This is a genomic window from Phenylobacterium montanum, from assembly GCF_018135625.1.
Taxonomy (GTDB): domain Bacteria; phylum Pseudomonadota; class Alphaproteobacteria; order Caulobacterales; family Caulobacteraceae; genus Poindextera; species Poindextera montana.
On sequence record NZ_CP073078.1, the window covers coordinates 4,256,545 to 5,163,246 of the forward strand.

Genomic DNA, 906,702 nt, shown 5'->3' on the forward strand with positions numbered 1-906,702 from the left:
CCCACCACTGGATCGCCTGGCGTTCCGACAGCGGCAGACCGAAGGTCTTCCGCTGGGGCGCGTACTCGCAGATCATGTCCAGCGCCCGCTGGGCCATGCCGATCGACCAGCTGGCCATTTCGATGCGGCGTGTGCCCAGCCGCACCTGCATCGGCGCAAAGCCCTGGCCCTCGACGCCCAGCAGCTTCCAGCCGGGCACGCGGCAGTCCTCCAGCGCCACCTCATAGGTCACCGCGCCGCCGACCATCGGGATGGCGCGCAGCACGTTGAAGCCGGGCGTGCCCTTGTCGACCAGGAAGGCCGACATGCCGCCGCGGGCGCGCTTTTCCTTGTCAGTCACCGCCATGACGATGGTGAAGTCGGCGTCAGCGGCGCGACTGATCCAGATCTTGCGCCCGTTCAGCACCCAGTCGTCGGTCCCATCTGGGTTTTTGGCGCGCTCAGCCTTGGTCAGCATGCCGGCCGGGTCTGCGCCGGCGCCCGGCTCGGAGATGCCGATGGCCGAGATGGTTTCGCCGCGGACGTAAGGAGCCAGATAGGCCTCGCGCTGCCGCTCGGTCACCGTGGCCATCATCATGCGAAGGTTCGGGGAGTCCGGCGGGATGGTGTAGGGCGTGACGGTCCGGCCCAGCTCCTCATTGACCCCGACCATGGCCACGCTGGGCAGGTCCGAGCCGCCGACATCCTCCGGCGCGTCCAGTCCCCACAGCCCCAGCTCCTTGGTTATCCCGTCCAGGCGGATGCGGTCGGCCTCGGGAAGGCCAAGCCCATGCCCCTTGGCCTCGCGCTCCAGGACGCCCGCCTCCATCGGCATCAACTGGTCGCGCACGAAGCGGGCGACCAGGTCCTTGAGCATCTGGTGCTCTTCGCTGAGCTCGAAATTCATGGCGGCGTCCCTACCGTTCTCGTCTTGACGCCGATCTTAGACCGAACGCACAATTTGCCCATATGTGGACGCTAAATACACATATGTGAAATTGGAGCCGGAATGGCGGAGGATGCGGTCAAGTCGGCGCGGCGGGTGTTCGAGATTCTCGAACTCTTCGAACGCCAGCGCCGGCCCATGGCGCTGAAGGAGATTCTGGACGGCCTCGGCTATCCGGCCTCCAGCGGCTCGGCCCTGCTCAAGTCGCTGGTGGCCTTGGGCTATCTCGACTACGACCGCGAACGGCGCAGCTATTTCCCGACCATGCGCATCGCCGCCCTGGGCGGCTGGGTGCACGACAGCCTGTTCGGTGACGGCCAGGTCTCGCGGCTGATGAACCATCTCTACGAGGCCACCGGCGAGACGGTGATCCTGGCCGCCCAGAGCGATCTCAGAGCTCAGTACGTGCACCTGATCCGCTCGGCCGAGCCCTTGAGCGTCGCGGTGCCGCCGGGCGCGCGCCGGCCGCTGGGCAAGTCGGGCCTGGGCTGGCTGCTGCTCAGCGCCAAGAGCGACGCCGAGATCGAAAAGCTTCGCCGGCGGATCAACGCCGAGGACGGCGGGGACAAGCTTTCGCGCGACGATCTGATGGCCACCATCAACGAGGTGCGGCTGAAGGGCTACGCCTTCTCCAAGCACACGGTTTCGGACGGGGTGGGGGTGATCGGCGCCCTGCTGCCGCCCGCCGCCCACGGCCGCACCTACGCCATCGGCGTCGCCGGCCCGGTCGAACGGCTGGAGCGCAAGGAAGCCCTGATCCTGGCCGAACTGCGCGCCGGCGTCGGGCGAATGGCGGCGTGACGGCCGGCCGCCCATTTCAGCTGATGAATTGCAAAGGAACGCATTGATGCCCCCCCGCCCCCACGACCTCGCCGCCGAAGCAACCGGTCCCCTGAAGGGGGTCAGGATCATCGACCTGACCAGCGTGGTCCTGGGCGCCTACGCCACCCAGATGCTGGCCGACATGGGCGCGGACGTGATCAAGGTCGAGTTCCCGGCCTCGGGCCGCGGCGCTGGTGGAGACATCATGCGCTGGGCCGGCCATACGCCGAACCCCGATGTCCGCGACATGGGCCCGATCTTCATGACCATCAACCGCAACAAGCGTGGGGTGCTGTTCGACCTGCGCGAGCCGGAGGTGATGGAGAAATTCAAGGCCCTGATCGCCACTGCCGACGTGTTCGCCGCCTCGGTCCGCTACGACGGGCTGAAGCGCCTGGGCCTCTCCTACGAGGACGTCAATGCGATCAGGCCGGACATCGTCTATGTCCATGCCGCCGGCTACGGCTCGGACGGGCCCTATGCCGGCGAGCCGGCCTATGACGACCTGATCCAGGCGGCGTCTGGCTTCGCCGACCTCTTGGGCCGCACCGACGGCGAGCCCAAGCCGCGCATCCTGCCTAGCCTGGTGGCCGACAAGGTCTCGGGCCTGTTCATGGCCCAGGCGACGCTGGCGGCCCTGTTCCATCGCCAGCGCACCGGCGAGGGCCAGTTCGTCGAGGTGCCGATGCTGGAATGCGTGACCAGCTTCAACCTGGCCGAACACATGTACGGCCACGTCTATGATCCGCCGACGGGCCAGTGGTCCTATCCGCGGGTGACCAATCCCTTCCGCGTCCCCTACGAGACCAAGGACGGGCATATCGGGCTTCTGCCCTATACCGACAAGCAGTGGGACCAGTTCTTCGAGGTCGCCGGCTGGGGCGAGCGCATCGCAGCCGATGAGCGCTTCTCCGACTACATGACCCGCGGCAAGCATATCCGCGAGCTCTATGCCCTGGTCCACACCATCACCCCGGAGAAGACCACCGAGGAATGGCTGGGGCTCCTCAAGCCGCTGTCGATTCCGGCGGTGAAGATGAACCGGCTGGACGACCTGATCGAGGATCCGCACCTCGACGCGGTCGGGCTGTTCGAAGCCTATCAGCACCCGGAGGCGGGGCCATACGTCTCCATGCGCCCGCCGGTGAAGTTCTCGGCCACGCCCAGCAATATCCGCCGCCATCCGCCGCGGCTTGGTGAGCACACCGAGGAACTGCTGGCGGAGGCCGAGGCGCTGCTGGCGCGCGGCGTGGAGTGACGACCGGGGCTCGGTCGGAAAGTCGCGAAACGGCCTCAGCCGCCGACTCGGCAACCCTGCCCGATCGCGTCGACCCGCGGCCCTGAGACTAGCGCCATCTGGTAGCGGCTTTCATGGCTTCGGCCGCCGTCGCGCAGCGCAGGGCCGATAGGGCGCACAAACGTGAAGCAGGCCGACAGCGCGGCCGGCGAGACGCGCCGCTCCAGGTCGACCACCAGCCCGGGGCGCGCGAGGTCGGGCCGCGGCGCGTCATGGTCCATGGCGTAGCGGTCGCGCTCGATCAGTTCGACGACCGGGGCCTGGATGGCGCGCTGAGCCAGGAGCTGGCTGGTGACGCCATAGCTGAGGGTTCCGACCCAGGCGGCGCCGGCGGCCCTGCGGCTGGCCTCGATCCGCGCGGCGAAACCCGGCCAATCGCGAAGCTGCACGGCCGGATCGCCCTTCTTGAGGTCGGTTTGCGGCAGCGCGGCGTGGGCGAGGCCGAGGGCGGCGAGGCCCAGGCCGAAGGGGGCGGCCAGAGCGCGGACGACACGCCAGCCGCCGCCTTGCGGGCCTGAGGCCATGGCGGCCGCGGCCAGGGCCAGGGCTGGATAGACCGGAACCGGCCAGTGCGCCTGCACCCGGTCATGCAGGGCGTGCAGCAGCAGATAGGCGGCGAAGGGCGCTGTGGTCAGCAGCGGCAGGCTGAGGTCTCCGCCATCGCGAGAGCGCCAGCGGGGTAGGGCGCGCAGGGCGAAGACCGCGACGAACGGGTTGAGCAGCAGGAACTGGCCGGCCATGAGTTCAAGCTCGAACCGCGGATCGAAACGCCCCGGCGCCGCGCGGCCGAACTGCTTGGCGAAAGAGACCCAGTGGTGCTCGGCGTTCCAGGCGAGGTTGAGGCTGAAGATCGCTGCGGCGACCAGGGCCGCGAGCCAGGGCCAGGGCTTCTTCAGGCTCGCCAGGCCACCGGGCTGAAGCAGCAGCCACAGGACGGCGCCTGGGGCCAGGAACAGGGCCGAATATTTGGACAGGCAGGCCAGGCCCGCCGCCGCGCCCGCCGCCACCCACCAGCCTGGCGCACCCGGGCCGCGGGTCCTGGCGAGACAGCACAGGGTCAGGGTCCAGAACGGGGTCGAGGCTGCGTCGGGAATGGCCAGCAGGCCCCCGGCGCCGATCAGCAGGGTGGCGTTGCACCACACCGCAGCCCGGCCGGCCGTCGCTTCATCCCAGCTGAGTTGCGCTGCGAGATCGAAGGCCATCAGGCTGGTGGCGAGACAGGAGAGGCAGGGGATCAGCCGCACGCCTAGCGGCGTGTCGCCGGCCAGGGCCATGCCGGCATGGATCCACCAGGCCACCATGGGCGGGTGGTCGTAATAGCCGAAGGCCGGATGCAGGGCCCAGAGCCGGTAATAGGCCTCGTCTTCGGTCAGGGGGATGAAGGCTGCGGCCAGAAGTCGCAGGGCAGTGATGGCGCCCAGGATCAGGAGCAGGGAGAGCCCCGGCCTGAACCGGGCGGCGGGCGTGGCGGTTGCAGTCACTGGAGCAGGGTCGGCCAGGGGTAGTCGGCCGGGTCGATGTCGCCCAGGGCGACCTCCAGCACGTACTTGGCCACCCGCTGCTCATTGAAGAGCGCGTGGTAGCGGGCGCGTCCGGCGGCGGCCAGGGTCATACGGCGGCGCGGCTCGGCGATCAGGGCCGCGATCTTCTCGGCCAGGTCGTCCATGCCGTCGAAGAACACCATCTCCTCGTCCGAGAACAGGGTGTCGTAGCCGACCGTGCGGGCGATCAGGATCGCCTGGCCGTTGCCGCACATGTGGGCCAGCCGGTCGGAGGAATAGAGGAAATTGTCGTCCCGCCGGCTGATGTTCAATCCCAGGGCCGCCTGCTCCAGCCCGGCCTGGTAGGCCGCGCCGGCCAGGTGCGGCGCCCCGGCTATGCCGGGGGCCAGGACGCGCGCGTCGGGGAGCTTGGCCAGGAGCCGGGCCATGTATTCGTTCATGTCCCAGTCGATCCCAGCGACCTCGCGCAGAGGCTGCGACGGATTGCCGCAAGCATAGAACAGGTCATAGGGCAGGTGTTCGACTTCATGGCAGCGGCCGCGCTCGATCGAGAAGTCCACCGGATTGGGCAGGAAGCCCAGCAGCATGCCGGGCCGCTTCAGCAGCGCCAGGGCCTCGCCGGCGGTGGAGACCAGGGTCGCGTGCACCACTTCGGTCTTGCTCAGCAATCGCGCGACGTTGTTGGTCTCGAACATCGGGTCGACGTTCCACTGAAGGATCCGAATACTCGGACTGTCTTGGCGGATGGCGGCGATGGTCTCGGCGGCGATTACGTCGGCCTGGCCGAACAGCACCACGTCGGGGCCCATGTGCCGGCAGAGGGATCGAAGGGATTTGTTGGCGGCGCCGCGGCCGCCGAACTTGCTGCGGCCCAGGACCGAACCGGCGCGGGCGGCGTCGCGATCCGAGAAATTGACCACCTGGTGGCCGTTGCGGATCAAGCCGTTGGAGAGCTTGTGCTCCACGCTGTGCTGGAAAGCGCCCTTGGCCTTGAGGCTGAAGTTTCCAACGTGGAGAATTCGGGCCATTCGCTCCGCCGCGCTGACTGCTGGACCGGCGGTTTAGAAGAGCCCCGCCCCAAGCTCAAGCGCGCAAGGGCTCAAGGCTTGGGGCGACTGGCGTTTACGAGACGCTGTACGGAAGAGGGCCAGACCTTTCGGCCTGACCCCAACCGTCTATCAATTTGAGCGCGGCCATCTGATGGGCCGCTCCTCGTTCCCCGGCGAACCTTACGCCGGGGCCCTCAGGCTCAAGTCGCTGTTAGGCGCCTTGGAACTTGAGCGGGACGCGAATGGTGCCGGTCTTGGCGCCGATCGGCAGGAACGAGGCCACGCACAGGGCGGCCTTGTCGAAGCCCTTACCGGCCGCGCTGTTTTCGACCACCTTGCAGTCGGACAGCTTGCCGCCGGCGGCGGAGCATTCCAGCACGACGCTGGCGGTGTCCGAGGCCGACGCGAACTTGTCGACGCAGGCGCTCATGTGTTCTTGGAAGCCACCGTCGGCGAGCGACGCACCGGCGATGACGAAACTGGCGAGAATACCCCCGGCCAAGGCGACTGACTTCTTCATCCGCTTCTCCTTTGTACTAAGACGGTGAGCGGAAGTTCGCAGATGGAAGTTAAAAATGTCCTCAGGAACACTGATATTTAGATTAATTGTAGAGTAACCATGAGGTCTACATTCATGCTCGTGGCGCTCGCTTTATAGATTCACGCAAGGCCGGCGGCCCTTCCGCCTTTTTCGCTATAGTTAGGAAGCGTTAGCACTCTTTGTGGATGATAACCCTGCTGAGCTTTGCCGGCGGAATGATCTAGCGGGGATTGAAATGAAGGGCTTTCGGCTTTCGGACGTGCCGATGATCGTCAAGATCGGCTTCGCTCCGGCCATCGCGCTGCTGATGTTCGTAGCGATGGCGATGGGCAGCATCATGGTGCAACAAGGCTCGTCGCGCGAGCTGAAGCAGGTCGTGCAGGTCGACATGCCGGCTTCGCAGAAGCTGCAGGACATCTCGCGACGGATCGCCGCAGCCCACGGTCAGCTCTATCTGATCATGACCCACCAGGCGGGCGGCATCGACAAGGACAAGGTCGACGGCCAGATGAAGGCCCTGCTGACCGAGTTCGACTCGATCACCGCCGAGGTCAAGCAGGTGAAGGCCCAGGAGCCGGTCTCCCAGAAGGCCCTGTTCGACAAGCTGATCAAGCAGCTGGACGACACCAAGAGCGCGGTCGACGTGGTCGGCGGCATGGTCTCGGTCGACTTCGGCACCGCCGCAGGCTTCGTCGCGCCCTTCGAAGACAGCTACAACCAGATGACCGCGACCCTGGACCAGGCCGACAAGTTCGCCGAGGCCCAGACCAACCAGCGCGCCGAACAGACCGCCAAGAATTCGCAGACCGCCATCGTCGCAACCGTGGTGATCGGCGCCCTGACCCTACTGGTCGTCGGCTTCATCTCGCTGGTCACCGTGCTGACCACCCGGCGCTCGATCGACCAGATCGCCAAGGCCACCGAAACCCTGGCCGCCGGCAACAACAACGTCGATCTCGACCGCATGACCCGCGGTGATGAGCTGGGCGCCGTGGTCAAGTCGCTGATGGTGTTCCGCAACAACCAGCTGCACCTGGAAGAGCTGCGCGCCGAACAGGAAGCCGCCCGCGCCCTGACGGAAGACGAGCGCCGGGCCAAGGAAGAAGCCGCCGCCGCCGCCGCTCGCGAGCAGGCCCTGGTGGTTTCGAACCTGGCCCACGGCCTCGATCGCCTGGCTTCGGGCGACATGACTTACCGCATCGACGCCGAGTTCCCGGGCGAGTACCGCAAGCTGCGCGATGACTTCAACGGCGCGATCACCCAGCTGGAAGACGCCCTGCGCGTGATCCACGAAGGCACCACCGGCATCCAGACCGGCTCCAGCGAGATCAGCCAGGCTGCGGACGACCTGTCGCGCCGCACCGAGCAGCAGGCCGCCGCCTTGGAGCAGACCGCCGCCGCCCTCGACCAGATCACCGCCACCGTCAAGAAGACCGCCGAGGGCGCCACCCATGCCCGCGAAGTGGTCGGCAGCGCCAAGACCGATGCCGTCCGCTCCGGCGAGATCGTCAACGGCGCGGTCGCGGCGATGAACGAGATCGAGACCTCGTCCAAGCAGATCAGCCAGATCATCGGGGTGATCGACGAGATCGCCTTCCAGACCAACCTTCTGGCCCTGAACGCCGGCGTCGAAGCGGCGCGGGCGGGCGAGGCGGGCCGCGGCTTCGCCGTGGTCGCCCAGGAAGTGCGGGCCCTGGCCCAGCGTTCGGCGGAAGCGGCCAAGGAGATCAAGTCCCTGATCACCGCCTCGTCCAACCAGGTCGACCAGGGTGTCCAGCTGGTCGGCCAGACCGGCAAGGCGCTGGAGCGGATCGTCTCCCAGGTGGCCGAGATCAACACGGTCGTCGCCGAGATCGCCGCCTCCGCCCAGGAGCAGTCCACGGGCCTGGCTCAGGTCAACACGGCCATCAACCAGATGGACCAGGTCACCCAGCAGAACGCGGCCATGGTCGAGGAATCGACCGCCGCAAGCCACTCGCTGCAGCACGAGGCCAACGACCTCGCCCGGCTCCTGGGCCGGTTCCAGCTCAGCGGCACGGGCCAGGCGGTCTCCCGCGGTCGCCAGGCGGCTCCCGCCGCCCAGCCGGCTCGCCGCGGCGAACGCGTGCTGAAGGCGATGGGCGGCGGCCACGGCGGCGGCGCCGCCGCGGCCCAGCTGCAGCAGTCGATCGACTCGAGCTGGGAAGAGTTCTAGGGCCCGCCAGAAGGCCCACTATTGCGCCCCTTCGAAGGGCCCAGGCTTCGGCCTGGGCCCTTCTTCTATGGCGGCCGCGCTTTGCAAGCGGCCCGTTCGATCCTAGATACGGCCGCGCCCGAAATCCGGGCGATTTGGGAACTGCGTGTGAAGACCTTCGACCTGTCGACCCCTGCCGGCCGCTTCGCGACCTATGTCGACTACAATCTGAACGACCACGCCTTCCTGAGGCTCAGGTTCCAGAACGCCCACTGGCTGGGCGACAGGTTGGTGCGCACCAACCAACCCTGGCCCTTCCAGCTGAAGCGCTGGCGGGACAAGGGCGTGCGCACGGTGATCAACCTGCGCGGCGGCTTCGACGCGAGCTTTTATGCTCTCGAGCGCGACGCCTGCGCCCGCCTTGGGCTGAAGCTGATCGATTTCACCGTCCGCTCGCGCGCGGCCCCCAGCCGGGAGCAGATCCTGGGCGCCCGCGACATGTTCGCGCAGCTGGAATATCCGGCCCTGATGCACTGCAAGTCCGGCGCGGACCGGGCCAGCCTGATGAGCGTGCTCTACGCCCACTTCCAGCTCGGCTGGCCGATCAGCCAGGCGGTCGAGCAGCTCAGCTTCCGCTACCTGCACATGAAGACCAGCAAGACCGGGGTGCTGGACCACGTGTTCGCGACCTATCTCAGCGAAGCCGAGCCCAGGGGAATCAGTTTCCTGGACTGGGTGATGAGCGACGCCTACGACGCCGACGCCCTGACGCGAGAGTTCCACGCCGGCTGGTGGGGCAATCTCCTGGCCGACAAGATCCTGCGGCGGGAGTAGCCGCACCCTATTTCGGCGGTCCCTCCGCCCAGGCCCTCAGGCCCCGCCGCGCGTCCTGCACGAACCGCGAATGGCGTACCGCCGACAGGAACAGGCCGCCGATCAGCTTGCCGCGCAGGCCCACCGGCCGGCGGAACTGCACCAAAAGGATGATACGGGTCTCCGGCGTGTCGTTCAGCACCTCGTGCTGGTAGATGTCGTCGAAGACGAAGGCCTTGCCCTCAGCCCAGCCGGTAAATTGGTCGGCGACGCGCATCTGGCACTTGTCGGCGGCCTTCGGCACCTGGATGCCCAGGTGACAGGTCAGGATCGCTTTTGTCACGCCGGTGTGGGCGGGGATGTGGGTGCCGGGAACCAGCACCGAGAACAGGGCCGAGTTCAACCCCGGGACCTTGCCCACCAGGGCCGCCGTCTTCGGGCACTTGGCGCAGTTCTCATCGACCTTGTAGCCGTAGCCGTAGAGGAAGAACGAGCGCCACATGCCGGCCGGGGCGATGCGGCGATGGTCGGGCGAGATCTCGGCCAGGGGCGGGATGGCGTTGATGTCGCAGAGGGCGGCGGCGGCCTCGGCGCGGATATCCTCCCAGTGCGCTTCCAGCTCGGCGATCCAGGGGAATTCGGCGGTGTCGTGAAACGGCTTGTCGCCGACCCGCGAGGAGCGGGCGATCTGCCGGTTGGTCCAGGGTTGCAGCCGCCGGCCGATCCGCATCAGCAGCGGCCGCTTGGGAATCAGGGCCGAACTGGGCTTGGGATGCGCCTTGGGCCGCGGCGCGTCGGTGTCGATCTGCTCGGTCAAGCCCCGCTACTCCCCGAACGCTGTTTACGCCTTGGCCGGCGTCAGCTTCTTCACCGCCGCCGAGACCCGGTGGCGGAACTGCTGCCAGGCGGCGACCTTGTCCGAGGTCACCCAGTTCATCTGCACCACCCGCCGGGGGCCGGCGAAGGGCTTGTGGCCGTGCCAGGAGTTTTCCGAGCGGCGGAACACCAGCAGCGTGCCGAAGTCGGGCGGCACTTCGGCGGCCACCGCCTCGAGGTCGTCGCCGTTGCGCAGCACCCTCAGGCGCCCGCCGTCCGGCGCCCAGGCGTCGTTGAGATAGAGCAGGACGGTGATCACCTTGGTCTTGGAATCGGTATGGATCTGGCCGTCATGGGCGCCGCACATGCCGCGCACGGTGAACATGGTGGGCAGGGAGCCGAGCTCCAGCCCGAACTTGGCCTCGATCGCCGTGCGGAAGGGCTCAGCGTCCAGCTCCTCGATCAGCTCGGCCAGGGCGCCCGAGACCTTGACGTCGTCGAGGGTGAAGGAGCCGGGCTTGTCGATCTTCGGATAGTCGCGGGCGATGGCCTCCGCCGCTTCGGCTTTCACGAAACCCGGCAGGATCAGATAGTCGTAGGGGTCATGCTGGATCGGGGTCGCCGTCAGGGCGTCGATGTCGAGATAGGCCATTCGGTCCCTTCCGCGTGCAGGACAAAAGCTCTGCGCGCCTCCAATTGGCGATGCTGTCGCCGCCGCGCAAGCGCGTTGCCCTGGCTCGGCGGCGTTTCTATGGCGCCCCGACTCGGCGCATGGGGAAATTAGATCAGACGGCGGGATCACGCGAATGGGCGCCTTGAGCGCATGGTTCATGACCTCGGGCGAGGCGGGGTTTCGCACCCAGGCGCGTGGCTTGGCGATGGCCGTGGCCGGCGAGGCGCGCGAACTGGTGGTCGGGCTGAAACCGCCCTGGCGCGCCCTGCCGGGCGCCTGGGCCGCGCCCTTCGCCCTTGCAAACCTTTCCAGGGAAAGCGACCGGCCGACGCCGCCCTGGCCGGATCTGCTGATCAGTTGTGGACGCCGCACCACCGCGCTTTCGATCGCCATCCGGCGCGCCAGCCGCGGCAGGACGGTGACGGTCCATGTGCAGAACCCACTGACCGCGGTCTCGGCCTTCGACCTGGTCATCGCCATGGAACACGACCAGGTGTCCGGGCCCAACGTCATCTCCGCGCCCACCGCCCTGCACGACGTCACGCCGGACAGGCTGGCGGCGGCGGGCGAGGCCTGGCGCGCGCGGTTGGCGCGACCCGGCCGGCCGCTGATCGGGGTGATGCTGGGCGGGACCACTCGCCACCATCCCTTTGAAACCGCCGAGGCCCAGGTGCTGATTGATCGGCTGCAAGCCGTGCGCCGGGCCACAGGCGCGGCCCTGGCGGTGACGCCTTCCCGCCGCACGCCGGTCGCGGCGCGGGCCTTGTTCGAGGAGGCCCTGGCGGGCGATCCGGACGCCTATCTGTGGGACCTGCAGGGCGACAATCCCTATCGCGGCATCCTGGCCCTGTCGGATCGGCTGGTGGTGACCAGCGACAGCGTCTCGATGATCTCCGAGGCCCTGGCCACGCCGCATCCGGTAGAGGTGTTCGGCCCCGACGGCGGGCGTCGCCACGCCGCCTTCCTGCACGGTCTCCTGGCCAAAGGCCTGGTGCGGCGGTTTCTTGGCGATCCGGTTCCGCCGCCGGCCGGGGGGCCGATCGACGCCACTGAGGCCGCGGCGGCCGCGGTCCGCAGCCTGCTTCAGGCGCGGCGGACGGGCGTCGGATAGGCCAGCTGTTCGCGGGCGCGCCACTCGTCGGTGACGTAGTTGATGATCACGCTGCGGCGCACGCCCTTGATCGCCCGCGGCTCAAAGCCGTGCCAGGTGTTGTTCGAGGGCACGAACATCATCGCCGTGTTGGGCGAAAACGCTGAACGCTTGGTCCAGGTGTCGGCGTCCGCGTAGATGTCGGTGCCCAGCTCGTCCTGGCCCGGTTCGTCGGCCAGATAGTAGAGCAGGGTCAGCTTCTTCACGCCCAGGTCGGTGTGCGGCTTCAGCCAGAAGCCGTCGATGTCCTGGGCGTATTCGATGCGCAGGAAGCAGTCCTCGATCGCCGCGCCAGTGGCGTCCATGATCGCGCCCACGGTCACCGGGTCCTGGAAAGCCTCGGCCACGGCGCCGCAGACCGGATGCAGCGCGTTGTTCTCGGGGTCGAAATAGCAGCGGGTGTTGTTGTGCAGCTCGCGCGCGCCGGAAACCCCTTCCAGGTCCGGTACGGGAAATGGCAATTGCGACAGGGCCGCGACCACGTCGGCCGGGAACATGTCCGCCAGGGCCCAGTGCCGATAGGGCGCTTCTGTGACCTGGGCCGCCTTCAGGCTGTCGATGAAGCCGCCCCGGACGGCCCTAGAGTCCGACAAGAGGGAACCCGACACGCGCGCCGGCGAAAGCTGGTCCAAATCAAGATCCTCTATGGGTCACGGGCCTTCGGGGCCTGGATGTAAGATGGCCGTGTCCGGAATGAAGGCCGCAGCGCGCGACCAATGCCACAAAACCGCGGTCAAGGCGATGGCGGCCGTACGGACCAATCGCCGCTCTCGAAACGCTTTGAGGCTGTGGGGGGTGTCGACTGACCAGCGCCGCCGATCCAGGGGGGCTGGGGGGGCTGTTCAGGTACCGGGATCCGCTAAGCAATCCGGTCAGCCGACGGTGAGGTTTTCCCAGCCGGATGCGGCCCCGGCGCGACCAGAATAGGGCCATTTGGTGTTCTTTTCCGCGGCTCGCCTGATTGGTGACGTTGTGTTCAGCGAGCCACAGGGGGCGCACGAAAGTCGCCTGCGTCGCCGAGGGCGGTTGCCGGGACCCCGCCAGCCCCGCCAGAATGAGCGCGATATCTTGGCGAGGTCGGAACCACCGATCTCGTCGGGGTGAGGGGGAGCTCCGCGGGAGGCTTCCGCCGGAATTCGGGCATGGCGCCCCAATTCCGCGCCGCGGGCTCTTTAGAAGCCGAACGAAGGGCGATCCGGCGACGGATCGCCCTTTTGTTTTGCGCGCCGATCTGGTCAAGCAGGCGCATCAGGACGGGGTAGGAGAGGCTGATGCGAATGGCGATGCTGGTTCTCCTGGCGGTCGCCCTGACCCTGCAGGGCTCGGCGCCCGGCCCGGCGATGAACCAGACCGGCGGCGGCGATGGCCCAAAGCCCTTCGCTTGGACCGAACTGACCGGCGCCGGGCAGGAGCTGCGCGCCATCGCCCTGGACGGGCGCTGCCCGGAGGCGGTGATCGACGGCGTGCGGACCCCCATGCGTCTCCGTGCGCCGCCGGGCGAGGGCTTTCCCGTGGCCGCCTGCCAGGTCCTGGTTCCCTCCGGCGCCGTCAAGGCCGAGATCGCCGGCCGACCCCTGCCGCTGATGGCCCGGCCGCCGCAGCGCATACTGATCTTCGGCGACACCGGCTGCCGAATCCGCGGCGACCAGGTCCAGGACTGCAACAATACCTCGAGCTGGCCTTTCCCCCTGGTGGCGAAGCTGGCGGCGAAACATCGGCCGGACCTGATCATTCATGTGGGCGACTACTATTACCGGGAAAGCGCCTGTCCGCCCGGGCGGCAGGGTTGCGTCGGCAGCCCGCACGGCGACGCCTGGGACAGTTGGCGCGCCGACTTCTTCGATCCCGCCCAGCCCCTGTTCCAGGCCGCGCCCTTCGTCTTCGCCCGCGGCAATCACGAGGTCTGCTATCGCGGTGGCCAGGGCTGGACCCGTTTCCTGGATGCTGGCGACCAGGCCCTGGGCTGCGCCGACACCGAGGCGCCCTACAAGATCGATATCGGCGGGCTGAACCTCTACGTCATCGACAGCGCCGAGTCCGAAGACCGCGCGGCCCCGCCGCCGGACGTGGCGCGCATCGCCGGCCAACTCGACGCCCTGGCCCCGGATCTGGCTTCCAAGCCTGGCTGGATCGTCACCCACAGGCCGGTCTGGGCTGTGACCCCGTTCGCGCGCCTGGGTCCTGTGGGACCGGCCGAGATCAGCTTGGACAAGACCCTGCAGGCCGCCGTCCGCGGCCGCGACCTCTCGGCGGTCAGCCTGATCGTCTCCGGCCACGTGCATCACTTCGCAGCCTACGATTTCGGGGGGCGGAGGCCCTCGCAGCTGGTGGCCGGCACCGGCGGCGATGCGGCCGAGGAATCCGACCTGCGCCGGCCGCGCGCCGGGCCCAGGCGCATCGAGGGCATGACCGCCCAGCGGCTGACCTTCCAGCGCTTCGGATTCTTCATGATGGAGAGGGCTGGCGCGGCCTGGACCGGGACCTTCCGCGACCTGGACGACCAGGTTGTGGCGACCTGCCGCCTGGAGGGGCGCGATCTGACGTGCGCGGCTGTACAGCGCTGATCAGCGTCGCCTGTGTTCCAGAATTGTGGCGAAGCGGTGATCAGTTCGCCATAGTTGGCCGGCTTAAGGAGGGCCGATGAACGCTCCTGCCCTGGCGGCCGCCGGTCCGCATCTGCTGCTGGTCGACGACGACGCCGGCCTGCGCGCGGAAATCTCCGCCTATCTCACCCAGCACGGATTTGTCGTGCACCTGGCCAAGGACGCGGCCGGGATCGAGCCGGCCCTGCGCGCCGATCCGATCCGGCTGATCATCCTCGACGTGATGATGCCCGGCGAGGACGGCCTGGCGGCCTGCCGCCGCCTGCGCGAGGCGGGCGGCCCGCCGATCATCATCATGAGCGCCATGGGGGACGAGATCGACCGCATCGTCGGCCTGGAGCTGGGCGCCGACGACTACCTGCCGAAGCCCTGCAGTCCGCGGGAGCTGGTGGCGCGCATCCGCGCCGTGATGCGTCGCGCCGACGAGCGCCAGGAGCGGGGCCGCTCGGCCAGCCAGACCTATGAGTTCGCCGGCTATCGCCTCGACGTGCTGCGCCGGCAGCTGCTCTCGCCGGCCGGCGAGACCGTGCTGCTGACCGAGGGCGAGTTCTCGCTGCTGACCGCCTTCCTCGACAATCCGGGCCGCATCCTGGGCCGCGAAGAGCTGATCGAGCACGCCAAGGGCGCCGACGCCGACATTTTCGACCGCGCCATCGACGTGCAGGTCAGTCGCTTGCGCCGCAAGCTGAGCCAGGGCGACAACAGCGACATGATCCGCACTATCCGCGGCGCCGGCTACATGTTCACAGCCCGGGTGCGGCGGGGTTAGACCGCGAACCGCCTGTGACCTCCTCGCCTCGCTCCAAAGCCTCGGTCGCCACCACGCCCTTCGCCGTGCAGGTGGTGGCGCTGCTGATCGCCGGCCTGGTGGTGGCCCAGCTGGTGAACCTGGCCGTGGTCCTGCTGCTGCCGCCGCCCCGGCCGCCGATCTATACCCTGGGCGAGATCGCCGCGGCCCTGGAGGCGCGCCCGGTCCAGCCACGCCTTGGCCCGCCTCTGGTTCGCGCCGAGACGGCGAGCCCGCCCGCCGACAGCCGAATGGCCCCGCCCCGGGCCCGGCGCGAGCTGGCGGCGTTGCTGGGCGCCCAGCCGGACGCCGTGCGCCTCAGCTACAATACTGCGCCGATGTGGGCGGCCGCGCTTCAGCATCTGGTGATGCTGGGGCGCGATCCGCAGGACGACATGGCGGGGCTGCATCGCCGGCCCTTCCGCCGGATGGATGGGCCGGGATTCGGGCCGCCGACTCAGGACGGTCCGCCCCAAGGGGGGCCGGCTCCCGGTGGGCCTCCGCCGCGTGGGCCGCCGCCGATGGACGGGCGTTTCGGGCCTCGGCCGTTCGGTGACCCGGCGCAACGGCCACTCTATGGCGACTTCACCGCCGCCCTGCGTCTGCCGAACGGGAGCTGGGCCACCGTGACGCCTGCGCCCGGCTCGTTCCCGTCGAGCTGGCAATGGCGGATCATCCTGTGGTTCGTAGCCTGCATAGGGGTCTTCTCCCTGGTCGGCATATTGTTCGCCCGCCGCATGACCGCACCCTTCGGCGCCTTCGCCGCCGCCGCCGAGCGGCTGGGTCGCGATCCCCGCGGACCGCCCCTGGACCTGACCGGTCCCGCCGAACTGGGCGCTGTCGCCCGCGCCTTCAACGAGATGCAGGTGCGCATCAAGCGCTATGTCGAGGACCGCACCGCCATGGTCGGGGCCATCTCGCATGACCTGCGCACGCCCCTGACCCGCATCCGCTTCAAGCTGGAAGGCGCCGAGCCCGCCCTGCGCGCCAACGTCCTGGCCGATGTGGAGCAGATGGAGGACATGATCAGCGCCGTCCTCGTCTTCATCCGTGACGCCAACGCCCCGGCGCGCCGCGAGCGGCTGGACCTGCTGTCGCTGATCGAGTGCGAGGTCGACGGCGCCGCCCTTACCGGGGCGGCCGTGACCCTGGAGGAGTCCCAGCCGGTCGCCATCGGCGCCGACCCGGTGGGGCTAAAGCGCATGGTGGGCAACCTGATCGACAACGCCGTCAAATATGGCGGCGGGGCCAAGGTCAGCCTGCACGCCGAGGGTGGCGAGGCGGTGATCGAGGTCGCCGACGAGGGGCCCGGCCTGCCGCCGGAAGAGCTGGAGCGGGTGTTCGAGCCCTTCTACCGCGTCGAGGCCTCGCGCAACCGCGACACCGGCGGAGTGGGGCTGGGCCTGGCGGTGGCCCGCTCGATCGCCCGCGCCCATGGCGGCGAGCTGGTGCTGGCGCGCCGCACCAAGGGTTTGGTCGCGATAGCGCGCCTGCCGCTGCCGGCGGCGTGATCGCCCTTCCCCCGTTCTGGGGGAAGGGTGTCTCGAACGTCAGGCTGTCGCCGAAGCTATGCCCGACGCCCAGGGCGGCGGAGACTGCGTAGCCATGAAGCTCTGGATGGCCGAGGTCAGCTCGTCCGCGCTGAGCTGGCCGTCGCCATTGGTGTCGAGCTTGGAGAATTCGGCCGACAGGGTGGCGTCGCTCGAGCTGGACGCACTGGTGGTGCTCGACGTGCTGGAATCCGTGCTCGAACTGGACGATCCGTTCAGGGCGTTCTCGATCTGCGACAGGCTGATCCCGCCATTGCCGCCCAGCGCGCTGACCAACTGGTCGGCGATGTCGGAGGCCGAAGGCGGCTGGGGTGGGGACCATCTGGACGAGCCCGACGAGTTCGACCCGTTGGTCGAGCTGGTCGAGCCCGTCGAGGACGAACTCGAATCCGTCTCTTGCGCCGCCAGCAGCGAGGCCAGTGTGTCGGCGCTGAATTGGGATGAACTCGATCCGCCGCTCGGCGGCGGGCCCGGCGGCGGCCCGGGCGGCGGGCCGCCCTGGGCGCCATTGGCCTCGCTCGGCTGATTTTGCCCAGTGGATTGGGTGCTCGACGACGACTGCGACTGCAGAAGGCTCAGCAACTGCTGGGCGTAGTTGTCGGCGTAAGACCCGGACGAGCCGGAGATTTGCATGAGTTATGTCCTTTCCTTGCGATCGCGCCGGGAGCGGCGCTCGCCAGCCGTGAGAACCGATCTCGCCGCCAGCAAACCGAAAGGCCTGCAAGCCTCGGGCTAAGTAATTGTGGGAAATACTTTGAAACGCTCCGTAATATATTTGGGTTTGGCAGTAATAAATGAACTCTGCTGGGCGTGTGTCGGCGGGAGGTGATGTTCGGGGCAGCGGTGATCTGTCGCGGGCGGCCGGGACCGGAAACGTCCTGCAGCCCGGTCATGGTTAAGCGGGATTAACTGCGCCTCAAGGATTCCAGGCGAGGTTCGGGGCGGGAGACGACGCGGCGATTCCGCGGCCTCCGCGTACGAGGTGTCGACCCCGAATGAGCCTGAATATCCCGCCCCTGTTGCGCCAGGCCTATGCCGGCTCCAAGAGCGCGATCCTGGCCGCGGCGGGCTTTTCCTTCGCGCTCAACCTGCTCAGCCTGGCCATGCCGCTGTTCACCATGCAGCTCTACAATCGCGTGCTGCTCTCGGGCAGCGAGGCGACGCTGACGGTGATCTGCGTCGCGGCCCTGGCCGCGCTCGGCGCCTCAGCCCTGCTGGAAGACGTGCGATCGCGACTTCTGGTCTCGTTCGGTTGCCGCCTCGACGCCCAGTTCTCGGCGCCCCTGTTTGCGCGCCTGGTGGAGACTTCCGTGCGGACCGGCGGAATGGCCGGGGCTCAGGCCTTGCGCGACCTCGACACCCTGCGTCAGGTGATGACCGGCGGTGGGACCCTTGCGCTCTTGGACCTACCCTGGGCGCCCCTGTTCATCCTGGGCTGCGCCTTCCTGCACCCGCTGTTGGGGCTGGTGTCGCTGATCGGCGCGGCTTCGTTGCTGGCCCTGGCCGTGCTGAACCAGCAGGTCGTTGAAGAGCCCTTGGCCGAGTCAGGCCGTAGCGGCGAGGCCAGCTACGGCCTGACCGATTCGGTGATGCGCAACGCCGAGGTGGTGCAGGCCATGGGCATGCTGCCGGCCATCCTGGTCGACTGGCGCCGCCTGCGCCTGGTGATGATGCACCGCCAGGCCGAAGCCTCGATGCGCAACGCCAATATCGGCGCCATGGTCAAGTTCTTCCGCTATGCCCTGCAAGTGGCGATCTTCGCCACCGGCGCCTGGCTGGTGGTGAGCCAGAAGATGTCCTCCGGCGCCCTGTTCGCCGCCTCGATCATGACCACCCGCGCGCTGGCCCCAATCGATCAGACCGTCGGCGTTTGGCGCCAGTTGGTCGCCGGCAAGACCGCGCTGCAGCGCGTCGAGGCCGCCTTCACGGCTGCGCCGCGCCCCTCGGCCATGCCCCTGCCCAATCCGGTCGGCCGCCTGTCGGCCGAGGGTTTGGCCTATGTCGCGCCCGGTGGCCGCGCCCCGATCCTGAACAATGTCAGCTTCGCGCTGGAGCCCGGCGAATCGGTCGGCATCGTCGGCGCCAGCGCCGCCGGCAAGTCCACCCTGGCCCGCCTGATCGTCGGTGCGGTCAAGCCCACCGGCGGGGTGGTGCGGCTGGACAGCGGCGACGTCTACAGCTGGGACCGCGAGGCCTTCGGCCGCGCCGTCGGCTATCTGCCGCAGGACATCGAGCTGTTCGACGGGACCATCAAGGACAACATCGCCCGCTTCCGCGCCTGCGAACCCGATCAGGTCGTGCTGGCCGCGCGCATTGCCGGGGCGCACGAGATGATCCTGCGCCTGCCGAACGGCTACGACACGGTGATCGGCGCCACGGGCGCCACGCTCTCCGGCGGTCAGCGCCAGCGGATCGGCCTGGCTCGCGCCGTGTTCGGCGACCCGCGCCTGGTGGTGCTGGACGAGCCCAACGCCAGTCTGGACGGGGAGGGCGAGGCGGCTCTGGCCCAACTCCTGGGCCGGCTCAAGACCCGCGGCTGTTCGGTGGTGATGATCGCACACAAGCCCAGCGCCCTGGCGGGGCTCGACAAGGTGCTGGTGCTGATGAATGGCGGCGTCGCCGCCTTCGGCCTCACCGGCCAGATCCTGCCCATGATCGCGCCCGGCTTCAGGGCCGCCGCGCCCCAGCCCATGCAGGCCCGCGCATGACCGGCGCCGCCCTGCCCGACACCCGCGACGCTGCGGCCGAGTTCGCCGCCCTTACCGGAGATGGCGCGATCAAGCGCCAAATACGCACCGGTCTGGTGATTGTGGGCGTGCTGGCGGCCTTTCTGATCGCCGGCTCGACCTTCGCCCGGCTGGACAGCGCGGTGATGGCCTATGGCGTGGTCCAGGCCGAGGGTCAGGACAAGGTGGTCGAGCATCCCGACGGAGGGGTGGTTTCGGCTATCCTGGTCAGGGAAGGGGACCTGGTGAAGCAGGGTCAGGTGCTGATGCGCCTCGACCCCACCCAGGCCAACGCCAGCCTGGCCATCGAACAGACTGCGGTCGACACCCTGGCCGCCCAGCTGGCGCGGCTGGAGGCTGAGGCGGTCGGGGCGCCCACGATCGCCTTCCCCAAGTCGCTGACCGATCGCGCGTCCGATCCAGCGGTGGCCGCGATCATGGCGGGCCAGACCCAGCTGCTCGGCGCCCGCCGCCACGCCCTCCGCGGCCAGGCCGGCGCCATTTCCGAGGAGATCGGACAGGCGCACAGCATGGCCGACGGCTATCGCGGTCAGATCGCCGCCGTCGACCAGCAGGCCCAGACCATCAGCGAAGAACTGGCCGGCATGAAGAAGCTCTACGCCAAGGGTTTCGCCACCAAGTCCCAGGTGGACCAGCTGGAGCGCGCCGCCTCGGCGCTCGAGGGGCAGAAGCGCGAGTACCAGGCTAATCTCGACCGGCTGGGGCACTCGGTCGGTCAGTACCAGGAACAGGCTTCGCAGCTCGGCCGCGATCGGCTCTCCTCGGTCGCAGAGCAGCTCGACGACGCCCGCGCCAAGCTGGCCGAGGCGACCCAGCGCCTGGCCGCCATCCAGGCCGTGGTCGACCACACGACCATCCGTGCGCCTGTCACCGGCTATGTGTTCGGCCTCGCCGCCAACGGCGCCGGCGCCGTGGTCGCCAAGGGCGAGAAGCTTTTGGAAATCCTGCCCAAGGACGCCAGCCCGATCGTCGAAACCCGCGTGCGACCCGGCGACGGGGGCCGGCTGCAGAAGGGCATGAAGGTCCAGGTGCGGGTGACCGCGTCCCAGTGGCGGGGGCTTCCCGCCCTGCACGGGACGGTGCAATCTCGCTCGGCCGATCTGATTGCCGACCCCAAGACCGGCCAGCCGTTCTACAGTCTGGTGGTCGCGATCGACCGCGACGAGGTCGATCGGCCTGGCGGGCCGAGCCTCGACGTCGGCACGCCGGTCGAGGTGGTGGTGCCAACCGGCTCGCGCACCGCGCTGGCCTATATGTTCCAGCCCATGATGGAGTCCCTCGGCCATGGCCTCAAAGAGCAATAGAGCCGCTGGCCTCGACGCCCTGATCTTGTGCGGCGGGCTTGGCACGCGCCTGCGCGAGGAGACGGAGTTCAAGCCCAAGCCCATGGTCGAGATCGGCGGCCGGCCGATCCTGTGGCACATCATGAAGCACTATGGCGCCCACGGCGCCGACCGTTTCGTGCTGTGCCTGGGCTACAAGGGCGATGCGATCCGCGACTACTTCATCCACTACCACAACCGCTCGCACGACCTGGAGGTCGACGTCGGCTCCGGCGCCCTTGAGGTGATCCCCACCGCCCGGGAGGACAAGCTGGACTGCCGCGTGGTGCTGGCGGAGACCGGCCACGACAGCCTGACCGGCCGGCGGATACTGAAGGCCCTGAAGCACGTCCGCGGCGACATCTTCCTGGCCACCTATGGCGACGCCGTGGCCGACGTCGAGATCGACGAGCTGATCGAGACCCACCAGCGCATGGGCAAGCTGGCCACCGTCACGGCCGTCCACCCCTCCTCGCGTTTCGGCGAGCTGGCCATCGACGGCGGGGTGATCAGAAGCTTCGCCGAAAAGCCCCAGGTCACCGAGGGCTGGATCAACGGCGGCTATTTCGTGTTCCAGAAGAAGGCCTTCGAGCTGTTGCACGAGGACCAGAACGAGCCCTTGGAAACCGCGCTGCTGGAGCAGCTGGCGCGCATGGGCGAGCTGGCGGTGCACCATCACCGCGGCTTCTGGCAGTGCATGGACACCTTCCGCGAGATGCAGCTGTTGAACGATCTCTGGACTTCCGGCGCCGCGCCGTGGCGCGTCTGGGCCTGAGGGCGAGATGGATTTCTGGCGTGACCGGCGGGTGTTCGTCACCGGCCATACGGGCTTCAAGGGCGGCTGGCTGACCGCCCTGCTGCATCGGCTGGGCGCGGCCACCACCGGCTACGCCCTGGCGCCGGAGCCGGGTCCCAGCCTGTTCGAGGGCGCCCGGATCGGCGAACTCGGAACCTCGATCATCGCCGACATTCGCGATCGCGAGCGCCTGACCGCAGCCCTGGCCCACGCCCAGCCCGAAGTGGTGCTGCACCTGGCCGCCCAGCCCCTGGTGCGTCGGGCGCGCAAGGATCCGGACGAGACCTTCGAGACCAACGTCATGGGCACGGTGCGGCTCTTGGAGGCCATCCGGCGCACCCCCTCGGTGAAGGCCGCTGTCGTGGTCACCAGCGACAAGGTCTATGACAATGTCGAATGGCCCTGGGCCTATCGCGAGACCGATGCGCTCGGGGGCAAGGAGCCCTACGGCGCCAGCAAGGCCGCCTGCGAGATCGTGGTCCAGGCCTGGCGCCACGCCTATTTCGACGAGGGGCCGCGTATCGCCACCGCCCGCGCCGGCAATGTCATCGGCGGCGGCGACTGGTCCGAGGACCGGCTGATCCCCGACGCCATGCGCGCCTTCATCGCCGGCCAGCCGCTGGTGATCCGCAACCCCGCCGCTGTGCGGCCCTGGCAGCACGTGATCGAGCCCCTCACCGGCTACCTGAGCCTGGCCGAGGCCATGCTGGCTGAAGACACCCTGCCGGCGGACATGGCCTTCAACTTCGGTCCTTTGGGAAGCGAGGCTCGCCCGGTAGCCTGGATCGCCGACGCGGCCGCCGCGCGCTGGGGCGACGGCGCCGCCTGGACCCAGGACCCGGGCGTGCAGCCCTACGAGGCCCGCCTTTTGGAGGTCGACTCGGCGCGGGCTCGGGCAGTCTTGGACTGGTCGCCGCGCTGGGGGCTCGAGGAAGGACTGGACCGCACCGTCGCCTGGTATAGAGCGGTGGCGCGCGGCGTGGACGCCCGGGCCGTCACGATGGCCCAGATCGAGGACCACCTGAATGGCTGAGGCCGCCCAGCTCTCCTGCCGGTCCTGCGGCGCGCCGCTGGAACAGGTGTTCGTCGACCTTGGCCTCTCGCCGATCTCCAACGCCATGCGCCGGCCGGAACAGGCCGGCGAGGCCGAGCGCTTCTATCCGCTGAAGACCTTCGTATGTGGCCAGTGCAAGCTGGTGCAGATCCAGGACATCGAGAGCCGCGAGGCGCACTTCCACGGCGACTACACCTATTTCTCGTCCTTCTCGGCCTCCTGGCTGGCCCATGCCGAGGCCTATGTGGCGATGATGGTCGAGCGCTTCGGCGTCACGCCTTCTTCGCAAGTTGTCGAGGTGGCCAGCAACGACGGCTACCTGCTGCAATACTTCAAGCAGCGCGGGGTGCCCGTGCTTGGCGTCGACCCCGCCGCCAATTGCGCCGAGGCGGCCTGGAGCGAGCGCGGCGTGCCGACCCATGTGGGCTTCTTCGGCGCTGATCTCGCCGCTCAGCTGGTCGCCGAGGGCAAGGCCGCCGACATCACCGCCGCCAACAACGTCCTGGCCCACGTGCCGGACATCAACGACTTCGTGGCCGGCTTCAAGCTGCTCTTGAAGCCCAAGGGCGTGGCCACCTTCGAGTTCCCGCACCTCCTGCGGCTGATCGAGGCCAATTATTTCGACACCATCTATCACGAGCACTATTCCTACCTCTCGCTGCTGGCGGTCGAGCGGCTGTTCGAGCGGCACGGGCTGGAGGTGTTCGACGTCGAGGAGCTGAAGACCCACGGCGGATCCTTACGCATCTTCGCCGGCCATGCGGGCGCCCACGGGCCGGCCTCGGACCGGGTCGAGGCCTTCCGCGCCAAGGAGGAGCGGGCGGGGCTGGACGACCTGGCCGCCTATGCCGACTTCGCCGAGCGGGTAAAAGGCACCAAGCGCCGCTTCCTGGAACTGCTGATCGGACTGAAGGACCAAGGCCAAAGCATCGTCGCCTATGGCGCCCCGGCCAAGGGCAATACGCTATTGAACTATTGCGGGGTGCGCGGCGATTTCATCGACTATGCGGTCGACGCAAATCCGCACAAGCAGGGCCTGCTCTTGCCCGGGACCGGCATCCCGGTCCACGCGCCCGACCGGATCTACCAGACCCGCCCTGACTATGTGCTGATCCTGCCCTGGAACCTGAAGGACGAAATTATCGGCCAGATGGGGCGGATCCGCGAATGGGGCGGGCGCTTCATCCTGCCCCTGCCAGAGCCTATCATCCTGGAATGAGGATCGAAGAGACTCCGCTGGCCGGCGCCTTCCTGATCACGCCCGAGCCCGCCCGGGACGATCGCGGCGAGTTCGCCCGGCTGATCGACGCCGAGACCTTCGCCGCCCACGGCCTGGTCAACCGGTTCGAACAGACCAGCTATTCCTTCAATCGCCACGCCGGGACCCTGCGCGGCCTGCACCTGCAGCGCCCGCCCCACGCCGAGGTCAAGCTGATCCGCGTCACGGCCGGGGCGGTGTTCGATGTGATCGTCGACCTGCGCGCCGGCTCGCCCACCTACGGCCGCTGGCACGGGGTCGAGCTCAGCGCCGACAACCGCCGCCAGTTCTATGTCCCTGCCGGCTTCGCCCACGGCTTCCAGGCGCTGAAGGACGACAGCGAGCTGACCTATCACATCACCCCGCCGTATGCGCCGGGCTCGCAGGACGGCGTGGCCTTCGACGATCCCGGCCTCGCCATCGCCTGGCCCGATCCCTCCGGGGCGATCCTCTCCGACCGCGACCGCGCCCTGCCACGGCTCGCCGACTTCAAGCCGATCGAGCTCTGACATGCTGGTCGCCGATCCCGCCGCCAAGATCTCACCCCTGGCCGACATCGAGCCCTCGGTGCGCGGCTCCAGGGTGGTGGTGGCGGCCGGGGCGGTGATCGACGCCTTCGTAAAGGTCAAGCCGGCCGGCGGCGCGGGCGACGTCACCATCGGACCGGGCAGCGTGATCAATTCCGGCTGCGTGCTCTATACCGGCAACGGCATCGCCATCGGGGCCGACGTGCTGATCGCCGCCAACTGCACCCTGGCCCCTACCAATCACGAGTTCCGCGACCCCGGCCGGCCGATTCGCACCCAGGGGTTCATGGAGAGCCGGGGCGGCATCGTCATCGAGGATGACGTCTGGATCGGGGCCAACAGCGTGATCCTGGACGGGGCGATCATCCGCAAGGGCTCGATCATCGCCGCCGGCTCGGTGGTGCGCGACGAGCGGCCGGCCTATTCGATCAGCGCCGGGGCGCCGGCCAAGACCATCGGCTGGCGCAAGTGAGGGCGACCGTCTTCGGCGCCCAGGGCTTCGTCGGTCGGCATCTGACGCAACACCTGCGCCGCGAGGGCTGGGAGGTTGTCGCGCTCGGCCGGGGTGACGCTCCGCCGGCGGACGGATCGCTGGGCCACGTCTTCTATTGCATCGGCCTGACCGCGGACTTCCGCAGCCGCCCGTTCGAGACCATCGAGGCCCATGTCAGCCTCGCCGCCGAGCTGCTGCGCGAAGGCCGCTTCGACAGCTTCCTCTATTGCTCCTCGACCCGGGTCTATGCCGGCGCCGCGGAGGCGACCGAGACGGCGCGGATCGAGGTCGATCCCGGCGACCCCAGCGACCTCTACAATCTCTCCAAGTTGATGGGGGAGGCGGCCTGCCTGGCCGTAAGCCGGCCCGAGGCGCGCATCGCCCGGCTGTCCAACGTGTTCGGCGCCGACGACGCGTCGGAGAATTTCCTGACCTCGATCCTGACTGACGCGGTTAGGGATGCGCGGGTGGTGCTGCAGTCGTCGCCGGACAGCGCCAAGGACTATGTGGCGGTGGAGGACGTGGCTACAGCCCTGGCACGCATCGCCGTCCAGGGCCGCGAGCGGATCTACAATGTCGCGGCCGGGCGCAACACAAGCCACGCCGCCCTGCTGGCCGCGATTCGGGCGGCCACGGGATGCGAGGTCGCCGTCGCGCATGACAAAAGGCCGCAGGTGTTCCCGTTAATCGCCACCGAGCGGCTGCAAGCTCTGGGCGATTGGCGCCCTGTCCCGGTCGAGGCGTGCATCCCGGCCCTTGTCGAAGGCGCGCGCCGCCGGCTAAGCCTTGCCAGGCAATGAATGTAGGTTCGTGTTAACCATGTTTCGTAATACTCAATAAACCATACAATAGCTGAAGATCAGGGTAAATTTATTTGCCTGAAGTGATCTGTGTTATCTCTGAAGATCACCCAATTTTAAGGATCGTTACCTAGCGTCCCCCGTGGATGATGCTGTCCTTCGTGCGGCCAAAGGGAGAAGCCCGGCGGCGTATCGGGGGAGGCGCATTGAGAGGCCTCGGGGGTCCAGATGGCGATCGACATTACGCTTGGCAACAATGGCAACAACGTCACCCTCAGTGACGTCGACAGCCTGCTTGGCGGCACCGGCAACGACATTGTCACCTTCACCGGCGGCCTGACCAACGCCGTGATCGACCTGGGCGCGGGCGAGGACAAGATCGTCCTCGCCAATGCGACCAACACCGTGACGGTGTCGAACGTCGAGAGCATCGTCGGCGGTACCGGCGCGGACACCATCACCCTGGGCGCGGCGGCCTCCAACGCCTCGATCGACCTGGGCGTGGGCTCCGACACCCTGACCCTCGGCAACTTCGCCAACACCGCCACGGTCTCCAATGTCGAGACCCTGACCGGCGGCACGGGCGCGGACACCATCACCCTGGGCGCAGCCCTGACCACCGCCATGTCGCTGGACCTGGGCGCTGGCGCCGATAAGCTGATCCTGGCCGCTGGCGGCAACACCGGCACCATCTCCAATGTCGAGACTGTCGTCGGCGGTTCGGGCGCCGACGCCGTGACTCTCGGCACGGTCGCTTCCAACGCCTCGGTGGACCTGGGAGCCGGCAGCGACACCCTGACCCTGGCCAACGGCGCCAACACCGCGACGGTCTCCAACGTCGAGACCCTGACCGGCGGCACCGGCGCCGACACCATCACCCTGGGCGCGGCGGCCTCCAATGCGTCTATCGATCTGGGCGTCGGCGGCGACGCCCTGACCCTGGGCAATTTCGCCAACACCGCCACCATCGCCAATACTGAGACCATCACCGGCGGGACCGGCAACGACACGGTGACCCTGGCGGGCGCCTTGACGACGTCCATGTCGGTGGACCTGGGCGCGGGCTCTGACAAGCTGACCCTGGCCAATGTGGCCAACACCGGCACGGTGTCGAACGTCGAGACCCTGGCCGGCGGCACGGGCGCGGACACGGTCACCTACGCCACGGCCCTGTCCAACGGCTCGGTGGACCTGGGCGCGGGTTCGGACACCCTGACCCTGGCCAACGCGGCCAACACCGCCACGGTCTCCAATGTCGAGACCCTGACCGGCGGCACGGGCGCGGACACCATCACCCTGGGTTCGGCCCTGACCACCGCCATGTCGCTGGACCTGGGCGCGGGCAATGACAAGCTGACCCTGGCCAACGGGACCAACACCGGCACGGTCTCGGGCGTCGAGACCCTGGTCGGCGGCACCGGGGCGGACACCATCACCCTGGCTACCGCCGCCGCCTTTACCGGTTCGGTGGACCTTGGGGCCGGCAATGACAGCCTGACCCTGGGTAACTTCCCCAACACCGTCACGGTCTCCAACGTCGAGACCCTGCTGGGTGGGACGGGCGCGGACACCATCACCCTGGGCGCGGCGGCCTCCAACGCCTCGATCGACCTGGGCGTGGGCTCCGACACCCTGACCCTCGGCAACTTCGCCAACACCGCGACGGTCTCCAATGTCGAGACCCTGACCGGCGGGACCGGCAACGACACCGTCACCCTCGGCACGGCCCTGACCACCGCCATGTCGGTGAACCTGGGCGCGGGCGAGGACAAGCTGACCCTGGCCAATGCGGCCAACACCGGCACGGTGTCGGGCGTCGAGACCCTGGCCGGCGGCACGGGCGCGGACGCCATCACCCTCGGCGCGGCGGTCTCCAACGCCTCGATCGACCTGGGCGCGGGCTCCGACACCCTGACCCTGGCCAACGGCGCCAACACCGCCACGGTCTCCAATGTCGAGACCCTGACCGGCGGCACGGGCGCGGACACCATCACCTTGGGCACGGCCCTGACCAACGCCATGGCGGTGGACCTGGGCGCGGGCGCTGACAAGCTGACCCTGGCCAATGTCGCCAACACCGGCACGGTCTCCAACGTCGAGACCATCGTCGGCGGCACGGCGGCGGACGCGGTCACCCTGGGCACGGCCGTCACCGGCGGGTCGTTCGACCTCGGCGCCGGCGCCGACAGCCTGACCTTCGCCAACGGGACCAACACCGCCACCGTCTCCAACGTCGAGACCGTCACCGGCGGCACCGGCGCCGACACCATCACCCTCGGCGCCGCCGCGGTGAACGCCTCCATCGACCTCGGCGTCGGCGCCGACGTCCTGACCCTCGGCGGGTTCACCAACACCGCCACGGTGTCGAACGTCGAGACCCTGACCGGCGGATCGGGCGCCGACACCATCACCCTGGGCACGGCGCTCACCACCGGCATGTCGGTGGACCTGGGCGCGGGCTCTGACAAGCTGACCCTGGCCAATGTGGCCAACACCGGCACGGTGTCGAACGTCGAGACCCTGGCCGGCGGCACGGGCGCGGACACGGTCACCTACGCCACGGCCCTGTCCAACGGCTCGGTGGACCTGGGCGCGGGTTCGGACACCCTGACCCTGGCCAACGCGGCCAACACCGCCACGGTCTCCAATGTCGAGACCCTGACCGGCGGCACGGGCGCGGACACCATCACCCTGGGTTCGGCCCTGACCACCGCCATGTCGCTGGACCTGGGCGCGGGCAATGACAAGCTGACCCTGGCCAACGGGACCAACACCGGCACGGTCTCGGGCGTCGAGACCCTGGTCGGCGGCACCGGGGCGGACACCATCACCCTGGCTACCGCCGCCGCCTTTACCGGTTCGGTGGACCTTGGGGCCGGCAATGACAGCCTGACCCTGGGTAACTTCCCCAACACCGTCACGGTCTCCAACGTCGAGACCCTGCTGGGTGGGACGGGCGCGGACACCATCACCCTGGGCGCGGCGGCCTCCAACGCCTCGATCGACCTGGGCGTGGGCTCCGACACCCTGACCCTCGGCAACTTCGCCAACACCGCGACGGTCTCCAATGTCGAGACCCTGACCGGCGGGACCGGCAACGACACCGTCACCCTCGGCACGGCCCTGACCACCGCCATGTCGGTGAACCTGGGCGCGGGCGAGGACAAGCTGACCCTGGCCAATGCGGCCAACACCGGCACGGTGTCGGGCGTCGAGACCCTGGCCGGCGGCACGGGCGCGGACGCCATCACCCTCGGCGCGGCGGTCTCCAACGCCTCGATCGACCTGGGCGCGGGCTCCGACACCCTGACCCTGGCCAACGGCGCCAACACCGCCACGGTCTCCAATGTCGAGACCCTGACCGGCGGCACGGGCGCGGACACCATCACCTTGGGCACGGCCCTGACCAACGCCATGGCGGTGGACCTGGGCGCGGGCGCTGACAAGCTGACCCTGGCCAATGTCGCCAACACCGGCACGGTCTCCAACGTCGAGACCATCGTCGGCGGCACGGCGGCGGACGCGGTCACCCTGGGCACGGCCGTCACCGGCGGGTCGTTCGACCTCGGCGCCGGCGCCGACAGCCTGACCTTCGCCAACGGGACCAACACCGCCACCGTCTCCAACGTCGAGACCGTCACCGGCGGCACCGGCGCCGACACCATCACCCTCGGCGCCGCCGCGGTGAACGCCTCCATCGACCTCGGCGTCGGCGCCGACGTCCTGACCCTCGGCGGGTTCACCAACACCGCCACGGTGTCGAACGTCGAGACCCTGACCGGCGGATCGGGCGCCGACACCATCACCCTGGGCACGGCGCTCACCACCGGCATGTCGGTGGACCTGGGCGCGGGCTCTGACAAGCTGACCCTGGCCAATGTGGCCAACACCGGCACGGTGTCGAACGTCGAGACCCTGGCCGGCGGCACGGGCGCGGACACGGTCACCTACGCCACGGCCCTGTCCAACGGCTCGGTGGACCTGGGCGCGGGTTCGGACACCCTGACCCTGGCCAACGCGGCCAACACCGCCACGGTCTCCAATGTCGAGACCCTGACCGGCGGCACGGGCGCGGACACCATCACCCTGGGTTCGGCCCTGACCACCGCCATGTCGCTGGACCTGGGCGCGGGCAATGACAAGCTGACCCTGGCCAACGGGACCAACACCGGCACGGTCTCGGGCGTCGAGACCCTGGTCGGCGGCACCGGGGCGGACACCATCACCCTGGCTACCGCCGCCGCCTTTACCGGTTCGGTGGACCTTGGGGCCGGCAATGACAGCCTGACCCTGGGTAACTTCCCCAACACCGTCACGGTCTCCAACGTCGAGACCCTGCTGGGTGGGACGGGCGCGGACACCATCACCCTGGGCGCGGCGGCCTCCAACGCCTCGATCGACCTGGGCGTGGGCTCCGACACCCTGACCCTCGGCAACTTCGCCAACACCGCGACGGTCTCCAATGTCGAGACCCTGACCGGCGGGACCGGCAACGACACCGTCACCCTCGGCACGGCCCTGACCACCGCCATGTCGGTGAACCTGGGCGCGGGCGAGGACAAGCTGACCCTGGCCAATGCGGCCAACACCGGCACGGTGTCGGGCGTCGAGACCCTGGCCGGCGGCACGGGCGCGGACGCCATCACCCTCGGCGCGGCGGTCTCCAACGCCTCGATCGACCTGGGCGCGGGCTCCGACACCCTGACCCTGGCCAACGGCGCCAACACCGCCACGGTCTCCAATGTCGAGACCCTGACCGGCGGCACGGGCGCGGACACCATCACCTTGGGCACGGCCCTGACCAACGCCATGGCGGTGGACCTGGGCGCGGGCGCTGACAAGCTGACCCTGGCCAATGTCGCCAACACCGGCACGGTCTCCAACGTCGAGACCATCGTCGGCGGCACGGCGGCGGACGCGGTCACCCTGGGCACGGCCGTCACCGGCGGGTCGTTCGACCTCGGCGCCGGCGCCGACAGCCTGACCTTCGCCAACGGGACCAACACCGCCACCGTCTCCAACGTCGAGACCGTCACCGGCGGCACCGGCGCCGACACCATCACCCTCGGCGCCGCCGCGGTGAACGCCTCCATCGACCTCGGCGTCGGCGCCGACGTCCTGACCCTCGGCGGGTTCACCAACACCGCCACGGTCAACAACGTCGAGACCATCGTTGGCGGCTCGGGTTCGGACACCATCACCCTGGCCAACGCCTTGACCACCGGGATGTCGATCGATCTCGGGGCCGGGATCAACAAGCTGACCCTGGCCAACGTGGCCAACACCGGCACGGTCAGCAACGTGACCAGCCTGGTCGGCGGCTCGGGCGTGGACACCATCACGCTCGGAAGCGCGATCTCCAACGGCTCCATCGACCTCGCCGCCGGCAACGACGTCCTGACCTTCGGCAACTTCGCCAACACGGCGACGGTGGCCAATGTGGAGACCATCACCGGCGGCACGGGCAATGACTCGATCACCCTGGGCTCGGTCCTGACCACCGGCCTGTCGATCGACCTCGGGGCCGGCGCCGACAAGCTGACCCTGGGCGCCTTCACCAACACCGGTACGCTGTCCAATGTCGAGAGCGTGATCGGCGGCACCGGGGCGGACACCATCACCCTGGCGACGGCGGTGACGAACGGCTCCTTCGACCTGGGCCTAGGTAACGACACCCTGACCCTGGCCAACGGGACCAACTCGGCCACGGTCTCCAACGTCGAGACCCTGCTGGGCGGGACGGGCGCCGACACCATCACCCTGGGCGCGGCGACCTCGAACGCCTCCATCGACCTGGGCGTGGGCAACGACAGCCTGACCCTCGGCAATTTCGCCAACACCCTGACGGTCAACAACGTCGAGACCCTGACCGGCGGCACGGGCAACGACACGGTCACCCTGGGCAACGCCCTGACCACCTCGATGGCCATCGACCTGGGCGCGGGCGAGGACAAGCTGGTGCTCGGCAACTTCGCCAACACCGGCACGGTCAGTCACGTCGAGACCCTGATCGGCGGCTCGGCCAACGACACCATCACCTTCGGCTCGGGCGTCACCGGCGGCTCGATCGACCTGGGGGCCGGCACGAACGTGCTGAACTTCGGGGCCTTCAACAACACGGCCACGGTGTCGAACGTCGAGACCATCAACGCCGGGGCGGGCAACGACACCATTACGCTCGGATCGTCCATGGTGGGCGGCCAGGTCAACTTCACCGCCGGCGGCTCGGACAGCCTGATCCTGGCGGCGGGGACCAACCACGTCAGCGTGGCCAACGCCCAGACCATCCTGGGCGGGACCGGCAACGACACCATCACGGTGAGCGGGACCGGGCCGGTGGACATCGCCGCCGGTGGCGGGGTGAACCAGGTCTATGGCCACAGCGCCGCCGACGTGTTCGTGTTCGACCAGGACAGCTCGAACAACTTCACCACGGTGATGAACTTCGACCAGGCGCACGGCAACAAGATCGGCCTGGACACCTCCGGGGTCTGGACCGGCCACGCCCCGACCTACTCGATCTCCGGCGGCCTGGTGAACGGGACCAACATCACCTCGGTGGCCAACGCCACGGCCCTGCACGCCACCACCCTGGCGACCGGTGGCCACGGCGGCTTCGTCTACGAGCAGGACACCGGCGAGCTGTTCTACAGCGCCAACGGCGCCTTCTCGACCGGCGGCACCCTGATCGGGGTGATCACCACCGACGGGTCGACGCCCTGGACCTACAACTTCGGCAGCTTCCAGACCGTCTAAGCGACCATGAAGCAGCGGCCTCTCCCCAGCGGAGAGGCCGCCCATTTCGTCGCAGCGGCGCCATGGTTAATGGGCCGGTAACCGAAATCGGGGGTATTGAAGCCTGTCAGGCTGCAAGGACCCGCCCTTTCCATGATTACGATCGATGAAGCTCGCGGCCAGGTTACGGTCGAGGGGCCGAACGGGACTGTGACCCACCCCCTGGCCTCGCCCGAGGCGTTCAAGATCGTCTCCGACGCCTGGATCCGCTGCGGCTGGGACACCAAGTACGTCTACAGCTTTTCCTGGATGGGCCGGCCGATCATCCAGCTGCCGGACGACATGGTCCGCATCCAGGAGGTGATCTACGCCATCAAGCCGGACGTGATCATCGAGACCGGCGTCGCCCACGGCGGCTCGCTGATCTTCTACGCCAGCCTGTGCAAGGCCATGGGCAAGGGCCGCATCGTCGGCATCGACATCGAGATCCGCCCGCACAACCGCAAGGCCATCGAGGCGCACGAGATGTCGTCCCTGATCACCCTGATCGAGGGCAGCTCGGTGGACGCCGCCACCGTCGAACAGGTCGCCGCCCAGGTGAAGCCGGGCGAGACCACCCTGGTGCTGCTCGATTCCAACCACACCAAGGCCCACGTCCTGGCCGAGCTCGAGGCCTATGGCCCGATGGTGACCAAGGGCTCCTACATCGTCGCCACCGACGGGATCATGGCCCAGGTCGTGGGCGCCCCGCGCTCGGCCCCTGATTGGGCCTGGAACAACCCGATCGGCGCGGTCGAGGCCTTCCTGCCCGCCCATCCGGAGTTCGTGCTGGAGGAGCCGGCTTTCCCGTTCAACGAGGGGGTGGTGCAGGATCGCGTCACCTACTGGCCCAGCGCCTATCTGAAGCGGATCTGACCCGTTGAGCCGGGGCGATCGCGTGACCGCCGCCAGCCGACCGACCGTGCAGGACGCCCTGGCGGCCCTGCAGGGCGGCGATCTCGATCGCGCCCGCGCCCTGGCGCTGGCCGTGACCGAGCAGGCGCCCGATGACGCCTTCGCCCACGAGTTGCTCAGCCTCGCCTGCTACCAGCTGGGCGACGCCGCCGGCGGCCTGCCCGCGGCCGAGCGGGCGGTGATGCTGCAGGCCAGCGCCGGCCGCTTCGCCAACCTCGGCGTGCTGCTGAGGGCGGTCGGCCGCGACCATGACGCCGAGATGGCCTATCGCCACGCGATCGAGCTCGACCCTGGCTTCGTCGCCGCCCACCACAATCTCGGCAACCTCTTGTTCGACCGCGGCGACATGGCCTCGGCCGAGATCGCCCTGCGCCAGGCGCTGAACCACAACGCCGACCACGCCGAGGCCTGGCGCAGCCTGGGCCTGGTGCTGCAGCGGACCGGCCGGCTGGAGGAGGCGGTCAGCGCCTTCCAACAGCTGCTGGCGCGCATCCCCGGCCACGCCCGTGGGCTGAACGACCTCGGCTGCTGCCTGATGGCGCTGGAACGCTATGACGAGGGCCTGGCCGCCTTTCAGGAAGCCAACGTCCGACATCCGAACTACGCGGACACCTACGGCAACCTCGGCGCCCTGCTGCTCCGCGCCGGCTGCCCGTTCAACGCCATGCTCGCCAGCGAGCGGGCCCTGGAGCTCGATCCCGGCCAGCATCGCTGGATGAGCAACCTGGCCACGGCGCTGAAGGATCTCGGCGACTTCGACCGGGCCGAGGCCCTGTTCCGCCAGGCCCTGGCGGCGCAGCCTGACTATGTGGTCGGCCACGGCAACCTGTTGTTCTGCCTGAACTATCATCCGGACAAGCCGGCCGAGGAGATCGTCGCCGAGTACCATCGCTGGGATGAGGCGCACGCCAAGCCGCTGCTGCCCCAGCCGCTGCGCTTCGACAATGACCGCAACCCTGAGCGCCGCCTGCGTGTGGGCCTGGTCTCGCCGGACTTCCGCGAGCACTCGGCCCGCCACTTCATCCTGCCCATGCTGCAGGGCCTGGACCGCGAGCGGCTTGAGATCGTCTGCTACGCCGAGGTCGCACGGCCCGACGAAACCACCCGACAGTTCATGGCCCTGGCCGACCATTGGCGCTCGACCGTCGGCCTGACCGACGAGGACCTGGCCGAGCTGATCCGCAGCGACCAGACCGACATTCTGATCGACCTCGGCGGACACTCGGCCTCCAGCCGGCTGATGGTGTTCGCGCGCAAGCCGGCCCCGGTGCAGGTGGCCCACATGCTGGGCTGCGGCTACACCTCTGGCATGTCGGCCATGGACGCCTTCCTGGCCGACGAGGCACTGGCGCCGGAAGGCGCCGAGACCCTGTTCGTCGAGCCGTTGCTGCGGCTGGATCGAATCCCGATCGCCTATAGCCCGCCCGAGGATATGCCGGCGGTGGGCCCGACCCCGGCTCTGGCCCGGGGCCACATCACCTTCGGCTATTTCGGCCGGCCCGAGCGGATCAACGACAAGGTGCTGGCCGCCTGGAGCGCGATCCTGAACGGGGTTCCAGGCTCGCGCCTGGTGCTGAACTCCAAGGCCTTCCAGGAAGAGACCTTCCGCACCCTCTATCTGCAGCGCTTCGCCGCCTTCGGCGTCGCGCCCGAGCGGCTGGACCTGGTGTTCACCACGCCTCAGCCGAAGACCTGGTCGGCCTATGGCGAGATCGACATTGCGCTCGATCCCTTCCCGCACAACGCCGGCACCACGACCATCGAGGCCCTGTGGCTGGGCGTGCCGGTGCTGTCGATCAAGGACCGGCCCTCGGTCGGCCGTTTCGGCGCCTCGATCCTGGGCGCGGTCGGGCTGAGCGACTGGGTCGCCGACGACGCGGCCGGCTATGTGGCCAAGGGGATCGCCGCAGCTTTGGACGTTCCGGGCCTGCAAGCCTTGCGCGAAGGCATGCGCGAGCGGTTCCTGGCATCGCCCCTGGCCGATGGCGCGGGCCTTGGCCGGTCGCTGAGCGAGGCCCTGCGCGGGCTCTGGCGCGACTGGTGCGCCAATGACCAGGCGCAGAACTGGGCCGAGGCCGAGCGCCTGACCCGCCTCTCCGACCAGTTCCGCCTGCAGGGGCGCATGGCCGAGGCCGAGGCCGCCGCCCGCCAGGCCATGGCCCTCGATCCCACCCACGCCGGCGCGGCCATGCACCTGGGCAACGCCCTGGCCGGCCAGTCACGCCTGGCCGAGGCCGAGGCCGCCTTCGGCCGGGCCCTGGCGCTAAAGCCTGACCTCGCCGAGGCGCACAACAATCGTGGCCTCTCATACATGCGCCGCGGCCAGGTCACCGCAGCGGAGCACGACCTCAGGCGAGCGATGGAACTTCGCCCGGACAAGCCGGAGATCGGCTTCAACCTCGCCGTCGTGCTGCAGGACCAGGGGCGGCTGGAAGAGGCCATGGCGGTCTATCAGACGGCGATCGAGGCGCGGCCCGACATCTCCCAGGGCCACGGCGCCTTCCTGTTCTGCATCAACTACCAGCCGCAGGTTTCGGCCGAGGAAGCCTTCGCCGAGTTCCAGCGCTGGAACCGCCGCCACGCCCTGCCGCACCTGCCGGACAAGCCGGCCCACGCCAACGACCCGGACCCCGACCGGCGCTTAAGGATCGGCTATGTCTCGCCCGACTTCGCCGCCAAGTCCGGCCGCCACTTCATCGAGCCCATGCTTGCCGGCCATGACCGCCGCGCGGTCGAGGTGTTCGCCTATGCCGAGGTCGCCCACCCGGACGCGGTGACCGCCTATTTCAAGACCCTGGCCGACCACTGGCGCCCGACCGTGGGCCTGAGCGACGACGAACTGGCGGCGCTGATCCGCCATGACCGCATCGACGTCCTGATCGACCTCGGCGGCCACACGGCCAAGAACCGCCTGCTGGCCCTGGCGCGCAAGCCGGCGCCGGTGCAGATCGCCCACTTCCTGGGGCACGGCTACACCTCGGGCATGACGGCCATGGACGCCTTCCTGGCCGACGAGCGCCTGGCGCCTGCGGGCAGCGAGGGCCTGTTCGCCGAGCGGGTGGTGCGCCTGCCCCGCATTCCCATCGCCTACCAGGCCCCGCCCGAACTGCCGCCGGTCGCGCCCCTGCCGGCCCTGGCCAAGGGCCATGTCACCTTTGGCCACTTCGGCCGCACCGTGCGCATCAACGAGCGGGTGATCGAGGCTTGGGCGCGGATCCTGAACGGCGTCCCCGGCTCGCGCCTGATGCTGAACACTGGCCCGTTCGGCGACGAGGGGGTGCGCGAGCGCTATCGCCAGCGCTTCGCCGCTCATGGGATCGATCCCGAGCGGCTGGACCTGGTCTACACCACACCGCAGCCTAACACCTGGGCCGCCTATGGCGCGGTCGACATCGCCCTCGACCCGTTCCCGCATAACGCCGGCACCACCACCATCGAGGCCCTGTGGCTGGGCGTGCCGGTGGTGACCATGGCCGACCGGCCCTCGGTGGGGCGCTTCGGCCTCAGCATCCTGCACGCGGCCGAACTGGACGACTGGGTCGCGGAAGACATCGACGCCTATGTCGCCCGAGCCATCGCCGCGGCGGGCGACCTGCCAGCCCTGGCCGAGCTGCGCGCGGGCCTGAGGATGCGCATGCAGGCCTCGCCGCTGGGCGATGGGCCGGGCCTGGCGCACAATCTGGAGCGGGTCTATCGCGGCCTGTGGCGCGAATGGTGCGCCGAGCATGGCCTGGACCACGGGGCGCTGACCGCTAAGGCGGCCGGCCTGTTCCAGGCCGGCGACGCGGCCGGGGCGGCGGCGATCTTCGACAAGCTGGCGCGGGGGCTGGGCGACGCCGGCAGCTGGTCCAACCTCGGGGTGGCGCTGAAGGCGCTGGGCCGCACCGGCGAGGCTGAAGCCGCCTTCCGAGAGGCCCTGTCGCGCGATGCGGCCCTGGCCAGCGCCCATGGCAACCTGGCCAACCTCTTGACCGGTCGCGGCCTGCACGCCGAGGCGCTGGAGCGCTACCGCTCGGCGCTGGATATCGAGCCGGAAGCCGCCGAGACCTGGCGCGCCTACGCAGTCTGTCTCCTGGCCTCGGGCGATATCGACGCCGCCCAGGAGGCGGCCCGGCGCGCCCTGGCGCTCGATCCCAGCCGGCCCGCCGTTCACGAGACCCTGGCCTCGGCCCTGCGCGCCGGCGGCCAGCCGGTGGCGGCGGTGCGCGAATACGCCTTGGCCGTGGCCGGCGCGCCCGACGACGCTCGCACCCTCTGCAACATGGCCATCGCCGTGCAGGACCTGGGCCGCTTCGACGAGGCCGAGACCCTGTTCCGTCGCGGGCTGGCGGCGCGGCCGGACTACGCCGTAGGCCATTCCAACCTGTTGTTCTGCCTGAACTATCACCCGGATCGTTCGGCCGAGGCGGTGTTCGCCGAATACCAGCGCTGGGACGCCCGCCACGCGCGGCCGCTGGCCTCCGCCCATCCGGTGTTCGCCAACGCCAAGGACCCTGAGCGGCGGCTGAGGCTGGGCATCGTCTCGCCGGATTTCCGTGGCCACTCGGCCCGCCACTATATCGAGCCGATCCTGGCCGGCCTCGACCGTCATGAGCTGGAGGTGTTCTGCTACGCCGAGGTGGCGCAGCCGGACGAGGCGACCGAGCGCTTCAAGGCCATGGCCGACCACTGGCGCTCCAGCGTCGGCCTGTCGGACGCCGCTCTGGCCGAGCAGATCCGCGCCGACCGGATCGACATCCTGATGGACCTCGGCGGCCACACCGCCGCCAGCCGCCTGCGGGTCTTCGCCCGCAAGCCGGCGCCGATCCAGGTCGAGCATATGCTGGGCCATGGCTACAGCTCTGGCCTCTCGGCCATGGACGCCTTCCTGGCCGACGACCTGCTGGCGCCGCCGGGGGCGGAGGTGGTGTTCTCGGAAAAGCTGGTGCGTCTGCCGCGCATTCCGCTGGCCTATGTGGCGCCGGAGGGGATGCCCGAGCCCGGCCCGACCCCGGCCCTGGCCAAGGGCTATGTCACCTTCGGCTATTTTGGCCGGCCGGAGCGGATCAACGATAAGGTGATCGCCGCCTGGAGCCGAATCCTTCTGGGCGTTCCGGGTTCGCGGCTGATGCTGAACACCCGCGCCTTCGAGGAGGCCGAGTGCCGCCAGCTCTACCAGGCCCGCTTCGCCGCCCACGGCGTCGGGCCCGAGCAGCTGGAGCTGGTGTTCACCTCGCCCCAGCCCAGGACCTGGGCGGCCTATGGCGAGGTCGACATCGCCCTCGACCCGTTCCCGCACAATGCCGGGGCCACCACCATCGAGGCCCTGTGGCTGGGCGCGCCGGTGCTGTCGCTGAAGGACCGGCCCTCGGTCGGCCGCTTCGGCGCTTCGATCCTGGGCGCCATGGGCCTGGACGACTGGGTGGCCGATGACGCGGACGCCTATGTCGCCAAGGCGGTGGCGGCGGCCGGCGACCTGGACGCCCTGCAGGCCCTGCGCGCCGGAATGCGCGCGCGGTTCCTGGCCTCGCCCCTGGCCGACGCCGAGGGCCTGGGGCGAGCGCTGGGCAAGGCCTTCCGCGGGCTCTGGCGCGCCTGGTGCGGCGCCTCAGAAGCCGACCTGGTGCGCGAGGCCATAGCCGCCTTCGGTCGTGGCGATCACGCGGGCGCTGTGGTGCTGGCCGAGCGGGTCCTGGCCATCGATCCCGACCACTTCGACGCCCTCCAGCTGCGCGGTGCGGCGGCGTTCCGGCAAGGACGGCTGGCCGAGGCCGAAGCGGACCTGCGCGCGGCCATGCAGCTCGATCCCAGCCGGCCCGAGCCGGCCTGGAACCTGATTGCGGTGCTGCGCGCCCGGGGCGAACTCGAGGGGGCGGAGGCGGTCGGCCTCTCCGCCATCGAGGCCTCGCCCGAGGCGCCCGAACCGCACAACAACCTGGGCTCGGTCTATCTGGACCGCAACGAGGCCAGCCGAGCCGAGGCATGTTTCCGCATCGCCATCCAGCACCGGCCGGGCATGGCCGACGCCTGGACCAACCTCGCCTGGACCCTCAACCGACTGGGCCGCGCCGCCGAGGCGGAGGCCGCCGCGCGGCAGTCGCTGGCGCTGAACCCGAATGACGCCAACAGCTACAACAACCTCGCCACGGCCCTGATGCACCAGGACCGTCTGGTCGAGGCCGGCGACGCATTCCAGACCGCCCTGACCAAGCGCCCCGGCTTCGTCATGGCGCACTCGAACCTGCTCTTCTGCCTGAATTATCACCCCAGCCTGCCGGCCGAGGCGATCTTCGCCGAGTACCGCCGCTGGAACGAGGTCCACGCCGCACCCCTGGCGCCGTCCGAGCCACCGGCGTTCGCGTTCGGTGATCCGGGTCGGCGGCTGCGCATCGGCTATGTCTCGCCCGACTTCCGCCACCATGCGGTCAGCTTCTTTATCGAGCCGCTGCTGGCGGCCCACGACAAGAGCCAGGTCGAGGTGTTCTGCTACGCCGAGGTGGCCAATCCCGACGCGGTGACCGAGCGCTTCAAGGCCCATGCCGACCACTGGCGCTCGACTGTGGGGCTGAGCGACGCCGAGGTCGCCGACCTGGTCCGCCAGGACGGGATCGATGTGCTGGTCGATCTGGCCGGCCATACCGCGCACAATCGCCTGCTGGCCTTCGCCCGGCGCGCCGCGCCGGTGCAGCTGGCGCACATGGTGGGCTCGGGCTGCACCAGCGGCCTGACCGAGATGGACGGCTTCCTGGCCGACGAGGCCCTGGCGCCGGTGGGGGCGCAGGTGCTGTTCAGCGAGCCCCTGATCCGCCTGCCGCGCATCCCGCTGGTCTATGCCCCGCCCGAGGGCATGCCGCAGGTTTCGCCCCTGCCTGCGCTGAAGAAGGGCCATGTGACCTTCGGCTGCTTCAGCCGCACGGCGCGAATGAACGACGACGTGCTCGACCTCTGGACCGAGATCCTGAAGCAGGTCCCGGGCTCGCGCCTGATGCTGAACGCCAAGCCGTTCCAGGAAGAGGCGACGCGCGAGGCCTTCGAACGCCGGTTTGAGGCGCGGGGTATCGAGGCCGAGCGGCTGGACCTGGTGTTCACCTCGCCCCAACCGAACACCTGGGCGGCCTATGGCGCGGTCGACATCGCCCTGGATCCCTTCCCGCACAACGCCGGCACCACGACCATCGAAGCCCTGTGGCTGGGCGTGCCCGTGATCTCCCTCGCCGACCGGCCACCGATGGGGCGCTTCGGCAAGTCGATCCTGGGGGCGGTGGGACTGGACGACTGGGCCGTCGACACGCCGCAGGACTATGTGGCCAAGGCGGTCGCTGCGGCGGGCGACCTGAAGGCGCTGAAAGCCCTGCGCGCGGGCCTGCGCCAACGCGTGGAGGCCTCGCCCCTGCGCGACGCCGAAGGCCTGGCGCGGGCGATGGAGGCGGCCTATCGGTCAGCCTGGTTGGCCAGGGCAGGGCGGCCTTAAGGCTTCTCGCCGGTCCACTCCCAGTGCCAGGGCTCGAATACGTAGTTGACGAAGCCGTAGCGCCGCGCGTTGCGCACCAGCCAGCGATAGGCCGCGGTTTTCGACTGGAACAGGCGGTTGGGGTCGGCTGTGGAGTCCACGGTGTAGCCGGGCGCCGAGCCCAGGTTCAGGTCGAGGGCAAGACCGGTGCGGTGGGCCGAGCAGGCGGCGCGGACCAGGCCCTGGCAGTTGTTCTCGGTGAGACAGCGGGCGGCGTCCTCCTCGGGGCTGCGAAAGCCTGAGAACAGCTTCAGGGCGTCGGGATCGCCGGCCACGGCCCGGTCTCGGCGCGCGGCGGCGACCATGCGCCGCCAGGCCCGGAGCGCGCGCTTGCGCAGGCGAACCGCCTTGCCGCCCTCGAGCATCTCGCCTTCCCGGGCGGCGGCCAGGCGCTCGTCCGTCGGCGGGTCGGGGCAGACCTGCGCTTCGCGCAGTGCATAGAAGGGACGGCGCGATTGCCAATCGGCCTTCATGGCCTGGAGGGTGACGGCGTCCATCATGCCGGTGTCCGGCATGGCGTGACGGCCCTGCCACCGGGCCAGTGCGGCGGCGAAGGCAGGCCTTTCCGCGGCGCAGCGCGAACCGATCTCGCGCTGAGCGGCCGGGGCATAGATCGCCCAGCCTGTCTCGGGCCGCCCAAACAGGTTCACGCTCAGGTTTCCGAGATGTTCGGCGTTCACGCGCGCAGCCTCGCGCTGGCTTGTGGTCCCGCCGCAGGCGCCGCCCGGATGTGCATGTCGCGGCCGCGCCTCGGTCCTGGTCATGAGGGTCAGAACGATCAGGGGAACCAGGGCCAAGGCCAGGGGGCGCATCGCGCGGACCGATTCTCTCGTGAAGCCGGAAAGGGGTGATGAAAACCCGTTCCGGGGCGGTGCGGAAGGGCCGCTGAGCCGAGCCTTCCGCCGCCCATTGACCAGACTCGCGACGCATCCCCCAATAGGGCCATGACGCGACCGTTGCGGCTCGATCCGGATCGCTTCTTCCCTGCCGACGAGCGGGTGCGGGGCATCGCTCGTGAGCTGTTCGCCGCTGTCGAGAACGCGCCGATCATCAGCCCCCACGGCCACACCGACCCGGCCTGGTTCGCCTATGACGAGGCTTTCCGCGATCCGGTCAGCCTGTTGCTGTGGCCCGATCACTATCTGCTCAGGATGCTCTACAGCCAGGGCGTCCGGCTGGAGAGCCTGGGGATCAAGCCGCTGGACACCTCGGTCACCGAGACCGACCGGCGGCTGATCTGGCGTCGCTTCGCCGAGCACTACCGCCTGTTCCGCGGCACGCCCTCCAGGCTCTGGCTCGATCACGTGTTCGCCGAGGTGTTCGGCCTGGACATGCGGCTGAGCCCCGTTACCGCCGACATCTATTTCGACGCCATCAGCGCGGCCCTCGCCAAGCCCGAGTTCCGCCCCCGGGCCCTGTTCGACCGCTTCAACATCGAGGTCCTGGCCACCACCGAGCCGGCCCTGGACGGCCTGAACCACCATCGGGCGATCAGGAGTTCGGGCTGGATGGGGCGGGTGATCACCACCTTCCGGCCCGACGACGTCACCGATCCGGACCGCGCGGACTTCGTGGTCAACCTCCAACGCCTGGGGGCCATGACCAACGAGGACACCAGCCGCTGGGGCGGATACATCGCCGCTCTGGTCCAGCGGCGGGCTGCGTTCCGCAAGCTGGGGGCTACGGCGACCGACCACGGCCACCCCACCGCCCGCACCGCCGACCTATCGCCTGAGGCCTGCCAGGCCATGCTGGACCGTATCCTTCAGGGCCGAATGGAGCCACGCGACCCGGAGCTGTTCCGCGCCCAGATGCTGACCGAGATGGCGCAAATGGCCTGCGAGGACGGCATGGTCATGCAGTTGCACCCCGGCTCCTGGCGCAACCACAATTCCTGGCTTCTGAAGCGCTTCGGCCCCGACAAGGGCGCCGACATCCCCATGCGCACCGACTATGTTCAGGCGCTGAAGCCGCTCCTGGACAAGTGCGGGCGCAAGCCCGGCTTCTCCCTGATCGTCTTCACCCTGGACGAGGCCGCCTATTCGCGCGAGCTCGCGCCCATGGCCGGCCACTATCCGTGCCTGAAGCTGGGGCCGCCCTGGTGGTTCCACGACAGCCCCGAAGGCATGCTGCGCTTTCGCCGGGCCACCACCGAGACGGCCGGCTTCTACAACACTGTCGGCTTCAACGACGACACCCGCGCCTTCCTGTCGATCCCGGCCCGCCACGATCTGGCCCGGCGGATGGATTGCGGCTATCTGGCCGAACTGGTCGCCACCGGGCGGCTGGAAGACGATGAGGCGGCGGAGCTGGCGATGGACCTGGCCTACAACTTCGCCAAGGCGGCGTACCACCTGTGACCCGCGCCGTTTCGATCGGCGAGTGCATGGTCGAACTGCGCGAGGAGGGGCCGAGTCTATATCGCCGCGCCTTCGCTGGCGACGCCTACAACACAGCGGTCTATCTGAAGCGATCCGCGCGGGATCTCGACGTCCAGTTCCTGACCGCGACCGGCGACGGCCGCTTGAGCCGCGAGATGCGCCAGGCCTGGGCTGCGGAGGGGATCGGCGACGAGCTGGCCTTCCGGGTGCGCGGCGCCGAGCCGGGCCTCTACATGATCGAGCTCGACCCGCACGGCGACCGCAGCTTCCACTACTGGCGATCGGCCTCGGCGGCGCGGGGCTGGCTGCGCGAACTGGTCAAGGCCGGCGGCGCGGACAAGCTGGCCGGCGCGGCGTTGGTGCATCTGTCGGCCATATCCCTGGCCATCCTCTCCGACGACGACCGCGCCGAGGCCGTCGCCCTGATCGCCGCGCTGAAGGGGCGGGTGGGCCGGATATCTTTCGACACCAATATCCGTCCCGCCCTCTGGCGCGACATGTTCGCCGCCCGCATGGCGGTCGAACCGGTGCTGCGCGCCGCCGACGTGGTCCGGGCCAGCCGCGACGACGCCAAGGCCCTGTTCGGCGAGGACAATCCCAAGAGGCAGGTGGAAGCTCTGAGGGGCGCTGGCGCGCGCGAGCTGGTGCTGACCCTGGACGCCGCTGGCTGCATACTGGCGGCCGATAGGGCCGAGACCGTGCTGCCGGCGCCGGCGACCATGGTCAAGGACACGTCCGGAGCGGGGGACAGCTTCAACGGCGCCTACCTGGCCGCGCGCCTAGCCGGTCAATCGCCGCTTGACGCCGCCCATGCGGGGCTCAACCTCGCGGCCCGAGTGGTGACCTGGCCCGGCGCCGTGGTCCCCGTCGAGGTTTCGCATCCGGAGTAGAGCCCCATGGCCAGGATCAAGAGCGCGCGGGTCATCCTGACCTGCCCGGGGCGCAACTTCACCACGCTCAAGATCGAGACCGAGGACGGCCTGACGGGCCTGGGCGACGCCACGGTCAACGGCCGCGAACTGGCGGTGGCCAGCTACCTGACCGACCACATGATCCCGGCCCTGATCGGCCGCGAGGCGCACCAGATCGAGGATATCTGGCAATACTTCTACCGCGGCGCCTATTGGCGGCGGGGGCCGATCACCATGGCCGCCATCGCCGCGGTCGATACGGCGCTCTGGGACATCAAGGCCAAGGCGGCGGGTATGCCGCTCTACCAGCTTTTGGGCGGGGCCAGCCGCACCGGGGTGATGGTCTATGGCCACGCCAATGGCGGAACGCTCGACGAGACCATCGCCGAGGCCCGGCGCTATCGCGAGATGGGCTACAAGGCGATACGGCTGCAGACAGGCGTGCCGGGCCTGGCCTCCACCTACGGCGTCTCCGGCGACAAGCTGTTCTACGAGCCGGCCGACGCGGCCCTGCCGACCGAGAATGTCTGGTCGACGGTCAAGTACCTCCCGACAGTCCCCAGGCTGTTCGAGGCCGCGCGCGAAGCCCTGGGCTGGGACGTGCATCTGCTGCACGACGTGCACCATCGCCTCACCCCCATCGAGGCGGCGCGGCTGGGCAAGGACCTGGAACCCTATCGCCCGTTCTGGATCGAGGATCCGACCCCGGCCGAGAACCAGGAGAGCTTCAGGCTGATCCGCCAGCATACGACGACGCCCCTGGCGGTAGGCGAGGTGTTCAACACCGTCTGGGACTGCAAGGACCTGATCCAGAACCAGCTGATCGACTATATCCGCACGACGGTGGTCCACGCCGGCGGGATCAGCCATATGCGCCGTATCGCCCACCTGGCCGAGCTCTACGGCGTGCGCACCGGCAGCCACGGCGCCACCGACCTGTCGCCGGTCTGCATGGGCGCGGCCCTGCACTTCGACCTCTGGGTTCCCAATTTCGGGGTCCAGGAATACATGCGCCACACCGCCGAGACCGACGCGGTGTTCCCCCATGCCTACAGCTTCAAGGACGGCGATCTGCATCCCGGCGAAGCTGTGGGGCACGGCGTGGAGATCGACGAGGCCCTGGCCGCCCAATTCCCCTACCGCCCCGCCAGCCTGCCGGTGAACCGGCTGGAGGACGGGACGATGCACAATTGGTGAGAGGCGGAGGGCCGTGAGCTCCATCGCCCATCCCCCCATCTTCGCGTTAACCGACAGGGCGCCCGGCCGGCTGACCCTGCAGAGCGCCGACGGTCACATCGCCCATGTCTTCGTCCTCGAACACGACATCCTGCGCGTGCTCGCCTTGCCGGAAGGCCGGCTGGATCAGCCGCGGACCTGGGCGATTGCGCCGGGGCTGGACGATGTGCCCGCCGAGGGGCGCGATCGGTTCGACCTGTCGGGGTTTTCACTTCCCGCGTTCGAGGTCGCTGAGTCCGAGGGGCGGCTCACTCTCACCACCGCAAAGGTCCGCCTGACCGTCCGCATGACCGGCCTGCTCTGCGCCTGGGAAATCCGCCGGGGCGGCGACTGGGTCCTGGCCGCGCGGGACCGGCCGACCCAGGCCCATAACTGGGGCTGGTGGGACGAGAAGGTCTATCACTACCTGCGCCGGGAGCCGGGCGAGCGCTATTTCGGCCTGGGCGAACGGTCGGGCAAGATGGACCGCTCGGGCCGGCGCCTACGGCTCTGCAACGTCGACGCCATGGGCTATGACGCCCGCACGTCCGACCCGCTCTACAAGCACCTACCGGTCTACATCACCGCCCGGCCGGAGGAGCAGCTGGCCTTCGGGCTGCTCTACGACACCCTGTCGGACTGCACCTTCGATTTCGGGCAGGAGCGGGACAACTATCATGGGCTCTATCGGAGCTTCGTCGCCGACCGCGGGGACCTCGACTACTGGTTCGTCGCCGGGCCGGAGGTGGCGCAGGTGGTCCGCCACCTGACCTGGCTGACCGGACGGCCAGCCTTTCCGCCGCGCTGGAGCCTGGGCTATTCCGGATCGACCATGGCCTATACCGATGCGCCGGACGCTCAAGACCAGATGGCGCGGTTCCTGGAGAAGTGCGCCGAGCACGACATCCTCTGCGAAAGCTTCCACCTCTCGTCCGGCTACACCTCGATCGGCCATCGCAGGCACGTGTTCCACTGGAACCTGGACAAATTCCCCGACCCGGAGGGCTTTGCGAAGTCCTATACAGACAAGGGCGTGCGGCTGGTCCCCAACATCAAGCCGTGCCTCTTGGCCGACAACCCGCGCTTTGCCGAGGCGAAAGCGGCGGGCCTGTTGATCTCCGAAGCCGACGGGGAGCCGGCCTGGGTGCAGTTCTGGGACGGGCCGGGGGCCTATCTCGACTTCACCAATCCGGCGACGGCGGCCTGGTGGCGGGCGCGGGTGCGCGAGAGCCTGCTGGACAAGGGCCTCGGCTCGACCTGGAACGACAACAACGAGTTCGAGATCTGGTCGCCCAAGGCCCTGGCCCATGGCTTTGGCGAAGCGCGGCCGGCGCGTGAACTGAAGCCGTTGCAGACTCTGCTGATGATGCGCGCCTCGCGCGATGCGCAGGTCGAGCAATCGCCGGACAAGCGCCCCTATCTGGTCTCGCGCTCGGGCGGCCTCGGCATGCACCGCTATGTGCAGACCTGGTCCGGGGACAATCACACCAGCTGGGAGACGCTGAGGTACAACATCAAGATGGGACTGGGCCTGGCCCTGTCCGGCGTCTCCAACATCGGCCATGACGTGGGCGGCTTTTCCGGGCCGAAGCCGGACGCCGAGCTGTTCGTGCGCTGGGTCCAGTTCGGCATCTTCATGCCGCGGTTCTCGATCCACTCGTGGAACGACGATCAGACCGCCAACGAGCCCTGGATGCACCCGGAGGTGACGGAGACCATCGCCGGGCTGATCAAGCTCAGGGCCTGGCTGACGCCCTACCTCTACGATCTCGTCTGGCGCTATCGCCAGGATTTCCAGCCGATCGTGCGGCCGACTTTCCTCGATTTTCCCGAGGATCCGAACTGCTGGCGCGAGGGCGACGACTTCCTGCTGGGCGGCTCGCTGCTGGTCGCGCCGGTGGTTGAGCCCGGCGTGAGCGAGCGCGAGGTCTATCTGCCCGCCGGGACCTCTTGGTACGACCTCTGGACCGGCAAGGCTTTCGAGGGCGGCCAGGCCGTGCGCCGGCCGGCGGACTGGGCGCGGCCGATCGCCTTCGCCGCCGAGGGCGCTGTCATTCCGGTCAATATCGCCGAGCAGCATTTCGCCCGGCCTGCGGACGAGCGCGCCGTGCTGGTCTGCCCGACCCTCGGCGAGGGCGCCTTCTCAGGCTGCGTGTTCGAGGACGATGGCGAGACCGCGCCCGTCCGCGACCAGAGCTGGTCGATCGACGTCGCCTGCGGCGAGCGCCAGATTCGCGTCCGGCTGGAGGTTCTCGCGGGCAGCGATCCGCCCAAGGTGATCCTGCCCCAGGGCGAGCGCCGGCCCGTCCAGGTCGAAATCATCGAGAAATCCTAGAGCCGGAGCGGCCTCATGATGTACCGACACGACCCTGTGCTCGACCCGGTCAAGGTCGGCGACCTGCGTCCGACCCAGATGACGGTCGGCTATCGCGAGGTGAAGGAGAAGCGGCGGCGCTGGCGCGAGCGAGCGGAACGAGATGGACCGGAATTTCTCGGCCGCCATACCATCCCGGTGGTCAAGGGGCCGAAGGAAGCTCTCTATGTGGTCGATCACCACCACCTGGCGCGGGCGCTGCACGAGGAAGGGGTGGACGTGATCGCGGTCAATGTGATCGCCGACCTCAGGGCTCTGAAACGCGATGAGTTCTGGACCCTGTGCGATAACCGCGGCTGGTGCCACCCCTATGACGACGAGGGTGAGCGCCGCACCTTCGCCGATATTCCCAAGTCGATCGACAGGCTGGCCGACGATCCCTTCCGCAGCCTGGCCGGCGAACTGCGCCGCGCCGGCGGCTACGCCAAGGAGGACACCCCGTTCACCGAGTTCATGTGGGCCGATTTCCTGCGCCGGCGGGTCAAGCGCAAGCTGGTGCAGGAGGATTTCGGCTCGGCCCTTACCAAGGCCCTTGCCCTGGCCAAGTCGCCGGCTGCGGGACACCTGCCCGGCTGGTGCGGGCCGGCGAGCGACCTCTAGGTCAGGCGATCGGCCTTGCGCAGGGTCGGGAACAGCGCCGACCACAGGCCGGTGACCGCCAGCGCGCCGAGGCCGCCGAACAGGGCCGCGCCGATCGGGCCGAGGAGGCGCGCGGCGACCCCGCTTTCGAACTCGCCGAGTTCATTCGAGGCGCTGATGAACAGGGTCGAGACCGCCGCCACCCGGCCGCGCATGGGGTCGGGGGTGACGATCTGGACCAGGGTCTGGCGGACATAGACGCTGAGCATGTCCGCCCCGCCCAGCACCACCAGGGCCGCGATCGAGAGTGCGAACAGCTTGGAGAGGGCGAACACCACCGTCGCTGCGCCATAGACCGCAACGCCCGCGAACATGAAGGCGCCCGCATGGCGGCGGATCGGCCGCGCGGCCAGCACCAGGGCCACGGCCGCGGCGCCGATCGAAGGACCGGCGCGCAGGAGGCCGAAGCCTTGCGCACCCACCTGCAGCACATCGCGGGCGAAGACGGGTAGCAGGGCTGTGGCGCCGCCCAATAGAACGGCGAAAAGGTCCAGTGAGATGGCCCCGATCACCACCCGGCTGGTCCAGATATAGGTCAGGCCCTCCTTGACCAGGGCCCAGCGCGAGCCGGGCTGGGCCACGGGACGGGTTTCGCCGCGGATGGTCAGGGCGGCGAGGCAGCTCAGCCCATAGAGCGCCACCGCGACCACGAAGGCGGCGGTGGGCGAGACGGCGCAGATCAGCCCGCCGATCGCCGGGCCGGTGATCGAGGCGGCCTGCATCGACAGCGAGTTCCAGGCGATCGCCTTGGGCAAGAGCTCGCGCGGGACCAGCATGGGGGCCAGGGCCGTGGTGGCGGGGGCGAGGAAGGCGCGGGCGCAGCCGAACGCCGCCGCCAGGGCGTAGATCGGCCACAGGGCGCCGATGCGGGCGAAGGAGACGGCGGCGAAGGCCGCCGCGGTCAGGGCCTGGCCGGCGATACAGGCGGCGACGATCGCCTTGCGGTCCCGCCGGTCGGCCATCTCGCCGGCGGTGAGCGTCAGAAGCGACAGGGGCAGGAACTGGGCCAGGCCCACCATGCCGACAGCGAAGGAGGCGTGCTTGACGTCGGCATGGGCGCGGGCGAGGGCGTAGATCAGCCAGGCGATGGTCACCCCCTGGATCTGCCCTGCAAGCACCCCCATGAACCGCGCCGCCCACAGGCGCAGGAAGGCGGACTGGCGCACGAGGCTGGGCGCGCCCGCGGCGAGATCGGAAGCTGGGGAGGCCATCACCGGCAAAATGGAGCGCGCCGCCTTTTGCCGCAACGGCTTTGCGTTGACGCGCCGGCCGATAGGCCCTATTGCGCCAGCCTTCTTCGGTTTGGACCTCACCATCCCATGCGACGACTGCGACGATACCGGCCGATGCGGAGCGCGCTCCGCGCCTGACGCACCCGTTTCGCCGCCTCGCCTGGGCTTCACGATTCGGGATCCGACATGACCCGTTTCCCTGAGGCGCCAGACTTCATGACCGTTCAAAGCCGCATCGCCGATTCCGCCGCCGACACGCCGGTGATCGCCCCCGAGACCCCCGCCGACCTCGCCGCCGTCTCCGCCCTGATCGAGGCCGCGTTCGGCCCGGGCCGCTACGCCAAGGCGGCCGAGCGGTTGCGCGAGACCAACCATGTGCTGCACGACCTGTCCTTCACCGCCAAGGCGCGCGGGGCGGTTGTCGGCTGCGTGCGCCAGTGGCCGATCCGCATCGGTGGCCAGCCGGCGGTGTTCCTGGGGCCGATCGCGGTCGATCCGGCTTGGCGCCACCACGGCCTGGGCGGGATTCTGGTTGAGCAGGCCTGCGCGGCGGCCAAGGACGCCGGCCACGACCTTATCTTCCTGGTGGGCGATATGCCTTTCTTCGGTCCGCACGGCTTCGAGGTCGTCAAACCCGGGAGCGTGATCATGCCCGGACCGGTCGATCCGCGCCGCGAATTGGCCCGGGCGCTGAAGCCGGGGGCGCTGGATGGCCTGGCCGGGCCGGTCACGCCAGGCTGGTAGGCGGGCGATTTCGCACATCGCCGCTTTGCAGCGCTGAGAAGCGCACTAGATTTGGCGCATGAGCACCAAGAGCGAGACAGGCCTGGACGGCGTGATCGCCGCGGCCCGGCAGGCGCCGGAGCGCGGCCTGCCGCCCGTGCACCTGTGGAATCCGGCGCGCTCCGGCGAAATCGACATCGTCATCCGCCGCGACGGCCGCTGGTTCCACGAGGGCGCGGTGATCGGGCGCGAGGCGATGGTGCGCCTGTTCTCCACCGTGCTGCGCAAGGATCCGGACGGCTACTGGCTGGTGACGCCGGCGGAAAAGCTGCGCATCACCGTCGAGGATGCGCCCTTCATCGCCGTGCGGGTGGACCGCGAGGGTGACGCCTTGCGCTTCCTGACCAATGTTGGCGATGAGGTTATCGCCGGCCCTGATCATTCGATCCGCGTCGAGACCGACCCCTATACCGGCGAGCCGCAGCCCTATCTGCACGTGCGGCGGGGCCTTGAGGCCCGGATCGCGCGGCCGGTGTTCTACGAGCTGGTGGAGCTGGCCGAGGAGCGCGAGCTGCGGGAAGGCCTGTGCCTGGGCGTGACCTCGAACGGGGCCTGGTTCCCGCTGGGCGCCGCCGGATCGCACCTGCCATGAAGCCGGCGGACCTCAGGGCCTGGGTCCAGGGGCGGCTTGACCCTATCGAGGCCTACGGCGCCGCCGTCGGCAAGCGCGCCTCCGACTTCGATCTCAATCCCGGCCAGCTGAACCCGGCGCAAGACCGCCCCCTGTCGCCGGCGGCGGTGCTGGTGCCCCTGGTCGAGCACGAGGACGGGGTCACGGTGCTGCTGACTCGCCGAGCCGACACCCTGCGCAGCCATACCGGACAGGTCGCCTTGCCGGGCGGTCGCTGCGATCCCGGGGAATGGCCGTGGGACACGGCCTTGCGCGAGGCGGAGGAGGAGGTCGGCCTGGCGCGTGATTTCGTCACCTTGGCCGGGCTGTCGACGCCCTATCAGACCGGTTCCGGCTTCGACATCACCCCGGTGGTCGGCTTCGTGCGGCCGGGCTTCGCCCTGGTCCCCAATCCGGCCGAGGTGGCCGAGATCTTCGAGGCGCCCTTCGCCTTCCTGATGAATCCGGACAATCACGAGCGCCGTTCGATGAAGGCCTCGGACGGGATGTTGCGCCACTTCTACGCCATGCCCTACCAGGAGCAGCTGATCTGGGGCGCCACGGCGGGCATGCTGCGCGCCCTCTATGAGCGTCTGTTCGGGGCGGAGGCGGCGTGACCACGATTTCGAAACCCTGGCTGCAGGCCAAGGAAACCCGCGCGGTGATGGCCGCCCTGGAGGCGGCCGGCGGCGCCGGCTCGGCGCGTTTCGTCGGCGGTTGCGTGCGCAACGCCCTGCTGGGCAAGCCGGTGGACGATATCGACATTGCGACCACACTGACGCCGCCCGAAGTCATCTCGGCGGTCAAGGGTGCGGGATTGAAGGCCGTGCCGACGGGGATCGACCACGGCACGGTGACGGTGGTCTCCGGCGGCAAGCCGTTCGAGGTCACCACCCTGCGCCGGGACGTGGAGACCGACGGCCGCCGCGCTGTGGTCGCCTTCACCACCGACTGGGTCGAGGACGCCCAGCGGCGGGATTTCCGCCTGAACGCCCTTTATGCCGACGCGGCGGGGGTGGTGTTCGACCCGACCGGCGAGGGGGTGGCCGACGCTGCGGCCGGACGGATCGTGTTCGTCGGCGACGCCGAGCAGCGCATCCTGGAGGACGGCCTTCGCATCCTGCGCTTCTTCCGCTTCTGCGCCTGGTACGGCCGCGGCGAGCCGGACGCGGATGGCTTGGCGGCCTGTGCGCGGCTCAAGGACCGCCTGGGGCAGCTTTCGGCCGAGCGGGTGTCCAAGGAGCTTCTGAAACTGCTGGCGGCCGACGATCCGCGCCCGGTGGTGCGCGTGATGGCGGCGAGCGGCGTCCTGAGCGCGGTCCTGCCGCAAGCGCAAGGACTGGCGCGGTTCGACAGCCTGGTGGGGATCGAGACCGAGCAGCTGTTCCAGTGCGATCCGCTGCTCCGCCTGGCCGCCTTGCTGCCGGACGACTCGACCGTAGGGCTTGAAGTCGCCGAGGCCCTGCGCCTCTCCAACGCCCAGCGCGACCGGCTGGTCGCCGCCCTGGGCCGCGAGCCGCGGGTGGTCTCCTGGATGAGCCCCCGCGAGGCCCGCCGGGCGGTCTATCGCCTGGGCGCCCAGGCCTTCTGCGACCGCACCCTGCTCGCCTGGGCCGCCTCTGACCGGCCGGCCGCGACCATCCAGTGGCGCGCCCTTTTGCCCATGGCCCAGACCTGGCCCCGACCGGTGTTTCCGCTATCCGGCGAGGAGGTCATGGCCGCCGGCGTGCCCAAGGGCCCCATGATCGGCCTGATCATGCGCGAAGTCGAAGACTGGTGGATCGACCACGACTTCACCGACGACAAGCTGTCGATGGTCGAGCAGCTCAAGGCGGTGGCTCAGGGGATGGCGTACTGACGCTGCGCGGCAAGGTCTGGCACTGGGAGAAGCGCCAGGGACGGCTTCGACCCCGTTGCTGGCGCACAGCGTCGCGCTATGGAGGTAGCCGAGCATTGGGGCATGTCGAATGGCGCTCGTGATCGCAGACGTCGCGTTAGGAGCCTATTTTCTCAGCGGCTTTGCATTGCTGATCTGGAGTCTGGCGATCAGGCGGAAAACGCTAAACAAGAGCGCACTACCGCATCCCCTCGCGTTTATCGGCCCTTCCTCGTGGGCCTATGCCTTTAGCGGCCGACATCGTGGCGCGGACGATCGGGTCCTGTCGATCCTGGTCATCTTTTGGCGCTGGGCGATCTTGCTTCTTCCTCTTGGCATCGTGGCGTTCTTCAGATCCAGCTAACGGCGATCTTTCTCCCTCTTCAGCCCTTCACATCTCCCGGCTTCGGCCATGCTTCGTCGGGCCAATCTTGCGCCGCGTGGATCACGCGCAGGATCGTTATGGCCTCGCGTTCGCCTTCAAGGATGATGCCGTAGGCGATAATGTATGGCAGACCCCTGATCACCTTTTCGTAGGTCCGGCTGACTCGCCCCGGGCGGCCGGTGCTCATCTGGCCGAGGCTCGCTGCGGTCGCGCCGATTCGCTGAGCTACGCGCCGCGCTGCGCTCGGGTTTTCGGCGGCGATGTAGTCAATCTTGCCCTTCACGTCGTCCAGAGCGGCCCGAGCCCACCGAACGGGGCGCTTCATGCCTTGCGGCGCAGCTCTGCCGCCTTGATGACGGCTTCGATCTCGGCCATCGCCTCGTCATGCGAGACGACCCGCCCGGCCTCCACGTCAGCGAGGCCCCGCTTGATGCCTTCGATGATCTCGAGTTCGCGATCGACATAGTTCGACACGGCTTCACCGGCCAGGAAAGAGCGGCTTCGGCGCGTGTCCTGGGCAAGCCGATCGAGTTTCTCTTTGACGTCCGTGCTGACGCGGATGGTCATCGTGGTGCTGGAGGCCATGCGGGCGCCTTGTGTTCGGATGTGTACAATCTAGCACAATTCCTCCCGCAAACACATGTGCATCGGCGTGGATTTGGCGCGATTATCAATGCGTCTGCACCGGAGGTTTCCCATGCCATTCGTCGATGTCGGATCGCTGGCCCCGTTCGAGAAGGGCGTCGGCTGGCGGGCGCGGCTGTTCCACACCGGCTCGGTGACGATTTCGCATTGGGAGTTCGACGCCGGCGCCAGCGTCCACCCGCACCATCACCCGCAGGAAGAGGTGTGGGAGATTTTTGAAGGCGTGGTCGAGGTGACGATCGGCGAGGAGACGCGGGTCGCGCGACCCGGCGTGGTGGCGGTCGTCCCGCCGAACTCTGTTCATTCCGTGCGAGCCCTCGAAGCGGGGCGGGCCGTCGTGATCGACCAGCCGCTAAGGCTCGGCTTCGGCCCTGAGCCGGAATTTCACGCCGCCGGCTAGGGCCACCGCACCATCGGCGGCATCGAGCTCAGGATGGTCTCGATGTTGCCGCCCATCTTCAGGCCGAACATGGTGCCGCGGTCGTAGAGCAGGTTGAACTCGACATAACGGCCGCGGCGGACCAGCTGCTCCTCGCGCTCGGCCTCGGTCCAGGGTTCGGCCATGCGGCCCCGCACGATGTTCGGATAGATGTCCAGGAACGCCTCGCCGACCGCGCGGGTGAAGGCGAAGTCGGCGTCGAAATCGCCGGTGTTGTGGCGGTCGTAGAAGATGCCGCCGATGCCGCGAGGCTCGTTCCGGTGGGGCAGGAAGAAGTATTCGTCGCACCAGGCCTTGAATCGGTCGTAGAAGCCGGGATCGTGGTCGTCGCAGGCGCGACGCATCGCCGCATGGAAGGCGACGGCGTCAGGGGCGTCCGGGCGGCGCTGCTCGTCCAGCAGCGGGGTCAGGTCGGCGCCGCCGCCGAACCAGTATTCGCCCGTCGACAGGAACCGCGTGTTCATGTGCACGGTCGGTACGCGCGGCGAGCGGGGATGGATGATCAGGCTGATCGAGGAGGAGACATAGTCCGGGTCGGCCTCGGCCCCGGGCATGGTCTTGGCCATCTCGGACGAAAAGCGTCCGGTGGCGGAGGAGGTGTGCACGCCGGCCTTCTCGAACAGCCGGCCGGTCAGGTGGCCGCCCAGGCCGCCGCCGGCGGTTCCTTCGCGCGACCAGGGGCGATAGTCGAACCGGCCCGGCTGGCCCTCGTAGAGCGCAGGATCGGCCTCGTCCTCCAACTGCTCCAGGGCGGCGCAGATTCGGTCGCGCAGGGATTCGAACCAGGCCTTGGCCGCTTGGCGGCGCTGTTCGGTGACGGGGGCGATGGGCATGCGGAAGGGTCCTGCTCTGAGGCCTTGCCTCTAACCCTCAACCGCCCGCACTGGAAACCCCTGCGTCTGCCTCAGCGCCTCACCCAGGCCCATGGCGGCGGCGGTGACGATGTTCAGCGAGCGGGTCTCCGGTGCGATCGGCACGATCAGGCGCGCCTGGGCCGCCTCGTGCACGAAATCCGGCGCGCCGGCGCTCTCCTGGCCCATCAACAGGGTGTCGCCGGGCTGGAAAGAGAAGCCTGCATAGGGCTCGGCCGCCTTGGTGGTGAACAGGACCAGCCGGCCTTCTCCCCGTTCCGGGGCGGCCAGAAACTCCGCCCACGAACGGCGGCGGATCACAGCCGCCCGGCCGGCATAGTCCATGGCCGTGCGCTTCAAGGCCCGGTCGGTCAACGGAAAGGCGCAGGGCTCGATTATTTCCAGATCGACGTGCAAACAGGCGCAAAGTCTGAGGCTCGCGCCAACGTTTTGCGGAATGTCTGGTTGAAAAAGGGCGAGGCGCATTCTAAGCGAACCGTGCAAGATGCAGGGCGGGTCTGTCGACTCGCGTTGGGGGGAGCGATGGGCGTCGATCTTGCGAGCCCTTTTCGCTTGACACCAGCCCTGCGACTTGGTGCAGCCGGCCTGCAAAGGTCGACAACGTTTCTGCGTGCGCCTGATTGGCGCCGACATATCGAGGGGTGAGCTGAGGTGGCCGACACCGTCGCAACGAATCCGGACGGGCACGCCCATCCGGGCCAGGATCCCAACCGGCGTGACTTCATCCATATCGCCGCGGCCGCCGCGGCGGTGGGTGGGGTCGCCGCCGTGGCCTGGCCGCTGATCGATCAGATGAATCCGGCCGGCGACACGCTGGCCCTGGCCTCGATCGAGTTCGACCTGTCCAAGGTCCAGCTGGGCCAGCAGGTCGTGGTCAAGTGGCGCGGCAAGCCGGTGTTCGTCCGCTATCGCACGCCCAAGGAAATCGCCGAGGCTGTGCATGACGACCATGCCGACCTGCGCGACCCGCAGACCGACGCCCAGCGCACCAAGCCCGGCAAGTCGCAATGGCTGATCCTGGTCGGCGTATGCACCCACCTGGGCTGTGTGCCGAACTTCGGCCAGGGCGACTACGGCGGCTGGTTCTGCCCCTGCCACGGCTCGGTCTACGACACCTCGGGCCGCATTCGTAAGGGCCCGGCGCCCAAGAACCTGGCGGTGCCGGACTACGCCTTCCTTTCCGACACCAAGGTCAAGATCGGCTGATAAGACAAATGAGCGGACATTCGACCTACGAGCCGAAATCGGCCTTCGAGCGCTGGCTCGACACCCGGTTGCCTATCGTGCGCTTCGGCATGGACACGATGGTCAACTTCCCCACGCCGAAGAACCTGAACTACTGGTGGACCTTCGGCGGCATCCTGGCGGTGTGCCTGGTGACGCAGATCGTCACCGGCATCGTCCTGGCCATGCACTATGACCCGAGCGCGGCCAACGCCTTCAACAGCGTCGAGCACATCATGCGCGATGTGAACCACGGCTGGATGATCCGCTTCATCCACGCCAACGGCGCCTCGATGTTCTTCCTGGCGGTCTACATCCACATCTTCCGCGGCTTGTACTACGGCTCGTACAAGGCCCCCCGCGAGGTGCTGTGGATCCTGGGCCTCGTCATCTACCTCCTGATGATGGCCACGGCCTTCATGGGCTACGTGCTGCCCTGGGGCCAGATGAGCTTCTGGGGCGCCACCGTGATCACCAACATCGTCGGCGCGGTGTTCGGCGACAAGGTCACCACGCTCTTGTGGGGCGGTTTCGCGGTCGACAACCCGACCCTGAACCGCTTCTTCTCGCTGCACTATCTGTTGCCGTTCATGATCGCCGGCGTCGTCGCTCTGCACGTCTGGGCGCTGCACGTCCCGGGCAACAACAACCCGACCGGCGTCGAGGTGAAGAGCAAGGCCGACACCGTGCCCTTCCACCCGTACTATACGGTCAAGGACGGGTTCGCGATCATCGTCTTCTTCATCCTGTTCGCGTCCTTCGTGTTCTTCGCCCCGGACGCCCTGGGCCACGCCGACAACTACACCGTCGCCAATTCGCTGGTGACGCCGCAGCACATCGTGCCCGAATGGTACTTCCTGCCGTTCTACGCGATCCTGCGCGCCATCCCGAACAAGCTGATGGGCGCGCTCGCCATGTTCGGCGCCATCGGCGTCCTGTTCGTGCTGCCCTGGCTGGACACCTCCAAGGTCAAGTCGATGCGCTATCGCCCGACGGCGAAGCTCTACTTCTTCCTCTTCCTGCTGACTTGCCTGGTGCTCGGCTTCTGCGGCGCGCATGAGCCGGATGAGAAGGTGATCGGCGGCGTGGCCGGCTTCCAGCTGTTCGACGCCAACCTGAACAGCTTCGTGTGGCTGTCTCGCCTCGGCACCGCCTGCTACTTCGGCTATCTGGTGCTGGTGATGCCGATCCTGGGCCTGACCGAAAAACCCCTGCCGACGCCGGAGTCGATCTCGACCCCCGTCCTCACCGAAAAGAAGGGTTGAGACTGATGCTGCGCAAGGCGCTCATTCTCGCGGCCGCGCTCGGACTCGCCGCCGCTCACCAGGCCTCGGCCGAGGTCACTCAGGCTCCGCTCAAGGAAGCGACCTGGAGCTTCGAGGGGCCGTTCGGCCACTTCGACCAGGAGCAGCTGCAGCGGGGCTACAAGGTCTATCACGACGTCTGCTCCGCCTGTCACTCGATGAACCTGATGTCCTATCGGAACCTCGGGCAGTTGGGCGGTCCGTTCTACGATCCCAAGTGGCCGAACCCGAACGACAACCTGAAGGTCAAGGCGATCGCCAAGGACTTCAACGTCCCTGACATCGACGGCGACACGGGCGACGTGATCAAGCGACCGGCGACCCCGGCCGACACCTTCGTCAAACCTTTCCCGAACGAGGCGGCGGCCCGCGCTTCGAACGGCGGCGCCCTGCCGCCGGACCTGTCGCTGATCGCCAAGGCGCGCGAGGACGGCCCGCGCTACATCTACTCGCTGCTGACCGGCTACGTCCCGGCTCCGGCGGGCCTGCGGGTGCCGGCGGGCAAGTACTACAACCCCTACATGCCGGGCGACCTGGGCAGTTTCTGGTCCGGCAAGGGCGAGGCGCCCAAGGGCGGCTTCATCGCCATGCCGCTGCAGCTGACCGACGACCGCGTCACCTATGACGACGGGGTCAAGGCCACCGCCGACCAGGAAGCCAAGGACGTGGTGGCTTTCCTGATGTGGGCCTCCGAGCCGCATGCCGACGAGCGCAAGCAGACCGGTTATGCGGTGATGATCTTCCTGTTCCTGTTCGCCGGGCTGGTCTACGCCAGCTACCGCAAGCTCTGGAAGGACATCGACCACGGCTGATCCGCCGGGCGACCGCTGAAATGAAGAGCCCGCCGGGGGAGACCTCGGCGGGCTTTTTTGTGACAAGACGCCGAACGGCGACCTCAGACCTCCGCCCGCACCCCCGACGACCGCTGGAACAGCTGCAGGGTCCTCAACCGCGCCAGCCTGGCGGCGTCGGGCTGGTAGTCCCGGCTGCGGTCGGAGACGAAGCCGTGGCCGGCGTCGTAGAGGTGGATGGGCAGGTCCGGATGGGCCTCAGCGATCTGGTCGACCGTCTCCATGGGGATCGAGGCGTCGGTCTTGCCGAAATGCAGGATGGTCGGGCACTTGGGCGTCTCAGCCAGCAACTCGGGAATGCGCCGGCCGTAGAAGCTGGATACGGCCGCTACGCCCGGGCAGCGGCAGGCGGCGAGCCAGCTGGCCGTGCCGCCCCAGCAGAAACCGGTGACGAACACCGGCCCGTTCAGGGCGGCGATGGCGGCGTTGAGGTCGCCTTCGACCTGGTCCCAGGGGGTCTCCTGCGAATAGCGCACCGCCTTGGCCATGGCCTCGGGCGCATAGTCGGCTTCGAATCCCGGCTCCAGCCGGTCGTAGAGCGAGGGCGCGATCACCTCGTAGCCCTCCTCGGCGAAGCTGTCGCACAGCTCGCGGATGTGGGCGGTGACGCCGAAGATCTCCTGGATCAGCACCAGTCCGCCGTGGCGGGCGTCCTCAGGGAGAACGCGGTAGGCGCCGAACTCGAACCCGTCGGCGCCTTTCAGCCTCGCGGAGCCACCGCGCGCCATGACCCTAGAGGGCCCCGTTGGCTTCGAACAGGGCCAGGGTCCGCTCGCGGGCGGTCTTGGCGTCGTCCGGGTCGGAATCCGGGCGGCCGTCGTTGTTGAAGCCGTGGCCGGACTTCTCGTAGATGTAGACCGGCAGGTCCGGGTGGGCGGCCTTGATCTTGGCGGTGACCTCGTCGGCCGGGATGTGGCCGTCCTTGCGGCCGAAGTGGCAGATCACTGGGTTCTTGAGCTTGAGGTCGGCCGCCGCCGCGACCCCGCCGCCATAGTAGCTGGAGCCGGCCGCCAAGCCGTCCAGATTGGCCGAGGCGTGCCAGACCATGGTGCCGCCATAGCAGTAGCCGACGATGAACACCGGCCCGCGGTCCTTCAAAAAGGCGATGCAGGCGGCGATGTCGGCCAGGGCGTCGGCGGGCTTGGCCTTCTGCACGGTGGCGAAGGCCGCGGCCAGGCCCTGTTCGTCATGCCCGGCGGTGAAGCCCGGCTCGACCCGGTCGTACATGGAGGGCGCCACGGCCTCGAAGCCCAGGCCCGCCCAGCGCGCCACGTCGGCCTGGACGTACTGATCTAGGCCGAAGATCTCCTGAATCACGATCACCCCGCCGCGGCGCTTGCCGCTCGGCGTCGCATGCAGCGCTTCGAACTCGAACCCGTCGGCGCTCTTGATCTTGATCCGGTCGGCCATGCGTTTCCCTCGGCGGTCTTCAGGTGTTGAAACGGAAGTGCATCACGTCGCCGTCCTGGACGACGTAGTCCTTGCCTTCCAGGCGCATGCGGCCGGCTTCCCGCGCGCCCGCCTCGCCCTTCAATCGGACATAGTCATCGTAGGCGATGGTTTCAGCCCGGATGAAGCCTTTTTCGAAGTCGGTGTGGATCACCCCGGCGCTTTGCGGCGCAGTGTCGCCCACATGGATGGTCCAGGCGCGGGCTTCCTTAGGCCCCACGGTGAAATAGGTCTGCAGGCCGAGGAGCTTATAGGCCTCGTGGATCATCCGGTTCAGGCCAGGTTCTTCCAGGCCGATGGTCTCCAGGAACTCGGCGCGCTCGCCGGCGTCCAGGAGGGCGATCTCGCTCTCGATCTTGGCCGAGATGACCACGCTCTTGGCCCCGTCCTTGGCCGCGCGGGCGGCCACAGCGTCGGAGAGGCTGTTGCCCTTGTCGGCGGAGCCCTCGTCGACGTTGCAGACATAGAGGGCCGGCTTGGCGGTCAAAAGCTGCAGCATCCGCCAGGCCTTGTCGTCCTCCTTGGCCACCTCGGCGGTGAAGGCGGGGCGGCCCTCGTTGAGCTGGGCCAGGGCGAGCTTGACCAGGCGCAGGGTGGTGGCGCTTTCCTTGTCGCCGCCCTTGGCCCGCTTTTCCAGGTTGACCACCCGCTTTTCCAGGCTCTCGAGGTCGGCCAGCATCAGCTCGGTCTCGATGATGTCGAGATCGGAGATGGGGTCGATGCGGCCCTCGACGTGGGTGATGTCGTCATCCTCGAAGCAGCGGGCGACGAAGGCCACCGCATCGCAGTCGCGGATATTGGCCAGGAACTGGTTGCCCAGGCCCTCGCCCTTGGAGGCGCCGCGCACCAGGCCCGCCACATCGACGAAGTTGATCCGCGCCGGGATGATCTCCTTGGAGCCGGCGATGGCCGCCAGGGCGTCCAGGCGTGGCTCCGGCACGGCCACGTCGCCGACATTGGGCTCGATGGTGCAGAACGGATAGTTGGCGGCCTGGGCCGCGGCCGTCTGGGTCAGGGCGTTGAACAGGGTCGACTTGCCGACGTTCGGCAGGCCGACGATGGCGACTTTCAGGGCCATCGGGTCCTCGGTCTAGAGTGGATGCGGCGGGAAGGCCGGGTCAGGCGGTCTTATGACGAAGCAGGGCGGGGAAGGCCAGCCCCAGCTAGCCAATGGCCCGCGCGGCGAGCTCGCGCCAGGCCCTGGCTTCCTTGCGGAAGTAGGGATCGGCCCGCTTGATGCGGCGGTCGATCTCGGTGAGTTGGTCTGCGGCCTCGGCCTTCTTGCCCGAGCGCGCCAGGAAGGCGGCGTAGCGGGCGATGGCCTCCAGCCCGGGCAGGCGGCCGGCGGCGAATTCGTAGGCCTCCTGGGCGTCGGCATGGCGCCCCAGGGCCTCACAGGCCCGCCCGCGCGCCAGGGCCTCCTGCGGCGTCCTGACGCCCTTGTCCGACAGGGTCTGCAACTGATCCAGCAAAGGCAAGGCGTCGGCGGCCCGGCCAAGCTCGATCAGGGCGTTGGCGCGGCCCAGGAGCAGGGTCGGGTCCTCGGCGTGAATGCCCTGGGCGGCGTCGGCATAGAGCCGCTCGGCCTCGGCGTGGCGGCCGAGGTCAGCGGCGGCGCCCGCCAGGCGGATGGCGTTGGCCACGGTCGGGGTGTCGTCATGGGCCGCCTTGGCCTGGCGATAGGCGCGTTCGGGGGCCAGGGTGTCGAGCGCCGTCGCGCCCATGCGCCGGGCCGTCCTGCCGCCCGCCAGATCGGGCAGGATCACCGTGACGATGTAGATCAGCCCGCCGATCCCCGGGAAGGCCAGGATGATCCAGAGCCAGTACATGGGCTGGTTCGTGCGCACCACGTGCACGCACAAGACGATCGCAAACAGAAGACCAAGGCCGAATGGCGCGAGGGAAAGCATCCGATATTCCCTAAATGTTCTATTCGCCTATTCCATGACCCAAGCTTCGCCGTCAACCCTCGCGCGCGATCCGGCGCGGATCTACCTTTTCGGCGGGGGCCAGGCGCATCACCTCGGCCTGGTATTTCTCGTCCTCGCCCTGGGCCAGGATCGGCAGGGCGTCGGCGCAGGCGTTGCACAGGGCGTTAACCCAGGGCTGCTCGACCTTGTGGAAGTCACTCAGCACGTGGCCCATCACCCGGTCCTTGTGCCCCGGATGGCCGGTGCCCATGCGCGCACGGCGGAAATCGGCGCCGATATGGGCGGTGATCGAGCGGATGCCGTTGTTGCCGGCCGCCCCGCCGCCGGTCTTCATGCGAAACCGCCCTGGGGCCAGGTCGATCTCGTCGTAGAAGACGACCACGTCTGCGGGGGTCAGCTTGTAGAACTTCATCGCCGCGGCCACGGCGCTGCCGCTGTCGTTGTAGTAGGTCTGGGGCTTGAGCAGCAGGGCCTTGACGTCGCCGTCCGGGGTCTCGATTGAGCCCTCTGCGGCCAGGGCGTTGAAGCGCGACCGCTCGGGCCCGAAGCCCCATTTGCGGGCGATCGCGGTCAGGGCCAGAAAGCCGATATTGTGCCGATTGTGCGCGTATTTCGCGCCGGGATTGCCGAGGCCGGCCAGGATCAACATCCGCCGTCTCCGGACAGGCAGTCGCCCCTCCGCGAGGGAGGGGCTCTAGAGCGTCAGGCCTCGGCGGCGCCTTCTTCGGCTTCTTCGGCCTGCATGGCCGAGGAGGTGGCGATCGAGGCCACGGTCAGGTCGCGGTCATGGGCCGAGACCTTGGCGCCGGCCGGCAGGACCAGGTCCGCGCCGCGGATCGCCGCGCCGATGTCCAGGCCGGTCAGGTCGACCACCAGCTCTTCCGGAATGGCGTCGGCCGGAACCATCAGCTCCACTTCGTGGATGGCGATGTTCAGGGTGCCGCCGCGCTTCAGGCCCGGAGAGGCTTCCTGGTTCTTGAAGTGCACCGGGATGGCGATCTTGATCAGCTGGTGGCCATCGACGCGGAAGAGGTCGAAGTGCACCGGCTCGTCGGTCACCGGGTGGAACTGCACGTCCTTGGCGATGACCGGCTGGGTCTCGTCGCCGTACTTCAGCGTGACGCGGTGACCGAGCAGCTTGCCCGAGTGCAGCGCCTTGCGGAATTCGTTGGACTTCACGGCGATGGCCACCGGGTCGCGGTCGCCGCCGTAGAGGATGCCGGGCACCTTGCCGGCGCGGCGGGCTTCGCGGGAACCGCCGGTTCCGGTGCGGTCGCGAACTTCGACGTTGAGGACGATATCGGCCATGGCCCTGCTCTCGAAACGAAACGCCGCGCAAAACGTCCGCGCGGCGTGGGTCGGATGAATAGGGGGCGCGTAATACACACTTCCCGCCCGGGAGGCAACGGCGCCGTCAGTAATTTGGCGCCGCAGGGCGAGATGGGTGGCTCAGTCCCCTTTCTTGCGCCGTTTCTTGACGGGCTTGACGGGGGTCTTGGCGCTCTGGGTCGGGGGGATGAACTCCACCGCCGGCGGCGGCGCGCCCGCGGCCATGCGCAGGCACTGGCCGGTGTCCTTCATGGCGTGCTGGCCCAGGCAGAAGATGTCCTCGTAGTAGGGCTTGGCCACCGCCAGGCATTGGTACAGGTTCAGCTTGGCCATGTTCAGGCAGGTCTGGTCGGGCGGATCGGCGAACATCGGCTCGGTGATGGCCGCGTCCGCCTCGCCGGCATGGCCCAGCAAGGCCAGGGCGGCGATGGCCAGGCCCCGGACCACCGCCGGCGGATAGGGCGGGCTGGCGGCCGGCGCGTGGACGGGAAGCAGCAGGGGCGCATAGCCGATCGCAGCCTGGCGCTCGCGCTCGGCGTCCTCGGTCGAAGCCGTCGGGACGTTCGCCGAGGTGGTCTTGGCCAGGCTCAGCCGGCCTGCCAGGTCCGGCACGAACACCTTGGACCACTCCTGGCGCTGGACGCCATAGGCCGACAGGCGCACCGCTTCGCCCTCGTCCTGCAGGCCCTGGCCCTGGGTGGTCATGGCGGCGATGATCAGGCCGGCGGCGGCGTTCGCGCCGCGGAAGCCGGTGGCGTAGTTGGGATCGGCGGCGATGGTCCGGGCCAGCTCAGCCCGGGCCGACTCGTTCATGCTGTAGTTGCGGATCTCGGCGACGAAGGTTGGCTCCTGCAGAGCGACCACGGCGGCGAAGGCGATCTCGCCACGGGTCATGATCGCCGGATCGAAGCTTTCGCCGGTCTGAAGCCTGTGCTCGACGTCGTCGCCGTTGGCGAAGTCGGGCTTGATGGCCGTCGAGCGGGCGATGAAGGCCTGATAGGCGGCCGCGCTCTGGATGATCGCGGGCGAGAGGGTGAGGTCGGCCGGCGCGGGGGCTGGGGGCAAGGGCGCGGGCGGCGCCGGCGGCGGCGGGGGCGTGGCGCAGCCCGCCAGGACGGCGACTAGGGCGCCTACGGCTGCGCCGGACAGAATCGGCTTGAACTTGAGCGCGGCCACGTCGTTTCCCCCAAGCTGTTACATCGTCCGGACGCCTAGGCCGGTTCGGAGTCGAGAATGTGGCCAGGCGCGTTCCGACCGACTGGCAACTAATGCGGAGCCGGGAAAAAAGCTCCGCCGTCAGCTTCAGTCGAACAGCTTGGAGACCGACTCCTCGTTGGCGATCCGCCGGATGGCTTCGCCGATGAGCGGGGCGATGCTGACGATGCGGACCTTGGCGCAGGACTGCACCGGATTGGCCGCCTCGATCGAATCGGTGACCACCAGCTCCTTCAGCGCCGACTTCTGCACCCGCTCGGTGGCCGCTCCGGAGAGGACGCCATGGGTGACATAGGCCGCGACTTCCTCAGCCCCGTGGTCGATCAGAGCCTGGGCGGCGTTGCACAGGGTGCCGGCCGAATCGACGATATCGTCGAACATGATGCAGCGGCGGCCCTTCACGTCGCCGATGATGTTCATCACCTCGCTCTGGCCGGGGCCCGAGCGGCGCTTGTCGACGATGGCGAGGTCGGCGTTCAGCCGGTTGGCCAGGGCTCGGGCGCGCACCACCCCGCCCACGTCCGGCGAGACGATCATCAGCTCGTTGGACTTGGCGTAGTGGGCCTTGATGTCCTCGGCCAGAACCGGCGTGGCCACCAGGTTGTCGGTCGGGATGTCGAAGAAGCCCTGAATCTGGCCGGCGTGCAGGTCCATGGTCAGGACCCGGTCGGCGCCGGCTCTAGTGATCAAGTTGGCCACCAGCTTGGCCGAGATCGGCGTGCGGCCGCCGGTCTTCCGGTCCTGACGGGCATAGCCGAAATAGGGCATCACGGCGGTGATCCGCTTGGCCGAGGCCCGGGTCAGGGCGTCGATGCAGATCAGAAGCTCCATCAGGTTGTCGTTGGCCGGGAAGCTGGTGGACTGGACCACGAACACGTCCTCGCCGCGGACGTTCTCGTCGATGATGACGAACACCTCGTTGTCCGGGAACCGACGGACCTGGGCCTTGGTCAGCGGCAGGTCCAGATAGTCGGCGATCGCCTCGGACAGGTGCTGGTTGGAGTTGCCGGCAAGCAGCTTCATGGTCAGTCGGGTCCCCGTCCGCAGTCGTCCGGGCTTCTAGCAGGGTGACGCTTCGGAGCAAGCCCCACGGGCGGATTCCGCCGATTCAGCCCTCCAGCATGATCGCCGACAGTAGTCGGCCATAGTCGCCGTCCCCACGCAGCACCGCCCGGCGGTTGGAGAAAAACTGCGCCTCGTCGGCCAGGGTGTCGGCCCCGATCCACTCGGCCTTGGCCACGCCTGCGGCATTGAGCCGCGAGAGCACGTAGCCCGGCAGATCGAACAGACGCTTCTCGGCGCTGACGCCGGGGGCGAAGAAGCGCTCCGAGCCGGGCGATTCGGCCATGAACCGGTCCAGGAACTCCAAGCCCACCTCGTAGGACTTGGGCCCGATGCAGGGGCCGACGGCGGCGATCATCCGCTGGGGCTCGGCGCCGGCGGCCTTCATCGCCTCGACTGCCGCCTCGACCACCCCGGTAAGGGCGCCGCGCCAGCCGGCGTGGGCGGAGGCGACGACCCGGGCGCGGGCGTCGGCGATCAGGATCGGGGCGCAGTCGGCCGAAAGGGCGCCGCAGACCAGGCCTGCCTCGGTGGTGACCAGGGCGTCGACCTGCGGCGGCTGCTCCCAGATGCCGTCGACCCGGTGCGCCAGGCTGGAATGGACCTGGTAGGCGCAGAGCAGGGCCGGCTCGCCGACATTGAAGAAGCCGGCCGCACGGGCTCGGTTCTCGCGCACCGCGGCGGGATCGTCCTTCGAACCGCGGCCGACATTGAGGCCGGCGTAGATACCCTCCGATACCCCGCCCCTCCGGGTGAAGAAGCCGTGGCGCACGCCGGCGAGGCCGGCCAGGAGCGGGGACTGCAGGGGTTCGGGCGTCATGTGGCGGTCTCGAAGGCGGGCGGGGCCGGCTGGCCGGCGGGATAGAGGCACAGGGCCTTGAACAGGACCCCCATCTGGTCGTCCGCGGTCAGGCGCGCAAGCTGGCGGGCCAGGCTGTCGGCGCGATCTGGATGGCTGTGGGCCAGCCTGGCGGCGCGGGCTTCGATCCCGAGCCGGCGCAGGAATTCGCCTTGGGTCAGGAGGGCTGAGTTGGCGCCCGCGGCGCGCGCCGCTTCGGCGACGGCGGGAAAGTCGGCGTGCACGGTCAGGTCCGCTTCACCGGCGGTGGCCAGCGGATCGGCCTTCTGGTGCGCCTTCAGCGCCTGCAGGGTGTCGCCGGCCTCGAAGCGGTCCCGGCCGTAGTCGATCAGCAGGGCCGCGCCGCCGCCACGGGTGAGGCGTTCCCCGATCTCGGCGCCGAAGGCCGCTTGAGCCGCCGAGACCTCGACCACGGCGCCCACCGGCGCGTCGTGCGGCGGGGCGATCCCCGGCGGGCAGCGGACCAGGCCGAAGGCCAGGGCGCCGTCCGGGGCCAGCCCCACCACCTGCTCGCCCCAGCCGTCCGGCCGGCGTACGAACTGGCGCGCCGGCAGGCAGTCGAGCAGTTCGTTGGCCACCAGGATCATCGGCGCGCCGTCCGGTACCTCGGCCAGCGAGCCCGCCCAGCGCGGCGCGGGCCGGGCGCCAGCGAGCGCCGCAGCCTGACGCTCACGCAAGGGCGCACTGGTCTCGACCAGCCAGAGGTCGGTGGCGGCGACAAAGTCGGGCGCCGTCCTGGCCGCACGGAGCAGGTCGCTGATCAGGGTTCCGTCCCCCGGCCCGGCCTCGATCAGGCGAAAGCGGGTCGGGCTGCCGATCGCGCGCCAGGTCGCCACCGCCCAGACGCCGATCAGCTCGCCGAACATCTGCGAGACCAGAGGCGCGGTGATGAAGTCGCCCGCTGCGCCGAGGGCCGGCCGGGTCGCGTAGTAGCCGTCCTGCGGGTCGTGCAGGCAGGCGGTCATGAACTGGGCGACCGTCATGGGGCCGCTGGCCCGGATCTGGGCGGCGAGGCGGTCTTTCAGCGGCATGACCTCACGCCTGCGGCGCCTCCGCCGGCTGGGCCAGGGCCGCGGGGCGGCGCGAGCGCCAGATCAGCCAGGCGCCGGCCGCGACCATGGGGATCGACAGGATCATGCCCATGGTCAGGCCCAGCGGGAAGGCCGGCATGCCGATGTCGGGGTTGCGCACGTTCTCCAGGCTGATGCGGACGATGCCGTAGCCGACCAGGAACAGGCCGGTCAGGGCGCCCTGCCTGGGCAGCCACTGGGCCCGGTGCGTCGCCCAGCGCAGCAGCAGGAACAGGGCGAGGCCCTCCAGGCCCGCCTCGTAGAGCTGGCTTGGGTGTCGCGGCAAGGGTGGGTTGTCAGGCGCGCTGGGGAAGATGATCCCCCACGGCAGGCTGGTCGGCCGGCCCCAGAGCTCGCCATTGATGAAGTTGGCGATCCGGCCGAAGAAAAGCCCGATCGGGGCGCAGGGGGCAACGAGGTCGGCGAGGCGCAGCAAGTCCAATCTGTTGGCCCGGGCGAACAGGGTCACGGCCAGGGCTACGCCCAGGAAGCCGCCATGGAACGACATGCCGCCCTCCCACAGCTTGAAGATCTCCAGCGGGTGCTTCCAGTACTGCCCCTGGCCGTAGAACAGGACATAACCTGTGCGCCCGCCGACGATGATGCCGAGGGTGACCCAGAGAATCAGGTCGTCGATCTGGATCGTGTTGGCCGGCGGCCCGCCCGGCGCCCAGAGGCGCGCCTGGCCGATCAGCCTGAGCGCATAGCGCCAGCCCAGCAGGATCCCGGCGATATAGGCCAGGGCGTACCAGCGGATCGCCAGGGGGCCCAGGTGGATCAGGACCGGGTCGAAATGGGGAAACGGCACGGGGACCCTCTCTGGGAGCTTCGCCCTTCCTGTTAGCAGGGGCGCCGACGCCGCGGGAGCCCCTTCGCATTCAAGGCGCGTTTGCCCTATATGAACCCTATGCAGACCCAGAATCCCTTCCTCGACGAATTCTCCAAGCTGTCCCAGGCGGCCATGGGCCTGGCCCAGGCGGCCGGCGAAGAGGCCAAGACCGCGTTTCGCGCCCAGGCCGACCGGATCGCCGCCGAGATGGACCTGGTGCGGCGTGACGAATTCGATGCGCTCAAGGCCGAGCTCGAGGCCCTGCGTGATGAGGTCGCGGCCCTGAAGGCGGCGAAGGCGGAATCCCAAGCCTGAAACGGGAATTGGGTTCGCCGTTCGCAAGAAGGTCCTTGTGACGGATGGCGCGAAGCAGATTAGGCTGCAGGCCAGAGGGTGACTCGCCGGTTCTCCAGCCGGCCGAGGAAGCCTCGGAAGGGATAAGGTTCGATGGACGCTCCTCAGTCTGAAGAAGACGAAGTCGACCTGAGCTTCGACCCGCTGGACGTGGTCGAGCACGTGTTGACCGCCGAGAACCTCACCTTCGACCGCACCGAGGACGGCGACCTGGCTTTCGCCCTGACCGGCGACTGGAAGGACTACGAGCTGTGGTTCGCTTGGCGACCGGAGGCCGACTGCCTGCAGCTGTGCCTCTCGCTGGACATGAGGACGCCCAAGTCCAAGCGGGGCGCGGCCTTCGAGCTTCTTTCCCTGATCAACCAGCGCATCTGGCTCGGCCATTTCGAGGTCTGGAGCGACGGGGGCGAGGTGGTGTTCCGCCATTCGCTGTCGGTGCCCCAGGGCGAGCGGCCGACCCTGGCCCAGGCGGCCTCGATGATCGACGCGGCGGTCGAGGCGGCCGACCGCTTCTATCCGGCCTTCGACTTCCTGCTGAAGGGTTCGAAGTCGCCGGAGGACGCCATGGCCGCCTGCATGTTCGAGACCGTCGGCCAAGCCTGACGCTCGCCCGGAGGCGCTTGTGAGCACCCCGATCCTGATCCTGGGCGCCGGCCGCATGGGCGGGGCGCTGGTGGAAGGCTGGACCCGCACGGGCGCCTTCCAGCCCGCCGACCTGATCCTGTGCGACCCCAACCCGGGGCCTGCCGCGCTCGCCGCCGAGGCGGCTGGAGCCAGGCTCAACCCGCCCGACGCGGTGCTGCGCCAGGCGGCGACGGTGCTCCTATCGGTCAAGCCGCAGATCTGGCGCCAGGCCGCTGAGGCCGTCGCGCCGCTGCTGGAGCCCGGCGCGGTGGTCGTCTCCATCGCCGCGGGCGTCACCACCAAGGACCTCAGCCAAGCCTTCGAGGGCCGGCCGGTGGCGCGGGTCATGCCGACCACCGCCGTCGCCCTGGCCAAGGGCGTGGCTTCGGTGTTCGCGGACGAGCCATTGGCGCGCGAGCGGGCCCACGCCCTGTTCGCCCCGGTGGCCACGGTTGTCGATCTGGACAGCGAGGCCATGGTCGACGCGGCGACCGGCGTTTCCGGCTCGGGTCCAGCCTATTTCTACGCCTTCATAGAGGCGCTGGAGGCCGCGGCTCAAGGCCAGGGCTTCGAGGCCGAGGCCGCCGCCCGGATGGTGCGCGGAACCCTGGTCGGGGCTGCGGCTCTGCTCGACCAGTCGGCCGAGGAGCCCGCCGAACTGCGCCGCCAGGTCACCTCGCCGGGCGGCACCACCGAGGCCGCCCTGAAGATCCTGATGGGCGAGAAGGGCCTTTGGCCCCTGGTCGACGAAGCGGTGAAGGCTGCGGTCGAGCGGGCCCGAGAACTCGGCCGGTAGCGCGGCCGTTCCGCGACGCCTTTCCAAACCGGCCGCTGCGGCGAATGATCGCATGCTCGCGGTAAGGTTCGATTGAGCACCCGTAGATACTGACAATAGTCGATCACGTGCTCGCAAGCCGCGCGTGTGATTGTTGACCTGGCGGACTGGGCGGTATGTTTCGCGCGCGACTGTTCGAATACCTCAGCGCACGCCTGTCGGTCGGGGCGCGACTGGCCCTGGTCGCCGCCTGCATCGCGCCGGCCGTAGGCCTTCCGCTCTATCTTTACCTTGGACAGGCCGGCCTCGACGTGCGCTTCGCCCAGCGCGAAGAGGATGGCGCCGTGTGGCTGGCCGAGGTCTGGCCCAGCGTGATCTCTCCAGGCGACAGCCCGGCGCCGCGCCCGCCCAGCGACTTCAACGCCGGGGCGGAGCTGCGGCGCTTCGATGCGGCTCGCGGCGTGGAGCGCAGCGAGGCCGGGGCCGCCTTGATGCGGCGAGTGGCGGACAGCTCCAACCTGACCCTCGATACCGACCTGGACAGCTTCTACGCCATGGACGCGGCTACGGTGGAGCTGCCCCAGCTGCTCGTCGCCTCCCAGGCGGCGGGACTGGCGCGCACGCCGCAGGAGCAGGCCCTGGCGGATCGCGAGTTGCGGATCCGGGCCGCCGCGGCCGAGGCCGCGCTGCGGACGGCTATGGGCAGCGATCCCAGCGGCCATGCCCGCGCGGCGCTGGCCGGCCCGACCGATGGCCTGGCGAATGCCGCTGCGGCGGGTGCGGCCGGCGCCGCCGAGCTGCAACCGGCGATCGACCGCGCCTGGCGCGCGGACCAGGCTGAGCTGGCTCGCATGCTGCGGGCGCGAGTCCAGCGCCTGCAGCAGGGGATCGCGATCAGCCTGACCCTGATCGGGGCCGCCATCCTTGCCTCGGCCTTCTTCATGATCGGCGTAGCGCGCAATCTGGCCGGCCGCCTTCGAGGCCTGACGACGACGATCGATCGGCTGAACTCGGGCGACGTCACCGTGGACGTGCCGTTCCTCTCCGACCAGCAGGAGGTCGGGCGCATCGCCCGCGCCCTGGCCGAGCTGAAGCAGCGCCGGCTGGACGCGATCGCCGAGCATCTCCTGGTGGAGACCGCCAATGCGGCGGCCCGTGACAGCGAGGCGCGCTATCGCATGCTGGCCGAGGCGGCCACAGACATCATCCTGCGCTACGACGCCACGGGCGTGATCGAGTTCATCTCGCCCTCAGTGGCCCAGATCGGGTTTCGCCCCGAGGACCTGATCGGCCGCAGCGCGTTCGAGGTCTTCGAGTCCCGCACCGGCGTAACGTTGCAGCAGCGCCTGGACCTGATCCGGCAGGACGCGCTGCCGCCCGGCGCCGGCCAGAGCCTGGTCGAGGTGCGCCGGCCGGATGGCGAGCCGGTTTTGCTCGAGGGCAAGCCTTCGCGGCTCACGGACGAAGAGGGCCGTTTCATCGGCGCGGTGACCGTGCTGCGGGACGTCACGGCCCGCCTGGCGCTGGAGGCCGAGCTGGAGCGGCGGCGTGTCGAACTGGAGGAATCCTCGCTGCTGGTCAGCGAAGCTCATCGCCAGGCTGTGATGGCCGAGGAGCTGGCCGGCGTCGGCCATTGGCGGCGGGACCTGAAGACCGGGCAGGTGTACTGGTCGGACGGGGTGTTCCAGATCTTCGGCTTCGATCCCAAGGCGGGCCCGCCTCCGATCGGCTCGGCCTACGCGCTCTATGACGCCGAGGATCGGCCGATGATCGGCGAGGCGCTGCGCCGTACGGAGACCCTGGGCGAGCCCTACGCCTACGAGACCCGGGTGACACGGGCGGACGGCTCGGTCCGCAGCGTGCGGGCCCGGGGCGCGGCCGAATGCAACGCGGCCGGAGAGATCGTCGCAGTCTTCGGCGTGATCATCGACATCACCGAGGCGCGTATGCGGGAAGAGGCGCTGCGCGACAGCGAGGCGCGCTATCGCATGCTGGCCGAGCGGGCCACCGACATCATCGTCCGCTACGACCGGCAAGGCGTGATGGAGTACATATCGCCCTCGGTGCGCCAGCTCGGCTATCGGGCCGAGGACCTGGTCGGGCGCAGCATCGCCGACTTCACAGATCCCGACACCCGGGAAGCGGCGCTGGCCGCTATCGCCGAACTGGCCCACGGCCGCCTGCCGCGCGATGGGGTCTCCGGCGAATTCCGCGTCGAGCGCGCGGACGGCTCGTGGGTCTGGTTGGAGGGTAGCCCCGCGCTCTTGCGGGACGACGACGGAACCACGATCGGCGTGGTCACCGCCCTGCGCGACGTCACCGCCCGGCGCGAGGCCGAAGCGGAGCTGCGCCGCAAGCGGGCGGAGGCCGAGGCCGCCGCCCAGGCCAAGGCCGAGTTCCTGGCCAATATGAGCCACGAGATCCGGACCCCGCTGACCGGGGTGATCGGCTTCGCCGGCCTGATGGGCAAGATGCAGGACCTGCCCGAACGGGCGAGGACCTTTACGCGGCGTATCCTCACCGGCGGCCAGGCCCTGCTGTCCCTGGTCAATGACATCCTCGATTTTTCGCGGCTGGAGGCGGGGCAGGTCGAGCTGGCCCCGCAGCCGACGGCGCTGAGGCCGCTGTTCGAGGACAGCGTCGAACTGGTGCGGCCCGAGGCGGAGGCCAAGGGGCTGAACCTCGACCTGCGCCTTGCCGACGATCTTCCGGACGAGGCCTTCGTCGATGGCGAACGGGTGCGGCAGGTGCTGCTGAATCTGGTCGGCAACGCGATCAAGTTCACAGCGGCGGGGCAGGTGACGGTCGAGGCCGGCCCGGCGGAAGGCGAACGAGGGCGTTTGCGCATCACCGTGCGCGACACCGGGGTCGGTATCTCCGCCGAGCACGGCGACCGCCTGTTCCAGCGCTTCTCCCAGGTCGACGGCTCCAACACCCGCCGCTATGGCGGGGCCGGCCTGGGCTTGGCCATCTCCAAGGGCCTGGTCGAGCTGATGGGCGGGGAGATCGGGGTCGAGAGCGCAGAGGGTCGGGGATCGACCTTCTGGTTCACGCTGGCGGCGCCGGCTGGGAAGGCTGCGCCAACAGCCGGCGAACCGGACGGCGAGACGGCGCTGACCCCGCTGAGGATCCTGGTGGTGGACGATGTGGCGGTGAACCGCGAACTGGTCACCGCGCTGCTGTCGCCGTTCGACCTGGAGCTGACCGAGGCGGCCAATGGGGCCGAGGCGGTGGAGGCGGCTGGGCGCAATCCCTTCGACCTGATCCTGATGGACCTGCAGATGCCGGTGATGGACGGGCTGGCGGCGACGCGGGCGATCCGCGAGGGATCGTCCCCGAACGCCGCGACGCCGATCCTGGCGGTCAGCGCCAACGTCATGCCGCCCCAGGTCGAGGCCTGCATGGCGGCCGGCATGAACGACCACATCGCCAAGCCGATCGATCCGCAGTCCCTGCTGAACAAGATCGTGCAGTGGACCGCCTCGGCGGCCTGACCGCCGTTCAGCGCTGCGGCGCGGCTTCGTCGTAGAACCTGGCCAGGTCGGCCTTCATCGCCTTCAGGGCGTCGGGGTTCAGATAGACCATGTGCCCCGACGGATAGTAGGCGAAGCGCAGGTTGGCCCGCAGGCTTGGATCGATCTGCATGTGGCCAAGGTCGTACTCAGTGCCGAAGAAGGGCGTGGCCATGTCGTAGAGGCCGTTCAGCGAATAGACCAAAAGATGGGGGTTCTCGCGCATGGCCGCCGACAGGTCCTGGGCCACGTCGGCAGGATTGCCGCTCTGGAACGGCGTCGCCACCGGCGGCTTGTGGGTGAAGTTCCACTGCACGCCGCTGGAATAGAAGGTCGGCCGGTAGCTGAGGTCCGTTTGGTAGCCCAGCTCCCGGCTCAGATAGTCGTGGAAGCTGGAGACGAAGGCGCCAGAGATGCCGGTGTCGGAGGGGTCGTATTCCGGGCTCTCGCCGGCGGCGTCGACATCCATGCCGGTGAAGCGAGAATCGTATCGGCCAAGGGTGCGGCGCTGGTCGCGCAACTCCTCCTTGAGGAACCGGCGCAGGTCGACGCGCAGGTCTGAGTCGAGGATGAACTTGGCTGGCAGCCCGGTATAGCCGGCCATCTGGTCGGCGATCTGCTGACGCTCGGCGGGGCTGAGGTCCTGGCCCTTGGCCAGGGCCAGGGCGTAGGGGCCGCGGGCCCAGTCGCGCACCGCCTTCAGATAGGCGGCCAGATCGTTCGGCTGGGTCGCCGAGCGATGGTGATAGGCGGCGGTGGCGGCATAGCTGGGGATATAGTTGATCAGCTCCTGGTCGAAGCCGGGGTCGCGCCGGCCGTAGTTCAGGATCGATGAAAGCAGGATCACCCCGTTGAGCTGGGCGCCGTCTTTCTGCAGCCGATAGGCCAAGCCGGCTGAGCGGGTGGTGCCGTAGGATTCGCCGAAGATGAACTTGGGTGCGTTCCAGCGGTCGTTGACGGTCAGATAGCGCTCGATCCCCCGGGCGAAGGCGTCGATATCCGGGTCCGTGCCCCAGAAGGCGGCCAGCTTGGTGTCGCCCAGCGGCCGGGAGAAGCCGGCCCCGATCGCGTCGACAAAGACCAGGTCCGACTTGTCCAGCAGGCTGTCGGGATTGGGGCCGAGATCGAAGGGAGCGTTGTGCGTCGCCTGGGGGCTGTCGGTGCGCACCCGCACCGGAGCCAGCGAGCCCATATGCAGCCACACGCTCGAGGAGCCGGGACCGCCATTGTAGAAGAAGGTCACCGGCCGGTGCGGGTCGTGGTCGGCCCCGGCGGTATAGGCGACATAGAACATGCTGGCGGTGGGCTTGCCGTCGTCGTCGCGGATGGTCAGCGTCCCGGCCGTGGCGGTGTAGGCGATCTGCTTGCCGCCGATCGTCACGGTATGATGGCTGGTGCGCCGGATCTCGCGGATCGGGGCGGTGGCGATATCGCTGTCCTTGAGCTTGTCGGACTGGGCCGTCAGGGCGCGGAGGTCGAGTGCAGCGCCGGGCTTGGGTTGGCCTGCGCTCGCCTTGTCCGGCTTTTCGCCCGCCTGGGCGGCCATGCTGGCGTCGGGGCCCGGCTGGGCGCTGCTCTGGGCGCGGCCGGAGGCGGGCGCGGCCAGGAGGGCGAGGGCGGCGGCGGAAACGAGGAGATGACGCATGGGCTGACCTTGAAACGCTTGCTGACACGGCCGCTTCTTGCCGGGCTGCGGCGGCAAGGTCCTGGGCATGGCCATCCGGTGTCAAGGTCAACTTGCAGTGGCGTACCTGTCGCGCCATCAGGCCGCCGCGATCGTGGCCAGACCGACATTCCCGATCGGTGCGAAGTTACCCGCATTCATAAGCTCACGCCCGAGGAGATCGTGGCCCTCCCCAGGAAAGATGCGCCCTGAACGCCAGCAGGGCGGACCTTCCGGCTCGCTTCGGGGCGCGCTACTAAATTGCCGCAGGCGGGATGCTCGCCTGTGGGCGGGAAATCATTATAGTTAGCGGCTTATAACCGTCGGAAAGCCGCCGGCTGAGGTCGGGCGCGTGAAACCGCGTTCGGGAGCGGCCGATCTACTGGAGCCTCGCGCGACAAGACGCCCGGATGCTGCTGAAGAAGATCACCGCCACCAGCGTCGTTGTGCTGTCGATAGTGATCGTCGCGCTGGCGGTCAGCTATGTGGTCGATGTTTACCTGTTCCACACCCCGGAGCAGTTCGCTCCGGTGCATACCACGGTGGTCGCCCTGCTGGTCGGCTCGCCGGTCAGCTTCATCATCATCAGCCAGCGCTTCGACGCCACGCTGGCGCGCGAGAAGCTCGCCGAGAGCGTAGCGGCGAAGGACTGGGCGGCGGCCGAGGCGCAGGCTCGCCGCCACGAAGCGGAAGCGGCGCGTGTCGCGGCCGAGGCGGCGCTGAAGCAGGCCAGGGAGAGCGAGGCCCGCTATCGCATGCTGGCCGAGAAGGCCACCGACATCATCGTCCGCTATGACGCCGACGGTATGGTCGAGTACGTCTCGCCCTCCATCCGGCTGTTCGGCTTCCGGCCGGAGGAGATCGTCGGCCGTCACGCCAACGAATTCGTGCATCCCGAGGACGAGGCCGGGGTGCGCGAGCGGCGCCAGCAATTGGTCAGCGATCGCCCGGTGACCGCCCAGCGGCGGGCGCGCATCCGTACCGCCTCGGGCGGCTGGGCCTGGGTCGAGGGCAGCCCCTCGCCGATCCGTGACGAGGGAGGCAAGATCGTCGGCGCCGTCACCGTGCTGCGCGACGTCACGGCGGCCAAGGTGATGGAGGACGAGCTGGTGCGCCAGCGCATCGCCGCCGACGCCTCCAATGTCGCCAAGGCCGAATTCGTCGCCAATATGAGCCACGAGATCAGGACGCCCTTGACCGGGGTGATCGGCTTCGCCGGCCTGCTCGAGCGGATGGACGACTTGCCCGAGCGAGCCCGGCGCTATGTGGACCGCATCATCATGGGCGGCCAGGCCCTGCTGGCGATCGTCAACGACGTGCTGGACTTCTCGCGGCTGGACGCCGGCCAGATCGAGCTGGACCCCCAGCCTTTCCAACTGGACAGCTTCTTGAAGGACTCGGTCGATCTGGTCGCCGCCGACGCGCGGGCCAAAGGCCTCGAGCTGACCACCGAGCGCAAAAGCCCCTTGCCTGCCACCGTGTTCGCCGACAGCGGCCGGGTGCGCCAGGTGCTGTTGAACCTGCTCAGCAACGCCATCAAGTTCACCACCGAAGGCTCGGTGACCCTGACCGTGGCTTATGAGCCGGAGGAGGGCGGGCGGCTGCGGTTCACCGTCGCCGACACCGGCCCCGGCATATCGGCCGAGCACGCCAGCCGCCTTTTCCAGCGCTTCTCGCAGATCGACGCCTCCAACACCCGCGAGCACGGCGGCGCCGGGCTGGGCCTGGCCATCTCCAAGGGCCTGACCGAGATGATGGGCGGCGACATCGGCGTCGAGAGCGGCGAGGGCCGCGGCTCGACCTTCTGGTTCACCGTCGCCGCCCCGGCGGTGCAGCTGGAGACCGTGGCGGGCGAGGCGCCACAGGTTTTGGACATCCCGCCCATGCGGGTCCTGATCGTCGACGACGTGGCGGCCAACCGCGAGCTGGTCAGCCACATGCTGGCGCCCTACGACCTGCAGCTGACCGAGGCCGAGAACGGGCTGGAGGCGGTTGAGGCGGCGCTGAACACGCCCTTCGACGTGATCCTGATGGACCTGCAGATGCCGGGCATGGACGGCCTGGCCGCCACCCGGGCCATCCGCGCCAACTCCGAGATGAACAAGCAGACGCCGATCCTGGCGGTCAGCGCCAATGTGCTGCCCGCCCATGTGGAAGCCTGCCGCCAGGCGGGGATGAACGACCACATCGGCAAGCCGATCAATCCGCGCGAGCTGATCGGCAAGATCGACCGCTGGACCGCGGCGGCCGCCTGAGCCTCAGTGCCGCCAGCCGCGCGCCCTGGCGGCGGCCTCCTCGCCGGCGTCGAGCGGAGCGCCCTGGATCAGGTTGTCGACCGCGCTCGTCACCGGCGCGGGGATATCCGTGGCGGCCTGACGGAAGGCCGGGCCCTGGGCCGAGGCGGGATTGGCCACGGCCATGCGGATATGCCAGCCCGACGGCTCGCGACAGGCCAGGCCGGCGAAGCCGTCGCCTTCCTGCACCTGGAAGGTGCGGCAATAGCGGCCGTCGGTGCTGCGGAAACTGACGCCGATGCGCACCGCCTGTCCCGAGGCCGGCGCCGCCGACGCCAGTTGCTGCTCCAGCGCGCCGGCCAGCGGCCCTTGCGCCGTCAGGCTGCCCGCCGGTCCGCCGACCAGGGGGCCGCCACCGGCCAGCCCGGCTTGAGGGGCGAAGCGGATGGCGACGCCGGCCACCAGCACCACCGCCGCGGCGGCCGAGGCCCAGCCGGCCCAGGCCGGCAGGGCGCGCGGCTTGCGCGCCGCCGCCGCGCGTCTCGCCCGGGCCTGGCCCAGGTCGACCACGTCGGCGGGGGGCCTCTGCTGGGACTGGATCGCCTCGACCAGGCGGTCGGGCGGGGCTTCCTCCAGGGCGCCGCCGAAGGCCCCGGCCAGCTTTTCCCGCAGGCGTCGCTGGGCCTGGATGCGCCGGGCGAGGGCGGCGTCGGTGCGGGCGGCCTTGTCGATCCGCGCGCGCTCGATCTCGTCCAGCTCGCCGTCGACATAAGCCATCAGGGTTTCGTCTTTGATACGCATCACTCGCCGTCCACGCCTTCCAACTGTTCGACCAGGGCCATGCGACCGCGCACGAGCCGGCTGGTCAGGGTGCCCATGGGGATATCCAGGGCCTCGGCCGCCTCGCGGTATGATAAACCCTCGATCAGCACCAGGGCGACCGCCAGCCGCTGGTCCTCGGGCAGGGCTGCAAGGGCCCGCTCGGCCGCGGTGGCCGCCAGCCGCGTGTCCATGTCGGCGACGCCGGCGTCGGCCACCCGGTCCAGGGCGTCGTCCTCCGCCATCACCCGGCCTCGCCGGGCCCTCTGACGCGTCTCGTCGATCCAGGCGTTCTTCATGATGCGGAACATCCAACTGTCCAGGCGGGTCCCGGGGCTCCATTGGGCGCGGCTTACGAACGCGCGCTCGATCGCGGTCTGCACCAGGTCGTCGGCGTCGGCGTAGTGGCGGGTGATGACCCGAGCCATGCGCCTCAGCCGGGGCAAGAGTGCGACCAGATCCCTCTGGAAGCCGTCCAAGGTCCCTCCTTCAGGCCTCATGGATCAAACGAAAGCGGGCCATCGTTTCATCCCAACAGGAGAAAGCTTTCGAATCCGCCTCCGAAGGCCCTAGCCTGAAGCTTCGATCAAGGGACCCGCCCACGCAATGCCGCCGATGCGCAAACCATGGACGTGCCTGCTGGCGGCCCTGGCCGGCCTGGCGTTCGCTGGGGCCGCCGACGCGCAGCGGCTGCCGGTGGTCGGCCAGGGGCCGGTCGGGGCTGTGCTGGGCGACGTGCGGGGCGACCTCGGCGCGGCGACCCGGGACGTGGCCGGCGACCTGCGCACGGCCGAGGGCGACCTGGCCGACCTGTCGCAAGCGAGGCTGGACTCGCTGCGAGCCCTGGTGCGCGCCAATCCGCACGCGCTCGACCTCGACGCCCATGGCCAGGCGATCGTCCGCGGCGAGGTCATGGCCATCGATCCGGCGCCGGATGCGCTGGAACGCGCGCTTCGGGCGGGGTTCAGCGTGCTGCGCGAGAGCGCGCTCGAGCCGCTGGGCCTGAAGCTCGTGATCCTGGCCCCGCCGGACGGGGTGGCTGCGCGCGAGGGCCTGCGGCGGCTGCGCAAGCTCGACCCGGGCGGCCAATATGATGTGGATCACATCTACGCCCCGTCTGGCGGCGCGGCCGGTCCATCTGCGTCGGCCGGCGAACCTGCCGGGCCGAAGGCAGGCGGCGCGGTGGTCGGCATGCTGGATTCCGGGGTCGACGCTGGCCACGCGGCCCTGGCCGGCGAGATCGCCGTGCAGCAGGGTTTCGCGCCCGGAGGGGTTGTTCCTGCGGCGCACGGTACGGCGGTCGCCTCGCTGATCGCCGGGCGCGGGCCAAAACTGGCCGCAGCCGCCCCCGGGGCGCGGTTGGTCGTGGCCGATGTCTATGGATCGGGTCCTACCGGCGGCTCTGCGGAGGCCATAGCCCGCGCCCTGGCCTTCATGGCGCAGCAGAAGGTGCGGGTGATCAATATCAGCCTGGTGGGGCCAGCCAACCTGACCGTCCAGGCGGCGGTGCGCGCCTCGATCGCGCACGGGGAGATGATCGTGGCGCCGGTCGGCAACGACGGGCCGGCCGCGCCGCCGCTCTATCCGGCGTCCTACCCGGGCGTGATCGCCGTCACCGGGGTGGATGGGCGTGGGCGCCCCCTGCCCGAGGCGGGGCGCGCCCTGCATGTAGACTTTGCGGCCGCAGGGGCGGACGTCCTGGCCGCCCAGCCCGGCGGCGGTTACGGGCGGGTGCGCGGCACCTCCTTCGCCGCGCCGATCGTCGCCGGGCGGTTGGCGTTGCTGCTCAAGGGCGAGACGGCCCCGTCTCGCGCCTTGGCCGAGCTGGCTGGCGGCGCACGCTCCGCTCACGGCGACCGCTGGCTGGGCCGCGGCGTCGTGTCGGCGGGCGGGCTCCGCGCCGCCGACTGAAAATTTTTCAAGGCGTCGGGATGAAAGCCCGAAGCCACGTCGTTGGTCCTGGTGAGAGGCGCTGAGCCGCCCCACGCAGACAAGGAGAACGACGATGCGTAAGCTTTCCCTGATCCTGGCCCTGGCCGCCGGCGCGGCCATGGTCTCCGCCTCCGCCCAGGCGGGCCCCCTGGGGCTCGGTGGCGGCGGCGGCCTGATGGGCGGCGGTGGCCTGGCTGGAAGCCTGGGCGGCTTGGGCGGCCTCGGCGGCGCCGGCGGCATGCTGAACGGCGGCCTGACCGGCTCGGCCTCCGGCCAGTTCGGAACCGGCGATGTCCTGGGCTCGGCGCAGGATGAGGTGAGCAACACGGCGAGACGCGTCCGCTCGCGCGCTTCGGACGCCGCCCAGACTGCCGGCGCCGCCGCTTCCAGCGCCAAGTCCAAGGCTGCGAATGCGGTTTCCGCCGCCAAGACCCAGGCGGCCTCGACCGCCCAGGATGCGCAAGGGGCGGCCGGCGGCCTGACGAGCCAGGCCGACAATGCCGCCAACAGCCTTTCGGCGGCAGGTTCGGCGGCGGGCTCGGGCTCGGCCAGCGCCACGCGCTCGGCACTCAGCGCCAACGGTTCCGGCGCTGGAAAGGGTTCGGCCACGGCGTCGAAGAGCTCCGGCTCGAAGGCGTCGGGGTCGGGCTCCAGGTCGACCACGGCCTCGTCTGGCGGCGCCTCGGGGCATGGCTCAGGCTCCCTCGGCGGACAGACCGCCTCGGCCTCAGGCGGCTCCTCTTCGGCCAAGGCCTCGGGCTCAGGTTCGGCTTCGAGCCCTGGCGCCTCGGCCAATCTCGGCGCCTCGGCCTCGTTCAGCGACTGAACCAGCCGCCTCGTCCGATGGTCCAAGAGCCCTTCCCTTCGCGGGGAAGGGCTTTTTGGTCATCGCCAGCGCAGTTTCAAGCGCTTGCCTTCGAACGAATAGGAGTCCAGCCGCTTGAAGAAGGCCATGCCCAGCAGTGAAGTGCGCATGGCCTGCTGGTTGATCGAGACGGGGACCTTGTCCAGCCGCAGGCCGCCGAGCGACAGGGCGTGGACAGAGGCGCGCGCGCCCAAGCCCTCGCCGTTGGCGGTTTCGTAGGGCGTATCGAAGTGAAGCGCGGCCATGTCGACCCCGACCCGGCGGGCGTCGTCCGGGCTCAGCACGATATCGCTGGCGCCGGTGTCGAACATGAATGTGACCGGCTGGCCGTCGACCCGGGCGACCGCATAGTACTGGCCGTCAGTGTCCTGGGTCAGCATCATCTCGTGCGAGGCCAGCGCCACCGGATGGGAAGGATCGAGCTCGGAGCGGACCTGGCCGGCCCAGCTGGCGAACTGGTCGCGAAAGCTGTAGCCGGCGACGAGCACCGCCGCCAGGGCGCCCCAGATCAGGCTGTAGCGCAGCGCCTGCCCCAAGGGGATCCGCCGCGCCAGCAGGCTCGACCCGACCAGGGCCAACATGCCGCCGCTCCAGGCTAGGTTCTCCCAGTCCATGGGTCCGTTCAGCCGCCCGGGATAGGCGCGGTTGAGGGCGTAGGCGCCGAGGCCGCCCAGGACCAGCACGGCCAGCAGGACGAGACCCCTACGGCCGGAGCGTGGAGTGGGCGGGGGCGGCTGCGGCGCCGGCTCGACGACCGGAGGTGGCGGAAGCTGCTCCCAGGGGCCTCTGATGTCCGCCATGCGCTATGATGATCCTCGTTCGACTCTGGGTTTTGTGCGGGCGGCGGCCGCCCAAGGCAAGGCGGCTAGCCGGGCAGGCGAATTATGGCGCGCAGCCCGCCAAGGGGACTGCGGTCCAGGGTCAGGTCGCCGCCCAGGCCTCTGACGACGTCGCGGGCGATGGCCAGACCCAAACCGACGCCCTTTTCGTTCTGGTTGCGCGCCTCGTCCAGGCGGTTGAACGGCTTGAACGCCTCTTCATAGCGGTCGGGCGGGATGCCGGGGCCGTCGTCGTCGACGGTGATCTCGACCCCGCCGCCGGATCGGGCTCTGGCCGCCACCACCACCTCCTCGCCGTGCGCGGCCGCGTTCATGATCAGGTTGGACAGGGCCCGCTTGAATACGTTGGGGCGCAGCTTGGCGATCAGGTCCGGCTCGATCTCAAGGCTCAGGCTCGCCCCGCCGCGCTCGGCGCCGTCGGCCACCACCTCGATCAGCTCGCGCAAAGAAGTCTCCTCGACCGCCTCGCCGCCCTGGCCGCGGGCGAAGGCGAGGTACTCATCGATCATGTGCTCCATTTCCGACAGGTCGCGCTTGATGGCGTCGACCCGCTTGCTGGGCTCGGCCAGGGCCGCCTCCAGCTTGAGCCGGGTTAGCGGCGTGCGAAGGTCGTGGCTGACCGAGGCCAGGAGCGCAGTGCGCTGGTCTATATGCCGCTGGATGCGCTCCTTCATGGCGATGAAGGCCTGGGCGGCCTTCCTGACCTCGCGCGCGCCGTGGGGCTTGAACTGGGGCACGTCGCCGCCGCGGCCGAAGGCGTCGGCGGCGTCGGCCAGGCGCTCGATCGAGCGCACCTGGTTGCGGATGAACAGGATGGCGACCCCGGTCAGCAGCACGGTGGCGCCGGTCATCCACAGGATGAAGATGTTGCTCTTGGTGGTCATGGCCCGGTCGCGGGGGGCGATCACTCGCAGCACCCCGGCCGTGACCTGGACGCGGATGTCGAGGTCCGCGGGATAGCGCGTCGAATCGAACCAGAAGGGCTGGTCCAGGCGGTCGCTCAGCGCCGCCTTCAGCGCCCGGTCGCCGGGCGAGATCAGGGACGCGCGGTTGCCGGTCGGCAGGGTGCGGCCCTCATAGAGCTTGACCGACAGGCCCAGGGACCGCTCGGCCTCGTTGGTCAGCTTGGTCAGGGCCGGCGGCGAGGGATCGCTCTGATAGGTCTCGACCACCCAGGCAATGTCGCCGGCCAGGCCCTCGGACAGGCGGGTGTTCACCTCCTGCCATTGGGCGTTGAAGAAGGCCCAGGTGACGGCGACCTGCATCAGGGCCACCGGCAGGACGATGATCAGGAGCGAGCGGCCGAACAGCGAACTCGGCAACCAGCGCTTGATCAGGCGCGGCCAGAACAGGCGCAGGGCGGATCGGGGCGAGAGCGAGGCCAAGCCGGGGGCTCTAGTCAGGGGCAAGCATGTAGCCGACGCCCCGCACGGTCTGCAGGTAGCGCGGGGCCTTGGGGTCTGCCTCGATCTTGCGGCGCAGGCGGGTGACCTGGACGTCCACCGCCCGGCCGCTCACGTCGGCGGTCTCGCGGGCCAGGTCCAGCCGGTCAACCGGCAGGTTGGCGTTGGCGGCCAGGCGACGCAGCAGCTGGGCCTCGGCCTCGGTCAGGCGGATCGGGGTCTCGCCCTGGAGCAACTCGCCCCGATCGACGTCGAAGCTGCAGCGGCCGAGAGAGAGCATTTTTGAACCGGCCGGCCTGGCGGCGGTGCGGCGCAGGATCGCCTCGATGCGCAGCAGGAGCTCCTGGGGTTCGAACGGCTTGGCCAGATAGTCGTCGGCGCCCAGGGTCAGGCCCTCGATGCGGTCGCTGGCGGCGTCGCGGGCGGTGAGCATCAGGACCGGGGTCAGGCGGGCCGGGGCGTGGTTGCGGACCCAGTGGGTGAGGGAGAAGCCGTCCTCGCCCGGCATCATCACGTCGAACACCAGAAGGTCGAACTCCAGCGCCAGCAGCAGGCGTCGGGCCGCGGCGGCGTCGGCGGCCACGCTGACGCGAAATCCGGCGCGGGCGAGAAACTCGCGCAGCAGGTCGCGGATCCGATCGTCGTCATCGACCACCAGGAGGTGGCGGTCGCGGGCGTCGGCGCCATTGCGGGCGTTCATCGAGCCTCCTTGCTCATGCGGACAGACCGCGGATCATAGACCATAGCCCGGGCGTTCGCAGGCTCACCAGACCATTGCTGCGTCCGGCCTGCGCTAATCGGCGCGATGCCCAGTCGGGCCTTTAGTGCGGGCGGCGCGGACCGCACCGACCCGACTCCGCCCGGATCCCAATCAGGCCGAACTCATTCGATTCGTTCATGAATAATCTGTACGGGGCGGCGTATCGTCACGAGAAAATTCAATATTATTGAGTTTTTCTGGACGGACGCCCTCGATTGATGGTAGATGAACCATCGAATATCGCTTTGGTTCGGCCGCTCTCTCTGCCTGGTCTTCTGGATCAGAATTCCGAGCCTGCAACGATCCTCTCCGAAAATTTGATCAGGCGCGTCAATCCCGTCGCGCGAGCAATGACACCGGAAAGGTGATTCAAAATGAATATCGGCACTGTGAAGTGGTTCAACGCCACCAAGGGCTTCGGCTTCATCCAACCCGACAACGGCGGCCCGGACGTGTTCGTCCACATCTCCGCGGTCGAGCGTTCGAGCCTCGGCTCGATCCATGAAGGCCAGAAGATCTCCTATGAACTCGAGCGCGACCAGCGCAGCGGCAAGATGTCCGCCGGCCAACTGCAGGCCGCGTAAGACCTCCGAGATCGGCCGGCCCGGGTGAGCACACCTGGGCCGGCCGAGCTCTATCTGACGCCAGACCTCACCGCCCAAGGGGGCGACAACCCCATCCGGCCCGGTTCGCGCCGCCCAAAGACCGCTCAAGGACCTATGAACGCAGCTTTGAACACCGGCTTCGCCGACCGCCTGAAGACCGCAGCCGAGGCCAAGAAGGCCCTGCTGGCCAAGCTCCAGCCCAGGCCCACGGTCACAGACCCCAACTTTACGCCTCGCTCCGCCAGGCAAGCCGCTGAACTCGACCGGGTCCGCGAAGAGCGCGCCGTGGCGCGAGCCGCGGCCCGACAGGCTGCGCTCGAAGCTCAGGAAGCAGCCCGCAAGGCCCAGCTGGACCTCGAAGCCGCCGACCTTGACGCCAAGCGCGGCCAGCGCAAGGAACGCAAGGCCCTGACGAAGGCCGAAGCCAAGGCCAAACGCGACGCCCGCTATGCGGCTCGCAAGGCGCGCTGACCCTCGGAAGCCGATCGCATGGCCCGTAAGCCGAACTATGATTTCGAACGCCGCGAACGCGAACGCCTGAAGGCGATCAAGCTTGCGGAAAAGGCCAACGCCAAGCGCGAGGCCAAAGAGCGCGACGGCGAGGCGCCGGCCGCCCCGCCCGAAGAAAGTTGAAGGCTCACGTGCAGACTACGACCCTCTATAACCATGAAACCGTCATGCTCGATGGCGAGAGCTTCGAGGACTGCGAATTCCGCTCGTGCCGGCTGGTCTATGCGGGGGAGGCGCCGCCAAGCTTCGCCGGCTGCCGATTCACCGATTGCGAATGGAAGTTCGAGGGCGCCGCGGCCCGCACCCTGACCCACCTCAAGCGCGTCTGGGGCGCCGGCGGCAAGACCCAGATCCAGGCCCTGATCAAGGAGATCACGGGCGGCGGCGGGCGGTAGGGGACTGCGGGCGGATCGAGCCTCGCCTCAGACCAGCCAGCTCCTGGGCCGCGGATAGGCCAGGTCCTGGGCCAGGTGGATGGCGCCGGCGATGCACCGGGCGATCACCCAGACATAGATCAGGCTGAGGATCGCAAAACCCAGCTGCACGACCGGAATGCCGATCAGCACGATCGACAGCACGCCGCCGACAATCATCAGGACCGTGCCCAGAAGGCCCCAGGCCACCGCCATCCAGGCGGTGCGCACCTGGAACACGAAATGGGTGCGCATCTTTGGCCCCGCGGTCTGCAGGCCGACATAGGCGATCAGGAGGCCGATCAGGGCGGGCACGCCCCAGGCGACGGCCTGGAAGGCGTAGAGGGCGTAGACCACGGCCGGCAGGGTGCGATCCTCGTGGGCGGCGCCCACGGTCGGCGGAACGGCTCCTGTTGCGTTGGTCATGACGACGCCCCTGGCCTCCGGCGCCTTGCAGAACAAGGAATCAGCGACGCCCGAGGCCTTTATGAAAAGATGCGCACGGCCCCGCGGCCACGCAAGTGAAACCCACGTAACGCGCGGCATCAATTCGTCGCAGTGACCTATGTCACGAACGGGTAAGAATCATCTCCACCCCGGCCGCCGCGGCCTTGGGCGCCAGCGCCTCGGGCTTTTCCACCCGGACCCGCGCCTGCATCACCCGGACGTCCTCCAGGCATGCGCGGGCGAGGCGCTCGGCGAAGGTCTCGATCAGCATCACGTGGCCGGCGTCGGCTATGGCCTGGGCGCGGGCCACCACCTCTTCGTAGTTCAGGGTGTCGCTGATGTGCTCGATCGGGCCGGGCAGAATCTCGAGCTCGACGTCGATCAGCAACGGCTGCTTGCGCCCATATTCGTGGCCGTAGATGCCGACCTCGGCGTCGATGCGCAGTTCGCGCACGAACACGTGCAGCCGCGAGACCTGCGCCTGGGGCGCGTCGTCTGGCTGGACCTGTTTCGGCAGGGCGAAATTCATGGGCGCCGCAGGCTCCGGGTCACCGAGATCGCGGGACGTGGCCCGAGACCGTCATGGCGTCTTATGCAACGTTTTTGAGGCGGAAAATTGTGAAAGTCCGCCATCGGCCTTTCGATTTCCGCCACGTCAGGGGGCGATGATGTCGGGCGTGCGCCAGGAAAGATGCTGTCCTCCGTCGACGGCGATCATCTGGCCCGTCACGCTCCTGGCGTCAATCAGATAGGTCAATGCGCCGGCGATCTCCTCCGGGGTGGCGCGGCGCTTCAGGGGGATGTTGGCCGCCTCGGCGGCGAAGTCGGCGGCGCTCTGGTGCACCGAGGGCAGGGTGGGGCCGGGGCCGATGCCGTTGACGCGGATGCGGGGGGCGAGCTCCTGGGCCATCATCCGGGTGGCTTCCCAAAGGCCTGCCTTGCTGAGGGCGTAGCTGAAGAACTGTGGCGTGGGTTTGAGGACCCGCTGGTCCAGCAGGTTGACGATCAGCGAGCCGTCGGGCGCCTGGGCGGCGAAGGCCTGGGCCAGGAAGATCGGCGCGCGCAGGTTGGCGTCCAGGTGGGCGGCCCAGCCGTCCAGGGTCAGGCTCTCCAGCCGGTCGTCGTCGAACAGGGAGGCGTTGTTGACCAGGAGGGTCAGGGGGCCGAGGGCGTCGGTCGCCCAGTCGACCAGATCCTTGGGCGCCAGGGGGTCGCGCAGGTCCGCTTCCAAGAGCACCGTGCGGCGGCCCATGGCCTCGATGGCGTCGGACAGCGAGCGCGCGTCGCCGTCGAGCGCCCGGGCGTGCAAGGCAAGGTCGTAGCCGGCCTCGGCGGCCGCCAAGGCCAAGACCCGGCCGATGCGCCGGGGCGCGCCGGTGATCAGGCAGGCGCCTCTGGACATGCGGCCGGCCCGTCGAGGATCAGTCGCCGCGGCCGAACTCGTAGAAGTTCAGTCCCAGGATGACGAGAAGGAAGACGGCGATCATGCCGATGGCTTGCATGGCGGGTTCCTGGAGCTATGTCCAACACAAACGGTCCAAGTCCGCCTTTAGCGAGACGAGGCCCTGACCGCAAGGCCGCCCTCCTGTAGCTTCCCGACCATGCCGCTTCGACGCCTGCTCCAGCCCCTCATCCGTCCCACCTTCCATGCCTATGCCCGCGCAACACGCGGCGTGACCCTCGGCGTGCGCGGCCTTGTCACCGACGCGGCAGGCCAGGTGCTGCTGATCGAGCATACCTACGTCCCCGGCTGGTACATGCCGGGCGGCGGGGTCGAACACGGCGAAAGCGGCGAGGAGGCCCTGGCGCGGGAAATGGTCGAGGAGGCCGGGGTGGAGCTGATCGCACCGCCGCGGCTGGTTTCGATCCACTTCAACGGCGGGCGTTTCCGTGGCGACCACGTTCTTTTCTATCGCGTCGAGGCCTGGCGCGCCTGCCGGCCCACCTCGCGCGGCGAGGTCCGCAGGATCGCCTGGTTCGACCCGGCCGCCCTGCCGGACGAGACCACGCCTTCGACGCGGCGGAGGATCGCCGAGGCCCTGGACGGGACGCCGGTTGACCGCCGCTGGTGACCCACTGCAAGCGTCTTTAAACAGCACCCACCCGCTTTCGGGCTTCCCCCCTGATCATTGATCACCCATATTGCCGCGCGAATTGGCCCGACCGGAGTGATACGGGCCTCGCCGAAGGTTCGAGGAGGACGCGATGCGCGAATATCTGAAGTTCTACATCGATGGTCAGTGGGTGGACCCGGTCGCGCCCAAGCAGCTGGACGTGATCAATCCGGCCACTGAAGAGGTCTGCGGTCATATCTCGCTCGGGACCGCCGCCGACGTCGACAAGGCGGTCAAGGCCGCCCGCAAGGCCTTCGCCACCTGGTCGCTGACCAGCCGCGAGGAGCGGATCGACGTGCTGCAGCGGATCATCGCCGAGTACCAGAAGCGCTATGGCGACCTGGCCGCCGCCATCACCGAGGAGATGGGCGCCCCGGCCTCGCTGTCGCAGCGGGCCCAGGCGGCGATCGGCATCGGCCACCTGCAGACCGCCATCGAGGTTCTGAAGGCCTACAAGTTCGAAGAAGACCGCGGCCCGACCCGGATCGTCAAGGAGCCGATCGGCGTCTGCGGCTTCATCACCCCCTGGAACTGGCCGATCAACCAGATCGTCTGCAAGGTGGCCCCCGCGCTCGCCACCGGCTGCACCATGGTGCTGAAGCCGTCGGAAGTGGCGCCCTATTCCGGCTATATCTTCTCCGAGATCATGCACGCGGCGGGCGTCCCCGCTGGCGTCTACAACATGATCAACGGCGACGGCCCGGGCGTCGGCGCGGCGATCAGCGCGCACCCGGACATCGACATGGTCTCGTTCACCGGCTCGACCCGCGCCGGCATCGAGGTGGCCAAGGCCGCGGCGCCGACCGTCAAGCGCGTGGCCCAGGAGCTGGGCGGCAAGAGCCCGAACATCATCCTGGAAGACGCCGACATGAAGAAGGCGGTCGGCGGCGGGGTGATGCACGTGATGCAGAACTCCGGCCAGTCGTGCAATGCGCCGACCCGGATGCTGGTGCCCTCGAAGAAGATGGAAGAGGCGATCGCCATCGCGAAAGCGACGGCCGAGAGCGTCACCGTGGGCGATCCCAACGGCAACGTGCAGATGGGACCGGTGGTCTCGGAAGTGCAGTTCAAGAAGATCCAGGGCCTGATCCAGAAGGGCATCGACGAAGGCGCCACCCTGGTCACCGGCGGCGTCGGCCGTCCGGAGGGGATCGAGAAGGGCTATTTCGTGAAGCCCACCGTGTTCGCCAACGTCACCAACGACATGACCATCGCCAAGGAAGAGATCTTCGGGCCGGTGGTGTCGATCCTGGGCTATGACAGCGTCGACGAGGCGGTCCGGGTCGGCAACGACACCGAGTACGGCCTGGCCGCCTACATCTCCGGTTCCGACCAGGGCAAGATCCGCGAAGTGGCCGCGCAGCTGCGCGCTGGCCAGGTGGCCATCAACGGCGCCGGCGGCGACCTGATGGCGCCCTTCGGCGGTTACAAGATGAGCGGCAACGGCCGGGAATGGGGCGACCACGCCTTCGCCGAGTTCCTTGAGACCAAGGCGGTGCTCGGCTACACGCCCGCACAAGCGGCCGAATAGGTCAGGCGACCAAAGGGGCCGGCGGAGCGATCCGCCGGCCCTTTTTCTTTTCCGCGACAACAAGAAGACGAGGGGAGGGGCCAGATGCTCGACGCTCAGTTCAAGGCCATGCTCGATGCGGCCAAAGCCGCGGCCCAGCCGACGCTGGACACCCTGCCGCTGGACGTGGGCCGGGCGGCCTACCGTGCGATGCGCTTCGACGGCGAGGTGAAGTTCGGCGGCGAGGTCAGGGAGCTGAAGGTCGACGGCGCGGCCGGGCCGATCCCCGCACGCCTCTACACGCCCAAGGGCGCGCCGACGGTCGGGCCGGGGCTGATCTTCTATCACGGCGGCGGCTTCGTGATCGGCGACCTGGAGACCCATGACGGCCTCTGCCGGCGCCTCTGCGAGGTCTCGGGCGTGCGCATCATCGCCATCGACTATCGCCTGGCCCCTGAGGCCAAATTTCCGGCCGGGCACGACGATGCTGTGGCGGCGGCCAATTGGGTGTTCGCCCACGCCTACGAGATCGGCTTCGACCCGGCCCATATCGCGGTCGGCGGCGATTCCGCCGGCGGCAACCTGGCCGCCTCTGTCGCCATCAGCCTGCGCGACGCGGGCAAGAACCGCATCGCTTTCCAGATGCTGCTCTATCCGGTGGTCCAGTTCGGCGCAGACACGGAATCGATGAACGCCCTGGCCGACGGCTATTTCCTGACCAAGAAGGGCATGGACTGGTTTTCCGCCTGCCTGTTCGGGGACGGCGACAAGACCGATCCGCGCGCCAGCGTGCTGCACTGTCCCTCGCTGACCGGCCTGCCGCCGGCCCTGGTGGTCACCGCCGGGTTCGACCCCCTGAAGGACGAGGGCAAGGCCTATGCGGAGAAGCTGAAGGCTGCTGGCGTGCCGGTCGAGCACCGCGAATACGCCAACTTCATCCATGGCTTCTACAACATGGCGGGCGTCTCGCCGGCCGTGCCGCCGGTGATCGACGCTACGGCCCAGGCGCTGAAGGCGGCTTTGGCCTAAGCCGCTTCGTCGATCTCCGGGCGCAGTCGCCGCCGCTGGGCGGCAGAGGCCCCGAGCGCCAGGGCGCCGACGCCGGCCGAGACCGTTGCGGCGGCCATGACGGCGAGCGTGGAGCCGCTCGCGCCCGGATCGGGCGGCGGGAAGGCGAGGCCTGACAGGAACAGGCCGATGACCAGAGGCGAGCCGGCCAGGGCCGCCAAGCCCCAGAGCTCCAGCCAGCTGGCGCCGGTAGGTCGGCGGGCGAGGCCCATGCGGATGGCGATGAAGGTAGCGGCGATGACCCCGGCCGGCTTGCCGAGCACCAGCGCCGTGGTCAGGGCCAGGGGCGCTGCAGCCCAGAGCGGCGCGCCCGCGACCGGGATTCCCGCCGCCGTCAGGGCGAACAGGGGCAGGACGGCGAAGTCGACGTAGGGCTTCAGGGTCCTAAGATAGTTGCGCAGCGCCGCCTCGTGACCAGGGCGGCGGCCGGTGCCCGGCACGGTCAAGGCTGCGGCGAGGCCGGCCAAGGCGGTGTCGATCCCGGACTTGAGCACGAAGCCCCATAGCAGGAGATAGCCCAGGCTGCGGAACAGGAACGGCGCGTCCTTCCATTCCGACAGGGCGATGAGGCCCATCAGGGCCAGGGCCGCGCCGGCCAGCGGCCAGGTATGGATCTGGCCGGTGTAGAGCAAGGCGATCAGGACGGAGACGGCGAGCTGGCCGGCGACAGTCATGGCCTGCAGGAACACCTTCAGCGACTGGGGCAGGCCGCGGCCGACCAGGGACAGGACCGCCAGGGCGATGACCCCGTCATTGGCCGCAGCGACCGGCCAGGCGCCGTCCGATCCCCCGCCGCGCCAAGTCAGCGCAAGGCAGAGAAGGATGGGGACGACCATGCCGCCCAGGGCCGCCAGGGCCGGCAGGGCCAGGCGGCGGGGGCTGGAAAGTTCACCGCGCAGCACCTCCTGCTTCAGCTCAAGGCCGATGACGAAGAAGTAGAGCGCCATCAGTCCATGGCGGATCCAGGCGCCCCGGCTCATGGTCTCGGAAAAAGCCCCGATCCGGACGGTGAAATCCATCCCGATCAGGGTGAAATAGCGGTGGGCCTCGGGCGAGTTGGCCAGGGCGAAGCCAAGCAGCGCCGCGCCTGCGACCGCCGCCCCGGCGGCGGCCTCGGTCCTCTGCGCGTCCAGGCTGAAGCGAAGGGCCAAGGGGGTCCTTTCACGCGGTCGGCGGCGACACGCCTGCGGTTAGCATGCGTCGCGCCATAGGCGGAAGGGGCGCGCGGCTTGCCAGGGGCTGCGCGACGGCTCATCTGAAGGGCCATGCCCGTCTCGCCCGCCTACCGCCCCGACCCGCGCTTCATGCGCCTGGGTCCCGATTTCGCCGATCCCGTGGCGCCGGCCGATTTCCCGGCCCGCATCCTGAGGTTCCGCAACGACCGGGCGGCGGCGAGCGTCGGGCTGGAGGGGCTGAGCGACGAGGAATGGCTGGCCGCCTTCGCCGGCTTCGAGGCCCTGCCGGACAACCAGCCCGGCCCGCTGGCCATGCGCTATCACGGCCACCAGTTCCGGGTTTACAACCCCGACCTCGGCGACGGCCGCGGCTTCCTGTTCGCCCAGCTGCGGGAAGCGGAGACGGGGCGGCTCCTTGACCTGGCCACCAAGGGGTCGGGGCGGACGCCCTGGTCGCGCGGCGGCGACGGCCGGCTGACCCTGAAGGGCGGGGTGCGCGAGGTGCTGGCGGCGGAGATGCTGCAGGCCCTGGGCGTGCCCACCAGCCGCGCCTTTTCCCTCGTCGAGACCGGCGAGGCTCTGCAGCGCGGCGACGAGCCCAGCCCGACCCGCTCGGCGGTGCTGACCCGCCTCTCGCACAGCCACATCCGCTTCGGCAGCTTCCAGCGCCACGCCTCCGAGGGGCGGGCCGACAACATCCAGCGCCTGGTCGACCACGCGGCCGAGGACTACTACCCCGAACTGATGCCGCGAGAGGGCGGCGATCGGGGCGCGGGCCTGCTGGCCCTGGCGGTGCAGGCGTCGGCGCGGCTGGTGGCCCGCTGGATGGCGGCCGGCTTCGTGCACGGGGTGCTCAACACCGACAACCTGAACATCACCGGCGAGAGCTTCGACTACGGGCCGTGGCGCTTTTTACCGCGCAACGACCCCAACTTCACAGCGGCCTATTTCGACCAGACCGGCCTCTACAGCTTCGGCCGCCAGCCCGAGGCGGTGTTCTGGAACCTGCAGCAGCTGGCCGCGTGCCTGGCCCTGGTCGCAGAGGAGAACGCCCTGGTCGAGGCCCTGAACGGCTTTTCCGCCGCCTATCGGCGCGAACTGACCGCGGCCATGCTGAACCGGCTGGGGGTGAAGCCGCGCGGTGATGACGAGGATGTCGACCTGGTCAACGCCGCTTTCCGCGCCCTGGCTTCCGGCGGGGAGCCATTGCGCTGGGAGCCGTTCTTCTTCGACTGGTTCTGCGGCGAGACGGCCCGGGCGCTGAAGGGGCCCCGCGCGGAGATCTACGCCAACGAGACCTTCATGGCCTTCCGCGAGCGGCTGGCCGCTTTCGAGCCCGATCGGCCCGAACGGCTGGCGGACCCCTATTTCGCGCAAGGAGAGCCCGAGGAACTGCTCTACGAGGCGGTCGAGGGCCTGTGGGCGCCGATCGACCAGGCCGACGACTGGTCGGCCTTCGAGGCCAAGGTCGCCGCGATCCGGGCCGCGGGCGCCGCCTGGCGCCTCTGAATACCTGCGACGATCCGCCAATTGCCGGCCAAGGCGAACTTCAGCATAACGGCGTTCGTTTTTCCGGCCTCGGCGCTTTAAGCGACATGGGCCGCCTGTTGGGGAACAGGGCGAGGCGCTTCGGGACGGCCCCGGAGCGCCTCTGGCGTCTCAGCTCACTTCCAGACCTTGGGGCCTTCCGGGCCGGCGCACTGGTCGCGCCAGGCCTGGTTGAACTCGCCGGGGGTCATCATGGTCTCGACCTTGGCGTTTTCGGTCGAGCTGATGAAGTGCTGGTAGCCCACGCGGGCGCCGGCCGGGTTGAGGCTGTCGAACTCGCCGCAGAACACGGCCGGGTTGGTCGCCACCGGGCCTTTGATGAAGGTGCGAACGTCGCGATAGGTCAGGCCGCGGCTTTCCGGGAGGTTGGCCTTGAGCCTGTCCTCCGCGGTATCCTTCTGCACGGCGACGATCTGGTCCTGGGTCAGGGGCTGGTCGGACGCGGGCGCCGAGATCACCTGGGCGCCGCCGGGCGCCTGCTGAACCGGCGTAGAGTCAGGCTGGGGGGCGGGATTGGCGCCGGTATCGGCGGACTGCGACGCGGCGGTCGCCTGCGCCGGCTGGGCGGAAGACGCCTCGGCCTTCTGTCCCGGGCCCACCTGGCTGAGCACGGTCCAGGTAATCCAGCCACCCCCGGCGACAACGATCAGCAGAGCCGCGCCGATGGCGATGGCGACAGCCAGCGGCCAACTCCGCGGTTGCTTGGCGCGCGCCAGGATCTTGTTGGCGACCCAATCGACGTCGACCGCGGGTGCGGCGGACGGGGCCGATTTTCCAGGGCGTGCGGCTTTCGCCGGCATGGCCGATCATCCGTGTTCAGAGCCGATCCGAAGGCGGACGCGGTAGCCGCATATGGAGGGAAACTTCCTAAGCAGGGCTGAACGCGCCCGAAATGGGTTGTCAGACCACCCTGGCCCGCCGCGCCAGGCTCTCTTCCGGCCACAGCTCGATGGCCTGATAATAGATCTCGAAGGCCGGGCTGCCGGGAGGCAGCGCGACCCAGGGCAGGCGGCTTCTGGTGAAGATGTGCACGTCGGGCGTGATCGCCGAGGGATCGTCCAGCGTGCCGACCCTAACGAAGCGCAGCCCCGGTCGCTCGCCATAGTCGCTCCAAAGCGCCGTCTTGCAGATGGCGCAGCGATAGATGTCATGCGGCTGACCACTGTCGGTGGGAACCCTTGTCGGCGTGGGGATTTCGCCTTCCAGGGCGATGCGGTCGGTCTCGATCAGGGCGTTGATGACGAAGGCCGAGCCGGTCTGCCGCTGACAGTCGCGGCAGTGGCAGCAATGGGTGAACATCGGCGGAGACTTCAGGCTGTAGCGCACCGCGCCGCAGGCGCAGCCGCCAAACAGACGCTGTTGGGTCATGCGCGCCCCTCCGCCACGGCCTTGAAGGCGGCCAAGCCCTGGTCCATCAGCGGCCCGACCATCGCCGTGGCTTCCTGCGGCAGGAAGTCGCTGGTCCAGACCAGGCGGCATTTGCCCTCGCCGGCGGCTTCGACCTGCATGGCGGCGCTGTGATGGCTGAAGCGGCCCTCGATCACGCTGTAGGCGATGCGGCCGGCCTCGGGGTCCAGGGTGACGATGCGCTCGCGAGCCACCAGGCCACCCGCGAAGGTCACGGTGCGCACGTCGCCGTCGATATGGCTGTCGGTCAGGACGCCCGGAAAAGCGCGGGCGGCCTCGCCGGGGGCCTCGAGCAGGCGCCAGGCCGCGTCGGCGGGGGCGTCGAGGTCGATGGTGCGGATGATGGTCGCCATGGCTTGCTCCGTTTCTCGAAAGGCGTCGGCTGGCGAGGGTTTTCGCAAGGCCCACCCTTGGTGACTTGGGGAAAAGGGCTAAGTTTCCGGCGATGGACGAAACCCTGGCGAGCGCACAGCCGATCACCAGCCGCCTCCTGGCCGAGGGGGCCGGCTGGCGCGCTGAGGAGGTGATCTGCCGCTGCGGGCCTGACGATCCCGGTTTCGAAGAGGCGCACGATTGGACCGCGGTGGCGGCGGTGATGTCGGGGGTCTTCACCTATCGCACCTGGCAAGGCCGCGCGGTGCTGGCCCGCGGCGCCCTGATGCTGGGCGAGGCGGGCAAGTGCTTCGAATGCGGCCACGAGCACGGGATGGGCGATCGCTGCGTCTCGTTCCACTTCTCGCCGGCGTTCGCAGAGGATGTCGCTGGCGGCCTCGCCGGCGTGCGGCGCGCCGGGTTCGCGCGGCCGAGCCTGGCGCCGGTCGACAGCCTGGCGCCCCTGATGGTCGAGGCCCGGGCCCTGGCGGCCGCGCCGGACCCCCTGCGCGCAGAGCAGGCGGCCATCGCTATGGCCAGCGCGGCCCTGGCGGGCGACCAGGACGGGCGCCTCCAGCGGCCGAGCGCGCGGGAGGAGGCGCAGGCGGTGCAGGCGGCGCGGATCATCCAGCAGCGCTTCGCCGAGCCCCTGACCATAGCCGGCCTCGCCGCCGAGGTCGGGCTGAGCCGGCGCCGCTTCGCCACCGCCTTTCGCGCCACTCTGGGCGCGACGCCCTACCACTACATCCTGGGCCGCCGGCTGGAGGCCGCCGCCGAGCGGCTGGCCGCGGGCGAGGACGGCGTGCTTCAGGTGGCGCTGGACTGCGGCTTCGGCGACCTGTCGGAATTCACCCGCCGCTTCAGCGCCCGCTTCGGCCGCCCGCCGGCCCGCTGGCGGCGCGCCCGCGCCTAAGGCCGCACCCGGCTTACAGAGAGTTAAGTTGCCTTCGTCCCGCGCTCCGCCAAGTCTGGCGGCCGCAAGAGGAGGGGACTGTTCATGCTGGCGATCAAAGGCCTGACGCACGTCTATGCCAACGGCGTGCGCGCCCTGGACAATATCGACCTGGAGATTCCGCGGGGCATGTTCGGGCTCTTGGGTCCGAACGGGGCCGGCAAGTCGACCCTGATGCGCTCGATCGCCACCCTGCAGACCCCGACCTCGGGCAGTATCGTCTTCGACGGGATCGACGTGATCGCCGATCCAGAACGCCTGAGGCGCACCCTGGGCTACCTGCCGCAGGATTTCGGCGTCTATCCACGCGTCTCGGCCCTCGACATGCTGGACCACATGGCCGTGCTGAAAGGCGTGGCCGAGCCCAAGGCGCGCAAGGAGACGGTCGAGCGCCTCCTGGTCCAGACCAACCTGTGGGATGTGCGCAAGAAAGCCCTGGCCGGGTTTTCCGGCGGCATGCGTCAGCGCTTCGGCATCGCCCAGGCCCTGATCGGCGACCCCAAGCTTCTGATCGTCGACGAGCCCACGGCGGGTCTGGACCCCGAGGAGCGTAACCGCTTCCTCAACCTTTTGGCCGAGGTGGGCGAGAACGTGGTGGTGATTCTCTCGACGCACATCGTCGAGGACGTCTCGGACCTTTGCCCGCGCATGGCGGTGCTCGCCGACGGCAAGATCCGCCTGGAGGGCTCGCCGGGCGAGCTGATCGCCCGGCTGGACGGGCGGGTTTGGCGCAAGACCATCGCCAAACCCGAGCTGGACAGCCTCCGCGGCCGCCACGAGGTGATCGCCACCCGCCTGTTCGCCGGCGCCACCCTGGTGTTCATCACCGCCGACCACGATCCCGGCGAGGGCTTCGAGCCTGCCCAGCCGGGACTGGAGGCGGTCTATTTCACCACCCTGGCCGCCGCCCGGCGCCGCGCCGCCGTCGCTGCGTGAGGCCAGACTCATGTTCGGCAAGATCGCGGCCTTCGAATTCCGCTACCAGGTGCGCCAGCCCTTGTTCTGGGTGGCCGGGGTGCTGTTCTTCCTCCTGACCTTCGGCGCGGTGACCTCCGATGTGATCCAGATCGGCAACACCGCGAACATCCATGTGAACTCGCCGGCCAACATCGCCCAACTCGGCCTGTTCATGGCGTTGGTTTACTTGTTCGTCTGCGCCGCCTTTGTGGCCAATGTGCTGCTGCGCGACGACGAGACCGGCTTCGGCGCCATCGTGCGCGCCACGCCGATGGGCAAGTTCGATTACCTCTATGGCCGCTTCACCGGCGCGTTCCTGGCGGCGGCGCTGGGCTTTTTGGTCGTTCCCCTGGCGATCTTCGTCGGCTCGCTGGCGCCCTGGGTGGACTCCGAAAAGCTGGGTCCGAACCGACTGTCCGACTACGCCTATCTCTATGGCGTGCTCGGCGTGCCGACAGTGTTCGCCACCTCCGCCATATGCTTCGCTGCGACCAGCGCCGCCCGCTCGATGGCGGGGACTTTCCTGGTGGTGATCGCGGTCTTCGTCGCTTTCACCGTCAGCAACGCGGTCATCGCCGCCAAGCCTGAGCTGCGCCACGTGGTGGTGATCTGGGAGCCCACGGGACTGCGCGCCTATGGCGATGCGATCCGCTACTGGACGGCGGCCGAACGCAACGCGGGGCAGCCGCCGGTCGTGGGCGTGCTGCTGATGAACCGGGTGCTGTGGGGCGCCCTCGGACTTGCGGCCCTGGCCGCGACCTACCCGCTGTTCCAGACCACGCCGCGGGGAAGCAAGGCCGCCAAGGCGCAGGTCACCGCGCCGGACGGCCCCTCATCAGCGCCGGCGGGCACGGCGGCTACATTGCCCAAGCCGGTGTTCGATGGGCGCGCCGCCTGGGCGCAGTTCGTCGTCCGCACTCGGCTGGAGATGGGCCAGGTGTTCAAGAGCGTGGTCTTCCTTGCGCTGATGGCGCTGGGCCTGGCGTTCTCGGCCGGCAACATGCTGAACACCGAAACCGCCTATGGCGCGCCGCCCTATCTGCTGACGCGGCTGGCCATCAACGCTACGCTGGGCGCGTTCAACCTGTTCCCGATCCTGATCGCGATTTTCTATGCCGGCGAGCTGGTCTGGCGGGAGCGCGACCGCAAGACTCAGGAAATCATCGACGCCTCGGCCCTGCCGGACTGGGCCTTTGTCGCGCCCAAGGTGATCGCGATCAGCCTGGTGCTGATCTCGACATACCTGGTCAGCGTCGCGCTCGCCCTTTCGATCCAGGTCCTGACCGGCGTTCATGACTTCCACCTCGGCGAATACCTGGTCTGGTACGTGCTGCCCAACGCGGCGGATGCGATCCTGATCGCGTCGTTGGCGGTGTTCGTCCAGGCGATCGTCCCGCACAAGTTCTGGGGCTGGGGAGTGATGCTGATCTACATGATCGCGCTCATCTCCGTCGACGCCATGGGCTTTGAGGACAAGCTCTACCAGTACGGCCAGGGGCCGATCGTGCCCCTGTCGGACATGAACGGCCAGGGCCACTACTGGATCGCGGCGACCTGGTTCCGCGCCTACTGGTCCGGGTTCGCCCTGATGCTGCTGGTGCTTTCGCACGCCCTGTGGCGGCGGGGGACCGAGACCCGGCTCGGGCCGCGTCTGAGGCGTCTACCCGGACGGTTGCTGGGACCGGCCGGGATCATCGCGGGCTTGGGCGCGGCGGTATTCGTCGGGACCGGCGTGTTCATCTTCTTGAACACCCACGTCTGGAACGCCTTCGAGACCAAGATCGACATCGAGCGGCGGACCGCCGACCACGAAAAGGCGGTCAAGGGCCTGGAGCCCCTGCCAGTCCCGGCCGTGACCGACATCAAGATGGCGGTGCAGGTCTATCCGCACGAACACCGGCTGACGGCTGCCGGAACCTACCGGCTGGTCAACCGCAGCGGCCAGCCGATCTCGCTGGTGCACATCTACAACGACATCGACGCCGACACGACGATCGACATGCCCGGCGCGCACCTGGCCAAGGACTATCCGCGCTTCCACGACGCCGACTGGCGCTTCGACCGGCCGCTGCAGCCGGGCCAGACGGCGGTGCTGAACTTCACCACCCATGTGGGCCACCGGGGATTCCGCAACAACGACGTTCCCTCCAACGGGCCCGGGGCGGGCCAGGTGGTGGACAACGGGACCTTCATCACCAGCCAGGGCTTTGCGCCGCAGCTCGGCGTGGATCCCTCGACCTTCCTGCAGGACCGCGGCAAGCGGCGCAAATACGGCCTGACGCCAGAAGTGCGGATGGCCAAGCTGGAGGACCTGTCGGCCCGTCGCTTCAACCTGACGGCCAGCCCGACGGACTGGGTCAATTCCGACATCACCCTGACCACCGACGCCGACCAGACCCCGATCGCGCCGGGCGACAAGATCAGCGATGCGACGGCAGGCGGCCGGCGCACGGCCGAGTTCAAGAGCGCCGCCCCGCTCCTGGCCTTTTTCTCGATCCAGTCGGCGCGCTACGTCGAAAAGCATGAGCCCTACAAGGGCATCGACATCGGGGTCTATTACGACCCGCAGCACCCCTACAATGTCGACCGGATGATCGCGGCGGCCAAGGCCAGCTTCGACTACTACCAGGCCAATTTCAGCCCCTATCAGTTCCACCAGCTGCGCTTCATCGAGTTCCCCGACTATGCGCGCTTCGCCCAGTCCTTCGCCAATACGGTGCCGTGGTCCGAGAGCCTGGGCTTCATCACCGACCTGCGCGACCCGGACCATATCGACTACGTCACCTATGTCGGGGCGCACGAGATCGGCCACCAGTGGTGGGCGCACCAGCTGATCGGCTCCTATCAGCAGGGGGTGACGATGCTGGACGAGACCCTGGCCCAGTATTCGGCCCTGATGGTGATGGAGAAGCTGTACGGGCCAGACAAGATCCGCCGGTTCCTGAAGTACGAGCTGGACAACTACCTGAGGAACCGCGGCGGCGAGATCATCGAGGAGCTGCCGCTGAATCGCGTCGAGAACCAGCCCTACATCCACTACCGCAAGGGCTCGCTGGCCATGTACCTGTTGAAGGACCAGATCGGCGAGGACGCGGTCAACCGGGCCCTCAGGTCGATGCTCAAACAGTACGCCTTCCAGCACGCGCCCTATCCGCGCTCGACCGATCTGGTGGCAGCCTTCCGGGCCCAGGCGCCGGCGGGCAAGCAGGCCCTGATCACCGACCTGTTCGAGAAGATCACGATCTACGACGTCAAGGCGACGGCGGTGCAGGTGAAGAAGCGCCCCGACGGCCGCTACGACGTGCGCCTGACGGTCAGCGCCAAGAAGGCCTATGCCGACGGCAAGGGCAAGGAGACCGAGGTTCCGCTGAACGGCGAAAGCTTCGATGTCGGCCTGTTCACCGCCAAGCCGGGCGACGGCAAGTTCGGCCACGAGAACGTGGTGCTGTTCGACCGGCGGGTGTTGCACACTGGCGTGCAGAATTTCGACTTCGTGGTCGACAAGCGGCCGGCCTGGGCGGGGGTGGATCCCTACAACAAGTGGATCGACCGCAATTCCGACGACAACCTGATCCAGGCGGAGAAGGGGTGAGGGGTTTCGGCGGGCCGCCGTTTCCAAATTCCTCTTCCTGAGGTGCTCGGCGCGCAGCGTCGAGCCTCAAAGGACGCAATCACGGAGCCGTCAATGCGTCCTTCGAGGCCCGCTGCGCGGGCGCCTCAGGATGAGGACCTATGTTGGATCGCTGAGCTTGGCGCCGGAGACGTTCGCCAGCGCCCAAAAAACAAAACCCGGAAGCGCTGAAGCGTAGTCACCGCGGACCAACGCACAAACTGCTTATAGCCGCGATCCGCGAAGACTGCGGGACAAGTCGCATACCAGTTTTCGCGCCCTGCCTCACACAGGGTTTTGTCAGATCACCAGGTGACGTGGCCGGTTGCGGTCAGAAGCCCGATCATCATCACGGCGCCGAGACCGATCATGATGACCATGACGGCCATGTCCATCATTTGCTCGGCGTTTTCGAATTTGGTGAACTTAGGCAGTTTGTGCATGGTGAGACGCATAGCAACTTCCCCATTGCTCCTAGGAAGCGAATCTGCGCCCGTCCGGCTCTATCAACAAGCTTGGCCACACGGAATGGATACTGACTGAGGCGCGGCGAACACAGTCCGCACCAGGCAAAACCCAGGTCAGACGCTCGTCCCGCCGACCGTCAGCCCCGTGATCTTCAGGCTGGGCTGGCCGACGCCCACCGGAACCCCCTGGCCCGCCTTGCCGCAGACGCCGATGCCCGGATCGAAGTCGAAGTCGTCGCCGATCATGGCCACGCGGGTCAGGGCGCTGGGGCCGTCGCCGATCAGGGTGGCCCCCTTGACCGGGCTGGTGACCTTGCCGTCCTCGACCAGATAGGCCTCGGTGCACTGGAAGACGAACTTGCCGTTGGTGATATCCACCTGGCCGCCGCCGAAATTGGCGCAGTAGAGGCCGCGCTTCATCGAGGCGATCATCTCCTCGCGCGGGGTGGTCCCCTGCAGCATGCCGGTATTGGTCATGCGCGGCATGGGCATGTGGGCGTAGGACTGTCGCCGGCCATTGCCGGTGGCCTTCAGCCCCATCAGCCGCGCGCTCATGCGGTCGTGCATGTAGCCGACCAGGATGCCGTCCTCGATCAGGATAGTGCGCTCGGTGGGCGTGCCTTCGTCGTCGATGGTCAGCGAGCCGCGGCGGCCGGGAATCGAGCCGTCGTCAAATACGGTCACGCCCGGAGCGGCCACCCGCTCGCCGATGCGCCCGGAAAAGGCGCTGGTGCCCTTGCGATTGAAGTCGCCCTCCAGGCCGTGGCCGACCGCCTCATGCAGCAAGACCCCGTTCCAGCCCGGGCCCAGCACTACGTCCATCTCGCCGGCCGGGCAGGCGACGGAGTCCAGGTTGACCATGGCCTGGCGCAGGGCTTCCTCCACCTGGTCCTGCCACTTGTCGGGGGTGATCCAGGCCTCGAAGCCGGCGCGGCCGCCGGCGCCGGACGAGCCGCTCTCGCGCCGGCCGTCACGCTCGACGATCACCGAGACATTCAGTCGCACCAGGGGCCGCACGTCGCGCAGCAGGCCGCCGTCGGCGCGCAGGATCTCGACCACCCGCCGCTCGCCGGCCAGGGAGGCGGTGACCTGGACCACCCGCGGGTCCTTGGCCCGGGCGTAGGCGTCGATCTCCTGCAAGAGGGCGATCTTGTCGGAGAAGGCCGGCGAGGCCAGCGGGTCGTCGTCGCCATAGAGGCGGGTGTTGGTGGCGCGAGGGCCCTCGGCGGAGACGCCGCTGTAGCCGCGCTTGGCCAGGGCGGCCGAATCGGCGGCTCTGCGGATCGCGGCCTCGGAAATCTCCGAGGCGTGGGCGTAGCCGGCGGTCTCGTCCGCCACCACGCGCAGGCCGAACCCCTCATTGACGTCATAATTGGCCGACTTCAGCCGGCCGTCGTCGAACACGAAGGCCTCGCTCTCGGAGCGCTCGACGAACAGCTCGCCGTCGTCGGCCCCGGCCAGGGCCTCGCCCAGGATAGAGCGCGCGCGATTCGCATCGACGCCGGCGGCGTCCAGGATTGACGGAGCGGAAGTGTGGGCGGTCATGCGCGGCTCGCAAAATCAAGGCTCAAGGCCTTCAACATAGGCCCGAGCCGCAGCTTGCGAAACCTTCGTGGCCCCCAGTTCCCCGAAGGGCGCTCCAATCTCTTGGCAAGCCTGGACAGAGCGCGTATGCACGCCGCGAAGGCATGGGGGCTGGAATGCCTGGATCCTGAGCGAAGCGCGGGGTCGACAGGTCCGGCTTCCTGGGATTTATGTCTGCCGGTGGAGGGGGCAAGGCTCAAGCAGGGCCAGTCCTGGGACGTCGGCGAAGCGGATCGTGAGGACATGAGGGCTGAAGCTTTGTTGATGCGAAGGCTGCGAGGCGCCGCGGTGGCGCTCGGAACAGCCGCCCTGGCGGCGGGAACCAGCGTTTCGGCCTGGGCCGCGGATGCGGTCAACAACCCCGACATCGTCGGCCAGCCGGTCGATGGCGCCATGGGTCTCCAGCCGGCGCACTCGCCGCTGAAATTCCAGGCGATCGCTTTCCACGACCATCTGCTGCTGCCGATCATCACCGTCATCAGCCTGTTCGTGCTGGCGCTGCTGATGATCTGCGTCGTGCGCTTCAATAAGCGCGCCAATCCGGTTCCGGCCAAGTGGAGCCACAACACCCCGATCGAGATCCTCTGGACCACCGTTCCGGTGCTGATCCTGATGGTGATCGCGGTGTTCTCGTTCAAGCTGCTGTTCGCCTACCACGCCATGCCCAAGCCCGACCTGACGGTGAAGGCGACCGGCTACCAGTGGTACTGGGGCTATGAATATCCCGAGCAAAAGATCCCCGAGTTCACCTCCAACGTCCTGACCAAGGAGGATGCGGCGGCGCGCAACGAGCCGTACCTGCTGGCCGCCGACAAGGCGATGGTGGTGCCGGTGCACAAGACCGTGCATGTGCTGGTCACCGGCGCCGACGTGATCCACGACTTCGGCCTGCCGGCCTTCGGCATCAAGATCGACGCCGTGCCTGGGCGGATGAACGACGCCTGGTTCAACGCGGACAAGACCGGCATCTATTACGGCCAGTGCGACCAGCTCTGCGGCGTCAACCACGCCTTCATGCCGATCGAGATCAAGGTGGTGAGCCAGGCCGACTTCGACGCCTGGGTGGCCCAGCAGCACGCGCCGGCGCCCGCCGCGACCCCGGCCGCCGCCCCGGCGCCGGCCGCCAAGCCCGCCGCCGGCAAGTCCGCGTCCGCCGCCGCGCCGCAGCACCTGGCGCTCAACACTCAAGCTAGCGTCGCAGCGCGCTGATCCCCGTTCGAGAGAGTTAGACCATGGCGACCGCCGCTTCAGACCACGCTCACGGGCACGACGACCACGCCCACACCCCGCCCTTCCTGGTGCGTTGGCTGTTCTCGACCAACCACAAGGACATCGGCACCCTCTACATCCTGTTCGCCATCATGGCCGGGATCGTCGGCGGGGCCTTCTCGGGCTTCATGCGCTGGGAGCTGATGCACCCGGGCATCCAGGTGTTCACCGACAACGGGATCCTGGGCTCGGGCTTCTTCAAGGGGCACAACGGCTATAACGCCATGACCACGGCCCACGGCCTGATCATGATCTTCTTCATGGTCATGCCGGCCATGATCGGCGGCTTCGGCAACTGGTTCGTGCCGATCATGATCGGCGCGCCGGACATGGCCTTCCCGCGGATGAACAACATCTCGTTCTGGCTGCTGGTCTCGTCCTTCGCGCTCCTGGTGATGTCGCTGTTCACCGAAGGCGGCCAAGGCCCCGGCTTCGCCGGCGGCTGGACCATGTATCCGCCGCTGTCGACCGTCGGCCATCCGGGCCCGGCCTTCGATCTCGCCATCCTGTCGATCCACCTGGCCGGCGCCAGCTCGATCCTGGGGGCGATCAACTTCATCACCACCATCTTCAACATGCGCGCCCCGGGGATGACCATCCACCGCATGCCGCTGTTCGTGTGGTCGATCCTGGTGACCGTGTTCCTGCTGCTGCTCTCGCTGCCCGTGCTGGCCGGCGCGATCACCATGCTGCTGACCGACCGCAACTTCCACACCCACTTCTTCGACCCGGCCGGCGGCGGCGACCCGCTGATGTTCCAGCACCTGTTCTGGTTCTTCGGCCACCCGGAAGTGTACATCCTGATCCTGCCCGGCTTCGGCATCATCAGCCACGTTGTCTCGACCTTCTCCAAGAAGCCGGTGTTCGGCTACCTGGCCATGGCCTACGCCATGGTGGCGATCGGCTTCCTCGGCTTCATCGTGTGGGCCCACCACATGTACGAGACCGGCATCCCGCTCGACCTGCAGGCCTATTTCGTGGCCGCGACCATGGTCATCGCCGTGCCCACCGGCATCAAGATCTTCTCGTGGATCGCGACCATGTGGGGCGGGTCGATCGACTTCAAGACGCCGATGCTGTTCGCCGTCGGCTTCATCTTCCTGTTCACCATCGGCGGCGTGACCGGGGTGGTGCTGGCCAACGCCGGCATCGACTACTCGCTGCACGACACCTACTACGTGATCGCCCACTTCCACTACGTGCTCAGCCTGGGCGCCGTGTTCGCCATCTTCGCCGGCTTCTACTACTGGTTCGAGAAGATGTGGGGCGTGAAGTACAACGAGGTGCTGGGTAACATCCATTTCTGGTTCATGTTCGTCGGCGTGAACGTGATCTTCTTCCCGCAGCACTTCCTGGGCCTGCAGGGCATGCCGCGCCGCTACATCGACTACCCGGCGGCGTTCGAGAAGTGGAACACCATCTCGACCTACGGCTACATGATCACCGTCGTGGGTATGGGCTTCTTCTTCCTGCTCCTGCTGGAAGCCGCCGTCCGCCGCCGCAAGGCCGAGGCCAACCCCTGGGGCGAAGGCGCCACCACGCTCGAGTGGACCCTGTCCTCGCCCCCGCCGTTCCACCAGTTCAACGAGCTGCCGCACATCTCGGCCGACTCGTCGCACTGAGGAAACGGGACTGATGTCCGCCTTGGGGGCGGGGCTGAACAGGCCTCGCCCCTGGGTATTTTGAAAGCCTATCGCGTACCATGACCGACGCCGCCCTAGCCCCCAGCCGCTCGACGCCCGCCCGCTGGCAGGACTATGTCGCGCTGCTGAAGCCGCGGGTGATGTCGCTGGTGGTGTTCACCGGCCTGACCGGCCTGATCTGCGCCCGGACGCCGATGAGCCCGATCCTGGCGGGCGTCGCCATCCTCTGCATCGCCATCGGCGCCGGCGCCTCGGGCGCCCTGAACATGTGGTACGACGCCGACATCGACGCGCGCATGAAGCGCACTCGCGGCCGGCCGGTGCCCATGGGCCGGGTCCAGGGCGCCGACGCCCTGGCGCTGGGCATGACCCTGTCGCTGCTGTCGGTCGGCATGATGTACCTGGCGGTGAACCTCCTGGCCGCCGCGCTCCTGGCCTTCACCATCGTCTTCTACGCCGTGGTCTACACCATGTGGCTGAAGCGCTGGACGCCGCAGAACATCGTCATCGGCGGCCTCGCCGGAGCCCTGCCCCCGGTGATCGGCTGGGCCGCGGCCACCGGGACCGCACCGCTGAACGCCTGGCTGCTCTGCGCCATCATCTTCCTGTGGACCCCCCCGCATTTCTGGGCCCTGTCGCTCTACACCGCCGAGGACTATGCCGCGGTCGGCGTGCCGATGATGCCGGTGGTCAAGGGCGCGGCCTCCACCCGCCGCCAGATCCTGCTCTACAGCTTCATCTTCGTTCCGGTGGCCATCGCCCCCAGCTTCACTGGCCTGGCCGGTCCGCTCTACCTGGCCATTTCAGGCCTGGGCGGGCTGTTGTTCCTGGTCCTGGCCGTGCGCCTGGCGATGAGCCATGCGGGCGACAAGGCCGGCGAGCGGGAAGGGCGGCTCTATGACGTCAAGGCCGGGGCCACCGCGGCGCGCAACCTGTTCGCCTTCTCCATCGCCTATCTGTTTCTGCTGTTCGCCGGGCTCCTGGCCGAGCGGCTGATGGGGCTGGAGGCCCTGAAGCTATGAGCTTCAACCCGCCCGAAAGCGAAGAGGCGGCCAAGGCGCGCCGCCGGCGTAGCATCGCCATCGCGCTGGCGCTGGGCGTGTTCGTGATCCTGGTGTTTGTGATCACCATCACCAAAATGAAGGGGAACGTCTTTGTCGGCGCGCCCTCCTGAGACAAAGACGCCTGATCGCGCCCGTTTGGCCAACGGCCGGGTGGCGCTGATCTGCGTCGGCGTGTTCGCCGCCATGACCGGCGCGGCCTTCGCCTCGGTGCCGCTCTATCGCGCCTTCTGCCAGGCCACCGGCTTTTCCGGGAACGTGCCCAAGGCCAGCAAGGCCGCCGGCCAGGTGCTGGACCAGAAGCTGACGGTCAGCTTCGACACCAATGTCCGCGGCCTGCCCTGGAATTTCGCGCCCGAGCAGTTGCACCAGACGATCAAGATCGGCGAGACGGGCCTGGCCTTCTTCACCGTGACCAACACGTCCGAACAGCCGCTCACCGGCCACGCGGTCTACAATGTCACCCCGCTGCAGGCCGGGACCTATTTCCGCAAACTGCAGTGCTTCTGCTTCACCGACCAGACCATCCAGGCGCACCAGACCATCCGCTTCCCGGTGGTCTATTTCGTCGATCCCGGCTTCGCCAGGGACGGGGACACCAAGGCCTTCACCGACGTCACCCTGTCCTACACCTTCTATCCCGCCACGCCCAAGACCGCCGCATCCGCCCCAAAGCCCCAGCAGGGCCTTGGCGGACCGGCCGGAGCAGGGCTATAGCCTAGATTCTAAACCGCCGACGTTCGGGGGACCGGGCGGCGGCCTCATACTTCGAGGTTCAACAGCGACATGGCATCCGGCGCCGTCAAGCACGACTACCACCTGGTCAACCCCAGCCCCTGGCCGCTGATCGGCTCGATCGCCGCCTTCGTCATGGCCGTCGGCGGCGTGATCTGGATGAAGGGCATCCTGGGCTTCGAGAAGCACACCCTGGTGGTGTTCCTGGCGGGCCTGGCGGGCGTACTGTTCACCATGGGCGGCTGGTGGCGCGACGTGACCATCGAGGCCAACAGCGGCGACCATACGCCGGTGGTCGGCATCGGCCTGCGCTACGGCATGGTGATGTTCATCGCGTCGGAAGTCATGTTCTTCGTCGCCTGGTTCTGGATCTTCTTCGAGATGTCGCTGTTCCACGGCCACCGGGTGCTGACCCCGGACGCCAACGCGACGGTCGGCGTGGCCCAGGCCTGGGCGACCTGGCCGCCCAAGGGCGTCGAGCTGGTCCCGGCCTTCGAACTGCCGCTGGTCAACACCCTGACCCTGTTGCTCTCCGGCACCACCGTCACCTGGGCGCACCACGCGCTGCAGGTCGGCGATCGCAAGAGCGCCACGCTCGGCCTGTTCCTGACCATCTGCCTGGGCGTGCTGTTCACCTCGATCCAGGCGTTCGAGTATCACCACATCCTGGCCGACCACCTGTTCTTCTCGGAAGAAGCTTCCAACTCGGGCCTGTTCGGCAACGCCTTCTTCATGGCTACCGGCTTCCACGGCTTCCACGTGCTGATCGGCACCATCTTCCTGACCGTGTGCCTGTTCCGGCTGATTGGCGGCGGCTTCACCCCGCAGAAGCATTTCGGCTTCGAGGCGGCGGCCTGGTATTGGCACTTCGTCGACGTGGTCTGGCTGTTCCTGTTCTCCTTCGTCTACGTCATCCTGCCGGGCCTGAAATAGGCGATCATGGCGGGCGTGAACCCGATCCTCGCGGGTCTCGCCTGCCGCTGCCCAGCCTGTGGCGAGGGCGACCTGTTCGAAGGCTATCTGAAAGTCGGCGCGCGGTGCGAGGCCTGTGGGCTGGACCTGCGCGCCGCCGATTCCGGGGATGGCCCGGCGGTCTTCATCATCCTGATCGTGGGCATGTTGGCCTGTTTCGCCGCCCTGGTCACCGAGTTCACCGTCCATCCGCCGGTGTGGGTGCACCTCGTCCTGTGGCTGCCGCTGTCGGCGCTGCTGACCCTTTTCCTGCTGCGCCCGTTCAAGGGCGTGATGATCGCCCTGCAGTTTCACAACAAGGCATCGCAGGCGTGGAACGACCAGGCCTGATGGCCGAGGGCCTCCTATGACCGCCGCGCCGCACCGCCGCTTTCCCATCGGCCTGACCGTCTTCACCGTGATCGCCCTGGCCGTGCTCTGCGGCCTGGGGACCTGGCAGGTGCAGCGGCTGCACTGGAAGGAGGCGCTCCTGGCCCATATTGCGGCCCTGCGCACCGCGCCGGCCCGGCCGCTGGATGGCCCGTTGGCTGCGCTGGCGAGCGGGGGCGACGCCGACTTCACCCGGGTCAGCGCCGACTGCCCGGACCTGGAGCAGCGTCCTTATCTGAAGCTCTATGCGGTCTGGGACGGCCAGGCCGGTTCGCGCATCATCGCCGCCTGCCCGCTGAAGAGCGGCCCCTATGGCAGCCTGCTGGTCGACCGCGGCTTTCTCCCCCAGACCGCACCGGCGCTGGCGCCGTCGGCCGCGCCGCTGTCGGAGCCCGTAACGGGCGTGCTGCGCCACGGCGACAAGAAGACCTTCGTCACCCCGGACAACCAGCCGGCCCAGCGCCAGTTCTACTATCGCGACGTGGCCGCCATGGCCGCGGTCCTTGGTGCGCCCCGGCCGGCGCCGATCTTCCTGATGCTGGAAAAGCCGGCGCCCAAGGCGGGCCTGCCGCTGCCGGCGCCGATCCCGCCCGACATTCCCAATCGACATTTGGAATACGCCATCACCTGGTTCGGGCTTGCGGCGGCGCTGCTCGGCGTTTACCTCGCCAGCCTCTGGCGACGATTGGCGAAGTAGCATGCAATACGTCTCGACCCGCGGCGAAAGCCCCCCGATCGGCTTCCTGGATGCGGTCCTGGCCGGCCTCGCGCCCGATGGCGGCCTCTATTCCCCCGCCGCCTGGCCCGAGTTCAGCAAGGACGAGATCGCCGCCTTCGCCGGCAAACCCTATGCCGAGGTCGCGGCCGCGGTGCTGGCCAAGTTCGCGGGCGAGGCTATCCCCGCCGACGAGATCCGGCGCATGACCGCCGACGCCTATGCCGGCTTCGACCACGCCGCGGTGACGCCGCTGAAGCAGCTGGATAGCAATCTGTGGCTGCTCGAGCTGTTCCATGGGCCGACGCTGGCGTTCAAGGACGTGGCCATGCAGCTGCTGGCGCGCCTCTACGAGCACGCCCTGGCGGCCAAGGGGCGGACCCTGACCATCGTCTGCGCCACCTCGGGCGACACCGGCGGCGCGGCCGTCGAGGCCCTGCGTGGGCGCGGCAATTTGCGGGTGGTGGTGCTGTTCCCCGACGGCCGCATCAGCGAGGTGCAGCGCCGCTTCATGACCTGCGCCCCGGACGACAACGTCCGGTGCCTGGCGGTCGACGGGACCTTCGACGACTGCCAGTCGATCGTCAAAAGCCTGTTCCAGGCCCAGGGCTTCCGCGAGGCGGTGGACCTGTCGGGGGTCAATTCGATCAACTGGGCGCGGATCGCGGCCCAGGTGGTCTACTACTTCACCGCCGCCGTCGCTCTGGGGGCGCCTGAGCGGTCGATCAGCTTCGCGGTGCCCACGGGCAATTTCGGCGACGCCTTCGCCGGCTATGTCGCCAGCCGCATGGGCCTGCCGATCGAGCGCATCATCCTGGCCACCAACGGCAACGACATCCTGGCCCGCGCGGTCAACGACGGCCGCTACGCCAAGGGCGCGGTGCTGGCGACCCAGAGCCCGGCCATGGACATCCAGATCGCCTCGAACTTCGAGCGGCTCTATTTCGAGGCCGTCGACCGCCAGGGGCTGGAGACCGCCCGGGCCATGCGCGCCTTCGCCGAGGCCGGGGCTATCGACATCCCGCCTAAGGCGCTCGGCGTCATCCGCGACCTGTTCGCGGGCGTCGGGATCGGCGAGGCGGAGACCAGCCGCACCATTCTCTCGACCCTCAACGAGACCGGCGAGATGATCGACCCGCACACCGCCGTCGGCGTGGCCGCGGCCAAACGGATCGGGGCCAAGTCGCCGGCGACGCCGCTGGTGGTGCTGTCGACCGCCCATCCTGCCAAGTTCCCAGACGCCGTCGAGGCCGCCTGCGGCCGCGGCCCGGCCATGCCGGGCGCCGCCCGCGCCCTGGCCGGCAAGCCCGAACGCCTCGACAAGATCGCCGCCGATGTGGAGGCGGTGAAGGCCTATGTCCGCAGCTTCGCCGGAGTCTGAGGGCCTGCCTCGCATCCATCGCCTGGCCAATGGGGTCCGGGTGGTGTGCGATCCCATGCCGGGGCTGCAGACCCTGGCCCTGTCGGTGGTGGTCGGCCGCGGCGCGCGTTCTGAGACCGAGGCGCAGAACGGCTGGGCTCACCTTCTGGAGCACATGGTGTTCAAGGGCGCGGGCCAGCGCTCGGCCCGCAGCATCGTCGAGGAGATCGAGGCCGAGGGCGGCCAGATCAACGCCGCCACCGGCCATGAGCGCACCAGCTTTCAGGTGAGGGCGTTGAAGGGCGGCCTGCCCCTGGCCATGGATGTGATCTCGGACCTGGTGCATCGGCCGGTGATCGACGCCGGCGACCTGGAGCGCGAGAAGCAGGTGGTCTCGCAGGAGATCGCCGAGGCCGCCGACACCCCCGATGATCATGTGTTCGAACTGGCTCAGGCCCAGGCTTTCTCCGGCCACGCCCTGGGGCGGCCAATCCTGGGGCTGGACGCCACGGTGGGCGCGGCGAGCCGGGACGCCCTGGCCGCCTTCCACGCCGGCCTCTACGGCCCAGACGCCATCGTGGTCAGCGCCGCCGGCGCGGTCGAGGAGGCGGAGCTGCTGGACCTGGTCGACCGCCACTTCGCCGCGGACGCCCGGGCCGAACCGCCGGCGGCCAGCGGCCCGGCGCGCTTCGTCGGCGGCGCCGCGCCGGTGACCCGGGCGCTGGAGCAGTCGCACCTGGTGCTGCTCTTGCCGGCGCCCGGCCTGACCGATCCCGACTATTTCGCCCTGCGCCTGTTCGCCGAGATCCTGGGCGGTGGCATGTCCTCACGCCTGTTCCAGGCGGTGCGCGAAGAGCGGGGGCTGGCCTACGCCATCGACGCCTATGCCGACACCCATTCCGACACCGGGGTCCTCGGCATCTATGTCGGGGCGGCGGCCAAGGATGCGGCCGAGGCGGCCAAGATCTGCGCCGCCGAGATCGGCGGCCTGATCGGTCGCGTGGAGCCGGCCGAGCTGGCCAGGGCCAAGGCGCAGCTGAAGGCCGCAACCTTCATGGCCCGCGAATCCGCGCTGGCTCGCGCCGAGCAGGCCGCCGGCCAGGTCCTGACCTTCGGCCGCCTGTTCAGCGTGGAGGAGACCGCCCAGGCGATCGACGCGGTCGAGGCCGCCGACCTTGCACGGCTTGGAGAGCGGCTCCTGGGGCCGAGGGCCTGCGCCGGCGCGGTCCTGGGACCCCGGCCAGCGATGAAGGCCGCACGCGCTTTCGAGGTGGAACTGTTCGGCTAGGTTCGCCTAACCCACCTTGCAACCTTAGGAATTCCGCCTAATTTGCCGGCCGGGAGAGACACGCCCATGGCGCTCTTGGACTGGATGGCTCCTGAGGCTGGCCTTCGCCTTGAGGCGGAGGGGGTGATGTTGCGGCCGCCGCGGTCCAGCGACTTCGCCGCCTGGTCGGACCTGCGCCGCCGCTCGCGCAACTTCCTGCAGCCCTGGGAGCCGACCTGGCCGGCGGACGATCTGTCGCGGGGCGCCTATCGCCGGCGGCTGCTGGCCTACCAGCGGGACATGGACCTGGGCCAGGGCTATTCCTTCCTGGTGTTCCGCGCCGAGGACGAGACCCTGGTCGGGGGCATCACCCTGTCCAATATCCGCCGTGGCGTGGCCCAGATGGGCACCGTCGGTTACTGGATCGGCGAGCCGTTTGCCCGCAAGGGTTTCACTTTGGGCGCAGTCCGGGCGGTGACCGCCTTTTCCTTCGGCCGCCTGGGCCTGCATCGCCTGGAAGCCGCCTGCGTGCCGGAGAACGACCCGTCGCGCCGCCTGTTGCTGCGGGCCGGATTCGAGCTGGAGGGCCGGGCCAGCGCCTATCTCAAGATCAACGGGACCTGGCGCGACCACCTGCTGTTCGGCCTGGTGGTTCCAAGCGCGCGGGACGTCGAGACAATCCGCGCCTAGCCGGGCGGCGCCTCTCATGGTTGAATCTGTTGATTCGGGCGCATGATCGCGTCCTTGGAGGCAAACCTTAAGGTTTACCCGGTAGACAGGCTGGCGCGGGGCTGAACGGCCTTGCTAGTCAGCAAAACGCGACGCAGGCGGAAATGGCATTAGGGTCGAAAGACCGATTTGTCTGGGACACCACGGTGACCCTGGAGGCGCTGGGCGCCGCCCAGGTGGTGCTGTGGGCCTGGGACCCGGAGGCCGACAAGCTCCGGTTTACGGGCGCGGCGCGCGCCCTGGGCCTGTCCCCCTTGGCGCCCGAGTGCGCCGGCGCGGCGGCCTTCGCGCTCTGCCTTCCCCAGGATCGCAATCTGATGGAGCGGGTGCTGACCGTACGCCCGCCCGGCAGCGAGATCAGCGCGCGCATCCGCATGCGCGGCGGCGAGACCTGCATCTGGCGCGGTGAGTGGCTGGAAGAGGGCGGCGCACGCGCCTCGGGCGTGATCGTGCCGGAGGCCAAGTTCGCCGCCAGCGAAAAGGACGTACTGACCGGTCTTCTCGACCGCCGCAGCTTCATCGCCCAGGCCAGGGCCCTGCTGCGCCAGCCAGAGACCTACACCCTGGTGGTGGCCGACCTCGATCGCCTGCGCCGGCTGAACGAGGCCCTGGGCCACGAGCGGGCCGACCTAGTGCTGGCGGCCCTGGGCTCGCGCCTGGCCGCGACCTTCCCGCCGGGCGCGATCATGGCCCGGGTGGGTGAGGACGAGTTCGCCGCCCTGGTGCCCGCCGGGGTTCGCGATCCCGCCGACGCCATGCGGCGCTCGCTGGAGCAACCCTTGCGCATCGCCGGCTTCGATATCGTGCCGACACTGTCGATCGGCGCCGTCGCCGCCGAGGGCGGGGCCGACGCGCCCGAAGCCGCCGAGCTTTTGCGCCGGGCCGAACTGGCCGTGGAGAGCGCGAAAAACGCGGGCCGCGGCGGCGCTGCGGCTTACGGCCGCTCGCTGGAGAGCGACAGCCTTTCGCGCCTGGCCATGGAATCCGACCTGCGCGGCGCCATCGGCCGCGGCGAGATCGTGCCCTATTTCCAGCCGGTTGTGCGCCTGTCCACCGGCGCCATCTCCGGCTTCGAGGCCCTGGCCCGCTGGCGCCATCCGCGCCGCGGCCTGATCCCGCCGGACCAGTTCCTGCCCCTGTGCGACGAGATGGGCCTCCTGGTCGAGCTGGGCGCCCACATGATGCGGGCCTCGGCCCTGCAGCTGGCCGAATGGCGGCGCTGTCACCAGGCCGCCGGCGAGATCACCGTCAGCGTCAACCTCTCGGTCGGCGAGATCAATCGCCCGAACCTTGTGCGCGACGTCAGCGAGCTTCTGGCCGAGACCGGCCTGCCGCCCAAGGCGCTGAAGCTGGAAGTGACCGAAAGCGATATCATGCGCGATCCCGACGGGGCCGCGATCATCCTGCGCCAGCTGCGCGACGCGGGCGCCGGCATCGCCCTGGACGACTTCGGCACCGGCTTCTCCTCGCTGTCATACCTGACCCGCCTGCCGTTCGACACGCTGAAGATCGACCGCTACTTCGTGCGGACCATGGGCTCCAACGAGGGCTCGGCCAAGATCGTGCGCTCGGTGGTCAATCTGGGCCGCGACCTTGCGCTTGAGGTGGTGGCCGAGGGGGTTGAGAACGCGGTCATGGCCCGCTGCCTCTTGGATCTCGGCTGCGACTATGGCCAGGGCTTCGGCTACGCCCCGGCCCTGTCGGCCCAGGAGGCCGAGGTCTATCTCAACGAAAGCTACGCCGACGGCGCCGCGCCCGTGCGGCTGCGGGGGTCTGCGGGTTAGGCCCGCCCGGCCTGCCCGGACAGCTGCTCAGCGCTGATCCCCAGCCGCGCCAGGGCCTGGGACCATTTGTGGTCGTGGTCGTGGCTGAACACCAGGGCCTCGTCCGGCTCGCAGGTCAGCCAGACATTGTCGCGGATCTCCTGCTCCAGCTGGCCGGCGCCCCAGCCGGAATAGCCGAGCGCCAGCACCGCCTTGCGCGGCCGGCGGGCGGGGTCGGCCATGGCCTCGAGCACGTCGCGGGTGGCGGTCAGGGCGATACCCTCGCCGACCCGGGCGCTGGTGTCCTGGTTCAGATAGTCGTCGGTGTGCAGGACGAAGCCGCGCTCGCGCTCCACCGGCCCGCCGATCAGAACCGGCTCATCCGGCGCCTCGGCCGAGCCCGTGACGCCCAGGCGCTCCAGAAGGTCCGGCGAGGTCAGGCCATCGATCGGGCGGTTGACCACCAGCCCCATGGCGTGGCCGCTGTCGTGGGCGCAGATCAGGATCACCGCCCGCTCGAAACGAGGGTCGCCGATGCCCGGCATGGCGATCAGGGCCTGGCCGGTCAGGAACTCAGGGTCGCGCACAGGCGGGGAGGGATCGCTGGGCGTCATGGATCTATGATTGAACCGTCCCTGGATCAGGTTCAAGCGTCTGTAAGGCTTGGCGCCTGGCGCCAGGACCCATATCAGTGTTCCGCCGCCCGGATCGGGCGCTTCAGATGATCCAAGGAGACGCCCCATGACGATCAAGGTCGGCGATAAATTGCCCGCGGCCAATTTCATGACCTTCACCGCCGACGGTCCGGCGCCCCTGGCCAGCGACGCCCTGTTCGGCGGCAAGACCGTGGCCCTGTTCGCTGTGCCCGGCGCCTTCACCCCCACCTGCTCGGCCAAGCACCTGCCCGGCTTCAAGCAGCATGCAGCGGAGCTGAAGGCCAAGGGCGTCGACACCATCGCCTGCGTGTCGGTCAACGACGTGTTCGTGATGAAGGCCTGGGCCAAGGACCAGGGCATCACCGACGAGGTGGTCATGCTGGCCGACGGCAACGGCGACTTCACCCGCGCCATCGGCCTGGAGCTGGACGGCTCCAAGTTCGGCATGGGCTCGCGCTCGCAGCGCTATTCCCTGGTGGCCAAGGACGGGGTGGTCGAACAGCTGAACGTCGAGGCCGGCGGCGAATTCAAGGTCTCGTCGGCGGACTACCTGCTGGAACACCTCTAGAGCCTAGCCCAACATCTCCGGCGTCAGGGCGTGCAGCGCCTCGGCGCCGGCGGTGACCGAGGCGACATAGCCGGGGGCCTGGGCCAGCAGGGTCTCGGCATAGTGGCCGGCGAGCAGGCGGCGACGCCTATCCTCTACGCTTCCGGCGTCCTTCGACGCCGCGAGGGCGCCCTTGGCCAGCAGCCAGCCGCCCAGGACGTCCCCCACCAGTTTCAGATAGGGCGTGGCGCCGGCCAGGGCGTCGGGCCCGCCGCGGCGCTCGGCCAGCCAGGATGTCGCCGCCTCGAAGGCCCTGTTGGCGTGGCCCAGGCGATGGCCGATGGCGTCGAACTCCATGTCGCCCGACTCGTTCAGGGCCTCAACCGTGGCGTCGACGTCGCGGATCAGGGCGGCGATTCCGGCTCCGTCCTCCAGGCCCAGCTTGCGGCCGGCCAGGTCGATGGCCTGGATGCCGTTGGTGCCCTCGTAGATCGGGGCGATGCGGGCGTCGCGATAGTGCTGGGCCGCGCCGGTCTCCTCGATGAAGCCCATGCCGCCATGCAGTTGCAGGCCCATGGAGGCGACCTCCACGCCGATGTCGCTGGACCAGGCCTTGGCGATGGGGGTCAAGACCTCCTCGCGCAGCTTGGCGGCGGCGCGGATCTCCGGTTCGGCGGCCGAGGCGGCGAGGTCGGCGTTCAAGGCGGTGAGCAGGCAGATGGCCCGCGCCGCCTCGACCCGCACCTTCATGGCGATCAGGGTGCGGCGCACGTCGGGATGGTCGAAGATCGCCGCCGAGGCGTCGTGCGACCAGGGCGAGCGGCCCTGGCGGCGCTCCTGGGTGAAGGCCAGGGCCTGCTGGTAGGCGCGCTCGGCGATGCCGACGCCCTGGGCCCCGATGTTCAGCCGGGCGGCGTTCATCATGGTGAACATGTGCGCCAGGCCCTTGTTGGGCTGGCCGATCAGCTCGGCCTTGGCGCCTTCGAACAGCATGACGCAGGTGGGCGAGGCGTGGATGCCCAGCTTATGCTCGATGCTTCCGGCCCGCAGGGCGTTGGGCTGGCCCAGCGAGCCGTCCTCGTTCACCAGCACCTTGGGGGCGATGAACAGGGAGATGCCGCGGCTGCCCTCGGGCGCGCCGGGCAGGCGGGCCAGCACCAGGTGGACGATGTTCTCGGCCGCGTCGTGGTCGCCCCAGGTGATGAAGATTTTCTGGCCGTGCAGCAACCAGCCGCCGTTGCCGTCCGGTTCGGCGCGGGTGGTGAGCGTGCCGAGGTCCGAGCCCGACTGGGGCTCGGTCAGGTTCATGGCCCCGGTCCAGGTTCCCGAGATCATGTTGGGGAGGTAGAGCGCCTTCTGCCGGTCGGAGCCGTGGGCGTGGATCGCCTCGACCGCGCCCTGGGTCAGAATCGGGCAGAGGGCGAAGGCCATGTTGGCGGCGTTGACCATCTCGAGCACCGCCAGCTCCAGCACCTTGGGCAGGCCCTGGCCGCCGAACTCGGGATCGGCCGACAGGCTGGTCCAGCCGCCCTCGGCGAAGGCCTTGTAGGCGTCGGCGAAGCCGGGTGCGGCGGTGACTTTGCCGTTCTGATAAAGGGCGCCGGCCTGGTCGCCCTTGCGGTTCAGGGGGGCCAGGATGTCAGTGGTCACCTGGCCGGCCGCCTCCAGCACTGCGGCCAGGGTGTCCTCGTCCAGCTCGGCGAAGGCGCCGCCCTGGCTCAGCCGGCCGATCTCGACCACGTGCTTCAGGGTGAACAGCAGATCCCGTACAGGGGCTTGGAAGGACATGGCCGGCTCCAGCGTTTTGCTGCGTTCTAGGGGGTGTGGGCGCAACGGCCAAGGGTGGAGATTTTCGCCCGATGCGCTCTGATCGCGGCAGATTATCACGGCTTCGTGATGCGCCGTCTTTCCGCCGCAGGCCTGGCTCAGGGGTATTCACCAGGGTTCAGTTCCCGAAGTTTCGGAGCCTCGATGGTTCGCGCCGCCTGCCTCGCCCTTCTGGTCGTTCTCTGCGGCGCCCCCGCGGCCTGGGCCGCCCAGCCCAATCCGGACCCCGCCGCAGCCCCGGCGGGCGCCTATGTGCTGGACAAGCGCCATGCCAGCGTGCTGGCCAAGGTCAGCCACATGGGGCTCTCGGGCTACACCATGCGCTTCGGCAAGGTGGACGGCCGCTTCGACTACGATCCGGCCCAGCCCGAGGCGGCCAAGCTGAGCGTGACCATCGACGCCAATTCCCTGGACGTTGGCGAGGACAAGCTCGATCGGCAGTTCGCCCGTGAATTCCTCGGCGCGGACGAAAATCCGGAGATCACCTTCGTCTCGACCGGGATCACGCGGACGGACCCCGCGCACGGAGAGGTCACGGGCGATTTGACCCTGCACGGGGTGACGCGGCCTGTCACCCTGGCGGTGACCTTCAACGGCTACGACCAGAGCCTCCTGTTCGGCAAGCGGATGGGCTTTTCGGCCACGGGCGACATCCTGCGTTCGGATTTCGGTTCAAGGGCGTGGCTGGGCCTGGTGGGCGACAAGGTGCGCCTGATCATCGAGGCCGAGTTCACGCATCCCTGAGCCTGCGCCGGCCTGAGCTTTGCGCCGCGGCGCCGGGGGTGCTAGGGGCCGCAGCATGACGGCGACGGATCAGGATCAGGACCAATCGGCGCAACGGGCGGCGAAAACGCTGCGCGCCGGCGGCCTGGTGATCCTGCCGACGGAGACGGTCTATGGCCTGGCGGCGGACGCGGCCGATCCGAAGGCGGTGGCCCGCATCTATGAAGCCAAGGGCCGGCCGAGCTTCAACCCCCTGATCGCCCATGTGCCGGACCTGGCGGCGGCGGAGCGCCTCGCCCGTTTCGATGATCGCGCTCGTCGCCTGGCCGAAGCCTTCTGGCCCGGGCCGCTGACCATCGTCGCCCCGATCGCTGATCCGGCGGCGGTGTGCGACCTGGCGCGGGCGGGGCTCGACACCGTGGCTGTGCGCGCGCCGGCCCATCCCTTGTCGCAAGCGGTGCTGCGCGCCTTCGGCGGGCCGGTGGTGGCGCCGTCGGCCAACCGATCGGGCCGGCCCAGCCCCACGACCTATGCCGACGCTGTGGCCGAGACCGGCTTTGCCGCCGGCGCGGCCCTGGACGGCGGGCCCTGCGCCGTGGGCCTGGAATCGACGGTGGTCGCGGTGCTGGACGGGCCGGTGCGCCTCCTGCGGCCGGGCGGTGTCACGCGCAGCCAGCTCGATGCGGTGGTCGGCCCCCTGGCCGAGGCAGAGGTCGACGCCAAGCGCTCGCCCGGCCGCCTGACCCTGCACTACGCCCCGGACGCGCCGGTGCGGCTGGAGGCGGCCGGCCCGGCGCCCGGCGAGGCTTTCCTGGGCTTCGGCCCGTCCTGCCCGGACGATGGCCTGAACCTCAGCCCGAAGGGCGACCTCGCCGAGGCCGCCGCCAACCTGTTCACCTATCTGCGCAAGGCCGACCGCTCCTCGCCCAAGGCCATAGCCATAGCGCCCATCCCCGCCGAGGGCCTGGGCGAGGCGATCAACGACCGCCTACGCCGGGCGGCGGGGTTCGTGGGGTAGTCTGGCCACGCCCTGCGGCGCGCCCTATCCTGGCGCCTATGATCAAGCCTGTTCCCGACTCGGTGCTGGACCAGCTGAAGGCGGCGCTCGGCGACGGGGGGTGGAGCGCCGATCCCGACCGGCTGGCGCCCAAGCTGGTGGAGTGGCGGGATCGGTGGCGGGGGACGACGCCGCTCCTGGCCCTGCCGACGACGACCGAGCAGGTGGCAGCGGTGGTGCGGATCTGTGCGGCCGCGGGGGTGGCGATCACGCCGCAGGGGGGCAATACCGGCCTCGTCGGCGGGCAGATCCCGCAGGGCGAGATCCTGCTGTCGCTGGAGCGGATGCGGGCGATCCGCGATCTGGACGTGTTCGACGACGTGATCGAGGTCGAGGCCGGCGCGCCCCTGGCCAGCGTGCAGCAGGCGGCGCACGACGCCGGCCGGTTCTTTCCGGTCAGCCTGGCCTCGGAGGGGACGGCCAGCATCGGCGGGCTGATCTCGACCAACGCAGGCGGGGTGGGGGTGCTGCGCTATGGAACCATGCGCGCCCAGGTCCTGGGGCTGGAGGCGGTGCTGCCCAATGGCGAGGTGTGGAACGGGCTTCGACGCCTCAGGAAGGACAACACCGGCTACGATCTCAAGCAGCTCTTGATCGCGGCCGAGGGCACCTTGGGCGTGATCACCGCGGCGGCGCTGAAGCTCTATCCGATCATGGCCTCGCGGGCCGTGGCGTTCGTCGGCCTGCGCACGCCGCAGGCCGCCATCGAGCTTCTGGCGCGGGCCAAGGGCGAGACGGGCGGCGGGCTGGAGGCGTTCGAGCTGATCAGCGCCTTGGGCCTGGAGCTCGTCTGCCGCAATATCCCGGACCAGCGCCTGCCGATCGGCGGCGAGCACGCCTGGGCGGTGCTGCTGGAAACCGCCAGCAGCGAGGCCGGGGCGGCCGAGGCGGCGGTCGAGCGGCTCCTGGCCAAGGCGCTCGAGGACGACCTGATCCAGGACGCGGCCGTCGCCCAGAGCGAGGCCCAGGCGCACGCCTTCTGGGCCCTGCGCGAGAACCAGTCGGCGGCGCAGAAGCCCGAAGGGCCGTGCTGGAAGCACGACATCGCGGTGCCGGTCTCGCGCATTCCGGCCTTTCTGCAGCGGGCGGGGGCGGCCATGCAGGCGGTCGAGCCGGGGGTCCGCATCGCGGCCTTCGGCCATGTGGGTGACGGCAACGTCCACTACGACGTGCTGGGCGCGCCGGGGTTGGCGCCCGAGGCCCATGCGGCCCTGCGCGACGAGGCGGCGCGGCGGGTCTATGACATCGTGGCCGAGCTGGACGGCTCGATCTCGGCCGAGCATGGCCTGGGGATCATGAAGGCCGATGAGGCCCTGCGGCTGAAGCCGGCGGCGGAGGTCGAGGCGCTGAGGGCTATCCGCGCGGCGCTGGATCCGGGGCGGATCATGAACCCGCGTGTGCTGTTCTAGCGAGCCAGGGGACAAGCGCAGCTTTTGACTCGCGCGCACCTTCGGCCCGGACTATCTCCAGCCTCATGCTGATCGTCCTTTCGCCCGCCAAGTCGCTCGATTTCACCCCGGCCGCACCGGACGTTCCCCTGACCACGCCGCAGCTGAAGAACGACATCGCCGAACTGGCCAAGGTCACGGTCAAGCTGAAGCGCAGCGACCTGAAGCGGCTGATGGACATCTCGGACACCCTGGCCGACCTCAACTACCAGCGCTTCCAGGCCTTCGACCCGGCCTGCGACGACGGGGTGCAGGCGGCGATCGCCTTCGATGGCGATGTCTATGACGGGCTGGACGCGCGCAGCCTGGACAAGCACGGCCTGGCGTTCGCGCAAGACCGCGTGCGCATTCTGTCGGGCCTCTATGGCGTGCTGCGCCCGTTGGACGCCATCCAGCCCTATCGGCTGGAGATGGGGGTGCGGCTGAAGACCAAGCGCGGCAAGAGCCTCTACGACTTCTGGCGGCGCCAGGTGGCGCCGACCCTGAACCAGGCCCTGGCGGAACTGCACGCGCCAACCCTGGTCAACCTGGCCAGCCAGGAATATTTCGGCGCGGTGGACGCGGCCCAGGTCGCAGCGCCGGTGGTCAGCTGCCATTTCTACGAGGTGAAGCCCGGCGAGGCGCCCAAGGTGATCAGTTTCTACGCCAAGAAGGCCCGCGGGATGATGGCCCGCTATGCGATCGACCACCGGATCGACCGGGCCGAGGGGCTGAAGGGTTTCGATGTCGCCGGCTATGCGTATCAGCCGGGCCAGTCGAGCGAGAGCGACTGGATATTCTGTCGCAAACATCCGTTGAGCTAGGTCGGCCGCGCCCCGGCGGCCAGGGTTTCAGGAGTGCAAGCCATGGACTACGGACTGAAGGGCCAGGTCGCCATCGTCACAGGATCCACCAGCGGCATCGGCCAGGCCCTGGCCAGCGCCCTGGCCATGGCTGGCGTGAACGTGGTGCTGAACGGGTTTGGCGACCACACCGCGATCGAGCGTGACCGCACGGCCATGGAAGAAGTAGCCGACGTCAGGGTGCTCTATCACGGCGCCGACATGACCAAGCCGGACGAGATCGCCGACATGGTCGCCTTCGCCAAGCGAGAGCTCGGGCGCCTGGATATCCTGGTCAACAACGCGGGCGTGCAGCACGTAGCGCCGATCGAGGACTTCCCGATCGAGAAATGGGACCAGATCATCGCCATCAACCTGACCTCGGCCTTTCACGGCGTTCGCGCCGCGGTGCCGATCATGAAGGCTCAGGGCCGGGGGCGACTGATCAACATCGCCTCGGCCCACGCCCTGGTGGCCTCGCCGTTCAAGGCGGCCTATGTGGCGGCCAAGCATGGCATCGCCGGCCTGACCAAGACCGTGGCCCTGGAGGTCGCCCAGGCGGGGATCACCTGCAACGCCATCTGCCCCGGTTATGTTAAGACCCCCCTGGTCGAGAGCCAGATCGCCGACCAGGCCACAGCCCGCGGCATGACCCCTGAGCAGGTGATGAAGGACGTGATCCTGGCCGCCCAGCCGACCAAGAAGTTCGTCGAGTTCGACCAGTTGGCCGGGCTGATGCTCTATCTGGCCAGCGACGCCGGCGCTTCGGTCAACGGGGCCATGCTCTCGGTCGACGGCGGCTGGACCGCCCAGTGAATGCAAGGCGAGTGAACGCCAGGAAGCCGCGGAGTAACGGGCGCAAGCCCATCAGCCTCGCCCTGCAGGGTGGCGGCTCGCACGGGGCCTTCACCTGGGGCGTGGTCGACCGCCTGCTGGAGGATGGCCGGCTGGAGATCAAGGCCATTACCGGCGCCTCGGCCGGGGCGATGAACGCGGTGGTGATCGCCGCGGGCCTTCTGGATGGCGGACCTGAAGGCGCCCGCGAGCGGCTGGACCGGTTTTGGCGCGAAGTGAACCGGGCCGGCGGCCAGAACGCCTTTGGCGACCTCGGCGGCTGGGCTTCCAGCATCGGCATGGACTGGCTGAAGCAGACCCCGGGCTGGCAACTGGTCCAGACCTTCGCCGGCAATTTTTCGCCCTATCAGTTCAACCCGTTCAACCTGAACCCGCTACACGACGTGATCGTCGGCGCGGTCGATTTCGCCGCCCTGCGTGAACGCTCGCCGGTCAGGCTCTACGTCTCGGCGACAGGGGTGCGCTCGGGCGAGAGCCGGGTGTTCCGCACCGAGGAATTGACCTGCAAGCACGTCATGGCCTCGGCCTGCCTGCCGCACCTGTTCCAGGCGGTTGAGATCGACGGCGAGGCCTATTGGGACGGCGGCTATCTCGCCAACCCGGCCCTGTGGCCGCTGTTCTACGACCCGACGCCCAACGACGTCCTGATCGTCAGCCTGAACCCCCTGACCCGCAAGGATACCCCGCGCACCCCGGGCGAGATCATCGACCGGCTGAACGAGATCACCTTCAACGGCTCGCTGGTGGCGGAACTTCGGGCCATTCGCTTCGTGCGCAAGCTGATCGAGGACGGCCTTCTGAAAGAGGGCGCCAAGGGCCGCTATCGCAAGATGCTGATGCACGCCATCGAGGCCGACGGCTGGCTGGACGACCTACGCGAGGATTCCAAGTTCAGCACCGAATGGGGCTTCCTCCAGGAGTTGAAGAGCCGGGGGCGCAAGGCCGGCGAGACCTGGTTGAAAGCCCATTTCGACGATGTGGGCGTGCGCACCACCTCGGCCTTGATGCCGATGCCGTCATGAGCGAGCCGCGCCGGCCGATCCCCTGTGTTGGGGTGGTGTGCTTCCGCGGGCCTGAGGTCCTGCTGATTCAGCGCGGCAAGGCGCCCAGGCTCGGCCAATGGAGCATTCCCGGCGGCCGCATGGAGTTCGGCGAGACGGCCCAGGAGGGCGCCTTGCGCGAGCTGGCCGAGGAGACGGGGGTGCGGGCCCAGATCCTGGGTCTGATCGACGTGGTCGACAGCATCGATCTCGAGACCGACTGGCACGGCGTGCTGGTCGACTACGCCGCGCGCTGGACCGGCGGCGAGGCCGTGGCCGGAGACGACGCCATGGCGGCGGCGTTCGTGCCGCTGGAGGAGGCCCTGGAGCGGGTGGGCTGGAGCGAGACGCGCCGGGTGATCGAGGAGGCGTGGGCGCGGTTCGGCGAAGCGATCAATGAGAGTTTAGACTAGCTTGATCTGCGCTTTCTCGGCGATCATGCCGAAGAGTTTCGGGGTCCAGATAGCGACGCGCAGTCGGCTCACAGTAAGCTGAAAGCTAAAACCCCAAATTCCAGCCCTATGGGCGCGGTTTTCAGCGTTCGCCAGGAGGAGTGGAGTTTTGGGTCCTTTCCGCTTCGACCTTTTCTGACTCGGGCCTGCGTCTCGGCGATTTCAGGAAACGAGCCGCGTGATCCGCTGTTCCAGGTGGGCGAAGTCGTCTGTGGCGAGGCGGCTTCGGCGCGTCACTACACGATTTTTTTCCAGCCGAGGCGACTACAACCTGCGCTGCGCGGTCGAGGCGCTGGCGGCTGCTTCTCGCCCATTTCGCGCGCGATCCTTCCATCTTTGGTTGATTTAATACGGTGTACAGTCAAGCTTGAGATATAACGGTGTTACTATTTCTAATGTTTCCATCTTTCAAAGCGCTTCCTGCGGCGATATTCTATCTCAACTGGCGCACAACTGTGACCCGTGTCATAGCTAGGAAATTTTACCTAACGCACATCTGGTTCACGCGTCTCACGCAGTTTCATGAATTGGGGGCATCGAGATGACTACTGTCAGCTCCGGTCAGGTACAGTACGTTTCGTCCGGCCAGGTCATTGCGAGCACCGTCATTCTAAGCGGTGGCGAACAGTACGTTTATCCTGGAGGCGAGGCCGACTATTCGGTCAATTCCGCCGGCGGCTATCTGGTGAACTTCGGCTTAGTCTACTCGATGTTCAACGGCGGCTACGACTATGTCGAAAGCGGCGCCACCACCGAATTAGGGACCGTCGGCTCGGGGGGGAACGAGTTCGTCTTCTCCGGCGGCCTGTCCTACGAACAGCTCGTCGCCGCCTACGGCTCCCAGACCATCTATTCCGGCGGGCTGGACGAATACAGCACCATATCCGGCATCCAGCACGTCTACGGATCGGCCTATGACGACACGGTGGTCGGCGGCCCCTCCTACCAATATGTCGAGAGCGGCGGCATCACCACCTATAGCTACGACTATGCCGCGGGCGTGACCGTGGTGTCGTCGGGCGGGCTCACCAGCGTCACCAGGCTCGCCAGCGGTGGTGGGGAGAGCGTGTACGCGGGTGGTGAGTCGATCAGCAGCATCATCTATTCTGCTGGCAACCAATACGTCTATTCAGGTGGCGCCGACTATTACACAAATGTGAGTTCCGGCGGTTCGCTCTACAACAATGGCATCGCCTATTACGACACCATAAGCTCGGGCGGCGTCGAGACGATCGCGTCCGGCGGTATCGGCTACCAACAGACCGTCCAGGGCTACGGGTCGCAGACCATCAACGTCGGCGGGGTGGACGAATACAGCGTCATATCCGGTTACCAATACGACTATGGATCGGCCTATGACGACACGATCGTCGGCGGCCCCGCCTGGCAATATGTCGAGAGCGGCGGGTCCACGACCTACAGCTACGCCTACGGCGCTGGCGCGATCGTCGTGTCTTCGGGCGGCGTCACCAACCTTACGACGCTGGGCAGCGGCGGCGGTGAAACCGTCTCCGCGGGCGGCATCGCCAGCAGCACGACAATCTACTCGGCTGGCGCCCAATATGTCGCCGCCGGTGGGGGCGACGAATATTCCAACGTGCAGTCCGGCGGCTCGCTCACCGTCTATGGCTACGCCTACTACGACACGATCGGGTCCGGCGGCACCGAGACCATCGGGTCGGCCGCTCTCACCTACAGCCAAACCGTCGCGGGCTTCGGCTCGCAGACGATTTTTGCGGGCGGCGTGGACGAGTACAGCCTGATCTCCGGCTACCAGTACGACTACGGCGAGGCCTATGCCGACACGGTGACCGGCGTCGACGCCTACCAGTATATCGAGAGCGGCGGGGTCGCTTACTACGACGCGATCAACGGCGGCGGCTACGCCACCGTGTCGAGCGGCGGCCTCGACATCAGCGGCACGGTTGGCAGCGGCGGCTATGAGTACGTCTATTCAGGCGGTGCGGTTAGTGGCGTGACGGTGGGCAGCGGCGGCGTGCTGATCCTGTATTCGGGCGCGGCCGCAGCTGGCGTCGTCAGCAGCGGCGGCATCGTGGAGATATTCAATCGCGACGTCACCGCGGGGGTGACGCTGTCGGCCGGCGTCTACCCGTCTTCGCGGAACGTCGGCAACCTGGCCATCCGGCCCGGCGGCACCGTCGATCTCTTCTATGCCAACGTGCTCAGCGGCGGGGTGCTGCAGACCCTTTCCGGCGGTTATGACTACTACGCCACGGTCAACAGCGGCGGCATCGCCTATGTTCAGTCCGGCGGCTACCTTTACGACGCGACGATTAAGGCGGGCGCCCACGACTCCATCCTGGCGGGCGGTTCGGCTGCCTATACGCAGATATCCAGCGGCGGGTTCGAAACCACCAGCTCGGGCGCCACGACCTATACCCCCTACGCCTATAGCGGCGGCTTCGAGTACGTCTCGTCCGGCGGCGTAGTCAGCAATGCGCAGATCGGTCCGGGGGCCCATGACACCGTCTATGGCAAGGCCTACGGGACGGTCGTCAGCGGAACTGGGGCGTCCGAGATCGTCAGCGGGTCCGGCGTGGCCAGCGGGACTAGCCTGTCCGCCGGCGCGGTGCAGTATGTCGGCCCGGGAGCCACGGCCAACGGCACGATCATCCTGGCCGGCGCCCACACCCACATCAGCGGCGGCGGGGTGGCCAGCGGGACGCAGATCTCCAGCGGCGGGTTCCAGAGCCTCTCCGGCGGGACCGGGATCGCCGAGGTGGTCTCCTCCGGCGGGGTGCTCTATGCCATCTCCGGCGGCGTCGCGAGTTCGACCATCGTGCTCAGCGGCGGCCACGACAGCCTGCTCCTCAGCGGCAAGGGGGTGAACACCACCCTCTCCAGCGGAGCGGCCGAGAACGTCGAGTCGGGCTCGATCGCGGTCAACACCCTGGTCCAGTCCGGCGGGCACCAGTATGTGTTCTCCGGCGGGACAGCCAGCGGCACGACGGTCAACAGCGGCGGCATCGTCACGGTCTCGTCCGGCGGCAATATCGCGGCTGGCCTGACCATCAATGGCGGCCTGGTGATCGACAACGGCAATATCGGCGCGGGCCAGACGGTCGGCTTCCTGGGCAGCGGCGGGAGCCTGAAGCTGTACAACACCGGCGGGTTCGCGGCGAAGATCTCGGGCTTTGTGCTCGGCGACCACATCGACCTGACAACCTTCGCCTTTAGCGCCGGCGAGACCTCGGCCTGGGTTCAGAACGGCACCAGCGGCACGCTGACGATCACCGACGGGGCCCTGGTCGAGCACCTGACGCTGATCGGGACCTACGTCACCAGCAACTTCAAGCTGGTCAATGACGGCTCCGGCGGCACCATGATCAATGACCCGCCGGTTAGCGCCGCCACCGCCACGACCACCCTGTTCGCCCAGAACGCGGCCGCGATGGGCGGGCACGGCGGCGGCTTCGCGCCGACGACCTCGACGACCTCCAGCTGGGGCGCCGCGGTCACCAGCGCCCTTGTCCCGAGCGGAGGCGCTTCGAGCGCCACAGTCTGATCCCTGCGCGGTAGAATTGAACGGCCAGGCCCTGGGCTGCTGCGAAGCAGCCCAGGGCTTTGGCGTATGAGCCTCACCGCAGCTCGCTTTCGCTGATTCACGATGGCAGCCACCATCTGTGGTTGATTTAATACGGTGTACAGTCAAGCTCAAGATATAACGTCGTTACTATTTGAAGCAATTCGCTCTTTCAAAGCGTGACTGATAGAGTTAGCTTAGCTTCATTGGGGCGCAACTGTGACCTATGTCATAGTTTCAGATCTTTATCTGGCCGACGTCTGGCCCTTGCGTCTCGCTCAACTCGAATGTCGGGGGCAAAAGAATGACCATCGTCAGCTCAGGCCAGGTCCAGTACGTATCCTTCGGCCAGAACATAACCAGCACCACCGTTCTGAGCGGCGGCGAAGAGGTCATCCTCTCGGGAGGAGAGACGCAGTATTCGACCATATCCGCCGGCGGATACCAATTTGTCGAAACGGGAAGCCTGGACGAATTCAGCAACATCTATGGCAGCCAGTACGTCTACGGATCGACCTACGGCGACACGGTCTATGGCGGACCATCGTTCCAGTTTGTCGAGGCCGGCGGCGTAGCGGTCGGCGACACGCTCTACGGCGCCGGCCTGTCCGAGGTCTTGTCCGGGGGCGCCACCAGCTATTCCTATATCGGCAGCGGGGGGAACGAACAGGTCTCTTCGGGCGGCTTTTCCGATCAGACGACGATCGTCTCGGCGGGAGCCCAGACCGTCTATTCCGGCGGGCTCGACGAGTATTCCTACGTCTATTCCAGCGGCTTTCTCAACGTCGACGGCGCCGCCTATTACGACACGATTGAATCGGGCGGGATCGAGAGCGTCTATTCCGGCGGCCTGGCCTATGCGCAGACCATCAGCGCCTATGGCGTCGAGACCGTCTATTCCGGCGGCCAAGACGAGTACACCACCATATATGGTGTCCAATCCAATTTCGGCGCCACCTACGGCGACGTCGTCTATGGCGGTCCCTCCTTCCAGTTTGTCGAAAGCGGCGGGACCACGATGTCCAGCTATGCCTATGGCGCAGGCCTGGTTGAGGTCCTGTCCGGCGGGGCCGCCAGCGCGACCATTCTCGGCAGCGGCGGCCTGGAAACCGTTCTTGCGGGAGGCGCTGCGTTCGGCACCATCATCTCTTCGGCCGGCGGCGAGACGATCTCGTCCGGCGCCTACGAGCAGATTGGTGAAATCCTGAGCGGCGGCGTGCTCACCAACTATGGTGTCGCCTACTACGAGGCCATCAGCGCCGGCGGCGTGGAAAACATCGAATCCGGCGGCTTTGGTTACGGGCAAACGCTCGGCGTCGGCGGTGTCGAGAACGTCTATGCCGGCGGCGTGGATGAATACAGCACGGTTTCCGGCGTCCAGAACATTTATGGCGAGTCCTATGCCAATGCGATCGTCGGCCCCCAATATATCCAGAATGGCGGGATCGGCAGCGCCGACACGATCAGCGCCGGGGGCGTCACCGTCGTATCCAGCGGCGGTGTCGACTCCAGCCCCACGATCGGCAGCGGCGGGGTCGAGTATGTCTCGTCGGGCGGGGTGGTCAGCGGCCCCACGGTGGAGAGCGCGGGGTACGAGATTCTGTATTCGGGCGCTTCCATCTTCGGCGGGACTGTCAGCAGCGGGGGCAGCCTGGAGATCTATAATCGGACCGTCCCCTCCGGCGTGGCGCTGTCCGCAGGCGCCTATGCGACATCGCGGACGGTCGGCAGCACGGCGGTCCTGGCTGGCGGCATCGTCGACCTCGTCTATGCCAACGTGCTCAGCGGCGGGACACTGCACACCTTCGCCGGCGGCTACAACGAATTCGCGGTGATCAGCGGCGGCGGCATCGCCTACACGCACTCCGGCGGCCTGCTCTACGAGGCGACCATCCTCGCAGGCGCGCACGACTCCATCCTGGCGGGCGGCTCCTCCTACTACACGCTGATCTCAAGCGGCGGTTTCGAAACCACCAGTTCGGGCGCCACGGCCTATACGCCTTACGCCTACAGCGGCGGGTTCGAATATGTCTCCGCCGGTGGGGTGGTCAGCAATGCGCAGATTGGCCCCGGCGCCCACGATACGGTCTATGGTCAGGCCTTCGGTACCTTCGTCAGCGGCCTCGGCGCGTCAGAAATCGTCAGCGGCAGCGGCGTAACCACTGGGACCACCTTGTCGGCCGGAGCGGTGCAGTATGTCGGCCCGGGGGCCACGGCCAATGGCACGATCATCCTGGCCGGCGCCCACACCCACATCAGCGGCGGCGGGGTGGCCAGCGGGACGCAGATCTCCAGCGGCGGGTTCCAGAGCCTCTCCGGCGGGACCGGGATCGCCGAGGTGGTCTCCTCCGGCGGGGTGCTCTATGCCATCTCCGGCGGCGTCGCGAGTTCGACCATCGTGCTCAGCGGCGGCCACGACAGCCTGCTCCTCAGCGGCAAGGGGGTGAACACCACCCTCTCCAGCGGAGCGGCCGAGAACGTCGAGTCGGGCTCGATCGCGGTCAACACCCTGGTCCAATCCGGCGGGCACCAGTATGTGTTCTCCGGTGGGGTCGCCAGCGGCACGACGGTCAACAGCGGCGGCATCGTCACCGTCTCGTCCGGCGGCAATATCGCAGCCGGCCTGACCATCAACGGCGGCCTGGTGATCGACAACGGCAATATCGGCGCGGGCCAGACGGTCGGCTTCCTGGGCAGCGGCGGGAACCTGAAGCTGTACAACACCGGCGGGTTCGCGGCGAAGATCTCGGGCTTTGTGCTCGGCGATCACATCGACCTGACCACCTTCGCCTTCAGCGCTGGCGAGACATCGGCTTGGGTGCAGAATGGGACCAGCGGCACGCTGACGATCACCGACGGCGCCCTGGTCGAGCACCTGACCCTGATCGGGACCTATGTCACCAGCAACTTCAAGCTGGTCAACGACGGCTCTGGCGGCACCATGATCAATGACCCGCCGGTCAGCGCCGCCACCGCCACCACCACATTGTTCGCGCAGAACGCGGCGGCGATGGGCGGCCACGGCGGCGGCTTCGCGCCGACGACCTCGACGACCTCCAGCTGGGGCGCCGCGGTCACCAGCGCCCTGGTTCCCAGTGGCGGCACGTCGGGAACCGCCTGACCGCTGAGGCGTGCTGAGACGGCCGGCCCTGGGCTGCTGCGAGGCGGCCCGGGGCTCTGCCATTGAGGCGTCAGCGCATCGTCCTGGCTAGGTTGCTTGTGGCTTCTGGCTGTCGTTGGACGCGGGCTTGTTCGCCAGCGCCGCGAACGCCGCGTAGAACACCTCGTCGGGCGTCAGCTCCGGCGCGAGGAACCGCTGGAACAGCAGGCCCTCGATGAGGGCGTTGATCACCCGAACCATGATCTCGGCCGGCATCGGCAGGTCCTCGGCCGCGAAGACCGCCTGCATCCAGGTCGCGCCTGAGGAGAGCCCCTTGGCCAGCTCTTCGCTGAAGGCCGCCCGCACGGTTTCATGGCGTAGCGCGTAGGCCCGGAAGGTGAGCGCGCCGACCGCGGCGGGCCGCCTGTCCGGGATCGAGGCGAGCACCGCCTCGGCCAGGGCCTGCATCAGCTCGGCGAAGCTGGAGCCCCGACGGAAGAGGGGCCGAATGGGCGCCCATTGCCGCACGGCCAGGGCCATGAATAGCTCGTCCCGGTTCTTGAAGTTGCCGTAGATGGCGCCCGTGGTCATTCCCGCGCGCTCGGCGACATCCTGGAGCGTCGTCTGCTCGAACCCCTTTTCCCGGGTCAGAGCCAGCGCCGCGTCCAGCAGGGCCGTGCGTGTGCGCTCCCGCTTGTCTCCCTTGGGCTTACGGCGTCGTGAGCCTGGGTCCGGTCCGGTCGTCGAAGCTGCCGCGCGCATCGATTCGCACAATATGCTTGATTATTTTATATTCAAATTATTTTATAAGAGGAGAATTTAGCGAATGGAGCTCCATATGTCCCGCGATCGAACTGTGGAGGCTATGCTCGATGAACTCGTCGCCGCCGGGGAACTGGCGGGGGCGGTCACCCTGGCCTGGCGAGCGGGGCGGATCGTTCAATCCGCCGCTGTGGGCTGGCGCGACATCGCGGGCGGCCTGCCCATGGAGCGGGACACGCTGTTCCGCATCGCCTCGCTTTCCAAGCCGGTCACCTCGGTCGTGGCCCTGACGCTGCTCGAGGAGGGCCGTTTCGCCCTCGACGAACCGATCAGCCGCTGGGCGCCAGAATTCGCCGACATGCGGGTGCTGAACGACCCGGAGGGACCGCTGGACGCGACCCGGCCCGCCAACCGGCCGATCACGTTCGAGGATCTGCTGACCCACCGCGCGGGCCTGACCTACGGCGACTTCCACACCGGGCCGCTGGCCCGGGCCTATGCCGAGGCGCTCGGCGGCGATATCGACAGCCATGCTTCGCCGGGCGACTGGATCGCCGGCCTGGCCGCCCTTCCCCTGATCGACCAACCGGGAGCGGGCTTCCACTATGGCTGCTCCACCGACCTCTTGGGCCTGCTGCTCGCCCGGATGGACGATGCGCCGCTGGACGAGGTGATGAGGCGGCGGCTGTTTCGCCCGCTGGGCATGACGGACACGGGCTTCGACGTTCCCCGTGAGCAGCGGCCCCGCCGCGCCAGGATGTATGGCTTCGATAGCAGCGGGCGCCTGGCCGAGCGGACGAGCGGCCCGGGCGGCTCCTTCATGGCTGAGCGCCCGGAGAGCATGACCTTCCAGTCCGGCGGCCAAGGCCTGTGGTCGACGGCGGACGACTATCTGGCCTTTGCGCGCCTGTTCCTTGGCGCGGGCGCCGTGGACGGCGTGCGCATCCTGAAGCCCGAGACGATGGCGCTGATGACCGCGAACCGGCTCAGCGAGGCTCAGCGTGCGTCGGCGCGCCTCCTCGGCATGCCGCTCTTCGCCGGCCATGGCTTCGGCCTGGGCGTCGCCGTAGTGCTCGACCCGGACAACGCGTCGGCCGTCCGGTGCAAGGGTGCGATCGGCACCGTCGGCTGGCCGGGCGCCTTTGGCGGCTGGTGGCAGGCCGACCCGATCGACCAGTCGGCCATGGTCTTCCTCGCGCACAACGCGCTGGAGTTGGAGCAGCTGGCCGAAGGAATCGGATTGGGCGTCTATGCGGCGATCACCGAGTTCCATGCGGCGGTGTCGGCTCCTGCGTCAGCGCTCGATCCCCATTCGCCGGCCGACGCCGAAGGCCTCACCGCGCCCGGGCGCCGATGAAGCCGAGGCCGACGGCGCGGCAGAGGGTCTGGATGCGGCCGGACGTGCCGAACTTGACGGCGACGTTGCGCAGGTGAAAGCGCACGGTCGAGGCCGACATATCGAGAATGATGCCGATCTCGGCATCGGTCTTGCCCTTCGACGCCCAGCGAAGGCACTGGACTTCCCGCCGGGTGAGACGCGGCGTGTCGGCCGGCGCCAGGAGCTGGGCTTCGGCGTGCGCCGCGATCAGGCGCAGCGCCGCCATCTGCATGGCGAAGCCGTCCCGGCGTAGCACCTCGGCCACATCGAGGGCGGTCTCGCTGGCCCAGAACACCGCGCCGACGGCGCCGGCGGGCAGGTGGATCGGCGCCACGATCGCACTGGTCACGCCGGATCCGGCGATGTCCTTGACGCCTTCGACCCGGGCGAGGGCTCGTGTGGGGCGCCAGAAAACCAGCCGCTCTTCGCAATAGCCGAACGGCTCGGCGATCAGGCGGGCAGCGTTCAGCAGCGGCGACTCCAGCGCCAGCCGGCGGTTGAGCCAATAGCCGTCGCGCGACTCGATCCAGCGGAACCGCGTCTCGCCATAGGCGCGCCCGTGCTGATCGCGCATCGGCTCAGGGTCGCCGAGGTCGCTCTGGACCGCGATGAACGGCAGGCCGTTGCGCTCGCCGAGCCCGATGACCTCGTCGCAGGCCGCCTCGATCACCTTCCAGAGGTCGGGTAGTTCGGCTTCCGTCACGCCTTGCCTTGCCCCGATCCTCGTTCGGCTGTGGGCCGACCGCTCAAGTTCGCGAGAGAGGGTACCTGAGCGGCGGCCCGGGAGACGATCAATACTTGAACGACAGCGAAGCGCCGAACGTGGTCGGCTGGCCGGGGAAGCGCACGACGCTGTTGGCGTTGCTGGCCACCGCCGTCCAGTAGTAGGCGTCGGTGATGTTCCGGTCCCAGATCATGAACTCCCAACGGTCGTTCAGGGCATGTATGCCCACGCTGGCGTTGAGCAGGCCATAGCCCTTGATGCCGAACAGCGGATCCTCGCCCAGGTCGGCGTGCGAGCGGGACTGGTAGCGGCCGTTGAGCGCCGCCTGCAGTCCGATCGCATCGTTGATCGGGTGATCGTAGAGCAGGGTCAGGCTGGTCTGCCAGGTCGGGCTGAGCGGGAACTGCGCGCCGGCGAAGTTCTGCGGCAGGCCGGCGGCGTTGATGCCGACGTACTTCTGGACTTCGGTCTGCAGATAGGTGACCGAGGCGGTGGCCGTCAGGCTGTGGGTCACCCGCCAGGTCACGTCGCTGTCGATGCCGTAGGCCTGGGATTTCGGGATGTTCACCAAGCGCGCCAGCGCCGTGTAGATCGGGTCGGCGAAGTAGCCGCTGAGCTGCTTGTCCTTGTAGTCGTTGTAGAAGATCGAGGCGTTGACCTGCAGCCGCCGGTCGGCCAGCAGGGCCTTCACCCCGACTTCGTAGCCGGTCAGCAGCTCCTGTCGGGCCGGCGCGTCGGACGTGTCGATATTGGCGGCGTTGATCGGCGTGTCGCCGGCCTTGGCGCCCCGGGCGATGGCGGCATAGGCGAGCACGCCGGGCTTGATGGTCCAATCCAGCGAAACGCGGCCGGCGACGTTGGTTTCATCCAGCTTGGAGCGCACCAGGCCGAAGCTGTTGGTCGGCGGGTCGAAGCTGACGCAGCCGTTGGGCTGCACCGCGGCGGGGAAGTTCCCGCCGCCATAAACCAGTCCATAGAGGAAGCGGTTGAACAGGTTCACCGTGGGCAGGAGGTTGCCGTTGTAGGCGAACGAGCATCCGCGGAAGGTCTGGCGGTCGTCGGTGTAGCGGATGCCGGTGGTGAGCTTCAGAGCGTCGGTCAGGCGCCAGTCCGCATTGGCGAACAGGCTCCAGGTGTCTGTGTCCAGATCGCCGATGTCGCTGTAGGTGCGGAAGGCCTGGGCGACGTCCTGGGCGGTATAGCCGAAGGTGTTGAAGGGGCTGGCGACCAGGCCCCCGGCCGGGATGGGGCCGCCGCCGTAGAGGGTGAGCAGCCGGATGGCGGTGACGTTGGCGTTCTCGCCCAGCAGGGTCCGGTCACCGTCGGTGATGGAGTCGTGGCCGTAGTAGCCGCCGACCAGCCAGTGGCCGAGCCGGGTGTCGCCCTCGAGGTGAACGTCCTCGGAAATGGAGCGGATGGTCCCATCGACCTGCTGCACCAGGAGTTCGTAGGGCGCGCCGCTCCAGTCGAACGCCGCATGCCGGGTCAGGTCGTTGTAGCCGGTCAGGCTGACCAGTTTCGCATTGTCGCCGAGGCTGTAGTCCAGGCGCAGCTTGACGGCGTAGAAGTCGTCATTCTCGCGCAAGGGGCCTGCCACGCCCGTGCCGGTCCCGACGTTGGCGCTGCGTTGCGCGGCCGGCTCCCAGTCGGCCTGAGTATCGCTGCTCGGCGCATGGCTGGCGATGTAGGCGGCCAGACCCGGCGTATTGAACGGGCTGAAGGCGCCCCCGGCCGCGGGGTCGGTATTGGGCGTGAAGCCGATCGCCTGGGCGGCGGTGGTGTCGGAGCCGTTGTGCCAGCCGGAAAACGAGGCGTCGATGCGCAGCTTAGAGGTCGGTTCGGCGGCGAGCGAGGCGCGCCAGCCGTAGCGGCTCACACGCCCCTGCCGGTCGCCCGGGCGGGTGTCGCTGACCTGCCAGCCCTCGTCGCTGTTCTCTGTGCGGAAGGCGAGGCGCCCCTGGACGCCGGGCATCAGCGGCCCGCTGACGAAGCCCTCGAAGTTATGGGTCTGGTAGTTGCCGATCTCGGCGGTGGCGCCCGCCGCGAAGCTTTCGGACGGCTTGTTGGTGATGAAATCGATCAGGCCCGCCGTGGCGTTGCGCCCGTACAGCGTGCCCTGGGGGCCTTTCAGCACCTCGACGCGCTGAAGGTCGAAGATCGGCCCCGTGTTCATGAACGGATAGGGATAGGCGACTTCGTCGGTATAGGTCCCGACGGTCGAGGTGGCCGACAGGTTGATGGTGTTGAAGCCGATCCCGCGCAGCGTATAGATCGGCACGCCTTCATAGCCCTGGGACACGGTGAAGCTCGGCGCCACCGCGCTGAGGTCCTTGGTGCTGGTCACGTGCAGCTGGGTCAGCTCCGCGCCCCGGAAGGCCTGGATGGCCATGCCGATCTTGTTCGCGGTCTCTTCGCGGCGCTGGGCGGTGACGACGATCGATTCGATGGTCTCCGGCTGGGCCGACGCGGCCTTGGCCGGCGGCGCGGACTGCGCATGGGCGAACGTGGCCGCCATGAGCGCCGGCAGCGAAGCGCCGAGCGCCAACGCGGCGCGGCGCGCCGTTGCTACTAAGGTTTGCATGCGCGTCTTCATCCCTCTGGGGCGCCGTTCGGCGGCTTGCTCTGTGTGGGCGCCAAGCTTTCCGACGATCCCGCCCCGCGCAACCTGTCGAAGCTGACAGGGTCGGCCGCGTCAGAGTCCCAGAGTGCGGTGGGCCAGGATGTCGCGTTGGATCTCGTTCGAGCCGCCGTAGATCGAGGCGGCCCGGTTGTTGAGATAGCGGGCCTGGGCCATCAGGCTGTGCTCGGGCCCGATCGGCGCGACCGTCGATCCGGCCCGGCGGGCCTCGGGCTGATAGGGGGACCCGTAGTGCGCGGCGCCGAGCAGGAACAGCTCATCGAATTGCTGCATCAACTCGGTGGACTGGATCTTGAGCATGGACGAGGCCGGCCCGGGCGGCACGCCCGCGGACAGGGCCGCCATCACTCGCCGCTCGGTCATGTCGATGGCGTCCAGGCTGATGGTCGCCTGTCCCAGCCGGCGACGGAACGCCGGCTCATCGACCAGGCGCCCGCCGTCGTCGGCCTGTTCCTGGCTCGCGAGGCGCACCAGGCGTTCGAGGGTCACGCGCAGCCCCGCCGCCGCCCCGCCGCCGCGCTCGAATTCGAGGAGATACTTGGCGACGGTCCAGCCCTGGTTCTCTTCGCCGACCCGGCCGCTGAGGGGGACGCGGACATTGTCGAAGAAGACCTGGTTGACCTCGTGCTCGCCGGCCAGGGTGATGATCGGGCGCACCGTGACGCCGGGACTCGCCATCTCCAGCAGCAGGAAGGTGATCCCGGCCTGCGGTTTGCCTTCCCGGCGGGTGCGGACCAGGCAGAACATCCGGTTCGCCCAGTGGGCGTGGGTGGTCCAGATCTTGGTCCCGTTCAGGACATAGTGGTCGCCATCCTGGACGGCCTGCAGCTGCAGGGCGCCCAGGTCCGACCCTGCGCCGGGTTCCGAATAACCCTGGCACCAGTAGTCTTCGCCCGACAGGATGCGGGGCAGGTAGTGGGCCTTCTGTTCCGGCGTTCCGAAGCCCATGATCACGGGCCCGACCATCTTCAGGCCCATCGGGGCCAGGCTCGGCGCGCCGGCCCGCGCGCATTCGGCGGCGAAGATATAGCGCTGCATCTCGGTCCAGCCGGGCCCGCCATACTCGACCGGCCAGGAGGGCGCGACCCAGCCCCTCTCATGCAGGATGCGCTGCCAGGCGAGGCTGTAGGTCTTGTCCATGAAGACGCTGGAAGCGCGCCGGCCGGCTTCCTGCAGATCCGGCGGCAGGGCCGCGTCGAGAAAATCCCTCACCTGGTCGCGAAAGGCCACGTCGTCTTCGGTGAGGTCCAGGTTCAAATCTGATCTCCTTGGGGCGCGGTCGACCCGTCATCCATCGATGGACGCGGAGAAGGCCGCACACAAGCTGTCGGGATTGATAGCGTTTCGAGCCGGCGTCGGTATCGGCGATCGCAAGATGGTCAGGCGCGCCTCATCCTCTGCGCGCCAGGATCTCCGATTGCCGCCCGGGGGGAAGCCAGGCGAATTCGCCGGGCAGCCCCATGCGCACGGCGGCTTGCCAGGCCGGGGACTTGCGATCCCGGATGGTGTCCGCCAGTCGGCCGAAAACGCGCAGGACGGCGCGATCGGCCGCCGTCAGGTTCCACTCCGCGCCGAGTTCGAGCCTGTTGCGAACCAGGTCGGGCAGGATCGAGACAGCGCCTTTGGCCAGGGCGCGATGCAGGAACTTGGGCGCGCTGGGCGCCGCCTTGCCCGAGGCGATGATGCCGAGGAATTCGAGATTGATCGAGTGGGGTTCGAAGTCGGGCGCCAGGGCGGCCATCATCTCCAGGAACTCGGCCTCCGACCTGACCGGGCGCCGCACGCCATAGAGCTGGCTGACGGAGACGCCTTCTGAGAAAAATCTGGCTTGATCTTCGTCCGTCAGGGGGCGGACGAAGCTGTGATAGGCCTTCATGAAGCCGAAGGCGGCGGTGGCGTGGACCCAGTCCAGGAGTTCAGGCTCCAGGGCCTTGTAGGCCCGGCCGTCGGGCGTGACGCCCGAAACCTTGCTGTGCAGGCGATTGACGCCGGCGATCACCCGCCGGGCCGCGGAGGCCGGGCCATAGACGCCGACCATGGCGGCGGCGCCGGTCCGTCTCGAGCGTCCGATAGGATCGATCCGATAGACCGAATGGTCCCACACGCCGCTGCGGATCCGCGCATCGGCGAATTCGAGCAGCACGGCGGCGACTCCGCCGACGCCCAGGGCGACCGGGTTGCGGAACACGCGCCATTGCACTGAATCCGGCGGCACGAGCGAGGGCTCGCCGAGGGGATTGAGAAAGTCGATCGGGGCTTCTCGCGCCGCCGCCGCCTTGGCGGTTTCGTGAAGCTCGAAATCCGCTGCTGGGCTATGAGCGGTCATGTGTTCTCTCCCCGGTCAGCGCGCCGCCAAACCTCGACTTGCTGGTGTCGGAGCGAAGGGCGCGCGCGTCAACCTGATGGTTTTGGGAGGGGGCTGAGCCGCCAGCCGACCTGAGACGCCTTCGTGGCGGTCTCAGGAAAGGAACCGCTTGCCTCCGACCCCTGCGATCTCGCCGATTTGGCCGGGACGCTTGCTGACCGATATGCGTACGGCGTAGGGCCAGACCGGCCAGGGGCGGTCGCGCGGTGAGCAAGCCCGGGACGGAAGACGGCTCCGGGGGCAGGATACCGACCCCAGGAATGCTCCCCGTCTGCGCCTGTCCCGTCAGCCGAGCAGCGGAAACTTGCCCGGATCATCCTCCCAGGGATTGAACACCGCCGCCCCGCAGTGACGCACATCCTTGGTGTTTCGGGTCACGAAGTACAGGCCGGCCTCGACGGCCGTCGCCGCCAACAGTGTGTCGACGACCGAGGGAGGCTGGCCGGTGCCGCGCCTGATGCGGCCGGCGAGGGCGCCCCAGCGAAGGACCACAGCATTGGTGAGCGGGAGGACCCGCGCGCCGAAGCGCACCGCAATGGCGTCCCGGGCTGCGGCGTATCGGGCGCGGGAAGGATTGGTTTCGGCGAGTTGGTGGACCCCCTTATCGTACTCGGCCAGGGTCAGGATGCTGATGAACATCCGCCTCTCGTCCTGGCCTGCGGCCCAGGCCATGACTGACGGCGCGCCATTGGCGGCGGACAGCGAGGCGATGACGTTAGTGTCCAGCAGCCAGCCGTTCAAAGCTCGGTCTCGCGGCCGAAATCCTGCTCGCGCTCTATTTCGAGTCCCTCGAGGTGCAGACCTTGAAGGAATTCGACCAGGGACTGGGTTGGCTTCGGCCCAGCGAGACGTTCGTATTCTCCGGCGTCGAGAACCACAACGGCAGGCCGGCCGCGCACGGTGACCGCTTGAGGCCCCTCGTCGTGCGCCCGGCGCACCAGTTCGCTGAAACGCGCCTTGGCGTCCTCCAGCTTCCAGGCTGGCGGCGCTGTGGCGGCGGATTTAGGCATGACTGCGCTCCTGACTAGCTAGTCAGATGTAGCAGTCACGAGCGTGTCTCGCCAGTCGGAGGTAACTTCGCCCTAAACCAGCGCCCCGTGGCAGTGCTTGAACTTCTTCCCTGAGCCGCAGGGGCAGGCCGCGTTGCGGCTGGTCTGCTCCCAGCCGTCCGGCAGGGCGCTCACCGGCAGGGCTTCGCGCTGGTCGGCCGGCAGGCCGTCGGGGATGGTGAGGCCGCGCTCATTCTGGCCGGTCAGGGGGTCCATGTGCACTTCCACCAGGCCGCGGGGCGGCGGGGCGGGGGGCGGGGGCTCTTCGAAGCGGAACTCGATGGTCATCAAAAGGCGCGTCACGCTCTGGCGCAGGTCCAGGAGCAGCTTTTCGAACAGCGAGAAGGCTTCGGTCTTGTACTCGTTCAGGGGGTCGCGCTGGCCGTAGCCGCGCAGGCCGATGACGTTCCTCAGGTGGTCGAGGTGCATCAGGTGTTCGCGCCACTGCAGGTCGATCATCTGCAGCAGGAAGTTCTTTTCGATGCCGCGGGTCTGTTCAGGGCCCAGGAGTTCCTCGCGCTCCTTGGCGCGGGCGTCGGCGGCGGCGACGATGCGCTCCTCGATCTCCTCGTTAGCGATGCCGTCCTCGGCCGCCCAGTCCTTGATCGGCAGCTCCAGGCCCAGGGTGTCGCGCACGCGCTCCTGCAGGCCGTCCACGTCCCACTGCTCGGCATAGGCCTTGGGCGGCAGGTGGCGCACCACCAGGTCGGTGATGGTCTCGCGGCGCATCTCCAGGACCTCGTTCGACAGGTCCTCGGCCTCCATGAACTCCTGGCGCTGCTCGAACACGGCCTTGCGCTGGTCGTTCACCACGTCGTCGTATTTGAGCAGGTTCTTGCGGATCTCGTAGTTGCGCTGCTCGACCTTGCGCTGGGCGGTGGCGATGGCCGAGTTCAGCCACTTGTGCGTGATCGCCTCGCCTTCCTGGACGCCGAAGGTGCGCATGATCCCGTCCAGCCGCTCGCCGGCGAAGATGCGCAAAAGGTCGTCCTCGCAGGAGAGGAAGAACTTGGAGACGCCTGGGTCGCCCTGGCGCCCGGTGCGGCCCCTGAGCTGATTGTCGATGCGCCGGCTCTCGTGGCGCTCGGTGCCCAGCACATAGAGGCCGCCGGCGGCCAGGGCCGCCTGCTTGCGCTCGGCGATCTCGGCCTCGATCTCGGCCTTCCTGGCCAGGACCTCCTCGGCGGTGACCTCGATGCCCAGGCCCTGCTGCTGGTGTCGCCAATCCTCGACGCGCATGTCGACATTGCCGCCCAGCTGGATGTCGGTGCCGCGGCCGGCCATGTTGGTGGCGATGGTCACCGCGCCCGGCACGCCGGCGTCGGCGACGATCTTGGCCTCCTGCTCGTGGAAGCGGGCGTTCAGCACCTGGTGGGGGATGCCGATGCGGGTCTTGCCGTCCACCTCGTACTTGTGGGTCTTGAGGAGCTCGGACAGGGTCTCAGACTTCTCGATCGAGACCGTGCCCACCAGGATCGGCTGCTGGTTCAGATAGCACTCGACGATCTGCTTGAGGATGGCCTCGTTCTTTTCGCGTTCGGTGCGATAGACCTCGTCGTCGAAGTCGATCCGCGCCACCGCCCGGTTGGTCGGAATCTCGCTGACGTCCATCTTGTAGATGTCGTTGAATTCCTGGGCCTCGGTGGCGGCGGTGCCGGTCATGCCCGAGAGCTTGGAATAGAGGCGGAAGTAGTTCTGGATGGTGACCGAGGCCAGGGTCTGGTTCTCGGGCTGGATATCGACCCTTTCCTTGGCCTCGATGGCCTGGTGCAGGCCCTCCGACAGGCGCCGGCCGGTCATCATGCGGCCGGTGAACTCGTCGATCAGGATCACCTCGCCGCCCTTGACGATGTAGTCCTTGTCCAGGGTGTAGAGCACGTTGGCCCTGAGGGCCTGGTTGACATGGTGCACCACCGAGATGTTGGCCGGATCGTAGAGGCCGGCGGAGTCCTCCGCCAGGTGGCCGGCGGCCTGCAGGATTTCCTCGATCTTTTCCGAACCGTATTCGGTCAGCAGGACCTGCTTCTGCTTCTCGTCGTGGTCGAAGGTGTCGGGGTCCTTGATCAGGTCGCGGATCACCGCGTCCATGGTGATGTAGAACTGCGAGCGGTCCTCGGTCGGGCCGGAGATGATCAGCGGGGTACGCGCCTCGTCGATCAGGATCGAGTCGACCTCGTCGACGATCGCGAAATGGTGGCCGCGCTGGACCATCTCGGCGACCGAATAGACCAGGTTGTCGCGCAGATAGTCGAAGCCGAACTCGTTGTTGGTGCCGTAGGTGATGTCGCTGCGATAGGCGCGCTGGCGCTCGCCCTGGCTGAGGCCATTGACGATCACGCCCACCGACAGGCCGAGGAAGCGGTAGACCTGGCCCATCCAGTCGGCGTCGCGCGCGGCCAGGTAGTCGTTGACGGTGATGACGTGCACGCCCTTGCCGGCGAGCGCGTTCAGATAGACCGGCAGGGTGCCGACCAGGGTCTTGCCCTCGCCGGTGCGCATCTCGGCGATGCCGCCGCTGTGCAGCACCATGCCGCCGACCATCTGCACGTCGTAGTGGCGCTGGCCCAGGGTGCGCTTGGCCGCCTCGCGCACGGTGGCGAAGGCTTCGGGCAGGATGTCGTCCAGGCTCTCGCCCTTGGCCAGGCGGTCCTTGAACTCCTGGGTCTTGGCTTTCAGCTCGGCGTCGGACAGAGCCTGGAACCTGGGTTCCAGGGCGTTGATCTGCTGGACCTTGGCCATCATGCCCTTGACCTTACGGTCGTTGGAGGAGCCGAAGATCTTTTTGGCGAAGCCGAGCATGCGAAGGGGGTCCGATAGAGCTTGCGGCGTAACGGCCGCTTGGGGACTGTCTTAGCCCTAGCCCGCTCGAAAAACCGCTGAAAATGGCGCGCGAGACTTAAGCAGCGGCCTCGCCGGTGTCAACGTAAGCCGGGGGCTATGGGTGACAGGCTGACGCTGCGCTCCTTTCCGTCACGCGGCTTCGCGAGCTGCGCCACGGCCCAGGCCGCGGCATCGCGCACGACGTCGGAGGCGTCGTCCCGCAGTGCCTGCGCCGTCTCGGCCAGCGCAGGGTCGGCGGAATTGCCGATGGCGTAGAGCACGTTGCGTACGAAGCGGTCGCGGCCGATGCGCTTGACCGGGCTCTTGGCGAACAGGGCGCGAAAGGCCGCATCGTCCAGCCGGGCGAGGTCGGCCAGGGCCGGCGCCTTCAGGGCCTCGCGGGCCTGCAGCGCCATTTCGCGCGAGGCCCGGGCGAACTTGTTCCAAGGGCAGACGGCCAGACAGTCGTCGCAGCCGTAGATTCGGTTGCCCATCGCGGCCCGGAATTCGGGCGGCACGGGGCCGGCATGCTCGATGGTCAGGTAGGAGATGCAGCGGCGGGCGTCGAGCTGGTAGGGCGCCGGGAAGGCCGCGGTCGGGCAGATGTCCAGACAGGCGCGGCAGGCGCCGCAGTGGTCGGTCTCCGCTGCGTCAGGGGCGAGGACGCTGTCGGTCAGGATCGAGCCCAGGAATAGCCAGGAGCCGAAGGCGCGCGAGACCAGGTTGGTGTGTTTGCCCTGCCAGCCAAGGCCCGCGCTCTGGGCCAGAGGCTTTTCCATCAGGGGGGCGGTATCGACGAACACCTTCAGTTCGCAGCCGGTCTCGGCGACCAGCCAGCGGGCCAGGGCCTTCAGCCGCTTCTTGATCAGCTCGTGATAGTCGTCGCCCTGGGCGTAGACCGAGATGGCGCCGCGCGAGCGGTGTTCCAGAATCGCCAGCGGATCGGCCTCGGGACCGTAGTTGACGCCGAGCACGATGGCCGAGCGAGCGCCGGGCCACATGGCTTTCGGGTGCGCGCGGCGCGCCCGGGTGGTCTCCATCCAGGCCATTTCGCCATGCCGGCCGGCCTCGACGAATTCCGCCAGCCGCGCCGCCGCCGGCCAGGCCTGCTCGATTGAGGCGAAGCCGCAGACGTCGAAGCCCAGGGTCTCGGCCTCGGCGCGGATCCGGCGTTCGATGGGCTCAGAAATCGAGGTCGTCATAGTGGGCGACCGGGGCCAGGCCCGGCCAACGGTCGGTCAGCAGCGGCCTGAAGCAGGGCCGCGACTTGATCTTGGTGTACCAGGTGCGCGCGGCCGGGAAATCGGTCCAGGGCACGTCGCCGAAATAGTCGATCACCGAGAAATTGGCGGCGGCGGCGAAGTCGGCCAGGCTGAGCCGGCGCCCGTTCAGCCAGTCGCGCTCGGTCAGCAGCTTTTCCACATAGCCGAGATGGGCCCGCAAGGCTTCACGGCCGGCGCGCATATTGGCCGGGTCCGGGGCGCCGAGGCCCAGCAGGCGCTTTTCCATCTTCTCGTGCAGCAAGAGGCCGTTGACCTCGTAGTCGAACTTGCGGTCGAACCATTGCAGCAGGCGCCGGGTCTCGGCCCGCTCGGCCAGGTCGCGCCCCATCAGCTCAGGCTCGGGCGTGACCTCTTCCAGGTGCTCCAGGATCGCGCGGCTCTCGCAGACCACCAGGGTCTTGCCGCCGTCGGTTTCCACCAGCACGGGGGTCATGCCGGAGGGGTTCAGCCGGGTCAGCTCGGGCCGGCGCTCCCAATAACGTTCGGCAACCTCGTGGAACGCCACCCGCTTTTCGCCCAGCGCCAGGCGCACCTGGCGCGAGGCCGGGTCCAGCGGAAAATGATGCAGGGTGCGCTCGACGGTCATGATCTGAAAAACTCGGCCCGCATTCTTCGGTCGCTATCGTTCAATAGCGCCGGGCCGTCTTAAGGGATCGTTTACCGCGTCTTCAATGGATCGACACGGTCGTCTCGCCATCGTGATGTTCGTGGAAGCCGGGTCCACCGTGCGGCTCGGCGAAGCCGCGCGGGTCGGGATGGATCAGAATGTCGGCGGTGGGAAAGGCCGCCAAGACCCGGTTCTCGGCCGCGACCATGATCTTGTGCGCGTCGATCAGCGACAGGCCTGGCTCAAGGTCGCAGTGCATCTGGATGTGGATGTAGGGGCCGGCCGCGCGGGTCCTCAGCTGATGCACGCCGCGCACGCGGGGGTCTTCCCGCATCAGCTCGATGATCCGACCGCGGGAGGCCCGATCCAGCTCCTGGTCCATCAGCTCGGTGCTGGCGCCGCGGAACACGCTGACCGCGCCCCAGACCAGCCAGGCGGCGACGATGAGGCCGGCCAGGGCGTCCGGCGCCGGACTGGCGATCGCCATGCTGGCCCCGATCCCGGCGAAGGCCACGAGGTTGGCGGCGATGTCGACGAGGTAGTGGGTGCGATCCGAGGTCACCGCGACCGACTGCGCCTGGCGCAGCACTCGCGACTGGGCCGTGACCAGCAGCAGGGTCAGCCCTGTAGAGGCGCCCATCACCCAAAGGTCCAGGACCTGGTTGCTCACCGCCTCGGGGTGCATCAGCCGGTCGACGGCCTCGCGCCCCACCAGGGCGGCGGAGGCGAATACAAGGCCTGCCTGGATCAGGCTGCCGAAGGCCTCGGCCTTGCCGTGGCCGTAGCGGTGCTCGCGATCAGGCGGTTCGGCGGCGTAGCGGACCGCGAAGAAGGTGGTGGCGGCGGCCAGCATGTCCAGCGCAGAGTCGGCCAGCGAGGCCAGCATGGCCACCGAGCCCGAATTGATCCAGGCGGCGATCTTGGCCAGGCTCAACACCGTCGCCACCGCCAGCGACAGGCGGGTGATGCGGCGGGTCAGGGCCGCGCTCTCTTCGACGGTCAGGCCGGCGGGCTCGGGGGCGCTCATGACGGGGGAATTTAGCGGGGCGGAACGCAAAACCTAGCGCGAACGATTCTCGTCTTCGTCCAACGCGCGGCTTGGCGCTTCAGTTCTGCACGCCGAAGATATCGATCAAGGGCTTCCACTGCCCGGCGACCAGGGCGGCGAACAGGATCAGGCCAGCGTCGCGGTTGGACTTGAACAGGGCCAGCGCTCCGGCCGGATCGTCCAGCTTCAGCTTCAGGGTCTGGCGCAGCAGGTGGGCGGCGTACAGCGGGACGATCAGGTAGAAGGGCGTGCCCAGCCGGGCGGCGAGGCCGACGCTGGCCGCGAGGGTCAGGCTGACGGCGTAGAACAGCAGGACGCCTCGCCCGGCCTGTTCGCCCAGGCGGCGGGCCGAGGACTTGACCCCGGCCAGGGCGTCGTCCTCCAGGTCCTGCACGGCGTAGATGGTGTCATAGCCCAGGGTCCAGAAGACGCCCGAGGCGTAGAGCAGGGCCGCGGGCAGGCCGAGCCGGCCAGTCGCCGCCGCATAGCCGAGGAGCGCGCCCCAGTTGAAGGTGAGCCCCAGCCAGGCCTGGGGCCACCAGGTGATCCGCTTCATGAACGGATAGGCCGCGACCAAGAGCAGCGAGCCGGCGCCCAGGCCGATGGCCAGCGGCCCCATGGTGACCAGGATCGCCAGGCTGGCGGCGCAGCAGAGGGTGATGAAGACGAAGGCCTGCCTGACGCTGATCTGGCCGGACGCGACCGGACGAGCAGCGGTGCGGGCGACCTTGGCGTCGATGTCGCGGTCGACGATGTCGTTGAAGGCGCAGCCGGCGGCCCGCATCAGGGCCGCGCCGACGGCGAAGGCGGCGATCAGCCAAAGGCTTGGCCAGCGCCCCTGCATGGTCCCGGCCAGGGCGATCGCCTGCCAGCCCGGCAGCATCAGAAGCCAGATCCCCACTGGCCGGTCGAAGCGGCCGAGCTTGAGCCAGGGGCGCAAGGGCGGCGGCGCCAGGCGGTCCACCCAGTTGGTCGGCGCGGCGTCGGGCAGGTGGGCGGTGGTCATGGCGCGAGCTTAGCGTCGCGGCGCGCGTCTGTCCCCTCCCGGCCCTTTCCCCTGCGTGACTTTGGAGCGACACTCATCCGCAGCGATCACTTCGTCGCGCCGGCCCGCCTTGACCGTTCCGAGAGGCGGGAGGAGGATGACCGCATGGCCCGCCGACCGACCCCCTTTGCGCATTGCGCCGCCAAAGCGGCTCATCACGCGCGTGCGGGCGTGGCCATCCTCGCCGTCCCGTACACCCGACAATGAATTCATAAGGCTCGCTACGACTCCGACCGGTCCGTGCGCGGGCCGGGAAAGACGAAGTCATGAGCGAGATTTTCGACGCCGATACGGGCGACATCCGCCGAAGAACCCTGACCAACGGCCAGGTGCTGGGCTTCATCGCCGGCTTCTGGATGCGGCGGCGCGGGCTTTTGGCTGCGGCGATCGGATTGATGCTGGCCTCGGTGGCCTTCGACCTGGCCATGCCCTGGGCCGCGCGCGGCTTGGTGGACGCGGTCGCCGCACCGCGCCATGCCGGCGGGATGGGCCTCGTCTGGAGCGCCTGGGCCCTGTTCGTGGCCATGAACCTGGGCTTTGCGGTCTGCCGCAACTCTTCCTTCCGCTTCTGGAACCCCCTGGCGGCGCGCAACATGGAGGAGATGGTCAACGAGGCCTTCGCCAGGGTGCAGTCCTTCTCGTCCGACTGGCACGCCAACAACTTCGCCGGCTCGACGGTGCGCAAGGTCAGCCGGGCCATGTGGGGCTATGACCAGGCCTCGGACGCGGTGATCTGCTGGATCGGGCCGGCCATCCTGGTGCTGGTGGGCCTGTCGGTGAGCATGCTGGTGCGCTGGCCGATCGTCGGCGCCTTCTCGCTGAGCGTGGTGGCGCTCTACATCGGCTCCAACGTGGCCCTGGTGCAGTTCTATGTGCGCAAGGCCAATCTGCAGTCGATCGCGCTCGACAGCCGCATCGGCGGGGCCCTGGCCGACGCCATCAGCGCCAATCCGACGGTCAAGGGCTTCGGCGCCGAGGGCCGAGAACAGGCCAGGCTGGCTGCGGTCAGCAACGCCTGGCAGCGAGCGGCGCTGAACACCTGGACCCGGTTCCTCAACGTCTGGGCGCTGCAGAACGTGCTCCTGATCGTGCTGCTGTCGGGCCTCTCGGGCCTTTTGGTCTGGCTGTGGTCGAAGGGAGAGGCCAGCGCGGGCGACGTGGCCTTCGCCATCACCTCGTTCCTGATCATGAGCGGCTATCTGCGTACGGTCGGCGAGAACGTGCGCATGATGCAGCGCGGCCTGGACGACGCCGAGGACGTGGCCAGCTTCATGCGCCAGGCGCCTCAGGTCTTAGACCAGGCGGCGGCGAACGATTTCATCCCCGGCGACGGCGAGATCGTGTTCGACCGGGTCACCTTCCGCTACCAGGGCCAGGCCGAGGCGCTGTACCAGGGCTTCTCCCTGGCCATCGTTCCGGGCGAGCGGGTGGCGCTGGTGGGGGCGACGGGCTCGGGCAAGTCGACCTTCGTCAAGCTGATCCAGCGGCTCTACGACATCGAGGCCGGCCAGATCCGCATCGACGGCCAGGACATCGCCCAGGTGACCCAGGGCTCGCTGCGCCGGGCGATCGCGGTGGTGCCGCAGGACCCGGCCCTGTTCCACCGCAGCGTGGCCGAGAACATCGGCTATGCCCGCCCCGGCGCCACGCGCGAGGAGATCGTGCTGGCGGCTCGGCGGGCCAGGGCCCACGACTTCATCCAGCGCCTGCCCCAGGGCTACGACACCCTGGTCGGCGAGCGGGGGGTGAAGCTATCGGGCGGGGAGCGGCAGAGGGTGGCGATCGCCCGGGCCTTCCTGGCCGATGCGCCGATCCTGGTGCTGGACGAGGCGACCTCGTCGCTGGACGTGGAGACCGAGCGCGAGGTGCAGACGGCGACGGAAGGCCTGATGCGCGGCCGCACCACCATCGTCATCGCCCACCGCCTGTCGACCATCCGCCACGCCGACCGCATCCTGGTGTTCCAGGCCGGCCGCGTGGTCGAGGAAGGCAGCCACGGCGAGCTCGTGGCGATGGGCGGCGCCTATGCGCGGCTGAACGCGGTGGCGGAGGGGACGGTGTAGTCGGCGAGCGGGGCGGCGAGGTCGCCTCGCCCGTTCACCGAAACCTCGTCCAGGCCCAGCCAGGCGGCCATGGCGGCCAGTTCGCCGGCCAGGGCGGGGACCACGGCGCCGGCCTTCTCGCCCGCCTCCAGATGGGCGGCCTGGACCAGCAGGCGCCCGCCCGCGCGGTCGGCCTTCAGGTCGACGCGGGCGGTGATCCTTTGGCCCTGCAGCAGGGGCAGGACGTAGTAGCCGTGCTCGCGCTTGTGCGCGGGGGTGTAGATCTCCAGCCGCACCCGGACCCCGAACAGGCGCTCGGTGCGCTCGCGGGCCCAGATCAGGTTGTCGAAGGGCGAGAGCAGGGCGGTGGCGGCGATCCGGCGGGGGATCTTGGCGTTTGGGTGCAGATAGGCTGGTTGCCGCCAGCCCTCCACCGTGACCGGGGTCAGTTCGCCCGCCTCGACCAGCTCCGCCAGCCGCGCGCGGGTCTCGGCCACGGGCATGCGGAAATAGTCGCGCAGGTCTGCCTCCGTGGCCACGCCCAGCGCCGCGGCGGCGATGCGCAGGAGCTGGCGGTGGGCGTCCGCCTCGGACGGGGTCGGCAGGGATGAGATGCGCGCCGGCAGCACCCGCTCGGTCAGGTCATAGACCCGCTCGAAGCCGCGCCGGGTCTTGGTGGTGATGAAGCCGGACCAGAACAGCCACTCCAGGGCCCGCTTGCCCTCGCTCCAGCTCCACCAGCCGGGCGCGCCCCGCGGCCCCTCGGCGAAATCGCCGCCGGTGACCGGGCCGCGCCGCTCGATCTCGGTCAGGATATTGTCGATGTAGTCGCGCCGCTCGCGGCCGAAGCGGGCGAGGCCGGTCCAGGTCTCCCCGCCCTCGGCCCGCGCCATACGCCAGCGGAACAGGGGCTGCAGCTCCAGCGGCATCAGCGAGCATTCGTGGCCCCAGTATTCGAACAGGCTGGGCTTCTTGCCCCAGGCCTCGGCCTCCAGGTGGGCGCGGTCGTAGCCGCCCAGGCGCGAGAAGGCCGGCAGGTAGTGGGTTCGGGCCAGCACGTTGACCGAATCGATCTGCACCACCCCCAGCCGGTCGAACAGCTTGCGCACATGCGGCCGCCGCGGCTCGCCGCGTGGACGAAGATCAGTCAGCCCCTGGGCGGCGATGGCGATCCGCCGGGCCTCGGCGGCGGAGAGGTCGGTCTTCATGCGGCTTTGGCTAAAGCAGGGTGACTTGAGCTGAAATCAGAGCCGCTAAACCAGCCGCTCTTCCCGGCGAATGCCGGGATCCAGATCGTATGGCGCATCGGCCTGAAGCGTATTCACCAACAGCCAACTTCCACGGTCTGAGTTCTTTGATCTGGGGCCCGGCATTCGCCGGGATGAGCGGAGTTTTGGTGGATGGGCCTCGTCTCATCTTGCAAAGCTTTCACTGCTTCAAGGTTCCAGTCGCCCATCATTGATGGCGTCGGCCTCGAAGGTGAACAGCACCTTCGGGTCGGGCGGGTCGACCTTCTCGTAGATGTCGGCGGGGGCCAGGGCGTGCAAGAGGTGGCGGATCACCGCCAGGCGGGCCTTCTTCTTCTTGTCGGTGTGCACGCAGGTCCAGGGGGCGTGGGCCGAGTGGGTGCGGATCAGCATCTCGTTGCGGGCCTGGGAGTAGGCCTTCCACTTCTTCTGCGCCACGCCGTCGAGCGCGCTCACCTTCAGCGCCTTCAGGGGATCGTTGCGCCGCGCCTCCAGCCGCCGCTCCTGCTCGTCCTTGGAGATGTCGAGCCAGAACTTGACGATGCGGATATTGGCCTCGCACAGCATGCGCTCGAAGGTGGGCGCATCGTGAAGGAAATCCTCCTGCTGGCGGGCGGTGGCGAAGTCCATCACCCGGTCGACCCCGGCCCGGTTGTACCAGGAGCGGTTGAAGATCACGATCTCGCCGGCCGCGGGCAGGTGGCGCACATAGCGCTGGAAGAACCACTCGGTGCTCTGGCGGTCCGAGGGCTTGGGCAAGGCGGCGACCCGCGTGTTCCGCGGCGCCAGGTGCTCGGTGATGCGCTTGATGGTCCCGTCCTTGCCGGCGCCGTCGCGCCCCTCGAACACGACCACCACCTTCTCGCCCTCGGCCATGGCCCATTGCTGGTAGCGGACAAGCTCGACCTGCAGTTCGGCCAAGGCCTGCTTGTAGTGCTGGCGATCCTTCATTCCGGACTCCGAACAGGCGATTTGGAACCATTCGACAGGCGCAGCGCCCGGCGGACCGACCGTCAACGAGCCTGCCGCAGGATAGGTTTCAGGCCGTCCCGGTGAGCCAGCGCGTCAGGGTCCTGCGCACGATGCGCTTGACCTTGTAGACTCGCTGGTTGGCGTAGGCCCAGACCAGAATCTCGCCCGCCCAGCGGCGCGGCCCAGGCGGGTTGCGGCGACGATTGATGTCGCGCACCAGGGCCAGGAACCGCGCCCGCACCCCGAGCATGACGTCGAAATCCGCCTCCTTACGCGGCGGCCTGGGGGCGCCTGGCGCGCGGGGCGCGCCGCGCACCCCGAACTCGATGCTGACCTGATCACTCGCCGCCACGCTCTCGTCGAGGAAGAAGGGCAATAGGGCCACGAAGTCCCAGCCCCACGGGACCGATCCATAGCGGTCGCCCATCAGCGTCATCACCTCAGCGATCGCCGGCGTGCGGAACAGGCCGTAGATGGCGGTGGCGTGGGCGCCGAACATCAAGCCCAGCCGATCGAGCCGGGGCGCGACATCGCGCGCTTTGACCACCTGGCCCTGGAAGGTTTCGGTTACGCGGCCGACCGCGAGCTGTTTGTCCGGATGGGCCTGCAGCAGGGCGTGCAGGACCTCGATATAGTTGGCGTCGGAGCGGTCGTCGGCGGCGCGCCAGAGGAAATAGGGGCTGGTCGCCGCCCGCGCCAAGTCGCTGAAATTGAGCAGCGCGCCCTTGTTATGCGGTTGACGATGATAGCGCACCCGCGGGTCGCGCGCGGCGTAGTCGGCGGCGATCTGCGGCGTCTCGTCGGTCGAGGCGTTGTCAAAGACCAGGATCTTCAGGTCCTTGAAGGTCTGGCCCAACAGGCAGTCCAGGCATTCGGCCAGGTGGGCGGCGCCGTTATAGACCGGAACGCCGACGGTGATCGCCGCCAAGATGCTCGCCCTCCAGCGTCCACGCCGAGGCCTCCGCTCTAGGCCGCGCCGCCGGGGCCGGTCAATGGCGCCTCCCGCCAGGGCGCGCGCTCGGCTATCACAGGCCATGATCCGACTTTTCGTCCCCAACGACCTGAAAGCCGGCGCCGAGATCGCGCTGGGCTCCGACCAGGCGCGCTACATGACCCTGGTGATGCGCCAGGCGGTAGGCGATGCGGCCCTGCTGTTCAACGGCCACGACGGGGAATGGCGCGGGATCGTGGTCGAGGCGTCGAAGAAGGCTTGCCGCCTGAGGCTGGAGCAGCGCACCCGCGAGCAGGCCGCGCCGCCGGACCTCGACCTGGTCGTCGCCCTGGTCAAGCGAGCGCGGCTGGAGACCATCGTCGAGAAGGCGGCCGAGCTGGGCGCCCGGCGCGTGCGCCTGGTGATCACCCGCCGCACCCAGGCCGACCACACCAATGTCGCGCGCCTTGCCGCCATCGCCACCGAGGCGGCGGAGCAGACCGGGCGGCTCGATGTCCCCGAAATCGTGGCGCCGGAAAAGCTGGATCGGATGCTGGCGTCTTGGGACCCTGCGCGGCGGCTGATGTTCTGCGACGAGGCCGGGGACGATCCCGAAGCCGAGTGGGGCGGAGAGGCCGGCCGCGCGCGTCCGGCGCTGGAGGTATTGGCCGAAGGGGAGGGCTCTTCGTGGGCTATTCTCATCGGCCCCGAGGGCGGGTTCGCGCCGGAGGAGCGCGCCGCCCTGCGCGCTGCGCCCTTTGTCGCCCCGGTCACCCTCGGCCCGCGGATCCTTCGCGCCGACACGGCGGCTATCTCGGCCCTGACCCTCTGGCAGGCCGCCAGGGGCGATTGGCGGGAGGCCCCTTGAGTAAGGGCGCCTTGGCGCCCAAATCGAGAACGCCTAGAAACTCGCGCCAGACCGGGGATGCTCCCCCGCGGTGTCATCGGGGGGTATATGGTCGAAGTCGCGCAGAAGAACGGGCCGCCGCTCACCTTGCAGGCCATGGCCGAGCACCTGGCCAGCGGCAGCAAGCCCGAGAGCCGGCACCGCGTCGGCTCCGAACACGAGAAATTCGTCTTCCGCACCGATGGGCGCCGGCCCGTCCCTTACGATCTCGACGACCAGGGGCGCGGCGGCATCCATGCGCTCATGACCGGGCTCGAACGATTCGGTTGGACCGGGGTCTATGAGGACAATCAGTTCGGCCACACCCTGATCGGGCTCGAGCGCGGCGGCGGCAATATCAGCCTGGAGCCCGGCGGACAGTTCGAGCTTTCCGGCGCGCCGCTGGAGAGCGTGCACGAGATCTGCGAGGAGATCGGCCAGCACATCGAAGAGGCCAAGACCGTCGGCCGCGAGCTGGGGCTCGACTTCCTGTCCCTGGGCCACACCCCCGACTGGTCGCGGGCCGATGTTCCGGTGATGCCCAAGGGCCGCTACGCCATCATGCGCGCCTACATGCCCAAGGTCGGCGGCATGGGCCTGGACATGATGTTCCGCACCTGCACCGTGCAGGCCAACCTCGACTTCTCGTCCGAAGCCGACATGGTGGCCAAGTTCCGCCTGAGCCTGGCGCTGCAGCCGATCGTCACCGCCCTCTACGCCAATTCGCCCTTCGTCGAGGGCAAGCCCACGGGCTTTTTGTCCAGCCGCGCGCGGGTCTGGACCGACACCGATCCCGACCGCACCGGCATGCTGGATTTCGTGTTCAAGGACGGCTTCGGCTTCGAGACCTATGCGGCCTACGCGCTCGACGTGCCGATGTATTTCGTCAAGCGCAACGGCCGCTACATCGACGCCTCGGGCCAGTCGTTCCGCGATTTCATGGCCGGCAAGCTTCCGGCCCTGCCTGGCGAGACCCCGACGATCAAGGACTGGTCCGACCATCTGACGACCCTGTTCCCGGAGGTTCGCTTGAAGACCTATCTGGAGATGCGCGGCGCCGACAGCGCCCCGCCCGGACGGCTCTGCGGCCTGGCGGCCCTGTGGATCGGCCTGCTCTACGACAAGGCCGCCCTGGCCGCGGCCTGGGACCTCTGCAAGCACTGGGAAATCGAGGACCACGAGCGCCTGCGCCTCGACGCCGCCCGCCTGGGCCTAAAGGCCACCGTGGCCGGCCGCACCGTGCGCGACATCGCCAAGGACATGCTGGCCATCGCCCATGAAGGGCTGAAGCGCCGCAACAAGCTCAGCGCCGCCTTCACCGACGAGACCGGCTACCTGGCCGAGCTGGAAGACATAGCCGACAGTGGCCTGACCCCCGCCGACCGCTGGCTGGAGCTCTACAATGGCCCGTGGCAGGGGCGGATCGAGCCGATCTACGAGGCGGCGGCTTACTGAGACCTCAGTTCAGCGGCGCGGTCACATTGGCCGGCCAGTGCTCCTGCTGGCTGCGGCCTGAGCCGGAATCGGTGTGCAGGATGATGTCGGCGATGTCGTGGCGGGTGTCGTCCTCGTCGACCCTGTGGATCTCGACCTGGTTGGGGTAGAAGGCCACCAGGCCCCGGATGCCCTCCATGGCCGGAAGCGGGTCCTCGTACGTCCAGACCGCGTTCTCGGCGATGTCGCCGTCGCGGGCCAGGGTGAAATAGGAGGCTTCGCCCTTGTACGGGCAGCGGGTCTTGTGCGCCGAGGCGCGCAGGTACTCCATCGCCACGTCCTCGCGCGGGAAATAGCAGACCGCCTTGTAGCCGGCCTCCTTCAGGATCACCGCCGAGGTGGTGTCGGCGATCACGTGGCCGTGGAACAGGACCTGGATGCGGCACGGATTGCGCGCCAGGTTGATGGTGTGCTCGCTCGCGGGGGTGTTCATCGGCGCGCCTCCTTGGGCCTTGCAGCGGCTGCCCTTCCCTACGGGCAGTATGCGCCGATGGTTCCGGCGATCAATCCAGAGCAGGGCTTGTGCGCGCGCGGCCTTCAGGTCAGACCTCGGATGCGCTATGCAGCGCGCCTTTCGCCAGCCCGTCAGGTCCGCCTTGTCCATCATTCCCGTTTCGCTGACCCGCTATGGCGCCGATTTCGCCGGCTTTTCCGCCGAGCTGGGCGCCTCGTTCGAACGCTACGGCTTCGCTGTGGTCGCCGATTGCGACATCCCGGCCGAGACCGTCGAAAAGGCCAACGCCAGCGCCAAGGCGCTGTTCGCCCTGCCGGACGCGAAGAAGCGCGCCTATGTGGTCCCCGGCGGCCATGGCCAGCGCGGCTACACCCCCTTCGGCATAGAGACCGCCAAGGGCGCCGACCACTATGACCTGAAGGAGTTCTGGCACGTCGGGCGCGAGCTGCCGGCCGGCCATCCCTATCGGGCCATCTTCGGCGAGAACCTGTGGCCGGCCGAGATCCCCGACTTCCGCGCCGACCTGACCGCCCTCTATGATTCGCTCGAGGCCCTGGGCCTGCGCCTGCTCAAGGCCATCGCTCGCCACCTGGGCCTCCCCGACGACTTCTTCGCCGCTACGGTCAAGGACGGCGACAGCATCCTGCGCCTGTTGCACTACCCGCCGATCCCGGTGGACGCCGGCGGCGTGCGGGCCGGGGCGCACGAGGACATCAATACCATCACCCTGCTCCTGGGCGCAGAAGAGGCGGGGCTGGAGGTGCTGGACCGCGACGGCCGCTGGCTGCCGATCAACCCGCCGCCGGGCTCGCTGGTGGTCAATATCGGCGACATGCTGCAGCGCCTGACCAACGGCGTCCTGCCCTCGACCTCGCACCGGGTGGTCAATCCGGCGCCGGAGCGGCGCGGCTTCTCGCGCTATTCGACGCCGTTCTTCCTGCATTTCGCGCCGGACTATCTGATCAAGACCCTGCCGTCGTGCGTGACGCCGGAGCGGCCGAACCGCTTCCCCGAGCCGATCACCGCCCGGGACTACCTCCTGGAGCGGCTGCGCGAGATCAAGCTGGGGTGAGATGTCGTGCGTGGTTCGAGACGCGACCCTGACGGTTCGCTCCTCACCATGACGAGGTCTGTTAGAGCTTCACTATCCTAGTCAGGGTGAGGAGCCCGCCTGGGCGGGCGTCTCGAACCACGCAAGGGCCTTTGCCTCGGCGTTCATCGCCGCTAGGAAGGCCCGTTTGACGGAGCGAAGGAGTCTTTCGTGGGCGAGTGGGTCTTGGGCGTGGTCGGCGGGTCGGGCCTCTATGACATTCCGGGCCTGAAGGACGCGCGCTGGGTGGCTCAGGACACGCCCTGGGGCCCGCCTTCGGACGAGATCCTGACCGGGACCCTGGGCGAGCTCACGCTATGCTTCCTGCCGCGCCACGGCCGGGGCCACAAGCTGTCGCCCACCGACGTCAACGCCCGCGCCAATATCGCGGCGCTGAAGCAGCTGGGCTGCACTGATGTGCTGTCGCTGTCGGCGGTGGGGTCGCTGAAGGAAGAGCTGCCGCCCGGCACCTTCTGCGTGGTCGACCAGTTCATCGACCGCACCTTCGCGCGCGAAAAGAGCTTCTTTGGCCCCGGCCTGGTGGCCCACGTCTCCATGGCCCATCCGACCTGCCCGCGTCTGTCGGCCCTGGCCGCCGAGGCCGCCCGCGAGGCCGGCGCCAGCGTGGTGGAGGGCGGGACCTACCTGGCCATGGAAGGCCCGCAGTTCTCCACCCGGGCCGAGAGCGAGCTCTATCGCAGCTGGGGCTGCTCGGTGATCGGCATGACCAACATGCCCGAGGCCAAGCTGGCCCGCGAAGCCGAGCTGCCCTACGCCTCGGTCGCCATGGTCACCGACTACGACTGCTGGCACGAGGACATCGCCCATGTCGAAGTCGCCCAGATCGTCGCCTGCCTGATGGACAATGCGGCCAAGGCGCGCGATCTGGTGGTGCGCCTGTCGGCCAAGCTGCAAGGCTCGCGCGCCGCCTCGCCGATCGACACCACCCTGAACGACGCCATCATCACCGGCCCCGCCGCGCGCGACCCGGCCATGGTGGAGAAGCTGAAAGCCGTCGCCGGCCGCGCGCTGGCGCTCTGACGCATCGAGTTTGAAGGAAGACCTGCGCCGATGAACCTGGCGGACGCCATTCGAACCATTCCGGACTATCCCAAGCCCGGGATCCTGTTCCGCGACATCACCACGCTTTTGGGTAACGCGCGCGCCTTCCGCCGCACGGTGGACGAGCTGGTGCAGCCGTTCGCCGGCCGGAAGATCGACAAGGTGGCGGGGATCGAGGCCCGCGGCTTCATCCTGGGCGGCGCCGTGGCGCACCAGCTTTCGGCCGGCTTCGTGCCGATCCGCAAGAAGGGCAAGCTGCCGCACACCACCGTCGGCGTGGAATACGCCCTGGAATACGGCGTCGACACCATCGAGATGCATGTCGACGGGGTCGCGGCCGGCGAGACCGTGCTGCTGGTCGACGACCTGATCGCCACCGGCGGCACCGCGGTCGCCGCCGTCCAGCTCCTGCGCCAGGCCGGCGCGGATGTCGTCGGCGCCGCCTTCGTCATCGACCTGCCGGACCTGGGCGGGGCGGACAGGCTGCGGGCGGTGGGCGTGCCGCTGCAAACGCTGGTGGGGTTCCCGGGGCACTGAGGGGAGGGGCGGCCCTGACCAGTCAGCGCGTCACTCCTCTCCACCGCACCCTCTTCCGCCGCTCTGCACCGGCGGGCAGGGGATATCGCCATAGGAGCAGAACACGCAGCAATCCCCCGGCTTGGGCTTGAGCACGGCGGCGCAGGCCGGGCAGTCGTAGAAGTACTGGCAGGCGTCGGTCGGCATGGTCTCGGTGGTCCGCGCGCCGCAGGCGGGGCAGGTCAGGGTGGATCTGAGCTCGACGGTTTCCATGAGCGGGGACTATACCTGTCCGCTTCGCCGAAATGGGAGGCGGGTCACAGCCCGCCTCACCCCTTGCCTGCCGCCCTCAGCCGCTTGGCCGCAGCCTCGTCGGCGGTCGCGCCGGCTTCGTCGCCCAGCCTGCGTTTGGCTGCGGCGCGCTGGTCGAGCGCGTTGACGTAGTCCGGCTTGATGGCCAGGGCGAGGTCGATGTCGCGCACCGCCCGCTGGTAGTCGTCAAGGTCGGCATAGACCTCGCCGCGCTCCTCGACCAGCTCCGGGTCGCTGGGGTCGGCCTTGATCGCCTGGTCCAGATCGCGCACCGCGCGGTCGTAGCGGCCCTGGCTGTCATAGATCAGAGCGCGGTCGTAGAGCGCGGCCGTGTTGCCGGGGTCCTGCTTCAGGGCCGCGGTGTAGCTGGCGAGGGCCGCGTCATTGTCCTTCTGGCGCCAGTAGACCAGACCGCGGTCGATCAGCAGGTCCACATCGGTCGGCTTCAGCTTCAGCCCGGCGTCAAAGCGTTCGGCGGCGCGGGCCAGGTCGCCGCTCTGGCGGTAGGCCTCGCCGCTCTGGCGCAGGATGTAGGTGTTGGTCGGGGCGACGGCCAAGGCCCGGCCATAGTCGGCCTGGGCGTCGGCGAATTCGCCATCGGCCAGCTCCAGGTCGCCGCGGTCGGTGAGGGCGTCGCTGGCCTTGGGATCCAACCGGATGGCCCGGTCGTATTCCTCGCGCGCCTTCCTGTGGTCCCCGACGCCGTCCCAGACTTCGCCGCGGTCGTCGTGCAACTCGGCGTCCTTGGGATGGAGAACCAGGGCCGCGTCGTAGATCTTGGCCGCGTTCGCCCAGTCCTTGCGCGCGACATAGATGCCGGCCTTGTTCTCCATCGAGTCGAGGTCGTCCGGCTTTCGCGCCAGGGCCATGTCGTAATAGCGCAGGGCGTCGTCGGGGCGGCCGGCCTGGCTGGACTCGTAGCCGGCCTTGAACGGCGCGTCGGCGTCCTTGGGGTCGAGCGCTGCGGAGGCGACGAAGTCCTTGATGGCTTCCTCGTGCTTGCCCAGCTGGGCGTAGGCCAGGCCGCGGTCATAGAGGGCGGCGCTGCTCTTGGGTTCCAGCCGCACGGCCTCGGCATAGTCCTTCAGTGCGGCTTCGGCCTTGTCCAGGTCCAGCTCGACCCCGCCGCGGAAGATCCGGGTGTCGGCATTGTCGGGCTCCAGGCGCAGGGCCGTGTCGAAGTCACCGAGCGCCCTGTCCTTTTCGCCGAGATCGCGAAGCGCCCGGCCTCGCACGGAGTAAGCGTAGGCCAGGTCGGGATTGGTCTTGATCGCCTCGTCGCAATCCTCGACCGCGCCCTTCTTGTCGCCCTTCTGCAGGCGCAGCAGTGCGCGATAGCTGCGGGTCAGGGCGGAGTCGGGGTGGGCGTCGATGATGCGGCTGTAGATCCGGATCGCCTCGTCCGGCTTGTCCATGGATTCATAGACCAGGCCGCGCTGTTGCTCGACATTCACCAGGTCGGCGCCCTTGCCGGCGGCGGCCGCGTCGAGATCCTTCAGCGCCGCCGGATACTCGCCCTGATCCTGCTCCAGCCGCGCGCGCTGGAAATAGCCGGTGCTGTCGTCGGGCGCGGCGCGGATGCCGGCGTCGTAGTCGGCCCGGGCCTTGGCGGTGTCGTGCTTGTAGTAGTACCAGGTCCCGCCGCGCTCGATCAGCGCCTCGCCGCTGGCGGGGTTGAGCTTGAGCGCCGCGTCATAGTCGGCGAGCGCTTCGTCGTGATGGCCCTGGGCGTCGCGGGCGTCGCCGCGGACGATCAGCGCCTCGATATCGGCCGGGTCGGCGGCGAGCGCCGCATCGGCGTCCTTGAAGGCCTCGTCGTTCTTGCTTTCCTGGGCCTCGGCCCTGGCGCGCGCCACATAGGCCCGGGCCAGGGCCTTCGCGTCCGACGGGTGGCTGTCGATGACATGAGTGCAGGCCGTCATGGCCTTTTCGGAATCGTCGGGAATCGCGCGCTCGTCCGGGCAGGCGCCCGGCGCGCCGGTCGACTCGACCCGGCCGGCGGGGGCCAGGGCCAGGACCGGCGGGGCGCCGAGCGTCAGGGCGGCGAACAGGGCCAGGTGAGACGGGCGAACGCGCAGAGGCAAGGGAAGGCTCCGGAACATGGGGGTCACCGCGCGGCCGTGGCCGCGCTCGCCGGCCTGGCGGCGGCCTCGGGCAGGACCACGACGGCGATGGGCGGCTTGCCGAGCCACCGGGCCGCGGCTTCGCGCACCTCGGCCAAGGTGACCGAGGCCAGCAGGCCCGGCTCGACCCGCATCTCGTCCAGGCCTTCCGGCGTGCGTGCGGATCCGTCGAGCACGCCGACCCACCAGGCGTTGCGCGTCATCCGGGCGGCGTATTCGGCCTGCAACGGCTTGCGCGCAGCTTCCAGCTCCTCCTCGGTGATCTGCCCCTTGGCCAGGCGCTCCGCGATCGCCGCCGTTTCCGCGCGCATGGCCTCGATGCTCTGGGGCGAGGCTTCCACGGCGGCCATCAGCAGGCCCTGGTCGGCGTGGTCGGGCAGGCTGGTCCCAACGTGAGGGCTGTAGGTCTGGGCCAGTTCCTGGCGCACCCGGTGGCGCAGGTCGTCGTCGAACACCTTGGCCAGCAGGCCCAGGGTGATCTCTTCGCGCCGTCGCTCCGGCGTCGCCACATAGAGCGGCCAGACCAGGCCGACCATGGCCTTGTCGGCCGGGCCCTCATGGGTGGCGCGGATCAGGGCCGGCGGCTGGTCGGGGAAGCGCATGAACCAGGTCGAGGCCTGGGTGCGCGGCGTGTCCTTGCGCGGCGGCAGGGCGCCTAGGGTCTCGCCGACGAACTCGCTTGCGGTCCCTTCGCCGATGTCGCCGACGATGGTCACCTCGATCGGGGCCTCGGTCAGGGCCGGCTTCAGCAGCCGCTGGAAATCGGCCATGCGCAGGGCGGCGGTCCTGGCCTGGGGCGGCAGGGTCGCCGGGGAGCCGGGCGCCAGGGCGTCCATCAGGGCGAAATTCAGGGCCATGGCCGGCTGGGCGCGGTACTGGCGATAGACGGTCTCGACGGCGGTCGGGATGCGCGCGTCCACCTCAGGGCGAAAGCCCGGGTCGCTGAGGAAGGCGGCCAGCACCTGCAGTTCGGAGCGCAGCGACCAGTCGTTGGTCTGGCCGTGCAGCACGAAGGCGTCCGTGCCGACCGCAAGCTTGGCCTCCCAGCCGGTGTTGGCGAACAGCCGCTGCAGGTCGCCGAAGTCGTGGCGCCCGAGGCCGCCGGCGGCCAGCAGGCCGGCGCCGAAGTTCGCGGCGAAGAAGTCCGCATCGGGGATTTCCTGGCGCCCGGCGCCGACGCGCACGCGGACCTGGACGTCGTCCTTGGCAAAATCGGTCTTCTTGAAATTCAGCACCACGCCATTGGCGTAGCGGATGCGTACGAAGTCCGGCCCGGTCTGCGCCGCACGCGAGACGATGCGGCCCGCCTTGCCGAAATCCTCATAGGCCCAGGCCTTGCGGGTCTCGGCCGGCGCGGCGGGGGGCGGCGCGGCCTTGGCCCCGGCGTCCCAGGCGGCCGTGAGTTCGGTCGCGGGGGGCGGCTGGGGCGCTTCGACGATTAGGAACGGCCCGGCGCCGGACCAGTCGCGGGCGAAGGCCTTGCGGACGTCGTCGGGGGTGATGGTTTCGACCGCGGCGTCGAAGGCCCAGAAATCCTCGTTCGGTGTGGTGACCACATCGTGCTTCAGGGCCCGGGCGGTCATCCTGCCGGCCAGGTCGGACGTGTCGCGGGTCGCCCCCTGATCTCGGGCCCCCCTGAGCTTGGCCCGCATGTTGTCGATCGCCTCGTCGAGGTCGTCCTGCGAGGGGCCGTGCGCCCGGAAGCGGGACAGCTCGCCCTGGGCCGCTTCCAGGGCCGGGCGCCAGCGTTCGTCGAGCAGCATGACGTTCAGGCAGGTGACCTCGGCCTCGCGCAGGTCGGTTTCGCGCCCGACCGCGGCCTTGAGGTAGGGCGGATGGCCATTGCGGGTCAGTTCGCCGAGCCGCTTGTCGACCAGGCGAATCCAGAGGTCGGACAGCAGCCGCTCGCGCAGCCTGGCGACGTCGTCGGCCCCCGGCGCGGCGCCCGGGCGCAGGCTGCAGGCGCCGATCTGGCTCGCCATGTGGATGTCGGCGCGCGACAGGGCCTGCTCGCCGCGGGTCAGGTCCAGTTTTCCAGGCGCCGGGCGCACCGGCGGCGGTCCGGCCGCCGTCCAGCCCCCGAAAGTCTTCTGGACCAGGGCGAGCAGCTGTTCGGGGTCGGCGTCGCCGACCGCCACAACCACGGCGTTGTCGGGGCGATACCAGGTCCGGTAGAAGGCCTGCAGTTTGCCGGGGTCCAGGGCGGCCAGGCTGGCGGGCGTGCCAATGACCGGGCGGGTGACGCGCAGGCCGGGGCCCATGAAGGCCTGGCGCTCTTGTTGGGCGATGGAGGCGGGGCTGAGCTCGGCCTCGCGCTCGGCCAGGACGATGCCCCGCTCGCGGTCCACCGCCGCGGGCGTAAAGCGGGTTCCATCCGCCACGGTCCGCAGCCAGCCGAAAGCCTGGGCCAGGACGGCGGGGTCGGCCTTGGTCAGGTCCAGGCGATAGACGGTGGAGAACAGGCCGGTCTCGGCGTTCAGATCCCGCCCGAACGACACGCCGGCCTGGGCGAAGGCGCGCTCGGGCCCCTCGAGATGGCCGTTGTCGCCGCCGCTGAAGGCCAGGTGCTCGACGAAATGGGCGGCGCCGAGCTGGTCGTCGGTCTCGTCATAGGCGCCCGCGTCGATCGCCAGGCGCAGGGAGACCGCGCCGGGCGGGGTGGCGTTGCGCAGGATCAGATAGCGCAGGCCGTTGGCCAGCACGCCCTGGCGCACGGCCGGGTCGGGGTGGATGGTGTTCAGGTCCTCGGCCGCCGGCCGGGGCGCCGCCGCCAAGGCTGAGCCCACACTCCCGCACACCGCCAGCGCCACGGCTGCGGCCACGCCCAAACACCGACGGCTATTGATCACTTAAAGTCCCCAACCACGCCCGGGGGACAATCTATCCTGGCGTCCGCGTGTTTTGCTAGAGCCGCAAAGCTTACGGTTCGCGCCGGGCGATCCAGGCCTTGTAGCGGCGGGTGAGGCGGGCGGTGGCGAGCTGGCTGCCGATGAGGGCGAACAGCGGCGAGACCCGCTGTTTTGGCCGCCGGCCTTCGCTGATCCGATTCAGCTGCACCTTGACCACGGCCATTGAGGCCAGGCTGGCGAAGGCCTTCTTTTTCCAGGTGACCGGCGGAATGGCGACCTCGAGCTTCTGCCCGTCGCGCCACTTGATCGGCAGGTCCGGGTCGAAGGCGAGAGCCGCGGCGACGCCGACCACCGCCACGCCTGGCCGGCCGTCCTTGGGCTGCAGCGCCTGTTCGGCGATGTCGCGGCGGCGCACCCCGCCGGTGACCATGATCGACATGGTCGCGACCTCGGCGATCTCGCGGGCGAAATCGATGAAATAGGCTTCGCGTGGATTGATCGCGCCATCCTGGGGCGCGCCGGTCATGGCCGGGCTCTCGTAGCTGCCGCCGGACAGCTCGACCAGGTCGACCGGCAGGTCGTTCAGCCAGCGCACCACCTGGGCGGCGTCTTCCAGGGCGAAGCCGCCCTTCTGGAAATCGGCCGAGTTCAGCTTGACCCCGACGCAGAAGCCGGGGGAGACGCGGGCCCGCACCGCCTTGACCACCTCGAGCAGCAGCCGAGCGCGGTTCTCCAGCGAGCCGCCCCAGTCGTCGGTCCGCCGGTTGCTGAGCGGGGAGAGGAACTGGCTGATCAGATAGCCGTGGGCGGCGTGGATTTCGACGCCGGTGAAGCCGGCCTGTTCGGCCAGGCCGGCGGCCGTGGCGAAGCGTTCGATGATCGCCGCGATCTCGGCCGGCTCCAGCGCGCGCGGCGTCGGGAAGAGGTGCGAGGCGCCCTCGATCTGGACGCCGATCGCCGAGGGCGCCACCGCCCCCTGGCCCATGGCCTTCATCACCTGGCGGCCGGGATGGCTGAGCTGCAGCCACGCATGGCCGCCGCCGCTGCGCGCCGCGCTGGCCCAGGCCTTGAACGGCGCCAGGGGTTGCGAGGCGTCCAGCACCACCCCGCCCGGCCCGGTCAGGGCGGTGGGATCGATCATCACGTTGCCGGAAATGATCAGCCCGACCCCGCCCTTGGACCAGGCTGCATAGAGCCGCCGTAGCGCCTCGCCCGGCAGCTGCTGGCCGTCGGCCATGTTCTCCTCCATGGCCGCCTTGGCCAGGCGGTTGGGCAGCACTGCGCCGTTCGGCAGGGTCAGGGGCTCGAAGATCGGCGAGGCGGTCTGGGCGTCGAACATGGTCAGGCTTGCGGTCCAGGTTGTGAGGTTCTGGACAGGCCTACACCTTCAACTTAGATTTAAGGTCAAGCCTTAAGGAGAACCAGCATGAAGATCGGCGATCTGGCCCGCCGCGTCGGCGTCGCCCCGTCGAAGATCCGCTTCCTGGAGGCGCGCGGCGTGCTGCAGTCCGACCGCCTGGCCAACGGCTATCGCGAGTATGGCGAGGACGCGGTGACGGCCCTGCAGATCATCCTGCAGGCCCAGTCGGTCGGCTTCACCCTGGAGGAGATCCAGCGGACCCTGGGCGAGACTCGCTCCAGCCAGCTCAGTTGCGCCGACATGGTGGGCCAGTTGCGGCTCAAGCTCGCCGAACTGGACCGCCACATCGCCCAATCGATCGCCGTACGCGACCGACTGGGGCAGATGATCGTGCTGCTCGAGGAGCGGGGAGCGCACAATGAGCACGTGCCTGTCGATTTCAGGATCCACGGGCCGCTGGAGCTGCCGCCGCTGTAGGGGCTTGCCCCAGGCAGTCCGGCGCGGGCGGATTTCAGTCTTCCGCGAGCAGGGTCTCGAGCATGGTCTGGCGATGGTTCAGGAAACTGCGGGCCACCTGGAAATGGTCGGTGTCCTCGTAGTCGATGCGCGTCAGTCCGTCCGCCGAGGCTTGATAGATCCAGGCATCGGGGTAGCCGAGGATGATCGGCGAGTGAGTCGCTATGATGAACTGCGAGCGCTGGCCGATCAGTTCGTGCATCCGCACCAGAAAACTCAGCTGGCGGTTCGGCGACAGGGCGGCCTCGGGTTCATCCAGGATGTAGAGGCCGTCGCCCCGGAAGCGGTGATCCATCAGCGCCAGGAAGGACTCGCCGTGCGACTGCTCATGCAGCGAGCGGGGGCCGTAGCCGCTCACGCCCAGGCTTTCCACTTGGGTGGCGACGTTGAACAGGCTTTCTGCGCGCAGGAAAAAGCCGTCCTTCGCTCGCCTGGCCGAGCGCACCGGACGCACGAAGCGATGCAACTCCGAATGGGAGGCGCGGGTGGCGAAGCCGAAGTTCTGGCTGCCGCCCTCGGCGTTGAAGCCCCACGCCACAGCAAGGGCTTCGATCAGGGTGGATTTGCCGGCGCCGTTTTCGCCGACCAGGAAAGTGACCTTGGGGTGGAACACCAACTCCTCAAGATAGCGCACGGCCGGCAGGTTGAAGGGATAGACTTCGGCATCCCAGCCCTCGCGCCGCTCGAAGCGGGCCGAGATCCAGTAGTGTCTGGCGTCGACGGCGCGCATGTTTCACAGCTCCGCTTGTTGACCCATGCTGGCGCCAGACGGCCAATTGCCGGGGGCTCGGGCATGATCCGGCCTTGCCGAATAGCGGACGCGTGGCGCTACCGCCAAGGGTGGGGAGCGGTCAGGAACTAGATGAGCGGTCATGCTGGTGGTGGCTCGATGCCCGCCGACTCTCAAGAGCTCGCTTCAGTCTGAGACCGATCCAACGAACGCCCATGATCAGGCCTATCACTGCACCGACGACCAGCACGCTCAGCGTAGAGTAGGTTCCGAGCGGCAAGCCCTTGTAGTTCTCGCCATAGAATGGCCGTCCGGCAAGCAGGGCGAAAATCACTTGCGCGCACATGCCTGCCAAGATCAGTCCAATGAAAAATAGTCCCGTGACCTTGATGAATGTCCGCAAGTGACTCACCCCAAAAATGCTTTGTAAGCTTAACCAGGATGGTGATGCGACGTCTACCGCGACGGCTCGCGGGCAATGACCGAGTTGGGTCGTTGTCAGCCGCCAACCCCGGCGCGGTAAACCGCCGTTCAGGCCCCGCCCGGTTCCGCTCTGGCGAGCGCCGTACGGAACCCGCCCTCACCACAGCCTGAAATGCTTCGACAGCTTCAGCCCCTGGCGCTGGTAGTGCGAGCCGCCTTCGCCGTAGAGCCTGGAGGGGCGTTCGGTCAGGGGTTCGTAGACCAGGCGGGCGACGGTCTGGCCGTCTTCCAGCAGGAACGGGGTCTCGTGGCTGCGGACTTCCAGCACCCCTTTCGAGCCCAGGCCGCCGGCCTCGGCGGTGCCGAAGCCGGGGTCGAAGAAGCCGGCATAGTGGACGCGGAACTCGCCCACCGCCGGGTCGATCGGGGTCATCTCGGCGGCTTCCAGCACGGGGATCTCCACCGCCTCCTTCGAGGCCAGGATGTAGAACTCGCCGGGGTCGAGCAGCAGTTCGCCGTGGCGGGGCTCGAGCGGCTCCCAGAAGTCGTGCGGGTCGTGGCCGTCCTCGTGATCCAGGTCGACGACGCCGGCGTGGCGGCGGGCGCGGAAGCCGGCCAGGGCGCCGGTCAGGTCGACGCCGACGCTGCGCACCGAAAGCCGGGGCGGATCGCCGGCCTTGAGCCGCATCTGGTTCAGCCGGGTGCCGGCGCGGACCAGGATCGAGAAGGTCTGGGGCGCGATCTCGACATAGAGCGGGCCGTCATAGCCCGAGGCCACGTCGTCGAAGGCGGCGCCGTGGTCGGTCAGGAGGCGCACGAACACGTCGACCCGCCCGGTGGAGCTCTTGGGGTTGGCCCGGGCCGAGATTCCGGCCGGCAGACGCATGCGCTCCTGCAGCTCGGCGATGTAGACGCAGCCTTTCTCCAGCACCACGCCGCCCGTCAGGTCCAGCTGGTGCATGGCCACCGCGGCCAGGCGCTCTTTCACCGTGCGGCCCGTCCCTGGCAGGAAGGAGGCGCGCACGCGCCAGACGCGGGCGCCCAAGCGCAGGTCCAGGCTGGCCGGCTGCACCTGGTCGGGCAGGAAGGGGCTGTCGGCGCTGATGTCGCCGGCGGCGATCAGGGCCTCGATCGATTGGCAGGGCAGGATGCCGGGGGCGGGGAACGCGGGCTGGCGAGTCATCGCAGCGATGCTTCGCCAATGCGCACTGAAGAGTCCAGCCAGCTGCGCATTTTGCGGGTATCGCGCCTTGACCTGACAGGGGTCGGCGCCTTTGATGCCGGCCCGCTCTGGAAGGGATGTTTGGTATGTCCGACGAACGCGAAAACCCCGCAGCCTGGGAGGCCGCGACCAAGCTGATCCGCGGCGGGCTGGCGCGCACGCCATACGGCGAGACCGCCGAGGGCCTCTTCCTGACCCAGAGCTTCGTCTATGACAGCGCCGAGGCCGCCGACCGCCGGTTTTCCGGCGAGGAGCCGGGCTTCGTCTATTCCCGCTACGCCAACCCGACCGTGAAGATGTTCGAGGAGCGGCTGGCCCTGCTGGAAGGCGCCGAGGGTTGCCGCGCCACCGCCTCGGGCATGGCGGCGGTGCACCTGGCCCTGACCGGCCTTTTGCGCGCCGGCGACCATGTGGTGGGCGGCCAGGCCATGTTCGGCTCGTGCCGCTGGATCATGAACCAGTGGGCGCCGCGGTTCGGCATCGAGGCGACCTTGGTGCCCGGCGCCGACTTCGCCGCCTGGCGCACGGCCGTGCGGCCCAACACCAAGCTGTTCTTCATCGAGAGCCCGGCCAATCCGCTCTTGGAAATCACCGACATCGCCGCGGTGTGTCAGCTGGCCAAGGAGATCGGGGCCAAGGTGGTGGTGGACAACGTCTTCGCCACGCCGCTGTACCAGCAGCCGCTGAAGCTGGGCGCCGACATCGTGGTCTATTCGGCCACCAAGCACATCGACGGCCAGGGCCGGGTGCTGGGCGGGGCGGTGCTGGGCGATGTCGCCCTGTTGGACGAGGCCTATCGCGACTTCATCCGCCACACCGGCCCGGCGCTGTCGCCGTTCAACGCCTGGGTGCTGCTCAAGGGGCTGGAGACCCTGGACCTGCGGGTGCGGCGCCAGACCGAGACCGCGGCGGTGCTGGCCGACCGCATGGCCGCTCACCCCAAGGTCAAGGCCCTGCGCTATCCCGGCCGCCCCGACCATCCGCAATACGAGATCGCCAGGCGCCAGATGAGCGCCGGCAGCACCCTGATCGCCCTGGACCTGGAGACGCGGGAACGGGCGTTCAACTTCCTCAACGCGCTGCAGATCGTGGACATCTCCAATAATCTGGGCGACTCCAAGTCCATGGCCACCCACCCGACCACCACCACCCACCGCTCCATGACCGAGGAGCAGCGACTGGAAATCGGCCTGACCCCGGGCTGGGTGCGGCTGTCGGTGGGACTGGAAGGCGCCGCCGACCTCGGCCGCGACATCGAACGCGCGCTGGACGCCGCATGAGGCGGATCCCGCGCCGCACCTCCAAGGACCAGCCGGTCTATGAGGCGGTGACGCGGGGCATCGTCGTGCGCGTGGTCAGCGAGTACCAGAGCAACCATTCCGACCCGCTGGAGGGCCGCTGGTTCTGGGCCTACACCATCGAGATCGAGAACCGCGGGTCCGAAACCGTGCAGCTGATCTCCCGCCGCTGGCTGATCACCGACGCACTCAACCGGACGGAGGAGGTGGCCGGGCCGGGGGTGATCGGCGAGCAGCCGCGGCTGAAACCCCAGGAGGCGTTTCGCTATACCTCCGGCTGTCCGCTCACCACCGCTTCCGGCGAAATGCGAGGCGCCTACCAGATGTTGACTGACGACGGGGAGGTGTTTGACGTCGAAATACCCGCCTTCTCGTTGCATCTGCCCGAGGCTCGCAGGGTGGTCAACTAATCGTCGTAATGTTGACGTATGTGTCAGCCAAGCGACTGATCTATAACAGCTTCTTGTATCGTTCCATATTTGTTCTTGATCTGCTCCGCTTGCCATGCTTGTCTTGTGGATAAGTCGGGCGGGGAGTTTGCATGGTCGCGCGCGTCGCAACGGTGGCGTTCGAGGGCGTCGAGGCGCGCCGGGTCGATGTCGAGGTGCAGCTGACCGGCGGCCAGGTCTGCTTCGTGGTGGTGGGGCTGGGCGACAAGGCGGTGGCCGAGAGCCGCGAGCGGGTCCGCGCCGCCTTCGCCGGCATGGGCCTGGCCCTGCCGTCGCGGCGCATCGTGGTCAATCTGGCGCCGGCCGACCTGCCCAAGGAGGGAAGCCACTACGACCTGCCGATCGCGCTGGTCATCATGGCCGCCATGGGGGTGATTCCGCCCGACAGCCTGACCGAGTGGGCGGCGGTGGGCGAGCTGGGCCTGGACGGCCAGATCGCGCCGGTGGCCGGGGCCCTGCCGGCGGCGGTGGCGGCGTCCAGCCAGGGCCTGGGCCTGATCTGCCCCGAGGCCTGCGGGCCGGAGGCGGCCTGGGTCGGCGACTGCCGGGTGCTGGCGCCGCGCTCGCTGATCTCGCTGGTCAATCATTTCCGCGGAACCCAGGTGATGAGCCCGCCCCAGCCCGGGCCGGTGCTGGAGGGCGAGCGTGTCCCCGACCTGCGCGACGTCAAGGGCCAAGAGGGCGCCAAGCGGGCGCTGGAGATCGCCGCCGCCGGGGGCCATAACCTGTTGTTCGTCGGCCCGCCGGGCTCGGGCAAGTCGATGATGGCCCAGCGCCTGCCGGGGCTTTTGCCGCCCCTGTCGCCGGCCGAGCTCTTGGAAACCTCCATGGTGCATTCGGTGGCCGGGCTGATCGCCCGGGGCGCCCTGACCCGCGCCCGGCCGTTCCGCAGCCCCCACCACTCGGCCTCCATGGCCGCCCTGACCGGCGGCGGCCTGCGCGCCAAGCCGGGGGAAGTCTCGCTCGCGCACCATGGAGTCCTGTTTTTAGATGAGTTGCCCGAATTCAGCGCCCAAGCCTTGGACAGTCTGAGAGCGCCCCTCGAGACGGGCGAGGTGATGGTCGCCCGGGCCAACGCCCATGTGCGCTATCCGGCGCGGGTGCAGCTGGTGGCGGCGATGAACCCCTGCCGCTGCGGCCACGGCGGGCTGGGCCGCGGGGCCTGCGGGCGGGCGCCGCGCTGCATCCAGTCCTATCAGAGCCGGGTCTCGGGGCCGCTGATGGACCGTATCGACCTGCAGATCGAGGTGCCGCCGGTCACCGCCACAGACCTCGCCCTGCCGCCGCCGGCGGAAGGCACCGCCGAGGCCGCCGCGCGGGTCGCCAAGGCCAGGGCCGCCCAGGCGGCGCGGGCGGAGGCGGACGGACCCAATGCACCGCGCCTCAACGCCCAGGCCGAAGGCGGCTATCTGGAGCGCATCGCCAGCCCCGACGAGGCCGGCCGCGCCCTCCTGGCCAAGGCCGCCGACGCCACCGGCCTGACCGCGCGGGGCTGGACCCGGACCCTGCGCCTGGCCCGCACCATCGCCGACCTGGACGGCTCGCCGGCGGTGAAGCGCGCCCATATCGCCGAGGCCCTGATCTACCGGCGGGTGAACAGCGAGGCGGCGGCGATGGCTGTCGGCTAGCCTGGGCTTGCGGGGCAGGCGGCGCGGCGATATCGGCGGGGCGTCTTCAGATGCCCCGGCCCGCCAAGGACTGTCCATGCGCCTATCCCTGATCGCCCTCTCCGCCCTGGCCGCCGCCGCCGGTAGCGCCCAGGCCGCCTCGGCCCAGGCGGTGGCGACGCCAGTCTCCGCCACCACCGAGACCGCACCAGCCAGGGCCGTGGGGGCCAGCCTGATGAGCTGCCGCAGCTGGACCGCCAACCGGCCGGGAATCGACCAGATCGAGCCCTTGCAACGCATCGCGCCGATGGACTGGCTCTATGGTTATCTCTCGGGCCAGGCTGCGGCCCTTCGCGTGGACCTGCTGGCCGGGTTGCACCCCTCGGACATCGGCGCCTGGCTTGACGTCTACTGCCAGGCCCATCCCACCGACGACATCCAGACCGCCTCCGCCGTGCTGGCCGGCGACCTGGTCGGAGCGGCGAAGAAGAAGTAGGCGGATCGGTCCCTAGGACGGCTGCGATCGCCGAAAACTGATTCCCTGTGGACGGCTTCGCGGCGACGCCCGGCGCGGCCCGCGGCGTTCAGGTTTTGCGAGGCGCAACACTCCGACCTGTTCGGCGGCGGGTTTCGATGTGGCGAGCGTGGCCGCCCGCGCACAGCACATGAGCCTCGCCGGTATTCGCCGACGGCGGCCCCAGTTGAATTCCAGCGCAGATACGGGCTTCAGGCCCTGGCGAACCCTTCGCTCGCTCCAGTCTATAAATATTAACGCGACTCTCGGTCTGCGGTTAACCAAACAAAAACTGCAAATACGACGGGACCTTCTTGATTCAACCAAAGTATGTACGGGGTGTTTGGTCGCACAGCGACTCAATGTCGCACCGTCTAGAGTCTGCGAATAGCCTGCCGTTCACCAAGTCCTAAGGCCGATTAACAGCTCGTTAACCATATTCTCTGAGCATCAACGGTGAATTTGGACTCAGGGGCCCGAGCCGATTCTGTTGACTTCTTGGGACAGCCAGCGCCAAGCTTTGGTGGTGCGGTCCGGGCCATCCGAAGGGAGCGCCATGGTGCAGAACGCTTATTTCGGGATGGAGCGCGGCGCATCCGCGGCCGACGATAGGCTGTCGTCCGCCGCCAGCGCCGGTTCCGGCTCTGACCGCGCGGCCGCAGACGACGCCGTCTCCGCGGTGGACGCCTGGCATGGCGTCGTCGCCCTGGCCCCTCAGGTCGATCCCGGACTTCGCCGCGCCTGGGCGGCTACCAATTTCGAAGCCGCCGCCCGCCGCCGTGTCGCCCCGCCCGCCGCCAGCCCGATCGCCATCGAGCGGGCCATCGAGGGCGCCTTCGTCGCCGGCGACCTTCTGGCCGCGGCCGAGGACGCCATCGACGAAGCCAAGGCCGGCGCTGAGCGCGGCTCGTGGGACGAGCGCGCCTTCGAGGTCGCCGCTCTCCTGGGCGAGGTGATCGGGGTGGTGCGCCCGCGCGCGCAACTGATCGGGGTCGAGCTGAAACTGGACCCGACCGGCCTCGACCTGCCCCAGGTCGTGGGCGATCCCAATCGCCTGCGCCGCGTGCTGCTGAAGCTGATCAACGGCGCCATCAAGTCCCGCCGCACCGGCGAGGTCAGCCTGTCCCTGCGCGGGGTCGAGCGCGACCATGAGCTGGCGGTGGATGTGATCGTGGCCGCCGGCCCGCGCGAACTGCGCCGCCGCGAACCCGCCCGCACGGCCCCGCGCGGCCGCTGGCGCGAGCGCTGGATCGATCCCGAACTCAGCTTCGGCATCACCGAGGACCTGGCCCAGGTGATGGACGGGGTGGTGGACGGCGTGGCCGAGAGCGGCTTCGACCTAGCGGTCGCCATGCGCCTGTCCCTGCCGACCGCCCGGGTGGAGCCCGACTTCACCGTGACCAAGGGCGCCCGCCCGGCCGAGCCCGACGCCCTGGCCGGCCTGCGCATCCTGGTGGCCGAGGACAGCGACCTGAACCGGGAGCTGATCCAGATGCTCTTGGCGCCGTTCGGCTGCGAGATCGACGAGGCGACCAACGGTCAGGCGGCGCTGCAGGCGCTCGACGCGCGGGCCTACGACGCCATCCTGATGGACATGAACATGCCGGTGATGGATGGCTTCGAAGCCACCCGCCGCATCCGCAGCCGCGCTGACGAGCGTTCGCAGACGCCGGTGCTGGCCGTGACCGGCCGGGCTCTCTCGGCGGACATCGCCAAGATCCGCGCCCTGGGCGCCAGCGGGCACCTGTCCAAGCCCTTCTCCACCCAGGAGCTGGTGGCCGCGATCCTGGCCTGCACCCGCCCGGCGGGTCCGCTGTCCTGATCTGATCTCTGCTTCGAAGGCCGGCGCGCGCCCTCCACCGCGTGTGACCGCGGCCACACACGATCGCGTGCGTCATCCTGCGGTCGGTTGACTTTGCCGTGGCTTCCACTCCTAGTTTCACTCGCGTTCGTCGGGTGAAGCTTGGTTCTCGAAGGGGGGGCCGAGATGAGTGGACCGGTCAGCGAATTTCCCGAACTGATCCCGGAAGGGCTCTCGTCGTTTGAGGCGGTCCCGCCCGGCGAGGCCGAGGCGATAGCCATCATCGCCCAGCTGGCCGAGCAGCGTGTGCGCGCGGCGGCGGCCAGCAATCCGCCGGCCCGGCGCGACGCCCACGCCAAGATGCACGGCTGCGTGGAGGCCGAGCTGAAGGTGCTGGAGGGCCTGCCGCCGACCCTGGCCAAGGGACTGTTCGCCAAGTCGGCGACCTATTCGGCCTGGGTGCGCTTCTCCAACGGTTCGGCCACGCCGGGCGCGGACAAGGCCGGCGACGGGCGGGGCATGGCGATCAAGGTCCTGGGGGTGAGCGAAAGCCGCTCCGGCGTCCAGGATTTCGTGATGATCAACCATCCGGCGTTCTTCATCCGCAACGCCGCCGAGTACGTCGATTTTTCGCGGGCGCCCGATCCCTTCAAGTTCTTCGTCCCGGACCTCAATCCCCTGCACATCCACCTGCACGACATGCTGGGGGCGCTGGCGATCGCCGCCCAGAAGGTCTCCAACCCGCTGAACAGCCAGTACTGGAGCATGACGCCGTACCTCTATGGCGACGGCCCCTGCAAGTTCTCGGCGCGGCCGGTGGGGCCGGCCTCGCTGTTCGAGGACCGCACCGGCGACGACTTCCTGCGCGAAAACCTGGTCAGGGCGCTGGACGCCGGCGATGCGGCATTCGACTTCTGTATCCAGCTGCGCACCCGCCCCGACCACATGCCGGTCGAGGACCCGACCATCGAGTGGCCCGAGGCCGACCAGCTGTTCGTCCCGGTCGCCCGCCTGACCATTCCGCGCCAGGGCTTCGACACGCCCGAGCGGCGAGCGTTCGGCGAGAACCTGTCCTTCACCCCCTGGCACGGCCTGGACGCACACCGACCGCTGGGCGGCATCAACCGGGTGCGGCGCACCGTCTACGAGACCATTTCGCGCGTGCGGCACGAGCTGAACGGGACCCAGCGCGCCGAACCCACGGCCCTGACGCCGCTGCTTGCGCCGGACGCGCCGCCACCCCCCGCGACGGAGCCAACAATGGCCAACAGCTTCTTCGACGACCTGGCCGTCCTGGTGGGCGATGCGATCGACGACGACAACTGGGCCGAGGCCGAGGCCTCCAAGGCGGTGATCAACGGTCTGGTCAATTGCACCACGAACCGGCCGCATCCGTGGAGCACGGCTTCTGACTACACCTCGTGGAAGGCCCTCAGCGACCGCACCTGGCAGGGCCGCCAGCTGCCGGTCTCGACCCGCGATCCGGCCAGCCTGCCGCCGCTGGAGACCGTGGCCAAGATCTTCGTGCGCCAGGGCGGGGCGCAACTGCTGTCGCCGAAATCGACCTGCCTCTTTCCCGCCTTCGCCCAGTATCTGACCGACGGCTTCATCCGCACCGGCGTTCCCGGACAGCCCGACACCCCGGAGACCCGCCGGCGCACCTCGTCCAACCACGAGATCGACCTCTGCACTCTCTACGGCCGCACCGAGGCCCAGACCGATATCCTGCGGCTGAAGGACGAGACCGCCGGCCGCCGCGGTCGACTGAAAAGCCAGGTGCTGAAGGGCGAGGAACTGCCGCCCTTCCTCTACATCGATGGCGGAACGCAGGTTGACCCGCAGTTCGAGGGCCTGGATCCGCCGCTCTGGGGGCCGACCCACCAGCCGCCGCCGCCCGAGCGCCTGGCCTCGCTGTTCGCCTGCGGCGGCGACCGGGTCAACGTCACCCCGTTCGCAGCGATGATGAACACCCTGTTCCTGCGCGAGCACAACCGCGTCGCCGGACAGCTCGACCAGCAGCATCCCGACTGGGACGACGAGCGGGTGTTCCAGACCGCCCGCAACATCATGATCCCGCTGTTCATCAAGATCGTGGTCGAGCACTACATCAACCACATCACCCCGATGCCTTTCAATCTGGTCGCCGACCCCTCGGTGGCCTGGGACGCCAAGTGGAACCGGCCGAACTGGATCACCGCCGAGTTCAGCCTGCTCTATCGCTGGCATTCGCTGATGCCGGACGAGATCCAGTGGCACGGCCAGGCGATCCCGCTCTTGAACTTCACCCTCGACAACCGGCCGCTACTGGCTTCGGGCCTTGCGGCCGCCTTCACCTCGGCCTCGGCCCAGCCGGCGGGCGAACTCGGCGCCCTGAACACCAGCGACTCCCTCCTGATCGTCGAGGAGCTGGCCGTGCAGCAGGCCCGCACCAACCGCCTGGCCAGCTACAACGACTATCGCCAGCAGTACGGCATGCCGCGGGCGACCACCTTCGAGGAGATCAGCAGCCATCCGGACATCGTCCGCGCCCTGATCGCCGCCTACGAGACGCCGGACGACGTGGAGTTCTACCCCGGACTGTTCGCCGAAGACCGGGTCGCCAAGTCGCCCCTGCCGGGCTTGCTGTTGAAAATGGTCGGGGTGGACGCCTTCTCGCAGGCCCTGACCAATCCGCTGCTATCGGAGCACGTGTTCAACGCCGCGACCTTCACCGAGTGGGGTTTCGACCTGATCAAGAACACCCACACCCTGGGCCAGGTGCTGGAGCGGAACGCCCCCGGCGTGGTGGCGGAGGACATCGTCATGACGCAGAAGACCTGGCGGTACTGAAGGCGAGGGGAGGCTCAATCCTCCGCCGCGGCCAGCCTCATGGACCCCGGTTGCGGCTGAGGAACCTCGCGCCGCCCGCTGACCTCTGCGCCCGCATCGCTCGGAAGGGTCAGGAAGAAAAACAGGCCCAACAGGGTGGCCGCGCCCACGATCAGGAAGGTCGGGGAAACGTCGGCGGCCTGCAGGCGGGCCGAGTGGTGCGCCTGCCGGATGCCGGCCAGCAGCAGGGCGGCCAGGCCGATGCCGAGGCTCTGCGACAGCTGCTGGGCCATGGACGAGAAGCTGGAGGCGCGGCTCATGCGCGGCTGGTCGATGTCGGCGAAGGCCAGTGTGTTCAGGGCGGTGAACTGCAGCGAGCGGAAGAAACCGCCGAACAGGAGGACCCCGACCATCAGGAAGTATGGCGTCGAGGCGCGGAACAGGGCGTAGCTCATGAAGGTGACGGCCACGATCAGGGTGTTGGCGACAAGCACAGTGCGAAAGCCGAACCAACGGATGATCGGCCGCGCCGTGGTCTTCATCACCAGGGCCGCGGCGGCGCTGGTGAAGGTGATCAGGCCGGCCTGGAAGGCGCTGTAGCCGAAGCCCAGTTGCAGCAGGAGGGCCAGCAGGAAGGGCGAGGCGCCCATGGCCATGCGCAGGAAGGCGCCGCCCACCAGCGAGGTCATGAAGGTCCTGACCTTCAGCAGGGATGGGTCCAGGATCGGATGGTCGATGCGGCGGGCGTGCAGGGCGAAGAGGACGATGCAGAGCGCGCCGCCGCCGATCAGCCCGGCCACCGCGCCGGCGGGCAGGCCGCCCCGGCCCAGGTTGTCGAAACCATAGACCAGGCCGGCGAAGCCGAAACCGGTCAGGACGAAGCCCAGCCAGTCGAGCGGTGGCGGATCCTCTTCCTTGATGGCGGGAATGAACAGGCTGACCAGCACAAGGCCGAGGACGCCCATGGGCAGGTTGATGAAGAAGATCCAGCGCCAGGACCAGTGGGTGACGATGAAGCCGCCGATCGGCGGGCCGATCACCGGGCCCAGCATGGCCGGCATGGTCAGGTAGCTCATCGCCCTGACGAGCTCGGACTTGGGGGTCGAGCGCAGCAGGACCAGACGGCCGACCGGCGTCATCATCGCTCCGGCCGCGCCCTGCAGCATCCGGGCGGCCACCAGCTCGGGCAGGGTCTGGGCCAGGCCGCAGAGCAGGGAGGAGAGGGCGAAGCCGGCGATGGCGATGCGAAAGATCAGCTTGGCCCCGAAGCGGTCGGCGACCCAGCTGGAGATCGGCAGGAACACAGCCGAGGCCAAAAGGTAGGCGGTGATGGCCAGGTTCAGGGTCAGGGGATCTTCGTGCAGCGACCGGGCCATGGTCGGCAGGGCGTTGGTGATGACGGTGGAGTCCAGCGTCTGCATGAACAGGGCGCTGCCGATGATCATCGGCGCCAGGCGCCCGACCGGCGCAACGGGCGCCTCGGTCTCCAGGGCGACCTGGTCGAGCGCCTTGGGCTCGGCGGTCATCCGGTTCATGGGCGCTCTCCGGCCAGGAGGGCCAGGGGGGCGATGGCGGCCGCAAGCGCCTCGCGCGCCTCGGGCGGCAGTTTGGCCAATTCCTGGGCCAGCCAGTCGTTGCGCCGGCGGCGGACGGCGTCCAGGGCCTTGGCCCCCTTGGCCGTCAGGTTGAGGCCGACGCGCCGGCGATCTTCCGCGTCGGGCTCCAGGCGGGCGACATAGCCGGCCGCCTCCAGGCGCTTGACGTGGGCGCTCATGGTCGGCCGGCTCATCTGTTCGCGGTCGGCGAGTTCGGAGACGCCGATCCCTTCCACCTTGCGGATGGCGCCCAGGATCATGGCGTCGAGCGGCGACAGGCCGAGGGACTGGGATTGCTGGCGCAGCCGGCGGCTCAGCCGCAGCAGGGCCGGCCGCAGGGCCTCGGCCAGGGCCGCGACCTCCGCCGGGGAGGGAGACTGGGCGGATGCGTTCATGCGCGGATAGTTAGGTCGCCTAACTATCTTGTTCAAGGGGCGTGGTGTCGCATCCAGCGCGCAGGGCGACGGGAGGAAAGTCTACAGCCGGTCGTCGGGAGCCGGGACGGGCGGGGCTTCGCGGGGGGTGACGAAGCGGGCCAGGCGGGGCGTCAGCCAGTGCTCGAAATCGTCGATCATCTCGTAGACCACCGGCACCATGACCAGGGACAGCACGGTCGAGGTCATCAGGCCGCCGATCACCGCCACGGCCATGGGCTGGCGGAATTCCGAGCCCTTGCCGATGGCGAGCGCGGTCGGCGCCATGCCTGCGGCCATGGCCATGGTGGTCATGATGATCGGGCGGGCGCGCTCGCGGCACGCCTCCATGATCGCCTCGCGCTGGGGCATGCCCTCACGCTCGCGCTCGATGGCGTATTCGACCAGCAGGATCGAGTTCTTGGCCGCCAGGCCCAGGAGCATCAAGAGGCCGATCAGCGAGGGAATGCTGACCGATTCATGCATGACCAGGAGGCCCATGAAGGCGCCGCCGATCGCCAGGGGCAGGGCCGACAGGATGGTGATCGGCTTGAAGAAGCTGCGGAAGAGCAGGACCAGCACCGCATAGATCATGGAAATGCCGGTCAGGAAGGCCAGGCCCAGCTGGCCGAACAGCTCCATGAACTGCTGGGTCTGGCCGAGGGTTTCCCGCTGCACGCCCGCAGGCAGGTGCTTCATGATTGGCAGCTTGCCCACCTCCTTCACCCCCTGGCCCAGCTGGGCGCCGCCGGCCAGGTCGGCGTCGATGGCGATGAAGCGTTCGCGGTCGTAGCGGTAGATCTTGGCCGGGCCGGACTGAAAATCCACGTCGGCCACACTGGATAACGGCGTGGTCCCGCCGCTGGCGGTGGGCAGCTGCAGGTCGCGGATCAGCTGGATGTTGGCCCGGTCGGCCTTGGGCAGGCGGATGCGGATCGGGATGCGCCGTTCGCCGTCGGTCAGCTTGGAGACATTGGCGTCGATGTCACCCACCGTGGCGATGCGCGCGGCGGCGGCGATCGCCTGCGAGGTCACGCCGACGCGTGCGGCTTCGTCCAGCCGTGGCCGGATGGCGATCTCGGGGCCGGTGGGTGGGTGGGCCGGCCGGGGATCGGCCAGGGTGTGCAGGGTGCGCATCTGACGCTCCAACTCGTCCCCGGCGCGGGCCAGGGCTTCGCCGTTCTGGCTGGCCAGGATCACCTGCACGTCGGCCGAGCCGAAGCCGCCGCCCTGGAAATTGACCCGGGCGTCGGGGATCGACTTCAGGCTGTCGCGCACCCGGTCCTGGATCTGGGTCACCGAAAGGCTGCGCTTGTCCTTCAAGACCCAGGTGGTGGTGCCGCTGGTGACGTCGCCCGAGGCGCCGCCGCCGAAACCCTCGCCGGCGGTCGAGCCGATCTGGGTGAACACCATCGAGGTTTCGGGCTGCTTCTTCAAAAGCGCCGTCACCTCGCGCGAGACCCGCTCCATGTCGGCGGTGGTCGAGCCCGGCGGCCCTTGCAGACTGACGAAGATGAAGTTGGGGTTGCCCGGCGGCTGCACCCCGGTGGGCAGCAGCACATTGAGGCCCAGGGATAGGATAAAGATCACCCCGCCGGTCAAAGCGGTGACGATCCGGTGCGACAAGGCCCAGTCGAGGGCGCGCTGGTAGACCGGGTTCATCGGCGGCCGCGGGTGCGGATCGGCCGTGGGCTTGAGGAAATAGGCGGCCAGGAGCGGCGTCAGAAGGCGCGCCACCAGCAGCGAGAACAGCACCGCGACGGCCACGGTGATGCCGAACTCGCGGAAGAATTGGCCCGGGATGCTGCCCATGAACGATACCGGCGCGAACACCACCACCACCGTCGCAGTGGTGGCGACGACGGCGAGGCCGATCTGGTCGGCGCCCTCCATGGCCGCACGATAGGGCCGGGCGCCGGTGAGGACGCGCTTCTGGATATTCTCGATCTCGACGATGGCGTCGTCGACCAGGATGCCGATGACCAGGGTCAGGGCCAGCAGGGTGACCACGTTCAGGCTGAAGTGCAGCAGGGCCATGACCAAGAAGGTCGGCACCAGCGAGACGGGCATGGCGATGGCGGTGATCAGGGTCGAGCGCCAGTCGCGCAGGAACAGGAACACCACGATCGAGGCCAGAAGCATGCCCTCCAGCAGGGTGTCCATGGTGGCGTGGAAGCTGGCGCGGGTGTCGTCGACGCTGGAGATCAGCTTGGTGAACTTCACCTCGGGATGCTCTTTGCCGAGCTTGTCCAGGGCCTTGATCACCCCGTCCTCGACCCGCACGTCGCTGGCTTCATTGGTCTTGAGGACCTGGAAGCCGATCACCGGCTTGTCGTCCAGCCGGGCGAATCCGCGGATCTCACCCTCGCCGTCGCCGACGTCGGCCACGTCCGACAGCTTGACGAACTGGCCGCCGACCGTGGGGATGGTCAGCTCGCGCAGGGCCGCGACGGTGGTCGCTGCGCCCAGCACGCGGATGGTCTGCTCGCGTCCGCCGATATTGGCCCGGCCGCCGGAGGAATCGACGTCGAAACTGGCGAGGGCGGTGTTGAGGGCGGCTGCGGTCAGGCCTCTCGCCGCCATGCGGTCGGGATCGATGATGACGTTGATCTCGCGGTCGACGCCGCCGACGCGGGAGATCTGGGCCACGCCCTGCTGCTGCTGCAAGGCGCGCGAGACTGTATCGTCGATGAACCAGCTGAGCTGCGCCGGCGACATGGTCGGGGCGTAGACGGCGTAGGTCACCACCGGCGAGGAGGCGATCTCCAGCCGGCTGACATTGGGCGGGTCGATTTCGCGCGGCAGCACGGCCCGGTCCTGGTCGACCTTCTGGCGCACCTCGTCGGTGACCTTCTGCAGGTCCTCGCCCAGTTCGAAGGTGACCACCGTGGTCGAAACGCCCTGCGCCACGGTCGACTGGATGTCGCGCACATTGGGGATGCCGGCCATGGAATCTTCGACGGGCCGGGTGACCTGGGTCTCCATTTCGGCCGGCGCCGCGCCGTTCTGGGTGATGGTCACCGCCACACCCGGGAAGGTCACGTTCGGGAACTGCTTGATCGGCAGGCCGGTATAGGCGAGCGCGCCGGCCAGCACCGCGACCAGGAACAACAGCGCCACGGGGATCGGGTTCTTGATCCCCCAGGTGGAAATCCGAAGTTCGGCCATCAGCGGGCGCCCGCCTGGCCCTGTTCCGCCGGCCGGATCACGTCGCCCGGCAGGACGAAGGAGGCGGCGGCCTGAAGCACCCGGGCGCCGGCCGGCGGCCCCTGGACCAGCTCGACGTAGCCGCCGGCGTGGTCGCCGGTCTTGACCGGAACCTGGCTGACCCGGTCGTTCTGGTCGACCACCATCACCGAGGCGCCGTCGGCGTCATAGCGGATCGCGGTCTCGGGCACGGTCACGGCGGTGCGGCCGAGGCCGGCGAAGGTGGCGCGGGCGAAGCCGCCGGGACGCAGATCGTCGCGCACCGGCAGGCTGATGCGCACCTTGCCGAGCTTGGTCTGGGAATCGACGCCGGGTTCGACGAAGCGGACCTGGCCGGTGAGGGCGGCGCCCGTCGGCAGCAGCACCTGCACCTTGTCGCCGACCCGCACCTGGCCGATCGCCGCCTCGGGCACCTGGGCCTGCAATTCCACGAGGTCGTCGCGGATCATGCGGAACATCGGGGTCGCGCCGACCGCGGCGATGTCGCCGGGGCGCACATTGCGCTCCAGGACCAGGCCGCCGACGGGGGCGCGGATGGTCATCCGCTCCTCGCGGATCTTCAGGTCGGCCAGTTGAGCCTTCTGCGCCTCCAGCGCCGCCTTGGCGCTGCGAGCCTGGAAGCGGCGCTGATCGATCTGTTCGGTCGACAGCACGCCCTGGCCGTCCAGGCCCTCGATGTGCTGGGCCTGGCTGGCGGCCTGCTCGGCGGCGACCTGCTGCTGAGCGACAAGCGCGGTCTGCTGGGCGATCTGCGATTTCAAGAGGGCGTCGTCCAGCATGGCCAGGGGCTGGCCCTGGCTGACCTTGGCGTCGGCCTCGACCAACACCTTGGCCACGCGATAGCCGGTGACTTCCGGGAACACCGCCGCCTCTTCGCGCGAAATCAGGAGGCCTGAGGTGGTCAGGCCGCCGGGCAGGGCGCGGCTCTCCACGCGGGTGACGCTGACCGTGCGCGGCGGCGCGGCGGCGGGCGCGGCCGCCTTGTGGCAGGCGCCGAGGCCAACGGTGAGGGTCAGGACAAGGGCGAGGGCGGTGGTCTTGGTCATCGTCGTCCTGGTCATCGGGCGGCTCGGGTGGTCGTGGCCGCAGGCGGGCTCCAGCCGCCGCCCAGGGCCTTGAAGGCCTGCACCGAGCGGCGCAGGGCCTGCACCTGCGCGCCCGTCAGCGCGGAGCGGGCGCTGCGCCAGGTGCGCTCGGCGGTGAGCACGGTGGAGAGGTCGTCTATGCCGGCGGCGTAGCGCCGGCGCGAGGCGTCGAGCGCCGAGCGGCCCTGGGCCTCGCCGGCGGTCAGCAGTTTCACCCGCGCCTCGTCGGAGGCCAGGCCGGTCAGGGCGTTCTCGGCCTCGCCATAGGCCGTCTGCACGGTCTTGCCGTAGGCGATCGCCGCCTGGTCGGCCCGGGCGCCCTGGGCGCGGATCTCGGCCTTGAGCCGCGGCAGGTCCAGGATCGGCTGGGCCAGGCCCGCGCCGATCGACCAGGCGCTGGTGGTCAGGGCAGAGCCGAACTCGACATTGGAATTGAGGGTCGCGCCGGGCTGAAGGGGGAACTTGGGGAACAGGGCCAGTTCGTCCAGCTTCAGGGTCCCGGCGGCCGATTTCAGCTTCTCCGCCGCCTCCCGCACGTCGGGCCTATCGGCCAAGAGGGCGCCGGGCACGCTGGCCGGGACTGGGGGCGCGGTTCCCGCCGTGGCCGGGGTCGGCAGGCTCTCCAGCGGATCGGCGCCGCGGCCGACCAGCACCAAAAGGGTCCGCCGCGCGGCGTGCAGCTGGGTCTCCAGGTCGGCGACCTGGGCGTCGGTCTGGGCGGTCTGCGAGGCGACCTGATCGGCGTCGGCCTGCGAGCCGAGGCCGTGGGCCGCCTTCTTCTGCGCCACGTCCAACAGTTCGCGCTGGATCCGCGCCGCCTCGCGCGCATCGTCCAGCTGGATGGCGAGGCCGCGGGCCTGGAACAGCTGGTCGGCGACATTGGCCGCCAGGCTGGTCCGCGTGGCGGCGTAGTCGAAGCGCGCCGCGGCCAAGTCGGCTTCGGCCTTATGGCGCGTCGTGCGCCGGCGGCCGAACAGGTCCAGCTCCCAGCTGACGTTGAACTGGGCGGCGTAGGTGTCGGTGGGGCCGGTGGTGATCAGCGAGATCTGCGGCTGGCCGGGGCCGAGCGAGAAGGAATCCCGGCCCGAGACCAGCCGGGTGTCGGTGCGCGTGCCCGACGCCTGCAGGGCGCCTTGCGGGTTGAAGGACATCAACGCCTGAGAGCGCACCGCCAGCGCCTCGCGCAGGCGGGCCTCGGCGCTCTCGGCGTCGGGTGCGCGCTTCAGCGCCTCCTCCACCAGGCTCTGCAGCTGGGGGTCGTCGTAGAGACCCCACCAGGCCTCGATCCGCGCCTCGCCGCCGGTGGCCGCAGCCGGCGCCTCATAGGCGGCGGGCAGGCGCGTGTCGGGCGTCATCACCTTGGGGCCGAGCGCACAGGCGCCCAGCAGCGGGCCGAGCGCTACGACGCTCAGCAGCGGACCGAGCGAGATCGAAAAGACGCTGAACCGACGCATCAACCCTATTCGCCCAACCCCAAACCATTCGTCCGAGCGGAAACCCGCCACGAAACCCATCCGTGACGCTCGACCCAGCGAGACGCCCCGTAGCCGGGTTGTGCGAACATGGCTCCTTAAGAATCGTTTACCATGGCCATTAGCATACGAATTCCCTTTCGACGTGTCGGCCAGGGCACGCCTTGCCGAGAGAGTCGCGTGGCCCAACATAGGTTTGCGACCTGAGAGGGAGGTAAGGCGGCATGCCCGAGCGTGGCCAGATCCGGATCGGCATCGGCGGATGGACCTTCGAGCCCTGGCGCGGGGTGTTCTATCCGGACGACCTGAAGCAGAAGGACGAGCTGCGCTACGCCTCCAGCAAGCTGACCGCGATCGAGATCAACGGCACCTACTACGGCGCCCAGAAGCCGCAGACCTGGCGCAAATGGGCCAGCGAGGTCCCCGACGGCTTCGTCTTCAGCGTCAAGGGCTCGCGCTTCACCACCCAGCGCCGCGTGCTGGCCGAGGCTGGCGAGTCGCTGGACAAGTTCATGGACCAGGGCCTGCTGGAGCTGGGCGACAAGCTGGGGCCGATCCTCTGGCAGCTGCCCAACACCAAGAAGTTCGACGAGGCCGACCTCGGCGCCTTCCTCGAGCTGCTGCCCTACGAGATCGACGGGCGGCGCATCCGCCACTGCATCGAGGCGCGCCACGACAGCTTCCGCACCCCGGCCTTTCCCGCCCTGCTGCGCCGGTTCGGCGTCCCGGTGGTGTTCGCCGAGCACCAGACCTATCCCGCCTTCGCCGATGTGGTGGGCGACTTCGTCTATGCCCGGCTGCAGACCGGCTCCGACGAGATCGAGACCGCCTATTCGGACAAGGACCTCGACCTCTGGGCCGGGCGGCTGAAGACCTGGGCCGAGGGCGGACGGCCAGAGGGCCTCGACTGCGCCGACCCCCATCATTCAGCCGAGAAGCGCCCCAGGGACGTGTTCGCCTACATCATCCACGAGGGCAAGGTGCGCGCCCCCGCGGGGGCCATGGCGCTGATCGAGCGGTGCAAGGGACCTTGATCCGGCGCCGCGCCGAATGGTGCGACGACCTGCCGCTCGCCGAGATGATCGCTGTTAACCGCGCGAACCCATGGCTTCAGCCATAGTCCCGGTCGCCCCAATGGGGCGTATTCGAGTGACAGGAGTAGAGCCTGGTGGCCGACAACGCCTTTTGCGCCCTGGTGGTGGACGACAACAAGCGCCATCGCCAGATGATCGGCGCCATACTGGGCTCGCTGGGCGCCCGGGTGGACTTGGCCGGGGACGGGCGCGAGGCGGTCGACATCGCCAAGGCCACCTCCTTCCACCTGATCCTGATGGACGTGGCCATGCCGGAGTTGGACGGCCTGGCCGCCACCCGCCTGATCCGCGAGCACGAGGCCGCCACACAGCGGACGCCGGCCAACATCATCATAATCACTTCGCACGACCAGGCCGAGGATGTGGCCCGCTCGCGCGCGGCCGGGGCCGACCACCATATCCCCAAGCCGATCAGCCCCGCCGACCTGGTCTGCGCGCTGGACGGCTGCGCCTGGCTCTGAGGGCTCAGCCCAGCAGGACGTGGGCGTGCGGGTCGGGCGCCGGCGGATCGCCGAGGATCAGGCCGAAGTCATAGGCCTCGCCGACGCTGGAACCGGTCAAGGTGACTACCGCCTGCAGGGTCAGGGTGTTCCCGCTCAAGGCGCCGGTCGCCAGCGAGCCCAGATCGACAGCATGGTCGGTCAGGTAGGTCGTTGCTGCGGAGACAGAGGCGAAAGCCTGGTGGAGCACGCTGGTCCCGTCGGCGGTGATGTCGAGGTTGAGGCCGCCGAATCCGGCCCCCGTGGCCCCGGGGTTGAAGAAGCCGACCATCAGGTCCTGGCGGGACGCCAGCTTGGTCAGGTCCACGGTCAGGTCGATCTCGGCGGTGTCCTGCTGCTGGGCCAGGGTGATGTCGCCGCCGAGCTGGCCCACGGCGAAGATCTGCGACGAGCCGCCAAAGGCCGAGGCGAGGTTCGTATTGGCGGCGAACACGCCTGAAAGGCTGGTCCGGTCCGGATTCGCCGCCACGTCCGCGAAGGTGAGGGCGGGGCCAGGCCCGAAGAAGGCGTTGGCTTCATGGTCGATCCCGACGATCGCAACCGCCTCGCCACCGCCGCCGGCGACCGCGGCGGCATGGGCGGACACGGCGGTCACCAGGGCGCCCGGAAGGTCCGCGGTCGAAGCGTCAGCATAGAGATAGGAAAGCCCCGTGGTGGCCTCGCCGGCGACGGCGCTGGCGTCGCCGCCATGCAGTCCGGTTCCGCCGATCGCGAGGGCGGAGAGGGGGCCGCTGTTGGCGATCGTGGCGCCGGCCGAGGCGCGCGCGCCGCCGCCGTTACCTGCATGGCCGGATCCGTCCGCCGCGCCGCCATCGCCGCCATAGGCCGTGGCGCGTCCATCGCCGGTGAGCCCGGTTATGCTCAGCCAGCCATAGGCGGCGCCGCCGTCAGCGCCATTGGAGCCGTCATGGCCGGCTCCGCCCTGGCCGCCATCGGCCTCCGAAAACCCGAACACCGTATGCGAGGGGTCATGGAAGCTCAGTATGGAACTCGCCGCCCCCGCCGCACCGGCGGCCCCGCCATAGCTGTCCCCCCCGGCGCCGCCGATGGCGTGCTGGTCGAATTCGATGGAAGACCCGGCCACGCTTCCGTAGCCGCCTTCCACTGTGACGCTGGCGCCATCGCCGCCGTCCGCCTGGTCGTGACCGGCGCCGCCGGCCCCGCCGATGCATTCGGCGCTGGAGATGGCCTGCTGGCCATAGGCGTAGCTATTCGCATGAGCTTCGCCGCCGTCGCCGCCCTTGTGGCCGGCGCCATCCCCGTCTCCGCCAGCGCCCCCGGTGGCGATCGCGCTGGCGACGCCCGGGCCGTTGTCCCTGAATGACAAGGCCGTGGCGTAGGCCGCGCCGCCGCCACCGCCATCGCCGTTAGACGCCACCGCGCCGCCGGCGCCGCCGGTCGCGCTGACATAGAGATGGGGGGAGGTCGAATTGTTCATCGAGCCCTTGGCGGTCGCGTAGCCCCCCTTGCCGCCATGGCCGCCGCTACCGCCCGCGCCGCCGGCCCCGCCGACAGCATAGGTGAAATCTTCGCTCGCCAGAAAGCCGTCGAGCGATCCGTTGACGAGTGAGGTCGATGAGGCCGACCCGCCGTCGGCGCCGACAGTCGCCGCGCCGCCCGCGCCGCCGACCGCGGTATTGTAGGCCACCAGCCCGCCGCTGTGGCTGCTGTCGTTGTCATCGGAATAGGTCAGCCAGGCAGCCGCGCTTCCGGCCGCGCCGGCCACGCCGCCGTCGCTGTCGCCGCCCGCTCCGCCAGTCACGCTCTGGGTGAGGGTGATCGAGGCGGCGTTGGGCGTTGCGGCGACATTGTTGTGCATGGAAGCGCTGGCGCCCGCGCCGCCATCGGCGCCGGAGAGCCCCGCGCCGCCAGCCCCGCCGGTCTCTTCCGCCAGCGCCCACTCGGCTGTACCGACTGCGACCGCCGATGCGGTGGCGGTCGCCCCGCCGCCCGCGCCGCCGGCCCGGCCAGCCCCGCTGGCGCTCCCGCCCGCGCCGCCTGTGGCCGAGGCGTTGGCGCTGGGGCCATCTTCCTGCAGCGCGACATGCGCGATCGCCTGGCCGCCCTTGGCGCCGTCGGATCCGGATGCCCCAGCCCCGCCGGCGCCGCCGACCGCGGTGACCCAGGCGTTCACGGCCTGGCTTTTCTGGGCGTTGACGGCGTCGTCGAAGCTCAGGCTGGACACGCCCTGGCCGCCGATCGCGGCGCGACCGCCATCGGAGTTCCCGCCGGCGCCGCCGATGGCGGTCTGCGACAGGTTCATGGTTCCTTGCTCAGTGTGTCCGCTGACCGTGTTGGTGAGGTAGGCGCCGTGGGCCGCGCCGCCGTCGGCGCCGGCGAGCCCGTCGCCGCCGGCCCCGCCGATGCTGGTTGCTGACGCCGTCGCAGCGCCGGGGCCATAGCCGTTGGCGATGGCCCCGGCCCAGCTGACGCCCCCTGCGCCGGGCCCATAGCCGTCGCCTCCGCCCGCGCCGCCTGCGCCTCCGGTCGCCATGGCCGTCGCCGTCACATCGCCCCCACCACTGGCGAAGGCGGAGGCGGTCGCCCCGCCCCCCGCGCCGCCGCTGCTCGAGGCTCCGCGGCCGCCGCCGCCTCCGCCGAGCGCCCTCGCCGTGCCGGCGGCGTCGCCCGAGGGATTGGTGTCGGCGGCGATCGCATGCGCGGCTCCGCCTTGGCCGCCCTGACCTCCGGCCCCGCTGGCGGCCGAACCGTCGCCCAGGCCGGCCGCACCGCCGGCGCCGCCGGTCGCCAGGCTGGTCGAGGAAGAACTGGCCGCGGCCGCGGTTGTGAGCGTCACCGCCGTCGCTGCGCCGCCGGCACCGCCGTCTCCCCCGTCACCATCGCCGCTCGCCGGATCGCCGGTTCCGTCGCCGCCCTCGCCGCCGGCGCCCCCGGCCGCTTCGGCGCTGTTGTCGGCGTCGCTTGAGCCGCTGTTGGTCGCCACAGCCGGTTCGCCGCCGGCGCCGTCCTGGCCGTTGTCGCCAGTCGCGCCCGCTGCGCCGTCCGCGCCGGTCACCGTCACGTCAGACATGGTCAGCCCCTTGCCCTTGCCCAAGGATTGGGCGCCTGCCGGGGCGAAGGCCATCATGGCTCCGCGAAGACTGCAATAACGCCGTTATCAATCCAGAGTGATCGTGACCCGAGACGCCAAGTCCGGCGCCGACCCCGGCGCGGCGTCGCGGACGAGGCGCCGCAAGGGTTAGCGCCGGCTTAACCACGTTTCCGGCAGGATCGCGCCATGCTGCGCGCGGCCTCCTTTGTGCTGTCTGTGGGCCTCGCCCTGGCCATCGCCACGTCGGGCGTGGCCGCCCGGCCGAAGCCGTCGCCGCCGGCCGCTTCGCAGGCCGAGGGCCTTCGCGGGCCGCAGTCGCTGTCCGCCCCGGCCAGGCCGCTGCAGTCGCCGATCCCCAGGGCGGCGCCGAGCGCCTTCCCCTCGGGCTTCGCCGCCGGCTCGGCGGGCGGCGACAGTTGCCGGCTGGCCTGCAGTCACAGGTACTATTTCTGCCTGACCGGCGATTCGCCCGAGCAATGCCCCGGCCAGTGGATCGAATGCCGCGCATCCTGCGGATCGGGGGAGCGTTCTTCGGTCAATCAACCGTGACGGGGCGTCACCCTCTTGCCGCGGGTCGCGGAATAGGGCTTGCTTGACCCCCGGGGCGGCCCCTGCGCCGCCCGACCTGTAGCCTTGGCCAAGAATGTCCGAATTCGAACTGCTCGATTCTCCCACCGCTCCCCTGGCCGCCGGCAAGCGCGAACTGACCAAACAGCAGAACCGGCGCGCGATCCTGGACGCGGCGCGTGAGGTGTTCGGCGAGATGGGCTACGAGACCGCCACCGTGCGCGACATCATTCGCCGCACGGGCCTATCGGTCGGCTCGTTCTACAACTACTACCGCTCCAAGGAGGAGGTGTACGAGGCCCTGGCCGACGACGGCGCCCGGCGCTTCCGGCCGATCCTGCAGGCGCAGTACGAGGCCGCCGCCGATTTCCAGAGCTATATCCGCGGCGCCATCACCGCCTATTTCAACTTCATCCTCGAGGAGCACGAGACCTGGGGCGTGGTCCGCCCGCCCGGCGACGGCGTGCCTCACGTCCACACCCATTCCCAGACCCCCGAGATGAAGGCGGTGTTCGAGCAGGTGAAGAGCTCGATCTCGGCGGCGCTGGAGCGGGACCGCTCGGCCCCGGTCGACGCCGACTACCTGGCCGCGGCCTGCATCGCCATCGCCGAGGAGGTCGGGCACAAGATGCTGGAGCGGCGGCCGGTGGACGTGCCGGCGGCGATCGAGTTCGCGGTGGCGATGATCCTCGGCGGGCTGCCGGCCCTGCCGCGGCTGAAGGCCTAGGCTGAAGAAGCGGAAAGCAGGGACCGGGGGGAGTTTCATGGCTGATGTCGGGGCGCAGCGCCTGATCCTGAACGGGCTTCTGTCCCTGCCGACGCCGCTGCTGCGGCTGATGTCCGGGGGCGGGGTAGTCTATCAGGGCGGGCGCACCCTGGATCCGCGCATCCAGTTCCTGGCCAACGCCGCCCGCGGCGCGCCGCCCATGGCCAGCCTGACGCCCGAGCAGGCCCGCGCGGGCAGTGCGGGCGCCCTGCAAGTGGTGGCCGGCAAGCCGGAGCCCGGGGTGCGCACCGAGTCCCTGAGCATCGAAGGGCCGCGCGGCTCGATTCCGCTGCGCGCCTATCGTCCCGACGGCCAGGACCCGGCCTCGCCCCTGATGGTGTTCGCCCATTTCGGCGGCGGGGTGATCGGCGACCTGGAGACCTGCGACGCGTTCTGCTCGCTGCTGGCCAAGAGCGCGCGCTGCGCGGTGCTGTCGGTGGACTACCGGCTGGCGCCCGAGCATCGCTTCCCGGCCGGGCTTGAGGACGTGCTGGCCGCCTATCGCTGGGGACGGGACAATGCGGCCCGCTTCGGCGCGCCCGAGGGGCGCGCAGCGATCGGCGGCGATTCCATGGGCGGCAACTTCGCCGCGGTGGTGGCGCAGGAGATGAAGCGGACCGGCGAGCCGCAGCCGGCCCTGCAGCTTCTGATCTATCCGGCCACGGACCTGACCTGCGAATCCCAGTCCATGACCACCTATGCCGAGGCCTATCCCCTGTCGCGGCAGACCATGGAGTGGTTCATCGGCCACTACCTGCCGCCGGATGCGGACCCCACCGACCCGCGCGCCTCGCCGTTGAAGGCGGCGGACCTGTCGGGCCTGGCGCCCGCCGTGGTGGTCACCGCCGGATTCGACCCGCTGAACGACCAGGGCGAGGCCTATGCCAAACACCTGAAGGACGCGGGCGTGCCGGTGGTGTTCCGCTGCTACGACAGCCTGGCCCACGCCTTCACCGCCTTCACCGGGGCGGTGCCCTGCGCCGACGTCGCCTGCCGCGAAATCGCCGGCCTGGTGCGCGAGGGTTTCGAAGGCCGCATCCGCTGATGCGGGCCTTACGGGTCGAAACCCTGGCGCCCGACTACGGCGGGACGGCCATAGTCGAGGTGGAGACGCCCCGGCCAGGCCCGGGCGAGGTGCTGGTGCGGACGCGCGCGGCCAGCGTCAACTTTCCCGACCTGCTGATGACCCGCGGCGAATATCAGCTGAAGCCGCCCCTGCCCTTCACCTCGGGCATGGAGATGGCCGGCGAGGTCGAGGCTGTGGGCGAGGGCGTCACCCGCTGGAAGCCGGGCGACGCCGTGGTCGGCGGGGCCAAGACCGGGGCCTTCGCCGAATATGTGCTGGCGGGGGAGGGCGGGCTTCGCGCCAAGCCGGAGAACCTCTCCTTCGCCGAGGCGGCCTCGGTCGGGGCGGCCTATCTGACCGCCTATGTGGCCCTGGTGCGCCGGGCGCGGCTGGAGCCGGGCGAATGGGTGCTGGTGCACGGCGCGGCCGGCGGAGTGGGCCTCGCGGCGGTGGACCTGGCCAAGGGGCTGGGCGCGCGGGTGATCGCCGCCTCGGCCTCGGACGAGAAGCTGGCGGTGATCCAGCGCGAATACGCCCCCGACGCCGTCATCAACGTCACCGGCGGCTTTCGCGAGCAGGTGAAGGCGATCACCGGCGGCGGGGCCGACATCATCTATGACCCGGTGGGCGGCGAGGTGTTCGACGAGAGCGTGCGCTGCATCGCCTTCGACGGGCGGCTTCTGGTGGTGGGCTTCACCTCCGGGCGCATCCCGACGATCTCGGTCAACATGCCGCTGATCAAGGGCTTTTCGGTCGTGGGCGTGCGCGCCGGCGAATATGGCCGCCAGTTCCCCGACAAGGGGCGCGAGAACCAGGACGCCATCTGGCGCCTGGCCGCCGAGGGCCGCATCCGCCCGCGGGTCCACGCCGAGCTGCCCCTGGCCCAATGGCGCGAAGCCTTCGACCTCCTGGCCAACCGCCAGGTGATCGGCAAGGCGGTGATCCGGCCGGATCTCTAGACAAGTTTGGATCTGCCGACAGCGATGAAGACCCAGGACCCCCACGCCGCCGACCGCGCGCACGTCCAGTTCGAACGGCTGGTGTTCTTCAGCGACGCGGTGTTCGCCATCGCCATCACCCTCTTGGTGCTGGACCTGCGCCTGCCCGAGGCCAGCCACGGGGTGGTCGATCTCAGCCAGATCGCCGGCAAGCTGTTCGGCTTCTTCCTCTCCTTCACGGTGATCGGCCTCTACTGGCTGGACCACCATCAGCTGTTCGGCGGCCTGCGGCGCGAAGACGGGGCGCTGCGGCTCGCCAACCTGGTGTTCCTGGCCAGCGTGGTGTTCCTGCCATTTCCGACCTCGGTGATCGCCGAGTACCCGGCCACCGTCTCGTCGGTGATCTTCTATGCCCTGTCGGTGGCGGCGGTGGGCGCGGCCCTGACCGTGCTGGTGGTGGTCGCGCGGCGGCCGGCCCTGCTGGCCCAGGACGAGCGCGATGTCGGACCCGCCGGCGCGATGGTCTACCCGCTCGGCGCGCCGCTGGTGTTCCTCGTCTCGGCCGTGGTCGCGCTGCGCGACCCCCACCTGGCCATGCGGCTCTGGTGGCTGACGGCGCCGGCGGTATGGCTGACCAACTGGATCGGGCGGCGGCTCAGCAAGCGGCCCGCTGCGGGCTGAAGCCGCACACGGCGCCCCGATCAAGGCGCCTTGTGGATGGAGTCGATCCACGCCACGGCCTGGGGCTGCTCAGCCGGCTTGATGTCGAGATTGACGACCACCGCCTCGCCGCCGCTGCGCACCAAGACGCACTCCAGCGGCTCGTCGTCCGAAGCGTTGATCTCCTGGTGCGGCACGAACGGCGGGACATAGATGAAGTCGCCCGGCCCGGCCTCGGCGGTGAATTCCAGCGCCTCGCCCCAGCGCATGCGGGCCTTGCCCTTCAGCACATAGATCACGCTCTCCAGCTCGCCGTGGTGGTGGGCGCCGGTCTTGGCGCCGGCGTGGATGGTCACCGTGCCGGCCCACAGCTTTTCCGCCCCCACCCGGGCGAAGTTGATCGCCGCGGCCCGGTTCATGCCGGGGGTCTGGGCGGTGTTGGGGTCCAGCTGGTCGCCCGGGATCACCCGGACGCCGTCCTGCTTCCAGTCGTGGTGATGCTCGCTCATGGGATGAGCCTAGACCCGTCCGACCGTTCAAGAAAGCGTGCCTGAAGCTTGGAGTCGGAACCGGCGAAGGCTGGCGGTGCTATGGTTTGTGTCCGGCGAACGCCCGGCCAGCGGGCCGCGACCATCGGGTGAGGAAGCAAGATGCGAGCGTTCGTTTTCGCCGCCCTGGCCGCCGCGGCGACCCTGGCCGTCCACCCTGCCACAGCCGCCCCGACCTGCCAGGACCGCACCGGCGGCGCCATCAAGTGCGGGGTCCCGGGCGCCATGCCGGTCGGCTGGACCGCCTCGCCCGCTGCGCAGTTCGAGCGGCGGATGCACGAAGGGCCGGATCTCAGCGTCGAGGCGCAATGGTCGCTGATCGGGCTCCTGGTCGGGCTCTTCGGCCTGATCGCCTCGATGCCCAAGTTCGACGGCTGGGGCGCGGGCGACTGGGGCCGCGAGGAGGAGGACGGGGAGGACTAGGCGGTCGGTGTCTCCAGCCCCACCTTGACCCGGTCCATGGCGATGAAGGTGCGGAAGCGCTTCACATTGCCGGCGGCGAAGAACAGGCGCCGCGTCAGGGCCTCGTACTCGGCCATGCTGGCCACGGTGATCACCAGCACGAAGTCGGTTTCGCCGGTGACGTAGTAGCATTGCTGCACCTCGGGGGCGGCGGCGAAGCGTTGCTTGGCCTGGTCGATCAGCTCGGCGCGCTCGCTCTCGACCTCGACCTCGATGAACAGGGTCAGGGGCCGGCCGACGGCGTCGGGGTCGACCACGGCCACATTGGCGCGGATCACCCCCGCCTCCTCCATCCGCCGGATGCGGCGCTGGACGGCGGGCGCCGAGAGGTTGACCGCCTCACCGATCGTGCGCTGGGGCGTCTTGTTGTCGCGCTGCAGGATGGCCAGGATCGCGCGGTCGAAGGAATCCAGCTGCAACTTCGGGCTCCGGCGAAACAAACTTGCAAATGCGGGGCGGATTCAAAGCGCACATCTCGCCCCCGCTGCAATAGATGTTCGGGGCGCATGGAGGCGTTCTCATGTTGGTCCTGAACCGCAGTCCGATCCATGGCGCCCCGCTGGAGGCGAGCGACGCGGCGGTGCTGGGCGACGCCGGGGCGGCGGCTGCGATGGCGTTCTACGCCGCGGAGGAGGCCTATCGCCCGACCCCGCTGCACGACCTGCCGGCCCTAGCGGCCGAGCTGGGCCTGGAGCGGCTGGTGGTCAAGGACGAGGGACAGAGGCTGGGGCTGGGCAGCTTCAAGGCGCTCGGCGGCGCCTACGCCGTGGCCCGGCTGGCGGCCGAGGCGCCCGGGCCGGCGGACCAGATGACCTTCGCCTGCGCCACCGCCGGCAATCACGGCCGCTCAGTCGCCTACGGGGCGCAGCGGCTGGGGGCGCGGGCGGTGATCTTCGTGCCGAGTGGGGTCAGCGAGGGGCGCATCGCCGCAATGGCCGCCTTCGGCGCCCAGATGGTGCGCACCGAGAGCCCCTATGACGACGCCGTGGCCCTGGCGGCCGAGATCGCTGAGGAGCGTGGCTGGGCCCTGGTCTCTGACACCGCCTTTCCCGGCTACGAGCGCATCCCCTCGCTGATCATGCAGGGCTACACGGTGATCGCCGAGGAGGCCTTGTCGGCCATGAGCGAGCCGCCGACGCACCTGTTCGTCCAGGCCGGGGTCGGAGGCTTGGCCGGGGCCATGGCAGGGCGGCTGGCGACGCGCTTCGGCGAGCGGCGGCCCAAGGTGGTGGTGGTCGAGCCGGAGCGGGCGGCGTGCCTGATGGAAAGCGCGCGGGCGGGGCGGCTGGTCCGGCTCGGTGGTGGCGGCGGGACGGTGATGTCGATGCTGGACTGCCAGCAGCCGTCCCTGGTCGCCTGGCGCATACTGGAGCGCGCGGCGGACGCCTTCATGGCGGTCGGCGATGAGGGCGCCGCCCAGGCCAAGCGCCGCCTGGCGCGTCCCGTGGGCGCCGATCCGGCGATCAGCGGCGGCGAGAGCGGGGTCGCGGGCCTGGCCGGCCTGATCCGGGCGGCGCTGGACCCGGCGGCGCGGGACGAGCTCGGCCTGGACGCCAGATCGCGCGTCTGGGTGATCAATAGCGAGACGGCGGCGCCATGAGCACGCTCCAGGTCGACGGCGAGCGCCTGCTGGGCCGGCTGAAGGCCCTGGGCGAGGTCGGCCGCGACGCCGAGGGCCGGCTGGTGCGCCTCGCCGCCACCGACGCGGACAAGGCGGGCCGGGACCTGACAGCCGCCTGGCTGGCCGAGGCGGGGCTGGAGGTCATGGTCGACCGCATCGGCAATCTGTTTGGCCTCTGGAGGCCGTCTGGCTGCGCCGAGCAGGCGGCGCTGATGCTGGGCTCGCACATCGACACAGTCCGCGACGGCGGGATCTATGACGGAGCCTATGGCGTGCTGGCGGGGCTGGAGGTGATCCAGAGCCTGATGGCGGCGGGGTTCGCGCCGGCGCGGCCGATCATGCTGGTCGCCTTCACCAACGAGGAGGGCGCCCGCTATGCCCCCGACATGATGGGCTCGCTGGTCTATGCCGGCGGGCTCGCCGTCGACGAGGCCCTGGCCGCCCGCGGAGAGGACGGCACGGTGCTGGGCGCGGAGCTGGCGCGGATCGGTTATGCCGGAGCGCTGGAGCCCGGCTTCGTCCGTCCGCACGCCTATGTCGAGCTGCATATCGAGCAGGGGCCGGTGCTGGAGCGCGAGGGCCTGCCGATCGGGGTGGTGGAGAGCCTGCAGGGCATCTCCTGGCGGCGGGTGACCTTCACCGGCCGCGCCAACCACGCCGGGACCACGCCCATGGCGATGCGCCGCGACGCCGGCCACGCCGCCGCTGTGGCCATCGCCCACCTGCGCGAGCTGGCGGCGGCGAGCGGGCCGGCGACGGTGGCGACGGCGGGGACGCTCAGGCTGGAGCCGAATGTGATCAACGTGGTGCCGCGACTGGCGAGCTTCACCGTCGACTTGCGCGATCCCGACGACGCGCGGCTGGCCGCGGCCGAGGCGGCGCTGGAGGCGTTCCTGGCTGACCTGGCCGAGCGCGAGGGCCTCTCGCTGACGGTCGAGGTGCTGGCGCGGTTCGAGCCGGTGGTGTTCGACGAGGCGATCTGCCAGCGCATCGAACGGGCGGCCGAGGCGCGTGGGCTGGCCTTTCGCCGGATGACCTCCGGCGCAGGGCACGATGCGCAGATGATCGCGCGGATCAGCCCAGCGGCGATGATCTTTGTCCCCAGCCAGGGCGGGATCAGCCACAATCCGCGCGAACACACCGAACCGGAGCAGCTGGTGGCCGGCGCCAATGTGTTCCTGGATGTGGTCGCGGGCCTCGTGAGCGAGCAGGGAGACTGAGATGGCGATCGGGATCGAAGCCCTGACACGCGAGATGACCGACTGGCGGCGCGGCCTGCACGCCCGGCCGGAGTTCGGCTTCGAGGTCGAGCGAACCGCCGCCTTTGTCGCCGAGCGGTTGGGCGAGCTTGGCCTGGACGAGGTAGTCACGGGGATCGGCGGCCCCGGCGTCGTCGGCGTGCTGCGGCGCGGCTCCGGTCGGCGCACGATCGGCCTGCGCGCCGACATGGACGCCCTGCGCATTCACGAGAAGGGCGAGCGCGCCCACCGCTCGACCCATGACGGGGTGATGCACGCCTGCGGCCATGACGGCCACACCGCCATGCTTTTGGGCGCGGCCAACATCCTGGCGCGCGAGGGCGGGTTCGACGGGACGGTCTGCTTCATCTTCCAGCCGGCCGAGGAGTGGGGCCGCGGGGCGCTGGCCATGCTGGCGGACGGGCTTCTGCAGCGCTTTCCGCTGGACGAGATCTATGGCCTGCACAACTGGCCGGGGCTGGAGGTCGGGCGCTTTTCCACCACGGCGGGGCCGCTGATGGCGGCGGAGGACAATTTCGAGATCGTGCTCAGGGGCCAGGGCGGCCACGCCTCCAAGCCCCAGGCGATGCAGGAGGTGATGGTCGCCGCCTGCGCCGTGGTCATGGCCCTGCAAACCATCGTCTCGCGCCGGGTAGATCCGGCCGAGGCGGCGGTGGTCTCGGCCACCGAGATCCTGACCGACGGGGCGCGCAACGTGTTGCCCGGCGAGGCGCGCATCCTCGGCGACGTGCGCAGTTTCCGTCCCGAGGTCAGCGCCCTGGTGGAAAAGGAGATGCGGCGCATCGCCGAGGGCGTGGCCGCCGGCTACGGCTGCCGCGCCGAGGTGGACTACACCCGCGAGTTCATTCCGCTGATCAACCATCCCGCCCAATCGGCGGCAGCGCTGGAGGCGGCGGCGGCGGTGTTCGGCGCCGACAACGCCCGGGGCGACCAGACGCCGATCACCGCCTCGGAGGATTTCGCCCAGTTCCTGCAGCATGTGCCCGGCTGCTTCGGTTTCATCGGCAATGGCGAGGCTTCGGCGCCGCTGCACAACGCCGAATACGATTTCGACGACCGTTCTCTGCCGTTCGGCGCGCGTTGGTTCGCCGAGATCGCACGCAGGCGGCTGGCGGTTTGAAGAAAATCGGCCCGGTCATGTCACAACAGCTGGTCTGACACGTCCTTGGCTCGAATCCCCCAACTGAGGAGCGAGCCATGTCCCACACCCGAATGAAGCACCCCGCGATGGTCCTGCCGGCGGCGATGCAGGCGATGATGGCGCTGGGCAAGGCGGCCGAGGTCGACGGCCTGCCCTTCGTCACCCGCAAGCTGGTCGAACTGCGCGCCAGCCAGATCAACGGCTGCGGCTTCTGCGTCGACATGCATTCGCGCGAGCTGAAGAAGCACGGCGAGAAGGACGAGCGGATCTTCGCCGTCGGCGCCTGGCGCGACACCCCCTTCTACAGCGACGCCGAGCGGGCGGCCCTGGCCCTGGCCGAGGCGGTGACCCGGATCGCCGACCGGGAGGACTCTGTGCCCGACCCGGTCTGGAACGAGGCGGCGCGGCACTATGACGAGACGGCCCTGTCGGCGCTGCTGGTCGATATCGCCGCCATCAACGCCTGGAACCGGTTTAACGCGGCGGTGCGGCAGATGGCGGGGACGTGGGGGTGAGGGTTTGAGTTGATTTTAGTCCGCTCATCCCGGCGAATGCCGGGATCCAGGTCATAGAGCTGGGAGCTTGCAGATTTGCATCCATGATCACTGAAACGGCTTGAGCGCCATACGACCTGGATCCCGGCATTCGCCGGGATGAGCGGAGTTTTTTTCTGCTATTTCAGAGCAGCACGAAGCTCCAACCTACGCCTCCTCCGGCGCGAACACCTCCGACACGATCCGCCCATCGGCGTAGAGCGCCGCGCGCTTCATGCCTTGGGAGACGTAGGGCATGGCGATGTTCCCCTGGGCGTCCACCGCGATCAGCCCGCCGTCGCCGCCGAGGGCGGCGATCTCGTCCAGCGTCGCCTGGGCCGCCGGTCCCAGGGCCTGACCGCCGAAGCGCAGGCGAAAGGCCAGCTGGGCGGCGGCGGCGGTGCGCAGGAAATACTCCCCCTGGCCGGTGCAGGAGACGGCCACCAGGCCGTCTGCCCAGGCGCCCGCGCCCGGCACCGGGCTGTCGCCCAGCCGGCCGGCCATCTTGCCGAACACCCCGGCGGTCGAGGTGGCGGCGGCGAGGCGCCCCTGAAGATCGCGGGCGACGCAGCCGACCGTGCCGTGGGCCAGACCCTCCTCGCCGGGATCGTAGCGGGCGTTGGTGTACCAGGCCGCCGGGTCGCCTATGGGCTCCAGGCCCTGGTCGCGGGCGAAGTCGGCGGCGCCAGCGCCGGCCAGCATCACGTGCGGCGTCTGCTCCATCACCGCCCGGGCGGCGCGGACCGGGCTCTTGAAGCCCTGCAGGGCGGCGACCGAGCCGGCCCGCTGGGTCGCGCCATCCATCAGGCAGGCGTCCAGCTCGTACTCGCCCCGCCGGTTCGGCGAGCCGCCGCGGCCGGCGACATAGAGGCCCGAGGCTTCCAGCGCCTCGACGACCTCGACCACCACGTCCAGGGCCGCTGCGCCCGCGGCCAGACGATCGCGGGCCTGTTCGACGAGGCCGCGCATGTGAGCGACCTCCTGCGAATAGTCCAGGCCCGCCCGCGCGCCCGCGCCGCCATGCAGCGCCAGAGCCATGCCGCTTTTCGCCATGAAAACACCCTCGCTTACCTTGGGGCAGGCTTGCAGCCTGGGGGTCTCGCGACTAGCGCTTTGAGCCGACAAATTCCAGTGCGGCCGGCGAAGATCGGCCTGGCCATGGGAGAGCGCCTTGCCCGAGTTTCGCATGCTGGACCTGCCGCACATCCGCCTGCGCGCGGCGATGGAGGGATCCGGCCCGCTGGTCGTCCTCGTGCACGGCTTTCCGGAGTCCTGGTATTCCTGGCGCCATCAGATGGGGCCGATCGCCGAGGCCGGCTTCACCGCCTGCGCCATCGACGTGCGCGGCTATGGCGGCTCGGACAAGCCGCAGCCGGTCGAAGCCTACGCCATGGAGCGGATGGTCGAGGACGTGGCGGGGGTGATCGAACACCTGAGCCCGAACGACAAGGCGGTGGTGGTTGGCCACGACTGGGGCGCTCCGATCGTCTGGAACAGCGCCCTGATCCGGCCCGACCGCATCCGCGCCGTCGCCGGCCTGTCGGTGCCCTATACCGGCATTCCGACCCGTTCGTTCCGCGAGGCCTATGAGGCGCTGTTCACAGCCAAGGGCCGCTTCTTCTACCAGCACTATTTCCAGGCCGAGGGCGTGGCCGAGGCCGAGCTGGAGGCGGACCCGCGGGACTCGATCCGCCGGTTCTATTATGCGATCAGCGGCGATGCGCCGGACGGGACCTGGCCCAAGGACAAGGTGGTGGGCGACAGCCTGCTGCACCGCCTGCCGGATCCCGACCCGTTCCCCGCCTGGCTGACCGAGGCGGACATCGCTTACTACGCCGCTGAATTCGCCCGGTCCGGCTTCCGCGGGCCGCTGAACCGCTATCGCAACCATGACCGCGACTTCGAATACCTCTCGCAATTCCGAGGGCGGAAGATCGAGCAGCCGGCCCTGTTCATCGGCGGCGAGCGCGACCTGGTGCTGAGCATGCTGGGCCGCGGCGACCTGGTGGCGGCCCTGAAGGCCGAGGTTCCGAACCTGGCCGGCGCAGACATCCTGCCCGGCTGCGGCCACTGGACCCAGCAGGAGCGGCCGGCGGAGGTCAATGCGCGGCTGATACCTTGGTTGAAGGCGCTGTAGAGGCCGGCGCCCCCGTTTGCATGCTATGGTCTCCAGGTTCGTGATTCCGGGTCGGGCGCGATGTCGCTGAAGGAAGCCACCGCGCCGTCGGTGCTGTTGATCGAGGATGACGAGCTGGTCGGCGAGCTGATCAGCCTGAACCTGACGCGTGCGGGGTATGAGGTCACCTGGGCGCGTGACGGCGCCAGCGGGCTGAAGCGGCTGAAGGAGAGCGTGCCGGACCTGATCCTTCTGGATCTCGGCTTGCCCAGGGTGGACGGCTTTGCCGTGCTCACCGACATTCGTCGCCGGCGGGCCTCAAACCAGTTGGTGTTCGCCCACATGCCGATCATCGTCATGACCGCCCGGCACACCGTGGACGACGTCAAGCGGGCGGTATCCCTGGGGGCCGCCGACTACCTGGCAAAGCCGTTCGAGATTCCGGCCCTGCTGGGCCGGATGGCCAAGCATCTCGGTTCTCGCGCGCCGGCCGCCCCAGGCGACGGCTACAAGGAAATCTGAGCCTCAGCCCGTAGCCTGCAGGGCCATGGAGGCCTGAGCCTGGGGCTCCAGCGGCGGAATGCCGGATTCGAAATCCAGCAGCATTTCGTGGAACTCATAAGGGTCCAGAAGGACGCGCGATCCCTCCGGGAAGCGGTAGCGCCAGAAGCTGACGATGTGCTGGATCGCCGCCAGGCTCTCGCCGAGATCGAAGAAGCGCTGCGGCGAGGTCAGCAGGAATTCACGGAACGTCACCGGGTCGCCGGCCTGGGTCAGGGCTTTGAACGCCGTGTCGTAGGCTCCAAGCGATCGCTTGATGTATTCGCAGGCGTTGAACACGTCCTCGCCCAGCTTGCCCTGCAACTCGCGGATCTGGTCGCGGGTTTCGGCGTCGCAGCGGCCGACGGCGCGGGCGGCGCCGATCTCCTGCGAGACTGCGATGGCGCGGACGAAGATGTCGTTGACCAGCCACTTGTAGTAGAGGAAGCCCTTCCAGCAGAACATGCCTTCCGAATATTGCTTCGGATCCAGCTTCAGGGTCTGCCGGAGCGGCTCCAGTTCGCCGTCGAGATCGCTGGCCAGGATCTTGTTGACCAGGATCTGGGCGTAAGAGGACAGCTCGCTGGTCTTGCCGAAGGTCAGGTCGATCAGGGGCGCGATTTCCCGCCGCACGAAGACCAGCATGTTGTCGAGATCGGCCTGGGAAATGTCGAAATAGCAGGCCGCCGGGCGGATGTCCCGTCGCGCCAGGTGCTCGCGCAGGATGAAGGGGTCGAGGGTGGGCAACTCGTCGATCGCGTCCAGGGTGGCGCGGTCGGGCGAGCCGGCGCGCAGGTCGTCGCCGAAGGCGTCGACGATCAGGCTGTCATAGTGCTGTTGGCCGACGAAGACGTAGCGGGCGCCGCACTTCAGGTCGCGCCGGTCCATCGGCACCAGGATCTTGGTGGCCACGGCCTTGTAGGACTTGAACAGGTCGAGCTCGTCGCGGCGCAGGCGGTGCTTGATGATGATGGCGGTGTTGAGCAGGCGGTTCTTGAAGAAGGGCCGGGCCCTGTAGTCGGGGTCATGCTCGAATTTCTCGGCGACCTTGATCAGGTGCAGCACGCGCGAGGAGGCGGCCGTGTCGCCGATGTTGGTGAGGGCGCGAACGCTGCGGTCGGCCATGGAGGGGCTCGCCTTTACAACCAGGGACTGGGCGCGGGGGAGGGTTCGCGCACGCACGACCATGCGCCGGCATGCTTTCGCAAGCGTTAGAACTCGATGGGTTTTCGCCCATTCTGGGCGCCGTGTTTCTACTGAGAGTTCGTTTGGGGATCGATGGCGCGATCTGGTTTGCGTGGTTCGAGACGCTCGCTGGCGCGAGCCCTCACCATGACTGGGTCGGGTGGGCTGCACAAAGCTCGTCATGGTGAGGAGCGGCCCGCCAGGGACGCGTCTCGAACCACGCATTGGCGGTGGCGCCGCGATTTTCAAAGCGGCCTTCTCGAGGCCGGGAACGCCGATCACCGCGTCTTCGAATAGTCCGGCGGCCGCTTTTCGAGGAAGGCGCGGACGCCCTCGCCGAAGTCCTCGCCCTGGGCGCAGAGGATCTGGTTGCGGTCCTCCATGGCGATCTGCGCCTCCAGTCCCTGCGCGTCGATGGCGTGGTTCAGCGCCTCCTTGGTCAGGCGCAGGCCCAGGGGCGTGGTGCGCAGCATCTCGTCGACCAGCTGCCGGCCTTCCGCCTCCAGCATGTGCGGCTCGACCACGGCGCTGACGACGCCCAGCGCCAGGGCGCGGTCGGCGCGCAGGAAGCGGCCGGTCAGCATCAGTTCGGCCGCCACCGACGAGCCGACCATGCGCGGCAGGAAATAGCTGACGCCGATGTCGCAGGCCGAGAGGCCGATCTTGATGAAGGCGGCGTTCATCTTCAGCGTCGGGGTGGCCACGCGCACGTCCGAGGCCAGGGCCAGGGCGAAGCCGCCGCCGGACGCCGCCCCGTCGATGAGGGCGATGATCGGCTGGGGACAGCGGCGCATGGCGATGACGATCTCGCTGATCTGGCGCTGGCTGATCAGGCCCGCGCTGACCGTGCGCGGTGCGTTGCCGCGGGGCTCCTTCAGATCGAGGCCGGCGCAGAAATTGGCGCCCGCCCCGCGCAGCACCACCAGGCGGATGTCATGGCGCCAGTAGATGCCGACGAAGAAGTCGCGCAGCTCCTCGACAAGCGCGCGGTTCAGCGCATTGAGGCTTTCTGGCCGGTTCATGGTGGCCCAGAGGACTTCGCCTTCCTGGGTGATCTGGAGGTGTTGGTAGTCTGCGAAATCCACCTCGCGCCTCCTACCGCTTGCCGCTGGTCGGGATCTGGTTGAAGGGCACGTCCTTGTCGACGCGGATGTCGGCGGGCAGGCCCAGCACCCGCTCGGCGATGACGTTGCGGAGGATCTCGTCGGTGCCGCCCTCGACCCGGGTGGCGGGCGAGCGCAGCAGCATGGCCTGGAAACGGGCGTTGGCGGCCGAGATCTCCGGATCGTTTACGATCCCCGCCTCGGCCTCGAGGTCGAGGGCGAACGCAGCGATCTCCTGCATGGTCGAGCCGGCCACCAGCTTGCCGATCGAGTTCTCCGGCCCGGGCGTCTCGCCGCGCGAGAGGGCCGAGATGGCGCGGAAGCCGGTGTATTTCAGCCCGCTCTGGCGGCAGGCGAAGGTCGCCAGTTTCGAGCGCACCGCCGGGTCGTCGACGGCGAGGCCATTGGCGGTCTCGAGGCGGCAGCAGAGGTCGAACAGCTCGGGAAAGCCGGTGGACATGCCGGCGCCGATCGACAGCCGCTCGTTCATCAGGGTGGTCAGCGAGACCTGCCAGCCCTGGCCTACCGCGCCCAGGCGCTGGGCGTCGGGGATGCGCACGTCGGTGAAATAGACCTCGTTGAAGCCGGACTGGCCGTTGACCTGCTTGATCGGGCGGATCTCGATCCCCGGCGTCTTCATGCTGAGGAAGAACATGGTCAGGCCCTTGTGCTTGGGCACGGTCGGGTCGGTCCGGGTGATCAGGATGCCGTAGTCCGAATACTGGGCGCCCGAGGTCCAGATCTTCTGGCCGTTGATCACCCAGTCGTCGCCGTCTCGCTCGGCCTTGGTGCGGAGGCCCGCGAGGTCCGAGCCGCCGGCGGGCTCGCTGAACAGCTGGCACCAGATCTCTTCGCCCGAGGCCAGGGGCGGCAGGTAGCGGCGCTTCTGCTCTTCCGAGGCCCAGGCCATCATGGTCGGGCCGCACATGCCGTGGCCGATGATGAAGACGCCGGAAAGGCCGCCATAGACGCCTTCCTCCTGGCCCCAGATCACCCGTTCGATCGGGGTCGCGCCGCGGCCGCCATATTCCTTGGGCCAATGCAGGCAGGCCCAGCCGGCCTCGGCCTTCTTCTTCTGCCAGGCCTTGGAGGCGGCCATGGGGTCGGCGCTCTTGACGCCGCCGGAGCCGAAGCCGGCTGTGGCCAGCTCCTTGTAGAACTGCTTGGGCGCGTTGGCGTCGATCCAGGCGCGGACCTCGGCGCGGAAGGCGGCTTCTTCGGGCGTGTCGTCGAAATTCATCTTTATGGCTCCCGAAATCAGGCGGCGTTCTTGGCGCGCAGGCGCTGGATCAGCTTGTCTTCCCACTGCGACAGCGGCCCGAGGTTCAGGGCCAACAGGTTCGAGCGGCGGTAGAACAGGTGGCAGTCGAAGGCCCAGGTGAAGCCCATGCCGCCGTGGACCTGGATGTTGTTCTTGGAACAGTGCTGGAAGGCCTGGGTGGCGCTGACCCGGGCGGTGGCCGCCGCCTCGGGCAACTCGGCCGCTCCGGTGGAGAGCGCCCAGGCGCCGTAATAGGCGTTGGAGCGGGCCAGGGTGGCCGAGACGTACATGTCGGCCAGCATGTGCTTGACCGCCTGGAACGAGCCGATCGGCCGGCCGAAGGCCATCCGCTCGAGTGCGTAGTCGCGGGCCATCTCCAAGGCGCGGTCGGAGCCGCCGACCTGTTCGAAGGCGGTCAAAACCGCGGCGCGGTCATAGACGTGGGAGATGGTGGCCCAGCCTTCGCCCGCGGCGCCCAGCGGCTCGGCGGGGGCGTTCTGGAAGCTCAGCCTGGCGTGGCTGCGGGTGGGGTCGATGGTCTCCACCGCCTCGCGGGTCACGCCGGGGCCGTTCAGGTCGACGATGTAGAGTGAGATCCCCCGCTCGTCGGACCCTGGCGCGCTGCGGGCCGCGACGATGGCGAAGTCGGCGACGTCGCCGTCGGCCACCGGCAGCTTGGTTCCGGAGAGGCCGCCGCCGGAAACCTGGGCCTTGATGTTGCGGGCGATGGCCGGGCCATTGCCCTCGGCCAGGGCGAAGCAGCCGATGGCCTCGCCCGAGGCCAGTTTCGGCAGCCAGGCGGCCTTCTGCGCCGGCGATCCCGCGGCCAGCAGGAATTCGGTGGCGAGGAAGACGGAGGAGGAGAAGGGCGTTGGCGCCAGGACCCGGCCCATCTCCTCGGCGATCACGCACAGCTCCAGATAGCCGGCGCCCAGGCCGCCATGCTCTTCGGGGATCGCCACGCCCAGAAAGCCCATCTCGGCGAGGCCCTTCCAGAGGTCGCGGTCGAAGGGCTGCGGACCCTCCAGCACGGCGCGCACGGCCTTGGGCGGGCACTTGGCCTCGAGGAAGCGGCGGGCCTCGGCCTGGAGCTGCTTCTGCTCGTCCGAGAATTCGAAATTCATGGGCGTCCTCGCGGGGTTCTTGCTCTTGGATCGAGGGCTAGACCCTTGCCGCCGGGGAAGTCCAACCGGCTTTTCCCACCGTTCCGCCTCGCTTTCGGGCGAACCCGCAAAAGCTGCGCCCGATGGCGCCTCATTTCGCGGCAAGGGCGCCTTTCAACACGGCGCAAGCAGCCGGGCAGGGTGCGCCCCGGCGCCCGGGGTCTACACCTGACCGTCACGGGTCCCAGGTTCAGGGGTGGGCTGAAAACCCGTTTTGGGCAAGGCGAGCGCGCCAAATACCGGGATTCGTATCAAGCATCAGTTATCGAGGATAAGTATGCGATCGACCGTGATCAATTTACACAGTTGAGCAAAAATTTTGGGCTGGGCGGCGCTTAAATGATTGTCAATCGACATCTGGCGGCGCAACCATGGCCGTCAGCGTTGGGCGGGGGAAATCGCTCAATCGAACAGTGGGCCCAAGAGTCCACGTCCTGGGGTGTTCATGTAGAACTCCCGCAGTCAGTCTGCGGTCCGAGGTCAGGGAAGCATTGTCAACTGCGATACTGCGACGAAGCCCGACAGCCGGAGTCCGCGGCGATCAAGAGACGCGAAGAGAGCGAAACAAGCGTCCTCTACTAGTCTAACCATGTCAGCACAGGGGTTTGGGACATGAAATCAGCGTTGCTCAGCAGCAGCATCATCGCCTTGGCGACCGCCTTGGCCGCGCCGGCCTTGGCGCAGACCGCGCCGGCGCCCGCTGCGGGCGCAGACCAGGCGTCGGCGGAAGTCATCGTCACCGGCACGCGCCAGACCGGCGTCAAGGCCGTGGACAGCCCGGCGCCGATCCAGTTGGTCGGTTCCGCCGCCTTGAAGCGCGTCGGCCAGCCCGACCTGATGCAGGCCCTGTCCCAGAGCCTGCCCTCCTTCAACGCCCAGCAGTACGGCGCCGACACCGCCGCCTTGACCCTCTCGGCCGCCCTGCGCGGCCTGAACCCGAACCAGACCTTGGTGCTGGTCGACGGCAAGCGCCGCCACGGCACCGCCAACCTGCAGGTCGACGGCGGCAGCCCCTATCAGGGCGCGGCGACCACCGACCTGAGCTTCATTCCGGTGGACGCGATCGACCACGTCGAAGTGCTGCAGGACGGCGCCGCCGCCCAGTACGGCTCGGACGCCATCGCCGGGGTGGTGAACTTCATCCTGAAGAAGCAGGACCATGGGGGCATGGTCTCGGGCACCGCCGGTGAATATTACGAAGGGGACGGCGAAACCGCCGCCTGGTCGCTGAACAAGGGCCTCGCCATCGGCGACAAGGGCTTCTTCAACTTCACCGCCGAAGAAAAGGTGCACAGCTTCAGCCGCCAGGGCACCTATGACCGCCGCTTCAACAATCCGGACGGCAGCTTCAAGAACGCCGGCCCCCAACCGATCGACAACACCAACGTACCGTTGACGCCCGGCTATCCCAAGATGAACAACATCTATGGGGACCCCGAGTACCAGATCTACAACGTCATGTATAACGCCGGCTACAACATCACGCCGGACATCCAGCTCTACAGCTTCGGCAGCTACGGTCACCGCACCGACTCCGGCTATGAGAACTATCGCCGCCCCAGCCGGGTGAAAGGCTGCGCCGGCACCCCGGCCGCGCCGGGTGCGCTGGACCCGAACACGCCCGGAAAATGCCTAGATGGTTCAAATGTGATCTATCCGTTCAAGTATGGTTTTAGCCCGCGCGAGAAGTTCCAGGAAGACGACTACTCGTTCACTGGCGGGATCAAGGGCACGACGCTCGGGTGGAACTGGGATGTCTCGTCGACCTACGGCAAGGACCACGACCTGGTCTACACGATCAATTCTGCCAACGCTGAGTTGTATGCCGACCTCCAGTCGATCAACCCGACGCCGATCGCGCCGCAGCGCAACTTCTTCGACGGCTCGTTTGACGCGACCGAGTGGACCAACAACATCGACGTCAGCCGCGACTTCAACCTTGGCCTCCTGGCCTCGCCGTTGAACGTCGCCCTCGGCGGCGAGACCCGGCGCAACACCTTCGCCATCGGAGCCGGCGAGTCCAGTTCCTACTACGGCGGTACCGGGGCCCAGTCTTTCTCGGGTTATTCCCCGCTCAATGCAGGCGGCCACGCGCGCACCAGCTATGCCGGCTATATCGACTTGGCCGCAGACGTGATCAAAGGCCTACACGTTGACCTCGCCGGCCGCTACGAGCACTACAGCGACTTCGGCGACACCACGGTCGGCAAGGTCACGGCGCGTTACGACTTCAACGATATGATCGCCGTCCGCGGCACCATCAGCACCGGTTTCCGGGCGCCGACGCCGCAGGAAGAGTTCTACGAAGGCATCAACGTCTCGCCGTCGTTCATTCAGGGGCAGTTGCCGCCGAACTCGGCCGCGGCCGCGATCGCCGGCTTCCAGCCGCTGCAGCCGGAAACCTCGCATAACTACAGCTTCGGATTCGTGCTGCATCCGGTGCCGCGGATGCAGATCTCGGCGGACTTCTATGAGATCGACATCAAGAGCCGCATCGTCGGGAGCGCGGGTCTCCTGGGCTCCCAATTGGTCGCTTGTCCCAACCCAGATGCGCCGGTGTCCTGCACTGCGGGTTCATCCTATAATGTGATCGTGTCCCAGGCGATCGTGAACGCCCTGGCCTCGATCGGCGCCGTGGCCAACGGGGTCAGCTACACCAGCATCCAGCTGTTCACCAACGGCGCCGACACCCGCACCCGTGGGGCGGAAGTCACCGCGACCTATTCGTCGGACTTCGGCGACATGGGTCACGTCGACTGGTCGGCGGGCTTCAACTACAACGAGACCACCCTGCGGCACATCGCGCCGCTGCCGGCGGTCGACTACAATGCCGACCCGCAGTTCGGCCAGACCGCGCTGCTGCTGCCGACCGCGATCGACGCCCTGACCACGGCGACCCCCAAGTACAAGATCGTGCTGGCGGCCTACTGGACCAAGGGCCCGTGGGCGGTGAACCTGCGCGAGGATGTCTACGGCTCGGTGTCGCAGCGTGAAAGCTATAACGGCGCGGGCACCGGCGCCGGCCTGACCAACGTCAAGGAAGGCGCCCTCGGCATCACCGACCTGGACGTCTCCTACAAGGTGACCAGCAACCTGCGGATCAACATGGGCGCCAACAACCTGTTCGACCAGCGGCCGATCAGCGTGCCGACGGTGGGCGGGCGTCCGGCCGACGGCAACAACGTGTTCGGCGAGCCGATCCAGTTCTCGCCGATCGGCATCAACGGCGGCTACTTCTACGGCCGGGTGACCTACACCTTCTAAAGGTCGGGTCCGGAACTGAGCATGGCGGGCCGGAGGCGACTCCGGCCCGCTTTTCTATGGGATCGGAGCACCCTACGATCCGCCCTATGATCGGACCTTTGCAACATGGCTGACGCCCCGCCCGGCTCCCTCGCCGCCGCTGTCGACCAGGCGGCGCTGAGCCTGGCGCAGGACGCGCCCTCGGCCGAGCGGCAGGCTCGGGCGATCCTGGCCCGGGTCCCGAACGATCCTCGCGCGCTTCTGATCCTGGCCTCGGCGCGGCGGCGGCAGGGGGACGCCGGCGGCGCCCGGACGATCCTGGAGCCCCTGGCCAAGGCCTTTCCCCGGGCGGCCAACACCCATTACGAACTTGGCGCCAGCCTGGCGGACCTGGGCGATCCGGGAGCGAAGCCGGCCCTGCGTCATGCCGTGGGCCTCAATCCCGACCTGGCCGAGGCCTGGCGGACGCTTGGCGACCTCTTGTTCCGCGAGGGCGACCTGCGCGGAGCCGAGGCCGCCTTCGCCGAGCATTCCAGGGCTTCGGTGACCGATCCCGCCCTGAAGACAGCGGCGGCGGCGCTCTATGGCGGGCGCCTTTCAGAGGCCGAGGCGCTGCTGCGCCGCCATATCGCCGACCGGCCGAACGAGCTGGAGCCGTTGCGGCTGCTGGCCGAGACCTATCTGAGGCAAATGCGCCTGGCGGCGGCCGAGGGGCTGCTCGCGCGCTGCCTGGAGCTGGCCCCCGGCCACGACGGCATGCGCTTCAGCTACGCCAGCGCTTTGTTCCGCCAGCAGCGGGCGGCCGAGGCGATGCCGCACGTCGAGCGGCTGATGGCGCGCGACCCGAAGCACCCGGCCTATCGCAATCTCTATGCCGGCTGCCTGGGCCTGATCGGCGAGGACGAGCGGGTGATCGAGGTCACCGAGGCCCTGGCCCGGGACTATGCCGGCCAGCCGCATGTCTGGCTCAGCTACGGCCACGCGCTGCGCGCCGTGGGCCGCCAGGACGAGGCGGTCGCGGCCTATCGCAAGGCCATCTCCATGGCCCCGGGGCTGGGCGACGCCTATTGGAGCCTGGCCAACCTGAAGGTGGCCTCGTTCGGGGCCGGCGACGAGGCGGCGATCGCTGCGCAGCTCGGGCGCGGCGACCTGGCCGCGGAGGATCGGCTGCACCTGCACTATGCGCTCGGCAAGGCGCTGGAGGACCGCAAGGACTTTGCCGGCTCGTTCGCGCACTACGCCCAGGGCGCGGCGATCCGCAAGGCCGAGGCGCCCTACGACGCGGCGGCGGTGACAGCCCTGGCGGACCGGTCGCAGGCCGTGCTGACCGCTGGCTTCTTCGCCGCCCGGGCAGGCGGCGGGGCGCCGTCGCAGGCCCCGATCTTCATCGTCGGCCTGCCGCGCTCGGGCTCGACCCTGGTCGAGCAGATCCTGGCCAGCCACTCGGCGGTCGAGGGCACCATGGAGCTTCCTTACGTCGAGCACCTGGCCTTCGAGCTCGCCGGGGTCGGGCGGGCCGAGCCGGGGCGGCCCTATCCGGATTGCCTGGAGGCGCTGGCGCCGGCGCGCCTGGCCGAGCTCGGCGAGCGCTACCTGTCGCAGACCCTGGTCCACCGCAAGCTCGGCCGGCCGATGTTCGTCGACAAGATGCCGAACAATTTCCAGCACATCGGCCTGATCCAGCTGATGCTGCCGAACGCCAGGATCATCGACGCGCGCCGCCATCCGCTGGGGACCTGTTTCTCCTGCTTCAAGCAGCACTTCGCCGAGGGCCAGACCTTCACCTACGACCTGACCGACCTCGGCCGCTACTACCGCGACTATGTGCGGCTGATGGACCACTTCGACCAGGTCCTGCCGGGGCGGGTGCATCGGGTGATCTACGAGGACATGGTCGAGAACACCGAGGCCGAGATCCGCCGGCTCCTGGACTATTGCGGCCTGGAATTCGAGGCGCCATGCCTGAGGTTCTGGGAGACCGACCGCTCGGTGCGCACGGTCAGCTCCGAACAGGTGCGCCGGCCGATCTATCGCGGGGGGCTGGACCAGTGGCGCGCGTACGAGCCGTGGCTGGGGCCGCTGAAGGCGGCGCTGGGGCCGGTGCTGGAGGATTGGCGAGGCCGCCCCAAAACGAAACCCGCCTCGGCTGAGCGAACAGCGGAGGTGAACCAGGTTCGCCAAGCGCCGTTGTCACAGGCATGACCCTCCGCCGCCCCCTTGTCCCCCTCGCAGTGGTCGCCGTGACCGCCGTCGCATTGGGCGCATGCGCCGTTGCGACGCGCGGGCGCGTCGGCAACCGGTCTGTCCCCGAACCCGCCAAGACCGTCGATCTCAATCGCTACGTCGGGCTCTGGTATGAGATCGGCCGCTACGAGAACTGGTTTGAGCGCGGCTGCGAGGCTGTCACCGCCGAATATCGCGTCCGGGACAGCGGCGCCGTGCAGGTCATCAACCGCTGCCGCAGAGGCGACCCCAACGGCCCGACCAAGATCGCCGAGGGCCGGGCCAAGGTCGTGGCGGGCAGCGGGAACGCCAAGCTGAAGGTATCCTTCTTTGGTCCGTTCTATTTTGGCGACTACTGGGTTCTCGACCACGATCCCGACTATGCGTGGTCGATCGTGGGCGAACCGTCCGGCCGCTACCTCTGGCTCCTGAGCCGCACGGCCGAGCCGTCGGTGGAGACCCGCCAGATCATCGACGCGCGCGCTCGGGAGCTGGGTTACGACATGAGCCTGGTTCGGCCGACACAGCACTGATCGGTGGTGGCGACGGCCCCTGCTCCGTCCCGCCCTTCGCGGCCATGGCCGCTCGGGAGAAATCCAGCCGAGCGTCCGCCACCAAGGAATCTGCGGGCTTTTTGACGAGCTGCGACCAGCCAATTGAACGGCGAGTTTCGGCGCGGGACCAGGCGGCGGAGCGACTGAAAACGTCAGCGCGGAGTGACGGCTCGCTCGGTTTTGCGATCGGGTCGGCCTCTATGCACGCCGTAGTCGGCCAGCGCTCTTACAAGATCCGCCGGCACGACGGGCTTCAACACCAGTCCGTCGAATAGCCTCGCCCAATCCGCAGGCGCATCGCCGACAATGTCGGCCGTGAACCCAATAATCGGGGTGGAGGCGTTGGGCCCGGGCATCGCGCGTATGATCTTGGTCGCCATCGGACCGTCGATTTCGGGCATCCGTACATCCATCAGAATGATGTCGAAGCCATCGGCCCGCGCGAGACTGACCGCTTCGGGGCCCCCGGCCGCCTCTGTCACGACCACGCCAAGCGGCTCGACTATGGAGCGCACCAGTTCCCGGTTCGCCAGCTCGTCGTCGACAACCAAGAGACGAAGTCCTCGAATGACATCCGGCTGGGGAACCGCTTCCTTCGCATCGCCGAACTCGATGGGCTCAAGCGCGACCGGTGCGGGAATCTCGACCCAGAAGCAGCTTCCTTCGCCCGGGGCGCTCATCACACCGACCTTGCCGTGCATCGCTTCCGCGAGACCTTTGCAGATCGCAAGGCCCAGGCCGGTGCCGCCAAAGCTTCGGTTGGTGGAGGCGTCCACCTGCGAAAAGCGCTTGAACAGGCGGTCCTGCCGATCTCTGGGAATGCCGGGGCCAGTGTCGATGATCTCGTAACGAAGACGCTGATCCTGGTTCCGGAACTCGCAGCGCACCTGGACGCCACCCCTTGCGGTGAACTTCACCGCGTTGCCGATGAGGTTCATCAGGATCTGGCGAACGCGGGTGTCGTCAGCGAGCACCCGCGCTGGTGCGCCGACCGCCTCGAACCGATGGGCGAGGCCCTTCTTCGCCATATCGAGTTCGAACATCTCCAGGGCGCGCAACCCGAGCGCAGCCGGATCGATGGGCCGCGGTTCGATCTCCACCTGGCCGGCCTCCAGTTTCGAAAAATCGAGCACGTCATTGACGGTCGTAAGTAGCGCCGAGCTCGCCTGCTGAATTCGGCTTACGTACTTGGTCTGCATGTCCGAAAGGCCGCCCTGCTTGGCCAGCAGATCGGCAAAGCCGATGATGGCGGTCAGCGGATTGCGCAGTTCGTGGCTGATGTTGGACAGGAACATGCTCTTCGCCGCGGCTGCGGCCTCGGCCTCGTCGCGGGCTTGGTTCAACGCAATGTTGGCTTCCTTCAGGCGCTCTTCGGCCTCCTTGAGCGGGCTGACATCGGTGACCATGGCATAAAATCCCAGCACCCGGCCGCGCCTGTCGATATCCGGTATGTACTGCGCCCAGGTATGGCCGACCTCGCCGGAGGTCTTGTACAAAGTCCGCTCAAAGCCTTGCCGCTGACCGGCCAGCGCGCCGCGGATGAAAGGCTCGTTCTTCGCAAACAGCTCTTGTCCCATCAGGTCCTGGATCGAGATGCCGATCATCTCGTCGGCTGAACGTCCAAACCACTCCAGGTACTTCTCATTGGCGAACCGGCATTTCAGCTCGCTGTCCCAGTAGGCGATCATCGCCGGGACGTGATTGATGACAGTGCGCGTCAAGCGCTCGACGGTTTTCTTCCTCATTGAGCCCACCGGAACCGCCTTTTTGGCTTGGTCGGGCCAAGACGCCGCTCAGCAAACCAGACCGTAACGGCGCGTCGGATCAAGCTAGAGGCAAGGTTGCTGCCCCACTACCGGGCGCCGCGACGGCTGGCGATGTTCACAGTCAGACGCGCGACCGCCGTCCTAGGCGTTGACGTATGTCAAGGTAGTTGAAGCCTCGGGAAGAAAGCGGGCCGGGCAGAGCTTTTGCGATTCAGCTCGGCCAGAAACTCCTCCGGATGGAGCGGGAGGGGCTCGCCGCGCACACGGCTTCAGGCTTGACGAATCCCTGGAAGAATGTTCCTATTTGTCACATAATGCATCAGCCCGAACCCTCCGATTTCGACGACGCCCGCGCGGCGGACCCCGTGTCCACCGCGGCGATGGCGCGTGGGGTGGCGGAGCGGCAGGTGGCGTTTCTGGATCGGCTGGCGGAAGCCGGGACGCGGATGGCCGAGGCCCTGGCGCAGAGGACGGTCGAGGAGGCGGCTGGCGGCGCGGATGTCGAGGGGCTGGACCGGGCGTTCCAGAAGGTCACCCGGGCGGTGCGGCTGACGCTGGCCTTGCAGACCAAGGCAGTCAAGGACCTGGCGGCGCTGGAGGCTGGGTGCGTTCGCGTCACGGAGGCGGCGCCGCAGGAAGACCCGCTGGATAAGCGTCGGCGAAGGATCGCGCGGATCGTGAACCGGGTGGTGGCCGACGACGAGGCTACGGCCTGGAAGGCTGAGCGGCTCTGCGGGCGGGTCTGGGAGCGGCTTTCCGACGAAGACATCTATGGGGATGTGCTCACGAGGCCCATGGGCGTGGTGATCGAGATGATCTGCCGGGATCTGGAGATCCCGGTGAACTGGGTGCATCTGGCCCGGGAGGCCTGGGCGGTTCAGGAGATGGCCGGCGGCGACGAGACCTCGCCATTCGTGGCGTCGGATGGGGCCTATTTGCGGTGGTTTCGGCCGCCGCCGATGGCCGGCGCGCCTTGATTTTCCACTCCCTACCCAAAACTTCGTCATCCCGGCCGGAGCGTAGCGTAGAGCCGGGACCCAGCCGCACTGGCCTCGACGCTGCTGCTATCGCGCGTCAAGAGCGGGGGTGCTGGGTCCCGGCTCTCCAGCCCGCTGCGCGGGCCTCCGGCCGGGATGACGGGGTTGGGTGTGCGGGGAGGGCCTGGGTCCCCTAAAAAATCACCTTCTCCTCGCCCCACCAGAGCGGGGAGCGGCTGTGGTCGATGAACTTGCGCTCGTCTTCCAAAAGCAGGCGGCCGGCTTCGGCCGCCGCGGCGTCGTGCTGGCCGGCCATGTCTTCGAAACTGTCCCACCAGAGCTGGGCGACGCCGTCGAAGTCGTCAGGTGCGTGGCGGCTGATGCGGATGCCTTCCGAAACCTCGGCCGGCAGGCTGTGTAGCTGGACATAGCGGCGGATTCGCAGGGGCTCCCTCACGCTCGCCACCAGGGGTGCGTGATGGTCGAACCAGTAGGCCTGGAACGCCTCGCGGGTCAGGTGGGGCAGGCGCACCAGGGCGAAGGTCAGCTTGATCACGGCGGTGTCCTTACGTCAGCGCAGACAGGGGCGTGGAGTTGGGGCTAGCCTGAACACAATCACTGGAAAAGGCCAAGCGGAGGGACTGCCATGGAACGGCTTGCGGGCAAGGTCGCCATCGTCACCGGAGCCGCCTCGGGCATAGGCCGCGCCAGCGCCGAGCTGTTCGCCGCCGAGGGCGCCCATGTGCTGGCGGTGGACAGGCCGGGGGCGGCGCTGGCGTTCGAGGATGCGCGCATCCGCGTCCTGGACCAGGACATCGCCGCCGACGAGGCGCCGGCCGTGATCGTCGAGGCGGCGCTGGAGGCGTTCGGGCGGCTGGACGTGCTCTACAACAACGCCGGGGTGTCGGGCTCGGTGCTGGTCTCCGAGCTGAGCGATGCGGAGTGGGACCGGGTGCAGGCGGTCAACCTGCGCGCCGGCTTTCGCTTGTGCCGGCAGGCGATCCCGCATCTGGTTGCGGCGCCGCACGGGCGCATCATCGCCACCGCCAGCGTGATGGCCGAGGGGACCGACTATGGCCTGGCGGCCTATTGCGCGTCCAAGGCCGGGGTGCTGGGGCTGATCCGCACCCTGGCGCTGGAGCTGGGCAAGCACGGGGTGACCGCCAACGCCATCCTGCCGGGCGCGATCCAGACCGGCATGACCGCGGCCAGTTTCGCCAACCCGCACCACGCCGAGGTCTGGGCCAAGAAGTCGGTGCTGCGCCGCCTGGGCCAGCCGATCGACATCGCCCGGGTGGCCCTGTTCCTGGCCAGCGAGGAGTCGGGGTTCGTTACGGGCCAGGCGATCGCGGTCGATGGGGGGCTGACGCTGAGGGTTTGAGGCTGGTGCGTGGTTCGAGACGCCCGCTGGCGCGGGCTCCTCACCATGACGCGGTTTGTGGATCACAAGAACTAGTCATGGTGAGGAGCGGACCATCAGGTCCGCGTCTCGAACCACGCACCCCTATTTCAACCCCTGCAACCACGTCACCACCGCCGCTTCGAGCGCGATGCGGTGATCCTGGAAGCTGTGGTCGCTGGGGAAGGTGATGTCGGTGACCTGGCCGCCGGCGGCGGTGACCGCCTGGGCCAGCTTGTGGTTTTCGGGGCCGAGGGCCTGGGCGGCGCCGATCACCAGCAGGGGGCGTTTGGTCAGCTGACCGGCCCAGGCCTGGTAGTTCCATTCGGCGCGGTGGGCGGTGACTTCTTCGACGATGCTGGCCGGGGTGGCGCCGGCCAGGGAATTGCCGAAGTCGTTGAAGCGCTGGGGCGCGGCGGCGGCGCGCTGGTCGGGGGTCAGGTGGGAGAACTGCTCGCCGGTGGCGCCGGCGTTCCAGGCGTCGATCAGGATCACGCCCAGAAGGTCGGGGTCGTGGCGGGCGTGGGAGGCGGTAGCGAAGCCGCCCATGCTGTGGCCGCCCAGCACGATCCGTTTGGTGTCGATGTCGAACTTGGCGGCGATGTCCGGCTGGCGGACGAAGGCCAGGGCAGCGTCGGCGTCCTCCTGCACATGGGTGATGGAGAACACCCCCGGGCTGCCCCAGGCGCCGCGATAGTGCAGGGTCAGGACGTTCCACCCCGCCCGGCGTACCGCCTGGGCCAGGTCCAGGTTCTGCTCGTTGCCGGGAATGCCGTGCAGCAGCACCAGGGTCGGGTGCGGCCCCGGCCCGCCGGCCAGGTAGATGAGGGCGTTCATGCCCTGGCCGTCCGAGGGGATCAGCACCTCGGACGAGCGCGGCGGCGGGGTCTGGGGCGCGGGGTCGCTGATCACGGCGGCCGGGACTGTCTGGGCCAGGGCCGGCGGGGCGCCGCCGAGCAAGGCCAGGGCGGCGAGGGCAAGGACAGGCTTCATGCGGGTCGGGTTCCTGGGGTCAGGGCGCTGGGGTCAGGTGGATCACCCGCTCGGTCGCGGCCTCGACCGCCGGGCGGGTGAACAGGAGCGGGATGAAGCTTCCTCCGGCCCATAGGGGGAACAGGTCGCGATAGTGCGGGTCGAAGGGATCGCCAGATTGCCCGGCGCCGTTGATGGCCATGCTGTTGTCCCAGGCGCCCACGTCCATGTCGAGGCGGGTGGTCGCGCCCGAGGCGGCGTTGAAGCTGTCCTTGGTGTAGCTGGAGGCGGCGGGGGTCGAGGCGCCGCCGCGCACTTCCAGCGGGCCGACGCTCATCTGGGCTCGGGTCGCCGGGTCGGCGAGGATGGCGACCGACGGCGCCCATTCGGCATGGTGCAGCCGGCCCCAGCTCCAGGTCGCCGGGTTGGGGCCGAGGCGGGCGGAGACGTCGGTGACGGCGGCCTTCAGGCTCTCCAGCAGGATGGCGTCGCGGGCGGCCTTGGGGTCCGCGCCCAGGGCCGGGTCGGCGGTCTCCAGGGCCTCGGTCACCGACTCCAGGCTGCCGCCGCCCATCAAGGGACGGGCCGGGGCGGGCAGGGCGTGCTCGGCCAGGGCGGCGCCCAGGTGGCGGGTGCTCCAGACCTCGTAGAGGGCGGCCGCTGGGCTGTGGATGCTTTCATGCCCGTCCCAGGCGGTCAGCAGGCTGAGCGCCTGCGCCACCTGCGGGTCGTCGCTGTGCAGGGGCTTCAGGAGCGCGGTCAGGCGCAGGCCGACGGTGCTGAAGTCGTCCATCTGCAGGGCCATGGAGTCGGCCAGGCTGACATGGCCGTTGGCGCCCAGGACGGAGTCGATGCGCTGGATGCGCGAAGGGTCGGACCATTCGAAGGCGACCTTGCGCTCCTTGTACGGATAGTCCGCCGGCAGGTTGATGGCGTTGGCCGAGGCGAACCAGCCCTCGGGCGGGTCATAGACGTGCGGCAGCTGGTCGAGGGTCAAAAACCCCTTCCACTCGTAGCGGCCGTCGCCGGGCACGGGCAGGAGGCCGTCCCAGTTCGGCCGGATCGGCGAGCGGCCCACCGCCTGCCAGCCGATGTGGCCGGCCGTGTCGGCGAAGATCATGTTCTCGGACGGCGTGCCCCAATGGGTCATGGCGGCGCGGAAGCTGGTCCAGTCCGAGGCCGAGAGCAGCTCGGAGGTGCCGAAGTAGCCGGCCGTTCCGGGTTCGGACCAGTTGGTCCTGAGGGCGAAAGCCTTGTGATGGGCTTCGTCGACATAGATCACCGGCCCGTGGCGGGTGAAGTCGAGCTCGATCTCACGCGGCGCCTGGCCCTTGACCTCCAGGCTTTGCCGCACCACCTGCATCGGCTCCCAGCGGCCCTGGTAGCGATACTGGTGCGGGTCGGCCGGGTTCAGGTCGTAGACGTAGAGATCCTGCTGGTCGATGGCGAAGATGGTCAGGCCGAAGGCGATCTTGTCGTTGTGGCCGATGATCACGCCGGGCTGGGCCGGCTCGCCGGCGCCGATCACGTCGAGACCCGGGGCGTTCAGTTGCACGAGGTAGCGGATCGACGGGATTCCCAACCCCCGGTGCGGGTCGTTGGCCAGGATCGGGCGGCCGGTGGCGGTGCGCGAGGGCGCGATGGTCCAGTTGTTGGAACCCTCCTCCGGCGGCGGGGTGGTGATCCAGGCGAGCTGCTTCTGTTCGGGCTGGAAGGCGACTTCCTTGGTGGCCAGCTGGTAGTCGTGCAGCACGTCCGCAGGCACGTCGCATGGGTCCAGGCCCTTGGGCGTCTCCACCGTCCAGGGCGGTTCGATCTTCTGGCGCAGATGGTCGGCGGCAAGGCCGGCCAGGCAGGCCATGCGGGCGCGGGCGACCTCGGTGGTGATGTTGCCGGTCAGGGCGTGGCTGCGGATCCTGACCACGTCCTCGGCCGCCCAGTCGTCGGGCTGGCTGTGGGTGATCTGGAACTCGACCGGCAGGGCCGCCTTGCCGGCGCGGACGGCGGCGACATAGGCGTTGATCCCGGCGACGAAGGCCCCGGTGCGCGACTGGGCCCGCGGGCCATAGGCCGCCCATTCCGCCGCCATGTCGCCGCGATAGAGGAACAGGCGCGCGGCGCGGTCTTCCTCGGCGAAGCCAGGGCCGAAGCTCTTGGACAGCAGGCCCAGGCCGCGCTTGCGCCAGAGGTCCATCTGCCAGAGCCGGTCGCGGGCGGCGTTCCAGCCCTGGAGGAAGAAGGCGTCGTGATCGTCGCCGGCATAGATGTGCGGCACGCCCCAGCGGTCGACCAGGATGTCGGCCGTCTGGTCCAGGCCAGGGACGGCGAGCTGATCCTGCCGCGCCGAGCCTGGCGTCGCCGCGCCGGCCTGGGCCGCCGCCATCGCCCAGACGGCGGCCAGCGCCGCCATGCCGATCCGCCTCATATTGGCCTCCCCTTTTGGGAGAGCAGCCTAGAAGCTTCGCCAGGAATGGGAAGAGCGGCGCCGATTGACCCAGATCAGGGACAGCTTGCGCAGGCGGGTCCAGGTTTGCGCAAAAGCGGAGGGCGTCGTGACGTCAGAGGCCATGCTGTTGGAACAGGTCGCCTTCGAGCCTGCGACCTTCACCCGGATCGGCGAGGATGTGTTGGCGACGATCAGCCTGACGCTGGACAACCATGTGGACGAGGTCTGGGCGGCCCTGACCGAGGCCGAACGCCTGCCCCAGTGGCTGGCGCCGGGCCAGATCGAGCCGCGCGAAGGCGGGGCCGCCCGCCTGGATTTCGCCGACAGCGGCACGGTGATCGACAGCGAGGTCACGCTCTGGCGACCGCTGCACGAGCTGGAATATTCCTGGAGCCAGCCCGGAGAGCCCCGGCGGCCGATCCGCTGGAGCCTGGAGCCGATCGGCCCCGAGACCCGGCTGGAGCTGAACGTGACGACGCCTGCGAGCGAGGATGCGGCCCGGGCGGCCGCCGGTTGGGCGGCGCATCTGGAGATGCTGGCCGCCAGCCTGGCCGGGGCGCCGATCAGGTTTCCGTTCGAAGTGTTCAAGGCCGCGAGAGAGGCCTACCGGACGCAGCTGGCCGGGTGAGCGGCGGCTGCGTCCGGACCTTGGCCGGCGGTGCGGCGCATCGCGCCTTGACAGGTAACGTTGATATCAACATAGGAGATTCATGCTCAAGCAAGCGCCGGCTCCTTGCGTCTCGTTCGACACCACCCACGAGGTGCGCGACGCCTGCCTTTGCCTGCACGTGCAGCGGGCCGCGCGGCGGCTGGCGCGGCGGTTCGACGACGCCTTCCGGCCCGTCGGCCTGACCAGCGGCCAGTTCTCGCTGCTGATGGGGCTGAACCGGCCTGAGCCGGCCAGCATCGGCTCGCTGGCGGGGCTCTTGGCCATGGACCGCACCACCCTGACCGCCGCGGTCAAGCCGCTGGAGCGCCGTGGCCTGCTCGAGGTCCATATCGATCCCAAGGACCGCCGCAGCCGCCTTCTGACCCTCACCCCCGACGGCATGGCCGTCCTGGCCGAGGCCGAGCCGATCTGGCGGCGCACCCACGCCGCGGTCGAGAGCCAATTGCCGGCGGGGGAGGTTCCGCGTCTGCGGGCAGGGTTGGCGGCGCTGGCCTGACACCCCAGATAGCGACTGTCCATTCCGACCGGCGCGGCGTGTTCCGCGCCTTCATTCGCCACGGGGCTCGAATTCATGGATCAAGCCGCGCCCTATCACGCGCACATCTACTATGTGGACGATCAGCGCGACGCCGCCCTGGCGCTGCGCGAGACCTTGCGGGGGTTTGGGGGCGAGGGCGGCCGGGCCCTGGTGCTGATGGCCGGCGCCCTGCGCGACGGGCCGGTCGGGCCGCACCCGATCTCGCAGTTTGAGATCCACTTTCTGGCGCGCGACCTCGGGGCGATCCGCCCGGTGCTCGAGGCCAGCGGCCTCAAGGTGCTGGTCCACCCCCTGACCCACGACGACCTCGCCGACCACACCACGCTGGGCGACTGGATCGGCCAGCCGCTGGCCCTGGACGTCAGCGTCCTGGACCCGCCCGGCGAGAACAAGGGCCTGGCGCGGTTCGGCGTCGAGGACTTCTGAGCGCTGGCCTCAGAGGCCCAGCACGGCCTTGGCCATGATATTGCGCTGGATCTCGTTGGTCCCGGCATAGATAGAGCCGGCCCGATCGTTCAGGTACTTGGCCATCACCGTCCAGCTGTGCTCAGGGCCGGCGGCGAAGTTGTCGCCGGGCGGTGTGAAGCCTGGAACAGGGCCGCCGGGACTGGTCCGGTGCGGCTGGAACGGGGCGATGAAATGGGCCGCCGCCTCGATCGCCAGTTCGGTCAGCTTCTGGCTGAGTTCTGTCGCGACCGTCTTCAGCATGGAGGATTCCGGCCCGGGCGCGGCGCCCTGGGACAGGCTGGCCATCAGCCTGAGCTCGACCCCTTCCAGGGCCGCGATCTCGACGCCGGCCTGGGCCAGCTTGGCGCGGAAGGCAGGATCGTCGATCAGCCGACCACCGGCCCCGTCGCTCTCGCTCGAGGCCATGGCGCGGATCTTGTTCAGCCGGCCGGAAAGGCCCGGCGAGGCGGCATGGCCGCCGCGCTCGAACTGCATCAGGTACTTGGCCACAGTCCAGCCGTCGCCGACCTGGCCCACCACATTGGCCTTAGGGACCCGCACGTCGGTGAAGAACACCTCGTTCTGCACGTGCTCGCCCGACAGGGAGACGATCGGCCGGACCTCGACCCCCGGGGTTTTCATGTCGATCAGGATGAAGGTGATGCCGCGCTGGCGGATCTCCTCCCTGGAGGTCCGGACCAGGCAGAAGATCCAGTTGGCGTAGTTGGCGTGGGTGATCCAGATCTTGTGCCCGTTGCAGACGAAGTCGTCGCCGTCGGCCACCGCGCTCATCTGCAGCGAGGCGAGGTCCGAGCCCGAGCCCGGCTCGGAATAGCCCTGGCACCAGTAGTCCTCGGCGCTCAGCATCCTGGGCAGGTAATGGGCCTTCTGCTCAGGGGTCCCGTAGCCGATCAGCACCGGCCCGCACATGCCGATGCCCATGGGCGACTGCGGCGGGGCGCCGGCGGCGGAAAGCTCGCTGGAGAAGATGTAGTGCTGCACCACCGACCAGTCGCAGCCGCCGTACTCGACCGGCCAAGCCGGGGCGCCCCAGCCCTGGGCGTTGAGGATCTTCTGCCAGGCCACGCCCACCGGGCCGTCGCCATAGACGCTGGTCAGGCCCTTGCCGACCTTCATCAGATCCGGCGTCAGCTTTTCCGCGAGGAAGTCGCGCACCTCCTCGCGAAATCGCCGGTCGGTGTCGCTCCAGGCCAGGTCCATGAGGTCCGCTCCCGTGTTCGCCGCCATCAGGGCGCAAGGCGCGGGCGGGCGCAATCCCGTCACGCAAGGGCAAGGGGCGGAGTTTTTCTGAAGCTTCAGCGGTCGTCGAGCTGGGCCAGGGGCAGGGCGGTTGAGTCCTTCAGGGTCTCCAGGACGAAGCTGGAGCGGACATCCTTGACCCCCGGCATCTTCAAAAGACGTTTCATGGTGAACTCGGCATAGGCGTCGAGGTTCGGCACCACCACCTTCAAGAGGTAGTCGAACGCCCCGGTCATCGCCTGGCAGGTGACCACCGCCGGGTCGCGCAGGATGGCGTTGCGGAAGGCGTCGGCCACCGTGTCGTTGTGCCGGTCCACCTGGACCTCGACAAAAGCCACCACGTCCAGACCCAGCTTGCGCCGGTCGAGCAGGGCCACATAGCCCGAGATCACCCCGTCGGCCTCCAGCGCCTTGACCCGGCGCAGGCACGGGCTGGGCGACAGGCCGACACGGGCGGCGAGGTCGACATTGGACAGTTGCCCCTCGACCTGGAGGGTTTCCAGGATACGTCGGTCGGTGCGGGACAGCCTCTGCAACATCGTGCCCTCATTTGCGCGGCTCGCGCCATGTTGCGTCAACTATTCCAGAAATCGCGACCATTTAGCAACAAACTACCGCCACAATCGCGGCATCATAGGCATTCATAGTCGCCAGCGCCGCCGAATCCGGCTTCAGGAGGTCCGTTCCCAGATGAAATTGGCTTCGCTCGAAGACGGTCCCGAGGGCCGGCTGTTCGTGGTCTCCGACGACATGGGCTGGCGGATCAGCGCCGCGGAGATCGCGCCGACGATGAGCGCGGCCATGGCCGACTGGGATCGCTGCGAACCCCTTCTGCGCGGCGTCGCCGCCTTCCTGAACCGCGGCGCTCAGCGCTTTGTTCGCTTCGAGCCCGCCGCTTGTGAATCCGCGTGCCGCGGGACGGTCGCCCCGGGCGAAGCGGCCGAGTTCAGCCGCGGCGCTGCGGTGATGGTCGGGCCGGTGGCCAAGGGCGCCAGCCGCACCGAAGCCGCCGCCGCCGTGCGCCTGGTCATGCTGCAGATGGATGGCCCGATGGGCCCGGCCCGGGCGCCCTTGGCGGTGACGGTCGATGTCCTCGGCGAGGCCTGGCGCGACGGCCGGCTGACCTGCGCCCCGACCATCGAGATCGACGCCGACCTCGCCGCCAGCGCGCCGGTGGTGTTCGACTTCGCCGCCGCCATCCAGGAGGCCGCCCGCGACGGCGGCCTGGCCGGGGGCTCGGTGGTCAGCCTCAGCGATCTGCGCCCCACAAAGGCCGCCAAGCTGGCCGAGGGCGAGGTGGTCCGTTACGAACTGCGCGACGCCCTCAGCCGCTCGACCTTCGGCGCGGTCGAGCTGCGCGCCACCGTCGCAGCCGAGGCCCGGGAGGTCGCCTGATGGGCGCCGCCGCCGACCTGACGCCCCCGCCGGGCGCAGCGGCGGACTGGACCATCGACCAGGGCTGGGACGCCTATGCGCCGGCCGAGCACCAGGTCTGGCTGACCCTCTATGAGCGCCAGGCGGCGCTGCTGAAGGGCCGGGCCTGCGACGCCTTCCTGCACGGGCTGGATGCTTTGGACCTGCACGGCGGCGGCATTCCCGATCTGCGCCGGGTCAATCCGGCGTTGGAAAAGCTGACCGGCTGGACGGTGGTCACGGTCCCGGGCCTGGTGCCCGACCCGGTATTCTTCGACCATCTGGCCAACCGCCGCTTCCCCGCCGGCCAGTTCATTCGCCGGCCCGACCAGCTGGACTACCTGCAAGAACCCGACATTTTCCACGATGTGTTCGGCCATGTGCCCATGCTGACCGACCCGGTGTTCGCCGACTACATGTGCGCCTATGGCCGGGGCGGCCTGCGCGCCCTGGGTCTCGGCCAACTGCACCATCTAGCGCGGCTCTACTGGCACACCGTCGAGTTCGGCCTGCTCCAGGCGCCCGAGGGCCTCAGGATCTACGGCGCCGGCATCGTTTCCTCGCGCAAGGAGACGATCTACAGCCTGGAGGATCCGCGGCCGAAGCGGATCGAGTTTGACCTCGAGCGGGTGATGCGCACCGTCTACAAGATCGACGACCTGCAACCGACCTATTTCGTTATCCCGTCGCTGCAGGCGCTGCTGGACGCTACCCTGCAGGACTTCGCAGCCATCTACGACCGCCTGCGCGCCGAGCCGGACATCGGCCTGGGCGAAGTTACGGCCGAGGATCACCTGATCGCGGCCTAACCGGCCTGGGCCGCCAGCCTCTCGCTCTCCGCCCACAGCCGCGCGGCGGCCGCATCGTCCTGGGCCTCGGCCGAGGGCGCGACGGGCATTCGTTTGTAGAAATAGAGGCCGGTCTGGCTCTCGACCTCAGGCGAACTGGCCAGGTGGATGATGGTGTCCGCCCCGGCCTTGGGCGTCACCGCCATCAGCTTGGCCAGCGGCATCAGCCTCTGCAGCATCCCGCCCGACTGATCGCCGAAGCGGGTGGCGACGAAGCCGGGGTGCAGGCAGTTGGCGACAACCCCTGACCCGGCCAGCCGCCGGGCCAGTTCGCGCGTGAACAGGATGTTGGCCAGCTTGGAACGGCCATAGACTTCGAAACCCGAATAGCTCTTCGCCGCTTGCAGGTCCTCGAAATCGAGCCGGGAGCCCTGGTGGGCTCTTGAGGCGGTGCTGACGACGCGCGCTCCCGGCGTCGCCTTCAGCCGGTCCAGCAGGCCCTCCGTCAGCACGAAATAGGCCATGTGATTCAGGGCGAAGGTCAGCTCCAGCCCGTCGGGCGACAGTCGGCGGCTGTTGAACAGGGCGCCGGCGTTGTTGATCAGCACGTCGATGCGGGGCTCGGCGGCGGCGATCTGGGCGGCCAGGGCGCGGGTTGCCCCGATCGAGGCGAGATCGGCGATGTACAGGCTGTGAGCCTGGCCGGGCTTCAACCGCTTCAGGGTCGCTTCGCCCCTGGCCTTGTCCCGGGCCACCAGGACAACGCGCGCCCCCTGCGCCGCCAGGGCCTCGGCCGCGACCTGGCCGATGCCGGAGGTCCCGCCCGTGATCACAACCACCTTGCCGTTCATGTCGCGCTCTCCATGGCGAGGGCCCAATCACGTTTCATGAAACGTGATCGATTCTAAAAGTTTAGAGCGGGATCGATGCGAAAAACCGGTTCCCACTTTTTCGCATCCCGCTCTAGGCCCGCGCGTCCTCGATCATCATCCGCGCCGCCTTTTCCGCGATCATCACCGTCGGCGCGTGGGTGTTGCCTGAGGTGATGGTCGGCATGATCGAGGCGTCGGCGATGCGCAGAGCTTCGATCCCTCGCACCTTGAGCCGCGGATCGACCACGCTGCTTTCGTCGGCGCCCATGCGGCAGGTCCCGACGGGGTGGAAGATGGTCGTGGCGATGCGGCCGATGGCGGCCAGAAGCTCGTCGTGGCTGGAGACCGCCGACCCGGGCAGGTGCTCGACGGGCTTGAACCGGGCCAGGGCCGGAGCGGCGCAGATCCGGCGGGTCAAGGCGATGGCGTCCAGGGCCACGGCCTGGTCGGCCTCGCTGCTGAGATAGTTGGGCCGGATCGCCGGCGCAGCCGTGGGATCGGGGTCCTGCAGAATAACCTCGCCGCGGCTCTGGGGCCGCAGGTTGCAGACTGAGGCGGTGAAGGCGTCGAAGGGATGCAGGGGCTGGCCGAAGGCGTCCAGGCTCAGCGGCTGGACGTGATATTCCAGGTCCGGCGTCGCCGCCCGGTCCGATGAATGGGCGAAGAGGCCCAGCTGGCTCGGGGCCATGGACAGGGGGCCGGAACGGGACAGGGCGTATTCGGCCCCGATCATCACCCGGCCCATCAGGCTGGCGGCGCGGGTGTTCAGGGTGCGGGTTCCAGTGACCTTATAGACCGCGCGGATTTGCAGATGGTCCTGAAGGTTGGCGCCGACCGCTGGCATGTCCCGCAGCGGCTCCACGCCGGCCGACTTCAGCCGGGCCGCGGGCCCCAGGCCGCTGAGCTGCAACAGGTGCGGCGAGCCGACGGCGCCGGCGGCCAGGATCACCTCGCCGCGGGCCTCGGCGCTGCGCAGCCGGCCGCCCTGGCGGAATTCGACTCCCCGGGCGCGACCCCCTTCGATCACCAGCCGCTCGGCCTGGGCGCCGGTGACGACCGTCAGGTTCGGGCGGGACCGCACGGGGTCAAGGAAGGCGCGCGCCGCGCTCCAGCGCAGGCCGCACTTCTGGGTCACTTCGAACTTGCCGCTGCCGAAGTTGTCGCCGCGGTTGAAGTCAGAGGTCTTGGGGATGCCGCACTGTTCGGCTGCGTCGGCGAAGGCGCCCAGGATCGGCCAATCCAGCCTCTGCCGCTCGACCCGCAAGGGCCCGCCTGCGCCATGGAAATCGTCCGCCCCGGCGTGATGGTCTTCCGAGGCCTTGAACAGGGGCAGGACGTCATCCCAGCCCCAGCCTGCGCAGCCGAGCTGGCGCCAGTGGTCGTAGTCCGCCGCCTGACCGCGCATGTAGATCATGCCGTTGATCGAGGACGAGCCGCCCAGAAGCCGCCCGCGGGGATAGTTCAGCGCCCGCCCGCCCAGGCCCGGCTCGGCTTCGGTCCGGAAGCACCAGTCGGTGCGGGCCTTTCCTTGCGTATAGAGGTAGCCGATCGGCACCTGCACCCAGAACAGCCGGTCGTGTCCGCCGGCCTCCAGCAGCAGCACGCGGTTGCGCGGATCGGCGCTCAGGCGATTGGCCAGGACGCAGCCCGCCGAGCCGGCGCCGACCACGATATAGTCGAAGCTTCCAATGCTCTCGCGCGCCTCGCCGGCCATGCAGCGCCTCCCTCGCCCGAGGGATACGCCGGATTCACCGGTTTGCAGAAGCGCCGGTTTGCGAAATGCTGGCGGACAAGATTAGGAGGCGCGCCATGCACACCCAAGACCTCGGGCCGATTGAGGCGGTCAGCCGCGTCACCCTGGGCGGAGGCGGCCTGGGCGAGCTATGGGGCGAGACCACCCCGGCCGAGGCCATCGCCACCCTGAACGAGGCGGTGGAGGCCGGGATCAACCTGATCGACACCGCCCCGCTCTACAAAAACTGCGAGGCTGTGATCGGGGCGGCGTTCCAGGGCCGTCCGCCCCAGGGCCTGCGCTTCACCAGCAAGGTCTATCTAGGCTCGCCGCCGGCGGGCGAGGTCGCAGGGCGGATCGAGGCGGCCCTGGCCGCCAGCCTCGCCGCCATGCGGCTGGAGCGGCTCGACCTCTATTTCCTGCACACCAACATCTGCCCGGACGGCTACATCTATGCCAGGGGCGCGCATCGCCAGGCGAATTTCGCCACCTTCTGGTCGCTCTATCGGGACGAGGTGATTCCCGCGTTCGAGCGGCTGAAGGCCCAGGGGCGCATAGGCGCCTGGGGGATCACCGCCACCGGCGTGCCGGCGACGATCCTTCAGGCCCTGGCGGCCGAGCCGCGGCCCCAAGTCTGCCAGGCGGTGAGCAACCTTCTCGACAGCATCGGCGATATGCGGAGCTATGCCGAGCCGCCGCAGCCGCGGGCGATCATCGCCGAGGCGGTGCGGCAGGGCGTCGGCGTGATGGGTATCCGCGCGGTCCAGGCGGGCGCCCTGACCCGCGCTATCGACCGCGAACTGCATCCCAGGAGCGCCGAGCTGGCCGACTACGCTCGCGCCGCGCCCTATCGCGCCCTGTGCGAGGCCTGGGGCGCCGACCCAGCGCTGGTCGCGCACCGCTATGCCTTGGGCATGGAGGGCGTCGACACTCTGATCCTGGGGGTCAAGAACCGCGAGGAGTTGCGGCAATGCCTGGAAGCCGAACGGCTGGGGCCGCTGAGCGCCGAGGAGGTCGCGGCGGTCGACGCCCTCGGCCTCTCCGCGCCGCAGCCGGTTTGACTTTCGCTGCGTCAGCGGCTTGATCGCGGGTCTAGCGTTCCGGAGCGTCCCTTGGTCGAACCCGCCACCCAAGAGCCCGTCGGCAGCCTGGCCACGGCCCTGGCCCATACCCGCCGCCTGCTGGCCGCGCGGCCGGACTTGGCGGAGGTGCAGGCGCGGGAGATCCTGGCCCAGGTTCGTCACCCGGAAGCCGAGCTGTTGCTCGGCGTGGCGCTGAGGCTGCAGGGCGACCTGGCCGGTGCGCGCGCTGTGCTCGTTCCCCTGGCCGCCGTCCAGCCCCGGGCGACCGAGGTGCACTACGAGGCCGGCGTGGTCCTGGGCGCCCTGGGCGAGACCCGCCCCGCTGTCGCCGCCCTGACCCGCGCCACCGAGCTGAACCCCAAGGCCCCGCATGCCTGGCGCGCCCTGGGCGACCAGCTGACCGTGCTCGGCGAGACCACGGCGGCCGACGCCGCCTATGCCCGCCAGATCCAGGCCTCGGTCAACGACCCGGTGCTGATGGAGGCCGCCCAGGCGCTGGTCGAGGGCAAGCTGGCGGTGGTCGAGCACCTGCTGCGCGGCTTCCTCAAGGCCCACCCGACCGATGTGGTGGCCATGCGCATGCTGGCCGAGGCAGGCACTCGGCTGGGCCGCTACGGCGACGTGGAGAAGATCCTTCAGACCTGCCTGGAACTTGCGCCCAGCTTCATCCCGGCCCGCTACAACTACGCCATCGTCCTCTACCGCCAGAATCGAGCAGCCGAAGCCCTGCCGCAGATCGAGAAGCTGCTGGCCGACGAGCCGGGCAACATCGGCTATCGTAACCTGCACGCAGCAGCGCTCAGTCTGGTCGGTGAATACGCCCAGGCTATCGCCATTTATGAAGAGGTGTTGAAGGCTGCGCCGGAACAGCCGCTGATCTGGCTGAGCTACGGTCATGCCCTTCGCACCTCCGGCCGGCAGGCCGAGGCGGTCTCGGCCTATAAGCGGGCGATCGAACAGATGCCGGGTCTGGGCGAGGCCTATTTCAGTCTTGCCAATCTGAAGACTGTCCGCTTCGACAGCGCCGATATCGAGGCGATGCGCACTCAATTGCAGAGGCCCGAGCTGTCGTCTTCGGACCAGCTGCACCTGCACTATGCGCTCGGCAAGGCGCTGGAGGATGAGGGCGACTACGCCGCTTCGTTTGACCACTACGCCAAGGGCGCCGCGCTGCGCCGAGCCGAGACGCCCTACGACGCCGAGGAAATGACCGCGCGACGCCAACGATCACAGGCACTGTTCACGAAGGACTTTTTCGCCGGCCGGGTGGGGTGGGGCTGTGACGCGCCGGACCCGATCTTCGTTGTCGGTCTGCCGCGCTCCGGGTCGACTCTGATCGAGCAGATTCTCTCCAGCCATTCCGCGGTCGAAGGCACCATGGAGTTGCCGGACATTAACGCCATCGCCCTGAGCCTGGGCCATAACGCGCCCAAGAAGAAGGACCGCAACTACCCGGCCAGCCTCGCCGAATTGGAAGCCGACCAGCTCCGGGCTTTGGGCGAGGAGTACCTGACCCGCACCCGAATCCAACGCAAGACGGGCCGGCCCCTGTTCATCGACAAGATGCCGAACAACTTCCAGCACGTAGGCTTGATCCACCTGATCCTGCCCGGGGCCAAGATCATCGACGCGCGGCGCCACCCCCTGGCGACCTGCTTTTCGGCCTTCAAGCAGCATTTCGCCAAGGGCCAGAACTATACCTACGACCTGGACGAACTCGGCCGCTACTATCGCGACTATGTGGCGTTGATGGACCATTTCGACGAGGTCCTGCCCGGGCGCATCCATCGCGTGTACTACGAACGCATGGTGGAGGATCAGGAGGCGGAGGTGCGCCGACTGCTGGACTATTGCGGCCTGCCGTTCGAGGACGCCTGCCTCCGCTTCTACGAGAACGAGCGGGCGGTGCGCACGGCGAGCTCCGAACAGGTCCGCAGGCCGATCTTCCGTGAGGGCCTGGACCAGTGGCGGCGCTACGAGCCCTGGTTGGGGCCGTTGAAAGACGTTCTCGGACCGGTGCTGGAGGCCTATCCCCAGCCGCTCGCGCGGGTCGAAGCACCGCCTTCGAAGTGACATAAGTCTGTTATGACTGTGTCGCGTTGGACGCAGGCGCAGAGGAATTGCCTGGGATCACAGGCGCTCGACTTGACAATGGCGCCCCGCTTGGAGGCACTGCCCGCAATCTTACAATTGTGGGGATTCGTGAATATGCGGGGATATCTGAGTCAGCGGCGGCTGCGCGGTGCGACCTGGTCGGCCACCTTTCTGGCTTCGACCATGCTGACCGGCGCTGGCGCGGCCTATGCGGCCGACCAGGCTGCGGCGCCTGCTGCTGCGGCGCCCAGCAATCAGATTCAGGAAGTGGTGGTCACCGCGCAGAAGCGGGAAGAGAACATCCAAAAAGTGCCGATGAGCATCCAGGCTCTCGACACCAAGAAGCTGACCCAGCTGAACGTCACCGAGTTCAATGACTATGTGAAGTATATGCCGAGCGTCGCGTTCCAGAGCGATGGCCCGAATAGCGCACAGGTCTACATGCGCGGTGTGTCCAGTGGCGATAACGGCAACCATTCCGGTCCGCTACCGACCGTCGGCACCTATCTAGACGAAATGCCGATCACGACCATCGGCGGTACGCTCGACGTACACATTTACGACATCGCTCGGGTGGAAGTGCTGCCTGGTCCGCAAGGCACCCTCTATGGCGCCAGCTCCGAAGCTGGCACCATGCGCATCATCACCAACAAGCCCAGCACCTCGGGCTTCAGCGCCTCTTATGATGCGCAAGTCAATCAAGTCGACCATGGCGGGACCGGCTATACTTTCGAAGGCTATGTCAACGTACCGGTGAACGACAAGGTGGCGGTCCGCCTTGTGGCGTTCGATCAGCATGACGCCGGCTACATCAACAATGTCCTTGGAACCCGGACCTTCGCCACTTCCGGAGATACGATCAATAACGCCGGGTTCGTCAAGAAGGCCTTCAACGACGTCGACAACTTTGGCGGGCGCGCGGCGCTGAAGTGGGACATCAACGATAATTGGTCGGTCGAACCGACCCTCATCGGGCAGGATACGCGCGCCAACGGCGTATTCGCCTACGAGCCGGCCTATGGCTACCTGAACGTCGAGCGGTTCCAACCGGATACCGACCACGACAAGTGGGGAGCCGCGACCCTGGCTATCAACGGTAAGCTCGGCCGGTTCAGTCTGGTTTACGCCGGCAGCTATTTCGTGCGCAGGCAGGACACCAAGACCGACTACACCGACTATTCGATCTTCTATGATCAGCAATATCATTCAGGCGCCTACTGGGTGGACAGCAACGGCAACCCGCTGGCGAGCCCCCAGCAGGAAATCGTTGGCACCGATAAGTTCACCAAGGAAAGTCACGAACTGCGAATCTCGTCGCCCTCGACGGATCGCTTCCGGATCATCGGCGGCTTCTTCGAGCAGCGGCAGACCCACTGGATCCTGCAAGACTACCAGATCAATGGCCTGGCTGCGTCGTCCTCAGTGACCGGTTGGCCTGGCACGATTTGGCTGACGGATCAGATGCGTGTCGACCGGGATATCGCTGGCTTTGGCGAGGCGTCCTTCGACATCACGCCGCAACTCACAGCGACCTTCGGCCTTCGCGGCTATCAGTATCGTAACTCGCTGGAAGGCTTCTTCGGCTACGGCATTGGTTATAGCAGCCACACCGGCGAGGCTCGCTGCTTCGATTTCATCCACTATCGCGGCGATCCGTGCGTCAATCTGAACAAGACGGTGTCGGGGTCCGGCGAGACCCACAAGTTGAACCTCACCTACAAGATCAACAGCGACGACCTCGTCTATGCCACCTATTCGACGGGTTTCCGGCCTGGCGGGGTCAACCGCAACGCCAATTTCGGCGCCTATACTCCGGACACGCTCGACAACTACGAAATCGGCTGGAAAACGTCGCTGTTCGATCGGACGGTCCGCTTCAATGGTGCGATCTATTATGAAAAGTGGAACGGATTCCAATACTCGTTCCTCGGCCCGAACAGCCTGACCATCATCGAGAACGGCCCGAACGCCAACATTTATGGGATCGAGACCAGCATCGACTGGCGGGCTACCGATCATTTGACGCTGTCATTCAACGGCGCATACAACGACGCCAAGACCGCCGGGGTATTGTGTGCGGTGTTTGCCGAGGTGCCCTGTGCTGCGGCTGATGTTTCAGCACCGAAGGGGCAGCGATTGCCCTATACGCCACCCTTCAAGGGCAACGTGACGGCCCGCTACACCTTCACTCTGGCGGATTGGGACGCTCACGTTCAGGGCTCACTGCTCTATAACAACACCAACGAGGTGGGTCTGCGGACGCAGGACGTGATCGATTACGGAAACATCCCGAGCTATACGACCGCGGACTTCGCGTTCGGGGCCGAGCACGGGTCGATGTCAGCTGAGCTCTACGTCAAGAACGCGTTCAACACGCATGCGTCTCTGAACAACTTCCTGCCGTGCGGCTCGACCTGCGCCCTCAGCTTCCCGGGCTTGCCGACGCCGCGCTACGTGGTGCCGGTGCAGCCTCTGACGGTCGGTCTGCGGTTCGGCCAGAAGTTCTGAGCACTGCAACCGCGATAGAACAGGAGCGGGGCGACGCAGCAGCGTCGCCCCGTTTTTTTTGAGCGCCGCGCCGCGCCTCAGCTACAGCGGCTGGCGGCGTGGGCGAGGTCACGGTAGGTCGGGTCGGCCTTGAACTGCACCTTGACCATCACCCGCTGGCCGGCCAGGTCGGCGGGCGGGCGGGGCGCGCGGATGCTGTTCAGGGCGTCGATGGCGGCCTTGTCGAGGTCGGGGCAGCCGCAGCTCTGGGCCGGGGCCGAGACCTGGGCGTGGCCGGCCGCATCCACCGTCATCGGCACATAGACCACGCCCACCTTGGTCGGGGCCTCGTCGGATTGGCTCAGCGCATCATTGACGGCGAAGCTCAGCTTGTCGACCCAGGCCTGGTCGGCGGTGAGCGGGGCGGCCTGCGCCGTGGAGCCCAGGGTGGCGGCGGCGAGGGCGGCGATCAGAAGCTTGGTCATGGCATGCGTCTCCTCGAAGCGCCGCCTTCGAGGAACGGCGCTGTGAATATTGGTTGGAGGCTCGGGGTCTCGTCTGTTGTGTCCTTGCCGAATGCTTCACTTTCATTCGACGGGTATTTGAATACGCCGAGATCAGCGCTAGCGTTAGTTACAACGCGTCCATTAAGTCGAATTCATCTTCGGTGAATATTGGCGGAATTGTGACAATGGCGGCGCCATTGCGGCGATCAGCCGTTCGCCACGTCCAGGGGCTGGGCTTCGTCCGGTTCGCCGGTGGTCGACCAGCGGGCGATGGTGATGAGAAGGTCTCGCGGATTGATCGGCTTGGCCAGGTGGGCGTTCATGCCGGCGCGCTGATAGGCGGCGACCTGCTCGGCCATCACATTGGCCGACAGGGCGATGATCGGGATGCGGGCATGGTCGCCGCCCAGGCTGCGGATGATCTCGGTGGCCTGGACCCCGCCCATCACCGGCATCTGCACGTCCATCAGGATCAGGTCGTAGCGGTCGGTGCGCACCGCCTCGATCGCCTCGGCGCCGTTGCCGGCGACCGCCACCTCGACCCCCACCGCCTGCAGCAGGGTGCAGACCAGCTCCTGGTTGGGCTCGGCGTCCTCGACCAGCAGCACCCTGAGGGCGTCCAGGCGGACGGCGGCCTCGTCGGTGGTGGGCTGGGCGGCCTGGCCGGCCTCGCCCAGCGGGACCCAGAACCAGAAGGTGGAGCCTTCGCCCAGGCGGCTTTCGACGCCGATCTCCCCGCCCATCAGCTCGACCAGGCGGGCGCAGATGGCCAGGCCCAGCCCCGAGCCGCCGAACCGGCGCGAAATCGAGCCGTCGGCCTGGACGAAGCGCTGGAATATCTGGCCCAGGGCCGCCTCCGGAATGCCGATGCCGGTGTCGGTGACGCTGAAGCGTACGCCCTGACCCTGGCCGACGCGGGCTTCCGGTTCTGCAGCGACCAGGACCCCGCCCTGGATGGTGAATTTGACCGCGTTGCTGACCAGGTTCAGCAGCACCTGGCGCAGGCGACCGGTGTCGCCGACCAGGCTGTCCGGCAAGCCCTCGGCGATCCGCGCGGCGAGGCTGATGCTCTTGCGGGCGGCCTGTTCGTTCAGCAGGGCCAGGGTGTCGGCCACGAGGCGCCGCGGCTCGAAGGCCTCGCTCTCCAGCTCCACCGAGCCGGCCTCCAGCTTGGAGAAGTCCAAGACGTCGTTGACGATGGCCAAGAGCGCCTTGCCGGCGTCGTCGATGCGGGTGACCCAGTGGCGCTGCAGCTCGTCTAGCCCGGCCTGGCCGCCCAGAAGGCCGGTGAAGCCGATGATGGCGGTCAGGGGCGTCCTCAGTTCATGGCTCATATTGGCCAGGAATTCGGAATTGGCGCGGGCGGCGACCTCGGCCCGGTCCCTGGCCGCAACCAGCTCGTCCTGCATGGCCTCGCGGTCGGTGACGTCGTGCACGATCCAGATCTCGCCGCTGGGATCGTCGCAGGCTCTGAGCTCCAGCACGCGCCGTTCGCCGTCCTTGCGCCGGATCACGCCCTGCACGATCGACTTGAAGCCGTCGCGCCGGTTCTGCTCGTACCGCGCCAGAAGCTTGCCCGTGTCGTCGCCGTAGAGCTTGCGGAACCAGCTCTTCAGCGTCGGCAACTCCTCGCGCGAATAGCCGGTGATCTGCTCCAGGGCCGCGTTCATGGTCAGGGCCCCGGCGCGCGCGTGCACGGCCCCGGCCGGCAGGCGCTCGATGAAGCGCGACAGCCGCTCGGACTGCTCGCGCTGCATCGCCTCTGCGCGCCGCTGCTCGGTGATGTCCTGGACCACGCCGACGATCGCCGCCGGCGCGCCGTCGGGGCCATGCTCGCAGGCGCCGCGGGAGACCACGATGCGCTCGGCGCCGTCGGCGCGCAGCAGGCGGGCCTCGAAGGCGAAGGCGACGCCTTCGGTCATGGCGCGGCTGAACTGGGCGTTGATGGCCGGGCGATCGTCGGGATGGAAGAAGTCCAGCGCGTCGCCGAGCTGGGGCGTAAAGCTTTCGGGCGAGACCCCATGAATGCGATAGACCTGCTCGGACCAGAAGGTCTGCATGTCGGCCAGGCGCAGCGACCAGTAGCCGACGCCGGTCAGGCTTTCGGCCATCGCCAGCAGCCGGCCCTCGGCGCCGCCCGCATGCACGGGCGCCGGGCCGAAGCCCGGATCAGCGCGCGCGATGTCGTTCGTCCCTAACGGCATGCCCTATCCGAAAACCCCACACGATCGACCACGGTCGGCGCGAACCGTCGGCGAAGCTGCGAGCCCGCCGGGTTCGTCGTTCAATTGGGCGGGCATATTTGCCGGCTTAGGTTGATAAATTCGAAATAGCGACGTTACCCGAGCGCGATTATCTGGGGATTGTTTCCTGGAAGTGGAGTTTCAGGCCGTTTCCAGCGCCAACGCCGCGAAACTGGCCAGCCAGTGCTCGCCCATATAGTCGCTGGCCACATGCGGCAGGCTGGCGGCCAGATGGGTCTCGGCGGCCTTGCCGAGCACGCCGCGCCGGGCGTCGCCCACAGGCAGGGCGGCGGCCACCTCGCGCAGGCACCAGGCGCGACTGAGATTGACCCCGTCCAGATGAGCGATCTTGCCGTCGGTGCGGTCACTGACCGTGGCCGGCGCGAACAGGGCGCCGGGTTCCTGGGCGGCGAGGCGAGGGAGAAACCGGTCCAGCCAGGGGACGAACGCGCCGGCGGGCAGGGCGCGGGCCATCAAGGCGGCCTCGATCAGGGCCGGGGAGAGGAAGTCGTCGCCGCCGGGCTCCCACGCCTGGCAGTCGGCGTCGGCGCCGTACCAGGCCAGGGCCTTGTGGCGGAACAGGGCGGCGAGGTCCTGATCCTTGACCGCCTCGGCATAGTCCAGCGCCAGGCGCAGGGCGAAGGCGGTGTTGCTGTGCACCCCTGCCCGCACCGGATAGGTCGCCTTGGGCAGGTAGGCGCGGAAGCGGTCGGCGAAGGCCTGGGCCAGCGGGGCCAGGGCCTCGGCCCAGGCGCGCTCGGCCGGCGCCATGCGCTGCTCCAGTTCCGCCGCCAGCTTCAAAAGCCAGGCCCAGCCATAAGGTCGCTCGAAGCCGCCGGAGAGCGGCCGGTCCAGATAGGCGCGTTCGCCGGCGACCAGCTCCGGGGTCAGCTTGCGGTCAAACAGGGCGGTGATCTCGGCGGCCTCGGGCAGATCCGGAAAGCGGCGGCCGATCCGGGCCAGCAGCCAATAGCCGTGCACGCAGGAGTGCCAGTCGAAGCTGCCATGAAAGACCGGGTGCAACTCGGTCGGCGAGCGGCGGTCGTCGGGACCCAGCAGCACCTGGTCCAGCTTGAAGGGATAGCGCCGCTCGACATGGCCCAGCGCAATGCGGGCGAAGCGGCTGGCGAGGTCAGGGGTGAACTGGGTCATCGGGGGTGGAACACCAGAAGCGCCATCAGGGCGGTGTTGATCACGAGCAGGGCCAGGGCTGTGGGGACCTGGGCCTTGATCACGGCGTAGCGGTCCTGAAGCTCCAGGAGGGCGGCGGGGACGATATTGAAATTGGCCGCCATGGGGGTCATCAGCGTGCCGCAAAAGCCGGACAGCATGCCGATCGCGGCCATGGTGGCGGGATCGCCGCCGAACCTGCGCACGATCAGCGGCAGGCCGATCCCGGCGGTCATCACCGGAAAGGCGGCGAAGGCGTTGCCCATCACCATGGTGAAGGCGGCCATGCCGAAGGTGTAGGCGCAGATCACCAAGAGGCGGTTGTCCAGCGGGATCAGGTGGCCGATCAGGCTGCTGACCGCCTGGCCGACGCCGGAGAGGGCGAAGACGGCGCCGAGGGCCGCCAAGAGCTGCGGCAGCACCGCCGCCCAGCCGATGTGGTCCAGCAGCCGCCGGCTTTCCTGCAGCGGCGCGACCAGGGGCGGGCGGGTCAAGGCCATGGCCAGGGCCACCGCGGCCAGGGCGCCGATCCCCAAGGAGACCAGGGTCGCCTGCTTGGCCTCGATCAGGGGCTGGCCGGCCAGTGTGGCGTTCTTCAGCACCAGGGCGCCCAGGAGGGTCACCGCCGGGATCACCAGCGCCGGCAGGAACACCCGCTCGCCCAGCCGGGCCGCGCTCGTGGCGCGCTGCTCGGGGCTGGTGGTGGCCGGGGCGCCGCGGCCGAGGCCGACCACGCCGGCGACGACCACCATGGCCAGGGCCAGAAGGCCGTTGGCGAAGTCGGTCAGGCGCGAGCCGAACAGGAAGCTCGTCGCAAACAGGCCCCAGAAGGCGCCGGCGGCCCAGCGGCGGGGATTGGCCTTGTCGGCGGCGCTGAGCACCGCCACCGCCGCCATCATCAGGCCGGCCAGGACATAGACCTGCTCCAGCCGGATCATGGCCGCGCCGTCCGCGCCAGCCGCCGATCGAGGCGCAGCAGCCGAAAGCCGTGGACCAGCAGGGCGCAGAGGGCGGTCGGGATCGCCCACATCGAGATCTGCAGCGGCTGGGCCTCGACCCCGTTCTGCTGCAAGACGCCCTTGATCAACAGCACCGAGGCCACGGCGACGAAGATGTCCTCGCCGAAGAACAGGGCCACGTTCTCGGCCGCCGCGGCCTCGGCGCGGACCTGCTGGCGGGTCGCCTCATTGAGGCCGCCGCCGTCCTCCAGCCGCGCCTCCGCCGCCGCCTCGGCCATGGGGGCGATCAGCGGCCGGACCATCTGCGCCTGGCCGGCTATGGCTGTAAGGCCGATGGCGGCCGTGGCCTGGCGCAGCACGAAATAGAGCAGCAGGAGGCGGCCGGCGGTCAGGGCCCTGGCCCGGCCGATCAGGGTCTTGGCCCGCTCCTGCAAGCCCGCTCGCTCCAGAAGCCCCACCGCCGGCAGGGCCAACAGCACCACCCCTACATAGCGGCTGTCGTTGAACGCCTTGCCGAAGGCCGAGATCACCGCCACCAGGTCCATCCCGCCCAGGAGCCCGGTCACAACGGCGGCCACGGTGACCACCAGCAGCGGGTTGAAGCGCAGCACGAAGCCCAGGACGACGATCGGCACGCCGATCAGGGTCAACATGCGGCGGTCTCCTTGCGCGGGCTGAGGCTGAGCCTCTAGGTTGCGGCCATGTTCAAGCATCGCCTCGGCTTCGCCAAGCCCGCCCTAGCCCTCGCCCTTGCCCTGTTCGCCGCCACGGCGCTGCCGGCCCTCGCCCAGTCGCCGATTCCCGGCGGCGGGTTCGACGCCAAGGCCCTCTCCGAGCACGTCCACGTCATCTCGTCGGACGAGTACCAGGGGCGCGGACCCGCCACCCCGGCCGAGACCAAGACGCTCGACTACATCATTGGCCAGTTCAAGAAGCAGGGGCTGGAGCCCGGCGGCGATTCCAAGGGCCCCTTTGGCGGCTGGGTGCAGGACGTGCCGCTGAACCGGTTTGAGGTCAAAGGCCCGGTCAAGCTGTCCCTGACCGCCGGCGGCAAGACCACCGACCTGACCCAGGGCGTCGAGGCCGTTGTCCAGACCCTGACTCCGGTCGACCATGTGGCGATCAAGGACGCGCCGCTGGTCTTCATCGGCTATGGGGTCAAGGCGCCGGAGCGCCAGTGGGACGACTTCAAGGGCGTCGACCTGCACGGCAAGGTCGCCGTGGTGCTGATCAACGACCCGGACTTCGAGGCCGACCTCGGCGGGCGCTTCGACGGCAAGTCGATGACCTACTACGGCCGCTGGACCTACAAGTACGAGGAGGCCGCGCGCCAGGGCGCGCTCGGCATGCTGATCATCCACGAGACCGCCCCAGCCGCCTATGGCTGGGCGACGGTGCGCAACTCCAACGGCAAAGCCCAGTTCGACATCGTGCGCGACAATCCGGCGGCCGCCCATCCGCTGCTGCAGGGCTGGATCCAGCGCGACCTGGCGGTCGACCTGTTCAAGCGTGCGGGCCTGGACTTCGAGGCGGAGAAGAAGAAGGCCCAGAGCGAGGATTTCCACCCCGTGGCGCTGAAGGGCGCGACCTTTTCGGCCGACTACGCCCTGGACCACAGCCAGATCGTCACCCACAACATCCTGGCTCGCATCCCCGGCGCCAACCGGCCGAACGAGACGGTGATCTACACCGCCCACTGGGACCATCTGGGCGTCGGCGCGCCCGACGCCAGCGGCGACACCATCTATCACGGCGCCGTGGACAACGGCACCGGCATAGCCGCACTGCTGGAGCTGTCGCGGGTGTTCGCCTCAGGGCCGAAGCCCGACCGCTCGATCCTGTTCCTGGCGGTGACGGCGGAGGAAAAGGGCCTCCTGGGCTCGGCCTACTACGCCAGCCATCCGGTCTATCCGCTGGCGACGACCGTGGCCGACATCAACATGGACGCCCTGGCCACCAACGGAAAAGCCAAGGACATCTCGACCTCGGGCGACGGCAAGGTGCAGCTGCAGGACGACCTGATTCTGGAGGCCCGGGCCGCCGGCCGCTACTTCGCCCCGGATCCCACGCCGGAGATGGGCCACTTCTACCGCTCGGACCATTTCTCGTTCGCGCGGGTGGGGGTGCCGGCCCTGTCGATCCATTCCGGCGAGGACATGGTCAAGGGCGGGGTCGAGGCCGGCCAGGCCTGGGCCAGGGAATACACCGCCCACCGTTATCACCAGCCGGCGGACAAATGGAGCGCCGACTGGGACCTGTCGGGCCAGGTCGACGACCTGGAGCTGATCTACCGCCTGGGCCTCAAGCTGGCCGATTCCAACGAATGGCCGGACTGGAAGCCAGGCTCGGAATTCAAGGCCGCGCGGGATGCGACAGCGGCGGCGCGGAAGTAGGGTGGGGTGAGGTCAAATAAAACTCCGCTCATCCCGGCGAATGCCGGGACCCAGATCATAGAGCTCAATCTCTGGGATTGATCTGCAGCTAACCCGGCTCCGCCGGAGCCATACGATCTGGGTCCCGGCATTCGCCGGGAGGAGCGGAATATATTTTGGGCTGACTTGAGTTCTTCAGTCCGTAGGCTCCGGACGCCCGTCCTCGATCACCGAGTCGAGCGCATAGATCGCCTCGTTGATCTGCACCAGGCGCTCCAGGGCGCGCTGGTTGATGCCGCCGGTGAGGGCGTAGGCCGCGCGGACCAGTTGTTCGTCGAGCTGTTCGCGGACCAGCTTCAGGTCCTTGATCGTCTTGCCGGCCACTTCCAAAATCCCTCCCAGGCGCAACCTGCGCCGACACCAGCCGTCGCCGTCCGCTCGGGCCGGCGCGAACGCGAGCCGAGAGCGAGGCCATGAACGACAGCCTGATCCTGCATCACTACGACACCTCGCCCTTCTCCGAGAAGATCAGAGTCGCGCTGGGCATGAAAAGCGCGGCCTGGCGGTCGGTGAAAATCCCCAACATCATGCCCAAGCCCGACCTCATGCCCCTGACCGGCGGCTACAGGCGCACGCCCGTGGCGCAGGCCGGCGCCGACGTCTTCTGCGACACCCAGGTGATCCTGGCCGAGGTCGAGCGGATGACCCCGGAGCCGCGGCTGGTCGGCGGCCTCGATTGGGCGGTCAACCTGTGGGCCGACCGGCCGTTCTTCATGGCCACGGTGCCGATCATCTTCGGCAGCCTGAAGGGCGAGATCGACCCGGCCTTCGCCAAGGACCGCGAGCAGCTCTCCGGCCGGCCGTTCGATCCGAACGCCATGCGCGCGGCGGTCGGGCCGATGAAGCAGCAATGGCGGGCCCAGGCGGCCTGGCTGAATCAGCAGCTCGCGGCGGACGGCGCCTGGCTGGCGGGCGAACGGCCGGGCCTGGCCGACGCGGCGGCCTACATGAACATCTGGTTCCTGGAGCGGAACGCGCCGCAGATCGCCGCCGAGCTGCTGCAGGGTCTGGACGCCGTCCAGGCCTGGAAGCGGCGGGTGGCCGAGATCGGCCACGGCGCGCCCAGCGAGCTCGATTCCACGGCGGCGCTGGAAATCGCCCGCACCGCCGAGCCGCGTGGGACCGACACGCACGATCCCGCCGATCCCCTGGGTCTTTCCCCCGGCGCAGCGGCCTTCGTCATGGCCGACGACTATGGCCGCGACCGGGTGCTGGGCCGCCTCGTCGCCGCGAACCCTGAGCGGGTGGTGATCGCGCGCGAGGACCCGGCCGTGGGCTTGGTCCACGTCCACTTCCCCCGCGCCGGCTACATCGCCGGGCCGGCCTGACGGACCTATCGTCAAGGGCGGGGTCAGCCAGATTTGAAATTCCGCTCATCCCGGCGAATGCCGGGACCCAGATCATAGAGTTCCGACCTTTGGGTTTTGTCATGGGAGCGTAGTATCCGCTGACTTCGCCATACGATCTGGGTCCCGGCATTCGCCGGGATGAGCGGGGTTTGTTGCAGTTCGGACTGATTTGAACATGCGCCAGGGAGATCCCCCATGAACCAGCTAACCCGCCAGCTGAACGTCCTCGGCCTGGAACTCGCCCCGCTGACCCCGACCATTGGCGCCGAGGTGCATGGCGTCGACCTCGCCCGGCCGCTGGACGCCCAGACCCAGGCGGCGCTGCGCCAAGCCCTGCTGGACTGGAAGGTGATCTTCTTCCGAGACCAGGACATCACCACCGAGCAGCACCTGGCCTTCGCCCGCGCCTTCGGCGAGCTGGAGGCGCACCCCTTCGCGCCGCACAAGCCGGGCTATCCCGAGGTCCTGGCCATCACCCACGACGACAAGAGCCGCGGGCGCGAGAACACCTGGCACAGCGACGTCACCTGGCGGCTGGAGCCGTCCCTGGGCTCGGTGCTGCGGGCGGTGGAGGTCCCGCCGGTGGGCGGCGACACCCTGTTCGCCGACATGTACGCCGCCTATGAGGGCCTGAGCGACGAGATCAAGGCCGAGATCGACGGCCGCACAGCGGTGCACGACTTCACCCACTTCCGCCGGGGCCTGCGCAAGAAAGGCGCGAGCGAGGCCGAAATCGAGGCTTTCGATAAGGCCTATCCCCGGCCCGAGCACCCGGTGGTGCGCACCCATCCCGAGACGGGCAGGAAGGCGCTCTATGTCAACGCCGCCTTCACCCTCAGCATCGTCGGCCTGGACCAGGACCGCTCGGACGAATTGCTGCGCCACCTCTACGCCCAGGCGGCGATCCCGGAATATCAATGCCGCTTCCGCTGGGAGCCGAACTCCATCGCCTTCTGGGACAACCGCGCCAGCCAGCACTATGCGGCGTCAGACTATTTCCCGGCGGTGCGGCGGATGGAGCGGGTGACCATCGTGGGGGATCGGCCTGTTTGAGGGCGGGCAAATTGACCTCAGTTCGCTCGTGGTGCACTGCTCTCCCGTGGCTATCGGGGGAAGCGTGTCGCGGCATTTCAATAGAAGGTGGGTTGTCTCCGGGATTTCAGGAGCGCTTTCCGGTCTTTCCTCTTCTGCTCTTGCGACCGACCAGGGTCGGAGTGGTCTGAGCGGGCCACCGTCTGAAGAGGGAAAGAGGATGGACTACCTCGATATTGATTGGCAGCAAGAAAGGCCCACACAAGCCACGCTTAACGCGGACTGGTCGAAGATTGTGATCACCGATCTTGGATCAGCCGATTCCCGACTGAGTTCCATAACTGGCGCCTTGAGAGAGACCCACGTCAACGGCGGAGCGGTTGTTGGGCGCTTCTCTATAGAAAGCCCTCCAAGTTGGCGGTGGTTTGTTTCCCGAAATCGACTTGAAGAGACGCGTTTCTTCGCTCGCTTTTTTCGGCATCCTGCTGTGGCCGAAGGACTTTCTGGCGTCGGTACGCCAACAGCGGGAACTGAAGGAACGCTCGGCTTTAAGATGGAGGCGAACTTCGCCTCTATGGGCCGCTTGGCGGACACAATCTCGCTTGGAGGAGCATATAGTTCGTACAAGGGGCGCGATGGGGAAGTGCTCCGCCTCGCGAGTGATTTTGCCCAAGCCGCGTTCCAAGACCGATATTCGGATATCTGCTCATACTTGAGCTATGAGGCGTGGTCCCTTTGGTTCAAGGGCATAGCTTGGGACGTATCCTTTTTTTGGTTCGACGCGAGGAATGGCATCGCTACCGTCCTCCTCGTAACAGACACGGATTGAACACTAACATTGAGGCGGTCGCCCTATATTCCCAGGCCGACTGTACGATGATCACCCCGCCCGATCCCCCGCCGGCTGCTCCACCGTCCCCAGGGCATCCGCCAGGCGCATCTTGGCCGAGCCCGGGCGCAGCGGCTTCTGCTGGTCGGGGTGCGGGGCCCAGCCGGTCAGGGTGATGATGTCGAAGGTGGCGACCACCCGCCCGTCCGGCTCGGCGAAGCGGGCGGCGTAGAGTTCGCAGGCCCTGGCCAGCACGGCGCGCGACAGGGGCCGGCGGGCGCGGTCGGTCAGGGCGTTGGCCTCGCCCATGGCCCGCACGTCGGCGATCAGCTTCAGGGGGTGGCTGTAGCGCACCCGCACCCGGTCGATGTCGGCGACGGGCAGGGCGAAACCCGCCCGCTGCAGGAGCCCCGCGGCGTCGAAGGTGTCGGCGAAGGGGGAGACGCGCAGGCCCGCGCCGCCGGTGATCTCGGCCTCGGCCTCGGTGAGCACCTGGCGCAGCTCGGTCAGAGTCGCGCCGCCCAGCATGGCCCCCAGGAACAGGCCGTCGGGCCTGAGCGCCCGGCGGATCTGGATCAGGGCGCCCGGCAGGTCGTTGACCCAGTGCAGGGCCAGGGTCGAGACCACCAGGTCCAGGCTCTCGTCGGCGAACGGCAGGGCCTCCTCGTCCACCTGCACCCGCGGCCCCGGCCGGCCGGCCAGCATGGCGGCGGAGAGGTCGGTCTCGATCAGGAACGGCACGCGCGGGCGGGCGTCGCTGGCGGCGAGGGCGGCGGCGAAGGCGCCGTCCCGCGCGCCGAGGTCGACCGCGACGGGAAACTCCCGCATGATCGCCTCCAGCCGCTCCACTGCGTCCTGGGCGGCCCGCGCCTTCAGGAACCCCGCGGCCCCAAAGCCGGCCGCGGCGCGGTCCAGGCGGCGGCGGTGCAGGGGACGGTCGAACAGGCGGGGCGGGGCGTTCATGGCGCTGCAACATGGCGATGATCGCCGCTCAAGGAAAGCGGCGCCGAGCGGCCTGGCCCTGCGCCTGCGCGTCGTCGCTCGCCAGGCCCTGGACCTAGTCTATCCGCCCCAGGCCCTGGACGGCGGGGCGCGGCCGCTGAGCCATGGCCTCTCCGCCGAGGCCTGGTCCAAGCTGCGCTTCATCGCCGAGCCGGTCTGCGACGGCTGCGGCACCCCGTTCGAATACGCCGTCGCCGAGCGCTGCGCCGCCTGCCTGGCCAAGCCCCGCGCCTTCGCCCGGGCGCGGTCGGCGGTGATCTATGACGACGCCTCGCGCGACCTGATCCTGCAGTTCAAGCACGCCGACCGGCTGGATTTGGCGCCGCTGCTCACCGCCTGGGTCGGGCGGGCGGCGGCGGAGCTGATCGCCGAGGCCGATGCGGTGGTGCCCGTGCCGCTGCATCCCCTGCGCCTGATCCGCCGCCGCTACAACCAGGCGGCCGAGATCGCCCGGCCCCTGGCCCGCCGCGAGGGCCTGGCCTATCTGCCCGACGCCCTGGTGCGCCGCCGCGCCACCGACAGCCAGGGCGGCAAAGGCGCCGGCGGGCGCCGCCGCAACGTCGCCGGCGCCTTTGAAGTCCCCAAGCGCCGGCGCGGCCAGGTCGCCGGGCGCAGGATACTCTTGATCGACGACGTCCTGACCACCGGCGCGACGGCCGAGGCCTGCGCCAAGGCGCTTTTGCAGGCGGGCGCGGCCCAGGTCGCCCTTGCGACAGTCGCGCGCGTGCAGGAGCGTGAACTCTAGCCTATATGAAGGGTTTCAACTGCTTGAGGACCCGATGGCGCGCGTCACGATCTATACCCGACCCTTCTGCGGCTTTTGCGCCCGGGCGCTGAGCGTCCTGGCGGACAAGGGCGCCGACGTGACCGAGATCGAGGCCGGCTTCGATCCCGCCAAGCGGCAGGAGATGATCGCCAGGGCGAACGGCCGGGCGACCTTCCCGCAGATATTTATCGGCGAGCAGCATATCGGCGGCTGCGACGAGATGCTGGCCCTGGACCGGGCCGGCGAACTCGATCCCCTGCTGGCCGCATGACCAGCCTCAGCGCCGCCCTGATCCAGCTGCGCACGCCGGCCTCGCAGGAGGCGGCCCTGGCCCAGGCCGAGCCGTTGATCCGCGAGGCGGCGGCCAAGGGCGCGGCGCTGATCGTAACCCCCGAGGGGACCAACATCCTGCAGCGCGACCGCGCGCAACTTCTGCCGCGCCTGCGGACCGCCGAGGAGGACGCCTGCGTTGCGGGCCTGCGCCGGCTGGCGGACGAGCTCGGCGTGTGGCTGCTGATCGGCTCGGCCCTGGTGGCGGCCGAGGACGGCCAGGCGGTCAACCGCGCCCTGCTGGTGAGCCCCGAGGGCCGGATCGCTGCGACCTACGACAAGATGCACATGTTCGACGTCGACCTGCCGACCGGCGACAGCATCCGCGAGTCGGCCAGCTATCGGGCCGGCGACAAGGCGGTGGCCTATGACCTGCCGATGGCGCGGCTGGGCCTGACCATCTGCTACGACATGCGCTTTCCCTATCTCTATCGCGCCCTGGCCAAGGCGGGGGCGGACATCATCGCCGTGCCCTCGGCCTTCACCCGGCCGACAGGCGAGGCGCACTGGGAGATCCTGCTGCGCGCCCGGGCCATCGAGACCGGCTCCTTCATCCTGGCCCCGGCCCAGGGCGGACGGCACGAGGACGGCCGCGGCACCTGGGGCCGCTCCATCGCCGTCGGCCCCTGGGGCGAGGTCCTGGCCATGGCCGAGGGCGACGAGCCGGGGGTGGTCATGGCCACGCTCGATCTTGACGCGGCGCAAAAGGCGCGGCAGGCGATCCCGGCGCTGAAGAACGAGCGCGACTTCATCGGCCCCGGTCTCTGAACGCCCATGATCAAGTACGCCCTCGCCTGCGAACACGACCACGCCTTCGAAGGCTGGTTCGGCTCGTCCGGCGATTTCGACGACCAGCAGGGGCGCGGGCTTCTGGATTGCCCGGTCTGTGGCTCGCACGCCGTGCGCAAGCAGATCATGGCCCCGGCCGTGGCCGGGACCAAGAAGCAGGCGGCCGTCACCGGCGAAGCCTCGGCGCCGACGCGGGCGATGATGATGGACGCGATGAACCGGGTGCGCGCCCATGTCGAAGAAAACTTCGACTATGTCGGCGACCGCTTCGCCCGCGAGGCGCGGGACATCCACGAGGGCAAGTCCGAGGATCGCGGCATCTATGGCGAGGCCAGCCCCAAGGAGATCAAGGGCCTGGTCGAGGACGGCATCAATGTCGCGCCCATGCCGCCCGCGCCGCCGAAAAAGACCGAGGTGAACTGAGAAAGACGCGGCCGGCGTCGCCCGCCCGACTTGCAACCAATTGCGACGCTGACGGTTGATTCCGCGTGGGGGGTTATCAGGAGGATTCCCCCATGCGCAGGCTTTGCAGCACTGCAATCGCCGCCATTCTCGCCCTCGGGGGCGCGGCGGCCAGCCTGAGCCCGGCTCCCGCTCAGGCGGAGGTCGCCATTGGCGTCAGCGTCGGCTTCGCCCCGCCGCCGCTTCCGGTCTACGCCCAGCCGCCGATCCCCGGCCCCGACTATATCTGGACCCCCGGCTACTGGGCCTGGGGCGACGACGACTATTACTGGGTGCCGGGCGCCTGGGTCCTGGCGCCCGATCCGGGCCTGCTCTGGACCCCAGCCTGGTGGGGCTGGGACGACGGCGTCTACCTGTTCCACGCCGGCTATTGGGGGCCTAGCGTCGGCTTCTACGGCGGCATCGCCTATGGCTTCGGCTATACCGGCTCCGGATACGAGGGCGGCTACTGGAACCGCGGTCACTTCTTCTACAACCGCACCGTCAACAACATCACCAACGTCAACATCACCAACATCTACAACCGGCCCGTCAGCGGGGCCGGCTTCAGCCACGCCAGCTTCAACGGCCCCGGCGGGGTCCGGGCCCGGCCCACGGCGCAGCAGGCGGCGTTCATGCGGGCGCCGCATACCCCGGCGACCCAGGCCCAGCGCAGCCACCAGCAGATGGCCTCGCGCGAGCCGGTCCTGAGGGCCGCCGCCAATCACGGCGCGCCGCCGATCGCCGCCACTCAACGGGCTTCGGTGTTGAAGGGCGCGGGCGTCGTGGCCGCCACCCGCGCCGGCGGCGCCTGGCATCCGCACGCCGAGGCCATGGCCAGGGCCGCGGGCCATCCGAGCGCAGCAGCGCCGCAGCATTCGGCCGCCATGGCCCGGGCGGAGCCGCATGCGGGCGGCGCTCGAAACGCCGAGGGCCGGACGGCTCATGCGCTGACGCCTGCGGAGTCCAGGACGGCGCGTGCTGTCGCCTCGCCGACTGAGAGCCGCATGGCTCGGACCGCCCATGCGCCCGCCGCCGCCGAGACCAGGACCGCCCGCGCCGAGCCCCGCGCCCGCACACCGGCGGAACACCGCGCCCCGACCCAAGAGGCCAGGGCCTATCACCCGCCGGCCATGACGCGGGCCTATCACGAGCCGGCGGGCGGCTATCACAGCATGGCGCAGTACCATGCGCCGCCGCGGCCGGAGCCGATGATGCGCGCTGCGCCGAGACCGCCGGCCATGGCGCAGTATCGCGCCCCGCCGCGGGAAGCGCCGCACGCTGCGCCCCGGGAAGCGCCCCGCGGCGAACAACGCCGCGGGCCGGGTGGACGATAGGACGGAAGGCTCGGCGGCGTCAGAATCGGCGCCGCCGGATCTTTTCCAGACTGCTCAGCGTCGCGGCGGCGAAGGCCCCGCGGCGCTTCGCCGTCTCTGCGTCCGGCGCCGAGCCGCTGAGGGCGCGGCGCGCGCCCTGTTCGACGATCCAGACGCAGCCCTGCGGCTCGCTTCGGATCACCACCACATAGTCCGCCGTCGCCAACGCTTCCCGGGCCAAGGTCGCCTCCCTTGTATTCTGGCGAACAGGCGTAGCGGCGGGGCGACCAGCGGCGATGGCCGCCGTGTGGAGATTCCGTGCAGAAGCTCTACCGTGCGAGAACTGGCAAGCTCAGCTCGAACACCGCGCCGGCCGCCGCGGCGCCCAGACGGATGTGGCCGCCGTGGGCCTCCGCCAGGGAGCGGGCGATGGGCAGGCCGAGCCCCGTGCCGCCCTCGGCCCGGCGGGTGGTGAAGAAGGGCTCGAACAGGCGCGTCTGATCCGCGGCCGGCACGCCCGGGCCGTCGTCGGCGACGGTCAGGACGATGCAGCTGTCCACTTGACGCGCGGCGATGGTCACCTGGCTGGCGCGGGCCTGGCGGCTGTTGTCGACCAGGGTGGACAGCATGGACTCCAATACCGCCTCGGGCGCCGCGGCCAGCGGCAGATCGGGCGGCGCGTCGACCGTGACGGCGAAGCCCGGGTGCGAGCGGGCGTCGGCGATGCGGCGGGCGGCGGTGCTGGCGTCGCTGGCCGCATCGGCCTCCGGCTGGGCCATGTCGGCGCGGGCGAGGTCCAAGAGCCGGCCGACCAGATGCGACAGCCGGTCGTTGTCGGCGGCGATATTGGCCAGGAAGCGCTCGCGGTCGGCCGCCTCCATGGTCTGGTAGTGGTCCTGCAACAGCTCCACCGCCCCGCCGATGCTGGCCAGGGGGGTCTTGAACTCATGGCTGACCGCGGCGGCGAAGTCGCGCAGGTAACGCGAGCGACGCTGGATCGCCGCTGCCATGCTGCGGAAGTCCTCATAGAGGTCGCGGATCTCGATGGCGGCGGTGGGCGGGGTCTCGGGGACGGTCCCATGGCCTGCGGCCACGGCGCGGGTGGCGGCGCTCAGCGCCTCGACCGGCCGCGTCACCCCGCGCGAGGCCAGGCCCGAAAGGCCGATCAGGAGCACGATGATCACCCCGGCGCCCAGCAGCATCTTGCCGCGCTCCTCATAGACCCCGCGGAACAGGGCGCGGGGCGAGCGCGACAGGAGGAGGGCGCCCACCACCTGTCCATCGACCACGATGGGGCGGGCATAGTGCAGGCGGATGTCCGAGGCGCGGCTCAGCCATTCCATCGCATAGCGGGGGTGGTAGGCGGCGTTGCGGCGCAGCACCGTCTCGCTGTGACCCGCCAGGGCCTGGCGCACCTCGGGCAGGGCGGAGAGGTCGCCACCGAGGCCCAGGCCCCGCACCACCAGGCCATGCCGGTCCAGCATGACGATCGAGGCCAGGGCGCCCCGGCTGGTCTCGGTGAAAATGGGCGCCAGGCGCGCCGCGGCCGCGACTGCGGCCGGGTCGGCCTGCGCCTTGGCGGGCGCAGGCGGCGGCCGGTCGGCCAGCACCGCGGCGCTGTTGAGGTCGATCGGCGCGGCTTCAGGTTCGGGCGCCTGGCCGGGCCCGGTTGCTGGCGCGGCGCCGGGCCAGAGGGCGGCGGCGGTGGCGGAGAGGGCGACGGCCTGGGCTGCCAGCTCGGCCTCGGTCTGGCGCACCAGGGCGTTCTCGTAGCCGCGCAGCCAGACCGCCTCGACCGCCGGCATGGTGGCGGCGAACAACAGCACGGCCAGAAGGATGGTGCGCAGCCGCAGCGCCGGCCAGTGGCGCTTGAGGAAATCCTTGGCCGCGGTGATCAAACCGCGCCGCCTGGCGCCGCGCCTTGGCAGGGACCCAGGCGATAGCCGATGCCCGGCCGGGTCTCGACCACGTCGTGCCCGCCCATCCGGGCGAACTTGGCGCGCAGGTTGCGGATATGGCTGTCGATGGTGCGGTCGGTGACGGCGAAGCCCGGGCCGTGCAGGCGGTCGATGATGGCGTCGCGGGTGAAGACCTTGGTCGGGGCGGCGGCCAGGGCGCGCAGGAGGCTGAACTCGGTGACGGTCAAAGCCGCTTCTTCGCCGGCCCAGCGGGCGCTCCAGGCCTCCAGGTCCAGGGTCAGGCGGCCCTGGGTGATCAGGGCGCCGGGTTCGGCCGCGGGCGCCGTCGGGCGGCTTGTGGCGCGGCGCAGGATGGCGGCGACCCGGGCGGTCACCTCGCGCGGGCTGAACGGCTTGACCACATAGTCGTCGGCGCCCAGCTCGATGCCCAGCACCCGGTCGATCTCGTCGTCGCGCGAGGACAGGAACAGGATCGGCAGCTCGCTTTCGGCCCGGACCCGGCGGCAGACCTCGAGCCCAGTCATGCGCGGCAGGTTGATGTCGAGCACCACCAGGTCCGGCCGCGCCTGGGCGATCAGGCTGAGGGCCGCCTCGCCGTCCTCGGCCTCGCGGGTCTCGAACCCGCCCTTGCCGAGGGCGAACACCAAGAGCTGGCGGATATGGGGATCGTCGTCGACGACCAGGACGGTCTGGGTCATGAGGGTCATGTTCAGCGGCCCGGCTCCGGCGTCAACTATCACAGGCTTTGATGGGGGGATGGCTGGCAGGAGCCAGGGCCAGCGCGCGGTCAAGGCGGACCTGCCCGCGCCAGGTCCAGCTGCGCCACTCGCCTTGCCGCGCGGCAAGATCGTCGAGAATGTTGGCGCGGACCGTAGCGACCCGGCCCTGCAGATCCGGGGGCAGTCTGCTGGCCGCCAGGGCGCTGAGCGGGACGAGGGCGGAATCCCCGAGCTGGGCCAAGTAGCAGACATCCAGCGCGGCGCCGGTCCCGCCGAACTCCCGCGCATGGGTCACGTTCCAAGAGGCCGCCACGGCGCCCAGGTCCACGGCGGCGCAGCCGGCGAGGGCCAGGGCCGCAGCCGTCGCGTTGACGCCGATCAGCCAGCCGGCGCTCTTGGTCCTGAGCAGTCGCCAGCAGATCAGCACTAGGCCGAGCGCGACCAGAACCATCCAGACCAGGGCGGCGATGCGCAGGCGGGTCAGGGAATAGGTCTCGATATAGTCCGCGGTCCTGAGGGCGCTGGAGGCCACCAGCACCAGGTTCTGCGCCACCCACAAGACCACCAGCCGGCGGATCCAGGGCCGCCGGCTGGAGTCCGAGCCGGGCCGAAGGAAGACGAGCACGAACAGGCCGGCCAGCAGGGCCGTGGCGATCAGGGTATAGGCGCCGCGATGGGCGTAACCGGCCAGGGTGACGCCGTGCGGCAGGGGCGCGCCGCTCCAGAGGAAGGCGATGTCTAGGCCGTTTTCGATGGCGAACAGGGCGTTGAACAGGCCGAGCGATAGGGCGATCGAGGCGGGGGCGACGCCGGCGGAGGGGCGGATCGGCGCCGTCCGGACTCCTTTGGCCGGCGGCAGGAGCCTTGGCCGCAGCAGGGCCCAGACCCCGGTCAGCACCATCAGGGCGTAGCCGATACGCCAGATGTCCGGCTCAGGCGGGGCGATCTCGGTCAACACCTGGCCGATCACCGGGTTCGCCACCGCAAACAGGGTCAGGAACACCGCCGCGCCGGTGACCGGCAGGGCCAGGATCGGCAGCAGGGGCGGGCGCAGCAGCGGGCGCTTGCGCAGGATGCGGCGCAGGCCCGCCAGGTCCAGCGCCGGGCCTGCCAGGGCGGCGACGCCCTGAAATGCCATGCGCGCCGCCCAGCGTCCCAGCCCGGCCTCCGGCGCGGAGCGCCCGGCCAGGACGGCGACCGAAAGGCCCGCGGCGAGAAAGGCCTCGGCGACGAAGGTCGGGCGGTCGGCCAGGGACAGGGCGGCCAGGATGGCGACGACGAAAGCCGCTTTGGCGCGTCGGTCCCGGCCGATCTCCGGGTGGGTGGAGAGCAGCGCCACCGCCAGGGCCAGGGTGAAGCCGGCAGCTACGGACCCGCCGGGATGGCCATAGAACAGCTGGTCCGCCGCCAGGGTCAGTCCTGCCGCCCAGGCGGCCTTGGCCCAGAGCCTGGGCGCTCTTGCGTCCGATCTTCCCACGCCGCTCTCCCCAGCCGCATCGTCGTCGGCCCCGTCATGCGGGGCCTGGATCGAACGGGGATGGGCGAGGCGTGCAGACGCCGAACGGCTCGGATGCAGAACCTGTGCAGCCGCCTCAGGCGGCGGGGCGCGTCACGGTCATCATGTAGTTGACGTCGGCGTCGGCCGAGCGGGCCCAGCGGCCGGTGATCGGGTTGTAGGTGACGCCGAACGGGCCCTGCACCTCGACCGGCTCGTCCTGCAGGAACACCTCGATCTCCTCGGGATGCAGGAATTTCTTCCAGTCGTGGGTGCCGGCGGGGACCCAGCGCAGGACATATTCCGCCCCGATCTTGGCCAGGGCCAGGGACTTCAGGGTGCGGTTGAGGGTGGCGACGATCATCAGCCCGCCGGGCGCCAGGAGGCGCGCGCAGTCGCGCAGGTAGGCGCCCGGATCGGCCACGTGCTCGATCACCTCCATGTTCAGCACCACGTCGAATGGCGCCTCGCCCGCCTCGACCAGGGCCTCGGCGGTGGAGCAGCGGTAGTCGATCTCGAGCCCGCCCTCGGCCGCGTGCGTGCTCGCCGTGCCGATATTGCGCTCGGAGGCGTCGACGCCGGTCACCGCAAACCCCATCCGGGCCATCGGCTCGGACAGGAGACCGCCGCCACAGCCGATATCCAGCAGGCGCAGGCCCTCGAACGGCGCTCGCGCGCGGGGATCGCGCCCGAACCGGGCCAGGGCCTGCTCGCGGATGAAGGCCAGGCGCACAGGATTGAACACGTGCAGCGGCGCGAACTTGCCGTTCGGGTCCCACCACTCCGCCGCGATGCGCGAGAAGCGCGCGACGTCGGCGGGATCGATGCTGGAGGGGCTGGCCTGGGTCATGCGGTCTTGCTCGCTCACCCAGCTATACGCGTCAACGGATAAGGCGGATGTCGAGGTCCAGGCCGAGTTCGGCCCAGGCGCGGTCTGCGGTGTAGACCGGTAGGCCGGTCTCCATCGCCAAGGCCAGACAGAACCGGTCGCCGAGCGAGACGCCCCGGCCGCGCGTGCGCGCGTGCAGCATGCCTGCCAAGGCTGCAGTCTCCAACGTAGCTGCAACGACGTTCATAGACAGGGTTTCGGTGGTCTGGCGCGCTTGCTCAGCGGTCGAGCCGCGATCGATCAGCTTTGTTATGACTTCCGCTAGGTTGACGCTGGAGATCGCACAATCACCAAGTATAGGTCCGACTAATTCGCCGCCGGATTCGCCTCTGAGAAAAGCAAGGACGGCCGACGTGTCCAGCACCGCCTCAGTCATCTGCTTCCTCTCGCGCCGCCTCACGCCGGCGGTCGGCGATCAGTTCATCGACAAGGCTAGGGCCGCCGGTCCCAATCGTCGCTCGCACCATCTCCTGCGCTCGTCGGCCCGCCTTGGCGCTGCTGATCACGGAGAACTCTTCGTCGCTGAGGTTGGCCATCACAACGCCGCCCGCGGGAACGCCGAGGGCTTCGCGGACCGCGGGTGGAAGCACCAGCACACCGTCATCACGCACGACTAGGCGGTAGATGCCGCCCGAGCGTTGTTCAAACACCGGTTCATGCACAAACGGCTGAGCAGCCTCAGCGACCGGCGCCAGCTCTGCGCGCCCCACGACATAGGTCGGTCCCTGCTCGGCGTCAGCCACCAGCACGTTGCGCACATGCTGGTAGCGCTTGCCCAGGAACCTCGCGATCTCCGCGCGTGGCACGCCCTCGGCGTTCAAGGCGCGGATCTTGTCCGACACCGTGGTGTGGGCGGCGGCGATCTCGGCCATCCTGGCGGGATCCATATCAACCTCCGTCTTTGATAGGTTGTTAGTAGGTAGTTATGTATTACGTCGCGCCGCCCTGTCAATGCGACGACGCGAAGGGTTGTGCGTTGCGTGCGGCGTCGCTAGAAGGCCCGCCTTGCGGCAATTTCTTCCAATCAAAGCGAGGTTGGTGTGTCTCGGCTGGTGATGAAGTTCGGCGGCACTTCGGTGGCCGACCTGGAGCGCATCCGCCGCGTCGGGCGCCTGGTGGCGGCCGAGGTCGAGGCCGGGCACAGGGTGGCGGTGGTGGTCTCGGCCATGGCCGGCAAGACCAACGAGCTGGTGGCCTGGACCGACGGCTCGGGCCGCGCGGCTCAAGGGCTGCCGGAGTCCGACGACGAATACGACACCGTGGTCGCCTCGGGCGAGCAGGTCACCGCCGGCCTGCTGGCCATGACCCTGCGCAACATGGGCCTGAACGCCAAGTCCTGGCTGGGCTGGCAGGTGCCGATCATCACCGACGACGCCCACGGCCGCGCCCGCATCGACGAGATCCCGCCGGAAAAGCTGGTGGCGGCGATGGACGCCGGCGAAGTGGCGGTGATCGCCGGCTTCCAGGGCGTGACCCGCGAGGGACGCATCGCCACCCTGGGCCGCGGCGGCTCGGACACCAGCGCGGTGGCGATCGCCGCGGCGGTCGGGGCCTCCTGCTGCGACATCTATACCGACGTCGATGGGGTCTACACCACCGACCCGCGGATCGAGGCTAAGGCCAAAAAGCTCGGCAAAATCTCCTACGAGGAGATGCTGGAGATGGCCTCGCTGGGGGCCAAGGTGCTGCAGACCCGTTCGGTCGAGCTGGCCATGGCCCAGCGCGTGCCGGTTCGGGTGCTTTCAAGTTTCGTGGAGCCGGGGGAAGCCCCAGGGCAGGGGACCGTCGTCTGCGACGAGGAGGAGATCATGGAAAAGCGGATCGTCAGCGGCGTGGCCTATAGCCGCGACGAGGCCAAGATCACCCTGTTCGGCCTGCCCGACCATCCGGGGGTGTCGTCCGAGATCTTCAGCCGCCTCGCCGACGCCAATGTGAACGTGGACATGATCGTCCAGTCCCGCGCCCGCGCCTCGGACTCGGCCAACATGGAGTTCACGGTCGGCAAGCGCGACGCGGCCCGTGCGCTCGAGATCGTCCAGAGCGCCAAGGACGCCATCGGCTTCGAAGACGTGCAGTGTAACGAGGACGTGGCCAAGGTCTCGGTGATCGGGGTCGGCATGCGCAGCCATGCCGGCGTGGCCAAGACCATGTTCGGCGCTCTGGCCGATAAGGGCGTCAACATCCAGGTGATCTCGACCTCGGAAATCAAGATCAGCGTGCTGATCGACGCGGCCTACACCGAACTGGCGGTGCGCGCGTTGCACGCCGCTTACGGGCTGGATCAGCTGTAGAGCCATAGGCTCCGCCACCAAGGCTTGACGCGGCGGCCACCTGTGGGGGCGCAGCTTCAAGCTCCTCTGCAATCAACGCGGCTTCTTGGCGCCCGCTCCGGCGGCGGCGGCGGGCCTTCTTGTCCCGCTTGGAACGGTTCGGCTCGACCTGCGAAAAGCATCCCCGGCTGCGTGTCCCGAATTGACAAAGTAAGCGCGCTGGTCATGATCTCGCCAGCTCGGCTGAACTGCTGGCTGCGAGCGCAATCATAAAGACGACATAGTCGCCTATTCAGTGTTCGGTGTTACAAATTGTTATAAACTCCTGACTTGACCGGACGCCGCTTGGCGCGCCGGGGCCGGGGTGCTGCGTCTCGCGTCAACAGCGGCCAATTTCGACTAGAGGCTGGAGGGAGATTCGACGTGACAGAAGCCACAAGGGACGGCGTGCGCTCAGGCGCCGCGAACAAGACGCGTGTGCAAGGCCTGGCGGCCGCCTGCGCGGGCCTGGTTTGCGCCGCCGTCGCCACCGCGAGCATCGCGGCGCCGGCGTTCAGCAGCGAGGCGGCCAAGGCCGCCTATCTGCAGCAGCATCGGCTCAATGTACGGGCGCTGCATCCCCACTACTTGAGCAAGCCACCCCACGTGAATGGCGCCCTGCGACGGATGGCGAACGGGGCGCAGCCGGGGACGGGGCTGACCATTCCCTTCTGGACCTCCCAGATCACCTCGCCGCTGGACGGGAACACCTACACCTACTCGATGGTGGGCAGTAACCCGTACAGCAACCCACACAACACTAACGTCAGCTACGTTCCGGTGGTGCTCCGCATCCACGTCGGCGGCTTCGTCCTGGATCCGACCCAGGTCTCGCATTGCGACACGCAGTCCCCGGCGACGCGGTTCTTCAATTCGCCCCTGTTCGTGGCCAACAGCTTCACCTCCAACGGGGTCAATGTCAGCGCCGTGCCCGGCGGGACCCAGCTGATCTCGGCGTTCCAGCGGGCCAACTATTGGAACGCGGTCAAGGGAAGCCACTATGGCGTGACCCTGGTCTCGGCCCTGACCAAGCCGATCGTCGTCGACTGGACCCCGACCAACCCCAGCGACACGGTTCTCGGGGTCTCCGACAACTGCGGCGGAACGGTCCCGATCGCCCTGGTGGAGATCAACGAGCTTGACGCCGAGCTTCAGGCGATCGCCGCCGCCTACGCCCAGCCGGCGCAGATCCCGGTGACCCTGGTCGAGGACGCTGCGGTCTATATCGGCACCACCGACCAGTGCTGCGTGCTCGGCTATCACAACGCCATTTCGACCATCCACGGCACCCAGACCTATGCCGTCGGCGCCTATTACGACACCAACAACGTGTTCGGGCCGGATTTCGCCGACATCACCATCTGGTCGCATGAGTTGGGCGAACTGATCGACGATCCGTTCGTGCAGTCGATCGCCGGCGCGCCGGGCGGCTACAATAATGGCGTGACGCCGAACTGGGGTTATACGGGGCAGGACTTCGGCTGCCAGGGGGATTCACAATATCCCGCGAACCTCGAGGACGGCGATCCGCTGACCCCCGACCAGATGGGCAATTTCCACAACTACCCGGTCGTGGGCGTGGGCGGCTTCGTCTACCACTTCCAGGACCTGGCCTTCCATGACTGGTTCTACCGCACCGCCTCGACCAGCGCGGGCGGCAAGGGCTCGTTCATGGGCAATTTCGCCGGCGGCGGCCAGCCGACCATCTGCCAGTAAGCCGTATCGTCGCCCTGGCTGCGTTCCGCGCGGCCAGGGTCGGCGCTTGGCATCGGCGCGGCGTCAGTTCTCGAAGGTGAGGCCCGCGTCGCGGCCGAATTGCCAGACCAGCCGCGCAGGGCGGCTGGGGCCCAGCTGGGCCACCTCCAGCACCATCCGGTTCGGTAGTTCGCCGGCGCCGCTGATGGATATGCGAGCCCCGGTCTCGGAAATGTTGGTCACCTCGCAGTCGTAGCTGACCGCGCGCTGCTCGTCGGCGATCCGGCCGGACCAATTGGCCGCCCGGCGCTCCTGCAGGCGGCGCTCGCTGCGGGCGCGGACGGCGGCAAGTTCATCGGGCGCAAAGGCGAGAGGCTGGCTGGACATCGGCGTCTCCGATGGGCTGGAGCGCAAAGTCCTACACGGTAAATCGGAATTCACCGTTAACGCGAAAGAACGTGGCTATTTCGCTTGCGCCCCCCGTCGCCTATCTCGGTCCCGGCGGACTTGTGAACGCCGGACGGAGGCGACAGGTGCACTGGAAGACACGGCTGATCCACACGGCGGCGGCTGCGCCGGCCGGCTTCCGCTCCCTGACCCCGGCGATCGAGCGCGGCTCGACCGTGGTCTTCGCGTCCCAGGCCGACGCGCGGGACGACTGGCGCCAGGACCGCAACGGCTACACCTATGGTCTCTATGGGACCCCCACCGTGCTGGAGCTCAGCGCCCGCATCGCCGAACTGGAAGGCGCGCGGCACAGCTTCATCGTCCCTGGTGGTCAGGCGGCCATCGCCCTGACCTACCTGGCCTATTGCAAGGCGGGGGGCCACGCCCTCCTGCCCTGGGCGGCCTATGGCCCCAACCAGGACATGGCCCGGGACTTCCTGTCCGGTTTGGGGATCGAGGTCGAATTATACGACCCAATGATCGGGGCTGGCATAGCCGCGTTGATCCGGCCCAATACGGCCCTGATCTGGACCGAGAGCCCGGGCTCGGTGACCATGGAGGTTCAGGACGTGCCGGCGATCGCGGCCGCAGCCCATGCCCGCGGCGTCCCGGTCGCCCTCGACAACACCTATGCGGCCGGGGTGATGTTCGACGCCTTCGCCCATGGGGTCGATGTCAGCGTGCAGGCCCTGACCAAATATGTCGGCGGGCACAGCGACCTTCTCCTGGGCAGCGTGTCGGTGCGCGACGAGGCGACTTACGAGGCGGTAGGCGCCGCGGCCAAGATGCTGGGCATGGCGGTCTCTCCGGACGACGCGGCCCTGGCCCTGCGCGGCCTTCTGACCTTGGGCGTGCGGCTGGAGCGGCTGGAGGCGAGCGCCAATGCGGTCGCGGGCTGGCTGGCGGGGCGCCAGGAGATCGAGACCGTGCTGCATCCCCCGCGGTCCTCATGCCCGGGGCACGAGATCTGGCGGCGGGACTTCACCGGCTCGGCCAGCGTGTTCTCGATCGTATTCGACCGGCGCTTCTCCCCGCGCCAGGTGGAGCGCTTCGCCGACCGGCTGCGACTGTTCAAGGCCGGCTACAGCTGGGGCGGGGTCACCTCGCTGGTGATGACCTATCCCGACCTGCAACGGCCAGGGCTGGACTATGCCGGCCGGATCGTGCGCCTGAACATCGGGCTTGAGGCGCCGGAGGACCTGATCGCCGATCTGGACCAGGCTCTGGAGGCGTTGGGCGAACCCGAGTAAACTCAATTCTCGTCGCGCTGCGGGGAGCTTCCTATTCGAGGCCCGTCCGGTCGACCATGATCCGCGACAGCACGCGCGCGCGCTCCAGATGATCGGGATTGGTCGGGTCCAGCCGGTCTGTGGTAGCGATCATCAAGAGCCCGCCATCGGGCGTTTTCTCGGCGGTGATTGGTGGTGGAACTACAAGGCCTTCGGCCTTCGCTGCCGGCAGATACGACATCCAAGGCATGTGGAAGATGGTGTAGGGAACCGGGGCTGCGCCCGGAACCGGGGAGGTCTTGGAATAGGTCATGTCGAAGGCATAGGCGTTGGCCCAGTCGCTCGGCCAGTCGGCGATCATCGCCAGCAAGGCGCCCCTGTAGATTGGAAAGGTCACAATCGATGGCTTAGGCAGTGTCATCATGAAGCCTGCTTCGAACTGTGCTCGGTTGTCGCCGCGCGAGCCGGCCTTGACACCGAAACCGAACATTTCAGCATGGTCGGTCTCCAGTTCTTGCGGTGTGTTTGTCGCGTTCACCTGATAGCCGTCTTCCGGTTCGGGATCACCGAAGTCGTCGGTCGCGACGCCGAACTGGACCAACTGGGAAATTCGGGCGCGCGCCTGCGCCAAGGGCACGCTGCGCATGGCCTCATAGTCGGCGAGGCGCCAATGTCGGAGGATCGGATCCACCTTGCCGAGCGCGTCGAGCGTTCGCAAAAACGTGTCCCCGATTACCCGGGGAGGCTGAGGGCGATTTTGCCAACGGCAAAGAATATTGTAGTTGTACCCTATTGACTTTGTGGGTTTCTCAATTTTCGAGAACATAGACGTGAATTCTCTCCCGACCATTGTCTTTCGCCTCGAAAATCTTCTGCGCATACTCGGCAGCTGATGGTTCTTTGAATATCCAATATACGGGTCTTGGCCCCGCCGCGGCCACCTGTCTGGCAGACTGTTTCAGCCAGTCATCTTCGAAGTCCGGCGTGAAGCCATATTTGAGCGCTGCAGCGGCGATCTTCCCGTACTGGCCTTTGATTTCAAAGAGAATTCCGGTCTGGCGCTGGCAATCGTCGAACACAACCTGGCCACCATTGTCTGGATTGGGCAGCCAATAGCCGAAGCCACGCGGTGTCGGCGGCTTCGGGTTTATCAGCGCCTTGACCCGATCTTCAAAGTCGCGGTCGCTTTCCTTTCCCCCCGGCCGGTCCGGCTTTTGGGTTGGGCAGAGGTTGGGCTCATCCTTCTTAACCAGATCCGGCGATATCGCCGGCAAATCGACGGCCAGCGTGTCGTCGGAGAGTTTTCGGGCGACGACATTTCCCGCCGGGTCTCGGAACAGGCCCCCGCCACTGAGCTGGGCTGTCAGCTGTTTGCGCCGGCCGTCAGCGCCGTCGTAACTGAGGAACAGCGCGGTGCCGTCGCTGTACCAGAGATAGTGCAGCCGCTTCAGCTCGAAGACGCTCCCCTCGACCCGCAGGCTCTTGTTGGTCGGAATCAGCAGGACCGAAAAGAAGACGACTGGCGGCGCGACCCGGCCAACATAGGGCAGGTAGTCGGCGGCGAAGGCGGCGAGGCGCTTAACCGCACTGACGGAAAGCCTCGCCAAAGCCCCGCCGACCCGGGTCCATTCTCCGCTCGGTCTCCCGTTGCCAGCCAGAATGCGCGGCTCCAGCGGATTGAATCCTCCGCCGGTGCTTAGGAATTTCCGCACGGCCTGGTCGCCGCGCGCTTCGGTGGTCAGCCTCTGGACCATTTCGGGGTCGGCCCCGGCTTGGATCAGGCCGTCGGCCATGAACAATCGACGGGCGGCTTCGCGCGGTCGGGCAAGCGGCCCGAGGCCCGTCAAGGCCAGATGGAGCTGGGCGATGTCGTCCTCGCCCGCATGCCGCCTGCGCAGAGCGCACTGAATGTGGCCCAGCGCGGTCGGTGGCGTTGGCCTGAGGTAGGCGGCGCTGATCAAAGCAGACAAACGCGCCGCGTCGCCGCATGTCATCTGCGTCGTTGGCGATCCCGATGGCGAGTTCGCCGCCAACAGCGTCCCCGCGCCCAGGACCAGGCCCTCGGGCGCAAAGCGCATGGTTGCGTCTATCGGGGTGGTCGCCTCGCGGGAGCGCCATTGTTTGCGCAGGTGTTCGACCAGCAACCGGCGTCTCCGTCTCAATGGCCGGATTCGTCGGCCGTCTGCAATTCAGGGTGGAGGCGCAGTACGCCAGAGATTCCTGTGCTGATCAAGAACAAAAAGTGAACAAACGGCACGCCTCCGAGTTACATCAAGTTCTCCCTCTGATCGGCGTGGCGGGGATAATCAACCTTGACAGAAGTCCTGAACGACCAGAACATAAATAGAACATTTTGGGGGTGGGGCGATGCGCGCCGGTATCAAGTTCGGCTCAAGGTGGCTTATTGCCACCCGGTTAGCGTCCGCCGTGGCTGTCCTGCTCCTCTCGCTCTTCGCGCCATCGCTGGCGCAGGCCGAGAAGGTCCCGCTGTCGCCGGACGCCTTCACCGCAGCGCTCGCAGAGCGGTTTCGGGCGGCGCTGCCGCGGGGCAAGGTCGAGATTGCCGGGGCGCTCACACTGAAGGTCGATGCGGCCGCTGGTCCTGGGACCGCTTACCTCGACCGCATCTATCAGGCTTGTCAGCAGGACCAAGGCGCCTGCGATGGTCTCGTCGACGATTTCGTCGCCAAGATGGCTGCCTATCAAAACACGCCGCCGGCGCCGCTGAGCCGGTCCCAATTGCGCGTGGTCGTGCGGCCTTCAGACTACGTAGAGGCCTACCGGCAGGCGATGGCCGGAAAATTCGAGTTGGTCGCCGCGCCCCTGGTCGGCGATCTCTGGCTTGTCGGCGCAGCCGACGAACCCACCACCATCGACATGCTCAATTCCAAAATGGCCACGCTGCTGAAGCTCTCGCCAGACGAAGCGATCGCGCTGGGTGAAAAGAACATGCGCGATTCCGTCCGCCGTCAGGTCGAGGGCGTCACGCGGCAGCCTGTTGGCGGCTTCGCTGTACTTTCAGGCGACGCCTATGCTTCGAGCGCACTGGCTTTTCCCGACCTGTTCGCACCGCTCGCGGCGAGAGCGAGCGGTGACCTGCTGGTCGCCGCGCCGGCCGCAGACACGCTTGTCCTTCTGGCGGGTGGCGGAGATAGTGGACCTAAGGACCTCGCCAAGGTGGCCAAGGCCGGCGTGGCCTCAGCGGAGCGGCCGATCTCCGCCGCCGTGTTCCGCTGGAGCGACAAGGGCTGGGTCGAGGTCCTGGTCCCGGCCAGGCGCAGTCGGCGCGAGGCCGCCGCGTCCGGCCAATGACGCGCCCTCAAACGCCCCCGATCCGCGCCTCGTAGCTCTGATACCCGCCCTCGACGGCCGGGATGATGTCGACCACCTGGTAGTAGGGCGCGTTGAAGAAGGGCGTGTCGCGCAGGGCCTCGACCAGGTCGCTGTAGGCCTCGGCGTCCTCGGTCTCGAACACGGCGATGTCGGTGCAGCGGCCGCTAAAGGCTTCGGCGTCGTAGTAGCGCATGGAGACGGCCGGATAGCGGGCGAGGATCGGGGCGATCACGCCTTCGGTGAACTCGCGCCGTTCGCGGCGGGTCTTGGCCAGCCAGACGGGCTGGCTGTTCAGCAGCATGAAGAAGGTCAGTTTCATAGCGGGCTCCTTTGCGCCTTGGACTTGCTGGACTTTCCCGCATAATGTGAGCAAATATTCGCATAATTTGGACTCGCGTTCCCCATGACCGCCCAGGCCATCCTGACCCCTCGAAAAACGCCGGCTCAGGGCCGCTCGCGGGCGATGGTGGAGACCATCGTCGAGGCGGCGGCTCGCGTTCTGGAAGAGGCGGGGGCGGCCGGGTTCAACACCAATGCGGTGGCGGCGCGGGCGGGAGTGTCGGTGGGGTCGCTCTACCAGTATTTCCCCGGCAAGCAGGCCCTGGTGGCCGAGCTCAGCCGGCGCGGGGCCGAGACGCTGCTGGCCGATCTGGCCGCCGCCGTCGAGGCGGCCGAGGCGGCGCCGGAAGGATCGCTGCGCGAGGATGTCCGGCGGCTGGCGCAGGCGGCGATCGCCTGGCAATGCCGCCGCCCGGCGCTGGAGAGAGCCTTGGACCAGATGGAAGCGGGGCTGGACCTGCCTACCGACGCCCGGGGGACCGCCAGCCAGATCCAGGCCCTGATCGTGCGCCTGATCGGCCGCCGGCTGCCGGGCCTCGCGCCGGACGCGCTGAGCGTCGCCGCCGCCGACTCGCTGGCGCTGGCGCGAGCGCTGATCGACCAGGCCGTGGCGCGTGGGGACGCCCACGAACCGGCCTTCGAAGCCCGGCTGACAGGCGCCCTCTGCGGCTATCTGAGCGTGGTCGCCGCAGTGTGACCGCAATCAACTCGAAACGGGGCCGGGGCTTGCAAAAGATCAATCAAACCGGCGCATAAAATTGCGGGGGCGGCCGGCTTCCTTTAGGTAGGGCGAAGGTCGCTTCCGTTCAGTCAGTCCAGGGGGAAACGCGCAGCCGATGTCGCCGGGTCTGGGCATTCGAGGACCGCGCAGCCTGTTGCGGCAGATCCGCGAGGCCATGGCTGGCGGCGGGCCGATCCAGGCGCGGCTGGACATGGCCGTGCGCATCATCGCCGGCTCGATGGTGGCCGAGGTCTGCTCCCTTTACCTGCGCCGCGGCACGGGCGATTTCGAGCTGTTCGCCACCGAGGGCCTGAGCCCCGAAGCCGTGCACGTCACCCGCCTGCAGCCCGGCGAGGGCCTGGTGGGCGAGATCGTGCGCCTGGGCCATCCGCTGGCTCTTTCGGACGCGCCCAGCCACCCGGCCTTCTCCTACCGGCCGGAAACCGGGGAAGATCCCTATCACGCCTTCCTCGGCGTGCCGCTTTTGCGTGGCGGGCGGACCATTGGCGTCCTGGTGGTGCAGAACCGCACCGAGCGGGTCTATTCCGAGGACGAGGTCGAGGATCTGCAGATCATCGCCATGGTGCTGGCCGAGATGGTGGCCGGCGGCGAGCTGGCGACCCAGGGCGGCTTCAAGGACGTCGAGATCGCGCCGCACCGGCCCGAGCGGCTGAAGGGCGTGCGCTTCGCCGAGGGACTGGCCTTCGGCACCGCAGTGATGCACGAGGCGCCGGTGGCGCCCGAGCAGCTGCTGTCCGACGACCCGGCGGCGGAGGAGGCGCGGCTGACCACGGCCACCACCGCCCTGCAGGCCCAGATCGACAAGCTGCTGGAAAGCCCGCACGGCCTGGCCGGCGCCAGTTTCGAGGTCTTGGAAACCTACCGCATGTTCGCCCACGACCGGGGCTGGAACCGCTCGCTGATGGAGGCGGTGCGGTCGGGCCTGACGGCGGAGGCGGCGGTGGAGCGGGTGCGGTCCGAGCATAGGGCCCGCCTGGGCCAGGCGCGCGACCCTTATCTGCGCGAAAGATTGCACGACCTTGAGGACCTGAACGACCGCCTGCTGCGCCACCTGGCCGCCGGGGCCGACGGGGCCCAGGCGCGCGAACTGCCGCCGGACGCCATCCTGGTGGCCCGCAACCTCGGCCCCGCCGACATTCTCGAATACGACCGCGGCAAGCTGAAGGGCATCCTTCTGGAGGAGGGCTCGGTCGCGAGCCACGCCGGCATCGTCGCCCGGGCGCTGGAAATCCCCTGCGTCGGCCGCCTGGAGGGCCTGCGCGACCACGTCAGCCAGGGCGACAAGGTGATCGTCGACGCCGAGAGCGGGGAGGCGTTCCTCCGGCCCCGGCCGGACGTGGTCAACGCGCTGAACGCGCGACTGACCGTGCGCGCTCAGCGGGCGGCCGAGTTCGCCCGCCTGCGAGACACCCCGGCCTTCACCCGCGACGGGGCCAAGATCAACCTGCTGATGAACGCGGGCTTGGCGGTGGACCTGGACATCCTGAAGGAGACCGGGGCGGAGGGCATCGGCCTGTTCCGCACCGAGTTCCAGTTCATGGTCGCCGAGGAGCTGCCGCGCTTCACCGCCCAGGCCAAGCTCTACGAGCAGGTGCTGGACGTGGCCGACGGTCAGCCGGTGACCTTCCGCACCCTCGACCTCGGCGGCGACAAGGTGCTGCCCTACATGGAGGCCGAGCGCGAGGACAATCCGGCGCTGGGTTGGCGGGCGATCCGCATGGGCCTCGACCGGCCGGCCCTGCTGCGCCTGCAGCTCAGGGCCCTGATCGCCGCGGCGCGCGGGCGCGAATTGCGGGTGATGTTCCCGTTGGTGGCGAGCGTGGACGAGTTCCGGGCGGCCAGGTCCCTGGTGGAGACGGAGGTCGCCTGGGCCGTGCGCCGCGGGCGCCCGGCGCCGGCCAATCTGCGCGTCGGGGCGATGATCGAGGCCCCGTCCCTGGTGTGGCACTTGGACGCGCTTCTGCCGATGACCGACTTCGTCTCGATCGGCACCAACGATCTGATGCAGTACATGTTCGCCGCCGACCGTGGCAATCCGCGGGTCGCCGATCGCTACGACCCCCTCTCGCCGCCGGCGCTCCGCGCCCTGTCGGCCATCCAGCAGGCCTGCGCCGACAGCGGAACCCCGGTTTCCGTGTGCGGCGAGATGGCCGGCCGGCCCTTGGAGGCCTTTGTGTTGATCGCCCTCGGCTATGACGCCCTCTCCATGCCCCCGGGCGGCATCGGTCCGGTCAAGCGCATGGTGCTGTCCTGCGATCGCGAGGCGGCCCAGCGCGGCGTCTTGAGCCTGCTCAAAGGAACTGCCGGAACCGTGCGCAGCGAGGTCGAGACTCTGGCGCGAAAACTGTCAGTGGCGATCTAGAAACTTCTGTGACGCTTGAACCGTTTGATTGACCAGAAATTTTATAGAGGTTACAAATTCTTAGGACTTTGTTGAGTGACCTGGCCGCAAGCTTGGCGCCATAGCGGGACGAGGATGAACGTAGCCATGCCGTTGGATACGGGCGCGGTTACAGGCGATTTGAATCTTTCCTGGGGGGATCATCCGGATTTGACGGCCGCGTCGCCAGGACTTGGCGACGGCCCGAATCTGGGAGCCGCCCTGAAAGCCGTGCGCGAATATCGCGGCATCGATCTGGATCGACTGGCGCTCGCCACCCGCATCCGCCGCCAATACTTGCAGGCGGTCGAGGAGATGCGCCTCGACCAGCTCCCCTCCCGTCCTTTCGCCATCGGCTATGTCCGCGCCTATGCCTCGGCGCTCGATCTCGATCCCGATCAGGCCGTGCTGCGCTTCCGTCGTGACGCGCCGGAAAAGGACGAACCCCTGCGCGCGCCGGTCGGCGTGACCCGCGAACGCGATCCCCGCCTGGTGCTGGTTGGCGTCTCCTGCGCCATCGTCATCGGTGGTGTGCTGCTGTGGAACATCGCCCAGCGCGCCATGATGGCCGAGGCGCCGCCCCCGCCCACCGTGGCGGACGCCGGCGCCCTGCCGCCGCCGCCGGTCAACAATGGGACCCCGGTCGCCATCGGCGCGCCGACGCCGCCGCCTCAGGAGGCCACCACTCCCAAGCCCTATGTCACGCCCGGGCTGGAGCAGCAGCTTTCCGCGTCCAACGACACCGCCGCCAGCGCCGCGGGCGAGGTGACCGACGCCCAGGCCGCCGCGGCGGGGCTCGAGACAGCCGCGCCTGCGGGCACGCCCTTCATGGCCAAGGGCGAGGTGTTCGGCGCGCCGCCGAGCGAGGCCGCGGTCATCCTGCAGGCGCGCAAGGCTTCGGCCCTGACCATTCAGGGCGCCGACGGCACGGTCTATTTCGCGCGCCTGCTGGCGCCCGGCCAGGCCTACCGCGCCCCGCTGATCAAGGGCCTGACCGTCGTCGCCCCGCAGCCGGACGACTTCGACCTCTATGTCGGCGGCCTGCTCAAGGGCCCCCTGACAGCCGGCAAGGCCCAGGCCACCACCCTGGCCGAATAGGCGCAATCTCGCAAAAATTTCGCCACGCTCTTGGGTGAAAAGCCCGAACCGCTTAACTTGGGGCCATCATGACCGCACAAGACCATCAGCATGTGCGCCCCTGGCGCATGATCGAACGCCGCAAAAGCCGCAAGATTCGTGTCGGCAATGTCGAGGTGGGCGGCGATGCGCCGATCACCGTCCAGTCGATGACCAACACGGTCACCGCCGACGCGGCCGCCACCATCGACCAGATCCGCCAGCTGGAGGAGGCCGGGGCCGATATCGTCCGCGTCTCCTGCCCGGACGAGGAATCGACCGCGGCGTTCAAGACCATCGCCAAGGCGGCCAAGGTGCCGCTCGTGGCCGACATCCACTTCCACTACAAGCGCGGGATCGAGGCGGCCCAGGCGGGCGCGGCCTGCCTGCGCATCAATCCCGGCAACATCGGCTCGGCCGCCCGGGTCAAGGAAGTGGTCCAGGCGGCCCGCGACCACGGCTGTTCCATGCGCATCGGCGTCAACGCCGGCTCGCTCGAACGTGAGCTCTTGGAGCGCTACGGCGAGCCCTGCCCGGAGGCCATGGTCGAGAGCGCGCTGAACCACGCCAAAATCCTCCAGGACCACGACTTCCACGAGTTCAAGATCAGCGTGAAGGCTTCGGACCCGTTCCTGACCGTGGCCGCCTACCAGCAGCTGGCCGAGGCCATCGACTGCCCGCTGCACCTGGGCGTGACCGAGGCGGGGCCCTTGCGCGCCGGCACCATCAAGTCCTCGATCGGCCTGGGCTCGATGCTGTGGGCCGGCATCGGCGACACCATCCGCGTCTCCCTGGCCGCCGATCCGGTCGAGGAAATCAAGGTCGGCTTCGATATCCTCAAGTCGCTGGGCCTGCGCCACCGCGGGGTCAACATCATCGCCTGCCCGTCCTGCGCGCGTCAGGGTTTCAACGTGATCAAGACGGTGGAGACCCTGGAAGAGCGCCTCGCGCACATCTCGACGCCGATGTCGCTGTCGATCATCGGCTGCGTGGTCAACGGCCCCGGCGAGGCCCTGTTCACCGACATCGGCTTCACCGGCGGCGGCAAGGGCGCGGGCATGGTCTATCGGGCCGGCAAGCCGGACCACAAGATGGACAACGACAAGATGGTCGAACACATCGTCGAGCTGGTCGAGGCCAAGGCCGCCGAGCTTGAAGCGGCCAAGGCGGAAAACTTGCAAGCCGCAGAATAGTTGACGTTAGCGTCAGACTTGCGTCCAGGCTTTGAACACTGTTTAGATCGCGCCGCTCGCAACCGGCCGGCACAATAAGGAGGACCCCATGTCCGTCGACGGCACCTGGAATGTTACGGTCAATTCGCCGATGGGCCCGCAGCCCAGCACCCTGACGATCAAGGCCGAAGGCGGTGCGCTGACGGGCACCCAGAGCGCTCAGGGCAACTCCCAGCCGATCGCCAACGGCAAGGTGGACGGCAACAACGTCAGCTGGTCCAACTCGATCACCACCCCGTTCCCGATGACCCTGGAATTCTCCGGCGCGGTCGACGGCGACAAGATCAGCGGCAGCGTCAAGGCCGGCGCCTTCGGCTCGTTCCCCTTCTCGGGCAGCCGCGCCTAAGCCTGGCTACAGTTTAGCGGAATTCGGGGCGGCGTCCGCAAGCGGGCGCCGCCCTTTTCGTTGGGGCGAGAGCCTAGATGTGCACGCCCCCCGCGACCTCGATCCGCTGGGCGTTGACCCAGCCGAACTCGTCCGACAGCAGCCCGGCGATCACCGGCCCGACATCCTCCGGAAGGCCGACGCGGCCCAGGGCGGTGATGTCGGCGACCATCTTGTTGACCGCCGGAATATCGCGAACCATGCCGCCGCTGAAGTCGGTGGCGATGGGGCCCGGGGCCACGACATTGACGGCGATCCGCCGGGGGGCCAGCTCCACCGCCATGTAGCGGGTCAGGGCCTCGACCCCCGCCTTGATCGCGCCATAGCCGATACGGTTCGGCATGGCGAAGCGCGCCAGGCCCGAGGAGATGTTCACGATGCGGCCGCCGTCGTTCATCAGCGGCAAGAGCTTCTGGGTCAGGAACAGCACGCCCTTGAAGTGGACCTCGTAGAGCGCGTCCATCTCCGCCTCGGTGATCGACTCCAGGTTGGCGCTCGACGAGGTGCCGGCGTTGTTGACCAGGTAGTCGAAGCGCTCGGCGCTGAATGCCGTGAGCGCCTGCTTCACCTCGTCGGCGAAACCGGCGAAGGCGCCGGACTTTCCAACGTCGAGCTGCAGCGCCACCGCCTGTGCGCCCGCCTCGGCCGCGAGCCCGATCACCCGCTCAGCTTCCGCACGGTTCGTATTGTAGGTGAAAATCGTACGAACCCCCCGCTTGGCGAGGCTGAGCACCGCGCTGCGGCCGATGCCCCGGCCGCCGCCGGTGACGATCGCGATCTTACTCTCGGACATGGCGTATCTTTCTGTTGACTTGGTGCGCCTCTGACAGCGCGGTTTACGGCCCACTATGGCGGGCCGGGGCACGGAGGGGGATGCCGGATCCCCTCTCTTTCTTGCCTAATCCTGTCTGTCCGATATCCTCGCCACCACCTCGACGAGGGCGGCGACATGATGGACCGGTTGGCTGAAGCGCTGCTGCGCTACACGGACAGACACCCTGGCGCTAGCCCGCTCGCGACCCCGATCGACGGGCTCGTGATCATGCGTTCGGACCATCCGAAGCCGCCGAACCACATGCTCTCACGCCCGGCCATTTGCATCGTGGCCCAGGGCGCCAAGTGGGGGACGTTCGGCGACAACCGCCTGGAGTACAGGGCCGGGCAGGCGCTGGTGATCGGCGTTGAGACGCCCTCTGTCGGCCGGGTGGTCGAGGCAAGCCCCGGAGAGCCTTGCCTGGTCCTCGCCGTCGAGCTGGACCTCGCCATCATGCGGAGCGTCGCCGATGGGCTGGAGGCGCCGCCCAAAGCGGCCGGCGAGCCGAACCGCGGCGTCTTCGTCACGGACTTCCAGGGGCCGCTGGCCGACTGCGCCCTTCGCCTCGTCCACTTGCTCGAAAAGCCCGAGGCGATATCGACCCTCTACCCCGGCGTCATGCGCGAGATCTGCTATTGGCTGCTGACCGGGCCTCACGGCGGGGACTTGGCCCGGCTGGCCCTGAGGAACAGCCCGTCGCAGCGGGTCATCGGCGCCCTGCACGATCTGCGGCGCCGCTTCCGCGAGACGGTGCGGATCGAGGAGCTGGCCGAGGCCGCGCATATGAGCGCCTCGGCTTTCCACCGCCAGTTCAAGGCGCTGACCTCGCTCACGCCCCTGCAGTACCAGAAGCAGCTGCGCCTTCTGGAAGCCCGCCGCCTGATGGTCGCGCGGGGGTTCAACGCCGAATCCGCCGCCTTCGAGGTTGGCTACGAGAGCCCCTCGCAATTCAGCCGCGAATACGCCCGCATGTTCGGCGCCTCGCCGAGGCGGGACCTTAGGCGCCTGCAGGCCATGCCTGACCGCCTGGGCGAGGTTGGAGTAGATCCGATAGCGCTGGGCGCAGCGTAGAACACCCCAGCGTGGTGGAGTTCATACCCCTATACGCTCCCGGCTTTTCATTCGGAGCCGTTGGCCGGACCTTCGCGGGCGCAGCCTGAACGGGAGTATTGAGCATGCGAGTGTTTGTAACCGGGGCCACGGGCTATATCGGCTCGGCCGTGATCGACGAACTGGTGAGCGCGGGCCACAGCGTGCTGGGCGTGGCGCGGACCGACGAGGGCGCCAAGGCGCTGGCGGAAAGGGGCGTCGATGTTCAGCGCGGCGACCTCACCCAGCCTGAGACCCTGGCGGCCGGGGCGCGGGCCTGCGACGCCGTCGCCCACACCGCCTTCATCCACGACTTTTCCCGCTTTGCCGAGAACGCGGAGATCGAACGCGTGGCCGTGCAGGCGATGCTGGATGTGCTCGAAGGCTCGGGCAAGCCGCTGGTGATCAGCTCAGGCGTCCTGCTGACGCCCAAGAGCGGCGAGGCGCTGATGGAGACCGACGTGGGCCCGGATTTCGGCCGCACCGCCACGGAGAACATGGTGATCGCCGCAGCCGAGCGCGGGGTGCGCACCGCCGCGATCCGCCTGGCGCCGACCGTGCACAGCAAGGACGACCGGGGCTTTACGCCGATCCTGATCGACGCCGCCCGCCGGACTGGCGTTGCGGCCTATATCGGCGAGGGCGCCAACCGCTGGCCGGCGGTGCATCGCCTGGACGCGGCGCGCCTCTATCGCCTGGCGCTGGAGAAGGGCTCGCCCGGCGCCCGCTACCACGCCGTGGGCGACGAAGCCGTGCCGACCCGGGAGATCGCCGGCGCCATCGGCCGCCATCTCGGTCTGCCGGTGGTGAGCATCCCCGCCGAGAAGGCCGGCGACCAGTTCGGCTTCCTCGCCATGTTCTTTGGCCTCGACGCGCCGGCCAGGGCCGACCGGACCCGGGCCGAGTTGGGCTGGGCACCCCGCGAGCCGGGCCTTCTCGCCGGCCTCGCCACTGACGCCTATTATCAGAGCGGCAGCAAGTACTGAGGGGCGCTTACAGGGTTTGGCATTTGCCGCAGGCGGCGCTAGAGGAGGCGCCTTCCGTATCGAACCACCGTCAAAGCGCCGTCCTTGCAACTCCCCCAGGCCCGTCTGCAGCAGGTTCTCGAACGCTTCCAGGAAGTGGAGGCGCGGATGGGCGCGTCCACGGACGGCGGCGAGATCGTCAAGCTGTCCAAGGAGCATGCCGAGTTGCGCCCCGTGGTCGACGCCGTGCAGGCGCTGGAGCGCGCCCGCGGCGAGGCGCCCGAGCTGGAGGCAATGGCCCGGGCCGACGACGCCGAGATGGCCGCCCTGGCCCGCGACGAGCTGGAAGCGCTGAAGGAGCGCCTGCCGGATCTGGAGCGCAGCGTGGCGCTCTTGCTCGCCCCCAAGGACAAGGACGAGAACGCTTCGGCCATCCTGGAAGTGCGCGCCGGCACCGGCGGCGACGAGGCGGCCCTGTTCGCCGGCGACCTGTTCCGCATGTACCAGCGCTACGCCCAGCTGCACGGCTGGCGGGTCGAGGTCGACAGCGTCTCGGAGGGCGAGGTCGGCGGCTACAAGGAAATCATCGCCTCGATCACCGGCGAGGGGGTGTTCGGCCGGCTGAAGTTCGAAAGCGGCGTGCACCGGGTGCAGCGCGTGCCCGAGACCGAGGCCGGCGGGCGCATCCACACCTCGGCCGCCACGGTGGCTGTGCTGCCCGAAGTCGAAGACGTCGAGATCGAGATCAACGACGCCGACCTGCGCATCGACACCTACCGCTCCTCCGGCGCCGGCGGCCAGCACGTCAACAAGACCGACTCGGCCGTGCGCATCACCCACCTGCCCACCGGCATCGTGGTGACGAGTTCGGAGAAGTCGCAGCACCAGAACCGCGCCCGAGCGCTGAAGGTGCTGAAGGCGCGCCTGTACGAACAGCAGCGCGAGGCCCTGGACACCGCCCGCGCCTCGGCGCGCAAGAGCCAGGTCGGCTCCGGCGACCGCTCCGAGCGCATCCGCACCTACAACTTCCCGCAAGGCCGGGTCACCGACCACCGCATCAACCTGACCCTCTACAACCTGCCCAAGGTGCTTGAGGGCGAGGCCCTGGACGATGTCATCAACCCCCTGATCGCCGAGGACCAGGCCGAACGCCTGGCGACGCTGGAGGAGGGGTTCTGAGACGACCTGCCGAATAGGGCGTGAAATTCTTGCGGGCGGCGCCCGCCTGGGTCTAGTCAGGGAGCATGGCTGGGCGGATTCAATCCCTGTGGCGTCATCCGGTGAAAGGCTTCACCCCTGAGCGGGTCGAGAGCGCGACCCTGACCGTGGGCGGCTTTTTTCCCTGCGACCGCATCTATGCCGTCGAGGATGGGCCGTCGGGGTTCGATCCGGCGGCGCCGCGCTTCATCTCCAAGCAGAAATTCACCGTGCTGGCCAAGATCGCCGCGGTCGCCCGGGCGCGCACGGCCTATGACGAGGCCTCGGGCGAGATTCTTGTGCGCGCCGAGGGGCGGCCGGACTTGGCCGCCCGGCTGACCGATCCGGCGGGGCGCGAGGCCTTCGCCGGATGGCTGGCGGCGTTTCTGGACGGCGAGGCCAGCGGGCCTTTGAAGGTGGTGCAGGCGCCAGGCCATCGCTTCACCGACCATCCCCAGGGCCACGTCTCGATCATCAACCTTGCCAGCGTGCGCGACCTGGAGGCGCGGATCGGCCGGCCGTTGGATCCCCTGCGCTTTCGCGGCAACCTCTATGTCGATGGATGGCCCGCCTGGGCCGAGAACGGCTGGATCGGGCGAACCCTGAGCCTGGGCGAGGCGATGGCCGAGGTGTTCAAGCCGATCGTCCGCTGTGTGGCCACCCACGTGGACCCGGCCACGGGCGAGCGCGACATCGAGGTGGTGAAGGCGCTGCACGACAATTTCGGGCACCTGCTCTGCGGGATCTATGTTTCGGTGACCGGCGGCGGGCGGATCGCTGCGGGCGATGCGGCGGAGCCCGCTGCATGAGCCTGACCCTCGTCCAAGCCTGGACTTCGGCGCGCAAGCGGCTGGAGGCGGCGCACGTCGACAGCCCAGTGATCGACGCGCGCCTGCTGGTCGAGGCCGCGGCCGAGGCGACCCGGGTCGACATCATCGCCGATCCGCACCGCCTGCTCACCGGCGAGCAAGAGCAGGCGCTGGAGGCCTATGTGGCGCGCCGCGAGCGCCGCGAGCCGGTCAGCCATATCCTGGGGCGCAAGGGCTTCTGGAAAATCATGGTCGGGGTGACGCGCGACGTGCTGACGCCCCGCCCCGACACCGAGACCCTGGTCGATCTGGCGCTGAAGAGCTTCCCGGAAGGGCGGGTGTTCAACATGCTGGACCTGGGCGTGGGCTCGGGCGCCATCCTTCTGGCCATCCTGGCCGAACGACCGGGGGCCAAGGGGCTCGGCGTCGATGTTTCGGAAGAGGCCCTGGCCGTGGCGCGGGAAAACGCCGCCAATCTCGGCCTGGCGGGCCGGGTGGCCCTCTTGCGCGGCGACTGGACCCAGGGCCTGGCCGACGAGAGCTTCGACCTGGTGGTCTCCAACCCGCCCTATATCCCGACCCGGGATATCGAAGGGCTGCAGCCCGAGGTCAGCCGCTATGAGCCGCGCCTGGCTCTGGATGGCGGCCCGGACGGCCTGGACGCCTACCGCATCCTGGCTCCCGAGATCCTCCGGGTGGTCAAGCCCGGTGGCCGGTTCCTGGTCGAGATCGGCTTCGATCAGGCCGAGGCCGTCCAGGCCCTGTTCAAGGCGGCCGGCGCCGCGGAAATCGCCACCGTGCGGGATCTGGCCAACAAGGACCGCGTCGTCATGGGTGTGCGGCCTGCCTAAGAAACCCCTTGGAAAACGGTCCGCGACTCGCTAGATCAAGAGTGTTCCCACCCAAATCGCCGGGCGACTGGGGTCAGCTTTCGAAATCATCGAAGGCGTCTCAGCGGCGGATATGGCTGGCGCCGCCGACGCGGCGCGCTGACGACGGGAACTAGGACGACGCGTTCTCGAACAGGATCGATCCCGGGGCGGAAAGCCTCGATCCGACCACCTAGATCAGCCGCTTTCGAGGGTCCGCCCTCCGGCGCTGGTCAAGACCACTGGAAAACATGAGAGATTTCAAGGGTATGAAGCGGCAGCGTAGCCGCAATCGCAGCGGGGGCGGCGGCGGCAAGCCGCAGCACAACGCCAACCGCGCGTTCGAATCCAACGGTCCCGACGGCGTCAAGATCAGAGGCGCCGCCCAGCACGTTTACGAGAAATACCAGCAGCTGGCCCGCGACGCCCTGACCTCGGGCGACCGCATCCTGGCGGAAAGCTACCAGCAGCACGCCGAGCACTACTTCCGCGTCCTGCGCGCCATGCAGCCGCAGCGCCCGGCCAGCGACATCATCGGTCGCGACGCCTTCGCCGGGGGCTTCGACATCGATTTCGAGGACGAGGGCCAACAAGAGGCCGAGACCGCCGAAGCCGCTGAAGGCGAGGGCGAACAACGCCAGGAAGGCCGCAGCGATTGGCGCGGCGAGCGCCAGGACCGTCAGCGTGACGACCGTGGGCGCGACGACCGCCAGCGGGATGATCGTCCCCGCGACGAGAACCGGCGCGATCGCGACCGCGGCTTCAATCGCGACGACCGCAACCGCGAAGACCGCTATCGGGACGATCGTCCTCGCGACGACCGCCCGCGCGAAGATCGCTCACGTGACGATCGTCAGCGTGATGACCGGCCCCGTGACGACCGACCCCGCGACGAGAACCGCCGCGACCGCTTCCGGGATCGTGACCGCGACCGCGATCGTGGCGAGCGGGACCGCGACGACCGCCCGCCGCGTGAGGAGCGCTCGTCCGAGCGCCGCTTCGAGCGGGTCGATCCGATGGCCGTCGTCGAGCCCCAGGCTCTGCCGCTGACCGCTCCGGCCGAGCCCGCGCCGTCCTCGCCGATGCTCCGTTCGGAAGACGGCGGCGTCAGCCACGCGCCGGCCTTCCTGCAGGCTCGCAGCGAGCCCAAGGCGGCCGCAGACGCCAAGGCGCCAGACGCCGAAGAGACCGCTGAGACCAAACCGGCCCGCGCGCCGCGCCGCCGCCGCGCGCCGCGCAACCTAGAAACCGCCGAAGGCGCCGGCCCCACCGCTGGCGAGACCGAGGACGCCTAAGATCCAAAGCGCCCGCTCCCGCCATCGCGCCAGAGCGGGCGCTTCTATGGCTTTTCCGACACAGGCTGAACTGCGGCCGGCCTGAAAATCAGGCAAGCGCGGCCATGGGCCTTGCCTTGATCGCTGCGCTGCAGCATCTAGGCCGCCGCTGCGCGGGGCGCGCGGCGAATTGATCCGACTTCGCCCCATTCTCCCGATGCGGAACCGCTCCACCGGTCCGGCCGATCAGGCCCGACCCGCGGCGGCTCGGTCGGGATATTTGACGAAGGGGCTCGGGGCATTGGCCAGCGAAGGGCGCGGCGAGCGGCGTGTGTTTCACGCCCTGGACGGGATGCGTGGCGTCGCGGCCCTGTTCGTGGCCATGCGCCACACCGCTTTTTTCCACAAGCTGGGAATCCCCGGCGGCTACATGGCCGTCGACCTGTTCTTCGTGCTGTCGGGCTTCGTCATCGCCCACGCCTACGAGCGGCGGTTCCAGGAGGGCCTATCCGCCGGCCGGTTCCTGGCGCTCCGCTATGTGCGCCTGTGGCCGGTCTACGCCCTGGGCGCGGTGATCGGGCTTTTGGCCGCCTTGCTGCACGCCCTGCCGGGCCGCGACAATCTGAGCGCCGCCCAGGTGGCGCAGACCGCGCCCTACGCCCTGGCCATGCTGCCGGGGCCGCATATCCGCCAGATGCTGTATCCGGTCAATTCGGTGGCCTGGTCCCTGGCGCTGGAGTTGACCGTCAACGCCGTCTACGCCCTCTGCTGGCGGCCGCTGCGCCGGCCGCTGGTGCTGGCGGTCAGCCTTGCGGTCTCGGCCGCGGCCCTGGTGGCGGCGGTGGCCTGGTTCGGCAAGCTGGACATCGGCTTTCTCTGGCGCGACTGGATCGGCGGCCTGCCCCGGGTGGCGTTTTCCTTCACCGCCGGGCTTGCGATCTATCAGCTCTATCGCCGCCGCGGCCTCGCGTTGAAGGCGCCGGCCTGGGCGCTGCTGGCGCCCCTGCCTGTGCTGTTCTGCCTGCCGCTGGGCGAGACCGTCTATCCGCTCGTTTGCGTGCTCCTCATATTCCCGGCCCTGGTCTTCGCCATCGCCTCGGCGCCCGAGCCCGGCGCCCGACAGGCGCGCCTTTTCGCGCTGCTGGGCGCAGCCTCCTATCCGCTCTACGCCCTGCACAAGCCGCTGGGCGAACTGGTGGTGCTGGGCCTGCGCCATATTGCGCCGCAGATGGTCGACAGGACGCCGCTGATGACCGGCGTTCCCTATCTGGTGCTGCTGCTGGCCGTCTCGCTGCTGGTCGAGCGCTGGTTCGACCAGCCGGTGCGCCGGGCGCTCAATGGCGGGATCGGCCGGGTCAGCAGGGTGCTGCGCCGCTGGGCCGGCATCAGGCTATGGCCGCTGGCTCCGGACAAGAGCGAGGACGCGATCGCCGAGCGCTAACGCTAAAGTTGTGGCGTGAGGGGCTGTATTAGCCCCTTGCAACCGTGGCTTGGATCGGCCCTTATCAGGCGACAGCCTGACAGGACGCCGCCATGAGCCGAGCCGCCAGCCGCCAAGTCCACCTGGTCCGCCGCCCCGAGGGGGTCCCCCAGCCCGACGATTTCGCCCTGGTCGAAGCGCCCCTGCCGGAGCTGGCCGAGGGCGAACTGCTGGTGGAAAACCTCTGGATGTCGGTCGATCCCTACATGCGGCCGCGCATGACGGCAGGGTTTGAGCTGGGCGAGGCGCTCAGCGGTGGCGCGATCGGCCGGGTGGTCAGCTCGCGCCATGCGGTGTTTCGCGAAGGCGACCTGGTCAGGAGCGGGCTCGGCTTCCGCGACCGCTTCGTCAGCGACGGGCGCGGCCTGCAGACGCTGAAGCCTGATCCCGACCTGCCGCTGTCGGTCTATCTGCACGCCCTGGGCGGGACCGGCTTCACCGCCTATGGCGGGCTCCTGGAGATCGGCAAGCTGAAGGATGGCGAGCAGGTGTTCGTCTCCACGGCGGCCGGGGCGGTCGGTTCGGTGGCGGCGCAGATCGCCAAGTTGAAAGGCTGCTACGTGGTGGGCAGCACCGGCTCGGACGACAAGTGCGACTGGCTGGTCAATCAGGCCGGGATCGATGTCGCCATCAATTACAAGACGCACCCGATCCGCCAGGCCGTGGCGTCGGCGACCCCGCGGGGCATCGACGTCTATTTCGACAACGTCGGCGGCGAGCACCTGGATGCGGCGCTGAGGCGGATGAACATGCTGGGCCGCATCGCGGTCTGCGGCATGATCTCGGGCTACAACGGCGGCGGCGCGCCGGTCAGCGAGCTGGCCAACATCATCTATGGCCGCGTCACCCTGCGCGGCTTCGTCGCCGCCGACTTCATGGGCGCGCACGAGCGGTTCCTGGCGGAGATGACCGGTTGGCTGAAGTCGGGCCGGATCAAGTACCAGGAAACTGTCGTGGACGGGCTGGACCAGGCGCCCGGGGCGCTGATCGGCCTCTTCAGCGGGGCCAACAGCGGCAAGATGCTGGTCCGGCTGGCGAAGTGAACGCTGCAGGCTCCTGACGCGTCCTGTCAGGAGGCTCGGGCTAAACGTTCTCTTCGCATTGATGAGACTGCCTGTGATCCAAAGCCGATTGTTTCTCGCCTCCGTCGCCGCAAGCCTCAGCTTCGCGTTCGTCGCACCCGCGGCGGCAGATCCCCTCCCGCCTGACCTCGCCGAAGCGGCCAGGGGCTATGACCAGGCGCAGATGAGCAGCGACGCCGGCGCACTCGGGAGATGGCTGGCCGATGACTACGTGCTCGTGAACGGCGGCGGCCAGGTCTTCACCAAGGCCCAGTTCATCGCCGATTCGACCGCGCCCGGCTTCAGCCTCAAGCCCTATGTGGTGGAGAATGCGATCAACAAGGTCTGGGCCGACGCGGCGGTGCTCGCGGGCGAGGTCTCGCTCGAAGGCGCCGACCACGGCCAGCCCTTTAAGACCCGTTTCCGGTTTGCCGACGTCTGGCGCAAGACCGGCGATCGCTGGCAGGTGGTGTTCACCGAGGTGACGCGATTGACGGCGCCGAAGCAGCCATAGGCGCGAGCGCGCGGCGCGGCCGCAGCCAGGGCAGCCTCAACTTCGGCCAGGCGAAGCGCGGTTTGGCCGGCGGGAGGCAGCCCTCGAGCAGCGACACCAGGGTTTCCGGCGGGCCGTCATTGAGGAAATGGTTGGCGCCCTCCTCGCGGTGGAAGCGCATGGCCAGGCCGGGGGTCTCGGCCAGCAGGCGTTCGACCGCCTCGATCGGGGCGAAATCGTCCTTGTCGCCGTGGATCACGTGCACTGGCGCACGCAGCCGGGGCAGGGCGCGGCGCATATGAGCCAATTGGGCGGTGTGACCGGTGACCTCGATCACCGCATGGCGCAGGTCGCGCGGGATCACGCCCGAGAAGCGCTCGCCGACGTCCACAAGCCAGCGCGAGGTGGGGCCAAATTCGCCGAGGAAGCTCGACAGAAGGACCAGGCTAGAAACCTTGCGCGGGTGCTCGGCCGCCATCAGGGTCGCGATCGCCGCGCCATAGGATTGGCCCACCAGCAGCACCTTCTGTCCCGGCGCGGCCTCTAGCAGCGGGGCCATAGCGGCGGCCTGGATACGGATGTCGGGCACGCAGGTTTGCGGCTCGCTCAGGGCGAAGCCGGGCCGGTCGACCACCACCATGTGCCTGTCCTCAGGCAGGGCGGCCAGCACCGGCGCCCAGTATTCCGCCCAGGACGGCGCCCCGGTGATCACCACGATCTTCCAGGGTGTCGGCGCCTGGCGCGGGGTCTCCAGGGCCGAGAGGGTCCAGCCGAGGCCGCCGCCGGCGCGCACCTGGATGCGGCGCACCACCGTGTCCGGATAGTCGTTGGCGGTCGGGGCGTGCTCGCTGCGCCCGAGGGCTGCGGATTCGAAGGCCGCCCAGCCGACGCCGATCACGCCCTTAGGTCTGCGGTCGCGTAGTTTCCGGGGTTGGTCGCTGAGCATGGACAGCCTCGTTTTGATCCGCCTCAAGGCCGCAACGCATGGCTCGGGCCAGAGTTCAGGAGATCGGAATCCTCGCCCCTCGGGCCAAGCGCCCGCTGTGGCGGGGGCGACTTGTGTTGCCGCAATGCCACACCTACATCAGGCCTCGGGCTGACCGTGCTTGTTGAAGGCGGATGGCTCAATTCGCCGCCCAGAGGGGAGCTTATGAACATCGATCTCTATTCCGACCGCGCCAAGCAGGCGATCCAGTCGGCCCAATCGCTGGCGCTCGCGCGCCGCCACCAGCAACTCGCGCCCGAGCACCTGCTCAAGGTGCTTCTGGAAGAGAAGGACGGCCTGGCCCGCGCCCTGATTCAGAGCGCCGGGGGCCGGCCCGACGCCGTCGACCAGGCCGTCGAGGCGTTGCTGGCCAAGATGCCCAAGGTGGAGGGCGGCTCGGGCCAGCTCTACATGAACCCCAACAGCGCGCGGGTGTTCGCCACCGCCGAGGCCGACGCCAAGGCCGCCGGCGACGCCTTCGTCACCACCGAGCGCCTGTTGATCGCCACCGCCAAGGACGGAGGCGAGGCCGCCGATGCGATCAAGAAGGCCGGCGCCACGCCTAAGGGCCTGGAAGAGGCCGCGACCGCCCTGCGCAAGGGCCGCACCGCCGACAGCGCGGGCGCCGAGGACAGCTACGACGCCCTCAAGCGCTACGCCCGCGACCTGACCCAGGCCGCCCGCGACCAGAAGCTCGACCCGGTGATCGGCCGCGACGAAGAAATCCGCCGCACCATCCAGGTGCTGTCCCGCCGGACCAAGAACAACCCGGTGCTGATCGGCGAGCCCGGCGTCGGCAAGACCGCCATCGTCGAGGGCCTGGCCCTGCGCATCGTCAACGGCGACGTGCCCGAAAGCCTGAAGGACAAGAAGCTGCTGGCCCTCGACATGGGCGCCCTGATCGCCGGCGCGAAATACCGCGGGGAGTTCGAGGAGCGGCTGAAGGCGGTGCTGAACGAGACCACTGCCGCCGAGGGCTCGATCATCCTGTTCATCGACGAGATGCACACCCTCGTGGGGGCCGGCAAGACCGACGGGGCCATGGACGCCTCCAACCTCCTCAAGCCCGCCTTGGCGCGCGGCGAGCTGCACTGCGTCGGCGCCACCACGCTGGACGAGTACCGCAAGCACGTGGAGAAGGACGCCGCCCTGGCGCGGCGCTTCCAGCCGGTGTTCGTCAGCGAACCGACGGTCGAGGACACCATCTCGATCCTGCGCGGCCTGAAGGAGAAGTACGAGCTGCACCATGGAGTGCGGATCTCGGACAGCGCCATCGTCGCCGCCGCCACCCTGTCCAATCGCTACATCGCTGACCGCTTCCTGCCGGACAAGGCCATCGACCTGGTGGACGAGGCCTCCAGCCGCGTGCGCATGGCCATCGACTCCAAGCCCGAAGAGCTGGACGAGATCGACCGGCGCGTCGTGCAGTTGAAGATCGAGCGCGAGGCTCTGTCGAAGGAGAAGGACGAGGCCTCCCGCCAGCGGCTGGAGAAGCTCGAAGACGAGCTGGACGACCTGGAAGGCCAGTCCGCCGAGATGACCGCCCGCTGGAAGGCGGAAAAGGCCAAGGTCTCCACCGCCGCCCAGTCCCGCGAGGCCCTGGACCGGCTGCGCGCCGAGCTGGAGCAGGCTCAGCGCCGCGGCGACCTGCAGCGCGCCTCGGAAATCCTCTATGGCGAGATCCCGGTGCTGGAAAAGCGCCTGACCGAGGAGGAGGGCGAGAGCGCCGATTCCATGACGCCCGAGGTGGTCGACGCCGAGCAGATCGCTGCGGTGGTCTCCCGCTGGACCGGGGTGCCGGTGGATAAGATGCTGGAGGGCGAGCGCGAAAAACTCTTGCGCATGGAAGACCAGCTGCGCCTGCGCGTGGTCGGTCAGGAGGACGCCCTGGTCGCGGTTTCGGACGCGGTGCGGCGGGCTCGCGCCGGCCTGCAGGACCCGAACAAGCCGATCGGCTCGTTCCTGTTCTTAGGGCCCACCGGTGTCGGCAAGACCGAGCTGACCAAGGCCCTGGCCGAGTTCCTGTTCTCAGACGAGGCTGCGATCACCCGGATGGACATGTCGGAATACATGGAAAAGCATTCGGTCAGCCGTCTGATCGGCGCGCCTCCCGGCTATGTCGGCTATGACGAGGGCGGCGCCCTGACCGAGGCCGTGCGCCGTCGCCCCTACCAGGTGGTGCTGTTCGACGAGGTCGAGAAGGCGCATCCGGACGTGTTCAACGTGCTGCTGCAGGTGCTGGACGACGGTCGCCTGACTGACGGTCAGGGCCGCACGGTCGACTTCAAGAACACCCTGATCATCATGACCTCGAACCTGGGTTCGGAATACCTGGCGCAGCAGGCGGCGGGGCCCGAGAGCGACCTGGAAAGCGTCGAGGCGGTGCGGCCCCTGGTGATGGACGTGGTGCGCAAGCACTTCCGGCCCGAATTCCTGAACCGGATCGACGAGATCATCCTCTTCAAGCGGCTCGGCCGCGGCGAGATGGACTCGATCGTCACCATCCAGCTCAAGCGGGTCGAGAAGCTCCTGGCCGATCGCCGCCTGAGCCTCGACATTGATGCGGCCGGCCTGCACTGGCTGGCCGAGCGCGGGTACGATCCGATCTATGGCGCCCGTCCCCTGAAGCGGGTGATCCAGAAGGAGTTGGTCGACGTCATGGCCAGAAAGCTCCTCGCCGGCGAACTCGCCGACGGCAGCGTGATCCACGTCACCGGCGGCGAGCACGGCCTGGAGATCGGCAAGCCCATGGTGCACTGATCCATAGCGACGTTTGACAAGCCCGCCCCTGCCGCCGACTGTTCCGATCCGGGATCGATCAGCGGCAGGGGACAGGTCATGGCCGGGGTTCGCAATGTCGCCGTGGTGGTCGGCAGCCTGCGCAAGGGCTCGTTCAACCGCATGGCGGCGGGCGCCCTGGCCGAGCTTGCGCCGTCGAGCTTGCGCCTTTCCATCATCGAGATCGGGCAGCTGCCGCTCTATGACCAGGACGAGGACGCGGAACCGCCGGCGGCCTGGACCGCCTTCCGCGCCCAGATCAAGGCGGCCGATGCGGTGCTGTTCGTAACCCCCGAGTACAACCGCTCGGTCCCGGGCGTCTTGAAGAACGCCATCGACGTGGGCTCGCGTCCCTACGGCCAGAGCGCCTGGGCCGGCAAGCCGGCGGCGGTGATGAGCGTCTCGCCCGGCGCCGTCGGCGGTTTCGGCGCCAACCATCACCTGCGCCAGTCGCTGGTGTTCCTGGACATGCCGGTGCTGCAGCAGCCCGAGGCCTATGTCGGCGGGGCGGGGAACCTGTTCGACGAGGCCGGGAAGCTGAAGAACGAGGGCACGCAGAAGTTCTTCAAGAGCTTCATCGACGCCTTCGCGGCGTGGATCGAGCGGACGGCGCTGTAAAACCCTTCCCCTCTTTGTGGGGGAAGGAGGGGCCCGCGCCGGCCGATCGTCTGACTGAGGAGTCTTCAGTCGCGCGGCTATCGCCGCGCGTCCCCTCATCCTCCCACGGCTTCGCCGCGGTCCCCTCCTTCTCCCCCAGCGGGGAGAAGGCAAGTTCAGTCCACCCTCTTGCCCATCCTGATCAAAGGCACCGCCACTCCGCCGCGGTCGTCCTCGAAGGCCTGGATAGCCTCAAACCCGTAGGCTTCGTAGAGCGGCTTGCCTGAGAGGGTGGCGGCCAGTTCCAGCCGCCTGAAGCCCTCGGCCTTGGCCGCAGCTTCGCAGAGGGCCAGGATCAGCCGGCCGACGCCGCGCCGGGCGAAGGCGGGGCTGGTGTACATGGCTCGCACCCGCGCGGGCTCGGTCGCGGGGTCCAGCAGGCGAGGCTCGCGGCCCGGGGTGTGGTCGCCGCCATAGAGGGTGTCGCGTCGACTCCAGCCGCCGCAGCCGGCCAGCGCCCCATCCTGCTCGACCACGAAATAGGTGCCGTCGGCCACCAGCTGGCTGTCCAGGCCCATGATCATGCGGCTGGATTCGATCTGCTCGGGGCTCAGGAAACCCTTCTGCAGCTCGCCGATCGCCTCGGCCATCAGGGCCGACAGGGCCGGCAGGTCCTCCAGGGTGGCGATACGGTAGGTCAGCTCTGCGCTCATGCCTCGAATATGGCGGCCAAAGCGCCGCCCGCAAGAAAAAGACTTGGCCAAAGACTTGGCTCACCTTCCCCGAGGTCACCATTGCGCCGGGCGCGAGAGCGCGCAGGATGGGAGAAAAGCGATTTTCTGTAGGAGGATTTCAGATGGCCCTGCGCACCCGATTGACCGAACTCTTAGGCGTCCAGCACCCGATCATGCTGGCTGGCATGGGCGGGGTCTCCTTCGGCGAACTGGCCGCGGCGGTGACCAACGCCGGCGGCTATGGCGTGCTCGGCATGGCCGGACGCGACCCCGACTTCATCCGTGAGGAAATGCGCAAGGTCCGGCGCCTGACCAAGGGGCCGTTCGGCGTCGACCTGCTGGCCGCCAGCCCGGAATCCCTGACCGCTTCGGTGGACGTGATCATCGAGGAAGGCGCCTCGGCCTTCATCGCGGGCCTGGGCGTGCCCATGCCGATCATGCAGCGGCTGAAGGCGGCCGGGCTGAAGGTGATGGTGGTCTGCGGGGCGGTGAAGCACGCGGTCAAGGCCGAGCAGGCCGGCTGCGACGCCGTCATCTGCCAGGGCGGCGAGGGCGGCGGGCACACGGGTCTTGTCGGCACCATGCCCTTGGTGGCCCAGGCGGTGGAGGCGGTGAAGGTGCCTGTGGTGGCCGCCGGCGGCCTCTATGACGGCCGGGGCCTGGCGGCGTCCCTGGCGCTGGGCGCGACGGGGGTGTGGATGGGCACTCGCTTCATCGCCTCGACCGAGGCCCATGCGGGCGCGCTCTATCACGAGACCATTCTGGGCGCGTCGGACGAGGACACCATCCGGACCCGCTGCTATTCCGGCAAGCCGATGCGGGTGAAGAAGAACCCCTATGTCGACGATTGGGAGAGCCGTCCGGCCGACATCCAGCCCTTCCCCTACCAGGCCGGGATCTCGGTCCGCGCCGGGGTGATGGGCGGCATCGGCGGCCAGCTCGAGGGCCTGGACCCGGACAAGTCCTGCTTCGCCATGGGCCAGTCGGCGGGCGGGGTGCATGACGTGATGCCGGCCGGCGAGATCGTCCGCCGCATCATGGCCGAGGCCGAGGCGGCGATCGACCGGGTGGCGCAGGTGCGGGCGGAGGGGGCGACGGCCTGAACCTGCGCGCCGGGGCGTGGAGCCCCGCCCGCTTGAACCCTATGCCCCCGCGGCGACCTCGGCCGCGATGGCGTCGGTGAGCCGGGCGAGCTCGGCGTCGGTGATCACGAAGGGCGGGGTCAGGTAGATCACCTTGCCCATGGGGCGGATCCAGACCCCGCGGGCGGCGAAGCGGGCCGAGAGGGCGCCGCAGTCCAACGCATGGTCGAACTCGACCACGCCCATGGCGCCGCGCACGCGCACGTCGACGACCCCCGGCAGGTGGCGGCAAGCGGCGAGACCTTCGCGCAGGGCGCAGTCGATGCGCGCGACCTCGACCGCCCAGCCGCCGTCCTCGAACAGGTCCAGCGAGGCGTTGGCCGCAGCGCAGGCCAGGGGATTGCCCATATAGGTCGGCCCATGCATCAGGGCCGCGCCCGCATCGTCGGACCAGAAGGCCTGGAACACCCTGGCCGAGGCCACGGCGGCTGACAGCGGCAAGGTCCCGCCGGTCAGGGCCTTGCTGAGGGTGATGATATCGGGAACCACGTCCGCGCCCAGGCAGGCGAAAAGGTCGCCCGTGCGGCCGAAGCCGGTGAAGATCTCGTCGAAGATCAACAGCACCCCGTGCCGGTCGGCGAGGCGGCGAAGGGCGCGCAGAACCTGATCCTCGTGGAACAGCATGCCGCCGGCGCCCTGGACCCGTGGTTCGACGATCATGGCGGCGATCTCGTGGGCGTGCTCGGCCAGAAAGGCGTCGAGCACCACCTCGCCGTCGGCGTCCAGCGGCAACGGGCGGACGTGCTGGGTCGGCATGACCCCGGCGAACAGGGCGTGCATGCCTTCCTCCGGGTCGCAGACAGTCATGGTCGCCAGGGTGTCGCCGTGATAGCCGCCGGCGAAGGACAGGAACCGGGTGCGGCCTGTGACCCCGCGGTTGATCCAGTATTGCAGGGCCATCTTCATGGCGATCTCGACGGCCACCGAGCCCGACTCGGCGAAGAACACGTGGTCCAGGTCGCCGGGCAACAGGTGGACCAGCCGCCGGGCCAGGCGATAGGCCGGCTCGTGCGCCAGGCCGCCGAACATCATGTGCGGCGCGCGCTCCAGCTGGGCCTGGACCGCGGCGCGGATGTGGGGGTGGTTGTAGCCGTGGCAGGCGGTCCACCACGAGGCCATGCCGTCGATCAGTTCGCGCCCGTCCTCCAGCACCAGCCGCACGCCCTCGGTGCGCGCCACGGCCAGCGGGGCGGGGGCGGTTTTCATCTGGCAATAGGGCCGCCAGACGTGGGCGCGGCCCTGGGTCAGCCAGAGGGGCTCGGCGCTCGGGTCGGTCATGATCTCTCCTGCCGCAACGATGGCGGCTTCAAGCAGACGATGCGCCTTGCTAGAGGCTGGCGCCCCTTTGGCAAGCCGGAAACCGACCATGGATAGCCTGACGGCCTTTGCGGAAGCCAAGCTGGAAGCCCTGGACGCCCAGGCCCTGCGCCGGCGCCTGGCGCCGACCCGGCGATTGGACGGCCTCTGGGTCGAGCGGGGCGGGCGGCGCCTGCTGTCCTTTTCCTGCAACGACTACCTGAACCTGTCGCACCATCCGGCGGTGAAGGCGGCCGCTGTGGCGGCGATCGAGGTCCATGGCGCGGGCGCCGGCGCGTCGCGGCTGGTGACCGGCGACCATCCGCTGCTGGCCGAGTTGGAGGCGCGGCTGGCGCGGCTGAAGCGGACCGAGGCGGCCTGCCTGTTCGGCTCCGGCTACCTCGCCAATACTGGCCTGATCCCGACCCTGGCCGGCGAGGGCGATCTGGTGCTGGTGGACGAACTGGCCCACGCCTGCATCTGGGCCGGCGCCCAGCTGTCGGGCGCGCGGGTGGTTCCCTTCCGCCACAACGACATCGGCGAGCTCGAGCGGCTGCTGGCCGAATTGCGCGCGGCGCACCGGCGCTGCCTGGTGGCGACCGACGGGGTGTTCTCGATGGACGGCGATCTCGCCCCGTTGGACCGGCTGTCCGAGGTCTGCCAGGCCCACGACGCCTGGCTGCTGAGCGACGACGCCCACGGGATCGGCGTTCTGGCCGAGGGGCGAGGTTCGGCGGCGCTGTTCCCCGGGGCGACCATCCCTTTGCAGATGGGGACATTGTCCAAGGCGATCGGCTCCTACGGCGCCTATGTCTGCGCCAGCCGGGCGGTGGTCGATCTCCTCAAGACCCGCGCCCGGACCCTGGTCTATTCCACAGCCCCGCCGCCGGCGGCGATCGCCGCGGCCCTGGCGGCGCTGGACCTGATCGAGGCCGATTCCGAACTGACCGCCCGGCCCCTGTCCCGCGCCCGCGTCTTCACCCAGGCGCTCGGCTTGCCTCGGGCGGAAAGCCCCATCGTGCCGGTGATCATCGGCGGAGCGGAAGAGGCCCTGGCCGCCTCGCGCGCCCTGGAGGGCCAGGGCCGGCTGGTGGTGGCGATCCGCCCGCCGACCGTGCCGGCGCGGACGGCGCCGCTGCGCGTCGCCTTCACCGCCGGCCACAGCGAGGCCGACGTGCTGGCCCTGGCCGCCGCCGTGCGGCCGCTTTTGCGAAAGGAAGCTGCCTGATGCGCCCCCTGTTCGTCGCCGGCGCGGGCACCGATGTCGGCAAGACCCACGTCACCGCCGGCCTGATCCGGGCGCTGCTGGCCGAGGGGCGGGCGGTCCGGGCGATCAAGCCCCTGGCCAGCGGTTTCGATCCTGAGGATTGGGCCGAAAGCGACCCCGGCCGGCTCCTGGCCGCGCTCGGCCAGGCGCCGACGCTTCAGGCCCTGGACGCGATCACCCCCTGGCGCTACCGCGCGGCCCTGTCGCCGGACATGGCGGCGGCGCGCGAGGGCGCCCAAGTCGATTTCGAGGCCATCGCCCGCTTCTGCCGGGCGCGAGCGGCCGAGCCGGGCGAGGGCCTGCTGCTGGTCGAGGGCGTCGGCGGGGTGATGTCGCCGATCTCGGCCGAGACCACCAATCTCGACTGGATGCTGCGGCTGGGCGCGCCGGTGCTCTTGGTCGGCGGCTCCTATCTGGGCTCCATCAGCCACACCCTCACCGCCGCCCGCGTGTTGCAGGGCGCGGGCCTGTCGCTCGCGGCCATCGTCGCCAGCGAGTCACAGGACGCCGGCACGCCGTTCGGCGAGACCGTGGACAGCCTGGCGCGGCTCTCCGGCCTGCCGGTCATCGGCGCAGGCCGGGACGCAAGCTGGGCCGAATGGGCGACCGCCGTGATCGAGACGCTAGGCGACGCGGGCGTGCTCGCATAGGCTGTAGCGCAACTACCGGGAGAAATGTCACTTTTCGCGTGACGGTTCCGTTACCAACACGCCCAATGGTCGCCGCAAACACAAGCCATTGGCCGCACCTCGGCATGTGCGGTTCGGTTGCAAGGCGTTGCCAAGGCGGCGGCGAAAGGCCATCGTCGGCGGGCGTGGGAAGGGCGATGGGATGGCGGTGGAGCTAGGCATCCTCGAAGGCTATTACGGCCCGCCGTGGAGCTGGTCGGCCCGCGAGGAGCAGGTCGCATTCCTGGGGGAGCGGGGGTACGGCTTCTATCTCTATGCGCCCAAGGCGGACAAATTCCTGCGCCGCCGTTGGCGTGAGCATCATCCCCAGCCGATCACCGAGCACCTGCTCAGCCTGGCCCGCCAGTGCCGGCGGCACAAGGTGCGCTTCGGCGTGGGCCTGAGCCCGTTCGAGGTCTATCGGAATTTCGACGCCGACGCCCAGGCGGCCCTGGCCGACAAGCTGGCCTATCTGGACGCTATCGGCATCGACGACCTCGGCATCCTGTTCGACGACATGCGCGGGGACGCGCCGGAGTTGGCGGTCTCGCAGGTCCGGATCGTCCACTGGATCGCCGAGCGCACCCGCGCGACGCGGATCATCGTCTGCCCGACCTACTACACCGACGATCCGGCCCTGGACCGGGCTTTCGGCGAGCGGCCGCCGGGCTATCTGGCCGAGCTGGGCGCGGCCCTGGATCCCACGGTCGAGCTGTTCTGGACCGGCGAGGAGGTCTGCTCGCGCGAATACGGGATCGCCCATCTGGAGCGGGTGGCCGAGACCTTCCGGCGCAAGCCGTTCCTGTGGGACAACTATCCGGTCAACGACGGCCCGCTGATGTCGCCCTATCTGCATCTGCGCGCCATGACCGGTCGACGCGCAGCGATCGGGCCCTACCTCGCCGCCCACGGGGTCAATCCGGCCCTGCAGCCGGTCCTGTCGCGCATCCCGGCCCTCAGCCTGATCGAAAGTTACCGCCTGGGGGACGCCTACGAATACGGCAAGGCCTTCCTGACCGCGGCCACCGAGGTGCTGGGGGAGGAGTTGGCGGGCCTGGTCTGCCGGCACATCTCGCTGTTGCAGGACGCCGGGCGTGACCGGCTGGGGCCGGCGGCGCTGCGCCTTCGCGAACGCTACGGCGACTTCGACCATCCGGGGGCCAAGGAGATCGTGGCCTGGCTGGACGGGGAGTACCGCATCACCTCGGAAATGATCGAGGCGCAGTAGGCGACATCCGGCGGCAAGCCGACAAGATGTCGCTGTGACTTCCTCTGTGACTTGCGTCACACCAACAATCCCTTACACCACCTAGAACAGAGTCGTTCGCAATCGACGCCTGCCTGGAGTTTCCCGGGGGGCCTGACCCGATGGAGCGGCGATGAACGCTTTAATTCCGTCTGTGCAAGACGTGTTTGCCCGCAACTCTCGCAGGAGGCCACAGCGCTTGGGGGTGCTCGATGAAGCTTCGGCCCTTTTGGGCTCCAGCTCGGTGTTTTCGGTTCTGTCGCCGGGGCGGCGCACTCAGCTCCTGCGCGAAGGGACCACGCTGACGCTCAGCAAGGGGATGCGCCTGTTTTCGCGCGGGGATGCGGGCGACGCCTGCTTCCTGGTGCTGTCCGGCGAGTTGGAGGTGGTGGCCTCCGACGCCGAGGGCCGCGACGTGTGGCTGGCCTCGCTGGGGACCGGCGCCCTGATTGGCGAGGTGGCGGTGCTGGACGGCGGGCCGCGCTCGGCCGACGTCACCGCCATGCGGCGCACGACCCTGTTCAAGATCCGCCGCGACAGCGTGCTGGAGACCCTGCGCGAAGAGCCGGCCGGGGCCTTGGCCCTGCTGTCGGTGCTCGCCGCGCGCCTGCGCTCGACCGACGCGCGGGTGGAGGAGACCGCCCTGATCGACCTGCCGGGCCGCCTGGCGCGGCTGCTGCTTCAATCCGGCGACGCGCCGGTGACCCAGCCCCAGGGCGAACTGGCCCGGCTGATCGGCGCCTCGCGCGAGCGGGTCAACAAGACCCTGGCCGTGTGGCGCCAGCACGGCTGGATCGAGATCGGCCGCACCGGCACCCGCGTGCTGGACCGGCCGGCCCTGGCCGCCCTGACCCAGAGGTCGCGGCGCCGCTGACGGCGAGGTTTCCTCCGTAAGGGGGATGTGGGGCGGGATGAGGGGCCATTGCGGCCCCTCATTCTTTTTCTACGCCGGATAGCCGACGATGTTGGCCAGGGCCGGCGCGCCGCAGACTGCGTGCGAGGCCAGGCGTGCGCCCATCACCGTCCCCTCGACGCTGCCGACATTCAGCCCCGTATAGATCCAGTCGCCGGCGAGGACGAGGTTGGCGAAGCCCGAGTCCCAGGCCTTGAGCCGATATTTGGTGCTGCCCGGCGGGCTGGCCACGTAACGCTCGGTGGGGTCGATATTGGCGCGCCAGAACTGACTCTGGAAACGCGCCGTCCCCTTCCTGCCCGAGGCGTCGACCAAGAGATCGAAGTCCAGCCCCGCCGGATCGCCAGGCGGCCGGGTCGCGGCGGTGGTCGCCTTGGGCAGCAGGGGGCCGATATTGGTCTGCAGGTACTGGATGAACTGGTCACGCACCCGGTCGGCCTGGCGGCGGGGATAGTCATGGTCGCTGAACGGCGGCTGGGCCTCGTATTCCGGCATCAGGCCGCAGAAGTACCAGAGCGACTGGGGCGACAGGTCCGCCGGCCAGTCCTCGAAGGCGATCAGGTCCGTGAAGTCGACCTGCCCATCCGGCGGGCCGGCATAGGTGCCGCTAATGATCACTCCGGCTCCCTCCGGCGGCAGGGCGCCGCCCATGGCCTTGGTCGGGCGGCTCAGCCAGACCTGGGCGGCCTGGGTGATCAGGGCCGGCACATTGGCGGTCATGTCCCGCCAGGCCGGGCTGGCGTCCAGCAGTTCGGGGCACAGGTGAGGGATGGCGCCGATGGAGATGGCGAAGACGATCCGGTCGAAGTCCTGTCCGGCCTGCAGCGTCTTGCGGGCCGGGGCCCGCCACGGCGTCCAATAAGACTCCAGGTCGATCTCTTCCGCCTTGAGCGCCTCGCCCTCGACAAGCTGGTCGTAGAGCGGCTCGGCCGGCCAGCAGTCCAGGCCCTTGATGCGAACAAGCGGCGAATAGGCCGGCACGCCCGGCTTCAGCGTCGCCTGCACCGCCATGTCGATGGCGGCGACGCTGGTCTTGTCGCCGTTTAGCTTCAGCGCCTCGACCTTGTGGAAGAATTCGAACTTCACCCCGCGCTTTTGCAGGAGTTCGTACAGCGGCTGGATGATGGTCTCGCCGGTTCCGGCCTTGAACAGGAAGCCGAAGGCGCCGCGGAAGTCGAACATCCTCAGCGTCCAGTGCAGATAGGCGCCCGCCGCCATCTGCGGCGGTCGCGAGGTGTCGCCGTTCGGGTACTGGTAGGAAAGGTTGGTGGTGTTCAGCGCCAGCGGCGAATTCAGGGTCAGCTCGTCGATCCCGTGCCGCCGCAGCCAGGCGGCGAAGTCCTCGTCGTCCAGCCGGTCGAAGCCCTTGTCGATCACCTCGTCCGCCAGCGCCCCGCGCACAAGGGTGAAGATGTAGTCCAAAAGCAGGTAGAGCCGGCGCAGGCCGGTGTTCAGGTGCTGCAGCAGCCAGTCCTTGAGGTGGCGCCAGAGGCTGTCGACCGCCTCCACGACCCGCTCCAGGGCCAGGGCGGAGAGCATCTGATCGATCTCATGGAACAGGCCCTTTACCAGGCCGACGAAGGGGATGGCGGCCTTGGCGACGAAGTGGCCGGCCGTGGCCAGGAGTTTGCGCATGGTCCCGGCGACGGTGAACTGTCCCGGAGCCAGGCCCGGCGGATCGTCATTGGTCGGATAGACCATGCTCCAGGGCGACCAACCGCCGTCGATCCACTCCCACATCAGGATCGCGCTCTGCGGGTCGAAGGCGGTATCGAAGCTGGACAGGGGCGTTCCGGCCGGCCGGCCGAGCTCCTGATAGCAGCGGACCATCATCGGCAGGGTGTTGTGGTAGGAGCCCAGGAAGCCGTGGATGCCATGCTCCTGTATGCGCCCGTTGGGGCCGCGGCCGGTGGCGCACTTGCCGCCCAGCCGCCAGCCCATCTGGTAGAGGGTGATCTCGTACCGGTCCCGCCAGTCCGGCTGGCTGGTCAATTCGAAGGCGGTGGCGAGGCCGGCTATGCCGCCTCCCAGTATGGCGATCTTTTCCACGTGTCGGCCGCTCGTCCTGCTTGGTTCAGTCAAAGAACAGCGTTATTGATCGGGGCGGCGGCTCACGTCTAGCGAACCGGGCGACGATCCCGGAGACTGAACGCCAAGCTTGCAGCGAATGCAACGCTTCGGGGAAGGGAGCGCGTTCTGCACTTGCAAATCATTTGCGATCCGAAAGGCTTCGCAAGTGTCGCAGGTTGAAGGGGCGTCACAGCCTAACAGGTTGCGGTTGTAGGGAAATCCGTCGCGGGCAGGCTTGCTTGCGGCCGTTTTGGTGTAGGCTTGGGAGGCGCGGCGACACCGCGCATGGTGGGGTGATTTTCGACTTGGCTGGACGCGCACCTGTCCTGACGACCTCCTCGCGTCGTCGCCGCAGCGCCATCGTCTTCACCGACCTGGTCGGCTACAGCCGCCACGTCGAGGCCGACGAGGCCGGCGTGCTGCAGGCGCTCGGTGAGCTGCACGGCCGACTGGCCGAGCTGGTCGGAGAGCGGGGCGGCCGCGTGGTGGCCCTGCGCGGTGACGGGGCGATGCTCGAGTTCGCCGACGCCGTCGAGGCGCTGTCCTGTTGCCTGACCTTTCTGACCGAGTCTCGCGAGGCCAACGAGGTCCGGCCGCTGGAGCGGCGGCTGAGCTTCCGCATCGGTTTGCACTTCGGCGAGGTCACGGTCGCGGCCGACACCCTTCTTGGCGCCAGCGTCAACCTGGCTGCGCGGCTGGAGCAGACCGCCGAAGCCGACACCATCCAGATATCGGACGCCGTGCGAGAACAGGTCGACGGCCGGGTGCCGGCCAATTTCGACGACCTGGGCTTCCAGCAGATCAAGGGCCTTCGGGCGCCTGTGCGGACCTGGCGGGTCAGCGAGGCCGGCGAGTGGGACACCCCGCGTCCGTCTCCCAATGGCGAGGTCGGCGAGGCCGGCGCCGAGCGGCCCTCGGTCGCGGTCCTGCCTTTCGTCGTAGTGGGCGGCGGCGCCGACGAGGCCTATCTGGCCGAGGGCCTTGCCGAGGACATCATCGGCGGGCTGAACTACAACAAGTGGCTGTTCGTCGCCTCGCGCCACTCTTCGTTCCGCTACCTGCCCGAGGCGATCGACGCGGCCAAGGTCTGCGAAGAACTGGACGTGCGCTACCTGGTGCTGGGGCGGATGCGCCGCCTCGGCGGGCAGATCCGCATCTCGGTCGAGCTGGTGGACGGGCGTAAGGGCGAGTCGATCTGGTCGGCGCGGTATGACCGGCGGATGGAGGACGTGTTCGCGGTCCAGGACGAGATCACCGGCACCCTGGCCTCGACCATCGCCCCGGTGCTGCTGGACCGCGAAGAGCAGCAGGCGGTGCGCAACACCCCGCGCAGCCTGCAGCATTGGGACCTTTACCTGCGCGCCCGCTGGCATTTCTGGCGCGGCACCCTGAAGCACACCCAGGCGGCGCAGAAGCTCCTGACCCAGGCCCTGGCGCTGAAGCCGGAAGACGCGCCGAGCCTTGCGCTCCTGGCCCATTGCTATTTCGGCGAGGTCTGGTCGGGCTGGTCGCCCAATCTGGATGCGGCGATCGCCGAGGCCACGCGGCTGGCCCTGCAGGCGGTGCGGATCGACGCCGGCGACGCCTTCGTCCACTTCACCTATGGCGTGGCCCTGTCCCTGACCGGCCAGCTCCCGGCGGGCCTGGCCGAGCAGCGTCACGCTCTTGAGCTGAACCCCTATTTCGCCCAGGCGACCGGCGAGATCGGCCGGCTGATGGCCTTTTCGGGCCAGACCGAGCAGGCGGTGGACTATCTGGACCGGGCCATGGCCCTGTCGCCCTCGGACCCGCACATCAGCCTCTATTTCCGCGCCAAGGCGGTGGCCTTCTTCCTGGCCGGACGGTTCGACGAGGCGGTGGAGCAGGCGGCGGGGGCGCTGGCGCGGCGGCCGGACTTCTTCTTCCACCACTACATGCTGGCCGCCTGCCTGGCTGGCGCCGGCAAGATCCCGGCGGCCAGGGACGCCCTGGCCGAGGGGCGCAGATTGCTGCCGGACTATCCTCTGCCGGTTCTGAAGGCCGGCCACCCCTTTGCAAAGCCAGAGGACCTTGAGCGGTTCACGGACGCGTTGAAGCTCGCGGGCTGGTAGCGGCGTAGGCCTCCGATACCGGGTCCGCGGCGATGCAGCCCAGCAGCCACTCGCGGAAGGCGACGATCTTGGCCGCCCGCCGCCGCTCCTTGGGATAGGCCAGCCAGTAGCCGCCGCCGTGGTCCCAGGCGGCCTCGAACGGGCGCACCAGCCGGCCCTGCGCGATCTCGGCGGCGTAGAGCACCGGTGAGCCCAGCGCCACCGCCTGGCCGCTGAGGGCCGAGGCCACCTCGATGGTCTGCAGGTCGGCCACCAGGCGCGTGCCCGCGGTCTCGCCCGGCGCGGCGACCCCTGCCGCGGCGAACCAAGCCGCCCAGTCGCTCTCCAGCCCCACCCGCGGGGCGCTGAGCAGGTCGCCGGGGTGGCTCAACCCGCCCAGGGCCTCGCACAGGGCGGGCGCGCAGAGCGGGGTGACGTTGGCGGGATAGAGATAGACGGCCTCCAGCCCTGGCCAGTCGCCGTCTCCCGAGCGGATCGCCAGGTCGAAGGGCTCGCGCGTCAGGTCGACGATGCGGCCGGCGGTCTCCAGCCGCACCGCGATCTTGGGGTGGGCCAGCTGGAAGGCGCCAAGTCGTGGGGCCAGCCACTGGGTCGCCAGGGATTGCAGGGTGGTGATCGAAAGTATGCCCTCGTCCGCCTCGGTGAGGTCGGCCAGGGCCGTGCGCAAAAGGCCGATCGCCTCGGTCGCGGCACGCGCCAGCCGCTCGCCGGCGGCGGTCGGCGCCACCTCGCGCGGCAGCCGGCGAAACAGGGGCTGGCCCAGCCGCCGCTCCAGGGCCTTCACCTGCCAGCTGACCGCCGCCTGGGTCATGCCCAGTTCGTCGGCGGCGCGGGTGAAGCTTTTCAGGCGCGCGGCGGCTTCGAACACGCGGATGGCGCTGAGCGGCAGGGTGGCGAGGGTGTCTGGCATAAGTTCCGCTTATGCATAGAGCAGGAGAACCGCTTTGTCACGCTAGGCGCTCGGGGAGCATAGTCCTTTCCAGGATAGGGTCTTGTGACGGAGACGGATCATGCAAGCGTTGCTCGAGAACCATAAGCAAATTTCGGCCGAATGGGTGCTGTGGCTGCCCATGCTGGGCCTGTGGGCCCAGGCTGCCCTGGCGGCCCTTGGGCTGAACCGCGGCAAGCGTCGCGAGCCGCGCAAGCCGGCGACGCCCAAGGCCCGCCAGCCCTTTGATCCCGCCTGCCCGCCGCGCCTGATCACGCCGCGCTGAAGCTTGATATGGGAGTTCGCCGCTCATGACTGAAGAGCAAGCCCTGAACGGAAAGCTGCTCGCCGCGCTGCTGCTGACAGAACGCCGTCAGCAGCGCCGGCGGGGTTTCCGTCCTGTTGTGGAGATTGTCCCGGGCGATGTGAAATCCAGGGCTCCTCGCGGTCGCTCGCCGCTGTGGCGCGATCCGGTCCGGGGCGCGCCAGGGCGACGGGCGGCCACTGTCCTGTGATGACAGCCGCCGGCCAGGCCGCATGATGGCCTCATGCGGCGGCGGGTTGATTCGACAGCGGGTGGGGCGCGATGAGCCCGGCGATCCTGGGCCTGGTGCTGGCGGCGGCCCTGCTGCACGCCAGCTGGAACGCGCTTCTGAAACAGGCCGGCGACCGGCGATGGATGACCATCGTCATGCAGCTGACCTCCATGGCCGTCGCCGGCGTCGTCGCCGTGTTCCTGCCGCTCCCGGCCTCGCACAGTTGGCCCTGGCTGGTGGCCGGGGCGATCGTGCACATCGGCTACAACATCTTCCTGGTGCGGGCGCTGAGCCTGGGCGACCTCGGCGAGATCTATCCGATCTCGCGCGGGGCCTCGCCGGTGATGGTGGCGGCGGGGGCGGCGATCGCGGCCCACGATCACCTGACGCTGCAGCAGGTGGTGGGCATAGCCGTGGTCTCGGGCGGCATTGTCAGCCTGCGTAGGGGCGCGGGGCGGCCGATGCCTGCCGCGGCGATCCTGGTGGCCCTGGCCACTGCTGGCTTCACCGCCGCCTACACCATCATCGACGGCATGGGCGCACGCCAGTCGGCTGGCGTTGCGTCCTATATCGCCTGGCTTTGGGTGCTGGACGGGGTGTTCACCGGCGGCTGGTTCCTGCTGGCCCAGCGGCGCGACGGCGGGGCCAGGCCGAGCCTGGGCCAGACTGCGACCGGCGCTGTCGGCGGGCTGATCGCCATGGCGGCCTACAGCGCCGTGATCCTGGCCACGACCCTGGGCGCTCTGGGCGCGGTGTCGGCCTTGCGCGAAACCAGCGTGCTGTTCGCGGCCGTGATCGGCGCCCTGTTCCTGGGCGAGCGGCTGACGGCGGCGCGGCTCCTGTCCTGCCTGGCCATCGTCGCCGGCTCGGTGATCATCTCGCTGGGCTAGGGTTCAGCGCGCCCCGCGGCGCCCGAGCACGGCCGGGGCGGTGGCCAAAAGGATCTTGAAGTCCAGGCCAAGGCAGCGGGAGCGGGCGTAGATCACGTCCAGGGCCACCCGCCGGCGATAGCGCAGGTCGCTGCGGCCGCTGACCTGCCACAGGCCCGTAATGCCAGGGCGCATTTGGCAGTAGTAGCGGAAATAGCGGCGGTAGCGGGCGATCTCGGCCTGCACGATCGGCCGCGGGCCCACCAGGCTCATCTCGCCGCGCAGCACGTTGAGCAACTGCGGCAGTTCGTCCAGGCTCGAGCGGCGCAGGAACTGGCCCAGGGGCGTGATGCGGGGGTCGCAGGTCAGCTTGTGGTCGCGCTCCCACTCGGCGCGGGCCGCCGGATCGCGGGCCAGCAGGGCCTGCAGCTGGGCCTCGGCGTCCACCGCCATGCTGCGGAACTTGAAACACGGGAAGGTGCGGCCGAACCGGCCGATGCGCGGATGGGCGAACAGCACCGGCCCGCCGTCGTCGAGCTTGATCAGCACCGCCACCACCGCCATCAGCGGGGCGAAAAAGATCAGGATGGAAAGGCACAGGCCGATCTCCAGCGCCCGCGCCCAGCCTTCGTCGAAAACGATCCGTTCGGCGGATCTCATGTCGGCCTCTCGCGCAGTTTCGAGCATGGAGATTGTGACGCCCTGTGTGACGCCGGCATGTAAGGCCTAGCGCGGCCGGCGGCGGTGACGATCGTCACCGTGCGGCTTGTGGAACCTGAGCCGTGCTTGTGCGTTGCGGCAACAAGCGGGTCAGTACGGCCCGCCCATGGGGTGTTCCGTACTTCGTAAAACTGGTTTGCAGCGCTGTGACGCCGCAACGGCAAGGCCTCGCGTTCCGCTGGCTTTGCTGTAAAGGCCGGTTGGCATTCTTCGCTTTGCTCAGTTTAGACAGAATCATCGAATAACGTTGTTATATATATCGATCCAAATGCGGCTAAAAGCCGCTAACCCTTCTCGTTAACCAAATATATCGCCGAGGCGTTATTCAACATCGGCTTATCTGGCGCGAAACCGAAGGGATCTCGTCTTGACCACCTATTTGGATTTCAACGGCCTATCTACGCCGCTGAGCGCGGCGCCAACCTATTGGGCGTATACGACTACGGTTGGTCAGACCCTGACGGGCGTCAATCAGCCCGAGCAGCTGCGGGATTCACTGGGCGGTTCGCCAACCCTGGTCGGCGGCGCCGCCGACACGACCTTCAGCGTCATTTCGCCCACGACCAACATCGTCGCCCAGGCCGGATTCATCAATACGGTCGTCGCCTATCACAACTTCATCCTGCCGGCGAACGTGCAGAACCTGACCTTGGCGGGCGCCAGCTCGACCGGGACCGGGAACAGCATGAACGACCTGATCATCGCCCAGGGGCAGGGCGATACGGTGATCGCGGGAACCGGCAATGACGTGATGGTCGACGCCGGTGCGGGCAAAGACCTCTTCACCTTCAACACAGGCTTCGCCAAGGACGTCATCTACGGCTTCCAGGTCACCGGGACCAACGCCGACCGGATCGTCTTCACCGATCCGAACTATGCGAGCTTCGCCCAGATCCAGTCGCACCTGACCCAACAGGGCTCCGACGTGCTGCTGACGCTTTCCAGCACCTCGCAGATCCTGATCAAGGGCGTAAGTCTGTCCAGCCTCACGGCCAGCAACTTCGGCCTGCCGCATCCGGCGACCGGCTATGTGGACTTCAACGGCAACGCCATGCTGGGCAGCATGGCGCCGACCTATTGGGCGAACACGACCACGGTGGGCCAGACCCTGACCGGGGTCGATCAGGCCGAGTCGCTGCGGGATTCTCTGGGCGGTTCGCCGACCTTGGTCGCCGGCAAGGGCGACACGACCTTCAGCGTCATTTCGCCGACGACCACGGTGGTGGGCCAGGCCGGGTTCATCAACACGGTCGTCGCGTATCACAGCTTCGTCCTGCCCTCGAACGTGCAGAACCTGACCCTGGCGGGCGCCAGCTCGACCGGAACCGGCAACAGCCTCAGCAACCTGATCATCGCCCAGGGCGCGGGCGACACCATCGTGGCGGGGACCGGCAATGACGTCCTTGTCGACGCGGGCGCCGGCCATGATCTCTTCACCTTCAACCCCGGCTTCGCCAAGGATGTCGTCTACGGCTTCCAGGTCTCGGGGACCGCGGCCGACCGGATCGTGCTGACCGATCCCAACTTCGCGTCCTTCGCCCAGATCCAGTCGCATCTGACCCAGCAGGGTTCCGACACGCTGCTGACGCTTTCCAGCACCTCGCAGATCCTGATCAAAGGCGTGTCCGCGACCAGCCTCACGGCGGCGAACTTCGGCCTGGCCCAGCCGATGACCAGCTATCAGGACATCAACGGCCACGCCATGGCGGGGAGCATGGCCCCGGTCTACTGGGCGAACACGACCACGCTCGGCCAGACCCTGACCGGCCTCAACGAGCCCGAGAGCCTGCGGGACTCCCTGGGCGGCTCGCCAACCCTGATCGGCGGCAAGGGCGACACGACCTTCAGCGTCATTTCGCCGACCACGGCGGTCACGGCCCAGTCGGGCTACGTCAACACCGTCGTCGCCTATCGCGGCTTCACCCTGCCGGCGAACGTGCAAAACCTGACGGTGGTCGACGACCACTCCACCGGCGTCGGCAACAGCCTCAACAACCTGATCATCGCCCAGGGCCTGAACGACGCCATCGACGGCGGCATGGGCAACGACGTGCTGGTCGACGCCGGGGGCGGGCAGAGCGTGTTCACCTTCGATCCGGGCTTCGGGCAGGATGTGCTCTACGGCTTCAAGGTCAGCGGGACCAACGCCGACAAGATCGTGCTGACCGACCCGAGCATCACCAGCTTCGCCCAGGTCCAGTCGCACCTGACCCAGGTCGGGTCCGACACCCTGCTGACCCTGTCGAGCGGGTCGGAGATCCTGCTGAAGGGCGTGACGGCGACCAGCCTGACGGCCAGCGACTTCGGCCTGCATCTCGACATGACCGGCATGACCGAAACCTTCGCCGGCGACTTCAGCAGCGGCCTCTCGCTCTACAACGCCTCGACCGGCGCCGGGACCTGGAAGTCCAACTTCGCCTTCGGCGTCCAGAGCGGGACGGGCGACTGGGCCAGCCGCACAGAAGTCGGCAACAGCGAACTCCAGCTCTATGTCGACCCCAGCTACAAGGGCAGCGGCACGACCGCCCTGGGCATCAATCCGTTCTCGGTCTCGAACGGGATCCTCGATATCCACGCCACCGCGACGCCGACTGCCGACGTCACCTATCTGAACGGCTACCACTACACCTCGGGCCTGCTGACCACCGAGAAGTCGTTTTCGCAGCTCTACGGCTATTTCGAGATCAAGGCCCAGCTGCCGAATACGCCCGGCGCCTGGCCGGCCTTCTGGATGCTGCCGACCAATCCGACCTCGGCCGCCGAGATCGACGTGCTGGAGGATTTCGGCGGAAGTCCTATCCACCAGACGGTGATCCATGGGGCGACCGGCTCGCCCAGCCAGACCTACTTCGTCAACACCGTGCCGACCGACGGGACCGCCTTCCACACCTACGGGGTGCTGTGGACCTCGCACGAGATCGATTTCTATATCGACGGGGTCAATGTCGGCTCGACCCCGACGCCGTCGGACCTGAACACGCCGATGTACATGCTGACCAACCTGGCGGTGGGCGGGATTTCAGGCACGCCGGGCGCCGGCTTCAGCGCGGATATGCAGATCGCCTATATCCATGCCTACAGCCTCTCCAACCTGGCCAGCTCCACTGCGCCGACGGCGGTGAAGGCGGCGGCCGCGGCGCAGACCTCGCTGGCGAGCCCGACGACGGCCACGGCGGCTGCAACGACATCGACGACGACGACGACCGAGCACGCCACCGCCACGACCGTCGCCCAGCCGGTCCATCTGATCGGCGATGCGCACGCCAGCCTGGACTTCTCATCTCTCGGCCTTGGCGGGCACGAGGTGGGCTTCGGCGCCCACATGCACGAGCATTGGGCCTGATCTGATCCGAAGGGCCGGTTGGCCCGGCCCTTCGCGCCTGCCTCAGAACGTCGCCCGCACGCCCACAAAGCCGCCGCGGCCCAGGCTGCCGTACTGGTAGGCGGTCTCGTAGTGGCGGTCGAACAGGTTCTCGATCCGGCCGTAGAGCTCGAACCGGCTGGTCAGCGGATAGGACGCCCTGAGGTCGACCACCGCATAGGGCTTCAGCACCTTCGGGACAGTGCTGAACGTGTTGGTGTCGAAAAACGCGTCATGGCTGTCGCCGGCATAGCGCACGGCCAGCGCCATTGTCAGCTTGTCCGGCCAGTCATAGCTCGCCGTTAGATTCGCCCTATTGCGCGGGCGGCGCAGCAGGGCTGTGTGGTCGGTCAAGTCCTCGGCGTCGGTATAGGTATAGTTGGCGGTCAGGCTGAGGGCCGGGGTCAGCTGGGCCTGGGCCTGCACCTCGACCCCCTCGGCGCCCGCGTGGCCGACATTGGCGTAGCCGCCGAACGGCGCGCCCGGCAGTTGCCCCAGGAACTGGATCAGGTCGCGGGTGTCGCGGCCGAAATAGGTCACCGACAGCATGGCCCGGCGGTTCCGGAAATGCTGTTCGACGCCCAGGTCCCAGCTGTTGTCGGTCTCGGGCCTCAGGCTCGCCAGGTGCAGGGTCTGGCTGCCGTAGGCGCTATAGAGCTGGTAGAGCGAGGGCGCCTTGAACCCTTGCCCGAAGCTGGCGCGCAGGATGGTGTTCCCGCCGTTCAGCGACCAGGCGGCCGAGGCCTGGCCGGTGGTGTGGCCGCCGAAGGTCGAGTGCTGGTCCTGGCGCACGCCGGCGGTCAGGTTCAGGCCCGGGATCACCTCGCCCTCGATCTGGGCGTAGCCGCTGGCCAGCTCGGCGTGGGCCTTCAGCGGCGGGGTCGGGCCGAAGTCGTAGGCCGGGGTGTTGGTGGTGATGCTCGTGCGTTCGTACTGGGCGCCAAAGATGGCCCGATAGCCTTGGGCGATGCTCCATACGCCCTGGTACTCGACACGCTCGGCGGCGCCGTAGCTGTAGAAGGTCTCGTCGTTGACCCCCAGGCCCGGGTCGTAGAGCCGGCGGTCGATGTCGGTGTACTGCACCGCCAGCCGGTTTTTCAGCGCCCCGGCGAACAGCCCGAAGTTCAGGCCCGCATAGCCGACATACTGGTCGGAAATCCCGAATTCGGCGTCGTCGCCAAAGGTGAAGGTCGGGGTGTCGTAGCCGTCGAAGGCGACATGGCTATGGGTGGCGTAGCCACGCAGGTCGAGCTGAACGTCGGGGGTGATCGCATAGCCCAGCCGGCCGCTGAACGCCGAGTTCCGGAACCCGTCCAACTCGTGGCCGCCGAAAGCCTTGTCGAAGGCCGAGATCCCGTCGGTGGCGTAGTAGCCGCCGGCGAGGCGCAGGCTGATCGGACCCTCGGTTCCGCCGACGGCGGCGCGGTAGTACTGCGTTCCGCGAGAACCACCCTCGGCGCTGGCCTCGCCGCTGACGCCTTGCCCCGGCTCGGCGGTGACGATGTTGACCACTCCGCCCATGGCCTGGCTGCCCCACAGGGTCGATTGCGCGCCGCGCAGCGCCTCGATGCGCGAGATGTCGCCGGTGAGCAGGTTGGAGAAGTCGAGCCCGCTGCTGGGCGTGCCAGGATCGGTCAGGGGCACGCCGTCGACCACCACCAGGGTCTGATCGGAATCGGCGCCCCGGATAAAGATCGAGGTGACCTGACCCTCGCCGCCGTTGCGTTCGACGCTGATCCCGGGGACCTGCTGCAAAAGATCGGTGACCACAGTGGCCTGGCTGGCCTGGATGGCGCCGGCGTCCAGCACGGTGACCGAGACGCCGACCTTGGACTGCGGGTCGGGGGCGCGGTTGGCGACCACCACGATCTCGTCGTTCGGTTGGGTCTGCTGGGCGAGGGCGAGCCCGGGCGCGGCGACCAGGGCGGCGCCGGCCAGGAGGAGGGACTTTCGAAGGCGTAACTTGGGCATGAGATGGACTCCAGAGAGCGACGTTGACTGACACGTCGCCTCTCGGGAGATCCCCGTTCGCTCGGCGCACCCCGGCCGGACGAAGGACGACCGCGTCAGGCAGGTCTCCTGGCTCGTGGGTCTTCGCCAACACGCATCGCCTTCCCGGAGTCTCGACCTTTCGGCCTTCGGCTCCAGTGGCCCTTGATGCGCAGGCTCGCCATCTACAGTTGCGGGGGCAGCCCGGATCGCTCGTCCGAGTTCCCTTTTCACCCCTTTCGGGGACCTGACACAGGCCGCGAACTAGGCCGTTCGGGTTGCGGCGTCAACTGGCTCGACGCGGCGGCAAGGTCAGGCCAGCCGTTCGGCGTGCCAGCGCAGGTGGTCGTCCATGAAGCTGGAGATGAAGTAGTAGCTGTGGTCGTAGCCGGGCTGCAGACGCAGGGTCAGGGGCAGGCCCGCCGCTTCGCAGGCCGCCTGCAGCAATTCGGGCTTCAGCTGGCTTTCCAGAAAATTGTCGGCCCCGCCCTGGTCGACCAGGATCTCCTTCACCCGCGCGCCGTCCTCGATCAGGGCGGTGGCGTCATGGGCGCGCCAGGCGGCCTGGTCCCGGCCCAGATATCCGCCCAGCGCCTTATGCCCCCAGGGACAGCGCATCGGCGAGACGATCGGGGCGAAGGCGGAAACCGAGCGGAAGCGGTCGGGGTTCTTCAGGGCGATGGTCAGTGCCCCGTGGCCGCCCATGGAATGGCCCATGATCGCCTGCCGGCCCATGTCGGCCGGGAAATGCGCCTGAATCAGCGCGGGCAGCTCGCCGGTGATGTAGCTGTACATCCGGTAGTTCTCGGCGAACGGCGCCTGGGTGGCGTCGACATAGAAGCCGGCGCCCAGGCCGAAGTCGTAGGCGGCCTCGGCGTCGTCCGGCACCCCCTCGCCGCGCGGGCTGGTGTCCGGGGCGACGAAGATCAGGCCCAGCTCGGCGCAGGCTTTGCGGAACTCGCCCTTTTCGGTGACATTGGCGTGGGTGCAGGTCAGGCCCGACAGGTACCAGACCACCGGCAGGGGCGCGCCGGCCTCGGCCTGGGGCGGCAGGAACACCGAAAAGGTCATCGGGGTCCCGGTTTCGCCCGAGGCGTGGCGATAGACGCCCTGGACGCCGCCGAAGCTCTTGGTGGTGGACACGGTCTCGAAGGTCATGGCGGCCTGCCTGGGGAGATTTCAGGGACCGCGGATGACTAGAGAGGCGCCGCCGTTGCGGCAAGCCCTCAGGCTGGATCGAACGCCTGGATGATCGTCAGGCCCTCGGCGTTGGTCGCGACCGTGACCCGCGCGCCCAGCGGGTCGCGCGCGATCATGGCCTCGACGACCGCCGGATCGGCAGGATCGGTCATGGCCACGAAGCGGCCGCCGCCGTGGTCCAGATGGCCGACGATGATCCCGCGCGGCGCCTTGCCGGCGTAGTCGATGGTGTAGGTCAGGACCGTGGCCGAGCCCTCCGCGGCCTCGACCATGGTCGGCGCCGGCCAGGCGTCGATCTCGGCCTGCAGCGCCTTGCTGTCGGTCCCGTGCCAGGCCGCCGGCCGGGTGGAATAGATCCCGACGGAATACTTCGACAGGAAGCCGCCGTTGGCGCCCACCAGGCCATAGTCGCCGGGCCGCTCGCGCAGGGCGCGGACCATGCTGGCTATGGCGTGCATGGAGTAGTTGTTGCCGGCCCCGCCGAAGAAGGGCAGGCCGCCGGTCATGGTGAAGGGGCGCGGGTCGTCCAGCGCCAGGTCCAGACCCTCCAGCATGTTGAACACGGCGATGGGGAAGCAGCTGTAGAGGTCGAACAGGTCGATCTGGTCGATCTCAAGCGCGGCGGCGGCCAGGGCCTGGCGCGCCGCCAGGACCGAGGCCCGGCTGCGAGAGATGTCCTCGCGCTCGACCACGGTGCGCTCCTTGGCGTCTGCCCCGCCGTGCAGATAGACCAGCTTCTCCTCCGGCACGCCCAGCTCGCGGGCCTTGCCCAGCGAGGTCATCAGCACCGCCGCGCCTTGATTGGCCTGGTCGCGCGCAACCATGCGGCGAGGGAAGGGATCGGAAGTCAGCCGGTTTGCGGCGGTGACTGTGGCCAATTGCTCGGCGGTATAGACCTCGCGGGACATGGCGTGCGGATTGTGCGAGGCGACCTCGGTGAACGGCGCGAACAGCTCGCCCATGGCCAGGGCGTAGGCCTGGCGGTCAAGGCCGAGACGGGCGCGGCGGGCGTTCTCGAACAGGGCGTAGACGCTGATCGGGGTCATCGCCCCATGGCGAATGAGATCCCCGGTGATCAGGCCGCTGACCCCATAGCCGCGGTCCTCCATCTGGCCGCCGACGCTCTCGGCCCAGTCGCGCGTCTCGCCCTGGGCCTGCAGGTGGCGGACGGTGGAGATGGATTCCGAGCCGGTGATCAGGGCCGTCTCGACCGCGCCGTCGTGGATCGCCTGGCACAGCTCGTTGACCAGGTGCTGGGGGCCCTGGCCGCCGGTCACCTCCAGCACCGCGCGGGCCGGGTCGGCGCCAAGGCGGCGGGCGATGGCCCTGGGGAAGTTGTCGGCGGCGCCGAAGGGCGGAACGGCGCGCGGGGTCGAAACCTCGAACTGGCGGATGGCGGCGATCAGGTCGATGTGCGGGGCGATCGCCTGGCCGGCGCCGGCGTCGTCCAGCGCGGCTTGCGAGGCGAGGCCCGCCAAGTCCGCCGGCGACAGCGCCCGATAGTCCGGCGCGTCTATGCGTTCGGAAGCTTCCCCGACCCCGATGATGACCGGCGTAAGCGCGTCCAAGGCGAACCTCCCGTGTTGGCGGCCTTTCAAAGAGCCTGATCGGTGATAGCCCGCATTCGGGCCGGGCTCTACGGCGACGCAGCGTCAGGGGCGGCAGGTTTTTTGCGGGGGCTCAGCCGCGTCCGACGAACGGCATCTTCGTCGCCATCACGGTCATGGTCAGCACGTTGGCGTCCAGCGGCAGGGCGGCCATGTGCAGCACGCTCCTGGCGACCACGTCCACGTCCATGGTCGCCTCGACCGCGATCCCGCCATGGGCCTGAGGGACGCCGCCGGCCATGCGGGCGGTCATCGCGGTGGCGGCGTTGCCGATGTCGATCTGGCCCACGGCGATGTCGAAGGCGCGGCCGTCCAGGGCGGCGGCCTTGGTCAGGCCGGTGATGGCGTGCTTGGTCGCCGTGTAGGGCGCCGAGTTGGGCCTGGGCGTATGGGCCGATATCGAGCCGTTGTTGATGATCCGCCCGCCGCGCGGGGCCTGGGCCTTCATCAGGCGGAAGGCGGCCTGCAGGCAAAGGAAGGCGCCGGTCAGATTGACGTCCACCACCCGCCGCCACTGATCGAACGACAGCTCTTCGAGCGGGACGGGCGGAGCGCCGGTCCCTGCGTTGTTGAACAGGAGGTCGAGGCGGCCGAACTCAGCCTCGATCCGGCCGAACATGGCGGCGACCTGATCGGGGTCCGAGACGTCGGCGGCGACGGCCAGGATACGGGCTACGGGGCCGGCGAGGGCGGCGGTCTCCTCCAGCGCGCCGAGACGGCGGCCGGCCAGGGCCACGCTCCAGCCCTCTCGGGCCAGGGCCAGGGCGACCGCGCGGCCGATGCCGCTGCCGGCGCCGGTGACCAGGGCGAACTTGGTGTGAGCGGACATGAGATGGCGCCTCGGCTAGGGGAGTGTCAGCCCTCGACCCCGATCTGTCCTGCGGCTGCGGCCGCGGGCTTGACCGCGCTTCTGGCAGGCAGGAGGCCGGCCCAGAAATCGCGATAGTCCCGCCATAGGTCCGGGCCGATCCAGGCGCCGTGGCGATAGGGGGTCTCGACCCCGATCACCAGGCTCTGGTCGGCGTCGCCGCGCCAGGTGCCGAACAGGCGATCCCAAAGGGGCACGAGGGCGAAGTGCCCCACCGGAACCGACAGGTCGAGTATATGGTGCAGGCGATGATGGTTCGGCGACTGCAGCAGCCACCGCCCGACGAAGCCCCAGGTGGAGTCGATCCGGGAGTGGATCAAGTAGCGCAGCACCAGAACGAAGAAGTTGACTTGGACCAGGGTCTCGGGCTGGACGCCGCAGATCACCGCGGGCGTGACGACCGCCACCAGATCCGTGAACACCGCCGGGTGGGTGCGCACGGAGTTCAGCACGCAGAAGTCCTCGGCCGCATGGTGGAAGCGGTGCAGCGGCCAGAACCAATGCGTATGGTCCAGGCGGTGGCCCCAATAGTCGAAGAACGAGAACAGCACGAAATAGCCGGCGAACTGAACCGCCGGCGGCAGATGCGCCAGCGTCAGGTCGAAGCCGATCGCGGCGGCTAGCTGCTGATGCAGCCAGGCGCCCGAGACCAGGGCCACGCCCAGGCTCATCACCACAGTCAGGGCCGACATGATGCGGCCCTGCCAACCCAGAAAGCAGACGAGGTCGGAAAGGCTGGAGCGGGGGTGATCGATCAGGAGCAGCCGCATCGAGCTGCGGCGCCAGCCGACGAAGCAGAGCTCGAGCACGAAGATGGCCGGTATCACCAGCACCATGACCGCGGCGGTGGCGAAGATGCGGCGATGTAGCTGGGTCAGCGTCGCGACGTGGCCGCCGATCGCAAGGCGCAGTGTATCCGGCGTCAGCCGCTCGATCCCCCAACTGACCGCCGCGCCGAGGGCGAGGTAGATCAGAAAGCCGGACAGGATCGCGTTGCGCACGCGCGTGTCACTGTTCACTTCCGAATTCGACACCAGATAGCCCCTGCGCCGCAAACACGCTGGCTCGTCAGCAAGCTTCAGGCCATCGATGGCGCCGGTTGGAGCGGGCCGCAACAGGAGATGTTTGTCTTCTGCGAGCCATCAGGCTGGACGAGTATCGCTTCAGGTCGCGTTGAACTCCCGCGCCGCCGATCCGAATTCAAAGGACCCGATCGATTTTGGAAGTCCAGGGCGAGGCGAAGCGGCGGCCGACCCGCGCATTTCCTTGTCCCGCTTTGGGTATGGCGGGGGCAGGCAAGGGGTTGTTAACCATAACACCTGGATAGTCATGGCGACGCGACCCTGGGTGAAGACTGCGCATCGGCGGCGTATCCCAGGCGCAAAACCTGCAGACCTCGGAGGCGTCATGCCTACCATCGCCTTCATGAGCTCCAAGGGCGGCGCCGGCAAGACGACGGCCGCCCTGACCCTGGCCCTGGGCCTCGCCCGGCGCGGCGAAAACGTCTCGGTGATCGACGCCGACACCAACCAGCCGATCATGCGCTGGCGCACGCACGCCGCGGGCCTGGAGAACCTGACCGTATTCCCCGCGCGCACCAGCGCCCAGCTGCTGCAGGCGCTGGACGACGCCCGCGCTCAGGGGGCCTGGCTGATCGTCGACACCGAAGGCACGGCTCGGTCCTGGGACCAGGTGGGCGCGATCAAGCCGGACCTGACGATCATCCCGGTCGGCGCCTCGCCGCTCGAGGCCGCCGAGGCGATCCGCACTTCGCGCTCGTTGCAGAACATGGCGACCTTCTTCGACCGGCGCCTGCCGCACGCCTGCGTCTTCACCCGCCTGCCGGCGGCGATCCGCGCCCGCTCGTTCGGCCTGGTGGTGCGCCAGCTGCGCGCCGAGCGGATCGCCATCATCGAAACGCCGCTGATCGAAAAGGAAGCCTTCCGGGCCATGTTCTGGAACGGCGGCACCCTCGACAGCCTGGACCCCGAACAGGTCTCCGGCCTGGAATCGGCCCGCAACAACGCCGAACTCTATGCCGGCGACGTGCTGCGTCTGTTCGCCCCCGGCGGCCCGCTGCACCAGGCTCCGCCGGCCCCGGCCGTCGCGCCAGCCCAGGGCTGGGCGCCCCAGGCGGCGCCGGCGGCCGCGATGATGCCCAACGCCGCCTGAGCGGCTGGCGGGATCAGCCCGCCAGCATGTCCGCCAGCCGGCCGCGGATGATGGCCTCCGCCTCGGTCATGATGCGGTCGATCAGCTCCTGGCAGGTCGGAATGTCGTGGATCAGGCCCGCGACCATGCCGCAGGACCAGGCGCCGGCGTCCATCTGACCCTCGACCATGATCTTCGGATAGACCCCCGCCACCTCGGGGAAGATGTCCTCGAACTTGATGTTGGCGCCCAGGGTCCGCTCCTTCTCCAGCAGGCGCTCGACCCCGGCGTTGACCAGCACGCGCTCGGTGTTGCGGAGCGGGCGCATGACCAGGCGTGTGTCGAGCTCGCTGGCGGCGACGATGGCCTGCTTCACGTTATCATGCACCGGCGCTTCCTTGGTGGCGATGAAGCGGGTGCCCATGTTCAGGCCGTCCGCGCCCATGGCCAGCGCGGCGACCAGCTGGCTGCCGGTGGCGCAACCGCCCGAGGCGACGAAGGGGATCTTCAGCTCTTCCGCCGCCCGCGGCAGCAGCACCCAGTTGCCGACGTCGTCCTCGCCCGGATGCCCGCCGCACTCGAAGCCGTCGACGCTGACCGCGTCGCAGCCGATGGACTCGGCCTTCAGCGAGTGGCGGACCGAGGTGCACTTGTGGATCACCTTGATCCCGGCCTCTTTCAGCGCCGGCAGCCACTTCTGCGGATTGTTGCCGGCGGTCTCGACGATCTTCACCCCCCCGTCGATGATCGCCTTCACATAGCCCGGATAGTCCGGCGGATTGACCGAGGGAAGGAAGGTCAGGTTCACCCCGAACGGCTTGTCGGTCAGGCCGCGGCACTTCTTGATCTCGGCCGCCAGCTTCTCGGGCGTGCCCTGGGTCAGGCCGGTGATGATCCCCAGGCCACCGGCGTTGGAGACCGCCGCCGCCATCTCCGCGAAGCCGACATAGTGCATGCCGCCCTGGATGATCGGGTGCTTGATGCCGAACAGTTCGGTGATGCGGGTCTTCATGGGGCGGTTCCCTGGCGTTGTTGGTTCGCCGCCAAGGACCCGGGTTTACGCGAGGGTTGTCAAGGCCGTTGCGTTTGGAAACGGGGAGGTCAGGGCCGGTCCGCCGTGACCTGCGCCTGAACCTGGACCGCCGCGGGGACCGAGTCGGTCGAGGCGAACTCGCCCTGGCCGACGCCGAAGGCGGTGCGATCGAGGCCGACGGTTCCCCTGGCGCGGGCGGTCTTGCCGTCGATCTTCAGGGTGAAGGGCAGGCTGACCGGCTTCTTCACCCCGCGCAGGTCCAGGGTCCCGTCGGCGACGAAGCGGCCCTCGCCGGTCTTGCGGAACTTGGCTGCGGTGAAGACGGCCTTGGGATGGGTGGCGACGTCGAACCAGTCCGCGGTCGGCAGGGTGGCGTCGCGCTGGGGGTCGCCGGTGGCGGCCGAGGCCAGGTCGATCTCGACCTTGATGTGGGATTTGTCGAGGGCGTCCGGCGAGAACCGGATGTCGGCGGTCCAGCGGTCGAAGCGGCCCTGGATCGTCTGGCCCGACCAGGTGGTGGTGAAGCCGAGGCTGGAGCCCTTGCGCACGGTCCATTGGGCCGGCGGCAGGGGCGCTTCGGCGGTCTGGGCCGCTGCTGCTGCGGACTGGGCGGGCGCCGACGAAGCCGGCTGAGCGGCGGAAGCGGCCGGCGCGGGCGGCTCGGGCTGGGCGATCGGGGCGGGCGGCGGCGCGGCGGCGGCTTGCGGCAGGGGCGGGCGGTAGGTCAGGCCAACCCCGATCACCGCCAGGAAGGCCGCCGCGGTCAGCCACAGGCGCGGCTCGGCAATGCCCGGCTTGGCCCCGGCCGCCATGTGGGCGAACACCCGGTCGCGGTCGATGATCTGGTGCTTGGCCACCGCGCCCAGGTGCAGGGCCAGCAACAGGTAGGCGATCTTGACCAGGATCTCGTGCGATTCCTTGGAATTGGCATACCAGACGTGCTTGGCCGGGGCGGCCAACTCGGCCACGCCCGGCACGTGCGGCCAGGGTATGGCGCCATAGAGCAGGGTGGGGATGCCGGTCGGGCTGGCCGACACCGCCAGCCAGCCGGTGAGCGGCAGGCCGATCATCAGGCCGTAGAAGCCCACATGGACGATCTTGGCCGCCGCCGCTTCCCAGGCCGGCTGGTCCACGTGCGGCGGCTTGTTCACGAGGCGCCAGCCCAGCCTGACGAGGCTCAGCAGCAGGATGGTGATACCCACCGACTTGTGCAGCTGGAACAGGGCGAAGGCCAAGGCGCTGTGCTTGGGCGCCCAGCCCATGCGCCAGCCCAAAAGGATCTGGAACACGATCGCCACGGCGATCAGCCAGTGCAGCACGATGGCCACGGTGGTGTAGCGGTCACGCGGCGCAGCGCTCATGCGGGGCTCCTTCTGGCGATCGTCCCGGCGCCGTCGGCCAAGGTTCGAGCGCTGCAGCATATAGGGGCGGTCATTGAGGCGGCAATCCGGCGGCTGGCGCCGTGCGCACGCGCGGGCGCAGCTTGAAATTGGCATAATGCGTGCCACTATGCCGTCGAGCCGGACAGTCGGCGGCGGGGGAAAGCGCATGCGCCGGGTGAGCGGGTGGCTTGTCGTCTTGGGCGTGGTGGCCGTGATCGGCGCGGGCGTCTGGCTCGCGCGAGGTGCGGCGGCCCTGAGGCTGATGGCGCGGGTCTATGATCAGGCCCTGGCTCAGGATCCGTTGCAGAGCCTGCCCGACGGCCTGCATGTCGGCCTTTGCGGCACGGGCTCGCCCATGGCCGATCCGGCGCGGGCCGGGCCCTGCACGGTGGTGGTGGCCGGGCGGCGCATGTTCGTGGTCGACTCCGGTCCCGGCAGCGTGCGCAACCTGACCCTGATGAACCTGCCGCCGGCGCGGGCCGAGGCGGCGTTTCTGACCCACTTCCATTCCGACCACATCGGCGACCTGGGCGAGTTGATGCTGCAGCACTGGGCCGGCGGTGCGGCCGGCGCGCCGTTGCCGGTCTATGGCCCGACCGGGGTGGACCAGGTGGTGGGCGGGTTCATGGCCGCCTATGGCCTGGACCGCGGCTACCGCATCGCCCATCACGGGCCCAAGGTGGTGCCGCCGCCCGGCTTCGGCGGCGCGCCGCACGCCTTTCCCATGAACAAGACCGCGGTGGACGTGACCTTGATCGACGACGCCGATCTGAAGGTGGTGGCCTTCCCGGTGGATCACGGCCCCGTCGATCCGGCGGTCGGCTATCTGTTCGCCTACAAGGGGCGGCGGGTGGTGGTCAGCGGCGACACCGCCCCCTCGGCGCGGCTGGAGGCCGAGGCGCGGGGCGCCGACCTTCTGGTGCACGAGGGCTTGCAGCCGCGGCTGGTGGAGATGCAGCGCCAGGCGGCCCTGCGCCACGGCCGCACCAACCTGGCCGCGATCCTGCACGACATATTGAGCTATCACACCACGCCCGAGCAGGCCGCCGGCATAGCCGAGCGCGACCATGTGCGGATGCTGGTCTTCACCCACGTGATCCCGCCCCTGCCGATCAAGGCGCTGGAGGGGCCGTTCCTGGGCGACGCGCCGAAAATCTATCACGGGCCGATCCGCGTCGGCCACGACGGCGACTTCTTCAGCCTGCCGCCGGGCGGGACCGAGATCCGCCAGACCAGCCGCCTCTTGCTGCGATAGGAGCAGAGCCATGACCGAGACCGACCGCATCGCCTTAAGCGGCGCGCCGGGGTCGCCCTATACCCGCAAAATGCTGGCGGTGCTGCGCTATCGCCGCATCCCCTATCGCTTCCTGCTGGCCAGCGTGGACGGCCTGGCGGGGATGCCCAAGCCCAAGGTGCAACTGCTGCCGACCTTCTACCTGCCGGGACCGGACGGCGAGCTGGAGGCGGTGGTCGATTCCAGCCCGATCATCCGCCGGCTGGAAAAGGAGCGCGCCGGCCGATCCGTGATCCCGTCCGACCCCGCCCTGGCCTTCCTCGACGCCCTGATCGAGGACTATGCCGACGAGTGGCTGACCAAGGCCATGTTCCACTATCGCTGGTCCTATGCCGAGGACATCGACAAGTCGGCCCGCATCCTGCCCCTGTGGCGCGGGGTGTCGATCTCGGGCGAGACCCATGCGGCCATGGCCAAGGCGTTCGCCGAGCGCCAGATCGGGCGGCTGGGGGTGGTCGGCTCCAACGCCGTGACCGGGCCGGTGATCGAGGCCAGCTACCGGCGCTTCATCGCCGCCTTCGAGGCCCACCTGACCCGCCAGCCCTTCCTCCTCGGCCGCCGCCCGGGCGCCTGCGACTTCGGCGTGTTCGGCCAGCTGACCCAGCTCGCCGGCTTCGACCCGACGCCGATGGCCGAGACCCTGAAGGCGGCGCCCCGGGTGTTCGCCTGGGTCGGGATGATGGAGGATCTGTCGGGCCTGGAGCCTGCCGAGGGCGACTGGACCCCGATCGAGGCGATCCCTGAGACCCTGACCGCGCTTCTGGCCGAGATCGGCCGGGTCTATGCGCCGGTCATGCTGGCCAACGCCCGGGCGCTGATGGGCCGGGCCGAGGCGGTCCAGGCCACCGTCGATGGCCAGGCCTGGACCCAGGCCCCGTTCCCCTATCAGGGCAAGTGCGTGCAGTGGCTGCGCGAGGGCCGGGCGGGCTTGGGCGACGACGCCCGGGCTGCGGTGGACCGGGCGCTGGCGGGAACGGGCTGCGAGGCCCTGTTCGCCTGACCCTCAGCCCGCCAGCCGCTGGGCCGCCGACAGCAGCACCGCGCGGGCGGCGTCGGGGGACAGGCGCTGTTCGCGGCGCAGGCGGTCCCAGGCCTCGAAGCTGAACAACAGGTCCAGGGCCTCGAAGGTCGCAGCGTCGGCGACGATTTCGGGCGGGGCGATCTCGCGCAGCAGCTCGCGCAGGCGCCCGTTCAGCCGCTGGATGTCCTGCTCCAGGAACCGCGAACGATGCCGCTGCGAAGCCTCGGCGCGCTTGAACGGGGTGATCAGCTCGAACAGGGCCGCGCGACGGCGGACCACCTCGGCCAGCCGCTCGGGCCAGGGGCCGTCGAACTGGCCGCCCTCGATCTCACGCGCGACCCGGTCCTCGACGATCAGCGACATCTCGCGAAACAGGCTGTCCATGTCGTTGAAGTGGCGGAACACGGTGCGCAAGCCCACCTGGGCGCGCTCGGCCACCTGTTCGGCGCTGGCGGCGATCTGGCCCTCCTGCACCAGCTCGACCATGGCGGCGACGATGCGCGCGCGGCTGTCCGCCGATCGCCGGCGGCGCCCGTCGGTCTCCAGGGCTGCGGCTTCGAGCACGCAAGGGTCTCCTTCGGCCGCGGGCGGAAGGCTTCACGGCGCAAGGACGATATATTGACAGGGTCTGTGCCGCTAGTCGCCGAGGCCGGCGGCGAAGGCGCGGAAACCTTTGGCGAAGCTGTCCGGCTGCTCAAGGAACGGGCTGTGCCCGCCTGGAAACACCGTCAGGCTGGCGCGCTTCAGCCGGTCGATCGCCGGACGGCAGAAGGAGAGAGGGATCACCCGATCGCTCTTCGCCCAGGCGACCCAGATAGGAATGTCGAGGTTCGCGGCGAGGTCGCGGATGTCGGCCTCGGGCCGGGCGAAGCTGGCCCAGGCCTGGCGCAGCTGCGGTGCAAGGCGCGGGCCGTTGCGGACGATTTCGCGCCGATGGGCGGCCGCGGCGCGGGTCGGCAGCACCAGGCGGTAGTAGAGCGCATAGGCGGCACGGAACCAGGCCGCGCCGCGTTCCCCGGCGGCGAAGAAGGCCTCGACCAGGCCGCAGAATCGCCGGGCCGTGGCGTCCACCGCCACCAGCCCGCCACTGTCGCAGAGCACAAGGCCGCGGACGGGAAGGGCGGCGGCGTAGCGGACCGCCGTCGCCCCGCCGATCGAATTGCCAATCAGGACGGGCCGGCTCACCCCCAGCACGCCCAGGACCCCGGCCAGCAGCTCGGCGTAGCGGCCCGGATCGACCGGCTCGTGATCTGGGCCGGAGCGGCCGTGGCTCGGCCACTCGATGCGGATGAACTCGAACCCGTCCGGGCAGCGCTGCGCCAGCGGGTCGAAGTCGCGGGCGTCATGGCCGACGGCGGTCAGGCAGACCACCGGGGCCCCATGGCCGATCCGCTCCACCGCGATCTGAACCCCGTCCACCTCGACCTTGGTCAGTTCCGCGCCAGCCAGCATGTCCGCCCTCCATTTCGGCAAGTGATATCTATATCACATTACCGATCGGTCAGGAAGCAGGAACCCCTCTGGCGTCGCCGTGAGTCGTCGGACAGTGTGCCCCGCTTGCTGGAGGACCCATGCGCTCAACCGTTTCCGCCCTGGCGCTCGCCGTTTCGCTCGTCGCCGGCGCCGTGCAGGCCCAGTCCATCCCCGAGACCGCCGCCGCCCTGCGCGACAAGGCCCTGGCCGGCTCGCCCGCCTATGACATCCTGGAATCCCTGACCACCGAGGTCGGCCCGCGGCCGACTGGCTCGCCGGCGCAGAAGCGGGCCATGGAATGGGGCGTGGCCAAGCTGAAGGCCCTGGGCTTCAGCAACGTCCACGTCGAGCCGTTCAGCAAGCAGGCCTGGACCCGCGGGCCGGAGTCGGCCGAGATCACCGGGCCCTATCCGCAGAAGCTGGCCATCCTCGGCCTCGGCGGCACGATCCCCACCCCGCCGGACGGGATCGAGGCGCCCATCGCCTTGTTCCACACCTATGCCGACATGCTGGCCGCCCCAACTGGCTCGCTCAGCGGAAAGATCGCCGTCGTGACCGAGCCCATGGTGCGCACCGAGAACGGGGCCGGCTATGGCGCCGTGATCCTGATGCGGGTGATCGGCCCGCAGGAGGCCGCCAGGCGCGGCGCCGTCGCCTATCTGATCCGCTCGCTCTCGACCGCCGACGACCGCTTTCCCCACACGGGTAACATGGAGCCGGCGTCGATCCCGGCGGCGGCCCTGTCGCCGGTCGACGCGGCCCTGATCGATCGCATGGCCGCCCGCGGCCAGCCGGTCACCATCCGGCTGAAGCTGGACTCCCATATCACCCAGAACGCCCAGGCCTGGAACGTGGTCGGCGAGATCAAGGGGCGCGAGCATCCCGAGCAGGTGGTGGTGATCGGCGGCCACCTCGACAGCTGGGACCCGGGGACCGGCGCGATCGACGACGGCGCCGGCGTGGCCATCACCACCGCCACGGGCAAGCTGATCGCCGACCTGCCGCGCGCGCCCCGGCGCACGGTGCGGGTGGTGATGTTCGGCTCGGAGGAGACCGACGGCAGCGGCGCGGCCTATGCCGCCGCGCACAAGGGCGAGGTCGCCAATATCGTCCTCGGCGGAGAGAGCGACCTGGGCTCGGACCGCATCTACAAGCTGCGCCTGGCACCCGGCGGTGTGGCCGACCCAGCCTTGAAGGGGCTGGCCGACCTGCTCGCGCCGTTGAAGATCATCGTCGACAAGGCCCCTGCCGATGACGCCGGCGCCGACATCGAGGGCCTGCAGGCCCTGGGCGCGCCGATCATGACCTATTACCAGGACGCCAGCCGTTATTTCGACACCCACCACTCGGCCAACGATGTGATCGAGCGGGTCGACCGCAAGAGCCTGGACCAGAACGTCGCCGCCTGGGCCGCCCTGATCTACACCGTGGCCGAGAGCGACGTGGATTTCAGGAAGGGCGGGAAGTAGGCCTGCCGCTCAATACGGCGTCCCATCCACGTGCGTCTCGCCGGTTTCCGGCGACCAGAGCAGGTCGATATCGGGATAGTGGACCAGCGAGCGCTCCGGCAGGCTGACCCCGATCAGGATGCAGTCGCGGTCGCTCTCGTTGATCAGGTAGTGGCCGTTCCCGTCGTTCTTGGGAAACGTGGCCACGTCGCCGGCCTTCATTGGACGGCGCCCATGGTCGTCGATCAGCACCGCCTCGCCGGACAGCACCGCAACCAGTTCGTCCTCGCCCTCGTGCCAGTGGCGCTGCGAGGACCAGCAGCCGGGCGGCAGCACCACATGGATGGCGACGAAGTCTGTCAGGCCCCCCGCGGCGCCGACGTCGCGCGCGGTCCGCCGGGCCAGGGGCTGGTCGTAGGGCGCGGGATAGCTGCAGCCCAGCGCAGGCTCTATGGCGTCGAGGTCGATCTTGGGCATGGGCGGCTCGTCTTCGGCGGGTGAAGTCCGAAGATGGGAAGCCGCCCGGGAAAGTCGAGCGTCAGGTCGCCGAGGCCGGAACCGGAGCCGCCGCCGGCGCCGGGCGACGGCCGGTGCGGCGATATTCGACCTCGGCCAGCACGGCCAGGTGGATGGCTTCGCGCAGGATCGGGGTCATGGCGTCCTTGGCCGCCGAGCGGGCCTCGGGGAAGGAGTCGATCGACATGGCGTCCAGCCAGCCGTCGAACTGCGCGGTGCAGGATTCGCCAATCCTCTGCTCCAGCCGCTTGTCGTCGCGGCCACGGTAAAGCTGGGCCGCCTGAGCGAAGATGCAGCTGTGATAGGCTTCCTTGGCCGCGTCGATCTTGGCCTGCAGCTGCGCCTGGCTCGTTTCGTCGCTCGCCGGCATCAGCAACGTCGCCACGGCTGCACTGATCAAGAACATCTGCTTCTCCTTCGCGTGCAGTAATTTGACGCGCCAATTGGTGAACGACTCATTTCCTCTATAGATGAACAGCCAAAATCGACTGGTGTCGATGTGACAGCCGGACGCGCATGGCCGGGGGCTCAACAGCGCCTGCGGATCGGGCTACAAGCGCGCGAGATGCCGGAGCAGAGATCAATGAGCGGACGCCTCGCGGGCCAACACGTCGCCGTGCTGATGGGCGGGCTGTCGCCCGAGCGCGACGTCTCGCTGGTGACCGGGGCCGCCTGCGCCGACGCGTTGGAGCGTTCGGGCGCGCGGGTCAGCCGCATCGACGCCGGCCGTGACCTGGCCCAGGTGCTGACGGCGCTGAAGCCGGACGTGGTGTTCAACGCCCTGCACGGCGCCTGGGGCGAGGACGGCTGCGTGCAGGGTGTGCTGGAGACCCTGGGCCTGCCCTATAGCCACAGCGGCGTGCTGGCCTCGGCCCTGGCCATGGACAAGGCCAAGGCCAAGGCGGTGCTGGCCGCGGCGGGCGTCGCCGTCCCCGGCGGCGGCCTGTTCAACCGCCACGAGATCGCCCGCGAACACGTCATGGCCCCGCCCTATGTGGTCAAGCCCAACGCCCAGGGCTCCTCGGTCGGGGTGCTGCTGGTGTTCGAGGGCGCCAACGGCCCGCCGCAGGACGTGGTGGCGCCCAGCTGGGCCTATGGCGAAGAGGTGATGGTCGAGCCCTATGTGCCCGGCAAGGAGCTGTCGGTGGCGGTGATGGATGGCAAGGCGATAACCGTTACCGATATTTTGCCGCGCACCGGCTTCTACGACTATGACGCCAAGTACGGCGAAGGCGGCTCAATGCATGTGGTTCCGGCGAAATTACCGCCTGGAATCAATGAGAAAGCCATGAGGATGGCCGAGGCGGCGCACGCCGCGCTTGGTTGCCGAGGGGTTACCAGATCGGACCTTCGTTATGACGATGTTAACGACGTTCTGGTCCTCTTGGAGGTCAACACCCAGCCCGGCATGACGCCCACGTCGCTCGTTCCCGAACAGGCGGCTCATGTCGGAATCGGGTTCGACGCGTTGGTTTGTTGGATCGTGGAGGACGCGTATGGCCGTGACGGTGAGGGGAGGCGCGCCTAGCAGCCCGCCCAAGCCCCGATCCAAGGCCCCGGGCGGCGGCCCGGCGCGCGGCTCTGCGCCCGCAAAGCCGCAGCCCAGGGCCAAGGGCAAGCCGCCCAAGGGCCCCTCCAGAGCCTACACGCCCGCCAAGCTGGGCGCGGTGCGCGGCGTCGGCCTGCCGCCGCACATCGCCCTCGGCGTCGCGGTGCTGGCGGTGCTGATCGCCCTGGCCGGCGCCCTGGTCGCCGAGCGCCGCGGCCAGCCCTCGGCCGCCGCAGGAACCAGCCCCTTCGACCGCATGACCGCCGCCATCGGCCTGAAGGTGGCCAAGGTCGAGATCGAGGGCGCGCCGCAGATGGCGGAAGACTCGATCAAGGCCGCGGCCCAGGTCGAGGCCGGCCAGCCGATCCTGGGCCTCGATCTCGCCGCGCTGCGCGCGCGGGTGGAGAAGGTCGGCTGGGTCAAGCAGGCGCGGATCGTACGCCTCCTGCCCGACACCATCGTCATCGCCGTGATCCCGCGCACCACCCTGGCCGTCTGGCAGCACCAGGGCCACACCCTGGTGATCGACAGCGAGGGCCACACCATCCCTGAGGCCGATCCGGCGCGTTTCCCGCAACTGCCGCTGGTGGTGGGCGAGGGCGCCAATGACGCTGCGGCTCAGATCCTGCCGCTGGTGGCCTCGCGGCCACGCCTGACCCAGCGCCTGGACGCCCTGGTGCGCGTCGATGGGCGCCGCTGGGACCTGAGGATGAACGACGGCGGGCTGATCCAGCTGCCGCCGACCGGAGAGGACGCGGCGCTGATCCAGCTGGACCAGCTGGACCAGAAGTCGCGGATACTGGAGCTGGGCTTTGCGCGGATCGACCTGCGTGATCCCGAGATGGTCACGGTGCGGCCGAAGGACGCCGCACCCGGACAGGCAGGGACCGCTGGTACTTGAGATATTTGGGGGTTCGACGGAATGTCGCGGCTTGAGGACCGGCGTGAAGCCCGGGAAGGATTGAAGGTTTTGGCGGGTCGGCAGCCCTTGGTCGCCGCGCTCGATCTGGGCGCCTCGAAGGTCACCTGCTTCATCATGAAGCCGGGCGGGGTGAACCGCGAGGCGCGCACCCTGCAGACCGTGGGCGTGGGCCACGTGCAGTCGCGCGGCGTGCGCGGCGGCTCGATCGTCAACATGGACGAGGCGGCCGACGCCATCGCGCTGGCGGTGGAGCGGGCCGAGCAGGTCGCCGGCGCCAGCATCCAGGGCGTGACCGTGGCCACCGCCGGCGGCCAGCTGGCCAGCCACCGTGTCTCGGCCCAGGTCAGCCTGGGCGCCCGGCCGATCGTCGACGCCGACCTGTCCAAGGCCATCGGCCAGGCCCTGTCGCAGGTGCGCCTGCCGGGCCGGCGGCCGGTCCACCTATTGCCCATCGCCTGGTCGGTGGACGGCCAGCGCGGGGTGCGCGATCCCCGTTCCATGTTCGGCCGCCAGCTTGGCCTCGAACTCCTAGTGGTCTCGATTAGCGAGACCGTGTTCCAGACCCTCGGCTATTGTGTCGAGCGCGCGCACCTGGAGTTCCAGGGCGCGGTGGCCTCGCCCTTCGTCTCGGCCCTGGCGGCGCTGGAAGACGACGAGATGGACCTGGGCTGCATCTGTGTCGACATGGGCGGCGGCTCGACCTCGGTGGCGGTGTTCGCCAACGGCTCGCTGATCCATGTGGACAGCCTGGCGGTGGGCGGGGCGCACGTCACCGCCGACATCGCCCGCGGCCTGTCCACCTCCATCGCCGGCGCCGAGCGGATCAAGACTCTGCACGGCTCGGCCATCGCCTCGGCCAACGAGGACCGCGAGATGATCGAGGCCCCGCCGCGCGGCGACGATCCGGGCGCAGGGCCGGTGATCGCCCCGCGCTCGATGCTCAAGGGCATCATCGCGCCGCGGGTCGAGGAGACCCTGGAGTTGCTGCGCGAGCGGCTGAAGGCTTCGGGTGCGCCGCTGGACCCTGGCGCCGGCCTTGTGCTGACCGGGGGCGCCAGCCAGCTGGCCGGGGTGCGCGAAGTGGCTGTGCGGGTGTTCGACCGGCCGGTGCGCCTGGGCCGTCCACGCCGCCTGCCGCACCTGGCCGACGCCGCTTCCGGCCCGGCCTTCTGCGCCGCCGCCGGCATCCTGCAGCGCGCTGCCTTCGGCCCGCGCGAAGTGGTCTCGCTGCGCACTCTGGCGGGGGGCGGCAAGGCCCAGCAGCCGGCCAAGACCGAGAGTGGCAATCCCCTGTCGCGCGCAGCCCAGTGGCTGAAGGACAACCTCTAAAGGCGGCGCCCGCGCATTTTTTCCGCGCCGCAAACCTGTCCCAATGCGATGAAAAGGTCGGCTTGATACTGATTCGGAGACTCCGATGGACCGCCGACTGCTGATCACGTCCAGCCTCGCCTATCTCGGCGCCAGCGCCGTAGCCCGGGCCCAGGAGCTGCAGCCTCCCGCCCGCAACGAGCCGCCGGCCCAGGACGTGCCGCCTCCGCCCCCGGTGGCGAAGGCCCAGGAAGTTCCGTCCGAAGCGCCGCCGGCCCAGGCCGCGCCGCCGCCCGCCCCGCCGCCTGAGCGCGACGACGCCGGCGCCATGCCGCCGCCCCGCCAGGGGCTGACGCCCAACTACAAGGCCGAGACCTATTCCAAGGACGAGATCGTCAACCAGGTCTCGGACTTCTTCGGTGTGGCGGCCGAGGCCGCCGCCTCGGTGGTCGAGCGCATCTTCCGCGACAACGGTCGCCCCACCGGTTACATCGCCGGCGAGGAAGGCTCGGGCGCGTTCTTCGTCGGCCTGCGCTACGGCAAGGGCCGCCTCTACATGAAGCACCAGCCCGAGGCAGAGGTGTTCTGGCAGGGGCCATCGATCGGCTGGGACTGGGGCGGCAACGGCAGCCGGGTGTTCACCCTCTGCTACAATCTTCAGTACCCGGACATGATCTATCGCCGCTTCCCCGGCGTGGACGGCAGCGCCTATCTGATCGGCGGCCTGGGGGTGAACTACCAGCGCGCCGAGGACATCACCCTGGCCCCCATCCGCGCCGGCGTCGGCCTGCGCCTGGGCGCCAATATCGGCTACCTGGCCTATACCCGCAAACAGCACCTCTTGCCGCTGTAGGCGCGGTCGCGGCTCAGTTGTCGAATTCGACCGTGTAGGTCAGGGTCGTCTCGCTCCGCGCCGCCAATGCGATGCGCCAGGCCGGCGCGCCGTCCCGGATGTCGTGTGACAGGGATTCGGCGACGATCGTCAGGCCCTCGGCCTGAGGCTGACGGACTTCGGTGATGACCGCATCGGCGCGGTGATTGAACAGGCTGACGGCGATCTCGGCGCGTAGCCGGCGATGATCGGTTCCCCATCCCAGCTGCTTCGCGCTCACGATTTCCTGGCGCACCACGACCTCTGGCGACTGGGCCAGGTTCAGTTCGAACGGTTCGTTCACGGGCACGTCGCGCATGCCGGCCTGACCCAGGAACAGCTCATGTCCCGGCGCGCCCGGCTCGGCCTGGCGGAAGGAGACCAGACCCGCCGGCAGGGCCTCGCCCAGCCCGTCGGCCGCCTTGTTCTTCAGGCGAAGGACCAGGCGGGTGGGAATGGTCTGGTCTGGCGGCGGCGCTTCGCCATTGTCGCCGATCTCCACGTCATAGCGATAGACAGGATCGAAGCCGACCTTGGCCTGGTGCAGGAACTGGACCTGCTTGACCTGATGGGCGGCCACAGTGGTCGGCTCGACCAGGCTGTAGAGCTTGTAGTCGCCGAGATCGGTCTGAACGGTGCGCTTCTGGGCGGTGACGACGACCTCCTCGCGCATGCCAGGGGGCGCCGGCATGGGAGCCATCAGCGCCATCGGCGGCGGGGGTGGTGGCGCCGGAATCTCTGGCCTCGGCACGCCATGGTGGCTGGTCCCCATGGGCCAGCAGCCGGTCTTAAGGTGCTGCGGCGCGGCCGTCGGCAGGTCTGCCGGAACCCGGGCCAGGCGGCCGGCGACCACGGCGGTCGGCGCGTCGGCGAAGCTGGCGGCGCTGTGGTTGGCCAGGGTGATCCAGCCGGTCAGGTCCAGGCTCTTGCCGTCGGGGCTGATGCGGGCGACGTAGTCCGCCGCCCAGTCTATCCGCACGCTGAGATAGCTCACCCGCACCTGGTAGCGGCCAGCGGCGGGCGTGTCGGTGACCACCGACAGCGTCGGGCGGCTGGCCAGGCCCTTGGGCAGGCTGTCGAACACCAGCTTCTCAGGCCCGCCGCTGCAGCGCAGGGCCTCGACCCCGGCCGCGGTCTGCAGCACCACCCCGTCCGGGCCGGCGCGCACGGTGGCCGCCTCGCTGGTTTCCCGCCCGGTCTTGCGGTCGGTGCGGACGATGTGGACCGGCTGGTCGGTCAGGTGGGCGATCAGCGAGCCGGGGCTCAAGAGGTCGTAGTCGAAATTGCGCTCGGCCAGGCTGCCCGGCAGGCCCTCGACCGCGGCGCTCTCGGGGATGATCCCGTCGGCCACGCCCTCGAAGCTCAGGCGCGTGCGGCCGGCGGGCAGGTCGACCGTACGGGTCTCGGTGACCAGGGCGAGGCCGTGAGCGGAATCCGGGTCTTCACGGGCCAGGTCGGCGCCGCGGGCGGGGCGGTCGCGATAGACCACCACCTCGACCTTTTCGGGCGCGGCCGAGATCGTGTCCGCCCGCGCCAAGACCGGCAGAGCCAACGCGACCGCAAAGATCAGTTGGGTGAGCCTTCCGCCCACGGGGCTACCAGCCGGTCTCGACGTCGAAGGTCAGGGTGGTCTGGCCGTTGGCGGGTACGGGGATCGACCAGCCCAGGGTGTGGGCGTCGATGCGGCGGCTCTGCAGGCTCTCCTTCAGCACCTTGCCGTCGCGCCACAGGCCGCCCTGGCGCAGCTCGACGGTCACCGGCTCGCGGCGCGCATTGCGGGCGACATAGGTCATGGAATAGCGCGTGCGCGTCTTGCTGATCTTGGTCTCGGCTGTGACGGTCGGCTGCACCGTGACGTCGAAGGCGTCGCCGATCTTGACCGCCAGTTCCGAGCCCTGCGGCGTGTGGCCGATCTGGCTCTCACCGACGAACTTGGGCTCGCCCGCCGTGTCGCGCTCATAGACCCGCATGGTCCCGGCCGGCAGGCCGGCGGCGAGGCCCGAGCCGCGCGAGTTCACAAAGTCCACCACCACCACGGCGGCGGATGGCTGCTGCTGGGTCTGGAACCAGCCGGCGCTCCATTGGTAGACCTTGTGCGCGGCGACGCCATCGGCCTGCAGGAAGCCGACCTGCTTGGTCTGGTTCTGGGCGATCGTGGTCCGTTCGGGCAGGCTATAGATGTGATAGTCGCCCAGTTCCTTGCCGGGGCCTTCGTCGGCTTCGGTCCCCGCGGCGCGGACGGCGGCAAGCCCATCGCTCTGGTCGCTTGCGTCGTCGCCCTGGGCCAGTTGCACATGGCCGGCCACGAGCTGGGTTTCGGCGCCGACATAGGGCGCGCCGGAGTGGTTCTCCAGCGTGATCCAGCCCTGCAGGTCCAGCTTGGCGGCCTTCTCGTCGAACAGGGCGACATAGTCGGCCTTCCACGACAGGCCCGTGGTCAGGTAGCTGAGCGTGGCCAGGCGCTGGCCGGCGCGTTCGGAATCCACCGTCACCGACAGGGTCGGGTGGGCGCGCAGGTTGTCGGGCACCTTGTCGAAGATCACCCGGGTGGGCACGTCGTCGTCGCGCAGGACCTCGATGCGGTCGCCGATCTTCAGCACCACGCCCTCGTTGGCCGAGAGCACCGTGGCCTTCTCGGTCACCTGCTGGCCGTTGCCGGGATTGGTGCGGACGATGGTGACCTCATGCCCGACCGCCTTCTCCATCAGCTTGCCGGGGGTCAAAAGGTCGTAGTCGAAGTTCTGCTCGACCACGCCGATCGCGTCGGCCGACAGGGTCACCGTCTCGGGGCGAATGGCGGCGGAGACGTCTTTGAACTCCAGTCGCTGGCGGCCCTTGGCGATGTCCAGGAGGCGCTGGTCCTGCACCAGGGCCTGGTCGGCGTTATAGATGGTCACCGAGAGCTTGGGCGCGTCCGCGGCGAGGGCGGCGTGGGCCAGGGCCATGGCCGATGCGGTCAGGAGTGCGGTCTTTCCCATGGTGCGTGGTCCCCGCCTTGCTTTGCGGTGACGCTGGCACGGCCAAGCCGGCGAGTCGACGGGAGGTTTTCCCGACCCGGAAGGCGCTTATTCCTGATTGCAGCTCAGTGGCCGGACTTGCCGCCCAGCCAGTCCATCAGGGCCATCATCACGCCTGAGAAGACGAAGGTCAGGTGCAGGCCGATCAGCCAGCCGAGCTTGGCGGCGTCGGGCGCGGCGCCCGGCTCGGCCAGGTCCATGAAGGCGCGCAGCAGGGCCACGGCCGAGATGGCGATGATCGAGGCGATCAGCTTCATCTTCAGGCCGGAGAAATCCAGCGCGCCCAGCCAGTCGGGCCGGTCGTCGTGGTCGCCGGTGTCGATGCGCGAGACGAAGTTCTCGTAGCCCGACAGGATCATGATCAGCACCAGGCTGGCCCCCAGCGACAGGTCGATCAGCGACAGGGCCAGGACGATGGCGTCGTCCGGCTTGGCGCTCATGACCACCAGCGGGACCTGGTGGACGATTTCCAGCACGAACACCGCCAGCAGCGTGACCAGGGCCGCGACCAGGCCGACATAGAAGGGCGCCATCAGCCAGCGCGCAGCGAACAGGCCGCGCTCCAGCCAGGTTTCCAGGCTCGGCTTCTGCTGGGTCATCGGCGCCCCAAATCCTGCATCCACGTCAGACTAAGCTTCACTTCTCCTCCCCCGTTCCGCGTTCGCGAAACAGGGGAGGAGAAGAGATTCAAGCTCTCAGCTTGGCTCCCACCGCCTTGCCGGCCGCAGCGACAATCCTGGCCGACAGGGCTTCGATCTCGGCCTCGGCCAGGGTGTGGTCCTTGGGCTGAACGCTGACCTCGACGGCCAGCGACTTGCAGCCTTCGGGCACGCCGGCGCCGGCGTAGACGTCGAACACCCGCACGCCGGCGATCAGGGCCTTGTCGGCCCCGGCGACGGCCTTGACCAGGTCGCCGGCGGCGACCTTCTGCTCGACCACGAAGGCGAAATCGCGGCTCAGCGGCATCAGAGGCGACAGCTCCAGCGCTGGCCGGGTCTTGATCGCTTTCTTCTTCGGTTCGGGAATGGCCTCCAGGAACACCTCGAAGCCATAGGCCGGGCCGTCGAGGTCCATCGCCTTCAGCACGCTGGGGTGCAGGGCGCCGAACTCGGCGATCACCGCCTTGGGGCCCAGTTGCAGCCGGGCCGAGCGGCCGGGGTGCCACCAGGGCGAGGCGGCGCCCTGCGCCACCTGCAGCGAGGCCACAGGCGCGCCGAGCTCGTCCAGCATGGCGTAGAGGTCGGCCTTCACCTGGAACAGGTCGTCCGCCTTGACCCCATCCCAGCGCCGCGGGGCGTGGGGCGCCAGGAGGCCGCTGATGGCGGTGCGCTGGTCCTGCGGCCGGTCGCCGGAGAAGATCGGGCCGATCTCGAACAGGGCCACGTCGGCGAAGCCGCGCTTGGCGTTGCGCCCTGCCGCCTCGATCAGGGTCGGCAGGATCGAGGGCCTCATGCAGTCCAGCTCGGCCGCGATCGGATTGGCCAGCACCAGGGCGTCCTGGCCGCCGCCGAACAGCTCGGCTGTCTTTCGGCCGGTGAACGACCAGGTGACCGCTTCCGACCAGCCAAGGGCCGCCAGCGCCCGGCGGGCGGTGCGGGCGCGGGCCTGGCGGGGGCTGAGCACGCCGCCGACGGGGCGGGCGATCTCCGGCAGGGGCTCGGCCGGCAGCTTGTCGTAGCCGACGATGCGGGTGACCTCTTCGACCAGGTCGGCCTTGCCCTCCACGTCCCGCCGCCAGGTCGGGGGCTGGACGGTGAGGTTCGCGCCGGAGCCGGTGATCTCGAAGCCGAGGTCAGCCAGGATCTCGACCGCGCATTCGGTCTCCAGGCCGCCGAGCTTCTTCACATAGGCCGGGTCGAAGGCGATCGGCGGCGGCGGGGCTGGAGGCGCGCCCGCCAGCCGCACCTCGGACGGCTCGCCGCCGCAGAGGTCGAGGATCATGCGCGTGGCCAGCTCGATCCCCGGCAGCACGAAGCCCGGATCGACGCCGCGGGCGAAGCGGTACTGGGCGTCCGAGGTGATGCCGGTGGTGCGGCCGGCCTGGGCCGTGCGGATCGGGTCGAACCAGGCGCATTCGACGAACACGTCGGTGGTCGCCTCCGAACAGCCGGTGGTCTCGCCGCCCATCACCCCGCCAAGGCCGATGGCGCCCGAGCCGTCGGCGATGACACAGAGCTCTGGCGTGACCTTGTAGGTCTCGCCGTCCAAGGCCAGCACCTCTTCACCCTCGCGGCCCAGGCGGGCCTCGATGAAGCCGCCCTTGAGCGTGGCGGCGTCATAGACATGCAGCGGCCGGCAGCGATCGTAAGAGAGGTAGTTGGTGACGTCGACCAGGGCGCTGATGGGTCTCAGGCCGATGGCCTTCAGCCGCGCCTGCAGCCAGGCGGGCGAGGGCCCGTTCTTCACCCCGCGGATCAGGCGTCCGGCGAAGGCGGTGCAGGCGCCGCTGTCGTCCAGGCGGATGTCGATCGGGCAGGGATAGCCGCCCTTGACCGGCTCCACAGCCTTGGTGGTGAAGCGGCCGAGGCCTGCGGCGGCCAGATCCCGGGCGATGCCGGCGACGCCCAGCCAGTCGGGGCGGTTGGGCGTGACCTCGAAGTCGATCACGCCTTCCTGGCCCAGCGCCTGGGCGGCCGGCGTTCCTACCTCCAGGCCCTCGGCCAGCTCCAGGATGCCGTCGGACTCTTCCGACAGCTCCAGTTCCGCCGCCGAGCATAGCATGCCGTTGGAGACAACGCCGCGGACGGCGCGTGGCTCGAGCGTGATGCCGCTGCCGGGGATGTAGGTCCCCAGCGGGGCGTAGATAGTCACCAGCCCCGCACGGGCGTTGGGGGCGCCGCAGACGATCTCCTTGCGACCGTCCTTGGTGTCGACCTGGCAGACGCGCAGTCGGTCGGCGTTGGGGTGCTGGACCGCCTCGACGATGCGGGCGACCGAGAAAGCGGCGAGCTTCGCCGACGGGTCGGTGACGTGCTCGACCTCCAGGCCGGCCATGGTCATGGCGGCCTCGACCTCGGCGATGGTCGCCGAGGTGTCCAGGTGGTCCTTGAGCCAGGAGAGGGTGAATTTCATCGATCTCTCTCCGTCAGCTGAGGCCGGTGGCCAGGTTCGGCGCGGCGAAGGCGGAGAAGCCGTAGTGCTCCAGCCAGCGGACATCGGCGCCGAAGACGTCGCGCAGGTCCGGCATGCCGTATTTCAGCATCCCCAGCCGATCGACGCCCATGCCGAAGGCGAAGCCCTGCCACTCGTCGGGATCCAGGCCGCAGATCCTGAGGATGTTGGGATGCACCATCCCGCCGCCCAGGATCTCCAGCCAGTCGCTGCCCTCGCCGATCTTGATCGAGCCGCCGGAGCGGTCGCACTGCACGTCCATCTCCGCCGACGGCTCGGTGAAGGGGAAGTGGTGCGGCCGGAACCGCGTCACCACCGCGTCGGACTCGAAGAACCGCTTGCAGAAGGTGTCCAGGGTCCACTTCAGGTGGCCCATATGGATATTCCGGTCGATGACCAAGCCTTCCATCTGGTGGAACATCGGCGTGTGGGTGCGGTCGCTGTCACAGCGATAGGTGCGGCCCGGGCCGATGATCCGGATCGGCGGCTCATGGCCCGCAGCCCACTGCGGCGCCTCGTTCTTCTGGTTCTGGCCCTGCTGCATCACCCGCACCTGGATCGGGCTGGTGTGGGTGCGCAGCAGCTTGCGCTCGCCGTCCTCGCCCGGGGCGAAGAAGAAGGTGTCGTGCATCTCGCGCGCGGGATGGCGCGGCGGGAAATTCAGGCCGGTGAAGTTGTGGAAGTCGTCCTCGATGTCCGGGCCTTCGGCGACCGCGAAGCCCATTTCGGCGAAGATGGCGACCATCTCGTCCATCACCTGCATGGTCGGGTGCACCGAGCCCTTGCGGCGGGGCGGGGCCGGCAAGGTCAGGTCGACACGCTCGGCGGCCAGCTGCGCCTCCAAAGCGGCGGCGTCGAGCACGGCCTTGCGCTCGGCGATAAGGGTCATGGCGCGATCGCGCAGGCCGTTGATCTTCGGACCCTGCTCGCGGCGCTCGTCGGGGCTCATCGAGCCCAGGGATTTCAGGAGGTTGGAGATCTGGCCGGTCTTGCCGAGGGCCGAGACGCGCACGGCGTCCAGGGCGGCCAGGTCAGAGGCGGCGGCGATCTGGGCGGCCAGATCGGCTTCGAGAGCGGTAAGGTCGGTCATCCCGTCGTCCTTGCACAGTTTTGTGCGTCCTTCGAGACACCCTTCACGAGGGTTCCTCAGGATGACGAGGGAAAGAGTGTTTCCAGGGCCTTCGTCATGGTGAGGAGCGGAGCCCTATCAAGGGCCCCGCATCTCGAACCACGCACCTTAGGCGCTGAGCTTAAGCCAGCGCGGCGCGAACCTTGTCGGCGATGGCCTTGAACGCAGCCGGATCGGCGCCCGCCACATCGGCGAGAACCTTGCGGTCGATATCGACGCCGGCCAGATCAAGGCCGTGGATAAACTGCGAGTAGGTGAAGCCTTCCAGCCGCGCCGCCGCATTGATGCGCTGGATCCACAGGGCGCGGAACGAGCGCTTGCGGACCTTGCGGTCGCGGTAGGCGTATTGGCCGGCCTTGTCGACCGCGGCCTTGGCGGCCCGGATGGTGTTCTTGCGGCGGCCGTGGAACCCCTTGGCCTGCTCGAGAACCTTCTTGTGCTTGGCGTGGGACGTTACGCCCCGTTTGACGCGCGCCATGTCAGATCACCTTCTAAATTCGTTGGGGCTCAGGAATACGGCATCCAGGACTTGATGATCTTGGCGTCAGCGTCCGCCATGACCTTGGTCCCGCGATTTTGCCGGATGTACTTGGCGTTGTGGCTGATCAAGCGGTGCCGCTTGCCCGCCACGCCGGCCTTCACCTTGCCCGACGCAGTGATCTTGAAGCGCTTCTTGGCGCCCGATTTGGTCTTCAACTTCGGCATTTCGCAGCGGAGCTGTAAGGCCCCGTCCTCTGATAGAGACAGCAGACAACGACCGCCCTGGCATGCCTGGGCCAGGCGATCGCACGAAGGCGGGGTCAATACGGGAAACGGGGGCGAAAGGCAAGGCCTACGCCGCCGCCCGCGCCTCCCTTTGCTCGGCCAGGGCGGCGCGTCCAGCCGACAGGGCCAGGAAGATCGCCGGGGCCACGATCAGCGCGCCCATGAAGAAGGGGGCGTTGACGTTCAGGCTATCGAACAGCTGCAGCGCCGCCGCCGGGCCGACGACCCGGGCTATGGCGCCGGAGGCATTGTTCAGGCCCATGATCTGGCCCTGGTTGTTCTCGTCGATGCTGCGCGACATCAGCGCCCCGGAATTGGGGAAGGCCACCGACTGGAACATGGCCATCAGCGCCATCAGCCCATAGGTCAGGAAGCGGCCGTCCGATAGCGGCTGCAAGCCTATGCAGAGCGCCGTGCCAGCCATGCCGACCGCCAGCATGCGCGCCTCGCCATAGCGCCTGGACAGGGGGCCGGTGACAAAAAACTGCGACAGGGCCGAGACGGCGCCGGTGACGCCGAACACCATGCCGACATCGCGCGGCTGCCAGCCGAAGCGGTGCTGGGCCCAGAGGCCGAAGGTCGACTCGATGCCGGTGAAGGCGACGCCGACGACGAAGGTCAAAAGGATCAGTTGGCCGATCACCGGATGGCGGGCGGCATAGCCGAACATCTCCCAGGGACGCGGAACGCGGACGATGGCCGGGCGGCGCTGGCGGCTCTCGCGCACGAACAGGGTGACGCCCAGGGCGGCTAGGCCGCCGAAGCTGGAGGCCACCAGCAGCGGGATCTTGAAGCCGATCGAGCCAGCGCCCGGCGAGGCCAGGATGCCGCCGATGAACGGGCCGACGATGAAGCCGATATTGTAGCTGGCCCCGAGCCTGGCCATGTACTGCGCCCTGTCGTCAGGTTCGGTGACGTCGGCGATGTAGCCCTGCACCACCGAGCCGTTACCCGCAGCCATGCCGCCGAACAGGCGGATGAAGAAGGCGAACCACACGTTGGGGGCGAAGGCCAGGAGGCCGTAGCAGAGGCAGTTGCCGATCAGGGTCGAGATCAGCAGCGGCTTTCGCCCGATCCGGTCCGACAGCCGTCCCCAGAAGGGCTCGCCGAAGAAGCTGCCCATCGAATATGCCGAGAAGATCAGGGCGATCTCGAGCGGACCGGCGTGGAACGATTTGGCGAAGAACGGCAAAAGGGGCACGACGACGCCGAACCCCAGCATGTTGATGAACATCACCGACAGGAGGGTGTAGAAGGCGGCCGTGGACCGACCCGCCGCCGGTTCGGTCCGATCCGCGCGCATGTGAACGCTGATAAGACCTCACGGTCGCGCCGCAAAGCCTCAAATTCACCCTCGGGTGCGGCCTACTGACCGCCGCGGGCCTCGAGGCGATGCAGCGAAGCTTCGCCATGGTCGATATAGGCCTTGCAGCCGGCGGGATCGATGAAGGGATTGGTCTTCGCTCCGGCCAGCATGGCCTCGCGCTTTTTCAGCAGGTCGATGAAGCCGCCGTGCGAGGCGAGAAACAGGTCGCAGCGCTGGGCGCGCAGGGTAGCGATCGATCGGGCGAAGTCGGCGCCCAGGTTCGGATAGCCCGGATCGCCGGTCAGCCTGTAGCCGGGCAGGAGGGTCAGGCTGCAGATGAACAGGGCCTGCTTGGCCTGGCCGTCGACCGTGACCGGCAGGGTCCAGCTGGTGCAGCCCTTGGTGTGGCCGGCGGTGATGTGGGCGGTCAGGGTGACGCCGCCCAGGCTCACCGTATCGCCGTCGTCGATCACCCGGTCGACCTTGGCCGGTGGAAACATGCGCTTGTGGAAGAAGAAGTCGGTCTCGCCGCCGCTTTCGATCACGGGGGCGTCGCCGCGGCTGATGACCATCTGGGCCCCGGTCGCCTGCTTCAGCATGGCGAAGGGTCCGGCGTGGTCGAAATGGGCGTGGCTGTTGATCAGGATCTTGATGTCGTGCGGGTCGAAACCCAGGGCGCGGACATTGTCCAGCACCATTGGCCCGTTCTTCGGCACGCCGCCGTCCAAGAGGATGTCGCCCTTGGGCGTGACGATCAGGAAGGCCGTCAGCTCCTTGGAACCGACATAGTAGAGGTTGTCCGCGATCTTGAACGGCGCCAGCGGCTCTGACCAAAGGTCTTCGCCCGGGACAGCGGCGGGGGCAGGGGTGGCGACGAGGGCTAAGGCGGCCAGGGCTACAAGGGGGGCGAACAGCCGCAGGAACATGATCGGACGCCCCCCCAACGCCGCTCCTCCCGGCCTTCACCGGGACGAGCGGAGTAACGGATCCTAGCGCGGCGCCAGGATCATGATCATCTGGCGGCCTTCCAGGCGGGGTTCGTACTCCACCTTGGCGACGGCCTCGAAGTCGACCTTGACCTGCTGCAAGAGCTTCATGCCCAGTTCCGGGTGGCGCATCTCGCCGCCGCGGAAACGCATGGTCACCTTGACCTTGTCGCCCTCTTCGAAGAAGCGGTGCATGGCCTTGGCCTTGACGTCATAGTCGTGCACGTCGATGTTCGGGCGAAGCTTGATCTCCTTGATTTCGACCAGCTTCTGGCGCTTGCGCGCCTCACCCTTCTTCTTCTGCTCTTGGAACTTGTATTTGCCGTAGTCCAGGATCTTGCAGACCGGCGGATCCGAGTTGGGGGACACCTCCACAAGGTCGAGGCCGGCCTCTTCGGCGGCTTCCAGGGCGGAGGCGGTCGGCATGATGCCCTGCTTCTCCCCGTGCTCGTCGATCAAAAGGACGCGGGGGACACGGATCTCATCATTGATACGCGGACCTTCCTTGGAAGGCGGCGCTTGCATGGGACGGCGAATAGTGAGCTTCTCCTGGAGCTGTTGATCTCGTGCGACCGCGGTTCCCGCGGCAGCCTCCCCTGAATATGAAGGACGCCCCCTGTTCCCGCAAGGCGTCGGCGGACCGGATCAGAGCTGGGCGGGCGCCGGATCGGCGGTACGCGCGCCAGTGTGGGCGCCAAGACACGCCTCGATCACCGCATCGACCGAAAGATCGTTCAGGTCCTCGACCTTCAGCGAGACCATCCGGGCGCGCGGGCCGCAGTGGGCGGGGTCTGTCACGCGCGACATCAGCATGGCTCCCGGCGCGCCCGAATAGGCGATCAGGTGAGTAGGGCCGGTGTCGTTGCCGACGCAGAGGGCGGCGTGCGCGCCCAGCACCGCCAGTTCCACCAGGCTGGTGCGGCCGGTCAGGTCCACCGCGTCCTTGGCTTCCTCCAGAATGCGGGCCGCCAGTGATCCTTCGGCCTTGGCGCCGACGACGCCGGTCTGGATCCCGCGACGGCCCAGTTCGCGGGCCAGGCGGGCGTAGCGCTCGATTGGCCACAGCTTCTCCGGCTTCACTGGCGAGGCGCCGGGAACCAGCAGGGCGTAGGGGGCGGAAAGGCCGAACCGCTCGGGGGTGACGGCGCGGCCCTCCTCGGTCTCGGCGGCCCAGGCCATGGAGGGGGCGGGGCCTTCGCCGAGCTTGTAGGCCGGGGCTATGCCGGCCACATGCAGCTGGTCGGCCAGCTTGTCGAGGTTGTGCAGCTTCTTGCGGTCGGGCCGCGTCTGGCGCAGCGAAGCGCCGAAGGAGATGCCCGACCAGGCCGGCGGGAAGGGCAGGAACCAGTAGAACATTCGGGTCGAGCGGCTGGTCACCTGCAGGTCGTAGACCCGCTTGTAGCGACGCTTGCGCAGCCTGCGGGCCAGGGCCAGCTGGGCGGCGAAACCCCTGGCGCGGCCGTCGGTCTCGATCAGGTCGAACAGGCCGGTGGCCTTGGCTAGCGCGGCGTAAGGAGGGGTGGTCAGCAGAGTGATCTCGGCCTCGGGATGGGCGGCGCGGATCTGCTGGAAGCCGCCGATCGACTGGACGAAATCGCCCAGGGCGCCGAACTTGAGCACCAGGATGCGCTGGCGCTTGCGCGGGCGGCCGAGGGCGCCGAAGCGTTCGCCCGCCGGGGCTTCGGGCTTGTCGCTCATGGCGTCCCCTTGGCGAGCACATTGGCGTAGAGGTTCAGGGTGGCCTCGCACATGGCCTCGACCGAATAGAGCTTGCGGGCCCGGGCGGCGCCGGCATTGCCGATGGCCGCTCGGCGCGCAGGCGTCAGGGCCATGACCTTGGCGATGGCCTCGGCCCAGGCGTCGGGGTCTCCCGGCGCCACGCGCCAGCCGGTTTCGCCTTCGGCGACGGTCTCGCGCACGGCCCCGTGGTCGGCGGCCAGCACTGGCCTGCCCATGGCCTGGGGCTCGACGGCGGTGCGCCCGAACGGCTCGGGTTTCAGGGAAGGGGCGACCACGAGATCGGCCAGCAGATAGGCGGCCGGCATGTCGCTGCAGTGGCCGACCAGCAGCACCTGCTCGCCCAGGCCCGCCGCGGCGATGGCGGTTTCAAGCTCCCCACGATAGCCGATCCGCCCCTGGTCGTCGCCGGCGAGAATGATCAGGAAGTCGGACAGGCCCTTCGCCTTCAGCCGCTGGGCCGCGTCGATGAGCAGTTGCTGGCCCTTCCAGCGGGTCAGGCGCCCGGCCAGCACGATCTTGAACCGCCGGTCGTCCTCGGCGACGCCGAAACTGGCCCTGAGGGCGGCGAGGCGGGTGGGCGTCACCGCCTTGGGATCGAAACGCACCAGGTCGACGCCGCGGTTGATCGCCACCACCCGGGCCGGGTCGACGCGGTGTTCGGCCAGGATGTGCTGGCGGGTGTAGTCTGAATTGGCGATCACCGCCGCGCCCTGGGTCATCACCGAATTGTACCAGCGCTTCAGCGGGCTCCTGGCCTCATAGACCCCGTGATAGGTGGCGACGAAGGGAACGTTCGCGGCCTTGGCGGCCCAGAGGGCGCTGAACGCTGGGGCGCGGGAGCGGGCGTGCACCAGGCTGACCTTCTCGCGCCGGATGAGCTCGCCCAGGCGCAGGGCGTTGCCGAGGATGGTCAGGGGATTCTTGGACTGCATCGGCAGCTCGACCAGCTGGCCGCCGTTGTCGAACAGGGCGTCGGTCATGCGCCCGCCGCGGGAGGCGACGATCGCCCGGCCGCCGGCGCGCACCACCGCGGCGGCCACATCGAGCGTGGTCTGCTCCGCCCCGCCGGTTTCCAGTTCCGGCGTGACCTGCAAAAGGGTGAAATCGGCGGGGAGTCGGCTCACAACCTAGCCATAGCCGGTTCGGACGAAGGGCGGGAGTGGGACATGGCGGCGGAAGTCTGGGGCAGGCTCGAGGCGGACGGGGCCGAGCTGGCCTATCGCAAGGTCGAGGGGCCGGGGCCGACGGTGGTCTGGCTGGGCGGTTTCCGTTCGGACATGGCCGGGACCAAGGCCCAGGCGCTGGCCGACCGGGCGATGAAGGAAGGGCGCGCCTACCTGCGATTCGACTATTTCGGCCATGGGGAGTCCGGCGGGGCGTTCGAGGCCGGGACCATCACCCGCTGGCGCGCCGACGCCCTGGCGGCGATCGACCGGCTGACCGAAGGGCCGCTGGTGCTGGTGGGCTCGTCGATGGGCGGGTGGCTGGCCTGCCTGGCGGCCATGGCCCGGCCGGAGCGGCTGCAGGGCCTGGTGTTGGTCGCACCCGCGGCCGACTTCACCGAGCGGCTGATGCGGCCGGAAATGGATGCGGCGGCCCAGGCGGAGATGAAGAAGACCGGGATATGGCTGCGCCCCTCGGACTATGGCGATCCCTATCCGATCACCCGCGCGCTGCTGGAGGACGGGGCGCGATGGGGGATTCTGCCGGGACCGATTCGCTTGGGCGCGCCGGTTCGCATCCTGCAGGGCGGTGCCGATCCCGACGTGCCCTGGCGCCATGCCCTGGCCCTGTCCGAGGCGATCGAGGACGATGATTTGGTGTTCACCCTGGTGCGCGACGGCGATCATCGCCTGTCGCGGGCAGGGGATCTGGCGCGCCTCGCGGCCGCCGTCGCGGAGGTCGGCGGGTAGGGCGTCTTCGCCCTTCAGACCACGCGCTGAGCCAGCCAGATCAGGCCGATCCAGAAGGTCGCCGCCAGGGCGGCCGTCATCAGCACGCAGGTAATCGGATTGCGGCGCACATCGTGCGGCGCGGGGCGCAGCTGCGCCTTGGCCATGACACGCATTCAGTCGTTTCCTCGTCGCGCCGTGCGGTCGGACCCGCACGGTCGTTGAAGGAGACGATCTCACGCTCCGCAATTATTGCAATATTTTAATGTGACCTGGTCACCCGAAGCGGGCGCATCACGCCGCCGCGCTCTTCACCGCCTGGGCGATGTCCCGCACCACCTGGGCGACCAGCTTGGCGTCGTCGCCCTCGGCCATCACCCGGATCAGGGGCTCGGTGCCCGAGGCGCGCACCACGATGCGGCCGGAGGAGTTCAGCCGCGCCTCGCCGTCGCTGATCGCCGCCTTGACCAGGTCGTGCTCCAGCGGCTTGGCCACGCCGGAGAAGCGGACGTTCTCCAGCTTTTGCGGCACGGGCTCGAACTGGCGGGCGAGTTCGCTCATGCGCTTGCCGCTCTCGACGATCACCCTCAGCACCTGCAGGGCCGCGATCAGGCCGTCGCCGGTGGTGGAGAAGTCGGACAGGATCACGTGGCCGGACTGCTCGCCGCCCAGGTTGAAGCCGCCCTCACGCATGCGCTGCATCACATAGCGGTCGCCGACCGCGGTGCGCTCCAGCTTCATCTGACGCTGGCCCAGGAACCGCTCCAGGCCGAGGTTGGACATCACCGTGGCCACGACCCCGCCGCCCTTCAGCTGGCCGGTGCGGGCCCAGGAATCGGCGATGATGGCCATGATCTGGTCACCATCGACCACCTGACCCTTCTCGTCACAGACCACCACCCGGTCGGCGTCGCCGTCCAGGGCGATGCCGATATCGGCGCGGTATTCCTTGACCGCCCGGCTCATGGTCTGGGGATAGGTCGAGCCGCATTCCTCGTTGATGTTGAGGCCGTTCGGGCCGACGCCCACCGGGATCACCTCGGCGCCCAGCTCATAGAGCGCGGTAGGGGCGACCTTGTAGGCGGCGCCGTTGGCGCAATCGATCACGATCCTGAGGCCGTTCAGGCTGAGCTGGCGGGGGAAGGTCGCCTTGACGATCTCTACATAGCGGGCCTGAGCGTCGTCGACCCGCAGCACGCGGCCGAGTTCGGCGGGCTGGGCCAAGCCCTCCTGCAGGCCCTCGTCCATGTGGGCCTCGATCTTCAGCTCCATCTCGTCCGACAGCTTGTAGCCGTCGGGGCCGAACAGCTTGATGCCATTGTCGGCGAAGTCGTTGTGCGAGGCCGAGATCATTACCCCCAGGTCCGCGCGCATGGAGCGGGTCATCATGGCCACGCCGGGGGTGGGCAGGGGGCCGAACAGGCGCACGTCCATGCCCACGCTGGTGAAGCCCGCCACCAGGGCCGGCTCGATCATGTAGCCGGAGAGGCGCGTGTCCTTGCCGATCACTACCAGATGGCGGCGGTCGCCCTCGGTGCGGAACAGCTTGCCGGCGGCCAGGCCGACGCGCAGCGCCACCTCCGCCGTCATCGGATGGCGGTTGGCCTGGCCACGGATCCCGTCGGTGCCGAAATAGGCCCGCTTGCTCATCGCTCGTTCTCTCCACGCCACCGCCGGACTTGCGGCGCAATGATCGGTAATCGGTTTTTATTCGACCCTTGGTCAGCGAATGCTAAAGGCCGGCGGACCGGCGCCCGCGCCGCCCGATTTAAACCACACCGGCGGCCCACGAAAGATCGGCCAGGACCGCCGGCCTCAGCGAGACCTGAAAACCCCATGTGCGGCATCATCGGAATCGTCGGCCAGAGCCCCGTCACCGAGCGTCTGATCGACAGTCTCAGGCGCCTGGAATACCGCGGCTACGACAGCGCGGGCGTCGCCGTGGTCGAGGCCGGCAAGCTGGATCGGCGCCGCGCGCCGGGCAAGATCCGCGCCCTGGAGGACCTGCTGCGCGAACAGCCCCTGCCGGGCAAGACCGGCATCGGCCACACCCGCTGGGCCACGCACGGCGCGCCGTCCGAGCGCAACGCCCACCCGCAGATCGCCGGCAAGGTGGCGGTGGTGCACAACGGCATCATCGAGAATTTCGCTGCGCTGAAGCGCGAACTGATCGCCGATGGCCGCACCTTCACCAGCGACACCGACACCGAGGTGATCGCCCACCTGATCGATCGCGGGATCGCTGAAGGCCTGGAGCCGCTGGCGGCGCTCAAGGCGGCGCTGGACCGGCTGGCCGGAGCCTACGCCATCGGCGTGGTCATCGAGGGCCACGACCACCTGGTCCTGGGCGCCCGGCGCGGCAGCCCGCTGGTGGTGGGCTATGGCGAGGGCGAGATGTTCATCGGCTCCGACGCCCTGGCCGTCGGCCCCTTCACCAGCCGCATCGCCTATCTGGACGAGGGCGACTATGTGGCCATCGACCATGACAAGGCGCTGATCTTCGACGCCGAGGGTCGCCCCGCCGACCGCCCGGTGCGCACCGTGCCGGCTTCCGCCGCCCTGGTGGAGAAGGGCAACTACCGGCACTTCATGGAGAAGGAGATCCACGACCAGCCGGACAGCTGCCGCAACACCCTGTCCGCCTATCTGGATCCGATCGCCGGCAAGGCGCATGCCCCCGGCGGCTTCGACTTCACCGCCATAGACCGCATCCAGATCGTGGCCTGCGGCACGGCCAGCTACGCTGGCCAGATCGGCCGCTACCTTTTCGAGCGCCTGGCCGGCCTGCCGGTGGACGTCGAGATCGCCTCCGAGTTCCGCTACCGCGACCCGGCGGTGGCCAAGGGGACCCTGGCCGTGGCCGTCTCCCAGTCCGGCGAGACCGCCGACACCCTGGCCGCCCTGCGCTGGTGCAAGGACAAGGGCCTCACGACCGCCGCCATCGTCAACGCCCACCAGTCGACCATGGCCCGCGAGGCGGACGTGATGTGGCCGACCCACGCCGGCCCGGAGATCGGCGTCGCCTCGACCAAGGCCTTCACCGCCCAGGTCTCGGTGCTGACCGCGCTCGCCGTGGCCGCCGCCGCCCAGCGTGGCCGGATCGATGCGGCGCAGGAGGCGGCGCTGGTGGCGCATCTCCTGGAAGCGCCGCGCCTCCTGGCCGAATCCCTGCATGTCGAGGACGCCATCCACGCGATCGCCCCGGAGATCGCCAAGGCTCGGGACGTGCTCTATCTCGGTCGCGGGCCGATGTATCCGCTGGCCCTGGAAGGCGCGCTGAAGCTGAAGGAGATCAGCTATATCCATGCCGAGGGCTACGCCGCGGGCGAATTGAAGCACGGCCCGATCGCCCTGGTGGACGAGCAGACTCCGGTGATCGTGATCGCCCCCACGGACGACTTCTTCGAAAAGACCGTCTCCAACATGAGCGAGGTGATCGCCCGCGGCGGGCGGGTGATCCTGATCACCGACGCGCAAGGCGCGGCCCATGCCCCCGAGGGCGCGCGAGTGATCACCGCGCCCACCTGCGATCCGGTGATCGCACCCCTGGTCATGGCCGCCTCGATCCAGCTGCTGGCCTACCACGTGGCGGTGATCAAGGGCGCTGACGTCGACCAGCCGCGCAACCTGGCGAAGTCGGTGACGGTGGAATAGCGGGGCAAATATAGCCCCGCCGAGCCCGGGTCCGAAATGATCGGTTGCACATCGAGCGGAATGTCTTTGAGCGATCAGGACGCCAGTGTACGTTCAGGCGCTGGGGAGCGGGGGCTCCTTGTCTTGCCTTCGGCGTTTCATGGACAATCAGCGCTTCGTTTTGAGCGAGAATTTACGCCATCTACGGGAGCGTCTTCCGCATCTGGATGTGAAACTGCAGCCCCAGGTCCGGCAGATGATTTCGACGGCGGAGCGGGAACTGGCGCTTTTCGACGCCAGCGAGCAGGGCGCAAGCCATCCCTGGGGGCGGGACGATGAGGAGTTGCAGGCCGCGCGCCGCAGGACCCTCGACTGGTTCCACGCCGAGTTCGGTCTCTCCTCGACCCTCGCGTCGCTGATCGATCCGCGTCCCGGGCTTATGATCGTCGACGTCAATCCGATCTATGCGGCGGCGACCGGCGTCACCCCCGCCGACATCGCTGGCCGGCCTCTCTTCGTCGCTTTCCCCGACGGCGCCGACGATCCTCAGGCCAATGGTGTCGCCAATCTTTATGCCTCGTTGCGGCGCGTCGCTGCGACCGGCGTCGCCGAAACCATGCCGGTCCAGCGCTATGACACGCGCGAACCCGACACCGGCGCCTGGCGAGCGCGCTACTGGAAGATCGAAAACAGCGCCCTCGTGGACGACGCAGGGTGGCTGATCTACCTGCTTCACCGCGTCGCGGAGGTCGATTCGGCGTCCTGACAGCGAGCGCTTTCGGCGGCGTTATCCGCAGTAGCCGCGATACCAGGCGACGAACCGCTTGAGCCCGTCCTCGAGCATCACCTTGGGCTCATAGCCGGTCAAAGCCTTCAGGCGGGTGACGTCGGCGAAGGTTGCGGTGACGTCGCCGGGCTGCATGGGCTTCATGACCTTCTGGGCCGAGACGCCCAACGCGGTCTCCAGCGCCGCGATCATGTCCATCAAGCCGACCGGCCGGCTGTCGCCGATGTTCAGCACCCGGGGCGCCAGGGGATCGGGCGGGCGATCCAGCACGCCCACCACCCCGTCGACGATGTCGTCGATATAGGTGAAGTCGCGCGCCATCCGGCCTTCGCCGAACACCTCGATCGGCTGCCCGGCCAGGATCTTCCGGGTGAAGCTGAAATAGGCCATGTCCGGTCGGCCCCAGGGGCCATAGACGGTGAAAAACCTCAGGCCCGACTGGGGGATGGCGTAGAGCCCGGCATAGGCCGCGCTGATCAGCTCGTCCGCCCGCTTGGTCGCCGCATAGAGCGAGCGCGGCGCGTCGGCCGCGTCTTCCTCGCGAAAGGCGCCGTCCAGGCTGCGCTCGCCATAGACCGAGCTCGACGAAGCGTAGACCAGATGCTGGAAGCCGGGGACATCGCGACAGGCCTCCAGGATCGACAGATGTCCGGTCAGGTTGGAGTGGGCGTAGTCGAAGGGATGGTCGATCGACCAGCGCACCCCGGCCTGGGCGGCCAGGTGGACCACGCGCTTGATCCCATGCTCGCGCACCAGCCGCGCCATGGCCTCAGCGTCGGCGATGTCGGCGCGCACCAGCTGGAAGCGGTTGCGGCCCTCCAGCGTCGCCGCCCGGGCCTCCTTCAGCGAGACCTCGTAATAGGCGTTGAAGTTGTCGACCCCGATCACGGCCTCGCCGCGGTCCAGCAGGCGCTCGGCCACGGCCCGGCCGATGAAGCCGGCGGCGCCGGTGACCAGGACGGGGCTGTCTGGGCTCAAGTGTTCGTGTCCTTGTGCAGGGCTGCGGCCCCAGCCTAAAGCAGACTCTGCTAACAATGCACCCCACGCCCGTCAGGACGCTGATGAAGGAAAAGGCCGCTGTCCTTGCGCCTGTTGCTGTTCGGTCCCGGTTACAGCGGCCTTGCCCTGACCCGGCGGCTTCTTCCCCTGGGCTGGACCGTCCGGGGCGCCGTGCGCAGCGCCGAGGCGGCCGGCCGATTGCGGGGAACGGGGATCGAGCCGGTCGATATCGACGACACTGGCGCCCTGGCGGCTGCGGCCCAGGCTTGTGACGCCCTCCTGGTCACCGCTCCGCCGGACGAGCAGGGTTGCCCCGCCTTCGCCGCCCTGGCGCCGATCCTGCGCGCCGGAGCGCGGCCCCGCTGGACCGGCTATCTGTCCACCACCGGCGTCTATGGCGATCGCGGCGGCGGCTGGGTCAATGAGGCCAGCGCGCTCAACCCCGTTTCAGAACAGGGCCGCCGGCGCGTCGCCGCCGAGCGCGCCTGGCTGGACCTGGGCGAGACCTTGGGGCTGACGGTCGCGGTGTTCCGCCTGCCCGGCCTCTACGGCCCTGGCCGCTCGGCCCTCGACCGCGTCCGCGCCGGGACGGCCAGGCGCACGGTCAAGCCGGGTCAGGTATTTTCGCGCCTGCACATAGACGACCTGGCGGCGGCGCTGGTGGCTTCGATCACCCGGCCTCGCGCCGGGGCGATCTACAATCTCTGCGACGACGAGCCTTCGCCGCCCCAGGATGTGATCGCCCACGCCGCCGAGCTCCTGGGCGTCCCCGCGCCACCCGAGGAGCCGTATGACGGCGCTCGGCTGGGCGCGGCCAGCCGCCGGTTCTTCGAGGAGAGCAAGCGGGTGTCCAACGCCCTGGCTAAGGCCGAGCTCGGCTGGCGACCGGCCTATCCGAGCTATCGCGAGGGCTTGGCGGCGATCCGGGCGAGCGAGCAGACTTAGACCCTGTCGCGTTCGTGCGAACGGGTGGTCGCGGCTTACCGGCCCGCCGCCCGCGACGCTTTCATCGAAGACTGATCCATGGAACCGGTGCGGCCCGGCCGTGTTCCTCTGGCGTCGGGGGCGAAACGGCGGAGTAACGCCCATGATCAAGACCATCGCCATCGCAGCCGCCACCGCCGCCCTCGTGGCCGGCTCTCTCGCGGTCGCTCAGACTATGAACAACACCGGAAGCAACACGGGGAACAACGGCTCGGCCTATTCGGCCAGCCCGAATAGCTCCGATCAGAGCACAGCCAGTCAGGGCCAGACTTCTGACCAGAACGGCGCCGGCTCGAGCTCCAGCTCGACCAGCACGGGCGAACGCGGCTGACAGCGGCCGCCGTCAGCGGCGCCCAAACAACGGGGCGACGCCATACCGGGCCGTGGTCCGGCGTCGCCCTTGGCGTGCTTGCCGGCCTGGTCCTGGGCCTGATCGCGACGCCCCTGGTCATGCGTCAGGGCGCCAGCGGCCCGGCTGACGACGCTGTCGGGCGTGTTCTGCGCAGCGACCTCGCCGACGCGCCCACCGACCCGGTCGCGCGCTTCTATCGGGTCCGGGGCTACCACCCGCTGTGGATCACCGGCGGGCTCGTGCGACCGGAAGCACGCGACCTGGTCGCCACGCTGAAGACCGCGGCGGGGGACGGCCTCAATCCCGACGCCTACGCCCCAGACCACCTCGATGCGGTCATTTCGAGCGCCAAGGATGCGCGCAGCGAGGCGGTCGCGGAGCTGGCGCTTACGCGCGCCTACGCGGCCTATGTCGTCGACCTGCACCGGCCGGCGCGCGCTGCGGCGCTGCAATTCGTCGATCCTTCGCTGAAATCCTCGCCGACCGACATCGCCACCGTGCTGCAGGACGCGGCTCGCGCGCCCTCCCTGACCGAAGCCATGGCCGACGCCCAGCGGATGAATCCTGTCTATGAGGCCCTGCGCCAGGCCCTGGACGAGCGGCTGGCCAATGGCGACCAGGGCCCCGAAGCCCGCCTGATCGCCCTCAACCTGGAACGCGCCCGCGCCCTGCCGCCCGAGCTTGGCGACCGCTATCTGCTGGTCAATCCGGCGCGCGAGACCCTTTGGCTTTTCGATCATGACCGCATGGCCGGGTCTATGCGGGTCGTCGTGGGCCGCCGCGACCTGCCGACCCCGGCCATGGCGGGGGTGATCCGCTACGCCCTGGCCAATCCCTATTGGAACGTGCCGCCCGACCTAGTGCGCGACCGCCTTGCGCCGGCGGTGCTGCGCCATGGGACGCGGTATCTGCTGCAGCATCATTTCCAGGTGCTGTCGGACGCGTCTGCGACCGCGACGCCGCTGGATCCGGACCAGGTCGATTGGGCGGCGGTGGCCGCGGGCCATCAGCCGCCGCGGGTGCGCCAGGAGCCTGGTCCCGGCAACATGATGGGCCAGGTGAAGTTCATGCTGCCGAATCCGCTCGGCGTCTATCTGCACGACACCTCCGAGCGCAGCCTTTTTCACGACGCCTCACGCTTCGACAGCGCCGGCTGCGTGCGGGTGCAATATCCGCGCTGGCTGGCCAACTGGCTGCTGCAGCGAACGGTGCGGCTGGACCAGGCCAAGGCGCCGGACGAACGCCTGGATGTGCCGCGTCCGGTTCCGGTCTACATCCTCTACCTGACCGCCCAACCTACGGCGAAAGGTCTGACCTTCGCGCACGACATCTACCAGCGCAACGAGGCCCTGGCGGACGAGATGGCCGCCATGCCCGACCGGCTGAAGCTGGGCCAATAGCAGGGCGATCGCTTGCCAACCGCCCGCTACGGGCGGATGCTTCAGTCGCATGCGACGCGGGAGGGCCCTGTGCGCCCTCCTTAACTGGCGCAAGGAGCACGGCGATGCTGAACAAGGCCCTCGGGCCGGACGTTGGTCCGGCGGGCGCCCCCACACCCCTGATTCTCGATTTCCTGGAATGGCTGTCCGGCGGGCCGAGACCCTACGCGGAGGTCATGGACGTCTGGCGAACCTCCTGTCCGCGGCTGACAGTCTGGGAAGACGCGCTCGACGCGGGCCTTGTCGCCCGCCGCGCCGGCGAGGTGGCCCTGACGCCCAAGGGCCGCGAGCGCCTCGCCGGGGCCGGCCGGCCATGAAGATCGCGATCCTGGACGATTATCACGACACCCTGCGCGGCCTGGACTGTTTCAAAAAGCTGGACGGGCACGAGGTCACGGTCTGGACCGATCATGTGCAGGACGACGACGCCCTGGCGGAGCGGCTGAAGGACGCCGAGGCCCTGGTGCTGATCCGCGAGCGGACCAGGATCCAGGCTCCGCTGTTGGCGCGCTTGCCCAAACTGAAGCTGATCAGCCAGCGGAGCGTCTATCCGCATGTGGACGTGGCCGCCTGCACGCGCCGGGGCGTCCTGCTCTGCTCGAACCTGCATTCGGACACCCCGTCCTATGCGGCGGCCGAGCTGACCTGGGCCCTGGTGCTGGCGGCCATGCGCCAGATCCCGCAGCAGGTCCAGGCGATGAAGGCCGGGCGCTGGCAGGTCGGCGTGGGCGACAGCCTGCGCGGCAAGACCCTCGGGATTTTCGGCTATGGCCGCATCGGGGCGGTGGTGGCTGGCTATGGCAGGGCCTTCGGCATGGAGGTGCTGGTCTGGGCGAGGGAAACCTCGCTGGAGCGCGCCCGCGCCGACGGCTGGCGGACGGCTGAGAGCAAGGCGGCCTTCTTCGAGGCCTGCGACGTGCTTTCGCTACACATGCGGCTGGTGGAGGCGACACGCGGGATCGTGACGGCTGAGGACTTGGCGCGGATGAAACCCTCGGCGCTGCTGGTCAACACCAGCCGGGCCGGGCTGATCGAGCCGGGCGCCCTCGTGGCCGCGCTGAAGGCGGGCCGGCCGGGCCGGGCGGCGGCGGACGTCTATGAAGAGGAGCCGGTGCGCGATCCGCGGCATCCGCTGCTGACCCTGGAGAACGCGCTCTGCACCCCGCACATCGGCTATGTCACGCGGGACGAGTACGAGCTGCAGTTCGCCGACATCTTCGACCAGATCACCGCCTACGCCGCCGGCGCGCCGATCAACATGATCAACCCCGAGGCCTGGGCAGGGTAGGGGGCTACATCACCCCGGCGCGCAGCAGGTCGTGCACGTGCAGTATGCCGATGGGGCGCTGGTCCTCGACCACGAACAGCACGGTCGAGGCCGGCGCGCGGTCGGTCATCAGCTTCAGCGCTTCGGCGGCCAGCATGCCCGGTGGGATGGTCTTGGGCGTGGTGGTCATCACCTCGGCCGCGACATGGCTCATCAGCCCGTCGATGTGGCGGCGCAGGTCGCCGTCGGTGATGATGCCGACGAGCCGGCCGCCCCGATCGCAGACCCCGACGCAGCCGAACCGCTTCTGGCTCATCACGAGCACGGCCTCGGCCATGGGCGCCTCGGAGCCGACCAGGGGCAGCTCGTGCGGCCCGTGCATCAGGTCGCGCACAGTGCGCAGCATGGCGCCCAGCTTGCCGCCTGGATGCAGCACGCTGAACTGCGAGGGCGTGAAGCCGCGCCGTTCCAGGAGAGCCACCGCCAGGGCGTCGCCGAGGGCGATCTGCAGGGTGGTGGAGGTGGTGGGGGCGTTCAGGTCGTCGGCGGCCTCGGCCTCGTCCGGCAGCACCAGGGCGATGTCGGCGGCGCGGCCGAGCGCGCTGTCGGCCACGGCGGTGATCGCCACCAGCGGGATCGAGAAGCGCTTGGCGTAGGCGATGGTGTCGGCCAGTTCGCGGGTTTCGCCGGTCTTGGACAGGGCCAGGATCACGTCGTCGGTCCCGATCATGCCGAGGTCGCCGTGGCTGGCTTCGCTGGCGTGGACGAACAGGGCCGGGGCGCCGGTGGAGGCCAGGGTGGCGGCGATCTTGCGGCCCACATGGCCGCTTTTGCCGATGCCGGTGCAGACGATCCGTCCGCGGGCGTCATAGAGCAGCTCGACCGCCTTGACGAAGGCGTCGCCAAGTTCATCGGCCATGCGGCGAAGGGCGTCGGCTTCGGCGGTCAGGACCCGGCGGCCGACCGCGATCACGTCGGAAGAGTTCATTTGCTGGGTCTAAGGCCTGTAATTGCGGCGGAGTCGGGGCGCTCGCCCTTTTTGGCTTTCAGGTGCGCCGTCTCGCGGGCCATGGCGGCCTGCATTTCCGGCGTCTGCTGGATCGGCGTGTGGCCGAACGGCGCGGGCGAGCGCGCGCCGTAGCCCTGGGGCCAGAGGGCGGCCAGGACGATGGCCACGACGGCCGCGACGGCGAGGATCGACAGGAATACGCGATCGGACATGGCGCTGGCATATAGCAGCGCTGCGGGCGGAAGGGAGCCCCCGGTTGAAATCGCCGCCGCGTCCAGGTCGGCCTTCGCGGCTTGACGCGCCGCCCGCGGGGCTCTAGCCGGACCGGGCTCGGAGAAAGCCAGGAGCCGCCATGCCCACCCTCGTCCTCGTCCGTCACGGCCAGAGCCAGTGGAACCTCGAAAACCGGTTTACCGGCTGGGTGGATGTCGACCTGAGCGCCCAGGGCGAGGCCGAGGCCGACCGCGCCGGCGCCCTTCTGGCCGAGACCGGGCTCCAGTTCGATCGTGTGTTCACCTCGGTCCTGACCCGCGCCATCCGCACCGCCAACATCGCCCTGGCCCGCGCCGGGCAGCTGTGGATTCCCATGGTCAAGGACTGGCGGCTGAACGAGCGCCACTACGGCGGGCTGACCGGGCTGAACAAGGCCGAGACCGCCGAGCGGCATGGCGAGGAGCAGGTCAAGGTCTGGCGCCGGTCCTATGACGTGCCGCCGCCGCCACTGGCGCCGGGCGGCGAATACGATTTCGCCCGCGACCGCCGCTATGCCGGCGCGCCGATCCCCGACACCGAGAGCCTGAAGACCACTTTGGACCGTGTGCTGCCCTACTGGGCCAGCGACATCGCGCCCGCCCTGGCCAAGGGCGAGACCCTCTTGATTGCCGCCCACGGCAATTCGCTGCGCGCCATCGTCAAGCACTTGTTCGGCGTGCCCGACAGCGAGATCGTCGGCGTCGAGATTCCCACAGGCAATCCGCTGCTGATCGAGCTCGACGCCGCCCTGAAGCCGGTCGCCGCCCGCTATCTGGACGCCGATCGGGCCCAGCCGCTGCCGGCGATCTGAAGCCGGTTTCTCCTTGTCCTGACGGGTTGGGGTCATGGAAAATGCAGGCGAAAGAGTGCATTAACCGCGTTGCTTCATAGTCCAACCAGGACTTGGACTTTGGATATATTCGCCCATGGCCGCGTTCGGGACGGCGGGCAGCTACCGCCGGATCACGCAACAGGAAGCAGATCTGCTCTGCGCCAAGCATGACCGCCTCTATGCGGCCAAGCCCGGCGGCGCGCGCGCCGTGTTCGCCTGGATGGACCTGAGCGGCCTCGATTTTCGTAAGCGCAACCTGGCCGACGCGGATTTCACCGGCGCCATCGTGGTCGGCTGCGACTTCACCGGGGCCAAGCTGGACCACGCCATCTTCTTCGGCACGGACATGCAGGAGGCGATCCTGGTCAACGCCTCCATGCGCCGTTCGGACATGCGCGGCGCCTGCCTGAAGGGCGCGGACCTGACGGGCGCCGACCTGTTTGAGGCCGACCTGCGCGAAGGCACGATCGCCGCCGCCGACCGCCAGCGGGGCATCCGGCTGATCGAGCATACCCAGCGCTCGGCCGACGCCCAGGGCGCGACCATGATCGGGGCCAACCTCGAGCGCTCGAAGATGTCGGGGATGGTGGCGATCCGGGCCGACTTCACCGACGCGGTGCTGAAGGACGCCAAGCTGATCCGCGCCAACCTGCGCCAGTGCAGCTTGACCGGGGCCAATCTGGCCGGGGCCGACCTTTCAGGCGCGGACCTGCGCGGCGCCGACCTGCGCGACGCCGTCTTGGTGGGAGCCACGATGAAGGCGTCGCAAACCCAGGACGCGCGCATGGACGGCGTCCTGACCGACAAGGTGCCCGAAGAGCAGGCCACCGCCTTGCCCTATGGCGAAATGCTGGCCGCCCATGCCCTCTGGTGCGAGACCGGCGGGACCGAGGGCAAGCCCTCGGTGTTCGACGGGGCGGACCTGCGCGGCCTGAAGTCGATCCGCGGCTACAACCTGACCGCCCTGTCCGGCAAGGGCGCCGTCTTCTATGGCATCGACATGGAAGGGGTGCAGTTGCAGGGCGCTCACCTGGAGAACGCGGACCTGCGCGACTGCAATCTGCGCCGGGCTGACCTGAGGGGCGCGCGGCTGATGGGGGCCAAGCTCTCGGGCGCCAACCTGCGTGAAGCGATCCTTGGGCCGCTGCTGATCGGCGCCAACCGGGTGCTGCCCTGCGACATGACCCGGGTGACGGCGAAGGGGGCGGACTTCTCCAACGCCGACATGAGCCATGCGGTGATGGTGCTGGCCGATGTCAGCAGGGCCGACTTCACCAATGCGGTGATGAAGAGCGCCGACCTGACCGGCGCGAACCGTCTGGGCGTGCGCGGCCTGGACTAGGGTCCGGACCGATGAGGTGTTCGGTTAACTCAGCGATCACCGTTATCCGATAATTTCGGCGGTGGACAAGAACCGCCAGGCATTGGGCTCGAGCACATGCAACCGGATCGACAGCGCAGGAAGCTCAGCCAGGGCGAACTGGACCTGATGGTCATGTCGCACGAGCGCTACGTGGCGAGAAAGCCCGGGGGCAAGCGCGCCAGCCTCAAGTTCGTCGACCTCTCTGGCCTGGATCTTTCCAAGCGGAATCTGACCGAGGCGGACCTGTCCGGCTCCTGTTTCGATGACTGCAAGATGGTGGGGACGCGGCTCGACCAGGCCAACCTGTTCGGCTGCGACCTCAGACGGGCGGACCTGCGCTGGGCCAGCCTGGTGCGGGCCGACATGCGCGGCGTGTCCCTGCGCGGCGCGACCCTGTCCCAGGCCGACCTGACCGAGGCCGACCTTCGCGGCGGCCAGATCGGGGTGGTCAATCCGGCCCGGGGCCTGGAGGTCAAGCGCGGCCTGGAGGAGGCCGACTTCTCCGGCGCCACCCTGGACCGCTCACAGTTCAACGACGTCTCAGCCTGCAATTCGGACTTCAGCGACTGCTCGATGCGCGGCGCCATCCTGTCCGGCGCCAATCTGAAGGATGCGGATCTGTCCGGGGCGCTTCTGGACGGGGCCCAGATCGGCGGCGCCATCCTGGACCACGCCAAGCTGACTGGCGCGGTGATCACTGGGGTCGACGTCAGCAAGGCGCGTTCGACCACCGGCGCGGACCTTTCGGGCGCGCTCTGCGAGCCGACCCAGGCGGTGGTCGACAAGGCCTTCGAACTCTTGAAACTGGCCCAGGCCAACCACCAATGGTGCGAAAGCGGCGGCAAGCACGGGGCGCCGGCGGTGCTGGACGGGGCGGATTTGCGGCCGCTCGGTTCGCTGCTGCGCGGGCTGCGGCTTTCGGCCATGTCGGCGCGGGGCGCCTGCCTGATCGGGCTGGACCTGTCCGACACCCAGCTGCAGGGCGCCAATCTCGACGGTGCCGACATGCGCGGCGTGTGCCTGCGTAACGCCGACGCCCGCGGGGCCCGGCTGAACGGGACCAACCTGACCAAGGCCGACCTGCGCGACGCTCTGCTGGCGCCCCTGCCGCTGATGGCCGGGCGGATGACGCCGGCGGGCGTGAGCGCGGCGCGTCTGCGCTATGCGACCTTCCCCGGCGCCGATCTTTCCAACGTGGTGTTCGACGGATCGGACCTGCGCGGCGCCGACCTGACCGGCGCCAAGGTCTGGGCGGCCAGTTTCAAGGACTGCAAGCTGCAGCAGGTGAGGGGGTTGGAGCTGTCGGTGACGGCGGCCTAGATTTCAAAGTTTAGAGCGGGTTGCGGGCGGAACGCCGTTCGCAATATCCAAAACCCGTTCTGGCGCCGGGGGGCGTACAAAAAGGGCGGCGCAGGGATTGCGCCGCCCTTCGTCGTTCAGTCTGTCAGGCCAGCTTAGGCCGCCTTCTCCGCCTCGATCAGCTCGGCCTTGGCCGGAGCCTTGATCTCGATGCGGCGAGCCTTCAGCTGCTCGGGCAATTCGCGCTTCAGCGAGATGGCCAAAAGGCCGTCGGTCAGCTGGGCGTCGGTCACCATCACATAGTCGGCGAGCTGGAAGCGGCGCTCGAAGTTCCGCTCAGCGAGGCCGCGATGCAGGTAGCGGCGGGTCTCGTCATTGGCGGCCTTGCGCCCTTGAACGGTCAGGAGGTTTTCCTTGACCTCAATGTTCAGCTCTTCCGGCTTGAAGCCGGCGACCGCGATCTCGACGCGGTAGGCGTTCTCGTCGGTGCGCTCGATATTGTAGGGCGGATAGCCCGAGGCGCTTTCCGTGCTGGCGGCGGCGTCCAGCAGGGCGGCCAGACGGTCGAAGCCGACGGCGGAACGGTAAAGGGGAGAGAAGTCGATCGTACGCATAAGCATCCTCCTAGGTGAAGCAAGGTTGCGATGTGGAGCGGATCGGTGTTCGAGCCAGATGGCCTCGAACAGGTCCGGAAGGCCCGGCTTTCCAGCGCCTTCGCGATACTAAGTAGAGCGCTCAAAAGGGGCTTCAAGAGGGGGTGCGGCGATTTTTCCGGCGTTCCTTGCGAGGCTTGATCTGGATCAGCCTCGCCGTGACCGCGCACGAGAAAGGGCCCGGGCGCGGGGTTCGCGCTCGGGCCCTCCAGGTGTCAGGCGGACGTCAGACCGCTGAAAGCGTCAGCAGGGATAGCGGACGTTCTGCACGATCCAGCCGCCATAGTAGGGGTCCCAGACCCGGCGGGGCGCCCAGCAGACGCCATAGGCCGGGGGCGGGCCGTAATAATAGCCCGGGCCGTAGTAGTGCGGATGATCGGCGAGGGTGGCGCCGACGAACAGGCCGGCGAGGCCCGCACCGAGGGCGAGGCCGGCGTCGTCGCCGCGCCAGCCGTCATGCCAACCGCCACCATGCCAGCCGCCGCCGTGCCAGCCGCCGCCATGCCATCCGCCGCCCCAGGGATGGGCCGATGCCGGCGTGGCGGTCGCGACGGCCGCGCCGCCGAGGGTGAGGGCCGCAAGTGCGGCGGTCAGAATCTTCTTCATGCTAGCCTCCAAGGTCTTGCGTCCGCGGAAGGGGGGCCGGCGTCGTGCGGCCCCGTGGCTGACGTTGGAGGCATGATCGGACCCGCGCCATGAACCCGACCTGAACGAGCCTGACAGGCTTGTGGCGGGTGGCGGGTTTCGTGTTTCAGCGCAGCAAGATGGTCCCGGCGTCGGCCAGGTTGCGCGACGCGGCGTTTTGCGGAGCCCCGGCCAGCAACTGGTCCACATGCGCCTTCTCCGCCCTGAACGCGGCGAGATCGCGGCCGGCCAGAATGGTTCCGGCGGGCACCTTGGCGCTCTTGGGGTCGATCTTGCGGCCGGCGTTCATCACCTCGTAATGCAGGTGCGGGCCGGTGGATTCGCCGGTCGAGCCGGAATAGGCGATCACCTGGCCCTGATGCACATGCTGGCCCGCGCGCACGACCCAGCCGGACAGGTGGCCATAGGCTGTCTCCCAGCCCCCGGTGTGCTTCAGCTTCATCCAGCGTCCATAGCCGCCGGCCCAGCGCGCCTCTTCCACCACCCCGTCGCCGGCCGCATAGACAGGGGTGCCGGTGGGCACGCCGAAGTCGATCCCCTGGTGCATGCGCGTATAGCCCAGAATCGGGTGCATCCTCATGCCGAAGCCGGAGGTTACGCGGGCGCCGTCGACCGGGGTTTTGAGCAGGAAGCCTTTGATGTTCTTGCCAGTTTCGTCGAAGAACTCGGGCTGAGCCGCGCCAGGCTCCTTGAAGCGGTAAAAGCGGGTCACCTGGCCCTTGGCGCCGATCTCGGCATAGAGCAGTTCGCCGGCCTCGACGGTGCGGCCACTCTCGGTGACCTTGCGGTCGAACACCAGCTTGAACTCGTCGCCCGGCTGGATGTCGCGGCTGAAGTCCAGCTTGCGCGAGAACAGCTTGGCGACCTCGGCGGTCAGGGTCGGCGTGGCGCCGGCGGCCTCGGCCGATTCGTAGAGCGAGCCGTTCATCTGGCCCTTGGCCACCGTGGTCTCGTCGCGGACCTTCTCCTCCAACTCGCGCAGGCGAAGGGAGCCGTCGAAGCTGCGCGCGAGGGTGACGGACTTGACGGGGCTGGCGCGCAGCGAAAGCCCCACCAGCCGCAGCGGTCCGCGGCGATCGAGCGGCCCGGCGACGGCGGCCTGGAAGGCAAGGCCCGCCTTGATGTGGATGGTGTCGAAAGCCTTGCCGAGTTCGGTCACCACCTGGCGGGCCTCGTCGGGGGCGACGCCGGTGCGCAGCACCGCCGCCTGCAGGGTCTCGCCCGAGCGCACCGTGACCGGCGTCTCCACAGGCGCTGAAAAGCCGGCCGGAGCGGATGACTGGGCGAAGGCCTGGGCCTGGAGGGCGGCGACAGCGACCGGGCTGGCGGGCTGGGCCGCGAGGGGCTTGCTTGGCGCCGCGTGACGCAGGCTCAAGCCGACGCCCAGGGCGGCGATGCCGGCGACGGCGACGAATAGGCGAGGCGCAAGGTGAAAGGACGACCGGCGCGGATCGAACTGAGGCATCGTTTCCCCAAAACAGACCAGACAAAAATCGACGATGCTGGCCTGGCGCTCCGCGACCGGACCAATGGGGCGCCCCCGAGAGCGCGGCCGGACCATGCCGGTGATGCGCTTAACGAAGCAAGAAAAAATCGGGCGAAGTGGCTGATTTGCCACAGGCAGGCGTGCGGCGCCGCAATTCGGCTTGCCGCTTCGCCGATATCGGCGAAGGTCATCCCAGGCGCGCGCGCCGCAAGCGGAGGGCGACATGATCCGGGTCTATGGCGGCTGGCCCAGCCGGTCGATGCGGGTGCAGTGGCTGCTGGAGGAGCTGGGCGTGGCCTATGAGCTGCGCGCCGTCGACCTCAGGCGACGGATGGAGGACGCCGAGTTCATGGCTGTCAACCCGGGCGGCTTTCTGCCGGCCATGGTCGATGGCGACGTCCACATGGTCGAGTCCTTGGCCGTGATGGAGTACCTGCTGGAACGCTACGGCCCCGGCGGGCTGGTGCCGGCGACGGGCGCGCCCGAGCGGCCGGCCTATCTGCAGTTCCTGCACCTGGGCGAGGCGGGCATGGCGTCGTTCGTCAACATCCTGGTCGCCAGTCGCTTCGCCGCGCCGGAAGGCGAGAAGGACAATTTCGGCGCCCGCACGGCGGTGCAGATGTTCACCGGCCGCCTGAAACTGGTCGAGCAACGTCTGGGCGAGGCGCCCTTCATGGCCGGCGCGGAGTTCAGCGCCGCCGACATCTCGGTCTGCTACGCCCTCGAATTCGGCGCCCGGCTTGGCCTGCAGGACCGCTATGCCGAGGCCGTCACCGCCTACATGGCCCGCCTCGCCGAGCGGAACGGTTATAAGCGGATGCTTGAGCGCTGGCGGCCGCCGGCTTAGCCGCACTGTTGATCCGCAGTGGCGCGCGTAGCCCAGCCATGCGATGAGGCCCGCCCTCTATAACCACCGCCAGGGGATTTCATGAACGGGCTGATGCGGCGCAAGTCGGTTTCGCTGGAGGCGCTGCACCCGGACCATCGGCTGAAGCCTTCGCTGAGCTGGTGGCACCTGATCCCGCTGGGCGTGGGCGCCATCGTCGGCACCGGCATCTACACCCTGACCGGGGTGGGGGCGAACCTGGCCGGGCCGGCGGTGATCCTGTCGTTCCTGATCGCCGGCGCGGTCTGCGCCTGCGCGGCCCTGGCCTATGCGGAGGTTGCGACCCTGATGCCGGCCTCAGGCGGCGCCTATACCTACACCTATGCCGTGGTGGGCGAGGTGGTGGCCTGGGTGGTGGGTTGGAGCTTGCTCCTGGAATACTCGGTCGGCACCAGCGCGGTGGCGGTCGGCTGGGCCGGCTACGCCACTGGCTTTCTGAGCGCCATCGGAGTCCACCTGCCCCAGGCTCTGACCGCGGGCCTCCTGGCCGGTGGCCTGGTCAACCTGCCGGCCGTGCTGATCGTGTTCGTCATCGCCTTTCTCCTGATGCTCGGCACGCGCGAAAGCGCCACGGTCAACGCGGTGCTGGTCGTGATCAAGGTCGCGGCCCTCGCCCTGTTCATCGCCGTCGCCGCCCCGCGTATGGACGCGGCCAACTTCCACCCCTTCATGCCCTATGGCCTGGCCGCTCACCCGATCGACGGGGTCAAGCATGGGGTGATGGCGGCCGCGGCGATCATCTTCTTCGCCTTCTACGGCTTCGACACCCTGTCCACCGCCGCCGAAGAGACCAAGAACCCCGGCCGCGACCTGCCGATCGGCATCATCGGCTCCATGCTGGTCTGCACCGCCATCTACATCGCCGTCGCCGCCTCGGCGGTGGGTGCGGTGTCGTTCAAGGCCTTCGCCGGCAGCCCCGAGCCCCTGGCCCTGATCCTGCGCCAGCTCGGCCACGGCCAGGCGGCGATCGTGATCGGCGCGGCGGCGGTGATCGCCCTGCCGACCGTGATCCTGGCCTTCCTCTACGGCCAGAGCCGGATCTTCTTCGTCATGGCCCGCGACGGCCTGTTGCCCCAGGGCCTGTCCAAGGTGCACGCCAGGACCAAGGTTCCGGTGCGCATGACCATCGTCACCGCCATCTGCGTCGCCGCCCTGGCCGGCCTCGCGCCGCTCGACCAGATCGCCTCCCTGGCCAATACCGGCACCCTGACCGCCTTCGTCGCCGTCTCGGCCTGCCTTCTGATCCTGCGCCGGCGCGAGCCGGACCTGCCCCGCATCTACCGCACCCCACTGGCCTGGGTGGTGGCGCCGGGGGCGATCCTCGGCTGCCTCTACCTGTTCTGGAGCCTGCCGACCAAGACGCGGGTATTCTTCCTGATCTGGAACCTGCTGGGCCTGGTGGTCTACGCCCTCTGGCGCTGGCGCAAGCCCCAGGTGGCGGAGCCTGAAACCGCCGCGACTTGACTTTTCTCGCCAATGAGCAGACAAACCGCGCCATCGTCTCGATCGCGCAAGCGCATCGAGCCTTTGCTTTAGGCGCCGCAGCCGCGTGAAGGGACCGATTGGTCCCAGCCTGCCGGGCGCCAGAGACCTCTGATCCATCGATCGCCCAGATCACGCGGGGCGTTTGCAAACCCCGCCCGACGCGACCGCGATGACCGTGGTGGCGTCCTTGGCGCATGATGAAAGTTATTCCTACGTGACCCAATTCACCGACCTCGGCCTCGCCAAGCCGCTCCTGAAAGCGCTGGCCGCCGAGGGCTATGAAAAGCCGACCCCAATCCAGGCCCAGGCCATCCCTCCGGTCATGCTGGGCAGGGACCTTCTGGGCATCGCCCAGACCGGCACCGGCAAGACCGCCGCCTTCGCCCTGCCGATCCTGCATCGCTTGGCTGAAGACAAGAAGCCTGCCCCGCGCCGCGGCGCCCGCTGTGTCGTGCTGTCGCCCACGCGCGAACTGGCCAGCCAGATCGCCGAGAGCTTCCGCACCTATGGCGCTCACATGGGCGTCTCTGTGACCGTGGTGTTCGGCGGCGCCAAATACGGCCCGCAGGTCAAGGCCCTGGCCCACGGGGTCGACATCCTGGTCGCCACCCCCGGCCGCCTGATCGACCACCTGGGCGAGCGCACCGCCGACCTCTCCTCCACTGAGATCCTGGTGCTGGACGAGGCCGACCAGATGCTGGACCTGGGCTTCCTGCAGCCCATCCGCCGCATCGTCTCCGGCATGAGCCGCAAGCGCCAGAACCTGTTCTTCTCGGCCACCATGCCCGGCGAGATCGGCAAGCTGGCCGATGAACTCCTGAACGATCCGGTCAAGGTGGCCGTGACCCCGGTCGCCACCACCGCCGAGCGGGTCGAGCAGAAGATCCTGTTCATCGAGGCCCCGCGCAAGCGCGCCCTGCTGGCCGAGATGTTCGAGTCCAAGGACGTCACCCGCGCCCTGGTCTTCACCCGCACCAAGCGCGGCGCCGACCGCGTGGCCAAGTACCTGGAAGACGCCGGCGTCGACGCCGCCGCCATCCACGGCGACAAATCCCAGAGCCAGCGCGAACGGGCGCTCGCCGCCTTCAAGGCCGGCAAGGCCCGCGCCCTGATCGCCACCGACATCGCCGCCCGCGGGATCGACGTCGACGCGGTCAGCCACGTGATCCAGTACGAACTGCCGCAGACGCCGGAAGCCTATGTCCACCGCATCGGCCGCACGGCCCGCGCCGGCGCGGCCGGCATCGCCATCAGCTTCTGCGCCGACGATGAGCGGAACCTGCTGAAAGACATCCAGAAGCTGACCCGCCAGACCATCCCCTCCTGGGACCGGCGCAACGACAAGGGCCTGGGCCTGATCACGGCCGCCACCACCTCGGGCCCGGCGCCGGAACAGTCCCTGCCGCAGGCCAAGCCGCGCCCGGCCAAGCCGCAGCATCACCGCGGACCCAAGCCGCACGGCCACCGCGGCCGCGACGGCCAGGGCTCGGGCCAGGGCGCACCGCAAGGCCAGCGCCAGGGCAATGGCGGCGGCCGCGGCAAGCCGCAACGCGCGGCGGGCGGCGCCAAGCCGGCTGGGCGGTCGGGCGGCTGGGATCCGATGAAGGGGTAGGGGGGAGGGCGCCATCTGTCGGCGCTCATCCCCATGATCGGCGGACGCGTCTAGCGAGGCTCAGTCTGAGGGCTCAAGGTCCTCAACCGGCGTTCGATGCGAGTCGCCTTGCGGCCTCGGCCGATCGACGGTGTTGCATCATCCGCTGGGCGCGGGTGTTCTACCAAATCCCGGTTTTCGTAAGGCAGCCGATCGTCCGCATCTGGCTCGAGGCTCGCACCCACCCGGCCTGTTGTCGCCACGGGCGCCGAGCCCAGTCCGCGAATGTCGCGCCAATAGGGTTCGGCCACGTCGGCGTCGACGTTTTCCGGCTGGGTGATCCGGCCGTAAAGACCGTCAGCGCCGTCGCGTCGCGGGCCGGAAATCCAGAAGTGCTCGCCGCTCACCTGGTCGAAATAGTTCGCCTTGAAACCCGAGCCAGTCAGGCTCTTGAAGGCGCGATCACCATAGTAAAGCGTAGCCCCGGTCTTGGAGAAGCGCACCAGCCCGATCCTGCACGGACCGGTCAGCCCGGTGGCCTTGTTCTCGATGTACATGATGCGCGTGCGCATGGCCGCCCCTGAATCGCTTGGATGATCGTGTTTCCATCCCCCTGATCCGGTCAAGGGTCGCGCAGCGACCGCTTCACGGCCTCGCCGTTGACCGGATCACAGGATGGAAAATCCCGCCTTCAAGCGGTTTGGGGGAGAGTGCGGCGAGCGAAATTCCCCGCAATTCCCAAAAGATCGTCATCCCTGACGGAGCGCTCGCAAGAGCGCGCATATCAGGGACCCAGCAGATTCAATCTCGACGCTGCGTGCCATCGCTGCCGCGAGTTCGGGGCGGCTGGGTTCCGGATCTTCGGTCGCTGCGCTCCCTTCGTCCGGAATGGCGGGTTGAGGGGAGGGCTGACGATTGCAAACGAGCGAAAGCAACCGCACGCGGCCTCAACCCCGCTCCCCCTCAGCTCAATCCATGCGCCTCCGGCAGCGGCCGAGGCGCACCATCAGGGAACCTCAACAGCACCTCGTCGGCAACGCCGCTTTCGTACTGAGCCAGCAGCCGGTCCGGATCGAACTCTATCCCGGCCGGATTGGCGGCGAAGGCTTCGCTCGTCATGTAGCGATTGGCCTCGGCCGCCGTCATGCAGTCGACCTGGAACTCCATCCGGTTGCCGTCCGGATCCCGGTAGTACAGCGACAGCGTGATGCCATGGTGGACTGGCCAATAGGGCGTGATCCCCGCCGCCTTCAGCCGCGCATAGGTCTGTAGGAGGTCGCCCACGTCGGCGTAGGTGTAGGCCACGTGATTGACGCCGATCTCGCCGCGCTCGGCCTCGGCCGGGGCGCCGGGCCTCAATATATCCAGATTGGCGAAGGCGAAGCGGTGGTGTTCGTCGTCATAGGTCATGAAGGTGAAGACCGGATCGCCATGCGCGACCTCGGCCTCGAACACCTGCCGATACCAGGCGATCATCTCGTCATAGCGCCGCGTCATATAGACGACGTGGGCGAACTTGATGGGTTTGGCCATGTCCTGCGCTCCCCCCGGAGGCTGCGCATCGGATGGATGCGCTGGCCAAGTCTTATACGCCGCCGCCGAATACCTGCAATGGACCGGATCGGCCGCCCTCAGCCGCCCTCCTGGCTGGTCGGCTGGTTCGCCGAGCTCTTGCGCCGGCTGGCCTTGGGCGGGGCGTCCGGCTCGGCGCGCCGCGGCGCGTGCTTGCGGGCGGCGGCGCGCGGCTCGGTCTCGGTGCTGATCTGGCGCGGATAGGGAACGCGGAAGCCCTCGGCCTTGAAGCGGTCCTTGACCCGCTTGAGCATGGCGAAGCGCACGTCCCAATAGGTTCCGACCGGCGCCCAGGCGCGCAGGGTCACGGTGACGGCGCTATCGCCCAGGGCGGTGATCCCGGTCCAGGGCTCGGGCTTGGCCAGGATGCGCTTGTCGGCGGCGATGCAGTCCTTCAGCACGGCCAGGGCGTGGTCGGCGTCGTCGTCGTAGTCGAGGCGGAAGTTCAGCTCCATGCGCCGGTTCGACGGCGAGGAGTAGTTGATGATCATCTCGCCGAACACCTTGCTGTTCGGCATGAAGATTTCCAGGTTGTCCGGGTCGGCCAGGCGGGTGCCGAAGAGGTCCAGGCCCCGAACCGTGCCCATCTTGCCGTTGATCTCGACAAAGTCGCCGATGCGGTAGGGCCGCAGGATCAGGATCATCACGCTGGCCGCCACATTGCTCAGCGAGCCCTGCAGGGCCAGGCCCACGGCCAGCGAGGCGGCGCCAAGGATAGCCAGGATCGAGGTGGTCTTGACCCCCAGCTGCTCCAGCACCGCGATCAGGCCGAAGATCAGGATCGCCCAGCGCGCGAGCGAGGGGACAAAGCTCTGCAGGATCGACTCGTTGCCGTTGGTCCGCGACAGCCGCCCGATCGCCCGGCGCACCAGCCCGGCCACCCAGCCCGAGACCCAGATGGTGACCACCGCGATCAGGGCCGCCACCACCAGGTTGACCGCCATCTGGCCCAGGCCGTCCATCATCCGCTGCAACAGGCGCGGGTGGCCGTCCATGGCCGCCTGGACCACGGCGTCGACCTTGGCGGGCGTGGGCACGAGGGGCGCGGGGGCGTGCGGCGCGGCGGCCGCAGAGAAGAGGTCGATCATGCCGCGCTTCTAACCGTGACCATGCCCGCCTGTCGATTAATTCACTTGAACCGCGCCGCTTCGCCACGTTTGCTGGCCGTCCAAGACCTTTGGAGCCCTGGCCCATGATCGTGGTGCGCGGCGTAGCCTACGACTACCCGACCGCCAGGGTGCTGCACCAGGTCAGCTTCGAGGTGGCCGAAGGGGCGGTGCTGGCCCTGGTGGGGCCGAACGGGGCGGGCAAGACCACCCTGCTGCGCTGCATGGCCGCGCTGGACGCCCCGGCCGAGGGGCGTATCGCCATCGCCGGCCTGGACACCCAGGCCGATCCGCGAGGCGTGCATGCGGCCCTGGGCTATCTGCCCGATTTCTACGGCCTCTATGACCAGCTCAGCGTGGCCCAGTCCCTGGTCTATGCGGCGCGCTCGCGCGGTGTGGCGGCCGGCGAGGCGAGGGGCGCGGCCGAGGCAGCGGCCGGGCGGGTGCAGCTTTCCGATCGCATGGACCAGCTGGCTGGCCACCTGTCGCGGGGGCTGCGCCAGCGGCTGGCCATCGCCCAGGCCCTGGTGCACCGGCCGCGGGTGCTGCTGCTCGACGAGCCCGCCGCGGGGCTGGACCCGGAGGCGCGCCGCTCGCTGTCCGACCTGATCCGGCGCCTGTCGGGCGAGGGCATGACCATCGTCGTCTCCTCCCACATCCTGGCCGAGCTGGAGGACTATTCCACCCGCATGCTGATGTTGCGCGAGGGCCGCATCGCCGGCGGCGGGGTGGTCAGCGCCCACGGCCCGGCGGCCGAGGCCGAGCTGGTGGCGGTGGAGCTGGCCGCCCCGCGCGAGGGCTTGGCCGAACTCCTGTCCGGGCTGGGCCTGGTCCCTGAGGGCCTGACCCCCTCCGCCTTCCGTCTGCGCCTGGCGGGCGGGCCCGAGGCGGAGGCCGGCCTCCTGGCGCGGCTGGTGGCGGCTGGCCTCAAGGTCCGCGCCTTCGTCCCGCAGCGGCCGACCCTGGAACAGACCTATCTCGACCAGGCCCGCGCCGCGCCCGACCCTGGGGAGCCCCAGCCATGAACCCGGAATTCGAGCGCAACCTCTGGCTGGAGCTGACCCCGCGCCGTCAGGTGGGGTTGGCCCTGACCCTGGGCCTGATCCTCGGCGCGGCCTGGATGCTGGGCCACGGCGAGCCGCACAAGCTGGCCGCCGCCATGTCCGCCACGGGGTTTGCGATCTACATCGCCTGCGGCCTGATTTGGACCGCCCGCGCCGCCGGTGGCTCGGTGCTGGAGGAGATCAGGGGCCGCACCTGGGATTTCCAGCGGCTGTCGGCCATCTCGCCCTGGGCGATGACCTGGGGCAAGCTGTTCGGCGCCGCGGGCCTCGCCTGGATCGGCGCCCTGGTCGGCCTCTTCGTCGGCGGCGCGGCCCTGGCCCAGCTGGTCGATACAAGCGACGCCGCCCTGCTGGTCCTGGGCCTCCTGGCCATGACCGTGTTCTTCCAGGCCTGCGCCATGGGCGCGGCCCTGGTCGGGGTGCGCAAGGCCCGGGCCGAGGGGCGCGTCGCCACAGGCGGGGCGGTGCTGGTGGGCGTGCTGGGCGGCCTCTTTCTCTTGAGCTCGCTCAGCCAACACCTGCCCGGCGCCGGACGCCACTGGGCAGGCCATATGGGCCAGGCCTCGCCCCACGCCCCGATCAACGTCTGGGGCCAGGAGATCGACGGCGCCCTGTTCGCGGCAGCCAGCGCCTGGCTGTTCGCCGCCTGGGCCGTAGTCGGCGCCTGGCGGCTGATGCGGCTGGAACTGCAGATGAAGAACAGCCCCTGGACGTGGCTGGCCTTTCTGGTCTTCGCCGCCGTCTGGCGCGCGGGCCTGGCCAATCCGCTGGAGGGCGGGCTGGGTCGCGCCCTGGCCGGCGGGGTGGTGCTGGCGGGCCTGACCTACGCCGCCGCCTTCGTCGAGCCGGCCGACCCGGTGCGCCTGCGCCGGTTCTGGGCCGCGCTGCACGCCGGGCGGCTGGGCGAGGCGGTGGGTGGCGCGCCCGCGGCCCTGTTCGCCCTGGCCCTGACCGTTCTCGCCGCCATCGCCGCCATGGCCCTGCCGCGGGGCGACGTCGGCCAGCCCCCTGCGCCGATCGCCATCCTCGCGGCCCTGGTGTTCCTGATCCGCGACCTGGGCGTGATCACCTTCTTCCGCTTCGGGCCGCAGCCCAGCCGCGGCGACCTGTCGACCGTGATCGCCCTGGTGCTGCTCTATGCCGTCGGCGCCGTGATCGACCAGACCCTGGGCGCCCGCGTGGGCGTCGTCCTGTTCTCGCCGCTTCTGACCTACGCCCCGCTCAGCATCCTGGTCTCGGGCGTGGTCCAGGCCGCCGCCGCCTGGGTCCTGGCCTCGCACCGCCTGACAGGGCCGGCGCCGCCGCCGAACCCGGCCTGAAATCTGCTCCCGGCGTCACGCCGCCCTTGCGATCGATGCAAGTTAGATATATCTAGTAAATCGATATATCTGGAGCATTTCGAATATGAACCTTCACACCCCCTCTCTTCCCGGCCGTTCGGACCCCCGCGCCTGGCTGCGCCGCCGCCATGGCCAGGCGATGGACCTGACCCTGGTCTCGGTCGCGTCCCTCGGCCCGCGCCTTACCCGCATCGGCCTCATCGGCGACGACCTCGACCGCCTGGCCTGGACGCCAGGCAATGACCTGGTGCTGGAACTGCCCCTGCCGGGCGGCGAGCGCGCCGGCCGCCACTACACCATCCGCCATTTCGACCCGCTGGAACTGCGCCTGGACATCGACCTCGTCCGGCACGGCGAGGGCGCCGCCGAGGCCTGGCTGGCCGCCGCCCGCCTGGGCGAGCGCATCACCGCCTATGGCCCGCGCGGTCGCACCCGCCTGGAACCCACCGCCCGGCGCCATCTGTTCGTGGGCGACGAGACCGCCCTGCCGGCCTTCTTCGCCATGGCCGAGCGCCTGCCCCAGGGCGCCGAGGGCCTGGCCCTGATCGAGATCGAGCCCGACGCCGAGGTTCAGCCCTTGAATACCCGCGCCGAGGTCACCGTCGAATGGCGCCGTCGCGCGCCGGGCGAGGGGCCGGCCAGCCGCCTGAACCTCGACCGCCTGCTGGCCCTGGGCCCCGACCCCCGCGGCGCCCACGCCTATGTGCTGGGCGAGACCAGCCAGGTCCGCGCCCAGCGTCACGCCCTGATGGTGATGGGTTTCGACCGCGCCCAGATCACCGCCGAGGGCTACTGGCGGCCGGGCCGCATCGGCGGCCACGACCACGTCTGAAAAGTCGCACCGCCAGCGTCACATTTCCGTGCGCGGAGCCCTTGCGAAAGCGATCCGCCGCCGCTAGGTTCCGCGCCCTCGCTCAAGGCGCCGCCAGCGCCCCGACGCTTCCGGAGAGGTGGCTGAGCGGTTGAAAGCACCGCACTCGAAATGCGGCATACTCGCAAGGGTATCGAGGGTTCGAATCCCTCCCTCTCCGCCATATCCCATTGAAAAATATAAGAAAATTGGGCAGCGTTGGGTCTAGCCCATCTTTGCGCCCGTCAATTCTGAAATGGTTGATTTGGGCTAGCGGGATGCGCGGCTTTGCGCATTTCGTCGATGCCTCGCCGGCTGCTTCAGCTCATCGTCGCGGAAAGTGACAGGATCTTCGATCCATCGGTTCACTGCGGACTCGCGCCAGCCAGCGCCATGGACGCTGATTTTGACTTGGCGCGGAAACGAGCCTTCCAGAATCTTCCTATAGAGCGTTGAACGGCTCAGGCCGGTCCGTTGCAGCACAGTGCGAATACGAAGAATTCGGTCGGGCTCAGTCATCACGTCGGCTCCTGTCGTGGGACATCGAGAGGTACGATGAGCCAGAGCTAGACACCGGAGCGCAGGCAACAATGCCGGCTTGCCTCAGAGCGTATCCACGCGTGCAATTGCCCGTACGATGCGGGGATTTCGATCCGCGGGAGACCGAAGCGGACGTTTGAGCGTCTGCGCTCAGCTTCGTCGGCGCAAGGCGTCGAGCCGGTCCTGGCAAACCGTTCGTACCGCACCCTGCAACAGAGCTACCCGTTCACCGAGCCAATCCAACTCTTCTTTCGAGATCCTGTAGTGCGGCGAATAGCGCGCATCGACGTAGGCTCGCCGCAGCAGCTCGAAGCAGCGCTGCTCGAATTTGGTTGCACGCGGCCAGGCCGATACGAGCCTCGCGTCCAGTTGCTCAGCCTGCGAGCGCAGGAAATTGACCTTGTGCGCGCGAGGGGAGTAGAGGGTTAGCACCAGAAGGACGCAGTGATAGAGCCGCTCAGCCGCCTGGTGCAGGGAAAATGCGGCCTCCTTAGGCCGGTCTTCCGAGACGTAAAAAGCCGCACCCTTTTGGAACGCTACGGCGCTCGGAAGCCACTCGTCGAAATACTCCTGCGCCTCCTTGAGCGCTTCGGCCGGTGACAACGGCTCGGGATGCGCGAACTCATGCCCTGGCGCCTCGTAGAGCGCGATCCCGTCGCGCACGATATCGACGAAGAAAGGCCGCCCACGTTTCAGCTGCGCATTCACGTCGGCCACGGTGTGGACGATCAGGCTGACTGGCGCCGACAGGCGATGGTCGATGTTCATCTCGCGCATGAGATGGTCCTCGGCCTTGGCCCAGTACTCCACCATGTCGGTAAGTCGGTCGTGGTTGACCACGACCAGGAGGTCATAGTCGGATTTGTAGCCGCCGACAGGATCGTCGACCCAGTCGCCGCGGGCATAGGAGCCGTAGAGGATCACCTTGAGGATCCGGCCCTGCTTCTTGTGCGCCTGGGTGCCGAGCGCAATGGCGTCCTGGAATTCGGCGAACAGGATCTCGACCACGCGCTGAAGCTCGCGGCGCTTTGCCTCCGGCAGATGGTCGAGCTCAGTCTTCATCGCATCCCTATGTCCGGCGTTCGAGCCAGGGTTGCAAGCGGCCAGGCGCTTCGCCGGCGCCGAGGGCGGCAGGGGAGGGCACATCAGGCCCGCGGTGGAACAGCACCGCATCGGCTCGCTGCAGCGAGGCCAGGAGATCGTCCAGGGCGGCCCGTTCGGGCGTGCCGGGGCGATAGGTGTCCCGCAACGCCGGCACGCGCATCATGCAGGCCAGGATGGCGTCCAGGGCTCCATCGATCTTTTGGGTCAGCATTCTGCGCTCCGTCGGGAACAAATATAGAACGACTTCACACCCTCCGCGCCGACCTGTCCAGCGCCGATCAGCGGGAATCCCCAGCCTCGGCGCGCGGCGCCTGGGTATGCACAGACCGCGACCGCTTCGGCCGGGAAAAGCGGGGCGGAGCACTGGATTCGGCCTTAGCATAGTCGTGCTGGGCTGACGCCTGCGCAGCCTGCATCCGTCCCCAACGATCGGGGTCTGCCACCGATAGCAGCCGCTCACCGGCGGACCACAGGTCCCGATGCAGCAGCCCGGCCGCCATCCTTTCCGGCCAGGCCCAGCGACCGGGAACGCTTCTCGCCACGACGCCCGGCAGGACGACGCCGAGCACCGCGCCGAACACGAGCGCTGCGGCGCCGACCTGGAGCAGCCGCCGGTTCTGCAGGCCGGCAAGCCGCGCCGAGGCGGCGCAACTGCTTACACCGGCCGCGGCCCGCTCAAGGCTCGCCTTTGCCCCCTGCAGGGCCGCCTGCTCCTGCCGCCTCGCCTCCGTCCCGGCCAAAGCGATCCGCCGCCCCACATCGTCGGGGGTGAGCTGCAGCGCGGGAGCCTCAGAGAACTTGCGCATGCCGCCGGCGATGCGGCTGACCTGTTGGACGATTTCGGCCAGGCTCTGGCTGTAGTCCGGCGACGAGGCTCGCTCGGCGGCCAAGCCGCCGATAGCGACATTGAGCAGGGCCACCTCTCGCCGAAGGCCCTCGAAGGCCAGGGCGGCCGAATCTACCGGTTCTTCCAAGTCCGATTGCTGCTCCATCGTCCGTCTCCATCAAAGGCCAAGGCCGATGTTCCGGCCGCGGCCAAGGCCGAGGTATTGGGTAAGGCTGTCGCCGACGCTGAGGCCGCGCCGAAGCTCAAGGTCGATCCCAAGCTCGCGCCGCCGGTTGGCGAGCAGCGAGTCGACCTGCGGATCGCGCTCCAGACTCTTGGCCATGGCGCCCATCTGCTCGCGAACGCGGCTCGCCCCGGCGACATCGCCGTCCGCCCAGAGCGCGGCGCGCTGCCGCTCCAGCCCCTGCCAGCGCTCGACGAAGCGTTCCGCGCGCAACGCGGGATTGCTGCGAATCTCCGCCTCCAGCTGGAGCACCCGCACAGCCCGCTGAGTGCGTCCGCCCGCGGTCTCTGCGAGCAGTCCCGGCTCGCGCGCATAGGCCTGTTCCAAGTCCCGCACAGCGTATCGGTCGCTCTTGCTCAGCGCCTCGCGCGCCTGGTCCAGCGCCTGGCGCTGGTGGGCGAGGGCGGGTAGCCCACGGGCCCGCATCCGTTCGACGTCGGCCGCGGCCCGGGCGTGCCGCTCGATCGCGCGGCGCCGGGCGATCTCGCCTCGATCCATGGGCGCGATCTCCGGCGTGCGCGCCGGCGCGGCCGGCTTGAACCCGGAGAAGATGCTGCGCTTGGGCGCCTTGGGCTCTGCCGCCTCGGCGAAGTCGGTGGCCATGTCCTTGGCCCGCTCGCGGCTCAGCCCGCGGGCGAGGTGGTCGGTGCTTTCGAAGTCGTCCTTGCCGTAGTGCAGATCGACCTGGCCGCGATGGCGGGAAAGGGCGACGTAGGTCCCGTGGCGATCCAGGCCTGGCGTCGCCAGGACGTGAGTGCGATCGACGGTGACGCCCTGGGCCTTGTGGATGGTGGCGGCATAGCCGTGGTCGACCTGATTATAGTCCTTCAGGTCGAAGGCGACATCGCGGCCAGCATCGAGATGCACGCTCATCCGGCTCGGCGAGACCTCGACGATCTCGCCCAACATGCCGTTCTTCACGCCAAGGCCGCGGTCGTTCTTGAGGAACATGATCCGATCGCCGGCCGCGAAGCTGCGGTCGCCGCGCTCGGACAGGACGTCAACATCCAGGCCGAGCGCGGCGGCCTGGCGGAGGCGATTACGCGCCAGGAGATTGAGCTCGCGCACATCGTCATTGGTGTGGGCGAGGATGATGCGGCTCTGGTCCGGCGCCGCCGTGCGATCTGCATCCCAGCGATCCACCAAGTCTTCTCGCGCCTGTACTCGCGTTTCGGCGACATGCACCCGGCCATGGGCGTCGAAGGCCTCCAGCGCTTCGGCCGTCCGGCCTGTGGCCAACTGGCGCGTGGCTTCCCGCTGCCAGGCCTCCTGTTGGCGCCGGATCTCAGTGATCTCGACGTGCGGATGACGCTCGGCGATGGCGCGGAACGCGGCCCCGGCCTCGATCGCCTGCAGCTGCTCAGGATCGCCGACCAGCACCACCTTGGCGCCGGCGTCCTGCGCCGCTGACAGCACCCGCTCCATCTGCCGCGAGCCGATCATACCGGCCTCGTCGATCACCAGCACATCGCGGAAGGTGAGTTCGTCTCGGCCTTGCGACCAGGCATGCTCGAGGCTGGCGATCGTCCGCGAGGCGATGCCTGATCCGCTCTCAAGGTTTTCGGCGGCGATGCCGGAGAGGGCGAGGCCCCGGACCTCGTAGCCCGCGCTCTCCCAGGCTTCGCGGGCCACGCCCAGCATGGCCGATTTGCCGGTCCCGGCGTAGCCGACCACGACGCCGAGGTCCTTGCCTTCGGTGAGATGTTCGAAGGCGTCCTTCTGCTCGCCGGAGAGGCTGAGGCCGCGGGCTTCCGCTTGCGCCCGGGCGCGCTCGCGATCCCGGTCGCTCACCCCATGCCGCTCGCGCTCGGCCATCAGGGCCGAGCTGCGGATCAGGCGCTCTTCCACCTCCAGCATCTCGCGGCTGGTGAAGCGGTCGAAGCCATGCCCGTCCTTGCCGAGCGCCACCAGATCCGGCGAGGCGTGAACCGCCCCGATCGCCTCGTTGAATTGCTCCAGGCCGTCGGAATGGCGATGGATGAACATCGCCAGGTCGCGCTCGGTGAAGGTGGCCTGCTGCCGGGTGATGGCATCCAAGGCGAGTCTGGGATCTCCGATGATCCGCTCGCCGTTGGACCTCGCGATCTCGCGATGCTCGTCGAGCCGATCGGCCTCCAGACCCTCATCGGCCATGCGCTGCGCCGCCGGCCCGATCTTGTGCTGCGGCTCGAGCTCGATCCCCTGCGCTTCGAGGCTGCGGTGGTCGATCCTCGCCTCGATGTCGAGCTCGGCCAGGCGCGTGTTGACATGATCGGCCCAGGCCTCACGCCAGTGTTCGACCAGCGCGGTGCGGTTCCAGTCTCGGACCTTGGCTCCGAAACCCTCTTCATCCGCCGACCGCATGGTCAGCATCACATGCGCATGCGGCTTGGCCAGGCCATCGGCGCCCATGTCCCAATGCACATTGAGATCGGCGACCATGCCCCGATCCACGAACTCGCGCTGCACGAAGTCGCGGGCGAGAGCGATGCCGTCGGCCTTGTCCATCTCCCGCGGAATGGCGAACTCGATCTCGCGGGCGAGCTGGGCGTCGCGGCGGACTTCTGCAGCCTCGACCGCGTTCCAAAGCGCCTCGCGGTCGGACCACTCCGCTGGCGCGCCGTCCGGCAGCATGACCTCGGAGTGGACGACGCCGGCCTTGTTGGAGAAGTCATGGCTGCGATCCAGACGCGCATCGCGCAGCCGCGAGGCCGAGCGATAGGCGGCCGCGGCCACGGCGCTGGCGCCGGCGGCGCGGCTGATCACCTTGGCCGAGAAATGATAGATCGCCATAACGGCGATCCAACTACGCTCTAGAGCGAACGTCGGCACGACGTATAAGCGCGCCCTCCCAAGAAAAAATCTCGGGAGGGACCGGGTCGTCTCACGCCGTTCCTGCGACCTCAGAGCATTCTGAGAGGGGCAGCCTTATCATCAGCGCGTCAGAGCCTGATGGAGTCTCCCATGCGCAAACCGATCGACTTCGATGCTGAACTGAAAGCGCTGGAGGCCAAGGCGAAGGCCCTCAAAGAGCGCAAGATGCGGCAGCTGGGCGAGCTGGTGATCGCTACCGGAGCCGATGCGCTCGACGTTGAGGTGCTCGCCGGCGGGCTCCTGGGTCTCGTCCAGATCACTGACGCGACCAGGAAGGAGGGATGGAGGAGGAAGGGGCAGGCCTTCTTTCAACGTCGCGGGGCCGGCGCTGAGGGCGGTGCTGCTGGCGACGCGGGAAGCCAGCAAGCGAACGACGGCGGCTCGGCGTCGGCTTGAACTGCAGCGATCCAGGACCGACACGCGGGCGTGGGTGATGCAGCGGCGCGAACGAACCCGTCATCTGATCGAGCTCGGCGGCCTGGTGCAGAAAGCTGGCCTGGTCGAGCTCACCGGCGATGATCGCGCGGTTCTCTACGGCGCGTTCCTGTCCCTCGCCGCCATGCTTCAGGCCGGCGAAAGGAATGACACATTGGCGCTCTGGCGTCGAACCGGGAAGCGCGCGTTCGAGAGCGACCAGGCAAGGTGGTGAGACTTCGCGGCGCGAGACCGGGCGTTCGCGGACAGGCTCTATGCCGATCGCGCGAACCTTTGCACGCCACAGTACTACCGGCTGGAAAGGGGGATTGTGCTCGGCGGATTTGGCCACCGATTCTGGCTCAACCGATCACCTTTGTGTCCCGAGCGGAGCCCGCCGCGATGGCCAAATCCGCAATACGCACCAACGACCTTGTGATCGGTCATATCTAAAAATTCGTTCACAGCGCTTCAGGTAACGCTCAGTGTCAGGCATCTGAGATCGCCACACTCGTCCCCCGACTCTGTGGCGAAGCAGAGGAAGGCCCCGCGCCAAACGCCGGGGCCTTCGTTTTTGGCGAAACCGGCGACGAGCTCGTGCGGCTTGCGCCAACCGCTAGGCGGCTAGCCCAGCGTCAGCGATCCGAAGCTGACCGCAAACTGCCCGGGTCTCGGCTATTGCCCGATCGAATGGGAGGGGCGCCGCGGAGCAGTTCGTCGCTCATCTTCGCCGTGCAGGACAACTGCTATCGTCGTCAAAAGCTCATTGCTGGAGGAGGGGTGTCGGCCACGAAGATTGTGTAGCTCGCGACAAGGAGCTGACCAGCGGCCGGCTTCATGTAGCCGACGACACGCTGTTACTCTGTCAGCGCCACTTCAGCGAGCGAGCCACATTTGATCCCAAAGGGCACAACTCGTGGGCAAACTGTAGCGCAACCGCGCATTGAAATTGATCTGTTGTCAAGCTATACAGGCGATGAGGAACCGGCGGCTCGCTATGCGCGCGCCAGGTCGCTTAGACCATGATCCCGGCTCGAAGGATCTGCAGCGATGACGACGGTGATTGTCTCCTCTGGAGTCACCAGTTCCGGTCTGACCATCAGCAGCGCGGATGGGCTCCAGGTGCAGTCCGGCGGGGTTGCGATGGACGTGGATGCTCTCAGCGGCTCCGAAGTCGAGATCCTTTCGGGCGGTCAACTCTATCAAGGCGTTTTCCCTCCACCGCTCGCCGGTCAGATCCTCTTGGAGCCTGGCGGGCTGCTTTGGGGCGACCCCTATGTCCCGGCGGGCGGCGAACTCGTGGGCGGCGGAACCGTCGAAGGCTAGGCATACCTCGGGGGGACCGCCAGCGGCGTCAACATTGGCAGTGGATCGGGCTTTGGGGCGGGCCGCTTCGAAGTTGTTCCAGGCGGATCGGCCGCGGGCATCACACTCCGCTACGGCGAGCTTTTTATCGACGCCGGCGGAACCGTTTCCGACGCTGTGCTGGCGCCCAATGAGAGGGCGGACTTCGCGTTGGTGCAGGGGATCGCGATTGGCGACCTCGTCGCATCTGGCTCCCTTGAATATGTCCAATCCGGCGGCGTCACTAGCGGCTCTGAGATCACTGTTGGTGGGACCGAAGTCGTCTCGGGCGGTGGAACCGCTAGGGGCGATTTCGTCCTACCGGGCGGGAAGATCGACATCAAATCGGGTGGGATTGCGTATTCGACCAGTGTCGAGAGCGGGTTCGAAATCGTCGAGGCTGGCGCTGCGGCCAGTAACAGCATCATAGGCTATGGCGCATACGCGGTCATCCAAGACGGCGGTTCCGACAAGTTCGCCAGGATCTGGAACGGCGGCGTCGAAAGAGTCGAGTCGGGCGGCGCCGTCCTTTTTGCAACAGTCAGCCGTGGAGGAGACCTAATCGTCTCTTCGGGTGGGATCGTTCGCGGCGGTCTTACCCTGGCCGGTGGCGTCGCCGACATTGCAGGTAGGGTCGCGAGCGGCGCGGTTGTGAGCTTTGTGAGCGGTGGCGGGGACTTAGCGCTGGAAGATCCCACCGCGTTCGCCGGAGTGATCGCCGGTCTCGCCCTTTCGAGCCAGAAGATAGACCTCGGCGGCTTCGTCTATGGCTCCGCAGAGACCGTGTCCTGGACGCAGTTCCAAGGCGGGCTCAGCGGAACCCTGACCGTAACGGACGGGGCCGCCCTTGCCCACCTAACCCTGACGGGAGCCTACGCCACCAGCAATTTTGTGCTCTCTGACGATGGTCACGGCGGCACGTTCGTGGCGGACCCACGAGTGGCCGACGGTCGCGCGGTCGTGGGCTTGGCGCAAGCGATGGCTCTGTTCGCGACTGGAACGGATTTGGCTATTGATGGCGTGGCGTCCGCGAGCACTGCTAGCGCCGCCCTATCGGACCATGTGGGGCTGGCGCTGGGCCGCTAGGCGAAGGCCGTGCCGCGCTCTTCTTAGTTGGGCTTTCTGGAAAGCCGCGGTGATGCTCTCGCTGGCCAAGCCTTCGGTTCCACGAGCGCGATGGCCACGGTCTTCGGCACATCCACAACTTCTTCCCGCTGGCCTTAGCAGCCAATCCAATGGTGCGGTCTGGACGATCGACCTCTATCTCTTGCGAAGGTTCGGCACACGTCAAACGGGGGATCGAATGCCGGCTCGCCGCCGGTGGTCACGCCGCTTTCCAGATGCGAGATCGCCTCTAATTCCATCTCGCATCGCCGTCTCGCCGGTTGCCGACCTTCACGTCTGGTGGACGCGCAATCGGAAGTTTCCCGATGGTTGGATCTGCTCAGCCACTTCCGCGCTTGGTTCTTGTAGGCGGGCGTTTTTGGAAGGAGACGCCGCTCGCCTTGAAGCTCTTCGGCGCGCGCCCCCCTTTCCCAGAGACAGTCGTGGGCTTCCAAGGGAACAAAAAGACGATGAGCTTGTCCGGTTTCGAGGCCGCCCATGCCTTCGAGTGTATTGAGGCTTTGCCTGGCTGCGGGAGTGGGGGTCGGGCCCCGGCGCCAAAAAGCGGCAGGAACGAAGTGCGGCGCGGGGAGCTGGTTTCAAATTATGTAGTGGCCATGCACGGAAAGGCTGCTGGCGTGAACGCCGGTCAGCCAGATCACGTCTCCGTCGGAGAACGTCACTGTCGAATAGGTTCCATGATCGGTGAAGCTCGGTGTCAAACCGGCGTTTTGGAAGGCGGTGATGTCGATCTGGTCGTGATTGTTGAAGTTGGTGATGGTTTCGAGTTTATCCGCCGTCGAGATGACAAAGGTCGCCGCCCCGCTACCGGCGGTCAGGGTGTCGGCCCCCGTGTTGGGGGTGATGGTGTCGGTCATCGAATTGCCGACCAAGGTTATGGCGCTGGTCCCTTCGCCGACGAGCTTGGCCACATAGGCTGGAAGCGTGAAGCTCGACCACGCCTGGACGGTGTCGTTCGGCGTTCCTGACGCGACCCTGATCACGTCGTTGGTATGATAGACGACGAATACATCCGATCCCTTGGCCGATCCGACGAGGGTGTCGCCGCCGTTGACGCTGGTCAGGGTGTCGCCGCCGGCCACATTTGCTGTGGCCGTCGTACCGGGTGTGGTCAGTTCCAGGGCCTTGACGCCGTTCGGCACAGCATAGCTGACGCTGGAAAAGATCACGTCGGCTGTCTGGCTGGTGTTGTTGACCACCTTGTCGCCGACATTGTTGACGTTGAAGGTGTCGACGCCAGTTCCGGCGACAAGGGTGTTGGCTCCGCCCGTGCTTGTCAGGGTATCGTTGATGGCGTTACCCGTTCCGGTGAATCCGGACCCGCTGATGGTCAGGTGCTGGATGTTCGCCGGCAGCACATAGGTGCAATAGGCGATGACGCTCTCGTTGGGCGTGCCCGCAGCGACGGTAATGGTATCGGCGGTGTTGTAGACCTTGTAGGTGTCGTTCCCGGTTCCGCCGATGATGTGTTGCGGATTGACCGTCAGCGTGACGGTCGTCGCAGCGCTTGAGCTCAGGCTGTCGCTAGCGATGTAGCTGAAGCTGTCGGTCCCGACATAGCCAAGGGTCGGCGTGTAGGTGAATGAGCCATCGGGGTTCAGCGTCAAAGCGCCATGTTTAGGTCCGCCATTTGTGGCGAGGGCGGCCGTGAGCGGCAGGCCGTTGTTGTCGGTGTCGACGGACAGGACGCCGCCTATGGCGGTGAACGTATTGGCTACGTCGCCGGAGATGCTGTAGCCCGCAGCCTGGGTGTTCGGTGTGCGGGCGGCGATCGTGAGCGTTACGGTCGTGGGCGCGCTGGCGCTGAGACTGTCGCTGGCGATGTAGGTGAAGCTGTCGGTCCCGGCATAGCCGAGGGTCGGGGCGTAGCTGAACGAGCCGTCGGCGTTGAGGGTCAGGCTGCCGTGCTTGGGTCCGCCGTTCTGGGCCAGGGCGGCGGTGAGCGTGAGACCATTGGGATCGGAAGCGCCCACGAGTATGCCCTGGGCGGCGGCGACCGAGAGAACGTGCCCGGCATTGTCGGCAAAGTTCGCGCTCTGGGCGGTTGGCGCCCTCGCGACGATCGTGAGGGTCACAGTCGTGGGCGCGCTGGTGCTGAGGCTGTCGCTGGCGACATAGGTGAAGCTGTCGGTCCCGGCGTAGCCGAGGGTCGGGGTGTAGCTGAACGAGCCGTCCGGGTTGAGGGTCAGCCTGCCGTGTTGCGGCCCGCCGTTCTGGGATAGAGCGGCGGTGAGCGTGAGGCCATTGGGATCTGAGGCGCCCACGAGTACGCCCTGGGCGGCGGCGACCCAGAGGGATTGGCCGGCGTTGTCTGCAAAGCTCGCGGTCTGGGTGGCGGGGGGCCTGGCAGTGACCGTGAGCGTCACGGTCGTGGGCGCGCTGGTGCTGAGGCTGTCGCTGGCGACGTAGGTGAAGCTGTCGGTCCCTGCGAATCCGAGCGCCGGAGCGTAGCTGAACGAGCCGTCCGGGTTGAGGGTCAGGCTGCCATGTTGCGGCCCGCCGTTCTGGGCGAGGGCGGCGGTGAGGGTCAGTCCGTTGGGGTCTGCGGCGCCCACAAGCACGCCCTGGGATGCGGTCACAGTCAGGGTCTGGCCGGCGCTATCGGCGAAGGTGGCGGCCTGGGCCGTCGGGGCCCGAGCCGTGACGTTCAGGGTGACGGTGGTCGGCGTCCCCGAGGCAAGGCTGTCGCTGGCGATATAGGTGAAGCTGTCGGCCCCGACGTAGCCGAGGGTCGGGGTGTAGCTGAACGAGCCATCGGCGTTCAGGGTCAGGCTGCCGTGTTGCGGCCCGCCATTCTGGGCCAGGGCCGCGGTCAGGGTCAGTCCGTTGGGGTCTGTCGCGCCGATAAGCACGCCTTGGCCGGTAGCGATCGACAGGGACTGGCCGGCGTTGTCGGCGAAGGTGGCGGCCTGGGTTGTCGGAGCCCGAGCCGCGACGTTCAGGGTGACGGTGGTCGGGGCGCCCGAGGCCAGGCTGTCGCTGGCGACGTAGGTAAAGCTGTCGGTCCCGGCGAATCCGAGCGTCGGGGTGTAGCTGAACGAGCCGTCCGGGTTGAGGGTCAGGCTGCCATGTTGCGGCCCGCCGTTCTGGGCCAGGGCGGCGGTGAGGGTCAGGCCGTTGGGGTCTGCGGCGCCGACCAGTACGCCCTGTGCGGCGGTGACCAAGAGGGTCTGGCCGGCGTTGTCGGCGAAGGCGGTGGCCTGGGTCGTCGGGGCCTGGGCCGCAACGTTCAGGGTGACGGTAGTCGGCGTCCCCGAGGCAAGGCTGTCGCTGGCGATATAGGTGAAGCTGTCGGTCCCGGCGTAGCCGAGGGTCGGGGTGTAGCTGAACGAGCCATCGGCGTTCAGGGTCAGGCTGCCGTGTTGCGGCCCGCCGTTCTGGGCCAGGGCCGCGGTCAGGGTCAGTCCGTTGGGGTCTGTCGCGCCGATAAGCACGCCTTGGCCGGTAGCGATCGACAGGGACTGGCCGGCGTTGTCGGCGAAGGTGGCGGCCTGGGTTGTCGGAGCCCGAGCCGCGACGTTCAGGGTGACGGTGGTCGGGGCGCCCGAGGCCAGGCTGTCGCTGGCGACGTAGGTAAAGCTGTCGGTCCCGGCGTAGCCAAGGTTCGGAGTGTAGCTGAACGAGCCGTCCGGGTTGAGGGTCAGGCTGCCATGTTGCGGCCCGCCGTTCTGGGCCAGGGCCGCGGTCAGGGTCAGTCCGTTGGGGTCTGTCGCGCCGATAAGCACGCCTTGGCCGGTAGCGATCGACAGGGACTGGCCGGCGTTGTCGGCGAAGGTGGCGGCCTGGGTTGTCGGAGCCCGAGCCGCGACGTTCAGGGTGACGGTGGTCGGGGCGCCCGAGGCCAGGCTGTCGCTGGCGATATAGGTGAAGCTGTCGGCCCCGACGTAGCCGAGGTTCGGAGTGTAGCTGAACGAGCCGTCCGGGTTGAGGGTCAGGCTGCCATGTTGCGGCCCGCCGTTCTGGGCCAGGGCCGCGGTCAGGGTCAGTCCGTTGGGGTCTGTCGCGCCGATAAGCACGCCTTGGCCGGTAGCGATCGACAGGGACTGGCCGGCGTTGTCGGCGAAGGTGGCGGCCTGGGTTGTCGGAGCCCGAGCCGCGACGTTCAGGGTGACGGTGGTCGGGGCGCCCGAGGCCAGGCTGTCGCTGGCGACGTAGGTAAAGCTGTCGGTCCCGGCGAATCCGAGCGTCGGGGTGTAGCTGAACGAGCCGTCCGGGTTGAGGGTCAGGCTGCCATGTTGCGGCCCGCCGTTCTGGGCCAGGGCGGCGGTGAGGGTCAGGCCGTTGGGGTCTGCGGCGCCGACCAGTACGCCCTGTGCGGCGGTGACCAAGAGGGTCTGGCCGGCGTTGTCGGCGAAGGCGGTGGCCTGGGTCGTCGGGGCCTGGGCCGCAACGTTCAGGGTGACGGTAGTCGGCGTCCCCGAGGCAAGGCTGTCGCTGGCGATATAGGTGAAGCTGTCGGTCCCGGCGTAGCCGAGGGTCGGGGTGTAGCTGAACGAGCCATCGGCGTTCAGGGTCAGGCTGCCGTGTTGCGGCCCGCCATTCTGGGCCAGGGCCGCGGTCAGGGTCAGTCCGTTGGGGTCTGTCGCGCCGATAAGCACGCCTTGGCCGGTAGCGATCGACAGGGACTGGCCAGCGTTGTCGGCGAAGGTGGCGGCCTGGGTTGTTGGAGCCCGAGCCGCGACGTTCAGGGTGACGGTGGTCGGGGCGCCCGAGGCCAGGCTGTCGCTGGCGACGTAGGTAAAGCTGTCGGTCCCGGCGAATCCGAGGTTCGGAGTGTAGCTGAACGAGCCGTCCGGGTTGAGGGTCAGGCTGCCATGTTGCGGCCCGCCGTTCTGGGCGAGGGCGGCGGTGAGGGTCAGGCCGTTGGCGTCTGCGGCGCCGACCAGTACGCCCTGTGCGGCGGCCACGGTCAGCGACTGGCCAGCATTATCGCCAAAGGTGGCGGCCTGGGTTGTCGGGGCCCGAGCCGCGACGTTCAGGGTGACGGTGGTCGGGGCGCCCGAGGCCAGGCTGTCGCTGGCGACGTAGGTAAAGCTGTCGGTCCCGGCGAATCCGAGCGTCGGGGTGTAGTTGAAGGAGCCGTCAGCGTTGAGCGTCAAGGTCCCATGCTGCGGCCCGCCATTCTGGGCCAGGGCGGCGGTGAGGGTCAGTCCGTTGGGGTCTGCGGCGCCCACAAGCACGCCCTGGGATGCGGTCACAGTCAGGGTCTGGCCGGCGCTATCGGCGAAGGTGGCGGCCTGGGTTGTCGGAGCCCGAGCCGCGACGTTCAGGGTGACGGTGATCGGGGCGCCCGAGGCCAGGCTGTCGCTGGCGACGTAGGTAAAGCTGTCGGTCCCGGCGAATCCGAGCGTCGGGGTGTAGCTGAACGAGCCGTCCGGGTTGAGGGTCAGGCTGCCATGTTGCGGCCCGCCGTTCTGGGCGAGGGCGGCGGTGAGGGTCAGTCCGTTGGGGTCTGCGGCGCCGACCAATACGCCCTGTGCGGCGGTGACCAAGAGGGTCTGGCCGGCGCTATCGGCGAAGGTGGCGGCCTGGGCCGTTGGGGCTCGAGCCGTGACGTTCAGGGAGACGGTGGTCGGGGTCCCGGAGGTCAGGCTGTCGCTGGCGACATAGGTGAAGCTATCGGTCCCGGCGTAGCCGAGGTTCGGAGTGTAGCTGAACGAGCCGTCCGGGTTGAGTGTCAGGCTGCCGTGCTGTGGTCCGCCGTTCTGGGCGAGGGCGGCGGTGAGCGTGAGGCCGTTGGGATCTGAGGCTCCGACGAGCACGCCCTGGCTTGCCGTCACAGTCAGGCCCTGGCCGGCATTGTCGCCATAGGTGGCGCCATGGGTCTGGGGCGACTGGGCCACTACCGTCAGGGTGACGGTCACAGGTGCGCTCGAAGCGCCGATCGCGCTAGCGATGTAGGTGAAACTGTCGCTCCCAGCGTAGCCGAGGGTCGGGGTGTAGCTGAACGAACCGTCCGCGTTGAGGGTCAGGCTGCCGTGCTGCGGTCCGCCGTTCTGGGCCAGGGCGGCGGTGAGGGTCAGGCCGTTGGGATCGGTGTCGTTAACCAGGACGCCATGGGTGGCGCCCACTGTCAGTCCGGCGCCCGCGAGGACTCCATAGGCGTCCGGTGCGGCGACTGGCGCTCCCGGCGTCTGGACCACGCTCGGGGCCGCGCCGCCGCCGAGGTTGAGGCTCGAGAGGCTGTAGGCCTTGACGTAGTCGATCTGATACTGGGCCGAGGTGAAACTGGCCGGCGGCGATCCCGGCCAGGTTCCGCCGATGGCCAGGTTGACCAGCATGAACATCGGCTTGTTCATGGTGGATGGCGTGGGCGTCGTCGCCACCTCCAGGCCGTCGGTGTACCAGGCCAGCACGGTCGGCGTCCAAAGCACCCCGTAGGTATGGAAGCCGGTCGTGTCGCTGGGCAGGTAAGAGGTGAACTCCGCCGCGACCGTCGTTCCGCTGGAATTGAGGTAGTGGGCGGTCTCGTAGATCGTCGCGCCGCCGATCTGTTCCATCACGTCCAGTTCGGGCGGGTAGGTGTTGTCCGCCGGCAAGAGCCAGAAGGCGGGCCACACGCCCTGTCCGGCCGGCAGTTGGGCGCGGATTTCGAAATAGCCATAGGTCTGGGCGAACGACTTCTGGGTCGTCAGCAGACCGGAAATGTAGGGGTAGTTGTGGACCAGGCTGAGGTCCGCCGCCGGCGTGACGCTGGCGGTGATGGTCAGGACGCCATTGTTGATTGAAAACGGGTTCAGGCCGAGCGGCGTCGTACCGCTGCCGCCCCAGCTGGGATCGACATATATCTCCTGTTCGGCGTTGGGCTGTAGGGTGCGGCTGGTCCAGGAATTGACTCCGCTCTGGCTTCCCGAGTTGAAGTTGGTCTTCCATATCCCGCTGCCGGTCGACGGCGAATAGAGGCTGAGGCTGTTGAATTCCTCATCGAAGCTCGGCGTCGCTCCGACCAGGCTGACGCCGAGGGCGAAGTTCGCCGCGGTCAGCGACGTGGCCGTCGTGTTGTGGATCAATACCTGTTGCGTGGCGGACAGCGTTAGCAGCGTGTCGGCACCAAGCTGGGTCAGGTGAGCTTGCACGTCGGCGAAGCTGGTGAACGGCGCGCTGGTCAACTGAATCACGTCGGGAGCGGCCCCGCCGGCCTGGAAACCGTAGATCACGTCCTGGGTCGCGGTCCCTCCGAACTGGAAGAAATCGCCGCCTGCTCCGTTGTCGACCATGACATCGGCTCCGGAACCCGCGACGAGGATGTCATCCGTCGCCAGGGCGATCATCAGGTCGCTGGCGCTGTTGGCCGTGCCGGTGCTGCCCGCCTGTTCCAGCGTCAGGTTGTTGACGTTGAGCGGCAGGGCGTAGGAGCGCCAAGAATAAACTGTGTCGACTACAGTCGAGGAGGCGACGCTGATCTGCTCGGCGCTGTCCGAGACGTAGAAGCTGCAGTCGGCTGTTCCGCCAATCAACGTGCCGCCGCCATAGGAGTCGCTGAGTTGGGTCGGCGTGCCGGCTACGGCGGTGAGGGTCTGACCATAGGCTGTCGTGTGGATCCAGGCGCGGGGAGCTGCGCTGGTAGCCATGGCGACGCCGAAATAGTTGTAGTACGTCGACATATCTTGCGCCTCGCCCGAAACATGCACGGCCGTTAGGGCGGACTGGGTGAAAATCTGGCTGTACGGCAGTAAAAGCCTAGAAAAGCAAAGCTTGAGAGATTAACGCCCCATCCGATTTCAAGTCTGACATATGGGTTGCAACCTAACCAGGAATATTGTTCTTAATAATCTTCAACACATCGGGCGATGACTGGGGTTTATGCTATTCGAAGCAGAGGCGCCTTAGATCGGTTCACTGGCTCCTTTTGAATTTCGCCACGAAGCAAGCGGGTTCCGAGGGGGGCGTGTGGCCGCTAATGCGCTCGCAATGGACAACCTACTTCTTGATTGAAGCGCGCGGAGCAGTCGAGGCTTTCGCCCGCTTCGGGCGCAGCCTAGACCAGCGAAGCGGCGGGGACGCCCCATTCAGAGCGCAGCTGGCGGAGATGGTCGACGGTAAGCGTTCGCGCGCCTGAAAGGATCTCAGACGCGCCGATCGCGCCAACGAGCATGGCCAAATCCCTTTCTGTCTTACCCTGGCTGTCCATGACGCGGATCAGGGCGGCCGCGGGGTGGTTCGCGGCTGGCCGCCGCGCCTCCTCATAGGTGCAGATCAAGAGTCTCAACACTTCGGCTCGGTTGGCCGCCTCTGTCCCAGGCAGAGGAGCGGCCGATAGATAGCGGCGATAGGCGCTGGCGGCCTCGTCATAGTCCACATCATTTCGTATTGGTCGAAGCGGCGTCGCGTCGCTGATTGCAGACGCGGCAGGTCCTCTTGTAGCCAACTCGATTGGTCGCGGCATAGCATGCCCGTTAAGCTCTCGCGGCGGCGATAGCGCCTCGCGATGAACCTGCGTGGCGACCGGCTCCACGCTTGGTTGTTGATCAATCACTTTGAGTCCGAGAAGATCCGCAATGTGAGCGGAGATGTGATCCGCCGCCATGACCAGAGCGCGGTCAACGTGAACATAGCGCTGTGTGACACCTTGTGCGGCGTGTCCGAGAAGGCCGGCTATTGTCAGCTCGGTGTAGCCGAGATCAGCCGCGACGCTGGCGAATGTGTGCCGGAGCGTATGCAGGGACACTCCGCTCAGCTCGGCCGTCACGCATAGGCGCTGCAGCACGCGATCTGCTGCGATGAGGTGCCCGTCGTTGCGTTCGCTCGGGAAGACGTAGTCCCGATCAGGCGTTTGCCGTTGCAGATCAACCAGCGCCTTGGCGGTTTGGCCGATGATGCGCAATTGCTTGCCCGTCTTGGTGTCGGGGAAGCGAACACAGTGCGCATCGAGCCAAGCATAGCGAAGCCCGAGCGCCTCCGATCGCCGAAACCCGGTTAGAAGGATAAGCTGGATGGAGGCCAGCCCGGCAGGCAGGTCAGCCTCATATTCACGCGACCGCATGGTTTCACCGAGCCTGACGATCTCGGCTTCCGACAGTCGGCGGGTTCGTCGCTCCAGCGGAAGTTGGCGCACGCCGAGGGCTGGGTTCGCCCCAATCAGGCCCCAGCGAACGGCATGCCCGAATATCGCCCGTAAGGTCGCGACGCACCGGCTCGCCGCGCCGGCCCCGCCGCGTGTGTTGCCGCCGCGACCCTTCCGCCGTTTCGAGGCGGCGGATTTCCCGGCGGCGATGTCCGCTTGCAGGCGTTCAATATCGGCGAGCGTGATCGCGCGGATGGCGCGCGCACCAAGCAGCGGCTTGATGTGCTCCTTGATCCGAGACTCGTCGACCTGAAGCGACGAGGCCTTCATCGGCTGGCGATTTCGGCTGAGCAGCCGGCCGGCGCGAGCTTCCTCCAGATACCAATCGCACATCTCCGACACGGTGGCGCCGGCCCGCATCGCTTTGCGCTCAGCAGATGGATCTTGCCCCCCAGCGACCGCGCCGAGCTGCTTTCTGGCGAGCTTGCGCGCCGTTTCGGCGATCAGCGTCGAAGCCTGGCCGATCACCATCCTGCGGCTCAGGCCGTCGGCGTTGCGATATTGGACGATGTAGGTCTTCACGCCGGATGCGCGGATGCGGACCCCGAAGCCCTTGACCTCGGTGTCCCAGATGAAGGTCTCGCCGGCGGCGGGAGCCGGAGCATCCTTCACGAGCGTCTTTGTCAGCTTGGGCATGGTCTGCTCACGATCTGCTTCCCGGCTGCTTCCACGCTTCCCGGGCTGGGTGCGCGGAAGCACATGGGAAGCAGGGCTCGCGTAAAGCGTGTCGTGGCCCATCGTGCAAACGGCGGGCAAAAAGTCAAACAAAACATATGGTAGTAGCAAAATCGGCGGAAATCGGTTATCGCCGGTTATAAACTCTAGGTAGATTCCTAAACCTGGGGTCGCGTGTTCGAGTCACGCCGGGGACGCCAGCAAACCGGCACGTCCGCCGTCGGAGCTGCGGCGCGGCCGCCAGCGGTTTCAGTGGCTGAACAGGATGTGCCGTGAGGACGCCGCCAGCAGGTCTTCGGTGGCGCCGCCCAGCGCCCATTCCTGCAGGCGCGGATGACCATAGGCGCCCATCACTACAAGATCGGCCTGGAGATGGCCGGCGGTGCGGTCGATGACCTCGGCCACGGCGGACGAGCCTTTCGGCGCCACCAGGGTGTCGGCGACCACGCCGTGGCGGGCGAGCCGGCTGACCACCTCTTGCAGCCCTGGCTGCTCGACGGATTCGGCCTCGCCGCTCACCGTCAGCAGGGTCACCCTGTCGGCGCGCATCAGAAAGGGAAGGGCGTCGGCCAGGGCCCGCCGCGATTCGCGGGTGTTCTTCCAGGCCACCAGCACGTGTTCGGCCTTCAGCTTGGCCGGGGTGTCGGCGCAGACCAGGACCGGGACGCCGGCCTCGAGCACCACGTCCGGCAGGTTGGCGGAGAAGGCGGCCGCGGCGCCGCGCCGGGGGCGGCTGGCGACGATCAGGTCCGCTCCACGGGCATGCTGGGCGAGTTCGGCCGCCGGGTACTCGTAGCCCGTGATCCAGTCCGCCACGATCTCGGCGTTGCCGACGAGCGTGCGGAAGCGCTGCTCGGCCAGGGGCAGGTCGATGGCGATCCGCTCGCGCACGGCCTCGATGACCATGCCGTCCGTGGCGGCGAAGCCGGTGGCCATCACCGGGGCGAAGCCCTCGCAGCCGAGCCCGACGACCTTGGCGGCGAACATGCCGGCGACCTGCGAGGCCAATTTGATGCGATCGTCGCAGGCCTGGTCGGCTTCGACATGCACCAGGAGCGTCTTGTACGACATTGCCGATCTCCGGCGCGTTGGTTTGTGGTCTTGGATCAATCCGGGGCGGAAACGGAGATTCGCTCGGCCCCGGTCAGGTCTGGCCCGGTCAGGTCTGGCCCGGTCAGGTCTGGCCCGGTCAGGTCTGGCCCGGTCAGGTCTGGCCCGGTCAGGCGTCGCAGCCGGCGAGGGCTTCGGGCCTGGACAGCACGATCCGGCGCGAACTCGGAATGGCGATCATGTGGTCGCGCTCGAGCTGGGTCAGGGTGCGGGAGACGGTTTCGACGGTCAGGCCCAGATAGTCGGCGATATCGGCTCGCGACATCAGCAGCTGGACCCCGCCGGCGAACGGGGAGCGTTCAGCCATGTCCAGGAGGAAGGAGGCGACGCGTTCGGTCGCCGTCTTGCGGCCCAGCAACATGGCGTGGTCCTGCAGCCGCTCAAGTTCGCCGGCCGCCAGGCCCCAGAGCCAGCGCGCCGCCTCGCCGTCGGCGCGCGCGGCGCGCTCGATGGCGGTGCGCCGGACCAGGGCGACGACGCAGCCGCTGACCGCCTCGGCGGAGAATCTGTGGGTTTCGCCGCGCTCCAGCCCGAAGACGTCGCCCGGCAGGTGGAAACCGACCACCTGGCGGCGGCCGTCGCTGAGCACACGGAAGGTGCGGGCCGCGCCCGATACGATCTTGTAGGCGAAGTCGGCTTCTTCCTGCTCGCCGAAGATTTCCTCGTCGCGCTCGAAGCGCATGGTGAAGCCGCCCAGGCAGAGGCCCGGGAACATCTCGACGCCCGTGCCGGTCGAGTGATCGTGCAGGGCCGGGGCCGTCGCGAGGGTCTCTGCGGTTTGCATCGCTGGTCTCCGATGTTGACGCATCATCGGTAGCGCCGGCCGCACACCGGAGAAATTCGGGTCGTCACCCTAAGGCCCATCCCCTACGTAGTCCTACGGATACCGGGCGCGGGCGGGCTCTGGGATAAGGCGAAATTCACGATCGACCCGCCTTGATGGAACGCAGCACCGCGACTACCCCTACAGCCATGCGGGACCTATGGCGGACGATCGACGAGCTCGCCGCAGCACCCAGGCGATCATCGCGCTGGGGCGCGTATCTGCTCGCCATCTGCTGGGGCGCGGCTGTGCTGGCCCTGCGCTATCCCTTCCACGGTATCGTCGCGGGCCGGTCGGCGTTCCTGATCGCGACCGGCGGGGTGATCGCCTCCGCCCTCGTGGGGGGAATCGGTCCCGGGCTGGTCTGCACGGCGCTGGGGCTGGGGGACGGCCTGCTGATGATGAACGCCAGCACGGGCGCGATCGACCGCGAGGTGAGCGTCACGACCTTCGTCCTGCTGGGAGTCGGGGTCTCGATCGCCGGCGAATGGCTGGGGCGGGCTCGGACCGAGGCTGCCATCGCCAACGCCCATCTTTATGAGCGCGAAGCCCATCTGCAGTCGATCCTGGACACGGTGCCGGACGCCATGGTGGTGATCGACGAACAGGGCTTGGTCCGCTCGTTCAGCGCCGCGGCCCAGCGCCTGTTCGGTTGGCGCCCGGACGAGGTGATCGGGCGCAACGTCAAGATCCTGATGCCTCAGCCCTACCGGGACGCCCACGACGGCTATATCGAACGCTACAAGGATACCGGCGAGCGCCGCATCATCGGCATCGGGCGCGTGGTGGTCGGCGAACGGCGGGACGGTTCGACCTTCCCGATGGAGCTCGCCGTCGGCGAGATGCGGGTCGGCGGCCACCCCTATTTCACCGGCTTCGTGCGCGACCTGTCCGAGCGGCAGGAGACCGAGGCCCGGCTGCAGGAGCTGCAGTCGGAGCTGCTGCACATGTCGCGGCTGACCGCCATGGGCGAGATGGCGTCCACGCTGGCCCATGAGCTCAACCAGCCCCTGTCGGCCATCGCCAGCTACCTGAAGGGCGCGCGCCTGCTGCTGAGCGCGCCGCAGCACGATGCGGCGCGCATCTCCGAGGCCATGGACAAGGCGGGCGACCAGGCGCTCCGCGCCGGCCAGATCATCCGTCGCCTGAGGGACTTCGTGGCCCGCGGCGAAGCCGAACGACGGGTCGAGAGCCTGCCGAAGCTGATCGAAGAATCCAGCGCGCTCGCCCTGGTCGGGGCCAAGGAACTCGGCCTCAGGGTCCGCTACCAGATCGACCCGAAGGCTGACCTGATCCTCGCCGACAAGGTGCAGATCCAGCAGGTGGCGCTGAACCTGATCCGCAATGCGATCGATTCGATGGAGGGCTCGCCGCGGCGCGATCTGATCATCGCCACCGAACTGATCGGCCCGGATCAGGCGCGCGTCAGCATCAGCGACACCGGCTGCGGCATCAGCCCCGAGGTGGCCGATCGCCTGTTCCAGCCCTTCGTCACCACCAAGAGCCAGGGCATGGGCGTGGGCCTGTCGATTTCGCGCACCATCATCGAGGCCCATGGCGGACGGCTCTGGGCCGAACAGAACCCGGGTGGCGGAACGATTTTCAGATTCACCCTGCGCACGGTCAATCAGAACGAGGTCGACCATGTCGAATGAGCCGGTGGTCCATGTCATCGACGATGACGAAGCGGTCCGCGACTCCCTGGCCTTTCTGCTCGACGCCGCTGGCATGAAGTCCAGGACCTATGAATCGGCGGACGCCTTCGTCGCCCGGCTCGACCAGGCCGAGCCCGGCTGCGTGGTGACCGACGTGCGGATGCCGGGGATGAGCGGCGTGGACCTGGTCCGGCACCTGACCGCCGCCGGGTCCAGCCTCCCCGTGGTGGTGATCACCGGCCATGGCGACGTCTCCCTGGCGGTCGAGGCGATGAAGGGCGGCGCGATCGACTTCATCGAGAAGCCGTTCGACGACGACACCATCCTTTCGGCCCTGAAGGGCGCCTTGTCGGGCAGCCAGGACCGGCAGGTGCGCGCGGACGAAAAGGCCGTGATCGCCCAGCGCCTCGCCCAGCTCTCCACCCGCGAGCGCCAGGTGCTGAACGGGGTGGTGCTGGGCAAGCCGAACAAGATCGTCGCCTTCGAACTCGGAATCAGCCCGCGCACGGTCGAGGTCTATCGCGCGAACCTGATGACCAAGATGCAGGCGCAGAGCCTTTCGGAACTGGTGCGCATGGCGCTGCTGGTCGACCCGGACCGATAGGCGGGAGCGGGGGCTTAGTCCGGCCTGACCCCGAAATGCCGCCGCGCCATGTCGGCGGTCTGTTCCAGGCAGGCCGTCGCCGCCTCCGGCGTCAGGTTCGGGATGATGTCGCCGAAATGCAGGTGCTCGATCGCTGACAGGCCGCAGACCGCCGCGACATGGCGATCGAACAAGGTGCGCAGCGCCTCGAAGGAGCCGGTCTCGCGCACCCATCGCTGGGGCGCCCCGGAGGTGGTGATCGTCAGCATGGAGCGCCCGCTCAGCGCGGGGCGATTGCCGGCGTCGCCCATCGAGAAGCCGAAGCCGTAGCCGAACACCCGGTCCCAGTAGCCCTTCATCATCGCCGGCGGCGCGTTGAACCACAGCGGATAGACGAAGACGAAGACATCGGCGCCGCCGATCGCGGCCCGCTCGGCGGCCACGTCCGGCCGGGGCGTTGCGGTCAGGTCGTGGGGCAGCTCCTCCAGCGGCAGCCGAGGATCGAAGCCGAGGCGGTACAGATCGCGGAGCGTCGCCGTATGCCCCAGGCTCTCGACGGCCGAAGCGTAGGCGCGGGCCAGAGCCAGGTTGAGGCTTTCCGGGTTGGGATGGGCGACGATGACGGCGTGTTTCATGCGGCGGCTCCAGATTTTTGGGCCTCTCTGGCGTGTGCACTCTGTCTCTCGATCCTATGATGCGCTTTGATCCAGGTCATCGGAGCAACGCCCGCTTACGGCCGGGCTTTAGCGGCCGCCAGAGGGAACCGCCGATGCGTGACGGGAACGTCGACGACCAGCCGACAGGGCGCCTCGCCGGGCTTTGGCGACGCCTCGTCCAGCATCCGCTCGAGAAGCTCGGCCCAGGCCTGATCACCGGGGTGGCGGACGACGATCCGAGCGGGATCGCCACCTATTCCCAGGCCGGCGCCCAATTCGGCCTCGACATGCTTTGGACCCTGCCGCTGACCTATCCTCTGATGGCGGCGGTCCAGTCGATGTGCGCGCGGCTCGGCCGCGTCACCGGCAAGGGCCTCGCGGCCAATATCAAGGCGCACTTTCCGCCCTGGGTCCTGTGGTCGGTGGTCGTCCTGCTGGTGATCGCCGACACCTTGAACATCGGCGCCGACGTCGCCGCCATGGGCGAGAGCGCCCAACTGGTCCTCGGCCTGGACAGCCGGATACTGACCGTCGCCTTCGCCCTCCTGACCCTCAGCCTGCAGCTGCTGGTGCCCTACCATCGCTATGTGGTCTTTCTGAAGTGGCTCACCCTGGCGCTGCTGGCCTACGGGGTCGTGCTGTTCACCGTTCGCGTGCCCTGGGGCGCGGTGGTGGCCCATACCCTGTATCCGCGCTTCAAGCCGACTGCGACGGCCGCCACCACGGTCATCGCGGTCTTCGGCACCACCATCAGCCCGTACCTGTTCTTCTGGCAGGCTTCGGAGGAGGTGGAGGACATGGAGGAGGCGGAGAGTCCGGCCGGACGCCAGCCCCTGGTCGAGGCGCCGGCGCGCGCGCGCCCGGAATTGCGGCGCATCCGCTGGGACACCTGGAGCGGCATGCTCTATTCCAACGTGGCCGCCTACTGCATCGTCCTGGCGACCGCGGTGACGCTGCACAGCGCCGGCATCACCGACATCGAGACCGCGGCCCAGGCCGCCAGCGCGCTTCGTCCGCTGGCCGGCGGCTTCGCGTCGGTGGTCTTCACCCTGGGCATCCTCGGCGTCGGCCTGATCGGCGTGCCGGTGTTGGCGGGGGCGTCGGGCTATGCGATCGCTGAGGCCATGGGGTGGCCCTGGGGGCTGGAGCGCAAGGCCACCGACGCCCGCGGGTTCTACGCCGTCATCGCCGCCGGCGTGCTGGCCGGCCTGGTTCTGGAATTCACCCCGATCAGCCCGATGAAGGCGCTGTTCTGGAGCGCGGTGATCAACGGCGTGGTCGCCACGCCCCTGGTGGTGGTGATCGTCCTGCTCTGCCGCAGGTCGGACGTTATGGGAGGCTTCACCGTCGGCCGGGTGATCAGGACGCTCGGCTGGATCACGGCGGCGGTGATGGGGGCCGCGTCCCTGGGCATGTTCGTCCTGTCTTAATCTGGATCAAGCCTGGGCCGGCTTTGCCGACGCAGTCTGCTCCGCGATTCAATCGCGGAGTTTTCACATGACGGGCGAAGCCCTCTTCCTGGACATGGTCATCGTCGCTTTCAGCGTCTTCGGCGTGGTTCTGTTCTGCACGTCGCTGTACGCCAACGGCGAGCGCCGCGCCAAATAGCCTCCGATCAGGGCCCCCTGGTCAAAGACGAGTTTGACGGCCGGGCGCTCCACGCCCGGCCGTTGTTGATTGCCGAATTTCCATGGCGGGGCGCTTCAGGCCTGGCGCTGGAGCCTCATCGCCGTCGGCGCGATCAGGGTCAGCGCTCCGGCGAGCGCCAGGGCCATGGCTGCGTAGCATCCTGGGCAATGCAGCGTCGCCGGGTGCGCGCCGCAGATCGGGCCGAGCCCGCGCAGCCAGATCGCGCGATAGATCATGAGGCCAGCCTCAAGGCCCGCACCGGACGCGAGCAAGGCCAAGCCCGCGGCCCACTGGACCCCAAGCGGGTCCGGTGAAATGCGATTTTGTCCCACGTGCGAACCTCCGCAATGCGCCTAACGACCAGCACCTTCCTCCCCTGAACGCCCGTCCTGGGGAGCAGCGACACAATGCCCGGCCCGCAGGCCGACCATGTTGATCTGGATCAACGCCGATAGGCCCCGCCCCCGCGACAAGTCGGCCCTCTATTGGCGGGGACTTTCGACCCATGACTGCAATTACAAGTAAGGCCGAGGGGGGCGCCCCGCTCGACGCCGCACTGGCGCTCTCATTCACGGTGATCGGCGCGATCGGCGCCTGGACCGTCGCGGCCCTCACCAAGGATCCCGGCTTTCAGGTGCACGCCCTGATCTTCGCCGCGGCCTTCACCGTCGCCTCCCTGGCCCTGACCGGCGGCATCTCGTCCGGCAAGTTCGCCCAGCCCACCGACAAGTACATGGACGGAGTGATCAAGGCCGGGGTGATCGCCTCGATGTTCTGGGGCGTTGTGGGCATGCTGGTCGGCTTGACCCTGGCCAGCCAGCTGGCTTGGCCGAACCTGTTCTACTTCCCGGACCTGGGCTTCCTCAATTTCGGGCGCATCCGCCCGCTGCACACCTCGGCGGTGATCTTCGCCTTCGGCGGCAACGTCCTGATCTCGACCTCCTTCTACGTGGTGCAGAGGACCTGCAAGGCGCGGCTGGCCGGCGGGATCGCGCCCTGGTTCGTGTTCTGGGGCTATCAGCTGTTCATCGTCCTGGCCGCCACCGGCTACCTGATGGGCATCACCCAGACCAAGGAATACGCCGAGCCGGAATGGTACGTGGACCTGTGGCTGACCATCGTCTGGGTCGCCTACCTGCTGGTGTTTCTCGGCACGATCTGGAAGCGCAAGGAGCCGCATATCTATGTGGCCAACTGGTTCTACCTGGCCTTCATCGTCACTATCGCGGTCCTGCACCTGGTCAACAACGCGGCCCTGCCGGTCTCGCTGCTCTCGGCCAAGAGCTACTCCGCCTATTCGGGCGTGCAGGACGCCCTGATCCAGTGGTGGTACGGCCATAACGCAGTCGGCTTCTTCCTGACCGCCGGCTTTTTGGCCATCATGTACTACTTCATCCCCAAGCGGGTTGAGCGGCCGGTCTATTCCTACCGCCTGTCGATCGTCCACTTCTGGGCGCTGATCTTCATCTACATCTGGGCCGGCCCGCACCACCTGCACTACACGGCCCTGCCGCAGTGGACCCAGACCCTGGGCATGACCTTCTCGATCATGCTTTGGATGCCGTCCTGGGGCGGAATGATCAACGGCGTCATGACCTTGTCGGGCGCCTGGGACAAGCTGCGCACGGACCCGGTGGTTCGTATGCTGATCGTCTCCCTGGCGTTCTACGGCATGTCGACCTTCGAAGGTCCGGTGATGAGCGTGCGCACGGTCAACGCCCTGTCGCACTATACCGACTGGGGCATCGGCCACGTGCATTCCGGCTCGCTCGGCTGGGTCGGCTTCGTCTCCTTCGGCGCCCTCTACTGCATGACGCCGTGGCTGTGGCGGCGTGAGCGGCTCTATTCCGACCGTCTGGTCGAGTGGCACTTCTGGATCTCGACCACCGGCATCCTGCTCTACATCACCGCGATGTGGGTGTCGGGCATCATGGAAGGCCTGATGTGGCGCGAATACACGCCCGAAGGCTTCCTGGCCTACTCCTTCGTCCAGACCGTCGAGGCCAAGCACGTGGCCTATGTGGTCCGGGCTCTGGGCGGGCTGATGTATCTGACCGGCACGGTCATCATGGTCTACAACCTGTGGCGCACCATCCGCGGCGATGTCCGCGAGAGCGAGGCGGCCACTGTCACCGTCAAGCCCGTCCCCATGGGCCCGGCCCTCGCGCCGGCCCCGGCGGCCGCGGAATAGGGGCGTCTCTCACATGTGGAAGCATCACTTCTGGCTGGAGCGCCACTCGCTCCTGCTGATCATCGGCATCATTGTCGTCATCTCAATTGGCGGCATCGTCGAGATCTCGCCGCTCTTCTACCTGGAGAGCACGATCGAGAAGGTGCAGGGCGTCAGGCCCTACACCCCGCTCGAACTGGCGGGTCGCGACGTCTACATCTCCGAGGGCTGCGTCGGTTGCCACTCGCAGATGATCCGCCCCCTGAGGGATGAGGTGGAGCGCTACGGCCACTACAGCCTGGCCGCGGAAAGCATGTACGACCATCCCTTCCTGTGGGGCTCCAAGCGCACCGGGCCTGACCTGGCGCGGGTCGGAGGCAAGTATTCCGACGGCTGGCAGCGGGACCACCTGATCAACCCGCGCGCCGTGGTGCCGGAATCGGTGATGCCGCCCTACACGTTCCTGGCCAAGCAGGACCTCGACTATCACGACATCGCCGACAAGCTCAGGACCATGAAGGCCCTGGGCGTGCCCTATACCGCCGACCAGATCGCCAACGCCAAGGCCGACCTCGAGGCCCAGGACGACCCGGGCGCCAGCCCGACCGGCCTGACCAAGCGCTACGGGGCCAAGGTCAACCAGCGCAATTTCGGCGGCGAGCCGGGCCGCATCACCAAGATGGACGCCCTGATCGCCTATCTGCAGATGCTGGGGACCAGCGTCGACTTCTCGACCTATCAGGCCTCGGGGGACAACCTCAGATGAGCCCGACCGACCACTACGAAGCGGTCTCCCGTTTCGCCCAGCAGGGCGGCAGCCTCTACTTCGCCCTGCTGTTCGCCGCCGTGTGCGCCTACGCCTTCTGGCCCCGCAACAAGGCTGAATTCGACAAGGCCGCGAGAGCGCCTTTGGACGACGAGGAGGATCCGGCATGAGCGGATCTCGCGAACGAGACGAACACTCCGGGGTCGAGACCACCGGCCACGAGTGGGACGGCATCAAGGAGCTGGACAATCCGCTGCCGCGCTGGTGGCTGTGGATCTTCTACGCCACCATCGCCTTCTCGGTCGGCTACTGGGTGCTGATGCCGGCCTGGCCGGGGATCCATGGCTACACCCACGGGATGCTCGGCAACTCGGCCAGGGCCACCGTGGCCCAGGACCTGAAGGACCTCGCGACCCAGCGCGGCGCGGCCGGGGCGGCGCTGAAGACCGCCAGCCTGCAGCAGATCGAGGCCGATCCCAAGCTGCAGTCCTATGCCCTCTCGGTTGGCCAGTCGGTCTTCGCCGACAACTGCGCGCCCTGCCACGGGCAGAGCGGCACGGGCGCCAAAGGCTATCCCAACCTGCGTGACGACGTCTGGCTGTGGGGCGGCAAGCTGGAGGACATCCAGCACACCATCACCGTGGGCGTGCGCTCCGGCGATCCCGACCAGCGCTTCTCGCAGATGCCGGCCTTCGGGCGCGACGGCATGCTGCAGCCGGCCCAGGTCAACGACCTTACCGAGTACGTCACCGCCCTGTCGCACCGGACGGCGGACGCTGCGGCGGTCGCCCGGGCCGCGCCGGTCTTCGCCCAGCAGTGCGCCGCCTGCCATGGGGCCGACGGCAAGGGCAACCAGGCCTTCGGCGCGCCGAACCTGACCGACGCCGATTGGCTCTACGGCGCAGACCGCGTCTCGATCCACGACCAGATCTGGAACGGCCATGGCGGCGTCATGCCGGCCTGGGGCCACCGGTTCGATCCGGCCACGATCAAGGCGCTGGCGGTCTACATCCACGTCAAGTCCGGCGGCGGTCAGTAACCCTCGGGGGAGTAGAGCCTCGTGACGACAGTCATCAACACGATTGGGAATGAGGCGCATAAGCGGGCGCCGGCGAAGGGTTCCGGCCCCTCGCCGGCCGGCGGCCAGCCCGGCGGCCTCTACAAGAAGCGCGAGCCGATCTATCCCAAGCTGGTCCACGGCAAGTGGCGGACCATCAAGTGGCTGGTGCTGATCGCCACGCTCGGGGTGTACTATCTGCTGCCCTGGTTCCGCTGGGACCGCGGGCCGAGCGCGCCCAGCCAGGCCGTGCTGGTCGATTTCACCCACGCCCGGTTCTACTTCTTCTTCATCCAGCTCTGGCCGCAGGAGGTCTACTACTTCACCGGCCTCCTGGTCGTGGCGGCCCTGGCGATGTTCCTGGTCACGGCCCTGTTCGGGCGGCTCTGGTGCGGCTACGCCTGCCCGCAGACGGTCTGGACCGACCTCTTCATCGTCGCCGAGCGCCTGTTCGAGGGCGACCGCAACGCGCGCATGAAGCTGGACGCCGCGCCCTGGTCCTTCGACAAGGCCTGGCGCAAGACCGGCAAGCACGCCGTCTGGCTGGCCATCTCGCTGGCCACCGGCGGCGCCTGGATCTTCTATTTCCACGACGCCCCGACCCTGATGAAGCAGCTGTTCGTCGGCCAGGCGCCGATGACGGCCTATGCATCGGCGGCCATCCTGACCTTCACCACCTATTCCCTGGCCGGGACCATGCGCGAGCAGGTCTGCACCTACATGTGCCCGTGGCCGCGCATCCAGGGCGCCATGCTGGACGATCACTCGCTGCAGGTGACCTATCGGGTCGATCGCGGCGAGCCCCGCGGCGCGCACAAGAAGGGGACCGGCTGGGAAGGCCGCGGCGACTGCGTCGACTGCACCCAGTGCGTGGTGGTCTGCCCGATGGGTATCGACATCAGGGACGGCTCGCAGATGGAGTGCATCAACTGCGGCCTGTGCATCGACGCCTGCGACGACATCATGACCAAGGTCGGCCGGCCGCGCGGCCTGATCGCGTTCGATACCGACGCGGCGGTGCTGGCGCGGGAGGAAGGGCGCAAGCCAGACTACAAGTTTATCCGCCCCCGGACGCTCTACTATGGCGTCACCCTCGCGGTGGTCAGCGGGATCATGCTCTACGGCCTTTTGACGCGCTCGCCCCTGGCGCTGGACGTGATCCGCGACCGCAATCCGACCTTCGTGCGCCTGTCCGACGGCGATATCCGCAACGGCTATACGCTGAAGCTGATGAACCGGTCCAATGCGCCAGCGACCTACCGGATCAGCTTCTCCGGCGTCGACGGGGCGCGGCTGAAGGCGGTGGGCGCGCCGATGGAGGGAGACTCGATCGACGTCGCCCTCGGCCCGGACGGCCAGCGCTCGCTGCAGGTCTTCGTCACCGCCCCGGCGCCGCAGGACGAGCGGCATTCCACCCCGGCTTTGTTCAAGATCAATTCGCCGGCCGGCGAAGCGGTGAAAAAGACGGTCTTCCTGTCGGGCGACGAGGGCCACGGAGACGAAGAGCGATGAGCGCCGCCAAACCCTTCCGCCTGACCGGCTGGCACGTGCTGGGCCTGTTCGTGCTGTTCTTCGGGACCGATATCGCCATCAACACCGGCTTCATCGTCTATGCGGTGAAGACCTTCCCCGGCGAAGTGGCCGGGGAGCCTTATGAAGCCGGCATCGCCTACAACAAGACCCTGGCCGAACAGGCCGCCGAGGCGAAGCTGGGCTGGGCCGCCCGGGTCGAAACGCCGGCGCCGGCTGGCAGGGGCGAGGCGATCCTGGTCAGATGGGCCGACAAGGACGGCCGGCCCCTGACACGCCTGACCGTCACCGGCGACATCAAGCGCCCTGCGACCGAGGCGCAGAACCTGAACCTGCGCTTCGCCGAGACCGAACCCGGCCTCTATCGCGCAGTGGCGCCCGCTGCGCCCGGCGCGTGGGACCTGTCGGTCACCGCGGCCAACGGCCAGGGCGAGAAGCGCACCGCGGAGCGGCGGCTGATATGGCGTTGACTGCGACCCTTTCCGACAGCGCGGCCCTGGCCGCAGACCCTTCGGTGTTTGTCCGCCCGGCGGGCGAGGAGCTCCAGCTTGAGCTGCTGGTCACCGGGGCGCGCTGCGCCGGCTGCCTTGCGAAGATCGAAAAAGGCGTCGGCGCGCTTCAGGGCGTGACCCTGGCGCGAATGAACCTGACCACCGGCAAGCTCGCCGTGCGCTGGCGGCCTGGCGAACTGAAGCCGCGCCAGATCGTCGAGACCCTGAGCCGGCTCGGCTATCCGGCCATGCCCTTCGACCCCGCCGAAGCCAAGGCGCAGGAGGACGTGGAGGGGCGCCGCCTGGCCCTGGCCCTGGGCGTGGCGGCCTTCGGCGCCAGCAACGCGATGATGTTCTCGGTCCCTGTCTGGGCCGGCCTGCTGCACCAGGAGATGGGCGAGGGCGTCCGCACCCTGTTCTACTGGCTGACCGCGATCATCTCCGCCCCCTGCGCGCTTTTCGCCGGCGCGACCTTCTTCAAGAGCGCCTGGCGATCGCTGCGGGCCGGGCGAGCGAACATGGACGTGCCGATCTCGATCGGCGTGCTGCTGGCCATCGGGGTCAGCCTCTATGAGACCGCCTTGCATGGGCGCCACGCCTATTTCGACGCGGCGGTGTCGCTTCTGTTCCTGCTGCTGATCGGCCGCTATCTGGACCACAAGCTGAGAGCCAGCGCCCGCAGCGCCGCCAAGGATCTTCTGGCCCTGCAGACGGTGACCGCGAGCCGCATCGCCCAGGGCGGCGCGGTGGAGGCGACAGCCTTGAAGGACGTCGCCGCGGGCGACCGCCTGGTGGTCCTGCCCGGCGATCGCATGCCGGTGGACGCGGTGATCGAAGAGGGCGCTTCCGAGCTGGACGTCAGCCTGCTGACCGGCGAGACCGCACCGGTCGCCGCGATGGCTGGGACTGCGGTCCAGGCCGGGGCGATCAACCTGACAGGCCGGCTGGTGGTGCGAGCGATCGCTCGGTCCGAGGATTCCGCCGTCGCCGCCATCGCCCGGCTGATGGAAGCCGGCGCTCAGAGCAAGTCGCGCTATGTGCGCCTGGCCGATCGGGCGGCGGCGATCTACGTGCCGACCGTGCACAGCGTGGCGGCCCTGACCTTCGTCGGCTGGATGATCGCCGGACTGCCCCTGCCGGACGCGGTGATGCGGGCCGCGGCGGTCTTGATCATCACCTGCCCCTGCGCCCTCGGCCTCGCCGTGCCGGCGGTGCAGATCGTGGCCTCGGGCCGGCTGTTCCGCCGCCAGGTGCTGGTCAAGTCCGGCGCGGCCCTGGAGCGGTTGGCCGAAATCGACTGCGTGGTGTTCGACAAAACCGGGGTGCTGACCCATGGCCGCCCGCGCCTGGCGGTCGCCGATCCCGCCCTGGTCCAGGCCGCCGCGCCGCTGGCCCGCGCTTCGCGCCACCCGCTCGCCCGGGCGCTGGCCGCCGAGGCCGGCCCCGGCGCCGTGGCGGACCAGGCGCACGAGATCGCCGGCATGGGCATGGAGGGCGTCGTCGAGGGGCGGCGCGCGCGCCTCGGCCGGGCGGCGTTCGTCGGCGCGACCGAGGCCCAGGAAGCCGAAACCGCCCTGTGGTTCGCCTTCGAGGGCGAGGCGCCGCGGCGCATGGACTTCACCGACGACCTGCGCGCCGACGCCGGCCGGACCATCGAGGCGCTGAAGGCGCGCGGCCTCACGGTCCAGGTGCTGTCGGGCGACGTGGAGGGCGCGGTGCGGCGGGCCAGCCTCGGCGCCGGTGTCGAGCAGTATCGCGCCGGTCTCAGCCCGTTCGACAAGGCTGCGGCGATCGACGCCCTGATCGCGGCCGGCCGCCGGCCCTTGATGGTCGGCGATGGCTTGAACGACGCCGCCGCCCTGGCCAAGGCCCATGTCTCCGTCGCCCCCGGCGCCGCCGCCGACGCCAGCCAGACGGCGGCCGACCTCGTCTTCCAGGGCGAGGCCCTGTGGGCCGTGGTCGATGCGATCGACGTCGCCAGGGCCGCCCGCCGGCGTGCGCTGGAGAACTTCGCCTTCGCCGCCGCCTATAACCTGGTGGCCGCACCGGCCGCCGTCATGGGCCTGGTGACCCCGCTGATCGCCGCCCTGGCCATGTCGGGATCGTCCCTGGCGGTCACGCTGAACGCCCTCAGGGTCAACCGCGCGGGAGGAACAGGCCGATGACCGCGATGATACTGCTGATCCCGATTTCCCTGGCCATGGCCCTGGTCGGCCTTGCCGCGTTCGTCTGGACGCTCCGCTCGGGCCAGTACGACGATCCCAAGGGCGACGCCGAGCGGATCCTGCAGGACGACTGAGGCGCGGTCACGGTTGATTTGCATCAAGGCGGCTTTGCCGCCTGGGTCCAGGATTTCCACGCTCGACATGTCCCCACAGGTCGAGCCCGGCTCGATCTCCCCCGGGATCGCTTGTGAGCCGCCCGTAGACGAGCGCCCTGCCTTCCGTACCCCCGGGCGGGGCGCTCCCTTCTTGAGTTCGCCATGACCGATCAGATGCTGGCGCCGCCGCGCGCTTCCGAGGTTTCCGCTCCGGCCGACGTCACGGGGCTTTTGCTGTCGCGCTACGGGGGGCAGGTCCCCCGCTACACCAGCTATCCGACGGCCGCCCAGTTCGGTCCCGAGGTCGGCGCCGACCTGCATGGGGAATGGCTCTCGCAGGTCTCCCCGCACAAGCCGGTGTCGGTCTATGCGCATATTCCATTCTGCGCCCGCCTCTGCTGGTTCTGCGGCTGCAACACGCGGGTGGTGAACAGCAAATATTCGCTGGCCGGCTATCTGGCTGTGCTGCGCGCCGAAGCGGCCCTGGTCGAGCAGCGGTTGCCCGCGGGCGTCTGGGCCAACGCCCTGCACCTGGGCGGCGGCACGCCGAATCTGCTCTCGCGCGACGACCTCAACGCCCTGTTCGACATCGTCCGCCACGTCTTCAAGCTGGCCCCGGGGGCGGAGGTCGCCGCCGAACTGGATCCCGCTTCCCTGACCCGCGAATGGGTCCGGGCCGCAGCCTTCCATGGCCTCAGCCGCGCCAGCCTGGGGGTCCAGGATCTGTCGCCCCATGTCCAGGCGGCGGTGAACCGCCGCGAGAGCTTCGAAGTGGTGGCCAGCAGCGTGGCCTGGCTGCGCGAGGTTCAGGTCCGCTCGATCAATCTCGACCTGATGTACGGCCTGCCCTGCCAGACCTCGGCCGACGTGGTGGCGACCCTGGACCAGGTGCTGAGGCTGCAGCCGGAGCGCATCGCCCTGTTCGGCTACGCGCACGTGCCCTGGATGAAGGCGCACCAGAAGCTGATCGACGCCAAGGACCTGCCGGGCCTTTCCGAGCGTTTCGACCAGTCGGCGATCGCCGCCGAACACCTGGCCCGTGCGGGCTACGTGGCCATAGGCCTCGACCATTTCGCCCTGCCGCACGACGAACTGGCCGTGGCGACCCGCGAGGGGCGGCTGCACCGCAATTTCCAGGGCTACACCACCGACGCCTGCAAGACCCTGATCGGCCTCGGCGCTTCCTCGATCTCCAGCTTCGCCCAGGGCTATGCGCAGAACGCCTCGACCGAGCTCGACTGGCGCCGCCGCGTGGCCGACGGCGTCCTGCCCACCGCGCGCGGGCGGGTGGTCACCGAGGACGACCGCTTCCGCGGCCAGATCATCGAGCGGCTGATGTGCGACTTTGCGGTCGACCTGGAGCAGGCCTGCGCCGACCACGGCCGCGGGCTCGACCGGCTGGCCGAGGAGATCGGCCGCCTGGAGGCGATCATCGCCGACGGGCTCGCCGAATTCGACGGCCGCCGCCTGGCCGTGACCCGCCGCGGCCGACCCTTCGTGCGCTCGGTCGCCGCCGTTTTCGACCGCTATCTCCAGCCGAGTGTGGCCCGGCACGCGCCGGCCGTCTGAGCGGCTGCGCGCCCTGCTGATCTCGATCAAGCCGGCGCCGCCCGGGCGTCGGCATGGTCGCGCCGCATTCAGGCCGCGGCGCCGGGAGAATCACCATGCTCGATCTCGATCGCCTGAGGGCCGCCACGGTCCGCGATGAGCCGTTCCGCTTCTTCTCCACCGACATCATCGATTCCGAGCAGCTGCCGGCGGTCCTCGCGGACTTCCCAACCATTCACCAGTCGGGGCTGTTTCCGGTCGAGGACTTGAGCGGCGGGCTGGCGTTCGACGCCCTGGTCGAGGCTCTGCGCAGCCCGGCCTTCGAGGCGGCGATGGAGGAGAAACTCGGTCTCTCCCTGGCCGACAAGTCGCTGATGATCACCGTCCGAGGCCGCTGCGCCGAGCGGGACGGGCGGCCCCACACCGATTCCGAGGACAAGGCGGCGACGGCGCTGATCTATCTAAACCCTGGCCCCTGGGAGGCGGAGGGCGGGCGGATCCGCCTTCTCAACAGCGCCGACCTCGACGATGTCGCGCTTGAAGTTGCGCCCCGGGCAGGGGTCATGGTCGCCTTCCGGCGCAGCGACCGCTCCTGGCACGGCCATCCGTCCTTCGTCGGCCAGCGCCGATACCTGATGCTCAACTGGCTGGTCTCGGACGGCGCGCGGGCCAAGCATTTCGCGGTGCACAAGCTGTCCTCCGCCGCCAAGAAACTCGGGCTGGTCCATGCTCGCTGAGGCTCCTGACATGGCCGCCGGGTTGCGTGGCGGATTTCTGGACTCGGTCCGCCGCCACCGACATGAGGCGCGCCCCTTCGACCACTGGGTTCTCGAACGCGCACTGCCAGCCCGGACCTGCGACGAAGTCCTCGCCCTGCCATTCGCCCCGCCGGCAGCGGCGAGCTTCGACGGGCGACGCGAGAGCAACAACAGCACCCGGGTCTATTTCACCCCCGCGCTGCAGGCGCAGTATCCGGTGTGTGCGGCGGTCGCCGAGGTGTTCCAGGATCAGGGGACACGGGATGCGCTGGCCACATTGACCGGCGCGAGCCTGGACGGTGGGCGGCTCAGGATCGAATACTGCCAGGACGTGGACGGCTTCTGGCTGGAGCCTCACCTCGACATCCCGGTCAAGCTTTTGACGATGCTGATCTACCTGTCCGACGATCCCGCCCTGGCCGACGCCGGCACGGACGTTTACGGGCCGGGGCCGGAGCATCCGCCCATGGGGCGTGTCGACTACAGCCAGGGGCGCGGATTGATCTTCACGCCGGGCTCGGACACCTGGCACGGTTTCACCCCGCGCCCGATCCATGGCGTGCGCAAGACGCTGATCGTCAACTACGTCGGGCCGGAGTGGCGGGCGGTGGAAGAACTGGCCTGACGGCGTCGCGGTCTGCGGGCGTCTGGATCGCCACCTCGATCAAGCGCGCCAAGGTCGGCTCGGTGTCGTCGCGGCGCCAGACGAGGCCGGTCTCCAGCGCCGGGGCGCCTTCCTGAAGATCGACATAGCGCACGCCGGTGCGGGCCAGGTGGCGCAGGGATGCGGGGACCAGGGCCATGCCCATGCCGGCCGAAACCAGGCTGATGATGGTCTGCATCTGGATGGCTTCCTGGGCGACGTGGGCGTGGCCGCCGCGGGCCGTGTAGTAGTCCAGGACGAGGTCGTAAAAGGCCGGGGCCACGCGCCGCGGGAACACGATCAGCGGGCTCGCGATCACCGCCGCGGGCGGCAGGCGGCCGGCCTCGAGGCGGATGCGCCCGGTCTCCAGCCAGGTCTCGGGGAGCGCGGCGATCAGGGGCTCCGACACCAGCCGGCGGTAGGCCAGGGGGGCGGGCAGGGCGCTGTCGGCCGGCGGGATGATCACGCCAGCGTGGCCGCGACCGTCCAGCAGGGCCGCGATCTGCACGTCGCTGGTGGCCTCCACCAGGGTGATCTCCACATCAGGGTAGAGGGCGGCGTAGCGGCGCACCAGGCTCGGCAGGATGCTGTAGTCGGCGGTGCTGATGAACGACAGCTCCAGCCGCCCGGCCTCGCCCTGGCGCAGGCGACGGGCCAGGTCCGGTAGGGCGTCCACCCCGGCCAGGGCGGCCTTGACCGGCGCCAGCCAGGCGGCGCCGAACGGGGTCAGGGCCACGCTGCGCTTGGTGCGGGCGAACAGGGGCGCGCCCAGTTCGCGCTCCAGGGCCTGGATCGACTGGCTGAGCGGCGGCTGGGTCATGCCCAGCAGCTCGGCCGCCCGGCCGAAATGCAGGGTCTCGGCGACGGCGGCGAAGTGCCTGAGTTGACGGATGTCCATAGTGATATGTTTGGCGACTTTATTGACGCTGAATAATATATTTCACCGCAAGCTGAAAGCGGCCTACTGACGCCGATCTCCTTCTCGTCAGGTCTGCGCCATGCCCGCCTATCGCTCCCGCACCACCACCCACGGCCGCAACATGGCCGGCGCCCGCGCCCTGTGGCGCGCCACCGGCATGCGTGACGGCGACTTCGGCAAGCCGATCATCGCCGTGGCCAACAGCTTCACCCAGTTCGTGCCCGGCCACGTGCACCTGAAGGACCTGGGCCAGCTGGTGGCGCGCGAGATCGAGGCGGCCGGTGGGGTGGCCAAGGAATTCAACACCATCGCGGTCGACGACGGCATCGCCATGGGCCACGACGGGATGCTCTATTCCCTGCCCAGCCGCGAACTGATCGCCGACAGCGTCGAGTACATGGTCAACGCGCACTGCGCCGACGCCATGGTCTGCATCTCCAACTGCGACAAGATCACCCCCGGCATGCTGATGGCGGCCATGCGGCTGAACATCCCCACCGTGTTCGTCTCCGGCGGGCCGATGGAGGCCGGCAAGGTGGTGGTCAAGGGCGCCCAGCGGGCCCTGGACCTGATCGACGCCATGGTGGTCGCCGCCGACGACAGCTACGACGACGCCTCGGTGCAGGCGATCGAACGCTCGGCCTGCCCGACCTGCGGCTCGTGCTCGGGCATGTTCACCGCCAATTCGATGAACTGCCTGACCGAGGCCCTGGGACTGTCCCTGCCGGGCAACGGCTCGGTCCTGGCCACCCACGCCGACCGCGAGGGCCTGTTCCGCAAGGCCGGACGCGTGGTCGTCGAACTGGCCCGGCGCTGGTACGAGGAGGGCGACGTCACCGCCACCCCGCGCGGCATCGCAACCTTCGCCGCCTTCGAGAACGCCATGACCCTGGACATCGCCATGGGCGGCTCGACCAACACCGTACTGCACCTGTTGGCTGCGGCGCAGGAAGGCGGGGTCGACTTCACCATGGCCGACATCGACCGCCTGTCGCGACGCACGCCGTGCCTGTGTAAGGTCGCCCCGGCCAAGAGCGACGTGCACATGGAGGACGTCCACCGCGCCGGCGGCATCATGGCCATCCTGGGCGAACTGGAGCGGGCCGACCTGATCGACGCCAGCCTGCCGACCGTGCATGCGCCGAGCCTCGGCGCAGCCTTGGCCCAGTGGGATATCGGCCGCACCAACAACGAAGAGGTGCGCACCTTCTACAAGGCGGGCCCGGGCGGGGTGCCGTCCCAGACCGCCTTCAGCCAGGCGGCGCGCTGGACCACGTTGGATGACGACCGCAAGAGCGGGGTGATCCGCTCGGCCGAGCATCCCTTCAGCCAGGACGGGGGACTTGCTGTGCTGTTCGGCAACCTGGCGCCCGAGGGCTGCATCGTGAAGACCGCCGGGGTGGACGAGTCGATCCTGACCTTCCGCGGCAAGGCGCGCGTCTATGAAAGCCAGGACGCCGCCGTGTCCGGCATCCTGGGCGGCGAGGTCCAGGCGGGCGAGGTGGTGGTGATCCGCTACGAGGGCCCCAAGGGCGGTCCCGGCATGCAGGAAATGCTCTATCCGACCAGCTATCTGAAGGCCAAGGGTCTCGGAAAGGCCTGCGCCCTGATCACCGACGGCCGTTTCTCCGGCGGAACCTCGGGCCTCTCGATCGGCCACGTCTCGCCGGAAGCGGCCGAGGGCGGCCTGATCGCCCTGGTGGAGACGGGCGATTCGATCCTGATCGACATTCCCAATCGCGGCATCAATCTGGAGCTGAGCGACGAGGTCCTGGCCACACGCCGCGCCGAGATGCAGGCGCGGGGCGCCAAGGCCTGGAAGCCGGCGGCGGAGCGCCAGCGCAACGTCTCGCCGGCGCTGAGAGCCTATGCGGCCATGACCACCAACGCCGCGCGCGGCGCGGTGCGGGACGTGAGCCAGCTGGGCTGATCTGGCTTTGAGTTGGAGCGGGTTGCGGGCGGAAAGCCGCTTCGCGCTTTTCCTCAACCCGCTCAGAACACCATGTTCAGGGCCGCGACCGGGACCACCGCGGCGGTCTCGTTGCGGCCGGCGGCCAGCACCCGGGCGCCGGCGATCAGGCCGACCCGGCTGTTGAAGTTGTACTCGACCGCCGGGGCGAGATAGAGGGCGCGGCCGACCGGCGTTACGCTTCGAACTGGGCTTGAGCCAGGATAGGCGCCGGCGATCCGGGTGCGGCCATCCTGCTCGCCCCAGATATCCAGGGCCAGGACCCAGTTGCTGGTGGCGCTGTATTCGAAGGCCAGGTCGCCAAAGACGCTGTCGCCCGGCTGAGCGTGGCCGCGGAAGCCGGCGGTCGTGCCATAGACGCTGAGGTCCCTGACCCGGACCCCGTCAGAGGTCGCATAGGATAGGTCGAGCCGGGTCCTGAGCACCCGCCCGTTCGGCGTCCAGAAATAGGTCTGGGCGTAGAGCGAGAGGGTGGTGGTATGGGCCCCGGCGCCGAACCCGTCATTGGCCTTCTTCAGCCGGTCGTAGCGGCCGGTGGGCAGGGTTTCCTGTACGTTGACCGACAGGGTCGGCATCCACGAGCCGGCGTGAAACTGGGTCAACTGGTACTGGGCCTGAAGCGACAGGTCGCCGACCCCGATCCCCGAACTGTTCCGGCCCGTGCCCTCCTGCACATAGCCGAAGCGGGGGATCACCCCGACCGTGAAGCGGTCGGCCAGGCCGTAGTTGATATAGGTCAGCGATCCGAAGTCGTTCTGGTGCGGCAGGCTGTGCTCGGCGCCCCGGCCGTCGACGTGGGCGTAAGGCAGGGCGTCGTAGAGATAGGGCTCGATCAGCACGTGTCCCTTCGGCAGGGTCCCGGCCGATGGGGCCAACAGCGGCCCGGTCCACCAGGCGTCGTCCAGGCTCTGCTTGTCGGTCGGCGCGTCGGCCCTTGCGGCGCCGGGGGTGAGCGTCAGCAGGGCGAAGGCCGCCAGAACGGCGGTCATCAGGGTTTTCATGAAAGCTTGGGCCTCTCAAGGGTTACGCGATCCTGGGATCGCCGGCTTCGCCCCCGTTCGCGCCCCGTATCTTGCGGCGGGATCACACTGGCCCTGTCGTCCGCCCCCGGACGCCGCGATTTCGCCGCCGACTTGCATCATCGCGCCGTTTGTCGGACGTTCGGCTGGCGGCCCTCAAGGGCCACTCCAGGCCAATTTGATGTAGCCACTTTGTGAGGGGCGATGAGACGGATCCGGGCCGGCTTCATGCCGGCGATCAGTGTCGATCCGGCTCACGAGCGGCCGCTCTATCGCCAGCTCTACGACGGCTTCCAGCGCGCCATCGTCGAAGGGCGCCTGCGCCCAGGCCAGCGGGTGCCGTCAAGCCGCAGCCTGGCCGCCGAACTCAGGATATCGCGCATTCCGGTGGTCACCGCCTACGAGCAGCTGCAGGCCGAGGGCTATCTGGAGACCTTTGTCGGCGCGGGCACCTGCGTGGCCGCCGCCATCCCCGAGGACGCCCTGGTCCCCTCTGTGTCGGCCGCGACCGGCGCCGGCGAGCGGTCGCCGACCCGCCAGATAGCCCGGCGCGTGGCCGCGGTGATGGCCACGCCGCAGGACCCCTCGATCCCCGTGATCGGCGCGTTTCGGGTCAGCCTGCCGGCCCTGGACCAGTTCCCGCGCCAAGTCTGGTCGGGTCTGTTGAACCGGCATCAGCGCAACCTGGCTACCGAACGCATGGCCTATGGCGACCCGATGGGCTGGGCGCCCTTGCGCGAAGCGATCGCCGAATATGTCGGCGCCTCGCGGGCGGTGCGCTGCGACGCCTCTCAGGTGATGATCGTGGCCGGCTCGCAGCAGGCTCTGCAGATCACCGCCCGCGCCTTGCTGGACGACGGCGATCCGGTCTGGGTGGAAGAGCCCGGCTATCCCGGCGCCCACCGCGCCTTCTATCTCGCCGGCGCTGAGCCCGTTCCCGCGCCGATCGACCATGACGGTCTGGATGTCGAGGCGGCCATCCGCCGCCGGCCGGACGCGCGGGCGGCCTACATCACCCCCTCGCACCAGTATCCCATGGGCGTGACCATGAGCGCGGCCCGGCGGATGATGCTGCTGAACTGGGCCGCGCGGGCGGGCGCCTGGATCATCGAGGACGACTACGACAGCGAATACCGCTTCGCCGGCCGGCCGATCGCCTCCCTGCAGGGCTTGGACAGCGATGACCGCGTCATCTATGTCGGCACCTTCAGCAAGGTGCTGTTTCCCGCCCTGCGCCTGGGCTACCTGGTGATCCCTTCGGACCTCGTGCAGGCCTTCGCAGCGGCGCGCGAGGCGATGGACATCTTCCCGCCGACCGCGCCCCAGGCGGCCCTGGCCGACTTCATCGGCGAGGGCCACTTCGCCCGTCACATCAGGCGCATGCGCATGCTCTACATGGAGCGGCGGCGCCTTCTGGCCGAGACCATCGCCGCGCAGATCGGCGACCTCATGCAGGTGGTCAGCGCCGAGGCCGGCATGCACCTCGTGGGTCTGGTCGACCCGCGGCTGGACGATGCGGACCTGTCGCGCCGCGCCGCCGCGCGCGGGATTTCGGCCGTGCCGCTGTCGAGCTGCTACCTGGAAAAGCCGGACAAGGCCGGACTGGTGCTGGGCTTTGGCGGAACCGACGGGCCGGCCATCGAGGCCGGGGTGCGCAAATTGGCCGAGGTGGTGCGGGCCGCCGCCGCTCAGGCCTGAACCGCAGGCCGGCTCTGGGAGGAGGGGCTGGCCTCGGTCGCCCAGCGCGCGACCTTGGTCAGGAGTTCGGTCGGATCGATCGGCTTGGCGATGTGGTCGTCCATGCCTGCGGCGCGGCAAGCCTCGACCTGGGCCGGCAGCACGTTGGCGCTGAGGGCGACGATGGCCGTCGCGTGGTTGGGGCCGTCGCCCTGGCGAATAGCCCGCGCGGCGGTCAAGCCGTCTGTGCCGGGCATCTGCAGGTCCATCAGGATCAGGTCGAAGGGTTCCTCGGCCGCCAGGCGGATGGCCTCGGCGCCGCTGGGCGCCTCGCTGAGGTCGTGGCCGAACGCGCCGAGCATGGCGCGTACGAGGTCCCGATTGGCGCCGACATCGTCCACGACCAGGATACGGGCGGGCTTGTCGAGATCGATAAGGGCCTCCGGCGCGACCGCTGCCGGCAGGGCGGCGGCCGGGGCGAGGATTTCGAACCAGAAGGTCGAGCCTTCGCCTTGCCGGCTCTGCACGCCCATGGCCCCGCCCATCAGCTCGGCCAGGGTCCTGGAGATCGCCAGGCCAAGCCCGGTGCCGCCGTGCTCGCGGGTGCTGGAGCCGTCGACCTGCGAGAAGCGCTGGAACAGCCGGTCCATCTTGTCCGGGGCGATCCCCACTCCGGTGTCGGCGACGGCGACTCTCAGTCGGCCCGCGTCGTAGGCCGCGGTCACCTGGACGCCCCCCTGGTCGGTGAATTTCACTGCATTGGTGAGCAGGTTCAGCAGCACCTGGCGCAGGCGCGGGGCGTCGGCCATCAGGCCCGCCGGCAGAGGCGTCTCAGCGCGCCAGCCCAGCTCCAGCCCCTTGGCCTGGGCCTGAGGCTGGACCAGTTCAATGGTCTCCTGCACGAACAGGGCCGGGTCTATCGGGCGTGGATCAAGCTCGATCTGGCCGGCTTCCAGCTTGGAGAAGTCGAGAATGTCGTTGACCACCGCCAGCAAGGTCTCGCCCGCAGTGCTGATCCGCTCGGCATAGGTCCTGGCCTCGCCGTCCAGGCTCCGGGCGCCTTTAAGTAGGCCTGCGAAGCCGATGATCCCGGTCAGGGGCGTGCGGATCTCGTGGCTCATATTGGCCAGGAACTCGGACTTGGCCACCGCCGCGGCTTCGGCCTCGACGCTCTTGCGGCGCACCTCGTCCTCCATGGCCCGGCGGGCGGTGACCTCACGCAGGCTGTCGGTGTGGCCGTCTATCCGCCCCTCGGCGTCCCGGGTCGCCGAGGGATTGCCCTCGACCCACAGATACCGGCCGTCGGCGTGCCGTACCCGGAACTCGTTCAGGGTCGGCGTTTCCCCCTCGTCGGTCGCCTTGAGCACCGATATCAGCCGCGCGCGCGCCGCCTCCACGTCGTCCGGGTGGATCAGTTCCAGGCTGTTGCGGCCGACCAGTTCCTCCGGGGGATAGCCGAACAGGCGCGCTCCAGGGGAGGCGTAGAGAATGTCGCCGGCCAGGTTGAAGCGGAACACCGCATCGCGCGAGGTTTCGGCCAGCAGGCGATAGCGGGCCTCGCTCTGGGCCAGGGCGTCCATCGCTTCGCGGCGTGCGGTGATGTCGCGCAAGGCGGTCAGGGCGCCGATGATCTTTCCGGCTTCGTCGCGGATCGGGGTCGGACTGCCCTGCAGCCAGACCCACTCGCCGCTCGCCGTCCGCGTGCGGGTGCCCATCGATTCTTCGACCGTCACCGGCCGCCCCGCCAGGATGTCGACGCGCCGCTGCTGCGCGCGGGTGTGGTCTTCGGGGTGGGTGAAGTCGCTCATGCGGCGGCCGATCATCTGCTCCGGCGTAAAGCCGAGCTGGCGCACCGAGGGCGAGATGAACCGGATCACGCTGTCGGCGTCATAGCGGACGATTATGTCGCTCGCCTTGTCGGCCAGCATCCGATAGAGCGCCTCGGATTCGGTCAGCCTCGCCTGGGTCTCGTCCGCCCGGCGGCGGATGGCCCGGTTGCGGGCCATGCCGTCGGCGACGAAGGTGAAGGCAAGGGCCGTCAGGCCGGCGGTCGGCGCCAGCGGAAGGTGCAGGGGATCGGGTCCCCAGACCATGAAGGCCAGCACCGCCAGGGTCGGCAGGACCCCGCTGCAGATGAAGCCGACCAGCGACTGGTATGCGTTGTTCTGGGCGAAGAAGGTCACCGACAGCCACAGGATCACCGCGCCCACGGCCCCGGCCGGGGTTCCGGTCGACCAGAGCAGGGCGCCGAGCGCCGTCCAGGTCAGGCAGCCGGTGGTCAGGTTGGCGAGATAGGCCAGCCGCCGGCCCGGTCCCGCCTTGCGCCCCTGTGACTGCGGCCGCACCAGGGGGACCGCCGTGATCTCGATCAGCAGCATGACCGCGAGCCAGGCCAGGCAGTCGCGCCACGGCGCCACCAGGGCGCTCAGGCCCGCAGCGGCGGCCGTCACCGCCAGGCGCGGGAAAAGGCCCTGAAAGGCACGGGCGGCGACCTCGTCGAGGCCGTCGTCCAGGATCGCGGTCGTGGTCGCCATGGGCTGCAAGCGTGTGGGACTCGGGGACCGTGACGTTGGGAAGACACCCTATTGTGGGGCAGACTCCTGTATTCTTTGTATAGACCGCTGCGATAGCAGCCCTGCGGCAAAAAGCCTCGAATAGACGGGGCGAGGGCGCCGGCCAGCGACATGGGGCGCCATGATTGCCGGGGCTTTGCATGAGGTGCGGGCCGGCCCGCAGTAGCGCTCGCGGAAGCCGAGTGCTGATATCGAACGCCGAACGGCCTCCACTCCTGTGTAATCGATGGGCTCAACCTGGTCGAAATCTGGCCGGTGACCCGCGACATCGCGCCGTCGATCGGTCTTCTGGACAAAATTAACCTGTTCGGGCGGATCGTCTTCTTGCGGACGCTGCTGAGTCGTGCGTCCGGGGTTCGGCGTTCGAACAAGACAGGATGTGCGATAGAAGGATGTAGCGACATGGCCAGCCGCGAATTCGAGCTGCAGTTGAAAGGCTATGGACTGACAACGGCCGAGATCCACTACCGGATGCCCGATCATCCGGCCCTGCTGCAGACCTATGTCTGGCAGGAATACGATCTGGCCCCGGACTTCCCGACCCTGCGCCATTTTCTCGAGTTCTGGAGGCGCGAACTGGAGGGCGCGCTCTATTCCGTGCGCGTCGCCCACCAGCGGCTGATCAAGCCGTCGGAGTGGCGGGCCGTGAACGGGATCATCCAGATCCACTGAGGCGCGAGAGTCGCCCCTACTTGGTCCGCCCCCTTACTTGGTCCATTGGGCCAGCCAGTCGGCCAGGGCCTGGGGCGTCATGTGGCGGGCGTCGGCCAGGGCGGCGACGTGGCCGCCGTCCAAGAGCTTGTCGCCGCGGGGATCGACGATCAGCAGCGCCGGCACGCCCTCCAGCCGCTGGGTGATGCCGTAGTGGGCCGGCACCTGCAGGTTCTTGTCGAACCGGCCCACATCGACCGACACCACCTCGTAGTGCTTGTCGACGAAGGCCTTCAGCTCCGGCAGGTCCATGGTCGCGGCCAGCACGCGGCAATCGCCGCACCAGTTGCCGCCCAGGTCGATCATCAGAAGCTTGTGGTGCGCCTTGGCGCTGGCCATGGCGGCCGCGACCTGGGCGTTGGCGTCAGCCTTTTCCTCGTAAGGATAGGGCAGGGGCAGCTTCAGCTGGCTGAAGCTCTGGATGCTCATGGCCGGGGCGGTCGCGGCCTGGGCGAGGCCGCCGGCTGCGGTCAGGGCGACAGCGGCCAGGGCCGCAGTCATGGAACGGAACATCGACATTCTCCGGAGCGTCGAGACGCGCAGATTGGTCCGCGATGCCGCCGGGACAAGGGCTTGTCAAACAAATAAGTATGCACTTATATAATGGCCATGCTTTCCGCCGACATCTTCCGCGCCCTGGCCGATCCCACCCGCCGCGCCGTGTTCGAGCGCCTGGCCGATGGCGAGATGAGCGTCGGCGAGCTGAAGGCGGGGTTTCCCATCTCCCAGCCCGCCATCTCCCAGCACCTGGCCGCCCTGCGCGGCGCCGGCCTGGTGACCGAGCGGCGCGAGGGGCGCTTCTCCTATTACCGCGTCGACCCGGCGGGCCTGGCGCCCCTGGTCGACTGGATCGACCGCTATCGCAGCTTCTGGCCCGAGCGCATCGAGCGCCTGAAGGGCCTGCTCAAGGAGATGGACCCATGACGGCGAACGCAGAGCCGGACCAGGACAGCCTCGCCTTCGAGGTCGAACTGGACGCCCCGGTCGAGCAGGTCTGGCGCGCCCTGGCCGAGCCCGAACTGCTGGCCGCCTGGCTGGCGCCGGCCGAGGTCGGACCTGAGCACGCCGGACCGATCGACTGCGAACCGCTTGAGGCTGAACCGGGCCGCAGCGTCCGCTACGCCTGGCGCGGCGATGACGGGCGGCTTGAGACCGAAGTGCTGTTCGAGGTCAGCGAAAACGCCGCCGGCGGATCGCGCCTCGTCGTCACCCACAGCGGCTTCTCCACGGCCAAGGTGGTGAGCCTGGCGGCCTATCGCAAGCCCCGCAGCGGCATGACCCTTTGCGCCGGAGCGCTGAAATGGGCGGCGTGAACATGAACCTCGTGCCGATGGTGATCGAAGAGTCGAGCCGCGGCGAGCGGGCCTTCGACATCTATTCCCGCCTGCTGCGCGAGCGGATCATCTTCCTCAACGGCCCGGTCGAGGACGGCATGGCGGCGACCATCTGCGCCCAGCTGCTGTTCCTGGAATCGGAGAACCCGAAGAAGGAGATCGCGATCTACATCAACTCGCCGGGCGGGGTGGTGACGGCAGGCTTCGCCATCTACGACACCCTGCAGTACATCAAGAGCCCGGTCTCGACCGTGTGCATGGGCTTCGCCGCCTCGATGGGCTCGTTCCTCTTGATGGCCGGGGCGCCGGGCCAGCGCATCGCCCTGCCCAACGCCTCGATCATGCTGCACCAGCCCTCGGGCGGCTTCCAGGGCAAGGCCTCGGACATCGAGCGCCACGCCGAGAACGTGCTCTACACCAAGCGGCGGATGATCGAGCTCTACGCCAAGCACTGCGGCCGCACGACCGAGGAGGCCGAACGGGCCCTCGACCGCGACAACTTCATGACCGCCGAGGAGGCCAAGGCCTGGGGCCTCGTCGACCATGTCTACGAGACCCGCGAAGCGGCGGAGGCCGGTTAGGCCGCCTCGAACAGCGCCGCCACGCCCTGGCCGCCGCCGACGCACATGGTCTCCAGGCCATAGCGGCCGCCGCGGCGCTTCAGCTCGTGCAGCAGGCTGGCCAGGATGCGCCCGCCGGTGGCGGCGATCGGGTGGCCGAGCGAAATGCCCGAGCCGTTGACGTTCAGCTTGTCGCGCTCATCCCAGTTCCAGCCCTTCAGGACCGCCAGCACCTGGGTGGCGAAGGCCTCGTTGAGTTCGACCAGGTCGACGTCCTTCCACGAATGGCCGGTGCGGGCGAACAGGCGCTCCACCGCCGGCACCGGGCCGATGCCCATGGTCGCGGGGTGACAGCCGGCCGCGGCCCAGCCGACCAGGAAGCCCATGGGCTCGAGGCCCAGCTCGGCCAGCTTGTCCTCGGCCACGATCAGGCAGGCGGCGCCGGCGTCGTTCTGCTGGCTGGCGTTGCCGGCGGTGACGACGCCGTCCTTCATGATCGGGCGCAGCGCCGCCATGCTCGCCGCCGTGGCGTCGGCGCGCACGCCCTCGTCCCTGGCGACGACGATCGGATCGCCCTTGCGCTGGGGAACCTTCACCGGGACCAGCTCGTCGTCGAACTTGCCGGCGGCCCAGGCGGCGGCGGCGCGCACATGGCTCTCGGCGGCGTAGGCGTCGCTGTCCTCGCGGGTGATCTGGTATTCGCGGCCGAGGTTCTCGGCGGTCTCGATCATGCCGGAGATATGGCCGAACCGCTCCACCGGCTGCGAGCGTTCGCGCCCGCGCTCCAGGCGGTCATAGAGGGTCACCGAGCCCGAGCGCGCGCCGCCGCGCATCGCGGTGGTGTAGTACTCGACATTGCTCATGCTCTCGGCGCCCCCTGCGATGACCACGTCGGCCGCGCCGGTCTGCACCATCATCGCCGCGGTGGTGATGGCGGTCAGGCCCCCGCCGCAGCGGCGGTCGAGCTGCATGCCCGGCACCTCGATCGGCAGGCCCGCGGCCAGGGCCGCCCAGCGGCCGATGCAGGGCGCCTCGCCGTTGGCGTAGCTCTGGGCGAACACCACGTCGTCGATCAGCATTGGGTCGATCCCCGTGCGCTCCACCACCGCGCGGACCACGGTGGCGGCCAGGTCGATGGCCGAGACGGTCGAGAACGCGCCCAGGAACTTGGCGACCGGGGTGCGCAGGGGGCTGACGATGGCGGCGCGTCTCATGGCGGCTCCGTAGGTTTCGCTTGTTCGCCGCCTGGATATAGGACGGGCCGGGCTTGGGAAACCCGTGCTGGAAAGGATCGGCGGCTCAGGCTACCTGAGGCCGAGGGCCTTTGTCAGGAGAAGCCATGGCGCGCCGCAGGGACCTGGTCGTGAGCCTCGCAGCCCTGGCCTTGAGCGCGCCGCTGCTCACCGGCTGTGGCGAAGGCCGGCGCCTCGACCGGCTGGCCGCGGGCGAGCGCGGGCGGGTGGTCGAGGTGCGCTCGGGCGATGTCCTCGTGCTCGACAACGGCCTGGTGGTGCGCCTGGTCGGCCTGGCCGCCCCCCGGCTCGGCGATCCCGGCTTCGACCAGGCCCGGGCGGCCCTGGCCGGCCTGGCCCAGGGGCAGATGGTGGCCCTCTACTATGGCGGCGCCAAGCGCGACCCCTATGGCCGCGCCCTGGCCCAGGTGCGCCGGCTCAAGGACCAGGCCTGGCTGCAGGGCGAGCTCCTGCGCGCCGGCTGGGCGCGGGTCTGGACCTTCGCCGACAACCGCGCCCTGGCCTCGGCCATGCTGGCGGACGAGGCGCGCGCCCGGGCCAAGGGCGCCGGCCTCTGGGCCATGCCCGACTACAAGGTCTTGCTGCCGAACGAGGTCGGCGCAGCCCAGCACGGCTTCCAGATCGTCGAGGGCCGCGTCCTGGCGGTCACCGAGGGCAAGTCCGGCACCTTCCTCGACTTCAGCCCCGATCCGGCCGGCTTCGCGGTGGTGATCGCGCCCAAGGACCTGCCTGTCCTGCGCGCCGGCGGGATCTCCCCACAAGCGATGGCCAGCCGCCTGATCCGTGTCCGCGGCGTGATCGGCTGGGGCGGGGTGATGAGCGTGGATCATCCCGAGCAGGTGGAGCAGCTCAGGGAGCCCTGAGCCATCCCGCTCAGGCGGCCTGGGCCAGGATCGGCAGCCGCTCCATGTGACAGGTGAGGATGCCGACCGGCGCCGGCCGCGGCCCGCAGACCCCCATGCCGGAGATAAACAGGGCCTTTTCCCGCAGGCAGGCCTGCACCTCGCCATGGGTCCGCACATTCGTCACCGCGGGCCAGATCTTCTGGCGCTTGAAGGTCTCGCGACGCTCCATGAAGCGCTTCAGGGCCGCTAGGCGGACGCGCTCCTCGCCCTCCGGCAGGCGAAGGGTCACGCTGGAAACCAGCCCGGCGGGCAGGCTCTCGACCTCGAAAGCCGGATCGGCGACGTGCAGGTCGAGGTGGGCGAAGCACTTCTCCTTCAGGTGCTTCAGCTGGCCGAACAGGTGGAAGTTCAGGGTGCGCGGCACGTCATAGATGGTCGCGGCGACCTGACCGCCGCTGCTGGCGGCCAGCTGCGTGAAGCGATCCGCATAGCCGCCGCTGGCCGACTGGCGCAGCAGCGACGAATAGCAGAGCGGCAGGAACAGGGTTCCCGAGATCGGCGCCGCTTTCAGCAGCCGAACGCCGGCGTCGAGGCAGGCGAGGTCAAAGGCCATGGGCTCGGCGGCGGGCAGCTGGTCCGGGCCATCGACCAGGCTCGAGGGATTGATCGAACCGGCGGGATTGGCGAACAGGCCGTCGCCGATGAAGCTCTGGCGCGCGGTCAGATAGACGCCGCGGAATTCGAGCCGGACCTCCGCTGGGCCTTTCTCGGGCGCGCTCCAGCCCGCCGGCCGCGCCAGCACCAGCGGCTCCCACTGCAGAGCCCGGCCCGGCGGCGCATCGGCCGCGATCTTCATCAACCGGCCGCCGAACGGCGTCGGCGGCGTCGGGGTGGAGGCCAGCCGGCGCATCGCCCCGTTGTCGGCCTTGACGAAGGCGGCCGTGTCCGCGGCGTCGCCGTCGTGCAGCAACAGGGTCACGTCGCCGCCGGAGCTGGTGCCGAACAGTTTCAGCTGCAGCTCTTCCGCCAGGCGCTCCAGCCGGGAGACGTCCACGTCGTCCGCCTTGGGATCGGTCAGCATGAAGCTGAAGGCGGTCAGGGCCTGGAATCGCTTCGGCCAGGGCCAGCGGGATTCCAGGAAGGCGCCGGTGACCTTGGTCACCAGCGGGCCGAGGGCGTCCAGCTTGGCGAACTGCTCGTCATTGATGTCGAGCACGATGCGAAGACAGGCCGATGCCGGCATGCGGAAGGCTCCTTCCGCCGCAGCTTAGCGCAGGTCCATGGGCAAAACCTAGTCGTGCATATTGTCGCGCTTGATACCAAAGCACGTAGATGATCTTGCGGCGTATATGCATGTTCGGGGCGCCGCGCGGCGGCGGAAATCAGGGCGCTCCCGCCATCGGCGGCGGCCGAAACAGCCGCACATAGGCCCCATCCGGCGCCACGAACGGCGAAGTCTCGTCGCCATTCGCCATCTCCTGAACCGCCCAGGCCTCCCTGGCCAGATGCACCCAGTTCACCGGGATCTCCAGATCCCGGCAGATCATCTCGATCACCACGCCGATCGGCTTGGAGAGCACATCGCCATAGATGTCCTCGTCGCTCAGCCGCTCCCAGACCCGCCCACAGAGCCGCTCAGCCTTCCAGGCCGTGGCCTCGTCGGCCGCCACCACCCGATTGACGACCCGCGCGATCCGCCGGCGACGCCGCTCCAGCGGGTCTTCCGCCGCTACAGCCGCAACAGCAGCCGCGGGGGCCTGCCCAGCCTCCAGCGCCGCCAGGTCCTTGATCGCCTTGGTCTGCAAGGCGAGCGTCAGCCGCACCGCCCGGGTGACCTTCTGGAACGCCCGGTCCAGCCCCTCGACATCCGCGCCGCCAGCCGCCTCCTCGACCGTCCTCTGCGCCAGGGCCTCGGCCATCCTTGTCCCGGCTTCCGCCAGCCGATCCAGAAACGCCACCTGCCGCTCCGCCACCCCACGCGCCATCGCCGCCGCGGACACGGGGTCCGCCGCGCAGGCGTCGTCGAAATCGGAGGGTTCGGACAGATGCATGATGTGACAAATAGGAACATTCTTCCGGGGATTCGTCAAGGCTCGGCGTCGGGGGTAGCATCCTTACTGGTATAGGCTTCGCCCTTTTCCCCGGCGGCCGGCGGGACTACCTGACTCCCATCGCAAAAGAGGGAACGCGTCATGGCGAAGCTCGACGGTGCAAAGGTCGTGGTGATCGGCGGCGCTTCGGGCGTCGGCTTTGCGGTGGCCGCCGCGGCGCTCGAGGCCGGGGCCCAGGTGGTCGTCGGCTCCAGCCAGGCGCCGCGGATCGAGGCGGCGGCGGAGAAGCTCGGCCGGGGCGCGAAGGGCCAGACCGTGGACGTGAAGGACGAGGCTTCGGTCGCCGCCTTCTTCGACGCGGCTGGACCGTTCGACCATCTGGTCTTCACCGCCGGCGACTGGGGCCACATGTTCGGCCCGACCCGCGACCTCGACGTCGAGGCCAGCAAGGCCCGGATGGAGGTCCGGTTCTGGGGCGCGGCCCGCGCCGCCAAGCACGCGACCCGCCAGATATCCAAGGACGGTTCGATCACCCTGACCGGCGGCATGCTGGCGCACCGGCCCATGCCGGGCGCGCCGCTGGTCACGGCCTCGGCCCAAACCACCGAGGGCCTGGCCCTGGGCCTCGCCCGCGACCTGGCGCCGATCCGGGTCAACGCCGTCTGCCTGGGCCTGATCATGAGCGAGCAGGTCCAGACCATGGGCGAGGCCACGATCAAGGGCTTCACCGCCAACCTGCCGCTGCCCCGAGCCGGCACGGTCGACGAGGCGGCCGAGGCCTACCTCTACCTGATGCGCGCCACCTACGTGACCGGCCAGATCGTGCGGGTCGACGGCGGCGGCAGCCTGGTCTGAGGGCGCGGCCTGCTGGCTGCTTCGCGGTTGGCCGCTCCTCGCCCGCGCCGGTGTCCGCGGGGGCCGCCGGAAAGCGGACGCTGCGAACGGATTAGAAGGTTGGAGAGCAGGAGGCCGGCCGGACCTGGTCCGCGCCGATACATATTGTTGGCCCAAAGGCCGGCGATGTGACCAAGCTGCCGCGCAGCCGTCTGTTCTGGCCGCAAGGTTTTTTCGGGAGTTCAATAGTTTGCCCGCGCAGGATGTGGCCTCCCTGGTCTGGCGACAGGAGCATTTGCGCCTGGCGATCGAGGCGGCCAATGTCGCGCTCTGGTCGTGGCAGGTCGACACGGGTCGCTTGACCATGGACGGGCGCGCCTTCGGCCAGTGGGGCCTGCCCTGGTCGGAGGGGGTCACCTTCGAGGAGCTGTCCGCCCACATCCATCCGGCCGACCGCGATCGAGTGCGGGCGGCCTTTACGGCGACCCGCTCCGTCGCCGGACCGTACGAGATCGACTTTCGCATCATGCATGGCGACGAGGTGCGCTGGATCTCGGCCCGCGGAAAGGGGGCCGATGAAGGGATCGTCGATCGGGTGATGTTCGGCATCTTCCTGGACGTGACCGGACGCAAACAGGCCGAGGAAGGCCACGAGCTGCTCGCCGGCGAGATGAGCCATCGGGTCAAGAACCTGCTGGCGATCACCACGGGTTTGACACATATCACCGCGAGATCGACGACCTCGGCGGCCGACATGGCCCGCGTCCTGACCGAACGCCTCACGGCCTTGGGGCGCGCCCACGACCTGGTTCGTCCCTTGCCGGGTCATGAGGGCAAGGCGGCGCTGCTGGGCGACCTGTTCTCGGTCCTGCTCGCGCCCTATGACGATTCTGGCGCCTTCGCCGGCCGCATCCGGGTCGCGGTGCCGAGGATGGGCGTCGGAGAGCGGACCGCCACCACCCTGGCGCTGGTCATCCACGAGATGGCGACCAATTCGGTGAAGCACGGCTCCTTATCGGCCGAACGTGGGATCCTCGATATCTCAAGCACCACGGATGACGACGACTTGTTCATCGTCTGGGCCGAAACCGGCGGTCCGGCGATTTCAGGCGCCCCGGACATGCATGGGTTCGGGAGCAAGCTGATCTCGCGCAGCATCGCGCATGATCTGGGAGGCGCGCTGTCCTACGACTGGCAGGAAAGCGGCCTCGTCGCGACCGTGCGGATGCGGAAGGAGAGGCTGGCGGCCTAGCGCGGCAAGTCCGCAGCGGGTCGTTCTGCCCCGTTGGCTTCGGCGCCCGCGGGATTGCCGGAATGGGGACGTTCCGAAGGCGCAAGATGGGTGAAAATCAGAAATAGCCAGCGCGAGAGTCGGAGAGATGGGCGTCGCCGAGTTGCAGAGCAGGGACTGTTGACGCGTCGGAAATGGCAGGTGATGCTGCTTCAGGGGGCGGGCATGACAACGGCATATATTCAGAAAGCTAAGCGTATTGCGCCTGGTAAGCCCGGGCGGTTTGATCCCTATAATCGGTGGGACCGCAATTTCTTTCTTGGTTATTTGGGGCTCATCTGGTTCCTCATCCTGATGGGTTTCGTGCCGGACGTGATCCGGCATGTTCAGAAGCACATGCCGGCTTATCCGCTGGTGGTGCATTTCCACGCCGCCGTTTTTGTAAGCTTGCTGATCCTGCTGACAGCCCAGGTGCTGTTGGTGCGCGCAAAGCGTATAGACCTGCATCGAGCGCTTGGGCTGGCGGGCGCCGTTCTTTGTGTCGCCGTGGTCGCTCTCGGGGTGATCACCTCGGTCGTCGTCGACCGGAGACAACTGGGTACGCCGCACGCCGACCCGGCGTTCTTCAGCGTACAGCTCCTGGACATGGTGGCGTTCGCCGGAGCCGCGGGCGCTGCGATTTTGATGCGCGACGATGGACCAGCGCACAAGCGCCTCATGCTGCTCGCGGTCCTGTCGATGGTGGACGCCGGGTTCACGCGCTGGCTTGGCGGGCCGATGACCAAGCTGCTTGGCGATGGATTCTGGCCGTTCATGGCGGAGGTCTACCTCGCCAATGGCCTGCTCATCCTTGGCATTGGCGTTTTTGACCTCGTCACGCGGCGCCGCCTGCACCCGGCCTATATGGCGGGCGCGGCCTGGGTCAGCGGCTGTCTGTTGCTCGCGGGATGGCTGTACGTCACGCCGGCATGGAAGCCGATCGCGCTCGCCTTGATAGGTCGCTGACCGGCGACCGTCAGGCGTTCCCGGCGCCGGAGCAGGGTGGCATTTGCAGCGTCGAGGTCGGAGCTGCAGGGGCCTGGCGCCGCGGTCACGCCGCTTCCTCCGGCCGGGATTGGCGGGGCTTTAGAGGCGGCCGCTCATGGTCGTGGGCGACCAACAACCTCCCATCTGCGACGCCTTGGGCTCCGACGCCCAGAGCAGACGTGATGAAGGGCTGGACGGGGTGGACTGCGGACATTGGCTTTCGCGTCGATGGCGGACCTGCGGAACGTACGTAAAAGAAGACACTCGACAACGTTGAGGGACCGCCCCCAAATCCAGGCCGACAGTACCTAAAAGTCGGAGCCCCCGTGACAGCCGAGCCAGCACTTATTCCAAGGACTGGGCTCCTGGGATACTGGGACCGGCTCGTCGGCCCAGGAATGACGACCGGCGAGACCCTACTTGTCCTTGCGGGATCGGTATTGGGTTCCCTGCTTGCCGGCGTGCTCATGTCGTCCAGTGGCGCATCCGTCATTTCGATCGGCATCGCCGCTCTGATTGGTTTCGATGTTCTGGGGGGCGCGGTCTGCAACGGGACACAAACAACACGAGCCTGGTACCACCGCCCCGGCCAGAATTGGGTCCATCACGTTGCTTTCGTCGCCCCGCACTTGGCGTACGTCATACTGGTTGCAACCTTGATGCGAGGCAGCTCGTTCGACGGCCGGTATGCTCTTATTTTCAGCGTCGGCCTTGTCGGCGCTTCGGCGGTCATCCTTTGCGTGTCGGATCGCCTGAAGACTCCCGTTGCATTCTCAGCTTACCTCGTCGTCCTGTCTTCTATTACGATTGGCGTGGGCTCGACACGTGCGATGGGATGGTTTGAGCCGGCTCTATTGCTCAAACTCCTTCTTGGCCACCTTTTGCCGAACGGCATTCCACCTACAAAGGCCGTCTAGGCCCGCCCCGCCGGCCCACGCCATTCACCGCACAGCAAACTCAGCCGGATGCCAACTAACGGACGTTCCGAACGGCAGTGGAGGGTCGTGAACTGCCTCTGACCCGCCTCCAGAAACCAGTCGTTCCCAGGCAGATCGGACCTCTCGTCGACCGTCCCTCCAGGGCAAATCGCCTCCGCCCGTTCCGGCCGTCTTCTGCAGCGACCTGTTCAGGACGCCGATAGCCCCGCCGCAACTTTACAAACAGCAACACAGGCCGCGAACGCGCGAAACGGCGCCTCGCTAGGGTGACATCACACCACCCGAACCGGACCGGCGATCCCAGGCTGGTTCGGTGACTGCGAAGGAGGCCTGGAATGATCGATCTCCCCAAATCCCGTATTCGTGCGGCCCGGACGCTGGGCCTGGCGCTCGCGGCCGTCGGCCTCGGCCTCGCCACGCCGGCCGGCGCCCAGACGGCGTTCCCACAAGAGGGCGCCGAACGGGTCAGCGTCACGATCGGCTATGCCGACCTGAACACCGGCGACCCGGCCGGCGTGGCCGCCCTGCTAGGGCGCATCAAGTCGGCCGCGGCTTTCGCCTGCGGCGGGCGGCCGGATGTGCGCCAGATCGACCAGCAGACTGCCTTCCATCAATGCGTCGACACCGCGATCCGCCAGGCTGTGGCCCAGGCCAACCTGCCGCAGCTGACCGCCATCGCCGACCCCGGCCCGCGCCGTCCTCACGTCGCCGGCTGACCTAGTCCCACCCGCAAAACCAAAGGAACCCCTCCATGAACGACACCAACGAAACCACCCGCCCGGCCGCGCCCAATAGCCTCGGCAAGGGCCTGCGCCGTCTGCTGCTGGGCGCCGCCTTCGCCGCCACCTTTGTCGCCGGAGGGCTGGTGATGTCCGGCTCCTCGGCCATAGCCATGATGGAGATGGGCCACGGCATGGGCGGGCACGGCGGCATGCACCAGATGGGCAAGGCGCATATCGAGCATATGCTGAAAGAGGTCGACGCCACGCCGGAACAGACCGCGCGGATCGAGTCGATCCTGCATACCGGGTTTGCGGCCATGGGCCCGGTGCACGAAAAGCTGGCCTCAACCCACGGCGACCTGCACCGGCTCCTGACCGCCCCGACCATCGACCGGGCCGCGCTGGAGCAGCTGCGCGCCGCCCGCGTCGCCGATATCGACCAGGCCAGCAAGACCATGGTCCAGGCCATGGCCGACGCCGCCGAGGTGCTGACCCCGGACCAGCGCGCCAAGCTGGCGACCGTGATGGCCGCCGAACATCATCACCACGACTAGCGCCGAAGCCGCTATCCTGAGCTGCGTGCCGCCCCCGGCTTGCCCTGGGGCGGCGCCTGCCATTGGCCGGAGACCCGATGACCGACCGGATCCTGTTGATCGACGACGACGTCCGGCTGGCCGACATGGTGCGCGCCTATCTGGCCCAGGTCGGCTACGCCATCGACGCGCGCCACACCGGCGAGGCGGGGGTCAGGGCCGTGGCCGAGCGGCCGGCGGGCGAGCCGGGCTATGACGTGGTGATCCTCGACATCATGCTGCCGGACATGGACGGGCTGGAGGTCTGCCGCCGCCTCAGGGCCAGGACCGACGTGCCGATCCTGATGCTCTCGGCGCGCGGCGAGGACACCGACCGCATCGTCGGCCTGGAGATGGGCGCCGACGACTACCTGCCCAAGCCGTTCAATCCCCGCGAGCTGCATGCGCGGCTGAAAGCCATCCTGCGCCGCCGCCACGGCCCGCAGGACCTGGCCGGCGGCGCCTTGCGCTTCGGGCGGCTGGAGATCGACCCGAGCTCGCGCGCGGTCAGGATCGACGGCGGCGAGGTCGCCCTGACCTCCTACCAGTTCGACCTCTTGCTGGCCCTGGCCCACCAGGCCGGCAAGGTGATGTCGCGCGAGCGGCTGATGGACCTGGTCAAGGGCGCCGAGCTGGAGGCCTTCGACCGCTCGATCGACGTCCACATCTCGCGCATCCGCGCCGCAATCGAGGACGACCCCGGCCACCCCCGCCGGATCATCACCGTGCGCGGCTCCGGCTACCTGTTCGCCCGTGTGCAGGACCAGGGCTAATGGTGTCGATCTTCCGGCGAGGCTTGTTCTGGCGGGTCTATCTCACCTTCCTCGGCAGCCTGGTGCTGATGGCGGTGCTGATGGCGGCCCTGTGGCATCTGATGGGCGAGCCGCGGCGGGTGGTGGTCGTCCCGCCTGGCATGGCCCACCATCGCGGCGGCCCGCACATGCTGGGCATGGCGCTGGCGATCGCCGCGACCGTGGGCCTGGCCGCCTATCCGATCGTCTCGCGCCTGACCCGGCGGCTGGAGGCCCTGAAGGCCAGCCTGGACGCCTGGGGCCAGGGCGATCTGGCGACACGGGCCAGGGTCGACGGGTCCGATGACATCGCCGCGGTCGCGGCGAGCTTCAACGCCGCCGCCGATCGGGTGGAGGCGCTCTTGAAGGCGCATAGGACCCTCCTGGCCCACGCCAGCCACGAACTGCGCTCGCCTCTGACCCGCCTGCGCATGGCCACCGAGATGTTCGCCGCCAACCCCGATCCCGGCCTGCGCCAAGCCATCGTCGAGGATATCGCCGAGCTCGACGGGTTGGTGGAGGAGATCCTGCTGGCCAGCCGCCTGGACCATGGGCCGGCGGCGCCGGATCGCGAGGCGGTCGACTGCCTGGGTCTTGCGGCCGAGGAGGCCGCCCGGGTCGGGGCCACGGTCCGCCAGGTCGATCCGGCGGACGGCGCCTTTGAGGTGCTGGGCTCCCCGCGCCTGCTGCGCCGGCTGATCCGTAACCTCCTGGAAAACGCCAGCAAGCACGGCCGCCCGCCGGTGGAGATCGAACTGGCCCGCCGCGCGGGGCCCGATGGCGGCTTGATCGTCCTCACCGTCAGCGACCACGGGCCCGGCATCGCCCCGGCCGAATGCGAGCGGGTGTTCGAGCCCTTCTACCGGCCCAGCGGTCACCCCGAGGCGGCCGGTAGCTGGGGCCTGGGCCTTTCGATCGTGCGCCAGATCGCCGAACGCCACGGCGGCCAGGTCACCTGCGCCGGCGAGCCCGGCGGCGGGCGATTTGTGGCGACACTGCCGGCCGCTATGCGGTGAGTAAACCGCAGGCCGGGCGAGGTCCCGACCTTGCCGTGGCCGCCTGAGGGCCTGCGCCCCAATACGAAGAGAGGCCGCGAACCCGTCCGCAGCCTCTCCTCAATCTTACAGTCGCGCCCCGCCGATGCGGCGGCGCATCAACCTGTTCAGGCCGCCTTTTGCAGCGACTTGTTCAGGATGCCGATGGCGGCGTCGCGGTCGATCTGTTCGATCGCGGCGACTTCGCGGGCCATGCGATCCAGGGCCGATTCATAGAGCTGACGCTCGGAATAGGACTGTTCCGGCTGGTTGTCGGCGCGGTGCAGGTCGCGGACCACCTCGGCGATCGAGATCAGGTCGCCGGAATTGATCTTGGCTTCGTATTCCTGGGCGCGGCGGCTCCACATGGTGCGCTTCACCCGGGCGCGGCCCTTCAGGGTGGTCAGGGCCTGGTTGACCACGGTGCCGCCGGCCAGCGGACGCAGGCCCGCGGTCTTGGCCTTCTTGGTCGGTACGCGCAGGGTCATTTTTTCGTGGTCGAAGGTGATGACGTAGACTTCGAGCGACAGGCCGGCGACCTCCTGAGTTTCGATCCCGGCGATCGAGCCGACGCCATGCGCCGGGTAGACCACGTGATCACCAACCACAAACTCGAGATCCATCTTGCTCATCTAAAATCCTCTCAAGGTCTTCGCCGCTACAAAAGACGAAGGCGCGTTCAGAAGAGATCGCAACGGGCGACAGAACCCCGCTCCGCGGAACGGGCGGTTCGACGTCAAACCCGGCTTGCGAATATTCCTCTAAGGCAACCCTTCGCCTTTGGACATGCGCGCGTCCATCAGGACGGCTTGTCACCAACCACGACCCCGCGAAGGCGTGCTGCATTCACGTGTCTGGCGGACCCTATCACAAAAATGAGCGTCATGAAAGGGTTGCGCGCAGGATCAAGTGACCCGCGACTCTCGCCGGGGCGCTCAAAACCGCATTTGGTCAGCGGCTTACGGCGTCAGGTAACAGCCAAGCTCGTTACCGAACGGTTAAGGCGCGGCCTCAGGAACCCTTGCCCGGGTTGGGGCTGAAGTGGTTGGCCTCGAGCTTGCCGGTGACCCGTTCCCAGTCGGCCGCGTCGGCGGGCGGTTCGCCCTTTACGGTGATGTTCGGCCAGACCTTGGCGTAGTCGGCGTTCAGCTTCAGCCACTTGCCGTCGGCGTCGTCCTCGGTGTCCGGCTTGATCGCGTCGACCGGGCATTCCGGCTCGCACACCCCGCAGTCGATGCACTCGTCCGGGCTGATCACCAGGAAGTTCTCGCCCTCGTAGAAGCAGTCGACCGGGCAGACCTCCACGCAGTCCATGAACTTACATTTGATGCAGGGGTCTGTGACAATATAGGTCATCGAGGACTCGCGTGGGGGAGAGAGACGCCGGGCGCCTTTTTGCGGGCGGCGGCGTCAATGTCAATGTGGGTGTTGTGCGCCCTATGCGGAAGGATTCTGCAAGGGCGAATAGAGCTGCTGCGCTTCGCTGGCCGGACCACGCCTTTCGCCGAGGCCCTCGATGCGGACGGCGACCAGCCGTCCGCCGAGCGCGAACACCAGGCCGTCGCCGATCCGGACCGTGCGGCTGGGCTTGTCCAGGCGGGTCTCGGCCCCGCCGCGGCTAAGGCGGATCTTGCCCTCCTCGACCACGCGCGCCGCCAGGGAGCGGGTCTTGAAGAACCTGGCCCGCCACAGCCAGACGTCGATACGGCAGCCCCCGTCCTCGCTCATGGAGCCTTGGCGGCCTTTGCAGGTTCGCCGCCCGCCCGGCGGTGACGCCGCCGGCGCCGCTTCTGCGCGGGGGGCGGCGGGGTCAAGGCGGCCAGGGCGGCGAAGGGCGAAGCTTGCGCCGGCCGGGCGGGGGCCTCGGCCGGCTTGTCGCGGCGGCGGCGCCAGATGCGCGCCTCGCCGGCCTTGGCCTTGTGCGCGGGCGCGAAGCCCAGGGCCCTGAGGATCCGCTCGCCCTCGTCATGGCTCCAGCCGAGGGCGTCCAGGGCGCCGGGCGCCAAGAGCGAGCCGCCGCCGGTCTGGGGCGCGGCGCGGATCAGGGCGTCCAGCTGCTCCAGCGCCTCGACCGGGGCGGCCAGGCCGGCCACGGCCCTCAGGCCGCGGAAGGCGAGGGCGCTGGCCGGCGGGACCGGCTGGGGCAGGGGCGAGAGGCCCTCGGCGGGCGGGCGCCAGTCGGGTGCGGCCAGCTGGGCGAAGGCCAGGCGCACGGCCAGGGCCTCGGGCTGCAAAAGGCCGGGCAGGAACAGGCTGAAGGCGCCGAAGCGAACGCCCAGGGTCTTCAGCGCCCGCCGCTCGTCCTGGCTCAGGGCGCGGGCCTCGTGCGCGACGTGACGGCGGTCCAGCACCCCGCCGCCTTCGACCAACTGGTAGGCCAGGCCCCGGGCCAGGCCCTTGATGCGGCCCTCCGCCACGGCCCGCTTCAGCCGGCGCAGGGGGGCGAGGCGCAGGCTGGCTTCGGCGGCGACGAAGGCTTCCAGCCGCCGGGCGGCGCGCTCGCGGGCGGGCTCCGGGCCCAGCTCGCCGAACAGCCGCACCCTGGGCGAGAACGGCCCGCCGCCGGTCAGCTGCCCCGCCGCCTCGCCGCGCCACAGCACCATGCCGTCCGGCGTCAGGGCGAAGGCGTCGTCGGCTTCGGCCGCCAGCCGGCCCAGCCGCCGGGCGATTTCCGGCCCCACCGCCTTGTCGGCTGCGGCGCGCAGGGCCTTGTCCTCCAGCGCCGTGGCGCCGCGCGCGGGCTCGAAATGCGCGCCGACCAGCTTGCCGACGAAGTGTCCCTCGACCGTCACCGCCCCGTCGGCGCCGACCCCGGCCAGGAGGGCGTCGCCCTTCAGGTTCAGGCCGCGCATCAGGGCGCTGGTGCGGCGGTCGATGAACCGCTGCATCAGCCGCTCGTGCAGGGTGTCGGACAGCCGGTCCTCGAGCGCCCGGGTCTTGCCCTGCCAATGCGCCGGATCGCGCACCCAGTCGCCGCGATTGGCCACATAGGCCAGGGTGCGAACGCCGGCGAGCCGTCCCGACAGGGCGTCGATGTCGCCGTCCAATCGGTCCAAGCTCTTGAAGTGACCGGCCATCCAGTCCTCGGGCAGCCGCCGGTCGCGCTCGGTCAGGTGCTCAAACACCTGGCGCACGAAGCGGGTGTGCTCCTCGGCCGTGGTCTTCCTGAAATCCGGGGTCTGGCACACTTCCCACAGGCGGATCAGGTTCGAGCGGTCGCGGCAGCGGCGCTGGATGGTCTCGTCGCTGGCCAATTGGCGCAGGGTGGCCTCGTCCAGCCCCTCCTCCGACAGCTTCAGGCCCACGAACGGCGGCGGCGCGGCCAGCTCGCGCATCAGGCCGTGCAGGGATTGGAACTCGAAGCGATGGTTGCGCCACTCGGCCGCCGCGACGGGGTCGAAGGCGTGGCTCTCGACCGCGGCGACCATGTCGGCGTCCATCTCGGGGCAGTCGCCGGTGACGCCGAAGGTTCCATCCTTGCGATAGCGCCCCGCGCGGCCGCCGATCTGGCCGATCTCCTGGGCGTAGAGCCAGCGGGTGCGCCGGCCGTCGTACTTGCGCAGGCCCGCGAAGGCCACATGGTCCACGTCCATGTTCAGGCCCATGCCGATGGCGTCGGTGGCCACCAGGAAATCGACCTCGCCGGACTGGAAAAGCTCGACCTGGGCGTTGCGGGTGCGCGGGCTGAGCGAGCCCATCACCACCGCCGCTCCGCCGCGCTGGCGGCGGATCAGCTCGGCGATGGCGTAGACGGCGTCGGTGGAGAAGGCCACCACCGCGCTCCTGCGCGGCAGGCGGGTCAGCTTCTTGGAGCCGTCATAGGTCAGCTGCGAAAAGCGATCGCGCGACTGGATCTCCGCATCCGGGCAGAGCCGCCGGATCAGGGGTGCCATGGTCGCCGCGCCCAAGAGCATGGTCTCGAACTTGCCGCGAGCGTGCAGCAGGCGGTGGGTGAAGACGTGGCCCCGCTCGGGGTCGGCGCACAGCTGGATCTCGTCCACCGCCAGGAACTCGACCTCGCGGTTCAGCGGCATGGCCTCGACCGTGCAGACGAAATATTGCGGCCGGGGCGGGATGATCTTTTCCTCGCCGGTGATCAGGGCGACGCAGCGCGCGCCGCGAGCCTTGACGATGCGGTCGTAGATCTCACGGGCCAGAAGCCGAAGCGGCAGGCCGATCATGCCGGAGGCGTGACCCAGCATGCGCTCGACCGCCAAGTGGGTCTTGCCGGTGTTGGTTGGGCCGAGCACGGCCACAAGACGCGAGGGCGCTGCGCCCGTCGGGCGATCACTCATGGCGCAGAAAGTGGGGGCGTCTTGCGAGTCTGGCAAGCGCCGCGGCTGCGGCCGAATGGTTCAGGTTAATGGAGAGGTCGCCGGCGCCCGAACGGCGGCGAAACGAATCATGACCGAATCAGCGACTCCCGCCGATTCAGCCTTTGTTCCATACCATATATGGTGGCCTGATTTGCGTTAACCACAAACAGAAATCAGCCAAGCTTGCCGAAAATCAGCCCAAAATCAGCTTTGCCCCCGCACCACCTGGGCGCGGCGCAGGACGATGTCGGCGGGGCCGATCGGGGTGTCGGCGCGCACGTCGGCCAGCACCCACGGGCCGCGCGAGCCCAGCTGGCCGAAGGCGACGTTGATCGCCCCCTTCAGCCCGCCGTTGCGCTTGGACGGCGCCTTCTTCTTGAACCCGGCGACCTCCACATAGCGCACCTGGCAACGCATCACCCGGGTGACGCCCAAGGCGCGCATGCCGTCGTCGGGGGCTTCGGTGCGGCCGTTGGTGAAGTCAAGCTCATAGAGCTGCTTGCCGTCGAAGAACCGGGGCGAGCCGGCGCACGGAATCTCGGGATCGGCCAGGGTGACCCGCATCAGCTGGGTCAGGGGGTCGGACGCCGCCAGGCGCTGCTCGCGGCTGGCCGGCGGGTCGCCCATATTGCCGAAGGCCGGCTGCGAGGCGGTGACCACGTCGTCGGCGCGCCAGCTCACCTGCACCTTGCGCTCGCGCTTGCCGTCGTGATTGTCGTAGTCGAAGGCCTCGGCGTGCGGCCCGTCCTGGGTCAGGCGCCCTTGCGCGTTGGCCTTGACGTCGAAGCGCTTGAACGCCGCCAGGATGCCGTAGCTGCGCAGCTGGGCGCCGGCGGTGAAGGCGGTGGGGGTGATCCGCTGGTCGAAATGCATGTCCAGCACCTTGATCAGGTCCAGCCGCCCGTCATAGCCCAGCGACAGGCGTATCGGCTCGGTCGGCGGCTGGGCTGCGGCCGGCCCGGCGGCCAGGGCGAGGGCGGCGGCGACGGTCAGGGCGGTATTGGCGATCATGCGGTGCTCCGTTGCGCGCACGTGATATGGCCGCCGAAGGTGGCGCTGCAATGGCGTAGAACGCTCCGGCGCGCCATTGGAACGCGGCTCATGAGCGCATCGCGCGCTTGACGGGGCGGACCTGCTTGACTATACCGCCCGCTCCCTCGCGGTCGGCCCGGCCTTCCGCGTCAGATTTGTATTGCGAAGGTTCCTCTGATGTCGCGCCGTTGCGAACTCACTGGCGTCGGTCCGATGATCGGCCACAACGTGAGCCACTCGAACATCAAGTCCAAGCGCCGCTTCCTGCCGGCGCTCAAGGCCATTCGGCTGCAGTCCGAGGCCCTGGGCCAGGCCTTCAACCTGAAGGTCTCCAACGCCGCCCTGCGCACGCTGGACTTCAAGGGCGGGCTCGACGCCTACCTGGTCAAGGCCAATGACGATGTGCTGTCGCCCCGCGCCCAGAAGATCAAGCGCCAGGTGAAAGCCAAGCTGGCGGCCCAGGCCGCCGCCTGATTCCTCAGGTGACATGAGTTTCGAAAAGGCCGGCGGCGACGCCGGCCTTTTTTGTTTCTCGGGGCCACAAATCTTCCTCATCCTGAGGTGCTCGGCGCGAAGCGGCGAGCCTCGAAGGACGCAGTTGCGTCGCCGCTGCGTCCTTCGAGGCCCGCTGACGCGGGCGCCTCAGGATGAGGAATTTGGGTGAGACCTCAGACGATCGTCCCCACCTTCAGCTCCTCCAGCGCGGCCACCATCTTGGCCCGCCGGCCCATGGTCAGGGGATTGGTCCCCTGCACGGTCGGCGGGGCCTGCAGGATCGGGGAGACGCGGCCGGCAGGGGCGCGGGGCTCCTCGTCGAACAGGGCGGCGAGCTGTTCGGTGATCACTCCGCCCAACTGCTCCACGTCGACGATGGTCACCGCCCGGCGATAATAGCGGCGCACGTCGTGGCCGATGCCGATGGCGATCAGCTCGACGGGCGAGTGGGCCTCGATCTCGGTGATCACGGTGCGCAGGTGGCGCTCAAGATAGTGGCCGGAGTTCACCGACAGGGTCGAATCGTCCACCGGCGCCCCGTCCGAGATCACCATCAGGATCTTGCGCTGCTCGGTGCGCCCGATCAGGCGATGGTGCGCCCAGATCAGCGCCTCGCCGTCGATGTTCTCCTTCAAGAGACCCTCGCGCATCATCAGGCCGAGGTTCTTGCGCGCCCGCCGCCAGGGCGAGTCGGCGCCCTTGTATATGATGTGCCTCAGGTCGTTCAGCCGGCCGGGGGCGGCGGGCTTGCCGGCCTTCAGCCAATCCTCGCGCGACTGGCCGCCCTTCCAGGCCCGGGTGGTGAAGCCCAGGATCTCGACCTTGACCCCGCAGCGCTCAAGGGTCCGGGCCAGGATATCGGCGCAGACCGCCGCCACCATGATCGGCCGTCCGCGCATCGAGCCCGAATTGTCGATCAGGAGGGTCACCACCGTGTCGCGGAACTCGGTGTCCTCTTCCTGCTTGAAGGACAGGGGCGCGGTGGGGTCGATGATCACGCGGGTCAGGCGGGCGACGTCAAGAATCCCTTCCTCGAGGTCGAAGCTCCAGGCGCGGTTCTGCTGGGCCAGGAGGCGCCGCTGCAGCCGGTTGGCCAAGCGCGAGACCACGTTGTGCAGATTGGCCAGCTGCTGGTCGAGATAGGCGCGCAGCCGGTTCAGCTCCTCCGGCTCGCACAGCTCCTCGGCGTCGACCACCTCGTCGTGCTGGGCGGTGAACACCTTGTAGGGCGGCTCCTTCAGGCCCGGGTCCTTGGCCTCGGGGCGCGAGGGCTGCTCGCCATCGCCCATCTCGGGCTGGTCCTCGGTGTCCTCGCCGTCGGCGTCCTGGTCGACCTCCATGCGCTGGTCTTCGCCGCCCTCGGCGTCGCGGTCGGAGGCTTCGGAGGGATCGGGCTGGGCGGCTTCGCCCTCCTGGTCCTCGCCCTCGCTGGCGTCGTCGTTCATTTCCTGCGGCGATTCGGAGGGCTCGTTCTCGCCCTCCTCGCTGTCCTGGCTCTCGTCGCCGAGGTCTTCGCCCAGGTCGAGGTCCTTGATGATCGAGCGCGCGACCCGGGCGAAGGCGGCCTGGTCGTCGAGCTGATCGATCAGCCGGTTCAGGTCCTCGCCGGCCTTGGCCTCGATGGTGGCACGGTGGCGGTCGACCAGCAGCTTGGCGCTGTCGGGCGGCGCCTCGCCGGTGAGGCGTTCGCGCACCATCAGGCCGACGATGTCGGCCAGGGGCGGGGGTGCGTTCTCGTCGATCCGGTTCAGCCCCTTGCGCTCGCAGGCCTGCTCCAGCACCGCGGCCAGGTTGGCGCGCACCCCGCCTAGGGCGTTGGCGCCGATGGCCTCGATGCGCGCCTGCTCCACCGCCTCGAAGATCGCCTTGCCGTTCGGCGAGTGCGGGCAGAGCCGGGCGTGGGCGGCCGGGTCATGGTGCGAGATGCGCAGGGCCATCTGATCGGCCAGGCCGCGTATGCGGGTGGTCTCCTTGCCCGTCAGGTCGCGCGGCGGATGCGGCAGGATCGCGTGGTTGCCCGACAGCTGCGGCCCGTCGCCGGAAAAGGTGACCTCCAGGTCCGCCGACTCGGCCAGGGAGCGGGTCGCCTGGGTCAGGGCGCGCTTGAAGGTGTCGGTGGGGCTTTCAGCTTTGTTCGACATGGCGTTCCGTCATAGCGCGCGATCGCCCTTGCGCGAAAGCCGATTTCGGATCGCGGCGAGCGGAGCTAGGCTTTACCCAACGACACCTGATCTGGAGGCTGACGCCTTGGCCAACTTCATCCTGCGCGCCCTGATCTCGGCCCTCGGCCTGTGGGTCGCATCGCTGTTGCTGCGGCATTCAATGACGGTGGAGTCCCTGGGCAGCCTCCTGGCCGCCGCCGTGCTCCTGGGCCTGGCCAACGCCATCGTGCGGCCGATCCTGGTGATCCTGACCTTGCCGATCAGCATCATCACGCTCGGCCTGTTCCTCTTGGTGATCAACGGCCTGATGGTGCTTTTGGTCTCGCACCTGCTTCATGGGTTCCGTGTCCACGGCCTGATCCCCGCCATCGAGGTCTCGGTGATCGTCTGGATCACCGGCCTTGTTGGCTCGTCGCTGCTGGGCGAGGACGACCGGCGCTAGTTGACTTCACGGTTTGTGTGATCACAGTCTTGGGCTTCCACGCCCGGAGGCAGCCATGACCGTGACCGTCCGCCCGCTCGAGCCTGGCGACCATGCGGCGTGGCTGACGCTCTGGCGCGGCTACCTGGCCTTCTACCAGGCCGATATCCCGGATGAGATCACCGCCCTGACCTGGGATCGGCTGCTGGACCCGACCCAGGCGATGTTTGGCGCGGCGGCGGTCTCGCAGGGCGTCGTGGTCGGCTTTGTCCACTGGCTGACCCACCCCTCGACCTGGGCGCGGGGGCCTTATGTCTATCTGGAGGACCTGTTCGTGGGGCCCGCCATTCGCGGCGGCGGCGCAGGCCGAACCTTGATCGAGCATGTCTACGGCTGGGCCGCCCAGGCCGGCTCTCCCCAGGTCTACTGGCTGACCCAGGAGACCAACGCCGTCGCGCGTCTGCTCTACGACCGCATCGCCGAGCGGAGCGGCTTCATCCACTACGCCAAGACGATCGGCAGCTAAAGCGGGTCGGAATTTACCGGAAACGCCGTTCTCAAATCCGCTCATCCCGGCATTCGCCGGGATGAGCGGTTGAAAAATCGGATCAATCTAAATTCAACAGGCTCTAGAAATTCGCCGATCCGAGCCTGCGTCGCTCGGTGGACAGGGCCAGTTCCTTCCAGATCGCCTCATTGAGGGCCGCCGCGGCGGGTTCAGCGATCACCTCGACGGCGGCGTGCAGTTCGATCAAGGCGGCCCGCAGTTCGGCGTTCGCAACGTCGAGGGCGCTGACGCGGAAATTGGTCTCCGGGGTTCCGGCCAGGCGCTGCAGCCGCGCAGCCAGATCAGCCGGCAGGCCCAGTCCGACCGCCTGGCTGAACAGGCCGCGGATCGCGGCGTTCTCCTCGATCCGCCAGGCCGCCGCCCGGTCGAACTCCTCGGCGGTCGCTCCCAGCACGCCGGCGGTCAGGGCCAGGGAGCCGGCCAGGTAGGCGGGCTGGACCTGGGGCGCGATCTCCATCGCCAGGCGCCCGGCCAGGTCGGCCAGGACAAGGGTGACGTCGGGTTTCATAGCCGCCCCATCAGATGCAGGGCGGCCCGGTCCTGGGCGTTGCCCATCAGCCAGGCCGAATAGATCAGGATCGGGTCGCGGTTCTCGCCGTCGGCCCAGGCCTTGGCGCTGGAGACCCAGATGCCCTGGCCCTTGACGCAGTTGAAGATCTCCCACCAGCGCAGGGCCACGGGGTCGGCCTTCAGGCCCGAGGCGCGCTCCCAGATGGCGACCGCCGCCTCACGCGTGGCCAGGCCGCCGACCCGCTCGTCCTTGGCCCAGCGCCAGATCGGATTGAAGCTCCAGGCGAGATCCTCCAGCGGGTCGCCCAGATGGGCCATCTCCCAGTCGAGAATCCCGTGGATGCCGCCCTGGGCGTCATAGAGGAAGTTGCCGGTTCGATAGTCGCCATGCACCAGGCTGATCTTCTGCGCCGGCGGCGGGGGATTGGCCTTCAGCCAGCGGATCGCGGCGCGGATGATCGGCTGCGGCGCCAATTCGTCCTCGTCGATCACGCCTTCCCAATAGGCCAGTTCGCGCTTCCAGCTCTCGTCCGCCGCCACCGGCTCGAAGGCGCCCATCAGGTCCAGTTGGTCCGGGTCGGCCTTGGCGATTTCGCCCAGGATGGTCCACTTGCGCTCGGCGAAGGCGGCGTGATGGGCGGCATAGGGCGGGGCCAGGATCACCATCGGGCTGGCCTCGAAGCCGGCGATCTCCTGGGCGATGAAGAAGGGGTGGCCCAGATGGGCCTCGTCCTCCTCCAGCCACAGCATCCTGGGCACCGGCACGGCCGAGCCCTCGAACGCCCGGTACGCCGCGAACTCGATCCGCCGCTGGGTGTCGATCAGGCTTGACGGCGGGTCGCGGCGCAGGATCAGCGGCTCTTCGACCCGCGTTTCCTCTGCGTTCAGATAGGAGAGGCGGAAGCGATAGGTCTCGCGCGAGGCCCCGCCGGAAATGCGGGCGAGGGCCGTGACGGTGACTTCGCGCGCCTCGGGCAAGCGGTGGGCGATGTAGGCGGCGAGTTGGGACTCGAGGGTTTCCATCACGCCAATTCAAACGCGATCGGCAGGGTCTTCGGTCCGTTGACGAAAACGGCCTGGGACATCTTCGGCTCGCCGTTCAGCCGCACCGATTTGATCCGGGGCAAGAGCTCCTCGTAGAGGATGCGCATCTCCATCTTGGCCAGGTGCTGGCCCAGGCACAGGTGCGCGCCGTAGCCGAAGGCCAGCTGCTTGTTGGGCGAGCGGTCGGCGCGGAAGCGGTTCGGCTCGTCGAACACCGTCTCGTCGCGGTTGCCCGAGGCGTAGCACAGCATCAGCCAATCGCCCTTGCCGATCTTCTGACCGCCCACCTCGGCGTCCGCGGTGGCCGAGCGCATGAAGGTCTTGACCGGGGTGGTCCAGCGGATCGCCTCGTCGATCAGGCCGGGCACGCGCGACAGGTCCTCCTTCACCCAGGCGAGCTGGTCGGGGTTGTCGCACAGGGCCCACATGGCCCCGCCGGTGGTCGAGGAGGTGGTGTCGTGGCCCGCCGTGGCCACGATCACGTAGTAGCTCATGGCCTCGAATTCCGAGATCGGCTGGCCGTCGATCTGGCTGTTGGCGATCACGGTGGCCAGGTCGCCTGTAGGATGGGCCCGGCGGTCGGCGCTGATCTTGGCGAAGTACTGGTAGAAGTCGGCGATCACCTGCTGGATCGGCCCCAGGTCCTCCGGCTCCTTCGACTCCTTCGGCGTGCGGCCCAGCTCGGGATCGGCGGCGCCGAACAGCTCCTGGGTCAGCATCAGCATGCGCGGCTCGTCGGCCTCCGGCACGCCCAGGATCTCCATCACCACGTGCAGCGGGTAGTGCAGGGCGATCTCGCGCACGAAGTCGCATTCGCCGCCGGTAGCGACCATCCGCTCGACCGCCGCCCGGGCGATGGCGCGAATGCGCTCCTCCAGCTTCTTGATGTTCTGCGGCATGAACCAGGCCTGGGTCAGGGCGCGGTATTTCGGATGGTCGGGCGCGTCCATCTGCACCAGGCTGCGCACCAGGTGCGGGCTGCCGCCGGTCAGCTTGCGCACCCGCGCGTCGACCTCGCGGCTGGTGATGGTGGTGGCCAGGTCGCCGGAATGGAAGAGGTCGTTCTGGCGGCTGATCTCCAGGATGTCGGCGTGCCGCGTCACCACCCAGAACGGATCGAAGCCCTCCGGCTGGGCCACGGCCAGGGGCTTGTTGGCCCTCAGCCAGGCATAGGCGTCGAAAATCCGGCTGTCGGCATAGGCCGTCGGATTGACGATGGTCTCGGCGATATCCTGGGGAACCCGCACGTCCGCTTCCTCCCTCGCATCGCCGCGGTCGCCCGTTCGGGTCTGTCGTTGCCGGCGTCTTGCTATACGGCCAACAACTAAGTTAGGGTCGAAGGCGTGTCAACGACAGCCGCGCCCCCACCCGTATCCCAGCGCCGATCTCAGGCCGAGCGCCGCGACGAGTCCGAGCGGCTGCTGGTCGAGGCCACCTTGAAGGTGGTCGCCGAGCAGGGCGTCAGCGCCGCGACCTTCGAGGAGATCGGCCGCGCCGCCGGCTACAGCCGCGGCCTCGCCACCCAGAAGTTCGGCTCCAAGGCCGGCCTGGCCGAGGCGGTGATCGCCTATCTGCACCGGGCGCGCGAGGCGGTGCTGGAGGCTGACCATGTGGGCGAGATGCCCGCCTTCGAGGCCATCGCCTACTATGTCGAAAGCCACCTGCGCAGCCTCAGCCTGGCGGCCGATGGGCGGGCCTATTTCATGCTGCTGGGCGCCGCCGTCGCCGACGCCAACGCCCAAAGGCCCGCCTTCGCCGCCTCGCACGATCGGGTCCGCGTCTGGCTGAGGAGCCAGCTCGAGCGCGGCCAGGCGAGCGGCGACATCCGCGCCGATGTTGACCCGGACGCTGGCGCGCTCATGATCGGCAGCCTGATGCTGGGCCTCAGCATCCAGTGGCTGATCGACCCCGGCATGGACCTGGAGCCGATCCGCCGGACCACCATCCAGACCCTGCGCCAGAGCCTTCTGGCCGCGGGCGGAACCACGAGCGTCGCGAAGGAGTCCTGATGAGCGCCACGCCAGAGCGCCGCGGCGAGGACGGCGAACCTTCAGCGTTCGAACAAACGTTCGAACGCGGCTTGGAGGCCATGGCCGGACGCATCGACCCTGAGGCGAGCGGCATAGCCGGCCTGAAACGCCTTTCCGGCGGCGCCAGCCAGGAGCTGTGGCGTTTCGACCTGATCAAGGGCGAGGCGAAGAGGCCGGTTATCCTGCGCCGCGCGCCGGGCGGCGACCGCGTCTCCGAGACCGCGGTGGGGCTGGAAAACGAGGCCGCCCTGATCGTCGCCGCCGCCAAGGCCGGCGTGCCCGTGCCGCCGGTGCTCTATGTGCTGCAGCCGGGGGACGGCCTCGGCCGCGGCTTCGTCATGGGTTTCGTCGAGGGCGAGACGCTCGGCGGGCGTATCGTCAAGGGCGAGGCGTTCGCCGAGGTCCGCCCGCGCCTGGCCCGCCAGTGCGGCGAGATCATCGCCAAGATCCACACCCTCGACCCCGCCGACTTCCCCGGCCTGCGCCGCTCGACCGCGCGGGGCGTGCTGGAGCAGTACCATGCCTCCTACCGCGCCTCGAACTGGCCGCGGCCGGTGTTCGACCTGGCTTTCCGCTGGCTCTCCGAGCACTGCCCGCCGGACCCGGAGCGGCCCTGCCTGGTGCATGGCGACTTTCGGAACGGCAACCTGATGTTCGGCCCCGACGGGGTGCGCGCCGTGCTGGACTGGGAGCTGGCCCACGTCGGGGATCCCATGGAAGATCTTGGATGGATCTGCGTCAATTCCTGGCGCTTCGGCCAGGTGCACAAGACCGTCGGCGGCTTCGGCGACCTCAATGACCTGTTCGACGGCTATGAGGCCGCCAGCGGCGCCCGCCTCGACCGCGCCGCCGCCAAGTGGTGGGAGGTGTTGGGCTCGCTGAAATGGGGGGTGATGTGCGCCGGCATGCCGCCGGTGTTCCGCACCGTCGATCCCACCGTCGAGCGGGCGGTGATCGCCCGCCGGGCCTCGGAGACCGAGGTCGACCTGATGCGCCTTCTCGCGAGCTGACGCCGATGCAGGACCAGCCCCATCCCAGCGAAGTGATCGGCGCCGTCGCCGAATTCCTGCGCAACACGGTGATTCCCAAGGCCGATCCCCTGACCGCCTTCCAGACCCGCGTCGCCGTCAACGCGCTTGAGATGATGCGTCGCCAGCTCGACCTGGCCCCCGCCGCCGAGGCGGCCGAGCTGGAGCGGCTGAAGGTCATCCTCGGCCATGACGGAACGCTGGCCGAGCTGAACGCCGAGCTGTCGTCAAAGATCGCCGAAGGCGCACTGGACCTTACGGCGCCCGGCTTGCGCGATCATCTCTGGACCACCACCCTGGACAAGCTGGCGGTCGATCAGCCGACCTACGCCGCCTATCGCGCGGCCCTGCAAGAACACGAACAGAAGAGCTGACGAGGAGAACGCCCATGGACTTCGCCCTGGACCCGGAACTGGTCGAATACCTCGCCGAGCTGGACCGCTTCATCGAGGCCGAGATCAAGCCCATCGAGCAGCTGGACGACAATATCCGCTTCTTCGACCATCGCCGCGAACACGCGCGCACCGACTGGGACAATGACGGCCTGCCGCGCCAGGAGTGGGAGGATCTCCTGGCCGTGGCGCGCAAGAAGGCCGACGAGGCCGGTCACCTGCGCTACGCCTGGCCCAAGGAGATGGGCGGCAAGGGCGGCACCAACCTCGCCATGGCGGTGATCCGCGAGCACCTGGCGGCCAAGGGGCTTGGCCTGCACAACGACCTGCAGAACGAGCACTCGATCGTCGGCAACAATCCCTTTGTGCTGATGTTCAAGGCCTTCGCCACCAACGCCCAGTACGAGATGTACGGCGAACGGCTGCTGAAGGGGGAAATCCGCGCCGCCTTCGGCCTGACCGAACCCAATCACGGCTCGGACGCCACCTTCATGGAGACCCGCGCGGTCCGCGAAGAGAAGGACGGGGTTTCCGGCTGGCGCATCAACGGCCAGAAGATGTGGACCACCGGCATGCATGTGGTCAGCCACATCATGGTGTTCGCCCGCACCAGCGGCAAGGACGGCGACGCCACCGGCATCACCGTGTTCCTGGTCCCCGCCGACGATCCCGGGGTGAAGATCGAAGAGTGGATGTGGACCTTCAACATGCCCACCGACCACCCGCGCGTCTCCCTGACCAACATCTGGGTTCCGGACGAGGCGATCTGGGGCGTCGAGGGCAGGGGCCTGGGCCTCGGCCAGAGCTTCGTGCACCAGAACCGCATCCGCCAGGCGGCCTCGTCCCTGGGCGCGGCGGTCTATTGCATCAACGAAAGCGTCAAGTACGCGCGGCTCCGGAAGCCCTTCGGCAAGGCCCTGTCCGAGAACCAGGCCATCCAGTGGCCGCTGGTCGAGCTGAACACCCAGGCCGAGATGCTGCGCCTGCTGATCCGCAAGACCGCCTGGGAGATGGACCAGCTGGACCACAAGGAGATCGAGCGCCAGATCTCGGACAAGGTCTCCATGTGCAACTACTGGGGCAACCGCCTCTGCTGCGAGGCCGCCGACCGGGCCATGCAGGTGCACGGCGGCATCGGCTATTCGCGGCACAAGGCCTTCGAACACATCTATCGCCACCACCGCCGCTATCGCATCACCGAGGGCTCGGAAGAGATCCAGATGCGCAAGGTCGCGGCGTTCCTGTTCGGCTATCTGGGCCCCAAGCGCCAGGAATTCGCCGAGCTGGAGAAGCGCTACGACGAGCTGCGCGCGTCGGGCCTGAACGACCGCGAGATCGAGATTTAGAACTTGTCTGGTTCGCCTCAGCGCGGGGCGAGCCCCCTCCACCATGCTGCGCATGGTCCCCCTCCCCCAATGGGGGAGGAATTGATCACAGATCGCGCCGCCGCCATTCCTCCCCCTCTGGGGGAGGGGGACCACCCGAAGGGTGGTGGAGGGGGCCACCACCAGCCTAGCCGAAAGGACGCGAGACCATGCTGACCAAGGCCGACGACTTCCCCATCCACCAGACGCCGGAGCCGATCGCCTATTCGGGCACGGACCGGAACTTCTACGACCGCTATTTCTTCAACGGCTACAACCCGGACGGCTCCGGTTTCTTCGCCGCGGCGCTGGGGGTCTATCCGCACCTGAACATCATCGACGCCCATTTCTCGGCTATCCGCGACGGGGTCGAATACTGCGTCCACGCCTCGCGCGTCCTCAACATGGAGCGCTGGGACCTCGAGGTCGGGCCGATCAAGATCGAGGTTCTCGAGCCGCTGCAGAAGCTGAAGGTCACCGTGGCCCCAACCGAAGGGATCGCCGCCGAGTTCATCTTCGATGGTCGCGCCTTCCCGATCGAGGAGCCGCGCTTCATCCGCCGCAACGGCCCGCGCACCTTCATGGACTACACCCGCCTGACCCAGAACGGCCGCTATTCCGGCTGGATCGAGATCGACGGGGTGCGCCAGCAGATCGCCGCCGGCGCCGTCGGCACCCGCGACCGCTCCTGGGGTGTACGCCCGATCGGGGCGCCGGACATGCAGCCCCTGGTCCCGGGCGCTGCGCCCGGCTTCTTCTGGCAATGGGCGCCCTTGAACTTCGAGGACCGCAGCGTCTTCTTCCACTTCACCGCCGATTCCAGCGGAATCCCCTGGAACACCCGCGCCGTGGTCTGCCTCGACAACGCCAACGCCGATGGCATGACCGAGGTCGAGCACGCCGAAATGGCCGTCGAGTTCGTGCCCGGGACCAAGCACGCCCACGCAGCGGTCCTTACCATCCCTCAGGCCGAGAAGCAGCCCCTGCGGATCGTGTTCGAGCCGATCGGCAAGTTCCAGATGCGCGGCATCGGCTACATCCACCCCAAGTGGGGCCACGGCCGCTATCTGGGCGAACTGGTGGTCGAGCGCGAGGATGTCGACCTGAACTCGGCCGATCCCAACGCCTTGGAGAACCTGCACATCCAGGCGATCTGCAAGGTCACCCTGCACGAGGAGGGCGCGCCGGACCAGCATGGCGTTGGGGTGTTCGAGCAACTGGTGCTGGGTCCCTACAAGCCCTACGGCTTCGAATAGCCGCCGCCCTGTTGCAGTCGCCCCGCACGCGCCTTACCTGACTCTCAGCGAAAGTTCACAGAGTCGGCCGCGTCGGGGCGGCGCCAAAGACCCGCCTCGCACCCCTCTTCAGTGGGGTCCTGCCCTCGCCTGACCGGCGGCCCGTTCGGCGAGCAGGACCTTGGGAGTTCGGGCATGGTCAAGATGTCCTCGAGGATCGCCGGCGTCGCCCTGGGCCTGGGACTGGGCTGGTTCATCTCCGGTCCGGCCGCCGCATCGGTGACGGTGCTGGGCGCCAATTTCGCTCACCAGTGCTACTTGGCGGCCAAGTTCGGCGAGAAGTACGCCGACGACCCGGTGGATATCTGCACCCGCTCGATCGAGAACGAGAGCCTTCAGCGCCATGACCTGGCCGGCACCTTCGTCAATCGGGGGGTGCTCTACATGCAGCAAGGCGCCTTCAAGGCGGCCGAGAAGGACTTCCGCCAGGCCCAGACCCTGATGCCCAACCTGGGCGAGGCCTCGGTCAATCTGGGCGGGGCGCTGATCGGCGAGCGCCGCTACAAGGAGGGCGTCGACGAGATCACCCGCGGCCTCACCCTGAACCCGGAGGAGCCGGAAAAGGCCTTCTACAATCGCGCCCTGGGCTTCGAGGGCCTGGACGACATGAAGTCGGCCTATTTCGACTATCTGCACGCCCAGCAGATCAAGCCCGACTGGGCCCCGCCCAAGGCCGAGCTGTCCCGTTTCACGGTCAAGCCGAAGGAGTAGGGTTCACCGCCCCAGCATGGCCTTTTCGGCCGCGATCAGCCCGGCGAAGCTCGGCCGGGCGTGGATGGCGGCGGCATAGGCCCAGGTCTTGGGATAGGCGTCCCGGTCCAGCACATAGCCGGCGTGCTCGATATTGATGAGGGGGCTGGCGACGGCCAGGTCAGCCAAGGTCAGGCGATCCTCCACGAGGAAACCAGACGCCGGGATTACGCTTTCGAGGTAGGCGAACAGCGGCGGCAATTCCTCGCGCTCTGCCCGATCGGCGGCTTCCAGATCGCCCTCCTGGCCCATGAAGCGCGGCGCGACGATGCGGTTGAAGAACAGCTTGGCCATGGATGGGACCAGGATGGTGTCGGCGAATTCGTCGTACCAGATGGCTGTCGCCCGGGCCTTGGGCTCGGTGGGGATCAGGGCCGGCTCGGGATGTTTGGCTTCCAGATAGGCGATGATGGCGCTGGAATCCGAGATGGTGAAGTCGCCGTCGCGGAAGCCTGGGATCTTGCCGAACGGGCTGATCTTGCGGAACTCGGGATCGGTCGAGCCGGGGAAGGCCGGCTGCAGCTCGAGCGTCAGCCCCTTTTCGGCGCCATAGGCCATCAGCTTGCGGACGAAGGGCGAGAGGGTCGAGCCGTAGACGATCATGGTTTCGCTCCGCTGGCGGCGCTCTTGCAGATGGCGCCGATCACGCCTCTGATAACATGGGTCTGCGACGCGCCTGTCACGATCTGTGGCTAAGGCGAGCGGGAAAAGCATGGGGAGGGCGGCATGCGGCGAGCGCTGGCGATCGGTTGCTTTGGAGCGGCGATGGCGTTTGCGGCAGGCGCTCTGGCGCGTCCAGGCCAGGTCACCTCAACCGGCCAGGCCATCACCCCGACGGCGGCGGCCGGCGCCCTGTTCGAACCCTTGAACCCGGACCTGAAGGCATTGCCGGGCTTTCTCGCAGGCCAGGCCTCGGCCCTGGCCCTGTCGCCGGATGGGCGCACCCTCCTGATCCTGACCAGCGGCTTCAATCGCAACCTGGGGCCGGACGGCAAGGCGATCCCCGAGCTCTCCAACGAATATGTGTTCGTCTACGACATCTCCGGCGCGGCGCTGGTCAAGCGCCAGGTCATCGCCCTGCCGGACAGCTTCCTGGGCCTCGTCTGGGCGCCGGGCGGCGATCGGTTCTACGTGTCGGGCGGGGTGGACGACGACGTCCTGGACTATGGCCGAGGGGCCGACGGTTATGCTCTCTCGCGCAGCATCCCGCTCGGGCACAAGGCGGGGCTGGGCCTGCGGGTCAAGCCTGAGGTCGCGGGCCTGGCGGTCAGCCCGGACGGCCGCTGGCTGCTGGCCGCCAACCTGCAGAACGATTCCGTCAGCCTGGTCGACCTCAAGAGCGGCGCGGTCAGCGAGACCGACCTGCGCCCCGGCGTGATCGACCCGGCCCATAGCGGCGCGCCGGGCGGGACCTTTCCCAAGGCGGTCGCCTTCGCCGCGAACGGCAAGGCCTATGTCACGAGCCAGCGGGACCGCGAGATTATCGCGTTGAAGGTCCGCAGCGGGCGGGCGGAGGTTGCTCGCCGGATCCGGACCAGCGGCCAGCCGGTGGCCCTGACCGTGGGCCAAGGCGGCGCGCGGCTCTATGCGGCCCTGGACAACACCGACGCCGTGGCGGTGATCGACACGGCCCGTGACCGCCTGGTCGAGACCATCCCCACGGCCGCTCCCCGCGCCCTCCTGCCCAAGGGACGGCCGCTTGGCGGCGCCGGCTCCAACAGCCTGGCCCTGACCCCGGACGGCAAGACCCTCCTGGTCACCAACGGCGGCCAGAACGACGTGGCGGTGGTGCGGCTGGACGCCCTGGCGGCGGGCCAGGCCGCGGCCAAGCCCAAGGATGACGACGGCGATGGCGACGAGGACGGCAAGCCCGCCGCGGCGGCTCAGGGCTCGGTGGTGATCGGCCTGATCCCCACCGGCTGGTACCCGACCGGCGTCGCAGTCGGCCGGGATGCGCGCCGGCTCTATGTCGTCAACGGAAAGTCAGTCCCCGGACCAAATCCGCTGGCCTGCCGCAACACCCTGAGCACGGCCAAGGACGCCAACGACGCCTGCAACGCGAACAACCAGTATGTCTGGCAGCTGGAAAAGGCCGGGTTCCTCACCCTGCCGACGCCGAAGCCGGCCGAGCTCGGCCGCCTGACCCGCCAGGCCGCCCTGAACAACCACCTGCGCGGCGCTGCGGAGGGCTCCAAGGCCGAGGCGACCATGGCCTTCCTGCGCCAGCACATCCGGCACGTGATCTATATCGTCAAGGAGAACCGCACCTACGACCAGGTGCTGGGCGACCTGGAGGTCGGGAACGGCGACCCGAAGCTGGCGGTGTTCGGCCGGGGCCTGACCCCCAACCTGCATCAGCTGGCCCGCCAGTTCGTCGACCTGGACGCCTTCTACGACAGCGGCGAGAGCAGCAACACGGGTTGGAACTGGTCGACCGCGGCGCGGACCAACGACTTCACCGAGCGCGAGGCGCCGGTGAACTATGCCGAGCGGGGCCTGCAGTACGACCAGGAGGGCGACAATCGGAACCTCAATGTGGGCCTGCCGACCGCCGCCGCGCGCAAAGCCGCCAATCCCGTGACGCCGGACGATCCCAACCTGCTGCCCGGGACCGCCGATGTCGCGGCGCCCGACGGCCCGGGCGGCGAGGCCGGGCGGGGCTACATCTGGGATGCGGCGCTGAGGGCCGGGCTGAGCGTTCGCAACTACGGCTTCTATGGCGACCTGTCGCGCTACTTCCTGCCTGCGGACAATCCGGCCCTGATCCCCCTGGAGCGTGACCCGCGCAAGGCGGGCCTGACCGTGCTCTACGAGACCAAGCCCGCCTTGATGGACAAGACCGACCCCTATTTCCGCGGCTTCGACCAGAAGTTCCCCGACTATTGGCGCTTCAAGGAATGGGAGCACGAGTTCGACGGCTATGTGGCCGACGGCAAGCTGCCAAGCCTGACACTCCTGCGCCTGGCCCACGACCACACCGGCAATTTCGGCGAGGGGCTGGACGGGGTCGACACGGTCGAGACGGAGGTGGCCGACAACGACTACGCCGTGGGCCTGGTCCTGCAGAAGCTGGCGCAGAGTCCCTACGCCAAGGACACCCTGGTGTTCGTGGTCGAGGACGACGCCCAGGACGGGCCCGACCACGTCGACGCCCACCGCTCGATCGCCTTCGTCGCCGGGCCCTATGTCAAACAGGGGGCCGTGGTCTCCACGCGCTACGACACCGTGATGCTGGTCAAGACCATGGAGACGGTGCTGGGCCTCCAGCCCATGGGCCTGAACGACGCCCTGGCGCGGCCGATGAGCGGGGTGTTCGATACGTCGAAGGCCTCTTGGAGCTACAAGGCCCGCGTGCCGGCTGTGCTGCGCTCGACCCGGCTGCCCCTGCCGCCGGAGACGGCCGCAGACGCCGGTTGCCCGGCCAAGCCCGTCCGCACCGCCGCCTGGTGGGCCAAGGCCATGGCGGGCCAGGACTTCGATGAGGAGGACCGCCTGGACACCGCCGCCTATAACGCCGCCCTGTGGCGCGGGCTGAAGGGCGAGGCGCCCTATCCGGCGGCGCGTAGCGGGCGCGACCTGAGGCAAGGGCGGGGAGCGCTGCTGAAGGCCGGCGGGGCGGCGGCCTGCGAGGGCCTGGCCCGCCGCTGAGCCGTCACCACCTCAAGAGCCGCGGCCCCAGGAGCGCGCCGATGCCGGCGCAGGCGCCGACGCCCAGGCTGTACCAGGTGGCGACGAAGGCGGCGCTGGTCTCGGTGCAGGCCAGGCCATAGACCGTGGCGCCGAGCGCGCCCGAAAGCAGGCCGGCCACGGCCCCGGTCAGGGCCAGGCGGGTCGGGGCCATGCGCTGCAGGACGAAGGTAAGGGCCAGGAATACCGGGATGCCGAACACCACGATCCGGACCGGGCAGAGGTTCCAGCTGTGGCCCATCCAGTCGGCCATCCGCTCGGCCGGCGGGGTCCGCATCATCCGCATCCCGCCCATGGACAGCATGCTGACGAAGGCCGCGGCCGTCACCCAGGCGGCGACGCCCAGGCGCCCGCCGGGCCGGGCAAGGCGCGCCACGGCGATGAAGCCGCCGATGCTGAGCCAGGCAGTATAGACCGCCTTCATCCAGAACTGGCGCGTCTCCAGCGCCGCCATCAGGTCGTGCCTGAGGCCCAGCCAGGCCAGCAGGATCATCAGCGACACCGCCGCCGCGCCGCCGCAGGCCAGGGCCAGGCGCGCGCCGAACGGGCTCTTCGGCGTCGCGGTGGCGTCGGCCGCCAGGGTGGCGATGAGGTCTTCAGTCTTCATCGCGCACCCGCTTGCCCAGGGCCTTGATCCCGCGATGGATGGCGACCTTGACCGCCGAAACCGACATGCCCGACCGGCGCGCCGCCTCCTCGACCGAATGGCCGGCCAGCTTGACCTCGATCATCACCTGGCGCTGCCGCTCGGGCAGGGTGTTTAGCAGCTTGCCCAGGTCGCGGCGCACCGCGCCCTCCTCGACGTCGTCCTGGGCCAGCAGCACGCCCGCCTCTTCCAGCGGAACCGCCTTGCGCGCGCCGCTGCGGCGATAGTGGTCGATCAGCTTGTAGCGCGCGACCGCATAGGCCCAGGGGGTGAAGGGCTGGGCGGTGTCGTAGCTGGCGCGCTTCAGGTGAATGGCCAAGAGCGTGTCCTGTACGAGGTCTTCCAGATCCGCCGCACCCGAGCCCAGGCGCCGCGCGAAATAGCCTCGCAGGCATCGGCTCAGATGCGACAGCAGTCGGCCGTGCGCGACGGTGTCGCCGCCCAGCCCCTTCACCATCAGCGCCTTGAGCTGAGCCTCGTCCGTCACGCCCGTCTTTCGGTAATACGCGGATGCTTGGGACGAGGTTACGCCACGGCGTCAGTGATTTGTCGAGATGGGGCGCCCTCAGATCCCAGCGTACCACTCGTAGCCGCGGTCCTCCCAGAAGCCGCCCTTGCCGCCGCCGATCTTGTCCAGGCGGTCCACGGCCTCGATGGCCATCACGTACTTTGCCTGCTTGTAGCCCAGCTGGCGCTCGACCCGCAGGCGCAGGGGCGCGCCGTGGGGCACCTGCAGCGGCGACCCGTTCATGCTGTGGGCCAGGATGGTCTGGGGGTGGAAGGCGTCGATCAGGTCGATGCTCTCGTAATAGAGCCCGCTGCCGTCGGAGGAGCCGATCAGGTCGTCGGCGCAGTGGAAGACGATGTAGCGGGCGCTGGGCAAGAGGCCGGCGCGCTGCAGCAGGCCGCCCAGCTGCGGTCCGGTCCAGCCGGCGATGGCGCTCCAGCCCTCCACACAGTCGTGGCGGGTGATCTGGGTGCGGGCCGGCAGGGCGCGCAGGTCGGCCAGGCCGAGCTTGAACGGCCGCGCCACCAGGCCGCCGATCGACAGCCGCCAGTCGGCGAAGTCGCCCGCCAGCATGGCGGCATAGTCCTCGCCGCCCGGATGCAGGGTGCCATTGGCCTTGAAGGTCGGCGAGATCTCGCTGGCCTTGAACTCGCGGGCCAGGGGCTGGTGGTCCAGTACCAGGCGCTGGCTGCCCATGGTCACGCCCTGGGCGCGGCGCACCAGGCCCAGAAGGTTCGGCGCGTTGGCCAGGCGGTCGCAGCCCGACAGCATCAGGCCGGACAGGGCGAGCGAGCCGGTGGTCACCAGGCCGCGGCGGGAGACTTGCAGGGCCATGCTCAGTGCTCCCCGGTCTTGATGGTGATGCGGCCGGTGATCATCGAGCCGATCTCGTTGAACACGCCGGCGATGAACACCTCGACCACATGCACGACGACGAACAGCACGATCAGGTTGGCGGCGATGAAGTGCAGCGTCCGCGCCGACTGGCGTCCGCCGAACAGGTCCAGGAGCCACGGCGCGATGGCGTCGAAGCCGGGCGACATGGTCAGGCCCGTCAGCACCATGGCCGGCAACAGCACGAACACCACCCCCAGATAGGCGAATTTCTGCAGCACGTTGTAGGACTTGGCCTCCTCGCCGACCGGATGCTTCAGCCGGATGTGGTCGAGGATGCTGCGCCAGATGTGGCTGGGCCTCAGCTGGGCGCGGGTGGGGACCAGGTCGCGCTTCACGTGGCCGTTGGCGAAATTGACCAGCAGATAGGTCAGGCCGTTGAGCACGAAGATCCAGGCCAGGAAGAAGTGCCAGTTGCGCCCCACCGCCAGGTTGCGGTGGCCGGGCAGGGTGGCCCAGCTGGGAAACCCGCGCACCTCGCCGCCCGAGACGCCCAGGACGCCGGTGGTCTTGAAGGTCAGGGGGCCGACCTTGGTGATCCCCTGCGGATGGGGCGCACGCCAGTTGTCGGCGGTCAGCGAGATGAAGGGCTTGTCGGCGTCGGCGCCGTACTGGCCCCAATAGAGCATCGGATGGGCGTTGAAGATCTGCAGCCCGCTCATCAAGAGCAGGGTGATGCAGACCACGTTGATCCAGTGGGTGATTCGCACCACGAGCGTGTGGCGATAGATCACCTCGCGGCCGGGCTTGGCGACGGGCTGAACCAGCATTTGTGGGTCTAGGGCGGCTTCGCTCACCGATGTTCTCTTTGCTTGTGGTGCGAGACAGACCAGCGTCAGGTCATCATGCTTTTGAGGCGCGGGCTATGCTCAAATCCCTTCTCCCCTTGTGGGAGAAGGAGGGGCCCGCGGCGAAGCCGTGGGAGGATGAGGGGACGCGCGCAAGCGCGCGACTGCAGACTTCGGCACGAAACGGTCCGCCGGCGCGACCCCTCATCCTCCCACACGCGATGCGGGCGGGCCCCTCCTTCCCCCGCAAGGGGGGAAGGGAAGATATCAGTGGCTCATCTTGTCGGTGGACATCGACCCGGTGGACATCGAGCCCGTCGACATGGCGCCGGCCTTGCTGTCCGCCATCGGCGCGGCCTTCTTGGCCATGGCTTTCTTGGCCTTCATCGGCTTCTTCATCGGCTTGGCGGCCATGTGGTCGCCGGACATGGCGCCGGCGGACATCGAGTCGGTGGACATGGCCCCGGTGGACATGGCGGAAGTGTTGCTCTGGGCCAGGGCCGAGCCGGCGAAGGCGAGGCCGGCGACGAGGCCGAAGGCGGTCAGGATGCGGGAGGTCATGGCAAAAGTCCTCTGGTGACGGCGCGCGGGGTGCGGGCCGCTGGGGTAGCGCCGGCGGACCATCCGCCGGCGAATTCGAAAAAAGGGTGGGGTTCAGCCCTTGGCGGCGGCCAGGATCGGCCCGGCCTTGCCGGCCTGGACCAGGATGGCGGTCTTCAGCGCCGGATCGGACGCGGGCGGCAGGGAAAAGCGCGCCGCAGCGCCGCTCCAGTGGCCCAGCCGCACCAGCTCCTTGACCACGTTGCGGTGGGGCAGGGTGCGCCCGCCGTTCTCGCCGCGGCGGATCGGCACCTGCACGGTGCGCGGGTCGTAGCGGACCAGCAGCACCTCGGCCCCGCCCGCCGGGGCGCTGGCCGCGCCCACCGACACCGCGCCGGGCGCCAGGTTCAGGCTCGGCCCGCCGTCGCCGCGGTCGCCCTGGCGCACCAGGGCGGCGAAATCGTTCTTGTCGGCGCCCACCCCGTCGGCGCGGCCGTTGACCACGACCTGCGGGGTGAAGACGTTCGCGTGGCCCCGGGCGTGGGCATAGTCCCACTGGCGGTCGGTGAACGCGGCCTTGGCGAAGGTGTCCTTCCAGCCCAGCTGGTCCCAGTAGGTGACGCCGAAGCTCAGGGCCAGCACCTCCGGCCGGTCGGCCGCGGCGATCAGGTTGGCGTTGGCCGGCGGGCAGGACGAGCAGCCCTGGCTCTGGAACAGCTCCACCACCACCGGATGGCCGGCGTCGGCCGCCTGGGCCGCCGGCCCCGCCGCGCTGGCCAGGGCCGCGGCGAGGGCCACCAGGGCGCCGTGCAATCTCTTCATCTCGCGGTCTCCATCGCGGGCCTGTCGGCCGTGTCTTGCGGGAGAGTTCGGCGCCAAACGCGATCCGGTTACAGCCCATGCGACAAAATTGCAGAGGCCCATGTGACCTTGCGTCCGCCCCAGTCATGTTTGGTTAACCCCGCTGCAAGCTTCCCGCCCCCATTCTGGGCGGATGCAAGCGGAGGCGTTCGGCGCACCATGATCGAAGCGTTTCGGTACACCGCCGAACCCAATGAGCGGCAGGACATCGCGCCGGCCAGCCTGAAGGACCTGCTGGTCGACGGCGGCGACGGCCGCCTGGCCCTCGACCCCTTCACCGGGCGCAACCGCTATGGCTGCGGCCCCTGCCCGGATCCCGAGCTGGCCGACTTCGGCTCCTCCACCGCCTCGGTGATCTCGCAAGGCGGGTTCGATGCGGCCGAGGCCCTGCGCGCCCGGCTCTATGACGAACAGCCCCGCGGCCCCAACGGCGCCCTCTACGCCCGCGAGCTGCAGCGCATCCGCGATCGGCTGGTCGGCCTCTGCGGCCTGACCGACATGGCCGGGCTCCAGGTGGTGTTCTCGCCCTCGGGCACCGACCTGCACATGCTGATCGCCGAGCTGGTGGGCGCCACCCCCGGCTCGCCCCTGGTCTGCGTCGACGTCGAGCCGGAAGAGACCGGCAGCGGCGTGCCCGCCGCCCTGGCCGGCCAGCACTTCGGCGCCAACGCCGCCCTGGGCGCCCCGGTGATGGAGGGCGCCGCCGTCGGCCCCGAGGCCCGCCGCTTCGTCGCCATCCGCGCCCGCGCCGCCGACGGCTCCCTGCGCCCCGCCGCCGAGATCGACGCCGAGCTCGACGCCCTGGGCCACGAGGTCATCGGCCAGGGCGCGCGCCTGCTGCTGGCCGTCTCCGACGTCTCCAAGACCGGCCTGATCTCGCCGGGGCTGGAGAGCGTGCTGGCGTTCAAGGAAAAGTTCGCCGCCCAGGCCGAGATCCTGATCGACGCCTGCCAGTTCCGCCTGACGCCCGAGAGCCTGGAGGCCTATCTGGGCCACGGCTTCATGGTGGCGGTGACCGGCTCCAAGTTCCTGACCGGCCCCTCCTTCTCGGGCGCGGTGTTCGTCCCGCCCCAGGTCGCCGAGCGGCTCCAGGGCCGGTTGATCTCGCCGGGCCTTCGGGCCTACAGCGCCCGGGGCGAGTGGCCGCAGGGCTGGGTCGGCGCCGCGGCCATGAGCGACAGCGTCAATTTCGGCCTCTTGCTGCGCTGGGAAGCGGCGATCGCCGAGCTGGCGGCCTTCCGCGCCCTGCCGGTGGCCAAGGTCGACGCCTTCACCGCCCGGTTCGCCGCCGCGGCCAGCGCGGCCATCGCCGCCGAGCCCCTGTTCGAGCCGCTCGAGGTCCGCGCCCTGGACCGCAGCGCGGTCGGCGGCCGCGCCTCCGGCTGGGACCTGACGCCCACCATCTTCCCCTTCCTGCTGCGCCACGCCGAGGGCGGTCGCGGCGGCTATCTCAGCCTGGCGGCGACCCAGGACGTCTATCGCGGCCTCTGCGCCGAGCCCTTCCCGCCCCAGCCCGGCGCCGTGCGCGCGCGCCTGGGCCAGCCGGTCAAGTGCGGCGCCCGCGACGAGCGCCCGATCGCCGCCCTGCGCCTGTGCAACAGCGCTCGCCTGATCGTCGAAGCGGTCAGCGGCGGCCAGCCGGCCGAAGACGCCGTCATCGCCCGAGCCCTCGCCGCCCTCCAGCGCACCGCCGACGGGGTCCGGCGGCTCTCAGCGACCGGGCGGGTCTAAACCCTTCCCTTCTCCCCTTGCGGGAGAAGGAGGGGCCCGTTCGCGAAGCGAATGGGAGGATGAGGGGTCGCACCGGCTCATCCGGAAAAGATAGCGCCGCCGCGAGGCAGGTATCGGAAAGGCCGGCGCGACCCCTCATCCTCCCACCCGCGTTGCGGGCGGGCCCCTCCTTCCCCCGCAAGGGGGGAAGGGAATTTAGGGCGGCCCCCGCGCCGCCCGGGGGCGGGGAGCCACAACCGGCGGCCACTCAGGCGGCGCCACAACCCGGCGCCCGGCGCCCCCGGAAACCACCCCGGCCGAGCCCAAACCCTTGCGCAACACCGCCGCCGTCTCGGCCGCCTGCCGCCGAACCGCAGCGGTCAGGGCCTCGACCCCCGCCTCCAGGTCCAGGCCGGCGAACAGGTCCTCGTCCGGATCGCCCAGCCACTCGCGCTCTTCGCGCAGATCCTCATCGTCCGGCTCGTCATCCAGCCGGTCGTCATCGCCGGATCGCGCGCCAACCCCCGCCCGAGGCGCTCGCGCCTGGCGCCAGCCCCCGCGCGGCGGCGCCCCTTCGGCCAGCCTGGCCTCCAGCGCCAGGGTCTGGCGCACCGCCCGCGCCACCCGGGAAAAGCCCGAGGCCGCCTGAGCCGCCTCGGCCGGCGAGACCTCGGCGTCCTCGGCCGCAGCCGCCGCCCGCTCGCCCATGGCCCGAGCCACCCGCATCCCGATCTCGCCCAGTTCCCTCAGCATCGCCCCATGCCGCAACGCCCGATCGCTGGCGCTTTCGGGAGGCTGGGGAGGGGGGATGGGCGGTGACGTTGGCATAGAACAAAAGGAGAACATTTTTGAGGTTAGCTGTCAAGGCTGACCACCGTCGGGCAGGGCCTCAGTTTGATTTTCGGATGCTCAGCTGGAGAATGCAGATGGCTGCGCTGGCACAAATGAGCAGCGCGCCGGCCGCTATAAATAGCCCGGAGCCCCATGTGTGCCAGAGCCGATATTCCGAAGTCAGCCTGTAGGCCGGTGTGGGTTCAGCCCACCAGATGAAGCCGCCCACGAAAATCAGCATGGCTCCTGAGCCCGCCGACAGAAGCGCCAAAATGGTTCTGGCCGCGCTGCTCATTGGCGCTCATTGCTCCGGCGCGGACTTGGCGTCGGGCAAGTCGCGAACCACGAGGTTAAAGCCCCTAAGGAGGGTCACCATCTGCATCCAACCAGGACGTGACCGGGTCACGGGGCAGACCAGGAAGTCGCCGTAGACTTCGCGATGAAACTGATGGCCGTCGATCAGAGCCCAAACTTCCTTCGCGAACACGCTGGGGTGCTCGCTGTCGTGATCGTCAGGCGACACGACCCCGAGGATACGCCGGGTGCCGATCTTCCAGATGCGGATCGATGGAGTTCCGTTCGCGACAAACAGCCGGCCATGCACGACCGGGCATGACGGCCCTTCTTCGCCTGCATGCACCTGAGCCGGGTAGGCGGCGATCAACAGGAGGGAAATTGCGAGCAACAGACCCTTCATGACCATTCCTATGATCTCGTCCGCCATCGCGAGAGGCTATGGGATGCGTATCATGTTCCCGCAGCCTCAGAACACGCTAGGGCATGGGTATCGTGTCCCTGAATCCTCGCAGCCAATGCTTGGCTTTCGTGTCAGATTGGGGCATCGATACCTCAGGGTTGTGTCGAGCCAGCGGGGCCGGTTCCGAATTTGCCGCCGGCGTCCTCGCAAGTGCAGGTAGACACTGCCCGTGATCGGGGGCGTGCTGAATGAGCAACAATACCGAGCCTTTTGGCTTTATCGCTTTCAAATTTGACGAAAGAACAAAATCACCAAAAGGGTTCATCCTCACATACAAAAGAAGTGAGCTCGATTTGTGGCTCGCTCAGCCCAACACTTCTGAATCAGAGGGCGCTCCTGGAAAAGATCGGGCGACTTCAGATCGCGCAGAAGAGGGTGTCGAGCAAAGTGAAAGCGAAACGCTATCGAGGCTTTTGAAATCTTATTCGAAATCTATGTCTTCGATTCGAAGCACATTTACTCTGACTCTCGTGCTTGGTCCGGCCATGCAGGTTGGAACGATTAACACAAGTCTTATCCCTCACGCCGAGAAGCACCTAACGAAGCTCGCTGACGATGAAAAGTCAAAAATATATTCTTTTAGTATTGCCGATAGTGTAGAGATAGCAAGAAAAGTAAATAAATATATGGAAACAAAAGATGGCTTCGACCAGTTGCCATCCGCAATTTTGCTTACCATTGGAGCGATATTTGATTCTCAATTTTCAGAAATTCTGAAATACTTTCTATCGATTCGTCCTGAGCGGTATAAAAGTAGCGACAAAGCTCTAAGTCTAAAAGAGATCTTTTCGATGAAGTCATTGGATGATGTGATAGAAAAAGTTATAGTCGACGAAATAGCAGACAAAATGCGTGGTAGCCATGCCGAGCAAATTGATTTTGTTGAGAAGCAATTTGATGTCGATATAATAAGTTCCTATTCGCGGTGGCCGGAATTCATAGAAATATTCGAACGAAGAAATTTAGCCGCGCACGGAAATCTCGTCGTGAACGGCATATATCTGAAAAAATGCGCTGCAGCGGGCGCTGGCGTGAACTCGTTGCCAAAAATTGACGCCAAATTAGAAATTGATGCACAGTACTTAAATAGCTCTGTAGACATATTAACGGAATTTGGATTGTTATTAATATCTACGCTTTGGCGAAAACATAAAGCACCAAACGATGAGGCGTCTTTTCAGTTAATCAATGATTTGTGCGTAACGTTTATCAAAGAGAAGCGGTATATGTTGGCGATTCGCCTTCTTGAGTCGGGGCTTCAAAAGAAAAAAGTCGTATGCCCGGACATAATATTAAAAATGATGACCGTAAATCTAGCAAACGCTCACAAGAAGGCGGGTAATATTGCAAAGTGCAAAGATATTCTAGACAACGCCGATTTTAGCGCCGCAAATGACAGCTTTCAACTGTGTGTCGCCGCTTTGCATGAGGATATCCCAAGGGTTATTTCTTTGATGGCACCGGTCGCGCAGGGGGGGCAGGTGCATGCCGGAAATTTCAGAGATTGGCCTGTGCTGGATTGGGTTAGGGATCACCCTGACGTAGTAGTTAAATTTGAAGAAGTGTACGGAGAGCCGATACAGAAAAAAGTGGATGAGGATATTCGAGATGAAATTATCGTTGAAGATGTTGCGGATTTAAATGACGTAGATGATACGGGTACTGTTCATTAAGAATTGCGCTACGTGCTCAATTTTAAGCTTTCTCGATTCAAATTAATCTCAAATGGACGATATTAATCTTGAGGTTTCTGGTTTACAATCGGGGGGCAATCGACACCGCCACCACCCACTCGCCCGACTAGTCGCGGGGAGTTCCCCCAATACCCCCTACAAAAAGCTCCCCGCCTCCACCTCCGCCGCCTCGGTGATCGGCTTCACGTCCACCGCCACCGTTAAATCCTGGTCCCCCGACCCCAGGATCACCCCGTCGATCGGCGACACGTCGGCATAGTCCCGGCCCACGGCCAGTTCGATGTGGTCGTCGGCCACGATCAGGCCGTTGGTGGGGTCGAAGCCGATCCAGCCCAGGGCTTCACCGCACCACAGGTCGACCCAGGCGTGGGTGGCGTCGGCGCCCTCCAGCCGCTTCTGGCCCGGCGGGGGCACGGTGCGCAGGTAGCCGCTGACATAGGCGGCCGAGAGGCCCAGGCCCCTGAGGCCCGCCAGCATGATGTGGGTGAAGTCCTGGCAGACGCCGCGGCGGGCCTGGAAGGCGTCGATGGCCGGGGTGGTCACCAGGGTGGCTTTGCTGTCGTATTTGAACTCGGCCTGGATGGTCCGCGCCAGCGCGAACGCCGCCTCGATGATCGGTCGCTCTGGCGCGAAGGCGCGGCGGGCGTAGTCGGTCAGGGCGGGCAGGACCGGGACCTGGGCGGTGGGATAGAGGAAGTTGGCCGGGGCGCCGATGTCCAGCGAGGCCGAGGCCAGGGCCGCCTCGCGCACGCTCTCCCAGGGCGCGCCGCGCACCGAGCGGCCGACATCGGTGCGCTTGACCTGGACCTTGCACGTGGCCTCGATCTTCAGCTCGCTGTGCGGCGTCTCGACGATCACCGCGGTGACCCGCTCGCCGAACGGGCCGGTGCGGTGGCGCATCGAGCTGGCCCGGGGCGAGACGGAAATGGCGCTGGCCAGCACCGCCTGGTCGGCGGTCTCGCGCGGCGTCAGCCGCAGGGTGCAGCGGGCGTAGCTCACGGGCGAGTTATAGCGGTAGGTCGTCAGGTGACGGACTTCGTAGATCACGCGAGCGCCGAGGTCTTCTTGGTCGGGGTGGCGCTGGAGCCTTGCAGGAAATAGCGGGCGGCCAGCGCGTCCGACAGCTGCATCAGCCTCTGTTCAAGCGCCAGGGCCTTCTTCGCGTCAAGCCTGGCCGCCTCCTCGCTGTCGATCTCGCCGGCGATCTTCAGGGCCAGGCGCAGCGGCTCCTCGATCATGCCGTCGTTGCGCAGGCGCGGCAGGGCTTGCAGGTGCTCGGTCAGGCGGGCGACCTGGAAGGCGACCGAGCGCGGGTTGAACGGGTCCAGCATGACCAGGTCGCGCACCGGCACCACGGCCATGCCCTCCAGGTAGCGGGCGCGATAGGTGATCTGGCTGTCCACCAGGTCCAAGAGCACGTCGAGGTCGTCGGCGGTGGGGTCCTCGGAGGCGAACTGGCGCATGACCCGGCAGGTGTTGACCCCGCGCTCGATCCGCCGGGCCATGTCGAGGAAGCGCCAGCCGTCGCCGCGGATCATGTTGTCCTGTGACAGGCCGGTCAGGGCCGAGATCGCCTGCAGCGCGCCCTCGACCCGGTCCAAGACCTCGGTCTTGCCGCCGGGCTGGTCGGCCGAGAGGCGGTTTTCCAGCTCGACCAGCAGCTTCCAGAAGTCGGCGGACAGGCGCTCGCGGGTGGAGGAGGCGGCCCGGCGGGCGGACCTGACCAGGGCCATCACCGAGCCATAGGCCTCGCCGTCGCCCACGGCGCGGATGGCGGCCTCGGTCGGCGGGCTGTCCGCGGCCTTCTTGTCCAGGGCGCCCCAAGCGACCAGCATGCCCTGGATGCGGCCCAGGGTCTCGCCGGCGCCGCGCACGGTGGCCTCGGACTCCATCAGGCTGGTCTTCAGGCCGCGCACGAGGCGTAAGGTCGCCTCGGCGCGCTCCAGATAGCGGCCCAGCCAGAACAGGTTGTCGGCGGCGCGGCTGGGCAGGTCGCCGGGGATGCGGCGCACATGCACCTTGTCCTTGGGCGCCATCAGCGAGACCCGCGGCACGGGCCGGTCGCTCAGCACCCAGACGTCGGCCGACTCGACCCCCTCGCCCATGGTCACGGCGCGGGCGTCGGGCTTGTCGGAGATGCGGCAGAAGCCGCCGGGCATGATCTTCCAGCCGCCGTCGGCGGTGGCGGCGGCATAGACCCTGAGCACGAAGGGCTTGGCCGAGATGCCGCCGTCGCGCCAGGCCGGCATGGTCGACAGCCGCACCACCTCCTGGCCGACGAAGTCCAGCGGCCGGTCGTGCATGGCGGCCCGCAGGGCCTCGCGCTCGGCGGGCTCGAGGTCGGCGAGGAGCCGCGGGCCGGCGGAGGCGGGACCGCGCCCGGGGCCGCGGAAGGCCCCGGCTATGGCCAGGTTGTCGATATTGGCCTCGACCAGGTCCCGCTCGCGCGGCTGGCCGCACCACCAGGTGGCGATGTTGGGCAGCTTGAGGTCCTGGCCCAAGAGCTGCCTGGCCAGGGCTGGCAGGAAACCCAGCAGGGCGCGGGATTCCACCAGGCCCGAGCCCGGCAGGTTGGTCACCACCACCCCGCCGGCCCGGATCGCTTCCAGCAGGCCCGGCACGCCCAGCCGCGAGGCGCTGTTCAGCTCCAGGGGGTCGACGAAGTCGGCGTCGACGCGGCGCCACAGCACGTCGGCGCGCTTCAGGCCCGCGATGGTGCGCACATGCGCCTTGCCCTCGCGCACCACCAGGTCCTCCCCCTCGACCAGCAGGAAGCCGAGATAGCGGGCCAGGTGCGCCTGCTCGAAATAGGTCTCGCTGTAGGGGCCGGGGGTCAGCAGGCAGATGCGCGGCTCGGCCCGCTCGGCCGAGGCGGCGAGGCCGTCGCGGAACGCGCCGAAGAAGGGCGCCAGCCGCTCGACGTTCATGCCGGCATAAAGCTGCGGATAGGCCCTGGACAGCACCAGCCGGTTCTCCAGCGCATAGCCGGCGCCCGAGGGAGCCTGGGTGCGGTCGTCCAGCACCCACCAGCGCCCGTCCGGCCCGCGGCCCAGGTCGGCGGCGTAAAGGTGCAGGTAGCGGCCGCCCGGCGGGGGCGAGCCGCGCAAGGGCCGCACGAAGTCCGCGCCGCCGGTGACCACCGCCGCCGGCAGGTGGCCCTCGCTGACCAGGCGCGCGGGGCCATAGAGGTCCTTCAGCACCGCTTCCATCAGCTCGGCGCGCTGGGCCACGCCCTCCTCGATATCCAGCCACTCGGCATGGCTGAGGATCAGGGGCAGGGGGTTGATGCGCCAGCTCTGCTCCCCCTCCTCGCCATAGATGCGGTAGGAGACGCCGGTGTCGCGGATGTGCCGGGTGGCCAGGGCGAAATGCTCGTCCATCTCCCGCGGCGAGGCCTGGGCCAGGCCCGAGAGGAACCGCAGCCAGTGCCCACGCGCATCGCCCTGGCGGTCGATCAGCTCGTCGGGAATCCCCGGCAAGGTCTGATAGCGGTCCAGCCAGTCCATCAGCCGCGCGTCGCGGCCGGTGCGCTTCAGGCTTTGGGTCTCACCGGCCAACGGTGGTCCTCAAGTCCAAGGTCATCGGAAATTCGCCCCCCGGCTGCTCGATCGGCGCGATCGCCTCGCCGGGGGTATGGCCGTGGCTCTGGAACCGGGCCATGCGCCGCGACTGCGCCTCATACGAATTGACTGGAAACGTATCGTAACTGCGCCCGCCGGGGTGCGCCACATGATAGACGCAGCCGCCCAGCGACCTTCTGTTCCACCGGTCGATCAGGTCGAAGGTCAGGGGGGCGTCCACCGGCAGGGTAGGGTGCAGGCCGCTGGCCGGCTTCCAGGCCTTGAACCGCACCCCGCCCACCGCCTCGCCAGAGACCCCGGTCGGGGTCATGGGCACCGCGCGGCCGTTGCAGGCGATCACGTGGCGCTCAGGGACAAAGCCCTCGGCCAGCACCTGCAGCCGCTCGAGCGATGAGTCGACATAGCGGACCGTGCCGCCGATCGCGCCCTCCTCGCCCATCACGTGCCAGGGCTCCAGCGCCTGGCGCAGCTCCAGCCGCACCCCGCCATATTCGACCCGGCCGTGGACCGGGAAGCGGAACTCGCGCTGGGCCTCGAACCAGACCGGATCGAAGGCGTAGCCGGCGCGGCCGAGGTCGCCCAGCACGTCCTGAAAATCCGCCCAGACGAAGTGGGGCAGCATGAAGCGGTCGTGCAACGCCGTGCCCCAACGCGCCAGCTTGCCGTCCTGCGGCTCGCGCCAGAACCAGGCGATCAGGGCGCGCACCAGAAGCTGCTGGGCCAGGCTCATGCGCGCGTCCGGCGGCATCTCGAAGCCGCGGAACTCCACCAGGCCCAGGCGCCCGGCGGGGCCGTCCGGGGAATAGAGCTTGTCGATGCAGATCTCGGTGCGGTGGGTGTTGCCGCTGACGTCGACCAAGAGGTTGCGGAGCAGCCGGTCGACCAGCCAGGGCGCCGGCGCCTCGCCCGCCCCGGGGGCGGGGATATGGGCCAGGGCGATCTCCAGCTCGTAGAGCCCGTCATGCCGCGCCTCGTCGATCCGCGGCGCCTGGCTGGTCGGGCCGATGAACAGGCCCGAGAACAGGTAGGACAGGGACGGATGGCGCTGCCAGTAGAGCAAGAGGCTCTTCAGCACATCCGGCCGGCGCAGGAACGGCGAGTCGGCCGGCGTCGCCCCGCCCACCACCACATGGTTGCCCCCGCCGGTGCCCACGTGGCGCCCGTCGGTCATGAACTTGTCGGCGCCCAGCCGCTCCTGGCGCGCCTCCTCGTAGAGGGTGGTGGTGATGTCCACCGACTGGCGCCAGCTGCTCGCCGGCTGGATGTTGACCTCGATCACGCCCGGGTCCGGCGTCACCTTGATCACGTTCAGCCGCGGATCGTTCGGCGGCGGATAACCCTCGATGCGCACCGGCTGGCCGAGCTCGGCGGCGGTGGCCTCGACCTGGGCCACCAGCTCCAGATAGTCCTCCAGCGCCTCGGTCGGCGGCATGAACACGTTGATCATGCCGTCGCGCGACTCGAAAGTCATGGCGGTGCGGATGGCGCCCTCGACGATGCGCTGCTCGGCCTGGACCTGGTGGGCCGGCCCCTCCGCCGCGGCGACGGCGCGCGAGCCCTGGCGCCGGGCGGCGGGCGTCGTCGGGCGGGGCAGGGGCGCCAGCGGGGCGAACGGATCGCGCGGCCCGCGCCCCGCCGCCTCCTCGTCCTCGCGCCAGGCGATGGAGTCCAGCGGCAGGCGCAGGCCCACCGGCGAATCCCCCTCGATCAGGAACAGCCGCCCGCGCCGCAGCTTCCAGCGGTCGCTCATCCAGCCGCCCGCCTCGGCCTTGGTGTTCCAGCGCTGCACCGGCAGCACGAACCCCGTCGGCGCCGACAGCCCGCCCTCGAAGGCGCGCAACAGCCGCGCCCGCTCTTCCGGGCTGTCGATCTTGGGGTCGCTGAGGTCGATGCTGGGCGGCAGGTCGCCCTCCTTCTTGATCCAGATGACCGGATCCTCATAGGCCGGCGCGACGAAGTCGGGCGACAGGCCCAGCCCCTCGGCGAAGCGCTCGGCGAAGCGGCGGGTCTCTTCGGGCCCGACGCCTGCGCTCTCGGCGGTGGTCTCGTCGGCCCGCTCGCGGGCCAAGAGCCGCTCCTGGCCCCACACCGGCTCGCCGTCGCTGCGCCAATAGAGGCCGAACGCCCAGCGCGGCAGGCTCTCGCCCGGATACCACTTGCCCTGGCCGTAGTGCAGCATGCCGCCGGGCGCGAAGCGGTCGCGCAGCCGCCGGATCAGCCGGTCGGCGAAGGCCCGCTTGGTCGGCCCCACCGCGTCGGTGTTCCACTCCCCGGCCTCGAAATCGTCGATGGAGACGAAGGTCGGCTCTCCCCCTAAGGTCAGGCGCACGTCCTGGGCTGTAAGGTCCCGGTCCACCGCCTCGCCCAGGGCGTCCAGCGCCCGCCACGGCTCGTCCTCGAACGGCTTGGTGATGCGCACGGGCTCCACCAGCCGCGTCACCGACATCTCGAAGCCGAACTCGACCCCGGCCGGCTCGACGATGCCGCTGATCGGCGCGGCCGAGCGGTAGTGCGGCGTCGCCGCCAGCGGCAGGTGCCCCTCGCCGCACAGAAGGCCCGAGGTGGCGTCCAGCCCGATCCAGCCGGCGCCGGGAATATAGACCTCGGCCCAGGCGTGCAGGTCGGTGAAGTCGTGGCGCGTGCCCTGCGGCCCGTCCACCGGGTCGATGTCGGCCTTCAGCTGGATCAGGTAGCCGGAGACGAAGCGGGCGGCCAGGCCCAGCCGGCGCAGCACCTGGACCAGCAGCCAGGCTGAATCGCGGCACGAGCCGGAACCCAGGCTCAGGGTCTCGTCCGGCGTCTGCACGCCCGGCTCCATGCGGATCACATAGCGGATCTGGCGCTGCAGGCGGATGTTCAGCCCGACCAGGAAGTCGATGGTCCGCTCGCCATGCGGCTTCACGTCGGCGACGAAGGCGTCGAGCCAGGTCCCGCCATCCTCCCGTTCCAGATAGGGCGCCAGCTCCTTGGCCAGGTCGGCGTCATAGGCGAAGGGCAGGGTCTCGGCCGCCGGCTCGATGAAGAAGTCGAACGGGTTGATCACGTTCATCTCGGCCGTCAGGTCGACCTCGATGGCGAATTCGTCGGTGCGCTCGGGAAACACCAGCCGCGCCAGCCAGTTGCCGTGCGGGTCCTGCTGCCAGTTGATGAAGTGCTGGGCCGGCGTGATCTTCAGCGAATAGCTGGGGATCCTGGTCCGGCAATGCGGCGCCGGCCGCAGGCGCACCACCTGCGGGCCGAGCTCGACCCGCCGATCGTAGCGATAGCGGGTGACGTGGTGCAGGGCGGCGATGATGGTCAAGCGGCTCTCCGGAGGACGCCGACCCATTGGCCCCCGCCGCGCCGGTCCTGGCAAGGTTTGGCGCACCCCGCCGCCGCGGATGCCGCCCAAACAGGCAGGCCCGGCCAGCCGGTTGACGGGCTGCGGCGCCCGGGGTCAACTGAACGCCGCTAACCAGAAGAAACGCGAGGAAACGCTACATGGCCAAGCGGGAAAACACCGAGTTCGAGTTCCGGGGCCTCAATCACCTGGCGCTGGTCTGCAAGGACATGGAGCGCACGGTGCGCTTCTACCGCGATGTCCTGGGCATGCCGCTGATCAAGACCATCGACCTGCCGGGCGGCTCGGGCCAGCATTTCTTCTTCGACATCGGCAACGGCGACAGCCTGGCCTTCTTCTGGTTCCCCAATGCGCCCGAGGCCGTGCCGGGGATCTCTAACCCGGGCAGCCTGCCCGGCGGGGGCCAGTTCGTCACCGCCCACGCCTCGATGAACCACGTGGCCTTCAACGTGCCGGCGGAGAAGTTCGACGACTATGTTGACAAGCTGAAGGCCAAGGGCATCGAGGTCTCGCCGGTGCTCAACCACGACGATTCCGAGTGGCAGGTCAGCCGCGAGGTGCACCCCGGCGTGTTCGTCCGCTCGGTCTATTTCTTCGACCCGGACGGGGTCTGCCTGGAATTCGCCTGCTGGACCAAGGACTTCGACGAAAGCGACGTGAGGCACGCGCCGGTGAACGCCGCGGGGGTCAAGGCCGTGGCGCGGGCGGCGGAGTAGCTTTCAAATCCGCTCATCCCCGCGAAGGCGGGGATCCAGGGGCGGCCTCGCCAAGCCGGTGGATGAATCTGGGTCCCCGCCTTCGCGGGGACGAGCCGTATATTTTACCCCCGCTCCCGGATCCACCCGCTCACCAGGTCCGCCATCGCCTCCCGGTGCGCCTCGCTGTCCTCGAAATAGTGGGCGCCGGGGATCATCTCCAGGCGCTTGTCCTTCGACGCCACCGCCTCGAAGATCGCCTTGGCGTCGCACGGGAACACGCCCATGTCGGCGGTGGACTGCACCACCAGGGCCGGCAGGTCGAACTTGGCCAGCTGGGCGCCGCCCTGGCATTTCGAGGTCTCCAGGCTCCACATCGACAGCCAGGTCTTCAGGCTGTTGGCCCGGCCGATGCCGGGGAACTTGTTGGCCTCGCGCGGATGGCCGCGATAGCAGCCGGGGCAGGGGCGGTCGGAGGGGTCGATTGCCGGGTCCATGAACCGCAGGTCGGCCCAGACGCGGTAGAGTGGGAACAGGGCGTCGGGGACCCCGGCCGCGTTCAGCCGGGCCAGCTCGGCCTTGGCCCAGTCGGTAATCCTCTGGTTCCTGGCCCGCTGGGCGGCGCGATAGCGGGTGATGAACGCAAGCGAATAGGGCGGGCCGTGGGCCGGGTCGAAGGGATCGAGCGCCGGGTCGGTCTTCGTGGGGTCGAACTCGTCCACCGCCGAGGCGTCCATCCAGTCGGTCAGTACCTCGGGTCGGCCCTTGTGCGCGTTCAGCGAGACATAGAGGTCGGCCCGGGGCAGGGCGGCCAGGGCCTCGGCGCCGGCGCCTTTCAGGTTTCCGCTGAGGGTCGGGGCGATGGCCTCGGCCTGGTAGGCGCCCATCAGCGAGCCCCCGCCGGAATTGCCCAGGATGACGACGCGCTCCGCCCCCGCCTCCTCGCGCAGCCAGCGGACGCCGACGGCGATGTCGATCAGGGCGTGCTCCAGGATGAACTGGTCCTCGGCCCCGCGGTAGCGGGTGTTCCAGCCCAGGAAGCCGAAGCCGCGCCGGGCGAAATAGGGCGCCGCGTAGTGCTCGGTGAAATCGACATTGTAGTGGGTGGCGATCAGGGCCGAGCTCGGCCGCCGGCCCTTGGGCGTCCAGTAGATCCCCTGACAGGGATGCCCGCCCGCCTGAATCCGAGGCGCGGTCGGCGAGACCCTGCCGATGAACTGGGCGTCGACCTCGGCGGCGAAGGTCTGGTCCATGGCGCGTCTCCCTGACGCCGCCGGCGTCGTGGCGCGCCGGTCGGTCGGGACTGAGGGTGCTGAGGTTGACCTTGGGGCGTCAAGCGGGGGCTGGCGGTCCAGGCTGCATTGACTGGTGCTGCTGGTGCGCCGCGCGGCTAGACTGGCCTCGCCATGAAGCGTGTTTCCGCCTTTGCCCCCGATTCTCCCCACGACCGCCCCGCCGCCGATGCGTGGTTCGAGACGCTCGCTTGCGCGAGCCCTCACCATGACTGGCTTGGGTGGGCTGCAAAAAACCTCGTCATGGTGAGGAGCGGCCCGCCTGGGACGCGTCTCGAACCACGCACTGGCCGTGGGCCGTTCAATTTTCAAAACGGCGCTCTGGCCGCCGCCATCCTCGCCCTGACCCTCAGCCTCGCCGCCCCCGCCCTCGCCGCCGAGCGCAGCGCCGAGGACCGCCAGGCCCTGGCCGACCTCGCCTATGTGCTGGGCCAGAGCCACGCCCTGCGCCAGGCCTGCGAGGGCCAGGCCGACCAGTTCTGGCGCACCCGCATGTACCGCCTGCTCCAGGCCGAACAGCCCGACCCGGTCCTGGAACATCGCCTGAAGGACAGCTTCAACACCGGCTACGCCGCCGCCCAATCCGCCTACCCCGCCTGCAGCCCCCAGAGCCGGAGGGCCGAGGCCCGCGCGGCGGAGCGCGGCCGGGCGCTAGTGGCGGGGCTGGCGGGGGAGTGAGGGGCGCGGAGCCCTCAGATTTTGGCATGGCTCGAAATAATATTTACCAATATAGGTATTTCCACAAGGGTGATGGGTAAAACTAGGAGCAGTTTTCGGATGTTTCTGCGTCGGTCGGCGTCGTGAACGCCACCGCCAAAAATAAACTCAGCTTTAGGAAACATCCAGTTCCATGGTCCCTTTTCTGGTATCGCCGCTGATACTGCGATCATTGAAAAAATTGGGATGCATAGCAGTAGAAAATACTGAATATTTTCGTCTTTAGGGCTCGAAAATATGCGATTTATGCCTAGGCCGGCGGCAAAGCTTGTTGCGCACAATGCCGAGAACAGGAAGAGGCCATTGCGGGCTATCCACCACGGCCGCGTCACGGCCTTCAGTCGTTGGGTCACATCGCCCTTGAAGCGATAGATTAGCTCAAAGGGGCCTTGCATTCTAAGCCGACACGACGGACTAAACTGACTATTTTCAATTTTAATTGAAACAGAATAGTCGGTTGACGCGTTTTCAATTTCTGCTGACAATATCGATTCGTCCCCGGCATTTGGGATCTTTAGTATTTCTTCTGTAGATATCGACTTTATTTTTATTCCTTGAGAAATCTCTACATCCCAATGATATTTTTGTATCAGCGCAAGCTTTCTTGCAATCTCTTTATATTTATAATCGTTCGTTTCGTCATACTTTGCTTCAGCTGTTTTATGGTCAAAAATCTCAGCGTATGAGAGACCGGCGCTAGAGACGCATTTTTCCGAACAGGACAAGATGTAGTCGCGCACGATTTGCTCTATCGTCGTAAACAGTTCTGGACTGGCTGCGATCGGCCTTTTCCATTCGAGGGTTGCAATCCCGTACATTCCCGGTTCCTGAAGATGGAGTCCAATGTTCGTTGGGTGTAGTGCCTCGTCACGATTCCAATTGAGGAGATAGCGCTGATCCACGGCCTGAGCTACCCTCTCCAAAACATACCCAAAGGTTGAGCGGAGGCATCGTCTTGGTCCTAGGTCCGTTCGTGCTGCTGGTCCTGATCGCGCTGGCGGTGTTCGTCGTGTTCGGGGCGATCAAGATCGTGCCGCAGGGGCGGGAATATACGGTGGAGCGGTTCGGCCGCTACAGCCGTACGCTCAAGCCCGGCCTGACCATCCTGACGCCGTTCTTCGAGACCATCGGCCGGCGCATGAACATGATGGAACAGGTCATGGAGGTGCCGCAGCAGGAGGTGTTCACCAAGGACAATGTCACCGTCCAGATCGACGGCATCGTCTTCATCCAGGTGATCGACGCCTCCAACGCCGCCTACCGGGTCGACAACCTGCCCTACGCCATCGGCCAGCTGGCCATGACCAACCTGAGGACCGTGGTCGGCTCGATGGACCTGGACGACGTCCTCTCACAGCGCGACTCGATCAACACCAAGCTTCTGGCCGCCATCGACGCGGCGACCGAGCCGTGGGGGGTCAAGGTCACCCGGATCGAGATCAAGGACCTGAAGCCGCCGCCGGACATCTCCAACTCCATGGCCCGGCAGATGAAGGCCGAGCGCGAGCGGCGGGCGGTGGTCACCGAGGCCGAGGGCGAGAAGCAGGCCGCTATCACCCGGGCCGAAGGCGCCAAGCAGTCCGCCATCCTGCAGGCCGAGGGCCGCCGCGAGGCCGCCACCCGCGACGCCGAGGCCCGCGAACGCCTGGCCCAGGCCGAGGCCAAGGCCACCGAGATGGTTTCCCAGGCCATCGCCCGCGGCGACGTCAACGCCATCAACTACTTCATCGCCCAGAAATATGTGGAGGCCTTCGGCAAGCTGGCCGAGAGCCCGCAGCAGAAGACGGTGATCATCCCCGCCGACATGGCCGCCCTGATCGGCACCATCGCCGGCGTCGGGACCCTGGCCAAGACCGCGGCCGAGGAGGCCGGCCGTGCGCCGCCGCCGCGGCCGGCCGCGCCACCGCGGGGGACCTGAAAAGCGGTGTGCTAAAATAGAGCTGCAAGGAAGCAGAGGATGAGGCTCTAGACCCGATGCAGACCGCAGAGATGTTCGTGCTCAGCCATCCGTTCTGGGACTGGATCGCAGCCGGGGCGCTGCTGCTGGTCCTGGAGCTGTCCACCGGCTCCGGCTACCTCCTGTGGCCGGCGGCTTCGGCCGGGGCGGTGGCGGTGCTGACCCTGGTCACGCCCATCGGCGGGATCGGCCAGGTGATCGCCTTCACCCTCCTGACCGTCGCCACCACCTATCTCGGCCGCCGGTTCCTGAAGCCGGCGGCGGCCATGCCGGGGCCGGACGTCAACGACAAGGTCCAGCGCCTGATCGGCCGCACCGGCGAAGTGGCCCACGCCTTCAGCCACGGCCGCGGCCGGGTGTTCGTCGACGGTTCGGAATGGGCCGCCGACGCCGAGGACGACCAGGCCCTCGGCAAGGGCGCGCGGGTCCAGGTGACCGAGGTCCTGGGCGGCGGGCGGCTGAAGGTGAAGGGGGCTTAGAACGGCTTGGGATTTGTTGGAATCTCCACCCCCAAAACCGCTCATCCCGGCGAATGCCGGGACCCAGATCATAAAGCTCCGAACGGACTGATATTATCTCGTGACCGCAGGCCAAAAGACCGCGCCATAGGATCTGGGTCCCGGCATTCGCCGGGATGAGCGGATTTATGAAACTCGATCCTAAGCCCGACGCCGCAGATACCGTCGGCGCAGCTGGCCGGCGCGGCGCCAGGTCGGGGGGACGATCAGGCGCTCCAGGCGCAGGGCCTGTTGCCAAAGCACCGGGAACACCTCGGGCTCGCGGCGGATCAGCCGGCGGACCGGGAACACCATGCGCGGGTGGCGGTGCTGCAGCTCGATGAACTGGCGGCGGGCCTTGGGCGAGTTGCGCAGCACCAGGATCAGCCCGATCACCAAGAGCGGCAGGCCGAGGTGCCCGGGCAGAAGGGCCAGGACGAAGCCGGCGGCGATCAACAGGCTGCCCACGCCCACGACCAACAGCCGCAGCGCCTCGCGGCTCGCACGGCGCACGAAGCCGTAGGCGCCGGCAATGGGCGCGCCAGTCAGGGGCTCGGGACGCAGGGACACGGTCGAAAACATGGGGCTTTGGGGGCTTCGACCGTCGACGAATCAGCGGCCGTGGGGAGGTGGAGGTGATATGCGCACTGAGGTGAGGCTATCAAAGGTGCGGTTGACGCCGATCTAACGAAAATTTTCATATCGGCGTTATGTCGTGGCAAAATGGTCGCACCCGCTCAGGGCTTGCCGCCCTTGTTCTTGCCCTTGCCCTTGTAGTCGCCGCGTTCCGGGCGCGCCGGGGGGCGTTCGCGCCGGTCCTCGCTCTTGGGCGGCGGCCCGCGCCGATCCGGCTTGTGCGGCGGGCGTCCGCCGCGGGGCGGGGCGCCCTTGCCGGTGGGGGCGCCGGCGGGCTCGATGCGCATCTTCTCGTCGCTCTGGCTCTTCAGCGCGGCGGTGAAGCGGGCTTCCGCGTCCGGCGCGATCTCGAACTTGGTCTCGCGGTCGAAAATACGGATTTGGCCGATGTCCTTCTTGGTCACGTGGCCCAGGCGGCAGATCAGCGGGATCAGCCACTTGGGGTCGGCGTTGGCGCTGCGGCCAACCGGCAGGCGATACCAGGCGCCGTTCTCGACCCGGGCATAGTCCACAGGCGCGCGCTCGCGCCCGGCGGGGTCGTAGGGCTTGCCGCGCTCGCGCCGCTGGAAGTCGTCCGCCGGGGCGTCGAACAGCTCTTCCGGGGCCGGGGTGCTGGCGCGGTGCAGGCGGATCAGGGCGGCGGCGATCTGCTCGGCCCCGCGGGCCTCGAGCAGGGCGCGGGCCAGGCCCAGGTCCTCCTCGGCCGCGGGCTCGGCCAGCATGGGATCGTCGATCAGGCGCTGCTGGTCGCGCTGGCGGATCTCCTCGGCGGTGGGCGGGTTGGCCCAGGCCGCCTCGATATTGGCCGAGGCCAAAAGCTGCTCGGCGCGGCGGCGGCGCGGATAGGGGACCATCAGGACCGAGACGCCCTTGCGCCCGGCTCTGCCAGTCCGCCCACTACGATGGAGGAGCCCGGCGCGGTTGACCGGCAGGTCGGCGTGAACCACCAGGGCCAGGTCCGGCAGGTCGAGGCCGCGGGCGGCGACATCGGTGGCCACGCAGACCTTGGCGTGACCGTCGCGCAGGGCCTGCAGGGCGTCGGTGCGCTCCTTCTGCGACAGCTCGCCCGACAGGGCCACGGCGGCGAACCCGCGCTCGCGCAGCGACATGTAGAGGTGGCGCACCGCCTCGCGGGTCGAGCAGAACACCATCGCCCCGCCGCCCTCGAAATAGCGCAGCACGTTGACGACGGCCTTCTCCACTTCGTTCGGCGCCACGCGGATGGCGCGATAGTCGATGTCGCGGTGCGGCTCGTCGCGGTTGATGGTGTCGATGCGCACCGCGTCGCGCTGGTAGCGGCGCGCCAGGGCGGCGATATCCTTGGCGATGGTGGCCGAGAACAGCAGGGTGCGGCGCTCGGCTGGCGCGGCGTCCAGCAGCACCTCGAGATCCTCGCGGAAGCCGAGGTCCAGCATCTCGTCGGCCTCGTCGAGCACCACGACCTTCAGGCCGGAGAGGTCGAGATTGCCGCGCTCCAGGTGGTCGCACAGGCGCCCGGGCGTGCCGACCACGATATGGCAGCCGAAAGCCAGCGCCCGCTGCTCTTTCCGAGGGTCCATGCCGCCGACGCAGGTGGCGATCACCGCTCCGGCCTTGGCGTAGAGCCAGGTCAGCTCGCGGCTCACCTGCAGGGCGAGCTCGCGGGTGGGGGCGATGATCAGGGCCAGCGGCGCGCCGCCCTGGTCCAGGGGCCGGGTCGGGGGCAGGCGCGGGGCCTCGCCGATCAGGCTGGAGGCGAAGGCGAGGCCGAAGGCCACGGTCTTGCCCGAACCGGTCTGGGCGGAAACCAGCAGGTCGCGGTCCCGCGCGCCGTCTTCAAGCACGGCGGCCTGGACCGGGGTGGGTTCGGCATAGCCCTGCTCCGACAGGGCGAGGTCGAGCGCGGCATGGCTCGGGGGAAACGGCATCAAAGGTCCTTTGTCGATCTTGTCCGCATCGCGCAGCCCGGTCAGGGCGCGCGCATAAGCGCGGCGGAGGCGCTGTCGGCCTCGTCTTGCGGCACGCCATACACCGAAAGCGGAGGAAAGGCGCGGGTTTCGTCGCCGCAGGGGCGAATTCTCCGACGCAAACCTGTCTCCTTTGTCACTTGCCGCCGACCCGGGGGACAGGTTGACTGGGGCGTCATTTTTTCCGAGGCGTCATGACCGAAACCCGGCATCTGAGCTGGACGAAGCTGGCGGCGTTTTCCGCCCCGTCCGTGCCCATGGCCACGCTCGGCATGCCGCTGGTGGTGTTCCTGCCCGAATACTACAGCAACGACCTCGGCCTTTCCCTGGCCCTGGTCGGCTCGGTGTTCGGCCTGGTCAGGCTCTTGGACATCGGCGTCGACCCCCTGGTCGGGGCCTTGATGGACCATACCCGCACGCCCTGGGGCCGCTTCCGGCCCTGGCTCGCGGCCGCCGCGCCGGTGATCGCGCTGGGCGTCTACATGCTGTTCATGGCGCAGAAGGGCGTGGGGCCGGTCTATCTTTGGGCCTGGCTTCTGGTCGTCTATCTGGGCCTTTCCATGGGCGGGCTGTCGCACATGGCCTGGGGCGCGGTGCTGAACACCAGCTACGACGGCCGCTCGCGCACCTATGCCTGGATCCAGGCCCTCACCGTCGGCGGCCTGATCCTGGTCCTGTTGTTGCCGGCCCTCCTGAGCCAGCTGCTGCACGTGGGCAGCGGCGGCGGCATGCGGGCGATAGGCTGGCTCACCGTCGCCCTGATCCCGCTCTGTTTCGGCCTGCCGCTGGGTCTGATCGGCGAGCCGCAAGCTCCGCCCAGGGCCGAGCGCGCGGGCCTGGGAGACTATCTGGCCATTTTCCGCAACGGGACGGCCTTGAGGCTGCTGGCGGTCGACCAGCTGCTGGGCCTGGCCAGCAGTCTCACCGGCGCGATCGTGTTTTTCTATCTGGAGCAGATCAAGGGCTTCACCAAAGGCGAGTCCGAGGTGCTGCTGCTGGTCTATTTCCTCAGCGCGCTGGGTGGCGGGCCGGTATGGCTGTGGCTGGCGCGGCGGATGGGCAAGCACAAGGCCCTGGCCCTGGCCGCCGCCCTCTACGTGGTCACCCAGAGCTCGGCGCTGTTGCCGCCCCCCGGCGACATGCCGATCATGATCCTCGCCATCGCGCTGGCCGGCCTGCCCTATTCCTCGGCGGCGCTCTTGATCCGCTCCATGCTGGCCGACGTCGCCGACCAGGAGCGGCTGCGCACCGGGGCCGACCGCACGGGCCTTTTGTTCGCCCTGTCCCTGGCCAACGGCAAGATCAGCGCGGCGGTGTCGGTGATCGGCTCCTACTGGTTCCTGGCCGCGATCGGCTTCAACCCGGCCTCGACCCACAACAGCGCCCAGTCGCTGCTGGGGCTGGAGGGCGTGTTCGCCTTCGCCCCGGGCATCCTCGGCCTCACCGCCGCGGTGGTGATCCTGGGCTATGGCCTGACCGCCGAGCGCCATGCCGGGATCCGCGAGGCGCTGGCCGAGCGTGATGCGCTCGAGCCGCCGGCCGCGCCGGTCGCGGCGCCGCAGCCGGCGGCCCTGATGGTCGCCGAGCGATAGTCCCCCATCCCGAGGCGCCCGCCGGGCGGGCCGCGGCGGTCGCCAACGCCGCCGCAAATGGCGCGCTCGCACGGCTTGTCGCCACGGACGGAGCGCCCCGGGATGAAGCTCGTGGGCCGCCTAGCGCGTGCGCACCGCATAGCCGGCGACGCGGGCGCCCAGCAGGCGGGCGGTTTCCAGGTCGCCCTTGCGCGGGGCTTCCTCCGGCGAGGCGTCGGACGGCGAGACGGCCAGGGCCGCGCCGAAGCCGGCGGTCCAGTTGACGTCGTCCGGCCCATGTTCCTTCTTGTTCGACGGCATCACGCCCGTGCCCAGCCACACCTGGCTGTGCTGCAGGGCGAAGGTGATCAGGTAGGCGACGGTCGAGCCCTTGTCGCCATTGACCGAGGCCGAGTTGGTGAAGCCGGCGGCGACCTTGTCCTTCCAGCCCTGCGTGAACCAGACCTTGGAGCTGTCGTCGGCGAACTTTTTGAACTGCCAGGCCGGGCCGCCCATATAGGTCGGCGTGCCGTAGATGATCGCGTCCTGCGCGGCCAGCACGTCCCACGCCCCCTCGGGCAGGTTGCCGTCCTTGCCGATCTCGATCAGGGTCGCCTCGGCGCCGTCGACGCCGGCTGCACCCTCATGGACCGCCTGGGCTTGCTTGGCGGTGTGGCCGTAGCCGCTGAAATAAACGATGCCGATCTTGGCCATGATACCCTCGAAATCCTTGTCTGGCGCCGCGCGGGGCGCGGTCTGTCCGCGCCGCCGGTCGGCCTTGCGACGGGTAGATGGGAGAGTGGTTACAAAAGGGAAGTAGGCACTATATAGTAACTAAAGGAGATTTTTTCGAAATGTCGCGCGGCGAGGCCAAGCTTCACACCCAGTGCCCCATGGACGGGCTGCTCCGCCAGTTGATGGGGCCCTGGACGACCTACATCCTGTGGCTGCTGCGCAGCCAGGGCGCCCTGCGCTTCGGCGCGCTCAAGGCCCAGATGCCGGGCATCTCCTCCAAGGTGCTGACCGAGCGCCTGCGCCAGCTGGAGGCGGCGCGGCTTGTACACCGCGACTACAGGCCGACCATCCCGCCGGCGGTGACCTATTCCCTGACCGAGCGCGGCTCGGAGCTGAACGGGGTGCTCGACGGGCTGAGCGGCCTCGCCATGAAGTGGGCGGCCGAGGACGGGTTGGAGGGCGACGCAGGGTCGGACGAGGCGGCCTAGGTCTGCGCAACCCTAAATTAAGCGGGCGGCGATAGGCTGAAATCGGCGTCGTCCCGTTCACAGGGCGCGGCGCCGGGAGAGACGGCCATGTCTGTCACGCGGACATCCAGCACCAGGCGCTCGGGCGAGCATTTCGAGCCCCAGCTCGACGACGATCCCCAGGTCCAGCGCCGTCTGCGCGGCCAGCTGGAGCAGATCGACTACACCGCCTTCGCCTCCAATCGCGACATTCTCGGCCAGGCCCTGGGCCAGGTCGACATCCACAAGTTCCAGCGCATGGCGGTCGCCACCGCCTGCGCCCGGGCCGCCTGGGTCGGCGCCGCCATGGCCGCGGCCGAATCCGGCCATTCCCTGACCCCCGAGCAGACCGCGCGCCTGGCCCAGCTGCGCCTGGCGTTCGAAGAGCTGACCGAGGCCTACGAGGCCATGCGGCGCATGGTCGAGCGCGGCTATCTGAGCTACCGGCAGGCTTGAGCGTCGCATCCCTGCTGCGCCGCTCGCCTCCGCGCGAAACATGAGTTATACATATAACTCATTGAATGTGGAGCCGGCATGCGCGTTTCGACGGCAGACTTCATCAAGCACTACAGCAGGCTCGCCGACCAAGCCCTCGCCGAGCCGGTGACGATCACCAAGCATGGCCGCGACCGACTCGTCGTCGTCTCGGCGAGCGAATACGAGCGGCTGAAGCGGCGCGATCGGCAGGTTTTCCAGTCCGCCGAACTGCCCGACCGTGTTTTGGAGCTGATCGCCGAGGCCGAGGTCCCGGCCGAATACGCTCATCTGGACGATGAACTCGCCGACCCGGCGCTGTGACCTGGCCTGATCCGCGGCCGGGGCTCGTCATCCGCTATGCCTATCTCTGGCGACGAGAACACGACGCCGGCCAGGATGAGGGTGTTAAGGATCGCCCGTGCGCCATTGTCGTCGCGGTCGATGCGGAGAACGACGACAAGACGGTCTACGTCCTGCCGATCACGCATTCGCCGCCCTCAGATCAAGCGGACGCCATCGAACTGCCCCAGGCGACCAAGCTACGCCTCGGCCTCGATAGCGACCGATCCTGGATCGTGGTCAGCGAAGGCAACAGCTTCATCTGGCCGGGCCCGGATCTGCGTCCTCGACCTGGGCAGGGTCCAGAGAGCGTGGCCTTCGGCATGCTGCCGCCGGCCCTTTTCCGCATCATCAAGCAACGCTTCCTCATGCGCGTGCAAGCGCGCCGCACCGGCATCGTGCCGCGCACGGAGTAGCCGGCGTTTCTGCTCCATCGCCAGATTTCATCTTTTCCATCGCTGTCTGCGCCATTGGAATTCATGCGCTGGGCGACTATCACGGCCGCCGAGCGCTTCGGCGCGCCAGCCAATTCCTATGAGTTACCCGATGACCGACACCCCGCCCGACCGCCTCTCCGTCAACCCGGACAGCCCCTTCTACGACGCCGAGGTCCTGGAGCGCGGGGTCGGCGTGCGCTTCAAGGGCGTCGAGAAGACCAATGTCGAGGAATACTGCGTTAGCGAGGGCTGGGTGCGCCTGGCCGCCGGCGCGGCCAAGGATCGCCGCGGCCAGCCGATGACCATCAAGCTGCAGGGCGCCGTCGAGCCCTATTTCCGCGAGCCGGAAGGCTCCGAAACCTGAAGATTTTTCAACCTTTGTGGACCATTCGCTCTGTTCAAGCGTTTGGGTGGGCGCCATGTTCAGCGCAGCCGGCCAGATCGGGCCGGGCAAAGATGGGGAAGCTCATATGTCCTTGAAGGTTGTTTTGGCCGGCCTCAGCGCCACGGTCCTGATTGCCGCACCCCTGGCGGCCTTCGCCCAGGAGCCGCCCTCCGCGCCCATTCCCTATAGCGAGCTGGCCGCCAAGGACGCCGCCATGGACAAGGGCGACATGAAGGGCAAAGGCCATCATCACAAGGGCCACCACCACAAGGCGATGGCCAAGGCCGAGAAGAAGGCCGACGACAAGGCCGCCAAGCCGGCCGACGCCGGTCACTAAAGGTTTCGGCAGTTCCGATTGCAGAGCGGCCGCCTGGAGGACCAGGCGGCCGTTTTTCGTTGGGGGGATGGGTGAAGCCGAGGTCAGGCCAGCGCGGGTCGTCGTTTCGAAGCCAGCAAGCCGCCGACGAATCGCCAAGCCTGGATCAGGCCGAAGATGAGCATGACTAGCATTCTTGCGAACCGATGGATGTGTTCCCGCGCCTCATGCGGAAGCGACAGATAGACCCGCTGAACCTGAGTGAACTCGCTGGCGGTCTCCCGGGCGAAGAAGCCGAGGAAGATGATGCCCAGCAGTGAGATCATCGCCACATTCAAGACTTGTGCCGCCCTCGGTTCCGTAAGTCGCATTGTTGCCAATCGCCTCCCGCATTCGCAAAGGCGCCCCGCGCACCCGCCACCTTGATTCCGCAGGTGATCAAAGCCTGCCGCCCCAAGCTACTCAAGGCCGCAGCCAACTTCGCTGGTCGCCCGAAGGGCCAGCCTTGACTAGCTTGGGGCGGCAGGCGGGCACGCAACCGCGAAATCAAGGCTTGACCGGGCCGCTGCACCGCTTGAACGGCCCCCTTGACCCAGCCCCAGGGGCCGATCCCCATAAGGATCGCGTTCCGCAACACAGGGGTGAGTCGTGAGCGCTTCCGCCGAATACCTGAACCCATCCAAGGCCGCCCGGCGGCTCGGCGTTTCCCCCAAGGCTTTGCGACTCTATGAGAAGCGCGGCCTGATCGTTCCGCGGCGCACGGCGGCCGGATGGCGGGTCTATGGGCCCGACGAGATGGCGCGGGCCGGCGAGGTTGTGGCCCTGCGAGCTTTGGGGCTGAGCCTGGCTCAGGTGGCGCGCACACTGGCCGGCGACGCCGCTGAGCTGGAGCCGGCGCTGGCGGCGCACCAAGCGTCGCTCGAGCACAGGATACGCGAACTCGCCCGTACCGCCGAAAGGGTCCGCGGCTTGAGGAGCGAGCTGCTGCAAGGCCAGGCGCCCGCCGCCGACGCCCTGGTAGAACTCACGCGGCGGGAGGGCGAGACCACGGTCGCGTTCGACCTGCCCTGGCCGTGGGGCGGGGAACGGTTCGAACTGCGTGGCGTCCGCCCGATCACCTTCATCACTGGGCCGCTCGGTTGCGGGAAAACCCGGCTGGCGCAGCGCATCGCCGAAATATCACCGGGTGCGGCCTTCCTCGGCCTCGATCGCGCTGCAGGCGGTGTCGAGGCGGTGCGCGCTCTGATGGCGAGCGATGCGGCCCTCAAGGCGCGGGTCGAGGCCCATCTGACCTGGCTGGCGGAGGATGGCGCCACCGTTTCTGATGCTCTGGTCGCCCTGTTGTGCGGTCTGGAAGATGAGGTCCCGGCGGTCTTTGTCGTCGATATGGTGGAGCAGGGACTGGACGAGGCGACGCAGCAGGCCTTGATCGCCGGATTGCGCCGCCGCGGCCCTGGCGCGCGCCCGCTGTTCCTGATGACCCGTTCGAGCGCGATCCTGGACCTAGACGCCGTCGGTCCCGACGAGGCCATTCTCTATTGCCCGGCCAATCATGCCCCGCCGTTTCTGGTCGCGCCCTATCCCGGCGCCCCAGGGTATGAGGCCGTGGCCGACTGCCTGGCCGCGCCTGACGTGCGGGCGCGGACTGAAGGCATGCAGGCGGTGATGGCGGGCTGAGGCGCGTATCGCCAGCACTCTAAGGCGCGACCCCTCACGCCTCGAACGCCGCCACCGCCAGCCAGGCGCTCAGGGCTGCGGCGAAGGCCATGACGACGCGGAAGTTCTGCGGGTAGTGCAGGGCCTTGTAGGTCTTGCGCAGCACCGCCGGCGGGACCGCGACTATGGCCGCGCCCTTGATCAGGGTCAGCCAGCCCAGCAGGGTGACGGCGATCGGAAGCGGGCCGCCGGACCAGACGTTGTGGCCGACGACGCAGGCTGCGCCGGCGATCAGGGTGACGATCCCGGTCAGGAGCATCAGGCCCCGGTTCGAGATCATCTCGTCGATCGCCTGCAGCGCCGACTTGGCCCGCAGGGCCAGTAGGACGCACATCAGCAGGCAGGCGAGGCCGAAGAAGCGGGCGAGGTACAGGGTCAGGGGCGACATGGCCGGATCCTTTCCGTATCCGACCGCGAGGGTGGCCCCCTGAGGAGCAAGGTGCAACCGCGGGCTTCTACGGCACAAGGCTTGAACGGCATGGGATGCGCCGAACCAAAACGGGAATCCTCGGCGCCTGAAGCCGGAGGTGCTCCATGACGCTGGTCGCTGTCGTCGCCCGCAGGCGTTATCAAGGTTTCGAGTACCTGGCCCGCGATGGCCAGGGGAACAACTGGTCCACGGTCGAGCGTGACGCCCGGCTCTATCCCTCGGTGCACGAGGCGACCCGCGCGGCCCTGCGCCTGCCCGGCAAGGTCCGCGCCTTCGCCCTGCCGATCTGTCACTGAAAGCGGAAGCTGCTACCGCTCCAGCGCCGCCAACAGGGTGACGGCGATCGTCGCCACCGCTGTCCAGCAGGTGAGCGACCAGACCAGGCGGAAGGCCCGGACGGCCAGGGGATCGCGCCGTTCGGGCGCCTGAGGGTACGAGACGGACAAGCGGGTCATCGCCATACTCCGCGTGAAGATGGCCGCGATTGTGACCCGGCTTGGTGAACCGCTGACTGACCATGATAGTTATCGCTGCACGTGGCTGGGCGCGCCGAGCGCCGGGGCCGCGCCGTTTCGCCTTGGAAATTGATCCATCCTTGGTTACCGCAGGGCGAGTGCTGATTTAGTGAGGGCGTAAAGCCCTGGCCCCGGAGTAGTGCGATGATGCGGCGTCACCCCAGCCACCTGCGGCTCAAGCCCTTGGCCAAGCAGGTGATCGTCATCACCGGCGCTACTTCCGGCATCGGCCTCTCGACCGCCCGGGCGGCGGCGGCGCGGGGCGCGGCCCTGGTCCTGGCGGCGCGCAACGAGGATGCGCTGAAGGCGGTGGCCGAGGACCTGTCGTCCAAGGGCGCCGAGGTGGCCTTCGTCGCCGCCGATGTCGGGCGTGAAGCCGACGTGCGCGCCATCGCGGCGGTGGCGGTCAGCCGCTTCGGCGGCTTCGACACCTGGGTCAACAACGCCGGGGTGACCATCGTCGGCCCCGCCGAGCAGACCTCGCTGGACGACCAGCGGCGGCTGTTCGACACCAACTATTGGGGTGTGGTCTATGGCTCGCTGGCGGCGATCGACCAGTTCCAGAACCAGGCCGGCGGCGGCGCCCTGATCAATGTCGGGGCCGGCGACGTGGCCCTGCCGCTGCAGGCCGCCTTCTTCGCCTCCAAGCATGCGGTCAAGGGCTTCACCGACGCCCTGCGCACCGAGCTGATGGCCGCCCATGCCCCGGTCTCGGTGACCCTGATCAAGCCCTCGGGCGCCGACACGCCGGGCAAGGACAACGCTCGCAACCTGACCGGCGCGCCGATCGCCCATCCGGCAGGGATCTATGCGACGCCCCTGGTGGCCCAGGCGATCCTCTACGCCGCCGAGCACAGGACGCGGGAGCTGACCGTGGGCTCCGGCGGACGGCTCCTGGCCCTGGCCAGCCAGGTCGCGCCGGCCCTAACCGACCCGTTGCTGGCCATCGGCGCGCGGCTGAACGCGCGCATCGCCAAGGCGCCGGACCCGGCGCGGATCGACAACCTGCACCACGCCGGCCGCGACCTGCGCGAGCGATCCTTCCAGCCCGGGGTGCGCGAGACCAGCCTCTACGCCACCGCCCAGATGAAGCCCAAGACTACGCTCGGCCTGATGGCCGCCGCGGCCCTGGCGGCAGGGTTCGCCTTCAAGCTTGGCGCGCGCAAGGCGGCGCCCATTGATGAGTAGAGCGCGAGGCGCGCAGCTCTCAACTCCGCTCATCCCGGCGAATGCCGGGAACCAGATCATAAAGCTCCGGCCTGAGCATGTTCCCGCATGACCCGCTGGATCGGCGCCAGCGCCTTAGGATCTGGGCCCCGGCATTCGCCGGGGTGAGCGGTTGAAATGTCGGGGCGATCCGCATTCAATCGCGTCATAGGGTTCAAAGCAGAAATGGGGAGGGGCAGACCATGGCGCAGACGCGTGCGAACGGGATCATCATCGAATACGACACGCACGGGTCCGAGACCGACCCGCCGCTGCTGCTGATCTGCGGCCTCGGCATGCAGATGATCCGCTGGACCCCAGCGTTCCTGCAGGCCCTGGTCGACCGCGGCTTCTTCGTGATCAGCTTCGACAATCGCGACGTGGGCCTCTCGACCGCGTTCAACGAAGCTGGCGTGCCGGCGATCGCCGACGTGGTGGCCTCGCTGCGGCGGGGCGAAAAGCCGAACGTGCCCTACAGGCTGGAGGACATGGCCGCCGACGCCGCCGGGGTGCTGGACGCGCTGGATATCAGCGCCGCCCACATCGTCGGGGTTTCCATGGGCGGCATGATCGCACAGTTGGTCGCCGCGGACTATCCGGGCCGCACCCTGTCCCTGACCTCGATCATGTCCACGACCGGCAATCACGCCCTGCCGCCGGCCAGGCAGGAGGCGATGGACACGCTGAACAACCGCCCACCCTCGCCGTTCGAGGACGAGGAGGCGTTTCTGGCCCATTCCGTGCGCTCCTCGCGGGTGATCGGCAGCCCCGCCTATCCGACCCCGGAAGCGGACCTGCGCGCCAGCGCCCTGGCGGCGGTCCGGCGCAGCTACAATCCCACCGGTTTCGGCCGGCAGATGGCGGCGGTCACCGCCACCGGCGACCGGCGGGCGAAGCTTGCGACCATCACCGCGCCGACCCTGGTTCTCCACGGGACCGACGATCCCCTGGTCCCGATCGAAGGCGGCCGCGACACCGCCGCCAACATCAGGGGCGCCGAACTGGTCGAGATCCCCGGCATGGGCCACGACCTGCCCGCCGCCCTTTACGACCGGATCGCCGACGCCATAGCCGGGGTGGCGTCGCGGGCGTCGCGATGACCTCTCGCCAAGATTAAAACAAGCGTTTAAATCCTCCCTGACGGGCGCAGACCCGCGCCGGCCGCGAACAGGGAGAGGTTTCATGGGACGATTGCAGGATCGGGTGGCGCTGGTGACCGGCGCCGGCAGCGGCATCGGCCGGGCGACCTCGAGGATCTACGCCGCGGAAGGGGCCAAGGTGGTCTGCTTCGACCGGGTCGAGGCGGTGCACGAGACGGTGGAGGCGATCCGCGCCGCCGGCGGGACGGCGGTCGGCCTGACCGGCGATGCCGGGCTGGAGGGCGACGTGCAGGGCGCGGTGGCCAGGGCGGTGGCGGACTATGGTGGGCTGGACATCTGCTACGCCAACGCCGGGGTCAGCGGCGGCTACACCCCCCTGTTCGAGCTGACCGCCGAGCACTGGACCGACCTCCTCCGCATCAACCTGATCGGCCCGTTCCTGGCCATCAAGCACGCGGCCCAGGCCATGATCCCCAAGGGCAAGGGCTCGATCATCTGCACCGCCTCGGTGGCCGGATTGCGCTCGGGCGCCGGCGGCATCCCCTACAGCGCCAGCAAGGCGGGGGTGATCAACCTGGTGCAGACCACCGCCCAGCAGCTGACCGGCACCGGCGTGCGCGTCAACGCCATCTGCCCCGGCCTGATCGAGACCGGCATGACCAAGCCGATCTTCGACCGCGCCCGCGAGCGCGGCACCGAAGACCGGATCGGCCAGCTCAATCCCCTGCAGCGCTACGGCGTGCCGGAGGAGATCGCCGGCGCGGCCCTGTTCCTGGCCTCGGACGACGCGTCCTACGTCAACGGCCAGGCGATCGTGGTCGACGGCGGCCTGTCCTCCTCGCATCCGGTGGCCGGGCGGCTGCGCGGCGCAGGGGGCTGAGACCGCCTCCAGCGCATTGGCGGATTTCGAGGTTTATCTGACATTTCCGCCAAACCGCACCTCGCCTAGCTTCGGCCCCGGTCAAGCAGCAGGAGGCGAGGGCCATGGATCGGCGCGGATTTATCATGGCGGGCGTGGGCGGAGCTGTGGCGATCGCCGTGGCGGGGCCGGCGGCCGGCACGGCGGCGATCAGCCCGGACGAGCACGCCCGCACCATCGCCCTGATGCGCCCGCCCAAGCGCGCCCGGCCCCTGGTGGCGATCGTCGCCGACAATGTCGGGGCCGAGACCACCGACCTTATGATCCCGTTCAACGTCCTGTCGCGCTCGGGCCTGGCGGATGTGGCCGTGCTGGCGCCCGAGGCGGCGCCGATCCAGCTGATGCCGGCCCTGCGCATCCAGCCGACCGCAACGCTCGCCGCCTTCGACGCCGCCCATCCGGACGGCCCTGACTATGTGATCGTGCCGGCCCAGCATCGCCGCGACACGCCCGCCCTGCTGCCCTGGCTGCGCAAGCAGGCTGCAGGCGGCGCCACGGTGATCGGGGTCTGCGCGGGCGGGGCGACCGTGGCCGCGGCGGGCCTGATCGACCATCGCCGCTTCACCAGCCACTGGGCCGAGATCGAGGGCTTGCGCAAGGCCCACCCCAGCGCGACCTGGCAGCGGGACCGCCGCTATGTCGCCGACCGGGGCGTGGTCACCACCACCGGCGTCACCGCCTCCCTGCCCATGTCGCTGGCCCTGGTCGAGGCGATCGCCGGGCCGGAGCGGGCGCAGAGCCTGGCGGCCAGCCTGGGCGCGCCGGGAACGGACGAGCGGCACGACAGCGCCGCCTTCCGCCTGACCAAGGGCGATGTCGGCCTGGCCCTCGGCAATATCGGCGCCTTCTGGGGCCACGAGACGGTAGGCCTGCCCGTTGCGCCGGGCCAGGACGAGCTGGCCCTGGCCTTCACCGCCGACGCCTGGTCGCGCACCTATCGCAGCCGCTGTGTCACGGTCGGCAAGAGCGGGACGGTGCGCCTGGCCTACGGGCTGGAGCTGATCGTCGACCGCACCGGCGACGGCGGGCGCCTGGACCTGATGCTGCCGCCCCTGTCGGACGAGCGCCCGGCGGCCAGCCTGGATACGGCCCTGGCCGCCATCGCCCGCCGCTATGGCCGCCCCACCGCCGGCTTCGTCGCCCTGCAGGTGGAATATCCCTGGAGTGGGCGCGCCTGAGATTGCGCCGCTGCCGCGCGCCCTCTAGGGTATCAACGATAACCTATAAGAGGGAGCGTCCTATATGCTGGGGCCCAAGTTGCGTTTCGGCTCGTTCATCGCGCCGTTCCATCCGTTGTCGGAGAACCCGACCCTGGCCCTTCAGCGGGACCTGGACCTGGTCACCTTCATGGACCAGCTGGGCTATGACGAGGCCTGGATCGGCGAGCACCATTCGGCGGGCTACGAGCTGATCGCCAGCCCGGAGCTGTTCATCGCCACCGCGGCCGAGCGCACCAGGACCATCCGCCTCGGCACCGGCGTCTCGTCTCTGCCCTATCACCACCCCCTGATGCTGGCCGACCGCATCAACCAGCTGGATCACATCACCCGTGGGCGGGTGATGCTGGGCTGCGGCCCGGGCAGCCTGCCCTCCGACGCCTTCATGATGGGCATCCCCGTGGCCGCCCAGCGCGACCGCATGGACGAGGCCCTGGCCGATATCGTCAAGCTGCTGCGCGGCGAGACGGTGACCAACAAGACCGACTGGTACGAGCTCAGCGAAGCGCGGCTACAGATGACGCCCTGGTCTCGGCCCTCCGTCGAGATCGCCGTGGCCAGCCAGGTCTCGCCCACGGGCGCCACCGCGGCCGGGCGGCATGGCCTTTCCATGCTCTCGATCGGCGCCACCTCGGCCGGCGGATTCAACGCCCTGTCCTCCAACTGGGCGATCGCCGAGGAGAAGGCCAAGGAGCATGGCAATGTGATGGACCGCTCCGGCTGGCGCCTGGTCGGTCCCATGCACATCGCCGAGACCCGCGAGCAGGCCCGCGCCGACTGCGCTCATGGCCTGGAACAGTGGGTCTACTACTTCCGCGAGGTCGCGGCCCTGCCGCTGGTGGCCGACGGCGAGGGCGACATGATCGACCAGCTGATCGCCTCTGGCATGGCGGTGATCGGCACGCCCGACGACGCCGCGGCCCAGATCGAGCGGCTGAAGGCCCAGTCCGGCGGCTTCGGCTGCTTCATGTTCATGGACCACAACTGGGCCGACTGGGACCGCAAGAAGCGCTCTTACGAGCTGATGGCGCGGTTCGTGTTCCCCAGGTTCCAGAACCTCAACGACAACCGCGAGGTCTCGTTGAACTGGGCCCGCGACAACCGCGAGACCTTCATCGGCCATGCGCGGATGGCGGTCGGCATGCGCGTCGCCCAGCACATCCAGGAAAAGGGCACCGAGAACATCCGGCCCGAAATCCTGGAGGCCATGGGGATCAAGAAGCAGGACGCGGCGGAGTAAGCAGGCTTCGCAGCCGCGCTTCCAGAGCGGCTGCAGCCTTCAGTTCGCACTCCCATACCACCTCGACCCGCCAGCCAGCGGCTTCGAGCTTCTTGCGCGTCTGCACATCCCGCGCCCTGTTGCGCGCGACCTTGGCGAGCCAGTAGTCGCGGTTGGCTTTCGGCACCCGCGCGCCGCGGGCGCAGTCGTGGCCGTGCCAGAAGCAGCCGTGCACGAAAACGACCAGCCGCCGGCCCGGCAGTACGATGTCCGGCGAGCCCGGCAGATCCTTGCGATGCAGGCGATAGCGGGCGCCCAGCCGCCAGAGCAGCCTGCGCACGATCAGCTCCGGCCGGGTGTCGCGTCCCTTGACCTTGGCCATCACCGCCGACCGCTTGGCCGGCGAGAACACGTCGGTGTTCACAGCCCGTCGAACAGGGCGGTCGACAGGTAGCGCTCGGCGAAGCTGGGGATGATGGCGACGATGGTCTTGCCGGCCCAGGCGTCCTGCGACGCGAGGCGGAAGGCGGCCGACAGCGCCGCCCCGGACGAGATGCCGACCGGCAGGCCCTCGGTGCGGGCCGCGCGGCGGGCCATCTCGAAGCTTTCGTCGTTGGAGACGGTCATCACCTCGTCGATCACCCCGCGGTCGACATTGCCGGGCACGAAGCCGGCGCCGATGCCCTGGATCTTGTGCGGGCCGGGCTGGCCGCCGGAGAGCACGGCCGAGGTCTCCGGCTCCAGGGCGATCATCTTCAGCTCGGGCTTGCGCGCCTTCAGCACCTGGCCGACGCCGCTGATGGTGCCGCCGGTGCCGACGCCGGAGATGATGGCGTCGACCTTGCCGTTCGTGTCGTTCCAGATCTCCTCGGCGGTCGAGACCCTGTGCACCATGGGGTTGGCGCGGTTCTCGAACTGCTGCGGCATGACCGAGCCGGGAATCTCGGCCAGGAGCTCCTGGGCCCGGCCGACCGCGCCGCGCATGCCCTTCTCGGCCGGGGTCAGCTCCAGCCGCGCGCCCAGGAGGGTCAGCATCTTGCGCCGTTCCAGCGACATGCTCTCGGGCATGACCAGGATCAGCGGATAGCCCTTGGCCGCCGCGACGAAGGCGAGCGCGATGCCGGTATTGCCGCTGGTGGGCTCGATGATGGTCGAGCCCGGCTGCAGCTGCCCCGCGGCCTCCATGGCCTCGATCATCGAGGCGCCGATGCGGTCCTTGACGCTGGACAGGGGATTGAAGAACTCGAGCTTGGCCAGCACCTCGCCCTTGGGCTTCAGTTCTGCTGAAAGCCGGGGCAGGCGGATCAGCGGGGTGTCGCCGATGGTGTCGATGATGCTGTCATAGATCTTGCCGCGCCCGGCGCGCTTGAAGCGCTCGGCGCGGTAGTTGGGAAGCTCTTGGCTGGCGGTCATGGCGCTCGCTCGCGGTTGAGTGCGGACAGATTTGCCGCACTCTAAGCAAGGTTGGGCGCGCCTGGCATCATTAGAAATTGTGCAAGCGCCGGCAGGCGCGGCCGCGCCGGCCGGCCGGTTGCAGCCGGGCTATCAAGCCCCTCCGCTCATCAGCGCGGTCATGCGGCGATAGAGGTCGCCGGCGCGGTAGGGCCGGGGCAGCGCGGGCAGGCCCTCCTGCTCGGCGGCCTCCGAGACCGCGCGGTTATCGCAGGTCAGGAGCACCGGCAGTCCAGGATGGGCGGCGCGCACCTCCCGCGCCAGCTCCAGCCCGCCCGTGCCGCCGCCGAGGGCCGCGCCGCACAGCACCAGATCGATGCGCTCGCCCTGGCCGATCATGTCCAGCACGGCCGGCGCGCGATAGGCGACGCGAACCCCGAAGCCGAGGCTCTCCAGCATGGAGGCGGTGATCTCGGCCAGGTCGGCGTCGTCCTCGGCCACCAGCACCACCTCGGCCTGGGTGCGGGCGGGGGGCGGATCGGCGGCGATGGCGCGCGCTGCCGGCAGATAGATGCGGAAGGTCGCCCCGCCGCCCGGGGTCTCGGCCACGTCCACCGCGCCCTTGGACTGGTGGGCGAAGCCGAGCACCTGGCTGAGGCCCAGCCCGCTGCCGACGCCGGCGGCCTTGGTGGTGAAGAACGGGTCGAACACCCGGGGCAGGATGTCGGGCGGGATGCCTGGGCCGCTGTCGGCGACCTCGATCACCAGATAGTCGCCGTCGAGCTCAAGGCGGTCGTCGCGCAGGGTCTGGTTGCGGGCGGCGATCTTCAGGCGGCCCGCGCCGCCCATGGCGTCGCCGGCGTTGATGGCGAGGTTCAGCAGGGCCAACTCCAGCTCCCCCGCGTCGACCCGCACGCTCCAGAGGCCGGCGGGGACCTCGGTGACGACCTCGATCTCGCCGCGCAGCGAGCCGCTGAGGAGGGCGATCAATTCGACGAGGCCCTTGCTCGGGTCGAACAGCTCGGCCCGCACCAGTTGGCGGCCGGAGAAGGTCAGCAACTGGCGGGTCAGCTTGACCGCGCGGCGGGCCGCCTCGCTGGCGCGGTCCAGTTTGCGGGTCAGGGACGCATCGGCGGTGTGCTCGCGGCGCACCAGCTCCAGATTGCCGACGATAGCGGTCAAAAGGTTGCTGAAGTGGTGCGCGACGCCGCTGGCCAGGCGCCCGACCGCCTGGTGCCGCTGGGCCTGCCACAGGGCCTCCTCGGCGCGGCGGCGCTCACGCCGCTCGTCGGCGAGGGCGGCCTCGAGGGCGGCCAGCCGCTGGTGAGCCAGGGCGAGCGCCTCGGCATAGGGGGCTTCCGGACCGTCGGCCAAGCCGCCGGCCGGATCGGCGCTGCTCAGGCGCGGGTCCGGAGTATCGCAATCAACGTCCAAGTCGCGCCCCTTCAGGGGTTCGTCGTTCATCCGCCACCAAGAGCACTAAAAAGCCTGGCGCCGCGCGCCGATTCACCGGGGCCGCGAAGTCCGCGCCTCTCCCCGGGGCGCTATGATCACGGCCAAGCTGATAGTGCACAAGAAAGCTTGGCCGTCGCCTGCGCGATTCCGCGCAGGGGGCGCCTGGGCGGTGGATAACCTGTGGCTGAAATGCAGAACGGCCGGAACCGCGATGGCGATTCCGGCCGTAAGGTCAGCAGTTTGACGATATCAGAGGACTTCGAACAGGCCGGCAGCACCCATGCCGCCGCCGATGCACATGGTCACCACGGCGTGCTTGGCGCCGCGGCGCCGGCCTTCCATCAGCACGTGGCCGGTGCAGCGGGCGCCGGTCATGCCATAGGGGTGGCCGATCGAGATCGAGCCGCCGTTGACGTTGTACTTGGCCGGATCGATGCCCAGCTTGTCGCGGCTGTAGAGGCATTGCGAGGCGAAGGCTTCGTTCAGCTCCCACAGGTCGATGTCGTCGACCTTCAGGCCGTGGCGCTCCAGAAGGCGCGGCACGGCGAACACCGGGCCGATGCCCATCTCGTCGGGCGCGCAGCCGGCGACGGCGAAGCCCTTGAACAGGCCGAGCGGCTTCAGGCCGCGCTTCTCGGCCTCCTTGGCCTCCATCAGCACCACGGCGGCGGCGCCGTCCGAGAGCTGCGAGGCGTTGCCGGCGGTCACATAGTTGCCGGGGCCACGCACCGGGTTAAGGCTCTGCAGGCCTTCCAGGGTGGTGTCGGGGCGGTTGCACTCGTCGCGGTCGACCACATAGTCGACGATGCTCTCCTGGCCGGTGGCCTTGTCGACCTTCTTCATCTTGGTCGCCAGGGGAACGATCTCGTCCTTGTACAGGCCGGCCTGCTGGCTGGCGGCCATGCGGCGCTGGGATTCCAGGGCGTATTCGTCCTGGGCCTCGCGGCTGACCTTGTAGCGCTCGGCGACGATGTCGGCGGTCTCGATCATCGCCATCCACAGGTCCGGGCGGATCTGCATCAGCTTCTCTTCGGTGAAGCGATAGGTGTTCATGTGCCCGCCCATCTGCACCAGCGAGATCGACTCGACCCCGCCGCCGATGGCCACCGTGGCGCCTTCGTTCTTGATGTAGTGCGAGGCGGTGGCGATGGCCTGCAGGCCTGAGGAGCAGAAGCGGTTGATGGTGGTGCCCGAAGTGGTCACCGGGCAGCCGGCCCAGATGGCGGCGTTGCGGGCGACGTTGTGGCCGGTGGCGCCCTCCGGCTGGGCCGCGCCCAGCACCACGTCCTCGACCTCGGCGGCGTCGATGCCGGCGCGGGCGATGGCGTGCTGGATGGCGTGGCCGGCCATGGTCGCGCCGTGGGTGTTGTTGAATCCGCCGCGGATGGACTTGGCCATGCCGGTGCGGGCGTAGGAGACGACGACGACATCGCGCATGCGCAGGTTTCCCTTCACGTCAAACAGTAGTTTGAATTTCGGCCGGCACCCTAGGGGACCGTTACGGAAAGCGCTAGTGCGGCGCAGCATGATAACGCTGGCAGGGTGACAGCCGGCGGAACTCCAGCGAGATTGGCCTTGTGAGCAATCTGATCATCACCATCGGCGACGAGCGCTTCCCGGCCCGCTTCGAGCATCAGGCCGCGCCGCTGACCTGCGCGCGCTTCCAGAGCCTGCTGCCATTCCAGGACCGCATCATCCATGTGCGCTGGAGCGGCGAGGCGTGCTGGATCCCGATGGGCGAGCGCGACCTGGGGCTGGGGCCTGAGAACGCCACCAGCTATCCGGCGCCGGGCCAGGTGGTGCTCTATCCGGGCGGGATCAGCGAGACCGAGATCCTGATCGCCTACGGCCCGACCCGCTTCGCCAGCAAGGCAGGGCAGCTGGCCGGCAATCACTTCGGCACGATCATCGAAGGGCTGGACCGGCTGGCCGCCCTCGGCCGCGCGATCCTCTGGGAAGGCGCAAGGCCGATCAGGTTCGAAGCCGCCGCTTGACGCCCGCGGAAACCGCGCGCCTGATATTGGTAATCAACGATCAGGGAAACGCGTCATGGACCAGGCCTGGGACCTCGTCATCCGGGGCGGAGAGGTGTTCGACGGCTCGGGCGAGCCCGGGCGCGCCGCCGATGTCGCGGTCAAGGACGGCCGCATCGCCGCCGTCGGCCAGGTCAAGGGCAAGGGGCGCGAGGAGATTGACGCCAAGGGCCTGATCGTCACCCCCGGCTTCGTCGACGTGCACACCCACTATGACGGCCAGGCGACCTGGGACACCCACATGCAGCCCTCGTCCTGGCATGGGGTGACCACGGTGGTGATGGGCAATTGCGGGGTCGGCTTCGCCCCCTGCAAGCCCGAGGACCACGACCGGCTGGTGCGGCTGATGGAGGGGGTCGAGGACATTCCCTTCCCGGTGCTCAGCCAGGGCCTGCCCTGGAACTGGCAGAGCTATCCTGACTATCTGGACGCCCTGTCGGCGCGCAAGTTCGACGTCGACATCGGCTCGCAGCTGCCGCACGCGGCTTTGCGCGTGCATGTGATGGGCCAGCGCGGCGCCGACCGCGAGCCGGCCACCGAGGCCGACATCGCCGCCATGGCCGCCATCGCCCGGCGTGCGGCCGAGGCCGGCGCCCTGGGCTTTTCCACCTCGCGCACGCTGAACCACCGCACCAGCGACGGCCAGCCGACCCCGACCCTGACCGCCGGCGAGGACGAGCTGACCGGTATCGCCCTCGGCCTCAAGGCCGCCGGCAAGGGGGTCCTGCAGGTGGTCTCCGATTTCAGCGACCCTGAAGCCGAGTTCGCCATGCTGCGGCGGATCGTGCAGGCGTCGGGCCGACCCCTGTCCTTCAGCCTGCTGCAAAGCCCGCTGGCGCCCCAGAGCTACAAGGCCATGCTGGCCTGGCTGGACGAAGCGGTGGCGGCCGGCCTGCCGATGAAGGCTCAGGTGGCGCCGCGGGCGGTGGGCGTCTTGCTCGGCTTCGAGCTGACCCTCAACCCCTTCAGCTTCCATCCGACCTATCAGGCCCTGGCCAAGGCGCCGCTGGCCGAGCGGATCGCGCGCCTGTCCGACCCCGAAGTTCGCGCCCAGCTGCTGTCCGAAGACCCTGACCGGCCGATCCGCAACCTGATCGGAAATTGGGACCGCATGCATCTGATGGACCCCGACCGGCCCGACTACGAGCCGACCAGCGAGCAGACCATCGGCGCCCAGGCCCGGGCGCGGGGTGTCTCGCCCGAAGCGGTCGCCCTGGACCACGTGCTCAGCCATGGCGGGCGGGCGATGATCTATGTGCCGTTCCTCAACTATGCCGAGGACAGCCTGGACCCGGCCTACGCCATGCTGACCCACGCCCATACGGTGCCGGGCCTGTCGGACGGCGGGGCGCATGTGGGCATGATCTGCGACGGCAGCTTCCCGACCTCGCTGCTCACCCATTGGACTCGGGATCGCACCCGGGGCGCCAAGCTGCCGCTGGAGCAGGCCGTGCGGATGCAGACGGCGGATACGGCGGCGATCGTCGGCCTGATGGACCGCGGCCGCATCGCGCCCGGCCTGCGCGCCGACCTGAACGTCATCGACTACGGGCGGCTGTCCCTGCGCTCGCCCGAGGTGGCCTACGACCTGCCGGCGGGCGGCCGGCGGCTGATCCAGCGGGCCGAGGGCTATGTGGCGACGATCGTCGCCGGCGAGGTCACCTATCGGGGCGGCGAGCCCACCGGCGCCCTGCCGGGCAGGCTGCTCCGAGGGGCTCAGGCCGCGCCGGCGGCTATGGCGGCGGAATAGGGGAGGCGGCCATGACCGACGCGCCCCGCATCCTCGAGCCCCAATGCGAATGGACCGCCGAGACCGTCGGCGGCGAGGACGCCTGGACCGAGCATTTCACCCCGGCCGAGTTGCAGGAGATCGACGACGCCGTCCGCCACGCCCAGGACGTGACCAGCGACCTTTTGGACATCGGCGCCGAGGACTTCCCCCTGCCGACCCTGGCGCCGCGGCTGAAGCGGATCGAGCACGATCTGATGAACGGCCGCGGCTTCGTGCGCCTGAGGGGCGTGGACCGCGGCCGCTACGACAACGACGCCATGTGCCTGATCTACTGGGGCATCGGGATGCACCTGGGCAAGCCCTGGGCGCAGAACCACCATGGACACCTCTTGGGCGACGTCACCGACCAGGGCAAGAGCTGGGACGACCCCACCGTGCGCGGCAACGAGCTGGGCGGGATCAAGCTCGGCTACCACTGCGACGGTTCGGACCTGATCGGCTTGATGTGCCTTCGGAATGGGGTCTCAGGCGGGCTTTCCGCGGTCGCCAATTCGGTGGCCATCCACAACGCCCTGGTGCTCCAGCGCCCCGACCTGGCGGCCGAGCTCTACAAGCCCCAGCCTTACGATTTCCGCGGCGAGCAGAAGGCCGGCGGCAAGGCCTGGTACACGGTTCCGGTGTTCACCGAATGGGGCGGGCGGCTGTTCGTACGGGTGATCACCGCCTACATCCTGGCCTCGCAGAAGCACGCGGACGCCCCGCGCCTGACCGACGCCGCCCGCGAGGGCCTGGCCTGGATCGACGAGGCGGCCGAGAGCGGACGGTATTCGGTGATGATGGCCTTCGAGCCCGGCGACATGCAGTTCGTCAACAACTACCACGTGCTGCACGGGCGCACGGCCTATCTCGACGACCGCCCCAGCGGCCGGGTGCGGCACCTGAAGCGCCTGTGGCTGGAAACCGACGTCCTTGCCGACCGCCCACCCTGGTTCCGCCGCAACACCGGCGGCCACTGGGACGAACGCCGGGTGATCAGCCGGCTCGACGCGGTGGGGTGATCATTCTTCCCCTCCCCGCTACGCTTCGCTTCGCAAGGGAGGAGAAAAACTACTCCCCGAACCCTTCGCCCGCCTCGCGCGGCGCCATGCGGATCAGCCGTGAGTCCTCGACCGCCGCCTGACGGTGCTTGACGTGCTCGCGATAGCCCGGGTCGGTGACCATGGCCAGGAAGGCGCCCGCGTTCGGATAGGCGGCGATGAAAGCGAGGTCCCAGCGCTCGTCGGCGGGACCGGTGACGACCGTCTCTGGCTTGCCGACCCAGACCTGATGGCCGCCGACGCGGCTGAACACCTCGGCGCTGGTGCGGCCGTATTCGCGGTAGGCGTCCAGGCCGCTCATGCCCTTGCCGTGGTTGGGATGGCCCTCCGGGTACTGAGCCAGCTTGTTCAGCCGGATCAGGTTCAGCATGTGGATCGGCTGGTCGCGCGGCAGGGCCTTGAACGCGTCGAACTGTTCGCGCAGCGGGTCTATGGATCCGGCCATCTTGGGGCTCCCTCGTTCTTGTTGAGGCGAGCCTAGCGCGCCGCCCCCTATTCCGGCCAGAGGTCCTGGGGCGGGCCCTTGCGGTTCAGGATGTGGGTGGCGCGCTTGATCACCGCCAAGAGGTGCTCGATCCGGGTATCCCGGTCATAGGTCAGCTCGGCCCGGGCCAGGCCCTCCAGCATGAAGCGGGCGAGGTCGCGGCTGGCCTGAAAGCGGGCGCCGGCGCCGGTGGAGATCATCCGGGCGAAGGGTTCGCCCACCTGGGCGTGGTCGAATTCGGACTGGGCCGCGGCGATGCGCTGGCGCACGTCCGCGTCCAGCCTGGCGGCGGCCTCCAGCTCGGCGAAGGCCTTGAACGGGGTGGACTGCAGGGCCGCCCAGTAGGAATCGATCGCTTGGTCGGCGACGTCTCCGCCCGGCGCGCCCTGGTCGGCGGCGGCGGACAACAGGGCCAGCCGCGCAGCCTGGATGTGGCCGACCGCCGCGTCGACCAGCGCCTCGCGGGTCGGGAAATGGTACAGCATCGCCCCGCGCGTCAGACCGGCCTCTTCGGCGATGCGGGGATTGGTCGCCGCCGCATAGCCGATCTCGGCGAACAGCTTCATGGCGCAGTCCAGGATCCGCGCGCGCGTGCGCTGGGATTTCGGCGTGTCCCGGGCCGGGGTTGGCGGGGCTGCGTCGGTCATGCGGTCGTAGGCTGGCGATGGCGGTCGATAGGGCATGGGCTCAGCCTAGGTAAGGAAGTCCCGGGCCCTGCGCCAGAGGCTTCGCACCCAAACTGAACGAGCTTCACTTACGGCTTCACGAAACCGACATGCAATCACTTTAACCGGCGGCGAATGGCCCTGCTCCCTTGGCGGTCCCTAGATCCTGCGAGGCTCGACGCCCGATGAGCGCCGAATTCCCCGTCAAGCGCTTCCGCACCGTGTTCATATCCGATGTCCATCTGGGCACCCGCGGCTGCCAGGCGGAGCTGCTCCTGGACTTCATCCGTCATATGGAATGTCAGACCCTCTATCTGGTCGGCGACATTGTCGACGGCTGGAAGCTGAAGAGCGGCTGGCACTGGCCCCAGTCGCACAACGACGTGGTGCAGAAGATCCTGCGCATGGCGCGCAAGGGCTGCGAGGTGATCTACATCCCCGGCAACCACGACGACGTGGCCCGCGATTATTGCGGGGTTCACCTGGGCGGGGTGGTGGTGACGCGGGACGCGGTGCACGAGGCGGCGGACGGCAAACGCTACCTCGTCCTGCACGGCGACGAGTTCGACGGGGTCACGCGGCACGCGCGCTGGCTCGCCTTCCTTGGGGATTGGGCCTACAGAACCGTCTTGGCGCTGAACACGGTCTTCAATAGGATTCGGCGCAGGATGGGGTTCGGCTATTGGAGCCTCTCCGCCTATCTGAAGGTCAAGGTGAAGAACGCGCTGCAATTCATTGAGAATTTCGAGGCCGCCGTCGCCGAAGAAGCCCGCCGCAGGGGGGTGGACGGGGTGATTTGCGGTCATATCCACAAGGCCGAAATGCGCTCCATCGACGGAATCGCCTACATCAACGACGGCGATTGGGTGGAAAGCTGCACGGCCCTGGTCGAGCATTTCGACGGCCGGATGGAAATTCTCGAATGGTCCAAGCTGCGCTCCTGGTCGGTGATCGACCGGTTGCGCGCGGTGAGCGGTGCGGAAATCGAGGAGCCCGCCGCCGCCTGATGCGTATCCTTTTGGCTACGGATGCCTGGGAGCCCCAGGTCAACGGCGTCGTCCGCACCCTGACGCGCGTCATCGCCGAGTGCCGGGCGATGGGTCACGAGGTCGAGGTGGTCTCGCCCGACCAGTTCAAGACCTTCCCCCTGCCGACCTATCCCGAGATCAAGCTCGCGGTGGGGGCCTACGAGCCCGTGCAGGAGCGGTTCAAGTCGTGCGAGCCGGAGGCGATCCACATCGCCACCGAAGGGCCGATCGGCCTGGCCGCGCGGCGGATCTGCGTCGACTGGAAGCTGCCCTTCACCACCAGCTACCACACCAAGTTCCCGGAATACGTCTCCGCCCGCCTGCCGCTGCCGCTGTCGGCCGGTTACGCCTACATGCGCTGGTTCCACGGGCCGTCGGGGCGGATCATGGTCGCCACCCCCTCGATGCAGGAGGAGCTGGCCAAGCACGGTTTCAGGAACCTCTCGCCCTGGACCCGCGGGGTCGATACCGACCTGTTCCATCCGCGCCTGCCGGACGAGCCGGACGTCTATGCCGGCCTGGCTCGCCCCATCTGGCTGAACGTCGGCCGGGTGGCGGTAGAGAAGAACATCGAGGCCTTCCTCGCCACGGATCTGCCGGGCACCAAGGTGGTGGTCGGCGATGGTCCTCAGCGCGAGGAGCTGATCCTGAAATATCCGGAGGCGGTGTTCCCTGGGGCCAGGTTCGGCGAGGAGCTGGCGCACTATTTCTCGGGCGCGGACGTCTTCGTCTTCCCCTCCCTGACCGACACCTTCGGCCTGGTGATCCTGGAGGCCATGGCCACGGGCGCGCCGGTGGCGGCCTTCCCGGCGCCGGGGCCGATCGACCTGATCCCGGGCTCCAACGCCGGCGCCCTGGCTTCCAGCCTGGACGAGGGCCTGCGCGAGGCGTGCCTCAAGTGCCTGGACCTGGACCGCAAGGTGGTGCGCGCCTTCGCCGAGCGCTTCTCCTGGCGCGCCTGCGCCGAGGAATTCGTGCGCAACCTGCAGCCCTATCCGGAGCCGGAAAAGACCCGCTTCTGGCGCCGGCTCAGGCGGCTGGCGCGGCTGAGGCGGCGGTCCGCGCAGGCCTGAGGTCAGCGCACACTGAACCCTCGCCGTTTGAGCGAACTCACGAACACCTGGACCAGCATCTCCTCCAGGTCCTCGGGTCCATAGGGTTTGTTCAGGGTCGGGATATGGGCGAAGCTGGGCGCCTGTCCGGCCCGGCCGTAGCCGGTGGAGAAGATGAACGGCACGCCCCGCGCCTTCAGCCGTTCGGCCACCGGATAGACCTGCTCGCCGCCCAGGTTGATGTCCAGTACCGCGCCGTCCAGCGCCAGGCCTTCGTTACAGGCTATGGCCAGGCCCTTGTGCAGGTTGGAGGCCACCCCGACGATCTGGCAGCCGAAGGCGCCGAGCATGTCCTGGATTTCCAGGGCCGCCATCGGCTCGTCCTCGACCACCATCAGCCTAAGGCCCTGCAGGGCGAGGTTGTGCTCCATGATGCGCCACCCGTGATTGTGAAAGCCGGTCTTGCGCATCTGTCAGTATACGCCTGGTGCGGGCGCGAGCGGGGCTGTTTCCGGATCACTTTCTGGTGCGGGCGGCGGCTAGATCAGCCGGCTGCGCATGGCCTGGGACAGGAGGTCGATCAGCGACACGGCGACGATGATCACGATGACGATGGCGGCGGTGGCGCTGTACTTGAAGGCGTTCAGACTATCGAACAGCAGCTGGCCGATACCCCCGGCGCCGATCAGGCCGAGCACCGTGGCCGAGCGGGCGTTGGATTCGAAGCGGTAGAGGGCGTAGCTGGTCCACAGCGGTGCGACCTGGGGGATCACGCCCCAGGCGATCTGCTGCAGGCCCGTGGCGCCGGTGGCGCGCACGCCCTCGACAGGACGCGGGTCGATGGTCTCCACCGCCTCGCTGAACAGCTTGCCCAGCACGCCGCCGGTGTTGATCGCCAGGGCCAGAACTCCGGTGAAAGGGCCGAGTCCCACGGCGACCAGGAACATGGTGCCCATGACAAGGTCTGGCACCGCCCGCAATAGGTCCAGCACCCGCCGCACTGGCTGCTGAATCCAGGGCGGCGAAACATTGCGGGCCGCCGCGAGGCCCAGGGGAACGGCGAGCAGGACCGCCAGCAGCGTGCCCCACAGCGCCATCTGGATGGTCAGCCACATCGACGCGACATAGATCTTCCAGTCGCCAAAGTCGGGATGCAGGAACGAGTGACCGAACGTCTGCATATTGGCGGAATTGGAGAACAGCAGCGGGAGGCGGCGCAGTTCGACGGGGCCGACGCTGATCAGCAGCAGCAGCACGACCCCGCCCCAGACCAGGAGGTCGATCAGCCGGTCGGAAAGGGTGCGGACCGGCGGCGGCGGAACGGGGGCCGTCTCGCTCACGATGTCGCCGGGCCGGCGTCGCGGGCGGCGGCCTTGTGCGCTGCGACCTGGGCTTCGACCGCGTCATAGGCCTTCTGCGCCGCGGCGATCTTGCCGGCGTCGCCGGACTTGCGGGCGTCGTAGAGCGCCTGGCTGGCGTCCATCTCGCGGATCGGGTCCAGATAGTCGGCGCCGGCGTTGGCGAAGCCGGCATAGTCCAGGCCCTTCAGCACCGCCCGCTCATGCTCGCCCTCGGCGCCGGCGGCCTTGCCGTAGTTCAGGAAGAAGGCCTTCAGCTTGGCCTGCACCTTGGGGTCCAGGTCGCGGCGGGCGACGATGGAGGATTCCGGCAGCAGCGGCGAGCTCCAGATCACCTGCACCTTGTCGGCCAGCTCGGGATTTTCGCGGTGGGCGAAGAGGAGACCCACGGTGTTGTTGGTGGCCACGTCCAAGACCCCGTTGGCGACCGAGAACAGGTTGGACTGATGGCTGGCCGAGCGCACCACCTTGAAGCAGTCGTTGGGCTCGATCTTGTTGGGAATGAAGACATAGGCCATGGGCGCCAGGGTGCCCGAGGTCGAGCGGGCGTCGCCGATCCCGAAATTGTAGCGCTTGCCGCACTGCAGCACGTCGGGGAGGGTGATGCCCGAGCCCTTTTTGACGATGATCACCGACTGGTAGACCCCCTGGCCGCCCTGGGTGATCACCCGGGCCAGCACGTCGGCGTCGGCGCGGTTGACCGCCTCCAGTGTCGGCAGGGCCGAGAACCAGCCCACCTGGACCTGGTTGAAGCGCATGGCCTCGATCAGGGCGGTGTAGTTGCTGGCGAAGAACGGCTTGATCGTCAGTCCGGTCTGGGCGTGCAGGTCGTCGAGCAGGGGCTGCCAGACCTTGCTCATCGAGGTCTGGTCCTCGGCCGAGAGGATCGAGAAGTTGATGACCTGGTCCGGCTCCTTCTTGGCGCAGCCGGCGACGAGCGCGGCCGCCGTCAGGGCGGCCAGCAGGGCTTTGCGGATCATTGCGGGCGATCTCCTTCCCAGAAGACCTCTTCGATCTCCGGGCCATAGATGTCGATCAGGGCGGCATGGTCGAGGCCTTCGGACGGACCATCATAGGCCACCTTGCCGGCTTTCAGGGCGATCACACGGCGGCAGTAGCGCAGGGCGTAGTCGACCTGGTGCAGGCTGACCACCACGCTGAGGCCCTCGTCGCGATTGAGGTCGCAGAGCAGCTCCATGACCCTGCGCCCGGCCACCGGGTCCAGCGAGGCCACCGGCTCGTCGGCCAGGATCACTTCGGCCCCCTGGACCAGGGCCCGGGCGATGGCGCCGCGCTGCTGCTGGCCGCCGGAGAGGGTCTGGGCCCGCTGGCCGGCCTGGTCGGCCACGCCGACGCGGGCCAAAGCCTGCATCACCGCGACCTTCTCCGCCGCCGGCCACAGGCCCAGGAGCCCGCGCAAAGGGGCGATCCGCCCCAGCATGCCCAGCGCCACGTTGGAGAACAGGGACAGCCGGCCCACCAGGTTGAACTGCTGGAACACCATGCCGATACGGGCGCGCACGCCGCGGATCTGGTCGCTGACCTTGCCGCCGGCCTGCACGGTCTGCCCGAAAGCCGTGATCCGGCCCTCGCCGGCGTCGATACGCGTCAGGCCGGTCAGGGCGCGCAACAGGGTCGACTTGCCCGAGCCCGAGGGGCCGATCAGGGCCACCATCTCGCCGCGGCCGATGCTCAAGGAAACCCCGTCCAGCGCCTTGCGCGCCCCGAAGCTCGCAGACGCCCCCTGAACCTGCAGCACCGCTTCCGACGTCATGGCCATTCCTTGCTGCGCCGCGACGCGGGGAATGGCCTAGGGATGCGAAAGTTTCGTGACGGGGGCAAGGGGGAGAGGGGGAAACCGCTTCCGATCCTGAGTGGCCTAACCGGATGGTACGAGGCCTCTCAAGAGACTGAGCTGGTCTCGGCATGTTTGCGTCTGGCAGCTTCAAGCCACGCTGCCGTTTGCTCCAAACCACCAGTCCAATAGGAGCCTAACGAGGCAGGAATAGGCGTTTCAGAGCCATCCTTTCGTACATCGACTTGGAGGACATGAATGATCGCCCGCGAACCCGAATTCGACGCGCGAAAATTTGAAACCTGGCTCCATGACCAAAAGGTACTACCTTTCCCGGAATCCAGGAAAAATCCAGAATCAGACAGCCTTATGGTTGATCTATGTGATATCTTCCGAGTATATACGTACGTTACGCAGCAAATTATTCCGAACAGCAGCCATAGCCGGACCGGTACATTTGGAACGCCGTTCTTCTGAGCAAATTCTACAATTATGCCTGCGGTCACTATAAGAGCGAGCCATGCGAATGACGTGATCGGCAGCATCCGGAGCGCCGACTGGGTTCGTCTATTTTCCTGACTCATATTGCCATCCTAGTCAGCAAGGCCCTGCAGCCACGCTGGAATGTCCTGTTTGCTGTGCAGGACCCGCCACAGATCGATGTGGTCTTCGCGTTCGATGTAGAACGCCAGATAGGGATAGCGCTTCAGCCCCCAGCAGCGCAGGCCGGGCAGGTCCAGTTCCTGGCCGAAGCGGGGCGAACCTGAGCGCGGATGCTGGCCGATATGGCGCAAGGCGGCCTCCAGCGCGTCCACGAAGCCCGCGGCGACCCGCGGGCCGGCCGTCGCTGCATAGTGGTCGACGGCGCTCATGATATCTTCGCTGGCCCTTTCGCGAAGGACGACCGGCTTGGTCGTCACGCCGTCTTGGCGCTGGCGGCGCGCTTGCGCAGGTCCGCGAAATAGTCGGTGTCGGCGGTCCCGACCGGCGGCGAGGCCCCGCCCTCGGTCAGCAGCGCGCGCAAATGCTGGCGCTCCTGGTCCTTGCGGATCAGCTCGCGCACATATTCGCTGCTGGTGCTGTAGCCGCGGGCGTGGACCTGTTCATCCACGAAGGCGCGCAGAGCGTCGGGCAGGGAGATGTTCATGGTCGACATTGGTCGAGCCTAGGCGTTTGGCAAAATTTGGCAAGATTGGCGGGTCAGCCTGCCGGTCCTTTCAGCTCCACCGTGTTGCCGTCCGGGTCGCGGACATAGATCGACGGGCCGTCGCCCTCGGCGCCATAGCGCATGCCGGACTCGATCACGGCGACGCCATGGGCGTCCAGGTGGGCGCGGATCGCCGCATCGTCGAAGGGGGTGATCTGCAGGGCGAAGTGGTCGAGGTTGCGGCCCTCTTCGCTCGGCCCGGCGCCGCCCATCCGGCCCAGCACGCCGTCCAGCGGCACGAGGTCGATCAGCGACCCTCCGGCCCGAACCTGCCAAAGGCCGATCTTGTCCTGCACCTTGTCGACCGTGCAGCCGAGGACGTGCTGATAGAAGCCGAGGCTGGACTCGAGGTCGCGCACGCGCAGGACCACATGGTCGATCTGCTTCAGGACGAAGGGCGGCATCGGTTCGATCCTCGCAAAGGCCTATGGGTCAGATAGGTCCGCGACCCGTGGCGCGGAACCCCGCGCCGTGGCTGGATATGAGCCGACCAACAGCTGAGAGGGCCCGGGCGTCATGGCGCTCACCATCGACCACATCTTCGCCCTCTACGAGACCAAGGGCGGCCTGACCTATGGCGAGGACATGAGCCAGGTGGAGCACGCCCTGCAGTGCGCCGAATGCGCAAAGGCGGACGGGGCGGCGGAGAGCCTGATCGTCGCCTGCCTGCTGCACGACATCGGCCATCTGTTCGAGGACGAGGCGGAGGTAGTCGAGGGCCTGCGCGACGACCGGCACGAGGCCACCGGCGCGGCGCGGCTGGACGCCCTGTTCGGCGCGGCGGTGAGTCGGCCGGTGGCCCTGCACGTGGCCGCCAAGCGGTATCTCTGCGCCCGCGAGCCCGGCTATTGCGACGCGCTCAGCGCCGCCTCCAAGGCCTCGCTGGCGCTCCAGGGCGGCCCGTTCGAAGCGGCCCAGGCGGCGCGGTTCGAGACCTTGCCCTACTGGCGCGAGGCGGTGCAGCTGCGCCGCTACGACGATCTCGGCAAGGTTGTGGGCCGCGCCTTGCCGGATTTCGCGTCCTACCGGCCGATAGTCGAACGCGCAGCCAGGGTCGCCGGCTAAGCTCCGTTTCCTGAGCATTCCCGCCCCGCGCGCAACCGCCGCGCGACATTGTGAGCACCTAATGTCACAAATTTCCGCTTTACATCGGGGGGCGGAGACCCTATCTCGCGCGCTCCGGCGGACCCCGTTGTCCATCATGCGCTGCTAACGCCGGCCTGGGTTCAACAATCTGCAGGGGGTTACGTGAGTTGCACACGTACCATTCGCCCCTGGACCTGGTCCGTGAGCGGTCGCCGGAACGTCCTGTCGCACTCGTGCGACGGGGCGCCGTGGCCCTAGCGGCGTCCTGGTTCCAGAAGCACTTCAAAGGCGACGTTCTCTACGCCGTCAAAGCCAACCCTTCGCCGTGGGTGATCAAGACCTTGGCGGAGAGCGGGATCACGCGCTTCGACGTGGCCTCGATCCCCGAGATCGAGCTGGTGGCCGAGCACGCGCCTGGCGCCTTCATGGCCTTCATGCATCCGGTCAAGAGCCGGCGGGCGATCTCGTCCGCCTATTTCGACCACGGGGTCAGAACCTTCTCGTTCGATACCCACGAGGAGCTGGCCAAGATCGTCGACGCCACGGGACAGGCCAAGGACCTGAACCTGATGGTGCGCCTGGCGGTGCAGGCCGAGGGCTCGTCCTATCCCCTGGCCGGCAAGTTCGGCGTCGAGCCGCACGCCGCGCCTGACCTGCTGCTCGCCGCCCGGCGTGCGACCCAGGACCTGATGGGCGTGGCCTTCCATGTCGGCAGCCAGTGCATGCGGCCCACCGCCTATCAGGCGGCGATGGCGCAGGCTTCCCGCGCGCTCGTCCGCGCCGGCGTGTTCGCCGACGTGGTCGATGTCGGGGGCGGCTTCCCGTCGATCTATCCCGGCATGATCCCGCCGGCCCTGGCCGACTATGTCGACTCGATCGATCGCGGCTTCGCCGAGATGATGGTGCACGAGACCACCGAGCTCTGGTGCGAGCCTGGCCGGGCGCTGGTGGCCGAATCCTCCTCGGTGCTGGCCAAGGTCGAGCTGAGGAAGGGCGACGCGCTCTATCTGAACGACGGCTCCTACGGCTCGCTGTTCGACGCCACCCACTCCAAGTGGCCGTTCCCGGTGAAGCTGGTCCGCGGCGGAGAGCCGTCTTCGGCCCCGCTGAAGCCGTTTCGCTTCTATGGCCCGACCTGCGATTCCATCGACCACATGCCGGGGCCGTTCTGGCTGCCCGAGGACGTGGGCGAGGGCGACTTCATCGAGATCGGCATGCTGGGCGCCTATGGCGTGGCCATGACCACCCGCTTCAACGGCTATGGCGAGATGGACGCAGCCGAGGTCGACGACGCGCCCATGGCCTCGATGTACGGCCTGGCGCCCCGCTCGATCCCGGTTCCGCGGACCGAGAGCGCCAATGTCGTCAAGCTGTCGCGCGCCAAGGGCAAAAGGCGGCGCAGGAAGTAATTTCTTCGCTCATCCCGGCCTGCGCTGGGATGAGCGGTGGAAATTTCGGGTCACCAAGTCTAGACCCCTCACCCAACCCCGCCCCATCAGGGCCGGGCCCCTCTCGGCCGTCGCTCCGTCCGGCCCAGAGCATCGCGAACGACGGGCGCTCACCCCAAAGGGAAACCCGCAAGATGAACGCCGAGACCAACCGTAAGGCCGAACTGCTATCCAAGACCGTCGAGCATGTCGACATCGCCGCCTATGACGCCAGGCCGGTGATCGACGCCATGCGCAAGATGAGCTTCACCTCGCGCGACACCGCGCGGGCCGCCGACATCCTGTCCATGGCCATCGAGGACAAGGACTGCTCGGTGTGGCTGACGCTCGCCGGCTCGACCAGCGCCGCCGGCTGCATGCACGTCTATCGCGACATGATCCGCTACGGGATGATCGACGCCGTGGTCGCCACCGGCGCCTCGATCATCGACATGGATTTCTTCGAGGCCCTCGGCTTCAAGCACTACCAGGCCCAGGCCAATGTCGACGACCGCGACCTGCGCGCGCTCTACATCGACCGCATCTACGACACCTATATCGACGAGGAAGAGCTGCAGGCGTGCGACCACGCCATCAAGGACATCACCGACAGCCTGGAGCCGCGCCCCTATTCCTCGCGCGAGTTCATCTGGGAGATCGGCAAGTGGCTGGCCGCGGGCAATGCGAAAAAGCCCGGCTCGCTGATCCAGACCGCCTATGAAGAAGGCGCGCCGATCTTCTGCCCGGCCTTCACGGACAGCTCGGCTGGCTTCGGCCTGGTCAAGCACCAGGTGGAGCGGATCAAGGCCAAGAAGCCCTATGTGACGATCGACTCGGTGGCCGACTTCCGCGAGCTGACCGACGTGAAGATCGCGGCCGGCACCACCGGGCTGTTCATGGTCGGCGGCGGGGTGCCCAAGAACTTCGCCCAGGACACCGTGGTCTGCGCCGAAATCCTGGGCCTGGAAGCCGAGATGCACAAATACGCGGTGCAGATCACCGTCGCCGACGTGCGCGACGGCGCCTGCTCGTCCTCGACGCTGAAGGAGGCCTGCTCCTGGGGCAAGGTCGACGTGACCTTCGAGCAGATGGTGTTCGCCGAGGCCACCACCGTGGTTCCGCTGATCGGCTCGGACGCCTATCACCGCGGCGCCTGGAAGACCCGCGAGAAGCGCCGCTGGGCGAAGCTGTTCGCCTGACGGCCCGCAGGCGGGGCGTGCTTGCGCGCTCCGCCGATCCCCTCTACTCCCGGCCAAAACAAGCAAGAGCGGCTCGAGGGGACTTCCCATGACCAACGACACGGGCGTCGAGGTCTGGCGCGGCGGCGTCAACGTCTGGGAATGCGACGAGATGGGGCACATGAACGTGCGCTTCTACGTCACCCGGGCGATGCAGGGGCTGGTCGGCCTGGCCGCAGAACTGGGCATGCCCGAGGCCTTTTCCCCCGACGCCGATTCCACCCTGCTGGTGCGCGAGCAGCACATCCGCTTCCTGCGCGAGGCGCGCCCGCCGGCGCCCATGCACATGACGGGCAGCGTGGTGGAGATGGGCGAGACCGACGCCCGTCTGCTGCTGGTCCTGACCCACTCCACGACCGGCGAGCCGGCCGCCACCTTCCAGACCGTGGTCAGCCACGTCACGCCCCGCGACGGCCGTCCGTTTCCCTGGACCCGGCGAATCCGCGAGCGCGCCGAGCGCCTGACGGCGCCGGTCCCCGACTACGCAGCCGCCCGCAGCATCGCCCTTGAACCCTTCGAGACCACCGCCAGCCTGGCGCGGGCCGACGCCCTGGACCTCGTCACCATCAGCGCCGGGGCGGTCCTGCAGCAGGACTGCGACGTGTTCGGCCGCATGGGGCTGGACGGCTTCATCGGCCGGGTCTCGGACGGCATCCCGCGGCTGGTCTCGCGCCTGCGCGGAGCCGTGGTCGAGCATGCTGAGACGCGACCGGCGCGGGTCGGCGGGGCGGTGCTGGAATATCGCCTGGCCTATCTGGACTGGCCGCGGGCCGGCGACCGGGTGGTGATCCGCTCGGGCCTCGCCGGCGTCGATTCGCGCACCCAGCGCATGGTCCACTGGATGCTGGATCCCAACACTGGCCGCCCCTGGGGCGTGTCCGAGGCGGTGGCCATCACCCTGGATCTCGACGCGCGCAAGATCGTGCCGATCAGCGAGGCGGCCCAGGCGGCCATGCGCGGCATGATCACGCCTGGACTGGCGCTCTGATCAGCTGTGCAGGCAGGCGGCCAGCAGGGTCGCCCGCGTCAGGTCCGGCCGCTCGATCGGCAGGAAATGGGTGGAGTCGGCGATAGTCTCCACATGCTTGCGCGGAACCGTGTCCGGCAACTCGTCCTCGCTGACCAGGTTGCAGGTCGAGCCGTTCGAGGCGCGCAGCACTGTCACCGGGACGGTCAGACGGGCGATGTAGCTCCAAGGGTCATGGCCGTGCGAGCGGAAGTTGGAGCTTTCCCAGGCCGGGGCGCAGGTCAGTTCGACCTGGCCATCGTCCCGCTCGGCGAACCCGTCCTCGACATAGCCTTCCAGCGCCGCGTCGGGCCAGGTCTTGAAGGGGCCACGCCCACGATAGCTGTCGATCACCGCCTGACGGCTCGGAAACACCGCCCGCCGTCTCAGGGCGCCTTCGGCCAGGGGATTGCCACGGGTCCACTGGCCTTCCGCGGCCAGGAGTTGGGCGACCATGGCCTTGGACGGGATCACCGGGTCGAACAGCGCCAGGGCCCGCACACGGTCGGGCCGCTGGGCCGCCGCGAAAAGCGAGACCGCTCCGCCCAGGGAATGGCCGGCCAGAACGACGGGCGGCCCGTCCAGCAGGTCCAGCAGGGCGATCAGGTCCAGGCTGAGGTCGGACCAGCTGGTGCGTCCTTCGATCGCCGTGCGCTGGGGCGAGCCGCCATGGCCCTGCTGGTCCACCGCCAATACATGCAGCCGCCCGGCCAAGGGCGCCAGCACGTCGCGATAGGTCATCGCGTTGAAGCCGTTGGCGTGCAGAAAGATCAGGTCGAACGGCCGGGCCGGATCGCCGAATTCGACGGCCGCAAGGCGCGCGTCCGGCCCCAGGGCCGGCAGATCGAAGCGGCGTCGGACAGGAAGAGCAGAGGGGCCGGGCCCCGAACGGGTATCCATGACCAGTCGTTCTTGAACGCTTGCCGGCCCGGGTTCAAGCGGGCGCGCGCACGACGTAACGGAAGCTTCAGCTGCGGCTGCGGCGGCCCTTGGCCTTTGGTTGCGGCGCTTGCCACGCCTCCAGCAGGGTGCGGACAATCACGCCGATCACGGCCGGGTTGCGCATCACCAGAAGGCCTGCGGCCAAGGCGACGCCGGCCGAGGCCAGCGGCTTGTCGCGCACCAGTTCGAGGAGCTTCTCGGCCAAGCCGAAGCTTTCGGTATCCTCCGGCTGGTCGGCTCCACGCGCCGCGAATAGGCCGGCCAGCGCGATGGCGAGCGCCGCGACGGCCGCGACGCAGGCGGCGGCGCCAGCCGGTCCGATCAGGTCGCGCAGCAGGGCGTAGAGGGCGAAGGCGAGGGCGATCACCCCCACCGCCGCCGCCACCGCCATGGCCGCCAGGGCGGCGGCGGCCATCATCGCCTTTTGCAGCATCAGCGCTGGCGCCCGGAGCCCAGCAGCAGGCCGATCAGGACCCCGACGCCCAGCGCGGTGACCGTCGCGGTCAGCGGCCGCTCCTGCACGTGCTCGGTGACGTATTTCTGGGCCGTTTCCAGCCGCTCGCCGGCGCCCTCGGCGTAGGTGCGGCTCTGGGTCCGCAGGGTCTCCAGCCCGTCCTTGACCAGCTTCTCGATGCGATCGGCCAGTTCGCGGAAACTCTTTTCGGCTTGCTGAACGGTTTCTTCGGCGGCGTTCGCCACTTCGGCGGTTCCGGGGGTCTTGGGCGCGGGCATGGAGGTCTCCGGAGGGTTTGTAAGGCTAGGCCCACACATAACGCACACACTGGCGCGTGTGGTCCAGAAAAGTCAGCACGCCCCTGGGTTCGTGTTAGGTTGGCTTTGACATATGTCAGTTTACGGCGGCGTCTTCGGATGTGCTGTTAGGCGCTTTCTTTCTGCGGTTGCAGGGTGTTTTCTATGCGGCATGAACTGCTCCCATGCCAAGGGCGTCAATTTCGGCGGCATCCAAGGGCGCCGGACCGGACAGGATTCGCCATGAGGCCCGGGCGGTGAACGCCAGCGCCTCCCACTCCAGCGCAAAGGCCGGCGCGCCGTCTGTGCGTGACGGCAAATCCGATCCCTTCGACTTCAGCGCCCTGGGCCAAGTCCTGAACGCCGCCGACATCGGCGCCTTCGAATGGGACCGGGCGTCGGGAACCGTGTCGCTCAGCGAGCCCCTGCGGCGCATGATGGGCGCCGCGAGCAACCATATCCCGGGCGACTGGAAGAGCGGCTTCGGCGCGGTGATGCACCCCGACGACCGCGAGGCGGCCGTACAGGCGCTGGAGACGGGCATCGAGGCCGACGGGCGCTACCGGCTGGAATGCCGCATAGTCCGGCCGTCCGACGGCTCGACCTTCTGGGCGTCCAGCACGGGAGTGTTGCTGCGGTCGGGCGAGGCCGATCCCGGCCGCGTGGTGGGACTGGTGCAGGACATCACGGCCAGCCGCATGCTGCAGGAGCAGCGCGAGGGCCTGGTCGCCGAACTGGACCACCGGGTCAAGAACGTGCTGTCGGCGGTGCAGTCCATGGCCGCCCAGTCGGCGCGCAAGGCGCTCTCGCTGGAAGCGTTCCTGAAGACCTTCAGCGGCCGGCTGAAGTCGATGGCCTCGGCCCACGCCCTCTTGACCGCCACCCGCTGGCGCGGGGCCAGCATGGGCAGCATCGCCGCCGCTGAGCTCGGCGGCATCGCCCCCGGCCAGACCCGCTGGGAGGGGCCGGACCTGATCCTGACCCCGCGTGCGGCCCAGGCCATGTCGCTGGCCTTGCACGAGCTGGCGATCAATGCGGTCAAGTTCGGCGCCCTGTCGGTCGAAACCGGCCGGGTCGACGTGCGATGGCTTTCCTTGCCTGACGGCGGGCTGGAGCTGCAGTGGAACGAGTCCTTCGGCCCCCGGGTCGCGCCGCGGGCGCGCCGCGGTTTCGGGGCCACGCTGCTGGAAGAAGTCACCGGCCGCGAGCTGGGCGGCGAAGTGACCTTGGACTTCCGCCGCGAGGGAGTCTCGGCGGTGATCCGCACTGCCGCCGGCGCCATCGCCCAGCCCCTTGCGCCCGAGCCCGAGCCCGAGAACGAACCGGAAGCGGCCGCCGAGGCGCCGGTCATGCCGGCCTATGGCGGTCCGGCGCGGATCGATGGGCTGAAACTGCTGATCGTGGAAGACGCGCTTCTGCTGGCCCTGGAGCTCGAGGCGGGCCTGGAAGAAGCCGGCGCCAGCATCGTCGGATCGGCCGCGGACGTGGACGAGGCCATGACCTTCGTCGACCAGCCCCTGGACGCGGCGGTGCTTGACGCCAACCTGAACGGCGCCTCGGTGATGCCGGTGGCCGAGGCCCTGGCGGCGCGAGGCGTGCCCTTCGTGTTCGCCACCGGCTATGGCGACAGCCGCTTCAACCTGGCGGGCTTCGACGCCCCGGTGATCCGCAAGCCCTACGACGTGACCCAGGTCGCCGCCGCCCTGGCCGAGGTCACCGGGCGGGCCTAGTCATCGGTTTCACCCTCTGCTTCGGGGGCTGGAGCGGGACCGTGGGTGGTCGAGGCGGCGAACGGCCGCTTTCAACTACAGCCGGATGTTGTCGATCAAGCGTGTGGCCCCGAAGCGCACGGCCAGGGAAATCAGGGCGCCGTTCGCCACCTGATCCAGCTCCTCCAGGGTCACCGGGTCGGCCACGCTGACATAGTCGACCCCCGCATTGGGGACTTCGGCCAGGACGGTGTGCATGGCGGCGCGCAGGGCCTCGGCGTTGCGGGCGCCGGCGGCGTAGCGAGCCTCGGCGGCTTTCAGCGCGCGATAGAGCACCGGCGCGTTCTGGCGCTGGGTCTCGTCCAGGTAGGCGTTGCGGCTGGACATGGCCAGGCCGTCGGCTTCGCGCACGGTGGGGCAGACCACGATCTGGCAAGGGAAATTCAGGTCGCGGACCAGCTTTTCGATCACCACGCACTGCTGCGCGTCCTTCTGGCCGAAATAGGCGCGGGTCGGCTGGGTGATGTTGAACAGCTTGGCCACCACGGTGGCGACGCCGACGAAGTGGACCGGGCGCACCTCGCCCTCCAGCCGGTCGGTCACGCCGCCGATCTCGACCTTGACGTCGTAGCCCTCGGGATAGACTTCCGAGACGTCGGGGGCGAAGACCAGGTCGGCGCCGGCGGCCTCGACCAGCTCCAGGTCGCGGGCCAGGGCTCTCGGATAGCGGCCGAAGTCCTCGTGCGGGGCGAACTGGGTCGGGTTGACGAAGATGGTCACCGCCGCCGCGCCGCACTCGGCCTTGGCCCGGCGCACCAGGCTCAGATGGCCCTCGTGCAGGAAGCCCATGGTCGGGACCACGCCCATCTGCGGGAAGGCGGCGCGGGCGGCGCGGAATTCGGCGATGGTCTTCAGGGTCTTCACGGCTCAGCCCTTCTTGACGGCGACGGATTGGGCGTCGGTGGGGAAGGTCCCGGCGGCGACCTCGTCCCTATAGGCCTTGAGCGCTTTTTCGATGGCCTCGCCGATCTCGGCATAGACCTTGGCGTGGCGCGGCGGCTTGCCGGGCAGAAGACCCAGAATGTCGTGCCAGACCTGCACCTGGCCATCGCAGCCGACCCCGGCGCCGATGCCGATCACCGGGATGGTCAGGGCCTGGCTGACCTTTTCGCCCAGGGCCTTGGGCACCAGCTCCAGCACCACGGAAAAGGCGCCGGCGGCCTCAAGGGCCAGGGCGTCGTCCAGGAGCTTCTGGGCGGCCTCGGCGTCCTTGGCCTGGGCGCGGGCGCCGATGACGTTGGTGGACTGGGGGGTGTAGCCCAGGTGGCCCATGACGGGTACGCCCAGCGCGACCAGGCGCTCGACGATGGGGATCATGGCCCCGGCGCCCTCCAGCTTCACCGCCTGGACCCCGGCCTCCTGCATCATGCGGCCGGCGGCGCGCACGGCCTCCTCCAGAGTCGCATAGGTCAGGAAGGGCAGGTCGCCGACGACGAGGGCGCTCTCGGCCCCGCGCACCACCGCGGCGGCGTGGCGGACCATGTCGTCCAGGCTGACCGGCAGGGTGGTCCCGTGGCCATGCACGACCATGCCCAGGGAATCGCCCACCAGGATCACCGGCAGGCCGGCGCGGTCGACCAGGGCGGCGGAGGGATAGTCGTAGGCGGTGACCATGGCGATCTTCTCGCCGCGGCGCTTCATCGCCTGCAGGTCGCGGGTGGTGGTGCGCACCGGGGTGTCCTTTGCGACTGCTCTTCGGCGCCGCAATATCGCCTGCATGGCCCCGGGGGCAAGGGTTGTGACGCAGGGTGAGCCCCCTTCCCCCGCCGGGGGAAGGGTCTTCGAACCCCGCTACGCGCCTGCGCTGGGCCGGGCCTTCATCCGCTCCTGCCAGGCGGCGAGGTTCTTGTTGGCCGGGTCCAGGGGCTGGCCGACCTGGGCGCCGAAGGCCAGGAAGGCGAACAGCAGGCAGTCGGCCAGGGTGATCTTGTCGCCGCAGATGAACGGGCGGCCCGCGATCAGGCCGTTCAGCCAGGTCAGGCGCTCGCGGGTGATGGCCTTCAGGTCGTCGGCGGCCTGGGGAATGCAGTGCACCCGGTCCTGGAACAGGCCGAGGCCGTCCGAGAAGCGGAAGCCATTGGCCATGGGCTCGCAAATGTTGAGGTCGATGCGCCGGGTCCACATGCGAGTGATCGCCCGCTCTTCCGGCGTCTCGCCGATCAGCGAAGGGCCGGGCCCGACCTCGTCGAGATATTCGCAGATGACGGTGATCTCGCTGATCACCCGGCCGTCGTCCAACTCCAGGGCCGGGGTCTGGCCGGCGGGGTTCTTGCCGGTATAGGGCGCGCGGCGGTTCTCGCCGCCCATCAGGTCGACATCGACCATGTCGAGCTTCATGCCCTTTTCGGCCATGAACATGCGAACCGTGGCCGGGTTCGGCCCGATCGAATTGTAGAGTTTCATGTCTCTTCCCTTGGCTTGTCGGCGCTCACGCGGCGATTTGCGCGCACAGGCTCAGGCGCGGCAAGCGTGACCATGGCGCGGGGCGGAGAACTTGGCTAGGAAGCGCCCTTACGGCAGGCCGCGTTTCGGCCGAGACCTTGGCCAGACGGGCTTGGATGCAGGTAGGACGGCTTATTTCGTCGGTGGTTTTGGCCGCGGCCCTGACGCTGGGCGCCTGCGGCCGCAAGGCCGACAAGGCGGGGCCGCCCGAACCCGGCGACCAGGCGGTGGCCAGCGTGGGCGGCGAGACGGTCTGGGCCTCGGACGTCCGGCGCGAAGCGGTCGGCGAGGGGCTGATCGCCGAGGGGGCGCCGCTGGAGGTTTCCTCCGAACCCTTTCACCGGGCCCTGGACGAGGTGGTCGACCAGAAGCTCCTGGCCGCCGAGGCGGTCAGGCGGGGCCTGGACAAGGACCCCGCGGTCGAGCGCCGCCTGGCCGCGGCGCGCGAACGGGTTCTGGGCGACATGCTGGTCGAGGCCATGGTCCAGAAGGCCGCCAACGACAGCGCGGTCAAGGGGCTCTATCAGGAGCAGCTCAAGCTCGCCAAGCAGGCCGAGGAATTCCACGCCCGCCAGATCGTGCTGGCCAGCCAGGCCGAGGCTGATGCGGTCAGGAAGCTCATTGCCGCGGGCGGTTCGTTCGAGGCCCTCGCCCTGCAGCGCTCGACTGATACGGCCACGAAGTTCAACGGCGGCGACCTCGGCTATTTCACCGCCGAGGTGATGCCGGCGGCCTACGCCGCGGCGCTGAAGCCCGCCAAGGCCGGCCAGGTGATCGGCCCGTTCAAGGCCGAGGCCGGCTGGGTTGTGCTGAAGCTGGAGGACCGCCGGCCCGAGGCGCCGATCAGCCTGGAGCAGGCGAGGCCCCAGATCGTTCGCTTCTTGACCTATGACGAGGTCCGGGCGCTGATTGAGAGACTGCGCGGCCAGAGCCAGGTCAAGCTGCTGATCGGCCCCGTCCAGGGCGGCGGCCGCGAGCCGGGTTCGGCGCCCATGATCACGCCCGCAAGCGCTTTGAGCCAGAGGAAGACGCCATGAGCAAGCCGCCCCGCGCCAACCCGGCCGCCAAGGCCCTGGAGGTCGCCGCCGAAGTGGCGGCCAAGCCGGCCGAGCTGGTCAGCCACACCCTGGAGAAGGCGCTGGACCCGCTGCATTCGGTGCTGAAGCACGCGGCCCTGAAGCGCGCCGAGAAGGGCAGCCAGCAGTTCGCCGCAACGGCGGGCAAGAACAACGCCGCCCTGATATCGCCGCTGGCCGTGCCGTTTCCCGCCATGCCGCCGATCGGTGGGTGCGAGCTGGCGACCGGGCGGGCCGGTTTCTACAAGCAGGCGCGCGAGGACGTGCTGGTGATGCGCTTTCCGCAAGGCGCCGCCTGCGCCGGCGTGTTCACCCGCCACGGGGTGGGCTCGGCCCCTGTGGACTGGTGCAAGCGCCAGCTGGAAGCCAGCGGCGGCGATGACGTCCATGCCCTGGTGGTCAATGCCGGCTGCGCCAATTCCTTCACCGGCCGTCCAGGAGCAGACGCGGCGCGGCGGGTGGCCTCGGCGACGGCCAAGCGCTTCGACTGTCGCCAGCGAGACGTGATGCTGGCCTCGACCGGGGTGATCGGGGTGGTGCTGGACGACGCCAAGATCACCGCGCGCCTGGCCGAGATCGAGGGGCGGCTGAAGGAGGACAACTGGGCGACGGCGGCGGCGGCGATCATGACCACCGACACCTTCCCCAAGGGCTCGTTCGCCGAGGCCGAGATCGACGGGGTCAAGGTCAAGATCGGCGGCATAGCCAAGGGCTCGGGCATGATCGCGCCGGACATGGCGACCATGCTGGCCTTCATCGTCACCGACGCGGCGATCGCGCCGGCGGCGCTGCAGACCCTGGTCTCGCTCTATACCCGATCGACCTTCAACGCGGTGACGGTGGACGGGGACCGGTCGACCAACGACACCTGCCTGCTGTTCGCCACCGGCGCCTCGGGCGCGCCCAGGATCAGCCGCGCCGGCGACCGGCGGCTGGCCGATTTCCGCGACAAGCTGGAAGGGGTGATGCTGGACCTGGCGCACCAACTGGTGCGCGACGGCGAGGGGGCGACCAAGTTCGTCAAGATCACCGTGAACGGGGCCGAGAGCGCGGCCTCGGCGCGCAAGATCGCCCGCACCATCGCCGAATCTCCCCTGGTCAAGACCGCGCTCGCCGGCGAGGACGCCAACTGGGGCCGCATCGTCATGGCGGTGGGCCGGGCCGACGAGCCGGTCAACCGCGACCGCATCTGGGTCCGCTTCGGCGAACTGATCGCAGCCCAGGAAGGGGCGGTTTCGCCGACCTATGACGAGGCCAAGATGAGCGCCTACATGAAGCGGCCCGAACTGGAGATCTCGGTCGAGGTGGGGGTTGGCCGCGCATCCGCCTCGGTCTGGACCTGCGACCTGACCAAGCGCTACGTCGAGATCAACGGGGACTACCGCTCCTGAGCGCCCCCGCCGATAGCCCAAAGCCGATCCTGCTGGTGGCCGCCGCCGCTCTGGTGGACGCCGACGGGCGGGTTCTCCTGTGCCAGCGGCCGAAAGGTAAACAGCTGGCGGGGCTCTGGGAATTTCCCGGAGGCAAGGTCGAACAGGGCGAAAGCCCTGAAGCCTGCTTGATCCGCGAGCTGGACGAGGAGCTGGGCATCCAGGTGCGGGAGGCCTGCCTCGCCCCCTTCGTGTTTACCTCACACGCTTACGAATCGTTTCACCTACTCATGCCATTGTTCCTGTGTCGTCGATGGGACGGCGTGGTCCAGGCCAAGGAACACGAGGCGGTCGCGTGGGTGAAGCCCAGCAAAATGAGCGACTATCCCATGCCGCCAGCCGACGTGCCGCTGGTCGCTTGGCTTCGCGACTGTCTCTGAAGGCCTTCCTCGCCGACGAGCGGGGCACCACAGCGGTGGAATACGGGCTGATCTGCGCCCTGATCTTCCTGGTGATCGTCACCAGCGTCTCCGCCTTCGGCAACAAGACCACCAACATGATGAACACCGTTTCGGCGGCCATAGGCGGCGCGATCGGCGGTTAGGGCGCTCGGCCCGCTCCATTTTCCATGAGAGACGGAAACTATGCCGCCCCTACTGCGGCGTATCGCTCTTCGGGCGGGCGCGGGTGGTCATGCCGGTGGCGGCGGCGTCCTCGGCGACCTGGTCGGCTTCGGCGGCGGCGATCTTGGGCGGCGCGGCCGAGGCGGCGGCTTCGGTCTTCTTGGGCTTAGGCTTGGGCGCCGGCAGCTTGGGGGTGACGGAGACCACCGGGGCGTGGCGGGCGCTTTCCTCAGGCTCTTCCGAGCGCGGGCGGCCGACCATGATCAGCTGGATGGCCAGGGTTGCGGCGACGCCGGCCAGGAAGCCGAGCAGGGTCCAGCCAAAGGCCCCTACGCCGCCACTCTGCTTCTGCGCCATCTAACCCTCGACCCTGAACGTTGCACGCCGCCTCAAGCGGCGCGGATGATGCCGTTCCTAGAACAATTCGAGGGGTTGCGGAACGGTCTTGCGCGGCGTCCGGATCAGGTCCCCGACCAGCTGCGCACCGGACCCACGTCCATGTGCACGAAGTCGGATCCGGGATAGTAGCCCACGCCGCCGCGGCCAAGGCTCAGGGCGGCGGCGTGCAGATGGCGCAGCTCCACGCCCGGCAAGCGTACGTCGATTGCCATGCCCTGCACGTGCAGGCTCCTCTTGGCCACCTCGCCGCTGTGTTCGTGCAGCATGGCGTTGGTTTCGGGCGAGCGGTAGCCGCTGATCACCTGGAAGGTGGCGCGCGACTCCGTGCGCTCGGAAACCGCGTGCAGCAGGTCCAGGACCCCCGGATTGATCGGATGCACCTTGCCGTTGCGATAGTCGCGCAGCTGGTGGTTCACCGCCTCGAGCACGTCGGGGATGTAGTCCCCTTGCTCGAAATAGACCGCTTCCAGCATTTCGCCGGTATGCAGGTTGTGCAGGGCGACGGTGCGGATGTCGTTCGAATTGAACGGATTGGCCCAGCTGAGCGCGGGTGCGGCGGAGAGGCCGGCTGAGGCGCAGGCGCCCAGACCGAGTTTCAATAGCGAACGTTTTGAAAGCAAAGCTGACCCTGCCCCACTGCCTACGACGCCCCCCGGCGACCTGTGACCGGGAGCACACCCTAAGCCGCGCGTCGGGTCAAGCTGGGCCGTGGGCGGGTGCGGCGATCCGCTGCATCAGGGCGGCGTCCCAGTCATAGGGGTCGGCGCGGAACTGGGCGATGCCATCCGGGCCGACGAAGGCGGTCCAGTACATCAGATAGACCGAGATCGGGGCGGGCAGGGGGGCGCGGACGGTCTTCTTGGAATCCAGGGTCTGCTGCACCTTGTCGGGGGTCCAGACTGCGTCGCCCGACAGCAGCGCATTGGCCAGAATCTGGGCCTTTTCCAGCCGCACGCAGCCATGGCTGGCCTGGCGAGAGAAGCGCGAGAAGGTGGATTTGGTCGGGGTGTCGTGCAGATAGACCCCGAAGCGGTTGGCGAAGTCGAACTTGACCTTGCCCAGAGCGGCCTTGTCGCCGGCCTTTTGCTGGATGCGGCTGCCGCCTTCGGGCGTCGAGATCACGATAAAGTCATTGCGCTTCATGTAGCCCGGGTGGGCCCGCTCCTTGGGCAGGATCTCCTTGGCGGCGATGTCGGACGGCACGTTCCAGGGCGGATTGAGCACGATGCTCTGGATCTGCGAGGTGAGCATGGGCGTCTCGTCGCCGGGCTTGCCGGTCACCGCCTTCATCGACAGCGTCGGCTGGTCGTCCTTGAACAGGGTCAGGACCGCGGCGGCGATGTTCACCTGGATGCGGTCGGCCGGCAGGGTCTGGGGTAGCCAGCGCCAGCGCTCCATATTGGCCAGGATCTGGGCGATGCGGTCCTCGACCGGGCGGTTCAGCGCCGCCAGGGTCTGCTTGCCGAGTTGGCCCGTGGGGTTGAGTCCATAGCGCCGCTGGGCGCGAGCCAGGGCCTCGGCCAGGGGTTGGTCGAATAGGTTCAACAGCTTGGGCCGGGGCAGCGCGGCGAAGCCGGGGTCCTCGATCGCCAGGCGGTCGCGCAGTTCGGCCACGCGCGGATCCTTGTCGCCGAGCTTGAGGTCCGGGCCGTCGTCGATGGCGTCCCAGCCGCCGTCGGCGGCGATTTTGCGATAGGTGGCCAGCGCGCCCTTCAGCGACTCATAGCCGGCATAGGGCGGCGGCAGGCCTTCGAGCCAGGCGGCCAGGCTGTCGCCCTTGACCGCGGCCAGGAACCCCGGCGCCGGGTCGAAGGGGGCGGGGCGCATGCCCCAGGGGTCCATGAAGGCGGCCGAGGCCAGCCGTCCGCTGTGCACCGCGCGGGCGTAGCGCAGGGTGGCGGCGATCAGCTGGATCTCGCCCTGGTGGCGCTCGTCGCCGCTCTGCGACTGCAGCAGCGCGTCAAGGCGCGCCGGGACGAAGGCGTCGTGAGCGAATCCGTGCGCCTCGGCCTGGCCGAGGGTCTTGCGCAGCAGGTCGACCTGATCCGGGCGCATAGCCGTCCAGACCGGCGGCGGGGGCGGCGTCGGCGCCGGCGCTGGGGCGGCCTGAGCAGGCTGAGGCGCTGGCGCGGCGGGGGGCGGCTGAGCTGCGGTTACGGCGCTCGCGAGCAGCCCGGTGGCGACCACCAGGCCCAGCACAGCCGCCAGCCCGCGGGCCGAGGGGCCGTCCGTCTTTCGCCTGCTATCGCCCCTGTCCGCCGTCATGTTCCGCTCGTTCATCAAAGCTCGCCGCCAAGCAAGCGGGGCCTTGGCCCCAGATAGTGGAATTCGCAGCCGAATGCGCGCGCCCGGCGACACAATTCCCGCGGTGAGGCTTTCCTGCGACAGGCGCCGCCGGCGCCACTCTGGCTCTTGGCCATACCGAATGTTCGGATCATGATGGGCGTCCACTCAGAAGACGAAATCAACGAGGGAAACGCAGGAATGGATGCGCAGGTCGCCCGCACCGGGCTTTCGGAAACCCGCCTGGAGCGGATCGCCGACCACCTCAGCCGCGCCTATGTCGAGCCGGGCAAGATCGCCGGCTGCCAGGTCGCGGTGGCGCGCCACGGGCGGCTGGCCTATTTCAAATCGCTGGGCAGCATGGACATCGAGCGCGGCAAGCCGATGGCCGACGACGCCATCTTCCGCATCTACTCCATGAGCAAGCCGATCACCTCGGTGGCCCTGATGACCCTGTTCGAGCAGGGCTATTTCCAGCTGGACGACCCGGTCAGCCGCTACATCCCCGAATGGAAGGACCACAAGGTCTGGGTCGGCGGCGACGGCGACCGGATGGAGCTGATCAAGCCCAACCGGCCGATGAGTTTCCGCGACGTGCTCTGTCACACCGGCGGGCTGACCTACGGCTCGCTGCTGGCCGCCCTCGGCGCGCCCGATGACGGCCATCCGGTGGACAAGGCCTATGCCGAGCACCGCGTGCGTCGCGACAAGGACGAGACCCTGCGCGACTTCGCCATGAAGCTGGCCAAGGTCCCCCTGCGCTATCATCCGGGCGAGCGGTGGATGTATTCGCTGTCGACGGACGTCTGCGGCTATCTCTGCGAGGCGATCAGCGGCAAGCGGTTCGACCATTTCCTGCAGGAGACCATCTTCGGCCCGCTGGAGATGAAGGACACATCGTTCGTGGTCGCGCCGGACAAGGTGGAGCGCTTCGCCGCCAACTATCGGCGGGGGCCGGACCGCAAGCTGCACCTGAGCGACGATCCGTTCGCCAGCGACTATCTCAGCCAGCCCAGCTTCCTCTCCGGCGGCGGCGGCCTGACCTCGACCACCGCCGACTACCTGCGCTTTTGCGAGATGCTGCGGCGGGGCGGGGAGTTGGACGGCGCGCGAATCCTGGGGCCGCGCACCATCGACCTGATGCGCCGCAACCACCTGAGGGGCGGCGCGGGCGAATTGACCGACATGGCCATCGGCGGCTTTTCCGAGACGGCCTATTCAGGCGTCGGCTTCGGCCTGGGCTTCGCCATGAGCCTGGACGAGGTGGCCACCGGCAATCTGGGCGCCGGCGACTTCTACTGGGGCGGCGCCGCCTCGACCATCTTCTGGGTCGACCAGAAGGAGGACCTGAGCGTGGTGTTCATGACCCAGCTGATGCCTTCAGGGACGTTCAATTTCCGGGGGCAGCTGAAGAACATCATCTATTCGGCGATCGAGGAGTGACCGCGGGCGAAGAATTTTGGTCCTGAATTGGGCATAACCAAAATCAGCGGTCCCCTTCCGGGCCTCGGGCGTTTATGAAGCGAGCCGACTCGATCCTCTCGCGCCAGGGACCTGTGATCCATGACCAATCCGCTGCTGCAATTGGGCCAGGCCGGCCAGGCTGTGTGGCTCGACTTCGTCCAGCGCGACATGCTGGAGAACGGCGGGCTGAAGGCCCTGATCGAGCGGGACGGTGTCACGGGGGTGACCTCGAACCCGGCGATCTTCGAAAAGGCGATCGGCGGCAGCCGCGACTATGACGCGGCGCTGAAGGCCTTCATCGAGGCCGGCGACGCCGACCCGGCGGCGGCCTTCGAGCACCTGGCCGTGGCCGACATCCAGGCGGCGGCGGACCAGCTGCGGCCGGTCTATGACCGCCTGGGCGGCCGCGACGGCTATGTCAGCCTGGAGGTCTCGCCCTATCTGGCCATGGACACCGAGGCCACGATCGCCGAGGCGCGGCGCCTGTGGATCGCGGTGGACCGGCCAAACCTGATGATCAAGGTGCCGGGGACGGGGCCGGGGGTTCCGGCGATCCGCACGCTGATCGGCGAGGGGATCAACGTCAACGTGACCCTCTTGTTCTCGCTGGAGGCCTATCTGGCGGTGGCCGAGGCGCACGTCGCCGGCCTCGAGGACTTCAAGGCCAGGGGCGGCGACGTTTCCCGCGTGCATGGGGTGGCCAGCTTCTTCATCAGCCGCATCGACGCCCAGATCGACGAGGCCATCGACGCCAAGCTGAAGGCCGGCGCCGGCGACGACGCCGCCAATCTGGCGCTCTCGCGCCTGCGCGGCCAGGTGGCGATCGCCAACGCCAAGATCGCCTATCAGCGCTACCTGGACCTGATCGCCACACCCCGCTGGAAGGCCCTGGCCGAGGCGGGCGCGGCGCCCCAGCGGCTGCTCTGGGCCTCCACCGGGACCAAGGACCCCCGCTATTCCGACGTGCTCTATGTCGAGACCCTGATCGGGCCCGACACGGTCAACACCATGCCGCCCAAGACCATGGACGCCTTCCGCGACCACGGCCGCGTGGCCGACACCCTGACCGACGATGTCGAAGGCGCCGCCGAGGTGCTGGCCGGCGCCGAGCGGTTCGGCCTGGACCTTGCGGGGGTCACCGACCGGCTGGTGGTCGATGGCGTGAAGCTGTTCGCCGACGCCGCCGACAAGCTCTATGGCGTGGTGGCCGACAAGCGGGCGGAGGTCCTGGGCGCGCGGCTGAACCGGCAGCACATCGCGATTCCCGACAGCCTGAAGGGCGCCTTGGCCCAGGCGACCGAGCACGCCCGCGCCGAGGGCTGGAGCCGGCGGCTCTGGGCCGGCGACGCCAGCCTCTGGACCGGCGGGGACGAGGCCAGGTGGCTGGGCTGGCTGGCGGCCGCCCGCGGCGAGCGGGTCGACCTGGACGCCCTGGCGGCCTTCTCCGAAGAGGTGGCCGGCGCCGGCTTCATCCACTGCCTGTTGCTGGGCATGGGCGGATCGAGCCTCGGGCCGGAGGTGCTGGCCGAGACTTTCGGTTCACGGCCGGGGCATCCCAAGCTTCTGGTGCTCGACTCCACCGACCCGGAACAGGTCGCCCGCTTCGAGGCGCAGATCGACCCGGCCCGGACCCTCTACATCGTGGCCAGCAAGTCCGGCTCGACCCTGGAGCCGGACATCCTGCACCGCTACTTCTACGACCGCGCCTGCGCCGTCCTGGGCGCGGAGAAGGCCGGCGCGTCCTTCGTCGCCATCACCGACCCTGGCTCCCAGCTGGAAGCCACCGCCAAGGCTCAGGGCTTCCGCCGCATCTTCCTGGGCGATCCGGCGATCGGCGGCCGCTATTCGGTGATGTCCAACTTCGGCATGGTCCCGGCGGCTGCGGCCGGCCTGGACGTGCGCGGCTTCGTCGGCTCGACACAGGTCATGACCCACGCCTGCGAAGCCAGCGCCCCGCCGGCCTCGAACCCGGGCGTGGCTCTAGGGTTGGCGCTCGGCGCGGCGGCCCTGGCCGGGCGGGACAAGCTGACCCTGGTCGCCTCGCGGGGCCTGGCGGACGTCGGCGCCTGGCTGGAGCAGCTCATCGCCGAATCCACCGGCAAGATCGGCAAGGGGATCATCCCGCTGGACGGCGAGCCGGCGGTTTCGGCCGGGACTTACGGCGCCGATCGGGTGTTCGCCTATCTGCGCCTGTCGGATCACGACCAGCCGGAGCTGGACGGGCATGTGCGGGAGCTTGAGGAGGCCGGCCATCCGGTGGTGCGCATCGACCTCGCGAGCCGCGACAGCCTGGGCCAGGAGTTCGTGCGCTGGGAAGTCGCCACCGCCATCGCCGGCGCCGTGATCGGCATCCATCCCTTCGACCAGCCCGACGTCGAGGCCAGCAAGATCAAGACCCGCGAGCTGACCTCGGGCTACGAGGCCACCGGCGCCCTGGCGGCCGAGACGCCGTTCCTGGAGGCGGACGGCATCGCCCTGTTCGCCGACAAGGCCAACGCCAAGGCCCTGCTGGAAGGCGGCGCGGCCACCCTGGAGGGCGTGCTGGGCGCCCACTTCGCCCGGGCGGGGGCGGGGGACTATCTGGCGCTGCTCGCCTATATCGACCGGGACCACAAGCACATCGCCGCCCTGCAGGGTCTGCGCAAGAAGCTGCTGGAGCGCTTCAAGCTGGCCACGGCGCTGCAGTTCGGGCCGCGGTTCCTGCATTCCACCGGTCAGGCCTACAAGGGCGGGCCGGACAGCGGGGTGTTCCTGCAGATCACCCACGCCATCGGCGAAGACCTCGCCGTGCCCGGCCGCAAGTACGGCTTCGGCGTGGTGCTGCAGGCCCAGGCCCGCGGCGACCTGGGTGTCCTGGCCGAGCGCGGCCGCCGGCACCTGCGGGTCCACCTGGGCGCGGACGTGGATGCGGGCCTGGCCCGGCTGATCGCGGCGGCGGAGCGGGCGTTGGGGTGAGGGTGCGACCCCGATATTTTGAATCCGCTCATCCCCGCGAAGGCGGGGATCCAGATTCAGCCACCGGCCTGTGCAGGCGGCCCCTGGATCCCCGCCTTCGCGGGGATGAGCGGAAAAAATTAAAGCCGCAGCGCTTAGTGAACAGCCCGGAGCCTCAAACCACCCGATTGACCAACGCCTCCCCGGCGGCCAGCCGCCGGCAGTTTTCCCGCGCTATGGCGATGCTGCGCTTCAGCGTCTCCGGCGTCAGCCAGGCGATGTGCGGGGCCACGACCACCTGGGGCAGGGCGAACAGCGGATTGTCGGCTCCGGCCGGCTCGGCGGCGAAGACGTCGAGGCCGGCGCCGGCTATGTGGCCGCTGCGGATCGCCGCGGCCAGGGCGGTTTCGTCGATCAGCTCGCCGCGGGCGGTGTTGACGATCATGGCCCCGGGCTTCATCCGCGCCAGGGCCGCCGCGCCGATCAGGCCGCGGGTCTCGGGCGTCGCCGGGGCGTTGAGGCTGAGGATGTCGGCGCGCGCCAGAAGCTCGTCCAGGCCGACAAAGGCGTAGGGCGCCTCCGGCTTGGGCGAGCGGGCGGTATAGATCACCTCGGCGCCCAGGGCGGTCAGGGCGGGGGCGAGGCGGCTGGGCACGCTGCCGAAGCCGAAGAAGCCCACCGTCCGGCCACAGATCTCGCCGGAACTGTCGAGGAGGTCGAGGTCCGGCCTCCAGCCCTCGCCGGCGCGGGTAATGCGGTCGAAATAGGCCGCCCGGCGCAGGGTGGCCAGCATCAGCATCAGGGTCATTTCAGCGACCGCCTGGCTGTTGCTGCCGGGCATGTTGGCCACCTGGATGCCGCGCGCGCGGGCGGCCTCGAGGTCGATGGTGTTCACCCCGACGCCCAGCTTGTGCACCAGCCGAAGCTTGGGCGCGCCGGCGATCACCTGGGCGGTGACGGGTTTCAGCACATGCAACAGCACCTCGGCCTCGGCCATCAGGGTGGTGAAGGTCGCCTCGTCGGTCTCGTCAACCACGGAAAGCTCGCTCCAGCCGTCGAAGGCCTCGGCGAGGTTGCGGCGAAAGCCCGGGCTGGCGCGGTATTGCAGGACGATCTTCATGGGCGAGCCGGGAGGGGACGGACCGGCAGGGCGTCCGCGCCGGCGAAGACGGCGTCCGCGCCCAGGGCCTCCTCGATGCGCAGGAGTTCGTTCCACTTGGCCATGCGCTCGGAGCGGGCGAAGGAGCCGACCTTGATCTGGCCGGCGTCCCAGCCCACGGCCAGGTGGGCGATGGCCACGTCCTCGCTCTCGCCGGAGCGGGCGGAGACGATGGTTCCCCAGTGGGCGGCCTTGGCGGCGTCGAGGGCGGCCTTGGCCTCGCTGACGGTCCCCGCCTGGTTGACCTTGATCAGGGCGGCGTTGGCGGCGCCCGCCATAGCCGCCGCGCGCACCCGCTCGGCGCTGGTGACCAGGAAATCATCGCCGATCACCTGCACGCGGTCGCCGAAGCTGCGGGTCGCGGCGGCCATGCCGGCGGGGTCGTCCTGGCCGGCCGGGTCCTCGATGGACAGGATCGGATAGGCTCGGGTCCAGCCGGCCAGCATCTCGACCATAGCCTCGGAGCCCAGTCCGCGCCCATCGAGCGCCAGTCGGTAGCGGCCGCCGCGGCCGAATTCGCTCGCGGCGATGTCGAGGGAAATGAACACGTCCTCGCCCGGGCGGAAGCCTGCGCGCTCGATGGCGGCGGTGAGGGCCTCCAGCGCGGCCTCGTTGCTGTCGAAAGCCGGCCACCAGCCGCCCTCGTCGGCGACCCCGGCGAGGGGGCCGCGCTCGGCCATCAGGGCGCCGGCGGCGCGATAGACCGCGGCGGTGATCTCCAGCGCCCGGCGCAAGGAGCCGGCGTGCGGGGCCATGATCATGAAGTCCTGCACGTCGGTGCGCCGGCCGGCGTGGGCGCCGCCGCCGAAGATCTGCACCTCGGGCAGGGGCAGGCGCACGGGGGCGCCGGCGGCGAGGTGGCGCCACAGCGGCAGGCCCTCGGCCGCGGCGGCCGCCTGCAGCACGGCCAGCGAGACGGCGACCAGGGCGTTGCCGCCCAGCCGCGCCTTGTTCGCGGTCCCGTCGAGCTCGATCAGCCGGGCGTCGATCGCCGCCTGGTCGCTAGCATCGGCGCCCGCCAGGGCGCTGGCGATCGGGCCGCAGACATTGGCTACAGCCAGGTCGACTCCCTGGCCGCCGAAACCTTCGCCGCCGTCACGCAGCTCGACCGCCTCGTGCTCGCCGCGGGAGGCGCCGGCGGGGGCGATGGCCCGGCCGCTCGCCCCGCCGGCCAGGGCCACCTCGGCCTCGACGGTCGGCCGGCCGCGCGAATCCCAGACCTGGCGGGCATGGACGGCGCGGATCTCGAACCGCATGGCGCTAGGACTTCAGCCGCCGGCGGCCCACGGGCAGGGCGGCGACCGGCTCGTCCTCCTCGCGGCGGGCCGGGTCGAGATAGGGGCCGAACTCGCGCGGATGCACGAACTCTGCGCGATACCAGGGCTGATGCTTGGCGTCGAACAGCTCGCGCAGCCACTCGATCACGCAGCGGATGCGCGCCGAGCGAGAGGCGTCGCGCCGCCGCACCAGCCAGAGCCTCAGGGTCTCGACCGGCAGGTCCAGCATGACCAGGCTCGGGTCGAGCGACAGGATCGCCGTCGGCAGCGGGCCGATGCCCGCGCCCTGCTTGATGGAGAAGAACGAGACCGCGCTGGAATTGGTGACGATCCGCTTGTGCAGGAAGTCCTGGAAGGCCGCGGTGCGCGGGTGCCAGGACTCGCGCTCGTGGTCCTGGGCGGCGTGGTGGACGTAAGGATGCGCCATTACCTCCTCGGGCGTGGTCGGCGCCCGGTAGAGGGCCACATAGTCGCGCGAGGCGAACAGGGTGTAGTGGAAATGGGCCAGGGGGATGGCCACCATGTCCGGGTTCTTCGGCTCGCTGAAGGTCAGGGTCAGGTCGACATCGCTGGCGATCGGCCGGTCGGGCCACAGGCCGGCGTCGATGATCAGGTCGATGCGCGGATTGGCGCGCAGGAACTCGGGAATGTGCGGCGGCAGGAACACCCCGGCCAGGCCGTCGGGCGCCGCGATACGGACCCGTCCTTCCGGCGCGTTCTCGCTGTCCTGGACATGGGTTTCGAAGTTCTCGGCCGCCCGCTCCATGGTCAGGGCGCTGTCGTAGGCGCGCTCGCCCGCCTCGGTCAGGGTCACGCCCTGGGGGCCTCGGATCAGGAGTTTGGTGTTTAGCCGCTCCTCCAGCCGGTCCACGGCGCGCGTAATGGTTGTCAAACCGATGTCGAGGGTGCGCGCCGCCGCGCCGAAGCTGCCCAGGCGCGCCACCGCCCAGAACAACCGGATATCGGTCCAATCCGCCTTACGCTTTACGACCTTAACCAAAACCGACCTACCCCTTTCATTTCCGCAAGACCCCCTTGCAATCTTCGCGGGTCCCGGAACGGCGCTCCAGGCTCTACCAAGTCCGCACGGCTAGCAACAAGGAGGCTGTACGGTGACTGCAGAATCCTCGACCCATAGTGAGGTGCGTCAGACAGTCACCTCGGCTGTGCGCGCCGAGCTCGCCTTGCTCGACATTCATCCGGCCCGTCCACAGGAGGTCGCCGAGGCGCGGCGCTTCGCCGCGGCGCTGATCGGCGGAACCATCGTCTCTCCCGCAGGGCTGCAACGTGTGCATGAATATTCCGGCGCCGGCCTGTTCCTGCATCGCGACGAGGACGAGCTGACCGGGGTCCTGGCCCTGGTGATGCTGAGCGCCGCCGGCCACGACGCGATTCGCCACGAAACCTTCGACGCCCTCGACCCGGACCTGGCCCATGTTGCCGCCATCGGCGAAGACCCGGCCGCCCTCTACGGCTGGGGCATAGCCGCCACCCGCAAGATGGCCGCGCGCCGCCTGGTCGACGGGCTGAGCGCCATCGCCAACGGGCCGGTCGGCCATCTGCCTTACTATTCCCGCGCCGCCACCCCCCAGGGCGAGCGGCTCTTGATCGAACGGATCGGCTTTCGCCCCTATCCGGGCTCGACCACCGGCCTCCTGCAGCTGGCTCCCCACCTCGGTTCGAGGATCGCCGCATGACCGTCCATCTCCCGCCGCCCGTCGCGGCGCGCCCGGCGCGCGCCTTCGCCAACGATTTCGAAGTCCGGATCGCCCGCACCCTGAACGACCTGATGCAGGTGATGGCCGTGCGCACCCTCGTCTATATGGGCGAGCAGGCCTGCCCTTATGACGAGGAGTTCGACGGCAACGACTTCGCTGGCGCCACCCACCTGATCCTGCGCAAGGCCGACGAGCCGGTGGGGGTGGTGCGCCTGCGCTGGTTCGCCGACTTCGCCAAGCTGGAGCGGCTGTCCATCCGCAAGGAGCACCGCGGCGGTCCGGGCCTGATGATGCTGAGCCGCGAGGCCTTCGACCTGGCCAGGCGCAAGGGCTACCGGCGGCTGATGGGTCATGCCCAGCTGCGCGTGGTCCCGTTCTGGAAGCGCTACTTCCAGGGCCGCGTGCGCGACGGGCGCAATCCCTTCTCGTTCTCCGACTACGACTATGTCGAGCTGGAATTCGACCTGGCCCCCGTGGCCGACGCCATCACCATCAATTCCGAACCCCTGGTGCTGCTGCGGCCCGAGGGCGACTGGGACCGACCCGGCGTCATCGACCGTTCCGTGGCGCGCTCGGCGCCCGCCGCCCCGATCTGAAGGACCTCCGCCTCAGTGTTTGCGCTTCGCCCCGAGCCGTCAGCGGCCGCCCGCCATCTGGTCTGTCTGGATCTGGTCCGATCCGAGGCGCGGTCCTGCGAGGGCGATCCCACGGGCCTCGCCCGCCGGATCGCCGTCTGCCGCCGGCTGTTGCACCACGCCCGCTGGCGAGGATGGGAGATCACCCATGTGCATCCACGCTCGGCCTCGCACGCCTCGCGGCCGGTGGATGGGCTGGAGCCCCTGCCTATCGAGCGGCTGGTCTATCGGACGGGCGTTTCGGCCTTTTCCAACCGCGCCTTTCGCCAGGCGGTGAAGGCGCATCCGGAGGCGGAGCTGGTGATCGCCGGCTTCTCGCTGTCCTCTTCGTGCCTGGCGACAGCGCTGACGGCGCACGACTGGGGCCTGCCGGTGGTGCTGATCTCGGACCTGGCGCCCGGCGACGACGAGCAGACCTTGAGGTCGGTGGTGGCGCCGTTCGTGCGAATCGCCGCCGCGGACGAGCTGATCGAGGTCCGGCAGGCGCTGCGCCTCGTCGCGGCCGCGCAGGATTAGGCGGAGGGGGCATGTCCGACGACCGGGTCGCGACGCTGCTGAACCTGCTCGGCGAACTGGAGGGCCAGTTGGAGGGCGCGTCCGATCCGCTGCTGACCGAGCTGCGCGAGGCGGTGGGCGCCACTCTGGCCGCGCTCTACCGCGCGAATATCGAGCGGCGGCTGGTCCTGGCGGCGGGACAACTGACCCGCCATTGAGTCCGCTCAGCGCTCCGATCCGAACGCGAGCTGGTGCAGGGCGATGGCGGCGCAGGCGGCGACGTTCAGCGAATCGAAGCCGGCGCTCATCGGGATGGAGATGTCGCTGGCGCGGGCGATCAGCGCCTCGGCCAGCCCAGGCCCCTCGGCGCCCAGGAGCAGGGCGGCGCGCGGCGGACGTTTCAGGTCGATCAGGCGGGTGCGGCCGCGCGGGGTCAGGGCCAGGGGCTCGAAGCCGTGATCCCGGAGCAGGGTGATTGGGTCCTGGTTCGGCCCGAACCGGGCGAAGGGCGTGACCAGGGCGCCGCCGACCGAGACCCGGATGGCCTTGCGATAGAGCGGATCGCAGCATTCGGCGTCCAGCAGCACTGCGCCGACGCCGAAGGCCGCGGCGTTTCGGAACAGGCCGCCCATATTGTCGTGGTTGGCGATGCCGAACAGGGCCAAGGCGAGGGCGCGGCCCGGCAGGCCGGCGAGGAGTTCGGACGGGGTCGGCTCAGGCGCGCGGCGGGCCAGGGCCAGGATGCCGCGATGGATGGGAAAGCCGACCACCTGGTCCATCACCGCCTGGCCGGCGGCAAAGACCGGCGTTTCCGGCGACGCCCTGGCCAGCAGCGGGGCCAGGCTCTCGGCGCGCTTGGCGGCGATCAGGATCGATAGCGGCGCATGGCGGCTCTGGGCCAGCAGCATGCGCAGCACCACCTCGCCCTCGGCCACGAACAGCCCCTGGCGGCCCACGAGGTCCTTTTCGCGGATGTTGCGATAGCCGGCGATGCGCGGATCGTCCGGATCGTCGATCGCGATCGGGGCGAAAGGCGTGCTCAAGGCTTGAGGGCGCTGGTCACCTGGGCGGCGGCGACGCCCTGGTCGTTGGCGGCCTGCGCCTGGACCCGGCGGGCGCGGCGATACGCCTCGCGGGCGGTGAGCCGGTCCCAGTAGACGCGCACGGGACCGGTGAAGGCCTCCTCGATCCCCAGGGTCTGGGCCAGCAGCAGCGCGTAGCCGACGGAGATGTCCGCGCCGGTGAAGGCCTCGCCGCAGAGATAGGGGCGTTCGTCGGCCAGGGCCGCCTCAACGCCGCGCAGGCGGGCCAGGAACCAGCGGCGATAGTCGCCCGCCACCTGCGGCTGGCGGCGATCCTCGGGCTCGAGCCGCGTGTAGCGCAGCACCAGGGTCTGAGGAAAGGTCAGGGTCGCCTCGCCGAAGTGCAGCCAGTTCAGATAGGCGGCATAGCGTGCGTCTTGGACGGGCACATCCAGGCGACCTTCGCCGTAGCGGGCCGCCAGATACTGGATCATGGCCGCCGATTCGGTCATCCGGGCTCCGTCGTCGAGCAGGGTCGGGATGGTGCCGAGCGGGTTGACGCCCAGATAGTCCTTGGCCAGCAGCCGGGGCGGGAAGGGCAGCATGTTCAGCTGGTAGGTCAGGCCCAGCTCCTCCAGCGTCCACAGCGGGCGGAACGAGCGCGCGTCGGCGCAGTGATAGAGCGTCAGCATCGGCCCCTCCCGATCATCTTGTTGGAGGTCAGTTTCGGCGAGGCGGCGGGCGGTGTCGAGCCGGCCGGAAGCAGATTTGGAGCTGTCAGAAAAGCTTCATTGAGAATGAGAGAAATTTGATGTTGACAGCGTTCAGATCGTGCGGCATATTTTGACGGTGTTTAGATGACACGTCATTGAGTAACCCGAGTTTGAGTACCCCCTGATCCGGCGCCTCATATGGGTTGGACTGGGCCGCCGGACAACGCGCCGGCAAGGAAGCGACCAAGAGATCCCTCCCCAATCTCTTTTTTCCTGGAGAATAGCCATGTTCCGTTTCGCCGCCGCCCTGGTGGGCGTCGCCTTCATTGCGACCGCCGCCAACGCCGCCGAGATCAAGGTCTCGACCACCGACAAGTCCCCCTCCGAAGTCCGCGCCGCCGTCAGCGACGCCGCGTTCAAGGCCTGCCGCGCCGCCTATGCCGGCGACGTCCTGGCCATCTATGAGCGCGACGGCTGCGTCCGCGACAGCGTGACCGAAGCCCTGGCCAAGGCCAACGCCGGCGTCGCCACCGCCGCCAACACCAAGGCTCCCGTGGCCGTCGTCGCCTCGCGCTAAGGCGTGACCGCCGGAGCCTGATGAGAGTTCCTGCCTGGACTGAGGCGGCCGCTCCCCGGCCGCCTCTTCTTTTTTTCGCCGGCGCTATTTCGCGGCCTGGCCGGCCGCCCTGGCGACGGCCTCGCTCGCATGGCGCTTGCCCAGGGTCTCGTAGCCTACCACCGTCACCAGCGGCGCCAGCATCAGCACCGCCAGGCACCAGGCCATGTCGACGCCGAAGGTCGCCAGGTTGACCGAGAACAGCAGCACCGCCAGCGTCCCGGCCAGAAGGGCGATGTGCAGGCTGTCGCCCTTGCGCACCAGCCAGGCATAGAGGCCGTAGACCAAGAGCACATAGATCCCCACCGGCGCCGCCACAGCCAAAACCGTGGTCACCGGCCCGATCCGCGCCTGGTGCGCGATGAACTGGGAGGCGGTCTGCAAGCCCGCGCCGGTGGCGGCGATGGAGGCGAACAGGACCATGTGGCCATAGCCCCAGACGAACGAGCGGCTGCGATGGATGTGCAGAACCGGCGCCGAGGGCAAGAGGAAATAGACCCACCACATGCCGAAGGTGAGGCCCAGGCCGGCGATCGCCACCAGGGCCGCATCCAGGCTCCAGCCCTGGGCCTCCACCGCCGCCGAGATCGCCGCCGTGGCGCCGACTATGCCCTCGCCGATGGCGATGATGGCCAGGAGGCCATAGCGCTCGGCGATGTGATGGGCGTGCCAGGGGGTGCCGTCGCTGAGGCGTTCGGCGAACACCGGCCCGGACAGCTCCAGCAGCACGAAGCCGACGGTCAGGCCCAGGGCCGCCGCGCCCGCGGGGTGTATCAGCAGCGTGCTCACCCAGCCGACCTGGGCGCCGGTGATCGCGAGGGCGTAGGCCAGGCAGGCCGGGCGTCGTGCGGGATCGCCGGCGGCGGCTCGCAGCCAGTGGACCACCATGGCGATACGCATGATCACATAGCCCAGCACCATGACGCCGTTGTCGAGGGGCAGGCCGTGGTCGATCGAGGCGAACATGCGCGGCAGGCCCAGGGCCAGGACCACCACCCCGACCATCTGCACCATGGTCACGACGCGGAAGATCCAGTCGTCGACATCGAAGGCCGAGGCGAACCAGGAAAAGTTGATCCAGGCCCAGCAGACGGCGAACATGGCCAAGCTGAAACCGGCAAGCCCGGCGGCGACGTGGCCCTGGGCGACCAGCCGCCCCAACTGCTGGGCGGCCACGCCGAAGCCGATGACGAAGGTGAGGTCGAACAGAAGCTCGAGCGGCGTCGAGGCCCGGTGCGGCTCGTGCGGGTCACGACCGCGCATGGCGCCCAGGGCGCGGCTCCTCACCCGTCGCAGGCCGAGTTCGTCACCATCTGTTGACACGGGCGTCTCATTCCCCTATCCACCGCCGCTCATTTCCGCGCCGACCTTGGCGCGGCCCTTGTCGACCTGTTGAACCGGAGCCGTCATCGTGAAGCGGACCTACCAGCCGTCCCGACTCGTGCGCAAGCGCCGTCACGGCTACCGCGCGCGCATGGCCACCAAGAACGGCCAGAAGGTCGTGGCCCGCCGCCGCGCCAAGGGCCGCAAGCGCCTGACCGCCTAGACCGTACTGTTCCCGCACGATCTGGCGGGAACCCATGACGTCGCCCCCTCCAATCGAACGCCTGAAGACCCGGCCCCAGTTTCTGGCGGCCGCCAAGGGCGCATCCTGCGCCAGGGGCGCGGTGGTGGTCCAGGCCCTGGATCGCGGCGACGAAGCCCACCTGATCCGCGCCGGCTTCACCGCCACCCGCAAGATCGGCGGGGCGGTGGTGCGCAACCGCGCCAAGCGGCGCCTGCGCGAGGCTGCGCGCCAGCTGCTGCCCCTGCACGGCCGGGCGGGCTACGACTATGTATTCATCGCCAGGGGCGGGACGACGGCGCGTCCCTGGTTGCGCCTGCTTGACGATATGAAAAGCGCGCTGATAAGCCTCGCCGCCACCCAGGTTCCCGCGGCGACCTCGCCGACGGCCGTCGCCGGATAGATTTCCCCCATGGATAACGAGTCCAACCGCAACACGATCATCTTTGTGATCTGCGCCGTGGTGATCCTTGGCCTGTATCAGTTCTTTTATATGGGGCCGCAGCAGAAGCTGCGCGCGCAGCAGCAAGCCCAGGCCGCCGCCGCGGCGGCGGCGCACAAGGCGGCCGCGACGCCCACGAGCCTGACTGCGCCGGGCGCCCCCGGCTTCGCCGCCAAGGCCGCGCCCGCCGCCGCGCCGCGGATCAAGATCGACACGCCCAGCCTGACCGGCTCGCTCAGCCTTCAGGGCGCGCGCATCGACGATCTGGCGCTGAAGCACTACCACACCGACCCCAATCCCAAGTCGCCCCTGGTCCAGCTGCTGCGGCCCGGCGGCGCCCAGCCCGGCTGGTTCGTGCAGACCGGCTGGCTACCCGGCTCGGCGCCCGAGGCCTTGCCGAATGAGGACGCGATCACCTGGACCGCCCCTGCGGGCGCGGTGCTGACGCCGCAGACGCCGCTGGTGCTGACCTATGACAACGGCCAGGGGCTGAAGGCTGTGCGCACCATCGCTGTCGACGACAACGCGATGTTCACCGTCACCGACCAGATCGCCAACAGCACGGCCCAGCCCCTTTCGATCCGCAGCTACGGCGTGGTCGAGCAGCAGGGCCTGCCCACGACGGACCTGACCAACAGCAACATCGTCCACGAAGGCGCGATCGGCGTCCTCTCCGGCGACGTGCTACGCGAGGCGAAATACAAGGACTGGAAGAAGAAGGGCTTCGCCGACCTGAGCTCCAAGGGCGGCTGGCTCGGCATCACCGAGAAATACTGGCTGGCGGCCCTGATTCCCGACCAGAGTCTGCAGTTCGACGCCAAGTTCCCGGTCGAGCAGGCTGACGGCGTCGATCTCTACAAGTCCGGCTATGTCGGCCCGGTCGAGACCGTCGCCGCGGGCCAGACCCTGACCCGCACCACCCACGTCTTCGCCGGCGCCAAGACCGTGCCGGTGCTCAAGGCCTATTCCGCCAAGCTCGGCATTCCCAAGTTCGACTCCGCCGTCGACTGGGGCATGTTCTGGTTCTTCACCCAGCCGCTGTTCCAGCTGCTCGAGTTCCTCAAAGGCTATATCGGCAATATCGGTCTTTCGATCCTGGCCCTGACCGTGATCGTCAAGGCGGTCTTCTTCCCGCTCGCGAACAAGTCCTACGAGTCGATGAGCAAGATGAAGAAGATCCAGCCCTTGGTCGAAGGGTTGAAGAAGCAGTACGGCGACGACCAGGCCAAGCTGCAGCAGGAGACCATGGCCCTGTATCAGCGGGAGAAGATCAACCCGTTCATGGGCTGCTTGCCCATGCTGATCCAGATCCCGGTGTTCTACTCGCTCTACAAGGTGCTGACCGTCACCATCGAGATGCGCCAGGCGCCGTTCTTCGGCTGGATCCAGGACCTGTCGGCCAAGGATCCGACCACCGTCTGGAACCTGTTCGGCGCCATCCCGTGGGATCCCTCGCACGCGCCCCTGATCGGGACCCTCCTGGCCACCAGCCTGCACCTGGGCGTCTGGCCGCTGCTCTACGGCTTTTCCATGTGGCTCAGCCAGGCGATGAGCCCGCCGGCGGGCGTCGATCCGGCTCAGAAGATGATGTTCCAGCTGATGCCGATCATGTTCACCTTCATCATGGCCCAGTTCACCGTCGGCCTTCTGATCTACTGGTGCTGGAACAACGTGCTGTCGATCCTGCAGCAGTACGTGATCATGCACCGGCTGAAGGTGGAGAACCCGATCGACAGCTTCTTCGGCGCCTTCGCCAAGCCCAGGCCGGCGGGGTGAGCGACCCCGCCCACGACGAAGCCGCCATCGAGGCCGCGCGGATCCTGTTCGCGCGGCCGTGCCTGTTCATGATGGGGGCGGTGTCGATCGACGGCTTGCCGCCCGCCGACCTGCCCGAAGTGGCCTTCGCCGGCCGCTCCAATGTCGGCAAGTCCTCGCTGATCAACGGCCTGGTGGGCCAGAAGCACCTGGCGCGCGCCTCCAACGAGCCGGGGCGCACGCGCGAGGTCAATTTCTTCGTGCTGGACGAAAAGCTGCGCCTGGTGGACCTGCCCGGCTACGGCTTCGCCCGGGCGTCGAAGACCGACACCAAGAAGTTCCAGAACCTCGGCCGCGCCTACCTGCGCGGCCGGCCGAACCTGAAGCGGGTCTATCTGCTGATCGACGCGCGCCATGGCCTGAAGAGCGTCGACGCTGAGGCCCTGGACGCCCTGGACCTCGCGGCGGTGTCCTACCAGATCGTCCTGACCAAGGCCGACAAGATCAAGCCGGCCGAACTGGACAAGGTGGTGGCCGCGACCCTGAAGGCGATCTCCAAGCGCCCGGCGGCCTTCCCTCGGGTGGTCGCCACGTCTTCGGAGAAGGGGACGGGATTGCCGGAGCTGCGAGCCGAGATCGCCGAGGCCGTGGGGGTTTAGACCCCGCCAATCTGTGCAGCGCGAGCCGCCGCGTCAGTGGACAGGGAACAGCCCTCGATTTTCCCCAAAACTGGCAATCCACTCTGGCCCGTCAGGCCGCCATCCTGCGGACCCAGTGGAGGATGGACCCGATGACAAGAGCTTCCTTGGCCGCGCTGCTGCTGCTGTGCGCTGGCTGTGACCGCCATGCGCCGCCCGCGATGCAGGCCAAACCGGCCGTCGCCGCAAAGGCTGACGACGACAGCGGCCAGGGCCGGGCCGAGGCGGCGGGGCGAGAGCTTCTGGGCCGGCCGGCGCCCGCGCTCACCCTCACCACCCTCGACGGCCAGCGCATCGACCTTGCCAAAGCCTACGGGGAAAAGCCCGTCTATCTGAAGTTCTGGGCGACCTGGTGCGTGCCATGCCGCCAGCAGATGCCGGCCTTCGAGAAGGACTATCAGGACCTGAAGGACAAGGTGACGATCGTCGCCGTCAACACCGGCTTCAACGAGACCCCAGAGGGCGTCGCCGCCTATCGCCAGAAGCTGAGCCTGACCATGCCGGTGGTGATCGACGACGGGCGGCTGGCCCAGGCGCTGAACCTGCGGGTGACGCCACAGCACGTGGTGGTCGGTCGCGACGGCCGCATCCTCTACGTCGGCCACCTGGAGGACGACAAGCTGCACCAGGCCTTCGCCGCCGCCCTGGCCGAACAGGGCAAGCCCGGGGCGACCGGCGCCGAGGAGGCCCGCGAACCGGTGTTCCGTGTCGGCGATCAGCCCACGGGCCTCGCCGCGACCACCACTGCCGGCGCGCCTTTTCCGCTGACCGGCGCCAACCCGGACGGCAAGCCGCGCGTGCTGGTGTTCTTCTCGCCCTGGTGCGAGGGCTACCTGGCCCAGAGCCGGCCCGAGGCGTCCAAGGCCTGTCGGCGGGTGCGCGAAGAGGTCAACGCCATCGCGCCCAAGGGTCAGGCCGACTGGCTGGGGGTGGCTTCCGGCCTCTGGGCCTCGGCCAAGGATCTCAGCGACTATCAGGCCAAGCCCGGCAGCGCCGCGCCCCTGACCCTGGACGAGACCGGCCGGCTGTTCCGCGCCTTCGACGTGCACGACGTGCCGACGGTGGTGCTGATCGACGCCAAGGGGCGGGTGGCGCGCAAGCTGGGGCCGTCGGACGCCGGTCTGGCGGCGGCCGTCGAAAAACTGGCCAAGGGGTGACGAACATGCGCGCCATACTTATCGCCATGGCGCTCGTCGCCGGCCTGGCTCCGGCCTCGCGCGCCCTGGCCGGCGCTACAGTGGCTTCGGTGACCCAGGCCGACCTGCCGAGCGGCAAGGACATGGCCCTCACAGCCGTGACCGTCACCTATGCGCCGGGCCAGAGCTCCATGCCGCACCACCACGGCGGCTTCGTAATGGCCTACGTGCTGAAAGGGACCATCGTCACCCAGGTGGAGGGCGAGCCGGAAAAGACCCTTGGCCCCGGCCAGAGCTGGACCGAGGCGCCGGGCGCGCACCACATCGTCTGCCGCAATCCGAGCCGAACCGAGCCGGCCGAGTTCCTGGCGGTGATCGTGGCGCCCAAGGGCGCGGAGGTTTCGACGGCGGACGGCGCCCGCTGAAATCGCCCCCTGTCAGTCCGTGACAATCGTCCCGGTCTGCTCTATCCGATCCGCGCCCGCTTGTCCCCGCCCGGATCCGCCATGACCGACCCCTACGCCGAATCCCCCGACGAGCCCGGCTGGGCGACCGCCAAGACCCTGGCGGAGGCGCTGCCCTATATCCAGATCTACGACCGCGAGACGGTGGTGATCAAATACGGCGGCCACGCCATGGGCGAGGAGGCGGTGGCCAGGCTGTTCGCCGCCGACAGCGTGCTCCTGAAGCTTCTGGGCGTGCATCCGGTGGTGATCCATGGCGGCGGCCCGCAGATCAGCCGCATGCTGGAGAAGGCCGGAGTCAAGTCGACCTTCGTCGACGGCCTGCGCGTCACCGACGAGGCGACCATGGAGGTGGCCGAGATGGTCCTCTCCGGGGCGATCAACAAGGAGATCGTCAACTACATCAACCAGGCCGGCGCCGAGGCCGACGTGCGCGGCGTGGGCCTGTCGGGCAAGGATGCGCGGCTGATCACGGTCGAAAAGACCAAGAAGTCGCGGCGCGACCCGGACAGCAACATCGAGCACATCGTCGACCTGGGCTTCGTCGGCGACCCCAAGCGGGTCGATCCGCAGATCCTGGAAGCCCTGATCTACGCCAACCACGACTATATCCCGGTGATCGCCCCGATCGGCGTGTCCGAGGAAGGCGACACCTACAACATCAACGCCGACACCGTGGCCGGGGCGGTGGCGGGGGCGCTGAAGGCCAAGCGCATGCTGCTGCTGACCGATGTCGCCGGCGTACTGGGCGCCGACGGCGAGTTGGTGCGGCAGATGACCGTGGTCGAGGCCAAGCGCATGATCGCCGACGGCGTCGCCACCGGCGGCATGATCCCCAAGCTGGAGACCGCCATCGCCGCGGTGGAGGCCGGGGTCGAGGCGGTGGTGATCCTGGATGGCCGCCGCCCGCACGCCATGCTGACCGAGCTGTTCACCGAGCACGGCGCCGGGACCCTGGTGCGGGCATGACCCCAGAGTCCTCGCCAGACCTGGCCCACATAGACGTGTGGCTGTTCGACCTGGACAACACCCTCTATCCGGCCGAATGCGAGTTCATGGCCCTGATCGAGGCGCGCATGACCGACTTCATGCAGCGCGAGACGGGCCTGGAGCGCACCGAGGCGCGGGCGCTGCAGAAGAAGTACCTGCACGAGCACGGCACCACCCTGGCCGGCCTGATGGCCAATCACGGGGTCGATCCGGAGCTGTTCCTGGACGAGGTGCACGACGTCTCCATGGACGGCCTGACCCCGGACCCGGCCCTGCGCGCGGCGATCGAGCGCCTGCCGGGCCGGCGGCTGATCTTCACCAATGGCGACGCCCGCCACGCCGACCGGGTGCTGGAAAAGCTGGACCTGGCCGACCAGTTCGAGGCGGTGTTCCACATCGCCTCTGCAGACTATGTGCCCAAGCCCAATCCGGGGACCTTCCGCCGGATGATCGAGGCGCACGACATCGATCCCCTGGCCACCTGCTTCTTCGAGGACAGCGAGAAGAACCTGGCGCCCGCCGCCGGCCTCGGCATGACCACGGTGCTGGTGGGCGCGCACGCCGCCCGCTCCGACGCCGCCTTCGTTCAATACCGCACCGAGACACTGGCGCCATTCCTGGCCGCCGCCCGCCTGAAGCAGAGTTGAAACGACCATGACCGACGAGAACCGGTTCGCCGACCTGGAAGCCGCCATCGAGCAGGCCTGGGAGGCTCGCGCCGAGATCAGCCACACCACCACCGGCTTCATCCGCGAGTCGGTGGCCGAGGCCATCCAGCTGCTGGACGCCGGCCGTGCCCGCGTGGCCGAGAAGGTCGAGGGCGAGTGGGTGGTGCGCCAGTGGCTGAAGAAGGCGGTGCTGCTTTCCTTCCGCCTGCACCAGAACGTGCTGATGACCGGAACAGCCGGCCTGACCCACGAGCCGGGCGTCGGCCCCTGGTGGGACAAGGTGCCCGGCAAGTTCGCCAGCTGGACCGGGGCCGACTTCGAGGCCGCGGGCTTTCGCGCCGTGCCGGGCTCGATCGTGCGCCGCGGGGCCTTCGTCGGCCGCAACGCCGTGCTGATGCCCTCGTTCGTCAATATCGGCGCCTATGTCGATGAAGGGACCATGGTCGACACCTGGTCGACGGTCGGCTCCTGCGCCCAGATCGGCAAGAACGTGCACCTGTCCGGCGGCGTGGGCATCGGCGGCGTGCTGGAGCCGCTGCAGGCCAATCCCACCATCATCGAGGACGACTGCTTCATCGGCGCCCGCTCCGAGGTGGTCGAGGGGGTGATCATCGGCGAGGGCTCGGTGCTGTCGATGGGGGTGTTCATCTCCGCCTCGACCAAGATCGTCGACCGCAAGACCGGCGAAGTGCATCGCGGCAAGGTGCCGCCCTATTCCGTGGTGGTGCCGGGGACCCTGCCCGATCCGCACGGCGCGGGGCCGAGCCTCTCCTGTGCGGTGATCGTCAAGACAGTAGACGCTCAGACCCGCTCCAAGACTTCGGTTAACGAATTATTGCGGGATTAGCCTAAGAGGCGATTTTGTTGGTCCCGATTTCTTAATTTCCTAAAATATTCACATCACGAGCTCTACAGTTGGTGGCCGGAGTCGCGGAAAGGTGTTCTCATCCGCGGCCAAGGGGCTGCGCCGGTCTGTTCCCGCGCCGCCGACTGAGATAGGGGCGAAAACATGCTGCGTGGTCTTTCGGCCGCGATCGGGTCGGTCCTGGTCGCCGTGATGGCGTCGCTGGCCGGGCCTGCGGGAGCGCAGGGCTGGCTGGAGCGCTCGGGCAACACCTTCCACATGGCCACCTGTCCAGGGCCTGCAGCCCGGGGGATGGCCCGCTGCCACGCCCATGTGGTGACCGATGGCCGCGGCGCGCCGATCGCGCGCATGCTGGCGCGCAACATCACCCCGGCCGGCTATGGCCCCTCAGCCCTGTGGGCCGCCTACAACAAGGGCGCTGTCCCGACCGGCGGCGTGGGGATCACCGTCGCCATCGTCGACGCCTATGGCTACACCAACGCCGCCAGCGATCTGGCGACCTATCGCTCGCAGTACGGCCTGCCGGCCTGCCTCGCCAGCACCGGCTGCTTCCGCAAGGTGAACCAGAACGGCGGGACCAGCGGCCTTCCCCGCCAGAACACCGGCTGGGCCCAGGAGAGCGCGCTCGACATCGAGATGGTCAGCGCCATGTGCCCCAACTGCAAGATCATCCTGGTGGAGGCCAATTCGGCCAGCTTCGCCGACCTGGCGACCGCCGAGCAGACCGCGGCCAGGATGGGCGCGGCGGTGATCAGCAACAGCTATGGCGGCGGCGAGTCCGGGTCCGCCGCCTATGCTGGCGCCTACAACTACCAGAGCGCCTATCCCTTCGCGGTCAATCCGAACCTGGTGATCACCGCCAGCTCGGGCGACAGCGCCTATGCCGCCGGGCCGCAGTTTCCCGCGTCCCTGCCGTCGGTGATCGCCGTCGGCGGCACCAGCCTCGCCAGCAACGGGACGCAGACGGCCTGGTCCGGCGCGGGCAGCGGCTGCAGCACCACCTATCCCAAGCCGACCTGGCAGTTCGACTCCGGCTGCGCCATGCGCACCATCGCCGACGTCTCGGCCGTGGCGGACCCGAACACCGGCGTCGCCGTCTTTGGGCCGGCCAATTCCAGGACCTCGGCCTGGCTGGTGTTCGGCGGCACCAGCGTCGCCGCCCCGCTGATCGCGGGGGTCTACGGCAATGTGGTCAATTCCAGCCAGTTCCCCTACGGCCGCTTCCTCTATGGGAACTCCAGCGCCCTGACCGACGTGACCTCGGGCAGCAACGGCAGCTGCGGCGCGGTCGGCAGTTCTACCTACTACCTGTGCAATGCAGTCGGCGGCTACGACGGGCCGACGGGCCTGGGCGCGCCGAACGGGTTCGCTCCGTTCTGACGGCGCGGCGCAGGCTCAGTGCCTGCGCCCGTCCACCTTCCCGGCGTCGATGGCCAGGGTCACCTGGCCCTGGTCCTTGTCGCCGATCGGCACGGTGACCGCGCCGGCGACCTCGCGATAGCCGCCCGTGCCGACGCCGACCGAAACGAAGCCGTGGGGCTTGTGGTCGGGCAGGGGTTCCTTCTGGTCGTCGGCGCCGTCGGCGACGAATTGCTGGATGTCGGCAGCGGTGGTGTCCGGCGGCGCGGCCGGCGCTCCCTTGGCGGTGGCCACCGGCGCGTCGGACGCCTGGGGCTCCTCCGCCAGGGCGGGGCTGGCCAGCAGGGCCAGGGCCAGAACGGCGGGGATCAGGCGAAACGGCGGCATGCGGCGTACTCCTACACGCCCCAGACCTGCGCGCCAGTGTTGTCGCAATTGAGGCGCGTCGGTTTCAGGTCGTGTCACCGGCGCCCGAACAGCCGCTCGATGTCGGCCAGCTTCAGTTCCACATAGGTCGGGCGGCCGTGGTTGCACTGGCCGGAGTGGGGCGTGGCTTCCATCTGGCGCAGCAGAGCGTTCATTTCGGCGGCGCTGAGCCGGCGACCGGCGCGGACCGAGCCGTGGCAGGCCATGGTCGAGCAGACCGCCTGCAGCCGCTCGGCCAGGGCCAGGGCGGCGCCGTTCTCGGAGAGGTCGTCGGCGATGTCGCGGATCAGCCCGCCGACATCGGTCTCGCCCAAGAGGGCCGGGGTCTCGCGCACCAGGATGGCGCCGGGGCCGAAGGGCTCGATGATCAGGCCGAGCGCGGCCAGCTCCTCGGCCTTGTCCGCCACCCGCTGGGCCTCGGCGGGGTCCAGGTCCACCACCTCGGGCAGCAGCAGGGCCTGGCGAGTCACGCCGCCGGCCTCCATCTCGGCCTTCATGCGCTCATAGACCAGCCGCTCATGGGCGGCGTGCTGGTCGACGATCACCACCCCGTCGCGGGTCTGGGCGACGATATAGGTCTCGTGCACCTGAGCCCGGGCGGCGCCCAGGGGAAAAAGGGTCGGATCAACCACCGTCTCGCCGGCCGGCGCCGGCGGGGCGTCCTGAACGAAGGCCATGGCGGCTTCGGCCACCTGTGCGAAGCCGCTCGGCGAAGGTTCGACCCGCGCCGAGACCTGGCCCAGGCCCGGCAGGTTGGCGGTCGCGGCGACCGGAGAGGGCGTCCACCCGCCGGCGCCCCAGGCCGAGAAGCCTGCCGCGCTCGGGCCGCCGGGGCGGAAGCCGCCCAGGGCCTGGCTGGCGACGGTGGTAGAGGCCCGGTGCCCCGCGCCGGCCAGGGCGTGGCGCAGGGCGCCGACAATCAGGCCGCGCACCAGGCTGGGGTCGCGGAAACGCACCTCGGCCTTGGCCGGGTGGACGTTGATGTCCACCTCGACCGGATCCAGCTCGACATAGAGGGCTGCGGTGGGGTGCCGATCCCTTGCCAGATAATCGGCGTAGGCGGCCCTCAAGGCCCCCTGAAGCAGCCGGTCGCGCACGGGCCGGCCGTTGACGAACAGGTGCTGGTGGGCCGAGTTGCCGCGCGAATAGGTCGGCAGGCCGGCATAGCCGGTCAGGCGCACGCCGTCTCGCGTCTGGTCGATCAGCAGCGCGTTGTCCTGGAACTCGCCCCCCAGGACGGCGTGGAGCCGCTTCAGCCGCCCCTCCGGCCCCTCGGCCTCGGCCGGCAGGCGCAGCACACGGCGCCCGTCCAGGTCCAGGGCGAAGGCCACCGCCTCGTGGGCCATGGCCTGGCGCTTGACCTCTTCGGTGATGGCCATGGCTTCGGCGCGTTCCGACTTCATGAACTTCAGCCGCGCGGGGGTGGCGAAGAACAGGTCACGTACCTCGACCCGCGCTCCGTGCGGTCCGGCGAAGGGCGCCGGATGCGCCTCGCCCACCGCCCCGCCCTCGACCGCCAGCGCATAGGCGTCGGCTGAACCTTGTGCGCGGGCTGTCAAGGTCAGGCGGGCGACCGAGCCGATCGAGGGCAGGGCCTCGCCGCGAAAGCCCAGGGTGCCGATGCGCAGCAGGTCCCAGTTTCCATCGTCATCCGGCGACAGCTTGGAGGTCGCATGGCGCTCGACGGCGACGCCCAGCTCCTCGCGCGTGAGGCCGGAGCCGTCGTCGACCACCAGGATGCGGGACAGGCCGCCCTGATCGGCCTGCACCTCGATCCGCCTCGCGCCAGCGTCGATGGCGTTTTCCACCAGCTCCTTGACGGCGCTGGCCGGCCGCTCGACCACCTCGCCGGCGGCGATGCGGTTCACGGTTTCCGGCGGGAGGCGACGGATTGTCATACGGCCACCATAGCCGATTCCGCGTTATAGGACGGCGCCCGCCACGACATCGCCTTGATCGGCGGGCCTATCGCCCAAATCTGTAGTCGTGGCGCGCCGCCTCCCCCGCGCTGATTCAACCGAGTGGATTTCTTGACCCGATCCCGCGTTTTCTCGGCGCTGTGCGCCGTTATGGCCGGCGTTTTCGGCCTGACCCTGGCATCCGCCGCCGGCGCAGCGCCGGCCTGGTGGCGCGTCTCCGATGGCCGCAACGAGATTTGGATCATCGGCGCCCCGCGCGTGACGCCGCGCAACTTCAACTGGGACACCTCGGGCCTGGAAAAGCGCCTGGCCTCGGCCAGCACCCTGATCGTGGGGCCACAGCCGAAGAACAAGGTCGCCGAGACCGGGCTGATCCTGGTCAATTTCGGCGAACTTCGCTCGCCCACGCCCATGGAGACGACGCTGTCCCCGCCGCTTCGCCGCCAGTTCGCCGCCATGCGCCAGTCGATCGGCCAGGGCCAGGGTCACTACGACGGCTGGAAACCGGCCGTAGCGGGCTTCTGGCTGTCGCAGGACTTCCTCAAGGCCTACGATCTGCAGTCCGGCCAGGTGGAGAGCAAGGTGCGCAAGCTGGCGCACGCCAAGGGGCTCAGCGAGACGCCGTCGGGCACGGTGGACGCCAGCGAGATGATCAACCAGTTCAAAACTCTCGGGGCGAAAGGCCAGGAAGCCTGCCTCGCCGCCTCGGTGCACGACCTTTCGGTGGGGCCGGATCGGCTGAAAGCCCTGGCCGACGCCTGGGCCAAGGGCGAGGTGACCACCCCGCCGATCGACGCCATCGACCGCGCCTGCCTGCAGGCGGCGCCGGCCTTTGGGGCGGCTTTCGACAGGGCGGCGAACCAGGACAGCGCCGCCATCGCCCAGGCGCTCAGCCGCGGCGCGCCGCGCGCGGTGGCGGAATTCGACCTGCCGACCCTGATCATGCCGGGGGGCGTGCTCGACCACCTGCGCGCCCGCGGGCTGCAGGTGTCTGGGCCGATGGAATAGGGCGGCGGTTGCCGGGAGCTCAGAGCCCCGGCAGCTTGATGTGCGAGTCCTTCTCGCGCTTGATCACGATCGGCCCGTTGCCGGTCAGCTTGGCGATGCGGGTCTTTTCGACTTCCGGATCGACCGGGGTCGGGCTCGAGGCGCCAGCCTCGTTGGCGGTCAGCGCCTGGCCCTGGGTCTCGGGCTTGTCCTTGCGCCAGAACATGATCTTGTCGGCGAAGCTGGTTTCCTTGTGCGCCACGCTGCCGAACTCGTCATCGACCACATAGCGGATCAGCGGGTCGGCATGATCGGCGCCGGCCTTGGAGGCCAGCATCTTTTCGCCGTCCGAGCGCGACTCGGCCGCGCGGGCGCCCAGAAGGGCGGTGCGGGCGGCGCTTTCGGGCTGCAGCTCCTGGGGGCGCGGCTCGCCGGGCGCCGGCGGGCGCAGGGCGTAGTCGGGGGGCACAACCAGGGGCGCCTTGGTGACCACGCGAAACTCGTCGGGGGTGACCTTGGTCATGCCCAGGGCCTCGCGCGTGCTCTGACAGCCCGCCAGGCCCAGGCCCGCCAGCAGAACGGCGGCGACCGCGACGCGATTGAAACTCATCAGACCTATGCTCCTAGGACCGCCCCCGGCCGTCTCTTGCGGCTTCGATAGCGCATTATTGCGCCGGGCGCCAATGCCCTAAGACGCCGCGGGTTTCTCCGCCTTGTTCGGCGAGACAAGTCCTTCCAGCAGCAGCAGGATCACGCCGACGGTGATGGCGCTGTCGGCCACGTTGAACACCCATTTGAAGCCGATCCCGGAGAAATCCAGGAAATCGACCACCGAGCCGAATCGCACCCGGTCGATCAGGTTGTTGCCGATCGCCCCGCCCATGATCAGGCCGATGGCCAGCGCCGTCCAAAGCCTGGTCTGGCGCCAGGCGAACACGCCGAGGCCGATCACCACCGCCGCGGCGAAGATCACCAGCAGCCAGCGGCCCATGGGCGTGTCGGCGCGCAGGAGGCCGAAGCTGACCCCCTGGTTGGCCACCGAGCTGAGCATGAAGAAGGGCGGCAGCACCGGGATCCGCAGACGTTCGGGCAAGTCCAGCGGGCCGATGACATAGGCCTTGGAGGCCTGGTCCAGCACCACCACCAGGGCGGCGAGGGCGTAGGCGACCCAGCTGGTGCGGCGGCCCGGCGATTCACTCGCCATGCTGTTCATCCCAGTAGGCGACCGCGTCGGCGTCGCGCAGCGACAGGTCGGGGTAGCGCGGATCGCTTCCCACCTCCGGCAGGATGCGCCAGGAACGAGCGCACTTCTGACCTTCGGCCTTCAGCGGTTCGACGGCGACGCCCTTGACCTCGTCGAGGCGGAAGGCGCCCTCAGGCCCTTCGCCGGCGACCAGGCTCGCCTGGCTGGTGCGGAACACCTCGGCGGCGTCCAGGCCCTCGAAGGCGGCCAGGAGTTCGGGCGCTGTGATATGCACCCGGGGCGCCGCCTCCAGGGCCGCGCCGATGCGCTTTTCGCGCCGCTCGACCTCCAGGGCGCCGGTGACCGCGCGGGTCACCGTCTCGACCCGGCCCCAGCGCTCGGCCTCGGCGTCGTTGCGCCATTCCGCCGGCGTCTCCGGGATCACCCTCAGGCAGTTGGAGCCAGCGCTGGGGAAGCGCGTGGCCCAGGCCTCCTCCATGGTGAAACAGGCCAGGGGCGAGAGCCAGGCGGTCAGGCGCTCGAACACCAGGTCCATCACCGTGCGGCAGGCGCGGCGGCGCAGGCTGTCAGGCCGGTCGCAATAGAGGGCGTCCCGGCGGATGTCGAAATAGAGGGCCGACAGGTCGCCCGAACAGAACTCGGACAGCGGCCGCCAGACGTCCTGGAAGCGGTAGGTCTCGTAGGCGCGGCGAACCAGGCCGTCGAGCTGCCAGAGGCGATGCAGGATGTAGCGCTCCAGCGGCGGCATGTCGGCCAGGGCTACGCGCTCTGCCTCGTCGAAGCCGGCCAGGCCGCCCAAGAGGTAGCGCACCGTGTTGCGCAGCTTGCGATAGCCGTCGACCGTGGTCTGCAGGATGGTCTTGCCGATCCGCTGGTCCTCGGCGTAGTCGACCATCGCCGCCCAGAGGCGCAGGATCTCGGCCCCGCTGTCCTTCATGATCGCCTGGGGCTCGATGGTGTTGCCCAGGCTCTTGGACATCTTCTCGCCCTTCTCGTCGAGCGTGAAGCCGTGGGTCACGACCGCTTTGAACGGCGCGCGCCCGCGCGTGCCGCAGGATTCCAGCAGCGAGGACTGGAACCAGCCGCGGTGCTGGTCCGAGCCCTCCAGATAGCAGTCGGCGGGCGAGTGGGAATCCGCCCGGCCCTCCAGGGTGAAGGCGTGGGTCGAGCCGCTGTCGAACCATACGTCGAGGATGTCGTCGACCTTCTCGTAGCGGTCGGGATCGTGGTTGCCCAGGAAGTCACTGGCCGGGCGGTTGAACCAGGCGTCGGCGCCCTCCTCGGCGATGGCCTCGCAGATGCGCTTGGAGACGTCCGGGTCCGCCAGGGGGTGGCCGGTGTCCTTCTCGATGAAGATGGCCAGGGGCGAGCCCCAGGCGCGCTGGCGGCTGACCAGCCAGTCGGGGCGGGTCTCGACCATCGAGCGGATGCGGTTGCGCCCCTGAGCCGGATAGAACTCGGTGGCGTCGATGGCGCGCAGCGCGGTCTGGCGCAGGGTCTTGCCCTGGTGCGCCGGGCCCTCGATCGGCGCGTCCATGCGAATGAACCACTGGGGCGTATTGCGGAAGATCACCGGGGCCTTGGAGCGCCAGCTGTGCGGATAGCTGTGCTCCAGCCGGCCGCGGGCCAGAAGGTTGCCGGCCTCGATCAGCCTGTCCATCACCGCGCCGTTGGCCGGGCCGAACTTGCCGGCCTTCTTGCCCTCGGTCTCCAGCACCTTCAGGCCGGCGAACAGGGGCACGTGGTCGTAGTAGGCGCCGTCCGGATCGACGGTGTCGGGGATCTCGCGATGGCCGTGGGCCAGCCAGACCTGATAGTCGTCCTGGCCATGGCCGGGAGCTGTGTGGACGAAGCCCGTGCCCGCATCCTCGGTCACATGGTCACCGGCCAGCAGCGGCACCGCGAAACCATAGCCCGAGTCCAGGTTGGCCAGGGGGTGGGCGCAGACCATGCCCTGGCAGTCGACCCGTTCCTCGCGGCGCCAGCGGTCGATCTTGGCCGCCGCGCGCACGTCCTCGGCCAGCCGGTCGGCGACGACCAGCCGGTCGCCGGGCTTGGCCCAGGGCTCGAACGGCAGGCCGGTCTCCATGGCCTCGACCACATAGACCGAATAGGCGATGTCCGGATTGTACGAGATCGCCCGGTTGGCCGGGATGGTCCAGGGCGTGGTGGTCCAGATCACCACCGAGGCCCCGACCTCGCCGTCCGAGCCCTCGATCACCGGGAACTTCACCCAGACCGTGGGGCTGACATGGTCGTGGTATTCGATTTCTGCGTCGGCCAGGGCGGTGCGCTCGACCGGGCTCCACATGACGGGCTTGGAGCCGCGATAGAGCTGGCCCATGGCCACGAACTTGTGGAACTCCTCGACGATCTTGGCTTCGCTGGAGAAATCCATGGTCGAGTAGCGGTTAGCCCAGTCGCCGATCACCCCCAGGCGCTGGAATTCGCCGCCCTGGACCCCGATCCAGTGCTCGGCGTATTCGCGGCAGCGGGCGCGGAACTCGGCCTTGCTGACCTCGTCCTTGCGCCGGCCTTTGCTACGGAACTCCTCCTCGACCTTCCACTCGATCGGCAGGCCGTGGCAGTCCCAGCCGGGGACGTAGTCGACGTCGTAGCCCAACAGGAAACGCGAGCGGACCACGAAGTCCTTGAGGATCTTGTTCAGCGAGTGGCCGATGTGGATGGCGCCATTGGCGTAGGGCGGGCCGTCATGGAACACGAACAGGGGCGCCCCGTCCGCCTGGCGCTTCTTGCGCATGGCGGCGTAGAGGTCGGTGCGCGCCCATTCGCCCAGGATCTCGGGCTCCAGCTTGGGTAGGCCCGCGCGCATGGGGAACGGGGTCTCGGGAAGGAAGACGGTTTCGCGGTAGTCGCGGGCGGCGGTCTCGCCGTGGGCGTCGTTGGCCATGATCGGATCCAAAACTAAGGCTCGATGGGACTTTGAAAAGGGTCGAGGTCTCCCGGCGCGCGACAGCCCTTAACAGGAGCGCGTCACGCCGGGCGGATAATTCGAAACCCTGTCCGAACCTTGATCATGCGGGCGGTGTAACAGAGGGCGGCGCGAGGGGCGAGTGGGTTGTTGCCCCAGCCCAGCCCTAGCTTGTCGGGAGCATCTCTACGCCAGCCGCCCGGGCGGCGGCGACTAGGCGCTTGTCACTGGTCGCAAGGGGAACTTGCAGGCGGAGCGTCAGTTCGAGATAGGTCGCATCATAAGCGGTCAGGCCATAGGCTTCGGCGAGTTGCGCTGTCGCGCTCCATGTCCGAACGGCGGTTTCATCGTCGATGCTGATCGGCAAGGCGTTGAGCAGGCCCGCCAGGCTGCGGCGCTTCTCGGCCGTGATCCTGCCACGCCGTTCGGCGGTCAGCAGCCCGTTCAGCGCCTCGATCGGCCATAGCTGCGGGGCGAATGCGCCCGCTGCGGCGACCCGGTCGAGCAGCGCCATGATCGCCGGAGTCTGTTCGTCCTCGAAGCACCAGGCGAGGGCGATGGAATTGTCGAGGACGAAACTCACCGCCGCCCTTCGTCGATCAGGTCCCGGATGCTCAGGCCGCCCAGCGTCTGGCCTTTGCTGGCCGTTCGAAGCCCCTCGGCGGCGCGGCGGGCCTTGTCTCGATTGAAGCCGGTCTCCGCCGGAACCAGGCGGGCTATCGGCTTGCCGCGACGTGTGATCATCACCTCGCCGCCGCCTTCGACTTCGTCCAACAGGGCCGTCAGACGATTCTTGGCTTCAAAGACGCCGACGGTATGCATTGGGCTGCTCCGATGAGTTGGCTATCTGGCTAGCTAGATGGCTAGATTAGCAGGCGGGATCGTTAGTTCCAATACGACAGGCGGAGGCCGGTTGCGCCCTTGACTTGGCCGGAACGGCAGGCAGGCTCGCAACTGTGAAATCAAGGCTCGGCCTCGCCGCTGGACGGCGCACCTAGAGACCAAGTGCGGGCCACCGCGTCCCTGACCGCCGATACGGAACGAGCGACGCCGCATCCGATCGCCCCTCGACAGGCTTGCTAAGCTGCATCATCTCTGGGTCATGCAGCGGAGCTATCCGAGATTGACGAAGGCGCAGGCCGACGCGCTGAGCCTCATTACGCCCAGCGGAGGCCGTGCCGGCGAGCCACTGTATTTCCCTTCTCGAGTTCGCCTCAAATCCGGCACGAATATCGAGTGTGTTTACCTAAGCGAGGCCATCACTTGGTTCCGTTGGTGGGGTGTCTGGCCCGAAGATGATCGCGGCAAGTCAGTCGTCTCTCTGGCCGAGATCGACGCCCTCTCGGAAAGCCCACATCGCTTGCCCGCGAGCTTCGCCAACCAGCTCTATGAAGCCGGCGAGACTGGGATGGGCTACACCGTCTTCACCGTGAAGTTCCACGACGGCACCAGTTGCGCATTTGGGAACGGCAACGCGATCGACTTCATCCACTATCCTGCCGGAAAGTCCGCACGTGATGTCGCTGCGGTCACGCCGCATGTTCCGGCTGGAGGCCGGAACATGAATCCAGTCCCGGATTACTCGTGGTGTCTCTACAGCGTGGAATGACCTGCCCCGATTCGGCAGCGGCGGTTAAAGCCGTCTCGGTCCTTGCCTCTCAAATCTCTGGCAGCAAAATCCTCGCCGCCGCGTCGGCATCCTTGCCGATCTGGTCGATCAGCGCTTCCAGGCCCTCGAACTTCAACTCCGGCCGCAGGAACGCCACCAGGTCCGTCTCGATGGTCTGGCCGTAGAGGTCTTCGTCGAATTCGAACAGCCAGACCTCCAGCCGCGCCTCGACCAGGCCGGTCGTCGGATTGACGCCGAAATTGGCCACGCCGGGGATCTCGCGGCCGTCGGCCAAGCGGGTCCTCGTCGCATAGGAGCCCAGGCGCGGGCGGACATAGTCGCCGCCGTTCACGTTGGCGGTGGGGAAGCCCAGCTTGCGGCCCAGCTTCTGGCCCTCGACCACCACGCCCTCGATGGCGAAGGGCCGGCCGAGGATTTCGGTGGCGCGTTCGGGATGGCCGGCCTTCAGCGCCTCGCGCACCCCGCTGGAGGAGTATTTGGCGATCTTCTCGTCGCCCGCCCGCTCGGCGATGGAGACCGAGAAGCCATAGGTCTCGCCATAGCGCTTCAAGGCCTCGGGATCGCCGCTGCGGCCCTTGCCGAAGGTGATGTCGAAGCCGGCGGCGACGTGGCGGGCGCCGAGCCCTGAGGCCAGCACGTCGCGGGCGAAGTCCTCGTCGCTCATCTGCGCCATCTCGGCGTCGAACGGCAGCACGTAGAAGAAGTCGACCCCCAGGTCGTCCAGCGCCCGGGCCTGCTGGTCCAGGGTCATCAGCCGGAAGGGCTCGACATTGGGGAAGAAGTAGCGCCGCGGATGCGGCTCGAAGCTGATCACCCCCAGCGGCGCGTGCAGCCGGCCGGCGGCGACAGCGGCGGCGGCGATCACCCGCTGGTGGCCCCGGTGCACGCCGTCGAACTCGCCCAGCGCCACGGCCGCGCCGCGGTGCTCGGGCTCGATGTCGCGCCAGCCGTGGATCACTTTCAGATGCAAGTTCAGCCGCCCCGCCGCGAAACCATCACCACCGCCTCGCCCTCGACCACGGCCTTGCCGTTCACGCTGCAGACGGTGCGAAGCGTCACATGGGCCTTGGCCTCATCGATCGCCACTATCTCGACCCTGGCCGTCACCCCGTCGCCGATCTTCACCGGGCGGCGGAACTTCAGCGATTGCGACAGGTAGATGCTCCCCGGTCCCGGCAGTTGCATGCCGATCACCGCCGAGATGTAGCTGGCCGCCAGCATGCCGTGGGCGATGCGGCCCTTGAACTGGGTGGTTGAGGCATAGGCCTCATCCAGGTGCACGGGATTAGCGTCGCCGGAGACCTCGGCGAAGGCCTGGATCACGGCCTCGCTGACCGTCCAGGCGCGCTCGGCGCTCTGGCCGACGCTCAGGTCCTCAAGCTGCAGTCCGCTCAAACTCACCCTCCGTTCACCAGATCAGATCCGCCATCAGGTAGCGGGCGGAAAGGCCGTCTTCGGCCAGGCGGTGCGCCGCGGCCGCCGGATCGAGGGCGCCTGTGGCGTCGCACACCTCGGCCCTGTGGATACCGCCGGCGACGAACAGGCAGTCAAGATGCTGGTGCAGGGCGCCTTGCACGTCGGTCGGCAGGCCGTCGCCGACGCACAGCACACGGCGGCGGTCGACCGGCCGGCCCAGCAGCCGTTGAGCCTCGGCCAGAGCCAGGTCGTAGATCGGCGGGTGTGGCTTGCCAGCCATGATCACCTTGCCGCCCAGGTCGCCGTAGAACTGGGCCAGGGCCCCGCCGCAATAGATCAGCCGGTCGCCGCGCTGGACCACGATGTCGGGATTGGCGCAGATCATGGCCAGGTCCCGCTCCAGGCAGACCCCGAAACGGGTGCGGTAGTCCTCTGGCGTCTCCACCTCGTCGTCGAAGGGGCCGGTGCAGCTGATGAAGGCCGCCTCGTGCGGGTCGGCGAATTCCAGGGGCAGGCCCTCGTAGAGAGGGGCGTCACGATCCGGCCCGATCGCCCAGGCGGGGCCGGGCGCACGCTCGGCGAGGAGCGCCCGGGTGGCGTCGCCGGAGGTGACGAAGGCGCTCCAGGCAGCCCGCGGCACGCCCAGGCGCTCCAGTTGCTCATGCACGGCGGCGGCTGGCCGCGGCGCGTTGGAGATCAGCACCACCGGCTTGTCCGCTGCGAAACGCGCCAGGGCTTCGCAGGCGACGGGGAAGCCTTCGCGGCCGTTGTGGATCACCCCCCAGACGTCGCACAGCAGCACGTCATAGTCGTCGGCGATGGCTGACAGGCCGGTCAGGGGCAGGGGCGCGCTCATATGCTGGGCGGTAGCCGCCTAGCCCTGCCGGGTCAACGCTGTTGTCGGGTGTTACCGCCCGCCGTGCTGGGCCAGGCCGCGCTTGACGAAGTCGGCCGGCGGCTCCGCCTCGGCCAGGACCTGGTCGCGGATCGCCCGCGGCTCGCCGAACAGGTTGCCCTGGCCGTAGCCGATGTTCAGCTCCAGGATGTCCACCACCTGGCGCTCGCTCTCGATCTTCTCGGCGATCAGCTCGACGCCATAGCGGCGGGTCAGGTCGGCGAAGTCGGCGGCGGCGATGTCCTTCAGGCCGCGCAGGGTCAGCCGGCCATCCTCTTCCGTCAGTTGGCCGATCAGGGTGTCGGCGGTGACCTTGACGTACTTGACGTCGGCCCGGGCCAGGTCCTGGAAGTCGAGGTCCAGGTCGGTGACCTTGTCCAGCGAGAAGCGGAAGCCGAGGTCGGCCAGCTTGGCCATGTTGCGCGCCTCGGTGGCCCCGCGGCGCTCGAAGGCCGCCTGGCCCAGCTCGAACACCAGCCCCTTGGCCATGTCGCGGTTCTGCGACAGGAACTCCAGGAACTGCGGGAAGAACTGCTCGTCGCCCAGGGAGGCCAGGGAGATGTTGCAGAAGATCGCCACCTTGCGGTCGCCCTTGGCCAGGCGGCGCACGATCTGGGCGCAGCGGAACAGCAGCAGGTTGTCGATGGTCGACATCAGCCCCTCGGGCTCGGCGACGGTCAGGTATTCGGCGGGCATCAGAACCCGGCCGGTGGCGTCGCGCAGGCGCGAAAAGCTCTCGTAGAACACCGTCCGCCGCTGCGGCAGCCCGACGATCGGTTGCAGATAGAGGTCGATGCGGTTGTCGCTCATCGCTTCGCGAACGGTGTCGAGCAACAGGGCGTGCTGGGCGGAGTGATGCTGCATGGCCTCGGCCACGCGCAGCTGGGCGGGGGATTGCGGAGGCGGCGCGTGGTGGGCCGGAGCGTAGTGGACTGGAGAATGGTGGACCATCGGCATCGAGAGCCGCTCTTCCAGCGTGTCGCTCATCTGCTGCACGGCGTCGTCCAGGCGGCGGATCTCCTCCGCCAGGATTTCGGAGCGCTCGAAGGTCTCGGTGGCCACGGTCTTGGCCAGGGCGGCGACCCGGTCGTGCATCTTTTCCAGCTGGTTGGCCAGGATCACGTGGGCGTCGCGCACGTCGGCCAGGTCGCCCGACTGGCGGCCGCGCTCCATTATGCGCGAGACCTGGCCATGCAGGGCGAGGGCCAGGCCCAGGCCGCCGATCAGCGCCGCCACACCCGCACCCCATCCGCCGCCGCCCCGCCAGATGAGCAGGGCCGCTGTCAGGGCCAGACAGAGATAGGCGCCGGCCAGCAGCGCCGTAGTGACTTTGCGCATCGTTCCGCCCATTCGAATCAATTTATTATCCAACAGCTTGGCTATCCAGGCGAATCGCTTGGCGCCGCAGGGGCGGTGTCGCAGGCGCCGAGATCGGATCTCTCGCTATACACAAGCTCCCCGGCGCCCAGTTCCTGACGTTACGGACAATGCCCGAATTGGGCCGGCGCGACTATCGGCCGCACGTCTCGCGCGAAGGTTTCGGATGCACGATTAACCGGCGATCCGACAATTCACGGCTAAGCTGAATCGTGTCGCCAGGGGGTGGCGACCCGGCCGGAAATCGATCGCCGCGAGCGGCGGCAGGCGAGGCGAGTTTGGGGACATTCAAGGCGCGCGCCACGGGCCCGGGGCCGTCGACGGCATTGAAACTGCTGGCGGTCGGCCTGGCCGTGTTCGCCATGGCCCTCGCCAGCATGACCTATACCCGCTTCGGAGGCCGGATCGCCTGCCTGTGGCTGGCCAATTCGATCACGGTGGCCGCGATGCTGCGCTCGCCGCCGCGGCGCTGGGTCTGGCTGCTGCTGGTCACCACCCTTGGCAACGCCGCCGCCAAGGTGGTGGCCGGGAGCCAGGTTCCGCTGTCGTTCGGCACCTCCTTCGCCAGTTCGCTCGAGGCCCTGATCTGCGCAGCCCTGACCCTGCGCTGGTGCGGCCCGGCCATCGACATCAGCCGCCCGCGGCACCTGGCCATATTCTCCGCGGTCGGCGTCCTGCTCGCGACGCCTGTGTCGGCGATCGCCGGCAGCGCGATCATCTGGGTCGCGCGCGGCACGCCGGTTCTGGAAGGGCTCGCCAGCTGGTGGCGGATCGACGCCCTGGGCCTTTTGATCGGTGGGCCGATGCTGCTGGCTCTGACGCCGGAGGCCATGCGGGAGCTCTGGGGTTCGGTGCGGACCGGGCGCGGCGCCCTTTCGGCCGGGCTGCTCGCCCTGGCCTTGGTGCTGACCTGCAGCCATACGCGCTATCCTCTCGCGTTTCTCGTCCCGCCGGCCCTGATCCTGTTGGCGTTCGAGCTGAACGTCGCCGGCGCGGCGGTGGCGCTCGCGATCAGCGCCCTGGTGATGGTGGGCTATCAGCTCGCGCGCATCCGCGAGGAGGCCGCACCGCCTTGGGACGCCGCCGACCGGCTGTTCCTGCTGCAGGTGTTCCTGGCGGTGATGACCGCGATGGTGCTGCCCGTGGCCACCGCCCTGGCCAGCCGGCGGCGGCTGGAGAGCCAGCTGCGCGAGGCCCTGTCCGAGGCCCAGGCGGCCTCTGTGGCCAAGGGCGACTTCCTGGCCAATATGAGCCACGAGATCAGGACCCCGCTCACCGCCATCATCGGTTTCTCCGGCCTCCTGGAGAGCACGCCCGACCTGCCGGCCCAGGCCGAACTCTATGTCGAGCGCATTTCCCGCAGCGGCCGGGCGCTGCTGTCGATCGTCAACGACATCCTGGACTTCTCCCGCATGGAAGCCGGCCAGGTGACCCTGGCGCCGCGGGCGATCGACCCGGAGATCCTGGCCCGCGAAACCCTGGACCTGGTCGCCGAACAGGCCGCGGCGAAGGGGCTCGATCTGCGCTTGGAGACCAGCGGCCGCCCAGGATTCGTCGAGGCCGACGGCGAACGCCTGCAGCAGGTGCTGCTGAACCTGGTCACCAATGCGGTGAAGTTCACCCCGCGCGGCTCGGTCACCGTCCGGCTCGAGCGTGACGGCGAGCGCCTGCGGCTGGCGGTGACCGACACGGGGGTCGGCGTGCCGCAGGCCGTGCGGCAGCGCCTGTTCGAGCGCTTCTGGCAGGTGGACAATTCCAGCACGCGCCTGCATGGCGGCACGGGCCTGGGCCTGGCGATCTGCAAGAGCCTGGTCGAGCTGATGGGCGGCGAGATCGGGGTCGAGGGCCGCGAAGGGGAGGGCTCGACCTTCTGGTTCGTCGTGCCGGCTCCGGCGGCGCAGCCGGCGCCCGCGCCTGACGAGGCCGAGGATATCGACGGGCTCGAGGTCGGCTCGGCGCACATCCTGGTGGTCGACGACGTGGCCGCCAATCGCGAGCTGGTGCGGGCCATGCTGGCCGCCCTGGGGCACAGCCTGGTCGAGGCCGAAGGTGGGGCCGAGGCCGTCGAAGCCGCCGCGCGGGAGCGCTTCGACGTGATCCTGATGGACATGCAGATGCCGGGCATGGACGGCCTCGCCGCCACCCGCGCCATCCGCAGCGCCTCGCCGCTCAACGCCGCGACGCCCATCCTGGCCCTGTCGGCCAACGTGCTGCCGGCCCAGGTGGCGCACTGCCTGGAAGCCGGGATGGACGACCACCTGGCCAAGCCGATCGCCCCGCTGGAATTGCTGCAGAAGATCGCACAGTGGTCGCGGGCGCGATCATCGGCCGCGCCCTCGGGCCAGGCCGCCTGAAGCGATCACTGATCGAGGTTCAGTGAATCTTCAACCGCACCTGTCATGGTTGCGGGACCATCCCGTCGCCCTAGCCGCGAGTTCCGACATGTCGCTTGCGATCGCCATCGTGCTCAGCCTGATGGGCGCCGTCGTGGGTGTGATGCTGCGCTATGGCGGGATGGGCTGAGCAAAGGCCCGCTGGAGGCCCGCCGCCAGCGCGAGGTGTGCGTCCGCATCGGCCCTCATCTCAGCGTTGCAGTCCCGCTGCCGCCGTGCCTAAGTTTGTCTTGGCGCGCGATCGGGAGGAAACATGGCAAGCTTGCGACTATGGGCGGCGGTGTTGGCTATCTCGATAGGGGCGACGCCATCCCTCGCGCGGCCAGTCCCAAATCCCGGCTCTCAAGCCGGCGAGATCGTCGTCACTGCTGAACGTCGGATTTCGGAATACGATCCGCAGCAGACCCCGCATGTCACGCTGACACGTCGCGCCGACAACCTGATCACCGAGGTCCGCGTCGTCTGTGACACTCGCGAACCCGGACAGAGGCGCGAGGAGCTCAAGCAGACCCTGCGGGCGATGATCCGCGCAGCCGGTGCAAGCCATGGGATCAGTTTAGGTCTCGGAGACGAGGTGGTGGGGGCGTTCGACGAAACCATGCTCGATTCGGTGATCGAACCAGACACCAAGACCGACACCAGCGTCGCCCGCGTGGTCATCAAGACCCCGGTCTCGGCCACAGACAGCTTTGACTCGGCCACTGCGCGTGTCACGGCCTTCATCAAGAGCGTGCCCAAGGCGGGGCGCACCGAGGTCTTACGGGAGTCCGACTGGAATCTGACCATCGTGGGACCCGAGCGGAACCGGTCCGAGCTGCTGCGGCTGATCGCCGAGGACGCCAAGGCGAGCGCTGCGCAATTTGGTCCGGGTTACGGCTTCGTGCTGGACGGGTTGCAGCACCCGATCGCCTGGTACCAGGAGGGGCCGCTCGATCTGGCTCTCTACATTTCCTACAAGCTGCAGATCACGCCGATGAAATAAGCCGCCTAGACTCGCCTCAGTTGTACCGAGGCTTCCTCAGCAGCGCGCCGCGGTCGGCTGAGCGGATCTCGACTTCGAACACGTCGCTGTCGCGCTGCACGCGCAGGGGAATGGTCACCCCCGGCGGACCGAGCGCCCACAGGCGCCGGTAGAACTCCGCCAGGTCCGAGACCGGCCGCCCGCCCACCGCCAGCAGCAGGTCGCCGGCATGCAGCTCGGCGCGGGCGGCGGGACCGCCGGGATTGACCCCGACCACCGCCACCCTGGACCCCAGTTCCTGGGCCAGAACGCCGAGCCAGGGCCGAGGCGGGTGGGGAGGGCGGCCCTGGGTCAGGTCGTTCAGGATCGGCGGCAGGAGCTCGGACGGTACGAACATGTTGATCGGCACGGCGTCGTCGCCGAACTGGCCGAGCATGTTCAGCGAGCCGATCCCCACCAGCCGGCCCAGCTCGTCGATCAGAGCCGCGCCGCTCCAGTGCGGGTGCGCCGGGGCGGTGAACAGGGCCTCGTCCAGCAGGTATTCCCAATAGCCGGCGAAAGGCTGGCGCGCGACGACCCGGCCGGCCGCGGCATGAGCCCGGCCGCCGGCGCCCGCGACGATCACCGTATCCCCCGCCGTCAGCGACCGGGAATCGCCGATCGGCAATGAAGGCAGGCCGAGAGGCTCCATCGCCTGGACCAGGCCGAAGCCGGTGACGGGATCGACGCCGAGGACGTGAGCATGAACCTGCCGGCCGCTGTTGAGGGTCAACAGCACTTCCTCGGCTTCCATGACCAGGTAGCCGATGGTGAGCACCAGGCCATTGGGCCCGATCACCGCGCCGTTGCCGATGCGGTGGGCGCCCAGGGTTCCGGCGGTGAAGGCGTCTTCGGGGATCTTCGCCTCGAGCGCAACGACCGAGGACAGCACATGGTCCAGCTCGAACGCGAAGTCCTGCGGCGCCGGCCTCAGCCGCGCATCGACTTCATAGCCTTCAAAGGGTGAGTTCACGCCGGCGACTCCTTTCAGATCTTGAATCTTGGGCGTGATGAGGCGTCGCGCAAGGGGACGGCGGCGGTGCGCGACGTTGCAATTGCCTTTTTTATAATTGACATCATTTTCATATGTGGTGTCGTTGCCTGCGCCGCCCAGACGGCGGACCGATCAGGGAGCAACCGCCGCATGACGGGGCGCAGGCTGGAGGGCGCAGAGCGGGCGCGGCTTGTGCCGCTGATCCTGATCGTCAGCCTGTTCTTCCTCTGGGGCATGGCGAACAACTTGAACGACGTCCTGATCGCCCAGTTCCGCAAGGCGTTCTCGCTGGGCGACCTGCAGTCCGGCCTGGTGCAGTCGGCCTTTTATCTCGGCTATTTCCTCCTGGCCCTGCCGGCGGCGATGTTCATGCGCCGGTTCGGCTACAGGGTGGCGGTGATGCTGGGGCTCGCGCTCTACGGCCTGGGCGCGCTGCTGTTCTTTCCGGCGGCCGAGGTTCGGCTCTATTCCGCCTTTCTGGGCGCTCTGTTCGTGATCGCTGCGGGCCTGGCCTTTCTGGAGACCTCGGCCAACCCCCTGATGCTGGTGATGGGCGAGCCTGAGGGGGCGGCGCGGCGGCTGAACCTGGCGCAGGCCTTCAACCCCCTGGGCTCGATCACCGGCGTGATCGTGGGTCGCCAGTTCATATTTTCCGCCGCCGAGCCGGATGCGAAGCAACTTGCGGCCATGCCCCCGCCGCAACTCGACGCCCTACACGCCGCCCAAGCCCACGCGGTTCAGGGCCCCTATCTCGTCATTGGCCTGTTCGTGCTGGTCTGGGGCGGGTTGATCGCCCTGACCCGCTTCCCGACGGCGGCCAGCGATCATGCCGCGAGCGAACAGGGGACCATGGCAGACGTGCGCGCGCTCTTGGCGCGGCCTCGCTACCTGTTCGGCGTCCTCGCCCAGTTCTTCTATGTCGGCGCCCAGGTCGGGGTGTGGAGCTTCCTGATCCGCTATGCCGAGCGCGAGGTCGGTTCGCCCGAGCGCGCCGCTGCCGGCTACCTGATCATCTCGCTCGTCGTATTCATGGCTGGCCGCTTCGTTGGCTCGGCCCTGATGGGGCGGGTCAGCCCTGCGCGGCTGACGGCCCTGTTCGGCGCGATCAATGTCGGCCTGTGCCTTGTGGGCGTATTGGCGCCCGGCATGGCGGGCCTCATCGCCCTGGTGGCCGCCAGCTTCTTCATGTCGGTGATGTACCCGACCATCTTCGCGCTCAGCGTCGAGGGGCTGGGGCCGCTGACCAAGATCGGCGCCTCGTTCCTGGTCATGGCCATCATCGGCGGGGCGGTCCTGACCGCGGCCATGGGCTGGATTTCCGACCGGGCCTCGATCGCCGCGGCTATGGCGGTCCCGGCCCTGGCCTTCGCCGTGGTCGCCGCCTTCGCCCTCACGGCCGGTCGGCGGACCGCCGCGGCGGGCTTGCTGGCCGAGGCCACGCCGTGATCGACGCCCACCAGCACTTCTGGCGCCTCGACCGGAACGACTGCGCCTGGCCGACGCCAGATCTTGCGGCCATCCATCGCGACTTCGGCCCGGCCGATCTGAAGGCGGCGGCGGAGCCCCTGGGCGTGACCGGCTCGATCCTGGTCCAATCCCAGTCCAGCGAGCGCGACACCGACTGGCTTTTGGGCCTGGCCGCGGCCGAGCCTTTCATCCTGGGCGTGGTCGGCTGGACGGACCTGGCGGCGGACGACGCGCCGGGCCGGATCGCCGCCCTGGCCAAGCGGCCCAAGCTCGTCGGCCTGCGACCCATGCTGCAGGGGCTGGACGACGACGCCTGGATCGCCAGCCCGGCCGTGGCGCCGGCCCTGGACGCCATGGCCCGCGCCGGCCTCGCCCTCGACGCCCTGGTCTTCCCGCGCCACCTGCCGCACCTGTCCGATGTCGCGAAACAGCGCCCGGACCTGACCATCGTCATCGACCACGCGGCCAAGCCGCCGATCGCCGAGGGCCGCCTGGACCCCTGGCGCGATCACATGGCCCGGCTGGCCGAATTGCCCCAGGTCTGGTGCAAGCTTTCCGGCCTCCTGACCGAGGCGTCGCCGGGCGCCGGGGCCGGCGAACTCGAACCTTACGTCCAGCATCTGCTGCAGATATTCGGCCCCGAGCGGCTGATCTGGGGCAGCGACTGGCCGGTGCTGCTGTTGGCCGGCGACTATGCCGCCTGGCTCGGCATGGCCCAGGACCTAGTCGCCAGCCTGGGCGAGGAGGCCCGCGCGGCGATTTTCGAGACCAACGCCCGCCGCGCCTACCGCCTTGGAACCGCTTGTCCGGCCGGGCAAATCGGCTCCAACTCGCCGCTTCAGCATGAGGGCCTGCGCCGATGAGCCTGGACGACGCCGAGCCGGACAGCGAAGCCGACGGCCCGCGCCGCTACCGGGCGCCGGCGCTCGAAAAGGGCCTCGATATCCTGGAACTGCTGGCGCGCCAGGGTTCGGCCATGACCACATCGCAGATCTCCGCGGCCCTGGACCGCTCGGTCAGCGAGCTGTTCCGCATGGTCCAGGTCCTGGAGTATCGCGGCTACATCGAGCCGGCGGCCGACGGCGACGGCTATGAGCTCAGCAGCAAGTTGTTCGCCCTGGCCATGACCCGGGCGCCGGTCCGCACCCTGATGGAGGCCGCCCTGCCGGTGATGCGCCAACTCTCGGCCGAGGCGCGCCAGTCCTGCCACCTGGCCATCGCCTCCGACGACCAGATGGTGGTCGTGGCCCGGGTCGAGAACCCCGGCTATGTCGGCTTTTCCGTGCGCCCCGGCTATCGCCGCCCGCTGACGGACTCGACCTCCGGCGCGGTGCTGATGGCCTTCCAGCCCGAGGCTGCGCGCCAGGCCCTGTTCGCCCGCCTGGCCCCCGGCGGCAGGATGAGCGCCGCCGCCTTCGCCCGCCGCGCCGAGGCTATCCGCGCCCAGGGCTGCGAGCAGGCGCCCAGCGCCTTCGTCGAGGGGGTGATCGACATCTCGGCCCCTGTGATGGGCCCGCACGGCGCCGTGGCCGCCCTGACCATCCCCTACATGCAGAGCCGGCCCGTCGCCATGACCATCGAGGCCGCCATCGCTGCGCTGCAGGCCGCCGCCGGGCGCATCTCGGCCGAACTTCAGGGGACTTGAGTTCGGCGCACGATTGACACCGCCAGCCCCGGCGCGCATTTTTACAGGAAATACTATTTTCATAAATGAACGGGGCGAGGCTTGGCCTACGAGGCGCAGAGGCAGGGCGAAAGACCGCTTCCCAGCTTTCCGCGGCTGGGGTTCGGGGCCGGGCCGATCGGCAACCTCTATGCGCCGATCAGCGACGCCCAGGCCTTCGAGACTGTCTCCGCCGCGCTGGCCGAGGGGATCGGCTATTTCGACACCGCCCCCCACTACGGCTTCGGCCTCAGCGAGAGCCGGCTGGGCGTGGCCCTGGCCAAGCTGGACCCCGAGGAAAAGACGCTGGTCTCGACCAAGGTCGGGCGGACCTTGCAGCCCATCGCCGCCGACGCGGCCGGCGGCGTCCGCCATGGCTTCGCCGAGGCCGCACCGTTCGAGCCGGTGTTCGACTATGGCCGCGACGCCATCCTGCGCTCGTTCGAGGACAGCCGCCGGCGGCTCGGGCGGCGGCGCATCGACCTCCTCCTGGCGCACGATATCGGCCGGGTCACCCATGGCGAGGACCACGAGCGGCGCTTCGCCGAGTTCATGGACGGCGGCTATCCCGCCATGCGGTCCTTGCGCGATGAGGGCGCGGTGGGGGCGATCGGCATCGGCGTCAACGAGTGGGAGGTGGCCGAACAGGCGCTGAGAGCCGCCGAGTTCGACGTTATCCTGCTGGCCGGGCGCTACACCTTGCTGGAGCAGGGGGCGCTGGAGAGCTTCCTTCCGCTCTGCGCCGCGCGCGGTGTGCGGGTGATCATTGGCGGCCCCTACAATTCAGGCGTCCTGGCCCGCGGCGCCGGCGGCGAGCCCCCGGCCCGGTACAATTACGAGACCGCGCCGGCCGAGGTGCTGCGGCGCGTGGAGCGGCTGGAGGCCGTCTGCGCCCGCTTCGAGGTTCCCCTGGCCGCCGCCGCCCTGCAGTTCCCGCTGGCCCATCCCCAGGTCGCCAGCGTGATCCCGGGCCTGGCCAGCGCCGCTGAGGTCAAGGCCGCCGCGCGCCTGATGGCTCTGCCGATCCCTGACGCCCTATGGGAGGCCCTGCTCCACGAGGGCCTGCTGCGTCCCGACGCCCCGACCCCGCGCCGGCCCGGCCCGCTGATCCTGCTCTCCGAGGCTGACAATGTCCTGGTCTGCGCCGGTCCGGTCGCGGCCGGCCAGGTGCTGGAGATCGACGGCGAGCGGGTCACGGCCCTGGACGATGTCCCCACCGGCCACAAGATCGCCCGCCGCGCCCTGAAGCCCGGCGACAAGGTGCTGAAATACGGCGCCCCGATCGGCTCGATGACCGCGCCCGCGGCCCGCGGCGCCCACGTCCACGCGCACAACCTGACCAGCGACTACATAGCCAGCCACGGCCGCGACGCCGTCGGCGGAAAGGCCGACTGATGCTGCAAGCCTATCTCAGGCCCGACGGGCGCAAGGGCATCCGCAACGTGGTGGTGGTGGCCTATCTGGTGGAGTGCGCTCACCACGTGGCCCGCCAGATCGTCACGCGCGCCGACGACCTCGACACCCACCTGATCGGCTTTCCCGGCTGCTATCCCAACGACTACGCCCTCACCGTGATGCAGGCGCTGTGCGCGCATCCCAATGTGGGCGGGGTGCTGCTGGTCTCGCTGGGTTGCGAGAGCTTCAACCGCAAGGCTCTTTTGGACTCCGCCCGCGCCGCCGGTCGGCCGGCCGAACTGCTGGTGATCCAGCAGGCCGGCGGCACTCGCTCGACCATCCAGGCGGGGCTGGAGGCGGTCGCCCGCCTGCGCGCCGCGGCCGACCAGGCGCCGCGAGCGGCCATGGGCCTGGACGAGCTGGTGATCGGCACCATCTGCGGCGGCTCGGACGGCACCAGCGGCGTCACCGCCAACCCCGCCGTCGGCCGCTGTTTCGACCGGCTGGTCGAGGCCGGCGCCGCCTGCATCTTCGAGGAGACCGGCGAGCTGATCGGCTGCGAGAAGATCATGGCCAGCCGCGCGGTGACGCCTGAGCTCGGCGCCGAGATCGAGGCCTGCGTGGAGAAAGCGGCGCGCTACTACACCATCATGGGCTTCGGCAGCTTCGCGGCCGGCAACGCCGACGGCGGCCTGACCACCCAGGAAGAAAAGTCCATGGGCGCCTATTCCAAGTCGGGCGCCTCGCCGATCAGCGGCCTGATCAAGCCTGGCGACCGCCCGCCCGGCGGCGGCCTCTACCTGCTGGACGTGGTGCCCGACGGCGAGCCGCGGTTCGGCTTTCCCAACATTTCCGACAACACCGAGGCGGTGGAGCTGATCGCCTGCGGGGCGCACATGATCCTGTTCACCACCGGCCGCGGCTCGGTGGTCGGCTCGGCTATATCGCCGGTGATCAAGGTCTGCGCCAACCCCGAGACCTATCGGCGCCTGTCCGAAGACATGGACGTCGACGCCGGCCGCATCCTGGAGGGGCGCAGCGGCGTGGACGAGGTCGGCGCGGAGATCTTCGACCTGGTCGTAGCCACCGCCGGCGGCCGGCGCACCGCGTCTGAGGACCTGGGCCACCAGGAGTTCATCCTGACCTACAAGCATTTCGAACCGATCGGCCCGGCCTGCCTGCCGGTCCGGGCGGCCTGAGGGTGTTGGCTGTGAGTGTTGAGTCGCGGCGAGCCCCCTCCACCATGCTTCGCATGGTCCCCCTCCCCCAGTGGGGGAGGAATGGCGTGGACGTCGGTGCTCCAATTCCTCCCCCTCAGGGGGAAGGGGACCGCCCGAAGGGTGGTGGAGGGGGCCTGCGCCGGACAGAAGGACCGAGGACCCCATGGGACGACTGAGCGGCAAGACCGCCCTGGTGACCGCAGCAGCGCAAGGGATCGGGCGGGCGACCGCCGAGGCCTTCGTCCGCGAAGGCGCGCGGGTGATCGCCACCGATATCGACCTCGCCGCCCTGGAGGGGCTGGCGGGCTGCGAGGCCCGCCGGCTGGACGTGCTGGACGCCGCCGCGATCACGGCCCTGGCGGCGGAGCTGGGGGCCATCGACGTCCTGGCCAATATCGCCGGCTTCGTCCACGCCGGCAGCATCCTCGACTGCGAGCCGGCCGATTGGGCGTTTTCCTGGGACCTCAATGTCGGCTCGATGTACCGCACCATCCGCGCCTTCCTGCCGGCCATGCTGGCGGCGGGCGGGGGCTCGATCGTCAACATGGCCTCGGTGGCCAGCTCGGTGAAGGGCGTGCCGGGACGCTTCGCCTATGGCGCCACCAAGGCGGCGGTGATCGGCCTGACCAAGTCGGTGGCCGCCGATTTCGTCGGCCGGGGAGTGCGCTGCAACGCCATCTGCCCGGGCACCGTGCAGTCCCCCTCGCTGGAGGCGCGGCTGGCGGCCACCGGCGACTACGAGGCGGCGCGGACGGCCTTCGTCGCCCGCCAGCCCATGGGGCGGCTGGGCAAGCCTGAGGAGATCGCCGAGCTGGCCGTCTATCTGGCCAGCGACGCCGCCGGCTTCACCACCGGGGCGATCCACATCGTCGACGGCGGCTGGATCGGCTGAGATGCGACGCTTCGTGCTCCTCCTGGACCTGAAGGACGATCCGGAGCTGATCGCTGCCTATCGCCGCTGGCACGCGCCGGGCGGCCCGCCGGCGGCGGTGGTCGCCTCGATCCGCGCCTCGGGGATCACCGACATGGAGATCCACATCTGCGGCGAGCGGCTGGTGATGCTGGTCGAGGCCGAGGACGGCTTCTCCTTCGCCGCCAAGGCCGCGGCCGACGCCGCCGATCCGGAGGTCATGGCCTGGGAGGCGATGATGGACCGCTTCCAGAAGGCCCTGCCCTGGGCCAAACCCGGCGAGAAATGGACCCCGGCTGAGCGTATCTTCGCCCTCGCCGAACAGCCCTGAAAAGAGACGGAAAGACCAAAGCATGAAACTGCTGCGCTACGGCCCCGCGGGCCAGGAAAAGCCGGGTCTGATGGACGGGGAGGGCCAGATCCGCGACCTCTCGGCCCATATCGCCGACATCACCCCCGCCGCCCTCGGCCGCGAGGCCCTGGCCAGGCTGGCGGCGCTGGATGTCGCCAGCCTGCCCGTCGTCGAGGGGATGCCGCGGATCGGGGTCCCGGTCTCGGGCGTGCGCCAGTTCATCGCCATCGGCCTCAACTATGCCGACCACGCCAAGGAATCCGGCATGCCGATCCCCGCCGAGCCGGTGATGTTCACCAAGGCGGTCAGCTGCCTGTCCGGCCCCAACGATCCGGTGATGCTGCCCAAGGGCTCGGTCAAGACCGACTGGGAGGTCGAGCTGGGCGTCGTGATCGGCGAGACCGCCCGCTACGTCGACGAGGCCAGCGCCATGGACCATGTGGCCGGCTTCGTCCTGATCAACGACGTCTCCGAGCGCGAATACCAGATGGAGCGCGGCGGGACCTGGGACAAAGGCAAGGGCTGCGAGACCTTCGGCCCCGTCGGCCCCTGGCTCGCCACCCGCGACGAGATCGTGGACCACGACGCCCTGGCGATGTGGCTCGACGTCAACGGCCGGCGCATGCAGGCGGGCTCGACCAGCACCATGATCTTCAAGGTCCCAGAGCTGGTCAGCTACGTCAGCCGCTTCATGACCCTTTTGCCCGGCGACCTGATCACCACCGGCACCCCGCCCGGCGTCGGCCTCGGCCAAAAGCCCGAGCCGGTCTACCTGAAGGCGGGGGACGTCATGAGCCTGGGTATCAGCGGCCTGGGCGAACAGCGGCAGGAGGTCGTGGCCTGGGGTTAAGTCAGTCCTCGAAGCCCACGAACACCACCGCCTCGTCCACCGGCTTGCGGCGCGAGACCACGGCGTTGGCGGGAAACCGATCGTCGGGATAGCCCATGGCCACGCAGATCATGATCACCTGGTCGTCCGGAATGCCGGCGTGCTCGCGCACCACCGGCGACTGCATGATGCCCTGGCTGTTGATCACGCAGCCCAGCCCCCGGGACCAGGCGGCGTTGACCAGGGCGTTCACCACCCCGCCGCAGTCGAACGGCCCGATGTCGCCGCCGTGGATCGAGCGGTCATAGGTGATGACCACGGAAACCGGCGCGTCGAACTGGCGAAAGCCCCGCAGCACCCAGTCGGTCCGCTTCACCTTGTCGTCGCGCTCGATGCCCATGGCGCCGAACAGCTGCTTGGCGATTTCGATCTGCCGCTCGCGGTGCGGGCCGACATAGTCGCCATGGCTGCGGACCTCGCGCGAGGCCGGCACGCCGGCCAGGTTGCGCTCGGTATTGCCGACCCGGATGCGGTCCAGCGGCGCGCCCGCGACCACATAGAAGTTCCAGGGCTGGGTGTTCAGCGAGCTGGGCGCGCGCATGGCCAGCTCGATGACCTCGCGGATCACGGTCTTAGGCACGCCCTCCGGCTTGAACCCCCGGATGCTCCGCCGGCCCAGCACCACATCGTCGAACTTCATTCCACCCTCGTTTTCGGTTTGCACGGGGTCATGCCGCGCCTGCCGCAAGGGCGGTCAACTTCACTTTGACCGGCCGGCAAGGTGGGGCGACCGCCGACGAGCGAGCTGCTTTTCGTCTTGTCCGAAATCCCCTTCCCAGTCAGACCTTTGCGGCCTTCCTGGTGGAGCCGAGGGGAGTCGAACCCCTGACCTCCTCATTGCGAACGAGGCGCTCTACCAACTGAGCTACGGCCCCCTTTTCAGGGTAGGCGCGCACATAAGGGGCGCCGCCCTGGGCTGTCAAGCGCGTGCGGCGGCGCGCCTTGCCGCAGACGGCCAAGCCGGGCTAGATGGGGCGCTCCATGAACTGACGAGAGTCGGAAGAAACCATGATCGACGCGGTGCTGTGGCTGTTCAACGCCGTGGTCGGCCTCTACATCTTCGTGGTGTTCGTCGCCGTGATCATGAGCTGGCTGACCGCGTTCAACATCGTCAATCCGCGCAGCCCGATCGTGATGCAGATCGAGCGGATTCTCTACGCCCTGACCGATCCCGCGCTCCGGCCGATCCGCCGCGTCATTCCCTCGCTGGGCGGGCTCGACATCAGCCCGATCATCCTGTTGCTGCTCCTGGAGTTCATCCAGCGGCTGGTGAACAACCTGCTGCTCGGCCGGGTGTTCTACTCCATCTGATGACCGCGCGGCTGGTGGTGCGGCTGACCCCGCGAGCCGGGCGCGACCGCATCGACGGCTGGGACAAGGACGAGGCTGGGCGCGCCTTCCTCAAGGTCCGCGTCGCGGCCCCGCCGGTGGAGGGCGAGGCCAACGCCGCCCTGGTCCGCCTGATCGCCAAGACCCTGGGCGTATCCAAGGGCGCGGTGCGGGTCGTCGCCGGCGAGACGGCGCGGCTGAAGCAGCTGGAGATCGAGGGGCTGGAGCAGGTCGAGCTGGCGCAACGGCTCAGCCCATCCCCTCTATGAGGGCGCGCAGGTTGCGGTGAAAGTGGGTGATCGCCCCTTCGAAGCGCCCGAACTGGAAATGGTCGTTGGCGCCGCTGGCGAGGCCGCGCTGGATCGATTCCACCACCTCGCGGTCCTCGCGCGCGCCGGCGTCGACGAAGTCGGTGTCGCGGGCGATGGCGTCCTTGGCGGTTTCGATCGTCTCCTCCTCCGCCAGGGCATAGGTCAGGGTGCGGGTCAGGGTCGCGCTGATCGGCTCCAGCACCACCAAAAGGGTCCGCTGGGGGAAGGTGGCCACGATCACGTTGGGGAACAGGTGATAGACGTGGGTCAGGGTCCCGCCGACCCGGCGTTCGGCCGGCGCCACGCCGCGCAGCTTGTTGATGTTGCGATAGGGGAAGGTGACCCGGCTGTTCCAGCCGAACCGCTCGACCACGTTCAGGTTGTCGAACTGCACCGGGAAGAAGGTGTCCCGGTGGGTGGCGTAGATGTGGTAGCCCTCGAGGAAGCCCTCGGCCACGATCTTCCAGTTGGCGTGGCTGTCCTGCTGGCCGGTCGAGACCAGCTTGAGGCTCGGCGGCAGAAGCTCGGGCAGGCCGTCCAGGCTGGGGCCGCCCGGCGCGGGGGCGTCCTGGGTGATGAAGACGATCCCGCCGCGCTCGGCCACCGCATGCAGGGGAACCAGGCCGTTCTTGGCCTTGTCCAGGCCGGGAAAGCCGTCCTCGTGCGGCACGTGGCGCAGGGCGCCGTCCAGGCCGTAGGTCCAGCCGTGATAGGGGCAGACGAAGCTGGCCTCGCGGCCGTGGCCGCAGGCCACCTGGGCGCCGCGGTGGCGGCAGGCGTTGCGGAAGGCGCGCACCACTCCGTCGCCGCCGCGCACGGCGATCAGCGGCGTCCCGGCCGCCTCGCGCGCTATGTAGGCGCCCGGCCGATCGAGGGCGGCGGAAGGGCAGAAGGCGGTAGGGACCCGGCGCATGACCTGATCGCGCTCGATCAGGAACCGGGCCTCGGAGCGGTAGTTGGCCACCGGTTCGCGCCAGGTCTCGTCGCAGACGTCGGTGGTCTGGTTGTCGATGTGGTCCAGGATCCGCTGGGCGATCGCCGGCGCGTCCAGAAGCGCTTCCATCTCGTTCGTCTCCCTGCCGCTGTTGCGGTCTTGGTTGCGGAGCATAGCCGCGCCGGGGCCGGCTGGCGCGCACATTCGAGTGAATTTCCCTTAGGTCACGGGGGGTTACCTAGCCTAGCGTCTTCAAAATCCCGGCGGCCTCAGCCACCGACGCGCCCAGGGTGTCCTTGCGGTCCAGCATGGCGAAGCCGAGGTCGGCGGCGCGGTCGCCGGGGATTTCCGGCCCTTCCGGCGCATAGACCCGGGCGCCGAACGAGCCGTGGACTTCGTGGACCCCGGTCCGCCGCACGATCTCGGCGATATTGGCGGGGGTGACGCCGCAGCCGGCCATGACCCTGATGCGCCCTCCCGCCTGGGCCACGAACTCGGCGATGCGGTCGGCGCCCAGGAGCGCGTTCCTGGCGCCGCCGGAGGTCAGGATGCGCTCGAAGCCCAGGGCGATCGCGGTCTCCAGCGCCCGGGCGAAGTCGGGAACCAGGTCGAAGGCGCGGTGCAGGGTCAGGCCCAGGCCCTTGGCATGTTCGACCAGGGCGGCCAGGACATCCTCGTCCAGCTCGCCCGAGGCGGTGTTGGCCCCGATGACCACGCCGGGCAGGCCGGCGGCGCGCGCCGCGTCGATGTCCCAGCGCATGACGTCGACGTCGCGGGCTTCATAGCGGAACTCGCCCGGGTGGGCGCGGATCATGGGATAGGCGGGGATGGGCTGGCGCGACGCCAAGGCCATCAGGCCAGGGGTGGGGGTCAGGCCCTGCAAGGCGAGAGACGAGCAGAGCTCGATGCGGTCGGCGCCCGCCTGCACCGCCGCGACCAGGCCGGCGGGACTGTCGACGCAGACTTCCAGGAGGCGGCGAGGGGACATGGGAGCGGCTCCGGCTTCAGGTTGCCCGCGGCCTTGCAGGGTGTAAGCCTGGGCGGGCGAACAGGATGTGTGAGGAGCCGCTGATGATCGATCGCAGACGCTTGATCAAGGCCGGGATGGCCGGGCCGGCGGCGATGGCGGCGGGCGCGGCCGCGGCGGCCGACGCAGGGGCCGAGGGCGTCAGGCTCGGCAAGCCCTGCGTGATCTCGACTTGGCCGTTCGGCGTGGCGGCCAATCAGGCGGCGTGGCGGGTGCTGAACGGCGGCGGGCGGGCGCTGGACGCGGTGGAGGCCGGGGCGCGGGTGACCGAGGCCGACCTCAGCAACCACAGCGTCGGCCGGGCCGGCTATCCCGACCGCGACGGCCATGTGAGCCTGGACGCCAGCATCATGGATCACGACGGCAATTGCGGCGCGGTGGCGGCGATCGAGCACATCGCCCATCCGATCTCGGTGGCGCGGCGGGTGATGGAGAAGACCCCGCACGTGCTGCTGGCCGGCGACGGCGCCCTGCAGTTCGCCGTGGAGCAGGGGTTCGAGCGCGAGGAGCTGCTGACGCCGGAATCCCGCATCGCCTGGCAGGAATGGCTGAAGACGGCGAAGTACCAGCCGGCGGCCAACAGCGAGGCCTCGACCTATGGCAAGGGCAAGCTCGGCACGCCGGGCGGGGCGGCCAACCACGACACCATCGGCATGCTGGCCCTGGATGCGGCCGGGAACCTCTCGGGGGCCTGCACCACCAGCGGCATGGCCTGGAAGCTGCGGGGACGGGTGGGCGACAGTCCGATCGTCGGCGCCGGCCTCTATGTGGACGGCGAGGTCGGAGCGGCCACCTCGACCGGGGTCGGCGAGGAGGTGATCCGCAACTGCGGCAGCTTCCTGGTGGTCGAACTGATGCGCCAGGGCCGCTCGCCCGCCGAGGCCTGCAAGGAGGCGGTGACCCGCATCCTGAAGCGCAAGGCCGACGCCAAGGACCTGCAGGTGGGTTTTATCGCCCTGAACCGCGAGGGCGAGGCGGGCGCCTGGGCGATCCAGTCCGGCTTCAGCTGGGCCCTGTGCGACGGGGCGCGCCAGGATCTGGTCTTGCCCGGACCGAGCTTCTATCCGGCTGCCTGACCTATTTCGAGGAGCCGCCGGTCGCGGCCCGGCCGGCGGCGGAGACCGCACCTGCGCCCACGCCCACCGCTGTGGTGGTGACCTTGGTCGCGACGCCGACTGCGGCTCCGGCCGCGCCGGCGACGGTGGCGGCGACGCAGCCCGCGCCGGTCAGGGCGAGGGCGGCCAGGGCGGCGGCGAGGGCGAAGCGGCGAACTGAAGACATTGGGAAAAACCTGGGACACGAAACAGGCTGCAGTATGGCCGCTCGCGCCCGCGCCGGCCCTGCGGCCTATGCGCCCTAGAGGTCCAGGCCCGGGGCCTCAGGCGCGCCCTCGCCGCCCCCGTTCAAGGCGAGCTGCATGATCACCACGTCGAGCCAGCGGCCCTTCTTGTAGCCCACCGCCTGCATCACCCCGGCGTGGCGAAAGCCCAGGGAGGCGTGCACCCCGATCGAGCCGGCGTTCTCGCTGTCGCCGATCACGGCCAGCATCTGGCGCAGGCCCATGGCCTCGCAGGCCTGGATCACCCGGCCCAGCACCAGCTTGCCCAGGCCCTGGCCCTGATGGCCGGGGGCGACATAGACGCTGTCCTCGACGGTGTAGCGATAGGCCGTGCGCAGGCGGAACGGGCCGGCATAGGCGAAAGCGGCGACCTGGCCGTCCACTTCGGCCGCCAGATAGGGCAGGCCGCGCGCCTGTACGGCGGCGAGGCGCGAGGCCATCTCCTCCGTACTCGGAGGATGTTCCTCGAACGTGCCGAAGCCGTTCAGCGCATGGTGGCCGTAGATGGCGGCGAGCGCCGGCGCGTCGGCCGCCGTGGCCGCGCGGACCAGCGTCGTCACAGGTTTTCCCACCCGCGCTCCACCGCCCAGATGGCGAAGGCGTAGTCGAGGGCGATCTCCTTCAGGAAATCAAACCGGCCCGAGGCGCCGCCGTGGCCGGCCTCCATGTTGATCTTCAGCAGCATGGGCGCCTCGCCGGTGGTGAACTGGCGCAGCTTGGCGATCCACTTGGCCGGCTCCCAATAGGTCACCCGCGGGTCGGACAGGCCTCCGGTGGCCAGCACCGCCGGATAGGGCTTGGCCCCGATGTTGTCATAGGGGCTGTAGCCGGCGATGCGGTCGTAGGCCTCGGGATCGTCCAGCGGATTGCCCCACTCCGGCCATTCCGGCGGGGTCAGGGGCAGGGTGATGTCGCTCATGGTGTTGAGCACGTCGATGAACGGCACCGCCCCGATGATCCCGGCCCAGAGGTCGGGGCGCATATTGGCGATCGCCCCCATCAGCATGCCGCCGGCCGAGCCGCCATAGGCGACGATACGGCCCTTACGGCCATAGCCCTCGGCCGTCAGGTGCTCGGCGCAGGCGATGAAGTCGGTGAAGGTGTTGGTCTTCTTCTCGCCCCGCCCGTCCAGGAACCAGCCCCAGCCCTTTTCCGCCCCGCCGCGCACGTGGGCCGTGGCCCAGATCCAGCCGCGGTCGACCAGCGACAGGTTGCGGATCGAGAAATGCGGCTCCATCGGGATGCCATAGGCGCCATAGCCGTAGAGCAGCATGGGCGCTGAGCCATCCAGCGGAGTTCCAGCCCGCATCAGGACCGTGATCGGCACCTCCGCCCTATCGGCGGCGCGGGCGTAGAGCCGGCGTGTGACGTAGGCGGACGGATCGTGGCCGGAGGGAATCTCCTGGGTCTTGCGCAGGGTGCGGCCGCGGGTCTTCAGGTCGTAGTCGAACCATTGCCGCGGGGTGGTCGGCGACTCGTAGACGAAGCGCAAGGTGGTGGTGTCGAACTCGTAGCCGCCGGCGAGGCTCAGGGCATAGGCCTCCTCGGCGAAGGCGATTTCGTGTTCCTCGCCGGTCTCGCGCGCGGTCAAGAGGATCTTGTTGTTGGCGTTTTCGCGCACCAGGCGCACGAACCAGTCCTTGACCGCCCCGATCGCCACCACATAGCGCCCTGGCTGGTGCGGCGACCACTCGGTCCAGGCCTTGCGCGAGGGATCGCCCAGCGGGGCCTGCATGACCTTGAAATCCACCGCCCCGTCGGCGTTGGTGTGGATCAGGAAGCGCCCGTCCCAATGCTCCAGGTCGTAGCGGACGCCGCGGGCGCGCGGCTCGACCACCTTGGGCTCAGCGGTCGGATCGTTGGCCGGGATCAGCCGCACCTCTGAAGTCTCATGGTCACCCGAGCCGATGACGATGAAGCCGTCGGACGAGGTGGTTCCGACCGACAGGAAGAAGCCTTCGTCCGGCTCGTCGAACACCAGGACATCGTCCTTTGTCCCGCCGCGCGCGGGTCGGCGATAGACCTTGGCCGGCCGTCCGTGGTCGTCGCGCCAGATCCAGAACAGCCAGTTCGAGCAGGGCGAGAAGGTGAAGCCGCCTGTGGCGCTCTCCACGGGCTCGGGCAGGGTTTCGCCGGTCTCCAGGTCCTTGATCAGGATACGGAACACTTCCGAGCCCTGCTCGTCGACCGCATAGGCGTAGAGTCGGTGGTCGGGGCTGTGCTGGGCGCCGCCGACCTGGAAATAGGCCTTGCCCTTGGCTTCGGCGTCCTCGTCCAGCAGGATCACCTCGCCGGTCTCGGCGCCGCGCGGGCGGCGGGCGTGTATCGGGTGCTGGGCGCCCAGTTCGAAGCGGGCATAGTAGTCCCAGGGGCCGTCCGGGGTCGGGACCGAGCTGTCGTCCTCCTTGATGCGCCCCTTCATCTCCGCGAACATCTGCGCCTGCAGCGGCTCGGTCTGGGCCAGCATGGCCTTGCAATAGGCGTTCTCGGCCTCGAGGTGCTCGCGCACGTCGGCCCGCACCACGCTGGGGTCGCGCAACACCTGCTGCCAGTTGTCGTCCTTCAGCCAGGCGTAGTCGTCGACGCGGATACGGCCGAGTTGTTCGATCCGCTTGGGATCCTTGCGGGCGACAGGAGCGATGGGGCGGGTCATGCCCCAAGACTTAGCGAGGGGGCGAGGGCTGGGGAAGGGGCGTCGCCGCCCCTATTGCGCGATCACCGCCAGACGCTCGTTCAGGGCCGGATCCAGCGCGCCCGAGGGGGCGAGGCCCTGGTCTCGCTGATAGGCGGCGATGGCCAGCTTCAGCGCCGGGGATTCAGCGCCGTCGGTCGGACCCTGATAGTAGCCGAGGTGCTGCAGCGCGCGCTGGGCGGTGACGACCGGCGAGGCCACGGTGGCCTGGGCCACCAGGCTGGGGCCTTGGGCCAGGAAGCTCTGGGCTGCGCGTTCAGCGGCGCCCTGGGACTCCACGGACAGCTGGGCCTTGATGCGCTGGGCGCTGGAGCGAGACTCGGCGTCGCCGGCGCGGGCGGCGATCAGGTACCACTTGTAGGCCTCGGCCGGGTTCTGGGCGACGCCGAAGCCTTCCTCATAGAGGCGGCCGAGATTGTACTGGCTGTCGGTCAGGCCGAGGTCCGCCGCGCGGCGGAACCACTGGGCGGCGGTGGTGGTGTTCTTCGGCCCGCCGGTGCCCTCGAAATAGTAGAGGGCCAGGTTGTGCATGGCCTTCTTGTCGCCGCCCTGGGCCGCGCGCTCGGTCCAGCGACGGGCTTCGGCGCTATCGTGCTTCAGGCCGGCCTCGCCGCCCTCATAGAGCTTGGCCAGGTAGAACTGGGCCGGGGCGTAGCCGAGATTGGCCGACTTCTTCAGCGCCTCGACGCCGGTGAAGTCGTGCGACTCGATGCGGCGGGTGGCGTCGCCATAGAGACTGACCGCGTCGGGATTGGGCGCGGGCGGCAGGTTCAGCGCGGCGGTCGCTGGGCCGCCGGCGGCTGAGGCGTCCGTGGAGGGCTTGGTGGCGATGGCTTCGGCCAGGATCGGGCCGGGCGCGACCGCAGGCGCAGCGGCCTTGGCTGGCGCTGGAGTCTTGGTCCCGAACAGGCCCGCGATTTCTTGCGAAAGGCCGCTCGAGGGCTTTTCCGAGAGAACGGCGTAGCCGGCGACCGAGACGCCCATCGCGGCGGCGGCGCCGAAGACCAGAAGGGCGTTGGCGGTGGCCGAGCCCTGGCGGCGGCGCAATGGCGGCTGAGCGGCGGAGCCGGAGAAGAAGTCGCGGGCGCGGGACCGGCCACGGCCCTCAGTGCGCTGGGCGGCGGCGCGCGTGGCGGCCCGGGCCTGCTCTATCAGGTCGCGGGTGGAGCCGGAGCGGGGCGCGAACAGAGACTCGGCGTCGTCCTCCAGCTCGGCTTCGGCGGTCGGAGCGGAGACGTCGCGCAGATAGGGGGCCTGGGCGATCGGGGCGAAACCTTCGGCGGCGGGCTCGGGCGCGTCAAGATCGTCGTCACCCTCGTCGAAGGCGGTGGCGACGATTTGCGATTCCGCGGCGTCGGGGGCTTCAGGCGCAGCGGCGCTGGCCAGATGGGCCGGGGTCGTGACGTAGGTCTCGGTGGCGCTCCAGGTCTCGGCCGGGGCGGAATGGACCACGAAGGGCTGGGAGACGAAGGTCGCGCCAGGAAGGGGCTCAGGCGTAACGGCGGGGGCCTCGGCCTCAGGCGCCCAGGCGCTGTCCTCCTCGGCGTGCGGCAGGCGGATATCGTCGGGCTCGGCCTGGGGCAGGACGGGCTCGTCCGCCAGGGCTTGAGCGGCGGCGCCATGAGACAGGGTGTCCGGCTCGATGCCGAACTCGGCCATCATGCGGGCGGTGGCGGCGATCACCTCGGCCGGCGAAAGGAACGGATCCATGGCCGGGTCCGTCGGCTCGACGGGCTCTTCCTCGGCGACGGCCTGGGCCAGGCTGGGCTCGATGAAGTCGGGCTCGTCCAGCTCCTCGGCGATCAGCGGCGCGGTGGAGGCGGCCTCCAGATCGTACTCGAATTCCGCTTCGATCTCGTCGGCCTCGGCCTCATAGGCCGGTTCGGCGGCGGCCGGGCTGGCCGGACCCATGGGCGGTCGGCTGGCGGCGAAGCTGTCATGGCCGAACGGGGCCACGTCTGGCTCGAGGAAGACCGGCTCGCCATAGACCGGCGGGCTGTAGCTGGGGGGCACATAGGCCTGGCCGGCATAGGCGGGGCCGAAGGCCTGGACGGCGTAGGGAGGCGCGGCGTAGGCGGGGACGGCCTGGACAGGCGCGGCGGGGACTGGGGCTGGCGCCGGCTCGGCCAGCTTGGTCTCCAGCCGCCGGTTGGTCTCGGCCAGGCGCTCGTCGATACGAGTCCTGGCGTCTTCGAGCAGCCGCGCGGTGCGCTCCTCGCTCTGGCGGATGCGGTCCGACAGCTCGCTGGTGACGCGGTCCTGGTGGTCCTGCACGCGGCCGGTGACGCGGCTCAGCTGCTCGCCCAGATCGTCGACCGCCTGGGCGGAGCGGCGCTCGGAATCGCCGATGCGCTCGGCCAGGCGTTCGGTGATGCGGGCGATTTCGCCGCCCAGCTTCTCCAGCGCCGCCGCCCCGATCATGTCGGCGCGCTCCATGCGCGATTCCATGGTGTCGGCCAGGCGGCGGACGTCGCCGCTGACCTGCTCGATCGCCTGGTTGGAGCGGTGCTCGGCGTCGCTGACCTGGCGGCCGAGCACGTCGGCCATGCGCAGGACTTCGTGGCCCATCTTCTCGATGGCCTGGGCCGAGCGGCGTTCGGCGGCCTGAATATGGCCGTTCATCGTCTCCAGCGCCTGGTCGATACGTCCGTCGGCGGCGGCCTTGATGTTCTCGGCCATCTCGGCGCGGGCGGCCTCGACACGCTCGGTCAGGTCGGTGGCCAGCTGCTGCAGCGCGCCTTCGCTGGCCCCGCCGTCAATCCGCTCCTCGGCGGCGGCCAGGCGCAGGTCGAGGCAGCCGAACGAGGCCTCCAGGCTGCGCAGGGCGGTGGTGGTTTTCAGTTCCGCCTGCTCCAGCCGTTCCGACAGGCGCGCCACCACGGCCTCGACCAGGTCGGCAGGATTGGCGGCGGCGAGGCCTTCTTCCACACGGCTGTTCAGGCCGTCGACGTCGCGCCGCAGGCCGGCCAGGGCCACGCGATTGCGTTCGTCGCCCTCGTAGAGATGGCTGGCGACCTTGGCGAGGGCGTTCTCGACCGACTTGATCGCTTCGGCGGTGCGGGAGCCGACGTCCTCCTGCTCGGCGCGGCGCAGGCGCTCGCCGACCTTGGCCGTTTCGGTGCGGATGTCGTCGACAGCGCCCTCGAAGCGGGCGGCGACCGCGGTCTGCTCGCGCTCTGCGTCGCCCATCCGGGCCATCAGGCGGGAGACCGACTGGTCGATGCCGCTGATGGCCTGGGCCGAGCGCAGCTCGGCGGCCTCGATGCGGCTGGAGAGCTCGTCCAGGGCGCGGCCGAAGCGCATGGCCTCGTCGCCCAGGTGGGCCGGCGCCTCGTAGCGGCGGTAGCCTTCGCCCTGCTGCAGCGCCGGCTGGCGGCGGGATGACCCGAAGGGATCCGAGCTATAGTCGGTCTGGGCCAGATCTTCTGAAGTTTGGTTGTCTTCGAGGATCACTTGGTTGAGCCATTCGCCTAGGGTCATGCCGGACCGGCGGGCGAGGACCTTGGCGATCTCGCGCGCCTTGGGGTCTATGCCTTTCACGCTCCAAGGCGCCCCCGAGGTCATTCGATTCGCTCTCCAACACGCAATTTCGACGCTATCCAGCAATCCCTTGCGAGTAAACGCGAGACAACCGCTAAATATGGTATTCCCGCACGAGTCCTGTGGATGAACGCGGACTGCGGCCGAGGAGCCATCCGATCACACGCCAACGTGGTTAATCGGTAGTTAACAGTGAGTATTGCGCGGGCCGGACCGGCCGGTCTCGAAGCCTTGCGAAGGCGGTGGCTTCTGGCGCAGGCGCGATGCAAAATCCCAGGCGGCGCTTGGGTTTTCTGCGCCATCGACGATGGGTGCGGACCCGTCGCCCAGGCGGAGGCGCGACCAATTAACCTTCCCTAACGCTTCAGGAAGCCGCGCTTGTTTCAGCAGAGCCTGCAGGTTCTCGGCGCTTCGGGCGAGGCGCGCCAACTGATTCGCCAGGGGCCGGAATCAGTTTTCACGAGCATTCAGTTTCGCCGGTTCGCGTATTGTGTGGGCCGATCAGGCCGCGGCGGGCACGGGCTGGTTCGGCTGGCGCTCGTCGTCACGCCGGGGCCGCTTGGTCAGGCCGGAGACCCCGCCCGAGGACATCAGGCCGACATCGGCCATCAGGATCGGGATGGTCCACTTCTTCGGCGCCGCCATGTAGCGCGGCTGCCAGACCGGATCGTACTTGTCCTTGTAGCGGCGCACGCCCCGGAAATTGTACAGCTCCTCGCCGCGTTCGAAGAGCAGGTTGCCGACCCGGGACATGATCGGCGCCAGGGGCCGGTCCTCAAGGCCCGCCAGCGGGGCCATGCCGAACTCGAAAGCCTGGTAGCCCTGCTCCTTGCCCCAGTGCAGCAGTTCGACGAACAGGTAGTCCATCACGTTCTTGGGCGCCTCGTCGGCATAGCGCATCAGGTCCATGGAGAAGGCCGAGCGGTCGTTCGTGGTCCAGATCGTGGCGAAGGCGGCTATGGCCCCGTCCACCCGCACCACGCCGCACGGGAACTCGGCGACGTAGCGTTCCTCGAACCCGCCCATGGAGAACTTCTTGTCGCCGCCGGCATGGTGGCTCAGCCAGACGTCGGAGACCCGGCGCAGCTCGTCCATCTGCGCCAGCACCTGGTCGTGGTTCAGCACCTCGAAGCTGGCCCCGGTCTCGCCGGCCTTGCGCCAGTTGCGGCGCAGCACCTCGCGCCGGCGGCCGGAAAGGGAGAACTGTTCCAGGGGCACGGTCGCCGACTCGCCGGTCTTCTGGATCGCGAAACCCAGCTCGACCACGTCGGGCAGAAGGTCGGGGCCGATGGCGTAGAGGCCGGGGCGCGCGGCGTGGGCGTCGGCCAGTTCGCGGAAGCGCCAGAGCAGCTCCATCCGCTCCTCGCGCAGGCCCACCGGCGGGCCGAGGGCGATCCATGAGCGGCCGCGCACGCCGAACATCAAAAAGCTCTTGCCCGAGGCGGAGAACAGGAACCGCTTGTCGCCCATCAGGGCCAGGTTGGCGGGCGGGTCGACGTCCTCGGCGCTGGCCAGGATGGCGCGCACGCGCTCGAAGTCCGGGTCGTGGTCGCCGACCACCGGCGGGGTGGCGGGGGTGGCGACCATCCGCCAGACGCCGACGGCCAGGAGCAGGATCGCCGCCCCGGCCCAGGCGCGCAGCGAGCGGTTGGCGTCGGCGTCGCCAATCACCTTCCACCACAGGGTGTCGGAATAGTCGGCGTGGTGGAACTGCCACCAGCCGAGGATGGCGGCGCCGGTGACGCAGGCCCCGGCGGAGGCCAGCCAGCCAGGGGTGATCTCCATGCGCGACAGCTGGGCCTTGCGCGGGAACGCCGCATGGACCGGCAGGATCAGCAGGCAGGCGACGGCCAGGGTCGCCGTCTCCTCCCAATTGAAGCCCTTGAGCAAGGCCAGGAGCGCGCTGATCACCAGGACGCCCACCGCCGCGCCCCAGGCCGCGTCCAGCCGCCGGCGCAGGCCGAAGGACAGCAAGACCAGGACCAGCCCCAGGATGCTGGACAGGAAATGGCTGAGCTCGATCACCCATAGGGGCAGGATCGCCGCCAGCCACTGGAAGCGCTCCGGGTCGGAAGGCGTCGCCCCCGACACCAGCAGCAGGACGCCGGCCGACAGCGCCAGGACCGCCGAAACCATCGGCGCCATTTCCAGCGCCGCAGGCCTCAGATCGCGCAACACACTCATGTAAAACCTTGGGCAGCCCCCGATGGGGAGCATCATAGCCGGTTTGCCGGCCGAGCGCAGGGGGGCGCCGACGCCTTGCCCGAACGCAACGAAAAGCGCCCCGGCCGGATCTCGCCGGCCGGGGCGCCGAGGTCGTTCTAGCGCCGTCCGAGCCGGGCGGCGGAGAGCAGGATCACCGACATCGGCCGGTCCAGGTCGTCCTCCTCGACCACCACCTTGACCAAGAGCCGCTCTTCCCAGACCCGCAGGATCAGGGCCTCCATGTCGCGCTCATGGCTCGCGAAGCGGCGCATGCCGTCCTCGGTGTCCAGGGCGAAGCCGGCGAAGTCGCCGAAGCGGTCATAGACCAGCTGGTCGACCTTGCCGACGAAGCCCAGGCGCTCCTCGCCGTCATGCTTGGGCCTGGTCTTCCCGCCGCCGCTGGGCGAGGGCTTGATGTGGTCGGGATCGCCGCCCATGGCGCGCACGCGGTCCGAGACCACGCCCACATAGCGATTGAACACCGGCGCCCAGCGGTTGGTCGCCGGGATCGAGCGCTCGATCCATTTCAAGACGCCCAACAGCCGTTCCTCGGGCTCCAGGATCGTCTCCTTGGTGCGGACCGGAATGGTGATTTGGAACGCGCCCTTGACCTTGCGCCAGCGGAGGAACTGTTCCCGCTGCTCGGCCTCGGCGGCCGGGGCCCCGATCACCGGCGGCGGCTCGATCCTGGGACCGAAGGCGTCGCCGATCTGCCGGGCGACCATCTTGTAGACCTCGCCCTTCCTCACGCTGGAGGGCAGGTCGATGGTCAAAAGGCCGGCCAGGTTGGTCGCGCTCCCCGCCGGGATGGGCACATAGGTCACCCCTTCGGCCGGGACCTGCAGGGTGTGCTCGTCCAGCGCGGTCAGCCGGTGCTTCACATAGCGCTCGTTGGCGGTGTTCAGGATCTGCTTGGCGTTGGCGCCCGGCATGTAGATGCTGGCCACACTGCCCACCGGCACCGTGCCCCAGTCGAGCAGGAGCTCGTCCAGGTCGCCGGCCCGCTTCAGATCCAATACGCTCGGCTTGATCTCGAAGGTGTTGGGGATGCGGTGCGAGGCCGGGCCGCCGGGATTGTCCGAGGCGACGATCGACAGGTTGCGCTGGGCCAGCTTGTCCGACGACCCGGGGGTGTCGCCGGTGTTCAAGAGGGTGATCCCGTCCATCGAGATTTCGCAGGTCAGGCACTGGTGCGCATTGCGGATCAGGTCCTGGATGGTCTGGCGGCCGGAGGTGTAGGGGCCGTCGACCGGGGCGGGGGGCGCGATCGGGAATTGCGGCTGGCTGGGCTGGTTGATGTCGAGCCAGCAGCCGAAATAGGCGATCACCTCCGATCCCGCGCCGCTGTGGAACAGGGTCTGGTCATTGGGCGGGTCGGTCTGGGCGTCCATCCCCTGCGTCGAGGTGTCGATACGAGACGAAGCGAAGAAGGGGATGGTGGTGGTCTCGCCGCCGACGAAGCCCAGCTTGGGAATGATGGTCCCGCCCTGGCCGCCTCTGCGATAGGTGCTGTTCTGGTCGTAGGCGGTCGAGGTGGTCGAGGCCGGGAAGGTGCGGAAGAACACCCGCACATTGTTGGCGTCGGCGGTCAGCGAGCGGTAGCGGACGCGGGCCAGGGCGAAGTTGAACACCGGGACCCCGTTCACCGCCTCCGACAGCTCGATGGTCGCCGCGGTCTCGTCGGTGGAGATGGCGTCGAAGCTGTCGCCGGCGGTATTGCCCGTATTCAGGCGTCCGATCACGTTCTGGATGAACTGGACCGCGTCGGCCGGGCTATTGCCCATGGATTCGCCGAAGCGCGTGTCGCCGGCGTTGATCTGGAACACACGCAGGTCGGTGCTGAGCCAGGAGATCGGCCCGTCAAGCTCGTAGGGGTTGGGCTCGTCCACCAGTTCGATATCGGCGCTGCCGGAGACGCCGGACAGGGTCGCGGTCAGGGTCACCGGCGTGACCGCCCCGGCCGTGGTCGGGAAGTCGAGATCGGTGGTGAAGGTCACCCGGCAGGTCCAGGTGAAGCGCTGGATGATGTCGAGCTGGGTCTGGTCCGGCGCCGACAGGGCCGTCGGGGTGATGGTCAGGGAGCCCAGGGCCGGCGAGAACGAGAAGCTGGGTATGACGTTGGGGGCGCCAAAGAAGGACGAGGTGGTGATGCCCAGCTGGTTGGCGGTGAAGCCGTCCACCGCGATATAGAGGGCCGCTTCGAACTGGGCGGGCTGCGGGAACGGGCCGTGCAGGAAGGCGTCGACCTCGTCGCGGCCGAAGGTGCTGCGATCCAGGATGACCGAGCAGGCCGGCAGCAGCGAAGGCAGGGGGAAGGATGAGCCCAGGACGCAGGTCGTGGCCCCGTTCGACTGCTGGTCGTCATACTTGCTGTACATCTGCTGGACGGTCCAGCTGTTGGCGCCGACGGTCAGGGTCCCGTTGCTGCCGTTGCAGATGTCGCCGTTCTCGTGAGGGATCGGATTCGAGCCGCCGCTCCAGCCTTCGGTCCCCTCGACGTCGGGATCGGTGACCATCTCGGAGAATTCGTGGCTCAAGACCTGGGTCTGACGCTGCTCGCGGGTCTGGGCCAGGTGCAGCGAGCAACTGCTGTCGTCGGGGCAGGAGTTGGTCAGGCAGGTATCGGTCAGGCCAGGCACCACGGCGTAGAACAGCTCGTTGCCGGCGGTGGTGTCGAAGTGGAAGTGGAAGCCGAAAGCGTCGTCGCTGCTGGCCTCGCACATCACCGTCTGGTCCGTGCCGAAGGTGCCGTTGACGCCGGTGGAGTCGTCCAGGAACAGGACGTAGACCACCGACGGATCCGTCGGTTCGGGCAGGGTGTTGTTGTTGATCGCGGTCTGGAACACGCCCTCGATCGCGGCGCGGTCTAGATTGTGATTGCTGCTGGAGATGAACACGCTGCCGGCCACCGAGCCGGTCGAGCCGCAGCCGTACTGGGCCAGCATGTTCATGTAGTCGCTGTTCATCAGGTCAGTGAGGAACTGCGACAGGCGCGTGGCGCGCGTCTGGTTGGCGCTGCTGCTCCAGTCGCCCAGGAACACACACCAGACCTTGGGCTGATTGATCACCCGTCCGCCTTGATAGGCGAAGGTGGGGAAGGCGCCCGGGCCGGAGGCCAGGCGCGGACCGCCGCCCAGGGGGACGCGGCGTTTCGAGGGACGCGGGCTGACGCCGCGGACGATCCGCTGGCGGCTCCGGACGGTTGTGTCGCTGGCGGGATCTTTATGCTTGGTGGCCATGTTGAGCTCCTGGTTCGCTGGCGGAATGACCTTTCGGCTCCGCCGGTTCTGGTCGAACGAAGCCGTTCGCCGGCCCCGTCAGGGCCGCCGCCGGCGCTTACGCCTTGCCATCTGAGCTACGGGTCTGGTCGGGCGGAGCCCCCGCAAGCAAGCAGCGACCCGGCGCACGCCCTGCGCCGCGTCAACCTGGAATGCTCTGCCGATCAGAACTTGACTATTCGATACAACCACTTGGTATAAATATCAGTCAAGCAAAAAGGTCCCGAGGCGCGATAACGTGAAGTTGCATGCTCCGTGTTCAGGCGCAATCTGAACTTATGGCCAAGCTTATTGTGTGGTGACCGCTGTCACCGGTTGTTTGATTGAGAGTCCGTCTCAACTAAACAAGATAAATACACGCAGTTTTGCCAATATGATTGCTTCAAATATTGTCGGCCGGCTTGCCTTCCCCTTCCTGTGCGCCGGGCCGCTGTCAAGCGCGGCGGCGGATCAAACGATTGTTCGAACCGGCTTGCCCCGGCCTTCGCCTGGGGTAAGTTAGGGGCAAACCTGATGTTCGAATTTCGAGTGGGGAGACGGCGATGGCCGATTTTGGCGCGGACAATCTGGAAGCCTTCCGCGGCGAGGCGCGCGCCTGGCTGGAGGCCAACTATCCGGCCGAGCTACGCGACCCGAACGCCCAGGTCGACGAGGAGGCCGTCTGGGGCGGCCGCAAGTATCAGGGCTCGGCCGATCCGATCTCGACCTGGCGCGCACGCCTGGCCGAGAAGGGCTGGACCACCCCGACCTGGCCCAAGGAATACGGCGGCGGCGGCCTGTCGGCGGCCGAGGCGCGGGTGCTGAACCAGGAATTGGCCAAGGGGCGTTATGCGACCGCCCTGGCCTCGTTCGGCGTGTGGATGCTGGGCCCGGTGCTGCTGGAATACGCCACCGAGGAGCAGAAGAAAGAACACCTGCCCAGGATCGTCCGTGGCGAGATCCGCTGGTGCCAGGGCTATTCCGAGCCGGGCGCGGGCTCTGACCTGGCGGGCCTGGCCACCCGCTGCGAAGACAAGGGCGACCACTACCTAGTCAACGGCTCCAAGATCTGGACCTCCTACGCCGACCAGGCCGACTGGATCTTCGCCCTGGTGCGGACCGACACTTCGAAAAAGCACGAGGGCATCAGCTTCCTGCTGATCGACATGACCACGCCGGGCGTCGAGACCCGGCCGATCAAGCTGATCAGCGGCTCATCGCCCTTCTGCGAGACCTTCTTCACCGACGTGAAGGTGCCCAAGGGCAATCTGGTCGGCCGGCTGAACGGCGGCTGGGAGATCGCCAAGCGGCTTTTGCAGTACGAGCGGCAGAACATCTCCGGCGGCATGGGCTCGGGCGGCGGCGCGGGCGGGGCGGCCGGGGACCTGGGTAAGATCGCGCTGAAGTATCATGGGGCCGACGAGAGCGGTCGCTTGGCCGACAGCGACCTTCGCACCCGCATCACCAAGAACCGCATGGAGATGCAGGCCTTCCTGCAGACCGTGCGCCGGGTCGAGGCGGAATCCCGCGCCTCCAAGGGACCGAGCGCGGCCACTTCGATCATCAAGTACGCCGCCGCCACCATGGCCCAGGAGCGCAGCGAACTGATGGTCGAAGCCCTGGGCTTCCAGGGCCTGGGCTGGGAAGGCGAGGGCTATTCCCCGGAAGAGATCGTCGCCATCCGCGGCTGGCTGCGCTCGAAGGGCAATTCGATCGAGGGCGGCACGTCCGAGGTCAATCTGAACGTGGTGGCCAAGCGGGTGCTGGGGCTGCTGGATCACCAATAAACTCCGCTCATCCCCGCGAAGGCGGGGACCCAGGGGCCGCTTGCTCAGGCTGGTGGAATCTGGATCCCCGCCTTCGCGGGGATGAGCGCTGAAAGCAATAGAGCTTTAGAAAACCAACTTATTTTCAGGGAGATCCATTGATGGCCGATTTCGGAGGCGAAGACCTTGAGGCCTTCCGCAGCGAGGCGCAGGCCTGGCTGACGGCGAATTTTCCGGCCTCGCTGAAGGGCCGGGGCGGCATGATGCTGCAGGAAGGCGGCCCGCCGGCGGACCCGGATTACAAGGCCTGGGCCAAGGCCATGGGTGAGAAGGGGTGGGGCACGCCGACCTGGCCCAAGGCTTATGGCGGCGGCGGCCTGTCGTCCGGCCAGGCCCGCGCCCTGCAGCAGGAGATGAACAAGATCGGGGCCTGGAACCCGATCGGCGGCATGGGCGTGATGATGTTCGGCCCGACCCTGCTGGAATACGGCAACGAAGAGCAGAAGCAGCGCCACATCCCGCATATCGTCCGCGGTGAGATCCGCTGGTGCCAGGGATTCTCCGAGCCCGGCGCGGGCTCGGACCTCGCCAGCCTGCAGACCAAGTGCGAGGACAAGGGCGACCACTACCTGATCAACGGCCAGAAGATCTGGACCTCGGGCGCGCAATACGCCGACTGGTGCTTCTGCCTGGTGCGGACGGACACCTCCAAGAAGCACGAGGGCATCAGCTTCATCCTGATCGACATGCGGACTCCGGGTGTCGAGACCCGGCCGATCAAGCTGATCAGCGGCAATTCCCCGTTCTGCGAGACCTTCTTCACCGACGTGAAGGTCCCCAAGGAGAACCTGGTCGGCCCGCTCGGCGGCGGCTGGACCATCGCCAAGCGCCTGCTGCAGCACGAACGCAGCGGCCTGGCCGGCGGCGGCGGCAGCGCCGGCCGCGCCTTCGCCGGGGCGCCGATCTCGGACCTCGCCAAGTCCTATCTCGGGACCGACGACAAGGGCCGCATCGCTGATGTCGAACTGCGCTCGCGCATCGCCAGCCATGAGATGGACGCCCGCGCTTTCCAGCTCACTGCCATGCGCACCATGCTGGAATCCCGCTCCAACCAGGGCCCCAGCGCCGCGACCTCGATCATGAAGAACGCCGGCACCAAGGTCGGCCAGGACCGCGCCGAGCTGACCCTGGAGATCATGGGCAACCAGGGTCTCGGCTGGGAGGGCGAGGGCTTCACCGCTGCCGAGCTGACCGCGGTCAGGACCTGGCTGGGCGGCAAGGCCACCACGATCTACGGCGGCTCGGCCGAGATCCAGAGCAACATCATCTCCAAGCGGATTCTCGGCCTGCCCGACAATCTGAGCCACTCTTAAAAGACCAGGGATTTCAAACAACATGGCCGTTTTGACTGAAGAACAGAGCATGCTGCGCGACGCCGCCCGCACCTGGGTGCAGGACAAGTCGCCGGTGACCGCCTTCCGCAAGGTGCGCGATTCGGGCTCGGAGATCGGCTACGACCCGGCGGTGTTCGCCGAGATGGCCGAGATGGGCTGGACCGGGGTGATCATCCCGGAGGAATATGGCGGGTCCGACTTCGGCTACCTCAGCCTGGGCTTGGTGCTGGAAGAGACCGGCAAGACCCTGACCGCCTCGCCGCTGCTGTCCAGCGCGCTGGCCGCCGCCAGCGCCATCATCCTCGGGGGCAACGACGCCCAGAAGGGCGCCTGGCTGCCCAAGATCGCCTCAGGCGAACTGGTGGCCACGCTCGCAGTCGACGAGGGCGCGCACCATGCGCCGGAGAAGATCGCCCTGAAGGCGGAAAAGAGCGGCGCAGGCTGGACCCTGACCGGTGAGAAGAGCTTTGTGCTGGAAGGCCCGAGCGCCGGCCTGTTCGTGGTCGCCGCCCGCAGCGCCGGCAAACCGGGCGAGACCGACGGCATCACCCTGTTCCTGGTCCCCGGCGACGCCGCCGGACTGACCCGGCACGCGCGCAAGCTGGCCGACAGCCGCGGCTGCGCGGCCCTGAGCTTCGACAAGGTGCAGGTCGGCGACGACGCAGTGCTGGGCGAGGCCGGCAAGGGCTGGGAGCTTCTGGAAAAGACCCTGGACCGCGCTCGCGCGGGGCTTTGCGCCGAGATGCTGGGCGCGGCTGTCCAGGCCTTCGAGACCACCCTCGACTACCTGAAGACCCGCGTGCAGTTCGGCCAGCTGATCGGCAGCTTCCAGGCCCTGCAGCACCGCGCGGCCAAGATGTTCACCGAGCTGGAGCTGACCCGCTCGTGCGTCGAGGCGGCCCTGGACGCCATCGACCACAACTCGCCCGACGTGCCGGAACTGGCTTCCCTGGCCAAGGCGCGCACGGGCGACACCCTGCACCTGGTCTCCAACGAGATGGTGCAGATGCACGGCGGCATCGGCATGACCGACGCGCACGATGCGGGCCTCTATCTCAAGCGCGCCCGCGCCTGCGAGGCGGCCTATGGCGGCCAGAGCTATCACCGCGACCGCTATGCGCGGCTCAACGGGTATTGAAGGCGTCGCCCGTTCTGGGCGCCAAATTGAGCGCTGAGACAAGCGTCACTTGATTGATCGCCCCCCGGTCGGGGACTAAGGTCTCGGATAACCGTGAAATCCGAGAGTTCCGTCCCAAACCGGGGGGTTGATCATGCTGAAGTTGGTTCGTGCAGCCGTGGCGCTGGGCGCCGTGGCGAGTCTCGCCGTTTCCAGTCCCGCCTTCGCCCAGTACGGCATGGACAAGAAGAAACCGGAGGGAACGCCGGAGCTGCCGCACTGCGACAAGCCGCTCGGCACCGCGGCGGTTCAGGAGCCGCAGACCCGCTGGTGGATCAGCATGGGCCTGGGCAGTCCCGAAGTGCTGCTGAAGCTGTTTGCGGCCAAGTCCGGCTGCCTGCGCATGGTCGATCGCAACGGCGGCCTCGCCATGCACAGCGCCGAGGAGGGCCTGGCCCAGTCGGGCGAGTTGCGGCGCAATTCCAATGTCGGCCGTGGCCAGGTGGCTGCGGCGGACTATTTCATCATCCCCGACATCGCCAACGCCAACTCCAATTCCGGCGGCAACGCCCTCGGCGCGGTGGCCGGCAGCTTCCTGCCCGGCGGCTTCGGCGCCCTGGCCGGCTCGATCCGCACCAAGAAGGCCGAGGCCCAGACCCTGATCACCCTGGTCAACGCCCGCACCACCGAGCAGCTCTATGTGGCGGAAGGCACGGCGCAGAAGACCGACATCTCGTTCGGCGCCGGCGGCGGAGGCGGCGGCTGGAGCGGCTTTGCGGCCGCGGCCGGCGGCGGCTACTCCAACACCGACGAAGGCAAGGTGATCAGCGCCGCCTATTTCAACGCCTTCGTCGACCTGGTGCGCTACATGCAGAGCAACGCCGCGCCGGAGCCTGGCTCGGCCTCGGCCAGCGCCGGCGTCCAGGCCTATACCGCGACCAAGCCGGTCACCCTGCGCTCGCGTCCCTCGCCCCAGGCCAAGGCGGTGCGCACCTTCGCGCCCGGCGACCTCGTCTATCCCACCGGCCAGAAGCAGGGTGTCTGGTGGGAGGCCGACGACGAGAACGGCAACCGTGGCTGGGTGATGTCGACGGCGATCTCGCCGCGGTAGGACCGGCTCAGCCGCGCTCCACCGGGGCCTCAGCGCCGTGCCGCCCCGCGCCGGCGGCGAAGCGGGCGGCCCCCTCGCGGGTCTCGCCGGAATTGATCGTGGCCATCCCTAGGCGGAACTCGTTCAGCATGGCCGCCTCGTAGCCCATGTCCCATTGCTCGATCGCCGAGAGGCGGTCGCTCCGGAGGCAACGCTGCGGCAGGCCGGAGAGGGTCTGGGCCAGCTCCAGCGCGGCGGCGAGGGCCTGGCCCGGCTCGGCCAGGCGATTGACCAGGCCTATGCGCTCGGCCTCCTCGGCGCCCACGGGGCGGCCGGTCAGGATCAGGTCCATGGCCCGGCTCTGGCCGATCAACCGCGGCAGGCGCACCGTGCCGAGGTCGATCAGGGGCACGCCCCAGCGGCGGCAGAAGACGCCCAGCACCGCGTCGCAGGCGGCGACGCGCAGGTCGCACCACAGGGCCAGCTCCAGCCCGCCGGCCACGGCATGGCCCTCGATGGCGGCGATCACCGGCTTGGTCAGCTTCATACGGCTACAGCCCATGGGGCCGTCGCCATGGTCGCGGGTGACGTTGCCGCGGCCGTCGGCGACCGCCTTCAGGTCCGCGCCCGCGCAAAAGGCCCCGCCGGCGCCGGTCAGGATGGCCACGTCCGCCTCGCGATCGGCGTCGAAACGCCGAAAGGCGGCGGCGAGCTGGGCCGCGGTCGGCCCGTCGACGGCGTTGCGGACTTCGGGCCGCTGGATCGTGACCACGGCGACGCGGCCGTTCAGCGCGTAGGTGACCTCGGACATGGCGCCAGCTCCCTTGGTGTTGGTTGGAAGCAAGCTAGCGCAGGTGACCTTGGGGCGGACAAGGTTGGGGGCCGCCTCACAAATTTTCCTCATCCTGAGGTGCTTGGCGCGCAGCGACGAGCCTCGAAGGACGCAGCGGCGCGGCAAATGCGTCCTTCGAGGCCCGCTTCGCGGGCGCCTCAGGATGAGGAATTGTGTTGCAGTCGCTACTCCGCGGCTGCGAGCGCCGGCTCTTCCGGCTTCCAGCGCAGCTTGGGCTTCCGCGCCGCCAGGGTCTCGTCCAGGCGCCGCAGCGGGGCGTGGAACGGCGCGCCCTTGAAGCGGTCCACATCGCCGGCCTTGGCCGCGCCGGCCAGCGCCAGGAGCGCATCGCAGAAGCGGTCGATCTCGGCCTTGGACTCGGTCTCGGTCGGCTCGATCAGCATGGCCCCGTGCACGACCAGGGGGAAATACATGGTCATGGGGTGGAAGCCCTCGTCGATCATCGCCTTGGCGAAGTCGAGGGTGGAGACGTCGGTCCCCTCTAGCCAGGCGTCGTCGAACAGGGCCTCGTGCATGCAGGGGCCGTCGAACGGCGCGGTCATCACGCCCGAGAGGCGGGCCTTGATGTAGTTGGCGTTCAGCACTGCGTCCTCGGCCACCTGCCGCAGGCCGTCGGCGCCATGGCTCATCATGTAGGTCAGGGCGCGGACGAACATGCCCATCTGGCCGTGGAAGGCGGACATGCGGCCGAAGCTGGCCGAGCCTTCGACGTGCTCGACGAGGCCGAAGCCTGCCTCGCCATGCACGACCCAGGGCGTCGGCGCGTAGGGGGCCAGGGCGGCGCTCAAGACCACTGGTCCAGCGCCCGGACCGCCGCCGCCGTGTGGCGTGGAGAAGGTCTTGTGCAGGTTGATGTGCATGGCGTCGACGCCGAGGTCGGCGGGGCGCACGCGGCCGACGATGGCGTTGAAATTGGCCCCGTCGCAGTAGAAGTAGGCGCCCGCCTCATGGGTCAGGCGGGCGATCTCGACGATGTCGCGCTCGAAGAGGCCGCAGGTGTTGGGGTTGGTGACCATGATCGCGGCCACGTCCGGCCCGAGCTTGGCGGCCAGGTCGCCCAGGTCGACGCGGCCGTCCGCGGTCTGGGCGATCTCCTCCACCGCATAGCCGACGAAGGCGGCGGTGGCGGGGTTGGTGCCGTGGGCCGAGGACGGGACCAGGACGCGCTTGCGCGCATCGCCGCGGGCCTCGTGGGCGGCGCGGATGGCGAGAAGGCCGCACAGTTCACCATGAGCGCCGGCCTTGGGCGACAGGGCCACCGCCGGCATGCCGGTCAGGGTCTTCAGCCAGTGGGCCAGCTGGTCCATCAGGGCCAGGGCGCCCTGGATGGTCGAGGCCGGCTGCAGCGGGTGCAGGTCGGCGAAGCCGGCCAGCCGCGCCATCTTCTCGTTCAGGCGCGGGTTGTGCTTCATGGTGCACGAGCCCAGCGGATAGAGCGCCAGGTCAATGGCGTGGTTCTTCTGGCTCAGGCGGACGTAGTGGCGCAGGGCCTCGGGCTCGGACAGGCCCGGCAGGCCGATCGGCGCGTTGCGGGCGAGGTCGCCGAGATCGTCGGCGCCGAGGTCAGGTTCGGCGAGATCGACGCCGGTCTTCTCCCAGCCACCGAGTTCGAAGATCAGCGGCTCATCCTGCAGGAGGCCGCGGCCGCCGGTCAGGGTGGCGGGCTGGGACTGGGCGACCGCCTCGGGCCGGGTCGGACGGCCGACATTGAGCATGGTCATCAGCGGGCTCCGTCGATGGCTTGGGCGAGGGCGGCGATGTCCGCGTCGGTGGTCAGTTCGGTGGCGGCGACCAGCAGCACGTCGTCCATCCCCGCGCCGGGGTTCAGGCGGGCATAGGGCACGCCGGCGATGACGCCCTGTTCGGCCAGGGCGTCGACTACCTGGGCGGCGGGCCTGGGCAGGCGCACGGCGAACTCATTGAAGAAGCGCGGGGTCAGGACCTCGACATTGGGAATCGCGGCCAGGGCCTTGGCGGCCTTGCGGGCCTGGGCGTGGTTGACGGCGGCGAGCTTTCTCAGGCCCGCCTCGCCTAAGAGCGACATGTGGATGGTGAAGGCCAGGGCGCAGAGGCCGGAATTGGTGCAGATGTTCGAGGTGGCCTTGTCGCGGCGGATATGCTGCTCGCGGGTGGAGAGGGTCAGCACGAAGCCGCGCCGGCCCTCGGCGTCCACCGTCTCGCCGCAGAGGCGCCCGGGCGCCTGACGCACGAACTTGTCGCGGGTGGCGAAGAGGCCGACGTAAGGGCCGCCGAAATTGAGGCCATTGCCGAACGACTGGCCCTCGGCCACGGCTATGTCGGCGCCCATCTCGCCGGGCGACTTGAGCAGGCCGTAGGAGACGGCCTCGGTGGTCACCACGATCAGCAGCGCGCCGGCAGCGTGGGCCGCCTCGGCGATCCTGGTCACGTCGGTGGCCGTGCCGAATACGTTCGGGGTCTGGACGACGACGCAGGCGGTTCCGGCGTCGATGGCGTCGACCACAGCGGCCTCGGCGTCGATGGCAGGGGCCTGGGCGACGATCTCGACCCCGGCCACGTGGGCCAGGGTGCGGATGGTCTGGGCGTAGTGGGGATGCAGCCCGCCCGACAGCACCGCCTTGGCCCGGCGGGTGACGCGGTGGGCCATCATCACAGCTTCGGCCGCGCCGGTGGAGCCGTCATAGAGCGAGGCGTTGGCCACCTCCATGCCGGTCAGGGCGGCGACCTGGGTCTGGAACTCGAACAGATATTGCAGCGTGCCCTGGGCGATTTCTGGCTGGTACGGGGTGTAGGAGGTGAGGAACTCCGAGCGCTGAATGATGTGGTCGACGCTGGCCGGCACATGGTGGCGGTAGGCCCCTGCGCCGCAGAAGAACGGCCCGGCGCCGGCGGGGCGGTTCTGGCCGGCAAGGCCAGCCAGGGCGCGCTCGACCTCGATCTCGCCCTGGTGATTGGGCAGGTCGACCGTCCCGCTGCGGTGGGCCGCGGCGGGAACGTCAGCATAGAGATCGTCGATCGAAGCGGCGCCGATCACGCCCAGCATCTGGGCGCGGTCCTCAGGCGTAAGGGGCAGGTAACGCATGGATCAGAGGGTTCCGAGATAGGTTTCGTAGGCGTGGCGGTCCATCAGGCCTTCCACTTGTGACGGGTCGGCCAGCTTCAGCTTGACGAACCAGCCGGCGCCTTCCGGGTCCTGGTTGACGGTTTCGGGGTTGTCGACGAGGGCCGGATTGGCCTCGACTACCTCGCCCGCGACCGGGGCGTAGACATCCGAGGCCGCCTTGACGCTCTCGACCACCGCCAGGCCGTCGGCGGGGGCGACGGTCTTGCCCGGGTCAGGCAGGTCGACGAACACCACATCGCCCAGCTGCTCGGCGGCATAGGCGGTGATGCCGATGGTGGCGACGCCCCCATCCAGGCTGATCCATTCGTGGTCCTTGGTGAAACGCATGGGTTCGGCCTTCCTTTAGGATTTGCGCAGGTAGCGGTGGGGAACGAAGGGCATGGCCACGACCTCGGCCGCCTGGGCCTTGCCGCGGACGATGACGTCGAGGCGCGTGCCGGGCGCGGACAGGGCCGGGGGCACAAAGCCCATGGCGATGGGCGCCGAGAGGCTGGGGGCGAAGCCGCCGCTGGTGACGACGCCGACCTCGTGGCCAGCGGGGTTGGCGATCGGCGCGCCCTCGCGGGCCGGGGCGCCTTGCAGCACCCTCAGGCCCACGCGGACCCGCTCCAGCTCGCCCGCGGCCTCGGCCGCCACGCGGGCGGCGCCAGGAAAATCCTGGGCCTTGAGCCGGCGCTTGGAGACGGCGAAGGCGAGCCCCGCCTCGATCGGCGAGACGGTCTCGTCGGCGTCGTGGCCGTAGAGCGGCAGGCCGGCTTCCAGGCGCAGGGAATCGCGGGCGCCCAGGCCGATCGGCCGCACACGCTCGTCGGCCAGGAGCCGGTTCCAGAAGGCTTCGGTGATGGACGCCGGGACCAGGATCTCGAACCCGTCCTCGCCGGTATAGCCGGAGCGGGAGACCACCAGGCCATGGCCCTCGTGCTCGACCCGGCGAAACTGCATGAAGCCGAGCTCGGCGCTCTCGGGCAGGATTTCGGCCAGCACGGCGCCGGCCTTGGGCCCCTGCAGGGCGATCAGGCCGCGGTCGTCGGCGCGGGTCAGGGTCGCCTTGCCGGCGGCGGCCTTTTCGAACAGCCCGAAGTCGCCGTCCTTGGTCCCCGCATTGACCACGATGTAGAGCATCCCCTGGCGGTCGGCGCGCAGGGGGCGGCCGATCATCAGGTCGTCGACCATGCCGCCCTCAGCGTTGAGCAGCAGGGTGTAGCGCAGCTGGCCGGGCTTGAGCCCCCGGACGTCGCCGCAGACCAGGGTCTCGGCGATGGCGGCGATGGCGGCGTGGTCGGCCTCAGCGTCGCCAGACTTGTCCGTCAGGGTCAGGAAGGCCGGGCCCATGTGCGAGACGTCGAAGGCGCCGGCGTGCTCGCGGGTCCACAGGTGCTCCTTCAGCACCCCGTCCTTGTACTGCACCGGCATGTCGTAGCCGGCGAAGGGGACCATGCGGGCGCCGGCCTCGATGTGGGCCTGGTGCAGCGGGGTTTTCAAAAGTGGGTCGGACAAGGTCAACTCCGGCGTGAGGAGCGGCCGTCGGCCGCCCAGGTTCACGCCCCCGCTGTCCTTAAGCCTGAGAGATTCCGGGCCGGTCTCGAAAGACCCTCCCTTGCTCCGTCGGCGAGCCCTGGGTTACAGGGCTGCTTTCCAGCGTCCGATGGCTTTCGCGGTCCTTTTGCCTGAGCGTTTCCGGGGCGGTTGCGCCTTCGGCTCCGGCTGAGTCGCCGGTCTCTCCCGCGAGAGTCGGGCGGAACCTGACGAAGCGGGCCGCCAGAGTCAACCGCCGACGACGCTGTAGACCAACAAAGATGTCCGTTCTGTTCAAGCAAGCGCAGGACGCGCCGAGAGCTGCCCGTTGCGGCTTCGCAGGATCGTCATACCCTTGAGGCGTTGTAGCGGATTGCGATTCGCCATGCCCGATCGCCAAGGCCCATGAGTGTTGGCCCGATCACCCCGCCCGGCGGCGGGCCGGGGGGCGGAGGCGTCCCAATCGCTACGCCCACGCCCCAGGGCGGCGCCGGGTCCGGCCCGCCGGCCGGCGGGCCGGCGTCGGCGCAGGGGGCGCCCGGCGCCTTGCAGGCCGCTCTGTCACAGATCATCGGCCAGGACCTCGCCGCCCAGGACAGCCTGGCCCCGCTGCTGGCCGACCTCGCCGCAGCCCTGCAGTCCGGCGACGTGCCGGCCCAGGCGCGGGCCACGGCCCAGCAGATCCTCAGCCTCCAGGCGCCCCTGGACGGCCAGGTGACACCCGACCGGCTGCGCGCCGCCGTCGCCCATTCGGGCCTGTTCCTCGAGGCCGGCCTGGCCTCCGCGGCCCAGGCGCCGAACGATCCCGCCGCCCAGCCCTTCCCGGCCGGGGACCTGAAGGCGCTTCTGCTGCGTCTGCCGCTGGAGCTCGCCGGCCAGAGCCAGGCCGCGGCGGAGCAGGCCACGCCCCAGGCGCTGGGCCTCGCCGACCCTGCCGCCCGCCGCGCCGGCGCGCGCCCGCCGCCGCCAGTCGCCGGCGGCTCCACAGCCGGCCAGCGCGCCGTCGCCCCCAGCCTGGATCCGGCCCTGGACGCCGGCAGCCTGCGCCTCGCCCTGGGTCACGAGGCCCATGCGGCGCTGGCGCGGCTGGAGCTGATGCAGCTGGCCTCGACATCGAAGCCCGGCGCCCCGCCCCGCTGGTCGTTCGAGCTGCCGGTCGCCGCCGTTCCCGGCCAAGCCCCGGGCATGGCCCAGTTCGAGATCAGCCGCGACGCGCCCCATGGCGGCGGCCCAACGGGTGACCCCGAGCCCGTCTGGCGCGCCCGATTCTCGCTCCATCTCGACGAGACCGGCCCGGTCCACGCCGAGGTCGCCCTGCACGGGACCCGCACCCGCGTCACCCTGTGGGCCGAGCAGGAGGGCGCCCGCGCCAGCCTGGAGGCCGGCCGAGGCGACCTCACCGCCGCCCTGGCCGGGCCCGAGGGCGGCGACGCCGCCGTGCGGGTGGTCGCCGGCGCCCCGCCCAGGCCCGAGGCCCAGGCCGGCCAGCTGATCGACCGCACCTCATGAGCGACCCGCAAAAGCCTCCGCCCCTGGCCGTGGCCCTGGAATACGACAAGGGCCATGCGCCGCGCGTCACCGCCGTCGGCCGCGGCTGGCTGGGCCAGAAGATCATCGACGTGGCCAAGGAGCACGGCGTGCCCTTGCGCCAGGACCCCGCCCTGGCCGAGGCCCTCTCGACCATCGAGCTGGAGACCGAAATCCCGGAGGAGCTCTATCGTGCGGTGGCCGAGGTGATCGGCTTCGTCCTGAGCACCGCGAGGGCGCGAGGGGGCCCCTAGAACCAGAGATCGCGGACGCAGCGCCCGTCGCGCGGCAGGTCGTCGAAACTGTCCAGCCCGTCGAAATGGTCGATGGGCAGGTCGGCCACTGCGTCCGGCGGCGCCAGGCGCAGGTTGACCGCGATGCGGCGGCGGCCGTCAGGCCCGACGCGCAGGCCGCGCCAGCAGATCACACAGCCGCAGGTGGGGCAGAAGCGGATCTCCAGCGCCGGGTCGGCCTTGCCCCGGCGGGCATAGGCGGTGGTCTGGCCATGGATGTGGATGCGCTCGCCTTCGTAGTCATAGGCCCAAAGGGCTCCATAGCGGCGGCAGAGCGTGCAGTTGCAGGCGGTGGCGGGGCCGGGATCGCCCTCGACCGTCCAGCGCGCGTCGCCGCAATGGCAGGACCCTTCGAGCATCAGGCCACCTCCTCGGAGTTGCAGGGCGGCAGGCTAACAGGTTTCGAACCCGAGGTCCGCTCGCGGAAAACTCATCGGGGTTGCGGTTTCGCACAAGGCGCGTGAAACTGAGATCGCAGATTTTGAATCCTGCCCCGGGGGAAATCGCCAATGCCGACTGCCGCACCCTATGCTCGCGCCGCTGCGCTGATCCTGATCGCCGGACTGGGCGCCTGCTCCAAGACGCCCACGGTCGATGTGGCCAAGGAGGTCGCCGCGCTGCAGGCCGAGGACGCCGCCATCAACGCAGCCTACAAGGCGCGCGACGCGGTCAAGGCCACGGCCTACGACGCCGCCGACTATCTCAGCTACACCTCCGGCGCGCCGACGGTGAAGGGGCGCGACGCCGACCTCGCGGGGACCAAGGACTCGTTCACCGACCCGGGCTTCGGCTTCAGCTTCACCGCGGACCGCACCGAGGTCGCCAAGTCTGGCGACTTGGCCTACCAGGCCGGCAGCTATACGCAGACCCAAACCAATCCGGCGACCAAGAAGGTTGAGACTGTCACCGGCAACTGGGTCGCCGCTTGGCGGAAGGAGCCGGACGGCGCTTGGCGCATCGCCAGCGAGGCTGTGACCCAGGCCCCGGCGCCCGCCGCCAAGCCCTGAGGGCAGCGCCAGAACCCGTCAGCCCCGCATCACCTTGCTCGACAACGGCGCGGTGAGGCGGAAGCGCACGCCCTCAGGCGCAAAGTCCAGCCGCGCCTCGCCGTCCACGTCGCGGGAAAAGCCGCGCTGGATCAGTTCCGTGCCGAAGCCGCGCCGTTCAGGCTCGGCCACCTGCGGCCCGCCGCTCTCGCGCCAATCGAAGGTCAGGACCTCGCCGCCGCCGACCTTGTCGATCGTCCAGGTCGCCGCGACGCGCCCGCAAGGCCGGCTGAGGGCGCCGTACTTGGCCGCGTTGGTGGCCAGCTCGTGGCAGGTCATCAGGAAGCTGACCGCCGCCTCGGGGCGCAGGCGCACGTCCGGCCCGGCGATGGCCAGGCTCTCGTCGCCCTCGGCCCGAAAGGGGGAAAGGGCCAGCACCACCAGCTCGCGCAGGTCCGCATCGGCCCAGCGCCTGAGCGCAAGGTGCTCATGCCCGCTGGCCAGGGACAGGATGCGCTCGCTGAAGGTGGCGGCGAAGGCCTCGGGCGTTTCGGCGTGGCGCAGGGTGCGGCGGCTGATGGCCATGACCGCGGTCAGGGTGTTCTTGACCCGGTGATCCAGCTCCTTGATCAGATAGTCGCGCCGCTCGACCGCCTCCTCCAGCGAGCCGATCAGCTGCACGTTGGCGAGCGCCGTGGCGGTGGCGCGGGCCATGGCCGCCAGCCGGTCGATCTCCAACTGGCCGGGCGCGCCCAGCTTGGCCCAATAGGCGCCGATCGCCGCGATCGGGTCGTAGGAGCGGACCGGCGTCATGATCATGCTCTTGACGAAGGTCGGACGGTAGGCGTCGTGCGGCACGCGCGGGTCGGCATAGATGTCGGGGATCACCGCGGTCTGGCGGTTCAGCATGGCCCAGCCGGAGACACAGGTCTGGATCGGGAACTTCTGGCCCTTCCACAGGGGCGCGATGGCCTCCTCGTCCAGGTACCAGCAGCGGTCCTCGTCGCGCAGCACGAAGGTCACCCCGTCGGCGCCGGAGATGCGCCGCGCGGCCTTGCGCACCACGTCTGCGACCTCCTCGATGGTGCGCGCGCCGGCCAATTGCTCGATCGCGTCCACAAGATCGAACAGCGAGGTTTCTGAGGCGTCTTCCGTCGTGTGCGCCAGGGCTGTCATTGCTGAAAATTGCGCCCGAGAGTTGTCTTCGGCGACATGCAGACGCCGAATCAGCAACGCGGTCAATTCACCTTCGTTTCAGTGCGTCCAATCGCCCTTGGGCGCGGTCGCGGCGCCTACATCCGTTCTGCGGGTTCGATCCCGAGAAGCTCCAGAGCCAGCTCCAGCTGGCGCAGCACCACCCCGGCCAGGGCCAGGCGCGATCCACGCACCGCCGGCTCGGCGGACAGGATCGGGCAGGCGGCGTAGAACTTGGAGAAGGCCTGGGCGAGCTTGTAGGCGTGCTCGGCCACCAGGTTGGGGGCCTTGCGGTCATAGGCCTCGCGCACGGCGCCGTTGAAGGCGTCCAAGAGCAGGGCCAGTTCGCGCTCTGCCGCCTCGCCGATGGCGATGGCGTTCCCGGCCGCGGCGCCGGTTTCCTCGGCCTTGCGCAGCACCGATTTGATGCGCACAGCCTGGTAGAGCAGGTAGGGGCCGGTCTTGCCCTCGAAGCTGGAGAAGCGGTCCAGGTCGAACACGTAGCTGGTGCCGCGGAAGTTCTGCAGGTCGGCGAACTTCAGCGCCGCCACCGCGACCTTGTGGGCGATGTCCTCGAACTCGTCCTGAGGCAACTCGGCGCCCAGGCCGGCCTCGTGCAGCCGCTCGCGCGCCTTGTCCTTGGTCATGGTGATGAGGTCGTGCAGCTTCAGGACGCCGCCTTCGCGCGTCTTGAATGGCTTGCCGTCGGGCCCGTTCATGGTGCCGAAGCCGATGTGCTCCAGCGCGCCCTCGGCGGCGTAGCCGGCCAGGTAGGCGGCGCGGAAAGCGATCTCGAAATGGTCGGCCTGGCGCTGGTCCACGCAGTAGAGGGCGAGGTGCGGATCAAAGCTCTGCTTGCGGTCGAGGATGGTCGCCAGGTCGGTGGTGCCGTACATGGCCGAGCCTTCGGACGAAACCACCAGGAGCGGCGGCAGCTCGTGCTTGTCGCCCTCGCGGGCCACGCGGACGATCAGGGCGCCCTGATCGACCTCGGTCAGGCCCTTGGCCTTGAGGTCCTCGACCATGCCTGCGATGAGATGGTCGACGTCGCTCTCGCCTTTCCACAGATCGAAATCCACGCCGAGCGCGTGGAATTCGCGCTGCAGCGCCGCCATGGAGACGTCGTGCATGTGCCGCCAGAGGGTCAGGTAGCCGGCCTTGCCGCCCTGCAGTTCGGACGTCGCCTTGCGGGCGCGATCGCGGAAGGCGGTGTCGGCCTTGGCCTGGGCGGCGGCGGCGGGATAGAGCCGGTCCAAGGTCTCCAGGTCGAGGCCCTTGAGCAGCGGGGCGGCGGCCTCCGGCGACAGGTCCTGCTCGGCGACCTCGCGCCAGTTCGGATCGGCGTCGGCGGCGGCGACGATCAGCAGCCCCATCTGGAAGCCCCAGTCGCCGAAGTGGGCGTCGCCCAGCACCGTATCGCCGCGGAAGCGATAGATCCGCTTGACCGATTCGCCGATGATCGAGGCGCGCAGGTGGCCGACGTGCATCGGCTTGGCCACGTTGGGGCCGCCATAGTCGACGATCACCCGCCGCGGCTCGGGGGCGGCTTCGGCGCCCAGGCGCGGGTCGGCGGCGATCCGGCCGGCGCGTTCGGCCAGGGCCGCATCGGCCAGCTTCAGGTTGATGAAGCCCGGGCCGGCGATTTCGACGCTGGCCAGCAAGGGCGAGCCGGCCAGGCCCTGGGCCACGGCGGCGGCGATCTCGCGCGGCGGCTTGCCCGCGCCCTTGGCGGCGGCCAGGGCGCCGTTGCACTGGAAGTCGGCCAGGTCGGGCCGGTCGGACCGGGTCACGCGGCCGTGTTCGGCCGGCAGGCCGGCGCTGACGAAGGCCTTGGCGACAGCCTCGGTCAGGGCGGCGGTCAGGTCGGTCATGAGTCTTGCGGGGTTAAGCCTACGGGTTGGAAGCCGTCTGGGCCGGCGCGCCGGCGTTGACGCGGAAGCGTTTGCCCAGTCGGTTGAAGTCGGCCATTTCGGGCGTGACGTCGAAGCCGACCAGAACCTCGAAATTGCCGCCGCTGACCACGTTGGTCGCGCGCGGAATGGAGATGTCGTTGATGCGGTCGGTCATCAAGACCCGGTCCTCGCCCTGCGGGAAGGTCGCCTTGATGTCGAAATATTCCTTTGCCAGGACCGCCTGGTTCCGGTCGGTGACCGCGATCCAATAGCGATAGTCCTTGGTCGGCGAAGTCGCCTGCGGGCCGCGGCCGAAGGCGAACAGGACCTCCACCTCGATGTGGATCGGGTCCGTGCCCTTGTAGGTGCAGCCCGAGGCCAGCTTCTGGATCTCGCCGGTATAGCCGACCGAGCCCGAGGCCTCCTTGCCGTCCTTGAACTCGACATAGCGCCCGGCGTCATAAAGCACCTTCACGAACGGGCAGGGGCCGGCGTTCTTCGAACCGGGCAGATCGAGGGCGGTGGGACCGGCCCATTCCTCGTCCTTCTTCTTCTTGGCCGCGTCGTCTTCAGAGGTGTCCTTCTGGCCACGGCCGCCCGGGCCGCCGCCGCCGCCGATCTGGGCGAAGCTTGGGGCCGCCGGAACGGTCAGGGCCGCCGCGATCAGGGCGCAGGCGAGAATATGAAAACGGCGCATGTCTGAAAAACTCCCGCGCCCCCGCGCGACGAACGAAATCGATCTTGCCGGTGTGATACTGGTTTGCGGCCCGCCCCGCAACGCGGCTGCTTGACCGCATGCTCTTGACCCGCGTGCGCGGCTCGCCGATCACCGCGCCATGGCCGTCTATACCGACATCACCGACGCCGAGCTCGAGGCGTTCCTGTCCGAATTCGACCTTGGGGCGCCCCTGGTGTTCAAGGGCATCGCCGAGGGCATCCAGAACTCGAACTTCCTTTTGGAGACCGAGCGCGGGCGCTTCATCCTGACCATCTACGAGCGCGGGGTGGCGCACGAGGAACTGCCCTATTTCCTGAACCTCTTGCGCTGGCTGGCCGAGCACGGCTTTCCCTCGGCGACGCCGGTGGCCGACCGGCACGGCCAGCTGCTTTCCAGCCTCCGGGGCAAGCCGGCGGCGATCGTGGGCTTTCTGCCGGGCCTTTCGGTGCGCCGGCCGACCGTCGAGCACTGCCGCGAGGCGGGGCGGGGGCTCGCCTGGCTGCACCAGGCCGGCGCCGGCTATCCGGGGCGGCGGGCCAACGACCTCGGCCAGGCCGCCTGGGCGCCGATGTTCGAGCCGCTGCAGGCTGCGGCCGAGGGCTTCAAGCCCGGCCTGGCGGCGACCATCAAGTCTGACCTGGAGGTGCTGGCCCGGGCGTGGCCCAAGGACCTGCCGTCGGGCGTGATCCACGCGGACCTGTTCCCCGACAACGTGTTCTTCCAGAACGGGGTGTTTGCGGCGGCGATCGACTTCTACTTCGCTTGCGACGACTTCCTGGCCTACGACCTCGCCATCTGCCTCAACGCCTGGTGCTTCGAGCCGGACGGTTCGCTGAACGTCACCGCCGCCCGGGCGATGGTGGCCGGCTACCAGTCGTTGCGCCCCCTGAGCGCGGCCGAGCGCGAGGCCCTGCCGGTCCTGGCCTGGGGCGCGGCCATGCGCTTCTTCCTGAGCCGCCTGTCGGACTGGGGGATGGCGGCCGCGGAGGGCGCCTTCGTGCGGCCCAAGAACCCGATGGAGTACGAGCGCAAGCTGGCGGTGCACCGGGCGGCGCAGGGCGGCGGCGGGCTGATGCTGTTCGGCGAGGCCGGCCAGTGACGCCGCTGGTGGTGATCTATACCGACGGGGCCTGCCGCGGAAATCCCGGCCCCGGCGGGTGGGGCGCGATCCTGACCTTTGGCGACAAGGAAAAGGAGATCTGCGGCGGCGAACTGGCGACCACCAATAACCGCATGGAGTTGATGGCGGCGATCCAGGCGCTGGAGGCGCTGAAGCGCCCTTGCCGGGTCGAGCTGCACACCGACAGCCAGTACCTGCGCAACGGCATCACCGAGTGGATCTCGGGCTGGAAGGCGCGCGGCTGGAAGACGGCATCCAAGGATCCGGTAAAGAACGACGACCTTTGGAAGCGCCTCGACGCCGCCCGCCTGCATCACGAGGTGTCGTGGCGCTGGGTCAAGGGCCACGCCGGCCACCCGATGAACGAGCGCGCCGACGGCCTCGCCCGCCAGGGGATGCTGGAGACGCTCGCGAAACGGTGAGCGGGGGCCGTCTTGACTAGTTCAACGATAAACGATCTATTTGGTTCAATATTGAACTAAATGGAGCGGGCCATGACCCCCGATCGTCGAGCGTTCGTGAGGCTGGTCGGCGGCGGCGCCGTTTTCGCCGCAGCGCCTTTGGGGGGCTGTGCGGCGGGGCCGGACCTCCGCGCGGCCTGGCATGACCCCGGCGCCGGCGAGACCGACCCGCGCCGCAGGGCCATCGCCTATGGCCTCCTGGCCCCCAATCCGCACAACATGCAGCCCTGGCTGGCCGACCTGCGCGAGCCAGGCGCCGTGACCCTCTATGCCGACCCCGAGCGGCTGCTGCCGGTCACCGACCCGTTCGACCGCCAGATCACCATCGGCTGCGGCGCCTTCCTGGAGCTGATGCGCATGGCGGCGGCCGAGCAGGGGCTCGAGGCGACGATCACGCCGTTTCCCGACGGCGAGCCGCAGCCGCGCCTGGGGGGCAGGGCCATAGCCCGCGTGGCTTTCCGGCCCGGCGGCGCGCGCGACCCGCTGTTCGCCCACGCCCTCGATCGGCGCACCAGCCGCATCCCCTTCGAGAAGCGGCCGCTGGCGGCCGGCCTGGACCTCGAGATCCGCAAGGCCAGCCTTGGTGGCGTCACGGCGTCTTCGACCGTCGATCCGGCGCGCATCGCGACGCTGAAGGCGCTTGTCTATGCCGGCTCTGTCGTCGAGGCGCGTACCCCCGCCGCCCAGCATGAGAGCTGCGAGCGCACCTTCATCGGCGCGCGCGAGGTGGCGGCGCATCGCTACGGCATCGCCCTGGATGGGCCGATGATGGAGGCCCTGCACGCGGTGGGCCTGCTGACCCAGGCCGCGCTGGAGCGCCCAGGCAGCTTCGCCTTCGACCAGTCGCTGGCCTTCCTGAAAAGCCTGGCCGACACCGCCCAGGGCTTCGTCTGGCTGACCACGCCGGAAAACTCGCGCGCCGAGCAGTTGATGGCCGGCCGCAGCTATCTGCGCGTCAACACCCAAGCGGCGGCGCTCGGCGTGGCCATGCACCCCTGGAGCCAGACCCTGCAGGAATACCCGACCATGGCGGCGCTCTACGCCAAGGCCCATGGGATGCTGGCGCCTGAGGGCGGGCGACTGCAGATGCTGGTCAGGATCGGCTATGCTCATCCCGTGCCGCCGGCGCCGCGCCGAGGCCTTGCCGCGCAAATACGGAACGCCTGATGAGCCCTGCGCCGAAGGACCGGCCCGATGTCCAGGTGTTCACCGAGATCGGCATCATCGATCAGCTGGTCACCAGCCGTGTGGAGCGGAGCCTGCCGGCGGGGCTGAGCTATGCGCAGTTCGGGGTCCTGACCCACTTTGCGCGCCGCGGCGGCCAGGAGAGCCCGGCCCAGCTGGCCAAGGCCTTCCAGGTGACCAAGGGCGCCATGACCAATACGCTGCAGCGGCTGGAGGCCCAGGGCTATGTCCTGGTCGAGCCCGACGCCGAGGACGGCCGCAAGAAACTGGTGTCGATCACGGCGTCGGGGCTGGCGGCGTACGACCGCGGCCTGATGGGCATGCGCCCGATGATGGACGCCCTGCGCGAGGCCTTCACCGAGGCGGAGTTCCTGGCCGCCCTGCCGTTCCTGACCGCGCTGAGGAAGTGGCTGGACGAGGCGCGGTAGGAACTCAGGCGGCGTGCAGGCGCAAGGCGTCGGCCATGATCGCGTCGAGGGCGCGGTGGGCGGGTACGTCGGTGGCGGGCAGGTCGCCCTGGGCCAGGATCTGGACCAGTTGCTGGCGCGCCCGGCTGACCCGGCTCTTCACCGTGCCGACCGCGCAGTCCAGAATCAGCGAAGCGTCGTCATAAGACATCCCGGCCGCGCCGATCAGGATCAGGGCCTCGCGCTGCTCGGGGCACAGCATCATCATGGCCCGGCGCATGTCGGACAACTCGTGCGCCGCAGTCGGGTCGTCCGCCGCCACCAGGGTGCGCTCGGCCATCTCCGGATCCAGCGGCTGCTGGCGCCAGGAGCGGCGCTTGGTGGAATAGAACAGGTTGCGCAGGATCATGAAGGTCCAGGCCTTCATGTTGGTGCCGACCGTGAAGCTGCCGCGTGCGGCCCAGGCCTTCAAAAGGGTTTCCTGAACCAGGTCGTCCGCCTCGGCCTTGTCGCCGGCCAGGGAGCGGCCGAAGGCGCGAAGGTGGGGAACGACCGCCAGAAGGTCTGCCTGGAACCGGCTTTCAGCTGTGCTCATCGAGGCCTCCTCAATGTCTCGCTAGAAAGCTAATGCCCCAGCTGAGGAGAAGGTTGCAGCGCTTCGAGGTCACGCGGCCGTGATGGAAAGACAAGATGCAACCAAATTCGAGCGATCCCGTTTTCCTGGCAGCGCAGGGGCGGCACATCGCCCCCCCAGCCCCCAACAGCCACTGGCCCTGCCAGTAGCGCCGCCCCTGCGCCCCCGCTTTCGACATAATTTGAACACAAAAAATCGCCGGGCCTTTCGGACCGGCGATCCAATATTTCATCGCTGAAGGACGATTACTGCAATTTGTTCGCCATCTGCTCGACCGCGCGGTCGACCAGCGGATCGCTCTTAAGGCCCTTCAGCCGGCTGGTCAGGACGCTTTCGGCGATCTGCGCGGCCAGTTCGGCGGCCGCAGCCTTGACCTCGGTCTCGGCCTGGGCCTGGGCGTTGGCGATCTTGCGTTCTGCCAGGGCCTGGCGGCGCTTGATCTGGTCTTCCAGCTTGGCCTTGGCCTCTTCCGAGAAGCGCTTGGCCTCGGCTTCGGCGTTGGCCAGCATTTCGGCGGCCAGATGCTCGGTGTGCTCGCGCTGGGCCTTGATCTGGGCCAGCAGGGCCTGGGCCTCCTGGCGAAGGCGCAGGGCCTCGTCCAGTTCGGCTTGGACCTTGGCGGCGCGGTCGTCCAGGGCCTTGGCGGCCATGCCCGGCACCTTGGCCCGGACGAGGGCCACGACCAGCACCACGAGGCCGGCCAGAACCCAGAATTCCGGCTCGGACATGCGGAAGCCGTCCAGCCATTCCTTCAACAGTTCAAAGAAATGCACTGCAGCTTCTCCTTACGCGCCAGCGGACTTGATCTCGGCGGCGGTGGCCGCCGAACCGGTCAGCTTGCTGACGATCAGACCGGCCGTCTCCTCGGCGATGCCGCGGACGTGACCCATGGCCGCGTCGCGCGCCGCCGTGAGCAGGGAGTCGGACTTGGCCAGCATCTCGGCCAGCTTCGCCTCTTCCAGGGCCTCGCGCTTGGCGGCTTCGGCCTTGGCCTTGGCCTTGGCGTCGACGGCAAGCTTCTGGGCCGCAGCCCGGGCCTGGTCCATCTCGGCCGCCGCGGCCTGGGCCAGGGCGTCCGCCTCTTCCTTCAGCTTGCGCGCAGCGCCGAAGTCGCCCGAGACCCGGTCCTCGCGGTCGGCGATAGTCCCGCCGACCTTGGGCACGAACACCCGGGCGAACATGACGAACATGAAGGTGAAGATGATCAGCATCCACACCATCTGGCCCGGCCATTGGGCCAGGTCGAACTGCGGCAGGCCGCCCGAGCCGGTATCGGCCGGCGCGGTGGTCGCCTGAGTCGGCTGTACGGTGTCTGCCGCCATCGGTGGGCTCTTAGACCTTCACGAACAGGATGATGAAGGCCATGACGAGGGCGAAGATGCCCATGGCTTCCGTCACGGCGAAGCCCAGGAACAGCATCGGGCGCTCGTTGGCGGCGGCCGACGGGTTGCGCATGGCGGCTTGCAGGTAGTTGCCGAACAGGATGCCGAGGCCGGCGCCCGCGCCGATCAGGCCGGTCATGGCCAGGCCCGCACCGATGTACTTGGCGGCTGTAACGTCCATTTGAATTAGTCCCCTAGAGAGCGAAGGTTGGATGGAGATGGGTTGAGATCAGTGGCCGTGGTCCAGGTTCACCACGTCGCTGAGGTAGGTGCAGGTCAGGGCTGCAAAGACGAAGGCCTGTAGGAAGGCCACGATGAACTCCAGCGCCATCAGGGCGATCACCATGGCCAGAGAGAGAGCCGAGCCCAGCAGGCCGGCATAGGCGAAGCCGCCGGTATGCAGGGCGAACAGGCCGAGCCCGATCACGAAGCTGGCGAACATGTACATGACCACGTGGCCGCCGATCATGTTGCCGAACAGTCGCATCGACAGGGTGACGGGGCGGACCATGAACGAGATGAACTCGATCAGGGCCAGCGGAACGGCCATGACCAGGCCGACGCCGGACGGCACGAAAAGCTTGAAGAAACCCAGGCCGTTACGCATGAAGCCGACGATCACGACGATCAGGAACGTCATCACCGCCAGAATGACGGTGACCGCCAGCTGCGAGGTGACGGTGAAGATGCCGGGCGTCAGGCCGATGATGTTCATCACCGCGATCAGCGAGAACAGCGTGAAGACGAAGGGCAGGAAGGGGCGGCCGCGATCGCCGATCATCGGCCCGGTCAGGCCCTTGTCGACAAGATCATAGAGGGTTTCGGCCAGGGCCTGCATCCGGCCAGGCACGACAGCCCCGCGCGCGGACGTCAGGAAGAAGATGGTGATCAGCGCCGCCGAGACCATCATCAGGGCGACAGAGTTGGTGATCGACATGTCGAGGCTGATCCCGCCGATCTGCACCGGCGGAATCTCCACGATCTTGTGGATCATGAACTGGTTCATCGGCTCGATGGCGGCCATCAGTCCCTCAAGTCCCCTTACTCGTCCTCGTCGTCAACCTGCGGCGCGGGACCCGGTCCCGGCTCCTCAGGCTGCGCCGCACTCATCTGGCCAGCCTTTCGGATAGCCCCATAGGTCGACACACCGATGCCGATCAGCAGGCCGCCGATCATGCCCCAGGGCGCCGTGTGCGCGAATTGGTCGAACAGCCAGCCAAAGCCCAGCCCCCCGAGCAATCCGCCGATCAAGCCCGCCATCAGGCGATACGCCTGGCTCGCCGCCGCGGCCCCCGATCCGGGCGCCGTTCCCGCGCGCCGCTTCTCAAAAGCCTTGAGGTCGGCGTCGAGACGTTTGAGCGCCTCGCTACGGGGTTCGTCGGACTGAGACATTGCGCAGGTTCTGTCGGCGACCCCGACGCCTACGCCGCGGCCCGGCTAGATCGCGGCGGAACCTATAGACGCGCGTGCAGTGCGTCAAGGCCGGGAAATCGGTCTTTAGTCTTATGATTTTAAAGGGAAAAACGAGAATCCGGGCGAGACGCCGCAGGCGGGTGTCGCCCCGAATCCGGCCGCGGCGGCTATTGCGGCCCCTTCAGCGGGCCAGGCTCCGTAACGGAAGGCGCCGGCGGGGCGTCGGGCGCCGCCGGGGGCTCTGAGGCAGGCGCCGCAGAGGCCGGCGGCGGGTCGGCCGCGGGGGCGGCGTCGGCCTTGGGCGCCTCGATGGCGAAGGCCTGGCCCATCAGGGTGGCGCGCACCTTGAGCTGCTTGGCGACGATGTCGCAGCGGTTGGGCAGGCCCCAGAACAGCCAGGCGTCGGCCAGCTTGCGGCTGGGTTGCAGCTTGGCCGCCGACCAGATGTCGCGGCCGCTCTGCATGGCGGCGGCGCCCTGGGGGGAGATGGGATGCAGGCTGGCCTTCTCCGCCGCCTCGATCGCCTGGCCGAACCGCTTCAGCGCCTTGCGGTCCTCGGCGACGTCGTCGTGATAGGGCTCGTCCTCCTTCACCGGCGAGCCGAACATCTTGTCGATGGCCTTCAGGTCCGGCTTCACCTGGTCGTAGATCTGCAGGTACTCGTCCAGCGCCCCGTAGCACCAGGCGACGAAGCGATAGTCGTCCTTGGGCGCGCTGGGCGGCACGCCGTCGTCGTCCTCGGCAGGCGCCTGGGCGGCGGGCTGACTGGCCGGCTGGGCCGCCAGGGCCGGCGCGGCCACGAGGCACAGGGCCAGGGCGAGGGCCGCTACGAATCCCTTCCCCCCTTGATGGGGAAGCAGGGGCCCGTTCGCGCAGCGAACGGGAGGATGAGGGGTCGCGCCGGCGGATCCGTCCGGTTTCTGCGTCGCCGCGAGACCAAGGTTGATGGGCCAGTGCGACCCCTCATCCTCCCACGTCTTCGACGCGGGCCCCTCCTTCTCCCGCAGGGGGAGAAGGGTTTTTGTCTGCTCTCGCTCGGAGCGGCGGGAAGCGGAAACGCGATCGAAGAGGGGCATCAGGCAGGAAATCCTCAAGGCTCAGTTCGATCCGGCCACTGCGCCGAAACCGCCGCCCCCCGGGGTCTCGATCTCGATGGCGTCGCCGGCCGCCAAGGTGACGGAGAAGCACCCGGCGAGGCTCTTTACCGCGCCGTCGGCCAAGATCAAACGCTGGCGGCCAGGAACGCCCGGACCGCCACCGCTCAGCCCCTGCGGCGCGTGCTCTCGCCGGGTGGACAGAAGAGCCGCCTCCATGGGGGCCAGAAAGCGGATCCGCCGCAGGGCGCCGTCGCCGCCAGGCCAGGCGCCGCCCCCGCCGGAGCCCTGGCGCACGCCGAACGCCTCCAGCCGCACGGGGAATCGCCGCTCCAGGATCTCCGGGTCGGTCAGGCGGGAATTGGTCATGTGGGTGTGCACCGCGCTGGCGCCCGGCGCGCCCGCCAGCGCCCCGGCCCCGCCGCAGATGGTCTCATAGTACTGCCGCCGCGCGTCGCCGAAGGTGAAGTTGTTCATGGTCCCTTGCGCGTTCGCCATCACCCCCAGCGCCGCATAGAGGGCGTCGACCACGTGCTGGCTGGTCTCCACATTGCCGGCCACCACCGCCGCCGGCGGTGTCGGCGCCAGCATCGATGCGGGCGGCACGATGATCTTCAGCGGCTTCAGGCAGCCGGCGTTCAGCGGGATATCGTCGTCGATCAGGGTGCGGAACACATAGAGCGCCGCGGCGTCGACGATGGCCGAGGGGGCGTTGAAGTTCGAGGCCAGGACCGGGCTGGTCCCGGTGAAGTCCAGCACCGCCTCGCCCCGGGCGGCGTCGACCCGGACCTCGACCACGATCTCGCCGCCGCCGTCCATCGGGACCCGCGCCCGGCCGTTCTTCAGCCGGCCGATCGCGCGGCGCACCTGGGCCTCGGCGTTGCCCTGCACGAAGCCCATGTAGCGGGCGACCACCGCGCCGCCATGCGCCTCGATCATCCCGCGCACGCTGGCGGCGCCGGCCTGGCAGGCGGCGATCTGGGCCTTGAGGTCGGCCAGGTTCTGCTCGGGCCGGCGGGCGGGCCAGGGGCCGGCCAGGAGGGCGGCGCGGGTCTCGGCTTCCAGGAAGCGGCCGCCCCTCATGATCGGCAAGGCGTCCAGGAGCACGCCCTCCTCGTCGATGGTGCGGGAGAAGGGCGGCATGGAGCCCGGCTGCACCCCGCCCACGTCGGCATGGTGGCCGCGGGCGGCGACGAAGAAGGCGGGTTCGGCGTCGCCCTCTTTCATGAACACCGGCATGACCACGGTGATGTCGGGCAGGTGGGTGCCGCCGGCATAGGGGTTATTGAGCGCGAAGGCCTGGCCGGGGGCGAGGCGCGGGTGCCGCTCGCGCACGGCGCGCACGCTGGCGCCCATCGAGCCCAGGTGCACCGGCATGTGCGGGGCGTTGGCCACCAGGCCGCCGTCCGCGTCGAACAGGGCGCAGGAAAAGTCCAGCCGCTCCTTGATGTTGACCGAATGGGCGGTGCGCTCCAGGGCCGCGCCCATGGCCTCGGCCACGCCCATGAAGCGGCGGTTGAACAGTTCCAGGGTCACCGGGTCGGGCTTGGAAAGGTCGGCCTCGGCCTGGGCGTTTTCGGCTTTCTCGCGGAGCAGGCGGATCAGGCCGTCGGCCTCGGCCTCAGCGCGCCAGCCGGGGGCGAGGGCGATCTGGGTGTCGCCGCGCACGATCAGGGCCGGGCCGGACAGGGGCTCGCCGAGCGCCTCGGCGGCGATCACCGGCGCGCGCCAGGTCTGGCCGTTCGCGGTCATCTCGATCGGCGCGTGCTCGGATGGGCGCTCTGAGGCGGCTGCGGCGTCAGTCGACCCGTCCTCGGCGTCCGCCGCCTCGCCCTCGACTTCCAGGCTGGCGATCAGGATGCTCAGGTCCGGCTCCATGAAGCCGAACAGGCGCTGGTGCGCCGCCTCGAAGCCGGCCTTCAGCGCCTCTGCATCGGCCAGGGCGACCGGCAAGGCCGCATCCGCGCCATCGTATTTCAGGAACAGCCGCAGGTTCATCGCTCCGGCCTGGGCGGCCTGGGCGGCGAGATCGGCCCGGACCTGGGCCGCCAGGTCGCCGGCGAGGGCGCGGGCCGCTTTCAGCCCCTCATCGTCCAGCGGCCGGTCGAGCCCCGCCTGGCGCAGGGCGCGGACCTTGGCCTGGCCTATGCCCCAGGCCGAGAGCAGGCTGGCGTAGCGGGGGCACAGCACCTCGTTCACCCCCAGGGCCTCGGCGACCCAGCAGGCGATCTGCCCCGCCGCCCCGCCGAAGGCCACCAAGGCATGGCCGCGGGGGTCGAAGCCGCGCTCGGTGGAGATGCGCCGCACCGCCTGGGCGGTCTGCTCGACGCAAACGGCGACGAAACCCTCGGCCGCCGCCTCGGGGCTGGGGGCGCCCATGGCCTCGGCCAGGGCGGTCAGCCGGGCGCGGGCTGCGGCGGCATCGAGCGGCTGATCCTGGCGCGGGCCGAACACGGCGGGGAAGGCCTTCGGGTCCAGCCGGCCCAGCACCACCTGGGCGTCGGTCACGGTGGCCGGCCCGCCCTTGCCATAGGCCGCGGGGCCGGGGTCGGCGCCTGCGCTGCCCGGCCCGACGCGGGCGCGCAGGCCGTCGAAGCCCAGGATCGAGCCGCCGCCCGCCGCTACGGTCTCGACGTCGAGCATCGGGCTGCGCAGCCGCACCCCGGCGACCTCGGCCGTGTCGCGCCGCTCCAGCGACCCGGCGAAGCGGCAGACGTCGGTGGAGGTGCCGCCCATGTCGAAGCCCAGGGCGGCCGGGGCGCCCGCGGCTTCCGCTGTTCGCGCCACGCCCACCACCCCGCCGGCCGGGCCGGACACCACCGCGTCGCGCCCGCGGAAGGCCTCGGCCCGCACCAGCCCGCCGGATGAGGTCATGAAGTAGAGCGGCGCCCCGTTCACCGCTCCGGCCACCTTGCGCACATAGGCCTGCAGGGCCGGGGTCAGATAGGCGTCGGCGACGGTGGTTTCCGCCCGCGGCAGGAAACGGGGCAGGGGCGAGACCTCATGCGACAGAGCGACGCAAGCAAAGCCCAGGTCCTCGGCCAGCCGGCCTACAGCCCGTTCGTGTACGGAATTCAGGTCTGAATGCAGGAACGCAACCGCAAGCGAAGTGAAGCCTTCGCCACGGGCCTTGACCAGTGCGGTCTTCAGCGCCGCTTCGTCCAGGGGCGTGACCACCGAACCGTCGGCCGCCAGCCGCTCTTCGGCCTCGACGACGCCCGAAAAGAGCGGCGGGCGCTTGTCGATCTTCAGGGCGAACAGGGCCGGCCGGGCCTGGTCGCCGATGGCGAGCGCGTCGGCGAATCCCTTGGTGGTGACCAGCAGCGTCTTGGCGCCCTTGCGCTCCAACAGCGCGTTGGTGGCCACGGTGGTGCCCATCTTGATCGCCGCCACCCGCTCGGCGGGGAACGGCGCGCCCTGCGCCACGCCCAGGAGGCGGCGCATCCCTTCCACCGCGGCGTCGGCATAGGCGTCCGAGATCGACAACAACTTATGGGTGCGCGTCAGGCCTGAAGGATGGCGGCAGATCACGTCGGTGAAGGTGCCCCCGCGGTCGATCCACATGACCAAACCGTAATCGGGAACCGCGTTATTGCTGGTTGTCATAGGTGGCCGCTGACCCTAGTGTTCAGCCTTCCAATGACCTTCTTCCGAAACATTGCAAGCCTCGCCGCGCGTTGCGTCGATGTCGCCGATTGTCCTGACTGCCCGCCGGGGTTGCCGGGGGAGGACCCGGCGTTCTCGACGGCGGTCACTGCGCTGGGCGCCAAGCTGGCCAGGGCCGACGGCCGCGCCGACGCCGGCGAGTTCGCCGCCTTCTCCGAGGTGTTCCAGCCGGACGCCGCCTCGGCCCGCGACATCGAGCGGCTGTACGACCTGGCGCGCCAGACCACCCACGGCTTCGAAAGCTACGCTCGGCGCCTGGCCAAGCGCTACCGCAGCTGCCCGCAGCTGCTGGAGGACGTGCTGGACGGCCTGTTCCACATCGCCGGCGCCGATGGGGCGATCACGATCGAGGAGTTGGACTATCTGGTCACGGTCAGCGACCTGTTCGGCGTCTCGCGCCTGACCTTCCGCCGGCTGAAGGCCACCCACATGGGCCTGGCCGCCGACGATCCCTATGCGGTGCTGGGCGTCGCGCCCGACGCGCCGGACGAGGTGGTGCGCAGCGCCTGGCGCAGCGCCCTGGTCGAGGTCCATCCCGACCGGGTCCTGGCCCGCGGGCTGCCGGCCGAATATGTCGAGGTGGCTCATGCCAAGGCCGCGGCGCTCAACGCCGCCTTCGACGCCGTGCGCCGCGAACGCGACCTGAGCCACGCGGCCGGCTGAGCTGCGCGGAATCGCACCGATGATATCGATTGACATTGACGCGGCCCGGCGGGCGAGCGCCTTATTGGGCCTTCGCTCGGCCGCAAGGCCAGGAGGTCGGTGATGCACGCCCTGACGGAAAGGCCGAGCCTGTTCGACGGCGCTTGGCGCAGCCTCGCCTGGCTGGGCGGCGCGCTCTCGGCCCTGGTGGCCAGCACCATCGCCGCCGTGATCGCCGTGATCTTCACCGCGGCGCTCGCCGTGGTGGCGTTGATGGGCGCCGTGGCCGTCGGTTTCGCCGGCCTCGCCCTTCGCGCCCGCCGCACCGCCCGCTCGGGACCCGGCGATCCCAATGTGATCGACGCGCAGCGCGTCGGCGGCAACAGCTGGGTCGCCTACGGCTGGGACCGGGACGGCCGCAAGGTCTGAAGCCCGATCCATCTGGCGCGGCCCCGGGCCTGTGCTAGACCCAGGACCCATGAGCCTGATCGAGTCCCCCTCGCCCAATTTCGATGCGCGGCGGGCGCCGCCGGACATGGTGGTGCTGCACTATACCGGCATGCAGACCGGCGAGGCGGCGCTGGCGCGGCTGTGCGATCCGGCCGCCAAGGTCTCGGCCCACTACATGATCGAGGAGGACGGGCGCATCTTCCGCCTGGTCCCTGAGGAGCGGCGCGCCTGGCACGCCGGGGTCTCGTTCTGGAAGGGCGAGCGGGACATCAATGCCGTCTCGATCGGGATCGAGATTGTCAACCCTGGCCATGAATTCGGCTATCACGCCTTTCCCGATCCCCAGATCGAGGCCCTGATTGCGCTTCTGGATCAGGTCCGGGGACGCTGGCAGATCCCTGACGCCCGCATCCTCGGCCATTCCGACGTGGCGCCCGAGCGCAAGCAGGATCCGGGCGAACTGTTCCCGTGGAAGCGCCTGGCCGAGGCTGGCCATGGCCTCTGGGTCGAGCCGCCGCCTTCGCCCGGCGCCCCGCTGGGGCCGGGTGACGAAGGAACCGGCGTGTTCGCCCTGCAGGCCGGCCTAACCCGGCTGGGTTTCGACTGCGCGCCGTCCGGCGAATACGAGCCGCGCACGGCCACCGCCGTCACCGCCTTCCAGCGCCACTGGCGCCCGGCCGAGGTGGACGGCATAGCCGACGGCGAGACCCGCGCGCGGCTGGTGCATCTGTTGCGGGCCGCCGCCGCATGACCCCGGAGGCGGTCAGCGCGGTGCTGGAGGGCCCATGTCGGCTCGACATCGCCGGCTATCGCCTGGCCCCGCTCGGGGACGCCGATATCGACGACCTCTACGCCCACTTCGGCGATCCGCGGGTGACCGAGTTCCTCGACATCGAGCCGATCGAGGCGCGCTTCCAGACCTGGGACGTGATCGACTGGGCCGAGGGCGTGCGCGGGGCCGGCTCGGGCGTGCGCTGGTCGATCCGGGATGGGGAGGGCGCCTTTGTCGGCACCTGCGGCTTCCACCGCCTGACCTATCTGCAGGCGCGGCGGGGCGAGGTGGGCTATGATCTCGGGCCGGCCCATTGGGGGCGCGGGGTGCTGAGCCGGATCCTGCCGGCGGTCCTCGCCTTCGGCCACGACCTTCTGGACCTGCACCGCATCGAGGCCCTGGTCACCCCGGGCAACGAGCGGTCCTGCCGCCTTCTGCAACGCCACGGCTTCGAGCGCGAAGGGGTGCTGAAAGGTCACGGCTGGTGGCGCGGCCGCTACTGGGATCAGGTGCTGTTCGCCCGCCTGCGAGACGAAACTCAACAAGCGCGGCCATAGGTCGCGGCCAAGCCGACGCTTGACCTTTGGGAGGCGGCTGATCACTTTCGCGCCGGATCAGACGGCCGGGCGGTCGCGGTCCTCGCCCGAAAGGGCTGGGATCGAGGAAAGTCCGGGCTCCACGGCGAATAGGCGGCGGGTAACGCCCGCCGGGGGCGACCCCAGGGAAAGCGCCACAGAAAGCAAACCGCCACAAGGGCTTAGGTCCTTGTGGTAAGGGTGAAAGGGTGGGGTAAGAGCCCACCGCGGACCCGGCGACGGGGACGGCATGGCAAGCCCCGCCTGGAGCAAGACCGAATAGGGACGTCGCGCCGAGGCTCGCCTCGGCAGGGCTTCGCCGGCCCGAGGCGTCCGGGTTGGTCGCGAGAACCGTCCAGCAATGGCCGGTCCAGAGGAATGACCGCCGCGCCCTTTTCGGGGCGGCACAGAACCCGGCTTACAGGCCGTCTGATCCGCATTTCCCTTCCCTTAAGCCTTGCCGGAGCACGCTTTCCTTGTGCGGCGGAAACGGATTCGCGGCTGAGCAATCAGCGAGATCCGGCCCGCGGCTCAGAATGGGTCCTGCTGACAGCCCGGCTGTGAGCAATACTGTGAATGTTCTGCGTATGTTCTGTGAGAACACAGAATTGGTCGGCTTTTCCGGCCTCCGACATCTTCGCCGAGGCTCGAAAAGGGCATTTGGTGTCATTGCATCCCAATTAGTCCCATGTTAACCCCATTGGGCATGGGCGGAGTGGCGTCATAGCCCCCGTCCGCGGATGTTCGGTGACGGGGGCGTTCGAACACTAGTTGGGGCTTGGTCGGAGTGTTTCTCTCGACATTTGAGAAACCATTGGATGCGAAGCGGCGCCTCGTGGTGCCGATGGAGTTCCGCGCGAGCGTTTCCGGCCCCTTCGACGGCGTGTTCTGCTTTCCTTCGATCGAGGCCGACTGCATCGAAGGCGGCGGCAAGGCGCTCTACGACCGCTACCAGGCGGTGATCGAAGAGCTCGATGTCGGCGACCCGCTGCGCTATTCGCTGGAGTTCACGGTGCTGGGCGGTATGGCCCAGCTGTCCTTCGACACCGCCGGCCGCGTCACCTTGCCGGAAAACCTGTGCCAGATGTTCGGTCTGACCGACCAGGCGGTGATCGTCGGCCTGGGCGACCGTTTCCAGATCTGGCGGCCCGACGCCTTCCACGCCGAGCGGCTGCGCCAGCGCCAGTCGGCCCGCGACGGCCTGGCCGCCCTGCGCGCCCAGCAGCGCCAGGCCCGGATGGGAGGCGCGGCGTGACCGAAGCCCCTCATCTTTCCGTGTTGCTGCCCGAGGTCCTGGAGGCCATCCAGCCCGGGCCGGGCATGACTATCGTCGACGGCACCTTCGGCGCCGGCGGCTACAGCAGGGCCTTTCTGGATGCGGGCGCCGCGGTGATCGCCTTCGACCGCGATCCCACCGCCGCGCGTTTCGCCGCACCCCTGGCGGCGAGCGGCCGCTTCCGCTTGATTCAGGACACTTTTTCCAACATGGCCGAACACGTCCAGGAGGGCTGCGACGGCGTGGCGCTCGACCTGGGCGTGTCGTCAATGCAAATCGACGAGGCCGAGCGCGGGTTCTCGTTCCTCCGCGACGGTCCCTTGGATATGCGCATGTCCCTGGCAGGCCCGAGCGCCGCGGATCTGGTCAACACCGCCGAACCCGCCGAGCTCGCCCGCATCTTCTGGATCTATGGCGAAGAGCGCCAGTCGCGCCGCATCGCCGCCTTCATCACCCGCCGCCGCGCCGAGACCCAATTCGAACGCACCCTCGACTTGGCCGAGGTGGTGGAACGGGCCCTGGGCGGACGCCGCGGGGCCAAGGTGCATCCCGCTACGCGCGTGTTCCAGGCCCTGCGGATCGCGGTCAACGGCGAACTGGCCGAACTCGAGGCCGGCCTCGCCGCCGCCGAGCAACTCCTGCGCGCCGGCGGGCGGCTGGCGGTGGTGACCTTCCACTCGCTGGAAGATCGCATCGTCAAGGCCTTCTTCACCGAGCGGGCCGGCAAGACGCCGGCCGGCTCGCGCCACCTGCCGCCGGCCGCCAAGGGCCCCAGCCCGACCTTCACCCTGCTGTTCAACGGCGCCCGCGCGCCGAGCGAGGCCGAGATCGCCGCCAATCCCCGCGCGCGGTCGGCCAAGCTGCGCGCCGGCGTGCGCACCGCCGAACCGGTCTGGAGGGCTGCGGCATGAACCCGTTCAGTCTGCTCAATCGTCGGGTCCGGGGCTTTTTGGTGATCGAGCTGGTCGCCACGGCCCTGCTGACCGTCACCGTCCTGGCCGTCTACCTGGCCAAGACCGGCGCCGGGGACAAGCGTGACGACATCGTCCGCGTCGAGCAGCAGATCGACGCGGAGACCGCCCAGATCCGCCTGCTGCGCGCCGAGGTCGCCGCCGAAGAGCGGCCTGACCGGCTGGAGGCCCTGGCCAGCCAGTATCTCGGCATGCAGCCGGTGACCGCCAAGCACGAGATCGACGCCGAGGCCCTGGCCGACATCGCCCAGCTGGGCAGGGCCGCCGCCGACGCCAAGCTCAAGGTCGCCGCAGCGACGCCGCATGTGGCCCCCGTCGCCGCGCCCGCGCCGGCCGCCGCCCCGACCCTACAGCACGCCGCCTTCGTCACCGGGGGCGAGCCCGCCGCAAAGGCGCAGCGCTGATGCGCCCGGTGGACCTCGCCTTCTATCGCGCACCCCCGGCGATCCGCTGGGTGCTGCGGCTGATCTGGCACATCGAGCACGGCTTCGAGCGCGCCAGGGCCGAGGGCCACGCCCTGGACGACGCGCGCCGGCGCATCCGCTTCGTGTTCCTGATGTTCTCCGCCGGCTTCGTCGTGCTGGCGGTCTGCGCCTCCAAAGCCGCCCTGTTCCCGAGCGTGGAGCGGGTCACGGCCTTGGCCGCGCCTGACGGCGCGCGCGCCGACATCGTCGACCGCAATGGCCAGCTCCTGGCCGTCGACCTGCCGCACTACGGCGTCTATTTCAATCCAGCCGAGAACTGGGACACGGGCGAGGTGCTGCGTAAGCTGCCGGCCGTCCTGCCCCAGCTGAACGCCGAGCGCCTTGATCGCGCCCTGCACGCCACCCGCCGCCAGTACCTGATCGGCGGGTTGACGCCCGAAGAAAAGGCCAAGGTCGATGACCTCGGCCTGCCCGGCATCTCGTTCGAGAACGAGGTCGGCCGGGTCTATCCGCAGGGCTCGACCGCCGGACACCTGATCGGCTTTGTCGACCGCGGCGGCTCGGGCCTGGCGGGCGCCGAACTGGGCCTGAACCAGGCCATTGACGATGACGCCGGAAAGACGGCCTTGCCCCTGTCGATCGACGTGCGGGTGCAGGCGGCGGTGCAGGACGAACTGTCCAAGGCGGCCGAGAAATTCAACGCCATCGGCGGGGTGGGCATCGTCACCAACGTGCACACGGGCGAGATCCTGGCCATGGCCAGCTGGCCGAACTTCGACCCCAACAAGGCCGGCGAAAGCCCGCCTGCCGACATGATCAACCACGCCGCGGCGACGGTCTATGAGCCGGGCTCGGTGTTCAAGGTGTTCACCCTGGCCATGGGCATCGATGCGGGCCTAGCCAATGTCGATACGCCCTTCGATGTGGCCACGCCCCTGCAGCTGGCCGGCGGGAGGGTGATTCACGACTATCACAAGGGCGACAGCGTCCTGCCCCTGTCCAAGGTGTTCACCCACTCTTCCAACATCGGCGCGGCGCGGCTGGGCCTGATGGCCGGCTCGGAGCGGATGGACAAGTATTTCCGCAGCTTCGGCCTCTTCGCCGCCGCCCCCAGCGAGCTGAAGGAGTCCGCCCGGCCGCTGGTGCAGAAGCGGCTGGACGAGAACACCGTCGCCTCGATGTCGTTCGGCGAGGCCATCGCCGTCAGCCCGCTGGCCATCGCCACCGGGATGAACGCCATCGTCAACGGCGGCCAGTACGTCCCGCTGACCATCAAAAAGCTCGAACCCGGTCAGGTTCCGCAGGGCCACCGGGTGATCTCCGAGGCGACCTCGCGCACCATGCTCGACCTGATGCGCCTGAACGTCACCTCCGAGGACGGCTCGGGCAAGAAGGCCGACGTGCCGGGCTACAGCGTCGGCGGCAAGACCGGCTCGGCCGAAAAGTCGGCCGGCGGCGGCATTGCGCGCAAAAAGCTTGTGTCTTCCTTCGCGGCGGTGTTTCCCACCGACGGGCCGATGAACGCCGACCGCTACTTCATCCTGATCATGCTGGACGAGCCCAAGGCGACCAAGGACACCTTCGGCTTTGCGACCGGCGGCTGGACCGCGGCGCCGTCCGTGGGCCGGATCGTCGAGCGCATCGCGCCCTATGTCGGGGTCAAGCGCGAGCCGATCGACATGGCCACCCTCTATGGCGGCAAGGGCAAGCCGACCGAGCTGCAGGGGAGCGGCCGGTGACCTCTGTCCGCCTCTCCGCCCTGCTGGAAAAGGACCTGGCCGCCGATCCCCTGATCAGCGCCGTGACCGCCGACAGCCGCCGGGTCGCGCCCGGCGCCCTGTTCGTGGCCCTGCCGGGGACCAAGGTGGACGGCAAGAGCTTCGTACCCGCCGCGGTCCAGGCGGGCGCCGCCGCCATCCTGGCGGCAGAGCCGATGACTGGGGTTCCGGTCCCAGTGGTCGCCGTCGCCGATCCGCGCCGGGCCTACGCTCTGGCCGCCGCCGCCTTCTGGGGCGCCCAGCCCCAGACCTGCGTCGCCGTGACCGGCACCAACGGCAAGACCTCGGTCGCCGTCTTCTGCCGCCAGATCTTCGAGCGCCTGGGGCGCAAGTCCGCCAGCATGGGCACGCTCGGCGTGCAGACGGGCGGCGAGCAACTGACCCCGGCGGGCCTGACCACCCCCGACGCCGGCGATGTCGCCCGGCTGCTGGCCGAGCTGGCCGGCCGCGGCGTCACCCACCTGGCGCTGGAGGCCTCCTCGCATGGGGTCGACCAGCGGCGCCTGGACGGGGTGAGCCTGACGGCGGCCGGCTTCACCAACCTGACCCAGGACCACCTGGACTATCACGGCGGCATGGACGAGTACCGCGCCGCCAAGCTGCGCCTGTTCGAGACCCTGGCGCCGCGCGGCTCGGCGGCGGTGCTCAACGCCGACAGCGACGCCTATCCGGCCTTCGCCGCCGCCGCTGTGCAGAACGGGCACAGCCTCTTGTCGGTCGGCGAAAAGGGCCAGTTTCTCACCCTGACCGGCCGCGCCCTGGCGCCCGAGGGCCAGCGCCTGCTGATCCGCGGCGAGGGCCGCGCCTTCGAGGTGCGCCTGCCGCTGGCCGGCGGGTTCCAGGCGTCCAACGCCCTGGTGGCGGCGGGTCTCTGCATCGCCGCCGGCGAGAAGATCGACGCGGTGCTGGAAGCCCTGGAGCATGTCGAGGGCGCGCCCGGCCGGCTGCAGCGGGTAGGTTCGGGCCCTCGCGGCGGCGAGGCCTATGTCGACTACGCCCACACCCCCGACGGCCTGGAGACCGTGCTGGCGGCGCTCAGGCCCCATACCTCCGGGCGGCTGATCGTGGTGTTCGGCGCCGGCGGCGACCGCGATCGCGGCAAGCGGTCCCTGATGGGCGAGATCGCCGCGCGGCTTTCCGACATCGCCATCGTCACCGACGACAATCCGCGCTCGGAGGAGCCGGGCTCGATCCGCGCCGCCATCCTGGCCGCCGCCCCCGGCGCGCGCGAGATCGGCGACCGGCGCGAAGCCATCTTCGAGGCGGCCCGCCTGATGGGCCAAGGCGACGTTCTGGTGGTGGCCGGCAAGGGGCACGAGCAGGGCCAGCTGGTGGCCGGCGTCACCCATCCCTTCGACGACGTGGCCGTGACCCGCGAAGCGCTGGAGGCGGCGCATGGCTGAGCCGCTCTGGACCAGCGACGAGATCCTGGCCGCCACGGGCGGGACCCTGGTCTGCACGCCGTTCGAGGCCACCGGCGTCTCCATCGACACCCGCACGCTGGAGCCCGGCGACCTGTTCGTGGCCCTGGCCGGCGCGCGTGACGGGCACGAGTTCGTCGGCGCCGCCCGTGCGCACGGCTCGGCCGCGGCCCTGGTCTCGCACCCGGTCACGGGCTGCCAGGTGGTGGTCCCCGACACCCTGAAAGCCCTGGAAGCTTTGGGCGCCGCCGCCCGCGAGCGCGCCTCGACCGCCCGCCGCGGCGCGGTGACCGGCTCGGTCGGCAAGACCAGCGTCACCCAGGCCCTGGCTGCGGGCCTGGCCCTGGCCGGCCCGTCCCACGCCTCCATCAAGTCCTACAACAATCACATCGGCGTGCCCCTGACCCTGGCCCGGATGCCCCGCGAGACGCAGCGGGCGGTGTTCGAGGTCGGCATGAACCACGCGGACGAGATCACCCCCCTGTCGCGTATGATCCGGCCCCACGCGGTGGCCATCACCACGGTCGGCCCGGTGCACATGGAGAACTTCGCCGACGGCGAACAGGGCGTCGCCCGCGCCAAGGCCGAGATCTTCGCCGGGCTGGAGCCGGGCGGGGTGGCGGTGCTGAACGCCGACAATCGCTGGTTCGACTTGCTGGCCGGCGAGGCTCGGGCCGCGGGGGCGAAGGTGATGCGGTTCGGTGCAGCGGATGGGGCCGAGGCGCAGCTGACCGGGTTCGAAATGACCGCCGGCGGGGCGGTGGTCGAGGCGGTGCTGCATGGCCGGCCCCTGCGCTTCCCGATCCGCCAGAGCGGCGCCCACTGGGGGCCGAACAGCCTGGCGGTGCTCCTGATGCTGGAAGCCCTCGATGTGGGGCTGGAGACCGGCCTTGCGGCCCTGGCCGAGTTCGCGCCCCTGGGCGGCCGCGGGGCCGAGCGGCGCCTGGTCGTGCGCGGCGGGGACGTTCAGCTGATCGACGAGAGCTACAACGCCAACCCGGTCTCCATGGCAGCGGCGATCGCCAGCCTGGGCGCCCATCCCGCGGCCGGTCGCCGCATCGCCGTCCTGACCGACATGCTGGAGCTGGGGCCGGACTCGCCGCGCTTCCATGCCGAGCTAGCCGGGCCGCTGGCCGAGGCCCGTGCGGACCGGGTGTTCTGCGCCGGCCCGCTGATGCGCGCCCTATGGGAGGCGCTGCCCGCCGCACGCCGCGGCGCCTGGGCCGAAACCGCCCACGACCTCATTGCCGAGGTCGCCGCGGCGATCGGTCCTGGCGACGTCATCATGGTCAAGGGTTCAAACGGTTCGAAGGCAGGCGAGATCGTCTCGGCGCTTTCAGCCATGTTCCAGGAAGAAAGCGCGGGCGAGGGGGCCGCGCACTGATGCTTTACCTGCTGTACCTTCGCCTGGCCGAGCACCAGCACTACGTTCCGGTGCTGAACCTGCTCAAGTACCTGACCTTCCGTACGGGCATGTCGGTGGTCACGGCCCAGGTGATCGTCAACGCCATGGGCTCGCGCTTCATCCGCTGGATGCAGGCCAAGCAGGGCAAGGGCCAGCCGATCCGCAAGGAAGGCATCGAGCGCCACATCATCGAAAAGGCCGGCACGCCGACCATGGGCGGGCTGATGATCCTGGCCGGGCTCCTGGGCAGCGCGCTGATCTGGGGCGACCTGGCCAATGTCTATGTCTGGGTGGCGATCCTGGTCACCGGCGCCTATGGCGTGCTGGGTTTCCTCGACGACTACGCCAAGGTCACCAAGCAGTCGACCGAGGGCCTTTCCGGCCCGGCGCGCCTGCTGATCGAGTTCCTGGTCGCCATCGCCGGAGTGCTGCTGATCGTCTATTTCGGCCAGGTCTCGGCCACCGAAGGCCATCTGCAGACCTCGCTGACCTTCCCGATCTTCAAGAACCTGGTGCTGGACCTCGGCTGGTTCTACCTCGCCTTCGCCGGGGTGGTGATCGTGGGCTCGGCCAATGCGGTGAACTTCACCGACGGCCTGGATGGCCTGGCCATCGTGCCGGTGATGATCGCCGCCGCCGCCTTCGGGGTGATCGCCTACCTGGTCGGCAACTTCAAATTCGCCGAGTACCTGCAGGTCCATTTCGTCCCCGGCGTGGGCGAGCTGGCGGTGTTCTGCGGGGCCATGATCGGCGCCGGCCTGGGCTTTCTCTGGTACAACGCCCCTCCGGCCCGGATATTCATGGGCGACACCGGCTCGTTGGCCCTGGGCGGCGCCCTCGGCACGATCGCGGTGGCCTGCAAGCACGAGATCGTGCTGGCCATCGTCGGCGGGCTGTTCGTGGCCGAGGCGCTCTCGGTGATCATCCAGGTGGCCTATTTCAAGCGCACCGGCCGCCGCGTGTTCCTGATGGCGCCGATCCATCACCACTTCGAGAAGCTCGGCTGGGCCGAGTCCACCGTCGTCATCCGCTTCTGGATCGTGGCGATCATGCTGGCCATGCTCGGCCTCGCCACTCTGAAACTCAGGTGAGGGGAGGCTCGCAGCGATGATCCCCGTCCGGTGTTTCGAGGGCCAGAAGGTCGCCGTGTTCGGCCTCGCCCGCTCGGGCCTCACCGCCGCCAAGGCGCTGGAGGCCGGCGGGGCTGAGGTGGTGGTGTGGGACGACAAGCCCGCCGCCCGCGAGGCTGCGGCCAAGGAGGGCCTGACCCTCGAAGACCTGAATACGGCAGACTGGTCGGAGATCGCGGCCCTGATGCTGTCGCCGGGCGTGCCGCTGACCCATCCCGAGCCGCACTGGACGGTGAAGAAGGCCAAGGCCGAAGGCGTCGAGATCCTTGGCGACATCGAGCTCTTCGCCCGCATGGTCAACGCCGCGCCGGACCACAAGCGGCCCAAGGTGGTGGCCATCACCGGCACCAACGGCAAGTCCACCACCACCGCCCTGATCGGCCACATCCTGGCCGCCGCCGGCCGCGACGTGCGCATCGGCGGCAATATCGGCGTGGGCGTGCTGGGCCTGGAGGACATGCACGGCGGGGCGGTCTATGTGCTGGAGATCTCCTCCTACCAGCTGGACCTGACCTCGAGCCTGAAGCCGGACGTCGCGGTCCTGCTCAACATCACCCCTGACCACCTGGACCGGCATGGCGGCATGGAGGGCTATGTCGCCGCCAAGCGGCGGGTGCTGCTGAACCAGGGCAAGGGCGACACGGCCGTGATCGGGGTCGACGATCCCTATTGCCAGCGCATCTGCACCGAGATCACCGCCGCCAACCGGCGCACCATCTGGCCGATCTCGGCCGGGCGCTCCATGGGTCGGGGGGTCTATGCCATCGCCGGCGTGCTCTACGACGCCACGGGCGACCGGGTGCTCGAGGTCGCCGACCTGCACCGCGCCCGGGCGCTCACCGGCCGCCACAACTGGCAGAACGCCTCGGCCGCCTATGCCGCCGCCCGCGGCCTGGGGCTCTCGGTCGAGGACGCGGCCACAGGGCTTGTGACCTTCCCGGGCCTGGCCCACCGGATGGAGAACATCGGCCAGATCGGCCAGGTCCGCTTCGTCAACGACAGCAAGGCCACCAACGCCGACGCCGCCCGCCAGGCCATGTCCAGCTATCCGCGCTTCTACTGGATCGCCGGCGGCCGGCCCAAGGCAGGCGGGATCAAGGACCTGGACGACCTGTTTCCCCGTGTGGCCAAGGCCTATCTGATCGGCGAAGCGGCCGAGGACTTCGCCAGCACGCTGAATGGCAAGGCGCCCTACGAGATCAGCGGCGACCTGATGACCGCCACCGCCGCCGCCTTCGCCGACGCGCGCGCGGCCGGGGGCGAGGCCATCGTGCTCTTGTCGCCGGCCTGCGCCTCGTTCGACCAGTTCCCCGACTTCGAGGTCCGCGGCGACGCTTTCCGTGACGCCGTCACCGCCCTGATGCGCAAGCCCGCCAAGGGAGCCATCGCATGAACCCCCAGCACCACGCCTTCGCCCGCTCCGACCGGTCGCGGCTGGGGGTGTGGTGGTGGACCACCGACCATATCCTTTTGGGCGCGACGGCGATCCTGATCGCCATCGGCGTGCTCTTGAGCTTCGCCAACAGCCCGGCGGCGGCCGAGCGCTTGAACCTGGGCGACCCGTTCCATTTCGCCGTGCGCCAGAGCATCTTCGCCATCGGCGGGGCCGTGGTGCTGCTGGCCGTGTCGATGATGACCCCGAAGGGGGTCAAGCGGGCGGCCTTCTTCATCTATCTCGCCTCGATCGCGGTGATGATCGCCCTGCCGCTCTTGGGCCACCACGCCAAGGGCGCCACGCGCTGGCTGGAGGTCGGCGGCTTCACCCTGCAGCCGTCCGAGTTCATGAAGCCGGCCCTGATCGTCCTGGCCGCCTGGATGTTCTCGGAAGGGCAGAAGGGCGAGGGGGTGCCGGGCGTCTCTATCGCCTTCGTGCTCTATGGCCTGGCGGTGTTCCTGCTGCTGCTGCAGCCCGACGTCGGCCAGACCATCCTGATCACCATCGCCTTCGGGGCCGCCTTCTTCATGGCCGGGGTGCCGTTCGCCTGGATCATCGGCCTGCTGGTCGTGGCGGGCATAGGCGGGGTGGGCCTCTATTTCGCCTTCGACCACGTCTCCAGCCGGGTGAACAGTTTCCTGTCCCACGACCACGCCGGCGCCCAGGCCGACCCCAACCAGATCCGCCACGCGCTGGAGGCCATCGCCGCCGGCGGCTGGTTCGGCCAGGGGCCGGGCGAGGCGGTCCTTAAGCGCCAGCTGCCCGACGTGCACACCGACTTCGCCTATGCCGGGGGCGCTGAGGAGTTCGGCCTGGTCTTCTCGCTGTTCCTGATCGGGCTTTTCGCCGTGATTGTGCTGCGCGGCCTCTACAAGTCGATGAAGCTGGCCGACACCTTCGACCAGGTGGCGGCGGGCGGCCTGTTCGTGCTGATGGGCCAGCAGGTGTTCATCAACATCGCCATGGAATTGCGCCTGATCCCGACAAAGGGCATGACGCTGCCGTTCATTTCGTACGGAGGCTCGTCGATGCTCGCCATGGGACTGACCTTGGGCATGGCGCTGGCCCTGACGCGCAAGCGCCCGGGCGCCTACACCCCGACCGAAGGCCCGAACGGCGCCTTCGCGTGAGCCGTCGCAGCAACGGCAAGCTCGCGGTGGTCGCCGCCGGCGGCACCGGCGGGCACCTGTTCCCGGCCCAGGCCCTGGCCGAGGCCCTGATCGCCCGCGGCTGGCGGGTGGTGCTGTGCACCGACGAGCGCGGGGCCAATTTCGCCTCCAATTTCCCGGCCGAGGAGCGCATCGGCCTTTCCGCCGCGACCTACAAGCCCGGCGATCCCATGGGCATGGTGCGGGCCGCGCTGGCCATCATGACCGGGGTGATGCAGGCGCGGACTGCGTTCAAGCGGCTGGACCCGGACGTGGTGGTCGGCTTCGGCGGCTACCCCTCCCTGCCGGCCCTCCTGGCCGCCATCTCCACCGGTCGCCGCACGGTGATCCACGAGCAGAACGCGGTGATCGGCCGGGCCAACAAGTTCCTGGCCGGGCGGGTGACCACGGTCGCCTGCGCCTTCCCGACCCTGCTCAAGGCCCCGGCCGCGGTCAGCCGCCGGGCCAAGGTGGTCGGCAACCCCGTCCGGCCCGAGATCCAGGCCCTGGCTGACAAGCCCTATGAGGCGCCGACCGACCAGATCCGCCTTCTGATCACCGGCGGCAGCCAGGGCGCGCGCCTGCTCTCCGAGCTCATGCCCCAGGCCATAGCGCGCCTGCCCGAGTCCCTGCGGATGCGCCTGGTCGTCCAGCAGCAGACCCGCGCCGAGTCCATGGACCAGGCCCGGGCGACCTATCGCAACGCCCTGGTCGAGGCCGAGATCGCTCCTTTCTTCCGCGACATGGCCGGGCGCCTGGGCGCCGCCCACCTGGTGGTCGGGCGGGCCGGGTCTTCGACGGTCTGCGAGTTCGCCGTGGCCGGCAAGCCCGCCATTCTGGTGCCGCTGAAGATCGCCCTGGACGACGACCAGGGCCAGAACGCCCGCCTGCTGGCCGAGGCCGGCGGCGCCGAGATCGCCCGCGAGGACGTGCTGACGGTGGACGTGATGGCCAATGCGCTCGAGACCCTGCTGACCAACCCGGCGCGGCTGGAGCGCATGGCCGCCGCCGCGCGGTCGGTGGCGCGGCCGGATGCGGCCGAGCGGCTGGCGGACGTGGTGGAGGCCACGGCGGGATAGGCGCGAGAAGCTCAGAAGCGCGCCGTCAGGCCGGCGAACAGGTTTCGCCCCAGCCCGTCATAGGTGCTCGGATAGGAATTGCTGTTGGCCCCGATGCCGGCGAGGAAGGAGCCGCCGACCACCGGCGGATCGACATCGAACAGATTGTTGCAGCCGGCCCGGAACTCGAGGCGGCGATCGATGCGCCAGGACAGGCCCAGATCGATGTAGCTGCGAGCGCCCAGTCGGGCGTCGGCCGCCTCGTAGGGCGCGGCCAGGGCCGGGTTGCTGGACGAAGCCGCATTCCTGACCGAAGCGATGTATCGCCAGGCCGCGGACAGCTCGACGCCCCAGGGCGAAGCCCAGGTCGCGCGGAACACATGACGCCAATGCGGCAGCGGGCCGCTGCAGCCAACGCCGAAATAGCCGGCGCAATCGTAGCCGGCCGCGCCGCGGAAGGTGACGTTGGAGAGGGCGAAGACGTAGGTTCCCACCAGTTTGAACATCGCCGACCCGAGGCTCCGCCCCTGCCAGCGGGGCAGGCTGAGCCGGTAGTCCAGATCCAGGTCCAGGCCGTTGGTCCGCAGGGAGGCGGTGTTCTGGGTCAGGCCGGACACATAGCCGTCCGCTCCGAGCCAGAGCGAGCCTGTGCCGGGCTGGCGGTGGATCTGCTTGCAATAGACCGGATCGCCGGTGGCCAGGCACTGCTCGATGACGAAGCCAGGGGGGACCTGGCTGATGCCGTCGCGGATGCGGATGTCGTAATAGTCGATGGTCGCGACCAGGCCGTCGACCCCGCGCGGGGCGACCACTATGCCGATCGTACCTGTGTCCGCTGTTTCAGGACGCAGGTTCGCATTGCCGCCGTCCAGGCTGTTATAGCCCTCCGAGCTGGCCACGATGTGACCGTATTGGGCCGCGCTGACGCCGGTGCGTGCGCAATCGGCCGCCGAGCCGATCGGGCTGGCCCCGGCGCAAGGGTCCACGTCGAACCCCATCCGATCGAGGGATTGCGGCGTGAACAGCTCGACGGCGTTGGGCGCCCGGACCGCATGGTTGAGGCTGGCGCGAACGCTCAGCCCCTCGACCGGCGACCAAAGGCCGCCGGCCTTGTAGGTCCCCGAGCTCCCCAAGTCGCCGTACCACGAATAACGATAGCCCAGCTCCAGGGTCAGATCGCGCAGCAGCAGGCCGCGATTCTGGGCCAGGGGGGCGCGCGCCTCGCCGAACAGGTCGGTTGTGTGGAACGCCCCGCGGACCGGCGTCAGCGGGACGCCGCCCTGGCCGGCCAGGTCGCCGCTGGCCAGTTCGGCGTCGGGTGAAAACGACAGGCTCTCGCGCCGATATTCGGCGCCGAACGCCACGCTGAGACCCTGCGCCGCCCAGGGCGACTTCAGTCCGAACCGCTCCAGTTGGCTGGAGACGCTGGCGCTCAGCACCGTCTCGCCCGTGGTCCCCTTGGCCCTGTCCGGCTGTCCCAGATAGGCGAGCGCAGCCTTGGTCACCCCGCCGACCTGGAAGATGTCGTAGGGAACGCAGCCCGGGCCGCCCGAGGCGCAGACCAGGGCGCCGGACGCATTGCGCACCACGTTGAGCGCGTCGGCGGCGCGCCTCAACGAAATGTCGTGGGTGTCGGTCTGCCCCGTCGCCACGGCCGAACGCATGGCCGACAGGTCATAGTCCCAGCCGCGCAGGTCGCCGCGCGCACCGATGATCAGGCGATAGTCCTGGTGCGTCAGCGTGCTCTGGCGGGCGCCGGCCTCGGTGTCGCGGCGCCCGATGACCAGGAGCGCGCTGCCGCCCGGCGGAACATGGGCGTCGGCGCAGAAGGCCTGCACCTCGGCGGCCGACAGCATGGGATTGCTGCAGGCGATCGAAAAAGGCTGGACGAACAGGCCGCTGGGCGCCAGCTCGGCCACGGTGCTGTCGTACATGAACATGCCGGAAGCGTAGACTTCCAGCGCCGGCGTCACCTGGTATTCGCCAAAGGCGCCGGCCGTGTACCGATCCTCGGGACGCTGGAAATATTCGAACGGGGCGTAGTTGTAGGCGTCCCGAGGCGCATCGAACGGACGCAGGGCGCCGCTCGGCCCGCCGGGGTCCAAGGTCAGGTCCTGCACGAAGCCGGAGGTCGCCGGGTCCAGCACCACGAAACGCGCCAGCGCCGGCGCATGGGTGGAGCCGAAGCAGGACAGTGTCCCGCCGACGGCGCCCAGCGGGCAGGCGCTGAAATCGCGCGCGCCGTTCATCACCGGCTGGGTGTAGCGATAGCCGCCATAGAGGGTGACGTCGCCCCTGCCGTCCGGGGATTTCGCGCCGGCGACCAGCGTGACCTCGGCGCCGTAGCCGTCGGTGACATTCGCCGGCGGCAGAACGTATCCCGCCGCGGCGACGGCGGATTGGATCTGGGCCTCCTGGTTGTGGTGATTGTCGGCCCCGGCCTGGACGTCCACCATCAGGCCGCTGAAATCCTTCTTCAGCACGAAATTGACCACCCCGGCGACGGCGTCCGATCCATAGACGGCCGAGGCGCCGCCGGTGACGATCTCGATCCGGTCCACCAGGGCGTCGGGAATGAAGTTCAGGTCGGGGGCGACGGATCCCCCGGTCGGATCGCCGGGCATCAGCCGCTTGCCGTCGATCAGCACCAGGGTGCGCTGTGGCCCCAGGGCGCGCAGGTTCACCGTCGCCGTACCCGTCGGGTTCAGGCCGACGTGCGAGGTCTGGTCGGCGAAGGTCTGGGGCAGGCGGTTGATCGCATCCTCGACCCGCATCGTCCCCCGGAATTCGAGGTCCTGGCTGCTCAGCCGCCCAATGGCGCTCACGCCGGCGAGCGGGGGCTGGCGAATGCGCGAACCGGTGACGACGATCTCGTGGGACGGCTGCGCCGCCGCCGTGTCGGCGCCAGCGGCGTCCTGCGATCTTGCAGCAGCCACGAAAGTCGTCAGGCCGAGGCAGAATCCCAGGGTTGAGCGGCGCAGGAGGCGCCTCACGCTGCGGCGGCCTTCGCCGCCTCGCGGCGGCAGTCATAGGGCAGGCCCGGCTCCTCGCAGAAGTCCGGCCAGGCGCCGGTGGCGCGCCAGTAGTCGACCAGGCCGAGCCTGGCCGCCAGCAGCATGAACCTCGGGTCCGCCCGCATGGCGCGGGTCGGTGGCAGGAACAGATACGGTGGCGTGTAGGGATCGCCGAGCCGATAGTGCGAAGCCTGGGAGAAGGCGCCGTCGAGGTCGCCCAGCATGGTGAGGAGGGTTGCGGCCTCGCCAGCGTCCAGCGAGCCAGCCGCGGCTGCGGCGGTCACCGCCTGTGCGGCCTTGGCCCTCGCCGCCCGGCTGCTGGAGGCCTTGGACAGGAGTGTGGCGCGCCAGGCGGCCAGGGCGTTCTGGTCCATGCCTTGGGGCCGGGTCGCCGGGTCCGTCAGTTGAGCCAGGGCGGCGGGTGTGTCGCCGTCGATCACGCTGGTCCAGAACCGGGCGTCCTTGGTGCCGTATTGCTCCGGCCACTGGGCCTGCATCTGCTTGACCACCGCCTGGGCCTCCGCCGGCTCGCCCTCGGCCGCCAGGGCCAGGGCTAGGGACGAGGTGGCGTTGTTGTGCAGCGGGTCGAGGTCGTGAGCGCGCTGCAGCCAGGCCAGAGCGTCATGGCCGCGGCCGACGATGGATCTCAGGCGGCCCTCCATCAGGGCGGCGGGCTCGAAGCTGGGGTCGGCGGCGGCGCCCTTGATCAGCAGGGCCTCGCGCTGCTGCAATGCGCGCCGCGGCAAGGCCAGTTCGAGCGCCACATAGGCCTCGCCGTTGTGCGGGTCGAGCGCGAGGGCGCGCTTGGCCTCGCGTTGCACGTCGGCCTGTGATTCCGGGCCGGCCTGGATGAAAGCGTCGGCCACGGCCACGGCCGAATGGCCCCAGGAAAAGTCCGGCGCAGCGGCGACGACCTTCTGGTAGTCGGCCAGCGCCGCCGTCTGGTCGAACTTGCGGATGCCGGTGGTGCTCTCGCGCCCGGCGATGAAGGCGGCGAGGCTGGCCGCATCCAGCTTGACCTTGCCCGAGCGCCCGACCTTGGCCCAGTGGGCGGCGTCGGCGGCATGGGCGGCGACGTCGGCCTGAAGCGCCTCCGGGGCGTCGGCGCCGCCTCGGAACTCATCCGACCAGATGACCTGGTGCTCGCGCGTGTCGTCCAGATGGACGCGGACGACGATGGCGTCGCCGTCATCCCGCACCTCGCCGCCGAGCAGCAGCCCCACGCCCAGCCGGTCGATCGTCTGCCCCCCGCCGGGGCCGCGCAGGGCCTGGCTGTCGGCGGCGGAGACCACCGGAACCTGATTGTCGGACAGCTCGCTGACGATGGCGCCCGGCAGGCCGCCGGCCAGGCCCCGCGCAGCCCCGGCGGCTCCGGGCGCGTCGAACGGCAAGACCGCCACGCGGGCCTCGCGCGGCGGGGGAGCCCACGGCAGGCGGCCTTTCGCCTGCCAGATGCTGGCCGTGGCCAGGGCGACGAACGGCAAGATGGCCGAAAGGATGGGCTTCCAGCGTGACGGGGCCGCCGAAAGGGCCGCCCTGACCAGCGGGGTCGCCGCCGCATCGCCCGGTTGCGGCCGGGGCGAGGGGGTCAGCCGGTAGCCCAGGCCATGGACGGTGCTGAGCAGCGGCGCATCCTGGCCGAGCGCCTTTCGCAGCGCGACGATGTGGACCTGGAGCGCATTGTCCTCGACCACCGTCTTGGGCCAGACGGCGGCCATCAGTTCGTCCTTCGTCACCAGCGCGCCCTCGGCCTTGGCCAGGACGGAGAGCAACTCGAGCGCCTTGCGCCCCAGTGGAACCGGAACGCCCGCGTCCAGCAGCTGGCGCGAGGGCTGAAGGGTGAAGCGCCCGATGTTGTATTCGAGCCCGTCCATCAAAACGCCCCCTCGGCGTATTCAACTCAGGCTGACTTGGGGCTCCGGCGGGCGCGCTAAAGACGAAATTCAGGAAAACTTCAGGATTTCGCCAAGGATCGAAAACGCCGTTCCTTCTATGGCTGCGCTATCGCGTACAGGTAAGCGTAAGCCCTAGTCTTGGTGACATCTTACTGAATGTGCAGGCCCCGGTCGAGCCGAGCTCGCCCGCGCACCGTGCCCTATCGACTTCGTTTGTCCAGCGGCGCCTCGACCGGCGATCGCGAACCTGTGCCCGGCGTCACAGCCGGCGATACGGGGTGGCGCCCGAAACATAAGGATGGAGACTCGAAAATGACTAAGACTTTCCGAGGCTTTTTGCTCGGCGCGGCCGCCCTGGCGGCGACTGCGGCGTTCGCTTCGGCGGCCAATGCGGGCTGCGGCGACAGCATGCTCAAGGAGCCGGCGAACTGGCTGACCACGTCCAGCGACCAGGCCAATCCCCTGCTGACCAAGGTCAGCCTGGGCGATGCGCCGATCACTGGCATGTGGGGGGTCAAGTTCTTCGCCGGCGGCAACATGATCGACTTCGGCTACCAGGTCTGGCACGGCGACGGCACCGAGTTCATGAATAGTGGAGCGCGGGCGCCGGCGACTCAGAACTACTGCCTGGGCGTGTGGGCCCAGACCGGTCAGTACAGCTACAAGCTCAACCACTGGGCCCTGAGCTATGATGCGACCGGACATCTGAACGCCAAGGTGAACATCAAGGAGACGGTCAACCTGGACGTCCACGCGGACTACTTCTCTGGTCCCTTCACCATCGACGCCTACAATCCGACCACGGGGGCCCTGCTGCAGCACGTCGCCGGGCAGGTCACCGGTAATCGGATCAACGTCAACTGACGGCGGTTCGAGCGGGCGTCAGGCGGCCTCGGCCGCGGCCTCGGCCGCCGCCAGCACCCGCACCATGGCCTCGTGCAGCTCGGCGATCCGGATCGGCTTGGCGACACAGTCGTCCATGCCGGCGGCGCGGTATTCGGCGAGCTGGTGGGTCATGGCGTTGGCGGTCAGGGCGATGATCGGGGTGCGGGGCCGACCGTCCCGCCCCTCGATCTCGCGGATCGCGCGGGTGGCGTCCAGGCCGTCCATGCCCGGCATCTGGATGTCCATCAGGATGAGGTCGTAGCCGCCGCCGCGCCAGGCGGCCAGGGCCTGGGCGCCGTCCTCGCAGAGGTCCAGCCCGACCTCCAGCGGCTCCAGGATCGCCGCCAGCACCTGGCGGTTGGTCTCGTTGTCGTCGGCGGCCAGGATCCGGATCTGGCCCGAGGGCGCGCTGGCGGCCTGGGCGGCGCGAGCCTCGTCCTCGACCGCCTCGCCCAGCTTCGCCAGGGGGACCTCGAAGGCGAAGATCGAGCCGCAGCCCAGCGCGCTGGTCACCCACATGCGCCCGCCCATCGCCTCGACCAGCTGGCGGCCGATGGCCAGGCCAAGGCCGGTGCCGCCGAACCGGCGGGCGGTCGAGCTTTCCGCCTGGCTGAACTTGTCGAAGATCACGTCCAGCTTTTCCGTCGATATGCCGATGCCGGTGTCGCGCACCTCGACCCGCAGGCCGCCTGTTTCCGAGCGGCATACCAGGACGGCGATCTCGCCGGCCTCGGTGAATTTCAGCGCATTGGAGACCAGGTTGGCCACCACCTGACGCAGCCGGTCGGGATCGCCTTTCCAGCGGCCGCGGGCCTCGTCCGCGACTTCGACCGCAAAGCCCAGGCCCTTCTCCGCCGCCATGGGCGCATAGAGGCCCTGCAGCGCCTGGGCCAGGGCGCCGATGTCGAACGGCCGCTCATCCAGATCCAGCTTGCCGGCCTCGATCTTGGACAGGTCCAGAATGTCGTTGACGATGGTCAGCAAGGTTTCGCTGGAGTGGCTGATCACTGACAGGCGCTGGCGCTGCTCAGGGGACAGGGGATTGAGGTCCATCACCTGGGCCATGGCCAGCACCCCGTTCAGGGGCGTCCGGATTTCGTGGCTCATGGTGGCGAGGAAGGTGGTCTTGTGCCGGTTGGCGGCGTCGGCCTCGTCGCGCGCCCGGCCAAGGTCTTCGAGCGTGGCCTCCAGCCGACGGGCGGTGCGCTTGCCGCGCAGGTAGAGGAGCAGGGGCGCGCCGACCCCGACCAGGATCGGCAACAGGGCGATGGAGATCACGTCGCCGCCGGGCTGCTGCGGATTCCAGGCGATCCGGGCGAAGCGCTCGCCGCCCCGATTGTCCAGGTCGATATAGGCCTTGGCGGTGTCCTCGGGCCCGACCAGGCGCACATGGTCCAGGAGCAGCCGCTGGGCCAGGCTGTCCATGAAGGCCGCGTCCACCGGCTTGCCGGTGACGATGATCGAGGCGCGCGGACCGGGGATCGCGGTGCCGAAGTCCGGCTGGATCAGGGTCGCCGTCAGGATGAACAACTGGCCCTCGAAGCGGACTACGTCATGGGCCAGGATCGGCCGCGACAGCATCCGCCCGTCCTTGGAATGGCCGGCGAAGGGGCCGCGGCGGGCTTCCTGCACGCGGATGTCGGCGATCAGCGGCGCGGCGGCGGCGTCCAGAGGCGCGAAGTGGGCGGGATCGGCCGCCTTGCCGTGGTCCATGCCGAACACCCGCCGCCCATCGGGGGCGATCAGATAGACGAACTGGAACCGGCTCGGCTGGGAGAAGAAGAAGCCGATGTTCTCGGAGATCCAGGGCATGTCCAGGATGTTGCTGGCATGAGCCACCGCATCGTCCCAGTCGGCGTTGCCGACCACCTGGTCGCCGACCTCCTGCATCCGCCCTTTCAGGGCGTTGACCGCCTGGGTCTCTTCGCGATGCCGCGCCAGCCGGTCGACATTGGCCCCGAGGCCGATCAGGCCGCCAAAGAACACCAGCGCCGCCAGGCCCACGGCCAGCGACAGTCCGCGATCGAACAATCGCGGCTTCGGCTCTGGTTTCGGCGTCGTCTGCATGTCCCGGGTTGCGCCTGAAGGATTGCGACTTCTGTTAGTTGAACGATGTTCGGTTAAAATTCTGAGCGCAATCGAGAGGGTGAATCGCCGCATGCGTGTCGATTCGCCCAGAATGGGCGCCATTGGCGCGCTGTCGCCGGGGCGAAAAATGGTCTAGAGCCCCGCGCATGAATCGTCGCCCCGTCCCCTTCGACCTCGGTCCTGTCCACTTCGTCGGCATCGGCGGCATCGGCATGAGCGGCATCGCCGAGATCATGCTGCGCATCGGCTATACGGTGCAGGGCTCCGACGCCAAGGCCTCGGCCAACACCGAGCGGCTGCAGAAGCTGGGCGCGAAGATCTTCATCGGCCACGACGCCGCCCATGTCGCGGGCGCCTCGGCGATCGTCTATTCCACCGCGGTCAAGGCCGACAATCCCGAGATGGTCGCCGGGCGCGAGGCGCGCCTGCCGCTGGTGCGCCGGGCCGAGATGCTGGCCGAGCTGATGCGGCTGCAGTTCTCGGTGGCCGTGGGCGGCACGCACGGCAAGACCACCACCACCTCGATGGTCGCCTGCCTCCTGGACGCCGGGGGCCTGGATCCCACCGTGGTCAACGGCGGCATCATCAACGCCTATGGCACCAACGCCAAGGTGGGCGAGGGCGACTGGATCGTGGTCGAGGCCGACGAGAGCGACGGCACCTTCCTGCGCCTGAAGTCGACCGTGGCCGTGGTCACCAATATCGACCCCGAGCACCTGGACCACTACGGCGACTTCGAAGCCGTGAAGAAGGCGTTCCAGGCCTTTGTCGAGAACATCCCCTTCTACGGTTTCGCGGCCGTCTGCACCGACCACCCCGAAGTCCAGGCCATGGCCGCGCGGGTGCAGAACCGCCGGCTGATCCCCTACGGGACCAACCCGCAGGCCGAGGTCAGGGCGCTGAACATCAGCATGGGGCCGGAGGGCGCGAAGTTCGACGTGCTGGTCACGCCGCTGAAGGGCGAACCGGTGACCCTGAAAGACCTGCGCCTGCCCATGGCCGGCCAGCACAACGTGCTGAACGCGCTCGCCGCCATCGCCGTAGCCCGCGAACTGGGCGTCTCGGACGAGGCGATCCGCGAGGGGCTGGACCATTTCGAAGGCGTGCGCCGCCGCTTCACCACCACCGGGACGGCGAACGGGGTCCGCATCATCGACGACTACGGCCACCACCCGGTCGAGATCGCCTCGGTGCTCAAGGCCGCCCGGGCGGTGACGCCCGAGGGGCGGGTGATCGCCGTGGTTCAGCCGCACCGCTACAGCCGCCTGCACGACCTGTTCGGCGAGTTCTGCGGCTGCTTCAACGACGCCGATGTGGTGATCGTGGCCGATGTCTATCCGGCCGGCGAGGCGCCGATCGAGGGGGCCAACAAGGACGCCCTGGTCGAGGGCCTGCGCCGCTGGGGCCACCGCCATGTGGTCGCCCTGGACAGCCCGGCGAGCCTGGCCGGCCTGGTGGCCGCCGAGGCCAAGGCCGGCGACCTGGTGGTCTGCCTCGGCGCCGGCGACATCACCGCCTGGGCCTACGCCCTGCCGGGGCAGCTGGAGGCGCTGGTGGGGGCGTGAGCTGGCGTCAGGACCTCCCGACCGTCCGCGGCCGCCTGTTGCGGGACGAGCCGCTGGCGCCGTTCACCTGGCTGCGGGTCGGCGGGCCGGCGGAGGTCTTGTTCCTGCCGGCGGACGCCGAGGACCTGGCCGCCTTCCTGCGCGCCCTGCCGGCCGAGGTCCCAGTGACGGTGATCGGCGTCGGCTCGAACCTGATCGTGCGCGACGGCGGGGTGGAGGGGGTGGTGATCCGGCTCGCGGGCCGCGCCTTCGCCGGGATCGAGACGGAGGGCCTGCGCCTGACCGCCGGCGCCGCGGCCCTCGACTCGGCCGTGGCCCGGGCTGCCGCCAAGGCCGGGATCGCGGGACTGGAGTTCTATGCCGGGGTGCCTGGGACGATCGGCGGGGCGGTGACCATGAACGCCGGCTGCTACGGCTCGGAGACCAAGGACGTCTTGGTTTCGGCCATCGGCGTCGATCGCATGGGGGCCGAGCGGCGGCTGGCCCTGGCCGATTTCGGCTATACCTATCGCCACAACGCCGCCCCGGCGGACATCATCTGGCTGCTGGCGACTTTTGAGGGCCGCCCGGACGCCCCGGACGCGATCGAGGCGCGCATGGCCGAGATCACCGCCCGCCGCGAGGCCTCGCAGCCGATCCGCGAAAAGACCGGCGGCTCGACCTTCAAGAACCCGCCCGGAGACAGCTCCTGGCGGCTGGTGGACGCCGCCGGCTGGCGCGGCAGGCTGGTGGGCGGGGCCAAGTTCTCCGAGCAGCACGCCAACTTCCTGATCAACACCGGCGAGGCTTCGGCCGCCGACCTGGAGGGCCTGGGCGAGACGGTCCGCGCCGACGTGAAGGCCCGGTTCGGCGTCCAGCTCGACTGGGAGATCAAGCGCATCGGCCGGCCCCGAAAAGCTTGAGATCGGATCGCAGCCTTGATCCTGATCAAGGCGTGGCGTCGGTGCGGCGCAGCTAATCGCTCGACACCCCATTCGAGCGGAGCCGGGCATGAGCCTACCCACCCTCCTGGTGCGGCTGGACCTTGGACGATCCAACGCCGGACTTCTCAAGGTCGTCGGCGATGTCGCCGAGCGGCTGGGCGCCGCGGTGGTGGGCGCAGTCGCCTGCCAGCCGGTGCAGATGCTCTACGGCGACGGCTTTCTGGCCGCCGAGGTCATCGAGCAGGACCGCGCCGAGATCGACCAGGACATCGCCAAGGCCGAGGCCGAGTTCCAGGCCGTCCTGCGCGGCCGCGCCCAGGGCCTGGAATGGCGGTCCCTGGTCACCTTCGGCCCGCTCTGCGAGTTCTTCACGCGCGAGGCGCGGTGCGCGGACCTGGTGGTGACCGGGCCGGCCCTGCCGGCGCCCCTGTTCGACACGGCGCGGCACGTGGACGTGGGCGACCTCGTCATGCAGTGCGGACGGCCGGTCCTGGTGGTCCCGGCCGAAGCGGCCGGATTGCCGCTGAAGCAGGCCCTGGTCGGGTGGAAGGACACGCGCGAGACGCGCCGCGCCCTGATGGACGCCGTTCCCGTCCTGCAGAAGGCCGAACAGGTGATGGTGGCCGAGGTGGTGCATGAGCCGGACGGAGCCGCCGCCCGCGGACGCCTGGCCGACGTGGCCCGCTGGCTCGCCCGGCACGGGATCGAGGCCGAGACGCGGACGGTCAAGTCGCGCGGCGAGGACGCCGAGCGGCTGAGCGCCCTGGCTGCCGAGATCAACGCCGATCTCATCGTCGCCGGCGCCTATGGCCACAGCCGCATGCGCGAGCTTGTGCTGGGCGGGGTGACCTACGACCTCTTGCTGCGCGCGAGCCGCTGCGCTCTGCTCTCCCACTAACCGCCGCCGGACGGAGGCGCGTCATGTGGGCCATGGTGCTGAAGCAGCGGGGCGGGGCGCTCGAATGGACCGAGCGGCCCGATCGCTCGCCCGGCCCGGGCGAAATCCGGGTCAGGGTTGCGGCCTGCGGGGTCTGCCGCACCGACCTGCATGTGCTGGACGGCGAACTGCCGAACCAGGTCTATCCCATCGTTCCGGGCCACGAGGTCGTCGGCCGTGTCGAAGCCCTGGGCGAGGGGGTGGCCGGGTTTGCGATCGGGCAGCGGGTCGGGGTTCCCTGGCTGGGGCACACCTGCGGCGCCTGCCCCTACTGCCGCACGGGCCAGGAGAACCTGTGCGACCACCCCGGTTTCACCGGCTACACGCGGGACGGGGGTTACGCCACCGCGGTGACCGCCGACGCGCGCTTCACCTTTCCCCTGGGCGAGGCTGGCGAGGACATCGCCCTGGCCCCGCTGCTGTGCGCCGGGCTGATCGGCTGGCGGGCGCTTTCCATGGCCGGCGAGGGCGACCGGCTGGGCCTCTACGGTTTCGGCGCCGCGGCCCACATCATCGCCCAGGTCGCCGTCTGGGAGGGCCGGCGGGTGTTCGCCTTCACCCGGCCCGACGATACGGCCAGCCAGGCCTTCGCCCGCAGCCTCGGCGCCGTCTGGGCCGGCGGGTCGGACGAGGCGCCGCCCGAACCCCTGGACGCCGCCATCATCTTCGCCCCTGCCGGGGACTTGGCGCCTGTGGCGCTGGCCGCCGTGCGCAAGGGCGGGCGGGTGGTCTGCGCCGGCATCCATATGAGCGACATTCCCGCCTTTCCCTACGCCCTGCTGTGGGGCGAGCGGCGCCTGGTCTCGGTGGCCAACCTGACCCGCCAGGACGGGCTCGAGTTTCTTCGGCTCGCGCCGCGCATCGGCATAGCCACCCACACCACCGCCTATCCGCTGCAGGACGCCAACCGCGCCCTCGCAGACCTCCGGGCCGGCCGCTTCGACGGCGCGGCGGTGTTGGTCCCATGACCGAATGGCGGCCGATCGGGACAGGGGTCCCAAGACCCGCTACTATGCCGGGTCCGATCGCCATCCGTGTACTTCACAAGTACGCCCAGTGCGTGGCCGGAGCCCTTCGGGGCCGGCAGTCGTTTCGACGAGCGGAGATAGGAGCATCCCCATGATCAAGGCCTTGCGGACCCAGTTCGTGATCGCGGACGGCGCCCGGGCGCGCTGGGTGACGCGCTCGGACCACGCCGACGACTTCGTCACCACCATGGACCGCAAGGCCGAGCCGCTGCTGCACGGGGAGACCGGCGCCACGCTGGAGGGCGCCGAGCACTACACCATGCCGCCGCCGGAGCATGCGACCCGGGAACACCACGCCCGCTTCGCCCGCGAACTGGCGGAGGAGATCAACGTGGCGGCGCGCAACGGCGGCTTCGACCGGCTGGTGGTGGTGGCGCCCGACCGGACCCTGGCCGAGATCACCCAGCACCTGAAGGGGGCGGCCACCGAGAAGCTGGCCGGGACCCTGGCCAAGGACCTGACCAAGACCCCCGACCACGAACTGATGGCCTGGCTGCGCCCGTTGGAGCACGGATAAGGCCTCCGCGAGCGGCGGCCTTGCTCGAGGTCAAGGCGCCGCCGCTCAAAGGGCGCGATGGTTCTCTCGCCCCGAGCTTTCGGGGTTCCTCACGAGGAGGGATCTGAGATGAACGCCCAAGTGCCCGTCAAACAAGCCACGGCCGTTGCGCGGCCGGCTTACAACCTGTTCGGCGCCTTTCAGCGTGAAGTCGATCGCCTGTTCGACGATTTCGCGCCGACCTTCACCACCGGCCGCGGCCTGACCGACGTCAAGTGCCGCATGGACATGGCGGAGACCAAGGACGGCCTGGAACTGACCGCCGAACTGCCTGGCATCGACGAGAAGGATGTCGAGGTCACCGTCGCCGACGGCGTCCTGACCCTGCGCGGCGAGAAGCGGTTCGAATCCGAGGAGAAGGACAAGAACTACCACTTCGTCGAGCGCGGCTACGGCGGGTTCGCCCGTTCGGTCCAGCTGCCCGACGGCGTCAAGGCCGAGGCGATCAAGGCCACCCTGAACAAGGGCGTGCTGAAGGTCACCATCCCCATGGCGGCCAAGGCCGAGCCGAAGAAGATCGCGGTCCAGGCCGCCGCCTGATCGGTCGCCGCTGCGATGCGGGCGGGAGCGTCTGAAGCTGTAGCGCGTCGAGCCTGGAGCCCGTTGAAAGCAAGGTGAATTATAACAAATACCGCTCATCCCGGCGAATGCCGGGACCCAGATCCTATGGCGCAGTCAACGAATGTTGCGCTCCCAGGGAAAAGCCCAACGGGCGGAGCCTTGTGATCTGGGTCCCGGCATTCGCCGGGATGAGCGGATTTTTGAGTCTACCTGAACTCAACCTGCTCCAGGCCCGATCACCGACGGCCGGTTCGCCCCCGATTCAAGCAAATCCCCGCTCCATCCATGCCGCCTATTCGACCACCGCCAGCACCGCTTCGGCGAGCGCCTCGGTCGGCTGGTCGGCGTCGAACACGCGCCAGGCTGGACCTAGGTCTGTGGGTTCGGTCTGCGAGGCGGCGACTGCCGGCCCTGCGTCCGAGGCGTCGCCGTGGCGACCGGCCACGCGGCTCAGCCGCACCTCCATCGAGCCTTTCAGCCACACACCGACGAAACGCGCGCCCTCCGCCACCTGTTCGATGGCGTCTCGCTGCGCCTCGTCCTGAAAGGTCGCGTCGGCGATGACAGCTGCGTCTGCATCCAGAGCGGCGCGGGCGTGCTCGGCCATCCGCGCATAGACATCCGTGCGCGCCTGGGGCGCATAAGGGTCCGCCTGGGACGGGCCATGCTTGCGGATGACGTCGGTTCTCAGGATTCGCGCGCCACAGGGGCCGCCCAGGCCGGGTGCGACCGCGCGGGCCAGGGTGGTCTTGCCGGTCCCCGATAGCCCGCCGACCGCCATCAGCAACGGCTCGGACGGCTGCAGCAGGGCATGGGCCAAGGCCCTGTACCGCGCAGCCTGCGCCAGGTCGCGGGCCTCCACCGAGACCGCCATCCTGATCGCTGCTCGCATGGCCGTGAACAGCGGCAGCAGGGCGAGGGCGTCTTCGCCTTCGCCGGCGGCGTCCCAATAGGCGTTCATCGCCCGGTTCGCCAGGGCGTCGAGGCCGCGGGCCCTCAGGTCCATGAACAGGAAGGCGACGTCGTAGAGCAGGTCTCCGGTGGCCAGGGCCGGATCGAATTCGAGCGCGTCGAACGGGGTCGGCTCGCCCCGGTAGAGGCAGATATTGCGCAGGTGCAGGTCGCCATGGCCGCGCACGACCTTGCCGGCCTTGCGGCGGGCCTCGATTAGGGGGCCGCGCCGCGCCAGCTCTTGCTCGAGCCGCGACAGCAGCGGCTCGGAGGCGGACTCAAGCCCCATGGCCTGAGCAGCCTCGGCCTCGGTCTGGCCCAGGCCCTCGATGATGCGGTGGTAGTCCGGCGGGCGTCCGGTTTCGGGGTGGGGCGGCAGGGTCCGATGGAACGCCGCGACGCGCTGCGCCGTCCTCTCCACCTGGCCCGCGTCCAGCCGGCCGTCGTCGGCCAGTTCGCTGAGCAGGGCGCGGTCTTCGAAGCGCTTCATGCGGACCACATAGTCCAGCGGCGGACCAGAGCCGCCGACGCGGATGCTTCCATCGGCCATGCCTACGACCGGGAACACCGCCTCGTAGAGGCCCGGCGCGAGGGGCCGGTTGACTTCCAACTCCGCCTCGCACAGGCGCCGCCGCGCCTCCAGCGTCGAAAGGTCGGCGAACGGGTGGCGCAGGGCGCGCTTGAGCTTGTAGGCGTGGTCGCGGCCCAGGAAGAGGTGCGACATGTGGGTGTCGATACGTTTCAGCGGGCCAGGTTCGCCGGTGGCCGCGCCGCTTTCCAGGGCGGAGACGGTCGGGGCCTGAACTGGGTTCAGAGGTATGTCCGGCGGCATGACGGCCTCGATCGGATGCGGGCGGCTGCAGGCTCAGCCTGACGTCCCAATCCGTGGGCGGCCTTGATCAGGGTCAGCGCAGGCCGGCGCCGCGTCAAGCGAGGCGGGGGATGGGCCTACCTCAATTACGCGATGTCACCGTAATTCGAAGCCGCGTGCCTGGCGAAGGGCGAGTTTCTGGAACTGCGCCAAGGCGTAAGAACGACCCTACCCGGAAGTTCGGAATGACGGGGCGGCTTGGCGGGGACATGCGCCGAAGGTGCGTGTCCCCTGCCGACTTCGGGGCGTGGGAACGAGTCAAATCGCTCGACCAACATGGGGACACGCACCTTCGGCGCATGTCCCCAGGGCAGCTCACCACCCCGTGCAGCCGCGCGACCAGTCCGTTTTCGGCGTCGGAGCCCCAGGCTTCCCGAGCGGCAGATACCAAACCGGCACGGGGCGGCTGAATACGTGCGTCAGCCGACTTTGATTGCGCGTTTAGATTGCTACGGTAGCATATCTGGCCATGCATGTTCCTTACGACGATATTTCCTCAAGCCGTTGACCGACCAGATGCCGCGCAGCTTCAGGGAACAGTAGTTTGATCCGGCGAGCGCTTCTGATTGGCACTTTACTCGCTTGCGCTGGCTGCGAGCGCGATGTGCACACATATCGATACCGATTGACCCTCGTCGTGAACGATAACGGGCAGCTCCATAGAGGCTCGACCGTCGCGGAAGTGCGCACCTGGACTGCCCAGAGCATTGATCAAGGCGACATGGCTCATCAGGCCCCGAAGGGGCAGGCTGTTGTAGTGGATCTTGGTCGTGGCCGCGTGCTCTTTGGTCTCATAAGCGGGGCGGGGCTTGCAGTGCCGGCCGACCCCAGTAAACCGAGATGGATGGGCGGTGCATACCCTATTCTTACTACAAAATTCGGGCTTGCCGATACATCACCCTCTCGGCGGGAAACCCGAACGGTAGAGCCATCACCTCTAGCGCGGGAGGAGATGCCGCCTCTCGTGATGCTACGCGATCTGAACAATCCGTTGTCGGCCCAATATGTGGACCCAACTGACCTCCAGTCCATATTTGGATCTGGAGTAAGCCTTCAATCGGCGACGATAGAGTTAACCAGTGATCCCTTGACAACCGGCTTTAGCAACCGCTTCAAGTGGGCGCTTGGGCCTGATTTTGGCAGTAGAACTTGTAGTGTCGACGACCCGTGCCTGCACAATTATCAATTCGTGTCTGGTATAAGGTGAACAACCAACCCGTTATTACGGAGGTGCAGATCGATACACCCTGCGCGAGCAGATCGATACATCCTGCGCGATTCGTTAATTCATTTCTTCAAGCTGCTGACAGGCCAACTTTCACAAGCTTCTAGTGTTCGATAACGGCCCAAAATCTGCACTGCAAGCATCCAATTTCAAGCTTGAGAGCCGTCATGAATGACGCCCTTTTTCTCGCTATGTTGGCGATGGATACAGGTCGCTGACGGCGAGAGTCCGCACTCGAGCCAACGGCAACTCATGGCGCATATTCGTCGCCCCTTGTGCGAGAGCCGACGTTGACAAGCTTGTCGAAAAATGTTCCTATATGTCACATCATGCATCAGCCCGAACCCTCCGACTTCGACGACGCCCCCGCGGCGGACCCCGTGTCCGCGGCGGCGATGGCGCGTGGGGTGGCGGAGCGGCAGTTGGCGTTTCTGGACCGGCTGGCGGAAGCCGGGACGCGGATGGCCGAGGCCCTAGCGCAGAGGACCGTCGAGGATGCGGCGGCCGGCGGGAACGCCGAGGGGCTGGATCGGGCGTTCCAGAAAGTCACCCGGGCGGTGCGGCTGACGCTCGCCTTGCAGACCAAGGCAGTCAAGGACCTGGCGGCGCTGGAGGCTGGGTGCGTTCGCGTCACGGAGGCGGCGCCGCAGGAAGACCCGCTGGATAAGCGTCGGCGAAGGATCGCGCGGATCGTGAACCGGGTGGTGGCCGATGACGAGGCCACGGCCTGGAAGGCTGAGCGGCTCTGCGGGCGGGTCTGGGAGCGGCTTTCCGACGAAGACATCTACGGCGATGTCCTCTCCAAGCCGATCGGCGTGGTGATCGAGATGATCTGCCGGGATCTGGAGATCCCGGTGAACTGGGTGCATCTGGCCAGGGAGGCCTGGGCGGTTCAGGAGATGGCGAATGGCGACGAGACTTCGCCGTTCGTGGCGCCGGATGGGGCCTATGTGCGGCTGTTTCGGCCGCCGCCCTTGGCTGGGGCGCCGTAATTTCCCTTCTCCGTTTCTAAAGTTACGTCATCCCGGCCGGAGCGCAGCGTAGAGCCGGGACCCAGCCGCACTGACCTTGACGCTGCATAGTAGCACGTCTGGGGCGGGGGTGCTGGGTCCCGGCTCTCCAGCCCGCTGCGCGGGCTTGCGGCCGGGATGACGGCTCAAAAATTGGACCTCGATCAACCAACCAAAACTCAAATTTCGATCACCTGTCCCAGCCCCTGTTCGCGCGCCCGTTCCAGCACCAGGTGCGCGCTGGCCAGGTCCTGGGCGGCGATGCCGAGGGACTTGTAGAGGGTGATGTCGGTTTCGCTCAGCCGGCCCTGGACGGCGCCGGTGGCGACCTCACCGATCTCGCCCAGGATGTGGCTTTCGTCGAGGGCGCCGGCCTGGACGGCGCGGCGAAATTCTCCGCCCTCGTTCAGGGTCGATTCCCGCCGGTCGACGAACAGGCGGGCGCGGAGCAGGGCATTGGTGTCGATCTCGGCGGCGCTGGGCACGCTGGAGCCGACCACGTTCAGGTGGGCGCCGGGGGCGATCATCTCGCCGGTCAGGATCGGGTCTTTGGCGCCGGTCAGGGTGCAGATCAGGTCGGCGCCCCGGGCCGCCTCGGCCACGCGGGCCGCGGTTTCGATGGCAAGGCCCAGGCGCCGGCCTTCGGCCTCGGCGAAGGCTGTGGCCTGTTCGGGGCGGCGGGCCCAGACCCGCACCCGGCGCAGGGGGCGCACCAGGCTCATGGCCTCGAGATGGGTGTGCGCCTGCTCGCCGGCGCCCAGTATGGCGAGGTCGCCGGCGTCGGGGCGGGCCAGCAGGCCGGTGGCGAGGCCGCTGGCGGCGGCGGTGCGGATGGCGGTGATCGCGGCGGCGTCCATCATCGCGACGGGCAGGCCGTGCTCGGGCTCGAACAGCATGACGAGGCCCAGGTGCGAGGAATAGCCGTCCGCTACATTGCCGGGGAACAGGCTGAGCAGCTTGACGCCGAAGCCGTCCGGCTCGGCCAGGGCGCCCGGCATCACCCCGAACATGCCCTTGCCCCCGGGCAGGCGGATCACCGAGCGCAGGGGGATCACCGCGCGGCCCTGGCTGACCGCGGCCATGGTGGTCCCCATCAGGTCGATGCATTCGGCCATGGGCAGGAGGGCGCGGATGTCCGAGCCGTTCAGCACGCGGATCTGGACCGTTCGGTGGCTCATGTTGCAGCGGGACCCACAAGGTTTCCGGATGCCGCGAACAGTCGGCCGGACATTGCTAAAACGCCAGCCGATTTGCTGCGCCGCCCCGCAGAGGTTCCCTTGCGGCCTTCAAAAAACCTTGTCTTGCAACGACCTATCGCGGCGGGGCACACCGCGCCACGAAAAGGCGGGGGGTATAGTAACCGTCAAAGGATTTGTCATGACCGAGCCCCTGGAACTGCCGCCGACGATCAGCGTCGGGCCGACCGGCGTCGATGTGTCGGTGTTCACCGCCGAGGGCGCCATGGTCCAGATCGTGCTGCCGCGGCCCGGCGGCCTCTATGCGATCCCCGAGCAGGAGATCATCGACAAGGCGCGCGAGCTGGCCTCCGCCGCCCTGCGCTCGGCCGCCGACGCGCTGGCCCACTGAGAGCCCGTTTGAACAAGGACGCATGAGCTGGTTTGCGTGGTTCGAGACGCTCGCTCGCGCGAGCCCTCACCATGACGAGGTGGGGTGGGCTGCACAAAAGCCAGTCATGGTGAGGAGCGACCCGAAGGGGCGCGTCTCGAACCACGCAGCGGCGTCACCACTGCGATTTCCAAAACAGCCTGTGAGGGGCTGGCTATTGGATTTCGATAACGACACAATCGTTCAGGTCGGGTTCATCGCCCAGGATCGACCCTGCGGCTACGTCAAACGAGAGACCGCGCCATGAAGATCCGTTCCCTGGTCCTTGGGCTGATGACCACCTGCGCCGCCAGCGCCCTGGCCGCCGCCGCCCTGGCCGATCCTCCGGCGCGCGTGGGCCGGATCTCCTACGTCGACGGCGCGGTCTCGCTGCAGCCGCCGCAGGAGGATTTCTGGACCGAGGCCAGCCGCAACTATCCGGTGGCCCAGGGCGAGGCCTTCTGGACCGGCGACAGCGGCCGGGCCGAGCTGCAGATCGGGGCGATGGAGGCCTGGCTGGACAGCCAGACCCAGCTGGACGTGGTGAGCCTGGACTATGGCCAGACGCGCCTGTCCCTGGCCCAGGGCTCGCTGGAGCTGAGGGTCTGGCGGGTTCCGCGCGGCGGGATCAGCATTTCGACCCCGGCCGGCGACGTGCGCATCGACTATGCCGGCCTCTACCGCATCGACGTCGGCGCGCCGCAGCCCGACGGTTCCTATCCTGAGGTCGCGGTGACCACGTTCGAGGGCGAGTCGGGCGCGCCGGGCCCGGACGGCCTGATGGCGGTGAACGCCGGCGAGGCCATGGTGATCGACCCGGGCTATGCGCCGCAGCCGGTCGAGCTGCAGTACGCCGCCCTGGACGACTGGGCGCACGACCGCGAGACCCGCGAGAACTGGAGCTGGCGCGACGACGTCTCGCCGGCCCTGACCGGCTCGGAAGAACTGGGCCGCTACGGCGACTATCAGTACACACCCGACTATGGCCAGGTCTGGTTCCCGCGCGAGGTGCCGGCCGACTGGGCGCCCTATCGCTATGGCCACTGGGCCTATGTGCAGCCGTGGGGCTGGACCTGGATCGACGACCAGCCCTGGGGTTTCGCGCCGTTCCACTACGGCCGCTGGGCCCAGGTCGGCGGGCGCTGGGGCTGGGTGGCGGGTTCGGTCGCGGCCGAGCCGGTCTATGCCCCGGCCATGGTGGCCTTTGTCGGCGGCCACGGCTGGAGCGTCGGGATCGGCATCGGCGGCGGGGGCGGCGGCGAGGCCATGGGCTGGGTGCCGCTGGCGCCGGGCGAGGTCTATCGCCCCAGCTATCAGGTCAGCGACACCTATATCCGCCAGGTCAACGTGACCAATGTCAGCCGGACCACGATCAACAACATCACCGTCAACAACACGACGGTGAACAACGTGACCGTCAACAACTACCGCAACGCTCCGGCGGCGGTGGTGGTGCGCCAGGACGCCTTCGCCCGCGGGGCGCCGGTGCAGAAGGCGGTGGTGCCGGTTTCGGCACAGATGCTGGCCAGCGCGCCGGTGGCCGCGGCCGCCAGCCGGCCCTTGCCGGCGCCGACCCCTGAGGCCCGCGCCGCCGCTTTCGTCCGGCCGGGCGTCGGAGCGGCTGCAGCTGCGGGCGGGCCTGCCGCCATACCGCAGGTGGTCCACGCCGCCCCGCCGCCTGCGCGGCTGCAGGCGGTCCGGGCCGCGGTGGTGGCCCAACCGTCCAGCGGCGGGGCGCATCCGCCGCCGATCGCCGGGGCCGCGATCGCCGCCCCGCATCCGGCTGGAGCGCCGCGCCCGGCGATGGTGGCGCCGGCCCAGCTGGCCAATCCCGCCGCCCAGGCTCGCCGTGGCCCGCCGCCGCCGAGCACTGTGACGCCGCCGCCCGGCTATACCGCCAGGCCGGCTGCGGCTGGGCCTGCCGCGGCTCCGCCTGCCCAGGCCGCAACGCCGAACGTTCCGCCCCGGCGCATGCCGCAGATCCCGCCCTCGGCCCTGCCGCCGACCTCGGGGCCGGCCGCCAGGCCAGCGCCTATGCCATCCGTCCCTGCGCCTGTCAGGCCGGCGCCCCAGCCGCAGGCTCCGGCGCCGGCTCTCGCCCAGCCCAGGCCGCCGGCAGCCTCGCCGTCGCCGACCTACGGGCCGGCAAGGCCTCCGGCCGCCCAGCCCATCTCGCCTTCCGCTGCGCCGCGGACTCCGGCGCCTTCACCGGGCTACGGACCGCCGCCGCTTCGGCCCGCGCCGCCGACAGCCTCGCCGTCGCCGACCTATGGGCCGGCAAGGCCTCCGGCCGCCCAGCCGGCCCCGCCTTCCGCTGCGCCGCGGACCCCGGCGCCTTCACCGGGCTACGGACCGCCGCCGCCTCGGCCCGCGCCGCCGCCTCCCGCCGCGCTGCAAGCCAGGCCGGTCGCGCCGCCGCCCTCCGCGGCCCAAGCCAGGCCAGCTGTCCCGCCGCCCGCCCAGGCCAAGCCTGCGGAACGGCCCAAGCCGCCGCAGAATGAGGAAGACAAGAAGCGGCCAGAGCCGCCGCAGCGCTGAGGCGGCTCGTCAGGCCATCTCCTCGGCCGGGACCGGGCGTTGCTCGGCCTTGCCGAGGGTGGCGTTGGCGATCAGCGGCCGGGCCCAGACGCCGATGAAGAACAGATAGGCGAGGGTTCCCAGGATCAGCAGCATCGCGCTCCTCAGGCCCACCTGGTCGCCCAGGGCGCCGACCGCCAGGGGGCCCAACGCTCCACCCAGGATGCCCGAGCAGAGGATGCCCGAGAACGCCCCGTGGTGGCGCGGAACCGAGTTCAGGGCGAGCGAGAAGACGATCGAGAACATCACCGACAGGAAGAAGCCCATCATGGCGAAGCCCAGGATCGCGGTCTCGCGCTCGCCGTAGAGGGTGACAAGGAGGGCGCCCATGGCGAGGAGCGTCGCGCCGCAGAGCACCTTGCGGCTGTCGAACAGCTTCAGGAGGACCAGGCCCACGGCGCAGCCTACCGCCATCAGCCCCCAGAACCGGCCCACCACCGCCGCGCCTTCGCCCAGCGGGGAGACGTGGTGATAGGTGGCCAGGAACTGGCTCATCCAGTTGGCCAGGCTCTGTTCGGTGGCCACATAGGCGGCGATGCCGAGGAAGAACAGCCAGACCATGGGTTGGCTAAGGAGTTCACGGTGGGTCGCCCAGCCGCCGGCGCGCTCGTCCTCCTTCAGCTCCACCTCGGGGATGCGCATCAGCAGGGTCAGGACCAGGGCGGCCAGGAACAGGGCCGCGAACAGCCAGTAGAAGCTGACCCAGGGCATGGCGCGCGGCGCCAGCGAAAACAGGGCCTCGCCCGGCGCCTTGGCCGCCCGCGTCATCAGGGCCGAGAACGCCAGGGGACTGACGAAGGAGGCGAGGCCGAACACCAACTGCCCCATCACCGAGAAGAAGGCGAAATGCTCCTCGCCGCCGGCGGTGCGCATCATCGGGTTGATCACCACCTGCAGCATGGCCATGCCGACGCCGATGACGAACAGGCCTGCTGTCACCATCAGGTAGCTGGGGAAGGCGGCGAAGGCTGCGGCGCCGCAGAGGTTGAGCGCCAGGGCCAGGGCCATGGTTCGCTTGGCGCCGATCCGCTCGACCAGCATGCCGGCGGGGATCGAGGCCACGCCATAGGCGACGAAGAAGGCGAAGGGCAGAAACCCGGCCAGGGCCAGGCTGAGGCCGAAGTCCTTGATGATCTCGGGCATGAGCGGCCCGATGATGTTGGTGACGAAGGAGATGACGAACCACATCACCATCAGATATCCGACCACCCACCAGGCGCGCTTCATGCCGAGGTCCTCGTGGCCCCGCCGGTCGGGGCGGCGAGCAGGTGGCTGAGTTCGCCCGGCGCGATCTGCTCGCGCGGGAAGCGGGCGATGATGGTCGAGGCTGTGGCGCTGCCGACGCCTAGGGCCGCCTCGACGCCGAGGCCCGCCAGGCGGGCGGCCAGGAAGCCGGCGTTGAAGCTGTCGCCGGCGCCCACGGTGTCGAACACGCTGACATTGGGTGCGCCATGCTCGTAGAGCTGGTCGCCGCTGACCGCGACCGCGCCGCGCCAGCCGGCCTTGGCCACTGCAATCGCGCCTTCCGGCATCAAGGCCGAGAGCTGGCGCAGGGCTGGCTCCAGGTCGGCATCGCCGGAAAGCCCGGTGATCTCGGCCTCGTTCAACAGCAGGATGTCGCAGTGGGCCAGCCAGGCGCGGGCCTCGGCGCGCACCGCCGCGGTCCAGCCCTCGGTCGGGCAGCCGGTGTCGAACGCGGTGCGGTAGCCGCGGGCGCGCAGCGAGGCCAGGGCCTCGGCGAAGCGCGCCCGCACCTGAGGCATCAGATATATCCCGGTCAGGAGGGCGAACGCCCCCTCGGGCGCCTTGGGGATGCGCGGGGCGAGCGAATCCCAGGTCACTGACTCCAGGTGGCCGCGGGTGGTGATGAAGCTGCGCTCGCCGTCAGGATGGGCGAAGGCCACGGTCAGGGTGGTGGCCCGGGACAGGTGTTTCAGGTCGGTCTCGACCCCGTGCAGGCGGTCGGCCAGCCAGTGCGCGAAATAGTCGTCGCCCAGGTCGGCCACCAGGCGACAGGGCTGGCCCAGGTGGCGGGCGGCCAGGGCGGCGTTGCAGGCGCTGAAGCCGGCGCGCATCTCGCTGCGGTCGACCAGCACCTCGGCTCCCGGCGCGGGCCAACTGGCCAGTGGCCCCAGGACCAGGTCGAGCCCCACGTCGCCGACGATGGTCAGCATGCCGGCCTTGTCGTCCATTCCGCCCCTGTCCGCGCGTTGGTTCCGGTTGTTGCGCGATGCTAGGCTGTCGTGCGACAGGGGTCAATAAATAACCACTGATTGGAAGAAATGGCCGGGTCGGGGGCTTATGGCGAACACTGAGGACAGCACTGGCGGCCTCGGCGCCACCCAGCAGTCGGGAGCGTCGTTCAACCGGCGCGTGGTGCTGGACGTGATCCGCCGCGAAGGCCAGGCCTCACGCAAGGACATCGGCGACCGCGTCGGCCTCAGCCCCCAGGCGGTGGCCAACATCACCCAGGAGCTGGAGAGCCTGGGCCTGATCGTTTCACAGCGCATCACCGGCCGGCGGGTGCGCGGCCAGCCGCCGATCGCCTTTTCCATCAATCCCGAGGGCGGCGACGCCATCGGCTTCAGCCTGGAGCCGCAACGGGTCTCCGCCGCCCTGGTCAGCCTGGTGGGTGAGGTGCTGGCGCGTGACGAGGAGCGGTTCGACACCTCCGACCCCGACCGCGTGCTGGCGGTGATGACCCGGCTCAGCCGCGAGCTGATGGCCAGGGCGCGCGACCCCAAGCGTCTCTGGGGTATAGGCGTGGCTCTGCCGGGCCCGTTCGACGTGCCGGGCATGAGCTTTGTCGGCCCGACCGCCTTCGAGGGCTGGCGCAACCTGCAGCTCCTGACCAGCCTGGAGCAGGCCATGGGTCTGCCGGTGTTCTACAACACCGACAGCGTCGCCGGGGCCCTGGGTGAGATGCTGTTCGGCGTCGCGGCGCCCTTGAGCGACTTCTTCTACCTGCACCTCAGCGTGGGCCTGGGCGGCGTCCTGCTGGTCGACCGCAGCGCCTATCGCGGGGCCGCCGGCAACGCCACCGAGATCGGCCATGTGCCCGTCGCCCCGCGCGGGCGGCCCTGCTATTGCGGCTCGGAAGGGTGCCTGGAGCGCTACCTGTCGCTGCACGCCCTCTCGGAATACATGCACGGCGCCGTGGCGCCCGAGCTCGGCGCCGAGACGGTCAAGGCCCTGCTGACCGCCGAAGACCCACACGCGGTCGGCTGGTGCCGCCAGGCCGGGCCTTACTTGCGCGACGCCATCTGCATGATCGAGAACCTGTTCGACCCCGAGGCGGTGGTGCTGGGCGGCACCGGGCCGCGGCTCCTGTGGGACCGGCTGGTGGCCGAGGCCGGCCCCTTGCGCCCCTCGGTGCGGCGCGCCTCGCCCCTGCGCATCCTGATCTCCGAGCAGGATGGCGACAGTGCGCTTCTGGGCGCGGCGGTGCTGCCGATCTACGAGCTGCTCTCGCCCCGCCTGCACGCCGCCGCGGCCACCCTGGCGCACCACCCGGCCCATGTGGCCTTGGCCGTGACCCGCGATGAAAAATAACATCTAATAGAAGTATTATTGACAGCCTCCGCGCATGACGTAAGGTCGCCCGCCAGGGAAGCCGCGATCCGCGAGGGGGATGAGCATGGGACGCAGAACTGACCGGCGGGCGGCCTGGCTGGCGGTGGCTTCGCTTGCCGCGCTGCAGGCGGCGCTGGCGGCGCCGGCCCTGGCCCAGCAGTCGGCCCCCGCCGCATCGAGCGCGCCGACCACCGTGTCGGAGATCGTGGTCACCGGCATCCGCGCCTCGAAACAGCAGTCCCTGGCCAAGAAGCGGGTCGCCATCTCGGTCATGGACGTGGTCAGCGCCGAGGAGGTCGGCAAGCTGCCGGACAAGAACGTGGCCGACGCGGTGCAGCGTATCGCAGGCGTCAACATCAGCTCGGGATCGGGTGGCGAGGGCGGCTTTTCCGAAAACGACCGGGTCTCGATACGCGGCACCAATCCCAGCCTGACCCAGACCACGGTCAACGGGCACACCATCGCCACCGGCGACTGGTACATCGGCGACCAGGCCGGTACGGTCGGGCGCAGCGTCAGCTTCACCCTGCTGCCGTCAGAGATCGTGGGCTCGGTCGAGGTGCAGAAGAGTTCTCAGGCCGACTATATCGAGGGCGGCACGGCCGGGAACGTCAACATCGTCACCCGCAAGCCCCTCGACTTCAAGCAGCCCTTCACCTTCAATGGCCTGGTCCAGTCGCTCTATGCCGACCTGCCCGACGAGGCGGACCCGCAGGGCAACGCCCTGATCAGCTGGAAGAACGACAGCGACACCTTCGGCGTGCTGGTCCAGGGCTTCTACGAGGCCCGGCACGAGCGCCGCGACGGCCAGGAGTTGTTCCTCCTGGGCTCGGCGACCATCGACCCGGCCTCGCCGGCGGCCCTGGCCCATCCGGACCTGGCCAATGTCGCCTATCCGACTCAGATCGGCTCGGCCGCCTTCACCCAGCACAGCACCCGCCAGGGCGGGCTGTTCGATGTCCAATGGCGCCCCTCCGACAAGCTGCAGCTGGACGTGAATGGCTTCTATTCCAAGTTCGAAGGGACCAATTTCGACACCAACTTCATGGCCAGCCCGGTCAACATGCTGGGGGCGAACCAGGTCCCGACCAGCTATGTGCTGAAGAACGGTACGCTGGAGGCGGCCAGCTTCGCCAATCCCGGCTACGATCCCACCGATCCCAATCCCGGCGCAGACCTCGCCTTCCCCGGCGTGCGCGACTCCATCTACCGCCCGAACGCCGGCTCCTCGGCCGGCTATCTCGATTTCGATGTGCGCTGGCAGCCGACGGACAACCTCCTGGTCACCGCCCAGGCCGGCTACACCCGCGGCACGGGCCAGACCCCGCACGACTACGGCTACGAGGCCTTTCTGGTGAACGCCGGGCTGGTCTACACCATGCACGGGACCTCACGGCCGGCCGACGTGTCCTTCCCCGGCCTCGATCCGACCAACTTCCATGACCCGAACCATGTCGTGAACGGCGGCAGCTGGTCGGATTCGGTGTTCGTCACCGACTCCGAGACCTACGGCCAGGCCGACGCCGCCTGGACACTCGATCTGGGGCCGATCAAGACCGTCAAGTTCGGCCTGCGCTACGCCGAGCACAAGCGCACCGACACCCAGGCCAACTACGGCTGCTCGGCCGATCCGAATAGCACCTGCTACACCAATCCCCAGGTGGTGCTGCCCATGCCCGCCTGGCGCGGCACGGTCTCGCCCAGCAATTTCGGCCAGGGCCTCGGCGTCGACGCCGGCTTTCTGTCGCACTTCTGGGTGCTCAATCCCAACGACATCGCCGCCTGGGAGCAGACCTACAACAACGTCAACCTGGGTCCGAACTACCAGGGCGAGTTCACGGTCGATGAGAAGGACGCCGCCGGCTACGTGATGGCCAATTTCGGCTGGGAGCGGCTCAGCGGCGACCTTGGCGTCCGGCTGGTCGATACCGACCAGCTTTCCAGTTCCTGGAACGTCGATCTCAACGGCAATTTCGTGCCAGCCTCGGTCAAGCACGATTACACCAAGCTGCTGCCCAGCCTGAACCTCAAGTACGACATTACCAAGGACCTGGTGGCGCGCTTCGCCTATTCCGAGACCCTGTCGCGGGCGGACTATTCGGCCCTGTCGCCGGCGGTGACCTTGAACAATCTCGACCACACGGGTTCCGGCGGCGACGCCGACCTGAAGCCGATCCGCTCGACCAACTACGATCTCGGCCTGGAATGGTATTTCAAGCCGCAGTCGATCCTCTCGGTCGGGCTGTTCTATATGGACATGCCGACCTATGTGGCCTTCGGCGCCAGCTACCGACCCTATCTCGACACCTCGCTGGACCAGATTCGCCAGTTCCTGATCACCTCGCCGATCAACGTGGCGGCGCATGAGGAGGGGGTGGAGCTCTCCTGGCAGCAGCCCCTGATCTGGGGCTTCGGGGCGCTTGCCAATTACACCTACGCCGAGGGCAAGACCTCGCAGGGCCTCGCCCTGGTGGGCTCGTCCAAGAGCACGGCCAACGCCGAATTCTATTATGAGAACAAGAGCCTCAGCGCCCGCATCGCCTACACATACCGCTCGTCCTTCCTGGTGGGCCTGTCCAATGTGACGCCGCAGTACGAGGGCTCGCAGGGCACGCTGGCGGCCTCGCTGAACTACAAGATCAACGACCACGTCTCGTTCGAGTTCGACGGCCTGAACCTGAACAACCCGGTGCTGAAATACTATTCCAACGCCGCGCAGCCCCAGGCTTTCTATTCCAACGGCCGCCAGTTCTTCCTCGGCCTCAGGTTCTCCCTGTGAGGGCGGGCGGCAAGCCGGCCCTGCGTCCTTCGAGACGGCCGCTGCGCGGCCTCCTCAGGATGACGAGGTTTAGGGGGCGCAAAGAAACTCGTCATGGTGAGGAGCGGCCCGCAGAGACGCGTCTCGAACCATGCACGATCGCAGTCTTGGCGGCCGCCACCCTCCTGGCCGCCTGCGATCTCCTGCCCGGCAAGCTGCCGCCGGACCCGCAGATCGAGGTCCACGTCAACCGCGTGGCGCTGGAATCGACCGGGCCCAAGTCGGCGATCATCGAGACCCTGCCGACCAAGCTCTCCGGCCAGTTCATCGTGCTGAACCACGGCCATGTGGTGATGACCGCGCCCTTGAAGCCGATCCCGCCCCTGCCGGAGTGGGCCAGGAACCACCGCTACTACCTGGCCGACTTCAGCAGCCTGACCCAGCCCGGCGACTATCTGCTGAGGGTCAAATTCGGCGTCTATTCCAACGAGACCAACAATATCGCCGTCGCCGACGACGCCCAGTTCAAGGCCCTTGCCCCGGCCCTCTTGTCCTATTTCCACGAAAGCCGCTGGTGGGACGAGGGCGACCATCATCGCCGGGTGTTCGGCACGGACCAGTTCGTCGACGTCTGGGGCGGGTGGATGGACGCCGGCGGCGACACCGGCAAGTACCTGTCGCACCTGTCCTACGCAAACTTCTTCAACCCGCAGCAGGCGGGTTTCGCCGTCTGGTCCCTGGCGCGTTCGCACGACGCTGCAGCCAGCCGGCTGAAGGCGCTGGGCGTCGACCAGGCGGTGGCCGACGAGGCCCTGTGGGGCGCCGATTTCCTGCATCGGATGCTGTCGGCCCAGGGCTTCTTCTACATGACCGTGTTCGATGGCTGGGGCCATCCGGGGGCCGAGCGGCAGGTGGTGGGCTATGTCGGCGAGAAGGGCGTCTTCACCAAGGACTACCAGGCCGCCTTCCGCGAAGGCGGCGGGTCCGCCATCGCCGGCCTCGCCCGCGCCTATCGCCTGGCCAAGGCCACCGGCCGCCAGGGCGCCTATCCGGCCGAGGCCTATCTGGCCGACGCCGAGCGCGCCTTCGCCCACCTCCAGGCCAACAACCTGCGCTACGATGATGACGGCAAGGAGAACATCATCGACGACTACGCGGCTCTCCTGGCCGCGACCGAGCTCTACAAGTCGACCGGCAAGGCGGACTACCTCGCCGCCGCCGACAAGCGCGCGGCCAGCCTCGCCGGGCGCCTGACCGCCGACGGCTGGTGGCGCAGCGACGATACGGACCGGCCCTTTTTTCACGCCGCCGACGCCGGCCTGCCGGTGCTGGCCCTGGCCGAATATCTGCGCATCGCCCAGGACGCGAACCTCAAGACCAAGGTCAAGACGACCATCGCCCGGGCGCTGGCGGCGCAGGAGGCGCTGGACCAGGCCGCCTACAACCCGTTCGACTATCCGCGCCAGACCTTCCGCACCTTCAAGAACGGCGCGCGCGGCCCGATCGCCACCGGCTTCTTCATGCCCCACGCCAACGAGACCGAATACTGGTGGCAGGGCGAGAGCGCGCGCCTGGCCTCCCTGACCGTGGCCGCGACCGTGGGCGGCCGCGCAGCCGGCGATACCGGCCCGGCCTATGGCGTGACGCCGCAGCTGGCGGCCTCGGCCCAGCACCGCATGGACTGGACCCTGGGCCGCAACCCGTTCGACGTCAGCATGGTCTATGGCTTTGGCGGCAAGAACCCGCCCTATGCCGACAGCTCGGGCCACATGCTGGTCGGCGGGGTCTCCAACGGGATCACCGGGCGGGTCGGCGACGACGAGGGCCGCGGCATAGACTTCGCCCACGGCCCGGACAGCGAGAACTGGCGCTGGAACGAGCAATGGATCCCGCACGCCGCCTGGCTGATGCTGGCCTTGTGCACCCTGGAGGGGGACGAGGAGGCGAAGTAGCCGTCCTCAGCTCGCCCGCTCGCCAAGCACCAGCCGGTTGAGGCTGGGCCTCAGGACAAGGATCAGCACCCCGCCGACCAGGCCGATGGCGACCTGCATTCCCCAGAAGGCCGCCGGGGTCATGGTCTCGTAGAAGGCGCCGATCCAGCCGATCAGAAGGTTGGCCACGAACAGCGACAGGAACACGCTGCCCACCAGGGTGGCCTTCAGTCGCGCCGGCGCCGCCCGGGACACCAGGGCCAGCAGGGTCGGCCAGTAGTAGAGGAAGCCGACGCCCAGAAGGATGTCGTAGGCCACCGGCGCCAGCACCGAGACGCGGCCGCCGGACAGGCTGGCCAGGGCCTGGATCAGGTTGGCGGCGGTGGCGATGAAGGCGCCGACAGCGATCTTGCCGATCTCGTCCGGCTCGCGCCCGCGATCATGCTGCCAGCGCCACAGCACGAACAGCAGCGGCGCGCAGAGGATCGAGGTCAGGGGGTCGATCGAGCCGAACCAGGCGACCGGCACCAGGAAGCCCAGGAAATGCAGGTCGACATGGCTATCGACCCAAACCAGGCCGATGCTGGTGTTCTGATAGTAGACCACCGACTGGAACACGCTCAGCGCCATGATGGCGAAGAGGGCGAGCACCACCACGATCTCGTTGCGGCCGACGGCCTGATCGCCCGCGACCTTCGCCGTTTTGGCCGGCGGCGCGGGCAGGTGGCGATAGCCGGCCAGATAGGTCGCCAGCGCCAGCAGCATCAGCACGCCGGCCAGGCCGAAACCGGCGTGCCAGCCCCAGATCTGGGCCAGCAGGCCGCAGAGCAGCGGCCCGCCCACGGCGCCGAAGTTGATCGCCATGGAGAAGATGGCGAAACCGCGCGTGCGCCCCTCGCCGTCGTCCTGGCGATAAAGCTCGCCGACCTGGGTCGAGATGTTGCCCTTCAAAAGGCCGCAGCCGGTGATCAGAAGCGAAAGCGCCAAGAGGAACGAGGCGTCGAAGGCCATGGCCAGATGGCCGGCGCTCATCAGGAGCGCTCCGGCCACCACCGCCGCCCGTCGTCCGGTCAGCCGGTCGGCGATCAGCCCGCCCAGCACCGGGGTGAAGTAGACGAAGCCGGAATAGAGGCCCTTGATCTGCGAAGCGAGGCCGAGGGTGGTCAACCGGCCGAACATATGCTCAAGCGCCGCGCGGAAACCGCCTATGCCGGCGACGTGCTCGATGTGGCCCGGCGTCAGCAGCCACTGGCTCATATAGAGCACCAGCAGACTGTTCAGACCGTAGAAGGAGAACCGCTCCCAGGCCTCGGTGAAGGCGAGGTAGGCCAGGGCCGGGGGCTGGCCGAAGAAGGTCTTCTCGGCCGAGGCCGGCGCCGCCTTTTCGATGGCCAGTTCGAACGGATCGTCGCTCACGAAGTCTCCTGCCAGTGGCGCGTCACGCAAGCTATAGGCGGTTTTCAGGAAAGCGGCTCGTCGATCGAGGTCGAGGGCCGGGTGAACCAGGCGGCGCCGTCCTCGGTGACGTGGAAATGGTCCTCCAGCCGCACCCCGAACTGTTCGGGCACGACGATCATCGGCTCGTTGGAGAAGCACATGCCTGTCTGCAGCGGTGTCTTGTCGCCGCGCACCAGATAGGGCGCCTCGTGGACCGACAGGCCGATGCCGTGGCCGGTCCGATGCGGCAGGCCGGGCAGGGCGTAGTCCGGCCCGAGGCCGTGGGCCTCCAGCACCGCCCGCGCAGCGGCGTCTATGGCCTCGCATGGGACGCCGGGCCGAACCGCAGCGAAGGCGGCGGCCTGGGCCTCCTTCTCGATCGCCCAGACGCGGCGCTGCTCGGGGCTCGGCTCGCCGAACGCATAGGTGCGGGTGATGTCGGCGTGATAGCCGTGCACCTGGCAGCCGGTGTCGATCAGCACCAGCTCGCCCGCCTTCAGGCTCTGCTCGCCCGGCAGGCCGTGCGGATAGGCGCTGGCCTCGCCGAACTGCACCGCGCAGAAGGTCGAGCCGCCGTCGGCGCCCAGGGCGCGGTGGGCGGCGTCGATGAAGCTGCGCACCTCGGCGGTGGTGATGCCCTCGCGCAGGATGCGCCCGGCACGGCGGTGGACCTCCAAGGTCAGACCCTTGGCGTAGCGCAGGCAGGCGAGTTCGGCCTCGGACTTGATGGATCGGCAGCCATCGACCACGGGGGCGGCGCTCACCAGCTCCACCTGGGGTGCGGCCCCGCGTAACGCCTCCGAAGCGCCGAAGGGCAGGGCGGGATCGACGGCAAGGCGGCTCGCGCCCATCGCCGCCAGCGCCTGGGCGATCAGGGCGGCGGGCGGCTCGTGCTCATGCCACAGGCGGATATCCGCATCGACGACCAAGCACGCTTTCAGCGAGCCCAGCTCGAAGGCCGGGCAGATCATCACCGGCGCGCCATCTGCCGGCAGCAGCATGGCCACCAGCCGCTCGCTGGGGCTCCAGGCGGCGCCCGTGAAATAGCGCAGGCTGTCGCCGGCGTGGATCAACAGGGCCTGGGCGCCCGTCTCCGCGGTCAGCCGCCGCGCCTTGGCCAGCCGCGCCGCGTATTCGGCAGGCTGGATCGCCGGCGGCCGCCCCGGCGGCGGGGCAAGGGTCTTCAGTTCGGCCTCCGCCGTCGAACCGCCGACGCCCTGGGTCATGTCGAAGTCTCCTTGCGCTGAGAATTGCTGTAGCCGGCCCTGGCGAACCGGTCGATGTCGAAGGGGGCCAGGTCGACCGGCGGCGCGGCGTCCTGCGCCATGGCGGCCACGATCTCACCGGTGGTCGCCGCCAGGGTCAGGCCCAGATGCTGATGGCCGAAAGCGTAGGCCAGGTTGGTGGCGCGGGCGCTCCGCCCGATCGCCGGCAGGTAGTCGGGCAGGGTCGGCCGCGCGCCCATCCAGCGGCTGATCGGGCCCTCGAACGGCAGGCCCAGCTCGCGCGCGTGCCGCTCCAGCCGCGCCCATTTGCGCGCGTCCGGCGGCGCCTCGGCGCGACCGAATTCGACAAAGCCGGCCAGGCGCAGCCGCTGGCCGAAGCGGGTGGCGATCACCGAACGGTCCTCGAACACCACCGGCGGCGGCTCGCCCCAGCCGGGCGCCGCCGCCTCGATGTGATAGCCGCGCTCGGCGATCAGGGGCGCGCTGTGCCCGGCCTGTCGCATCAGGGCGCGCGAGCCGACCCCGGCGGCGACCAGGATCAGTCCGGGTTCGAGCCGTTGGCCGTCGCTGAGGCTCAGCACTGCTCGACCGTCGCTAACCGACAGCCCCTGAGCCCGAGCCTGTATCCGCTGGCCTCCGGCCGCTGCGAAAGCCCCGCCCAGTCTGCTCAGCAGCCGCGCTGGATCGTCGATCTGTCCCGTACCGGTGAAACGCGCTCCGCCTGCCAAGAGTTGGGCTAGACGTTCTTGAACCGCCGCCAGCGCGTCGGGTTTCAGCGCCGCGAACTTGGCCTCGCCGATATCTGCACCGTGCCAAGCGGCCAGGCCCGCCGCCATGCTTTTCCATCGCTCCCAGACCACAACGTGTCCGTCCTCGCGCACCAGCCCCGGATCGCCCAGCGCCTCGGCCAGTCGCCGCCAGGCCGGCAGGGCGCCCGCCATCAGCGCGCCCAGCGCCCGCCGCCCCCGCTCGAAGGTGGCCGCGTCGCTGGCGCGGACATGGCTCAGCGCCCAGGGTCCCCAATCACCGATGTCGGTAAGGCGGAAATCGAGAGGGCCGCCGAAACCGAAAAGTCGCCGCGGCGCCGAGGCTAGCGTTCTGGGCGAGGCCAGCGGCTCGACCTGCTCGGTCGCCAGGTGGCCGGCGTTGCCGAACGAGGCCGGGGGTGGCGAAGCCTCCGGATCGACCAGCAGCACTTCCGCTCCCGCCTGGCGCAGCCGCAGGGCGCAGGCCAGGCCGATCAGGCCGCCTCCCGCCACCACCACATCGGCCCGAGCCTGCATCCAGCCTTTACCTCCGATTTTCAGATCGTATACTGTATGCGATTGTCTGAAGGAAGCTGTCCCATGGCCACCCTCTCCTGGTCCGGCGTCTATCCCGCCGCCACCACCCAGTTTTGCGAGGACGGCGCGATCGACTTCGGCGCCACCCAGGCCGGCCTCGATGCCCTGGTCCGCGACGGGGTGCACGGCCTGATCGTGCTCGGCACCTGCGGCGAGAACAATTCGCTGGAGCCGGAGGAAAAGCGCCAGGTGCTGAAGGCCGCGGTCGAGGTCGTGGCCGGACGGGTTCCGGTGGTGACGGGGGTCTCCGAGCTGACCACCGAACGCGCCGCCTGTTTCGCCCGCGACGCCGAGGCCCTGGGCGTCGACGCCCTGATGGCCCTGCCGGCCATGGTCTATGTGCCGACCGAGGCCGAGCTCGCCGCCCATTTCACCGCGGTGGCCGAGGCCTCCGCCCTGCCGGTGATGCTCTACAACAACCCCCCCGCCTACCGGGTCAATGTGAGCCTGGAGACGCTGAAGCGCCTCTCCGGCGTCGGCAACATCGTCGCAATCAAGGAGAGCGCGCCCGACACCCGGCGCATCACCGACCTGATCAACGCCTTCGGCGACCGCTACGTGGTCATGGCCGGCCTGGACGATGTGGCGCTTGAGGGTCTGGTCCTCGGCGCCCGCGGCTGGGTCTCGGGCCTGACCAGCGCCTTCCCGCAAGAGTCGGTGGCCCTGGTCGAGGCCGTGAAGCGCGGGGACATGGCCCTGGCCCTGCGCATCTACCGCTGGTTCATGCCGCTGTTGCATCTCGACGCCGGCCACGACCTCGTGCAGTCGATCAAACTGGCCGAGCAGATCATGGGCCGCGGCTCGGAGCGCGTGCGCATGCCCCGCCTGCCGCTGGAGGGCGCGCGCCGGGCCGAGGTGATCGCCATGGTCGAGATGGCCGCCGCGACCCGGCCCACGCTCTCCTGAACGCCGGGGAGCCACCCAATGCGCCACACCTTCTTCTGCATCGACGGCCACACCGCCGGCAATCCGGTGCGGCTGGTCGCCGGCGGCGCGCCGCTCTTGCAAGGCGCCTCGATGAGCGAGCGGCGCCAGGACTTCCTGGCCCGCTTCGACTGGATCCGCACCGGCCTGATGTTCGAGCCGCGCGGCCACGACATGATGTCCGGCGGCTTCCTCTATCCGCCAACCTTGCCGGACACCGACGCCGGCGTCCTTTTCATCGAGACCAGCGGCTGCCTGCCCATGTGCGGCCACGGGACCATCGGCATCGTCACCTTCGGCCTGGAGAACGGCCTGATCGTCCCGCGCGAGCCCGGCCGCCTGCGCCTGGAGGTCCCGGCCGGGGTGATCGACCTGGACTATGCGGTGGAGGCCGGCCGCGTGGCCTGGGTCAAGATCCGCAATGTGCCCAGCTATGTCGCGGCAGAGGGCATCCGTATCGAGGTTCCTGGCCTCGGTCCCCTGAGCGTGGATGTGGCCTATGGCGGCAACTACTACGCTATCGTCGAGCCGCAGGGCGGCTATCGGGGCCTCGACGCCCTGGGCGCCCAGGCGATCCTGCGCTTCAGCCCCCAGGTTCGCGCCCTGGTGCGCGAGCAGTTCACCCCGGTGCATCCGCTGGACCCCACCATCCAGGGGGTCAGCCACGTGCTCTGGGCCGATGCCCCCAGCAGCGAAGGCGCCCATGGCCGCAACGCCGTCTTCTACGGCGAGCGCGCCATCGACCGCAGCCCCTGCGGCACCGGCACCTCGGCCCGGCTGGCGCATCTGTTCGCCAAGGGGCGGCTCAAAGTCGGCGAGCCTTTCGTGCATGAGAGCTTCATCAAGAGCCGCTTCACTGGCCGGGTCGAGGCGGTGACCGAACTGGCCGGCCGGCCCGCGATCATCCCCTCGGTGCAGGGCTCGGCCATCGCCACCGGCCACAACACGATCTGGATCGACCGCGCCGACGTCTTCTGGGAAGGATTCCAGGTCTGACCGCCCCCCTGCAAGTCCGCACCCTCGTCGACCAGGCCTATGAGCTGGTGCGCGGCCGCATCCTGTCCGGCGAGATCGCCCCCGGCGCGCCGATCCGCCAAGACGGTCTGGCCGAGACCCTGGGCGTCAGCAAGATCCCCGTGCGCGAGGCCCTGGGCCGGCTGGAGCAGGACGGGCTTTTGAGCTCGCATCCTAACCGCGGCTATGTGGTCCGCCCCATGACCGCCGACGAGGCGGCGGAGATCTTCGACCTCAGGCTCAAGATAGAGCCCGCCGCCACGGCCGAGGGCGCGCGCCGGGCGACGGCGGCTGAGCGAGACCACGCCGCCATGCTTCTGGCGCGGTTGGAAGCCGAGCCTTCGGCGGCCGAAGCCATCGCCCTGAACCGCGCCTTCCACCTGGCTCTTTTCGCCCCCTGCGGCGAGGTCACCAACCAGCTGCTGGAACGCCTGCACGTCCTGGCCGAGCGCTATGTGCGCATGCATCTGGAGCCCACCGGCCGCCGCGCGCGGGCCCGCAGCGAACACAGGGCGCTGTTCGAAGCCTGGGTCGGCGGCCGGTCGGCCGTGGTCGAAGCGCTCACCGCCAGCCACATCCGCGCCACCATGAACGACCTGATGGGGCAGCTCGGCCGGTAGCCGCCTCAGTGCGCCTCCACTCGTCCCACCGACCAGTGGAACACCCTGCTGAGCAGGTCCGAGGGCACGATCGGCTTGGCGATATGGTCGTTCATGCCGGCGGCGCGGCAGGCTTCCAGATGGTGCTCCAGCACATTGGCGCTCAGGGCCACGATTGGGGTGCTGCGGTTCAGGTCCGAGCCGCCGCGTATGGCGCGGGCGGCGGCGATCCCGTCCATGCCCGGCATCTGCAGGTCCATCAGGATCAGGTCGAAGGCGGCCTTCTCGGTCATCAGGATCGCCTCCATGGCCCCGCCCGCCTCGCTGACCCGGTAGTCGAAGCTGGTCAGCAGCGCGCCCACCAGCTCGCGGTTGGCCGCCACGTCGTCGACGATCAGGATGTGGGCGCCGTGGCCGCTGCGGGCCTCCGGCGCCGGCTGGGCTTCGCCCTCGGCCGGCGCGGCGGCGGTGCTCGGGGCCTGGAAGGTGAACCAGAAGGTCGAGCCGCGGCCCAGCTGGGTGTCCACCCCGATCGTCCCGCCCATCAGGGCCACCAGCGCCTTGCAGATCGCCAGGCCCAGGCCCGAGCCTTGCTGGCTCCGCTCGGCGGAGTCGTCGACTTGGGAGTAGCGCTGGAACAGCCGCTCGGCGGCCTCGCCGGCGATGCCCACCCCGCTGTCGGTGACCGCGATCCGCAGCAGGCCGCCGCCTTCGCGCAGATGGGCGACCCGCACCTTCACCCCCCCGCGGTCGGTGAATTTGATGGCGTTGGTCAGAAGGTTCAACAGCACCTGGCGCACGCGCAGGGGGTCGGCGACCACCCGGGACGGCAGGTCCGCCGGCAGCTCCACCTCCAGGGCCAGGCGCTTGGCCCGGGCCTGGGCGCGCACCAGCTCCACCGTGTCCGCAATGAACCGCCGCGGATCCAGGACCACCGGCGACAGGGCCACCTTGCCGGACTCCAGCTTGGAGAAGTCCAGCACGTCGTTGACGATACTGAGCAGGGTGCGGCTGGCGGTGACGATACGGTCGACATAGGTCGCCGCAGGCCCCGGCAGGTCGGGGGTGGATTCCAGCAGGCCGGCGAAGCCGATGATCCCGGTCAGGGGCGTCCTGATCTCGTGGCTCATGGTGGCCAGGAACTCCGACTTGGCGCTGGACGCCGCCTCGGCCTGGCGGCTGCGGTCCAGAAGCTCGCGTTCTGCCTTCCGGCGGTGGGCGGCGTCGCGCAGCACGGTGATCACCCCGCCGACCCGGCCGTCCGACCCGCGGATCGCGGTCGAGCTGGCCTCCATCGCCACATAGCCGCCGTCCTTGCACCGGATGCGGAAATCGCGCGGGCCTTCGGTCTGGCGCAGCCGCCCCTTGAGCAGTCGCCTGCGCGAGCGGATCGCGCCCCGCCGATCGTGCGGGTGGATCAGATCAAGGGCGTTGGCGCCCAGGAGCTCGTCCGGCGCATAGCCGAGCTGGCGGCAGGTGTCCGAGACGAAGGCGATCGATCCGTCGGCTCTCGACTGCACCGCCACCTCGCCGTGGCGCTCGGTCAGGATCTCGTAGTCCGGGGCCGGCGATTGCGATCCGGCGACGGGGGGCGCGGCGGTTTGATCCCGTCGAAGGTGCGGCCAGATCTTCAGGCTGGCGGGACTGCGCGCGATCACTGTGACCGCGCACAGCACGGCCAGGATCAGGAGCGGGTGCCGCTCTTGCGCGCTTGGCGTCCAGAGCAGGAAGGTGGCGATGGCCAGCACCGGCGCGATCTCGACCATCTCCAGGCGCGGGCTCCTGGTGATCCGGCGCGCGGTGCAGACACAGAGTCCGGTCCACAGAGCGACGCCGGCGGCCACGGCCGTAGTGTCCGCCTGTAGCCACAGCGCCTCACCCAGGCTGGCCCACGTCAGGCCTTCCAGCAGCTCGATCGCCAGCAATCCTCCGTCCGAGGCGGCGGAGCGCGCGTGGTCGGGCGCCGGATGGAAGGCCTCGGCCGCGATCAGCATGCTTTGGGCGAGCAGCCAAAGGGCGCAGAGCCATGCCGGCAGCAGGAACGCCGTGACGACGCCGACCAGCAGCAACAGCCCGACCCGCCTTGTCAGCGCGCGGAACGCGGGTCCGGTGTGTTCGCCGGAGTCCTCGCCGAACAGCGTCCCGGCTCCGGCCATGAACGCACGCGCCGGCCAGGGTCCGCGCCAGGGGTCATCCGGCGCCGCCTCGGTGCGGGTGTTGGGTCGCACTGTCATGGATGACCGCCCAGTATCGTGGCGAAACGCGCAACGACGCTATTCGATGCCAAGCTCTGCCGGAGACGTACCACGAAACGCCGGCAAGGCGCGAGAGCGCCAACTTGTCTGACAAGTGACCCCCGACTTAGATGGATTGCTTGCTTTCCAGGCGGCTGGATTGTTCGATCCTTGTCTGACAAGGTGCGAGTCTGTGACGCAGGATCGTTAAATTCGGCGGGCGTGTTCAGGGAGGTTTCATGCGCAAGTTTCTGGTCGCAGCCCTGCTGGCCCTGGGGACGCTCACGGCGACCATGGCCGAGGCCGGAGCGACCCTGAACCGGGTCATGGCGACGAAGACGCTGAAGGTCGCCACCAACGGCGCCTGGCCGCCGCAGAGCTTCCTCGACGACCGCAACCAGCTGGTGGGCTTCGACATCGACGTGGCCAACGAGGTGGCGCGCCGCCTGGGGGTCAAGACCCGCTTCGACACCCCCGACTGGGCGACCATGACCGGCGGGCACTGGCATGGCCGCTGGGATGTGGCGATCGGCTCGATCACCCCCACCAAGGCCCGCTCGCAAGTGGTTTCCTTCGCCAGCGTCTATTACTACAGCCCCTATGTCTTCGTGGTGCACAGGAACAGCAAGGCGCGCACCGCCGCCGACCTGAACGGCAAGAAGATCGGGGTCGAGACCGCCACCACCTCCGAGGACTATATTCGCCGCCGCCTGGCCATCGACGATCCGGGCGCACCGCCGGTGAAGTACCTGGTCAATCCCGGCCAGGTGCACACCTACGCCGACTCCATGCTGCCGTTCGACGACCTGAGGCTGGGCGACGGGGTGCGCATCGACGCGGTGCTGGCGCCGGAGCAGACGGCGCTGCGGGCCATCAAGAGCGGCTATCCGATCAAGATCATTCCGAACACCATCGCCTACAAGGAGCCGCTGGCGATCGTCACCGACAAGGATGACCCCCAGTGGACCGCCAAGCTGCATGACGTGATCCAGGCGATGCGCGCCGACGGCACGCTGGGGAACCTGACCCGCAAGTGGTACGGGCGCGACTACACCCAGTGAGCGGGCAGACGGACTCGGCCTATGTGGAGACCTTCTACCGGCGCGGCCTGCCCGCCGACGCATCCGCGCGGCCGGCCCTGCAAGGGACGCTGGAGGCGGATGTCTGCATCGTCGGGGGCGGCCTCGCTGGCCTGACCGCCGGGCTTCACCTCGTTCGCCGCGGCAGGTCGGTGGTGCTGCTCGAGGCCAACCGGGTCGGCTGGGGCGCTTCGGGGCGCAATGGTGGTTTCGTTTCGCCAGGCTATTCCGCGGGCCACGACCTGATCGCCCGCCGGGCGGGGCCCGAGACCGCGCTGGCCCTGCACCGCCTTTCGATCGAGGGCGTCGCTATCGTCGAGGACAATATCCGGCGGCTGCAACCCGAGGGTCTGGACCGCACCCCAGGCGTGATGAGCACCATGCGCTATGACGCCGCCGCGGCGTTGCAGAGCCGGCGCGACTGGCTGGCGCGGGAGTTCGACTATCAGGTCCAGTTCAAGCCGACCGAGGAGGTGCGCAGCCTGCTGCGGTCCGAGCGCTACTACCAGGCGCTTTACGACCCCGCCGCCTTCCACATCGACCCGCTACGTTACGCCCGTGCGATCGCCTGCGCCCTGGAGGTCGAGGGCGGGCGCGTCTTCGAGGCCTCGCCGGCCCTCGTGCTGGAGCATGACGGCGCGGCGCCGCGCGTGCGCACGGCCGGCGGCGAGGTCCGCGCCCGGGACGTGCTGATCGCCTCTGGCGGCTATACCGGCCATCTCGTGCCCGCCCTGGCGCGCAGCTTCCTGCCCATCGCCACCTACGTCATGCTGACCGAGCCCGATCCCGAGGCCATCGGCGACGCCATCCGCACCCGCGCCGGCATCGGCGACAACCGCCGGGCCGGCGACTACTACCGCCTGGTCGATGGCGGCCGGCGCATCCTCTGGGGCGGCAAGATCACCACCCGCACCTCCGAGCCGCGCCGTCTCGCGACCCTGCTGCATGACACCATGGCCTCGACCTATCCCCAGCTGAAGCATCTGAGGGTCGAGATCGCCTGGTCCGGGCTGATGGCCTATGCCCGCCACCTGATGCCGCAGATCGGCCCCCTCGGCCCCGGCCTCTGGTCCTGCACCGCCTTCGGCGGCCATGGGCTGAACACCACCGCCATCGGCGGGCGGGTGATCGCCGAGGCCATAGCCGGCGACAGCGACCGTCACCGCCTGTTCGCCCCCTTCGGCCTGGACTGGAACGGCGGCCCGGCCGGCCGGGCGGCGGTGCAGGCGACCTATTGGTGGCTCCAGGCCAACGATTTCTGGCGCGAACGCGGGGCCGGCCGCGATCGGTCGGCAGGCTGAGGCGAGGGCGTCATGCAGCATCCGGACAATGTCGACTATCCGCCGCTGATGTCCCGCCCGGTGGTGTTCGCGCCCGCCCTGGCCATGCTGTTCGGCCTGCTCTGGTACGTCCATCTGGGCTCGCTGGCCGCAAAGCAGGCGGGCGTCAAAACCCTCGCCGACCTTCCCGCCGATGTCATCGGCGCGGCCCTCGCCGCCGTGCTGGTGGCGCTGGCCTGGCGCGTGTGGGTCAGGCTGGCGCTGCGCTGGCAGATGGCGCTGGTCTGGCTCGGCCTGGCCGGCCTGCTGCTCTACTTCTTCTATTCCTTTGATCTCAGCTTCGACTTCATCCGGCGCAAGATCGGCTTTCTGGTCACCCAAGGCCTGGTGACCACCATCTACATCTCGGCCATCTCCATCGTCCTGGCCTCGCTCCTGGCCATGGTGGGGGCGATCGCCAAGCTGTCGCAGAACGGCGTCGCGCTCGGCGTGGCCAATTTCTACACCTCGCTGTTCCGGGGCACGCCGCTCCTGATGCAGCTCTACATGATCTATCTGGGCCTGCCGCAGCTGGGCATCGTGATCGGACCTATCCCCGCGGGCGTTGCGGCCCTGTCGCTCTGCTATGGCGCCTACATGACCGAGATCTTCCGTGCGGGGATTGAGAACATCCCCCGCGGGCAGTGGGAGGCGGCGAGGGCCCTGGGCATCAAGCCCTTCGACACCCTGGCCCGGATCATCCTGCCCCAGGCCATGCGCATCATCATTCCGCCCACCGGAAACCAGTTCATCGCCATGCTGAAGGACAGCTCGCTGGTCTCGGTGGTGGGGGTCTGGGAGCTGATGTACCTGGCCCGCACCCAGGGCCAGACCGAGTTCCGGCACCTGGAGATGATGATCACCGCCGCGCTGATCTACTGGCTTCTGTCCATGGTGCTGGAAGTCCTCCAGGCCAGGCTGGAGCGCCACTTCAACCGGGCGCACATGCGATGAGCGAAATTCAGGCCCAAGGCGCCGCGCCCGCGATCGAGATCCGCGGACTGTTCAAGCGCTATGGCGCGTTCGTCGCCCTGACCGACGTGTCTTTGACCGTGGCGCCCGGCGAGCGGTTGGTGATCTGCGGCCCTTCGGGCTCGGGCAAGTCGACCCTGATCCGCTGCGTCAACGCGCTGGAGGGCTTCCACCAGGGCGAGATCCGGGTCGGCGGCCAGCGCCTGACCCGCGAGCCCCAGGCCGTCGAGGCCGCGCGCCGGCAGGTCGGCATGGTGTTCCAGCAGTTCAACCTGTTCCCGCACCTGACAGTGGTCGAGAACTGCGCCCTGCCGCTGCGCGTCGTGCGCAAGCTGCCGGCCAAGGCCGCCCACGAGCGCGCCGAGGCCTACCTGGCCAAGGTTCGCCTGTCCGACCAGGCGGCCAAGTTCCCCCAGCAGCTCTCCGGCGGCCAGCAGCAGCGGGTGGCCATCGCCCGGGCCCTGGCCATGGAGCCGGAGGTGATGCTGTTCGACGAACCCACCTCCGCCCTCGATCCGGAAATGGTCAAGGAGGTGCTGGACACCATCCTCGGCCTCGCCCGCGAGGGCATGACCATGGTGGTGGTGACCCACGAGATGGGCTTCGCCCGTCAGGTCGCCGACCGCGTGGTGTTCATGGACCGCGGCGAGATCGTCGAGCAGGGAGCGCCGGAGGCCTTCTTCACCCAACCCAAGACCGAGCGGGCGAAGGCCTTCCTGCAGCAGATTCTGCGCTGAGGGCCATTGGGAAATGGATGGCGCAATCTGGATTGCGTGGTTCGAGACGCTCGCTTGCGCGAGCCCTCACCATGACTGGATTGGGTGAACCGCAAAAAGCCTCGTCATGGTGAGGAGCGCCCCGTCAGGGGCGCGTCTCGAACCACGCAACGGCTGCGGCGCCTACCGCCGCACGAAGCCGAACGAGAAGGCCGCGCCCTTGTGATGCTCGATCGAGGCCAGCACCGGCTCGCCGGCGGCGTCGTAGCAAGTCTCCTCGATCAGGAAGGCCGGGCCAAAGTCCCGGAATTCGGGCCGGGCCTGCAGGTGCGCGGGCAGGGCGGCGGCGGTCGCCTTGGCGGTAGACATCACCGGCCGGCGGCCCGCCGCCTCCAGCAGCGCGGTCAGCGAGCCGCCGCGGTCGCAGCGGACCGCCTCGGCGGACAGCAGGGCCGGGGACACGAAGTCGGTCGAGGCCAGGATCGCCGCCGCCCCGTCAAGGCGCACCCGCTCGATCCGCAGCACTGGCGCGCCCTCGGCCAGCCGCAAGGCCTCGGCGATCTCGGGTGGGGCGGGCTCTTCGGCCAAGTCCAGTAGCCGCGGCGTCGGGTCGAGGCCGGCGTGCAGCATCATGTCGGTGGCGCTCTCGAAGGCGGTGATCGGCCGGGCGACCTCGATCCGCGCCAGGGCGGTGACGAAGCGGCCCCGGCCATGCTCGGCCCGGATCGCCCCATCCTGCTCCAGCCCCTTCAGGGCCTCGCGCAGGGCCGAGCGGGAGACGCCGAAAGCCGCGGTCAGCTGCGCCTCGGTCGGCAGCTGGTCGCCCGGACCCAGGCCCTGCTCGGCGATCAGGGCGCGCAGATCGGCGGCCAGCCGCGCGGCCTGGCTGATCGATCCCCGAGCATCGGCTCCAAGCCGGGTGCGGGCGAAGCTGAACGAGAATAGCCCGCCGCGGTGATAGTCGTGCGCGAACAGGGCGGGGGCGCCGGCGGCGTCATAGCCGGTCTCGGCGATCAGCATGGCCGGGCCGAAGCCGCCCAACCGGCATCGGCCCTGGGTTTCCGCCGGCAGCTCAACCGCGCTCGCCGTGGCCGCCGACATCCGCACCGGCGGACCGCCTTCGGACAGGCGCGCGATCAGGGAGGCGGTCCAGTCGGCCTCGTACAGCGGCCCAGGCAGGCGCGCGGCCGGGACATAGGCCAGGGAATAGATCAGCGGTTCGCCCGCATGAGTGCGCAGCCGCTCGAGCCGGAGCACCGGCGCGCCCGTGGCGCAGCCCAGGGCCTGGGCCACCTCCGGTTCGGCGCCGACCTCGCCCACCGACAACAGCCGCGTCTGAGCCTCGTAACCCGAACGGCGCAGCATCTCGGTCAGGCTCTCGAAGGCGGTGGCCGGCCGTTCGACCCGCGCGGCGGCGGCGGGGGCGACGAAGCGGCCCTGGCCGTGCTCGGCCACGATCACCCCTTCCTGCTCCAGCCGCTTCAGCGCCTCGCGCAGGGGCGGCCGGGAAGCGCCGAACATGGCCTTCAGGGCGGCTTCGGTCGGAATCCGGCGCCCCGGCCCCCAGCCCTGCGAGCGGATCAACGCCAGGATCTGCTGGCGCAGCCGCGCGGCGACCGAGCGTTCCTGCAGGGCGAGGGGAGAGGTCATGGGTTCCGGGTTGTCGGACAAGGCGACGGCTTGCGAAAGGAGCCTGAACCGTGCGATTTGGTCAAGGCATAGGCCGGTCCGCTTGACAGCCGTGAACGCCCTGAAATAGTGCGCCGCAATCCAGATGTCTGACAACAGAACGGGCGCGGCCATGCTGAACTTCGACGAGCCGCGCTTCCTGCGCATCCAGTCCGGCGCCGTGGCCCTGGCCCAGCCGATCACGGCGGCGGTCGACGCCCTGCTGGACAAGGGCGCCGCCAATCTCTTTTTCCTCGGCACAGGCGGCGCGGGCCTGCTCATGCAGCCCGCCTTCGAGCTGCTGCGCCGCCGCTCCGGCTTTCCCGCCTACCTCGAGCGGCCGGCCGAGTTGGTCCTGACCGGCCACGCCGCCCTCGGCCCGCAATCGATCGTGGTGATCCCTTCGCTGTCGGGAACCACCGCGGAAAGCCTTGCGGTCGCCGAGGTCGCCAAGGCCCGCGGCGCTGCGGTGATCGCCCTGACCGGTCACGGAGATTCACCCCTGGCGGCCCTGGCCGACTACGCCCTGGTCAACTTCGCCGAGGACGACACCTCGTGCGAGTCCTTCTATCTGCAGTCCCTGATCCTGGTCCTGGCCGTCATGCGCCACCGTGGCGAATTCGCCGGCTTTGACGCCGCCCTGGCCGAACTCGCCCGCCTGCCGGCCCTGCTGCTGGAGATCAAGCGCGCCTTCGAACCCCAGGCCAGGGGCATGGCCGCCTTTATCGCCGAGGGCGCTGGCCCCATCGTCACCGCCGCCGGCGCCGCCTGGCCCCAGGCGCACTATTACGGCATGTGCATCCTGGAAGAGATGCAGTGGATCCGCACCCGCCCGGTCCACGCCTCGGACTTCTTCCACGGCACGCTGGAACTGGTCGAGCCGGGCGTCAGCCTGATCGTGCTCAAGGGCGAGGACGAGGCCCGCCCCCTGGCCGAGCGCGTCGAGCGCTTCGCCGACGGCCACACCGACCGACTGCTGGTGCTGGACGCCGCCGCCTTCGCCTTGCCGGGAATCTCGGCCGAGGTCCGCGCCCTGATCTCGCCGGTGATCCTGGCCACGGTGCTGGAGCGGGTCAGCGCCCACCTGGAGGTGATGCGCGACCACCCCCTGACCACCCGCCGCTACTATCGCCGCGTGGCCTACTGAAAAGCGACGCGCCGCGGTGTGCCCGCGGGCGCTTCGCTCCGCCGCGGTCTTCCGCTAATGTATCGCTTTCTCACGTTTCAGTTCCCGTTCCATCGCTTCAGGCAGGCCGCGGCCGGCGCGGCAGGGTGAGAAGGGACCATTCGATGAATCCGAACAAGGCGCTTTGGGAAAAGGGTGACTTCACGCGCATCGCCTCCAGCATGCGCGAGAGCGGCGACGCCCTGGTCGAGAGCCTGGGCGTCGGCCCCGGCATGAAGGTGCTCGACCTGGGCTGCGGCGACGGCACCACCGCCATCCCGGAGGCGCAGCGCGGGGCCGAGGTCCTGGGCGTCGACATCGCCGCCAACCTGGTCGAGGCCGCAAACCGGCGCGCGCGCGAGTTCGGCCTCGCCAATTGCCGCTTCCAGGAGGGCGACGCCTCCAATCTCGAAGGCCTGGCCGACGACAGCTTCGACCTGGTGGTCAGTATCTTCGGCGCCATGTTCGCCCCGCGGCCGATGGACGTGGCCAGGGAGATGCTCCGCGTGACCAAACCGGGCGGGCGCGTCGTCATGGGCAACTGGATCCCGGGCGATCCCACCCTCGTGGCCCAGATCCTCAAGATCAGCGCCGCCTTCTCCCCGCCCCCGCCCGAGGGCTTCGTCAGCCCCATGCTGTGGGGCGTGGAGGACGAGGTCGCCGCCCGCTTCGGGGCCGCCGGCGCGCCGCGCGAAAACATCGCCTTCGCCCGCGAGACCTACGTCTTCAACTACCCGCACCAGCCCGCGGCCCTGGTCGACGCCTTCCGCGACTACTACGGCCCGACCATGAACGCCTTCGAGGCGGCGCGGAAAGACGGCCGCGACGGCGCCCTGCTGGACCAGCTCTACGGCCTGTTTGAGGCCCAGAACACCAGCGCGGACAAGGGGAAGACGTCGATCCCAGCGACGTTCCTGAAGGTGACGGTGACGGCGCCTTAGGCGGGTGGACGCCGAGGGCCGACAAACGCCGCTGACATACCCACCTTGACCAGAACAAAATAAGAACATATAAGCTGAGCCTTTCCCCAAATTCAGGAGGCTCGATTGACCGTCTACGATCGGCGTTTTCGGCTGGCCGACGGGTCCGGCGCGCTCGGACTGAGTTTTGGCCCGGATGGCCTGTCCCTGGCTGGCGTGCCGTTGTTGCGGACGACAGTCTCGGGTTTGGCGCCGCGCCCGGCTGGCGAACTCGATGTCCTGATCAAGGGCGCCTATGGCCGCGAGCTGGATGTCGCCGGCCTGTCGGCCGGCCTTCGCGTGGTCGCTGAGGCGCTGAACTGCGGTCACGAACCGCGGGCCATGATAGCCGCGCTGCAACTGCGGCTGACCGAACTGGACTGGCGGGGAGCGGTGCGGATTGCGACCGTCGAGGATGCTCTGGCGAAATATAGTCCGGAACAGCCGCGCGACTGGCGTGGCCGCTGGACGGACGGCGGCGACGCCGGGCCAACACCCGGCGAGACCGGAACGCCGCAAGCTGATAACGCCCCTGCCAGCCCGACGAGTTCGTGGGGCGTCGGCCCGGTCCATCTGGAGGGCGGGCGGCTGATTCCGATCCAAGGCGGCAACGGCGGGATCGGAGGGAACGGGCCACCGCCAGACCCCTTCGAGGTCCAGCCGGCTGAGCCGGTCTATACGGTCCAGCATCCGCCCATCGGAACCGAACCGGACCGCAGGATCGTCGGTGGTTTGGAGTACCCAGTTTGGCGAAGTGCGAAGCTTTCCGATGGAAGCAAATGGCCGGTTGCGACCGTCAGCTCGATCCGCGCCGCGATCAACAGCATGCCGGGCAGGACGCCCCAGCTTCGCATCTATGTCCCGACGAACGGTTATGGCGACATCCTGTTGGGCTCGACGCCGAACATGGATTTGCCCGAAAGGCCGGAGGGATACGATGAGGTATTGCTGCGCGGGCGCCCGCAGGTGACATCTTCACGCGGCCTCGAAACGGGCCATGCCGACGACGGAGTGGAAGAAGCTTTACGATTAGCGAGATCAAACGAGTTCAAGGAGATCTGCTTCAATCTGAGCTTCACGAACTGCACGGGTATGGTCGTTCAGAGCGTACGGCGGCCCGACGTGTTGGCGATAGTCAGGCCCCAGTTGGACGTGGGGTACAACTTCCGGCCCTACGAAACCTGGTCTCCTCGCCAAAAGCCGGAAGAGCGCCAGGAGGAAATGCCTGACGTGCCGGGCATTCGCCGCCTCAATGATTTTACCAACAGGGTCGCCCTCGCCGAATTTATGCGCATGCGCGACATGGCTAAGGCATTCCGCTCATGTTCGTGACCTCGGACATTTTTGATCTGCGCCAGATCGGCTGGGCGCTGGATGTCGACTGGCGGGAAAACCTGATCTGCGGCGTCGATGTGCACGGCTCCGTCTGGCCGGGGATCGAGCCTGCTGCAGAGTTCATGGTCGCCGCCGCCAAGAAATGCGGGCTGTTCGAGGAAATTCGATACGCGAGCTATCATGTCCCTGGGGAGGACCGGAGCCGCCTCATCAAGCCTAAGTCCTTTGAAAAGATCGCACGTGGAGGACTGCAAGGGGCATTGGGCGCCAACGGCCTCATGCTCGACGGCTTTCGCGAGGCGGTTGGCGCTGAACGCAACCGTATCGCCTTTGGTGGCGATGCGACGGGATGGGCGCCCTGGGACCGGAGGGACTATGTCGGCGAACCCCCGGCGGGGCGCCAACGCTCTCTGCACGCGCATTTCCTTTTTCCTGTGCAGGGGGATCCATTGGCTGTGAGCAGCGAACTGCTGCGCCTGGCCGCCACGAGCATGGGCGCCGAATACGGCTACGTATTCATCCGCGACGCTCTATGCCGGCCCCGCGGTTATCCAATGGACAGCAGTGTCCCGCCCTACTTCGCTCCAAGGGGGCAAGTCTGCAGAAGCGAAATGGACAACTGGTGGGGGTACGCGACGCGACGGTTCTGGGAGGAGAAACACCCGTTGTTGAGGGATCTGTGCCAACAGAACCTTCTGTGCGAGCGGCATCTCTCCGCGCCGGTCCTGAGTTTCGGACAGCTTGGGTGTTGGATCAATTGCGAGCCGGGCAGGGGAAGGTTGGAGAACCTGGGCGAAGGCCGAATGCTCTGGAGCCTGACCGACGCCGAGATGGTCGCGGCTCGCCCCATTCTGAACGAGGCCGGCCTGCTCCTCTCGTGCCCGGAACGGGTCTATCGCGATCTGCCCGGCGGGGTGGCGCCGGCGGACCGACCCATCCCGCCCCGGATCGATTTTCGATACGAGGACGGGACTAAGCCGACCTACCACTGATCCGTTGGGTGGCTCCGTCGCGAAAGCAGTTTTCAACTCACGATGAGAACGTATTGCCAACCTGAACAAACCATGTACAGTCCGATCCTGTTCGCGGGCGATGGCCGGTGGGCGACGCGGCCGGGCGGCGGCGAGAATCGTGGGATAAGGTCGGATCGCAAATGAACCAGACGGTGTTGAGACTCGTGGGACGGGATGACGCGGACAAGCGGCGCGCGCTGGAAGCGGCGCTGAGCCAGATCGACAAGGCCTTCGGCAAGGGCTCGGTGATGAAGCTCGGCGAGAAGGGCAAGATCGTCGAGATCGAGTCCGTTTCGACCGGGTCGCTGGGCCTGGACCTGGCCCTGGGCATCGGCGGCCTGCCCAAGGGGCGGATCGTCGAGATCTACGGGCCGGAAAGCTCGGGCAAGACCACGCTGGCCCTGCACGTGGTGGCCGAGGTGCAGAAGGCCGGCGGCACCGCCGCCTTCGTCGACGCCGAACATGCGCTGGACCCCTCCTACGCCCACAAGCTGGGGGTCAATCTGGATGACCTCTTGGTCTCCCAGCCCGACACCGGCGAACAGGCGCTGGAGATCACCGACACCCTGGTGCGCTCGGGCGCGGTCGACGTGATCGTGATCGACTCTGTGGCGGCCCTGACGCCACGCGCCGAGATCGAGGGCGAGATGGGCGACAGCCTGCCCGGCCTGCAAGCCCGCCTGATGAGCCAGGCCCTGCGCAAGCTGACCGCCTCGATCTCCAAGGCCAAGACCCTGGTGATCTTCATCAACCAGATCCGCATGAAGATCGGGGTGATGTACGGCAGTCCCGAGACCACCACCGGCGGCAATGCGCTGAAATTCTACGCCTCGGTCCGCCTCGACATCCGCCGCATCGGCTCGGTCAAGCAGCGCGACGAGATCATCGGCAACAATGTCCGGGTCAAGGTGGTCAAGAACAAGGTCGCCCCGCCGTTCCGCGAGGTCGAGTTCGACATCATGTACGGCCAGGGCATCTCCAAGCTGGGCGAGATCATCGACCTGGGCGTCAAGGCCGGGGTGGTGGAGAAGTCCGGCTCCTGGTTCTCCTACAACAGCCAGCGTATCGGCCAGGGCCGCGACAATGTCCGCGAGTTCCTGAAAGCCAATCCCGACATGGCGGCCGAGATCGAAAAGGCCGTGCGCGGCAAGGCCGACGTGATCGAGGAGGAACTCCTGGTCGGCGGGCCTCCGGACGACGTGGAATAGGCTTCGCCGCGGCCGCTTCGTTTCGGCGGATCCCGCTGACCCGCCAGTCGCCGAAGCGAACCCCGCACGGCCGCAGCGATGGAAGGACGTCCGGGCCCCCCCGAGCCCTGGGCGTCCTTTTCGTTTCGGGACAGGTCGAATCTTGGGCCAGCGCCCCTCCTCAACCGCCCATCCCGGCGAATGCCGGGACCCAGATCCTATGGCGCAGGCTTTGGACCTGGATCCTGAAGAAATTGGCGACCGTCTGGAGCTTTATGATCTGGGTCCCGGCATTCGCCGGGATGAGCGGATATTATTCCATCCGATCTCGACCGCCCTAGCGAAAGACGACGCCGCACGCTTCCGGAGCGCGCCCATCCAAACGCAGCTTGGCGACGCGGGGCCGGTTTTTCTATATGGAGGCCTGAAACCTATGTAACGCGGACGGGTCCTTCGTCCGACGCCGGAGCCGCTATGCTTAGCCTGAAAGAGATCCGCAGCACCTTCCTGGACTATTTCGGGGACAATGGGCACGCCGTGACGCCGTCCGCGCCTCTGGTGCCGCAGAGCGATCCCACGCTTCTGTTCGTCAACGCCGGCATGGTGCCGTTCAAGAACATCTTCACCGGCGCCGAGACCCGCTTTGCGCCCAGGGCGGTGTCGTCGCAGAAGTGCGTGCGCGCCGGCGGCAAGCACAACGACCTGGACAATGTCGGCTATACCGCCCGCCACCTGACCTTCTTCGAGATGCTGGGGAACTTCTCCTTCGGCGACTATTTCAAGGAAGGCGCGATCGAGTTCGCCTGGACCCTGATCGACAAGCATTTCCAGCTGCCCAAGGATCGCCTGCTGGTCACGGTCTACGCCGAGGACGAGGAGGCGCCGGTCCTGTGGCGCAAGATCGCCGGCTTTTCCGACGACCGCATCATCCGCATCCCGACCAGCGACAACTTCTGGTCCATGGGCGACACCGGCCCCTGCGGCCCCTGCTCGGAGATCTTCTACGACCACGGCCCGTCTGTCGCCGGCGGCCCGCCCGGCTCGCCGGACGAGGACGGCGACCGGTTCATGGAGTTCTGGAACCTGGTGTTCATGCAGTTCGACCAGTCCGCCGACGGCGGGCGCGTGTCGCTGCCCAAGCCCTCGATCGACACCGGCATGGGGCTCGAGCGCTTCTCGACCATCATGCAGGGCGTGCACAGCATCTATGAGATCGACCTGTTCAAAAACCTGATCGCCGCCAGCGTCGAGCTGACCGGGGTCAAGGCCGAGGGGCAGCACGCTCCCAGCCACCGGGTGATCTCGGACCACCTGCGCTCGTCCTGTTTCCTGATCGCCGACGGCGTCACCCCCTCGAACGAGGGTCGCGGCTACGTCCTGCGCCGGATCATGCGCCGGGCCATGCGCCACGCGCACATCCTGGGCGCCCAGGACCCCCTGATGCACCGCCTGGTCCCGGCCCTGGTCGAGCAGATGGGCGCGGCCTATCCCGAACTGGTCCGCGCCCAGCCGGTGCTGGTCGAGACCCTGCGCCAGGAGGAGGAGCGTTTCCGCCGCACCCTCGGCCGCGGCATGACGCTGCTGGAAGAGGCGACGGCGGGCCTTTCCGCCGGCGGCGTCCTCTCCGGCGAGACCGCCTTCAAGCTCTACGACACCTACGGCTTCCCCCTCGACCTGACCCAGGATGCGGTGCGCGCCAAGGGCCTGACCGTCGACCTGGAAGGCTTCGACACCGCCATGGATCGCCAGCGGCAGATGGCGCGCGAGAGCTGGGCCGGCTCCGGCCAGACCGCCCAGTCGGCCGAATGGTTCGCCCTGCGCGATCGCCTGGGCGCCACCATGTTCACGGGCTACGACGACATCTCGGGCGCGGGCGAGACCCTGGCCCTGGTCAGGGACGGCGCCGTGGTGGACGCGGCCGAGGCCGGCGAGACCGTCGAAGCCCTTTTCGACATGACCCCCTTCTACGCCGAGAGCGGCGGCCAGGCCGGTGACCGCGGCGAGGTGGAGTGGGCCGGCGGCCGCGCCCTGGTGGTCGATACGCAAAAGCAGGCCGGCGACCTGTTCGCCCACACCCTGGAGATCAAGCAGGGCCGTCTCGCGGTCGGCGACAAGGTCACCCTGGCGGTGGACGCCGAGCGGCGCCTGCGCACCCGCGCCAACCACTCCGGCGCGCACCTGCTGCACGCGGCCCTGCGCCATGTGCTGGGCCCGCACGTGGCCCAGAAGGGCCAGATGGTCGACGGCGAGCGCCTGCGTTTCGACTTCTCGCACGGCGGCCCGCTGACCCCCGACGAGCTCGACCGCATCGAGGCCGAGGTCAATGCGGTGATCCGCCAGAACCAGCTGGCCCGGACCGAGGTCATGGCCCCCGACGAGGCCATCGCCGCGGGCGCCGTGGCCCTGTTCGGCGAAAAGTACGGCGACAGCGTGCGCGTCCTGACCCTCGGCCGGGCGCTGGAGGGCGAGGGCGCCTATTCGGTCGAGCTGTGCGGCGGCACCCATGTGGGCCGCACCGGTGACATCGGCCTGTTCAAGATCGTCAGCGAGGGCGGCGTTGCGGCCGGCATCCGCCGCGTTGAGGCCCTGACCGGCGAGCCCGCGCGCCGCTTCCTGCTGGACCAGGCGGCGGTGGCCAAGGCGCTCGCCGACCAGTTCAAGGTCCCGGTCGCCGAGGTCCCGGCGCGGATCGACGCCCTGGTGGCCGAACGCCGTAAGCTGGAGCGCGACCTGGTCGAAGCCAAGAAGCAGTTGGCCATGGGCGGTGGCGGCGGCGCCTCCAGCGTCGAGACCATCGCCGGGGTGCAGTTCGACGGCCGGGTGGTCGAGGGCGTGTCCCCGAAGGACATGCGCCCCCTGGTCGACGAAGCGAGGAAGCGCCTGGCCAGCAACGGGATCGTCGCCTATGCGGCGGTGAATGAGGGCAAGGCCTCGATCGCCGTGGCCCTGACCGCGGACCTGGTCGGCCGCTTCAACGCGGCGGATCTGGCGCGGGCGGCGGTGGTCGCCATGGGCGGCCAGGGCGCCGGCGGCAAGCCCGACTTCGCCCAGGGCGGCGCCCCCGACGGCGTCAAGGCGGCCGAGGGTGTTGCGGCGGTCAAGGCCGCGCTGGCGGGATGATCAACCCTTCTCCCCTTGCGGGAGAAGGAGGGGCCCATGGCGAAGCCATGGGAGGATGAGGGGTTGCGCTGCCCTCTCCGAGAAAGCAGCGCGCAAAAGAAGTGAGGGGCCGGCGCGACCCCTCATCCTCCCACCCGCTTCGCGGGCGGGCCCCTCCTTCCCCCGCAAGGGGGGAAGGGAATTTTAAGCCGCCAGCGCCCTGGTCAGGTTCGCCGCGATCTTGTCGATGAAGCCTTCGGTGCTCAGCCAGCCCTGGCGGTCGCCGACCAAGAGGGCGAGATCCTTGGTCATCGAGCCGCTCTCGACCGTGTCGACGCAGACCTTCTCCAGGGTGTCGGCGAAGTGCGCGAGGTCGCTGTTGCCGTCCAGCTTGGCGCGGTGCTTCAGCCCTTGCGTCCAGGCGAAGATCGAGGCGATCGAGTTGGTCGAGGTGCTCTCGCCGCGCTGATGCTGGCGATAGTGGCGCGTGACCGTTCCGTGGGCCGCCTCGGCCTCCATGATTGCGCCGTCCGGGGTGATCAGGACCGAGGTCATCAGGCCCAGCGAGCCATAGCCCTGGGCCACCGTGTCCGATTGCACGTCGCCGTCGTAGTTCTTGCAGGCCCAGACGAAGCCGCCCGACCACTTCAGGGCCGAGGCGACCATGTCGTCGATCAGGCGGTGTTCGTAGGTGATCCCGGCGGCCTTGAAGTCGTCCTGGAACTCCGTCTCGTAGATGGCCTGGAAGATGTCCTTGAAGCGCCCGTCATAGGCTTTCAGGATGGTGTTCTTGGTCGACAGATAGACCGGGTACTTGCGGCTCAGGCCATAGTTCAGGCTGGCCCGGGCGAAGTCCTTGATCGAGTCGTCGAGGTTGTACATGGCCATGGCCACCCCGGCGCCCGGATACTCGAACACCTCGTGCTCGATCACCTTGCCGTCGGCGCCCTCGAAACGGATCGTCAGCTTGCCGGGACCCGGCACCACGAAGTCGGTGGCCTTGTACTGGTCGCCATAGGCATGGCGGCCGACGATAATCGGCTGGGTCCAGCCCGGCACCAGGCGCGGGACGTTCTTGCAGATGATCGGCTCGCGGAAGATCACCCCGCCCAGGATGTTGCGGATGGTGCCGTTGGGCGACTTCCACATTTTCTTCAGGTTGAATTCCTTCACCCGCGCCTCGTCGGGGGTGATGGTGGCGCACTTGATGCCGACGCCATGGCGCTTGATCGCCTCGGCCGCCTCGACGGTCACCTTGTCGTCGGTGGCGTCGCGGTGCTCCATGCCCAGGTCGTAATAGTCGATCTGCAGGTCCAGGAACGGGAAGATCAGCTTGTCCTTGATCATCTTCCAGATGATCCGGGTCATTTCGTCGCCGTCCAGGTCGACGACGGGATTGGCGACTTTGATCTTGGCCATGGGCGCTCCAGCTTGAGCCGACTGCATAGGGGCGCGCCGAAGGCGGGAGGGGGGCCCTGGGACCGGTCCCGGCGCGAAACTCGGATCGCTATAGACGCTCGCGGGCGCTCGCGAAACCCGCTATCAGCCACAGAATGAGCGAGCTGCTCCCTTGCCCCTGCGTGATCCTGAACGAGCCTCAGCTGGCCGAAAACATCGGCGCGGTCGCCCGGGTGATGGCCAATTTCGGCCTGTCCGACCTGCGTCTGGTGCGCCCCCGCGACGGCTGGCCGCAGGAGCGCGCCTGGGCCAGCGCCTCGGGCGCCGACTGGCCGCTGAACGACGCCAAGGTGTTCGAGCGGCTGGAGGATGCGGTCGCGGGCCTCAACCTGCTCTACGCCACTACCGCGCGCCCGCGCGAGACCCGCCTGCCGATCCTCACACCCCGCGAAGCGGCGGCCGAGCTGAACGCCGCGGCGCATCAGGGGCTGAACACCGGCCTGCTCTTCGGCGGCGAGCGGGCGGGGCTGGAGACCCAGGACATCGCCCTGGCCCAGGCCATCGTCACCATCCCCATCGATCCGAAATTCCGCTCGCTGAACCTCGCCCAGGCTGTGGCCCTGACCGCCTACGAATGGCGCATGACCATGGCCGACCAGCCGCGCGAAGCCTTCCGCGCCAACGAGGACCCGCCGGCCGATCAGGCCGAGCTGATCGGCTTCTACGAGCACCTGGAGAAGGAGCTGGACGCCTCCGGCTTTTTCTATCCCCCGGAAAAGCGACCCTCGATGGTCCGGAACCTGCGCGTCATCTTCGCCCGCTCGCGCCTGACCTTGCAGGAGGTCCGCACCCTGCGCGGGGTGATCACGGCGCTCACCAAGGGGCGCGGCCGGGTGCTGGCGCGCCTGGCGGCGGAGCGGGCGGCGAAAGAGCAGGGGTCTCAGTAGGCGCTTGCTGGCGATCTCAGGTGAGACTATATTCCGTCTCAGCTGAGGAGCCTTGTGATGACCCTGAGAGCCTTGGCGGAAGCTGGCGCGCCCTGGATCGGCCCGCCCAGCCGCGTGATGACCACCATCGACCTGATCGACCGGTTGAACAGCGGCCTGCCGCTGGAAGCGGCCGATCAACTTGCCGCGGCGGTGGCGCCGGACGATCGCGGCTTCAAATACAACCTGGTCAGCAAGGCGACCTATGCCCGCCGTCGTCTGCAGGCCGGCGGCGGCGCGGCCTTGATGTCCAAGGAGGAGAGCGAGCGGCTGGCGCGACTGGCCAGGGTCTGGGCCTTCGCCTGCGAGGTCTGGGGCGGCGAAGAGGCGGCCCGCCGCTTCCTGCGCGACCCGCACGCCATGCTGGCCGGCAAGACGCCGCTTTCGGTCGTCCTCGATGGCGAAACCGGCGGCCGGCTGGTCGAGGAAGTGCTCGGCCGCCTGGCCTATGGCTCGGCGGCGTGACGGCGCGCCGCGCGCAGGTTCTCGACCGAACGCATACGGCCTATCGCATCGGCGACCCGGACGGCGCCTATCCGATCTATGACGCCACCGGCTCGCGCCTCTATCCGGGGCGATGGAACACGCCGGCGACGCCGGTGATCTACGCCAGCCAGCACTATTCCACGGCCATGCTGGAGAAGCTGGCGCACGGCTCCGGCCAGATGCCGCCGAACCAGCACTTCGTCGAGATCACCATCGACGCCGGCGTTTCCTACGAGGTGTTTTCCGTCGGCCATAACCCCGGCTGGGACCTGCCCGACGCCCGTGTGGCCAAGGCCTTTGGCGAGGCCTGGGTCAGGGAGGGGCGCTCGGCGATCCTGCTCGCGCCCAGCCTGGTGGCGCGCATGGAGCAGAACATCGTCATCAACCCCGCTCACCCCGACGCGGCGCGCATCCGCCACGGCCTGCACCAACCCGTCTGGTGGGACCGGCGGCTGTTCGGCTAGCGCTGGCGAGATTGACTCGCGCTCATCTTGCCGTCATACACCCCGCTTTCCCGCGTCCGGGCCTGCTCGGAGGCGGTGAAATGCATGACGGGTGACGCCCGGACCGCCGTTGAGATCGCCGCCCCAGTGGTGGGGCAGCCGGTGGGCGTCGTAGGAAAAGAGCTAGAGCATGTCTAAGCGCCAATCGGCGAAGTACAAAATCGACCGGCGGATGGGCGAGAACATCTGGGGTCGCCCGAAGTCCCCGATCAACCAACGCTCCTACGGACCCGGCCAGCATGGCCAGCGCCGCAAGTCCAAGGTCTCCGACTTCGGCCTGCAGCTGCGCGCCAAGCAGAAGCTGAAGGGCTACTACGGCAACCTGACCGAAAAGCAGTTCGCCAAGACCTACGAAGACGCCGCCCGCAAGAAGGGCAACACCGCCGAGACCCTGGTGGGCCTCTTGGAAAGCCGCCTGGACGCCCTGGTCTATCGCGCCAAGTTCGTCCCGACCGTGTTCGCCGCCCGCCAGTTCGTCAATCACGGCCACGTGCTGGTGAACGGCAAGCGCGTCAACATCGCCTCCTATCGCGTGAAGCCGGGCGACGTGGTCTCGGTGCGCGAGCGCTCGCGCAACATGGCCCTGGTGCTGGAAGCCATCCAGTCCTCCGAACGTGACGTGCCCGACTACATCGAAGTCGACGGCAAGGGCATGTCCGCCAAGTACATCCGCCTGCCGGAACTGGCCGAAGTGCCCTATCCGGTGAAGATGGAACCGAACCTGATCGTCGAATTCTACGCGTCGTAAGACGGTAGGAATTTCCGACTACGGATTAAAGCGCGGCCTGGGGCGACCTGGGCCGCGTTTTTTGTTCTAGGGGCACTGCGCTCACTCCAAACCCTTCCCCCCTTTGTGGGGGAAGGAGGGGCCCGTTCGCGAAGCGAATGGGAGGATGAGGGGCGGCGCCGGCGATTGGATTGGCTGAGGAGCCTCAGTTGCGCGGCTATCGCCGCGCGTCCCCTCATCCTCCCACGGCTTCGCCGCGGGCCCCTCCTTCTCCCACAAAGGGGAGAAGGGATAAGGCGCAGTCCTTGCGGTGCATGAGCGCCGGCGTGAGGTCGGCGGCCACACCCCACCCAAACCGCTTGAAGGCAGGCTTTTCCATCCCTCGGAGCCGGTCAAGGGCGAAGCCGCGGAGCGGGCGCTGCGCGCCCCTTGACCGGCTCCGAGGGATGGAAACAAGATTAACCAAGCGATTTGGTGGTGGGGTCTGCTCGCAAGGCTTTGCCGACACTCAGTTTGCACCACGAAGTCAGAACTTCCGCGCGCCTGGCTCCGCCACCACTTGGTGCTGATCTTGCCAGATGATTTCCCCGGGATCGCGGGTAGTCAGAATATCGACGTGGACGCCGCACGCATCCAGCGCCAGCGTCAGGCGGTGCATTTGACGGATATGTTCACTTGCGGCGGGCTTGAACCAAGACAAGCCGGGTTGCCCGCGACCCTTCCAACCGCCACGTGAAAAATGACTTGGAACAGCGAGGTTCTTCTTGAACCAGTCGTAGATCTCACCGAGCTCCTTCAGCGCCCATGACGGCGCAAAATCGCACTTGCGGGCTTGATCCAACGCTTGGAACAAGCCAAGTCGTTGACGCTGCGCTTCTACGGTCTGATAGCAAACAAATCGCACATAGACGCGCTGCTGCTTAGCCATTCTGCGGCTTTCACTGACCCGGCCATCTACTCCTTCAGCGCCGCCGCCTCCCATTCCTTGAACGCCGGCTCGTTCAAAAGGGCCTCGCAATAGGCGCCGGCGGCGCCCGCGTCGCCGTAGTCCGACAGCTTGACGCCATAGCTCCTGAACCGCGTCGCGACCGGGGCGTAGAAGGCGTCGGCGATCGACCACTCGCCCAGCAGGTACGGGCCCTTGGCGGAGAAACGCCCGCGCAGGTCGCTCCACAGGCGCACGATGCGGCGGATGTCGCCGGCGGTGGCCTCGGTGGGGTCTAGCTGGGTCTTCAGGGTCAGGTCCATGGGGAACTCGCCGCGCAGGGAGGCGAAGCCGGAGTGCATCTCCGCCGCGGCGGCGCGGCCCAGGGCGCGGGCGGCGGCGTCTTCCGGCCACAGCTTCGCGGCCGGGAACTTTTCGGCCAGGTACTCGCAGATGGCCAGCGAGTCCCACAAGAGCAGTTCGCCGTCCTTCAGCGCCGGCACCTTGCCCGAGGGCGAATGACGCGCGATCTCCTCAGTGAAGCCCACTTCGCGCAGCTGGATCAGGGTCTCCTGGAACGGCGCGCCGGTCTTTTTCAGCGCCAGCCAGGGGCGCAGCGACCAGGTGGACCACTTCTTGGTGCCGATGATCAGTTCCATGCCGCTGTTCCTCCAATAGCCAGGGCTGTCCCATACGACCGCCGCCGGCCGATGCAAGCGCTTCGTGACCCCACTGAAACGCAAAACCGGTAGGCAGGGACCGACGGGCCGCTCTAAGGTGGCCGAAAGAAGATCAAACGAACGTATGAGGGAGGGCGCATGGACGCCACTACCGCGCCGAGCGCGACGTCGGCCGGGCGCAAGCCGGTGTTTTCCGAAGGCTACAAGCGCCTGGTGCTCTCCCTGCTGCTGGCCGCCTACACCTTCAACTTCATCGACCGCACCATCATCGCCACCATTGGCCCCAAGATCCGCGAGGACCTGGGCCTGACCAGCACCCAGATCGGCCTTCTGGGCGGGCTCTATTTCGCTCTGCTCTACACCACCCTCGGCGTGCCGCTGGCGCGCCTGGCCGAGCGCAAGAGCCGGGTCAACATCATCTCGGCGGCGGTGCTGATCTGGTCCGGCTTCACCGCGCTTTGCGGCACGGCAGGCAGTTTCGCGGTGCTGGCGGCCTATCGCTTCGGGGTGGGCATCGGCGAGGCGGGCCTGTCGCCGCCGTCCCACTCGCTGATCTCAGACTATTTCGAGCCCAAGAAGCGCGCCTCGGCCCTGGGCGTCTATTCGTTCGGCATCCCGCTCGGCACCATGTTCGGGGCGGTCGCGGGGGGCTGGATCGCCCAGAACTTCTCCTGGCGCATGGCCTTCATCCTGGTCGGCCTGCCCGGGGTGCTGATCGCGGCCCTGGTCAAGTTTCTGATGCGCGAGCCGCCCCGCGGCCATTCCGAGTTGGAGGCGCCGGAGACCGCCCGCAACATCGACGAGCTGACCCCGGTCGCGGTCGAAGCGCCCAAGGGCCACTGGCTGGCCGAGGAAATGCGCGAGATGGCGGCGGTGTCCAAGGTGCTGTTCGGCTCCTGGCCGGTGCTGAACATGATCCTGGGCGTCACCCTCTGCTCGTTCGGGGCCTATGGCGCCGGCCAGTTCGTGCCGCAGTATTTCCGCTCGGCCTTCCACCTGGACATCGCCACGGTGGGCCTGATCACCGGCCTTGTGGGCGGGATCTCCACCGGCCTCGGCACCCTGGTCGGCGGCTTCCTGACCGACCGCCTGTCAAAGCGCAGCCCGGCCTGGTACTCGCTGACCCCGGCCATCGGCCTGACCATCGCTACGCCCATCTACATCTATGCCTATACCCGCCCGACCTGGCAGGCGGCGGCCCTGGTGCTGCTGATCCCGGGACTGTTCCACTACACCTATCTCGCCCCGACCTTCGGGGTGGTGCAGAACATGGTCGAGGTGCGCCGGCGGGCGACCGCGGCGGCCCTGATGCTGTTCTTCCTCAACCTGATCGCGCTCGGCGGCGGCCCCCCCTTCACCGGCTGGCTGATCGATCAGTTCGCCCAGTTCGACATCAATCACCCGGCGGTGCAGGGCGTGGTCGGCAAGCTGGCGCATCTGTTCGACGTCGGCGGCGCCCTGAACGCGGTCAAGGCCTGTCCGGGCGGGGTCGCGCCCAAGACCGCCGACGCCGCGGCCAAGGCCCTCTGCAGCGCCACCCTGACCCAGTCCACCCGCGAGGGGATCCTGGTCAGCGTCTGCTTCTATCTCTGGGCCGGCTTCCACTATCTGCTGGGCGCCTTCGGCCTGACCAAGGCCCTGGCGGACGCGAGGGCGGCGCGCGGGGAGGCGTAGGCGCTCAGCCCGCTTTCCAGATTGGGCGGGGGAGGCTAAAAGCCCCCGCCATGATCCCCCGTTACGCCCGGCCCGAGGCCGCCGACATCTGGTCGCCGCAGACCAAGTTCCGCATCATGTTCGAGATCGAGGCCCACGCCGCCGACGCGATGGCCGATCTGGGCGTGATCCCCAAGCTCGCCGCCGAGACCATCTGGGCCAAGGGGCGCGACGCGGTTTTCGACGTCGACCGCATCGACGAGATCGAGCGCGAGGTGAAGCACGACGTCATCGCCTTCTTGACCCACGTGACCGAGATCGTGGGTCCCGAGGCGCGGTTCCTGCACCAGGGCATGACCTCGTCGGACGTCAACGACACCACGCTGGCCGTGCAGTTGGCCCGGGCCACCGACCTTCTGATGGACGATGTCGACCTGGTGCTGGCGGCTCTGAAGCGCCGCGCGTTCGAGCACAAGCTGACCCCGACCGTCGGCCGCAGCCACGGCATCCACGCCGAGCCGACCACCTTCGGGCTGAAGCTCGCCGGGCACTACGCCGAGTTCGTGCGCGCCAAGGAACGCCTGGCCATGGCCCGGTTCGAGATCGCCACCTGCGCCATCTCGGGCGCGGTGGGCACCTTCGCCAATGTCGATCCGCGCGTGGAACAGCACGTTGCGGAGAAGATGGGCCTGGCGGTCGAGCCGGTCTCGACCCAGGTGATCCCGCGCGACCGCCACGCCGCCTATTTCGCCGCCCTGGCCGTGGTCGCCTCGTCGATCGAGCGTCTGGCGACCGAAATCCGCCACCTGCAGCGCACCGAGGTCCTGGAAGCGGAAGAGCCGTTCGATCCGGGGCAAAAGGGCTCGTCGGCCATGCCGCACAAGCGCAATCCGATCCTGACCGAGAACCTGACGGGCCTCGCCCGCCTGGTCCGCTCGGCGGTGGTCCCGGCCCTGGAGAATGTCGCCCTCTGGCACGAGCGCGACATCAGCCATTCGTCGGTCGAGCGCGGCATCGCCCCGGACGCCACCGTCCATCTCGACTTCGCCCTGCGCCGCCTCGCCAGCGTGGTCGAGCGGCTGGTGATCTATCCGGAGAACATGCTGAAGAACCTGGATCGCCTGAGCGGCCTGGTGCATTCCCAGCGCGTCCTCTTGGCCCTGACCCAGAAGGGCGTCAGCCGCGAGGCGGCCTATGCGGCGGTGCAGGGCGCGGCCATGAAGGTCTGGCGCGGCGAGGCGGCGTTCCTCGACCTCCTCAAGGCCGATCCGGTCGTGCGCCCGCACCTGACCGACGCCGACCTGGCCGAGCTGTTCGACCTCGGCTACCACTTCAAGCACGTCGACACCGTCTTCGCCCGGGTGTTCGGCGAGGGCTGATCCGCCTCGCCGCCCCATTGCCAACGTCTCTCGTTCGCGCTTGATTAGGTTGACATCAACCTTGTGCGAGCGAGGCCCCATGGCGAGCGCGACCCAGCTATTGATCGGCACCCGCAAGGGCGCGTGGATCTTCAAAAGCGACGCCGACCGGCGAAGCTGGTCCATCGACGGGCCGCATTTCCTGGGCAGCGTCATCAACCACCTGGTGCTGGACCCGCGCGACGGCCGCACCCTGCTCATGGCCGCCAAGACCGGGCATCTCGGCCCGACCATCTTCCGCTCGACCGACGGCGGGAAGACCTGGGCCGAGGCGGTCCGGCCGCCGGCGTTCCCAAAGGCGGCCGACCCCGCAAGTGGCCGCGCCGTCGATCACAGCTTCTGGCTCGAGCCGGGCCACGCAAGCGAGCCTGGGGTCTGGTGGGCGGGAACCTCGCCGCCCGGGCTGTTCGTCAGCGAGGACGGCGGCGCCACCTGGGACAGCGTTAGCGGCTTCAATGATCATCCCATGTACGACAAGTGGGTTCCCGAGGGCGCGGGCACGCCGGACGGGGCGCTGCTGAACCAGATCGTGATCGACCCGCGCGATGCAGCGCACATGTACATCGCCACCTCCACCGGCGGGGTGTTCGAGAGCCGCGACCGCGCCAGGACCTGGGGGCCGCTGAACCGGGGCGTGGAGGCCAATTTCATGCCCGACCCCTATCCGGAATACGGCCAGGACGCGCACTACATCGCCCTCTCGCCGCCCAAGCTGGATCGGATCTGGCAGCAGAACCACTGCGGCATCTATCGCCTGGACCGGCCCGGCGAGACCTGGGAGCGGATCGGCAAGGCCATGCCGAGCGAGGTCGGCGACATCGGCTTCACCATCATCCCCCACCCCCGCGATCCCGACACGGCCTGGGTGTTTCCGATGGACGGCACCGACGTCTGGCCGCGCACCAGCCCCGGCGGCGCGCCGGCCGTCTATCGCACCCGCGACGCCGGCGCCTCCTGGGAACGGCAGGACAGCGGCTTCCCGCGGGAACAGGCCTGGTTCACGGTCAAGCGCCAGGCTTTCTGCGCCGACGGCCATGACCCCCTGGGCCTCTATCTGGGCGCCACCAACGGCGAGGTCTGGATGAGCGACGACGAGGGCGGCGGGTGGCGTCGTGTCGCCGCCCACCTGCCCGAAATCTATTCGGTGGTGGCGGCGCCCGCATGATCCGGGTGATGATCCCTTCGCAATTGCAGTCCTATTGCGGCGGCGCCAGCCGGGTCGAGGCGGAGGGCGTCACCATCGGCGCCGTGTTCGACGACCTCGACCGGCGTTTCCCCGGGTTGAAGTTCCGGGTGATCGACGAGCAGGACCGGGTGCGCCGGCACATGCGGGTGTTCGTCGGCGGCGAGGCGGCGTGCGACATGGCGGCCGCCATAGCCGACGGCGCGGAATTGATGATCTTTGGGGCGCTCAGCGGGGGGTGAGCGCGCTCACTCTCCGGACTGCACCTCGCCGCGGGCGATGGCCAAAAGCTCGTCCATCTTGCCGCGCACCTGGTCCTCGGTGACCTTCAGGCCGGCGCCGGCCAGGTCCTGGGCGACCTTGCGCAGAATGGCGTCCTCGCCCGGATGAGCGACCTCGTACTTGATCACCGCCGTCGCATAGTTCTCCAGCGCGGGGTCTTCCAGATCCATCAGCTGGCCGGCCCACAGGCCCAAGAGGCGGTTGCGGCGCGCGACGGCCTTGAACTCAAGATCCTGGTCGTGGGCGAACTTGCCCTCGAACCCTTTTTCTCGATCGTCAAAGGTCGTCATGATTAAAGCCCCTCGCACTCAGTCTGTCTGATAGGCGAGGGCGCGCATAGGATCAATTGGAACCGGCGATCAGTCCTCTTCAACTTCGTGGAACAGCCGGTAGTCGATCAGGCGCCGGCCATCGGGCGCGACCGACAGAATGTCGGCGAAACGCCGCTGCCAGTGGATTTCGTGCGGCAGGTAGGCGTGACGGGCGTGGATGCGCTGGGCGAAGGTGTCGTCCAGGCCGCTGATCGCCACCAGGATCTCGCCGCCGATCCCCTCCAGGTCTTCCCGGCCGAGGCCGTAGAGCGGGCTGGTCTCGTCGATCCGGTGCATGATCAGCCAGCTCAGCACGAACAGCGGCGAGCGCGAACGGGTCACCGCCAGGTCCTCGAACCGGCGCATGGCGTGGCCCTCGGCGGTGGTGACCTGCCGGGCCAGGCTCAGGGTCACCTCCGCCTCGAGGATCTGGTTGCCGCGCTGATTGGCGGCGCGGAACATCAGGGTGGGCGTACCCTCGTAGTCGCTGACCACTGCGACCTTGCTGAACATCACCCGGGCGGTCGGGCGCGAGACGCGGGTGAAGATCAGGCCGGTCGAGAGGGCGACGATGACGAGGTTGAAGAAGGTCTCGGCCGTCGCCAGGCAGTTGGCCCACAGGCCATGCGGCGTCATCGCCCCATAGCCGACCGTGCCCAGGGTCTGGACGCTGAAGAAGAAGGCGTCGGAAAAGGCGCCCGGCCTCGCCCCGGCGATCGAACCCGGGACCAGCATGTAGAGGCCGGCGAAGAGCACGTTGGCCAGCAGGTAGACCACGGCCAAGAGGCCGATCAGCCCGCCGAGCGACATGGTCAGCACCCGGTGATAGAGGTCATTCAGCCCCAGCCGGTCGCGGCCGACCACAACCACCCCCTTGGCGCCGTCCCTGGCGATCGACTGGATCGAGGCCGCCCAGGGGGAGGGAAACTCCTGTCGCCGCACGCGGTCGTCGTCAGCCATGCCCGTCTTCTAACCCCTGCCGTTTGCGCCGCAGCGCCGGTTCCTTTAAACTCGCGCTCGCCTTACATAGTCAAAGAACGAGTCGGAATGCGCGCGAACGATCCAGCTCGCGCGCTTTGCGTTTCACCTGACCGCCGACCCCGCCTTTGGGGGATTTGGGAACCATGACCCGCCGCAAGAAGATCTACGAAGGTAAGGCCAAGATCCTCTACGAAGGGCCCGAACCCGGCACGCTGATCCAGTACTTCAAGGACGACACCACCGCCTTCAACGGCCAGAAGCGCGCCGCCCTGGAGGGCAAGGGCGTGCTGAACAACCGCATCAGCGAATACGTGATGACGCGGCTGAACACCATCGGGGTGCAGAACCACTTCATCAAGCGGCTGAACCTGCGCGAGCAGCTGATCAAGGAGGTGGAGATCATCCCCCTGCAGGTGATCTGCCGCAACATCGCCGCCGGCTCGCTGTCGCAGCGCTTCGGCCTGCCCGAGGGCCAGGCCCTGCCACGCTCGATCATCGAGTTCTGCCTCAAGGACGACAAGCTGGGCGATCCCATGGTCGCCGAGGAGCACATCACCGCGTTCAACTGGGCCTCGCCCCAGGAGATCGACGACATCATGGCCACCACCTTGCGGGTCAACGACTTCCTCTGCGGCCTGTTCAGCGGCGTCGGCATCACCCTGGTGGACTTCAAGCTCGAGTTCGGCCGGGTGTGGGAGAACGACTACGCCCGCATCATCCTGGCCGACGAGATCAGCCCCGACAGTTGCCGCCTGTGGGACACGGCGACCAACGAGAAGCTGGACAGGGACCGTTTTCGCCGCGACCTCGGCAATGTCATCGAGAGCTACACCGAGGTGGCGCGGCGTCTGGGCATCATGAGCGAGATGCCGACCGTCATCCAAGGAGGCAAGGGCGCGTGAAGGCCAAGGTCGAAGTATTCCTGAAACCCGGAGTCCTGGACGTCCAGGGCAAGGCTATCGAAGGCGCCCTGCACGGGCTCGGCTTCGGCGACGTGGCCGGGGTGCGCGTCGGCAAGACCATCGAGTTCGACTTGAAGGCCACGGACGCCGAGGCGGCCAGGGCCGAGGTCAAGCAGATGTGCGAGCGCCTGCTGGCCAACACCGTGATCGAGGGGTACCGGGTCGAGGTGGGCGCCTGATGAAAGCCGCGGTCGTCGTCTTCCCCGGCTCCAACTGCGACCGGGACTGCAAGACAGCCATCGAGCGCTCGACGGGCGCCACGGTCGACATGGTCTGGCACGCGGAGACCGCGCTGCCCAAGGGCCTGGACCTGATCGTGCTGCCGGGCGGCTTCTCCTATGGCGACTACCTGCGCTGCGGGGCCATGGCCGCCCAGTCGCCGGTGATGCGGGAGGTGGCCGCCGCCGCCGACCGGGGCGTGGCGGTGGTCGGCATCTGCAACGGCTTCCAGGTGCTGTGCGAGACCCAGATCCTGCCGGGGGCCCTGCTGCGCAACGCGGGCCTGAAATATGTCTGCAAGTTCGTCGACCTCGACATCGTCAACGGCCAGACCCGCTTCACCGCCGGCTATGGCGGGCGGCGCGAGGCGACCATGACGGTGGGCAACGGCGAGGGCAACTACTTCGCCGACGAGGCCACCCTGGATCGGCTGGAGGGCGACGGCCAGGTGGTGTTCCGCTATCGCCAGAACCCCAACGGCTCGGCCAGGGCCATCGCCGGCATCGTCAACGCCAAGGGTAATGTGCTGGGGGTGATGCCGCACCCGGACCGGGCGTTCGAGCCGGAGCTTGGGTCAGCGGACGGGGCGATCCTGTTCCAGAGTGCGCTGGCGTCGGCGTAGGCTGTCAGGATTTTCGGGCGCTCTGCTTCAACAGAGTTTCCATCTCTTCGATAAGCTCGCGCCCCTTGAGCGAGTCGTCGGTCTTATCCTCCGGGTCGGCTTCGAAATGCGCCCGCATCCGGTTCGACATTTCGATGAGTCGAGCGTATCGATCTTCTCCGAGCTTCTTCTGCATCAATTTAAGGCTTTCAGTTAGAGCCTCGAACACCGTGTCGATATTTCGTTCGGGGAAGTATCCGGTTTTATCGACAAACGTTGGCGAGCTGAGCATCATAAGTCCCAGCAAATCCATAAGTTCACTAATATTCTTGGGTGTGTAGGTCTTGTAGCGTGGCATGGGTCAAGTCCTGAGTTACGGTGACAGTTTACTAAACACCTGCTCGATCCGCGACCCTGGCCAGCGCCCAATCCGAAGCGGAGCGGCTTTTGACATAATCGGTGACACACACCATTTTCGCTTATCAGCAGGGTCGCCGACAGCTGGTCTGTCGCTCCAAGTCCCGGCAGCCCGACCGCGCTGGTCAAATCCGCCGCCGCCAGCGAACCGGGTCGCGGCGAGCGTCGAAGCAGGCGAACACGCGCACCTCGCCGCTGCGTATGGCGAAAATCAGCGCGTATGGAAAATGCCGAAACCCGGCCCGTCGTGCGTCCTGTTCGACAATCGGGAATTGCCGAGGGTTGGCGGCAAGACGCTCGGTCAGGGCGTCGAATTCATCCAGGAAGCGCTTGGCCGCCGCGGGTGATCGGCGCCCAAACCAATCGACGGCCTCAGCAAGCTCGGCTTCGGCGGCCGAGGTAAAGCGGACCCGCATCACCCATGGCGCCGGCGGAGGTCGGCGAGCAGCTCGCTCGCGTCCCGGCCGTGCTCGATATCCTCGTCAAGGGTGTGTAGCCGGCGCCTGACCTCTTCAGCCTGGGCGTCCGTCAACGGTGCGGCCTCGGCGTCCAGGCTGTCCCACAGCGCCTCGATCAGGTCCAGCCGCTCTTGCGTCGTGAGGTTGCTGAAATCGAGGGTCGCCATGGCTATCAAATCCGCCTTCGCTGGCTGTCATTGACCTGGAAGCGCCCCGGGGCGCTCGAATATCCCATATGTAGCTTGCGCCAGGAGCTTTCGCACGCCCCTAGGTTCCAGGTGGCGGAGCTTACGGCGACCGCAAGCTCCGCCACCACACACTACATCGTCTCCCCGGTCTCCATCAGCGACTTCAGGTCGCTCAGGATCCAGGACCAGCCGCCGCCGCCCGGCTGCTGGAACTTGTGGCTGACCATGCCGGCCATGATCGGCTTGCCGGTGACGTCGTGGCTCACGGTCAGGCGGGTGAAGCCGCCGGTGGTGGCCTCCACCTCCCAGGTGATGCGGGAGAAGCCTTCCGCCCGGTTGCCGTCGTTGAACAGGAAGCGATAGGTGGTGGTCAGCCTGTGCGGCGGGTCGGCCTCGATCACCTCGCCGTCGATGATGATCTCGGGCAGGCCCATCGCGACCATCTCCTTGGTCGCGCGGCTGCGGAACGCGCCGCCGGGCCGAAGGTCGTATTCCATCGGAACCTTGTAGCCATAGCGCGCCGTCCAGGCCGGGTCGGTGATCGCGTCCCACACCTTCTGGGCCGGCGCCTTGATGTAGATCTCGAACACCTGGATCGTGGTCTCGCTCATCTATTCCTCCAACTCGGCCTTGAGGCCGGTCAACGCCGACACCCGGCGCTCGGTGAATTTGTCGATCCAGCGGTCGTGGATCAGGCGGATCGGCACGGGGTTGAGAAAGTGCAGCTTCTCCCGCCCCGAGCGGCGGGTGACCACGAGACCGGCGTCCTCGAGCACCCTCAGATGCTTCATCACGCCAAAGCGGGTCATGTCCGCCCCCGCCGCCCGCTCGAGCTCGGACAACGGGCGCCCGTCCTGCAGGAACAGCAGGTCGAGCAGCCGCCGCCGCGTCGGGTCGGCCAGGGCCTTGAACACGAGGTCGTCGTCGATCACGCAGGCTAAATAGGTGACTAAATTGTCACCTGTCAAGCCGCCGCTGAATTCCGCCGGGGCTGAGGCGTTCCGCCGTCGCCTGTTTCGCGATATGCTGCTTCCCACAACCCAGGGGGCCGGCATGTTCGAACAGGACAGGATCGCCATTTCCCATCTCGTGGCCATGCGGTGCGGCTGGTCCGAGGCCAGGCGGGCCCGCGTGGAGCGAGAATACGCGGGGTTTCTGGAGGCTGCGGCCAGGGGCGGCGCGGGGCGTCCTTCAGAAGAGGTCGATGCCCTGTGGCATGAGCACATCCTGAATTCGGCCAGCTATGTGCGTTACTGCGAGGCGAACTTCGGCGGTTACGTTCATCACCAGCCACACCTGTCGCAGGTTGACGGAACACGGCTGAAAGCGCGCCTGGACGGCCGGACGCCGGATTTCGTGCGCCTGGCGGAGGTCGAACTCGCCGCCAATTGCGGCGCGCCGGATCAACCGGATGATGATCCTCCGCCGGGACGACTGGCCAACTGCGGGGCGCAGGAGCCCGTGCCGCCGCCCGACCTGGGCTTCGCGCCCGTGATGCGGGCAAACTGCGGGGCGCCCACGCCTGTGCCGCACCAGGAACCTGTGCCGCCGCCGCGCTGAATGGGAGTCTGCCGTGACGACCATTCCCGAGCTGTCCTACGACGATTGGCTCGACCGCTGTGTCATCGATCGCTTGGCCGGCGCCGCGCCCCCCGCCGACGCTCCGGTCGCAGCGCCGACCCATTCCATTCCGGCCACCTACATCGCCCGGGCGATCCACGAGCAGGCCGCGAATACAATCCAGATCATCGGCGGCCTGCGTTGCGTCGGGTTACGGATCGACGGCGATCTGCACATCGAAAACCATGCGGTGCCGTTTTCGCTGTTCTTTCATTCCTGCACCTTCACCGGCGACCTCTATATCTGGAGCCTGAAGGCGCACACCGTGGCCTTCCTCGGTTGCGCGCTCCAGGGCGCGGATATCCGCAGCACCCGGATCGACGGCCACCTGCTCCTGCGCAAATCGGTCGCCCTCGGCCCGATCATCGCCCGGGACATGGAGGTCAGCTCCACGGTGGACGTCGACGGCGCGACTTTCGCGTATGACGGCGCCGGCGCCAGCGCGCTGAAGGAGGCGGCGTCCGGCGACTGCTTCGGCTTTTCGCGCAGTCGCGCCACCACCCTGATCTGGAAGCATTTAGGCGCCAAGCCCGCCGGCATGGTGACGCTGCGCGACGCCCACGTCCGCTCCTTCATTCACGATGCGAACGAGGCGGAATTGGCCTCCTGGCCGACCGCGACGCGGCTCATCCTCGACGGGTTTTCCTACGACCGGATCGAGCAATGGAACGTCAAGATCGCCATGGCCTGGCTCGATCTCCAGGCCAAGTTCTCCGCCAGTTCCTACTCGGCCCTCGCCAAGGGCTATGAAAAGCTGAACCTGCGCCAGGACGCCGACCTAGTCTGGACGGCGCTGAAGAAGCACGAGGTCGCGCAACTCGAGCCGCCCGCCCGACGCTATCTCATACGGTTCGTCTACTGGCTGGTCGGCTACGGGCAGCAGCCATTCCTGGCCCTCTTTGCGGTCATCTTGCTGTTCCTGGCCCACCTTGGCGTGGTCAACTGGGCGCAGGAGACCCACCGGATGCAGCCGCTGATCAACGAGATGCTGCTGGAGCCCTGCTTCTATCACCAGAGCGGCGACTGCACGAAAAAGCTGAAGGACTGGCGTTCGGCGGCGCTTCTGGGCGGTGAGCAAAGGTTCGTGCCCAAGGACTATCCCGAGTTCAATTCGGTCGAATATTCCCTCGAATCCTTCATTCCCCTGCTGCAGTTCGAGCAGGACAAATATTGGGAGCCCGAGGAGCCCTGGCTGCGCATCCTGCTGCCGACCATCGCGGCCTTCGGCATCTTCATCGGCGGCGTTTTCGTGGGCGGGATATCGGGGTTGATCAGCCCGAGATCACGGGATCGCTGACCCGATACGCGAAACGGAGCAGCCTTTGAGCTGCTCCGCTGCCTTCCGCATAGCGATGTCGCGGTCCTGTCCCGCCGAAGGTCGTCGCCCAGGGAATCCGGTTGGCGAGGTTGGGTGGCCGAAGTCTCGGCCGTCGCACTACGCCTTTGATCCGGGGGGCTCCACTCTGGCACGGGCTCGACTGTGCAAGGACATACTGGTCCGCAGCCCGAAGACTACGCCCTCTCTCGCACGCGAACCAGCGGAGCCGTGCGAAATCGGCCGCTTCGCCTAATCTTGAGCAAGACCGCTCGCCCACGGCTGCGAGTCCGGCTAGAAGGCGGCCATGAACGACAAAGCCTCCGCCCCCGCCAAGAGCATGGCCGAACTCGCGCTGGAGTACGGCCTGAAACCCGACGAATACCAGGTGATCCTGGACCGCCTGGGCCGCGAGCCCAATGCGGTGGAGCTGGGCGTGTTCAGCGTCATGTGGTCCGAGCACTGCTCGTACAAGTCCAGCCGCAAGCATCTGGGCAAGCTGCCGACCAAGGGCCCGCTGGTGATCCAGGGGCCGGGCGAGAACGCCGGGGTCGTGGACATCGGCGACGGCCAGGCCTGCGTCTTCAAGATGGAGAGCCACAACCACCCCAGCTATATCGAGCCCTACCAGGGCGCAGCGACCGGGGTCGGCGGCATCATGCGCGACGTCTTCACCATGGGCGCGCGGCCCGTGGCGCTGCTGAACGCCCTGCGCTTCGGCGATCCGGCGCACCCGAAAACCAAGAGGCTGGTGGCGGGCGTTGTGGCCGGCATCGGCGGCTATGGCAACTGCGTCGGCGTGCCGACCGTGGCCGGCGAGACCAATTTTCACAAGGGCTATGACGGCAACATCCTTGTCAACGCCATGTGCGTGGGCCTGGCCGACGCCGACAAGATCTTCTACTCGGCCGCCCCCGCCGCTGGCCTTCCGGTGGTCTATTTCGGCTCCAAGACCGGGCGCGACGGCATCCATGGCGCGACCATGGCCTCGGCCGAGTTCGACGAGGACTCCGAGGAGAAGCGTCCCACGGTCCAGGTCGGCGACCCCTTCGCCGAGAAGCTCTTGATCGAGGCCACGCTGGAGCTGATGGCGACCGGCGCGGTGGCCGCGATCCAGGACATGGGCGCGGCCGGCCTGACCTCGTCCTCGGTCGAGATGGCCGGCAAGGGCGGGGTCGGCATCGAGCTCGACCTCGACGCCGTGCCCCAGCGCGAAGAGGGCATGACCGCCTATGAGATGATGCTGTCGGAGAGCCAGGAGCGGATGCTGGCCATCCTCAAGCCCGGCCGCGAGCACGACGGCCAGCGCATCTTCGAAAAATGGGGCCTCGACGCCGCCACCATCGGCTGGACCACCGACACCGGCCGCATCGTGCTGAAGCATCACGGCCAGGTGGTCTGCGACCTGCCGCTGGCGCCCCTGTCAGACGACGCCCCGCTCTATGACCGCCCCTGGGTGCAGCCGGCCCTGCAACCGCACCTCGACCCCCGCCTGGTGCCGGCGCCCACAAACTGGACCGAGGCGGTGCTGAAGGTGATGCGTTGCCCGGACGTGGCCTCCAAGCGCTGGCTGTGGGAGCAGTACGACCGCCACGTGATGGCCGACACCCTGGAGGACAGCGCCACCGGCGCCGACGCCGGCGTGGTCCGGGTGCATGGCACGCGCAAGGCCCTGGCCGTGACCTCGGACTGCACCCCGCGCTATGTGCAGGCCGATCCGTTCGAAGGCGGCAAGCAGGCGGTGGCCGAGGCCTGGCGCAACCTGACCGCGGTGGGCGCCGACCCGATCGCCATCACCGACAACCTCAATTTCGGCAATCCAGAGCGGCCCGAGATCATGGGCCAGATCGTCCGCGCCATCGACGGCATGGGTGAGGCCTGCCGGGCGCTCGACTTCCCGGTCGTGAGCGGCAACGTCTCGCTCTACAACGAGACCAACGGCGCGGCCATTCCGCCGACCCCGACCGTGGGTGCGGTGGGCCTGTTGCCGGACTACGCCCTGCGCATGGATTTCTCGGGCCTGCGCGGCGGCGACACCCTGATCCTGATCGGGGTCAGCCATGGCGAACTGGGCCAGAGCCTCTATCTGCGCGAGGTGCTTGGCCGCGAGGACGGCCCGCCGCCGCCGGTCGACCTGAACGCAGAGCGCCGCAACGGCGACTTCGTCCGCGGGCTGATCCGCAACAGGCGGGTGACCGCGGTGCACGACCTGTCCGACGGCGGCCTGGTGGTCGCAGCGGCGGAGATGGCGCTGGCCTCGGATATAGGCCTGACCCTCGACGCGACCAGCGTAGCCCACGCCCATCCCTTCCTGTTCGGTGAGGACCAGGGCCGCTACCTGATCGCCACCCGCCAGCCCGAGGCGGTGATCGCCTCGGCCATCGAGGCGGGCCTCAACGCCGCCCTGGTCGGCCGCGCTGGCGGCGAGGTGTTCGCCTCGACCGGTCTGTTCGGCATCCCGCTGGCCGAGCTGCGCGCCGCCCACGAAGGCTGGATGCCGGCCTTCATGGAATAGGGCGCGGCCCGTCCATCCACGGCTGGCGGCTTTTGCGGCGCCGTGGCGTTCCGCGCGGCGTCTCTGCGCTCGATCGAGGTCGTTCCGCGCCGGCAGAGATTTTTCTGCCGGTGACGGGAACCGTTCGCGCGCTGGCGCGTTCTGAAACGAATACCGGCAAAGCTGGAAGTATATCCAGCCTCGGTGGGGCGAGTTTTACAGTTTAACTTCACCTAATTTGCGCGCCGGTCCGTTTGCGCGAGCGACGGTTGCTGTTCTCCACGAATTTCGTTTACCATTTTTAAGTTTATTTGAAGTTGAATCGCGGCGGCGCATAAGTGTCATATTGTCGCAGAACGTGAATCTGTCGGCGTTTTGGCCCGTTTCAGCCTCGGATGTCACAAGCTGTAAGCTTGATGATTAAAGCCAATTCTGCTGAACATCGATCGGGGGGATTCCCGGCATCGCTACCTTGCGTGGCGCCGTTCTAACACGCGCGGATCTGCTGCATGGCTTCTGGCTACTACGACTATGACGGCGTCTGGCTGGCGGCCAGCGCAACGCCGACCACGAAAATCTGGGGTGTCGGGGTCAACACGATCACCGCCGGTTCGGCCGCTACGGAGCTGTATGGCAGCGGCCAGGGCACCAAGATGGTCGGCGGCACGGCCGACGACATCTTCTGGCAGGACAATCTGAACGACCAGATCATCGCCGGGACCAGCGGCGTCGATACGGTCATCGCCACCTTGAACTACGTCCTGCCGGCGGGGATCCAGAACCTGACCCTGAACGGGACCTACGAGAACGTCGTCGGCATCGGCAACGCGATGGCCAACATCATCACCGCCGACAAGGCGGGCGAGACGGTCATGGGCGGCGGCGGAGACGACGTGATCATCAGCGCCGGCGGAGACACCTTCCTCTACGCTCCCGGGGCCGCCAAGGACATCATCTACAATTTCCACACCGGCGGCGCGAACGGCGATGTGGTCCGGCTGACCGGCTACAGCTTCAACTACTTCGCCGAGGTCCAGGCGGCGATGACCCAGGTGGGGTCGGACGTGGTGCTCAAGTTGTCGTCGACCGACCTGATCGACTTCAAGAACACCACCATCGGCCAGTTCACCGCGGCCAACTTCCAGCTCGCCGTCGACACCAACCAGATGACGATGACGTTCGACGACGAGTTCAACAGCTTCAGCGAGTGGAACCCGGCCACGGGCGCCGGGACCTGGCGCACCTATTACGCCTGGGGCGGCCCGAACTCGGAATCCAGCCACCTGATCCCCAACGCCCAGGAGCTGGGGATCAATGTCTCGTCCAGCTTCACCGGCTCGGGAACCACGGCCCTGGGGCTCAACCCTTTTTCGGTGAGCAACGGCGTCTTGACCATCACCGGCGCCAAGACCCCGACCGCCGACCTCGGCGCCCTGTGGAACTACCAGTACACCACCGGCGTGATCACCACCCAGCCGCACTTCGCCCAGACCTACGGCTACTTCGAAACCCGCGTCGAGTTCCCTTCCACGCCTGTGGGCCTCTGGCCGGCCTTCTGGCTGCTGCCGGCCAGCGGCGGCGGGGACAACGAGATCGACGTGTTCGAAATGGTCAACGACCAGCCCAACACCGTGCATGAGACGGTGCACTGGGACACCTCGACCGGCGCCAAGACCTACACCAGCTTTTCGACCTATGTGCCGAACCTGCTGCAGGGCTTTCACACCTACGGCGTCCTGTGGACCGCCTCGACCATCACCTGGTTCATCGACGGCGCGGCGGTGGGATCGCTCGCGACGCCGGCAGGCATGAACACGCCGATGTACATGATCACCAACCTGTCGGTCGGCGGCAACTGGCCCGGCGCGCCGGACTCGACTACGCAGTTCCCGGCCAAGTACCAGATCGACTACATCCGCGCCTATTCGCTGGGGACCTCGGCGCAGAGCTTCACCGCCTCCGCCAGCGGCGGCGACACCTTCTATGTGCACAATTCCGGCGACATCATCTCGGTCCCGGCCGGAACGCCCAACGAGTCGGTGGTCGCCGACGTCAGCTATGCGCTGCCCGCCAATATCCAGAACATCACGGTCAGCGGCTCCGGCCTTACGGCGACAGCCAACGGCATGGGCGACCACCTGACCAGCACGGGCGGCGCCAACACCCTGGTCGGTGGGGCGGGGATCGACACCTTCTACGTCAACAACACCGGCGACAAGGTGGTGGTCGCAGCCGGCCAGACCGCCGACGTCATCATCTCCAGCGTCAGCTATGCGCTGAGCGGCGATCTGCACATCCTGCGCCTGACCACCGCCGGCCTCACCGCCACCGGCAATGCAGCGGGGCACAACTACCTGACCAGCCTCAGCGGCGGCGACACCCTGATCGGCGGCGCCGGCGGCTATGACGTCTTCACCGTCACCAATTCAACCGATGTGGTGCAGGTCGCCGCCGGCACGCCCGGCGAAACCGTCAGGGCCTATGGCAGCTTCACCCTCGGCGCCAACATCCAGAACCTGGTCGCCGCCGGCGGCGCCGTCATGACTCTGACCGGCAACAGCATGGACAACGTCATCGCCGCGGGTAAGGGCGCTGACACCCTGACCGGGGGCGGCGGCAATGACATCTTCGTCTTCGCCCCGGGCGACAAGGTCGAGACCGTCACCGACTTCAACGCCACCACGGCCCACGACCAGATCGACATCAGCGCCTACCAGAGCGCCGGAATCACCGAGACCTTTGTCGATCACGGGACCTATTCCACGATCAACTTCTCCAATGGCGACGTGATCACCCTGGACGGCGTGCATGCTTCCAGCCTGTCGATCAGCGGCCACTACATCATCTGAGGGGGTGCGATCACGGGTTCGTGAAGGTGGTGGCGCTGGAGCGCGGAAACGAGTCGTTATCCATATTTCGGCAGCATGATCCGTGTTCAAATGCAGGCTCGCCTGCTTCGCGTTGGATTCGAGTCTCCATGCCCATGACCGCCGCCGCCCTCGAAGCCGAGCTTCGTGCGGCCTTCCCCGACGCCGAGATCGCCATCGACGACCTGGCGGGCGATGGCGATCACTACAAGGCGCGGATCAGCTCCACCGCCTTCTCCGGCCTGCCTCGCGTGCGTCAGCACCAGTTGGTCTACGCTGCGCTGAAGGGCAAGGTCGGCGGCGAGTTGCACGCCTTGGCGCTGGAGACCTCAGCGCCCCCGCCGAAGGGCTGAGCGGGCCATGCGCTACCGTCCGCTCGGGGTGACCGGGACGGTGGTTTCATCCGTCTCCCTGGTGCTGGCGGACAGCCAGGCTCGCACCCGCGCCCAGGACTGGGAGGAACTCATCTATGCGGCGCTGGAAAACGGCATCAACTGCTTCGAGATCACCGGCCGCAGCCCCCTGATCGTCGAGGGGGTGGCCCGGGCGATCCACGCCATCGAGCGCAACCTGGTCTTCCTCGCCTGGCGGCTGGGCGCTAGCCACCCCTTGAGCGGCCAGCCTCTGCGCGACTTCAGCCCCGAAGGGCTGCAGCACAATGTCGAGGCGATCCTGTCGCGGACCGGCTTTTCCTATCTCGACGCCATCATCCTGGACGATCCCCTTTCCGAGGAGCTGTCGGGCTATGCGCTGGGGCGGCTGAAGGATTTCCGCGCCACCGGGCGGGTGCGTCGGCTGGGGGTCGCCGGCCAGGACGACGCCATGGACGCCTACATCACCACCGGCGCCTTCGACATCCTTTGCACACCCTTCAGCCTGATCTCGGGCTGGAAGGAGCGGCTGCGGCTGAAGGCCGCGACCGCGCAGGACATGGCCATCATCGGCTACGACTTCCATCCCGACCGCTTCCAGCGCGGCGGCGCCGCCGGGCCCAAGCCGGGAGCCGCCAATCCTCTGGCCGGCGCCGGGACCTACGCCTTTCTGGAGCGCACGCCCGGCTGGTCGGCCGAGGCGATCTGCCTTTGCTACGCCCTGACCGAGCCGTCGCTGGCCACCATCCAGATCGTCACCGACCGGCCCGACAAGATCGCCGCCCTGGCGGCCGTCGTGGAAAAGGACATGCCGCCCGGGGTCGCGGCCCAGATCGAAATGGCCCGCTTCAGTCCTGCCGGCGGGGCCGGCGGCCAGCGCAGAGCTTGACCTGACGCCCCCCGGTCCCTAGCTGAGGGGCGACTTGACCTATTCATTCGGCGGAGCATCAGCCGTGACCGACCTGTCTCCCGAGATCGCCGACAAGGTGAACGACTTCATCGCCCGGACCGTGGCCGAAAACCCGGTGGTGGTTTTCATGAAGGGCGAGCCGGACCAGCCGCGCTGCGGCTTCTCGGCCGTGGTGGTGCAGATCCTGGATCACCTGGGCGTCGAGTACGCCGGTGTCGACGTGCTGCAGAGCGAGCCCCTGCGCCAGGGCATCAAGGCCTTCAGCGACTGGCCGACCATTCCCCAGCTCTATGTCGCCGGCGAATTCGTCGGCGGCTCGGACATCGTGCGCGAGATGTTCCAGTCGGGCGAGCTGAAGACCTTCATGGTCGAGAAGGGCCTGCTGGCCGCATAGAGCGCGGCGTGAAGCCGCTCGAGCCGCCTGCAGGACAGCAGGTCTTCGCCTATTCCATCGAGCCCGCGGCCGAGGACTTCGACGTCAACGGCCACGTGAACAATGTCGTCTATCTGCGCTGGGTGCAGGAGGCGGCGACCAGCCATTGGTCGTCGCGCATGAACGAGGCCGAGCAGGCGGCCTGGGCCTGGGTTGTGCTGCGCCACGAGATCGACTATCGCCGCCCGCTGCTGCCGGGCGAGACGGCGCAGCTGCGCACCTGGGTGGGCCCGCGCCGCGGCCCGCGCTTCATCCGCTACGTCCGCATCGACGGCCCCGACGGCGAGGTCTGTGCGCAAGCCAGTTCGGACTGGTGCCTGATCGACGCCGAAAGCCGGCGGCCCGCTAGGGTTCCCGACTGGATGGCGGAGCGGTTCGGGTAAGTCCTTTCTTCTGCTCGCCTTCTCTGGGCGTCGCCCGGGAAGGCGCCCCGGTCACCCGCTTCCCCACGTGCTGCTCCAGGGCGTCCGAATGGACGAAGCCGGAATTGCTGAGCGGCTGTTGCTGTTCGAAGCGGCTATTCATGGCGGAGCCTCCGCGCGGACTGGCTCCGACTATAAGGCGCGCGAACGCCCATGGGTTGTGCGAACCCAGATCAATTTTTCGGCAAATTCAGCGCGAGAAGCCGGCCTCGGCGAAGTCCAGCATGCGCCGGATCAGGGCCTCGGTGTCGTCCTCGCGGGTCAGGCCATCCGACAGGGTGTTGAGGCGGTCGAACTCGGCGAAGCGGTTGTTGTGGATCATGCCGAGCACGAAGTGCAGCCGCCAATAGACCTCTTCTGCGGGCAGGTCCGGCCGGGCGGCCAAGAGCGCGTCGGAAAAGCGCCTCAGGTGCGAGACGTCGTTGCGCAGCACCTGGCGCATCTCCTCGGTGCCTTCGCTCCTGGCCCGGATCAGGAACTGCAGCGAGATCAGCCGCTCGCCCTTGGGATCCAGCCAGCGCACCGGCGGGGCGATCAGCGCCTCCAGGATCGCGCGCACCGGCGGCTTGCCCTGATGCGCGTCGGCCGCCTCGTGCAGCATCCGCGCACGGGCCCGGTTCAGCTCGGCGGTGCGGCGCAGGAAGATGTCCAGCAGCAGCGCGTCCTTGGAGCGGAAGTGGTAGTTCACAGAGGCGAGGTTGACCCCGGCCTCGGCGGTGATGTCGCGCACCGAGACCTTCTGGAAGCCGTGCACGGCGAACAGCCGCTCGGCGGCGGCGAACACCAGGTTCTTGGTCGCCGCCTGGCTCTCCTGATCGGTCTCTTCGTGGTCCAGGTCGGCCGGATGCGGGTCGCTCAACGCACGAGCTCGCGCATGGCCTTGTCCAGGCCTTCCAGGGTCAGCGGGTACATGCGGTCGTTCATGATCTGGCGGATGACACCGATGGAGGGGGTATAGTCCCAATGGCGCTCGCCCGTAGGGTTGAGCCAGACCACGCTATCGTAGATTTGCGTGACTCGGTCCAGCCAGATCGCGCCGGCCTCCTCGTTCCAATGCTCCACCGAGCCGCCCGGATAGGTGATCTCGTAGGGGCTCATGGTCGCGTCGCCGACGAAGATGATCTTGTAGTCGCGGCCGTACTTGTGGAGCACATCCCAGGTGTCCATCTTCTCGACGTTGCGCCGGCGATTGTCCTTCCACACGCTCTCATAGAGGCAGTTGTGGAAGTAATAGAACTCCATGGTCTTGAACTCGGTCCTGGCCGCCGAGAACAGCTCCTCGCAGAGCTTGATGTGGCTGTCCATCGAGCCGCCGATGTCGAAGAACAGCAAGACCTTGATGGTGTTGCGGCGCTCCGGCCGCATGACCACGTCCAGATAGCCCTTGTTGGCCGTCTCCTTGATCGAGCCGTCCATGTCCAGCTCGTCCGGCTGGCCCTGGCGGGCGAATTTCCGCAGGCGGCGCAGGGCGACCTTGATGTTGCGGGTGCCCAGCTCGACGCTGTCGTCGAGGTTCTTGTACTCGCGCTTGTCCCAGACCTTGATCGCCTTGCCGTGGCGGCCCTTGTCCTGGCCGATGCGGATGCCTTCCGGATGGAAGCCATTGGCGCCGATGGGCGACTGGCCGCCCTTGCCTCGGCCGCCGCCCTTCTTGCCCTCTTCATCGCCGTCGCCGTCGTCGCCCTCTTCCTTCTGGCGGCGCATCTGCTCGGCGATCATCTCCATCAGCTTGTCGAAGCCGCCCATGGCCTCGATCTGCTCGCGCTCCTCAGGGGTGAGGAACTTGTCGGACAGGGCCTTCAGCCACTCGGCCGGGATGTCGGAGAGGACGCCGTCGCTCATCTTCTCCAAGCCCTTGAAGACGTGGGCGAAGACGCGGTCGAACTTGTCCAGGTTGCGCTCGTCCTTCACCAGGGCGGCGCGCGAGAGGTAGTAGAAATCGTCCACCGAGCGGTCGATCACGTCGCGATCGAGCGCCTCCATCAGCATCAGATATTCCCGCAGCGTCACCGGCACCTTGGCCTGGCGCAGCTCGGTGAAGAAGTTCATGAACATGGGACTGTCCCGGTCGTTCGAACGCTCGTTTGGAACAAGATTGAACGCGGCCGGCTCCGAAGTCCAGCGCGGATCAAGCCGATAGGGTGCGGCGCGGAGGATGTTCGCTCGCGCTACCCCCGACGGCGCAGGATGAACTCGTGGTCCCGGGTCTTGCCGACCGGGAACTCGTATTCGCCGACCTTCTCGAAGCCGTAGCGGTAGTAGAGCTGCTGGGCCTTGTGGTTCTGCGACCAGACGCCGATCCAGAGGTCGCGGCCGGGCTTGGCCAGCCAATCCAGCACGGTCTCCATCAGCCGCTTGCCGAGGCCGGTCCCTTGCGTCTGCTTGCGCACATAGATGCGCCAGAGTTCGCCGCAGCTCTCCGTCACCTCGGGGTGCGGCAGATGGCAGGGCCCGGCCAGGGCGTAGCCGATCGCCCGCCCGCCCGCCTCGGCGATCCAGAGGCCGAAGGCCGGGTCGACGGCCCAGGCGGCGTAGCGCTCGGGCGTGTGCGCCTCGGCCTGGAAGGCGGCCAGGTCCTCGGGCGGATAGAGGTGGGCAAAGGTGTCGGCGAAGGTTTCCCGGCCGAGCGCGGTCAGTGTTTCAGCGTCTTCCGGCGTCGCCTTGCGGATGGTGATGGGCGTCATAGATGCGGCTTGGCTCATCCGGGCTCTTTCGCACAGCCGGGGGCTTCTTGGAATCGGCCGAATTGAGGCAGACTGGAAATATGAGCCTGATCCTGTTCACCCACCCCGACATGCTGGGCCACGAGCCGGGCCGCAATCACGTCGAGCGGCCGGATCGGCTGCGGTCGGTGATGGGAGCCCTGGACGACGCCACGGGCCTCGATCTCGACCGGCGCGAGGCGCCCGAGGTCGATGCGGCCGACCTGCTGCTGGTCCATCCCAAGGCCTATGTCGACGAGATCATCGCCGCCGCGCCCGCCACCGGCTTCGTCAAGCTGGACCCCGACACCGGCATGTCGCCGGGATCGCTGCTGGCCGCGCGCCGGGCCGCGGGCGGGGTGGCCGCCGCCGTGCGCGCCGTGGCGGCGGGGGAGGGGACCAGGGCCTTCTGCGCCGTGCGCCCGCCCGGACACCACGCCGAACCCGAGCGCTCCATGGGCTTTTGCCTGTTCTCCAACGTCGCCGTGGCGGCGCGGGTGGCGCAAGGCCTGGGCTACGCTAAGGTCGCGGTGGTGGATTTCGACGTGCACCACGGCAACGGCACCCAGGCGGCCTTCGAGGCCGATCCCAGCCTGTTCTTCGCCTCGATCCACCAGTGGCCGCTCTATCCCGGCACGGGAGCCCCGTCCGAGACCGGGGTCGGCAATGTTTTCAACACCACCGTCGCGCCCATGTCCGACCGGGCGGTCTGGCGGCGGGCCTTCGAGGGGCTGATGCCGGCGCTCGACGCCTTCGACCCCGACCTGGTCATGATCTCGGCCGGCTTCGACGCCCACGCCCGCGATCCCCTGGCCGAGCAGGCGCTGGAGGCCGAGGACTATGCCTGGGCCACCCGCGCGATCCTCGAGGTGGCCCGGGCACGGTGCGGCGGGCGGGTTGTCTCCTCGCTCGAAGGCGGCTACGACCTCGAGGCGCTGGGCCAGTCCGCCCTGGCGCATGTGCGCGCGCTTGGGGAGGGGTAGGACATGGAGCGGCTCGCCTCGGCTGCGCTCCAGTCCCAGAACATGTCGACGGACCCGAACGGCCCATCCCAGCCCGCCCCCTTTCAGCCGGATCTGGCTCCGCCGGACGTGGCCCAGGCCAAGTCTGCGCCCGGCGCCATCATCACCGTGCGTCACGGCCGGCCGAACGTCTCGCGCAAGGTCATGCTCAACGCGGCGGAATACGCCGCCTGGTGGGGCCGCTACGAGGAGACGGGGCTGAAGCCAGGCCAGGTTCCGCCACCGAGCCTTATGGACATAGTGCGCAAGGCCGCGGTGGTGCTCTCCTCCAGCCGCATCCGCGCCGTCGAAACGGCGGAGGCCCTGACCGAGGGCCGCGGCTTCGAAATCGACGACTCGCTGATCGAGGCCCCGCTGCCGCCGCCGCGCTGGCCATCCTGGCTGAGGCTGCCGCCCACCGTCTGGGGGGTGATCGCCCGCTTCTGGTGGTGGTTCCTGAACCACCACGAGGGCCAGGAGAGCCGCAAGCAGGCCGAAGCCCGCGCCCAGGCCGTGGCGGCGCGCATGACCGAACTGGCGCGCCAAGGCGACGTGGTCATCGTCGCCCACGGTTTCTTCAACACCATGATCCGCCGCTACCTCCGGCGCATCGGCTGGACGATCGTCGAGAGCGAAGGCGGCCTCAGCTACTGGTGCCGCCGCCGCCTGGTGCGGTGAGGGTTCTGTTTGAATTCGTACAACAAATTCCGCTGATCCCGGCGAACGCTGGGACCCAGATCGTATGGCTCTGACGAGGCAGGCTAAAGGTGAGTTTCGGCGCAGAAGCTGGCGGTTGAGAGCGACCCGTTGCGGAAGCGCCGCCGCGAAGCGTAGCTTCAGCGTGAGGCGCGGGGGTGGCGAATGTTCGGATGGTCCAAGAATAAGCCGGCCCGGCTGCAACCCGAGAGTAGATGGGTGACCCTGGTAGATGGGGACTGCATCAGCGTCACGGATGGCGAAGGCCAGATCAAACGCATCAACAAAGCTGACCTATCCGGCCTCGCTATCGAGACAAATGATAGCGGACCATGGGGCGCGGATGTCTGGTGGCTGATTTTCGGCGATGAAGATCAGTTGGCCTGCACCTTTCCACAGGGAGCGACGGGCGAAGGGGCAGTCGTCGATTTCCTGACTTCGCTCCCGTCCTTCGACCACAGCGAAATGATCAAGGCCATGACATCGACAGGGAACGCAGTCTTTCCTGTTTGGCGAAAGGCGGCCTAGCGAACGGTGAGTTCCGGGCTGGATGCTGGTGACGGCACCCGACCCAAAGTGGTCGCCGACGCAGCCAGCCCGCAGGCACCACCTGCTTGGCCATTGGTCAGTCATAAGTTTCGGGAGACAATCTCAACGTCCCCGCATCTCACGGCTTGAAAATCGACGCTCACATGGTCTCCAGGTCTGGAGCTCTTCTGAAAGCTAATGACCAAGCGAGTTGGCGTCTCCCACGTCATACTGAGTAAGATCGTACTGTATTCGTGGGACAGTGTGAGAATGTTTGTCGATGGTCCTGGCCGCCCTTTTTGTTTGAGGTCGACCAGGGTCTCGTCCCAATCACCGCCAACGTTTCCGATGATTTGACTGCGCGCCGTGGCTATCCAGCGACCGTCTGGCGAAGGCTGATTGGATGACCACGTAATTGTTGGCGAGTCGTGGCATGCCGTAACCGCTGCAAGCAAAATGACAGCGGTGAGCGATAGGGAGCCTATTTTTTTCATGCCCGCCGGCGACTGCGCATTCGAGATCAGCCTTCGTTTCGACTTGTCATTTCAGTGAACATGGTACCCGTCAATGCCCGACGACGTTGGGTCTCCTTTCCACCCTCAGCGGCCCTTAGACAGGGGCGAAAGCCGCCCTGCCAATCGGTCGAACCCACCATATGAAGCGTAGTCGGCAGCAGTAAACCGACCGCACCTCAAGTCGGGGTCGGCTCCACGCTCCAAGAGAAAGGTGGCGATCTCCTCATCACCGGCCCTCGCGGCCACCATGAGCGGCGTGACCCCATCTGCAGGCAGGTCCAACAGGGCTCCGCCATCCACGATCGCCCTGACCGCATCTAGAGACCCGCTCTGAACCGCAAGCATGAGACAGGAGGAATCTCCGCTCAACGTGATCGCATTCGGGTCCGCGCCGACAGATATCAACGCGCTTATTACGACGGCTTGATCGCCCACCGCTCCGCGCAGGCATGACCACATGAGAGGCGTAAATCCGCTCCCATCGCGCAGGTTGGCGCCACTCCCTGCGAGGGAGCGGATCGCTGGCAAGTCAGCGTTGTATGCGGCGAGATGCAGACCTTCCATGCTTGACCATAGCCGATCGGCGCGGCGGCTCCCCACCCTCCTCAACCCTCCGGAACGTCCGGTTCCGGGAACCTCGCGCTATCCTAAGCCCGGCCACCACGCCTCCGCCCGCTTCTGGCAGGCCAGGATCCAGTCGGACTTGGCGTCGTTGTAGGCCAGCATGTCGTGGGCGGCGATCCGGGCGGCCTTTTCCTTCTCCGCCTCGTAGGCCAGGGCCTGGCCCGGGTGGGCGCGCAGATAGTCGCGGAAGGCGAGGTGGCGGGCGATCTCGCCTGAGCCCGCCTGCCAGCAATGCACATGGAACAGCCGGCGCCCGGTTTCCGCATCGCTGAGCACGCAGAAGCGCCGGCCGGGCAGGCCGAATTCGCCGCGCCAGACATAGCCGAGCGCGACGACCTCAGCCTCCTTGGCGTCCAGGGCGGCGAGATCGCGCACGATCGGCAAGAGATCGACGATCGGCTTGGCCTTGATGCCGGGGATCGCGGTCGAGCCGATGTGGTGGACGGTGATCAGGTTCTCGCCCAACACGCCCGCCAGCCGGGCCGATTCGGTTGCCGCCTGGACCGCCCAGGCGGGATCGTGCGGCCAGAGCTCGACCGAAACCTGTTCCGAAGCCGGGCGAAACCGTTCCATCGCATCTTCCCAATCGCTGAAATCCGGGTTTTCACCACCGCCGATCCGGCTCTAAGCTAACCCAGCACACAGGTTTTGAAGAACACATGCCCGACACCGCCGACATCGCCGCCATGAGCTTCGAACAGGCCCTGGCGGAACTGGAGAAGATCGTCGGCGCCCTCGAATCGGGCCAGGCCCCGCTGGAGGCCTCGATCGAGATGTATGAGCGCGGCGCGGCGCTGAAGGCGCACTGCGAAAAGCGGCTGGAGGCGGCTCGTCTCCGGGTCGAAAAGATCGTCGTCGGACCGCAAGGCGTCACCGGCGCCGAGCCGGCCGAATTCACCTAAGCCCGCCATGGACGCCTCGCTCGCCCAGCGAATCGCCGAGGCCGCCGATCTGGTCACCGTGGCCCTCGACGCCCTCCTGCCGCGCGGGGAGGGCCCCGAGCAGCGCCTGACCGAGGCCATGCGCTATGCGGCGCTCGGCCCCGGCAAGCGCATGCGCCCGTTCTTCGCCATCGAGACCGCGCGGATGTTCCAGGTCGAGGAGCGGCCGGTGCTGCGCGCCGCCTGCGCCATCGAGTGCATCCACGCCTACAGCCTGGTGCACGACGACCTGCCCTGCATGGACGACGACGACCTGCGCCGCGGCCGGCCGACCGTGCACCGGGCCTATGACGAGGCCACCGCCGTGCTGGCGGGCGACGCCCTGCAGGCGGCGGGTTTCGAGATCATGGCCCATCCCGACACCCACCCGGATGGGGCTGTACGCGCGGAGCTTGTGCGCAGGCTCGCACTCGCCTGTGGCGCCAAAGGCATGGTGGGCGGACAAATGATCGACGTAATCGGCGTCGGCGGCGACCTCGGCGCCATCGCCCGCATGCAGAGAATGAAGACCGGCGCCCTGATCGCCTGCGCCTTCGACGTGCCGGTGATTCTCGCGCGGGCGAGCGAAAACGCCCGGCAGGCCCTGGCCGCGTTCGCCCAGGATCTGGGCCTCGCCTACCAGATCATCGATGATTCGCTGGACCTGGAAGGCGACGAGGACCTGCTCGGAAAGCGGGCGGGGGGCAAGGACGGAAGGCGTGGAAAGGTCAATTTCGTCACCCTCTTAGGGGTTGACGCAGCGCGCGAGCGGGTGGACTTGCTAGCGACACAGGCAAAGGCGCATCTGGACATGTTCGGCGCAGACGCCAAATACCTGCGGGACAGCGTCGATTTCGTGCTAGATCGCCGCCACTAACTTTTTTGGAAGGTCGGGCCGTTGCGCCCGAAGCGCGATGGCTCCAACGACCCCCCTGCTCGACACCGTCAATTCGCCTGCGGACATGAAGAAGCTTGGCCTGACCGAGCTGCGTCAGTTGGCTGATGAAGTCCGGGCCGAGACGATCCAGGCCGTGTCGGTCACGGGCGGCCACCTGGGCGCCGGCCTGGGCGTCGTGGAACTGACCGTGGCCCTGCACCACGTGTTCGACACGCCCAAGGACATCCTGATCTGGGACGTCGGCCACCAGGCCTATCCGCACAAGATCCTCACCGGCCGCCGCGACCGCATCCGCACCCTGCGTCAGGGCGGGGGCCTGTCGGGCTTCACCAAGCGGGCCGAGAGCGAATACGATCCCTTCGGCGCCGCCCACGCGGCCACCTCGATTTCGGCGGCTCTGGGCTTCGCTGTCGCCCGCGACCAGCGCGGGGAGAAGAACAAGGTCATCGCCGTGATCGGCGACGGCTCGATGAGCGCCGGCATGGCCTATGAGGCCATGAACAACGCCGCCCATGCGACCAAGGACCTGATCGTGGTCCTCAACGACAACGACATGTCGATCGCGCCCCCGGTCGGCGGCATGAGCGCCTATCTGGCCCGCCAGGTTTCCGGCAGCGCCTACCGCTCGCTGCGCAAGATCGGCCGCCAGGTGGCCGGCGCCCTGCCCAAGCCGCTGAAGGAAGCCGCCCGCAAGGCCGAGGAGTACGGCCGCGGCATGGTCACCGGCGGCACCTTCTTCGAGGAACTGGGCTTCTACTATGTCGGCCCGATCGACGGGCACAATCTCGAGCACCTGGTTCCGGTGCTGAAGAACGTGCACGAGATGACCGACAAGCCGGTCCTCGTCCATGTGGTCACCCAGAAGGGCCATGGCTACGCCCCGGCCGAGAACGCCGCCGACAAGTACCACGGCGTGGTCAAGTTCGACGTGGTCACCGGCCAGCAGTCGAAGGTCCCTGCCAACGCCCCCAGCTACCAGAAGGTGTTCGGCGCCGAGCTGGTCCGCCAGGGCGAGAAGGACAAGCGCATCGTCGCCATCACCGCGGCCATGCCCTCCGGCACCAGCGTCGACATGTTCGCCGACCGCTTCCCCGACCGCGCCTTCGACGTGGGCATCGCCGAGCAGCACGCGGTGACCTTCGCCGCGGGCCTGGCGGCCGACGGCATGAAGCCGTTCGCGGCCATCTATTCCACCTTCCTGCAGCGCGGCTACGACCAGGTGGTGCATGACGTGGCGATCCAGCACCTGCCGGTGCGCTTCGCCATCGACCGCGCGGGCCTGGTGGGCGCCGACGGTCCGACCCACGCCGGCAGCTTCGACGTCGGCTATCTGGGCGCCCTGCCGGGCTTCGTGATCATGGGCGCGGCCGACGAGGCCGAGCTGACCCACATGGTGGCCACCGCCGCCGATATCGACGATCGCCCCAGCGCGGTGCGCTATCCGCGTGGCGAAGGCACCGGCGTCGGCATCCCCGACAAGGCCGAGATCCTGCAGATCGGCAAGGGCCGCGTGGTCCGCGAAGGCAATACGGTCGCCATCCTCTCCTTCGGCACCCGCCTGCAGGAATCCCTGCGCGCCGCAGACCTGCTGGCCGCCCGCGGCATTTCGACCACGGTGGCCGACGCCCGCTTCGCCAAGCCGCTGGACGAGGACCTGATCCTGCGCCTGGCCCGCGAGCACGAGGCGCTGATCACGGTCGAGGAAGGCTCGGTGGGCGGCTTCGGCGCCTTCGTGCTGCACATGCTGGCCGATCGCGGCGCGCTGGACAGCGGACTGAAGATCCGCACCCTGACCCTGCCGGACATCTTCCAGGACCAGGACAAGCCGGACCTGATGTACATCCAGGCTGGCCTCGACGCCGACGGCATCGCCCGCGCGGCCCTGAGGGCCCTGGGCGTCGATACGGCCAAGGCCGGATTGAGGGCTTAACTGCCGAGAGCCGCCCAGGCAGAATTTGCCCAGGCGGCGGGCATCGTCGAATTGAGGCCCTTCCTCCAGGCTGGAGGAGGGGCCTTTTCGTTTAGAACGGCGAGAACTTCTGCAGCAGGGCCGTGCCGCCCGAGGTCTTCTGCACTGCCGCCAGGTCGCCCTGGCCGCCGTAGCTGATCCGCGCCTCGGCCAGCTGGGTGTGCAGGATGGTGTTGGACGAGGAGATGTCCTCCGGCCGCATGATCCCCGACACGGTCAGCTCGCGCATGTCGTTGTTGGTCTTCACCTGCTGGCGGCCCTGGATGATCATGTTGCCGTTGGGCAGCACCTGGGTCACCACCGCTGCGATGGTCAGGGTGATCTGGTCCTGGCGCGTGATCGTGCCAGTGCCGTTGGCCGCCAGGCTGGTGTTGGTGTTGATGGCGTTGCCCGGGTCGAAGGCCTTGGGCAGCACCTTGCCGAGGGTGGATTCCAGGCCGAGGAAATTGGTGATCCCGGCCTTGTTGGTGCTGGTCTTGGTCGCGGCGGTGGCGTTGGAGATGTTGGCGCTGTCGTTGATGTTCACCAGCACGGTGATGATGTCGCCGACGCGGGCGGCGCGCTGGTCATGGAAGAACTGGCGCGCGCCGGTGCGCCACAGCGAGTTGGCCGAGGCGGGCTGGGGCGCCGGATCGCGCGCCGAAGCCAGGGACAGCACCTGCTGGTCGGCGGGGACCAGGGCCGAGGGATAGTTCATCGGCGACATCTTGGGACCGTTCAGGGCGGTCTTCACCGAGGTGCAGGCGCCCAGCGGGGCGACGGCGGCGAGCAGGGCGACGATCACGAGGCGGCGCATGGCGGGCTGACCTTTCAGCGGGCTGCGAATTGCTGGGAGGAGGGGAAGGCGGCGCGGTACTGCTCGGCGGCGGGGCCGACCACGGCCTGGTCGGGGCCGATGGCGATGGCCTGCAGCACCTTCTTGGAGACGGTGTTCATCACGGCCACGGGCTCGCCCGCATGGGCGGCGGCCATGGCCTTGCCGGTGAGGATCAGGCTGATGCCGTCGGCCTGGTAGCTCACCTGCACCACATCGTCGCGCTTGATCACCTCGGCGGCGGCGGCGTCGTGCATGGCGGCGGCCGAGCCGGCGCGCAGGGGCCGCCGCGCGGCCTTGCCGATCAGGGCGTCGGCGTCGCGCGGCATGTCGCCGGGGGCGGAGAAGGACGGGACCTTGGCGTAGGTCAGGTCGGTCGGCTGGATGATCTCGCCGGCGGCGATGTTGCGGGCCCAGGTCAGGGCGTCGATCATCTTTCCGGCGGGCGCGCCGCGGGACGGATCGCCGGCCATGTCGCTGCGCACCACGATGCGGCGCAGGCCCTGCGGGTTGGCCCAATCCAGCCCGTGCTGGCGGGCGATGGCCTGCACCTCGCCGGCGTCGAGCACCGCCGACTGGCCGGCAGGGGCGCCATAGCCGACCATAACCTCGCCGGCCGCGCCGGCGCCCTCGAACAGGTCGCCCAGGGTCACCGTGCGGCCGCTGGCCACATCGGGTCTCAGGCTGACCGGCTCGCCGGCCAGGGCCGCGCTCGCCGCCGCAAGGGCGATGGCGGCGCCGGCCAGGAAGGAGAGGATGCGCTGGCTCATCTAGGTCAGGTCTTCATTTGCGAGGTGGTCGACAGCATCTGGTCGGCGCTGGTGATGACCTTGGAGTTCATCTCGTAGGCGCGCTGGGCCACGATCAGGGCGCTGATCTCGGTCACCGGGTCGACGTTGGAGCTTTCGGTGTAGCCCTGCATCAGGGTGCCGACCCCCTGGACGCCGGGCACGCCCACGGTCGGCGCGCCCGAGGCGCTGGTCTCGGTGAACAGGTTGTTGCCGTTGGCCTCAAGGCCCGCCGGGTTCAGGAAGGTGGCCAGCTGGATGGTGCCGACCACGGTCGGGGCCTTGGCCCCCGCCGCCGTCACCTGCACCTGGCCTGACTGCGAGATGGTGATGTTGGTCGAGCCCTGCGGGATGGCGATCTGCGGGATCACCTGGTAGCCGTCCTGGGTGACCAGCTGGCCCTGGGCGTTCATCGAGAAATTGCCGGCGCGGCTGTAGGCGGTTTCGCCCGAGGGCAAGAGGATCTGGAAATAGCCCTGGCCGTCGATGGCCACATCGAGGTTGTTGCCGGTCGCGGTCGGCGAGCCCTGGGTGTCGATGCGATAGACCGAGCCGGCCTTGACGCCGGCGCCGATCTGGACGCCGGTCGGCACGATGGTGCCGGTGTCCGAGGACTGCGAGCCGGGCCGCTCGACATCGAGATACAACAGGTCGGCGAACTCGGCCCGCTGCTTCTTGTAGCCGACGGTGTTCATGTTGGCGATGTTGTTGGAGATCACCTCCACGTTCAGCTGCTGGGCCGCCATGCCCGTCGCCGCAGTGCGCAAAGCCATCATGGCCTAATCTCCTATTGAACCGCGCCAAGCCGCTGGATGGCGGACTTGGACAGGTCGGACGTATTGCTGATCATCTGGCTGACGGCCTCGTAGGCGCGCTGGATGCGGATCAGGTCGGTGATCTGCACGATCGGCTGCACGTTCGAGGCTTCCAGCATGCCCTGCTGCACCGTCGCGCTGGTCGCCGGCTGCGGGGTCTGGTTGGTGGTGTTGGCGTAGAGCCCGTCGCCGGCCTTGGAGAGCTGGGACAGGCTGTCGAAGTTTACGACGCCGATCTTGCCCGTGACCTGGCTCTGGGCCTGACCGGGGGCCTTTTGGGTGATGGTGCCGTCGCGACCGATGGTCACGGGCCCGTTGGCGCTGTTGATGCTGATCGGCGCGCCGTTGGGGTCCAGCACCGGGTTGCCGGACTGGGTGGTCAGCTGGCCCTGGGCGTCCAGGGTGAAGCGGCCGTCGCGGGTGTACTCCACCCCGCTGGCGGTCTGCACCTGGAAGAAGCCCTTGCCGGTGATGGCCACGTCCAGCGATCCGCCGGTCTGGGTCAGCGAGCCTTGCGTGAAGTCCCGCGCCACCGCGCCGTCCAGGGTGTATTGGATGGTCGCCTGCTGACCGATCGCCTTGGGCGGGGTCACCGGGTCATCTTCGCTGGTGAGCGATTCGACCTTGAAGCCGTTGGTGTCGGCGTTGGCGACATTGTTGGCCACGATGTCGAGCTCGCGCTGCAGCACCATCTGCCGCGACAAGCTGACATACATCGTGTTGTCCATGGGGACCCCCGGGGCGAGCCTTAACGATTGCCCAGGGCCTGCTGCAAGGCGCGGGCCAGTCTGAAAGTTGAACAAAATCAACAAACCGAATGGTTAATTCGGCGCCGGGCGCCGATCTTGGCCCGGCAAAACTTGCCGCCTTGCAAGAAGGTTAAAAAGCAATCCTTAACCAACTCACGGGCATGGTCGGGAAGAACAGATTCCCCCGGGCCCGCGCGGGCTCGCATCCGGCGTGGACCCGATGGCCAAGGACACGGCTAACAAGCCCGATCCCGACGAGGACGAAGACCTCGATGGCGCGGAAGGCGCGCCGAAGAAGAAGATCCCGCTGATGTTCATCATCGGCGGCGCCGCTGCGGCTGTCATCCTGCTGGGCGGCGGCACGACCGCGTTTCTGCTCCTGGGCCACAAGCCGGCCGGGGCGCACCAGGACAAGGCGCCCAAGAAGGAAGACAAGAAGAAGGACGACAAGAAGAAGGACGACAAGAACGGCGCCCAGATCGCCGACGGTCCCGATGGCGTCGTCTTCTACACCCCGCCCGACATCGTCGTGAACATGCAGACGGCCGACGGCAAGCCGACCTTCCTCAAGCTCAAGCTGACCATGGAGCTGCCGGACAAGGCCACCGCCGACGTGCTCGACGAGAACATGCCCCGGCTGCAGGACATGTTTCAGACTTTCCTGCGAGAACTGCGCCCTGAGGACCTGAACGGTTCGCAAGGCACCTTCCAGCTGCGCATGGAGCTTCTGCGCCGCGTGCGGCTAGTGGTCGCGCCCGCTCAGGTCAACACGGTGCTGATCGAGGAGATGCTGATCAACTAGGCCCTCAGCCTTTTTGCATCCGACGCCATGGCCGATTCCGACAACGAAGAGTTCGAACCCAACACCACGCCCGCCTCCGAATGGGAGAGCGGCATGGGCATGGGCGCGGCCGAACGCATCCTCAACCAGGACGAGATCGACAGCCTGCTGGGCTTCGACCTGGCCGACGACGAGACCAACGACCGCACCGGCATCCGGGCGATCATCAACTCGGCCCTGGTCTCCTACGAGCGCCTGCCGATGCTGGAGATCGTCTTCGACCGCCTGGTGCGGTTGATGACCACCAGCTTGCGCAACTTCACCTCGGACAATGTCGAGGTCAGCCTCGACAACATCTCCTCGATCCGTTTCGGCGACTATCTGAACTCGATCCCGCTGCCGGCGATCCTGTCGGTGTTCCGGGCCGAGGAGCTGGACAACTACGGCCTGCTGACGGTCGACTCCAACCTGATCTATTCGATCGTCGACGTGCTTCTGGGCGGGCGCCGCGGCACCGCGGCCATGCGCATCGAAGGCCGCCCCTACACCACCATCGAGCGGGTGCTGGTGCAGCGGATGGTCGAGGTGGTGCTGCACGACGCCAAGCAGGCCTTCGAGCCCCTGACGCCGGTGACCTTCAACCTCGACAGGCTGGAGACCAATCCGCGCTTCGCCGCCATCGCGCGTCCCGCCAATGCGGCGATCCTGGTCAAGCTGCGCATCGACATGGAAGACCGCGGCGGCCGCATCGAGCTGCTCTTGCCCTATGCGACCCTAGAGCCGATCCGCAAGATGCTGCTGCAGCAGTTCATGGGCGAGAAGTTCGGCCGCGACAACATCTGGGAAGGCCACCTGGCCACCGAGCTCTGGACCACCCAGCTCGACGTCCACGCCGTGCTCGACGAGCAGCAGGTCAACCTGCAGAAGGTGCTGAACCTCAAGGTCGGCGAGACCCTGATCCTCAACGCCACGCCCGAAAGCCTGATCGAGCTGCGCGCCGGCGAAGTCACCCTGACCCGCGGCCGCATGGGTCGGCGCAACCACAACATCGCCGTTCGCATCGAGGCGCCCCTGTCGCCCTCGGCCAAGAACGCCATCCAGAGGCTGTCATGAGCCCGATCTCGCTGTCGCTGAACCTGCTGCTCGCGGGCCTTCTGGTCGTGACCCTGATGTACGGCTATCGGCTGTCGCGCCAGCTGAAGGCGCTGAAGGACAGTCATGAGAGCTTCGCCAGGGCGGTAGGCGACCTCGACCGCGCCGCCCTGCGCGCCGAGAGCGGGCTGAACGAGCTGCGGAGCAGCACCGACGAGGCCATCGAGCTCCTGATGGGCCGCATCGACCGGGGGCGCGAGCTGGCCAAGCAGCTGGAGGTGCTGACCGCCCGCGCCGAGGCGGCCGCCGACAAGGCCCAGGCCGCCCGTCCCGCCGCCCCGGTCCGCTCCATCTTCGACCGTCCGCGCGCCTCGGCGTCCCAGGGCGCTGCGCGCGAGATCCCCGGCCTGCGCGAAACCACCGACGCCGAGGCGGAAGCTGCGGCCGAGGCCCTGGTCCTGCGCCTCTCCGAGCGTGAAGCCCTGACCCGTGAGCCGCCGCCGCGCGTGCGGGAATCCGCCGCGGTGACCCGCGCCCGAGGCGAGGAGCTGGAGAGCACCGAAGCCCGCCTCGACCGCCGCTTCGACACCCTGTTCCGCCGCCCGGCCGCGAAGCCCGAGCCGCGCGCGGAGATGCGCCAAGAAATGCGCTTCGATCCGCGCGAGGAGCTTCGCGCCGCCGCCCGGCCTGAGCCCCGCACCACTCCGCGCTCGCGCGCGACGATCGACGACGACCTGTTCGACCCGCCCGTCCGCGCCGGCCGTCTTCGCGCCTTTGATGGAGGCCGTTCATGAGCCGCGTACCCAGGCTTCTCCCCATCGTCGCGGTGGCGATCGGCGGCGTCCTCGCGGTCAAGGCGGTCACGGGGGCGCCCGAACTGATTTCCGGGGCCAAGGCCTTCGCCGAGGACATGGGCCAGTCCAAGCCGGCGCAATCGACCATGCCCTCGATCCTGTCGTCCAAGCCGACCCAGGTGGCGGCCCAGGCGGCCAAGCCGCCGCCGGCCTGCGCCCCGACCGCGGCCGAACTGGCCAAGGAGGCGGGGCTGTCGCCGGCCGAGCTGCAGGTGCTGCAATCGCTGGGCAACCGCCGCGGCGAGCTGGACCAGCGCGCCAACGACCTCGACACCCAGGTGCAGCTGATCGCCGCCGCCCAGGCCAAGCTGGACGCGCGCATCCAGCAGATGAATCAGCTGAAGGCCGACATCCAGGGCCTGCTGGGCCAGGCCGACACCCAGGCCCAGGCCGAGACCGACCGCCTGGTGCGCGTCTATGAGGCGATGAAGCCCAAGGACGCCGCCCAGCGCTTCACCCTGATGGACGACAGCGTGCGCCTGCCGATGGCGGCGAAGATGAAGGAGCGGGCCCTGTCCGCCATCCTGGCCCAGATGCCGGCCGAGGACGCCAAGTCCTTGACGGAAAAGCTGGCCAAGCGGGTCAACAACGCCAAGAGCATCACCGACGCCCAGACCGCGCTGAACCCGCCGCAGACGCCGGCCGCGCCGCCGCCGACCGCCCAGGCCGCCGCCGACCCGGCGCCGGCCGCCAAGCCTGCGCGCAAGGGGGCCAAGGGCAAGCCCAAGCAGACTGCCGCGGCCAAGCCCGACCCCGCCGCCGCGCCGGCCGCCGCAGCCGCGCCCAAGAGCGGCTGACGCCTGACCCATGATGTTCAAGGCCCACCTTCGCGCAGGCGTGGCGGCGATCTGCATCGCCAGCCTCTGCGCGCCCGTGGGCGTGGCCAAGCCGGCCGCCTCGCCGGAGGCCCTGCAGCAGCAGGGACCGCTGGATATCCGCGTGGCCCAGGCCAAGGACATTTCGCGCATCGAGTTCCGCTGGGCCGGCGGCGCGCGCGTCACCAGCCGTCGTGACGGCCAGACCCTCACCCTCCGCTTCTCCCGCTACGCCAAGCCCGACATGACCCGTCTCCGGGTCGATCCGCCGCGCTGGCTCAAGGCAGGCCAGGACGCCAAGGTCGGCGGGGCCCTGCAGATCACTCTGACCCTTGAGGAAGGCGCCGACGCCAAGGTGGGCGAGGCGGACGGGGCGACCTTCGTCAACATCTTCTCCGCAAAGTCGGCCGAGACCCAGCCGGTTCCGGCCGCGCCGCAGACGGCTCAGGCCGCCGCCCAGCCGGCCGGTCCGCCCAAGCCGATGGTCCCGCCGCCGCATCCCGACGCTGTGCCCGCCGGCGGGGTGGTCAAGATGACCGCCGAGATGGCCAACGGCCACGTCCTGCTACGCTTCCCCTGGAAATCGCCCCTGGGCGCGGCTGTGTTCCGCCGGGGCGGCGCGATCTGGGTGGTGTTCGACAGCGCCGCGCGGCTCGACCTCTCCGGAGCGCCGCATGGCTTCCGCCAGGTCGGCGAAATGCGGGCCGTGCAGGGCGCCGACTATTCCGCGGTGCGCATCGACGCGCCGCCGGACATCAACGCCGCCGCCATCGCCGAGGGCGGGACCTGGACGGTGGTGCTGGCCTCCGGCCCGACCCAGGGCGCCGAGCAGGTCAAGATCGGCCGCAACCAGGCCTCGCCGGCCGCCGGCCTGACCGTGACCATGGCCGGCTCGACCAAGGCGGTGTGGGTCGACGATCCGGTGGTCGGCGACAAGATCGGCGTCGTCACCGCGCTCTCCCCCGCCAAGGGCGTGCCGGGGCGGCGAGAGTTCGTCGACCTGGCCCTGCTGGACTCCGCCCAGGGGCTGGCCGTCGAGCCGTCCCGAGAGGACATCGCCATCGCCACCGACGGCGACATCGTCGACATCGGCCGGCCGAACGGCCTGTCGCTCTCTCCCCAAGCGGTGCTGGCCCGAAGCGGGCAGGGCGGCCAGACCGCCGAGCAGCTCGCCGCGCCGCAGCCTGCCTCCCTGCCGGGCCTGGTGGAATACAACGAGTGGTCCAAGCTGGGCTCTGACGGCTTCGTCGGCCGCTACGACGCCCTGCAGCGGGCCGCCGCCAACGAGGTCGCCAGCGGCCAGGGCGGCCAGGCGCCGGAGACCAAGGCCCGCATGGCCCTGGCCCGCTTCCTGATCGGCTCCCAGCTGGCCTTCGAGGCCATCGGCGTGCTGGACATGACCGGCAAGGCCAACCAGAGCCTGCTGGGTGATCCCGAGTTCCGCGCCCTGCGCGGCGCGGCCAAGGCCATGGCCGGGCGCTACAAGGAGGCGCAGGCCGACCTTTCCACCCCGTCGATCGCCGACGATCCGGCCTCCAGCCTCTGGCGCGGCTACGTGGCTCAGAAGCTGGGCGAGAACGCCGACGCCCGCGCCGCCTTCGCCTCCGGGGCGGCGGCCCTGTTCCAGTTCGATCCCCTCTGGCGCGCCCGCTTCGCCCGGGCCGACGCCGAGGCCGCCCTGGCCCTGGGCCAGCTTCCGGTCGCGGAAGTCGCGGTGGACGACGCCCTCAGGAGCACTGGGCTCGACCCGGACGAGGAGCTGGCCACACGCCTTGTCCAGGCCCGCCTGTTCGAGGCCCAGGGGCAGAAGGCGAGGGCGCTTCGGGTCTATCAGGCCATTTCGGCCGCGCGCATGGACTATCTGGCGGCGCCGGCGCAGCTGCACGCCACCCAGATCCGCTTCGACACCGGCCAGATCACGCCGATCCAGGCCGCCAATTCCCTGGACGGTCTGCGCTATCGCTGGCGCGGCGACGCCACCGAACTCGACACCATCCGCGAGCTCGGCCAGATCTACATCAGCCTCGGCCGCTATCGCGAGGCGCTCGAGGCCCTGCGCTCCGCCGGCCAGCGCCTGCCCGACCTGCCCCAGGCGGTGCAGTTGCAGGACGACCTGAGGAACGCCTTCCGCACCCTGTTCCTCGACGGCCAGGCCGACGGCCTGCAGCCGATCCAGGCCCTGGCCCTGTTCTACGACTTCAAGGAGTTGACCCCGGTCGGCGCCGATGGCGACCAGATGGTGCGCCGCCTGGCTCGCCGCCTGGTGGATGTGGACCTCTTGAGCCAGGCCGCCGACCTCCTGAAATACCAGGCCGAACATCGCCTGGACGGGGTGCCCCGGGCCGAGGTGGCCACCGACCTGGCCACCATCCAGTTGATGAACCGTCAGCCCGAGGCGGCGATCGAGGCGTTGAACAGCTCGCGATCCACCCTCTTGCCGACCGCGCTCACCGCGCAGCGGCGGCTGATCGAGGCGCGCGCCTGGCTGGGGCTCGGGCAATACGACCACGCCCTGGAGATCCTGGAGAACGACAAGGCGCCCGACGCCGACTCCATCCGCGCCGAGGTCGATTGGAAGAAGCACGACTGGGCCGGCGCCAGCGCCCTGTTCGAGCGCCGCCTGGGCGATCGCTGGAAGAACCCGGCGCCGCTGAATCCGGATGAGGAGGCGGCCCTGCTGCGCGCCGGCGTGGCCTTGAGCCTCGCGGGCGACGAGGCCGGCCTCACCCGCCTCCGCACCCGCTATCAGGGCTACGTCAACGGCTCGCATGCGCCGGACGCCTTGCGCGTGGCCCTGTCGGGCCTGAATGGCGCCCAGCTGACCGGCAGCGACTTCACCAAGGCCGCCGCCGAAAACGACAGCTTCGCCAGCTGGGTGCAGTCGATGAAGCAGCGCTTCCGCGACTCCAGCAACCAGGCCTCCGCCGCGACCCCGCCCCGGGGGTGATGTCCAGCGTTTGAACCGCAAAGCTTGACGCAGGCATTCACCGTCGACGGCGCGTTGCCGGCGGTCGAAGCCTATGCGAGGTTGCGCCGTCCGGGACCTGGGAGGCGCACATGATCGCCCGTAATCTGCTCGGCTTGGCCTCGTTCGCCGCTATCGCCTTGAGCCTTTCGTCGCCCGTCTGGGCCAGCGGCGGCGGGGGCGGCGGCATGGGCGGCATGCCCAGCATGGAGGCCCCCCAATACGACCCGGTGGTCGAGTACCAGAACGGCATCGCCGCGCTGAAGGGCGGCGACTACAAGGCCGCCGAGCGCGACTTCGACCACGTGCTGGACGTGGCGCCGAAGAACGCCGACGCCCTGTCGATGATGGGCCTGGCCAAAAGCGGCAAGGGCGACCTGAAGGGGGCGCAGCGCTTCTACGAGCGGGCGCTGAAGGTTGATCCTCAGCAGATCCTGGCCCGGCGAGAGCTGGCCGTGACCCTGGCCAAAACCGGCCAGGCCGACAAGGCCAATACCGAACTGGCGACCCTGAAGGCCCGGTCCGACGCCTGCGCCGGCAGCTGCGCCGACGCGGCCGACCTGAAGGCGGCGATCGACGCGGTCAGCGCCGCCCTGACCCCCTCGGCCGAGGCGACCAAGTCGCCGGCCAGCCTGCTCCTGACTGATCCGGGCGCCGGCGACCGCTCCTATGTGGACGCGGTGAGGCTTATCAATCTCGGCCGCTATGATCAGGCCCTGTCGGCGCTGAAAGGCGCGCAGGCGGTGTTCGGACCGCATCCGGACGTCTTGACCTATATCGGCTACGCCAACCGCAAGATGGGCCGCTACGACCTCGCCGAGACCTACTATCGCCAGGCCCTGTCGGTGGCGCCCAATCATCGCGGCGCGACGGAGTACTATGGCGAGCTGATGGTCGAGCGCGGCGACCTCGCCGGCGCCCGCCACATGCTGGCCACGTTGGACACCATCTGCAGCTTCGGCTGCGCCGAGGCGGAGGACCTGCGTCGGTGGATCGACCACGGCGTTCAGCCCTAACGACGGTTGGTGTGAACTTGGAGAGGCCGCCAGCAGCGGCGAGCCCCCTCCACCATGCTTCGCATGGTCCCCCTCCCCCAATGGGGGAGGAATGGTCGCGACGGCAGGGCCTTCAATTCCTCCCCCATTGGGGGAGGGGGACCGCCCGCAGGGCGGTGGAGGGGGCTTGCCGTTTCATCGGCCTCGCAAGCCTGATCCTCCTAGCCGCCGCCGATGCGCCGGCCTGGACCAGCCTGCGTGCGGCGCGGTGGATGTCGGCGGACGCTGATCCGGCCCGCGTGCTGGGGACGGTCGAGGCCGAGTGCCTGCGGCCCACGACCGGCGACGAGGCCTATCTGGTCGAGGTCGGGCGGGCCGCGTTTCGAACGCCGCTGCTCTTGGGCGGGCAGGCGGCGAGGGCGGGGATCGCCTGCGACTCCTGCCACCAGGGCGGCCGGCGCAATCCCGACTTCGCGTTCCCCGGCCTTTCCGGCGCGCCGGGGACGGCCGACGTGACCACGGCCCTTTTCTCTTCGCACCGCGACGACGGGATCGACAACCCGATCCCCATCCCCGACCTCGGCGGACCCAAGGTGCGCCTGCGTATCCCCCAGGACCCCGCCAGTCTGCAGCATTTCATCCACGGCCAGGTCACCGAGGAGTTCAACGGCGCCGAGCCGCCGCCTGCGGTGCTGCAGGGCCTGGCCGCCTATGTCCGCGCCCTGGACCCTGGCGCCTGCCCGGCCGACGAGCGCAGAGCGCTGCTTGCCGGCGACTACGCCGCCGATGCGGCGCGCGCGGTCAGGGCGGCGATGGCGGCGCTGGAACACAAGGATGCGATCACGGCGGCCCTTATGCTGGAGGCGGCCCGCAGCCGCCTGGGCCTGATCTACGAGCGCTATGATCAGCCCGAGGCCGGCCCCGCGCGGGCCTTCTTGAAAAGCGCCGACGCCGACCTCGCTGCGGCGCTGGAGCGGGTCCGGCACGGCGATGGCGGAGCGAGCCAAGCCCTGGCGGCCTGGCTGGTGCGGCTGGGGCCGCGGATGAAACTGGTCACGGCGGAAGAGGCCGGCTCGCTGTTCGCCCCGGCGCGGCTGAGGCGCTAGTTCACCCCCAGCCCGTGGTGGAAGCTCTCCACCAGGCTGCCGGCGACCAGGCGCCAGCCGTCGACGAGCACGAAGAAGATCAGCTTGAAGGGCAGGGACACCACCACCGGCGGCAGCATCATCATGCCCATGCTCATCAGCACGCTGGCCACGACGAGATCGATCACAAGGAACGGCACGAACAGCAGAAAGCCGATCTCGAACGCCCGCTTCAGCTCCGAGATCATGAAGGCGGGGGTGACCACGTGGACCGGCAGGTCCATCAGGTGCTGGGGCTTGGGAACCCGGGCCAGGCGCACGAACAGGGCCAGGTCGTCGCGGTTGACCTGGTTCAGCATGAAGGCCTTCACCGGCGCCGCCGAGGCGTTGAAGGCCTGGGGCAGCTCCATCTTCTTGTCCATCAGGGGCTTGATGCCCGCGTCGTAGCTGGCCTGGAAGGTCGGGGCCATGACGATGGCGGTCAGGAACATGGCCAGGCTGATCAAGACCGCATTGGGCGGGCTCTGCTGCAGGCCCATGGCGGTGCGCAGCAGGCTCAGCACCACCACCATGCGCACGAACGAGGTGGTCATGATCACGATCGAGGGCGCCAGCGACAGCACGGTCAGCAGCGCCGCCAGCTGGATCACCCGTTCGGTCAGGCCGCCGCCTGTGCCGAGGTTGATATTGACCTGCTGGGCCACGGCGATGGCGGGAAAGATCAGGCTGCCGGCGGTGGTCAGGGCGGCCATGCCCAACGCCCGGCGCAGGTCCGAGGGCTCGAGTTCGCGGCGGAACAGGCGCTTCAGCGCGGCGGTGATCGGGCGCATGGCGTCAGGCCTCCTCGGGCTTCGGGATCGGGCGCGCGGCGCCTTGGGCCACCACCTGCCCCTCGCCCAGCAGCAGCAGCCGCTCCTCGGCGTCGAAGCGCACCAGCACCAGGCGGCGGGCGGGGTCCAGCACCAGGGTCTCGACCACGCTCAGGCGCCGCTCGCGGCCTGCCTGCAGTCCCTGCAGCCGCTTGATCGTCTCCGGGCCATAGCGGCGCAGGGCGACCACGCAGAGCCCGATCAGGCCCAGCGTGACGGCCAGGCCCAGGATCATGCGGGCGATGTCGGCGATGAACATGGCGCGGCCTTCTGGCGGTCCCAAATCAGGGCGCGCAGACCCTGCAGCCTTCTTGTGCCTCCAGGTCGTTAATGGCCGATTAACCATAAATTCCGGGGCCGCCTGGGCGCCGCGACAGGGCGCCGCAGGGGGCGAAAAACGTGGTTAATCCGCAATTAACCCGGATCCCTCACGTTGAGGGCATGGCCGCGCTGGACGACATCCCGCTGTTTTCGATGCTGAAGAGCCACCTGGGCTATCTCAGCGAAAAGCAGCGCCTCATCGCCCAGAATGTCGCCAACGCCGACACGCCCGGCTTCACGCCGCAGGACCTCAACGACTTCACCACGCCCCTGGGGGCCAAGGGCGCCGCGCCGCTGGCCATGACCCCGGTGTCGATGTCGGTGACGCCGGCCCTGACCAACCCGATGCACATGGAGCCGCCCGCAGGCTCGGCTTCCAAGTCCTGGCAGACCAAGGCCGCTCCAGACTCCGAGACCAAGATGGACGGCAACCAGGTCGTGCTCGAAGAGCAGATGATCAAGATGTCCGAAGCGCGCCAGAACTACGACGCCGGGATCGGCTTCTACGAGAAATCCCTCAACATGCTCCAGACCGCGATCCGCGCGCCTGGAAAGGGCCAATAGGTCCAAGGGCCAAAGAGGAAAGGACCATGAGGCATGGCCGACAGCCCCTCCAACGCCATCGCGACCATGAGCGTCGCCGCCTCGGCGCTGCGCGCGCAGCAGGCGCGCATGCGGGTCATCGCCGAGAACATGGCCAACGCCGATTCCGTCTCGCAGTCGGCCGGCGGCAATCCTTATCAGCGTCAGGTGGCGGTGTTTTCGCCGACCGTTCTGCCGGGTGGCGGACAGGGCGTGACCATGAGCCGGGTGGTCAGGGACCAGACCCCGTTTAAGACCGAATACCGCCCCGGCCATCCGTCCGCGGACGCCAAGGGCTATGTGAAGTTGCCCAATGTCGATCCGCTGGTCGAGACCATGGACATGGGCGCCGCCCAGCGCGCCTATTCGGCCAACCTCAGCGTGATCGAGACCGCCAACGAGATGCAGACCCGCACCCTGGATCTGCTGAACAAGTAAGGACGCCTGATCCGTGGTCGCTCCCTTCGCCGCCGCCAAGGCTTACGCCCAGATCCAGGCCCAGGCGGCCAACATCGCCTCGTCCGCGACCCCGGCCAACGCCGCCAAGGGCGCCGATGCGCACGGCTTCGGCGAGATCCTGAAGACGGCGATGCAGGACGCCATGCAGTCCGGCCACAACGCCGAGGCGCAGATGATCGCCCAGGCCAAGGGCAAGGCCGACCTGATCGACGTGGCCACCGCCATCCAGTCCGCCCAGGCCAGCCTGCAGACCGTGATGGCCGTGCGCGACCAGGTGATCTCGGCCTACAAGGAAATCATGGCCATGCCGCTCTGACGGAGCGGTGGCGCAATCGCTGAGACTCGCTAGTCTCAGGCTATGGCCGCATCGATGATCGAACTCGCCGGCGTGTCCAAGGCGTACGGCGGGGGACCGGCGGTGCGAGACCTCGACCTGTCCGTGGCGCCGGGCGCCTTCCTGGCCCTGGTCGGCGGCTCGGGTTCCGGCAAGACCACCACCCTGAAGATGATCAACGGCCTGGTGCGGCCCGACGCCGGTCGGGTGCTGCTGGATGGGGCGCCGCTGGACGAGGCGGAACCGCACCACCTCAGGCGCGGGATCGGCTACGTGTTCCAGGAAGTCGGCCTCTTTCCGCACATGACCGTGGGCGAGAACATCGCCATCACGCCGAAACTGATGCGCCGTCCGTTCGCCGAGCGCCGGGCGCGGGCGCTGGAACTGCTGGCGTTGGTCGGCCTGCCCGAAGGCCATGCCGAGCGGATGCCGAACGCGCTCTCGGGCGGCCAGCGCCAGCGGGTAGGCGTCGCCCGCGCCCTGGCGGCGCGGCCCCGGGTGATGCTGATGGACGAGCCCTTTGGCGCCCTCGACCCGGTGACGCGCTCGGCCCTGGGGGCGGAGTATCGCCGGCTGCACGAGCAGCTCGGTTTGACCACGGTGATGGTCACCCACGACATGACCGAGGCGGTGCTGCTGGCCGACCGTATCGCCGTGATGGCCGAGGGGCGCCTGCTGGCCGAGGGCGCGGCCGGGGCGCTGACCCGAAGCCCCGACGCGGCGGTGCGCGCGCTGTTCGAGACCCCGCGGCGCCAGGCCGAGGAGGTCCGCCGCCGGCTGGACGGCGCGGCATGAGCCCGAAACTGGCGGCCGCCTTCCAGATTTTGCCCAACTGCCTGGGCCAGCACGTGCTGCTCAGCGCGGCGTCCCTCTTGCTGGGCCTCTTGTTGAGCCTGCCCCTTGCCGTGGCTGCGAGCCGCCGGCCGCGCCTGCGATGGGCGGCCCTGACCCTGGCGGGACTGGTGCAGACCATTCCCAGCCTCGCGCTCCTGGCCCTGTTCTATCCTCTGCTGCTGGGTCTTTCCGCCCTGGCCAAGGCCGCGTTCGGGCAGGGTTTCTCGGCGCTCGGCTTTTTGCCCGCGCTCCTGGCCCTGACCCTCTACGCCATGCTGCCGATCCTCAGGAACACGGTGGCGGGGCTCGCGGGAATCGAGCCGGCGGTGATCGAGGCGGCGCGGGGCGTCGGCATGACCGAGCGCCAGAAGCTGTTCCAGGTCGAGCTGCCCCTGGCCGCGCCGGTTATCATGGCTGGCGTGCGCACGGCGGCGGTGTGGACCATCGGCGCGGCGACCCTGGCCACGCCCGTCGGCCAGACTTCGCTGGGCGACTACATCTTCTCCGGCCTGCAGACCGAGGACTGGGCCCTGGTGCTGTTCGGCTGCGCCTCCGCCGCCGTCCTGGCCCTGGTTGTCGACCAGCTGCTCGGCCTGATCGAGTCGGGCGTCGCCGCGCGCAGCCGCGGTCGCATCGCCGCCGGGGCCGGGGGCCTGGTCCTCGGCGTCGCGGCGGCCCTTGCGCCCATGGCCCTGGCGGGAGACACCGCCACGCCGGTGGTGATCGGGGCCAAGAACTTCTCCGAGCAGTACATCCTGGCCGACCTGATCGCCGACCGCCTCGCCCGCGCAGGCTACCGCGTCAGCCAGAAGAACGACCTGGGCTCGGCCGTCGCCTATCGCGCCGTCGCGAGCGGCGGGGTCGACGCCTATGTCGACTATTCCGGCACCCTCTGGGCCAATGTGCTGGGCCGCACTGACAATCCGCCGCGCGCCGTCCTGCTGGATCAGCTTGGCCAGGCCCTGAAGCGACGTGACGAGGTCACGACCCTGGGCGCGCTCGGCTTCGAGAACGCCTACGCCCTGGCCATGCGCCGCGACCGCGCCCAGGCGCTGGGCATACGCACCCTGGCCGACCTCTCCGCCCATGCGCCGGACCTGGTGCTGGGCTCGGACCTGGAGTTCCTGTCCCGCCCCGAATGGACCGCCCTGCAGCGCGCCTATGGCCTGAAGTTCAAGACCGAGCGCCGGTACCAGCCGACCTTCATGTACCGCGCGATATCCGGCGGCGACGTCGATGTGATCTCGGCCTTTTCCAGCGATGGCCGCATCGCCGCCGACGATCTCGTGGTGCTCACCGATCCCCGGCAGGCGATCCCGCCCTATGACGCTGTGATCCTGGTCTCGCCACAGCGGGCCCGCGACGCGCGCTTCACCGCCGCCCTGAAGCCGCTGGTCGGCGCCATCCCTGTCGAGGCCATGCGCGCGGCCAATCTCAGCGTCGACCGCGAACAGGACAAGCGGACCCCGGCCGAGGCCGCCAGGGCGCTGGCGGCACACATCGGTCACTGAGGGCTCGGCTTGGCGACTGGTCCTCCGTCCCCTATGTGATGGCCCATGGCTGAAACCTTCGCCCCTGACGGCCTGCCTACGGACAAGGCCGCCCGCTACGCCGAATTGGCCGCCGAGATCGCCTCGGTGCTGGAGGGCGAGCCCAACCGCACGGCCCGCATGGCGACCATCGCCTCCATGCTGGCCAGCGCCTTCGACCAGTTCTTCTGGACCGGCTTCTACGTGGTCGATCCGGAGAAGGCGGACGAGCTGGTGGTCGGCCCCTACCAGGGCACGCTGGGCTGCCTCAGGATCGCCTTCGGGCGGGGCGTCTGCGGCGCGGCGGCGGCCACGCGCCAAGTGCAGATCGTGCCGGACGTCGACGCCTTTCCCGGCCACATCGCCTGCGACAGCCGCTCGAAGAGCGAGATCGTGCTGCCGGTGTTCGATCAAGCCGGTGCGCTGATCGCGGTGCTGGACGTGGACTCGACATCCGTGGCGAGCTTCGACGAGGTGGACGCCGAGGGGCTGGGCCGCATCCTGGCGGAGAGCTTCGCAGCGAGCTGACCCTCCCGGTCCACGATGTCGCAGCCCCAATCCTTAGCGCGCCGTTAACCATAATCGGGCGAGCATCGGACGTCTCGATCACGCCTCGAAGGGGTTCCATTTCGCATGTCCGGCGCTGAAGTCCTTGATGTCGGGCGCGACGCGATCTGGCTCACCCTGCAGCTCTCGACCCCGATTCTCCTGGTCGGCCTGGTGGTCGGGGTCACGGTCGGCATCTTCCAGGCCCTGACCCAGATTCAGGAAGCGACCCTGGTCTATGCGCCGAAGATCCTGGCCATCTTCCTAGCGCTCCTGATCTTCCTGCCCCTGATGGGCGCCCTGATGAGCGGGTTCATGCGCAATATCGCCGCCCGCATCGCCGGCATGTAGCCGATGGAGAGCTACGCCACCGGCCGCCAGGTCTGGGTCGCGGCGCTGATCCTGTTCCGCGTCGGGGCCCTATGCATGCTGATCCCCGGCATCGGCGAGGGCTATGTGCCCCCGCGCGTGCGCCTGTCCCTGGCTCTGCTGCTGGCCTTCTGCATCGGCCCGATCGTCGGGCCCAGCCTGCCGGTCATGCCCGACACGGTCGGCGCCATGTTCGGCGTGGTGATCAAGGAGACCCTGATCGGCCTGATCCTGGGCGGGCTCCTGCGCCTGTTCATCGCCTCCTTGACCACGGCGGGCGAGCTGGTCTCGATCCAGACCACCCTGTCCTTCGCCCAGACCGCCAATCCGATGGAGGCGACGCCCAGCACTACCATCGGCACCTTCCTCTCCGTGCTCGGCGTGACCCTGATCTTCGACACCCCGCTGCACCAGATGTTCATCGCCGCGATCGCCCATAGCTATGTGGTGTTCGCTCCGACCAAGCCCCTGATGCTGAACGACGCCGGGGTGATGGCGGCCGAGACGGTGGGCAAGAGCTTCGCCCTCGGCCTGCAGCTGGCCGCGCCGGTGGTGGTGTTCTCGCTGGTGTTCAACGTCGCCGTCGGCCTCGTGGGCCGGGCCATGCCGCAGTTCCAGATCTTCTTCGTGGCCACGCCGCTGAGCCTGCTCCTGGGGCTTTCGATCTTCGCCCTTAGCCTCGGCGGCCTCGGCCTGATCTGGCTGCAGCACTACGACGCCTTCGTGCGTCAGTTCGTGTAGGAGGGATCGTGCGCGGGCTATCCCTCTATCCGCTCATCCCGGCGAATGCCGGGACCCAGATCATCAAGCTCATTGCGCGCCGCATTCGAGCTGAGATCACGACCCAACAGCTGCGCCATACGATCTGGGTCCCGGCATTCGCCGGGATGAGCGGTGTTGGGTTTGTTTTCGTCGATTTGGCTTCATAGGAGCCGGGCGTGGCCGAAGAGAACGCCGACGGCGGCTCCAAAACAGAAGAAGCCTCCCAGCGGAAACTGGACGAGGCCCGCAAGCAGGGCGATGTCGCCAAATCGCCGGACCTGCCGGCCTGGGCCTCGCTGGCCGCAGCCACCTCGGTGGTGCTGTTCATGGGCGCCGGCTTCTCACGCAATCTGGCCGACCAGATGCGGCCGTTCATCGAGCGGCCCGAGAGCTACGACCTGGAGAACGGCGGGGCGGTGCAGGTGATGCAGCAGGCGCTGACCGCCGCCGCTCCGATCGTCATCGCCGTCCTGGGCGCGGCGGCCATAGCCGGGGTGGCCGGCAATGTGCTGCAGACCGGCTTCCTGCTCAGCCCCAACAAGCTGGCCCCCGACTTCAGCCGTCTGTCGCCGATGAAGGGCCTGCAGCGCATGTTCGGCCTGGACGGGCTGGTCAACTTCGGCAAGTCGGCGCTGAAGATCGCCCTGACAGGCGTCGTCGCCTGGATGGCGATCAGGCCGCATGTGGCCGACTTCCAGCAGATGCAGGCTCTGGATCCGCTGAGCATGCTGCCCGAGACCATGGTGATGATCCGGGCCCTGTTCCTGGCCGTGCTGATGCTGCTCGGCGGCGGAGCCCTGATCGACTGGATATGGCAGAGACAACGCTTCCTGCAGCGCATGCGCATGACCAAGGAAGAGCAGAAGGAAGACTACAAGCAGTCCGAAGGCGACCCCAAGATCAAGGCCAAGATCCGCCAGATCCGCTACGAGCGGGCCAGGCGGCGGATGATGCAGAACGTGCCCAAGGCGACCGTGGTGGTGATGAACCCGACCCACTACGCCGTGGCGCTGCGCTACGTGCAGGGCGAGACCCCAGCGCCGGAATGCGTGGCCAAGGGCCTGGACAGCCTGGCCCTGAAGATCCGGGAAGTGGCCGAGGCGCACAACGTCCCTGTGATCGAGGACCCGCCCCTGGCCCGCGCCCTCTATGCGACGGTGGAGGTCGACGAGACCATCCCGCACGAACACTACGAAGCGGTGGCCAAGGTGATCGGCTTCGTGCTGCAGGGCGCCCGCCGACGTCCGGCCCAGCGCCGGCTGGCCGGGGCGCGGTGATTCGAAAATGACGCCTAGCCAAGCTTGTTGGGCGGTGGCCGATAGCCTGACCTGACGGACGCCCATCAATTGGCGCCATTCGATTTTGTCAATTAATTCAATCGAATTTTGGCATTCCGGGCGATCTCCGCACCTGCACCAGGCCGCCTTCACCTGGCGCCCGAGCCGATTTAACCTTCCGGAAAGCACGATCGACCATCCGTTGACCCACAATGTTGCGCCCGGTGGGGCCTGGATCGGTTTATCCTATGCGTGATTCTTGGGGACCTTTGTCCCTGCCCCAGCGACAGGACCCGGCCGTCATGGCGCATCCGCTGGACCTGGACGGCCGCAAGCCGCGTCGCTTCGACCTGATCGCCGGAGCGGCGGTGCTGTTCTTCGCCCTGGCCGCCCTGTTCGCCATCTATCCGGCCCTGCGCGCCGGACCCGCCACCGCCGGTGGCCTGCTGCTGCTGGTCGGGGTGGCCGGGGTCGCCATATTCGCCATGCTGGCCATGCGCGGCACGGGGAGCCGCGAGGCTGAAGCCCTGGGGCTGGGCGCGCTGCTGGCCGCCCTGCCGGAGCCTTCCGCCGTGGCCTCGTCCGACGGCCGGATCATCGAGGCCAACGCCGCCTGGGACGACGTGGTGGGCCTGGGCGCGCGCCTGCCGCGCTCCTCGCGCAGCGGCGGCCTGTTCACCGCCATCAGCGAAGCCGGCAAAGGCCGGATGGGCGCGACCGCCCTGCGCCTTGGCGACGGAGAGCGCGAGGCCCAGGTCACCCGCTTCGGCGAGCGCCGCTACCTCGTCCGTCTGACGTCCTTCGCGGACAAGGCCGCGCCGGCCGCTGCGCCAGAGCATCACCCGACCGAAGCGGTCCTTACGCCGGCCGCCGCCACCAGTCTCGACGCCTTCGCCGCCGCGGCTCCGTTCGGTGCTGCGCTGCTCGGCGGCTCGGACCCATTGAGCGCCACGATCCTCGAGGTCAATCCGGCGATCCGCGCCCTTGCGGGCGGCGCCGATCCCACGGGTTCCAATCTCGCCGCCCTGATCGAGCCCAACTCGCTCCGCGAGGCGGCGGCGCGGATCGCCTCGGGCCGCGCCGGGCCGGTCGAGGTGCGTCTGGCCCATGACGCCCAGCGCATCGCCCACCTGTACCTGACCCGCAACGGCGACGGCTTCATCGCCTACTTGGTCGACGTCTCCGAGCAGAAGCAGGTCGAACTGGCCCTGTCGCAGTCGGAGAAGATGCGCGCCATCGGCCAGCTGGCCGGCGGCGTGGCCCACGACTTCAACAATCTTCTGACCGCGATCCAGCTGCGCCTGGACGAGCTTCTGCAGCGCCACTCCGTGGGCGACCCCAGCCACGAAGGCCTGATGGAGATCCGCCAGACCTCGATCCGCGCCGCCGATCTTGTCCGCAAGCTGCTGACCCACGCCCGCAAGCAGACCGTGCAGCGCCAGACCCTGGAACTGGGCGAACTGATCAGCGAAATCGAGGTCCTGCTGCGCCGGGTGCTGCGCGAGGACGTCAAGCTGGAGACCGAGTACGGCCGCAACCTGCCGCTGGTGCGCGCCGACAAGAGCGAGCTCGAGACGGCGGTGATGAACCTGGCGGTCAACGCCCGCGACGCCGTGCGCGCCCAGGGCGGGGGCGTGGTCCATATCAGGACCGCGCGCCTGACCGAGGCTGAGGCCCGCCTGCTCGGCTATGCCGACGAGCGCGCCGGCGGCGGCGACATCGCCATGATCGAGGTCAGCGACAACGGCCCCGGCATCCCGCCCGACGTGATGAAGAACATCTTCGTACCCTTCTTCACCACCAAGGCGGTGGGCGAGGGCACGGGCCTGGGCCTGGCCACGGTCTACGGCGTGGTCAAGCAGGCCGATGGCTGGATCCATGTGGAGAGCCCGCCGGGCAAGGGGGCCACCTTCCGCATCTTCCTGCCGGTCCATACCCCCGTCGAGACCCCCGAAGCGGCGCCGGCGCCTGCAGCGCCCCAGCGCCCGGCGGCGCGCGACCTCTCCGGCGCCGGCCGGATCCTGTTCGTCGAGGACGAGGATGCGGTGCGCAGCGTCGCCGCCCGCCTCCTGCGCGCCCGCGGCTACGAGGTGATCGAGGCCTGCGACGGCGAGGAGGCCCTGGCGCTGGCCGAAGAGCACGCCGGCCAGATCGACCTTCTGATCTCGGACGTGATCATGCCCGGCATCGACGGCCCGACTCTCTTGAAGAAGGCCAGGGTTTTCCTCGGCTCGGCGCCGGTGATGTTCATCTCCGGCTATGCCGAGGCCGAGTTCTCGGACCTGCTGGAAGATGAAAAAGGCGTAACCTTCCTGCCCAAGCCGATCGACATCAAGACCCTGGCCGAGCGGGTGAAGCAGCAGCTGGCGGCCTGATCCGACCCTCGGCCGGCGACCTTAACTCCCTATAATCAGACGCATTTTCAGCTTCGGACGACTGCCCGCAAGGTCGCCCCGAAGCAATGGAATTGCCCCAAAAGCCCCATAGGCGCGCGGCTGTTGCGCCGATCTGGGCGTGCCCGGCCAAGTCTTGCCGAGTTCGGAAAGGCTGCCTACCAAGGGCGTCAACCGCTGCCCCCAGGACAACGCCCTTGAGGAAGCCCATGAGTATCAACCGTCGCCACCTGCTCGCGACCGCCGCCCTGTTCGCGGTCACGCCCGCCGCCCGCGCCCTGGCGGCCGCAGGGGCCTCGCCGCTGAATGCGGCCTTCGACGACATCTTCGCCGCCCAGCTGAAGCGCTCGCCCGAGACCACCACCTCGCTGGGCCTGGACAAGGACGCCCGCGCCGGCGCCAAGAGCCGCCTGGACGACCGCTCCCTGGCCTCCCGCTACAGCGACAAGGCCGACAACCTGAAATACCTGGCGCTGCTGAAGAGCGTCGACCGCAAGAGCCTGACCGGTCTTGACGCGGTCAACTATGACACTGTCGCCTATCAGATGGAGACCCAGGCCGAGGCGGATCGGGCCTTCGACTACGGTCCCGGCGGCGCCGGCGCGCCCTATGTCGTCAGCCAGCTGACCGGCTGCTACCAGGCGCTGCCCGACTTCCTAGACAGCCAGCACTCGATCGAGACCAAGGCTGACGCCGACGCCTACCTGGCGCGGCTGGAGGCGTTCGCGACCGCCCTCGACCAGGACACCGAACAGGCCCGCTACGACGGCGGCCATGGGGTGATCCCGCCGGACTTCGCCCTGGACAAGACCCTCAAGCAGATGACCGACCTGCATGACCAGACGCCGGACAAGGCGGTGCTGGTGCAGTCGGTGGCGCGCCGAGCGGCCGAGAAGCACATCGACGGCGACTATGCCAGCCAGGCCTCGGCCATCTGGACCGGCAAGGTGCAGCCGGCTCTGGCGCGCCAGATCGCGTTGATGAAGGACTTCCGCGCCAAGGCGACGCACGACGCCGGCGTCTGGCGCCTGCCAAAGGGCGAGGACTACTACGCCGCCTCGTTCAAGCAGTGGACCACCTCGACCATGAGCCCGGAGGAGGTGCACAAGACCGGCCTGGACCTGCTGGAACAGCTGTCGGCGCGGATGGACGAGCAGCTGAAGGCCCAGGGCTATACGCAAGGGACGGTGGGCGAGCGCCTGCGCGCCCTCTACGCCGATCCCAAGTTCCGCTATCCCGACACCGACGAGGGCAAGGAGAAGCTGATCGCCGACCTGAACCTGAAGGTGAAGGCGGTCCAGGCCAAGCTGCCAGCCTATTTCAAGACCCTGCCCAAGCAGAGCGTCGAGATCCGCCGCGTGCCAAAGTACATCGAGGCCGGCGCCCCGGGCGGCTACTACCAGGGCGGGGCGCTCGACGGCTCTCGTCCCGGGGCCTACTTCATCAACCTGCGCAACACGGCAGAGGTCCCCAGCTGGACCCTGCCGACGCTGACCTATCACGAGAGCATCCCCGGCCATCACCTGCAGGGCGCCCTGCAGCAGGAGGCCGACCTGCCGATGATCCGCAAGGTGATGTGGTTCTCGGCCTATGGCGAAGGCTGGGCGCTCTATGCCGAGCAACTCGCCGACGAGATGGGCATGTATGACGACGACCCCATGGGCCGGATCGGCATGTTGCACGACGCCGCCTTCCGCGCCGTGCGCCTGGTGGTCGACAGCGGCCTGCACCACAAGCGCTGGACCCGCGAACAGGCGATCCAATTCTTCGTCGACAAGATCGGCGATCCGGAAACCTCGGCGACCACCGAGGTCGAACGCTACTGCGTCTGGCCGGGCCAGGCCTGCAGCTACATGGTCGGCAAGATCAACTGGCTGCGCCTGCGCGAGGTCGCCAAGACCAAGCTGGGGCCGAAGTTCGACATCCGCGAGTTCCACGACGCCGGCCTGGTCAGCGGGGCGACCCCGCTGACCGTGCTCGACGACGTGATGGCCGGCTACATCAAGCAGAAGATGGTGTGAAAGAAAAAGCCCCTCCCCCTTGCGGGGAGGGGTTGGGGTGGGGGTGTCGGCGCGAACTTTGCCGGTTTGGGTGTTTCACCTCCATCCCCTGCCCCTTCCCCGCAAGGGGGAAGGGGGTCTTACTTCTACGCCTCTTCTTCCTGCCGTACCTCGCCCTCGACGGCGAGGCCGAGGCGGTCAGACATCAGCAGGGTCAAGAGGGCCTGCATCACCCCGCCGCCCGCGCCATCGGCGCCGGCGCCTGAGATCTGCACCTTGGGCACCACATCGACGCCGCTGGTCTCCAGGGCCTGGGCGAAGCGCTCGGCGACCTGGCGGGCCAGCTGGTAACGGGCGCCGCCCGAGGCGTCGACCTGGCTCTTGATCGCCTCGGCCTGGGCCAGGCCGACCTTGGTGGTGCGCTCGGCCTCGGCCGCGGCCAGGGCAACGACCTTCTTGGCCTCGCCTTCGCCGAGCAGACGCATGCGGTCGGCCTCGGCCTTGGCCAGGGTGCGGGTCTGGTCGGCCTCCTGTTCCGAGCGGGCCAAGTTGGCCTTACCGGCGTTCTGCTGCACCTGGATCGACAGCTCGGACTCGGTGATCGCGCTCTGCTGCTTGGCCCGGGCCTCGGCCTCGCGCAGCTCGCGCTCCTTCTGGGCGGCCAGCTTCTGCCGCTCATAGGTGCCGACCTGCTCGTCGGCGATCTGGCGCTGGCGCAGCTGGGTCAGGATGCGCTCGATCTGATCGTCCCCGGCGACGTTCGGGCGCGGCGTGCCGATCAGCACCTCCTGCAGTTCCAGGTTATAGGCGCCGAAGCGGGTCTTCATCTCCTCCGACGACTGGTTCTGGATCGCGCTGCGGTCCTGCAAGAGCTCGATCAGGGTGCGGGTCTGGCCGATGTTCTTGAAATAGGCCGAGACCATCGGGTCCAGGGTCTGTTCGACCAGCTTCTTGACGTCGCCGAAGCGCTGGATGACCAGGGGCGCCTTGCGATAGTCGATATGCACCACCACCGAGACCGGCAGGGTCGGCTCGAACGCGTCCTTGGTGATCAGCGACACCTCGGCCAGGTTCTCGTCGAAATGGTGCGAACCGCTGACGCCGTGCTCCCACTTCAGGATGAAGTTGGTGGTCGGCACCATGGTCACGCGCCCGGCATAGGTGTTGAAGGCGTACTTGCCGGGCAGCAGCGGCTCGTTCCACACCCCGCGCTGGCCGTTGTCGACCAGCTCGCCGTGGCGATAGCTCTCGCCGGAGGTGTCGACGCCGTCCGGGCCGGTATAGGAGACCACTACGCCCACCTGACCGACCTCGACCACGGTCTTGGCGATCAGCTCGACGGTCGCGAACAGCCGGTTGATGTAGTAGGTGCCCTCGACCAGCACCTGCAGCTGGCGGCCCTTGCGGCCGCCCGCGGCGAGGAACTTGCGCGGGTCCTGGAAGCTGTTGTGGAAGGTCCCTTCGTCCGCCGGGTCCTGGCCCACGGTGGGGGCGATGATCTCGCCGGCCGCGAGGCCCGGGCCGTCATGCACGGTCACCACGCCGATCTCGTCCTCCGCGTCCTTGATCACCACCGGCTCGAAGCCGCCGCGCTCCTCGATCACCTCGGTCATCTGGGCCAGCAGCGCCACCTCCTCGCGGTCGAGACTGAGCGCGAAGGTGCGGTCGCGGGTGACCACGACGAACTGGGCGAGGTTCAGCGCATAGGCGCCTTCGCGCAGGATCTTGCGCTGCGGGCCCTTCTGGCCGCCGGCGGCCAGAAAGCCGCGGGTGTCCTGAAAGTCCACGCCCTCGGGATTGTCGGCCAGGGTCTGGTCGGCGTTCAGCACGCGGCCGTCACGGGCGAACACATAGCCGATGCGGCCCTGGGGAATGGTCACCAGGGGCTGGACATGCAGCCGGTACTGGAACGGGAAGAAGAAATGCACGCCGCCGCGCAGCACGTCGGGCTGGTAGCCGGCCTCGCCGTTCAGAGCGATCAGGCCGCCCTTGATCGAGCCCTTGCCGCTCCAGAGCTTTTCCACGATCGCCACGCGGTTGTTGCCCACATAGCGGATCATGCCGGACACGAAGACGAACACCGTCGCGCCGAGCACGACGAGAAGCGCCGAACCGACGAGCGGTCCAGTCGCCGTTAGCCAAGACATGGGAGTCCTCATCAGGCCGCCGGCTGGCGGAATCGCCAGAACATCTGTCGTGCGGCCGAGCGCGAAATATATGGTCAAGCTTGCCAAGCTCAATCGCAGGTGGCCCGCAATCGGAGGCTTCCCCGATCACGTTTGTGCGATTGGGCGGCCCAATCGGGGCTTCAGCGCCTCAACAGCGCCTGGAATGCCTCGCAGATGGCCGCCACGGGGGCGTTCTTGTGCGCCAGGGCGCTGTTCGCCGGCTCGGTGTGCACCAGCATGGTGGCGTTGGCCTCGAAGACCAGCACCTCGCCACTGGGGAGCAGGGAGAAGTCGACCCCGCAATAGTCGAGGTCCATGCGCTGGCCGATGGCCGTGACCGCCGCCATGGCCTTAGGGCCCAGCGCAGCCTCGGGATCGTCCAGATAGCGCCGCTCCTCGGCCACCCGTGCGGGATCGCCGGGCATGTCGGCGCTTTCATAGTGCACAAGCCAGTCTTGCGAGATGGCCAGATGATAGGGGTAGGGACGGCGATCGACGAAGATCATCCGGTACTTGCGATGCCAGCCGTCCGCCGAGACATAGTCGTGATAGGCGGTGACATAGGCGTCCGCGCCGGCCGGGAGGCTGACCTCAGCCAGTTCGTCCGGCGTCAAAGCCCGCTGCAAGCCCTGGCCGCCGTGCGAGCCGATCGGGCGCAGCAGCACCGGAAGTTCAAGGCCGGCCTTGTCGATGCAGGCCGCCAGACCCTCGCCGGCGATGTCGGCGGCGGCGAGCCGGGCGGTCTTGGGAACGACCACGCCTTCGATGTCGCCCAGCAGCAGGGGCATGTTCTCGCGCCCGGTCTGCATGACCTTGTCAGGCTGGTTGATCACCCGCTCGCCGCTGGCGGCCAGGAAGGCGCGCATGGGCGCCAGCGTTGGGCCGGCGAGGTCGGCGTCGCCGACGGCGTTGAACACCGCGTCGTGGTCGGGCGGAACCTGGCCTGGCGTCGCATATTCGATGAACCAGTTGATCCGGGTGAACCGCGCCTTGGGCAGCAGATAGCGGTGCGGGACGTTGCCGCTCTCGGAGGTGGTCAGGACCAGCACGCGCGCTTCGGGATGCGGCGCGGTTTCGACGATGATGTTCTCTTTGCCGTAGACTAGGTCGCGGTGGCGACGCGCCTCGGCCGCCTGGCCGCGGGCAGCCAGGATCGAGGCCAGGTTCTGGTGCGCCACCCGCATGTCGGGATCGAGTTCCAGCGCCAGCCGGGCGTGATGCTCCGCCGCCTCGTGCTCGCCGGCCAAAAGATAGACCGACGACAGGCTGGCCTGGGCCTCCTTCAGCGTAGGGTCGATGGTCAGGGCCTGCAAAAGGGCGGCGCCGGCCTCTTCGGCCTTGTCCAGTTCCACATAGGCGTTGCCCAGGTTCAATTGGATGGCGGCCCGGCTCGGATCGAGCTTGGCGGCGCGCTCCAGGGCCGGGACGGCTTCTTCCGGGCGACCCAGCTGGTTGAGGGCGGTGCCGAGCAGGAACCAGGTCTCCGCGGAATCCCGGGCCATGGTCAGGGCCTCGTCGGCGACAGCCAGGGCCTCGTCCAAGCGGCCGGCGTGGATCAGGGCCAGGGCCAGGCTGTTGCGGGCGTCCACAGATTGGGGGGCCAGCGCAACCGCCGCCCGGTAAGCTTCGACCGCGCCCGTGGCGTCACCTTGCTCCATCATCGCCGACGCAAGGGCCAGACGCGCCGGCGCCGAATCCGGCAGGCCGGCGGCGGCCCGGCGGCCGGCCTCGATCGCCTGGGACACATCGCCATTCTCGCGCAAAGCGTTGGACAGCTCGACCAGGGCCGCCGCGTGGTCCGGCGCCAGGGCCAGGGCCCGGCGGTAGCCCTCGATCGCGGCCGCATGCGCGCCCTGCCAGTGGCGCAGGTTGGCCAGGGCCACATGAGCCTCGGCGTGGTCCGGACGGACGGCGATCAGGCTCTTGAACAGTTCGGCCGCCGCATCGACCTGGCCGCCTTCGAAATTGAACAGGCCGTAGAGATAGAGCGCGGTCGGCTCGGTCGGGTCAGCCAGCAACACCTGGCGATACAGCGCCTCCGCCTCGGCGCGGCGGCCCGCCTGGTGGTGGTCGAGCGCCAGGGCGACGGTTTCGAAGGACGTACTCACGGATCACCAGGCCTTTTGGTCTTAGGCGCTCGTCGCCGAAGCGGTCGTGGCGGCCGCACTGCCGGTCGCGGTGGCGGCGCTCGCCGTGTCGGTGGTCTGGGCGGCGGCGCCATGGTGATGATGATGGTGGCCGGTCAGGGATTGCAAGCCATTGGAGATCAGGTCGCGAAGGTCGCCCACGGCCGAGACCGCGCTCGACGCCGCCCCGACGGGGTTGGTCTGATAGGAGAGCAGGGCGCTCAGCACGTCCGAGCTGAACTGGCTGGCCGGCGACGAGGCCGGGGGCGTGGTGGCCGAGCTCGAAGATGCAGCGCTTGCCGAGCCGGTCGGCAAGAACTGCCCCGCGCCGGCGGCCGACGATCCGCCGGCGCTCAGCAGCTGCTGCAGCGCTTGCGCCGCGGAATTGTTTGAAATCGCTGAGGTTTGCATAGGGCGACTTTCGCGAGGGACCGGGTTCGCGCCATCGGCCCTGAGGGACCAGCCGGCGCGGTTAACCAAGCCCTGCAAGGCCCGGGCCGCTGTCAGGGGTGATGGACCTGGCCCTTGTCACAGCGGAGCGTACGCCCGTCGATCTTGCAGGCAGCGACGACCACGCCCTTCAGGTCATGCACCTCGGCGGTCCAGGCCGCGGGGCCGGTGCGGGCCAGGGTCATGAAGCCAAAGCCGTCGACCCACGAACTCAACGCGGTCACCACCGCGCCGGGGGCGATGTCGGGCTTGTCGGGCGCCTTGGCGGGCAGGGGAACGATGTCCTCCTGGGTGCCGGAGAAGCCGGCGACGATCTGGACCGGATAGCCGGATGCGAAGCCGACCGCTTCCCAGACATGCACGTGGCCGGACAGAAGCAGGTCTATGCTCGCCGGGAACAGGTTCGCATCGGCCGACCGGAACGCCGCCTGCAGGCCCGGATTGCCGCCATTGAACCTGGGCAGGTCGCTTTTTCCTTCGCTCGCCGAGAGGGCCAGCATCGGGTGGTGATCGGCCAAGAGGTTGTGCGGCGCGCGCGCCGCCAAGGCGGCGATCTTGGCCGCCGTATCCCTATAGCGGGCGAAGCGCGGGTCTTGGGGCGCCATCGGCCCGTTGGGGGCGTTCGAGCTGTCCCAGACGATCAACTGAGAGCCCTTGCCAAGCGGGATTGCGAAGGGATCGCTGTAGTCGCCGACACTATCGTCAGCGGCATGGTTACAGTCGCGTCCGACGACCAGCGGCCGGGCGTCGAGAAGCCGCCACCAGCCCTGGCCCGCCCGGGCGCAAGACTCGTGATTGCCCCGAACCGCGGCCCAGGGGGCGGCGCGCAGCAGGGGCGCGGCGGGCTCCAGGAAATCGGCGCGCCAGGCGTCCAGGCCGTAACCCCAGACGCTGCCGGCGCAGCCGGCCATGCCGTCCGGGCAGGGGTTTTCGCGGTAGAGGTAGTCGCCGACGTGGATCACCAGGTCCGGCTTCCACTTCGCTGCCGCTGCTGCGACCTGGGCAAAGGGATAGGCCTTGGGATCGTTGCAGGCCTGGAAGGCCTTGTCCGCCAGCTTGATGCGGCAGCCGGTGTCGCCGATCACCACGATGCGCCGGATCACCGCCGGCGGCAGGGGCAGGGCCTGGCCGCCGATGCTGGCGGTATGGGCGGTTGGGGGCAACGCGGCCTCGCAGACCGAGGCGTCGAACATCGAGGGCTTGGACTGCGACGGGTTCGAGCGCGTCGGCCGCTGCGGCTCTGTCCCGGCCGGCGCCCGGAGGGTCATGGCCAGGCCCCGGCCGTCGACCACCAGGCTGGGGCATTCGGCGGCCGAGGTCACCGCCCGGGCGATCCGAGCGCCGTTCTCGCCCAGCACCACATAGGCGGTTGCCGGCGCGGCTTGCGCTTGGTGGGCCGCCAGCAGCGAAGCCAGCGCAATGATCGGCGCCCATGCGCCGGCGAACCGCAGGGTGATCAAGAGCTTGCCTCGACGCCAAAAGCCGCGAATCCGCGCCGGGCGCGGAGGTTTCGCTCTATAGGTCGATTGCGACAGTTCGTCAGGCGGCGGCGCCGCTCTTCCGCCACCGTGCTCACGGCGCTTGCGCCAGGCATGCGCGGTCGCCCGAAATGGGTGTCGCATCAGCCGGTTGAACTTCTCCTCAACCTTCGTCGGCTAGGACTTCAGGCCTGAACGCCGCCCAGGAGGCCCGGTTTGCCGGCCGCACAATTCCGCCTTCTCGGTCTGGCCTTCGCCGCCGCCGACCTGCTGTTCGAGGTCGACGAGAAGGGGCTCGTGTCCTTCGCCGCAGGGGCCGGGCAGAAGATCACCGGCCAGGACGACGCCGAGCTGATCGGCCGCCCCTGGGGCGAGCTCTTCACCGAGAATGACCGTCCAGTGGCCGAAGCCCTGCTGGCTGGGCTGGAGGACGGCGAACGCCGTGGGCCGGTGGACCTGGGGCTGGCCGATCTCGATCGCCGCGTCAGCCTGTGCGCCTTTCGCCTGCCGCAACTGGCCCCCCGGGTTTCCTGCGCCCTGACCTTGTCCGGCCGTCTGGCCAAGGCGGGCGGCGGCTTGCTGGGCCGCGCCGACTTCGAGGCCGCGGCCAGCAACCTGATCGACGTGGCCCGCGCGGACGGCCTGCAGCTCGAGCTGAGCCTCGTCGAGCTCGGCGGACTTCAGCGTCAGCGCGGCGCCCTTTCGGCGGAGCTGGCGGCGGCCCTGGACCGGCGGGTCAGCGGCGCCTTGCGCGCCGAGTCTTTCGGCGACGCGGCGGCCGACCTCGGCGAACAGCGCTTCGCCGTGCTGCGCAAGAAGGGCGAAGCGCCCGAGGCCGTCGCTCGGCGCCTGTCGCGCGTGCTTGGCGCGGCGCTGGAGCCCTCGGCCCACGGCGTGCATGTGGACGCCCTGGCCAGCCCCGGGCGAATGATGCGGGCCCTGCGGTTCTCGCTCGACAAGTACCTGGCCGACGGCGCCCCGCCCCAGGCCGCGACCCTGTCCGACGTGGTCGGGCTGTCGGTGGAGAAGACGGTGGCCCAGGCGGGCGCCTTCGGGGCCCTGGTCCGTGAGCGCCGCTTCAAGCTGGTGTACCAGCCGGTGATCTCCCTGGTGGACGGCGCCGTGCATCATCACGAGGTGCTGGTTCGCTTCGAGGGCGATCGGAGCCCCTTCGCCATGATCCGCATGGCCGAGGAGCTGGACCTGATCGAACACCTGGACCGCGCCATTGCCGAGGAGGCCGCCGCCAAGCTGCGGGCCGACCGCTCCGGCCGCCTGCGCCTGGCGGCCAATGTCTCGGGCCGCACCATCGTCAGCCCCGGCTTCATCGAGGGCGTCGCAGGGCTGGCGCGGGGCGGCGATCTCGCCGGGCGGCTGATGTTCGAGGTGACCGAGAGCGCGGCCATCGACGACCTGCCGCGCGCCCAGCGCCACATCGCTGCGCTGCAGGACCTGGGCTTCAAGGTCTGCCTGGACGATTTCGGCGCCGGCGCCTCGTCCTTCGCCTACCTGCGGCAGCTCAATGTCGACGTGGTCAAGATCGACGGCGCCTATGTGCGGGAGCTGACCAGCTCGGGCCGTGACGACGCCATGATCCGGCATCTGGTCGGCCTGTGCCGGGAACTCAAGGTCGACACCGTGGCCGAGATGGTCGAGACCCAGGCGGTCGAAGACGTGCTGCGGCGGGCCGGCGTGGACTACGCCCAGGGGTGGCTTTATGGCCAGGCGGCGCCGCAGCCGGTGTTTCCGGCGGCCGGTCCGGTGGCTGCGCGCCGTCGCGGCGCCGTCGAAAGCTGGGGATAAGGCGTGATCGCCCTGATAGCAGGCCAGCGGCCCGAAATTTCGCCAACCAACTGATTTCTTATCATTAACTCGCCATTTTCGCGCGAAAAGGTCGCGGGAATCTTCCCCGTGTCGATGCGCACCGTTGACGAAACCGTGATCGAAGACGTAGCGACAGGCTATGATGTCGCGATTGTCACGAAACCGCGGCGAAGGAGATTCCATGTCCCAGTCGACTCTGGCGCGCGAAACCTCGCGCGCGGACCAGACTTCTGCGAGCTCGCCGCTCGAGCTGACCATCCTGATGCCCTGCCTCAACGAGGCGGAGACCATCGAGATCTGCGTGCGCAAGGCCCGCGGCTTTCTCGAGCGGAGCGGGGTGAAAGGCGAGGTGCTGATCGCCGACAACGGCTCGACCGACGGCTCCCAGGCCCTGGCCGAAAAGGAAGGCGCCCGCGTGGTCGCCGTGCCCGAAAAGGGCTACGGCGCGGCGCTGATGGGCGGCATCAAGGCGGCCCAGGGGCGCTTCGTCATCATGGGCGACGCCGACGACAGCTATGACTTCGAAAACCTCGAAGGCATGGTTCAGCACCTGCGCGACGGCGCCGAGCTGGTCATGGGCAACCGCTTCAAGGGCGGCATCGCCCCAGGCGCCATGCCCTTCCTGCACAAGTATCTGGGCAACCCGGTGCTGTCCTTCATCGGCCGGCTGTTCTTCAAGATTCCGATCGGTGACTTCCACTGCGGCCTTCGTGGCTTCTCCCGGGCTTCGATCCTGGATCTCGGCCTGCAGAGCCCGGGCATGGAGTTCGCCAGCGAGATGGTGGTCAAGGCCTCGCTGTATGACCTGCGCATCGAGGAGACGCCGACCACGCTGAAGCCGGACGGACGCTCGCGCCCGCCGCACCTGAAGACCTGGCGCGACGGCTGGCGCCACCTGCGCTTCCTGTTGCTGCACAGCCCACGCTACCTGTTCATCTATCCGGGCCTGGCCCTGATCGTCACCGGCCTTGTCGGCGGCGCGCTGCTGGCGCGGGGCGAACTGGCCATCACCCCGCAGATCAAGCTCGACATCCACTCGCTGGTGGTCGCCTGCTTCGCCGTCCTGATGGGCGTTCAGCTGGTCGTGTTCGGCGCCCTGGCCCGACGCTACCAGGCGCTGGAGGGCGTGCTTCCCCCGGGCACCTTCCACAAGTTCCTGCTGGGCCTCAGCCTGGAGTGGATCCTGCGGGCCGCTCTGGTCATCTTCGTCGGCGGCGTCGTCGGGGCGACCTGGGCTGTGGCGCACTGGGCCGGTTCCGGCTTCGGGCCGATCCTCTACAATGACGTGATGCGGGTCCTGGTCATCTCCCTGACCGGCGTCGCGGTGGCCATCCAACTCGCGGCGGCGGGTTTCCTGGCCTCGGTGTTTTCGCTCAGGCGCTGACGACGAGTTCGGCCCACTTAAGGCGCGGGATCCATACTCAGGTGTTCAACCGACTGCGGTCTTATCTGCCGGTCCTGGCCGGCGTCCTGATGCTGGTGGGGGTGGTGGTCGCCAACGGCCGCCCGAGCGTGTTCACCGACACCGACGACTATTTCGTCGAGGGGCGCACCTTCGCCTACACCATCGGCTACGCCCTGCACATCAAGACCCCGCCGCCGCCGCCGACCGACCCCGAGGACATCGCCGACGCCAAGCAGGCGGCGGCGGACCTGCGCATGTCGCACACCGAGATCGGCGCGCGCTCGCCCTACTACGGCCTGCTGCTCTATGCGACCCAGCGGATCGGCACGATCTGGCTGACGACCGTCGTCCAGGCCCTGGTGGGCGCCTGGCTGGTGTTCATGCTCTGGCGGCTGGCCCTGCCGGGCGCGCCGACTTGGAGCGCCTACGCCATGCAGGCGGCCGTGGCCTTCGGCTCGACCTTGCCCTTCTTCGCCAGCTTCACCATGCCGGACGTGTTCTCCGGTTACGCCGTCTCCGGCGCGATCATGCTGCTGGTGTATTGGGATCGGCTGAAGCTGGCCGAGCGGTGGGCGATCGGTTTGATCGTCGGCACGGCCATGACCTTCCACACCTCGCATGTGCTCGACACCCTGGCGATCACGGGCCTTACGGGCATCATGATGCTGATCCTGCGGGCCAAAGGGCTGGCGCCGGCCAAGGCGGTGGTGGCGGTTCTGGCTACTGTGGTCTGCGCGGTGGCCGCGACCTCGATCTACAAGGAAGCAGTGCATGTGAAGACCGGCGACGAGCTGCGCCGGCCGCCCTTCCTGGCCATGCGGGTGATCGCCGACGGGCCCGGCCGCGACTACCTGCGCTGGGCCTGCCCGCGTGGGGCCAAGTGGGTGCTGTGCCAGTTCAAGGACCTGCCGCTGGACGACAGCCAGGACCTTCTGTGGTCCGACGACCGCAAGAAGGGGATCTTCAACGTCACCACCTTCGACAACCGCCTCCAGATGGAGCGCGAGGAGACCAGCTTCGTCCTGCATGCGGTGGCCTTCGAGCCGGTGCAGCAGGTGCTGGCCTCACTGGAGAACTGGGCCTGGCAGCTGACCATGGTCTATCTCGACGACCCGCTGAAGAACCCGCACTACTACCTGACCAACGACTATTGGAGCACGACCAACCTTCCCTGGCTGATCAACCACGCCGCCGACTGCGGCCGCGATCACTGGGGATGCAATCCGCGCCTGTCGATGGACGCCTCGGCGGTGCTGCATTCGGGCCTGTTCCTGATCGGCCTGGCCCTGATCGGGCTCAGGCTGGGGCTGGCGGACATGCGGGCGGGCTTCAAGCAGAAGAGTTTCGTCTGGGGGGAGGAGCGGACGCGGCTTCTGATGCTGCTGACCCTCCTGGTGGCCGCGATCCTGATCAACGGCTTCGTCTGCGGCGCCCTTTCCGGGCCGTTCGCCCGCTATCAGGCGCGGATCACCTGGCTGGTCGCCGCCGGCGCGGCGGTCGGCATGATCTCGCTGGTCCCGGCGGATGGACGGGTGCGCGTCCCTGCCTGGGCCTTGCGCCTATGGGCTCTGCCCCTGGTGCAGGTGTTCGCTCGGCGGATCGACTGGGCCTTTGTCCGCTTCGGCATGGTCGGCGTGGCCGGTTTCACCGTCGATGCGGTGGTGCTGCACGCCATGACCGGCCTTGCCGGCCTCAGCCCCTTTGTCGGCCGGTTCGTCTCGTTCCCGGTGGCGGTGGTGGCCACCTGGCTGCTGAACCGCAGCTTCACCTTCCGACACCAGACGGCGCACGCGCCCTGGCGCCAGGCCCTGGTCTACGCCGCGGTGCAGGGGGCGGGCGGCGTCGCCAATATCGGGGCCTACAGCCTGGCCCTGACCCTCTATCCGCCGTTCAAGCACATGCTGCTGATCCCGCTGGCCTTCGGCTCGGCGGCGGGGCTGTGCCTGACCTTCCTGGGCTCCAAGCACTTCGCCTTCCGCCCGGCCGCCGAGCCGCAGGCGGCGGTCGCGCCCGAACTCGAGTTCCCGGTCGGCGGAGCGGAATAGCGTCGCGCCGACCGGGGCTCGTCAGGCTGTGCGCGTCAGCCAGTTGAACCGGGCGACCATGGCCGTCGCCGCGGCCGCCAGGCCCGCCGCCAGGCCGATCCAGACGCCCAGGCCCTGCATGTGCAGCCAGACACCCAGAACGACGCAGATCGGCGCTCCGACCAGCCAGTAGGCCGCGCCGGCCAGCAGCATAGGCGTCCGCGCATCCTTCAGGCCGCGCAGGGACATGGCCCCCACCACCTGCAGGGCGTCGAACACCTGGAAGGCGGCGGCGACCTTGAGATAGAGGGCGGCCAGCCCCAGCACCTTCAGGTCGTCGGCCGTGCGCCCGCCCAGATAGAGGCCGGCGATCTGACGCCCGGCGACGATCATCAGAAGGCCGCACAGCATCATGAAGCCGGCCCCGACGCTCAGGGCCACGAAGCCCGCCCGGCGCACGCCATGGGCGTCGCCGCGGCCGGCCGCGTGGCCGACCCGGACCGTCGCCGCCATGGCCACGCCCAGGGGGACCATGAAGGTCACCGAGGCGAAGTTCAGGGCGATCTGGTGCGCAGCGACTGGGATGGCGCCGAAGGCGCCCATCACCAGGGTCATGGCGTTGAACAGCATGGCCTCGAAGATCATGGTCATGCCGATCGGCATGCCCAGCCGGAACGCCTCGGTCAGCCGCGCCCAGGCCGGCCTGAGGAACCGGCGGAAGATGCGATAGGCCCGCAGCGCCGGGTTGACGCTGATCACCACCGCCAGCGCCAGGAATGCGAATACCGCTGATGACGCGGTCGCGATCCCCGATCCGCGCAGGCCCAGGGCCGGGAGGCCGAAGTGGCCGAAGATCAGGGCGTAGTCGGCCAGGGCGTTGTAGCCGATGCTGATCCCCATCACCCAAAGCGTGGCGCGCGGATGGCCAAGCGCGGTGGCGAAGTTCCTCAAGACCTGGAAGCCCAGGGCGAAGAACAGGCCAAAGCTCAGCATGCTGACGAACTGTCCGGCGCCGGCGGCCAGCTGCGGCTCCTGATGCAGGGCGAGCAGGATCGGCCGCGCCGACCACAGCAGCACCGTCAGGGGCAGGGTCAGCATGATGCAGGCCCAAAGGCCCATGCGCACGGTGGCGCGGACCTTGGCGCGGTCGAAGGCCGCCTCGCCGGCGATATGGGCGATCATCGGGGCGATCGCCGCCGGCGGGCCGGAGCCGACCAGCCAGGCGAAGTAGTAGACCGTGTTGCCGATCGCGGCGGCGGCCAGGGCCGTTCGGCTCAGCCGGCCCAGCATGACGATGTCGGTGGCCAGGATCGCCATCTGGGCCAACTGGGTCAGCACCAGGGGCGCGGCCAGGCGGATCAGGGCGCGGCCTTCCGCCGCCCACAGGGCCGCGCGCCCCGGCGCGTGGCGGGGGGCCTGGTCTAGGGTCTGGACAGGGGCTTGCATGAGATGGGTCACGGGCTTGGCTTTTTTGGGGTCTGGCCGAGCCGGGAACGCCTGAGCGGGGACATGAAAAACCCCTCCGAAGCGGCCGGCTCGGGAGGGGCGGAAGCGCCAGATCGCGGTTTGCTGATCCTAGGCGGTGGTCTCCTCTCGAGCGCAACGGGCGCACAGGGCGCCTTCAAGCGCCACGGGGCCCGGTCGCGATGAAATGCTCATCTGATTGGTCACGGTCGGCGAAGCTCGCTGCCAATGCGGGCTCCATGCCCGCGAGAGGCGAAATTGCTAGCCCGGCTTCGGCGCGAAGTCAAACCGCGCGAGTCGGGTTTCTATTCGTAGCGCAAGGCGTCGATCGGGTTGAGCCGGGCCGCCTTGCGCGCCGGGTAAAAGCCGAAGAACACCCCGACCGCCGCCGAGAACACGAACCCCCCGACGATCGCCGGCGGCGAGACCTGGGTCGGCCAATGGGCCAGGAACGAAATCAGGCTGGAGGCGATCAGCCCCACCGCGACCCCCGCCGCCCCGCCGGTGACGCTGAGCAGCACCGCCTCCACGAGGAACTGCAAGAGGACCTGCAGCCGCCGCGCGCCGATCGCCATCCGGATGCCAATCTCGCGCGTGCGTTCGGTGACGGAGACCAGAAGGATGTTCATGATGCCGATGCCGCCGACCATCAGCGAGATCGAGGCGACCAGGGCCAGGAGCGCGGCCATCACCCGGCTGCTGCTCTGCTGGGTCTCGGCGATCTGGCTGAGGTTGCGCACGCTGAAATCATTGAGCTGGCCGGTCTGGATGCGATGCCGGCGGGCCAGGGTGGCGGTGACCTGGTCGATGGCGGCGCCGACCAGGTCGGGGCCGGCCGCCTGCACATAGATGCTGTTGACGTAGCCGGTCAGGCGCGGGCTGAGGCCGAAGGGGTTTGCGGCCGGCGGATAGGCAGCGCTGACCGTGTCGCTGGCCGCCTGGGGCGCAGCGACGCCAAGGACCCTGCGCTCGGCGGTATTGAACGGGATCAGCACCACGTCGTCCTGGTCCTGGCCGAAGCCGGTCTGGCCCTTCGAGGCCAGCAGCCCGATCACCCGCATCGGCACGCCCTTGACCAGGATCGTCGCGCCGATCGGGTCCACCCCCTGGCCGAACAGGTTCAATGAGACCGTGCGCCCGATCAGGCAGACCGTGTCGGCGCTGTCGTTCTGCTGTTCGGTCATGGCCTCGCCGGTGGCGATCCGCCAGCTGACGATATCGAGGTAGGTTGGGGTCACCCCCTGGACGGCCGTGCTCCAGTTCTGGTCGCCATAGACGACCTGGGTCCCCCGCCGCACCATATAGCTGATCCGCTGCACGGCCGGGTCCTCGTGCGGCAGGGCTTCGGCGTCCGCAACGGTCAGGGTCGAGGCGCTGCCGGCGCCCCCGCGCACCCCGCCGCCCAGGGCTGCGCCGGGCAGGACCACGACCATGTTGGTGCCGAGGCTTTCCAGCTGCTTCTTCACCGCCGCGCTGGCCCCATCGCCCACGGCCACCATGGCGATCAGGGCCGCAACGCCGATGAACACTCCAAGCATGGTCAGGGCCGAGCGCATCTTGTTGCGCGACAGGGCCTGGAGGGCGGCGGCGAAGACCATCGACAGGAAGGCGGTGCGAAGGCCGGACTGGCTCCCGTCGCCCGCGCGGCTCGGCGGTGGGGGCGCAGCTTTCGGCTCTCCGGCTTTCGTCCCGTTCTGGCGCTGGTCCGACACCACCCGGCCGTCGCGCATGACGATCAGCCGGTCGGCATAGGCGCCGATGTCCGCCTCGTGGGTCACCAGGATCACGGTCACCCCCTGCTCGCGATTGAGGCGGCAGATCACATCCATGATCTCGTGCGAGGTGCGCGTGTCGAGGTTGCCGGTGGGCTCGTCGGCCAAAAGGACGGCGGGCTGGTTGATCAGGGCGCGGGCCAGGGCGACGCGCTGCTGCTGGCCGCCCGACAGCTGGCTCGGCGTGCTGCGCTCCCGGTCGGCCAAGCCCAGCGCCGCCAGGCTCGCGCGGCCGCGCGCCGCGCGCTCCCGCGCCGACAGCGCCGCCGCCTCGCCGTAGAGCAGGGGCAGGGTGACGTTTTCCAAGGCGCTGGTGCGCGGCAAGAGGTTGAAGTTCTGGAACACGAAGCCGATCCGCTGGCTGCGGATCCAGGCCAGGTCCGGTTCGGGCAGGCCGGCCACGTCACGGCCCTCGAACAGGTAATGGCCTTCGCTGGGCTGGTCCAGGCAGCCGATGATGTTCATCAGGGTCGACTTGCCCGAACCGGACGAGCCCATGATGGCCACGAACTCGCCGGCCTCGATGCTGAGGTTGACGTCCTGCAACGCCCGCACCTCGGTCTCGCCGAGCTTGAAGGTTCGGTTGAGGCCGGCCAGCGCGATGACGGGGGCGGTCATGCCGGATCAGAAGCGCAGGGCCGGGCGTGCGTCCGGCTGACCTGTGGAGGCGGCCCCGGCTTCGGCGGTCACCACCTGGTCGCCGGTGCGCAGGTCGCCGGAGCGGATTTCCGCATAGGCTCCGTCCTCCAGGCCCGCGACGACCGGGATCCGCACCAGCCGCCCGTTGCGCTGGACCCAGACCGCCCGGCTTTTCCCATGGCCGGGCTTGGCGCCGCCGGCGGGGGTGAAGCGCAGCGCCTGGCCAGGAACCCTCAGCACATTGGCCGCGCGCGCGGTTTCGATGCGGGCGGTGGCGGTCATGCCGGGCTTGAGCATCAGGCTGGAATTGTCGACCGCGAGCACGACGTCATAGGTGATCACGTTCTGAACGCTTATCGGCGCCTGGCGCACCTGGACGACCTGGCCCTGGAAGGCGTGGCGTGGATAGGCGTCGACGGTGAAGGTGGCGCGCTGGCCCGACGCCGCGGCGCCGATGTCGGACTCGCTGACGTTCACGTCCACCTGCATCTTGGTCAGGTCTCGGGCGATCAGGAACAGGGTCGGGGTCTGGAAGCTGGCGGCCACCGTCTGGCCGGCGGTGACATTGCGCGAGACCACGGTGCCGCTCACCGGCGAGATGATGTCGGTATAGTCCAGGTTGATCCGCGCCGCCTTCAGCGCCGAGGCCTTCTGGGCGACCTGGGCGGCGTCAAGGCGCACTTGGGCCTCAGCCTGGTCATTGGCGCTGCGGGCGGAATCGGCCGCGTCGTGGGCGATGGAGTCCTGGCTCCAGAGCAGGTCGGCGCGCTGGTGGGCCAGGCGCGCATAGGCCAGGCCGGCCTGGTCCTTGGCCAGTTGGGCCTGGGCGGTGACCAGGGCCGCCTCATCCTGGTCGACCACGACCTGATAGGGCTTGGGGTCGATCTTGGCGCAGCGCTGCCCCTTGGCGACGCGGGTATTGTAGTCGCAGGCCAGCGACTGGATCACGCCGGAGACATAGCTGCCGACGGTCACGGTCTCGACCGGATTGACCGAGCCGCTGGCGCTGATGCTGGTGACGACGTCGCCGCGGTCGGCCGCGGCGGTGACGTAGCGGGTGGGCGGGGGCCGGCTGACCTGCCACCAGGCGATCCCGGCGGCCAGCGCCAAGGCCAGGCCGGCGAGGGCCAGCCATATCCGGGATCTGGGCAAGAGGCGCGCCATGGCCCGTCCCTTGCCCGGAGCGACGCGAGGCCGCCTTGATCTGACGCAAAGGGCGGCTAGGGCCTCGCCGCCCTTTGCAGGAGCAGGCCCCGCGTGGCCGTCAGGATCCGGTCCACCGGCGCCCGGCGATAGTCCCAGCGCGGGTCGGGATCGGGCGGATTGACCACCATGGTGGCGTTGGCCTCGAACAGGAGGACCTGGCCCTCGGCGCCCAGGCCGAAGTCGATGCCGCCATAGTCGAGACCCAGGCGCTCGGCGACCGCCTCCAGGGCGGCCATGGCCTTGGCTCCCACGACGCCAGGCATGTCGGCGAGGAAGGCGGCCTCGGCCTCGCGGTGGGCGGCGTTCTCGGCCATGTCGGCGGTGAAGTAGTGCACCTTCCAGTCGCCGGAGAGGGCCAGGTGCAGGGGATACAGCCGGCCGCCGACCATCATTACGCGGAACTTGCGCCAGCGGTCCCGGTCGTCGCGGGCGTCGAGATACTGGATCAGCAGCAAATCGCGCCCCGGCAGCTCGGCCAGGGCCGCGGCCAGGCCCGCGGGGTCTTCGACTTTTCGGAAATAGCGGCCGGTGTGGAAGCCGGGGCTGCGGATCAGCAGGGGATAGCCGAGCCGTCGGGCGGCCTGACGCACGGTTTCGCGCGGGGTGCGGATCACCTGGGGCGCCACGAGGCCCTCAATGCCGGCCAGCCGTTCGGCGATGGCCGCGCGGCCGGTGGGGCGGATGCGGGCCGGCGGGTTGATCACCGGGGCGGAGGTCGCGCCTAGCACCCGCTCGGCGGCGTCCAGGGCCTCGCCGCCCAGGTCCGCGTCGCCCAGGGCGTTGAAGACGAGGTCGTGGTCCGGCAGGGCTTGCGCGCCCGTCCAGGCCTCGACCGGCAGGGTGAAGACGGCGAAGGTGCGGTCGTCCAGCAAAAAGCGCGTCGGCACATTGCCGCCCGACGCCGAGACCAGCAGCAGCACGCGGCAGGGATCGCCCTCGCCGCGATAGGGCTGGGCGAGGATCCCGCGCCCGACCAGGCCCTTGCGGCGATGGGTTTCGGCGGCTTCGGCCCGGCCGAGGTCCTGCAGCAGGTTGGCCATGCCGAGGTGGGCGTCGGGGTGGTCGGGCGCGAGGCTGAGGGCGGCCTCGAACGAGGCCCGCGCTGTGTCCGCCTGGTCCTCGGCCGCCAGCACATTGCCCAGGTTGATGTGGCCGACCGGATTGTCCGGGTGGTAGCGCACCGCCTCGGCGTAGCAGGTGCGCGCGGCGCTGCGGAAATCGGCCTGGTAGAGCAGGGTCCCGAGGTCGTTCAGCGCGCCGAAGTGGTCAGGCTGGAGGGCCAGGGCCGACAGGTAGGCGGCTTGCGCCTCCTCGCGCCGGCCAAGCGCGGCCAGGGCGCCGGCCTTCTGGTAGCGCAGCTCGGCGCCGTCCTCGCCCCGCGCCAGGCGGGCTTCGATCTCGGCGAGGGGCTGAACGGACGGGCGGTCGGGCATCGACTGCTTGGTGAAATGCCTTGAGGGTTTTGCCAAGTCCTCCCCCCACAATCCGCTCATCCCGGCGAATGCCGGGACCCAGATCATAGGGCTCACGCCGGGCAATTTGGTATCGAGGGTCCTGTCCGACGATCGTGCTATACGATCTGGGTCCCGGCATTCGCCGGGATGAGCGGTTGAGAGGGAGCATCAGAATCTCAACCCGCTGTGCTTTAGGATAGATCTGTATCGATGTGCGAGCGGGCAGGCCCATGAGCGACGAGACCACCAGCCTGAACCCCGCCGTCCGCGCGCCCGAGGTCGGCGAGCCGGCGCCCTTCTTCACCGCCGCCACCGACAAGGTCGCCCGCTACAGCCTGGACGTGGCCGCCGGGCGCTGGATCGTCTTGATGATCTTCGGGACCCTGGGCTCGGACGCTTCGCTGGCCGCCCTCGACCTCGCCTTGCGCGATCGCGACACCTTCAACGACACCGACGCGGCCTTCTACGGCGTCAGTGTCGACCCGGCCGACAAGCACGAGCGCGGTATCGGCGATTCCGAGCCGGGGGTGCGTTTCTTCTGGGACTTCGACTGCCAGGTCGCGCGGCTCTACGGCGTGGCGGACGAGCAGCACCTCAGGCCCGCCATCTTCCTGATCGACCCCGCCTTCCGCATCGCCATGGCCGAGCCGATCGAGAACACCGCCGCCGTCATGGCCCGCCTGCATGAGGAATTGGCCGCCCGCCCCAGCCTGGCCGACAGCCCGACCGCCCCGGTGCTGGTCCTGCCGCGGGTGTTCGAGCCCGAGCTGTGCCAGGCCCTGATCGCCTGTTTCCGCGCCGGCCAGCCCAGCGAGTCCGGCTTCGCCATCGATGTCGACGGCCGCACGGTGCTGCAGGTCAATCCGACCCTGAAACGCCGCACCGACGTCACCATCGAGGACGAGGCCCTGATCGCCGCCGTGCGCAGCCGGATCGAACAGCGCCTGTTCCCCATGATCCGCCGCGCCTTCGGCTGGCGGGCGCAGCACATCGAGCGATACCTGATCTGCCGTTATGACGAGGCCGACCGGGGCTTCTTCTTCGCCCACCGCGACGACGTCACCGCCGGCACCGCCCACCGCAAGTTCGCCGTCTCGATCAACCTCAACGACGGCTACGAGGGCGGCGAGCTGCGCTTCCCCGAATTCGGCCGCCGCACCTATCGCCCTCCAGCCGGCGGAGCGGCGGTGTTCGCCTGCAACCTGCTGCACGAAGCCACCCCGGTCACCCGCGGCGAACGCTTCACGGTGGTGCCGTTCCTGTTCGACGACGAGGGGGAACGGGTAAGGCAGGCGAATTTGGGGTTAGTCGGAGCCTAGCGGTGGCCCGTTGCAGACCTTGACTACTGCTGCGACAGTCGGTCCTGAGATGCGCGTATTTCTTCCCACCATCTTCATGCTGACCGCGCTCACAGGTTGCAGCGGCTATGTGCGCGATGAGCAACTCAGCGGTAGCTACAGGCTCGTCGCCATCGACCTGGACGAAAACATGATCGTGTGCAGGCAGATTAAGGGAGCGGCCTGCGTTGGAGACGAACTTCCTGGGCCAACGGTCTTTGCCGCAGGTGCGGACAACCACTACGTGACGATTGCCCGGCATCCAATGGAGATGGAGCCCGCGCCCGACAAACGGGTGACCCAATACTACTATGTTATCCGCCATCGAGATGATGAGTTGTTGCGTGATGGCGATGTGATAGGGCCGCTGAACGAGGCCCAGTTCACTGCTGCGAAGGCCCAACTCCATCTGCCCGCGTTTTCCAAAACATTCGATGATCTTCGCTGAGGCTTTGCACAAGCGCTCCGCGGCTGATGCTCGGAGCTAATCCGCAGTATGGCCGAGTGCTACCTCGCGCCTACCACCCCTCCAACGAAACCCGCTCCCGCTTGAAGCTGAACCGCTCCTCCGCTGGCATGTCCCATTCGCGGGCCAGGCGGTGGCCGGAATAGACGGCGGCGGCGATCGTTCCAGGGGCGAGGGCGTCGCCGATGCGCTCCAGGCGGCGGCCGTCCGGCAGGGCGATCAGGGCGCGGTAGAGGGCGTCGTCGGGATCGCGGGCGGTGACGAGGAGGAGGTTTGGGGCCTCGACCGCTGCGGCCGGGCCGCCGTGGACGCAGCCGAGGCGGCCGTCCGCCAGCGCCACGCCGCAGCGGACCTGGACGCCCAGGCGGATGAGCCGCGCCTGGATCTTGGCCTGTTCCAGGGTGTAGTCGGTGAAGGCCGAGACCACTGACGCCGGGGTCGCGTAGGTGACGGCCAGGCCCCGCCCGGCCAGGAGCTCGGCCAGAACGCCGGCCATGTAGTAGTGGTCGTCGTCATAGACCAGCACCGGACCCTCGGGCGGGCGTCCGGCCATCACGTCATCCGGGGTGAACAGGGCGAACCGCTCCAGCCCCGAAATCCCCCGCCGCGCCGCCCGCCCCATGCCGTCGCGCCGCCAGGTCGAGCCGGTGGCCACCACCACCGCGTCGCAATCGAAGCCGGCGACGTCCTCGGCCTCCATCCGGCTCTCCAGATAGAGGCTGACTTTAGGATCGGGCAGGATCGCCTGCAGCCGGTGGTCTGCGACACGCTTCCAGGTGGAAAGCCCCGGCAGTCGCGCCTCCTTCGCTGCGCGTCCGCCAGCCTCGGCTGCAGCGTCGGCCAGCACCACCTCGCAGCCGCGCTGGGCCAGCGCCCGCGCCGCTTCCAGCCCCGCCGGCCCCGCGCCAAGGATCAGCACCCGCTCGGTCCGGCCCAGGGCCGGGATGCGTTCCGGATGCCAGCCGCGCCGCCACTCCTCGCCCATGGTCGGGTTCTGGGTGCAGCGGATGGGGACCAGGGTGGTGTCGCCGCTGACGCAGATGTTGCAGCCGATACATTCGCGGATGGCGTCGAAGCGGCCCTCGCGGATCTTGGCCGGGAGGAACGGGTCGGCGATCGAAGGCCGGGCGGCGCCGATCAGGTCCAGCACCCCCCGCCGCACCTGCGAGACCATGGCGTCGGGTGAGGTGAAGCGGCCGACGCCCACCACCGGCTTTGAGGTCAGGGCCTTGACCACCTGGGCGTAGGGCTCCTGAAAGCCCTCCTCGGCGAAGCGGGCGGTCATGCTGTCGTTGGACCAGCTGGCCAGGCACACGTCCCAGAGGTCCGGCAGCTCGGCCAGCAGGGCGATCACCTCGCGCCCCTCGCCCTCGGCGGTGATGCCCTCGGGCCCCAGCAGCTGATCGATGGAGAGGCGGACGGCGACCGCGCATGTATCGCCGACAGCGTCCTTGGTGTCCTCGATCAGCTCTTTCAGGAGGCGCGCGCGGTTCTCCAGCGAGCCGCCATATTCGTCCGTGCGGCTGTTCAGGCTGCGCGACAGGAAGTGCATCGGCAGGCCGAGGTCGTGGCCGGCATAGACATAGACGATGTCGAACCCGGCCTTCTTCGCCCTCAGCGCCGCCGCCCGGTGCCAGCGGCGCAGGTCGGCGATATCGGCCTTGTCCATCGCCCGGGTCGAGATCGGGTAGTAGTCGCGCACCGGCCCGCCGCTGGGCGAGAGCGGGATCTCGCGGCTCCACAGGTTGGCGGCGGAGAGGCCCGTGTGGGCCAGCTCGATCCCCGCCAGGGCGCCGTGCCGCTTGACCGCCTCGGTCATGCAGGCGAGGGCGGGGATGTCGCCGTCGTCCCACAGCCGGCCCTCGATATAGGGCGAGAACTCCGAGCTCGGATGGATCTCCACCTCCTCGGTGCAGACCACGCCCCAGCCGCCCTCGGCCTTGACCTCGCGCATCTTCGCATGGGCCAGGGGATGGCGGTGGCCCATGCCGTTGCAGTGGGGGACCTGATAGAAGCGGTTGGGCGCGATGACCGGCCCGATGCGGACCGGCTCGAACAGGATGTCGAACCGGGAAGTTTCGTCGGACATCATGGGTCTCTAGCTGCGCACCAGTTCCCGGTCGATCAGCACCGCCAGGAACAGCGCCGGGCCGCCGTGGGCTTGCCAGGCGTGGTTGGTGCCGCGCTGGATCACCACCTGGCCCGGCTTCAGGCGGGTCTCGCCGCTTTCCAGGATCAGGGTCGCGTCCCCCTGCAAGAGGCAGATCACGTCCAGGCTGTGGGTCTCGTGCATGGCCGGGTGGCGGGTCTGGTCGATGATGTGGTGGGCGCCGCCGAAGCTGGCGAAGCGCTCGCGGGTGGCCGCATTCAGGGCCTCGCGCGGAACCCCATCCGGCGTCGGGGCGATCACGAACCAGCGCACCTGCACATTGCCGGGGCGCGGTCCCAGGATCGGCTGGCGGGTCCCGAGGTCGTCGTGCTGCTTGGGGTCCAGGGCGCCCGAGGCGGCGTCCTCCCAGATCTCGAACAGGCCGCCCAGGTCCGGGTCGCCCGCCTCCGACGAGGGGCCGCCGTCGAGGATCACCACCGACTGTCCGCCCGCATCGTCGCCGGTGATCACCCGGCGCATGGCCTCCTTGAACGAGAACATCCTGACCCTCCTGCTGCTCCGCGTCGCTGTGTCCCCGCCGCTACGCTCCAGTGTGGGCGAGGCGCGCGCTTTGCGATAGGGCTTGCGCGCCGCGGCGGCGCCTGATGTCTGGTAACGCGAACAAGAGGGGCTGAGAACGGGATTGGCGGTCGCCACGATCAAGGATGTCGCGGCCCGGGCCGGGGTCTCCGTGATGACCGTCTCGCGCGTCCTGAACGGCGAGCGCTACGTCAGCGAGGCCAAGCGCGCCCTGGTGCTGGCGGCGGTCGAGGCCCTGGATTTCCGCCGCAATCCCTCCGCCCGCGGACTGCCGGGCGCCCGGAGCTATGTCCTGGCCCTGGTGGCCGACCATATCGCCGGCTATTCGGGCGGCATCGAGCGGGGCGCCATCCGCCGCTGCCGCCAGGAGGGCTACCACCTAGCCGCGGTGGCGCCGGACCCGGAGATCGCTGACCCCGCCAAGGCGCTGGGGAGGCTGGTGGCCGGCCTGCCCGCCGACGGACTGATCCTATTGCCGCCCCTGGCCAACAATCGGGCCGTGCTGCAACTCCTGACCGAGCGCGGCAAGCCGTTCGTGCGCGTGGCGCCGGACGACCTGTTCGACCTCACGCCCTCGGTGCGGATCGACGAGGTCGCCGCAGCGGCCGCGGTGATGCGCCATCTGATGCAGCAGGGCCACCGCCGGATCGGCTTCGTCGAAGGCCCGTCGGAGCACGGCGCCTCGGGCCGCCGCCGACGGGGCTATGTCGAGGCCCTGGCCGGCGAGGGGCTGCCGTTCGAAGAGAGCCTGATCCGCCCGGGCGATTTCACCTTCGAGGCGGGCCTCGCCGCCGGGCGGTCCCTGCTGGCCCTGGCCGAGCCGCCGACGGCGGTGTTCGCCTGCAATGACGACATGGCCCTCGGCGTGATGTCGGCCGCGGCTCAGGCGGGCGTGGCGATGCCAGCGCGGCTGGCGGTGGCCGGCTTCGACGACATCGAATTCGCTCGCGAGATCTGGCCGCCCCTGACCACCATCCGCCAGCCGACGGAGGCCATGGGCGAGGCGGCGGCCGAGCTCCTGATCGCCCGCATGGGTCGCGGCGGCGCCGAGCTGCCGATCGAGGCCCGGCTCTTGGACTACGAGCTGATCATCCGCGGCTCGACCCTGGCGGAGACGGGGCGCGGGGCGCCGGTCGACCCGCGCACCACCAGCTCATAGTCCAGCCAGCGGTTGGCGGGCTGAGAGGCGCGGCCCCGGTTCGCGCCCTCGATCAGGATGTCGACCGCCGCCGCGCTCATCTCGGCGATCGGCTGGCGCACGGTGGTCAGCTGCGGCCAGGCCATGCGCGAAGGCTGCGAGTCATCGAACCCGGCCACCGAGATGTCGCCCGGCACGCTGAGGCCTGCATGCAGCGCCGCCCACATGACGCCGAGGGCCATGTCGTCGTTACTGGCGAAGATGGCGGTGGGCGGGTGGTCGAGCCCAAGCAATGCCTCGCCGGCGACCATGCCCGACTGGAAGGAGAACTGGCCCGGCTGGATATGTTCGGCAGGCACGACAAGGCCGGCTTCGCCCATGGCCCTTAGATACCCCTCCAGCCGTCGGGGCGCGGCCCCATGGCCCGGATGGCCCTTGATGAAGGCGATGTCGCGGTGGCCCAGGCTGAGCAGGTGCCGGGTCATCTCGTAGGCCGCGTGCACGTCGTCCATGGCCACGCAGGGGGCGCGGTCGGCGTCGCGGTCGGGGGCGATGCGCACATACCGCACCCCGGCCCGTTCGATGGCGTCCAGCACCGCGAGGTTGTCGCAGATCGGGGGGGTGAGGATCAGGCCCTCGACCCTGAGGCGTGACAGGATCGGCTCCAGGGTCGCCACCACGTCGTCGGTCGGCTCCAGCGGCTCGACGATCAGGTAGTAGCCGGTGGTGCGGCAGCGGGTGATGGCCCCGGTCTGGATCTTGGAGATGTAGGATTCGCTCGGATTGTCGAACATCAGCCCGATCAGGTACGAGCGCCCGCCCGCCAGGTCCCGCGCCGCCACGTTGGGCACATAGCCCAGTTCGGCCGCGATCGCCTTGACCCGGTCGCGCAGCTCCTTGCGTACATTGGGTTCGTCGTTCAGCACCCGCGAGACGGTCTTGAACGAAACGCCCGCCGCCTGGGCCACATCCTTGATGGTGATCTGGCGCGTATCCGCCACCTGTCGCTCCCGACTGCGCTGTCGTCTCAATATCGGCTGAAAATCACGCGCTCGTCGAGCGCTGGACGCGGGGTCAGCGCGCCTCGCGCCACATCGGCCAGATGGTTGGGCCGCCGCCGGGCACGACGATCTCGCCGGTGACCTCGAAACCGAAGCTCTTGTAGATCGGGATATTCGTGTCCTTGCTGGATTCCAGATAGCAGGGCATGTGCGCGGCGTCGGCCAGGGCCAGGTGACGGCGCATCACCACTCCGCCGAAGCCCATGCCCTGTTTGGCGGGGTCGGTGCCGATAGCCTGCAGGTAATAGTGCGGCTGGTGCGGGTGGCGCTTTTCGATGTGGTCCATGACGCTGGTCACGTGGGCCGCGCCGCCGGCGCCGAAGAGGCTGAGGAATTCGACCCCGTTGACGATGTACTGCCAGAAGGGGATGTGCCACTGGTTCGGCGGCCGCCATAGGGCCGCGGCCTCGTAGCCGGTAGTGACGTCGCAGGCGCCGTACTTCACCCCGATCTTGAACAACAGCTTGAACAGGCGCGGCATCTTGGCCTGGCGCGAGGCCGGGTCCGAGAGGATGAAGCAGATCAGCGGGTCGTCGTGGAAGGCCCGGGCCAGGGTGGCGCTCAGGGGATCGGCGTCCGCCCAGACCGCCGGCCGCGCCTCGGCGCCGGTCTCGCGCGCCCTCAGTTGAGCCGTCATGCCCCGGGTTTCCTTTTGCGCCGTCTTCAGTAGCGATCGCTACTTGAGCCCAGGGGCGTGGAAGGCGCAAGCGCCTGCGCCTTCCTCCACCCGCTATTTCCGCGCCGCCAGGATCTCGTCCAGCCGCGCCGGCTGGCCGGCGGTCCGCTCCAGGTGCGGGTAGCGCAGGCCGCCACGATAGTCGATGCGCACGGTGCGATACTCGTCCTTGTTCTTGATCAGCAGCTCGATCGGGGAGCCGCTGGCCGCAGAGGCCTTGATGGCGTCCTTCAGGTCGTCGGCGCTGAAGGCCTCGCCGTTCACCGCCACGATCTGGCTGCCCTCGGTCAGGCCGGCCTTGAAGGCGGCGCTGTCCCAGATCACCTGGGTCAGCATCCCCTCGCGGCCGATCGTGACGCCGATCGAGAAGGTCAGGTCGGTGATCTTGCGCATCATCTCGGCGCTCTTCTGAAACTCCGAGGGGGTGTCGGTATAGACCAGCTTGTAGCCGCCGCGGGCCAGGCCATCGAGCGGCGCGCCGGGGCCGTGCCCGTCCAGGCGCGCCTTGAGGAAGTTCGCCCAGTCATAGGGCTGCACCGCGTTCAGCGCCTGGACTACGGCGTCGAAGTCGTAGGTCCGGGTGACGTAGCTGCCGTCGTCGACGCCGAAGAAGGTCTTGGCGAAGTCGTCCAGCGAGCGTTTGCCGCCCGAGAGCTGGCGGATCAAGGTGTCGGCGTCGAGCCAGATCAGCTGGCCCTCGGAATAATAGTCCTCGCTGCGCTGCCAGCTCAGCCAGGACAGCGGCCGGCGCTCGGCGATGATCGGATCGTTGGTGGTGTCCTCCAGCTGCCGCCAGGCGCGGCCGATGCGGCCGTCATAGGTGGCGGCGGTCAGGGCGATGGCGTCCAGCGCCTCCTGCTTGGTCCACAGGCCCGCGCGCGCCGCCAGCACATAGCCCCAGTACTGCGTCTGGCCCTCATAGACCCAGAGCAGGCTGTCGCGCATGGGGGTGTCGAAGGTCGGGGTCCACAGATCCGCCGGCCGACGGAACTTGCCGTTCCAGGAGTGGGTGAACTCGTGGGCCAAGAGGTCGCGGGCGGGCGCGGTCTTGTCCCAGTCGAGGAAGTAGCGCGGCGTCGTGCCGTCCTCGCTTGACTGGTGATGCTCCAGCCCCTCGCCGCCCATGCGGTCGCTGAGCGAGAGCAGGAAATCGTAGTGATCGTAGTGGTGCGAGCCGAACAGCCTGTAGGCCTGGCGCACCAGGTTCTTGTGCGCCTCGATCTGCTCGGCCTTGGCGTCGAGCTGTTCGGGCCGGTCGGTGATCACGTCCAGGCTGACACGCGCCGGACCGCCGGGATCGAGGTCGAAGCTCTTGTAGTAGCGGCCAGCGATCAGGGGCGAGTCGACCAGCTTGGCGAAGTCGACCGGCTTGTAGGACACGATGTCGCCGACCTTGCTGTCGACCTCCAGCGCTGTGGCGGGGGTGAAGCCCTCGGGCAGGCGCACCTGTGGGCGCACGGTGATCTGGCGCGAGAAGTGGCCGGCCGGGTAGAGGGCGACCGAGTTCCACTCCACGTTCAGCATCTGCGGCGTCATCACCACCCGGCCTTCGCGGGTCGAGACCGGCGAGAGGAACTGGAAGTCGAGGTCCAGGGCGCTGGCGCCGGCGGGCACATCGAGGTGGAAGGCATAGACGTTCACCGGATCGCGCACCCACTCGATCCGCTTGCCGCCGGCGGTGGCGATGAAGCCGGCGAACTTGTCGATGGTCCCGGTGGGCGAATGGTTGCCGGGCAGCCACTGGGGCAGGATCAGGGTGATGGGACCGGCGCCCTGAACCGGCACGGTCTCGTGCACGCTCATGATCGCGTGCGGCAGGTCGGTGGCGTCGACCTTCAGGTCGATCACGCCGGGATAGGGAACGTCCTTGGGCTCGGGGATAGGCTGGGTCGGCGTGGCCGGTTGGGGCAGGGCGGGTGCGGCGAAGGCCGCCAGCGGCATGGTGAGAGCGAACGCGCCGACTGTGGCGACGAGAACTGACTTAAGCGACATGCGATCCTTCCCAAAACGACGAGCGAATGCGTCTTGGGCGCGATGCATAGCGTGGCCTTGCGGCGAGGGCCATTTCGGCGCTGAAATCTTTGCTCAGCCGCGGTGGCCGGGGTGAAATCTACCCCTCCACCTCGAAGGTCAGGCCGGCCTGGGGCATGCGCTGCATCAGCGCCGCCGCCATGGCCGAGGCCGGGGTCCAGCAGCCGCCGGGGGTCACCTCGCGCGGGGTGTCCAGCGCCAGGGCCAGGCCAGCTTCGGCCAGGATCTTCGAGGTCGAACCGTAGCCTGGGTCGCGGTCGCCCTTGACCGCGCAGCGCAGTCGCCGCCCGTCCGCCGTCTCGGCGATGTAGAGGATGTCGTAGAAGCCGGTCTCGCGCTCCTCCTCGGTCGGGCCTTCGCCGGGCTTGGGCATGCCCGCGGCGCCGAAGGAGAAGCCGCCGAAGGGGCTTGGTGCGGCTGGCGGGCCGTCCAGCATCTGCATCTCGTCGTAGCGGAAGTCCCGGCCCCAGGGGTAGCCCAGGAGGAAGTTCGTGCGATGCACGGCCTTGGTGTTGATCGAGGCCATCATGAACGGCCCGACCCAGGTCCCCGTGGCCTCGTCCTCGTAAGGCGTCTCGCCGTCGGGTTGGTCGGCGCCGGTGAAGCCGGGGGTCAGGGCGAAGGGGTCGGCCAATAGCTTGCCGATAGACGGGTCCTGCTGCGCTGCGGCCATGGTGGCCATGCCGCTGGCGAGGGTGCCGCCGGAAAGGCCGCCCTTCATGGCCCGCAGACGCCCGCGCACCCGGGGCGCATAGGCGCCGAAGCGCTTCTTGGCCTCTTCTTCGGCGAACCAGACGCCCATGTCGAAGGGGATGGAGTCGAAGCCGCAGGAGAACACCAGCCGCGCGCCGCTCGCCTTGGCCTCGTCCTGATGCTTGGCGGTCATCTCGGCGATCCAGTGCGACTCGCCGGTTAGGTCGACATAGTCGCAGCCGGTCTTGGCGCAGGCGGCCACGAGGCCCGAGCCGTAGAGCTGGTAAGGGCCGGCGGTCGAGATCACCACCTTGGTGCGCCGGGTCATGGCCTCAAGCGCCGCTGCATCATTGGCGTCGGCGACCACCAGCGGCAGGCTCTCCGGCCCGCCGATCAGGCTGCGCACCTCTTCCAGCTTGGCCTGGCTGCGGCCGGCCATGGCCCACTTGACCGCGCCGCCTGCGCCGTAGGTCTTGAGCAGATAGTCCGCGACCAGGCGGCCGGTGTAGCCGGTCGATCCGAAGGCGATGGCGTCGAATTCCTTGGCCCCGCTCATGGCGCGCTCCTCCAGCTTTGGGTTTGCGCCATCATAGGCAGGCATAGACCGCGTGGGCCAGGGTCGAGGCGCGCGGCCAACCGTGACCTCGACACCACTGTCCGCTTCGCCGGCATGCCGGTCACCTACGGCGTGACCCTCTCGATGAAGTACCGCTGACGCCGCCGGTCGGCTCTCCTGCGGCTTGACCCCGTCCGCGCGGCGGTCAAGCTGTCGGGAGAAAAGCCGCAAGGGGCGCCGCCGATGATCGCCGCACTGATGCTCGCCGCCGTGGTCGCCGGCGCGCCCTATCCCGCGGCCGAGAAGTCGATCGCCCAGATCGAGGCCGATCTCGCCGCCGGGCGCACCACCTGTGTGGCGGTGGTCCAGGCCTATCTGGACCGCATCCGCGACCTCGACCGGCAGGGGCCGGCCCTGCACAGTATCATCGCCCTCAATCCGCACGTGATGGCCGACGCGCGGGCGGCCGACGCGGCGCGGGCCAGGGGTGAGCACCTGGGGCCGCTGGCGGGCGTGCCGATCATCCTGAAGGACAATATCGACAGCGACGACGACACCGCCACCACCGCCGGTTCCCTGGCGCTGAGGGACAACGTCACCCACCGCGACGCGCCCCTGGTCCGGCGGCTGACAGACGCCGGGGCCCTGATCCTGGGCAAGGCAAACCTGTCGGAATGGGCCAATATCCGCTCGGACCACTCGATCAGCGGCTGGTCGGCGGTGGGCGGGCTGGTCAGGAATCCCTACGCCCTCGACCGCAACGCCTGCGGCTCCTCGGCCGGGACCGGTGCGGCGGTGGCCGCCAGCCTGGTTGCGGCGGGGGTGGGAACCGAGACCAACGGCTCGATCACCTGCCCGTCCTCGCTCACGGGCCTCGTAGGCCTGAAGCCGACCGTGGGGCTGGTCTCGCGCACCTATGTCGTGCCGATCTCCCACACCCAGGACACCGCCGGCCCCATGACCCGCAGCGTGGCCGACGCCGCCCTGCTGCTGACCGCCATGGCCGGCTCGGACCCCAAGGACCCGGCGACCGCCGAGGCCGACCGGCATCGGACCGACTACGTCGCCGCCCTGGCCGGGGCCAGCCTGAAGGGCAAGCGCCTCGGCGTGGTGCGGGTGACCGACGGGATGCCGCCGGCGGAGACGGCTCTCTTCGAAACGACCCTGAAGAAGCTCGCAGAGGCCGGCGCGGTGCTGGTGGACGTCACCGACGTGCATAGAGACCCCAGCCTGGGCGACGCCGAGCTCACCGTGCTTTTGACCGAGCTCAAGGTCGACCTGAACGCCTATCTGGCTTCGACCTCGCCTTCGGTGAAAACCCGCACGTTGCAGGACGTGATCGCCTTCAATGCGGCGACGCCGCGCGAACTCGCTATCTTCGGCCAGGAGACCTTCGAGGCGGCGGAACAGACCAAGGGGCTGGACGATCCCGCGTATCTGGCGGCGCGGGAGAAGGCGCTGAGGCTGACGCGGCAGGAGGGCATAGACGCGATCCTGGCCAAACATGACCTCGACGCCATCGTCGCACCCAGCTTCGGCCCGGCCTGGCGCACCGACGTGGTGACCGGCGACCACGACGCCGGCGGCGTCGGCAGCTATGCCGCCATCGCCGGCTATCCGCACCTGACCGTGCCCATGGGTCAGGTCATGGGCCTGCCGGTGGGCTTCTCCTTCATCGGGCCGGCCTGGAGCGAGGCGAAGCTCCTGGCCCTGGGCGCGGCCTTCGAGGCGTTGGTGCAGGGGCGCAGGGCCCCGACCTTCGCGCCCTCCGTGGAAAGCCGCGACGACGTGGCGGCTGCGCTGGAGCCGTCGAAGTAACCTCTATTCGAAGTGCGCGCGCACGCCGAACTCGAAGGTCTGCAGGTAGAACTCACGCTGCAGCGGTCGGTCGTAGCGGCCCTCGAAGAAACGCAGGGGCTCGTTGTTCAGGTTCTTGACATCGAAGAAGACCTTGAGCTGCCGATTTATCTGATAGCTCGAGCTGAAATCGACCTGGAAGCGCTTGTCTTCGTAGTTGTTGGTGGCCTGGCTGCCGCCCACCGTGAACAGCGTTTTTCCTACATATTCGGTGGCGACGCGCAGTTCCAGTCCATCGGCCTCGTAGAACAGCGAGGCGTTGGCGGTCCAGCGCGAGGTGCCCGGCAACAGCGCCTTGACCCCGTTGAACAGCTGAATTTCGCTGTCGACATAGGTCACGTTGCTGTCGATGCCGAAATTGCGGAAGGCTTCGGGCGCCCAGAAGAACTTTTGGACGTACTGGCCTTCGATCCCCCGCGCGTAGGCCGGCACGTTCAGATAGGTGGACTCCTTGGCGATGCCGACAATGCCGGGATAGTTGGCCACGTCGATCGTGCGGGTGACCGCATAGTTGGACAGTTCCTTGTCGAACACGCCCGCCGCCAGAATTCCGGACCCTGGCAGATACCACTCCAGCGAAGCGTCGATATTGTTGGAATAGGTCGGCAGCAGCTTGGGATTGCCGGTCGAAACCGATCCGCTGCCGACGTCCACTGAGGTCGAGGCGATGGTCTGGCTGAAGCCGGGGCGCGACAGGCCCGTCGAGTAGGTGAAGCGCCCGATCAGGTTGGGCATGAACTCGTAGCGGAACTGGAGGGTCGGGAAGGCGTCCACATAGCTGTTGTGGTTCACTTCCGGCGAAACCACCGTATCGCCGGCGGCGTCGGTCACCGATCCGAAGCCGCGATAGGTGGCGTCGGTCCCCTCCACGCGAACGCCGGCCAGGATCCCGACGTTCCGGTATTCGGTCTTGAACTGGGCATAGCCGGCGAAGACATTTTCGGTGTCGTGATAGTAGCTTCCGGTCTGGAAGCCCGATCCGCTCTTGAGCGTGAAGACAGCGGGGTTGTTGACGTTCGCGGCGTAGAAGGCTTTCAGGGCGTCGCCGCCGGCTCGGAACCCGATGGGATAGGCGCCGTCGTAGTAGGTGTAGGGTCCGCCGCCTTCGAAATTGGCCAGCGTGTCCGCCGTGGAGATGTTGTAGCGCTCCGAATAGTAGGTGACCGTCTTGTCGCGCAGCCGGATCTTGGCGCCGAACTTGAACTCGTCGGCGTCCGAGATCAGGTGCACGGGAACAGTGACGTTGCCCGCGCCGGACCATTCCTCGTCCGCGTCCGTCTCGTGGCTGTTGGACAGCGAACCAAGGGTGAACTGGGTCGGGTCGATGGGATTGCCCCCGCTGACCACGGTGAATTTCGGCAGATTGGAATTGGTGTTGTCGTAGTTGATCCCGAACGTGTTGGGATTGTTGAAGGTCCAGTTGAAATCGAACGGCTTGTGATAGGTCGCCCGGGTATAGGCGCCCTGATAGTCGACCGTGAATCGTTCGAAGCGATCCGAGCCGCCCACCGCGATCACCGTGTTGCGGTGGGTTTCCTGCTGGTCGCGCAGGGTGGCGGTGACTTGGCCGGCCGGCGCCTGGAAGCCCGAGGGGTTGTTGGGATCGGTATAGTAGCAGGGCGCGGCCGACGGGCAGGTCGTACCCGCCGCTTGCAGCGGATTGCCGTTGGCGTCGAACTCGAGGTTTCCGTAGATCAGCCGTTGGCGATTGACGTTCTCGGTATAGCCCGCGACGTTGACGCGGGCGAAATAGTGATGGTCCGCATTGGGATCGAAATCGAATTCGCCGCTATAGCCGAACCGCCGGCGGAAATAGTTGTAGCGGCGGAATTCGCCCGAATCGTAGACCTTGTCGGGGCCGGTGAAGCCGTTGTCGACTCCATACGCCTCCTCGAAGTCGTCGATCGATCGCCGGTCGTTGTGCTGGAACTGGGTGAGCACGAACGAGAATGGCGTCGGGTTGGAGATGAAGCCGGCGCGCGGGGCGCCGGGATCTCCATGGCCCGCGATCACCAGGCCATTGTCGCCGAGGCCGAAGCGACCGCCCAGCACTACCTGTTCGTTGATCGGCGCCCAGCTGTCGCGCAGGTTTTCGAAGCCGCCGCTTAGCTCCAGGTCCAGGAACGGCTGCTGAATCGCGCGCGCCGACCGCGGCGTGAGTTCCACCGACCCGCCGATGCCTTCGGCCTCGTGGTCAGGAAGGCCGGTCTTGGTCACCTCGATGCGGTCGACGGCGCCCACCGGCACGGTGTCGAACTCCACCGCCCGGCCGGTGCCGCCGAAATAGGTGCCGCCCGGAAAGCTGTTGAGCAGCACCACGCCGCCGAATGTGGCGCCGTCCAGGTTGGAGTCGATGCCGCGGATGGTGATGAAACGCCCCTCGCCGGTGTCGATCGACAGCGACACGCCGGGCATGCGGCCCAGGGATTCGGCGGCGTTGAAGTCGGGATATTTGGCGATGGCCTCGGCCGACTGCACGTTGATGATGTTGGGCGCGGCGAGCTGTTCGACGCGCGCAGTCGAGGTCTTGCGCGGGGCGGTCACGATCAGGTCGGTGACGCCCTTGGGCGGCGACGCCGCTGCATCAGCAGCCAGGGCTTGGCGTCCCGCCGACAGGGCCGCGACTGAGGCGAAGGCGAGCAGGAGGTTTCGTCGGGCGTTTGTCATGGGGACCTCGGAGGCGCAGCGCATCGCCGGCCGCCCCTCGCGACCAACGGCGTCCGTCGACGGCTCCTTAGTCTCGGCCGTTGATGAAAATCCTACAATTTCGTTGCATTTTTAAGACGATTACTTGGATAAATTCAGCCGTGAGCTCGAATTTAAACTCTTACTATTGATCATTGTTCGGATTATTATTCATATATCCGTGATCTGACGTTTCAATTGTGTTCGGCCAATTGGCGGAAGCCCACAGTCGACGCCTTCGTCGTGAAAGGGGGGCGTTCAGTGCGGCTGTCACACGACCTTTTTCTTGCCGGGCTAGACCCCTGGCCGCCCGGCCTTGACCTGGTGGTCGCGCCGGCCGGCGGAACGATGTAAGCGACGCGCTGAAGCTTGTGGGAGCATGGTGACGTGAGAACGTGTCTGACGCGGGCCTTGGGCCTGACCTTCGGCCTCGCCCTTCTCGGCGGTTGTGCTTCGGCTTCGGCCGGTCCGGACGCCAGCGTGCCGAAGTACGACCACATCGTGGTGATCGTCGAGGAGAACAAGGACTACGAGCAGATCCTCAACCCGGCCGTGGCCCCGCATATCGCCGGCCTGGCCAAGCAATATGGCGATGCGACCCGGTTCTACGGCGAGGTGCATCCCAGCGAGGCCAACTATGTGGCGCTGCTGGGCGGCGACACCTTCGGCATCCATGACGACGACGCCTTCTACTGCAAGCCCGGCCAGGTCGACCCGAACTGCGCTGGCGCCGGGGCGCCCGGCTACGTCGATCACACCACCACCGCCCGCCACCTCGGCCAGCAGATGGAGGAGAAGGGCCTGAGCTGGAAGGGCTATTTCGAGAACCTGCCGGCGCCCGGCTCCCTGGCCGTCAACGCCAGCGACCCGGCCTTCAACGACGGCACGCGCAAGACTGCGCTCTACGCCTCAAAACACTCCGGCTTCGTCAACTTCGCCCAGGTGCTGAACGATCCCCGGCGCGCGGACCACCTGGTGGGCTTCGACGCCCTGGAGCGCGACCTGAAGGCGAACGCCCTGCCGAATTTCGCCCTGGTCGTGCCCAACCAGTGCAACGAGATGCATGGGCTCTACGGCCCCAACATTCCGGCCGACTGCACCGGCGCCGACCTGGCGGCGCTGATCGGCCGCGGCGACCGTGTGGTGGGCGATCTGGTCGCCAAGCTGCAGGCGACGCCGGCCTGGCGGTCCAGCCAGCGCTTCGCCATCGTCATCACCTTCGACGAGGGTTCAGGCAAGACCCGCGAGGGTTGCTGCGCGGTGACGCCGAACGCCCCGTCCAATTTCGGCGGCGGTCACATCCCGACCATCGTCATCACCAATCACGGGCCGCGCGGCGCGCGGGACGAGACGCCCTACAATCACTATTCGCTGCTGCGCACGATCGAGGACGCCTTCGGGATCAAGGAGCACCTGCGCCACGCGGCGGATACGGACAAGGGCGTGGTCCCGATGACGCCGCTGTTCAGGGACGGCGGCTGACCTCGCGGGCTACGGGGGCGAGGACGCTCGCCAGCCAGTTGGCGACAAGCCGCGCCGCGGCCGCCCGCCAAGGCGCGGGCCTGCCGGCCAGGCCGTCCTCGCGAGGCCAGCGGGCCAGGAGTTCGGGCGAGGGGGCGCTGAGGGCCTCGTCGCGCAGGGCGGCCAGGGCCTGTTCAACTTCGGCCGGATAGAGGTTGGCCGGGACCGCCGGCAGGCTGTCGCGCTCGCCGTGGACGAAGGCGCGGAAGTCGCGGCGGAACTCCAGGGCCAGCGAATCGTGGTCGTATTCCGGGTGGCCCTGCAGGAACAGGAACGGGTCGTCGCCGCGGGTGAAGCTGTCCACGCCGGCGACCGGCGAGCGCGATATCAGCCGGTAGCCCGCCGCCACCAGGTCCGGCTCGATCACGTCGTTGTAGTGCGAGTGCGGAAAGGCCCAGCCGGCTTCCAGTCCTCTGGTCAGTCGCCCGCCGTCGGCCGGACGGCAGTCGAAAACCCCGCTCATCTTCAGGCCCAGCTTGTGGCGCGGGACGCCATCCAGCCGCCAGGCGGCGGCATGGGCGGCGAGGCAGGACCACAGGGTCGGCTGGCGGCGGTCGGCGGCCCAGTCAATCAGCCGCGAGAAGCCGGGCCAGAAGGCGTTCTCGGGCAATGGCTTGGAGCCCGGATCGGCGCCGGTGACGATCAGGAGGTCGGGCGCCGCCTCGTCCAGGGCCTCGATCGGGCGATAGCGGGCGGCCATGCGGGCGCGGATCGCCTCGGTGCGCTCGATGCCGGGGATCTCGAAGGGCAGGATCTCGACCACGCGATCGGGCGCCGCCGCCTGCGCCAGGGTGCGGAACTGGCGCTCGGTCACCGCGACAGCGGCGTCGGGCATGTTGTTGACCAGGGCGACCCGCAGGGGCGGGGGCGGCTGGTCGGTCAGGCCATCAGGCATGTGCTTGAACGTGAACGCCCCGAGATGCGCACACTATAGCCTGCAAACTGCCAACCGGCCTCGTGGAAATTATCCCTTCCGGCTCAAGGCCTCGGCCCGGATCGCCGAGAGGCTGGCGCCGGGCGTCATGCACTCCTGATCCACCTTGACGTGCAGGATGGCGGGCAGGCCCGAGGCCTCGGCGGCGCGGAAGGCTTCGGCGAAATCGGCCGTGCGTTCGACCGTGGCGCCGAAACCGCCGAAGGCGCGGGCATAGGCGGCGAAGTCGGGGTTCTTCAGGTCGGTGGCCATCACCCGGCCGGGATAGGCCCGCTCCTGCGACAGGCGGATCGAGCCATAGCTCTCGTTGTCGATGATCAGGTTGATGATCGGCAGGCCGTACTGGACCATGGTGGCGAACTCCTGGCCGTTCATCAGGAAATCGCCGTCGCCGCTGATGCTGAGCACCTGGCGCTCGGGCCAGGCTAGCTTCATGGCGATGGCCGCCGGCGGGCCATAGCCCATGGTGGCCGAGGCCGGGGCCACATGGGCGTTCAGGCGGCGGAAGCGGTAGAACCTGTGCAGCCAGGCCGCATAGGCGCCGGCGCCGTTGCAGATCATGGCGTCGCGGTCCAGGGCGCCGCGCAGCCAGACCAGGATCTCGCCGAAATTGACCGCGCCCGGCTGGGGCGTGGCGGTCCCGCTCCAGGCCAGGTAGTCGGCGTGGGCGGCCTCCGCCTCGCCGGCCCAAGCGACGGCGTTGGGCGCCGCAAGCTCGGCCAGGGCCAGAGCGGTCCGCCGGGCCGAGGCAGGCACGGCCAGGGCCGGGTGGTAGAGCCGGCCCAGTTCGTCCGGATCGGGATGGACGTGGACCAGCTGGCGCGCCGGGCCCTCGGTCGGCAGCAGGCTGTATTTCTGCGAAGCGATCTCGCCGAGGCGCCCGCCCAGAAGCAGCACCAGGTCCGCCGCCTTGATCCGCGCCACCAGCTTGGGATTGGGGCCAAGGCCGATGTCGCCGGCGTAGCAGGGGTGATCGGCGTCGAACAGCGAGCCGCGGCGATAGCTGGTGGCGACCGGCAGGGCGAAGCGCTCGGCGAAGGCCCGCAGGGCGGCGCAGCCTTCCTCGTCCCAGCGCGTGCCGCCGACGATGGCGATCGGCCGCTGGGCCGTCGCCAGCCTGGCCTGGATCTCGGACATCGCCCCGGCGTCTGGCCCGGCTTCGGCGACCTCGGCCCGCGGGGCGTCGGCCGCTTCGGTCATCTGATAGAGCACGTCGGCCGGCAAGCCGATAACCACCGGTCCCGGCTTGCCGGACATGGCCAGGCGGAAGGCGCGGGCCAGGATTTCAGGCACACGGGCCGGCTCATCCAGCTCGACCACCCACTTGGCCACTCCGCCGAACGCCCGCTCCAGGTCGATCTCCTGCCAGGCGTTGCGCCCGCGGGTGCTACGCTCGACCTGGCCGACGAACAGGATCATCGGATTGGCGTCCTGCTCGGCGATATGCACGCCGACAAAGGCGTTGGCGGCGCCCGGACCGCGGGTGACCATGCACACGCCCGGCCGCCCGCTGGCCCGGCCCCAGGCCTCGGCCATCATCGCAGCTCCGCCTTCCTGGCGGCAGACGATCACCTCGATCGGGCTGTCCTTCAGCGCGTCCAGCACCGGCAGGTAGCTCTCGCCCGGCACGCAGGCGATGTGGCGCACGCCGTGGATCACCAGCTGGTCCGCCAGGACCTGGCCGACCGTGCGGGCCTTGGCGGAAGAGGAGGCGGCAGCGCTGTTCATAGGCTCGACCTGCAGAGACTGGCGCACGGATTCGGCGCGCTGAGAAATTTGCCAAGTCCTGGTTAGCATGGCTTTGCAGCCCGCGCGCGGCGTCAGGCGGAGAGACGCAACGGAGCCGACGGATTGAGCGCTTCCTCAAAGTCGAGGAGGATGTCGTAGAGTTCCTCCGCCTCGACCGCCGCGGCGCCGGTGGGGAAGCGATAGCTCCAGAAGCTGACGATGTGGCCGACCGCGCCCAGGTCCTGGCCGAGGTCAGTGAACCGCTCGTGCGCGCCCCGCAGGAAGTCGCGAAACGGCTCCGGCTGGCCGTTGACCAGGCTGGCGAAGGCCTCGTCATAGGCGTTCAGCGCCCGCTTCGCCCCCTCGCAGGTCACAAGGATGGTTCGCGCCACGGCCCGCCGCATCGGCTCGACGTGGCGCACCAGCTCGGCGTCGGCGGACAGGGGCCGGATCCCCGCTATGGCCTTGGCCACCCCGCGGGCGCGGGGCAGGGCGTCGAGCAAGGTCCATTTGTAGTAGAGGAAGCCCTTCCAGGCGAAGATGGCCTCGGCGAAGTCCATCTCGTCCAGCTTCAGGGTCCGCCGCAGCGGTTCGCCGGCGGAGTCGCCCTCGCCCGACAGCAGGCGCTTGACCAGCCGCGCCTCCGCCGCCGGATCGTCGCCCTGATGGCCGCCGGCGGCCAGGCGGCGCGCCCGCCCCTGAGCCACTTCGCGGATGTCACGCTCGACGAAGCGCTGCATGCGCAGGTGGTCGCCCAAGGACAGGTCGAAGTAGAACCGCGCGGGATAGCGCCCGTTGCGCCGCAGGTGCTCGCGCAACAGGAACGGGTCGACCGACAGGGTGGAGTCGATCAGTTCCAACAGGTGACGATCGCCGTCGTCGGCCGCCCAGCGCGCGCCGAACACGCTCTCCATGATCCCGTCGTAACCGGCCTGGCCCACCAGCACCGAGCGGCCGCCCAGGCGCAGATCGCGGCCGTCGATCGGCAGGATGATCTTGGTGGTGGTCAGGCGCCCGTCGGGGAACAGGTCCATCTCGTCGCGGCGCAGGCGGTGCTTGAGGATGATGGCCCGGTTCAGCACTGGGTCACGGAAGAAGGGTTCGGCTCTGTAGAGCGGGTCGCCGCCATAGCGCTTGTGCACGCCGAACAGGCTGAGCAGGCGGGCGCTCGAGCCCGAGCGCTCCAGCTTGGCCAAGTCGCGGTGGGGCTTTTCCATCATCGGGTCGTTTGGGCGCAGCTTTGCCTTTCGGGGCGGCCAAGCTAGGCGCTGATGGTGAATCAACCGCCGAACGAGCAGGGTTAACCGGCCGCTGCACCGCCCAGGTTGGGCGCCTTGCGATCAGAACCGCCACGAGGCGCAACTGCGGGTGGCCGCGAACCTCGGCACTTGAACCGACTCCGTCCGCCCGGCACTGTGCGCAGCGATAATTTGGCGAGGAAAGCCGAAAACTTGACCCAAATCGCATCCGAAGCCGCTCCCAGGCGCAATGAACTGACGGTTCGGAGCCTGATCCTGGGCGCCCTGATCACGGTGATCTTCACCGCGGCCAATGTCTATTTCGGGCTCAAGGCGGCCCTGACCTTCGCCTCCTCGATCCCCGCCGCGGTGATCTCCATGGCGGTGCTGAGGGCCTTTTCCGGCGGCACCATCCAGGAAAACAACATCGTCCAGACCGTGGCCTCGGCCGCGGGCGCCCTGGCCTCGGTGGTGTTCGTCCTGCCGGGCCTGATCATGATCGGCTGGTGGACCCACTTCCCGTTCTGGATGACCTTCGCCCTCTGCGCCTTCGGCGGCATCCTGGGCGTGACCTATTCCATCCCCCTGCGCCGCGCCCTGGTGACCGGCTCGGACCTGCCCTATCCCGAAGGCGTGGCCTGCGCCGAGGTGCTGAAGGTCGGCGCCGGCCAGGCGGCCGACCCGGGCGCGGAGGCGGGTCTGGAGGTCGCAGCCAGCAACGCCGGCCTCTGGGCGGTGATCTGGGGCGGCCTCGTCTCGGCCGCATACCTGGTGGTGGTCAACACCCAGGTCTTCGCCGGCGACGTGGCCAAGTATTTCCGAGTCGGTCGCGGGGCTACCGGCTTCGACTTCGGCCTGTCCCTGGCCCTGTTCGGGGTCGGACACCTGGTCGGCCTCTGGGTCGGCGTCGCCATGCTGGTCGGCATCCTGATCGCCTGGGCGGGGGCGGTGCCGATCCTGTTCTCCATGGCCACGCACGCCGGGCCGGTGAGCGATGCGGCGCTCGACATCTGGGCGCACAAGGTCCGTTTCATCGGCGCGGGCCAGATCGGCGTCGCTGCGGTCTGGTCCCTGGTCAAGCTGGCCCGACCGGTGCTGGGGGGCCTGACCTCCGCTCTGGCCGCGTCCCGGGCGCGCAAGGCCTCCGGTTCGGCCTCGCTGGCGCTGGAGGAGCAGGACCTGCCGATCGGCTGGACGGCGATCATCACCGGAGCCTGCCTCGTGGCCATCGGCGGCGTGCTGGCCTTCCTCGCGCACCAGGGCGGCCTCGGCGCCGCGACCGGGCCGCTGGTGATCGGCGGCCTGGTCTATGTGGTGGTGATCGGCCTCTTCGTCTCGACGGTCTGCGGCTACATGGCCGGGCTGATCGGCTCGTCCAACAGCCCGGTCTCTGGGGTCGGCATCCTGGCGGTGCTGCTGGCAGCCTTCCTGATGGGGGCGGTGATCCGGCCGCTGGTGGGGGCCGACGCCGGTCCGGCCCTGGTGGCTTTTTCCCTGTTCGCCACCGCTTTCGTCTTCTCCGCCGCCATCATCGGCAACGACAACCTGCAGGACCTGAAGACCGGCCAGCTGGTGGGCGCGACGCCCTGGAAGCAGCAGGTGGCCCTGATCGTCGGGGTGATCGTCGGCGCCCTGGTGATCCCGCCGGTGCTGGACCTTCTGAACAAGGCCTATGGCTTCGCGGGCGTGCCCGGCGTCAACCCGGCCCACGCCTTGGCCGCGCCCCAGGCCTCGCTGATCTCCACATTGGCCAAGGGCGTAATCCAGGGCCAGCTCGACTGGAGCCTGATTCGCATCGGCATGATGATGGGCGCGGTGGTGGTTGTGGTCGACGAGGTGTTGGGCCTTCTGAAGCTGCCGCGCCTTGCGCCGCTCGCGGTGGGTCTCGGCATCTACCTGCCCATGTCCACCACCCTGACCGTGGTTGTGGGCGCGATAGCCGGCGCCGCGTTCGATCGCCGCGCGGAACAGCGCGCCGACGGAGGCGGGCTGAAGCAGCTCGGCGTGCTGCTCGCCTCCGGCCTCATCGTGGGCGAAGGGCTGATGGGGGTGATCCTGGCCGCCGTGGTGGTGGCCTCGGGCAAGTCGACTCCGCTCGCCGTCGTCGGCGACAGCTTCCTGCCGATGGGCGAGGTGTTGGGCGTTGTGGCCTTCGTCGCCCTGCTGGTCGGGCTCTATGCCTGGATCGGCCGGCTGTCGGCCGGGGCCTCGCGGCCTTCGCTTCAATCCTGAAACCAAACTCCGCTTGGCGTGCGAAGGCTTCGCAACTACCTCGAAGCAAAATTCGAGTTTCAGGAAGGCTTTCGAATGATCCGTGTGTGGACGGTCAGCGCTGCGGCGCTGGCCCTGGCGACGTCTGCGTTTTCGGCCTCGGCCCAGCCGGCCAAGCCGGATGCGGCGATGCTTATCGGGACCAACGACTTCCCCGCCAAGGTCGAGGTCCCGACGACCAACTACGACTACGTCAAGCGCGAGGTGATGATCCCGATGCGCGACGGGGTGAAGCTGTTCACCGTGATCATGGTCCCCAAGGGCGCGCACGACGCGCCGATGATCCTGACCCGCACCCCCTACGACGCCGAGCACCACGTCCAGAGCGCGCCCCATCTGGTCAACGCCGTGCCCGAGGCCGACCAGCTCTTCGTGAAGGATGGCTATATCCGCGTCTTTCAGGACATCCGCGGCAAGTATGGCTCCCAGGGCGACCACGTGATGACGCGCCCGGTGCGTGGGCCGCTGAACCCCAGCAATACCGACGAGACCACCGACGCCTGGGACACCATCGACTGGCTGGTCAAGAACGTGCCTGAAGCCAGCGGCCGGGTGGGCATGCTGGGCTCGTCCTACGAGGGCTATACGGTGGTGATGGCCCTCCTGGACCCGCACCCGGCGATGAAGGTCGCCGCGCCGGAGAGCCCGATGATCGACGGCTGGATGGGCGACGACTGGTTCCATCACGGCGCCTTCCGCCAGAACAACATGGACTTCGTCACCGAGCAGAACACCGCGCGCGGCATGGGTCATTCCATCGACCGCGACGCCTATGACGACTTCGAGGCCCTGCGCGAGGCAGGCTCGGCCGGCGCCTACGCCAAGGCCCATGGGGTCGACATCTATCCCTTCATGCAGCGGTTGGAGGCGCACCCAGCCTATGACGCCTTCTGGCAGGGCCAGGACCTCGTCCGGCTGGTCGCCGCCCATCCGACCACCATCCCCACCATGTGGGAGCAGGGCCTGTGGGACCAGGAGGACATGTGGGGCGCCATCCACACCTGGAGCGCGCTGAAGGCCAAGGGTTTTGAGGCCAACAACTATCTGGTGATGGGGCCCTGGCGGCACAGCGGCGCCAACCACGACGGCCTGACGCTCGGGCCGCTGATCTTCAACGGCAATACCGCGCTGCAATGGCGGCGCGACTATCTGAAGCCGTTCTTCGACCAGTATCTGAAGCCCGGCGCGCCCAAGGCCGACACCCCTCGGGCCCTGATCTACAACACCGGCGAGAATCATTGGGAGACCTATGCCGACTGGCCTCAGGCCTGCGCCTCGGGTTGCGCCGCGCCGATGAAGCCGCTCTATCTCCAAGCCGGTTTCAAGCTCGGCTTTGACGCGCCGGCGGCGGCCAAGGGCGCCGGCGACGCCTACGTCTCCGACCCCGCCAAGCCCGTGCCCTACTTGCCGCGCCCGGTGCGCTTCGCCGACGGCGCCGCCTGGCAGCGTTGGCTGGTCACCGACCAGCGCATCATCGCCGACCGGCCGGACGTTTTGACCTATGAGACCGAACCGCTCACGGCGCCGGTCAAGATCAGCGGCGCGCCGGTGGCCGACCTCTGGGCGATCACCACCGGAACTGACAGCGACTGGGTGGTCAAGCTGATCGACGTCTATCCGGACCAGGTGGCGGAAAAGCCGGACATGGGCGGCTATCAGTTGCCCGTCTCGCTGGACATCTTCCGCGGCCGCTACCGGAACAGCTTCGAGCATCCGAGCGCGATCCCGTCCGGCCAGGCCCAGGAATACAAATTCGGCCTGCCGACCACCAACCACGTGTTCCTGCCGGGGCACCGGATCATGGTGCAGATCCAGTCGACCCTGTTCCCGCTCTACGACCGCAATCCGCAGACCTACGTGGACAACATCTTCTTCGCCAAGCCGTCCGACTACAAAGCGGCGACCCAGACCATTCTGCGGTCGGCCGGCCAGGCCAGCGCGGTGTGGCTGCCTCTGGTGGCGGCGAAGTAGCCGAAGGCCCAGGACCCGTCCGCTCGTCGCAACCCAAGCGGACGGGTCTTGATTTGATGGTCGGGGACATTGAGAAAAATCTTCCCTGAATGGGTCAGGGAGATGCAATCTCCTAGGATGACGGATTGGTTGAAGCTGGGGGTGGTGCTACCTTCGCCGCATGCGTGAGGCTGGCGACAGCGTGAAGGCCGAAGCGGATCTGCTCACCGACCGTGAGTGGGACTGCCTCTGCTATGTGGTCGAGCGCTACAGCTCAAAACAGATCGCCGCCCGCCTGGGCGTGGCCCCAAAGACCGTCGACAGCTATCTCGACACCGCCCGGGTGAAGCTGGGCGCGCGTACGCGCCAGGAGGCCGCGCAGGTTCTGGTCTCGCGTTTTGGCGCCATCTCCCCCCGGAAAGCGTTCCCCCGGGAATCGGCCCCGGGTGACGAAGGCGGGGAAGCCTCGTTCCCTGGCCTGGTTCTCAGCGGAGGAGCCGGGCGTGGACGAGATGGCGGTGGCGAACCTGGATGCGAGAATCCAGCACGCGATGTTTCGCACCAAGCGGGTGCGCGAGTTTCAGTGTCGGTTCCCGCCGATCGAGCCGCGGGACAGCGAACTCCTGCCGCGGATCGGCTGGTCGCAGATCGAGCGCCAGCTGCGCAGCCTGGCCGGTCCGGACTTCGAGCGGGCGGCCTGGGAGACCGAGGTTCTCAGGGTTTCGGCGCGGATGAACCCGCCGGAGCTGTTCTATCGCGAGCTCTTGACCCTCGCCTGGAGCCTGATCGATGGGGTGCGGGCGCCGTCACTGACGGAGGTCGGCATGGACTAGGGCCCCTCGCCACCCTTGCTGCGATCGGGCTGATCTCGGTCCTGTTCGCTTTGACCGCTGGGGGGACCCTGGCGGGCCTGGCCGCCCTGGAGAGCCTTCTCGAGCGGCACGGGCCGCCGGCGCACTCCCAACCCCAACCGCTCATTCCCGGGCCGCACCCTTAGACAGGCGTGGCGGCCGAGGAGGTCGCACATGCTTGTGAAGCGCCGCAAGGCCATGGAAGCCATAGCCCCCGAACTGTTCGCCGCCGAACAGGCGATCGACGACGCGATCCTTCAGGCCACCCGTCTGACTGCGGCCTTGATCAACGAACGCCGCAACGCCGGCCTTTCGGCGACGGTAGGGCAGGACGCTATCGAACGCTCCAGCGCCGCCTTCACCACCCTGGTGGCCGCCCGACGCGAGATCGTCGCTACCCATGTCGAACTCGGCGACCTAAAAAAGCAGCTGGGCCTGGGCGCGGTCATGGTCGGCAATGGGGGCGACAAACCCGATGCGAACCTCACGGAGCCGATGGGCCGCCTGCACGCCGTCTCCTGAGCGCTGTCCCAAGGCGCGCTTCCGGGATGAAGCGGTGGCTCGCCCCCCCCACCGCTTCGCCGACGCCGCTTCCCCCCGCGGCTGTTCGGCGCTGCGACCGCTTCCCGACCAGCGGTCGCCGGGGCCGCGCGCGAGCGCGGCCCCGAACCTTTTTTGTCGGTGGGTTGGGGCGTGTCGGCAAGGCCGGCGGTGCAGCTCCAACGCCCACTCGTTCGCCGAGCGCTCGGCATGACCTCCGCCCAGATCGTCGGCTGGGCCGCCTTGGCCTTGGCCTGGAGTGCTGCGCTGTGGAAGGGCGGGCGGCCGGAGCGGCTGGGGGCGAGCCTTGTGGGGGCGGCCTGGATCCTGACCCCCATCGTCGAGCTGCGCGAGAGCTGGTACCAGCCGCAGTACGGCATCTTGGCGGTGGACTTCCTGACGCTGGTGGGCCTCGCCGCCCTGGCGATGCGCTACGGGCGCTATTGGCCGATCTGCGCGGCGGGCTTCCAGGCTATCGCGGTGCTGACGCACCTCGCCTTCCTGGTCAATCCGCAGGCCCTCTATCGCGCCTACCTGTTCGGCAACTTCTCGATCGGCTTCCTGCTCCTGGGCGCGATCCTGGGCGGGGTGATCATGGAGGGGGGGACGCCGCCGCTTCGCCGGCCATGGGCCTGGCCTCGGCCGCCGGCTTCCCGTTCATCGCCTTGACCAGCTGCAAGAGCACGCTGCGCAGGGCTGGATTGCGCAGGGTGCAATAGCCGTCGACCAGCTCGGGCACGCCCCGCACCTCGGCGAACCGGTGGATGAAGTTGGGGATCGGCTTGACGTCGTCGTCCATCGGCAAGAGGTCGGCCGCGGAAATCGCCAGGAACCGCGCCGCCTTGACCAGCATCGAGGCCGAAAGGCGGTTGGATCCCCGCTCATACTTCTGTATCTGCTGGAAGGAGACCCCTAGCGCATTGCCGAGTTCGGTCTGGGAAAACCCACGGGCCAGCCGCATTCGTCGCAGGTTCAGCCCCACCTCGACGTCGATCTGGTCGGGTCCGCCCTCACTCACCGGCATGCGCCGCGACTGCTGTCCCATCAGGATCGCCCTTTGCGGACATATGGTCTGGATCGGCAACCATAGGCGCCTATTGCGCCGCTCGCCAAGGGGCTTCAGTGCGCCAGGCTCGAACCCCGGCTGATTTCAACCTCGCCGACAAGAAAACGGCGGCAAGCGGCGTCGCTTATCGCTGAGGCTTGTTCACCCCGAGATAGACCGTGCTCCAGAGTTGCGCCGCATCGGACTCGGTCCGGTCCGAGCCGCGCTGGCCGAACGGTTCGATCCGATAGCGATGGTTCCGGTAGGACCAGGACCAGAGTTCGGCATTGCGCTCGGACCGCGCCGCCTCGACCACGCGCCACAGGCGATCGCGTGCGGCGGCCAGGATTGTGCGCGTCGAGGCGGGCAGATCGCCCCTTTGCAGTTGACGCTCCAGGCCCGCGATGAACAGGGCCTGCTGCCACGACCAGACCACCGCGCCGTGGTAGTGGTCGGGCCCGAACCGCGGCTGCAGGGCGGGGTCGGCGAAGGCCGGGTCGGCGACGACCATGCCGACAGGGGTCATCAGGCCGGCGGGAAAGGGCCGCATCGCGGCGGTCACCGCCTGCTCCAGCGCTTCCGGCGACGGGTCGAGGAACAGCAGGGCGAAGCCTTCGTCGGAATGCAGCACGGGGATCGGCCGCCCGCCCGCGTCCAGCGCCAGCGCATGGAAACGCAGGGGGCCGGCGCCGCCGAATGCGGTCACGGCGGGCGCGGGGTCGACCTTCAGCGCCTCGGCGTAGGCGCCCGCCTCCGCCGCAGCATCCGGCGCGGGCAAGGAGACGTCGAACAGGGGCGGCGCCTTCGAGGTCCAGACCTTGGCCAGCGCCTCGGCCTTGACGGCCAGGGCGTGGTCCGGATCGGCCAGCAGGCCGGCCTTGGCCAGCCGAGCGATGGAATCCAGCGCTGCGGGGACCAGCACAGCATCTACGTCATAGGGATAACGGCCGCCCCCAAGCCCCTCCAGGCTGTCTCGCCACTCGCCGACCAGGGCGTCGGGCTTGAGGGCGATCAGGCTCTTCGCCTCGGGGTGTGCGCCGAAGGGCGCGGCCTGCCGCAGCACCCAGGCGGCGTTGCGCGCCAGGGCCTCCCGAACGCCAGGCCGATCCAGGAACGCTGCGCCCCGCGCGCGGCCCGCGGTCGTTTCCAGGAGGTAGTGGGCCATGACCGGCGCCAGCAGATAGGCGCCGTCGATGGGACGATAGTCATAGATCGGGGTGTCGGTCGCCGGTTCGCCCGCGGCCTTGTGCTGCAGGACGGCGTAGTCGCCGATGGTCTCCTCGTGGGCGACCTCGCCGTCGGTATTGACCCGCGCCAGTACAGCCGCCAGGGCCGCCTCTGTCGCCCGCGGCGAGAGGGCTTCGGACAGCAGGCGAACGCTCAAGAGGGTGTCGCGGCCGAAATAGGTGTCGAACCGCCACGAGCCGGCCAGCATCTTCTGGTCATAGGTCAAGAAGGCCAGGACATCGGCGAGGCGCTGGTCCTTGGCCGCCGCCGCGGTGAGAAGCTCGCTGCGAGGGATCGGCGTCAGCGGCGGATCGCCGGTCAGGGCGACGAGGCGCAGTCGAAGCCGTCCATCGTGGGGCGCGATGAAGGCCACCCGGCCATCCGGCGTGCGAGCGACTTTGCCGGACAACGCCGTCAGGGTGAGCCTGTAGCCGGGCGCACCATCGAGGCGGGGGCGCGCCCAGGTCACGCGCGCGCCACGAACCTCGGCGGTGGCCGCAAGCTCAGGCGGCAGTTTGGCGCTGTCGTCATAGTCGCGCAGGCTGCGCACGCTGCCGAGCACCGCCTGGCGGACCTCCAGGCGACCGGCGCGGAGCGTGAGCAGGGCGCTGACGCCATGAAGGGCGGGGGCCTCAGCGGCCCGAAGCTCTGTGACCGGACCCCACTGGGCGGGTGTCCGGGTGGGGGCGAACCACAGGCCGACCCCGCTGTCGCCGGCCGGAAAGGCTGTCAGCAGGCGCAGCCGGGGCTGGGCAGTGAGGTTGATGTGGGCAGCGACCGGGCCGTCCTGAAAAAAGGCGTTGCGGCTGCTTCCCTCGTCGATGACGAAGCGCAGGGGCGCAGGCCATGCGGCCGGTGCTACAGCCAGCAGCGCGGCGCCGATCAGGCCGGCAAACAGCGCCGGACGCCTCACGAGGCTGTCGCCAGGGCCTCGGGCCCCGCCTCGCCGGCCTGGCGGTCGATCCGATTGCGGAACACCGCCAGGCTGACCAGCAGCAGGCCCATGGGAGCCAGCGAACAGTAGAAAGCCGCCTGGCCGCCGAAACGGGTGAAGATCTGTGCGGTCAGCATGGACCCCAGCGTACCGCCAAGGGCCGAGAACACCACGATCAGGCCGGTCATGCCCGCATGATCGTGCTTGGGCAGGGTCGAGAGCATGGCCGAATTGATCGCCGGATAGATCGGGGCCAGGAACAGGCCGATCATCGGAAACAGGAACGCCACCGGGGGCGCGCCCAGCCAGTTGGTCACGACCACGTCTCCCAGGCCCCGGGTCAGCGGCAGCGACAGCACCACCAGGGCTCCGGCGGAAATGATGCAGATGTTGAGCACCCTGTACCAGCTGAAACGGGCCATCAATACGCCGGCGGCAAAGCGGCTGAGCGCCAGGGTGGCGGCGTAGATGCTGGCCGCCTGCACCGCCATCGGCGCCGACAGGTGCAGGATCTCGCTGTTGAAGGTCGGCAGCCAACTGCCCAGTCCCTGCTCGATCAGCACATAGAGGAAGGCGGAGGCGATGAAGGCCACCACCAGGGGCAGGAGGCACAGGCGCAGCATGGCCAGGAAATCGCCGCTCAATCTCGGTGTGGTGGCCCGCGCCTCGCGCTCGTCCAGCGGGGCGGTGGCGACCAGCAGGATGGCGACCAGGCACAGGCCCGCCAGCAGGATGTAGATGTGGGTCCAGACCAGCGAGCCGGGATTGCGCGGGTCGATGAACAGGCTGAACAGCCAATAGCCGGCCAGCACGCCGACCATGAACAGGCTCTCGATGAAGCTGGTCAGCTTGACGTGCTCGGCCCGGTCCTGGCTCAAAAGGCCGATCGAGGAATAGACCGACACCTTGACCAGGGCGAAGGACGCGCCGACCACGAGAAACAGGCCCTGGGTAGCGATGAAGCTCGGCGCCAGGACCTCGGCGCCGCAGGCGGCCGCCACCAGGCCAAGGCCCAGCATGATCGCCCGCCGAAGGCCCAGCCGCGGCAGGAACGAGGCCACGGCGAAGGAGACCACGGCGATGGTGATGTCCTTGAACGGCTCCAGGGTGCTGGCGTGGACCTTGGAGACATGGAAACTGTTGATCGAGTCGAGGATGACCGTGCCGACGCTGTTGAGGAAGACCGCGAAGACCATGTAGGCGCACGCCAGGGCGACCAGGGTTCGCAGCTTGCTCAAGGCGTGGTTCCTCATCAGAAAAAGGGCCGCGGGGCGAAGGGAGGGGGAGTTACGCCGCCCCGCGGCCTCAAGGTTCGATAGATCCTAGACTAGAGTGGGTCGAGTTCAGGCGCGATCAGCGACGGCCGGCTCGCCCCCTCCACCACCGCGCTGATAGCGCGGCGGTCCCCCTCCCCCGTGTCGCTTCGCGAAACAGGGGAGGAGAAGAGACCTCGAAGCCGCCATCTCCTCCCCTGCGAAATGCAGTGCAGCGGGGGAGGGGGACCACGAAGTGGTGGAGGGGGCGCGCCGCAACCACCAGCGATTCAGGTAAATCCCGACCGTCTCTAGAACTTTACAGCCACCGAAACCTGGTATTCGGCGCCGAACAGGGGACGGCCCTCGAAGACCCCGCCGTTGCCGACGCCGGAGCCCAGCACCCGCGAATTGCCCTCGGTGATGGCCAGGGTGTTGGTCACGTTGGTCCCCGACAGCAGCACCGACCAGCGGTCGCCGATGTTGGTCTCGACGCCGAAGTCCAGCGTGTCGTACTCGGGCAGGACCTGGGTGTTCTGCACGTCGGCATAGCGCAGGCCCACATGGGTGTAGGTCAGGTAGGTCTTCACTTTCCCCCAGTCGAACGGGATGGTGTAGCTCGGCGTCAGGCGCATCTGGAACGACGGCTGGCGCTGGGTCTGCTTCCCGTTGTTGATCTGGTCGGTGTAGTGGCTGTCCTGCCAGTTGCCGCTGGCTTCGATCTCGGCGTTGTGGAACGGCCGCACCATGCCCTCGACTTCGAGGCCGTAGCTTTCTGATGCCAGCGTTTCTGTGAGCGGGGGGCCTCCGCTCGACAGGATTTGGCTGAAGGGCTCGCCCTTGAAGGTGTTGTAGAAGAAGGTGGCGTTGGCCGCGTACCAGCTGGTCGCGGTCTTCACCCCGCCTTCGTACTGTTTGATGGTCTCCACCTGGGGCAGGCCGCTGCGCAGGTCGTCGAAGTCCGGCAGGCGGAAGCCCGAATTGATCCGGGCGAACACGCTGAGGTCGTTCAGCACCCGATAGTTGGCGCCCGCCGTCCAGGACACGTGGCTGGCGGTGAAGTCGACCGGCTTGAAGGTGCCGTTCGGGGTCGAGGCGTTGTTGTCGTAGAGCGTCAGCGGATTGCCGTCGAGGTCGATGCTGCTGTCGTTCTCGATCGAGCCGGTGATGTGCTCCTGCTCATAGCGGACGCCGGCGTCCAGCTTCAGCTTGCTGGTCGGGTTCCATTCGTCGGCGACGAAGCCGGCGATGTTGCGGCCGTTATAGCTGGCGTTGAGCGCGAAGAAGGACGGCCCGACCTGGCCGTGCAGCGAGCCGACGGCGCCGTTGCTCAGCACATAGTCGATCAACCGGCCGTGGTTCTGCACGTTCATCAGCACGGTGTTGCCGAGGTACCAGTGGTCGGTGGCCGAATAGTCGGCGAAATAGACCCCCGCCGTCAGGGTGTCGCCTTCGAACAGGTCGCGGCTCACCCTGAGGTCGTCGGTGACCGACTTGATATGCTTGTCGACGATCCAAAGGCCGATCGGAATTACTTGGGTGTTCGGATCTACCGCGGCACCGTTGTCGACATACGTGCCTGTACCGGTCGTGCCCGCAGGAATATTATTGCTCTGGGTGCTGACGACGCCAGCAATGTAATCGCTGAACGTCGAGGCGTTGGCGCCGTTGAACAGCGCATAGGTCGGGGTGTCGCCGTCGGTGAAGTTGAACTTGTTGCTGACGTGCCAGGCGTCGAAGTCCTGGTGATAGTCGACCCCGCCCAGGGTCACGCTGGCGCCGCGGCCCTTGGTGATGTCGCGGGTCATGCTGACGCCGGGAGCCACCGGGAAGGTGAAGGTGCGCAACTCATTGCCCAGCAGCGACCCGGTCAGGGGATCGAAGCCCGGGAAGGCCGAGATGGTGTGGCCGCCGTTGCTCGAGAGCAGCGGAACCGAGGTGTAGAAGGTGTTGTCGTCGTCCAGGTGGCGGACGTAGGCGGTGACCGAGCCGTTCTCCAGATCGTGGGTCAGGGTCGCCACCACCTGACCGCCACGGTCGGCGGGGAAGCCGGGGTTCCGCACGCCGCCGGCGCTGCGATAGAAGCCGCCGATCGAGCCGTACCAGCCCTCGGCCAGCTTGATCCCTTCATAGCCGTCGATGCGGTAAAGCTCGTCGCTGCCGGCGGTGAGGCGCAAGCTGCCGCCCGGGTCGGTCTCGCCGTTCTTCTCGATGAAGTTCATGGTCACGCCGGGCTGGCCGTTGGAATAGATCGGCGCCGGCCCGCCACGCAGCACTTCAACCCGCTTGACCGTGTCGTCGATGCGGAAGATCGACGAATTCTCCAGGAACGACAGGGTCGGCACGGCGTAGACCGGCGAGCCGTCGAGCTGGATGGTCACGTATTGCGCGTCGCCCCCGGTGGGAAAGCCGCGCACCTCGATATTGGCCCCGTCGGTGCCGCCGGTGGTCTCGGCGAACACGCCGGGCACGATCTTCAGGAGGTTGGCCGTGCTCGACGGCTGCACCTCGTGGATCTGCACCGCATTGGCGGTGGTGATCGAGAAGCCGGCGTCCAGACGGTTCAGGCCGCTGGTGCGCGCGGTGCCGGTGACGATGATCTCCTGTACCGGCGCGGCGTCGGCCGCCGGGGCGGCGGCGGCCGAGGCCGGGGCGGTTTGCGCCAGGGCGGCGCCGCCAGCGGTCAGCACTGCGGCTGAAACCGATATCATCAGGCCGCGACGAAATCCTATGCTCATGTTTCCTCTCCGTTTTTCCTTTAAGCGTGGGTCTCGTTAGAGCGAAAGGATGCGCGGCCAGCGCAGCCCATCGATCCCGCCGACAACTGCGTCGGCCGAACTCAGCACGGCGGGGTCGCCGACCCCGACCGCGTACATCCTGGCCGCGAGGAGGCCGGCTATGCCGGCCTGGGCGTCCTCGATCCCGGCGCAATGGACGGGATCGATTCCCAGCGCCGCGGCGGCGCTGAGATAGGTTTCGGGATCGGGCTTGCCGCGCCGGATCGTCCCGGCGTCGACCACGTGGTCGAACAGCTCGGCTATGCCCAGGCGCTGCACCAGGGTCGCGGCGTTGCGGCTGGCCGAGACCAGCGCGGTCTTCAGCCCCGCGGCCTTGCAAGCCTCCAGCGCCTCGCGGGCGCCCGGGAACAGATCCTGGGGGCCGTAGCCCTCGATCAGTTTCTGGTAGTAGCCGTTCTTGCGGTCGGCCAGGGCCTGGCGTTCGGCGGCGTCATAGGCGCGCGGGGCCTTCTTCAGCATGAGGTCCAGCGAGCCCATGCGGTCGACGCCCTTCAGGGCCTCGTTGGCCTTCTCGTCGAACGGTGCGCCGATCTCGTCGGCCAGCGTCTTCCAGGCCAGGTAGTGGGCGTGGGCGGTGTCGGTGAGGACGCCGTCGAGGTCGAACAGCACCGCCTCGATCCGACAGGCGGGCGGGCTGCGAACCAGCATGGCGCGGCCGGGGGCGTGGGGGACAGCCAGGGCGACCTTCACCGGCTGGTTGGGCTTCAAGGTCAGGGGCTCGCCGCAATGGTCGATGGTCAGCGGCTCGCCTTCGGCCAGGACGTAGGTGACCCCGGCCTCGTTCACCGAGACGGAAAGCTTCCGGCCGCGCCAGACCAGGCGGAAGGCGTAGGCGGGCACGGCCTCGCAGCGCACCGGGCGGAAACGCGGGGCCTCGCCCTGGGGCCGAAAGCCGCCCCAGCCCCAGACCAGGGCCATCCAGGCGCCGGCCGCGGCGGCCAGGTGCAGGCCGTGGTCGGTGTTGCCGTGCAGGTTCTGCAGATCGACGAAAGTGGTCTCGCGCAGGAATTCCGCCGCCTTGGCCATTTCGCCGATGTCGGCGGCCAGGACGGCGTGGCTCGAGGCCGAGAGGGTGGAGTCGTGGACGGTGACCGCCTCGTAGTAGTCGAAGTCGCGCTGCTTCTGGTCCAGGTCGGGACTGGCGGCCAAGGCGTGGGCCAGGACCACGCTGGCCTGCTTGCAGACCTGGTGCCGGTAGAGGGTCAGGGGGTGGTAGTGCAGCAAGAGGGGGTGCTGGTCCTTGGACCCCTCGAAATCCCAGCGCGGCTTGTCGAGGAAGGTGTCGTCCTGGGGATGCACGCCCAGAACCGGATCGACGGGCAGGCGCATGGCCTTCGCCGCCGCCGCCCAGCCGGCGACCTCCGCCTCGGTCAATTCCAGTCGGGCGAACAGGGCCTCGGCCTTGTCGGCGTGATCGCGCTTCAGCCGGCCCGCCAGCTCGACCGCATAGTCCAGATGCGCCTGGGCCATGCGGTTGGTGTAGTGGTCGTTGTCGATCAGGGCCGTGTACTCGTCCGGCCCGGTCACGCCGCAGATGCAGAAGGCGCCGCCGCGGCGGGCGTCGAAGGCGCCGATCTGGGGCCAGATGCGGGCGGTTTCGAACACCACCTCGGCGCCGTGGTCGGCGATGAAGGCCTCGTCGCCCGTGGTGCGGTCATAGACCATCACCGCAAAGGCCACGTCGGCGTTGATGTGGTACTGGGCCGAGCCGCCGGGGAAATAGGCCGAGGCCTCGTCGCCGGCGATGGTGCGCCAGGGATAGAGGGCGCCCTTGCCGTGGTTCATCTCGCGGGCGTGGGCGCGGGCGCGCTCCAGGGTGCGGCTGCGGAACATCAGCTGGCTGCGGGCCAGTTCCGGCGCGGTCACCGCCAGCACCGGCGTGGCGAACACCTCGGCGTCCCAGAAGCAGTGGCCTTCATAGCCCTCGCCGCTGATCCCCTTGGCCGCGATGCCGACCTTGCCGTCGCGGGGGGCGTTCTGGCGCAGCTGGTAGAGGTTGTAGCGCAGGGCCGCGGCCAACTCGGGCGTGGCCGGGGCGTCGATGTCGGCCTGGTCCCAGAAGGCGGTCAGGATCTCGGCGCCGGCATCGGCCAGGGCGTCGAAGCCCAGGAGCGCGTTGCGGGCGGCCAGGTCGCGGGCCTCGCCGACCAGGAAGCTCTCCTCGCCGCCCTCGGCGTGGGTCCAGGCGACCACTTTCTCGAGGATCAGCTTTGCGCCCGGCTCGAGTTCGGCGGTGAAGCGCGCGCCGCAGGTCTCTGCCTCGCCGACAAAGGCGTGGGCCTCGGCGGCGCCGGCGACCAGCCGGTGGGTCTGGGCCGTGGCCACGGTGATGTCGCTGACCCCGGTGCGCTGGGTGATCCAGGCCTCCAGGCCCTCGGCGTGACGGTTCAGGGTGTCGAGCCGGGCGCCCTGGCCGGCGCCGAAGCGCGGGTCCTCACCCTGGGCTACGGCCTTGCGGCCGCCCACCAGGCGCGAGAGCAGCTCGACCGGGCCTCGATAGTCGAGCGAGGCCAGGGTCAGGCGGATGGCCAGCACCGCCTCGTCCTCGCGGGGCAGCACGCGCTCGGCGGTGATCTCGATCCGGGCGCCGTGGCGCGAGCGCCAGATCGTGCGACGGAACGAGCGGCCAGTCGCCAGGTCCAGGCTGTGCTCGAACGTTTCGATCTCGCCCAGCGGCTCGCCGTCCTTCAGCGTCACCAGCATCTGGGCGCCGTCGGCGACCGGGACGCGGGTGTCGGAGTGGCGGGCGAAGCCGGTGAAGCGCTCGTGATAGGCGATCGGGGTGCGGTCGAAGACTTCGCTCAGGAAGCTTTCGCCGCCGGTGATTTCCTCAAAGCCGCCGCGCACGCCCAGGCGCCCGTTGCAAAGGGCGAACAGGCTGGCGTGGTGATCGGCGCGGGCGGCGTCGGGGGCGGCCGAGACGGTCAGCCGCCACGTCGGGTCGTTGCGATGTGTGCTCATCGCGCCCGAACGTCTCGGCTTGTCCGAATGTTGCGCCTTGTCGCGCATACCGCCTCCCCAACCTCAAGTCTCAAGCTTGAGCGAGGGGGAAGCTAACTGCGAATGAAATGGATTTCAAGAAATCGATTTCATAAAAATTCGACAGGAATCTATGCCTGATTTTTCAAGAACTTCGAATGGAGATCGAGGCTGGCATGACCTCGGAAGCGGGCTGTTGGCCGTCGATCAGGGCGAGGATTTTTTCGCCGAGCAGAATCCCTCCCTCGCGCCAGTTCTGGTGGATCGAGGTCAAGGGCGGGACGAAGTTGGCGGCCATCGGCGTGTCGTCATAACCGATCACCGAGACATCGCCGGGCACGCTCAGGCCATGGTCGGTCAGGGAACGGATTGCGCCCATGGCCACCAGGTCGCTGCCGCAGAACAGGCCGTCGAACGGCTTGGCGTCCTTGGCCAGCAGGCTTTCGACCGCATTGAAGCCGCCGGCGAAGGTGAAGGGGCAGGTGAGGTTGGCCACGAGGCGCGCCCCGCCGGCCTCGATGGCGCGCCTGTAGCCGGCCAGGCGCGCGGCCAGTTCGGCGTGGGCGGTGTCGCCCAGAAACACCAATCGCCTCCGGCCCAGCGCAAGAAGCCGCTCGGCCGCAAGGGCGCCGCCCTGCTCGTTGTCGGTGCCGACCACCACATAGTCCTGGCCGGGGTGGGGAGCGCCCCACACAACGAACGGAGCGCCGGATTCCGCCACCCGCCGCACGGCGTCGTCACCCATGCCCTGGCCCAGCAGGATCGCCCCGTCGGCGGCGTGGATCTGGTCCTCGCGCGAACCGCGGCCGGTGGTGAGCAGCAGGTTGTAGCCCGCCGAGGCCAGGGCCTGCGAAATGCCGCCGAGGATCTCCAGCGGATAGGGATCGGACATCGGCCGCTCGGCGGAGGGGGTCATCTCGACCACCACCGCTACGGTGTAGCTCTTCTGCAGGCGCAGATTGCGGGCGTGCAGATTGACCTTGTAGCCGTGCTTGGCCGCCAGCTCCTGCACCTTCTTGCGCGTCTCGGGGGCCACCAGGTCGTTGTCACTGAGGGCGCGCGAGACCGTGACCTTGGAGACCCCGGCCAGGACCGCGAGGTCGTCCATGGTCAGGCGATCGCCCCTGGGGCGGCGCTGCTTGCGTTTGGCGGCCTTGACGGTCACGCGGTCTCCTCATCCGGGCGGAACGCGCGAAAGCTAAGCGCGGTTGGGCCGGCGGTCAAAAGGCGGTCGGGAGCGCGGATGCGTCGCTCTGCAACCCTGGATTTCTCGCCGCAGCTCATCTAGCTTTGCTTTAGGGCATCTGGGGGATTTGTCATCGTGTTCGTTCGGTCTCGATTCAATCTGCAAGCCGGCCTTGCCGCGGTCTTTGCGCTGACGGCTGCTCCTGCCTTGGCCCAGGGCTCGTCGGCTTCGCCGCAAGCCTCCGAAGCCGCCGAGGCGGCGCGGCTGGACGCCCTCGCCAAGAGCCTCAGCCCGCTGCACGGCGACATCGTCCTGTCTCAGCCGAACGCCACCCTGCATCTGGGCCAGCGCTACTATTACCTGCGTCCCGACGACGCCAAGAAGGTGCTGACCGAGGTCTGGGGCAATCCGCCGGACGCCGCCAACGGCGTGCTCGGCATGGTGTTTCCGGCCGGCCAGACCCCGGCTGATCCGGCGGGGTGGGGCGCGGTGATCACCTACATCGACGACGGCTATGTCTCCGACAAGCAAGCCAAGCAGATGAACTACGACAAGCTGCTGGAAGAGCTGCGCAAGGGCGAGGCCGACGACAACGCCGAGCGGCAGAAGCAGAAATTCCCGCCCATTCACCTGGCCGGATGGGCGCAGCAGCCGTCGTACGACGCCGCCCACCACTCCCTGGTCTGGGCCAAGGACCTCGCGTTCGGCGGGCAGAAGATCGACACCCTGAACTACGACGTGCGCGAACTGGGCCGCAAAGGCGTGCTCAGCCTGAATATGGTCTCGGACATGGGCCACCTGGCCCAGGTCCGCCCCGCCGCCGCCGAACTGGCCCGGGTCGCCGACTTCAACCCGGGCGCCCGCTATGCGGACTACAAGGAAGGCTCGGACAAGAAGGCCGCCTATGGCGTCGCCGGCCTGATCGCCGCCGGCGCCGGCGTGGCCCTGGCCCAGAAAGCGGGGCTGCTGACCCTGCTGATCCTGTTCCTGAAAAAGGGCTTCGTGGTCATCATCGCAGCCCTGGCCGGGGGCTGGGCCAAGTTCAAGAGCATGTTCAGGAAGAAGCCGGCGGGGGGCGTCGATCTATAGGCGCGTGATGAATTGAGATAAACTCAGTGTCCGCTCGTCCCGGCATTCGCCGGGATGAGCGGAATATATAATGGGCTGATCTCAACTAAGCTTCGCTGCCTCCATCGAACGCAGCGCTTACGCCTCTGCAGCCGCCGCGAATCTGGCCGAGGCCTCGGCGTCGTGGGCGTCGACCTTGGCGAAGGCCGGGCGGGCGGTGACGCGGTCGACATAGGCGCGGAAGGTCGGGTTCTCCGGCACGATGCCGAACATCATGCTGAACCTGAGCGCCGAGCCCCACAGAACGTCCGCCGCCGAGAAGCGCTCGCCCAGCATATAGGGGCCGGCCGCAAGCTGGGCCTCGAGGGTCTTCAGCACCACATCGAAGTCGCCGTAGGGCGACATGGCCAGTGCGCCAGCGTCGCGCTTCATGGCCCGGTCGACCATGCCCGGCTCGAAGCAGGCGGCGTAATAGACCATCCAGCGCAGATAGGGGCCGCGCTGCACGTCGCCGATGGCGGGGGCCAGGCCTTTCTCGGGGAAGGCGTCGGCAAGGTAGAGATAGATGGCCACCTGCTCGGTCACTAGCTGGCCGCGGTGGTGGATGGCCGGCACCTTGCCCATGGGATTGATGGCCAGGTACTCCGGCTTGCGGTTCTCGCCGGCGCGCAGGTTGAGCAGCTTGAGCTCATAGGGCGCGCCCAGCTCCTCCAGCAGGGAGAAGGTCCCCGACGAACGGGACTGGGGCGCGTGGAACAGGATCACGGGTTCGGCTGACATTACGGGGCTCCTCCCAAAAGGATGATGCGCAGACCCTAGACCCCCATACCTGTCATCTTTTGTCAGGTTGGTTTAGAATTTTTTCCATGCGCGCCAGCCGGCTCCTGTCGATCCTCACCACCCTGCAGGCCCAGGGGCATGTGACCGCTCCGGCCCTGGCCGAGCAGTGCGAGGTGTCGCTGAGGACCATCTATCGCGACATCGATGCGCTCAGCGCCGCAGGCGTGCCGGTCTATGCCGAGCGGGGTTCGGCCGGCGGCTATCGCCTTCTGGACGGCTATCGCACGCGGCTGAACGGGCTCTCGGCCCAGGAGGCGGCGGCGCTGTTCCTGACCGGCCTGCCGGGGCCGGCGGCGGACCTGGGTCTCGGCGCGGTGATGGCCGGGGCGCAGAACAAGCTCCTCGCCGCCATGCCGGCCCAGCTTCGCGCCGGGGCGGCGCAGATGCGGGCGCGCTTCCACCTGGACGCCCCGGCCTGGTTCGCCGAGGCCGAGCAGCCCGCGCACCTGCCGCTGGTGGCCGGCGCGGTCTGGGACCAGCGGCGGCTCTCCATGCGCTATCAGAGCTGGCGGGGCGAGAAGGCGCGGGTGGTCGAGCCCTTGGGTTTGGTGCTGAAAAGCGGCGCCTGGTACATGGTCGGCCAGGTGGACGGTTCTGCGCGCACCTACCGCGTGGGCCGGATCCTGGAGCTGCAGGTGCTGGACCAGAGGTTCGCGCGGCCGGAGGATTTCGACCTCGAACAGCACTGGCGGGAAAGCGCCCAGCGGCTGGAGGCCGAGCTGCACCGGACCGAGGCGCGCGTGCGTTTCTCGCCCATGGGCGTGCGGATGCAGGAGGTGTTCCTCTCACCCTATGTCCGAGGGGCGATCCGGGCCGAGCCGCCAGACCGGGACGGCTGGGTGGTGGCGGTGATGCCTGTCGGCTCCATCCGCCAGGCCGCCTCCGAACTGCTGCGCTTCGGCGCCGAGGTCGAGGTGCTGGAGCCTGAGGCCTTGAGGAGCAGCATGGCGAGCATCGCCGGGCGGCTGGCGGAGATCTATGCGGCCGGGCGGGAATGATCGGATTTCCCTGCGTTTTTAATCGTAAGAAATTCTTACTCCCTTTTGCCGAAGTCCTTGGCCGCGGCCCAATAGTGCCAGGCGGCCCAGAAGCCGGTCAGGGCCAGCACCATCATCGACCAGCGCAGGGAGGTCGCGCTGGCGCCAGCGCGGCCGCCGATGATGTCGCTGAGGCGGCCGACCAGGAGCGGCGCGATCGCCAGGTTGGTGATGTTGCCCATCAGGACGGTGATGGCCGTGGCCTGCGAGCGCATCGCCGTCGGCACTGCGTTTTGCAACAGGCCGATCGAGGGGCCGACATAGAAATAGATCGCCGGGATGAAGGCCCAGGCCATGGCGATGGCGATCTCCTTGGTGGGGGCCAGCAGCATGCCGATCGAGGGCAGGGTGGCCAGGGCGGTGACGCCCGCCAGCATCCACAGCATGCGCCGCGGCGGCTGCATCGCTTTCATCGCACAGATCCGGCTGGTCAGGAGGGTCGCCCCTGCACCGGCCACCAGATAGGCGGGACCCAGGGCCGCGCCAGTCTGGCCGGCGGTCATGCCGAAGGCGCGGATGAAATAGGCGTTGGCCCAGAACACCAGGCCCCAGCCCCACAGGGCGGTGATCGCTCCGGCCATCATCAGGTGCATGGCCGGGCGGTTGCGCCAAAGCAGCCTGAAGGCGTCGGCCAGAGGGATGGCCTTTTCCGGTTCCGCCTTTGGGGCGTCCATCGCCGCGCGGCGAGGCTCCCTGACGGTCAGCAGTACGAGCAAGCCCATCACCAGGCCGGGCGCGCCCAAGGTCAGGAAGGCGGCGCGCCAGCCGTGTGCGTCCGCCACCCGGCCGGCGATGTCGGCGCCGATCCAGGCGCCCAGCGGCGAGCCCAGTGACCAGACGGTCATCGCCATCGGCCGCTCCAGGGGGCGGAAATAGTCGGAGACCAGGGCCGTCGAGGCTGGTGTCGCGCCGGATTCGCCGACGCCCACCCCGATCCGCGACGCCATCAGCTGCCAGAAGTTGCGCGCCAGCCCGGTGAAAACCGTCATCGCCGACCACAGCATCAGCGAGACCGCCACGATGTTGCGCCGGCTCGATCGGTCGGCCAGGGCCGCGACCGGCAGGCTGACGGTGACGTAGAACAGGGCCAGGGCCACGCCGGTCAGGAAGGCCACGCCGCTGTCGCTGAGATGCAGCTCCAGGCGGATCGATTCGAGCACCGTCGAGACGACGTAACGGTCGGCGATGTTGATCGCATAGACCAGCATCATCACCGAGAGCACGTACCAGCGGTACGATCCGCCCGCCGCGAGGGCCGGCGGGGCTTCGGCCAGGGCGGCGCTCTGGGTATCGTCCATCCGGCGGTTTCGCTTCCTTTTTATCTCAAGAGACTGTCGAGCCCGCGTCGCCCTCGCCACCAATGCCTTTTTGCGATGTGCGCATCAATTTAAAGAGCTTGGCGGGGCGCGGGTCTGCGGCGCTCAAGGAAGAGCCATGGCCGATCCCCCGCGCGCGACCGCCAGCCTGAAGGACGCCCTGGCTCATGCCCGTGGCCTTCTGGAGCGCGAACCGGCCCTGGCGGCGGCCCAGGCGCGGGAGATCCTGCAAGTCGCGCCGGAACAGCCCGACGCAGCCCTGATTCTGGGCGTGGCGCTTGGCCGGCTGGGGGACCTGGAGGGCGCGGCGGCTGTCCTGGCGCCGCTCGTCGAAGCTCGTCCCGAGGCGGCGATCGCCCGGTACGAGTTGGCGCTCGTACTCTATCGCCTGGGCCGCCCAGCGGCCGCGTCGCCGCATCTGCAGGACGCCCTGACGCCAATGGCGCGCTACCTGCGAGGTGCGGTGTTGATGGCCCTGGGCGAGCCAGAGCGCGCGGCGGCCGATTTCCACGCGCTCGCCGAGTTGGACCCGCGCCAGCCGGGTCCCAGGCTCTCACTCGGCCATGCGCTGAAGGAGCTCGGGCGGACCGGCGAGGCGGCGGAGGCCTATCGCCGGGCGTTGACCATTGCTCCGGGCCTGGGCGAGGCCTGGTGGAGTCTCGCCAACCTGAAGACCTTCCGCTTCAGCGACGCCGACTTGGCGGCGATGCAGGCCCTGGCGGCGCGGCCGACCCTCTCGCCCCAGGATCGCATTGCTATCGGCTTCGCCCTGGGCAAGGCGCTGGAGGACGCCGGCGATCCTGCCGCCGCCTTCGCCTGCTACCAGCGAGGAAACGCCGCCCGGCGCGCCGGCCAGCCCTACGACGCCGCCGGCAATACAGCCTTCGTCCGCCGCTCGATCGACGCCTTCACCCCGGCCCTGTTCGCGGCGCGGGCGGGGCAGGGCGATCCGGCGACCGATCCGATCTTCATCCTCGGCCTGCCGCGCTCGGGCTCGACCCTGGTCGAGCAGATCCTGGCCAGCCATTCGAAGGTCGAGGGCGTGGGCGAACTGCCTGACCTGACCGCCATCGCGCGGCGCGTGGCCGGCGTCGATCCGAACGCTTATCCGGCCTGCCTGGCGAGCCTCGGCGCCGCGGACCTGGCCGCCCTGGGCGCGGAATACCTAGAGCGCACGCGGCCTATGCGCAAACTCGGCCGGCCGCTGTTCATCGACAAGTTTCCCAGCAATTTCCTGCATGTGGGCCTGATCCGGCTGATCCTGCCGAACGCGAAGATCGTCGACGCCCGCCGCCATCCGATGGCCTGCTGCTTTTCGGCCTACAAGCAGCTGTTCGCCGAGGGGCAGGCCTACAGCTACGACCTCGCCGACCTTGGCCGCTACTATCGCGACTATGTGGAGTTGATGGCCCATTTCGACGCCGTGCAGCCGGGGCGGATGCATCGCGTGATCTATGAACGCCTGGTCGAGGACCCGGATCGGGAAATCCGCAGCCTGCTGGCCTATTGCGGCCTCGACTTCGAACAGGCCTGCCTCGATTTCCACCGGACCGTCCGCCCCGTGCGCACCGCCAGCGCCGCTCAGGTGCGCCGGCCGCTGTTCAAGGATGCGGTGGACCATTGGCGCGCCTTCGAGCCGTGGCTCGGGGCCCTGCGCGAAGCCTTGGGGCCGGTGATCGAGGCCTGGGCCGGATGAGTTTTGCGAACAGCCGAGGCCTCCGATGACTTTTTTGGATGAGCCCATCCATTAATTCGGCTTTCGACCGTGCGTTCTGCGGTGGAACCTGCTGCTCGGGTTCAGTGTCTTGCAGAGACGATTTCCAACAAAAGGAAGTCGCCGCAGGCGCTGCCGGCAACATTCGGCGCAACCGTCATGAACAATGACGGGTTGATGCTGCACAGCAGGGGGATATCGGCGTGGTTCAATTGCATTCGGTCGCGCGTCGCCGCAGCCTGAACTCGTGGAGACTGGCGATGATGCTGGTCTCGGGCGTCAGCGCGGCCGCCCTGTCGCGGGGCGCGGCCCTGGCGGCGGATGCGCCGGCGGCCAAGGACGCCAATACGGTCCAGGAGGTTGTGGTCACGGCCAGCCGCTCCGGCGCCCAGTCGCTGCAGAAGATGTCGATGGCCATATCGGCGGTGAACGTCGACAAGATCGACAAGGCCGGCCAGCAGAGCCTGACCGACCTCGCCAAATACACGCCCTCGCTGTCGATCACCGAGGGCGCGCCGGGCTTCAACAAGTTCGACATGCGGGGCCTGGCCACCGGCGCCTACCGCACCTCGGACACCTCGGACCGCTCCCTGGTGGCGGTCTATGTCGATGACACCCCGATCTCGGTCCAGGGCCAGACGCCGGACCTGAAGGTCTATGACCTGGAGCGGGTGGAGATTCTGCGCGGGCCGCAAGGCACCCTCTATGGCGCGGGCTCCATGGCCGGCACGGTGCGCTTCATCACCGCCAAGCCCAACACCCACCAGACCTTCGGCACGCTGGAGGTGGCCGGCTACGACACCGAGCACGGGGCCGGCAGCTATAACCTGAAGGGCATGATCAACATGCCGCTGATCCCCGACACCCTGGCTCTGCGGGCCACGGTTTATCAGGGCGAGGACGGTGGCTACATCGACAATATCGGCCTGCGCAACAAGAAGGACGCCAATCTCGCCCGCACCTTGCAGGCGCGCGCCGCCCTGCGCTGGACGCCGAACGACAAGTTCACCGCCGACCTCGCCTTCACCACCGAGCAGAGCCAGGCCTATGGGCTGAACTCGGCCTTCACGGGCCTGAAGCCCTACACCATCTCGACCAATTCGCCGGAAGGCACGACCGACGACTTCAACCTGGTCCAGCTGAACCTGGACTATGACGCCGGCTTTGCGAACCTGGTCTCGTCCACCGCCTACACCCACCGGCGGATCGGCTTCCATCTCAGCGACGAGCCGACCATCGGCTATTTCTTCCAGGACTATACCGGCCTGCCGGTCAGCTCGACCACCTATCCGCTGTACGACCAGCCGGCGAGCTACAACCAGCAGGTCACCAACAGCATCCCGGCCGAACACTATACGATCGACAACAAGGTCGACGACTTCATGGAGGAGGTTCGCCTGGTCTCTAAGGACGACGGGCCGATCAAGTGGAACGTCGGCGTGTTCTACGAGCGCCAGACGCGCAACCTCTACCAGGACATCCCGGTGCCGGGCTTCGACACCCTGTCCTACATGAATTACTTCTACGGGCCCTTCAGCACGCCGAACGGCCTCTACAATTCCAAGACCGTCGACGCCGCCTTCAACGCCAACGACATCTTCTCCGGCCTGCAGAACGAGAGCGAGCACCAGGTCGCCATCTTCACCGACGACACCTGGCACGTGACCAGGAAGCTGGATCTGAGCGCCGGGGTGCGCTGGTTCGACTTCTCGGAGAAGTACTACCTGTTCGAGGGCGGGGTTTACGGCGTGATCAACCACGTGCCGCTGACCGAGAACGCCACCCAGAAGGCCAACGGCTTCAATCCGCGCGTGAACGTGACCTATCACGTCAGCGACGACTTCATGGCCTATGCCGAGGCGGCCAAGGGCTTCCGCTATGGCGGCGCCAACCAGCCGGTGCCGATCGGAAGCTCGGGCATCGCCCTGACGTGCAAGAACAACCTGGCGTCCTACGGCTACAGTTCGGCCCCGCTGAACTTCGGCCCGGACCATCTGTGGAGCTACTCGGTCGGGGAAAAGGGCAAGTTCGCCGACGGCCGCGTCACCCTGAACGCCGACGCCTACTGGATCGACTGGAGCGACGTACAGACGCGCCTGCTCCTGAACTGCTCGTACTTCTTCACCGACAACAAGGGCAAGATCCAGAGCCGGGGGGTCGAGGCCGAGTCCACCATCCGCCTGACCCATGAGCTGACCCTGACAGCCAGCGGCTCGTACAACGACTCCCACGCCGACGGGAACATCCCGACCGTGGGCGCCTTCGACGGCAACACCACGCCCTATTTCCCCAAGTGGATCGCCTCGCTGATCCTCTACTACGATCGGCCGCTGGAGAACGGGACGCTGCACGCCCAACTCGGCTACCAGTACCGCGGCAAGGAGCAGACGACGTTCGACCCGCTGGCGACCATCTACAACGCCACCACGGGCGTGCTGTCTCCGAACGGGGCGAGCAAGACCTTCGCCATCATTCCGGCGACCAACAACCTCAGCGCCTCGCTGGCCTATGACCTCGGCAACTACGAGTTCGGGGTGTTCGGCAACAACCTGACCGACGGGGTCAAGGAGACCGACATCGGGCGCGCCACCTATTATGCGATCTACCAGGCCGGCGATCGGGCCACCATGGCGCGGCCGCGGACCATCGGCGCGCGGTTCAAGGTCAAGTTCTAGGGTTCAAAGGTCCCCTCTCGCCGGAAACGCAGGTCTTGCATTGCGGCGATCCCTGGGCTCCTTCGGGAGCCCATCTTTTTTGGAAACCAGGCCCATGCTGCGCGCGCTACTCGCTCTGATCCTCGCATTGGCCGCGGTCGGCGCGCCCGCCCGCGCCGCCGCGCCGAGCGTTCCAGGCGTCGATGCGCCTGAGCTGGCGAAGCTGGGGCCTTACGGTGTCGGGCTTAAGCGGATCGAGCTGGTGCAACCGGGCCAGGCGGACCTGACGCGGCTGGACGCCAAGACCGGCGCAGCGCCCCTGGTCGACCGCCATCTGCCGGTCAGCCTGTGGTATCCGGCGACCCCGGCGCCGGGCGCCGCGACCGTCCGCTATCACGGCGGCCTGACGCCTGAGCGCGCCGACCAGCCGCCCGTGCCGATCGATGCCGAAGGGATCGCCGTGGAGGACGCGCCGGCGGTCAAGGGGCAGGGCTTTCCCCTGGTGATCCTCAGCCACGGCTATGGCGGCGCGCCCGAGGCGATGACCTGGCTGGCCGAGAACCTGGCCTCCAAGGGCTATGTGGTCGCGGCCATCGCCCACCGGGACCCGGCCTATGGCGACCCGCGCGGCTTTTCTGGGCCGCTGCTGCGCCGGCCCTTGGACATCGCCTTCGTCGCCCGGTCGCTGCAGGCGGAGATCCTCGCCGGGCGAGGGCCGCTGGCTGGTGTCGCCGACCCGGATCGCATAGCCCTGATCGGCTATTCCATGGGCGGCTATGGCGTGCTGACCGAGGCCGCCGGCGGCTTCGATGCGGCCGGCGCCCCGGCGAAGGTGCTGCCCCCGGCCTATGTCGGGCCCTACCTGCCGGGCGGGGCGCTACGCGAGCAGGCGACGCTCTCAGGCGTCAAGGCGGTGGTGGCCATCTCGCCCTTCACCCGCGCCCCGGCCGGGCCGGTGCTGTCCGAGCCGACCCTGGCTGCGCTCAGGACCCCGCTTTTGATGATCGCGGGCGACCAGGACCGCACGGTGGGGTTCGAAGGGGTGAAGACGACCTTCGACCAAGCGGTCCATGCGCCGCGCCGGCTGCTGGTATTCCGCGAGGCCGGCCATTCCCTGGGCATGAACCCGGCCGCGGACGCCGACCGATCAGGCCTGTGGGCGCTGGACTGGTTCGAAGATCCGGTCTGGCGCAAGGATCGGACACTGGCGATCGAGCAGCACTTCATCAGCGCCTTCCTCGACCGCTGGGTGAAGGGGGACCTTACCCGCGACGCCTATCTGAACGTCGCCGAGCCAATCTCGGACCACGCCGTCTGGCCCCAGGCCGGCGCCTACGGCGCCTACAGCCCGGGCGCGGCGCCGATCACCGTCTGGAAGGGATTCCAGAGGGTGCACAGCGCCGGGCTCGAACTGTGGTCGGGGGAAGTCGGCCGCTAGAGGGGGCCAGGCACTACCAAATTCGCCACCCCAATTCCGCTCATCCCGGCGAATGCCAGGACCCAGATCCTATGGCGCAGGCTTTCGGCTTGAGGTCATGAGAAAACTCCACCCGCTCGGAGTCCTATGATCTGGGTCCCGGCATTCGCCGGGATGAGCGGCTGAAAATTCAGATCACTCTGAAATCAACGAGCAACAAGCCGCCGGATCAGTGCGGCGCCGACTGGTCGACCGCCTGCTTGTTGGCCTTGGCCTGGTCGTCGACGGCCTTCTTCTGGGCGTCGGCGGATTGCGAGATCGCCTTCTTGGCGTGATGGCGAGCGCGCCGGGCATGCTTCTTGGCCGACTTCATGTCGGCCTTGGCGGCCTTGGATTCGTCCTTGGCCACCTTGGCCTGATCGCTCGCCGCCGCGGCGGTCTGGCTGTTGTCTTGTGCGAGCGCCAGGGCAGGTGTCGCCCCCAGCGCCAGAACCGCCGCAGCCGTCAGCAGAAATCGTTTCATGTCAGTCCTTCCGAATGTCCAGCCCGCAGCAACCAACGGTCGGAGACGGGATGCGTTGCAGGAAGATCAGACTTAGGCCTCAGGCGGAGCGCCGGCGGCATGGGCGCCGAAGCGCCCGATCATCCAGCTGCGGAACAGGGCGATCACCGGGTCGCCCAGGTCCTCGGGGTGGAACTTCAGGTAGTAGCCATAGCCCTCTTCGAACGTGGCGCTGGGGAAGGGCGCGATCAGGCGGCCGGCCTTGACCTCGTCGGCCAGCATGTCGACGTCGGCCAGCACCACCCCATCGCCGGACGTGGCGTACTGAACCGCCGACATGGCGGTGTCGAAGGCCAGGCCCCGGTCGGTGTCGAGGCTCAAGCCGCACTGGCGGGCGAAGGTGGTCCAGAGAAAGTCGCGCGGCTGGTTGTCCAGCTTGGTGTGCAAGAGTTCGTTCGAGGCCAGGAACTCGCCCAGGGTCTTGCCCTTCTCCCGCTCTGCCAGGTCGGGCGAGCACATGGGCGTCACCCGCACCATCCAGAGCAGGTCTGTGACCCGGTCGTCGACGCTGGGGCGGTCATAGACCACCGCCACATCCAGGTCCTGCGAGGGCAGGCCGGTGACGTGGCTGGAGGAGACGTCGATGCGGATGTCGGGGAACTCGCGGCGGAAGTCCCTGAGGATCGGCAGGGCCATGTGGTGCAGCAGCGAGGGCGGCATGTGCACCCGTAGCGTCCGCGCGCTGCGCTCGCCCTGCTGGATCAGGTTCAGGGTCTGCTCGATGCGGTCGAAGGCCTTGGCCACCACGGGCAGGAGGGCGGCGCCGGCCTCGGTCAGCACCAGGCCCGACGGCTTGCGCTCCAGCAGCGGCTTGCCGAGCAGTTCTTCCAGGCTGATCACGTGGCGGCTGAGCGCGCTCTGCGAGACGTGCAGGGCCTGGGCGCCCAGGGTGAAGCTGAGATTGCGGCCGACCGCCTCGTAGGCGCGGAGCGCGTTGAGCGGCAGCCAACGACGATTGATCACGAGTTGCGCCTGAGAATCGTTCCGAACGGATCTTTTTTGCATAGCGTCACGATTGGCCTGCGGCGCCAACGGCGAACTGCGTCGGCGGCGCCGAAATGCCGGGCGGCCAAAGGTTCTCGAGCCCAGAGCGGGGAATCTTTGTCGACACAACTTCGATCATTGGGGCTATTGGGGATGTTCTTGCGAACGGCGGGCCCAGCATGATCATCGAACGGCGAGCACAGTTCTCGGAGCCGGTCGGGCGAGGCGGCGCCGGCGCGGATAAAATCCCTGGCCCCGTACTGGTGAGCTTCGCCGTCTATCTCGCCCTCGCCGGGGTAGCCTGGTGGGTGGTCGAGCGCCTGCTGCCGGACCGGCTGGTCCTGAATCTGTTTGGCCACGCCCTGGCGCTGAAGGAGCTGCATCGGCGTCTGGGCGGAATCCTGCTGGTCATGGCCGGCATGATCCCGGGTATCTTCGCGGCGGAGATCCTGCTGGGCGGCTGGCGCAACAGTTCCCTGCGCTACCTGCTGGTCGAGCGCACGGGTTCGGGCATGAGCGACCTTGTCTGCTTCCTGTGCGGGCAGGGGCGGGTGATGACCCTGGCGGCGATCGCCTTCACCTTCGGCGCCTCCCTGATCTCCGGCGAGTGGATCCATGACCGGCTGAGCGCGGCCACGGGGCTGTCCCTGTCGCTGGCGAGCGCTCCGGCGCTGCTGCAGATCATGATCTACCTCCTGATCTACACCTTCTTCGACTACTGGAACCACCGCGTCAGCCATACCCGATGGTTCTGGCCGCTGCATCGCTACCATCACTCCGCCGAAGAGTTCTCGGTGATGACGGCGGTTCGCACCCATCCGGCGACCTTCACAGACGTGGTCTCCACCACCCTGCCGGCGGCGGCGCTGAAGCTCTCGCCCGAGCTGATCCTCAGCGTGAACCTGTTCATCGTGGCGCTGCGCTACCTGATCCATTCCCGCATCGACTCCAATTTCGGCTGGGTGGGCCGTTATTTGATCCAGTCCCCGACCCATCACCGGCTGCACCACATCCTCGACACCACCCTGCCGACCGCAAATTTCGCCCTGACGCCGCTCTGGGATCGCGTGTTCGGCACCTGGCGCGACGAGGGCGACCAGAGTGTCGTAATCGGGGTCAACACGCCCTATCGCCATGGGGCGTGGGTGCTGTCGGACATGTGGAGGGACTATTGCGACTTCTGGAAGGCCCTGGTCCTGCGCGAGACCAGCGGCTGAACCCATTCGGGCCAACGAAGTGACGCAGGGCACAGCGTCGTCGGCCGACCTTCGCGCACGAGGCGCTTTTTCTGGACCTGGGCTGTCCTACGCATCAACAATGTTCAAGCGGGCCTGGGCGATTTAAGGCTAACTCAAAAGCGCCCATGCCGGGCGAGCGGGTACTTTGGAATGGCTGCGGCGGGGCGCAACTTTCCAGATCTGATTGCGGCGCGCGAGGCGCTGCGGCAGATGCTCGCCCAGCCTCTGGGTCCCTTCCGGCTCGGCCCGTCGGTCCATCCCCGCGCGCCGACGCCCCATGCGATCGACCTTGCCCTGGCCCTCATCCTCTTGAGCGGGCTGGTCTTCGCCTTTGTCGGCCTCGCCGCCAGCAGCTATTTCGTCGATGAGCTCTTCACCCTCTATCTGATCGACCACCATGGCGGCCCTGAAGAGGTGGTGCGCCGCGCCCTGACCGACACCGGGCCGCCCGGCTACTACCTCCTGCTGTACGGCTGGTCGAAGCTGGCCGGGCTATCCGAGGCGGCCATGCGTTTGCCCAGCGCCGTGTGCGCCGTGGCGGCCATACTGGTGTTCGGCCTGGGCCTCGAAGGCGCCTTCAGCACCCGCGCCCGCCTGTTCGCGGCCACCGTGGCGGTGATCGAGCGGTTCTGGTTCGTGCAGTCGCAGTCGGCCAGGGGCTACGCCCTGGGCCTCTTGATCTCGGCGGGACTTCTGGTGCTGGCGGTGCGGCTGCGGCGCGGCGTTCAGGACGGAAAGCCCGTCTGGCCCTACTGGGCCGGACTGACCATGCTGGGTGTCGCAGGCTGCATGGTGCATTTCTACCTGGCGCTCCAGGCCGGACTGATGATCGCCTACATGATCCTGACGACGGGTGGAGTACGGCTGAAGGCGGCGCTGGGCGCCTCCGGGGTGCTGTTCGTGCTGGTGACCGCCGGTTACGGCGTCCTGCTGCTGGATCATACCCAGCAGGATGTGCACCACATGTGGTTCGGGACCGATCCGGCGTTTCTGGTCACGGAAGCGGCGCGCGCGGTGCGCGGCGTCGTTGGCCCGGCCATCGCCGCAGCTCTGGCGATCCTGGCCTGGATGGGCGTCCGGCGGCTCGCCAAGGCGCGCGGTTCCGGCGAGGGGAGTGACGCCACCAGCCTGAGCTGGCCTGCCGGCCTTGCCGGGTTCGTGCTGGTCGGCGTGCCGATCCTCGGGCTCGGTGTGACCATGACCCTGGCGCCCTCATTCTCCGAGCGGAACCTTTTGATCGGCGCGCCGATGTTCTGGCTGCTTTGCGCGACTCTGTTCGATCTGGCGCGGCCGGACCTGAGCGCGCTGGGCGGGCGGTTGGCCCTGGCCGTGATAGCCCTTTCGCTGGGCGCGGCGCAGGTCGTCGACGTTGAGGGAAGGTTCCTGCCGACCGAGCAGGAATGGCGCGCCTCGGCCCGCTATGTGGACGGCCAGGCGGCCTGCGATGGCCGGACGATCCCGACCCTGGCCCTGCAGACCTTTGGGCCGCATACGCCCTACTACATGAGCCTTGAGCAGAGCCAGTTCTACGGCCGCTACGCCCAGGCGCCGGGACGGCTCGCGATCCACATGCCCTCCGACTTCGGTGGCCGCGACCGGGATAGCCGCGAAGACCGCCCGTCATTGGCCGAGCCGGCGCCGCCCACGGCGTCGGAACTGGCCAGGGCCCGTCCCGACCTGACCGCCCTGATGCGCGCCCGCCTGACCGGCCAGGACGCCTGCCCGGTGCTGGCCTGGGCCGCGCACGTGGTCGAGCCCTCCGATATTCAAAACCTTCGGCAGGCCATCGCCGCCGACGCCGGGGTTCCGCTGGGCCAGGTCACGGTCAGGCCTTTCACCCACTTCCACCTGGCCATCCCGGGCTGGCGCCGGACTGCCGAGGCCTATGTGCTGGAGGCCCGCCGCCCCTGACCGCCCTGGGGCGCCAAGCCCTTGTTCCAAGGGCGTGAAATGCGAATAGGCCTATGCGGAAATGCGATTGCCCAGGCCAATCGCGCCCGTGCGATAGTCGGGGCGATCAAGGAGCGACGATGGCCGACTTGGCGAAAATCAAGGCCCTGCTGGACGCCCGCCGCCCGGGCCACAGCCTGCCCCAGGGGCTCTACAACGATCCCGACGCCTTCGATTTCGACCTCGAGGCCATCTACGGCCGCTCCTGGCTGCAGGTCGGCTTCGAGTGCGAGTTGCCCAGGCCCGGCAGCCATTTCGCCACCACCCTGGGCCGCTGGCCGATCATCGTGCTGCGCGACCGGGCCGGGGAGCTGAGAGCCTATCACAATAGCTGCCGCCATCGCGGCTCGCAGATCTGCCCCGACGGCCACGGATCGTCCCAGCGCCTGGTCTGCCCCTATCACAAGTGGACCTACGAGCTCACCGGCGAACTGGCTCATGCAAGCCGCATGGGCGACGGCTTCGACCCGACCGCGCACAGCCTGAAGCCGATCCACCTGGCGAATGTCGGCGGGGTCCTGTTGGTCTGCCTCGGCGACGACCCGCCCGATGTGGAAGGCTTCCGCCGCGAGTTCACCCCGCTGCTGGCGCCGCACAACCTGGCCGACGCCAAGCTGGCGCACCAGAGCACCCTGCACGAGAAGGGCAACTGGAAGCTGGTGATGGAGAACGCCCGCGAGTGCTACCACTGCGCCACGGGCCACCCGGAGCTGGCCTTGACCTTCCCGGTCAGCGCCTCCGGCCATTTCGACTACGGCGAGGACGACGCCCTGGAGCGGTTCAACGCCCGCATGACCGCGCTGGGCCTGCCGGTCGGCCCGGTCGAGGGCGACTGGTGGCAGGCCATGCGCTTCGCCCTCAACGAGGGCAATGTGTCCATGACCACCGATGGCAAGCCGACGGTGGCCAGGCCGATGTGTGCGCTGGGCGGCGGCGACATCGGCTCGCTGCGCTGGTCGATCGAGCCGCACAGCTTCACCCACGCCTGCGGCGACTACCTGTTCATGTTCAGCGCCCTGCCGATCAGCCCGAACGAGACCGTGGTCCATTCCAAGTGGCTGGTGCACAAGGAGGCTGTCGAAGGCGTCGACTACGACCTGGAGCGCCTGACCCATCTGTGGACCGCGACCAACCTGCAGGACCGCGACCTGGTGGAAATGAACCAGCGCGGGGTGAATTCACCGGGCTATACGCCGGGGCCCTATTCCACCGAGGCCGAGGCCCTCGCCCTGCGCTTTGTCGACTGGTACGTCGACACGGCCAAAGCCTATTGCGAGCGCGCCTGAGATGTCCGGCGAGAGCGACCGCGAACTGCACCCCGACACCCTGACCATCGGCTGGGGCTATGACCCCGCCAGCGCGCTGGGCGCCGCCAAGCCGCCGGTCTATCTGACCTCGACCTTCGTCTATAAGAACGCCGCCCACGCCAAGGCCGTGCACCGGGCCTATTTCGACAAGGCCGAGGCGCCGGAAGGCTCGCCCTATATCTATTCGCGCCTGAACCACCCCAATCTGGACATGGTGGAAAAGCGCCTGGCGGTGCTGGACCACGCCGAGGACGCGGCGGTGTTCTCCAGCGGCATGGCGGCGATCTCGGCCATCATGCTGTGCTTCGCCCGGCCGGGGCAGACCATCCTGCACACAAAACCGACCTACGGCGGCACCGACGGCATGCTCTACGGCTTCCTGCCGCAGATGGGGGTCGCCCCCTTCGGCGTCGAGGACGGGGTCAGCGAGGTTTCCTTGCAGACCACCGCCAACCAGGCGCTGGAGAAGGGGCCGATCGCCCTCTTCATGCTGGAATCGCCGGCCAATCCCACCGGCGCGATCGTCGATATCGCCGCCGCCCGCCGGGTGGCCGACGCCGTGGCCGCGCGCCAGGGCTTTGCGCCCATCGTCAGCGTCGACAACACCTTCCTGGGTCCGTTCGTGCAGTCGCCGCTGAAGCTGGGCGCCGACCTCTGCATGACCTCGCTGACCAAATATTGCGGCGGCCACAGCGACCTTCTGGCCGGCGGGGTCAGCGGGCCCGCGGACAAGGTCGGGGTGCTGAAGGCCCAGCGGACCTTCTTCGGCTCGCACCTCGATCCCTTCTCCAGCTGGCTTCTGCTGCGCTCGTTCGAGACCCTGGGCCTGCGCTGCGAGCGGGCGGCCAGCAACGCGTTGGCGGTGGCCAGTTTCCTGCGCGACCACGCCAAGGTCGCCTCGGTCAACTATCTGGGCTTCCTGCCCGAGGGCACGCCGGCCCGGGCGGTGTTCGAGCGCCAGTGCCGCGCGGCCGGCTCGACCTTTTCCTTCCGCATCAAGGGCGGCGAGGCAGAGGCCTTCCGCATGCTGGACCGGCTCAAGGTGCTGCGCCTGGCGGTGAGCCTCGGCGGCTCCGAGACCCTGATCTGCCACCCGGCCACCACCACCCACTACAACGTGCCGGCCGAGCGGCGGCTGGAGGTCGGGGTCACCGACGCCACCTTGCGGGTCTCGGTGGGGCTGGAGCATCCCGACGACCTGGTCGCCGACCTGGACCAGGCGCTGGCCGCCGTCTGACAAGAGCCAGGGAGGCTATCGCCTTGCGCGACATCCACGCCATCGACGGCAAGTTCCCCCCGCCCGAGGCGCGCTATGAGGTGGTGGTGATCGGCGCCGGCCCGGCCGGGATCGCCGCCGCGCTGGAAGCGGCCCGCGGCGGGGCCCAGGTGCTGCTGGTGGATGAAAACCCGGTCTCGGCCGGACTGATGGGCACGGACGCGCCGCTGTTCTATGGCCAGCGCATGACCGGCGCGGTCCAGGCCAAGGAGCGGATGGTCGAGCAGGTGTTCGCCGCCTCGCCGGGCCTGGAGGAGGCGTTCGAGTTGGGCGTCAATGTCCAGCTGGGGGTCTATGCCTGGGGCGCCTTCACCGGCGGCTATGGCCTGAAATCGCTGCCCGAGCCCGTGGTCGGCCTGGCCGACGAGGAGCGCTCGTGGATGGTCGGGTTCGACCGCCTGATCGTGGCCGCCGGCGCGCGAGACCTGGCCCTGTCGTTCCCGGGCTGGGACCAGCCAGGGGTGATGGGCGCCAACGCCCTGCATGCGCTACTTACCCGATATGACGCCTTTTCCGGCCGCCGGCTCGTGATCCTGGGTTCGGGCCAGTTGGCGCTCGAGACGGCCCTGCTGGCCCTGGAGCACGGGCTGGAGGTCGCCGCCCTGGTCGAGGTGCGCGATGCGGTCCAGGGGCGGGAGGCGCTGGCGGACAAGGTTCGCGCCGCCGGGGTCCAGATACTGACTGGCCAGGTGATCCAGCGGGCCGAGGGCGGGCTGGACGGCGTCGAGCGTATCCTTGTCGCCCCCGTCGCTGATCCCAAGACTCGGGGCCAAGCCATCGAATGCGACACCGTCTGCTTGGCCATCGGCCTGGTCCCGGCGGTGGAACTGCTCGATGTGCTGGGCGCGCCTCTGGTGGCTGATGCGGCGCGCGGCGGCTTTGTACCGGTGCTCGACGGCGCAATGGTGCAGGGAATGGCCGGCGTCTGCGTCGTCGGCGACGCCGCGGGGCTGGACCTGGGTCACGCCAACGCCCACGCCTACCAGACCGACTGGATGCGGGCGCTGATCGCCGCCGGCGATCCCTCGGTGATCGTCTGCCAGTGCGAGGAGGTCAGCCGCGAGGCGCTGCTGGCCGTGCGGCAGCCGGCCTATCTCGGCCCGCCTTCGAACAAGATGGCCGACCGCGATATCGCGACCTTGGCTGAGGACGGGCCGGTGAACCAGGACCAGGTCAAGCGCCTGACCCGCGCCTGCATGGGCGTTTGCCAGGCCAGGCGTTGCCGCGAGCAGGTGGCCCTGACCCTGGCGGTGGCGACCGACACGCCCGTCGCCCAGATCCCGCTGGCCGGCTACCGCGCCCCGGTCCGGCCCCTGCCGCTGAAGGTGCTGGCCGCCTGGGACGAGGCCGAGGCCATGAGCCAGGGTTGGGACGTCTGGTTCGGTATCCCGACCCAGTGGACCCCCTATGCCGACATCGGCACCGACCGAGAAGCCCGCCACGCCGAGATCCTCGGCGGGAATATGCATCTTTAGACCGGTGCGGCGGCCGGCCCCCTCCACCGCTTCGCGGTCCCCCTCCCCCGATGGGGAAGGAATGTTCGTCGCGGCGCCATCTTCAATTCCTCCCCCATCGGGGGAGGGGGACCATGCGAAGCATGGTGGAGGGGGCTTGCCGCGGGCGTCTGAGCCTGGAGTTAGCGCATGACCTTTCAAAGCGGCGCATCCGTCCTCGTCATCGGCGGGGGCGTGACCGGCCTTTCCGCCGCCTGGTGGCTGGCGCGGTCGGGCGTGGACGTGCTGGTGCTGGACAAGGGCGTGGTCGGCTGGGAGGCCTCGGGCCGCAACGGCGGCGGGGCGACCCACTACCAGAGCCCGCTGTTCCACGAGGAGCAGCGCCTGTGGCCGCAGATGGACGAGCTTTTGGGCTATTCCACCGAATACCGGCGCGAGCGGCTGATCCTGGCGATCACCGAGGAGCAGCTCAGCCACTACTACTACATGGCCGACATGCACGGGGAGCTGGGCTACAAGGTCGACAAGCTGGACGCCCAGGAGATCAAAAAGCTGGTCCCTCTGGCCGGCGACAACGCGCTGGGCGGCATCCACGTCTATTTCGGCGGCCACGCCAATCCGCAGCGCACGGTGCAGGCCTATGCCTGGGCGTTGCAGGACTTGGGCGGGCGCATCCTGCAGCACACGCCGGCGAGCCGCATCGTCATTGAAGGCGGGCGAGTGACGGCTGTCGAGACGCCGCGCGGGACTTTCGGCTGCGACAGCCTGGTGGTCGCCGCCGGGCCGCAGAGCGGGTTCCTGCTGGAGCAGATCGGCGTGCGCCTGCCGCTGGCGCCGGCGCGGGCCGAGATGATCGTCACCGAGCCGGCGCCGCTGATGAGCATCGGCGGGGTGGACGGCAACGGGCTCTATGGCCGCCAGACCCTGCGCGGCAACCTGGCTTATGGCGGCGGGCCGCACGAGTGGATGGAGGTGGGCGAGACCGGACCCGTCGCACGGCCCTCGACGCCCCTGCTGCGCAACCTCTCCAAGCGGGTGGCCGAGCTTCTGCCCAAGGCGGCGAGTTTGCGCGTGATCCGAAGCTGGGCCGGGGTGATCGAGAACACCCCGGACGGGCGGCCGGTGATCGAGCGGCTGGACAATCCCGGCAACGTCACGGTCTGCACCATGTCGGGGGTGGGCTTCGGCCTGTCGCCCGCCAGCGGCCATGCAATCCGGGACCTCGTTCTGGACGGCGCCTGCTCCTTCGCCGATCTTTCCAAGCTTAGCTTGAAGCGGTTCGAAGGATTGCCGGAAGACTGGCGCGAGCAGCGCGGCTGGCGGCCGGCGGCTTAATTTTCAGCCCTGTGTTGAAAGCAGACTTGGCCATGGCCACCTGACGGACCAGTAGCGCAAAAGCGCGCCTAGTTCAGCGGGAGGTTCCCCCAATGTCGCTTTCCATGCACCAAGCCAGTGTAGCCACGTTCACCCGGGCGCTCGGCAATCTGTCGGCCATCCTGAAGAAGGCCGAGGCCTATGCCGAGACCAAGGGGGTCGACCCGTCGGTGGTGCTGGGCTCGCGGCTGGCGATCGACATGCACCCCCTGTCGAAGCAGATCCAGTTCGCCTGCGACGGGGCCAAGCGCGGCGCCGCCCGCCTGGCCGGGGTCGAGCCGCCCAGCCACCCGGACACTGAGACCAGCTTCGCCGAGTTCCAGGCGCGTATCGCCAGCACCATCGCCTATCTGGAAAGCCTGAAGCCGGAGCAGTACGAGGGCGCGGCCGAGCGTACGGTCACCCTGCCGCTGCCCGGTGGCGAAATGAAATTCGATGGCGCCAGCTTCCTGACCGGCTTCGCCCTGCCGAACTTCTATTTCCACGTCACCACCGCCTACGCGATCCTGCGCCACAACGGGTTGGCGATCGGCAAGATGGACTTTCTGGGCGGGGTCTAAACCTCTGCGTCTGTGGCGCGCCGGCGACAACCTAGCGGCGGCGCGCCCGTTTTCTGCACAATCGGCTGGCGAACCGGCCTGAAAAGGGAGTAAACCCGCGCCCAGTTCGCTTGGCCGGCGAGCCCCGTGCGGCCAGGCTCGTGCGTTGGGCGAAGCTGGCTGGGCCATGAAGACTCGTATCCTCATCGCTCTGTTCCTGCTGTCGCTGGCGGCGGATCTGGTCTGGGTCCGCGGGCCGTTCGACTGGCGGATGATCGCCGCCGCCTTCGCCGCCTGGTACCTGGCCGACTTCGGCTCGGGCCTGATCCACATGATCATGGACTATATCCCGTGCCGCCCGGGCGTGGGGCTGGCGGACCTGTTCTTCTATCCCGGCTCGCGCGAGTCCGAGGACTACCTGAACCTGCGCGATCGGGTCTGGGGCCGCATCACCCTGCTGGAGCGGGTCGCCTACGACTTCAAGAACCACCATCCGAGGCCGGACGCCCTGGGGCGGCGCAGCATCGTCTTTCTGGTCTGGACCACGGTCTTGTTCGTCACCCTACCGGTTTCGGTGGCCTTCAATCTCTACTGCCTCGCGTTTCATCCGCCTGGCTGGGTGGTGGTCGGGTTCGTGGTGCTGCTGGCCGGCGGCACGCTGAGCCAATGGTTCCACGGCGCCCTGCACCGTGAGCGCAATCCGGCCTTCGTGCCGGTCATGCGGCGCCTGGGCCTTCTGATCACGCCTGCGGCGCACCAGATCCATCACGACACCCTGACCCGCGACTTCAGCGTGATCAACGGCTGGTCGAACCCGGCGCTGAACGTGGTTTTCCGCCTGCTGATGAGATATCGCGTCCTGACGCCGGCGGGACTGGAGCCGACCTAGGGCGGGGCTCGGGTCTCGCGGGCGATCGGCGGAGCCTCAGCTGTACTTGAACTCGCCGCCGTCCAGGTCGATGGCGGGAATCACGTCCTTTTCGGCCCAGTAGTCCTGGGTGTGCTGCCATTCCGGCTTGTCGCCGCGCTGGGGCAGAAGGTGCATGCCGCGCATCAGATAGCCGGGGTTGAAGTTCTCCGGGTCGATCCAGGAGCCCAGCTTCATGTCCTTGTCCTCGGGCCGCAGCGCGACCTCGACCCGCTTCGCGCCCCGCTCCTTCATGTGGTTCAGGAGCCGGCAGACGAAGTCGCCGATCAGGTCGGCGCGCAGGGTCCAGCTGGCGCGGAAATAGCCGAACACCCAGACCATGTTCGGCACGCCGGTGAACATCATGCCGCGATAGGTGATGGTGTCGTGGAACTTCAGCGGCTCGCCGTCGATGGAAAAGGCGATGTCGCCGAGGACGTTGAGATTGAAGCCGGTGGCGGTGATGACGATGTCCGCCTCCAGTTCCTTGCCCGACTTCAGCTTGATGCCCTTTTCGGTGAAGTGGTCGATCTCGTCGGTGACCACCGAGGCCTTGCCGGCGGCGATGCCCTGGAAGATGTCGCCGTCGGGCACGAAGGCGATGCGCTGGCGCCAGGGGCGATAGGTGGGGGTGAAGTTCTTCTCCACCTCCTCCTGCGGCAGGAAGGCGGCGACCCCGGCGAGCAGCTCCTGCTTGACCGCTTCCGGCTCATGGAAGGCGCGCTGGGTGAAGACGTCCTGGTCGAACAAAATCTTGCGGCGCACGATCTCGTGGATCCAGGTCTCGTCGATCTTCAGCTCGCGCAGGGTGTCGGCCAGCTCGTTGGCGTTGCGCCCGGGGATGAAATAGGTGGGCGAGCGCTGCAGCACCGTGACATGCTCGCAGTCGTTGGCGATGGCCGGGGCCAGGGTCGCGGCGGTGGCGCCCGAGCCGATGATGATGACCTTCTTGCCCTTGTAGTCGAGGTCCTTGGGCCAGGTCTGCGGGTGCACGATCTTGCCCTTATAGTCCTCCATGCCCTCCCAGCGCGGGGTGTAGCCTTCCTCGTGCCGGTAGTAGCCCTGGCACATCCAGAGGAAATTGGCGGTGAAGCGGACCGTCTCGCCGTCGGCCTCGCGCCGGGCCTCGATGGTCCAGAGATTGTCGCGGCTGGACCAGTTGGCTTTGAGGATCTTGTGCCCGTAGCGGATGTGGCGGGCGATGTCGTTCTCCTCGATCACCTCGCCCATGTAGCGGAGAATCTCGTCGGCGGTGGCGATCGGATTGCCCACCCAGGGCTTGAAGCGGTAGCCGAAGGTGTAGAGGTCGCTGTCCGAGCGGATGCCCGGATAGGTGTGGGTCAGCCAGGTGCCGCCGAAGTTTTCCTGGCGCTCGAGGACGACGAAGCTGGTCCCTGGGCATTGCTGCTGCAGGTGATAGGCGCCGCCGACGCCGGAAATCCCGGCGCCCACGATCAGGACATCGAAATGTTCGGTCTTCTGGGCGGCGGGGCGCTCAAGCGTCGTCTGGTCCATGGGGGCCTTCCTAGTTTCCTCTTGCGGCCAGTAGGCCGCACGCTGGAAGCGGCGACCCTGATCGAGATCAATTTAGGTTATCATTGATCAGTTTCGAGGCGCGTGTCGAGGGGGGAGCGCGATGACCGCAGAGTCGCAAAAGACGATATCCCGCCAGGGCGGCCTAGAGGCGAGCTCGCGTCTGCGTTGCAGGCATTGAAGGGGTGCTAGGGAAGGGCGGCTGTTATTGGTTGTGACCGCTCGAGCGGGAACCGGCGTGGGGAGGGGAGCGCGCGGAAGGCGGTCATCCTTGCACTCCACGCGAGAGCGGAGCCGGGGCGGAGCCTTCTTCGCGTTCCGCCACGAACATGTAGCGCGCGAGCATCGCGAGCAGGCCGATGGAGCCGGTGCAGACGATGAAGATGAACCAGGGGACTGGCCGCATGCCCGCCGCGCGCGCCCTCGGGGCGAGCAGCGAGAACGCACTGCCGGCACTCAACAGAAGGTCAAACCATATCTGGTTGCCCCAGGCGTTTCGCGTGTGTTCGGGCCAGAAGGCGAGAAGTCCCTCCTTTGAGACGACATAGAGCGACCATGCCAGGAACAGGCTCGCAAGCGCAGCCGGCACAAGCCAGAGGCCCTTCGCCTTCGTCGCTGATGGCCGCACAGCGATAAAAAGCCCGGTTGCGACAAAGCCTGCGAGGGCGACGAGAGGAAGCGTCTGGTAGAGATCATGTTCCATTTGCCGTCTCCATGTAGCAGTCGCTACACTACGGGAATGTAGCGACTGCTACAAGGGGTATCATGATTGCTCGTGACGAACAGCGCGCCATGGCCGTTGATCACTTGGCGGCCCACCTGCTGCGCAGCGGCCTGGCGCAGTCGAGCCTGCGCCAATTGGCGGCCGCAGTCGGCGTCAGCGACCGCATGCTGTTGTACTATTTCGACGACAAGTCCGACGCTCTCGCGGCGGCCATGGAGCGCATAGCGTCCCAACTCGCCGTTCAGCTCGCCGTGGCGGTCCCGGAAGGAACCACGATGTCGGCGGCAAGGCTCATCGCCGTTGCGACCGACCTTACGACGAGCGAGGATCTGCGTCGGTATATGCGCCTGTGGATCGAGGTGGTGGCCGCAGCTGCGCGCCGGGAAGCGCCCTTCGTTGAGATCGCGCAGCGGATCGCCGCTGGTTTCATGCAGTGGATCGAGGGACGGCTGGCGCCGGGCGAGACGAGCGATCCGGACTCTCGGCGTGCGCTCGCTGCGGCGGTATTGGCCGTGATCGATGGCGTCGCACTTCTCGAGGTTTGCGCAGGCGCAGAGCTGACCAAGAGCGCCGCGCGAAAATTGGGCGGGTTTTTAAGCGAGCGAGACCCCTCGGCCTGATCTCCGCCCGGGGGCCGGAGATCTGCTGGGGGAGCTTTCTCCGCCGGCGGCGGCGCGCCAATCCGCCGTTCGCCAGGCGCAGTCGCGGCTCCCTGTTATCGACCATCAGAGCTCTATTGTGATCGGGCGTCCAAGCCGAGGATGGACACCTTCGCTGTGGTTATCTGCGTCGGCCACAGGATTTCGGTGAGGCCGGTCGCCACCGCGACTTTCTGGGCTCCATTGGCGGCATAGGTAATGACGCCGCCGCCCACGGCGCCGCCGATCTTCTGGCCCCAAAGTTTCTGGCCGTTGCTGGCGTCGACGGCGTAGAAGTTCCCGCCCATGTCTCCAAAGAACACCACCCCGCCGGCGGTGGGCGTCACGCCGCTCTGGATGGGATAGTTGGTCCTAACGCGCCATTTCCAGGCGCCCGTATCGGCGTCATTCGCATAGAGCCAGCCGCCCCAATGGCCGAATGGATCCTGCTTGCCCCAGGTGTCGAACGGGTTGAGGGAGTTCTCACCCGACCAGGGCGTTCCAGCCTTCGTCTTCTGGATTTGGGCGGGCGTTTCGAGCTTTACGGTCGTGCACCAATCGACTTCCCCCGTAACGATGAGATTGGTCTGTGGGTCGTAGGCTGGGCCGTTCCACTCCGCGCCGCCCACGGACCCGGGACAGAAATGCACCGCCTTTTGGGAGGAGAAGGTTTCATCCGGATTCTCCACACGGGTCACCGGACTACGATAGAGCAAAGCGTTGGTGGCCAGGTCGAAGCCGTAGAGGTGTCCGTCCTTGGGCGCGACGGACAGGATTTTCCGGCCGCTGGCGGCCTGGATGAGCGCCGGCGCGCTGGAGACGTCCCAGTCATGCCAGTCCACGGGCACGATCTTGACGTGCCCTTTGTAAGTCCCGGTCCTGGCGTCCAGGACGACCACCGAGCCCGAATAGAGGTTCGGCCCCTTGCGGGGCCCGGTGGCGAAATCAGGGGCGGGGTTGCCGCCAGGGACGTAGAGGAGCCCCGTGGTCGGATCGAGGGTATAGGAGGTCCAGGTCGCCCCGCCGGTGATGGGCGCGCTCGCCGCGTTCTGCCAGGTGGAGGCGTCGAGCGGCGTGGCGGCCTCTGGCCCGCGCTCCAGATCGCCAGGCGATTTCGGCACCAGATAGAATTCCCAGACGATTTTGCCGGTCTTGGCGTCGAGCGCGTACATCCGGCCTTTCACGCCCTTGACGTCCCCGCCAGCGTTGCCAATGAACACCAGGCCATTCCAGGCGATCGGCGCTGCGGGCGCGGACTCGCCCTTGGTGGGATCTGCGATCGTGGTCGCCCATAGTCGCTGCCCTGTATGAAAGTCGTAGGCGAGCACCCGGCCGTCCTGCGTGCCGCGAAACAGTCGACCGTCCATGTAGGCCGCACCGCGGTTGACCCCTTGGGGGGACGCGGGCTTGTAGTGCTCGTGGGTGCGCCAATTCTGTCGGCAATTAGACGGGTCGATCGAGAAGATGTCGTATTCGGTCACCGCGATCAGCGCGCCGTCCACCTCAAGGAGCCCGGACGTGAAGCCGGTATATTGGCCTGTGTCGTAGGTGCACAGGACGCGCAGGCTGCGTACGTTGGACGTGTTGATCTGGTCGAGCGTAGCAAATCTGTTCGAAGTCAACGTCTTATTATAGCTTGGCCAGTCGTCTGCCGTGGCGCCGGGCGTCTGGTCGGGGGCCAAAAGCGTCGCTTTGGGCGCTTTTGAGAGCACCGGCATTGCGCCCTGCGGGCCGCTTGCCAATTCCGTGGTCAGGGTTCCGGCGGGCGCTGACAGGTAGCGCACATAATTTATGCCCATGGCCACCAGGGGGACGGCGCTATCCCAATTGGCGTACGCGACGCCTGCGCCCAGCAGCGTCAGCGCGGCGACCCCACCCAGAATGGCGACAGCTTTCATCGTTTGCTCCGGGATGGGCGGGTCGCCGCCCTGGATCGGGGCGTGTTCGATTCAGCTTGGCGTCTCATCCTGGCGGCCAAGCGGATCATTTGATCGCCGGTTCCAGCAACTCGAACACGCTGGCTGAGGGGGTGAGAAGAAGCTTCGCCGCCGCCGCCAAGCGCTTCGCCGGCAAAAGCATGAGAGGCGGAGCGAGGAGCCCATTTGCCTGCACATGGATTGGCCTTGGCTTGCGCCGCGATACCGGTCGGGACGGGACCATTCACAATTAGCGTCCGGGACGTTCGCGGCGTCCGATCAGAAGGAGATCAAGGATTTCGCACCGCAACATGGTTGTCAGTGAGGAAAGGCCGTCGGCCGCGAATTGTTCCATTGAAATGGCAGGCCGTCGCCGGCCAGACTTCACCATTCGCTCTCAATCGAGCTGAGCAAGGTCGAGAGCGCCGCGCTCAAGCTTCCTCAGAATGGCGCCCTTTGATCGCCAATGCGCTTTGGCTACCTCCTTCATATCGCCGAGCGCCCATTTGCGAGCGTCCTCACGCCGAAGAAAGATCTCGCCTGTATAGCGGCCCTTGCGGCGGACCTGCACGCGCCAGGACCCTGACTTGAGCTCGGTGAAGGTGGCCGCTTTTTGTGTGCGTGCTGTGCGCAGCGATCCGTCGTAGAGGAGCGGTGAACGGCGCACTACAGCGTCGAGTGGCGAAGGTTCTCAACGCGCCAACCCGTTGAGTCACGGTAAAAATGCAGCAGTATCCATCATATCGATTCAGCATCGCCCCCCTCATGGACTGGACCGACCGGCATTGCCGGGCGTTTCACCGCACGTTGAGCCGGCGGACCCTGGTCTATACGGAGATGGTCACCACCGGCGCGGTGCTGCATGGCGATCGCGAGCGGCTGTTGGGCTTCGATCCCTGCGAGCATCCGGTGGCGCTGCAGCTGGGCGGTTCGGACCCCAAGGACCTGGCCGAGGCGGCGCGGATCGGGGCCGATCTCGGCTATGACGAGATCAATCTCAATGTCGGCTGCCCCTCGGACCGGGTGCAGAGCGGGCGCTTCGGGGCCTGCCTGATGCGCGAGCCGGAACTGGTGGCCGAGTGCATGACGGCGATCCGGGCGGCGGTGGAGGTCCCGGCCACGGTGAAGTGCCGCATCGGCGTCGACGACCAGGCGCCCGAGAAGAGCCTGTTCCGGCTTGTGGAGTTGTGCGCCCAGGCGGGCGTGACCCGTTTCGCCGTGCATGCGCGCAAGGCCTGGCTGAAGGGGCTGTCGCCCAAGGAGAACCGCGAGATTCCGCCGCTGGACTATCCCCTGGTCTACCGGCTGAAGCGCGAACGGCCGGACCTGACCATCGTGCTCAACGGCGGGATCATGACGCTGGATGAGGCGAAGGCGCACCTGGAGCACGTTGACGGCGTCATGTTGGGCCGGGCGGCCTATCACGAGCCGGCGCTGCTGGGTCGGGTGGACCGGGAGATCTTCGGCGAGGCGGGCGAGGTTTCGCCGGTCCAGTCGGTAGAGGCCTACCTGCCCTATGTGCGGCGCCAGCTGGCCAAGGGAACGCATCTGGCGGCGATGACCCGGCACATGCTTGGCCTGTTCCATGGCCGTCCCGGGGCGCGGGCCTGGCGGCGCATCCTGACTGTCGAAGGCGCCAAGGCGGGCGCAGACGTCGGCGTGATCGAGCGGGCGCTGGACGCGATCCGCGAGGCGGAGGCGGCCAGGGCTTTGCGGACCGAGCCCGTTTAGGGGCGCAGGATCAGCGAGCTCTTGGTGGCTTCGAACTGCGACAGGCGGCCGAGATAGGTCATGCCGAGCAGCGAGGTCTGCAGGCCGTTCTCGATCACCAGGGCGTCCACGTCCTGCACCTGGGCCCCGCCGACCGAAACGCTGGCCAGCTTGACCGGGGCGGCGCGGGTCTGGCCGTTGGCGGTGGTGACCGACAGGGTATAGGCCTCGGGCGCCGGGGTGATGCCGAGGCGCTGGGCGTCGGTCTGGGTCAGGGCCACGGCGCTGGCGCCGGTGTCGACCAGGAAGCGCACCTCGCTGCCGTTGACCGAGGCTTCGGCCCAGTAGTGGCCGTCGGCGGACTTGAGCACCGAGGCGGCGGAGCCCTGGGCGGGAGCCGCCGTCGCCAAGTCGCTGGTGGCGGGCGGGGCGGCCGCAGCCGGGCTGACCGTGTCGGCGCGCCTCAGGCCAGCATCCTGCTGGGCCCGGTCAAGGGACATCACCGCCTGGGCGGCGATCGCGGCCGAGACGGTCGCGACCACCCCCACCGACACGAGCTTGAGCATGAAAGACATCCCACCGAAATCACATGGCGGCCGTTGACCGGCCTTTGGTGAACCGATCCTGCAACAAATCGGTTGTCAACGGGTGAATATCGGGTCAGGCGGCGCAAGAATTCCGATTCGATGCTTAGGCCGGCGTCAAGCAAGCGCTGCCTTTGAAGAGTTTATTTCTGGTCAATTCCTGCGCCCTGCCGAATTGACCGCTTCTTAGACGAGGGCTCGCTCCGCCAGCCTGGCGGCTTTCTGGCCTGAGCGTATCGCGCCCTCGATGGTCGCCGGCAGGCCGGTGCGGGTCCAGTCTCCGGCGAGGATCAGGTTGTTCCAGCGGGTCTTGGCGTCCGGGCGCCTGGCGTCCTGTTCGGGCGTGGCCTCGAAGGTGGCCCGGCGCTCCTTGACGATCTGCCAGGGCGGGATGGGCATATTGCCCAGGCCATGGACGGCGCGGATGTCGTTCCAGAACATCTCCGCCAGGGCTTCACGGTCCGTATCGACCAGGGCCTCGGCGCCGCTGACGGTGACCGAGATGCGGTCCTCGAAGGCGAAGACCCACTCCGCCTTGCCGCCGATCACCCCGACCATCGGCCGGACGCCGGCGGGCGGGGCGAGCTTGAAGTGGGCGTTGACGATGGGGGTGAAGCGATCGGGGACGGTCAGGTCCGGAACCAGGGTCTGGCTGATCCAGGGCGGGGTCGCGACCACCACGCTGTCGTGCGGGCCGAGGGCGATCTCGCCGTCGGGGAGGGACAGGGCTGCGGCGCGCCCGCCCTCGTAGCGGATGGCGCGGACCCTCTGGCCCAGCCGGACCGGGACGTTTTTGGCCGCCAGCCAGGTCAGAGCCGGATCGAGCAGGGCGGCGGCGAGGCTCGGCTGGGCGATGCGCGGGCGGTAGGCGCGCCCGCCCCGGGCCAGGGTCTCGCGGATCACCGCGCCGGCCAGGGCCGCCGAGCCCGTGGCGGGATCGGTGTTCAGCACCGCCAGCAGGAAAGGCTGCAACAGGCGCTCCCACAGCGGTCCTTTGCAGGGGATCACCTGGTTGATGCGCTTGTCGGCGGCCGGGTTCAGCAGGGCGAGCAGGGCCAGATAGTCGCCGGTCCTGGTCCCCGGCACGCGGCGGCTCTCGGCCATCACCCACCAGGCCAGCGGCCCTTCATTGGGCTGTAACACCCAGGCTTGGCCGGTCCGCACGTCTTGGAAGTCGAACCGGGCGACCTCGGGCCCGGCCATGCGGTCGGCCGAGCCGATCGCGCCCAGATAGGCGAAGGTCGCCGAATTGCCGGACAGGACCAGATGGTTGCCGTTGTCGATGGTCATGTCGAGGACCGGATCGACATAGGAGCGGCAGCGCCCTCCGACCTGGCCCGCGCCCTCGATCAGCTCGACGGCGACGCCCTGGCCGGCCAGGACGACTGCTGCAGACAGGCCCGCAAGGCCTCCGCCGACGATCCAGACCTTGCCAGCGTTCACGCGAACAGCCCGCGGCGCAGGACCAGCCAGAGGAGATGTGGCTTGGAGAGGCTGACGCGGCGGCGCGGGGCGGACCAGCCTTCGGCTTCCATGCGCTTGAGGATCTGGCCGTAGACAGCGCCCATCAGCCGGGGGGCGATCAGGCGGCCCTTGGGCTTCTGGGCCATGATCGCCTCGGCCTTGGCGTAGTGGGCGTGGGCGCGGCTGGCGACCCAGCGGCAGGCGGTGTCGAGCCTGGAGTCGGCGATCACGGCCTTGGGGTCGCGGGCGGTGATGCCGGCGGCCTGGAGGGCTTCGAGCGGCATGTAGAGGCGGCCGATCTCCGCGTCCTCGTCGACGTCGCGCAGGATATTGGTCAGCTGCAGGGCGCGGCCGAGGTCGTAGGCCAGGGCGACACCCGGCGCCTCCTCCATGCCGAACACGCAGACCGACAGGCGCCCGACCGCGCTGGCCACGCGGTCGCAATAGAGGTCGAGCACGTCATAGCTGGGCGCGACGATGTCGGCGTCGACATCCATCTGCATGCCGTCGATCACAGCCAGGAAATCGTCCTTCTTCAGCCCGAAGCGGCGCACCGGCTCGGCCAGGAAGGCGGACAGCCTGGCTTCGCCGCCGGCGTAGAGGGCGTCGAGGTCGGCGCGCCAGGCGTCCAGCTGGCGGCGGCGCTCGGCCTTGTCGATGCCGGCCTCGTCGGCGATGTCGTCGACCTGGCGGCAGAAGGCGTAGATGTCGAACATGGCCGCCCGCTCGGCCGGGGGCAGGACCTTCATGGCCGCATAGAACGAGCTGCCCGAGGCCTGGGTCTCGGCGGTCGGCGTTTCGGCGGGTTCGGCGGTGGCGGCGAGGCTCATGGCGCGCCGGTTTGGCTGAGTTTGACGCCCTTTCCAAGACCCATCCGTATCAGGGCGAAGGCGCCGACGCCCTTGAGGGCCGCGGCGGCCTGCTGTGGCTTGTCCAGTTTCGCCCGTTCGGCCAGGGGATCGCAGCGCAGGAGCTTTCGGGTCATGGCCTCGGCGATGGACTGGATCACGGCGACCTCGAGCCCGATACCGGCGTCCTTCACTTGGGGCGCCAGAGCGCGGGAGACCTGCAACAGGCCGTCGGTGCGGCGGGTCAGGCGATCGATCACGCTCCGCAGGGCGGGGGTGGACTTGGGCTCGGCCAGGGCCTCGACCCCGAGCCCGGCTTCGGCCAGGGCGTCGAGGGGGACATAGACGCGGTTCATCTCCCGATAGTCCTCGGCGCAGTCCTGCAGATGGTTGATCACCTGCAGCGCGGCGCAGAGGGCGTCGGAGGCCGGCCAGGTGGCGCGGTCCTCGCCGTGCACGTCGAGCATGAACCGGCCGACCGGCGCTGCGGAATAGCGGCAATAGTCCATCAGCTCGGCCCAATCGGCGTAGCGCTGCTTGGTCGCGTCGCAGCGGAAGGCTTCCAAAAGGTCGAGGGCGTGCTGGTCGGTCAGGCCGCGTTCGGCCAGGACCTGGCGCAGGGCGACGGCGTTGGCGTCCTCGGTCGATTTGCCCAGCAGGCTGTCTTCGATGCGCTTCAAGGCCGCCAGCTTGTCGACTGGGGCGAGGCCGGGATGGTCGGCGATGTCGTCCGACTGGCGGGCGACGCGGTAGAAGGCCATCACCACCGGCCGGTGGCGCGCGGCGATCAGGAACGAGCCGACGGGGAAGTTCTCGTTGGTGTGGTCCTTGCCGGAGGTGAAGTCGGCGCCGTTGGTCATTGAAGCGCGCTCATAGGATTTCTGGGGCGGCCTGGGCGCGCCCCTTCCACATGCCCCCGCGCCCCTGCCAGACCTGGATCGCCGACTGGAGCGTGAAGCCGGTGTAGAGCGCGCCGATCACGGGCAAGGCAAGCCCCCAGAGCGGCGAGCGGCGATAGAAGGCCAGCATCGGCTGGAACGAGAGGGCCATGGCCAGCCAGGCTGCGAGGCCCAGCCAGCGGGCGAGGCCGCTGGCGAAGATCGCCAGGAGCGGCGCCGCCAGATAGACGATGGCCATCCCGGCGATGGTCCCGGCCAGCAGCCAGGGCGAATAGCCGAGCTGGGCGTAGGCCGAGCGCGAGACCATGCGGCCGATCTCGGCCACGCTCTGATAGGGGCGCAGGGAGACGGCGCGGTCGGTCAGGCCCAGCCAGATCGGCCCTTGCGCCTTCATTCGCCGGCCGAGGGCGCAGTCGTCGATGATCTCGCCGCGGATGGATTCGATGCCGCCGGCGGCCTCGAAAGCCCGGCGCCGGACCAGCATGCAGCCGCCGGCGGCCGCGGCCATCTTGTGGCGCGGGTTATTCACCCAGCCGAACGGGTAGAGCATGTCGAAGAAGAACACGAAGGCGGGGACCAGCAGTTTCTCGGCCCAGGTCTCGTTGGTCAGCCGGGCCATCAGCGAGACCATGACGCGGCCCTCGGCCTCGGCGCGGGCGACGAGCTTGCGGAGGTTGTCGGGGCTGTGGGCGATGTCGGCGTCGGTGAGCAGCAGGTAGTCGGGGGCGAAGGCCTTGGCTTCGGCGGTTCCCTGGCTGACGGCCCAGAGCTTGCCGGTCCAGCCTGCGGGCAAGGGTGCGCCGTTCAGGACCTTCAGCCGCTCGTCGGCGCCGAGGCCCGCGGCGGCCTTGCGCGCCACATCGCCGGTGCCGTCCTCGCTGTTGTCGTCAACCAGGATCACGCGGAAGGCGCCCGGATAGTCCTGGGCCAGGAGGCCGCCGACCGAGCGGGCGATCACGTCGGCCTCGTTGCGCGCCGGGACCACGGCGGCGACGCTTGGCCAGGCGGCTGGCTCGGGCGGCTCGGCGCGGTCGTCGCGCTCGCGCGCCAGCCAGAAGCCGCCGTGGCCCGCCAGCAGATAGGCCCAGATGAGGAGGGCCAGGGCCGCGATGACCAGGGCAGGGGTCACTTCAGCATCCCGGCGGCGCGGAACCAGTCCAGGGCGTCCTTCAGCGCCTCGACGTAGGGCCGGGCCGCATAGCCCAGCTCGCGCTCGGCCTTGGCGGAGGAGAAGAACATGTGGTGGCTGGCCATCTTCAGGGCGTCGACGGTGACGAACGGCTCCTTGCCGGTGATCCGGCCCATGGCCTCGGCGGCATAGGCCAGGGGATAGAGCGGGCCGCGGGGCAGGTTGATCGTCGGCGCCTTGCGGCCCACCAGGCCGGCGATGTCGGCCAGCATCTGGCGCAGGGAGGCGTCCTGGCCGCCCAGGATATAGCGCTCGCCGATGCGGCCCTTGTCCATGGCCAGCAGGTGCCCCTCGGCCACGTCGTCCACGTGGACGAGGTTCAGGCCGGTGTCGACGAAGGCCGGGATGCGCCCGGTTGCGGCCTCGATCAGGATGCGGCCCGTAGGCGTGGGCTTGACGTCGCGGGGGCCGATCGGGGTCGAGGGGTTGACGATCACCGCCGGCAGGCCCTGCTCGGCGACCATCTTCTCCACCAGCCGCTCGGCGACGACCTTGCTCTCCTTGTAGGCGCCGATGCCTTCGCCGGGCGCCAACGGGGCGGTCTCGTCCACGGCAATCGGCTCGTCGGGCGCGCGCAGGGTGGCGACCGAGGAGGTGTAGACGATCCGCTCCACCCCCTGCTTCAGGGCCGCGCGCATCACAGAGCCGGTCCCCTTGAGGTTGGCCTGGATGATGTCGTTGGGATCGGGCGCCCAGAGGCGATAGTCGGCGGCGACGTGGAACAGCCAGCGCACGCCGTCCAGCGCCGCGGTCATCGAGGCCTCGTCGGTCATGTCGCCCTGGACCACTTCGCAGTCCAGGCCTTCGAGGTTTCGACGGGGGCTCGTGCTGCGGGCCAGGACGCGCACAGCAAGGCCGCGGGCGTTCAGCTTCCGCGCCACGGCCGAGCCGATGAAGCCCGTGGCTCCGGTCACCAGTATGAGGTCGCCCTGCTGCATTGATTCTCAAGTGTGACGTTTGATCGGCTGATGTAGCGAACCGCTTCGCCCGGCGCCATCGTCAGGCGGCTGTCAAGTTATTGTGGTTCACGGCCTGTGCCCCATCGTCCACAGCGGGTGAAGCCTGCTAGGGAGGGGCGACGAACTGGGGAGACCGGGCTGACCATGGACGAAGATTTCCGCAAAGCCGCGCTCGACTACCACCGCCTGCCGCGGCCCGGAAAGCTGTCGGTCGAACCGACCAAGCGCATGGCCACACAGCGCGACCTGGCGCTGGCCTATTCGCCGGGGGTGGCCGCAGCCTGCGAAGCCATCGTCGCCGACGAGGGCGCGGCGCGGGACATGACCGCGCGCGGCAACCTGGTGGCGGTGATCACCAACGGCACCGCGGTCCTGGGCCTCGGCGAAATCGGCCCCTTGGCCGGCAAGCCGGTCATGGAGGGCAAGGCGGTCCTGTTCAAGAAGTTCGCCGGCATCGACGTGTTCGATTTGGAGGTCGACGCCAAGGATCCGGACCTGTTCTGCGACGTGGTGGCGGCGCTGGAGCCGACCTTCGGCGGCATCAACCTCGAGGACATCAAGGCCCCCGAGTGCTTCATCATCGAGCAGCGCCTGCGCGAGCGGATGAACATTCCGGTCTTTCACGACGACCAGCACGGCACCGCCATCGTCTGCGCCGCTGCGATCCGCAACGGCCTCGTCCTGCAGGGCAAGAAGCTGGAGGAGGTCAAGCTGGTCACCTCGGGCGCCGGCGCGGCGGCCCTGGCCTGCGTCGACCTGCTGGTGCTGATGGGCCTACCGGTGGAGAACGTCACCCTGACCGATATCAAGGGGGTGGTGCACAAAGACCGCGGCGACGCCATGGCGCCGAACATGGCCCGCTATGCCCGCACCACCGACGCGCGGACCCTGCCGGACGTGCTGGGCGGGGCCGACGTGTTCCTGGGGCTGTCGGCGCCGCACGTGCTGAAACAGCAGTGGCTGCCGCTGATGGCGCAAAAGCCGCTGATCCTGGCCCTGGCCAATCCCGAGCCAGAGATCCTGCCCGAGCTGGTGCACGAGACCCGGCCCGACGCCATCGTCGCGACGGGGCGGTCGGACTATCCGAACCAGGTCAATAACGTGCTGTGCTTCCCGTTCGTGTTCCGCGGGGCGCTGGACGTGGACGCCACCGAGATCAACGAGCCGATGAAGGTGGCGGCGGCCGAGGCCATCGCCGCCCTCGCCCGGGTCGAGGCCAGCGAGGTGGTGGCCCAGGCCTATGGCGGCCAGTCCGCCTTGTTCGGATCCCAGAACATTATCCCCAAGCCCTTTGACCCGCGGCTGATCCTGCACATCGCCCCGGCCGTGGCCAAGGCGGCGATGAAGTCCGGGGTGGCGCGGCGGCCGATCGCGGATTTCGACGCCTATCAGCGCGAGCTGGAGCGGTTCGTCTATCGCTCGGGCCAGCTGATGCGCCCCGTGTTCGATGCGGCGCGCGCGGCCGACAAGCGCGTGGCCTATGCCGAGGGCGAGGACGAGCGGGTGCTGCGCGCGGTGCAGACCGTGGTGGACGAGGGGCTGGCGCGGCCGGTGCTGATCGGTCGGCGCAGCGTGATCAAGGCCAAGATCAAGGAATTGGGTCTGCGCCTGGACGTAAGGAAGACCGTCGAGATTCTGGATCCTTCCGACGACTGCGCGGTGTTCGATCCCCTGACCGAGCAATATCAACGGCTGAGCGACCGAAGGGGCGCCCCGCCGGACGCCGCCGCCCGCCGGATGCGCAACCGGCCGAGCGTGGCGGCCTCGATGCTGCTGGTGAGCGGCCAGGTGGATGCGGCGCTCTGCGGCGGGACCGGCGACTGGTGGCGGCACATGACCTATGTGCTGCCGGTGGTGCCGCGCGCGGAGGGGGTGGAGCGGGTCTATGCCCTGTCCAGCCTGATCCTGCGCAATGGCGTGCTGTTCTTCTGCGACACCCACGTCAATGTCGAGCCGACGCCGGAGCAGATCGCCGAGATGACCGCCCTGGCGGCCGAGGCCGTGCGCGGCTTCGGTTTTGCGCCCAAGGCCGCGCTGCTGTCGCATTCCAGCTTCGGGGCCAGCAATTCGCCTACCGCACGCAAGATGCGCGAGGCGCTGAGGCTGATCCACGAGCGCTCGCCCGAGCTGGAGGTGGATGGGGAGATGCACGCCGATGCGGCGCTCAGCGAGGCCCTGCGCGGGCGGCTCGTCACCTCGAGCCCGCTGAAGGGGTCGGCCAACCTTTTGATCATGCCGACCCTGGATGCGGCCAATATCGCCCTGACCCTGTTGTCGGCGGCGACCGAGGGGCTGCTGGTCGGGCCGCTGCTCCTGGGCGTGTCGAAGCCGCTGCACGTCCTGACCCCCAGCGTCACCGCCCGCGGCATCGTCAACATGACGGCCCTGGCGGCGGCGCAGGCGGGGCGGGCGGTTCAGCCGAGCTTGAGGCTGTAGATCAGGAGCAGGGCGACCGCGCCCAGGGCCATGAGGGACAGGGTGACCACCGCGGTCACCCGCGGTCCGGCCTTGGCCACGGTGCGCACGTCGACGCCGAGGCCCAGGGCGGCCATGGAGAGGATGGTCAGCCAGGTGGCGAGGCCGCCGGCCGCCTTGACCGCCGGGGCGGGCAGCATGCCGGCCGAGCGCAGGGCGACCATCAAGAGGAAGCCCAGGATGAACCAGGGAACCAGGTGCTGCAGGTTCGGGCCGCGCTTCGTGGCGTCCGCCTGTTCCTGGCCGTGCAGCAGCGACAGGACCAGGACCACCGGGCCCAGCATCAAGACGCGCACCAGCTTCACCACCGCGCCGACCTGGGCCGAGAAGGAGCTGATCGGCGCCGTCGCCGCCAGCACCTGGGGGACGGCATAGACCGTCAGGCCGGCGAAGACGCCGAAGCCGCGCGGGCTCATGTGCAGGGCCACGGCCAGCAGGGGCAGGATCAGGACCACCACCACGCCCAGCACCGCGGTGAAGGCGATGGAGGCGGCCACGTCCTCGCTCTCGGCGCCGATCACCGGGGCCACGGCGGCGATGGCGGAGTTGCCGCAGATCGAGTTCCCGCAGGCGATCAGGGTCGCCATCTTGTGCGGCAGGCCGAACAGGCGCCCGAGGCCGTAGCTGACGCAGATGGCCAGCACGACCAGGCCAGCGATCGAGACCAGAAGCGCCGGCCCCTGGCCGAAAATGGTCGAGGCGCTGATGGTGGCGCCCAGCAGGACCACGGCGACCTCCAGCAGCATCTTGGCGCTGAAGGCGACGCCCGGGAGGAAGCGCTGGCCCGGCGTCCAGGCGGTGCGCACCGCCGCGCCCAGCAGGATGGCGATCACCAGGGCTTCCAGCCAGGCGCGGCCGAACAGCCGGATCTCCAGGGCCTGCAGGCCGAAAGCGGCGACCGTGACCGCGCCGCAGAGGGCGAGGCCAGGCAGGAGCGCGCTCCAGCGGCCCAGGTCGGGGGCGGGGCGGGAATGCGACGCGAGGCGGGGGTAGGTCATCGTCATGGCGCAAAACTGAGCCGTGGCGATCAAACAATCCAACGCATTGTTTTTTTGATATTGATCGATAAAATCGATCAATGACCCTGGAGCAGCTGCGCATCTTCGTCGCCGTGGCCGAGCGACAGCACATGACCAGGGCCGCCCAGGCCCTGAACCTGACCCAGTCGGCGGTCAGCGCCGGGGTGGCGGCTCTGGAGGCGCGCTATGGCGTGCTGTTGTTCGACCGGGTCGGGCGGGGCCTGGTGCTGTCGGAGTCCGGCCGGGTGTTCCTGCCCGAGGCGCGGCAGGTCCTGGCGCGGGCCGCCGCCGCCGCCCAGGCCCTGGACGATCTCGCCGGCCTGAGGCGCGGCCAGGTGGCCCTGGGCGCCAGCCAGACCGTCTCCAACTACTGGCTGCCCTCGCGCCTGGCCCAGTTCGCCGAGGCGCATCCGGGGATCAAGGTCAGCCTGATGGTCGGCAACACCAGCCAGGTGGCCCAGGCGGTGCTGGAGGGCGCCTGCGAGCTGGGCTTCGTCGAGGGCGAGGTCGACAGCCACTTCCTGACCCGCACCCGCCTCGCCGGCGACCGCATCGCCCTCTACGGCGCGCCGACCCATCCCCTGGCCGGCGTGGCGTTCGAGCCGGCGGCCCTTTTGGGCGCACGCTGGGTGCTGCGCGAGCCCGGTTCGGGCACCCGGTCCGAGTTCGAGCACGCCCTGACCGCGCGAGGCGTCGACCCGGCCAGGCTCAACGTGGTGCTGGAGCTGCCCTCAAACGAGGCCGTGCTCGAGGCGGCGGCCAGCGGGGAATTTCTTACCGCAGTTTCGGAGCTGGCGGCGGAGCCCCTGGTTCATGCCCGTCGGCTGGCGCCGCTCGCCTTCAGGCTGGCGGCGCGGGCGTTCGATCTGCTCAGCCACAAGGAGCGTCGGCGCAGCCATGCGGCGGCGGCCTTTGTGGCCGGGCTCTAGCCAGGTTCAGCCGACCCGGCCGAGCAGGTTGGCCTCGGTCGGCACGAAGATGAAGTTGTTCACATAGCCCGGCGAGGCCACGCCGCGATTAAGGCTGGCCAGGCTGAAGCCGCCCAGGTTCTGGTGCGTCTTGACGTCGAACGCCCGCACCGAGGTCAGGAGCCCGCCGCAGAGCATGAAGCCCTCGTAGCCCAAGGGCTCCAGGAAATCGCGGATCGAGCCGACGGCGTTGTCCCGGTGGCGCTCTTCGGCCTCGACCAGGATGCGCGGCCGCTGCTCGCGGATCAGCCGCTCGGCGCCGCGCAGGGCGGTCAGCTCATGGCCCTCCACGTCCATCTTGATGAAGGCGACATTGGTCAGCCCCAGCTCATCGAGCCGCATCAGCGGCACCTCGACCTCGACCGAGTCCTCGACCGACAGGGGGTTGGCCGCCTCGATGGTGCCGAGGCCGCCCAGGGTCCTGTCGCGGGGCACCCTGAGGGTCGCCATGCCGGTCTGGTCGCTGGCCGCCGCCCGCACAAGCCGGATCTCGGAGCCGAACATCAGCTCCAGCTCGTTGGCGTGGGTCGGGTTGGGTTCGACGGCAACGACCTGGCAGCCTAGGCGGACCAGGGCCGCGACATAGGCCCCTGTATTGGCGCCCACGTCGACCGCCACCGCGCCGGCCGGCGCCAGGTAGCGCAACAGCCTCATCTCCGCTTCGCCGCCGCGTTTGAACCGCCGCCATATCCGTCGAGCCCGGGCGCGCAGGGCAGGGTTCCAGTCGAGCAGCCGTCGCAGCATCCGCACCTCTTGAGCGTAGGCTTCTTTCCTAGAGTGTTTTCAAGGTTCAGGGAATCCGGTCCGACAAGCAAAAACCGCCTGAATCAAAACCTTAGAGCGTCGCCGTAGCGGGACTTGCGCGAAGGCGGCCCCCGGGCGCCCAAACGGCGCCCACCGCCAGACTTGACCGAGCTTCGCCGCACGCGCGCAATGGCCCGGGCCGACAGACAAGCCTCGCAAATCGAAGCGTTTCGAACCCATGCCACAGGAGCCGCAGGTCAGATCGACGCCGATGCCCGCAGGGACGGCTGCGGCCAGGCAATGGCTCGCCGCGGCGCCGCTGGCGCTGCTCCTGGCGGTCGCGGCCTGGCTGGCCGGCGGCGAAGCTGGTCGGCAGTGGCGCATCGCCCGGGTCGAAGGCGCCTCGGCCGCCGCGGACGGCCTTGCGCCGACGACGGCGCTGGCGCGGCTGGCCGAAGCCGAGCGCGATTGCGCGGACAGGTGCGGGCCGCGCGCCCTGGTCGCCGGCGGCGCGGCGCGGGCGCTGATCGCCGGCCGAACGCCGGCGGGGCCTCAAAGGGACGAGCTGGCCGCGCGGGCTGGGCAGGACCTGCGCCGTGCGCTGACGCAGGAGCCCCAGTCGGGCCGGGCCTGGGCCTGGTTGGCCGTCGCCGAAAGCGAGCAGGCGGGCGACGATCACCATAGTCGCGCGACCGAGGCTCTGGAGCGCAGCTACAGCCTGGCCCCGTTCGTGCGCGAACTGGCCCTGTGGCGCTCGCGGTTCGCCGGCGCCAACTGGGCCGCTCTGGATGCCGCGAGCCGGCAGCGCGCGGTGGACGAGGTCGCCCGGCTGAGCCTGGTCGATCCGGGCCAGGCCGAACAGGCCGAACTGGCCTTCAGCGACCCGAACGCCGGTCAGGCTCTAGATCAGCGCATGACGCGCCGCGGCGTGATGGCGCGTTAGATCGCGGGATCCGCAACCCCCGAGGGGTTCCACCCGCTCACCGCCGAGCGCTGGCGCGGCGGCAGGTCGATGCCCGCCGCCGACCCCCAGGCCAGCCCCAGCGCCAGGGCGCAGAAGGCGGCGATCGCGGGGACGTTCAGGGCGACGTCGACCATCGAGCAGCCGATCGCCAGCAGGCCCGCGGCCAGGGCCGCCAGGCCCACGGCGCTGGCGGCGCTGTGCGCGATCCAGGCCCGCGCCACCTGTGCCAGGCCGGCCAGCATGGCGCCGGCCATCAGCGCGAGAAACGGCAGCCCGCTCTCCAGCGCGGCCTGCAAGGGCGCGCAGTGGGCGGCCGTGAAGCTCCAGCGCTCATCCATACGCGCTCCCGGCAAGATGGCCTCATTGACCATGGCGAAGGAGCCGGCGCCGTAGCCGGACCATGGCGCCGCCCAGGCGGCCTTCAGGTAGTCCTGGTAGGCTGCGGCGCGCGTGCCGAACTCCTCGATGACGCCGGCCTTGGCGGCTATGGGGGCGAGGCCGACCCCCAGCGCCACGGCCAGCAGGATCACGCCCAGCACGGCGGCGCCGATCAGGCGCGGCAATCGCGTTCCATCCTGGATCCGGGTCAGGTCGACGATGGCCAGGGCCGCGGTCATGAAGGCGGTGAGGATCAGGCTGGTTCGCGACCCGGTCAGGGCGGCGGCGGCCAGGGCGGCCACCACGCCGAAGCAGGCCGCGCCGAACAGCAGGAGTTCGCGCAGGCGCGGGGCGTGCAGGTCCAGGGTGCGCGACATCGACTGGGTGAGGCCCAGGGCCAGGACGCTGATCATGCCGAACGCCGCGCCCGCGGCGTTGGCGCTGAGCAGGCTGCCGGTGAACGACCAGGTGCGGTCGCCCTTGGCTATGCCCCAGACATAGAGCGGGTCCCAGCGCCAGAGCCATAGCGACAGGATCACATAGGCCCCGCCGCCCACCACCAGCCAGCTGGTCAGGCGGATGGCCCGCGCCCGCGAGCGGGCGAGGATCGCGGCGGAAAGGGCGCAGGCGATCGCGCCGGCCAGCTTGAGCGCCTCCAGGCCAGCCGCGTCCGGGTTCAGCGGCGCGCGCCAGCCGGGCAGGCGCTGCAGGCCGGGTATCGCGCCCCGCCAGAGCGGCCAAGCCTGCCAGGCGAGGGCCGCCAGCAGGACCAGGCCCACAGGATAGAGGCGGGACCAGTAGCCGGGCGACACCCGCCCGAGGGACGCCGCAAGAACGATCAGCGCCAGCGTGAGTTCGACCGTGGCCGCGCTGGCGGCCAGCAATGGCGTCGTCGCGCCCAGGGCCACGAACTGGCTGAAGACCGTCGCGGTCAGGGCGGCGCACAGGAGGTTGTCGACCAGCCAGGCCTGGGGCGCGGCGCGCGGGATCGCTGTCGCCATGCGTTGCTCGCTCCTCCGGTTTGCGAACCGCGGGCTGGGTGCGCCGTGGCCAGACCGGTGTCCGATCCTGATCGCCGGGCCCTAGCCCTGGCGAGCATCCTTCAAATGCTGCGCCAGGCGCAAGGCGAGGGCGACGATGACCAGGGTGGGGTTGGCGAAGCCGGATGTGGCGAAGCTGGACGCGCCGGCGACATAGAGGCCCTTGCAGTCGAAGGCCTGGCCGTTGGCGTCGACCACGCCGTCGTCCGCCGAGGCGGCCATCCGCGCCGTGCCGATGTGGTGGCCGCCGATGCGGGTCAGGCGCGCGGCGTAGTCCGCAGGGGCGCGCCCGAACTGCACCTCGGCGGCCTTGCCCGTGGCGAAGCCTTTCTGGATCAGGGGCAGGGCGCGGGCGACCATGTCGCGGTCCTGGGCCGTGGTGCGCCAATCGACGTGCAACCGCGGCACGCCCAGGGGATCGAGCTGGTCGCTGAGATGGACCCGGCTGTCGAAGTTCGGCGTCTGCTCGGCGTTGACGTCGAGGACGTAGTGGCCCCGCGCGTCCCGCAGCACCACGGACGGCAGCTTGCGCTTGGCGAGGTTGCGCTTCCTGACCCAGTTCAGGCCAAAGGCCATCAGCCGGGGCGAACCCAGTACGACATTGGTCAGGTGCCGGGCGAAGAGGGCGCTGCGGCTGGAGGCGAGGCGCCCTGCGGCCTCGCGCTCGGTCGAGGTCATCTTGCGCCCGTATTCGGGAACCAGCAGGTCCTTGACGATGTACATGGCCGACAGCACCGGGTTGCCGTGGCCGGGGTCGGCGATCGAGACGTGGGTCGGGCGGATCAGAAGGCCGCCCAGCTTCTCGCGCCGCTGGGCCTCGGGCGAGAGCCAGATGTAGCGGCGGCAATAGATTCCCTCGGGCGAGCGCTCGTAGTCCAGGCGAACCCTTTCCGCCGCGGCCTTGAACTGGATCTCGCCGACCTCGCCCTCGAGGTGGGATTGATAGAAGCGGCCCACGAGGTCCTTCTCGTTGCCGAGGCCGCAGGCCTTGGCGGAGCGCGAGGCCAGGAGCAGGCGGGCGGTCTCCAGCGCGCCGGCGGCGACCACCACGGTCGGGGCTTCGATGCGGATCTCCGCGCCAGCGGTGGTCTTGGCCAGGACGCCGGTCGCCGCCCGCCCGCCTTCGCTGGCGGTGATCTCGACCACGACGGCGTTGACCAGCACGGTGACCGCCTTGCTGGCGGTGATCTGTTCGCGGTAGGCGCGGCCGAAATGGGTCGGTTCGCTGAAGCGCTCGATGCGGTCCAGGATCACGTCCTCGCTCGCCAGACCCTCGACCATGGGCGCCTGGGAGCCGGGCAGGCCTTCCTCGGCGCGGAACAGGTTCGGCCCGGCCTTGCAGATTTCCAGCGCCCGCAGGTAGTGGGCGGCGACCTCGTCATAGGAGACCGGCCAGCGGCCGCGGGGAATCCAGGGGCGATCTTCGAAGTCGATCGGGTCGAAGGGGATGCAGCGGCCGCCCCAGATAGAGGTAGTGCCGCCGAATTCGCGGCGGCGGTACATATGCACCGGCCCGTGGTCCTCGGGCGAGATCGAGGCGGCGCGGTAGAATTCCTGGGCGCTCTTGTCGAAGCCGTCGCCGCCGGCCTCCAGCACCACGCAGTCCAGGCCCAGGCGATCCAGCTCCAGGGCCAGGGTCAGGCCGGCCGCGCCGGAGCCTATGATGGCGATGCCGGTCTTCAGGCTGCGTGGAGCGCCGTCCTGGCGCGCGTCAAGGATCATGGTCGCCTCGAACTTGAGTCGGCCGGACCGCTCGGCGCGCGCCCAACCATCGAACAACTGCGGTATCCTGCGAAACTTTCGGGCCGCTTGAAAAGAGCGCAGGGAACGAGCCTTGCGGTTCATAGCCGATTTCGGGTGACGAAATGACCATCGTCGGGTTTTCGTTGCACAGGTCGAGCGCGAGGCGGCCAAACAACCGCCACTTAAGGGAACCAAGCTTAGGCGCCGGTGTTTGGCTGGCGAGCCTGCCGGGGCCGAGCCGAGGAGCGCACAGATGATGAAGCTGAACGGGATTCTGCTGGCTGCGCTGCTGGCCGGCGCGGCGACTTCGGCCATGGCCCAGGGGGTGAGGCTTTCGCCGCCGTTCCGCACCGTGCCGCCCCAGGCGGGCGCGCCCGCCGGCAACTGTCCGGCTGTTCCGCCGGCGCCGATCTCGCTGCACGTCGATTCGCCGTACAAGAAGGGCGATCCTACCTTCTCGCATCTCGATCTGCAGGCCGAGGCCGCGGTGGACGCCCTGGTGAAGCCGATCCGCGACTTCTACGTCGCCGTCGACGTCCAGGCCGGCCGCTACACCATGAGCAATGGGGCCAACGAGGCAGCCGGGGCCTGCGCCCTGGCGATGATGGACAGCTGGGCGAGCCAGAACGCGGTCTCGCAACTCACCAACCATGACGCCCACCTGTTTCGCGCCAACATGATCTCGGCCCTGGCGATCGATTTCATGCAGGTCCGGGGACTGAACACCGGCGATCCCGACCAGCGGCGGCGCATCGCCAACTGGCTGCACAGCCTGGCCGAGGACAGCCTGGAGCACTGGCGCAGCCTGCCGCCGGATTCGATGGTCAACCACAACAACCATCGGGCCTGGGCCGCCTTGGCCACCGCGGCGACCGGCGTGGCCACCAACGATCCCAGCCTGCTGCGCTGGGGCGTCGAAAGCGCCAAGGTGGTGGCCTGCGAGGCCGACGGCGACGGGGCGTTGCCGCGGGAGATCGGCCGGGCGGCCCGGGCCAGGCTCTATTCGCTCTACGCCGCCGAACCCCTGGTGATCACCGCCGAGCTGGCCGCGGCCAATGGCCAGGACCTCTATGGCGCATGCAACGGGGCGGTTCGGCGAATCGCCGACTTCGCCCTGCGCGCGGTGGACGACCCGTCGCAGGTCGAGGCCAAGAGCGGCGTGCGGCAGGAGTCGTTCTACAAGCCGGACGGAAGCTTCAACAAGGCGCAGATCGCCTGGGCCGAGGTCTACCATCACCGGTTCCCGGACGCACCGCTGCCGGCCAACTTCGCCGCCGGCAAACCCTATTTCGCGCCCGACCTCGGCGGCGGCATCGGAGCCCTGGTCAACCGCTGACCGCCTGGGCGGGGCTGGGGGCCTGCAGGGCGCCCTGGCCGCGCTCGGCGAGGACGCGGTCGTAGATCGCGTTCAGCGACTTGCCGACCTCGCTCCAGCTCGAATAGGAGCGGTTGACCTCTTCGAAGGCGTCGACATTGGCCTGGTAGATGTCCGCCCGGGTCGCCAGGGTGACCAGGTTGCGGGTCAGAGCGTCGATGTCGCGCATCTGGATGAAGGCGTGCTCGCGCACCGCGTCGGGCACCTTGAGCAGCGAGAAATAGCCGACATCGCTCATGATGAAGGCCTTCTGGTAGCCCAGGCTGGTGGAGAAGGCCCCGCTGGCGTCGATCTCGTGATAGGGCAGGGCCATCAGGTCGCAGGCGCGGATCTCGGCGTCCAGCGCCTCCTCGGTCTTGAACTCGAGGTCGAAGGTGATGTGGTCCTCCTGCCCCTGGTCCTTCACCTTCTGGATGGTCTCACTGATGTCGTAGAAGGGTTTGCCGACGATGTGCAGCTCGATTTCCGGCACGATCTTCCGCGCCCGGATCACCGCCTCGACCAGGTCCTCCACGCCCTTGTAGCGTTTGACCGCGCCCCACAAGAGCACGCGGAAGCGGCCGGGTTTGCGCTGGACTTCTTCGGCGCCGCCGACCTGCAAATGCAGGGGCGGGTGGGTGATCATGTCGATACGGGCGGGGTCCAGGCCCCATTCCAACATGACCTTCTTGGTGTTTTCGGCGTGGGCGATCAGAAGGTCCGCCTGCTGATAGACCCGCACATAGTCGTCATGGGTGTTGAACAGCGGCCGGTGGCCGTGCAGCGGGATCGAGTTGTGCACCGTCACCAGCACCGGGCACACCTTCTGGATCATGCGGATGGCGATGCGGTCGGCGTTGGGCAGGGTGGTCCAGAACAGGTGCACCAGCAGCGGACGGTCGCGCCAGACGCGCGCGGTCAGACGCACCAGGCCGGAAAGGTGCTCCAGCCCCTTGAACATGCGCGCCACCTTCTGCGCCCACTTGTTCTTCATCCGCATCAGGGGTTCGGTGGCGCGGTAGAAATAGGCGTCGTAGATCAGGTCGGTGGGCGGCGGGACCTCCAGCGGGCGAATGGGCCGGGCCAGGAGCCGGATCGGGCGCTTGCCCTCGGCCAGGGCCGATCCCAGATGGAAGTCATAGGCCGCGCTGAACAGCGAGCAATCGACCAGCCAGATCTCGTCACGCGTCGACATACAGGTATCCGCAATTAAGCCCCATCCGGCGAACGGCTCGCGGCGCGCCCGTCGGCCCCCCAGTCTATAGTCGCCTGGTTGACCGGACTTGAACGCGCATCGCGCCGTTTGGCGCCACGGTCGGACGATTGCGTCGCAAAAAGGCCCAAGGCGCCTCACAGCGCCTGGGTTTCGCGCGAACGCGAGGCCCGACACGAGCGACCATACATTGCCGCTGTGTCGGTTTCGATGCGGAATGCCGCCTACCGAGCCTGGCGGGCGACCGAGGTCACTCGTCCAGGCTGAAGCGGATCGGGATCTGCACCACGCCGCCGTCCACCGCCTCGCCGTCCTCGGTGCGTGGGCTCATCCTGAAGAAGGCGGAGAGCTTGACCGCGGCGGGGCCGAAGCCGGCGCCGGCGGGGGTCTCCTGGACCACGCGGCAGGCCATGGGGCGGCCGCCGGCGTTGACGGTGCAGCTGAGGACCGCGAGGCCTGTGCGGCCCTGCTCCAGGGCGGCCGGCGGATAGAAGCGGGTGAGCTGGTCGCCGTTCGGCCGGCTGATCCAGGTGGGGTCGGTGATGGACTTCGGCCCGGTGCTCGGCGGCTGCGGCGGCGTGTACCTGGCGATCTCGACCGGCCCGGTTTCGACCAGGTGTTGGTCGACCTGCGGCGGAATGGGAATGGTGACGACCTTCGCGTCGGCGGGCAGCTCTGGCGTCGGGTGCGGCGTGACGACGCGATTTTGCGTGACGGGCTGCGGCGCGGGATCGGGCGGCAAGAGCTGGGTCCTGGTCAGGACCACAGGCGGCGGATCGTCGGGCTGCGCGCTTTCTTTCCCATATTCCACCTTGATCAGGTACAGGGAGCCAAGGACGGCGACGTGAAACAACACCGAGGCGCCGATACCCAGTACAGCTGTGCGCGAAAGCTTGCGGCGCTGCGGCTTGTCTATGGCCCGCATGAAGTCGAAGCCGCCAGGATTGCTACTGACCGCGATCATGGGAAGATCCTCCGCCCCTGATTATTGTTGAGGGGAAGGGTCCGTCCGGGCGGCTGGGCTGTAAATGGGAGGTTTTCCCGGGTGTTCCGGATACTGTTCCCGCGGGTCGCCGAAACATGGTTAATCGCCGCTTAACCATGATTGCCGAGGCTTGCCGTCATGGCCGTGGAATCAATCAAGGGCGCCGTGGAAGCGGCCATCCAGCGCGCGTCGAGCGCGACCGGGGTGGACTTCGGCTTCCTCTTGGGCGCCGCCAAGCGCGAGAGCGGCTATAATCCCGGGGCCAAGGCCGGCTCGTCAACGGCTGCGGGCCTGTTCCAGTTCGTCGAGCAGACCTGGATGTCGACGCTGAAGAAGCACGGCGCCAAGTACGGCTACGCCCGCTACGCCGACCTGATCCAGCAGGGATCGGACGGCCGCTACCGCATTGACGGCGCCGAGGCGCGCAAGGCGGTGATGGACCTGCGCTTCGATCCGCACGCCGCCTCTCTGATGGCCGGCGAGCTGACCTCGGACCATGCGGCCTATCTGCGCGGGCGGGTGGGGCGCAACCCCACCGCCGGCGAGCTCTACGCCGCCCACTTCCTGGGGCCGCAGGGCTCGGCCAAGCTGATCGAGGCGGTGCAGACCAGCCCGAACACCAAGGCCGCTTCGCTGTTCCCCGAGGCCGCCGCTTCCAACCACAGCATCTTCTATCGCGACGGCCACGCCGCCACGGTGGGCGAGCTCTACGCCAACCTGACCCACGCCTCGTCCGGCGAGCCGGCGCACTTCTCGGCCGTGGCCCAGCAGGCGGCGCCCAGCCAGGACCAGGGTTTCCTGCAATACGCCTCGGCCCGCCGCCTGGACCGCACGGCCCAGGAGGAGGCGATGATCGAGATGGTGCTGCGCGGGCCGCAGATGCCCGACATGAGCGGCTCCGGCGGCGGGTCCGGCGTCGCCAACTCCCTGTTTTCGGCGGACATGCTGCGCGTGTTATCCGACGCCCGCCACGGCCGCAGCAGCGGCGGCTGAAGCGGGTTGAGATTTGCCAAACTCACTACTCCCAAATTCCGCTCATCCCGGCGAATGCCGGGACCCAGATCGTAAAGCGCCGGGCGGGCGGATACTTCCTTGTGGCCTCTGACCGAAAGCCTGCGCCATAGGATCTGGGTCCCGGCATTCGCCGGGATGAGCGGTTGAAAATTCAGATCAATCCGGACTCAGCACGAACTACGCCGCCGCCCCCTCCTTGAACATCGCCTCGATCTCCGCGCCTGCGAAGCCGATCTCGGCGAGGATTTCGCGCGTGTGCTGGCCGTGTCCGGGAGCGGGACCCTTGGGGCCGTCGTCGGCGCCCGGGAAGCGGGCCGGCGAGGCGGGGGCGCGATAGGTTCCGCCGTGACCGTCAGGCATGGCGACGAAGCAGCCCGCCGCTTCGGCCTGCGGGTCCTGGGACAGCTCCGCCGGGGTGGCGATCGGGGCCCAGACCACGTCCTCGGCGTCGAGGCGCGCGCCGGCTTCGGCCTGGGTCATTTGCGCGAAGGCCTCGTCCATCAGCCCGACCAGGGCCGCCGCATTGGCCCGCCGCGCCCGGCCGCTGGCGAAACGCTCGTCGTCGACGTGGGCTTCGACCCGCGCCGCCCGGGCGATATTGGGCCAGTCGGCGCCGTTCTCGCGCGGCACGACGCAAAGCCAGCGTCCGTCGGAGGTGCGGAAGAAATTGGCGAGAGGGCTGATCGCCTGTTCGCGCGGGCGGGTGGAGGCGATGCGGCCCATCTTCAGCTGGATCGCCAGGTCGGTGCTCATGGCGTAGACGCCGGTGCGGATCAGCGAGTTCTCCACCAGCCGGCCGTGGCCGGTGCGGCCGCGCTCGATCACCGCCGCCAGGATCGCCGAGACGGTGGCCAGCGCGCAGGTGTGGTCGCCGACGCCGGTGCGCAGGGGGAACGGCTCCATGCCCTTGGGCGCGGTCAGCGAGGCCATGGCCGAGCGGGCCCAGAAGGCGGCGACGTCGAAGCCCGGCTTGTCGGCCTCGGGGCCCTCCAGGCCATAGCCGGTGATGCTGGCGTAGATCAGCCGCGGGCAGCGCGCGGCGACGGCCTCGTAGTCCAGCCCCGCGCGCTTCAGCGCCGCCGGTCGTACATTGGTGACGAACACGTCGGCCTGCTCGAACAGGCGCAGCATGGCCTCGCGTCCGGCCTCGGTGGTGATGTCCAGCACCGCCGAGCGCTTGCCGCGGTTGTCCATGTCGAACACCGGATTGCCTTCCGAGCCGTCGGTCAGGTGGGCGAAGAAGCGGCGATGCGGGTCGCCGGCGGGCGATTCCACCTTGATCACGTCCGCGCCCCAGTCGGCCAGCACCGCCCCGGTGGCGGGGCCGGCGATGTAGTTGGCCAGTTCGACGACCTTCAATCCCTCGAGCACGTCCGCGTCCCTCCGTCCTTTTTCGCCATGGTGCTTTGACGCGGACGGAAAGGGAAGGCTTCAGGCGATCTGAGCCAGCTTTTGCGGCGGGGCCTCGCCTTCGCGCATGGCCTTGGCGATGGCCCGGGCGACCGAGCCGACATTGACCGGCCGGCGCAGGATGCCGTTGGCCCCGGCCTTGAGGCAGGCCCTGGCCTCCTCCGCATCGCCGTCGATCAGGGTGACGATCGGGGCGGAGGCGACGGGGCGGTCCAGGCTGCGCAGGGCGTCCACCACCTCCGGCCCATCCATTTCCGGCAGGCGGGCGGACAGCAGGACCAGGTCGAGGTCGCAGGTCTGGGCCAGCTCGAAGGCCCTGCGGCCGTCATTGGCGTGCAGCACCTGGTGGCCCAGCTGCTCCAGCACCGCGCGCAGCATGGCCGAGGCCAGGGCGTCGTCGTCGGCGGTCAGGATGCGCAGGGCCCGCTCGCTCGCCTCGCTGCTCTTGCCGCCAGCGGCCGGCGCGGCCTCGGCGTCGAACGGCAGGTCGAAGCGGAAGCAGCTGCCCACCGTGACGGCGCTTTCGGCCGTCAGGGCGCCGCCCATCATTTCGGCCAGGCGCTTGGACAGGGACAGGCCGAGGCCGGCGCCGGAGACGCCCACGGCGGTGCGGGGCACGCGCTTGAAGGGCTCGAAGGCGCGGGCGATCTCGTCGGGCGCAAGGCCGGGGCCGGTGTCGGCCACTTCCAGGCGCAGGCGGTCCTCGCCCAGGCGCTCGGCGCGGATCTCGACCCGGCCGCGAACGGTGTACTTGACCGCATTGGCCACGAGGTTGGCGACCACCTGCCGCGCCCGCGCGGGGTCGCCCACCGCGGCGCCGGCCAGGCCCTCCTCGACGTGGCAGGAGAGTTCCAAGCCCTTTGCAGCCGCTATCGGGCGGTAGGCGCCGACGATCTCCATCAGCAGCCTGGCGGGATCGAACGGGCGGGTTTCCAGGGTCAGGCGGCCAGCCTCGGCGGCCTCGGTGTCCAGCGTGGCGTTGAGGGCCTGGATCAGGTCCTGGGCCGAGGCCAGGGCGGCGGCCATCTGCTCGCGCGAGGGGCCGCTGCGGGCGCCGGCGTTGACGGCGGCGGTCAGCACGTGGACGACGCCGGTCAGGCCGTTGCGGATCTCGTCCGACAGGGTGGCCACCAGGTCCGACTTGGACCGGGCCAGGGCCTCGGCGTGGTCGAGCGATCGCGCCCGCTCGGCCATCAGCGCCTCGCGCTCCGTGGCCAGGGCGAACTGGCGGCGCAGCAGGCGGTTGAAGATCAGCGACAGGGCCAGGACCAGGGCGATGGCGCCCAGGGCCACCCGGCCCATCGGCCGGGTGCCGGGGTCCAGCATCAGCGCCAGCACCGGCGCGGCGCTCGCGGTCGGGCCGACGATCAGCAGGCTGGGCAGGTAGGGCGAGGCGAAGAAGATGCAGGCGGCCGCCCCGCCCACGGCCACCAGCTCGATCGCCTCGCGCCCCGGCCCGGCGTGCAGGCCCAGGACCGCGACCTGGGCCACCGCGCCGGCCCAGAGCAGGCCGGCGACGACCTGGATGCGGGCGCGAAGGCCGATCTCGGCCCGCCGCTCAGGATGGCGCTTGAAGATGTCGACGGCGGCGTAGAACACCGCCCAGTTGACGGCGAAGATCAAAAGGCTGCCGGCCATCCACAGGCGGTTGGCCGCATAGCTGCAGGCCCAGGCGAAGATCGGCAGGGCGATCAGGAACAGGGCGAGGGCATAGGGGAGCAGGGCCGCCTGGGCGTCCAGCGCCTGCAGGGCCATGGCGCCCGAGGCCCCGGTGTCGAGGGCGCCCGTCTTTGGGCCGCCAGCATCCCGGCCGCTTGAGGCGTTTGGCCGCAGTTTCGACAAGACTAACGCCTCCGACGCCCTAAACCCCGCCAGGCTAGCCGGACCGGGTTCCAACGTCGTGAAAAGACGCGGTTAACAAGGCCCAGCGGAGCCGTAGTCACAAGCAATCGTTAAGCACGCCGGGGCCATGGTGCGCCCGAGAGCGACCTCTCTCGGGCTACGGGATACTTGGGGGGCAGGCGATGGCGATGACGCGCGCGGCGCTGACCGACATCGACATCCGAATGCTGGTGAAGGGCGACACGCCCGACGCCAGGGCCAGTGCGGCGCAGAAGATCTGTAGCCGCATGGATCAGGCCGACCTGGACGACGAGGATCGCGCCAAGGCCCAGGACATCCTGCGCATCATGGCCGGGGACGCCGCCGAGCTGGTGCGCAAGGCGCTGGCCGTCACCTTGCGCGAGTCGCCCCTGGTGCCGCGCGACGTGGCCATGCAGCTGGCCCGCGACGTCGAGAGCATCGCCCTGCCGATCCTGTCCTTCTCGCCCGCCTTCACCGACGCCGACCTGGTGGAGATCGTGCGTATCGGCGGGCCGGTGCGCCAGGTGGCGATCGCCAGCCGGCCCAAGCTGTCGGAAAAGGTCACCACCACCATCGTCGAGCATGGGGTGGAGCAGGCGGTGAAGACGGCCTGCGCCAACGACAACGCCCGCTTCGCCGACCGCACCCTGCAGGCGGTGGTCGAGCGCTTCTCCAAGTCCGAGGCGGTGCTGGCGGCGGTGGCCTATCGCCGGGTGCTGCCGCTGGCGGTGACCGAAAAGCTGATCGCCGTGGTCGGCGACGAGCTGCGCGACCACCTGATCAACCACCACGCCCTGCCGCCGGACCTGGCGCTGGAGATCGCCACCGGCAGCCGCGAGCGCGCCACCGTCGACCTGGTGGACCAGGCCGGCCGGGCGCCGGACGTGCGCAGCTTCACCCGCCACCTGAAGGCCGGCGGGCGGCTGACCGCGTCGCTGTTGCTGCGCGCGCTGGTGCAGGGGCACATGACCTTCTTCGAATGGGGCCTGTCGGAGCTCGCCGGCGTGCCGCATCACCGGACCTGGCTGATGGTGCATGACGCCGGCCCGCTGGGCCTGCGCGCCATCTACGACCGGGCCGAACTGCCGCCCCGGCTCTATTCCTGCTTCCGCGCCGGGGTCGACGCCTATCACACCATGGAGGCCGAGGGCGGCGAGCTGGACGCCGAGCGCTACCAGGAGCGGCTTCTGGAGCGCTTCCTGACCCAGCCCCGCGCCGCCGCGCCGGAGGACATGGACTACCTGATGGACAAGCTGGACCGCCTGCGCGCCGAGATCGGCCGCATGGACCGCGCCGTGGGCGAGCCCGGCCCGGCGGCGGAGCCGGATGCGTTCCAGTACGTGTGAGGCCCGGCCGGGCTACAAACCTTCCTCATCCTGAGGCGCTCGGCGCGTAGCGGCGAGCCTCGAAGGACGCACGGAGCCGCCGCTGCGTCCTTCGAGGCCCGCTGCGCGGGCGCCTCAGGATGAGGAGTTTTTGTGCGGCCGCCGAGCTGGCGCCGCCCGCCTGCGCGGGGATGAGCGGGATCAGGATGCTTGATCTCCCCTGCGTCGCTCCGCCACCATGGCGGCAACGGAGGAAACAAGCATGAGCGAACCAGCGACCGTCCGGCCGGCGGCGACCATCCTGTTGGTGCGGGACCAGCCGGAATTCGAGGTGCTGATGGTCAAGCGCCATCACCAGATCGACTTCGCCTCGGGCGCCCTGGTGTTTCCGGGCGGCAAGACCGACCCCAGCGACCACGATCCGGCCTGGGAGGCCCTGAGCGTCGGCTGGGCCGAGACCCCGGCGGACGAGCGGCCCCTGCGCATCGCCGCGATCCGCGAGGCCTTCGAGGAGGCCAGCATCCTGGTGGCGCGGCATCCCTCCGGTGACGTGTTCCATGGCGACGAGCGCGCGGCGGCGGCCCGGGCGGCGGTTTCCAAGGGCGAGGAGAGCCTGATGGGCCTGGTGCGCGAGCTTGACCTGCGCCTGGACCTGCCGGCCCTGACCGTGTTCGCCCGCTGGATCACGCCGACCATGATGCCCAAGCGGTTCGACACCTGGTTCTATGTGGTGCGCGCCAACAGCGATCAGCTGGCGGTCTGCGACGGCTGGGAGACGGTGGACGCCGAATGGATCGCCCCGGGCGAGGCGATCCGCCTGGCCCAGGCCGGCGAGCGCACGGTGATCTTCCCCACCCGGATGAACCTGCAGCTCTTGGCCGAGGCCGAGAGCGGCGAGGACGCCGTGCGCCGGGCAGGGGCGCGGACCCTGGTGACCGTGCTGCCCAAGGTCGAGAGCCGCGAGGGCGAGCAGGTGCTGGTGATCCCGCCGGACGCCGGCTACGGCGCGGTGGCGGAGCCGCTGGCGGCGATCAGGGGGTAGGGGGGTGGCGCGCCGGGCGGGTGTGTCGACCCGATCGCTGCAAATCGGTCTGGGCGCCGTCTTCTTCGGCCTCGGAGGCTGGTGCGTCGTGGCGCCGGCCAGCATGTTGGCGCTGTGCGTCCGGCCGCAGTTCCAGTCGCAGGCGGTGATCGTCCCGATCCTCGCCGGCTGCTTCGGCGCGCAGGCGATGATCGCCGGCCTGTTCGCGGTGTTTTCGCGGTTCAGCCGCACGACCTTCCTCGCCTACGGGATCGGCCTGCTGCCCTTCTTCGCCTTTGACGCTTACTTCTATCTGGCCAGGCCGATCCTGACCGAAATCGGCTTTGCCTCGGACCTAGGCGGCAACCTGATCATGCTGGCGATCTGCTGGGCGGGTTGGCGGACGGCGAGCGAGGCGTGAGCGGCCCTCGACGATCACAGCGCCGTCCCCTCAAGGCCCAAAGCGGGCCAGCAGGGCGGCGACGGAGGTGACCAGGGCGCAGGCGATTGCAATCAGCAGGGGCATGGCCGCACCATAGGCGCCGCGCCGTGTGCGGCGAACTTAATTTTCAATTATAGCGAAAGTGATCGGCGCTTTTGTTCCGAGACCTGGCGCGTTAGTTGAGCCGCCATATCTCGAAATTGAGGGCCGACGCGAAGGCCACCCAGGCGGCGTAGGGGATCATGATCAGGCCGGCGGGACGGTCGATCCGCAGGAAGGCGATGGTAGTCGCGATCACCAGGGCCATGAGCGCGGCGATGTCCGCCAGCGCGAGCCCCGGCTGACGCAGGCCGAAGAAGATCAGCGACCAGGCCAGGTTCAGGGCGAGCTGTGCGGCGTAGAGGCCGAGCGGCAAGCCGACCGCTTTGCGGGGACCGGTGCGCCAGACGCGCCAGGCCGCCAGGGCCATCAGGACGTAGAGCATGGTCCAGACCGGCCCGAACACGGCGTTGGGCGGGTTGAAGGACGGCTTGGCCAGGGTTGCGTACCAGCTGCCCACGCTCGAATGCGTGGCGAAGCCCCCGACAGCCCCGACCGCCAGGGCGATCGCGATCGAAGCCGCCGCGGGCAGCAGGCCGCGTCTTGCAGGGGGATCCATGGTCGGCAGGGTGCTCAAGGGGGGGCTCGATCTGATGGGTGTGCGGGGCGGAACCTGTAACGCCAGGGCTGGGACCTGGGCTCCATGGCGGGAGACTGGTAGCCGTTGCTAGTGGCCGTGCAGCTGCCAGTCACCGTTCGGGGCGAGGGGCGTTTTGATCTGGCCATGACGCGTGGACAGCGTTCAACGGCGACTTTCGGCGCCCGGCTTGTCGGGCGAGCTATAGCCGTCATCAGAGTGAGAAGTCGCCGGTTCCGATCAATCATGGATCATTCGGCGCACGTGGGCGTGCCCTGATGAAAGACCAACTGCCACCGATCGCCGACCAATTTCCAAATGGAGCTTCTCAGCGAGCGGGCGTCTGCGACGCCTTCTCGTCTCCGCAAATGGCAGTAAGTCAACAGAACCACGCCCTCGGCGAGGGGCCTGAGTTCAAATCCATCATTGCTCATCTCCGCCCACGCGCCGACGTTCTCTGCGGTTAAGGCCGAAATGACGGATTCTTTTTGATAAACCTGGCCAGACGCGGTGAACTCGAGAAAATCATCCGCCAGGATCGACGCGAATACGTGAGGTGAATGGCGCGTCGCAGGATCAATAATTTGCTGCTCCAACGATATGAGCAACTCAAGAGCGCCGGGCGCTGTCATAACCTTCTCCACCATCTCCGGCTGCGATCATCTTGGCGAGTTCTGCGACCTTAGGCGTCACAGTCAAGCGGGCCGAAAGGCCGCTCGCCACCCGCAGTCGCCGTTGGGAGCGCCCGAATCCGGCACGGACGTCTCGCAGTCGGCCAATGGCAAGTTACCGGCGCCGACCTAACGGTGAGAATCGACCCCAAGCGGAAGTTCGCGCCAACGGGTGGAACATGAAGGGGCGTGGGTTATTGTGAGTTCAAGCCCGGCTGGAAGAACTTATTGTGTGCGACTCGCCAGACATTGCACTTGTTAATGTAGCATTGAACCACGCCGGCATCGTTTCCAATCCGAATTATCCTTGCCCCTCGGTAAATACGTGCCAGCCCGAAACTCTTTGGATCGGCTATGATCGTTTGTTCGGTAACGCAGTGACTGGAAATTATTGCTCCGGCGTATAGGCCCGTAAGATTGCAATCGGGAGGTCCACTATATTTATCTGCGGCGAACATTTTTGCAGGGTTTTGATCGAATTGCGGAGGCGGCATCACCAATCCAGCAATCAACATGCCGAGACCTAAAAGAAAGCATGTTGCAAATATAATCATGCCAGAGCGCGTCTTGGGAATTGCCACGCTATATCCTCGATCTTCGAAAGCTATCGTCTTTCCGCGCCAAATCACGACTACCTGATCATACGCCCCCTTTCCACCCATCTCCTCCCTTGGGGAGGTCCGCTATGGGGCGGCAAGGTCGCGGCGCCGTCGAACGGCGAGGTTCTGAAGCAGGGTCACGGCCGGTTAAAGAGCTCGAAGCGGCCTCCTGCGCCGGCCCGGCGGCAGAGATCATGTCGCTCCGCCTGGGGGCGAGAGGCCGGGGAGGCCGTCTATGGAGGCGGCGTTGCTTTCGTAGCGCCGCGCCGCCCACTCGGGGTGCGGCCTTGCGTCGACCCAGCGTCGCAGCTGGTCCCGCTCGCCCTTGAAATCGAAGAAGGGAACGCCCCAGCCGCAGCTGTCGGCGATCCGGGTGAGGCGCACGGTGATGACCGCGCGGGCGCGCTCGAAAGCGGGAAAGAGCTTCATCCTCTCCGCAAAGCCGGGCTCGTCGAAGCCGCAAGCCTCGCCCTGTCCATACAGGCGCAGGATCATCGCCGGTCCCTCGAAGGCGCAGAACATCAGCGTGATGCGCCCGTTTTCGCGCAGGTGCGCGTGGGTCTCGATGCCCGAGCCGCCGAGGTCGAGATAGGCGACCGTCCTGGGGTCGATGACGGCCAGGCTGTCATAGCCCTTGGGCGAGAGGTTGACCGACCCCTCCGCCGACAGGGGCGCCGACGCCACGAAGAACAGCTTCTGGCGGCGGATGAAATCGATCAGCTTGTCGTTCAGTTGGTCGTAGACGGCGGACATGCGCGCTCTCCCCCGAGTCCCCGGCGATCCTGCCATGCTTTGGGCGGATGGCGCACGCAGGTCCGCTCGCGGGTGGGGGTGTTCTTGACAAGCTTGCCGAAAAATGTTCCTATTTGTCACATCATGCATCAACCAGAACCCTCCGACTTCGACGACGCCACCGCGGCGGACCCCGTGTCCACCGCGGCGATGGCGCGTGGGGTGGCGGAGCGGCAGGTGGCGTTCCTGGATCGGCTGGCCGAGGCGGGGACGCGGATGGCCGAAGCCCTGGCCCAGAGGACGGTCGAGGCCGCGGCGGGCGCCGGGGATGTCGAGGGACTGGACCGGGCGTTCCAGAAGGTCACGCGGGCGGTGCGGCTGACGCTCGCCTTGCAGAGCAAGGTGATCAAAGACCTGACGACGCTGGAGGCCGGGAAGGCGCCCCCGGCTGAGAAAGTGGCGGCGGAAGACCCGCTGGAGCGGCGTCGGCGGCGGATCGCGCGGATCGTCAATCGCGTAGTGGCGGATGATGAAACCACGGCCTGGAAGGCCGAGCGGCTCTGTGGGCGGGCCTGGGAGCGGCTATCCGACGAGGACATCTATGGCGATGTGCTCTCCCAGCCGATCGGCGTGGTGATCGAGATGATCTGCCGGGATCTGGAGATTCCGGTGAACTGGGTGCATCTGGCCCGCGAGGCCTGGGCCGTCGAGGAGATGGCGAGCGGCGATGAAACCTCGCCGTTCGTGGCGTCGGACGGGGCCTATGTGCGGCTGTTCAGGCCGCCGCCTATGGCTGGGGCGCCGTGATTTCCCTTCTACCTCCCCCCTAACTTCGTCATCCCGGCCGGAGCGCTCGATAGAGCGCGTAGAGCCGGGACCCAGCCGCACTAGCCTCGACGCTGCGATCATTTCGCGTCGAGACCGGAACTGCTGGGTCCCGGCTCTCCAGCCCGCTGCGCGGGCCTCCGGCCGGGATGACGGGGGTGGGGGAGGAACACAAAACCCTTCCCCGGGGGCCGGAGAAGGGTTTGTGGAACCTGTGTGGAAGGAAGCTTGGAGATCCGGCCCTCAGGCCTCGTATTCCTTGACCTGCTTTTCCAGCTCGCCCAGCAGCACCTTGGCGGTGGGGTGGTCATCGTCGCGGACGTTGCCGCGGACGGCGGCCTTGATGGCGTCGATGTGGGCGTCGACCAGGAACAGGGGGGCCTTGAGGCGGGTCACCGGGTCGTCGGTCAGGCGGCACAGGGAGGCGGCGATGCGGGTCACCAGCGGGTAGCCATAGGTCGAGCCCAGGCCCTTCAGGTCGTGGGCGCGGAAATACAGGGTCTCGGCGGTCTCGGCGTTGTAGCCCTCGGCGCGGACCTTCTCGCGGGCGGCGTCCAGCTTGGTCAGCTCGTCCTGCATCCACTGGTCGAAGTTCGAGGACAGGCCCTTGAGCGCCGCTTCGGCCTTGGCCAGCGCCGCAGGATCGATTCCACCGAGCCGACCCCCAAGTTTCAGCTTGAGATTATTCGACGGTGGTATCATCTGGGCAGGCTGATGGCTCACGGGCGATTCTCCACTGGGCACGCCGAATCTGTTGGCCGATAAACTAGCCACAGAACTTTCCCATCCCAACCTTAACAAGTGGTGAGACCGGCCCTAGTCGGTGAACTGCTCGGCGAGCACTCGCTCTTCCAATCCGCGTCCGGCGTCGAACAGCATCGCCAGTTTCAAATCGCGATTTTCAACGATTTCAACGCGTTCTATGTCGCGGACTTCGTAGTTGTCGGCCACGGCCGAGACCGGCCGCTTGTCCGCCTCCACTACTTCTACGGTAACCTTGGCCGTGTGCGGCAAAAGCGCGCCCCTCCATCGGCGAGGCCGGAAGGCGCTGATCGGGGTCAGGGCGAGCACACGCGCATCGAGGGGAATGATCGGGCCGTGCGCCGAAAGGTTGTAGGCGGTCGAGCCCGCCGGGGTCGACAAAAGCACCCCGTCGCAGACCAGCTCGTCCATGCGCACCTTGCCGTCGATGATGATGCGCAGCTTGGCGGTCTGGCGGGTCTGGCGCAGCAGCGAGACTTCGTTGATCGCCAGGGCCGACTGGCGCACGCCGTCGCGGCCGGTGGCGACCATGGCCAGGGGATGGATCACCGCCGGCTCGGCGGCGTTGATCCGCTCCAGCAGCCGGTCCTCGACATATTCGTTCATCAAAAAGCCGACCGAGCCCTGGTTCATGCCGTAGATCGGCCGGTCGGAGCCGAGGTTGCGGTGCAGGGTCTCGAGCATGAAGCCGTCGCCGCCCAGGGCCACGACGACCTGGGCCTCGCTTTCGGCGAGGTCGCCATAGCGTTCGGCGAGACGGGCCCGGGCCGCCTGGGCGTCCGGCCGGTCGCTGGCCACGAAGGCCAGGCGCGTGATCTTGGCGGGACGCACGTTCATCGGGGGGCGCGGGTCATGGCCGAATGACATGAGCCGCCCTGATGGCGCTTGTCAAACCTCGGAAATGGCTTTGCGGAAGGCGGCGGCCGCCAGATCGGCCTGATCCGGCCGGAAAGCGTCGAAGGCGCGGCGTGCGCGCTGGGCGTCGCCGCCCGGCTTGCCGGCGTTGGCGTTCCTGACCAGGCCCAGCAGGGTGGCGAAGGCGCTGCGGTCGACGCCCACCCCGGCGCAGGCCAGGGCCAGGTATTCGGGCCGGTCGAGCTCGGTCGCCTTCTTGACGTCCTTGAGGGCGTAGCCGCCCAGCGTCGCCAGGGCGGCGCGGAACAGGGACATGCGCTGTTCGCGCAAGGACCGCAGCAGGTAGCTGGATTTGAGCTGGCCGGCGGCGTGCAGCTTGGCGATCAGCCGCATGTCGACCTCGTCCTGGTCGTCGATCACCAGCGGCTTCCAGCCGTCGACCTTGATGGCGCCCGGATGGGCGTGGGCCTCGCCGACCGCTTCGGCCAGCGCCTTGTCGAGCGCTGCGGGATCGACGCGGAAGCGGGTGACGATCGCCGAGCGCAGCGACTGGCCGACCCACAGATAGAGCCGCTCGGCCAAATCGCCGGTCAGGCGCGGGTGGCGCACCAGGGGCGAGCGCATGCCGGTGATGTGCTGGCTGGCCTCGACCAGGGCCCCCATGGCCTCGGGCGAGACCTCGGCGGTGTCGTTTGAGGCCAGGGCGGTCAGGACGGCCGGCTCGGCCTGGCTGAGGATCGATTCCACCACCGGCGCGCTGATCGCCGGGCGGCGGGCGACCTCGATCTGGTGCTCGACCGTGGCCTCGACCAGGATGCGGACGAGGTCGGCGTCCTTGAGCACCGGGCTGGTGGCGATCACCGGCCGGGCGATCTCGATCTCGTCGCGGGCCAGGAGGTTGACCAGGGATTCCGGCGGCCATTCGGCGTGCGACAGGCGCTCGGCCAGGGCCAGGCGGATGTCGTGCTCGGCGTCGGCGACCAGGCTCATGAAGATGGAGCCCAAGAGTTCCTGGATCACCGGGTCGTTCGGGCTGGGCCGGGTCTTGCCGCAGAGATCCGCGATCGCCAGCATCAGGCGCTCGCGATCGGCCGGCGCGCGGCTGCGGGCCAGCTCCCTCAAATCTCGGGCCGAATGCACGGCGCCCAATCAGATCCTCCGCGAATCCCAAGGCCCACAAGATGTGAGACTCGCGTGAAGACTACCCTAACATAGGGTTTAGCGGCGCCCGCGGCCTTGACGCGGGGCCCTGCGGGCGCGAGTCTGATCGCAGATAACCCACCTGAAACTACTCGATCTTCAGGAGATCGCCATGGCCGACGGATCAGTCGCGAACATCACCTCCTTGCGCGGCAAGGTCAGCGAGGAGGAGTGGAAGGCGCGGGTGGACCTGGCCGCCCTCTACCGGCTGGTGGCCCTGCATGGCTGGGACGACGCCATCTTCACCCACATCTCCGCCCGCCTGCCGGGGCCGGAGCATCAGTTCCTGATCAATCCCTACGGCATGTATTTCGGCGAGATGACCGCCTCGGCCCTGGTCAAGGTCGACCTGGACGGCAACATCATCCAGGAGACGCCCTACTTCATCAATCCGGCGGGGTTCACCATCCACTCGGCCATCCACGCCGCGCGCGAGGACGCCCACTTCGTCATGCACCTGCACACCGACCAGGGCGTGGCGGTGGCCGCCCAGGCCGAGGGGCTCTTGCCCCTGTCGCAGCACGCCCTGATCGTGATGCCGTCCCTGGCCTATCATGACTACGAGGGCATCGCCCTGAACCTGGACGAGCGCGAGCGCCTGGTCGCCGACCTCGGGACCAAGAACCTGATGCTGCTGCGCAACCACGGCACCCTGTCGGCCGGCTCGACCGCGGCGGAGTGCTGGATGGGCATGTTCTACCTGGAGCGCGCCTGCAAGCAGCAGGTGATGGCCCTGTCGGCCGGCCGCGACAAGGTGCTGATCGCGCCGCAGGCGGCCCAGGCCGAAGTGTCGAGCCAGATCAGCCGCGGCATGGGCGCCATCGGCATGCTGGCCTGGCCGGGCGCCCTGCGCTCGCTGGACCGCGCGCTGCCGGGGTATGACGCTTAGGCTTTACTTGGCCGGCGTGGTCTGAACCGCCAGGTAGCCGATCAGATCCGCCCGGTCCTTGGGGTCCTTCAGGCCGGCGAAGGTCATCTTGGTGTTCGCGATCATGGCCCGCGGGTCGGTGATCCAGGTGTTGACGTGGTCGGCGTCCCAGGTGAACGACTGGGCCTTCATGCCATCGGAATAGTCGTAGTCGGCCTTGCTCCCGGCCTTGCGCCCGAACACGCCGTAGAGGTTCGGCCCGGTCATGTTCGGCCCGCCCTGGGTGGCGGTATGGCAGGCGGCGCACTGGGCGAACTTGTGCTTGCCGTTCTCCAGGTCGGCGTTCTGGTAGGCGGCCGGCAGGGTCGCCAGGATCGCCTTGGCCTGCTCCGGCGTCGGCTCGCTGGGCGTCGCAGCCGGCGCGGCGGCCTGTTCCGGCGCCGAGGAGGCCGCCTGCTGTTTGTTGCAGGCGCCCAGCAGGGCGACGGCGGCAAAGACCAGAACGGCGGGCGAACGGCGCATGGATGGGCTCCTGAAGCCTTGGCGGAAACGGCAGGGAACCTAGCGCGGCTACGCCATGACGCAACGCCTGATCGGGGTCAGTCTTCGCCCCGCGGCCGGCCGCGCATGCTCTTCACCCCGGCGCGCCGCGTCTTGCCCTCCAGCCGCTTCAGCTTGGAGGCGTAGGTCGGCCTGGTCGGGCGGCGGGCCTTTGGCCGGTGCGCGGCCTGGCGGATCAGGTCGACCAGGCGCGCCAGGGCGTCCTGCCGGTTCATCTCCTGCGAGCGGCTGTTCTGGGCGAACAGCACCAGCACCCCCTCCTGGGTCGCGCGGCTGCCGGCGAGCGCGATCAGCCGTTGCTTGACGTCCTCCGGCAGGCTGGGCGAGGCGGCGACGTCGAAGCGCAGCTCGACCGCGGTGCTGGTCTTGTTGACGTGCTGACCGCCAGGCCCCGAGGCGCGGACGGCGCGCCAGGCGATCTCGTCCTCGTCGATGGAGAGCGAGGGGGTGATTTCGAGCGGGGTCGGCATCGGGCTTTAAGGCGTCAGGCGCACCTGCTGGGTTTCGCCCAGGCGCAAGGGAACTTCTTGCATCACCGCGAATTCCTCCTGGCCGCGCACCGGATGGTCCAGCCGCACCCGGGTGACCACGAAATAGATCCCGGCCTTGAGGTTCGAGAAGGCGAAGCGGCCATCGGCGGCGCATTGGGTGGAATCGACAAGAGGTTCGGTGGAGGGCGGCGCCTTGGCCGCCCGCGCCTTGACCGTGGCGATCGAGGTCATAGCGTGGCTGGCGGAGCCATAGAGGGCGGTCATGCGCGCACGCGCGCCAGGCGTGGCGGCCATCAGGGCCACCGACTGGCCGGCGCAGGTGGCCAGGGCGCCGCTGGCGGTGTGGAAGGCGCCGAAGCCGGTGATCGAGCCGTATTCCATCGTCGGTGGCGGCGGGGGCGGCGGCGCGGAGACGGACGGCGCCGATGGGCCGACCGTCTCGCAGCCGGCCAAGAGCAGGGCGAACAACAGGGTGTAACTGGCCCGGGACATCGAAAAGGCTCCAAACGCGGGGGTTGACCATATCGGTCCGCCCCGGCCGCGTCACCTGGGGGGCTTGGGCGGCAGGGATGCGCGCTCGGCGGGGGTGTTGGCGCCGGACAGGCGCGCCTCGGCGCCGTCCGGGCAGGGCAGTCGCGCCAGGCCCAGGCGCTCGGCCAGCCGCCGCAGGGGCCAGTCCGCTTCCGCGTCCGGCGGCAGGGGCGCGCAAGGCGCCGTCATCGGCAGGGGAAAGCCTTCGAACATCGCCCCAGGGGCCGGCGCCGCCAGCAGGGGCGCCAGGTCTGTAGCGGTGAGCGTCGGAGCGTCGACCGCCAGCACCAGGCCGCGATCGAAGCCCTGGGCGGCCAGGGCGGCGAGGCCGGCCAGCACCCCGGCGACCGGGCCGGCAAAGGGGCTGGGATCGGGCACGAACGGCAGGCCGTAGTCGCCGCCGGCGGTCAGCACCAGGGCCGCGCCGGCCTCTCGTGCGGTCTCCGCCACGGCGTCCACCGCCCGGCGGCCGCCCCAGTCCAGAAGCGCCTTGTCCGCGCCCATGCGGCTGGAGCGGCCGCCGACCAGGATCACCGCGCCGAAGGGCCCGGCGGAAGGCGGTTCTGAGGTGGTCGCGCGGCTGGCCATGCCCCAAGCTTGTCCCCGATGGGGGCCAGGGCGCGCAAGAGGTTGTCGCTATCCGGCGGCGGCGCGCGCCGGCTCCGCCTCGTCCTCCAGGGTGGTGAAGGCGCTGATGTCGCCGGGCTTGCCGAACAGGAATCCCTGCGCCTCCGCGCATAGCTCATTGGACAGGAATTCCAGCTCGGCCTGGGATTCCACCCCCTCGGCGATCACCGTCAGGTTCAGGCCTCGCGCCAGGCCGACGATGGCGCGCACGATGGCCGCCGCCTGGTCGTTACAGTGCACGTTGCGCACAAAGGACTGGTCGATCTTGATCTTGTCGAAGGGGAAGGCGCGCAGGTTCGACAGCGACGAGTACCCGGTGCCGAAGTCGTCCATGGCGATCTTGACCCCCAGGGCCTTGATCTGGCGCAGGGCGTGGAGCGCGTGGCCGAAATCCTGGATCAGCGCGGTCTCGGTGATCTCCAGCTCCAGCCGGTGCGGGGCGAGGCCGGTCTCCAAGAGCACCTCGTGCACCAGGCTGGCGAGGCTTGCGGAATGCAGCTGAACGCCCGAGAGGTTCACCGCCACCTGCAGGGGCTTCTCCCAGGTCGCCGCCTCGCGGCAGGCCTGGCGCAGCACCCATTCGCCGATGGTCAGGATCAGGCCGCTCTCCTCGGCGATGGGGATGAATACGCCGGGGGACACCAGGCCGCGGGCGGAGTGGTTCCAGCGCAGCAGGGCCTCGAAGCCGAACACCTCGCCCGAGGGGATGGTGGTCTGGGGCTGATAGACCACGCTCAGCTCGCCGCGGGAAATGGCGTGGCGCAGGTCGAATTCGAGCACCTGGCGCTCGCGCAGCTCCGCGCCGATGCCGGCCTCGAAGAAGCGGTAGGCGCCGCGACCGTCCTCCTTGGCGCGATAGAGGGCCGCGTCGGCGTTGCGGATCAAGGTGCTGGGCGTGTCGCCGTCGCCGGGATAGAGGGCGATGCCGATGCTGACGCCGACCAGGGTCGACTGGTCCTCCAGTGTGAATTCCGGGATCAGCGAGGCCAGGATCTGCTCGCTGAGCAGGGCCAGGTCGCCAGGCCTGCAGGCGCCCAGGCGGATGATCGCGAACTCGTCCCCGCCCAGGCGGGCGAACACGTCGTCCTCGTCCAGAAGTTCGGAAACCCGGGAGCCGACCGCCTGCAGCACGGCGTCGCCGGCGGCGTGGCCGAACACGTCGTTGACCTGCTTGAAGCGGTCCAGGTCCAGGCACAGCACGGCGAACGCATCGCCCTTGCGCCGGTGGCGCTCGAATTCGCGTTCCAGCCGCTCGTTGAAGTGGGCGCGATTGGGCAGGCCGGTCAGGGCGTCGTGATGAGCCAGGAAGCGGATCTGGGCCTCGGCCTGGTTGCGGGCTCTGAGGTCGCGCACCGCCACGCCCTGATGCGGCTTGCCGCCATAGGGCATGGTGCGGGCGATCAACTCGACGGCGATGGGTTCGCCAGACCGGGAGGTCAGGGTCGTTTCCAGCCGGGCGCCTTCGGCTCCGTCGAGAGGCTCCAGGGCGCCTTCGTCGAACAGGGCGTCCAGGCGGGTCCCGATCAGCTGGCCCTCGGCCGCGCCGATCAGAGTCTCGAAGCTCTTGTTGGCGGTGACGATCACCCCCTCGTCGCAGACCACCAACCCCTCGACGGCGGCGTTGGCCAGTTCGTGCAGCCGCCGGCGTTCGCCCAGCCGCTGTTGGCGGTCGTAGAGCAGGGCGGCCAGGCTGACGATCAACAGCGCCAGGGCGCCGGCGGTGACGCCGACGGCCACCCACGCGTCAGGCATGGCGCTGCGCGCGACGAGTACGCTCGGATCGGGCGCGATCGAGGCCGCGCCCATGGCGGTGAAGTGCAGGCCGCAGATGGCGAGGGTCAGGAGCAGCGCTGCGGAGGCCTGGGCGCGCAGGGCGCCGCCGCCGCGATGGGCGACGCTCAGGGCCAGGGCGCCGAAGGCGACCCCGAGGACGATCGAGGCGGCGACCAGGCCGAAGTCCCAGCCCAGGTGACCCTCGACCTCGAAGGCGGCCATGCCCAGATAGTGCATCACGCCGATGGCGAGGCCGACCATGGCCCCGCCACAAGCGGGCGCCGCTGCGAAGCGGCGGTCGGAGGCGAGACTATAGGCCAGGCCCAGGATGGTGATGGCGGCCGCGAGCGACAGCAGGGTCAGGCCGAGGTCGTAGCCGGTCCGCAGGTTCGGCTCGAAGGCCAGCATGGCCACGAAGTGGGTGGCCCAGATGCCGATGCCGGTGACGATGGACGCGCCGGCGATCCAGACCACCCGCCGCCAACCGCTGAGGCTGGTCAGGCGCGGCAGCATGGAGACGGCGGCGGCGGAGGACAGCAGGCAGACCGTGGCGGCCAGCAGCACCAGGCGGAAATCATGGTGCTGTGTCAGGCAGGCATAGACTTTGAACATGACCCGGCTTCGTTTCGCGCGCGCTTCTGCAGGTCGCTACGAACTAGGCTGTGACCCTCCACGAAATATGAATGCGTGTGGGTCAGGCGCGGTGACGGCTTCGGCTGAACCCTATGCTTTTCAGTGTCTTCACATCGGAGTACCGGAGGCGCCTGCGACAACTTGTCAGGCCGCCAAAGCCTTCAGCATACGGTCGAAAGTCGCATTTGCGCCGAGATCAACCTGCGGCGCCCGCCGCCGCCAGCGCCTCGCGCACCCGGGCCAGGGCGGCCTCGGCCGGGGCGGTCTCGCCGAGGAGGTCGAAGGTGCGATAGAGGGCGAAGACGCAGTGGCCATGCACAGTGGCCACCAGCGATCGGGCCAGGGCGATCGCCTTGGCCGGGTCGGGCGAGGGCAGGGCGGCGGCGATCTCGGCGGCGACGATACCCATGATCTCAGTGGCGACGTCCTGGTACCACTGCGGCGCTGGCCCGCCGTCGGCCATGTGGTGCTCGTAGACCGCGATCCAGCTCTTGGGATTCTCCTCGGCGAATTCAAAGTAGCCGCGCACCAGGGCCTCGATGCGCCCGGCGGGATCTGCGGCCGCCAGGCGCTCGCGCAGGTCCTGGGCCCAGAGGCGCAAGGTGCGCGCATTGATGGCCACCATCAGCCCGTCATAGCTGCCGAACACGTTGTAGACCGTGCCGATCGAATAGCCGGCGCGCTTGGCGACATCACGGGCCGAAAACTTTGCCAGGCCCACCTCGGCCAGCTGGCGGCGGCCTTCGTCGACGAACAGGGTCTCCAGTTCGCTGCGGGTGTGGTCGGATCGGCGGCCCATCTTCACTCCAATTGAACACTGTTCAAAAAACTAATTGAACACCGCTCAATTATGTGGTTCTCCTCTGTGGCGTCAAGCGGAACCCTCCGCCCGACGTTTTGGAGAAACCCCTGACCATGGACCCTCTCAGTCCGGTCTACATCACCGGTTGCGGCGCCTTCCTTCCGGGCCAGCCGATCGACAACGAAATCATGGAAGACCACATCGGCCGGGTCGGCGGCGCGCCGTCGGTGTTCGGCCGCCGGGCCCTGCGCTGGAACGGCATCGCCCGCCGCCACTACGCCCTGACCCCCGAAGGCCGCTGGCTGCACTCCAACGCCTCCATGAGCGCCGAGGCGGTGCTGAGGGCGCTGGAGGCGGCGGGCCTTGGCCGCGCCGACCTCGACTGCCTGGCGGCCGCGACCACCCAGGGAGACCTTCTGGTCCCCGGACACGCCAGCGCCGTGCATGGCGAGCTGGGCGGCGGGGCGCTGGAGCTGGCCAGCTTCCAATCGGTCTGCGCCTCGGCCCTGATGGCGGCGAAATATGCCTGGATGGCGGTGCGCACCGGCGAGGCGAACTGCGCCGCGGCCTGCGCCGGGGAGTTCTCCTCCCGCTGGTTCCGGCCTGAGTTCTACGAAGGCGGCGCCCTCATCGACACCAAGGGACGGCTGGCCATGGCGGCCGACTTCCTGCGCTTCACCCTGTCGGACGGGGCGGGAGCGGTGGTGATGGAAAGCCGCCCGCGGCCGAAGGGCCTGAGCCTCAGGGTCCAGTGGATCGACATGGTCTCGCTCGCCGGCCGCTTCGATCCCTGCATGTGGGCCGGCGCCAGCGAGCAGGGCCGGGCCGAGCGCGACGGCGGCTGGAGCCGGCGCGGTCCTCTCGCCGCCCACGCCGAGGGCGCCATCGCCCTGCAGCAGGACTTCAATCTGCTGAAAGCGGTGATCCGCGCCTGGATCGGGGTCTATCTGGACAAGGTCGACGCCGGCCGCATCGACCCGCGCGCCGTGGACCATCTGCTCTGCCACTATTCCGCCCGCTCCTTGCGTGAGGAGATCGTCGGCCTCCTCGAAGCCACCCACGCCATGATCCCCGAGGAGCGCTGGTTCACCACCCTGACCGAGACCGGCAATGTCGGTTCGGCCTCGATCTGGATCATGCTGGAGGCCCTGGTCCGCAGCGGCCGGGTCCAGCCTGGTCAGCGGATCCTGTGCATCGTGCCCGAAAGCGGCCGCGCCATGGTCGGCTTCATGATGCTCGAGGCGGTGGAGGCGGTGCGATGAGCGGCGCCCTCGTCATCGCCGAGCCGGACGCGGACGAGGCCGTCGCCGCGGTCCTGCGCAAGCTGGCCGTGGTCTGGACCGGCTTCGAGGCCCGGCTGGAGGCCGTGCCCCTGATCCGCAAGCTGACCCGCGGTCGGTTCGAGCTGGCCGACTACCACGCCTTCCTGGTGCAGCTGCGCCAGCAGGTGAAGGACGGGGCGCTGTGGATGTCCCGGGCCGCCTCCAACATCGACGAGCAGCACCTGGAGCTGCGCTCGATCCTGATGCGCCACGCCGTGGCCGAGCACCGCGACTTTCGCCTGCTCGACGCCGACTATGTCGCCTCCGGCGGCGCGCGCCAGGCCATCGAGAACGGGGAGAAGAACCTGGGCTCCGAGGCCCTGTCGGCCTGGATGTTCCACAAGGCGTCGCAGGCCAATCCGTTCGGCCTCCTGGGCGCCATGTTCATCATCGAGGGGCTGGGCTCGATCAAGGCCGGCGAGTGGGGCCGCAGGGTGTGCGAGCGGCTGGACCTGCCGACCACCGCCGCCCGCTTCCTGCTCTATCACGGTGAGAACGACGCCGGGCACATGGAGGAGTTCCAGGCCATGCTGCGCCTGGTGCTGCCCGATGCGGCCACAGCGGCGGCCATCGTCCGCTGCGCCGAGGTCACCGCCCGGCTTTACACCCTGCAGATCGAGGAGATCGCCGCATGAGCGATCCCTTTGATCCCAGAGGCTTCGATCCGCGCGACCCGGACCCGACCCTGGCCCTCTATCTGGACCAGAGCCTGCCGATCGACGACAGCGCCAAGCGGGCGCTGCTGGACTGCGACCGATCCGGCTCGCGCCGCTGGTTGTTCCCGCTGATCCGGCCGGCCCTGCTCGCCGGCTTCGTAGTCATCAAGGGCGTCCGCGCGATCTCGCCCCGGCGGCCGAACCTGAACCAGACCCTGCACCGGCTGATCCACTGGGGCCTTCGGACCTTCGCCTCGCCCGAGGCCAACCTCCTGATCCTCAGGCACTTCCACATCGGCACGGAGATCCTGGCCTTCATCAAGGCCAACGCCGGGGGCGTCGAGATCGCGACCACGCCGCTCAGGCCTCGGACCCTGAAGGACCTGGAGGCCAACCTGTTCCTGCAGCACGACCTCAACGTCTACAACTTCATCATCCAGCTCAACGCAGGTCTCAGAGCCCAGGGGCGGGACCTGGAGCCGGTCGCCCAGCCTGACTTCTCGATGATCTCGGATCGCTTCGAGTTCGATCCCCTGCCCAACGGGCCGCTGAACCGGATCGACGTGCAGACCGCGGTCGAGGCCTACACCCCACTCTACGCTCTGCTCCTGCCGCGCAAGGACTTCGAGCGCGCGGCCAGCTCGCTGCAGCTGGACGAGGTGGTGGGGATCAGCGTGGCCAAGATCCTGGGCAGTTCCTACCACCTGGCCTTCGTCAAGAACGGCCATCCGCTGGTGCGGCTGTCCTCGCTGCAGGCCGGCTACCGGCTGATGATGCACGGCCTCGACTGCGAGGCTTTGCACGGCTGGCTGCGCGTCCTCAAGCACCGTCAGGCCCAGGGCCTGCCGCTCGACCCGCGCGCGCCCACCGTCGCCCGCCTCGCCGCCTGAAATCCCTTTCGAAAACAGGAAGACCAAGATGGACCTCCTCGCTCATGCTGCGCGCCTCGAGCCGCATCTCTCCGTCGTCCGGCCGACCGGCCTTCAGCGCTACCCCGTGGTGGTGCAGATGCACGACTGCTCCGGCGTCAACGCCACCCAGTTCCGCTATGCCGAGGCTGCACGGGACATCGGCTGCGCCGCGGTGGTGCTGGACTCGTTCGCCCCGCTCGGCATCAGTCGCCCCGAGGCCAAGGCCACGGTCTGTACGGGCCTGAGGTTCCGCGGCGACCAACGCGCCGTCGATCTTGTGGCGACGCTCAAGTGGCTCACCCGCCAGCCCTGGGCCGACCCCGACAACATCGTCGTCGCCGGCTGGAGCCACGGCGCCTGGGCCGCCATGGAGGCGCTGGCGGGCTCTGCTGACGAAGCCCTGGAGGCGCGGGCGCTGCTGTCGCGGCTCAGGGCGGCAATCCTGTTCTACCCCTATGCTGGGGCCGCTTCGCATACCTATCGCCAAGGCTGGGGGCCGCACCGGCCCAAGGTCTATGCCTGCCTGGCCGGGCGCGACATGGTGGTAGGGCGCGTGGCGCCGGCGCGCACCTTCCAGCGGCTGAGGGACGACGGCCTCGACGTACGCATCCTCGACCTGCCGGACGCGGGGCACTGTTTCGACGATCCGGAGACCAATGCTCTTTTCGCCCGCTACAGTCCTTGCCTCGCCGAGCAGGCCCGCCGCTTCTACCTGGACGCCCTGGCCGAGGCGTCAGCCAAGCCTGGGCCGCGGCTCGCCTTCAGCAGATGATCTCGAACCAGAAATCGAACACGTCCATCAACTCGAACAGCTCGCCCAGGCCCTGGGCGTCGCCGTCCACGGCCAGGGTTCCGGCGTCGACGGCGGCCGCGACGGTGGTCTCCTTCAGCGCCAGGGCGACCAGGACCTCGCGGGTCAGGCGCACAGGGATGGCGCCGGGCTCGGCCTTGCCAGGGGTGTGGCGCAGGACGGCGTTCTCGACCGAGAGGCCATAGCGCTCGCCGGTGTCGGTGAAGGCGAGGTCGAAGGCGAAGGTTCGGGCGCCGGCCTTGTCGCCGTTCAGCCGCACCGACAGGGAGTCCAGCAGCTGCTCGACCGGCAGGTTGCGCACCTGGCCCGCGGCGCCGGGCCGGGGGAAGGGCGAGGGCGCGCGGGGGTGGCGCAGCTCCAGCGCCCCGGTCAGGTAGAAGTCGCGCCAGGGACCCGACTCGGACTGATAGCCCAGCTGCTCCAGGGCGTCGGCCTGCAAGAGGCGCGCGTCCATGTTGGCGGGGTCGGCGAACACCAGGTGATTCACGATCTCGGCCGTCCAGCGGTAGTCGCCGGCGTCGAAGGCCGCCCGCGCCTTGGCCAGCAGGGCCTCAGGTCCGCCGGCCAGCTCGACATAGCGCCGCCCGGCCTCGGTGGGCGGGTGCTTGTGCAGGTTGGCGGGGTTGCCGTCGAACCAGCCGAGATAGCGCTGGTAGACCGCCTTGGTGTTGTGGCTCAGGGTCCCGTAGTAGCCGCGGGTGTGCCACTCGGCCGCCAGAGTGGGCGGCAGGGCCAACTGCTCGGCGATCTCAGGGCCGGTCAGCCCGTGATTGGCCAGGCGCAGGGTCTGGTCGTGGACGTATTTGTAGAGGTCGCGCTGCTGCTTCAGGAACCCGCGCGCCGCGCCCTTGCCCCAGCGCGGCCAGTGGTGGCTGGCGAACAGCACCTGGGTCTTGTCGGCGAAGAGGTCGATGGCCTCGTCGACGTACCAGCTCCAGGCCTTGGCGTCGCGCACCTGGGCTCCGCGCAGGGTGACCAGGTTGTGCAGGTGGCAGGTGCAGTTCTCCGCCATGCACAGGGCGCCGAACTGGGGGAAGAAGAAGTTCATCTCCGCCGGAGCCTCGGTGCCCGGCGTGACCTGGAACTCGATCTCGACCCCGTCGATGGTCAGCCGCTCGCCGGTTTTGCAGATGCTGCGGGTCGGCGGGACCAGGCCGACGCTGCCCAGCGACACCGCCTTGCCGAGGCCGCAGTCGACGTGGCCGCGCGGCCCCCGCGGCAGGATCGAGCCGTACATGAACATGGCCCGCCGGGTCATGGCGTTGCCGGCTAGGACGTTCTCGCTGACGGCCTCCTTCAGGAAGCCTTCCGGGGCGATGATCTCAAGGCCGGCGGCGAGGTCGGCGTCGCTGATCACGCCGCGCACCCCGCCATAGTGGTCGACGTGGCTGTGGGTGTAGATCACCGCGCTAACGGGCCGCTCGCCCCGGTGCTGGCGCATCAGCTTCAGCGCCGCCGCCGCACACTCGGCCGAGGTCAGGGGGTCGACCACGATCAGGCCGGTGTCGCCCTCGATGAAGGTGACGTTGGAGATGTCGAAGCCGCGCACCTGATAGACGCCGGGGGTGACCTCGAACAGGCCGTGTTCGCGGTTCAGCCGGGCCTGGCGCCACAGGCTGGGATTGACCGTGTCGGGGCACGGGCCATCGCCCTGGAAGTCGTAGAGGCTCATGTCCCAGACGGTGCGGCCGTCCGCGGTCATGATCCGGCCGTCGGGGATCGTGCCCACGAAACCGCGATGGGCGAGGGCGAAGTCCGCCCCGTCGTCGGCCGGCAGCTGCGCCGCCAGCTCGGCCTGGGCCTTGCGGGTGGCGTCGGTGGCGTCCTTGGGTTCGATCATGCGCCCCTTCCCCCTATCAGTGGCCCTGAGCGGGCGTGGCGCCCCCTTCCTGCTTGGCGCGCGCGGCCTTGATGGCATCTCGGCACTCCGGCGAGACCTTGTCCAGGTTCTTCCACAGGCAGAGTTTGACCGCCTGCCGGTCCAGCGCCGCGACCTCGCTGGGGCACAGGGCCCTGGCCGAAGCCATGCAGGCCTGACGCGGGCTCTGGGGGGCTGTCTGGGCCTGGGCGGCGCCGGTCAGGGCGAGGGCTGCGAGAGCGAGCGAACAGGCGATCCGGCGCATCGGGGGCTCCAGGTTTGCGACAAATTGGCAGATGATGTGTCAATATCAAGGGGCGAGATTGAGGCCACAGGCGGGAAGCGACCCGGGGTTCGGGTAAGGATCAAAAAGATCGTTGCCGGATCGCCGGATCGGCCGCACATTACCGATAGTTCATGATCTCACTGGGGGGTGAGGCTTATGGAACCTGCGCGTACGGCGCTGCGACGGCCGGTCCTGATGGTCGCCATCGCCGCCATGGCTTTCGGGGTTGGGCTGTTGGCCGTGCAATCCGGCTTCCGCCAGGCGCGCGCGCCCACGGTCGAGACGGCGGCCATACGGGAATGGAATGCGATGGTCACGCCTCACGGGCCTGATCGTTAGGGCTTAGGTCGCCTTCAGGGCGGGCGAGAGCGCCAGAGTCGCGCGGCGCCGCCAGGCCACGGGCTCGATCGGCCCCAGCACAAGCCCCCAGCAGATAACGCCGGCGATCGACAGGGTTGCGGCGGCCAGGAAGGCCGGGCGGAACGAGCCGGTGGTCTGCACGATCCAACCGGTGACCATGGGCGCGCTGATCCCGGCGAGGTTGCCCACCAGGTTCTGGATGCCCATCCAGCGTCCTGCGGCCGCAGGGCCGGCCAGGGTCTGACCGACGGTGAAGGTCATCGGGCTCATCGCGCCGGAACAGAAGGCGGCCAGGCAGAGGCAGGGCGCGACCCAGGTTCGCGAGGCGTAGGCGGTCAGGACCAGCATCACCCCACAGCCGGCCATGCCGCCCAGCATGAAAGCCTTGCGCGCCAGGGTGACGCCGCCGCCCCGGCGGATCATGTGGTCGGAAAGGTGGCCCGAAAGCGCCGCGCCGACGGCTTGCGAGGCCGGCACGGCCGCGCCGATCCAGGCCATGGCGGTCAGGGAGAAGTGCTCCGCCTTGACCAGGAACAGCGGCAACCAGGTCAGGATCAGATAGGGCGAGTAGGAATAGCAGAACTGGCCGAACGAGACGCCCCACAGATCCCTCTGCCGCAGGATCTCGCCGAACCCGGGCGCTTCCACCGCCGGCTCGGCCGGGTGGGCCGGCGTTGAGCCGGGCAGGGGGGTGGCGAACCAGGGCAGCAGCCACAGCAGCGACACCGCGCCCAGGCAGAGGAACACCGCCTGCCAGCCGAACCGGGCCAGGATCAGCCCGCCCGCCAGGGTCCCGGCCGCCGGCCCGACGAACATGCCGACCGAGATGATCGCATTGGCGAAGCCGCGCTGACGGTCGGGGGCGTGCTCGGCGAGCAGGCGGGCGTTGGCCGGAAAGATCACGCTTTCGCCCAGGCCCAGCATCAGGCGCAGGACCAAAAGGCTCGCAAAGCCGGTGGTGACTCCGCACAGCATGGTGGCGCCGGCCCAGACTGTCAGCCCGCCGGCCAGGACCCAGCGGATAGGGAATTTCTGGGCGACCACGCCGGCGACCGGCTGGGCCAGGGCGTAGGTCCAAAAGAAGGACGACAACAGCACGCCCATCTGGGCGGCGTCCAGGCGCAGCTGGTCCTTGAGCAGCGGCGCGGCCACCGACAGGCTGCCGCGGTCGGCGTAGTTGAGGAACATCAGAAGGGCCAAGAGCCCGATCAGTCGCGTCGATACCCCCGTCGCGCCTGACCGGGCCTCCATTGGCCGCGCGCCCTGCCGGTCGCCCCGATCGTCCAGCATGCGAACGCGCCCATCCCCCCAAAGGAGGCCGCGACGCTGGGGGCGCTCAGAATGGCTCGCAACTGCACATTTTTGACCAAGCGCACGAAGTCTGTGGATTTCGCAGCGGGTTACCGCCCTTTGAAATCGGCCGGGCGCTTTTCCATGAAGGCCAGCATGCCCTCGCGAGCGTCCTCGGACTTGAGCAGCGGAAGAAGCTGCAGGAAGACGTGGTGGACGTGGTCGTTGAAGGTCTCGTTCAGGCCCATGCGCATCATCCGCTTGGAGGCCTGCACGGCCAGGGGCGCGTTGGCAGCGATCTCGGCGGCGATCTCGCGGGCGCGGCGCAGGACGTCGCCGTCGGCCACCACTTCCGAGGCCAGGCCCATCTCCACCGCCTGCTCGGCGCTCAGGGTGCGGCCGGTGAAGATCAGCTCGGCGGCCTTGGACCAGCCGATCAGCCGCGGCAGGAACCAGGTGCCGCCGGATTCCGGCACGATGCCGCGCTTGGTGAAGGCGGCGGCCAGCTTGGCGCCCGGGGCGATGATGCGGATGTCGCAGCCCAGAGCGGTGTCGAATCCATAGCCCGCCGCAGAGCCGTTGATGGCGCAGATGGTCGGCTTTTCCATGTTGAACAGCACGGTCGGCGGGGTGTGCTTGAGGTCCAGGTTGGAGGGGTTCGAGGTTCCGCCGGAGATGCCGCCTTCGCGCGGCTGGGTCACCTCGGTCAGGTCCAGGCCGGCGCAGAAGGCGCGGCCGGTGGCGGTCAGGATCACCGCCCGCACCGCCGGGTCCTTGTCGGCCTCCAGCAGGCGGTCGGTCAGCTGGTTCAGCATGTCGCGGCTGATGGTGTTCATCCGCTCGGGCCGGTTCAGGGTGATCACCGCGGTGTGGCCTTCGACGGCGTACAGCACTTCGGGCGCTTCGGTGACCGCGACGGTCTGGGTCTGGGCCATGACGGGTTCCTCCGGTTCATTATCGTTGTTCAGGCGAGCAGGCTAAGGCTGGCGAGCCGGGCGTCAATGGGCTTAGAACCGCGCCATGTCGGAAAACCTCTACGACCTTCTCGCCTCGCGTTTTCCCGCCAACCGCTCGCGGCCCTGCTTCCTGCTGCCGGACGGGAGCGAGATCAGCTATGGCGCTCTGGAAGAGGGCGTCGGGCGCCTGGCCAGCCTCCTGATCGCGCGCGGTGTTGTCCCCGGCGACCGGGTGGCGGCGCAGACCGCCAAGAGCCCTGAGGCGGTGATGCTCTATCTGGCCACGCTGAAGGCTGGGGCGATCTTCCTGCCGCTCAACACCGCCTACACCGCCGCCGAGATCGAATATTTCCTCGAAGACGCCGAGCCGCGCCTGTTCGTGCAGGACGCCGTGGCCCTGGCGGCCGAGGCGGCGGCGTTCGCGCCCCTGGCCGCGGCGATCCCGCGTACCGGCGCCGATCTCGCCTCGATCATCTACACCAGCGGCACCACCGGCCGTTCGAAGGGCGCCATGCTGAGTCACGCCGCCCTGGCCGACAACGCTCTCGCCCTGCACCGCATCTGGGGCTTTTCGGAAGCTGACGTGCTGCTGCACGCCCTGCCGATCTTCCACGTGCACGGCCTGTTCGTGGCCCTGCACTGCGCTTTCCTGAGCGGCGCGCCGATGGTCTGGTTGGCGAAATTTGATGAGGACCAGGTGCTGGCGGGCCTGGCTCGCTCGACGGTGATGATGGGGGTGCCGACCTTCTACGTGCGGCTTCTGGCCGACCCGCGCTTCAACCGCGAGGCGGCCTCTCACATGCGGCTGTTCATTTCCGGGTCGGCGCCCTTGCTGGAATCCACTTTCGCCGAGTTCGAGCAGCGCACCGGCCAGCGGATCCTCGAGCGCTACGGCATGAGCGAGGCGGTGATCATTACCTCCAACCCCCTGGATGGAGAGCGCATCCCCGGCAGCGTCGGCTATCCCCTGCCGGGCGTCTCCCTGCGCGTCGCCGGCGGCGAGACCGGGGTCATTGAGATCAAGGGCCCCAGCGTTTTCTCCGGCTACTGGCGCAACCCGGAAAAGACCGCCGAGGAGTTCACCGACGACGGCTGGTTCATCACCGGCGACGTGGGGCGGCAGGACGCGGACGGGCGGGTCTGGATCAGCGGCCGGGCCAAGGACCTGATCATCTCCGGCGGCTACAACGTCTACCCCAAGGAGATCGAGCTGCTGTTCGACGAGATGGAGGGGGTGGCGGAAAGCGCGGTGGTCGGCGTTCCCCATCCCGACTTCGGTGAGGCGGTGGTGGCGGTGGTGATCGGCCAGGGCGACGAGGCGGCCCTGATCGCCAAGGCCCGCGAGCGCCTCGCCGCCTTCAAGGCCCCCAAGCGGGTGATGTTCGTGGACGAGCTGCCGCGCAACGCCATGGGCAAGGTGCAGAAGAACCTGCTGCGCGAGCGGTTCAAGGGCCTGTTCGCCTGACATCGGCTTAACCCGAATTCATGAAGCCTCGGCTGGGGCCGATGCTAGGCTCGCCGCGTCCATCGCAGGCAGGGGGCGGCCATGGTCAATCCGGTATTGCAGCGCGGGCATTCGGTCGGCTTGGCGATGGTCCTCGCCGCAGGCCTGGGCCTTGCGGCGCCGGTCCTGGCGGATGCGCCGGCGGCGCCCGGTCCGCTGACGGACGCCTTCATCCGCTACACCCTGCCCGTGACCGACCGGGTGCACGTGATCTACCGCACCTGGACCAGCACCGAGCCGCCCTTCGAGGGCAACAGCGTGGTGTTCGAGCAGTCTGATGGCCTGGTGGTGGTCGACGCCGGCGGCTCGCCGCTGTCGGGCCGGCACATCGTCGAGCAGATCAAGGGCTTCAGCGGCAAGCCGGTCAAATACCTGATCTACACCCATTGGCACGGCGACCACGACCTGGGCGCAGGGGCCTTCCGCGAGGCCTGGCCGGGGGTGCGGATCATCTCCACCGCCGCCACCCGCGAGGCCATGACCGGCCCGCCCATGGCCTATATCGCCACCTACAGTCAGGACAACGGCGGGGTGGCCGCGATCGCCCAACAGCGCCTGGCCGATCCGGCGGTCTCCGAACGCCGCAAGGCCGGATGGCGCAAGCTGCAGGCGGCCCTGCCCAGCATGGTCGGGGCCTATAAGGGCCTGAAGGCCTGGCCGGCCGACATCACCTTCACCGACCGCCTCAGCCTGCCGGATGCGGAGACGCCGATCGATGTGCTGTTCCTGGGCCGGGCCAATACCGAGGGCGATGCGGTGGTCTGGGCGCCGAAGCAGCGGGTGCTGGCCGCGGGCGACATTGTGGTCAGTCCCGTGCCTTACGCCGGCTCGTCCTTTCCGGCCGAGTGGATCGGGGTCCTGAACAAGCTGAAGGCCTACGACTTCGCCTATCTGGTCCCGGGTCATGGCCGGGTCGAGACCGACCGCGCCTATCTGGACAAGCTGACCGGCGCCATCCAGGCCGTGCGCGACCAGGTCGGGCCGCTGGCCGCCAAGGGGCTCAGCCTGGAAGAGGTGCGCAAGCAGACCGACTTCACCGCCCTGCAGACTGTCTTCGGCGGCGATGACGACTGGGACCGCGCCCAGACCCGCGGCTTCTTCATCGAGGCCCTGGTCAGCAACGCCTACAAGGAGGCCCGCGGCGAGCCGATCATTCAGGGGCGGGACGGGGGCTAGAGCCCAACCTCAGACCGCGCCGCCTCGTTCAGCAGCGGCTCGCCGGCCAGGTAGCGGCGCAGGTTCTCCAGGAACTGGTCGTCGCCGCGGGTGAGGGTGCCATCGCCGCCGTTCGAGGTGTGGGCGGTGACCCGGACCTTGGGGTGGCTCCATTGCCAGGCGCCGGCGGGCAGGGGCTCGGTGCGGAACACGTCCAGCACCGCATGGCCTGGCTGGTCGCGGTCCAGGCCGTCGCGCAGGGCCTCCTCGTCCACCAGCTCGCCCCGGCCGATATTGATCAGGATCGAGCCCGGCTTCATGGCCCCGAAGAAGGCCTCGCCGGCCAGCCCGCGGGTCTCGTCGTTTAGGGCGCAGGCCAGCACCACAACATCGCTTTCGGGCAGCAGGGCCGGCAGGTCCGCCGGCTGGGCCAGGCGGTCGACTGAGGGCTCCACGCCGCCCGAGCGGCGCACCGCGGTCAGGTGGGCGCCGAAGGGCCTCAGGCGCTTGGCGATCTCATGGCCGATGGTCCCGAAACCGACCAGCAGCCAGCGGCTATGGCCGATCTCGGTAAAGCTCAACCTTTTCCATTCGCCGGCCGCCTGGGCCGCACGGGCCGGCTCGATGGGGTGCAGCAGGCTGAAGGCATGGGCGACGACATATTCGGCGATCGGGATCGCCTGGGCGCTGCCTTTGCTGACGCGCAGGCCCTTGGCCATCACCGCCCTGAAGCCGGGATTGTCCAGGCCGGCGCTGAACACCTGGGCCCAGCGGCCTCGGGTCCCCTGCAACACCTTGCCGAACAGGGCCGGCATCATGCCGGTCGGAAACGAATCCAGGCTCAGCCAGAAGATCTCGGGATCGACGGTGTCGGCCGCGATCGCCTCGCCGTTGCGCTTGAAGACGCCGTCGCGGTTCAGGGTGACCACGTCCAGGTCGCGGGCGACGGGGGCCAGGCGCGGGCCCAGCCGGGCCAGGGCGGCTTCGGTCAGCAGCAGTTGCATGGTCTTCCCTCTCTTCTCACGCCCGAGGATAGAGGATGATCTGGGTGCAGCGGAACGCCGCCAAAAGCTTGCCGCTCGCCTCGTCGGTCAGCTTGGCGTCCCAGACCTGGGTGGTGCGTCCGCCGTGCAGCAGTTCGGCCGTGCAGGCCACCGCCCCCTCGCGCACCGTGCCCATGAAGTTGCACTTGACCTCGGCGGTGGTGAATCCGTTCGCCCCCTCCGGCCAGGCGCTGGAGACGCCGTAGGCGCAGAGGATGTCGGCGATGCTCAAGACCGCCCCGGCAAGCAGATAACCGGTGTGGGCCACCAGGTCCGGCCGCACCTCGAACCGGCCGCTGACCCGCCCGTTCTCCACGGATGTGACGGTCAGGCCCAGATGGCCCGGCACCTTACCGATATTGGCCCGGTTCAGGTCCTCGACGCTGGTGTGGTTGGTCGTGGCGGCCATGGCGTTTCCCCGGTTTTTCCTGTGCGGCCCGAGACTGCCACGACAGCGGCCGATTTGGCATCGGTCCAGACGCGATTCGGTTGCATGATGCCGTTGCGCCCGCGTCGATTTAGCGGAACCGGCGGCTTTCGTTCATGACCGCTTCATCGCCGGGGCGCTGGGGTAACCATGCGCCGTATCCATAAAAGGCGCGAAGGAGAGAGTTCATGAGCAAGCTGCTGATTTCGCTGGCCGCCTTCGGCATGGCTGCGGTGGTGGCGACGTCCGCCTCGGCCCATCCGTGGCATCATCACCACCATCATCATCACCATCACCACCATCACATGTCGCACTAAGCGACACGCGCTGGACCCGGGTCCGGAGCGTCACGGGCTCGCCGATCGCCGGCGGGCCCGTCTTGTTTGGGCGGCTATGGTCAGGCGGCGCGGCGGCGGCGCTGGTCGGTCTGCAGCAGCGGCTCGAACAGGTGCTGGGCCAGGTGGCGCACCACCGGAACCACCACCCCGTCGCCGGTCAGGTGATAGGCGTCGCTGTATCGGCGGGGCAGGACGTAGTCGTCGCTGAGCCCCATCAGCCGGGCGGTCTCGCGGGCTGAGATCAGGCGCGAGCGGACCCGCTGGCCCTCGACTACCAGGATCGTCTGCCGGCTGGAGCCGCCGGCGGGGGTGCGCAGGCAGCCGGCCACCTCGTCGAAGCGCACCTCGGCCCGCTGGACCTTGCCGCCGCCCTCCAGTGGCCGCGTGCGGCGGTAGACCCCGCCGACCATGCGCCGGCCAGCGCGCTTGGCCGCCTCGACCTTGGCCAGGTTCAGCGGCGACATCATCGCCAGCAGCCGGCGAGTCTCGGCCGGTGTGTGCCAGGCGACGCTCGTGGGCTGCTCCTCGACAAGGTCGGCGAAGGTGGTGTTGCGCCGCTCCGGCGCCGGCAGGTTCAGCCACAGGTGACGGCTGCGGACCTCGGCCGGCAAGGCGGCGATCGCCCTGGCCAGGGTCGGGCTGTGGAAGGGGGCGATGGGGCCGGGGGCGGTCAGGGCGGCAGGCGCGGCGACATCCTCGCGAACGCCGACGATGAACAGGCGCGGCCGAGACTGCGGCACGAACAGTTCGGCATTGATGGTCAGGGCGCCGAAGCGATAGCCGCCGGCGGCGAAGGCGCGGCAAAGGGCCTCGAAGTCGCGGCCGCCGCGCGAAGTCAGGGCGCCGCAGACGTTCTCGATCGCCACCAGTTTCGGGCCGCGCCCCTCGGCGCAGAGCGCTTCGACCAACCCCCAGAAGGGATAGAAGGCGCCCGAGCGCTCGGCGCTGAGGCCCGCGCCGCCGCCGGCCAGCGACAGATCCTGGCAGGGGAACGAGCCCCAGACCAGGTCCGCCTGGCCCGGAAGGTCCGCCGCCGTCAGCTTGCGCACGTCGCCGACGAAGAGTTCGCCGCCTGCGCCATGGTTGGCCTGGTAGGCCAGGCCCTTCTTGCCGTCGAAATCGTTGGCGAACAGGCAGGTCCAGCCCAGGCCCAGGCCCTGGCGGGCCATACCGCCGCCGGCGAAGAACTCGTAGAAGCTGGGCATGGGCGGCGCGTCCTGAGACCGGTCCCGGACACCCTATCCGAGATGCCGATTAAGACCTGTGGTCGGCCGCTTTGGTTAACGAAGTCTTGCCAGCCTATTCCCCCGCCTTGTCGCCCAGATAATGGTCCAGCCAGCCCAGTTCGTCGTCGTTCAGCTGCTTGATGTGTTCGGGCGCGCGGATGCCGTGGCCTTCGCCTTCGAGGATCAGGAGCTTGGCCGGCGCGCCCACCGTCTTCATGGCGTGCCAGAACTCCACCGACTGAGGCGCGGGGCACTCCACGTCGCGCTCGCCGACATAGATGAAGGTCGGGGTCCTGGCGTTCTTGATGCTGGCCAGCGGCGACAGCTTTTCGTAGATCGCCGGGTCGTCATAGGCCGAGGCGCCGAAGAACGGGACCATCCACTGGTCGATGCCGTTCTCGCCGTAATAGCTGATCCAGTTGGCGATGCCGGCGCCGGCGATGGCGGCATGGAAGCGGCTCGTGTGGGTGACCGTCCACATGGTCATGAAGCCGCCGTAGGAGTGGCCGTAGACGCCGAGCCGCTTATCATCGACCGGGGCGATCTTCTCCACCGCGTCGACGCCGGCCAGGATGTCGCGCAGGTCGCCGCCGCCGAAGTCGCGGACATTGGCGCGAGTGAAGGCCTCGCCCTGGCCGTAGCTGCCGCGCGGGTTGGGCTCGAAGACGAAATAGCCCTTGGCCAGGAGTTCGCGGGTCAGCACCGAGCGGCCGACGAAACCGACATAGGTGGGCGTGGTCGCCGCACTGGGCCCGCCGTGGATGATGGTCAGCATGGGGTAGGTCTTGCCGGGGTCGGTCTTGGTCGGCGACAGCAACCAGCCCTGGACCGTGCGGCCCTCGCTGGTCCACTCGACGCTGCGGGCCGAGCCGGCGGCGGGCAGGGCGGCGTTGTCGCGGGTGATGCGGGCGGAAAAGCCCAGCCCCGCGATGGGAGCGACCGCGATCTCCGGCGCGTGCTCGTAGTCCTGTACGATGCTGGCCGCGGTCTCGCCCTTGGCGTCCAGCAGGATCCGGCCGTCGCCGCCCTCCACCGACAGCGGCGCGGACCACAGGGTCTCGATCTTGCCGGTCTTGGGGTCGGCCGCGACCAGGGCGGCCTTGTCGCCGATCAGGGCGGTGGCCAGGATGCGGCCCTTGCGCCAGGCGAGGCTGGTGAAGCTGCCCTTGAAACCGGGGGTCAGGTCGACCGGCGTCCCACCGCCGGTGGGGACGAGATAGAGATCGCCGCCGACCGAGCCGAAGTCGCTCATCAGCCCACCGATGAAGGCGACCTGGGCTCCGTCCGGCGAGATCCGCGGGTCGTTGAGCTGGTCGGCGGGCTTGGCGATGCGATGGGCGGCGCCCGTGGCCAGGTCCACGCCCTCCAGGTCCGCCACCCACCAATTGTTGTCGCCGTCCCCCTTGGCGGCGGTGGCGACGAAGCCCTTGCCGTCCGGGGTCCAGTCGTACTCGTAGACGAAGGTGTCGGCGGGTGAGACCAGGCGCAGGGGCTCTTTCCCCGCGGCGGCGACCACGGCGATGCGCTGTTCGTCGGGGGCCTCGCCGATCTCGCCGACCTGGGGCGCGGCGGCCTGGGTGGCGCCCACCTCCTTGTGCGCCCCGACCACGGCCAGGAAGCCGATCGTGCGCCCGTCCGGCGACCAGCGCGGCTTCTGCGCGACGCCGTTGAGGCTGGCGCGCGCCGTCACCCCCGCTGCGTTGGCTAGGTAGAGGGTGGTGGTCCCGGCGACGCGGTTCTGGGCCATGAAGGCCAGGGTTTCGCCATCGGCCGAGAAAGTCAGGTCGTGGTAGCGGCAGCCGGGGCAAGGGTCGATCCGCCGGATCACCTGGCCGCCCGTCGCGTCGCGCAGGGCGATGGCCTGGTGCGGCTCGCGGCTGGGGTCGCCGTCATCGTCGTATTCGACGCTGGCGGTCCGCTCGGCGCCCGGCGAGAGGGCCAGGTCGGCGAAGACGTGCTGGCGGACCGCGGCGGGCGGCGCGCCCTGGGCGGTGGCGAGGGCCAGGGCGGCGGCGAGGATCAGCATTGGGAAAGCTCAGGCTAGGATCGGAGTTGGGCGAGCCAAGCCGGCTTCGCCTTGGGTGTCAACGCGGCGCCGTCAGTCGTCGGAGGCGCGCGGCGTGACCGGCTTGGCCGGCGGCCAGGCTGGGGTTCCATTGTCCAGCACAGCCTGGGAGATCAGGCCGATGTCGACCCGTTTGCGCGACCAGCCGTTCGGGAAGACGGGATCGGGCGGGTCCTGCCAGGGCCAGGGGAAATAGTCCTCGTGCCCCTGGTTGAAGCGCGGGTCGCCGGTCCCTTGCGGAATCTCGTACCACTCGGTCTTGCCGAGCGCCGCCGAGCCGGTCTTGAGCCGGGGGCCATAGCGCCCGAGCGCTGCGTCGGCCCCCGGATCGTTGGGCCACAGGGCCTGTTCCACCGCATTGCCCGGCGGGAAGGCCAGGGACAGCACCCGGTCGGCGCGGGACGAGACGACCACGAACCGCTCGATCGCCGCCACCGCCAGGGCGTAGTTGGGATCGTCCAGCACCTCGTCGCTGGCCGCAGCGGCGGTCAGGAGGGCGGTGTCGAACCGGGGCGTGCGGTAGCCCTTCTTGGCCGCCTTGGCCAGGGTCTGCTGCACCGTCTCCAGCACCACCCGCGCGCCCATGCTGTGGCTGACGAAGGAGACACGGGACATCTGGGTCGCCGCACTGAGGATCAGGTCGGCGAAATGCGCGCCGGTCAGGCGCACGTCGGGCAGCAGGAAGGGGTAGTTGATCGGCAGGTACCAGTCGCCGGCCCAGAGCACCGGGACGGCCACGTCAATGCCGGATGCCGTAAGGTCCCAGGGACCGGGCGCGCCCATGCCGGGCAGAGCGCCGTCGGGCGCCATCTCCTGGCTGGCGCAGCCGAAGCTGGTATAGCCGTTGTCGCGGCCGACGTTGAAGCCATGCACGACGAAACAGACATGTTTGCCGCGCCAGGCCGCCTTGACCTGATCCCAATCGACCAGGGTGAGCTTCGGCGGCGGGTTCCAACTGAATGCGGGGCCATCGACGTCGAGCTCATAGACCGCGGCTGAAGTGACCGCGCTCGCCTGGGGCGTGCTCATGTCGCGGAAGCTGAGCACCAGCATGTCAGGACGGCTTGCCGGAGATCGACTTGAACGCCGTCAGGGCGTTCTGCAGCGAGGTCGACAGGTCCTTGGCCACGGGCGCCAGGGGCACGGCCACCAGGCCGGCCAGTATGTCGATCGGCCAGGGCAGGGGGGTGACGCCGGCCTTGGCCATGCCGATGTTGAAGCCCACCGCCAGGGCCACCGAGACCACCGCCGCCCAGCTCTTGGCCGAGGCTTCGTACTGCTCGTCGGCCACCTGGAAGGCGGCGTTGATGCGCGCGTCGAGGGCGGTGGCGAACCGGCCGGCCAGGGCCTGGGCCGGGTCGATCGCCGGAGCTGCGGCTGCGGCCCCCGCCGCCCCGCCTCCCGCGGCGGGCGCCGCCGCCGGCGCCTTCAGCGCCGCCGCCAGCTGGCCGGAACTGGCGGCCGGCATATCCCAGACCGCCGCGATCAGGGCCGTGGCCGCGTCCTGCTCGAGGAAGGGCAGGCCGAGCCTGACGCCCTGGCGGATGGTGTCCGAGGCCGGGCCGTCGCTGCGGCCGGCGCGATATTGCTGGGCGACGATCTCCTCGTAGTCCGCGCCATAGGCGAGTTTCAGCGCCGGTCTCAGCGGCCCGATCATGCGCCGCACGCTGCCCAGGCCGACATAGGCCAGGCCCACGTGTCTCAGGTGCTTGTGCGGCCCCTGGCGATAGCTGAAGGCGAAGGCCTTGCCGACGGATTCGACGACGCCGAACGCCGCTGCGCCAAGGGCCCCGACGCCGGCCACCGCCGCGCCGAGTTGGTCCCATTGCATCGAAAAGGGATCGCTCATGCCAAATCGCCCCCGGTCTTGCCTGTCGGAGATCACGCGCACTTTCGACCGCGCGACGTAACAGCGGTCGGAACCCTCACAGCATAAGCGTAGTCGAATCGGACTTCGGTGCAACAGCCGGTTGTCGGCTTTACGCTCGGGGCGGCAGGGCGCCGAGGGTCAGGCCGGCGAGCGCATAGGCCAGAAGCTGGTAGCCCATGTTGATCGCGACCAGCGCGCCCCTCTGGCCGACGAACAGATAGTCGATGGCCATGGTGGTGAAATCGAAGAACAGCCAGGCCGCCAGGGCCACGCCCAGCATGGCGCCGAGGCTGCGCGCGCCCAGCCGCCGCTGCAGCCAGGCGAGGCCGAGGACGATGATCAGGGTGTCGCCCATGCCCAACCCCTGGGCGAAGCCGACGCTCTTCGGCTCGGGCGGCGTTCCCAGCGCCGCGATCCAGGCGTCCTTCAAGATCACCGCGTAGTAGAGAAAGCCCGCCACCTCGAGCAGGACCAGCGCGGCGATCACCGCGATCCAGTTGACGCCCTTCAGCATGTTTCGCTCCCTTTCGCGGAGGCGTTCGCGCGATCTGTGTCGCGTCCCTGGTCCCCCAGCCAAGAATAGTCGAAAACCGAGCCAAGGTTGAGCATCAGCTTCGCCGTGCTCAGGAGGGGGATATGGCTGATGCGGACTTTGGCGCGCCGCCGAAGGGTGGCTGGGCGCCGATGGTGGCCGAACTTCTGGTCACGGACATCGGCGCAAGCCTCCGCTTCTGGCGCGAGGTCCTGGGGTTCTCTATCGCCTATCAACGGCCGGACGAGGGCTTCGCCTATCTGGAGCGACCCGAAGGAGCGCAGGTGATGCTGCACCAGCGCTGCGGGGTGTGGGAAACCGGGCCGATGGCGGCGCCGTTCGGTCGCGGGGTGATGTTCCAGGTCTATGCCGACGATCTCGGCTCAGTCGAGGCGGCGATCGCCCGGGCTGGCGTTCCGCTGCACGCTGGCCCGCGCGAGGTCTGGCGCCGCCACGGCGATCGTGAGGGCGGCCAACGGGAGGTGTTTGTGCTCGATCCCGATGGTTATCTGGTGATGGTCGCCCAGACCCTGGGCCAGCGCCCCTTGCAGCAACAGGCCTGACCCGCTTTGGCTTTGGCGGCATTCCGCCTTATATGCGCGCCTTCCTTGTTTCCGAGACCGACATGGCCCGCATCCTGATCACCTCCGCCTTGCCCTACATCAACGGGATCAAGCACCTGGGGAATCTGGCCGGGTCGATGCTGCCGGCCGACATCTATGCCCGCTTCCAGCGCGCCCGCGGCCACGAGACCCTCTATATCTGCGCCACGGACGAGCACGGCACCCCGGCCGAGCTGGCCGCCGCCGAGGCCGGCCAGGACGTGTTCACCTATTGCGAGGAGCAGCACCGGGCGCAGCACGACGTCGGCCGCGCCTTCGGCCTGTCCTGGGACTGGTTCGGCCGCTCGTCCTCGCCGCAGAACAAGGTTCTGACCCAGCACTTCGCCGAGGTCCTGGAGAACAATGGCCTGGTGGAGGAGCGAACCGACCGTATGGTCTATTCGTTGGCCGACAAGCGCTTCCTGCCCGACCGCTATATCGAGGGGACCTGCCCGCACTGCGGCTATGAAAAGGCGCGCGGCGACCAGTGCGACAATTGCGGCAACCTTCTGGACCCGGTCGACCTGATCAATCCCTATTCGGTGATCTCCGGCTCGCGGGATCTGGAGGTGCGCGACACCCGCCACCTCTATCTGTTGCAGACGAAGATGCAGGATCGCATCAGGGGCTTCGTCGACCAGAAGGCCGACTGGCCGACCCTGGCCCGCTCGATCGCCTACAAGCACCTGGACGAGGGCCTGATCGACCGCGGCATCACCCGCGACCTGGCCTGGGGCGTGCCGGTGACCCGGGGCGGGGCGCCGCGCCCGGGATTTGAGGACAAGGTGTTCTACGTCTGGTTCGATGCGCCGATCGAATACATCGCCGCCACCCACGAGTGGGCCGACGCGACCGGCGCCGACTGGGAGCGCTGGTGGCGCACCGACAAGGGCGCGGGCGACGTGCGCTATGTCGAGTTCATGGGCAAGGACAACGTCGCCTTCCACACGGTCAGCTTCCCCGCCACCATCCTGGGCTCGGAGGAGCCGTGGAAGCTGGTGGACATGCTCAAGGCCTTCAACTGGCTGAACTGGTACGGCGGCAAGTTCTCCACCTCGCAGAAGCGCGGTGTCTTCATGGACCAGGCGCTGGAGATCCTGCCGGCCGACCTGTGGCGCTGGTACCTGACCGCCAACAGCCCGGAGGGCTCGGACACCGCCTTCACCTGGGAGCAGTTCGTCACCGCCGCCAACAAGGACCTGGCCGACGTGTTCGGCAACTTCGTCAACCGGATCCTGAAGTTCAACGAGAGCAAGTTCGAGGGCGTGGTCCCGGCGGGCGGCGAGCCCGGGCCGCTGGAAGATAAGCTTTACGCCGACGTCGCCGCACGCCTGGCTGAACTGACCGAGCTGATGGAGGCGATCGAGGTTCGCAAGTCGGCCCAGGCGCTCAGGGCGCTATGGGTGCTGGGCAACGAGTACCTGCAGGAGGCCGCGCCCTGGACCGCGATCAAGACCGACGCGGCGCGGGCGGCGGTGATCGTGCGTACGGCCATCAACCTCGTCGGCCTGTTCGCCAGGGTCTCGGCCCCGGTGGTCCCGTTCGCGGCGGAGAAGATCGCCGAGGCGCTGGGCGAGTCGTACCCGCCGACCTGGCCCAGCACGGACATCGCCGCCGAGCTGTCGCGCATCGAGGCCGGGCGGCCGGTGCGCGCGCCCGAGGTGCTGTTCAAGAAGATCGAGGACACCCAGGTCGCCGAATGGACCGAGCGGTTCGGCGGGGCGGAGTAGGGGCTATTTCTTCTTGTGGTGCGCCGCCTCTTCGCCCGGCTTAATGTCCAGCCAGTCGGGCATCAGGGCGTTGTAGGGGGCCACCGCGTCGAGGCCGATCACCACCCCGCGATAGCCCTCCCACATCATGTGCAGGGCGACGTAGAACACGATCGCCACCCCCACATAGCCCAGCCAGCGCATGCGGTGCAGGAACTTGGCGATGGCGTTGGCCGCCAGGCCCGTCAGGCCGATCGAGAGCAGGAGGCCGAACACCAGGATGTAGGGGTGGGCGTGGGCCGCGCCCGCCACGGCCAGCACATTGTCCAGCGACATGGAAAGGTCGGCGGCCAGGATGTGCAGGAAGGCCTGGGACAGGGTCTTGGCCGGCGGGTCGGCCTGATCGCGCGCGGCGCGGCCCTGGGCCCTGAGTTCGCCCACCATCTTCAGGCACACCCACAAGAGCAGTATGCCGCCAGCGAGGGTCAGGCCGATCAGGTTCAACAGCTGAGCGGCCGCCAGGGCGAAGGCGATGCGCATGACCACGGCCGCGGCCAGGCCCAGCAGGATGGCGAGCCGGCGATCCTTGGGCGTCAGGCCGCTGGTCGAAATGCCCACGGCGACGGCGTTGTCGCCGGCCAGCACCAGGTCGATCAGCACCACCTGGACCAGGGCGGAAAGCGGCCCGATCCACATCGCGCCAGCCAGGCTCGCAAAGAAGGTCTGCCCCATCAGGGATCAATGAAGTTTTGGCGCGGCGCTGGCAAGCGCTCGTCCGTGAAGCTTGGGCGTCAGCGGGCCGGCTCGGCCTGACGTCCGGCGGCCCGGGCGGCGGCGTGCTCTTCGTCGGCCAGCATGGCGGCGCGGGCGGCTGCGCGGGCCCGGCGGCGCTCGGCCCGGTCGCGCTCGGCGGTGTGGCGCGCCGCGGCGACCAGCACCACCACCACCAGGATCAGCAGCAGGACGGCCAGGATCGAGCTCACGGGAACCTTGCCCAGCCCCGGCAGGTCGACATCGCCCATGTGCAGGTTGAACAGGCCCAGGCTCTGGGCGGGGGGTTGTTCGGCCATTGGCGCTGGTTTGACCGGTCGCTCCAGCGACAGCAGCGGCAGCGCCTGGGCTGCGCCGTCCAGATGAGCGACCAGATCGGCCCTCAGCGGGCCCCCGGCCGAGCCGGGCTGGGGCTGGACCTGCCAGGCGAAACTCGGCGACGGCGCGGTCAGGGAATCAGCGGCTGGCGCTTGCAGGGTCTGGGGCGCGGCTGGGGTGATCAGATAGCCGTCTCCGCTGAGGCTGGCGGTGACGTCGAAATGGCGCGCCTCTTGGCCCAGGCCGTTCTTGGCCGCCTCGTTGCGGATGCGGGCGTAGAGGTCGGCGGGCAGGGTCAGGGTGACCGAACCCGGCTTGCCGGCCGCGAGATCGTCGCTGACCACGAAGCCGGAGCCGTCGGCCACCGGACCCCGGAGGGCGCCTTGCATCTGGGCCAGGCGCTCGCTGACTGCGGCGGGGGCCGGCGCCGCGGGCCTGGCGGCGGCCGAAGGCGCCGGCTGGCTGGGGCGCAGCCCATGGCGCTGGGCGGTGAGGCGAGCTGCGGGGGCGCCGTGGGGCGTCATCCCCCAGACATGGGTGTTGCGGGCCCATTGGCGGTGAGGGTGGCGATGGGGCGACGGCGAAGCCTCGGCCAGGGCCGGCGCCGGCCTGGCTGACGGCTGGTCGTAGCGGTGACCATAGACCCGGGCGCGCTCGTCCGCCGACATGTCCTCGGGGTTCGGGATCGGGGCCATGCTGGCGGTCTGGTCCGCCGGTGCGGGCGGCGGCGTCGGCGCGGCCTCGGCCGGCGGAGGCCCGCCGGCGAGATCGGGTGCAGCGGGGGGCGGCGGCGCCTCTGCGGTGGCCATGGGCGGCGGCGGCGGAGCCTGCTCCGGCGGCGGGCCTTCGCAGCCGGCGACGAGCAGCACCAGGACCCCGATGAGGCCGCTGGTGACGACGTCCCAAGCCTTCAGTCGCCAGCTCACTGTCAAAATCCGCGCCTTTCCTACAGCACTGGCGTCCGCGCTTGCGCCCAACGGTCGGACGCAAGGGGGCCAGAGAACCACGCTCAAGCCGGAAATCAACAAAATTAACCTGTGTCGGGGAAGGTCATTCACCCCTAAAGCGAGATATTGGTTGGGTTTTCTCGCTTTTGGCGGCGCCGGGTGCGACGCTTTGCGTTAACCTTTGGCGCCGGTTCCGCGGGGCCGCGACAGCTCATAGAGGGCCACGGCGGCCGCGGCCGAGACGTTCAGGCTCTCGAAGCCGCCGGGCATGGGGATTCGGGCCAGGGCGTCGCAGTGTTCGCTGACCAGGCGCCGGATGCCCTCGCCCTCGGAACCCAGCACCAGCACGGTGGGCCGCTCGTCCAGCACCGCTTCCAGCGTTTCCTGAGCGGCGCCGTCCAGGCCCACGGCCCGCCAGCCGAGGTCGGCCAGCCGCTCCAGGGCGCGCGACAGGTTGGTGACCCGGGCGTGGGGCAGGATGTCGACCGCGCCCACCGCCGCCTTGGCCAGGGCGCCGGCGAGGGCGGGGGCGTTGCGGTCCTGCAGGATGATCCCCCTGGCCCCGAAGGCAGCGGCCGAACGGAAGATGGCGCCGACGTTCTGGGGATCGGTCAGCTGGTCCAGCATGACCAGGGGGCCGGACCGGTCCTCGGCCAGCTCGTCCAAGGGCAGGGGCTCCAGCGGGTCGATCTTCAGGGCGACGCCCTGGTGCACGGCGCCAGCGGGCAGGGCGCGGGCGATCTGGGCCGCATCGGCGATCTCCAGCGCAGGCGGCTGGCCGAATCGTTCGGTGAGCTGACGGGCGCGGTCCTCGCTCGCCAGCAGGCGCCGCGGCTTCTCCCGGCGCGGGTTGGCCAGGGCCGCCTCGACCGCGTGCCAGCCCCACAGCCAGTCGCTCGAAGCCTTGTCATGTGCGGATTTGTGCGGCGCTTTGTGGGGGCCGGGACGCCCCTGGCTCGGCCGTTCCGCCCCCGTCTTCGGACGAAATTTCCGGTCGTTGCGTTCGCGAAAAGAGGCCACTATAAGACGCGCTCCATTTTGGGGCCTCGAAGCCTCCGCGGCGCCGGCCGAGCGATGTGCTATCATCTCTCGGCTCTGCAGGCGGAGGTTTTTTGTTCGAGGGCCGTGGCCATCCGGCCAAGGCTTTCGGGCGAAGATCGATGCTTCCGGCGCGCGCGGGGGAATGTCCCGAGCGGCAAAGGGGGCGGACTGTAAATCCGCTGGCGTACGCCTTCGTAGGTTCGAGTCCTACTTCCCCCACCACGCGCGCCGAGGCTGAAGATCCGGTCCCCAGAACGCAGGTTTTGGATCCCGGTCGGGAGCCAAGGCTGCGCTACCGTGTTTCTGGGCTCAGGCTGACCGGCGACGCCGGCCTGGACCGACTGGAGGAGTTTCGCGGCTCGACCGCTTCACCCTTGCGGGTATAGCACAATGGTAGTGCAGCAGCCTTCCAAGCTGAGGATGCGGGTTCGATTCCCGCTACCCGCTCCAGATTTTCGAGACCCCAACCCGCGCCCCTCAAAACCGCGCCACTACAGGTAAGACGATGGCCAAGGAAAAATTCAACCGTAACAAGCCGCACTGCAACATCGGCACGATTGGTCACGTTGACCACGGCAAGACGACGCTGACGGCGGCGATCACGATGACGCTGGCGAAGACGGGCGGCGCGACGGCGAAGAAGTACGACGAGATCGACGCGGCGCCGGAAGAAAAGGCGCGCGGGATCACGATCAACACCGCGCACGTGGAATACGAGACGCAGAACCGCCACTACGCGCACGTCGACTGCCCCGGGCACGCCGACTATGTGAAGAACATGATCACCGGCGCGGCGCAGATGGACGGCGCGATCCTGGTGGTGTCGGCCGCCGACGGCCCGATGCCGCAGACCCGCGAGCACATCCTGCTGGCCCGTCAGGTCGGCGTGCCGGCGCTGGTCGTGTACATGAACAAGGTCGACCTGGTGGACGACGCCGAACTGCTCGACCTGGTCGAGATGGAAGTTCGCGAACTGCTGTCCAGCTACGACTTCCCGGGCGACGACATCCCGATCGTCAAGGGCTCGGCCAAGGTGGCGATCGACGGCGGCGACCCGATCATCGGCGAGAACTCGATCCTGGAGCTGATGACCCAGGTGGACGCCTACATCCCGCAGCCGGAGCGTCCGGTGGACCTGCCGTTCCTGATGCCGGTGGAAGACGTGTTCTCGATCTCGGGCCGCGGCACCGTAGTCACGGGCCGTATCGAGCGCGGCGTGGTCAAGGTGGGCGAGGAAGTCGAGATCGTCGGCATCCGCCCGCTGCAGAAGACCGTCTGCACCGGCGTGGAAATGTTCCGCAAGCTGCTGGACCAGGGCCAGGCCGGCGACAACGTGGGCGTCTTGCTGCGCGGCACCAAGCGTGAAGACGTCGAGCGCGGCCAGGTGCTGTGCAAGCCGGGCTCGATCACCCCGCACACCAAGTTCGTGGCCGAGGCCTACATCCTGACCAAGGAAGAAGGCGGCCGCCACACCCCGTTCTTCACCAACTACCGCCCGCAGTTCTACTTCCGCACGACCGATGTCACCGGCATCATCAGGCTGAAGGAAGGCGTGGAGATGATCATGCCCGGCGACAACGCCGAGCTGGACGTGGAGCTGATCACCCCGATCGCGATGGAAGAGAAGCTGCGCTTCGCCATCCGCGAAGGCGGCCGCACGGTCGGCGCGGGCGTGGTCTCCAAGATCGTCGAGTAATCGCGTCTCAGCCTATCCAGGCTGAACAGGGCGGCCGTCGGGGGAACACCCCCGGCGGCCGTTTTGCGTACATGGGCATGGAACCGGCGCCCGTTCCGACGTATCATGGCGGCATGTCGTTCCATGTCCTCAGGGTTCAGCCGGGGACCGACCCCGCCCCGCCGCAATCCCAGCATCGGGTGCTGATCTCCTATACCCGATGGGGAGACAGCCCCTCGGCCCTGACCGAGGACGAACGCGGCGCGATCATGCGCTATGACCGCGCCCAGGCCACCGGCTTCGACCGCGCCCAGGACGCGGCGCTCGACTGGGCCCGGCGCCAGAGCTTCAGCGTCGAGAACGTCTATATCGAGATCGACCCCGAAGTCTGATCAGCCCAATCTCAAGCTTGGCTGAACCGCCGACGCGCCTAAGCTGTCGCCTGAGAGCAGCCATGGGGGAAGACGGATGTCGTTGTCGCGCAGGGGGCTGCTCGCTGGCGCCGTAGCGGCTTCGCTGGCGGGACCGCGAGCTTTCGCCGCGCCCACGGACCCCATCGTCGTCAATGCGCTGGGCAATCTCTGGGACCCCAATCTGTCGCTCGGCGAAAAGAACCCGATCCGGCCGGGCGGCGAGGTGCTCGAGGTCGACGACCGCGCCATCGCCGACGCCAGGGCGGCGCGGCTAAGCGCCATCAACATCACGGTCGGCTATGTCGCGGGGCCGGGCGACCCGCATCAGGAGACGCTCAAATCGCTGGACCGATGGGACGGGCTCGTCGCCGGCAATGCCCGTGACCTGACGGTGGTGAACCGGGCGGCCGACATCGCGGGCGCCAAGGCGGCAGGCAAGATTGGCCTTATCTATGGCTTTCAGAATTCGGTCCAGGTCGGCGAGCAACTGCAGCACCTGGACGAATATGTCCGCCGCGGCGTGCGGGTGTTCCAGCTGACCTATAACGACAGGAACATGATGGGCGGCGGGTCGGTGGCGCCGGAGGATACGCCGCTGACGCCGCTGGGCCGCCAACTTGTCGAGCGCCTGAACAGCGCGCGGGTGATGGTCGATCTCTCGCACAGCGGCCGCCAGACCTGCCTCGACGCCATCGCCGCGTCCAAGGCGCCGATCTCGATCAACCATACCGGCTGCAGGGCCCTGACCGACCTGCCGCGCAACAAGACCGACGAGGAGTTGAGGCTGGCGGCGGAGAAGGGCGGCTTCGTCGGGATCTATTTCATGCCCTTCCTCACCCCCGACGGGCGTCCCCACGCCAGCGCCGCCGCCGACCACATCGTCCATGCGCTGGGGGTCTGCGGCGAGGACCACATGGGCCTGGGCACCGACGGCTCGGCCACCGGCGTCGATGATCTGGTCCGCTACCAGTCAGCCCTCGCCAAAGAGATCGCCGAACGGCGGGCGGCGGGTGTCTCCGCCAAGGGCGAGGGCCCGGACACCTATCCGTTCGTGGTCGATCTGCGCGGCCCCGGCCAGTACGCGACCATCGTCGACCTGCTGTCGCGGCGCGGGGTCAAGGCGGCGGTGATCGACAAGGTGCTGGGCCGCAACTTCATCGATTACGCCGCGCGGGTTTGGGGCTAGCGGCGCCGCAAATCGTCCGCCGCAAACCCTTGCTCCAGAGGCCCGCCGCTGATAAACGACGCGGCTCCGGCGAAAGCCGATCGCGCCGGCGGGCCTCTCCGCCTTCCGGCGCGTTTGGTTTTGGCCTGAAGGAGTGTAGCTCAGCTGGTAGAGCATCGGTCTCCAAAACCGAGGGCCGGGGGTTCGAGTCCCTCCACTCCTGCCATTCAATTTTCGTTTGGGCCGCCCATGGGGTCGGCCTGCAGAGTCTAGAGAGTCGAAGCCGTCTATGGCCAGAACACCAGGCGCCAGACCGCAAGCCCCCAAGGCCCGGCCCGCAAGGCCGCAGGCCCAGCCGGCTGTCGTCTCGGCCGGGTCCGCCGTTTCCAAGGCCGCCGAGGCTTCGGCTCCGAAAAAGCCGTTCAACCCGGCCCTGTTCGCGCGCGAAGTCCGCGCCGAGGCCCGCAAGATCACCTGGACCACCCGCAACGAGACCTGGATCACCTCGGTGATGGTCTTCATCATGGTGGTGATCAGCGCCGTCTACTTCCTCCTCATCGACGGGGCTCTGGGCGCGATCATGCAGGCGCTGCTCGGCTGGGCGGCCAAGGGATAAGATCATGAGCGCACAAGCCGCCGAAATCGCGACCTCCAACCCGCGCCACAAGTGGTACATCGTCCACGCCTACTCGAACTTCGAGAAGAAGGTGGCCGAGTCCATCCGCGAGCAGGCCAAGAACCAGGGCCTGGAGGGGAACTTCTCCGAGATCCTGGTGCCGACCGAGGACGTGGTCGAGATCCGCCGCGGCCGCAAGGTCAACGCCGAGCGGAAGTTCTTCCCCGGCTATGTGCTGGTGAAGATGGACCTCACCGACGAGGCCTATCACCTGATCAAGAACACCCCGAAGGTCACCGGCTTTCTGGGTTCGGGCTCCAAGCCGATCCCGGTCTCCGAAAAGGAGGTCGCGCGGATCATCGGCGCCATCGAGGAAGGCGTCGAGCGGCCCAAGCCCACCATCAGCTTCGAAATCGGCGAGACCGTGCGCGTCATCGACGGGCCGTTCGCCAGCTTCAACGGCTCCGTGGAGCAGGTTGACGAAGAACGCGCTCGCCTGCGCGTGACCGTGTCCATCTTCGGACGCGCCACGCCGGTCGAGCTCGAGTACGGCCAGGTGGAAAAGACCGCCTGACCAAACCCAAATCCGTGGGAGGGGGCGGCCACCGTAACCCCGCACCACGGCTCACCAGAGGGACGGATCGTCCGCCCCTCGAAGAGAGGACAAGATGGCAAAGAAGATACTCGGCTACATCAAGCTGCAGGTGAAGGCTGGCTCCGCCACGCCGTCACCGCCCATCGGCCCGGCTCTCGGCCAGCGCGGCGTCAACATCATGGGCTTCTGCAAGGAGTTCAACGCCCGCACCGAGAACATGCCCAAGGGCACGCCCCTGCCGACGGTGATCACCGTCTATCAGGACAAGAGCTTCACCTTCATCACCAAGACCCCGCCGGCGACCCACTTCATCAAGGAAGTCACCGGGCTGAAGTCGGGCGCCAAGACGACCGGCCGCGAGACCGTGGGCCAGATCACCCGCAGCCAGCTGCGCGAGATCGCCGAGAAGAAGATGAAGGACCTGAACGCCAACGACATCGAGGCCGCGGCCCGCATCATCGAAGGCTCCGCCAAGTCCATGGGCCTGAAGGTGGTGGAGAACTAACCCATGACCAAGATCGCAAAGCGCGTCCAAGCCTTCACCGGCGACCGCAACGCCACCCTGGCCCTGCCGGCCGCCATCAGCCAGGTCAAGGCCAACGCCAAGGCCAAGTTCGACGAGACCGTCGAGATGTCGGTCAATCTGGGCGTCGACCCGCGCCACGCCGACCAGCAGGTCCGCGGCGTCGTCAACCTGCCGTCGGGCACCGGCCGCGACGTGCGCGTCGCCGTCATCGCCAAGGACGCCAAGGCCGCTGAAGCCACCGCCGCCGGGGCCGACATTGTCGGCGCCGAGGACCTGGTGGAACGCATCCAGGGCGGCTTCATGGACTTCGACCGGGTGATCGCCACCCCGGACATGATGGCCCTGGTCGGGCGCCTGGGTAAGATCCTCGGCCCTCGCGGCCTGATGCCCAACCCGCGCGTCGGCACCGTGACCCCGAACGTGGGTCAAGCGGTGAAGGACGCCAAGGGCGGCGCCATCGAGTTCCGCGTCGAGAAGGCGGGCATCGTCCACGCCGGCATCGGCAAGGCCTCGTTCACCGACGACGCCCTGCTGGCCAACGCCCGCGCCCTCGTCGACGCCCTGAACAAGGCCAAGCCCTCGGGCGCCAAGGGCCTCTACATCAAGAAGATCTCGCTCAGCTCCACCATGGGCCCGGGCGTGAAGGTCGATACGGGTTCGGTGAACGCGTAAGGCGTTTGCTGAAAGCTGTGAGTTGCGGAGGGGCGGGCCGAAAGGTCCGCCCCTTTTGCATGCAGGCATGAGTCCCGCCCTTGATCTCCCACCCCCTTTCCTGTAAACGCCCCCACTTCCGGCGATGGGGCTCGTTCCTGTCGCCGATCCTGTCCGAGAACTACGGGGTCCAGGGGCCGCCTGGACCGTAAATGAGGAAGAGCCCTTCCTCGCCGCTGGGAGACGGGGAGCAGAGACCGACGCCATTCCCTCCCTTTGAGGAGCGAAAGCGCGGCCGAGCATCCTGGGACAGGCTGAGCCGGTTGGCGCTCCGAGGTTCTCCTTGGGGCTCGAACCGTTTTCGGCTGCCGGATTGGCCGGCCGCCTCATACTTGAGTAACGGAGACCGCAATGGACCGCGCTCAAAAAGCGGAATCGATCGAGGCGCTCAAGGGCGTCTTCGCCGATTCCGGCGCTGTCGTCGTGACCCACTATCTGGGTCTTACGGTTGCGGAAATGACCGATCTGCGTGGCCGCCTCCGCAAGGAAGGCGCTTCGCTGCGGGTGGTGAAGAACCGTCTGGCCCAGAAGGCCCTGGACGGCGTGGCTGGTGAAGCGGGCGACGCCCTCTTCAAGGGCCCCGTCGCCATCGCCTATGGCGCCGATCCGGTCTCCGCCGCCAAGGTCGTCACCCAGTACGCCAAGGACAACGAGAAATTCTCGGTGATTGGCGGCCTGCTGGACCAGACGACGGTGCTGGACGAGAGCGCGGTGAAGGCCCTGGCCACGCTGCCCTCGCTCGACCAGATCCGCGGCAAGATCATCGGCCTCATCCAGGCCCCGGCGACGAAGGTCGCGGGCGTCCTGCAGGCCCCCGCCGCCCAGCTGGCCCGCGTGCTTTCGGCTTACGCCAGCAAAGACGCCGCCTAGGTCATCTCCCCAACATCCCCCTCCTCAAAGGAAATCCAAATGTCCAAGCTTGAAAAACTGGTCGACGACCTCTCCGCCCTGAGCGTGCTGGAAGCTGCTGAGCTGTCCAAGCTGCTCGAAGAAAAGTGGGGCGTCTCGGCCGCCGCGCCGGTCGCCGTGGCCGCCGTCGCCGGCGGCGCCGCCGCTGCTCCGGCCGAAGCCGCCGAAGAGCAGACCGAGTTCACCGTCGTGCTGACCGCCGGCGGCGACAAGAAGATCAACGTGATCAAGGAAGTCCGCTCGGTCCGCCCGGACCTCGGCCTGAAGGAAGCCAAGGACCTGGTCGAAGGCGCCCCGCAGAACGTCAAGGAAAACGTCTCCAAGCAGGAAGCCGAAGAGATCAAGAAGAAGCTGGAAGAAGCCGGCGCCAGCGTCAGCATCAAGTAAGATCGCACTGCAAAGTGTGTTCTGCGGCGGGCCCGGGGTCGATCCCCGGGCCCGTTTTGTTTGTCGGGCGCTTCGGCGGTAAGCTGCGCCGCAGAAAATCCTACAAACCCTCTTCCCATTCGCGCCCCAAGCGACTAAATACCCGTTCCTTCTCAAACCAGAGAGCGAACCTGCGCGCGCCTGCCATTTCGTAAGCGCGCCGTTTCTACGCCCCGAGGCGCGGTCAGCCGCCCTCCGACCAGCGCGAAGGGGCGCCCTGATCCCTCTCCCAGGGACCAGGGACATTCCAGCGTCCGGCAACGGCCGAGGCTTTCGCCCGCCGCTGCTTCGAGGGTGGACGCATGGACAGTCTATGCGCGGAGTCCGTCCGGACGCCCGCGACCCAAGGGAGCCACGATGGCGCAATCGTTCACCGGCAAGAAGCGGATCCGGAAGTCTTTCGGCCGCATTCCTGAAGCTGTGCAAATGCCGAACCTGATCGAGGTTCAGCGGTCCTCCTACGAACAGTTCCTGCAGCGCGAGGTCCGCCCGGGCCAGCGCCGGGACGAGGGGATCGAAGCGGTCTTCAAGTCGGTGTTCCCGATCAAGGACTTCAACGAGCGCGCGGTGCTCGAATACGTGTCCTACGAGTTCGAGGACCCGAAGTACGACGTCGAAGAGTGCATCCAGCGCGACATGACCTTCGCCGCGCCGCTGAAGGTCAAGCTGCGCCTGATCGTGTTCGAGATGGACGAAGAGACCGGCGCCCGCTCGGTCAAGGACATCAAGGAGCAGGACGTCTACATGGGCGACATCCCGCTCATGACGGACAAGGGCACCTTCATCGTCAACGGCACCGAGCGCGTCATCGTCTCGCAGATGCACCGTTCGCCGGGCGTGTTCTTCGACCACGACAAGGGCAAGACCCACTCGTCGGGCAAGCTTCTGTTCGCCGCCCGGGTGATCCCCTATCGCGGCTCGTGGCTGGACTTCGAGTTCGACGCCAAGGACATCGTCTATGTCCGCATCGACCGCCGCCGCAAGCTGCCCGCCACCACCTTCCTCTACGCCCTCGGCATGGACGGCGAAGAGATCCTGACCACCTTCTATGACGTGGTGCCCTACGAGAAGCGCCCCGGCGGCTGGGCCACGCCCTACAAGCCCGAGCGCTGGCGCGGGGTGAAGCCGGACTTCGCCCTGATCAACGGCGACACCGGCGAAGAAGTGGCGCCCGCCGGCCAGAAGATCTCGGCCCGCAACGCCAAGCGCTTCGCCGACAATGGCCTGACCACCCTCCTGCTCGGGCCGGAAGCCCTGGCCGGCAAGTACCTGGCCCGCGACGCGGTCAACATGCAGACCGGCGAGATCTACGCCGAGGCCGGCGACGAACTGGACGCGGCGGCGATCACGGCCCTGGAAGAGCAGGGCTTCACCACCATCGACGTCCTGGACATCGACCACGTCACGGTCGGCGCCTACATGCGCAACACCCTGCGCGTGGACAAGAACGCCATGCGCGAAGAGGCGCTGTTCGACATCTATCGCGTCATGCGCCCGGGCGAGCCGCCGACGGTGGAAGCCGCCGAGGCCATGTTCAAGGGCCTGTTCTTCGACTCCGAACGCTATGACCTCTCCTCGGTCGGCCGCGTGAAGATGAACATGCGCCTGGAGCTGGACTGCCCCGACGACATGCGCGTGATCCGCAAGGACGACGTGCTCGAAGTGCTGAAGGTCCTGGTCGGCCTGCGTGACGGCCGCGGCGAGATCGACGACATCGACAACCTGGGCAACCGCCGGGTCCGTTCGGTCGGCGAACTTCTGGAAAACCAGTACCGAGTCGGCCTGCTGCGCATGGAGCGGGCGATCAAGGAGCGCATGAGCTCGGTCGACATCGACACGGTCATGCCGCACGACCTGATCAACGCCAAGCCGGCCGCGGCGGCGGTGCGGGAGTTCTTCGGCTCCTCGCAGCTCAGCCAGTTCATGGACCAGACCAACCCGCTGTCGGAAATCACCCACAAGCGGCGCCTGTCGGCCCTCGGCCCGGGCGGCCTGACCCGCGAGCGCGCCGGCTTCGAGGTGCGCGACGTGCACCCGACCCACTATGGCCGGATCTGCCCGATCGAGACGCCGGAAGGCCCGAACATCGGCCTGATCAACTCGCTGGCCACCCACGCGGTGGTCAACAAGTACGGCTTCATCGAAAGCCCGTACCGCCGGGTGATCGACGGCAAGGCCCAGGAAGAAGTGGTCTACATGTCGGCCATGGAGGAGGCGAAGCACGCCATCGCCCAGGCCAACATCGGCCTGTCCGCCGACGGCCACATCGTTGAAGATCTGGTCCCCGGCCGCATCAGCGGCGAGCCGATGCTGATCACCAAGGATCAGGTCACCTTCATGGACGTCTCGCCCAAGCAGGTGGTGTCGGTGGCCGCGGCCCTGATCCCCTTCCTGGAAAACGACGACGCCAACCGCGCCCTGATGGGCTCGAACATGCAGCGCCAGGCCGTGCCGCTGATCCAGTCGGACGCGCCGCTCGTCGGCACCGGCATGGAAGCGGTGGTGGCTCGTGACTCGGGCGCCACCGTGGTGGCTCGCCGTCCGGGCGTGGTGGAGCAGATCGACGGCACCCGCATCGTCATCCGCGCCACGGAAGAGACCGACCCCAACAAGTCGGGCGTCGACATCTACCGCCTATCCAAGTTCCAGCGCTCGAACCAGAACACCTGCATCAACCAGCGTCCGCTGGTGCGGGTGGGCGACCGCATCGCCGCCGGCGACATCATCGCCGACGGCCCCTCGACCGAGCTGGGCGAACTGGCCCTGGGCCGCAACGCCCTCGTCGCCTTCATGCCCTGGAACGGCTACAACTTCGAAGACTCGATCCTGATCTCCGAGCGGATCGTGCGCGATGACGTGTTCACCTCGATCCACATCGAGGAGTTCGAGGTCATGGCCCGCGACACCAAGCTGGGGCCGGAAGAAATCACCCGCGACATCCCCAACGTCGGCGAGGAAGCCCTGCGCAACCTCGACGAGGCGGGCATCGTGGCCATCGGCGCCGAGGTCCAGCCGGGCGACATCCTGGTCGGCAAGGTCACGCCTAAGGGCGAGAGCCCGATGACCCCGGAAGAGAAGCTCTTGCGGGCCATCTTCGGCGAAAAGGCCTCGGATGTGCGCGACACCTCCCTGCGCCTGCCGCCGGGCGTGGCGGGCACCATCGTCGAGGTGCGCGTGTTCAACCGGCACGGCGTCGACAAGGACGAGCGCGCCCTGGCCATCGAGCGGGAAGAAATCGACCGCCTGGGCAAGGACCGCGACGACGAGTTCGCCATCCTGAACCGCAACATCCAGGGCCGCCTGCGCGAACTGCTGCTGGGCAAGGTCGCCGTCTCCGGGCCGAAGGGCCTGGGCCGCGGCGAGATCACGCCCGACAAGCTGGCGGAAATCTCCCCGGGCCTGTGGTGGCAGATCGCCCTCGACGACGAGAAGGCCATGGGCGAGCTGGAGGCCATGCGCCGCCAGTTCGACGAAGCTCGCAAGCGCCTGGACCGCCGCTTCGAGGACAAGGTCGACAAGCTGCAGCGCGGCGACGAGCTGCCCCCCGGCGTGATGAAGATGGTCAAGGTGTTCGTGGCGGTGAAGCGCAAGCTGCAGCCGGGCGACAAGATGGCCGGCCGTCACGGCAACAAGGGCGTCATCTCGCGGATCATGCCGATCGAGGACATGCCGCACCTGGAAGACGGCACCTCGGTGGACGTGGTGCTGAATCCCTTGGGCGTGCCTTCGCGGATGAACGTCGGCCAGATCTTCGAAACCCACCTGGGTTGGGCCAGCGCCGGCCTCGGCCGCCAGATCGCGTCCTTGCTCGACGCCTGGCAGCACGGCGGCCAGCGCGAAGCCCTGACCGCGCGCCTGCGCGAGATCTACGGCCCGGACGAGGAGCTGCCTGATACCGACGACGGCCTGGCCGAACTGGCCAGGAACCTGTCCAAGGGCGTGCCGATCGCAACCCCGGTGTTCGACGGGGCCCACATCAGCGACATCGAGGACATGCTCGAAGCCGCCGGGCTCAGCCGCACCGGCCAGGTCCAGCTCTATGACGGCCAGACCGGCGAAGCGTTCAAGCGCCAGGTCACCGTGGGCTATATCTACATGCTCAAGCTGCACCACCTGGTGGACGACAAGATCCACGCCCGCTCGATCGGCCCTTACAGCCTGGTCACCCAGCAGCCGCTGGGCGGCAAGGCCCAGTTCGGCGGCCAGCGCTTCGGGGAGATGGAGGTGTGGGCGCTGGAAGCCTACGGCGCCGCCTACAACCTGCAGGAGATGCTGACCGTGAAGTCGGACGACGTCGCCGGCCGGACCAAGGTCTACGAGTCGATCGTGCGCGGGGACGACACCTTCGAGGCGGGCATCCCGGAAAGCTTCAACGTGCTGGTCAAGGAGATGCGCTCCCTGGGCCTCAACGTCGAGCTGGAGAACCGCTGAGCCGAGGGATCGGACTGCGCGAGCTTACGCGTAAGGGAGAGGCCGTCAGCCTCTCCCGGTCGCTTCTGAAACACTGACGATCTGGATATCCCATGAACCAGGAAGTCCTGAACATCTTCAACCCGGTGGTCGCCGCCCCGACCTTCGACCAGATCCGCATCTCGCTCTCGAGCCCTGAGAAGATCCGGTCCTGGTCGTTCGGCGAGATCAAGAAGCCGGAAACGATCAACTACCGCACGTTCAAGCCCGAGCGTGACGGCCTGTTCTGCGCCCGCATCTTTGGCCCGACCAAGGATTACGAATGCCTGTGCGGCAAGTACAAGCGCATGAAGTACAAGGGCATCATCTGCGAAAAGTGCGGCGTCGAGGTGACGCTGGCCCGCGTGCGGCGCGAGCGGATGGGCCACATCGAGCTGGCCTCGCCGGTCGCCCACATCTGGTTCCTGAAATCGCTGCCCAGCCGCATCGCCATGATGCTGGACATGCCGCTGAAGGACATCGAGCGGGTCCTGTATTTCGAATACTACATCGTCACCGAGCCGGGCCTGACGCCCCTGAAGCAGTACCAGCTGCTGTCGGAAGACGAGTACCTGAACTTCCAGGACGAGTACGGCGACGACAGCTTCACCGCCGAGATCGGCGCGGAAGCGGTGCGCGGCATGCTGCAGGCCATCGACCTGCCCAAGGAAGCCGACAGCCTGCGCGAGGACCTGGCCACCACCACGTCCGAGATCAAGCAGAAGAAGCTGTCCAAGCGTCTGAAGATCATCGAGGCCTTCATCGAGAGCGGCAACAAGCCGGAATGGATGATCATGACGGTCGTCCCGGTGATCCCGCCCGAGCTGCGCCCGCTGGTGCCGCTGGACGGCGGCCGCTTTGCCACCTCCGACCTCAATGACCTCTATCGCCGGGTCATCAACCGGAACAACCGTCTGAAGCGCCTGATCGAGCTGCGCGCGCCCGACATCATCATCCGCAACGAAAAGCGGATGCTGCAGGAAGCCGTCGACGCCCTGTTCGACAACGGCCGCCGCGGCCGCGTCATCACCGGCGCCAACAAGCGCCCGCTGAAGTCGCTGGCCGACATGCTGAAGGGCAAGCAGGGCCGCTTCCGCCAGAACTTGCTGGGCAAGCGCGTCGACTATTCCGGCCGTTCGGTGATCGTGGTCGGCCCGGAGCTGAAGCTGCACGAGTGCGGCCTGCCCAAGAAGATGGCCCTGGAGCTGTTCAAGCCGTTCATCTATGCGCGCCTCGACGCCAAGGGCCTGTCGGGCACCGTCAAGCAGTCCAAGCGCATGGTCGAGCGTGAGCAGGGCGCCGTCTGGGACGTGCTGGAAGAGGTGATCCGGGAGCACCCGGTGCTCCTGAACCGCGCCCCGACCCTGCACCGCCTGGGCATCCAGGCGTTCGAGCCCAAGCTGATCGAAGGCAAGGCCATCCAGCTGCACCCGCTGGTCTGCACCGCCTTCAACGCCGACTTCGACGGCGACCAGATGGCCGTGCACGTTCCGCTGAGCCTCGAGGCCCAGTTGGAAGCGCGCGTCCTGATGATGTCGACCAACAACATCCTGTCGCCGGCCAACGGCCGCCCGATCATCGTGCCGTCTCAGGACATGGTGCTCGGCCTCTACTACCTGTCGCTGGCCAAGGACGGCGAACCGGGCGAGGGCAAGGTGTTCTTCGGCCTCTCCGAGATCGAAGCCGCGCTGGACGCCAAGATCGTCACCCTGCATTCGAAGATCAAGGCGCGCTACGCCGAGTCCGACGAGACGGGGCAGGTCCGCACCAAGGTGATCGACACCACCCCCGGGCGGATGAAGATCGCCGCCCTTCTGCCGCATCACCCGGCCATCGGCCACCGGTTGGTCGAGAAGCCCTTGACCAAGAAGGAAATCGCCAATCTGATCGACGCGGTCTACCGGCACTGCGGTCAGAAGGCGACGGTCATCTTCGCCGACCAGATCATGGGCCTGGGCTTCAAGGAAGCGGCCAAGGCCGGCATCTCCTTCGGCAAGGACGACATCGTCATCCCCGAGCGCAAGAAGGTGCTGGTCGAGGAGACCCGCCAGCTGACCGCCGAGTATGAGCAGCAGTATGCGGACGGCCTGATCACCCGCGGCGAGAAGTACAACAAGGTGGTCGATGCCTGGTCCAAGGCCACCGACCGCGTCGCCGACGAGATGATGACGGAGATCTCGACCAAGAAGAAAGGCGCCGACGGCCGCGAGCTGGAGATCAACTCGATCTACATGATGGCCCACTCCGGCGCCCGTGGTTCGCAGGCCCAGATGAAGCAGCTGGGCGGGATGCGCGGCCTGATGGCCAAGCCGTCGGGCGAGATCATCGAGACCCCGATCATCTCGAACTTCAAGGAAGGCCTGACCGTGCTGGAGTACTTCAACTCCACCCACGGCGCCCGTAAGGGTCTGGCCGACACAGCCTTGAAGACCGCCAACTCGGGCTACCTGACCCGCCGTCTGGTCGACGTGGCGCAGGACTGCATCATCACCGAGGAAGACTGCGGCACCACCCGGGGCATCACCCTGCGGGCCGTGGTCGAGGGCGGCGACGTGCTGGTCTCGCTGGGCACCCGCATCCTGGGCCGCTCGACGGCCGAGGATATCAAGGACTCGGCGACCGGCGAGCTGATCGTGCCGGCCGACACCTATCTGGACGAGCAGCTGTCAGAGCTGATCGAAAAGGCCGGCGTGCAGTCGGTGAAGGTTCGCTCGTCCCTGACCTGCGAGGCCAACACCGGCATCTGCGCCGCGTGCTACGGCCGCGACCTGGCTCGGGGCACCCAGGTGAACATCGGCGAAGCGGTGGGCGTCATCGCCGCCCAGTCGATCGGCGAGCCGGGCACCCAGCTGACCATGCGGACCTTCCACATCGGCGGTACGGCCCAGGTGGCCGAGCAGTCGTTCTTCGAAAGCACCAATGACGGGGTGGCCAAGGTCACCGGCCCCACCGTCGTGGCCGCCGACGGAGCCCTGGTGGTCCTCAGCCGCAACACCCAGATCGTGATCCAGGTCGACGGCAAGGACCGCGAGACCTACAAGCCGCCCTATGGCGCGCGCCTGCGGGTCAAGGACGGCCAAGCGGTCAAGAAGGGCGCCCGCATCGCCGAATGGGACCCCTACACCACCCCGATCATCACCGAGGTGGGCGGCAAGGTCCGGTTCGAAGACCTGGTGGACGGCCTGTCCGTGCGCGAAGAGGCCGACGAAGCCACCGGTATCTCCAACCGCGTGATCATCGACTGGCGTGCGACCCCGCGCGGCGCGGACCTGCGTCCGGCCATGGCGGTGCTCGACGCCGACGGCGCCTACAAGCGCCTGTCGAACGGCGGCGAAGCTCGTAACCTGCTGCCCGTGGGGGCTATCCTCTCGGTCGGCGACGGCGACGAGGTCAAGCCCGGCGACGTTTTGGCCCGTATCCCGACGGAAAGCGCCAAGACCCGCGACATCACCGGCGGTCTGCCGCGGGTGGCGGAGCTGTTCGAAGCGCGGCGCCCGAAGGACTGCGCGGTCATCGCCGAGATGGACGGCCGCGTCGAATTCGGCCGCGACTACAAGAACAAGCGCCGCATCAAGATCACCCCGGAAGACGGCGGCGAGGCGGTCGAGTTCCTGATCCCCAAGGGCAAGCACATCACCGTCCACGACGGGGACATCATCCGCAAGGGTGAGTACCTGATCGACGGCAACCCGGATCCGCACGACATCCTGCGCATCCTGGGGGTCGAGGCCCTGGCCGAGTTCCTGGTCGACGAGATCCAGGAGGTCTATCGTCTGCAAGGCGTGCCGATCAACGACAAGCACATCGAGACGATCGTTCGTCAGATGCTGCAGAAGGTCGAGATCATCGAGCCGGGCGATACGGGCCTGATCCGCGGCGACCAGATGGACAAGCCGGAGTTCGAGATCGAGGACAAGAAGGCTGTCGCCCGCGGCGGCCGTCCGGCGATCGTCCAGCCGGTTCTGCTGGGCATCACCAAGGCCAGCTTGCAGACCCGCAGCTTCTTCTCGGCCGCCTCGTTCCAGGAAACGACCCGTGTGCTGACCGAAGCTTCGGTGCACGGCAAGATCGACACCCTGGAAGGGCTGAAGGAGAACGTGATCGTCGGCCGCCTGATCCCGGCGGGCACGGGCTCGTACCTGCGCGGCCTGCAGCGCATCGCCAACAAGCGCGACGAGGCCCTGGCCGCAACCCGCAGCCAGCAGATCGAGGAGGCCCTGCCGGCCGAGATCGCCCTCGCCGCGGAAGCGGAACAGCATCCGGCCGAATAAGCCTGGGTTGCAGCGTCAAAGACTGGAACGGCCTCGGAGCGATCCGGGGCCGTTTTGGTCTGGGGCCCGTCGCTGGCGATCGGGGAACCGGGAACCTCCCAAGGCATTGGCCTAGCGCGTCGCAGGCCTCGCGGCGCGGCGCCGGAGGAGGCCCAATTGCCGCTCGTCAAATACAGGATCCACGGCCCCCTTTCGCCGCCGCGCCGCACCGAGATCCCCGTGCCGGGCTGGGCGGGGGAGGCGCAGCCGCGCAAGGATGGCAGCCATGAGCAGGTCTGGCATTGCACCCCGTTCTCGGAAGGGGCGCGCTATGGGCTGGAGGTGGCCTATCCGTTCGAGCAGGAACTGAGGGTCCGCACGGTCCGCGGCAAGGTCAAGCTGGAGGCCGACTGGGGACCTCGGCCGGAGGACGGGCGGCTGTGGCCGCCGTTCCGCCCCTTCGGCGAAGGCTTCTATTCCTATCAGATCCTGCTGGACCTGAAGGTCCCGCCCGGCTGGGCGATCCGCACCGAGCCGCACCCGCGGTTCTACGCTGACGCGACCAACACCACGCCGCTGGCGGTGCCGGCCCTGATCCGGTCGGAATGGTGGCCTATGGTGTTCTTCGTCATCTTCAAGGCCCCGCCAAAGGGGAGCGAGCACGTGTTTCGCCAGGGTGAGCCGTTCGCCAACATCCTGGTCATCCCGGCTGAGCCGGATCTTGAGCTCGAGCCCATGGGTGAAGAAGAGGCGGCCGAGCGCGAATTGCAGGCCCGCCGCCTCCACGCCAGCCGGGACACCCTGGCCGAGGGCTCCCGCTGGGTCTCAAGCACCAACACCGTGTTCGACGGTTCCTACCGCCACCTGCTGCGCGCGGCCCGAGCGAGAGACCGCGCGAGCGGGTAAGGGGACCTAGTAGCGGTCCTGGCTGTGGTGATGGTGGTGGTGGTGGTGATGGTGGTGGTGATGCGCGGGGCGCAGAACCCAGGCGCCGCCATACCAGTAGTAGCCGTTATCCCGATACCACTGTGCGCTGTGGTGGTGATGGTGGTGATGGTGGTGATGGTGATGGTGGTGATGATGGTCCTGGGTGGCCGGGGGATAATACTGGGCCTCGATCAGCTTGGGCCTGGCGGCAGCCTCGGCCTCAGCCCGCGCCAGCCGCTCCATCGCATTTGGGATGGGCTGCAGTAGGTCGGCATAGGAAGCCGCCGGCGGAACGGCGGGCTCGCTGGCCCCGGCTGCGGCGACGCCAGGGGCGCCCGCAATCGTGGAAATCGCCCCCATCACACCGATCAAATGCTTTTTCGCCATGCGTTTTGTCTCCAATGAGGTTCCCGCCGCGACCGTCTGTGAACGCATGGGTGGCGGGTTCCGATCCCGCCGCGCACGGTTCGGCCAGATCCGAAGCGGCATCCGGACGTCGATCGGTAGTATGGTCGGCCGACCGCCATGGCCTTGCTGCGTCCCGACCTCGCCGCCCTTCGCCGCCGCGCCCTGTGCGGGCTGGCCGGCATGCTGGCCCTTGCCGCCTCGGCGCTGAACGGCCTTCAGGCGAGCATTGTGTTCGACCGCTATTCGCCCCTGTCGCGCAACGAAGAGATGGCGCGGCGCCTGCTGAGCCCGCTGGAGGCCGAGCGGGTGCGGCGCCAGCTCGCGGCGACGGGGGAGGCGATGCGCGACCAGGCGGTCGACCTCGCGCAAGAGCGGTTCCTGCTCGACGTTCCCGCCCACGCTCCGCCGACAGGTTACGGCCTTCTGGTTTTCATCCCGCCCTGGCCCGATGCGCGGCTGCCGGCGGGCTGGGGGGATGCGCTGGACCGGCGAGGGGTGATCTTCGTCACCGCCGCCCATAGCGGCAATGACGACAGCGCCTATGGCCGGCGCAATCCGCTGGCCTTGATCGCGGCGGCGAATGTGATGGCCCGCTATCCGGTCGATCCGGCGCGGGTCTATGTGGGCGGGTTCTCCGGCGGCTCGCGCGTGGCCATGCGCCTGGCCCTGGCCTATCCCGATCTGTTCCGCGGGGCGCTTCTGGATGCTGGGAGCGATCCCGCGGGTTCAGGCATAACCCGACTGCCGTCGCGCGCCCTGTGGGAGGAGGCGGAGGGCGGCCTGCGGCTGGTGTTCCTGACCGGCGAGCACGACGAGGCGGCCTTGTCCGCCGCAGCCGACAGCGTGCAGTCCATGCGCCGCAACTGCCTGCTGAGCGTCCAAAGCCGCACCCTGTCAGGCCTGGGCCATGAGCTCGCCGGCGGCGATAGCCTGGCCCGCGGGCTCGACCTCCTGGACCAGCCGAAGACGCCGGACCCCGCCCGGCTGGCCGCCTGCCGCGCCGCCCTGCAGCGGTCGCTGGACGAGGGGGTGGAACAGGTCCGCCAGGACCTTGCGCGCGGCGATCTGGCCGCCGCGCGCAAGCGGATCATCGCTCTCGACACCCGCTTCGGCGGCCTCGCCGAACAGCGGCTGGTCGATCTGGCCGAGACCTGCGGCTGCGGGGTGTTTCCGCCCCCAAGCCAACCCTTGACCTGAAGGCCCGGCTTGAGTAGGTTCCGCGCTCTTTTGGAGGCCCGGGCCGGAATCGATTATCCGACCTTGAGCCCCGATGAACCGGACGCCCCAAAAAGGACGTTCAGACGCGCCGGACCGCAAGCCAATGCGACCCGGCGCCGTTTCGTGTTGATCGGGCGGTCTTCTGTAAAGAACCTGTGAACGTCATGACCCCATGAGGCGCCCCGGCCGAAAGGCACACGCCTCCAGAGCGAAAGTCTAAATGCCTACGATCAACCAGCTCATCCGCAAGCCACGGCAGGCCAAGCCGTCGCGGAACAAGGTCCCGGCCCTGAAGGGCTGCCCGCAGCGCCGCGGCGTCTGCACCCGGGTCTATACGACCACGCCGAAGAAGCCGAACTCCGCTCTGCGGAAGGTCGCCAAGGTGCGCCTGACCACCGGCATCGAAGCGCTGTGCTACATCCCCGGCGAAGGCCATAACCTGCAGGAGCACTCGGTGGTGCTGATCCGCGGCGGCCGCGTGAAGGACTTGCCCGGCGTGCGCTACCACATCCTGCGCGGCGTGCTCGACACCCAGGGCGTCAAGGATCGTAAGCAACGTCGCTCGCTCTACGGCGCCAAGCGTCCGAAATAAGGATTTAGAGAAGAATGTCCCGCCGCCGCCGCGCAGAGAAGCGCGAAGTCCTGCCGGATCCCAAGTTCGGCGACCTCGTGGTCACCAAGTTCATGAACTACGTGATGTACGAGGGCAAGAAAGCCGTCGCCGAGAACATCATCTACGGCGCCTTCGATATCCTGGAGGCCAAGCGCCGCGACCAGGGCCCGCTGGAGACCTTCCACTCGGCCCTCGACAACGTCGCCCCGGCCGTTGAAGTCCGCTCCCGCCGGGTCGGCGGCGCGACCTATCAGGTCCCGGTCGAAGTGCGTCCGGACCGTCGTCGCGCGCTCGCCATCCGCTGGCTGGTCACCGCCGCCCGCAAGCGCGGCGAGAACACCATGACCGAGAAGCTGGCCGGCGAACTCCTGGACGCTTCCAACAACCGCGGCACCGCGGTCAAGAAGCGCGAAGACACCCACAAGATGGCCGAAGCCAACCGCGCCTTCTCGCACTACCGCTGGTAAGTCGCGCCGCAAGGCCCCGGAACCAGCATATCTCTTTAACGCGCGGGCGGTTTGAGCTAAACCGCCCGCGCCGCATATCCGCCCACCTGTCCGCCCAGAAATCCGCTTAGTCGCAGAGCCGCCCGCAATGCCCCGCATTCACAAAATCGAAGACTACCGCAACTTCGGCATCATGGCCCACATCGATGCCGGCAAGACCACGACCACGGAGCGGATCCTCTACTACACCGGCAAGAGCCATAAGATCGGCGAAGTCCACGACGGCGCTGCGACCATGGACTGGATGGAGCAGGAGCAGGAACGCGGCATCACCATCACCTCGGCCGCGACGACCGCGTTCTGGAACGGCAAGCGCCTGAACATCATCGACACCCCCGGGCACGTGGACTTCACCATTGAAGTCGAACGGAACCTGCGCGTGCTGGACGGCGCCGTGGCGGTGCTGGACGGCAACCAGGGCGTCGAGCCGCAGACCGAAACCGTCTGGCGCCAGGCCGACCGCTACAACGTTCCGCGCATCGTGTTCGTCAACAAGATGGACAAGACCGGCGCCGACTTCCAGATGTGCCTGCGCACCATCCGCGAGCGCCTGGGCGTCAAGGCGGTCCCGATCCAGCTGCCGATCGGCTCGGAAGCCGATCTGAAGGGCATTGTCGACCTGGTGCGCATGAAGGGCGTGGTCTGGGAGTCGGAAGGCCTGGGCGCCAACTATCACGACACCGACATCCCCGCCGACATGCTGGCCGCCTGCGAAGAAGCGCGCCACTACCTGATCGAGAACGCCGTCGAACTCGACGACGAGGCGATGGAAGCCTATCTCGAAGGCGCGACCCCGTCGGAAGAGGTGCTGAAGAAGTGCATCAAGAAGGCGGTGTTGACCGGCGCCTTCTATCCGGTGCTGGCCGGCTCGGCGTTCAAGAACAAGGGCGTCCAGCCCCTGCTCGACGCGGTGGTCGACTATCTGCCCTCGCCGGTGGACATCCCCCCGACCCAGGGCATCGACTACAAGACCGACGCGCCGGTCGAGCGCAAGTCGTCGGACGACGAGCCGCTGTCCATGCTGGCGTTCAAGATCATGGACGACCCCTTTGTGGGCTCGCTGACCTTCTGCCGCATCTATTCGGGCAAGCTGGAAGCGGGCATGGGCCTTCTGAACTCGACGCGCGACAAGCGCGAGCGGGTCGGCCGCATGCTGCTGATGCACTCGAACAACCGCGAAGACATCAAGGAAGCCTTCGCCGGCGACATCATCGCCCTGGCGGGCCTGAAGGACACCCGCACCGGGGACACCCTGTGCGATCCGGTCAAGTCGCCGGTGATCCTGGAGCGGATGACCTTCCCCGAGCCGGTGATCGAGATCGCCATCGAGCCCAAGTCCAAGGCCGACCAGGAAAAGCTGGGCGTCGCGCTCGGCAAGATGGTCGCCGAAGACCCGTCCTTCACCGTCTTCACCGACCAGGAGTCGGGCCAGACGATCATGAAGGGCATGGGCGAGCTGCACCTGGACATCAAGGTCGACATCCTCAAGCGCACCTACAAGGTCGAGGCCAATATCGGCGCGCCGCAGGTGGCCTATCGCGAAAGCCTCGGCCGCGCGGTGGAGATCGACTACACCCACAAGAAGCAGACCGGCGGCACGGGCCAGTTCGCCCGCGTCAAGCTGCAGTTCGCACCTGGCGAGCCGGGCTCGGGCTTCGTGTTCGAAAGCAAGGTCGTCGGCGGCTCGGTGCCGAAGGAATTCATCCCCGGCGTGCAGAAGGGCCTGGAAAGCGCCAAGGAAAACGGCCTGCTGGCCGGCTTCCCGCTGATCGACTTCTCGGCCACCCTGGTGGACGGCGCCTATCACGACGTCGACTCCTCGGTCCTGGCCTTCGAAATCGCTTCGCGCGCCGCCTTCAAGGAACTGCGTGAAAAGGGCGCCCCCAAGCTGCTCGAGCCGATCATGAAGGTCGAAGTGCTGACCCCGGACGAATATCTGGGCGACGTGATCGGCGACCTGAACAGCCGGCGCGGCCAGATCCAGGGCACCGACCAGCGCGGCAACGCCCAGGTCATCACCGCGTTCGTGCCGCTGGCCAACATGTTCGGCTATATCGGCAACCTGCGCGGCATGTCCCAGGGACGCGCCCAGTTCACCATGCAGTACGACCACTACGACGCGGTGCCGCCGCAAGTGGCCGACGAAGTGATCAAGAAATACGCCTAACCAAACCCCGCAACGCTAACGCTTATTGAGGCCAATGGGCCGGAGCTGAAAAATGGCCAAGGAAAAATTCAACCGTAACAAGCCGCACTGCAACATCGGCACGATTGGTCACGTTGACCACGGCAAGACGACGCTGACGGCGGCGATCACGATGACGCTGGCGAAGACGGGCGGCGCGACGGCGAAGAAGTACGACGAGATCGACGCGGCGCCGGAAGAAAAGGCGCGCGGGATCACGATCAACACCGCGCACGTGGAATATGAGACGCAGAACCGCCACTACGCGCACGTCGACTGCCCCGGGCACGCCGACTATGTGAAGAACATGATCACCGGCGCGGCGCAGATGGACGGCGCGATCCTGGTGGTGTCGGCCGCCGACGGCCCGATGCCGCAGACCCGCGAGCACATCCTGCTGGCCCGTCAGGTCGGCGTGCCGGCGCTGGTCGTGTACATGAACAAGGTCGACCTGGTGGACGACGCCGAGCTTCTCGACCTGGTCGAGATGGAAGTGCGCGAACTGCTGTCCAGCTACGACTTCCCGGGCGACGACATCCCGATCGTCAAGGGCTCGGCCAAGGTGGCGATCGACGGCGGCGACCCGGTGATCGGCGAGAACTCGATCCTGGAGCTGATGACCCAGGTGGACGCCTACATCCCGCAGCCGGAGCGCCCCGTCGACCTGCCGTTCCTGATGCCGGTGGAAGACGTGTTCTCGATCTCGGGCCGCGGCACGGTGGTCACCGGCCGTATCGAGCGCGGCGTGGTCAAGGTGGGCGAGGAAGTCGAGATCGTCGGCATCCGCCCGCTGCAGAAGACCGTCTGCACCGGCGTGGAAATGTTCCGCAAGCTGCTGGACCAGGGCCAGGCCGGCGACAACGTGGGCGTCTTGCTGCGCGGCACCAAGCGTGAAGACGTCGAGCGCGGCCAGGTGCTGTGCAAGCCGGGCTCGATCACCCCGCACACCAAGTTCGTGGCCGAGGCCTACATCCTGACCAAGGAAGAAGGCGGCCGCCACACCCCGTTCTTCACCAACTACCGCCCGCAGTTCTACTTCCGCACGACCGATGTCACCGGCATCATCAGGCTGAAGGAAGGCGTGGAGATGATCATGCCCGGCGACAACGCCGAGCTGGACGTGGAGCTGATCACCCCGATCGCGATGGAAGAGAAGCTGCGCTTCGCCATCCGCGAAGGCGGTCGCACGGTCGGCGCGGGCGTGGTCTCCAAGATCGTCGAGTAATCGCGTCTCAGCCTATCCAGGCTGAACAGGGCGGCCGTCGGGGGACATCCTCCCGGCGGCCGTTTTGCTTTTGGGATCCCGATTTATCCGCTCATCCCAGCCTTCGCGGCGATGAGCGCGTGATTTGTTCTGCGAGTAAGAATTCCCTACAGCGGCAATCCAACGCCCAATTCCCCCGCCAGGTCGCGGATGAACTGCCAGGCCACGCGGCCAGAGCGGCCGCCGCGCAGTTGCGCCCATTGCAGGGCGCGGCGGTCGAGGTCCTCGACCGGCAGGCCGAAGCGGTCGGCATAGGCCCGGACGGCGGAGAGATAGGCGGCCTGGTCCATGGGCGGGAAGCCGATCCAGAGACCGAAGCGGTCGGAGACCGACACCTCCTCCTCGGCGTCTTCCGAGACGGCGATCAGGCCGCGGCCCTCGTCGTGGCCGCGGGGCATCAGGTGGCGGCGGTTGGAGGTGGCGACGAACAGCACATTGGCGGGCGGGCCGGCGACGCCGCCCTCCAGCGCCGACTTCAGCGACTTGGCCGCGGCGGCGCCCTCCTCGAAGGAAAGGTCGTCGCACAGGACCACGAAGCGCTCGGGCCGGTCGCGGAGGAGGTCGAACAGGCCGGGCAGGGTGGTGACCTCGTCGCGGTCCAGCTCGACCATGCGCAGGTCGCCGTGGTCCGCGCCCACCGCCATGAAGGCCGCCTTGGCCAGGGAGCTCTTGCCGGCCCCGCGCGAGCCCCACAGCAGGGCGTGGTTGCTGGGCAGGCCGCGGGCGAAGCGGCCCAGGTTCTCGACGAAGCGGTTTTTCTGCCGCTCGACCCCGACCAGCAGGTCCAGGGCCAGGCCATAGTCCGGCGCGGCGATGAAGGCCTCCCGCGCAGGGACGTAGCGATAGAGCCGGGCCTGGCCGAAGTCGGGGCGGGCGGCGGCGGGCGGCGCCAGGCGCTCGAGCGCCTCGGCGATGCGGGCCAGCAGGGCAGGAACTTGATCCGTCATGCCCTGCTTCCTATCGGTCCGCCGCGCATTGCAAAAGCCTCTAGCAACGCCTAGCTTCCGCCGACCTTGAAATCGGCCCCCGGAGTCCGGCGGCCGGCGATATTTTTTGGAGACTACATGTTCGCGAATGCAGCCGGCGGCGCCGGCGGTCCTCAGGATATGCTCATCCAGTTCGCCCCGATCGTGGTGCTGATGGTGCTGTTCTATTTCCTCCTGATCCGTCCCCAGCAAAGGCGGGCCAAGGAGCACCAAACCGCCATCGCGGGGGTGAAGCGCAACGACACCGTGGTGCTGTCTTCGGGCCTGATCGGCAAGGTGGTGCGGGTCGAGGACAAGGAGGTCGGTCTCGAGATCGCCCAGGGCGTGACGGTCAAGGTGGTCAAGTCGATGATCGCCGAGGTGCGCACCCGCGGCGCCCCGGCGGCGGCCAACGACGCCAAGTCCTGACCCTTCCGCTGACCAAGGGCTGAACGGCCATGCTTCCTCTTCCGCGCTGGCGGGTCATCCTCTGTGTGCTGGCGACCCTGTTCGGGGTGGTCTTCACCCTGCCCAACCTCTTGCCCCAGGCGACCCTGGACGCCCTGCCGTCCTGGGCGCCGCACCAGAAGATCAATCTGGGCCTGGACCTGCAGGGCGGCTCGTATCTGCTCTTGGAGGTTGACACCAACGCCCTCTTGAAAGAGCGCCTGACCAACCTGGTCGAGGACGTGCGCAACAGCCTGCGCGAAAAGCAGATCGCCTTCTCCGGCCTGGGCCAGACCGGCAATGCGGTTTCGGTCCGCATCAATGACGCCACCCAGGTCAGCGCAGCGGTGCAGGCGCTGCAGGGTCTCGGCCAACCGCTGGGCGGGGTGAGCGGCGCGCGTGACGTGACCGTCGCCACCGGCCCCGACCAGCACATCACCCTGTCGCTGCAGCCCCAGGCCCTGACCGCCGATGCGGCCAAGGCGGTCAGCGGCGACATCGAGATCCTGCGCCGGCGGATTGACGCCCTTGGCACCAAGGAGCCGTCGATCACCCGCCAGGGCGCCGACCGGATCGTGGTCGAGGTGCCGGGTGAGAGCGATCCCGAGCGGCTGAAATCCGTGATCGGCCAGACCGCCAAGCTGAGCTTCCAGATGGTCGATGAGACCGTCCAGCCGCAGGACATCGCCGCCGGCCGCATACCGCCGGAGGACGTGGTCTATCCCAGCACCGAGGAGGGCCACCCGCCGCTGGCGGTCAACCGCCGCGCCCTGATCACCGGCGAAATGCTGACCCAGGCCAGTTCCGGCACCGATCCGCAGTCCGGCCAGTGGGCGGTGAACTTCCGCTTCAACGGCCAGGGCGCCCGCCGCTTCGGCGACGCCACCACTCAGAACGTCGGCAAGCGCTTCGCCATCGTGCTCGACGGCAAGATCCTGTCGGCGCCGAATATCCGCGAGCCGATCCTGGGCGGATCGGGCCAGATCACCGGCAGCTTCACCCCCGAGACCGCCAACGACCTGGCCGTGCTGCTGCGCTCCGGCGCCCTGCCGGCGCCCCTGAAGTTCGAAGAGCAGCGCACTGTGGGCGCCGAGCTGGGCGCCGACTCGGTCAAGGCCGGCGCCCTGGCCGGGATCATCGCCCTGGTTCTGATCGGCGCCTTCATGGGCCTGGCCTATGGCGGGGTGTTCGGCGGCTTCGCCATCCTGGGCCTTTTGATCAACATGGCCATGCTGATGGCCGCCATGTCGGTCGGCGGCGCGGTCCTGACCCTGCCGGGCATCGCCGGCCTGATCCTGACCATCGCCATGGCCGTGGACGCCAACGTGCTGATCTATGAGCGCATCCGCGACGAGGAGCGGGCGGGGCGCAGGCCGGCCGTGGCCATCGACACCGGCTTCTCCCGCGCCGCGGTTTCGATCCTGGACGCCAACCTGACCACCGGCATCTCGGCCCTGATCCTGTTCATGTTCGGCGCCGGCCCGGTGCGCGGCTTCGCCTGGACCCTGTCGATCGGCATCTGCACCTCGGTGTTCTCGGCCCTGTTCATCACCCGCATGTTCGTCTTCCTCTGGTTCCGGGCGACCCGGGCCAAGACGTTGCCGATCTGAGGACCTAGAGAAACATGTTCTGGCCCCTGATCCGTCTCCTGCCCAAGGAGACCCACTTCAAGTTCGTCAGCCTGGCGCGGGTCGCCGGCGCCTTGTCGGCCCTGGTGGCGGTCGCCTCGATCGTCGCCGTCTTCACCCTGGGCCTGAACCTGGGCACCGATTTCAAGGGCGGCACCTCGATCGAGATCCAGACGCCGGGCCCGGCGCCCCTTTCCGGCCTGCGCGCCGAGCTGGAGCGGTTGCAGGTTAAGGACGCCCAGGTGCAGGGCTTCGGCGCGGCCAACGAGGCCATGATCCGCTTCGAGCCCAATCCGGGCGTCGATCCGGCCACAGCCGTGACCCAGATCAACCAGGACCTGACCGCCAAGTTCCCCGGCATTCAGTTCAAGCAGGTCGAGGTGGTGGGCGCCAAGTTCTCGGGCGAGCTGGTGCAGAAGGGGGTGATGGCCCTCTCCATCGCCATCCTTCTGATGCTGGCCTACATCTGGTTCCGCTTCCAGCTGCAGTTCGGCCTGGGCGCGGTGATCGCCCTGTTCCACGACATCATCCTGACCATGGGCGTCCTGGCCGTATTCAAGATCGAGTTTTCCATGCCCTCGATCGCGGCGCTTCTCACCATCATCGGCTATTCGATGAACGAGAAGGTGATCTCCTTCGACCGGCTGCAGGAGAACCTGCGCAAGTACAAGCGCATGCCCCTGGCCGACGTGATCAACCTGTCGGAAAACGAACGCCTGTCGCGGACCCTGATCACCGGCTCGACCGCGCTCCTGGCGCTGAGCGGCATGCTGTTCCTGGGCGGGCCCACCGTGTTCCCGTTCGTGTTCGCCATGGTTTTCGGCATCTTCGTCGGCACCTATTCGACCATCTATGTCGCCCTGCCGGTGATCCTGCTCTGGGGCGTCAACCGCACCGGCGGCGACGCCGAGCCGCTGAAGCCGGCCAACGTTCGGCCCTGACCCGCGGCGCCTGTGACGCGAAACAAGATCGCGTCTCAGGCGCAGAGCCTCTTGCCCGCAGGTGAAAGAGGTAGCACCGTGCCTGCACAAGCCCGGCCTTGAGTCCGGGCGAGGCAAAGGGGCTAAGGGAAATGGCGGCGCTGCTGCAAAACTTCCGCAACACCATCATCGTCAGTGTGATCCTGGGCCTGCTGATGGTCGCGGGCTACTACGTCCACCGCACCAGCGACGCGGCCTTCTGGCAGGCGGTGTTCCGTTGGATGCACGTATTCTTCGGCATCCTCTGGATCGGCCTGCTCTACTATTTCAACTTCGTCCAGATCCGGGTCATGCCCGCCATACCGGCCGAACTGAAGCCGGCGGTGTCCAAGCACATCGCCCCTGAGGCCCTGTTCTGGTTCCGCTGGGCGGCGCTGGCGACCTGGGTGATGGGCGTGATCCTGGCCATCGATCGCGGCTATCTGCTGCAAGCCGTGACCCTCGGCCTTTCCGAGACCCCGGCCAGCGTGCCGCACGGCATGATCGGCATCGGCATGTGGCTGGCGACGATCATGTTCCTCAATGTCTGGGCCGTCATCTGGCCGAACCAAAAGAGGGCGCTCGGCATCGTCGAGGCGGACGCCGACGCCAAGGCCAAGGCCGCCCGTATCGCCATGCTGGCCTCGCGCATCAACACGCTGCTCTCGATCCCGATGCTGGCGGCGATGACCATGAACCAGACGCTGTTCGGCTGATCGCTGGACGCTGGCCCCTCTCGTTTCGGCGGGAGGGGCTTTTTCCAATGACGCCCATGGGGTAGGGGCTGCCCATGGACGCCGCCGATTCCCTCGACGAACAGGTCCGGCGGGCCGATCCAGACCGCTGGCTGTCCAGCCGCTTCGTCGCCGACGTAGAGGCCAGGGCCGACCTGATCGCCCTCTACGCCTTCGACCAAGAGCTCTCCCACGTCCTGTCGGCGACGCGCGAGCCGATGATGGCCGAGATCCGCCTGACCTGGTGGCGCGAGGCGGTGGACGAGATCTTCGCCGGCAAGCCCGCCCGCGGCCATCCGGCGCTGCAGGCCCTGGCGCTCGCCATCCGTCGCCGGAACCTCGCCCAGGCGCCGCTGGACGCGATGATCGAGGCCCGGTTCGACGACATCGAGGCCGCGCCGTTCACAGGCGAGGCGGCGCTGGCGGCCTATGCCGACCGCCTCTGTGGCGCGCCGCTCAGCCTGGCCCTGGCGGTGCTGGGCGAAGGGGAGGGGGCGGCGTTCCGGCCCGCGGCCCAGGCCTGGGCGATAGCGCGGCTGCCGGGCGAGCGCCTGCCTTGGGATGCGCAAGAGGCGCGCCGGCGCGGCCTCGTGGCTCTGGCTGAGGCGCGACCGGCGGCGCGGCGGCTGAAGGCCGCAGCTTTTCCGGCTGTGGCCCATCTCGCCCTGGTCGTTCCGCGTCTGAAAGGCCGGCTGCCGGGGCCCCTCGGCGCCCGGCTACGGCTGACCCTGGCTGTGCTGTCGGGGCGGATCTGAGCCCTATTCGGCCGCCGCGGCCACGGCGCCGCCGAGCCAGGCGTCCAGGTCCGCCAGGGCCCGCTCGCTCATCAGCCGCTTCTTGGCCCGGCCGCGTTCGGCCTGGGGCATGCGGCGGCCCTCGGCGTTGCGCCTGGGCGCCTCCATGGGCGGCAAGAGGCCATAGTTGATGTTCATCGGCTGGAACGAGCCGCCAGCCATATGCCCGCCGGTGATGTGGCCGATCAGCGCCCCGAGCGCCGTGGTGGGCGGCGGCGTCATGACCGGCCGGCCCAGTCGCTCGGCCGCGGCGAAACGCCCGGCCAGGAGGCCCACGGCCGCGCTCTCCACATAGCCCTCGACGCCCGTGACCTGGCCGGCGAAGCGCAGACGCGGGTCGGCCTTCAGCCTCAGGGATGCGTCCAGCACCCGCGGGCTGTTGATGAAGGTGTTGCGGTGCAGGCCGCCCAGGCGGGCGAACACCGCCTTCTCCAGGCCCGGGATGGTGCGGAAGACCTCGGTCTGGGCGCCGTGCTTCAGCTTGGTCTGGAAGCCGACCATGTTCCACAGGGTGCCAAGCGCATTGTCCTGGCGCAGCTGGACGATCGCCCAGGGCTTGACCGTGGGGTCATGCGGATTGGTCAGGCCCACCGGCTTCATCGGCCCGTGCCGCAGGGTCTCGCGCCCGCGCTCGGCCATCACCTCGATCGGCAGGCAGCCGTCGAAATAGGGGACGTGCTCCCACTCCTTGAACTCGGCCTTGGGCCCGGCCAGCAGGGCGTCGATGAAGGCGTCGTACTGCGCCTTGTCCATCGGGCAGTTGATATAGGCGGCCGCATCGCCGCCCGGCCCCTCCTTGTCGTAGCGTGACTGGCGCCAGGCCACCGACATGTCGATGGTCTCCAGGTGCACGATCGGAGCGATGGCGTCGAAGAAGGATAAGCCCTCCTCGCCCGTGAGCGCGCCGATGGCCTCGGACAGGGCTGGCGATGTCAGGGGGCCGGTGGCGACAATCACGCTGTCCCAGTCGGCCGGCGGGGCGCCGGCGACCTCCTCGCGCACGATGGTCACGTTCGGGTGCGCCTCCAGCGCGGCGGTCACCGCGGCCGAGAAGCCCTCGCGGTCCACGGCGAGCGCGCCGCCCGCCGGCACCTGATGCGCGTCGGCGGTCTTCATGATCAGCGAGCTGCAGCGGCGCATCTCGGCGTGCAGCAGGCCCACGGCGTTGTAGGCCCAGTCGTCGGAGCGGAACGAGTTGGAACAGACCAGTTCGGCTAGGCCGTCGGTCTGGTGGGCGTCGGTGCGGCGAACGGGGCGCATCTCGTGCAGGACCACACGGGCGCCGGCCTCGGCGATCTGCCAGGCGGCCTCCGAGCCGGCCAGGCCGCCGCCGATGACATGGATGGGGGTGTCGGACATGGCGGCTGTCATAGTCCGAGCCGCCTGTGGACGGAAGGGCGCGTCTGCTCCACCCTCGGGGGAGGCAGGGCGCGATTCCCGCGCCGTCGGGGGTCGGCATGAGCCAGGTTTCGATCGTCAGCGCCGGCACGGCAGGCGCAGAGCTTGTGTTCAAGCGCCCGCTGGCGGTGCTGGCCTGGGGCCTGACGTTCCTGGTGCTGTACGGGCTGCCGGCGGGGCTGATCTGGGCCGGCATGCTGCCGAACCTGATGCACATGATGGCGGGCGGCGGCCGGCCCCCGTCGCCGACCGATCCGGCCCTCCTGGCCATGACCATGCAGTTGCAGTTCGCCAACGTCTTGATGCTGGTCGGGTCCTTCGCCGCGCGGGCGGTGGTCTACAGCGCCATCTGCCGCGCCGTGCTCGAGCCGGAAGCCAGCCGCTTCGGCTATGTCCGCTTCGGCATGCAGGAGGTCTGGGTCGGCCTCGTCACCATCGTCGGCTCGATCCTGATCGGCGCGGCCATGCTGGCCGGCGCCATCGTCATCGGCATACCCACAGGCATCGCCGCCATTGCGCTGCAGAAGACCGCCACGCCAGGAACCTGGGTCCTTCTGATCGGCGCGGCGGTGATCGCTTTGGTGGCGGCGGTGGCCTGGATCGGCCTGCGCCTGTCCCTGGCTGGGCCGATGAGCTTTGCGGCCAACCAATTCCGCCTGTTCGAATCCTGGCCGCTGACTCGCGGCAAGGTCTGGTCGCTGCTGGGGGTGGGCGTGGTCGCCGTGGCGCTGATGCTCGTGTTCGAACTCGTCTTCCTGCTGATCGCGGCGATCGTCGGCGGGGGCGCCTTATTTCTCGCTGTGGCTGGCGGGCGTTTCGATCCCAGTTCGTTTGGGAGCAACCCCGCCGCAGTGTTGCAGATGTTCACGCCCTGGCTGGGCCTTGCGCTGGCGGCCGGCTGCTTCTTCATCGGCGCCATGAGCGCCGTGGTCGTGGCGCCGTTCGCCCGCGTCTATCAGCTCCTGACCCCGACGAAGGCGGATGCGCAGGCCGCGGTGTTCAGCTGACTGTGGCAAAAACGCCGTCCGCCGGGACGGATGCGCCATGGCGCTTTACAAATGCCGGAGGGATCGCAAGCTCTCCAGCGACGCCGGGCCGAGACTCGGCTTATGGACCTTGGCTATGAGCGGCTTTTCCCCCACTGAGGCAGCCACCGAAGGCATCCGCCTGACGCGTCTTCGTTCGCGGGCGGTGGTGATCTGGGGGCTGGCCTATTTCGCTTTCACCATCCTGCTCGGCAAGCTCGCCGAGTTGACCCTTGGGCCGCACTTCGCCGAGACCCTGGCCGAGTTCAAGCGCGGCGATCCGGACGCCTTCTGGCCGCTCACCCTTCGCATGTGGCCGTTCTTCGCCGCCGCCGTGCCGATCAATCTGGTGTTCCAGGCGATCTTCACCTGCGCCGTCTATCGCGCGGTGCTGGACCCGGAAAACGCCCGCAACGGCTATATGCGCCTGGGCGCCGACGAGTGGCGCATGGTCGGGCTGAACCTGCTGGTCAGCCTGATCTGGACCGTGGCCCTGTTCGGAGTCGGCCTCGTCGGGCTTCTGTCGGCCATCACTCTGGGCGTGATCGGTTCGCCCCTCACAGCCCTCCTCGGGCTCGTGCTCAACCTGGCCGCCGTGGCGGTGGCCATCTGGATATTGGTGCGCCTGTCGCTCGCCGGCGCGATCACCTTCTCCGAAAAGCGGATCATCGTCTCGAAGTCGTGGGAGGTCACCCGCGGCCGGTTCTGGCCATTGGTCTGGGCCTATGTCCTGGCCTTCATGCTCTGGGCGGTGCTGATCGTCTTCGTCAGAATGGCCGTCTGGGTCGTGCTGCGTCTCGGCGAACAGCTCAGCGGCCTGAACCTGTCCAACCCGGACCCCAGCTCGACCGACCCCCTGATCTTCCTGATCGGCCTTTTGAGTTCGGCCGGGACGGCGGTGGTGCTCACCTGCTTCTCGGTGATCCTCACCGCCCCCTCGGCCGAGGTCTATCGCGAGCTGACCCTCACGCCTGAGAGCTAGGCCGGGCGCGAACCCGCGCGTGCCAGGCGGCGAGATTGGCAAGTTCGGCCGGCCGCTCCAGCCCGATCCAGCCTGCGAAATCGACCGTGCTCAAAAGGCAGATGTCGGCCATGCTGAAGCCGTCGCCGGTCAAATAGTCCTTGCCCTCGAGTTCGCGGTCGAAGAAGCGATAGCCGCCCATCACGTGCTCGCGGTTGGACTCGCCGAAGTCCTTGAACTGGGTCAGCAGGGCGGCGGTGTAGGGGTGGGCGTGGCGCCAGAACATGCCGACCGGGGTCATCAGTGCGAACTCCGCCCGCCGGATCCACATATCCACCCTTGCCTTCTCCAGGGCGGTGGTCCCGAACAGCGGCGGGGCCGGCTGGATCTCCTCGAAATAGCGGCAGATGGCGACGGTTTCGGAGATGGTCGTCCCGTCGTCCAGCTCCAGGGTCGGGATCTGGCCCAGGCTGTTCTTGGCGCGGTATTCCGGCGACTTGTGCTCGCGCTTGCGCAGGTCGACCGGCGTCTCGGCCAGCTCGATCCCTTTCTCGGCCAGGAAGATGCGCACGCGCCTGGGGTTCGGCGCCGGCATGGGCGCGCCGTAGAGCTTCATGGGGTCCCTCCTTTTGTCGTTGGAGGGTTTCTAATTGAAACGCCTGTTTGAATCCAGCGTTGTTACGCCCGTTTCAGCGCCTTGACCCGTTCCCGTCGGCGCTCGTCCTGGCGCTTGAACACCTCGGCCAGGTAGCGGCCGGTCCAGCTCTTGGGATCGGCGGCGACCTTTTCCGGCGAGCCTAGGGCCACGATCTCGCCGCCGCCGTCGCCGCCCTCGGGGCCGAAGTCCAGCAGCCAGTCGGCGGTCTTGATGACGTCGAGATTGTGCTCGATCACCACCACCGTGTTACCCTGGTCGACCAACTCGTGCAGCACTTCCAACAGCTTGCGGGTGTCCTCGAAATGCAGGCCCGTGGTCGGCTCGTCGAGAATGTAGAGCGTCCGCCCCGTGGCCCTGCGCGACAGCTCCTTGGACAGCTTCACCCGCTGCGCCTCGCCGCCCGACAGGGTCGTCGCCGGCTGGCCGACCTGGACGTAAGAAAGTCCGACCCGCTTCAGGGTCTCCATCTTGTCGCGCACCGGCGGCACAGCCTTGAAGAAGTCGGCGGCCTCCTCGACGGTCATGTCCAGGATGTCCGAGATCGACTTGCCCTTGAACAGGATCTCCAGGGTCTCGCGGTTGTAGCGCTTGCCCTTGCAGAC

The 906,702-nt window shown here is 68.7% G+C and carries 822 protein-coding genes, 5 tRNA genes, 1 other RNA gene, 4 pseudogenes and 2 riboswitches (2 of these 834 cut by a window edge); of the genes and pseudogenes, 464 read left to right on the plus strand and 368 right to left on the minus strand.

Annotated elements, in window-relative coordinates:
- On the minus strand, positions 1–886 hold the 5' portion of the coding sequence (locus tag KCG34_RS19450; RefSeq protein ID WP_211937259.1) for an acyl-CoA dehydrogenase family protein. 296 nt of this gene lie to the left of the window's left edge; the window shows 886 of its 1,182 coding nt (coding positions 1–886); it begins with the start codon at positions 884–886; its stop codon lies beyond the left edge, outside the window.
- A gap of 102 nt (positions 887–988) precedes the next feature.
- On the opposite strand from KCG34_RS19450, the gene KCG34_RS19455 reads away from it, so the two are divergent.
- Both KCG34_RS19455 and KCG34_RS19460 read left to right on the plus strand, forming a co-directional pair.
- Positions 989–1,726: an IclR family transcriptional regulator gene (locus KCG34_RS19455; protein WP_211937260.1), complete on the plus strand. Its 738-nt coding sequence runs from the start codon at positions 989–991 to the stop codon at positions 1,724–1,726.
- Positions 1,727–1,772: 46 nt separating this feature from the next.
- On the plus strand, positions 1,773–3,005 hold the full coding sequence (locus KCG34_RS19460) for a CaiB/BaiF CoA transferase family protein (protein WP_211937261.1): 1,233 nt from the start codon (positions 1,773–1,775) through the stop codon (positions 3,003–3,005).
- A 35-nt stretch (positions 3,006–3,040) separates the two neighbouring features.
- Here the strand turns inward: KCG34_RS19460 and KCG34_RS19465 are convergent, their stop codons facing one another.
- The 3 genes from KCG34_RS19465 to KCG34_RS19475 form a co-directional block, all read right to left on the minus strand.
- The gene (locus tag KCG34_RS19465) at positions 3,041–4,525 is read right to left on the minus strand and encodes an ArnT family glycosyltransferase (protein WP_211937262.1); all 1,485 of its coding nucleotides are present in this window, start codon (positions 4,523–4,525) and stop codon (positions 3,041–3,043) included.
- Positions 4,522–5,574, minus strand: a complete 1,053-nt coding sequence (locus KCG34_RS19470) for a glycosyltransferase family protein (protein ID WP_211937263.1) — start codon at positions 5,572–5,574, stop codon at positions 4,522–4,524. Before KCG34_RS19470 ends, KCG34_RS19465 begins: the two co-directional genes overlap by 4 nt.
- A 232-nt stretch (positions 5,575–5,806) precedes the next feature.
- Positions 5,807–6,115: a hypothetical protein gene (locus KCG34_RS19475; RefSeq protein WP_211937264.1), complete on the minus strand. Its 309-nt coding sequence runs from the start codon at positions 6,113–6,115 to the stop codon at positions 5,807–5,809.
- A 256-nt stretch (positions 6,116–6,371) separates the two neighbouring features.
- On the opposite strand from KCG34_RS19475, the gene KCG34_RS19480 reads away from it, so the two are divergent.
- On the plus strand, positions 6,372–8,330 hold the full coding sequence (locus KCG34_RS19480) for a methyl-accepting chemotaxis protein (RefSeq protein WP_211937265.1): 1,959 nt from the start codon (positions 6,372–6,374) through the stop codon (positions 8,328–8,330).
- A 147-nt stretch (positions 8,331–8,477) separates the two neighbouring features.
- Complete coding sequence (locus KCG34_RS19485; protein WP_211937266.1) at positions 8,478–9,143, plus strand: protein tyrosine phosphatase family protein; 666 nt, start codon at positions 8,478–8,480, stop codon at positions 9,141–9,143.
- A 7-nt stretch (positions 9,144–9,150) separates the two neighbouring features.
- Here the strand turns inward: KCG34_RS19485 and KCG34_RS19490 are convergent, their stop codons facing one another.
- Together KCG34_RS19490 and KCG34_RS19495 are read right to left on the minus strand one after the other, a co-directional pair.
- The gene (locus KCG34_RS19490) at positions 9,151–9,939 is read right to left on the minus strand and encodes an aspartyl/asparaginyl beta-hydroxylase domain-containing protein (protein ID WP_249138087.1); all 789 of its coding nucleotides are present in this window, start codon (positions 9,937–9,939) and stop codon (positions 9,151–9,153) included.
- Between the two features lie 24 nt (positions 9,940–9,963).
- Positions 9,964–10,590, minus strand: coding sequence for a 2OG-Fe(II) oxygenase (locus KCG34_RS19495; protein WP_211937267.1), 627 nt, complete (start codon positions 10,588–10,590; stop codon positions 9,964–9,966).
- A 154-nt stretch (positions 10,591–10,744) separates the two neighbouring features.
- Here KCG34_RS19495 and KCG34_RS19500 point away from each other — a divergent pair, with 154 nt between their 5' ends.
- Complete coding sequence (locus KCG34_RS19500) at positions 10,745–11,722, plus strand: mitochondrial fission ELM1 family protein (RefSeq protein ID WP_211937268.1); 978 nt, start codon at positions 10,745–10,747, stop codon at positions 11,720–11,722.
- Here the strand turns inward: KCG34_RS19500 and KCG34_RS19505 are convergent.
- On the minus strand, positions 11,695–12,393 hold the full coding sequence (locus KCG34_RS19505) for a 2OG-Fe(II) oxygenase (RefSeq protein ID WP_211937269.1): 699 nt from the start codon (positions 12,391–12,393) through the stop codon (positions 11,695–11,697). The two genes, KCG34_RS19500 and KCG34_RS19505, sit on opposite strands and share 28 nt — an antisense overlap.
- 639 nt (positions 12,394–13,032) lie before the next feature.
- Here KCG34_RS19505 and KCG34_RS19510 point away from each other — a divergent pair.
- From KCG34_RS19510 to KCG34_RS19580, 15 genes are all read left to right on the plus strand, one after another.
- Positions 13,033–14,325 carry a metallophosphoesterase family protein gene (locus KCG34_RS19510; RefSeq protein WP_211937270.1) on the plus strand — a complete coding sequence of 431 codons (1,293 nt, stop codon included), beginning with the start codon at positions 13,033–13,035 and terminating at the stop codon, positions 14,323–14,325.
- Between the two features lie 76 nt (positions 14,326–14,401).
- The gene (locus KCG34_RS19515) at positions 14,402–15,133 is read left to right on the plus strand and encodes a response regulator (RefSeq protein ID WP_211937271.1); all 732 of its coding nucleotides are present in this window, start codon (positions 14,402–14,404) and stop codon (positions 15,131–15,133) included.
- A gap of 14 nt (positions 15,134–15,147) precedes the next feature.
- Entirely contained in the window at positions 15,148–16,662 is a 1,515-nt protein-coding gene (locus tag KCG34_RS19520; RefSeq protein WP_249138088.1) for a sensor histidine kinase, read from the plus strand.
- Between the two features lie 106 nt (positions 16,663–16,768).
- Entirely contained in the window at positions 16,769–17,227 is a 459-nt protein-coding gene (locus tag KCG34_RS19525) for a hypothetical protein (RefSeq protein ID WP_211937272.1), read from the plus strand.
- A gap of 469 nt (positions 17,228–17,696) precedes the next feature.
- Positions 17,697–19,409 carry a type I secretion system permease/ATPase gene (locus KCG34_RS19530; protein WP_211937273.1) on the plus strand — a complete coding sequence of 571 codons (1,713 nt, stop codon included), beginning with the start codon at positions 17,697–17,699 and terminating at the stop codon, positions 19,407–19,409.
- Positions 19,406–20,752 carry an HlyD family type I secretion periplasmic adaptor subunit gene (locus tag KCG34_RS19535; RefSeq protein WP_211937274.1) on the plus strand — a complete coding sequence of 449 codons (1,347 nt, stop codon included), beginning with the start codon at positions 19,406–19,408 and terminating at the stop codon, positions 20,750–20,752. Before KCG34_RS19530 ends, KCG34_RS19535 begins: the two co-directional genes overlap by 4 nt.
- Positions 20,733–21,545 carry a glucose-1-phosphate cytidylyltransferase gene (locus KCG34_RS19540; RefSeq protein ID WP_211937275.1) on the plus strand — a complete coding sequence of 271 codons (813 nt, stop codon included), beginning with the start codon at positions 20,733–20,735 and terminating at the stop codon, positions 21,543–21,545. Before KCG34_RS19535 ends, KCG34_RS19540 begins: the two co-directional genes overlap by 20 nt.
- A 7-nt stretch (positions 21,546–21,552) precedes the next feature.
- Complete coding sequence (gene rfbG / locus KCG34_RS19545; RefSeq protein ID WP_211937276.1) at positions 21,553–22,599, plus strand: CDP-glucose 4,6-dehydratase; 1,047 nt, start codon at positions 21,553–21,555, stop codon at positions 22,597–22,599.
- Entirely contained in the window at positions 22,592–23,839 is a 1,248-nt protein-coding gene (locus KCG34_RS19550) for a class I SAM-dependent methyltransferase (RefSeq protein ID WP_211937277.1), read from the plus strand. Before rfbG ends, KCG34_RS19550 begins: the two co-directional genes overlap by 8 nt.
- The gene (gene rfbC, locus KCG34_RS19555; protein WP_211937278.1) at positions 23,836–24,387 is read left to right on the plus strand and encodes a dTDP-4-dehydrorhamnose 3,5-epimerase; all 552 of its coding nucleotides are present in this window, start codon (positions 23,836–23,838) and stop codon (positions 24,385–24,387) included. Before KCG34_RS19550 ends, rfbC begins: the two co-directional genes overlap by 4 nt.
- A 1-nt stretch (position 24,388) precedes the next feature.
- Positions 24,389–24,877: an acyltransferase gene (locus tag KCG34_RS19560; protein WP_211937279.1), complete on the plus strand. Its 489-nt coding sequence runs from the start codon at positions 24,389–24,391 to the stop codon at positions 24,875–24,877.
- Positions 24,874–25,698: an NAD-dependent epimerase/dehydratase family protein gene (locus tag KCG34_RS19565; protein WP_211937280.1), complete on the plus strand. Its 825-nt coding sequence runs from the start codon at positions 24,874–24,876 to the stop codon at positions 25,696–25,698. The genes KCG34_RS19560 and KCG34_RS19565 overlap by 4 nt, the downstream gene beginning before the upstream one ends.
- Positions 25,699–25,926: 228 nt before the next feature.
- Positions 25,927–32,454 carry a hypothetical protein gene (locus KCG34_RS19570; RefSeq protein WP_211937281.1) on the plus strand — a complete coding sequence of 2,176 codons (6,528 nt, stop codon included), beginning with the start codon at positions 25,927–25,929 and terminating at the stop codon, positions 32,452–32,454.
- A 132-nt stretch (positions 32,455–32,586) separates the two neighbouring features.
- A complete protein-coding gene (locus tag KCG34_RS19575; protein WP_211937282.1) occupies positions 32,587–33,348 on the plus strand; it encodes a cephalosporin hydroxylase family protein in 762 nt (253 codons plus the stop codon).
- Between the two features lie 22 nt (positions 33,349–33,370).
- Positions 33,371–40,837: an O-linked N-acetylglucosamine transferase, SPINDLY family protein gene (locus KCG34_RS19580; RefSeq protein ID WP_211937283.1), complete on the plus strand. Its 7,467-nt coding sequence runs from the start codon at positions 33,371–33,373 to the stop codon at positions 40,835–40,837.
- On the opposite strand, the gene KCG34_RS19585 is transcribed toward KCG34_RS19580, so the two are convergent.
- Positions 40,834–41,688 carry a D-alanyl-D-alanine carboxypeptidase family protein gene (locus KCG34_RS19585; protein WP_211937284.1) on the minus strand — a complete coding sequence of 285 codons (855 nt, stop codon included), beginning with the start codon at positions 41,686–41,688 and terminating at the stop codon, positions 40,834–40,836. The two genes, KCG34_RS19580 and KCG34_RS19585, sit on opposite strands and share 4 nt — an antisense overlap.
- A gap of 132 nt (positions 41,689–41,820) precedes the next feature.
- Here KCG34_RS19585 and uxaC point away from each other — a divergent pair, with 132 nt between their 5' ends.
- Genes uxaC through KCG34_RS19610 form a run of 5 tightly spaced genes read left to right on the plus strand, consistent with a single transcriptional unit; the run spans position 41,821 to position 48,357 of the window.
- Entirely contained in the window at positions 41,821–43,236 is a 1,416-nt protein-coding gene (gene uxaC / locus KCG34_RS19590) for a glucuronate isomerase (protein ID WP_211937285.1), read from the plus strand.
- Positions 43,233–44,147: a sugar kinase gene (locus KCG34_RS19595; protein WP_211937286.1), complete on the plus strand. Its 915-nt coding sequence runs from the start codon at positions 43,233–43,235 to the stop codon at positions 44,145–44,147. Before uxaC ends, KCG34_RS19595 begins: the two co-directional genes overlap by 4 nt.
- 6 nt (positions 44,148–44,153) lie before the next feature.
- Positions 44,154–45,365 carry a D-mannonate dehydratase ManD gene (manD, locus tag KCG34_RS19600; protein WP_211937287.1) on the plus strand — a complete coding sequence of 404 codons (1,212 nt, stop codon included), beginning with the start codon at positions 44,154–44,156 and terminating at the stop codon, positions 45,363–45,365.
- A 13-nt stretch (positions 45,366–45,378) separates the two neighbouring features.
- Positions 45,379–47,718 (plus strand): glycoside hydrolase family 31 protein, encoded by a 2,340-nt coding sequence (locus KCG34_RS19605; RefSeq protein WP_211937288.1) that lies wholly within the window; start codon positions 45,379–45,381, stop codon positions 47,716–47,718.
- A 15-nt stretch (positions 47,719–47,733) separates the two neighbouring features.
- A complete protein-coding gene (locus tag KCG34_RS19610; protein WP_211937289.1) occupies positions 47,734–48,357 on the plus strand; it encodes a ParB-like protein in 624 nt (207 codons plus the stop codon).
- Here the strand turns inward: KCG34_RS19610 and KCG34_RS19615 are convergent.
- On the minus strand, positions 48,354–49,607 hold the full coding sequence (locus KCG34_RS19615; RefSeq protein ID WP_211937290.1) for an MFS transporter: 1,254 nt from the start codon (positions 49,605–49,607) through the stop codon (positions 48,354–48,356). The genes KCG34_RS19610 and KCG34_RS19615 overlap by 4 nt on opposite strands.
- A gap of 207 nt (positions 49,608–49,814) precedes the next feature.
- On the opposite strand from KCG34_RS19615, the gene KCG34_RS19620 reads away from it, so the two are divergent.
- From KCG34_RS19620 to KCG34_RS19640, 5 genes are all read left to right on the plus strand, one after another.
- Positions 49,815–50,372, plus strand: coding sequence for a GNAT family N-acetyltransferase (locus KCG34_RS19620; RefSeq protein ID WP_249138089.1), 558 nt, complete (start codon positions 49,815–49,817; stop codon positions 50,370–50,372).
- A gap of 58 nt (positions 50,373–50,430) precedes the next feature.
- A complete protein-coding gene (locus tag KCG34_RS19625; RefSeq protein ID WP_211937291.1) occupies positions 50,431–51,003 on the plus strand; it encodes a DUF1285 domain-containing protein in 573 nt (190 codons plus the stop codon).
- Complete coding sequence (locus KCG34_RS19630; protein WP_211937292.1) at positions 51,000–51,638, plus strand: CoA pyrophosphatase; 639 nt, start codon at positions 51,000–51,002, stop codon at positions 51,636–51,638. Before KCG34_RS19625 ends, KCG34_RS19630 begins: the two co-directional genes overlap by 4 nt.
- A 47-nt stretch (positions 51,639–51,685) precedes the next feature.
- Positions 51,686–52,879 (plus strand): CCA tRNA nucleotidyltransferase, encoded by a 1,194-nt coding sequence (locus KCG34_RS19635; RefSeq protein WP_211940908.1) that lies wholly within the window; start codon positions 51,686–51,688, stop codon positions 52,877–52,879.
- Positions 52,880–52,988: 109 nt separating this feature from the next.
- Complete coding sequence (locus tag KCG34_RS19640) at positions 52,989–53,261, plus strand: hypothetical protein (protein ID WP_211937293.1); 273 nt, start codon at positions 52,989–52,991, stop codon at positions 53,259–53,261.
- A 19-nt stretch (positions 53,262–53,280) separates the two neighbouring features.
- On the opposite strand, the gene KCG34_RS19645 is transcribed toward KCG34_RS19640, so the two are convergent.
- Both KCG34_RS19645 and KCG34_RS19650 read right to left on the minus strand, forming a co-directional pair.
- Positions 53,281–53,565, minus strand: a complete 285-nt coding sequence (locus KCG34_RS19645) for a type II toxin-antitoxin system RelE/ParE family toxin (protein ID WP_249138090.1) — start codon at positions 53,563–53,565, stop codon at positions 53,281–53,283.
- Positions 53,566–53,603: 38 nt separating this feature from the next.
- The gene (locus tag KCG34_RS19650) at positions 53,604–53,867 is read right to left on the minus strand and encodes a CopG family ribbon-helix-helix protein (RefSeq protein ID WP_211937295.1); all 264 of its coding nucleotides are present in this window, start codon (positions 53,865–53,867) and stop codon (positions 53,604–53,606) included.
- A gap of 112 nt (positions 53,868–53,979) precedes the next feature.
- Here KCG34_RS19650 and KCG34_RS19655 point away from each other — a divergent pair, with 112 nt between their 5' ends.
- Entirely contained in the window at positions 53,980–54,327 is a 348-nt protein-coding gene (locus KCG34_RS19655; RefSeq protein ID WP_211937296.1) for a cupin domain-containing protein, read from the plus strand.
- Here the strand turns inward: KCG34_RS19655 and hemF are convergent.
- Together hemF and KCG34_RS19665 are read right to left on the minus strand one after the other, a co-directional pair.
- Positions 54,324–55,199: an oxygen-dependent coproporphyrinogen oxidase gene (gene hemF, locus KCG34_RS19660; RefSeq protein WP_211937297.1), complete on the minus strand. Its 876-nt coding sequence runs from the start codon at positions 55,197–55,199 to the stop codon at positions 54,324–54,326. The genes KCG34_RS19655 and hemF overlap by 4 nt on opposite strands.
- 30 nt (positions 55,200–55,229) lie before the next feature.
- Positions 55,230–55,703 (minus strand): tRNA (cytidine(34)-2'-O)-methyltransferase, encoded by a 474-nt coding sequence (locus tag KCG34_RS19665; protein WP_211937298.1) that lies wholly within the window; start codon positions 55,701–55,703, stop codon positions 55,230–55,232.
- Positions 55,704–55,889: 186 nt separating this feature from the next.
- Between KCG34_RS19665 and petA the strand changes: the two genes are divergently transcribed.
- From petA to KCG34_RS19680, 3 genes are read left to right on the plus strand one after another with little or no spacing between them, the layout of a single operon-like run.
- The gene (gene petA, locus KCG34_RS19670; protein ID WP_211937299.1) at positions 55,890–56,444 is read left to right on the plus strand and encodes a ubiquinol-cytochrome c reductase iron-sulfur subunit; all 555 of its coding nucleotides are present in this window, start codon (positions 55,890–55,892) and stop codon (positions 56,442–56,444) included.
- 8 nt (positions 56,445–56,452) lie between these two features.
- Positions 56,453–57,727, plus strand: a complete 1,275-nt coding sequence (locus KCG34_RS19675; protein WP_211937300.1) for a cytochrome b — start codon at positions 56,453–56,455, stop codon at positions 57,725–57,727.
- A gap of 5 nt (positions 57,728–57,732) precedes the next feature.
- Complete coding sequence (locus KCG34_RS19680; RefSeq protein WP_211937301.1) at positions 57,733–58,578, plus strand: cytochrome c1; 846 nt, start codon at positions 57,733–57,735, stop codon at positions 58,576–58,578.
- An 83-nt stretch (positions 58,579–58,661) separates the two neighbouring features.
- Here the strand turns inward: KCG34_RS19680 and KCG34_RS19685 are convergent, their stop codons facing one another.
- The 11 genes from KCG34_RS19685 to lgt form a co-directional block, all read right to left on the minus strand.
- Entirely contained in the window at positions 58,662–59,345 is a 684-nt protein-coding gene (locus tag KCG34_RS19685) for a dienelactone hydrolase family protein (RefSeq protein WP_211937302.1), read from the minus strand.
- Between the two features lie 4 nt (positions 59,346–59,349).
- Positions 59,350–60,027, minus strand: coding sequence for a dienelactone hydrolase family protein (locus KCG34_RS19690; protein ID WP_211937303.1), 678 nt, complete (start codon positions 60,025–60,027; stop codon positions 59,350–59,352).
- A gap of 19 nt (positions 60,028–60,046) precedes the next feature.
- A complete protein-coding gene (ychF, locus tag KCG34_RS19695; protein ID WP_211937304.1) occupies positions 60,047–61,144 on the minus strand; it encodes a redox-regulated ATPase YchF in 1,098 nt (365 codons plus the stop codon).
- An 85-nt stretch (positions 61,145–61,229) separates the two neighbouring features.
- Positions 61,230–61,976 (minus strand): hypothetical protein, encoded by a 747-nt coding sequence (locus KCG34_RS19700; RefSeq protein WP_211937305.1) that lies wholly within the window; start codon positions 61,974–61,976, stop codon positions 61,230–61,232.
- Positions 61,977–62,028: 52 nt separating this feature from the next.
- On the minus strand, positions 62,029–62,646 hold the full coding sequence (pth, locus tag KCG34_RS19705; RefSeq protein WP_211937306.1) for an aminoacyl-tRNA hydrolase: 618 nt from the start codon (positions 62,644–62,646) through the stop codon (positions 62,029–62,031).
- A gap of 53 nt (positions 62,647–62,699) precedes the next feature.
- Positions 62,700–63,305 carry a 50S ribosomal protein L25/general stress protein Ctc gene (locus KCG34_RS19710; protein ID WP_211937307.1) on the minus strand — a complete coding sequence of 202 codons (606 nt, stop codon included), beginning with the start codon at positions 63,303–63,305 and terminating at the stop codon, positions 62,700–62,702.
- A gap of 141 nt (positions 63,306–63,446) precedes the next feature.
- Positions 63,447–64,502, minus strand: coding sequence for a hypothetical protein (locus KCG34_RS19715; RefSeq protein ID WP_211937308.1), 1,056 nt, complete (start codon positions 64,500–64,502; stop codon positions 63,447–63,449).
- A 126-nt stretch (positions 64,503–64,628) separates the two neighbouring features.
- On the minus strand, positions 64,629–65,564 hold the full coding sequence (locus KCG34_RS19720; RefSeq protein WP_211937309.1) for a ribose-phosphate pyrophosphokinase: 936 nt from the start codon (positions 65,562–65,564) through the stop codon (positions 64,629–64,631).
- 85 nt (positions 65,565–65,649) lie between these two features.
- Positions 65,650–66,423 carry a peptidoglycan editing factor PgeF gene (pgeF, locus tag KCG34_RS19725; protein WP_211937310.1) on the minus strand — a complete coding sequence of 258 codons (774 nt, stop codon included), beginning with the start codon at positions 66,421–66,423 and terminating at the stop codon, positions 65,650–65,652.
- Entirely contained in the window at positions 66,420–67,493 is a 1,074-nt protein-coding gene (locus KCG34_RS19730; RefSeq protein WP_211937311.1) for a class I SAM-dependent methyltransferase, read from the minus strand. The genes pgeF and KCG34_RS19730 overlap by 4 nt, the downstream gene beginning before the upstream one ends.
- Before the next feature lie 4 nt (positions 67,494–67,497).
- Positions 67,498–68,340 (minus strand): prolipoprotein diacylglyceryl transferase, encoded by an 843-nt coding sequence (gene lgt / locus KCG34_RS19735; RefSeq protein ID WP_211937312.1) that lies wholly within the window; start codon positions 68,338–68,340, stop codon positions 67,498–67,500.
- Between the two features lie 99 nt (positions 68,341–68,439).
- On the opposite strand from lgt, the gene KCG34_RS19740 reads away from it, so the two are divergent.
- The 4 genes from KCG34_RS19740 to KCG34_RS19755 all read left to right on the plus strand — a co-directional run bounded on the left by KCG34_RS19740 (position 68,440) and on the right by KCG34_RS19755 (position 73,608).
- The gene (locus tag KCG34_RS19740) at positions 68,440–68,676 is read left to right on the plus strand and encodes an accessory factor UbiK family protein (RefSeq protein ID WP_211940909.1); all 237 of its coding nucleotides are present in this window, start codon (positions 68,440–68,442) and stop codon (positions 68,674–68,676) included.
- A gap of 132 nt (positions 68,677–68,808) precedes the next feature.
- Complete coding sequence (locus tag KCG34_RS19745) at positions 68,809–69,318, plus strand: type III secretion system chaperone family protein (RefSeq protein ID WP_211937313.1); 510 nt, start codon at positions 68,809–68,811, stop codon at positions 69,316–69,318.
- A 55-nt stretch (positions 69,319–69,373) separates the two neighbouring features.
- Positions 69,374–70,135: a pyrroline-5-carboxylate reductase gene (gene proC, locus KCG34_RS19750; protein ID WP_249138360.1), complete on the plus strand. Its 762-nt coding sequence runs from the start codon at positions 69,374–69,376 to the stop codon at positions 70,133–70,135.
- 155 nt (positions 70,136–70,290) lie between these two features.
- The gene (locus tag KCG34_RS19755; RefSeq protein ID WP_211937315.1) at positions 70,291–73,608 is read left to right on the plus strand and encodes a PAS domain-containing hybrid sensor histidine kinase/response regulator; all 3,318 of its coding nucleotides are present in this window, start codon (positions 70,291–70,293) and stop codon (positions 73,606–73,608) included.
- Between the two features lie 7 nt (positions 73,609–73,615).
- Here KCG34_RS19755 and KCG34_RS19760 read toward each other — a convergent pair whose 3' ends face one another.
- Positions 73,616–75,271, minus strand: coding sequence for a S10 family peptidase (locus KCG34_RS19760; RefSeq protein WP_211937316.1), 1,656 nt, complete (start codon positions 75,269–75,271; stop codon positions 73,616–73,618).
- Positions 75,272–75,699: 428 nt separating this feature from the next.
- On the opposite strand from KCG34_RS19760, the gene KCG34_RS19765 reads away from it, so the two are divergent.
- Positions 75,700–77,544, plus strand: a complete 1,845-nt coding sequence (locus KCG34_RS19765; RefSeq protein WP_211937317.1) for a hybrid sensor histidine kinase/response regulator — start codon at positions 75,700–75,702, stop codon at positions 77,542–77,544.
- A 3-nt stretch (positions 77,545–77,547) separates the two neighbouring features.
- On the opposite strand, the gene KCG34_RS19770 is transcribed toward KCG34_RS19765, so the two are convergent.
- Positions 77,548–78,324: an anti-sigma factor family protein gene (locus KCG34_RS19770; RefSeq protein ID WP_211937318.1), complete on the minus strand. Its 777-nt coding sequence runs from the start codon at positions 78,322–78,324 to the stop codon at positions 77,548–77,550.
- A complete protein-coding gene (locus KCG34_RS19775; RefSeq protein ID WP_211937319.1) occupies positions 78,324–78,821 on the minus strand; it encodes a sigma-70 family RNA polymerase sigma factor in 498 nt (165 codons plus the stop codon). The genes KCG34_RS19770 and KCG34_RS19775 overlap by 1 nt, the downstream gene beginning before the upstream one ends.
- Before the next feature lie 136 nt (positions 78,822–78,957).
- Here KCG34_RS19775 and KCG34_RS19780 point away from each other — a divergent pair, with 136 nt between their 5' ends.
- Together KCG34_RS19780 and KCG34_RS19785 are read left to right on the plus strand one after the other, a co-directional pair.
- Positions 78,958–80,253: a S8 family serine peptidase gene (locus KCG34_RS19780; RefSeq protein ID WP_249138091.1), complete on the plus strand. Its 1,296-nt coding sequence runs from the start codon at positions 78,958–78,960 to the stop codon at positions 80,251–80,253.
- 94 nt (positions 80,254–80,347) lie between these two features.
- The gene (locus KCG34_RS19785) at positions 80,348–81,100 is read left to right on the plus strand and encodes a hypothetical protein (protein WP_211937321.1); all 753 of its coding nucleotides are present in this window, start codon (positions 80,348–80,350) and stop codon (positions 81,098–81,100) included.
- Between the two features lie 59 nt (positions 81,101–81,159).
- On the opposite strand, the gene KCG34_RS19790 is transcribed toward KCG34_RS19785, so the two are convergent.
- The 3 genes from KCG34_RS19790 to KCG34_RS19800 form a co-directional block, all read right to left on the minus strand.
- On the minus strand, positions 81,160–81,939 hold the full coding sequence (locus KCG34_RS19790) for a retropepsin-like aspartic protease family protein (protein WP_211937322.1): 780 nt from the start codon (positions 81,937–81,939) through the stop codon (positions 81,160–81,162).
- Positions 81,940–82,004: 65 nt separating this feature from the next.
- Positions 82,005–83,363, minus strand: coding sequence for an ATP-binding protein (locus KCG34_RS19795; protein WP_249138092.1), 1,359 nt, complete (start codon positions 83,361–83,363; stop codon positions 82,005–82,007).
- A gap of 10 nt (positions 83,364–83,373) precedes the next feature.
- Entirely contained in the window at positions 83,374–84,081 is a 708-nt protein-coding gene (locus KCG34_RS19800; protein WP_211937323.1) for a response regulator, read from the minus strand.
- 434 nt (positions 84,082–84,515) lie between these two features.
- On the opposite strand from KCG34_RS19800, the gene KCG34_RS19805 reads away from it, so the two are divergent.
- The 4 genes from KCG34_RS19805 to KCG34_RS19820 all read left to right on the plus strand — a co-directional run bounded on the left by KCG34_RS19805 (position 84,516) and on the right by KCG34_RS19820 (position 85,651).
- Positions 84,516–84,725, plus strand: coding sequence for a cold-shock protein (locus tag KCG34_RS19805; protein ID WP_211937324.1), 210 nt, complete (start codon positions 84,516–84,518; stop codon positions 84,723–84,725).
- A gap of 135 nt (positions 84,726–84,860) precedes the next feature.
- Positions 84,861–85,217, plus strand: a complete 357-nt coding sequence (locus KCG34_RS19810) for a DUF6481 family protein (protein ID WP_211937325.1) — start codon at positions 84,861–84,863, stop codon at positions 85,215–85,217.
- Positions 85,218–85,235: 18 nt separating this feature from the next.
- Positions 85,236–85,379 carry a hypothetical protein gene (locus tag KCG34_RS19815; protein ID WP_211937326.1) on the plus strand — a complete coding sequence of 48 codons (144 nt, stop codon included), beginning with the start codon at positions 85,236–85,238 and terminating at the stop codon, positions 85,377–85,379.
- An 8-nt stretch (positions 85,380–85,387) separates the two neighbouring features.
- Positions 85,388–85,651 (plus strand): hypothetical protein, encoded by a 264-nt coding sequence (locus tag KCG34_RS19820; protein ID WP_211937327.1) that lies wholly within the window; start codon positions 85,388–85,390, stop codon positions 85,649–85,651.
- 27 nt (positions 85,652–85,678) lie between these two features.
- On the opposite strand, the gene KCG34_RS19825 is transcribed toward KCG34_RS19820, so the two are convergent.
- The 3 genes from KCG34_RS19825 to KCG34_RS19835 form a co-directional block, all read right to left on the minus strand.
- Positions 85,679–86,095 carry a hypothetical protein gene (locus KCG34_RS19825; protein WP_211937328.1) on the minus strand — a complete coding sequence of 139 codons (417 nt, stop codon included), beginning with the start codon at positions 86,093–86,095 and terminating at the stop codon, positions 85,679–85,681.
- Positions 86,096–86,237: 142 nt separating this feature from the next.
- Complete coding sequence (gene folB, locus KCG34_RS19830; protein ID WP_211937329.1) at positions 86,238–86,645, minus strand: dihydroneopterin aldolase; 408 nt, start codon at positions 86,643–86,645, stop codon at positions 86,238–86,240.
- Positions 86,646–86,771: 126 nt separating this feature from the next.
- Positions 86,772–87,518: an SDR family oxidoreductase gene (locus KCG34_RS19835; RefSeq protein ID WP_211937330.1), complete on the minus strand. Its 747-nt coding sequence runs from the start codon at positions 87,516–87,518 to the stop codon at positions 86,772–86,774.
- Between the two features lie 199 nt (positions 87,519–87,717).
- Between KCG34_RS19835 and KCG34_RS19840 the strand changes: the two genes are divergently transcribed.
- The 3 genes from KCG34_RS19840 (at position 87,718) to KCG34_RS19850 (ending at position 90,769) form a co-directional block, all read left to right on the plus strand.
- A complete protein-coding gene (locus tag KCG34_RS19840; RefSeq protein WP_211937331.1) occupies positions 87,718–88,188 on the plus strand; it encodes an NUDIX domain-containing protein in 471 nt (156 codons plus the stop codon).
- A gap of 133 nt (positions 88,189–88,321) precedes the next feature.
- On the plus strand, positions 88,322–89,761 hold the full coding sequence (locus tag KCG34_RS19845) for an aldehyde dehydrogenase family protein (RefSeq protein WP_211937332.1): 1,440 nt from the start codon (positions 88,322–88,324) through the stop codon (positions 89,759–89,761).
- Positions 89,762–89,845: 84 nt separating this feature from the next.
- Complete coding sequence (locus KCG34_RS19850; protein WP_211937333.1) at positions 89,846–90,769, plus strand: alpha/beta hydrolase; 924 nt, start codon at positions 89,846–89,848, stop codon at positions 90,767–90,769.
- On the opposite strand, the gene KCG34_RS19855 is transcribed toward KCG34_RS19850, so the two are convergent.
- A complete protein-coding gene (locus KCG34_RS19855) occupies positions 90,766–91,959 on the minus strand; it encodes a Na+/H+ antiporter NhaA (RefSeq protein WP_211937334.1) in 1,194 nt (397 codons plus the stop codon). The genes KCG34_RS19850 and KCG34_RS19855 overlap by 4 nt on opposite strands.
- A 114-nt stretch (positions 91,960–92,073) precedes the next feature.
- Between KCG34_RS19855 and KCG34_RS19860 the strand changes: the two genes are divergently transcribed.
- Positions 92,074–93,492 carry a protein adenylyltransferase SelO gene (locus tag KCG34_RS19860; protein ID WP_211937335.1) on the plus strand — a complete coding sequence of 473 codons (1,419 nt, stop codon included), beginning with the start codon at positions 92,074–92,076 and terminating at the stop codon, positions 93,490–93,492.
- Positions 93,493–93,647: 155 nt separating this feature from the next.
- Here the strand turns inward: KCG34_RS19860 and KCG34_RS19865 are convergent, their stop codons facing one another.
- The 3 genes from KCG34_RS19865 to KCG34_RS19875 form a co-directional block, all read right to left on the minus strand.
- On the minus strand, positions 93,648–94,331 hold the full coding sequence (locus KCG34_RS19865) for a hypothetical protein (protein WP_211937336.1): 684 nt from the start codon (positions 94,329–94,331) through the stop codon (positions 93,648–93,650).
- A 100-nt stretch (positions 94,332–94,431) separates the two neighbouring features.
- Positions 94,432–94,899, minus strand: a complete 468-nt coding sequence (locus tag KCG34_RS19870) for a GFA family protein (protein ID WP_249138093.1) — start codon at positions 94,897–94,899, stop codon at positions 94,432–94,434.
- On the minus strand, positions 94,896–95,291 hold the full coding sequence (locus KCG34_RS19875; protein ID WP_211937337.1) for an SRPBCC family protein: 396 nt from the start codon (positions 95,289–95,291) through the stop codon (positions 94,896–94,898). The genes KCG34_RS19870 and KCG34_RS19875 overlap by 4 nt, the downstream gene beginning before the upstream one ends.
- 92 nt (positions 95,292–95,383) lie before the next feature.
- Between KCG34_RS19875 and KCG34_RS19880 the strand changes: the two genes are divergently transcribed.
- The 3 genes from KCG34_RS19880 (at position 95,384) to KCG34_RS19890 (ending at position 100,811) form a co-directional block, all read left to right on the plus strand.
- Positions 95,384–96,223: an AraC family transcriptional regulator gene (locus KCG34_RS19880; RefSeq protein WP_211937338.1), complete on the plus strand. Its 840-nt coding sequence runs from the start codon at positions 95,384–95,386 to the stop codon at positions 96,221–96,223.
- 84 nt (positions 96,224–96,307) lie between these two features.
- Positions 96,308–97,198, plus strand: a complete 891-nt coding sequence (locus KCG34_RS19885) for an ABC transporter ATP-binding protein (RefSeq protein WP_211937339.1) — start codon at positions 96,308–96,310, stop codon at positions 97,196–97,198.
- Positions 97,199–97,208: 10 nt separating this feature from the next.
- Positions 97,209–100,811 (plus strand): ABC transporter permease/M1 family aminopeptidase, encoded by a 3,603-nt coding sequence (locus KCG34_RS19890; RefSeq protein WP_211937340.1) that lies wholly within the window; start codon positions 97,209–97,211, stop codon positions 100,809–100,811.
- Between the two features lie 323 nt (positions 100,812–101,134).
- On the opposite strand, the gene KCG34_RS19895 is transcribed toward KCG34_RS19890, so the two are convergent.
- Positions 101,135–101,272, minus strand: a complete 138-nt coding sequence (locus KCG34_RS19895; protein ID WP_211937341.1) for a hypothetical protein — start codon at positions 101,270–101,272, stop codon at positions 101,135–101,137.
- Between the two features lie 138 nt (positions 101,273–101,410).
- Entirely contained in the window at positions 101,411–102,841 is a 1,431-nt protein-coding gene (gene tldD / locus KCG34_RS19900) for a metalloprotease TldD (RefSeq protein WP_211937342.1), read from the minus strand.
- Between the two features lie 303 nt (positions 102,842–103,144).
- Here tldD and coxB point away from each other — a divergent pair, with 303 nt between their 5' ends.
- The 12 genes from coxB to KCG34_RS19960 all read left to right on the plus strand — a co-directional run bounded on the left by coxB (position 103,145) and on the right by KCG34_RS19960 (position 114,784).
- A complete protein-coding gene (coxB, locus tag KCG34_RS19905; protein ID WP_376788204.1) occupies positions 103,145–104,089 on the plus strand; it encodes a cytochrome c oxidase subunit II in 945 nt (314 codons plus the stop codon).
- Positions 104,090–104,112: 23 nt separating this feature from the next.
- The gene (gene ctaD / locus KCG34_RS19910; protein WP_211937344.1) at positions 104,113–105,771 is read left to right on the plus strand and encodes a cytochrome c oxidase subunit I; all 1,659 of its coding nucleotides are present in this window, start codon (positions 104,113–104,115) and stop codon (positions 105,769–105,771) included.
- Between the two features lie 80 nt (positions 105,772–105,851).
- Positions 105,852–106,814 carry a heme o synthase gene (locus KCG34_RS19915; protein ID WP_211937345.1) on the plus strand — a complete coding sequence of 321 codons (963 nt, stop codon included), beginning with the start codon at positions 105,852–105,854 and terminating at the stop codon, positions 106,812–106,814.
- Positions 106,811–106,966 (plus strand): cytochrome c oxidase system small membrane protein, encoded by a 156-nt coding sequence (locus tag KCG34_RS19920; RefSeq protein WP_211937346.1) that lies wholly within the window; start codon positions 106,811–106,813, stop codon positions 106,964–106,966. The genes KCG34_RS19915 and KCG34_RS19920 overlap by 4 nt, the downstream gene beginning before the upstream one ends.
- Before the next feature lie 25 nt (positions 106,967–106,991).
- Positions 106,992–107,570, plus strand: a complete 579-nt coding sequence (locus KCG34_RS19925) for a cytochrome c oxidase assembly protein (protein WP_249138094.1) — start codon at positions 106,992–106,994, stop codon at positions 107,568–107,570.
- Between the two features lie 69 nt (positions 107,571–107,639).
- Positions 107,640–108,521, plus strand: coding sequence for a cytochrome c oxidase subunit 3 (locus KCG34_RS19930; RefSeq protein WP_211937348.1), 882 nt, complete (start codon positions 107,640–107,642; stop codon positions 108,519–108,521).
- A gap of 6 nt (positions 108,522–108,527) precedes the next feature.
- A complete protein-coding gene (locus KCG34_RS19935) occupies positions 108,528–108,890 on the plus strand; it encodes a DUF983 domain-containing protein (protein WP_211937349.1) in 363 nt (120 codons plus the stop codon).
- A 16-nt stretch (positions 108,891–108,906) separates the two neighbouring features.
- A complete protein-coding gene (locus KCG34_RS19940; RefSeq protein ID WP_211937350.1) occupies positions 108,907–109,626 on the plus strand; it encodes an SURF1 family protein in 720 nt (239 codons plus the stop codon).
- 1 nt (position 109,627) lies between these two features.
- Positions 109,628–111,025, plus strand: coding sequence for a threonine synthase (thrC, locus tag KCG34_RS19945; protein ID WP_211937351.1), 1,398 nt, complete (start codon positions 109,628–109,630; stop codon positions 111,023–111,025).
- Positions 111,000–112,292 carry a M16 family metallopeptidase gene (locus KCG34_RS19950; RefSeq protein ID WP_211937352.1) on the plus strand — a complete coding sequence of 431 codons (1,293 nt, stop codon included), beginning with the start codon at positions 111,000–111,002 and terminating at the stop codon, positions 112,290–112,292. Before thrC ends, KCG34_RS19950 begins: the two co-directional genes overlap by 26 nt.
- 66 nt (positions 112,293–112,358) lie before the next feature.
- Positions 112,359–112,961 carry a GNAT family N-acetyltransferase gene (locus KCG34_RS19955; protein WP_211937353.1) on the plus strand — a complete coding sequence of 201 codons (603 nt, stop codon included), beginning with the start codon at positions 112,359–112,361 and terminating at the stop codon, positions 112,959–112,961.
- A gap of 143 nt (positions 112,962–113,104) precedes the next feature.
- Positions 113,105–114,784 (plus strand): putative bifunctional diguanylate cyclase/phosphodiesterase, encoded by a 1,680-nt coding sequence (locus KCG34_RS19960; RefSeq protein WP_211937354.1) that lies wholly within the window; start codon positions 113,105–113,107, stop codon positions 114,782–114,784.
- On the opposite strand, the gene KCG34_RS19965 is transcribed toward KCG34_RS19960, so the two are convergent.
- Positions 114,781–115,377, minus strand: a complete 597-nt coding sequence (locus tag KCG34_RS19965) for a YqgE/AlgH family protein (protein ID WP_211937355.1) — start codon at positions 115,375–115,377, stop codon at positions 114,781–114,783. The two genes, KCG34_RS19960 and KCG34_RS19965, sit on opposite strands and share 4 nt — an antisense overlap.
- Positions 115,378–115,504: 127 nt before the next feature.
- Here KCG34_RS19965 and KCG34_RS19970 point away from each other — a divergent pair, with 127 nt between their 5' ends.
- Positions 115,505–115,987 carry a peroxiredoxin gene (locus tag KCG34_RS19970; protein WP_211937356.1) on the plus strand — a complete coding sequence of 161 codons (483 nt, stop codon included), beginning with the start codon at positions 115,505–115,507 and terminating at the stop codon, positions 115,985–115,987.
- Between the two features lie 3 nt (positions 115,988–115,990).
- On the opposite strand, the gene KCG34_RS19975 is transcribed toward KCG34_RS19970, so the two are convergent.
- Positions 115,991–117,754: an acyl-CoA dehydrogenase gene (locus tag KCG34_RS19975; protein WP_211937357.1), complete on the minus strand. Its 1,764-nt coding sequence runs from the start codon at positions 117,752–117,754 to the stop codon at positions 115,991–115,993.
- A 183-nt stretch (positions 117,755–117,937) separates the two neighbouring features.
- Between KCG34_RS19975 and KCG34_RS19980 the strand changes: the two genes are divergently transcribed.
- From KCG34_RS19980 to KCG34_RS20020, 9 genes are all read left to right on the plus strand, one after another.
- A complete protein-coding gene (locus KCG34_RS19980) occupies positions 117,938–118,537 on the plus strand; it encodes a YceI family protein (RefSeq protein WP_211937358.1) in 600 nt (199 codons plus the stop codon).
- A gap of 55 nt (positions 118,538–118,592) precedes the next feature.
- Positions 118,593–119,534 (plus strand): L-threonylcarbamoyladenylate synthase, encoded by a 942-nt coding sequence (locus tag KCG34_RS19985; protein ID WP_211937359.1) that lies wholly within the window; start codon positions 118,593–118,595, stop codon positions 119,532–119,534.
- A 38-nt stretch (positions 119,535–119,572) separates the two neighbouring features.
- Positions 119,573–120,982: an FAD-binding oxidoreductase gene (locus tag KCG34_RS19990; protein WP_211937360.1), complete on the plus strand. Its 1,410-nt coding sequence runs from the start codon at positions 119,573–119,575 to the stop codon at positions 120,980–120,982.
- A gap of 65 nt (positions 120,983–121,047) precedes the next feature.
- Positions 121,048–121,824 carry a peroxide stress protein YaaA gene (gene yaaA, locus KCG34_RS19995; protein ID WP_211937361.1) on the plus strand — a complete coding sequence of 259 codons (777 nt, stop codon included), beginning with the start codon at positions 121,048–121,050 and terminating at the stop codon, positions 121,822–121,824.
- A 42-nt stretch (positions 121,825–121,866) separates the two neighbouring features.
- Positions 121,867–122,658, plus strand: a complete 792-nt coding sequence (locus KCG34_RS20000) for a 3-hydroxybutyrate dehydrogenase (RefSeq protein WP_211937362.1) — start codon at positions 121,867–121,869, stop codon at positions 122,656–122,658.
- Positions 122,659–122,669: 11 nt separating this feature from the next.
- Complete coding sequence (locus tag KCG34_RS20005; RefSeq protein WP_211937363.1) at positions 122,670–123,719, plus strand: patatin-like phospholipase family protein; 1,050 nt, start codon at positions 122,670–122,672, stop codon at positions 123,717–123,719.
- Positions 123,716–124,150, plus strand: coding sequence for an NUDIX hydrolase (locus tag KCG34_RS20010; protein WP_211937364.1), 435 nt, complete (start codon positions 123,716–123,718; stop codon positions 124,148–124,150). The genes KCG34_RS20005 and KCG34_RS20010 overlap by 4 nt, the downstream gene beginning before the upstream one ends.
- A gap of 580 nt (positions 124,151–124,730) precedes the next feature.
- Positions 124,731–127,715 (plus strand): AIDA repeat-containing protein, encoded by a 2,985-nt coding sequence (locus KCG34_RS20015; protein ID WP_211937365.1) that lies wholly within the window; start codon positions 124,731–124,733, stop codon positions 127,713–127,715.
- Positions 127,716–128,037: 322 nt separating this feature from the next.
- The gene (locus tag KCG34_RS20020; protein WP_211937366.1) at positions 128,038–130,854 is read left to right on the plus strand and encodes an AIDA repeat-containing protein; all 2,817 of its coding nucleotides are present in this window, start codon (positions 128,038–128,040) and stop codon (positions 130,852–130,854) included.
- Positions 130,855–130,941: 87 nt separating this feature from the next.
- Here the strand turns inward: KCG34_RS20020 and KCG34_RS20025 are convergent, their stop codons facing one another.
- Positions 130,942–131,595, minus strand: coding sequence for a TetR/AcrR family transcriptional regulator (locus KCG34_RS20025; RefSeq protein WP_211937367.1), 654 nt, complete (start codon positions 131,593–131,595; stop codon positions 130,942–130,944).
- A gap of 76 nt (positions 131,596–131,671) precedes the next feature.
- On the opposite strand from KCG34_RS20025, the gene KCG34_RS20030 reads away from it, so the two are divergent.
- A complete protein-coding gene (locus tag KCG34_RS20030; protein ID WP_211937368.1) occupies positions 131,672–132,952 on the plus strand; it encodes a serine hydrolase domain-containing protein in 1,281 nt (426 codons plus the stop codon).
- Here KCG34_RS20030 and KCG34_RS20035 read toward each other — a convergent pair.
- The 11 genes from KCG34_RS20035 to ubiA form a co-directional block, all read right to left on the minus strand.
- A complete protein-coding gene (locus tag KCG34_RS20035) occupies positions 132,930–133,676 on the minus strand; it encodes a helix-turn-helix transcriptional regulator (protein ID WP_249138095.1) in 747 nt (248 codons plus the stop codon). The two genes, KCG34_RS20030 and KCG34_RS20035, sit on opposite strands and share 23 nt — an antisense overlap.
- An 88-nt stretch (positions 133,677–133,764) precedes the next feature.
- Positions 133,765–136,278: a TonB-dependent receptor gene (locus KCG34_RS20040; RefSeq protein WP_211937369.1), complete on the minus strand. Its 2,514-nt coding sequence runs from the start codon at positions 136,276–136,278 to the stop codon at positions 133,765–133,767.
- 111 nt (positions 136,279–136,389) lie between these two features.
- A complete protein-coding gene (locus KCG34_RS20045) occupies positions 136,390–137,592 on the minus strand; it encodes an acyl-CoA dehydrogenase family protein (RefSeq protein WP_211937370.1) in 1,203 nt (400 codons plus the stop codon).
- A 133-nt stretch (positions 137,593–137,725) separates the two neighbouring features.
- The gene (locus tag KCG34_RS20050; RefSeq protein ID WP_211937371.1) at positions 137,726–138,661 is read right to left on the minus strand and encodes an oxygenase MpaB family protein; all 936 of its coding nucleotides are present in this window, start codon (positions 138,659–138,661) and stop codon (positions 137,726–137,728) included.
- A 324-nt stretch (positions 138,662–138,985) separates the two neighbouring features.
- A complete protein-coding gene (locus tag KCG34_RS20055; protein WP_211937372.1) occupies positions 138,986–139,441 on the minus strand; it encodes a type II toxin-antitoxin system VapC family toxin in 456 nt (151 codons plus the stop codon).
- Positions 139,438–139,710: a type II toxin-antitoxin system Phd/YefM family antitoxin gene (locus tag KCG34_RS20060; RefSeq protein WP_211937373.1), complete on the minus strand. Its 273-nt coding sequence runs from the start codon at positions 139,708–139,710 to the stop codon at positions 139,438–139,440. The genes KCG34_RS20055 and KCG34_RS20060 overlap by 4 nt, the downstream gene beginning before the upstream one ends.
- Before the next feature lie 72 nt (positions 139,711–139,782).
- Positions 139,783–142,548 carry a preprotein translocase subunit SecA gene (secA, locus tag KCG34_RS20065; protein ID WP_211937374.1) on the minus strand — a complete coding sequence of 922 codons (2,766 nt, stop codon included), beginning with the start codon at positions 142,546–142,548 and terminating at the stop codon, positions 139,783–139,785.
- Between the two features lie 119 nt (positions 142,549–142,667).
- Positions 142,668–143,771, minus strand: a complete 1,104-nt coding sequence (gene queG, locus KCG34_RS20070) for a tRNA epoxyqueuosine(34) reductase QueG (RefSeq protein WP_211937375.1) — start codon at positions 143,769–143,771, stop codon at positions 142,668–142,670.
- Positions 143,752–144,438 carry an FtsZ-binding protein FzlA gene (gene fzlA, locus KCG34_RS20075; protein ID WP_211937376.1) on the minus strand — a complete coding sequence of 229 codons (687 nt, stop codon included), beginning with the start codon at positions 144,436–144,438 and terminating at the stop codon, positions 143,752–143,754. The genes queG and fzlA overlap by 20 nt, the downstream gene beginning before the upstream one ends.
- 82 nt (positions 144,439–144,520) lie before the next feature.
- Complete coding sequence (locus tag KCG34_RS20080) at positions 144,521–145,486, minus strand: cation diffusion facilitator family transporter (RefSeq protein WP_211937377.1); 966 nt, start codon at positions 145,484–145,486, stop codon at positions 144,521–144,523.
- A 79-nt stretch (positions 145,487–145,565) separates the two neighbouring features.
- Positions 145,566–146,513, minus strand: coding sequence for a 4-hydroxybenzoate octaprenyltransferase (gene ubiA / locus KCG34_RS20085; RefSeq protein WP_211937378.1), 948 nt, complete (start codon positions 146,511–146,513; stop codon positions 145,566–145,568).
- Positions 146,514–146,818: 305 nt separating this feature from the next.
- On the opposite strand from ubiA, the gene KCG34_RS20090 reads away from it, so the two are divergent.
- Positions 146,819–148,615, plus strand: a complete 1,797-nt coding sequence (locus tag KCG34_RS20090) for an ABC transporter ATP-binding protein (RefSeq protein ID WP_211937379.1) — start codon at positions 146,819–146,821, stop codon at positions 148,613–148,615.
- On the opposite strand, the gene KCG34_RS20095 is transcribed toward KCG34_RS20090, so the two are convergent.
- From KCG34_RS20095 to KCG34_RS20105, 3 genes are all read right to left on the minus strand, one after another.
- Positions 148,576–149,802, minus strand: a complete 1,227-nt coding sequence (locus KCG34_RS20095; protein ID WP_211937380.1) for a winged helix-turn-helix domain-containing protein — start codon at positions 149,800–149,802, stop codon at positions 148,576–148,578. The two genes, KCG34_RS20090 and KCG34_RS20095, sit on opposite strands and share 40 nt — an antisense overlap.
- A 228-nt stretch (positions 149,803–150,030) precedes the next feature.
- Positions 150,031–150,792: a polyphosphate kinase 2 gene (ppk2, locus tag KCG34_RS20100; RefSeq protein ID WP_211937381.1), complete on the minus strand. Its 762-nt coding sequence runs from the start codon at positions 150,790–150,792 to the stop codon at positions 150,031–150,033.
- An 88-nt stretch (positions 150,793–150,880) separates the two neighbouring features.
- Positions 150,881–151,741, minus strand: a complete 861-nt coding sequence (locus KCG34_RS20105) for a glycosyltransferase family 2 protein (protein WP_211937382.1) — start codon at positions 151,739–151,741, stop codon at positions 150,881–150,883.
- A 106-nt stretch (positions 151,742–151,847) separates the two neighbouring features.
- Between KCG34_RS20105 and KCG34_RS20110 the strand changes: the two genes are divergently transcribed.
- Positions 151,848–152,612: a 16S rRNA (uracil(1498)-N(3))-methyltransferase gene (locus tag KCG34_RS20110; protein ID WP_211937383.1), complete on the plus strand. Its 765-nt coding sequence runs from the start codon at positions 151,848–151,850 to the stop codon at positions 152,610–152,612.
- Between the two features lie 87 nt (positions 152,613–152,699).
- Positions 152,700–154,085 (plus strand): glutamate--cysteine ligase, encoded by a 1,386-nt coding sequence (locus KCG34_RS20115; protein ID WP_211937384.1) that lies wholly within the window; start codon positions 152,700–152,702, stop codon positions 154,083–154,085.
- A gap of 4 nt (positions 154,086–154,089) precedes the next feature.
- On the opposite strand, the gene KCG34_RS20120 is transcribed toward KCG34_RS20115, so the two are convergent.
- Positions 154,090–154,557, minus strand: coding sequence for a DUF427 domain-containing protein (locus KCG34_RS20120; RefSeq protein WP_211937385.1), 468 nt, complete (start codon positions 154,555–154,557; stop codon positions 154,090–154,092).
- Positions 154,558–154,684: 127 nt separating this feature from the next.
- On the opposite strand from KCG34_RS20120, the gene KCG34_RS20125 reads away from it, so the two are divergent.
- The 3 genes from KCG34_RS20125 (at position 154,685) to KCG34_RS20135 (ending at position 157,267) form a co-directional block, all read left to right on the plus strand.
- Complete coding sequence (locus tag KCG34_RS20125) at positions 154,685–155,650, plus strand: isopenicillin N synthase family dioxygenase (protein WP_211937386.1); 966 nt, start codon at positions 154,685–154,687, stop codon at positions 155,648–155,650.
- Between the two features lie 189 nt (positions 155,651–155,839).
- A complete protein-coding gene (locus KCG34_RS20130) occupies positions 155,840–156,709 on the plus strand; it encodes an S-methyl-5'-thioadenosine phosphorylase (RefSeq protein ID WP_211937387.1) in 870 nt (289 codons plus the stop codon).
- Between the two features lie 30 nt (positions 156,710–156,739).
- On the plus strand, positions 156,740–157,267 hold the full coding sequence (locus KCG34_RS20135) for an adenine phosphoribosyltransferase (RefSeq protein ID WP_211937388.1): 528 nt from the start codon (positions 156,740–156,742) through the stop codon (positions 157,265–157,267).
- A 30-nt stretch (positions 157,268–157,297) separates the two neighbouring features.
- Here the strand turns inward: KCG34_RS20135 and KCG34_RS20140 are convergent, their stop codons facing one another.
- From KCG34_RS20140 to KCG34_RS20155, 4 genes are all read right to left on the minus strand, one after another.
- Complete coding sequence (locus tag KCG34_RS20140; protein ID WP_211937389.1) at positions 157,298–157,519, minus strand: GDCCVxC domain-containing (seleno)protein; 222 nt, start codon at positions 157,517–157,519, stop codon at positions 157,298–157,300.
- 56 nt (positions 157,520–157,575) lie between these two features.
- On the minus strand, positions 157,576–159,642 hold the full coding sequence (locus tag KCG34_RS20145) for a tetratricopeptide repeat protein (RefSeq protein WP_211937390.1): 2,067 nt from the start codon (positions 159,640–159,642) through the stop codon (positions 157,576–157,578).
- 23 nt (positions 159,643–159,665) lie between these two features.
- Entirely contained in the window at positions 159,666–162,503 is a 2,838-nt protein-coding gene (locus KCG34_RS20150; RefSeq protein ID WP_211937391.1) for a M16 family metallopeptidase, read from the minus strand.
- 97 nt (positions 162,504–162,600) lie between these two features.
- Positions 162,601–163,869 carry an NADH:flavin oxidoreductase/NADH oxidase family protein gene (locus KCG34_RS20155; RefSeq protein ID WP_211937392.1) on the minus strand — a complete coding sequence of 423 codons (1,269 nt, stop codon included), beginning with the start codon at positions 163,867–163,869 and terminating at the stop codon, positions 162,601–162,603.
- A gap of 87 nt (positions 163,870–163,956) precedes the next feature.
- Here KCG34_RS20155 and KCG34_RS20160 point away from each other — a divergent pair, with 87 nt between their 5' ends.
- The gene (locus tag KCG34_RS20160; RefSeq protein WP_211937393.1) at positions 163,957–164,367 is read left to right on the plus strand and encodes a MerR family transcriptional regulator; all 411 of its coding nucleotides are present in this window, start codon (positions 163,957–163,959) and stop codon (positions 164,365–164,367) included.
- 34 nt (positions 164,368–164,401) lie between these two features.
- Here KCG34_RS20160 and KCG34_RS20165 read toward each other — a convergent pair whose 3' ends face one another.
- Both KCG34_RS20165 and KCG34_RS20170 read right to left on the minus strand, forming a co-directional pair.
- Positions 164,402–165,136 (minus strand): AAA family ATPase, encoded by a 735-nt coding sequence (locus KCG34_RS20165; RefSeq protein WP_211937394.1) that lies wholly within the window; start codon positions 165,134–165,136, stop codon positions 164,402–164,404.
- Between the two features lie 580 nt (positions 165,137–165,716).
- Complete coding sequence (locus KCG34_RS20170; protein WP_211937395.1) at positions 165,717–166,742, minus strand: 2'-deoxycytidine 5'-triphosphate deaminase; 1,026 nt, start codon at positions 166,740–166,742, stop codon at positions 165,717–165,719.
- 125 nt (positions 166,743–166,867) lie between these two features.
- On the opposite strand from KCG34_RS20170, the gene metZ reads away from it, so the two are divergent.
- The 6 genes from metZ (at position 166,868) to KCG34_RS20200 (ending at position 175,279) form a co-directional block, all read left to right on the plus strand.
- The gene (metZ, locus tag KCG34_RS20175; RefSeq protein WP_211937396.1) at positions 166,868–168,061 is read left to right on the plus strand and encodes an O-succinylhomoserine sulfhydrylase; all 1,194 of its coding nucleotides are present in this window, start codon (positions 166,868–166,870) and stop codon (positions 168,059–168,061) included.
- Positions 168,058–168,489 carry a Co2+/Mg2+ efflux facilitator ApaG/CorD gene (gene apaG, locus KCG34_RS20180; protein WP_211937397.1) on the plus strand — a complete coding sequence of 144 codons (432 nt, stop codon included), beginning with the start codon at positions 168,058–168,060 and terminating at the stop codon, positions 168,487–168,489. Before metZ ends, apaG begins: the two co-directional genes overlap by 4 nt.
- 131 nt (positions 168,490–168,620) lie before the next feature.
- Positions 168,621–170,156, plus strand: coding sequence for a YifB family Mg chelatase-like AAA ATPase (locus KCG34_RS20185; protein WP_211937398.1), 1,536 nt, complete (start codon positions 168,621–168,623; stop codon positions 170,154–170,156).
- A gap of 76 nt (positions 170,157–170,232) precedes the next feature.
- A complete protein-coding gene (locus KCG34_RS20190) occupies positions 170,233–170,631 on the plus strand; it encodes a hypothetical protein (RefSeq protein ID WP_211937399.1) in 399 nt (132 codons plus the stop codon).
- 574 nt (positions 170,632–171,205) lie between these two features.
- A complete protein-coding gene (locus KCG34_RS20195; protein ID WP_211937400.1) occupies positions 171,206–172,471 on the plus strand; it encodes a response regulator in 1,266 nt (421 codons plus the stop codon).
- A gap of 165 nt (positions 172,472–172,636) precedes the next feature.
- Entirely contained in the window at positions 172,637–175,279 is a 2,643-nt protein-coding gene (locus KCG34_RS20200) for a peroxidase family protein (RefSeq protein WP_211937401.1), read from the plus strand.
- Between the two features lie 14 nt (positions 175,280–175,293).
- On the opposite strand, the gene KCG34_RS20205 is transcribed toward KCG34_RS20200, so the two are convergent.
- From KCG34_RS20205 to KCG34_RS20225, 5 genes are all read right to left on the minus strand, one after another.
- Entirely contained in the window at positions 175,294–176,793 is a 1,500-nt protein-coding gene (locus tag KCG34_RS20205) for a DHA2 family efflux MFS transporter permease subunit (protein WP_211937402.1), read from the minus strand.
- Entirely contained in the window at positions 176,790–177,248 is a 459-nt protein-coding gene (locus tag KCG34_RS20210) for a MarR family winged helix-turn-helix transcriptional regulator (RefSeq protein ID WP_211937403.1), read from the minus strand. The genes KCG34_RS20205 and KCG34_RS20210 overlap by 4 nt, the downstream gene beginning before the upstream one ends.
- 81 nt (positions 177,249–177,329) lie before the next feature.
- The gene (locus tag KCG34_RS20215) at positions 177,330–180,434 is read right to left on the minus strand and encodes an efflux RND transporter permease subunit (protein WP_211937404.1); all 3,105 of its coding nucleotides are present in this window, start codon (positions 180,432–180,434) and stop codon (positions 177,330–177,332) included.
- A complete protein-coding gene (locus tag KCG34_RS20220) occupies positions 180,434–181,534 on the minus strand; it encodes an efflux RND transporter periplasmic adaptor subunit (RefSeq protein WP_249138096.1) in 1,101 nt (366 codons plus the stop codon). Before KCG34_RS20220 ends, KCG34_RS20215 begins: the two co-directional genes overlap by 1 nt.
- A complete protein-coding gene (locus KCG34_RS20225; protein ID WP_211937405.1) occupies positions 181,531–183,012 on the minus strand; it encodes an efflux transporter outer membrane subunit in 1,482 nt (493 codons plus the stop codon). Before KCG34_RS20225 ends, KCG34_RS20220 begins: the two co-directional genes overlap by 4 nt.
- A gap of 242 nt (positions 183,013–183,254) precedes the next feature.
- Here KCG34_RS20225 and KCG34_RS20230 point away from each other — a divergent pair, with 242 nt between their 5' ends.
- Together KCG34_RS20230 and KCG34_RS20235 are read left to right on the plus strand one after the other, a co-directional pair.
- Positions 183,255–184,064 (plus strand): DUF72 domain-containing protein, encoded by an 810-nt coding sequence (locus KCG34_RS20230; protein ID WP_211937406.1) that lies wholly within the window; start codon positions 183,255–183,257, stop codon positions 184,062–184,064.
- A gap of 134 nt (positions 184,065–184,198) precedes the next feature.
- Complete coding sequence (locus KCG34_RS20235) at positions 184,199–184,585, plus strand: response regulator (protein WP_211937407.1); 387 nt, start codon at positions 184,199–184,201, stop codon at positions 184,583–184,585.
- A gap of 4 nt (positions 184,586–184,589) precedes the next feature.
- On the opposite strand, the gene KCG34_RS20240 is transcribed toward KCG34_RS20235, so the two are convergent.
- Positions 184,590–187,709, minus strand: coding sequence for a hypothetical protein (locus tag KCG34_RS20240; RefSeq protein WP_211937408.1), 3,120 nt, complete (start codon positions 187,707–187,709; stop codon positions 184,590–184,592).
- Between the two features lie 153 nt (positions 187,710–187,862).
- Between KCG34_RS20240 and KCG34_RS20245 the strand changes: the two genes are divergently transcribed.
- The 5 genes from KCG34_RS20245 (at position 187,863) to KCG34_RS20265 (ending at position 191,694) form a co-directional block, all read left to right on the plus strand.
- The gene (locus KCG34_RS20245; RefSeq protein ID WP_211937409.1) at positions 187,863–188,225 is read left to right on the plus strand and encodes a hypothetical protein; all 363 of its coding nucleotides are present in this window, start codon (positions 187,863–187,865) and stop codon (positions 188,223–188,225) included.
- Positions 188,226–188,319: 94 nt separating this feature from the next.
- Positions 188,320–188,970, plus strand: coding sequence for a TetR/AcrR family transcriptional regulator (locus KCG34_RS20250; RefSeq protein ID WP_211937410.1), 651 nt, complete (start codon positions 188,320–188,322; stop codon positions 188,968–188,970).
- Between the two features lie 37 nt (positions 188,971–189,007).
- Positions 189,008–190,054 carry an alpha/beta hydrolase gene (locus tag KCG34_RS20255; protein ID WP_211937411.1) on the plus strand — a complete coding sequence of 349 codons (1,047 nt, stop codon included), beginning with the start codon at positions 189,008–189,010 and terminating at the stop codon, positions 190,052–190,054.
- Positions 190,054–191,034 carry an NADPH:quinone oxidoreductase family protein gene (locus tag KCG34_RS20260; protein ID WP_211937412.1) on the plus strand — a complete coding sequence of 327 codons (981 nt, stop codon included), beginning with the start codon at positions 190,054–190,056 and terminating at the stop codon, positions 191,032–191,034. The genes KCG34_RS20255 and KCG34_RS20260 overlap by 1 nt, the downstream gene beginning before the upstream one ends.
- Before the next feature lie 24 nt (positions 191,035–191,058).
- Positions 191,059–191,694, plus strand: a complete 636-nt coding sequence (locus KCG34_RS20265) for a TMEM175 family protein (RefSeq protein ID WP_211937413.1) — start codon at positions 191,059–191,061, stop codon at positions 191,692–191,694.
- Between the two features lie 20 nt (positions 191,695–191,714).
- Here the strand turns inward: KCG34_RS20265 and KCG34_RS20270 are convergent, their stop codons facing one another.
- Positions 191,715–192,182, minus strand: coding sequence for a cupin domain-containing protein (locus KCG34_RS20270; RefSeq protein ID WP_211937414.1), 468 nt, complete (start codon positions 192,180–192,182; stop codon positions 191,715–191,717).
- A 141-nt stretch (positions 192,183–192,323) separates the two neighbouring features.
- Between KCG34_RS20270 and KCG34_RS20275 the strand changes: the two genes are divergently transcribed.
- The gene (locus tag KCG34_RS20275) at positions 192,324–192,644 is read left to right on the plus strand and encodes a hypothetical protein (RefSeq protein WP_211937415.1); all 321 of its coding nucleotides are present in this window, start codon (positions 192,324–192,326) and stop codon (positions 192,642–192,644) included.
- Here KCG34_RS20275 and KCG34_RS20280 read toward each other — a convergent pair.
- The gene (locus KCG34_RS20280; RefSeq protein WP_211937416.1) at positions 192,641–193,102 is read right to left on the minus strand and encodes an Lrp/AsnC family transcriptional regulator; all 462 of its coding nucleotides are present in this window, start codon (positions 193,100–193,102) and stop codon (positions 192,641–192,643) included. The genes KCG34_RS20275 and KCG34_RS20280 overlap by 4 nt on opposite strands.
- 101 nt (positions 193,103–193,203) lie before the next feature.
- Here KCG34_RS20280 and KCG34_RS20285 point away from each other — a divergent pair, with 101 nt between their 5' ends.
- The 4 genes from KCG34_RS20285 (at position 193,204) to KCG34_RS20300 (ending at position 197,219) form a co-directional block, all read left to right on the plus strand.
- Positions 193,204–194,283 (plus strand): diaminopropionate ammonia-lyase, encoded by a 1,080-nt coding sequence (locus KCG34_RS20285; RefSeq protein ID WP_211937417.1) that lies wholly within the window; start codon positions 193,204–193,206, stop codon positions 194,281–194,283.
- Positions 194,280–195,524 carry a Zn-dependent hydrolase gene (locus KCG34_RS20290; RefSeq protein WP_211937418.1) on the plus strand — a complete coding sequence of 415 codons (1,245 nt, stop codon included), beginning with the start codon at positions 194,280–194,282 and terminating at the stop codon, positions 195,522–195,524. Before KCG34_RS20285 ends, KCG34_RS20290 begins: the two co-directional genes overlap by 4 nt.
- 1 nt (position 195,525) lies before the next feature.
- A complete protein-coding gene (locus KCG34_RS20295; RefSeq protein WP_211937419.1) occupies positions 195,526–196,683 on the plus strand; it encodes a M20 aminoacylase family protein in 1,158 nt (385 codons plus the stop codon).
- Positions 196,684–196,760: 77 nt separating this feature from the next.
- Positions 196,761–197,219 (plus strand): carboxymuconolactone decarboxylase family protein, encoded by a 459-nt coding sequence (locus KCG34_RS20300; RefSeq protein ID WP_211937420.1) that lies wholly within the window; start codon positions 196,761–196,763, stop codon positions 197,217–197,219.
- Positions 197,220–197,405: 186 nt separating this feature from the next.
- Here the strand turns inward: KCG34_RS20300 and KCG34_RS20305 are convergent, their stop codons facing one another.
- Complete coding sequence (locus KCG34_RS20305) at positions 197,406–198,290, minus strand: isoaspartyl peptidase/L-asparaginase family protein (protein WP_211937421.1); 885 nt, start codon at positions 198,288–198,290, stop codon at positions 197,406–197,408.
- Between the two features lie 118 nt (positions 198,291–198,408).
- On the opposite strand from KCG34_RS20305, the gene KCG34_RS20310 reads away from it, so the two are divergent.
- Together KCG34_RS20310 and KCG34_RS20315 are read left to right on the plus strand one after the other, a co-directional pair.
- Complete coding sequence (locus KCG34_RS20310) at positions 198,409–199,374, plus strand: alpha/beta fold hydrolase (protein WP_211937422.1); 966 nt, start codon at positions 198,409–198,411, stop codon at positions 199,372–199,374.
- 60 nt (positions 199,375–199,434) lie between these two features.
- The gene (locus tag KCG34_RS20315) at positions 199,435–199,875 is read left to right on the plus strand and encodes a response regulator transcription factor (RefSeq protein ID WP_211937423.1); all 441 of its coding nucleotides are present in this window, start codon (positions 199,435–199,437) and stop codon (positions 199,873–199,875) included.
- A 3-nt stretch (positions 199,876–199,878) separates the two neighbouring features.
- Here KCG34_RS20315 and KCG34_RS20320 read toward each other — a convergent pair whose 3' ends face one another.
- The 4 genes from KCG34_RS20320 to KCG34_RS20335 all read right to left on the minus strand — a co-directional run bounded on the left by KCG34_RS20320 (position 199,879) and on the right by KCG34_RS20335 (position 204,566).
- Positions 199,879–201,018 carry a hypothetical protein gene (locus KCG34_RS20320; RefSeq protein WP_211937424.1) on the minus strand — a complete coding sequence of 380 codons (1,140 nt, stop codon included), beginning with the start codon at positions 201,016–201,018 and terminating at the stop codon, positions 199,879–199,881.
- A gap of 338 nt (positions 201,019–201,356) precedes the next feature.
- The gene (locus tag KCG34_RS20325) at positions 201,357–202,163 is read right to left on the minus strand and encodes an enoyl-CoA hydratase/isomerase family protein (RefSeq protein ID WP_249138097.1); all 807 of its coding nucleotides are present in this window, start codon (positions 202,161–202,163) and stop codon (positions 201,357–201,359) included.
- Between the two features lie 10 nt (positions 202,164–202,173).
- The gene (locus KCG34_RS20330) at positions 202,174–203,421 is read right to left on the minus strand and encodes an acyl-CoA dehydrogenase (protein ID WP_211937425.1); all 1,248 of its coding nucleotides are present in this window, start codon (positions 203,419–203,421) and stop codon (positions 202,174–202,176) included.
- 17 nt (positions 203,422–203,438) lie between these two features.
- The gene (locus KCG34_RS20335) at positions 203,439–204,566 is read right to left on the minus strand and encodes an acyl-CoA dehydrogenase family protein (RefSeq protein WP_211937426.1); all 1,128 of its coding nucleotides are present in this window, start codon (positions 204,564–204,566) and stop codon (positions 203,439–203,441) included.
- Between the two features lie 651 nt (positions 204,567–205,217).
- Here KCG34_RS20335 and KCG34_RS20340 point away from each other — a divergent pair.
- The 3 genes from KCG34_RS20340 to KCG34_RS20350 all read left to right on the plus strand — a co-directional run bounded on the left by KCG34_RS20340 (position 205,218) and on the right by KCG34_RS20350 (position 210,604).
- Positions 205,218–207,869 (plus strand): TonB-dependent receptor plug domain-containing protein, encoded by a 2,652-nt coding sequence (locus KCG34_RS20340; RefSeq protein WP_211937427.1) that lies wholly within the window; start codon positions 205,218–205,220, stop codon positions 207,867–207,869.
- A gap of 105 nt (positions 207,870–207,974) precedes the next feature.
- The gene (locus KCG34_RS20345) at positions 207,975–210,050 is read left to right on the plus strand and encodes a tetratricopeptide repeat-containing sulfotransferase family protein (RefSeq protein WP_211937428.1); all 2,076 of its coding nucleotides are present in this window, start codon (positions 207,975–207,977) and stop codon (positions 210,048–210,050) included.
- Between the two features lie 38 nt (positions 210,051–210,088).
- Positions 210,089–210,604: a lipocalin family protein gene (locus KCG34_RS20350; protein WP_367576010.1), complete on the plus strand. Its 516-nt coding sequence runs from the start codon at positions 210,089–210,091 to the stop codon at positions 210,602–210,604.
- A 173-nt stretch (positions 210,605–210,777) separates the two neighbouring features.
- Here KCG34_RS20350 and KCG34_RS20355 read toward each other — a convergent pair whose 3' ends face one another.
- Positions 210,778–212,370 (minus strand): hybrid sensor histidine kinase/response regulator, encoded by a 1,593-nt coding sequence (locus KCG34_RS20355; protein WP_211937430.1) that lies wholly within the window; start codon positions 212,368–212,370, stop codon positions 210,778–210,780.
- Between the two features lie 335 nt (positions 212,371–212,705).
- Between KCG34_RS20355 and KCG34_RS20360 the strand changes: the two genes are divergently transcribed.
- On the plus strand, positions 212,706–213,368 hold the full coding sequence (locus KCG34_RS20360; RefSeq protein ID WP_211937431.1) for a hypothetical protein: 663 nt from the start codon (positions 212,706–212,708) through the stop codon (positions 213,366–213,368).
- Between the two features lie 193 nt (positions 213,369–213,561).
- On the opposite strand, the gene KCG34_RS20365 is transcribed toward KCG34_RS20360, so the two are convergent.
- Positions 213,562–213,924, minus strand: coding sequence for an EthD domain-containing protein (locus KCG34_RS20365; protein WP_211937432.1), 363 nt, complete (start codon positions 213,922–213,924; stop codon positions 213,562–213,564).
- Positions 213,925–214,014: 90 nt separating this feature from the next.
- On the opposite strand from KCG34_RS20365, the gene KCG34_RS20370 reads away from it, so the two are divergent.
- Positions 214,015–214,749 (plus strand): SDR family NAD(P)-dependent oxidoreductase, encoded by a 735-nt coding sequence (locus tag KCG34_RS20370; protein WP_211937433.1) that lies wholly within the window; start codon positions 214,015–214,017, stop codon positions 214,747–214,749.
- A gap of 123 nt (positions 214,750–214,872) precedes the next feature.
- Here the strand turns inward: KCG34_RS20370 and KCG34_RS20375 are convergent, their stop codons facing one another.
- Positions 214,873–215,760, minus strand: coding sequence for an alpha/beta hydrolase family protein (locus KCG34_RS20375; protein WP_211937434.1), 888 nt, complete (start codon positions 215,758–215,760; stop codon positions 214,873–214,875).
- A 19-nt stretch (positions 215,761–215,779) separates the two neighbouring features.
- Positions 215,780–218,164 (minus strand): penicillin acylase family protein, encoded by a 2,385-nt coding sequence (locus KCG34_RS20380; protein ID WP_211937435.1) that lies wholly within the window; start codon positions 218,162–218,164, stop codon positions 215,780–215,782.
- A gap of 127 nt (positions 218,165–218,291) precedes the next feature.
- Between KCG34_RS20380 and KCG34_RS20385 the strand changes: the two genes are divergently transcribed.
- The 3 genes from KCG34_RS20385 to KCG34_RS20395 all read left to right on the plus strand — a co-directional run bounded on the left by KCG34_RS20385 (position 218,292) and on the right by KCG34_RS20395 (position 219,819).
- Positions 218,292–218,813 (plus strand): SRPBCC domain-containing protein, encoded by a 522-nt coding sequence (locus tag KCG34_RS20385; RefSeq protein WP_211937436.1) that lies wholly within the window; start codon positions 218,292–218,294, stop codon positions 218,811–218,813.
- Between the two features lie 82 nt (positions 218,814–218,895).
- Positions 218,896–219,351, plus strand: coding sequence for a MarR family winged helix-turn-helix transcriptional regulator (locus KCG34_RS20390; RefSeq protein ID WP_211937437.1), 456 nt, complete (start codon positions 218,896–218,898; stop codon positions 219,349–219,351).
- Positions 219,352–219,426: 75 nt separating this feature from the next.
- Positions 219,427–219,819 (plus strand): DOPA 4,5-dioxygenase family protein, encoded by a 393-nt coding sequence (locus KCG34_RS20395; RefSeq protein ID WP_211937438.1) that lies wholly within the window; start codon positions 219,427–219,429, stop codon positions 219,817–219,819.
- A 9-nt stretch (positions 219,820–219,828) separates the two neighbouring features.
- On the opposite strand, the gene KCG34_RS20400 is transcribed toward KCG34_RS20395, so the two are convergent.
- A complete protein-coding gene (locus KCG34_RS20400; RefSeq protein WP_211937439.1) occupies positions 219,829–221,061 on the minus strand; it encodes an acyl-CoA dehydrogenase family protein in 1,233 nt (410 codons plus the stop codon).
- 95 nt (positions 221,062–221,156) lie between these two features.
- Positions 221,157–221,639: an Lrp/AsnC family transcriptional regulator gene (locus KCG34_RS20405; RefSeq protein ID WP_211937440.1), complete on the minus strand. Its 483-nt coding sequence runs from the start codon at positions 221,637–221,639 to the stop codon at positions 221,157–221,159.
- Between the two features lie 151 nt (positions 221,640–221,790).
- Between KCG34_RS20405 and KCG34_RS20410 the strand changes: the two genes are divergently transcribed.
- A complete protein-coding gene (locus tag KCG34_RS20410; RefSeq protein WP_211937441.1) occupies positions 221,791–222,495 on the plus strand; it encodes a hypothetical protein in 705 nt (234 codons plus the stop codon).
- Complete coding sequence (gene phhA, locus KCG34_RS20415) at positions 222,495–223,322, plus strand: phenylalanine 4-monooxygenase (protein ID WP_211937442.1); 828 nt, start codon at positions 222,495–222,497, stop codon at positions 223,320–223,322. The genes KCG34_RS20410 and phhA overlap by 1 nt, the downstream gene beginning before the upstream one ends.
- Here the strand turns inward: phhA and KCG34_RS20420 are convergent.
- Positions 223,319–224,152, minus strand: a complete 834-nt coding sequence (locus tag KCG34_RS20420) for an SDR family NAD(P)-dependent oxidoreductase (protein ID WP_211937443.1) — start codon at positions 224,150–224,152, stop codon at positions 223,319–223,321. The two genes, phhA and KCG34_RS20420, sit on opposite strands and share 4 nt — an antisense overlap.
- Positions 224,153–224,264: 112 nt before the next feature.
- The gene (locus KCG34_RS20425) at positions 224,265–225,887 is read right to left on the minus strand and encodes a GMC family oxidoreductase (RefSeq protein WP_211937444.1); all 1,623 of its coding nucleotides are present in this window, start codon (positions 225,885–225,887) and stop codon (positions 224,265–224,267) included.
- Positions 225,888–225,982: 95 nt separating this feature from the next.
- Here KCG34_RS20425 and KCG34_RS20430 point away from each other — a divergent pair, with 95 nt between their 5' ends.
- The 3 genes from KCG34_RS20430 (at position 225,983) to KCG34_RS20440 (ending at position 231,589) form a co-directional block, all read left to right on the plus strand.
- Complete coding sequence (locus KCG34_RS20430; protein WP_211937445.1) at positions 225,983–226,966, plus strand: aldo/keto reductase; 984 nt, start codon at positions 225,983–225,985, stop codon at positions 226,964–226,966.
- Between the two features lie 51 nt (positions 226,967–227,017).
- Positions 227,018–229,060: a tetratricopeptide repeat-containing sulfotransferase family protein gene (locus KCG34_RS20435; protein ID WP_211937446.1), complete on the plus strand. Its 2,043-nt coding sequence runs from the start codon at positions 227,018–227,020 to the stop codon at positions 229,058–229,060.
- A gap of 135 nt (positions 229,061–229,195) precedes the next feature.
- On the plus strand, positions 229,196–231,589 hold the full coding sequence (locus KCG34_RS20440; protein WP_211937447.1) for a TonB-dependent receptor: 2,394 nt from the start codon (positions 229,196–229,198) through the stop codon (positions 231,587–231,589).
- Positions 231,590–231,666: 77 nt separating this feature from the next.
- On the opposite strand, the gene KCG34_RS20445 is transcribed toward KCG34_RS20440, so the two are convergent.
- The 5 genes from KCG34_RS20445 to KCG34_RS20465 form a co-directional block, all read right to left on the minus strand.
- Entirely contained in the window at positions 231,667–232,053 is a 387-nt protein-coding gene (locus KCG34_RS20445) for an energy transducer TonB (RefSeq protein WP_211937448.1), read from the minus strand.
- Positions 232,054–232,280: 227 nt separating this feature from the next.
- Positions 232,281–234,278, minus strand: a complete 1,998-nt coding sequence (locus KCG34_RS20450; RefSeq protein WP_211937449.1) for a hybrid sensor histidine kinase/response regulator — start codon at positions 234,276–234,278, stop codon at positions 232,281–232,283.
- A gap of 180 nt (positions 234,279–234,458) precedes the next feature.
- The gene (locus tag KCG34_RS20455) at positions 234,459–235,469 is read right to left on the minus strand and encodes a DUF2891 domain-containing protein (protein WP_211937450.1); all 1,011 of its coding nucleotides are present in this window, start codon (positions 235,467–235,469) and stop codon (positions 234,459–234,461) included.
- Positions 235,466–236,425: a DUF979 domain-containing protein gene (locus tag KCG34_RS20460; protein WP_211937451.1), complete on the minus strand. Its 960-nt coding sequence runs from the start codon at positions 236,423–236,425 to the stop codon at positions 235,466–235,468. Before KCG34_RS20460 ends, KCG34_RS20455 begins: the two co-directional genes overlap by 4 nt.
- Positions 236,422–237,099 (minus strand): 5-oxoproline transporter, DUF969 family subunit, encoded by a 678-nt coding sequence (locus KCG34_RS20465; RefSeq protein ID WP_211937452.1) that lies wholly within the window; start codon positions 237,097–237,099, stop codon positions 236,422–236,424. The genes KCG34_RS20460 and KCG34_RS20465 overlap by 4 nt, the downstream gene beginning before the upstream one ends.
- Positions 237,100–237,147: 48 nt before the next feature.
- Here KCG34_RS20465 and KCG34_RS20470 point away from each other — a divergent pair, with 48 nt between their 5' ends.
- Positions 237,148–238,839, plus strand: coding sequence for a M28 family metallopeptidase (locus KCG34_RS20470; RefSeq protein ID WP_211937453.1), 1,692 nt, complete (start codon positions 237,148–237,150; stop codon positions 238,837–238,839).
- Positions 238,840–239,013: 174 nt separating this feature from the next.
- Here the strand turns inward: KCG34_RS20470 and KCG34_RS20475 are convergent, their stop codons facing one another.
- Positions 239,014–239,202, minus strand: a complete 189-nt coding sequence (locus tag KCG34_RS20475; protein WP_211937454.1) for a hypothetical protein — start codon at positions 239,200–239,202, stop codon at positions 239,014–239,016.
- An 89-nt stretch (positions 239,203–239,291) separates the two neighbouring features.
- Between KCG34_RS20475 and KCG34_RS20480 the strand changes: the two genes are divergently transcribed.
- From KCG34_RS20480 to KCG34_RS20490, 3 genes are all read left to right on the plus strand, one after another.
- Positions 239,292–240,206 carry a glutathione S-transferase family protein gene (locus tag KCG34_RS20480; RefSeq protein WP_211937455.1) on the plus strand — a complete coding sequence of 305 codons (915 nt, stop codon included), beginning with the start codon at positions 239,292–239,294 and terminating at the stop codon, positions 240,204–240,206.
- A gap of 216 nt (positions 240,207–240,422) precedes the next feature.
- Positions 240,423–241,280 (plus strand): TauD/TfdA dioxygenase family protein, encoded by an 858-nt coding sequence (locus tag KCG34_RS20485; protein ID WP_211937456.1) that lies wholly within the window; start codon positions 240,423–240,425, stop codon positions 241,278–241,280.
- A gap of 199 nt (positions 241,281–241,479) precedes the next feature.
- Positions 241,480–242,088, plus strand: a complete 609-nt coding sequence (locus KCG34_RS20490) for a hypothetical protein (protein ID WP_211937457.1) — start codon at positions 241,480–241,482, stop codon at positions 242,086–242,088.
- Positions 242,089–242,139: 51 nt separating this feature from the next.
- On the opposite strand, the gene KCG34_RS20495 is transcribed toward KCG34_RS20490, so the two are convergent.
- The gene (locus KCG34_RS20495; RefSeq protein ID WP_211937458.1) at positions 242,140–243,051 is read right to left on the minus strand and encodes a methyltransferase domain-containing protein; all 912 of its coding nucleotides are present in this window, start codon (positions 243,049–243,051) and stop codon (positions 242,140–242,142) included.
- On the opposite strand from KCG34_RS20495, the gene KCG34_RS20500 reads away from it, so the two are divergent.
- The 5 genes from KCG34_RS20500 (at position 243,050) to KCG34_RS20520 (ending at position 246,753) form a co-directional block, all read left to right on the plus strand.
- On the plus strand, positions 243,050–243,835 hold the full coding sequence (locus KCG34_RS20500; protein WP_211937459.1) for a ComFC family protein: 786 nt from the start codon (positions 243,050–243,052) through the stop codon (positions 243,833–243,835). The two genes, KCG34_RS20495 and KCG34_RS20500, sit on opposite strands and share 2 nt — an antisense overlap.
- Before the next feature lie 34 nt (positions 243,836–243,869).
- Positions 243,870–244,127: a glutaredoxin 3 gene (gene grxC / locus KCG34_RS20505; RefSeq protein ID WP_211937460.1), complete on the plus strand. Its 258-nt coding sequence runs from the start codon at positions 243,870–243,872 to the stop codon at positions 244,125–244,127.
- Positions 244,124–244,954, plus strand: coding sequence for a carbon-nitrogen hydrolase family protein (locus KCG34_RS20510; RefSeq protein WP_211937461.1), 831 nt, complete (start codon positions 244,124–244,126; stop codon positions 244,952–244,954). Before grxC ends, KCG34_RS20510 begins: the two co-directional genes overlap by 4 nt.
- Before the next feature lie 6 nt (positions 244,955–244,960).
- A complete protein-coding gene (locus tag KCG34_RS20515) occupies positions 244,961–245,398 on the plus strand; it encodes a DUF1178 family protein (RefSeq protein ID WP_211937462.1) in 438 nt (145 codons plus the stop codon).
- A 92-nt stretch (positions 245,399–245,490) separates the two neighbouring features.
- Entirely contained in the window at positions 245,491–246,753 is a 1,263-nt protein-coding gene (locus KCG34_RS20520; RefSeq protein WP_211937463.1) for a YXWGXW repeat-containing protein, read from the plus strand.
- A 19-nt stretch (positions 246,754–246,772) separates the two neighbouring features.
- Here KCG34_RS20520 and KCG34_RS20525 read toward each other — a convergent pair whose 3' ends face one another.
- From KCG34_RS20525 to KCG34_RS20555, 7 genes are all read right to left on the minus strand, one after another.
- Positions 246,773–246,973, minus strand: a complete 201-nt coding sequence (locus tag KCG34_RS20525) for a hypothetical protein (RefSeq protein WP_211937464.1) — start codon at positions 246,971–246,973, stop codon at positions 246,773–246,775.
- An 88-nt stretch (positions 246,974–247,061) separates the two neighbouring features.
- Positions 247,062–248,630: a sensor histidine kinase gene (locus KCG34_RS20530; RefSeq protein WP_211937465.1), complete on the minus strand. Its 1,569-nt coding sequence runs from the start codon at positions 248,628–248,630 to the stop codon at positions 247,062–247,064.
- Positions 248,627–249,358 (minus strand): response regulator transcription factor, encoded by a 732-nt coding sequence (locus KCG34_RS20535; RefSeq protein ID WP_211937466.1) that lies wholly within the window; start codon positions 249,356–249,358, stop codon positions 248,627–248,629. The genes KCG34_RS20530 and KCG34_RS20535 overlap by 4 nt, the downstream gene beginning before the upstream one ends.
- 22 nt (positions 249,359–249,380) lie before the next feature.
- Positions 249,381–250,847 (minus strand): DUF4153 domain-containing protein, encoded by a 1,467-nt coding sequence (locus tag KCG34_RS20540; protein WP_211937467.1) that lies wholly within the window; start codon positions 250,845–250,847, stop codon positions 249,381–249,383.
- 115 nt (positions 250,848–250,962) lie between these two features.
- A complete protein-coding gene (gene ubiG, locus KCG34_RS20545) occupies positions 250,963–251,715 on the minus strand; it encodes a bifunctional 2-polyprenyl-6-hydroxyphenol methylase/3-demethylubiquinol 3-O-methyltransferase UbiG (protein WP_211940915.1) in 753 nt (250 codons plus the stop codon).
- 31 nt (positions 251,716–251,746) lie between these two features.
- Positions 251,747–252,130: a type II toxin-antitoxin system VapC family toxin gene (locus KCG34_RS20550; protein WP_211937468.1), complete on the minus strand. Its 384-nt coding sequence runs from the start codon at positions 252,128–252,130 to the stop codon at positions 251,747–251,749.
- Positions 252,123–252,626 (minus strand): AbrB/MazE/SpoVT family DNA-binding domain-containing protein, encoded by a 504-nt coding sequence (locus KCG34_RS20555; RefSeq protein ID WP_211937469.1) that lies wholly within the window; start codon positions 252,624–252,626, stop codon positions 252,123–252,125. Before KCG34_RS20555 ends, KCG34_RS20550 begins: the two co-directional genes overlap by 8 nt.
- 168 nt (positions 252,627–252,794) lie before the next feature.
- Between KCG34_RS20555 and KCG34_RS20560 the strand changes: the two genes are divergently transcribed.
- Positions 252,795–254,045 (plus strand): aspartate kinase, encoded by a 1,251-nt coding sequence (locus KCG34_RS20560; RefSeq protein WP_211937470.1) that lies wholly within the window; start codon positions 252,795–252,797, stop codon positions 254,043–254,045.
- Between the two features lie 402 nt (positions 254,046–254,447).
- The gene (locus KCG34_RS20565) at positions 254,448–255,779 is read left to right on the plus strand and encodes a hypothetical protein (RefSeq protein WP_211937471.1); all 1,332 of its coding nucleotides are present in this window, start codon (positions 254,448–254,450) and stop codon (positions 255,777–255,779) included.
- Positions 255,780–255,842: 63 nt separating this feature from the next.
- Here KCG34_RS20565 and KCG34_RS20570 read toward each other — a convergent pair whose 3' ends face one another.
- The gene (locus KCG34_RS20570; RefSeq protein ID WP_211937472.1) at positions 255,843–256,145 is read right to left on the minus strand and encodes a PilZ domain-containing protein; all 303 of its coding nucleotides are present in this window, start codon (positions 256,143–256,145) and stop codon (positions 255,843–255,845) included.
- Between the two features lie 146 nt (positions 256,146–256,291).
- On the opposite strand from KCG34_RS20570, the gene KCG34_RS20575 reads away from it, so the two are divergent.
- Positions 256,292–257,455 (plus strand): cystathionine beta-lyase, encoded by a 1,164-nt coding sequence (locus KCG34_RS20575; RefSeq protein WP_211937473.1) that lies wholly within the window; start codon positions 256,292–256,294, stop codon positions 257,453–257,455.
- A 31-nt stretch (positions 257,456–257,486) separates the two neighbouring features.
- Here KCG34_RS20575 and KCG34_RS20580 read toward each other — a convergent pair whose 3' ends face one another.
- The gene (locus KCG34_RS20580; protein WP_367576011.1) at positions 257,487–258,314 is read right to left on the minus strand and encodes an Imm52 family immunity protein; all 828 of its coding nucleotides are present in this window, start codon (positions 258,312–258,314) and stop codon (positions 257,487–257,489) included.
- Positions 258,244–259,578 carry a hypothetical protein gene (locus tag KCG34_RS20585; protein ID WP_211937475.1) on the minus strand — a complete coding sequence of 445 codons (1,335 nt, stop codon included), beginning with the start codon at positions 259,576–259,578 and terminating at the stop codon, positions 258,244–258,246. The genes KCG34_RS20580 and KCG34_RS20585 overlap by 71 nt, the downstream gene beginning before the upstream one ends.
- Before the next feature lie 223 nt (positions 259,579–259,801).
- Between KCG34_RS20585 and KCG34_RS20590 the strand changes: the two genes are divergently transcribed.
- A complete protein-coding gene (locus tag KCG34_RS20590) occupies positions 259,802–260,746 on the plus strand; it encodes a DUF1444 domain-containing protein (protein ID WP_211937476.1) in 945 nt (314 codons plus the stop codon).
- Positions 260,747–260,753: 7 nt separating this feature from the next.
- Here KCG34_RS20590 and KCG34_RS20595 read toward each other — a convergent pair whose 3' ends face one another.
- Positions 260,754–261,086, minus strand: coding sequence for a darcynin family protein (locus KCG34_RS20595; protein WP_211937477.1), 333 nt, complete (start codon positions 261,084–261,086; stop codon positions 260,754–260,756).
- Positions 261,087–261,170: 84 nt separating this feature from the next.
- Here KCG34_RS20595 and KCG34_RS20600 point away from each other — a divergent pair, with 84 nt between their 5' ends.
- From KCG34_RS20600 to KCG34_RS20620, 5 genes are all read left to right on the plus strand, one after another.
- Positions 261,171–261,803 carry a TetR/AcrR family transcriptional regulator gene (locus tag KCG34_RS20600; RefSeq protein WP_211937478.1) on the plus strand — a complete coding sequence of 211 codons (633 nt, stop codon included), beginning with the start codon at positions 261,171–261,173 and terminating at the stop codon, positions 261,801–261,803.
- A 139-nt stretch (positions 261,804–261,942) separates the two neighbouring features.
- Positions 261,943–264,210 (plus strand): phosphoenolpyruvate--protein phosphotransferase, encoded by a 2,268-nt coding sequence (ptsP, locus tag KCG34_RS20605; RefSeq protein WP_211937479.1) that lies wholly within the window; start codon positions 261,943–261,945, stop codon positions 264,208–264,210.
- 249 nt (positions 264,211–264,459) lie between these two features.
- On the plus strand, positions 264,460–265,326 hold the full coding sequence (locus KCG34_RS20610) for a helix-turn-helix domain-containing protein (RefSeq protein ID WP_211937480.1): 867 nt from the start codon (positions 264,460–264,462) through the stop codon (positions 265,324–265,326).
- 68 nt (positions 265,327–265,394) lie between these two features.
- On the plus strand, positions 265,395–266,537 hold the full coding sequence (gene ispG / locus KCG34_RS20615; protein WP_211937481.1) for a flavodoxin-dependent (E)-4-hydroxy-3-methylbut-2-enyl-diphosphate synthase: 1,143 nt from the start codon (positions 265,395–265,397) through the stop codon (positions 266,535–266,537).
- A gap of 88 nt (positions 266,538–266,625) precedes the next feature.
- A complete protein-coding gene (locus tag KCG34_RS20620) occupies positions 266,626–266,922 on the plus strand; it encodes a hypothetical protein (protein ID WP_211937482.1) in 297 nt (98 codons plus the stop codon).
- 73 nt (positions 266,923–266,995) lie between these two features.
- Here KCG34_RS20620 and KCG34_RS20625 read toward each other — a convergent pair whose 3' ends face one another.
- A complete protein-coding gene (locus tag KCG34_RS20625; RefSeq protein WP_211937483.1) occupies positions 266,996–267,754 on the minus strand; it encodes an SDR family NAD(P)-dependent oxidoreductase in 759 nt (252 codons plus the stop codon).
- A gap of 249 nt (positions 267,755–268,003) precedes the next feature.
- On the opposite strand from KCG34_RS20625, the gene KCG34_RS20630 reads away from it, so the two are divergent.
- The 9 genes from KCG34_RS20630 (at position 268,004) to KCG34_RS20670 (ending at position 277,033) form a co-directional block, all read left to right on the plus strand.
- Positions 268,004–268,846 carry an AraC family transcriptional regulator gene (locus KCG34_RS20630; protein WP_211937484.1) on the plus strand — a complete coding sequence of 281 codons (843 nt, stop codon included), beginning with the start codon at positions 268,004–268,006 and terminating at the stop codon, positions 268,844–268,846.
- Positions 268,847–268,950: 104 nt separating this feature from the next.
- Positions 268,951–269,850, plus strand: a complete 900-nt coding sequence (locus tag KCG34_RS20635) for an SDR family oxidoreductase (RefSeq protein ID WP_211937485.1) — start codon at positions 268,951–268,953, stop codon at positions 269,848–269,850.
- An 84-nt stretch (positions 269,851–269,934) separates the two neighbouring features.
- Complete coding sequence (prfA, locus tag KCG34_RS20640) at positions 269,935–271,008, plus strand: peptide chain release factor 1 (protein WP_211937486.1); 1,074 nt, start codon at positions 269,935–269,937, stop codon at positions 271,006–271,008.
- Between the two features lie 65 nt (positions 271,009–271,073).
- Positions 271,074–271,835: an MOSC domain-containing protein gene (locus KCG34_RS20645; protein ID WP_211937487.1), complete on the plus strand. Its 762-nt coding sequence runs from the start codon at positions 271,074–271,076 to the stop codon at positions 271,833–271,835.
- A complete protein-coding gene (gene prmC, locus KCG34_RS20650; RefSeq protein WP_211937488.1) occupies positions 271,832–272,686 on the plus strand; it encodes a peptide chain release factor N(5)-glutamine methyltransferase in 855 nt (284 codons plus the stop codon). Before KCG34_RS20645 ends, prmC begins: the two co-directional genes overlap by 4 nt.
- Positions 272,687–272,973: 287 nt before the next feature.
- Positions 272,974–273,999, plus strand: a complete 1,026-nt coding sequence (locus KCG34_RS20655) for a DUF4167 domain-containing protein (RefSeq protein ID WP_376788205.1) — start codon at positions 272,974–272,976, stop codon at positions 273,997–273,999.
- Between the two features lie 280 nt (positions 274,000–274,279).
- Positions 274,280–275,419, plus strand: a complete 1,140-nt coding sequence (locus KCG34_RS20660) for an acyltransferase family protein (RefSeq protein WP_211937490.1) — start codon at positions 274,280–274,282, stop codon at positions 275,417–275,419.
- Positions 275,420–275,511: 92 nt separating this feature from the next.
- Positions 275,512–276,501 (plus strand): NADP-dependent oxidoreductase, encoded by a 990-nt coding sequence (locus KCG34_RS20665; protein WP_211937491.1) that lies wholly within the window; start codon positions 275,512–275,514, stop codon positions 276,499–276,501.
- A gap of 73 nt (positions 276,502–276,574) precedes the next feature.
- Complete coding sequence (locus KCG34_RS20670; protein WP_249138098.1) at positions 276,575–277,033, plus strand: nuclear transport factor 2 family protein; 459 nt, start codon at positions 276,575–276,577, stop codon at positions 277,031–277,033.
- On the opposite strand, the gene KCG34_RS20675 is transcribed toward KCG34_RS20670, so the two are convergent.
- Positions 276,993–277,958 (minus strand): alpha/beta fold hydrolase, encoded by a 966-nt coding sequence (locus KCG34_RS20675; RefSeq protein ID WP_211937493.1) that lies wholly within the window; start codon positions 277,956–277,958, stop codon positions 276,993–276,995. The genes KCG34_RS20670 and KCG34_RS20675 overlap by 41 nt on opposite strands.
- 204 nt (positions 277,959–278,162) lie before the next feature.
- Between KCG34_RS20675 and clpB the strand changes: the two genes are divergently transcribed.
- Positions 278,163–280,757 carry an ATP-dependent chaperone ClpB gene (gene clpB / locus KCG34_RS20680; protein ID WP_211937494.1) on the plus strand — a complete coding sequence of 865 codons (2,595 nt, stop codon included), beginning with the start codon at positions 278,163–278,165 and terminating at the stop codon, positions 280,755–280,757.
- Between the two features lie 78 nt (positions 280,758–280,835).
- Positions 280,836–281,393: an NADPH-dependent FMN reductase gene (locus KCG34_RS20685; RefSeq protein WP_211937495.1), complete on the plus strand. Its 558-nt coding sequence runs from the start codon at positions 280,836–280,838 to the stop codon at positions 281,391–281,393.
- 155 nt (positions 281,394–281,548) lie between these two features.
- On the opposite strand, the gene KCG34_RS20690 is transcribed toward KCG34_RS20685, so the two are convergent.
- Complete coding sequence (locus KCG34_RS20690; RefSeq protein ID WP_211937496.1) at positions 281,549–282,085, minus strand: GNAT family N-acetyltransferase; 537 nt, start codon at positions 282,083–282,085, stop codon at positions 281,549–281,551.
- A gap of 143 nt (positions 282,086–282,228) precedes the next feature.
- On the opposite strand from KCG34_RS20690, the gene KCG34_RS20695 reads away from it, so the two are divergent.
- Positions 282,229–283,209 (plus strand): NAD(P)H-dependent flavin oxidoreductase, encoded by a 981-nt coding sequence (locus KCG34_RS20695; protein ID WP_211937497.1) that lies wholly within the window; start codon positions 282,229–282,231, stop codon positions 283,207–283,209.
- A gap of 39 nt (positions 283,210–283,248) precedes the next feature.
- Here the strand turns inward: KCG34_RS20695 and KCG34_RS20700 are convergent, their stop codons facing one another.
- Positions 283,249–284,526, minus strand: a complete 1,278-nt coding sequence (locus KCG34_RS20700; RefSeq protein ID WP_211937498.1) for an adenosylmethionine--8-amino-7-oxononanoate transaminase — start codon at positions 284,524–284,526, stop codon at positions 283,249–283,251.
- 88 nt (positions 284,527–284,614) lie between these two features.
- Between KCG34_RS20700 and bioF the strand changes: the two genes are divergently transcribed.
- From bioF to KCG34_RS20720, 4 genes are all read left to right on the plus strand, one after another.
- Positions 284,615–285,772, plus strand: a complete 1,158-nt coding sequence (gene bioF / locus KCG34_RS20705; protein ID WP_211937499.1) for an 8-amino-7-oxononanoate synthase — start codon at positions 284,615–284,617, stop codon at positions 285,770–285,772.
- The gene (bioD, locus tag KCG34_RS20710) at positions 285,772–286,461 is read left to right on the plus strand and encodes a dethiobiotin synthase (RefSeq protein ID WP_211937500.1); all 690 of its coding nucleotides are present in this window, start codon (positions 285,772–285,774) and stop codon (positions 286,459–286,461) included. The genes bioF and bioD overlap by 1 nt, the downstream gene beginning before the upstream one ends.
- A 181-nt stretch (positions 286,462–286,642) precedes the next feature.
- Complete coding sequence (locus KCG34_RS20715; protein ID WP_211937501.1) at positions 286,643–287,707, plus strand: beta-N-acetylglucosaminidase domain-containing protein; 1,065 nt, start codon at positions 286,643–286,645, stop codon at positions 287,705–287,707.
- A 223-nt stretch (positions 287,708–287,930) separates the two neighbouring features.
- Complete coding sequence (locus tag KCG34_RS20720) at positions 287,931–288,599, plus strand: Crp/Fnr family transcriptional regulator (protein ID WP_249138361.1); 669 nt, start codon at positions 287,931–287,933, stop codon at positions 288,597–288,599.
- Positions 288,600–288,668: 69 nt separating this feature from the next.
- On the opposite strand, the gene KCG34_RS20725 is transcribed toward KCG34_RS20720, so the two are convergent.
- A complete protein-coding gene (locus KCG34_RS20725) occupies positions 288,669–290,687 on the minus strand; it encodes an NAD(P)-binding protein (RefSeq protein ID WP_211937503.1) in 2,019 nt (672 codons plus the stop codon).
- 326 nt (positions 290,688–291,013) lie between these two features.
- On the opposite strand from KCG34_RS20725, the gene KCG34_RS20730 reads away from it, so the two are divergent.
- Positions 291,014–292,798, plus strand: a complete 1,785-nt coding sequence (locus KCG34_RS20730) for an adenylate/guanylate cyclase domain-containing protein (RefSeq protein WP_211937504.1) — start codon at positions 291,014–291,016, stop codon at positions 292,796–292,798.
- Here the strand turns inward: KCG34_RS20730 and KCG34_RS20735 are convergent.
- On the minus strand, positions 292,767–293,708 hold the full coding sequence (locus KCG34_RS20735) for a LysR substrate-binding domain-containing protein (protein WP_211937505.1): 942 nt from the start codon (positions 293,706–293,708) through the stop codon (positions 292,767–292,769). The genes KCG34_RS20730 and KCG34_RS20735 overlap by 32 nt on opposite strands.
- Before the next feature lie 100 nt (positions 293,709–293,808).
- On the opposite strand from KCG34_RS20735, the gene KCG34_RS20740 reads away from it, so the two are divergent.
- Together KCG34_RS20740 and KCG34_RS20745 are read left to right on the plus strand one after the other, a co-directional pair.
- A complete protein-coding gene (locus KCG34_RS20740) occupies positions 293,809–294,012 on the plus strand; it encodes a hypothetical protein (protein ID WP_211937506.1) in 204 nt (67 codons plus the stop codon).
- Positions 294,013–294,312: 300 nt separating this feature from the next.
- The gene (locus tag KCG34_RS20745) at positions 294,313–295,152 is read left to right on the plus strand and encodes an EamA family transporter (RefSeq protein WP_211937507.1); all 840 of its coding nucleotides are present in this window, start codon (positions 294,313–294,315) and stop codon (positions 295,150–295,152) included.
- A gap of 3 nt (positions 295,153–295,155) precedes the next feature.
- On the opposite strand, the gene KCG34_RS20750 is transcribed toward KCG34_RS20745, so the two are convergent.
- Positions 295,156–295,791, minus strand: a complete 636-nt coding sequence (locus tag KCG34_RS20750) for a sugar transferase (RefSeq protein ID WP_211937508.1) — start codon at positions 295,789–295,791, stop codon at positions 295,156–295,158.
- A gap of 427 nt (positions 295,792–296,218) precedes the next feature.
- On the opposite strand from KCG34_RS20750, the gene KCG34_RS20755 reads away from it, so the two are divergent.
- Positions 296,219–299,194: a family 16 glycosylhydrolase gene (locus KCG34_RS20755; RefSeq protein ID WP_211937509.1), complete on the plus strand. Its 2,976-nt coding sequence runs from the start codon at positions 296,219–296,221 to the stop codon at positions 299,192–299,194.
- Between the two features lie 42 nt (positions 299,195–299,236).
- On the opposite strand, the gene KCG34_RS20760 is transcribed toward KCG34_RS20755, so the two are convergent.
- From KCG34_RS20760 to KCG34_RS20780, 5 genes are all read right to left on the minus strand, one after another.
- Positions 299,237–301,183, minus strand: coding sequence for a TonB-dependent receptor plug domain-containing protein (locus KCG34_RS20760; RefSeq protein ID WP_211937510.1), 1,947 nt, complete (start codon positions 301,181–301,183; stop codon positions 299,237–299,239).
- 81 nt (positions 301,184–301,264) lie between these two features.
- Positions 301,265–301,467: riboswitch (cobalamin riboswitch) on the minus strand.
- 46 nt (positions 301,468–301,513) lie between these two features.
- On the minus strand, positions 301,514–302,359 hold the full coding sequence (gene fghA / locus KCG34_RS20765) for an S-formylglutathione hydrolase (protein ID WP_211937511.1): 846 nt from the start codon (positions 302,357–302,359) through the stop codon (positions 301,514–301,516).
- 68 nt (positions 302,360–302,427) lie between these two features.
- Positions 302,428–303,969, minus strand: a complete 1,542-nt coding sequence (locus tag KCG34_RS20770; RefSeq protein ID WP_211937512.1) for an acetyl-CoA acetyltransferase — start codon at positions 303,967–303,969, stop codon at positions 302,428–302,430.
- Positions 303,970–304,081: 112 nt separating this feature from the next.
- Complete coding sequence (locus tag KCG34_RS20775; RefSeq protein ID WP_211937513.1) at positions 304,082–304,837, minus strand: SDR family oxidoreductase; 756 nt, start codon at positions 304,835–304,837, stop codon at positions 304,082–304,084.
- Between the two features lie 26 nt (positions 304,838–304,863).
- Positions 304,864–305,877, minus strand: a complete 1,014-nt coding sequence (locus tag KCG34_RS20780) for a sterol desaturase family protein (protein ID WP_211937514.1) — start codon at positions 305,875–305,877, stop codon at positions 304,864–304,866.
- Between the two features lie 406 nt (positions 305,878–306,283).
- Here KCG34_RS20780 and KCG34_RS20785 point away from each other — a divergent pair, with 406 nt between their 5' ends.
- The gene (locus KCG34_RS20785; protein WP_211937515.1) at positions 306,284–307,048 is read left to right on the plus strand and encodes a nucleotide-binding protein; all 765 of its coding nucleotides are present in this window, start codon (positions 306,284–306,286) and stop codon (positions 307,046–307,048) included.
- A 13-nt stretch (positions 307,049–307,061) separates the two neighbouring features.
- Here the strand turns inward: KCG34_RS20785 and KCG34_RS20790 are convergent, their stop codons facing one another.
- Positions 307,062–308,039, minus strand: a complete 978-nt coding sequence (locus tag KCG34_RS20790) for an NAD(P)H-dependent flavin oxidoreductase (protein ID WP_211937516.1) — start codon at positions 308,037–308,039, stop codon at positions 307,062–307,064.
- 89 nt (positions 308,040–308,128) lie between these two features.
- Positions 308,129–309,421 (minus strand): YceI family protein, encoded by a 1,293-nt coding sequence (locus tag KCG34_RS20795; RefSeq protein ID WP_211937517.1) that lies wholly within the window; start codon positions 309,419–309,421, stop codon positions 308,129–308,131.
- Between the two features lie 187 nt (positions 309,422–309,608).
- Here KCG34_RS20795 and KCG34_RS20800 point away from each other — a divergent pair, with 187 nt between their 5' ends.
- Positions 309,609–310,697: an MBL fold metallo-hydrolase gene (locus tag KCG34_RS20800; RefSeq protein ID WP_211937518.1), complete on the plus strand. Its 1,089-nt coding sequence runs from the start codon at positions 309,609–309,611 to the stop codon at positions 310,695–310,697.
- A 10-nt stretch (positions 310,698–310,707) separates the two neighbouring features.
- Complete coding sequence (locus tag KCG34_RS20805) at positions 310,708–311,736, plus strand: glutathione S-transferase N-terminal domain-containing protein (protein WP_211937519.1); 1,029 nt, start codon at positions 310,708–310,710, stop codon at positions 311,734–311,736.
- A 3-nt stretch (positions 311,737–311,739) separates the two neighbouring features.
- Here KCG34_RS20805 and KCG34_RS20810 read toward each other — a convergent pair whose 3' ends face one another.
- Both KCG34_RS20810 and KCG34_RS20815 read right to left on the minus strand, forming a co-directional pair.
- On the minus strand, positions 311,740–312,321 hold the full coding sequence (locus tag KCG34_RS20810; protein ID WP_249138099.1) for a TetR/AcrR family transcriptional regulator: 582 nt from the start codon (positions 312,319–312,321) through the stop codon (positions 311,740–311,742).
- 72 nt (positions 312,322–312,393) lie between these two features.
- Positions 312,394–313,209: an alpha/beta fold hydrolase gene (locus KCG34_RS20815; protein WP_211937520.1), complete on the minus strand. Its 816-nt coding sequence runs from the start codon at positions 313,207–313,209 to the stop codon at positions 312,394–312,396.
- Between the two features lie 119 nt (positions 313,210–313,328).
- Between KCG34_RS20815 and KCG34_RS20820 the strand changes: the two genes are divergently transcribed.
- Complete coding sequence (locus KCG34_RS20820) at positions 313,329–314,699, plus strand: M28 family peptidase (protein ID WP_211937521.1); 1,371 nt, start codon at positions 313,329–313,331, stop codon at positions 314,697–314,699.
- A 9-nt stretch (positions 314,700–314,708) separates the two neighbouring features.
- Here the strand turns inward: KCG34_RS20820 and KCG34_RS20825 are convergent, their stop codons facing one another.
- Positions 314,709–315,155 (minus strand): cupin domain-containing protein, encoded by a 447-nt coding sequence (locus tag KCG34_RS20825; protein ID WP_211937522.1) that lies wholly within the window; start codon positions 315,153–315,155, stop codon positions 314,709–314,711.
- Positions 315,156–315,216: 61 nt separating this feature from the next.
- Complete coding sequence (locus tag KCG34_RS20830) at positions 315,217–315,600, minus strand: hypothetical protein (protein ID WP_211937523.1); 384 nt, start codon at positions 315,598–315,600, stop codon at positions 315,217–315,219.
- Positions 315,601–315,777: 177 nt separating this feature from the next.
- On the opposite strand from KCG34_RS20830, the gene KCG34_RS20835 reads away from it, so the two are divergent.
- The 4 genes from KCG34_RS20835 to KCG34_RS20850 all read left to right on the plus strand — a co-directional run bounded on the left by KCG34_RS20835 (position 315,778) and on the right by KCG34_RS20850 (position 319,826).
- On the plus strand, positions 315,778–316,722 hold the full coding sequence (locus KCG34_RS20835) for a D-alanine--D-alanine ligase (protein WP_211937524.1): 945 nt from the start codon (positions 315,778–315,780) through the stop codon (positions 316,720–316,722).
- Positions 316,691–317,644 (plus strand): cell division protein FtsQ/DivIB, encoded by a 954-nt coding sequence (locus KCG34_RS20840; protein ID WP_211937525.1) that lies wholly within the window; start codon positions 316,691–316,693, stop codon positions 317,642–317,644. Before KCG34_RS20835 ends, KCG34_RS20840 begins: the two co-directional genes overlap by 32 nt.
- Positions 317,645–317,665: 21 nt before the next feature.
- The gene (gene ftsA / locus KCG34_RS20845) at positions 317,666–318,994 is read left to right on the plus strand and encodes a cell division protein FtsA (RefSeq protein ID WP_211937526.1); all 1,329 of its coding nucleotides are present in this window, start codon (positions 317,666–317,668) and stop codon (positions 318,992–318,994) included.
- An 85-nt stretch (positions 318,995–319,079) separates the two neighbouring features.
- Positions 319,080–319,826 carry a DUF1134 domain-containing protein gene (locus KCG34_RS20850; protein ID WP_211937527.1) on the plus strand — a complete coding sequence of 249 codons (747 nt, stop codon included), beginning with the start codon at positions 319,080–319,082 and terminating at the stop codon, positions 319,824–319,826.
- Positions 319,827–319,839: 13 nt separating this feature from the next.
- Here the strand turns inward: KCG34_RS20850 and KCG34_RS20855 are convergent, their stop codons facing one another.
- The 12 genes from KCG34_RS20855 to KCG34_RS20910 all read right to left on the minus strand — a co-directional run bounded on the left by KCG34_RS20855 (position 319,840) and on the right by KCG34_RS20910 (position 333,022).
- Positions 319,840–321,435 (minus strand): DUF4139 domain-containing protein, encoded by a 1,596-nt coding sequence (locus KCG34_RS20855; protein WP_211937528.1) that lies wholly within the window; start codon positions 321,433–321,435, stop codon positions 319,840–319,842.
- A gap of 4 nt (positions 321,436–321,439) precedes the next feature.
- The gene (locus KCG34_RS20860; RefSeq protein ID WP_211937529.1) at positions 321,440–322,822 is read right to left on the minus strand and encodes a DUF4139 domain-containing protein; all 1,383 of its coding nucleotides are present in this window, start codon (positions 322,820–322,822) and stop codon (positions 321,440–321,442) included.
- Positions 322,823–322,926: 104 nt separating this feature from the next.
- Positions 322,927–323,460, minus strand: a complete 534-nt coding sequence (locus KCG34_RS20865; protein WP_211937530.1) for a TIGR00645 family protein — start codon at positions 323,458–323,460, stop codon at positions 322,927–322,929.
- A gap of 88 nt (positions 323,461–323,548) precedes the next feature.
- Positions 323,549–325,933 (minus strand): phenylalanine--tRNA ligase subunit beta, encoded by a 2,385-nt coding sequence (pheT, locus tag KCG34_RS20870; protein ID WP_211937531.1) that lies wholly within the window; start codon positions 325,931–325,933, stop codon positions 323,549–323,551.
- A 13-nt stretch (positions 325,934–325,946) separates the two neighbouring features.
- On the minus strand, positions 325,947–327,062 hold the full coding sequence (pheS, locus tag KCG34_RS20875; protein ID WP_211937532.1) for a phenylalanine--tRNA ligase subunit alpha: 1,116 nt from the start codon (positions 327,060–327,062) through the stop codon (positions 325,947–325,949).
- Positions 327,063–327,222: 160 nt separating this feature from the next.
- The gene (rplT, locus tag KCG34_RS20880) at positions 327,223–327,579 is read right to left on the minus strand and encodes a 50S ribosomal protein L20 (protein WP_211937533.1); all 357 of its coding nucleotides are present in this window, start codon (positions 327,577–327,579) and stop codon (positions 327,223–327,225) included.
- Positions 327,580–327,608: 29 nt separating this feature from the next.
- Entirely contained in the window at positions 327,609–327,806 is a 198-nt protein-coding gene (rpmI, locus tag KCG34_RS20885; protein ID WP_211937534.1) for a 50S ribosomal protein L35, read from the minus strand.
- 127 nt (positions 327,807–327,933) lie between these two features.
- Complete coding sequence (locus KCG34_RS20890; protein ID WP_211937535.1) at positions 327,934–329,169, minus strand: MFS transporter; 1,236 nt, start codon at positions 329,167–329,169, stop codon at positions 327,934–327,936.
- A 62-nt stretch (positions 329,170–329,231) separates the two neighbouring features.
- Complete coding sequence (gene bla, locus KCG34_RS20895; protein WP_211937536.1) at positions 329,232–330,098, minus strand: subclass B3 metallo-beta-lactamase; 867 nt, start codon at positions 330,096–330,098, stop codon at positions 329,232–329,234.
- 63 nt (positions 330,099–330,161) lie between these two features.
- Complete coding sequence (gene infC / locus KCG34_RS20900) at positions 330,162–330,683, minus strand: translation initiation factor IF-3 (protein ID WP_211937537.1); 522 nt, start codon at positions 330,681–330,683, stop codon at positions 330,162–330,164.
- Between the two features lie 120 nt (positions 330,684–330,803).
- Positions 330,804–331,856 carry a glycosyltransferase family 9 protein gene (locus tag KCG34_RS20905; RefSeq protein WP_211937538.1) on the minus strand — a complete coding sequence of 351 codons (1,053 nt, stop codon included), beginning with the start codon at positions 331,854–331,856 and terminating at the stop codon, positions 330,804–330,806.
- The gene (locus tag KCG34_RS20910; RefSeq protein WP_211937539.1) at positions 331,853–333,022 is read right to left on the minus strand and encodes a glycosyltransferase family 4 protein; all 1,170 of its coding nucleotides are present in this window, start codon (positions 333,020–333,022) and stop codon (positions 331,853–331,855) included. The genes KCG34_RS20905 and KCG34_RS20910 overlap by 4 nt, the downstream gene beginning before the upstream one ends.
- A 42-nt stretch (positions 333,023–333,064) precedes the next feature.
- Here KCG34_RS20910 and KCG34_RS20915 point away from each other — a divergent pair, with 42 nt between their 5' ends.
- Positions 333,065–333,811 (plus strand): alpha/beta fold hydrolase, encoded by a 747-nt coding sequence (locus KCG34_RS20915; protein WP_211937540.1) that lies wholly within the window; start codon positions 333,065–333,067, stop codon positions 333,809–333,811.
- Positions 333,812–333,825: 14 nt separating this feature from the next.
- Here KCG34_RS20915 and KCG34_RS20920 read toward each other — a convergent pair whose 3' ends face one another.
- Positions 333,826–333,966 carry a hypothetical protein gene (locus tag KCG34_RS20920; protein WP_211937541.1) on the minus strand — a complete coding sequence of 47 codons (141 nt, stop codon included), beginning with the start codon at positions 333,964–333,966 and terminating at the stop codon, positions 333,826–333,828.
- 118 nt (positions 333,967–334,084) lie between these two features.
- Positions 334,085–335,440, minus strand: a complete 1,356-nt coding sequence (glmM, locus tag KCG34_RS20925) for a phosphoglucosamine mutase (RefSeq protein ID WP_211937542.1) — start codon at positions 335,438–335,440, stop codon at positions 334,085–334,087.
- A gap of 186 nt (positions 335,441–335,626) precedes the next feature.
- Here glmM and glmS point away from each other — a divergent pair, with 186 nt between their 5' ends.
- Complete coding sequence (gene glmS / locus KCG34_RS20930) at positions 335,627–337,444, plus strand: glutamine--fructose-6-phosphate transaminase (isomerizing) (RefSeq protein WP_211937543.1); 1,818 nt, start codon at positions 335,627–335,629, stop codon at positions 337,442–337,444.
- 139 nt (positions 337,445–337,583) lie between these two features.
- Entirely contained in the window at positions 337,584–338,189 is a 606-nt protein-coding gene (locus KCG34_RS20935) for a hypothetical protein (protein WP_211937544.1), read from the plus strand.
- Positions 338,190–338,210: 21 nt separating this feature from the next.
- Here the strand turns inward: KCG34_RS20935 and KCG34_RS20940 are convergent, their stop codons facing one another.
- Positions 338,211–339,188, minus strand: coding sequence for an SDR family NAD(P)-dependent oxidoreductase (locus tag KCG34_RS20940; RefSeq protein ID WP_211937545.1), 978 nt, complete (start codon positions 339,186–339,188; stop codon positions 338,211–338,213).
- 105 nt (positions 339,189–339,293) lie between these two features.
- Between KCG34_RS20940 and KCG34_RS20945 the strand changes: the two genes are divergently transcribed.
- From KCG34_RS20945 to KCG34_RS20965, 5 genes are all read left to right on the plus strand, one after another.
- On the plus strand, positions 339,294–340,154 hold the full coding sequence (locus KCG34_RS20945; RefSeq protein ID WP_211937546.1) for an SDR family oxidoreductase: 861 nt from the start codon (positions 339,294–339,296) through the stop codon (positions 340,152–340,154).
- Between the two features lie 142 nt (positions 340,155–340,296).
- Positions 340,297–340,524 (plus strand): hypothetical protein, encoded by a 228-nt coding sequence (locus tag KCG34_RS20950; RefSeq protein WP_211937547.1) that lies wholly within the window; start codon positions 340,297–340,299, stop codon positions 340,522–340,524.
- A 74-nt stretch (positions 340,525–340,598) separates the two neighbouring features.
- Positions 340,599–341,945 carry a L,D-transpeptidase scaffold domain-containing protein gene (locus KCG34_RS20955; RefSeq protein ID WP_211937548.1) on the plus strand — a complete coding sequence of 449 codons (1,347 nt, stop codon included), beginning with the start codon at positions 340,599–340,601 and terminating at the stop codon, positions 341,943–341,945.
- Between the two features lie 104 nt (positions 341,946–342,049).
- Positions 342,050–342,301, plus strand: a complete 252-nt coding sequence (locus KCG34_RS20960) for a hypothetical protein (RefSeq protein WP_249138100.1) — start codon at positions 342,050–342,052, stop codon at positions 342,299–342,301.
- Positions 342,298–343,272 (plus strand): D-2-hydroxyacid dehydrogenase family protein, encoded by a 975-nt coding sequence (locus KCG34_RS20965; protein ID WP_211937549.1) that lies wholly within the window; start codon positions 342,298–342,300, stop codon positions 343,270–343,272. The genes KCG34_RS20960 and KCG34_RS20965 overlap by 4 nt, the downstream gene beginning before the upstream one ends.
- A 4-nt stretch (positions 343,273–343,276) precedes the next feature.
- On the opposite strand, the gene KCG34_RS20970 is transcribed toward KCG34_RS20965, so the two are convergent.
- Complete coding sequence (locus KCG34_RS20970) at positions 343,277–344,239, minus strand: KpsF/GutQ family sugar-phosphate isomerase (protein ID WP_211937550.1); 963 nt, start codon at positions 344,237–344,239, stop codon at positions 343,277–343,279.
- Complete coding sequence (locus tag KCG34_RS20975; RefSeq protein ID WP_211937551.1) at positions 344,236–344,472, minus strand: hypothetical protein; 237 nt, start codon at positions 344,470–344,472, stop codon at positions 344,236–344,238. Before KCG34_RS20975 ends, KCG34_RS20970 begins: the two co-directional genes overlap by 4 nt.
- A 140-nt stretch (positions 344,473–344,612) precedes the next feature.
- Between KCG34_RS20975 and gpmA the strand changes: the two genes are divergently transcribed.
- The 3 genes from gpmA to KCG34_RS20990 all read left to right on the plus strand — a co-directional run bounded on the left by gpmA (position 344,613) and on the right by KCG34_RS20990 (position 348,027).
- Positions 344,613–345,323: a 2,3-diphosphoglycerate-dependent phosphoglycerate mutase gene (gene gpmA, locus KCG34_RS20980; RefSeq protein WP_211937552.1), complete on the plus strand. Its 711-nt coding sequence runs from the start codon at positions 344,613–344,615 to the stop codon at positions 345,321–345,323.
- A 115-nt stretch (positions 345,324–345,438) separates the two neighbouring features.
- Positions 345,439–346,686: a pentapeptide repeat-containing protein gene (locus tag KCG34_RS20985; RefSeq protein WP_211937553.1), complete on the plus strand. Its 1,248-nt coding sequence runs from the start codon at positions 345,439–345,441 to the stop codon at positions 346,684–346,686.
- Positions 346,687–346,782: 96 nt separating this feature from the next.
- On the plus strand, positions 346,783–348,027 hold the full coding sequence (locus KCG34_RS20990; RefSeq protein WP_211937554.1) for a pentapeptide repeat-containing protein: 1,245 nt from the start codon (positions 346,783–346,785) through the stop codon (positions 348,025–348,027).
- Between the two features lie 134 nt (positions 348,028–348,161).
- Here the strand turns inward: KCG34_RS20990 and KCG34_RS20995 are convergent, their stop codons facing one another.
- The 3 genes from KCG34_RS20995 to KCG34_RS21005 form a co-directional block, all read right to left on the minus strand.
- The gene (locus KCG34_RS20995; RefSeq protein WP_211937555.1) at positions 348,162–348,620 is read right to left on the minus strand and encodes an Hsp20 family protein; all 459 of its coding nucleotides are present in this window, start codon (positions 348,618–348,620) and stop codon (positions 348,162–348,164) included.
- Between the two features lie 282 nt (positions 348,621–348,902).
- Positions 348,903–349,265, minus strand: a complete 363-nt coding sequence (locus KCG34_RS21000) for a hypothetical protein (RefSeq protein ID WP_211937556.1) — start codon at positions 349,263–349,265, stop codon at positions 348,903–348,905.
- A 145-nt stretch (positions 349,266–349,410) separates the two neighbouring features.
- Positions 349,411–350,769, minus strand: a complete 1,359-nt coding sequence (locus KCG34_RS21005) for a M23 family metallopeptidase (protein WP_211937557.1) — start codon at positions 350,767–350,769, stop codon at positions 349,411–349,413.
- A 244-nt stretch (positions 350,770–351,013) separates the two neighbouring features.
- Here KCG34_RS21005 and KCG34_RS21010 point away from each other — a divergent pair, with 244 nt between their 5' ends.
- The 3 genes from KCG34_RS21010 to KCG34_RS21020 all read left to right on the plus strand — a co-directional run bounded on the left by KCG34_RS21010 (position 351,014) and on the right by KCG34_RS21020 (position 354,773).
- Positions 351,014–351,637, plus strand: coding sequence for a glutathione S-transferase family protein (locus KCG34_RS21010; RefSeq protein ID WP_211937558.1), 624 nt, complete (start codon positions 351,014–351,016; stop codon positions 351,635–351,637).
- Positions 351,638–351,718: 81 nt separating this feature from the next.
- Positions 351,719–353,140, plus strand: coding sequence for an amino acid permease (locus KCG34_RS21015; RefSeq protein WP_211937559.1), 1,422 nt, complete (start codon positions 351,719–351,721; stop codon positions 353,138–353,140).
- Positions 353,141–353,375: 235 nt separating this feature from the next.
- Positions 353,376–354,773, plus strand: a complete 1,398-nt coding sequence (locus tag KCG34_RS21020; protein WP_211937560.1) for a DEAD/DEAH box helicase — start codon at positions 353,376–353,378, stop codon at positions 354,771–354,773.
- 50 nt (positions 354,774–354,823) lie between these two features.
- Here KCG34_RS21020 and KCG34_RS21025 read toward each other — a convergent pair whose 3' ends face one another.
- The 3 genes from KCG34_RS21025 to KCG34_RS21035 all read right to left on the minus strand — a co-directional run bounded on the left by KCG34_RS21025 (position 354,824) and on the right by KCG34_RS21035 (position 357,412).
- The gene (locus KCG34_RS21025; protein ID WP_211937561.1) at positions 354,824–355,324 is read right to left on the minus strand and encodes a hypothetical protein; all 501 of its coding nucleotides are present in this window, start codon (positions 355,322–355,324) and stop codon (positions 354,824–354,826) included.
- A gap of 391 nt (positions 355,325–355,715) precedes the next feature.
- Positions 355,716–356,285, minus strand: coding sequence for a VOC family protein (locus KCG34_RS21030; RefSeq protein WP_211937562.1), 570 nt, complete (start codon positions 356,283–356,285; stop codon positions 355,716–355,718).
- 98 nt (positions 356,286–356,383) lie between these two features.
- Entirely contained in the window at positions 356,384–357,412 is a 1,029-nt protein-coding gene (locus KCG34_RS21035) for a mechanosensitive ion channel family protein (protein ID WP_249138101.1), read from the minus strand.
- Positions 357,413–357,516: 104 nt separating this feature from the next.
- Between KCG34_RS21035 and KCG34_RS21040 the strand changes: the two genes are divergently transcribed.
- The 4 genes from KCG34_RS21040 (at position 357,517) to KCG34_RS21055 (ending at position 360,868) form a co-directional block, all read left to right on the plus strand.
- Positions 357,517–358,455 (plus strand): ABC transporter ATP-binding protein, encoded by a 939-nt coding sequence (locus KCG34_RS21040; protein ID WP_211937563.1) that lies wholly within the window; start codon positions 357,517–357,519, stop codon positions 358,453–358,455.
- On the plus strand, positions 358,452–359,813 hold the full coding sequence (locus tag KCG34_RS21045; RefSeq protein WP_211937564.1) for a hypothetical protein: 1,362 nt from the start codon (positions 358,452–358,454) through the stop codon (positions 359,811–359,813). The genes KCG34_RS21040 and KCG34_RS21045 overlap by 4 nt, the downstream gene beginning before the upstream one ends.
- Positions 359,814–359,898: 85 nt before the next feature.
- Entirely contained in the window at positions 359,899–360,666 is a 768-nt protein-coding gene (locus KCG34_RS21050; protein ID WP_211937565.1) for a siderophore-interacting protein, read from the plus strand.
- A 112-nt stretch (positions 360,667–360,778) separates the two neighbouring features.
- Positions 360,779–360,868, plus strand: a tRNA-Ser gene (locus KCG34_RS21055).
- A gap of 86 nt (positions 360,869–360,954) precedes the next feature.
- Here the strand turns inward: KCG34_RS21055 and KCG34_RS21060 are convergent.
- The 5 genes from KCG34_RS21060 to traA form a co-directional block, all read right to left on the minus strand.
- Positions 360,955–361,203 (minus strand): helix-turn-helix transcriptional regulator, encoded by a 249-nt coding sequence (locus KCG34_RS21060; RefSeq protein ID WP_211937566.1) that lies wholly within the window; start codon positions 361,201–361,203, stop codon positions 360,955–360,957.
- Positions 361,204–361,374: 171 nt separating this feature from the next.
- Positions 361,375–362,286, minus strand: coding sequence for a HEPN domain-containing protein (locus tag KCG34_RS21065; protein ID WP_211937567.1), 912 nt, complete (start codon positions 362,284–362,286; stop codon positions 361,375–361,377).
- Between the two features lie 7 nt (positions 362,287–362,293).
- Positions 362,294–362,539, minus strand: coding sequence for a hypothetical protein (locus KCG34_RS21070; RefSeq protein WP_211937568.1), 246 nt, complete (start codon positions 362,537–362,539; stop codon positions 362,294–362,296).
- A gap of 67 nt (positions 362,540–362,606) precedes the next feature.
- Positions 362,607–363,320, minus strand: coding sequence for a DUF6118 family protein (locus KCG34_RS21075; protein ID WP_211937569.1), 714 nt, complete (start codon positions 363,318–363,320; stop codon positions 362,607–362,609).
- A gap of 12 nt (positions 363,321–363,332) precedes the next feature.
- Positions 363,333–366,170 (minus strand): Ti-type conjugative transfer relaxase TraA, encoded by a 2,838-nt coding sequence (traA, locus tag KCG34_RS21080; RefSeq protein ID WP_211937570.1) that lies wholly within the window; start codon positions 366,168–366,170, stop codon positions 363,333–363,335.
- Positions 366,171–366,341: 171 nt separating this feature from the next.
- On the opposite strand from traA, the gene KCG34_RS21085 reads away from it, so the two are divergent.
- From KCG34_RS21085 to KCG34_RS21100, 4 genes are all read left to right on the plus strand, one after another.
- On the plus strand, positions 366,342–366,647 hold the full coding sequence (locus tag KCG34_RS21085; protein ID WP_211937571.1) for a conjugal transfer protein TraD: 306 nt from the start codon (positions 366,342–366,344) through the stop codon (positions 366,645–366,647).
- Between the two features lie 37 nt (positions 366,648–366,684).
- The gene (locus KCG34_RS21090; RefSeq protein WP_211937572.1) at positions 366,685–366,900 is read left to right on the plus strand and encodes a conjugal transfer protein TraD; all 216 of its coding nucleotides are present in this window, start codon (positions 366,685–366,687) and stop codon (positions 366,898–366,900) included.
- Positions 366,901–367,715: 815 nt separating this feature from the next.
- Positions 367,716–367,991 carry a hypothetical protein gene (locus KCG34_RS21095; protein WP_211937573.1) on the plus strand — a complete coding sequence of 92 codons (276 nt, stop codon included), beginning with the start codon at positions 367,716–367,718 and terminating at the stop codon, positions 367,989–367,991.
- Between the two features lie 156 nt (positions 367,992–368,147).
- Entirely contained in the window at positions 368,148–369,095 is a 948-nt protein-coding gene (locus tag KCG34_RS21100) for a hypothetical protein (RefSeq protein WP_211937574.1), read from the plus strand.
- Between the two features lie 617 nt (positions 369,096–369,712).
- On the opposite strand, the gene KCG34_RS21105 is transcribed toward KCG34_RS21100, so the two are convergent.
- Both KCG34_RS21105 and KCG34_RS21110 read right to left on the minus strand, forming a co-directional pair.
- The gene (locus KCG34_RS21105) at positions 369,713–376,738 is read right to left on the minus strand and encodes a cadherin-like domain-containing protein (protein ID WP_211937575.1); all 7,026 of its coding nucleotides are present in this window, start codon (positions 376,736–376,738) and stop codon (positions 369,713–369,715) included.
- A 374-nt stretch (positions 376,739–377,112) separates the two neighbouring features.
- The gene (locus tag KCG34_RS21110; protein ID WP_211937576.1) at positions 377,113–378,834 is read right to left on the minus strand and encodes a tyrosine-type recombinase/integrase; all 1,722 of its coding nucleotides are present in this window, start codon (positions 378,832–378,834) and stop codon (positions 377,113–377,115) included.
- Between the two features lie 154 nt (positions 378,835–378,988).
- Here KCG34_RS21110 and KCG34_RS21115 point away from each other — a divergent pair.
- Positions 378,989–379,073: pseudogene (locus tag KCG34_RS21115) on the plus strand.
- A gap of 49 nt (positions 379,074–379,122) precedes the next feature.
- Here the strand turns inward: KCG34_RS21115 and KCG34_RS21120 are convergent.
- Together KCG34_RS21120 and KCG34_RS21125 are read right to left on the minus strand one after the other, a co-directional pair.
- Positions 379,123–379,944, minus strand: coding sequence for a universal stress protein (locus tag KCG34_RS21120; RefSeq protein WP_211937577.1), 822 nt, complete (start codon positions 379,942–379,944; stop codon positions 379,123–379,125).
- Between the two features lie 148 nt (positions 379,945–380,092).
- Entirely contained in the window at positions 380,093–380,767 is a 675-nt protein-coding gene (locus KCG34_RS21125; RefSeq protein WP_211937578.1) for a helix-turn-helix domain-containing protein, read from the minus strand.
- A gap of 155 nt (positions 380,768–380,922) precedes the next feature.
- Between KCG34_RS21125 and KCG34_RS21130 the strand changes: the two genes are divergently transcribed.
- Both KCG34_RS21130 and fixJ read left to right on the plus strand, forming a co-directional pair.
- Positions 380,923–382,461, plus strand: a complete 1,539-nt coding sequence (locus tag KCG34_RS21130; RefSeq protein WP_249138102.1) for a sensor histidine kinase — start codon at positions 380,923–380,925, stop codon at positions 382,459–382,461.
- Positions 382,451–383,065 (plus strand): response regulator FixJ, encoded by a 615-nt coding sequence (fixJ, locus tag KCG34_RS21135; protein WP_211937579.1) that lies wholly within the window; start codon positions 382,451–382,453, stop codon positions 383,063–383,065. The genes KCG34_RS21130 and fixJ overlap by 11 nt, the downstream gene beginning before the upstream one ends.
- Positions 383,066–383,079: 14 nt before the next feature.
- Here the strand turns inward: fixJ and KCG34_RS21140 are convergent, their stop codons facing one another.
- Positions 383,080–383,679, minus strand: a complete 600-nt coding sequence (locus tag KCG34_RS21140; protein WP_211937580.1) for an NAD(P)H-dependent oxidoreductase — start codon at positions 383,677–383,679, stop codon at positions 383,080–383,082.
- Between the two features lie 134 nt (positions 383,680–383,813).
- Here KCG34_RS21140 and KCG34_RS21145 point away from each other — a divergent pair, with 134 nt between their 5' ends.
- The gene (locus KCG34_RS21145; RefSeq protein WP_211937581.1) at positions 383,814–385,130 is read left to right on the plus strand and encodes an NRAMP family divalent metal transporter; all 1,317 of its coding nucleotides are present in this window, start codon (positions 383,814–383,816) and stop codon (positions 385,128–385,130) included.
- A gap of 273 nt (positions 385,131–385,403) precedes the next feature.
- Here the strand turns inward: KCG34_RS21145 and KCG34_RS21150 are convergent, their stop codons facing one another.
- Complete coding sequence (locus KCG34_RS21150) at positions 385,404–385,565, minus strand: hypothetical protein (RefSeq protein ID WP_211937582.1); 162 nt, start codon at positions 385,563–385,565, stop codon at positions 385,404–385,406.
- A gap of 269 nt (positions 385,566–385,834) precedes the next feature.
- On the opposite strand from KCG34_RS21150, the gene ccoN reads away from it, so the two are divergent.
- From ccoN to KCG34_RS21205, 11 genes are all read left to right on the plus strand, one after another.
- The gene (gene ccoN, locus KCG34_RS21155) at positions 385,835–387,520 is read left to right on the plus strand and encodes a cytochrome-c oxidase, cbb3-type subunit I (RefSeq protein WP_211937583.1); all 1,686 of its coding nucleotides are present in this window, start codon (positions 385,835–385,837) and stop codon (positions 387,518–387,520) included.
- Positions 387,521–387,533: 13 nt separating this feature from the next.
- The gene (gene ccoO, locus KCG34_RS21160) at positions 387,534–388,265 is read left to right on the plus strand and encodes a cytochrome-c oxidase, cbb3-type subunit II (RefSeq protein ID WP_211937584.1); all 732 of its coding nucleotides are present in this window, start codon (positions 387,534–387,536) and stop codon (positions 388,263–388,265) included.
- Positions 388,262–388,435 (plus strand): cbb3-type cytochrome c oxidase subunit 3, encoded by a 174-nt coding sequence (locus KCG34_RS21165; protein ID WP_211937585.1) that lies wholly within the window; start codon positions 388,262–388,264, stop codon positions 388,433–388,435. The genes ccoO and KCG34_RS21165 overlap by 4 nt, the downstream gene beginning before the upstream one ends.
- Positions 388,432–389,304 (plus strand): cytochrome-c oxidase, cbb3-type subunit III, encoded by an 873-nt coding sequence (ccoP, locus tag KCG34_RS21170; protein WP_211937586.1) that lies wholly within the window; start codon positions 388,432–388,434, stop codon positions 389,302–389,304. Before KCG34_RS21165 ends, ccoP begins: the two co-directional genes overlap by 4 nt.
- 21 nt (positions 389,305–389,325) lie before the next feature.
- The gene (gene ccoG / locus KCG34_RS21175) at positions 389,326–390,834 is read left to right on the plus strand and encodes a cytochrome c oxidase accessory protein CcoG (RefSeq protein ID WP_211937587.1); all 1,509 of its coding nucleotides are present in this window, start codon (positions 389,326–389,328) and stop codon (positions 390,832–390,834) included.
- Complete coding sequence (locus KCG34_RS21180; RefSeq protein ID WP_211937588.1) at positions 390,831–391,322, plus strand: FixH family protein; 492 nt, start codon at positions 390,831–390,833, stop codon at positions 391,320–391,322. The genes ccoG and KCG34_RS21180 overlap by 4 nt, the downstream gene beginning before the upstream one ends.
- Entirely contained in the window at positions 391,313–393,508 is a 2,196-nt protein-coding gene (locus KCG34_RS21185; protein ID WP_211937589.1) for a heavy metal translocating P-type ATPase, read from the plus strand. The genes KCG34_RS21180 and KCG34_RS21185 overlap by 10 nt, the downstream gene beginning before the upstream one ends.
- A gap of 35 nt (positions 393,509–393,543) precedes the next feature.
- Positions 393,544–393,642 (plus strand): cbb3-type cytochrome oxidase assembly protein CcoS, encoded by a 99-nt coding sequence (gene ccoS, locus KCG34_RS21190; RefSeq protein WP_376788226.1) that lies wholly within the window; start codon positions 393,544–393,546, stop codon positions 393,640–393,642.
- Positions 393,643–393,825: 183 nt separating this feature from the next.
- Positions 393,826–395,232, plus strand: coding sequence for an oxygen-independent coproporphyrinogen III oxidase (gene hemN, locus KCG34_RS21195; protein WP_249138103.1), 1,407 nt, complete (start codon positions 393,826–393,828; stop codon positions 395,230–395,232).
- A gap of 95 nt (positions 395,233–395,327) precedes the next feature.
- A complete protein-coding gene (locus KCG34_RS21200) occupies positions 395,328–395,948 on the plus strand; it encodes a 2OG-Fe(II) oxygenase (protein WP_211937591.1) in 621 nt (206 codons plus the stop codon).
- A 10-nt stretch (positions 395,949–395,958) separates the two neighbouring features.
- Positions 395,959–396,594 (plus strand): 2OG-Fe(II) oxygenase family protein, encoded by a 636-nt coding sequence (locus KCG34_RS21205; protein WP_211937592.1) that lies wholly within the window; start codon positions 395,959–395,961, stop codon positions 396,592–396,594.
- Here KCG34_RS21205 and KCG34_RS21210 read toward each other — a convergent pair.
- Positions 396,548–397,510 (minus strand): LysR family transcriptional regulator, encoded by a 963-nt coding sequence (locus KCG34_RS21210; protein ID WP_211937593.1) that lies wholly within the window; start codon positions 397,508–397,510, stop codon positions 396,548–396,550. The genes KCG34_RS21205 and KCG34_RS21210 overlap by 47 nt on opposite strands.
- Positions 397,511–397,610: 100 nt before the next feature.
- On the opposite strand from KCG34_RS21210, the gene ilvD reads away from it, so the two are divergent.
- A complete protein-coding gene (ilvD, locus tag KCG34_RS21215; RefSeq protein WP_211937594.1) occupies positions 397,611–399,461 on the plus strand; it encodes a dihydroxy-acid dehydratase in 1,851 nt (616 codons plus the stop codon).
- Between the two features lie 62 nt (positions 399,462–399,523).
- On the opposite strand, the gene KCG34_RS21220 is transcribed toward ilvD, so the two are convergent.
- Positions 399,524–400,489 (minus strand): transporter, encoded by a 966-nt coding sequence (locus KCG34_RS21220; protein ID WP_211937595.1) that lies wholly within the window; start codon positions 400,487–400,489, stop codon positions 399,524–399,526.
- 234 nt (positions 400,490–400,723) lie between these two features.
- Between KCG34_RS21220 and pdxR the strand changes: the two genes are divergently transcribed.
- Positions 400,724–402,217, plus strand: coding sequence for a MocR-like pyridoxine biosynthesis transcription factor PdxR (gene pdxR / locus KCG34_RS21225; RefSeq protein ID WP_211937596.1), 1,494 nt, complete (start codon positions 400,724–400,726; stop codon positions 402,215–402,217).
- Here the strand turns inward: pdxR and KCG34_RS21230 are convergent.
- Positions 402,208–404,730 carry a PAS domain-containing hybrid sensor histidine kinase/response regulator gene (locus KCG34_RS21230; RefSeq protein ID WP_211937597.1) on the minus strand — a complete coding sequence of 841 codons (2,523 nt, stop codon included), beginning with the start codon at positions 404,728–404,730 and terminating at the stop codon, positions 402,208–402,210. The genes pdxR and KCG34_RS21230 overlap by 10 nt on opposite strands.
- Before the next feature lie 441 nt (positions 404,731–405,171).
- Here KCG34_RS21230 and KCG34_RS21235 point away from each other — a divergent pair, with 441 nt between their 5' ends.
- Positions 405,172–405,441 carry an usg protein gene (locus KCG34_RS21235; protein ID WP_211937598.1) on the plus strand — a complete coding sequence of 90 codons (270 nt, stop codon included), beginning with the start codon at positions 405,172–405,174 and terminating at the stop codon, positions 405,439–405,441.
- Between the two features lie 33 nt (positions 405,442–405,474).
- Here KCG34_RS21235 and KCG34_RS21240 read toward each other — a convergent pair whose 3' ends face one another.
- Positions 405,475–405,993, minus strand: coding sequence for a thioredoxin family protein (locus KCG34_RS21240; RefSeq protein WP_211937599.1), 519 nt, complete (start codon positions 405,991–405,993; stop codon positions 405,475–405,477).
- 90 nt (positions 405,994–406,083) lie between these two features.
- On the opposite strand from KCG34_RS21240, the gene KCG34_RS21245 reads away from it, so the two are divergent.
- From KCG34_RS21245 to KCG34_RS21255, 3 genes are read left to right on the plus strand one after another with little or no spacing between them, the layout of a single operon-like run.
- Positions 406,084–406,404 (plus strand): ArsR/SmtB family transcription factor, encoded by a 321-nt coding sequence (locus KCG34_RS21245; protein WP_211937600.1) that lies wholly within the window; start codon positions 406,084–406,086, stop codon positions 406,402–406,404.
- The gene (locus KCG34_RS21250; protein ID WP_211937601.1) at positions 406,401–406,793 is read left to right on the plus strand and encodes an SRPBCC family protein; all 393 of its coding nucleotides are present in this window, start codon (positions 406,401–406,403) and stop codon (positions 406,791–406,793) included. Before KCG34_RS21245 ends, KCG34_RS21250 begins: the two co-directional genes overlap by 4 nt.
- Positions 406,781–407,395, plus strand: a complete 615-nt coding sequence (locus tag KCG34_RS21255; RefSeq protein WP_211937602.1) for an ATP-dependent Clp protease proteolytic subunit — start codon at positions 406,781–406,783, stop codon at positions 407,393–407,395. The genes KCG34_RS21250 and KCG34_RS21255 overlap by 13 nt, the downstream gene beginning before the upstream one ends.
- Here KCG34_RS21255 and KCG34_RS21260 read toward each other — a convergent pair.
- Positions 407,392–408,588 carry an acetyl-CoA C-acetyltransferase gene (locus tag KCG34_RS21260; RefSeq protein ID WP_211937603.1) on the minus strand — a complete coding sequence of 399 codons (1,197 nt, stop codon included), beginning with the start codon at positions 408,586–408,588 and terminating at the stop codon, positions 407,392–407,394. The genes KCG34_RS21255 and KCG34_RS21260 overlap by 4 nt on opposite strands.
- Positions 408,589–408,713: 125 nt before the next feature.
- On the opposite strand from KCG34_RS21260, the gene KCG34_RS21265 reads away from it, so the two are divergent.
- A complete protein-coding gene (locus tag KCG34_RS21265; RefSeq protein ID WP_211937604.1) occupies positions 408,714–409,490 on the plus strand; it encodes a thermonuclease family protein in 777 nt (258 codons plus the stop codon).
- A gap of 10 nt (positions 409,491–409,500) precedes the next feature.
- On the opposite strand, the gene KCG34_RS21270 is transcribed toward KCG34_RS21265, so the two are convergent.
- Together KCG34_RS21270 and KCG34_RS21275 are read right to left on the minus strand one after the other, a co-directional pair.
- Positions 409,501–410,715: a hypothetical protein gene (locus tag KCG34_RS21270; RefSeq protein ID WP_211937605.1), complete on the minus strand. Its 1,215-nt coding sequence runs from the start codon at positions 410,713–410,715 to the stop codon at positions 409,501–409,503.
- 139 nt (positions 410,716–410,854) lie between these two features.
- Positions 410,855–411,523: a hypothetical protein gene (locus KCG34_RS21275; protein ID WP_211937606.1), complete on the minus strand. Its 669-nt coding sequence runs from the start codon at positions 411,521–411,523 to the stop codon at positions 410,855–410,857.
- A gap of 141 nt (positions 411,524–411,664) precedes the next feature.
- On the opposite strand from KCG34_RS21275, the gene KCG34_RS21280 reads away from it, so the two are divergent.
- The 8 genes from KCG34_RS21280 to KCG34_RS21315 all read left to right on the plus strand — a co-directional run bounded on the left by KCG34_RS21280 (position 411,665) and on the right by KCG34_RS21315 (position 418,653).
- Positions 411,665–412,378 (plus strand): SDR family oxidoreductase, encoded by a 714-nt coding sequence (locus tag KCG34_RS21280; RefSeq protein ID WP_211937607.1) that lies wholly within the window; start codon positions 411,665–411,667, stop codon positions 412,376–412,378.
- A gap of 229 nt (positions 412,379–412,607) precedes the next feature.
- Positions 412,608–413,609, plus strand: coding sequence for a sensor histidine kinase (locus tag KCG34_RS21285; protein ID WP_249138104.1), 1,002 nt, complete (start codon positions 412,608–412,610; stop codon positions 413,607–413,609).
- Between the two features lie 180 nt (positions 413,610–413,789).
- Positions 413,790–414,593 (plus strand): hypothetical protein, encoded by an 804-nt coding sequence (locus tag KCG34_RS21290; RefSeq protein WP_211937608.1) that lies wholly within the window; start codon positions 413,790–413,792, stop codon positions 414,591–414,593.
- Positions 414,594–415,012: 419 nt separating this feature from the next.
- Positions 415,013–415,531 (plus strand): hypothetical protein, encoded by a 519-nt coding sequence (locus KCG34_RS21295; RefSeq protein WP_211937609.1) that lies wholly within the window; start codon positions 415,013–415,015, stop codon positions 415,529–415,531.
- Between the two features lie 356 nt (positions 415,532–415,887).
- The gene (locus tag KCG34_RS21300; protein WP_211937610.1) at positions 415,888–416,268 is read left to right on the plus strand and encodes a UrcA family protein; all 381 of its coding nucleotides are present in this window, start codon (positions 415,888–415,890) and stop codon (positions 416,266–416,268) included.
- A gap of 35 nt (positions 416,269–416,303) precedes the next feature.
- Positions 416,304–416,828 (plus strand): Spy/CpxP family protein refolding chaperone, encoded by a 525-nt coding sequence (locus tag KCG34_RS21305; RefSeq protein ID WP_211937611.1) that lies wholly within the window; start codon positions 416,304–416,306, stop codon positions 416,826–416,828.
- A gap of 77 nt (positions 416,829–416,905) precedes the next feature.
- A complete protein-coding gene (locus tag KCG34_RS21310; protein WP_211937612.1) occupies positions 416,906–417,619 on the plus strand; it encodes a response regulator in 714 nt (237 codons plus the stop codon).
- Entirely contained in the window at positions 417,619–418,653 is a 1,035-nt protein-coding gene (locus KCG34_RS21315; protein WP_211937613.1) for a sensor histidine kinase, read from the plus strand. Before KCG34_RS21310 ends, KCG34_RS21315 begins: the two co-directional genes overlap by 1 nt.
- 146 nt (positions 418,654–418,799) lie before the next feature.
- On the opposite strand, the gene KCG34_RS21320 is transcribed toward KCG34_RS21315, so the two are convergent.
- The 5 genes from KCG34_RS21320 to KCG34_RS21340 form a co-directional block, all read right to left on the minus strand.
- Positions 418,800–419,303 (minus strand): CarD family transcriptional regulator, encoded by a 504-nt coding sequence (locus KCG34_RS21320; protein WP_211937614.1) that lies wholly within the window; start codon positions 419,301–419,303, stop codon positions 418,800–418,802.
- Between the two features lie 379 nt (positions 419,304–419,682).
- The gene (gene fdxA / locus KCG34_RS21325) at positions 419,683–420,027 is read right to left on the minus strand and encodes a ferredoxin FdxA (RefSeq protein WP_211937615.1); all 345 of its coding nucleotides are present in this window, start codon (positions 420,025–420,027) and stop codon (positions 419,683–419,685) included.
- Positions 420,028–420,108: 81 nt separating this feature from the next.
- Positions 420,109–420,399, minus strand: coding sequence for an RNA-binding S4 domain-containing protein (locus KCG34_RS21330; RefSeq protein WP_211937616.1), 291 nt, complete (start codon positions 420,397–420,399; stop codon positions 420,109–420,111).
- Positions 420,396–422,966, minus strand: a complete 2,571-nt coding sequence (locus tag KCG34_RS21335; protein ID WP_211937617.1) for a helicase-related protein — start codon at positions 422,964–422,966, stop codon at positions 420,396–420,398. The genes KCG34_RS21330 and KCG34_RS21335 overlap by 4 nt, the downstream gene beginning before the upstream one ends.
- A 225-nt stretch (positions 422,967–423,191) precedes the next feature.
- Positions 423,192–423,998 carry a DUF3108 domain-containing protein gene (locus tag KCG34_RS21340; protein WP_211937618.1) on the minus strand — a complete coding sequence of 269 codons (807 nt, stop codon included), beginning with the start codon at positions 423,996–423,998 and terminating at the stop codon, positions 423,192–423,194.
- A gap of 198 nt (positions 423,999–424,196) precedes the next feature.
- Between KCG34_RS21340 and rpmB the strand changes: the two genes are divergently transcribed.
- Entirely contained in the window at positions 424,197–424,493 is a 297-nt protein-coding gene (rpmB, locus tag KCG34_RS21345) for a 50S ribosomal protein L28 (RefSeq protein WP_211937619.1), read from the plus strand.
- Between the two features lie 194 nt (positions 424,494–424,687).
- Here the strand turns inward: rpmB and cobT are convergent, their stop codons facing one another.
- Positions 424,688–426,655, minus strand: a complete 1,968-nt coding sequence (cobT, locus tag KCG34_RS21350; protein ID WP_211937620.1) for a cobaltochelatase subunit CobT — start codon at positions 426,653–426,655, stop codon at positions 424,688–424,690.
- Positions 426,656–426,761: 106 nt separating this feature from the next.
- Between cobT and KCG34_RS21355 the strand changes: the two genes are divergently transcribed.
- Together KCG34_RS21355 and KCG34_RS21360 are read left to right on the plus strand one after the other, a co-directional pair.
- On the plus strand, positions 426,762–427,118 hold the full coding sequence (locus KCG34_RS21355; protein WP_211937621.1) for a phage holin family protein: 357 nt from the start codon (positions 426,762–426,764) through the stop codon (positions 427,116–427,118).
- A 55-nt stretch (positions 427,119–427,173) separates the two neighbouring features.
- Complete coding sequence (locus KCG34_RS21360) at positions 427,174–427,623, plus strand: GNAT family N-acetyltransferase (RefSeq protein ID WP_211937622.1); 450 nt, start codon at positions 427,174–427,176, stop codon at positions 427,621–427,623.
- Positions 427,624–427,726: 103 nt separating this feature from the next.
- Here KCG34_RS21360 and KCG34_RS21365 read toward each other — a convergent pair whose 3' ends face one another.
- From KCG34_RS21365 to KCG34_RS21375, 3 genes are read right to left on the minus strand one after another with little or no spacing between them, the layout of a single operon-like run.
- A complete protein-coding gene (locus tag KCG34_RS21365; protein ID WP_211937623.1) occupies positions 427,727–428,173 on the minus strand; it encodes a hypothetical protein in 447 nt (148 codons plus the stop codon).
- Positions 428,170–429,198 (minus strand): phosphotransferase family protein, encoded by a 1,029-nt coding sequence (locus KCG34_RS21370; protein ID WP_249138105.1) that lies wholly within the window; start codon positions 429,196–429,198, stop codon positions 428,170–428,172. Before KCG34_RS21370 ends, KCG34_RS21365 begins: the two co-directional genes overlap by 4 nt.
- Positions 429,198–430,466 (minus strand): cytochrome P450, encoded by a 1,269-nt coding sequence (locus tag KCG34_RS21375; RefSeq protein ID WP_211937625.1) that lies wholly within the window; start codon positions 430,464–430,466, stop codon positions 429,198–429,200. The genes KCG34_RS21370 and KCG34_RS21375 overlap by 1 nt, the downstream gene beginning before the upstream one ends.
- A gap of 96 nt (positions 430,467–430,562) precedes the next feature.
- Here KCG34_RS21375 and KCG34_RS21380 point away from each other — a divergent pair, with 96 nt between their 5' ends.
- From KCG34_RS21380 to KCG34_RS21405, 6 genes are all read left to right on the plus strand, one after another.
- Complete coding sequence (locus KCG34_RS21380) at positions 430,563–431,228, plus strand: TetR/AcrR family transcriptional regulator (RefSeq protein ID WP_211937626.1); 666 nt, start codon at positions 430,563–430,565, stop codon at positions 431,226–431,228.
- On the plus strand, positions 431,228–432,259 hold the full coding sequence (locus tag KCG34_RS21385; RefSeq protein WP_211937627.1) for a phosphotransferase family protein: 1,032 nt from the start codon (positions 431,228–431,230) through the stop codon (positions 432,257–432,259). Before KCG34_RS21380 ends, KCG34_RS21385 begins: the two co-directional genes overlap by 1 nt.
- Positions 432,260–432,264: 5 nt before the next feature.
- The gene (locus tag KCG34_RS21390) at positions 432,265–432,651 is read left to right on the plus strand and encodes a DUF6285 domain-containing protein (protein WP_211937628.1); all 387 of its coding nucleotides are present in this window, start codon (positions 432,265–432,267) and stop codon (positions 432,649–432,651) included.
- Between the two features lie 14 nt (positions 432,652–432,665).
- Positions 432,666–434,015, plus strand: coding sequence for an acyl-CoA dehydrogenase family protein (locus tag KCG34_RS21395; RefSeq protein WP_211937629.1), 1,350 nt, complete (start codon positions 432,666–432,668; stop codon positions 434,013–434,015).
- 188 nt (positions 434,016–434,203) lie between these two features.
- Positions 434,204–435,289, plus strand: a complete 1,086-nt coding sequence (locus KCG34_RS21400) for an Rv3169 family protein (RefSeq protein ID WP_211937630.1) — start codon at positions 434,204–434,206, stop codon at positions 435,287–435,289.
- A gap of 174 nt (positions 435,290–435,463) precedes the next feature.
- Positions 435,464–436,039, plus strand: a complete 576-nt coding sequence (locus KCG34_RS21405; RefSeq protein WP_249138106.1) for a tetratricopeptide repeat protein — start codon at positions 435,464–435,466, stop codon at positions 436,037–436,039.
- A gap of 3 nt (positions 436,040–436,042) precedes the next feature.
- Here KCG34_RS21405 and KCG34_RS21410 read toward each other — a convergent pair whose 3' ends face one another.
- Entirely contained in the window at positions 436,043–436,681 is a 639-nt protein-coding gene (locus KCG34_RS21410) for a glutathione S-transferase family protein (protein WP_211937631.1), read from the minus strand.
- A 162-nt stretch (positions 436,682–436,843) separates the two neighbouring features.
- Between KCG34_RS21410 and KCG34_RS21415 the strand changes: the two genes are divergently transcribed.
- Positions 436,844–439,726 (plus strand): bifunctional YncE family protein/alkaline phosphatase family protein, encoded by a 2,883-nt coding sequence (locus tag KCG34_RS21415; RefSeq protein ID WP_211937632.1) that lies wholly within the window; start codon positions 436,844–436,846, stop codon positions 439,724–439,726.
- Between the two features lie 4 nt (positions 439,727–439,730).
- Here the strand turns inward: KCG34_RS21415 and KCG34_RS21420 are convergent, their stop codons facing one another.
- The 6 genes from KCG34_RS21420 to KCG34_RS21445 all read right to left on the minus strand — a co-directional run bounded on the left by KCG34_RS21420 (position 439,731) and on the right by KCG34_RS21445 (position 443,963).
- Positions 439,731–440,372, minus strand: a complete 642-nt coding sequence (locus KCG34_RS21420; RefSeq protein ID WP_211937633.1) for a DUF1109 domain-containing protein — start codon at positions 440,370–440,372, stop codon at positions 439,731–439,733.
- Positions 440,362–440,898 carry a sigma-70 family RNA polymerase sigma factor gene (locus KCG34_RS21425; RefSeq protein ID WP_211937634.1) on the minus strand — a complete coding sequence of 179 codons (537 nt, stop codon included), beginning with the start codon at positions 440,896–440,898 and terminating at the stop codon, positions 440,362–440,364. The genes KCG34_RS21420 and KCG34_RS21425 overlap by 11 nt, the downstream gene beginning before the upstream one ends.
- A gap of 78 nt (positions 440,899–440,976) precedes the next feature.
- Positions 440,977–441,753: a molybdopterin-binding protein gene (locus KCG34_RS21430; RefSeq protein WP_211937635.1), complete on the minus strand. Its 777-nt coding sequence runs from the start codon at positions 441,751–441,753 to the stop codon at positions 440,977–440,979.
- Between the two features lie 2 nt (positions 441,754–441,755).
- Positions 441,756–442,610 (minus strand): cytochrome b/b6 domain-containing protein, encoded by an 855-nt coding sequence (locus tag KCG34_RS21435; protein ID WP_249138107.1) that lies wholly within the window; start codon positions 442,608–442,610, stop codon positions 441,756–441,758.
- Between the two features lie 258 nt (positions 442,611–442,868).
- Positions 442,869–443,162, minus strand: a complete 294-nt coding sequence (locus KCG34_RS21440) for a hypothetical protein (RefSeq protein WP_211937636.1) — start codon at positions 443,160–443,162, stop codon at positions 442,869–442,871.
- A gap of 93 nt (positions 443,163–443,255) precedes the next feature.
- A complete protein-coding gene (locus KCG34_RS21445) occupies positions 443,256–443,963 on the minus strand; it encodes a DUF1223 domain-containing protein (protein WP_211937637.1) in 708 nt (235 codons plus the stop codon).
- Between the two features lie 198 nt (positions 443,964–444,161).
- Between KCG34_RS21445 and KCG34_RS21450 the strand changes: the two genes are divergently transcribed.
- Positions 444,162–445,733, plus strand: coding sequence for a hypothetical protein (locus KCG34_RS21450; RefSeq protein WP_211937638.1), 1,572 nt, complete (start codon positions 444,162–444,164; stop codon positions 445,731–445,733).
- Between the two features lie 195 nt (positions 445,734–445,928).
- Here KCG34_RS21450 and KCG34_RS21455 read toward each other — a convergent pair whose 3' ends face one another.
- From KCG34_RS21455 to KCG34_RS21465, 3 genes are all read right to left on the minus strand, one after another.
- On the minus strand, positions 445,929–446,465 hold the full coding sequence (locus tag KCG34_RS21455; RefSeq protein WP_211937639.1) for a hypothetical protein: 537 nt from the start codon (positions 446,463–446,465) through the stop codon (positions 445,929–445,931).
- A 136-nt stretch (positions 446,466–446,601) separates the two neighbouring features.
- Positions 446,602–446,838 (minus strand): hypothetical protein, encoded by a 237-nt coding sequence (locus tag KCG34_RS21460; RefSeq protein ID WP_211937640.1) that lies wholly within the window; start codon positions 446,836–446,838, stop codon positions 446,602–446,604.
- A gap of 6 nt (positions 446,839–446,844) precedes the next feature.
- Positions 446,845–447,267, minus strand: a complete 423-nt coding sequence (locus tag KCG34_RS21465) for a hypothetical protein (protein WP_211937641.1) — start codon at positions 447,265–447,267, stop codon at positions 446,845–446,847.
- 221 nt (positions 447,268–447,488) lie between these two features.
- Between KCG34_RS21465 and KCG34_RS21470 the strand changes: the two genes are divergently transcribed.
- Positions 447,489–448,973, plus strand: a complete 1,485-nt coding sequence (locus KCG34_RS21470; RefSeq protein ID WP_211937642.1) for a hypothetical protein — start codon at positions 447,489–447,491, stop codon at positions 448,971–448,973.
- A 156-nt stretch (positions 448,974–449,129) separates the two neighbouring features.
- Here KCG34_RS21470 and KCG34_RS21475 read toward each other — a convergent pair whose 3' ends face one another.
- The 3 genes from KCG34_RS21475 to KCG34_RS21485 are packed head-to-tail and all read right to left on the minus strand — an operon-like array spanning position 449,130 to position 455,876.
- The gene (locus tag KCG34_RS21475) at positions 449,130–450,041 is read right to left on the minus strand and encodes a transglutaminase family protein (protein WP_211937643.1); all 912 of its coding nucleotides are present in this window, start codon (positions 450,039–450,041) and stop codon (positions 449,130–449,132) included.
- On the minus strand, positions 450,038–452,551 hold the full coding sequence (locus tag KCG34_RS21480; RefSeq protein WP_249138108.1) for a circularly permuted type 2 ATP-grasp protein: 2,514 nt from the start codon (positions 452,549–452,551) through the stop codon (positions 450,038–450,040). Before KCG34_RS21480 ends, KCG34_RS21475 begins: the two co-directional genes overlap by 4 nt.
- Positions 452,541–455,876, minus strand: a complete 3,336-nt coding sequence (locus tag KCG34_RS21485; RefSeq protein ID WP_211937644.1) for a transglutaminase family protein — start codon at positions 455,874–455,876, stop codon at positions 452,541–452,543. The genes KCG34_RS21480 and KCG34_RS21485 overlap by 11 nt, the downstream gene beginning before the upstream one ends.
- A 179-nt stretch (positions 455,877–456,055) precedes the next feature.
- On the opposite strand from KCG34_RS21485, the gene KCG34_RS21490 reads away from it, so the two are divergent.
- Positions 456,056–456,631, plus strand: coding sequence for a VOC family protein (locus tag KCG34_RS21490; RefSeq protein WP_211937645.1), 576 nt, complete (start codon positions 456,056–456,058; stop codon positions 456,629–456,631).
- 104 nt (positions 456,632–456,735) lie between these two features.
- Here the strand turns inward: KCG34_RS21490 and KCG34_RS21495 are convergent, their stop codons facing one another.
- On the minus strand, positions 456,736–457,863 hold the full coding sequence (locus KCG34_RS21495; RefSeq protein ID WP_211937646.1) for an alpha/beta hydrolase: 1,128 nt from the start codon (positions 457,861–457,863) through the stop codon (positions 456,736–456,738).
- 282 nt (positions 457,864–458,145) lie between these two features.
- Between KCG34_RS21495 and KCG34_RS21500 the strand changes: the two genes are divergently transcribed.
- Complete coding sequence (locus KCG34_RS21500; RefSeq protein WP_211937647.1) at positions 458,146–458,580, plus strand: TIGR02301 family protein; 435 nt, start codon at positions 458,146–458,148, stop codon at positions 458,578–458,580.
- A gap of 14 nt (positions 458,581–458,594) precedes the next feature.
- Here KCG34_RS21500 and KCG34_RS21505 read toward each other — a convergent pair whose 3' ends face one another.
- The gene (locus KCG34_RS21505) at positions 458,595–459,521 is read right to left on the minus strand and encodes a hypothetical protein (RefSeq protein ID WP_211937648.1); all 927 of its coding nucleotides are present in this window, start codon (positions 459,519–459,521) and stop codon (positions 458,595–458,597) included.
- Positions 459,522–459,592: 71 nt separating this feature from the next.
- Between KCG34_RS21505 and KCG34_RS21510 the strand changes: the two genes are divergently transcribed.
- Together KCG34_RS21510 and KCG34_RS21515 are read left to right on the plus strand one after the other, a co-directional pair.
- Entirely contained in the window at positions 459,593–460,537 is a 945-nt protein-coding gene (locus tag KCG34_RS21510; protein WP_376788227.1) for an SPFH domain-containing protein, read from the plus strand.
- 56 nt (positions 460,538–460,593) lie between these two features.
- A complete protein-coding gene (locus KCG34_RS21515) occupies positions 460,594–461,055 on the plus strand; it encodes an NfeD family protein (RefSeq protein ID WP_211937650.1) in 462 nt (153 codons plus the stop codon).
- 180 nt (positions 461,056–461,235) lie between these two features.
- Here the strand turns inward: KCG34_RS21515 and KCG34_RS21520 are convergent, their stop codons facing one another.
- Positions 461,236–461,655 carry a hypothetical protein gene (locus tag KCG34_RS21520; protein ID WP_249138109.1) on the minus strand — a complete coding sequence of 140 codons (420 nt, stop codon included), beginning with the start codon at positions 461,653–461,655 and terminating at the stop codon, positions 461,236–461,238.
- Between the two features lie 155 nt (positions 461,656–461,810).
- A complete protein-coding gene (locus tag KCG34_RS21525; RefSeq protein WP_211937651.1) occupies positions 461,811–463,616 on the minus strand; it encodes a DEAD/DEAH box helicase in 1,806 nt (601 codons plus the stop codon).
- A 233-nt stretch (positions 463,617–463,849) separates the two neighbouring features.
- On the opposite strand from KCG34_RS21525, the gene KCG34_RS21530 reads away from it, so the two are divergent.
- Positions 463,850–465,247 carry an MFS transporter gene (locus KCG34_RS21530; protein ID WP_211937652.1) on the plus strand — a complete coding sequence of 466 codons (1,398 nt, stop codon included), beginning with the start codon at positions 463,850–463,852 and terminating at the stop codon, positions 465,245–465,247.
- A gap of 120 nt (positions 465,248–465,367) precedes the next feature.
- Here the strand turns inward: KCG34_RS21530 and KCG34_RS21535 are convergent, their stop codons facing one another.
- A complete protein-coding gene (locus KCG34_RS21535) occupies positions 465,368–465,940 on the minus strand; it encodes a flavodoxin family protein (RefSeq protein WP_211937653.1) in 573 nt (190 codons plus the stop codon).
- Positions 465,941–466,080: 140 nt separating this feature from the next.
- Between KCG34_RS21535 and KCG34_RS21540 the strand changes: the two genes are divergently transcribed.
- From KCG34_RS21540 to KCG34_RS21565, 6 genes are all read left to right on the plus strand, one after another.
- The gene (locus KCG34_RS21540) at positions 466,081–466,449 is read left to right on the plus strand and encodes a winged helix-turn-helix transcriptional regulator (protein ID WP_211937654.1); all 369 of its coding nucleotides are present in this window, start codon (positions 466,081–466,083) and stop codon (positions 466,447–466,449) included.
- An 87-nt stretch (positions 466,450–466,536) separates the two neighbouring features.
- A complete protein-coding gene (locus KCG34_RS21545) occupies positions 466,537–466,923 on the plus strand; it encodes a hypothetical protein (protein WP_211937655.1) in 387 nt (128 codons plus the stop codon).
- A 78-nt stretch (positions 466,924–467,001) separates the two neighbouring features.
- Complete coding sequence (locus KCG34_RS21550) at positions 467,002–467,265, plus strand: type II toxin-antitoxin system Phd/YefM family antitoxin (RefSeq protein WP_211937656.1); 264 nt, start codon at positions 467,002–467,004, stop codon at positions 467,263–467,265.
- Complete coding sequence (locus tag KCG34_RS21555) at positions 467,262–467,699, plus strand: growth inhibitor PemK (RefSeq protein WP_211937657.1); 438 nt, start codon at positions 467,262–467,264, stop codon at positions 467,697–467,699. The genes KCG34_RS21550 and KCG34_RS21555 overlap by 4 nt, the downstream gene beginning before the upstream one ends.
- Before the next feature lie 130 nt (positions 467,700–467,829).
- Entirely contained in the window at positions 467,830–468,084 is a 255-nt protein-coding gene (locus KCG34_RS21560; RefSeq protein WP_211937658.1) for a DUF3297 family protein, read from the plus strand.
- Positions 468,085–468,190: 106 nt separating this feature from the next.
- Complete coding sequence (locus tag KCG34_RS21565; protein WP_211937659.1) at positions 468,191–468,442, plus strand: hypothetical protein; 252 nt, start codon at positions 468,191–468,193, stop codon at positions 468,440–468,442.
- A gap of 83 nt (positions 468,443–468,525) precedes the next feature.
- Here KCG34_RS21565 and KCG34_RS21570 read toward each other — a convergent pair whose 3' ends face one another.
- A complete protein-coding gene (locus tag KCG34_RS21570; protein WP_211937660.1) occupies positions 468,526–468,759 on the minus strand; it encodes a hypothetical protein in 234 nt (77 codons plus the stop codon).
- A gap of 310 nt (positions 468,760–469,069) precedes the next feature.
- Here KCG34_RS21570 and KCG34_RS21575 point away from each other — a divergent pair, with 310 nt between their 5' ends.
- Positions 469,070–470,098: a MerR family transcriptional regulator gene (locus tag KCG34_RS21575; protein WP_211937661.1), complete on the plus strand. Its 1,029-nt coding sequence runs from the start codon at positions 469,070–469,072 to the stop codon at positions 470,096–470,098.
- A gap of 34 nt (positions 470,099–470,132) precedes the next feature.
- Here KCG34_RS21575 and KCG34_RS21580 read toward each other — a convergent pair whose 3' ends face one another.
- Entirely contained in the window at positions 470,133–470,525 is a 393-nt protein-coding gene (locus tag KCG34_RS21580; protein ID WP_211937662.1) for a hypothetical protein, read from the minus strand.
- 146 nt (positions 470,526–470,671) lie between these two features.
- Between KCG34_RS21580 and KCG34_RS21585 the strand changes: the two genes are divergently transcribed.
- Positions 470,672–470,863, plus strand: coding sequence for a hypothetical protein (locus KCG34_RS21585; RefSeq protein ID WP_211937663.1), 192 nt, complete (start codon positions 470,672–470,674; stop codon positions 470,861–470,863).
- Positions 470,864–470,875: 12 nt separating this feature from the next.
- On the opposite strand, the gene KCG34_RS21590 is transcribed toward KCG34_RS21585, so the two are convergent.
- Complete coding sequence (locus KCG34_RS21590; RefSeq protein ID WP_211937664.1) at positions 470,876–471,022, minus strand: hypothetical protein; 147 nt, start codon at positions 471,020–471,022, stop codon at positions 470,876–470,878.
- 204 nt (positions 471,023–471,226) lie between these two features.
- Here KCG34_RS21590 and KCG34_RS21595 point away from each other — a divergent pair, with 204 nt between their 5' ends.
- The 5 genes from KCG34_RS21595 (at position 471,227) to KCG34_RS21615 (ending at position 476,764) form a co-directional block, all read left to right on the plus strand.
- A complete protein-coding gene (locus KCG34_RS21595) occupies positions 471,227–472,270 on the plus strand; it encodes an SDR family oxidoreductase (protein ID WP_211937665.1) in 1,044 nt (347 codons plus the stop codon).
- A gap of 221 nt (positions 472,271–472,491) precedes the next feature.
- The gene (locus tag KCG34_RS21600) at positions 472,492–473,388 is read left to right on the plus strand and encodes an alpha/beta fold hydrolase (RefSeq protein ID WP_211937666.1); all 897 of its coding nucleotides are present in this window, start codon (positions 472,492–472,494) and stop codon (positions 473,386–473,388) included.
- Positions 473,389–473,470: 82 nt separating this feature from the next.
- Positions 473,471–474,268: an SDR family NAD(P)-dependent oxidoreductase gene (locus KCG34_RS21605; protein WP_211937667.1), complete on the plus strand. Its 798-nt coding sequence runs from the start codon at positions 473,471–473,473 to the stop codon at positions 474,266–474,268.
- Between the two features lie 104 nt (positions 474,269–474,372).
- A complete protein-coding gene (locus KCG34_RS21610; protein WP_211937668.1) occupies positions 474,373–475,485 on the plus strand; it encodes a DJ-1/PfpI family protein in 1,113 nt (370 codons plus the stop codon).
- 64 nt (positions 475,486–475,549) lie between these two features.
- Positions 475,550–476,764, plus strand: coding sequence for an LLM class flavin-dependent oxidoreductase (locus tag KCG34_RS21615; RefSeq protein WP_211937669.1), 1,215 nt, complete (start codon positions 475,550–475,552; stop codon positions 476,762–476,764).
- Here KCG34_RS21615 and KCG34_RS21620 read toward each other — a convergent pair.
- The 4 genes from KCG34_RS21620 to KCG34_RS21635 all read right to left on the minus strand — a co-directional run bounded on the left by KCG34_RS21620 (position 476,739) and on the right by KCG34_RS21635 (position 481,027).
- Entirely contained in the window at positions 476,739–477,125 is a 387-nt protein-coding gene (locus KCG34_RS21620; protein WP_249138362.1) for a very short patch repair endonuclease, read from the minus strand. The two genes, KCG34_RS21615 and KCG34_RS21620, sit on opposite strands and share 26 nt — an antisense overlap.
- Positions 477,126–477,163: 38 nt before the next feature.
- Complete coding sequence (cysK, locus tag KCG34_RS21625; protein WP_211937671.1) at positions 477,164–478,156, minus strand: cysteine synthase A; 993 nt, start codon at positions 478,154–478,156, stop codon at positions 477,164–477,166.
- Positions 478,157–478,288: 132 nt separating this feature from the next.
- Positions 478,289–479,599, minus strand: coding sequence for an ATP-binding protein (locus tag KCG34_RS21630; RefSeq protein WP_211937672.1), 1,311 nt, complete (start codon positions 479,597–479,599; stop codon positions 478,289–478,291).
- A gap of 240 nt (positions 479,600–479,839) precedes the next feature.
- The gene (locus KCG34_RS21635) at positions 479,840–481,027 is read right to left on the minus strand and encodes an acetyl-CoA C-acyltransferase (protein WP_211937673.1); all 1,188 of its coding nucleotides are present in this window, start codon (positions 481,025–481,027) and stop codon (positions 479,840–479,842) included.
- 140 nt (positions 481,028–481,167) lie between these two features.
- Between KCG34_RS21635 and KCG34_RS21640 the strand changes: the two genes are divergently transcribed.
- From KCG34_RS21640 to KCG34_RS21650, 3 genes are read left to right on the plus strand one after another with little or no spacing between them, the layout of a single operon-like run.
- Complete coding sequence (locus tag KCG34_RS21640) at positions 481,168–481,584, plus strand: DUF3830 family protein (RefSeq protein ID WP_211937674.1); 417 nt, start codon at positions 481,168–481,170, stop codon at positions 481,582–481,584.
- 55 nt (positions 481,585–481,639) lie between these two features.
- Entirely contained in the window at positions 481,640–483,373 is a 1,734-nt protein-coding gene (locus KCG34_RS21645) for an N-acyl-D-amino-acid deacylase family protein (protein ID WP_211937675.1), read from the plus strand.
- Positions 483,374–483,384: 11 nt separating this feature from the next.
- Entirely contained in the window at positions 483,385–484,413 is a 1,029-nt protein-coding gene (locus tag KCG34_RS21650; RefSeq protein WP_211937676.1) for a TauD/TfdA family dioxygenase, read from the plus strand.
- 49 nt (positions 484,414–484,462) lie between these two features.
- Here the strand turns inward: KCG34_RS21650 and KCG34_RS21655 are convergent, their stop codons facing one another.
- Together KCG34_RS21655 and KCG34_RS21660 are read right to left on the minus strand one after the other, a co-directional pair.
- Positions 484,463–484,897, minus strand: a complete 435-nt coding sequence (locus KCG34_RS21655) for a DUF1330 domain-containing protein (RefSeq protein ID WP_211937677.1) — start codon at positions 484,895–484,897, stop codon at positions 484,463–484,465.
- 47 nt (positions 484,898–484,944) lie between these two features.
- Entirely contained in the window at positions 484,945–485,583 is a 639-nt protein-coding gene (locus KCG34_RS21660) for a TetR/AcrR family transcriptional regulator (RefSeq protein ID WP_249138363.1), read from the minus strand.
- A 203-nt stretch (positions 485,584–485,786) separates the two neighbouring features.
- On the opposite strand from KCG34_RS21660, the gene KCG34_RS21665 reads away from it, so the two are divergent.
- Positions 485,787–486,608: a UDP-2,3-diacylglucosamine diphosphatase gene (locus KCG34_RS21665; RefSeq protein WP_211937678.1), complete on the plus strand. Its 822-nt coding sequence runs from the start codon at positions 485,787–485,789 to the stop codon at positions 486,606–486,608.
- Positions 486,608–487,702 (plus strand): glycosyltransferase family 4 protein, encoded by a 1,095-nt coding sequence (locus tag KCG34_RS21670; RefSeq protein ID WP_211937679.1) that lies wholly within the window; start codon positions 486,608–486,610, stop codon positions 487,700–487,702. The genes KCG34_RS21665 and KCG34_RS21670 overlap by 1 nt, the downstream gene beginning before the upstream one ends.
- A gap of 2 nt (positions 487,703–487,704) precedes the next feature.
- Here KCG34_RS21670 and KCG34_RS21675 read toward each other — a convergent pair whose 3' ends face one another.
- The 4 genes from KCG34_RS21675 to phnC form a co-directional block, all read right to left on the minus strand.
- Positions 487,705–488,151 (minus strand): response regulator, encoded by a 447-nt coding sequence (locus KCG34_RS21675; RefSeq protein ID WP_249138110.1) that lies wholly within the window; start codon positions 488,149–488,151, stop codon positions 487,705–487,707.
- A 69-nt stretch (positions 488,152–488,220) separates the two neighbouring features.
- Positions 488,221–489,024 (minus strand): phosphonate ABC transporter, permease protein PhnE, encoded by an 804-nt coding sequence (gene phnE / locus KCG34_RS21680; protein ID WP_376788228.1) that lies wholly within the window; start codon positions 489,022–489,024, stop codon positions 488,221–488,223.
- Complete coding sequence (gene phnD, locus KCG34_RS21685) at positions 489,018–490,019, minus strand: phosphate/phosphite/phosphonate ABC transporter substrate-binding protein (RefSeq protein ID WP_211937680.1); 1,002 nt, start codon at positions 490,017–490,019, stop codon at positions 489,018–489,020. Before phnD ends, phnE begins: the two co-directional genes overlap by 7 nt.
- On the minus strand, positions 490,016–490,813 hold the full coding sequence (phnC, locus tag KCG34_RS21690) for a phosphonate ABC transporter ATP-binding protein (protein ID WP_211937681.1): 798 nt from the start codon (positions 490,811–490,813) through the stop codon (positions 490,016–490,018). Before phnC ends, phnD begins: the two co-directional genes overlap by 4 nt.
- A 279-nt stretch (positions 490,814–491,092) precedes the next feature.
- Here phnC and KCG34_RS21695 point away from each other — a divergent pair, with 279 nt between their 5' ends.
- A complete protein-coding gene (locus KCG34_RS21695) occupies positions 491,093–491,311 on the plus strand; it encodes a hypothetical protein (protein ID WP_211937682.1) in 219 nt (72 codons plus the stop codon).
- 116 nt (positions 491,312–491,427) lie between these two features.
- Here the strand turns inward: KCG34_RS21695 and KCG34_RS21700 are convergent, their stop codons facing one another.
- Genes KCG34_RS21700 through KCG34_RS21710 form a run of 3 tightly spaced genes read right to left on the minus strand, consistent with a single transcriptional unit; the run spans position 491,428 to position 492,445 of the window.
- Entirely contained in the window at positions 491,428–491,706 is a 279-nt protein-coding gene (locus KCG34_RS21700; protein ID WP_211937683.1) for a type II toxin-antitoxin system RelE/ParE family toxin, read from the minus strand.
- A gap of 44 nt (positions 491,707–491,750) precedes the next feature.
- Positions 491,751–491,990, minus strand: a complete 240-nt coding sequence (locus KCG34_RS21705; protein WP_211937684.1) for a type II toxin-antitoxin system ParD family antitoxin — start codon at positions 491,988–491,990, stop codon at positions 491,751–491,753.
- Between the two features lie 44 nt (positions 491,991–492,034).
- A complete protein-coding gene (locus KCG34_RS21710) occupies positions 492,035–492,445 on the minus strand; it encodes a VOC family protein (RefSeq protein ID WP_211937685.1) in 411 nt (136 codons plus the stop codon).
- Between the two features lie 112 nt (positions 492,446–492,557).
- Between KCG34_RS21710 and KCG34_RS21715 the strand changes: the two genes are divergently transcribed.
- The 4 genes from KCG34_RS21715 to KCG34_RS21730 all read left to right on the plus strand — a co-directional run bounded on the left by KCG34_RS21715 (position 492,558) and on the right by KCG34_RS21730 (position 496,780).
- Entirely contained in the window at positions 492,558–493,106 is a 549-nt protein-coding gene (locus KCG34_RS21715) for an HD domain-containing protein (protein ID WP_211937686.1), read from the plus strand.
- Between the two features lie 188 nt (positions 493,107–493,294).
- Entirely contained in the window at positions 493,295–494,536 is a 1,242-nt protein-coding gene (locus tag KCG34_RS21720) for a type III PLP-dependent enzyme (protein WP_211937687.1), read from the plus strand.
- A 173-nt stretch (positions 494,537–494,709) separates the two neighbouring features.
- The gene (locus KCG34_RS21725; protein WP_211937688.1) at positions 494,710–495,753 is read left to right on the plus strand and encodes a 1,9-bis(guanidino)-5-aza-nonane synthase; all 1,044 of its coding nucleotides are present in this window, start codon (positions 494,710–494,712) and stop codon (positions 495,751–495,753) included.
- Positions 495,754–495,841: 88 nt separating this feature from the next.
- Positions 495,842–496,780 carry a thioesterase family protein gene (locus KCG34_RS21730; RefSeq protein ID WP_211937689.1) on the plus strand — a complete coding sequence of 313 codons (939 nt, stop codon included), beginning with the start codon at positions 495,842–495,844 and terminating at the stop codon, positions 496,778–496,780.
- Here KCG34_RS21730 and KCG34_RS21735 read toward each other — a convergent pair whose 3' ends face one another.
- From KCG34_RS21735 to KCG34_RS21745, 3 genes are all read right to left on the minus strand, one after another.
- Positions 496,781–497,698: an alpha/beta fold hydrolase gene (locus KCG34_RS21735; protein WP_211937690.1), complete on the minus strand. Its 918-nt coding sequence runs from the start codon at positions 497,696–497,698 to the stop codon at positions 496,781–496,783.
- Between the two features lie 67 nt (positions 497,699–497,765).
- Entirely contained in the window at positions 497,766–498,173 is a 408-nt protein-coding gene (locus KCG34_RS21740; protein WP_211937691.1) for a hypothetical protein, read from the minus strand.
- Positions 498,173–498,472 (minus strand): DUF883 family protein, encoded by a 300-nt coding sequence (locus KCG34_RS21745; RefSeq protein ID WP_211937692.1) that lies wholly within the window; start codon positions 498,470–498,472, stop codon positions 498,173–498,175. Before KCG34_RS21745 ends, KCG34_RS21740 begins: the two co-directional genes overlap by 1 nt.
- Positions 498,473–498,747: 275 nt before the next feature.
- Here KCG34_RS21745 and KCG34_RS21750 point away from each other — a divergent pair, with 275 nt between their 5' ends.
- Entirely contained in the window at positions 498,748–500,220 is a 1,473-nt protein-coding gene (locus KCG34_RS21750; protein ID WP_249138112.1) for an HWE histidine kinase domain-containing protein, read from the plus strand.
- Between the two features lie 75 nt (positions 500,221–500,295).
- Here the strand turns inward: KCG34_RS21750 and panC are convergent, their stop codons facing one another.
- The 3 genes from panC to KCG34_RS21765 all read right to left on the minus strand — a co-directional run bounded on the left by panC (position 500,296) and on the right by KCG34_RS21765 (position 502,662).
- Positions 500,296–501,123 (minus strand): pantoate--beta-alanine ligase, encoded by an 828-nt coding sequence (gene panC, locus KCG34_RS21755; protein ID WP_211937693.1) that lies wholly within the window; start codon positions 501,121–501,123, stop codon positions 500,296–500,298.
- Positions 501,124–501,126: 3 nt separating this feature from the next.
- The gene (gene panB / locus KCG34_RS21760) at positions 501,127–501,930 is read right to left on the minus strand and encodes a 3-methyl-2-oxobutanoate hydroxymethyltransferase (protein ID WP_249138113.1); all 804 of its coding nucleotides are present in this window, start codon (positions 501,928–501,930) and stop codon (positions 501,127–501,129) included.
- A gap of 120 nt (positions 501,931–502,050) precedes the next feature.
- On the minus strand, positions 502,051–502,662 hold the full coding sequence (locus tag KCG34_RS21765) for a glutathione S-transferase family protein (RefSeq protein WP_211937695.1): 612 nt from the start codon (positions 502,660–502,662) through the stop codon (positions 502,051–502,053).
- A 182-nt stretch (positions 502,663–502,844) separates the two neighbouring features.
- Here KCG34_RS21765 and KCG34_RS21770 point away from each other — a divergent pair, with 182 nt between their 5' ends.
- The 4 genes from KCG34_RS21770 to KCG34_RS21785 are packed head-to-tail and all read left to right on the plus strand — an operon-like array spanning position 502,845 to position 505,751.
- A complete protein-coding gene (locus KCG34_RS21770; RefSeq protein WP_367576012.1) occupies positions 502,845–503,738 on the plus strand; it encodes a peptidylprolyl isomerase in 894 nt (297 codons plus the stop codon).
- Complete coding sequence (gene argJ / locus KCG34_RS21775; RefSeq protein ID WP_211937697.1) at positions 503,735–505,168, plus strand: bifunctional glutamate N-acetyltransferase/amino-acid acetyltransferase ArgJ; 1,434 nt, start codon at positions 503,735–503,737, stop codon at positions 505,166–505,168. Before KCG34_RS21770 ends, argJ begins: the two co-directional genes overlap by 4 nt.
- Complete coding sequence (locus tag KCG34_RS21780; protein WP_211940930.1) at positions 505,165–505,587, plus strand: (deoxy)nucleoside triphosphate pyrophosphohydrolase; 423 nt, start codon at positions 505,165–505,167, stop codon at positions 505,585–505,587. The genes argJ and KCG34_RS21780 overlap by 4 nt, the downstream gene beginning before the upstream one ends.
- Positions 505,566–505,751 (plus strand): Flp family type IVb pilin, encoded by a 186-nt coding sequence (locus KCG34_RS21785; RefSeq protein WP_249138114.1) that lies wholly within the window; start codon positions 505,566–505,568, stop codon positions 505,749–505,751. Before KCG34_RS21780 ends, KCG34_RS21785 begins: the two co-directional genes overlap by 22 nt.
- Before the next feature lie 49 nt (positions 505,752–505,800).
- Here KCG34_RS21785 and KCG34_RS21790 read toward each other — a convergent pair whose 3' ends face one another.
- The 3 genes from KCG34_RS21790 to KCG34_RS21800 form a co-directional block, all read right to left on the minus strand.
- Entirely contained in the window at positions 505,801–506,127 is a 327-nt protein-coding gene (locus tag KCG34_RS21790) for a hypothetical protein (protein WP_211937698.1), read from the minus strand.
- Positions 506,128–506,231: 104 nt separating this feature from the next.
- A complete protein-coding gene (mepK, locus tag KCG34_RS21795; RefSeq protein ID WP_249138115.1) occupies positions 506,232–506,768 on the minus strand; it encodes a peptidoglycan L,D-endopeptidase MepK in 537 nt (178 codons plus the stop codon).
- A 97-nt stretch (positions 506,769–506,865) separates the two neighbouring features.
- Positions 506,866–508,434 carry a L,D-transpeptidase family protein gene (locus KCG34_RS21800; RefSeq protein WP_211937700.1) on the minus strand — a complete coding sequence of 523 codons (1,569 nt, stop codon included), beginning with the start codon at positions 508,432–508,434 and terminating at the stop codon, positions 506,866–506,868.
- 219 nt (positions 508,435–508,653) lie between these two features.
- On the opposite strand from KCG34_RS21800, the gene KCG34_RS21805 reads away from it, so the two are divergent.
- Together KCG34_RS21805 and KCG34_RS21810 are read left to right on the plus strand one after the other, a co-directional pair.
- On the plus strand, positions 508,654–509,895 hold the full coding sequence (locus KCG34_RS21805) for a serine hydrolase domain-containing protein (RefSeq protein WP_211937701.1): 1,242 nt from the start codon (positions 508,654–508,656) through the stop codon (positions 509,893–509,895).
- A gap of 120 nt (positions 509,896–510,015) precedes the next feature.
- Positions 510,016–512,871, plus strand: a complete 2,856-nt coding sequence (locus KCG34_RS21810; protein ID WP_211937702.1) for a bifunctional transaldolase/phosoglucose isomerase — start codon at positions 510,016–510,018, stop codon at positions 512,869–512,871.
- A gap of 154 nt (positions 512,872–513,025) precedes the next feature.
- On the opposite strand, the gene KCG34_RS21815 is transcribed toward KCG34_RS21810, so the two are convergent.
- The 3 genes from KCG34_RS21815 to KCG34_RS21825 are packed head-to-tail and all read right to left on the minus strand — an operon-like array spanning position 513,026 to position 516,286.
- Complete coding sequence (locus tag KCG34_RS21815) at positions 513,026–513,970, minus strand: 2-hydroxyacid dehydrogenase (RefSeq protein WP_211937703.1); 945 nt, start codon at positions 513,968–513,970, stop codon at positions 513,026–513,028.
- Complete coding sequence (gene eno / locus KCG34_RS21820) at positions 513,967–515,265, minus strand: phosphopyruvate hydratase (protein ID WP_211937704.1); 1,299 nt, start codon at positions 515,263–515,265, stop codon at positions 513,967–513,969. Before eno ends, KCG34_RS21815 begins: the two co-directional genes overlap by 4 nt.
- A 4-nt stretch (positions 515,266–515,269) precedes the next feature.
- The gene (locus KCG34_RS21825) at positions 515,270–516,286 is read right to left on the minus strand and encodes a LysR family transcriptional regulator (RefSeq protein WP_211937705.1); all 1,017 of its coding nucleotides are present in this window, start codon (positions 516,284–516,286) and stop codon (positions 515,270–515,272) included.
- Positions 516,287–516,398: 112 nt separating this feature from the next.
- Here KCG34_RS21825 and KCG34_RS21830 point away from each other — a divergent pair, with 112 nt between their 5' ends.
- The 4 genes from KCG34_RS21830 to KCG34_RS21845 are packed head-to-tail and all read left to right on the plus strand — an operon-like array spanning position 516,399 to position 518,352.
- On the plus strand, positions 516,399–516,983 hold the full coding sequence (locus KCG34_RS21830) for a hypothetical protein (RefSeq protein ID WP_211937706.1): 585 nt from the start codon (positions 516,399–516,401) through the stop codon (positions 516,981–516,983).
- Positions 516,980–517,600 (plus strand): GNAT family N-acetyltransferase, encoded by a 621-nt coding sequence (locus KCG34_RS21835; RefSeq protein WP_211937707.1) that lies wholly within the window; start codon positions 516,980–516,982, stop codon positions 517,598–517,600. The genes KCG34_RS21830 and KCG34_RS21835 overlap by 4 nt, the downstream gene beginning before the upstream one ends.
- Positions 517,601–517,615: 15 nt before the next feature.
- Positions 517,616–518,155: an isochorismatase family protein gene (locus KCG34_RS21840; RefSeq protein WP_211937708.1), complete on the plus strand. Its 540-nt coding sequence runs from the start codon at positions 517,616–517,618 to the stop codon at positions 518,153–518,155.
- 11 nt (positions 518,156–518,166) lie between these two features.
- Positions 518,167–518,352 (plus strand): hypothetical protein, encoded by a 186-nt coding sequence (locus KCG34_RS21845; RefSeq protein ID WP_211937709.1) that lies wholly within the window; start codon positions 518,167–518,169, stop codon positions 518,350–518,352.
- A gap of 6 nt (positions 518,353–518,358) precedes the next feature.
- On the opposite strand, the gene KCG34_RS21850 is transcribed toward KCG34_RS21845, so the two are convergent.
- Positions 518,359–519,177 carry a TrmH family RNA methyltransferase gene (locus tag KCG34_RS21850; protein ID WP_211937710.1) on the minus strand — a complete coding sequence of 273 codons (819 nt, stop codon included), beginning with the start codon at positions 519,175–519,177 and terminating at the stop codon, positions 518,359–518,361.
- Entirely contained in the window at positions 519,174–519,848 is a 675-nt protein-coding gene (locus tag KCG34_RS21855) for a glutathione S-transferase family protein (protein ID WP_211937711.1), read from the minus strand. Before KCG34_RS21855 ends, KCG34_RS21850 begins: the two co-directional genes overlap by 4 nt.
- 307 nt (positions 519,849–520,155) lie before the next feature.
- Between KCG34_RS21855 and KCG34_RS21860 the strand changes: the two genes are divergently transcribed.
- Complete coding sequence (locus tag KCG34_RS21860; protein WP_211937712.1) at positions 520,156–520,446, plus strand: hypothetical protein; 291 nt, start codon at positions 520,156–520,158, stop codon at positions 520,444–520,446.
- Positions 520,447–520,530: 84 nt separating this feature from the next.
- Here KCG34_RS21860 and KCG34_RS21865 read toward each other — a convergent pair whose 3' ends face one another.
- Positions 520,531–521,808 carry a low temperature requirement protein A gene (locus KCG34_RS21865; protein ID WP_211937713.1) on the minus strand — a complete coding sequence of 426 codons (1,278 nt, stop codon included), beginning with the start codon at positions 521,806–521,808 and terminating at the stop codon, positions 520,531–520,533.
- An 88-nt stretch (positions 521,809–521,896) separates the two neighbouring features.
- On the opposite strand from KCG34_RS21865, the gene rpmH reads away from it, so the two are divergent.
- The 10 genes and pseudogenes from rpmH to KCG34_RS21915 all read left to right on the plus strand — a co-directional run bounded on the left by rpmH (position 521,897) and on the right by KCG34_RS21915 (position 530,447).
- Entirely contained in the window at positions 521,897–522,031 is a 135-nt protein-coding gene (gene rpmH / locus KCG34_RS21870) for a 50S ribosomal protein L34 (RefSeq protein WP_158917314.1), read from the plus strand.
- A gap of 34 nt (positions 522,032–522,065) precedes the next feature.
- On the plus strand, positions 522,066–522,452 hold the full coding sequence (rnpA, locus tag KCG34_RS21875; RefSeq protein WP_211937714.1) for a ribonuclease P protein component: 387 nt from the start codon (positions 522,066–522,068) through the stop codon (positions 522,450–522,452).
- 9 nt (positions 522,453–522,461) lie between these two features.
- Positions 522,462–524,266: pseudogene (yidC, locus tag KCG34_RS21880) on the plus strand (membrane protein insertase YidC); the annotation flags it as partial.
- A complete protein-coding gene (gene yihA / locus KCG34_RS21885; RefSeq protein ID WP_249138116.1) occupies positions 524,264–524,905 on the plus strand; it encodes a ribosome biogenesis GTP-binding protein YihA/YsxC in 642 nt (213 codons plus the stop codon). The pseudogene yidC and the gene yihA, both read left to right, overlap by 3 nt.
- 131 nt (positions 524,906–525,036) lie before the next feature.
- On the plus strand, positions 525,037–526,101 hold the full coding sequence (locus tag KCG34_RS21890) for a TlpA family protein disulfide reductase (RefSeq protein WP_211937716.1): 1,065 nt from the start codon (positions 525,037–525,039) through the stop codon (positions 526,099–526,101).
- 5 nt (positions 526,102–526,106) lie between these two features.
- Positions 526,107–526,505, plus strand: a complete 399-nt coding sequence (locus KCG34_RS21895) for a cupin domain-containing protein (protein WP_211937717.1) — start codon at positions 526,107–526,109, stop codon at positions 526,503–526,505.
- An 81-nt stretch (positions 526,506–526,586) separates the two neighbouring features.
- The gene (argB, locus tag KCG34_RS21900) at positions 526,587–527,513 is read left to right on the plus strand and encodes an acetylglutamate kinase (protein WP_211937718.1); all 927 of its coding nucleotides are present in this window, start codon (positions 526,587–526,589) and stop codon (positions 527,511–527,513) included.
- The gene (locus KCG34_RS21905) at positions 527,510–528,181 is read left to right on the plus strand and encodes a pyrimidine 5'-nucleotidase (protein ID WP_211937719.1); all 672 of its coding nucleotides are present in this window, start codon (positions 527,510–527,512) and stop codon (positions 528,179–528,181) included. The genes argB and KCG34_RS21905 overlap by 4 nt, the downstream gene beginning before the upstream one ends.
- Positions 528,182–528,188: 7 nt before the next feature.
- Positions 528,189–529,049 (plus strand): 2,3,4,5-tetrahydropyridine-2,6-dicarboxylate N-succinyltransferase, encoded by an 861-nt coding sequence (gene dapD, locus KCG34_RS21910; RefSeq protein WP_211937720.1) that lies wholly within the window; start codon positions 528,189–528,191, stop codon positions 529,047–529,049.
- A 162-nt stretch (positions 529,050–529,211) separates the two neighbouring features.
- Positions 529,212–530,447 carry a S53 family peptidase gene (locus tag KCG34_RS21915; RefSeq protein WP_211937721.1) on the plus strand — a complete coding sequence of 412 codons (1,236 nt, stop codon included), beginning with the start codon at positions 529,212–529,214 and terminating at the stop codon, positions 530,445–530,447.
- A 15-nt stretch (positions 530,448–530,462) separates the two neighbouring features.
- On the opposite strand, the gene KCG34_RS21920 is transcribed toward KCG34_RS21915, so the two are convergent.
- Complete coding sequence (locus tag KCG34_RS21920) at positions 530,463–530,813, minus strand: hypothetical protein (RefSeq protein ID WP_211937722.1); 351 nt, start codon at positions 530,811–530,813, stop codon at positions 530,463–530,465.
- A gap of 74 nt (positions 530,814–530,887) precedes the next feature.
- Positions 530,888–532,750 (minus strand): DNA mismatch repair endonuclease MutL, encoded by a 1,863-nt coding sequence (gene mutL / locus KCG34_RS21925; RefSeq protein WP_211937723.1) that lies wholly within the window; start codon positions 532,748–532,750, stop codon positions 530,888–530,890.
- A 132-nt stretch (positions 532,751–532,882) separates the two neighbouring features.
- Here mutL and KCG34_RS21930 point away from each other — a divergent pair, with 132 nt between their 5' ends.
- On the plus strand, positions 532,883–533,779 hold the full coding sequence (locus tag KCG34_RS21930; protein WP_211937724.1) for a TraB/GumN family protein: 897 nt from the start codon (positions 532,883–532,885) through the stop codon (positions 533,777–533,779).
- A gap of 19 nt (positions 533,780–533,798) precedes the next feature.
- On the opposite strand, the gene KCG34_RS21935 is transcribed toward KCG34_RS21930, so the two are convergent.
- From KCG34_RS21935 to KCG34_RS21955, 5 genes are all read right to left on the minus strand, one after another.
- Positions 533,799–534,368 carry a DUF3035 domain-containing protein gene (locus tag KCG34_RS21935; protein WP_211937725.1) on the minus strand — a complete coding sequence of 190 codons (570 nt, stop codon included), beginning with the start codon at positions 534,366–534,368 and terminating at the stop codon, positions 533,799–533,801.
- 78 nt (positions 534,369–534,446) lie between these two features.
- Positions 534,447–534,962, minus strand: a complete 516-nt coding sequence (gene lspA, locus KCG34_RS21940) for a signal peptidase II (protein WP_211937726.1) — start codon at positions 534,960–534,962, stop codon at positions 534,447–534,449.
- Entirely contained in the window at positions 534,952–537,873 is a 2,922-nt protein-coding gene (gene ileS, locus KCG34_RS21945; RefSeq protein WP_211937727.1) for an isoleucine--tRNA ligase, read from the minus strand. The genes lspA and ileS overlap by 11 nt, the downstream gene beginning before the upstream one ends.
- A gap of 187 nt (positions 537,874–538,060) precedes the next feature.
- A complete protein-coding gene (locus KCG34_RS21950; protein ID WP_211937728.1) occupies positions 538,061–538,477 on the minus strand; it encodes a type II toxin-antitoxin system VapC family toxin in 417 nt (138 codons plus the stop codon).
- Positions 538,474–538,716, minus strand: a complete 243-nt coding sequence (locus tag KCG34_RS21955) for a type II toxin-antitoxin system Phd/YefM family antitoxin (RefSeq protein WP_211937729.1) — start codon at positions 538,714–538,716, stop codon at positions 538,474–538,476. The genes KCG34_RS21950 and KCG34_RS21955 overlap by 4 nt, the downstream gene beginning before the upstream one ends.
- Positions 538,717–539,017: 301 nt before the next feature.
- Between KCG34_RS21955 and KCG34_RS21960 the strand changes: the two genes are divergently transcribed.
- Positions 539,018–539,503, plus strand: coding sequence for a hypothetical protein (locus tag KCG34_RS21960; protein ID WP_211937730.1), 486 nt, complete (start codon positions 539,018–539,020; stop codon positions 539,501–539,503).
- Between the two features lie 49 nt (positions 539,504–539,552).
- Here the strand turns inward: KCG34_RS21960 and KCG34_RS21965 are convergent, their stop codons facing one another.
- From KCG34_RS21965 to tipF, 4 genes are read right to left on the minus strand one after another with little or no spacing between them, the layout of a single operon-like run.
- Positions 539,553–540,494: a bifunctional riboflavin kinase/FAD synthetase gene (locus KCG34_RS21965; protein WP_211937731.1), complete on the minus strand. Its 942-nt coding sequence runs from the start codon at positions 540,492–540,494 to the stop codon at positions 539,553–539,555.
- Positions 540,495–540,496: 2 nt separating this feature from the next.
- Entirely contained in the window at positions 540,497–540,919 is a 423-nt protein-coding gene (locus KCG34_RS21970) for a MaoC family dehydratase (RefSeq protein ID WP_211937732.1), read from the minus strand.
- A 13-nt stretch (positions 540,920–540,932) separates the two neighbouring features.
- Positions 540,933–541,796, minus strand: coding sequence for a TIGR01459 family HAD-type hydrolase (locus KCG34_RS21975; RefSeq protein ID WP_211937733.1), 864 nt, complete (start codon positions 541,794–541,796; stop codon positions 540,933–540,935).
- A gap of 51 nt (positions 541,797–541,847) precedes the next feature.
- Positions 541,848–543,173, minus strand: a complete 1,326-nt coding sequence (gene tipF, locus KCG34_RS21980) for a flagella assembly cyclic-di-GMP phosphodiesterase TipF (protein WP_211937734.1) — start codon at positions 543,171–543,173, stop codon at positions 541,848–541,850.
- Positions 543,174–543,538: 365 nt separating this feature from the next.
- On the opposite strand from tipF, the gene KCG34_RS21985 reads away from it, so the two are divergent.
- From KCG34_RS21985 to KCG34_RS21995, 3 genes are all read left to right on the plus strand, one after another.
- On the plus strand, positions 543,539–545,566 hold the full coding sequence (locus KCG34_RS21985) for a hybrid sensor histidine kinase/response regulator (protein WP_211937735.1): 2,028 nt from the start codon (positions 543,539–543,541) through the stop codon (positions 545,564–545,566).
- Between the two features lie 22 nt (positions 545,567–545,588).
- On the plus strand, positions 545,589–545,735 hold the full coding sequence (locus KCG34_RS21990; protein ID WP_211937736.1) for a hypothetical protein: 147 nt from the start codon (positions 545,589–545,591) through the stop codon (positions 545,733–545,735).
- A 123-nt stretch (positions 545,736–545,858) separates the two neighbouring features.
- Positions 545,859–546,587 carry a hypothetical protein gene (locus tag KCG34_RS21995; RefSeq protein WP_211937737.1) on the plus strand — a complete coding sequence of 243 codons (729 nt, stop codon included), beginning with the start codon at positions 545,859–545,861 and terminating at the stop codon, positions 546,585–546,587.
- Between the two features lie 16 nt (positions 546,588–546,603).
- On the opposite strand, the gene KCG34_RS22000 is transcribed toward KCG34_RS21995, so the two are convergent.
- On the minus strand, positions 546,604–547,578 hold the full coding sequence (locus tag KCG34_RS22000) for a S1C family serine protease (protein WP_211937738.1): 975 nt from the start codon (positions 547,576–547,578) through the stop codon (positions 546,604–546,606).
- Between the two features lie 171 nt (positions 547,579–547,749).
- On the opposite strand from KCG34_RS22000, the gene fucP reads away from it, so the two are divergent.
- The 8 genes from fucP (at position 547,750) to KCG34_RS22040 (ending at position 555,456) form a co-directional block, all read left to right on the plus strand.
- Positions 547,750–549,045, plus strand: coding sequence for an L-fucose:H+ symporter permease (gene fucP / locus KCG34_RS22005; protein WP_211937739.1), 1,296 nt, complete (start codon positions 547,750–547,752; stop codon positions 549,043–549,045).
- Positions 549,042–549,929, plus strand: a complete 888-nt coding sequence (locus KCG34_RS22010) for an amidohydrolase family protein (protein ID WP_211937740.1) — start codon at positions 549,042–549,044, stop codon at positions 549,927–549,929. The genes fucP and KCG34_RS22010 overlap by 4 nt, the downstream gene beginning before the upstream one ends.
- Complete coding sequence (locus KCG34_RS22015) at positions 549,926–550,711, plus strand: IclR family transcriptional regulator (protein ID WP_211937741.1); 786 nt, start codon at positions 549,926–549,928, stop codon at positions 550,709–550,711. The genes KCG34_RS22010 and KCG34_RS22015 overlap by 4 nt, the downstream gene beginning before the upstream one ends.
- Before the next feature lie 81 nt (positions 550,712–550,792).
- Positions 550,793–552,124, plus strand: coding sequence for an aldo/keto reductase (locus KCG34_RS22020; protein ID WP_249138117.1), 1,332 nt, complete (start codon positions 550,793–550,795; stop codon positions 552,122–552,124).
- Positions 552,124–553,323: a UxaA family hydrolase gene (locus KCG34_RS22025; protein WP_211937742.1), complete on the plus strand. Its 1,200-nt coding sequence runs from the start codon at positions 552,124–552,126 to the stop codon at positions 553,321–553,323. Before KCG34_RS22020 ends, KCG34_RS22025 begins: the two co-directional genes overlap by 1 nt.
- Before the next feature lie 184 nt (positions 553,324–553,507).
- Positions 553,508–554,236 (plus strand): SDR family oxidoreductase, encoded by a 729-nt coding sequence (locus KCG34_RS22030; protein ID WP_211937743.1) that lies wholly within the window; start codon positions 553,508–553,510, stop codon positions 554,234–554,236.
- A gap of 1 nt (position 554,237) precedes the next feature.
- Positions 554,238–554,585 (plus strand): L-rhamnose mutarotase, encoded by a 348-nt coding sequence (locus KCG34_RS22035; RefSeq protein ID WP_211937744.1) that lies wholly within the window; start codon positions 554,238–554,240, stop codon positions 554,583–554,585.
- A 22-nt stretch (positions 554,586–554,607) separates the two neighbouring features.
- Complete coding sequence (locus tag KCG34_RS22040) at positions 554,608–555,456, plus strand: fumarylacetoacetate hydrolase family protein (protein ID WP_211937745.1); 849 nt, start codon at positions 554,608–554,610, stop codon at positions 555,454–555,456.
- 1 nt (position 555,457) lies between these two features.
- Here KCG34_RS22040 and KCG34_RS22045 read toward each other — a convergent pair whose 3' ends face one another.
- The gene (locus KCG34_RS22045) at positions 555,458–556,135 is read right to left on the minus strand and encodes a nitroreductase (RefSeq protein WP_211937746.1); all 678 of its coding nucleotides are present in this window, start codon (positions 556,133–556,135) and stop codon (positions 555,458–555,460) included.
- A gap of 159 nt (positions 556,136–556,294) precedes the next feature.
- Positions 556,295–556,370, minus strand: a tRNA-Ala gene (locus KCG34_RS22050).
- Positions 556,371–556,503: 133 nt separating this feature from the next.
- Here KCG34_RS22050 and KCG34_RS22055 point away from each other — a divergent pair.
- Both KCG34_RS22055 and KCG34_RS22060 read left to right on the plus strand, forming a co-directional pair.
- Positions 556,504–556,806: a YggT family protein gene (locus KCG34_RS22055; RefSeq protein ID WP_211937747.1), complete on the plus strand. Its 303-nt coding sequence runs from the start codon at positions 556,504–556,506 to the stop codon at positions 556,804–556,806.
- Entirely contained in the window at positions 556,806–557,093 is a 288-nt protein-coding gene (locus KCG34_RS22060; protein WP_211937748.1) for a DUF167 domain-containing protein, read from the plus strand. Before KCG34_RS22055 ends, KCG34_RS22060 begins: the two co-directional genes overlap by 1 nt.
- Here the strand turns inward: KCG34_RS22060 and KCG34_RS22065 are convergent.
- Positions 557,074–558,198, minus strand: coding sequence for an aromatic ring-hydroxylating oxygenase subunit alpha (locus tag KCG34_RS22065; RefSeq protein WP_211937749.1), 1,125 nt, complete (start codon positions 558,196–558,198; stop codon positions 557,074–557,076). The two genes, KCG34_RS22060 and KCG34_RS22065, sit on opposite strands and share 20 nt — an antisense overlap.
- A 109-nt stretch (positions 558,199–558,307) precedes the next feature.
- The gene (locus tag KCG34_RS22070; protein WP_211937750.1) at positions 558,308–559,057 is read right to left on the minus strand and encodes a copper homeostasis protein CutC; all 750 of its coding nucleotides are present in this window, start codon (positions 559,055–559,057) and stop codon (positions 558,308–558,310) included.
- 83 nt (positions 559,058–559,140) lie between these two features.
- Between KCG34_RS22070 and KCG34_RS22075 the strand changes: the two genes are divergently transcribed.
- Entirely contained in the window at positions 559,141–560,172 is a 1,032-nt protein-coding gene (locus KCG34_RS22075; protein WP_211937751.1) for a glycosylasparaginase, read from the plus strand.
- Position 560,173: 1 nt separating this feature from the next.
- On the opposite strand, the gene KCG34_RS22080 is transcribed toward KCG34_RS22075, so the two are convergent.
- The 6 genes from KCG34_RS22080 to KCG34_RS22105 all read right to left on the minus strand — a co-directional run bounded on the left by KCG34_RS22080 (position 560,174) and on the right by KCG34_RS22105 (position 572,111).
- Positions 560,174–560,377 carry a hypothetical protein gene (locus tag KCG34_RS22080; RefSeq protein ID WP_211937752.1) on the minus strand — a complete coding sequence of 68 codons (204 nt, stop codon included), beginning with the start codon at positions 560,375–560,377 and terminating at the stop codon, positions 560,174–560,176.
- A 75-nt stretch (positions 560,378–560,452) separates the two neighbouring features.
- Positions 560,453–560,995 carry a GNAT family N-acetyltransferase gene (locus KCG34_RS22085; RefSeq protein ID WP_211937753.1) on the minus strand — a complete coding sequence of 181 codons (543 nt, stop codon included), beginning with the start codon at positions 560,993–560,995 and terminating at the stop codon, positions 560,453–560,455.
- On the minus strand, positions 560,992–563,088 hold the full coding sequence (locus KCG34_RS22090; RefSeq protein WP_211937754.1) for a S9 family peptidase: 2,097 nt from the start codon (positions 563,086–563,088) through the stop codon (positions 560,992–560,994). Before KCG34_RS22090 ends, KCG34_RS22085 begins: the two co-directional genes overlap by 4 nt.
- 51 nt (positions 563,089–563,139) lie before the next feature.
- Positions 563,140–566,691 (minus strand): peptidoglycan-binding protein, encoded by a 3,552-nt coding sequence (locus KCG34_RS22095; protein WP_211937755.1) that lies wholly within the window; start codon positions 566,689–566,691, stop codon positions 563,140–563,142.
- A gap of 477 nt (positions 566,692–567,168) precedes the next feature.
- Positions 567,169–568,851: a GNAT family N-acetyltransferase gene (locus tag KCG34_RS22100; RefSeq protein ID WP_211937756.1), complete on the minus strand. Its 1,683-nt coding sequence runs from the start codon at positions 568,849–568,851 to the stop codon at positions 567,169–567,171.
- 137 nt (positions 568,852–568,988) lie between these two features.
- Positions 568,989–572,111: a hypothetical protein gene (locus tag KCG34_RS22105; RefSeq protein WP_211937757.1), complete on the minus strand. Its 3,123-nt coding sequence runs from the start codon at positions 572,109–572,111 to the stop codon at positions 568,989–568,991.
- A 581-nt stretch (positions 572,112–572,692) separates the two neighbouring features.
- Here KCG34_RS22105 and KCG34_RS22110 point away from each other — a divergent pair.
- From KCG34_RS22110 to KCG34_RS22125, 4 genes are all read left to right on the plus strand, one after another.
- Complete coding sequence (locus KCG34_RS22110) at positions 572,693–573,916, plus strand: acyl-CoA dehydrogenase family protein (RefSeq protein WP_211937758.1); 1,224 nt, start codon at positions 572,693–572,695, stop codon at positions 573,914–573,916.
- Between the two features lie 140 nt (positions 573,917–574,056).
- Positions 574,057–575,268: an acyl-CoA dehydrogenase family protein gene (locus KCG34_RS22115; RefSeq protein WP_211937759.1), complete on the plus strand. Its 1,212-nt coding sequence runs from the start codon at positions 574,057–574,059 to the stop codon at positions 575,266–575,268.
- Between the two features lie 22 nt (positions 575,269–575,290).
- Positions 575,291–576,427: an acyl-CoA dehydrogenase family protein gene (locus KCG34_RS22120; RefSeq protein WP_211937760.1), complete on the plus strand. Its 1,137-nt coding sequence runs from the start codon at positions 575,291–575,293 to the stop codon at positions 576,425–576,427.
- 133 nt (positions 576,428–576,560) lie between these two features.
- Positions 576,561–577,517, plus strand: a complete 957-nt coding sequence (locus KCG34_RS22125) for an SH3 domain-containing protein (RefSeq protein ID WP_211937761.1) — start codon at positions 576,561–576,563, stop codon at positions 577,515–577,517.
- Between the two features lie 7 nt (positions 577,518–577,524).
- On the opposite strand, the gene KCG34_RS22130 is transcribed toward KCG34_RS22125, so the two are convergent.
- The 5 genes from KCG34_RS22130 to gcvT all read right to left on the minus strand — a co-directional run bounded on the left by KCG34_RS22130 (position 577,525) and on the right by gcvT (position 582,949).
- On the minus strand, positions 577,525–578,307 hold the full coding sequence (locus tag KCG34_RS22130; RefSeq protein ID WP_211937762.1) for a crotonase/enoyl-CoA hydratase family protein: 783 nt from the start codon (positions 578,305–578,307) through the stop codon (positions 577,525–577,527).
- 206 nt (positions 578,308–578,513) lie between these two features.
- On the minus strand, positions 578,514–580,070 hold the full coding sequence (gcvPB, locus tag KCG34_RS22135) for an aminomethyl-transferring glycine dehydrogenase subunit GcvPB (protein WP_211937763.1): 1,557 nt from the start codon (positions 580,068–580,070) through the stop codon (positions 578,514–578,516).
- Entirely contained in the window at positions 580,070–581,410 is a 1,341-nt protein-coding gene (gene gcvPA / locus KCG34_RS22140; RefSeq protein ID WP_211937764.1) for an aminomethyl-transferring glycine dehydrogenase subunit GcvPA, read from the minus strand. Before gcvPA ends, gcvPB begins: the two co-directional genes overlap by 1 nt.
- A 3-nt stretch (positions 581,411–581,413) precedes the next feature.
- Complete coding sequence (gene gcvH, locus KCG34_RS22145) at positions 581,414–581,779, minus strand: glycine cleavage system protein GcvH (RefSeq protein ID WP_211937765.1); 366 nt, start codon at positions 581,777–581,779, stop codon at positions 581,414–581,416.
- 15 nt (positions 581,780–581,794) lie between these two features.
- Complete coding sequence (gene gcvT / locus KCG34_RS22150; RefSeq protein WP_211937766.1) at positions 581,795–582,949, minus strand: glycine cleavage system aminomethyltransferase GcvT; 1,155 nt, start codon at positions 582,947–582,949, stop codon at positions 581,795–581,797.
- A gap of 148 nt (positions 582,950–583,097) precedes the next feature.
- Positions 583,098–583,187, minus strand: a riboswitch (glycine riboswitch).
- 185 nt (positions 583,188–583,372) lie between these two features.
- Between gcvT and fliK the strand changes: the two genes are divergently transcribed.
- Both fliK and KCG34_RS22160 read left to right on the plus strand, forming a co-directional pair.
- On the plus strand, positions 583,373–584,476 hold the full coding sequence (fliK, locus tag KCG34_RS22155) for a flagellar hook-length control protein FliK (protein WP_211937767.1): 1,104 nt from the start codon (positions 583,373–583,375) through the stop codon (positions 584,474–584,476).
- The gene (locus KCG34_RS22160; protein WP_211937768.1) at positions 584,473–584,748 is read left to right on the plus strand and encodes an EscU/YscU/HrcU family type III secretion system export apparatus switch protein; all 276 of its coding nucleotides are present in this window, start codon (positions 584,473–584,475) and stop codon (positions 584,746–584,748) included. Before fliK ends, KCG34_RS22160 begins: the two co-directional genes overlap by 4 nt.
- Here the strand turns inward: KCG34_RS22160 and KCG34_RS22165 are convergent.
- Positions 584,745–585,146, minus strand: coding sequence for a GFA family protein (locus KCG34_RS22165; protein WP_211937769.1), 402 nt, complete (start codon positions 585,144–585,146; stop codon positions 584,745–584,747). The genes KCG34_RS22160 and KCG34_RS22165 overlap by 4 nt on opposite strands.
- 150 nt (positions 585,147–585,296) lie before the next feature.
- On the opposite strand from KCG34_RS22165, the gene KCG34_RS22170 reads away from it, so the two are divergent.
- On the plus strand, positions 585,297–585,794 hold the full coding sequence (locus KCG34_RS22170; protein ID WP_211937770.1) for a YybH family protein: 498 nt from the start codon (positions 585,297–585,299) through the stop codon (positions 585,792–585,794).
- An 18-nt stretch (positions 585,795–585,812) separates the two neighbouring features.
- On the opposite strand, the gene KCG34_RS22175 is transcribed toward KCG34_RS22170, so the two are convergent.
- The 3 genes from KCG34_RS22175 to KCG34_RS22185 form a co-directional block, all read right to left on the minus strand.
- Positions 585,813–586,949 carry a sensor histidine kinase gene (locus KCG34_RS22175; protein WP_211937771.1) on the minus strand — a complete coding sequence of 379 codons (1,137 nt, stop codon included), beginning with the start codon at positions 586,947–586,949 and terminating at the stop codon, positions 585,813–585,815.
- 116 nt (positions 586,950–587,065) lie between these two features.
- A complete protein-coding gene (argS, locus tag KCG34_RS22180; protein ID WP_211937772.1) occupies positions 587,066–588,838 on the minus strand; it encodes an arginine--tRNA ligase in 1,773 nt (590 codons plus the stop codon).
- Between the two features lie 19 nt (positions 588,839–588,857).
- Positions 588,858–589,556 (minus strand): Tat pathway signal sequence domain protein, encoded by a 699-nt coding sequence (locus tag KCG34_RS22185; protein WP_211937773.1) that lies wholly within the window; start codon positions 589,554–589,556, stop codon positions 588,858–588,860.
- Positions 589,557–589,695: 139 nt separating this feature from the next.
- Here KCG34_RS22185 and thrB point away from each other — a divergent pair, with 139 nt between their 5' ends.
- The 4 genes from thrB to KCG34_RS22205 all read left to right on the plus strand — a co-directional run bounded on the left by thrB (position 589,696) and on the right by KCG34_RS22205 (position 592,771).
- Positions 589,696–590,676: a homoserine kinase gene (gene thrB, locus KCG34_RS22190; protein WP_211937774.1), complete on the plus strand. Its 981-nt coding sequence runs from the start codon at positions 589,696–589,698 to the stop codon at positions 590,674–590,676.
- A complete protein-coding gene (gene rnhA / locus KCG34_RS22195; RefSeq protein WP_211937775.1) occupies positions 590,673–591,119 on the plus strand; it encodes a ribonuclease HI in 447 nt (148 codons plus the stop codon). The genes thrB and rnhA overlap by 4 nt, the downstream gene beginning before the upstream one ends.
- Before the next feature lie 72 nt (positions 591,120–591,191).
- Positions 591,192–592,325 carry an Acg family FMN-binding oxidoreductase gene (locus KCG34_RS22200; protein WP_211937776.1) on the plus strand — a complete coding sequence of 378 codons (1,134 nt, stop codon included), beginning with the start codon at positions 591,192–591,194 and terminating at the stop codon, positions 592,323–592,325.
- Positions 592,325–592,771: a MarR family winged helix-turn-helix transcriptional regulator gene (locus KCG34_RS22205; RefSeq protein WP_211937777.1), complete on the plus strand. Its 447-nt coding sequence runs from the start codon at positions 592,325–592,327 to the stop codon at positions 592,769–592,771. Before KCG34_RS22200 ends, KCG34_RS22205 begins: the two co-directional genes overlap by 1 nt.
- Positions 592,772–592,775: 4 nt before the next feature.
- Here the strand turns inward: KCG34_RS22205 and KCG34_RS22210 are convergent, their stop codons facing one another.
- From KCG34_RS22210 to KCG34_RS22245, 8 genes are all read right to left on the minus strand, one after another.
- Positions 592,776–593,345 carry a sigma-70 family RNA polymerase sigma factor gene (locus KCG34_RS22210; protein ID WP_211937778.1) on the minus strand — a complete coding sequence of 190 codons (570 nt, stop codon included), beginning with the start codon at positions 593,343–593,345 and terminating at the stop codon, positions 592,776–592,778.
- A gap of 284 nt (positions 593,346–593,629) precedes the next feature.
- Complete coding sequence (locus KCG34_RS22215; protein WP_211940933.1) at positions 593,630–594,112, minus strand: F0F1 ATP synthase subunit B; 483 nt, start codon at positions 594,110–594,112, stop codon at positions 593,630–593,632.
- Positions 594,113–594,169: 57 nt separating this feature from the next.
- The gene (locus tag KCG34_RS22220; protein ID WP_211937779.1) at positions 594,170–594,706 is read right to left on the minus strand and encodes a F0F1 ATP synthase subunit B family protein; all 537 of its coding nucleotides are present in this window, start codon (positions 594,704–594,706) and stop codon (positions 594,170–594,172) included.
- 10 nt (positions 594,707–594,716) lie between these two features.
- Positions 594,717–594,947 carry a F0F1 ATP synthase subunit C gene (locus KCG34_RS22225; RefSeq protein ID WP_211937780.1) on the minus strand — a complete coding sequence of 77 codons (231 nt, stop codon included), beginning with the start codon at positions 594,945–594,947 and terminating at the stop codon, positions 594,717–594,719.
- Between the two features lie 48 nt (positions 594,948–594,995).
- Entirely contained in the window at positions 594,996–595,790 is a 795-nt protein-coding gene (locus tag KCG34_RS22230; RefSeq protein WP_211937781.1) for a F0F1 ATP synthase subunit A, read from the minus strand.
- Between the two features lie 17 nt (positions 595,791–595,807).
- Entirely contained in the window at positions 595,808–596,158 is a 351-nt protein-coding gene (locus KCG34_RS22235; RefSeq protein ID WP_211937782.1) for an AtpZ/AtpI family protein, read from the minus strand.
- A 188-nt stretch (positions 596,159–596,346) separates the two neighbouring features.
- Positions 596,347–596,979, minus strand: coding sequence for a hypothetical protein (locus tag KCG34_RS22240; protein WP_211937783.1), 633 nt, complete (start codon positions 596,977–596,979; stop codon positions 596,347–596,349).
- A 297-nt stretch (positions 596,980–597,276) separates the two neighbouring features.
- The gene (locus KCG34_RS22245; protein WP_249138118.1) at positions 597,277–600,879 is read right to left on the minus strand and encodes a hydantoinase B/oxoprolinase family protein; all 3,603 of its coding nucleotides are present in this window, start codon (positions 600,877–600,879) and stop codon (positions 597,277–597,279) included.
- A 33-nt stretch (positions 600,880–600,912) separates the two neighbouring features.
- On the opposite strand from KCG34_RS22245, the gene KCG34_RS22250 reads away from it, so the two are divergent.
- From KCG34_RS22250 to murG, 15 genes are all read left to right on the plus strand, one after another.
- Entirely contained in the window at positions 600,913–601,602 is a 690-nt protein-coding gene (locus tag KCG34_RS22250) for a TerB family tellurite resistance protein (RefSeq protein WP_211937784.1), read from the plus strand.
- A gap of 102 nt (positions 601,603–601,704) precedes the next feature.
- Positions 601,705–602,010, plus strand: coding sequence for a hypothetical protein (locus KCG34_RS22255; RefSeq protein WP_211937785.1), 306 nt, complete (start codon positions 601,705–601,707; stop codon positions 602,008–602,010).
- A gap of 49 nt (positions 602,011–602,059) precedes the next feature.
- Positions 602,060–602,782 (plus strand): peptidoglycan recognition protein family protein, encoded by a 723-nt coding sequence (locus tag KCG34_RS22260; RefSeq protein WP_211937786.1) that lies wholly within the window; start codon positions 602,060–602,062, stop codon positions 602,780–602,782.
- Positions 602,779–603,360 (plus strand): GNAT family N-acetyltransferase, encoded by a 582-nt coding sequence (locus KCG34_RS22265; protein WP_211937787.1) that lies wholly within the window; start codon positions 602,779–602,781, stop codon positions 603,358–603,360. The genes KCG34_RS22260 and KCG34_RS22265 overlap by 4 nt, the downstream gene beginning before the upstream one ends.
- Before the next feature lie 57 nt (positions 603,361–603,417).
- An RNA gene (gene rnpB / locus KCG34_RS22270) (RNase P RNA component class A) lies at positions 603,418–603,815 on the plus strand.
- Positions 603,816–604,165: 350 nt separating this feature from the next.
- Positions 604,166–604,633, plus strand: coding sequence for a division/cell wall cluster transcriptional repressor MraZ (locus KCG34_RS22275; RefSeq protein ID WP_211937788.1), 468 nt, complete (start codon positions 604,166–604,168; stop codon positions 604,631–604,633).
- Positions 604,630–605,565 (plus strand): 16S rRNA (cytosine(1402)-N(4))-methyltransferase RsmH, encoded by a 936-nt coding sequence (rsmH, locus tag KCG34_RS22280; protein WP_211937789.1) that lies wholly within the window; start codon positions 604,630–604,632, stop codon positions 605,563–605,565. The genes KCG34_RS22275 and rsmH overlap by 4 nt, the downstream gene beginning before the upstream one ends.
- On the plus strand, positions 605,562–606,029 hold the full coding sequence (gene ftsL, locus KCG34_RS22285) for a cell division protein FtsL (protein ID WP_211937790.1): 468 nt from the start codon (positions 605,562–605,564) through the stop codon (positions 606,027–606,029). Before rsmH ends, ftsL begins: the two co-directional genes overlap by 4 nt.
- Positions 606,029–607,789 (plus strand): peptidoglycan D,D-transpeptidase FtsI family protein, encoded by a 1,761-nt coding sequence (locus KCG34_RS22290; RefSeq protein WP_211937791.1) that lies wholly within the window; start codon positions 606,029–606,031, stop codon positions 607,787–607,789. The genes ftsL and KCG34_RS22290 overlap by 1 nt, the downstream gene beginning before the upstream one ends.
- Positions 607,786–609,231: a UDP-N-acetylmuramoyl-L-alanyl-D-glutamate--2,6-diaminopimelate ligase gene (locus tag KCG34_RS22295; RefSeq protein WP_211937792.1), complete on the plus strand. Its 1,446-nt coding sequence runs from the start codon at positions 607,786–607,788 to the stop codon at positions 609,229–609,231. Before KCG34_RS22290 ends, KCG34_RS22295 begins: the two co-directional genes overlap by 4 nt.
- Entirely contained in the window at positions 609,224–610,633 is a 1,410-nt protein-coding gene (locus tag KCG34_RS22300; RefSeq protein ID WP_211937793.1) for a UDP-N-acetylmuramoyl-tripeptide--D-alanyl-D-alanine ligase, read from the plus strand. Before KCG34_RS22295 ends, KCG34_RS22300 begins: the two co-directional genes overlap by 8 nt.
- The gene (mraY, locus tag KCG34_RS22305; RefSeq protein WP_211937794.1) at positions 610,633–611,745 is read left to right on the plus strand and encodes a phospho-N-acetylmuramoyl-pentapeptide-transferase; all 1,113 of its coding nucleotides are present in this window, start codon (positions 610,633–610,635) and stop codon (positions 611,743–611,745) included. Before KCG34_RS22300 ends, mraY begins: the two co-directional genes overlap by 1 nt.
- Positions 611,746–611,761: 16 nt before the next feature.
- Positions 611,762–613,177 carry a UDP-N-acetylmuramoyl-L-alanine--D-glutamate ligase gene (gene murD / locus KCG34_RS22310; protein WP_211937795.1) on the plus strand — a complete coding sequence of 472 codons (1,416 nt, stop codon included), beginning with the start codon at positions 611,762–611,764 and terminating at the stop codon, positions 613,175–613,177.
- Complete coding sequence (locus KCG34_RS22315) at positions 613,174–614,349, plus strand: peptidoglycan glycosyltransferase FtsW (protein WP_211937796.1); 1,176 nt, start codon at positions 613,174–613,176, stop codon at positions 614,347–614,349. The genes murD and KCG34_RS22315 overlap by 4 nt, the downstream gene beginning before the upstream one ends.
- Complete coding sequence (gene murG, locus KCG34_RS22320) at positions 614,346–615,446, plus strand: undecaprenyldiphospho-muramoylpentapeptide beta-N-acetylglucosaminyltransferase (protein ID WP_211937797.1); 1,101 nt, start codon at positions 614,346–614,348, stop codon at positions 615,444–615,446. Before KCG34_RS22315 ends, murG begins: the two co-directional genes overlap by 4 nt.
- Before the next feature lie 11 nt (positions 615,447–615,457).
- Here the strand turns inward: murG and KCG34_RS22325 are convergent, their stop codons facing one another.
- A complete protein-coding gene (locus tag KCG34_RS22325) occupies positions 615,458–618,361 on the minus strand; it encodes a TonB-dependent receptor domain-containing protein (protein WP_211937798.1) in 2,904 nt (967 codons plus the stop codon).
- A gap of 53 nt (positions 618,362–618,414) precedes the next feature.
- Entirely contained in the window at positions 618,415–620,313 is a 1,899-nt protein-coding gene (locus KCG34_RS22330; RefSeq protein WP_211937799.1) for a winged helix-turn-helix domain-containing protein, read from the minus strand.
- A gap of 333 nt (positions 620,314–620,646) precedes the next feature.
- Between KCG34_RS22330 and KCG34_RS22335 the strand changes: the two genes are divergently transcribed.
- Positions 620,647–621,198, plus strand: a complete 552-nt coding sequence (locus tag KCG34_RS22335; protein ID WP_211937800.1) for a hypothetical protein — start codon at positions 620,647–620,649, stop codon at positions 621,196–621,198.
- Positions 621,199–621,216: 18 nt separating this feature from the next.
- Here the strand turns inward: KCG34_RS22335 and KCG34_RS22340 are convergent, their stop codons facing one another.
- A complete protein-coding gene (locus tag KCG34_RS22340; protein ID WP_211937801.1) occupies positions 621,217–623,250 on the minus strand; it encodes an ATP-binding protein in 2,034 nt (677 codons plus the stop codon).
- A 203-nt stretch (positions 623,251–623,453) separates the two neighbouring features.
- Between KCG34_RS22340 and murC the strand changes: the two genes are divergently transcribed.
- The 6 genes from murC (at position 623,454) to KCG34_RS22370 (ending at position 628,856) form a co-directional block, all read left to right on the plus strand.
- The gene (gene murC, locus KCG34_RS22345) at positions 623,454–624,872 is read left to right on the plus strand and encodes a UDP-N-acetylmuramate--L-alanine ligase (RefSeq protein ID WP_211937802.1); all 1,419 of its coding nucleotides are present in this window, start codon (positions 623,454–623,456) and stop codon (positions 624,870–624,872) included.
- Positions 624,869–625,774: a UDP-N-acetylmuramate dehydrogenase gene (gene murB / locus KCG34_RS22350; protein WP_211937803.1), complete on the plus strand. Its 906-nt coding sequence runs from the start codon at positions 624,869–624,871 to the stop codon at positions 625,772–625,774. Before murC ends, murB begins: the two co-directional genes overlap by 4 nt.
- Before the next feature lie 88 nt (positions 625,775–625,862).
- Entirely contained in the window at positions 625,863–626,693 is an 831-nt protein-coding gene (locus tag KCG34_RS22355; RefSeq protein ID WP_211937804.1) for a universal stress protein, read from the plus strand.
- 23 nt (positions 626,694–626,716) lie between these two features.
- On the plus strand, positions 626,717–627,700 hold the full coding sequence (locus KCG34_RS22360) for a zinc-dependent alcohol dehydrogenase family protein (protein ID WP_211937805.1): 984 nt from the start codon (positions 626,717–626,719) through the stop codon (positions 627,698–627,700).
- A gap of 151 nt (positions 627,701–627,851) precedes the next feature.
- On the plus strand, positions 627,852–628,277 hold the full coding sequence (locus tag KCG34_RS22365; RefSeq protein WP_211937806.1) for a host attachment protein: 426 nt from the start codon (positions 627,852–627,854) through the stop codon (positions 628,275–628,277).
- Between the two features lie 108 nt (positions 628,278–628,385).
- Positions 628,386–628,856, plus strand: a complete 471-nt coding sequence (locus KCG34_RS22370; RefSeq protein WP_211937807.1) for an Hsp20/alpha crystallin family protein — start codon at positions 628,386–628,388, stop codon at positions 628,854–628,856.
- 313 nt (positions 628,857–629,169) lie between these two features.
- On the opposite strand, the gene KCG34_RS22375 is transcribed toward KCG34_RS22370, so the two are convergent.
- Complete coding sequence (locus KCG34_RS22375; RefSeq protein ID WP_211937808.1) at positions 629,170–630,660, minus strand: bifunctional aminoglycoside phosphotransferase/ATP-binding protein; 1,491 nt, start codon at positions 630,658–630,660, stop codon at positions 629,170–629,172.
- Between the two features lie 1,593 nt (positions 630,661–632,253).
- Here KCG34_RS22375 and KCG34_RS22380 point away from each other — a divergent pair.
- On the plus strand, positions 632,254–632,916 hold the full coding sequence (locus KCG34_RS22380) for a hypothetical protein (RefSeq protein WP_211937809.1): 663 nt from the start codon (positions 632,254–632,256) through the stop codon (positions 632,914–632,916).
- A gap of 197 nt (positions 632,917–633,113) precedes the next feature.
- Here KCG34_RS22380 and KCG34_RS22385 read toward each other — a convergent pair whose 3' ends face one another.
- A complete protein-coding gene (locus KCG34_RS22385; protein WP_211937810.1) occupies positions 633,114–634,112 on the minus strand; it encodes an ornithine cyclodeaminase family protein in 999 nt (332 codons plus the stop codon).
- A gap of 199 nt (positions 634,113–634,311) precedes the next feature.
- Here KCG34_RS22385 and KCG34_RS22390 point away from each other — a divergent pair, with 199 nt between their 5' ends.
- Positions 634,312–634,521 carry a hypothetical protein gene (locus KCG34_RS22390; RefSeq protein ID WP_211937811.1) on the plus strand — a complete coding sequence of 70 codons (210 nt, stop codon included), beginning with the start codon at positions 634,312–634,314 and terminating at the stop codon, positions 634,519–634,521.
- A gap of 282 nt (positions 634,522–634,803) precedes the next feature.
- Positions 634,804–637,077: a DUF6600 domain-containing protein gene (locus tag KCG34_RS22395; protein ID WP_211937812.1), complete on the plus strand. Its 2,274-nt coding sequence runs from the start codon at positions 634,804–634,806 to the stop codon at positions 637,075–637,077.
- Positions 637,078–637,086: 9 nt separating this feature from the next.
- Here KCG34_RS22395 and KCG34_RS22400 read toward each other — a convergent pair whose 3' ends face one another.
- A complete protein-coding gene (locus tag KCG34_RS22400; RefSeq protein WP_211937813.1) occupies positions 637,087–638,343 on the minus strand; it encodes an MFS transporter in 1,257 nt (418 codons plus the stop codon).
- Positions 638,340–639,308, minus strand: a complete 969-nt coding sequence (locus KCG34_RS22405; protein ID WP_211937814.1) for a carbohydrate kinase family protein — start codon at positions 639,306–639,308, stop codon at positions 638,340–638,342. The genes KCG34_RS22400 and KCG34_RS22405 overlap by 4 nt, the downstream gene beginning before the upstream one ends.
- 109 nt (positions 639,309–639,417) lie before the next feature.
- Here KCG34_RS22405 and KCG34_RS22410 point away from each other — a divergent pair, with 109 nt between their 5' ends.
- From KCG34_RS22410 to KCG34_RS22420, 3 genes are all read left to right on the plus strand, one after another.
- Entirely contained in the window at positions 639,418–640,668 is a 1,251-nt protein-coding gene (locus KCG34_RS22410) for an ROK family transcriptional regulator (RefSeq protein ID WP_211937815.1), read from the plus strand.
- Positions 640,669–640,753: 85 nt separating this feature from the next.
- Complete coding sequence (locus KCG34_RS22415) at positions 640,754–643,468, plus strand: TonB-dependent receptor (protein WP_211937816.1); 2,715 nt, start codon at positions 640,754–640,756, stop codon at positions 643,466–643,468.
- 146 nt (positions 643,469–643,614) lie between these two features.
- Positions 643,615–645,399, plus strand: coding sequence for a glycoside hydrolase family 9 protein (locus KCG34_RS22420; protein WP_249138119.1), 1,785 nt, complete (start codon positions 643,615–643,617; stop codon positions 645,397–645,399).
- Between the two features lie 6 nt (positions 645,400–645,405).
- On the opposite strand, the gene KCG34_RS22425 is transcribed toward KCG34_RS22420, so the two are convergent.
- From KCG34_RS22425 to KCG34_RS22435, 3 genes are read right to left on the minus strand one after another with little or no spacing between them, the layout of a single operon-like run.
- The gene (locus KCG34_RS22425) at positions 645,406–646,794 is read right to left on the minus strand and encodes a peptide MFS transporter (protein WP_211937818.1); all 1,389 of its coding nucleotides are present in this window, start codon (positions 646,792–646,794) and stop codon (positions 645,406–645,408) included.
- A gap of 44 nt (positions 646,795–646,838) precedes the next feature.
- Positions 646,839–648,041 carry a M24 family metallopeptidase gene (locus KCG34_RS22430; protein WP_211937819.1) on the minus strand — a complete coding sequence of 401 codons (1,203 nt, stop codon included), beginning with the start codon at positions 648,039–648,041 and terminating at the stop codon, positions 646,839–646,841.
- Entirely contained in the window at positions 648,038–649,324 is a 1,287-nt protein-coding gene (locus KCG34_RS22435; protein ID WP_211937820.1) for an NAD(P)/FAD-dependent oxidoreductase, read from the minus strand. The genes KCG34_RS22430 and KCG34_RS22435 overlap by 4 nt, the downstream gene beginning before the upstream one ends.
- Before the next feature lie 63 nt (positions 649,325–649,387).
- Here KCG34_RS22435 and KCG34_RS22440 point away from each other — a divergent pair, with 63 nt between their 5' ends.
- Genes KCG34_RS22440 through KCG34_RS22450 form a run of 3 tightly spaced genes read left to right on the plus strand, consistent with a single transcriptional unit; the run spans position 649,388 to position 651,942 of the window.
- Positions 649,388–650,290, plus strand: a complete 903-nt coding sequence (locus tag KCG34_RS22440) for a dihydrodipicolinate synthase family protein (protein WP_211937821.1) — start codon at positions 649,388–649,390, stop codon at positions 650,288–650,290.
- A gap of 18 nt (positions 650,291–650,308) precedes the next feature.
- Complete coding sequence (locus KCG34_RS22445; RefSeq protein WP_211937822.1) at positions 650,309–651,304, plus strand: 4-hydroxyproline epimerase; 996 nt, start codon at positions 650,309–650,311, stop codon at positions 651,302–651,304.
- A 47-nt stretch (positions 651,305–651,351) separates the two neighbouring features.
- A complete protein-coding gene (locus KCG34_RS22450; RefSeq protein ID WP_249138120.1) occupies positions 651,352–651,942 on the plus strand; it encodes a GntR family transcriptional regulator in 591 nt (196 codons plus the stop codon).
- Between the two features lie 5 nt (positions 651,943–651,947).
- On the opposite strand, the gene KCG34_RS22455 is transcribed toward KCG34_RS22450, so the two are convergent.
- The gene (locus tag KCG34_RS22455) at positions 651,948–654,155 is read right to left on the minus strand and encodes a PAS domain-containing hybrid sensor histidine kinase/response regulator (protein WP_211937823.1); all 2,208 of its coding nucleotides are present in this window, start codon (positions 654,153–654,155) and stop codon (positions 651,948–651,950) included.
- A gap of 239 nt (positions 654,156–654,394) precedes the next feature.
- Between KCG34_RS22455 and KCG34_RS22460 the strand changes: the two genes are divergently transcribed.
- Genes KCG34_RS22460 through KCG34_RS22475 form a run of 4 tightly spaced genes read left to right on the plus strand, consistent with a single transcriptional unit; the run spans position 654,395 to position 658,262 of the window.
- Positions 654,395–655,216, plus strand: a complete 822-nt coding sequence (locus KCG34_RS22460; RefSeq protein ID WP_211937824.1) for a transporter substrate-binding domain-containing protein — start codon at positions 654,395–654,397, stop codon at positions 655,214–655,216.
- Positions 655,213–656,535 (plus strand): NAD(P)/FAD-dependent oxidoreductase, encoded by a 1,323-nt coding sequence (locus tag KCG34_RS22465; RefSeq protein ID WP_211937825.1) that lies wholly within the window; start codon positions 655,213–655,215, stop codon positions 656,533–656,535. The genes KCG34_RS22460 and KCG34_RS22465 overlap by 4 nt, the downstream gene beginning before the upstream one ends.
- 12 nt (positions 656,536–656,547) lie before the next feature.
- Positions 656,548–657,507, plus strand: a complete 960-nt coding sequence (locus KCG34_RS22470) for an amino acid ABC transporter permease (RefSeq protein ID WP_211937826.1) — start codon at positions 656,548–656,550, stop codon at positions 657,505–657,507.
- The gene (locus KCG34_RS22475; protein ID WP_211937827.1) at positions 657,504–658,262 is read left to right on the plus strand and encodes an amino acid ABC transporter ATP-binding protein; all 759 of its coding nucleotides are present in this window, start codon (positions 657,504–657,506) and stop codon (positions 658,260–658,262) included. The genes KCG34_RS22470 and KCG34_RS22475 overlap by 4 nt, the downstream gene beginning before the upstream one ends.
- Positions 658,263–658,424: 162 nt before the next feature.
- On the opposite strand, the gene KCG34_RS22480 is transcribed toward KCG34_RS22475, so the two are convergent.
- A complete protein-coding gene (locus KCG34_RS22480) occupies positions 658,425–659,891 on the minus strand; it encodes a GntR family transcriptional regulator (protein WP_211937828.1) in 1,467 nt (488 codons plus the stop codon).
- Between the two features lie 124 nt (positions 659,892–660,015).
- Between KCG34_RS22480 and KCG34_RS22485 the strand changes: the two genes are divergently transcribed.
- The 6 genes from KCG34_RS22485 to alaS all read left to right on the plus strand — a co-directional run bounded on the left by KCG34_RS22485 (position 660,016) and on the right by alaS (position 668,688).
- Positions 660,016–661,056 (plus strand): SIS domain-containing protein, encoded by a 1,041-nt coding sequence (locus KCG34_RS22485; RefSeq protein ID WP_211937829.1) that lies wholly within the window; start codon positions 660,016–660,018, stop codon positions 661,054–661,056.
- 143 nt (positions 661,057–661,199) lie between these two features.
- A complete protein-coding gene (locus KCG34_RS22490) occupies positions 661,200–662,015 on the plus strand; it encodes a class I SAM-dependent methyltransferase (protein WP_211937830.1) in 816 nt (271 codons plus the stop codon).
- A gap of 105 nt (positions 662,016–662,120) precedes the next feature.
- Entirely contained in the window at positions 662,121–663,365 is a 1,245-nt protein-coding gene (locus KCG34_RS22495) for a hypothetical protein (protein WP_211937831.1), read from the plus strand.
- A complete protein-coding gene (locus tag KCG34_RS22500; RefSeq protein ID WP_211937832.1) occupies positions 663,356–664,360 on the plus strand; it encodes a hypothetical protein in 1,005 nt (334 codons plus the stop codon). Before KCG34_RS22495 ends, KCG34_RS22500 begins: the two co-directional genes overlap by 10 nt.
- Before the next feature lie 161 nt (positions 664,361–664,521).
- Positions 664,522–665,589: a recombinase RecA gene (gene recA, locus KCG34_RS22505; protein WP_211937833.1), complete on the plus strand. Its 1,068-nt coding sequence runs from the start codon at positions 664,522–664,524 to the stop codon at positions 665,587–665,589.
- A gap of 453 nt (positions 665,590–666,042) precedes the next feature.
- Positions 666,043–668,688 (plus strand): alanine--tRNA ligase, encoded by a 2,646-nt coding sequence (gene alaS / locus KCG34_RS22510; protein WP_211937834.1) that lies wholly within the window; start codon positions 666,043–666,045, stop codon positions 668,686–668,688.
- A 183-nt stretch (positions 668,689–668,871) separates the two neighbouring features.
- On the opposite strand, the gene KCG34_RS22515 is transcribed toward alaS, so the two are convergent.
- The gene (locus tag KCG34_RS22515; RefSeq protein WP_211937835.1) at positions 668,872–670,086 is read right to left on the minus strand and encodes an NADP-dependent isocitrate dehydrogenase; all 1,215 of its coding nucleotides are present in this window, start codon (positions 670,084–670,086) and stop codon (positions 668,872–668,874) included.
- 134 nt (positions 670,087–670,220) lie between these two features.
- On the opposite strand from KCG34_RS22515, the gene KCG34_RS22520 reads away from it, so the two are divergent.
- The 4 genes from KCG34_RS22520 to rpsD all read left to right on the plus strand — a co-directional run bounded on the left by KCG34_RS22520 (position 670,221) and on the right by rpsD (position 672,788).
- On the plus strand, positions 670,221–671,012 hold the full coding sequence (locus KCG34_RS22520) for an RNA methyltransferase (RefSeq protein WP_211937836.1): 792 nt from the start codon (positions 670,221–670,223) through the stop codon (positions 671,010–671,012).
- Positions 671,013–671,069: 57 nt separating this feature from the next.
- On the plus strand, positions 671,070–671,516 hold the full coding sequence (locus KCG34_RS22525) for an Xre family toxin-antitoxin system antitoxin (RefSeq protein WP_211937837.1): 447 nt from the start codon (positions 671,070–671,072) through the stop codon (positions 671,514–671,516).
- Positions 671,513–672,001 (plus strand): RES family NAD+ phosphorylase, encoded by a 489-nt coding sequence (locus KCG34_RS22530; RefSeq protein WP_211937838.1) that lies wholly within the window; start codon positions 671,513–671,515, stop codon positions 671,999–672,001. The genes KCG34_RS22525 and KCG34_RS22530 overlap by 4 nt, the downstream gene beginning before the upstream one ends.
- Before the next feature lie 169 nt (positions 672,002–672,170).
- Positions 672,171–672,788, plus strand: coding sequence for a 30S ribosomal protein S4 (gene rpsD, locus KCG34_RS22535; protein ID WP_211937839.1), 618 nt, complete (start codon positions 672,171–672,173; stop codon positions 672,786–672,788).
- A 505-nt stretch (positions 672,789–673,293) separates the two neighbouring features.
- Here rpsD and KCG34_RS22540 read toward each other — a convergent pair.
- Both KCG34_RS22540 and KCG34_RS22545 read right to left on the minus strand, forming a co-directional pair.
- Positions 673,294–673,695 (minus strand): hypothetical protein, encoded by a 402-nt coding sequence (locus KCG34_RS22540; protein WP_211937840.1) that lies wholly within the window; start codon positions 673,693–673,695, stop codon positions 673,294–673,296.
- Positions 673,696–673,721: 26 nt separating this feature from the next.
- Complete coding sequence (locus KCG34_RS22545; protein ID WP_211937841.1) at positions 673,722–674,351, minus strand: glutathione S-transferase family protein; 630 nt, start codon at positions 674,349–674,351, stop codon at positions 673,722–673,724.
- A gap of 159 nt (positions 674,352–674,510) precedes the next feature.
- Between KCG34_RS22545 and KCG34_RS22550 the strand changes: the two genes are divergently transcribed.
- The 4 genes from KCG34_RS22550 to KCG34_RS22565 all read left to right on the plus strand — a co-directional run bounded on the left by KCG34_RS22550 (position 674,511) and on the right by KCG34_RS22565 (position 678,868).
- On the plus strand, positions 674,511–676,046 hold the full coding sequence (locus KCG34_RS22550; protein ID WP_211937842.1) for a spinster family MFS transporter: 1,536 nt from the start codon (positions 674,511–674,513) through the stop codon (positions 676,044–676,046).
- 50 nt (positions 676,047–676,096) lie between these two features.
- Positions 676,097–677,404, plus strand: coding sequence for an adenylosuccinate lyase (gene purB, locus KCG34_RS22555; RefSeq protein WP_211937843.1), 1,308 nt, complete (start codon positions 676,097–676,099; stop codon positions 677,402–677,404).
- A gap of 79 nt (positions 677,405–677,483) precedes the next feature.
- Positions 677,484–678,608 carry a WD40/YVTN/BNR-like repeat-containing protein gene (locus tag KCG34_RS22560; RefSeq protein ID WP_211937844.1) on the plus strand — a complete coding sequence of 375 codons (1,125 nt, stop codon included), beginning with the start codon at positions 677,484–677,486 and terminating at the stop codon, positions 678,606–678,608.
- An 8-nt stretch (positions 678,609–678,616) separates the two neighbouring features.
- Positions 678,617–678,868 carry a ubiquitin family protein gene (locus tag KCG34_RS22565; RefSeq protein WP_249138121.1) on the plus strand — a complete coding sequence of 84 codons (252 nt, stop codon included), beginning with the start codon at positions 678,617–678,619 and terminating at the stop codon, positions 678,866–678,868.
- A gap of 6 nt (positions 678,869–678,874) precedes the next feature.
- On the opposite strand, the gene KCG34_RS22570 is transcribed toward KCG34_RS22565, so the two are convergent.
- Both KCG34_RS22570 and KCG34_RS22575 read right to left on the minus strand, forming a co-directional pair.
- Complete coding sequence (locus KCG34_RS22570; RefSeq protein ID WP_211937845.1) at positions 678,875–679,198, minus strand: DUF1476 domain-containing protein; 324 nt, start codon at positions 679,196–679,198, stop codon at positions 678,875–678,877.
- 69 nt (positions 679,199–679,267) lie between these two features.
- Positions 679,268–680,179 (minus strand): ion channel, encoded by a 912-nt coding sequence (locus KCG34_RS22575; RefSeq protein ID WP_211937846.1) that lies wholly within the window; start codon positions 680,177–680,179, stop codon positions 679,268–679,270.
- A gap of 164 nt (positions 680,180–680,343) precedes the next feature.
- Between KCG34_RS22575 and purC the strand changes: the two genes are divergently transcribed.
- Genes purC through purQ form a run of 3 tightly spaced genes read left to right on the plus strand, consistent with a single transcriptional unit; the run spans position 680,344 to position 682,003 of the window.
- On the plus strand, positions 680,344–681,102 hold the full coding sequence (purC, locus tag KCG34_RS22580) for a phosphoribosylaminoimidazolesuccinocarboxamide synthase (RefSeq protein WP_211937847.1): 759 nt from the start codon (positions 680,344–680,346) through the stop codon (positions 681,100–681,102).
- Positions 681,099–681,341: a phosphoribosylformylglycinamidine synthase subunit PurS gene (purS, locus tag KCG34_RS22585; RefSeq protein ID WP_211937848.1), complete on the plus strand. Its 243-nt coding sequence runs from the start codon at positions 681,099–681,101 to the stop codon at positions 681,339–681,341. The genes purC and purS overlap by 4 nt, the downstream gene beginning before the upstream one ends.
- Positions 681,341–682,003, plus strand: coding sequence for a phosphoribosylformylglycinamidine synthase subunit PurQ (gene purQ, locus KCG34_RS22590; protein WP_211937849.1), 663 nt, complete (start codon positions 681,341–681,343; stop codon positions 682,001–682,003). The genes purS and purQ overlap by 1 nt, the downstream gene beginning before the upstream one ends.
- Positions 682,004–682,007: 4 nt before the next feature.
- Here purQ and KCG34_RS22595 read toward each other — a convergent pair whose 3' ends face one another.
- The 5 genes from KCG34_RS22595 to KCG34_RS22615 form a co-directional block, all read right to left on the minus strand.
- Positions 682,008–682,340 (minus strand): hypothetical protein, encoded by a 333-nt coding sequence (locus tag KCG34_RS22595; RefSeq protein ID WP_211937850.1) that lies wholly within the window; start codon positions 682,338–682,340, stop codon positions 682,008–682,010.
- 184 nt (positions 682,341–682,524) lie between these two features.
- Complete coding sequence (locus KCG34_RS22600; protein WP_249138365.1) at positions 682,525–682,815, minus strand: type II toxin-antitoxin system RelE/ParE family toxin; 291 nt, start codon at positions 682,813–682,815, stop codon at positions 682,525–682,527.
- Positions 682,815–683,024, minus strand: coding sequence for an addiction module protein (locus KCG34_RS22605; RefSeq protein WP_211937852.1), 210 nt, complete (start codon positions 683,022–683,024; stop codon positions 682,815–682,817). The genes KCG34_RS22600 and KCG34_RS22605 overlap by 1 nt, the downstream gene beginning before the upstream one ends.
- Positions 683,025–683,176: 152 nt before the next feature.
- A complete protein-coding gene (locus KCG34_RS22610; RefSeq protein ID WP_211937853.1) occupies positions 683,177–683,656 on the minus strand; it encodes an SRPBCC domain-containing protein in 480 nt (159 codons plus the stop codon).
- The gene (locus tag KCG34_RS22615; RefSeq protein WP_211937854.1) at positions 683,657–683,977 is read right to left on the minus strand and encodes an ArsR/SmtB family transcription factor; all 321 of its coding nucleotides are present in this window, start codon (positions 683,975–683,977) and stop codon (positions 683,657–683,659) included.
- Between the two features lie 121 nt (positions 683,978–684,098).
- On the opposite strand from KCG34_RS22615, the gene KCG34_RS22620 reads away from it, so the two are divergent.
- From KCG34_RS22620 to KCG34_RS22655, 8 genes are all read left to right on the plus strand, one after another.
- On the plus strand, positions 684,099–684,605 hold the full coding sequence (locus KCG34_RS22620; protein ID WP_211937855.1) for a UCP032817 domain-containing protein: 507 nt from the start codon (positions 684,099–684,101) through the stop codon (positions 684,603–684,605).
- A 13-nt stretch (positions 684,606–684,618) separates the two neighbouring features.
- Positions 684,619–685,962, plus strand: coding sequence for a hypothetical protein (locus tag KCG34_RS22625; RefSeq protein WP_211937856.1), 1,344 nt, complete (start codon positions 684,619–684,621; stop codon positions 685,960–685,962).
- A gap of 325 nt (positions 685,963–686,287) precedes the next feature.
- The gene (purL, locus tag KCG34_RS22630; RefSeq protein WP_211937857.1) at positions 686,288–688,495 is read left to right on the plus strand and encodes a phosphoribosylformylglycinamidine synthase subunit PurL; all 2,208 of its coding nucleotides are present in this window, start codon (positions 686,288–686,290) and stop codon (positions 688,493–688,495) included.
- A gap of 488 nt (positions 688,496–688,983) precedes the next feature.
- Complete coding sequence (locus tag KCG34_RS22635) at positions 688,984–691,323, plus strand: family 16 glycosylhydrolase (RefSeq protein ID WP_211937858.1); 2,340 nt, start codon at positions 688,984–688,986, stop codon at positions 691,321–691,323.
- 128 nt (positions 691,324–691,451) lie between these two features.
- On the plus strand, positions 691,452–691,694 hold the full coding sequence (locus KCG34_RS22640) for a BolA/IbaG family iron-sulfur metabolism protein (RefSeq protein WP_211937859.1): 243 nt from the start codon (positions 691,452–691,454) through the stop codon (positions 691,692–691,694).
- Between the two features lie 7 nt (positions 691,695–691,701).
- Entirely contained in the window at positions 691,702–692,601 is a 900-nt protein-coding gene (locus KCG34_RS22645) for an aldo/keto reductase (RefSeq protein WP_211937860.1), read from the plus strand.
- A gap of 73 nt (positions 692,602–692,674) precedes the next feature.
- The gene (grxD, locus tag KCG34_RS22650; protein ID WP_211940937.1) at positions 692,675–693,016 is read left to right on the plus strand and encodes a Grx4 family monothiol glutaredoxin; all 342 of its coding nucleotides are present in this window, start codon (positions 692,675–692,677) and stop codon (positions 693,014–693,016) included.
- A gap of 8 nt (positions 693,017–693,024) precedes the next feature.
- A complete protein-coding gene (locus KCG34_RS22655; RefSeq protein WP_211937861.1) occupies positions 693,025–693,438 on the plus strand; it encodes an acyl-CoA thioesterase in 414 nt (137 codons plus the stop codon).
- A gap of 229 nt (positions 693,439–693,667) precedes the next feature.
- On the opposite strand, the gene KCG34_RS22660 is transcribed toward KCG34_RS22655, so the two are convergent.
- The 3 genes from KCG34_RS22660 to KCG34_RS22670 all read right to left on the minus strand — a co-directional run bounded on the left by KCG34_RS22660 (position 693,668) and on the right by KCG34_RS22670 (position 696,179).
- Positions 693,668–694,336, minus strand: a complete 669-nt coding sequence (locus tag KCG34_RS22660; protein WP_211937862.1) for a TetR/AcrR family transcriptional regulator — start codon at positions 694,334–694,336, stop codon at positions 693,668–693,670.
- A complete protein-coding gene (locus tag KCG34_RS22665) occupies positions 694,333–695,532 on the minus strand; it encodes a vWA domain-containing protein (RefSeq protein WP_211937863.1) in 1,200 nt (399 codons plus the stop codon). Before KCG34_RS22665 ends, KCG34_RS22660 begins: the two co-directional genes overlap by 4 nt.
- 113 nt (positions 695,533–695,645) lie before the next feature.
- Positions 695,646–696,179 carry a GNAT family N-acetyltransferase gene (locus tag KCG34_RS22670; RefSeq protein WP_249138122.1) on the minus strand — a complete coding sequence of 178 codons (534 nt, stop codon included), beginning with the start codon at positions 696,177–696,179 and terminating at the stop codon, positions 695,646–695,648.
- Between the two features lie 62 nt (positions 696,180–696,241).
- Between KCG34_RS22670 and KCG34_RS22675 the strand changes: the two genes are divergently transcribed.
- The 3 genes from KCG34_RS22675 to KCG34_RS22685 all read left to right on the plus strand — a co-directional run bounded on the left by KCG34_RS22675 (position 696,242) and on the right by KCG34_RS22685 (position 698,404).
- Entirely contained in the window at positions 696,242–697,162 is a 921-nt protein-coding gene (locus tag KCG34_RS22675; protein WP_211937864.1) for a histone deacetylase family protein, read from the plus strand.
- Between the two features lie 3 nt (positions 697,163–697,165).
- On the plus strand, positions 697,166–697,858 hold the full coding sequence (locus KCG34_RS22680) for a histidine phosphatase family protein (RefSeq protein ID WP_249138123.1): 693 nt from the start codon (positions 697,166–697,168) through the stop codon (positions 697,856–697,858).
- A 237-nt stretch (positions 697,859–698,095) separates the two neighbouring features.
- Positions 698,096–698,404, plus strand: coding sequence for a hypothetical protein (locus tag KCG34_RS22685; RefSeq protein WP_211937865.1), 309 nt, complete (start codon positions 698,096–698,098; stop codon positions 698,402–698,404).
- A gap of 599 nt (positions 698,405–699,003) precedes the next feature.
- On the opposite strand, the gene KCG34_RS26200 is transcribed toward KCG34_RS22685, so the two are convergent.
- On the minus strand, positions 699,004–699,483 hold the full coding sequence (locus tag KCG34_RS26200; protein WP_367576013.1) for an ankyrin repeat domain-containing protein: 480 nt from the start codon (positions 699,481–699,483) through the stop codon (positions 699,004–699,006).
- Between the two features lie 78 nt (positions 699,484–699,561).
- Positions 699,562–700,116: a GrpB family protein gene (locus KCG34_RS22695; RefSeq protein WP_211937867.1), complete on the minus strand. Its 555-nt coding sequence runs from the start codon at positions 700,114–700,116 to the stop codon at positions 699,562–699,564.
- Between the two features lie 86 nt (positions 700,117–700,202).
- Between KCG34_RS22695 and KCG34_RS22700 the strand changes: the two genes are divergently transcribed.
- The 3 genes from KCG34_RS22700 to dxs are packed head-to-tail and all read left to right on the plus strand — an operon-like array spanning position 700,203 to position 703,291.
- Positions 700,203–700,445: an exodeoxyribonuclease VII small subunit gene (locus tag KCG34_RS22700; protein ID WP_211937868.1), complete on the plus strand. Its 243-nt coding sequence runs from the start codon at positions 700,203–700,205 to the stop codon at positions 700,443–700,445.
- Positions 700,446–700,452: 7 nt separating this feature from the next.
- Complete coding sequence (locus KCG34_RS22705) at positions 700,453–701,340, plus strand: polyprenyl synthetase family protein (protein ID WP_211937869.1); 888 nt, start codon at positions 700,453–700,455, stop codon at positions 701,338–701,340.
- 37 nt (positions 701,341–701,377) lie between these two features.
- Positions 701,378–703,291, plus strand: coding sequence for a 1-deoxy-D-xylulose-5-phosphate synthase (dxs, locus tag KCG34_RS22710; protein WP_211937870.1), 1,914 nt, complete (start codon positions 701,378–701,380; stop codon positions 703,289–703,291).
- Positions 703,292–703,382: 91 nt separating this feature from the next.
- On the opposite strand, the gene flgH is transcribed toward dxs, so the two are convergent.
- Genes flgH through flgF form a run of 4 tightly spaced genes read right to left on the minus strand, consistent with a single transcriptional unit; the run spans position 703,383 to position 706,475 of the window.
- Positions 703,383–704,126: a flagellar basal body L-ring protein FlgH gene (flgH, locus tag KCG34_RS22715; protein ID WP_211937871.1), complete on the minus strand. Its 744-nt coding sequence runs from the start codon at positions 704,124–704,126 to the stop codon at positions 703,383–703,385.
- 14 nt (positions 704,127–704,140) lie between these two features.
- On the minus strand, positions 704,141–704,914 hold the full coding sequence (flgA, locus tag KCG34_RS22720) for a flagellar basal body P-ring formation chaperone FlgA (RefSeq protein ID WP_211937872.1): 774 nt from the start codon (positions 704,912–704,914) through the stop codon (positions 704,141–704,143).
- Between the two features lie 5 nt (positions 704,915–704,919).
- A complete protein-coding gene (flgG, locus tag KCG34_RS22725; protein ID WP_211937873.1) occupies positions 704,920–705,708 on the minus strand; it encodes a flagellar basal-body rod protein FlgG in 789 nt (262 codons plus the stop codon).
- A gap of 11 nt (positions 705,709–705,719) precedes the next feature.
- Complete coding sequence (gene flgF / locus KCG34_RS22730) at positions 705,720–706,475, minus strand: flagellar basal-body rod protein FlgF (RefSeq protein ID WP_211937874.1); 756 nt, start codon at positions 706,473–706,475, stop codon at positions 705,720–705,722.
- Between the two features lie 241 nt (positions 706,476–706,716).
- On the opposite strand from flgF, the gene KCG34_RS22735 reads away from it, so the two are divergent.
- The 7 genes from KCG34_RS22735 to KCG34_RS22765 all read left to right on the plus strand — a co-directional run bounded on the left by KCG34_RS22735 (position 706,717) and on the right by KCG34_RS22765 (position 715,104).
- Positions 706,717–707,298, plus strand: a complete 582-nt coding sequence (locus KCG34_RS22735) for a flagellar basal body-associated FliL family protein (RefSeq protein WP_211937875.1) — start codon at positions 706,717–706,719, stop codon at positions 707,296–707,298.
- A gap of 27 nt (positions 707,299–707,325) precedes the next feature.
- A complete protein-coding gene (fliM, locus tag KCG34_RS22740) occupies positions 707,326–708,390 on the plus strand; it encodes a flagellar motor switch protein FliM (RefSeq protein WP_211937876.1) in 1,065 nt (354 codons plus the stop codon).
- On the plus strand, positions 708,387–709,163 hold the full coding sequence (locus KCG34_RS22745) for a DUF6468 domain-containing protein (protein WP_211937877.1): 777 nt from the start codon (positions 708,387–708,389) through the stop codon (positions 709,161–709,163). The genes fliM and KCG34_RS22745 overlap by 4 nt, the downstream gene beginning before the upstream one ends.
- Positions 709,160–710,020, plus strand: coding sequence for a MotE family protein (locus KCG34_RS22750; protein ID WP_211937878.1), 861 nt, complete (start codon positions 709,160–709,162; stop codon positions 710,018–710,020). The genes KCG34_RS22745 and KCG34_RS22750 overlap by 4 nt, the downstream gene beginning before the upstream one ends.
- Before the next feature lie 10 nt (positions 710,021–710,030).
- On the plus strand, positions 710,031–712,985 hold the full coding sequence (locus KCG34_RS22755) for a tetratricopeptide repeat protein (protein ID WP_211937879.1): 2,955 nt from the start codon (positions 710,031–710,033) through the stop codon (positions 712,983–712,985).
- A 110-nt stretch (positions 712,986–713,095) separates the two neighbouring features.
- Complete coding sequence (locus KCG34_RS22760; protein ID WP_211937880.1) at positions 713,096–714,019, plus strand: tetratricopeptide repeat protein; 924 nt, start codon at positions 713,096–713,098, stop codon at positions 714,017–714,019.
- 251 nt (positions 714,020–714,270) lie between these two features.
- Positions 714,271–715,104: a hypothetical protein gene (locus KCG34_RS22765; RefSeq protein ID WP_211937881.1), complete on the plus strand. Its 834-nt coding sequence runs from the start codon at positions 714,271–714,273 to the stop codon at positions 715,102–715,104.
- Here KCG34_RS22765 and fliP read toward each other — a convergent pair.
- A complete protein-coding gene (gene fliP, locus KCG34_RS22770; protein ID WP_211937882.1) occupies positions 715,101–715,913 on the minus strand; it encodes a flagellar type III secretion system pore protein FliP in 813 nt (270 codons plus the stop codon). The genes KCG34_RS22765 and fliP overlap by 4 nt on opposite strands.
- Before the next feature lie 4 nt (positions 715,914–715,917).
- A complete protein-coding gene (locus KCG34_RS22775; RefSeq protein ID WP_211937883.1) occupies positions 715,918–716,211 on the minus strand; it encodes a flagellar biosynthetic protein FliO in 294 nt (97 codons plus the stop codon).
- Between the two features lie 182 nt (positions 716,212–716,393).
- On the opposite strand from KCG34_RS22775, the gene KCG34_RS22780 reads away from it, so the two are divergent.
- The 12 genes from KCG34_RS22780 (at position 716,394) to KCG34_RS22835 (ending at position 727,379) form a co-directional block, all read left to right on the plus strand.
- A complete protein-coding gene (locus KCG34_RS22780; RefSeq protein ID WP_211937884.1) occupies positions 716,394–716,837 on the plus strand; it encodes a flagellar basal body rod protein FlgB in 444 nt (147 codons plus the stop codon).
- Positions 716,838–716,870: 33 nt separating this feature from the next.
- Positions 716,871–717,293, plus strand: coding sequence for a flagellar basal body rod protein FlgC (gene flgC / locus KCG34_RS22785; protein WP_211937885.1), 423 nt, complete (start codon positions 716,871–716,873; stop codon positions 717,291–717,293).
- Positions 717,294–717,306: 13 nt separating this feature from the next.
- Positions 717,307–717,630 carry a flagellar hook-basal body complex protein FliE gene (gene fliE / locus KCG34_RS22790; protein ID WP_211937886.1) on the plus strand — a complete coding sequence of 108 codons (324 nt, stop codon included), beginning with the start codon at positions 717,307–717,309 and terminating at the stop codon, positions 717,628–717,630.
- A 54-nt stretch (positions 717,631–717,684) separates the two neighbouring features.
- Positions 717,685–718,443 carry an ATP-binding cassette domain-containing protein gene (locus KCG34_RS22795; RefSeq protein ID WP_249138124.1) on the plus strand — a complete coding sequence of 253 codons (759 nt, stop codon included), beginning with the start codon at positions 717,685–717,687 and terminating at the stop codon, positions 718,441–718,443.
- Positions 718,440–719,993, plus strand: coding sequence for an ABC transporter permease/substrate-binding protein (locus KCG34_RS22800; RefSeq protein ID WP_211937888.1), 1,554 nt, complete (start codon positions 718,440–718,442; stop codon positions 719,991–719,993). Before KCG34_RS22795 ends, KCG34_RS22800 begins: the two co-directional genes overlap by 4 nt.
- Before the next feature lie 45 nt (positions 719,994–720,038).
- On the plus strand, positions 720,039–720,539 hold the full coding sequence (gene msrC, locus KCG34_RS22805; protein WP_211937889.1) for a free L-methionine (R)-S-oxide reductase MsrC: 501 nt from the start codon (positions 720,039–720,041) through the stop codon (positions 720,537–720,539).
- 105 nt (positions 720,540–720,644) lie between these two features.
- Positions 720,645–720,908 (plus strand): flagellar biosynthesis protein FliQ, encoded by a 264-nt coding sequence (gene fliQ / locus KCG34_RS22810; protein WP_211937890.1) that lies wholly within the window; start codon positions 720,645–720,647, stop codon positions 720,906–720,908.
- Positions 720,909–720,911: 3 nt separating this feature from the next.
- A complete protein-coding gene (fliR, locus tag KCG34_RS22815; RefSeq protein WP_211937891.1) occupies positions 720,912–721,667 on the plus strand; it encodes a flagellar biosynthetic protein FliR in 756 nt (251 codons plus the stop codon).
- Between the two features lie 8 nt (positions 721,668–721,675).
- On the plus strand, positions 721,676–721,855 hold the full coding sequence (locus KCG34_RS22820; protein ID WP_211937892.1) for a hypothetical protein: 180 nt from the start codon (positions 721,676–721,678) through the stop codon (positions 721,853–721,855).
- Between the two features lie 9 nt (positions 721,856–721,864).
- Positions 721,865–722,965, plus strand: coding sequence for a flagellar biosynthesis protein FlhB (gene flhB / locus KCG34_RS22825; RefSeq protein ID WP_211937893.1), 1,101 nt, complete (start codon positions 721,865–721,867; stop codon positions 722,963–722,965).
- Positions 722,966–723,267: 302 nt separating this feature from the next.
- Positions 723,268–725,340 carry a cell cycle histidine kinase CckA gene (gene cckA, locus KCG34_RS22830; RefSeq protein WP_211937894.1) on the plus strand — a complete coding sequence of 691 codons (2,073 nt, stop codon included), beginning with the start codon at positions 723,268–723,270 and terminating at the stop codon, positions 725,338–725,340.
- A gap of 227 nt (positions 725,341–725,567) precedes the next feature.
- Positions 725,568–727,379: a DUF885 domain-containing protein gene (locus tag KCG34_RS22835; protein WP_211937895.1), complete on the plus strand. Its 1,812-nt coding sequence runs from the start codon at positions 725,568–725,570 to the stop codon at positions 727,377–727,379.
- Positions 727,380–727,504: 125 nt separating this feature from the next.
- Here the strand turns inward: KCG34_RS22835 and KCG34_RS22840 are convergent, their stop codons facing one another.
- The 4 genes from KCG34_RS22840 to KCG34_RS22855 all read right to left on the minus strand — a co-directional run bounded on the left by KCG34_RS22840 (position 727,505) and on the right by KCG34_RS22855 (position 733,562).
- Positions 727,505–729,505 carry an SPFH domain-containing protein gene (locus KCG34_RS22840; protein ID WP_211937896.1) on the minus strand — a complete coding sequence of 667 codons (2,001 nt, stop codon included), beginning with the start codon at positions 729,503–729,505 and terminating at the stop codon, positions 727,505–727,507.
- Positions 729,506–729,666: 161 nt separating this feature from the next.
- Positions 729,667–731,634, minus strand: a complete 1,968-nt coding sequence (locus KCG34_RS22845; RefSeq protein ID WP_211937897.1) for a tetratricopeptide repeat protein — start codon at positions 731,632–731,634, stop codon at positions 729,667–729,669.
- 21 nt (positions 731,635–731,655) lie between these two features.
- Complete coding sequence (locus tag KCG34_RS22850; RefSeq protein WP_211937898.1) at positions 731,656–732,063, minus strand: hypothetical protein; 408 nt, start codon at positions 732,061–732,063, stop codon at positions 731,656–731,658.
- 92 nt (positions 732,064–732,155) lie between these two features.
- Positions 732,156–733,562 carry a metallophosphoesterase gene (locus KCG34_RS22855; RefSeq protein WP_211937899.1) on the minus strand — a complete coding sequence of 469 codons (1,407 nt, stop codon included), beginning with the start codon at positions 733,560–733,562 and terminating at the stop codon, positions 732,156–732,158.
- A gap of 234 nt (positions 733,563–733,796) precedes the next feature.
- Here KCG34_RS22855 and KCG34_RS22860 point away from each other — a divergent pair, with 234 nt between their 5' ends.
- From KCG34_RS22860 to KCG34_RS22870, 3 genes are all read left to right on the plus strand, one after another.
- Positions 733,797–735,383, plus strand: coding sequence for an EAL domain-containing protein (locus KCG34_RS22860; RefSeq protein ID WP_211937900.1), 1,587 nt, complete (start codon positions 733,797–733,799; stop codon positions 735,381–735,383).
- A 202-nt stretch (positions 735,384–735,585) separates the two neighbouring features.
- Positions 735,586–736,788, plus strand: a complete 1,203-nt coding sequence (locus KCG34_RS22865; RefSeq protein WP_211937901.1) for a glycosyltransferase family 2 protein — start codon at positions 735,586–735,588, stop codon at positions 736,786–736,788.
- Positions 736,789–736,829: 41 nt separating this feature from the next.
- Positions 736,830–738,854: a GtrA family protein gene (locus KCG34_RS22870; protein ID WP_211937902.1), complete on the plus strand. Its 2,025-nt coding sequence runs from the start codon at positions 736,830–736,832 to the stop codon at positions 738,852–738,854.
- 21 nt (positions 738,855–738,875) lie between these two features.
- Here KCG34_RS22870 and KCG34_RS22875 read toward each other — a convergent pair whose 3' ends face one another.
- The 4 genes from KCG34_RS22875 to KCG34_RS22890 all read right to left on the minus strand — a co-directional run bounded on the left by KCG34_RS22875 (position 738,876) and on the right by KCG34_RS22890 (position 745,347).
- Positions 738,876–740,279 carry an MATE family efflux transporter gene (locus KCG34_RS22875; RefSeq protein WP_211937903.1) on the minus strand — a complete coding sequence of 468 codons (1,404 nt, stop codon included), beginning with the start codon at positions 740,277–740,279 and terminating at the stop codon, positions 738,876–738,878.
- 323 nt (positions 740,280–740,602) lie between these two features.
- A complete protein-coding gene (locus KCG34_RS22880) occupies positions 740,603–742,687 on the minus strand; it encodes an ABC transporter permease (RefSeq protein WP_211937904.1) in 2,085 nt (694 codons plus the stop codon).
- A 6-nt stretch (positions 742,688–742,693) separates the two neighbouring features.
- Positions 742,694–743,872 carry an efflux RND transporter periplasmic adaptor subunit gene (locus tag KCG34_RS22885; RefSeq protein WP_211937905.1) on the minus strand — a complete coding sequence of 393 codons (1,179 nt, stop codon included), beginning with the start codon at positions 743,870–743,872 and terminating at the stop codon, positions 742,694–742,696.
- A 56-nt stretch (positions 743,873–743,928) separates the two neighbouring features.
- Positions 743,929–745,347 carry a tetratricopeptide repeat protein gene (locus KCG34_RS22890; RefSeq protein ID WP_211937906.1) on the minus strand — a complete coding sequence of 473 codons (1,419 nt, stop codon included), beginning with the start codon at positions 745,345–745,347 and terminating at the stop codon, positions 743,929–743,931.
- A gap of 251 nt (positions 745,348–745,598) precedes the next feature.
- Between KCG34_RS22890 and KCG34_RS22895 the strand changes: the two genes are divergently transcribed.
- The gene (locus KCG34_RS22895) at positions 745,599–746,687 is read left to right on the plus strand and encodes a redoxin domain-containing protein (RefSeq protein ID WP_211937907.1); all 1,089 of its coding nucleotides are present in this window, start codon (positions 745,599–745,601) and stop codon (positions 746,685–746,687) included.
- A 10-nt stretch (positions 746,688–746,697) separates the two neighbouring features.
- Positions 746,698–747,153, plus strand: a complete 456-nt coding sequence (locus tag KCG34_RS22900) for a DUF3997 domain-containing protein (RefSeq protein WP_211937908.1) — start codon at positions 746,698–746,700, stop codon at positions 747,151–747,153.
- 70 nt (positions 747,154–747,223) lie between these two features.
- On the opposite strand, the gene KCG34_RS22905 is transcribed toward KCG34_RS22900, so the two are convergent.
- Both KCG34_RS22905 and KCG34_RS22910 read right to left on the minus strand, forming a co-directional pair.
- On the minus strand, positions 747,224–749,260 hold the full coding sequence (locus KCG34_RS22905) for an oxidoreductase (protein ID WP_249138125.1): 2,037 nt from the start codon (positions 749,258–749,260) through the stop codon (positions 747,224–747,226).
- A gap of 9 nt (positions 749,261–749,269) precedes the next feature.
- Positions 749,270–749,821: a cupin domain-containing protein gene (locus KCG34_RS22910; RefSeq protein WP_211937910.1), complete on the minus strand. Its 552-nt coding sequence runs from the start codon at positions 749,819–749,821 to the stop codon at positions 749,270–749,272.
- Between the two features lie 142 nt (positions 749,822–749,963).
- Between KCG34_RS22910 and KCG34_RS22915 the strand changes: the two genes are divergently transcribed.
- Entirely contained in the window at positions 749,964–751,019 is a 1,056-nt protein-coding gene (locus KCG34_RS22915; protein ID WP_211937911.1) for a LacI family DNA-binding transcriptional regulator, read from the plus strand.
- Here KCG34_RS22915 and KCG34_RS22920 read toward each other — a convergent pair.
- The 4 genes from KCG34_RS22920 to KCG34_RS22935 all read right to left on the minus strand — a co-directional run bounded on the left by KCG34_RS22920 (position 750,938) and on the right by KCG34_RS22935 (position 756,015).
- Complete coding sequence (locus KCG34_RS22920) at positions 750,938–751,999, minus strand: LacI family DNA-binding transcriptional regulator (RefSeq protein WP_211937912.1); 1,062 nt, start codon at positions 751,997–751,999, stop codon at positions 750,938–750,940. The two genes, KCG34_RS22915 and KCG34_RS22920, sit on opposite strands and share 82 nt — an antisense overlap.
- 73 nt (positions 752,000–752,072) lie before the next feature.
- A complete protein-coding gene (locus tag KCG34_RS22925) occupies positions 752,073–752,696 on the minus strand; it encodes a GNAT family N-acetyltransferase (protein ID WP_211937913.1) in 624 nt (207 codons plus the stop codon).
- 93 nt (positions 752,697–752,789) lie between these two features.
- Positions 752,790–754,727, minus strand: a complete 1,938-nt coding sequence (locus KCG34_RS22930) for a M61 family metallopeptidase (protein WP_211937914.1) — start codon at positions 754,725–754,727, stop codon at positions 752,790–752,792.
- A gap of 118 nt (positions 754,728–754,845) precedes the next feature.
- Positions 754,846–756,015, minus strand: coding sequence for a saccharopine dehydrogenase family protein (locus KCG34_RS22935; protein WP_211937915.1), 1,170 nt, complete (start codon positions 756,013–756,015; stop codon positions 754,846–754,848).
- 243 nt (positions 756,016–756,258) lie between these two features.
- Between KCG34_RS22935 and KCG34_RS22940 the strand changes: the two genes are divergently transcribed.
- Positions 756,259–757,833 (plus strand): amidase, encoded by a 1,575-nt coding sequence (locus KCG34_RS22940; RefSeq protein ID WP_249138126.1) that lies wholly within the window; start codon positions 756,259–756,261, stop codon positions 757,831–757,833.
- A gap of 3 nt (positions 757,834–757,836) precedes the next feature.
- On the opposite strand, the gene KCG34_RS22945 is transcribed toward KCG34_RS22940, so the two are convergent.
- Positions 757,837–760,539, minus strand: a complete 2,703-nt coding sequence (locus KCG34_RS22945; RefSeq protein ID WP_211937916.1) for a TonB-dependent receptor — start codon at positions 760,537–760,539, stop codon at positions 757,837–757,839.
- A gap of 405 nt (positions 760,540–760,944) precedes the next feature.
- Between KCG34_RS22945 and KCG34_RS22950 the strand changes: the two genes are divergently transcribed.
- On the plus strand, positions 760,945–762,039 hold the full coding sequence (locus tag KCG34_RS22950) for an alkaline phosphatase family protein (protein WP_211937917.1): 1,095 nt from the start codon (positions 760,945–760,947) through the stop codon (positions 762,037–762,039).
- Here KCG34_RS22950 and KCG34_RS22955 read toward each other — a convergent pair.
- From KCG34_RS22955 to KCG34_RS22965, 3 genes are all read right to left on the minus strand, one after another.
- Entirely contained in the window at positions 762,023–762,973 is a 951-nt protein-coding gene (locus tag KCG34_RS22955) for a homoserine O-acetyltransferase/O-succinyltransferase family protein (RefSeq protein ID WP_211937918.1), read from the minus strand. The two genes, KCG34_RS22950 and KCG34_RS22955, sit on opposite strands and share 17 nt — an antisense overlap.
- Before the next feature lie 69 nt (positions 762,974–763,042).
- Positions 763,043–764,740 (minus strand): thiamine pyrophosphate-binding protein, encoded by a 1,698-nt coding sequence (locus tag KCG34_RS22960; protein ID WP_211937919.1) that lies wholly within the window; start codon positions 764,738–764,740, stop codon positions 763,043–763,045.
- A gap of 92 nt (positions 764,741–764,832) precedes the next feature.
- Complete coding sequence (locus KCG34_RS22965) at positions 764,833–765,957, minus strand: hypothetical protein (RefSeq protein ID WP_211937920.1); 1,125 nt, start codon at positions 765,955–765,957, stop codon at positions 764,833–764,835.
- 234 nt (positions 765,958–766,191) lie between these two features.
- Here KCG34_RS22965 and KCG34_RS22970 point away from each other — a divergent pair, with 234 nt between their 5' ends.
- From KCG34_RS22970 to KCG34_RS22990, 6 genes and pseudogenes are all read left to right on the plus strand, one after another.
- Positions 766,192–768,210: an OPT family oligopeptide transporter gene (locus KCG34_RS22970; RefSeq protein WP_367576014.1), complete on the plus strand. Its 2,019-nt coding sequence runs from the start codon at positions 766,192–766,194 to the stop codon at positions 768,208–768,210.
- Between the two features lie 75 nt (positions 768,211–768,285).
- Positions 768,286–770,220 (plus strand): CocE/NonD family hydrolase, encoded by a 1,935-nt coding sequence (locus KCG34_RS22975; protein ID WP_211937921.1) that lies wholly within the window; start codon positions 768,286–768,288, stop codon positions 770,218–770,220.
- Positions 770,221–770,380: 160 nt separating this feature from the next.
- A pseudogene (locus KCG34_RS25965) lies at positions 770,381–770,524 on the plus strand (LuxR C-terminal-related transcriptional regulator); the annotation flags it as partial.
- Between the two features lie 178 nt (positions 770,525–770,702).
- Positions 770,703–771,032: a hypothetical protein gene (locus tag KCG34_RS25970; protein WP_249138395.1), complete on the plus strand. Its 330-nt coding sequence runs from the start codon at positions 770,703–770,705 to the stop codon at positions 771,030–771,032.
- A 192-nt stretch (positions 771,033–771,224) separates the two neighbouring features.
- Entirely contained in the window at positions 771,225–771,572 is a 348-nt protein-coding gene (locus KCG34_RS22985; protein ID WP_211937923.1) for a hypothetical protein, read from the plus strand.
- Between the two features lie 228 nt (positions 771,573–771,800).
- Entirely contained in the window at positions 771,801–772,259 is a 459-nt protein-coding gene (locus KCG34_RS22990) for a hypothetical protein (protein ID WP_211937924.1), read from the plus strand.
- On the opposite strand, the gene KCG34_RS22995 is transcribed toward KCG34_RS22990, so the two are convergent.
- From KCG34_RS22995 to KCG34_RS23020, 6 genes are all read right to left on the minus strand, one after another.
- Complete coding sequence (locus KCG34_RS22995) at positions 772,183–772,635, minus strand: helix-turn-helix domain-containing protein (RefSeq protein WP_249138127.1); 453 nt, start codon at positions 772,633–772,635, stop codon at positions 772,183–772,185. The genes KCG34_RS22990 and KCG34_RS22995 overlap by 77 nt on opposite strands.
- Before the next feature lie 145 nt (positions 772,636–772,780).
- Entirely contained in the window at positions 772,781–774,775 is a 1,995-nt protein-coding gene (locus tag KCG34_RS23000) for a hypothetical protein (RefSeq protein WP_211937925.1), read from the minus strand.
- On the minus strand, positions 774,772–776,034 hold the full coding sequence (locus KCG34_RS23005) for an MFS transporter (protein WP_211937926.1): 1,263 nt from the start codon (positions 776,032–776,034) through the stop codon (positions 774,772–774,774). The genes KCG34_RS23000 and KCG34_RS23005 overlap by 4 nt, the downstream gene beginning before the upstream one ends.
- Before the next feature lie 326 nt (positions 776,035–776,360).
- A complete protein-coding gene (locus KCG34_RS23010) occupies positions 776,361–778,787 on the minus strand; it encodes a TonB-dependent receptor (RefSeq protein WP_211937927.1) in 2,427 nt (808 codons plus the stop codon).
- A 36-nt stretch (positions 778,788–778,823) separates the two neighbouring features.
- A complete protein-coding gene (gene pgmB / locus KCG34_RS23015; RefSeq protein ID WP_211937928.1) occupies positions 778,824–781,856 on the minus strand; it encodes a beta-phosphoglucomutase in 3,033 nt (1,010 codons plus the stop codon).
- A gap of 115 nt (positions 781,857–781,971) precedes the next feature.
- Positions 781,972–782,991, minus strand: coding sequence for a LacI family DNA-binding transcriptional regulator (locus tag KCG34_RS23020; RefSeq protein ID WP_211937929.1), 1,020 nt, complete (start codon positions 782,989–782,991; stop codon positions 781,972–781,974).
- Between the two features lie 156 nt (positions 782,992–783,147).
- Between KCG34_RS23020 and KCG34_RS23025 the strand changes: the two genes are divergently transcribed.
- Entirely contained in the window at positions 783,148–784,101 is a 954-nt protein-coding gene (locus KCG34_RS23025; RefSeq protein WP_211937930.1) for a DUF2167 domain-containing protein, read from the plus strand.
- A gap of 117 nt (positions 784,102–784,218) precedes the next feature.
- Here the strand turns inward: KCG34_RS23025 and KCG34_RS23030 are convergent, their stop codons facing one another.
- The gene (locus tag KCG34_RS23030) at positions 784,219–784,860 is read right to left on the minus strand and encodes a glutathione S-transferase family protein (RefSeq protein ID WP_211937931.1); all 642 of its coding nucleotides are present in this window, start codon (positions 784,858–784,860) and stop codon (positions 784,219–784,221) included.
- An 86-nt stretch (positions 784,861–784,946) separates the two neighbouring features.
- Between KCG34_RS23030 and KCG34_RS23035 the strand changes: the two genes are divergently transcribed.
- A complete protein-coding gene (locus tag KCG34_RS23035) occupies positions 784,947–785,918 on the plus strand; it encodes a helix-turn-helix transcriptional regulator (protein WP_211937932.1) in 972 nt (323 codons plus the stop codon).
- A gap of 35 nt (positions 785,919–785,953) precedes the next feature.
- On the opposite strand, the gene KCG34_RS23040 is transcribed toward KCG34_RS23035, so the two are convergent.
- Complete coding sequence (locus tag KCG34_RS23040; RefSeq protein WP_211937933.1) at positions 785,954–787,255, minus strand: spinster family MFS transporter; 1,302 nt, start codon at positions 787,253–787,255, stop codon at positions 785,954–785,956.
- Positions 787,256–787,391: 136 nt separating this feature from the next.
- Here KCG34_RS23040 and KCG34_RS23045 point away from each other — a divergent pair, with 136 nt between their 5' ends.
- From KCG34_RS23045 to KCG34_RS23055, 3 genes are all read left to right on the plus strand, one after another.
- The gene (locus KCG34_RS23045) at positions 787,392–788,969 is read left to right on the plus strand and encodes a tetratricopeptide repeat-containing sulfotransferase family protein (protein WP_211937934.1); all 1,578 of its coding nucleotides are present in this window, start codon (positions 787,392–787,394) and stop codon (positions 788,967–788,969) included.
- A 278-nt stretch (positions 788,970–789,247) separates the two neighbouring features.
- Positions 789,248–791,662 carry a TonB-dependent receptor gene (locus KCG34_RS23050; RefSeq protein ID WP_211937935.1) on the plus strand — a complete coding sequence of 805 codons (2,415 nt, stop codon included), beginning with the start codon at positions 789,248–789,250 and terminating at the stop codon, positions 791,660–791,662.
- Positions 791,663–791,756: 94 nt separating this feature from the next.
- Positions 791,757–793,079 (plus strand): alpha/beta hydrolase family protein, encoded by a 1,323-nt coding sequence (locus KCG34_RS23055; protein ID WP_211937936.1) that lies wholly within the window; start codon positions 791,757–791,759, stop codon positions 793,077–793,079.
- Positions 793,080–793,287: 208 nt separating this feature from the next.
- Here KCG34_RS23055 and KCG34_RS23060 read toward each other — a convergent pair whose 3' ends face one another.
- Together KCG34_RS23060 and KCG34_RS23065 are read right to left on the minus strand one after the other, a co-directional pair.
- Positions 793,288–793,581 carry a hypothetical protein gene (locus tag KCG34_RS23060; protein WP_211937937.1) on the minus strand — a complete coding sequence of 98 codons (294 nt, stop codon included), beginning with the start codon at positions 793,579–793,581 and terminating at the stop codon, positions 793,288–793,290.
- Between the two features lie 72 nt (positions 793,582–793,653).
- Positions 793,654–794,583: a LysR substrate-binding domain-containing protein gene (locus KCG34_RS23065; protein WP_211937938.1), complete on the minus strand. Its 930-nt coding sequence runs from the start codon at positions 794,581–794,583 to the stop codon at positions 793,654–793,656.
- Positions 794,584–794,783: 200 nt separating this feature from the next.
- On the opposite strand from KCG34_RS23065, the gene KCG34_RS23070 reads away from it, so the two are divergent.
- The 9 genes and pseudogenes from KCG34_RS23070 (at position 794,784) to KCG34_RS23110 (ending at position 804,631) form a co-directional block, all read left to right on the plus strand.
- The gene (locus KCG34_RS23070; protein WP_211937939.1) at positions 794,784–795,821 is read left to right on the plus strand and encodes a sterol desaturase family protein; all 1,038 of its coding nucleotides are present in this window, start codon (positions 794,784–794,786) and stop codon (positions 795,819–795,821) included.
- Positions 795,822–796,052: 231 nt separating this feature from the next.
- On the plus strand, positions 796,053–797,753 hold the full coding sequence (locus KCG34_RS23075) for a glycosyltransferase family 39 protein (RefSeq protein WP_211937940.1): 1,701 nt from the start codon (positions 796,053–796,055) through the stop codon (positions 797,751–797,753).
- A gap of 119 nt (positions 797,754–797,872) precedes the next feature.
- Complete coding sequence (locus KCG34_RS23080) at positions 797,873–799,078, plus strand: aromatic ring-hydroxylating oxygenase subunit alpha (RefSeq protein ID WP_211937941.1); 1,206 nt, start codon at positions 797,873–797,875, stop codon at positions 799,076–799,078.
- Between the two features lies 1 nt (position 799,079).
- Positions 799,080–800,336, plus strand: a complete 1,257-nt coding sequence (locus KCG34_RS23085; RefSeq protein WP_211937942.1) for a cystathionine gamma-synthase family protein — start codon at positions 799,080–799,082, stop codon at positions 800,334–800,336.
- A 23-nt stretch (positions 800,337–800,359) separates the two neighbouring features.
- Complete coding sequence (locus tag KCG34_RS23090) at positions 800,360–801,850, plus strand: FAD-dependent oxidoreductase (protein ID WP_211937943.1); 1,491 nt, start codon at positions 800,360–800,362, stop codon at positions 801,848–801,850.
- 18 nt (positions 801,851–801,868) lie between these two features.
- Positions 801,869–801,940, plus strand: a pseudogene (locus KCG34_RS23095) (hypothetical protein); the annotation flags it as partial.
- 78 nt (positions 801,941–802,018) lie between these two features.
- The gene (locus KCG34_RS23100) at positions 802,019–803,164 is read left to right on the plus strand and encodes an NAD(P)/FAD-dependent oxidoreductase (protein WP_211937944.1); all 1,146 of its coding nucleotides are present in this window, start codon (positions 802,019–802,021) and stop codon (positions 803,162–803,164) included.
- 92 nt (positions 803,165–803,256) lie between these two features.
- Entirely contained in the window at positions 803,257–803,763 is a 507-nt protein-coding gene (locus KCG34_RS23105) for a DUF1993 domain-containing protein (protein ID WP_211937945.1), read from the plus strand.
- A 166-nt stretch (positions 803,764–803,929) separates the two neighbouring features.
- The gene (locus tag KCG34_RS23110; protein ID WP_211937946.1) at positions 803,930–804,631 is read left to right on the plus strand and encodes a fatty acid desaturase CarF family protein; all 702 of its coding nucleotides are present in this window, start codon (positions 803,930–803,932) and stop codon (positions 804,629–804,631) included.
- A gap of 36 nt (positions 804,632–804,667) precedes the next feature.
- Here KCG34_RS23110 and KCG34_RS23115 read toward each other — a convergent pair whose 3' ends face one another.
- Positions 804,668–806,164, minus strand: a complete 1,497-nt coding sequence (locus KCG34_RS23115) for a flavin-containing monooxygenase (RefSeq protein ID WP_211937947.1) — start codon at positions 806,162–806,164, stop codon at positions 804,668–804,670.
- A 283-nt stretch (positions 806,165–806,447) separates the two neighbouring features.
- Complete coding sequence (locus KCG34_RS23120; RefSeq protein WP_211937948.1) at positions 806,448–806,885, minus strand: hypothetical protein; 438 nt, start codon at positions 806,883–806,885, stop codon at positions 806,448–806,450.
- Positions 806,886–806,947: 62 nt separating this feature from the next.
- Here KCG34_RS23120 and KCG34_RS23125 point away from each other — a divergent pair, with 62 nt between their 5' ends.
- On the plus strand, positions 806,948–807,526 hold the full coding sequence (locus KCG34_RS23125; protein ID WP_211937949.1) for a TetR/AcrR family transcriptional regulator: 579 nt from the start codon (positions 806,948–806,950) through the stop codon (positions 807,524–807,526).
- A 113-nt stretch (positions 807,527–807,639) separates the two neighbouring features.
- Here KCG34_RS23125 and KCG34_RS23130 read toward each other — a convergent pair whose 3' ends face one another.
- Both KCG34_RS23130 and KCG34_RS23135 read right to left on the minus strand, forming a co-directional pair.
- Positions 807,640–809,442, minus strand: coding sequence for a pyrroloquinoline quinone-dependent dehydrogenase (locus KCG34_RS23130; RefSeq protein ID WP_211937950.1), 1,803 nt, complete (start codon positions 809,440–809,442; stop codon positions 807,640–807,642).
- A 415-nt stretch (positions 809,443–809,857) separates the two neighbouring features.
- Positions 809,858–810,127 (minus strand): hypothetical protein, encoded by a 270-nt coding sequence (locus KCG34_RS23135; protein ID WP_211937951.1) that lies wholly within the window; start codon positions 810,125–810,127, stop codon positions 809,858–809,860.
- A gap of 98 nt (positions 810,128–810,225) precedes the next feature.
- Between KCG34_RS23135 and dusA the strand changes: the two genes are divergently transcribed.
- Positions 810,226–811,191 carry a tRNA dihydrouridine(20/20a) synthase DusA gene (gene dusA, locus KCG34_RS23140; RefSeq protein WP_249138128.1) on the plus strand — a complete coding sequence of 322 codons (966 nt, stop codon included), beginning with the start codon at positions 810,226–810,228 and terminating at the stop codon, positions 811,189–811,191.
- Here the strand turns inward: dusA and KCG34_RS23145 are convergent.
- The 6 genes from KCG34_RS23145 to hpnA form a co-directional block, all read right to left on the minus strand.
- A complete protein-coding gene (locus KCG34_RS23145; RefSeq protein WP_211937953.1) occupies positions 811,188–811,736 on the minus strand; it encodes a TIGR02281 family clan AA aspartic protease in 549 nt (182 codons plus the stop codon). The two genes, dusA and KCG34_RS23145, sit on opposite strands and share 4 nt — an antisense overlap.
- A 204-nt stretch (positions 811,737–811,940) precedes the next feature.
- Positions 811,941–813,197 carry a hydroxysqualene dehydroxylase HpnE gene (hpnE, locus tag KCG34_RS23150; protein WP_211937954.1) on the minus strand — a complete coding sequence of 419 codons (1,257 nt, stop codon included), beginning with the start codon at positions 813,195–813,197 and terminating at the stop codon, positions 811,941–811,943.
- Positions 813,194–814,048: a presqualene diphosphate synthase HpnD gene (gene hpnD, locus KCG34_RS23155; protein ID WP_211937955.1), complete on the minus strand. Its 855-nt coding sequence runs from the start codon at positions 814,046–814,048 to the stop codon at positions 813,194–813,196. Before hpnD ends, hpnE begins: the two co-directional genes overlap by 4 nt.
- A complete protein-coding gene (hpnC, locus tag KCG34_RS23160; RefSeq protein ID WP_211937956.1) occupies positions 814,045–814,926 on the minus strand; it encodes a squalene synthase HpnC in 882 nt (293 codons plus the stop codon). Before hpnC ends, hpnD begins: the two co-directional genes overlap by 4 nt.
- Before the next feature lie 10 nt (positions 814,927–814,936).
- Positions 814,937–816,094 (minus strand): glycosyltransferase, encoded by a 1,158-nt coding sequence (locus KCG34_RS23165; protein WP_211937957.1) that lies wholly within the window; start codon positions 816,092–816,094, stop codon positions 814,937–814,939.
- Positions 816,091–817,092, minus strand: a complete 1,002-nt coding sequence (gene hpnA / locus KCG34_RS23170) for a hopanoid-associated sugar epimerase (RefSeq protein WP_211937958.1) — start codon at positions 817,090–817,092, stop codon at positions 816,091–816,093. The genes KCG34_RS23165 and hpnA overlap by 4 nt, the downstream gene beginning before the upstream one ends.
- 165 nt (positions 817,093–817,257) lie before the next feature.
- On the opposite strand from hpnA, the gene KCG34_RS23175 reads away from it, so the two are divergent.
- Positions 817,258–819,549 (plus strand): NADP-dependent malic enzyme, encoded by a 2,292-nt coding sequence (locus tag KCG34_RS23175; RefSeq protein WP_211937959.1) that lies wholly within the window; start codon positions 817,258–817,260, stop codon positions 819,547–819,549.
- Here KCG34_RS23175 and KCG34_RS23180 read toward each other — a convergent pair.
- Positions 819,528–820,586 carry a YeiH family protein gene (locus KCG34_RS23180; RefSeq protein WP_211937960.1) on the minus strand — a complete coding sequence of 353 codons (1,059 nt, stop codon included), beginning with the start codon at positions 820,584–820,586 and terminating at the stop codon, positions 819,528–819,530. The two genes, KCG34_RS23175 and KCG34_RS23180, sit on opposite strands and share 22 nt — an antisense overlap.
- Before the next feature lie 80 nt (positions 820,587–820,666).
- Here KCG34_RS23180 and KCG34_RS23185 point away from each other — a divergent pair, with 80 nt between their 5' ends.
- Complete coding sequence (locus KCG34_RS23185) at positions 820,667–821,536, plus strand: LysR family transcriptional regulator (protein WP_211937961.1); 870 nt, start codon at positions 820,667–820,669, stop codon at positions 821,534–821,536.
- Between the two features lie 6 nt (positions 821,537–821,542).
- On the opposite strand, the gene KCG34_RS23190 is transcribed toward KCG34_RS23185, so the two are convergent.
- Entirely contained in the window at positions 821,543–822,319 is a 777-nt protein-coding gene (locus tag KCG34_RS23190; RefSeq protein ID WP_211937962.1) for an FkbM family methyltransferase, read from the minus strand.
- Between the two features lie 271 nt (positions 822,320–822,590).
- On the opposite strand from KCG34_RS23190, the gene KCG34_RS23195 reads away from it, so the two are divergent.
- Positions 822,591–823,262: a hypothetical protein gene (locus KCG34_RS23195; protein ID WP_211937963.1), complete on the plus strand. Its 672-nt coding sequence runs from the start codon at positions 822,591–822,593 to the stop codon at positions 823,260–823,262.
- On the opposite strand, the gene KCG34_RS23200 is transcribed toward KCG34_RS23195, so the two are convergent.
- Both KCG34_RS23200 and KCG34_RS23205 read right to left on the minus strand, forming a co-directional pair.
- Positions 823,259–824,662 (minus strand): O-antigen ligase family protein, encoded by a 1,404-nt coding sequence (locus tag KCG34_RS23200; protein ID WP_211937964.1) that lies wholly within the window; start codon positions 824,660–824,662, stop codon positions 823,259–823,261. The two genes, KCG34_RS23195 and KCG34_RS23200, sit on opposite strands and share 4 nt — an antisense overlap.
- An 81-nt stretch (positions 824,663–824,743) precedes the next feature.
- Positions 824,744–826,423 (minus strand): FAD-dependent oxidoreductase, encoded by a 1,680-nt coding sequence (locus tag KCG34_RS23205; protein ID WP_211937965.1) that lies wholly within the window; start codon positions 826,421–826,423, stop codon positions 824,744–824,746.
- 274 nt (positions 826,424–826,697) lie between these two features.
- Here KCG34_RS23205 and KCG34_RS23210 point away from each other — a divergent pair, with 274 nt between their 5' ends.
- The gene (locus KCG34_RS23210; protein ID WP_211937966.1) at positions 826,698–827,780 is read left to right on the plus strand and encodes an alginate lyase family protein; all 1,083 of its coding nucleotides are present in this window, start codon (positions 826,698–826,700) and stop codon (positions 827,778–827,780) included.
- Here KCG34_RS23210 and KCG34_RS23215 read toward each other — a convergent pair.
- A complete protein-coding gene (locus tag KCG34_RS23215) occupies positions 827,770–828,993 on the minus strand; it encodes a glycosyltransferase (protein WP_211937967.1) in 1,224 nt (407 codons plus the stop codon). The genes KCG34_RS23210 and KCG34_RS23215 overlap by 11 nt on opposite strands.
- A gap of 268 nt (positions 828,994–829,261) precedes the next feature.
- Complete coding sequence (locus KCG34_RS23220) at positions 829,262–829,975, minus strand: TonB family protein (RefSeq protein WP_211937968.1); 714 nt, start codon at positions 829,973–829,975, stop codon at positions 829,262–829,264.
- A 159-nt stretch (positions 829,976–830,134) separates the two neighbouring features.
- On the opposite strand from KCG34_RS23220, the gene KCG34_RS23225 reads away from it, so the two are divergent.
- Entirely contained in the window at positions 830,135–830,989 is an 855-nt protein-coding gene (locus tag KCG34_RS23225) for a lytic transglycosylase domain-containing protein (RefSeq protein ID WP_211937969.1), read from the plus strand.
- Positions 830,990–831,187: 198 nt separating this feature from the next.
- Here the strand turns inward: KCG34_RS23225 and KCG34_RS23230 are convergent, their stop codons facing one another.
- Together KCG34_RS23230 and KCG34_RS23235 are read right to left on the minus strand one after the other, a co-directional pair.
- On the minus strand, positions 831,188–832,381 hold the full coding sequence (locus KCG34_RS23230) for a CaiB/BaiF CoA transferase family protein (RefSeq protein ID WP_211937970.1): 1,194 nt from the start codon (positions 832,379–832,381) through the stop codon (positions 831,188–831,190).
- A gap of 60 nt (positions 832,382–832,441) precedes the next feature.
- Positions 832,442–834,262 (minus strand): ATP-binding response regulator, encoded by a 1,821-nt coding sequence (locus KCG34_RS23235; RefSeq protein ID WP_249138129.1) that lies wholly within the window; start codon positions 834,260–834,262, stop codon positions 832,442–832,444.
- Positions 834,263–834,444: 182 nt separating this feature from the next.
- On the opposite strand from KCG34_RS23235, the gene spbR reads away from it, so the two are divergent.
- The 3 genes from spbR (at position 834,445) to KCG34_RS23250 (ending at position 837,050) form a co-directional block, all read left to right on the plus strand.
- Positions 834,445–835,629: a SpbR family protein gene (gene spbR / locus KCG34_RS23240; protein WP_211937971.1), complete on the plus strand. Its 1,185-nt coding sequence runs from the start codon at positions 834,445–834,447 to the stop codon at positions 835,627–835,629.
- 241 nt (positions 835,630–835,870) lie between these two features.
- Positions 835,871–836,650 carry an NUDIX hydrolase gene (locus KCG34_RS23245; protein WP_211937972.1) on the plus strand — a complete coding sequence of 260 codons (780 nt, stop codon included), beginning with the start codon at positions 835,871–835,873 and terminating at the stop codon, positions 836,648–836,650.
- A gap of 22 nt (positions 836,651–836,672) precedes the next feature.
- Positions 836,673–837,050, plus strand: coding sequence for a hypothetical protein (locus KCG34_RS23250; RefSeq protein ID WP_211937973.1), 378 nt, complete (start codon positions 836,673–836,675; stop codon positions 837,048–837,050).
- Between the two features lie 196 nt (positions 837,051–837,246).
- Here the strand turns inward: KCG34_RS23250 and KCG34_RS23255 are convergent, their stop codons facing one another.
- The 3 genes from KCG34_RS23255 to KCG34_RS23265 all read right to left on the minus strand — a co-directional run bounded on the left by KCG34_RS23255 (position 837,247) and on the right by KCG34_RS23265 (position 839,770).
- A complete protein-coding gene (locus KCG34_RS23255; RefSeq protein WP_249138130.1) occupies positions 837,247–837,747 on the minus strand; it encodes a TspO/MBR family protein in 501 nt (166 codons plus the stop codon).
- Positions 837,748–837,998: 251 nt separating this feature from the next.
- On the minus strand, positions 837,999–838,379 hold the full coding sequence (locus KCG34_RS23260; protein WP_211937974.1) for a nuclear transport factor 2 family protein: 381 nt from the start codon (positions 838,377–838,379) through the stop codon (positions 837,999–838,001).
- 830 nt (positions 838,380–839,209) lie between these two features.
- A complete protein-coding gene (locus tag KCG34_RS23265) occupies positions 839,210–839,770 on the minus strand; it encodes a pyridoxamine 5'-phosphate oxidase family protein (RefSeq protein WP_211937975.1) in 561 nt (186 codons plus the stop codon).
- Between the two features lie 123 nt (positions 839,771–839,893).
- Here KCG34_RS23265 and KCG34_RS23270 point away from each other — a divergent pair, with 123 nt between their 5' ends.
- Positions 839,894–840,556, plus strand: coding sequence for a hypothetical protein (locus tag KCG34_RS23270; RefSeq protein ID WP_211937976.1), 663 nt, complete (start codon positions 839,894–839,896; stop codon positions 840,554–840,556).
- Between the two features lie 261 nt (positions 840,557–840,817).
- Here the strand turns inward: KCG34_RS23270 and KCG34_RS23275 are convergent, their stop codons facing one another.
- The 3 genes from KCG34_RS23275 to KCG34_RS23285 all read right to left on the minus strand — a co-directional run bounded on the left by KCG34_RS23275 (position 840,818) and on the right by KCG34_RS23285 (position 843,331).
- On the minus strand, positions 840,818–841,276 hold the full coding sequence (locus tag KCG34_RS23275) for an Hpt domain-containing protein (protein WP_211940944.1): 459 nt from the start codon (positions 841,274–841,276) through the stop codon (positions 840,818–840,820).
- 114 nt (positions 841,277–841,390) lie between these two features.
- A complete protein-coding gene (locus KCG34_RS23280; RefSeq protein WP_211937977.1) occupies positions 841,391–842,173 on the minus strand; it encodes an NAD kinase in 783 nt (260 codons plus the stop codon).
- A 51-nt stretch (positions 842,174–842,224) separates the two neighbouring features.
- Complete coding sequence (locus tag KCG34_RS23285; protein ID WP_367576043.1) at positions 842,225–843,331, minus strand: DUF2336 domain-containing protein; 1,107 nt, start codon at positions 843,329–843,331, stop codon at positions 842,225–842,227.
- Positions 843,332–843,503: 172 nt separating this feature from the next.
- Between KCG34_RS23285 and KCG34_RS23290 the strand changes: the two genes are divergently transcribed.
- Positions 843,504–844,280, plus strand: coding sequence for a class II aldolase/adducin family protein (locus KCG34_RS23290; protein ID WP_211937978.1), 777 nt, complete (start codon positions 843,504–843,506; stop codon positions 844,278–844,280).
- Between the two features lie 3 nt (positions 844,281–844,283).
- On the opposite strand, the gene KCG34_RS23295 is transcribed toward KCG34_RS23290, so the two are convergent.
- From KCG34_RS23295 to KCG34_RS23320, 6 genes are all read right to left on the minus strand, one after another.
- Complete coding sequence (locus tag KCG34_RS23295; protein WP_211937979.1) at positions 844,284–844,781, minus strand: c-type cytochrome; 498 nt, start codon at positions 844,779–844,781, stop codon at positions 844,284–844,286.
- A 77-nt stretch (positions 844,782–844,858) separates the two neighbouring features.
- Positions 844,859–845,290: an alternative ribosome rescue aminoacyl-tRNA hydrolase ArfB gene (gene arfB, locus KCG34_RS23300; protein WP_211937980.1), complete on the minus strand. Its 432-nt coding sequence runs from the start codon at positions 845,288–845,290 to the stop codon at positions 844,859–844,861.
- A gap of 6 nt (positions 845,291–845,296) precedes the next feature.
- Entirely contained in the window at positions 845,297–845,803 is a 507-nt protein-coding gene (locus tag KCG34_RS23305) for a hypothetical protein (RefSeq protein ID WP_211937981.1), read from the minus strand.
- 51 nt (positions 845,804–845,854) lie between these two features.
- On the minus strand, positions 845,855–846,430 hold the full coding sequence (locus KCG34_RS23310) for an NTP transferase domain-containing protein (protein ID WP_211937982.1): 576 nt from the start codon (positions 846,428–846,430) through the stop codon (positions 845,855–845,857).
- Positions 846,431–846,478: 48 nt separating this feature from the next.
- Positions 846,479–848,854: a bifunctional diguanylate cyclase/phosphodiesterase gene (locus tag KCG34_RS23315; protein ID WP_211937983.1), complete on the minus strand. Its 2,376-nt coding sequence runs from the start codon at positions 848,852–848,854 to the stop codon at positions 846,479–846,481.
- A gap of 217 nt (positions 848,855–849,071) precedes the next feature.
- On the minus strand, positions 849,072–849,674 hold the full coding sequence (locus tag KCG34_RS23320; protein WP_211937984.1) for a TetR/AcrR family transcriptional regulator: 603 nt from the start codon (positions 849,672–849,674) through the stop codon (positions 849,072–849,074).
- Between the two features lie 116 nt (positions 849,675–849,790).
- Here KCG34_RS23320 and KCG34_RS23325 point away from each other — a divergent pair, with 116 nt between their 5' ends.
- From KCG34_RS23325 to KCG34_RS23340, 4 genes are read left to right on the plus strand one after another with little or no spacing between them, the layout of a single operon-like run.
- Positions 849,791–850,939, plus strand: coding sequence for a beta-ketoacyl-ACP synthase III (locus tag KCG34_RS23325; RefSeq protein WP_211937985.1), 1,149 nt, complete (start codon positions 849,791–849,793; stop codon positions 850,937–850,939).
- Positions 850,936–851,634: an iron-containing redox enzyme family protein gene (locus KCG34_RS23330; RefSeq protein WP_249138132.1), complete on the plus strand. Its 699-nt coding sequence runs from the start codon at positions 850,936–850,938 to the stop codon at positions 851,632–851,634. The genes KCG34_RS23325 and KCG34_RS23330 overlap by 4 nt, the downstream gene beginning before the upstream one ends.
- Positions 851,631–852,545, plus strand: a complete 915-nt coding sequence (locus KCG34_RS23335; RefSeq protein ID WP_211937986.1) for a DUF6999 family protein — start codon at positions 851,631–851,633, stop codon at positions 852,543–852,545. The genes KCG34_RS23330 and KCG34_RS23335 overlap by 4 nt, the downstream gene beginning before the upstream one ends.
- Positions 852,546–852,573: 28 nt before the next feature.
- Positions 852,574–853,338 carry a dienelactone hydrolase family protein gene (locus KCG34_RS23340; RefSeq protein ID WP_211937987.1) on the plus strand — a complete coding sequence of 255 codons (765 nt, stop codon included), beginning with the start codon at positions 852,574–852,576 and terminating at the stop codon, positions 853,336–853,338.
- On the opposite strand, the gene KCG34_RS23345 is transcribed toward KCG34_RS23340, so the two are convergent.
- Positions 853,328–855,217: an alkyl/aryl-sulfatase gene (locus tag KCG34_RS23345; protein WP_211937988.1), complete on the minus strand. Its 1,890-nt coding sequence runs from the start codon at positions 855,215–855,217 to the stop codon at positions 853,328–853,330. The two genes, KCG34_RS23340 and KCG34_RS23345, sit on opposite strands and share 11 nt — an antisense overlap.
- 16 nt (positions 855,218–855,233) lie before the next feature.
- Positions 855,234–855,500, minus strand: coding sequence for a hypothetical protein (locus KCG34_RS23350; RefSeq protein ID WP_211937989.1), 267 nt, complete (start codon positions 855,498–855,500; stop codon positions 855,234–855,236).
- Positions 855,501–855,677: 177 nt separating this feature from the next.
- Between KCG34_RS23350 and KCG34_RS23355 the strand changes: the two genes are divergently transcribed.
- Complete coding sequence (locus KCG34_RS23355; protein WP_211937990.1) at positions 855,678–855,860, plus strand: hypothetical protein; 183 nt, start codon at positions 855,678–855,680, stop codon at positions 855,858–855,860.
- A gap of 3 nt (positions 855,861–855,863) precedes the next feature.
- On the opposite strand, the gene KCG34_RS23360 is transcribed toward KCG34_RS23355, so the two are convergent.
- Both KCG34_RS23360 and KCG34_RS23365 read right to left on the minus strand, forming a co-directional pair.
- Positions 855,864–857,171 carry an MFS transporter gene (locus KCG34_RS23360; RefSeq protein ID WP_211937991.1) on the minus strand — a complete coding sequence of 436 codons (1,308 nt, stop codon included), beginning with the start codon at positions 857,169–857,171 and terminating at the stop codon, positions 855,864–855,866.
- Positions 857,172–857,281: 110 nt separating this feature from the next.
- Entirely contained in the window at positions 857,282–858,106 is an 825-nt protein-coding gene (locus KCG34_RS23365; RefSeq protein ID WP_211937992.1) for an enoyl-CoA hydratase/isomerase family protein, read from the minus strand.
- 85 nt (positions 858,107–858,191) lie between these two features.
- On the opposite strand from KCG34_RS23365, the gene KCG34_RS23370 reads away from it, so the two are divergent.
- Positions 858,192–859,592 (plus strand): AMP-binding protein, encoded by a 1,401-nt coding sequence (locus KCG34_RS23370; protein WP_211937993.1) that lies wholly within the window; start codon positions 858,192–858,194, stop codon positions 859,590–859,592.
- A gap of 81 nt (positions 859,593–859,673) precedes the next feature.
- On the plus strand, positions 859,674–860,807 hold the full coding sequence (locus tag KCG34_RS23375; protein WP_211937994.1) for an MBL fold metallo-hydrolase: 1,134 nt from the start codon (positions 859,674–859,676) through the stop codon (positions 860,805–860,807).
- On the opposite strand, the gene KCG34_RS23380 is transcribed toward KCG34_RS23375, so the two are convergent.
- Both KCG34_RS23380 and KCG34_RS23385 read right to left on the minus strand, forming a co-directional pair.
- Positions 860,804–861,790: an NAD(P)-dependent oxidoreductase gene (locus KCG34_RS23380; protein WP_211937995.1), complete on the minus strand. Its 987-nt coding sequence runs from the start codon at positions 861,788–861,790 to the stop codon at positions 860,804–860,806. The genes KCG34_RS23375 and KCG34_RS23380 overlap by 4 nt on opposite strands.
- A 16-nt stretch (positions 861,791–861,806) precedes the next feature.
- Entirely contained in the window at positions 861,807–862,238 is a 432-nt protein-coding gene (locus tag KCG34_RS23385) for a PaaI family thioesterase (RefSeq protein ID WP_211937996.1), read from the minus strand.
- Between the two features lie 206 nt (positions 862,239–862,444).
- Between KCG34_RS23385 and KCG34_RS26030 the strand changes: the two genes are divergently transcribed.
- Positions 862,445–862,573, plus strand: a complete 129-nt coding sequence (locus KCG34_RS26030; RefSeq protein WP_256440740.1) for a hypothetical protein — start codon at positions 862,445–862,447, stop codon at positions 862,571–862,573.
- Between the two features lie 80 nt (positions 862,574–862,653).
- Here KCG34_RS26030 and KCG34_RS23390 read toward each other — a convergent pair whose 3' ends face one another.
- The 5 genes from KCG34_RS23390 to KCG34_RS23410 all read right to left on the minus strand — a co-directional run bounded on the left by KCG34_RS23390 (position 862,654) and on the right by KCG34_RS23410 (position 868,269).
- Positions 862,654–863,799 (minus strand): DNA cytosine methyltransferase, encoded by a 1,146-nt coding sequence (locus tag KCG34_RS23390; RefSeq protein ID WP_211937997.1) that lies wholly within the window; start codon positions 863,797–863,799, stop codon positions 862,654–862,656.
- 94 nt (positions 863,800–863,893) lie between these two features.
- Positions 863,894–865,846, minus strand: coding sequence for a S9 family peptidase (locus KCG34_RS23395; RefSeq protein ID WP_211937998.1), 1,953 nt, complete (start codon positions 865,844–865,846; stop codon positions 863,894–863,896).
- Positions 865,847–865,918: 72 nt separating this feature from the next.
- Positions 865,919–866,938 carry an alpha/beta hydrolase gene (locus tag KCG34_RS23400; protein WP_211937999.1) on the minus strand — a complete coding sequence of 340 codons (1,020 nt, stop codon included), beginning with the start codon at positions 866,936–866,938 and terminating at the stop codon, positions 865,919–865,921.
- A gap of 1 nt (position 866,939) precedes the next feature.
- Entirely contained in the window at positions 866,940–867,734 is a 795-nt protein-coding gene (locus tag KCG34_RS23405; protein ID WP_211938000.1) for a hypothetical protein, read from the minus strand.
- A gap of 130 nt (positions 867,735–867,864) precedes the next feature.
- Positions 867,865–868,269: a DUF1761 domain-containing protein gene (locus KCG34_RS23410; protein ID WP_211938001.1), complete on the minus strand. Its 405-nt coding sequence runs from the start codon at positions 868,267–868,269 to the stop codon at positions 867,865–867,867.
- 122 nt (positions 868,270–868,391) lie between these two features.
- Here KCG34_RS23410 and KCG34_RS23415 point away from each other — a divergent pair, with 122 nt between their 5' ends.
- Positions 868,392–868,850: a VOC family protein gene (locus KCG34_RS23415; protein WP_211938002.1), complete on the plus strand. Its 459-nt coding sequence runs from the start codon at positions 868,392–868,394 to the stop codon at positions 868,848–868,850.
- 62 nt (positions 868,851–868,912) lie between these two features.
- Entirely contained in the window at positions 868,913–870,619 is a 1,707-nt protein-coding gene (metG, locus tag KCG34_RS23420; protein WP_211940947.1) for a methionine--tRNA ligase, read from the plus strand.
- Between the two features lie 3 nt (positions 870,620–870,622).
- On the opposite strand, the gene KCG34_RS23425 is transcribed toward metG, so the two are convergent.
- The 3 genes from KCG34_RS23425 to rlmB all read right to left on the minus strand — a co-directional run bounded on the left by KCG34_RS23425 (position 870,623) and on the right by rlmB (position 873,654).
- Positions 870,623–871,330, minus strand: a complete 708-nt coding sequence (locus tag KCG34_RS23425; RefSeq protein WP_211938003.1) for a YjbE family putative metal transport protein — start codon at positions 871,328–871,330, stop codon at positions 870,623–870,625.
- A 59-nt stretch (positions 871,331–871,389) separates the two neighbouring features.
- Positions 871,390–872,613, minus strand: a complete 1,224-nt coding sequence (locus tag KCG34_RS23430; protein WP_211938004.1) for a hypothetical protein — start codon at positions 872,611–872,613, stop codon at positions 871,390–871,392.
- A gap of 195 nt (positions 872,614–872,808) precedes the next feature.
- On the minus strand, positions 872,809–873,654 hold the full coding sequence (rlmB, locus tag KCG34_RS23435; protein WP_249138133.1) for a 23S rRNA (guanosine(2251)-2'-O)-methyltransferase RlmB: 846 nt from the start codon (positions 873,652–873,654) through the stop codon (positions 872,809–872,811).
- Between the two features lie 157 nt (positions 873,655–873,811).
- On the opposite strand from rlmB, the gene KCG34_RS23440 reads away from it, so the two are divergent.
- From KCG34_RS23440 to KCG34_RS23510, 15 genes are all read left to right on the plus strand, one after another.
- A tRNA-Tyr gene (locus KCG34_RS23440) sits at positions 873,812–873,897 on the plus strand.
- A gap of 154 nt (positions 873,898–874,051) precedes the next feature.
- Positions 874,052–874,125 (plus strand) — tRNA-Gly (locus KCG34_RS23445).
- A 55-nt stretch (positions 874,126–874,180) separates the two neighbouring features.
- Complete coding sequence (gene tuf / locus KCG34_RS23450) at positions 874,181–875,371, plus strand: elongation factor Tu (RefSeq protein WP_211938006.1); 1,191 nt, start codon at positions 874,181–874,183, stop codon at positions 875,369–875,371.
- A 113-nt stretch (positions 875,372–875,484) separates the two neighbouring features.
- Positions 875,485–875,742, plus strand: a complete 258-nt coding sequence (locus tag KCG34_RS23455; RefSeq protein ID WP_211938007.1) for a hypothetical protein — start codon at positions 875,485–875,487, stop codon at positions 875,740–875,742.
- A gap of 76 nt (positions 875,743–875,818) precedes the next feature.
- Entirely contained in the window at positions 875,819–876,949 is a 1,131-nt protein-coding gene (locus KCG34_RS23460; protein WP_211938008.1) for a dipeptidase, read from the plus strand.
- A gap of 129 nt (positions 876,950–877,078) precedes the next feature.
- Positions 877,079–877,154, plus strand: a tRNA-Trp gene (locus KCG34_RS23465).
- A 63-nt stretch (positions 877,155–877,217) separates the two neighbouring features.
- On the plus strand, positions 877,218–877,544 hold the full coding sequence (gene secE / locus KCG34_RS23470) for a preprotein translocase subunit SecE (RefSeq protein ID WP_211938009.1): 327 nt from the start codon (positions 877,218–877,220) through the stop codon (positions 877,542–877,544).
- 4 nt (positions 877,545–877,548) lie between these two features.
- Entirely contained in the window at positions 877,549–878,118 is a 570-nt protein-coding gene (gene nusG, locus KCG34_RS23475; RefSeq protein WP_211938010.1) for a transcription termination/antitermination protein NusG, read from the plus strand.
- Between the two features lie 94 nt (positions 878,119–878,212).
- A complete protein-coding gene (gene rplK, locus KCG34_RS23480) occupies positions 878,213–878,644 on the plus strand; it encodes a 50S ribosomal protein L11 (protein ID WP_211938011.1) in 432 nt (143 codons plus the stop codon).
- 3 nt (positions 878,645–878,647) lie between these two features.
- A complete protein-coding gene (rplA, locus tag KCG34_RS23485) occupies positions 878,648–879,337 on the plus strand; it encodes a 50S ribosomal protein L1 (RefSeq protein WP_211938012.1) in 690 nt (229 codons plus the stop codon).
- 390 nt (positions 879,338–879,727) lie between these two features.
- Positions 879,728–880,246: a 50S ribosomal protein L10 gene (rplJ, locus tag KCG34_RS23490; RefSeq protein WP_211938013.1), complete on the plus strand. Its 519-nt coding sequence runs from the start codon at positions 879,728–879,730 to the stop codon at positions 880,244–880,246.
- A gap of 39 nt (positions 880,247–880,285) precedes the next feature.
- Complete coding sequence (gene rplL / locus KCG34_RS23495) at positions 880,286–880,672, plus strand: 50S ribosomal protein L7/L12 (protein WP_211938014.1); 387 nt, start codon at positions 880,286–880,288, stop codon at positions 880,670–880,672.
- A gap of 396 nt (positions 880,673–881,068) precedes the next feature.
- The gene (gene rpoB / locus KCG34_RS23500) at positions 881,069–885,142 is read left to right on the plus strand and encodes a DNA-directed RNA polymerase subunit beta (RefSeq protein WP_211938015.1); all 4,074 of its coding nucleotides are present in this window, start codon (positions 881,069–881,071) and stop codon (positions 885,140–885,142) included.
- Positions 885,143–885,234: 92 nt separating this feature from the next.
- On the plus strand, positions 885,235–889,431 hold the full coding sequence (gene rpoC / locus KCG34_RS23505) for a DNA-directed RNA polymerase subunit beta' (RefSeq protein WP_211938016.1): 4,197 nt from the start codon (positions 885,235–885,237) through the stop codon (positions 889,429–889,431).
- 156 nt (positions 889,432–889,587) lie between these two features.
- Positions 889,588–890,316 carry a hypothetical protein gene (locus KCG34_RS23510; RefSeq protein ID WP_211938017.1) on the plus strand — a complete coding sequence of 243 codons (729 nt, stop codon included), beginning with the start codon at positions 889,588–889,590 and terminating at the stop codon, positions 890,314–890,316.
- A 6-nt stretch (positions 890,317–890,322) separates the two neighbouring features.
- Here the strand turns inward: KCG34_RS23510 and KCG34_RS23515 are convergent, their stop codons facing one another.
- Positions 890,323–890,724: a hypothetical protein gene (locus KCG34_RS23515; RefSeq protein ID WP_211938018.1), complete on the minus strand. Its 402-nt coding sequence runs from the start codon at positions 890,722–890,724 to the stop codon at positions 890,323–890,325.
- Between the two features lie 138 nt (positions 890,725–890,862).
- Here KCG34_RS23515 and KCG34_RS23520 point away from each other — a divergent pair, with 138 nt between their 5' ends.
- The 5 genes from KCG34_RS23520 (at position 890,863) to tuf (KCG34_RS23540) (ending at position 896,492) form a co-directional block, all read left to right on the plus strand.
- On the plus strand, positions 890,863–891,942 hold the full coding sequence (locus tag KCG34_RS23520) for an alpha/beta hydrolase family protein (protein ID WP_211938019.1): 1,080 nt from the start codon (positions 890,863–890,865) through the stop codon (positions 891,940–891,942).
- A 241-nt stretch (positions 891,943–892,183) separates the two neighbouring features.
- Positions 892,184–892,555, plus strand: a complete 372-nt coding sequence (rpsL, locus tag KCG34_RS23525; RefSeq protein ID WP_211938020.1) for a 30S ribosomal protein S12 — start codon at positions 892,184–892,186, stop codon at positions 892,553–892,555.
- 14 nt (positions 892,556–892,569) lie between these two features.
- Positions 892,570–893,043: a 30S ribosomal protein S7 gene (rpsG, locus tag KCG34_RS23530; RefSeq protein ID WP_211938021.1), complete on the plus strand. Its 474-nt coding sequence runs from the start codon at positions 892,570–892,572 to the stop codon at positions 893,041–893,043.
- A 127-nt stretch (positions 893,044–893,170) separates the two neighbouring features.
- Positions 893,171–895,249 carry an elongation factor G gene (gene fusA / locus KCG34_RS23535; RefSeq protein ID WP_211938022.1) on the plus strand — a complete coding sequence of 693 codons (2,079 nt, stop codon included), beginning with the start codon at positions 893,171–893,173 and terminating at the stop codon, positions 895,247–895,249.
- A 52-nt stretch (positions 895,250–895,301) separates the two neighbouring features.
- A complete protein-coding gene (tuf, locus tag KCG34_RS23540) occupies positions 895,302–896,492 on the plus strand; it encodes an elongation factor Tu (protein WP_211938023.1) in 1,191 nt (396 codons plus the stop codon).
- Positions 896,493–896,638: 146 nt separating this feature from the next.
- Here tuf (KCG34_RS23540) and KCG34_RS23545 read toward each other — a convergent pair whose 3' ends face one another.
- A complete protein-coding gene (locus tag KCG34_RS23545) occupies positions 896,639–897,478 on the minus strand; it encodes an ATP-binding protein (protein WP_211938024.1) in 840 nt (279 codons plus the stop codon).
- Between the two features lie 159 nt (positions 897,479–897,637).
- Between KCG34_RS23545 and yajC the strand changes: the two genes are divergently transcribed.
- The 5 genes from yajC (at position 897,638) to KCG34_RS23570 (ending at position 902,019) form a co-directional block, all read left to right on the plus strand.
- Positions 897,638–897,925: a preprotein translocase subunit YajC gene (gene yajC, locus KCG34_RS23550; protein ID WP_211940948.1), complete on the plus strand. Its 288-nt coding sequence runs from the start codon at positions 897,638–897,640 to the stop codon at positions 897,923–897,925.
- Positions 897,926–897,954: 29 nt separating this feature from the next.
- The gene (gene secD, locus KCG34_RS23555; protein ID WP_211938025.1) at positions 897,955–899,553 is read left to right on the plus strand and encodes a protein translocase subunit SecD; all 1,599 of its coding nucleotides are present in this window, start codon (positions 897,955–897,957) and stop codon (positions 899,551–899,553) included.
- Between the two features lie 14 nt (positions 899,554–899,567).
- Positions 899,568–900,512: a protein translocase subunit SecF gene (gene secF / locus KCG34_RS23560; protein WP_211938026.1), complete on the plus strand. Its 945-nt coding sequence runs from the start codon at positions 899,568–899,570 to the stop codon at positions 900,510–900,512.
- A 131-nt stretch (positions 900,513–900,643) separates the two neighbouring features.
- Positions 900,644–901,246 (plus strand): urate hydroxylase PuuD, encoded by a 603-nt coding sequence (locus KCG34_RS23565; protein ID WP_211938027.1) that lies wholly within the window; start codon positions 900,644–900,646, stop codon positions 901,244–901,246.
- Between the two features lie 74 nt (positions 901,247–901,320).
- Entirely contained in the window at positions 901,321–902,019 is a 699-nt protein-coding gene (locus KCG34_RS23570; protein WP_211938028.1) for a squalene/phytoene synthase family protein, read from the plus strand.
- A gap of 3 nt (positions 902,020–902,022) precedes the next feature.
- Here the strand turns inward: KCG34_RS23570 and trmFO are convergent, their stop codons facing one another.
- Positions 902,023–903,429, minus strand: a complete 1,407-nt coding sequence (gene trmFO, locus KCG34_RS23575) for a methylenetetrahydrofolate--tRNA-(uracil(54)-C(5))-methyltransferase (FADH(2)-oxidizing) TrmFO (protein ID WP_211938029.1) — start codon at positions 903,427–903,429, stop codon at positions 902,023–902,025.
- Between the two features lie 86 nt (positions 903,430–903,515).
- On the opposite strand from trmFO, the gene KCG34_RS23580 reads away from it, so the two are divergent.
- Both KCG34_RS23580 and KCG34_RS23585 read left to right on the plus strand, forming a co-directional pair.
- Positions 903,516–904,463, plus strand: a complete 948-nt coding sequence (locus tag KCG34_RS23580; RefSeq protein ID WP_211938030.1) for a hypothetical protein — start codon at positions 903,516–903,518, stop codon at positions 904,461–904,463.
- A 115-nt stretch (positions 904,464–904,578) separates the two neighbouring features.
- Positions 904,579–905,463, plus strand: coding sequence for a hypothetical protein (locus KCG34_RS23585; protein ID WP_211938031.1), 885 nt, complete (start codon positions 904,579–904,581; stop codon positions 905,461–905,463).
- Here KCG34_RS23585 and KCG34_RS23590 read toward each other — a convergent pair.
- A complete protein-coding gene (locus KCG34_RS23590) occupies positions 905,447–906,058 on the minus strand; it encodes a glutathione S-transferase family protein (RefSeq protein ID WP_211938032.1) in 612 nt (203 codons plus the stop codon). The genes KCG34_RS23585 and KCG34_RS23590 overlap by 17 nt on opposite strands.
- 62 nt (positions 906,059–906,120) lie before the next feature.
- Positions 906,121–906,702, minus strand: partial view of an excinuclease ABC subunit UvrA gene (gene uvrA / locus KCG34_RS23595; protein WP_211938033.1) — the 3' end only. It continues 2,316 nt past the right edge of the window; the window shows 582 of its 2,898 coding nt (coding positions 2,317–2,898); its start codon lies off the right edge, out of view; the stop codon is at positions 906,121–906,123.

Coding starts and splice junctions, on each gene's coding strand:
- KCG34_RS23310 (WP_211937982.1), bottom strand. CDS start 846,430: ATGGCCAGCCGCGCGACCACCTCAGAACCGCCTTCCGCCGGGCCCTTC.
- KCG34_RS22775 (WP_211937883.1), bottom strand. CDS start 716,211: ATGTTCATCGCCGACATCGCCCGCATGATCCTGGGCCTGGCCGTCACG.
- KCG34_RS22995 (WP_249138127.1), bottom strand. CDS start 772,635: ATGGGACAGCAGTCGCGGCGCATGCCGGTGAGTGAGGGCGGACCCGAC.
- KCG34_RS22695 (WP_211937867.1), bottom strand. CDS start 700,116: ATGGAACGGTTTCGCCCGGCTTCGGAACAGGTTTCGGTCGAGCTCTGG.
- KCG34_RS21260 (WP_211937603.1), bottom strand. CDS start 408,588: ATGAGACGCGCCGCCATCGTCAGCCCCCTGCGCACCCCGGTCGCCAAG.
- KCG34_RS19800 (WP_211937323.1), bottom strand. CDS start 84,081: ATGAACGCCCGCAATGGCGCCGACGCCCGCGACCGCCACCTCCTGGTG.
- KCG34_RS21275 (WP_211937606.1), bottom strand. CDS start 411,523: ATGCATCTGTCCGAACCCTCCGATTTCGACGACGCCTGCGCGGCGGAC.
- KCG34_RS20675 (WP_211937493.1), bottom strand. CDS start 277,958: ATGCTCAGCGACCAACCCCGGAAACTACGCGACCGCAGACCTAAGGGC.
- gcvH (WP_211937765.1), bottom strand. CDS start 581,779: ATGCGTTTCACCAAGGACCACGAATGGATCAGCCTGGATGGGGGCGTC.
- KCG34_RS21525 (WP_211937651.1), bottom strand. CDS start 463,616: ATGCCGTTTCCCCCGAGCCATGCCGCGCTCGACCTCGCCCTGTCGGAG.
- KCG34_RS20110 (WP_211937383.1), top strand. CDS start 151,848: ATGATCCGACTTTTCGTCCCCAACGACCTGAAAGCCGGCGCCGAGATC.
- KCG34_RS20890 (WP_211937535.1), bottom strand. CDS start 329,169: ATGCGCGCGGATCGGACCGAACCGGCGGCGGGTCGGTCCACGGCCGCC.
- pheS (WP_211937532.1), bottom strand. CDS start 327,062: ATGACCGACCTTACCGCTCTCGAAGCCGATCTGGCCGCCCAGATCGCC.
- KCG34_RS21590 (WP_211937664.1), bottom strand. CDS start 471,022: ATGACCCGCTTGTCCGTCTCGTACCCTCAGGCGCCCGAACGGCGCGAT.
- KCG34_RS23410 (WP_211938001.1), bottom strand. CDS start 868,269: ATGCTGAAGGGCGTCAACTGGATCGCGGTGATCGCCGCGCTGGTCCTG.
- yajC (WP_211940948.1), top strand. CDS start 897,638: ATGCTCATCCAGTTCGCCCCGATCGTGGTGCTGATGGTGCTGTTCTAT.
- phnC (WP_211937681.1), bottom strand. CDS start 490,813: ATGACGTCGGAAGCGGTGCTGCAGGTTCAGGGGGCGTCTGCGAGCTTC.
- KCG34_RS23030 (WP_211937931.1), bottom strand. CDS start 784,860: ATGTCAGCCGAACCCGTGATCCTGTTCCACGCGCCCCAGTCCCGTTCG.
- KCG34_RS21725 (WP_211937688.1), top strand. CDS start 494,710: ATGAACGCCGAGACCAACCGTAAGGCCGAACTGCTATCCAAGACCGTC.
- KCG34_RS22875 (WP_211937903.1), bottom strand. CDS start 740,279: ATGCAAGCCCCTGTCCAGACCCTAGACCAGGCCCCCCGCCACGCGCCG.
- KCG34_RS21320 (WP_211937614.1), bottom strand. CDS start 419,303: ATGAGCAAGATGGATCTCGAGTTTGTGGTTGGTGATCACGTGGTCTAC.
- KCG34_RS21530 (WP_211937652.1), top strand. CDS start 463,850: ATGACCGAAACCCGGCATCTGAGCTGGACGAAGCTGGCGGCGTTTTCC.
- KCG34_RS22605 (WP_211937852.1), bottom strand. CDS start 683,024: ATGGCGACCCTCGATTTCAGCAACCTCACGACGCAAGAGCGGCTGGAC.
- KCG34_RS21200 (WP_211937591.1), top strand. CDS start 395,328: ATGCTCGATCTCGATCGCCTGAGGGCCGCCACGGTCCGCGATGAGCCG.
- KCG34_RS21905 (WP_211937719.1), top strand. CDS start 527,510: ATGACCCCAGAGTCCTCGCCAGACCTGGCCCACATAGACGTGTGGCTG.
- KCG34_RS21025 (WP_211937561.1), bottom strand. CDS start 355,324: ATGCGCACGCGCATCATGTACATCGAGAACAAGGCCACCGGGCTGACC.
- KCG34_RS21675 (WP_249138110.1), bottom strand. CDS start 488,151: ATGCGCAAGACCGGCTTTCACAATCACGGGTGGCGCATCATGGAGCAC.
- KCG34_RS21370 (WP_249138105.1), bottom strand. CDS start 429,198: ATGGAAACCCTCGAGTCCCAACTCGCCGCCTACATCGCCCACCGCTTG.
- KCG34_RS21920 (WP_211937722.1), bottom strand. CDS start 530,813: ATGCCGCCGTTTCGCCTGATCCCCGCCGTTCTGGCCCTGGCCCTGCTG.
- KCG34_RS21070 (WP_211937568.1), bottom strand. CDS start 362,539: ATGCTGACCCAAAAGATCGATGGAGCCCTGGACGCCATCCTGGCCTGC.
- KCG34_RS20915 (WP_211937540.1), top strand. CDS start 333,065: ATGGCGGCGGAAGTCTGGGGCAGGCTCGAGGCGGACGGGGCCGAGCTG.
- KCG34_RS22030 (WP_211937743.1), top strand. CDS start 553,508: ATGGGACGACTGAGCGGCAAGACCGCCCTGGTGACCGCAGCAGCGCAA.
- KCG34_RS20550 (WP_211937468.1), bottom strand. CDS start 252,130: ATGACTGAGGCGGTGCTGGACACGTCGGCCGTCCTTGCTTTTCTCAGA.
- KCG34_RS20935 (WP_211937544.1), top strand. CDS start 337,584: ATGGACAATCAGCGCTTCGTTTTGAGCGAGAATTTACGCCATCTACGG.
- KCG34_RS23060 (WP_211937937.1), bottom strand. CDS start 793,581: ATGAAACGATTTCTGCTGACGGCTGCGGCGGTTCTGGCGCTGGGGGCG.
- flgC (WP_211937885.1), top strand. CDS start 716,871: ATGGCCGACAGCCCCTCCAACGCCATCGCGACCATGAGCGTCGCCGCC.
- KCG34_RS22290 (WP_211937791.1), top strand. CDS start 606,029: ATGCGCCCGGTGGACCTCGCCTTCTATCGCGCACCCCCGGCGATCCGC.
- KCG34_RS20695 (WP_211937497.1), top strand. CDS start 282,229: ATGGCCCTGCGCACCCGATTGACCGAACTCTTAGGCGTCCAGCACCCG.
- KCG34_RS20625 (WP_211937483.1), bottom strand. CDS start 267,754: ATGTCCGAGAGTAAGATCGCGATCGTCACCGGCGGCGGCCGGGGCATC.
- KCG34_RS19895 (WP_211937341.1), bottom strand. CDS start 101,272: ATGCACAAACTGCCTAAGTTCACCAAATTCGAAAACGCCGAGCAAATG.
- KCG34_RS23335 (WP_211937986.1), top strand. CDS start 851,631: ATGAGCGATCCCTTTGATCCCAGAGGCTTCGATCCGCGCGACCCGGAC.
- KCG34_RS23315 (WP_211937983.1), bottom strand. CDS start 848,854: ATGTTCAAAGTCTATGCCTGCCTGACACAGCACCATGATTTCCGCCTG.
- KCG34_RS20830 (WP_211937523.1), bottom strand. CDS start 315,600: ATGTTCTTGATCAGTGCAGCCGTGGCGACGTTGCTGATGCCGGCGAGC.
- KCG34_RS22200 (WP_211937776.1), top strand. CDS start 591,192: ATGACCCCCGATCGTCGAGCGTTCGTGAGGCTGGTCGGCGGCGGCGCC.
- KCG34_RS21815 (WP_211937703.1), bottom strand. CDS start 513,970: ATGAAGATCGTCCTGCAATACCGCGCCAGCCCGGGCTTTCGCCGCAAC.
- KCG34_RS22480 (WP_211937828.1), bottom strand. CDS start 659,891: ATGACCTCTCCCCTCGCCCTGCAGGAACGCTCGGTCGCCGCGCGGCTG.
- KCG34_RS21470 (WP_211937642.1), top strand. CDS start 447,489: ATGAGCAACAATACCGAGCCTTTTGGCTTTATCGCTTTCAAATTTGAC.
- KCG34_RS21955 (WP_211937729.1), bottom strand. CDS start 538,716: ATGCATACCGTCGGCGTCTTTGAAGCCAAGAATCGTCTGACGGCCCTG.
- KCG34_RS21005 (WP_211937557.1), bottom strand. CDS start 350,769: ATGCCTCAGTTCGATCCGCGCCGGTCGTCCTTTCACCTTGCGCCTCGC.
- KCG34_RS22675 (WP_211937864.1), top strand. CDS start 696,242: ATGAGCCTGATCCTGTTCACCCACCCCGACATGCTGGGCCACGAGCCG.
- rplK (WP_211938011.1), top strand. CDS start 878,213: ATGGCAAAGAAGATACTCGGCTACATCAAGCTGCAGGTGAAGGCTGGC.
- KCG34_RS21805 (WP_211937701.1), top strand. CDS start 508,654: ATGGATGCGCAGGTCGCCCGCACCGGGCTTTCGGAAACCCGCCTGGAG.
- KCG34_RS21800 (WP_211937700.1), bottom strand. CDS start 508,434: ATGACGGCGGACAGGGGCGATAGCAGGCGAAAGACGGACGGCCCCTCG.
- KCG34_RS22385 (WP_211937810.1), bottom strand. CDS start 634,112: ATGAGCCACCGAACGGTCCAGATCCGCGTGCTGAACGGCTCGGACATC.
- KCG34_RS21280 (WP_211937607.1), top strand. CDS start 411,665: ATGGCGAAGCTCGACGGTGCAAAGGTCGTGGTGATCGGCGGCGCTTCG.
- KCG34_RS19930 (WP_211937348.1), top strand. CDS start 107,640: ATGGCATCCGGCGCCGTCAAGCACGACTACCACCTGGTCAACCCCAGC.
- KCG34_RS22220 (WP_211937779.1), bottom strand. CDS start 594,706: ATGGCGGCAGACACCGTACAGCCGACTCAGGCGACCACCGCGCCGGCC.
- KCG34_RS22370 (WP_211937807.1), top strand. CDS start 628,386: ATGAACGCCCAAGTGCCCGTCAAACAAGCCACGGCCGTTGCGCGGCCG.
- nusG (WP_211938010.1), top strand. CDS start 877,549: ATGAGCGCACAAGCCGCCGAAATCGCGACCTCCAACCCGCGCCACAAG.
- KCG34_RS19575 (WP_211937282.1), top strand. CDS start 32,587: ATGATTACGATCGATGAAGCTCGCGGCCAGGTTACGGTCGAGGGGCCG.
- KCG34_RS23260 (WP_211937974.1), bottom strand. CDS start 838,379: ATGACAGCGCCCGGCGCTCTTGAGTTGCTCATATCGTTGGAGCAGCAA.
- KCG34_RS23520 (WP_211938019.1), top strand. CDS start 890,863: ATGGCCTTGCTGCGTCCCGACCTCGCCGCCCTTCGCCGCCGCGCCCTG.
- KCG34_RS22365 (WP_211937806.1), top strand. CDS start 627,852: ATGATCAAGGCCTTGCGGACCCAGTTCGTGATCGCGGACGGCGCCCGG.
- KCG34_RS19690 (WP_211937303.1), bottom strand. CDS start 60,027: ATGGCCGACCGGATCAAGATCAAGAGCGCCGACGGGTTCGAGTTCGAA.
- KCG34_RS21390 (WP_211937628.1), top strand. CDS start 432,265: ATGCAGGACCAGCCCCATCCCAGCGAAGTGATCGGCGCCGTCGCCGAA.
- ctaD (WP_211937344.1), top strand. CDS start 104,113: ATGGCGACCGCCGCTTCAGACCACGCTCACGGGCACGACGACCACGCC.
- KCG34_RS23295 (WP_211937979.1), bottom strand. CDS start 844,781: ATGCGCCGTTCGCCCGCCGTTCTGGTCTTTGCCGCCGTCGCCCTGCTG.
- alaS (WP_211937834.1), top strand. CDS start 666,043: ATGCTTAGCCTGAAAGAGATCCGCAGCACCTTCCTGGACTATTTCGGG.
- KCG34_RS22410 (WP_211937815.1), top strand. CDS start 639,418: ATGGCGAACACTGAGGACAGCACTGGCGGCCTCGGCGCCACCCAGCAG.
- KCG34_RS23325 (WP_211937985.1), top strand. CDS start 849,791: ATGGACCCTCTCAGTCCGGTCTACATCACCGGTTGCGGCGCCTTCCTT.
- KCG34_RS20410 (WP_211937441.1), top strand. CDS start 221,791: ATGAAATTGGCTTCGCTCGAAGACGGTCCCGAGGGCCGGCTGTTCGTG.
- fliR (WP_211937891.1), top strand. CDS start 720,912: ATGGAGAGCTACGCCACCGGCCGCCAGGTCTGGGTCGCGGCGCTGATC.
- KCG34_RS20805 (WP_211937519.1), top strand. CDS start 310,708: ATGACCGAGACCGACCGCATCGCCTTAAGCGGCGCGCCGGGGTCGCCC.
- KCG34_RS23180 (WP_211937960.1), bottom strand. CDS start 820,586: ATGACCTACCCCCGCCTCGCGTCGCATTCCCGCCCCGCCCCCGACCTG.
- KCG34_RS19920 (WP_211937346.1), top strand. CDS start 106,811: ATGAGCTTCAACCCGCCCGAAAGCGAAGAGGCGGCCAAGGCGCGCCGC.
- eno (WP_211937704.1), bottom strand. CDS start 515,265: ATGCGGTTCGAGATCCGCGCCGTCCATGCCCGCCAGGTCTGGGATTCG.
- KCG34_RS22455 (WP_211937823.1), bottom strand. CDS start 654,155: ATGACAGTGCGACCCAACACCCGCACCGAGGCGGCGCCGGATGACCCC.
- KCG34_RS21410 (WP_211937631.1), bottom strand. CDS start 436,681: ATGATCGTCTACGGCTCGACCCTCTCGCCCTTCGTCCGCAAGCTGATG.
- KCG34_RS20495 (WP_211937458.1), bottom strand. CDS start 243,051: ATGAACGCCCCGCCCCGCCTGTTCGACCGTCCCCTGCACCGCCGCCGC.
- KCG34_RS23460 (WP_211938008.1), top strand. CDS start 875,819: ATGTCGTTGTCGCGCAGGGGGCTGCTCGCTGGCGCCGTAGCGGCTTCG.
- glmS (WP_211937543.1), top strand. CDS start 335,627: ATGTGCGGCATCATCGGAATCGTCGGCCAGAGCCCCGTCACCGAGCGT.
- KCG34_RS21765 (WP_211937695.1), bottom strand. CDS start 502,662: ATGAAACTCTACAATTCGATCGGGCCGAACCCGGCCACGGTTCGCATG.
- KCG34_RS19840 (WP_211937331.1), top strand. CDS start 87,718: ATGCCGCTTCGACGCCTGCTCCAGCCCCTCATCCGTCCCACCTTCCAT.
- KCG34_RS21735 (WP_211937690.1), bottom strand. CDS start 497,698: ATGGATACCCGTTCGGGGCCCGGCCCCTCTGCTCTTCCTGTCCGACGC.
- KCG34_RS20520 (WP_211937463.1), top strand. CDS start 245,491: ATGCGCAGGCTTTGCAGCACTGCAATCGCCGCCATTCTCGCCCTCGGG.
- KCG34_RS19635 (WP_211940908.1), top strand. CDS start 51,686: ATGGCCGCCCTGGAGGCGGCCGGCGGCGCCGGCTCGGCGCGTTTCGTC.
- KCG34_RS20360 (WP_211937431.1), top strand. CDS start 212,706: ATGCATCAGCCCGAACCCTCCGATTTCGACGACGCCCGCGCGGCGGAC.
- bioD (WP_211937500.1), top strand. CDS start 285,772: ATGCGCCCCCTGTTCGTCGCCGGCGCGGGCACCGATGTCGGCAAGACC.
- KCG34_RS20300 (WP_211937420.1), top strand. CDS start 196,761: ATGTCCCACACCCGAATGAAGCACCCCGCGATGGTCCTGCCGGCGGCG.
- KCG34_RS19780 (WP_249138091.1), top strand. CDS start 78,958: ATGCGCAAACCATGGACGTGCCTGCTGGCGGCCCTGGCCGGCCTGGCG.
- flgH (WP_211937871.1), bottom strand. CDS start 704,126: ATGCGCCGCCTCGTGATCGTCGCCCTGCTCGCCGCCGTCGCCCCGCTG.
- KCG34_RS22440 (WP_211937821.1), top strand. CDS start 649,388: ATGGCCACCCTCTCCTGGTCCGGCGTCTATCCCGCCGCCACCACCCAG.
- dxs (WP_211937870.1), top strand. CDS start 701,378: ATGGCTCCAACGACCCCCCTGCTCGACACCGTCAATTCGCCTGCGGAC.
- KCG34_RS22945 (WP_211937916.1), bottom strand. CDS start 760,539: ATGACAAACGCCCGACGAAACCTCCTGCTCGCCTTCGCCTCAGTCGCG.
- KCG34_RS21515 (WP_211937650.1), top strand. CDS start 460,594: ATGCAGACCGCAGAGATGTTCGTGCTCAGCCATCCGTTCTGGGACTGG.
- KCG34_RS20210 (WP_211937403.1), bottom strand. CDS start 177,248: ATGAACGCATCCGCCCAGTCTCCCTCCCCGGCGGAGGTCGCGGCCCTG.
- KCG34_RS23045 (WP_211937934.1), top strand. CDS start 787,392: ATGGCCGATCCCCCGCGCGCGACCGCCAGCCTGAAGGACGCCCTGGCT.
- grxC (WP_211937460.1), top strand. CDS start 243,870: ATGGCGCGCGTCACGATCTATACCCGACCCTTCTGCGGCTTTTGCGCC.
- KCG34_RS22865 (WP_211937901.1), top strand. CDS start 735,586: ATGTCCCAGTCGACTCTGGCGCGCGAAACCTCGCGCGCGGACCAGACT.
- KCG34_RS21250 (WP_211937601.1), top strand. CDS start 406,401: ATGACGGCGAACGCAGAGCCGGACCAGGACAGCCTCGCCTTCGAGGTC.
- mraY (WP_211937794.1), top strand. CDS start 610,633: ATGCTTTACCTGCTGTACCTTCGCCTGGCCGAGCACCAGCACTACGTT.
- KCG34_RS23340 (WP_211937987.1), top strand. CDS start 852,574: ATGGACCTCCTCGCTCATGCTGCGCGCCTCGAGCCGCATCTCTCCGTC.
- KCG34_RS21265 (WP_211937604.1), top strand. CDS start 408,714: ATGGCGCGCCGCAGGGACCTGGTCGTGAGCCTCGCAGCCCTGGCCTTG.
- KCG34_RS22355 (WP_211937804.1), top strand. CDS start 625,863: ATGAGCCTACCCACCCTCCTGGTGCGGCTGGACCTTGGACGATCCAAC.
- KCG34_RS20450 (WP_211937449.1), bottom strand. CDS start 234,278: ATGCCGTTAGGGACGAACGACATCGCGCGCGCTGATCCGGGCTTCGGC.
- KCG34_RS20120 (WP_211937385.1), bottom strand. CDS start 154,557: ATGAACACCCCCGCGAGCGAGCACACCATCAACCTGGCGCGCAATCCG.
- KCG34_RS20375 (WP_211937434.1), bottom strand. CDS start 215,760: ATGAAGCCTGTCCTTGCCCTCGCCGCCCTGGCCTTGCTCGGCGGCGCC.
- KCG34_RS22360 (WP_211937805.1), top strand. CDS start 626,717: ATGTGGGCCATGGTGCTGAAGCAGCGGGGCGGGGCGCTCGAATGGACC.
- KCG34_RS22160 (WP_211937768.1), top strand. CDS start 584,473: ATGAGCGACCCGCAAAAGCCTCCGCCCCTGGCCGTGGCCCTGGAATAC.
- ccoN (WP_211937583.1), top strand. CDS start 385,835: ATGACTGCAATTACAAGTAAGGCCGAGGGGGGCGCCCCGCTCGACGCC.
- KCG34_RS21150 (WP_211937582.1), bottom strand. CDS start 385,565: ATGATCTATCGCGCGATCTGGCTGCGCGGGCTCGGCCCGATCTGCGGC.
- KCG34_RS22755 (WP_211937879.1), top strand. CDS start 710,031: ATGATGTTCAAGGCCCACCTTCGCGCAGGCGTGGCGGCGATCTGCATC.
- KCG34_RS22110 (WP_211937758.1), top strand. CDS start 572,693: ATGGCCGATTTTGGCGCGGACAATCTGGAAGCCTTCCGCGGCGAGGCG.
- KCG34_RS19880 (WP_211937338.1), top strand. CDS start 95,384: ATGGACGAAACCCTGGCGAGCGCACAGCCGATCACCAGCCGCCTCCTG.
- KCG34_RS23370 (WP_211937993.1), top strand. CDS start 858,192: ATGTCGGAAAACCTCTACGACCTTCTCGCCTCGCGTTTTCCCGCCAAC.
- KCG34_RS23280 (WP_211937977.1), bottom strand. CDS start 842,173: ATGAACGTGCGTCCCGCCAAGATCACGCGCCTGGCCTTCGTGGCCAGC.
- KCG34_RS23100 (WP_211937944.1), top strand. CDS start 802,019: ATGACCTTTCAAAGCGGCGCATCCGTCCTCGTCATCGGCGGGGGCGTG.
- KCG34_RS21165 (WP_211937585.1), top strand. CDS start 388,262: ATGAGCCCGACCGACCACTACGAAGCGGTCTCCCGTTTCGCCCAGCAG.
- KCG34_RS20370 (WP_211937433.1), top strand. CDS start 214,015: ATGGAACGGCTTGCGGGCAAGGTCGCCATCGTCACCGGAGCCGCCTCG.
- msrC (WP_211937889.1), top strand. CDS start 720,039: ATGGCTGAAACCTTCGCCCCTGACGGCCTGCCTACGGACAAGGCCGCC.
- KCG34_RS22490 (WP_211937830.1), top strand. CDS start 661,200: ATGAATCCGAACAAGGCGCTTTGGGAAAAGGGTGACTTCACGCGCATC.
- KCG34_RS21615 (WP_211937669.1), top strand. CDS start 475,550: ATGCTGGGGCCCAAGTTGCGTTTCGGCTCGTTCATCGCGCCGTTCCAT.
- KCG34_RS21995 (WP_211937737.1), top strand. CDS start 545,859: ATGGCAAGCTTGCGACTATGGGCGGCGGTGTTGGCTATCTCGATAGGG.
- KCG34_RS20155 (WP_211937392.1), bottom strand. CDS start 163,869: ATGTTCGACGCCCAGACCGCCTCGCCGATCTTCGAGCCCCTGACCCTG.
- KCG34_RS19870 (WP_249138093.1), bottom strand. CDS start 94,899: ATGACCCAACAGCGTCTGTTTGGCGGCTGCGCCTGCGGCGCGGTGCGC.
- trmFO (WP_211938029.1), bottom strand. CDS start 903,429: ATGACAGCCGCCATGTCCGACACCCCCATCCATGTCATCGGCGGCGGC.
- KCG34_RS22255 (WP_211937785.1), top strand. CDS start 601,705: ATGCACGCCCTGACGGAAAGGCCGAGCCTGTTCGACGGCGCTTGGCGC.
- KCG34_RS21915 (WP_211937721.1), top strand. CDS start 529,212: ATGCTGCGTGGTCTTTCGGCCGCGATCGGGTCGGTCCTGGTCGCCGTG.
- murD (WP_211937795.1), top strand. CDS start 611,762: ATGATCCCCGTCCGGTGTTTCGAGGGCCAGAAGGTCGCCGTGTTCGGC.
- pgeF (WP_211937310.1), bottom strand. CDS start 66,423: ATGACGCCCGAACCCCTGCAGTCCCCGCTCCTGGCCGGCCTCGCCGGC.
- KCG34_RS20835 (WP_211937524.1), top strand. CDS start 315,778: ATGAGCGGACGCCTCGCGGGCCAACACGTCGCCGTGCTGATGGGCGGG.
- KCG34_RS21090 (WP_211937572.1), top strand. CDS start 366,685: ATGCAGCGGCGCGAACGAACCCGTCATCTGATCGAGCTCGGCGGCCTG.
- KCG34_RS20785 (WP_211937515.1), top strand. CDS start 306,284: ATGCCTACCATCGCCTTCATGAGCTCCAAGGGCGGCGCCGGCAAGACG.
- KCG34_RS19740 (WP_211940909.1), top strand. CDS start 68,440: ATGCAGACCCAGAATCCCTTCCTCGACGAATTCTCCAAGCTGTCCCAG.
- gcvPB (WP_211937763.1), bottom strand. CDS start 580,070: ATGACCATGCTCAATGTCGGCCGTCCGACCCGGCCCGAGGCGGTCGCC.
- KCG34_RS19610 (WP_211937289.1), top strand. CDS start 47,734: ATGATGTACCGACACGACCCTGTGCTCGACCCGGTCAAGGTCGGCGAC.
- KCG34_RS20465 (WP_211937452.1), bottom strand. CDS start 237,099: ATGTTGACCCTGATCGGCGTGCCGATCGTCGTCCTGGGCTTCGTGCTG.
- KCG34_RS20990 (WP_211937554.1), top strand. CDS start 346,783: ATGCAACCGGATCGACAGCGCAGGAAGCTCAGCCAGGGCGAACTGGAC.
- traA (WP_211937570.1), bottom strand. CDS start 366,170: ATGGCGATCTATCATTTCTCGGCCAAGGTGATCAGCCGCGCCGCCGGC.
- fliK (WP_211937767.1), top strand. CDS start 583,373: ATGAGTGTTGGCCCGATCACCCCGCCCGGCGGCGGGCCGGGGGGCGGA.
- KCG34_RS22105 (WP_211937757.1), bottom strand. CDS start 572,111: ATGGCCACCAAGCATAAAGATCCCGCCAGCGACACAACCGTCCGGAGC.
- KCG34_RS21545 (WP_211937655.1), top strand. CDS start 466,537: ATGTCTGTCACGCGGACATCCAGCACCAGGCGCTCGGGCGAGCATTTC.
- KCG34_RS22210 (WP_211937778.1), bottom strand. CDS start 593,345: ATGAGCACAGCTGAAAGCCGGTTCCAGGCAGACCTTCTGGCGGTCGTT.
- KCG34_RS21700 (WP_211937683.1), bottom strand. CDS start 491,706: ATGAGCGCCGTCGACCACTATGCAGCGACGGCCGGCCCGCGGGTCGCC.
- KCG34_RS22545 (WP_211937841.1), bottom strand. CDS start 674,351: ATGGAACTGATCATCGGCACCAAGAAGTGGTCCACCTGGTCGCTGCGC.
- KCG34_RS22125 (WP_211937761.1), top strand. CDS start 576,561: ATGCTGAAGTTGGTTCGTGCAGCCGTGGCGCTGGGCGCCGTGGCGAGT.
- KCG34_RS21540 (WP_211937654.1), top strand. CDS start 466,081: ATGTCGCGCGGCGAGGCCAAGCTTCACACCCAGTGCCCCATGGACGGG.
- KCG34_RS20355 (WP_211937430.1), bottom strand. CDS start 212,370: ATGAGGAAGAAAACCGTCGAGCGCTTGACGCGCACTGTCATCAATCAC.
- KCG34_RS23320 (WP_211937984.1), bottom strand. CDS start 849,674: ATGGGCCGCCGATCCGACCACACCCGCAGCGAACTGGAGACCCTGTTC.
- KCG34_RS23585 (WP_211938031.1), top strand. CDS start 904,579: ATGAGCGGCTTTTCCCCCACTGAGGCAGCCACCGAAGGCATCCGCCTG.
- fliP (WP_211937882.1), bottom strand. CDS start 715,913: ATGCGCCCGATCACCGCCGCGCTGAAGCGCCTGTTCCGCCGCGAACTC.
- KCG34_RS22780 (WP_211937884.1), top strand. CDS start 716,394: ATGGCCGCGCTGGACGACATCCCGCTGTTTTCGATGCTGAAGAGCCAC.
- KCG34_RS20815 (WP_211937520.1), bottom strand. CDS start 313,209: ATGCTGGCTGGCGCGGAACTGACCAAGGTCGAGGTGGACGGGGTTCAG.
- KCG34_RS23400 (WP_211937999.1), bottom strand. CDS start 866,938: ATGCTGGTGCTCAGCTTCCGCGACATGAGCACGCCCCAGGCGAGCGCG.
- KCG34_RS20745 (WP_211937507.1), top strand. CDS start 294,313: ATGAGCCCGGCGATCCTGGGCCTGGTGCTGGCGGCGGCCCTGCTGCAC.
- KCG34_RS22500 (WP_211937832.1), top strand. CDS start 663,356: ATGTTCGTGACCTCGGACATTTTTGATCTGCGCCAGATCGGCTGGGCG.
- KCG34_RS23350 (WP_211937989.1), bottom strand. CDS start 855,500: ATGCGCCGGATCGCCTGTTCGCTCGCTCTCGCAGCCCTCGCCCTGACC.
- KCG34_RS23010 (WP_211937927.1), bottom strand. CDS start 778,787: ATGAGCATAGGATTTCGTCGCGGCCTGATGATATCGGTTTCAGCCGCA.
- KCG34_RS22025 (WP_211937742.1), top strand. CDS start 552,124: ATGCTGCAAGCCTATCTCAGGCCCGACGGGCGCAAGGGCATCCGCAAC.
- KCG34_RS22015 (WP_211937741.1), top strand. CDS start 549,926: ATGAGCCTGGACGACGCCGAGCCGGACAGCGAAGCCGACGGCCCGCGC.
- yaaA (WP_211937361.1), top strand. CDS start 121,048: ATGCTGATCGTCCTTTCGCCCGCCAAGTCGCTCGATTTCACCCCGGCC.
- KCG34_RS21595 (WP_211937665.1), top strand. CDS start 471,227: ATGATGCGGCGTCACCCCAGCCACCTGCGGCTCAAGCCCTTGGCCAAG.
- KCG34_RS21655 (WP_211937677.1), bottom strand. CDS start 484,897: ATGGCCGGATCCATAGACCCGCTGCGCGAACAGTTCGACGCGTTCAAG.
- KCG34_RS22905 (WP_249138125.1), bottom strand. CDS start 749,260: ATGTCCGACGAAACTTCCCGGTTCGACATCCTGTTCGAGCCGGTCCGC.
- KCG34_RS19665 (WP_211937298.1), bottom strand. CDS start 55,703: ATGCGCCTCGCCCTTTTTCAACCAGACATTCCGCAAAACGTTGGCGCG.
- KCG34_RS19640 (WP_211937293.1), top strand. CDS start 52,989: ATGGCGCTCGTGATCGCAGACGTCGCGTTAGGAGCCTATTTTCTCAGC.
- KCG34_RS22335 (WP_211937800.1), top strand. CDS start 620,647: ATGACTAAGACTTTCCGAGGCTTTTTGCTCGGCGCGGCCGCCCTGGCG.
- secE (WP_211938009.1), top strand. CDS start 877,218: ATGGCCAGAACACCAGGCGCCAGACCGCAAGCCCCCAAGGCCCGGCCC.
- KCG34_RS22245 (WP_249138118.1), bottom strand. CDS start 600,879: ATGACAACCAGCAATAACGCGGTTCCCGATTACGGTTTGGTCATGTGG.
- KCG34_RS19745 (WP_211937313.1), top strand. CDS start 68,809: ATGGACGCTCCTCAGTCTGAAGAAGACGAAGTCGACCTGAGCTTCGAC.
- KCG34_RS20125 (WP_211937386.1), top strand. CDS start 154,685: ATGCAGCGCGCCTTTCGCCAGCCCGTCAGGTCCGCCTTGTCCATCATT.
- fghA (WP_211937511.1), bottom strand. CDS start 302,359: ATGACCTTCGAGACCGTGTCCACCACCAAGAGCTTCGGCGGCGTCCAG.
- KCG34_RS22265 (WP_211937787.1), top strand. CDS start 602,779: ATGACCCCGGAGGCGGTCAGCGCGGTGCTGGAGGGCCCATGTCGGCTC.
- KCG34_RS22885 (WP_211937905.1), bottom strand. CDS start 743,872: ATGGCGCGCCTCTTGCCCAGATCCCGGATATGGCTGGCCCTCGCCGGC.
- KCG34_RS21460 (WP_211937640.1), bottom strand. CDS start 446,838: ATGAGCAGCGCGGCCAGAACCATTTTGGCGCTTCTGTCGGCGGGCTCA.
- spbR (WP_211937971.1), top strand. CDS start 834,445: ATGGCGATGACGCGCGCGGCGCTGACCGACATCGACATCCGAATGCTG.
- KCG34_RS20305 (WP_211937421.1), bottom strand. CDS start 198,290: ATGGCGAAAAGCGGCATGGCTCTGGCGCTGCATGGCGGCGCGGGCGCG.
- KCG34_RS23115 (WP_211937947.1), bottom strand. CDS start 806,164: ATGGACCAGACGACGCTTGAGCGCCCCGCCGCCCAGAAGACCGAACAT.
- KCG34_RS20655 (WP_376788205.1), top strand. CDS start 272,974: ATGAAGCGGCAGCGTAGCCGCAATCGCAGCGGGGGCGGCGGCGGCAAG.
- KCG34_RS19710 (WP_211937307.1), bottom strand. CDS start 63,305: ATGGCCGATATCGTCCTCAACGTCGAAGTTCGCGACCGCACCGGAACC.
- KCG34_RS21895 (WP_211937717.1), top strand. CDS start 526,107: ATGCGCGCCATACTTATCGCCATGGCGCTCGTCGCCGGCCTGGCTCCG.
- KCG34_RS23085 (WP_211937942.1), top strand. CDS start 799,080: ATGTCCGGCGAGAGCGACCGCGAACTGCACCCCGACACCCTGACCATC.
- KCG34_RS21580 (WP_211937662.1), bottom strand. CDS start 470,525: ATGTCGCCCCTGACCCTGTACCTCGCCCGCTTCTTCGGCCTCGCCTGC.
- KCG34_RS22205 (WP_211937777.1), top strand. CDS start 592,325: ATGAGCCCTGCGCCGAAGGACCGGCCCGATGTCCAGGTGTTCACCGAG.
- KCG34_RS21500 (WP_211937647.1), top strand. CDS start 458,146: ATGGTGAGGAGCGGCCCGCCTGGGACGCGTCTCGAACCACGCACTGGC.
- KCG34_RS21415 (WP_211937632.1), top strand. CDS start 436,844: ATGGCGTTTGCGGCAGGCGCTCTGGCGCGTCCAGGCCAGGTCACCTCA.
- KCG34_RS22470 (WP_211937826.1), top strand. CDS start 656,548: ATGCAGCATCCGGACAATGTCGACTATCCGCCGCTGATGTCCCGCCCG.
- KCG34_RS20440 (WP_211937447.1), top strand. CDS start 229,196: ATGCGGGGATATCTGAGTCAGCGGCGGCTGCGCGGTGCGACCTGGTCG.
- KCG34_RS21385 (WP_211937627.1), top strand. CDS start 431,228: ATGAGCGCCACGCCAGAGCGCCGCGGCGAGGACGGCGAACCTTCAGCG.
- KCG34_RS21740 (WP_211937691.1), bottom strand. CDS start 498,173: ATGCTGCAAAAGGCGATGATGGCCGCCGCCGCCCTGGCGGCCATGGCG.
- KCG34_RS20290 (WP_211937418.1), top strand. CDS start 194,280: ATGAGCACGCTCCAGGTCGACGGCGAGCGCCTGCTGGGCCGGCTGAAG.
- KCG34_RS20860 (WP_211937529.1), bottom strand. CDS start 322,822: ATGGGAAAGACCGCACTCCTGACCGCATCGGCCATGGCCCTGGCCCAC.
- KCG34_RS22795 (WP_249138124.1), top strand. CDS start 717,685: ATGATCGAACTCGCCGGCGTGTCCAAGGCGTACGGCGGGGGACCGGCG.
- ftsL (WP_211937790.1), top strand. CDS start 605,562: ATGAACCCGTTCAGTCTGCTCAATCGTCGGGTCCGGGGCTTTTTGGTG.
- gpmA (WP_211937552.1), top strand. CDS start 344,613: ATGCCCACCCTCGTCCTCGTCCGTCACGGCCAGAGCCAGTGGAACCTC.
- KCG34_RS19940 (WP_211937350.1), top strand. CDS start 108,907: ATGACCGCCGCGCCGCACCGCCGCTTTCCCATCGGCCTGACCGTCTTC.
- KCG34_RS19560 (WP_211937279.1), top strand. CDS start 24,389: ATGCTGGTCGCCGATCCCGCCGCCAAGATCTCACCCCTGGCCGACATC.
- KCG34_RS20330 (WP_211937425.1), bottom strand. CDS start 203,421: ATGAATTTCGACGACACGCCCGAAGAAGCCGCCTTCCGCGCCGAGGTC.
- KCG34_RS21340 (WP_211937618.1), bottom strand. CDS start 423,998: ATGATCGCCAATACCGCCCTGACCGTCGCCGCCGCCCTCGCCCTGGCC.
- KCG34_RS20865 (WP_211937530.1), bottom strand. CDS start 323,460: ATGACCCAGCAGAAGCCGAGCCTGGAAACCTGGCTGGAGCGCGGCCTG.
- KCG34_RS22550 (WP_211937842.1), top strand. CDS start 674,511: ATGGACGCCACTACCGCGCCGAGCGCGACGTCGGCCGGGCGCAAGCCG.
- ychF (WP_211937304.1), bottom strand. CDS start 61,144: ATGGCCCTGAAAGTCGCCATCGTCGGCCTGCCGAACGTCGGCAAGTCG.
- KCG34_RS21560 (WP_211937658.1), top strand. CDS start 467,830: ATGACCGACACCCCGCCCGACCGCCTCTCCGTCAACCCGGACAGCCCC.
- KCG34_RS19540 (WP_211937275.1), top strand. CDS start 20,733: ATGGCCTCAAAGAGCAATAGAGCCGCTGGCCTCGACGCCCTGATCTTG.
- KCG34_RS21145 (WP_211937581.1), top strand. CDS start 383,814: ATGCGTGACGGGAACGTCGACGACCAGCCGACAGGGCGCCTCGCCGGG.
- KCG34_RS20600 (WP_211937478.1), top strand. CDS start 261,171: ATGACCGCCCAGGCCATCCTGACCCCTCGAAAAACGCCGGCTCAGGGC.
- KCG34_RS20420 (WP_211937443.1), bottom strand. CDS start 224,152: ATGAACGGCAAGGTGGTTGTGATCACGGGCGGGACCTCCGGCATCGGC.
- KCG34_RS21315 (WP_211937613.1), top strand. CDS start 417,619: ATGGTGTCGATCTTCCGGCGAGGCTTGTTCTGGCGGGTCTATCTCACC.
- KCG34_RS20135 (WP_211937388.1), top strand. CDS start 156,740: ATGAACCTGGCGGACGCCATTCGAACCATTCCGGACTATCCCAAGCCC.
- KCG34_RS19975 (WP_211937357.1), bottom strand. CDS start 117,754: ATGTCCTTCCAAGCCCCTGTACGGGATCTGCTGTTCACCCTGAAGCAC.
- KCG34_RS20220 (WP_249138096.1), bottom strand. CDS start 181,534: ATGACCAGGACGACGATGACCAAGACCACCGCCCTCGCCCTTGTCCTG.
- KCG34_RS22230 (WP_211937781.1), bottom strand. CDS start 595,790: ATGGCCGCCATCGAGCCGATGAACCAGTTCATGATCCACAAGATCGTG.
- KCG34_RS20275 (WP_211937415.1), top strand. CDS start 192,324: ATGCGAGCGTTCGTTTTCGCCGCCCTGGCCGCCGCGGCGACCCTGGCC.
- KCG34_RS20090 (WP_211937379.1), top strand. CDS start 146,819: ATGAGCGAGATTTTCGACGCCGATACGGGCGACATCCGCCGAAGAACC.
- rpoB (WP_211938015.1), top strand. CDS start 881,069: ATGGCGCAATCGTTCACCGGCAAGAAGCGGATCCGGAAGTCTTTCGGC.
- proC (WP_249138360.1), top strand. CDS start 69,374: ATGGGCGGGGCGCTGGTGGAAGGCTGGACCCGCACGGGCGCCTTCCAG.
- rpmI (WP_211937534.1), bottom strand. CDS start 327,806: ATGCCGAAGTTGAAGACCAAATCGGGCGCCAAGAAGCGCTTCAAGATC.
- KCG34_RS22485 (WP_211937829.1), top strand. CDS start 660,016: ATGTCTGACAACAGAACGGGCGCGGCCATGCTGAACTTCGACGAGCCG.
- KCG34_RS20515 (WP_211937462.1), top strand. CDS start 244,961: ATGATCAAGTACGCCCTCGCCTGCGAACACGACCACGCCTTCGAAGGC.
- KCG34_RS21360 (WP_211937622.1), top strand. CDS start 427,174: ATGACCGTGACCGTCCGCCCGCTCGAGCCTGGCGACCATGCGGCGTGG.
- hemN (WP_249138103.1), top strand. CDS start 393,826: ATGACCGATCAGATGCTGGCGCCGCCGCGCGCTTCCGAGGTTTCCGCT.
- KCG34_RS21835 (WP_211937707.1), top strand. CDS start 516,980: ATGACCGTCCATCTCCCGCCGCCCGTCGCGGCGCGCCCGGCGCGCGCC.
- KCG34_RS19470 (WP_211937263.1), bottom strand. CDS start 5,574: ATGGCCCGAATTCTCCACGTTGGAAACTTCAGCCTCAAGGCCAAGGGC.
- KCG34_RS22525 (WP_211937837.1), top strand. CDS start 671,070: ATGACCCTGAGAGCCTTGGCGGAAGCTGGCGCGCCCTGGATCGGCCCG.
- fixJ (WP_211937579.1), top strand. CDS start 382,451: ATGTCGAATGAGCCGGTGGTCCATGTCATCGACGATGACGAAGCGGTC.
- KCG34_RS20380 (WP_211937435.1), bottom strand. CDS start 218,164: ATGAGGCGGATCGGCATGGCGGCGCTGGCCGCCGTCTGGGCGATGGCG.
- KCG34_RS23265 (WP_211937975.1), bottom strand. CDS start 839,770: ATGTCCGCCGTCTACGACCAACTGAACGACAAGCTGATCGATTTCATC.
- KCG34_RS19785 (WP_211937321.1), top strand. CDS start 80,348: ATGCGTAAGCTTTCCCTGATCCTGGCCCTGGCCGCCGGCGCGGCCATG.
- KCG34_RS23360 (WP_211937991.1), bottom strand. CDS start 857,171: ATGCTGGACGATCGGGGCGACCGGCAGGGCGCGCGGCCAATGGAGGCC.
- hpnA (WP_211937958.1), bottom strand. CDS start 817,092: ATGCAGCAGGGCGACCTCATACTGGTGACCGGAGCCACGGGCTTCATC.
- KCG34_RS21620 (WP_249138362.1), bottom strand. CDS start 477,125: ATGGCCAAGGTCAAGGGACGCGACACCCGGCCGGAGCTGATCGTGCGC.
- ppk2 (WP_211937381.1), bottom strand. CDS start 150,792: ATGAAGGATCGCCAGCACTACAAGCAGGCCTTGGCCGAACTGCAGGTC.
- KCG34_RS19890 (WP_211937340.1), top strand. CDS start 97,209: ATGTTCGGCAAGATCGCGGCCTTCGAATTCCGCTACCAGGTGCGCCAG.
- KCG34_RS21140 (WP_211937580.1), bottom strand. CDS start 383,679: ATGAAACACGCCGTCATCGTCGCCCATCCCAACCCGGAAAGCCTCAAC.
- KCG34_RS21430 (WP_211937635.1), bottom strand. CDS start 441,753: ATGGCCCTGCAAGTCTCCCGCCGCGGCCTGGTGACCACCGGCTCGCTC.
- KCG34_RS21000 (WP_211937556.1), bottom strand. CDS start 349,265: ATGAAGAAGATTCTGACCGCCGCACTTGCGGCCCTCACCCTCGGCGGC.
- KCG34_RS22235 (WP_211937782.1), bottom strand. CDS start 596,158: ATGTCTCAGTCCGACGAACCCCGTAGCGAGGCGCTCAAACGTCTCGAC.
- pheT (WP_211937531.1), bottom strand. CDS start 325,933: ATGAAATTCACCCTCTCCTGGCTCAAGGACCACCTGGACACCTCGGCG.
- KCG34_RS22800 (WP_211937888.1), top strand. CDS start 718,440: ATGAGCCCGAAACTGGCGGCCGCCTTCCAGATTTTGCCCAACTGCCTG.
- KCG34_RS22250 (WP_211937784.1), top strand. CDS start 600,913: ATGACCTTCTTCCGAAACATTGCAAGCCTCGCCGCGCGTTGCGTCGAT.
- KCG34_RS20690 (WP_211937496.1), bottom strand. CDS start 282,085: ATGAGCGCAGAGCTGACCTACCGTATCGCCACCCTGGAGGACCTGCCG.
- KCG34_RS20510 (WP_211937461.1), top strand. CDS start 244,124: ATGACCAGCCTCAGCGCCGCCCTGATCCAGCTGCGCACGCCGGCCTCG.
- KCG34_RS21405 (WP_249138106.1), top strand. CDS start 435,464: ATGGTCAAGATGTCCTCGAGGATCGCCGGCGTCGCCCTGGGCCTGGGA.
- KCG34_RS22445 (WP_211937822.1), top strand. CDS start 650,309: ATGCGCCACACCTTCTTCTGCATCGACGGCCACACCGCCGGCAATCCG.
- KCG34_RS22090 (WP_211937754.1), bottom strand. CDS start 563,088: ATGACCCGCCCCATCGCTCCTGTCGCCCGCAAGGATCCCAAGCGGATC.
- KCG34_RS20285 (WP_211937417.1), top strand. CDS start 193,204: ATGTTGGTCCTGAACCGCAGTCCGATCCATGGCGCCCCGCTGGAGGCG.
- KCG34_RS19990 (WP_211937360.1), top strand. CDS start 119,573: ATGATCAAGCCTGTTCCCGACTCGGTGCTGGACCAGCTGAAGGCGGCG.
- KCG34_RS20405 (WP_211937440.1), bottom strand. CDS start 221,639: ATGTTGCAGAGGCTGTCCCGCACCGACCGACGTATCCTGGAAACCCTC.
- KCG34_RS21050 (WP_211937565.1), top strand. CDS start 359,899: ATGAACCTTCACACCCCCTCTCTTCCCGGCCGTTCGGACCCCCGCGCC.
- arfB (WP_211937980.1), bottom strand. CDS start 845,290: ATGCCGACCCCGCTCGAAATCACCCCCTCGCTCTCCATCGACGAGGAC.
- phnD (WP_211937680.1), bottom strand. CDS start 490,019: ATGATCCGCAAAGCCCTGCTGGCCGCCCTGACGGCGGCCGCGCTCGTC.
- KCG34_RS23385 (WP_211937996.1), bottom strand. CDS start 862,238: ATGGCCGCCACGACCAACCACACCAGCGTCGAGGACCTGAACCGGGCC.
- KCG34_RS22260 (WP_211937786.1), top strand. CDS start 602,060: ATGAGCCTGATCGAGTCCCCCTCGCCCAATTTCGATGCGCGGCGGGCG.
- dapD (WP_211937720.1), top strand. CDS start 528,189: ATGACCGACGAGAACCGGTTCGCCGACCTGGAAGCCGCCATCGAGCAG.
- KCG34_RS20620 (WP_211937482.1), top strand. CDS start 266,626: ATGTCCGTCGACGGCACCTGGAATGTTACGGTCAATTCGCCGATGGGC.
- KCG34_RS22330 (WP_211937799.1), bottom strand. CDS start 620,313: ATGGACGGGCTCGAATACAACATCGGGCGCTTCACCCTTCAGCCCTCG.
- KCG34_RS21040 (WP_211937563.1), top strand. CDS start 357,517: ATGATCGTGGTGCGCGGCGTAGCCTACGACTACCCGACCGCCAGGGTG.
- KCG34_RS22645 (WP_211937860.1), top strand. CDS start 691,702: ATGCGCTACCGTCCGCTCGGGGTGACCGGGACGGTGGTTTCATCCGTC.
- KCG34_RS20225 (WP_211937405.1), bottom strand. CDS start 183,012: ATGCGTCGGTTCAGCGTCTTTTCGATCTCGCTCGGTCCGCTGCTGAGC.
- KCG34_RS21495 (WP_211937646.1), bottom strand. CDS start 457,863: ATGGACCAGACCTTCGCCGCCGAGGTCGACGCCCAGTTCATCGGCAGG.
- KCG34_RS19630 (WP_211937292.1), top strand. CDS start 51,000: ATGAAGCCGGCGGACCTCAGGGCCTGGGTCCAGGGGCGGCTTGACCCT.
- KCG34_RS20190 (WP_211937399.1), top strand. CDS start 170,233: ATGCGCCTATCCCTGATCGCCCTCTCCGCCCTGGCCGCCGCCGCCGGT.
- KCG34_RS23220 (WP_211937968.1), bottom strand. CDS start 829,975: ATGATCGCGGTCAGTAGCAATCCTGGCGGCTTCGACTTCATGCGGGCC.
- KCG34_RS23345 (WP_211937988.1), bottom strand. CDS start 855,217: ATGATCGAACCCAAGGACGCCACCGACGCCACCCGCAAGGCCCAGGCC.
- KCG34_RS20535 (WP_211937466.1), bottom strand. CDS start 249,358: ATGACCCTCATGACCCAGACCGTCCTGGTCGTCGACGACGATCCCCAT.
- KCG34_RS22975 (WP_211937921.1), top strand. CDS start 768,286: ATGATCCGTGTGTGGACGGTCAGCGCTGCGGCGCTGGCCCTGGCGACG.
- KCG34_RS21715 (WP_211937686.1), top strand. CDS start 492,558: ATGGCGCTCACCATCGACCACATCTTCGCCCTCTACGAGACCAAGGGC.
- KCG34_RS21650 (WP_211937676.1), top strand. CDS start 483,385: ATGACCGACGCGCCCCGCATCCTCGAGCCCCAATGCGAATGGACCGCC.
- KCG34_RS20060 (WP_211937373.1), bottom strand. CDS start 139,710: ATGCCTAAATCCGCCGCCACAGCGCCGCCAGCCTGGAAGCTGGAGGAC.
- KCG34_RS22985 (WP_211937923.1), top strand. CDS start 771,225: ATGCTTGTGAAGCGCCGCAAGGCCATGGAAGCCATAGCCCCCGAACTG.
- KCG34_RS22185 (WP_211937773.1), bottom strand. CDS start 589,556: ATGCGCCGTTTTCATATTCTCGCCTGCGCCCTGATCGCGGCGGCCCTG.
- KCG34_RS20340 (WP_211937427.1), top strand. CDS start 205,218: ATGAAATCAGCGTTGCTCAGCAGCAGCATCATCGCCTTGGCGACCGCC.
- rplJ (WP_211938013.1), top strand. CDS start 879,728: ATGGACCGCGCTCAAAAAGCGGAATCGATCGAGGCGCTCAAGGGCGTC.
- KCG34_RS20630 (WP_211937484.1), top strand. CDS start 268,004: ATGCGTTCGGACCATCCGAAGCCGCCGAACCACATGCTCTCACGCCCG.
- purL (WP_211937857.1), top strand. CDS start 686,288: ATGAACGACAAAGCCTCCGCCCCCGCCAAGAGCATGGCCGAACTCGCG.
- KCG34_RS20965 (WP_211937549.1), top strand. CDS start 342,298: ATGAAGATCGCGATCCTGGACGATTATCACGACACCCTGCGCGGCCTG.
- KCG34_RS19755 (WP_211937315.1), top strand. CDS start 70,291: ATGTTTCGCGCGCGACTGTTCGAATACCTCAGCGCACGCCTGTCGGTC.
- KCG34_RS20215 (WP_211937404.1), bottom strand. CDS start 180,434: ATGGCCGAACTTCGGATTTCCACCTGGGGGATCAAGAACCCGATCCCC.
- KCG34_RS19625 (WP_211937291.1), top strand. CDS start 50,431: ATGAGCACCAAGAGCGAGACAGGCCTGGACGGCGTGATCGCCGCGGCC.
- KCG34_RS20245 (WP_211937409.1), top strand. CDS start 187,863: ATGCTGCGCGCGGCCTCCTTTGTGCTGTCTGTGGGCCTCGCCCTGGCC.
- KCG34_RS23195 (WP_211937963.1), top strand. CDS start 822,591: ATGCCCGCAGGGACGGCTGCGGCCAGGCAATGGCTCGCCGCGGCGCCG.
- KCG34_RS19455 (WP_211937260.1), top strand. CDS start 989: ATGGCGGAGGATGCGGTCAAGTCGGCGCGGCGGGTGTTCGAGATTCTC.
- KCG34_RS19460 (WP_211937261.1), top strand. CDS start 1,773: ATGCCCCCCCGCCCCCACGACCTCGCCGCCGAAGCAACCGGTCCCCTG.
- KCG34_RS22930 (WP_211937914.1), bottom strand. CDS start 754,727: ATGTCGCTTAAGTCAGTTCTCGTCGCCACAGTCGGCGCGTTCGCTCTC.
- rpsL (WP_211938020.1), top strand. CDS start 892,184: ATGCCTACGATCAACCAGCTCATCCGCAAGCCACGGCAGGCCAAGCCG.
- KCG34_RS23215 (WP_211937967.1), bottom strand. CDS start 828,993: ATGTCGACGCGTGACGAGATCTGGCTGGTCGATTGCTCGCTGTTCAGC.
- KCG34_RS21095 (WP_211937573.1), top strand. CDS start 367,716: ATGACGACGGTGATTGTCTCCTCTGGAGTCACCAGTTCCGGTCTGACC.
- KCG34_RS23305 (WP_211937981.1), bottom strand. CDS start 845,803: ATGTCCCGGGCCAGTTACACCCTGTTGTTCGCCCTGCTCTTGGCCGGC.
- KCG34_RS22300 (WP_211937793.1), top strand. CDS start 609,224: ATGGCTGAGCCGCTCTGGACCAGCGACGAGATCCTGGCCGCCACGGGC.
- pgmB (WP_211937928.1), bottom strand. CDS start 781,856: ATGCGCGACAAGGCGCAACATTCGGACAAGCCGAGACGTTCGGGCGCG.
- KCG34_RS20185 (WP_211937398.1), top strand. CDS start 168,621: ATGGTCGCGCGCGTCGCAACGGTGGCGTTCGAGGGCGTCGAGGCGCGC.
- flgG (WP_211937873.1), bottom strand. CDS start 705,708: ATGATGGCTTTGCGCACTGCGGCGACGGGCATGGCGGCCCAGCAGCTG.
- KCG34_RS23205 (WP_211937965.1), bottom strand. CDS start 826,423: ATGATCCTTGACGCGCGCCAGGACGGCGCTCCACGCAGCCTGAAGACC.
- KCG34_RS20430 (WP_211937445.1), top strand. CDS start 225,983: ATGCACACCCAAGACCTCGGGCCGATTGAGGCGGTCAGCCGCGTCACC.
- rpsD (WP_211937839.1), top strand. CDS start 672,171: ATGTCTAAGCGCCAATCGGCGAAGTACAAAATCGACCGGCGGATGGGC.
- KCG34_RS22070 (WP_211937750.1), bottom strand. CDS start 559,057: ATGTCCCCTCGCCGCCTCCTGGAAGTCTGCGTCGACAGTCCCGCCGGC.
- KCG34_RS19965 (WP_211937355.1), bottom strand. CDS start 115,377: ATGACGCCCAGCGATCCCTCCCCGCCTGTGCGCGACCCTGAGTTCCTG.
- KCG34_RS23145 (WP_211937953.1), bottom strand. CDS start 811,736: ATGCTCAAGCTCGTGTCGGTGGGGGTGGTCGCGACCGTCTCGGCCGCG.
- KCG34_RS22540 (WP_211937840.1), bottom strand. CDS start 673,695: ATGGCTAAGCAGCAGCGCGTCTATGTGCGATTTGTTTGCTATCAGACC.
- KCG34_RS20555 (WP_211937469.1), bottom strand. CDS start 252,626: ATGGCCGAGATCGCCGCCGCCCACACCACGGTGTCGGACAAGATCCGC.
- KCG34_RS21270 (WP_211937605.1), bottom strand. CDS start 410,715: ATGCCGGCATCGGCCTGTCTTCGCATCGTGCTCGACATCAATGACGAG.
- KCG34_RS22835 (WP_211937895.1), top strand. CDS start 725,568: ATGAGTATCAACCGTCGCCACCTGCTCGCGACCGCCGCCCTGTTCGCG.
- ftsA (WP_211937526.1), top strand. CDS start 317,666: ATGTCGCGGCTTGAGGACCGGCGTGAAGCCCGGGAAGGATTGAAGGTT.
- KCG34_RS22170 (WP_211937770.1), top strand. CDS start 585,297: ATGCCGACTGCCGCACCCTATGCTCGCGCCGCTGCGCTGATCCTGATC.
- KCG34_RS20255 (WP_211937411.1), top strand. CDS start 189,008: ATGGCTGATGTCGGGGCGCAGCGCCTGATCCTGAACGGGCTTCTGTCC.
- KCG34_RS19730 (WP_211937311.1), bottom strand. CDS start 67,493: ATGCCGCTGAAAGACCGCCTCGCCGCCCAGATCCGGGCCAGCGGCCCC.
- KCG34_RS20050 (WP_211937371.1), bottom strand. CDS start 138,661: ATGACCGCTCATAGCCCAGCAGCGGATTTCGAGCTTCACGAAACCGCC.
- KCG34_RS21665 (WP_211937678.1), top strand. CDS start 485,787: ATGAGCGCCGAATTCCCCGTCAAGCGCTTCCGCACCGTGTTCATATCC.
- KCG34_RS22435 (WP_211937820.1), bottom strand. CDS start 649,324: ATGCAGGCTCGGGCCGATGTGGTGGTGGCGGGAGGCGGCCTGATCGGC.
- argB (WP_211937718.1), top strand. CDS start 526,587: ATGACCGACCCCTACGCCGAATCCCCCGACGAGCCCGGCTGGGCGACC.
- flgA (WP_211937872.1), bottom strand. CDS start 704,914: ATGAGCCAGCGCATCCTCTCCTTCCTGGCCGGCGCCGCCATCGCCCTT.
- KCG34_RS20205 (WP_211937402.1), bottom strand. CDS start 176,793: ATGAACCGGATGACCGCCGAGCCCAAGGCGCTCGACCAGGTCGCCCTG.
- KCG34_RS22965 (WP_211937920.1), bottom strand. CDS start 765,957: ATGGAAAAGCCCCACCGCGACTTGGCCAAGCTGGAGCGCTCGGGCTCG.
- KCG34_RS21210 (WP_211937593.1), bottom strand. CDS start 397,510: ATGGACATCCGTCAACTCAGGCACTTCGCCGCCGTCGCCGAGACCCTG.
- KCG34_RS21670 (WP_211937679.1), top strand. CDS start 486,608: ATGCGTATCCTTTTGGCTACGGATGCCTGGGAGCCCCAGGTCAACGGC.
- KCG34_RS19845 (WP_211937332.1), top strand. CDS start 88,322: ATGCGCGAATATCTGAAGTTCTACATCGATGGTCAGTGGGTGGACCCG.
- KCG34_RS20740 (WP_211937506.1), top strand. CDS start 293,809: ATGCAAGCGTTGCTCGAGAACCATAAGCAAATTTCGGCCGAATGGGTG.
- KCG34_RS21125 (WP_211937578.1), bottom strand. CDS start 380,767: ATGCAAACCGCAGAGACCCTCGCGACGGCCCCGGCCCTGCACGATCAC.
- KCG34_RS22520 (WP_211937836.1), top strand. CDS start 670,221: ATGAGCGAGCTGCTCCCTTGCCCCTGCGTGATCCTGAACGAGCCTCAG.
- KCG34_RS22120 (WP_211937760.1), top strand. CDS start 575,291: ATGGCCGTTTTGACTGAAGAACAGAGCATGCTGCGCGACGCCGCCCGC.
- KCG34_RS19550 (WP_211937277.1), top strand. CDS start 22,592: ATGGCTGAGGCCGCCCAGCTCTCCTGCCGGTCCTGCGGCGCGCCGCTG.
- ilvD (WP_211937594.1), top strand. CDS start 397,611: ATGCCCGCCTATCGCTCCCGCACCACCACCCACGGCCGCAACATGGCC.
- KCG34_RS23070 (WP_211937939.1), top strand. CDS start 794,784: ATGATCATCGAACGGCGAGCACAGTTCTCGGAGCCGGTCGGGCGAGGC.
- KCG34_RS21130 (WP_249138102.1), top strand. CDS start 380,923: ATGGAACGCAGCACCGCGACTACCCCTACAGCCATGCGGGACCTATGG.
- KCG34_RS20480 (WP_211937455.1), top strand. CDS start 239,292: ATGAACGACAGCCTGATCCTGCATCACTACGACACCTCGCCCTTCTCC.
- KCG34_RS21600 (WP_211937666.1), top strand. CDS start 472,492: ATGGCGCAGACGCGTGCGAACGGGATCATCATCGAATACGACACGCAC.
- KCG34_RS23055 (WP_211937936.1), top strand. CDS start 791,757: ATGCTGCGCGCGCTACTCGCTCTGATCCTCGCATTGGCCGCGGTCGGC.
- KCG34_RS20140 (WP_211937389.1), bottom strand. CDS start 157,519: ATGGAAACCGTCGAGCTCAGATCCACCCTGACCTGCCCCGCCTGCGGC.
- rfbG (WP_211937276.1), top strand. CDS start 21,553: ATGGATTTCTGGCGTGACCGGCGGGTGTTCGTCACCGGCCATACGGGC.
- prmC (WP_211937488.1), top strand. CDS start 271,832: ATGAGCCTGACCCTCGTCCAAGCCTGGACTTCGGCGCGCAAGCGGCTG.
- KCG34_RS22560 (WP_211937844.1), top strand. CDS start 677,484: ATGGCGAGCGCGACCCAGCTATTGATCGGCACCCGCAAGGGCGCGTGG.
- KCG34_RS19570 (WP_211937281.1), top strand. CDS start 25,927: ATGGCGATCGACATTACGCTTGGCAACAATGGCAACAACGTCACCCTC.
- KCG34_RS22700 (WP_211937868.1), top strand. CDS start 700,203: ATGCCCGACACCGCCGACATCGCCGCCATGAGCTTCGAACAGGCCCTG.
- KCG34_RS19615 (WP_211937290.1), bottom strand. CDS start 49,607: ATGGCCTCCCCAGCTTCCGATCTCGCCGCGGGCGCGCCCAGCCTCGTG.
- KCG34_RS22565 (WP_249138121.1), top strand. CDS start 678,617: ATGATCCCTTCGCAATTGCAGTCCTATTGCGGCGGCGCCAGCCGGGTC.
- ileS (WP_211937727.1), bottom strand. CDS start 537,873: ATGGCCAACGACGCCCACGGCGAGACCGCCGCCCGCGACTACCGCGAA.
- KCG34_RS21935 (WP_211937725.1), bottom strand. CDS start 534,368: ATGAGTTTCAATCGCGTCGCGGTCGCCGCCGTTCTGCTGGCGGGCCTG.
- KCG34_RS20165 (WP_211937394.1), bottom strand. CDS start 165,136: ATGCGCGCCGTCGACGCCAGACACTACTGGATCTCGGCCCGCTTCGAG.
- KCG34_RS19950 (WP_211937352.1), top strand. CDS start 111,000: ATGTCCGCAGCTTCGCCGGAGTCTGAGGGCCTGCCTCGCATCCATCGC.
- KCG34_RS22850 (WP_211937898.1), bottom strand. CDS start 732,063: ATGCAAACCTCAGCGATTTCAAACAATTCCGCGGCGCAAGCGCTGCAG.
- KCG34_RS19650 (WP_211937295.1), bottom strand. CDS start 53,867: ATGGCCTCCAGCACCACGATGACCATCCGCGTCAGCACGGACGTCAAA.
- KCG34_RS21015 (WP_211937559.1), top strand. CDS start 351,719: ATGAACGGGCTGATGCGGCGCAAGTCGGTTTCGCTGGAGGCGCTGCAC.
- KCG34_RS22705 (WP_211937869.1), top strand. CDS start 700,453: ATGGACGCCTCGCTCGCCCAGCGAATCGCCGAGGCCGCCGATCTGGTC.
- KCG34_RS23190 (WP_211937962.1), bottom strand. CDS start 822,319: ATGCTGCGACGGCTGCTCGACTGGAACCCTGCCCTGCGCGCCCGGGCT.
- KCG34_RS21705 (WP_211937684.1), bottom strand. CDS start 491,990: ATGTCGACCATGAACATCTCCCTGCCCGACGCTCTGCGCGCCTTCGTG.
- KCG34_RS19535 (WP_211937274.1), top strand. CDS start 19,406: ATGACCGGCGCCGCCCTGCCCGACACCCGCGACGCTGCGGCCGAGTTC.
- KCG34_RS19720 (WP_211937309.1), bottom strand. CDS start 65,564: ATGAAGCTGCTTGCCGGCAACTCCAACCAGCACCTGTCCGAGGCGATC.
- KCG34_RS22890 (WP_211937906.1), bottom strand. CDS start 745,347: ATGCCCGACCGCCCGTCCGTTCAGCCCCTCGCCGAGATCGAAGCCCGC.
- lspA (WP_211937726.1), bottom strand. CDS start 534,962: ATGGCGAGTGAATCGCCGGGCCGCCGCACCAGCTGGGTCGCCTACGCC.
- KCG34_RS23375 (WP_211937994.1), top strand. CDS start 859,674: ATGGTCAATCCGGTATTGCAGCGCGGGCATTCGGTCGGCTTGGCGATG.
- KCG34_RS20095 (WP_211937380.1), bottom strand. CDS start 149,802: ATGAAGACCGACCTCTCCGCCGCCGAGGCCCGGCGGATCGCCATCGCC.
- metZ (WP_211937396.1), top strand. CDS start 166,868: ATGTCCGACGAACGCGAAAACCCCGCAGCCTGGGAGGCCGCGACCAAG.
- KCG34_RS22570 (WP_211937845.1), bottom strand. CDS start 679,198: ATGACGACCTTTGACGATCGAGAAAAAGGGTTCGAGGGCAAGTTCGCC.
- KCG34_RS23040 (WP_211937933.1), bottom strand. CDS start 787,255: ATGGACGATACCCAGAGCGCCGCCCTGGCCGAAGCCCCGCCGGCCCTC.
- KCG34_RS21300 (WP_211937610.1), top strand. CDS start 415,888: ATGATCGATCTCCCCAAATCCCGTATTCGTGCGGCCCGGACGCTGGGC.
- KCG34_RS20250 (WP_211937410.1), top strand. CDS start 188,320: ATGTCCGAATTCGAACTGCTCGATTCTCCCACCGCTCCCCTGGCCGCC.
- KCG34_RS23105 (WP_211937945.1), top strand. CDS start 803,257: ATGTCGCTTTCCATGCACCAAGCCAGTGTAGCCACGTTCACCCGGGCG.
- KCG34_RS20975 (WP_211937551.1), bottom strand. CDS start 344,472: ATGTCCGATCGCGTATTCCTGTCGATCCTCGCCGTCGCGGCCGTCGTG.
- KCG34_RS20265 (WP_211937413.1), top strand. CDS start 191,059: ATGAAGACCCAGGACCCCCACGCCGCCGACCGCGCGCACGTCCAGTTC.
- KCG34_RS20970 (WP_211937550.1), bottom strand. CDS start 344,239: ATGAACTCTTCCGACGTGATCGCGGTCGGCCGCCGGGTCCTGACCGCC.
- KCG34_RS20080 (WP_211937377.1), bottom strand. CDS start 145,486: ATGAGCGCCCCCGAGCCCGCCGGCCTGACCGTCGAAGAGAGCGCGGCC.
- KCG34_RS23210 (WP_211937966.1), top strand. CDS start 826,698: ATGATGAAGCTGAACGGGATTCTGCTGGCTGCGCTGCTGGCCGGCGCG.
- KCG34_RS23120 (WP_211937948.1), bottom strand. CDS start 806,885: ATGGAACATGATCTCTACCAGACGCTTCCTCTCGTCGCCCTCGCAGGC.
- KCG34_RS19680 (WP_211937301.1), top strand. CDS start 57,733: ATGCTGCGCAAGGCGCTCATTCTCGCGGCCGCGCTCGGACTCGCCGCC.
- KCG34_RS21235 (WP_211937598.1), top strand. CDS start 405,172: ATGGCCAGCCGCGAATTCGAGCTGCAGTTGAAAGGCTATGGACTGACA.
- KCG34_RS21585 (WP_211937663.1), top strand. CDS start 470,672: ATGACGCTGGTCGCTGTCGTCGCCCGCAGGCGTTATCAAGGTTTCGAG.
- KCG34_RS19885 (WP_211937339.1), top strand. CDS start 96,308: ATGCTGGCGATCAAAGGCCTGACGCACGTCTATGCCAACGGCGTGCGC.
- KCG34_RS22765 (WP_211937881.1), top strand. CDS start 714,271: ATGTCGGCGGACGCTGATCCGGCCCGCGTGCTGGGGACGGTCGAGGCC.
- KCG34_RS20425 (WP_211937444.1), bottom strand. CDS start 225,887: ATGGCCGGCGAGGCGCGCGAGAGCATTGGAAGCTTCGACTATATCGTG.
- KCG34_RS23245 (WP_211937972.1), top strand. CDS start 835,871: ATGAGCGAACCAGCGACCGTCCGGCCGGCGGCGACCATCCTGTTGGTG.
- KCG34_RS20960 (WP_249138100.1), top strand. CDS start 342,050: ATGCTGAACAAGGCCCTCGGGCCGGACGTTGGTCCGGCGGGCGCCCCC.
- ubiA (WP_211937378.1), bottom strand. CDS start 146,513: ATGACCACCGCCCACCTGCCCGACGCCGCGCCGACCAACTGGGTGGAC.
- KCG34_RS21045 (WP_211937564.1), top strand. CDS start 358,452: ATGAACCCGGAATTCGAGCGCAACCTCTGGCTGGAGCTGACCCCGCGC.
- KCG34_RS23270 (WP_211937976.1), top strand. CDS start 839,894: ATGCATCAACCAGAACCCTCCGACTTCGACGACGCCACCGCGGCGGAC.
- KCG34_RS21105 (WP_211937575.1), bottom strand. CDS start 376,738: ATGTCGACGTACTACAACTATTTCGGCGTCGCCATGGCTACCAGCGCA.
- KCG34_RS22075 (WP_211937751.1), top strand. CDS start 559,141: ATGATCGATCGCAGACGCTTGATCAAGGCCGGGATGGCCGGGCCGGCG.
- KCG34_RS22735 (WP_211937875.1), top strand. CDS start 706,717: ATGGCCAAGGACACGGCTAACAAGCCCGATCCCGACGAGGACGAAGAC.
- thrB (WP_211937774.1), top strand. CDS start 589,696: ATGGCCGTCTATACCGACATCACCGACGCCGAGCTCGAGGCGTTCCTG.
- KCG34_RS20320 (WP_211937424.1), bottom strand. CDS start 201,018: ATGGCCGACCGCAGCGTTCGCGCCCTCACCAACATCGGCGACACGGCC.
- KCG34_RS22045 (WP_211937746.1), bottom strand. CDS start 556,135: ATGAAGTTCGACGATGTGGTGCTGGGCCGGCGGAGCATCCGGGGGTTC.
- KCG34_RS21255 (WP_211937602.1), top strand. CDS start 406,781: ATGGGCGGCGTGAACATGAACCTCGTGCCGATGGTGATCGAAGAGTCG.
- cysK (WP_211937671.1), bottom strand. CDS start 478,156: ATGACCGCCAGCCAAGAGCTTCCCAACTACCGCGCCGAGCGCTTCAAG.
- KCG34_RS22575 (WP_211937846.1), bottom strand. CDS start 680,179: ATGGCTGACGACGACCGCGTGCGGCGACAGGAGTTTCCCTCCCCCTGG.
- pth (WP_211937306.1), bottom strand. CDS start 62,646: ATGTTGATCCTGGCCGGCCTCGGCAATCCCGGCGCGAAATACGCGCAC.
- KCG34_RS20000 (WP_211937362.1), top strand. CDS start 121,867: ATGGACTACGGACTGAAGGGCCAGGTCGCCATCGTCACAGGATCCACC.
- KCG34_RS22745 (WP_211937877.1), top strand. CDS start 708,387: ATGAGCCCGATCTCGCTGTCGCTGAACCTGCTGCTCGCGGGCCTTCTG.
- KCG34_RS21035 (WP_249138101.1), bottom strand. CDS start 357,412: ATGATCGACCTCTTCTCTGCGGCCGCCGCGCCGCACGCCCCCGCGCCC.
- KCG34_RS23415 (WP_211938002.1), top strand. CDS start 868,392: ATGGCTGATGCGGACTTTGGCGCGCCGCCGAAGGGTGGCTGGGCGCCG.
- KCG34_RS22940 (WP_249138126.1), top strand. CDS start 756,259: ATGATCGCCGCACTGATGCTCGCCGCCGTGGTCGCCGGCGCGCCCTAT.
- KCG34_RS21335 (WP_211937617.1), bottom strand. CDS start 422,966: ATGAGTGATCGCCCGACGGGCGCAGCGCCCTCGCGTCTTGTGGCCGTG.
- KCG34_RS20270 (WP_211937414.1), bottom strand. CDS start 192,182: ATGAGCGAGCATCACCACGACTGGAAGCAGGACGGCGTCCGGGTGATC.
- KCG34_RS21520 (WP_249138109.1), bottom strand. CDS start 461,655: ATGTTTTCGACCGTGTCCCTGCGTCCCGAGCCCCTGACTGGCGCGCCC.
- KCG34_RS20950 (WP_211937547.1), top strand. CDS start 340,297: ATGATCAAGACCATCGCCATCGCAGCCGCCACCGCCGCCCTCGTGGCC.
- fusA (WP_211938022.1), top strand. CDS start 893,171: ATGCCCCGCATTCACAAAATCGAAGACTACCGCAACTTCGGCATCATG.
- KCG34_RS20015 (WP_211937365.1), top strand. CDS start 124,731: ATGACTACTGTCAGCTCCGGTCAGGTACAGTACGTTTCGTCCGGCCAG.
- KCG34_RS20485 (WP_211937456.1), top strand. CDS start 240,423: ATGAACCAGCTAACCCGCCAGCTGAACGTCCTCGGCCTGGAACTCGCC.
- KCG34_RS23390 (WP_211937997.1), bottom strand. CDS start 863,799: ATGCCCAGCTTCTACGAGTTCTTCGCCGGCGGCGGTATGGCCCGCCAG.
- KCG34_RS20905 (WP_211937538.1), bottom strand. CDS start 331,856: ATGAGCGACAAGCCCGAAGCCCCGGCGGGCGAACGCTTCGGCGCCCTC.
- metG (WP_211940947.1), top strand. CDS start 868,913: ATGGCCCGCATCCTGATCACCTCCGCCTTGCCCTACATCAACGGGATC.
- cobT (WP_211937620.1), bottom strand. CDS start 426,655: ATGTCGAACAAAGCTGAAAGCCCCACCGACACCTTCAAGCGCGCCCTG.
- KCG34_RS21790 (WP_211937698.1), bottom strand. CDS start 506,127: ATGGCGCAGAAGCAGAGTGGCGGCGTAGGGGCCTTTGGCTGGACCCTG.
- KCG34_RS22065 (WP_211937749.1), bottom strand. CDS start 558,198: ATGGAAGCGCTTCTGGACGCGCCGGCGATCGCCCAGCGGATCCTGGAC.
- KCG34_RS19770 (WP_211937318.1), bottom strand. CDS start 78,324: ATGCGTATCAAAGACGAAACCCTGATGGCTTATGTCGACGGCGAGCTG.
- KCG34_RS22040 (WP_211937745.1), top strand. CDS start 554,608: ATGAAACTGCTGCGCTACGGCCCCGCGGGCCAGGAAAAGCCGGGTCTG.
- KCG34_RS19825 (WP_211937328.1), bottom strand. CDS start 86,095: ATGACCAACGCAACAGGAGCCGTTCCGCCGACCGTGGGCGCCGCCCAC.
- KCG34_RS20760 (WP_211937510.1), bottom strand. CDS start 301,183: ATGCCCAAGTTACGCCTTCGAAAGTCCCTCCTCCTGGCCGGCGCCGCC.
- KCG34_RS20715 (WP_211937501.1), top strand. CDS start 286,643: ATGGCGGTGGAGCTAGGCATCCTCGAAGGCTATTACGGCCCGCCGTGG.
- fliQ (WP_211937890.1), top strand. CDS start 720,645: ATGTCCGGCGCTGAAGTCCTTGATGTCGGGCGCGACGCGATCTGGCTC.
- uxaC (WP_211937285.1), top strand. CDS start 41,821: ATGACGCGACCGTTGCGGCTCGATCCGGATCGCTTCTTCCCTGCCGAC.
- KCG34_RS22635 (WP_211937858.1), top strand. CDS start 688,984: ATGGCTTCTGGCTACTACGACTATGACGGCGTCTGGCTGGCGGCCAGC.
- purB (WP_211937843.1), top strand. CDS start 676,097: ATGATCCCCCGTTACGCCCGGCCCGAGGCCGCCGACATCTGGTCGCCG.
- KCG34_RS23380 (WP_211937995.1), bottom strand. CDS start 861,790: ATGCAACTGCTGCTGACCGAAGCCGCCCTGGCCCGGCTGGGCCCGCGC.
- rnpA (WP_211937714.1), top strand. CDS start 522,066: ATGACGTCGCCCCCTCCAATCGAACGCCTGAAGACCCGGCCCCAGTTT.
- KCG34_RS22375 (WP_211937808.1), bottom strand. CDS start 630,660: ATGCCGCCGGACATACCTCTGAACCCAGTTCAGGCCCCGACCGTCTCC.
- KCG34_RS22840 (WP_211937896.1), bottom strand. CDS start 729,505: ATGTCTTGGCTAACGGCGACTGGACCGCTCGTCGGTTCGGCGCTTCTC.
- ubiG (WP_211940915.1), bottom strand. CDS start 251,715: ATGACCCAGGCCAGCCCCTCCAGCATCGATCCCGCCGACGTCGCGCGC.
- KCG34_RS21075 (WP_211937569.1), bottom strand. CDS start 363,320: ATGGAGCAGCAATCGGACTTGGAAGAACCGGTAGATTCGGCCGCCCTG.
- queG (WP_211937375.1), bottom strand. CDS start 143,771: ATGACGACCTCGATTTCTGAGCCCATCGAACGCCGGATCCGCGCCGAG.
- KCG34_RS21230 (WP_211937597.1), bottom strand. CDS start 404,730: ATGGCGACCACGACCGCGATCCTGGACGACGGCCTCGACGAGGTCGCC.
- KCG34_RS22130 (WP_211937762.1), bottom strand. CDS start 578,307: ATGTCCGAGGTCACCTACGCGCTGAACGGCCGCGTCGCCGTGGTCACG.
- KCG34_RS20735 (WP_211937505.1), bottom strand. CDS start 293,708: ATGCCAGACACCCTCGCCACCCTGCCGCTCAGCGCCATCCGCGTGTTC.
- folB (WP_211937329.1), bottom strand. CDS start 86,645: ATGAATTTCGCCCTGCCGAAACAGGTCCAGCCAGACGACGCGCCCCAG.
- KCG34_RS22165 (WP_211937769.1), bottom strand. CDS start 585,146: ATGCTCGAAGGGTCCTGCCATTGCGGCGACGCGCGCTGGACGGTCGAG.
- KCG34_RS22390 (WP_211937811.1), top strand. CDS start 634,312: ATGACCGAGCCCCTGGAACTGCCGCCGACGATCAGCGTCGGGCCGACC.
- KCG34_RS20995 (WP_211937555.1), bottom strand. CDS start 348,620: ATGCGTACGATCGACTTCTCTCCCCTTTACCGTTCCGCCGTCGGCTTC.
- KCG34_RS21890 (WP_211937716.1), top strand. CDS start 525,037: ATGACAAGAGCTTCCTTGGCCGCGCTGCTGCTGCTGTGCGCTGGCTGT.
- KCG34_RS20195 (WP_211937400.1), top strand. CDS start 171,206: ATGGTGCAGAACGCTTATTTCGGGATGGAGCGCGGCGCATCCGCGGCC.
- glmM (WP_211937542.1), bottom strand. CDS start 335,440: ATGAGCAAGCGGGCCTATTTCGGCACCGACGGGATCCGTGGCCAGGCC.
- KCG34_RS19985 (WP_211937359.1), top strand. CDS start 118,593: ATGACGGCGACGGATCAGGATCAGGACCAATCGGCGCAACGGGCGGCG.
- KCG34_RS22415 (WP_211937816.1), top strand. CDS start 640,754: ATGGGACGCAGAACTGACCGGCGGGCGGCCTGGCTGGCGGTGGCTTCG.
- KCG34_RS20490 (WP_211937457.1), top strand. CDS start 241,480: ATGGACTACCTCGATATTGATTGGCAGCAAGAAAGGCCCACACAAGCC.
- KCG34_RS21605 (WP_211937667.1), top strand. CDS start 473,471: ATGGGACGATTGCAGGATCGGGTGGCGCTGGTGACCGGCGCCGGCAGC.
- KCG34_RS20240 (WP_211937408.1), bottom strand. CDS start 187,709: ATGGCCTTCGCCCCGGCAGGCGCCCAATCCTTGGGCAAGGGCAAGGGG.
- KCG34_RS21975 (WP_211937733.1), bottom strand. CDS start 541,796: ATGAGCGCGCCCCTGCCCCTGACCGGCCTGTCAGCCATCGCCGACGAC.
- KCG34_RS20580 (WP_367576011.1), bottom strand. CDS start 258,314: ATGCGCAGAAGATTTTCGAGGCGAAAGACAATGGTCGGGAGAGAATTC.
- KCG34_RS23565 (WP_211938027.1), top strand. CDS start 900,644: ATGGCGGCGCTGCTGCAAAACTTCCGCAACACCATCATCGTCAGTGTG.
- KCG34_RS19620 (WP_249138089.1), top strand. CDS start 49,815: ATGACCCGTTTCCCTGAGGCGCCAGACTTCATGACCGTTCAAAGCCGC.
- KCG34_RS22680 (WP_249138123.1), top strand. CDS start 697,166: ATGGAGCGGCTCGCCTCGGCTGCGCTCCAGTCCCAGAACATGTCGACG.
- hemF (WP_211937297.1), bottom strand. CDS start 55,199: ATGCCCATCGCCCCCGTCACCGAACAGCGCCGCCAAGCGGCCAAGGCC.
- KCG34_RS23590 (WP_211938032.1), bottom strand. CDS start 906,058: ATGAAGCTCTACGGCGCGCCCATGCCGGCGCCGAACCCCAGGCGCGTG.
- purC (WP_211937847.1), top strand. CDS start 680,344: ATGACCCGCCGCAAGAAGATCTACGAAGGTAAGGCCAAGATCCTCTAC.
- KCG34_RS20635 (WP_211937485.1), top strand. CDS start 268,951: ATGCGAGTGTTTGTAACCGGGGCCACGGGCTATATCGGCTCGGCCGTG.
- ispG (WP_211937481.1), top strand. CDS start 265,395: ATGACCGCACAAGACCATCAGCATGTGCGCCCCTGGCGCATGATCGAA.
- KCG34_RS21630 (WP_211937672.1), bottom strand. CDS start 479,599: ATGAACGACGAACCCCTGAAGGGGCGCGACTTGGACGTTGATTGCGAT.
- dusA (WP_249138128.1), top strand. CDS start 810,226: ATGGACTGGACCGACCGGCATTGCCGGGCGTTTCACCGCACGTTGAGC.
- KCG34_RS21110 (WP_211937576.1), bottom strand. CDS start 378,834: ATGCCCAAGCTGACAAAGACGCTCGTGAAGGATGCTCCGGCTCCCGCC.
- KCG34_RS23080 (WP_211937941.1), top strand. CDS start 797,873: ATGGCCGACTTGGCGAAAATCAAGGCCCTGCTGGACGCCCGCCGCCCG.
- KCG34_RS20345 (WP_211937428.1), top strand. CDS start 207,975: ATGGCTGACGCCCCGCCCGGCTCCCTCGCCGCCGCTGTCGACCAGGCG.
- KCG34_RS19850 (WP_211937333.1), top strand. CDS start 89,846: ATGCTCGACGCTCAGTTCAAGGCCATGCTCGATGCGGCCAAAGCCGCG.
- ccoS (WP_376788226.1), top strand. CDS start 393,544: ATGGCCCTGGTCGGCCTTGCCGCGTTCGTCTGGACGCTCCGCTCGGGC.
- KCG34_RS21455 (WP_211937639.1), bottom strand. CDS start 446,465: ATGCTGAGGGAACTGGGCGAGATCGGGATGCGGGTGGCTCGGGCCATG.
- KCG34_RS20595 (WP_211937477.1), bottom strand. CDS start 261,086: ATGAAACTGACCTTCTTCATGCTGCTGAACAGCCAGCCCGTCTGGCTG.
- KCG34_RS20400 (WP_211937439.1), bottom strand. CDS start 221,061: ATGGACCTGGCCTGGAGCGACACCGACCGGCGATTTCGCGAGGAGGTG.
- thrC (WP_211937351.1), top strand. CDS start 109,628: ATGCAATACGTCTCGACCCGCGGCGAAAGCCCCCCGATCGGCTTCCTG.
- pdxR (WP_211937596.1), top strand. CDS start 400,724: ATGAGACGGATCCGGGCCGGCTTCATGCCGGCGATCAGTGTCGATCCG.
- KCG34_RS21240 (WP_211937599.1), bottom strand. CDS start 405,993: ATGTTCCGTTCCATGACTGCGGCCCTGGCCGCTGTCGCCCTGACCGCA.
- KCG34_RS19475 (WP_211937264.1), bottom strand. CDS start 6,115: ATGAAGAAGTCAGTCGCCTTGGCCGGGGGTATTCTCGCCAGTTTCGTC.
- KCG34_RS20800 (WP_211937518.1), top strand. CDS start 309,609: ATGCGCCGGGTGAGCGGGTGGCTTGTCGTCTTGGGCGTGGTGGCCGTG.
- KCG34_RS21330 (WP_211937616.1), bottom strand. CDS start 420,399: ATGAGCGAGGACGGGGGCTGCCGTATCGACGTCTGGCTGTGGCGGGCC.
- KCG34_RS23125 (WP_211937949.1), top strand. CDS start 806,948: ATGATTGCTCGTGACGAACAGCGCGCCATGGCCGTTGATCACTTGGCG.
- fucP (WP_211937739.1), top strand. CDS start 547,750: ATGACGGGGCGCAGGCTGGAGGGCGCAGAGCGGGCGCGGCTTGTGCCG.
- KCG34_RS20700 (WP_211937498.1), bottom strand. CDS start 284,526: ATGACCGACCCGAGCGCCGAGCCCCTCTGGCTGACCCAGGGCCGCGCC.
- KCG34_RS21180 (WP_211937588.1), top strand. CDS start 390,831: ATGAGCGCCGCCAAACCCTTCCGCCTGACCGGCTGGCACGTGCTGGGC.
- rpsG (WP_211938021.1), top strand. CDS start 892,570: ATGTCCCGCCGCCGCCGCGCAGAGAAGCGCGAAGTCCTGCCGGATCCC.
- KCG34_RS21860 (WP_211937712.1), top strand. CDS start 520,156: ATGTTCCGTTTCGCCGCCGCCCTGGTGGGCGTCGCCTTCATTGCGACC.
- KCG34_RS22100 (WP_211937756.1), bottom strand. CDS start 568,851: ATGAGTGTGTTGCGCGATCTGAGGCCTGCGGCGCTGGAAATGGCGCCG.
- KCG34_RS20010 (WP_211937364.1), top strand. CDS start 123,716: ATGAGCGAGCCGCGCCGGCCGATCCCCTGTGTTGGGGTGGTGTGCTTC.
- KCG34_RS20775 (WP_211937513.1), bottom strand. CDS start 304,837: ATGTCCGCTCACACCAAGTTCGCCCTGGTCACCGGCGCCGGCAGCGGC.
- KCG34_RS21610 (WP_211937668.1), top strand. CDS start 474,373: ATGGATCGGCGCGGATTTATCATGGCGGGCGTGGGCGGAGCTGTGGCG.
- KCG34_RS23185 (WP_211937961.1), top strand. CDS start 820,667: ATGACCCTGGAGCAGCTGCGCATCTTCGTCGCCGTGGCCGAGCGACAG.
- KCG34_RS22750 (WP_211937878.1), top strand. CDS start 709,160: ATGAGCCGCGTACCCAGGCTTCTCCCCATCGTCGCGGTGGCGATCGGC.
- KCG34_RS21245 (WP_211937600.1), top strand. CDS start 406,084: ATGGCCATGCTTTCCGCCGACATCTTCCGCGCCCTGGCCGATCCCACC.
- KCG34_RS22955 (WP_211937918.1), bottom strand. CDS start 762,973: ATGCCTGATGGCCTGACCGACCAGCCGCCCCCGCCCCTGCGGGTCGCC.
- KCG34_RS19875 (WP_211937337.1), bottom strand. CDS start 95,291: ATGGCGACCATCATCCGCACCATCGACCTCGACGCCCCCGCCGACGCG.
- KCG34_RS19980 (WP_211937358.1), top strand. CDS start 117,938: ATGGTTCGCGCCGCCTGCCTCGCCCTTCTGGTCGTTCTCTGCGGCGCC.
- KCG34_RS20645 (WP_211937487.1), top strand. CDS start 271,074: ATGGCTGGGCGGATTCAATCCCTGTGGCGTCATCCGGTGAAAGGCTTC.
- KCG34_RS21295 (WP_211937609.1), top strand. CDS start 415,013: ATGACGACCGGCGAGACCCTACTTGTCCTTGCGGGATCGGTATTGGGT.
- KCG34_RS21205 (WP_211937592.1), top strand. CDS start 395,959: ATGGCCGCCGGGTTGCGTGGCGGATTTCTGGACTCGGTCCGCCGCCAC.
- KCG34_RS21565 (WP_211937659.1), top strand. CDS start 468,191: ATGTCCTTGAAGGTTGTTTTGGCCGGCCTCAGCGCCACGGTCCTGATT.
- rplT (WP_211937533.1), bottom strand. CDS start 327,579: ATGGCGCGCGTCAAACGGGGCGTAACGTCCCACGCCAAGCACAAGAAG.
- KCG34_RS20985 (WP_211937553.1), top strand. CDS start 345,439: ATGGCCGCGTTCGGGACGGCGGGCAGCTACCGCCGGATCACGCAACAG.
- KCG34_RS22175 (WP_211937771.1), bottom strand. CDS start 586,949: ATGACAGCCCTGGCGCACACGACGGAAGACGCCTCAGAAACCTCGCTG.
- KCG34_RS22095 (WP_211937755.1), bottom strand. CDS start 566,691: ATGACCTCGGGGGCGCCTTGGAGCGTGAAAGGCATAGACCCCAAGGCG.
- KCG34_RS19955 (WP_211937353.1), top strand. CDS start 112,359: ATGGCGCTCTTGGACTGGATGGCTCCTGAGGCTGGCCTTCGCCTTGAG.
- KCG34_RS21730 (WP_211937689.1), top strand. CDS start 495,842: ATGACCAACGACACGGGCGTCGAGGTCTGGCGCGGCGGCGTCAACGTC.
- rpoC (WP_211938016.1), top strand. CDS start 885,235: ATGAACCAGGAAGTCCTGAACATCTTCAACCCGGTGGTCGCCGCCCCG.
- KCG34_RS23405 (WP_211938000.1), bottom strand. CDS start 867,734: ATGAGCGATCCCTTTTCGATGCAATGGGACCAACTCGGCGCGGCGGTG.
- KCG34_RS22395 (WP_211937812.1), top strand. CDS start 634,804: ATGAAGATCCGTTCCCTGGTCCTTGGGCTGATGACCACCTGCGCCGCC.
- recA (WP_211937833.1), top strand. CDS start 664,522: ATGAACCAGACGGTGTTGAGACTCGTGGGACGGGATGACGCGGACAAG.
- KCG34_RS22910 (WP_211937910.1), bottom strand. CDS start 749,821: ATGTTCTCGTTCAAGGAGGCCATGCGCCGGGTGATCACCGGCGACGAT.
- KCG34_RS19960 (WP_211937354.1), top strand. CDS start 113,105: ATGGCATTAGGGTCGAAAGACCGATTTGTCTGGGACACCACGGTGACC.
- argS (WP_211937772.1), bottom strand. CDS start 588,838: ATGACCGACCTGACCGCCGCCCTGACCGAGGCTGTCGCCAAGGCCTTC.
- fdxA (WP_211937615.1), bottom strand. CDS start 420,027: ATGACCTATATTGTCACAGACCCCTGCATCAAATGTAAGTTCATGGAC.
- KCG34_RS22380 (WP_211937809.1), top strand. CDS start 632,254: ATGCATCAGCCCGAACCCTCCGACTTCGACGACGCCCCCGCGGCGGAC.
- KCG34_RS21645 (WP_211937675.1), top strand. CDS start 481,640: ATGGACCAGGCCTGGGACCTCGTCATCCGGGGCGGAGAGGTGTTCGAC.
- KCG34_RS22640 (WP_211937859.1), top strand. CDS start 691,452: ATGCCCATGACCGCCGCCGCCCTCGAAGCCGAGCTTCGTGCGGCCTTC.
- KCG34_RS20030 (WP_211937368.1), top strand. CDS start 131,672: ATGTCCCGCGATCGAACTGTGGAGGCTATGCTCGATGAACTCGTCGCC.
- KCG34_RS20795 (WP_211937517.1), bottom strand. CDS start 309,421: ATGAGCGCTGCGCCGCGTGACCGCTACACCACCGTGGCCATCGTGCTG.
- KCG34_RS20825 (WP_211937522.1), bottom strand. CDS start 315,155: ATGCCCAAGATCGACCTCGACGCCATAGAGCCTGCGCTGGGCTGCAGC.
- secF (WP_211938026.1), top strand. CDS start 899,568: ATGTTCTGGCCCCTGATCCGTCTCCTGCCCAAGGAGACCCACTTCAAG.
- KCG34_RS22990 (WP_211937924.1), top strand. CDS start 771,801: ATGACCTCCGCCCAGATCGTCGGCTGGGCCGCCTTGGCCTTGGCCTGG.
- KCG34_RS19585 (WP_211937284.1), bottom strand. CDS start 41,688: ATGCGCCCCCTGGCCTTGGCCCTGGTTCCCCTGATCGTTCTGACCCTC.
- rpmB (WP_211937619.1), top strand. CDS start 424,197: ATGTCGCGCCGTTGCGAACTCACTGGCGTCGGTCCGATGATCGGCCAC.
- KCG34_RS19525 (WP_211937272.1), top strand. CDS start 16,769: ATGGCCGAGGTCAGCTCGTCCGCGCTGAGCTGGCCGTCGCCATTGGTG.
- KCG34_RS20445 (WP_211937448.1), bottom strand. CDS start 232,053: ATGACCAAGCTTCTGATCGCCGCCCTCGCCGCCGCCACCCTGGGCTCC.
- KCG34_RS23545 (WP_211938024.1), bottom strand. CDS start 897,478: ATGACGGATCAAGTTCCTGCCCTGCTGGCCCGCATCGCCGAGGCGCTC.
- KCG34_RS21310 (WP_211937612.1), top strand. CDS start 416,906: ATGACCGACCGGATCCTGTTGATCGACGACGACGTCCGGCTGGCCGAC.
- KCG34_RS23330 (WP_249138132.1), top strand. CDS start 850,936: ATGAGCGGCGCCCTCGTCATCGCCGAGCCGGACGCGGACGAGGCCGTC.
- KCG34_RS19675 (WP_211937300.1), top strand. CDS start 56,453: ATGAGCGGACATTCGACCTACGAGCCGAAATCGGCCTTCGAGCGCTGG.
- KCG34_RS21010 (WP_211937558.1), top strand. CDS start 351,014: ATGATCCGGGTCTATGGCGGCTGGCCCAGCCGGTCGATGCGGGTGCAG.
- tipF (WP_211937734.1), bottom strand. CDS start 543,173: ATGCGCAAAGTCACTACGGCGCTGCTGGCCGGCGCCTATCTCTGTCTG.
- KCG34_RS21220 (WP_211937595.1), bottom strand. CDS start 400,489: ATGACCGCCGTTCTGGCGGCCTTCGCCCTGCTGACGCTCACCCCCGGC.
- apaG (WP_211937397.1), top strand. CDS start 168,058: ATGAGGCGGATCCCGCGCCGCACCTCCAAGGACCAGCCGGTCTATGAG.
- infC (WP_211937537.1), bottom strand. CDS start 330,683: ATGCAAGCGCCGCCTTCCAAGGAAGGTCCGCGTATCAATGATGAGATC.
- secD (WP_211938025.1), top strand. CDS start 897,955: ATGCTTCCTCTTCCGCGCTGGCGGGTCATCCTCTGTGTGCTGGCGACC.
- KCG34_RS20790 (WP_211937516.1), bottom strand. CDS start 308,039: ATGAAGACCCGCATCACCGAACTGTTCGGCATCAAGCACCCGATCATC.
- KCG34_RS21810 (WP_211937702.1), top strand. CDS start 510,016: ATGACCAATCCGCTGCTGCAATTGGGCCAGGCCGGCCAGGCTGTGTGG.
- KCG34_RS21745 (WP_211937692.1), bottom strand. CDS start 498,472: ATGCCCGCGCCCAAGACCCCCGGAACCGCCGAAGTGGCGAACGCCGCC.
- KCG34_RS26030 (WP_256440740.1), top strand. CDS start 862,445: ATGAGCAAGCTGCTGATTTCGCTGGCCGCCTTCGGCATGGCTGCGGTG.
- KCG34_RS23425 (WP_211938003.1), bottom strand. CDS start 871,330: ATGGGGCAGACCTTCTTTGCGAGCCTGGCTGGCGCGATGTGGATCGGG.
- KCG34_RS23075 (WP_211937940.1), top strand. CDS start 796,053: ATGCTCGCCCAGCCTCTGGGTCCCTTCCGGCTCGGCCCGTCGGTCCAT.
- KCG34_RS19500 (WP_211937268.1), top strand. CDS start 10,745: ATGGGCGCCTTGAGCGCATGGTTCATGACCTCGGGCGAGGCGGGGTTT.
- KCG34_RS21695 (WP_211937682.1), top strand. CDS start 491,093: ATGATCGCCCGCGAACCCGAATTCGACGCGCGAAAATTTGAAACCTGG.
- KCG34_RS21420 (WP_211937633.1), bottom strand. CDS start 440,372: ATGAAGACTGAAGACCTCATCGCCACCCTGGCGGCCGACGCCACCGCG.
- KCG34_RS23355 (WP_211937990.1), top strand. CDS start 855,678: ATGGAACCTGCGCGTACGGCGCTGCGACGGCCGGTCCTGATGGTCGCC.
- KCG34_RS22080 (WP_211937752.1), bottom strand. CDS start 560,377: ATGTCTTCAGTTCGCCGCTTCGCCCTCGCCGCCGCCCTGGCCGCCCTC.
- purQ (WP_211937849.1), top strand. CDS start 681,341: ATGAAAGCCGCGGTCGTCGTCTTCCCCGGCTCCAACTGCGACCGGGAC.
- manD (WP_211937287.1), top strand. CDS start 44,154: ATGGCCAGGATCAAGAGCGCGCGGGTCATCCTGACCTGCCCGGGGCGC.
- KCG34_RS20455 (WP_211937450.1), bottom strand. CDS start 235,469: ATGACCCAGTTCACCCCTGACCTCGCCAGCCGCTTCGCCCGCATTGCG.
- KCG34_RS22610 (WP_211937853.1), bottom strand. CDS start 683,656: ATGAGCGAGACCACGATCCAGGTGTTCGAGATCTACATCAAGGCGCCG.
- KCG34_RS22935 (WP_211937915.1), bottom strand. CDS start 756,015: ATGAGCGGGGCCAAGGAATTCGACGCCATCGCCTTCGGATCGACCGGC.
- KCG34_RS22315 (WP_211937796.1), top strand. CDS start 613,174: ATGAACCCCCAGCACCACGCCTTCGCCCGCTCCGACCGGTCGCGGCTG.
- KCG34_RS20020 (WP_211937366.1), top strand. CDS start 128,038: ATGACCATCGTCAGCTCAGGCCAGGTCCAGTACGTATCCTTCGGCCAG.
- KCG34_RS23455 (WP_211938007.1), top strand. CDS start 875,485: ATGTCGTTCCATGTCCTCAGGGTTCAGCCGGGGACCGACCCCGCCCCG.
- ccoO (WP_211937584.1), top strand. CDS start 387,534: ATGTGGAAGCATCACTTCTGGCTGGAGCGCCACTCGCTCCTGCTGATC.
- KCG34_RS19835 (WP_211937330.1), bottom strand. CDS start 87,518: ATGTCCAGAGGCGCCTGCCTGATCACCGGCGCGCCCCGGCGCATCGGC.
- KCG34_RS20115 (WP_211937384.1), top strand. CDS start 152,700: ATGGTCGAAGTCGCGCAGAAGAACGGGCCGCCGCTCACCTTGCAGGCC.
- KCG34_RS19765 (WP_211937317.1), top strand. CDS start 75,700: ATGCTGCTGAAGAAGATCACCGCCACCAGCGTCGTTGTGCTGTCGATA.
- KCG34_RS22060 (WP_211937748.1), top strand. CDS start 556,806: ATGACCGCGCGGCTGGTGGTGCGGCTGACCCCGCGAGCCGGGCGCGAC.
- KCG34_RS19530 (WP_211937273.1), top strand. CDS start 17,697: ATGAGCCTGAATATCCCGCCCCTGTTGCGCCAGGCCTATGCCGGCTCC.
- KCG34_RS20840 (WP_211937525.1), top strand. CDS start 316,691: ATGGCCGTGACGGTGAGGGGAGGCGCGCCTAGCAGCCCGCCCAAGCCC.
- KCG34_RS21305 (WP_211937611.1), top strand. CDS start 416,304: ATGAACGACACCAACGAAACCACCCGCCCGGCCGCGCCCAATAGCCTC.
- KCG34_RS20025 (WP_211937367.1), bottom strand. CDS start 131,595: ATGCGCGCGGCAGCTTCGACGACCGGACCGGACCCAGGCTCACGACGC.
- KCG34_RS20335 (WP_211937426.1), bottom strand. CDS start 204,566: ATGAATTTCGAATTCTCGGACGAGCAGAAGCAGCTCCAGGCCGAGGCC.
- KCG34_RS20170 (WP_211937395.1), bottom strand. CDS start 166,742: ATGACTCGCCAGCCCGCGTTCCCCGCCCCCGGCATCCTGCCCTGCCAA.
- KCG34_RS20200 (WP_211937401.1), top strand. CDS start 172,637: ATGAGTGGACCGGTCAGCGAATTTCCCGAACTGATCCCGGAAGGGCTC.
- KCG34_RS22460 (WP_211937824.1), top strand. CDS start 654,395: ATGCGCAAGTTTCTGGTCGCAGCCCTGCTGGCCCTGGGGACGCTCACG.
- KCG34_RS23225 (WP_211937969.1), top strand. CDS start 830,135: ATGGCCGTGGAATCAATCAAGGGCGCCGTGGAAGCGGCCATCCAGCGC.
- KCG34_RS22055 (WP_211937747.1), top strand. CDS start 556,504: ATGATCGACGCGGTGCTGTGGCTGTTCAACGCCGTGGTCGGCCTCTAC.
- secA (WP_211937374.1), bottom strand. CDS start 142,548: ATGCTCGGCTTCGCCAAAAAGATCTTCGGCTCCTCCAACGACCGTAAG.
- KCG34_RS21490 (WP_211937645.1), top strand. CDS start 456,056: ATGGCCAAGCGGGAAAACACCGAGTTCGAGTTCCGGGGCCTCAATCAC.
- KCG34_RS19810 (WP_211937325.1), top strand. CDS start 84,861: ATGAACGCAGCTTTGAACACCGGCTTCGCCGACCGCCTGAAGACCGCA.
- KCG34_RS19805 (WP_211937324.1), top strand. CDS start 84,516: ATGAATATCGGCACTGTGAAGTGGTTCAACGCCACCAAGGGCTTCGGC.
- KCG34_RS22960 (WP_211937919.1), bottom strand. CDS start 764,740: ATGAACAGCGCTGCCGCCTCCTCTTCCGCCAAGGCCCGCACGGTCGGC.
- KCG34_RS20160 (WP_211937393.1), top strand. CDS start 163,957: ATGAAGATCGGCGATCTGGCCCGCCGCGTCGGCGTCGCCCCGTCGAAG.
- KCG34_RS21550 (WP_211937656.1), top strand. CDS start 467,002: ATGCGCGTTTCGACGGCAGACTTCATCAAGCACTACAGCAGGCTCGCC.
- KCG34_RS20750 (WP_211937508.1), bottom strand. CDS start 295,791: ATGAGATCCGCCGAACGGATCGTTTTCGACGAAGGCTGGGCGCGGGCG.
- KCG34_RS19865 (WP_211937336.1), bottom strand. CDS start 94,331: ATGCCGGCGAAAGCCGCACGCCCTGGAAAATCGGCCCCGTCCGCCGCA.
- KCG34_RS23395 (WP_211937998.1), bottom strand. CDS start 865,846: ATGCTGATCCTCGCCGCCGCCCTGGCCCTCGCCACCGCCCAGGGCGCG.
- clpB (WP_211937494.1), top strand. CDS start 278,163: ATGAACATCGATCTCTATTCCGACCGCGCCAAGCAGGCGATCCAGTCG.
- KCG34_RS21185 (WP_211937589.1), top strand. CDS start 391,313: ATGGCGTTGACTGCGACCCTTTCCGACAGCGCGGCCCTGGCCGCAGAC.
- KCG34_RS21635 (WP_211937673.1), bottom strand. CDS start 481,027: ATGCGCGATGTCGTCGTCGTCTCCTACGCCCGCACCGGCATGGCCAAG.
- KCG34_RS21030 (WP_211937562.1), bottom strand. CDS start 356,285: ATGGCCAAACCCATCAAGTTCGCCCACGTCGTCTATATGACGCGGCGC.
- rplL (WP_211938014.1), top strand. CDS start 880,286: ATGTCCAAGCTTGAAAAACTGGTCGACGACCTCTCCGCCCTGAGCGTG.
- KCG34_RS19970 (WP_211937356.1), top strand. CDS start 115,505: ATGACGATCAAGGTCGGCGATAAATTGCCCGCGGCCAATTTCATGACC.
- KCG34_RS23365 (WP_211937992.1), bottom strand. CDS start 858,106: ATGGCCCAGACCCAGACCGTCGCGGTCACCGAAGCGCCCGAAGTGCTG.
- KCG34_RS19915 (WP_211937345.1), top strand. CDS start 105,852: ATGACCGACGCCGCCCTAGCCCCCAGCCGCTCGACGCCCGCCCGCTGG.
- KCG34_RS22225 (WP_211937780.1), bottom strand. CDS start 594,947: ATGGACGTTACAGCCGCCAAGTACATCGGTGCGGGCCTGGCCATGACC.
- KCG34_RS21060 (WP_211937566.1), bottom strand. CDS start 361,203: ATGACTGAGCCCGACCGAATTCTTCGTATTCGCACTGTGCTGCAACGG.
- KCG34_RS19685 (WP_211937302.1), bottom strand. CDS start 59,345: ATGGCGCGCGGTGGCTCCGCGAGGCTGAAAGGCGCCGACGGGTTCGAG.
- KCG34_RS20590 (WP_211937476.1), top strand. CDS start 259,802: ATGCGCGCCGGTATCAAGTTCGGCTCAAGGTGGCTTATTGCCACCCGG.
- KCG34_RS22670 (WP_249138122.1), bottom strand. CDS start 696,179: ATGAGCCAAGCCGCATCTATGACGCCCATCACCATCCGCAAGGCGACG.
- hpnC (WP_211937956.1), bottom strand. CDS start 814,926: ATGACCAACGGCGCCGACTTCACCTCCGGCAAGGACCACACCAACGAG.
- KCG34_RS19790 (WP_211937322.1), bottom strand. CDS start 81,939: ATGGCGGACATCAGAGGCCCCTGGGAGCAGCTTCCGCCACCTCCGGTC.
- KCG34_RS23290 (WP_211937978.1), top strand. CDS start 843,504: ATGGCCGACGGATCAGTCGCGAACATCACCTCCTTGCGCGGCAAGGTC.
- KCG34_RS22760 (WP_211937880.1), top strand. CDS start 713,096: ATGATCGCCCGTAATCTGCTCGGCTTGGCCTCGTTCGCCGCTATCGCC.
- KCG34_RS23130 (WP_211937950.1), bottom strand. CDS start 809,442: ATGAAAGCTGTCGCCATTCTGGGTGGGGTCGCCGCGCTGACGCTGCTG.
- KCG34_RS23175 (WP_211937959.1), top strand. CDS start 817,258: ATGGACGAAGATTTCCGCAAAGCCGCGCTCGACTACCACCGCCTGCCG.
- ccoP (WP_211937586.1), top strand. CDS start 388,432: ATGAGCGGATCTCGCGAACGAGACGAACACTCCGGGGTCGAGACCACC.
- bioF (WP_211937499.1), top strand. CDS start 284,615: ATGGATAGCCTGACGGCCTTTGCGGAAGCCAAGCTGGAAGCCCTGGAC.
- KCG34_RS22405 (WP_211937814.1), bottom strand. CDS start 639,308: ATGGACGACAAGGCCGGCATGCTGACCATCGTCGGCGACGTGGGGCTC.
- KCG34_RS22620 (WP_211937855.1), top strand. CDS start 684,099: ATGTTCGAACAGGACAGGATCGCCATTTCCCATCTCGTGGCCATGCGG.
- KCG34_RS21395 (WP_211937629.1), top strand. CDS start 432,666: ATGGACTTCGCCCTGGACCCGGAACTGGTCGAATACCTCGCCGAGCTG.
- KCG34_RS20395 (WP_211937438.1), top strand. CDS start 219,427: ATGGATCAAGCCGCGCCCTATCACGCGCACATCTACTATGTGGACGAT.
- KCG34_RS21465 (WP_211937641.1), bottom strand. CDS start 447,267: ATGGCGGACGAGATCATAGGAATGGTCATGAAGGGTCTGTTGCTCGCA.
- KCG34_RS20470 (WP_211937453.1), top strand. CDS start 237,148: ATGTTCAAGCATCGCCTCGGCTTCGCCAAGCCCGCCCTAGCCCTCGCC.
- KCG34_RS23275 (WP_211940944.1), bottom strand. CDS start 841,276: ATGATACCACCGTCGAATAATCTCAAGCTGAAACTTGGGGGTCGGCTC.
- rplA (WP_211938012.1), top strand. CDS start 878,648: ATGACCAAGATCGCAAAGCGCGTCCAAGCCTTCACCGGCGACCGCAAC.
- KCG34_RS21085 (WP_211937571.1), top strand. CDS start 366,342: ATGCGCAAACCGATCGACTTCGATGCTGAACTGAAAGCGCTGGAGGCC.
- KCG34_RS22600 (WP_249138365.1), bottom strand. CDS start 682,815: ATGCGGGTCCGCTTTACCTCGGCCGCCGAAGCCGAGCTTGCTGAGGCC.
- mutL (WP_211937723.1), bottom strand. CDS start 532,750: ATGACAATCCGTCGCCTCCCGCCGGAAACCGTGAACCGCATCGCCGCC.
- KCG34_RS20040 (WP_211937369.1), bottom strand. CDS start 136,278: ATGCAAACCTTAGTAGCAACGGCGCGCCGCGCCGCGTTGGCGCTCGGC.
- cckA (WP_211937894.1), top strand. CDS start 723,268: ATGGCGCATCCGCTGGACCTGGACGGCCGCAAGCCGCGTCGCTTCGAC.
- KCG34_RS23110 (WP_211937946.1), top strand. CDS start 803,930: ATGAAGACTCGTATCCTCATCGCTCTGTTCCTGCTGTCGCTGGCGGCG.
- KCG34_RS22035 (WP_211937744.1), top strand. CDS start 554,238: ATGCGACGCTTCGTGCTCCTCCTGGACCTGAAGGACGATCCGGAGCTG.
- phhA (WP_211937442.1), top strand. CDS start 222,495: ATGGGCGCCGCCGCCGACCTGACGCCCCCGCCGGGCGCAGCGGCGGAC.
- KCG34_RS22115 (WP_211937759.1), top strand. CDS start 574,057: ATGGCCGATTTCGGAGGCGAAGACCTTGAGGCCTTCCGCAGCGAGGCG.
- KCG34_RS20665 (WP_211937491.1), top strand. CDS start 275,512: ATGAGCCGAGCCGCCAGCCGCCAAGTCCACCTGGTCCGCCGCCCCGAG.
- KCG34_RS20315 (WP_211937423.1), top strand. CDS start 199,435: ATGTCGCTGAAGGAAGCCACCGCGCCGTCGGTGCTGTTGATCGAGGAT.
- KCG34_RS21535 (WP_211937653.1), bottom strand. CDS start 465,940: ATGGCCAAGATCGGCATCGTTTATTTCAGCGGCTACGGCCACACCGCC.
- hpnD (WP_211937955.1), bottom strand. CDS start 814,048: ATGAGCCTCGCCGCCACCGCCGAACCCGCCGAAACGCCGACCGCCGAG.
- KCG34_RS21440 (WP_211937636.1), bottom strand. CDS start 443,162: ATGACCTCCCGCATCCTGACCGCCTTCGGCCTCGTCGCCGGCCTCGCC.
- KCG34_RS22595 (WP_211937850.1), bottom strand. CDS start 682,340: ATGCCACGCTACAAGACCTACACACCCAAGAATATTAGTGAACTTATG.
- fzlA (WP_211937376.1), bottom strand. CDS start 144,438: ATGACCGTCGAGCGCACCCTGCATCATTTTCCGCTGGACCCGGCCTCG.
- KCG34_RS22515 (WP_211937835.1), bottom strand. CDS start 670,086: ATGGCCAAGATCAAAGTCGCCAATCCCGTCGTCGACCTGGACGGCGAC.
- KCG34_RS21660 (WP_249138363.1), bottom strand. CDS start 485,583: ATGACCGACGCAGCCCCGCCAACCCCGGCCCGGGACACGCCGAAATCC.
- KCG34_RS21445 (WP_211937637.1), bottom strand. CDS start 443,963: ATGAAGAGATTGCACGGCGCCCTGGTGGCCCTCGCCGCGGCCCTGGCC.
- rfbC (WP_211937278.1), top strand. CDS start 23,836: ATGAGGATCGAAGAGACTCCGCTGGCCGGCGCCTTCCTGATCACGCCC.
- KCG34_RS21065 (WP_211937567.1), bottom strand. CDS start 362,286: ATGAAGACTGAGCTCGACCATCTGCCGGAGGCAAAGCGCCGCGAGCTT.
- KCG34_RS23580 (WP_211938030.1), top strand. CDS start 903,516: ATGAGCCAGGTTTCGATCGTCAGCGCCGGCACGGCAGGCGCAGAGCTT.
- KCG34_RS26200 (WP_367576013.1), bottom strand. CDS start 699,483: ATGGAAGGTCTGCATCTCGCCGCATACAACGCTGACTTGCCAGCGATC.
- KCG34_RS19815 (WP_211937326.1), top strand. CDS start 85,236: ATGGCCCGTAAGCCGAACTATGATTTCGAACGCCGCGAACGCGAACGC.
- KCG34_RS23200 (WP_211937964.1), bottom strand. CDS start 824,662: ATGGCGACAGCGATCCCGCGCGCCGCGCCCCAGGCCTGGCTGGTCGAC.
- tuf (WP_211938023.1), top strand. CDS start 895,302: ATGGCCAAGGAAAAATTCAACCGTAACAAGCCGCACTGCAACATCGGC.
- KCG34_RS20850 (WP_211937527.1), top strand. CDS start 319,080: ATGGACCGCCGACTGCTGATCACGTCCAGCCTCGCCTATCTCGGCGCC.
- KCG34_RS20685 (WP_211937495.1), top strand. CDS start 280,836: ATGGCCGGGGTTCGCAATGTCGCCGTGGTGGTCGGCAGCCTGCGCAAG.
- KCG34_RS23050 (WP_211937935.1), top strand. CDS start 789,248: ATGATGCTGGTCTCGGGCGTCAGCGCGGCCGCCCTGTCGCGGGGCGCG.
- KCG34_RS21710 (WP_211937685.1), bottom strand. CDS start 492,445: ATGCCGCCCTTCGTCCTGAAGCAGATCGACCATGTGGTCCTGCGCGTG.
- KCG34_RS21845 (WP_211937709.1), top strand. CDS start 518,167: ATGTCCGACGACCGGGTCGCGACGCTGCTGAACCTGCTCGGCGAACTG.
- tldD (WP_211937342.1), bottom strand. CDS start 102,841: ATGACCGCCCACACTTCCGCTCCGTCAATCCTGGACGCCGCCGGCGTC.
- KCG34_RS22895 (WP_211937907.1), top strand. CDS start 745,599: ATGAGCGACGAGACCACCAGCCTGAACCCCGCCGTCCGCGCGCCCGAG.
- KCG34_RS22665 (WP_211937863.1), bottom strand. CDS start 695,532: ATGTTCATGAACTTCTTCACCGAGCTGCGCCAGGCCAAGGTGCCGGTG.
- KCG34_RS23035 (WP_211937932.1), top strand. CDS start 784,947: ATGCGCGCCAGCCGGCTCCTGTCGATCCTCACCACCCTGCAGGCCCAG.
- KCG34_RS19495 (WP_211937267.1), bottom strand. CDS start 10,590: ATGGCCTATCTCGACATCGACGCCCTGACGGCGACCCCGATCCAGCAT.
- KCG34_RS20295 (WP_211937419.1), top strand. CDS start 195,526: ATGGCGATCGGGATCGAAGCCCTGACACGCGAGATGACCGACTGGCGG.
- coxB (WP_376788204.1), top strand. CDS start 103,145: ATGCGAAGGCTGCGAGGCGCCGCGGTGGCGCTCGGAACAGCCGCCCTG.
- KCG34_RS23570 (WP_211938028.1), top strand. CDS start 901,321: ATGGACGCCGCCGATTCCCTCGACGAACAGGTCCGGCGGGCCGATCCA.
- KCG34_RS20820 (WP_211937521.1), top strand. CDS start 313,329: ATGCGCTCAACCGTTTCCGCCCTGGCGCTCGCCGTTTCGCTCGTCGCC.
- murC (WP_211937802.1), top strand. CDS start 623,454: ATGAATCGTCGCCCCGTCCCCTTCGACCTCGGTCCTGTCCACTTCGTC.
- KCG34_RS20230 (WP_211937406.1), top strand. CDS start 183,255: ATGCCCGAGCGTGGCCAGATCCGGATCGGCATCGGCGGATGGACCTTC.
- KCG34_RS21365 (WP_211937623.1), bottom strand. CDS start 428,173: ATGAAACCCGACGTCACCCTTGTCCTGGCCGACCTGGCCGGGCGCCTG.
- flgF (WP_211937874.1), bottom strand. CDS start 706,475: ATGGACAACACGATGTATGTCAGCTTGTCGCGGCAGATGGTGCTGCAG.
- KCG34_RS19515 (WP_211937271.1), top strand. CDS start 14,402: ATGAACGCTCCTGCCCTGGCGGCCGCCGGTCCGCATCTGCTGCTGGTC.
- KCG34_RS20460 (WP_211937451.1), bottom strand. CDS start 236,425: ATGATCCGGCTGGAGCAGGTCTATGTCCTGGCCGGCCTGATGATGGCG.
- KCG34_RS21400 (WP_211937630.1), top strand. CDS start 434,204: ATGCTGACCAAGGCCGACGACTTCCCCATCCACCAGACGCCGGAGCCG.
- fliM (WP_211937876.1), top strand. CDS start 707,326: ATGGCCGATTCCGACAACGAAGAGTTCGAACCCAACACCACGCCCGCC.
- KCG34_RS19935 (WP_211937349.1), top strand. CDS start 108,528: ATGGCGGGCGTGAACCCGATCCTCGCGGGTCTCGCCTGCCGCTGCCCA.
- KCG34_RS22475 (WP_211937827.1), top strand. CDS start 657,504: ATGAGCGAAATTCAGGCCCAAGGCGCCGCGCCCGCGATCGAGATCCGC.
- KCG34_RS19860 (WP_211937335.1), top strand. CDS start 92,074: ATGCCCGTCTCGCCCGCCTACCGCCCCGACCCGCGCTTCATGCGCCTG.
- tuf (WP_211938006.1), top strand. CDS start 874,181: ATGGCCAAGGAAAAATTCAACCGTAACAAGCCGCACTGCAACATCGGC.
- KCG34_RS23515 (WP_211938018.1), bottom strand. CDS start 890,724: ATGGCGAAAAAGCATTTGATCGGTGTGATGGGGGCGATTTCCACGATT.
- KCG34_RS20570 (WP_211937472.1), bottom strand. CDS start 256,145: ATGTCCAGCCAGCCTCTCGCCTTTGCGCCCGATGAACTTGCCGCCGTC.
- KCG34_RS21855 (WP_211937711.1), bottom strand. CDS start 519,848: ATGCTGACGCTCTATCACTGCGCCGACGCGCGCTCGTTCCGCCCGCTG.
- KCG34_RS19480 (WP_211937265.1), top strand. CDS start 6,372: ATGAAGGGCTTTCGGCTTTCGGACGTGCCGATGATCGTCAAGATCGGC.
- KCG34_RS22880 (WP_211937904.1), bottom strand. CDS start 742,687: ATGACCGCCCCCGTCATCGCGCTGGCCGGCCTCAACCGAACCTTCAAG.
- KCG34_RS22400 (WP_211937813.1), bottom strand. CDS start 638,343: ATGAAGCGCGCCTGGTGGGTGGTCGGATATCTGATGGTGATGTGGTTC.
- bla (WP_211937536.1), bottom strand. CDS start 330,098: ATGTTCCTGCGGCTGTTCGCCCCCCTTGTAGCCCTGGCCGCCTTAGCC.
- ptsP (WP_211937479.1), top strand. CDS start 261,943: ATGTCGCCGGGTCTGGGCATTCGAGGACCGCGCAGCCTGTTGCGGCAG.
- KCG34_RS21450 (WP_211937638.1), top strand. CDS start 444,162: ATGATCGAAGCGTTTCGGTACACCGCCGAACCCAATGAGCGGCAGGAC.
- argJ (WP_211937697.1), top strand. CDS start 503,735: ATGAGCAAGCCGCCCCGCGCCAACCCGGCCGCCAAGGCCCTGGAGGTC.
- KCG34_RS19700 (WP_211937305.1), bottom strand. CDS start 61,976: ATGCTTTCCCTCGCGCCATTCGGCCTTGGTCTTCTGTTTGCGATCGTC.
- KCG34_RS22430 (WP_211937819.1), bottom strand. CDS start 648,041: ATGACCCAGGGCGTCGGCGGTTCGACGGCGGAGGCCGAACTGAAGACC.
- KCG34_RS22215 (WP_211940933.1), bottom strand. CDS start 594,112: ATGTCCGAGCCGGAATTCTGGGTTCTGGCCGGCCTCGTGGTGCTGGTC.
- KCG34_RS19760 (WP_211937316.1), bottom strand. CDS start 75,271: ATGCGTCATCTCCTCGTTTCCGCCGCCGCCCTCGCCCTCCTGGCCGCG.
- KCG34_RS19510 (WP_211937270.1), top strand. CDS start 13,033: ATGCGAATGGCGATGCTGGTTCTCCTGGCGGTCGCCCTGACCCTGCAG.
- KCG34_RS20260 (WP_211937412.1), top strand. CDS start 190,054: ATGCGGGCCTTACGGGTCGAAACCCTGGCGCCCGACTACGGCGGGACG.
- KCG34_RS22925 (WP_211937913.1), bottom strand. CDS start 752,696: ATGACGGCTCAACTGAGGGCGCGCGAGACCGGCGCCGAGGCGCGGCCG.
- KCG34_RS20390 (WP_211937437.1), top strand. CDS start 218,896: ATGCTCAAGCAAGCGCCGGCTCCTTGCGTCTCGTTCGACACCACCCAC.
- KCG34_RS21120 (WP_211937577.1), bottom strand. CDS start 379,944: ATGTCGTACAAGACGCTCCTGGTGCATGTCGAAGCCGACCAGGCCTGC.
- gcvPA (WP_211937764.1), bottom strand. CDS start 581,410: ATGCGTTACCTGCCCCTTACGCCTGAGGACCGCGCCCAGATGCTGGGC.
- KCG34_RS20500 (WP_211937459.1), top strand. CDS start 243,050: ATGGCGCTGCAACATGGCGATGATCGCCGCTCAAGGAAAGCGGCGCCG.
- KCG34_RS20920 (WP_211937541.1), bottom strand. CDS start 333,966: ATGCGTGTCATGGCCAAGGCGCAGCTGCGCCCCGCGCCGCACGATGTG.
- KCG34_RS19655 (WP_211937296.1), top strand. CDS start 53,980: ATGCCATTCGTCGATGTCGGATCGCTGGCCCCGTTCGAGAAGGGCGTC.